Genomic DNA, 922,746 nt, shown 5'->3' on the forward strand with positions numbered 1-922,746 from the left:
GCTCGTCACAGATCAGGATCACCCGGCCGGTGAAGCCCTCCGACCGAAGGGTTTCCGCGGCTTTCGCCCCGGCCAGCCCCCCTCCGACGATGACGAACGTCTGGTGTGCGTCGACCACTTGTTTCCTCCTCGCTGCCGGGCGGTGCCTCTGCGTTTGCTTTTACCCCGGTCGCGTCGACCAGTCGCATCAGCCGGAGCTTTGGCCATGGGGAGCCTCGTGGGAGCCTCCCGCACCAAGCGTGACGGCGGAAGGGGGCCGCGCGGAGTGGCGGGAACGGGCCGGGTGGGGCGCGATACCGGAGCGGTGGCGGTCGTACGCGATCGTGGGTGGCCACTTCCGGTCAGGTGCGGTCATACGTGGCGCACCGAGCGCGGGGCCGTGAGGCGGGCGTGGAGGGAGCGGGCCGAGGCGTCCGTCAGGGCCGCGATCTGGTCCACGATGGCGCGCAGCCGCCCCGCCTCGTCGCCCGCCGCGTCGGCCGTGTCGAACAGGGCGCGGAACTGCGGGTCGAGCCCGTCGGGGGCGCGGGCGATCAGCGCCTCGCCCAGTTCGGCGATCACGACGCGCTGATCGGCGCGGACCAGCTCCTGGTCGGCGCGCTGGATGACGTAACGGTCGGCGACCGCCTTGAGCACCGCGCACTCCAGCCGGGCCGGGCGCGGCACCACCAGCTCGGCGCGGTAGCGGGTGAACCGGCCCGTGCCGTACGCCGCCCGGGTGGCGGACTCGGCGGCGAGGCAGAACCGGCCGATCAGCTGGCTCGTGGCGTCCTTGAGGCGGGCTTGGGCGACGGACGTGCCGTCGTAGCCGTGCGGCCACCACTCCTGGTCGAGCAGCCGGTCCAGCGCCTCGGCCAGCTCCTCCGCCTCGGCGCCCGGCGCGTAACGGGCGGCGGCGACGGCGAACACCTCGCGCCGCTCGGGCTCGGCGAGCAGGCTGTTCGGGTCGAGATGGCCCGCGTGCAGGCCGTCCTCGACGTCGTGCACCGAATACGCCACGTCGTCGGCCCAGTCCATGACCTGGGCCTCGAACGGGGTCCGCTGGTCCGGCGCGCCGCGCCGGAACCAGGCGAAGACCGGCAGGTCGTCCTCGTACACCCCGAACTTCGGCGAGTCCGGGTCGCGGGGGTGACCGCCGCGCGGCCAGGGGTATTTGGTGGCCGCGTCCAGGGCCGCCCGGGTGAGGTTGAGGCCGACGCTGACCGGTTCGCCGGTCTCCTCGTCGGGGACGAACCGCTTCGGTTCGAGCCGGGCCAGCAGCCGCAGCGACTGGGCGTTCCCCTCGAAGCCGCCGCAGTCGCGGGCCACCTCGTTGAGGGCCTGTTCGCCGTTGTGGCCGAAGGGCGGGTGGCCGAGGTCATGGGCGAGGCAGGCCATCTCCACCAGATCCGGATCGCAGCCGAGGGCGGCCCCCAGCTCCCGGCCCACCTGGGCGCATTCGAGGGAGTGGGTCAGGCGCGTACGGGGCGTGGCGTCCCAGGCCGGAATGCGGGAGGTGCCGCCGAGGTCCGCGTCGGTGGCCGGGGCGGCGGGCACGACCTGCGTCTTTCCGGCCAGCCGGCGCAGCGCGGCCGAGTGCAGCACCCGGGCCCGGTCCCGCTGGAACGCCGTCCGGCCGGGCCGCTTGTCCGGCTCCTGGACCCAGCGCTCCAGGTCCGCCGCGTCATAGCCGGGGGTCGTCGGTGGTGCGGTGGTGTGGTTCGTGGTGTGACGTGTCGTACGACCTGCTCTGCGGCTCATACACCGACGGTAACCGCCCGGTACGACAGCGGAGCACAGGCGAGGGCCTGTTCGTAGCGGTGGAGCACCAGCCGGGCGACGGCCGGGTGGGCGCCGAGCGGGGCCGCCGCGACGCCGGGGGCGGCGTCCGCGCACTGGGTGGCGAAGCGGCCGGGAGCGGTGAAGTACGAGGCCACGACGATGTCACGGTGGTGCGGGGCGAGGGCGCGTACGGCGTCGGCCACGGTGGGGCCGGCGGCGGAGGCGTACGCCGGGACGACCGGCACGCCGCCCAGCCGGGCGCCGAGCAGGGTGGCGGTGGCGGCGGCGTCGACGGCCGCGTCGGGGTCACGGGAACCGGCGGCGGCCAGGACGACGGCCCCGGGGCGGTGCGGGGCTCGCAGCCGCCGGCCGGCCTCGTTCAGGCGCGCGTGCAGGGCCTCGGCGAGGAGCGGGTGGGGGCCGAGCGGTGCGGCGATGCGCGTGGTGAGGTGGGCGGCCCGCGCGGCCGCCGCCGGAAGGTCCTCCTTGACGTGGTAGCCGCGGCCGAGCAGCAGCGGTACGAGGACGGCCTCGCCGCGGAGCGCGGCGAGGGTGTCCTCGAGCAGCGGCCGGTTCAGCTCGATGTGCCCGAGCCGTACGGGCACATCGGGCCGCAGGGCCCGGACCGCGTTCACGAGCGCCGTCACGGTGCGCAGCGCCGCCGGGTCCCGGCTGCCGTGCGCCACGGCGACCAGCGTCGGGGGACGCTCGCCGGTGGGGCGGCCGGAGGGGAAGGGGCGGAGCAACGCTGTCATGACGCGACTGTGGCAGGGGCATATTGCGCCCCCGTTGCGCGCCCGTGACGGGTGATTGCGTCGACTTCACGGTGCGGTGTGGGGCGGGATGAGGTGACGGTCAGTGGTGCCAGGCCTCGCCGCCGGTGTTGTGGATCATGCGCTGGAGGACCTTGAGGGTGGCGACGTAGTCCTCGTCGGGGATGCCGTCGTGGATGCGCGCCCGCATTCCCACCTGGCGTTCCGCCGCCCGGGCGCGCAGCGCGCGGCCCTCGGGGGTCAGGTGGAGGCGCTCGGCGGCGGCAGTGGCGGTGGCGGTGAGCAGGCCGCGGTCCAGGAGGGCGTCGATCTCGGGCTCCAGGGCGGCGCCCACGTCCAGATAGCCCTGGAGGACGGCGCGCACCTCGGCGCGGGTGCGGCCGTCCTCACCGCCGTCGTGGACCTGGTTCAACGTCCACCACTGGGGCTGGCTGAGGCCGAATTCCGACAGCCCTTCGCGGATGTAGGTGACGACCGCCTTGGAGGCGGCCCAGCTCCAGTAGCCGATGGGCTGGCGGATCAGTTCGGTGTCGCTGTGTGAGAACTCCATGGCGACGAACGTAGAAGTTGAACCAAGGTTGAGGTCAAGACGCGTCGAGTTCCTTCAGGTACGCCGCCCGCGTCTCCTCGTCCAGGAAGGACGCCCGGAAGGAGTTGCGGGCCAGGGTGCGCAGCGCCGCCCGGTCGAGCCCGAGGGCGTCCCGTACGGCGGTGAAGTTGTCCTCCGCGTAGCCGCCGAAGTAGGAGGGGTCGTCGGAGTTGACGGTCACCAGCAGGCCGGCGTCCAGCATCGCGGGGAGGGGGTGGTCGGCGAGCCGGTCGACGACGCGGAGGCGGACGTTGGAGAGCGGGCAGACGGTCAGCGGCACCTGGTCGGCGACCAGTCGGGCCACGAGGGCGTCGTCCTCCAGGCAGCGGACGCCGTGGTCGACGCGGTCCACCCCGAGGATGTCCAGCGCCTCCCAGACGTACGCGGGCGGCCCCTCCTCGCCCGCGTGCGCGACGCACTTCAGCCCGGCCTCCCGCGCCAGCGCGTACACCTCGCGGAACTTCGACGGCGGGTGGCCGACCTCGGCCGAGTCGAGGCCGACGGCGGTGATCCGGTCGAGGTAGGGGCGCGCCGATTCGAAGGTGGCCAGGGCCGATTCGGCGGACTCGTCCCGCAGGAAGCACATGATCAGGCGGGTGGTGATGCCGTGGGTCCGGGGAGCGGCGTCGAGGGCGCGGGTGAGGCCGCGGATGACGGTGCCGATGTCGACACCGCGGGCGGTGTGCGCCTGCGGGTCGAAGAAGATCTCGGCGTGCCGGACGCCCTGCTCGCGGGCGCGGGCGAGGTAGGCGTCGGCGAGGTCGGCGAAGTCGTCCTCGGTGCGCAGGACCGCCATCAGCGCGTAGTAGAGGTTCAGGAAGTCCTGGAGGTCGGTGAAGGAGTACGCGGCGCGCAGCTCGTCCTGGGTGGCGTAGGGCAGCTCGACGCCGTTGCGCTCGGCGAGCGCGAAGGCGAGGTCGGGCTCCAGGGTGCCCTCGATGTGGAGGTGGAGTTCGGCTTTGGGGAGCGGCGGCACGGCTGGGATCACCTGCTGGTTTCGCTGGTACGGGATGACCCCCCAAGGCTATGCGGGATGGGGCACATCGCTCGTTCGAGGTAATGCGAACGGATAACGGATACCTGGTGCCGCCCGTCGCTACGGTGAGGCCGAGAGTACGCTCCGTAGCAGATGGAGGATGCGGTGACCGCGATATTGGAGCGGCCGATGACCACGGGATTCGACGCTCTGCTCCGGACCACGGAGGAACTGGACACCCCGGACGGCTTCAAGGCCGAGCTCATCAGGGGGAAGATCCTCGTGTCGCCGTGGTCGAGCCCGTTCTACAAGCTCCAGATGAGGTCATTACGCCTTCAGCTTGCGGCTCATGTCCCCGAGGGGCATGACGCGGACACCATCCCGTTCCTCTTCAGCTTCGCCTCCTCCGAGCGCGCCTACGGACCGGACCTGCACGTCGCGGACCTGGCGGCCTTCCGCGGCAACGCGCGCCATGTCGACGGCGATGCGCTGTCCCTCGTCGCCGAGTTGACGTCGGTCTCCACGCGTGACGTCGACTGGCAGGAGAAGCTCGAGGTCTACGGCCGCCCTGTGCCGGTGTATCTCGTACTCGACATGCAGGCCGAGGAGATCACCGCCTTCTGGGACCCGTCGGACCACGGCTACCGGGCCCGGACGACCGTTCCCTTCGGCAAGCCGCTGCCCATCCCGGCTCCATTCGGCTTCGATCTCGACACCAGCGAATTCATTGTTCCCGAGGAGTCCGAAGAGGACGACGCCGCCGAATAGCCCGGCGCAACCGCCGCGCCCCTTGGTCGCGTCACACAGCGCGATGGTGCTGGTGGGGCCAAGGGGAGGCGGGCATGCTCGGGTGGGCACGGCGGAGGTTGCCGCGGACGCGGCGGGGGTGGCGGCGGGCGTTTCAGGTCGCCGTGCTCGTCAGCGTGCTGGCGCTGTTGCCCGCGACCTGGCTGCGGCTGAGTACGGAGGGGCGGGTGCGGGCGGCGGCCGGGGACGTACCCTCGGCGCCGGTCGGGGTGGTGTTCGGGGCCGGGCTGTGGAACGGGGAGCCGTCGCCGTATCTGGCGCACCGGCTGGACGCCGCCGTCGCGCTGTACCGGGACGGGAAGGTACGGGCGCTGCTGGTCACCGGGGACAACAGCCGGGACGACTACGACGAGCCGAACGCGATGCGTGCCTATCTGGTGAAGCGGGGCGTGCCGGACCGGCGGATCGTCAGCGACTTCGCGGGCTTCGACACCTGGGACTCGTGCAGCCGGGCGCGGCGCGTCTTCGGGGTGCACCGGGCGGTGCTGGTGAGCCAGGGGTTCCATATCCGCCGGGCAGTGGCGCTGTGCGGGGCGGCGGGGATCGACGCGTACGGGGTCGCGGTGGACGAACCGCACGACGCGACGTGGGGCTTCGGCGGGCTGCGGGAGACCGTGGCGGCGAGCAAGGCGGTGCTCGACGCCACGTTCCGGCCCGACCCGCACTTCCTGGGGCCCCGGGAGCGGGGTATCAGCGATGCGTTGGCAACGGACGGATAGTGGATAGCGGGTGTCGGATAGCGGATAGCAGCTGACAGATTTTGATTTCTGTCAGTCGATCGTTGCTTCCGCCACCACCCACGCCAGATAGTCCTCGCTGCCCTGCGTGATCGGCGTCGCGATCACTTCCGGCGTCTCGTAGTCGTGCGCCTCGCGGAGGTGCGCCTCCAGCTCCTCGTACCGCGCGGCGGTCGTCTTGAACAGCACCTGCCACTCGGCGGCGGTCTCGATGGTGTCCTGCCACCGGTAGACGGAGGTCACCGGCTGGCTGATCTGCGCGCAGGCCGCCACCCGGGCCTCCACGGCGCCGCGCGCCAGCGCCTCCGCCTTCTCAGGGGTGTCGGTGGTCGTCAGGACGGTCAGGTAGTCGGCCACGGCTGCCTCTCTCGGGGTGTCGCGGGGGTGCGAACTGGCGCGCATCACGCTAGCCGGTGACGATTGAGGGAACCCGGCGAGGAACAGATCAGGCCGATCGAGGGGCACTCATGGATGACCTCACCGCGCTCGCGCGCCACCATCTGGACCAGGCGAAGGCCGATCCGCACGGGCGCAGCGCTCATCTGTTCCTGCACGACGGGCCGCTGCGGCAGAGCGTGATCGCGATGGTCTCCGGTTGTCAGCTGGACGAGCACAACGCTCCCCCGGCGGCCAGTCTGCACGTGCTGCACGGTCATGTGCGGCTGACCGGGCGCGGGGTGCGCACGGATCTCATCGCCGGGCAGGTGGAGCGCATTCCCCAGGAGCGGCACGGGATGCTCGCGCTGGAGGACTCGGTGGTGCTGCTGACCGCCGTGACCGCCACCGTCGGCTGCCCCACCCCCACCGAGGACGCGGCCACCGCCTGAAGCCGCGCCCGGATGTACGCCGCCCCGGCGTCGTACCGCGCTGACGCCGGGGCGGGGATCACGCCCCGGTGCGGTGCACGTCGCACCGGGGCGCATCACGCGGGAGCGATCAGCCGATGACCGGGGCCAGGTCGATCCGGTCGAGGTTGGGGGCGTACGCGCCCGGGTTGGCGAACGTGACGGTGTTGGCGCCCTTGGCGAGGTCGACGGGGACGGCGAGGGTCCAGTAGTCGTCCCAGCCCCAGGTGTTCTTGAACATCACGCGCCGGGGCTTCCCCTGGCCGACCGTGATGTCCGCGCCGCGCGAGACGATGTCGGTGTTGTACGCGTGGCCGTTGTCGCGCCGCTCGTTGTTGGCGTAGCGGACCGCCATCAGGTAGCGCCCCGCCGCCGGGGCCTGGACGGTGAGGGTGGCGGTGTTGGACGCGCCGTTGCCGAGCCATCCGACGTAGCGGCCGCCCGAGGCGTGCGCGCCGGACTCGGGCTTGGCGGTGCCGGACAGGGCGGCGCTCTCCGCCTCGTAGCCGCGCACCCCCGCCGTGTCGCCGCCCGCGCCCGTGACGTCCAGCGAGCGCAGCCGGACGGGTGCCGCTCCGGCCGGGGCGGCGGTGACGCGGTTGTTGCCCGCGGTCAGGTAGAGCCGCTGGGAGGTCGTCGTGGTCGCCCCGTGCGCGGTGAGCTTCAGTGGGCCGCCGGTCGCGCGCGGCGTCACCGTGTAGTAGCCCTCGCGGGGTGCGTAGACGTCGAAGACCGCGCTGTCCCGGCCGTCCAGGACCAGTGCACCGGTGCCGGTGCCGCTGGCCGAGCCGTAGTCGTAGGACGGGCTGCCGGTGGTGTCGGCGAGCGTGGCCTCGTACGCGGCGGAGGGCTTCGTGGCGGCCGTGAGGTCGAAGCGGTCGAGGGTCACCTCGGCGGTGTCGTGCGCCAGGGCGATCACATGGCGGCCCGCGGAGAGCCGGACGGGGAAGGACTTGAGGCCGCGGTAGGTCCAGTTCTCGGTGGAGGGGTAGGTGACGGTGCGGGCCGCGCCGCCGTCGACCGTGAGCCGCTGGGTGGCCGGGCCGCCGCTCTGGTTGCCGTAGAGGACGGAGAGGTCGTAGTCCCCGGAGCGGGGGACGTCCACGGTGAAGGCGACCTTACTGGTGTCCTGGTTGAGGGAGCCGACGTCCTGGGTGCCGGAGGCGGCGTAGCCGTTGGCGTTGGAGACGGTGCCCTGGGTGTAGACCTTGCCCGCCGTGATCGCCGCGTCCTCCGCCTCGTACGCCGCGTGCCACGGCACCTGCGCGGGCTGCGGGGTGCCGCTGCCCGCCGGGGTGAGCACGATCCGGTACGCGGACATCCGCTCCATCGCCGTGAGCGGCACCGTCACCGACCCGTCGGGCCGGACCGTCAGCTTCATCCGGGCGAGCGTGCGGGGTGCGGCGTGCGCGCCCTCGTAGCCGGACCAGGCGGCCTCCGAGACGGCGGCGGTGACCTGGCGGCCGAACACCTTCGGGTCGACGTGGCCGACCGTCACGTTCGCGTCGCCCGCCGCCCCGCCGAGCAGCACCTGCGCCTGGCGCTTGGCGGTGTCGTAGGAGGCGAGGCCCTGGAGGGTGTCGACGGCGTCGGGGGTGGGCGGGGTGACCTTGACGGTCCGGCCGGTCATGGTGGCGTACCAGCGGAAGAACCACCACGCGCCGTTGGGGATGTTGGACTGGGCGACGCTGCCGGAGAGGTTGCCCGCGGCGTCCCAGTACGCCTGGTCGGCGTAGACCTTGTTGCGCTCGAACATCGAGACCCACTGGACCAGTTGGCCGGGGACGGACAGATCTCGGCGGTTGGCGTACTCGTCGATGTTGATCGGGCGCGGTGTGATCCCCGCGCGCTTCTCCAGGGCGCGGTAGTCGTCGTAGTGGCTCTGGAAGTCGCGCAGGGAGTCCGGCCCCAGCTCATGCCAGGTGGTGACCTGGGGCAGCACGTTCTCCTTCTTCGCCCAGGTCAGGAAGTCGCCCATCAGACGGGAGTGGTACGAGGACTCGTTGGGGCCCGCGATGCGGGCGTCCGGGTCGATGGCGCGGATGCGGTCGTGGACGGTCTTCCAGTCGCGGAAGAAGCGGTCGCGGTTCTTCTCGTACGTGGCCTGGTCGGCGACGCCGAGCTTGTACCAGATCTGGTCGGGCTCGTTGAACGGGACGTAGACGAAGTGCTCGCTGTTGGGGGCGTCGGCTACGTCGCGGACGACCTTGTCGACCTTGGTGAGGTAGTCCTCGATGCCCAGGTCCTCGTACGGCCACTTCGCGTAGATGTCCTGCATCATCACCAGGACGTCGCGGCCGCCGTTGCGGAAGAACGACTTCGAGACGGTGACGGCGTCGCCGTTCGGGTGCTGGGCGCCGCCCTCCGGCTTCTGGGTGACGGTGGTGAGCTTCAGCGGCGCGAGGGCGGCGTCGGTCGGCACGCCGTCGTCGCTGAGGCCGTACAGCGATCCGTTGGCGCCGCGCAGGACGGGGCCCTCGGGGGCGGCGAGGTCGACGGAGAGGGCCTGGGCCGCCTTCGGGGCGGGCGCGGGGGTGTCGGCGTCGGCGGGGGTGTCGGCGTCGGCGGGGACGGCCGCCGCGAGGAGCGCGGCGGCGAGGGCGGTGGCGGTGGCGGCCGTTCGTATCCGGTATCTGCCGGACCGGCCGGACCTGCCGGACCGATCGGATCTGCTGGACCTACTGGGCCTGCTGGACCTGCTCATGCGCGGGGGACCTCCGAGGGTGGGTTCGGCGGTAACGTGGCCGGCGGTGGGCCGGAGCTTTCGCGGACGATCAGCAGCGGTACGGAGACGGGGCGCGGCGCGACCGGTTCGGCCTCCTCCAGCAGGCCGTACAACCGGCCGAAGGCGGCCCGGCCCAGGCCCGTGAAGTCGAGTCGTACGGTCGTCAGGGAGGGCGTGAGGAACGCGGAGTGCGGGGCGTCGTCGAAACCGGCCACGCTCACCTCGCCCGGGATCGACCGGCCCGCCTCGTGCAGCGCCCGGATCACGCCGAGCGCGAGGTCGTCGTTGCCGCACAGGATCGCGGTGACGGACGGGTCGCGGGCCAGCCGCCGCCCCGCCTGGTAACCCCCGGCCGGATCCCAGCTTCCGGCCAGCGGGTGCGGCTCCGGCGCCCCGGCGGCGCGCAGCGCGTCCCGCCAGCCCGCGGTGCGCTGGCCGGTGCGGCGGGTGCTGGAGGGGATGGCGACGTAGTGCACCGTCTCGTGGCCGAGGTCCAGCAGGTGGCGGGTGGCGGTGCGGGCCGCCTCGCGGTCGTCCGTCCACACCCAGGGGCGGTGCCCGGCGGGCGGCCGCGACGGGGTCTCGACGACGCCCACGACCGGGAGTTCGTCGGGTACGGCGGCCAGGGCCCGGACCCCGGCGGTGTCGTACGCCATCACGATCAGCCCGCCGCCGGTGTCGGCGGCCCGCCGCACCTCGGCCCGCACGTCGGCGACGGTGTCGGACTCCAGGACGCCGATGGCGACGGTATAACCGGCGGCGCGGGCGGCCTCCTCGATGCCCTGGAGGGTGGCGGCGTAGCCGTAGTGGGTGGTGTTCGCGGTCAGCACGGTGACCGACCGGGTCCGGCCGCTGGCCAGGGCGAGCGCGGTGGCGCTGCGGCGGAAGCCAAGGGTCTGGATCGCGGCGAGGACGCGTTCGCGGGTGGCCGGTTTGACGCTCGGATGGTCGTTGATCACCCGGGAGACGGTCTGGTACGAGACGCCCGCGGCGGTGGCGACGTCGCGGATGCCGGGCCGCTTGCCGCCTCTTGTGTGACCGGTCACATGCACGCCAGGATTGTGACCGGTCACACAGTGGCCGTCAAGGGACTCGTCAAGCGGTTGCGGGTGGAAGGGGCGTGGCGTGCGGGAGACGTTCACATGGGGCCATTCGGCGCTGGCGGCCGCGTTCGCGACCGGGCCGGACGGGGTGCTCCGGCTGGTACGGCTGGGCCCCCCGGACGACGCCCCGCCACCGGACGACACCCTGTCACCCGACGGCACCGCATCGCCGGACGGCACCGCGTCGCCGGACATCCCGCCACCCCACGACACCGCGTCGCCGACCGACGCCGCCCCGCTCCCCGTGGTCGAGGTGCTGGCGCTCGGCCACGGCAGCGACTGGTCGGGGCAGCGCGGCATCGAGACGGCGCTCGGCGCGCGGCTGCGCTACCGCGGCCACCGGACCGAGACGGACGACGGCGACGGCGGCAACGGCGACGGCAGCGGCGGCGGCAGCGGCGACCACGACAACGGCGGCGGCTGGCACCGGTTGACGCTCGACCTCCACGACCCCGGCTCCGGCCTCACCGCCGAGGTCCGCCTCTCCTCCCCCGACGGCCTGCCGGTGCTGCGCTCCGAGGTGCGGCTGACGAACGAGGGCACGGAGCCGCTCGTCGTCCAGGCCGTCCCCAGCCTCGTCCTCGGCGGCCTCCCCTCCCCCGGCGCGCTCGACGTGCACTGGGCGCACAACGAGTGGCTGGCGGAGTGCCGTTGGGCCGCCGCACCGCTGCGCGACCGGATCGTGGACGTGTCGCGCCACGCCCACGGCCGCGACAGCCGCGCCGCCCTCGTCCTCGGCAGCGTCGGCAGCTGGCCCACCGACGGCCATCTGCCGATGGGCGCCCTGACCGAGCGCGCCACCGGCCGGGCCTGGCTCTGGCAGGTGGAGTCGCCGGTGGGGTGGCGGTGGGAGGCCGGGGAGCGGGCCCACGGGACGTACGTCGCGCTCGGCGGCCCGACCGACGCCGAGCACCAGTGGCGCGAACGTCTGGCGCCCGGCGCGTCGTTCACCACTGTCCCGGTCGCCCTCGCGCTCGCCGACCGGGGCGGTTTCGACGCGGCGACGGCCCATCTCACCGCGTACCGCCGGGCCGTCCGGCGCCCGCACCCCGACCACACCGCGCTGCCCATCGTGTTCAACGACTACATGAACACCCTGATGGGCGACCCCACCACCGAGCGGCTGCTGCCCCTGATCGACGCCGCCGCCCGGGCCGGGGCGGAGTACTTCTGCATCGACGCCGGATGGTACGACGACACCGGCGCCTGGTGGGACGGCGTCGGCGCCTGGCAGCCGTCCACCCGCCGTTTCCCCGGCGGGCTGCGGCTCGTCCTCGACCGCATCCGCTCCCTCGGCATGGTCCCCGGGCTGTGGCTGGAGCCCGAAGTCGTCGGCGTCCGCAGCCCGGTGGCCGCCGCCCTGCCGGACGACGCGTTCTTCCAGCGCGACGGCGTACGCCTCGCCGAGAACGGCCGCCACCACCTCGACCTGCGCCACCCCGCCGCGCTCCGCCACCTCGACGCGACCGTCGACCGCCTCGTCGGCGACTGGGGCGTCGGCTACCTCAAGCTCGACTACAACATCAGCATCGCCCCGGGCACGGACTGGGATCCGGAACACGGCCACGCCGCCCCCGGCGCGGGCCTGCTCGCCCACGCCCGCGCCCATCAGCGCTGGCTGGCCGCCGTGCTCGACCGCCACCCGGCGCTCGTCATCGAGAACTGCGCCTCGGGCGGCCTGCGCATGGACGGCTCCTCGCTCGCCCTCACCCAGCTCCAGTCCACCAGCGACCAGCAGGACCCGCTCCGCTACCCGCCCATCGCCGCCGCCGCACCGACCGCGGTGCCGCCGGAGCAGGGCGCGGTGTGGGCGTACCCGCAGCCCGGCTTCACCGACGACGAGATCCGCTTCGCGCTGGCCGGTGCGCTGCTGGGCCGCGTCCACCTCTCGGGCCACCTCGACCGGATGACACCGGCCCAATTGGACCTCGTACGCGACGCCCTGGCGGCGTACCGGCAGGTGCGCCCCGACCTGCCCTCGGCCGTCCCCTTCTGGCCGCTGGGGCTGCCGGGGTGGACGGACGCATGGCTGGCGCTGGGGCTGCGTGCCGGTGGCGGCCGGACGTACGTGACGGTCTGGCGCCGGGGCGACGAGACACCGACCCGGACCCTGCCCCTCCCCCACGCGGCGGGCCGCCCACTCCGCATCGAACACCTCCACCCGGCCGCCTCCGCCGCGGAGACCGCCTGGGCGCCGGACCGCGCCGAACTCACCGTCACGCTCCCCCACTCCCCCGCGGCGCTGCTGCTCCGCCTGACCGTCGAGGAGGGGGACGCCGGGTCAGGCGGCGGGGCGTCGTAGCGCGTGCAGCACCTGGGCGTCGCTCGCCGGGCGTGCGGTGCGCAGCATGCGTCGCAGCTCGTCCCGGTCGGCCGGGTCCGTCGTGCCCTGGGCGGTCACCGTGAGCCGTACGCCGTCGCGGTGGGCCGTCAGGACGAACTCGACGGCCCCGCCGCCGAGTTCCCGGGTGACCTCGGTGATGCCGTCGCCGTGCGACCCGCTGCCGCGGGTCACCGCGAACGCCACATCGGGCCGCGCGACGCCCGCCGCGCCCGGGACGTACGGGAGGTAGTGGACCCGGAAGCCGTCGGCGGTCAGGTCGCCGTTGCCCTCGTCCACGCGGTACCCGGCGGGCGGGTCGGGCAGCAGCAGCTCCTGACGGGCCAGCGAGGTGCCGGACATCAGGCCCCGCATCTCCTTCTCCTGCTGTGACTTGTGGGTGACGGCCGTGCCGTACGCCACCACCCCGAGCACCGCCACACCGGAGATCAGACGGACCGTCACGCCCGCGATGAACAGCGCCGCCACCAGCGCGTACGGCACTCCGCACAGCGCGGCGCGCTGTGCGGGCCCGCCCACGTGCAGCGCACCGGAGTGCCAGGCACCGACCCCGGCCGCGAGCCCGACCGTGCCACCGAGGAACACCGTCACGGCCCAGCCGAGCCGCCCGCCCGCCGTGCGGCACGGCGCCACCACGTGGCCCACCGGGGCCACGCCGACGGCGAGCACGCTGACCATGGCCGCCGCGCCGATCGCGACCGCCGGCAGCCGGTCGACGTCGAGTCCGAGCCCGTGACCGAAGCCGATGCGGTAGGCGCGCGGCACCACCAGTGCCCCGGCCGCCCACACCAGCCCCAGGTACAGGGCGAGGTGTGTCCATCGTTTCCCCGTGACCTTCACGCCCCGATCATGTCAGGGCGCTTTCGCCGAACACCTGAGCACCCCTGCCTACTTCAGTCGCTGCCGCCACCACCGCCACCGCCACCGCAGGAGTGGCCGCCGCCGTCGTGGCCGCGGTCCGACTCCCAGCCGTCGAGGGCCTCGCCCAGGCGTATCAGTCGGCGGCCGAGGCTGGGCGGCGGCTCCATCACCTCGCCGATGTGGTACCGCAGCGCAATGTCCGGCAGCGCGGCGAGGCCCTCGAAGACGTACGCGGGATACGCCCCGCTCTGCTCGGCCGCCTCCAGGTGCTGCCGGCCCGCGCGGGTGAGGCGGCAGCGCCTGGGGGTGATCAGGCCGGAGGAGACCATGCGGCGGTGGATTTCCTCCACTTCGGGCCCGATCTCGACCGCGCCGAGCAGGGAGATCGTGCTCCGGGAGCGGCGTCGGCACAGGGCGAGGACGGCGCGCTCGACGGGGTGGGCGGGCTGGTCGGCCGGTTCGTCCACGACGCGCACACGCGAGAGGCGGATCCGTATGACGCCGCCCTCGTGCAGCGCGACGAGGGCGACTTCCATCATGCGCTGCGGCGCGCCGGCCAGATAGGCGACGTCGTAGAGATCCAGCGTTTGCGGTGCGGGATCGGTGGTGCGTTGGAAAATACCCCTCATCGGAATGCCCCCTTCCATCCCCACTGCTTCCTTGTCGTCAGTTTTGTCCGAACGATGTGATCACGAACCGTGATCACGCCAGTTCAGAGAGAGATTTGAGGTTGGCGGCCGACACCCGCCCGAAATCCGTTTGCCTAAAGCTATTAGGCATCTCCATAATCACTTATGGCGAAAGGAAGGAAGGGTATGGCACCCCAACAACGGACCGAGATGACCACCACCCCCATCACCGCGGAACTCCTGCGCGGCGCACTCGATCTGGAGCGCACCGAGCACGGCCTCCTGCCGCACCGGTTGCCCACCCGGGCCCGTGCGCAGTGCGCCGACGGGCAGTTGGCGATGGTCGAGGCGCAGCCCTCGGGCGTACGGCTGGCGTTCCGTACCCGGGCCACCGCCGTCGAACTGGACGCGCTCCGCACGAAGATGGCCTACCGGGGCGCCCCGCCCCGCCCCGACGGTGTGTACGACCTGCTGGTCGACGGCCGCCTGGCCGGGCGGACGAGCGTGACCGGTGGCAACGTCCGGACGGTCGACATGCCCATCGGCGCCGCTGAGACCGAGCCCGGTCCGGTCGGCACCGTACGGTTCGCCGGGTTGCCCGACCGCATGAAGGACGTCGAGATCTGGCTGCCGTGGAACGAGATCACCGAGCTGGTCGCCCTGCGCACGGACGCCGCCGTCGAGCCCGCGCCGGACCGGGGCCGCAGGGTGTGGCTGCACCACGGCAGTTCCCTCAGCCACGGCTCCGACGCCGAGAGCCCCAGCACGACGTGGCCCGCGCTGGCCGCCTCGCGCGGCGGCGTGGAGCTGATCAACCTCGGCCTGGGCGGCGGCGCCCTGCTCGACCCGTTCACCGCCCGCGCGATGCGGGACACCCCCGCGGATCTGCTCAGCGTCAAGATCGGCATCAATCTGGTCAACGCCGATCTGATGCGGCTGCGCGCCTTCACCCCGGCGGTGCACGGCTTCCTCGACACCCTTCGCGAGGGGCACCCCACCATTCCGCTGCTGGTCGTCTCCCCCCTGTACTGCCCGATCCACGAGGACACGCCGGGCCCCGCCGTACCGGACTTCTCCCGACTCAGCGAGGGGAGGCTCCAGTTCCGGGCCGGGGGCGACCCCGCGGAGCGCGCCGCGGGGAAGCTGACGCTCACCGTCATACGGGACGAGCTGGCCCGCATCGTGCGGCAGCGGGCGGCCGACGACCCGCAGCTGCACTACCTCGACGGACGCGACCTCTACGGCGAGGCCGACTTCGCCGAACTGCCGCTGCCCGACCAGCTCCACCCGGACGCGGCCACCCACCGCCGCATCGGCGAGCGCTTCGCCGATGCGGCGTTCGGGAGCGGCGGTCCGTTCGGCGCCGGGGCTACGCCGACGGGGTAGTGACGGACGCGGTGGCCGCCGGGCCGGTGCCGGTGGCGGTCACCGCGGCGACCGAGAAGGTGTACGCGGTGGCCGGGCGCAGGCCGCCGACGACCCGCAGCATGCCCTTGGCCCTGATCTGGGCGACCAGGACGTCCCGGCCGGTCACGTCGACGGTGCGGCCGTCGGAGACGGTGATCCGGTAGCCGATGTGGGAACCGTGCCCTGTGGGAAACGTGCGGAACTCCTGGAGTGGGCCCACGGAAAAGTGGGATCTATGGTGGGAACACGTCAATAAGCGGGGCGGAATCCACGTCTTCGGCACCCATTCATGGGATCTCTTGGACTCCGCCCCGACGTGCCGTCAGGAAGCTCGGGACACCGCGTCGCTCAGCACGGCGAACCGGCCACGGGCCTCGCCGCCGTCCGGCAGCCGCCAGCCCGCGCTGACGTGGGCCAGGGCCGCTGCTGCCCACCCGTCCTCGTCCGGCCGGAGGACGCGCGTCACGCCGAGGGCCAGGGGCCCGACCGCGAGGCGCGTTCCGTCGGGCCCGTTGGTGACGTCCGGTTCCGGTGCGCCGGACGACCCGGCCGGAGTCACTTCCGCCTTGTCCACCGTGACGGAGGGGTCGGGGGTGTCGGACTCGCTCTGCATCTGCGGTTCGGCGCGGCCCTGAAGGAGCGCCAGCAGTTGGGCGACGAGGACGGGGTCATGGGCCCCGTCGTAGATCCACCGCTGCCCCAGCACCCCGTGCTCCGACGTGCCGATGAGGCCCTGCTCGGCCCCGTCGAGCGGGGCGCCGCGGTAGCTGAGCGGCAGGTGGTAGTGGACGGGACGGTCCCCGGAATCGTCCCGGACCACCATGAACTCGATCCCCACCTCGCCCCGCGGATCATCGAGCCGGAAGCCCCCGACCCTGGACAGCTCCGGCGTGCGGCCCGCGCCGAGGTACCAGGGCTGGAGGGGGAGCCAGGGTGCCAGAAGCTCCAGCTTGGTGGGCTTCATGGTCGTTTTGTGGATGACAGCCATGCCCCATGAACCCCCTCGGCCGGCGTGGTGTTCCCCGACCGATCAGCCGAGGTCCGGCGTCTCGATGCCCCGTTGCCGACGCACATGACCGCGCCGCCCGGCCAGCACCGCCATCAGGGTCCACGTCACCGTGCCGCCGATCAGACCGCCCAACCGGCCCTCGGCGTCCACCTCGTCGGCTTGCTCCATCGGCAGCTCGCCCTCCGGGTCACGGATGACGTCCAGCCGGTCGCCCACCTTCGGAGCCCAGGTGTCACCGTCGTACCCCAGCTTCTCCTTCAGTTCCTTTCCGTCCGTGCCGCGGAGGGTGTAGCGATGGTTGTTGCCGGACGTCCCGGCCGCGCTGTCCGCCACGATCACCACGCTCTCGCGCACGCCGCGCCGCTCCAGGGCCGCTTCGGGCGCGTACTGGACCGCCCCGACGAGGACGAACAGCCCCGGCGCCGCGGACAGTACGGCCAGCCAGAGGGCGCGGTGGAGCAGGATCAGCAACATGATGAAGGCGAGGCAGAGGAGCACCCCGATCGAGATGGGGACCGCCTCCATGCCCACGGCCAGATAGGCGGCGCAGGTGGTGACCGCCGCGGCGGCCCACGCGTACACCACCAGCGCGACCGTGCGCCGCACCGATGTCCACGGGTTGACGGCCTGCGCGACCCGCCCGTTCCACGATGGGACCCTGTTGGTCCGTGTCCCCGTTGCCATCCCTGCTCCCTGTGCTGCCTTTTGCCGTTGTGGGAGTCCATCTTCCCCGGCCGCACCCATGCCGCGGACGCGCTGCGTCCGAGGACCTCACCGGCCTCCGCGGCGCTGAGCCCGTCCCAAATAGCTCACCTGACGACCGCGTGGCGCGGCTCAGGACAGCCACTGGTCGTAGCCGAGCTTGGCCACCAGCGAGACCACGACCAGGACCAGCACCCCGCGGACGAAGCCGCTCCCCCGCTTCAGGGCCATCCGGGCGCCGACCATGCCGCCCGCCAGGTTGAAACAGGCCAGGAGGGCGGCGAGGCCCCACAGCACCGTGCCCTGGGAGCCGAAGGTCACCAGGGCGCCCAGGTTCGTGCAGACGTTGACGACCTTCGCGGTGGCCGAAGACGTCACCAGGTCCATTCCCAGCGTCGCGGCCAGGGCGATGACCAGGAAGGTGCCGGTGCCCGGGCCGATCAGGCCGTCGTAGAAGCCGATGCCGAGGCCCACGCCCAGCACCGCGGCGAGGACGCGGTGGCGGGAGAGGGGGCCGGTCAGGGCGGGCGCGCTGCCGAAGGTGGGGCGGAGGAGGACGAACGCGAGGACCGCCAGCAGGACGACCATGATGAGGGGGCGCAGCACGGCACTGTCGATGCCGGAGGCGAGGGAGGCACCGGCGAGGGACCCGATGGCGGCCGCGATGCCGATGCGTACGGCGATCCGGACGTCCACCGGGGCCTTGCGGGTGTACGTGACGGCGGCGCCCGTCGTACCGCAGATGGCGATCGCCTTGTTGGTGCCGAGGACGTACGTGGGCGGGAAGCCCGGCAGCCCGACCAGCAGGGCGGGGAGCAGCAGCAGTCCCCCGCCTCCCACCACGGCGTCGATCCAGCCGGCCGCCCCGGCGGCCAGGCAGAGCAGGAGCAACGTCATCAGCGGTATGTCAGGCATGGTCAGGAGCCTATGTCGGGGTCCGGCGGGCGGGCCGCCCGGCGGGTCCGGGTTCGGCTGCGTTTACCGCATGTTTGGGCCGCTGTGAAGGCGTGATCCGTCACGGGTGAGAGTTTGGCAACTACCAGACGCAACTGATCAGTTGATGAGTAGTATCTGCCCGGTTCATGGCCGTGTCCCGGATGGAGGTGTCAAAGGTGCTGTCGGGGACGGTGGCCGTCATCGTGGCCTTGTCCGTCGTTCTGGCGCTGGTGTTGCTCCTGGGGCTGCTGTGGGCCTCCAGACTGCGCACCGCAGTCAGCCGGGCCCGGGCGGCGGTGGAGCGGGAACGGGCCGTCGCCGATCAGGAACGCGCGACCGCCGAGCGGGAACGGACGCGCGCCGCCGAGCGCGCCGAGGAGATCGCCCGGCTGGCGGCCGTACGGGAGGAGCTGGACGAGGCGGCCCGCCGCGAGCGGATGCTGCGCGACTCCGTACAGGCGTCGTTCGAGTCCGTGGCCCGGAACATGCACGCCATGTCGACCGTCCAGCAGCAGGTGCTCGACGGCCTGGAGCAGCATGTGGCCGACGCGCGGCTGATGGCCGAGGTGATGAAGGCCGACCACGCCGCCGCCCAGATGACCCGCAAGGCGCAGACGCTGCTGGTGATGTGCGGGATCTGGCCCGCGCGGCGGGAGACCCGGCCGGTGACGCTCTTCGACTGCGTGCGCGGCGCCCAGTCGCGGATCGTGGAGTTCGGGCGGGTGGAGGTGCACGGCGGGCAGACGCTGTACGCGGTGGCACCGGCCGTCGAAGGGCTGATGCACGCGGTCGCCGAACTGCTGGAGAACGCCACGGTGTTCTCCCCCTCCCGCACCCAGGTGGCCGTCTCCGTCCGGGAGGTGGCGGCGGGCGCGGTCATCGAGATCGACGACGCGGGGCTCGGAATGCCGCCGGACGCCCTCGAACAGGCCACCGGGCAGCTGCGCGAGGGTCTGGATCTGGCCCAACTGGGAGCGGTCCCACGACTGGGGCTCGCCTGTGTGGGGCGCTGGTCGCGCGAGCTGGGCTTCGGCGTCGAGCTGTCCACCGCCTCGGCGTACGGCGGGACCCGGGTCGTGGTCTTCGTACCGCACCGGCTGCTGACCGAGCCGCAGGACGGCGCCCCGGAGGCGGACGCCGAGCCGGTGGTCATCGACCCGGGGCCGGTGACCGCGGAGCCCGCCGACGCGGGCCCGGCCGCCGACGGGGACCCGGCCACGTCCGGGGGCACCCCCGCCCCGGCGGGCGGCGGCCTTCCGCAGCGCCGCAACCGGCGGCGTACGACCCCGCGGACGGACCCCCGTACGGCCGCCCCGGCCACCGACGCCCCGGGCGGCAATGCCCCGGGCGGCTCTCCGGGCGGCCATGCCCCGCGTACGGACGCCACCGGGCCCGGCGGGACCGCACCCGGGGACACCGCACCCGGGGACACCTCCGCGGATGCCTCCCCCTGGACCCCCGAGGCCGCCCGGGCCTCCATCGCCAGCGTGGTGTCCGGCACCCGCCGCGGGCGGGCCGAGGCCACGGAGGCCGCGGCCGGATCCGGGGGCCATGACCGGGGGCGGGTTCCGGAGCACGACCGGGGCCGGGACCGGGAAGACCACGAGGATCGAGAAGAGGACCGAGAAGGAGGCCGGTAGTGGCCGGAACCATATCCAGGCTGCCCGACGTTGGATGGATGCTGCGTCCCTTGACCCAGATTCCGGGGGTGCGGCACGCCGTCGTCGTCTCGGAGGACGGTCTGCGCATGGGACACGGCTCCGCCGAGGGACTGACGGGAGAGGTCCCCGAACTGGGCGTCGCCGAGGCCGAGTCGCTGGCCGCGGCCTGCGCGGCGCTGACGGTGACCAGCCAGTCCACGGTGTCGCTGCTGTTCGGCGAGGAGGCGGGGGTGAGACAGCTGATGATCGAATCGGACGGCGGGTTCGTGCTGTTCACCTCGGCCGGGCAGGGTGCCTCGCTGGGGGTGGCCACCGGCACGGAGGCGGATGTCGGCCTGGTGGCCCAGCAGATGCAAGTGCTGGTGGCGAGAATCGGCGCCCATCTGAGCAGTCGGCCACGGGAGCAGATCAACACGCCATGACCGAGCCCGGCGAGGAACGCACCACGGCCGCGGTGCGCCCATACGTGATCACACGGGGGCGCGCGGGTTCCTCACGGGATGCTCTGCCGCTGGAGACGCTGGTGAAGTCCTCCGGAAGCGCGCTGCCCCCGGCCCTCCAGCCCGAGTACCGGCGGATCGTCCGCTGCTGTCAGGGGCTGCTGTCGGTGGCGGAGGTCGCCGCTCACCTCGGCCAGCCACCCGCCGTGGTGCAGGTGCTGCTCGCCGATCTCATCGACTGGGGGCACATCGTGGCGCGCCCGCCCATCCGGGTGGCCGAGCGCGCCGATATGGACTTGCTGAGGAAGGTGCTCGATGGGCTTGAAAGCAAGCTCTGAGATCTCGATGCCCGACACGGGCCGCACGGACGGCGCGAACGGCGTCGACGGCGCGAAAGGCGTCGACGGCACGGACGGCGTGGACGACGACATGGATGACACCCACGGCATGAACGGCACGGACAGCGCGGACGACATGGACGACACGACGGTCATGTACGTGCAGCCCAGCGTGTCCGGCGCGGCGAAGATCCTGGTCGTCGGGCCGATGGGGGTCGGCAAGACCACGCTGATCGGCACGGTGTCGGAGATCAAGCCGCTGTCCACCGAGGCGACCATGAGCCGGGCGGGCGCCCGGCTGGACACGCCGGTGCGGCCGACGAAGTCCACCACCACCGTGGCGCTGGACTTCGGGCGGATCACGCTGGGCGGCGAGTTGGTCCTGTACCTCTTCGGCACCCCCGGCCAGCAGCGTTTCCTCCCCGCGTGGAAGGACCTGGCGCGCGGCGCCCTGGGCGCGCTCGCGCTGGTCGACACCCGCGACCTGGAGGCGTCGTTCGACGCCATCGGCCACCTGGAGGACCTGGACGTACCGTTCTCGGTGGCCGTCAACTCCTTCCCTGACAGCGTGCTGCACAGTGAGGACGATCTGCGCTCGGCGCTCGATCTGCTCCCCCACACCCCGCTGGTCATCTGTGACGCGCGCGAGCACAAGTCGTCGGTCAAGGCGCTGATCTCGCTGGTGAGCCATCTCATCGAGACCGTCACGGAGACGGCGTGACGGCGGCGCGCGCCACCGGTTCCGCCGGGACGGCGACGGAGCGGGTGCCGCTGCACGGGACGGCACTGGACGGGCCGCTGACCGAGCTGTACGAACGGATGCGCCGCGACCACGGCAATGTGGTGCCGGTCGAGATCGCGCCCGGGATCGAGGCGTGGCTCGTCATCGGCCACCGCGAGCTGCTCCATCTCACCCGCGACGAGCAGTACTTCTCGCACGATCCGCGCCGCTGGACCCCGCTGCGCGACGGCCGGGTACCGGCCGATTCGCCGCTGATGCCGCTGGTGGGCTGGCGGCCCGCGCTGCTGTTCGCGGACGGCGCGCAGCACCGCCGGATGCGCTCGGCGGTGGCCGACGCGCTGGGCCGGGTGAACGGGCACGAGCTGATCCGTACGGTGCGGGCCACCGCGGAGCGGCTGGTCGCCGGGTTCGCCGATCAGCACCGGGCCGATCTGGTGGCGCAGTACGCGCGCGTCCTGCCGCTCCAGGTGGTCACCGAGCTGCTGGGTCTTGACGAGGAGAGCGGGCCGCGGCTGGTCGACGCGATCTCCACCATCGTCGCCCCCACCGTGGCCGCCACCGGCGCCAACAAGCGGATGGGCCGCATCCTGCTGGAGCTGGTCGCCTGGAAGAAGCAGCGGCCCGGCGCGGACCTCACCTCGTGGCTGCTGGAGCACCCGGTCGGGCTGAGCGACGAGGAGGTGCTGCACAACCTGGTGGTGATCATCGTCGCGGGGAACCAGACCACCGTGAACTGGATCGCCTCCACCACGCAGATCCTGCTCACCGATCCCGCGTTCCGCTCCTCCCTGGCCCGTGGCCATCTCACCGTGGACGACGCGCTCGACCTGGTGCTGTGGCGCCAGCCGCCGACGCAGAACTTCCCCGGCCGCTACGCCACCCGCGATCTGCGCCTCGGCGGGCAGGACATCCGCGCCGGGGACATGCTGATCCTGGGGCTGGCCGGGGCGAACGCCGATCCGGAGGTGCTGCCGGAGGACGGCCGCCCGGTGGTCGGCAACCGCTCGCACCTCGCGTTCGGCGCGGGCCCGCACACCTGCCCGGCGCAGGATCCGGCCCGGCTGATCACCCGTACCGCCGTGGACACGCTCCGCCACCGGCTGCCCGATCTGGAGATCGCGGTGCCGGAGGAGCAGCTTCCGTGGATCACCTCGCCCTGGTCCAAGGGGCTGGCCGGGCTGCCCGTGCGGTTCTCCGCGCCGCAGCTCGCCGCCGACGCCCCGGCCCCGCCACCGCTTCACCAGTGGCCCACCGCGTCCCATGCGTCCGACGCGCCCGACACGCCTCCAGGAGACCGCAGATGACCGACGGCCGCTGCCCCGCCCCGCACGACGGCCCCGTACCGCACGACGGCCCCGCGCCGCACCGGCTGGACCCCGACGACCAGCACGCGGTCAACGACCGGTTACGCGCACGCGGGGCCGCGGTCCCGGTCCTGCTGCCCGGTGACGTACCGGCGTACGCCGTCACCCGGCACGAGGAGCTGAAGGGCTTCCTCACCCACCCCGACGTGGCCAAGAACGCCTGCCACTTCGCCGCCCTCCGGAACGGGGAGCTTCCGCCGGGCTGGCCGATGCTCACCTTCGCCACCGTGCGGGGCATGACCACCGCCGACGGCGACGACCACAAGCGGCTGCGGTCGCTGGTGACGCGCGCGTTCACCCCGCGCCGCATGGAGGCGCTGCGTCCGGTCGTGCACGAGCTGACCGGCACGCTGCTGGACCGGCTGGGCGAGGCGGCCGCCGCGGACCCGGACGGGGTGGCGGATCTGCGCCGCCACTTCGCGCTGCCGCTGCCGATGAGCGTGATCTCCCAGCTCCTGGGCGTCGACGAGGCGTACCAGGACCGGCTGCACGAGCTGTCCAACGAGATCGTCTCCACCGGCACCGCCCCCGAGCGGGTCCCGGAGGCCAACCGCGAGATGGTGGCGATCCTCGGCCAGGTGGCCGCGGCCCGGATGAAGGACCCGGGCGACGACCTGACCAGCGCGCTCATCGCGACGCGCGCGGAGGACGGGGACCGGCTCAGCGAGGAGGAGCTGATCGGCACCCTGATGCTGACGATCATCGCGGGCCACGAGACCACGCTCAACCTGATCACCAACGCGGTGCGGGCGCTGTGCAACCACCGCGATCAGCTGGAGCTGGTCCGCTCCGGGGCCGCGACCTGGGACGACGTGGTCGAGGAGACGCTGCGGTACGACAGCCCGGTCAGCTACTTCCCGTTCCGCTACCCCACCAGGGACCTGCCCGTCGGCGACGCGGTGATCCCGGAGGGTGCGCCCGTGCTGGTCTCGTACACCTCCGCCGGGCGCGACGAGCGGGCGTACGGACCGGACGCGGACCGCTTCGTCGTGACCCGGGCGGCGCGCCATCTGTCCTTCGGCCACGGCGCACACTTCTGTCTGGGCGCCCCGCTGGCCCGGATGGAGGCCGTGATCGCGCTGGAGGGGCTCTTCACCCGCTTCCCCGGCCTCGACCTCGCCGTTCCGGACGATCAGCTCGTGCCGCACCGGAGCTTCGTCGGCAACAGCCCGCAGAAGCTGCCGATCACCCTGGGGTAGGGGCTCACAGTCACCGGGGCGGCGCGCTGAGGGCAGCGTTGCGTCCGGGAAACGATGGTGATGCGGTCGGGAAACAGCACTCCCGCACGCTTCCTGGCATGACGTTGAGCGCACCGAAGACCGAGACTGCCCCCACGATCGTGCTCGTCGGGCACGGGATGGTCGGCCAGCGCTTCCTGGAGGCCCTGGCCGACCGGGGCGTGACCACCCGCGCCCGGGTCGTGGTGCTGTGCGAGGAGCCCCGGCCCGCATACGACCGGGTGCAGCTGACCTCGTACTTCTCCGGCCGGACCCCGGACGATCTGTCCATGGTCGAAGACGGCTTCATGGAGCGGCACGGCATCGAGCTGCACCTGGGCGACCCGGCCGAGACCATCGACCGGGAGGCGCGCACGGTCACCGCGCGCTCTGGGCTCACCGTCACGTACGACACGCTCGTGCTGGCCACCGGCTCGTACCCGTTCGTCCCGCCGGTGCCCGGCAAGGACAGCGAGGGCTGCTTCGTCTACCGCACGGTCGAGGACCTGCTGGCGATCGAGGAGTACGCCAAGGACCGGGCGACCGGCACCGTGGTCGGCGGCGGGCTGCTCGGCCTGGAGGCGGCGGGCGCGCTGAAGGGGCTCGGGCTGACCACGCACATCGTGGAGTTCAACGACCGGCTGATGGCGCTCCAGGTGGACCAGGGCGGCGGCGCCGCGCTGCGCCGCACCGTCGAGGACATGGGGCTGATCGTGCACACCGGCGTCGGCGGCAAGGAGATCACCGCCGACTCCAAGGGCGCGGTGACCGCCATGGCGCTCTCGGACGGCTCGTCCATCGACACCGACCTGGTGATCTTCTCGGCCGGGGTGCGCCCCCGCGACCAGCTGGCCCGGGACTGCGGCCTGGACGTCGGCGAGCGCGGCGGCATCACGGTCGACGAGCGGTGCCGCACCAGCGATCCGGCGGTGTACGCGATCGGCGAATGCGCGCTGACCGCCGACGGGCGGGTGTACGGGCTGGTCGCGCCCGGGTACGAGATGGCGCAGACCGTCGCCGACGACCTCGCCGCGGTTGCTTGCGAGGGCTTCACCGGCGCCGACACCTCCACCAAGCTCAAGCTGCTCGGCGTGGACGTGGCGTCCTTCGGCGACGCCCACGGCACCGCCGACGGCTGTCTCGACGTCGTCTACTCCGACTCCCGCGCCGGCGTCTACAAGAAGCTGGTGATCGGCGCGGACGGCGAACTGCTCGGCGGGGTGCTGGTCGGCGACGCCGACTCGTACGGCATGCTGCGGCCGCTGACCGGTTCCGTGCCGCCCGTCGCGCCCGAGCAGCTGGTGCTGCCCGCGGGGCTGGGCGCGCCCACCGCGCTCGGCCCGTCCGCGCTGCCCGACGAGGCGGTCATATGCAGCTGCCACAACGTCACCAAGGGCTCCATCCGCTCGGCGGTCACCGATCACGAGTGCACCACCGTGCCCGAGGTGAAGAAGTGCACCAAGGCGGGCACCGGCTGCGGCAGCTGCGTCAAGACGCTCACCACGCTCGTCAACGACGAGCTGGAGGCCAGCGGGATCAGCGTCGACAAGGGGCTGTGCGGCTGCTTCGCGTACACCCGCGCCGAGCTGTACGAGATCGTCCGCACCCTGCGCATCACCACCTACGCGCAGCTGCTGGACAGCCACGGCCGCGAGGAGGCGCGCAGCGGCGACGGCTGCGAGGTGTGCAAGCCGGCCGTCGGCTCGATCATCGCCTCGCTCGCCCCGACGCTGGGCGCCAGCGGCTACGTCCTGGACGGCGAACAGGCCGCCCTCCAGGACACCAACGACCACTTCCTGGCCAACCTCCAGCGCAACGGGTCGTATTCGATCGTGCCCCGCATCCCCGGCGGCGAGATCACCCCCGAGAAGCTGATCGTGATCGGCGAGATCGCCCGGGACTTCGGCCTCTACACGAAGATCACCGGCGGTCAGCGGATCGACCTGTTCGGCGCCCGGGTGGACCAGCTCCCGGTGATCTGGTCCAAGCTGGTGGACGCCGGGTTCGAGTCCGGCCACGCGTACGGCAAGGCGCTGCGCACCGTGAAGTCCTGCGTGGGCCAGACCTGGTGCCGCTACGGCGTCCAGGACTCGGTGCGCATGGCCATCGACCTGGAGCTGCGCTACCGGGGCCTGCGCTCCCCGCACAAGCTGAAGTCGGCCGTCTCCGGCTGCGCCCGCGAATGCGCCGAGGCGCGCGGCAAGGACTTCGGCATCATCGCCACCTCCAACGGCTGGAACCTGTACGTCGGCGGCAACGGCGGTGCCGAGCCGCGCCACGCCGACCTGCTCGCCCAGGACCTGAACGACGAGGAGCTGATCCGGCTCATCGACCGCTTCCTGATGTTCTACATCCGCACCGCGGACCGGCTGGAGCGCACCTCGGCCTGGCTGGAGCGGATCGAGGGCGGCCTGGACCACGTACGGGACGTGGTGGTCCACGACTCGCTGGGGCTGTGCGCCGAGCTGGAGGCGCTGATGGCCGACCACGTGGCGGGCTACCGCGACGAATGGGCCGAGACCATCAACGACCCCGAGCGGCTGCGGCGCTTCGTCTCCTTCGTCAACGCGCCCGAATCGCCCGACCCGACGGTCGCCTTCGTCCCCGAGCGCGACCAGGTCAAGCCGGACCTGACGCTGCTGTCCGGCCCCACCATCCCCGTCCGTACCGCACGCACTCTCGAAGGGACTTCGAGCCGATGACCATGGCGCCCGAGCGGATCGACCTCCGCGTGGAACTCCTCATCGACCAGCGGTGGTTCGCGATCTGCGACCTCACCGACCTCATCCCGGGCCGCGGCGTGGCCGCCCTGCTGCCGGACGGTACGCAGGTGGCGGTCTTCCTGGACCGGGCGGGCCGCCCGTACGCGATCGACAACCGCGATCCCTTCACCGGCGCGTACGTCCTCTCCCGAGGGCTGCTGGGCTCGGCGGACGGACGGCCGTTCGTGGCCTCGCCGCTGCTCAAGCAGCGCTTCGACCTGGAGACGGGGCGGTGCCTGGACGATGAGACGGTCACCGTCCAGGCGTACGCCACGCGCACGGAGGAGGCTGTGGCCGCCTAGGACGCCTACGACCCGGCGAGCCCGTCACGGAAGGCGTTGTAGGCGGGCTTCGGCTGGTAGTTGGTGTCGTACAGATTGGCCGCCCCCTGGCCCGGGAAGGTGCCCGGCACCCAGGAGTCCCGGTCGCCGAACCCCCACACCGTGATGCCGGTGCAGCGGGCGATCGCCAGACAGGTCCGGGCCACCGCCTTGTAGTCGCTTGCCTGCTGCTGGAGCTTGGTGGCGTCCGCGGGGGTGGCCATCCGGATGTCCAGCTCGCTGATCACGACCTCCACGCCGAGGTCGGCGAAGCGCTGGAGGTTGGACTTCATCGTCGACGGGACCTGGCCCACGATCAGGTGGCTCTGGAAGCCGACGCCGTCGATCGGCACGCCCTGCGACTTCAGCGACTTGACCAGGTTGTACAGGCCGTTGCTCTTCGCGTTCGTGCCCTCGGTGTTGTAGTCGTTGATGAACAGCTTGGCGCTCGGGTCGGCGGCGCGCGCGGCCCGGAAGGCGTCGGCGATGTACGACTGTCCGAGCTGGCTGTAGAACTTGGACGCGCGCAGGGTGCCGTTCTCGTTGAACGCCTCGTTGACCACGTCCCAGCGCTGGACCTTGCCCTTGTAGCGGGCGACCTGGGTGGTGACGTGGCCGGTCATGATGGAGCGCAGCTCGGCGTTGGAGAACGAGCCGTTGGCCAGCCAGTTCGGCATCTGGCTGTGCCAGACCAGGGTGTGCCCGTACACCTTCTGACGGTTGGCCTGGGCGAACGAGACGAGACGGTCGGCGGCGGCCCAGTTGAACTGGCCCCGGTTCGGCTCGACCGAACCCCACTTCATGGCGTTCTCGGCGGTCACGCTGGAGAACTCGCTCTTGGCGATGTTCGCGTAGGTGCCGTCGCCGAGCCGGCCGTCGTTGACGGCGGTGCCGACGAAGCGGCCGGTGCGGTCGGCGACTTCGCGCAGCGTGGGGTTGGCGGCGTCGGCCGCCTGGGTCGGGGCGGCGAGGGTGACGGCGAGTGCCGCCGCCGAGGCCACCAAGGCGGCGGCGCGGGCTCTGCGTAAGCTCAGGAGCTGGAGCTTCATGGGAGTGTCCCTCTCTTCTCTTCACGTCTGATCCGGTTTTCCGGAAGACTTCTGCAAGGTTCCGAGGGTGCGACCGGAAAGTTAGAGGCGGGCGCGATGCCCGTCAACGGAGGAGGCGGAAATGGCTACGGAGAGCGCGGGCGCCGACGGCGGCACCAAGCCGAAGGTGACGATCACCGCCATCGCCCAGGAGGCCGGCGTGTCCGTGCCCACGGTCTCGCGGGTCGTCAACGGACGGTCGGACGTCTCCCCCGAGACCCGGGCCCGGGTCGAGGACCTGCTACGCCTCCACGGCTACCGCCGCCGCCAGGCCGCCCCCGGCGACCGCGCCGCCCTCGTCGACCTGGTCTTCAACGACCTCGACAGCCCCTGGGCCGTGGAGATCATCCGCGGTGTGGAGGAGGTCGCGCACCAGGACGGGATCGGTACGGTCGTCTCCGCCATCCACGGGCGGGCGGGCTCGGCCCGGCAGTGGATGAAGAACCTGCGGGCCCGCGCCTCGGACGGGGTCATCCTGGTGACGTCCGTCCTGGAGCCGGTGGTCCACGCCGAGTTGCGGCGGCTGAACGTCCCCATCGTGGTCGTCGACCCGGCGGGTTCCCCCGCCCTCGACGCCCCCGCGGCGCCCACGGTCGGCGCCACCAACTGGGCCGGGGGCCTGGCCGCCACCGAACACCTGCTGGGCCTGGGGCACCGCCGTATCGGTTTCATCGCGGGCCCGCCCCGGCTGCTGTGCAGCCGGGCGCGGCTGGACGGACACCGGGCCGCCCTGGAGGCGGCGGGTGTTCCGTTCGATCAAGCTCTCGTCGCACAGGGGGACTTCTACCACGAATCCGGCTTCCACGGCTGCGACCAGCTCATGGCCTCCCCCACCCCGCCGACCGCCGTCTTCGCCTCCAGCGACCAGATGGCCCTGGGCGCGATCGAGGCCCTGCGGAGGCGGGGGCTGCGGGTGCCGGAGGATGTGAGCGTGGTCGGCTTCGACGACCTCCCCGAGGTCAGCTGGTCCGCCCCGCCCCTGACGACGGTGCGTCAACCCCTGGCCGACATGGGCAAGGTGGCGGCCCGCACGGTGCTGCGGCAGGCGCGCGGCGAGGAGATCGACTCCCCCCGCGTGGAACTCGCGACCCAGCTGATGGTCCGAGCCAGCACCGCGCCACCAACCGGGGCTTGATCCCCACCCCGCCCCTCCCCGACCCCGGGGCTCCGCCCCGGACCCCGGTCCTCAAGCGCCGGACGGGCTGGATTTTCCATGTCCGAGGTATTGACACCGCATCAGGCCCCCCATACCGTCCACGCAACCGCTTCCGAGAATTATCGGGCTACTTCCGGAAGGCACGTGATGCGCATACCTCGGTCAAGGTCATCCCTCCGTGCGACGGGCCTCGCGGCGGCAGCCGCGCTCGTGGTGGGGGGAACGCTCAGCGGCTGCGGAAGCAGTGGGCCCGGAGGGTCGGGCGAGGGGAACATCAGCGTCTGGGTCTACCAGGACCCCTCGACCAAGGTGCAGCGCCAGGTCGTCGAGCGGTTCAACAAGACCTCGAAGATCAAGGTCAAGCTCACCCAGGTGCCCGGCGACGGCTACTCGGACAAGCTGCGCACCTCCATGGGCACGCCCAACGCCCCAGACGTGTTCTTCAACTGGGGCGGCGGCAGCATCAGCGAGTTCGTGAAGAAGGACATGCTGCTCGACCTCGGGCCCGCGATGAAGAAGGACCCGTCGCTGAAGCAGGGGTTCATCCCCTCGATCCTCGACGCGGGCGGCATCGAGGGGAAGCACTACGGCATCCCGATGCGCGGAATGCAGCCGGTGATCCTCTTCTACAACAAGGACGTGTTCGAGAAGGCGGGCGCCCAGCCCCCGAAGTCCTGGAACGACATCATCAAGCTCATCGGCACGTTCAAGAGCGAGGGCGTCACCCCCTTCGTCGTGGCCGGTACCGACCCGTGGACCGAGCTGATGTGGGTGGAGTACCTGGTGGACCGCTTCGGCGGGGCCGGGGTCTTCAAGAAGATCCAGAGCGAGGGCAAGGACGCCTGGGGCGACCCGGCGGTGCTGAAGACGGCGCGGACCATCAAGGACCTGGTGGACCGCGGCGCGTTCGGCAAGAACTACAAGTCGGTCAACTACACGGCGGACGGCGCGTCCACGTACTTCGCCAAGGGCAAGGCCGCGATGCATCTGATGGGCAGCTGGGAGTACGCGAACCAGAAGGCCAATCAGCCCGCGTTCGCCAAGTCGGGCCTCGGCTGGACGACCTTCCCGGCCGTCCCCGGCGGCACGGGTGACCCCAAGAACGTGGTCGGCAACCCGACCAACTACTGGTCGATCAGCGGAAAGCTGAAGGGCAAGAAGCAGCAGGCGGCGATCGACTTCGTGAAGTTCGCGGCCAAGCAGGACTACGCCAAGGCGCTGATCGCCAACGGCGACGTCCCCACGACCTCGGACGCGTCCTCGCTGCTGAACGGGCACGAGAACCCCACGTACGCGAAGTTCCAGTACGACATGGTGCGGGAGGCCCCGGACTTCACGCTCTCCTGGGACCAGGCGCTGCCCGCCAAGTACACCCCGCCCCTGCACACCAACGTCCAGAAGCTGTTCAACGGCCAGCTGAGCCCGACGGCGTTCGTCGACGCCATGAAGGGCATGTGATGGCGGATACCGCCACGCGGCACAAGAGCGCCACGCGGCACAAGAGCGTCGGGCGGCCGAGCGCCGCCTGGGCCCTGCCCGGCGCCCTGTTCTTCGTCTTCTTCGCCGTCGCCCCCATGATCCTCGTCGTCGCGCTGGCCTTCACCGACTGGGACGGCATCGGCACCCCGCAGTGGACCGGCCTCAGCAACTGGACCCGGCTGTGGGACGACCCCGACACCCATCAGGCCATCCGGCTCAGCCTCGTCCTGACCGTGCTGACCTGGCTGGTGCAGACCCCGCTGGCGCTGCTGCTCGGGGTCTGGGCGGCGGGGCACCAGCGCAACCGGGCCGTGCTGTCGGCGATCTTCTTCCTGCCGCTGCTGGGGTCGTCCGTGGCGCTCGCGCTGGTGTGGAAGTCACTGCTGGACCCGAACTTCGGGCTGATCGCCGACATCGGCCCGGCCCTCGGGTTCGAGGACGGCGATCTGCTGGGCAGCTCCACGGGCGCGTTCGGCGCGGTCCTCTTCGTCACCGCGTGGCAGTTCATCCCGCTGCACACGCTGATCTACCAGGGCGGCGCCCGGGCCGTTCCGCGTTCGCTCTACGACGCGGCGGCGATCGACGGCGCCGGCACCGTACGCCAGTTCTTCTCGATCACCCTGCCGCAGCTGCGGAACACGATCGTCACCTCGTCGGTGATCATGGTGGTGGGCGCGCTGACCTTCTTCGACACGGTCCTGATCCTCACCAAGGGCGGCCCCGGCACCGACACCCAGATCCTGCCGTATCTGATGTACAGCAACGGCTTCAAGGCGTTCGACCTCGGCTACGCGAGCGCCGCCGCGACCATCCTGGTGGTCGTCGCCACCACCGTCTCCCTGCTGCTGGTACGGCTCACCGGCTTCACCGCGATGCGCAGCACCCGGGAGGGGATGTGACCGACCTCCTGCACGGCCGCCCCCGAGACGGCGTCCATACGCCGAAAAGGACCCCGGTGGCGTCACGCCCCCGCCAGCGCCGCCGGGGTCTGTCCCGCCGCAACTATCCCGCCGGGCTCGGCTCCCTCATCTGGCTGGGCATCGTCGGACTGCCGCTGTACGTGCTGGTCGCGGCCACCTTCCAGACCCGCGACGGCTACATCGACGACGGCCCGCTGGCCCTGCCCGACCACCCCACCCTGGCCAACTACCGGCGGGTGCTCACCTCCGGCTTCCTCCACTACCTCCTCAACACCGCGCTGGTCACGGCCGTCTGCGCGGCGCTCGTGATCGTGCTGTCGGTGACCGTCGGCTACAGCGTCGTCCGCACCCGCAGCCGCACCTCCCGACGGATCTTCCAGATCTTCCTGCTCGGGCTCGCGATCCCCTCCCAAGCGGTGATCATCCCGATCTACCTGGTCATCACCAAGCTGCATCTGTACGACACCCTCCTCGCCGTCATCCTGCCGACGGCCGCGTTCTCCCTCCCGGTCAGCGTGCTGATCCTGGTGGGCACGATGCGCGACATCGACGAGGAGATGTACGAGTCGATGGCGCTGGACGGCGCGAGCCCGACCCGGGTGCTGCTCCAGCTGGTCGTACCGCTGTCCCGGTCCGGGATCTCCACGGTCGGGGTGATGTCCGCGCTGCACGCCTGGAACGGGTTCCTCTTCCCGCTGATCCTCACCCAGTCCAAGAGCAACCGGCTGCTGACGCTGGGCCTGTACGACTACGTCGGCGAGTTCCGGGTGGACACCCCGGCGCTGCTCACCGCGGTCGTGCTGTCCATCCTCCCGATCTTCCTCGTGTATCTGTTCGCGCGGCGCCAGCTGATCAACGGTCTGATGGGTGTGGGCGGCAAATAATTCCGCACACCAGCCGCCCCGGTACGCCGCTCACCACAAGGAGCTTCATGCCTCACCCCTGGCAGGACACCTCCCTCCCCGCCGAGGACCGCGCGGACGATCTGCTCTCCCTCATGACGCTGGAGGAGAAGCTCGCCCAGCTGTACAGCGTGTGGCCGGGTTCGGAGAGCGAGGAAGGCGAGGACGTCGCCCCGCTCCAGCACGAGGTGGCGGAGGCCCTGGACCTCGACGGCCTCCTCCCACACGGCCTCGGCCAGCTGACCCGCCCCTTCGGCACCGCCCCCGTCGACCCCGCCGAGGGCGCCGCCGCGCTCGCCCGCACCCAGGCCCGTATCACCGCGGCGAACCGCTTCGGGATCCCGGCGCTCGTCCACGAGGAGTGCCTGACCGGGTTCACCGCCTGGCGCGCCACCGTCTTCCCCACCCCGCTCGCCTGGGGCGCGTCCTTCGACCCGGCGCTGGTGGAGCGGGCCGCCGGGCTGATCGGCGGCTCGATGCGGTCGGTCGGCGTCCACCAGGGGCTCTCGCCCGTGCTGGACGTGGTGCGGGACGCGCGCTGGGGGCGTACGGAGGAGTCGATCGGCGAGGACCCGTATCTGGTCGCGACCGTCGGCACCGCGTACGTCCGCGGCCTCGAATCCGCCGGGATCATCGCCACGCTCAAGCACTTCGCGGGCTACTCGGCCTCGCGCGGCGCCCGCAACCACGCACCGGTCTCGATCGGCCCGCGGGAGCTGGCGGAGATGATCCTGCCGCCGTTCGAGATGGCGCTGCGGGACGGCGGGGCGCGCTCGGTGATGCACTCCTACAACGACCTCGACGGCGTCCCCTCCGCCGCCAACCCGTGGCTGCTGACCGAACTGCTGCGGGAGCAGTGGGGCTTCACCGGTACCGTCGTCGCCGACTACTTCGGCGTCTCCTTCCTGGAGCTGGCCCACCGCGTCGCCGACTCCCCGGCGGGCGCCGCCGCGCTCGCCCTCGCGGCGGGCGTGGACGTCGAACTCCCCGCCGTCCGCTGCTACGGCACCCCGCTGCGGGACGCCGTACGGGCCGGGGAGGTGCCGGAGCGGCTGGTCGACCGGGCGCTGCGCCGGGTGCTCACCCAGAAGTGCGAACTGGGGCTGCTGGACCCGGACTGGTCGCCGGAGGCCCCCGAAAGCGTCGACTTCGACCCGCCCGCGATGCGGGCCGTCGCGCGGCAGCTGGCCGAGGAGTCCGTGGTGCTGCTCGCCGACGACGGGGACGTGCTGCCGCTGGCGCCCACCGCCCGCATCGCCGTCGTCGGACCGCTCGCCGACGACCCCGCCGCCATGCTCGGCTGCTACACCTTCCCCCGCCACGTCGGCATCGAACACCCCGACCTGCCCATGGGCGTCGAGGTGCCGACGCTGCTCGCCGCGCTGCGCGCCGAGCTGCCCGACGCCCGGATCAGCCACGCCGAGGGGTGCGCCCCGCCCGGCCCGGCGCCCACCGCCCCGGCCGGGCCCGGCTCGGCGGGGGCGGCGGCGCTCACCGCCGAAAGCCGACTGGCGCAGGCGGCCCGGATGGCGGCGGACGCCGAGGTGTGCGTGGCCGTGCTCGGCGACCGCTCCGGGCTCTTCGGCCGCGGCACCTCGGGCGAGGGGTGCGACGCCGCCGACCTCGAACTCCCCGGCGATCAGGGCGCGTTGCTGGACACCCTGCTGGCCACCGGTACGCCCGTGGTGCTCGTGCTGCTCACCGGCCGCCCGTACGCCCTCGGCCGCTGGTCGGGGCTGCTGGCGGGCGCCGTGCAGGCGTTCTTCCCCGGCGAGGAGGGCGGCCCGGCGGTGGCCGGGGTGCTGAGCGGGCGCGTCGGCCCGTCCGGGCGGCTGCCGGTGAGCGTGCCGTACGCGCCCGGCGGCCAGCCCTGGACGTATCTCCAGCCTCCGCTCGGCCGCCGGGGCGAGGCCAGCACCGTCGACCCGACCCCGCTGTTCCCCTTCGGCCACGGGCTGACGTACACCTCGTTCGCCTGGGAGCGGCCGGAGGCCGATGCCGCCGAGGTGCCGACCGACGGCGAGACGACCGTACGGCTGACCGTGCGCAACACCGGCGACCGGGCCGGGACCGAGGTGGTGCAGCTGTATCTGCACGACCCGGTGGCCCGCACCGCCCGCCCGGTGGCGCGGCTCGTCGGCTACGCCCGGGTGCCGCTCGGCCCGGGCGAGTCGGCCGAGGTGCACTTCACCTTCCACGCCGACCTCGCCGCGTACCCGGTGGACCGGGACGGCACCCGGACCGTGGAACCGGGCGCGCTGGAGCTGCGGTTGGCGTCCTCCAGCGCCGACGCCGACGTACGCCACACCGTCCCGCTGACGCTGACCGGGCCCGAGCGCCGGGTGGACCACCGGCGGCGGCTGGTGTGCGAGGCGCGCGTGAAGTAGCGGGCGGGCGGGTGCGGTGGCCGGTGTGCGGGGGCCCGTGGGCGGAGCGTAAGGGTCAGCTCGGCCCCTCCCCCGCCTCCACCCGTGCCCAGCCTTCCGCGAACAGCTCGGGCAGCGTGCGGGTGGGCAGCGGAAGCGTGTCCTCCACGCGTCCGAGATAGCCCAGCCGCAGCCCGTGGAGGTCCGCCTTCCACACCTCGATCGGCTGGTAGAACTTCTTGGGCGCGGGCGCCCAGCCGCCGGGCAGGAAGACCTGGCGCCCGGCCCGGGCCCGCTTGTCCGCGACCGCCAGCCCGCGGGCGACGAGCGCGGCGGCGGCCTCCTGGTGACGGGCGGCCGTCCAGCCGTTCCAGGCGCGGACGCCGCGGTCGGTCGGCCGGGGCAGGACCAGCAGCTGGAGATAGAGGACGGCCGGGTCCTGGTCGAGGCCCAACTTCCCCGCCACCGACGCCACCACGCCGGGGGCCGAGACCACCGGATCCGCCTCGTACCGCCCCGCGGGCAGGGCCCCGGAGGCGATCCGGTCGACCATGCGGGCGCAGACCGGGCCGCGCAGCCACTCCACGGCCTCCAGCTCACTGCGGCCGACCCCGGGCGCGGACGCCGCCGCCAGCCGCTTGGAGCGCTCGTCGTCCCCGTAGAGCGCCGGGCGGAAGTACAGACGGGTGTTGTCCCGGTACCCCCAGCGGTTGATCAGGCCCTCGGCGCCCACGGTGAGCCCGTCGTCCACCGTGGCCACGTCCAGCCGCTCCGGACCTGCGTACGGGCGCCCGCCGAACACCTCGCGCAGCTCCGTGATCGGTTCGTCCCCCTCGTGGCGGAAGTAGCCCGCGTCCAGCAGCAGCCCCGGGTGGTTCAGGCGCTCCTTCAGCAACGCGACGAAGCCGGGCACCCCGTCCCGGACCGGGTCACCGGCGGGCAGTTCGGCGTAGGCCCAGGGGAGGTTGGGGACGGCGCCGCTCAGCAGCTCCCCGAACCGCACGATCTGCCACCGCTCGTCGGCCGCGGTGCATCCGTAGTCGGTCCTGCGGAGCCAGGTGTCGAGGTCGGTGCGGAGCGTGGGCTCCCCGGCGGGGTCGGTGAGCGCTGCGCAGAAGCGGCCCGCGGACAGCGGGGAGGACCCCCTCTCGACGACCGCGCTCAGCGTGGGCTCCGGCACCACGGTCCGCCGCCCGTACCGCGCCCGCCACGCCTCGGCGATCCGCTCGGCCACCGGCCGCATCCCGCCCGGCTCCCACAGGTCGGCGGGGTCCTCCGGCAGGACGTCCGCCAGCAGTTCCAGCCGCTCCGCCGCGCCGATCCTCGCCAACTCGCGGTTCGCGGCCTCCGCTTCGGCCGTCTTCAGCCGCAGCGTCGCCCGCTCGTCGGCGTCGAGGGTCGGGCGGTAGCTCAAGCTGACCATCCCGGACAGCGCGAGCGACGCCGCCGCCCGGCCCAGCCCCGTACCGTCCCCGAGCAGGTCCACCGCCTGCCGGTCCCACGGCACGGGCCCCCGCTCCCGCACCAGCGCCACCAGCCGCCGCACCTGCTCCGCGCTGCCCCAGCCGCGCGGCACCTCGGCGACCTCCTCGATCTCCCCGAGGCTCGGCGGCTCCGCGTCCCCGGTGCGCAGATCGATGAACTTGCACCGCCGGTCCCTGCCCCACCCGACCCTGACGGCCGCCCCGCGCCCGTCACGCACCGCCGCCCGCTCGGTGTCCACGATTCCGGTACGCAGCCGGGCCGCCGGATCGGCGAACGGGGTCTCCGCCCACATCTCCAGCAGCGCCAGCTGCCGCTGCCGCCGCTCGTCCCGCGTGGGCGCGACGGCGGCCCGCAGCGCGACGGCCCCGATCCGCCCGATGAACCGTGTCCAGGACCCCTCACCGGCCTTCCCGGGCCCCTCCCCCGGCTCCGCCGGATCCCACGCGCCGCGCAGATAGGCCCCGGTCCGCTCGATGCCGCCGAGCGCCCCGGCGTCCCAGTGGCCCGTGCCGTCGATGAGCCCCGCCAGCGCGTGCACCAGCCACCGGTCGTCCAGAGCGGCCCACGCGCGCGCGTCCGTCATCGATCCTCCCCCGTTCGATCGCGTCATGGGGAGATCCTCCCCCATGGGTCCGACAATGGGTTCTGGCGCGCGGAGACCGGGAAGGCGGGCGGGCATGGGCAAGGGAATCTTCCGGTACGTGTCCTCGTACGAGCCCCTGGGCGAGCCGGAGTCCGCTCCCGGCAATCAGGGGCAGCCGGACGAGGCGGTGTCCGACCTCTTCCAGCAGGTCTCGGACATGGTGCTCACGGGAGGCCCGCTGGGGAGGGAGCTGACCCACCTGGACGCCGTCGGCCGGTCGTTCACCTTCCGCCAGGCACCCGAGCCGGATGCGCGGGCCGTCGTCGACACGGCCGGTGGGGTGCCCGCGGCATCCTCCCCGGCGTGGGCGCATCTGGCGTGGCTCCTGCGGGAGCTTCCCTTCGTCCACGCGTTCAGGGAGTACGGGCAGGAGGGCGGCCCGACGCTGCGCGGGGTGGAGGCGCCGTCGCGTCGGTGGGCGGATGTGCTGACGGAGCATCACGGGGAGCGGTGGCGGGTGCGGGTGGCACTGGAGGGCCGCACGGAGCCGATCGAGTTCCCGGGAATGGCGATCGGCGAACTGTTCGGCGAGGGGCGGCACCGCACGCTGGCGGTGGAGGGGGAGCCGCATCTGGTGTATCCGGGGATCTAGGGGGTGTCGTGCCCGAGCAGGTGGGCCAGGCGGTCGTACGAGCGGTCCCAGTCCCACGTGTCGCGCACCCATGACCGGCCCTTCTCCCCCATGGCGCGGGCGGTCGCCCGGTCCCGGAGCAGGCGGATGAGCCGGTCGGCGACGGCGCGTGGGGCGCGGCCGTTCACGACGTACCCGGTCTCGCCGTCGCGCACGGCGTCCGGCGCGCCACCCGAGTCACCGGCGACGACGGGCAGTCCGGCCGCGGCCGCCTCCAGGAAGACGATGCCGAGGCCCTCCACCTCCAAGCCGCCCTTGCGGGTGCGGCAGGGCATCGCGAAGACATCGGCGGCGGCGTAGCAGGACGGCATCTCGGTGTGCGGCCTGCCTCCCGCGAAGACCACGGCACCGGCCACCTGTTCCGCCGCCGCGAGACGGCGCAGCGCACGTTCGTGCCCGCCGTCGCCGACGAGGAGCAGCGTGGCGTCGGGGACGGCGCGGCGCACCAGTGGCAGGGCCCGTATCAGCGTGTCCTGGCCCTTCCGCGGCACGAGCCGTGCGGCGCACAGGACCACCGGACGGTCCGCCAGGCCGTAGCGCTCGCGCACGGGGCGCGGGTCGAGGCCGGGGCGGAACACGGAGGCGTCGACCCCGGGGGCGAGCCGGGTCATCCGGGCGGCGGCGAGGGGCCCGAGCGCGGCGGCGACGGGTGCGCGCGTGCTCTCGCCGAGGTGCGTGACCGTGTCCGCGTGCGCGCCGACGCGGCGCAGCAAACCGCGGGCTCCGGGCGTACGGGCCCACCACACCTCGTGCCCGTGGGTGGTGGCGACGATCCGCCGCACCCCTGCCTCGCGCCGCAGCCTTCCCGCCAGCAGCCCCAGGGGGGCCGCGGCCCCGAACCACACGCTGTCGCAATGGAAGCGGCGTGCGAGGTCCACCGCATGGGCGCCGACGCGGCTGGTGGGCAGCAGCATGCGGACCGGGTCGCGTACGACGGGGTACGGCAGCATGGCGTCGTACGCGGCCGCCCCGGCCTCGGACGAGGTGTGGACGACGACGGCGCCGGGCGGGAAGCGGCTGGTCATCGCGTGGACGAAGGTTTCGATGCCGCCCTGACGCGGCGGGAAGTCATTGGTGATCACGAGCGTGCGGGTCATCGGGCGGCCCTTCGGGAGGCGAGCGCGGCGAGGAGCACCAGCGGGTGGACGAGGTAGCCGAAGCGGGTGGCGGGCATGAGCGCGATGGCGAGGCCGAGTCCGAGGGCGAGGCGCCGCGCGGCGGAGGCGAGGGTCGGGGGCGGCCGCATCCACAGCGACGCCGCCAGCGAGGCGGCGGCGACGGCCAGGAGCGCCGCCGCGACGAGCGTCCCGCCCGGGACGTACGCGGCCAGCAGGTGGCCGGGGAAGGGGCTGGCGGCGGGTGAGGGTGCGTCGGCGAGGCCGAGGGGGAAGACGACGGTGTCGCGGACGAAGGCCCGGGGGCCGGCGAGGAGTACGGGCACGACGGTGATCAGCAGGGTGGCGAGGGCCGCGACACCGCAGCGCCGCACGGGCGACGCGGGCCACCGTACGGGTCCAGCAGACCACCGCACGGGCGACGCGGGCCTCGCGGCACCTGACGCGGGCTGTTCCGTACCCGGCCGGGCCCACGATGGCGGACTCGGGCGTGGCTGGATGCGGTCGCCGCGGCGGGCCTGTCCGGCCAGCAGCGCGAGAGCTACGGGGAGCGCGGGCCACGCCGTCCACTTCAGCGCCGCGGCTGCGCCGAGGGCCAGGCCCGCGCGGCCCGCGCGCCCCCGGTCGGCCAGCACCAGGCCCAGGCACATCAGCCCGGCGACCGGCAGGTCGACACCGCCGACAGCGAGCGGCAGCGCCACGAGGGGACAGGCGACGAGCCACGGCAGCACACGGCGCCGCGGTACTCCGAGCCGCCCGGCGGCCACGACGGAGACGGCGAACGCGGCCGCCAGCCACCAGCGTGGGTCGGTCAGCGGACCGTCGCCGAAGAGGGCGTGCGGCAGGCCGAACACCGCCATCCCGGGCAGGTACGGGTTGTGGTCGGCGACCGCCGAGGACTGCGGCAGATAGGGGCTGCCGGTGGAGAGCAGCAACGCGCCCGAGCGCTCCACGACGGCGGTCTCCGGCTGGGCCGCGTCGGCCACCACAAGGACCGCGAGCGGCAGCACCGCTGCGCCCAGGGCGGCCGTTGTCGCGGCCGCACGGTGGCGGCCCGCCAGGCACCGAACCGCCGGGCGCCGACCCGCCACCAGGGCCGCCACCGCGTACCCGAAGGCCGCCGTGACCCCCCACACCCGGTGCGGAGCGAGGTCCGACACCGCCGCGAGGGCGAGGGCGACGAGCGCGCAGGCGGCCCAGCCGAGCGCTCCGGTACGGGTGCCTGCCCCGGGCCGCCCGGTACCGACGCCGGATGGCATCTCCAAGTGCGGTGCGCGCGGCACCCGTTGGTCCGTCATGGCGCCCGAGGCTAGGGACGAGCGCCACGGCGCCGCGTCACACCGGGCTCCGGACCTCCGCGTCACACCGTGGCATGACATCGGCCCGGTAGATCAACCTGTACGGCGAGGCGCACGGGCCCCCGCGCCCGGAAGAATGGCGCCATGCCCCTGTCCCCGAGGCCATGGCCACCCGCCTGGTTCACGGCCCCCGCCTATTCCTGGGCCAGCGGCGCCGCGCTGGCCATCGTCGCCGCCGCCGAACTCGCCCTTGTCCCACCGCACTCATGGGTGATCGCCATCGGCGTGATGACGGCCGCCGCGTCGCTGATGTGGCGCGCGTCGCGGCCCGCGGTCGGGCTGCTCACGGCCGTCGCCGTGCTGGTGAGTTTCGCCGCGGGGAGCGACCTGTACGTGGTCGCGGCCATCAGCGGCCTCGTCGCCTGCCACACCCTCGGTCGGCATCGCGTCCTGCCTCCCGTCGTCCTCGTGGCCGCCGGCGCCGCCTTGTCCCTCCTGGCCAACCTGTGGCACATCGCCACCTGGGGGCGGCGTTCCCTCTCGCTCGGCCTCTTCGCGGAGGCCTTCGTCCTCACCGTGGCGATCCTGGCCGCCGTCAGCACCGGTGACGCGGTGCGCGCCCGGGAGGAGACGCGGCGCGAACGGGCCGCGGCCCAGGCACGGGTCATCGCCATGGAGCGGCGGCATGCCGCCGAGGCGGAGCGGGCGGCCATCGCCCGCGAGCTGCACGACGTCGTGTCCCACTCCGTGTCGATGATCGCGGTGCAGGCCGAGAGCGCGACGTACACCATCCCGGACCTGACGCCGCGCGCCCGCGAGGGCTTCCAGGCCATCGCCTCCTCGGCGCGCGCCTCGATGGGGGAGCTGCGGCACCTGCTCGGCGTGCTGCGCACCCGCCCGGAGGATGAACGGGCGCCCACCAGCCCGCAGCCCACCCTCGACGGCCTGGACGAGCTGCTGGAGCAGCACCGCGCGGTGGGCGGGGCCGCGGAGCTGCGGGTCACCGGGGAACGGGTGCCACAGCCCGCGTCGTGGGAACTCTCGGCGTACCGCATCGTCCAGGAGGCGCTGACCAACGCGCGGCGGCACGCGCCCGGGGCCCGTACGGTGGTGCACCTCGCGTACCGGGGCGGCGGCATGACCCTGCGCGTCGCCGACGACGGCCCGGGCCCCGGGCCGGACCGCGGGGCGCACACCGGCCACGGCCTCGAAGGCATGCGCGAGCGGGCCGCGCTGCTCGGCGGCACGCTCGTCGCGGGCGCGGGTCCGGACGGCGGCTTTCTCGTGGAGGCGGAACTGCCATGGTGATCAAAGCGCTGGTGGCGGACGACCAGGCCGTGGTCCGGACCGGCTTCGTGGGGCTGCTCGCCACCCAGGACGACATCGAGGTGGTGGCGGAGGCCGAGGACGGCGTGCAGGCGGTGCGCGCGGCCGCCGAGCACCGCCCCGACGTGGCCCTCCTCGACATCCGCATGCCCCGCATGAACGGCATCGAGGCCGCCCGCGAGATCCTCGCCGCCTCCGGCGGGGCCACCAAGGCGCTGATGCTGACCACGTTCGGCCTGGACGAATACGTTTACGATGCGCTGACCGCGGGCGCGAGCGGTTTCCTCCTCAAGGACGCCACGTTCCCGGAACTGCTCCACGCCGTGCGGACGGTGGCCGAGGGCAGCGCCCTGCTCTCACCCGAGGTGACGAAGCGCCTGATCGCCGAGTTCGTCCGGCAGCGCGGGGCCACGACGCCCCTGCCCGTCCGCGACGTCGACGGGCTCACCGCGCGGGAGACGGAAGTGCTCATGCTGATCGCGCGGGGCCTGTCCAACGACGAGATCGCCGCCCACCTGACCATCACCGATCACACGGTCAAGACGCACATCAACCGGCTCTTCGGCAAACTCGAGCTGCGCGACCGGGCCCAGGCGGTGATCCTCGCCTACGAGCTCGGCCTCGTCGTACCGGGTGCCACCGCCTAGCGCCGGCCTTCTGCGCGTGCCGATTCGCGCACCTCGCACGTTCGCGGCCGCGCGCTTACGCTGTCGCCAGAGGCGCCGGCTACCGGCGCGTAGCCCGGACCGCGAAGGAGTGCGTGATGAAGGGCTGGACCGCGAGCGACATCCCCGACCAGACCGGCCGCACCGCCGTGGTGACCGGGGCCAACAGCGGCCTCGGCTTCGTCACCGCCCGCGAACTGGCCCGGCGCGGCGCCCGGGTGGTGCTGGCGTGCCGGGACGCGGGGCGCGGCAAGGACGCCGAGGAGCGCATCCGGGCCGAGGCGCCGGGCGCGGTGGTGCGGTTCGCGCCGCTGGACCTGGCCGATCTCGCGTCCGTACGGGCCTTCGCGGCCGACCTCCCGGACGAGCGGCTCGATCTGCTGATCAACAACGCGGGCGTGATGGCCCTCCCCTACCGCAGGACCGCCGACGGCTTCGAGATGCAGTTCGGCGTCAACCACCTCGGCCACTTCGCGCTCACGGGACTGCTGCTGCCGAAGCTGCTGGAGGCCGGGCAGGGCGCCCGGGTGGTCACCGTGTCCAGTTTCATGCACCTGCTGGGCACGGTCGATCCGGCCGACCTCTCCATGCAGCGCAGATACCGGCGTTGGGCCGCCTACGCCCGCTCCAAGAGCGCCAATCTCCTCTTCACCCACGAACTGGCCCACCGCCTGCGCACCGCGGGCGCCCCCCTGGTGGCAGCCGCCGCCCACCCGGGCTACGCCTCCACCAACCTCCAGACGGCGGCGGCGAAGATGGAGGGCCGCCGGGGCACCGAGCGGTTCATGGAGATCGGCAACCGCTTCTTCGCCCAGCCCCCGGAGCGCGGCGCGCTCCCCACCCTCTACGCGGCCACCGCCCCCGACGTCCAGCAGGACGACTACGTCGGCCCGCCCCTCCAGGGCCTCCGCCCCGGCTCCCCCACCCGTTCGGCCCGCGCCAAGTGGACGCTCAGCGACAAGGCGGCCCGCCAGCTGTGGGCGGCCTCGGAACACCTCACGGGCGTGCGGTACGCGGCCCTGGCGTGAGCCGTCGCGGGCAGGGGATCTCGGGCCGCATACGGTGCGGACCGCACGCGACCAGGCAGACGGAGAGAAACCGCTGCCCCGTGAGGTACCAGCCCCCGACGACATCCTCCCCGGCCTTCATCGCGCCGACCGCGCGGGCCGCCGTGTCCTTGAGCCGCGTTTCATGACGGTCGTCCTCCGGGACGAAGCCCGCCATGTGCGCGTGCGCGTGCTTCTCGAACCAGTCGGCCGCGTCTGTGGGGTCCGTCCAGGTGCCCTGGATGAACGACGGCGGCTTCAGCAGCCAGTGGGCCACTTCCAGCGGGACGACCTTGCTGGACGTGAACTCGGGGTGGATGGGCCGCCTGGGCCCGTCCTTCAGCAGCTCGTACCCGGAGCCGAGCCTCGAGCCCAGCCGGAACGGGTGCACGTGCACGACGGCGTGAGGAGAGTCCCCGCGCCGACAGCACAGGAGGGAATCATCCCGATGCGGCTGGCAGGTCGGTACGGGGGGTCTGCGCCGCCTATGCCGAGGCGGCCTTCTTCGTCTGCTCCTCCAGCGCGGCCGCATCAGGACATCCGCGAGCCGGTTCGCGCTGTCCAGGGGGATGCGGCCGAGGGCCACCAACGGATAGCCGGACACCGTGAGTTCGCCTCGCACGGTCGGCCAGTACAACTCGCCGCCCTTGACGCCGTGCGGCACGTCAGGGGTGAAGCCGAGGCGCGCCAATGCCTGACGCAGCAATTCGGCCACGGCCTGGGCCTCGGCCCTGGGCGCGGCGTGGCCCTCGGCGCCCACCGCTTCGATGTCCTGCTCGCGGATTCTCATCGGTCACCTCTCCCGCCGTTTCTGCGTGAACGGGACATTAGGGAGAGGGGGCCGGGGAGCGCGATGCGATGTTCTCGAATGTTCTCGCATCTGAGGGGGATGTTCTTGATTGATCTCACGCAGGGTCAGCGAAGGCATACCGAGCGCACCCATGGGTGCGACATGCTCTGGGTGTCCAGATCAACGAGGAAGGACGTAATCATGGCGCGACGACTGCGCTTCAACGGCACGGGTTCTGACGTTGTGGGCTGCCCCGCCGTACACGAGGACTTGGACAGCGGAGAGATCGTCATCCACGGAAACGACGACAACCTGTTCAACGTGGAGCTGATCACGGAGCCGGTGGCGGTCAACCGGTATCTCCAAGTCCGTGACGCGGCATGGCACTACGCCGTGCGGTACGACACGTTCGCAGCGGGACTGACTACGTAGGTTGCAAGTACCGTGTGACCGGTGAGCACTGACTTTCAACAGGCACGGGCGGCCCTAGGAGCGCGACTTCGGGAGCTGCGTGCGTCATGCCCTGGAGGTCGGCTCACCGGCACGCAACTCGCCCAGCGACTGGGGTGGCCGCACTCCAAGATCTACAAGCTGGAGAACGGCCGCCAGACAGCGACAGCCGAGGACCTGCGTGCCTGGGCCATGGCAACCGACCAGCCGGAAGCCGCCGAGGAACTGCTCTCCCGGTTCAACGGACTGGAATCCCACATCCGGTCATGGCGCCGCCAACTGGCCGCCGGGCACAAGCCCATTCAGGACACGATCAATGCCGAGCACCAGCGCTCGACCACACTGCGTACCTGGCAGAACTGCGTCGTTACGGGCATCCTTCAGACGGCTGACTACGCACGAGCCGTCTTCACCCAGAACGCAGACCTGCACAAGTCCCCACGAGACACCGAGGCTGCGGTACGCGGTCGGCTCCGGCGCCAGGAAGGGCTGTACGACTCGCGCAAGCGGTACCACATCATCATGTGGGAGGGGGCGCTCCGCGCTCGCGTCTGCCCGCCGTCGGTGCTCGCAGCCCAGCTCGACCGACTGATGAGCGTCATCGGCCTGGACACGGTAGAGCTGGGTATCGTCCCGTTCGCCGCCCCCTTGAAGATCCAACCATCGAACGGCTTCTGGATCCACGACGAGCGGCTGGTGCTCGTCGAGGACTGGCACGCCGAACTCTGGATCAACGACGCCGACAGCATCGCCCTCTACCTGCGCGCCTGGAACGCCCTCCGCGAATCCGCCGTCTTCGGGACAGACGCCCAGCGGCTGATCCACGAGGCCCGGCGGACGCTGATCGGGTAATGTGGCCGTCACCCGTACGCACCGAGGAGGTGAGACCCATCAACGCCAGTTCAGGCTGGGTGCTCTCGCCTCAGGGATACACGGGATAGCTGACCGCCGGGAGCGCCCTCAGGGATTCCGAAAGGCTTCCAGGCTTCCATGTCGGCTTCATCTTCACTTATCACCTTCTCCACCGTCGCCACCAGACTCCGCGCCGCCGGGTGCGTGTTCGCCGAGGACGAGGCGCGGTTGATCCTCTCCGCGGCCCGCACCGCCGCCGAAACAGACGCCATGGTGGACCGGCGGGCCGCCGGGCTTCCGCTGGAACACGTGCTGGGCTGGGCGGAGTTCCGGGGGCTGCGGATATCCGTGGATGCCGGGGTGTTCGTGCCGCGTCGGCGTACGGAGTTTCTGGTGGAGCAAGCGGCCGGGCTGGCGCGGCCGGGCGCGGTGGTGGTCGATCTGTGCTGCGGTTCGGGCGCGTTGGGGGCCGCGCTGGTGGCGGCGTTGGGGGGCCGGGCCGAGTGGTACGCGGCCGACATCGACCCGGCCGCGGTGCGCTGCGCCCGCCGTAACGTCGAGCGCGCGGGCGGCACGGTGTACGAGGGCGATCTGTACGAGCCGCTGCCCGCCGCGCTGCGCGGCCGGGTCGATGTGCTGCTGGCCAATGTGCCGTACGTCCCCACCGAGGAGGTCGGGCTGCTGCCGCCGGAGGCGCGGGTCCATGAGGCGCGGGTGGCGCTGGACGGGGGCGCGGACGGGCTCGACGTGCTGCGCCGGGTGACCGCCGGGGCGCCGGGGTGGCTGGCGCCGGGCGGCAGCCTGCTGTTCGAGACGAGTGAACGGCAGGCGTCGCGGGCGCTCGACATCGTCGCCGCCGATGGGCTGGTCCCGCGGGTGGCGGTGTGCGGGGAGCGGGAGGCGACGGTCGTGATCGGGACCCGCTGAGCCCGTCAGCCCAGGCGCTGGGTCAGCGCCTGGCGGGCGCCGTCGAGGGCGGAGGCGGTGGCCCGCCGGGCGGACGCGGCATCCGGGTGGCCGAGCGCGTCCGCGATCTCGTCCCACGTACGGCCCGAGGCGAGCAGCGCGTGGACGGCGGCACCGAGCGCGTGGTCGGTGGCTCGGCGGGCCTCGCCGATCCGGCTCAGGGTGGCGAGCAGATCGGGCGCGGTGTGGGCGGCGTCGGTGTGGTGGCCGACGAGGGTGAGCGACTGGTCCGCGGTCACCCACCAGTCGCCGGGGGTGGGGTGTTCTGGGGTCACGGTCACCCGGCCATCGTAACGCCGGTGGACCGATGAGTGGGCCATGTGGTCCGTGTAATGGACCAGCGAGGTCAGGCCTCGATGCGCTCCACCCGGTCGATGAGCAGCGCGTACGCCAGCAGCCCCACGGCGACGACGATGCCGATGTAGCCGAGCGCCCAGGCGAACGAGCCGGTCGCGTCGACGATGAAGCCGATGACGAGCGGGGTGAGCACACCGCCCGCGTTGGCCATGAAGTTGAAGACGCCGCCGCCGGTGCCGGTGAGGCGCCGCGGGACGGAGTCCGCGAACAGCGCCCAGCTGTTCTGCATCAGCCCCTGGGCGAAGAACGCGATCGACATGAAGGTGATGACGAGCGGGGCGGAGTCGGTGAAGTTCGCGCACACGATGATCGAGGCGAGTACGAAGCCGATCATCACCGGAAGCTTGCGGGCGACCGTGCGGGATCGGCCGTTGTTCAGCATCCGGTCCGACCAGGCGCCGCCCGCCAGCGTGCCGACCAGCGCGGCGAGGTAGGGCGCTGAGGCCCAGAACCCGGCCTTGATGACGCCCATCCCCTTCTCCTCCACCAGATAGCTGGGGAACCAGGTGAGGAAGAAGAAGAGGACGGAGGCGCTGGCGAACTGGCCGATGTACATGCCCCACAGCCGCTTGTTGGTGAACAGCACCCGCAGATCGGCGCCCATGGTGGAGAGTTCCGCCTCGGATGCCTTCTCCGCCGCGTCCGCCGACTCCTGCTCGTCGGGCTGCTGGATGTGGGCCAGTTCCTCGACGCTGACCTTCGGGCTCTGCTCGGGACGGTCGTACACCCGGCGGAACCAGACGACGGAGAAGAGCAGCCCGACCGCCCCGGTGACCAGGAACACCGAGTGCCAGCCGAAGTGCACGGTGAGCAGGGACAGGACGGGCGCGGCGACCGCGAGCCCGATGTACTCGCCGGCGGTGTACGTGGCGGTGGCCCGGCCGCGCTCGCTGCCCGGGAACCAGTTGACCACCAGGCGGTTGTTGGACGGGAACGCCGGTGCCTCGAAGGCGCCGAGCGCGACCCGGATCCCGACGAGCGAGCCGAAGCCGCGCGAGAGGACCACGGCGGCGGTCGCGAGCGACCAGCCGACCAGGGCGTACCCGAAGGCCAGCTTGGCGCCGACCTTGTCGATGAGCCGGCCGGTGGGGATCTGGAGCAGCAGATAGGCCCAGCCGAAGGAGGAGAGCAGGATGCCCTGCTGGGTGGCGGTGAGGTGGAGGTCGTCCTTGATGTGCGGGAGGGCGACCGAAAGGTTCGTCCGGTCCAGGTAGTTGATCGCGGTGATGATGAAGAGGGAGGTGAGCAGCCCGTAGCGGGCCCGGCTGACGGCCGGGCGTGCGGAGTCGGGGACGAGGGGCGGGGGTGCGGCGGGGGCGGGCGTGCCGGTGGTGCTCATGGCGAGACTCCTTCGTCTCAGGGAGAGGCGTGGGGAGGGGAGTTCAGTCGGCAGCAGTGAGCGAGATCCAGGTCTTGCCCGCGCGTTCACGGGCCCCGGCGAACGCCTCCTGCGCACGCTCCAGCGGGAAGCACCCGTCGATCGAGGCGCCGGGCCGCACCGCGCCCGAGGCGATGTCGGCCAGGGCGGCGGTGAAGTCGCCGGGGTGGTCGTAGATGAGCGAGCCGCGGAGGGTGAGCTGCGCGCGGACGAGCTGGTTCAGGGTGAGCGGCAGCGGGTCCGCGCCCAGCCCGACCAGGACGAACGTGGCGCCCGGCACCGTACGCTCCAGCGCGGCGCGCAGGGCGGCCTCGACGCCGGACGACTCGAAGACGTACCCGAACCCGCCCTCGCCGTCGGCCGCGGCGCGGGCGCCCAGCTCCACGGCGCGCGCCAGGCGCAGCGGATGGGGTTCGACGACGGCCGGACGGACGCCGATGGCCAGCAGCGCCTGGCAGAGCAGCAGCCCCTGGGCGCCCGCGCCGACGACGAGGGTCTTGTCGTCGGCGGTGACGCCCCCGCGGCGCACGGCGGTACGGGCCACCGTGTACGGCTCGGCGCAGGCCAGGTCGACGGCGCGGGCGGATTCGGGGACCGGGTGGGCGAAGGGGGCGGGGACGGCGACGCGCTCGGCGAGGAGACCGGGGGCGTTCATGCCGACGATGGTGCGCTTGGCGCAGGCGGAGGTGAGACCGCGGGCGCAGTCGGGGCACTGGAGGCAGGCGTAGTTGGGCTCGATGACGACGCGGGTCCCGGGGGCGGGCGCCGCGGTGGCCTGGGCGCCGACGGCGACGATCCGGCCGAAGCCTTCGTGGCCGACCACCCAGGGGAGGGCGGGGGCCTGTCGCGCGCCGTCGAAGACGGCCAGGTCGGAACCGCAGATCCCCATGCCGTCGAGCTGGACGAGGACATCGTGGGGGCCGCATACGGGCTCCGGCCAGTCATCGGCGATCTGAACGCGGCGGGGTGCGGTGAGAACGGCTGCTTTCACCGTGACTCCTGACATTGGTCCGCTGAATGGACCCTGAGGTCCGAGTGACGGTGACGATAGGACGTATGCTGAGCATCGACAAGAGGTTGCGGACGAGTATCCGCGGCGTAACGCGGGCCGCTACCCCCGGTACCGCCCTGACGTGCCCGAACACCGGTGCCGCAGCCGAAGCCACTGGTCCGCGCAGCGGACCTGGGCCCATACTGGGGCCGCCGGTGGACCAGCCGGCGGACCGGTGCGAGGAGTGGCGGCATGGGCAAGGGCGCGGAGCCGGAGGAAGCGGGGTCCGGCGGCAGCGGCGGGGGCGACGGAGGCGGCGCCAACGGCGGCATGAGGACGGTCCAGCGGGCCATCGACATCCTCGGCCTCTTCAGCGACCACCGCCCCGCCCTGTCCATCCGCGAGATCGTCGAGGCCAGCGGGCTGCCGAAGACGACCGTCCTGCGCATCCTCCAGACCCTGCGCCTCAACGGACTGCTCTGGCTCGACGAACACGGCCGCTACACCGCCGGGCCCACCTTCCTGCGCTGGGTCCGCATGGCGGACCAGGGCTGGCGCCTGCCCGCCCCCGCCCGGCGGGCGCTGCGCGACCTGGCCGCCGAGCACCGGGAGACGGTGCATCTGTACGTCCGGCGCGATGTGCACCGCGTCTGCGTAGCCCAGGAGGAGGGGCCGCAGGCGCTGCGCCACATCGTGCAGGTCGGGGACGAGCTGCCGCTGTGGGCGGGCGGGCCCTCCAAGGTCCTGCTCCTCGGCGCCGACGACTCCCTCCTGGACCGGATCGCCCGCCGCTCCCCCCACGGCCCGGCGCACGCCGCGACGCTGCGCCGCTGGGCGGCGGAGACGGCCCGTCAGGGGTACGCGGTGAGCCACGGCGAACACGAGGAGGGCCTGTCCTCGGTGGCCGTCCCCGTCCGCGGCCGGGGCGGCGACGTGGTCGCGGCCCTCTCCTTCGGCGGCCCGTCGGTCCGCTTCACGCCGGAGCGGCTGCCGAGGTTCGTGGCCTCGCTCGCGGGCGCGGCCCGTACGGTGGCGGGCGGTCTGGGCGCGCTCCCGACGGAGGGCTGACCCGGGGTTTCACCCCTGCACACGCGTCGGCGCTACGACCGCAGCTCCTCCGCCGCGTCCGCCACCCGCCCGATCAGCCGCAGCAGCAGCTCCCGCTCGTCCTCGTCCAGCGGCGCCAGGAACACGCGGTTCATCCGCGCCGTCCGCGTCACCAGCTTCCGGTGCAGTCGCTCGCCCTCGTCCGTCAGCTTGAGGACGTTGCGGCGCCCGTCGCGCGGATCGCGGACCCGCTCCAGGAGCCCGCGGCGGCCGAGCCGGGCGACCACGTCGGCGATGGTGGAGCGGTCCAGGTGGACGTGTTCGCTCAGGGTGCGCTGGTCGATGTCCGGCTTCTCGATCAGCGCGTTGAGCACCGCGAACTGCGGCGAGGTCGTCTCCTCGGAGACCATCGCGCCCCACAGGAGCGAGTGCGCCTGCTGGAGGCGGCGGGCCAGATGCCCGGGGTGAGTGTTGAGATCGACCGCACCCATGCCCTGATCTCCCCTGTCGGAGCGTTTGATTCGTGTACTGAATGATTCTGCCCTGTGGAAGCACCCGTGTCGAGCAGGGGACATTCGCCTTAGACTCCCTTGACGAGCGCACCGAGCGATGGGAGCGTTCGGAAACGGCAAGAAAATAGTCAGCACACTGAGCATTCCGAAACCGTGTGCGATCACCGCGGAGTGACGATGGCCGAGATTCGAAGCCTGCACGACGCCGTGGCGGACCTCGTCCACGACGGGGACACCGTCGCGATGGAGGGTTTCACCCACCTGATCCCGTACGCCGCCGCGCACGAGGTCATCCGCCAGGGCATCACCGACCTCACGCTCGTCCGCATGACTCCCGACGTCGTCTACGACCAGCTCATCGGCGCCGGACTGGTCCGCAAGCTGGTCTTCTCCTGGGGCGGAAACCCCGGCGTCGGCTCGCTGCACCGCTTCCGCGACGCCGTCGAGAACGGCTGGCCCCGGCCGCTGGAGCTGGACGAGCACAGCCACGCGGGCATGGCCAACCGCTATGTGGCGGGGGCGTCCAAGCTGCCGTTCGCCGTGCTGCGCGGCTACCGCGGCAGCGACATCCCGACGCGTACGGACACCATCTCCACCGTCACCTGCCCCTTCACCGGCGAGGAGCTGGCCGCCGTCGCCGCACTCAACCCGGACGTCACCGTGATCCACGCCCAGCAGGCCGACCGCGCGGGCAACGTGCAGTTGTGGGGCCTGACCGGGGTGCAGAAGGAGGCCGCGCTCGCCGCCGAGCGGGTGCTGGTGACGGTCGAGGAGATCGTCGAGGAGCTGGAGCCACGGCCGGGCGGGATCGTCCTGCCCACCTGGGTGATCGACGCGGTGTCGGTCGTCCCCGACGGGGCGCACCCCTCGTACGCCACCGGGTACTCGGTGCGCGACAACGCCTTCTACCAGGCATGGGACCCGATCGCCCGGGACCGCGAGGCGTTCACCCAGTGGATCGAGGAGAACGTGCGTACCAGCGAAGGGGCGCTCACCCGATGACCGAGACCCCCGGCTTCACCCGCGACGAGCTGATGGAGGTCAACGCCGCCCGCGCGCTCGCCGGGGCGAAGACCTGCTTCGTCGGCATCGGTCTCCCCAGCACCGCCGCCAACCTCGCCCGCGCCACCGTCAACCCCGGCCTGGTCCTCATCTACGAGTCCGGCACCATCGGCTCCAAGCCGACCCGCCTCCCGCTGTCCATCGGCGACGGCGAACTCGCGGAGACCGCCGACTCCGTGGTCCCGGTGCCCGAGATGTTCAACTACTGGCTCCAGGGCGGCCGGATCGACGTCGGCTTCCTCGGCGCCGCCCAGGTCGACGCTTACGCCAACATCAACACCACCATCGTGGACCGCGGCCCGGACAAGCCCGAGGGCCGCCTCCCCGGCGCGGGCGGCGCCCCCGAGATCGCCTCCAACTGCGGCCAGGTGCTGATGGTGCTGCGCCACTCCACCCGCAGCTTCGTCCGGAAGCTCGACTTCGTGACCACCATGGGCCACGGCAGCGGACCCGGCGACCGTACGAAGCTCGGCATGCCCGGCGCGGGCCCCGTCGCCGTCATCACCGATCTCGGCATCCTGCGCCCCGACCCGGCCACCGCCGAACTGGTGCTGACCGAGCTGCACCCGGGCGTCACCGTCGAGCAGGTCCGGGCCGCCACCGGCTGGGAGCTGACCGTCGCCGACACCGTGGGCACGACCGAGCCGCCGACCCCCGACGAACTGGCGGCGCTGCGCGCGCTCAAGGCCGCCGGGAAGGAGCCCCGATGAACGCCCTGCGCGACGTCTACATCGTCGACGCCGTCCGCACCCCCATCGGCCGTTACGGCGGCGCGCTCGCGGGCGTGCGCCCCGACGACCTCGCCGCCCATGTCGTCCGCGGCCTCCTCGCCCGTACGCCCGGCCTCGACCCGGCCCGTATCGACGACGTCTACCTCGGCAACGCCAACGGCGCGGGCGAGGACAACCGCAACGTCGCCCGCATGGCCGCCCTGCTCGCCGGGCTCCCCGTCACCGTGCCCGGCGCGACCGTCAACCGGCTGTGCGCCTCCGGCCTGGAGGCCGTGCTCCAGGCGGCCCGCGCCATCGCCGTCGGCGACGCGCATATCGCGCTCGCGGGCGGCGTGGAATCCATGTCGCGCGCCCCCTGGGTGCTACAGAAGCCCGAACGCGCCTTCCCCGCCGGGCACCAGCAGATGTACTCCACCACCCTCGGCTGGCGCATGACCAACCCCGACATGCCGCCCGAGTGGACCGTCGCCCTCGGCGAGGGCGCCGAACTGATCGCCGACAAGCACGGCATCACCCGCGAAGCACAGGACGCCTTCGCGCTCGCCAGCCACGAGAAGGCGGCGCGGGCGTGGAAGGACGGCGCGTACGACGCCGAAGTCCTGCCCTACCCCGACACCGATCTCCTCCGCGACGAAACCATCCGCGACACCACCTCGATGGAGTCGCTGGCCAAGCTGAAGCCCGCCTTCCGGCCCCAGGACACCGGCACGGTCACCGCGGGCAACTCCTCCCCGCTCAACGACGGCGCCGCCGCCCTCCTCCTCGTCGACGACGAGGGCCTCGAGGCCACCGGGCGCGAGCCCCTAGCCCGCATCGGCGCCTCCGCCGTCACCGGCATCGAACCGCAGTACTTCGGCCTCGGCCCCGTCGAGGCCGTACGCCGCGCCCTCACCAAGGCGGGCCGCGGATTCGCCGACCTGACCACCCTGGAGCTGAACGAGGCGTTCGCCGCCCAGTCGCTCGGCTGCCTCGCCGAATGGTCCGCCCAGGACGACGGCCTCGACCCCGCCCTGGTCAACCCGCGCGGCGGCGCCATCGCCATCGGCCACCCGCTCGGCGCCTCCGGCGCCCGCCTCGCCGGAGCCGTCGCCCACCAGCTCGCCGCGGCGGGCTCGGGCACCGGCGTGGCATCCCTGTGCATCGGCGTCGGACAGGGCATCGCCCTCGTACTCGAGCGGTAAGCCCTTCGTACTCGAGCGGTAACGCGAACTCGAAAGGTAAGGCGCACCCACCCATGGCACTCACGCAAGCCGACATCGACCGCGAACTCGCCGACAGCCGCGCCGCGTACGACAAGGCGCGCGCCGACGGCGCCCCCGCCGCCGACCACCCGGCGCGCGACTTCGCCCCGTACCGCAGCAGCCTGCTGCGCCACCCCAAGCAGCCGCTGGTCGCGGTGCAGGGCGACCCCGAGACCGTCGAACTGCACACGCCCGTCTTCGGCCACACCGACATCACCGACGTCGACAACGACCTCACCATCCAGCACCAGGGCGAACCGCTCGGCGAGCGGATCACCGTCTCCGGACGGCTGCTGGACAGCGGCGGACGGCCGGTGCGCGGCCAGCTCATCGAGCTGTGGCAGGCCAACGCGGCCGGGCGCTACGCCCATCTGCGCGACCAGCACCCGGCGCCCCTCGACCCCAACTTCACCGGCGTCGGACGGACCCTGACCGGCGACGACGGCTCGTACAGCTTCACCACCATCAAGCCCGGCGCCTATCCCTGGCGCAACCACGAGAACGCGTGGCGCCCCGCGCACCTCCACTTCTCCCTCTTCGGTACGGCGTTCACCCAGCGCCTCATCACCCAGATGTACTTCCCCGGCGACCCCCTCTTCGTCTACGACCCGATCCTCCAGTCCGTGACGGACGAATCGGCGCGGCAGCGGCTCGTGGCCACCTACGACCACGCGCTGTCCCAGCCGGAATGGTCGCTGGGCTACCGCTGGGACATCGTGCTGGACGGGCCGTCGGCCACCTGGATCGAGGAAGGCCGCTGATGACCCAGCTCTCCCCCACCCCCTCGCACACCGTCGGCCCCTTCTACGGGTACGCGCTCCCCTTCCCCGGCGGCGGCGACCTCGCCCCCGCGGGCCACCCCGACGCCATCACCGTGCACGGCCGGGTCCTCGACGGCGCGGGCGCGCCCGTCCCGGACGCCCTGGTCGAGCTGTGGCAGGCGGGCCCGGACGGCTCGCTGTCCGGCGCGCCAGGATCGATGCGCCGCGACCCGGTGACCGGCGGCTTCGCCGGGCGCAACGGCGTCGACTTCACCGGCTTCGGCCGCATCGCCACCGACGCCGACGGCCACTGGACGGCCCGTACGCTCCGGCCCGGCGCCCCCGCCACCCCGTACATCAGCGTGTGCGTCCACGCCCGCGGGCTGCTGCACCACCTCTACACGCGCCTGTACTTCCCCGAGGACGTCCAGCGGGGCGCCGCCGACCCGCTCCTCGCCGCGCTGGATCCGGCGCGCCGGGAGACCCTGGTGGCGACGGCGGAGCCCCAGCCGGGGACGTACCGCTTCGACATCCGCCTCCAGGGAGAGGGAGAGACGGTTTTCCTTGAATTCAGCTAGCCCCCTCGGCCGGGACGACATCGGACTGCTGACCCCCGTACGAACCGGGTCGGCGGTCGAGGACGCCACCGGCGATACGGCGTTCCTCCAGGCCATGCTCGACGCCGAGGCCGCGCTCGCCCGGGCGCTGGCCCCGGCCGACGCGGCGGCCGTGGTGACGGACGCGGCCCGCGCCGGGCTGTACGACGTGCGCGACCTCGCCCGGCGGGCCCGCTCCGGCGGCAACCCCGTCATCCCGCTGGTCGCCGACCTCACCGCGGCGGTGGCCCGTACGGACGGCGACGCCGCGGCGTACGTCCACCGGGGCGCGACCAGCCAGGACATCCTGGACACCGCCACCATGCTGGTCGCGGCCCGCGCCCTGCCGCTGATCGTCGCCGACCTCGACCGTACGGCGGCGGAGCTGGCGCGGCTCGCCGCCGCCCACCGCGCCACCCCCATGCCGGGCCGCACCCTCACCCAGCACGCCGTCCCCACCACCTTCGGCCTCAAGGCGGCGGGCTGGCGTTCGCTGGTGCTGGACGCCCGGGCCCGGCTCGCCGCCGTACGCCCGGTGGCCCAACTGGGCGGTGCCGCGGGCACGCTGGCCGCCTTCGACGACGGAATCCCGCTGCTGGCCCGCTTCGCCGCGGAAACCGGGCTCACCGAACCCGACCTCCCGTGGCACACCCTGCGCACCCCCATCGCCGACCTCGGCTCCGCGCTCGCCTTCGCCGTCGGCGCGCTCGGCAAGACGGCGGCCGATGTGCTGGTCCTCTCCCGTACGGAGATCGGCGAAGTGGCGGAGGGCGCGGGCGGCGGCTCCTCCGCGATGCCGCACAAGTCCAACCCCGTGCGCGCCACCCTCATCGCCTCCGCCGCCCGCCAGGCCCCCGGCCTCGCCGCCACCCTGCTCGGCTCCCTCGCCGCCGAGGACGAACGCCCCGGCGGGGCGTGGCACGCGGAGTGGCAGCCGCTGCGGGACCTGCTGCGGCTCGCGGGCGGCGCCGCCCGGGACGCCGCGGAACTCGCCTCCGGCCTGCGGGTCTTCCCCGACCGCATGGCCGCGAACCTGGAGCTGACGGACGGCCTGATCGTCAGCGAGCGCCTCATCGCCGCGCTCGCCCCGGTGGTCGGCCGCGCCCGCGCGAAGGAACTGCTGGCGGAGGCGGCGCGGGCGGGCAAGCCGCTGGTGGACGCGCTGGCGGATGTCCTCCCCGCCGACCACCTACGCGAACTGATGGACCCCACCACCTACGTGGGCGCGGCCCCGACCCTGACGGACCGCGCCCTGACCCGCCATGCGTAGCCCCCACCCCGCCCCTCCCCAAAACCGGGGGCAAGCCCCCGGCCCCCCGGGATGGGGCCTCCGCCCCCAAACCCCCGCCGGGGCTCCGCCCCTGGACCCCGCTCCTCAAACGCCGGAGGGGCTGGGGGTTACGCCCGGAGGGACTGGAACCCAGGTTGTGGGCAATCGTTCCGCAGGGCGGAACGGGTGGGCACAACCCACCCACCGGCCCGCACCCGGCGACGAAACCCCACGCACCCGCACCTAAGCCGCCCCCATCCCCGGAGAGCAACCCCGTGCGCCACACCCAGGAACTCAACGCCACTCTGGACGGCCCAGCCACCGCACCGCCCCTCATCCTCGGCCCCTCCATCGGCACGTCCCTCGCCGTCTGGGAGCCGCAACTCCCCGCCCTCGCCCGCGCCCACCGCACCCTCCGCTGGGACCTGCCGGGCCACGGCGGCTCACCGGCGACGCTGCTCCCCAACGACGGCAGCGCCACCATCGCCGACCTCGCCGCCCTCGTCCTGCGCCTCGCGGACACCCATGGCTGGGACCGCTTCGCCTACGCGGGCATCTCGATCGGCGGGGCCGTCGGGCTGTATCTCGCCGCGCACCACCCCGACCGCGTCTCATCCCTCGCCGTCGTGTGCTCCTCGGCGCACTTCGCCGAGCCCTCCGTCTGGCGGGAGCGGGCGAAGCTCGTACGCGAACAAGGCACAGAAGCGATGGTGGCGAGCCGCCCGGGCCTCTGGTTCTCGCACGAGTTCGCCGACACCCCCCGCGGCCGCGCACTGCTCCAGGATCTCCGCGACACCGACCGCGCGGGGTACGCGGCCTGCTGCGACGTCCTCGCCGACTACGACGTACGCGACGTGCTGCCGTCCATCACGTCCCCCACCCTGGTCGTGGCGGGCCGCGACGACCCGGCCACCCCTCCCCCGCACGCCCGCGAGATCGCGGACGCGATCCCGGGCGCGAGCCTGGTGGAGGTCGCCCACGCGGCACACCTCGCAGGGGCGGAGCGCCCAGACGCAGTCACCTCGGCCCTCATCACCCACCTCGCGAACACCATCACGAACACGGCCACAGAAGCGGCACCGCACGACGGCACCACCCGGCACGCCGCCGGAATGGCCGTCCGCCGCGCCGTACTCGGCGACGCACACGTGGACCGCGCGGTGGCCCGTACGACCCCGTTCACCGCCCGCTTCCAGGACTTCATCACCCGCTACGCGTGGGGCGAGATCTGGACCGGGGACGGCCTGGACCGCCGGATGCGCAGCGCCATCACCCTCACCGCGCTCATCGCACACGGCCACGACGCCGAGCTGGCGATGCACATCCGCTCCGCGCTCACCAACGGCCTGACGCGCGACGAGATCGGCGAGGTGCTGTTGCAGAGCGCGATCTACTGCGGCGTCCCGGCGGCCAACTCCGCGTTCGCCACCGCCCAGCGCGTCTTCGACGAGATCGACGGCGAGAGCAGCACCGGCAGTTGACATACGGCCGCAACCCATCTGTCGCAAACCAGCCCCATCGTTGATCGTTGTTCATACGGCGACGCAGAGACGAGGCACCGAGGGGGCGCGGTCACATGTCCATCAGCCGTAGGAGACTGCTCGGCACCGGCGGCGGGCTCGCCCTGGCCGGGGCGACGGGCGCAGGGTGCGGATCCAACACCGGACGGGGCGGGGACGACAGGAACGGCAAGCCGACGCTGTCGCAGTGGTACCACCAGTACGGCGAGCCCGGCACCGAGCAGGCGGTGAAGCGGTACGCGGACGACTTCGACGACGCCCGCGTCGAGGTCCAGTGGCGGCCGGGCAACTACGACCAGCAGACGGCCGCCGCGCTGCTGACGAAGTCCGGGCCGGACGTCTTCGAGGTCAACGGGCCGACGCTGGACCAGATCCAGGGCGGGCAGGTGGTCGACCTGACGGACCTCCTCAAGGAGGCGAAGGACGACATCAACCCGGCCGTGCTCGCCCCCAAGACGTACGAGGGCAAGGTCTGGGCCATCCCGCAAGTCGTGGACATGCAGCTGCTCTACTACCGCACCAGCATGCTGAAGGACGCCGGGGTGGAGCCGCCCCGGACCCTGGACGCGCTGGTCGACGCGGCGAAGGAGCTGACCACGAAGAACGTCAAGGGGCTGTTCCTTGGCAACGACGGCGGCCCCGGCGTCCTCGGCGGCACGCCGCTCAACGCCGCCGGACTGGAGCTGATCACCGAGGACGGAAAGGTCGGTTTCGACGACCCGGCGGCCGCCCGCGCGCTCGGCAAGCTGCGCCAGCTGTACGCGGAGAAGTCGCTGCTGCTGGGCGCGCCGTCGGACTGGTCGGATCCGGCCGCGTTCACCCAGGGGCTGACGGCCATGCAGTGGTCGGGGCTGTGGGCGCTGCCGCAGGTGCAGAAGGCGCTGGGGGATGACTTCGGGGTGCTGCCGTTCCCCCAGGAGGGCGCGCAGGGGCGGCCCGCGGTGCCGGTGGGGGCGTACGGCGCGGCGGTGAGCGCACGCAGCGAGCACAAGGAGCTGGCGAAGGCGTACGTCAAGTGGCTGTGGGTGGAGAAGACGGAGTATCAGGAGGACTTCGCGCTCACCTACGGCTTCCACATCCCGGCCCGGATGTCGCTCGCGCAGAAGGCCCCCAAACTGCGGCAGGGCGCGGCGGGCGAAGCGGTGCGGTACGCCACCGAGCACGGCCACGCCGAGCCGCTGCTGTGGACGCCGGCGAGCAAGGTCGCGTACCAGGACGCGCTGAGCCGCATCATCAAGGGCGGCGCGAACCCGGAGAGCGAGCTGCGGTCGGTGGTCCGTAAGACCGCGGCGGAACTGCGCCGCGTGCAGAAGAAGAGCTGATGCCCGCCAAGTTGCTGGGGCGTCAGAACCGTACGCTCTGGTTCTGGGTGTTCGTCGGCCCCTTCGTCCTCGGTCTGACCCTCTTCACGTACGTCCCCCTCGCCTGGAGCGCCTACCTCAGCTTCTTCGACGCGCACAACACGGTCACGCCGACCCGCTTCGTCGGGCTGGACAACTACGCGGCGATGCTGCGCGACGACGCGTTCACCGGCAGCCTGGTGACGTTCCTGGTGTTCACGGCCTTCATCGTCCCGGCGACCTATGTGCTCTCGCTCTCCCTCGCGCTGATGGTGAACCGACTGCCCCGGGCGCAGGCGTTCTTCCGGTCGGTGTTCTTCCTGCCGGTGGCGTGCAGTTACGTCGTGGCGGCGCTGATCTGGAAGATGTCGATCTTCAACGGGGTGCGGTTCGGGCTGGCCAACACCGTCCTGGGCTGGTTCGGCGCCGATCAGATCGCCTGGCTGTCGACCACCGATCCGCCCTGGTACTGGCTGGTGATCGTCACCGTGCGGCTCTGGCTCCAGGCGGGCTTCTACATGGTGCTGTTCCTGGCCGGGCTCCAGCGCATCTCGCCGCGGCTGTACGAGGCGGCCGCCGTGGACGGGGCCCGGCCGGGGTGGCAGGTATTCCGGCACATCACCTTTCCGCAGCTGCGGGCGACGTCGGTCGCGGTGGTGCTGCTGCTGGTGATCAACGCGTTTCAGGCGTTCGACGAGTTCTACAACCTGCTGGCCGACTCGCGCGGCTACCCGCCGTACGCCCGCCCGCCGCTGGTCTACCTCTACTACACGGCGCTCGGGCAGGGGCAGAACCTGGGCCTCGGCAGCGCGGGCGCGGTGATCCTGGCGCTGATCATCGCGGTGGTGACGGTGGTGCAGGCGCGCTGGTTCGGCCTGGGCCGGAAGGAGGACTGATGCGCCCTCGTCAAAACCCGCACGACGTACGGGACGCCCTGGTCAGGGCAGGACGCGCGGTGCGACTCATCCTGCTGATCGCCCTCGCGCTGCTGTTCCTGATCCCGTTCTATCTCCTCGTACGCAACGGCCTGTCCAGCGAGGCGGACATCACCTCGCCCGGCTGGACGATCTTCCCGGGCGAGCTGCACTGGTCGAACGTCACCGAGCTGTTCGACGACCCGAACGTGCCGATGGCGCACGCGCTGCTCAACTCCTCCCTGATCGCCGTCCTCACCACCCTCGGCACCGTGCTGCTCGCGTCGCTGGCCGGGTACGGGCTGGCCCGCATCCCGTACCGCTACGCCGACGCCGTCTTCTACTGGATCCTGGGCACCCTCATGGTCCCGGCCGCGGTCACCTTCGTCCCGAGCTTCGTGCTGGTCAGCTCGCTCGGCTGGATCTCCACGCTGCGCGGTCTCGTCGTGCCGACGCTGTTCAGCGCGGTCGCGGCGTTCATCTTCCGCCAGTACTTCCTGGGCTTCCCGAGGGAGCTGGAGGACGCGGCGCGGGTGGACGGGCTCGGCTACTGGCGTACGTACTGGCAGGTCGTGGTGCCGAACGCGCGGCCGGTCTTCGCGGCGGTCGGCACGATCGTCTTCATCGGCGCCTGGAACTCCTTCCTGTGGCCGCTGGTCATCGGCCAGGACCGGGAGGCGTGGACGGTCCAGGTCGCGCTGTCGACGTTCACCACCGCCCAGAGCGTCAACCTCCACGAGCTGTTCGTGGCGGCCGCCGTGTCGATCGTGCCGCTGCTGGTCGTCTTCCTCGTCCTCCAGCGCTACATCGTCGCGGGCGTCGAACGCACCGGCATCGACGACTGACGCCCCGCACCCCGCGGCGGGGCCGCCGGGCCGCCGCCGCGCAGCAGGGCGGCGCCCAGCGGGGTGAGGGTGTGCAGGACGGCGCCGCCCTGGCGCAGCGTGTGGACGAGCCCCGCCTCGCGCAGCACGCTCGCGTGCTGGCTGGCGGAGGCGAGCGATACGCCGACCCGGCGGGCGAGTTCACTCGTCGTACAGCCGCCGCCGACCTCCAGCAGCACCGCCGAGCGGGTGTGGCCGACGAGCTTGCCGAGGACACGCGTCTGCCCGCCCGGCGCGGCGGGCGCGGCGACCGCGGGCGCGACACCGGCCCGCGGGTGGGGCGGGGTGCCGCTCCGGGCGTGTTCGACGGGGTAGACGAGAACCGGGGTCAGCTCGGGATTGAGATACGTCACCGGGGTTCTGCGGCAGAAGAACGACGGCAGGAGCAACAGCCCCCGGCCGCGCAGCTCCAGGTCCCGGTCGACGGGGTAGTCCACCTCCAGCACGGGCGCGCGCCAGCGCATGGTCGGCGGCAGCGAGGACAGCAGCCCGTCGGCGCCCCCGTCCAGCATCGCCCGGCCGCGGGCCGCCCGGTCGGCCTCGATGCGGGCCTGGATGTGCGGCCAGTACGGGGCGACGGCGGCCTCGTGGTACGAGCGCAGCACCGTCACCAGCCGGTCCAGCGGCCGCCGTTCGCCCTGCGCCAGCCCACGTATCCAGCCCGGCAGGGCCCGGGCCGAGGGCAGCCGCTCGATCTCGGCGTGCAGCCGCTCGGCGGGCGTCGCATGCAACGCGTCCATGGCGGCGTCGCACCCGATTACGCCTTCGGCGGGCGTCAGGAAGTCGGGGAAATAGCCCCGCGAGGGAATGAGCGGAGCCAGCAGCCGCCCTTCGCCGTTGAGTCGGTTACGCGCCTCCGAGCGCCATTCCCCGTATACGGTCTCCGCACGGTTCTCGCGCAACCGGTGGAAACTTAAAACGGTCTCCCAGAGCGCGTCCGGGCGGATTGCCATCCGCAGCCGGGCCAGATCGAGTTCACTGAAATGAACACGTAGCACCAGACCCTCACAAGTGACATGGTGACCGCCCCCCGACCACCGTTGAGTATGCACGCTGGCACGGTCAGTGACCACGCCCTTTTGGCCAGATGTGAAAGGGGGAGCGCTACGCCCCGTCCAAGAGGAAAGCTGTTCTTCGGGAAAACCGGGCGCGCCGGGAAACACCACCGACGTCCGTCCGTAATTCAACAGGCGGTGCTCTGGGCCGTATTGCTCGTTCCCGTGGGGGGTGACGAGTGCGCAACGGCGACAGGGCACTTGTTGCCGCCCGATCCGATGCCGGGCGGCAACGGCTCCCGTGGGGGGAGTGAGAGGGGGCGGCACCTCCGCACAAGGTGCCGCCCCCTTTGAGAGCCGGGGTCGCTGCCGGGTGAGGGTGGGTGTCCCGGCTGTGGTGCCCCGGTGGCCTTATCGGCTCGGGCTCGCCGCCGTCATCGGCGCGGGCTCGCCGTCAGCGGCCGTTGGCCGCCGCGCGGCCCGACTCCAGGCGGGCGACGGGGATGCGGAACGGGGAGCAGGAGACGTAGTCCAGGCCCACCTCGTGGAAGAAGTGGACGGACTCCGGGTCGCCGCCGTGCTCACCGCAGACGCCGAGCTTGAGGTCCGGGCGGGTGGCCCGTCCGGCCTGGGCGGCGGCGCGGACCAGGGAGCCGACGCCGTCCTTGTCGATCGTCTCGAACGGGCTGACGCCGAAGATGCCCTTCTCCAGGTACGCGGTGAAAAAGCTGGCCTCGACGTCGTCGCGGGAGAAGCCCCACACGGTCTGGGTGAGGTCGTTGGTGCCGAAGGAGAAGAAGTCGGCGGACTCGGCGATCTGAGCGGCGGTCAGCGCGGCCCGGGGCAGCTCGATCATGGTGCCGAGGGCGAGCTTGAGGTCCACGCCGTGGGCGCGCTCGACCTCGGCGATGATCTGCTCGGCCTCCTCGCGGACGATCTCCAGCTCCTGGACGGTGCCGACGAGCGGAATCATGATCTCGGCGCGCGGGTCGCCCTTGGCGTTCCGGCGGGCGGCGGCGGCCTCGGCGATGGCCCGGACCTGCATGGCGAACAGGCCGGGGATGACGAGGCCCAGGCGTACGCCGCGCAGGCCGAGCATCGGGTTCTGCTCGTGCAGCCGGTGGACGGCCTGGAGCAGCCGCAGGTCGTTCTCGTTGTGGTCCTTGCGGGACTCGGCGAGCGCGACGCGCACCGACAGCTCGGTGATGTCGGGCAGGAACTCGTGCAGCGGCGGGTCGAGCAGCCGGACGGTGACGGGGAGCCCGTCCATCGCCTCGAACAGCTCCACGAAGTCCTTCTTCTGGAGCGGCAGCAGCTCGCCGAGCGCGGCGTCGCGCTCCTCGTCGCCGTGGGCGAGGATCAGCCGCTCGACCATCTCGCGGCGCTCACCGAGGAACATGTGCTCGGTGCGGCACAGCCCGATGCCCTGGGCGCCGAAGCGGCGGGCGCGGGCGGCGTCCTCGGCGTTGTCCGCGTTGGCCCGTACCCGCAGGCGGCGGACCCGGTCCGCGTACGCCATGATCCGGTGCACGGCGCCGATCAGTTCGTCGGCGTCGTCGGCGCCCGCGTGCATCCGGCCCTCGAAGTACTCGACCACCGGGGACGGGACGACCGGGACCTCGCCCAGGTAGACCTTGCCGGAGGAGCCGTCGATCGAGACGACGTCGCCCTCCTCGATGACCAGGTCGTCCTTGCCGTCCGCGCTCGGTACGGTCATGCGGCGGCGCTTGGTGTCGACCTCCAGGTCCTCGGCGCCGCACACACAGGTCTTGCCCATGCCGCGGGCGACGACGGCGGCGTGCGAGGTCTTGCCGCCGCGGGAGGTGAGGATGCCCTCGGCGGCGATCATGCCGTCCAGGTCGTCGGGGTTGGTCTCGCGGCGGATGAGGATGACCTTCTCACCGGAGCGGGACCACTTGACGGCGGTGTACGAGTCGAAGACGGCCTTGCCGACGGCGGCGCCCGGGGAGGCGGCGATGCCGCGCCCGATCTTCCGTACGGCGTCGCTCGCCGCGGCCTCCTCGTCGAAGCGCGGGAACATCAGCTGCGCGAGCTGCGCGCCGTTGACCCGGCGCAGCGCCTCGGCCTCGTCGATCAAGCCCTGGTCGACCAGCTGGGTGGCGATCCGGAAGGCGGCACCGGCGGTGCGCTTGCCGACCCGGGTCTGGAGCATCCACAGCTTGCCGCGCTCGATGGTGAACTCGATGTCGCACAGGTCCTTGTAGTGCGTCTCGAGCGTTTCCATGATCTGCATCAGCTCGTCGTACGAGCGCTTGTCGATCTGCTCCAGGTCCGCGAGCGGAACGGTGTTGCGGATGCCCGCGACGACGTCCTCGCCCTGGGCGTTCTGGAGGTAGTCGCCGTAGACGCCCTGGTGGCCGCTGGCCGGGTCGCGGGTGAAGGCGACGCCGGTGCCCGAGTCGGGGCCGAGGTTGCCGAAGACCATGGAACAGATGTTGACCGCGGTGCCCAGGTCGTGAGGGATGCGCTCCTGGCGGCGGTAGAGCTTGGCTCGGTCGCCGTTCCAGGAGTCGAACACGGCCCGGACGGCGAGGTCCATCTGCTCGCGCGGCTCCTGCGGGAAGCTGCGGCCGGTCTCCTGGGAGACGATCGTCTTGAACTCGGCGACCAGTTTCTTGAGGTCGGCGGCGTCCAGGTCGATGTCGACGGTGACGCCCTTGGCCTGCTTGGCCGCGTCGATGGCCTCCTCGAAGAGGTCGCCGTTCACGCCCAGCACGGTCTTGCCGAACATCTGGATCAGGCGGCGGTAGGAGTCCCAGGCGAACCGGTCGTCGCCCGCCTGCGCGGCGAGCCCTGCGACGGACTCGTCGGAGAGGCCGATGTTGAGGACGGTGTCCATCATCCCGGGCATCGAGAACTTCGCGCCGGAGCGTACGGATACCAGGAGCGGGTCGTCGGCCTGGCCGAGCTCCTTCCCCATCTTCCCTTCGAGGGCTTCGAGGTGCGCACTCACCTCGTCGCGGAGGGCCGTGGGCTCGGAACCACTGTCGAGGTAGACCTTGCACGCCTCGGTGGTGATGGTGAATCCCGGTGGCACGGGGAGACCGAGATTGGTCATCTCGGCGAGGTTCGCACCCTTCCCGCCGAGCAGGTCCTTGAGATCCTTGTTGCCCTCGGTGAAGTCGTAAACGAACTTCTGCTGATCTTGTGTTTCCGGCACGGGACTCGATCTCCTCGGCTCGGCTGCCCTGACGGCGGGGAGCGTACCCAGATCGAAGGCTCCTGAGTATGTCCACTCCACCGTCATTCGGCTGTAACCACCCGCCTGCCACGTGTTCGAAAGGGCAGCGGCAAAAGGAGTGGCGTGGGCCACTCCTTCAAGAGTCGAACACATGCACACGCCACGCATAGGGCCGACAGGTGGTTGATCACTGTGTGTTATCACTGGCTCGAGGGCTCGAACATCGGAAGCATGGCACTGAGTGCCAAGCATTGAGGAGGTGAGCGCAGCGGACGACCGCCGAGCCACCCCTCCGCTTCCGCTCATCTGAGCGAAGGCTTGATCAGAGTGGCGAGAATCACCCCCCTCCAGAGTGCCTCGTCTCACTCTATGGACACCAACGAGAGGGTGCTTGCTCAGATGAGCGATTCGCAGGTGAGTGGCGGTCGCAGGGCCGGTATCGTGCCCCCACACGCCATGATGAGGAGGCCCCGTGACCAGCGCCCGGCGCGCGCTCGCGCAGGTGGTGCCCGGCGCGCGGCGCGTCCTCGACGAGAACTGGACCGGCTCCTCCACGGTCCCCTCCCGCGGCCTCTATCCGCACCAGTGGAGCTGGGATTCGGCGTTCATCGCGATCGGATCGCGTCATCTTTCGGTACGCCGCGCCCAGCGGGAACTGGAAACCCTGCTCACGGCCCAGTGGGACGACGGACGGATCCCCCACATCGTCTACAACCAGGCGGTGCCGCCGGGCGCCTACTTCCCGGGCCCCGACTTCTGGCGGCCGTCCACGGGGAACACCGGCGCCCCGCCCGGCGTCGCGACCTCCGGGATCATCCAGCCGCCGGTGCACGCGCTCGCCTGTCTGCTGGTGCACCGCGCCGACCCGCGCGCCTCGGTGCGGTCCGGCTTCCTGGCCCGTACGTACCCCCGGCTCGCCGCCTGGCACCGCTATCTGACCGACCGGCGCGACCTGGGCGGCGGCGGTCTGGTGGCGGTGGTCCACCCCTGGGAGCCGGGCATGGACAACAGCCCCTGCTGGGACGCCCCGCTGGCCCGCGTCGAACCCGTACCGCCGGAGACGTTCCACCGCGCCGACCTCGACCACGGCGCGGCCACCGACCGCCCGACGGACCTGGACTACGGGCGGTACGTGCGCCTCGCGGCGGGCTACCGGGACGGGGGCTACGAGGACCGCCCCGGCGCGCCCGCCTTCGTGGTCGAGGACCCGGGCGTCAACGCGCTGCTGATCGCCTCCGAACACGCCCTGGCCGAGATCGCGCGGAGCGTCGGCGCGGACCCCCGCCCGCACCACGCCCGGGCGGCCCGTCTGACGGCCGCCCTGCTGGACCGGCTGTGGGACCCGGCCGCCGGGCTGTTCCTGTGCCGCGATGTGGTGGGCGGTGGCCTGATCCCCGAGCTGAGCGCGGCGGGCCTGCTGCCGCTGCTCGTCCCGGAGCTGCCCCGGGCCACGGTCGACGCGCTGCTCCGCACCGCCGCGGGCGAGCACTTCGGGCTGGGCACCTCGGTGCGCCTGGTGCCCAGCTACGACCTGCGCGGCCCCGCCTTCGACCCGTCCCGCTACTGGCGCGGCCCGGCCTGGTTCAACGTCAACTGGCTGCTGGAGCGCGGCCTGCGGCTGCACGGCGCCGTCCCCGAGGCGGACGCGCTGCGGGCCGCGGCCCTGGAGGTGGCCGCCGCCTCCGGGTTCGCCGAGTACGTCGACCCGTACACGGAGGAGGCGCGCGGCACCCGGGACTTCAGCTGGACGGCGGCGCTGACGCTGGACCTGGCGGTCGGCTCGTCCCTTTGACGGCTCGTCCCCCTGACGGCTCGTCCCCCTGACGGCTCGTCCCCCTGACGGCTCGTCCTGCTGACCGCTCGTCCTCCTGACCGCTCAGCCGCCCGAGGTGTCCAGCTCCGCGTCCGCGGTCACGCCCGCGCAGTCGTACGGGTCCGCCAGCCAGCCGTCCGGGAGCACCACCCGGTTGCGGCCCGAGGTGCGGCCGCGGGGGCCGTCGGCGCCGGGCGGCCACTCCTGGTCCAGGTCCAGCTCGGCCAGCAGGTCGTCCAGTTCGGCCAAGGACGAGGTGATCGCGAGCCGCTTGCGCATCTCGGAGCCGACCGAGAAGCCCTTGGTGTACCAGGCGACGTGCTTACGGAAGTCGATCACGCCGCGCTCCTCGTCCTCCAGCCACTCGGCGAGCAACTCGGCGTGGCGGCGCATCACGGCGGCGACCTCCTTCAGCGTGGGCCGGGCGGAACCGGCCCCGCCGCCCGGTTCGAACGCCTCCACCAGGTCGCCGAAGAGCCACGGCCGCCCCAGGCAGCCGCGCCCGACGACCACGCCGTCGCACCCGGTCCGGTCCATCATCCGCACCGCGTCCTCGGCGGACCAGATGTCGCCGTTGCCCAGCACCGGGATCTCCGGGACGGTCTCCTTCAGCCGCGCGATGCTGTCCCAGTCCGCCGTGCCGCCGTAGTGCTGGGCCGCCGTGCGGCCGTGCAGCGCGATCGCGGTCACGCCCTCCTCGACCGCGATCCGGCCCGCGTCGAGGTAGGTGATGTGGTCGTCGTCGATGCCCTTGCGCATCTTCATGGTCACCGGCAGCGGGCCTGCGCCCGTCACGGCCTCGCGCAGGATCGCGCGCAGCAGGTTCCGCTTGTACGGGAGCGCCGAGCCGCCGCCCTTGCGGGTCACCTTGGGCACCGGGCAGCCGAAGTTGAGGTCGATGTGGTCGGCCAGGTCCTCGTCCACGATCATCCGCACGGCCTTGCCGACGGTCACCGGGTCGACCCCGTACAGCTGGATGGAGCGCGGCTTCTCGGTGCCGTCGAAGTGGATCAGCCGCATGGTCTTGGCGTCCCGCTCGACCAGCGCCCGGGTCGTGATCATCTCGCTGACGAACAGCCCCTTGCCGCCGCTGAACTCCCGGCACAGGGTGCGGAACGGCGCGTTGGTGATCCCGGCCATCGGTGCGAGCACGACCGGTGGCTGGACCGTATGCGGGCCGACCTTCAGCTGCGTCTGGGTCATGGGGTGAGGCTTCCTTCGGGGGCGGGTACGAGGGTTCGTAGGGACCGGAGCTCTCATTGTCCCGCACCCGCGCAGGGGATCGGCCGGGCGGTTCGTACCCTCCGTAATCCACGACATCGTTGTAGCGTTCAACCATGCCTGAGCTCAGTCCTCGGCGGCGCATGCTCGTGCTGGCGATCTGCTGCATGAGCCTGCTGATCGTCAGCCTCGACAACACCGTGCTGAACGTCGCCCTGCCCTCGATGCGGAGCGATCTGAACGCCTCGGTCTCCGGAATGCAGTGGACGATCGACGCGTACACGCTCGTCCTCGCCGCGCTGCTGATGCTCGCCGGGTCGACGGCCGACCGGATGGGGCGCAAGCGCGTCTTCCAGGCCGGGCTGGTGATCTTCACCCTCGGCTCGGCGCTGTGCAGCGTCGCGCCCAGCCTGGGGGCGCTGGTCGGCTTCCGCATGGTGCAGGCCGTCGGCGGTTCGATGCTCAACCCCGTGGCCATGTCGATCATCACCAACACCTTCACCGAGCCCCGGGAGCGGGCGCGGGCGATCGGCGTATGGGGCGGGGTCGTCGGCATCAGCATGGCCGCCGGGCCGATCGTCGGCGGGGCGCTGGTGGAGTCGATCGGCTGGCGCTCGATCTTCTGGATAAACCTTCCGGTCGGGCTCGCGGCGGTGGTACTCACCGCCCGCTTCGTGCCGGAGTCGCGCGCTCCGAAGCCCCGCAGGCCCGACCCCATCGGCCAGCTGCTGGTCATCGCCGTCCTCGGCTCCCTGACGTACGCCATCATCGAGGCGCCGGGGCACGGCTGGGACTCGCCGCTGATCTCCGTCTGCACGGCGGTCGCCGTCGTCGGGCTCGTCGCGCTGATCCGCTACGAGCGGCGGCGTCCCGAACCGCTGATCGACGTGCGCTTCTTCCACAGCGCCCCCTTCAGCGGGGCGACGGTCATCGCGATGAGCGCGTTCGCGGCGCTCGGCGGCTTCCTCTTCATGAACACGCTCTATCTCCAGGACGTCCGCGGGCTCGACGCCCTGCACGCCGGGCTGTGGATGCTGCCGATGGCGTTCATGTGCTTCATCTGCGCACCGCTGTCCGGGCGGCTGGTGGGCCACGGCGGCCCCCGGCTGCCGCTGCTGCTGGCCGGGGTGACGATAGGAGCCAGCGGGGTGCTGTTCGCCGTGTTCGACGCCGAGTCCAGCAATGTGCTGCTGCTGACCGGCTATGTGCTGTTCGGTATCGGATTCGGACTGGTCAACGCGCCCATCACCAATACGGCGGTCTCCGGGATGCCCCGTTCACAGGCCGGGGTCGCCTCCGCCGTCGCCTCCACCAGCCGCCAGGTGGGCCAGTCGCTCGGGGTCGCGGTGATCGGCGCGGTGCTGGCCGCGGGCGCGGCGGCCGGGGCGGCGGGTGCGGCGCCGGGCCACAAGGCGTCGGCGGCGGCCGCCGCCGCGTTCGTGGACGCCGCCCGGCCCGCCTGGTGGATCATCGCCGGATGCGGTGCCGTCATCCTGCTGCTGGGTGCCGTGACCACCGGCCGCTGGGCGCTGGCCACCACCCGGCACGCCGCCGCGCTGTTCGGTGACGGCGGGCCGACGGGTCAAACCTCGGCCAATTCGAGCGCGAGGGCGTGAAGCTGCTCCAGGCGCTCACGGGTCTCGGTGTCCACCGGGGTGTAGGTGAGCAGCTTGGGCCCCTGGTTGGGGCCGGTCCACAGACTGGTCGAGGTCAGCCGCAGCACGCCCACCGTCGACTGCCGGAAGACCTTGATCTTGTCGCTGGGCCGCAGCACCTCATGGCGCGCCCAGATCTCCCGGAACTCCGGTGAGGCCTCCTCCAGCCGCCTCAGCAGCGCCTTCCAGGCGGGCTCGGCGACGTGTTCGGCCATCGCGGCGCGGAACTTGGCGGCCATCAGCCGGATCGTCTCGTCCCGGTCGACCAGGCTCGCGCGCCAGTCGTCGTTGGTGAAGGCCAGCCACATGCAGTTGCGGTCCTCCGGCGGCAGCGCGTCCAGGTCGCACATCAGCAGCCGGTAGGTTCGGTTGTACGCGAGGAGGTCGAACCGGGCGTTCTGCACGCACGCCGGGAACGGCTCCAGCTGCTCCAGCATCACCTGGAGCGACTGCGGCACCCCGGAGCACTCGCTCCCGGGGGTCGGATCGATCTCCCCGGCGAGTACGAAGAGGTGCGCGCGCTCGCTGCGGTCCAGCAGCAGCGCGCGGGCGATGGCGTCGAGGACCTGCACCGACACATGAATGTCCCGGGCCTGCTCCAGCCAGGTGTACCAGGTGACGCCCACCGTGGAGAGCTGGGCGACCTCCTCGCGGCGCAGCCCGGGGGTCCGCCGGCGGCGGCCGCGGGGCAGCCCCACCTGTTCGGGGGTGATCCGCTCCCGGCGGCTGCGCAGAAAGGCCGCCAGCTCGGTCCGTCTGATCGCGGCCCCGCCGATGGCCGTGGCACCCTGCACCGTGATGGTCATGGCTCCAGAGTGCCCCAGGGCTCAGCCGGTTGCCAGGTACTTCTTGTACCAGGATAAAGACACTCTGGTACCCGGCTGAGCGCGGCGCGATCGTCTGAAGCGTGACCGAAACAGAAATTCGTGCCAGAACCGCCGCCCCGGCCGCCTCAGCCGCCCGCGGCACCACCACGACACCGTCCGCCGCTACACCGCACGGCGGGACGCTGAGCGGCCCGGGGCTGTTCACCCTGCTGCTCGGGGCGGCGCTTCCTCTGATCGACTTCTTCATCGTCAACGTGGCCCTGCCCACCATGGACCGCGACCTGGACGCGGGCCCGGCCATCCTGGAACTGATCGTCGCGGGGTACGGGGTGGCGTACGCGGTGCTGCTCGTCCTCGGCGGACGGCTGGGCGACTCCTTCGGGCGGCAACGGCTCTTCCTCGCCGGAATGGCGGCCTTCGGGGTGACCTCGCTGGCCTGTGGGCTCGCGCCGGACGCGTGGAGCCTGGTCGCGGCGCGCGTCGCGCAGGGCGCCGCGGCGGCGCTGATGCTGCCTCAGGTGCTCGCCACCATCCACGCCTCCACCACCGGCTCGCGCCGCGCCCGCGCGCTCAGCATGTACGGCGCGACGGCCGGTCTCGCCATGGTGGCGGGGCAGATCCTGGGCGGGGTGCTGGTGGCAGCGGACATCGCGGGCACCGGATGGCGCGCGGTCTTCCTGGTCAACGTCCCGGTCGCGCTGATCGGCCTGGTGCTGGCCCTGCGTACGGTGCCCGAGACCCGCTCGGACCGGCCCGCGCCGGTGGACGTGCCGGGCACGGTACTGCTGGCCGTCTCGCTGATCACGCTGATGGTGCCGCTGACCGAGGGGCGGGCGGCGGGCTGGCCGCTGTGGACCTGGCTGCTGCTGGGTGTGTTCCCCTTCGCGGCGACGGCGTTCTACGTGATCGAGCGCCGCGCCGACCGGGCCGGTACCACTCCCCTACTGCCGCCGAGCCTGTTCGCGCTGCGCGGGCTGCGGCGCGGACTTCCGATGCTGATGCCGTTCTCGATCGGCTTCGGCGGCTTCATGTTCGTCATCGCGGTCGCCCTGCAACAGGGCCTGCGCTACGGGCCGGTCGCGGCCGGTCTGGCGCTGGCGCCGATGGCCGCCGCCTTCTTCGTGGCCTCGCTCATGGGGCCGCGTCTGGTCGGCCGGTACGGCAGCCGCGTGGTGACCGCCGGCGGGCTGCTCCAGGCCGTGGGCCTCGGGCTGCTGATGCTGGCCGTGGCGCGTGACTGGCCGGACCTGTCCCTGGCGGGGCTGCTGCCGGGCGTCGCGCTGGCCGGATTCGGGCAGGGGCTCCAGCTGCCGGTGCTGGTCCGGATCGTGCTGTCCGAGGTGCCGAACGAGCGGGCCGGGGTGGGCAGCGGCGTGATGGTCACGACCCAGCAGTCCTCGCTGGCGCTGGGCGTCGCCACGCTCGGCACGCTGTTCCTCGCGCTGGCGCCGTCGGTGGGGATGGGCGACGCGCTGGTAATCACGCTCGCGGCCCAGCTCGCGGCGGTCGCGCTGACGGTGCTGCTGAGCCTGCGGCTGCCGCGCGTGGTGGCGTGAACGGGGTGGGGAGAGCGGACGGACGATAACAGCCGAGCGATATCAGGCGGGCGGTATCAGGCGGGCGACATCAGGCTGGCGATGACAGCCAGAGGATGACAGACAGGCGATGACAGCCAGGGGATGACAGACAGGCGATGACGGGTAGGCGATGACAGATATTGAAATCTGTCATCGCATCTGCCACGCTTGCCAACGCACCCGTATGGAACCCCCGAGTCCCCGCAAGGAGCACCCCCATGCAGATGCGCCAACTCGGCACCACCGGCCCCCAGGTCTCCGCGATCGGCCTCGGCTGCATGGGCATGTCCGCCCTGTACGGCCCCACCGACCGCGCCGAGTCCCTCGCCACCATCCACGCGGCGCTCGACGCCGGGGTCACCCTGCTGGACACCGGCGACTTCTACGCCATGGGCCACAACGAACTGCTCATCAACGAGGCCCTCCGCACAGCCCCCGCCGCCCACCGCGAAAACGCCCTGCTCAGCGTGAAGTTCGGCGCCCTCCGCGGCCCCGACGGCGGCTGGTCCGGCTATGACGGCCGCCCGGCCGCCGTCAAGAACTTCGCCGCCTACTCGCTCCAGCGCCTCGGCACCGACCACATCGACGTCTACCGCATCGCCCGCGTCGACCCCGACGTCCCGATCGAGGAGACCGTGGGCGCCATCGCCGAGCTGGTCGAGGCCGGGTACGTACGGAACATCGGGCTGTCCGAGGCGGGCGCGGAGACCATACGCCGGGCCGCCGCCGTCGCCCCCATCTCCGACCTCCAGATCGAGTACTCGCTGATCTCCCGCGGCATCGAGGACGAGATCCTGCCGGTCTGCCGTGAGCTGGGCGTCGGCATCACCGCGTACGGCGTGCTCTCCCGCGGGCTGATCAGCGGCCACTGGAGCCGGGACCGCAAGCTCGCCGAGGGCGACTTCCGCAGCTTCAGCCCGCGCTTCGGCGACGAGAACGTCGACCACAACCTCGGCCTGGTGGAGGCCCTGCGCAAGGTCGCCGACGACAAGGGCATCAGTGTCGCGCAGACCGCCATCGCCTGGGTGCTCGCCCAGGGCCCCAAGCACGCCACGGCCATCGTGCCGTTGATCGGCTCCCGCACACGTGCACAGCTGACGGAGGCGCTCGGCTCCCTGGGCGCTACGCTCGACGCCGACGACCTGGCCGCGATCGAGGAAGTCGTACCAGAAGGCGCTGCCGCGGGCGACCGCTACCCGGAGGCGCAAATGACCTTCCTCGACAGCGAGAAGAAGTAAGGGACCCGATGCCGCCGCCCGAGACACCCCTGACCCCCGACCGCGTCCTCGAAGCCACCGAGGACGTGCTGCGCCGCTTCGGCCCGGCCAAGGCCACGGTCGTGGACGTCGCTCGCGCGCTCGGGGTCAGCCACGGCAGTGTCTACCGCCACTTCCGTACCAAGGCGGCCCTGCGCGAGGCGGTCACCCAGCGGTGGCTCGACCAGGCACACGACGAACTGTCCGCCATCGCCCGCGCCAAGGGCCCGGCGGCCGAGCGGCTGCGCGAGTGGCTGGCCACCCTCTTCGCCGCCAAGCGGCGCAAGGCGGGCGACGATCCGGAGCTGTTCGCCACCTATCTGTCCCTGGCCGACGAGAACAGCGGCACCGTCGCCCGGCACATCGAAACGATGGTCGGCGACCTCACGAAGATCGTCGAAAGCGGCCTCGCGAGCGGCGAGTTCAAGACGCCCAACGCCCGCAAGACGGCCCAGGCCCTGTGGTCCGCGACGGCCCACTTCCACGACCCGGTCTATGCCGAAGAGTGGTCGGACCCCGGCGCGGAACTGGCCTTCGCCGACCTCTTCACCCTGCTGCTGAACGGCCTGCGGGCGTAGACACCGTCCGGGCGCCCCGCCCCGGGGCGACCTGCGGGTCAGCCCTGGGACGCCGCCCACCACAGCATCACCGCGGCCACCGCGAAGCACGCGAACATGATGAGCAGGGCTTGGCGGCGGGCGGCCGCGTCGGCGGTCATGCGAGGGGAGCCGAGGGCGCCGTGGGCCTGGGCGAGGTGGTCGAGGCCCTTGTGGCGGGCGCCGCCGTAGGTGATCTGTTCCTGCCAGTCACAGTGCAGGCAGCCGAGGAGCCGCCGCTGCCCCCGGCCGTAGCCGTAGCTGACCTCGAAGACGGTGCCGTCCTCGCTGATGGCGGTGATGTGGTGCGTCACGCCTCGCATGGTTGGTGAACCCCCGTTCCTGCCGAACCCCTGCCGAACCGAACCTGCCAAGCCGACGACGGGCTCCGGCGCCGCGGCATTCTATCCGCGGCGCCGAAGCCCGTCCTCGTGCTGTGCGCCCTGTCGTACGCGCTGGTCAGCAGCCGATCAGTCGGCCGCCCAGGTACGACTGGATCTGGTCGAGGGAGACCCGCTCCTGCTTCATCGTGTCGCGTTCGCGCACGGTCACCGCGTTGTCGTCGAGCGTGTCGAAGTCGACGGTGACGCAGAAGGGCGTGCCGATCTCGTCCTGGCGGCGGTAGCGGCGGCCGATGGCGCCCGCGTCGTCGAACTCGATGTTCCAGTGCTTGCGCAGGTCCGCCGCGAGCCCCTTGGCCTTCGGGGACAGCTGCGGGTTGCGGGACAGCGGCAGCACCGCGACCTTGACCGGGGCGAGCCGCGGGTCGAGCCGCATCACGGTGCGCTTCTCCAGCTTGCCCTTGGCGTTGGGCGCCTCGTCCTCGATGTACGCGTCGAGCATGAAGGCCAGCATGGCGCGGCCGACGCCCGCCGCCGGCTCGATGACGTACGGGGTCCAGCGCTCCCCGGCCTCCTGGTCGAAGTACGACAGGTCCTGGCCGGACGCCGCGGAGTGCGCCTTGAGGTCGTAGTCGGTGCGGTTGGCCACGCCCTCCAGCTCACCCCACTCGGAGCCGCCGAAGTTGAAGCGGTACTCGATGTCGGCGGTGCGCTTCGAGTAGTGGGAGAGCTTCTCCTTCGGGTGCTCGAACCAACGGATGTTGGCTTCCTGGAGGCCGAGGTCCCGGTACCAGTTGTAGCGCTGCTCCATCCAGTACTCGTGCCAGGTCTCGTCCTCACCCGGCTTGACGAAGAACTCCATCTCCATCTGCTCGAACTCACGGGTGCGGAAGATGAAGTTGCCCGGCGTGATCTCGTTCCGGAAGGACTTGCCGACCTGCGCGATGCCGAACGGCGGCTTGCGGCGCGAGGTCTGCTGCACGGCGAGGAAGTTGGTGAAGATGCCCTGGGCGGTCTCGGGGCGCAGGTACGCGACCGAGCCGGAGTCCTGGGTCGGGCCGAGGTGGGTGGAGAGCAGCCCGGAGAACTGCTTGGGCTCGGTGAAGCTGCCCTTGTTGCCGCAGTGCGGACAGTTGAGGTCGGCCATGCCGTTCTCGGGCAGCTTGCCGTGCTTGGCCTCGTAGGCCTCCTCCAGGTGGTCCGCGCGGAACCGCTTGTGGCAGGAGGTGCACTCGGTCAGCGGGTCCGTGAAGGTGGCGACGTGGCCGGACGCCTCCCAGACCTCACGGGCGAGGATCACGGACGAGTCGAGTCCGACGACGTCGTCGCGCGAAGTGACCATGGAACGCCACCACTGGCGCTTGATGTTCTCCTTCAGCTCCACGCCGAGCGGTCCGTAGTCCCAGGCGGCGCGCTGGCCGCCGTAGATCTCGCTGCACGGATAGACGAAGCCACGGCGCTTGCTCAGGCTGACGATGGTGTCGATCTTGTCGGCGGCCACGGTGCTCTCTTCATTGATGACGACATTGGAGGACGCGAAGCGAATGCTTCAGGTTACCGGCGGCGGCACCCCCCGGATCAAATCGATACCGGAAGTGATCAAGAACAAGACCCTTGTTGACAACCGTTTCCAATTTTGTTGAAAATGAGAGTCATGAACATACGCCGCTTTTCCCCCGCAGCAGCCCTTGTCGGGGCCGCCGCGATGGGCTTGACCACCCTCACAGCCTGCTCCTCCGACACCGGGGACGGAAGGACGGACGGCAAGCTCGACGTGGTCGCGTCGTTCTATCCGATGCAGTTCCTCGCCCAGCGCATCGGGGGGAACCATGTTCATGTCTCCACCCTGACCAAGCCCGGCGTCGAACCGCACGACCTGGAGATAAGCCCCCGGCAGACGGCCCAGCTCAGCGAGGCCGGCCTGGTGGTCTACCTCAAGGGGCTCCAGCCGTCCGTCGACCGGGCCATCGGCCAGGCCAAGCCGCAGCACGTCGCCGACGCCGCCTCGTACACCACCCTGGAGGACCACGGGACGGAGGTGGAGGGCGAGGAAGGCCACGGGCACGGCCACGAGGCGCACAAGGCCCATGAGGGCGACGCCGCCACCGATCCGCACATCTGGCTGGACCCGGTGCGCTACGCCCAGGCCGCCGAGGGCGTCGGCAAGGCGCTTCAGAAGGCGGACCCGGACCACGCCGCCGCGTACAAGAAGAACACCGCCGCCCTGGTGAAGCAGCTCGGCGCCCTCGATGACGACTTCAAGAGCGGATTGAAGGGCCGCAGCACGGATACCTTCATCACCACCCACGCCGCGTTCGGCTACCTCTCCGAGCGTTACGGGCTGCGCCAGGAGGCCATCTCCGGGCTCGACCCGGAATCCGAGCCGAGCCCGGCGCGGATGCGGGGGCTGCACACGACCGCCAAGAAGGACAAGGTCAACACCGTCTTCTTCGAGACGCTGGTGAGCGACAAGACGGCGAAGACCCTGGCGGGCGATCTCCATCTGAAGACGGACGTCCTCGACCCCATCGAGGGGATCGGGGACAAGTCCAAGGGCCGCGACTACTTCGAGGTCATGCGGTCGAACCTGACGGCCCTGCGCAAGGCGCTCGGCGCGGGATGACGCGCGATACGCCCGATACGCGCGAAACGACGGAGGAATCCATGGCCAAGGAACCCGACGGCAGCGCACGGCCCGGCGAACCGGCGTCGGAACGCGAGACGGCGTCGGCCCAGCCCGGGGCGGCGGGCAAGCGCGGGGCGGCGACCGAGCAGGCCGCGACCGCGGGCGACGCCGACCCGGTCATATCCCTGCGCGGCGCCACCGCCTCGCTCGGCGGGCGCCCGGTCCTGCGCGGCGTCGACCTGGCCGTGGGCCGCGGCGAGGTCGTCGCGCTGCTCGGCGCGAACGGCTCGGGCAAGTCGACCGCCGTACGCGCCGTCGTCGGCCAGGTGCCGCTGACCGGTGGCGAGCTGGCGCTGTTCGGCACCCCCGGCCGCCGTTTCCGCGACTGGGGCCGCGTCGGCTACGTACCGCAGCGTACGACCGCGGCCAGCGGCGTTCCCGCGACCGTCCGCGAGGTCGTCTCGGCCGGGCGGCTGGCCCGCCGCCGGTTCGGGCCGCCGCGCAAGGCGGACCGGGCGGCCGTGCGCCGCGCCCTGGAGCTGGTCGGCATGGCCGACCGCGCCCGCGACCCGGTCGGCGCGCTCTCCGGCGGCCAGCACCAGCGGGTGCTGATCGCCCGTGCGCTGGCCGGTGAACCCGAACTGCTGATCATGGACGAGCCGATGGCCGGGGTCGACCTGGCCAGCCAGGAGATCCTCGCCGGGACGCTGCGCGAACAGGTCGCCGCGGGGACCACCGTCCTCCTCGTCCTCCATGAGCTGGGCCCGCTGGAACCGCTGATCGACCGCGCGGTGGTGCTCCGCGACGGCTGTGTCGTCCACGACGGCCCGCCGCCCAAGGCCGTCGGCCAGCATGCGCTGCCCGGCCATGATCACGTCCATCCCCATGCGGCGCCCGACGCCGAACCGATCCGGACAGGGTTGCTGACCTGACATGCTGGAAGTCCTCGACTACGCCTTTATGCAGCGGGCCCTGCTCGCCGCCGTCCTCGTCGGCATCACCGCCCCCGCCGTCGGCATCTACCTCGTCCAGCGCCGCCAGGCGATCATGGGCGACGGCATCGGCCACGTCGCGCTCACCGGGGTCGCGCTCGGCTTCCTGACCGGCACCAACCCGGTCTGGACCGCCATCCTCGTCTCCGCCCTCGGCGCCGTCCTGATGGAGCTGATCCGCTGGTACGGCAAGACCCGCGGCGACCTCGCGCTCGCGATGCTCTTCTACGGCGGCATGGCGGGCGGCGTCCTGCTGATCAACCTCTCGCCGACCGGCTCCAACGCCAACCTCACCACGTACCTCTTCGGCTCGATCACCACCGTGTCGCAGCAGGACGTGGTCGTGATCAGCCTGCTCGCCGCCTTCGTCGTACTGATCACGCTCGGGCTGCGGCGGCAGCTGTTCGCGGTCTGCCAGGACGAGGAGTTCGCCCGGGTGACCGGGCTGCCGGTCCGTACGCTCAACCTGCTGCTGGCCGTCACCGCGGCGGTCACCGTCACCGTCGCCATGCGCGTCGTCGGCCTGCTGCTGGTCAGCGCCCTCATGGTGGTCCCGGTCGCCGCCGCCCAGCAGGCCACCCGCGGCTTCGCGATGACGCTGGCGCTGGCGGTCGGCATCGGCGTCGTGGTCACCCTGTCCGGCACGGTCTTCTCCTTCTACAAGAACGTGCCGCCCGGCGCGAGCATCGTCGTCCTCGCCATCGGCGTCTTCGCCGTCATCACCGCGCTCGCCGCGCCCCTGGCCAGACGCCGCGCCACACAACGCGCCGGGCGGTCCGCCGCGGCGGCCGAGGGGCGGTGCACCATGAAGGACGATGTGCTCGTGTAGCACGGAGTCATCCACAGCTAGTCCGTAGCGGATCCGTTAGCTGGCACAATGGCCAAGCAGACAGAGCGGCAGACAGAGCGCTACGGGCAAGCGAGGTTGAGGAGGCAACTGTGGCGACCGCGGGTCCCCCAGTACGCGGCCGGTCCACCAGGCAGCGCGCGGCGGTGGCGGCGGCACTGGACGAGGTGGACGAGTTCCGCAGTGCGCAGGAGCTTCACGACATGCTCAAGCACCGGGGCGACTCGGTCGGCCTGACCACCGTCTACCGCACCCTCCAGTCCCTCGCCGACGCCGGCGAAGTCGACGTCCTGCGCACCACCGAGGGCGAGGCCGTCTACCGCCGCTGCAACAGCGAGGAGCACCACCACCACCTCGTCTGCCGCTCCTGCGGCAAGGCGGTCGAGGTCGAGGGCCCGGCGGTCGAGAAGTGGGCCGACGCGATCGCCGCCGAGCACGGCTTCGTGGACGTCGCCCACACGATCGAGATCTTCGGCACCTGCGGCGACTGCGCGGCCCCGGCGACCGGCTGACGGCTGTCCGCTGTCCGCTGTCCGCTAGCGCTTCGGCTGGTTGAACCGCAGCAGGTTCCCCGCCGGATCGCGGAAAGCGCAGTCCCGCACGCCGTACGGCTGGTCGATCGGCTCCTGCAACACCTCGCCGCCCGCCGCCCGGATGTGCTCGAACGTGGCGTCGACGTCGTCGGTGGCGAAGAGGACCCCGCGCAGCATGCCCTTGGCGAGCAGTTCCGCCATGGCCTGCTTGTCGGCGGGCGAGGCGTTGGGATTCGCGGCGGGCGGTTCGAGGACGATGTTGACGTCCGGCTGCGACGGCGAGCCTACGGTCACCCAGCGCATTCCCTCGAAGCCGACGTCCTGGCGCACCTCCAGGCCCAGGATGTCGCGGTAGAAGGCGAGCGCCTTGTCATGGTCGTCGACGGCGATGAAGCAGGTCGAAAGCGTGATGTTGTTGTTCATGTCTGTCACGCTAAGGCCGGGAAGCGGGCTTCGCTTCTCCATTCCTGACCGGTCTGGTAAAGACCTTGGCGACACACGCCGGAATCTCCGCACCGTGCTCATGATCGCGCGCCCGGTACGCGCTCGGACTCTCCCCCACCAGCTCCGTGAACCGCGAGCTGAACGATCCGAGCGACGTACACCCGACCGCGAAGCAGACCTCCGTCACCGACAGATCCCCCCGCCGCAGCAACGCCTTGGCCCGCTCGATCCTGCGCGTCATCAGATAGCTGTACGGCGTCTCCCCGAAGGCCTCCCGGAAGCTCCGCGCGAAGTGCCCCGTCGACATCAGCGCCCCGCGCGCCAGCGCCGGCACGTCCAGCGGCTGCGCGTAGTCCCGGTCCATCCGGTCCCGCGCCCGCCGCAACCGGACCAGGTCATCCAGATTCACCCGGCCAGGATCACACGCCGCCCCAGACGGCGGCCAGATCCCGGCAGTGGACGACGATCACCGCATCGGTCAGGACGATCTCATGGCTGCATCCGGCGTCATGCGGAAGGATCTCGTCGAGCAGGACCGTGTCCGTCTCCATCCAGTCGATGGCGTGCTCGTACGTGATCGAAAAGTGCCGTACGCCGGTGTAACGGATGCGCAGACCCGCGTCGTGCTTCCACCTGCTCGGCACGAAGGTGAGCGTCAGCCCGCTGTCCTTGCCCCCGGGGATGTCGACCCCGGCCAGCCCCAGGTCCTTCACACACCTGGTGCCGCTCCCGAGGCGGTAGTGCCCCTCGTCGGAGGCGAACGCCCACGCCCCGGGCGGCAGAGCCGCCCGCAGCCGCGGCAGCTCCGCCAGATAGGCGGTCGGATCGACCCGGAACCCATGCAGCTCCGGGTCCCATGCAGCCCTCGCGAATTCCATGATCACCAGGCTAGCGACGGGGGCGGGCCCCGCCCTGCTCAGTGATGCATCCGCGCACCCTTGAGCACCTTGTCCACCGCGTTGCGCGGCCCGTAGACGGCCAGCCCCACCAAGTCGAGCTGGTCGGTGCCCACCGCCCGTACGGCCGCCCGGTTGTCCCGGTCGTTGCCCGTGCTGAACAGATCCGAGGTGAACACGGCCCTCGGCAGCGCGCGGGACAGCGCACGACCGTGCGCCGTGGTCAGCGTCTCCTTCGTCCCCTCGAAGACCAGCACGGGCTGACGGAACATCGGCAGATACGCGGTGCCGTCGGCGTCCGCGTACGGCTCGCCGATCACCTCGGGCGCCGTGGTGCCAAGCCCGCTGACGAGGAACGCGGTCACATTCAGCCGCTGCCAGGTCTCCACATCGTCACGCAGCAGTACGGCGATCTTCGTGTCGAACCGAACGGGAGCGCTCTCCGCCCCGTTCTCCTCACTCGTTCTCATGCTTCGAGACTGACGGCTGCGGACCTTCGTCGTCTTGTACGTTCTTTGCATGGCGTCCCGACAGGAAATCTCTGCCTGGCGCCCGTCGGTCCCGGGCGTCAGCGAGGTCTTCCACGCCCACTTCACCGAGCACGCGTACCCCATGCACGTCCACGACGCCTGGACCCTGCTGATCGTCGACGACGGCGCGGTCCGCTACGACCTGGACCGCCATGAGCGGGGCACCCCGAACGACACCGTCAGCCTGCTGCCGCCGCAGGTCCCGCACAACGGCTCCCCCGCCACCGCCCACGGCTTCCGCAAGCGGGTGATCTACCTCGACATGACCCAGCTGGACGCGAGCTACATCGGTCCGGCAGTCGACGGCCCGGACCTCACCGACCCCCTCCTGCGCCGACGCATCGCACAGCTGCACGCCGCCCTGGCCACCCCCGGAGACGAACTCGAGGCGGAAAGCCGCCTGGCCCTCATCAGCCAGCGCCTGCGCGAACACCTACGCCCCGGACCGGCCGTCGCCGCCGCCGCGATGCCCGACCGCGGCATCGCCCAGAACCTGCGGGACCTCCTCGACGAACGCTACGTCGAAGCCCCCACCCTGGAAGAGGCCGCCCGCCTCCTCCACGCCCACCCCACCCACCTCGTACGCGCCTTCAGCACCGCGTTCGGCATCGCCCCGCACCAGTACGTGACCTCCCGCCGCATCGACCTCGCCCGCCGCCTCCTCCTCGACGGCCAACCCCCGGGCGACGTGGCAACCGCGGTCGGGCTCTACGACCAGTCGCACCTGACGCGCCACTTCAAGCGGGTCGTGGGGATAGCCCCGGGCCGGTACGCCCGCACGGGGGCCCTTCAGCGACGGGAATACCGCTCACATCAACTCTCGTAGTAGCTTGCCGACCTTGCTGTTGGTCTTGTCAGGCTCCATCGGAGGACTCAGTACGGGCATCCCATACACCGGTAGCGGCGGTCTTGCGGGCATACTCCGCGAAGTCGTGGGGTGGTCGGCCGAGAATGCGCTCGACGGTGTCGGTCACGTCGGCTCTGCGGCCATCGAAGACCTCAACCATCAGGCTGGCCAGTTGCGTCGCGTACTCGGTCGACACACCTCGTCCGGTCAGCGATGAGACGAATTGCCCGGGCGTGACCGGCAGATAACGAACCTCCCTGCGGGCCACCCTCGCTATCTCGCCGACGGCATCGGCGAAGGTGAGCAGTCGTGGTCCGGTCACTTCGTGAATCTGGCCGGCATGACCGTTCTCGGTCAGCGCCGCGACGGCGACATCCGCGATGTCCTCTGCGTCGGTGAACGGTTCCGCTACATCGCTGACCGGAAGTGCGACCACACCGGCCCGGACCAGTTCTGCGAGGAACGCCTCGCTGAAGTTCTGCGTGATGAACCCCGCCCGCACGACAGTCCACTCCGCACCCGACTCCCGCACCGCCTGTTCGCACCGCTCGGCCTCAGCAGCACCGCGGTCAGCAAGCAAGACAAGGTGTCGGATGCCGCAAGCCACCGCGAGGTCTGCGAAGGAACCCACGATCCTGGCCGCGCCAGGGAACGCCGCATCAGGATAGAAGGCCACATAAGCCGCGTCCACGCCTCGCAGCGCAGGTTCCCAGGTGGTGTCGTCGTGCCAGTCGAACGGCGGCTCAGCACGCCGTGAGCCCACCCGTACCGGCACGTCACGCGCTACGAGCCCGGACACGACCCGGCGTCCGGTCTTGCCTGTTCCCGCGAGGACCAATGTTGTTGGCGCAGTCGATGTCATGTTCCACAGTCCATCGGCATGACGGGCTAAGGGCCATGATCGAGGCGCGCAGGTCCATCATCGTGCGTCTTACACTGCGCCGGTGGACCCTTTGTCGATCTTGTTGGACGGAGTCAGGGCCAGGGGCGCATTCGTCCTGCGGACCGTCCAGAACCCACCCTGGTCGGTGCAGGTGCGGGACAGGGCACCGCTCAGCGTAGTGGCCATCCTGCGAGGGACACCCTGGGCTGTGCCCAGCACGGGCAATGCGGTGCGACTGGACGCAGGCGATATCGCGATCACGCGTGGCCCGGACGCGTTTACCTTCGCCGATGACCCCCGCACTCCGATCCAGGTGGTCATTCAGCCCGGCCCCCGACGGACCACCTCAGCCGGCACGGAGCTGCCCGAGGCCGCGGACATGGGTGTGCGCACCTGGGTCAACGGCATGCCAACGTGCGACGACGGCGCGGACGGTTCGTCGGTGCTGCTGATCGGCAAGTACCGGGGGCGGGGCGAGATCGCTACGCACCTGCTCAGCGCGTTGCCGCCGCTTCTGGTCATCCCCAGGGCCGCCCACGTCGAATCGGCGCTGGTGTCGCTCCTCGCTGAGGAGACCGTGCGAAACGAGCCGGGCCAGGATCTCGTGCTCGATCGATTTCTGGATCTCTTGCTGGTCGCAAGCCTCCGCGCATGGTTCTCCCGGCCCGATGCCGAAGCGCCGGCCTGGTACCGAGCCAACGGGGATCCCGTTGTCGGCACCGTCCTGCGGCTCATACACGGCCACCCGGGCCATCCCTGGACGGTGGCCGCGCTCGCCGGGCGGACCGGGGTGTCCCGAGCGACGTTGACCCGCCGCTTCAACGACCTCATTGGTATGCCACCAATGGCATACCTCGCCGGGTGGCGAATCGACCTGGCCGCCGATCTTCTCAGGGCGTCGGACGCCACGATTGACTCCGTAGCCCGTCAGGTCGGTTATGGCAGCGCCTTCGCGCTCAGCACCGCTTTCAAGCGCGCACGCGGGATCAGCCCACAACGCTTCCGCGACCGGACATTACCGCCCCGACCTCGGAGCGCGGGCATCGAGTCCAGACGCTTGGGCAGCGATTACTCCCAGCCCCTAGGTTGACGCGGTGGCAGATCGCGCAGCCGCCTCGGACTCGATTCGTCACGGACCGCGTGGATGAGGTCGGCCAGTGCACCGCGCTAGTGGAGAGGTTCCCACGCGGTGAGATCCCCGGCGCGCGCTCCTCCGTCGTACAGATCACCCACGATTCGCAGCGTCACGCTCTTCGCGCCTTGTCGACATCAAGGCCCCACGAGCCAGCGCCAACGCGCCAAACGCTCCAGGGTCACCGATCACCTTCTCGATGGAATTCGACCACGAATGGCTCTCCGGAGCGAATCAAGATATGTCCTGCACCTTCGAAGCCCAGGTCAACCCCGATGAGTTCTCCGTGCTCATTACGGCGGCTTACAATCTCGGAGAGCTTGCCGAAAGGCCCGCCAGGGATCGCATCAATCTCGCGATAGGTCCACGACTCAGATGGATAGCACCACGTCGGCACTTCTGGCCACGTACCCTTCTCGACGCGAAGAGTCCAGTCGGTTGCCGAAGTGAAAACCAAGGAATCAGATTCCCTAAAGATCAGTTCAATCGCCTCTGGCATCGCATCCGGAATACCCTCTTCCGAGATAAAGAAGATCCCATAAATCTCGACAACTGTACGCCCCTTCAGCGTGTCAGGCCGCACCCTCAATCCTCTCCATGGATTCGACTTGCCCCCTCAAACCACCCATTCGGTTTATCCTGCGGGAACATTGTAACGAATTCGCCATCAGCCTTGGTCACAAGCAGGTCTTCGCCCTTTCGGTAGAAAAGGTAGTCATCCCCGCCACCACGCTGCGGATTCCACGGCCCCTGGCGAACCTCGTCAGGTTCAGCATGGATTGTGTTCATCCGGTCGCGGAACTGCGTCCTCGAGCTTGCATCGGCAGGGTCGAGACTATAATCCTGTGCGTGCTTCCCCCATTTTTTGCCGAACTGCTTCTCGTTAACACTTAGATTGGGACGATTCTTGCAGGAAAGACCCAACGAGTCAGTCCACGCCGTGGGATTTCGCACATAGGAGTGATGATTGGGGGCCGGACTCAGCCCAAGGGGATCAGGACTTATGTACCGGGCTGTCTCGGGATCGTAGTGGCGGAAGTAGTTGTAGTACAGGCCGGTTTCGGGGTCGGCGTATTGGCCGGGGAAGCGGAGCGGGCAGTCCAGGGCGGCGGGTGGGGCGGGGAGGGGGGTGCCCCAGAGGGTGGTGCGTTGCTGCCAGGCCAGGGTGCCGTCCGGGGTGACCAGTTCGGTGGGGGTGCCGACCAGGTCGGTGATGATGGCGTGGAAGCGGGGCTGGGTGTCGTCCGCGAATTGGGTGATGAGGGACTCGCCCGGGCGGTGGGTGTGGTGGTTGGTCTGGGTGAGGGGGCGGTGGGTGCCTGGGGCGTAGTCCCAGGTGGTGTGGGTGCCGTCCAGGGTGGACTGTTCCGCCAGGCGGGTGTCTTCCCAGGTGAAGTGGAGGGTTTCGGCCGCGGTGCCGTCGGTGGTGAGGCGGTGTTTGGATATGCGGCGGCCTAGGGGGTCGTACGTGTAGTGCCAGTGCTCGCCGTCGGGGGTGGTCGCGTCGGTGAGGCGGTCTTCGGCGTTCCAGGTGTACGTCCAGGTGCGCGTCTGGCCGTTGAGGAGCTTGCGGGTGCGGCGGGTCAGGCGGCCCTGGGCGTCGTGTTCGTAGGTGGTGCGGCCGGCGCGGTGGAGGATCGTGCCGGTGAAGTCGCGGTCGCCGGGGGTGCCGTGGGCGGGCGCGGTGGCGTGGGTGAGGTTGCCCGCCGTGTCGTACGCGTACGTCTCGGTCCAGCCGTGGGCGTGGACGGCGGTGACCCGGCCGAGGGGGTCGAGGTCGAAGCGGCGGGTGCCGGAGGTGAGTTCGCGGATCTCGGTGAGATAGCCGTCCGCGCGGTAGGCGTACGAACGGTGTTGGAGGAGGCGGTCCGCGGCGTCGGAGCGGCCGGTGAGGGTCTGTGTGGTGAGGCGGTCCGCCTTGTCCCAGGTCTGGGTCAGGGATACGCCGTCGCCCAGGTGGCGTTCGATTTCACGGCCAGCCGCGTCGTACATGAAGGACAGGGCGCCCGCGCCGTTGTCGAGGCCGGTTGCACGGCTTGTGGCGTCGTACGTCCAAGTGGAGCGCAGGCCGGAGGGGGTCGTACGCTCGGTGCGGCGGCCCAGGACGTCATACGCGTACGTGGTGGTGCGGTCATTGACCGTTTCGGACAGGACACGTCCCAGGACATCACGCTCGATGCTGACCTCCGCGTCGGCATTGGCCGCGTGGATCAGACCACCCAGGGCGTCATAGGAATATGTGAGGGTCTCACCTGCCTCGTTCCGCTGTTCGACCGTGCGGCCCAGCGCGTCGCGGGTGAAGTGGAGGGTTTCGCCTGCGCCGTTGGTGCGGGTCCGCAGACCGCCCGCCGCGTCGTGGGTGTAGGTGAGGGTGCGGCCGTTGAAGTCGGTTTCGGCGGTGAGGCGGCCCGCCGGGTCGTACGTGTACGTCCAGGTCAGGCCCTGGGGGTTGGTGACCTGGGTCAGCCGCACCTCGGTGTCGTACGCGAAGGCGTACGTGGCGCCGTCCGGGTCGGTACGGGTCGCGGGGACGTCGAAGTGGGTGGCGGTGTGGTGGGTGGTGTTGCCCGCGGGGTCGGTGTGGCTGCGGAGGTTGCCTTCGCCGTCCCAGGTCCAGGTCTCCCGCGCGCCGTCGGGTCCCTCACGCCAGGCGGGCTTGCCCTCGGTGGTCCAGCGCATGCGGGTGGTGTGGCCGAGGGGATCGGCCACCTCCACCACACGCCCGAAGCGGTCGCGGCGGGCCGTTGTGGTGTGGCCCAGGGGGTCCATCACCGAAATTGGCAGGCCTGTCTTGTCGCAGGTGACGTGGGTGGTGTGGTCCAGGGCGTCGGTCACCGCCGTGAGGTGGCCGTGGTCGTTGTACGCGTAGTGGGTGTCCGCACCGGCCGGGTCGGTGGTGGTGAGGAGGTTGCCCGCCTCGTCGTAGGCGTGGCGCCACGTGGCGCCGCCCGGTTCGGTGACCTCCACGGGCAGGCAGAGGTCGTTGTACGTCGCCCGGGCCTCGCTGCCGTCGGGGAGGGTGATGGCGGTGAGGTTGCCGTCCTCGTCGTAGGCGTAGCCGGTGGTGTGGCCGAGGGGGTCGGTGACCGAGAGGCGGCGGTCGCCTCGGGGGTTCCACGTGGTGAGGGTGGTGTGGCCGAGCGGGTCGGTCTCCTCGGTCACCTGGCCGTCGGTGTTGTAGCGGTAGGTGGTGCGGTGGCCGAGGGAGTCGGTGTAGCTGGTGGTGCGCGCGGCGTCGTCGTATTCGAGGGTGCCGTTGTAGACGCCGTCGCTGCCCTCGGTGCGTATCACCCGGCCGTCCGCGCCGTAGACGTACGTGAACGAGGTGCCGTTGCGGTCGGTCCAGGTGGTGACGCGGCCCTCGGCGTCGTAGGTGAAGCGCAGGGGCTCGTTGCTGGAGTTGATGACCTCGGCGAGGTTTCCGGCCCCGTCGTACGCGTAGCGCATGACGACCGTGCCGGAGCCGTCGCGGCCGTGGGGTTCGTAGATCGAGGGCGCCTCGTCGAGCAGGCGCAGGGCGGTGACGCGCCGGTGCTCGTCGGTGTCGATGGCCACGTAGTAGCCGCCGGAGGGGCGGATCGCCAGGGGGTTGCCGGACAGGGCGCGTTCGATGTCGATGCGGGTGCCGTTGCGGTCCTGGAGGCCGTCCAGCCACAGGTGGACGGCGCCGGACTCCTCCGTCGGGGCCGGGCGGGTGAAGGTGCGGACGACGCCGGTCTGCGGGTCGGTGACGGTCATGACGCCGTCCGGTTTCCCGTCCCACTCCAGCGGCCAGCGGGCGCCCTTCTCCGGCAGGGTGGGAACGTCGGGCTCCGGCACCGGGTACACCAGCCGCATGCCGTCGGACGCGGCGAAGACGACGCCCTCGGAGTCGAGTTGGATGCGCTCGTCCAGCAGACAGGTCCAGGTCGGGCCGAAGCTGGTGCCGCCCCGGTAGGAGGAGAGGTGGGTGCGTTCGAAGACCAGCGGCAGCGAGCCGGGGAGGGTGAGGTCGGTCTGCTCCATGAGCATCGCGCCGGTCGCGATGTCGATGGGTTCGCCGACCTTCGGAGTCGCCTTGGCGGGGCGGCCGGCGGGGCCCTTCTCGATGAGGTTGGGGCGGATGCCGGGCGGCTTCAGCAGGCCGGGGACGCCACCGGTCTTGGGGAGGACGCCGGGCTTGAGCACGCCCGCTCCGGCGCCGAAGAGGCCGCCGTAGATCATGCCGTCCTTGGCGGCGGCGTTCACCTCGTCCAGGCTGAAGCCGTTCTGCTGGCCCAGGGCGATCCGCACGGGCTGCGCGACGGCGACATCCACGGTCACCGAGAGAATGCTGGTGAAGGCCGCACCGACCAGCATCTCCGCGGCGATGGCCGCCACCGCCCCCTCGACCGCGACGCCGAGGCCCGCCGCCATCGCGACGATCTCCGCGGCGACCGCGTCGGACGTGCCCCCGCTCACCAGGGTCAGCAGCCCGCCACCGACGATCGCCACGGCATCGATGCTGATCTGCGTCCACAGCGCCTCGATCGCCTCATCGACCTTGTCGGCGAAGGTGTCCAACGCCTTGGCCATGCTGCGGGCGGACTTGGCGAGGTTGCTCAGCCAACCCTCGTCCTTGCCCTTGGCGTAGCGCGCCCAGAAGGTCTCGAAGGCGTCGATCGCCTCGCCCTTGTTGTTGTGGATGAGGGTCGTGGCCGCCTTGTTGGACGCGGCGCGCACGTCGTCCACGCTGTCGGCGAAGGTGCGCCAGGCGTCGGCCGCGTGGCGCAGGGTGCCGGAGTTGGCGTCCGGCCACCACATGCCGAGCTTCAGCAGAAGCGCCTTGGCCTTCTCCTCGACCTCGCTTCCGAAGCTCACTTGTGGCCGTCCTTGCCAGGCGTGTTCTTCGCCTTGGTGAACATGCCCTCGATCAGCTTGTCGTTGTCCACGTGGCCGTCGGCCATGTCCTGCATCGCCTCGTGGATGCTGGTCAGGCCGAGGACGAGGACGCCGGTCGCCGACTCGATGTGCTTCTGGTTCGGCGTGTAGTGCTTCGCGAAGTCCTTGCCCGGCTTGTCGTCCCCCCACGGTTCGCCGTAGCCGTCGAGCGTATTGATCAGCGTGGTCAGCGCCTCGCTCAGCTTGACCGCCTGGTGGTGGAACGTCGGTGAGACGGACTTGATGTCCGCCACCTTGATGTCCAGGACCTTGCCCTTGCCGTGGCCATCACCCATGCCACGCCTCCCCCTCCGGCCTTCATGGTGCAAAGTCTCCAGCCTAGAGGGGGCGTGATCATGGCCTGTTCAATGTGAGCTCTACGGCAAGTAAAGCCTGCGCCGCCCGCCTACCCCCGGCGCAGGCTCGCCAGGAACCGCCAGAGCGCGGAGCGGGGGCGTGCCGGCTGGGCGGGCGCGGCCACGGGCTCGGGAGCCGGTGCGGTCAGCCCAGGGACCGGAGCGGGCGCGGGCACGGGGAGCCCGGGGGACGGTGCCACCGGGGCCTGCCGCGCGCGCATCCGGAACCGGACTGGGAAGGACTTCAGGCCGCGTACGTACGTCGACGAGCGCCACGGCAACTGGTCGGCGGGCAGCCCCAGTTCGAAGTCGCACCGCTCGAACAGCCTGCCCACCGCCGTGGTCACGATCATGTCCGCGAGTTCCCGCCCGGGGCACTGGTGCGGCCCCGTGCCCCAGGCCAGATGGGCGCGCGAGCTGACCGACCTCTCATAGCTGTTGGTCGTCGTGAACATCGGGTCGCCGTGCGCGGCGGCGATCGAGGGTATGACCATGTCGCCCGCGGCGAGCCGGAAGTCTCCCAGGTCGGTGTCGGCCACTGGGTAGCGGGCGGTGAGGTTGACCCACGGGGGCGAGGCGATGTGCACGCGATTGACCAGCTCTTCGGTGGGGCCCGCCATGAGGTCCGCCTGCGTCCCGGCATCTCCGTCCAGCACTTCCAGCACACTGTTGGTGATGGCGTGGCTGACCAGCTCGGACGCGATGACGAGGATCGCGTACAGCTCGAGGCCGATCTGTTCCACCGTCAGTGGAGGGTCGGTGGCGAGCAGCCGTGTCGTCAGGTCGTCGCCCGGGTTCTCCCGCTTGTATGCGGCCAGCTCGGTCGTCGCCGCCACCAGCCGCCCGACGGCCACAGCGGCGTCCGGGCCACCGTCCACCATCCGCCACGAGTCCATGAAGACGTCGTCACCCTGGTCGACCGGGAAGCCGAACAGCCGGTTGACGACCATCAGCGGCAGCGGACGCGCGAACTGTGCGCCCAGGTCCACCCATCCGCTGTCGCTGCCGTCCGCGAAGAACGTGATCAGCTCGTCGGCGTGCCGGGAGATGGCCTTTTGCAGATCCCAGGACTGGGGCGCCCGAGCGTCCTGGAAGGGACCGAGCGCGTCGTCCACGGCGGCGCGCGTCGTCTTGCGCTCCTGATCGTCGCTCAGCAGCAGATGGCTGACCTGATAGGCGGGCAGAAGCGGCCAGTCGGACGGCACCAGGCCCTCACGCAGCAACCGCCAGTGCTGGACGTTCTTCTTCCACTTGCTCTCGTCCCGCAGGACCTCCCACGCCTCGCGGTAGCCAAGAACCAGCCACACCGGGACGCCGTGCAGGTCCACGGGCGCCACCGGCCCGTACCGCCCCCGCAACCGTGCGTAGACCGACCCGGGCCGGGTCTCGAAATCACGGGTCATCAGCGGCTCAACGGCCAGGGATGCCAACTCGGACGGGGGGAATTGCATGTTCGATGTCCTTGGTGCGACAGCAGTGCTCATTCCGGCCAGGCCTTGTGGTCCGTGGTGGGGGAAGAGCCACAGGGCATCCTGTCGCGCGACACGGAGCGAAATCGACCCGCTACTGGGCAGCCACACTAGCGGCCGGACCAGGGGCTGAACAGAGCGGCCCCGGCCCGGCCCTACCGGAGGACCCTCATGCCGGCTGCGGCCCGTCCTTCTTCAGCTGCTCCTCGTTCGGGATCGCCCCGCCGAAGCGGCGGTCGCGGGAGGCGTACTCCAGGCAGGCGCGCCACAGGTCGCGGCGGTCGAAGTCCGGCCACAGGACGTCCTGGTAGACCATCTCGGCGTAGGCGCTCTGCCAGATCAGGTAGTTCGACGTGCGCTGCTCGCCGGAGGGGCGCAGGAAGAGGTCCACGTCCGGCATGTCGGGGTAGTAGAGGTACTTGGCGAGCGTCTTCTCGTTCACCTTCGACGGGTCCAGCTTGCCCGCCTGGACGTCGCGCGCCAGCGCCTGCGCCGCGTCGGCGATCTCGGCGCGGCCGCCGTAGTTCATGCAGAAGTACATCGTCATGGCGTCGTTGTCCTTGGTCTGCTCCTGCGCGACCTGGAGCTCCTGGGCCACCGACTTCCACAGCTTCGGCATCCGGCCCGCCCAGCGGATGCGGATGCCCAGCTCGTCCATCTCGTCGCGGCGGCGGCGGATGACGTCACGGTTGAAGTTCATGAGGAAGCGGACCTCGTCGGGCGAGCGCTTCCAGTTCTCGGTGGAGAAGGCGTAGAGGGAGAGGTTCTTGACGCCGATCTCCAGGCAGCCCTTGAGGACGTCCAGGACGACGCCCTCGCCGACCTTGTGGCCCTCCGTACGCGGCAGCCCGCGCTCCTTGGCCCAGCGGCCGTTCCCGTCCATCACGCAGGCCACGTGGTTCGGCACCAGCTCGCCGGGGATCTTCGGCGGGCGGACGCCGGACGGGTGCGGGTCCGGGGCCCGGTACTCGCGCCGCTGTCGGCCCAGAATCCCGCGTCGTGCCATGGCTTCGCGTCTCCTCGCATACTTCGTGCCGTGTGTTCTTGGTGCTACTTCTCTACGTACCGGAGCGATCTCAGGCCCCGCTCCAGGTGCCAGTGCAAGTACGCCGCGACGAGCCCGCTGCCCTCCCGGGCATGGCGCAGCTCACATGCGTCCGCCGTCTCCCAGTCCCCGGTCAGCAGCGCACCCAGCAGCGTCAGCGACTCCGCAGAGGGTACGACGCTTCCGGGCACCCGGCACTCTCCGCAGATGACCCCGCCCGCGCCGACCGAGAAGAACCGGTTCGGACCGGGCATCCCGCACTTCGCGCAGTCGTCGAAGCTGGGCGCGTAGCCGTTCACGGCGAGTGAGCGGAGCAGAAACGCGTCCAGGATGAGATGCGGCTCGTGCTCCCCGGAGGCCAGGGTACGCAGCCCGCCGACGAGGAGCAGATACTGCTGCACGGCGGGCTCGCCCTCGTGGTCGGTGAACCGCTCCGCCGTCTCCAGCATCGCCGTACCGGCGGTGTAGCGGGCGTAGTCGGTGACGATTCCGCCACCGTACGGAGCGATCGTCTCGCTCTGCGTGCACAGCGGCAGCCCGCGGCCGATCAGCTCGCCGCCGCGGGCGAAGAACTGCACGTCCACATGGGAGAACGGTTCGAGGCGCGCGCCGAACTTCGACTTCGTACGGCGCACCCCGCGGGCCACGGCGCGGACGCGGCCGTGGTTGCGGGTGAGCAGGGTGATGATCCGGTCCGCTTCGCCCAACTTCTGGGTGCGCAGCACGATGCCGTCGTCGCGGAACAGACTCATGCGCCTCATTGTCCCTCAACGGGACAGGTGGTCGAACCGGCCCACGGCGCGGCAGGGCCGCGGCGACTACGGCATGTCGCGGCGGCCCTGCCGCCGCCGCACGTCGGTCATGGATGGACGGCCCGCCCCTCAGCTGCGGTTCAGCACCCGCGTGACGCCCGCGACGACCGCCGTCGTCAGCAGCCAGCCCGCCGCGATCAGCGCGTAGGCGAGCCACTGGACGGGGTCGGACGGCCAGTACCAGGCGTTGCGCTGGCCCAGGCCGCCGATGGGGATCAGCAGGTCGAGGGTGTAGACGAGCGGGCTGAACGGGGCGCCCTCCCCCGGCTTGACCGGTTTCGGGTGCGCGGCGCGGAAGACCGCCGTGCCGAGCAGGGTGAGGGCGGTGAGCCAGAGTCCGGCGAGCCAGGGGCGGTAGCCGTAGCCGACCGTCGCGTCGAGGAGATGCCCCCAGACCCGGCCGAGGGGGCGCTGTGTGGCGCGGTGGTGGCGTTGCCTGGCCAGCAGGACGGCGCGCGCGTCGTCGTCGTGGCCGATGGTCTGGTAGGTGGCGGCGAGCTGCTGGTACGGCTGCGGGCGGTATCCGTCGGGGTCGCGCGTGACGAGGGCCAGGCAGCGGTCGACGGGCAGGTGCGGCTCCAGCGCCCGGTAGGTGAGCCCGTCGAGGTGGACGGGGGCGGGAGACGTGCCGGTCGGGAGGTGCCATACGTCGAGGCGGCCGTGGCGCAGATCGACGGTGCCCTCCGCCCGCGCGGTCCGCAGGTCCAGTTCCCCGGTCTGGAGGTGCCGGGCGTCCACCGCGTGCCCGGTGGGGTGCAGGACCGTGGCGCCCCGGAAGCTGACGGCCCGGCCCGCGGTGGCGCTCGTCAGCACGACCGCGCCCTCGGCGCGGAAGCCCTCGCCGCAGTCGATACGGGAGCCGACCTGGATGCTCTCGGCGCACAGGGCGTCGCCGCCGGGGTGGTGGAGGTGCGCTCCCTCCAGGCGCAGCGCCTCCCCCACCCGCGCCTCGTGCAGCCGTATCCCGCCCTCGGCACGGAACCCCTCCCGGCCGACGACGCCGCTGCCGACGTCCATCCGCGAGCCGTCGAGGGCCACCCCGCCGGGGTTGGACAGCCGCGCGCCCTGGAGGAGCAGACTGCCGTCGATACGGGCGCCCGCCAGGTTGACCATGCCCCGGATGCGGGTCTTCATCAGGTCCAGGTTGCCCGCGACGGTCGCGGTGTTGATCCCGAGTCCGGGCAGATACGAGCCGCCGAAGCCGGTGACGTGCAGCGTGGCCCCGTACAGCTGGGGCGGCTCCTCGAACCAGCACTTCTCCAGCCGCAGCACACAGCACGCCTCCGAGAAGACCAGCTTCAGCCGCCCCGTCACCCGGGCTCCGACGAGGTGGACGACCGGGGTCTCGCCCGGCCGGGTGTCGGCGCCGCCGAGCAGCAGGGAACGGATGACCTCCGCCCGGACGGTGCGCCGGGGGCCCCAGCCGGAACCGTCCTCCTCCGGCTCGTCCGCCGTCGCGGCGTCTCGTACGTCGACCTTGGCCCCGGTCGCGAACGCTTCCCGGAGTCGCCGCTCCGGTTCGGTGAGCGTCATGAGGCAAGTACGCCTTGACAGTTGGGAATTGTCAAGGCGTACTTGCCTCATGACGCTCCCAGATCTCGACGATCTCATCGCGGAAGTGGACCGGACCTGCGACACCGCGCACCGCCCCGGTGGCCAGGAACAGCCCGACTGGCTCGCCCTGCTGACGGTGGCGGCCGGAGTCTCCGGGCAACTCCAGGCACTGGCGGACGACTTGGTCGAGGACTACGTCGAACACTGCCGGATGCACGGCTGCTCCTGGACCGACATCGGTACGGCGCTCGGCGTGACCCGGCAGGCGGTGCAGCAGCGCTTTCACGCACCCCACAAGCGCTATGCGCCGGAGAACATGACCGACGGCCTCCGTGCGGCGATGACGCAGGTGAAGCGGGCCGCGGTGCAGCACCGCAACAACTACATCGGGACCGAGCACCTGCTGTGGGGGCTGACCGCGGAGGAGAACAGCGCCACCCGGCTGCTCTCGGCGGCGGGGGTGTCCGCCGCCGAGGTGCACCGGGCCGTCGGCGCCCGGCTGAGCATGGGCGCGTCGCAGGCGGCCGAACGGATCGCCTGGACCCCGTACTCCCGCAAGGCCATGGCCCTGGCCGAGGAGCGGGCGGAGGAGGCGGGTTCGGCGCGCATCGACTGCGACCACCTGCTGCTGGGCCTCGCCCGGATCGGCCGCGGGGTGGCCGCGGCGGTGCTCGGCGAGACGGGCGCGGACCCGGCGGCGCTGGGTACGGACCCGGCGGCGCCGGATCCGGGCGAGGGCCGGCCGGAGGCGTAACGGCGTCCGGCGCGGGCGATCACCCGGCGACCGCGACTCCGGCGGACGTCGGGCTCGCCCCCGGGCCCCTCTCCGCGGGGCGCTGGAGCTGCCAGACGTGGGCCGGGGGCAGGTTGGCCCACACCGCGCTGCGGCCGGTGGCGTAGTGGCGCTGGTAGTCGGCCAGCACCTCTTCGGAGGCCCGCTGCCGCCGCGCCTGGGCGCGGGAGGCCAGGGACAGCAGGGTGCGGGCCTGCCGGGTGCCGCGGTAGGCGAAGTAGGTCAGCAGGCCGCCGGGGCGCAGCAGCTCCAGATACCGGCCCATGATCGCTTCCACCTGGTGGGGGTCGAAGTTGGCGAACGGCAGACCCGAGATGATCGCGTCGTAACGGTGGCCTATGTCCAGCTCCTCCACGTAGGCGTGGTGCACCCGGGCCTGGCCGGACTGTCCGGTCAGGACCGGGTGGGTGCGGACGAGGTGGCGCAGCCGGTCAGTGAAGCGGGGATTGGCCTCGACGATGTCCAGGCGGCTGCCCGCCGGGAGCTGGGGGATGAGGGAGCGGGTGACCGAGCCGGTACCGGCACCGGCCTCCAGGACGTTCAGCCGCCGCCCCGCCTGTGCGCGCACCGGTTCGGTCAGCGCATGGGCCAGCGCCCTGCCGCTGGGGGCGAGGGCCCCGGTGGTGCGCATGTCCCGGGCTGCCTCCAGAAGGAACATCCAGTTCCCGGCACCGCTCTGCGCGAGGACACGATTGTGCGAGGTGGTGATCGAGTCGTCCATGGCACGACGCTACAAACCCGCCACGCGGGCGCCGATCCCCCATCACCGTGACGGTGCCCACCCACGGGGGCGGGAAGGGGCGGCGCGGACGCCCGTAAGAGGGTATCCGGGCGGCCGACCGCCGCGCGTTCCGGGGCGAGTTGAAACGAAAGCCCCACGGGACGGGTGCGGGGGCGATGATCTGGTGGCGCTGGTCACATTCGCCTCGCCCAGGGCGCCGCATCGACCGCGGGTGACCGCTACCCCACGGTACGCGCGGGCCTGGTCCGGTTACCCCCGTTGAGCGGCCGAGGTCCGCTCCGCGAGCCAGCCCGCCATCGTCCGTACGCCGAGGCCGATGGCGCGCTCGTCCGGGGCGAAGTCGGGAAAGTGCGGATAGGCGGTGGTGACGGGTGCGCCGGGGGCACGGACGCCGAGGAAGGTGTACGTACCGGGGACGCGGTCCAGGTAGAGGGCGAAGTCCTCGCCACTGAAGGGCGGGAAGGCGGCGTGCAGCTCGACCACCGCGTCCCGGCCGACCGTGCGGCGCAGGTGGCGGGCGAGCCTGCGGCCGTCGGGCTCGGGGCAGACCATGGCGGGGAACGGGTCGGCGGGGAAGCTCACCGTGGCGCCCGGGTACGAGGCGGCCAGTCGTCGGATGTCCGCGCGGACCTCCGCGTACCGCTCCTCCGGCCAGCAGCGGTAGGACACGCTCACCGTGTCCCCCTGCGCGGTGGCCCTGACGGCCAGGAAGCGGGCCAGCGGCCCGCCCGGCACCTGGGCGTCGGCGATCAGCCGTTCCAGGTCGGCCGGGGTCTGCGGCTGGGCCACCGTGGCGAGCGCGGCGATCTTGGCGGCCAGGCGCCCGGCGTCCCCGGGCGCGTCCGGCCCCGAGAGCGTCACCTCCGCCTTGTCCTGGCCCGGCAGCCCGTAGCCCGGCGTCACGGCGAACCGGCCGACGGGAAACGGCCCGCAGTGCAGGGCGTGGATCTCCTCGACGCCGGTGCGCTCCAGCACCCCCGCGTCGATCAGCGCGCGGGCCCCGGACAGGGTTTCCTCGGCGGGCTGGAAGACGAACACCACCGTGCCGCTCAGCCGCGTGCGCAGGGGCGCCAGGACCCGCGCGACGCCCAGGGACACCGTGGTGTGGACGTCGTGCCCGCAGAGGTGGGCCGCCGCCGGGCCGCCGCCGATGATGTCCTTGGGCGGCACCGCGTCCATGTCCGCCCGGTACGCCACGGTCCGCCCCGGACGTACGCCCCGCAGGACACCGACCACGCCGTGGCCGCCCACCCCCGTGGCAACGGTCAGCCCGGCCGCCCGCAGCTCCCGCGCCACCACACCGGCGGTGCGCCGCTCCTGCCCCGGCGTCTCGGGGTGCCGGTGGAGGTCCCGCCGCAGCGCGATCAGCTCGCGCTCCAGGCGCGCCACCTCGGCGTCCACCGCCCCCTGCGCCACTCCCCGCTCCCCCCGCTTCCCTCCGTGCGCGGCGGCCCGCCCCGCGGTCCCCCACGCCACTCCCGTGCCGGTTGCCGCCGTGGCGGCCAGCAGCGTACGGCGGGCGAGCGTGCGCTCCATGAGTGGTTTCACCGTGTTCTCTTCGTGGTCGGTCATGACGCCACGATCGCCCCACGCACACCCCGCGGCCCATCCGGCGAGCCACCGCCCAGGGGTGGGGGTAGCCCCTTGTCCACCGCCACCAACGGGCCTGTCGGTGGGCGCGGTTAGGGTCCGCCCATGACTGACCACCGCATGATGACCCGCTTCCACGGCCACACCCACGCCCGGCACGACACCACGCCCGTCATGGAGTTGGACGGCGTTCCCGTCACGGTCAGCGTCGACGAGGACGCGGCGCTGTGGGTCTGCGGCCTGCTCGACGGGGAGTGTGTCCAGCGCCCCTTGGACCTCGACGCCGCCGGTCCCGAGGACGAGTGGTACTACGAGGTCGGCGAGTGGGACGAGGACGACGAGGGTTTCGAGGACGGCGAGTTCGACGAGGACGAGTTGAGGCCCCGGTGTGACGTGGACTCGTTCGAGATCGCCTCCGAGCTGACGGTGGCGCACCTCGGCGGTCGGCCCGTGGTCATCACCGGCGGTGGCCGGTTCGACCTCTCCGGCCCGGATCTGGAGACGATGGGCGGAGCGGTGCGCGTCTGGGACCTCCGTACCGGCCGGAAGATCGGCAAGACGCTGACCGGCCACGGCCTCGGCGTCACGGCGCTCACCACGGTGGCGACCGGCCCGGGACTGCTCGCCGTCAGCAGCTCCGAGGACGGCGAGCTGAGGGCCTGGGACCTGACGCGCGGCGAACGCGTCGCGGCGCTCAGCGCGAGCTACAACGGGGGCATGGGAGCCGGGCTCCTCGCCGGTCGCCCCATCGCCGTCACCGGCGGCCACGACGATTTCGTACAGGTCTGGGATCTGATCGGCGGCGAGCAGCTGGGACCGTCCCTGACCGGTATCAAGCCTGCCGTCAGGGCGCTCGCGGCCGTGGAGGCCGACGGCCGCACGGTGGTGGCGGCCGGGGGCGACGGCAACGCCCTCCACCGGTGGGACCTCGACAGCGGAGAGCCGGTCGGAGCGCCGCTGACCGGCCACACCGACTGCATTTCCACCATGGGAACCGCACGGATCGCGGGCCGCGCCATCGCGGTGACCGGCAGCAACGACGGCACCAGCCGGGTGTGGGACCTGGGGCGCGGCGAACAGCTCGGCGACCCGATCCCCGGCCATCTGGAGACGGTCACCGAACTGGCGGGCGCCCCGGTCGCCATCACCCGCGCGGGCGATGAGGAGATCCGGGTGTGGGATCTCGCCCGTGCCGTCGGCTAGCACGGATCAGATCGTGCGCATCAGATAGTGGGGATCAGATCGTGCGGATCAGACGCGGTCGAACGGCTCGGCGTAGGCGAAGGGGCCCTTGAGGGTGGGTTGATACGCGGTCAGGGGGCGGGCCTGGAAGTAGTCGCCCCAGGCCGGGTCGGGGGCCGTGATGCCGTACGCGGCCGCGGGGCGGAAGCCGAAGCGGCCGTAGTACGCGGGGCTGCCGAGGAGCGCGACCAGGGACTCGCCGAACGCGTCCGCCGCGCCCAGGATCGCGTGCATCAGCGCCAGGCCCACGCCCCGGCGCTGGTGGGCGGGGTGGACGCTGAGGGGCCCGAGCCCGAGGGCGAGGTCGGGGCCGACGTGGCCCCGGGTGCACACCACATGGCCGATCACATCGCCGCGGTCATCGGCCGCGACGAACGACAGGGCCGGTAACCAGGCGTCGCAGGTGCGGAGTTCATCGAGGAGGGTGACCTCGACCGGGACCGCGGCCTCCGACTTGCCGAACGCTGCCGCCGTGACGTCGCGTACGCCGGCGAGGTCGGAGGGGGTTTCTCGTCGGATCAGCATCGGCACAGGATGCGCGGCGGATCGAGCCCGGGGCAACCCATTTGTGCGGTACGGAGCCCCTAACGGCGTCGCTACGCGGAGCGCGCGCGGGTGGCGAGGGCCCGTTCCGCCTGGACGTACGTCACGTCGTGATCGGCGAGGACGTTCGCGGCGACCCCGGGGCGGGCGAGGAGGGCGAGCAGGAGGTGTTCGTCGCCGATGTGCTTGTCGCCGCGGCCGAGCGCGATCCGCAGCGACCGTTCGAGGACCGACTTGGCCTCGGGGTCGAAACGGCCGCGGGAGCGGCGACGGCGGCGCGGGGTGGCCAGGGCGCCGACGCCGTGCTCGTCCTCCACGCGGGAGACGACCGCGTCCACGTCGATGCCGAGCCCCGCCAGCGCCTCCGCGTCCGCGGGAGAGATGCCGCCACGGCGGCGGACGTCGGCCAGCGCGCGTTCGATCGAGGAGCGCCGTGCGGTGGCGCCCAGGGTGGTCAGGACGTGGGCGGCGGGGGTGTTCGTACGGTCCAGGAGCGCGAGCAGCAGCTCGGGCTCGCCGACCGTGGCGCCGCCCGTCTCGTCCGCCTGCCGGACGGCTCCGCGGACGACCTCGCGGGCACTGGTGGTGAACCTCTCGAACATCAACGCCTCCCGTGCTTCTTGTGAACGGCCTGACGGCTGACGCCCAGTTCGGCCGCGATCTCCTGCCACGACCAGCCCTTGGCGCGGGCGCTGCGCACCTGTACGGCCTCCAGCTGCTCCAGCAGCCGGCGCAGCGCGGCGACGGCGCGCAGTCCGACCCGGGGGTCCCGGTCGCCGGCGCGCGCGGCGAGATCCGTTGCTTCGGTCATGCCGTCAATGTACGTTGACACGTGCCGGGCGTCAACCTTGATTGACATCCGCGGCGGTAATTGGCTCGACGCGGCCTCCGCGGCTCCGGCAACCTCTCGCCATGGACCCCCATCACTGGCCCCTCTACGGGCTCCGCCTCCACACCCCACGCCTTGAGCTGCGCCTTCCCGACATCGCCCTGACCGACGAGCTGGCCGCCGTCGCCGCGGGCGGGGTGCACGACCCGGCGGAGATGCCGTTCAGCGTGGCGTGGTCCGACGCGGCCCCGGAGGAACGCAGCCGTGCGACGTTCCAGCACGTCCTGCGCACGATCGCCGAGTGGCGGCCGGAGGACTGGACGCTGAGCCTCGCCGTACTGCACGAGGGCACGGTGATCGGACGGCAGGACGTCACCGCGACCGCCTTCGCGGTGACGCGGGAGGCGCAGACCGGCTCCTGGCTGGGCACCGCCCACCAGGGGCAGGGCTTCGGCACGGAGATGCGCGCGGCCGTGGCGCATCTGGCGTTCGCCGGACTGGGGGCGCTCAGCCTGACGTCGGCCGCGTTCATGGAGAACGGGCGCTCGCTCGGCGTCTCGCGTCGCCTCGGCTACCGCCCCGACGGCCTGGAGACGGTCGCCGTACGGGGCGAGAAGCGGACGCTCCAGCGACTGCGGCTGGACCGCGCGGCCTGGGAGGAGCGGCGCACCGTCCCCGTCGAGGTGCGGGGGCTGGAGCCGTGCCGGGAGATGTTCGGCGCGCCCGCGCCCGAGCGCCTCTGATGCGAGGACGTATGGCCGGATTTACGGTGGTTCGAGGGGGCCGGGACGACCCGTGGAGGTGGCATCACATGGCGGGCAAGTTCGAGATCTACGAGGACAAGCGCGGCAAGCACCGCTTCCGCCTGAAAGCGGGCAACGGCGAGATCATCGCGGTCGGCGAGTCCTATGACTCCAGGTCCGCGGCCCAGAAAGGCGTCGAGTCGGTCAAGAAGAACGCGCCCACGGCCGAGGTCAAGGAGATCCCGACCGACAAGTCGTAGACCCGGCGGGGCAGGTTCGGTGCGGTAGCCGCGCCGTACGGCCGACGGCGTCCGTACGGCGCTCGCTACTCTCCCGTACGTGACCAAACCCCCGATATCCCAGGCCCTGGCCGCCACTCGCACCCGGCTCCGCCGGGTCCGCTCCGCCGTCGTCCGCTGCTGGTCGCATCCCCGGCTGAGGTGGCCCAAGCGCGTGGTGGCGACCCTGGTGGGGTGCCTGGTGCTGTCCCTGCTCGCCGCCGGGATCACGCTGCGGCTGAACTACGCGGGCGATCCGGAGCCCGGCACCCGCACCCGGGACCGGGACGCGGTGTGGCTCGGCCACGCCTGGGTGGACGGCCGCAACGGCGACGCCGAACTCGCCACCCTGGCCCGGCGGATACGCGACACCGGCGTCCGCGACCTGTACGTCCACGCGGGCCCGCTGGACCACGACGGCACCCTGTCCGCGAAGCGCTACCCGCGCGCCGGGTGGCTGCTGAAGGCCGTCCACCGCGAGCTGCCCGGCGTACGGGTACAGGCGTGGCTCGGCGACGTCCTGGCCGCCGAGGGCCCTACCGGGCTGCGGCTCACCGACCCGCGCAGCCGGGCCCATGTGGTGCGCTCCGCCCGTCAGGTGCTCGACGCGGGCTTCGACGGCGTCCACTTCGACCTGGAGCCGCTGCACTCCGGCGACCGCGACTACCTGACCCTCCTCGACGACCTGCGCGCCCTCACCCGCGCCCGCCGCGCCCCGCTCTCGGTCGCCGCCCACCAGATCGACCCACTGCCCGCGCTGCACTCGGTGGCGGGCTTCTTCTTCAACCACCCCAAGTGGTGGTCGCAGGCGTTCTTCGGACAGGTGGCGCGGCGGGTCGACCAGATCGCGGTCATGTCGTACGACACGTCGATGCCGCTGGAGAGCCTGTACGGCGGCTATGTGGCCCAGCAGACGGAACTCGCCCTGGAGGCCACCCCGCCGGGAACGGACCTCCTGATGGGCCTGCCCGGCTACCACACCAACAACTGGGGCCACCACGCCTGGGCCGAGACCGTCACCGCCGCCGTCCGCGGCACCCGCCTCGGCCTCGGCCGCGAGGACCGCCTGCGGAAGCGGTTCGGGGTGGCGCTGTACGTGGACTTCGCCGCCACGGACGCGGACTGGGCGGCATACCGCAAGGGTTGGGGCACCCGGGACGAGGGCTGACGCCCCTCAGCCGCCGAACCAGCCCGGCACGTCGAGCCGGACCCCGGCGAGGGGAGCCACGGCGCGCAGATCCGCCTCAAGGGCCCGCAACCGGCCCGGACCGAGGGCGGTGGCCCACTGGGCGCGCAGCTCCTCGAAAATGGCCGCCGAACGGGCCAGGGCGTCGACGCCGTGCGGTGTAAGCCGGATGACCTTACGACGGGCGTCGGCGGGGTCGTCGGCCCGCACGGCGTACCCCAGGGCCACCAGGCGGTCGACGGTCTTGCCCGCGGCCTGCTTGGAGACGCCGAGGAGGCGGCCGAGCTCGCTGGCGGTGGCACCGCCGCGCCCGATGGCCTGAAGGGCGAAGCCATACGCCGGACGCACGTCCGGGTGGCCCTGGCGGGCCAGCTCGGCGTGGAGCTGGTCGATGAGGGTGCGGAAGCCCGCGAAGAGCAGCAGGGGGAGTTCGAAGCCGGGGGTCTCGTCAGCCATGGCGGCGACACCTCTTGTCCAGCTCGACAACCTGGTTTACTTTTTCGACAACCACGTTGTCGATAATAGACCTGGGGGGATTCACCATGCCCGTCGACCTGTTCACCGACCACACCCCGGACTCCGCGCCGCCCGGGGCGCGGAGATCCATGGAGGCGGTCACCCGGCGGCTCGGCTACCTTCCGGCGCCGGTCGGGCGGCTGGCCGAGGCGCCGGAGGTGCTGGACGGATTCCTGAGGCTCAGCGGGCTGTTCGAGGCGGCCACACTGGATCCGCCGGCCCGCGAGGTGGTCATCATGACCATCGCCACGCGCAACGCCTGCCATGTGTGCGTCGCCATGCACACCGGAAAGCTCACCGCACTGGACGCCGACGGCGAACTCATCGCCGCGCTCAGGGAGCAGCGCGCCCTTGAGGACGAACGACTGGAATGCCTGCGGGGGTTCACGCTCGCCGTGATGGACGACGCCGGGGCCGTGCGGGACGAGGTGTTCGACGCCTTTCTCGAGCGGGGGTTCACCCGGCGCAACGCACTGGAAGTCGTGCTGGGCGTGGGCGCGTACACCCTGTCCACGTTCGCCAACCGCATGACCCGGGCGCCCCTGGACGAGCGGCTCGCGCCGTTCGCCTGGAGCGGCTAGGGGGTGTCTTGGCGTCGGGAGCCCGGCATGATCGGCACGACACCCCCTAGAACGCCGCCCGGGTGGCGGCCAGGAGGCGGGCCGTGTCGTCGGGGCAGATCATGAGGGCGCGGCCTACGGTTTCGAGGACCGCGCGCTCGGCGGGGCGATAGGGGCCGTCGGCTACGGCGATGCGGGCGCCCTGGAGGAGGATCGCTTCGCGGCCGGTGGGGGCGAGGTGGGGGGCCAGGGGTTCCAGGGCCTCGTGCAGTTCGATGGCGAGCGCCGTACCGCAGGGGTCGAGGCCGTCGCGCTCGCCGGTGGCGGCGCCGGGGAGGCGGCCGGTGTCGGCGGCGAGGGCTTCGATGAGGGCGAGGAGCTGGTCCTCGTCGCAGTCGGCGAATCCGGCGGCGCGCACCGCGCCGACCGCCACCTGCCGCACCGCCGTGGCCTCGGTGCCGCCCGCGGCGAGGACCGCGAGGGCGACGGTGTGCACGGCGTCGCGCAGCATCGCGGAGAAGCGGGTGGTGGTGGGGTGGTCCAGGGCCTCGGTGCCGAACCGGGCCGCGCAGGCGGCGCATTCGACGACGGGCGCGACCGGTCCGCGGGGCAGCAGTGGCAGGCCGAGCACCACGATGCGGCGGCGGCCGGTGCGGCGGCGGTAGTTGCGGTCACCTCCGCAGTCGGGGCAGAAGAACTCACCATCGCCGACCGTCCGCCATAGAGTGCGGACGCCTACCACACACAGGTCCCGGTCACGGCGGGCTCGCGCGTGCACCACGTCACACCTCCATAACGCTTCGGCCACGTTGCCGCGTTGACGTGATGCTAGCCACATCCATGATGCGCCGTCAGTACCCCGAACGGAGACAACAGGCCAAACCCGAGGCCCCGCCCACCTCGTGCGGCGAACGGGGCCCCTTGTGGGTGACAGGATCAGCGGGTGTTCACCGCCGTGCGCGGTTGACCGCCGAGACGACGGCCTTGAGGGAGGCGCGCACGATGTTGGCGTCGACGCCGACGCCCCACAGCACCTTCCCGTCGATCGCGCATTCGATGTACGCGGCGGCCTGGGCGGCCGCGCCCTCGCTCAGGGTGTGCTCGGAGTAGTCCAGCAGCCGTACGTCGATGCCGATGGCGCCCAGGGCGTCGAAGAAGGCGGCCAGCGGGCCGTTGCCGGTGCCGGTCAGGACGGTCTCGGTGCCGTCCACGACGGCCTCGACGGTGAGCGCGTCGGTGCCCTCGCTGGTGGTGGAGGTCTGGGCGGTGCGCAGCGCGATCCGGCCCCACTGGTTGTCGTCCGTCGGCAGGTACTCGTCCTGGAAGGTCGCCCAGATCTGGGCCGGGGTGACCTCACCGCCGTCGGCGTCGGTCTTGGCCTGAATCGTCTTGGAGAACTCGATCTGCATGCGGCGCGGCAGATCCAGGTTGTGGTCGTTCCGCAGGACATAGGCGATACCGCCCTTGCCGGACTGCGAGTTGACCCGGATGACGGCCTCGTAGGAGCGGCCGACGTCCTTGGGGTCGATGGGCAGGTACGGCACGGCCCACTCGATGTCGTCGACCGTCTTGCCCTGCTCGGCCGCGCCGACCTCCATCGCCTCGAACCCCTTCTTGATGGCGTCCTGGTGGGAGCCGGAGAAGGCGGTGTAGACCAGGTCGCCCGCGTAGGGGTGGCGCGGGTGGATCTGCATCTGGTTGCAGTACTCGGCGGTGCGGCGGATCTCGTCGATCTGCGAGAAGTCGATCTGCGGGTCGACGCCCTGGGAGAACAGGTTCATGCCCAGGGTCACCAGGTCGACGTTGCCGGTGCGCTCGCCCTGCCCGAACAGGCAGCCCTCGATGCGGTCCGCCCCGGCCATGATCGCCAGCTCGGCGGCGGCGACGGCCGTACCGCGGTCGTTGTGCGGGTGGACGGACAGGCAGATGTGCTCGCGGCGGGACAGGTTCCGCGACATCCACTCGAACCGGTCCGCGTGGGTGGAGGGCGTGGAGCGCTCGACGGTCGCGGGCAGGTTGAGGATGATCTCGCGGCCGGCCTCGGGCTGCCAGACGTCCATGACGCCCTCGCAGACCTCCAGCGCGAAGTCCAGCTCGGTGTCGGTGAAGATCTCGGGGCTGTACTGGTAGCCGAAGACCGTGTCGTCACCCAGGATCTTGTCGGCGTACTCGACCACCAGCCGGGTGCCGTCCACCGCGATCTGCTTGACCTGCTCACGGGTGCCGCGGAAGACGACCCGGCGGAAGGTGGGCGCGGTGGCGTTGTACAGGTGCACGGTGGCCCTGTGCGCGCCGCGCAGCGACTCGACGGTGCGCTCGATCAGCTCTTCGCGGGCCTGGGTGAGGACGGAGATCGTCACGTCCTCGGGGATCGCGCCCTCTTCGATGATCGACCGTACGAAGTCGAAGTCGGTCTGGCCGGAGGAGGGGAAGCCGACCTCGATCTCCTTGTATCCCATGCGGACCAGCAGGTCGAACATCTCGCGCTTGCGCACCGGGGACATCGGGTCGATCAGCGCCTGGTTGCCGTCCCGCAGGTCGGTGGACAGCCAGCGCGGCGCGGCGGTGATCCGGTTGTCGGGCCAGGTGCGGTCGGGGATGTCGACGGCCTCGTACGGGCCGTACTTGTGGATCGGCATGCCCGAGGGCTTCTGGGTGACGGTCGCGGCGGTGATGGGGGTGGGGCGGCCTACGGCGCGCTGACCGGGATTGTCGGACGTGCTCATGATGCGTGGGCTCCTCTGGGATCCGCTCGTGGTGTCCGCTGGGACGTAAGTCCATGGGGCGGCCGACGGGGCGTAATCACCGCAACACCGAACTCCGCGGGGAGGGGGTCGGCCTACGACTACAGGCCCTCGCCGCGGCAGCTAAGAAGAAGCAGCCCGAAACGCATGATGCTCAGCAGCGTAACCGAGACGCGCGCGGCGCGTGGCCCCGTATCACTATGCGGACCACGGCATCCCGCAAGGAGGAATGGCCATCAACCACTCGATTTCATCAATCATGACCGCAAGGCGTGACAAGCGGTAGACGCGGTGCGACATTGCCTGGATGGATGTCAACGCGAACTCCCGCAGCCGCCGCGTCTTCTGCACGATCGTGCCGCCGCACGTCCTCGACAAGGTCTCCCAGCACGAGGACTCCGCCCTCGCCGATCCCGCCCGCCGCACCCTGGAGCGGGACGCCCTGGAGCGCACGCGCCGCCGGATCACCACCGTCCGCGGGATCGCCGCCCCCACCCTGGAGGGCGCGCCCTCCGACCGGCCCAAGCGGACGATCTACGACTCCCAGCACCAGGAAGCGCTGCCGGGGAAGAAGGTGCGCGGCGAGGGCGACACGGCGACCTCGGACGAGTCGGTGACCCGGGCCTACAACGGGCTGGGCGCGACCTTCGAGCTGTTCCTCAAGGTGTACGGCCGCCACTCGATCGACGACGCGGGCCTGCCGCTGGACGCGAGCGTCCACTACAGCCAGGACTACAACAACGCCTTCTGGAACGGCGAGCAGATGGTCTTCGGCGACGGGGACGGCGAGATCTTCCTCGACTTCACCATCCCCATCGACGTCATGGCCCACGAACTGACCCACGGCGTCACCCAGTACACCGCCAACCTGGAGTACTTCGGCCAGTCCGGGGCGCTCAACGAGTCGATGTCCGACGTCTTCGGCTCGCTCGTCAAGCAGCACGCGCTGGGCCAGAGCGCCGACGAGGCCGACTGGCTGATCGGGGCCGGGCTGCTGGCGGAGCGGGTCACCGGGGTGGCCCTGCGCTCGCTGAAGGCCCCCGGCACGGCGTACGACGACGACGTCCTCGGCAAGGACCCGCAGCCGGGCACGATGGACGACTACGTGCGCACCTCGCGCGACAACGGCGGCGTCCACATCAACTCCGGCATCCCCAACCACGCGTTCTACCTGGCCGCCACGGCACTCGGCGGCAAGGCGTGGGAGAAGGCGGGGCGGGTCTGGTACGACGTGCTGACGGGCGGCGAGCTGTCCCCGGACGCGCAGTTCGACGACTTCGCCCGGCTCACGGTGGCCGCCGCCCGGGCCCGTTTCGGCGAGGGCGAGGAGCGGGACGCGGTGCGGGAGGCCTGGGAAGGCGTCGGGATCACGGACCTGGACGCGCGCTGAGCCTCACCCTCGGGTACTGATGGACCTATGCGTATCTCCGTGACCCGCTCCGGCGGATTCGCCGGAATCGAGCGCCGGGCCGATCTGGACACCGCCGGTCGGCCCGACGCCACCCATCTGGCCGCCCTGGCCCACCAGGCCGTCGAGTCCGGCGCCCCGGCGGCCACGCGCGGCGTCCCGGACGGCTTCCACTACGAGATCACGGTGGACGGCCGCACGGTCCACGCCGCGGACCCGCACCTCAGCGACGCCCAGCGCGAGCTGGTGCGGACGGTCCTGAAGGAGGGCACGTAGCGCCCTGGCGGCCTCGCGGGGACGGCCTCAGAACCCCAGCCGACGCAGCTGCTTCGGGTCGCGCTGCCAGTCCTTGGCGACCTTGACGTGAAGGTCGAGGAAGACCGGGGTCCCCAGCAGCGCTTCGATGTGCTTGCGGGACTTGGAGCCGACGTCCTTCAGGCGGCGGCCCTTCGGGCCGATGATGATGCCCTTCTGGCTGGGGCGCTCGATGAACAGGTTGGCGTGGATGTCCAGCAGCGGCTTGTCCGCCGGGCGGTCCTCGCGCGGCAGCATCTCCTCCACGACCACCGCGATGGAGTGCGGCAGCTCGTCCCGTACGCCCTCCAGCGCCGCCTCGCGGATCAGCTCGGCGACCATCACCTGCTCCGGCTCGTCGGTCAGGTCGCCCTCGGGGTAGAGGGTCGGGCCCTCGGGGAGCAGCGGGACGAGCAGATCGGCCAGCAGGCCGACCTGGCCGGCCCCTCTCCCACCACCACCCTCAGACGAGGGACTGCGTCCAGCCCCCATTTTTTCCGCACCCACGGCCGAGACCGGGACGATCTCGGCCCACTCGATGCCCAGCTCCTTGCCGAGCCGGTCGATGGCCAGGAGCTGCTGGGCCAGTTGCTCGGACTCGACCAGGTCGGTCTTGGTGACGATCGCGACCTTGGGCGTCTTCTTGATCCCGGCCAGCTCGGCGGCGATGAAGCGGTCGCCGGGACCGAGCTTCTGGTCGGCGGGCAGGCAGAAGCCGATGACGTCGACCTCGGCCCAGGTGGTCCGTACGACGTCGTTCAGCCGCTCGCCGAGCAGGGTGCGCGGCTTGTGCAGCCCGGGGGTGTCCACGAGCACCAGCTGTGCGTCGGGGCGGTGCACGATGCCGCGCACGGTGTGCCGGGTGGTCTGCGGGCGGTTGGAGGTGATCGCGACCTTCGTCCCCACCAGCGCGTTGGTCAGGGTCGACTTGCCCGCGTTGGGGCGGCCGACGAAGCAGGCGAAACCCGAGCGGTGCGGGGTCTCCCGCTGCTCGGTCGGGGACGGGTAGGTACCGGCAGTCATGGCCACCATTCTCCCCGATGCCCCGGACCGCTCCGACCAGCCGTCCACAGCTTCGTTCCGGGCCGGTGGTTCAGACGGGCAGCGAGGCGCGCAGGGTGCCGTCGGTGCCCGCCAGCAGGATCGGGGTCCCGGCTCCGCCCAGGTCCCGTACGGCCGCGCGGTCCTCGTCGGTGGCGGTCTCCGCCTCGGTCACCACGGCCGCGGCCTCCAGCGACGTCGCCCCGCTGGCGACCGCCATCGCGACGGCGGTGCGCACCGCGCTGAGCCGGAGCGAGTCGAGGGCGACGGTGCCCGCGACGTACGTACGGCCCGTCTCGTCGCGTACGGCGGCGCCCTCCGCGACGCCGTTGCGGGCGCGCGCGGAGCGGGCCAGCGTGATGATCTTGCGGTCTTCGGGGTCCAGCTGCGCTGCTTCGCTCATACGGATGAGCATAGGACGGGGCGCTGGCCGGGCGTTGACCGGGCGTGACACCGGTTGTACGCGTGAGCCCGCGCCGGGCCGCAGTGGCGACGGCCCGGCGCGGGCGGACGGGAACCGCTACGGGAGGATCGGCAGCGGCTGGAACGTCAGCGAGGCCGACGCCGTGGCCGGGCTGAGGCCCGGGCCACCTGCGAAGGTGGCGGTGTAGGTGTTGGCGGTCAGCACCACGGGCGGGACGGTGACATTGGTCAGCGTCGCCGTGCCGGACGCGTTGGTGACCGCGCTGCCCAGGGCGATCGGTCCCAGCACGGTGTTGGCCGTGAAGACGATCGTCTGGCCGGGGACGGGGTTGTTGGCCTGGTCCTTGAGGGTGGCGCTGAGGGTGGGGATGAGGAGCTGGCCGTTGAGCCGCAGCCGGATGACGGCCGGGGTGGCGGTCAGGGTGGTGGTCGTCGAGCCCGCCACGGTCTGGGTGAGCGACGCGGTCGACGAGTTGTAGCAGCTGTCGCCGCTGTAGGTGGCGGTGACCGTGTGGGAGCCGGCGGTGAGCGCGTTGGTGCTCACGGTCGTCTGCCCGGCCGCGTTGAGCGTTCCGACGAGGGTCGGACCGCCGCTGATCACGAACGTGACGGTGCCGGTCGGGGTGCCGGTCGCGGGCGCCACCGGGGCCACGGTGGCGGTGAAGGTCACCGTCTGGCCGGGGGCGGAGGGGTTGGGGGTGGAGGTGATCGTGGTGGTGGTACTGGCCGTGTTCACCGTGGCGGTGCCGGTGGCCGTCGAGCCCGCGACGCCCGTGCTGCCCCCGTAGGTGGCCGTGACCGTGTGCGCTCCCACGCCCAGCGCGCTGGTGGTGACGCAGGCCTGACCGCTGGCGTTGAGCGTTCCGGTCAGGGTCGGGCCGCCGCTGATCACGAACGTGACGGTGCCGGTCGGGGTGCAGGTGCCCGGCGCGACGGTCGTGACCTGGGCGCAGAGCGTCACCGGCTGGCTGCACACGGACGGGTTGGGCGAGATCGTCAGCGCCGTCGTGGAGGCGGCCTGGTTGACGGTGACCGAGCCGCTGCCCGTCGAGGGCGCGACGCCGCCGCCTCCTCCGTAGGTCGCCGTCACCGTGTGGGTGCCGACCGGGATGGCGGTGGTGGAGACACAGGCCTGACCGCTGGCGTTGACCGTGGCCGTGAGGGTCGGGCCGCCCGAGACCACGAAGGTCACCGTGCCGGTCGGGGTGCAGGTGCCGGGCGCCACGGTGGTCACCTGGGCGCACAGCAGGACGGACTCGCCGCAGACCGACGGGGAGGGCGTGACCGAGACCGTGGTGGTGGACGACGCCGGGTTCACCGTCACCGAGGCCGTGCCCGTCGAGCCCCCGACGCCGGAGTCGCCCGCGTAGGTGGCGGTCACGGTCTGCGTGCCCACGGGGATGGCGGTGGTGGTCACGCACGCCTGGCCGGTGGCGTCGAGGGTCGCCGTCAGCGTCGGACCGCCGCTGATCACGAACGTCACGTCGCCGGTCGGGACGCAGGTGCTGGGCGGATCCACCGTCACCTGGGCGCAGATGGTCACCGCCTCGCCGCAGACGGACGGGTTCGGCGTCGCCGAGACGGTCAGCGTGGACGTGCCCGGGTTGACGGTGATCGTCCCGACGCCCGAGGAGGCCGCGACGCCGGTGTCGCCGGAGTAGGTGGCGGTCACGGTGTGGGTGCCGACCGGGACGGCGCTGGTGGTGACGCACGCCTGACCGGTGCCGTCCACCACCCCCGTCAGCGTCGGACCGCCCGAGATCACGAACGTCACCGTGCCGGTCGGGGCGCAGGTGCCGGGCGGCACGGTCGTCACCTGGGCGCAGATGGTCACCGATTCGCCGCAGGCGGAGGGGTCGGGGGCGGTGACGGTGGTGGTCGAGGCCGCCTGATTCACCGTCACGCTCGTGGTGCCCGTGGAGCCAGCGACCCCGGCGTTGCCCGCGTAGGTGGCGGTCACGGTCTGCGTGCCCACGGGGATGGCGGTGGTGGTCACGCACGCCTGGCCGGTGGCGTCGAGGGTCGCCGTGAGCGTCGGACCGCCGGTGATCACGAACGTCACGTCACCGGTCGGGACGCAGGTGCTGGGCGAAGCCACCGTCACCTGGGCGCACAGGGTGACGGCCTCGCCGCAGACGGACGGGTTCGGCGTCGCCGAGACCGTCACCGTCGACGTGGCCTGGTCGACGGTGACCGAGCCGGTGGTCGAGGAGCCCGCGACTCCGGTGTCGCCGGAGTAGGTGACGGTCACCGAGTTGGTGCCACCGGGCAGTTCGTCGCTCGTCACACAGGCCTGGCCGGTCGCGTCGAGCGGCGCGGTGAGCGTCGGGCCGCCGGAAACGGCGAAGGTCACCGTCCCGGTGGGCGTACAGGTCCCCGGCTCGTCCACGGTCACCGTCGCGCACAGCGTCACCGTCTGGCCGCACACCGACGGGTCGGGAGTGGCGGTGAAGGCGGTGGTCGAGGTCGCCTGGTTCACCGTCACCGGGACCAGGGCCGAGTTGGACGCGGCGAACTCGGTGTCCCCGCCGTAGAACGCGACCGCCAGGTGGAGGCCCACATCCAGATCGGCGACCGTGACGGACGCCTGGCCGGTGGCGTCGAGGGGCGCGGTGAGGGCCGGTCCGTCGGCGCTGATGATGAACGTCACCGTGCCGGTCGGGACCCCCGAGGCGGGCGGGACCGCCGCCACGGTCGCCGTCAGGGTCACCGCTTCGCCGCAGACCGCGGGGTTGGGCGAGACCGTCAGGGAGGTGGTCGTCGCCCCTTGGTTGACCTGCTGGATGCTGGTGCCCGTCGACGGGTCCAGGTTGGCGTCGCCGCTGTAGGTGGCCGTCACCGTGTGGGAGCCCACGGCGAGGGAGCTGTCGGTGAAGACGGCCTGTCCACTGGCGTCGACCGGGACGACCACCGGCGCCCCGGCGTCCAGGGTGAAGGTGACCGTGCCGGTCGGGGTGAACGCGCCCGGTGGAACGGAGTCGACCGTCGCGGTGTAGGTGACGGTCTGGCCGGGGACGGAGGGGTTCGGGGTGGAGGTGACCGTGGTGGTCGAGGAAGCCATGGGAGCGGCCCCTTCCCGGGGTGCGGTATGGGGAGGGGTGGACCGCCCTGGTCTCCGCGATCAAGCCCGCGGAGACCGTGTTCTCCCTGCGTGGGGGTGCCCATACGGCCGACCTGCCTACGTCGGGACGACAAGTCGACTGTCCCCCGACAGGGGTATGGGCGGCCCACCGGTCGGTATCTGCAAGTAAGCCGCTGCCTACGCCAGATGGGCCAGACCACAGAGGGTGAATGCATCCGTATGGCGCAGCGCGACCCCGCGCGTCCGTGCGCCTCCCCGCGCGGGCGTGATACGGGGCGCCCCCCCGTACGCCCTACGCCTACGACTCGGCCGCCGCCGTCTCCCGCACCGGCTCCACCAGCACCGTCACGATGCGGTTGCGGCGGCCCGCCGGGGATTCGGCGGTCAGCCGCAGCGCCTTCAGGGCCGGGTCGGTGCCGCCTTCGGGGATGTCGACCTGGGCCGTGGCGCCCGCGATCGGCACCCGGCCCAGCGACTTGGCGAGCAGCCCGCCCACCGTCTCGACGTCCTCGTCCTCCAGGGCCGTGCCGTACAGCTCGCCGAGGTCGCCGAGGCCGAGCCGGGCGGTGACCCGGTGGGTGCCGTCGCCGAGGTCCTCCACGGGCGGCAGTTCGCGGTCGTACTCGTCGGTGATCTCGCCGACGATCTCCTCGAGGATGTCCTCGATGGTGACGATGCCCGCGGTGCCGCCGTACTCGTCGATCACCACGGCCACGTGGTTGCGCGCCTGCTGCATCTCGCGCAGCAGGTCGCCCGCGTTCTTGGTGTCGGGGACGAAGGCGGCGGGCCGCATGGCGGTGGAGACCAGCTCGGACTCGGACTCCCGGTTGATGTGCGTCTTACGGACCAGGTCCTTGAGGTAGACGATCCCGACGATGTCGTCCTCGTTCTCCCCGGTGACCGGAATCCTGGAGAAGCCGGAGCGCAGCGCGAGGGTGAGCGCCTGCCGGATGGTCTTGAAGCGCTCGATGGCGACCAGATCGGTGCGCGGCACCATCACCTCGCGCACCAGGGTGTCGCCCAGCTCGAAGACGGAGTGCACCATGCGCCGCTCGTCGTCCTCGATGAGCGACTCCTGCTCGGCGAGGTCGACCAGCGCGCGCAGCTCGGCCTCGGAGGCGAACGGGCCCTTCCGGAAGCCCTTTCCGGGGGTGAGCGCGTTACCGAGGAGGATCAGCAGCGGCGGGATGGGGCCCATGATCCGGGCCAGCGGGAGCAGCACATAGGCGGCGACGGTCGCGGTGTTGAGCGGATGCTGCGCGCCGATGGTGCGCGGCGAGACGCCGACCGCCACGTACGACACCAGGACCATCACGCCGATCGCGACGGTCAGCGCCTTCCACGTCTCCGGGAACGCGTGCAGACAGCCGTACGTGACGACGGCACCCGCCGCCACCTCGCACGCGACGCGCACCAGCAGCGCCACGTTGAGGTAGCGGGTGGGGTCCTCGGCGACCAGCATCAGCTTGGCGCTGCCCCGCCGCCCGTTCCGCACCGCTTCCTCCGCGCGGAACCGGGTGGTGCGCGCGAGGCCCGCCTCGGCGCAGGCCGCCAGCCAGGCGACCACCACCAGCAGGACGGTCGCCGTGAGGAGCTGCCCGTTCATCGCGTGGTGGGGGCCGGGGAGGGCCCGGTCAGGCCGTACTCGGCCCGCCAGCCGTCGATGATCGCCGCCTGGAGGCCGAACATCTCGGCGCGCTCGTCCGGCTCCTCGTGGTCGTAGCCGAGGAGATGGAGGACGCCGTGGACGGTGAGCAGCTGGAGCTCCTCGTCCATGGAGTGCCCGGTCGGCGCCTCCTCCCCCTGCTTCTTGGCCACGTCGGGGCAGAGCACGATGTCACCGAGGAGGCCCTGCGGGGGCTCGTCGTCCTCCTTGGCGGGCGGCCGCAGCTCGTCCATCGGGAAGGACATGACATCGGTCGGCCCCGGCAGGTCCATCCACTGGATGTGGAGCTGCTCCATGGCGTCGGCGTCGACGACGATCAGCGACAGCTCGGAGAGCGGGTGGATACGCATCCGGGCCAGTGCGTAGCGGGCGACGTCCAGGATCGCGCGCTCGTCGATGTCCGTGCCGGATTCGTTGTTGACGTCGATCGCCATGGGGTGGTTCGTCTTTTCTCGGGTGGTCTCGGGTTTCGGGGTGGTCACAGCCCGTTGCGGCTGTCGTACTGCTCGTACGCGTCGACGATACGGCCGACCAGCTTGTGCCGGACCACGTCCTTACTGGTGAGCAGGGAGAAGTGGACGTCTTCGACGCCCTCCAGGATCTCCCGCACCTGGCGCAGACCGCTCTTGGTCCCGCCCGGGAGGTCGACCTGGGTGACGTCACCCGTGATCACGATCTTCGAGTCGAAGCCGAGCCGGGTGAGGAACATCTTCATCTGCTCGGGGTTCGTGTTCTGCGCCTCGTCGAGGATGATGAACGCGTCGTTGAGCGTCCGGCCGCGCATGTACGCCAGCGGGGCGACCTCGATCGTGCCCGCGGCCATCAGGCGCGGGATGGAGTCGGGGTCGAGCATGTCGTGCAGCGCGTCGTACAGGGGCCGCAGATACGGGTCGATCTTCTCGTAGAGCGTGCCGGGCAGGAAGCCCAGCCGCTCCCCCGCCTCGACCGCCGGCCGGGTCAGGATGATCCGGTTGACCTGCTTGGACTGGAGGGCCTGGACCGCCTTGGCCATGGCCAGGTAGGTCTTGCCGGTACCGGCCGGGCCGATGCCGAAGACGACGGTGTGCTTGTCTATCGCGTCGACATAGCGCTTCTGGTTGAGCGTCTTGGGGCGGATGGTGCGGCCGCGGTTGGAGAGAATGTTCTGAGTGAGCACCTCGGCGGGCGTCTCGGCCGCCTCGCCCTCACCGTTCTCGGCTGCGCGCAGCATGGAGATGGAGCGCTCCACCGCGTCCTCCGTCATCGGTTGACCGGTGCGGAGCACCAGCATCATCTCATCGAACAGACGCTGGACCAGGGCGACTTCCTCAGGGTCCCCGGTCGCGCTGACTTCATTGCCCCGGACATGGATATCGGTCGACGGGAACGCCTTTTCGATCACACGCAGCAGCGAATCCCCGGACCCCAGGACCATGACCATCGGATGCTTGGTCGGGACCGTGAACTGCGCATGCGCCTGCGGTGCTGTGGTTGGTTGCGTCATGGGCTCGGCTCTGTGGCCTGCTCCTACCTCCTGTGACAAGGGTTCTCGCTGCTCGACAACCTTGAGATACCAGGGTACGACGGGCCACCGACAAGACCCGAGCGCTTTTACTCCGTACCCTTCGTCACACCGGGCCGCAGACGCTTCGTGCCTGGTACCGGGCACGGGTGTTCACGCCCGGCGGAAGCCGATCGTGGGGACGGCCCGGCGCAGCAGGCTCGGGCGGGCGGCGGGGGGCAGCAGGCGGTCCAGGAAGGCGTAGCGGCGCAGCGCGCTCGGGGACTGGTCGTCGTAGGAGCGGGCGTGCTGCCACCAGGCACCGATCTCGCACCAGCCGGGCGCGGAGAGCGAACCGCCGAACTCCTGGACGGACAGCGCGGCGGTCAGCCCGGCGAACGCCAGCCGGTCGGCGAGCGGCCAGTCGGCGAGGGTGCCGGTGACGAAGCCCGCGACGAACACGTCCCCGGCGCCCGTCGGATCCAGGGCCTCCACGGCGATCGCGGGCACCTCGGCGGTCTCGCCGGTGCGGCCGTCCACCGCGTACGCCCCCTCCGCACCCAGGGTGACCACGGCGAGCGGCACCCGCTCGGCGAGCGCGCGGGCGGCGACCCGCGGGCAGTCGGTGCGGGTGTAGGACATCGCCTCGGCCGCGTTGGGCAGGAACGCCTCGCAGTGCTCCAGGTCGGCGAGGTCCGCCGGGTCCCAGCGGCCGGTGTCGTCCCAGCCGACGTCCGCGAAGATCCGGCTGCCGCGCCGGGCGGCCTCGGCGACCCACTCCTCCCGGCGGCCGGGGACGAGGGAGGCGATGGCGGCCCGGGCCGGGGGCGGGCAGCTGGGCGCGGGTTCCTCGGGCGGCGGCGCCTCGTGGCCGTGCGAGACCATCGTGCGCTCCCCCTCGTACGCCATGGAGACGGTCACCGGGGAGTGCCAGCCGGGGATGGTGCGGGACAGCGACAGATCGATGCCCTCGCCGCGCTCCAGCGCGTCCCGGCAGTAGTCGCCGTAGTGGTCGTCGCCGAAGGCGGCGGCGAGCGAGGTGCGCAGCCCCAGCCGGGCCAGCGCGGTGGCCATGTTGGCGACGCCGCCGGGGCTGGAACCCATGCCGCGCGCCCAGGACTCGGTGCCGCGGACGGGCGCGGAGTCCAGGCCGGTGAAGATGATGTCGAGGAAGACGGTGCCGGTGAGATAGACGTCACAGCCGGGGTCGCCGGGGCCGCGGACGGCCGCCAGCGGATCGAGCAGGGGGCGGCTCGCCGAGGGCTGGTCACCGTCGTGTGTCGTCACCGTGTGCTCCCAGGTCGGACCGTTCTGTTCTGTTGCTACCGGTTTCGTTGTGTTGTTGGTGCTGCTGGTGCTTCGTTCCGTTTCCGGTGTTTCGTTCCGTTCCGCTGCCGCCGGGGCGGATGCGGCCAGTGTGCCTGATGGCACCCGTCCCGCGGCGGGACGGCGGTCTAGCGCCGCTTCGGCACGGCCACGCTCATCAGGTCCTGGGCGACGGTCAGCTCCCCGTCGAAGCCCGCCGCGCGCGCCTGGCGCTCGAACTCGGCCGGGTCGCCGTACCGCTGCGAGAAGTGCGTCAGCACCAGGTGGCGTACGCCCGCCCCGGCCGCGATCCGGGCCGCCTGCCCGGCCGTCAGATGGCCGTGCTCGGTCGCCAGCGGCTCGTCCTCGTCCAGGAACGTCGACTCGATCACCAGCAGATCGCAGCCCTCCGCCAGCGCGTGCGCGCCCTCGCACAGCCGGGTGTCCATGATGAACGCGAACCGCTGGCCGCGCCGGGCCTCGCTGACCTCCTCCAGCGTGACCGTGCGCCCGTCCCGCTCGATCGCGCCCTCCCGCTGGAGCCGCCCGATCTCGGGCCCGCGCACCCCGTGCGCCGCGAGCCGCTCCGGCAGCATCCGGCGGCCGTCGGGCTCGACGAGGCGGTAGCCGTAGGACTCGACCGGGTGCGAGAGCCGGACCGCCTCCAGGGTGTACGCGGGAGTACGGGCGATCACCTCGCCGTCACCGCTGACCGGCCGCTGGGTCAGCCGGACCGTCTCACGGTAGGCCGTGGCGTACCGCAGCCGGTCGAAGAAGCGCTGCCCACTCGCCGGGTAGTGGGCGGTCACCGGATGGGGAACGCGGTCGAGGTTGATCCGCTGGATGACCCCGGCCAGTCCCAGCGAGTGGTCCCCGTGGAAGTGGGTGACGCAGATCCGGTTGATGTCATGGGCGGCCACCCCAGCGCGCAGCATCTGCCGCTGCGTGCCCTCGCCGGGGTCGAACAGCATGCCCTCGCCGTCCCAGCGCAGCAGATAGCCGTTGTGGTTGCGGTGCCGGGTGGGCACCTGGCTCGCGGTGCCGAGGACGACCAGTTCCCGTGCGGACAACGGAACTACCCGGGGGGCCAGTTGAGGCCGCGGCCGCCGAGGACGTGGGCATGCGTGTGGAAGACGGTCTGCCCGGCGCCCGAGCCCGTGTTGAACACGACCCGGTAGCCCGTGCCGTCGATCTTCTCGTGGGCGGCGACCGCACCCGTCTCGACCAGCACGTCGGCGGCGATCCGCGGCTCGGCGGCCGCCAGGGACACGGCGTCCGGATAGTGCACCTTGGGGATCACCAGGACATGCGTCGGGGCCTGGGGGTTGATGTCGCGGAACGCGACGGTGGTGTCCGTCTCGCGGACGACGGTCGCCGGCACCTCCCCCGAGACAATCTTGCAGAACAGGCAGTCGGCCTGCGGTTCTCCCGCCACCGGTGGCTCCTTACGGATCGTCGGCTGGATCATCGGCACTTCTGGATCATCAACGCCTTCGCACGGGATGCTACCGGGCCTCCCTCAGCGCGGCCCGCTCGAACCAGATGGTGATCAAGGGGGGCACCCAGCCCGCGTGCGTGAGCACTTGGAGGAGCACCCGGTCCGTCCACGGGACGATCACGATCAGCACCGCGCACAGGGTGCACCACACCGCCTCGTACAGCGAGAGCTTCACCCAGAACTCCCGCCGCACCAGCGACCAGACGCCCAGCTTGGCGCCCTGCGGCAGCTTGCGGTACGCGCGCCAGGCGCCCAGGGCCCAGACGACGCCCATCAGGGCGAGCGCGTAGAGCCTCGTGCCGAGGGGCGCGGGCAGCGCGGTCGGATCGTCCCCGGTGGGGAAGACCCTGGCGGTCAGCACGGCGATCAGCAGGCACAGCAGGGCGAGCCAGCGGGTGCCGCGCACCATCCGGAACAGCGTCCCCTCCAGGCCCTTGCGCAGCCCCTCGTTGCCCGGGGCGGCGGCCAGCGCCTGGGCGTAGCCCTGGGCGACCTCCGGAAGCTTGGCGTCCTTCGCGGCCGCCTTACGGGTGGCGAGCTGCTGGAGCGCCCAGGCGTTGGACGGGTCGATGCGCAGCACCTCGCGCACCGCCTGGTCGCACACGTCCTGCCGTCCGGTGACCAGGGCCGCCCGCCACAGGGCGTGGTGGGTCTCGATCTCCTCCGGGCCGAGCCGCACCGCGGTCACCGCCGCCTCGTACATCTGCGACCACTCACGCTGCGCGATCAGCGCCTCGGAGAGCGTCACGTACCCCGCCCAGTGGTCCGGCAGGATGCGGATGGCTTCACGGGCGGCGGCGACCGACTCGTCCGAGCGTCCGAGCCGGCGCAGGGTGTACGAGCGTATCCGGTGCGTGCTGAAGTCCTCCGGGGCGCGGCGCAGCGCCTCCTGGGTCGCGTGCAGCGCGTCCTCGAAGTCTTCGGCGTGGTTGTGGCAGACGGCCAGCCGCGCCCAGGCCCGGACGTCGTCCGGATCACCGGCCAGGCGGCGGGCCAGCAGCTCCTTCGCCTGGTCGAACCGTTCGAGTTCGATCAGCGCGGCCGCCTGGGCGGTCAGCGGATGCTCGGTTCCTGTCTCGCTCATGTACGGTCCCCGTTCGCGGCGTTCACAGCATGCGCTTGCTCTTGAGGTAGGCCAGCAGATCGTCGTACGTGCCGCCCTCGTTGGCGAACTGGGCCACATTGCGCGCGGTGTCGAACCACGGACGGGTCGAGGGCCGCACCTGGCCCAGTGCGGCCAGCAGATCGTCCTGGCCGATCATCCGGGCCTGTCCGGTCCGTACGGAGTCCATCAGGGCGCGCTCGGCCGCCGTCTCGCACAGGTACTTGAGGTCCGCGCCGGAGAAGCCGTCGGTCCGCTTGGCCAGCTTGCGCACGTCGACGCCCGCGATCGGGCGGTCCGCCAGATGGTGGCGGAGGATCGCCTCGCGCGCGGGCTGGTCGGGCGGCAGCACCAGCAGGGTGCGGTCGAGGCGGCCGGGGCGGCGCAGCGCGCCGTCCACGTCCCAGGGGTGGTTGGTGGCGGCGAGCACGAACAGCCCCTCGTTGGCCTCCGCGTCGACCCCGTCCAGCTCGGCGAGCAGCTGGTTGACGGTGGTGCGCAGCCCGCTGTGGCGGAGCTGGCTGCGCTTGGCGCCGAGGGCGTCCAGCTCGTCCAGGAAGAGCACGCAGGGCGCGCTGCGGCGGGCGGTCTGGAACAGCTCGCGCATGTTCCGTTCGGAATTGCCGATCCACATGTCGAGAACGTCGCTGATGCTGACCGACATGAAGTGGGCGCCCAGCTCCCCGGCCACGGCGCGCGCGATGTACGTCTTGCCGCAGCCGGGCGGCCCGTACATCAGCAGCCCGCCGCGCAGGCTCTTGCCGTAGAGCTTGCGCAGCTCGGGGTTGCGCATGGGGGCGAGGAAGGCGGCGTCGAGGCGTTCCTTGACCTCGTCCATGCCGCCGATGTCGGCCAGGCGCACACCGGTGCGCTCCACCTCCCACGCGGAGGTCTCACCGGGGTTGTCGGAGCCGTCGGCGGCCAGCGGCCTGTGCGGCCGCGGACCCTCGTCGGGGTGCTCGGGGTGCTCGGAGTCCCCGGGGTCGTCCGGGGTCTCCACGAAGCGCGGTGGGACGACGTCCGCCAACTCGCCCTCGGCGCGCCGCCAATCGTACGAACCGTCTCCGGACGCGGGCCCGGGAGCGGCAGGGGCCGGAGCGGCGGCAGGGGCCGAGGCGGCAGGCGGGGCCGGGGGCGCCACGGCGCGCGCCATCAGGGCCTGCGCCTCGGCGTTCCCGGGGTCGCGCTGAAGTGCCGCCGCGACCTCGGATATCGCGTCCTGCCCGCGCCCGCCGTCCAGCAACAACCCCGCCAGGTGCAGCCGCAGGGGTACATCGGCCGGGGCGGCGGCGACGGCCGTGCGCAGGCTCTGGATCAGCGGTGACTCGTCCGACATGGCCCACAGCTTATGCGGACGCTATTTCCCGGGTTCGGTGGTCCTCTCGTCCCACGGGTGACGGGTGGTGGCCTCGTCCCAGGGGTGGGTGCGCTCCGCCGTGGGGCTGGTGCGCTCCGCCGTGGGGCTCCCGGTGTCGTCGCCGCCGTCGCATTCGCCGATCACATCGGCCCGGAAGACCTTGTGGCCCTCGACCGTGCCGGTCAGATCGCCGCGCACGCAGTGGTTCTCCCGCACATAGGTGACCTTGCCGCGGATCCCGATGGCCTTGTCGTCCTCGGTCCTGCCCCGGCAGTCCACGGAGGCGTCCGTCGTGCCCGAGTCACCGGCGCGGGAGGCCGAGGCCCCGGCGGTGGGGCCGGTCTTCAGATCCGCGTTGCAGGTCAGCCAGCGCACCCCGATACCGCCCCGCTCCAGGGCGGAGGTGGAGACCTTGTCCGTGGTGATCGAGACGGCGATCGCGGTGACCCCGCCGTCCCTCGGTTCACACCCCGTCACCGCGACGGCCGCGGCGACCGCGGCCACGGCCGCCAGCAGCGGCCTTCCATGCCGTACATGATGGCTTAATACCCCCATAGGGGTCAGATTCCCATGACGCACGGCGAACCGGAAGACCATCGTCGGCCACCTCGCGGCTCCCCGAAGAGGGTCAGCCCCAGCGGCCGGTGCGTCCCAACAGCAGCGCGGCGGCGGCCGTTCCCGCCGTGGAGGTGCGCAGGACGCTCGGGCCCAGCCGGTACGGCCGTGCGCCCGCCGCGGCGAAGGCCGCCAACTCCTCCGGCGAGACGCCCCCTTCGGGCCCCACGACGAGCACGATATGTCCCTCATGGGGCAGTTGAGCCGTCGCCAGGGGGTCGCTGCCCTCCTCGTGGAGCACGGCCGCGAGGTCGGCATCGGCGAGAAGTCGAGCAACCTCCTTGGTCGTCAACGCGTCCCCGACCTCGGGGAAGGTCAGCCGACGGGACTGTTTGCCCGCCTCGCGCGCGGTCGACCGCCACTTGCCGAGCGCCTTCTGCCCGCGCTCGCCCTTCCACTGGGTGATGCAGCGGGCGGCCGTCCACGGGACGATCGCGTCGACGCCCGTCTCGGTCATGGTCTCCACGGCCACCTCGCCGCGGTCGCCCTTGGGCAGCGCCTGGACGACGGTGATCCGCGGGCTCGGCGCCGCCTCGTGGCGTACGCCGTCGACCTCGACCAGCAGCCGGTCCTTCCCCTCGACGGCCGCCACGGTGCCCGATACGCCCGTACCGGCGCCGTCCGTGAGGATCACCGCCTCGCCGACCCGCAGCCGCTTCACCGCCACCGCGTGCCGCCCCTCGGGGCCCTCCAGCGCGATACGGGCCCCGGTGGCCGCTCCCGCGAGGGAGTCGGCCACGAACACCGGGGCGGTCACGACACCACGCCTCGCGAGTCGTGGAACCCGTACGCGGACCCTGTCGCGTTCAGCTCGACGGCCAAGGTCTCCACCAGCCGCGCGGCGGGCAGTTCACGCGCCAGCCGGTGCCCCTGCCCGGCCCACAGCGCCATGGCCTGCGGGTCGCCCTCCTTGGCCGCCGCCTTGCGCAGCCCGGAGGTGAGGTGGTGCAGCTGGGGGTAGGCGGCCGGGGCGTACGGGCCGTGGTCGCGGATGAACCGGTTGACCAGACCGCGGGCCGGGCGGCCGGAGAAGGCCCGGGTCAGCTCGGTCCGGCCGAACAGCGGATCGGTCATGGCCGCCTTGTGCAGGGCGTTCGCCCCCGACTCGGGGCACACCAGGAACGCGGTGCCCAGCTGCCCCGCGGCCGCGCCCGCAGCCAGCACCGCGGCGATCTGCGAGCCGCGCATCAGCCCGCCCGCCGCGATGATCGGGATCTGCACGGTCTCGCGCACCAGCGCGACCAGCGACAGCAGCCCGAGCACGGCGCCGGGGGCGTCGTCGGCCGGGTCGTTGCGGAAGCCGCCCTGGTGGCCACCGGCCTCCACGCCCTGGACGCAGACGGCGTCGGCGCCCGCCCACTGGGCGGTCTCCGCCTCCACCGGCGAGGTCACGGTGACGACGGTCCGGGTGCCCACCCGGGCGAACGCGTCCAGCACGGCGCGGGTGGGACAGCCGAAGGTGAACGAGACCACCGGGACCGGGTCGTTCAGCAGGATCGCCAGCTTGGCGTCGTACGCGTCGTCGGAGCCGGACTCCGGGTCGCCGAGCGCGGTCTGGTAGCGGGATGCCTCGCCCGCGATGCGGTCGGCGTAGACCGCGACGGCGGCCGGGTCGCTGGGCGCCTGCGGCATGAACAGGTTGACGCCGAAGGGGCGGCCGGTCAGCCCGCGCAGCTGCTTGATCTCCTCGTACATCGCCTCCGGCGTCTTGTAACCGGCGGCGAGGAAGCCGAGGCCCCCGGCCTCGATGACAGCGGCGGCGAGCTGCGGGCAGGAGGCCCCGCCCGCCATCGGAGCCTGCACGATCGGGTACCGAGCGAGATCGGTCAGCGCGGAGGACATGGGCACATGGTGCCATGCCCTCCGCGGCGATCCGTCACCGGATCAGCGTCCGCCGAAGGCGCTCACCGGCGGCGCCTACCGTCCGTTGAACGCGTCCTTCAGGCGCGAGAACAGCCCCTGCTGCCCCGGCTTGAACTCCCCGGTCGGGCGCTCCTCGCCGCGCAGCTTGGACAGCCGCCGCAGCAGCTCCTCCTGCTCCGGGTCGAGCTTGGTCGGGGTCGTCACCTCGACGTGGACGATCAGGTCGCCCCGGCCGCCGCCGCGCAGATGGGTGACGCCGCGCTGGTGCAGCGGGACCGACTGGCCGGACTGGGTGCCGGGCCGGATGTCGATCTCCTCCAGGCCGTCCAGCGTCTCCAGCGGCACCTTGGTGCCGAGGGCCGCCGCGGTCATCGGGATCGTCACCGTGCAGTGCATGTCGTCGCCGCGCCGCTGGAAGACGGGGTGCGGGACCTCGTGGATCTCCACGTACAGGTCGCCCGCCGGGCCGCCGCCCGGGCCGACCTCGCCCTCGCCCGCGAGCTGGATGCGGGTGCCGTTGTCCACACCGGCCGGGATCTTCACGGTCAGCGTGCGCCGCGAGCGGATCCGCCCGTCCCCCGCGCACTCCGGGCACGGGGTCGGCACCACGGTGCCGAAGCCCTGGCACTGCGGGCACGGCCGCGAGGTCATGACCTGGCCCAGGAAGGACCGCGTCACCTGCGAGACCTCACCGCGTCCGCGGCACATGTCGCACGTCTGCGCCGAGGTGCCCGGCGCCGCGCCCTCACCGCTACAGGTGGTGCACACCACCGCGGTGTCGACCTGGATGTCCTTGGTGGTGCCGAACGCGGCCTCGTTCAGCTCCACGTCGAGGCGGATCATGGCGTCCTGGCCGCGCCGGGTACGGGACCGCGGTCCGCGCTGCGAGGCGGTGCCGAAGAAGGCGTCCATGATGTCGGAGAAGTTGCCGAAGCCCGCGCCGAAGCCACCGGCGCCGCCGCCCGCGGCCGAACCCGACGGGTCCCCGCCCAGGTCGTAGACCTGCTTCTTCTGCGGATCCGACAACACCTCGTAAGCGGCGTTGATCTCCTTGAACCGCTCCTGGGTCTTCGGATCCGGGTTCACGTCCGGGTGCAGCTCACGTGCGAGCCGGCGGAATGCCTTCTTGATCTCGTCCTGCGAGGCATCGCGCTGCACGCCCAGGACTGCGTAGTAGTCCGTCGCCACTTACGACTCCGCCAGGATCTGTCCGACGTAACGTGCCACTGCGCGTACCGCTCCCATCGTTCCGGGGTAGTCCATGCGGGTCGGTCCGACCACGCCGAGTTTGGCGACGGCTTCGTCGCCCGAACCGTAGCCGACCGCGACGACCGAGGTGGAATTCAGCCCCTCGTGAGCATTCTCATGCCCGATGCGCACGGTCATACCCGAGTCTTTGGCCTCGCCGAGCAGCTTGAGGAGGACGACCTGCTCCTCAAGTGCCTCCAGCACGGGCCGGATCGTCAGGGGGAAATCATGCACGAAACGCGTGAGGTTCGCGGTGCCGCCGATCATCAGCCGCTCTTCGGTCTCCTCGACAAGCGTTTCGAGCAACGTCGCCAGCACGGTCGAGACCGTCCCCCGGTCCTCCTGCTCGAAGGACTCCGGAAGATCCTGCACCAATTGCGGCACATCCGCGAACCGCCGCCCCACGACCCGGCTGTTGAGCCGGGCCCGCAGATCCGCCAGCGAGTCGTCGCTGATCGGAGTCGGGCAGTCCACCATGCGCTGCTCGACCCGCCCGGTGTCGGTGATCAGCACCAGCATCACCCGGGCCACGGCCAGCGGCAGCAGCTCCACGTGCCGCACCGTCGAACGGGTCAGCGACGGGTACTGCACCACCGCGACCTGCCGGGTCAGCTGCGCCAGCAGCCGGACGGTGCGCCCCACCACGTCGTCGAGGTCGACGGCGCTGTCGAGGAAGTTCTGGATGGCGCGCCGCTCCGGAGCGGACAGCGGCTTCACTCCGGCCAGCCTGTCCACGAAGAGCCGGTAGCCCTTGTCCGTGGGGATGCGCCCGGCGCTGGTGTGCGGCTGGGCGATGAAGCCCTCGTCCTCCAGCGCCGCCATGTCGTTGCGCACCGTGGCCGGGGAGACCCCCAGCCGGTGCCGCTCGGTGAGCGCCTTGGAGCCGACCGGCTCCTCGGTGCCCACGTAGTCCTGGACAATGGCACGCAGCACTTCGAGTCTGCGTTCGCTGAGCACCCCGCGCACCTCCAGTCCAGCCGTGTCATCAGGTCGTCCTTCTGGCACTCAATGGTCACGAGTGCCAGAACCCCTCAGCCAGTGTACGGCGGGGTGCGGTGGCCACGGCAAGAGCCGCCCCCCGCCGGCGCCCCGGCCACACGTCACGCTATCGCTGTTGGAGCTAGCGTCTCGGTATGAAGACGTGTTGGGAAGAGGCAGGGTGGGAACAGCTCGCGCCCGATGTCGCCCGCCGACGGCTGCCGGACTGGGACTGCACGGTCGGCGTGGTCGTCGGCGATACGGACGTCCTCGTGGTGGACACCGGCTCGTCGCTGCGCGAGGGCGCGGCGCTGCGGGCCGAGATCACCCGGCTGACCGGCCGCCGGCCGACCCGGATCGCGCTCACCCATCCGCACTTCGACCATGTCCTGGGCACGGCCGCCTTCGCGGGCTGCGAGGTGTACGGGGCCACGGGTCTGGACGCCCTGCTGCGCCGCGACCGGGACGCGCTGCGCGAGGACGCGGTACGGCACGGGGTGGCCCCCGGCGCCGCCGCCGAGGCCGCCGATCACCTCGTACCGCCGCATCACGCGGTCTCCGGGGAGGTCACCCTCGACCTGGGCGGCCGGTCCGTGCTGCTGGCGAACGTGGGCCCCGGGCACACCGCCCATGACCTGGCCGTTCTGGTCCCGGGACGGCCGGAGGTGGTCTTCTGCGGCGATCTGGTCGAGGAGTCGGGCCCGCCCCAGGCCGGACCCGACGCGATCCCCGCCCACTGGCCCGCCGCCCTCGACCGGCTGATCGCCCTCGGCGGCGAGGACGCGCGGTACGTGCCGGGGCACGGGTCGGTCGTGGACGCGGCCTTCGTACGTGACCAACGCGACGAACTGGCCGCCCGCTTCGGCGTGTCCCGTTAACCCGCCGCGCTATCGTCATCCGGATGCGCAGCAGCCGACAGTACGACTCGGATCTGACCCCGCCCTGGAAGCGGCAGCAGCCCGCCCCCGAGGTGCCCGCGGACCCGGACCTCGTGGTCGAGGAGGTCACCACGGGGTTCTGTGGTGCCGTGATCCGCTGCGAGAAGACCGCGCAAGGGCCGACGGTCACCCTGGAGGACCGCTTCGGCAAGCACCGCGTCTTCCCCATGGAGCCGCGCGGCTTCCTCCTGGAGGGCCGCGTCGTCACCCTCGTGCGCCCGCGCGCGACGGCCCCCGGCGCGCCGCAGCGCACGGCCTCCGGGTCGCTCGCCGTCCCCGGCGCCCGGGCACGGGTCGCCCGCGCCGGGCGCATCTACGTGGAGGGCCGCCACGACGCGGAGCTGGTGGAGCGGGTCTGGGGCGACGACCTGCGCATCGAGGGCGTCGTCGTGGAGTACCTGGCGGGCGTCGACGACCTGCCCGCCATCGTGCGCGACTTCTCACCCGGCCCGGACGCCCGGCTCGGCGTGCTGGTGGACCACCTGGTGGCCGGGTCCAAGGAGTCCCGTATCGCCGAGCAGATCACCGACGAGAGCGTCCTGGTCGTCGGGCACCCCTTCATCGACGTGTGGGAGGCCGTGAAGCCGTCCTCGCTCGGCATTCCGGCCTGGCCGACGGTGCCGCGCGGCCAGGACTGGAAGACGGGCGTCTGCCGCGCGCTGGGCTGGCCGGAGAACACGGGCGCGGCGTGGCAGCGGATCCTGACCGCGGTCCACTCCTACAAGGATCTGCGGCCGGAGCTGCTGGGGCGGGTCGAGGAATTGATCGACTTCGTCACGGCGCCCCCGTCCGACCAGTCGACCTAGTCGACCACGTCCCGCACCACCGCGTCGGCCAGCAGGCGGCCCCTGAGGGTGAGCACGGCCCGGCCCTGCCCGTAGGGCTCCGGCTCCAGCAGGCCGTCCTCCAGCGCCCGCGCCGCGGCCGCCGCTCCGGCCGGGCGCAGCAGCTCCAGCGGGCACCCCTCGGACAGCCGCAGCTCCAGCAGGATCCGCTCGACCCGGCGCTCCTCGTCGGACAGCAGCTCCCGCCCGGCGCCCGGTGAGCGGCCCTCGCCGAGCGCCTGGGCGTACGCCCCGGGGTGCTTGACGTTCCACCAGCGCACCCCGCCGACGTGGCTGTGCGCGCCGGGTCCGGCGCCCCACCAGTCGGCGCCGCGCCAGTACAGCTCGTTGTGGCGGCACCGGCCCTGGGGCGAGGTCGCCCAGTTGGAGACCTCGTACCAGGCGAACCCCGCCGCCGACAGCATCTCCTCGGCGATCAGATACCGGTCCGCGTGGGCGTCGTCGTCGGTCATCGGCACCTCGCCGCGCCGGATCCGGCGGGCCAGCTGGGTGCCCTCCTCGACGATCAGCGCGTACGCCGACACATGGTCCGGGCCCGCGCCGAGCGCCGCCTCCAGGGAGGCCCGCCAGTCGTCGTCGCTCTCGCCGGGGGTCCCGTAGATCAGGTCCAGATTCACATGATCGAACCCGGCGGCCCGTGCCTCCGCGACGCAGGCCTCGGGGCGGCCGGGGGTGTGGGTGCGGTCCAGCACCTTCAGGACGTGCTGCCGGGCGCTCTGCATCCCGAACGACACCCGGTTGAACCCGGCCTCCCGCAGCGCCTCCAGATAGCGCGGATCGACCGACTCCGGATTGGCCTCGGTCGTGATCTCGGCCCCGTCCGCCAGCCCGAACTCGTCACGGATGGCCCCGAGCATCCGCCCGAGGTCCGCGGCCGCCAGCAGGGTCGGCGTGCCGCCGCCGACGAACACGGTCTCGACCGGCCGCGGATCGTCCCCCAGTACCTTCCGCGCGAGCCGCACCTCCTCCGCGACCTGCTCGGCGTAATTGTCCCGGGAGGCGAGCGCCCCGCCGGAACCGCGCAGCTCGGCGGCGGTGTACGTGTTGAAGTCGCAGTACCCGCAGCGGGTGGCGCAGTAGGGCACGTGCAGATAGAACCCCAGCGGCCGTCCCGCCGCCCCGGCCAGCGCGCCGGGGGGCAGCGCGCCGTCCTGGGGCATGGGGTCGCCGTCGGGCAGTACGGAAGGCATACGCCCCATTGTCCGCCATCCCGCGGCGCGCCCCGCCCCGCCCGCGGGGCGGGCTTCTACAGCGCCTTGAGCACCAGCATCGCCAGGTCGTCGTCCGGCGGCTCCACGGCGAACTCGTCCACCGCCCGCCGCACCCGCTCCGCGACCTCCCGGGCGCTGAGCCCCGCGCAGCCCGCGAGCACCGACGCGAGGCCGTCCTCGTCGTCGAACTGGCGGCTGCCGGAACGGTGCTCCGTCACCCCGTCCGTCACGCACAGCAGGGTCTCGCCGGGCGCGAGATCGAACGTTTCACTCTCGTACGCGGCCTCCTCCACCACGCCGAGGAGTATCTGCGGCACGGCGACCGTCCGAACCGTTCCATCGGGCTGGAGGACCAGCGGCAGCGGATGGCCCGCGCTGGCCAGCGTGCACCGCACCCCGCCCTCGCTGCCCTGCCCGAGCGGCACCAGCTCCCCGTACAGCAGCGAGAGGAACCGCGCCGGGCCGCCGCCCGGCGGCAGGCCCGCGCCGCCCGGGTCGGCGCCGCCCGCCGCCTCGACCGCCTCGACGGCCTCCCCCACGGTCTCCTCGCCCAGCAGCTGGTTGAGGCGGTCGAGGACCTCCCCCACGTCGTAGCCCTCGCGGGCCAGCAGCCGCAGCCAGGGCCGCACCAGGCCGGTCACCACGGCCGCCTCGGGGCCGTTTCCGCAGACGTCGCCGAGGACGAAGCACCAGCGCCCGTCACCGGCCGGGAAGACGTCGTAGAAGTCGCCCCCGGCCGAGATGTCGCCGGTCGGCTCGTACACGACGGCCGATTCCACGCCGGGGATCCGGGCGATCCCGGACGGCAGCAGCCCCCGCTGGAGCACCCGGCTGATGGTGGCCTGGCGCGTGTAGCGCCGGGCGGAGGCGAGGGCGAGCGCGACGCGGCGCGCGAAGTCCTCGATCAGGCCGACGACTTCGTCCGGCATGCGCACCAGCCCGGCCCGCCCCAGCAGCAGCGTGCCCAGCGCGCGCCCGCCCGCGATCAGGCGGCAGGCGAGCGCCGCGCCCCCGGGCCCGTACGCCGCGGGGTCGGCCGGCCACGGCCAGTCCAGCGCGCCGCCGCGCGCGGTCGCGGGCAGCTGGGGCGGCTCCTTCTCCAGCACCTGTTTGAGCCCCTCCATGCGGCTCTCGCTGGCGTGCCAGACCCGGGCCAGCCGCGGCGGCCCGCCGCCGGTGTCGAGCCAGATCGCGCACCAGTCGGCGAGCCGGGGCACCAGCAGCTGTCCGGCGAGCGAGGTGACCATCTCCTCGTCGAACTGCCCGGCGAGCAGGTCGGACGCCTCGGCGAGGAAGGACAGCGCGCCGTGCCGGGTCCACTCCGGATCGGCGCGGCGGGCGGGCACCCGGCGCGGCGCGGGGGCGACGATCTCCGTACCGCGCGAGGCCCACGGGGGCGCGAGGTCCCCGGCCAGGGGCTCCTCGGGCACCACCGGGTCGGCGGCGGCCCTGACCGACACCTGGAACCACACCGTCTTGCTGAACCGCCGGTACGTCGTCCCCCACGCCTCGGCGATCTCGGCGACGAGCCGCAGCCCGTGGCCTCCGGCGCACTCCGCGCCGTCCGCGTCGACCGGCGGATCGCCGCGCAGCACCCGGCTGGGGTGGTGGTCGGTCACCTCCACGACGAGGGAGGGCGGTTCGCCCTCGTGGCTGGACACATCGAGCGCGCAGCACACTTCGACCGCGGTGCCCGCGTGCACCACGGCGTTGGTGACCAACTCGCTCACCAGCAGGACGGCCTCGTCCGCGACCCGGTCGGTGATCCGGTCGGCGGACGGTACGTCGAGCGCGACCCACTCGGCGAGCGCGGCGCGCACGAACCGGCGTGCCGCGGAGGCCGCGAGCGGGCTGCCGGGCAGGCTCGCGCGGGCCGAGGCGCTGGTACGGACGGGACCGATTCCCCCGACCGGCAGAGCCACCCCGCCTGCGGATGCAGACGGGGTGGAAGATGACGTCCCCACTGTGCGGCTCCTGAGAAGCTCCGTCATATGCGCCGTATCCGGCACGGACAGAGTGACAGACGGACCGCCGTTATATGCACCGAGTCACGCAAGTTAACTGTGTTGAGGGGAAAAATCGTGCGTACGCCGGGCCTGTTCCGGTAAAGAACCCCCGGCCGCATCGGGGGTTCGGCGCGGAGTCGAGCGGTGGGTGACGTCGTGCCGGAAGCGGGGGCCGGCGCCGGGCGGGGACCGGCGCCGACCCCGCCGTCAGGCCTCGCGCGTACCGGCGTACATGTCCTCGATCAGGGCCTTGTACTCGCGTTCCACCACGGGACGCTTCATCTTCAGACTCGGCGTCAGCTCGCCGTGCTCCACGTCCAGATCACGCGGCAGCAGCCGGAACTTCTTGATCGTCTGCCACCGTTGCAGCCCCTCGTTGAGCCGCTGCACATAGCCGTCGATCAACTCCCGCACCGCTGCGGTGTCCACGACTTCGGCGTAGGACTTCCCCGCCAGGCCGTGCTCCTGCGCCCAGCCCATGATGGTCGGTTCATCGAGGGCGATCAGCGCGGTGCAGTAGTTGCGGTCGGAGCCGTGCACCAGGATGTTGGAGACGAACGGGCACACCGCCTTGAACTGGCCCTCGACCTCCGCCGGGGCGACGTACTTCCCGCCCGAGGTCTTGATCAGGTCCTTCTTGCGGTCGGTGATCCGCAGATAGCCGTCGGGCGACAGCTCCCCGATGTCGCCGGTGTGGAACCAGCCGTCGGACTCCAGCACCTGCGCGGTCAGCTCGGGCAGCCCGTGGTAGCCCTGCATGATGCCGGGGCCGCGCAGCAGCACCTCGCCGTCGTCGGCGAACCGCACCTCCAGGCCCGGGAATGCCTTGCCGACCGTACCGGTGCGGTAGTCCGGCGGGTTGAGGAAGCTCGCGGCGCTGGACTCGGTGAGCCCGTACCCCTCCAGGATGTTGATCCCGGCGCCCGCGAAGAAGTAGCCGATCTCGGGGGCCAGCGCGGCCGAACCGGACACGGCGGCGCGCAGCCGCCCGCCGAACGCCTCGCGCAGCTTGGCGTAGACGAGCTTGTCGGCGGCGGCGTGCTGGGCCTTGAGGCCGAACGGCACGGACGCGGTGCCGGTGCGGCGGAAGTTGTCCTGGGAGATCTTGGCGTAGTCGCGGGCGACCCCGGCCGCCCACTGGAAGATCTTGTACTTGGCGCCGCCGCCCTCGCGGGCCTTCTGCGCCACCCCGTTGTAGACCTTCTCGAAGATCCGCGGCACGCCGCACATATAGGTCGGCCGGACCACCGGCAGATTCTCGATGATCTTGTCGACCCGGCCGTCCACCGCGGTCGTATGTCCGACGTAGATCTGCCCCGCCGTCAGCACCTTGCCGAAGACATGCGCGAGAGGCAGCCACAGGTACTGCATGTCGTCCGGGTAGAGCAGCCCCTCCTGGGTACCGATGGCGATCGCCATGTAGGACCAGGAGTCATGCGCCAGCCGTACGCCCTTGGGGCGGCCGGTGGTGCCGGAGGTGTAGATGAGCGTCGCCAGCTGATCGGCGCGCAGCGCGTCCGTACGCTCCCGTACCGCGTCGGGGTGCTCGTCCAGGTGCGCCGCACCGCGCTTCTCCAGCTCGGCGAGGGAGAGCACCCAGCCCTCCGGGTCGTCCCCGGCGGGCGTCGCGTCCTCGGCCTCGATCACCACCACATGGGCGAGGTCGGGCAGCTCGTCGCGCTTCTCGCGGACCTTGGCCAGCTGGGCGCCGTCCTCGGCGATCAGGACCCGGCTGCCGGAGTCGGCGAGGATGAAGGCGGTCTCCTCGGCGTTGGTGCTCGGGTAGACCGTGGTGGTCGCCGCGCCCGCGCACAGCACGCCGAGGTCGCCGAGGATCCATTCGACGCGGGTCGAGGAGGCGAGCGCCACCCGCTCCTCGGGGCGGACGCCGAGGGTGATCAGCCCGGCGGCGATGGCGAAGACGCGATCCGCGCTTTCGCGCCAGGTCAGCGGCCGCCACTCGTCGGGACCCCGGCCGGAGGCGGGCGGCACGGGATAGCGGTACGCCTCCTTGTCCGGCGTCGCCTCGACGCGCTGGAGGAAGTGCGTCGCCAGGGACGGCGGCCGGTTCTCGAGCAGATTCTGGGTGTCGGTCACGGCATCCTCCGGGTCCCGCCTCAGTGCTTGGTGACTCGCGAGTAACCTTCGCGTGGCGATCAGAGTAAGGGCCGAAACCGTACTGCGTAAGGGGTTCCGGGCCATGTAGTTCAAATAGGGAGGTGCGTTCAAATAGGGAGGTGCGTTCAAACGATGAGGAACCGCGGGGGTTCCCTCATGCATCGAGCGTCACACGACAACGGGCCCGGCGCTCACTGCGCACCGGGCCCGTTCGCCTACGACTACTTCTTCCCCTTGGCGTCGCCGCCGCCTCCGTCATCGGAGGACAGCACCGCGATGAAGGCCTCCTGCGGCACCTCCACGCTGCCGACCATCTTCATCCGCTTCTTGCCTTCCTTCTGCTTCTCCAGCAGCTTCCGCTTACGGGAGATGTCACCGCCGTAGCACTTGGCGAGGACATCCTTGCGGATGGCCCGGACGGTCTCCCGGGCGATGACCCGGGAGCCGATGGCGGCCTGGATCGGCACCTCGAAGCTCTGCCGCGGGATCAGCTCGCGCAGCTTGGCGACCAGCCGCACGCCGTACGCGTACGCCTTGTCCTTGTGGGTGATCGCGGAGAACGCGTCGACCTTGTCGCCGTGCAGCAGGATGTCGACCTTGACCAGGTCGGAGGCCTGCTCGCCGGTGGGCTCGTAGTCCAGCGAGGCATAACCGCGGGTCTTGGACTTCAGCTGGTCGAAGAAGTCGAAGACGACCTCGGCGAGCGGAAGCGTGTAGCGGATCTCGACCCGGTCCTCGGAGAGGTAGTCCATGCCGAGCAGCACGCCGCGGCGGTTCTGGCACAGCTCCATGATCGCGCCGATGAACTCGCTGGGGGCGAGGATCGTGGCCCGGACGACCGGCTCGTGCACCTTGTCGACCTTGCCCGCGGGGAACTCGCTGGGGTTGGTCACCGTGTGCACGGCGCCGTCCTCCATGTCCACCCGGTAGATCACGTTGGGCGCGGTGGCGATCAGGTCGAGGTTGAACTCGCGCTCCAGGCGCTCACGGATGACCTCCAGGTGCAGCAGCCCGAGGAAGCCGACCCGGAAGCCGAAGCCGAGGGCGGCGGAGGTCTCCGGCTCGTAGACCAGCGCGGCGTCGTTGAGCTGGAGCTTGTCCAGGGCCTCGCGCAGCACCGGATAGTCCGAGCCGTCCAGCGGATACAGCCCCGAGAACACCATCGGCTTGGGGTCCTTGTAGCCGCCCAGCGGCTCCTCGGCGCCCTTGGTGAACTGGGTGATCGTGTCGCCGACCTTGGACTGGCGGACGTCCTTCACACCGGTGATCAGATAGCCCACCTCGCCGACGGACAGCCCGTCGGAGGCGGTCATCTCGGGTGAGTTCGTGCCGATCTCCAGCAGCTCGTGGGCGGCGCCGGTGGACATCATCCTGATGCGCTCACGCTTGTTGAGCGTGCCGTCGACGACCTTCACGTACGTCACGACACCGCGGTACGCGTCATAGACGGAGTCGAAGATCATCGCGCGGGCGGGCGAGTCCTTGACCCCCACCGGCGGCGGGACCAGCCGCACCACGGTGTCCAGCAGCTCGTCCACGCCCTCGCCGGTCTTGGCGGAGACCTTGAGCACGTCGGAGACGTCGCAGCCGATCAGATGCGCCAGCTCGGCGGCGTACTTCTCGGGCTGGGCGGCCGGGAGGTCGATCTTGTTGAGGACCGGGATGATCGTGAGGTCGTGTTCCATCGCCAGATAGAGGTTGGCGAGGGTCTGGGCCTCGATGCCCTGGGCCGCGTCGACCAGCAGGATGCAGCCCTCACAGGCCGCCAGCGAACGCGAGACCTCATAGGTGAAGTCCACGTGGCCAGGGGTGTCGATCATGTTGAGGACATGAGTGACCGGCTTCGGGCTCGCCTGGTCCTCGGTGAGCGCCCAGGGCAGCCGGACCGCCTGGGACTTGATCGTGATGCCGCGCTCGCGCTCGATGTCCATGCGGTCGAGGTACTGCGCGCGCATCTGTCGCTGCTCGACCACGCCGGTCAGCTGAAGCATGCGGTCGGCAAGCGTCGACTTGCCGTGGTCGATGTGCGCGATGATGCAGAAGTTACGGATCAGAGCCGGGTCGGTACGGCTCGGCTCCGGCACATTGGTAGGGGTCGCGGGCACGCAGCGTCCTGTGTCTAGGCGGGACTCGGTGTTCTCAGTTCCCCCATGGTCCCATGAACGGCAACCGCTTCCGGGTTTGGGAGGCCACCAGCGCTGCTGGTAATCTGGCCGACTGTGTCTTACGCGCCCCTCTCGCGCGGGACACACGCGCACGACAGACAGCAAAAACCAACGAACCTGCGAAGGCTCTTTACGTGGCGAACATCAAGTCCCAGATCAAGCGGAACAAGACGAACGAGAAGGCGCGTCAGCGCAACAAGGCCGTCAAGTCCGAGCTGAAGACCGCCATCCGCCGGACCCGCGAGGCCGTGGCCGCCGGTGACGCCGAGAAGGCCACCGCCGCCGCCCGCGCCGCCGCGCGCAAGCTCGACAAGGCCGTCAGCAAGGGCGTGCTCCACAAGAACAACGCCGCCAACAAGAAGTCGGCGCTCGCGCAGCAGATCGCCGGCCTCAAGGGCTGACCCTTCCGGGCCACCCGCACGGGTGACCCACCGGGGCGACACCTCGCCCCCACCCCGCCGTGGGGAACGTCCGAGCCCTCTACCTCGGACCACGGACAGCCTTCGTAGTACGCCACGCTACGTTCAATGCCCCCGGGCCCACTCCGGGGGCATTGCTGTGTCCGGACCCCGTGCATCCGGACCCCGGTGCATCCGGCCCCCTCTCGCCTCCGGCTCCTCCCTGCCTTGCCTCCGGATCCTCCCTGCGCAGCGCGGGGTTTTTGGCGTTTCTTCGGGTATGTTCACGTCATGTCGATACCGGGGGAGACACCCAATCCGTACGGGCCGCCGCAGCCACCTCAGCCGCCGCTCCCGCCACAGCAGCACGCTCAGTCCCAGCCGCCGTCTCAGCAGAGCGCGCCGCCGCCCGGCTCCTACGGACAGCCGCCGCAACCGCCACAGCCTCCGCCGCACGCCGCCCCGTCGCCGCACGCCCCGGCGTATGCGCAGCCGACCATGCCGGGGGTGCCTACGGTCCCCGGGCCCGCGGGGCCCGGAGGGCCCGGAGGGCAGATGGGCGGCGGGTACGGGCCGTACGCCGCGCCCGCCCCGCCCCCGCCCGGCGGCGGGGCCGGAGGCGGAAAGGGCTGGCTGTGGGCGCTCGGCGGGGCCGTCGTCGCCTCGGCGGTCTGGGCGGGCGTGGTCTTCGCGACCGGAGGGTTCGGCGGCGCGCCGGAGGCCGACCTCGCGGGCTACACCTACACGCGCAATCTGTGCGCCTCGACCGACCTCAAGGCCATCGAGGACGCCGGATACGAGCAGAAGGACGCCAGCGGATCGTCGTCGAATCCGCGGCACAGCGCCTCCCGGGACCCGGCCCTGGACTCGATGACCTGCCAGATCGACTTCGAGCCGACCGGCGCGTCCAGCAGCGACTACTCCTCGGAGTGGCTCTCCACGACGGCCGGTCTGCACCGGAAGACCAACCCGGAGCCGGAGTTCGAGGCCCAGTACCGGCAGTACGAGGACCAGCGGACCTCCAGCTACACCTACAAGGTGAACGAGGTGGACGGCCTCGGCGACGAGGCGTACGTCGTCACCCAGCAGAGCACCAGCAGCAGCGACACCGGGGCGTATGTGATCCTCGGCGTGCGGGAGGGCTGGATGACCTACCAGTCGACGTGGTCGGAGTACGTATCCAGCTCATCGAGCGACGACCCCATGACGGCGGACGAGGCCACCGAGATGCTCGAAAAGAGCGCCCGGGCGACCCTGGCGAAGATGAGGGAGTAGGGCCGGATCTGAGCTGGCAGGGCAGGTCTAGGAACGGCCCGCGCGGGCGGCACGGGCGATGGTGACGACGGCCTTCTCCAGGGCGTATTCCGGATCGTCGCCACCGCCCTTGACGCCCGCGTCGGCCTCGGCGACCGCGCGCAGCGCGATCGACACCCCGTCCGCCGACCAGCCGCGCATCTGCTGCCGGACCCGGTCGATCTTCCAGGGCGGCATGCCCAGCTCACGGGCCAGATCACCGGGGCGGGCACCGCGCGGGGCGGAGGCCAGCTTGCCGATGGCGCGGACCCCCTGGGCCAGGGCGCTGGTGATCAGCACCGGAGCCACGCCCGTGGCCATCGCCCAGCGCAGCGCCTCCAGCGCCTCGGCCGCCCGCCCCTCGACGGCACGGTCGGCGACGGTGAAGCTGGACGCCTCGGCCCGGCCCGTGTAGTAGCGGCCGACGACGGCCTCGTCGATCGTGCCCTCGACATCCGCGGCGAGCTGGGACACCGCGCTGGCCAGCTCGCGCAGATCGCTTCCGATGGCGTCCACCAGCGCCTGACAGGCCTCCGGTGTCGCGGACCGGCCGCTGGTGCGGAACTCCGACCGGACGAACGCCAGCCGGTCGGCGGGCTTGGTCATCTTCGGGCACGCCACCTCGCGCGCCCCGGCCTTGCGTGCGGCGTCGAGCAGCCCCTTGCCCTTGGCTCCCCCGGCGTGCAGCAGTACCAGGGTGATCTCCTCGGCGGGGGCGCCGAGATAGCCCTTCACGTCCTTGATCGTGTCGGCCGAAAGATCCTGTGCGCTGCGCACCACCACGACCTTGCGCTCCGCGAAGAGCGACGGGCTGGTCAGCTCGGCGAGGGTGCCGGGCTGGAGCGCGTCGGGCGTGAGGTCGCGCACATCGGTGTCGGGGTCGGCGGCACGGGCCGCCGCCACGACCTGCTGCACGGCGCGGTCGAGCAGCAGGTCCTCCTGGCCCACGGCGAGCGTCACCGGGGCGAGGGGGTCGTCGGTCGTCGTCTTCCTGGCCATCGCGGTCCAGCATCCCACGGACCGCTGACAGCCCGGTCTTCGCTATGGCCGACAATGTTCCGGTGATCGATGGAGGACTGAACGGCGTACGGCATGTGCTGGTGCTCCCCGACCGCGACGCGGCGGAGGAGGTGGCCGAGGCGCTGCCCGAGCGCTTCGGCGTCGCGGAGGAGCCCCAGCTGGTGCGCGATGCCCTGGCAGGTGAGGACGACGCCGAGGACGCCCAGTGGCTGGTGGTCGTCGAGGACCCGGCCACCCGGCTGGACCCGGCCGCGCTGGACGCCCTCGCCGAGGAGTACGAGGGCTGGCTGGAGACCGACTGACCGCCCGGACACGTCCTGGCCCGCCCCCTCCGTCCACTACCGGTCAGCCGTCCCCCTCCTCGGCCAACCGGGGCAGCGACTCCAGCGCCTTGCCGGTGCGGATCTCGACAACCTTGCCCAGCCCGCCCGCTCCACTTTTCCCGCGCCACCTCCGCGCACCGGGGGTGGGCCTCCGGGGAGACCAGCCGCCCGCCTCGGGCAGCGCTCTGGCCAGCCAGATCGTGCTGTACCCGCCCAGGGTGCGGCTCGGACGGCGAATTGGGGGTCGCCACCGCCCCATGGCCTTCGGCCGCCGCGCCGCCCCCGGTGCCCCCGTCGCCCCCTGCTCCCGGCGACCACCGCCCGCAGCCGCGGGCCGGTCACCGCGATCGGCCCGTCCCGATCGGTCCGCAGCACGGCGGCGCCCCGGGCCCTCAGGGCCGCCACGGTGCGGGGCGACGGATGTCCGTACGGGTTGTCCGCGCCGCAGGAGATCAGGGCGATCCGCGGGTGCAGCCGGTGGATCAGCCGCGGGTCCTGGTAGGCCGAGCCATGGTGGGCGACCTTGAGCACATCAACCGGGGGCAGGGCCGGATGCGCCATCAGCAGCGCCTGCTGGGCGGGCGGTTCCAGGTCACCGAGGAGCAGCAGGGTGAGGCCCGCCGTACGGACCAGAAGGGTCACACTCGCGTCGTTCGGCCCCTCCTGCACCGGGGCATCGGCCGGGGTGTCGTGGGCGGGCCACAGGACCTCCCAGGACAGCGGACCCGACCGGCGCCGCTCCCCCGGCCCGGCTGTCACCACCGGCACCCGCGCCGCCGCGGCCCCGCGCCACACGGCCGCGGCCTGGCCGGGCGGCTCCGCCAGGCCGGTCGTCTCGATCGCCCCCACCGAGCGGCCGCGCAGCACACCGGACAGCCCGGCCACATGGTCGGCGTGATCATGTTCTCCACGATCCGTATGTCTCATGAGACAACGGCTGTCCGGCGCACTCAGGCGTGATGTGGAGCTCGTCGGAACAAGGCCGTCGTCGGGTCGATGCAGCGGTGAGACATCAGAGATCCTCAGGAGAGCGTGATGCAGATCACACGCTAAGGGTTTGTTTGGTGCTACCGCGGATGGGTGTGTACTCCGAGATTTGTTCTCGCAGATCAGCGATGTCGATGCCCAGGCGTTCGGCTGTCTCGGGAAGCCGGATGCCGGGTACTACGGCGGCGAGTCGGATTGCGTCCTCGTGCAGTGCGCACTGCAGCGGGGTGGCGTCCCGTAGGTGTGCTCGTGCCTGTGATGCAGCGTCGCTAATGAGTGCGTGGATCTGCTCTCGCTCAGGTGCGGGTGCGGGAGGAGCCGTCGAGGCCGGGAGGCTGGGTACCGGTTCGTCGGTCAGTTCGGGTGTGTAGGTGGGCAGCAGAGGTGGTTCGGCGCATTCGCGGTACCAGGCCCATGCGTGGTGGGCGGGAATGTGGATCTTTCCGCGGGGCGTCGTGCGGGTGGTGGTGACCGGCTGGTCCGCGCTGGCGGCGGGGGGCTGCGCGGGGTGTTCGGGGAGCCCGCGCAGGGTGGCGAAGTCGGTGGGGCGGCTGGTCAGGCGTGCGGTGACGGCGTGGGTGAGGGCGGCGATGTGGCGGCACGGTGGGGTTCCGCAGTCGCAGCTGAAGGTGATCTCTTCGGGCGCGGGCTGGGCGGGAACACCGCCGGTGTGGCCTGGGTTTGTCAGGCAGTCGGGGAGCTTGCCAGTGCGTACTGCTTGGAGGTGGCCGCAGGTGGGTGAGGCTGCTTGCCAGGCGGTGATCTGGTCGTCGGTGAAGACCGGCAAGGTGATCGTCGGGTGTGCTGGTGTTGCACGGTGACGGTCGGTGGCCGTGGCTCTGGCGCGGCCGGGGGCGACGGTGAGGTGGGTGAGGCCGCCTGCGGTCAGGTCGTTGTGGCCGGCGAGCCAGAGGGCCTCGTCACCGATGGCGGCGCGCAGGAGGGTCTCCCAGGTGCGGGCCCATGTGTTGAGGGTCATCGCTGTGCTCCCAGGGCGATCAGGTCGACGATCTGGTCGTCGGTGAGTTCAGTGAGAGCGGAGTAGCCGTCGGCGAGGACGGCGTCGGCAAGGGCCCGTTTGTGCTTGAGGAGCTCGTCGACGCGGTCCTCGAGGGTGTTCTCCGTGATGAGCGGGTGCACCGTGACGGTGCGCTGCTGGCCCAGGCGATGGGCGCGGTCGATGGCCTGGCTCTCCTTGGCCGGGTTCCAGGGGCGGTCGAAGAGCACGACGTGGTTGGCCTGGGTGAGGGTGAGGCCGGTGCCGCCGGCTTTGACAGTCATGACCATGAGCTGGCCAGAGCGGGCCTGGAAGGTGTCGATGATGCGCTGGCGCTCGCGGACGGAGGGGATGTCGCCGCTGTAATAGAGAGGGTCGTGGCCGTGGCTGCGCAGGTGCCGCAGGAGGAGCTTGGCCATGGACCGGTACCGGGTGAAGATCAGCGTGGATTCCTCGGGCGCGGTCAAGGTGGGGAGCAGGTCCTCGAGTGCGCCGATCTTGCCGGACCGGGCTGCCGCCTGCTCGGGGTCGTACTCGTCCTCCAAGGGGTCTTTGTGGTACTGGGCGGGCGAGTTGCAGATCTGCTGCAGCTTGTTGAACAGCTCCAGCAGCAGGCCCTTGCGGTGAACTCCGTGGGCTTCGCGGATCTCCTGGAACGTGTCGTCGGCGGTCTGCTGGTAGAGGTTGATCTGTTCCTGGGTGAGGCTGACGACGCGCGGCCGGATGTCCTTGGGCGGCAGCTCGGTGAGGATGCCCGGGTCGCTCTTGCGCCGGCGCAGCATGAACGCGCTCATGAGGCCGGACAGCCGTGCGGTGCGCTCACTGTCGGCGATGTTGTCCTCGATGGGGCGGGCGAACTGGTCGCGGAAGACGCGCTCGGTGCCGAACAGCCCGGGGTTGAGCCAGTCCATGAGGGCCCACGCCTCGGTGAGGTTGTTCTCGACCGGGGTGCCGGTCAGGGCGACCCGGACGTTGGTCTTGATGCGGCGCAGGGCGCGGGCGGTGGCGGTGCGGTGGTTCTTGACCATCTGGGCTTCGTCGGCGACGACGAGGTCGAAGGACATGAGGGCCAGCAGGTCGATGTCGCGGCGGAGCGTTTCGTAGCTGGTGATGATGATTGTGCGGTCGGTGGCGTCTTCGAGGGTGCGGTCGGCTCCCAGGTAGCGCAAGGTCGGCACGGTCGGGGCGAACCGGTGGGCTTCGCGTTCCCAGGTGATGACGACAGAGGCCGGGCAGATGATCAGGGTGGGTCCGGTGGCGGCGGTGGTGGTTTCCCGGCGGTGCAGGTGCAGTGCGAGAGCGGTCAGCGTTTTACCCAGGCCCATGTCGTCGGCAAGCATCGCGCCGAAGCCGGCGTCGGTGGTGTTCGCCAACCAGGCCAGGCCGAGTTGTTGGTAGTCGCGCAGGGTTGCCTGCAACGTTTCCGGCTCGGGGACGGGTGTAGTGTGCGAGCCGGTGCGCAGAAAGTCCACGAGACCGGCAAGAAAGGCAGTCGGCTCGCACGGCACAGCCTGACCGTCGACGTCGATGGACCCGGTCAGGGACGCGCGCAGGGCCTGGCCCGAGGGGATCGGGCCGATGTTTCGGTTGGCGGCACGGCGTGCGGTGTCTTCGTCGACCATCACCCACTGGTCACGCACCTTGGCCAGTGGCCGTGCCGCCTTGCCGATGTCGTCCATCTCCTGATCGGAGAGGTCGGCGTCGCCCAGTGACACCTGCCACCGGCCGTCCAGCACGTCGTCGAGGGAGAACCGCGGCCTCGGCACGGCCGAGGACGGATCGGCTGTTGCCCCGACCACGACGCGAGTGCGCAGCAGGCTGGTCCACTGCTGCTCCCAGTACACGCTCAGGCCGGCCCGCTCCAGTTGGTCCCGTGTGGCGCCCAGCAGTAGGACGGCCTCGCCGGCGAGCAGCGTGAACCGGTCAGGTACCGGGCACTCCAGTAGCCGTCCGGCCGGCTCCCATACCTCGGCGATGCGCCGCAGCCGCCGGCGGATGTGCCCCACCAGGGCCTCGTCTCCGGCGACCTTGGCGGCCGGGTGGGACAGCTGCTGGCGGTTGTCCACAGTGGGCTGGGCGATCAGCAGCTCAGCCCACAGCAGTTCCGTGTCGTCGGGGCTGGAGCTCTTCGGGGCGTGTACGGACAGCTTCAAATCCACCGGCGGCACCTCGGCGCGATCGTCCTCGGCGCGGTCGGCCCACTGGTGCAGAGCGGAACTGCGCTGCTGGCGCGGAATGGGGGCGGCGAAGGGCGTGCTGCCCAGGACAGCCGAGGCGCCGGGACCACGCAGCATCCCTTCGGCGACCGCGTCGAGCCCGGCGCGGACCGCGACGCGCGGAGCCCACAACTGGTAGGGCCGGGTGTCGGTGGCCGCCCCGCAGTGCGCGGAAGGCACCATGGCTTGACGCAACTGCCGCGCGTGGTTGCGTTCGCGCTCGTTGAGCGGGCCCAGGCTCCACACATCGACGCCATGGCTGTCCAGCGTCGGATACACCCGGCCGTCGGCCACCACAGCCAGCCCCAGCCTGATCGCCTGACGCCACAGCCGCGCGGACGGAGCGAGATGGTCACCGTCGACTGTCCGGGCCATGGCGTTGGCCAGCAGCCGTACGGGTACCTGCCAGCATTCGACCGGCCGGGGGCCGACCGCGAGGCCCTGGCCGGGCAGGACGAGATCGGCAGTGCAGCATCTGATCGGCTTGTGGCAGGAGGCGTCCAGCGGGGCCCCGTTGACGCAGTAGAGCAGGAAACGGCCCGCGCCGTCCTGCAGGTCGAGCGTGATCTCCAGGCCCTGCTGCAGCAGTTCGACCAGCGTGTCCTCGGCGGCTGCCGCCTCATCGCGGCGAGCGAGGGGACCGGCCGGACTCCGGTGTGCACCGATACCCGCACCAGCGGCCGCCGCGGCCGCCAGCTCCCGGGCAGCGGGAACACTGCCCTCACGGCTGGGGCCCTCCACAGGGGTGGCCAGCAATTCGATCATCGCCTCAGCGGCCTGGCGTTGCGCATCGCGCTTGTTGGGCCCGTGACCGACAGTCTCCAGCCACTCCGCGTGAACCTTGCAGGTGACCCGTGCGGCGAACCCGGCGGGGTCCTTGGCGGGATCCTCGATGCTCAACTTGCTGATCTTGCCCGTCTGCTTGAGCTCGTTCAGCAACATCAACGGGTTCTTCCCGCCGAGTTCGGGCACCGGAATGCGGCCCAGGCGCAGACCGCGGCCCGCCTTCACCGCGCGCTGAACACTCTCCAGCAGATGACGCGCGGCCGCCAGCCGTGTGCTAGCGCGGCCGAGCCCCCGCCCGGTGACGCTAAGCAGCTCACCACGGTGCACGCACGCGGCCACGCACACGAACAACGGCTCCAGCCCCGTGATGCCGGGCGCACTCGTGAAGACGAGGTCACCGATCTCACCGGACTCCGCCAGGACCTTCAGCTGTGCCTGCGGATCCCTCTCCGGCCCAGGCCCGTTGCCCGCCTTCGGGCGCGGCCCCGCAGCCTGAACCGGCAGCGGCGCCTGTACCGGAAGGCCAGCCAGCTGAGCCAACAGCCGAAGTGCGGCAGTCCCACGCGCCAGCCGCTTGTTGTTACGCCAAGGACCGAGCTCACTGACCTCCTCCCCGTCGACAACGCACATCGCGCGCATCCTGAACAGCGGCGGATCGCTCTTGCGGACCTCTTCCGCATAGGACGGCGTCGGCCCATAGCGCAGTGACTGGTGCAGGGTCAGCACCGCCACGGCGACGGCGGGATCGTGCGCCGCCGCCAGAGCCGCCTCGCGAGCGGGCTGCCATGCTGCTGCCCTGGCGGTGAACAGGACGGCGTGCAGGTCGCGCGGGATCAGCTCTCCTGCGTTGATCCGCAGTACGATCTCGGCCACCTCCGCGGGCGCGATCTGGGGGCGGTCCAGCGCCTCCTTCAGACGAGTCGGGAAGGACACGTCCCGGGCCTGAGTCGATGGCGAGGAGGATGAGAAGCGGCCGGCCGGCACCCACCCGGACAGGGTGCCGTCCTGCTCGACCGGCTCGGCTCCGCAGAGGTGTCCGAGCAGGCTCACGGCCGCGCTCTGATGGGCGGCCTTGCGGCTGGGGCGCGTCACCACAGCACCGTGGGCGTTCGCACCGGGCTGCCGCCACCCGGCTTGAGCGCTGAACAGCTGCGGGTTCGAACCGGACACCTCGCGCATCACGAACGCCGACGGAATTCCGATGTCCTGGCAGTGGGCGTGGAGCACGGATGCGGCCAGTTCGGGGCGCGCCGAGACGATCGCCCACGCACCGGAGACGGCCGCCTGGGCGGACGGGAGCGACGATGCCCGCATCAGCAGCAGGCGCAGATCCTTGATGCCGAGGCGTCCGGAACCGCCACGTGCCGCGGCCTCGGCGGCGAGTCCGGCAGGCACATGGCGGTTCTCCCACGCTGCCTCCAGCAGCCGGGAGAACACATGCGGATCCACCGACTCGAGATCAACACGGGAACCAGACGCGGGATGCAGCACACGAACGGCGGGACTCGACGGACTGGGGGGTACGGAGGCCATCTCAACCCTCACGGAGAAACACGAAGAAATGGGACGAACGACAGCAAAGCACCTTCAACGTGGCGGCTTCTCCAGCAGGCAAGATCCGCCGCAGCATGGAGCAGGATGCCGTTGACCAGCACGTTCTCGCGCACGGCGGCCAGCAGAGAGAACCAGAACACACCTGCGGCGACCGTCTCTTTCGAGGGACGGAACGTCGGGACCGTGCGGTTCACCTGTCAGGAGGATGGCGCACAGCGCCACTTCACGCAGGCCCCCGCTCCGGCAGCCGTCCATACGGCAGGAACGCTGCTGAACCGCTCACAGGCGAAGCCACTCGATCGTGTCGGTCAGTTCCTGACACTCCGGCGAGCCCTGGAGGGCGTTGACGCGCTTCTTGTGGAACGCGACCGCCAGGCCGTTCTTGTTCGTGCAGCTCTCACCGGAGGCTGCATTGCAGTAGCCGCATGCCGTAGTCAACGGTAGCTCTTCGAGTTCGTCCTTGAGGTCCGCGAGACTCAGCCACCGGTGGGTGTCGCATGCGAAGACTCCCTCGGGGGTCGTACACGTGGCACCGTCGCCCACCGGTCGGCCGCACAGTTCGCTCTCGCGCGGATCGTGATGTGCACACCGTTCGCTTCCCGCACGCCGCTTGAACGGGCAGCGCAGCCCGCCGGAGTACTTCACCCACCTGGAGTCTTCAAGTTCCTCGTCCAACGTCACGGTGCACCGCTGCGGGAAGGGATCCGATACGCCATCGGCCAGCGGCCACTGGTGCTCGACGCAACGCTGGTTCGGCTCATTCACGAAGACTGCGCACGGACCCCATGCCGGGTAGTTGGAATGGCGTCCCGTGCGCGGCGACGCCCAGAAGCACACGGGCCGCAGAAGGGCCTCGAACTTCTCTCGCAGTTGACGGGCCTCAGGGCTGGGCAGACGCTGCAGAAGCCGGAAGGCTGCCTCGACCTCCTGAGCGGAGATCTCGACTCGCCGCGGGGCGCCGTTGCGCCTGCGTGCGATCACGCGTGCCGGCTTGGGCGCAGTGGGAGTGGTCCTCGACATGGACGTGATTTGTACCGCAGCGTGGCGATGTCGACACGGATGCACACGCCGACACCGCCCACGCTGCAAAAAATCAGCGCCTGAACGCTGCATACGCAGCTTAGCCGCAATCGGGCTGAAAGCGGTGAAAGCAGGTGTGTCGGTCAACGGATTGTCTGGTGTCGGCATGACGCCTACTCACCGCCTGAAGACACCCGTCTAGTTGTACTGACCGGGCACGTTGATTGAGAACAGGGGACCTGATCGGCAATCACGATGCGGGGGTTGAGTGTCTGTTAGCCAGGTCCCTGGCGAGCTGACTGATGCGTGCGCGGGCCGTCTCAGGGTTGAGCACCTCGATGTGGTCGCCGAACTGAAGAAGCTGACGCACCGACTCGATGTCGGGGTAGCGCACGACGACGACGCACGAGCCTTTTCCCGCGTCGGAGACATGGTGGATGCGGGTGCCGAGGATGCGCCGCGCCAGGTCGAGACCCTTTTCCGGCAGGCGGATGGTCACGCTCACGCGATCTTGCCCCTCGGTGCGTTTCTTCAACACGGCCCATCTGGTGCGGAGGCTTTCGCCTGGTTGGAGCACAGCTGGTGCGTCTAACTGTTCGAAGGCCGATAGTCGTTCCAGAGCGAGCAGCCGGCTGTCACCCTGGTCATCGGCGACGAGATACCAGCGACCTGATTTCGCCACGATCCCGTACGGGTCGACCACCCGTGTCGAGGCCTGGCTCTCGGCGCTGCGCCGGTACAGGATTCGAAGGCGTCGCCGGTGTCGCAGGGTCGAGGCCAGAGCCGATACTTCGACCGCTGCCTCGGGGGCAGCAAACCACGCGGTGCTGTCGACAAGCACCAGGTCAGCCAGCCGCAGCGGGCTCGGCGACTCAGGTGTAGCAGCCTGGCGGGCGGCGATCTTGCGCTCGGCCGACTCCCACACCGCAGTTAGACCCATTCGCTCACGTAGTGCGCTGTCCAAGCCGGCTACGGATAGGGCCTCCAGTTCTGGTGGTTCCAGATGGGATGCGTTGAGCCGTGCACTGGGGAGCAGGACGATCCCGCCGTTCCGCCCACGTTCGGCATAGACGGGCACGCCCGCTGTCGATAGCGCCTCGACGTCCCGCAGCACAGTCCGCCGGGACACCTCAAGACGCGCGGCGAGCTCCGTGGTAGTGAGCCGCTGACGGGTCTGCAGGAGCAGCAGGAGATGCAGGAGCCTTGAAGCCTTCATGCTTACCCATGTTCTCAGAAAAGGTGACAGGTCCCGTCGCGATTGGGTGATCCGCTGGGTGCTGGACCGAGTAATCAACGAGTTGAGGAGCACTCCATGCCCGCACCGAACCTGTTCCTGATCGGCGTCCGCGACGCCGAGGCCGCCACCGCCTTCTACAGCGACCTGTTCGAGATCGAACCGACCTTCACCAGTCCCCACTACGTAGCCTTCGAAGCTGCCCCCGGTGTCCTGTTCGCACTGTGGACGGGCTACAGCGAGCACGCGGTCCCGAGCCTCCCTCGTACGACAGAGATCGGACTCATGGTGCCGGGGCCATCGGAGGCGATTGACGAGATCTTCAAGAGGTGGGCCTCGAAGGGGGTCCACGTTGTGCAGGAGCCGCATGATGCTGTCTTCGGCCGCACGTTCGTGATTACGGACCCTGACGGCAACCTCATCCGAGTCTCCCCGGTCGACTGACCTGCACTATCCCTCCCCGCATATCTCCAAGCTGAAGGGCCGGCCACACACCATGGCCGGCCTTTCAGCCTGTCTAGGAGCTCAGAAATGTCGCATTCGAACGCGGCCCTCACCCCGCGCCACCGGCTGAAAGTCGCTCGACTCGTCGCTGACGACGGCTGGCCAGTCAGCGAAGTCGCGGCCCGCTTCCAGGTGTCCTGGCCGACCGTGAAGCGCTGGGTCGATCGCTACCTCGCAGGCGAGTCCATGCAGGACCGATCCTCACGACCGCGGAGCTCTCCGGCCAAGACACCCAAGACCGTGACGAAGAGGTGCGTCAGCCTGCGACTACGTCTGCGGGAAGGGCCGGTCCAGCTCGCTGCGAGACTCAATATCGCCCCGTCGACAGTGCATCAAATCCTGCGATCGGCCCGCCTGAACCGACTCGCCTACGTCGACAGTGAGACCAGTGAGCCCGTCCGCCGGTATGAGCACGACCAACCGGGATCACTGGTGCACGTGGACGTGAAGAAACTCGGGAACATCCCCGACGGTGGCGGCTGGCGCCACGTCGGCCGCCACCAAGGCGAGAAGCACCGCGCCGCGACGCAGAGCAAGTCACGCAACGCCTACGGCGGCCCGAAGGTCGGATACGCATTCGTGCACACTGTCATCGACGACCACTCCCGCGTCGCCTACACCGAGGTCCACGACGACGAAACAGCCGTCACCGCCGTCGGCTTCCTGCACCGGGCTGTCGACTGGTTCGCTGACCGTGGCGTCACCATTGAGAGGGTCCTGTCGGACAACGGCGGCGCGTACCGCTCGTACCTGTGGCGCGACAACTGCGAAGCGCTTTCGATCACCTCGAAGTTCACGCGCCCTTACCGCCCGCAGACGAACGGGAAGGTCGAGCGCTTCCACCGCACCATGGCCGATGGCTGGGCCTACGCCCGCTGCTACACCAGCGAGCAAGAACGACGCGACGCACTGGCCGGTTGGCTCCACCAGTACAACCACCACCGGCCCCACACCGCGTGCGACAACCAGCCGCCATTCTCACGATTGATCAACGTGCCCGGTCAGTACATCTAGTCGTCGTTCGGCAGGTACCACCCGTGCTCGCGATGCCTGGGCTCTGGTGGGTTCGGGTTCTCGCGGGCACAGGCCTCGTTTGCACGGCGCGTCATCTCTTCGTCGTAGTGGTGCAGTTCGTCGTAGAGTTTCGACGCCTCGTCGACATCCCCGCTAGATACGTAACGCTGTCGCAGCGCCTCGCGCTCGTCTTCGAGTTCCGCGTCAGACAGCGGGCGGAGGCTACCGAGGCCACGCGCGATGGAGTCGAAGATGCCCATGCGTTGATGTTGGCACACTGGGGCTACCGCCGCGCCGTTGTCCGCCAATACCGCCTCGAAGGTGCGCGAAAACGCCCGGCTCGCGGCCGCCGAGATCACCGCGCCGGAAGGCCCCATCCAAAACTCTTGACTATGGCTCGACGGCCGCAGCCAGCAGGGACTTGCCGAAGTGTTCGAGGACCAGGACACGACAGCAGGTCGGCGGTCAGGGCGCCTGACTGTCGGAGGCCGGTTGCCGTAACTCGCCGGGGGTGATGCCGGTGACCTTTTGGGCGACGAGCCGGCCGCCGTCGGCCGCGCGGGCGGTGCTGGCGAGCGGGCAGCCTGGGAGCGCAGCTCAGCGGCCCGCAGCTGTCCCAGCTCGGCCTGGGCGGCGGCGATGGCTCCTAGACGATTGCGCAGGGCGTCGTTGGGGGCGGGCACCGAAGTGTCTGGCGACTTCGTTCAACAGCCGCCGCTCGGTGTCGAGGTGAGTGGGGGTGACGTGGCCGGTGAGGGCATCGACGCGGCGGAGGTTGGGACCGATCGATAATTCAGGCAGCAGGTGGAAGCCGGCCTGGGCTCCGTCGGCAACGTGGGGAGTCGCCACGGCATAGCCGAACCACCTGTGCGTGCGGCGAATTTCCCTAACTGGAGGAGGCGTTGAGCCTATCCTTTAACGTCCGCCCTTGCGGCGTTAAAGGATAGGAATGGCACCACAACAGCCCTCACCCTTACACCGGAGCAAGCAGGTGAGGACCACGAGCTGGCAACATCGCGACTTGGACATTGTGGAGGACTTCATCCAGATCTCGCCGATCCTCACTAGTGGCGTAGATGACCTGACACCCGTTGGCTGCAGCCGCATCCAGTCGCCTAACGAAGGCGGCAAGACTTCTGCGATCGGTCTCCTGTTGGCGGGGTTCGTCGAGCATCAGCAGTTTTGCGTGTCGATTTCCTGACGAGAACGTAGCCGCCTCGAAAAGAGACAGGTAATACGCCCACTTCGTTCGAATCATGTCCGAGGCGCTAATTCCCATCGTCAGGTCGAACGTGAGCTCCACCCCATCATTCACTGGAATGAGAGCTGATTCGTCAATCGACAAGTCGGAAGGAGGGACACTGCGCAGCCCATAGTCCCGAACCTGCGCCTGGAAGCTCGAATTCATTCTTGAAACGATCTGCTGATCCGTCCGGCTAAGTGTTCCATCTCGCAGATCCGCCAGCCTGTCACGGACGTCTTGCCATCGACCGGCCAGTTCGTCAAAGTACTCGTTAGCTTCGTCGGCCAGATCGAGCAGGCGTTGCGCTCTCTCGATTGAGGAGGTGAGGAGAATTTGCTGCTGGACTTGCGCTCGGCTCGGGACTGCTGAAGGACCAGCTAGTTCATCTCGTAGTGCTCTAGCTTGCCGCATAGCCCCGTGCAGTGCGGCTTGAAGAGAACTTCGGTTTCGTTCGAGCCCTGCCCGTCGTCGTTCAGAGCTTTGGGTCGCCGCTCGAACCGTTTCCCTCTCCGCTTCGATCTCCGCGATGGTTTGGTCGAGGTCAGCCGCGATTCCTGTTGCGGTTTCCCGCCCATCAAGTAGTTGACCGCAGGTCGGGCAAACATCATTCGACACCGACGTGATACCCAGTGTGCTACCCAGACCGCGGAGTTTGCGAAGATCCGCAAGGCGGTTCCGTTCCGCATCGAGACTAGCCAAGCGGGTGGCGAGAGCGTCAGAATCGGTTCGCGAGAGGTTCAGTTGTTCGTCGATGAGCCGAACCCTCCCGCCGACTTCACGAATGGAGGCTTCTGCAGCGGACAGCTCTTCTCGGGCTTGATTCGTGTGTTGTCCAGCCGACTCGACGCCGACACGTTCCAACTCACGCAGGCGCTGACGCCAGACGTCAATCTGTCGCTCCAGTGGAACCCACGACTCTCCCTCCATCACTTCGACAACGCAGCGTTGGCGACGCGCAGGAGTAACTGGACTGTCTTGGTGCAGGAAGATCCGGCAGTTCAGGCTCTTTGCCGCGTCACCGAGACGGTCACTCGCCGACTGCCATCGCTTCTTGACATCATCCTCCTCACTTTTCACCGCGGCCAGCGCAGTGAGTCGCTCCAAGGCAGACAACCCAAGGACGTATTCGACGGAGCGTTTCAATACATCACGGATTCCCAGGTACGTGGGCATCCGGGGGGCCACTCCGGACCACCCGGATTTCTGCTCTACATAGAACAACGGGAAAAGAGCTTCGAGATAGAGCGAAACTTCAGACGAGTTGAATCCCGGGACGGTAGGGAGATCCCATCCCAAGAATTCGGCCAGCACTCTATGGAAGCCAAGTTCCCGGAAGGCGGCCCCGGGCTGCCGAACGAACATATCGACGCGGGTTGCCCTGTCGAGATCGGACTGACTGTTTCCTCGCCACGTCATGATCAGCGATGTGTCAATACCATCACCGCGCACGAAACGCTTGCATCGCATGTAAGCGCCCTGCTCATTTGCGATGGTCAGCGATACCCACGATTCGCGTACCGACGAACGCGTTCCATCCGGCCAATCTGCGACCGTCAAGAGCGCCGGACCGAACGGGGGCTTCCTGCTCGAGGAAAACATCCCCTCAAGCCCTAGAGCATAAATTACGCCCTGCAACAGTGTGGACTTGCCGAAGCTATTCGGGGCCGCGATCACGTTCAAACCCGGCGAGAGGTTCGTCTCGTAGCGCAACATGCCGCGCTCGGTCCTTGAAGAAATTTCTACGCTGACGAGTCTAATTTTCACACTCAAGCCCCCGATTCCCCGCGACTAGCCGCCTTGACGACCCCCAACCTATCCCACATTCCCGAGGTTGTAATCGGCCTTAGTTGAGCCAGAAATCTCTTTTCTTCTTCTAGTAGTTCCTCATCGGAGTTAAGTAGCGACAGGTACCTCTTCCCGAGCGATGTTAGCCCGTATCGCACTTTCCCCTTTTGCTCGACAAGCCCATCAGAGTGGGCGATTTTGAGGGCATCTTCAAGGGGAGGGAAGAACTTTCGGAGAGGAGTCTTCTGCGGATCGCTACTTCGCCATGTTGATAGAAACAGCTCACTGCTGGCTCGATCGCTGATTGCCCACAGAAGGCAGTTCAACTGCTCTACAGTGGCCGAGTTGCCCCTGCAACTCCCGAGGATGAGCACGATAGCGGTTACCCGCCACCCTGCCCGACTCGTCGTGGGGACCGGAAGAGGGACACGATGCAACTCAACGGGCGTGAGAGGGTTGCGATGCGGAAATTGCCTAAGCGTGACTAGATCCGTCGACTGTTCTTCCTGGTTAATGGACTCTAGAGGGATGCTGTCAGGAAGCGTCGACCACATCAAGCGGCCCTCCTGAAGCGCAGCGGGCAGCGAATGAGCCAGCTAGAGACTGCATGCCAAGCGATCTCTTCACAGAGGACATTGGACAGACCGGGTGCGTCTTTCTTAAGACTCTCTGTCAATCTGCGCACCAGAGTTTCAATTACCTCGGTGCCAGGGCTTTCCATGGCGGAAACAGTCATTGTCAAGGTGTTCAGAACAGACTTAAGCCTTCGCTCTACCGCCGCGTAAAGCGGCGGGTACTCCACCTTGAGTCGCTCCATCTGGGCTTGCCCCCGAAAGTAGACCCGAAGCATCCCGTCACGGTAGTCGGTAAGCCAATCGGAGTCAGAGGCGAGAGAAGGCACCACCGAAAGCTTGGTAGCGACCCGGTCTGCTATCTCATTTCCCTCGCCAAAACTCCACAGCGCCTCATCCGGATCAGGGACATCGAGATGAAGTTCCGTCTCCACTTGCCCGACGAGGCGAGCACGCTCGGAAGCGAATTCTTCATCAGTAATGACCAAAACCTTGAATTCGTCAGCCAACCACTTGGGGCGCGGCACGATGGCTGACACGTCCTTCTTCTTTTTCTGCGCATGCTCGACGAGCGATCGGCTGTCGAACTCAGGGGTCATAAGGACCCAAGTGTGCAAACGCACATCACCGAGGAGGCGACAGGTGCCCTCAACATCGTCACAAAGACGCTTAAGATCTTTTGTGATCTTGCGCTTCTGGGAGGTCGTCTGAGACTCCAGAGTGAAGGCGTCTTCCGGGACATAGCACTGGTAGCCGACTCCGTCGTAACGAAATGCTTCCAGGCCGCCGTCACCGCCATCACGGGCGGGAATGAACTGAATGTTCGAGTCGTAGCGCATCGACAGGAGGCGTCGGCAGTAGGCCTCCCATTCGCCCCCGCTCCACTGCTCTCTGATCACTTGGGCACTCTAACGGCGCATCGGTGGACGAATCCACGGGTTGACCACAGTCGATGCCGACTCGTGAGCTCTGAGTCATCACATTAATCGAACACAAGAGCCATTCGAGAGGCTGTGTTAACTCTGCCCTGTGCGGATGACCTGCCAGTGGCTCGCCTCAACGTCGCGGCCATGTCCGGTACGTTTACTCGCAGGTCACCCGTGTTCGTGGCGATGCTCGACCGGAGAACTCCAGGAGCACGGCCAGCCGCTGGGCCAGGCCGTCGAGGGTGGAGACGTAGCCGTCGACGGTCGTGTACAGCACGTCGTGCACGTCCGATCCAGTTCGTCGCGCACGCAGTCAGCCGCACGTCGTCGACCGGGCGCTGCTGGAACGTGGCAGGCACGGCGCAGGCGCCGGGCCAACGTGGCCGTTCACGCGGACGGTTGCGACCAACTCGCCGCTGTCGTCAGGGTCAGGAGATGCCGAGTCAGGGTGCGGTGCTGGCGTGTCCATGGAGGGACGGTAGTATCCGCCGGCCCCGGCGCCGCCAGCGGGTAGTTGCGGGTCAGTGGCAGTCAGTGGGAATCGTCATCGGCGGGGTCTCGTGGGCGGTGCAGGGGGATCACTCTGCCGCCTGAGGCGGCGACCTCCTGCCGTAGCAGCGTGTTGTCGTGGTGGAGTGCGGCAATTGCGGTGGCGGCGGCATCCAGGCGGCGCTGGAGCGTGGTGCACTGCCGGGTCTTCTCGGCGAGCTTGCGCTTGAGCTCGCAGATCTCCTCGTCGCGGCGGGCTTCTCCGGGGGTGGCACTGCCATGCTGGGCGAGGTGAGCGTCCCACTCGGCGAGGACGGTGTGGGCCCGGTTCATGGTGGCCCGGCTCACCCCTGCCTCCCGCCACAGATTTTGCTTGGTCAGCCGGCCGTCGGTTCGCTGGGGTTTGCCCGCGAACAGGCGTTGCATCGCGGCGCGCAGTGCTTTGGCGGTCTCTTCGGTGACGCCGTCAGCTGTCAGGGTCCGATCGGCGGGGCCAGTCACGTGTTCTCCTCCATGACCTGGGCGAGGACAGCGTCAGCGCGCTCGACCTCGCGGTGGATGACGGCCTTGCGGGCCGCAGGCAGGCGGCGGGTTTCGAGCAACTTGAGCTGTGTGCGCTTGTGCGAGTCGTAGATGGGGACGTGCTCGACGCCGATCATGCTGTTGTGGCAGCGGTCGGGACGGCACCGCCAGTCCAGCGGGCCGGTGTGCCCCTCGGGGATGACAGTGTTCTCACGGCAGACGGCCCCCTGCGGGTTCGCCTCATCGAAGAGACAGTTGTTGAGCATGCCGAACCGGATGGTGATCCGGGCCTTGCGCAGCAGGTCGTCCTCGACTCGGGCGTCGCCGCCGTTGGCCTTGACGGTGGCGATGATGTCGTCGAACACCTCCTTGACCCGTTCCGCGCCGGCACCATAGCCAATCGGTTTTCCGTCCTTGTACTGGCCGTAGAGGTCCTTGAAGCGGCGGAACCGGGTGGCTTCCAGGGCGGTTTCCAGCAGCTCGGCCCACTGAGTGTCGGCGGCCGCATACGACTGGGTGGTGCGGTTGGCCAAGGCCCGTGCGGCGACGTGCTTGAGCTGGATCCCCAGGGCGATCTCGGAGCCGGGGAACTGGTCGGTGAGCATGGCCATGGTGTGGCGGAACATGTGCGGGCGGACCCGGCCTTCGGGGATCTCGTCCAGTCCCGACCAGGCCCGGCCGGAGTTCACCTCGTTGATGAACGCGTCGATCATCTGGTCGCCGTGAACGACCTCAGTGCTCTCGGGCCTCTTCATCGGGGAGAAGACGCGTTCGTCGTGGACCGAGACGATCTCGGCCAGAGTGATCGCCTCGGCAGCGGGTTCGATGATCCACCAGTGCTTGCCCGGCCGGCCCGCTCGTCCCTTGTCCAGGTGCGACTTGATCGCCGGAGCGTTGTAGTGCTGGACGACGGAACCGCGCCTGATCTCGTGGATCTCACTGTCGCGCATCATGGACAGTGCCGCGACCAGGCAGAATGCGGCGTCCCTGAGCCGGACCAGCATGCGCGTCAATGCCCTGGGATCAAGGCCGGGATGCCAGGGGCCGACACTACCGTCCGCCCGGGTCACCTCGACCAGATCGTGGATCAGGCCGGACGTCGTGGGGTGCCCGGCGTCGAGGGCCGCCCGAACCTTCTCACGCCGGCGCATCCCGGACGGCAGCGCTGCGGTGAACAGGCCGGATCCCTTGGAGGAGCTGAACCCCATGAACAGGGCCAGCAGGTTCCAGTTGACGCCCTCGTGCTTCTTGCCGAGGGAGGACCCGGAGTGGGCCGGATCGTGCAGCGGGATCCGGTTGCCGGGGTCCGCGAGCCAGGCGTCGAGCACCTCGTCCGCCTCGCCGCTCCGATCGGTGCTGGTCCTCGCGATCGCGCGAAGCTGCTGGTAGCGGGTCATAGCACGCAGGACGTCGGGGGCGAAGGTGTGCACATAGATCCAGGCCGCCCTGACCAGCGGAAACCATACCTTTGGTGCGATGGTGGGGGTGGACAGGTCGTGTGTCACCTCGTACTTGGCAGCCTTGCGTGCACTCATGCCGTGCCAGGGGTCCACAGCTGGGCCGCCCAGGGCCAGGGCGGGGCCGATCTCGTGGAGGAACTTCGCGACGACGATGTAGTTCATCAACGTGCCGGGCTTGCGGCCCTTCTGCCGCAGCCACTTGATGAACCGGCGCAAATCCGTATCGCGCCATGTCCCCATCCGGGCCGGCAGTCCCTGCTTCTCCGCCCAGCCGGCCAGGGTGCGCAGCGCGGATACCCGGCGGATGGCGGTCTGCACGTCGAAAGGCTCGGGGGCGAGATGGACACCCGCGTCGATCAACGCCTCGTGCCGCGGATTCGCCATGATCATGAAGGTTTCCCGGGCCGTGAGATTCCACTCGGGATCGTTCAACCCGTTGCTGAACGTGGCCCGCCAGCCGCACTCGGGGACGTTGGCGTTGCGGCGGACCACGCCGTTGAAGTCCCAGATGCCCACCTGCCCGAACAGCGGCGAGTCGGCGTCGCCAAGCAGGGAGTGGCTCTGGATGACCGGCTCGCCGTCCTTGAAGATCGAGACGGGCAGCGGTCGGGCTGCGGGTGTACTCATGCGTCGAACTCCACGTGTGCGGCCAGCGGAAGGGACAAGGCGATGCCGCCCTCGGCGATGTGCTTGCGGGCCAGCGCGATCTCCTGCTCGGTGCGGTCCTGCAGTACCGCCTGCAGATTGACGTAGGACTGTCCCCACAGTGCGGTGAAGTGATGCGGGGCCAGCCGCTGTCGGAGGCGCTCCACGTGGTCGCTGAACAGCAAAAGTTGAGGAAGCTGACTGGGCAGCACCCAGGCGTTGCGGCATTCCAGGCAGCGCAGCGGGGCGACCGCGCACAGCTCTCCGGCGGGGCTGAACGGCGAGTCATAGGGGTTCTTGCAGTGGGTGACGCCCATGTCCAGCTCGCCCTGGACCAGGTCGTCGGCCTCCTTCTCGCTCAGGCCGAGGGCCTGAAGCTGCGTGCTCTCCTCGGCGACCTGTGCGGCCTCCTGAGACAGCACGGTCGGCCCCTCGAGCGCCTTACTGAACCAGTGCTCCTGGGCGGAGTTGATCACCTCGGCGGAGATCACTCGCAGGGTCGTCCCCTGCGCGTAGTGGCCTTTGAACGTCTCCTCGTAGTGGTCGTCGGCGGCCTCGTGGATGTGGCCGCGGGAGGCGACGACCTTCTCCACCTTGCCGGACTTGCGCAGGCGCCTGACGTCGGTCTTGCCCTCGACGGTGACCCCGTGGACCTCCAGCCACCTGCTGAAACGGGCCAGTGGGGCCTCGGGGTTCCACTCGCAGAACTTCAGCTCACGGTCCACGTCCACCGCCGCCCGAACGAACAGATTCCCCTCCGGGTCGGCGGCCCGCTGCCGTGCGCGTTCGGTCACGGCCATCAGGCGCTTGACGATCGCGCCGGGCTCGCGGCGGGGCCGGTCGGTAAATTCCTTGGTCTCGATCACGTCCGCCATCTCGATCGAGGTGTCCTTGAAGGCGCGGTAGTAGCGGCGCTTCGCGCGCTTGCGTACCAGCGTCAGCCGCACTCCTCGGGGCGTGAACTCGACGCCGTCCTCGGTGAGTTTGCTGACCTCCTCGGGCGGGTGCGCGGTGGCGTCGATCAGCAGCACCCGGAAGGCGTGCAGGTCGAGGGTGCTCGGCCACAGCTGGGCGACCAGATGCCGGGTCAGCTCGATGCGGGCCGTGGTCACCGGCATGCTGCCGTCCGGCCGGCGGATGCACGCACGCAGTTCCTCGGTCCACCCCCGTGCCGGACCCACGGCGTCGCTGATCTGCGCGGGTGTGACCGCCTCGTGAGCAAGGCCCCACAGCAGATCCGGGATGGACATCCACGATCCGTCGCCCGGGTGGCGGCCCTGTGCGGCCAGACGCCAGCCCGTCTCCAGGCGTTTCTCCATCGCGATCACAGCTGCCCAGGCGGCACGGACCATGGCCTGCTTCTCCGCGCGGGAGAACTCATCGAGTTCTTCGTTCTCGCCGATCGGGACGCCGCTGCCAGCCTTGGCCAGCGCGGCCATGCGCTCAGTGACCGGCCGCTCCGGGTGTTCCACCCGTCTGCGGATCAGAACCCGTACGGCGCCGGACAGGATGGCGGGCCGGTTGGAGTTGGGGGCGAACCCTGACGGCAGTTTCCTCTCCCAGGTAGCCATGGCCCGTGCCAGGTCGGGTTGATCTCTGCCCAGGGAGGCCCGGGCCGCGTCCTCGCCCAGCTGAGCATCCACCGACGTGCACAGGTTGTCGATCGCCTGCTGATAGGACTGCACCGTCCCGGCCGCCAGCCCGGCGGCCTCCACATACTCGACCCACTCGTCGGCCAGCTCCGCTGCCAGCTGCGAGCAGGTGTACACACTCGGCAGGACGCGGTTGGTCAGGTTGCGCCTCGTCGCACTCGACGTACGGATCACGCGCTCGCCGACCTTGCCCGCCACCGGATCCGGCACCTCGGGGACGTCCGGGAAGTCCCTGGTGAACTCACCCCTGCGCGGCATCGGCCACCCCCCGCTTCTCCAGACGGAAGGCGTGCGAGGCGATCTCGGCGTACGTCGCCTCGCTGCCCAGCTCGCCGACCCAGCCGCGGAAGGCCTCGTCGAACTCGTTGAGCAGGTCGTCGGTGTACTCAAGGTACTCGTACGTGGTGGCCGGGTTGGAATGCCCGAGTCTCCGGCTGACGATCAATAGTGGATTCAGCCGCATGTGGCTCGACAGGTAGGAGCGGTGCCGGCGGCGGCGTGCAGCCGCGTCCGGCTCCTCGCCGTCCATCTGCCGCTCCAGGTAGTTGAGCATCTGCAGGGCGTAGGTGTGGCGAAGGTCGTGCCAACGCCACCTCTTGCGCGGCAACACAGTCCGCTCGCCGGCGAGCGCACTCATGCGGCGCCAGGCGGCGTGCCGGTAGCGCTTCCACGAGTCAGCCCCGGGCATCAGGCCACCCTGGCAGATGAACACCGCCAGCGCCTCCAGGCCCACGTCCGTCTCGTGCACCGCGATCCGCCGCAGCTCCGGGTCCATCGCGGACATCGCGAGCACCTGCTCGCCCCCGTCCAACACCCCGTAGACGAGACCCGATTCATGGTCGATGCGGGAGACGACGAACAGATCGCGGTACCGCTTCTCCAGGCGCTTCACCGATGTGGCAGCCTGCTCGGGCCGCTCCAGCAGCAGGTAGGGCTCCAGCCCCTTCATCGAGTCGTCCGGAACGTAGATGGAGCGGGCCTTTCCGTACTTCGCGCAGGCCTGAACGGTGAACTCCACGTCCCTGACCGGGTGCCCCACCCCAATGCCCAGCTCGGGCAGCAGGACCGTCGCCCACTCCTGCCACCGCATCCCCGTGCCCAGCGCCAGGTCTGCCGCCGCTCGGTTGCGGTGCGGCGACCAGCCCCGAAACGACGAATCCACACGTGAGTCCGGAAGCTGGCCGCCCAGACCCACGTCGCGGAAGTACCGGTACTGCTCCAGGGTGAGGTGACGGATGTCCATCCGCTGCCTCAGCTTGGGCGCCAGCGGATTCCGTCCCCGCGATCCAACCCGCACCGGCCGATGCTTCACCAGCCCCACGTCGTCCTTCAGGTAGCTGTAGAACCGGTCGAGGAGCTGAGACTCCTTGCCCCATGCCGCGTCCTGGAGCGGCCGTCTCTGCAGCACCGTACGAACCCGCTTGTAGGCCCTGACGTCGGACTCGGTGGCCGAGAGGACATCTCGCCCTCGATGTTCCTGATGATCGGAGTACCGGAAGAGGATCCGCCCGTACTCCTTCTTCGTGCTCTTCGCCAACTCGTCGTTCGACAGGCTCCGACCCCACGAGCAGTGCGGCTCGATGGGCATCATCGTCTCGTCATCGAGGTAGATCGGCATCCCGTCCGCAAGCGCCCGATCATCCAGCAGCGCTGCAACTTCCTCACCGGAGATCACTTCGCTCTCCAAGTAGCGCAGCGCCAACTTTGAGTATAAAAAGAACAGTTGCACCCTATGCCCTCCTTGAGACAACTCTCACCAGAGAGATAGCAGAGCGTTCTCTAGGCACACCACTCCGACGCCAACAGGGGGGGTACTTCATGAGACAGATCTGAACTGCCCTAAGAAGAAGTGGGTGAGGACGAGCAGCGGGATGCGGACCACACCCAGCGTCCGCAGACAGCGGTCGACGGCCCGTGGCTCGGGACCGGCGTCCACGACGACGGCCGTGCCGGGACCCGCGGCCAGGACCAGGGCGTCGCCCTGGCCCACATCGCAGGCGACGACCCGCCAGCCGGGCGGCGGCCAACCGGTGATGACCCGGGTCAGCGGCGCCGGGCGCACCACCGCGAGCAGCAGGAGCAGCGCACAGACCGCCCACAGCCACCGGTGCCGCAGCAGGCGGCGCCCCAGGAGGACAGCGACCAGGGTGACCGCCGCCAGCAGCAGCCCACCGGGCCAGCCGCCCGGCCAGCCCGCCTCCGCACCGGGAAGCCCCGCGCCGGTGCGGGCCACCCCGGCGATCCACTCGGCGGGCCAGCCCGCGGGCCAGGCGACCCACCGGGCGACCGGAAGCGCGAGCGGGGCCACCGCGAGCGCGGCGGAGCCGAGGATCATGGCGGGCCCCACCGCCAGCTCGGCGAACAGATTGCAGGGGATCGCCACCAGGCTCACCCGCGCGGCCATCATCACCACCACCGGCGCGCACACCGCCTGCGCCGCCGCGGCGGCCGCCAGCATCTCGGCCGGTCGCGGCGGCACCCCACGGCGCCGCAGGGCGGCGCTCCACCCGGGTGCGAAGGTGAGCAGCGCGCCGGTGGCCAGGACGGAGAGCAGGAACCCATAGCTCCGGGCCAGCCACGGGTCGTACAGCAGCAGCGCGAGGACCGCGGCGGCCAGGGCCGGGAGCAGGGAGCGGCGGCGCCCGGTGCCGATGGCCAGCAGCGTGATCAGCCCGCATGCCGCCGCCCGCAGCACGCTGGGATCGGGTCGGCAGACGATCACGAAGCCGAGCGTGAGCGCGCCACCGAGCAGGGCCGTCGTCCGGAGCCGCATGCCGAGCGCCGCGGCCAGCCCGCGCCGCTCGGCCCGCGCGGCGAGGTGGGGAGGGCCCGTCAGCAGCGCCAGCAGAAGCGTGAGATTGCTGCCGGAGACGGCCAGCAGATGCGTCATGTCCGTGGCCCGGAACGCCTCGTCGAGGTCCGGCGGGACCCGTGAGGTGTCCCCCACGACCAGCCCTGGCAGCAGCGCCCGCGCGTCCGGGGACAGCCCGTCCGTCGCGGTACGCAGCCCGGCACGCAACCGACCCGCCAACCGCTGGACCGAGCTGGGCGCCCCGATGACGCGCGGCGGACCGCCACCGCCGCGCACCACCGCCGCGAGCCGGTCCCCGTCGCGCAGCGGCGGCACCAGGCGGCCGTGCACCCGCAGCCGCGTGGACGGCAGCAGCCGCAGCCACGCCGCTCGCTGCCGGGCCTCCGGGTGAACCGTCACCAGCACCGGGGCCCGGGTCTTCGTCGACGTGCCGTCAGGCCCGGTGATCCTGGTGGCCTCCGCCTCGACCACCACCGACACGGGCGCGAGCGCGGCCCCGCGCACCCGGGGGCGGCTGAGCCTCGGATCCCCCGTGACCGTCACCTCGGCGGTCGCCTCGGCGAACTCCCCGGCCAGCGCCGGGACCGGTCCGCGCCGCACGTCTGCCGCGTGCAGGGCGGCCACCGCCCCCGCCGTGGCCCCGCACAGCAGGACCGCCGCCACCGCCCCCGCCGTGCGCCGCTGGGTCCGCCCCATCGCGGCCCGGCGCCGACGGGTCACGTACAGCAGGACGGCTGCCGCCAGGCAGGCACCCGCGCAGACCACGGCCACGGTGCGGCCGGGGGTGCTCAAGGCGATCGCCGCCGCGGCCCAGGCCGCCAGCGCGGGCGGCACCAGACGAAGGTCCGCCGGGCCCTCCTGGCGGGGGTCGGACGCCCCGCGCGGTGAGGCGGCGGCCGCGTGCACCGGGGCGCGGGGGCGTGCCGTCCGCACGGATGTCATGGCTGAACCAGCGGGCGGAGATCGGCGAACCGGCGGTCGCCGATGCCGTTGACCTCACGGAGTTCATCGAGGGAGCGGAATCCGCCGTGCTGGGTGCGGTAGTCGAGGATGTGCCGGGCCAGCACCGGGCCGACGCCCGGCAGGGTGTCGAGCTGTTCCGCCGTCGCCGAGTTGAGGCTGATCGTCCCGCCGGACGGTGCGCCTGGTGCGGGGCCGGAACCGGGTGCGGGGGCCGGGCCGGTGGGGGCGGCGCCTGCGGGTGCCTGCTTCGCGGGGGCGCCGACCACGATCTGCTCACCGTCCACCAGGGGCCGGGCCCGGTTCAGTCCGCTCGTGTCCGCGCCCGGGCGCGCCCCGCCCGCCGCCTTGATCGCGTCGGCGACCCTCGCCCCGGACGGCAGTTGCCGCAGCCCCGGGCGGCGGACCTTGCCCGTCACATCGACCACGACCGACCGGCCGCCCGCGCCGACGGTCGCGCGCTCCCCGGCCGTCGGCCCGGCTGCCGCACGCGCGGGTTCGGGTTCGGGCGCCCGTACGGTCTGCGGGCGGCCGCTCCAGAAGTGGTAGACCGCGAAGGCCACCGCGACGACGAGGGCGACCGCCAGCGCGGCGACGGTCCGTAACTCCATGCCGCAGCGCAACTGAAGCCACAGCGGAAGGCGTTCGCGCAACGCCAGCCGCATCCGGTCGCGGCGGCGCAGCGTCTGGCTGCCGCCGGGGTCGGCCGTCTCGTCCGCGGCCTCGTCCACCGCTTCGTCCGCGGCTTCCGGCACGGCCCAACGCGGCACGCGACGCCCCGCGGCCCCGCCCGCCCCCTGCTCCGAGGGCGCGCCCCCGTCTTCGACCGAGCCGACGGCCGCCGCCCCTGCGCCGGTTCCCCGGCCGGGAGCAGACCTCCGATCCGGAACGGGCACCGCGTCCAGCGCGGAGACCGGAACCGGAGCGCGGGGCGGCTCCGAAACGGACTCCCTCCCCGGAGCAGCTACCGCGCCCAGAGCGGGCATCCCATCCGGAACCGACGCCGCTCCTGAGCCGGGCGCCTGGCCCAAGACGGCCACCGACCCCGACGCCCGAGCCGCACCCGACGCCCGAGCCGACCCCGACGCCCGAGCCGAACCCGGGGCGGGAGCCGAGCCCGAAGCGGGAACCGGACCAGCAGCGGGCACCCGGACCGCAGCAGGCACCGCACCCCGGGCAGACGACGCCCGCCTCGACGCGAACGCCGCCCCCAGGTCAGACACCCCACCCGAAACCGCCGCCCCCGAGCCCGGCGCCCGGCCCGGAGGTGGCACCCGACCCGAGGCAGGCACCGCAAGCCCAGCGGAGGGCGGAACCGGAGCGTGGGGCGGCATCGAAGCGGACTCCCTCCCCGGGGCAGCTGCCGCGCCCAGAGCAGGCATCCCCTCCGAGGCCGACGCCGGCCCTGAACCGGGCGCCTGGCCCGAGACGGGCAGCGGGCCCGGAGCGGGCGTGGGGGACACCCATGGAATTCGGGCGGGTGGCCGATTCGGGCTTCGGATCGGTGGGGTGTGGGTGGGCCCTTCCCCGCGGGTGGGGAAGAGGGCCGCCGCGCGGGCGCTGCGGGGTGGTGGGGCGGCGCGGGGCGCCGCCAGGCGGTGGCGGCCGCGGGGCGGTCGCGTCGTCACGGTGCGTGATCGTGTCCTCATGCCGACCGACCGTAGGCGCCTTCGCCCGATTCCGCTGAGCAGCACCGATTCCCGGGGATAACCCACGGTTTGTGGAAAACCCCGTCACCCGAACGAGTCCGCTACCGCGGCGAAATCACCGCGCCCAGCAGCCCCGGTCCGGTGTGCGCCCCGATCACCGCACCCACCTCGCTCACGTACAGCTCCGCGAGCCCCGGGACCCGCTCCCGCAGCCGCTCCGCGAGGGCCGTCGCGCGCTCTCCCGCCGCGAGGTGCTGGACGGCGATGTCCACCGGGCTCTGGCCCGCCCGCTCCACCACGATCTCCTCCAGCCGGGCGATGGCCTTGGAGGCGGTGCGGACCTTCTCCCGCAGTTCGATCCGGCCCTCGTCGAGCTGGAGCAGCGGTTTGACCGCGAGTGCGGAGCCGAGGAGGGCCTGCGCCGCGCCGATGCGGCCGCCGCGGCGCAGATAGTCGAGGGTGTCGACGTAGAAGTAGGCGGCGGTGCGGTCGGCCCGCTTCTGGGCCGCCGCGACGGCCTCGTCCAGCGTGCCGCCGCCCTCCGCGGCCTCCGCCGCCGCCAGTGCGCAGAAGCCGAGCGCCATCGCGACCATGCCGCTGTCCACCACCCGGACCGGTACGGGCGCGTCCTGTGCGGCGAGCACCGCCGCGTCGTAGGTGCCGGAGATCTCGGCGGACAGGTGCAGCGAGACGATGCCGGTCGCGCCCTCGGCCGCGGCCGCGCGGTAGGCGTCCGCGAAGGTCTCCGGGCTGGGCCGGGACGTGGTCACGGGCTTGCGCTTCTGTAGGGCCTCCGCGAGCGACAGGGCCGAGATCTCGGTCCCTTCCTCCAGCGCGCGGTCTCCGAGCACCACCGTCAGCGGCACGGCGGTGATGCGATGCCGCTCCATCGCCTCCTGCGGCAGGTAAGCCGTTGAATCGGTCACGATCGCGACATGGCGGGACATGACTGGGAGATTATCCGGGGAAGCCCCGGGCCGACAGCGCGACCCCACTGGATGATCACCGACCCTACCGGTAAGCCCGTGTTCAGGCGGTGTTCTCGGGGCGGGAGGACTCCTGCCATGGCTTCTGCCAGGACTTCTGCCAGGAATGCGGCTGCGGTCGGGGGGCGGTCTCCAGGGAGGGCGGTGAGGGCTGTTCCCGCTGTTGGGGTGCGGGCTCGCCCGCCGCAGCCCCCGGCGCAGACCCCGGCTCCGACGCCGCCGCCCGCGAGCCCGACGCGGGCTCCGACGCTGCCCGCGAGCCCGCCGCGGGGTTCGGCGCCGCCTGCGGGCCCGACGCGGAGCGCGGCTCCTCCACCGTCCAGTGCCGCAGCGCCCCCGCCTCCATCTCGATCTCGCGCCCCAGCGCGTCCAGCTCGTCGTGGGCGAACCGCTGTGCCCGCTCCCGCACCGCCCAGCGCAGGGAGTCCGCGGAGTGCGTGATCCGCTCCGTGCGCTCCCGCAGCTCGGGGAGCAGGGCCGCGAGGCGGGTCTTGTCGGGCTCCCGCTCCAGCCGCTTCAGGTCGTCGTCCAGCTCGCGGCCGTGCGCGCTGAGCCGCTGGAACAGGTTCAACGACTCCGCCACGGAGCGGTCTTGGCCCGCCACCGCGTGCAGGGCCTGCTCGGTGGAGGACATCGACGTGCGCAGCGACAGCCGCAGCTCGGCCAGCTCACCGGCCGCGCCCGGCCGGGAGAACTGGCGGGCCCGGAGCCGGGTGTCCTCGACCGTGCGGCGGGCCTGGTCCACGGTGCGGTCGAGGCTGCGCTTGGCCGTCCGGACCACCCGCACCGTGACATAGGCGCCGGTCACGATGAACAGGACGAAAAGCAGCAACAGGATCCAGATGGCTTCCATGTGCGCTCCTTCGGGCGGCGGTCACCGCGGTGGCAGCTGTCCTCCCAGCGTAAACGGACCGGGCGGGCCCGGGGTTCCTGACGAACCCCCAGCCCGCCCTTACGGGTAACCCCGAGCCGTCAGGCCGGGACGATGTTCACCAGCTTCGGCGCCCGCACGATGACCTTGCGGATGCCCGCGCCGTTCAGCGCCGCGACCACCGCCGGGTCGCCCAGGGCCTGCGCCTCCAGCTCCTCGTCGGAGACCGACGGGGCGACCTCCAGCCGGGCCTTGACCTTGCCCTTGACCTGGACCACGCAGGTCACCGTCTCGTCCACGACGTAGGCCGGGTCGGCGACCGGGAACGGCTCGTGGACGACCGACGCGTCGTGGCCCAGCTTGCGCCACAGCTCCTCGGCGATGTGCGGGGCCAGCGGCGCGATCAGCAGCACCAGCCGCTCGGCGATCGAGCGCGGCACCTCGCGCACCTTGGTGACGTGGTTGTTCAGCTCGGTGATCTTGGCGATGGCGGTGTTGAAGCGCAGGCCCACCATGTCCTGGCGGACCCCGTCGATCGCCTTGTGCAGGGCGCGCAGCGTGTCCTCGTCGGGCTCCGCGTCGACGACGGCGACCTCGCCGGTGGCCTCGTCCACGACGTTCCGCCACAACCGCTGGAGCAGCCGGTACTGGCCGACGACCGCGCGGGTGTCCCAGGGGCGCGAGACGTCCAGCGGGCCCATGGCCATCTCGTACAGGCGCAGCGTGTCGGCCCCGTACTCGGCGCAGATCTCGTCCGGGGTGACGGCGTTCTTCAGGGACTTTCCCATCTTGCCCAGCAGACGGGTGACCTTCTCGCCCTGGTACCAGTACGCCCCGTCGCGCTCCTCGACCTCGGCGGCCGGGACGGCGATGCCGCGGCTGTCCCGGTAGACGTACGCCTGGATCATGCCCTGGTTGTACAGCTTGTGGAACGGCTCGGCCGACGAGACGTGCCCCAGGTCGAACAGCACCTTGGACCAGAAGCGGGCGTACAGCAGGTGCAGCACGGCGTGCTCGGCTCCGCCGACGTACAGGTCGACGCCGCCGTGCGGCTGGCCGTCGCGCGGGCCCATCCAGTAGCGCTCGGTGCCGGGGTCGACCAGCTGCTCGCTGTTGTGCGGGTCCAGGTAGCGCAGCTCGTACCAGCAGGAGCCGGCCCAGTTGGGCATGGTGTTGGTCTCGCGGCGGAACGGCCGCGGGCCGCGCCCGTCGCCCAGGTCCAGCACCACGTTGACCCACTCCTCGTTCCGGGACAGCGGGGTCTCCGGGGAGGTGTCGGCGTCGTCGGGGTCGAAGGTGCGCGGCGAGTAGTCCTCGACCTCGGGCAGCTCCAGCGGCAGCATCGACTCGGGCAGCGCGTGGGCCACGCCGTCCTCGTCGTAGACGATCGGGAAGGGCTCGCCCCAGTAGCGCTGACGGCTGAACAGCCAGTCGCGTAGCCGGAAGTTGACGGTGCCCTCGCCGATGGAGCGGGCCTCCAGCCACTCGGTGATCCGGGCCTTGGCCTCGGTCACGCCCAGGCCGTCCAGGGAGACGCCCTCACCCGCCGAGTTGACGATCTTGGCGTCGTACGAGGCGAACGCGTCGTCCCAGGTCGACGGGTCGGTGCCACGGTCGTCCGAGGGCTCGACGACGCAGCGCATGGGCAGCTCGAAGGCGCGGGCGAAGGCGAAGTCACGGCTGTCGTGCGCCGGAACGGCCATGATCGCGCCGGTGCCGTAGCCCATCAGCACGTAGTCGGCGATGAAGACCGGCACCCGGTCGCCGCTGACCGGGTTGACCGCGTACGCACCGGTGAAGACGCCGGTCTTGTCCTTGGCCTCGGCCTGCCGCTCCACGTCCGACTTGGCCGCGGCCTGCTTGCGGTACGCGTCGACGGCGGCGGCCGGGGTGGCGTGCCCGCCGGTCCACACGTCGTGGGTGCCTTCGGGCCAGGCGGCCGGGACGATGGAGTCGACCAGGTCGTGCTCGGGCGCCAGCACCATGTAGGTCGCGCCGAACAGGGTGTCCTGGCGGGTGGTGAAGACCGTGATCTTCGCGTCGGGCTGGTCCTGCACCGGGAAGTCGACCCGGGCGCCCTCGCTGCGGCCGATCCAGTTGCGCTGCTGGAGCTTGATGGCCTCGGGCCAGTCCAGCGCGTCCAGGTCGTCCAGCAGCCGGTCCGCGTAGGCGGTGATCCGCATGTTCCACTGGCGCAGCTTGGCCTTGAAGACCGGGAAGTTGCCGCGCTCGGAGCGGCCGTCGGCGGTGACCTCTTCGTTGGCCAGCACGGTGCCCAGGCCGGGGCACCAGTTGACGGGCGCGTCCGAGGCGTACGCCAGGCGGTATTCGCCCAGGACGTCGGCGCGCTCGGCCTCGGTCAGCCCGTCCCAGGGGCGCCCGTCGGGGGTGGCGCGCTCACCCGAGGCGAACTGCGCGGCCAGGGTGTCGATCGGGCGCGCCTTCTTCGCCTCCGGGTCGTACCAGGAATTGAAGATCCGCAGGAAGATCCACTGGGTCCACTTGTAGTAGTCCGGGTCGATCGTGGCGAAGGAGCGGCGCGGGTCGTGGCCCAGGCCGAGGCGGCGCAGCTGGCGCCGCATGTTGTCGATGTTGGCCTCGGTGCTGACCCGGGGGTGGGTGCCGGTCTGCACCGCGTACTGCTCGGCGGGCAGGCCGAAGGCGTCGAAGCCCAGGGTGTGCAGGACGTTGTGGCCCGTCATGCGGTGGTAGCGGGCGTACACATCGGTGGCGATGTAGCCCAGCGGATGGCCCACGTGCAGCCCCGCCCCGGAGGGGTACGGGAACATGTCCATGACGAACTTCTTCGGCCGGGCGACGACATCGGCGTCACCGGTCAGGTCGCCGCCCGGGTTGGGCGCGTCATACGTGCCGTTCGCGTCCCAGAAGTCCTGCCAGCGGGCCTCGATGTCAGCGGCCAGCGCGGCCGTGTAGCGGTGCGGCGCGGCCACCTCGGCTGCGGCATTGGTCTCGCTCATGATCCTCAAAGCTCCATTGGTCGTCTCTGCCCGCGGTACAGGCCGATTCCCTCTTGTCCGGTGAAACAAAAAGGCCCCTCGCACAGGAGGGGACGCCGCGCCGATGCCGACCGGAGATGATCGCGGTCGGTACTGATCAGCGCGGCCCGCTAAGCAGAAGGCGTACGGCACGCATGGGGTCAGGTTACCGCAGGGCACCGAGGACCCGCATCGAGGTAGTACGCGGGTGGGGAAAGGAGAAGCGGGCCGTCCGCATCGGACGACCCGCTCCTGGGATTGTGGAGCTAAGGAGAATTGAACTCCTGACCTCCTGCATGCCATGCAGGCGCTCTACCAACTGAGCTATAGCCCCAGGTCTTGCTGTTCCGCCCGGTTCCCCTCGGCGGCATCGCCTACATTACACGGACGCCCCGGGCTTTAGCCAAATCGATTGCCGCGGGGGCCCTGACCAGTGCCCCTCACGCCGTCGCGAACGAGTAGAAACGCTTCAGCGTGCAGTGCTCTTCGAGGAGCCGACCGTAGATCGGCTCGCCCTCCAGCTCCCGGTACGTCTCGATCGGGTCGCCCTTGATGATCAGCGCCTGGGCGCACTCCGCGCACCAGTACTGATAGTCGGAGTTGAGCGGCTCCATGTCGCGGACGATGGGCGTGCCACCGCCGCACCAGTCACATTTCCGGCTGTGTGCTCCCATGTCACTCAGCTCCAGCTGTGGCCGCAGGCCGTACACACGTAGGAAACACCGCCGTTGTCACCGAGTACCTGAGCCACGTTGCCGGAGCCGCAGGACGGGCATTCGATGCCCTCCCGAGCTGTCTCGGAAAGGTCCTCGAACGCGTCGAGGATGCTGGTCGGCATCCCACCCGTCCCTCCCCATCGGACTATCGGCCCTGCGCCCCCGCCGGCGGTCCGATTCTGCCACGGGGCGACGCCCAGGTCAGCGGAGATGCAACAGACGCCTCACCAGACTCACAAGCGCCCCGCACACCGCCACTTCCGCCGAGCTCACGCACTCGCGCGGTGTCGTCCAACCTACCCAGGAAGATCGCACCGAACCCAGCCGCCCCGGCGACAGGCTGAGTTGAGCCGACGTCAACAGGGGGCGGCCGGACGCGAGATCGGCCGCCGTCCATTCGTCGCACGCAAACGCGCACAAAGACACACAAAAGCGGCGATCCCGCCTCCCTCACCGGGAGACGGGATCGCCGCCATCTGTGGAGCTAAGGAGAATTGAACTCCTGACCTCCTGCATGCCATGCAGGCGCTCTACCAACTGAGCTATAGCCCCGCTGCTCTCCGCGCCGCTGCGCTTCGAACAAGAAGGAGCTTAGCCGGTGACCAGCCGGAAAAGGAAATCGAGCCGGGAGGGTCCGCTAGTCGTCGTCGCCGAGGACGGGCTCGGGGAGGGAACCGGCGTTGTGCTCCAGCAGCCGCCAGCCGCGCGCGCCCTCGCCCAGCACCGACCAGCAGCAGTTCGAGAGGCCGCCGAGCGCCTCCCAGGTGTGCGCCTCCAGGCCGAGCAGCCGCCCGATCGTGGTGCGGATCGTGCCGCCGTGGCTGACCACCACGAGCGTGCCGCCGTCGGGCAGCTTCTCGGCGGCGTCCAGCACGACCGGCGCCGCCCGGTCGGCGACCTCGGACTCCAGCTCGCCGCCACCGCGCCGCACCGGCTCGCCGCGCTTCCACGCCGCGTACTGATCGCCGAACCGCTCGATGATCTCCTCGTGCGTGAGCCCCTGCCACTCACCGGCGTAGGTCTCCCGCAGCCCCGCGTAGTGGTCGACCGTGAGCCCGGTCACGGTCGCCAGCTCGGCGGCGGTCGCCATGACCCGCTTGAGGTCGGAGGCGATGATCGCGTCCGGCCGCAGTCCGGCCAGCAGCCGGGCCGCGCGGTGTGCCTGCGCGACGCCGGTGTCGGTCAGCTCGATGTCCAGGGAGCCCTGGAAACGGCGCTCGATGTTCCAGGCCGTCTGGCCGTGCCGCCACAGGACTATGCGGCGGCCGCGGCCGCTCATGGTGCCGTTCAGCTCAGCTCACCGCCCGCACCGCCGTCCGGGCCCTGGGCCTGCGCGTACTCCTCCGCCTTGCCGCGGGTGGCCTTGGCGTCGGCGGGCAGCTCCAGCTGCGGGCAGTCCTTCCACAGCCGCTCCAGGGCGTAGAAGACCCGCTCCTCGCTGTGCTGCACGTGCACCACGACGTCCACGTAGTCCAGCAGCACCCAGCGGGCCTCGCGGTCGCCCTCGCGGCGGACCGGCTTGGCGCCGAGCTCCTTGTTCAGCCGCTCCTCGATCTCGTCGACGATCGACTTCACCTGGCGGTCGTTGGGCGCCGAGGCCAGCAGGAAGGCGTCGGTGATCGAGAGCACGTCGCTGACGTCGTACGCGATGATGTCGTGCGCGAGCTTGTCGGCGGCCGCCTGGGCGGCGGCGTTGATGAGCTCGATGGAGCGGTCCGTGGCGGTCACAGGCGAGGCTTTCCGGTCGGTGGGGACCCTCAGGGTCTGGCACCCCAAGGGTCTCACGCCCCACCGTCACGACTCTCGGCCATTCCCCCGTGACCGCCGTGACTCTCCTGACTCTTCCGGCTCCCCCGCCGCCCGTGACGCAAGGACGCCCGTGACACAAGGCCGCCCGTGGCGCAAGGCCGCCCGTGGGCGCGGTCTAGCCCTGGGGGTCGTAGTCCGCGCCGAGGACCACCGTCACGTCCGCGTTGGCGGCGCCCTTGCCCTTGGTGACCGAGGTCGCGGGCAGCCCGAGGGTCTTGGCGACCTCCTTGGCCTGTCCGGCCTGCCCGGCGTCCGTGTACGTGACCCGCGAGGTCTGCTGCGGAGAGCCGCCCTCGGTGGCGGCGACGACCGTGAAACCGCCGTTGACCAGCGCGACCCGGGCGGCACCTGAGGCGTCCTGGCCCCCGCCTGCGCTGGTCACGCTCACGCGTGCCGCGGAGCCCGGGTCGGTGTTCTTCACCGTGCCGCCGAGGACGCCCTTGACCACCCGGTCCGTCGCCCGGGCGCTGAGCGTGCCGTCGCCCTGGACCGGCAGCATCATCGTGTCGTAGTCGCCGCCCTTGGCCTGCCCGGCGAGCCGCGCCAGCGAGGCGCCGAGCTGCTGCTCGGACAGCGACGGATCGGGGATCTGCGCCAGCTGCTCGACGGTCTTGGTGGCGCCGCCCGTATCGCTGGAGACCTTCTTCAGGGCGGCGTCCATGACCTGGCCGAACCGCGCGAGCTGCTTGGTCTGCGCCTCGCCCGGGGCCCGGTAGGTGGCGTACGCCACAGCCGCCTGACCGCTCAGCACCTGCTCCTTGCCCCGCTTGACCAGCGGGCTCTCGCCCTTCCGGGCGGACGGGACGGTGGTGTCGGTGTCCAGGGTGATGCCGCCGACCAGCTCGACGAGGTTCTCCAGATAGGGCGTGTCCAGCCGCCAGGTGCCCTGGATCTTCGAGCCCAGCAGGGTGGACAGGGAGTCCCGGGTGGCGTCGGAGCCCTCGTCGGTCACCGACTTGCCGAGCGTGGTGGAGCCGCCGTCCTCGGTGGCGACGGACAGCGCGTTCGGCAGCAGGACGGTGGTGCCCTTCTTGGTGGTCTCGTTGTCCACCAGCAGCGCGGTGGAGGTACGGCCGCCCTTCAGCTCGCGCAGGTGGACGACGATCACGTCCCGCTTCTGCTGGCCACCGGCCGCCGCCTGGGCGTCGCCGTCGGCGGAGAGACCGGGCAGCTTGCCCGCGTACCAGAGGTAGCCGACCCCGCCCACCGCGGCCAGGACCAGCACCACGACGAGCGCGACGAACCGGTTGCGGCCCTTGCGGCGGCGCTCGTCACGCCGCTCCGAGCGGGTCTCGGCGAACTTCAGCCAGTCGATGACGTCTTCGGAGTCCTCGTCGGGCTCCTCGACGAAGGAGAACTGCTCGGTGCGGTACTCCTCGCCCTCCCCGTCCGGGCCGGACTTCCCCGCGCCGCCGGGCTTCCGGGGCCCTCCCCCGTCGGGAGCCGGGGCCGCGGCCGGGGCGCCGGAGGACGGCTCCTGCCGGTCCAGCTCGGCCAGCTCCTCGTACGGGTTCGGCTCGTCCTCCTCGGGCGCGGCGGGCTGGGCGGGCACGGCGTAGTCGTAGCCCTGCTGGACGTACTGCCCCTGCTGCCCCTGCTGCTGGACGTACTGCCCCGGCTGCTGGACCTGCTGCTCCTGCTGCGGATAGGGCTGCTGCTGTCCGTAGTACGGGTCGTACGGCTGCGTCTGCGGATGCTGCGCCGGGGCCTGCTGGGCCTGCTGTGCCTGGCCGTACGGGTCGTACCCATAGCCGTAGCCGTCCTGCTGCCCCTGCTGCTGCCCGTAGTACGACGACGGGTCGTAACCCTGCTGCGTCCCCTGCGGCTGGTACACCGGCTGCCCATAGGCGTCGTAGCCGTAGATCTGCGGCTCCTGGGCATACGGATCCCGCGCGTACGGGTCGTACGGGTCCTGTCCGTCGTTCACCGGTACCCCTTCAGCAGTCGTGCCGGTACAGCTCTCGCTTGTCGATGTACCGCACCACACCGTCCGGCACCAGGTACCAGACGGGTTCGCCGTGTGCGACACGCGCCCGGCAGTCCGACGACGAGATCGCCAGCGCCGGCACCTCGACCAGCGACACCCCGCCCTCCGGCAACCCCGGGTCGGCCAGTATGTGCCCGGGCCGCGTCACGCCGATGAAGTGGGCGAGCGAGAACAGCACTTCGGCATCGCGCCAGGTGAGGATCTGGGCGAGCGCGTCCGCTCCGGTGATGAAGAACAGGTCCGCGTCACCGTTCAGCGCGCGCAGATCCCGGAGCGTGTCGGTGGTGTACGTCGCGCCGCCGCGGTCGATGTCGATACGGCTGACCGAGAACTGCGGATTCGACGCGGTCGCGATGACCGTCATCAGATAGCGGTCCTCGGCCGGGGAAACCTTTTTGTGGCTCTTCTGCCACGGCTGCCCGGTCGGCACGAACACGACCTCGTCCAGGTGGAACTGCGACGCCACCTCGCTCGCCGCGACCAGGTGACCGTGATGGATCGGGTCGAACGTCCCGCCCATCACACCGAGCCGCCGCTTGGCCGGCCCCTTCTGCTCTTCCATGCGTGCAGACCCTACTGGGCCCGGCTCGAAACCGGGTCCCGAAGAGGCAACGGCCTTAGCTCAGCGGTCCCGGTTGAAGCGCGTGGTGATCCACAGCAACAGGAACAGGATGACGAGAGCCGCACCGCCGGTCATGTAGGGGCTGATGCTCGGGTGAGTATCGGTGTGGTGCTCACCGCCCTCGGCCGCGAGGGTGGTCAGGGCGGCATGTGCGGTGCTGAAAGCGCTCATCGCAGGCGATACCTATCCGGGTCTCGGCGTCACGTCACGTCCGCCACATCGTATGCGAGCCGGATTCCGGACGTGCTCTCAGTCCGCCCTTGAGCCCGCTCTCAGTCCTGTTTGTACCCGCGCAGCAGGAACCACGCGACCAGGACGGAGCCCACGACGCCGACGACGATGACGGTGCGCAGCAGCGCTCCCGGTCCCTGGTCCTTGGGAGTGGCGGCAAGCACGGCGGTGAGGCCAGTCATATCGGGCATGTCTCCACGCTAGCCCCCCGCCGTGCAGGGCCTAAGGTGGGGTCCGCCAGGGGGACGGGCACGACCGAGGCAGTCCGGCGAAACAGTCCGCACGAGGGGGACCAATGAGCGACAGCCACACACACGGGACCGGCGGCGACGGGAGCGGCACCGGAGAGGGACGCGAGCATGTGCCCAGCCGCGAGAGGCGGCGCTTTCCGGGCATTTCCTCGCGCGCTTACGAGCATCCGGCCGACCGCTCGGCGCTGGTCGCGCTGCGCAAGCTGACCGGCTTCGACACCGTCTTCAAGGCGCTGAGCGGGCTGCTGCCCGAGCGCAGTCTGCGGCTGCTGTACCTGTCCGATTCGGTGCGGGTGAGCGACCGGCAGTTCGCCCACCTCCACGACATGCTGCGGGACGCCTGCTACATCCTCGACCTGGAACAGGTCCCGGCGATGTACGTCACCCAGGACCCGAAGCCGAACGCGATGTGCATCGGCATGGACGCGCCGATCATCGTGCTGACCACCGGGCTGGTCGAGCTGCTCGACGAGCAGGAGATGCGGACGGTCATCGGCCACGAGGTGGGCCACGCGCTGTCCGGGCACGCCGTCTACCGGACGATACTGCTGTTCCTCACCAACCTCGCGCTGAAGGTCGCCTGGATCCCGCTCGGCAATGTGGCGGTGCTGGCCCTGGTGACGGCGCTGCGCGAGTGGTTCCGCAAGTCGGAGCTGTCGGCGGACCGGGCGGGGCTGCTGGTCGGGCAGGACCTGCGGGCCTCGATGCGCGGGCTGATGAAGCTCGCGGGCGGCCACCATCTGCACGAGATGAACGTGGACGCCTTCCTGGAGCAGGCCGAGGAGTACGAGAACAGCGGCGATCTGCGGGACTCCGTACTCAAGATCCTGAACATGCTGCCGCGCAGCCACCCGTTCACCACCGTGCGCGCCGCCGAGCTGAAGAAGTGGGCCGAGAGCCGGGACTTCCAGCGGCTCATGGACGGCCACTACCCGCGCCGCGAGGAGGACAAGGACACCTCGGTCGGCGACTCCTTCCGGGAGTCGGCGAGCCACTACGCGGAGTCGGTCCGCTCCAGCAAGGACCCGCTGATCGCGTTCGTACGGGACGTGGCGGGCGGCGCCGGGGACCTGGGCAGCAAGCTGCGCGACCGGTTCGCCACCGGCGGCAAGCCGGGCGGGGACACCACCGAGGGCACGCCCCCGCGGGACGGTCAGGAGGGCCGGGAAGGCCGGGACGGCGGGGAGGGTTCCGACGGGGACGAACCGCCCCGCTCCTGAGGTCTACGGGCCGGGCTGCGTGCCCGGGGAGAGCACGCCGCAGAGCGAGACCGGGGTGCGGCCCGGGGCGTACGGGTCGGTGCCCATCGGGGAGTCGTTCCGGACGCTCTGCCCGGCCACCAGCGGCCGCAGATAGCCAGAGGCGTTCGCGGCGCACGCCTGCGGGCCCGCCAGCACGGAGCTGTGCACCAGCTCCACCCGGTGGTCGCGCAGATCGCCGCGGTCGAAGCGGAACCGGGTCTCCCGGCGCACCGTGTACAGCGAGGCGTGGTCCGGGGCCCGCTCGTGGGCCCGCTGGATCGCGTAGACGAAGACGTGGTCGGCGCTGACCTCCAGGGTCGAGGGGGTGCGCTCGACGACCGTCAGCGTGCCGCGCACCCGCACCGGGGCGTTGGCCAGCGTCACCTCGGCCGGGTTGAAGCGGGTCAGCCAGCCGGTGGCCGCATGGCGGCCGTCGTCGACCGGGTGTTCGAGGCTCTGGTCGAACTGGATCTGCTGGGCGGGGTCGAGCAGCAGCCGCACCGACTGCACCGGGCCGCCGGTGAGCACGCCCGGGTCGAGGGTCGACTTCACCACGTAGTCCTTGACCGTGGTGAGCGCCGTCATCACCTGGCTCTCCGAGAACCCCTGGGTGCGCCGCACGGCGGGCAGGGTGACCCCCTCGGCGCCGGTGCGGAACTGGGCGGCCGGGCTCTCCCGGAACAGCTCCGCGGGCCGCCCGCCGGGCACCTCACCGCGCGGCGAGAGCGGCACCACGCTGCTGCGCAGCGGCTCGACGGCCTGCGGCTCGGGGGCCTGGTAGGGGTGGCGTACGCCCATGTAGACGGCCGCGGCGAAGGCGAAGGCGATCAGCAGGACGAGGACGACGGCCTGCCGCGACGCCCCGGCACGGGCCCAGGCGTGGCGGCTGCGCACCGCGCGGGAGTGATCGTCCATGCGCTCCTGGGCGGAGAACTCCTGGAGCCGGGCAGCACGAACGAAGGACTCGTCGAACACGACGGAGCGATACTCGTCCTCACCACCTCCCGGGACGCCTTCGGGTGTCCCCTCGGGAGGGTCTCCACGCCCGGTCATACCTCAAGAGTAGGTCGCCGGGGGCAGCGGTAAACGCCGTGGTACTCCACAACTTCACGCACAGTACGGAGGAAACGCCGCATAGGGCGCGACGTGCTACGGGGAGATGTGACGGACACGCCGTCACGGAGTGCGCGGCACGACGGAGGCGGGCGGCGCCTCGCGCTCGGCAGCCCTGGACGGCATGGACGGCACGCTGCCCGGCCGTCCGGCGGGCGTGCCGTCGACCCCGCTGGTGGCGGGTGGTGGGGCCGGATCCTGCCGGTTGCCCGAGGTGCCGCGGTAGACCGCCGTGAAGGCCAGCGCGACCACCCCGATGCCCATCAGGACGGCCAGCAGCCAGGCCACCGGGCGGTGCCAGCGGGCATGGCCGCGGTAGGGCCGCCCGGCGCTCCCGTAGCGCCCGTACGGGCCGTAGGCGCCGTCCAGCTCCCGGCCGGGGCCGAAGCGGCCGTCCGGGTCGGCATAGTCGTCGTACGGGCCGTCCCCGAACTCACCCTCCGGACCGTACGCGTCGTCGAACAGCTCGTCCTCGGGGGACACCCCGGCCCTGCTGCGCCGGGACGCCTCGGCCTCGGCACGGGCCTGCGCGGCGGCCAGCATCCGCTCGACGGCGGTGGGTTCATGGATGGCGGCGGACCGTACGAAGTCCTCGTCGAATACCACGGTGGCGAATTCGTCGTTCGCCTCTCCGTGGCTGCGCTCGTCGGGCTCGTCGCCGTCCGGGAACGGCTTGCCCCCCACGTCGTCCGGCACCCATTCAGAGTAGACCGGACGGGTCAATTTGGGCAGGGCAAAATGGCATTCGAGGGAAGATCCACCCGTTGACCTCGGGGTTCGCCCATCCCCCGAAAGGGTGGCTCAGCGGGTGTGTCCGTCGCCGGTGACGATGTACTTGGTCGACGTCAGCTCGGGCAGTCCCATCGGGCCCCGGGCGTGGAGCTTCTGGGTGGAGATGCCGATCTCGGCGCCGAAGCCGAACTGGCTGCCGTCCGTGAAACGCGTGGACGCGTTCACGGCGACCGTGGTGGAGTCCACCAATTGGGTGAAGCGGCGGGCGGCCGCCTGCGACGTCGTGACGATGGCCTCGGTGTGACCGGAGGACCACAGGCCGATGTGGGCCACCGCGGCCTCCAGGGAGTCCACGACCGCCGCGGCGATGTCGTACGACAGGTACTCGGTCTCCCAGTCCTCCATCGCCGCCGGGACGACCGTGGCCTTCGTCCCCTCGGCCTCGGCCAGCGCCTGCACCCGCTCGTCGGCGTGCACCGTGACACCGGCCGCCGCCAGCGCCTCCAGGGCGCGCGGCAGGAACTCCGCGGCGATGTCCTGGTGCACCAGCAGCGTCTCCGCCGCGTTGCACACGCTGGGGCGCTGGGCCTTGGAGTTCACCAGGATGTCCACGGCCATGTCGAGGTCGGCCTGCGCGTCCACGTACACATGGCAGTTGCCGGTGCCGGTCTCGATGACCGGAACCGTCGACTCCTCGACCACCGTACGGATGAGCGAGGCACCGCCGCGCGGAATCAGCACGTCCACCAGGCCGCGGGCACGCATCAGCTCGCGCACCGACTCCCGGCTCTCCCCCGGCACCAACTGAATGGCGTCCGCGGGCAGTCCGGCGCCCCCGACGGCGTCGCGCAACACCTTCACCAGCGCGCTGTTCGAGTGGTAGGCCGACGAAGAGCCGCGCAGCAGGACGGCGTTGCCCGACTTCAGGCACAGCGCGGCGGCGTCCACGGTGACGTTCGGGCGGGCCTCGTAGATGATGCCGACGACGCCCAGCGGGACGCGCACCTGGCGCAGGTCGATGCCGTTGGGCAGCGTCGAACCGCGCACCACCTCGCCGACCGGGTCCGGCAGCGCGACCACGTCGCGGACATCGGAGGCGATGGCCCGCACCCGCTCCGGGGTGAGGGTCAGCCGGTCGACGATCGCCTCGCTCGTGCCCGCCTCCCGGGCCCGCTCCACATCGGTGGCGTTGGCCTCGACGATCTCCTTCGTCCGCACCTCCAGCGCGTCGGCCATCGCCAGCAGCGCGTCGTCCTTGAGGGCACGCGGCAGCGGGGCGAGGTCGACGGCCGCGGCGCGGGCCCGGTAGGCGGTCTGGAGCACCGGGGACTTCGGCCAGGGGTCGGTGAGCGGCGACGTGGGTGCGCTGGTCATGCACGCAGCCTACTGAGCCGAGCGCGGCGACCCGATGGGTATTCCGCTCTTCGAGATGGTCTTCTCACATCTCGAAGCGGTCCCGAAGCGGCACGCGCCCCTTCGTGCAGGTCCCCTCAGAAGGGATGCACACCCACCGGGGAAGCCGGTGGCGGCCCGTATCCCTCCGCGATGCGCTGGTGATACGTATCACGGTCGATGACCTCGAGCCCCACGATCTCCCATGGCGGCAGCTTGGCCGTGGAACGGTGCTCACCCCACAGCCGCAGCGCCACCGCCGCCGCGTCGTGCAGATCACGCGCCTCTTCCCAGTAACGGATCTCGGCGTGATCGTTGGCGTAGCGGCTGGTCAGCAGGAAGGGATGGTCATGGGCCAGCTGCTCCAGAGCGCGCCGGACCTCCCGCAGCGGCGCCTCGGCACCCGAGACGCTCAGCGTGATGTGCCACAGCCGGGACACCTCGACGCGTCGCTTGCCCTGCGCCGTCGCGTCCTCCGTCCCGGCATCGCCCGTCCCGGCGCCGTTCGCGCCGACACCGTTCAACCCGACACTGGTCAGGGTGCGCTCCGCCGCCCCTCGGGGCGGCGCCCCCGGGCGCCCTCGTCTCACCGGCGGCCTCCTGTAGCTCGCTGCTCCGCTCACGCGCGGGCGGAGCACTGTGGTGCGGTGGTGCCGTGGTCGGCGTGCCGATCCGGACCCGCCGCGTTCCCACCGCGGGCCCGCTGCCCGCGCGACCCCGTTGAACAAAGTTGACCAGTCCTCGCGCGGCCGCGGGGCGTTTTTGCGGAAGGTAAGCCCTCCTTTTTTGGGGCTCGGTGCGCCTCCGGGGCGCCTCAGCCCCTGTCGGGACCCGGCGGAACGTCATCCATGACGGTGCAGGACCACCAGGTCGTCCCGGTGCACGACCTCGCGCTCGTACGCGGGGCCCAGCTCGCGGGCGAGGTCGCGGGTCGACCGGCCGAGCAGCCGTGGGATCTCCTTGGCGTCGAAGTTCACCAGCCCGCGGGCCACCGCGCGGCCCTCGGTGTCGCGCAGCTCGACCGGGTCCCCGGCGGTGAACTCGCCCTCCACCGCTTCGATCCCCGCCGGCAGCAGCGAGGTGCGGCGCTCCACGACGGCCCGCACCGCCCCGTCGTCCAGGGTGAGCGCGCCGCGGGGTTCCGAGGCGTGGGCGAGCCACAGCAGCCGGTCGGCCGAGCGGCGGCCGGTGCGGTGGAAGTACGTACCGGTGGGGCGGCCCAGCAGGGCGTCCCCGGCCCGGCTGGTGGAGGTGAGCACCACGGGGACCCCGGCCGCGGCGGCGATCCGGGCAGCCTCGACCTTGGTGACCATGCCGCCGGTGCCGACCCCGGAGCGGCCCGCGCTGCCGATCGTGACCCCGGCGAGGTCCTTGGGACCCTTGACCTCGTCGATGCGTGAGGTGCCGGGGGTCTTGGGGTCGCCGTCGTAGAGCCCGTCCACATCGGAGAGCAGCACCAGCAGATCGGCCCGTACGAGATGGGCGACGAGGGCCGCGAGCCGGTCGTTGTCCCCGAACCGGATCTCGTCGGTGGCCACGGTGTCGTTCTCGTTGACGATCGGCAGGGCGCCCATGGCCAGCAGCTGGTCCAGGGTCCGGGTGGCGTTGCGGTAGTGGGCGCGACGGCTGGTGTCGTCCGTGGTGAGCAGCACCTGGCCGACCCGGCGCCCGTAGCGCGCGAAGGAGGCGGTGTAGCGGGCCACCAGCAGGCCCTGTCCGACGCTCGCGGCGGCCTGCTGGCGGGCGAGGTCGCGGGGGCGCCGCTCCAGGCCCAGGGGGGCGAGTCCGGCGGCGATGGCCCCGGAGGAGACCAGGACTATTTCCTTGCCGTCCCCGGCCCCGCTCACGTCCCGGTCGAGCACCTTCGCGAGCACGTCCACCAGCGCGTCAACCCGGTCCGCGTCCAGCCCTCCGGCCGCGGTGGTGAGGGAAGACGAACCGACCTTGACCACGATCCTGCGGGCCGCGGCCACCTCGTCCCGTACCGCCGACCCGTCCTGCTTCGCCACGCCTCTCCCCTGCTCATCCCGGGCTCGTCCCCGGCTCTCACGCGCACCTGCGCCCCTTGCGGAAAGCGGAAGCGCGTGTCCTGCACACTCACATCATGACAAGGGGGCAATCTACGTGAGCCGGGCCCATGGCCGCCCGGCCATTTCGCCGCCGCGACCGCCGCGACGCCGCGACCGCCGCGGCCGACACCCGGGGTCTCAGGTCTCAGGAAGATCGCGGAGAGATCACCGTGAGATGGCGACGCGGCCCCGTGGAATCGTTTGAACCCGTTTCGGGGCGGTTGGCACCTGCGCGGATTGTCACCGAGCCAGACGGCGGCATACGGTCAGGGGTCCCCCCACTCGTCCACCGCCCTCCCGCCAGGAGCCCATCCCGTGCCCTCTGCCGGATTCGCCCCACGCCGGGTCGTACAGCTCACGGCGCTGCTCGCCATGGTGGTGTTCTTCACCACACAGCTCGTCGGCGCCGTGCTCCCGAACGTACCGCTGTTCATTGCCGCCTCGGCGTGCGGCCTCGCCCTCGATCTCTTCCTTCAGCAGAAGCAGCCCGGCCTGCTGTCGCTGTTGGGCAAGGTCCGCTTCGACATCACGGTGCGCCAGCTGTTCCGCGACATGCTCATCATGGTCGGGCTGCTGCGGATCGAGGGAATCAATCCGCTGCACGAGCAGGCACCGCTGACCGTGGGACTGTTGCTGTTCTACGTGGTGCACTTCGCCTGCCAGGCGGCCGCCATAATGGTGCGCCGCACCCGGCAGTTGCCGTTCGTCACGCGCAACATCGACGCGTCCGCGCTGCGGCTGAGCGAGGCCCCGCCGCGGTTCTTCTCCCGCCAGCACGGCCGCCGGATCCTGCGGCTCGCCGCCCCGGCCACCACCGGACTGCTGCTCACGGCCGGCACCAAGAACGCTGTCTGGGGAGCCGTCGGCCTCTCCATCGCCCTGCTGATCGGCATCGCCGGAACCGTCCACCTGGCCACCTGGCTGCTGCCGCGCAAGCGGGTGGTGAACGAGGCGAAGGCCCTGGAGTGGCTCGACACGTGGCTGGCCGAGTACCAGCCGACCGTGGGCATGTACTTCTCCGGCGGCACCAGCTCCGCGTACCAGGCGAACATGTGGCTCTCCACGCTCGCCTCACTCGAGGGCAACCCCATCATCGTGCTGCGCGAGCGGTTCATGGTGCAGAAGATCGACGCGACGGACATCCCGATCGTCTGCCTCCCCAAGGTCGCCCACCTGATGCGCATCGAGCACTCGACGCTCAAGGTGCTGCTGCACCCGGCCAACTCGGGCAAGACCTCGCAGGTGCTGCGCATCCCCTCGATCAAGCACGCGTTCATCAACCACGGCGAGAGCGACAAGCTCTCCAGCTGCAACCCGTACGCCAAGGCGTACGACGAGGTGTGGGTCGCGGGCCCGGCCGCGCGCGACCGCTACCAGCTCGCCGACATCGGCGTCGAGGACAAGGACGTCGTGGAGGTCGGCCGTCCGCAGCTGGCGCCGATCCGCCCCTACGCGGGCGCCCCGACCGGTGAGTACACCACCGTGCTGTACGCCCCGACCTGGGAGGGCTGGGACGGCAACCCCGGCAACACCTCGGTCATCCTGGCCGGTGAGAACATCGTCCGCGAGCTCCTCGCCGACCCCAAGGTGCGCCTGCTGTACAAGCCGCACCCGATGACCGGCTCCGTCGACCGGCGGGCCGGGCGCGCCAACGACCGCATCAAGGCGATGATCGCCGAGGCGAACGCCAAGCGCGGCGGGGCCCGTCCGCCCGCCGAGGCCGCGACCGAGCTGACCCGGCGCGCCGAGGAGCTGAACCAGCTCACCAGCACGTCCTTCCGCCGCAGCGCGGACGAGATCGAGCGCATGAAGCTCCAGGGCACCCCGGACGACAACCGCGCCGCGGGTGTGGCGGCGGCCACCGCCGCCTGGGAGAGCGCCTACTGGGCGTCGCTGCCGGACTGGGAGCACCAGGTCGTCACCGGGCCGCGCCCGGCCATCTTCACCTGCTTCAACCAGGCCGACGTGCTGATCAGCGATGTGTCGAGCGTCGTCTCGGACTACCTGACGAGCGAGAAGCCGTACGCGGTGGCGAACACCAGCGGGCTGACCGAGGAGGAGTTCCGGGCGAACTTCCCGACGGTGCGCGCCGCCACGATCCTCACGCCCGAGGCGTCGGAGGTTCCGGAGCTGCTGGAGGCCGTCCGGGAGCCCGAGAAGGACACCCTCGCCCCGGCCCGCGCCGAGCTGAAGGTGCACCTGCTCGGCCCGTCCGACCCGCCGTCCCTGGTGCGCTTCGACCGGGCCGCGCAGACGCTGTGCCGCGAGGCCGACGAGCGGCGGGCGCGGATGGCCACGCGGCTGGCCGACGAGATCCCGTCGCAGCGGGAGGCCCGGGACGCGGCCGAGGAGACGGAGATGGAGGCCGGACCGTCGGAGCCGGAGGAGACGGCGACGGTCTGAGGCGGACCGAGACCGTCCGAGGCGCCGCAAGCCACGCGTAAGGGCCCGGGAGCATCGCTCCCGGGCCCTTTGCCGTGCGGCAGGTCCGTCGCGGCCGAGAGGGGCCGCCAGGGCTCGTGACGGGGGCTTGCCCGGCCCGTCACGAGCCCAGAAGACCTAGAACGGCTTGAACGACTCGTACTCCTCGTCCGCGCCGTCCCGCTCCGCGTCCCGGTCGCGGCGCCGCTGCGCCGCCGGGCGGGGGGCCTCGAAGCGGTGGTCCTCACCGCGGCGGCCCAGCATCTCGGCGCCCGCCGCCAGCGTCGGCTCCCAGTCGAAGACGACCGCGTTGTCCTCGGGGCCGATGACGACCTCGTCGCCCGCGCGGGCGCCCGCCTTCACCAGCTCCTCCTCGACGCCGAGGCGGTTCAGCCGGTCGGCGAGATAGCCGACGGCCTCGTCGTTGTTGAAGTCGGTCTGGTGGACCCAGCGTTCGGGCTTCTCGCCCACGACGCGGTAGAAACCGTCCTCGGCGACGACCTTGAAGCCCGCGTCGTCCACGGCCTTCGGGCGGATGACGATCCTGGTCGCCTCCTCCTTCGGCTTGGCCGCGCGCGCCTTCCCGACGATGTCCGCGAGGGCGAACGACAGCTCCTTGAGGCCGAGATGGGCGATGGCCGACGCCTCGAAGACCTGGTAGCCGCGGGCCTCCAGGTCCGGGCGGATGATGTCGGCGAGGTCCTTGCCGTCGGGGATGTCGACCTTGTTGAGGACGACGAGCCGGGGCCGGTCCTCCAGACCGCCGTACTCGGCGAGTTCGGCCTCGATGACGTCGAGATCGGTCAGCGGGTCGCGCTCGGACTCCAGGGCCGCGGTGTCCAGGACGTGCACCAGCACCGAGCAGCGCTCGACGTGGCGCAGGAACTCCAGGCCGAGGCCCTTGCCCTGGCTGGCGCCCGGGATCAGGCCGGGCACGTCCGCGATGGTGTAGACGGTCGAACCGGCCGTCACCACGCCGAGGTTGGGCACCAGGGTGGTGAAGGGGTAGTCGGCGATCTTCGGCTTGGCGGCCGAGAGCACCGAGATCAGCGACGACTTGCCGGCGCTGGGGTAGCCGACGAGGGCCACGTCCGCGACGGTCTTCAGCTCCAGGACGACGTCCCCGGCGTGGCCGGGCTCGCCCAGCAGCGCGAAGCCGGGCGCCTTGCGGCGGGCCGAGGCGAGGGCCGCGTTGCCGAGGCCGCCGCGGCCGCCCTGGGCGGCGATGTAGGTGGTGCCCTCGCCGATCAGGTCGGCGAGCACGTTGCCCCGCTTGTCGAGGACGACGGTGCCGTCCGGGACCGGCAGGACCAGGTCGCTGCCGTCCTTGCCGGAGCGGTGGCCGCCCTCGCCGGGCTTGCCGTTGGTGGCCTTGCGGTGCGGGCTGTGGTGGTACTCGAGCAGCGTGGTGACCGACTGGTCGACGACCAGGATCACATCGCCACCCCGGCCACCGTTACCGCCGTCCGGGCCGCCGAGCGGCTTGAACTTCTCGCGGTGCACGGAGGCGCAGCCGTGGCCTCCGTTACCCGCGGCGACGTGCAGCTCGACGCGGTCCACGAAGGTGGTCATGACGGGTGCCTCCAGATACGTACGGGGTCGGTGTGTCGTCGTTACGTGCGTAACCTGCGTAACGCGCCGAGGGCGGACCCGCTTCCCCGTCACGGGAAAGAGCGGTCCGCCCTCGGAAAGGTGTGTGGCGTCGTGCCGGGGCCGAGATTACTCGGCGACCGGAACGATGTTCACGACCTTGCGGCCACGGTGGGTGCCGAACTGCACGGCACCGGCGGCCAGCGCGAACAGCGTGTCGTCGCCGCCGCGGCCGACGCCCGCGCCCGGGTGGAAGTGCGTGCCGCGCTGGCGGACCAGGATCTCACCCGCGTTGACGGCCTGGCCGCCGAAGCGCTTGACCCCGAGCCGCTGGGCGTTGGAGTCGCGACCGTTCCGAGTGGACGATGCGCCCTTCTTGTGTGCCATGTCTCCTCAGTCCCTTACTTCGCAGCCGAGTCGATGCCGGTGATCTTCAGCGCGGTGTGCAGCTGGCGGTGGCCGATCCGCTTACGGTAACCGGTCTTGTTCTTGTACTTCAGGATGTCGATCTTGGCACCCTTGTGGTGGTCGACGACCTCGGCGTGAACCTTCACACCGGCCAGGACCCACGGGTCGCTGGTGACGGCATCGCCGTCGACAACGAGCAGAGTCGAGAGCTCGACGGTGTCGCCGACCTTGCTGGTTCCAATGCGGTCGACCTCGATGACATCGCCCACGGCTACCTTCTGCTGGCGGCCGCCGGTGCGCACAATTGCGTACACGCGGTTCTCACTCTCTCGCTAGTAAACGGGACCTCTGATGCCAGCCGCTCCACATGACCCCACGAAGGTCATGACAACCGAGTGATTCGATGCGATGCACCATGCGATTCAGCATCGGCCGAGCGGCCTCTCCCGCGGACGGGAGGGATGTGCTCAGGGGCTTGGCGTAAGACGCCGAGGGTCAAGGTTACCAGAGCCCGGAGGGCACCTACGCACGTGCGTAGGTGCCCTCCGTCGCCGCTGCGTCCCGCTCAGTCGTCGGCGGCGGCCGAGACCGACTGCGGCGTCTGCTGCTCCGCCGCCGCGGTCTTCTTCGACGCCGTCTTCTTGGCGGTCGTCTTCTTCGCCGTCGTCTTCTTCGCGGTCGTCTTCTTGGCCGCGGTCGTCTGCGACGCGGTCGTCTTGGACGCGGTCTTCTTCGCGGCGGTCTTCTTGGCGGCCGTCTTCTTCGCGGGCGCCTTCTTGGCGGCCGTCTTACGGGCCGTCTTCTTCGCCGGTGCCTTGGCCTCGCCGTCGGCCGCGGCCTCCCCGTCGGCCTTGTCCTCCGCCGCGACCTCACCGTCGGCGGACGCCGCCGACTCGGCCGTCTCCGGCTTCGGCTCCCCGGCGGAAGCGCCGACGACCACCACGGCGGCGTCCTCGGAGCCCGTGGGCGAGCCCGCCGGGGCGGACACCTTACGGGTCGCCCGGCGGCGCGCACGCGGCGCGGGAGCGGCCTCCGGCTCGGCCGCCGCCTCCGGCTCGGGGGCGGGAGCGGCTTCGGCGGGAGCGGCGGCCTCGGGCGCCTCGGCGGGCGCCTCCGGCTTCGGCTCGTCCGCCACGACCACCACGGCCTCCGGCTGCTCGGCGCTCTTCGGGGCGCCCGCCGGGGCGGACACCTTGCGGGTCGCCCGGCGCCGGGTACGCCCACGGCCCGCGGCGGCCTCGGCCTCGGCGGCGCTACTGTACAGCTCCTCGTCGGCCGCGAAGACCGGCTCAGGCAGCGCCTTCGGCTCCGCGACCTCCGCCGCGATCTCCTCGGCGGCCTCGACGACCGTCTCGGCCTCGACCACGGTGGTCTCCTCCGGCGCGGGCGCCTGCTGGCCGCCGGACTTCTTCTTCTTGCGCTTGCCGCCGCCACCGCCGCCGGCCACCGTCGGCTGGTCCATGTGGACGATCACGCCGCGGCCGTTGCAGTGGACGCAGGACTCGGAGAACGACTCCAGCAGGCCCTGGCCGACCCGCTTACGGGTCATCTGCACCAGGCCGAGCGAGGTGACCTCTGCCACCTGGTGCTTCGTACGGTCCCGGCCCAGGCACTCCAGCAGCCGCCGCAGCACCAGGTCCCGGTTGGACTCCAGCACCATGTCGATGAAGTCGATCACGATGATGCCGCCGAGGTCGCGCAGCCGCAGCTGGCGCACGATCTCCTCGGCCGCCTCCAGGTTGTTCCTGGTGACCGTCTCCTCCAGGTTGCCGCCCTGGCCGGTGAACTTGCCGGTGTTGACGTCGACCACGACCATCGCCTCGGTCCGGTCGATCACCAGGGAGCCGCCGCTGGGCAGCCAGACCTTGCGGTCCAGCGCCTTCATCAGCTGCTCGTCGATCCGGTACGTGGCGAAGACGTCGACGTCCGAGTTCCACTTCTGGAGCCGGTCGACGAGGTCGGGCGCGACGTGCGAGACATAGCCGTGGATGGTCTGCCAGGCGTCCTCGCCGCTCACGATGACCTTGGAGAAGTCCTCGTTGAAGATGTCGCGGACGACCCGGACGGTCATGTCCGGCTCACCGTAGAGCAGCGTCGGCGCGTTGCCGCTCTTCGCCTTCTTCTTGATCTCTTCCCACTGCGCCTGGAGCCGCTGGACGTCGCGGGCCAGCTCGTCCTCGCTCGCGCCCTCCGCGGCGGTGCGGACGATCACGCCCGCGTCCTCGGGGACGATCTTCTTGAGGATCTGCTTCAGCCGGGCGCGCTCGGTGTCGGGCAGCTTGCGGCTGATGCCCGTCATGGAGCCCTCGGGCACGTACACCAGGTAGCGGCCGGGCAGGGAGACCTGGCTGGTCAGCCGGGCGCCCTTGTGGCCGATCGGGTCCTTGGTGACCTGGACGAGCACGGACTGCCCGGACTTCAGGGCGGTCTCGATGCGGCGCGGCCCGTTGGACAGCCCCAGCGCCTCGAAGTTGACCTCGCCCGCGTACAGCACGGCGTTGCGGCCCTTGCCGATGTCGACGAAGGCGGCCTCCATCGACGGCAGCACGTTCTGGACCTTGCCCAGGTAGACGTTGCCGACGTAGCTGGTGGCCTGCTCCTTGTTGACGAAGTGCTCGACGAGGACGTTGTCCTCCAGCACGCCGATCTGGGTGCGCTCGCCGTTCTGCCGGACGACCATCACCCGCTCGACCGCCTCGCGGCGGGCCAGGAACTCGGCCTCGGTGATGATCGGCACCCGGCGGCGGCCCTGCTCGCGGCCCTCGCGGCGACGCTGCTTCTTCGCCTCCAGTCGCGTCGAGCCCTTGATCGACTGCACCTCGTCGGAGCTGGACTCGGAGTCCTTCGCACGCCGCTCCCGCGGCTCCCGGACCTTGACGACCGTGCGCTCCGGGTCGTCACCGCCCGACTCCGCCTCGGCGGAGTCCCCGCTGCGACGGCGGCGACGGCGACGGCGACGGCTGCTGCTGGAGCTGCCACCGCCGGGCTCACCGGCCTCGGCGGTCTCCTCCTCGGCGCCCGGCTCCTCGCCGGTCTCGCCCTCGGACTGCGCCTCGTCCTCGTAGGCCGCGCCGTCCTCGCCCTCGGAACGGCCCTCGGCGCCCTCGGCGTCGGCGGCCTCGCCCCGGCGGCGGCGACGGCCGCCACGGCGACGGCGGCGGGCCGGGCGGTCGCCCGACTCCTCGTCGCCCTGCTCGCGGTCGGCCTGGCGGCCGTCCTGCTCGGCGTCCTCGGCGGCAGCGGCCGGCTCCTCGGCCTCCACCGGGCGCTGCTCCTCGGCGGGCTCGCCGCGGCGGCGCCGACGGCGGCGGCTGCCCGCGGCGGGGGCCGCCACCGGCTTCTCCTGCTCCTCGGCCTCTTCGGTCTCGTCGGCCTCTTCCAGGGCGGCGGCGGCCTCGGCGGCGGCGCTCTCCGGGGTCTGGAAGACCGGCTCGGTGAAGACCGGCGCCTGGAAGACCGCCGTCGGCGGGCGCACGGCCCGGCGGCGACCGCCACGCGGCGCGGGCTCCTGCTCGGCCTCGGGCTCGGCGGCCTCCGCGGTCTCGGCGGCGGCCTGCGGCTCGGGCTGCTCCTCGGCGGCGGCCGTCTTGCGCGTGGCGCGGCGGCGGGTACGGGCGCGCGGCGCCTCCTCGGCGCCCTCCTCCGCGGCGGGGGCTTCGGGGGTCGCGTCCTCTGCGGCGGCCTCGGCCGCGGCGGCGGTCGCCTTACGGGTCGCGCGGCGGCGGGCACGCGGCGCCGGAGCGGCCTCGGCGGGGGCCTCCGCGGAGGCCTCGGCCTCGACGGCCGCGGGCTCGGCGGGAGCGGTCTCCTCGGCGCTCGGCTCGTCGGCGACGGCGTCCGGCGCACCGGCCGGGGCGGTCGCCTTACGGGCGGCCCGGCGGCGCGTACGGGCACGGGGCGCCTCGTCGGCCGGGGCGTCGGCTGCGACTGCGGCTGGGGCGGTGTCCTCGTCGCCACTGCCACCAGCGGCCGCCGTAGACGACGCGTCCACATCGGCGGGCTCCGTCTGCGGGGCGCCCTCCGGAGCGGCGGTCTTGCGCGTGGCCCGGCGGCGCGCACGGGCCGGCGGGGCGGGCTCGGCGGCGGCCTCGGTCTCGGCGGCCGCGGCCTCGGTCGGTTCCGCGGCGGCGGGCTCCTCCACCACCGTCTCGGCGGCCTGCGGCGCCCCGGCCGGGGCGGTCGCCTTCCGGGTGGCCCGGCGGCGCGTACGGGCGGGCGGAGCGGGCTCGGCGGCGGGCTCCGGCGCGGCGGCCGGAGCCTCGGCGGGCTCGTCCGGCTCGGCGGCGGTGCGCTGGGCGGCCTCCGCCGGAACCACGGTCTCCGCGACCTCCGGCGCACCCGCCGGGGCGGCGGTCCTGCGCGTCGCCCGGCGGCGCGCACGGGCGGGCGGAGCGGCGGAAACGGTGTCACCGTCGGAGGCGGTGGAGGCGGCGGACGCCTCCGCGGCGGCCACGGCGGCACCGGCGGCGATCGACTCGGCCGGTATGGCCGGGACGGCGGGCGTGGTCACCTCGGCGTCACTCGCGGCACCCACCGGCGGACCGGCGGGGCGGGAGGCCGCACGGCGGCGGCGCGGCGGCAGGGTGTCGCTGGGCGAGGTGGAATCCCCGGCGCCGACGGCGCGCGGCGCGGCTTGTGCCTGGGGCTGGATAGGTTCGGTCGGCTCAATGGGCTCGAGCATGCGGGCGGTTCTCCCGTCACGCTCCCGGGCGCCGCGCCTGCTTCCGGCCGGGCCCCGCGCGCTGCGCGGGTTCCGCCGTCCGGGGCGCGGGCGCCGCACGGGAGCTGTCGTATCGCTCGCCGGGCCGGTTTTCGGGGCCGGGACCGGCGAAAGTCTCCTGGTCAGTGCGCCTGCCGGACCCGGGTGGCTCCCAAGTGCCTGGGCGGCGCATCGACGGCGGTCCTTACGCGGAACCTTCCGGCGCCGCCATCGCGGCGGTCAGCTCGGCGGCCGTGGGTGGGGCGGCCTGAACTGCCTCGCGATCGGGCGCGAGCGGGTCGGTCACCGTGCCGGACTCCTCATCGAGCAGCCCCTGCGCCAGCCTGGTCACCGCTGCGGGGACCGGCGGCGCCAGGTCGGCCGTAGCGCGGAGACCGGACAGGACGTCGTCGGGTCGCACGGCAGGTGTCAGATGCCGTACTACCAGCCGCAGTATCGCACAGCCACCGTCGCCTGGCCTATCGCCCCGACCTGCGGACGCTTCCAGGCGGGCCACCGCGGCGCGGGCGTCGAAGGTGCGCATGCCGTTTTTCGTCCGGCGCTCGACCTCGACGGTCTCGGCCTCCAGGAAGGCCGCAACGGCCCGTTCGGCCTCCGCCGGGGCGACCCGGTCGAGCCGGATCTCCCACACGGACGCCTGGAGCCGGTCGGCGAGTCCGGAGGTGCGGGCCTCGACGGCGTCGGTGATGTCGAGCCCGGCGGGCAGCGACTCGTTGAGCAGCGTCCGCAGCGTCTCGGGGTCCCGCGCCTCGGTGAGCTGGATCTCCAGGTACTCGGCCTCACTGCCGGTGCCGGTGGGTGCGGCATTGGCGTACGACACCTTCGGGTGCGGGGTGAAGCCCGCCGAGTACGCCATGGGCACCTCGGCGCGGCGCAGCGCCCGCTCGAAGGCGCGCTGGAAGTCGCGGTGGCTGGTGAACCGGAGGCGGCCGCGCTTGGTGTAACGCAAACGGATGCGCTGCACCGCGGGTGCGGGCGGCGGGCCTTCGGGCTGTCGCTTGCCCAGGGGTCTGTCTCCTTGTGCTTCTTCGCTTGTCGGCGCACGGGCCTGTGGGGCCCGTGCGCCTTCCAGCGTACTTTGTGACCGGCCGGTTGCCCGAGGGCCAGGGGGTGGGGTGCCTCCCGGATCAGGCATGATCCGGGAGGCACTCCCTCACTTCACGACCGACAGCGGCAGCAGTTTGCGGCCGGTGGGACCGATCTGGATGGACGTGTCCATCTGCGGGCAGACGCCGCAGTCGAAGCACGGGGTCCAGCGGCAGTCCTCGACCTCGGTCTCGTCGAGCGAGTCCTGCCAGTCCTCCCACAGCCAGTCCTTGTCGAGACCGGAGTCGAGGTGGTCCCAGGGCAGGACCTCCTCGTAGGTGCGCTCGCGGGTGGTGTACCAGTCGACGTCCAGCCCGAAGTCGGGCAGGGTGCGCTCGGCGCACTCCATCCACCGGTCGTAGGAGAAGTGCTCGCGCCAGCCGTCGAAGCGGCCGCCGTCCTCGTAGACGGCGCGGATGACCGCGCCCACCCGGCGGTCGCCGCGCGACAGCAGGCCCTCGACGATGCCGGGCTTGCCATCGTGGTAGCGGAAGCCGATCGAGCGGCCGTACTTCTTGTCGCCGCGAATCCGCTCGCGCAGCTTCTCCAGCCGGGCGTCGGTGTCCTCGGCGCTGAGCTGCGGCGCCCACTGGAACGGGGTGTGCGGCTTGGGGACGAACCCGCCGATCGAGACGGTGCAGCGGATGTCGTTCTTGCCGGACACCTCACGGCCCTTGGCGATCACCTTGGTCGCCATCTCGGCGATCTGGAGCACGTCCTCGTCGGTCTCGGTCGGCAGACCGCACATGAAGTAGAGCTTCACCTGCCGCCAGCCGTTGCCGTACGCGGTGGACACCGTACGGATGAGGTCCTCTTCCGAGACCATCTTGTTGATGACCTTACGGATGCGCTCGGAGCCGCCCTCGGGGGCGAAGGTGAGGCCCGAGCGGCGGCCGTTGCGGGTCAGCTCGTTGGCCAGGTCGATGTTGAAGGCGTCCACCCGGGTCGACGGGAGGGACAGGCCGATCTTGTCTTCCTCGTACCGGTCGGCGAGGCCCTTGGCGATGTCGCCGATCTCGGTGTGGTCGGCGGAGGAGAGCGACAGCAGGCCGACCTCCTCGAAACCGGTGTTCTTGAGGCCCTTGTCGACCATCTCGCCGATGCCCGTGATGGAGCGCTCGCGCACCGGGCGGGTGATCATGCCCGCCTGGCAGAAGCGGCAGCCGCGGGTACAGCCGCGGAAGATCTCCACCGACATCCGCTCGTGCACGGTCTCGGCGAGCGGCACGAGCGGCTGCTTCGGGTACGGCCACTCGTCGAGGTCCATGACGGTGTGCTTGGAGACGCGCCACGGCACGCCCGAGCGGTTCGGCACGACGCGGGAGATCCGGCCGTCGGCCAGGTACTCCACGTCGTAGAACTTCGGCACGTAGATGCTGCCGGTGCGGGCGAGGCGGAAGAGCAGCTCGTCGCGGCCGCCCGGACGGCCCTCGGCCTTCCAGGCGCGGATGATCTCGGTCATCTCCAGGACGGCCTGCTCGCCGTCGCCGATCACCGCGCAGTCGATGAAGTCCGCGATCGGCTCCGGGTTGAACGCGGCGTGGCCGCCCGCGACCACGACCGGGTGGTCCACGGTGCGGTCGGCGGCGTCCAGCGGGATACCGGCGAGGTCGAGCGCGGTGAGCAGGTTGGTGTAGCCCAGCTCGGTCGAGAAGGAGACGCCGAAGACGTCGAAGGCGGACACCGGGCGGTGCGCGTCCACGGTGAACTGCGGCACCTCGTGCTCGCGCATCAGCTCCTCGAGGTCCGGCCAGACGCTGTACGTACGCTCGGCGAGCACGCCCTCGCGCTCGTTGAGCACCTCGTAGAGGATCATGACGCCCTGGTTGGGCAGCCCCACCTCGTAGGCGTCCGGGTACATGAGCGCCCAGCGGACATCGCAGGAGTCCCACGGCTTGACCGTGGAGTTGAGCTCGCCGCCCACGTACTGGATCGGCTTCTGCACATGGGGGAGCAGGGCCTCAAGCTGTGGGAAGACCGACTCGACAGACATCAGTAACCTTCGTGCGCGGACAGGGGTGACCCTCAAGCGTACCGGTCCCGTCCGGGCCGGATCGCCACGCGGTCAGCTCTCCAGCGCCGAGCGGTGCTCCCGGCGGGAGACCTCGGCCCACAGACCCGGCAGTTCGCGCTCGCGGGCGGCCGCGAGGGCCTCCTCGCGGCCGTAGAGCAGGCCGACGGTGAAGGTGGACTCCCCCGCCGCGTGCGCCTGGACGGCCAGCTCGCGCAGCGCCTCCCGCGCGACCACGCTGTCCTGGTGGTCGCCGAGCAGCTCCTGCACCTCGGTCATGAGCCCCGAGAACGCCTTCGCGGGCGCGCCGAGCGCCGGGCGGGCGACCTCGGCGGCGTAGCGGGCGCGCTTGGCGTCCTTGCGGGCCTCGTGCAGGACGACGTCGCGCTCGGGTCCCGAGGGGGCGTCCAGGACCGGCTCCAGGCGGTCCGCGAGGCGTTCGTAGTCGCGCAGCACGGCCTTGCGGATCACCTCGGCGGCCGGGCGGGCGGCGGCCTGGCGCAGCGGCGGGTCGGCCAGGAGGGCGTCGAGGGTGTCGAGCAGCGCGAGATAGCGCTCGCCGTCGAGGACGCCGATCAGCCGGTCGCGGGAACCGGTGCGGCGGGCGTGCGACCAGATCTCCAGCCGGGCGGCGACGGGGCCGAGCCGCAGTTCGACGGGCACCTCGGCGAGCCGTTCGCCGATGCGCGCGGTGAGCACTTCGCGGTCCCGGTCGATGCCCAGCTCCGCGGCCAGCCACTTCAGCTCGGCGCCGATGGGGTCGGTGACGGCGCGGTCCAGGACCTTGCGGTACGAGCGGAAGGCGCTGCGCAGCCGACGGGTGGCGACCCGCATGCGGTGCACGGAGTCGTGGGTGTCCAGGCGCACGGCGGGGTCGAGGGTGACGATCGCGGTGATCTGGCGGCGTACGTAATCCAGGACGATGTCACCGGCGGTGGCCTCGGCCTTCTTCTTCCCTGCGGCTTTCTTTCCGGCCTTCTTCTTGCCGGGCTTCCGACCGCCCTTCTTCGGTCCGCCCTCGCGCGGGCCGGTTTCGGCCAGGGCGCGGGCGAGCTTGGAGGGGAGGTCGGCACGGCGCAGCCCGGCGTCCGTCAGATGCGGCTCCAGGGTGTCGAGCAGCGCGGGGTCGCCGCCCTCGGCCAGCTCCACCTCGACCTCGGTCCAGCTCACCGGGTCACTGGGGGCCGGGGCCAGTCGGCGCGCGGTGACCGTGTCGGCGGACAGCTCGGCGAGCAGCGTGCCGTCGCCGTCCACGAGGTGCCGGACGTTCCGCTCCGACAGCAGGTGGACGAGGGGCACGAGGCCGGTGCCGCGGGTGCGGGAGCGTACGAGGCCCGCGAGGTGCGCGGGCAGCGCGTCCGAGAGCGGGGCGCGGATCTCGTCCCGTACGTCCGGGCCGACCGGCAGCTTGAGGTGCCAGCCGGCGTCGTCGCCCCCGGTGCGGCGGCGGAGGGTGATGCCGTCGGCGGCGAGCCGCTGCCCGGGGGTGTCGTAGTACGTGGCGTCGAGGGTGACGGCGCCCCGGTCCCTCACCTGCGCGATTCCGGCGACCCCGGCCAGCTCGGGCAGGCCGCCGGTCGCGGCGTCACCATCGGTGGTCTCGTACTTGCGTTCGATCTCCCGCATCATGTCCACCATGGCCTGAATGTAGTCGCCCGGCGCCTTCGACGGGAGGCCCCTAGAGCGGGTCAGGCCGATACGGGTCGTTGCACCTTGATGGACTGGAGCAGCCCGATCCCGATCCATACGGCGAACATCGACGAACCGCCGTACGAGACGAACGGCAGCGGCAGACCGGCCACCGGCATGATGCCCAGCGTCATCCCGATGTTCTCGAACGACTGGAACGCGAACCAGGCGATGATCCCGGCCGCGACGACCGTCCCGTACAGCTCGGTGGTGCCCCGGGCGATCCGGCAGGCGCGCCACAGGACGACGCCCAGCAGCACGATGATCAGGCCCGCGCCGAGGAAGCCCAGCTCCTCCCCCGCGACCGTGAAGACGAAGTCCGTCTGCTGCTCGGGCACGAACTGGCCGGTGGTCTGGGTGCCGTGGAAGAGCCCCTTGCCGGTGAGCCCGCCCGAGCCGATGGCGATGCGCGCCTGGTTGGTGTTGTAGCCGACGCCCGCCGGATCGAGGGCGGGGTTGGCGAAGGCGGCGAAGCGGTCGATCTGGTACTGGTCGAGGACGTGCAGCTGCCAGATCAGCAGCGCGCCGATCACCGCGGTGGTGATCAGCCCGGCGATCCAGCGGTTGGACGCGCCGGAGGACAGGAGCACCGCGAGCACGATCACCGCCATGACCATCACCGAGCCGAGGTCCGGCATCAGCATCACGATGGCGATGGGCAGCGCGGCCAGGCCGAGCGCCTGGACGACGGTGCGGTGGTCGGGACTGAGACGGTCGCCCGCGTCGACGCGCGCGGCCAGCAGCATCGCCATGCCCAGGATGATCGTGATCTTGGCGAACTCGCCGGGCTGGAGGGAGAACCCGGCACCGATCACGATCCACGCGTGCGCGCCGTTGATGGTCGAGCCCAGAGGGGTGAGGACGGCGAGGACGAGGATGACGGACAGCCCGTACAGCACCGGCACCGCGCCGCGCAGGGTGCGGTGGCCGAGCCAGACGGTGCCGATCGCGAGCAGCAGCCCGATGCCGGTGTTCAGGGCGTGCCGGACCAGGAAGTAGTACGGATCGCCCTGGTTCAGCTCGGTGCGGTTACGGGTCGCCGAGTACACCAGCACCGTGCCGATCGCGGACAGCGCGAGGCAGGTGAGCAGCAGCACCCAGTCCAGGCGGCGCAGCAGCGAGTCGCGCGCCATGAGCTTGCGCCAGGTGCCGCGCTCGGGGGTGAAGCGGGGGACGGAGTAGCCGTGGGTGGACGCGCTCACTGCTGCGCACCTCCACGCCGCCTGGTGTCACCGAGCAGGGCGAACGGCTTGCCCACCGGCTGGGCCTCGATCGAGCCGTCGGAGGAGATCTTGGGGAGGTCGGCCTGCGGCTTGGGCAGCAGCGCCTTCTTCTCGTTGATCTTGCCCTTGCCGTCGACCCCGTACAGCGCGTTGTAGATCTTGCGTACGGCCGGACCCGAGGCGCCGGAGCCGGTGCCGCCCTGCGAGATCGTCATGACGACCGAGTAGTCCTTGGTGTACGTCGCGAACCACGAGGTGGTCTGCTTGCCGTAGACCTCCGCGGTACCGGTCTTGGCGTGCATCGGGATCTTGTCCTGCGGCCAGCCCTGGAACCGCCAGGCGGCGGTGCCCCGGGTGGCGACGCCCGCGAGCGCCTGGTCGATCCGTTTGTGGGTGTCGCCCTTCATCGGCAGCTTGCCGTGGGACTTGGGCTTGATCTCCTGGATGTGCTTGCCGTCCGGGCTGACGATCGCCTTGCCGACGGTCGGGTCGTAGAGCGTGCCGCCGTTGCTGATCGCCGCGTAGATGGTGGCCATCTGGATCGGGGTGACGAGCGTGTCGCCCTGGCCGATCGAGTAGTTGACGGAGTCACCGGCGCGCATCTTCATGCCTTCGAGGCAGTTCTCGTAGGAGAGCCGCTGGGTGTAGTTCCCGTCCTTCTTGCCGTTCTTGCACCAGGCGTCCTTGTTGGCCTTCCAGAAGTCCTTCTTCCACTGGCGGTCCGGGACCCGGCCGCTGACCTCGTTGGGGAGGTCGACGCCGGTCTCCTTGCCGAGGCCGAACTGATGGGCGGTCTTGTAGAACCAGTCCCCCGGGTGCTTCTTGGGCTTGTTGCCGCCGTCCTTCTTCCACTGCTCGTAGGCGAGGCGGTAGAAGACGGTGTCGCAGGAGACCTCCAGCGCGCGGCCGAGGCTGATCCCGCCGTGGTTCTCGGACTCGAAGTTCTTGAAGACCTGGCCGCCGATGTTGAACGAGCTGGTGCAGGCGTAGGGCCCGTCGAAGCCGTACCCGGCGTTGACCGCCGCGGTCGTCGGGATCACCTTGAAGATCGAGCCGGGGGCCGCCTGGCCCTGGATCGCCCGGTTCAGCAGCGGGTAGTTGCTGTCCTTGCCGGTGAGCTTCTTGTAGTCCTTGCCGGAGATGCCGCCGACCCAGGCGTTGGGGTCGTAGGCCGGGTTGGACGCCATCGCCACCACGCGGCCGGTCTTGGCCTCCATGACGACGACCGAGCCGGAGTCCGCCTTGTACTTCCGGCCGGTGTTCCGGTCGTACTGCTTGCGGGCGTCCTTCATCGCCTGGTCCAGCTCTTTCTCCGCGACCGCCTGGACGCGCGCGTCGAGACTGGTGACGACGTTGTCACCGGGCCGGGCCTGCTGGCTCTCCCGCTGGCCGATGACGCGGCCGAGGTTGTCGACCTCGTAGCGGGTCACCCCGGCCTTGCCGCGCAGCTTGCTGTCGTACTCGCTCTCCAGCCCGTTGGAGCCGACCTGGTCGGAGCGGAGCAGCGGCGACTTGGTGTGCTCGGCCTTCTTGATCTGCTCATCGGTGACCGGCGAGAGGTAGCCGAGCACCTGGGCGGCGTTGGAACCGGCGGGGGCGGCGTAGCGGCGCACGGCGGTGGGCTCGGCGCTGATCCCGGGGAAGTCCTCTTCGCGCTCGCGGATCTGGAGCGCCTGCTTGGCGCTGGCCTCGTCGGTGATCGGGATGGGCTGGTACGGGGAGCCGTTCCAGCAGGGCTGCGGGGTCTCGGCGTCGCACAGCCGGACCTTGTCCTTGACGTCCTTGGGCTTCATGCGGAGGACGCCCGCGAGCCGGGTGAGGACGGCCTCGCCGTCGTCGGGCTCCTTCATCAGCGCGGTGCGGCTGGCGGAGACCACGAGCCGGGTCTCGTTGTCGGCGAGGGGCACCCCGCGGGCGTCCAGTATCGAGCCGCGCACGGCCGGGTGGACGACCTGCTGGACGTGGTTGTTGGCGGCCTTTTCGGTGTATTCGTCGCCGTTGCGGATCTGTAGGTACCAGAGACGTCCGCCGAGGGTGAGCAGGAGCGAGAAGACGAGGATCTGGATGGCGACGAGGCGGACGGTGACCCGGGGAGTCCGTCCGGTCTCCGGGATATTGCTCATGGCGCTCCGTTGAGGGTGGAGGCGGGAGACGGGAGGGCTGCGGGCGACCGGAGGGCGGCGGGGGACGGCGGAAGAGCGGCGGGGGTCGGCGGGAGGGCGGTGCTCACAGGCGCTTGACCCCCTTGAGCTTGATGCGGCCGTCCTTGATGCGGCCGGTCCGCTTCGTCGCCTTCGTCAGCAGGCCGCCTCCCTGGCCGCCGAGCCGGGCGGCCCGGCCGGGGCGACGGAACCGGCTCATCCGGCCGGCCCGGACGCTGCCCGCCGAGGTGATCCAGCGGGTGCCGCCCTCGGTGCCGGTGCCGCCGGTGCTGTCGGCCATCCGGTCGTTCTCCCCGCGTCTGGCCAGCCCCATGATCAGCGGCACCGTGAAGGGCGCCAGCAGCAGGTCGTAGAGGGCGGCCGTGAACAGCAGCTGGCCCAGGCCCACATGGCGGGCCGCGTCGTCGCCGACGAGGATGCCGACCCCCGCGTACAGCAGCGTGGCGCCGATGGCCGCCGCGACGACCACCGCCATCGGCCCGGCGGCGGACCGGAGCTGGCCGCTCTCGGGCTTGGCGAGCCCCGCCAGATAGCCGACCACGCACAGCACCAGGGCGTAGCGCCCGGCGGCGTGGTCGGCGGGCGGGGCGAGGTCGGCGAGCAGCCCGGCGCCGAAGCCGACCAGGGCGCCGCTGGTGTGGCCGTAGACCAGCGCGAGGCCGAGGACGACGAGCAGCAGCAGGTCGGGGACGGCGCCGGGGAGTTGCAGCCGGGCGAGGACGCAGATCTGGACGACGAGGGCGACGACGACGAGGACGGTGGACAGGAGGACACGGTTGAGGCGCAGCATCGGTCAGCTCCTGTCGGCCGGGTTCGTGGCGGTGGCGGAGGGGGTGGCCGTGACGGTGACCGTGGGCGCCGGCTTGGGTTTGGCGGGCTTGGGCGGCAGCACGGTGTCGCGCGGGTTGGAGCGCGGCGGCTGGACGACCACGCCGACGATGTCCAGCCTGCTGAAGCGGACGTAGGGGCGCACCTGGAGGGTGCGGGTGAGGTCGCCGCCGGTGGGGTCGACGCGGACCACCTTGCCGACCGGGACGCCGGGCACGAACGGCTTGTCGGCCTGGGAGCCGAAGGTGACGAGCCGGTCGCCCTTCTTGATCTTGGCCTTGCCGTTGAGGAGCTGGACGTGCAGGGAGCGGTCGCCGCGTCCGGTGGCGAAGCCCAGCTCGCTGGACTTCTCCATCCGGGTGCCGACGGTGAAGTCGGGGTCGATGGCGAGCAGCACGGTGGAGGTGGAGGGGCCGACCGTGGTGACCCGGCCGACGAGTCCGTCGCCGTTGATGACGGTCTGGTCGCGCTGGATGCCGTCGTCGCTGCCGACGTCGAGGGTGACGGTCCAGGAGAAGCCCTGGGAGGCGCCGATGCCGATGACTTCGGCGCCCTTGATGCCGTACTGGCCGGTGCCCGCGACCCGGCGCAGCTTGTCGAGTTCGACGGAACGGGCGCGGTTGCGGTCGTCGCTGCCGAGCCGCTGCCTGAGTCTGGTGTTCTCCTGCTCCAGTTGACTGATCCGGTTGTGCCGCGCGTCGGAGTCCCGGACGGCGGCGACGGCGTTGCCGACCGGATCGACGGCGCTCGCGACGCCGTCCTCCACCGGGCCGAAGGCGGAAGCGGCGGCCTGACGGGCGCCGTCGAGGGGCGAGTCCTCGCCGCCGCGGATGTCCACCGTGATCAGTGCGAACGCGATGGCGATCAGCAGCACCAGGAGCAGCCGGCTCTCTCGTGTGTCCCTCACGTGCGGCGACGTGCCTTCCTCGTCGAAGTCGGACCGGTCCCGATCTCGTTGTGGCCGTCCGGTCCTTAAGGAGCCTTATGCCTGTATATCAGCGGATCCGCCGATGCGCCGTACGGGCGACACACCGCCCGCACGGCCGATCCGCCTGGTTGTCATCTGCGCGGCTGGGCGTCCAGCACCTGCTGGAGCGCCTCGAATTCCTCCACGCACTTGCCGGAGCCGAGCGCGACCGAATCCAGCGGATCCTCGGCGATGTGGATGGGCATGCCCGTCTCGCGGCGCAGCCGCTCGTCGAGGCCGCGGAGCAGTGCGCCGCCGCCGGTGAGCACGATGCCGCGGTCCATGACGTCGCCGGACAGCTCCGGCGGGCACTTGTCGAGCGTGGTCTTGACCGCGTCGACGATGGAGTTGACCGGCTCCTCCATGGCCTTGCGGACCTCGGCGGCGGAGATCACGACGGTCTTGGGGAGCCCGCTGACCAGGTCACGGCCGCGGATCTCGGTGTGCTCCTCTTCCTCGCTCTCGAACGCGGAGCCGATCGTGATCTTGATGTTCTCGGCGGTGCGCTCGCCAAGGAGGAGGCTGTACTCCTTCTTGATGTGCTGGATGATCGCGTTGTCCAGCTCGTCGCCGGCCACCCGGATGGACTGGGCGGTGACGATGCCGCCGAGCGAGATGACGGCGACCTCCGTGGTGCCGCCGCCGATGTCCACCACCATGTTGCCGGTGGCCTCGTGGACCGGGAGACCGGAACCGATGGCCGCGGCCATCGGTTCTTCGATGATGTGCACCTGGCGGGCGCCCGCCTGAGTGGACGCCTCGATGACGGCGCGGCGCTCGACTCCGGTGATTCCGGACGGAACGCACACGACCACCCGGGGCCGGGCCAGATAGCGGCGCTTATGGATCTTCAGAATGAAGTACCGAAGCATCCGCTCGGTGATCTCGAAGTCGGCGATAACGCCGTCCTTGAGCGGACGCACGGCGACGATGTTGCCAGGGGTGCGGCCGATCATCTTCTTTGCCTCGGCGCCCACGGCGAGAATTCCGCCGGTGTTGGTGTTGATGGCGACGACGGATGGCTCGTTGAGGACGATCCCGCGGCCCCTGACGTACACCAGCGTGTTGGCGGTCCCGAGGTCGACAGCCATGTCACGGCCGATGAACGACATGTTGTTCCCCATGAGGATACGTCAGGCCTTCCCTGCTGGAGCGATTGCTTGCTTGAGGTCGGCAGGATGTGGTGCGCTGCGAGCGCGGAAGCTTCATCGTAGTCACGCCCGCGCGAACACGCTGCGGGGGTCCTCCGCCATTGTCAGCAGAACACGAGCCCGCCCCCTCTAATGGTGACGTCGTGTCGCGGAGATGCGTTCCCCCGATCGGCTCGCATATGCCAAGGGGCGGTCGGGAAATTCGACCGCCCCCAGGTCAGCAGGGGTGTGACCAGCTGATGATCGATCAGAGTGAGATCAAGCCGAGATCAGGTGGGATCAGGCGAGACCGGGAAAGAAAATCTTGATTTCCCGCTCGGCCGACTCTTCGGAGTCCGAGGCATGGATCAGATTTTCCCGAACGATGGTGCCGAAATCGCCACGGATGGAACCGGGCGCCGCGGCGATCGGGTCGGTCGGGCCGGCCAGCGCCCGGACGCCCTCGATCACGCGCTCGCCCTCGACGACCAGCGCCACGGCCGGTCCGGAGGACATGAACTCGACCAGGGGCTCGTAGAACGGCTTGCCGACGTGCTCGGCGTAGTGCTGCTCCAGCAGCTCACGACCCAGCCGGCGCAGCTCCAGGGCGGAGATCGTCCAGCCCGCCTTCTGCTCGATCCGGCCGAGGATCTCGCCCACCAGTCCGCGTCGTACGGCGTCGGGCTTGAGAAGGACGAGCGTGCGCTGGCTCACGGTGCGGGCTCCTTTGGCAGTGACATGGAAGAACTGGCATGCGGGTGAAGCTGTGCGGCTGAGGCTACATGGGTGATCGTCGGCCACGTCACGCAGCGTCAGGCGAGGCGGCGGAGGCCGCGGCGAACCGCTCCTTCGCCTGGTCGACCTTGCGGCCGAAGTGGACCGAGGCCCACCACAGCGCGGCGAAGACCACGCCGAGGAAGAACATGGTGGTCACGACGAAGCCGCTCAGCACCAGCCCGATCTGGAGGGCCCAGCCGATCTGCACCGCGCCGGGACGGCTCAGCATTCCGCACAGCAGTACACACAGTGCCATGGCGATGCCGCAGACCGTCCACACGGTGCCCATCGACAGGCCGGACACCTTCATCGCGACCAGCCCGGCGAAGCCGATCACGAAGAACTCACCGATCAGAGTGGAGGCGCACAGCGTCCGCATTTCAGCCCTTTCCCAGAAGCAGCCGGGCCTCGCCGACCGTGATGACCGACCCGGTGACCAGCACCCCCGCACCAGCGTATTCGCCTTCCTCCTCCGCAAGGGTGATCGCGGCCTCCAGGGCGTCGTCCAGCCGGGGCTCGACCTGCACGCGCTCGGAACCGAACACCTCGACCGCGAGCCCGGCCAACTCATCCGCGTCCATCGCACGATGGCTGGAATTACGGGTCACCACGATTTCGGCGAAAATCGGCTCAAATGCTTCCAAGAACCCACGAACGTCCTTGCCATCGCTGGCCCCGACCACACCGATGAGCCGACTGAAGTCGAACGCCTCGGTGACCGCCTCGGCCGCCGCCCGGGCGCCCCCGGGGTTGTGCGCGGCGTCCAGCACCACGGTCGGGCTGCGGCGCACGACCTCCATACGACCAGGCGAGCTGACCGAGGCGAAGGCGGAACGGATGGTGTCCAGGTCGAGCGGCCGGGCGTGCTGGGAGCCGACGCCGAAGAACGCCTCGACGGCGGCCAGCGCCACCGCCGCGTTGTGCGCCTGGTGGGCGCCGTGCAGCGGGAGGAAGATCTCGGGGTACTCGCCGCCGAGGCCGCGCAGCGTCAGCAGCTGGCCGCCGACCGCCACCTCACGGGAGACCACCCCGAACTCCATGCCCTCGCGGGCCACCGTGGCATCCACCTCGACGGCGCGCTTGAGCACCACGGACGCGGCCTCCACGGGCTGCTGCGCGAGCACCACCGTGGCGTCCTGCTTCACTATCCCGGACTTCTCGGCCGCGATCTCCTCCGGAGTGGTGCCGAGCCGGTCGGTGTGGTCCAGGGAGATCGGCATGATCACCGCGACGTCCGAGTCGATCACATTGGTGGCGTCCCAGGAGCCCCCCATGCCGACCTCGACGACCGCGATGTCCACCGGCGCGTCCGCGAAGGCCGCGTACGCCATGCCGGTGAGCACCTCGAAGAACGACAGCCGGTACTCCTGCTGGGCGTCGACCATCTCGATGTACGGCGCGATGTCCTGGTAGGTCTCGATGAACCGCTCGGCGGAGATCGGCGCCCCGTCCAGGCTGATCCGCTCGGTGATGGACTGCACGTGCGGGCTGGTATAGCGGCCGGTGCGCAGCTCGAAGGAGCCCAGCAGCGCCTCGATCATGCGGGCGGTGCTGGTCTTGCCGTTCGTCCCGGTGATGTGGATCGAGGGATAGGCCCGGTGCGGCGAGCCGAGGATGTCCAGCAGCCCTTCGATGCGCACCAGCGAGGGGTCGAGCTTGGTCTCCTCCCATCGCGTGGCCAGTTCCGCCTCCACCTCGCGCAGCGCGCGGTCCACCTCGGGGTCGGCGGGACGGGCCGGAATGCCGTCGCCCTCCGGCGGGCCGGACTGTGCGCGCAGCGTGCGGCTGCCGGCCTCGATCACCGCCAGATCGGGGTCGCGGTCGGTCTCGGCTCCGACGATCTCGTCGAATTCATCCGGTTCGTTCTGTTCGTCCGGTTCGTTCTGGGGGCGCTCGCTCACATGGACCAGTCTACGAGTGACCCCTGACAGGCCGAGGAAGCGCCCACGCGGTCCCGGACCGGCCGCTCAAGGACGGCCCGGACGGCCCCTCAGGACGGCCCTCAGGAGGCCGCCCCGCCGCCCACGGCGGCGGACATCATCGACTTGGCGATCGGCCCGGCCAGGCCGCCACCGGAGATGTCCGCGCGCGGTGCGTCACTGTCCTCGACCACCACCGCGACCGCGACCTTGTGGCCGCTGCCGTCATCCGCGTAACTCACGAACCACGCGAACGGATTACCGCTGTTGTTCTCGCCGTGCTGCGCCGTGCCGGTCTTGCCGCCGACCGCGACCCCGGGGATCTTCGCGTTGGTGCCCGTGCCCTTCTGCACGACCGTCTGCATCGCCGACCGCAGCTCCTTCGACGTGGACTCCGACATCGCCCGGGTGAAGGTCTCCGGGTCGGTGCGGTCCAGCGCGCTGGCGTTCCCGTCCGTCGTACGGTCCACCTCGTACGGCTTCATCAGCTTGCCGTCGTTCGCGATCGCCGAGGAGACCATCGCCATCTGGAGCGGGGTCGCGGTCACGTCGAACTGGCCCATGCCGGTCAGCGCCGTCTGCGAGTCGTCCATCCCGCTCGGGTACACGCTCTTCGCGGCGCGCACCGGGATGTCCAGCTCCGAGGCGTCGAAGCCCAGCTTCTTGGCCTCGGCGCCCAGCTTGGACTCGCCCAGGTCCACGGCCATCTTCGCGAAGACCGTATTGCACGAGTACTGGAGGGCCGTGCGTATCGTCGCGTTCTTGCAGGGCGCCGACGCGTTCTCGTTCTTCATGTCGGTGACCGTGCCCGGCAGCCGGTACGGGTCCGGGCTCTTGGTCGGCTCGTCCACCGACGAGTACAGCCCGTCCTCCAGGGCGGCCGCCGCGACCACCAGCTTGAACGCCGACCCCGGCGGATACGTCTGGCGCAGCGCCCGGTTCAGCATCGGCTGATCCTTGTCCTTCGTCAGCTTCAGCCATGCCTTCTGGTCCGAGGTGCCGGACCCGGAGAAGGCACTCGGGTCGTACGAGGGCGTGCTGGCCAGGGCGAGCACCTTGCCGGTCTCCGGGTCGAGCGCCACGGCCGCGCCGGTGTTGTTCCCCAGCCCCTTGTACGCGGCCTTCTGCACGGCCGGGTCGATCGTGGTCATCACGTCGCCCGGCTTGGACGGCTCCCGGGTGAGCGCCTCGAGGGGGTTCTTCAGCCGGGTGTCGGAACCGTCGAGGACGGACCGGTCGAGGGCCTCCAGCTGGTTGCTGCCGTACGACTGCGAGGCATAGCCGGTGACCGGTGCGTAGACCTTCCCGTCCTTATAGGTCCGCTTGAACTTCAGATCGCCGGTGGTGGCAGCGGAGCCGGTGATGGGCTTGCCCCCGGCCATGATGTTGCCCAGCGGGTTCGCGTACTGACTGATGGCCGTGCGTTCGTTGTGGGAGTTGTCCCGGAAGCCGCCGCCCTCCACCACCTGGACATAGGTGACCCAGGCGAGCAGGACCAGCACGAGCAGCAGGGAGAAGACCGAAGCGCGCCGCAGCGGTTTGTTCATGGGAGGGGGGAGCTCCTTCCGGGACGTACGGGTGGATAACTCCCGGAAGGCGGCTACGGGTTCCCGACCGAGCCCATGGATGGGCTTCCCCCGGGGCCACTGTGGGACATCGCACACCGAGCCGCGAAGTACGGAGCGCCCCCGCCGTGGAGGACGGGGGCGCTCGGGCACCGGTCGGGGTCAGCCCTGGGGCAGGGACGCCAACTGCGCGGTGATCCTGGCGATGTCGGCCTCGGCGGTCGTCTGCCGGACGCGGATCTTCTCCACCACGTGGTCGGGCGCCTTGGCCAGGAACCCTTCGTTGGACAGCTTGGCCGTCGTCTGCGCCTTCTCCTTCTCCGCCGCGGCGAGATCCTTGGCCAGCCGCTTGCGCTCGGCCTCCACGTCGATCACGCCGGACAGGTCCAGGGCCACGGTCGCGCCCGCCACCGGCAGCGAGGCGGTGGCGGTGAAGCCCTCCCCGGCCGGCTGGAGGCGCAGCAGGGAGCGCATCGCGTCCTCGTGCGCGGCGAGCGAGGTGCCGGACAGCTCGAGCCGGGCCGGGACCTTCTGGCCGGGCTGGAGGCCCTGGTCGGCGCGGAACCGGCGGACCTCGGTGACCACCTGCTGAAGGTTCTCGATCTCCCGCTCGGCGGCCTCGTCGCGGAAGCCGCTGTCCGTCGGCCAGTCGGCGATGACGACCGACTCCTGACCGGTGAGCGCGGTCCACAGCTTCTCGGTGACGAACGGGACCACCGGGTGCAGCAGCCGCAGCGTGACGTCGAGGACCTCGCCGAGGACGCGCCGCGAGGCGTCGGCCTCCGCGCCGCCCTTCTGGAAGGTGGTCTTGGACAGCTCGACGTACCAGTCGAAGACCTCGTCCCAGGCGAAGTGGAAGAGCGTGTCCGAGAGCTTCGCGAACTGGTAGTCGTCGTAGAACGCGTCGACGTCCGCGACGACCTCGTTCAGCCGCGACAGGATCCAGCGGTCGGTGGCCGACAGCCGCTCGGGGGCGGGCAGTTCGCCCTCGACCGTCGCGCCGTTCATCAGCGCGAAGCGGGTCGCGTTCCAGATCTTGTTGGCGAAGTTACGGGACGCCTGGACCCAGTCCTCGCCGATCGGCACGTCCACGCCGGGGTTGGCGCCGCGGGCGAGGGTGAAGCGGACGGCGTCGGAGCCGTAGGCGTCCATCCAGTCCAGCGGATTGACCGCGTTCCCGAAGGACTTGGACATCTTCTTGCCGAACTGGTCACGGACCATCCCGTGCAGGGCGATGGTGTGGAACGGCGGGGTGCCGTCCATCGCGTACAGGCCGAACATCATCATCCGGGCGACCCAGAAGAAGAGGATGTCGTAGCCGGTGACCAGGACCGAGTTCGGATAGAACTTGGCCAGGCTGTCGGTCTGCTCGGGCCAGCCGAGCGTGGAGAACGGCCACAGGCCGGAGGAGAACCATGTGTCCAGGACGTCACTGTCCTGCGTCCAGCCCTCGCCGCTCGGCGGCTCCTCGTCCGGTCCGACGCAGACGACCTCGCCGTTCGGCCCGTACCAGACCGGGATCCGGTGGCCCCACCACAACTGGCGCGAGATGCACCAGTCGTGCAGGTTGTCGACCCAGTCGAAGTAGCGCTTCGACATGTCCTCCGGGTGGATCTTCACCCGGCCGTCGCGGACGGCGTCGCCCGCCTCCTTGGCCAGCGGGCCGACCTTGACCCACCACTGCATGGACAGCCGCGGCTCGATCGTGGTCTTGCAGCGCGAGCAGTGGCCCACGGAGTGGGTGTACGGGCGCTTCTCGGCCACGATCCGGCCCTCGGCGCGCAGGGCGCCGACGATGGCGCTGCGCGCCTCCAGCCGGTCCAGGCCCTGGAAGGGGCCGTGCGCGGTGATCACCGCGTGCTCGTCCATGACGCTGAGGTTCGGCAGGCCGTGGCGCTGCCCGATCTCGAAGTCGTTCGGGTCGTGGGCCGGGGTGACCTTGACCGCACCGGTGCCGAACTCCGGGTCGACGTGCTCGTCGGCGACGACCGGGATGCGGCGGCCGGTGAGCGGCAGCTCGATCTCGGTGCCGACCATGTGCCGGTAGCGGTCGTCGTCGGGGTGGACGGCGACCGCGGTGTCGCCGAGCATCGTCTCGGCGCGGGTCGTGGCGACCACGATCGCGGTGTCGCCCTCGCCGTACCGGATCGAGACCAGCTCACCGTCGTCGTCCTGGTACTCCACCTCGATGTCGGAGATGGCCGTGAGGCAGCGGGGGCACCAGTTGATGATGCGCTCGGCGCGGTAGATCAGCTCATCGTCGTAGAGCTTCTTGAAGATGGTCTGGACGGCCCTGGACAGCCCGTCGTCCATGGTGAACCGCTCGCGGTTCCAGGCGACGCCGTCGCCCAGCCGCCGCATCTGGCCCGAAATCTGCCCGCCGGACTCGTTCTTCCACTGCCACACGCGCTCGACGAACGCCTCGCGGCCCAGGTCGTGGCGGGAGTGGCCCTCCTTGGTCCATGCTGCCACAGCGTCTCGTGGCCCTGCATCCGCTTCCGGCGGGTGAGGGCGTCGATGAGCGTGTGCTCGAAGGCATGGCCCAGGTGGAGCGATCCGGTCACGTTGGGCGGCGGAATGACGACCGTGTACGGATCCTTGCCGCTCTTGGCGTCCGCCTCGAAGTAACCGCGCTCTACCCAGCGCTCGTACAGCTGCCCCTCTACGTCGGCCGGCGCGTACTGGGTCGGCAGTTCAGGGTGGCTGTTCGGCCCGCTGTCGGGGCGCTGCTGAGAGTTCTCGGTCACCCCCGCAGTCTAAAGGGCCGCCGGACTCCGTTACGAACCCGTTGCGGCCCCGCCGCAACGCCGCCGGAGCGCGTCGGGAAGGATGTTCAGGACCTGTCATGCCGCATCTAGGAGAGGCACGATGAGCTATCAGCAGCCGCCGCCGCAGCCCGGTCCCTACGGGGCACAGCCGGGCCCTCACGGCGCCGGCCAGCCGCCAGTGCCGAATCCGTATGCCCAGCCCAGCGGCTACGGTCACCCGCAGCCGGCGCAGCCCGGACAGCCCGGGGGCTACGCGGCGCCCCCTCCGTACAACGGCGGCGGCCCGTACGGCTCCCCGGCGACCCCCTACGCCCAGCAGCCCCCGCAGGCCCCGCAGCCGGGGCAGCCGGGTCAGCCGGGGCAGGGCTTCTACGGCGGTCAGCCGACGCCGCCCGCCGCGCCCGGTGGCCGCGGCAAGGGCCGCACCATCGGCATGGCGGTGGGCGCGCTGGCGGTCGTGGGCGCGCTGACGGCGGGCGGGTTCCTGCTGTTCGGCGGCGACAGCGGCCCGTACAAGCTCACGACCCCGAAGACGGTCGCGGAGGAGTACCAGCGCCAGGGCAGCGGCACGGACGACGGCGATCTGTCGGCCGCGGGCAAGAAGGACCTCCAGCAGGTCCCGGTGGTCAAGGATCCGCACCTGGTGGCGGCCGACTACCAGACCGACGGCAAGGAGATGCTGAAGTTCACCGGTGTCTGGGGCGAGGTGACCGACCCCAAGCGGGGCGCGGACCTCGCCCTGGCGGTCATCGTCAAGGCGCTCCAGGACAACGGCACCGCGCAGGCGAAGGGAACCCCCCAGGAGTTCTCGCCGGACGGCTTCGACGGGGACGTCATGAAGTGCCAGTCCCTGAAGTTCACGTCGGATCAGGGATCCATGGAGGCACCCGCGTGCGTCTGGGGCGACAAGAGCACCCTGGGCGTCGCGGTGATGGCGGACCCGGCGGGGGCCGTCCTCGGCGGCAGCATGTCGCTGGAGGACGCCGCGGGGCTGACCGCCAAGGTGCGTGAGGACGCACGCGTCGAAATCGACAACTAGCTACAAGAGCACAACCTAACGAGGGAAAAACATGAGCTACAACCAGCCGGGCCCCTACGGCCAGCAGCCCCAGCAGCCGGGTCCTTACGGACAAGGCGGTGCCGCCGGCCAGCCCGGCTACGGCTACCCGCAGCAGCCTCCCCAGCAGCCCGGTCCGTACGGACAGCCGCCGCAGTCCGGCTACGGTCATCCGCAGCAGCCCGGCCAGCCCGGTCAGCCCCCGAACCCGTACGGCCAGCCGCAGCAGCCGCCGTACGGTCAGCAGCCCTACGGACAGCAGCCGTACGGCCAGCCGGGCATGCCGGGGCCGTACCAGCCGGGCCCCGGTCAGGGCGGCGCCAAGAAGAAGGGCCTGGCGATAGCCATCGGCGCGGTGGTCGCGGTGGCCGCGGTGATCGGCGGCGTCATGGTGTTCAGCAGCAGTGACAGCGGCAGCAACGAGGTCGCCGACGACGGCAAGCGGTACAAGCTCACCACGCCGCAGACGGTCGCCACCGAGTACAGCAAGCAGGCGGGCAGCGACGACTCGATGACCTCCAGCGACACCAGTGACTTCGAGAAGTTCGGTGTGCAGAACCCGAAGGGCGCGGGCGCGAACTACAAGGCCGGCTCCGGGATGTCCGTGAAGCAGTTGCAGTTCAAGGGCGTCTGGGGCGAGGTGGAGGACCCCGGGACGGTCGTCGACGGCGCCTTCGCGAAGATGGCGAAGGAGGCCACCAAGGACCCGTCGACCGACAGCAGCGGCGGGAAGGCCGAACTGGTCGGCAGCCCCGAAAAGGTGACCCCCGCCGGGACGGACGACGCCGTCATCAAGTGCCAGAACGCCAAGTTCACCCCGGGGTCCGGCTCCAGCGCGAGCGGGGTGGGCAGCAAGGGCTTCACCGTTCCGATCTGCATGTGGGGCGACCACAGCACGGTCGGCTTCGTGATCGTGTCCGACGCCGCCGCCGTGATCTCCGGTGGGGGCATGTCGATCGACACGGCCGGGGACATCACCGCGAAGGTCCGCAAGGACGTCCGCGTCGAGATCCCCAAGTAGCGGCTCCGCACCGCCCCCCGTCCATACGCCGCCCACCGTCCGGAGGGATACCCCTACACCCATGAGCCACAACCAGCCACCGCCGCCGCCCGGTCCCTACGGCGGCGGCGGGCCCGGCCCGTACGGGGGCGCCCAGCCCAATCCGTACGGCGGGGGGCAGCAGCCGTCCGCGGAGCCCAACCCGTACGCCCAGAACCCGGGTTACGGCTATCCGCAGGCACCCCAGCCGGGGTACGGCTATCCGCAGCAGGCGGGTCCCTATGGACAGGCTGCGTGGCCGGGCTACCCGGTGCCGCCCGGGCCCGCGCCGGGCCGCAATCGCACGAAGATCATCGCGATGTCGGCGGCGGGGCTCGTGGTGGTGGGGGCGATCGTCACGGGGGCCATGGTGCTGTCCGGCGGCGACAGCGGCCCCGAGCCGATGCGCCTCGTCACCCCCAAGACGCTCGACGACGGCACGTACACCCTGTCCAAGGGCACCGACGAGCTGAAGGACGAGGGCACCAGCGTGCAGGGCAGCATGCCCGAGGGCGCGACTTCCGTCCTCGGCCAGTACAAGCGCGCCGACGACGAGAACTCGGGGCTCGCGTTCTCCGGCATGTACGGGGAGATCAACAACCCCGACACGGTCCGGGACCAGATGTTCAAGGGGTTCGAGGACGGCGAGGGCTCCCCGACCGTCGAGGAGGAGCGCAAGACATTCCGGCCGGACGGCGCGGACGGGCCCGCCATCGACTGCGAAGTCGTGAAGATGTACGACCGGATCTACGCCCCGGCGTGCGCGTGGGCGGAGGAGACGGACGCGGCGATGGTGCTGGACGTCAACGCGGAGAACACCGCCGCGTCCGACGTCGACATGGAAGCCTTCGCGAAGGTGACCGCGGGCATCTACGAGGACACCCGCAAACCCGCTTGAACCGCCCGCAGGACGCCCTGCGGGCGCCCCAGTGCACACGAAGAGCCCCCGGACTCCCGGGGGCTCTTCTATGCGCTCTACGCGGCGCTCAGGCGCTCTTCTCGTGCCGCTCGCCCGGCTCGGTGCCGCGCGAGCGGGGCACCAGCGTCGGGTTGACGTTCGAGTGGACGACGTCCTCGGTGATGACGACGCGGGCCACGTCCTTGCGGGACGGCACCTCGTACATCGCCGACATCAGGACCTCTTCGATGATGGCGCGCAAGCCCCTCGCGCCGGTGCCGCGCAGGATCGCCTGGTCGGCGATGGCCTCCAGAGCCGGGCGGTCGAAGTCCAGCTCCACGCCGTCGAGTTCGAACAGCCGCTGGTACTGCTTGACGAGCGCGTTCCGCGGCTCGACCAGGATCTGGAGCAGCGCCTCGCGATCGAGGTTGTGGACGGAGGTGATGACGGGGAGACGGCCGATGAACTCCGGGATCATCCCGAACTTCACCAGGTCCTCCGGCATGACCTCCTGGAACTGGTCGCTGGCCTCGATCTCGCGCTTGGAGCGGATCGTGGCGCCGAAGCCGATGCCCTTGGCACCGGCCCGCGACTCGATGATCTTCTCCAGACCGGCGAAGGCACCGCCAACGATGAACAGCACGTTCGTCGTGTCGATCTGGATGAATTCCTGGTGCGGGTGTTTCCGGCCGCCCTGCGGCGGAACGGAGGCCGTGGTGCCCTCGAGGATCTTCAGCAGCGCCTGCTGCACGCCCTCGCCGGAGACGTCACGGGTGATCGACGGGTTCTCGCTCTTGCGGGCCACCTTGTCGATCTCATCGATGTAGATGATGCCCGTCTCGGCCTTCTTGACGTCGTAGTCGGCGGCCTGGATCAGCTTGAGGAGGATGTTCTCCACGTCCTCGCCGACGTAGCCCGCCTCGGTGAGCGCGGTGGCGTCGGCGATGGCGAAGGGAACGTTGAGCATCCGGGCGAGGGTCTGCGCGAGCAGGGTCTTCCCGGAGCCGGTCGGACCGAGCAGCAGGATGTTGGACTTCGCCAACTCGATGCCGTCGTCCTTGCTGTGGCTGCCGTTCTCGCCGGCCTGGACCCGCTTGTAGTGGTTGTAGACCGCGACGGACAGGGCCTTCTTGGCGGCCTCCTGGCCGACCACGTAGCCCTCGAGGAACTCGTAGATCTCCCGCGGCTTGGGGAGTTCCTCCCACCGCACCTCGGAGGTCTCGGCCAGCTCTTCCTCGATGATCTCGTTGCAGAGATCGATGCACTCATCGCAGATGTACACACCAGGGCCCGCGATGAGCTTCTTCACCTGCTTCTGGCTCTTCCCGCAGAACGAGCACTTGAGCAGGTCGCCGCCGTCACCGATGCGTGCCACGAGGTGCTTCCCCTTCGCCTTGGATCCGCTTTGCTCCGCGGAACCGGGTGCTTGCGCTGCGAGCTTTCCGCTTGATGTTTCCGGGGGCCGGCCCCCAGCCCTCTATGACGGTACCTTGCCGGGCCCCCGGTTCGGGCCCCCCTTGGACCGACTCGGTCCAAGGGGCGCCGGGTCGCCCGGGCTTCAGCCCAGGCCGACCGAGGTCTTACGGGTCGAGACGATCTGGTCGACCAGACCGTATTCCAGCGACTCCTCGGCGGTCAGGATCTTGTCCCGCTCGATGTCGTCACGGATCTTCTCGATCGGCGTGGTGGAGTGCTTGGCCAGCATCTCCTCCAGCTGCGACCTCATCCGCAGGATCTCGTTGGCCGCGATCTCCAGGTCGGAGACCTGACCACGCCCCGTCTCACTGTAGGGCTGGTGGATCAGGATACGTGCGTTGGGCAGCGCCATCCGCTTGCCGGGGGTACCGGCGGCGAGCAGCACGGCCGCGGCGGACGCCGCCTGGCCCATGCAAACCGTCTGAATATCGGGCTTGACGAACTGCATCGTGTCGTAAATGGCGGTCAGCGCGGTGAACGAGCCGCCGGGCGAGTTGATGTAGACCGAGATGTCGCGGTCCGGGTCCATCGACTCCAGGCACAGGAGCTGCGCCATGACGTCGTTGGCCGAGGCGTCGTCGATCTGGACGCCCAGGAAGATCACGCGCTCCTCGAAGAGCTTCGCATACGGGTCGTACTCCCGGACACCCTGGGAGGTGCGCTCGACGAAGCGCGGAACGACATAGCGCGATTCGGCCATCGGGCCGTCGTAGAGGCCGCTGCCGGGAAAGTTGTTCATCTGGGTGTTCACCATCCTGTGGCGATCAAAGGGCTGGAGGTCGGCTACGGGACGGCGGGGCTCAGGCCCCGGTGCCGCCCCCGCCCGGAACGCCCGAGGCCGAGGCCATGACGTCGTCGACCAGGCCGTACTCCTTGGCCTCCTGGGCGGAGAACCAGCGGTCGCGGTCGGAGTCGCGGGTGATCTGCTCAACGGTCTGACCGGTGTGGAACGCGGTCAGCTCGGCCATCCGCCGCTTGGTGTGCAGCAGCCGCTCGGCGTGGATCTTGATGTCCGAGGCCGAACCGGCCAGGCCCGCGGACGGCTGGTGGATCAGGATCTCGGCGTTCGGCAGCGCGAACCGCTTGCCGGGGGTGCCCGCACTCAGCAGGAACTGTCCCATCGAGGCGGCGAGGCCCATGGCGATGGTGACGACGTCGTTCGGGATGAACTGCATGGTGTCGTAGATCGCCATGCCCGCCGAGATCGAGCCGCCCGGAGAGTTGATGTAGAGGTTGATGTCCTTGTCCGGGTCCGCGGCGAGCAGGAGCAGCTGCGCGGTGATCTTGTTGGCGATTTCGTCGTCGACCGGCTGGCCGAGGAAGATGATCCGCTCACCGAGCAGCCGGTTGTAGACCTGGTCGCCGAGGCCACCGCCGGTCGGCTCGCCGGCGGCGGAAGGCATCGTATTCGTCACGTATCCACCTGCTCGTCTCTGACGGCGACTGGCCGTCTCAGCGTCTTCTTCTGGGCTCGGGACGGGCCGGCCGGTGCGATCCGGCGGGCCTGCGAGACTCCCTGCCCTCGTATCTACGGACCCTAACGCGCTGGTCGGCGGGCGCCATCCCGCATCAGGAACTGTTCGCTCTGAGCGCAGGTTCCGCGGGTCCGGGGCCCACCGGGCCCGGGGGACCTCACGGAACACGAACGGGCCCGGACGCGTGCAGACGTTCGGGCCCGTTCGTACGGGCTGTGGAGCGGCCAGGATCAGCCCTCGGCCTTGTCCTGCGCCTTCTCCTGCTCGGGAGCGGCCTCGGCGGCGGCCTCGGGGGCCTCGGGGGCCTCAGCGTCCGCCTCGGCGGCCTCATCGCCCTCGGCGGCGGCCTCGACCGTCTCGGCGGTCTCGTCCTCGTCGTCCAGGTCGACGGTCTCGCCCTTGTCGTCCACGACCTTGGCGGCCTCGACCACGACCGCGAGCGCCTTGCCGCGGGCGACCTCGCCCACGAGCATCGGCACCTGGCCGCCCTCGACGACCTGCTGGGCGAACTGGTCGGGGCTCATGCCGGAGGACTGCGCACGGCGCATCAGGTGCTCGGTGAGCTCCTCCTGGCCGACGGACAGCTTCTCCTTGTTGACCAGCTCGTCGAGGACGAACTGGGTCCGGATGCCCTTCTCGGCCTGCTCCTTGAGCTCGGCGTCGAACTCCTCGGCGGACTTGCTCTGAAGCTCCAGGTAGGACTCCAGGTTCAGGCCCATCTGGCCGAGCTGGTGGTGCTCCAGGTTGTGCTTCCGGGTCTGGATCTCGTCCTCGAGCAGCTTCTCGGGGATCGGCACCTCGACCAGCTCCAGGAGGGCGTCCAGCACCTTCTCCTGCGCCTGGGTGGCCTGGTCGTACTTCTTCGACTGCTCCAGCCGCTTGCGGCTGTCCTCGCGCAGCTCCTCGAGGGTGTCGAACTCGCTGGCCAGCTGGGCGAAGTCGTCGTCCAGCTCGGGCAGCTCCCGGGCCTTGACCTCGTTCACCTTGACGGAGACCTCGGCCTCCTTGCCCTGCGCGGAGCCGCCCTTCAGCTCGGAGGTGAAGGTGGCGGTGCCACCGGCCTCCAGGCCGGTCACGGCCTCGTCGATGCCGTCGAGCAGCTCACCGGAGCCGATGGTGTAGGTGACGCCCTCGGCGACGCCGTCCTCCAGCACCTCGCCGTCGACCTTGGCCTCCAGGTCGATCACGACGATGTCGCCCTCGGCGGCGGCGCGCTCGACGGGGCTGGTGGTGGCGAAGCGGTCGCGCAGCTGCTCGACCGACTTGTCGATGTCCTCGTCCGAGACCTCGACGGAGTCGACGGTGACCTCGATGCCGGAGTAGTCCGGGATCTCGATCGACGGACGGATGTCCACCTCGGCGGTGAACGTCAGCAGCTCGTTGTCCTTGAGCTCCGTGATGTCGACCTCGGGCTGCCCGAGCGGGTTCAGCTCACCTTCGTTGACCGCGTCGGTGTAGAACTTCGGGAGGGCGTCGTTGACGGCCTCCTCCAGCACCGCGCCGCGGCCGAAACGCTGGTCGATGATGCGGGCCGGAATCTTGCCCTTACGGAAGCCAGGCACCGTGACCTGCTGGTTGATCTTCTTGTACGCCGCGTCGAGGCTGGGCTTGAGCTCCTCGAAGGGCACCTCGACAGTGAGCCGAACCCGGGTCGGGTTCAGGTTCTCCACGGCGCTCTTCACGGTTCGGTCTCCTTGGGGCTGACGTGTGGTGTTCTGCTGCCTCGCACTGATGCTTCGCAGCGGATCGCGCCCGGTAAAGAAAGACACAGACGCGCAGCTTGCATAGTAACCGCAAGCATGACGCGGCCCACAACGCGATCTTGACGCCTGTGGATGGTCGGGGTGGCCGGATTCGAACCGACGACCTTCCGCTCCCAAAGCGGACGCGCTACCAAGCTGCGCCACACCCCGTCGGTGCGACACGTAGGGTACATGGCCGCGGACGCCCCGGCTGCCGTTATTCCACCGGTGGGCAAGGGTGTGCAGGAAAGGGCCCGGACCCGCTACGATGCTTCCCGTGCCGCGGCCCAGGTGATCAGACCTGGGCGACGCGCGGCGCGTGCGGGCGTAGCTCAATGGTAGAGCCCCAGTCTTCCAAACTGGCTACGCGGGTTCGATTCCCGTCGCCCGCTCCACGACGCACGACGGCCCGGCCCCGAGGGATCCCTCGGGGCCGGGCCGTCGGCGTATTCAGAGATTGATGTCGCTGATGGAGCTGGCGACCGAGTCGAGGAAGTCCTGGATGTTGGGTGCCAGGTCGGAAGAGGCCAGCAAAAAGCCGAAGAGCGCGGCGACGAGCGCCGGCCCCGCCTTCATCTTCCCGGCGCGGATCATCAGTACGAGGATGATCCCTACCAGCACCACCAATGACAGGGAAATGACCACAGCTGATCACGCTTCCTCGGTCGCTCATGTCTTCACCCGGCCCCGGAAGCACGCGACCTCGCACACCCCCGCTGCAACCATCGTGCCATCAACTACGGCTCCACAGCAGCAGGGTGAGGTGATCACCTGCGTCGGCGCACACCACACCCACCCTGGTGGTACCCCGTCAAGAATCCCTCACACGGGCGGACACGGGTGACGCTCCCCACAATTCCGCGGGGTATCCGAGAGGTCACGTGAGAGACCGCACACGGATCAATTTTCGACCTGATCACATATCCCGGATGGGAATTCCGATTTCCATGAAGCAGACATTCCGCCGGAGATACTCGGGGGGCATATGCACCATTTAAGGGGGATGAAACCCGACAGAACGGACAGTCTCGTTCCTCATATCGAACAACCGGATCGCTATGTCGACTTGATAACGGTCAGCTATCGGCCGGAGTGTGAACCGTATTACTGGGGAAGACCTGGACGAGGTTTTACGCATTAGAGGTTTCGGCGCTATCGTGCCTCAGATGTTCCACGCTGCCATCTCTCCCCCACGCGCAGTGCGGTCCCGGGTGCTTTCCCCCAGCTCCTGGTGGGAGGGCCTGTGACCAACTCCCTGCGCCCGCACGGTTCCCAGCGGTCCCCGCTCCCCCCGGCCCGGGAGGCCGAGGCCGGGGCGCCCCCCACACCGCAGCGCGAAGAAGCAGGGCGTCAGGCGACTCCGCCCGCCGCCAGCGCCCCTGCCGGGCCGAAGCCGAAGCAGCGGGACGCGTTCTTCGACAACGCGAAGTACCTCGCGATCGTGCTGGTCGCGATGGCCCACTCGTGGGAGCCGCTCACCGACACCAGCCGCTCCGCGGAAGCGCTGTACATGACCGTGTACACCTTCCACATGCCGGCTTTCATCATCATCTCCGGCTTCTTCTCCCGCAGCTTCGACATGCGGCCGGACCGGCTCAAGCGGCTCATCACCGGGGTCGCGGTGCCGTACGTGCTGTTCGAGGTCGCGTACAGCTTGTTCAAGCGCTGGGCCGACGACGACCCGGGCCACCCGATCAGCCTGCTCGACCCCTGGTACCTGACCTGGTTCCTGGTCGCGCTGTTCGTGTGGCGGCTGACCACGCCGATCTGGAAGCTGGTGCGCTGGCCGGTCCCGCTCTCGCTGGCGATCGCCACTCTGGCGTCCGTCTCGCCCGACATCGGCGACGACCTCGACCTCCAGCGGGTCCTCCAGTTCCTGCCGTTCTTCGTCATCGGCCTGTGCATGAAGCCCGAGCACTTCCAGCGGATGCGGGGCCCGAAGATGCGGATGGCGTCGGTACCGATCGTCGCGTGCGCCCTGCTCTTCGCCTACTGGGCGGCGCCCCGGATGAACTCGGCCTGGTTCTACCACCGCGACAGCGTCCAGGAGCTGGCCGCCCCGGCGTGGACCGGCCCCGTGATGACCCTGGCCATGTTCGGCTGCTCGATGGTCCTCACCGCGTGCTTCTTCGCCTGGGTGCCGCGGCGCCACATGTGGTTCACGGTGCTCGGCGCCGGGACGCTGTACGGCTACCTGCTGCACGGCTTCCTCGCCAAGGGCTCCCGCTTCTGGGGCTGGTTCGACATCGACTGGCTGCACAAGCCGCTGGGTGAGATCACCGTCACCGTCGTCGCCGCCACCGTCATCACCGTGCTGTGCACCCCGCCGGTACAGCGCGCCTTCCGCTTCGCGATGGAGCCGAAGATGAAGTGGGCCTTCCGCAAGGACCCCGCCGAGCAGGCCCGTCACCGTACGGCCGCCTGACGGCTCGAAGATCGCCCGAAGGGGCCGGGACCGCATGGTCCCGGCCCCTTCGCCGTGTCCCGTACCAGTACGGGCATCCGGTCGGCGATCTCGTGCGCGGGGGCGCGGGTGAGCCGGTCGGCGATCGCGCCGTCCGTGAGTAACAGCACCCGATCGGCGTAGCTCGCGGCCACCGGGTCGTGCGTGACCATCACCACGGTCGCGCCGAGCGCGTCCACCGCGTGCCGCAGCAGCCCGAGCACCTCGGCGGCGGTGACGGTCGGTGGCGGTCGGGGCGGGCGCCGGCGAGCCGCATCGGGAGCAGCACGTTCTGCGAACTTGTTCTCGCTCAGTCCGGTGATGTCGGTGCCGCCGGGCGTGACGGACCCGGCGGTCGGCCGGTCGAGCCCGGCGGCGCAGATGGCGTGGGTGGCAGGGGCGGGGTGCGGTGCCGGGGGCGCCGCTGTCGTACGCCGCCGCCGTACCGGGGTGGGGTTGACCCCCGGTAAGGCGGCCCTACTGGCGGCAGATCAGCAGGAGTGCCCGGTCGTCGTTGACGTCCTTCGCGACCGTCTCGATCAGGTGCCAGGCCGCGCCGTGGAAGCCGGAGGCGACGTAGCGGTCGGCCTCGCCCGTCAGGTGGTCGATGCCCTCGCTGATGTCGCGGTCGGCGGTCTCGACGAGGCCGTCGGTGAACAGCATCAGGACGTCACCGGGGCGCAGGGTGCCCTTGGTGGGGTCGAACTGGGCGCCGTCGTAGACGCCGAGCAGCGGGCCGTCGGCGGACTTCTCCTCCCACTTGCCGGTGCCCGCGCTGAGCTGGAGCGCGGGCAGATGACCGGCCGAGAACAGCTCGAAGTCGCCGCTGTCGAGGTCGAGTACGAGGTGGACGGAGGTCGCGAAGCCCTCTTCCCAGTCCTGGCGCAGCAGATAGCCGTTGGCGGCCGGGAGGAAGCCGTGCGGGGGCAGCGAGCCGAGGAGGCCGCCGAAGGCGCCGGAGAGCAGGAGGGCGCGGGAGGCGGCGTCCATGCCCTTGCCGGAGACGTCGGTGAGGACGACTTCGAGGGTGCGGCCGCCGTTGCCGGTGCGGGCGGCGACCACGAAGTCGCCGGAGAAGGACTGGCCGCCGGCCGGGCGGAGGGCCATCTCGCGGTGCCAGCCACGCGGCAGGGCGGGCAGTTTGCTCTGGACGCGGATGCGCTCGCGCAGGTCGAAGAGCATGGTGCCGCCGCGCCGCCAGGGCACGCCGACCCGGCTGCGGAACTGGGCGATGAGCAGCCCGGAGAAGCCGACGGCGGCGACCACGAGGATGGTGCCGGGGGTGACCCGGGCGGAGGTGTCCTCCTCGGTGTACGGGCCGAGGACGGCGGACTCCACGATGAGGGCGGTGGCGGCGGCCGCGTACAGGGTGAGCAGGCTGGCGGGGCGCAGCAGCAGTCCGCCCGCGACGATCGGCAGGACGAGGGCGGAGGGGGCGCACCAGTCGGGGGTGGCGATGGTGCCGCAGGCGATGGCGGGGACGGCGAGGAGCAGCAGGGTGAGGGCGAGCCGGTCGGAGCCCTCGCCGCGGAAGTAGTCGACTCCGGCTTTGCGCACGCCTGTGCGAGCCCGGTGCAGAGCTTTGCGCATCCGGGCCATCGGAGTGTCCGCGCCGCCAGTCATTGCATCGGGACCCTACCCACCCGTTCGGACGCGCGTCGATTCGTGGCGCGTTGAACCACCCAGCCAGGGGGGCAATCGTAAGCGATATTCGTGCGCGTGTACGGGAAACCGCTGCTGGGGATGGGGATATGAGCGCGGAGCCGGGGACGCTCGATCGGCTGTTTGGGATGATTGGTACGGAAAGCAGGCACTCCCCTTCGGAGTCGTACCCCGTCCGCCGGAGAAATCCGCGGTACGGCGGGAGTTGACCGAATGCGAGCGCTCCATCGGGACCCCGGACGACGGGCGGGCAGGTGGTCCCATCTGACGGAGCGTCGGCGGCCGCGCCCTACGACTGCTGGCAAGCGGGGCACCAGAACAGGTTCCGGGCCGCGAGCCCGGCGGTGCGGATCTCACCGCCGCAGACGTGACAGGGCTGCCCGGCCCGGCGGTAGACGTAGACCTCGCCGCCGTGGTCGTCGACGCGCGGGGGGCGGCCCATGGCCTCGGGGGTGTGCTCGGGGCGGACCGTGTCGATCCGGTTGTTCCGTACGCCCTCGCGCATCAGCTCCGCGAGGTCGGACCAGATCGCGTCCCATTCGTCGCGGGCCAGCCCGCGGCCCGGGCGGTACGGGTCGATGCCGTGCCGGAACAGCACCTCGGCGCGGTAGACGTTGCCCACGCCCGAGACCACCTTCTGGTCCATGAGCAGCGCGGCCACGCTGACCCGGCTGCGGGAGATCCGGGTCCAGGCGTCGCCGCCGTCGTCGTCGGGGCGCAGCGGATCGGGCCCGAGGCGGTCGTGGATCGCCTGTTTCTCGGGCTCGGTGATCAGCGCGCAGGCGGTCGGCCCGCGCAGGTCCGCGTACCCCCCGGGGCCCGCCAGCCGCAGCCGTACGGTCTCGGTGGACGGCGGGGCGGGGGCCGGGCCGAAGGTGTACTTGCCGAACAGCCCGAGGTGGACGTGGACCCAGCCGGTGGCGGCGAAGTCCAGGAAGAGGTGCTTGCCGTGCGCCTCGGCGTGCTGGAGCACCTGCCCGTCCACGAGGGCCGCCCCGTCGGCGAACTTGCCCTGGGGGCTGGTGGCACGAACGGGCCGGCCGCCGAACCGGTCGAGGTGGTCGGCGGCCAGTCGGTGGATGGTGTGCCCTTCGGGCATCAGTCGCCGGCGGGGTGGTGGGCCGGGACGGGCGGCAGGTCGCCGGTGGTCTCGTAGTCGGCGAGCATGGCGATGCGGCGGGTGTGCCGCTCCTCGCCCGAGTACGGGGTGCCCAGGAAGATCTCGACGAACTTGGTCGCCTCGTCCTGGGTGTGCATGCGCCCGCCGATGCTGATCACGTTGGCGTCGTTGTGCTCGCGCGCGAGGGCGGCGGTCTGCTCGCTCCAGGCCAGTGCGGCGCGTACGCCCTTGACCTTGTTCGCCGCGATCTGCTCGCCGTTGCCGGAACCGCCGATCACGATGCCGAGGCTGTCGGCGTCGGCGGCGGTCCGCTCGGCCGCGCGCAGGCAGAACGGCGGGTAGTCGTCCTGGGCGTCGTAGATGTGCGGGCCGCAGTCGACGGGGTCATGACCGCCCGCCCGGAGCCACTCCACGAGGTGGTTCTTCAGTTCGTATCCGGCATGATCGGAGCCGAGGTACACGCGCATGCCCTGAGTGTGGCATGGCCGTGTCTTTCCCGCCGAGCCGGGTAGGCGCTCTGTGATTACCACGCAACACCAAGGAACCTCATGGAAACCTCAAGTAACAATTTGAAATCGAAGGTTCACCTGTCGGTTCTCCTGAGATTCACTGGCGTCGCTCCTATTCCGGAAGCAAAGGATCGAGCCATATGAGCGCACAACCAGCGACCTCCCCCGACGGCCTGAAGGCCGGGCTCAAGAATCGCCACCTGTCCATGATCGCGATTGGCGGGGTGATCGGCGCCGGGCTGTTCGTCGGCTCCAGCGCCGGCATCGCCAAGGCCGGACCGGGCATCCTCGTCTCCTACGCACTCGTCGGCCTCATGGTCGTCCTCGTGATGCGCATGCTGGGCGAGATGGCCGCCGCGAACCCGACCTCGGGCTCCTTCTCCGCCTATGCCGACCGGGCGCTCGGCCGCTGGGCGGGCTTCTCGATCGGCTGGCTCTACTGGTTCTTCTGGGTCGTGGTGCTGGCGGTCGAGGCGACCGCCGGTGCCAAGATCCTGGAGGAGTGGTGGCCCGCCGTACCCCAGTGGGGCTGGGCGCTGATCGTGATGGTCGTGCTCACCGCCGCCAACCTGGTCTCGGTCTCCTCCTACGGTGAGTTCGAGTTCTGGTTCGCCGGGATCAAGGTCGTCGCGATCGCCGCCTTCATCGTCATCGGCGGGCTCGCGGTCTTCGGCCTCCTGCCCGGCTCCGAGAACGAGGGCGCGGGACTGGCCCACCTCACCGACCACAGCGGCTTCCTGCCCAACGGTCCGGGCGCGATCCTCACCGGTGTGCTGCTGGTCGTCTTCTCCTTCATGGGCAGCGAGATCGTCACCCTGGCCGCCGGTGAGTCCGAGGACCCGGAGCGGGCCGTCTCCAAGGCCACCAACAGCGTGATCTGGCGTATCGCGGTCTTCTACCTGGGCTCGATCTTCGTCGTGGTCACCCTGCTGCCCTGGGACTCCAAGTCGATCGCCAAGGACGGGTCGTACGTCGCCGCGCTCGAGTCGATCGGCATTCCGCACGCCGGTCAGGTCATGAACGTCATCGTGCTGACCGCCGTGCTCTCCTGTCTCAACTCCGGCCTCTACACCGCCTCCCGGATGGCCTTCTCGCTCGGGCAGCGCGGTGACGCGCCGGCCTCGTTCGCGAAGACCACCGCGCGCGGTGTGCCGCAGGCCGCGATCCTCGGCTCGGTCGTCTTCGGCTTCGTCGCGGTCTGGTTCAACTACCAGTGGCCGGACACGGTCTTCGAGTTCCTGCTGAACTCCTCCGGCGCGGTCGCGCTCTTCGTCTGGCTGGTGATCTGCTTCACCCAGCTGCGGATGCGCGGCATCATCCTGCGCGAGAGCCCGGACAAGCTCGTCGTCCGGATGTGGGGCTTCCCGTATCTGACCTGGGCGACCATCGGGATGATCTCGTTCGTGCTGGTCTACATGCTCACCGACGACGCCGGACGCGAGCAGGTGCTGCTGTCCACCCTGGCGGCGGTGCTCGTGGTGGGCTTCGCGCTGGTACGGGACCGGGTCGCCGGGCCCAAGCCGGTCGCCGCGGCCGAGACCTCCTCCAAGGAGTCCGAGTCCGTGGCCCCGTAGCCCTCGGTACCGGATATGCGTCGGGCGGGCTGGAGGACCAGCCCGCCCGACGCGTTCCCAAAGGGGTGACGCTCAGCCGCGGCGGCCCACCAGCTTCCAGGCGGCCGGCAGCGCGCCCATCGCCAGCGCGGCCTTCAGCGCGTCCCCGACCAGGAACGGGGTCAGACCGGCGGCCACCGCCTGACCGAGGGAGATGTCCGTGGCCAGCGCGAGGTACGGAACGCCGATCGCGTAGATGATCGCGGAGCCGACCGCCATGGTGCCCACGGTGCGCAGCGCGCCCCGGTCACCGCCGCGCCGCGCCAGGGCGCCCACCACGGTCGCGGCGAGCAGCATGCCCAGCACATACCCGAAGGACGGCATGGCGGCGCCGGAGTCGCCCTCGGCGAACCAGGGCATGCCCGCCATCCCGGCCAGCGCGTACAGCGCGAGCGACAGGAAGCCCCGGCGGGCCCCGAGCGAGGTGCCCACCAGCAGCGCGGCGAACGTCTGGCCGGTCACCGGCACCGGCGAGCCGGGCACGGGCACCGAGATCTGCGCGGCGAGGCCGGTGAGCACGGCGCCGCCCACGACGAGCGCGGTGTCACGGGCGAGAACGCGCCGCGCGGGGAAGACCGCGTCGGCGAGGACCGTACCGGTCGAGGCGGTGGCAGAAACAGTGCTCATCAGCGGAACTCCGAGGTCAGGAGGCGGTGGACTACGCGACGGTAACCCGGCGCGGAGCGGCCGCACACCATCGGATGGCCACAAAGGCCGGGCCCCGGGCTTGGCGGCTTCGGCAGATTGGTGCACAGATTGGCGCGATACGGAGCGTGACCATCATGTCCGATATCCAGAAAAGTTTGACATCAATGTTGTCCTGATCGGACGCACACCTCACACTGGGGGCGTTTTGCATCCGCCCGCCCCTCACACAAGGGACAGAGACCAGCCATGAACCCGACACCTGCGTCCTCCGCGCCGCAGAGCGGCACGAAGGCGACCGACGCGGGCGCGGACGCCTCGCGACCGCTCTCGCACGGCCTCAAGCAGCGCCATCTGTCGATGATCGCCCTGGGCGGGGTCATCGGCGCCGGACTGTTCGTCGGCTCCGGTGCCGGAATCGCCGCCGCCGGGCCCTCGATCATCCTCGCCTACGCGCTCTCCGGGCTGCTCGTGATGCTCGTGATGCGGATGCTCGGCGAGATGTCGGCGGCCAACCCGGCCTCCGGTTCGTTCTCCGTGCACGCCGAGCGCTCGATCGGGCCGTGGGCCGGATTCACCGTCGGCTGGATGTTCTGGACGCTGCTGTGCGTGGGCATCGCCGCCGAGGCGATCGGCGCGGCCGGGATCATGGTCCACTGGTTCCCTGGCACCGACTCCTGGATGTGGGTCGCCGTCTTCATGGCGATCTTCTGCGGCACCAACCTCGCGGCCGTCAGCAACTTCGGCGAGTTCGAGTTCTGGTTCGCCGCGCTGAAGATCGCCGCGATCACCGTCTTCCTCATCCTGGGCGTCCTCGCCATCATGGGCGCCCTCCCCGGCACCGACGCCCCCGGCGGCAGCAACCTCACCGGCGAGGGCGGCTTCATGCCCAACGGCGCGAACGGCCTCGTCGTCGGCCTGCTGGCCTCCGTCTTCGCCTACGGCGGCCTGGAGACGGTGACGATCGCGGCGGCCGAGTCCGAGAACCCGGTCAAGAGCGTCGCCGGCGCCGTGCGCACCGCGATGTGGCGCATCGCCCTCTTCTACGTCGGCTCGATGATCGTCGTGGTCACGGTCATCCCGTGGAACGACGCGGCCGTCGTCAAGGACGGCCCGTACGTGGCGGTCCTCGACCACCTCGACATCCCCGCGGCCGGCAACATCATGAACGTCATCGTGCTGATCGCCCTGCTCTCCGCGATGAACGCCAACATCTACGGCGCCTCCCGCATGTCCTACTCCCTCGTCGTCCGCGGCGAGGGCCCCGCCGTCCTCGGCCGGGTCTACGGCGGCGTCCCCCGCCTCACCGTGCTCGCCTCGTCCTTCTTCGGCTTCGTCGCGGTGCTGCTCAGCTACTGGTGGCCGGACACCATCTTCAAGTGGCTCCTCAACATGGTCGGCGCCGCGGTGCTGGTCGTCTGGGCCTTCATCGCCGTCTCCCAGCTCGTGATGCGCCGCCGCCTCCAGCGCGAGGCCCCCGAGAAGCTGGTGGTCAAGATGTGGCTCTTCCCGTACCTGACCTACGTCGCCCTGGCCGCCACCATCGCCGTCCTGCTCCTGATGCTCCGCGAGGACGACACCAGCACCCAGCTGTACTTCACGGTCGGCCTGACCGCGGTGCTCGCCCTCATCGGCTACGCGCGGCAGCGGGCGGTGGCCGGGCGGCACTGACCCTCAATCTCCTCCGCTTCCGAGGCGGGGCGGGTCCTCAGTCCGAGGACCCGCCCCGCCTCGGTCTTTTGGCGCAACCCTCGGGCCTCCACTGGCGGGAAAGACTCTTGCTGGTAGCGTGCAGTTGCAAGCTAATTGCAATAAGCGGGCTCCGGAGGGCTTGGCATGGCCATCTACACACTTCCTGAACTTCCGTACGACTACTCGGCGCTGGCCCCGGTCATCAGCCCCGAGATCATCGAGCTGCATCACGACAAGCACCACGCCACGTACGTGAAGGGCGCGAACGACACGCTGGAGCAGCTCGCGGAGGCGCGGGACAAGGACCAGTGGGGGTCGATCAACGGGCTGGAGAAGAACCTGGCCTTCCACTTGTCGGGCCACATCCTGCACAGCATCTACTGGACCAACATGACCGGTGACGGTGGTGGTGAGCCGCTGGAGAAGGACGGGGTGGGCGAGCTGGCCGATGCCATCGCCGAGCACTTCGGGTCCTTCGACCGGTTCAAGGCGCAGCTGTCCAAGGCGGCCGCGACCACCCAGGGGTCGGGGTGGGGTGTGCTGGCGTACGAGCCGGTGAGCGGGCGGCTGGTGGTGGAGCAGGTGTACGACCACCAGGGGAACGTGGGGCAGGGCTCGGTGCCGATCCTGGTCTTCGACGCCTGGGAGCACGCCTTCTACCTCCAGTACAAGAACCAGAAGGTGGACTTCATCGAGGCCATGTGGAAGGTCGTCAACTGGCAGGATGTCGCCCGCCGGTACACGGCGGCGAAGGAGCGCGCCCACAATCTGCTGCTGGCGCCGTGACAAGCCCCCTGCTCACGTGATCGCCTTCTCAACCTTCACGGGCAGGCGGAAAACAGGGCCCCCGCGCGGTCGAGTCGCGCGGGGGCCCTGCCGTATCGGGGTGCGGCGGTCCGGGTCAGTCGAAGATCGGGCCCACCGTGCGGGTGCGCTTGATCTCGTAGAAGCCGGGGATCGAGGCGACCATCAGGGTGCCGTCCCAGAGCCGGGCGGCGGCGTCGCCCTTGGGGGCCGGGGTGACGACCGGGCCGAAGAAGGCGATCTGCTCGCCGTCCGAGCCGGGGACGGCGATGACCGGGGTGCCGACCTCCTGGCCGACCAGGTCGATGCCCGCCTTGTGGGAGGCGCGCAGCTCGGTGTCGTAGGCGTCGGAGTCGGCCGCGTCCGCGAGGTCGGCGGGCAGCCCGGCCTCCTCCAGGGCGGCGACGATCGTCGCGCGGTCCTTCTCCAGGCCCTGGTTGTGGAAGCGGGTGCCGAGGGCGGTGTAGAGCGGGCCGAGGACGTCGCTGCCGTGCTTCTGCTCGGCGGCTATGCAGACCCGGACCGGGCCCCAGGCGGTCTTCATCAGCTCCTGGTACCGCTCGGGGAGCTCGTCCAGCTTGGGCTCGTTGAGCACGGCGAGGCTCATCACGTGCCAGCGCACCTCGACCGGGCGGACCTTTTCCACCTCGAGCATCCAGCGCGAGGTCATCCAGGCCCACGGACACAGCGGATCGAACCAGAAGTCGGCGGGAGTCTTGGCAGTCTCGGTCACGGTCTCTCCTCGGACGGGCAGGCGCGGATAAAGAGGTATCGAGAGTTGTCTCCTACGGACAACGTGGCCGGACCCGGGGACCATTCCCCGATGCCGAGCGTCAGTGCCGCGTGACATGATTCCCGCTGTCCGAATGGCGAGAGGGACACGAGGGGAGCCGCTACGTGCCCGGTGAGAACCTGACCCGTGATGAGGCCCGCGAGCGGGCGAGGCTGCTGTCGGTGGACGCGTACGACGTGGCCCTCGATCTGCGGTCCGCGGTCGGGGCGGATACCGGTCCGGGGCCGCGCACCTTCCGCTCGACGACGACCGTGCGCTTCAGCTGCGCCGAGCCGGGGGCCGCGTCCTTCGCGGACCTGGTGGCACCGGAGGTCGTCGCGGTGAAGCTCAACGGGCGGGAGCTGGACCCGGCGGCCGTCTTCGACGGGACCCGGATCGCCCTGGAGGGGCTCGCTGGGGAAAACGAGCTGGTGGTGGACGCGCGGTGCGCGTACAGCCGCACGGGAGAGGGGCTGCACCGCTTCGTGGACCCCGAGGACGGCGAGGTGTACCTCTACACCCAGTACGAGCCGGCCGACGCCTGCCGCGTCTTCGCCAACTTCGAACAGCCCGATCTGAAGGCGCCGTTCACCTTCTCGGTGACCGCCCCCGCGGGCTGGACGGTGCTGAGCAACGGGACGGTCGCCGGCGTCGAGCCGTCCGGGGACGGTGACGGGGCCGCGACCACCCGCTTCACCCCGACCCTGCCCATCTCGACGTACATCACGGCCGTCGTCGCGGGCCCGTACCACTACGTGAGCGACCGGTACCGCCGCACCCAGCCGGACGGCTCGGTGCTGGAGATCCCGCTCGGCGCGCTGTGCCGCAAGGGGCTCGCCAAGCACTTCGACGCGGACGACATCTTCACCGTCACCAAGCAGGGCCTGGACTTCTTCCACGACCACTTCGACTATCCGTACCCCTTCGGGAAGTACGACCAGGCGTTCGTGCCGGAGTACAACATCGGCGCGATGGAGAACCCGGGGTGCGTGACCTTCCGCGAGGAGTTCGTCTTCCGCGGCAAGGTCACCCAGGCGTCGTACGAGCAACGGGCGACGATCATCCTGCACGAGATGGCGCACATGTGGTTCGGCGATCTCGTCACCATGGAGTGGTGGGACGACCTGTGGCTCAAGGAGTCGTTCGCCGACTTCATGGGGGCCTTCGCGCTGGTCGGGGCGACCCGTTTCACCGACGGCTGGATCACCTTCGCCAACCGCCGCAAGTCCTGGGCGTACCGGGCCGACCAGCTGCCGTCCACCCATCCGGTCACGGCCGACATCCGGGACCTGGAGGACGCCAAGCTCAACTTCGACGGGATCACGTACGCCAAGGGCGCGTCCGTGCTCAAGCAGCTGGTGGCCTACGCCGGGCAGGACGCCTTCCTGGAGGGCTCCCGCCGGTACTTCAAGCGGCATGCGTACGGCAACACCCGGCTGGCCGATCTGCTGGCGGTGCTCACCGAGACCTCCGGCCGGGACATGGCGGCCTGGTCGCGGGCCTGGCTGGAGACCGCGGGGGTCAATGTGCTGACCCCGCAGGCCGTCTATGACGCCGAGGGGCACATCACCGAGCTGGCCGTCCTCCAGGAGGCCGGGTCCGACACTCATCCCTCACTGCGCCCGCACCGGGTCGCGGTCGGGCTGTACCGGAAGGACGCGGCCGCCGGGGAGCGCGCCGGGGCGCTGGTGCGGTACGCCCGCGCCGAGGTGGACGTCGACGGCCCCCGCACGGTCGTCACCGAGCTGACCGGGGCGGAGCGGCCCGATCTGATCCTGGTCAACGACGAGGACCTCACCTACTGCAAGATCCGCTTCGACGAGGTCTCGCTGGACACCCTGCGCGAGCGCCTGGGCGAGCTGAGCGACCCGCTCGCCCGCGCGCTGTGCTGGTCCGCGCTGTGGAACCTCACCCGGGACGGGCTGATGCCCGCCCGCGACTACCTCGCGCTGGTGGAGCGGTTCGCCGGGGCGGAGACCGACATCGGCGTGCTCCAGATGGTCCAGGCGTGGGCGCAGTCGGCCCTCCATCACTACAGCGCACCCGGGCACCGGGCGGAGGCCGGGGCCCGGATCGCCGAGGGCGCGCTGCGCGAGCTGCGGCTCGCCGCGCCGGGCAGCGGACACCAGCTCGCCTGGGCGCGGTTCTTCGCCCAGGTCGCCTCCGCCGACACCGAGCTGCGGATGCTGCGCGGGCTGCTGGACGGCTCGGCGCGGATCGACGGGCTCGATGTGGACCAGGAACTGCGCTGGACGTTCCTGGCGTCGCTCGCCGCGCAGGGAGAGGCCGACGAGAAGGCGATCGCGGCGGAGCTGTCCCGTGACGACACCGCGTCCGGCAAGCGCCATCAGGTGCGTTCGCTGGCCGCCCGGCCCTCGGCCGCGGTCAAGGCCGAGGCGTGGGCGGCGGTGGTGGACACCGACCGGCTCTCGAACGCGCTGGTGGAGGCCACCATCGCGGGCTTCGACCAGCCGAACCAGCGCGAGCTGCTGACCCCGTACGCGCCGCGCTACTTCGAGGCGATCGAGCGCATCTGGCAGGAGCGGTCGATCGAGATCGCCATGGCGATCGTGCGCGGGCTGTTCCCGTCCACGCAGGGCGACGCCACCACCCTGGCGGCGACAGACGCCTGGCTGACCGGCCACCCGGAGGCGCCGTCCGCGCTGCGCCGGCTGGTGCTGGAGTCCCGCGACGACCTCGCGCGGACCCTGCGCGGGCAGGAGTGCGACGCGCGGGCCGCCGGATGACCGACCGCGGCGGGGGCCCTTTCGGCATTCGAACTGCCGTACTTTAGTGCGGTGTTGTCCGGTTTTGTCGACGGTTCTGTCACAGCGGTGAGCGGGGTGAAGCGGGCGGGAATGGCGGGGTCATGAACCACAACACACCGCTGTCCCCCCGTCCCCTCCACCACCTCTCGGACGCCCGCCGCCGGGTCCTGACGACGCATCAGCTGCGTGACCACGGCGTGACGGCGGCCCAGACCGCCGAGCGCTGCCGGGCCGGGGGCCCCTGGCAGCGGATGCTGCCGGGCGTGCACCTGCTGCACCCGGGCCCCCCGACCGGCGAGGAGCGGCTGTACGCGGCGCTGCTGTACACCGCGAGCCGCGGCCACGCGGGCGGTGACGGATCAGCGGGGGACGGCCCGTACGGCGGGGCGATGATCACCGGGCTCGCGGCCCTCGCCCTGCACCACTTCTCCTCCGCTCCCCCGCTGGCCTCCCTCGACCGCATCGACGTCCTCGTGCCGCGCGCCCGGCGCTCCACCGGCTTCGTGCGCTTCGTCCGCGCCCATCCCCTCCCGTCGCCGCAGGAACGCGCCGGGATGCCCATCGCCCCGGTCGCCCGGGCGCTGGCCGACGCGGTCGCCCGGCTCTCCGACGCGGTGACGGTGCGCGCGCTGCTCACCGAGTCCGTGCGCCGGGGGCACTGCGACGCCGCGGCCGTGGTCACGGAGCTGAGCGGGGCCCGGCTGCTGTCCCGGCCGCATGTCGTCGACGCCGTGGACGCGCTGCTCGCCGAGGGGAGGGCCATCGCCGAGGGACGGCTGTACGACATGGTGCGCGGCTACGACCTGCCCGAGCCGCTGTGGAACGTCGAGCTGCGGCTGCCGGGCGGGCCCGCGCTCGGCGGGGTGGACGCGTACTGGCGGGACCAGGGCGTCGCGCTGGAGATCGACGCCCGGGCACCGCGCCACGGCGGGCCGGTCCCGGGCACCGCCCAGGCCCGGCGGCGCGAGCATCTGGAGGGGATGGGCATCACGGTCGTGCGCGTCACGCCCAAGCGGCTCCGGGAGGGCCTGAAGGAGCAGGCCGCGGTGGTCCGTACGGCGCTGATCGCGTCGGCCGACCGCGGTCCGGCCCCCCATGTGATGCTCCTGCCGCGCTGATCCTCAACCCCCCGTCGGGGCTTCAGGGCTTGCGCAGCAGCAGCTCGGTGTTGCGGTCGTCCGGGTCACCGGCGAGGGTCTGGCTGGCGCCGGGCGCGTTGAAGGCCAGTTCGCGGTAGAGCGCGGCGAGTCCGGTCTGCGACAGGTCCTCGAAGTCGGTGCGGCGCGGGGCGGCCGCCTCGATGAGCGTGGTGAACAGGGACAGCGTGCCGTCGTGGTTGTCCACGACCTCGATGACCCGGGCCAGTTGGGGGAAGTCGACGTGGGAGGCGGTGGTGATCTCCCAGAAGGTGTCGTGCGGCGTGATCTCGTTCTGGTGGCTGTGGCCGTTGATCCAGGCCAGCACGTGGGGGTTGCTCTGGAAGAGGGAGACCACCTCGTCGCCGCCGTGCCGGGCCTCGCCGGGGCGGGAGGGGTCGGCGTTCATGTTGTTCATGCTGTCGCTGTAGTGGTGGCTGTAGACGATGACGTAGTCGTCCTTGTGCTCCTTCAGCGTCCTCTCCAGCCACTTCAGCTGGGCGGTGCCGATCGAGCCGGTGTAGTGGCCGCCCGGGTCGGTGGTGTCCAGGCTGATGCCGACGACGTTCTCGGAGATCCGGAACGAGTAGTAGAGGGTGCCCTCTTCGAGGTTGTCCTTGGTGTAGCCGTGACCGACCGGGCCCGGCCCGGCGGCCAGCGGGTCGAGGTGCGCGGCGAGGTACTCCCGCTGGGTGAACGGCGCGCGGCGCTCGTCCGGGGTGACCGTGCGCATCTCCTTGGCGTGCGCCTCCACCACTGCCTTCATGTCGACGCCCTTGGGGTCGACGCCCTTGCGCTGGCCCTTGTAGATCGCCGCGGCCTCGTCGCCCGGGATGAGCTGGAGCTTCCGCTTGCCGGTCGCGATGTCCGCGAGGTAGTCGGCGCCGAACGAGTAGACGCCGCCCGCCAGATCGTCGTGGTTGCCGACGGTCGAGTACCACGGCAGCCGCAGCCCGGGGCTGTTGACGGTGCGCAGGGCGGCGTCGAGGAAGCCCTCGATGCGCGGGAAGCCGAGCTGCTTGTCGGAGTCGCGCAGCTCCTGCTCGGGGTGCCAGAACTCCTTGAGCCCGCTGTTCTGCACGCCCTCGTAGTGACGCGGATCGCCGGTGTTGGGGGTGATCCGGCCGCCGTTCATGGCGGTGAGGAACCAGTCCAGCTCGATCTTCGCGTTGTTGTCGGTGTTGTCGCCGGTGGTCATCACGAAGGAGAGCGGGGCGCCGGTGGCCGGGCCGCCGCGCAGCCCGTTGACCCGCTCGATGAGGGAGGCGAGGCCCACGACGGTGAGCGCCTCGTGGGGGCGCCAGGCGCCGGTGCGCCCGGAGCGCAGGAACTCGTAGCGCAGCGGGTGCTGAACGTCCGAAAGGTGCATGTCCGTCAACTGCACGAACGAGGCGAGGGCGGTGCGCCGGTCCTCCCGGCCCGCCTTGGCGCCGGTGATGTCGGTGCGTATCCGGCGGTCCCAGGCCGGGCCGTCGCCGAGGCGCCGGTAGCCCTCGGTGCCGGTGATCGGCGCGGAGAAAGTCTCCAGCGTGGTACCGGCGTTCGAGGGGGCGGCGGGCGCCTGGGCCACCCTGCGTCCCACGGTGCGTGCCGTGGCGGGCTGCGAGGCCCGTGCCGATCCGCTGCCGGGCCCGAAGGCGATGCCGAGGCCTGCCGTGGCGCCGGTGGCTGCCGCGGCGGTGAGAAAGGTGCGACGGTCGAGCGCGGCGACCGCGGAGGCGGCGGACCGTATGCGGGACATGCGCGATCTCTCCCCGAGTGATTCGCGAAGCGGGTGGACAGCGGCGGCTGTCCTCACCTCGGATCGTTGGCATCGGGGATGGCCTGGGAGTGAACGACGTGGCAACGCCGGTCGCCGATCTCCTCACGACGATCTTCGTGAAGAAAACGGCCATCACGCCCTCGTGAACAGGAATTCTTCCGCTCACTTCGTGTTCACTCGCGCGGGAAGCCCGGGGAATCCCGACCAGTGCGACATTGGTCACGGAAGGGTTACGGCGATGCCTGAGACACTGGCCGGAAGGGTAGGGGCCGCTGAGAGACACGACCAAGGAAAAGGGTTCATATGAGGATCGGAATTGTCGGAGCGACCGGCCAGGTCGGCGGAGTGATGCGGAGGATACTCGCCGAGCGCGACTTCCCCGCCGACCAGCTGAGGCTGTTCGCATCCGCCCGTTCCGCAGGGCGCACGCTCCCCTGGGGCGGCACCGAGGTCACCGTCGAGGACGCGGCCACGGCCGACTACTCCGGCCTGGACATCGTGCTGTTCTCGGCGGGCGGCGCCACCTCCCGCGCGCTGGCCGAGAAGGTCGCCTCGCAGGGCCCGGTCGTGATCGACAACTCGTCCGCCTGGCGCATGGACCCCGACGTTCCGCTGGTCGTCTCCGAGGTCAACCCGCATGCGGCGGTGCAGCGCCCCAAGGGCATCATCGCCAACCCGAACTGCACCACCATGGCCGCCATGCCGGTGCTGCGCCCGCTGCACCGGGAGGCGGGGCTGACCGCCCTGGTCGCCACCACCTACCAGGCCGTCTCCGGCTCCGGGCTCTCCGGCGTCGCCGAGCTGGACAACCAGCTCCGCAAGGGCGCCGAGCGCGCGGCCGAGCTGACCCACGACGGTACGGCGGTCGACCTCCCCGAGCCGGAGGTCTACGCCCGCCCGATCGCCTACAACGTGCTCCCGCTGGCCGGGAAGATCGTCGAGGACGGCCGGCTGGAGACCGACGAGGAGCAGAAGCTCCGCAACGAGAGCCGCAAGATCCTGGAGATCCCGGACCTGAAGGTCTCCGGCACCTGCGTCCGGGTCCCGGTCTTCACCGGCCACTCGCTCCAGGTGAACGCCCGCTTCGAGCGTCCGATCAGCGTGGAGCGCGCCGTGGAGCTGCTGGCCGGCGCCCCGGGCGTGGCCCTCAGCGACATCCCGACCCCGCTCCAGGCCGCGGGCCAGGACCCGAGCTTCGTGGGCCGGATCCGGGTGGACGAGACGGTCGAGAACGGTCTCGCGCTGTTCCTGTCCAACGACAACCTGCGCAAGGGTGCGGCGCTGAACGCGGTGCAGATCGCCGAGCTGGTGGCGGCCGACCTGAGCTGACGCCCACGCCTGCCCGGAGGGGGAGCGGCCGCGGCCGCTCCCCCCTCGGCGTTTCCCGGGTCAGTCCCCCTTTCCGCAGGCCGTGCCGTCACGGTTGCGGTCGAGCCGGTGGCGGTCACGGCCGTGGGTCTTCAGGGCGCCGTATCCCCGCGTGAGCAGCCACTCGCACCGGTCGGCCCCGGCCACGCCCCGGGGGAACGTCCACGGCACACACTGGGCGCCCGTGCCGTAGGTGTGATCGCATCCGTCGTACCCCTCGGCCAGGGTCGTCCCCTTGGCGCGCCGCTGCTTCTTCGCGTGGGGCGCGGCGGACAGATCGTCGGCGAACGGCTGGGTGTGCGCCTCGGCCGCCGTCTCCCCGCCGATGTGCACCCAGCGGGAGGCCGACGGAACGCCGTCGGCGCCCACCACGGAGAGCATGTACCAGCCGGGCGGTGCGAGGTTGGGGTTGCTGGTGAGGTTGAGGTCGACGGTGTTGTCGCTGCCCACAGTCATCGGCAGGTCGACGTAGCGCTGGTTGGGGTCGGAGGAGTGGGTGACGGCCGCGGGCCTGATCAGCGACGCCTTGGTCACCGGCCGGTCCACGGTGATGCGCTGGGCCGAGCCGTACGCCCACTCCCCGGAGGCGACCGAGGTGATGCGCGGCCGGGCCCCGCGGAAGAGGTACGGCGGCTCGTAGAGCGAGATCCGGCGGTCGAAGGAGCCGTCGCCGGGGTTGTCGCCGACGCTCAGCACCCGCCCGTCGGGCAGCAGCAGCGACGAGGAGTGGTAGGTGCGCGGGACCGGATCGGTGGCCAGACCGGGTTCGAAGGCGCCCGAGGCGGGGTTGAACAGCGAGGCCTCGAAGACCGGCTTCTCCCGGTAGGTGTGCAGGGCGCCGCCGGTCTCCAGGACCTTGCCGTCCGGCAGGATCACGGTGGAGACGTAGACCTTGCCCTCCTCGCCCTTCTGCGCGGTGCCGTCCTCGTAGTGCCCCTGCGGGAGGTCGGGGCCCGGAACATACCCCGGGTCACCGTCCTTGAGGTCGGTGAGGCGATGGGCGTTCTCGGTGATGGTGTGGTTGCCGCCGCCGACGGTGAGCACCCGCTGATCCTGCGCCGGGGGCAGCAGTACGCTCATCGACTCGTCGCGCTCATCCTTGCGCCGCAGACCCGGTACGTCGGTGATGGTGCCCTGGTCGTAGTCGTAGAGGGAGGCGCCGGTGCCGGGCAGTCCGTTGCCGAAGACATGGCTGCCGGTGTAGAAGAGGCGGCCGTCCTGGAGCAGGATCATCGCCGGGTACAGCCCCCAGAAGCTCCAGGTCTGCTTCGCGCAGCAGCCCTTCCAGGCGCCGGTGGTGTGGTCGAACCGCTCGTTGACGACCGTGCCGTTGGCGGTTTCGTCGAGGCCGCCGAAGGAGGTGACGTCGCCGTTGCCCATGGCGGTGGCCGAGGGGTACCAGTGTCCGGCGATCATGTCGTTGGTGCGGGTGTAGCGGTTGGTCGCGGGGTCGAAGACGTAACTGGTCTTGAGGCCCTTGTAGCTGATGCTGCCGTCGAGCGCCGCGTAGTCCTTGTTGCCGCCCATCACCAGGACGCGGCCGTCGGGCAGTTGGACGTGCCCGGCGCAGAAGAAGTCGTCCGGGGTGGGCACGTCGGCGCCCGCGCCGACGGCGGCCTCGGCGGCGCAGTCGTCGAGGGCATCGCCCGCACCGCCGCGCCCTGGGTCGTCGTCATGGACGCCGACCTCCAGCACCCGCCGGAGCTGCTGCCCGAGCTCCTCGCCGCGGGCCGCCGCTCAGGGGCCGAACTGGTCGTCGCCAGCCGGTACGCGGCCGGGGGCAGCCGCTGGGGACTGGCCGGGCGCTATCGGCAGGCGGTCTCCCGCGCCTCCACCACGGCCGCCAAGGCGCTGTTCCCGCGCGCCCTGCGCGGTGTCTCCGACCCCATGAGCGGCTTCTTCGCGATCCGCCGGGACGCCGTCGCCCGGGGCGCGGAGGACGGCGGGCTGCGGCCACTGGGCTACAAGATCCTGCTGGAGCTGGCCGTGCGCTGTCGGCCCCGCGGGGTCGCCGAGGTCCCCTTCGACTTCGGCGAGCGCCACGCGGGCGAGTCCAAGTCCACCGTCCGCGAGCGGATGCGCTTCCTGCGCCACCTCGCCCAGCTGCGCGCCGGCGGCGACGCCCGGCTCAGGCTGCTCGCCTTCGCCCTCATCGGCGCCTCCGGCTTCCTGCCCAACCTGGCCGTGCTGTGGCTGCTCACCGGTCCGGCCGGGATGACTTACGTACCGGCCGAGATCCTCGCCAACCAGGCCGGGCTGCTGTGGAACTTCGCCCTCGTCGACACCCTGCTCCACCACCGCCACCGGGCGGAGCGGACGCGCGCCGCCCGGCTCACCGGTTTCGCGCTGCTCGGCAACGCCGACCTCGTGGCCCTCATCCCGCTGACGATGTTGCTCGTCTCCACGTTCGGCCTGTCCCCGCTGCCCGCGACGGCCGTGAGCCTGGTCGCGGTGTTCATCCTGCGCTTCCTGCTGGTGGACAAGCTGGTGTACCGGCGCTGACCGGCTCCGACGTGCGAGGATGGCAATCCGCCTGACGCATGGCGTACCGCACATACCGCACATGACGAACGGGAGAGAGCCGACGTGCCTGGTACCAACCTCACCCGGGAGGAAGCGCAAGAGCGAGCGCGCCTCCTGACCGTGGACGCGTACGAGATCGAGCTGGACCTGAGCGGCGCGCAGGAGGGCGGCACCTACCGCTCGGTGACCTCGGTGCGCTTCGACGCCGCCGAGGCGGGTGCGTCCTCGTTCATCGACCTGGTGGCGCCCGCCGTGCACGAGGTGCTCCTCAACGGGGACACCCTGGACCCCGCCGAGGTCTTCCAGGACTCGCGGATCGCGCTGCCGTCGCTGCTGGCCGGGCGCAACGAGCTGCGGGTCGTGGCCGACTGCGCGTACACCAACACCGGTGAGGGGCTGCACCGCTTCGTCGACCCGGTCGACCAGCAGGCGTACCTCTACACGCAGTTCGAGGTGCCGGACGCCCGCCGGGTGTACGCGAGCTTCGAGCAGCCGGACCTGAAGGCCACCTTCCAGTTCACCGTGACCGCGCCGGAGGGCTGGACGGTGATCTCCAACTCGCCGACGCCCGAGCCCAAGGACAACGTCTGGCGCTTCGAGCCGACGCCGCGCATCTCGACGTACGTCACCGCGCTCATCGTCGGCCCGTACCACAGCGTGCACAGCAGCTGGGACGGCGGCGACGGCCGGTCGGTGCCGCTCGGCATCTACTGCCGCCCCTCGCTCGCCGAGTTCCTCGACTCGGACGCCATCTTCGCGGTGACGCGGCAGGGCTTCGACTGGTTCGAGGAGAAGTTCGACTACGCGTACCCGTTCGCCAAGTACGACCAGCTCTTCGTGCCGGAGTTCAACGCGGGCGCGATGGAGAACGCGGGCGCGGTCACCATCCGCGACCAGTACGTCTTCCGCTCCAAGGTGACGGACGCGGCGTACGAGGTGCGCGCCGAGACCATCCTCCACGAGCTGGCCCACATGTGGTTCGGCGACCTGGTCACCATGGAGTGGTGGAACGACCTGTGGCTGAACGAGTCGTTCGCCACCTACACCTCCATCGCCTGCCAGGCGTACGCGCCGGGCAGCAAGTGGCCGCACTCGTGGACCACCTTCGCCAACTCCATGAAGACCTGGGCCTACCGGCAGGACCAGCTGCCGTCCACCCACCCGATCATGGCCGAGATCAACGACCTGGACGACGTCCTGGTCAACTTCGACGGCATCACGTACGCCAAGGGCGCGAGCGTGCTCAAGCAGCTCGTCGCGTACGTCGGCATCGACGAGTTCTTCCGCGGCGTGCAGGCGTACTTCAAGCGCCACGCCTACAAGAACACCCGGCTCACCGATCTGCTCGGCGCGCTGGAGGAGACCAGCGGACGGGACCTCAAGACCTGGTCGAAGGCGTGGCTGGAGACCGCGGGCATCAACGTGCTGCGCCCGGAGATCGCGACGGACGCCTCCGGCACCATCACCTCCTTCGCGATCCGGCAGGAGGCCCCCGCGCTGCCGACCGGCGCCAAGGGTGAGCCGACGCTGCGGCCGCACCGCATCGCGATCGGGATGTACGACCTCGACGCGACCGGCAAGCTGGTCCGTTCCGAGCGGATCGAGCTGGACGTGGACGGCGAGCTGACCGAGGTGCCCGGCCTGGTCGGCACGAAGCGGTCCGCCGTCATCCTGCTCAACGACGACGACCTCTCGTACGCCAAGGTCCGGCTCGACGCCGACTCCCTGGCCGTCGTCACCGACCACCTGGGCGACTTCGAGGCGTCCCTGCCGCGGGCCCTGTCCTGGGCCTCCGCCTGGGACATGACCCGGGACGGCGAACTGGCCACCCGCGACTACCTGGCGCTCGTGCTGTCCGGCGTGGCCAAGGAGTCGGACATCGGCGTGGTGCAGTCGCTGCACCGCCAGGTGAAGCTCGCGCTCGAGCTGTACGCCGCGCCCGACTGGCGTGAGACCGGACTCGCCCAGTGGACCGACGCCACGCTGGAGCACCTGCGCGCCGCCGCCCCCGGCAGCGACCACCAGCTCGCCTGGGCCCGCGCCTTCGCCGCGACGGCCCGCACCGACGCCCAGCTCGACCTGCTCGCCGGGCTGCTCGACGGCAGCGAGACGATCGAGGGCCTGGCCGTCGACACCGAGCTGCGCTGGGCGCTGGTGGAGCGGCTCGCCGCCACCGGGCGCGCCGACGAGGCCGAGATCGCCGCCGAGCTGGAGCGCGACAAGACGTCGGCCGGTGAGCGGCACGCCGCCACCGCGCGGGCCGCGCGGCCGACCGAGGCCGCCAAGGCGGAGGCGTGGGCGTCGGTCGTCGAGGGCGACAAGCTGCCGAACGCGGTGCAGGAGGCCGTGATCGGAGGGTTCGTCCAGACCGATCAGCGGGAGCTGCTGGCCCCCTACGCCGAGAAGTACTTCGCGGCGGTCAAGGACGTCTGGAACAGCCGCAGCCATGAGATGGCGCAGCAGATCGCGGTGGGGCTGTACCCGGCGCTCCAGGTGTCCCAGGAGACGCTGGACGCCACCGATGCGTGGCTGGCCTCCGCCGAGCCCAGTGCGGCGCTGCGGCGGCTGGTGACCGAGTCGCGGGCGGGTGTCGAGCGCGCCCTCAAGGCCCGCGCGGCGGACGCGGCGGCTGGCTGACCCTGTTGTGGGCAGTCGTTCCGCGGGGCGGAACGGGTGGGCACAGCCCACCCACCGCCCCGCGGACGGCAACGAAAGCTCAGCCCGCGTACGGCCGCCAGGGCTTCGTAACCGGTTAGTTGCGGCCCAGCTCCGTGAGGACTTCCGCCAGTTCTCGGCGAGGGTCGGGGAGGGCCTGGCGGGACATGGGGCCGTAGTCGCGCAGGACCTGGGGGTGGCGTTCGACGGCCGTACGCAGCCACCGCTCGGCCTCCTCCGGACGGCCGAGCCCCCGCACGGCCTTGGCCAGCCAGTACGCGGCCTCCGCGTGGCCGCCGTCGTGGGCGGTGTGCAGCAGCGGTACGGCGTCGGCGTGGGCGCCGCGGCGGACCATGCTGCGGCCCGCGAGGAAGGCGGGCGGTACGAGGCCGGTGCGGGCGGCGCGGACGTACCAGCGCTCGGCCTGCTGCGGATCGCCGCCGCGCTCCTCTGAGGTCCAGCCGAGCCACCACGCGGCGCCCCCGTGGCCGAGCCCGGCCGCGCGGTGGAACCAGATCTCGGCGGTGCGCCGGTCCCCGGCCTCGTCGTGGATGCGGCCGATGTCGTACGCGGCGGAGGCGTCGCCCTCGCCCGCGGCGGGTTCGTAGTACGGCACCATGAGCGTGCCCTTGGCGCCGCCCGACCGGTACAGCATCCGGCCGAGGGCGAGGAGGGCGCGCGGGGTGCCCGCCTTGCGGTACCACTCGGCGGCCTCGGGGAGCCGGTGGATGTGGTCGAGGGCCTCGGCGTAGGCGTACCAGGCGTCGGGCCCGCCGTCCCGGGCGCGGGCGCGCAGCCCGGGGAGGCGGTCGCGCCACTGGGCGGAGCCCTGCCGCGCGGGGTCGGCGCGGATGGCGGCGACGTCCTCCAGGGCTCTGATGACCCGTTCCTCGCTCTCCGAGAACGGGTCCCAGTTCTCCGGGTCGATGCCGGTGGACAGCAGCCACTCCTCGGCCTCGTCCAGCCGCCGCTGGCGGGTGCACAGCACGCCCAGGTTGTAGCAGGCCCAGAAGTGGCCGCCGTCGGCGTCGTCGGCCGTGCGGTACCAGGTCTCCGCGGCCCGCAGCTCGCCGCGTTCCTCGGCCCAGACGCCGAGCACGAACGCGGCGCCGTCGTAGCCGAGTTCATGGGCGCGCTCGACCAGGGCGCGGGCCTCGTCCCGGCGGGCGGCGTCGCGGGAGACGAAGATGGCCTGGTCGACCAGGGCCTTGACGCTGCCGACCGCGGCGGCGCGGGCGTACAGCGCCTCGGCTTCGGCGACCAGGTGCGGATAGGTGTCGTACATCCCCTGCCGGTCGGGGTCGAGGAGCGCCCGCAGCGCCTCGTACGCGGCCTCGGGGTCGCCCGCGGCCTCCGCCGCGGCGAGGGCGTCGTGCCAGCCCGCCAGCTCGTCGAGGAGGTCCTCGATCACCTTGCGGGTGCGGGTGGCGACGTCGTCGCCCTCGGCGGACGCCTCGGCCAGCCGCTCCAGGGCGGTGTTCCACTCGCCCCGGGCGGCCAGCATCATGGCGCCGTTGGTCGTACAGGAGACGCTGCCGAGCGCGGCGCCGCGCCCGTACCACTCCTCGGCGCCGACCGGGTCGCCCGCCTCCTGGAGGAGCCGGGCGAGCCCGAAGGCGCAGCCGCCGTCGCGGTCGGCGGCGGTGCGGTACCACCGTTCGGCCTCGGCGAAGTCGCCGCGGTCCTTGTGGCATATCGCGAGGGTGCGCGAGGCGTCCGCGTCACCGGCGTCGGCCGCCCTGGCCCACCAGGGCAGGGCCTCGTCCAACTGCCCGCGCTCGGTGAGGAGTTCGGCGTACGAGCGGTAGGCGCCCGACTCCCCGGCCGCCGCCGCGGCCCGCAACTCGGCTGCCACGTCACGGTGGTCACCGGGGGTGTCCTCGGGTGCCGCGCCGGACGTCCCGTGCGAAGGATGATCGACCATCACCCGATGGTGCCAGAGTGATCAATCCCGTTCGGCACGGGCCCTGCGCCGGGCCAGCAGCGCCTCGCGGCGCTCGTCGAACTTGGTGGCCTGGTCGTCGAGTCCGCCCATGTACAGGCCCAGTTCCTCCTGCGCCTTGAGGCCCTCCGGGCCGAGCCCGCCGATCTGGAGCACCTTGAGGAAGCGCAGCACCGGCTGGAGGACGTCGTCGTGGTGGATGCGCAGGTTGTAGATGCCGCCGATCGCTATCTGCGCGGCGGCGCGCTCGAAGCCGGGCATGCCGTGGCCGGGCATGCGGAAGTTGACGACGACGTCGCGGACGGCGCACATGGTCTGGTCCGGCGCCAGCTCGAACGCCTTCGACAGCAGGTTCCGGTAGAAGATCATGTGCAGGTTCTCATCGGTGGCGATGCGCGCCAGCATCCGGTCGCAGACCGGGTCGCCGGAGTGGTGGCCGGTGTTGCGGTGCGAGATGCGGGTGGCCAGCTCCTGGAAGGCGACGTAGGCCACCGTGTGCAGCATGCTGTGGTTGTTGTCGGACTCGAAGCCCTCACCCATGTGCGTCATGCGGAACCGCTCCAGCTGCACCGGGTCGACGGCGCGGCTGGTGAGCAGGTAGTCGCGCATGACGATGCCGTGCCGACCCTCCTCCGCGGTCCAGCGGTGCACCCAGGTGCCCCAGGCGCCGTCGCGGCCGAAGAGGGTCGCGATCTCGTGGTGGTAGCTGGGGAGGTTGTCCTCGGTGAGGAGGTTCACCACGAGCGCGATGCGGCCGACATCGCTGACCTTGGACTGGTCGGGGGCCCAGGCTTCGCCGCCCATCACCCCGTCGAAGTTGCGGCCGTCGCTCCACGGCACGTACTCGTGGGGCATCCATTCCTTGGCGACCTTCAGGTGCCGGTTCAGCTCGGTCTCGACGACCTCTTCGAGTGCGTACAGGAGCTGGGTATCGCTCCACACGGCCTGACCGTTGCGGCTGGAGGGGGCGAGGGTCACTGCGAAGCTCCTGGGGACGGGTACAAGGGGCATTACCTACGGCTCCGTAGGTTACGACACCGTAGGTTAAAGCGAAAATAAACCGCTCCGGTCCCGCGCGTTTCGGCCGCGGATACAGGAGCGGATACGGGAGAGGTTGCCCACATACGACGAGGGCGCCCCCGGCCTGTTCGGCCAGGGGCGCCCTCGCAGCGCCGTTCAGCGCTTTCGTCTCTCGTTCGCCCGTCGTCAGTCGGTGGTCTGCTGACCGGACTTCTTGTCTCCCAGCATGACGAGGCCCGCGATCACCAGGAACAGGAGGATCGGGGCGACGACGAAGAGGCCCAGCGTCTCGGCGACGCTCAGGCCCGGACCCGGGTCGTCACCGTCGTCGCGGGTGAGCGCGAACGCGGGGGACGACATCAGCTGCATCGCCGTCGTCGCGGCGATGACGGCACCGGCGCGCACGGCGTTCTTTTTGACCTTGTTGCTCACACGCTCAAGCTATCGGACGCCCGTGGGTGGCGCGTGCGCGGGGTGGCCTTTAAGGCCCTTCCTGGAGTTTCTGCGCCCGGTGGACGGTCACCGACAGCAGCCGCGGCGTCGCACGCGACTCCTGGACCCGCACCCGCACCGCGTCGGCGGTCACGGCCTGGGGCAGCGCCAGGATGCGGCGCGCGCCGATGGTGGTGCCGGAGGCGATGTCCCGCCAGGTTCCCGCGGTACGCGCCTGCACGGTGAACGCCTCGACCCGCTGCCCGTACCGGATGTCCTCGCCGACCCGCACCCGGTCGAACGTCACCGGCCCGTCGCCGATCGGCAGGCCGGAGCCGTACGTGTTCGCCACGGCCGTGCCGAAGGCGGTGAGCGAGGCGACGTCGGCGCCGTCGATCCGGCCGTTCTTCGCGGGCGGCACGTTGAGCAGCAGCGAGGCGTTGCGGCCCACGCTGCGCTCGTACAGCGACATCAGCTGCGCGGCCGTCTTGGGGCGCTCGGCGGGGTGGTGGAACCAGCCGGGGCGCAGCGAGACGTCCGCCTCGGCCGGATACCACTGGAGGTACTTCACACCGGGGGCGGTCAGCTTCGCGCGCGAGCCGATGTCGGCGTCGGTCGAGTCGTTGGGCAGCCCTCCGCCGATCACGGTCCAGGGGTCGACGGCGGACGGGGTCACCGACCACTCCGTCTCGCGGGCGACACCGCTCTCGTTGCCCACCCAGCGCACGCCCTGGGCGCCCTGGAAGACGACGCTGTCCGGGGAGAGGGCGCGGATCAGCCGGAACCAGTTGGTGACGTTGTACTTCTGCGTGATCCCGGCGCCCGACCAGGGGTTCGCACCGTCCAGCCAGAACTCGTCGACGGGGCCGTACTGGGTGAGGACCTCGTAGATCTGGTTGAGGTAGTACGCGTCGTAGTCGTCGGCCGTGAAGCGGAAGCTGGGCAGCTTGCCGGAGGCCACGTCGGCGGCGCGGTCGTCGCCGGGCACGAGGGCGGGGACGGTGCGCTCGGTGGGCGTGCTGCCGTTGCCGTACCGCCCCTCGCCCGCGGGCGCGCGGCCCGCGTCCTCCAGCGCCATGCGCTCCGGCAGCGACAACTGCTCGCCGTTCGCCTGCTTCTCCTTGACCTGCTCCACCCACTGGGCGTGCCAGGCGTGCGGCAGCTCGGCCCCGTCGGCGGGCGACAGGTACACCCCGACCTTCAGCCCCGCCGCCCGTGCCGCCTTCACATACGCCCCGAGCACGTCCCCGTCCGGGTTCTTGCCGCCGGGGCCGCGGGTCCACCAGGGGCTGGCGGCCACGTCGTGGTCCGTGTAGCGGCTGGGGTAGAGCGTGAAGCCGTCGTGGTGCTTGGCGGTCAGCATGACCTGCCGGGCCCCGGCCGCCTTGTACGTGCGCATCCACTGGTCGAAGTCGAGCGCGGCGGGGTCGAACAGCTTCTCGTCCTCGGTGCCGGAGCCCCATTCGCGGTTGGTGAAGGTGTTCATGCCGAAGTGGGTGAAGGCGGTGACCTCCCGCTGCTGCCAGGCGAGCTGGCCGGGGGTGGGGACCGTGTGGACGGCCTTGTCGAGGATGCGGGCGGGGGTGTCGCAGACCTCGATGACGTGCTGTGATGCGTCGGCGATGGGGGCCTCGCAGGTGTCCTGGGCGGCGGCGCCGCCCGTGGGTATCAGTGTCGCTGCGGCGGCCATGGTGGCGAGGGCGAGGGTGCGGAGTCTTCGGGCGGGTCGTCGTCCGGACATGGGTCCCCTCCGGTATGCGGTTGTGTCCATGACAGCAATCCCCCACCCCGCCCCTCCCCGAAACCGTGGGCCGGCCGCCGGGCGGGGTCCGGGGGCTTGCCCCGCTCGAGGGCCCGGTTCGGGGCTACTAGGGGGCCTTGGGCAGGGTTGCCATCAGGGCGTGGAGGCGGGGCGAGGCCGCCAGGGCCTCCAGGGTCATCGGCCTGCCCGCCGCGTCGGCGATCGGCAACCGCCAGTTCGGGTACTGGTCCCACGTACCCGGCAGGTTCTGCGGCCGCCGGTCCCCCACCGCGTCCGGGAGCCACACGCCCACCATCCGCGCGGGCGTCCGCAGCAGGAAGCGGTGGACGGCCCTGATCGCGGCCTCCTCGTCGCCCGGGCCCTCCGGCAGCAGGCCCAGCCGTCCCAGCAGCTCCGTCCACTCGGCGACGTCGGCCGCCTCCGCGGCCCGCTCGGCGGCGAGCGGGCGGGTGAGCAGGCCCAGGCGGTGGCGCAGGGCGACGTGGTCGCCCGTGAGCCGGGCCGCGGTGCTGGGGAGGTCGTGCGTGGTGGCGGTGGCCAGGCAGTCGGCGCGCCATTCCTCGGGAGTGAGGGGACGGGCCACGCCGCCGCCGTTCCAGTCGCGCTCGAACCACAGCACCGACGTCCCGAGCACTCCCCGACCGGCCAGGGTCTCCCGTACGCCGGGTTCGACGGTCCCCAGGTCCTCCCCTATGACGGCGGCCCCGGCCCGGTGGGCCTCCAGGGCGAGCACGCCGAGCATCGCGTCCGCGTCGTACCGCACGTACGTGCCCTCGGTCGGCGGGCGGCCCTCCGGGACCCACCACAGCCGGAACAGGCCCATCACATGGTCGATGCGCAGCGCGCCCGCGTGCCGCAGCAGGCCGCGCAGCAGCTCGCGGTAGGGGGCGTAGCCGGTGGCGGCGAGGGTGTCGGGGCGCCAGGGCGGGAGGCCCCAGTCCTGGCCGCGGGAGTTGAAGGCGTCCGGGGGCGCGCCGATGGACATGCCGGAGGCGAAGACGTCCTGGAGGGCCCAGGCGTCGGCGCCGGAGGGGTGCACCCCGACGGCGAGGTCGTGCACCAGCCCGATGCCCATGCCCGCGTCGAGCGCCGCGCGCTGGGCGGCGGCGAGCTGGTCGTCGGTGAGCCAGGCGAGCCAGGAGTGGAAGTCGGCGCGGTCCAGGTGCTCGCCGCGGGCGCGGGCGGTGCGGGTGGAGTGCGGGTCGGCCAGGCCGTCGGGCCAGCTGCGCCAGTCGGTGCCGTACGTCTCGGCGAGGGCGCACCACAGCGCGTGGTCCTCCAGGGCCTGGCCGCGTTCGGCGAGGAAGTCGCAGTAGGCGGCGCGGCGGCCGAGGCTGAGGGGGACGGCCCGCACCAGTTCCAGCGCTTCGCGCTTGAGGGCCCAGACCGCGTCCCGGTCGATGAGGGCGCCGTCGCGCAGGACGGACGTACGGAGCGCGGCCGCGGCCTCCAGCAGCCGGTCGGCCCGCTCGCGGGCGGCGCCGCCGAGGTGGGCGTATTCGGGCACGTTCTCGACCCGCAGGTGGACGGGGTCGGGGAAGCGGCGCGAGGAGGGGCGGTAGGGGGAGGGGTCGGTGGGGGCGGCGGGGGTGCCGGGTACCGCCGAGTGCAGCGGGTTGAGCTGGATGAATCCCGTACCGAAGGCGCGCCCGGACCAGGCGGCGAGGTCGGCCAGGTCGCCGAGGTCGCCCATGCCCCAGGAGCGGGCGGACAGCAGCGAGTAGAGCTGGACGAGGAAGCCGTGGCTGCGGGCCGGGGGCGACGGCATCCGGTCGGGGGCCACGATGAGGGCGGCGGTGGCGGTGCGGCCGTCGGGGGCGCGCGCGGTGAGGGTGTGCGTACCCAGGGGTAAGGGCGTGTCCGTGAGCGAACCCGTGCCCAGGGGTGCGTCCGTGCCCAGGGGCGCCCCCGTACCCGGAGGTAATAACGGGCGCGCGGCGGCCGCAGGCCCCCACCCGCGTGGCGCGCCGTCCTCGGTGCGCACGCGCAGCTCCGTGCCGTCGGGCAGGGCCTCGGCCAGGCCGTCGGGCAGGGCCTGGCGCGGCGTTCCGCCGGGGCGCAGGACCACGCAGGGGGGCAGCAGCCGGTCGCGCTGTCGGCGTTCGTGCCGGTCCAGCGCGTCTTTCACTGATCGGGGGGTGGAGGCGTCCACGCCCAGCGCGGCGAGTACGGCTACGACGGTGTCCTCGGGCACCTGGACGGTGCGGCCCGGGGCGGGCTCGTAAGAGGTGGCGACACCGTGCAGCTCGGCGAGCCGCGCTCTGCCCATCAGTACTCCATCGGCTCCATGGCTGCGTCCGCGCCGGTGCCGGCGGCGGTCGGCTCACTGGTCAGGGGGCGTTCGGTGGCGAGCGGGGGCTCGCTGGTCAGGGGGATGTTGTCGGCGAGTGGGGGTTCGCTGGTGAGGGGTGCCTCGGTGGCGACACCGGACCCGAAGCCGTCCAGTCCGCACAGTCCGCAGTCGGGGTCGGAGACACCGGCGAACGGATCAGGCTCGCGCACGGCTTCGGGCACGGGTTTGGACAGGGCAGTAGGGAGAAGAGCTGACGCGGCCACACGGACCTCCGTGGGGTGTCGGCAGTGTGTCAATGACGAGCCCTACCCACTCAATCCGGCCGCAGACGTAAACGACACCCGGACGTGCCGTACGTCACACCCGCGGGACAGGCGATTTCGCGGCCGGGAGGGGTCGGGAACACAGAGCTTACGGACAGGGCCCGCCTTCATCCGTCAGACTTGCGGGGGCGACACGACGGCGCGCAGGGGGGCGACCCACGGGGAGGGCACATCCGTCGGCACCACCGCGGTTGCGGCAATGCCGACAGTTCGGTCATGCGCGTTGACACCTCACCGGCGTGCTGGTGGGCTCGTCGCCGATTGGCGCCTTTTGCGGCCGATACGACGGGGCCAGCTATCTGAATCGAGGAGACGCCCGTGCACTTCCGGGGGAAGAGGCCGAGGGCAGTGGGGGCGACGGCCATGGCGGCCGCGGTCATCGGCGGGTTGCTCGGCGGCGCCCAGGGGGCGAGCGCCGCGCCCGTGGATCCCGGCACGCCCGGGGCCTCCACACCGGACCGGAACAGCACCGGAGACGTGCCGCCCGTCTGGCCGCGGCCCCAGTCGCTGCGCACACAGGGGACGGATGTGGCGATATCCGGCGAAGCCACGCTCATCGCGGACGGCGACGCCGATCCGTACGCGCTGGACGCGCTGCGCGCCCTGCTGCACGACGCGGGGGTGCGTACGGTCAGCGAGGCCACCCCGGAGGGCAAGCCCCCGGCGCGCGGGCTCGTGGTGCACGCCGGAGGCAAGGGCGCACAGAGCGCGTTGCGGGCGCTGCGGGCGCCGGAGCGCGGGGATCTTCCGTCCGGCGGCTACCGGCTGGCCAGCGGCCGGGTGGACGGGCGCGCCACGGTCGCGCTGGACGGGGTCGGGCCGGACGGCCTCTTCCACGCCGTCCAGACGCTGCGCCAGCTGCTCGTCCAGCGGACCGGGCAGGACACCAAGTCCTTCGCCGGGGTCACCGTCCGCGACTGGCCCGGTACGGCGGTCCGCGGCACCACCGAGGGCTTCTACGGCTCCCCCTGGTCGCAGCGGGACCGGCTGGCCCAGCTCGACTTCATGGGCCGCACCAAGCAGAACCGCTACCTCTACGCGCCCGGCGACGACCCGTACCGCCAGGCCCGCTGGCGCGATCCGTACCCCGCGGAGCGGCGCGAGGAGTTCCGCGAGCTGGCCACCCGCGCCCGCGCCAACCATGTGACCCTCGGCTGGGCGGTCTCCCCCGGCCAGGAGATGTGCTTCTCCTCCGACAGCGACCTGAAGGCGCTGCTGAAGAAGGTCGACGCCATGTGGGCGCTGGGGGTGCGCTCCTTCCAGCTCCAGTTCCAGGACGTCAGCTACAGCGAGTGGCACTGCGGCAAGGACGCCGACGCCTTCGGCTCCGGTCCCGAGGCGGCAGCGAAGGCGCAGGCCAAGATGGCCAACGCGGTCGCCCGCCACCTCGCCGGGCGGCACCCGGACGCGGCCCCGCTGTCGCTGATGCCGACCGAGTACTTCCAGGACGGCGACACCGAGTTCCGGCGCGCGCTGGCCGCCGAACTCGACACCGCCGTCGAGGTGGCCTGGACCGGCGTCGGGGTGGTGCCCAGGACGATCACCGGCGGTGAGCTGGCCGACGCCCGGGCCGCCTTCGGCCACCGGCTGGTCACCATGGACAACTACCCGGTCAACGACTACGCCCAGGACCGGATCTTCCTCGGCCCTTACACCGGCCGGGACCCGGCCGTGGCCACCCAGTCCGCCGCCCTGCTGGCCAACGCCATGGAGCAGCCGACCGCGTCCCGCATCCCGCTGTTCACGGCGGCCGACTTCGCCTGGAACCCGCGCGGCTACCGCCCCCAGGAGTCCTGGCAGGCGGCCATCGATGACCTCGCCGGGCCGGACGACAAGACCCGCGCGGCGCTGCACGCGCTCGCCGGGAACGACGCGTCCTCGGTGCTCGGAGGCGACGAGTCCGCGTATCTGCGGCCCCTGACCGAGGCCTTCTGGTCGGCGGCCGGCCGTACGGACGTGGGGCGGCTGGACCGGGCCGCGGACCGGCTGCGCGCGGCGTTCGCCACGATGCGCGACGCCCCCGCGCGGCTGTCCGGGACGCTGGGCGACGACGTACGGCCCTGGCTGGACCAGCTCGGGCGCTACGGCGACGCGGGCGTACAGGCCGTGGACATGCTCACCGCCCAGGCGCACGGCGACGGCGACCGGGCCTGGACCGCCCGGCTGGCGGTCGAGGGACTGCGCGAGAAGATCGCGGACAGCCGGGTCACGGTGGGCAAGGACGTGCTGGACCCCTTCCTGAAGAAGGCGCTGGCCCAGGCGGACGACTGGTCCGGCGTGAAGCGGTCGGGCAAGGAGAAGCTCCGCACCCGCGAGGCCGACCACGCGGCCGCCGACGGCAAGGCGACCACCACGGTGGCCTCCCCCGGCAAGCCGGTCACCGTGCGCTTCGGCCGCACCCGCCCGCTGGCCTCGGTCTCCGCGCTCACCGGGCGGTCCGCGGACGGCTCGGGCACCGTCGAGGCCCATGTGCCGGGCGAGGGCTGGCGCAGGCTCGGCGCGCTGGCCGCCGACGGCTTCACCCAGGTCGGCGGCAAGGGCATACGCGCCGACGCGGTGCGGCTGAGCTGGGCGGCGGGCACCACCCCGTCCACCGTGCACGAGATCACCCCCTGGTTCGCCGACACCCCGGCCGCCGAGCTACGGCTGTCACGTCAATCGGTGGACGCCGAGGTCGGCGGCCGGTCCGCGACCGTCCGGGCCGAGCTGACCTCCCTGCGCCCCGGCGATGTGAACGACGACCTCACGTTGCGCGCCCCGCACGGCATCACGGCCCGGGCCCCCGAGGGGGTGACGGCCCCGCGCGGGGCGACGGCGACGGCCCGGATCGAGATCTCGGTCGACGAGGACACCAAGCCGGGCACGTACGCCGTCCCGGTCCGCTTCGGGTCGGAGCAGCGCATGCTGACCGTCCGGGCCCTGCCGCGCACCGGCGGCCCCGACCTGGCCCGCGCGAAGGGCACGAAGGCGACCTCGTCCGGCGACGAGACCCCCGATTTCCCGGCGTCCGCGGCCATCGACGGCGACTCGGGGACCCGCTGGTCCTCCCCCGCCGAGGACGGCGCCTGGCTCCAGCTCGAACTGGCCCGCCCGGCCCACGTCGGGCGGCTCGATCTGCGCTGGCAGGACGCGTACGCCTCGCGCTACCGGGTCCAGGTCTCGGCCGACGGACGCACCTGGCGTACGGCGGCGACCGTCAACGACGGCCAGGGCGGCCGGGAGATGGTGGGGCTGGACGCCCCGGACACCCGGTTCGTCCGGATCCAGGGCATCGAGCGCGGCACCCGCTTCGGCTACTCGCTCTGGTCGGTCGCGGCGTACGCGGTGGAGGAGACCAAGGGCAAGAAGCCGGGCAACGGCTAGCCCGCACCGAGGTGCCCCTTCGGCTCATCTGGCGAAGGGGCACCTCGGAGGCGAAGCGAGCCTCAAAAATGCTTCAGCCCGGGTCTCAGGCAGTTTTGCTGCCGTCGATCCGGGCCATCGCGTCGTCCGCGCCGAATGCCTCCAGGTATGGCAGCCAGCGCGGGTCCCTATGGCCGGTGCCGATGATGCGCCAGGCGAGGCCGGACGGCGGCGCGGGTTGATGACGCAGCCGCCAGCCGATCTCGGCGACGTGCCGGTCGGCTTTGACGTGGTTGCACCTGCGGCAGGCGGCGACCACGTTTTCCCAGGTGTGCTGCCCGCCACGGCTGCGCGGGATGACGTGATCGACGCTGGTTGCGACGCCACCGCAATAGGCGCATCTACCGCCGTCGCGGGCAAACAGGGCGCGGCGGGTGAGCGGGACGGGCCCGCGAAAGGGCACCCTCACGAAGCGCTTCAGCCTGACGACGCTGGGAGCGGGGATCGCGCGGGTTGCGCTGTGCATCAGGGCGCCTGAGTCCTCGAGGCTGATGGCCTTGTCGTTGAGGACGAGAATGAGCGCGCGACGGAGCGGTACGACGCCGAGCGGCTCGTACGACGCGTTGAGGACCAGGACGTGCGGCACGGATGCCTCCTTGTACGCCGGCGGCGCGTGGCTCGCGCCGGGACGATCTCACCCAGTTTCCCCTGAACCCTGGCCGGAACGCCACTATCACCGGGTTAACGGTTGAGAGGCATTTCCGCGTACCGGGCGTATACGGCCCGCACACACTGCACACGGGGCCTTCAGAACTTCGTGGAGTGGCAAGAATCACGGCTCCGGCGGGCCCGGATCCGATCTTGCGGCCGTCCGGAAGAAGGCGCGGCGGCGGAAACCGCGAGCTGAGGCCGTTGGGCCTGCTTTCGTGCGCCCCCTGGGCGCGCTCGCGCGCTGTCGAACACAGGAACGGCGGTTTCCCGCGCCCGGCTACTGTGTGAAGGAATTGCGCGTGCGCCCATCCGCGCGGGCATGCCGTACACCGAAGGGTTTCCGCTGTGTTCTGGTCCGCTGCTCTGGCCGCTGACTCGACGCCTCGTCCCACGACCCCGACGACCTTGGACGATGCGCACAGGAGCGCCACCAACGCCGCGGGCTGGGTGGAGGAGAACTGGTCCACCTGGCTCAGCGTCGGGCTGCGCATAGCCCTGATCCTGCTGATCGCGTTCGTGCTCCGGTCCGTCGTACGGCGGGGGATCACCAAGCTGATAGAGCGCATGAACCGCACGGCCCAGGCCGTGAACGGCACCGCGCTCGGCGGGCTGCTGGTCAACGTCGAACGGCGGCGGCAGCGGTCCGCGGCCATCGGCTCGGTGCTGCGCTCGGTCGCCTCGTTCGCGATCATGGGAACCGCGGGGCTGATGATCCTCTCCGCCCTCCAGATCAACCTGGCGCCGCTGCTCGCGAGCGCCGGTGTGGCGGGTGTGGCGATCGGTTTCGGCGCCCGCAACCTGGTCACCGACTTCCTTTCCGGCGTCTTCATGATCCTTGAGGACCAGTACGGGGTGGGCGACTCGATCGACGCGGGGGTGGCCTCCGGCGAGGTGATCGAGGTCGGCCTGCGGGTCACCAAGCTGCGCGGGGACAACGGGGAGATCTGGTACGTCCGCAATGGCGAGGTCAAGCGGATCGGCAACCTCAGCCAGGGCTGGGCCACGGCCGGGGTGGACGTCCAGGTCCGCGCCGACGAGGACCTGGACCGGGTCCGCGAGGTGATCAACCAGGTCGGCGTGGACATGGGCAAGGACGAGCCGTGGAACGAGCGGCTGTGGGAGCCGATCGAGGTGCTGGGGCTCAGCGCGGTCTACCTCGACTCCATGGTCGTCCAGGTGTCGGCGCGGACCATGCCGGGCAAGGCGCTCGGCGTCGAGCGCGAGCTGCGCTGGCGGATCAAGAAGGCGCTGAACGAGGCGGGCATCCAGCTGGTCGGCCACCCGCCCGAGGCGAACCTGGCGACCGAGGCGGCCGACGGGTCGGCGGGCATGAACGCGCCGTCCGCGCTGGCCAACCCGGACTCGCCGCAGTCCGTGGCGGCCAGCCCCCTCGCACCGCCGCCAGCCGCGTCCCCTCCCGCCCCCACGAAGTGACGGGAGCGGGCGGCAGCTGAAGGGAGCGAGACCCCGGCGCCCCGCGGATGGTCGGTCACGTCGTGGTACGGGGCGGTGCCGTACCGGCCGTACAGCGACGGGTTGGCGAACCCGATGGGCCGTCCGCCGCCCGCCGCGATGACTTGTCCATGCCAGGACTATGGCTATGGCTATGGCTATGGCTATGGCTATGGCTTCGCCGAGAAGACACCACATCCGGACGCTCACCCCCCATTGACGTCGCCCCGGAAGCGCCTTACTTTCCTCTTCATCAATAGGAAAGTTTCTTAACAGAGTGAGGCGGGGCACCACCATGGCCGCACCACCCCCCGGCAACACCCCCAACGGCACCCCCGGGACCCCCCGGGTCCTGCGCGCCATGAACGACCGGGCCGCGCTGGACCTGCTGGCCGCGCACGGCCCGCTCACCCGGACCCGGCTCGGGGAGCTGACCGGGCTGTCCAAGCCGACCGCCTCGCAACTGCTGACCCGCCTGGAGTCCGCCGGGCTGGTCCGGCCGACCGGCAACGTGACCGGGCGGCCGGGGCCCAACGCCCAGCTGTACGAGATCAACCCGGCCGCCGCCCATGTCGCGGCGCTCGCCGTCGACCAGGAGGGCATCAGCGCCGCCGTCGCCGACATCACCGGCCAGGTGGTCGGCGAGCACCGGGTGACCGCCCCCACCACCGACGAGTCCCTGACCGGCCGCACCGCGGAGCTGGTGGCCGAGGCCGTCGACGGCGCCCTGGCCGCGGCCGGGCTCGACCGGGCCGACCTGCACGGGACCGTCATCGGCACCCCCGGCGCCCTCGACCCGCGCACCGGAACCCTGCGCTACGCACCGCATCTGCCCGGCTGGCAGTCGCGCGCGCTGCGGGACGAGCTGGCCGAGGTGCTGCACACCCCGATCGTCATCGAGAACGACGTCAATCTGGCGGCCGTCGCCGAACAGCACCACGGCACCGCCCAGGACTTCGACGACTTCGCCCTCGTCTGGGCCGACGAGGGGGTCGGCGCGGCCATCGTGCTCGGCGGCACGCTCCTGCGCGGGGCCACCGGCGGAGCCGGGGAGATCGGCTACATGCCGCTGCCGGGGGCACCGCTCGCCCGCGGCGGGCCGGACGCCGCGGCCGCGCCGGACGGGGGCGGCGGGTTCCAGAAGCTGGTCGGCAGCCCCGCCGTCGTAGAACTGGCCGGGGAGCACGGCATCGAGGCGCCCACGGCCGCCAAGGCGCTCACCGCCGCGCTGCGCACCCCCGGGGCGGGCGACGCGGTGCTGACCGAGCTGGCCCGGCGGCTGGCCACCGGGCTCGCCTCCGTCGTCGCGGTGGTCGACCCGGAGCTGGTGGTGCTGTCGGGGGAGGTCGCGCAGGCCGGTGGGGAGCGGCTGCGCGAGCTGGTCGAGACCGAGCTGACGGGGCTGGCCCTGCCCCGGCCGGAATTGCGGATCAGCGATATCGAGGGGGATCCGATACTCATCGGCGCGTTGCGTCAGGCGGTCGCCGATGCCCGTAACACCGTTTTCGATACCGCCTGAATTCCCCGCAAGGAAGTACCGCCATGCCACCAAGACTGGCTGTTCTCGCCTCGGTGCTCGGCGCCGGTGCCCTGCTGCTGGCCGGTTGCGCCAATCCAAGCACCGGCAGCGCGACCGACGATCCGACCAAACCCGTCACGCTGAAGTTCTGGCACGGCTGGTCGGAGAAGAACGAGGTCAAGGCGATCGATGCCGGCATCGCCCGGTTCGAGAAACTCCACCCCAACATCAAGGTGAAGACCACCGGCAACGTCACCGACGCCACCTTGAACCAGGCGCTGCGGGCCGGCGGGGACGACGCTCCGGACGTGGCCTCGTCGTTCACCACCAACAACGTCGGACAGTACTGCTCATCCGGGATGTGGGCGGATCTCGACCCGTTCATGAAGAAGACCGGACTGGACAAGAACAAGGTCTTCCCCAAGACGCTGCTGGACTACACCAGCTATGACGGCGACCAGTGCGCGCTGCCGCTGCTGGCCGACGCGTACGGCATGTACTACAACAAGGACGCGTTCCGGGAAGCCGGGATCTCCCGCCCGCCGCGCACCATGTCGGAGCTGAAGCGGGACGCCGTCAAGCTGACCAAGCGCACCAAGAACGGCGGTTATGAGCGGGTCGGCTTCATGCCGAACTTCCGGCTCTACCAGAACAGCCCGGACCGCCTCTTCGCCCAGTGGGGTCCCACCTACTTCGACAAGGACGGAAAGGCGCGGCTGGCGAAGGGCAGCGCCGCCAAGGACTTCTTCGCCACCACCCGGGACCTGGTGAAAAGTCAGGGCGGCTACGGCCCGCTGGAGAAGTTCCGTACCTCCTTCGGCGACGAGATGTCCTCGCAGAACGCCTTTCTCACCGGCAAGCTGGCCATGCACATGGACGGCGAATGGCGCGGCCTCTTCATGAAGGGCGCCACATTCAAGTGGGGCACCGCTCCCCTGCCGGTACCCGACGACCAGCCCGAGACGTACGGCCGGGGCTATCTCACCGGAACGGTGATCGGCATCGGGCACAGCAGCAAACACCAGAACGCGGCGTGGGAACTGGTGAGGTTCCTGACCGCCGACACCAACCAGGTCGTCTCCTTCGCCAACGCCATCCACAACGTGCCGTCCACCAAGGCCGCCCTCACCTCCCCCAAGCTCGATCCCGACCCCACCTTCCGCGCCTTCCTGGACATCGCGCAGAACCGATACAGCACCGCCCTGCCCGCCTCGATCAACGGCGGACAGTACGTGGTCTCCCTCCAGGACTTCTCCTATGGCGTCGAAGAAGGCAAGGAACCCGATCTGGACAAGGGACTGAAGGAACTCGACAAGGAAATCGACGCCGACAATCTCCAGGCTCAGAACTGACGGAGCGCGACATGGCCACAGTGATGAACTCCCCCGCCCTGCGCCGCAAGGCCGTGCGCGAGCGGTTGCGCACCCTCGGTTTCCTCTCCCCCTGGCTGGTCGGTTTCACCGTCTTCTTCGGCTATCCGCTGGTCGCCACCGTCTATTTCTCCTTCATGCACTACAACCAGATCGAGACCCCGACCTTCGTGGGGCTGCGGAACTGGCGGTACGTGTTCGAGCAGATGCCGCTGTTCGGCCCGGCGCTGTGGAACACGCTCTGGCTGGTCGTGGTGATGGTCGCGCTGCGGGTCGTCTTCGGCCTCGGCATCGGCCTTCTGGTCACCAAGGTCAAGTCCGGGGTCGGTTTCTTCCGCACCGCGTTCTACCTGCCGTATCTGGCTCCCCCGGTGGCGGCCACCGTCGCCTTCGTCTTCCTGCTCAATCCCGGCACCGGCCCGGTGAACGACATCCTCGGGCAGATCGGGATCTCCGCCCCCAACTGGTTCAACGACCCGACGTGGGCCAAGCCCTCGCTCGTCCTGCTGTCCCTGTGGGGCATCGGCGACCTCATGGTCATCTTCATGGCGGCGCTGCTGGACGTGCCGAAGGACCAGTACGAGGCGGCCGACCTGGACGGCGCCGGGGCGCTCCACAAGTTCCGCTATGTGACCTGGCCGTCGATCACCCCGATCGTGATGTTCGCGGTCGTGACGGGCGTCGTCCAGACCATGCAGTACTACACCCAGGCGCTGGTGGCCGGAAAGCTCGCCTCCGGTGTCAGCATCGGGCCCGGTTCGGTCATCCAGCCCGGCTATCCCGACCACTCCACCCTCACCGTGCCGCAGCTCGTCTACTCGCTCGGCTTCCAGAACTTCAACACCGGGGCCGCCTGCGTGCTCTCGCTCGTGCTCTTCGCGATCGCGATGGCAGTGACGACGCTGCTGATGCGCCGGCGCGCCGGCCTGCTGTCGGCCGAGGACTGAGAGGACCCGTCCGCCATGACCGCAACCACCACCCTCACCGCGCCCTCCGCACCCGTCCGTCCCCGCGCCCGGCGCTCCCCCGCCCCGGCCGCCCGCCGCCGCGCCGCGCTCCACTGGATCGCCGTCCACACCGTCGCCGTCGCCACGGCGCTCTTCTTCCTGCTGCCGTTCGTCTTCGTCTTCCTGACCGCCGTGATGAGCGACAGCCAGGCGATGAGCGGCGCCCTGTGGCCCACCGAATGGCACTGGTCGAATTACGCCGAGGTCTTCCGGACCCCTGGTTTCCTCGACTGGTGGCGCAATTCGCTGATGTACGCGGTGCTCGGCACCCTGTTCACGCTCTGCTCGTCCATTCCGGTCGCGTACGCGCTCGCCAAGTTCCGCTTCCGCGGCCGCCGTACCGCCATGATCCTGGTCATTTCGACGATGATGCTGCCGCCGCAGGTCATCGTGGTGCCCATGTATCTGGTCTGGGCCCAGCAATTCCATCTGTCGGGCTCGCTGTGGCCCCTGATCATTCCGATGGCGTTCGGTGACGCGTACTCCATCTTCCTGCTGCGCCAGTTCCTGCTGACGATTCCGCGGGAATACCTGGAGTCGGCGCGGGTCGACGGCTGCGGGGAGTTCCGCACCCTGCTGCGCATCATCGTTCCGATGGCCAAGCCGGGCATCGCGGCCGTCGCGCTCTTCCAGTTCTTCTACTGCTGGAACGACTACTTCGGCCCGCAGATCTACGCCGCGCAGAACCCGGGCGCCTGGACGCTCAGCTACGGGCTGGAGAGCTTCAAGAGCGCGCACAGCGTCAACTGGAACCTGACGATGGCCGCGACACTGCTGGTCATGGCCCCCGTCATCATCGTCTTCTTCTTCGCCCAGAAAGCCTTCGTGGAAGGCGTCACACTGACAGGAGTCAAGGGTTGAAACTCGCAGTCGTGGGGGGCGGGTCCACCTACACCCCCGAACTCATCGACGGGTTCGCCCGGTTGCGGGACGTGCTCCCGATGGAGGAGCTGGTGCTGGTCGACCCGGCCACGGACCGACTGGAGCTGGTCGGCGGGCTCGCCCGCCGGATCTTCGCCAAGCAGGGCCATCCGGGGAAGATCTCCTGGACCGACGACCTGGACGCGGGCGTGGACGGCGCCGACGCGGTGCTGCTCCAGCTGCGCGTCGGCGGCCAGGCCGCGCGCAACCAGGACGAGACCTGGCCGCTGGAGTGCGGTTGCGTCGGCCAGGAGACCACCGGCGCGGGCGGGCTCGCCAAGGCGCTGCGGACCGTCCCGGTCGTGCTGGACATCGCGGAGCGGGTGCGCCGCCGCAACCCGGACGCGTGGATCGTGGACTTCACCAACCCGGTCGGCATCGTGACCCGGGCGCTGCTGACGGCCGGGCACCGGGCCGTGGGCCTGTGCAACGTCGCCATCGGCTTCCAGCGGAAGTTCGCGAAGCTGCTGGGCGTGGCGCCCGGGGAGGTGACGCTGGAGCACGTCGGCCTCAACCACCTCACCTGGGAGCGGGCGGTGCGCATCGGCGGCCCGGACGGCGAGGACGTGCTGCCCAAGCTGCTCGCCGAGCACGGCGACGCGATCGCCGACGACCTGCGGATGCCGCGCGACCTGGTGGACCGGCTGGGCGTCGTCCCGTCGTACTACCTGCGCTACTACTACCAGCACGACGCCGTCGTACGGGAGCTGCGCACCAAGCCGTCGCGGGCGGCGGAGGTCGCGGCGATCGAGCGCGAGCTGCTGGAGATGTACGGCGACCCGGCGCTGGACGAGAAGCCGGAGCTGCTGAGCCGCCGCGGCGGCGCGTTCTACTCGGAGGCGGCGGTCGATCTGACCTCGTCGCTGCTGCGCGACAGCGGGGAGGTGCGCATCGTCAACGCGTTCAATGACGGCACCCTGCCCTTCCTGCCCGACGACGCGGTGATCGAGGTCCCGGCGGCCGTGGATGCACAGGGCGCGAAGCCACTCCCGGTACGCCCCCTGGAGCCGCTGTACGCCGGGTTGGTCGCCCATGTCACGGCGTACGAACAGCTGGCGCTGGAGGCAGCGTTGAAGGGCGGGCGGGAGCGCGTCTTCCAGGCGCTGCTCTCCCACCCCCTCATCGGCCAGATCGACTGCGCCGAGAAGCTGACCGACGACCTGATCGCGCACAACCGGGAGCACCTGGCGTGGGCCTGACGCAGTCCGAACCGGCCGGTTCCGCACCGGCCTCCCCCTCCTCCGCCGCACCGGGGCCGCCCGTGCTGGCGATCGACGCGGGCAACAGCAAGACCGACGTCGCGCTGGTCGGCCCGGACGGAACCGTGCTCGGCACGGCCCGCGGCGGCGGCTTCCGGCCGCCCGTCGTGGGCACCGAGCGGGCCGTCGGCGGGCTCGCGCGGCTGGTGGAGGAGGCGGCGCGGCGGGCCGGGGGCTCCGGTCCGCCGCGGGTCGGGCACGTCTCCGCGTGCCTGGCCAACGCCGATCTGCCGAGCGAGGAGGAGGCGCTGACGGAGGCGCTGACCGGCCACGGCTGGGGCGGCACCGTCACGGTCGCCAACGACATCTTCGCGCTGCTGCGGGCCGGGGTCGCCGACGACGGCGAGCCGACCGGCGTCGCCGTCGTCTGCGGCGCGGGCATCAACTGCGCCGGGCTGGGCCACGGCGGGCGCACCGCCCGCTTCCCCGCCATCGGGCGGCTCTCCGGCGACTGGGGCGGCGGGGGCTTCCTGTCGGAGGAGGCGCTGTGGTGGGCGGCGCGCGCGGAGGACGGCCGGGGCGAGCCGACCGAGCTGGCCCGCGCCCTCCCCGCGCACTTCGGCCTGACCACGATGTACGAGCTGATCGAGGCCGTCCACCTGGGGCGGCTGGAGCCGTCCCACCGCTACGCGCTGACGCCGGTACTCTTCGCGGTGGCCGCGGGCGGCGACGAGGTCGCGCGCGCGATCGTCGACCGCCAGGCGGAGGAGGTGGTCACGATGGCCACGGTCGCGCTGACCCGGCTGGACCTGCTGGCCGAGGAGACGCCGGTGATCCTGGGCGGCGGGGTGCTCGCGGCCCGGCACCCGCAGCTGGACGACCGGGTCCGCGAACTCCTCGCCGAGCGCGCCCCGAAGGCCGCGCCCCGGGTCGTCACGGTCCCGCCCGTGCTCGGGGCGGCGCTGCTCGGCCTGGACCGCACCGGCGCGCCACCGGCGGCGTACGCCCGGCTGCGCGCGCACTTCGACGGGGGCGAGGGGGCGCCCACGCAGCGTGTGCGAACGGGCGTCACGGAAACTCACGGTGACGAAATGGGAACCGGGAGTCCCTCCCGAGCGTAAACACAGTGGGGAGGGAAGATCGCGGTCCGAGCAAGATCCAGGCAAGACCGGTGACCTTGCCGGGGGGCGCGGTCCATACTTCTGCGGACAGTGACCGTGGGGTCCGGACCAAGGGGGAGGTCTTGTGTCATCTCTGTCGACCACCGGCAGACCAGCGCCGCCGCCCGCGCCTGCGGCCCCGCCGCCGCGGACCGCGTGGCGGGAGGGCCTGGACCGGTTGCGGACCGCGGCCACGACCGAGCCCGGGCGGCTGCGGATCATCGGAGCCGTGCTGGCCGCGCTGGTGGTGGCGTTCGGGGCGGTGACGGCCTGGCAGGTCTCCGACCGGGAGACCGCGGCCGACGCGGTGGCCGAGCACAGCCAGCCGCTGAGCGCGGACGCCGCGCGGATCTACCGCTCGCTGGCCGACGCGGACACCACGGCGGCGAGCGGCTTCCTGGCGGGCGGCCAGGAGCCCGCCGCGGTGCGCAAGCGCTATGAGCGGGACATCGACACGGCGTCCGAGCTGCTGGTGCGGGCCGCGGCCAACACCGAGGGGTCGGCCTCGGCACGCGCCGAGATACGGAAGATCAGCCAACTGCTGCCGGTCTACACGGGGCTGGTCGAGTCCGCGCGCGCCAACAACCGCCAGGGCCTGCCGCTGGGTGGCGCGTATCTGCGGTATGCGAACGACACGATGCGCACCCGGCTGCTGCCCGCCGCCGACCGGCTGTACGAGGCGGAGACCGCCCGCCTCGGCGACGACTACGGGGACGCGAAGTCCTGGCCATGGGTGGCGATAGGGGTGGGCGTGGTCGCGCTGGCCGCCCTGGGCTGGGCCCAGCGCCGCAACTACCTGCGGACCAACCGGGTGTTCAACCACGGGCTGCTGGGCGCGTCCGCCGCCGCCACGGTGGTGCTGGTGTGGCTGGTGGTCGGCCATGCCATCGCCCGCGCCGACCTGAGCGAGTCCGACGACCACGGGGCGAAGTCCCTGCGGGTGCTCAACGAGGCGCGGATCGCCTCGCTGCGGGCCCGCGCCGACGAGAACCTGACGCTGGTCGCGCGGGGCGCGGTCGTCGTCGACAAGGACGGCGCCAACAAGGGCAAGGACGCCTACGAGGTCAGCTACGCCTCCCGGATGGCCGGGCTCGTCGGCGGCGGGTCCGGCGACCGCCCCGCCGAGGGCAGCCTGCTGGACCGGGCGGACGATCTCGCGGACGACGGCGGGGGCCGGGAGCCGGTGGAGGCGGCCGCCACGGCGGTCCGCGCCTGGCAGGACCGTCACAAGGCGGCCCGTAGCGCCGATGACGCGGGCGACTACAAGGACGCGCTGGAGAAGGTCATCGGCACCAAGGACAGCACCGGCGAGTCCTTCGACCGGGTGGACGACGAGCTGGCGAAGGCGCTGGGCCATGAGCAGCGGCAGTTCCAGCAGGCCGCCGACAGCGGGCGCGGGGCGTTCACCGGGATGGCGGTCGGGGCCGGGGTGCTGGCGGTGCTGGGCGCGGCGGGCGCGGTCCTGGGCATAGGCCGCAGGCTGTCGGAGTACCGGTGACGGCGATGGGGGGCGGAGACATGCGATCGACGCGGACACGACCGGCACGGCCGCGATCGACACGACTGCGATCGGCGCGGATGCGGTCGGGCCTCGCCGGGGTGGTGTGCGCCCTCGGGGTGACCACGGCCATCGTGGGGCCCGCACTGGTGGACGGCGGGGGCGACGCCCGGCAGTCCCAGGCGTCTCAGCGGTCCCGCCCGGGCCCGCACCCCCTGGGCGCCGGTTCCGAGGCGGCGGCAGAGGACTGCGAGAAGCCGGAGGCGAGCCTGCGGCCGTCGAGCGCGAGCGGACCGGCCATCAAGCGGATCAAGGAACGGAAGATCCATGGGCACAAGGTCGGCAAGCTGATCGCGGGCGTCGACCAGAACAGCTACCGCTGGGGCTATCGCGACCCGGCCACCGGTGAGCTGACCGGGTTCGACATCGACCTCGTGCGCGCGATCGCCAAGGACATCTTCGGCGATCCGAACGCGGTCATCTACCGCACCATTCCGACCAGTCAGCGCATCAAGGCCCTCCAGCAGGGCAAGGTGGACATCGTGGTGCGCACGATGACCATCAACTGCGACCGGATCAAGGACGTGGCCTTCTCCACCGCCTACTTCCAGGCCGGACAGCAGGTGCTGGTCCCCGACGACTCGTCCATCACCGGCTACAACACGACCCTGCGCGGCAAGAGGGTCTGCACGGCCCAGGGTTCGACCGCCGAGGCCGTGCTGGACGAACCGGACAAAGGCGCCGAGGCGCTGGGCGCGATCAAGGTCACGCCCGTTCCCAACCAGCTGGACTGCCTGGTCAGGCTACAGATGGGTCAGGTGGACGCGGTGATCACGGACAACGCGCTGGCGGCGGGCCAGGCCGCCCAGGACCCCTCCGTCAAGCTGGTCGGCCCACGATTCACCGATGAGCTGTACGGCGTGGCGATGAACAAGAACGACGACGACCTGGTACGCCGGGTCAACCAGGTCCTGGAGGACTACCGCAAAGGCGGCGCCGACAGCCCCTGGCAGCGCGCCTACCGCACCTGGCTCGCGGAGGATTTCGGCAGGACACAGCGGAACCCGGCACCTCCGGATCCCCTGTACCAGAACTAGAGGGGCCAAGAACTAAAGGGGCCAAGAACCAGAGGGGCCAAGAACCAGAGGCGCCGAGGACCGGAGGAACCGAGGGCAGATGGACTGAGGGCAGGAGGAGTTGAGGACCGGCGAGGAGCCGAGGATCACGGACCGGCAAGGATTAGCGCCCGGTTCCTACGCGTAGGGATGTCGCAGCAGACGGATCACGCCTGACGGATACGGACTCGGAGAGGTGATCGATGGGGGTCCCGGGACCCTTCCCCGGCTCCGCGGGGACACCCGAGGGGCCGGCCATGGGCCGCGAAGAGGTGGACCGTGCGCTGGCGAGGCTCGGCGCCGAGCACGAGGCGATCGAGACGTCACTGCTCGCCCTCCAGGACCACGCGGGCAGAAGGCTGCTCGAAGGCGCCGAGCTGACGGGCGTCACCAAGGAGCGGTGGGCCACCACCGAACAGGCCATCTCGCTGCTGTGGAGCTATTTCGACGCGTACACGGACGCCCTCCGGCGCGCCCGCGAGGTGCGCTCCCGGCACCGCTGGTCCACCCCGGGCGAGCTGGCCGAGCTGACCGAGCTGCTGCGCGGCCCCGGGATCACCCTGCCCAGCACCGCCACGCTCACCGGAACGCCGCTGCTCAGCGAGCAGTTGAGCCTGGACCTGCTGGTCGACCGGATGAACCGCTGGTATGCCGAGGCGCTGGACGTCATCGTCACGGCCGACGCCGTGTGGTCCGCGTTGCCCGCCCGGATCGACATGCTCTCCGCCGAGCTGCACCGCACCCGTTCGCTCGCCCACTCGGTCGGGGTGCGGCCCGGGGAGCACCCCTCGGGCGACGATCTGGAGCAGATCACCGCCGAGCTGACCGCGCTGCGCGCCGAGGTGGTCTCCGATCCGCTCGCCTTCTGGAAACCGGCCGCCGGGAGTTCTGCGCCCGGCGGCGGCAGTCCCGACACCGTCCGCTACGACCGCGCCGCCCGCGCCCTGGACGACGTACGGCGCGAGATCGAGGCCGTCCTGGACGTCCGGCAGGATGCGGAGCGGCGACTGATGCGGCTGCGCGATGTGCTGTCCCGCGCCGATCGCACCCTCGCCGAGGCCCGGCAGGCGCGCGGTGAGGTGCTGGCGAAGATCGCGGCGTCCGAGGTGCCCGCGGTCAGCGGCCCGCCGACCGCCCTGCACGAGCAGCTGGTCATGGCCGCCGACTACCGCCGGCGTTCCCAGTGGCACCGGCTCTCCCCGCTGTTGGAGAGCCTGGAGCAGCGGGCCGACGACGAACTGCTGCGCGCCCGCGAGTCGTTGACGGCGGTGACCGCACCGCTCGCGGTCCGCGCCGAGCTGCGCGGACGGCTGGACGCGTACAAGGCGAAGGTCGCCCGGCACGGTATGGCGGAGGACCCGTTTCTGGTGGAGCGGTACGACGTGGCGCGCCGGATGCTGTGGAGCGCCCCGTGCGATCTGCGCGCCGCCGAGCAGGCGGTCCTGCGCTATCAGCGGGCGGTTGCCGAGGCATTGGCGCCCCGGCAGCAGGATCCCGCCGGTCACGGTGCCGCCGATCGCGGCAGCGAGGGGGAGCGCTATGAGTGACGTCGTCACCTGCCAGCGGCGCGAGTGCGGCGGGACGTACGAGGACGTGGGCGGCGGCGAGCTGTACTGCGGCACCTGTGGGATGGCCCCGGTGGTCTCCCCGCAGGGCATGGTGAGTTCGCCGCCCACCGGCGTCGCGGGCGGCGGGGGCCATGGCTCGTCGTCCCGCTCGACGCGCTCGTCCCGGCCGTCCCGTTCGTCGTCGTCCCGGCGTTCGGTGTCCGGGCAGCTCTCCCGCTCCTCCTCCGGGCGCTCCTCGCGTTCGGTGTCGGTGCGCGGCTCCGGCTCGTCCTCGACCGCCTCGGGGCGGAACGCGCTGGGTGCGGGCCTGGTCAGCGTCCCGGAGGTGCCGCGCCCCGATCCGCGTACGGCGGTGCTGGCCAACCCCGAGGTGCCGGAGCGGAAGCGGTTCTGTAGCAAGGGCGACTGCGGGGCGCCGGTGGGCCGCGCCCGCGGCGACCGGCCGGGCCGCACCGAGGGCTTCTGCACCAAGTGCGGTCACCCCTATTCGTTCGTGCCGAAGCTCGGCCCCGGCGACATCGTGCACGGGCAGTACGAGGTGGCGGGCTGTCTGGCGCACGGCGGGCTCGGCTGGGTCTATCTGGCCATCGACCGTGCGGTGTCGGACCGCTGGGTGGTGCTCAAGGGCCTGCTGGACACCGGTGACGAGGAGGCGCTGGCGGCCGCCGTGTCCGAGCGCCGTTTCCTCGCCGAGATCGAGCACTCCAACATCGTCCGGATCTACAACTTCGTCGAGCACCTCGACCAGAACACGGGCAGTCTCGACGGCTACATCGTCATGGAGTACGTCGGCGGCAAGTCCCTCAAGGACATCGCCAACGCGCGGCGCACCCCGGACGGCAGGCGCGATCCGCTGCCGGTCGAGCAGGCGTGCGCGTACGGGATCGAGGCGCTGGAGGCCCTCGGCCATCTGCACAGCCGCAACCTGCTCTACTGCGACTTCAAGGTAGACAACGCCATACAGCAGCAGGCCCAGCTCAAGCTCATCGACATGGGCGCGGTCCGGCGGGTGGACGACGAGGACAGCGCGATCTACGGCACGGTGGGCTACCAGGCCCCGGAGGTCGCGGAGCAGGGGCCCTCGGTCGCCTCCGACCTCTACACGGTGGCGCGCACGCTCGCGGTGCTCACCTTCGACTTCCAGGGCTATACGAACGTCTTCGTGGACAGCCTCCCGGACCCCGAGCACATCGAGGTCTTCCGGCGGTACGAGTCGTTCTACCGGCTGCTGGTGCGGGCCACCGACCCCGACCCGGGGCGCCGGTTCTCCTCCGCGCAGGAAATGTCCGACCAGCTGACCGGGGTGCTGCGGGAGGCCGTGGCGCTCCAGACCGGGCGGCCCCGGCCCGCGCTGTCGACCCTCTTCGGGCCGGAGACCCGGGTGGTGGACACGGTCTTGTTCGCCGAGGAGGGCCAGGATCCGTCCCTGCTGGGCGGTCGGACCACGGACCGGGGCGCGCCGACGGGCGGTCCCGTACCGTCGCAGGGCCCGCCCGCGCCGCCGCAGGGCCCGCCCGTACCGCCGCAGGGTCCGCTGTCCCTGCCGCTGCCCGCCATCGCACCGCTGGACACCCGGGCCACCGCCCTCGCCCTGCCCGTGCCGCTGGTGGACCCCTCCGATCCCAACGCGGGTTTCCTGGCCGGGCTGCTGTCCGCCCCGCCCGCCGAGGTCGGCGCGGCGCTGCAATCCGCGCCCGTCGACTCGCCCGAGCTGCGGCTGCGCCGGGTGCGCGCCCTGCTGGAGCTGGGGCAGACGCAGGAGGCGGGGGTCGCGCTGACCGGTCTGGAGGCCGCGTACCGCGACGACTGGCGGATCGTCTGGTACCGGGGGGTGCACGCGCTGGCCTCCGGCGACCACGAGACGGCCGCGCTGTCGTTCGACGCCGTCTACGACGCGTTCCCCGGGGAGCCCGCGCCGAAGCTGGCGCTCGGCGTCTGCGCCGAGGTGCTGGGCCAGTTGGACAACGCGGCGGAGTACTACCGGCTCGTATGGGCGACCGATCCGAGCTTCGTGAGCGCCGCCTTCGGGCTGGCCCGGGTCCGGCTGTGCTCCGGGGACCGGGCGGACGCGGTGCGGGTGCTGGAGTCGATTGCTGAGTCGTCGATCCACTACACGGCGGCCCGGGTCGCCGCGGTGCGGGCCCGGCTGCGCCAGCGTGCCGCGCGGGAAGCGCTGTTGGCCGATCTGACGGCGGCCGCCCTCCAGGTGGAGCGGCTGGGGGAGTTGGGCCTCGACGCGGTGCGGCGCGAGCGGCTGTGCACAGAAGTCCTGGGCAGTGCGCTGGATTGGGTACTGTCCGGCAGCAGCGGCGCGCCGCCGGGCCGAACCCGGCCGCCGCTGCTCGGCAGCAGCCTGGACGAGCGCGGGCTGCGGTTCGGACTGGAGCGCTCGTACCGGGTACTCGCCAGGCTCGCACAGCGCGGCGAGGAAAGGATCGAACTGGTGGAGCGGGCCAACCGCTACCGCCCCAAAACGTGGGTGTGATCGATGTCGCAGATGCCACAGCTGCCCCAGCTGTCAGCCTGCCCAACCTGTGCAGAGCCGCTGGAGGCGGGAGACAATTACTGTGGCGGGTGCGGGGCCGACTTGTCGGCGGTCGTGCCGTCCGCACGGCAGGAGCCGGAGGACTACCGGCTGGCAGCCCCGGCACCGCCCCCGGTGACCGACCCGCGGACCGCGGCGGCACTCGACGCCCCGTCCCCGCCGGGCCCGGCAGCGCCCGGCACCCCACCGACCACCCCCGCCGGTACACCCACCGGCACGGACACGCACACTCGGACGCACACCAGTACAGGCACGGCATCGAGCGCGGGCACCGGCACCGGGGCGGACCCCCGGCTGCCCGGCGGCGGCAGCCGCCCCCGGTGCGCCGCGTGCCAGGAGGGCACCATCGACAGGGACGGATACTGCGAGCACTGCGGGCACGCCCAGGCACGTGAGCGCGACCATATGGAGCGGGAGTTGGCGGGCGTCGCCGCGGCGAGTGACCGCGGGCTGCGCCACCACCGCAACGAGGACGCGTTCTCCGTGGCCACCGCCGCCCTCCCGGACGGCTCACCGGCCGTCGTGGCGGTGGTCTGCGACGGGGTCTCCTCGGCCACCCGGCCCGACGACGCGTCGGCCGCGGCCGCCCACGCGGCGGAGGTGTCGCTGCTGACCGCGCTCCCCCGCGGCGCCCACCCCCAGCAGGCCATGAACGAGGCGATCGTGGCCGCGGCCGACGCGGTCACCGCGCTCGCCCTGGAGACCGGCGCCCCGGGCCCGCACGAGGAGCCCCAGCAGCGCCATCAGAACGCTCCGGCCTGCACCATCGTCAGCGCCGTGATCACCGGCGACCTGCTCACCGTCGGCTGGATCGGCGACAGCCGCGTCTACTGGGTGCCCGACGACCGGACGACCCGGCCCGCCCGGCTCACCGAGGACGACTCGTGGGCGGCCCAGATGGTGGCGGCGGGTCTGATGTCGGAGGCCGAGGCGTACGCGGACGAGCGGGCGCACGCCATCACCGGCTGGCTCGGCGCGGACGCCTACGAACTGGAGCCGCACACGGCCTCGTTCAAGCCGGACCGGCCGGGTGTCGTGGTGGTGTGCACCGACGGGCTGTGGAACTACGCCGAGTCGGCGGAGGAGATGGCCCGCGCGGTACCGCCGGACGCCCGGGGCAGGCCGCTCCAGAGTGCGCGGGTCCTGGTGGGCCACGCCCTCAACGGCGGGGGCCACGACAACGTAACAGTGGCCGTGGTGCCGTTCCCCGCCGCGCCGGGAGGGGCAGGATCCGCCTGACGGCCCGAGGGGGACGGGCTCCGGCCCGGAGGGGCGGCGCCGGACGCCATCACTCCGCCCACGCTCTCGCGGCACGACGCGATGCCCATACGTCCCTGTGGAGCGCCAAGGAGCGGATCAGATGGCCATTTTCTCCAAGTCCCAAGCGCCGCGGTTCTCGGTCGACGTCTATCAGAACGAGTACCTCCCGGAGAGAGGCCGTGAGGTCAACGCGATCGTCACGGTCACCTCGACCGGCGGCGGGACGACCGGAGGGATGCCGATCCCCGCTCCCGTCGCCGCCCCCGGCCGGTACGCCACGGGCGGCGGCGCGGCCGACGCCGCCGTGGTGATCATGGTGGACTGCTCCGGCTCCATGGACTATCCGCCGACGAAGATGCGCAACGCCCGGGACGCGACCGCCGCCGCGATCGACACGGTGCGCGACGGAGTCGCCTTCGCGGTGATCGCGGGCACCCACAAGGCGGCCGAGGTCTTCCCGGGCAACGGGCGGCTGGCGACCGCGGATCCGGTCACCCGCGCCGAGGCCAAGGACGCGCTGCGGCGGCTCGGCGCGGCCGGTGGCACGGCGATCGGCACCTGGCTGAGGCTCGCCGACCGGCTGCTGGGCACCGCGGATGTCTCGATCCGGCACGGCATCCTGCTCACCGACGGCCGCAACGAGCACGAGACGCCGGAGGACCTGCGGGCCGCGCTCGACGCCTGCGCGGGCCGCTTCACCTGCGATGCCCGCGGGGTCGGCACCGACTGGGAGGTCAAGGAGGTCACCGGGATCGCCTCCGCCCTGCTCGGAACGGCCGATATCGTGGCGAATCCGGCCGAACTGTCCGCGGACTTCACGCAGATGATGGCGACGGCCATGCGGAAGGAGGTCGCCGACGTCCATCTGCGGCTGTGGACCCCGGTGGGCGCCGAGGTGATGTTTGTGAAACAGGTCGCACCCACGGTCGAGGATCTGACCGGCCGGCGCGCCGAGGCCGGACCGCGCTCCGGCGACTACCCGACGGGGTCATGGGGGGACGAATCACGCGATTATCACGTGTGTCTGCGGGTACCGGCGGCGGAAATCGGCCAGGAAATGCTCGCGGCCCGGGTCTCCCTCGTCCTGCCGCAGCCGGACGGCCAAGGCCCTCCGACCCCGCTGTCCCAGGGGCTCGTCCGGGCCGTGTGGACGACCGACATGACCGCCTCCACCTCGATGAATCCGCAGGTCGCGCACTACACGGGCCAGGCCGAAATGGCACAGGTCATCCAACAGGGCATGGATGCGCGTAAGTCCGGCGATGTCGAAGGAGCGACCGCCAAGCTGGGAAGGGCCGTACAGCTGGCGAACGCTTCGGGGAACAAGGACACGGCGAAACTGCTTGCGAAGGTGGTGGACGTCGTCGACGCGGCGGCAGGTACTGTGCGACTGAAAGCGAAGGTTGCGGAGGCGGACGAGATGACACTCGAAACACGCTCCACCAAGACAGTTCGCGTCAAGAAGTAGCACGAAGAGATCACGTTACGGCAGAAATGCCAAGAACGGCACAAGAGGGGGATCACCGACATGCCGACCTGCCCTAACGGCCACCAATCGGCGGCCGACGACTGGTGCGAGGTGTGTGGCCACCGGATGTCGGGGACACCCATGCCCTCCGGCCACATGCCGCCGCCCCCTCCGCCCCCTCCGATGCCGGGCGGCCCGGGTGCGCCCGGCCCCGGCGGCTACGGCGGCCAGGTCCCGGGCGGCCCGCCGCCCCCGCCCGGCGCGCCCTCCTCCGGTTACGGCTACCCGGCCCCGCCGCAGCCGGACGGCGGCTACCAGCCGGAGGTGTGCCCGCAGTGCCGTACGCCGCGTGAGGCGCAGGCGCCGTTCTGTGAGGAGTGCCGCTACAACTTCCTGACGCAGCAGCCCACCTCGTACGCTCCGCCGCCGCCCGGACAGGGCGGCTTCCCGCCGCCGCCCGGCCCGCCGCAGCCGCACGGGCAGCCGCCGCTGGGCCACCAGGGCCCGCCGTCGCAGGGGCAGCCGCTGCCGCCGCACGGCCAGCAGCCGCCGCACCAGACGCACGGCGGCGAGTACCAGGCCTCGCGCCCGTCCCAGATCAACCGCCCGGCCGAGCCGCTGTCCCCGTCGGAGCCGCACCAGCCCTCCGGCCCCGCCTTCGGCGGCGGGGAGGACGACTGGCCGCTGGCGCCGCCGCAGGCGTCCGCGGGCGCCGCCCCGCCGCCACCGCCTGCTCCGGCCCCGCCGCAGCAGCAGGGTTACGGGTACGGCTACCCCCAGGCGCCGCAGCCGCCCGCGCCCCCGGCCCCGTCGTACGGCAACGAGGCGTACCCGGGCCCCGGCGCGCCCCCGCCGCCCGGCCCGTACGGACAGGGCGGCGGGCACACGCCGCCGCCCCCGGCCGGGCCCGGGAACTGGACGGCGGTCGTCGCGCCGGACCGTGACTACTTCACGGCGATGATGCACCGCAGCGGCCCGGAGGCCGCCGGGCTGAACCTCCCGGCGTACTCCCCCGAGCAGCAACTGCCGCTCAGCGGCCAGCAGATCACCATCGGCCGCCGCCGTCACAGCACGGGCGAAGCGCCGGACATCGACCTCGGGCGCGCGCCCGAGGACCCGGGCGTCTCGCACCAACACGCGGTCCTCGTCCAACAGCCGGACGGCGGCTGGGCGGTCGTCGACCAGGACTCGACGAACGGCACGACGATCAACGGCGGCGAGGAGCCGATCCAGCCGTATGTGCCGATACCGCTCCAGGACGGCGACCGGGTGCACGTCGGCGCCTGGACGACGATCACCGTCCGCCGCAGCTAGGACTTCGGCTCATGGGCCGGGGCGCGTTCCGCCCCGGCCCCGGCCCGGCCGCGGCTCCGGGCCTCATCAGGTGGGTTCCGCGCCCAGCGGCCAGGCGTACGCGCCCTCCGCGTCGTCCAGCCAGGCCCACTGGCGCTCGCCCCGCACCGTGACCCCGTAACGCTCGCGCCCCGGGCGCCCCTCGTGCTCCCACAGCGCCAGCGCCTCGACCGGCTCCAGCCGTCCCGCGGCCAGGTTCAGCAGAAAGCGGAACGAGTCGTCCAGCAGCGGCCACGACGGCAGCCCGTGCGTGGGGACGGGGCGCGGCGGCCCGCTGCCGCGCAGCGGGACGAAGTACGCGGGGGTGGTCAGAAAGCGGCCCTCCGCATGCCGGGCGTCGCGGACCCGCAGCACGATCAGCCCGGTGGCCAGCGGCATCAGCACCAGCGCCCCGGGTCGGCACTGCCCGAGCCACGCGGACGGCACGGACGGCAGGGCACACGTCGCGATGATCCGGTCGTAGGGGGCACGCGCGGGACAGCCGCGCGCCCCGTCACCGGTGATGACGGCCGGGCGGAATCCGGCCGCGGCGAGATGTCTGCGGGCGGCCTCGGTGATCTCCGGGTCGAGGTCGACGGTCGTCACCCGGGCGTCGCCGAGCCGATGGGCGAGCAGCGCCGCGTTGTAGCCAGTGCCCGCGCCGATCTCCAGCACCCGGTCCCCGTCCCGCACCCGCAGCGCGTCGAGCATCCGCGCCATCAGGGACGGCTGGCTGCTGGAGGAGATCAGCTCGCCGTCGCGCACCCGCGTCGCCAGGGGCGCGTCGGCGTACGCCCCGGCCAGCCAGCGGGCCCGGCGCAGCGGGTTCCGGTCGTCCCGCCACAGCCGGGTGGTGAGCGCCGCCCCGCCCTCGTCGCCCGCCACGCCCGCCTCGTAGTAATACGGCACGAACAGATGGCGCGGGACCTCCTCGAACGCCGCCCGCCACCGCGGATCGGTGAGCCCGCCGCCCGCCGTCATCTCCCGGACGAGCCCGGCCCGCGCCACGGCGGCCGCCTCGGCGTGACGATCGGGCCGGTCGCCCGTCCGTCCGCGCCCGCCGCCCGTCTCCGTCACGCCCGCGCCGCCCATGCCTCCACTGTCCTGCGCGCGCCTCCGCCCCGCTACCTCCGTCCGCCGGGCGGGCCCCTTGTCCGGACAGCACACCTAGGGGGTGTCTTGTCGGTCAGGCCGGATCAGCGAGCGGCGTCTGGTGCAGGGGGCACCTCCCAGCGGTAGCTGGGGGAGCATCGCAACCCGCGTGAGGAGAGCGCAGCGGCGCTGCGCGCGACGAGCGCGGGGCCGCGAGGTGCCGTGCCAGGCGTCGGGAGCCCGGCCTGCCCGGCAAGGCACCCCCTACGCCCCCTTACCTAGGCCGGGTGGTCTGAGAGCATGGAGGCGTGAAAGACATTCCGCGCGGCACACTTCAGGAGCAGACCTTCTACGAGCTGGTCGGCGGCGAGCAGACCTTCCGGCGCCTGGTCCGACGCTTCTACCAGGGGGTCGCGGAGGACCCGCTGCTCCGGCCGATGTACCCCGAGGACGACCTGGGCCCGGCGGAAGAGCGGCTGGTGCTCTTCCTCATGCAGTACTGGGGCGGGCCCCGCACCTACAGCGACAACCGCGGCCATCCGCGGCTGCGCATGCGCCACGCGCCGTTCACCGTGAACCGGGCGGCCCATGACGCCTGGCTGAAGCACATGCGGGACGCAGTCGACGAGCTGGAGCTGGCGCCCGACCTGGAGCGCCAGCTGTGGAACTACCTCACCTACGCGGCCGCCTCCATGGTCAACACGGAGGGCTGAGGCCGCCCAGGGCCGAGACCGTCCTAGGCGGGCGTCACGGACAGCCCGGACAGCCCCGACGTACGCACCGCGATCGAGCCGTACGGGGTGCGCAGCCGCAGCCAGCCGCCCGCGGCGAGCAGCCCGAGCGGCTCGTCCTGCGGGGCGAGGGCGGTGGCACCGCGGAAGCCGGTGGCGGCGGGCGCGCCCGCCCGCGCCGGGCGCAGGAAGCCCAGCGACTGGGCGGCGTGCACGGCGCGCAGCGGCAGCCCGGTGTCCCCGAGGGTGCGGGACCAGATCTCGTGGCCGATGCGGTCGCGCTCGGCGCGCGTACGGTGCTCCTCGGGGAGCGCCTCGTCGCGGGCCCGGAACTCGGCGACCGCGGCCGCGACCGCCGCGCGCACCTCGTCCGCGCCGGGCAGCCCCGGCACCCGGCGCCAGCCGCCGCGCGGCGGCAGCACCCCGGCCCAGGGCGGGCCGGTGACGGCCTCCGGAACGGCGACGGTGAGCCCGTCGGACGCCGTCGTCGTGCCGGAACCCGCCGCGTCCAGCGCGTCGGCGAACTGACCGGCCGAGACGGTGGTGTCCAGCGCCCCCGGCCCGCCGGGCGCCCCGGCGTCCGTGGCGCCCGCGGTGACGACGGCTTCCAGCCGTGCCGTACGGATGGCCAGGACCTCGAAGGACGGCGGGCGGCCGAAGACGGCCAGCACCCCGCCGCCCGCCTGGAGGCGGACGGCGGCGGCACGGTCGTAGTGGATCAGCCGGGCCAGGAAGGCGGCGAGGTCGGCCGCCTCCCCGGCGTCGGCGAAGTGCAGCTCGTGCTGGAAGGCCGTCATACGGTGACGGCCCCCTCGGCGGACTTCCCGGCTCCCTTCCCGGCCGCCTCCCCGGTGCCCGGCTCGGGCTCCAGGTAGTCGGTCAGGAAGCTCTCCTCCTCGGACGTGACGCGGCGCGGCCGGCCCGCTTCGAGGTCGAAGGGGACGATGCGGGTGGCGGCCCGCACGTACACGGTCTCCTCGTCCTTGACCTCGTAGCACAGGTCGATGGAGGCGGCGCGGATCTCCTTCACCCAGGTCTCGATGGTCACCGGCGTGTGCCGGTGGACGAGGGGCTTCAGATAGTCGATCTCGTGCCGCGCCACGACCACCCCGCCGGTGAACGCGTCACTCCCGTTCCCCGGCGCCAGCCGCCACATGAAGTCGACGCGCGCCTCCTCCAGATAGCGGAGGAAGACCACGTTGTTGACATGGCCGAACGCGTCCATGTCGAACCAGCGCAGGGGGCAGGAGTAGATGTGCCGGGCCATCCCCTCAGCCCCGGGTGAGCTTCTTGTAGGTGGCGCGGTGCGGACGGGCGGCGTCCGGGCCGAGCCGCTCGATCTTGTTCTTCTCGTACGACTCGAAGTTGCCCTCGAACCAGAACCACTTGGAGTCGCCCTCGTACGCCAGGATGTGGGTGGCGACGCGGTCGAGGAACCAGCGGTCGTGGGAGACGACCACGGCGCAGCCCGGGAAGTCGAGCAGCGCGTTCTCCAGGGAGGACAGGGTCTCGACGTCGAGGTCGTTGGTCGGCTCGTCGAGGAGCAGCAGGTTGCCGCCCTGCTTGAGGGTGAGCGCGAGGTTGAGGCGGTTGCGCTCACCGCCGGAGAGCACCCCGGCGGGCTTCTGCTGGTCCGGGCCCTTGAAGCCGAAGGCGGAGACGTAGGCGCGGGACGGCATTTCGACCTGGCCGACGTTGATGTAGTCCAGCTCGTCGGAGACGACCGCCCACAGCGTCTTCTTGGGGTCGATGTTGGCGCGGCTCTGGTCGACGTAGGAGATCTTGACGGTGTCGCCGACCTTGATCTTGCCCGCGTCGGCGGTCTCCAGGCCCTGGATCATCTTGAAGAGCGTGGTCTTGCCGGCGCCGTTGGGGCCGATGACGCCGACGATGCCGTTGCGCGGCAGGGTGAACGAGAGGTCGTCGATGAGGACCTTCTCGCCGAACGCCTTGGAGAGGTTCTCCACCTCGACCACGACGTTGCCCAGGCGCGGGCCCGGCGGGATCTGGATCTCCTCGAAGTCCAGCTTCCGGGTCTTCTCGGCCTCGGCGGCCATCTCCTCGTAACGGGTCAGCCGGGACTTGGACTTCGCCTGGCGCCCCTTGGCGTTGGAGCGGACCCACTCCAGCTCTTCCTTGAGGCGCTTCTGGCGCTTGGCGTCCTTCTGCCCCTCGACCTTGAGGCGGGCCTGCTTCTTCTCCAGGTACGTGGAGTAGTTGCCCTCGTAGCCGATGGCGCGGCCGCGGTCCAGCTCCAGGATCCACTCGGCGACGTTGTCCAGGAAGTACCGGTCGTGGGTGATGGCCACGACGGTGCCCGCGTACTTGGCGAGGTGCTGCTCCAGCCACTGGACCGACTCGGCGTCCAGGTGGTTGGTGGGCTCGTCGAGGAGCAGCAGGTCGGGGGCCTCCAGCAGCAGCTTGCAGAGCGCGACGCGGCGCTTCTCACCACCGGAGAGGTTGGTGACCGGCGCGTCACCGGGCGGGCAGCCCAGGGCGTCCATGGCCTGCTCCAGCTGGGCGTCCATGTCCCATGCGTTGGCGTGGTCCAGCTCCTCCTGGAGCTTGCCCATCTCCTCGAGCAGCTCGTCGCTGTAGTCGGTCGCCATCTGCTCGGCGATCTCGTTGAAGCGGTCGAGCTTGCCCTTGGTCTCCGCCACGCCGTCCTGGACGTTCTCCAGCACGGTCTTGGACTCGTCCAGCGGAGGCTCCTGGAGCAGGATGCCGACGCTGTAGCCCGGCGAGAGGAAGGCGTCACCGTTGGACGGCTGCTCCAGCCCGGCCATGATCTTCAGCACCGTCGACTTACCGGCGCCATTGGGGCCCACGACACCGATCTTCGCGCCGGGATAAAAGCTCAGCGTGACGTCGTCGAGGATCACCTTGTCGCCGTGCGCCTTACGCGCCTTGCGCATGGTGTAGATGAACTCAGCCAAGAGAAACCGTCCGGCAATCTGGTAGGTATCGATGTGCGGGCGCGCCGCATGGGTGCATGCGGGCTCCGCCGCGTCCAGGGCAGAGACACCCCACCCCATCTTGCCGTACGGCAGGCCCGAGGCGGAAACCAGTTGTTCCGCCGTCCGGGGCGGCCGCCCCGGCAGGAAGGGCCGGAACCCCGCATTCTGCCGAGGCCCCGGCCCTTCCTCACCGTCCGTCGTCGGCGGTCACCCCGCCGGGCGGTCACTCGCCCGAGGGGGCCTTCTTGGTGCGGACGAAGAAGATCGCGCCGCCGCCGACCACGACGAGCGCGATGGCGATGCCCGCGATCAGCGGGGTGGAGCTGCTGCTGCCGGTCTCGGCGAGGTCACCGCCGTCGGTGTCGTCGACGGCCGTGGTGTCACCGCTGGCGACCTCGCCGCCGCCGGTGCCGCCGGCCGACGCCGGGCCCGCCTGGGAGGAGGGGGTGTCGCTGCCGCCGCTGCCGCTGCCCGCGGTCTTGCAGTCGAGGACGCCGGAGAAGGTCTTCTGGAATCCGTTCGGGCCCCGGACGCTGAACTTGTAGCTCTGGTCCTCGTTCACCGGAACGGTGACGGTCTTCGACTGACCGGCCTCGACCGTGTACTTCTGGTTCAGCAGCGTGAAGGTGAACGCCTCGTCGCCCTTGTTGGTCGCCGTGACGTCCACACCGCCCTCGGCGCAGTCCTTCTCGGCGGTGACGGCCGGGACCGCGCCCTTCTCCACCCAGTGGGCGGTGGCCGAGGCGGAGACGGTGCTCTCGCTGGAACCGGCGAGTATCTGCGTCTGGCTCTTGGTGTCGCTGGAGAACGCGCGGCCGACCGGAACCTTGGTGGCGGCCTGGGCGGTCAGCGTGGTGGAGCCGTCGGCCGCGTCGGACGGCACGTCGACGTAGACCTCGCCGCCGTTGGCGGCGCTGGTGATCGTCTTGCCGCTCTTGTCGACGAGCTTGACGCCGGATCCGGCGGCCTCGGTGCCCGGGGTGAGGGTGACGCTCTCGGCGTTGGTGCGGACCGTGACCGGACCGAGCCGCTCACCGGCCTTGCCGGAGACGGCCGGCGGGTCGAGGCTCAGCGAGGCCTTGGGCTCGGCCAGGTTCCGCGCGTTCTCCTCCAGGTAGTCGGCGAGCTTCTCGGCCGCCGGGTCGACCGCGTCGACCTTCGCCTTGTCGGAGAAGCGCCAGATGGCGACCTGGGTACCGGCGGCCGCGGTCTTCTCGGTGAGGGCACCGGAGCCCGCCTTCGAGGCGAGTTCGGCGAGGTCGTTCACCTGGGGATAGGAATTCTGGAGAATCCAGTTGATCTTGCCCGCTTCGCGGTTGTTCGCCAGCGAGGTCTGGCTCCAGGGCTTCTCTTCGTACTTCGCCTTGCTCTGCGTCGGATTGTGCAGGTCGATGCAGTACGTCTGGATGCTGCCGCCGTTGTCGACCGCCATCTCGAAGAGACCGGCGCCGACCTCCTGGTCACCCTTGTCGTGGATGACCGCCTTGTCGAAGGTCTTGAGGCCGCTCAGCGTGGCCGTGGCTCCACCGTTTCCCGGAGGCACATCGTCCGCGGCGGCGGCACCGGCGCCGGCCAGCGCGCCCACCGCTACCAGCCCTGATGCCAGAACGGCGGCCGCAAGTCGAGCGGCACCCCGCCTCTTCACAGAAATCATGGTTTCCCCTCCGGGCGAGCGCCAGTCAGTTGATGCGCCTCGCCAGCGAACTCAAAACTCAGTAACCCCCGTTGGGCACTCAGGGATCCTAGGGAGCGAAAAGCCGCACGATCCCCGATTGGACCTGACGCCAACCGATCCGAATCGGAATTGTTATCTGCCCCACAGACCCCATATGACCTGGGATTATCGATAAATCACCCCTGGTCAGCGGGGTGTTGCCCCGGTCGGTACGTTTAAAAGCGGTTTGGCCTGTGAGACCCGCCGGAAGGCGGAGGTGCCGCGCGTGAGATCGTGCCCGACCGCCGCCGCGTCGATCTCCGCGGTGATCCACCGCTTGGGCCCGCCCTCCCCCTCCCCCGCGCCCTCCCGCTCCTTCTCCCGCTCACGCACCCGCAAGGTGCCATGGACCAGCAGCGGTTCGCCGAGCGACACCGAAGCGGCCACGTTCGCCGCGAGGGTCCGCCAGGTCCAGACCGTGTAGAAGCTCGTATACGCGTCCACCCACCCCTCGCTCTTCCGGTCCCAGCGGCGCACCGTCGCCGCCAGCCGGAACCGGGCCACCGCGACCCCGGCCGCCGTCTCCCAGAAATCCGGCCGCGTCGCGGCGTTCCCCACCACCGTCGTCCAGGTCTCGTTCATGCCCGCGCTCCCCCGCTCTCCCGCGATCCCGCTCTCCCCCGGCGGCCCACCGGACCGCCGACCCCCATGCTGCCCGCGATGCGATCCCCGCGCCGGAGCCTGTGCACAACCCCCAGCCTGTGGACAACCCGCTCGCTCGTTCCGGTGAACCGCCGCCCGGTCCCGTTCTCACCCCTCCCCCGCCGCGATCACGTACTGCGCCCGCACCTCCCGGTACCGCGCCAGCTCCGCCCCCACCGGCGCCAGCACCCGCGCCCGTCCGCAGCCCACCGCCGCGTCCCGCAGCCGTGCCTCAGCCGCCCGTCCGTACCGCCGCGCGGGCCCCCGCGCCGCCAACCCGCACGCCCACGCCAGCCCCGTCCCGGCCAGCGCGCCGCCCGCCACCAGCGCCGCGGGCAGCCACCCCGGCCCGCCGAACAGCCCCGCCACGGCCCCCACCAGCCAGACCGCCCCCACCACCTGGAGCACCAGCAGCACCACCTGGGCCGCCGCCACCGCCGACCACCACGCGGGCCGCGTCAGGCGTTGTCCGCGCCGGGCGGCCGCCACCGCCTCGTCCACCGCCTCCGGCAGTCCCCGGCCGCCCCACACCGCCGCCTCCCGCACCGCCTGGGCCCAGGGCCCGGGGAGCCCGGCCGTGGCCTCGTCGGCGAGCGTGCGCACGGCCTCCTCCACCGCGGGCCGCGCCGTGACCGCCTCCATCGCCGCCGCCTTCGCCCGCGCCCCCGGGACCGGCCGCTCGTCCTCAGCCCTCCGGCCGCCCCGCGCCAGCCGCCCCCACGGCGTCCCGCACGCCTTCCGCGCGTCCCGCAGCCAGGCCCGCTCCGCGGCCTGCCCGGTCGCCGCCGCGCCCGCCGCCTCCGCCAGCCGGTCCTCGAACTCCGCCCGCGCCCGGCCGGTGAACCCGGCGGGTGCCCCGTCCGCCACGTACTGCGGCCGCAGCCGCGCCGTCGTGCCGTCCACGTCCGCCGCGAGCCGTCGCTCCGCCGCGCCGCATTCGGCCGCGAGCCCGCCCAGCATCTCCCGCAGCTCCCCGACCCCCTCCCCGGTGAGCGCGGACAGGGCGAGCACCGCCGCGCCCGGCTCCCCGTGTTCGCCGAGCGCCAGCCCGTCCTCGTCCAGCAGCCGCCGCAGATCGTCCAGCACCTGGTCGGCGGCGTCGCCCGGCAGCCGGTCCACCTGGTTGAGGACGACGAACGTCACCTCCGCATAACCGGCGAGCGGCCGCAGATAGCGCTCGTGCAGCACCGCGTCCGCGTACTTCTCGGGGTCCACCACCCACACCACCGCGTCGACCAGCCCCAGCAGCCGGTCCACCCGGTCCCGGTGGCCCGGGGCGGCCGAGTCGTGGTCGGGCAGGTCGAGCAGGACGAGGCCGCGCAGCGCGGGATCGTACGGATACGCCGGACGGCGCCGGTCCGCATGCGGGATGCCGAGCCGGTCCAGCAGCCCGTCGGCGTGATCGGTCCAGGCGCAGGAGAGCGGCGCGGCGGTGGTCGGCCGCCGGATCCCGCACTCGGAGAGCGGCGCCCCGGCGAGGGCGTTGAAGAGTGTCGACTTACCGCTTCCGGTGGCTCCGGCGAGGGCGACGACGGTGTGCCCGAGCGGATGGCGTCCGCGCGCGGCGGCCTCGTCCAGGACCCGCCCGGCCCCGGCGAGGGTGCGTCCGTCCAGCCGGGTGCGGGACAGCCCCACGAGCTGGCGCAGGGCGTCCAGGCGCGGCCGCAGACTGCCCGCGGCGAAGCTGCGGGCGCCGGGCCCGAAGGGCCGCTCGTACGAGGCGTATGCCTCGTAGGCCTCGTACGCCTTGTAGGGGTCGCGGGAGCCGTAGGACTCGTACGACGGCTCGCCGGGCTCAGACGCATCGCGGGACCCGTACGAGGCGTACGCCCCGGCCGCCCCGTACGCCCCTTGCGACCCGGCCGACCCGCCCGCCTCCCGCGGCTCGCTCCCGGCGGCGGTCCACGCCGCCGGGGCCTCCGTGCCGAACGTCTCCCGGGGGGCGCGGCGGGCGGCCCGTCTCCCGGCGCGGCGGGCGATCAGCCCGTCGTCCCAGGTCTGCCGCGTCCGCACCGCCTCCGCGGAAGCCGCCTCGCCCCCGCCCCCATCCCCGCCGTCCAGACCGGCAGCAGTGGCCGTCACCTTCGGTCACCTCTCCTTCTGTAGTAGGGACAGCGCGGCGATCAGCTGGACCTGGTGGTCCGGGGTCACGTCGAGGCCGTCGAGGGGCGCCAGCCGCCGGTCGCGCTCCGTCTCCAGGACGCGCGCGACGCAGCCGTCGAGCAGCCGCCCGCCGCGGTCGCCCAGCCGCAGCGCGCGGTGCGCGCCCAGCGTCTCGGCGAGCCGTTCGCCCGCCTTACGGGCCCGCCGCCCTCCCAGCAGGGAGGCGACCAGCAGGGCGGCGACCTCGTCGGAGGCGTCGGCTCCGCCGTCGGGGATCCGGGCGCGGGTCTCCTCCTCGGCCAGTTCCTCGACGCAGCGCTGCCAGCGCCGTACGGCCACGCCGATCCGTTCCCCGGCCTCGCGCGCGTCGGCCGGGGCGAGCCCGGTCCGTGCGGCCGGGTCCCGCTTCCCCGCCTCGGCGATCCGGTCGGCGGCGGCTGCCGCCGCGCTGCGCAGCAGGGTGGCGAGGGATTCGGTGAGCGCCGCGAGAAGCTCCTGGGGGGTGCTGTCGCGCGGCTGGCCGTGCCAGTGGGTGAGCGCGCCGCCCGCGAGCGCCGCGCCCGCGGCGATCTCCCGCCGCACCCGCTCGGCGGCCTCCGCGTACGCCCCCTCGACCCGCTGGATCAGCCGCACCGCCGCGGCGTGCTGGGCGGCCGCCGCACCGGCCAGTGCGGGCATCCGGGCCTGGAGCGAGGCGAGGACACCGGCCGCGGTGCGGGCGGCGGCGACGTTACGGGCCTGCGGGTCCTGGGCGTGCTGGGTGAGCCAGCCGCGCAGCGCGGCGACGGCGGTGGCCGGGAGCAGCCCGCTGCCGCCGCCCGCCGACTCGGGCAGCTCGGGGATGGTGAAGCGGGGCACGTCGCCGAGCCCGGCCTCGTCAAGGAGCGCGGCGTACTGCCGGGAGACCTCGGCGGCGACCTGGTGCGGCACCCGGTCGAGCACCGTGACAAGTGTCACGTCGTATTCCTTGGCGGTCCGCAGCAGATGCCAGGGGACGGCGTCGGCGTACCGGGTGGCCGTGGTGACCAGCACCCAGATGTCGGCGGCGCAGATCAGCTCGGCGGCGAGATCGCGGTTGCGGGCGACGAGCGAGTCGATGTCGGGCGCGTCGAGCAGCGCGAGGCCCCGGGCGAGCCCCGGATCGGTCTCGATCCGCAGCGCGGCGGGCCCCTCGCCCTCGCGGGCCCGTTCCTCCTCGTCGTACGGCCCCTCCGCCCGGTCTCCCTGGGCCGGGACCCACACCCTGGTGAGCTGCGGCAGCACCCGCTTCCCGGCGAACCAGGAGTGATCGTCGGGGTGGCAGACCAGCACCGGCGTACGGGTCGTCGGCCGCAGCACCCCGGCCTCCGTCACCCGCCGCCCGACCAGGGAATTGACCAGCGTGGACTTCCCGGCTCCGGTCGATCCGCCGATCACCGCCAGGAGAGGCGCTTCGGGGGCGCGCAACCGGGGCACGAGGTAGTCGTCCAGTTGAGCAAGCAACTCGGCACGGCTGCGGCGAGCGCGGTCGGCGCCGGGAAGGGGGAGCGGAAACCGTGCGGCGTCAACGCGGTCGCGCAGTGCGGTCAGCGCGTCGAGCAGCCGGGGCCGTACGTCCAAGATCGCCACATGCGAAGAATGCCCGGTTTTGATGTCTTTTTGAAGCGTATGCTCATTCGTGCGCGTCAAAGAGACCCACCCGGATCACCTCAGATCGGACACGAGGCCGGTCCGATCGGACACGAGGCAGGCGTGACGGGCGGGGCTCAGGCATAACGAGTAGACAACACCCGCCGCTTGAGGCGTGAAAAACGATGCGAGTTTCGTACCTGCCTGCGATTATCGGACCGCTTCACCGAACCTCCACAACGTGCCACGGAGGTGAAGCAACCGGGGCGAGGTGCAGGGAGCCCTATCCTTGTCCCCGGCAAGGTCACGGATCCGCCGCGCCCGGCCACCGGCACCACGGCCGCACCGCGGGCCCGTCGGCACCCGGGGGCTCAGCAGTTCCAAGGCCCACCACCGGCCCCCGTAGCTCAGTGGATAGAGCAGGCGCCTTCTAAGCGCTTGGCCGCAGGTTCGAGTCCTGCCGGGGGCGCCACACAGAAGGGTGGCGAGGAGGGACAGCACGTCCTGTCTTCATCTCGCACTCCTTCTCGTTCCGGGAAGCGGAAGCGTAGTCCTCCGGGGCCGCAGCCGCCTCCTGAGCGGTACGAGCCACAGCCTTGACCGTCTCACCGGTTAGGGTGACGGCATACGAGACGACGTTCGCGCCCCTGTCGTAGAAGATCTCCAGACGGAGTGCTTCGAAGAGACGCCTGGAGATCGCGTCGGGGAGTCCGGCCAGATCGATGGGTGAGATCGGCAGGCAGGCCAGCAGGTCAGGGTTCGGTGCCTGATGGGCTTCACCCTCAAGCTCATCGAGCTGTTGCTGGAGATCGTCACGGTGAGCCCCTAGCTCGGCGCGCCGCTCGTTGATGTCCTGGATGAGGTCTTGACTCGGCTCGTCAATGTTCTCCAGGCTGCGGATCAAGCGCTTCCGTTTTGTGTCGGTCTCGGTGATGGCCTTGCGCAAGCTATCGATGCGCTGCGCACGTTCTTGCTGCTGGGCGGCATCGAGGGTGGTCAGGTGCGTTGTGAGCAGTTCATGTCGGTACGGGCCGAAGACGTGTGTAGACAAGAAGTCAGTCAGCCCGTTGAGGATGGTGTCTTCCTTGACCCAGATGCTGGGTGGGTGGTCGTCAGGGCGATTGGCCTTCTTCGGGGCACACACGTAGTAGCTGACGCCCTTGGAGGTCTTGCCGTAGAAGCGGCGGCCGCACAGCGGACAGAAGAGATAGCTTCGAAGCCGATAGGTGCGCTGGGCCCGGGGATGCTTGTTAGTCCCTGGAGTGCTGCGTGAGCGTTCACGATGCTCGGCGACTTGCTGAGCCTGAACGAACGCCTCCAGGCTCACCAGAGCCTCGTGGACAGGCTCCGGAGACCACACCCACTCTTCCACCGGGTTCGGCCGGTTTCTCCCGCCGCCCTTACGCGCTCGACGGTTCCACACCATGTGTCCGGTGTACTTGGGGTTGGTCAGGATGTCTCGGACGTTGGAGTGGGTCCATCGCCCCACCGCAGTATCAACCAGGATGGGAGTGGGCGGTGGGTTAGTGATCAAATCCTCGTTGAGGCGGTCAGCGATGGTCTGGTACCCGAGCTGCTCTACGACCCTCCATAGGAAGATCTTGGCTACGACTGGGCCCTCAAAGGGATGCGGCTCCAGCAGCGTTTTCTTGACGCCCTTGGCCCGCTTGGCAGGTACGGGGTGAGGCACGTGCCTGGCGCAGTAGCCGTAGCAGGGCTTGCCGACGTTATAGCCGTGCTCGGTGTGGATCTCGAAGCCCGCCCAGGACTTCTCCAACATCTCGGTGACGTACCACTCGGCCACACCTTGCTTGACCCGGCGCGTGAGAACCTGTGTCGCGGTCTTGCCCTTGCGGGCGCCGCCGTCAGCCCGGATCGGCTCGTCGGAGGCCAGCAGGGGCACTCCGGCTTGTTCGAGCTCGTACTCGATCTTGGTGCCGAAGTAGGTGGTACGGGCGATTCGCTCCACCGATTCGCAGATCACTGCATCGAACCGGCGATCCGAGCGTTCTGCTTCTTCCAGCAAGTCTTGGATGCTGCCGTCCCGGGGGATCGGGATCTGGAATTGCTCGTGAGCATGACCTCGACCACGCTGTGCGAGGCTCATACGCCCGGATTCCACGTCGTAAAAGTGAACGACGATCAGTGCATCTTCTGGCAGGACCTGCTGGCAGTTGCGCAGCTGACGAGGCAGGGACAGCGTGGGGTCCTGCAGGTCGCGGTTTGAAGTACGCCCCATCCATGCCACGCGCATGAGCTGTGGTTTGACGTCAGAGGCACCTGCCGCCTCTCCGGAGTGCGCTATGCGGCGTTTCTGTGCCCAGACTCGGATCGCTTCTGGGCTACCCATTCCATCACCTCCCTTATCGCTTGGGCCTGTTCCAATCGCAGCTGTTCTCCTTCTGAACCCTCCACGTGGCGGATTTCGAACACCATTCGAGGAGAGTCAGCGGGCGCGGGAAGGGCAGGGCGCTCGGCGCGCGGGTCGGTGCACTCAGCCACGGCTGGCCCTTCCCCGTCCCACCAATATGTGATCTTGAATTTGGTATACGGACTGCCTTGACCGCCACCGTCCGCAGCACGAAAGCAGCTGCTCAAGCCCATTTTCGGGCCTAAGAGCGTACCGTCGGCCGGGCAAGAAAGGAGGCCCCGGGTGGTTACACAGCAGTCGGCGAACATGCAGGGAATAATCGATTGCTTTCACACCGCCTCCGGTTGCTAATCGACGGGATCTCCTGTGTCGGCAAGTTGTCGCGCATGCGCTGTAGTTGCGCTGTGGCGAGGGCGTGGAAGGCCGAGTTGAGCTCGATTCCGAGGTAGGAGCGGCCCAACTGGCGTGCGGACAGCCCGGTCCTCCGCGCAGTCATCCGGGAGGTCACGCAGCACCTCGACCGCGTCCCGTATAGGGGGTGAGTGAATCGTCGGTGTAGTACGGGAGATTCACGCAGCGGCACTCCCTCGTGAGAGGGCCACCCCCTCATGGCGGTGAAGCAGGCTGGGCCCGGACAGCGGCTGAGACAGCGCTGCGGCAGCGGCCTGGCGGGGAGTCTGGAAGATCAGCACATCCTGGTGGGCGGGCAGCATGATCGGCTGCCCGAGGGCTCGCTCGTGGCGAGCGGCGCTGCGGTGCTGGGCCGCTGAAGCGCGCGCTACGAGCCGGGAGCCTCGCAGCTCGCCCAACAGCGCGACGCACCGCTCCACCGGTATCAGTCCGCCCGCCTGCCCAGCGCGCACCACATACCCCGGCAGATCGAGCAGGGCATCGCGGCTGCGGCGTCGCGGGACCACAATGATCACGTGGCCGCCGGGCCGCAGCATCGCATGACACTGGACTAGCAGCACATGGAGGCGATCCGTGGCCGTGCCCTCCTCAGCGGCCATCTCGGTGCCCCAATCGAGCTCATCTGCCCCGTGCGCGCGGGAGCGCAGAGGGGGACGCCATGCGGTGAGGAGCAGGTCGCTGTGGCTGGCCAGCCCCGCATGGCGCACGGCGGTGGCGTCGGGAGGGCCGTCGAGCACCGTTCCATCCGGCACGGCGCCGTCGCGTTTGGCGGCCGTGACGTTGGCACGGGCGATGGACCGCCACTTATGGTGGCCGGTGATCCCGATGGCGTGTCGTCCGGCGCGCAGGGCTTCAATGAGGACGGTGCCTGCGCCGCAGTCGGGATCGAGCACAGTGTCACCGGGGCGGGTATAGGTGGCGATGGCGTAGGCGGCGATGGTCGGCGGGATGCGGGCCGTGTCCTGGGTTGTGGCCGAACCGTAGGGGCCTCGTGCGAGCTGGATGCGTCCGTCGTCCTGTCCGGTGGCCCACACCGAGAACGGCGGACCTATCCAGCACAGCGGCGGGAACCGGTGTGTCATCAGCGCGTCTCCTCAGCTTCGGTGCCTGGCTCGGTCCGGGGGCGCGTGAACAAGTACAGGTCGGAGTGAACGCGGACATGGCGTGTCCCCACGCCATCGCTTGAGGCCGGCGAAGGCCAGGTTTTCGGATCGCGGGCTCGACGGGTGGTCAGGGTGCCGCGGCGGACCGGGATCTCCAGCAGCACGATGTGATCGAAGGCGATGAGCCCCGCGCGGTGCGCGGTGTGCGTCAGCAGGCTGCTGGGGTCGATCAGACGCCCCAGTTGATGGTCACTGTGGGTGATGAATGCCAGGGTCCCGCTTGGCATCAGAAGCTCATGCCACGGGGTGTCGGCGGCCCAGTCAGGGTCACGTGGGTCGACGAATGTGATCACAACGTCGTAGCGATCCGGACCGACCACGGTCGAGTCCGGGTCCGCAGGCGGGTCGGTGGGAGTCGGTGTCGGGTCGGGCAGTTGTGGGAGGAGTCCGAACCCCGACTGGTGGGTGAGTCCGGATCCGGACTGTGGGCTCCCAGAGGACGGAGTGGTGCGCACGTGGACGGTACGGTCGAGTCGGGCCGCGGTCTGGGCTGCGTCGGCCAGTCCGGTCAGCAGACCGGATCCTGACTCGGGCGGGCCCGGAGAGAGTTCCGGTTCGGCCGTGGACTCACCATGGCGGGTGGGCGAGACCAGAAGCAGTACCCGCTGCCCCGGTTCACTGTAGAGAGCGACGATCTTGACGATGGCTCCGAGAAGCCACGCAGGGAGAGCGTCTGCTTCTAAGTGGCCCTGCTCCAGTGCAACGGGCCAGACCGACCCGGGGCGCGCCCAGCGCCCCCACAGCGCGCTCCGGGACGAACCGGCCTGGGCGCCCCCGATGTCCCGCCGACCAGAGGGGCCCTGCTGGGGATGCCCCTCTGCGTCTTGGCGTGGCCTGATACCTCGACGGTTGCGTGTCATACCCACTCTCCTGGGTTCCGTAGCGCTGCATGGACACCAGAAAAGACCGGGATCCGGGCCGATTTTGGACACCGCTGGACTGAACTCACTCCCCCCCCCCGCGCAAGGTTGCACCCTCGGCCGAACGCTCTCTTGGGTTTCTTCATCAGCATGTCAACGGTCAGAAAATCCAGTGCCTCACGAGGCCACGGGCGGCACCTCGGCGGCGCTCCATATTTTCTTCGGTGGATTTTCCACCCCGAGCCCCTGCGCTCCGAGAGCGCGCCCCGGAGCGCTGGGCATCACGTGCTTGCGGCACTACTAGGGGACACCTGCTGAGCGCATAAAACAGCAGGTCAAAGCGGCCTGAAAGGCGACTAAAGGCGGGCATACGAAACCCGCATCCCACCACCTCTGGTGATCATCTTCGGATCCCGTCCAGGCCTCTTTAGCAATTTCGACGGTGCACAGGAGTGAGCACCTTGTTGCTCTCTTGGCTGTTTCTTGTCGGCGGCCTGAATTCATTGATGCGTCGTTTCCGTCCCTTGCGTGAAGGAAGGCGCTCATGGTTGGCATGTGTCAGGCCCATCGCTCGAATCGCCGTCAAGCCCAGCAGTCGCCGCTGGACACCGCTCGGCAGTGCTTTAGCTGGCTGGTGACCGGGCCGGATCCCCTGTCGGTGGACGGCCGGGAATTCCCCGGTCTGCCCAACCGTCTCGTGCCGTTGAACGAGTTGCGGGGCCGTATGCTGCGGTGCCGCTGCCCCCGCCGCACCCGCGACGCCGTGTGGGCTCACCTGGTGCAGCGCTCCCGGGACGAAGGCGCCACCTGGACTCTGGCGTGCACCGGGATGGCGCTGCCCGCGCTGGCAAGCACCTCGCGGTGGCTGGCGGCCCGGTATCCCGGCGACGCGTTCGACGTTCACGCGGAGGTCCTCTCCGGCTTTCTGTCCGCCTTGGCGGACATCGATCTGGACCGGCCGCGGGTGCTCGTGCGGCTGCGGTGGGCGGCCTATCGCGCGGGGCACGCCGCCCTGACCGAAGCCCTGGACGCCCCCACGCCGGTGTCTTCCGGCTTCCATTCCTCTCCGCCCAGGCCCCCGTGGGGGCACCCGGATCTCGTACTCGCCCAGGCGGTCAGTCAGTCGGTCCTGACCCGGACCGAGGCCGACCTGATCGGAGCGACCCGACTGGACGAGTCCTCCATCACCAGCTGGGCGGTCGCGAATCGGACCACGACCGACGCGGCCTACAAGGCCCGCCAACGCGCCGAGCGTCGGCTGGTCAACTTCCTACGCGATCAAGCCCAGGACACCGACCCGAACGACCCGGTTGCCGCCACAGCGCTGTCCGGCCCCAACGGGCCTACCCGACAGCTCCGCGCAAGTTCGTCACGCTCCGTCAGCGACTCGCCGGGGGATGCCGCGCCGGGCACCGCTCAGAAAGCTCGGGATCCGCTGTCCAATCCGCGGCCTGAGACCGGTCTTCTCAGTTGCGGGGGGAGTTCGCCCGCCGCATCCCCCGCACAGTGTTCGGAGGTGCCCCGATGCGCCTGACATCACCGCTGTCGCGCCGCTGCCTACGCGACCGCGCAGCCCGTGCCGACCACGGTGATCGGCAACACTCCACACGACGCCTGACCACGTGGGCAGGGCGGTTCCTGCTGATCGTCAGCCTCGTCATCGCGGTGTCGATCCTGCTGACCTCAGCGGCGCAGGCCGAGCCGGTACAGGTCCAGGCCCTGGCCAAGTCGATCAACACGGTCCTGGACAACCTTCGTAACTGGGTCATGGGCATCTTGGCTGGTCTAGCTACCCTGTTCCTCACCGTCGGCGGCGTGCGCTACATCGTGGCCGCTGGCGATCCGGGCGAGGTCGAGAAGGCCAAGTCCTCGTTCAAGAGCGCTGGCTATGGGTACGGGCTCGCCACCTTGGCGCCGCTGGTGGTGGAGATCTTCAAAGGAATCGTGGGTGCCTGATGCCCACCGCCCCACTACCTCCTGCATCCGTGGCCCGCCGACACGGAGGGCTCCATACAGCCTCCGGAGCGCGCCCCCACCGGCCTCTGATCCGGATACGGGCCCTGGTTTCGTGCTTCGTGGTGGTGGTCATCGCGGTGCTGTTCGGCTGGCTGCTGACCTCGGGTGCGCAGGCCGTGCCCGACGCACCCTCCGCTGGCCCCTCCGACACCGCCTCAGCCACGCCCAGCAGGCCGACGCCGAGTTCGTCGTCCTGGGGATCATCCCCAGGAGTTCCTCACCTTCCCACCGCAGCGCCTTCGACGACGGAGAAGGGCCCGTGCGCTTCTGCGTCGGGCGGGTCGTCGCCGTCGGACTGCATTCCGCAGCCCAGCAGCAGCGGCGCCAGCTCCGGTTCGCTGCCGACCGAAGAACCGGACGGCGACGACGGCGATGGGGGCGATCCGGGCGGTGTCGCCGGCTGGATCGTCGACGGCATCAACGCGGCCATCACCATCTTCTTCAAGGGACTGGTCACCAAGGCGCTCAACCCGTTGCTGGACCTTCTCGGCAAAACCCTGCTGTCCACCCCGACCCTGGACCAACTGCCGCGTATCGGTGAGCTGTGGTCGGATTCCTGGCACATCATGCTCGCCTGCTACGGCATTCTCATCATGATCGCCGGGATTGTGGTGATGGCATACCAGTCCGTCCAGACCCACTACTCCATCAAGGAGATCGCCCCGCGCATCGTCCTGGGCTTCCTGGCCGCGGCCCTGTCGCTGTTCGTCGCCAATAAGGCCATCGCCATCGCCAACGCCATGTCCCGAGCCGTGCTCGATGAGGGAGTGGACGAGAACAGCGCCGCGAAAACGCTGCGCAACCTGATCCTCAGCTCTATCAACGGCGGCATCTTCATCATCTTCATGCAGGTGTTCATCGCCGGGATGCTGGTGGCCCTCCTCGTCACCTACGCCGTACGCATCGCCCTGACCATGATCATGGTCGCCGGAGCACCCCTGGCCTTGATGTGCCACGCCCTGCCGCAGACCGACGGCATCGCCCGCTGGTGGTGGCGCTGCTTCTCCGGCCTACTCCTCATCCAACTCGCCCAGTCCCTGACCCTGGTCACCGCCTTGCGAGTGTTCCTGGATCCCGACGGCTTCACCCTGCTCGGCCCCAACAAGTCAGGCCTGGTCGACCTCATCATCTCCCTGGCCCTGATGTACATCCTGTTCAAGATCCCGTTCTGGATTCTCGGATCTCTCCGCGGCAGCCACCGGCGTTCCTTCACCGGGAGCCTGGTGCGCACCTACATCGCCGCCCGAACCTTCGGAGCACTGCGCGGCATGAACTCAACCAGCACCACTGGTGCGGCATCACGGTCCCGCATCAGCAGGAACAGCACGCCCCACACTCGCCCCAGCACGCGGGCTGCCCGCTCGCCCGTGATCCGCCGCCGCCCACCCGGACCGGCGCTGTTCCGCGAACCCGTACCCGGAGCAACCCCGCAGTTCGCTCCGCAGATCGGCCCACCGGGCATGCCCACCTTCCGCTCCCCCGCCAGCCCATCCGACGAGGCAGCCGGCACGCGCTCCACGTCCGTGCCCCGGCCTACGACACCACCCGGCGTCCCGTCCTTCCGCGCACCCGGCTCCGGCACACCCCCACCCGCCCGAACCGGCCACCCCACCACACCCCCGGGCCGACCGCGGTTCCAGCCACCCGCCCATTCGTCTCCCACACCGCCCCGACGGACCCGTGCTCAACCCGCACCGGTGACCTTCCGCCCGCCAGTGCCCGACCCCGCCACCCCTCCCCCGCGGAAACGCACCAGTGCGCCCCCTCCGCCACGCTTCAGCTCCCCCACCCCCAACCGCACTTCGCCACCCGACCGAGGACCGCGCAGGAACTGAAGGAGGTGACCGGCGATGCCCCAGCCGGTCCGCATCCCCGCCGACGTCGACCGTGAGGACACCGTCCTGGCGAACCTGACCGCCCGCCAACTGCTCATCCTGGCGGTGACCGGCATCGTGCTCTACGGCACCTGGACGGCCGTCCGCGACGTGCTGCCACTGGCCGTATTCGCGGTCCCGGCCGTCCCCGTCGCAGTGGCCACCGTCCTGCTGGTCCTGGGACGGCGGGACGGCATCTCACTGGACCGGCTGGCACTGGCCGCCGTCCGCCAGCGCATGAGCCCCCACTACCAGGTCTCCGCCCCCGAAGGCATCCACCCGGCCCCCGCCTGGCTGGCCGACCGCGCCACTCTCAACCCACAGGACCTCAACGCCAAGGGAGACACGGCTCCGGCCGCGCTGGCGCTTCCCGCCAAAGGCGTCACCGAGACCGGCGTGGTCGACCTCGGCACGGACGGCGTCGCGGCACTGGCAGTGTGCTCCACCGTCAACTTCTCCTTGCGCACCCCGACCGAGCAAGAGTCCCTGGTGGCCGCATTCGGCCGCTACCTGCACTCCCTCACCGCCCCGGTCCAGGTACTGGTGCGCACCGAACGCCTGGACCTGACAGGGCAGATCAGCGAGCTCCGCGAGCAGGCCCCCTCGCTGCCACACCCGGCGCTAGAGGAAGCCGCCCGTGAACACGCCGACTATCTGGCCCAGCTGGACGCCCAGAGTGATCTGCTGCGCCGCCAAGTACTGCTCGTTCTGCGCGAACCACTGGGAGCACAGCGTGCGGTCGACGGGCTCGGCGGCCCCTCACCACTGGCGGCGTTCACTCACCGCAGGCGGCTCCGAGATGCCGCGCAGTCCTCGGTGGAGGCGGCGCGTCGAGCAGCGGAAGCCCGCCTGGTGCAGCGGCTCGATGAGGCCGTCGACCTGCTGAGCCCGTCCGGGATCGTCGTCACCCCGCTGGATGCCGGGCAGGCCACCGCGGTGCTGGCCGCCGCCTGCAATCCAGACAGCCTCGTACCGGTCTCCTCGCACCTCGCCGGAGCGGACGACGTGATCACCACCGCCCCCGCACCCGACGACGGGGCCCCGCGCGTCTTCGAACGCTCGGGTACGTCCGGCCGGGAGACCCACCACCACACAGAAGACGAGAGGCCAGGAGGAAGGGAACCACGATGATCCGCAAGCGTGCCGGCTCTTCGCGTGCCTCGCGCCGGGAGGCGTCCACTGCGCCGAGGGATGCCGGGGCGTTCACCCCCGATGCGCTGGCCGTCGGTCCCCGGCACCTGGAGGTCGGTGGGGATCAGGTGGCTTCCTTCGCCGTCACCGGATTCCCCCGCGAGGTCTACCCCGGATGGCTGCAGCCCCTGCTGACCTACCCGGGCCGGGTGGACGTCAGCGTGCACATCGAGCCGATCGACCCGGTCACCGCCGCGAGCCGCCTCAAGCGGCAGCTCGCCAAGCTCGAGTCCGGCCGCCGCTACAGCGAGGAAAAAGGCCGACTGCTCGACCCGCACGTGGAAGCCGCCACCGAGGACGCCTACGAGCTGTCCTCCCGGGTCGCCCGTGGCGAAGGCAAGCTCTACCGCCTTGGGCTCTATCTGACCGTGCACGCAACAGGCCCCGAGGAATTGGCCGACGAGGTCGCCGCAGTCCGCTCTCTCGCAGCGAGCCTGCTGCTCGACGCCAAACCGACCAGCTACCGCAGCCTGCAAGGCTGGGCAACCTGCCTGCCCATGGGCATGGACCTGATACGCATGCGACGTACCTTCGACACCGCAGCGCTGTCGGCGGCCTTCCCCTTCACCAGCCCCGATCTCCCCCCAGCCGACCCCACCTCCGTCGCCGCCCCCACCGGGGTGCTGTACGGGTACAACATCGGCTCCCAGGGATTGGTGCACTGGGACCGCTTCGCCCTGGACAACCACAACTCCGTCATCCTCGGCCGCTCCGGCGCCGGCAAGTCCTACCTCGTCAAACTGGAACTGCTGCGCTCGCTCTACCGCGGCATCGAGATCCACGTCATCGACCCGGAAGACGAGTACGCCCGCCTCACCCAGGCCGTCGGCGGCACCTACCTCCACCTCGGCGCCGACAACGTGCGGCTCAACCCCTTCGACCTTCCCCTGCACACCCGCCCGGACGGGCGGCGCACCGCTCCCAAGGACGCCCTCCTCCGCCGGGCCCTGTTCCTGCACACCGTCATCGGCGTCCTACTGAGCAACACGCTCACGCCGGCGGAGCGGGCTGTGCTGGACCGGGCGATCACCGCGACCTACCAGCGGGCGGGGATCACCACCGACCCGCGGACCTGGACCCGCCCCGCCCCTCTGCTCGCCGATCTGGCAGCCGTCCTGGAGCACTCGAAGAACCGCACCACGCAGGATCTGGCCGCCCGGCTGGACCCGTACGTGCGCGGCGCCTTCTCCGGTCTGTTCGACGGCCCGACCACCAGCAGGCCCGAAGGCCACCTCGTCGCCTTCTCCCTGCGCGACCTGGCCGACGAGCTCAAACCGATCGGCACGCTACTGACCCTGGACTCGGTCTGGCAGCGGGTGTCCAACCCGGCCCTGCGCCGCCCCCGGCTGGCGGTCGTCGATGAAGCCTGGTTGCTGATGCAGGAGCCCGCCGGAGCGGAATTCCTGTTCCGCATGGCCAAGTCCTTCCGCAAACGCTGGGCAGGGCTCACGGTCGCCACCCAGGACAGCGCCGATGTCCTCGGCTCCGATCTCGGCAAGGCCGTCGTGGCCAACGCCGCCACCCAGATCCTGCTGCGCCAGGCGCCACAGGCCATCAACGAGATCGCGGCCACTTTCGACCTGTCCGAAGGTGAGCGGCAGTTCCTGCTGTCAGCCGACCGGGGCCAGGGCCTGCTCTCCACGGGAACACAACGAGTCGCCTTCGAGGCGATCGCCTCACCCACCGAGCACCGCCTGGTGACGACCGACCCGGCCGAACTCGCCACATACGCCGAAACTGACACTCTCGCTGAGACCGAGGACACGTACCTGACCCTCGAGTCCGACGACGCCGTCGACGACTGCCAGTCCGCGGACGGCCTGATGCCGAGACCTTGATCAATCGGGGTTCCATAGTCATGACTGTCGCCGCCTGACAGGCGTTCGCCCAAGACCTGGCCACGGCCCTGTGGGGCGCGACGTTCACCGAGGTGGGTGACTCGGTTTCGACCGGCCTCCCTGGCCTCGGCGATGACGCAGTGGAAGTGCCGGTCGACCGCGCGTGGAGAGGTCTCCACACCAGACGCCGCTCAGACGATCGCACTGCTGAAGAGGGCAGGTTTCGATCCCCGACCGAGTTAAGCATGGCGACAGTGAGGCGGCCAGGGCAGCAGCCCGGTGCAGGTGCATCCCCATCACGCGTGGTTGACGTGATCGGGATGTGGCTACGAATCTGCCACGACGTTACCCATGTCCATACGACCGTGCACGCCCTCCCGCCCCTGACTGCCGTCCGGGATCCGAAGGCATCTGCCAAACTGAAGGCCGCCCCGACACTCCGGCTGACTGATGCGATCGACTGCCGGAACTTCTTCACCTCGGTGTTCAGGGGCACGGCCGAAGCCGCCGCCGGGTATGTGGGCCAGCCAACGCCGAAAGTGGGAAGAAGTGCCGCGTCTGCTGCTGGGCCTTCATCCTTCGCTGGCCAGGAAGCCGCCGAAGCCTTGAGCGGCAGCTCAGGCGGCGATTCCGGGTATGGCGCGGGCGCGGTGGATGAACTCGCAGACCCGCGTCAAGCCCGGCGGGCCCTGCGGACGGGCTTGGCAGGCACTACCCGAGGATGCCCACGGATCGGTGGCCGAGCTCCCGAGCAAGTCAAGAAATTCCCGATTTACACCGTAATGTTCGGAACGCCCTTGGCATCGAGCATCGAGGCAACTCGGGCGGTGTGCTTCTGGTGAACTGCGCACACGAGGAGCCGCTGGGCACGTGAGCCAGCGACATAGAGGACACGTCGAGCCTCGGTGTTGTGGTCGCCTTCCCAGTCGTCCAGGACCGTCCGCTCGGTTACGCGGTTCACCCGCAGCCTGTCCGGCAACACGAGCACGACTCCAGGGAACTCCATGCCCTTGACGCCGTGGACCGTGGAGTAGCGGATCGAGGGGCTGTTGCCGAAACTGGCGACGCCGGCCCAGGCCCCCTCGGACGGCGCTTTGAACAGGTTGCCCAGGTCGCTGGAGGTCGGGGCCGACATGTTGCCCCAGTCGGCCGTCTTCAAGGTGTCGCGCACCGAGGCAGCAAAGTCACCCCGGGTCTTTCCTTCAGCGTCGAGGCCCAGGGCCAGTCGTACCGCGAAGTCCTCCAGCCACCGCGGATCGACACCGACCTCTTCGCAAACCGAGGCAAAGCTGTGGTACTGCATTTGCCGTCCCACGGTCAGCGCCGCCAGGATGGACCGCTGGACTTGGTCGACGACTTTCTTGCGAGTCTTGGGGTCGGTCTCCCGTGACCGGAGTTTGGAACCGGCGATTGCGATGGCCAGCACCCGGTTGTTCCCGCCACCATCCAGGCTGACCGCTCCAGCCGCCTTCATCCCGTGGGCCTCGGCATGCGACAGGACAACGAGGTCATCCGCGACCAGCTTGTACTGCTCGGCGATGTCCAGCGCTGTCGGCACGATCTGGTCGAGCGCTGAGAACTCGATCAGGTGGACCGGGGTCTGCACTATGGAGTGCTCTCCGCGAGCTGTCTCGACGAGTTGGCCAGACCTCAGCCCGCTGTTGAAGGCGACGATGGCCGGTGAGCTGCGCCAGTTGTCTTCGAGCTTGAGCTGGACGGGCAAGCTGGCAGCGAACTCCTGGACGGCGGCAGGTGTCGCGTTCCGGAACTCGTAGATCGACTGGTCGACGTCGCCGACCATGACCACACGGACGCCGCAGTCACGAAGGAACTCCAGGATACGAAGCTCTTCCCGGCCGCAATCTTGAGCCTCGTCCACGATGACCTCGGCGAAGCGAGCCGGAAGCAGCCCTTTAAGCAAGGCCCGCTCTTCGGCGCTGTGGAGCCAAAATGCGGCCAAAACGCGGGCCGCCTCACAGGTGATCGTTCCGGCTCTGAGGAGCCGACCAAAGATGTGCGAAGCGTTGGCTTCCGCTTCCTGCTTGCGCTGCGCCAACATTCGGTGCGCCCCAGCATCCCCGAAGTCCTGCGGCACTCGGTTCAAGTTGAGGTGAGCCCGACCATCTGGATCAAAGTCGAACCACTTCAGCTCCAGATTCTTCGTCCGCCCCATATCCCGCAGGCGAAAACTCGTACTGGCCACGTCTTGCCAGGACTGCACGTAGTTCGGTTTCCGGTTGTAGGCCTTCACGTACAGCGGGGTGACGATGAATCGGTGGATAAAGGTGTCGAACGTGCCCACGAAGTGGGGCGCCCGCAAGGCCTCCGCCTGACTGCCGCAGCGACGTCGGACCTCGTCCACCGCGGCGTTGGTGAAGGAGATCAGGGCGATTCCGCGTCGGGGTTCCTCGGCGGTCCGTTTGAGGAAGCGGGCGACCATGGCACGGGTCTTGCCAGCCCCAGGACAGGCTGCTGTGAAAAGGCTGGCTTCGGCATCGACGAGCGCCTGCTGGCCGTCGGTGAGCTTCAACTCGTTCAACGTGCCTCACCTGAAACGTCCCCCAGTACGCCTCGGATGGCGTCGTCCAGGTACTGAGGGGCCTCGAAGTTCCCTCCGTTGGCGATTGCCAGGGCCACGTCGTGCGCGAACTCGCCCTTACCGATGAACTTCTTGTGCTTGCGGAGCTTGAGGTAAAAGCCCCAGGGACCGCCCCGATCGTTGTCGAGGATCTCCTTCCACTTCTTCTTGGAGTTCGGCTTCTGCTTCAGGAAGGCTGCCCTGAGCAGTGGCTCATTGACCTCCGGCCCGAGGAGATCGGCCTCAAGTGTGTGCGGAGCTTCAGCGACGATGAGGTGCTCGGCGGCCCCAATCGACTCAGCGTGGGAAGTCAGCCGGTCCTTACGGTTGTTCACCGCGGTGTCGTCATCGTCGTCTTCCGGCTCGTCCTCGCCAGCTTCAGCGTCCGCTTCAGGCTCATTCCCCGTTGGGGTAGCGGCCGTCGGCTCCTGGGACTCGCCTTGGCCGTCCTCGGACTTCCCTTCCTCGGTCTTCTTCTCCTTGGGGATGTCCGGGTCGCCGTCGGTGATGACGGTCAGCTTGTCCAGCAGCCGGCACCCGTTGACTTCCGACAGCAGCAGCGTGATGTACGGGGCGAAGTCGACACTGCCGACGTTGATGATCGTGACGCTGTGGAAGTCCCGGCGCTGTTTGGTGTTGTCCTCACCACCGAAGACGCAGTGGCGGGCAATCACTGGCAGCAAGACCGCCTCAGCGATGCCTTCGACGAGGATGACCCGGCGGGCGAAGAGCAGGCCGGCCCGAGTGGCATCGAGATACTGGTTGATTTTCCGTCGCTCGTTGTCAGTCAGGGCGAGCTTGGCCAGCGGGAGCGCCTGGGTCTTCCGGCGCAGGATCTCCTTCTCCTCGCCCTCCTCGTCCTGGACGGTCTCCTTGTCCACCCGCGTGCGCAGTGCCACGACGTTCTCGATGCCGACGCTACTGGCCAGGTTCGGTGAGTGGGTGCTGGCGATGACCTGGATGCGTCCGGCCGGCCCTTGGGCGTCGTCCTTGAGGGAAGCTTCGGCCTGTTCCCGAAGGTAGTCCAGCAGGACGGCCTGGAGCTGCGGGTGGAGGTGAGCCTCGGGCTCCTCAACGAGGAAGAGCGTCAGCTCCATGTGCTGGGCGTTGCGTAGTTCCAGGATGACCGTCGCGATGAACAGCAGGTTGGCGTAGCCCAGCCCCGACTCGGTGAGGTCGGCTGGCCGGATGCCGGCCTCAGCCATCTTCACCCGCAGGCTGCGTGCCAGGCGATGCAGCTCATACTCGGCGAATGTGACCTCAACTGTCTGCCCGCGGACAGAGTCGGTCAGCTCCCCCAAGTGGCCCTGGATCTCCTTGGTCGTGGCGGTCAGGACGGGATGTTTCTTGAGCTCCGTGAACGAGTCGTTTGCCTGCGCTCGGAACTCTTCCTGCTCGTCTTCTTCGGTGAGGTAGCGGATGATCCGTAGGAGCCGGTTGCCGTCCGAAGAGTCCAGCTCGCGCTGCGCGTCTCTAAGCGGCGCCAGGTAGACGTGCGCGATCTGCTCGCGCTTTTCGGGCTCGGCGTCTGGCCCATCCACCGGACCCGCGGTCACGGTCGGACGCATCTGCTGCCGGACCATGTCCCGCTTGTACATCGTCGTGTACGCGGCCTGGTTCGATTCCACGTCGAGTGCGGTGATGTAGTGAGCACGCTGAGCCGTCGACAGCTCGTCGTACGTTGCGCGGAACTGAGCCTCGTGGCCTTCGCGGCCGTGGGAGAGGTCGACCTCATCGAACCAGCGCGTGGCCCGGCGGTTCAATGGTGTAGTGGCCAGCCGGAGCGCTTCGATGACGTTGGACTTACCGGAGTTGTTCTCACCCACGAGCAACGTGATGCCGGGTTGGAAGTCGACCTCGATCTCATAGCACGACCGGAAATTCTTGATACCGAGTTGCCGCAGGTACATTCCGGCTTTCGGCTCATCCTGGCTCACTAACGCGCCCCCGCTAATCCATGAAGCCACACAATCGGTCACCCGCACCATGGGTCACCTAGAGCAGCTCCTGTGCACTCTGTCACATGACCCGCACTGCGTTCAGATGAACCAGCAAGTAACACCAAGTGGCTTTAGTCACGTTGCGTTGCTACGGTCTTGCAGGTCATCAACCTAGCCTTATGGCCTTGCTGTTGGGGCTGTTGTGCAGGGCGATGACTCGGGCTTGGAGGGTTGCGAGGGCGGCAGGTGGGGCGATGTCCAGTGGGATGCTGTTGCCGTGCGCCTCGAGCAGTCTCCTGATCTTTAGCAGGGTGCGGTGCATGGCGGCCCGGCTGCTGCCGAAGAGCACGGCAAGGGGTTCGCGGCCAGGTTGATGCGCAGATACAGCACGGCGGCCAGAACCTGGTCGGGGAAAGCGAGCCGGCGCGGGCGGCCGCATCTGGTATCGCCGTCCGTGGCCAGGGTCTGGGTCAGCTCGTCCAACTGGCGTGGGGACAGTCCGGTCAGTGCGGGTCGAACAGCAGCGTTCCGCTCGTGGCAGGCCGAGGTCGACGCCGAACGCCAGGCCCATCACCAATCGAGGGCACGCCCCAGTCTGCGGCTGATCACTGGCAACCGGCCGGAGAGCCGGACAACGCAGAGGAACTGCGTGCATCCCAGCACCGAGACCGCGCCGCCTGACAGCAACTCTCCCCTGACTCCCTCCTCGTGAAAGGTCGCATGCCATGCATCGCCCCGCTGATCTCGTCCTTCCCTCCCCGTTGTTCCTCGCCGCCTCTTCCGACTCAGAGGTGCCGGATTCCCCGATCGGGGACTACCTGCGCGACCCTTCCGGCGCGATGCACGCCGTACTGGCCCACATCCACAGGTGGGTGCTCGCCTGGGCATGGATTGCCGGTCCTGCCGCGGTGGCCACTGCTGTGACGCTGGTCTGGGGGCGCTGGTGGTGGCTCCGTCGCTGCCGTCGGCGTCTCGCCGCTGACGCGCGTGTCGTTCAGATCCTGCCCCCGCCGATGGTGGACGCCGCAGGGGCAGCCGCGCTGTGGGCGAACCTGGTGGGTCTGTTGCGTCCGGCCTGGCGCCGGTGGCTGACCGGCCAGCCACACCTGGCTTTCGAGTACCTCTTCGACCGGGAAACCGTGCGCCTGCAGGTATGGGTGCCCGGCCAGGTCCCGCCGGGCATGCTCGAGCGGGCCATCGAGTCCGCCTGGCCCGGCGCCCACACCCGAACCACCCCTGCCGCCGCACCCCTGCCCATCGCACCGCCGCCGGGGCAACGACTCCTCACCGCCGCCGGCGAACTGCGACTGGCCCGCAGCGAGGCCCTGCCGATCCGTACCGATTTCCCCGTCGACCCGGTGCGCGCTCTGCTCGGTGCACCGACCGGCTTAGGGCCGCAGGAGCGGGCGGTGGTGCAGGTGCTCGCCCGGCCGGTGACCGGCCACCGGGTGAAGAAGGCCCGCCGGGCAGCCCGGCACGCGCGCGCTGGACAGTCGGCCCGGCCGATCAGCAGCCTGCTGGACCTGCTCACCCCCGGCCTTCGACCCCGCCCACGTGCCCGGCAGGGCGCCACGACCCTCGACCCGCAGACTGCTCTGGAGATGGCCGCCGAGGACCGCGTGATCGTGGCCAAGCAACGCGGCGCCCCTTACGAAACCCGCATCCGCTACGCGGTCACCAGCACGGCTCTGGACCATGCATCGGCCGACGACCAGGCGAAGGTACGAGACCGAGCCCGCGGCCGGAGCCACGCCATCGCCTCCGCATTCGCCGCCTTCACCGAGCACAACTACTACCGCCGCACCCGGCTGCACGCCCGCCGCGCGCTACCCCACCTGGCCGAACGACGTTTGAATAAGGGCGACTTACTGTCGATCCCGGAGCTCGCCGCGCTGGCGCACCTCCCCTGGGACGAGACGGTCGCCGGCCTGCAGCGGGCCGGGGCACAGGCCGTGCCGCCCCCGCCCGGCGTCGCGACGGCGGGAGCGGCGGTGCGGCCGATCGGGCTGACCGACAGCGGCCATCGGCGCCCAGTCGGGTTGCGTGTCCCCGATGCCCGGCACCACCTGCACATCCTGGGCGCCACCGGCTCGGGCAAGAGCGAGCTGATGGCACGGATGGTCCTCGCCGACGCCGAAGCCAGTCGCGGCGTGGTCGTCATCGACCCGAAGGGCGATCTGGTCAGCGACCTGCTCCAGCGGCTACCAGTCGAGCTCGGGGAGAAAGTGGTGCTCTTCGACGCCGACAGCAAGACCCGCCCGCCTGTACTCAACCCCCTGGAAGGAGCAGACGGACCAAGCACCGTCGACAACCTGGTATCCATCTTCTCCCGCGTCTACGCCGCCTCTTGGGGACCGCGCACCGACGACATCCTGCGCGCCTCACTCCTGACCCTGCGTGCCCAGCCCGGGACCCCGACCCTGACCGACCTGCCCAAACTGCTGTCGAACACCGCATTCCGGCGGCGGGCCACCAGCCAGCTCGACGACGAGATCCTCAAAGGCTTCTGGACCTGGTACCAGGACCTGTCCGCCCCCTCCCGCGCCCAGGTCACCGCCCCACTGATGAACAAACTGCGCGGCTTTCTTCTGCGCCCGTTCGTCCGCCAGGCCCTCGCCGGCGGTTCCTCCACTGTCGACATGAACGACACGCTCAACGGCGGGATCTGCCTCGTCCGCATCGCCCAGGACGCCCTCGGCGCGGAGACCGCGCACCTGGTCGGTTCCATCATGGTCGCCCGCACTTGGCAGGCTGCCACGGCTCGCGCCCGGATCCCCCAGACCCAGCGACACGACGCCTCTCTCTACGTCGATGAGGCGCACAACTTCCTCCACCTGCCCTACTCGCTGGGCGACATGCTGGCCGAGGCCCGCGCCTACCGGCTGTCGATGACGCTCGCCCACCAGTACCTGCGCCAGCTCCCCAAAGAGCTGGAGGAGGGCATCAGCACCAATGCCCGCACAAAGATCATCTTCAACGCCAGTCCAGAGGACGCCCGGCATCTGGCCCGCCACACAGAGCCGCGGCTGACCGCACACGACCTGTCCAACCTCGATGTCTTCCACGCCGCGGTCCGCCCCGTGCTCCACGGAGCCGAAGCCCCCGCCTTCACGGCAGTCACGGAAAAGCTCCCGCCCCCCGTACGGGGACGGGCCAAGCAGATCCGAACCGCCGCTTCCCGCAACGCCCGGCCGAAGTCACGCGCCATGGCACTCCATAAGGGTCTAGATGCTTCTCCCCAGGTCGACCCTCGCCGCACGACCTGACATCCAGCCCACTTGGGGCCCACGCCCATTCGACCGGCCACCCACAGCCTGGCCCAAGTCACTCCCGAGGGCCTCTGCGCATTACAGATCTGGCGGTGACCATTTCGTGATCAACAGAACCGCTCCTCAGCGCGCCCTGCACAGCCACACGACAGGGCACCGCTCCAAGCACCCCACAACCACCTTCGACAGCGTGACCACCCCCGACCGTCACACCGATCTCTCCCCGGCGCCTTGGCTCCCCTCAGATGCCGAGCCGACAGCTCCGGCTTCATCATTCATCGCGGCCCAGAGGTGAGCCATGGCCAAAATCGGCACTGCAATCCTGGGAGCGATACTCCTGGTCATCACTCTGGCCGCGGCGGGAGCAAGCAGCGCACTGTCGGTCCTCGGCGGTAGCGGCGGCAGCCAGCCCAACCGCACCGCCCTTGCCGACATACCGCCCAGCTATCTCGCGCTCTATCAACAAGCGGCGACAACCTGTCCCGGGCTGAACTGGTCGGTGCCGGCCGCCATCGGCAAGGTCGAGACCGACCACGGCCGATCCACCCTGCCGGGGGTACACAGTGGCTCCAACAACAAGGGAGCCGAGGGCCCGATGCAGTTCCTTCGACCGACCTTCGACGCGACCACCGCCAAGCACCCGATACCGCAGCGGGGAACACGAGCTCCCTCGCCGTACAACCCACGCGACGCGATCTACACGGCAGTCGCCTACCTGTGCGACTCCGGCGCCCGAGACGGACGCAACCTTCACCAGGCGATCCTCACCTACAACCCCGCCGAATGGTACGTCTCGAAAGTCCTCGCTCAGGCGCAGGACTACCAAAGCACCTCAAGCCTCGGCGGCACAGCGAAGGCAAATCCCTCCGCCCGCGAAGCGATCAACTACGCGCAAGGCCAGCTTGGACTCCCATACGTATGGGGAGGCAACGGCCCGGCAGAGGGGGATACGGGATTCGACTGCTCGGGACTGACCAAGGCTGCCTACGCCGCCGCAGGCATTTCCCTGTCGCGCACAGCCGAAGAGCAGTTCCGGACCGGCCCCCAGGTCGGCAAAGGTCAGCCGCTGATGTCTGGCGACCTCGTCTTCTACGGCAACCCTCATGGGGGCATTCACCACGTCGGTCTCTACATCGGCGACGGCAAGATGATCAACGCACCGAACTTCGGCGAAAAAATCAAGATCGCACCCTATCGCTACGAAGGCGACGACTATGCCGGTGCGACCCGACCTGCAAGCTCCGCCTCCAGCAGCTCTGCCTAAGAAGCCGTTGTCTTTCCGAGCGTGACGGGTGCGTTTCTGCTGGTCAGGTGTAGGTGGGGTGTTTCGGCGGCAGGGACGAGGTGTCGTGTCGTCCTCTTCGGTGGAGGTGCCGGGATGCCGTCGGTGATGGGGTTGCTGGAGGAGCGGGAACGCGCCGCTCGGGAGCGGGTGGAGGTTCTCCAGGCCGAACTGCAGGAGGCCGAGGCTGTGTGGCAGCGGTTCGTGATCGCCCGTGAGACGGTGGGCGAGGTTCTGGCGGAGCCTCGCGGCGGCGCGGATGCGCCGTCGGCCGCGGTGGCCGGCGGAGAGTCGGTGCAGGTCACGGCGGCTGTGCCCGGTTCGGTGGTGCCGCACTGGCGGGAAGGGCTCGCCCCGACGGTTCTCGCGCCGGACTACCAGCGGATCATGGATGTCCTGGCAGATGGGGGCGGAACCGGCAGGGGAGCGATGGACTGCCGTCAACTCGCGGTGTCCCTCGGGCTGGAGCCCGTCCCCGCGAAGGTCGAAGGGGTGCGGTCGAAGGCGAAGCGCCTGACCGCGCGGGGGTGGCTGGCGGAGGAAGATCCGGGACTGTTCAGCGTGCCCGTCGCACGAGCCGGCGGCTCATGACCATGCTCATCGACCACCGGATCACCGCTTCCGAGGTGTCGGTGCGCGTCTCGTAGTCGCGGGCCAGGCGGCGTGAATGCATCAGCCAGGCGAACGTGCGCTCCACCAGCCACCTCTTGGGCAGCACGGTGAAACCGCTGGAGTCGTCGCTGCGTCTGACCACGGTCAACGCGACGCGCAGGACCTCGCGGGCGAAGTCGACGAGCCGCCCGGTGTAGCCGCCGTCGGCCCACACCCGCGTAACACGCCAGTGCCGCTCGTGCAGGCGGGCCAGCAGAGTCTGGCCCGCGTCCCGGTCGGTGACCGAGGCCGCGGTCACCATCACGGCCAGCAGCAGTCCGAGAGTGTCCACCAGGATGTGCCGCTTACGGCCGTTGACCTTCTTCCCGCCATCGAATCCCCTGGTCGCGGCAGGCACCGATGCGGCTCCCCTCACGGACTGCGCGTCGATGATGCCGACCGTCGGCTCCGGGTCCCGGCCCGCATCCTTGCGGACCCGGTCGCGCAGCCGGTCGTGGAACTCGGCAGTCAGGCCCTTGTCGCGCCAGCGCCGGAAGAAGGCATAGACGCGGTCCCACGCGGGGAAGTCCGCGGGCATCGCCCGCCAGGTGATGCCGCCCGCGACCAGGTAACGCACCGCGTCGACCATCTGCCGGCGAAGTACGAGCGGAGTTCGTTGTCGTCCAGCCCTCCGAGCAGGGATGGCCCACCCATGCGGAAGCCGTTCACATGCACAATAGGGAGTACGGCAGATCGGCCCGGTGTTCTGTGCGCGAGCCAGGAGGCCGAAGTCGTGGGAGTCTCGCACTCTCCATCGCCGATCACCGGAACGACAACCCTGCCGGGGGCGTCCAGCGCGGCCCCCTGGGCGAACGGGAGACAGCCGCCAAGACGTCCGCCGAGAAAGGAACCCGCTGGAAGCGCCGGGGTGACTTCGGCGCCCAGGCCCTCGACATCAGGGAAGGACTGGGACAGGCATCGCAGCCCATCAGCGTCCGGCGTGAAGTTGGGGCGCAGTTTGCCGAGCTCACCCGTCACCCAGGCCGCAGAGAGCTGGACGACGCCGGCGTGACCAGCTCCGAGCAGCGGCACCAGATCCACGTCCCGTTCGAGATACCCAGCAGCAAGGGCGACGTGGGACAACGCCCATGCGGCGCCGGGAACGGTTCCCCAGTGGCCCGACGGCTGTTCCTTCACGTGTTCTGCGGCCAGCGGCTGCCGGAGCGTGACGTTGTCCCGCAGATGGAGTTGGCACACCGAGGCGTAGCAGATGGCCCTCCACAGGGCGTCGGCCAGAGGAGCGTTGCCCGCCATCACGCGCCGACCAGGGTCTCGCCAGCGAAGGTGAAGTACCACAGCGGGCGATAGCACTCCCAGGCCGCCGGGCGTAGCCCCATCGGTTTCAAGATCTTCTCGATCTCCGTGCGGGCTTGCAGGTAGTACTCCAGTTCCTGGGCACCTGAGGCGCGAAGGCCGGCCATGATGCGGTTGTGGGCCTGGTAGACCTGGAAGTTGGGAAACTCGGTCACGTAGGGCGCGAGGGCCTCGACACCGCTGCGCAGGGCGTCGAAGTCATCCAGTCCCACGATGTACGTGAACGAACTCCCGTGGCCGGCGGCCACCGCTCGCCTCAGTACCTCGGGCATCCAGGTGGATGTCAGCTCCGCCTTGCTGGCTTTCAGCAGCAGGTCGCGGCGGGTGAAGCACTCCGCGGTGAGCCGGAGCACGAAGGGCCCTATGTCGGCAAGCTCCTCGAATGCCTGCTGAGTGTGCAGCACCGAGGTGAGGAAGCCGAGACGGGCTTCGACGCCGTACTCGACGAGCACCGAGCGCAAGGCCCGCAGGTGTTCGATGGCCGCGGGTTCCCGCTCGAAGCATCCCGTTGAGACGGTGACCTCACGGACCTCCGTAAGGTCCCGCCTCGGGTGTTGCTGCCCCAACGCGGCGAGGAGTTCCCGTAGGTCCTGTTCCTCCGACAGCCGCGGGTCTGCTGCCGCCTCCAACGTGTTGGGGCAGAAGGCACACCCGACGCAACGGCTGCGTGCGTTCGGGTTGAGCGTCAGAGCGGTGCCGTTGTCGCGGAAGTAGCCACCGACTGCCTCGTCGGCATCGACACGCTCCACGATGCCGACCGGGACACCCCCCAGCAACAACTGCCCGTCCTCCACCAATCGGAACGGTGACTCCTCGGCGTTCAGCGGGACGATGAGCTGCCAGGGCACCGAGCGCGCGCTGTCCAGTCGAACCTGCAAGCGCGCGCGGTGACGCGGGGCCTCCCCGTTGATTCCGTGGAGGTTGACCGCGATGAGCAGGGCGTCTTCCACAGGCACCCGGTAACGCTGCGCGAGTCGCTCTATGCCCGCGAATGTGGACGTCGCGCTCGCTGGTCCGCCGAGTAGTGCTGTCACGGGCGTGCTCCATCCAAAGGTCGGAGTGGGATGGCTCGTCGGCGGAGCGCGGGGGCAACTCCGCCGACGGCACGCAAGAGATTGCCGTTGCACGGCAGGACGGCGAACTACGCGCCGGGATTTTTGGCGGACGTCCCGGGACGTTTTCAGGCGGCGCCGTGTTCCAGCGCCCGTAGGTGACGCACCAGTGCTGCGCCGTCGGTGAGGTCGGCGAGAACCGTGTCGGCTCCGGCTTGGCCCAGTTCATCCGCGCTGTGTACGCCGGAGGCCACCGCGATGATGTGCGCGCCGGAGTTCAAAGCAGCGCCGACGTCACGCGGGGTGTCCCCGATGAGGACGGTGGGTGTGTCGAGCGGAATGCCATGAGCCGCATGGACCCGCTTCCGAGCGACGTCGACCAAGTCAGCCCGATCAGCTGCGTCTGCGCCATAGGCTCCGCACCCCATGTCGAGCAGCCCATCCAGTCCGAAGGCCCTGAGCTTGACCCGGGCATTCGCCTGGATGTTGCCAGTCAGGACTGAGGAGATCATTTTGGGCTCCGCCGCCACCGCCGTCAGGGCCTCGCGGGCACCAGGAAGATCGCGGCCGCGACGGGCAAGTTCCGCTTCCCGTGCAGCGCCGGCGGTCTCCAGCGCCGTAAGGATCCGCTCCCATGTTGGCAGTTCCAGCCCGTGATCCCGAAACATCCCGCCTAGGATCAGCCGGTCGGTCCGGCCTTCGGTACGAGCCGGATACACCGCGGCACGGTTGGCAGCGCTCTCGAAGGCGGCGGCATAGATCTCCTTGCTGACGCCGGAGTTCTCAATGAGGGTGTGGTCGATATCCCACAGCACGATCAGCGGCACCGGGTCAGCGTAGGCACACGAACAGTTCCAGCCACAACCACGTGCGCCACGTCCAACGCACTTGCGATTCGCCGCCGCACTCGGGTTGGCTTTGCGGAGTGAATGAGCGACTGCGTTCCGCGCTCGTCCAACGGCGCCTGACCGTTGAGGAAATGGCCAGTGCCTGCGCCGTGGACCCCAAGACTGCGAGTCGGTGGGTTGGTGGCCGAGTGCCCCACCGACGGCACCGCTGGACGGTGGCAAACCTGCTGGGCGTCGACGAGGCATACCTCTGGCCCGAGAACGGGCAGGGGACCCAGCGGCTGGGTTCAGACCGCACGGAGCTCGTCGACACCCACCCCAACCGAGCCAGCGTCCCGCGCGACCTGTGGCTGTCCCTCCTCCTGGGAGCGATGAAGCAAATCGACGTGCTCGTCTTCTCGGGTACCTTCTTCGCACAGACGAACCCGCACATCGCGCGGATGCTCCAGGAACGAGCGCAGGCAGGCGTTCGCGTGCGGCTGTGCTTCGGCGACCCGAACGGGGAAGCGGTCCGCATCCGGGGACGTGAGGAGGGCATCGGAGACACGCTCGCGGCCAAGATCAGGGCATCCCTCACGTACTACCGTGACCTCGTCGGTTACCCGGGCTGCGAGGTGCGCCTTCACGACACCACGCTGTACAACTCGATCTTCCGATACGACGACCACCTCATGGTCAACCCCCACATCTGGGGCCAGCCGGCCAGCGCCAACCCGATTCTCCAGCTCCGCCAGACAGATGGTGGGGAGTGGTTCCAACGGTACGGCGACAGCTTCGAGGCCGTCTGGACGACCGCGCGCCTTTGGACGCCCGACCAGTAGGAGTAGCAACCACCGTGGGCAGGACCGAGTACTACCACGACCCCAAGGCCCCCAAGGCCAACACCCTCATCCCCGCCAGCAACATGCTCGTGGTCGACGACGAAGGCGCCGTTCTCCTCCAGCGACGCCGCGACACCGGCCAGTGGGCCCTGCCCGGCGGTGCCCAGGACATCGGCGAGAGCCCGGCCCAGTGTGCGGTCCGCGAGTGCCAGGAAGAGACCGGAATCGTCGCGGAGATCACCGGCTTTCTGGGCGTCTACTCGAACCCGGCGCACATCGTCGCGTACACCGACGGCGAGATCCGGCAACAGTTCGAGGTCGTGTACATCGGCCGCCCGGTCAGCGGCGAGCCCACGGTCAACGATGAAGCGGACGGCGTGCGGTGGGTTCACCCGGACGACCTGCACACGCTCGACATCCACCCGAGCATGCATGAACAGATCGGCCACTACCTGGCCGGGACGTACCCCTATCTCGGGTGACCGCTCACCTTCACAGCTCGATACCGGGCTCGGCCGCAGCCGGTCAGCCGGACGATGGGCCTTGGGTGGGCTGGTGCGGCATCTGACGGACGTACCGCAGTGGTCGGCCGTCAGCTGGTCTTGTCGCGGGAGGGGTGGGTCGAACGAGGGCGTTGGAGGGACTCGCACAGCGATGCTGTCTCCGGGCTGGGGTGTTCACCGAGTTCGGCGAGGGTCGTGGTGAGCAGAGCGAGGGTGCGTGTGACGGCCTCACGATGACCAAGGCGCGCCTGGAGGCGTGCGATTTCTTGGTAGATGACCTCGTTGTATCGGTCGAGCGTACGGGCGCGCTCCAGCAGGTCGAGGGCCTGCTCCGGGTCGGTCTCGTCGATCGTGTGGGCCAGTGCGCTGTAGGCATCCAGCACGTCGCGGCGTAGGGACTCTCGGGGGGCTTCAATCCACTCACCGTTCACTCCTTCCGCGAGGTCGCCGAGGTAGAGCTCGTCGAGACGTTGCACGGCGACGAGTCGGTGCTCGGTGCTGTGGTGCGGTCGAGTGGCGTCAAGGATGTCGTTTGCCTCCCATAGGTCGACGCTGACCTGGTCGCGATCGAGGGCGTAAGCGCCGTCGTCGCGGCGAGCGATCACATCAGTGAGGGTCCCGTGGGTTGCGGTGCGCAGAGCCCGGCGAAGTTGGCTCAGCGTCGCATGGAGGGCGTTGTGCGGACGGTCAGCGGGGGCTTCCGGCCACAGGAGGGAGGTCAGGGTTTCCCGTCGCGCGCCCTCGGGATGTAGTGCAAGGAAGGCTAGGACTTCGCGCTGCCGGGGTGCGAAGGCGCTGGTGATGTCTTCATGGTGGTCGCCACGGCGATACGTCGTTCGGAGGTGGCCGATGACGTTGATCATCAACGGAACGTATGGTCGCGTAGTGCTGGCTGGCGAGGGGTTCTGCTGTTCGCCCCCGTCGGAGGGTTTCGGTGGGTTGTGAGGCGGCGCGTCTGCCCATCGCTGATCGCGTGTGCCGGTGTCGCGTGGCGGCTCGGGGAACGGTGAGTTCGTCTCCCGAGAAGTATGCGGATCGGGAGGCGAGGATGTATGGCTGCCCGGTTCGGACCTCGGCGCGGGCCGTGGGCCAGTGTCGCTGGGCTGGGCGTCGCCGGTGCGGCGGGGGTTCGTCGACAAGGAAGCAGGAGAGTCTGTTGGCCCGCAGGGTGAAGGGGCGGACTCCATCCGGGAGGCGCCATCTGCTTCTGGTGGGGGACGCACTTCTGTTTCGGTCGGGGCCAAACGTTGTGCGCGTGGGGCAGGGGCGTCAGCTTCGCTGAGCAGACCGAGCAGGGCCTGGCTGTCGGGAGATGGCAAGGTGAACAGCCGTGCCTCCGCTAGAGAGTTGGCCGGAGGCCCGCTGGTTGCAGCAACGGTGCCGTCTGAGCGTATGCGGGCCGTTTCTCCGGGGCGCCACTGTCCGAGGAGTACTCCGGCCAGGCCAAGGCTTGAGCCGTTGTCCAGGATGGCTTGCAGGCGTCGCTGGAGATGTGCGACGGGTGTGGCCGCCAGCACGAGTTCTTCCGAGCGGGGGATGTCGCTCGTAGTAGCGGTGTCTTGGCGGGCGCGGGTGAGGAGTTCGGCTTCCATCCTGTCCAGCGCCGCATCCAGGTTGTCGACGATGTGCAGTCGGCTGAGTTGCGGTTGCAGTGGGGCGTTCTCGCCGACCAGCAGGTGGACGTCCTGGGCGGGGATGAGGATGACCGTGGCTGGCCGTGGGCTGTGTCGCTCGGCGAGCAATGTGATGATCAGGGCACGGAAGGCATCGAAGGCTCCGGGGCCGACCAGCCCGAGGCCGCGGGTGCGTGCCAGATCGAGGGCGCGGGCTTGGCCGTCTTTGGTGGCGATAACCCGTTCTGTCCTCGGCGGAGCAGTCAAGACGGGGTGTTCGCCTGAGGCGGCTTCGTGTGTGGGGCCAGCAGACGGGGTGTGTGTGAAGTCTGGGGTGTCGGTGAAGAGGCGTGCTTGGTCGTTGGCGGCGCGGAGGGCGCGAACGGTGGGAGTGAAGACGAGGTCGTCACGCCGGCCGCTGCCAGGGTCGTAGTGCATGCGGCGACGCCATCGCACCGAGAGACAGGCGGCGGTGATCAAGGCAGCCAGGCCGAGGCTGACGAACGCCCCCGTGGGCAAGGAAATCCCAGGCTCGGGATTGGTTTGGTGGGCGGGGTCGTTGGCGGTGCGTGAGGGGGGTCGCGGCGTGGACGGAGCAGGTTGAGTGCTTGGTGCCGCCGGCGTGGTGGGGCGGGGAGAAGGGTCCGGGCTCGCGGGCGAGTGGTCGTCGTGGCCGGGTCGGGGGTGTCGAGGCGTGTCGGGGAGGCGAAGAATCCAACCAGGACGAATGAGTCCTGGCGTGGTCAAGGCTCGTCCGTCCGGCTGGGGATGGCTCTTGTTGAGAATGTAGATCTTCGGCCACAGGTGTCCATCGCCTAGTTCTCGCTCCGCGATGCGCCACAGGCTGTCGTAGATGCCGTCGTGTGGCGGACGTACCACGATCGTGGCCGGCGCGACCTGCGGGGTCTGGGCCTTGGGGCTTGATACCAGTGGGGCCGGTGCTGGCGAGCTGAGAGTGGCCGCGGAGTGGTCGGCCACGGTAGTGGCCTGGGTGGGGGTGCCCGGGAGGGTGGATCGGCTGGTGGCGAGTGTCAGGACAATGGTTCCCACGAGTGCGGTGGCCAGGGCGTGCATTGGATCCGTCGGACGTATCTGCGGCCACGCGATCGTGTGCGCGATGTCGAGGGTGGCGCGGGCAACGTCGAGGACGAAGACGGCCCACGTGGGCCACAGCAAGCACGCCAGGCTGTTGAGGAGGAAGGAGGTGCTCAGCGGCGTGAGCAGCAGGTCTTGGACCTCGCTCCAAGTGGCCAGATGATCCGGCAGCGGCCAGCCGATGAAGCGCACCAGCCCCCAAGGGGTGCCAACCACCAAGGTCAGGAGAAGGAGTGCGGCCAGCAGAGCACGGACTGCTCGGCCGAGCTGACGCAGCCTCTGGTGGCAATCAGGTTGGGCCATATCCGCGTCTCTCACTGTCCGGGTGTGTCGACGCCGTGGCGAGGGCGGGCGGTGCCGGCCCCGGTCACGGTCAGCGTGTCGAGGCCGGCCACTTGGAGCAGTTGCGTGGGCTGTTGCACGGTGATGGCAACTGTCACCGTCTGATCGGTGACCGTCACGGTGCCTGCGTCACCGTTGGTGGCAAGGTAGCGGTGGGCCAGAACACGAGCCTGATCAGGTTGGAGGCGCACCGTGCCGTCGGCCCGGTAGGCGTCCACGTCGATTGCCTGGGCACCGGCGCGGGCGGCTTCCTGTGCATTGCCCAAGGCACGGATCTTCGCAGCGAGGGCCAAACCGCCGTCGAGGGCTAAGAAGCCGTTGCCCTATCGATCACGGTGATCACTGGTTCGAGTGCAGTGACTCGGTTGGGTGATCTCCAGCCGAAGCAGGCATGAAAGCAGGGCCTCCTGCCCAGCTCGGGATTGCTGAAGTCCTTCGAGCGTCAGGAGGCCCTGTGCCGCAGTCTTGCGTTCCGTTGTCCTCGTCGTCCAACTCGGTTGCTCGGTCGTGTGATTGCCTCGCGCACGTGTACGGCAATGCGGGGGATCGTTCGGACAGACGGCCTCGGTATCCGTCGGACATGACGGACGCCGAGTGGGCCGAGGTGCGGGGCTTGCTGCCGGTGCCGGGATGGCTGGAGGGCAGGGGCGGGCAGCCGGAGGGCTACTGTCACCGGCAGATGATCGACGCCATCCGCTACCTCGTGGCCGGCGGCATCACGTGGCGGGCGATGCCTGGCGATTTCCCCGCCTGGGACCGCGTCTACGCCTTCTGGCGGCGCTGGCGGGACAACGGCCTGATCAGCGAGTTCCACGACCGGCTGCGTGACCGGGTCCGCGAGGCCGGGGGACGGGACGCGGAGCCGACGGCCGCGGTCATCGACGCGCAGTCGGTGAAAGCCGCCGCGTCGGTGCCGGCCGCCAGCCGGGGCTTCGATGGCGGCAAGAAGGTCAACGGGCGCAAGCGGCACATCGTGGTCGACACTCGGGCTGCTGCTGGCCGTGATGGTCACGGCAGCGTCGGTCACCGACCGGGACGCGGGCCGGGTCCTGCTGGCCCGGCTGCGGCACAGGCATTGGCGCGTGGCCAGGGTGTGGGCCGACGGCGGTTACACCGGGCCGCTGGTCGACGTCGCCCGCAGCCTCTGGCAGATCGCGCTGACGGTGGTCAAACGCAGTGACGGTGCCTCCGGGTTCACCGTGCTGCCCAAGAGATGGCTGGTCGAGCGCACGTTCGCGTGGCTGATGCGCTCCCGCCGCCTGGCCCGCGACTACGAGAGCCGCACCGACAGCGCGGAGGCGATGATCTGGTGGTCGATGAGCATGGTCATGAGCCGCCGCCTGGCCCGGCAGCCTCACTGAACCTGCCCGGCACCGTCTCGGCCAGCCAGCCCCGCGCGGCCAGGCGCTTGACCTTCGACCGCACCCCCTCGACTTTCGCCGGGACTACCGCCAGACCGAGTGCCGCAGCGAGCTGCCGACAGTCCACCGCCTCCCCGCCCTGGTCGGCCACGATGGCCATGATCCGCCGATAGTCCGGCGCCAGTACGCCGACGTCGAGTCCTTCCCTCCACACCGGCACCACCGAGCCGGGCACCGCACCCACGACCGGCCGCTCTCGCCCATCAGACACGGTCACCGGTGCATCCCCGCGGCCGCTCGGCTCCGCCAGGACCTGCCCGACCGTCTCACGAGCGATCACGAACCGCTCCAACGCGGCCTCCGCTTCCCGCAACTCGGCCTGAAGAACCTCCACCCGCTGCTGGGCAGCACGCTCGCGTTCCTCCAGCAACCCCATCACCGACGGCACACGGCACCTCCACCGAGGAGACAACACGACACGCCATCACTGCCGCACGAGAAACGGACTATGCCTGGCCAGCACAAACGCAGCAGTCACGCTCGGAAAGACAACGGCTTCTAAGCCGGCGAACAGCACGACGAGCGCTGTGATGACGACAACGAATACGACGATCTGTCCGTGATCATCGGCCAGGCCAGGTACCCGGGCAACAGGACTGGCTTCTTGGCTCACGGGGCCTCCTGCGCGGAGTCGGTGGAGGTCGCTGTGGCGCCGCCGGGAGCGTTGCCGCGGTAGACATCGACCGGTACGGCGAAGCGGGCCTGGAGCGTGGTTGTACCGGGAAGCTGGAGCAGGGCGAGGTCGTGCAGGCCGACCGTGCAGGTGAGGGTCACGGCCACCGTCGAGCCGGAATGCAGATTGCCGTGGGTGTCCACAGTGAGGGACTGGCAGGCGATGCCTGCCTGGTCCAGTGCTGCGGCGGCTGTCGAGCGGGCCCGAAGGGCAGCGGTGGAGTGGCTGCGAGCCTGGCTTGCAGCGCGGGTGGCTTGATGAGCTGCGTCCTCAAGGCGCAGTTGTGCGTCGGGCAGCCGCGAGCAGTAGACGAGGAACCACACCGCCAGGATCAGGACCGGGATGATCAAGATGAGTTCGGCCGTCGCCAACCCCTGGTCACTACGGAGGGCCATCACCAGCCCGCGCTGGTGGTTCGACGAGGAGGTAGGTACAGGAGGACGGTTCATGGCGCGGCCTGGTCGGCGGGCTGGAACTTCTCCAGCGGGCCGACCGCTTCTGCGTGGACCGGCAGATGCAGGAACGGCACGACGCTGGCGGCGGTCCCTTCCACACGCACCGAAGCGCTGTTCGTGTCGCGTGTCACGCCGATGCGCACGTCCTGCAGCGGTCCGTTGCCGAGTTGGACCAGGAGGTGTTGGGCGTCGGTCCTGCCGGATCGGGCGGTGCCGTTTTCCACGCGGGTGGTGGACAGGGCGTACGAGGCGGCGGCCTGTGTCATGTGGGCGGCGTGCGCCCAGACGGTGACTTGCGCGATCACCAGGACCAGGGTGAACAACAGCGGAAAAACGAGCACGATCTCGGTGGTAACGGCCCCGCGATCGTCCCGGCCCCGCTCGAACAGTCGACGTCTACCCAGGAAGCGGCCTTGTGAGAGGCCAACGGGGCGAGGTAGGCGCAAGGCCGTGATTGCTGTCATCCGGGTGGCCTACTTGAACCGTATGTTACGGGCCGCGTCCACTATCTCCGGACCGATCAGCGCGCCGACGGACAAGGCGAGCGCGGAGAGGACGGCGATCCAGATCACGGTCTCCGAGGTGTATCCGCGATCATCGTGGGCCAGCTCGCGCAGCCGGGTGGCGGCGCGCGTCAGCATCGAGTTCAGCAGCGAGGGCATAGCAGGGCTCCTTCTCGGCCTCGCGTTCACAGCGAGGTGGTGACGTGGGTGAGGGCGGGGTAGAAAACGAAGACGATGAAGCCGACCGCCATGAGCGCCGCTGGCAACGTCATCCGTTCGGTGGCCGCGTTCGCCTCGGCCTCGGCCTCGCTGCCTCCTTGGTGACGCAGCGCGGCGGCCTTGGCGGCGAGAGAGGTGCGGACTTTGGCGCCTTCGGTGCCGGCCAAGGAGAGCGCGGCGGCGAGTTCGGACAGTTCATTGATGTCCAGCTCATCGCCGAGCTGTCCCAGAGTCGCCCAGGGGGAGGTACGGGTGAGCCGGGCGAGGTCCAGCGCCCGGCCCAGGTGCTGGAAAGCCCAGCCGTGCCCGACCCTGGCCGCGTCCGCGAGCGCCCCGTCAACCCCTGCGCCTCCTGCGAGCAGGAGGTGGACCAGGTTCAGAAAGGCACTGAGCGCGTGGCGGAAGGCGGCCCTGCGTTTGGCCGCTTCGGAGCGCACCATGGCATCCGGTAGGAGGAAGCCGCCCACCGCGAACGCAAGCGCCCCAGCCAGAGGCATGGTCCACGGAAGGGGGCGACCGCCAAGGGTCAGTAGTAACTCGACCACAGCAGGCAGCAGAAGGCCGGTCAGCGCCATGGCCGCCTTCTCGCCTAGGTGGACCTCGACCGAACGCTCCGTGATCGCCAGATCTCTGATGAGCGGCCTATTGGGCAATCCCAGACTCCGCAGGCCCCCGACGAATGGCCGCCCGAGCCACTGTGCCCACCCACCACGGCCGGTACGAGCGACCGGAGGCGGGGCGGGTTCGGTGCGCAGGCGGGTGAGGAGCTCGTCCAGGGGCGGCCGGGGCGGTATGAGCCACACCCCCAGCGCCCACAGCCCCGCGCCCACACCGGCGGACAGCAAGATGAGGCCTGTCACCGGCTCGCCCCTTCGTACTCGATGGCGTCACCCAGTGGTGCTGATTCAGTGAGGAATCGTTCAGGCTTCTCGATCCGGGCCATCCGACGCAGCCAGACGAACCCAACCGTGAAGATCGCACCGACCAGCAGGAGCACCAGCTGCCCGGTGGCAGAGTCGTACGGGCTCAGGAACTCCGGGTTGAGCAGGACCAGTCCCCCGGCGAAGAACAGGGTGGTCGCCACCACTACGCGAACCGTGGTGTGCATCCGGGCACGGCTGGCCTCTACCCGCTGGCGCATCTGGACCTGCGCTCGCGCAGTGGCCGCAAGCTCGCCCAGCAAGGGGGCCAGCTGACGTGCCTGGTGCTGTGAGGCGAGCGTCAGCGCGGCGATCACCAAATCGGCAGTCGGATCGTCCAGGTCGGCCTGCAACCGCCGCAGCCCTTCTGCCAGGCGTTCTCCGCCGGCGAGTCGGGCCGACAGCCCCAGCACGTGGGGGCGGATGGCTTTGGGCGCGGTGTGTGCGGTGGCCATGATGGTCTGCTCCAGGCCGGCTGCGGCAGCAAGGGTGTCGCGGAGCATCTCGGTCCACCCGGCTATGCCCTCGATCTGGGCTGTTTGCTGCTGATCGGCCTTCGTCGCTTCCAGGATGTAAGGCACGCTCCAAGTGGCCATCGCGGCCAGCAGCGCCCCGGCCGCCCAGCCGGTAACGGCCCCGACCAGTACTGCCGCCGCGCCGGCCGCGACCAGCCACCACCGCGTTCGCGATGGATGACGCACCAAGCGGCGGCTACGCCAGCTCCACATTCGGGCACCGGGCGTACGCTTGCCGCGCCAGGCGCTCACCAGCACGATCAGGCCTATGCCCACCCCGAGTCCGCACAGGCCCAGCAGGGCCACATAGCCGTTCATGACCGCCATACCCATTCCGGGCGCTTGAGCAGACCTGCGTCGAACCCGGCGACGGCAAGGTCTCCCCCCACCTCGGCGCGCAGGGGCGCCCCGGGCACCGCTCGACCATCCGGGCCGGGCCGGAAGACTTCGTTGGACACAACCTGTTTGTCGTCCGCGTCGACCACTTCCCGGACCGAGGCAACCACACGGCCTCCGTCTCGCCCCCTATCCAGGTGGACCACAAAATGCAGGGCAGAGGCGAGCAGGAGATTCGTCGCCTCCAGCGGGAGCTTCTCCGGGCCCTGGACCGCGTAGGCGGCCAGTTTGGTGAAGGCCCCGCGGCTGGTGGAAGCGTGAAGAGTGCCCATGGAGCCGTCGTTGCCCTGACTCATGGCGTTGCACATCGGGATCACCTCAGGTCCGCGAACCTCGCCGACGATGACCCGATCCGGCGACATCCGCAGCGCCCACCGCACCAGTTCCGCCTGGGTGACGGCTCCTTGACCCTCTACGTTGGCCTCGCGCGCCTGCATCGCGACCACATCCGGATGCCTCTCGCGGTCGGCGTCCAGGCCGAGCTCAAAGGTGTCCTCGATCGTGATCAACCTCTCCCACGCAGGAATTTCGTTGGCCAAGGCCCGCAGCATGGTGGTCTTCCCCATCACCGTCCCCCCGGTGATCAACACGTTCTTCCGGGCACGGACCACAGCGCGGAGGAAAGATGTCAATGCCTGGTCGACCGTCCCCAGCTCACGCAGCCCATCGAGCGTGACCTCCTGAAAGCGGTGCCGTCGGATCGACAAGGACGGGCGGGTGGTAACCGCCATCACGGCGAAGGCACGCTCTCCACCAGGCAAATGGAAACTGACTCCCGGCGTCCCTCGGTCGAAACGGCGCTCCTCCACTCCCGAGCGCGCGGCCAGATCGCGAATGAGCTCGATGAGCTCGGTGTCCGACCCCGTCACGGCAGGCAGTTGCTCACGGCGGCCGTCGGCGTAGCGCACAAAGACCCGGTCACCGGTGATGTTGATGTTCTCAATCTCCGGGTTGCGCAGCAGCGGCTCCAGCCCTGCCATGCCGAACACTTCATCCAGTACTTGCGCCATGATCTGCGCTTCGGTGTCCGGCGGTACGACACTGCCACCGCGGCCCAACTGGACCCGGGTGTGATCCTCAGCGGCATCGGCCAGGATCGCCTCCGCCTGTCTGCGACGCTCGCTCACCGGAACCTCTCGACGGCCCGCTTCCTCATCAGAAGCCGTTGTCTTTCCGAGCGTGACTGCTGCGTTTGTGCTGGCCAGGCATAGTCCGTTTCTCGTGCGGCAGTGATGGCGTGTCGTGTTGTCTCCTCGGTGGAGGTGCCGTGTGCCGTCGGTGATGGGGTTGCTGGAGGAACGCGAGCGTGCTGCCCAGCAGCGGGTGGAGGTTCTTCAGGCCGAGTTGCGGGAAGCGGAGGCCGCGTTGGAGCGGTTCGTGATCGCTCGTGAGACGGTCGGGCAGGTCCTGGCGGAGCCGAGCGGCCGCGGGGATGCACCGGTGACCGTGTCTGATGGGCGAGAGCGGCCGGTCGTGGGTGCGGTGCCCGGCTCGGTGGTGCCGGTGTGGAGGGAAGGACTCGACGTCGGCGTACTGGCGCCGGACTATCGGCGGATCATGGCCATCGTGGCCGACCAGGGCGGGGAGGCGGTGGACTGTCGGCAGCTCGCTGCGGCACTCGGTCTGGCGGTAGTCCCGGCGAAAGTCGAGGGGGTGCGGTCGAAGGTCAAGCGCCTGGCCGCGCGGGGCTGGCTGGCCGAGACGGTGCCGGGCAGGTTCAGTGAGGCTGCCGGGCCAGGCGGCGGCTCGCGACCATGCTCATCGACCACCAGATCATCGCCTCCGCGCTGTCGGTGCGGCTCTCGTAGTCGCGGGCCAGGCGGCGGGAGCGCATCAGCCACGCGAACGTGCGCTCGACCAGCCATCTCTTGGGCAGCACGGTGAACCCGGAGGCACCGTCACTGCGTTTGACCACCGTCAGCGCGATCTGCCAGAGGCTGCGGGCGACGTCGACCAGCGGCCCGGTGTAACCGCCGTCGGCCCACACCCTGGCCACGCGCCAATGCCTGTGCCGCAGCCGGGCCAGCAGGACCCGGCCCGCGTCCCGGTCGGTGACCGACGCTGCCGTGACCATCACGGCCAGCAGCAGCCCGAGTGTCGACCACGATGTGCCGCTTGCGCCCGTTGACCTTCTTGCCGCCATCGAAGCCCCGGCTGGCGGTTACACCGACGCGGCGGCTTTCACCGACTGCGCGTCGATGACCGCGGCCGTCGGCTCCGCGTCCCGTCCCCCGGCCTCGCGGACCCGGTCACGCAGCCGGTCGTGGAACTCGCTGATCAGGCCGTTGTCCCGCCAGCGCCGCCAGAAGGCGTAGACGCGGTCCCAGGCGGGGAAATCGCCAGGCATCGCCCGCCACGTGATGCCGCCGGCCACGAGGTAGCGGATGGCGTCGATCATCTGCCGGTGACAGTAGCCCTCCGGCTGCCCGCCCCTGCCCTCCAGCCATCCCGGCACCGGCAGCAAGCCCCGCACCTCGGCCCACTCGGCGTCCGTCATGTCCGACGGATACCGAGGCCGTCTGTCCGAACGATCCCCCGCATTGCCGTACACGTGCGCGAGGCAATCACACGACCGAGCAACCGAGTTGGACGACGAGGACAACGGAACGCAAGACTGCGGCACAGGGCCTCCTGACGCTCGAAGGACTTCAGCAATCCCGAGCTGGGCAGGAGGCCCTGCTTTCATGCCTGCTTCGGCTGGAGATCACCCAACCGAGTCACTGCACTCGAACCAGTGATCACCGTGATCGATAGGGCAACGGCTTCTCAGCTCGGATCTGCTCGGACAGTCGCGCAGACAGCTCCCGACGCAGCTTGCGTCGCAGTTGTTCCACAGGAGAATCCACAGGCACTCCGGCGCCGACGAGATCTGCCGGTCCTGGAAGTCTCACTCCCGGTTTCCGTTGTTCCTCCCCCGGCGGGTCGCCTGACCCGGCCGGAGTAGACCAGGAAGCCTGCTCATCGCCGGGCTGCATCATCAGGAGGTACCCCTTTCGGTGAAGGCATCGGTGCCCTCACCCGCCGCGTCGGCGGGCTGAACCGCGCTACTGCTCCAAACCAGGGCAGACGATGGCCGCCCCAGGCAGTGGGCTCGGAACGGGCGTGGGCGGACACCAAGGCGGCGATGTCCACGATGGCCTGCCCCAGAGCGGAACGAGTCGGTGTCGCACGCCGGCAAGGCAGCCCCGCGCAGGCCCCAGCGCCTTTCGGGTCCTCCGGGATATGCGCCAGGACATCGATCCCCAGCGCCCTTGAGACCTCCCCCGTCGAACAGCCGTCACCGACTAGCACGAAACACGGGCGCCGCGACCAGTGCGCTGCCTCCTCGAGTCTCACCGCGACGTGCGACAGAGCGTCATCACGCGCTCGAGCCAGGAGCAGCATCACGTCTGCCGCCCGCACGACGGCCATGGCCGGGGAGTCGGGATCAAGTCGTCCGCAGTCGGCGATCACCGCGGTATCCGGCGTGTCGGCCGACCGACGCAACACCAACGCCTGGGCGTCGCTGATCTCGCCGAGCGCTGCTCGTGTCTGTGCAGCGCCTAGAGGCCCGGCCACAACCGGGAGCCCGCCGGGGAGCCGTTGGGTGTGCTGCCACACCAGGCCCGGATGTGCAGAGCGGCGGGCTGCAGCGGCCAGGCTCACCAAGCCCGGCGACAGCGCCAGGCGGAATCGGGCCAGCAGATCGCCTCCGGCAGGATCACACTCCACCACCACCGGTCGCTCCCCGGTCGGCCATCGGGCCCCCATCGCCACGCACGTGGTCGTCACCCCTGGTGAACCCTTCAGGCTGCAGACGGCCACGAGCGTCACAGCGCTTCCTCACGTACCAGCAGCACACTGACGCTGTCCGAGGGAAGAGCCGCTACCTCGCGCGCCTCGTCCTCACCGAGTTGCAAGGAGACGACCGCCGTCTGCCCGCGCTCCTTGCCCCACACCGCGACCACCGTCGCGTACCACACTGGGGACGAGGGCTTCGGTAGCGGAGGCTTCGTGGAGTCTCCCCCGGGTTCCGTCACCTGCACCACGGCAACCCGGCTCCCCCGCTCCAGGGCCGAAGGAAACCTCCCCTCCTTCAACCCCACGGCGACCACAGCCTTCCCTCGCGGTGGGATCTGCCGCTCACCGAGCACCGACTCCGTCAGCAACGTCCCCCTGGGCATGCTGTAAGCCACCGGGCGCCCGACGACCTGGTCGGTCGATCCAGCGGAGATCGCTACGAGCCCACTGCCTCGGGCGAGGTTCACCTCCCGCAGGTCTTGTTCCATCAGCGTCTGTCCCACCGTGACCGGGTGTGCTAACGCCAGCGCTGCCTGCCGGTGCCCCAGGTTCAGGGCCATCACTACACCGCCCGCCGAACAGCCGAGTACCAAGAGCGCGCCCAGCGGGAGGTACGACACGCGGCGTCGCCACCGACCGCCGACTAGCCGGGACGGTTCCGCCTTCGCCTCTGGGCGTCGCGGTCCAGAATTTCTGCCCTCTGGGAGCGGGGCTTGCGGAGGGAGATACGTTCGCGTGCTCATCAACAACCGCCTCCTGGCACAGGCCACCGAGCCGGGCAGCCCGGTGATCACAAAACTGTTGTGGGTGATATCGCCCTCCCCCGATCGCCAGGAGAGAGGCAGACTCATTGGTCGTCAGTGTTGACTGCCTGGCTTTCCGTGACGCGGAACAAGGCATTCGAGGTCGCCGTCAAACCTGGGAAGGCGCCGGATTCACCAGCTCCGGACCAGGTCACCGACCAATGCATGGTCGCCGACACCCGATAGGCGTTATCCGGCTGCTCAGCCGAGGAGGAGTGGTAGGTGTATCCACAATCCGGTGACGGCTTCCTAGGATTCGCATCCTGCCGGGACGCCTCGCTCGAACGGTAGGGCGTACCAGGCCCATGACATACTTCCGAACCGCCGTCGCCCATCGACCACTCCACGGAGGTCGGCCGCGCCACCGCGGTCACCGACACCCCCGGCACCGACGCCGTCGCCGTCACCTTCCGCCAAGCGTCGCGCTCCAGCCACAGCCACGTGGGCAAGGTCACCAACTGCTCGTCCGCCGGGCTCGCCTTGATCTTCGGTGAAGGCAATCGGAGCTGGCTGCGGGCCTGCTCTGCCAACGCGGCCGGAGCTGCCGGGGGGCCGCCATCAGCCTGCGGCCCATCGGGAATCCACACCGGGGGCCGGTAGAGCGCGTCACGTGTACCGCCCGCATCGCACTTGTACACATACCAGGCCCCGTCTTCACCGGGCTTCGGCTCCGCAATCGGCCCGACCATCGGGCGCCGAGCATGGGCATGGAACGCCGCTGGCTGAGCCACCGGGATGCCGCCGACCGTGGGGCCGTGGTGGGAGACCGTTTGAGCGTCCGCGGGCGGCTTGTAGTCGCTGCGTCGATAGGAGCAATCAGACCGATTGAAGTCAGGATTGGAACTCTCCGGTTCCTCCCGGCGACGGCTGCCGTCACCTTTTCCGCCGCCTCCCCGTTGCGGCGATTCGCCAGCTCCTTCGCGGCCCGGGCTGTTCTTCTGCGGGCCCCTTCCCGCACCCAAGTCGCACCCCGGGTGCGGGTTCTGCGTGCAGTCGACAGAACCCCACGAATCATCCGACAGAGCCGGCCCCGCACCTGCCATCACTACCGCCAGCGCCAGGCCCACTGCGACCGGTGGTCGCCTCAACACGAGCCGACCTCCTCAACAGCGAAGCGTGTAACCTTCCACTCGCCGTCGGACTGTCGCTTGACCTCGGCCGTAATCGACCGGCGCCCGCCGGGCTTATGGTCAACGAGTTTGCCGCTATCGGCCCGATACTTCAGCCAGTGGGTAGAGTCCCCGCAGTCGGAGATCAGCACCGTATTCGGATCCGCAGGAGGATCCATCGAAGTCACCTTCGGGTAATTCTTCGGCCTTCCCTTGTAAACGAATCCATTGAGGTGGTCCGCATACATGCCTCGCGAGATCGTCAACAGCGCATCACCAGTGGCGTACCTCGACAGCCTCGGAGACCGCCAGTCCGACGTCGTTCCCGCCTCTGCCATGCCCCGCCACATGCCGATGTACGCTGCGGCTGCTTGCTCACGCGCCGCGGACAGAGATGACGGCGAAGCTGTCGCCCTTGGACTCGGCGTGTGGCCCGCATCCGTAGCGGAGCCGCTGCCGCGGCCAGTTGGCCCATTTGAATTGCACGCCACCATGATCAACGTCGCGGAAACCCCGAGGGTCGCCCAAATGGCTCGACGGCCGCGCGACCTCCGTGGTCCTTCTATTCGCATAGCCACACCACCTCAGGAACAGATTTCGCCACGACCGACGAACAGATCTACGTCTATCGCGCCTTCTCGTTCCAACTGCAAGGTGCAGCCGAACCATCTCAGGGACTAACTTCAAAGTCCGAGCGAGGATGCATGTGATTTATCCGATTTGGCAGGCCTGTCGACAGAAGGGGAGACACCGCCACACCAACGCTCCTGGAGCCAGCCGACCCGGTCGCACGCCTTACTCCCCTTTGGAGCAATTGATGGCCAGTGGTGGCAGTGGTCGATCGTTTCCAAACCGTGCGGACAACCGTGCACGGCCGAGTACTACGACGTCCCAGGGGCCCAAGGCCAACACCCTCATCCCCGCCACAACCTGCTCGTGGTCAACGATGAAGGCACCATCCTCCTGCAGCGATGTCGCGATACCGGCCAGTGGGCCCTGCTCGGCGGAGCCCCGAGACATCGGCGAGAGCTCGGCACACTGCGCGGTGCGTGAAAGCGAGGAGGAGACCGGCGTCCTCGCGGAGGTCACGGGCTTCGTCGGCGTCTACTCCAGCCCGATACACGTCGTCGAGAACATCCACGGCCCTGCACACACTCGACATCCACCCGCATATGCACGAACAGATCGGCCACTGCCTGGACGGCACGCACCCCTACCTCGGATAACCGCTCCTTCTCACAGGCTGACGCCGGCCTCGGCCGCAGCCGCCCGCACCCGATCCACGCTCGCGTGGATGCACGGCGTCGCCCTGCGGATGAAACGCCCCACGACACTGTCCTCCCCGTAGCGCCCCAAAATCTCGTCCAGCCGCTCCTGCAGCGTGGTCGGCACGCCGTCCGGCGTCGTGGTCATATCGCAGTAGACGAGTGCGTCTACGAGCAGCGGGTCGTCGAGAAGCGGGAACTCGGCGGCCAACTCCTCTTGGAGCCTGCGTTCTTCGGCCTCCAGCAACGCGTACGTGTGGTTCGCCACCAGCCGGACGACGCGCTCGTCCAGCACGTGCGCGTCCCGGAGGTATCGCGCAGCATCAAGCGGATGAAACCCGGTATCGACAAGCGCCGGCGCGTACCCGATGTCGTGCAGCACGGCCGCGGACTCCAAAACCTCGGCGCTGCTACCGGCCAGCGGCGACAGCATCTGAGCACGAGCCGCAACTCCCTGCGTATGCGCCCATCTACGCGGCAGGCTCTCCTCCAGCAGCTCGCCCGCCAGCCTATAAGCCCATTCACGATCGACCGTTGCCACACAGGGAGGATACGGCAGCGGCGGAAATAACGTCCGGACCGGGTTGTCCAAGGTGGTACGCAACGGCGGGCCGGGGAATCCAGCGAGGAGAGGTTTGCGGGCCATCCCGCGGGCGCGGGGAGCAGGTCCCGATCGAGCGCCCGAGTCCGGATGCGATGGGACCACCCCCGCGGGTGAGGGGAGCAGGGTGACGCGTCCGCCGCGACCGGCGCCCGGGGACCACCCCCGCGGGCGCGGGGTGCAGTTGCCCCGGCCCGCCGCATCACGATCAGCGGCCACAACCACCAGCCTGCCCGGACGTCGCACCCGGCCCCGACAGCAACAAGAAGACCAGCCCAAAGCGTGAACCACCGTGAGTGAGGCTGGCGATGCGTATCTCGTCCACTCTTGGCGGGCAGAGCAAAGCCGTATTGGCGTCGCCGCTCTCCCCACGGAGGGTTGCTGCTCAGAAGGGGCGGAATGTCCGAGGTCTGGCGTAAGGTTCCTAGCCGGTGTCTATGACCGAGCAGGGGAGGGCATGTGCACGACGGCGGGGATGCGCAACTTGTGGACGGGCGGGGCCAGACAGTTGGTCAGCTCTTCAAGAACATCAGGTACGGACTGGAGTACTACCAGAGGGAGTACACCTGGACACGCCGTAATATGCAGGAACTCCTCGACGACCTAACTGACCGGTTCCTCGATCAGTGGAAGTCAGGTCACGAACGTGCAGACGTGCAGACCTACCGTCCCTACTTCCTCGGGTCGATCGTCACGTACCAAAGCGATCGCACGTATCTGGTTGACGGCCAGCAGCGATTGACGTCCCTGCTCTTGCTCCTCACACATCTGCGAGGGTTGCTCAGCGTGAACGAGGAGCTGGAGGAGGACGCGCGGGACCTCGAACCCCTCATCCGATCCCGGCAGTTCGGCACGCGTGCTTTCACGCTAGACGTTCCGGAACGGGACGAGTGTATGGAAGCGCTCCTGAAGGGACGGACTGACTTCACGGTGCCAGCGGACGCGTCGCTGTCCGTGAAGAACCTGTGGTCACGGGGGTGTGATCTTGCCGAAGATTTCCCTGCAACGCTCCGCGGGGAGCCACTGCCGTTCTTCGTCGACTGGCTGCTGCACAGGGTCTGCCTCGTGGACATCCGGGCGCACGACCGGGATAACGGCTGGGAGATCTTCGAAACGATGAACGACAGGGGCGCACGGCTGACGCCGCTTGACCTCCTCAAGGGCTTTCTGCTGTCCCATGCGGGCCAAAACCACGCTGAGCTCAACGAAGCCTGGCGGAAGATGCTATCCGGCTTGACGAACGCAGGGGCCCATCCGAGCGACTTCATCAAGACGCTCTTGCAGGCACGCTACGTCGGTCCGGACACGCCCGATCGCGAGAAGATCGACGGATCTTTCCACGAATGGGTTCGCGAACACGCCGAACTCCTCGGGCTGACGCGGCCGGATCAGTTCCGCTGGTTCATCACCGACATCCTCGTCCCGTTCGCCAAACGGTATTCACTCATTCAGCGGGCGACGACGGAGCGGATACCGGCCCTAGAAGCGATCCGCTACAACGCCGATAACGGCCTCACCGCACAGCTAACCTTGTTAACGGCAGCCATGAGGCCGGACGACGATGACGGCATCTTCATCTCGAAGGCTCAGTTGGTCGCTCGGTTCCTTGATCTGGTTCTTGCTCGTCGTATGGCTAACAGCGCTCCGATCCAGAACGTCGAGCTGCTTCCGGAGATCATACGGCTCGTCCCATCCGTGCGCGAGGCAGGGACGTTTGAAGAGCTGGCGAAGCTGCTGGGGGAGGAGGCGGCTCAACTTGGCTATGACTTCTCGGGTATCAACACCTTCAAGCTCCGCGGCGACAACCGCAAGCAGGTGCGTTACCTGCTAGCTCGAATGACTGCTTTCGTTGAAAGCGCGAATGGCAATCCGGACCGCGCTGCAGAGTATCTCGGTCTCGAAGAAGGACGGCGTCCCTACGAGATTGAGCACATCTGGGAGAACCACTACGAGCGACACAAGGAGGCCGGAAGCGAAGAGCAGTTTCACACCCAGCGTAACCAGCTTGGCGCTCTCCTGCTCCTCTCAAAGTCGGACAACGCGAGCTACCAGGACGCCGTCTATGAGAAGAAAATCGAGTACTACCAGCGGCAGAATCTACTGGCGGCACTCCTCCACCCGACGTCGCACCAGAGGAATCCACGCCTTCGGCGTTTCATTGAAACTCATGGCCTGGCGAAGCTTGCGACACCCTACGGTGACTCTTTCCCCCCTGCGGCAATCAAGGAGCGCCAGCGTCTGTACCGACGTCTGTGCGAACTGCTTTGGAACCCCGCGGAACTGGGATTCCCCCTGCCCGCAGGGCGGACCGCTAAGCGGACCGCCGCAACGCGCGCCCACTACGGCATCACTCCTGCGCAACTGATAGCTATCGGCCTCCTCAAGCCCGGAACCAAGATCAGCACCACCGGTCGTCGGCCCAAGCAGTACGCCATTCTGCTCGAGGACGGGCGTGTGCAGCTAGAGGACGGGGCCATCTACGACGCTCTGTCGACTGCCGGTCAGATGGCGCTGAACATCCCGTCGTGCAACGGATGGACCATCTGGCAGGCGGAGACTGAGAACGGGACGGAGCGCTTGATGAAGATTCGGCAGCGGGCGCTGGAGCGAGGGCTGATCAGCTGAGATGACGGCCCAGCCACTGGGCCCTGCGCAGAAAGCTGACGACTCCGCGGGCCCCAGTGGCAAGCAGCCAACACACCCACCCTGCATCATTGGTGATTTCTCGGAAGCCCAGTTCCGTGCTCCCGAGAAATCACCAAGTTTAGTCAGACCGAACCATCGCTGATCATCTTCTCCAGGTGTCGCTTGAGTTGCGCTTCTTCCTTGCGGACCTTTTCTCGAGCGTCTCGCACTTGGGCCTGTACGCCAGCCCACAGGTCCGCGATTTTCTCCTGGTCGGGAAGTGACGGCAGCGGGATGGCGAGCTCTCGCACATCGGTGCTGTTGATAGTGGCCAGGTTGGTGGTTTTCTTCGCGCGTCGTCGGAAGTGACTCCTGGCTGGAACGGTCTGCATATAGGCGAGTAGGTACTCGGGGAGTAGCTGGTCCCGGTCCGTACGGACGCGAAGAACGTGGTTCTGGTGTACGCAGCCTGGGATTTGGCCGTCCCAAAGCGCGGGACGTCCGACCAGCTCGGCGCTGTTGCCCTCACACAAAAGGACGTCGCCAGGCTGGAGGAGGTACATCTCGACCGAGTCCGGCGCGACGTCGATCTGCTTGATCTCGGTCAGGTCGAAGTAGCCATTCTGGACGTTGGCCACCCGCAGGTAGGGGCGCGCATTGGGGCCTGGACGGTTGGCGGGGCTCTTCTGCAGACCGTAGCTGACAGTGGCGAGATCCCCGAGAGGAAGAATGGGGTAGTCGCTGGTCAGGGTGGTGGGCACCCCGCGGGCGGTGTGAACCGCTCCGGGCACCGACCATGACCCCATCCGGCCGCTGTCCACCACGAAGGGGAAGCGGATCGGGGCTGCATCAGTGGCAGACAGTCCGAGCAGCTGGGTGACTTCCCGGATGCCTTCCTCTGGAACGGACTGCAAGGCGGACTGCAACTCCGCGATGCGCTTGAGCGCCTCTTGCTCAGTGCGGACGATCCGCTCCTGCTCTGCGAGGTCCGGGACAGGGATAGTGAGGGTTTCAAACAGTTCCGGAGCCACACGCTTGCGCCCGCTATGCCCGACGACGAGGGCTTCCACCTGGCTGCGGAACACCTCGGTACGGCACAGCAGACGCATGTACTCCGGCAGTAGCTGCCCCGGTGACCGCACGTCGTAGATCGGGTATTCCGCGCTGAATGCCAGGCTACCGTGCGCATCGGGCACCACTCCGATGGCCCCGTTACGGACGTCGATCTTGCTGAAGACCACGTCCCCTGGGTGTGCGACGAACGAGCGGCCCTTCAAGCTTGCGCCTGCTGGCCGTAGGGACATGGTGCCGTCGAAGTGGATGCTTCCGAGACGGAGACCGCTGGGACTTGATTCGCTGCGGCGCACGGCGACTTCGCCAATAGGACGCAGCTGCTGCTGTGGACGATGCCAGGTCCGAGCGAGGATGTGTTTGACGTCCCACCGCTCCAGGACATGGGACGACGTGACGCGAACCACCGCCTTCACAGGGCTGGCTCCTGGGTCTTTTCGAGCGCGAGCTTCGTTTCGACATGCTCTCGGTAGGCGTCCGGGCCGGACTTGAATTTCCGGAACTCCTCCAGGATCCACGGCAGATCGCTTGCAACGCCATCGCCGGTCTCCCCGGTGCCCGTGATGCCGGCAGTCTGCGCTTCCGCCATAAAGACGGGGTAACTGAAACGCTGCTTGGCGAGTTTTCTGACCATCGCTTCCTTCTTGCGTTCCAGTTCCGCTTCCAGGCGCGCATGCTGACGGGTCAGCTCCCTGCCGCGGAGCTTGTCGTCATCGGTCAGCGCAGCGCGCAGTTGGCGCTTCTTCTCAGCTAGCGCCTGACGTTGCAACGGGACGATGGCTTCAAGGTCGCTGATCTCGTCAATCAGGGTTACAAGGTCCTCACGGTCATAGGTGGACGCGCGTCGCAGCAGAACCGCCAGCGACTCTCGCTCCGGCGTCAGCTTCTCCTCGACCTCCTTGGCCGCCTGCTCCTTGAGCGCAGCGAGCTCGTCTGCTTCCTCACTTGTGAAGCGGCGCAAGAACAGGAGCGAAGTCTTCACCGTCGCCTTGGAGCTTGCAAATACCTCCTGCGGGACGGATACCACCGCCATGATTTTCGCGTGGTCCTCCACATACTCGCGAAGCCACGACATCGACGGATTATTGAGGATCCCGTCCGGCAGGACGATGCCCATTCGTCCGCCCGGTTCAAGCAACCTGATGCAGCGCTCCACGAACAGTGTTTCGGTGCTGCGCGAGGAGCGAACCTTGGCCGAATCCAATGGTCCGGAAATCGGTTCCCGACCGATGTCGAAGAGCTCTATGATCGGCCGCTTGTGCTTCTCTGCCTCCTCCATCCGACGCTGCGAGGTCAGCCAGAGGTCCCCAAGCTTCTTGGTGTACGTCCTGATCGCAGCGGGATCGCTGAGCGCGCTGGTCTGGGCCGTGGAGCCGACCAGCTGATCCCTGGTCACCGTGGCACCGAATGGCGGATTGCTGAGTACCACCTGGAAGGAGCCCTCGTAGACGTCCCTTGTATCGAGCAGCCCGTCATGGTGGTAGATACCGCTGTGCCCATCACCATGCATGATCATGTTCATCTTGCTGGTACGAGCTGCTCGTGTCTCCGCGTCGACCCCGCGGATGCAGTCACGTGCTGCCCGGTGTAGGCGGCCGTGTTCGTTCTGGATGTCCAATTGCTGGTTCAACTCGACGTAGGACGCGTCGATCTTCTCGAGCAGAGTTTCCTCGCTCCACTTTTCATCCTTGGCCAGCTGCTCGAGCTCAGCCCGCCGAACCTGCTTGCTCGCCTGGATGCTGTCCTCAATGGCGTCGCGCACGCGACCCAGAGCCGTGATAAGAAAGCCGCCCGTGCCGGCCGCAGGATCAATGATCCGTTCACCCTCCTGTGGCTCCAGCATGTCAACCATGAAGTTGACGATCGGCCTCGGTGTGAAGAACTGACCGAGGTCACCACGGAACGTGTCCCCTAGAAAGCGTTCGAAGGCCAGGCCTTTGACGTCTTCCCCGGTGTCGGACAGGTTGAACTTCTCTAGTTTCTTGACGATGGTCTGGAACGTCGCGAGCGACACGTTTAGCTGGTCCCGGTCGCCGAACAGGTGCTCTGTTCGGTAATGATCCTTCGTGATTTCGAAGAGCTTCTCGAGGAGCTTGTCGGTGTTCTCGCGAAGGAGGTTGGCTTTCGCCACGGAGCGCAGGGTGTCAGTAGTGAAGAGCTCACTTCGATCCATGCGCTCAAAGGCCATCTTGATGAACAAAATTTTGGAGATCTCATCAAAGGCTGCGCCTGGGTCCATCTTATGGTTATCACGCAGGATGCAGTGGCAGTCGAACAGGAGCTTCTGGAACTCGTCCCGCGTAAAAGCCTTTGTGGACCTCCTGATCTCTTCCAGCCGCTTGCGGTTTCCGACTTCGGAAGCCTTTGGGACACTGGCGATCTCTGTGCTGGCGCCCGGGAAGCTGGGAGTAAGTCGAAAGTAGGAAGTCGTCTTGCTGTTGTGCAGCACGAGAAACTCAACACCGGCGGCCCGCGCGTAGCTCTCACCCTGCTCGTAGTCCGCCTGGCGAATCGGGACGTTCTCTGCTTTAGTCTCAACAACCATGACATAGTCGCGCCCCTCTGCGAGCGCTTGGGAGGACTCAGCGACCACGATGTCTGCGCGCACAGACTTTCGGCCGGAGGTGGTTCGGACCTCCTGCCTCATCTGCTCGAGCGCGTAGCCCCACTGAGTGTGCATGCGGTGGATGAACTCTTGCCGGACGAGTTCCTCCGGCTTGGCAAGCAGCCAGTCCTTGGCCAGGGGCGCCCACACATAGTTGCCCTCTCGGTGCAGCGGTGTGTCGCCGTCCCGGTAAGGGGTCGCAGGCGCCTTCTTCGGCTTACTTCCCGACGCCGTGATCGACCTCGACATGCCCGCTCCTCGCTGTCCGTACTTCTCCTGGAACGGCGCCGACCGCGCCGAACATAGGTGTGATCCGCTGGCCAAGACGAGCGAGCCGCTCGCTCGCCTCGCCTTACTACGCTGAGGTACGCGCTCGCGCACCTCTGGCTATGAGGTCACCTACAGACCCAAACTGCCCCGGCACAGAATATCAATCGACGGCGCGTCGACCGACCAGATGTCAACAGTACCCAGCCAGCTGCTTTCACACCCAGGCCTACCAGCGCAGAGACCTCAAGGGCTCGCGGCTCTATGGTGCCCATCCGATGCATCCGATGGCCTCGCGTTGCCGTTCGCCAACGGATTCCGGGGACCCCAATCGGCAAGAAGCCCGTAGCGGGGCGCGCTTCAAGCTCCACCTCCCCGCCCGAGGGGATCGGAAACTGAGGGCCATGCAGACACTTGATCACGGCTTGTTTGTTGGAAAATACCCGCGGGCACAGACTCCCTGCAGATTTAATAATTGGCAATCTTAGGAGAATGGACTTTACAGAACTTCGCCTTATTTCAGCGCCGGACTACAATAAGAGAATGAAGTCGACCCGGGCGCCCTCGTAGGCCTTTACGACCATCGTAAGTTTCGCATCCCACGGCTCGACGAATTCTAGGAACCGTACTGCAGCGACTTCCTCAGTTCGTGCGAGGCAGATCAAATGAGACGGGACACTTCAGCACCGGCGACCTTACGGTTCCGCTAGCCTCGCTCTCCAACTTGCTGATGGTGCGGGGCGCTCAAGCGGACGGATCAGCTGACCCAGATACCCCCGGGCGAGATCCGGCGCGCGAGGCGTCGGCCAGCGGAGCTGATCGGCGTCGACCAGGACACATCGGCGACCTTGCACCCGAAGTCGTCGGCGAGTACCTCCACGAGCGTGGCACCAGTGCCCTGGCGGCGGTAGGTATCCGCCACCCAGATCAGATTGATGCGCGGGCGCAGCGCGCCGTCCTCGTCGCCGTACTGCGACCCGTCGATCAGATCCCAGCGGTAGTGCTCACTGGTGTCGTGGGCCGCTAGGTAACCGATGATGTACCCGTTCGCCTTCAATAGATACGCCCGCACGTTGTCCGGGGTCTCCTCGGGCTCATCAAGGTGAGACCACGAGTTGAAGTCGTAGTGGTTCTCCTTCTGCGGCATCCGTGCCACCTGATAGGCCAGCCTCCGCCACGAGATAGGCGACTGTGACCTGACGACAGCCAAGTCGCCCAACCACATCAGGCTTTTGGGGGCTCGGATGCCTAATGCCCACGCCGCGTGATGAGTGGTGTGCCCCTTACCCCCGTCCTGGGACTCCCGCAGGCTCATGCCGCAGGCGCACTCCCCGCTATTCGGCGTCTCCACAGCGCGGAACTGAACGGGTGTCGCGCCGTGGCTGAGGTCCTGGTCTCTGCCGCCCACCCAGGGCCGGATAGGCGCTTCCTCCGACTCGGCATAACCGGTCCAACGGTCCACCCACCCGGGGTACTGCTCTGGGAACTCCTCCCGCAGCTGCTTCTCGAAGGGCGACAACGTAGGGCGAACCCAGACACTACCGGCGGTCGCCCGGCCATTGAGGCGCACTCCGCACTTTTTGGCCTTGCCCCGCAGGAACCTCAGGAACGCGCCAGGCGGCGCGTTGAAGTGGACGCCACGGATCAGCTCCCGCTCGCCGGGAGCGAGCCACTCATCGATGGGGAGCGTCAGTCGGTCGGCGAGCGTGTGGAACCTGCTGTAGTCGTGGTCGAGCTCGGCTACGCGCAGTGCCTCGACTGTGGCCTCGACATGTGGGAACTGCACGAACAGGGTGACCCAGCGTGGGCCGCTCCCCCAAGAGAAGTCGCCCGGATAACCGTCGTACCAGATGCGGTCGATTGACGCGTCGCGCACCCTGTCCACGGCGTCTTTGTATGCCGTGGACAGCTCAGGGTCGCGCCCCAGCGAAGTCGCGGCGTCGACGTACCCATCGCGGTCGAGGTCGACCGTGGCGTACCAGCGGTGGAACCGGACTCGGATCTTCCGGGTGCGCCAGTCGCGTGGATCAGGGTCAAGGTAGGCAGTTCGCTCCGTCATGCGCTCAGCTCCGTAGCTCAACAAAGATCGGTTGTTGGAGGTCATACAGATTGCGACACGGCCCTACAAGGGCACTATCAGGCGAAGGTGGTGTACTTCGTTGTTGTAACGCGGCACTGCCGACCGCGCGGCCCTCATACAACACAGCGCCAACGCGAGTGAAATCTCGTGAGTCGCTCCTCTGCCAGGGTGCCGAACGACGCGAAGTCCACCTGCGCTCAACGACTTCGAAGGCGGTCGCGTCACCACGTGGGGCATCAAGAAGATCTCCTCGCATGCCGCCATGTGGAAGGCTCACTCATCTGTCAGGCCTTCCTCGCCTGCACCGTCGACCTGGCGGCCGGAGTGAGCGATCGAGCGGCCGACCTCGACGGACGATGCCTCGACCGCCAGATGATCGGTCCTTGTCGAACGCACGGCGGCTACCAGCATCCGGGACCGGGCCGCACCGACACGCAGTCGTTTCCGCAGTGTTTCAGCCGAGATCGGCCGCTGATACGCCTCCCAATGCCACGCGTCTTCCACCAGCGCACGATCGAGCAGATCGTCCCCACCAGGCCTGGGCTGACCTCGCTGATCACCTTCGTCCGGGGCGTGCGACTGGCCAACGTTATCCCCGGCCGGCTCAGTCATCTCCGCAGCGTGCCCTACGGGGTACTCCTGGACCTCCGCCCCTGGTGACGACTCACTCCCGCCACCACTGATGGCTTGCAGCAGCCCCGGTCCCACCTCTGCCCAGCCGATCAGCAGCAACGGCCCGACCGCATCGAAGGCGGCTTTACCCTTCTGACCGGCCAGCAGCGGGTCCGTCACGTTCAGCGCCAAGGTCATCAGGCTGGAGAAGACCAGCAGCCGACGCGCCGGTCGAAGCTGCTCCCGGCCCGCCCCCTGGAGGGCGAGATACCGGGTTCCCAGCAACAGCCCCAGCACGGAGAGGTCCACTGCCGGAGCCACCAGCGGCGCAACCCATGGCGGCACCCCCAACCGCAACGCAAGGGTCCACACATTTCCAAAACCGAACAAAAAGGTCAACCCTACGACCGCAGCCATGATTATCGTCACTGCCCGGAGGGTGATCCTCCGTTCGACGGAAACCCTCCCACTGCTGGTATGTGTCGCCCTCGCGCCGGCCATCAGCGAGCCCCAGACTGCACCGAGGGCTCAAAACTTCCCTTGATCACCAACCTGCCGACGAAATTCCGCAGGTGAGGACCGCCATCCTTCTGTGTGGCGCCCTGCCGGGGGCGCCACTGGCTCACCGCCGGCTGGGCCGCGCGGCCCAGCCGCGTCGGCCCCGGCCGCCGCGCACACCGATGGCCCCGGGCTTGTGTGAACTCCTGACGAAGGTTGACGCACCGCCGGGCATCCCGGAGTTCACACGGCGCCCGCCGCCTAGGGAGCAGGAGGCGTGTCGCCCAGGGAGAGCAGCAGCTTGCGCATCAGGTCGGACAGCTGCTCCTGTTCGGCCCGGTCCAGGGCGCTGAACAGGCGTTCTCCGTTGAGGACATGGCCCTCCACCGCGTTGTCCACGAGATCGAAGCCCTCCTGGGTGAGTGAAATCACCATGCGGCGGCGATTGGTGGCGTCGAGTTCGCGGTCGACCAGGCCGCGACTCACCAGCCGGTCGACCCGGTGGGTCAGCGCCGGTGGCTTGATCATCATGGTCGCGGCCAGGGCTTTCGGGGACAGGGCGTACGGCGGGCCGCTGCGGCGCAATGTTGCGAGCACATCAAATTCCCAGCGCTCCATGCCCTCGGCCGCGAGGTACGCCACCACGCCCTGCTCGACCAGCCGGGCCGCCCGGAAGAGCCGCCCCATCATCGCCATGGACCAAACGTCCAGGTCAGGGCGGGTTTCCGCCCACTGCTGAAGGATGCGGTCGAGCGCGTCCTCCCCCTGCCCCTGCGGCTCGTTCACCTCTTCGGCCCCGCCACTTCGAGGTGAGTTCAACATCGAACTATTTGACATGAACCAAGCCTACTTTCTACGGTCAGTGGCTGTCAGACAGCTCTGGGTACGCAACGGGGGTCACCTCCGGCCACACCCATGAGCACACCAACCCTCGTCCATGCCCATTGCCGGCGCCAGGCCCGGGGCGCCTACCGGCCGAAGGCTCCGGCAGGGCCATGTCTGGGGTGACCACCGAAGACCTGAACAGACCAGTCTCGTCATAACTGCTTGATCACATCCGACGGCGTTCGAGCCCACGAAGCCATCGCCGGAAGCCATCAACAGAGACACGGGAAGGTTCTTCATGCCTGTCGGAAGCCACACCACCCTGCCTGCGCTCCTTCGCGCACAGGCCACGACACGACCCGACGACATCGCCGTCGTCGCCGACGACGCCCACCTCACCTACGGCGGCCTCCTCGACCGAAGCGCCCGGTTAGCTCGTCGGCTCCAGGAGTCCGGCGTGCGCCGCGACCACCGCGTGGGGCTCTTCGCCGATCCGTCCCTCGACCTCATCGTCGGCGCATGGGGCATCCTCGGCGCCGGTGGGGCGTATGTGCCGCTCTCCCCGGAGTACCCCGAGGAGCGGCTGCGCTTCATCATCGACAACGCCCGCGCGCAGGTCATCGTCTGCCAGACGCATCTGGCCGACCAGCTGCGCCAACTCGCCCCGGCCGACACCGTCGTCCTCACGGTGGACGAGGCCCTGGCCGACCAGCCGACCGGGCCACCGCCGCCACTGCCCGACGCCCCGGAGGAGCCGCAGCCCGACGGGCTCGCCTATGTGATCTACACCTCCGGGAGCACCGGCAAGCCCAAGGGGGTGATGGTCGAACACCGCAGCATCGTCGCCCAGCTCGGCTGGCTCCAGGAGTACGGGCACCTGGGCGGCGGCACCGTCATCCTCCAGAAGACCCCGATGAGTTTCGACGCCGCCCAGTGGGAGATCCTCGGCTCGGCGTGCGGCGCCCGCGTGGTGATGGGCGCCCCGGGTGTCTACCGCGACCCGGAGGGGCTGATCGACACGATCGACCGCCACCGGGTGACCACCCTCCAGTGCGTCCCGACGCTGCTCCAGGCCCTGGTGGACACCGAGCGGCTGGGCGACTGCACCAGCCTGGTCCGGGTGTTCAGCGGTGGTGAGGCGCTCACCAGAGCACTGGCCGCCGAGTTCTTCGCGACGCTGCCGACGGCGCGGCTGGTGAACCTGTACGGACCCACCGAGTGCACCATCAACTCCTCGGCGTACGAGGTCGCCCCGGCCACCGTGGACGACGAGCCCACCGTCATCCCCATCGGCACCCCGGTCAGCCACACCCGCTACCACGTGCTGGACGAGAACCACCGGCCCGTGCCGCAGGGCGAGACCGGTGAGCTGTACGTCTCGGGAGTCCAGCTCGCCCGCGGCTATCTGCACCGGCCCGAGCTGACCGAGGAGCGTTTCCCGCACCTCGCGCCGGAGCCCGGGCAGGACCCGGTGCGGCTGTACCGGACCGGCGACCTGGTGTCCCGGTCCCCCGACGGCACCGTCCACTTCCTCGGCCGCACCGACAGCCAGGTCAAGCTGCGCGGCTACCGCGTCGAGCTGGACGAGGTCGCCCGCACCATCGAGAACCACGCCTGGGTCAAGCGGGCCGCCGTCCTCGTCAAGGACGACGCGCGCACCGGCTCCCAGAACCTCGTCGCCGCCGTGGAGCTGAACCCCAAGGAAGCCGCCCTGATGGACCAGGGCAACCACGGCTCCCACCACCAGTCCAAGTCCAACAAGCTCCAGGTCAAGGCCCAGCTGTCCAACCCCGGGCTGCGTTCTTCCGAGCAGCTCGCCGGGCGGACCCAGGTGGACCTGCCGGGCCGCGACGCCGGCCCGGAGCTGCGCCGGGAGGCGTTCGCCCGCAAGACGTACCGCTTCTACGAGGGCGGGGACACCAGCCGCGCACGCATCCTCAAGCTGCTCGACCACGGTGTCGATCCGCTCTCGTCCCGGCCGCTGGGCGAGCTGACCCTGGAGGGGCTGGGCCGGATCCTGCGTTCCTTCAGTCAGTTCCACAGCGAGGAGCGGCTGCTGCCGAAGTACGCGTACGCCTCGCCCGGCGCGCTGTACGCGACCCAGATGTATCTGGAGATCGCGGGCATCGGCGATCTGCCCTCCGGTATCCACTACTACAACCCGCTGGACCATCGGCTCACCCTGATCCGCCGCGTGGAGGGCGGCGGATCACCGCGGCTGAAGGTGCACTTCGTCGGCAAGCGCCAGGCCATCGAGCCCGTCTACAAGAACAACATCCTCGAAGTCCTGGAGTTCGAGACGGGCCACATGGTCGGCCTGTTCGAGCAGGTGCTGCCCGCCCACGGCCTGGCCATCCATCCGGACGGGTTCCGGCCGGAACTGCTGCCGCTGTTCGACGTGGCCGAGGACGACCACTACCTGGGCACCTTCGACATCCGGCAGAGCGACGGCCGGCAGCCGGAGGACCCCACCGAGATCTACCTCCAGGTCCACCCCGGGAAGGTCACCGACCTGCCGGGTGGTCAGTACCGCTACCAGGACGGCGACCTGGAGAAGATCTCCGACGAGCTGGTGCAGAAGAAGCACGTGATCGCCATCAACCAGGCGGTGTACGAGCGCTCCAGCTTCGGGATCAGCGCCGTCAGCCGGGCCGCCGAACCGTGGCTGGAGTACATCGCGCTCGGCAAGAAGCTCCACCACCTCCAGGCCAACCAGCTGGGGCTGGGGCTGATGTCCTCCGGCTACAGCTCCAAGAGCGGCAATCCCCTGCCCGCCTCGCGGCGTCTGGACAGCATCCTGACCGAGTGCTCGATCCCGACCGGCGCCTCCTACTTCTTCGTCGGCGGCCGGATCTCGGCCGAGCAGGAGGCGAGCGAGGGCATGGGCGAGGACGTCGTCCACATGAAGGGCCCGACCGAGGTGATCAGGGACGACCTGGCCTCGTATCTGCCGGACTACATGCTGCCCAACAAGGTCGTCGTCCTGGACGCGCTGCCGCAGACGGCCAACGGCAAGATCGACGTCAAGGCGCTGGCCACCTTCGACGAGCTGTCCCAGGGGCTGGAGAGCCGCGCTTTCGTGGCGCCGGAGACCGACACCGAACAGGCCCTCGCCGAGCTGTGGGCGGCGGCGCTGAAATACGAACCGGTCTCCACCGAGGACAACTTCTTCGAGGCCGGGGGCAATTCGCTCATCGCCGTGACGCTCGTCAACCGCGTCAACAAACGGTTCGGGACCCGGCTTCCGGTGCAGGTGCTCTTCGAGGCGCCCACGGTCGGCCGGCTCGCCCGTCATATCGACGGCACCGCCGGAGGGGAGATATCGCGGTTCCTGCGGCTGCATTCCGAGGGCGCCAAGTCCCCGGTCTTCTGCTGGCCGGGCCTCGGCGGCTATCCCATGAATCTCCAGCAGCTCGCCTCGGGCGCCGATGTGGACCGGCCGTTCTACGGAATCCAGGCGCACGGCATCAATGACGGCGAGACGCCGTACGCGACGATCCGGGACATGGCCGCGGCGGATGTGGCCGAGATCCGGAAAATCCAGCCGGAAGGCCCGTACACCCTGTGGGGCTATTCCTTCGGCGCCCGGGTCGCCTTCGAAACCGCATGGCAGCTGGAGGACGCGGGGGAACGGGTGGAGAACCTGTTCCTGATCTGCCCCGGAAATCCCAAGGTCCGGGAGACGGACGGGGAGCAGTACGGGCGTGAGGCGACGTACCGCAATCCGGCCTACCTCACGATCCTCTACTCCGTCTTCACCGGCGGCATCAGCGGGCCCGACCGCGATCGCTGCCTGGAGACGGTCCGGAACGAGGACGAGTTCGTGGCGTTCATCCACGACCTGCTCCCGCAATTGGACGAAGCGCTCATCCGCCGCATCACCCGGATCGTGGAGGCGACGTACGAATTCGAGTACAGCTTCCGCGAACTGGCCGAGCGCGAGCTGAACGCACCGGTGACCATCTTCAAGGCGACGGGTGACGACTACTCGTTCATCGAGGGCAGCTCGGGCTATTCCGCGACGCCTCCGACCACGGTCGAACTGGTCGGGGACCACTACAGCGTGCTGAAGGAAAAGGGGGTCGGCGAACTCATTTCGGCCATCCACACCCGCCTCGACAACTGAGCCCCACGGAGGAAGACGTGCCTCATCTCGCCATCAAGCACTTCCCCCGGGACGTCGGCGAACAGCAGCGGAAGCAGCTGGCCGAGGAGCTGACCGCGCTCGTGGTGCGGCACTTCGAGGTCCCCGAGGGCGCCGTCTCCATCGCGCTGGAGCAGGTGGACCAATCGTCATGGAACGACGCCGTCATCGTTCCGGAAATCATAGAGCGGAAGCACCTCCTCATCAAGGCCCCGAATAATTAAGTAAGGAGCGCGATATGACCGACTGCCTCGGACCCCGTCTCAAAGTCGGCGTGGTCCTTCCCGCGACCAACACCTCCGTCCAGCCGGAAATGGAAGCCATGCGCCCCGAAGGGGTGACCAACCACACCGGGCGCATGCAGACCGAGGACACTTCGCTGACCGGTGGCATCGAGGATCTGGTCAGCAGTTACCGGGAGGCGACCCATCGGGCGATCGGCAGTCTGCTGCCGTGCAAACCCGACTGCTTCGTGGTCGCTTTCTCCCCCGAGATCTACTGGGACGGGCCCGGCTCCCAGGACGAGGTGGTGGCTTCGATGAAGTCCGCCAGTGGGGGACTTCCGGTCACGATGAGCCCGGACGCCTTCACCACGGCGCTGTCCCATTACGGCGCCCGGCGGCTCGGCGTCATCACCCCGTACGTTCCGGCCGGTGACGACTCGGTGAGCCGGTTCTTCACCGAATCCGGATATGACGTGGTGTCGATGACGGGGCTGGGTTGCAGCAGCCCCGAGCGGATCGCACATGTGCCCGAGCCCGAATTGCGCGAAGCCGTGAAGGCCGTCGACACCCCGGATGTGGAGGCGATCGTGCAGGTGGGCACCAATATGGCCATGATGCGCGTTGCGGCCGGGGCCGAGGAATGGCTCGGCAAGCCGGTCATCTCCAACAACACGGTGCTCTATTGGCGGGCGCTGCGGCAGAACGGCATCCCCGACCGCATCAGGGGATTCGGCTCCCTGGCCGCCGAGTACTGAGCCCCCGTACGAAGAATCCTCGTACGGAAAACCGGCCGGGCGGGGGCGGGTTCGCCCCCGCCCGGCCCTCCATAAAAGACAGGGAGAACTACGTGAGCACTACCGGCAGTGAGAAGACTGCCATGGACCCGCAGCGGGTCATCGAGGACGACCGGCTTCCCATAGGAAAGCTGCTGGCGCTGACCACGGCCGGATTCCTGGCCATCATGACCGAGACGACGCCCGCGGGCCTCCTCCCGCAGATCGGCGACGGCCTCGGCGTCTCCGAAGGGCTGGCGGGACAGCTCGTCACGCTCTACGCGATCGGTTCCGTGGTGGCCGCCATCCCCGTCATCGCCGCCACCCGCAGCATGCGCCGACGGCCGCTGCTGCTCCTCGCGGTCGGCGGGCTGCTGGTGTTCAACACCATCACGGCGCTGTCCACCAGCTACGAACTCACCCTCGCCGCCCGCTTCATCGCCGGTATGGCGGCCGGAGTCGTCTGGGGGCTGCTCGCCGGATACGGCCGGCGGCTGGTCCCCGAACACCTCCAGGGCCGGGCGCTGGCCATCGTCGGGGTGGGCCAGCCGGTCGCGCTGACGCTCGGGGTCCCGCTGGGCACCTGGCTCGGGTCGCTGTTCGACTGGCGCGGAGTGTTCTGGATCATGTCCGGCGTCGCACTGCTGCTGATGCTCTGGATCCGCGCGCTGGTCCCGGACTTCCCCGGGCAGAGCGCCACCGAGCGGCAGCCGATCCGGAAGATCTTCCTCATGCCGGGCATCGGCGCGGTGCTGGCCGTGGTGCTCCTGTGGATCCTGGCCCACAACATCCTCTACACCTACATCGCCCCGTTCCTGGAGCGGGCCGGTCTCGGTGCGCGCGTCGACCTCGCGCTGCTGGTGTTCGGAGCCTCGGCGATCGTGGGGATCTGGCTCACCGGAATCCTGGTCGACCGCAAGCTGCGCCCGGTCACCCTGCTCAGCCTCGCCGGGTTCGCGCTCGCGTCCCTGGTGCTGGGGGTCGCGGGTACGTCCGTACCGCTGGTGTTCCTCGGCATCGTCGTCTGGGGGGTGACGTTCGGCGGCGCGCCCACGCTGCTCCAGACCGCCAACGCCGACGCGGCCGGGGACGCGGCCGACGTCGCGCAGTCGATGTTCGTCACCGTCTTCAACCTCGCGGTCGCGGGCGGCGGGGTGTTCGGCGGTCTCCTCCTGGAGTCGGCCGGTGCCGGGTCCATTCCCTGGGTGCTGCTCGGGCTGACCCTCCTGGCCACCGCCGTGGTCGCCCTGGCCCATCGGCACGGCTTCAAGCCCGGCCCCCGGGTGACCGACGGCTGAGCCAGTCGTGAGGGGGCAGGGCCCGCACCGGCCGGTCAGGGAGCGTCCGACGCCGCCTCCCCCACCAGTTCCTCCAGGACGTCCGTCATGGTCACGAAACCGAGGACGGTGCCGTCGTCGCCCGTCACCGCCGCCAGGTGGGTGCCCGCGCCGCGCATCACCGTCAGCGTGTCGTCCAGCGGGGTGTCGGCCGGCACGCGGGTGACGGTGTGCAGGGCGGCGTGGGGGAAGGGCCGGTCGCGGTCGGTGACGCCGAGGGTGTCCTTGATGTGGAGGTACCCCAGAACGGTGCCGCCGGTGCTGCCGCGGCCGTCCGGGCCGGTGACCGGCAGCCGGGAGAAGCCGGAGGCGGCCGCGGTGCGCTCCAGCACGGCGGGGGTGACCCGGTGGTCGACGGTGACCATCTCGCCGAGCGGGACCAGGATGTCGCCCGCCCGCCGGGTTCCCAGCTCCAGGGCGTCGCGCAGCCGCTCGCTGCCGGAGGCGTCGAGGAGGCCCGCGTCGCTGGAGTCCCGTACCAGCCGGATGAGTTCGGCGTCGGTGTAGACCGATTCGACCTCGTCCTTGGGCTCGACCTTCAGCAGTCGCAGCAGCCCGTTGGCGAAGGCGTTGATGCCGAAGACGACGGGGCGCAGCGCGCGGGTGACGGCCACCAGGGGCGGGCCGAGGAGCAGCGCGGTGCGCTCCGGGGCAGCGAGGGCGATGTTCTTGGGGACCATCTCGCCGATGAGCATGTGCAGATAGGTGGCCGCGGTCAGGGCGAGGACGAAGGCGATCGGGTGCACCAGGGCCTCGGGAACGTGGACGGCGGCGAACACCGGCTCCAGCAGGTGGGCGATGGCCGGTTCGGCGACCGCGCCGAGGACGAGCGAGGAGATGGTGATGCCCAGTTGGGCGGTGGCCAGCAGGGCGGACAGGTGCTCCAGCGCCCACAGCACGGTGCGGGCGCGCTTGCCCCCGTCCCTCGCGTGCGGTTCGATCTGGCTGCGGCGCACGGAGATCAGGGCGAACTCGGCGCCGACGAAGAAGGCGTTGGTGAGCAGGGTGAGGGCGCCGATGGCCAGCTGGAGAAGGGTCATCGGGCGTCCTCCTCCACCGCGGCGGAGGCCGGGGCGGTGATGCGTATGCGGTCGGCGCGGTGGTGGTCGACCTTGAGCACGGTGAGCTGCCAGCCGTCGGTCTCGATGCCGTCGCCCGCCTCGGGGATGCGCTTCAGGGCGGTGGCCATCAGGCCCGCGACGGTCTCGTACGGGCCCTCGGGCACGGTCAGGTCGATGGCGGACAGCTCGTCGAGCCGTACGGCGCCGTCGGCCTCCCAGGTGCCTGGCCCGGCGGGCACCAGGGCGGGGGTCTCGTCGGGGTCGTGTTCGTCGCGTACGTCGCCGACGACCTCCTCGACGATGTCCTCCAGGGTGGCGACACCGGCGGTGCCGCCGTACTCGTCGATGACGACGGCCATGGTGTGCGCGCCGCGCAGCCGGTCCAGCAGCCGGTCCACCGGGAGGCTGTCGGGGACGAGCAGCGGAGGGGTGGCCAGTTCGGTGACCGGGGTGGTGGCCCGGCGGGCGGCGTCCAGCGCGAGGACGTCGCGGATGTGCACGGTGCCGACCACCTCGTCCAGGCTGGCGCGGTAGACGGGGAACCGGGACAGGCCGGTGGCCAGCGTGAGGTTGGCGGCGTCGGCGGCACTCGCGTGCGCCTCCAGCGCCTGCACGTCCACCCGCGGGGTCATCACGTTCTCGGCGGTCAGCTCGCCCAGGTGCAGCGTACGGACGAACAGCTCGGCCGAATCGGGCTCCAGCGCGCCCTCCGCGGCCGAGTGACGGGCCAGCGCGACCAGTTCGTCCGGGGTACGGGCCGACGCCAGTTCCTCGGCGGGCTCCAGTCCGGCGCGGCGCACCAGGCGGTTCGCGGTGTTGTTGAGGTGGTGGATCAGCGGGGCGAAGGCGGCGGTGAAGCCGCGCTGGGGGCCCGCGACCACCTTGGCCACGGCCAGCGGCCGGGAGATCGCCCAGTTCTTGGGCACCAGCTCGCCGATCACCATCAGCACGACGGTCGACACCGCCACGCCCAGCACCGAGGCCACGGTCGAGGCGGCCGAGCCCAGCCCGGCGGCGCGCAGCGGGCCGTGCAGCAGGGCGGCCAGCGAGGGCTCGGCGAGCATGCCGATCACCAGCGAGGTCACGGTGATGCCCAACTGGGCGCCGGACAGCTGGAACGTCAGCTTCCGGGCGGCCTTGAGCGCGCTTCCGGCGCCCCGCTCCCCCTCCGCGGCGGCGCGCTCCAGCTCGCCGCGCTCGACCGTGGTCAGCGAGAACTCCGCGGCGACGAACAGCGCACAGGCCAGGGTCAGCGCCAAGGCCAGCAGGACCAGCAGCACTTCGGTCAGCACGCCGGTCCCCTTCCCATGCGCTCGGCAAACCGCTCAGAGGCGGATACGGGGGCGCATACGGGCGCGTACGCATCGGAAACGGGGCGAGGGGTACTGGGAGGCTCGTCCATCGCGGGGACCGCGACTCCTTCGTGACTCAAGGGACTGTTGGTAAAAGAACGGTAAAGCACGACCCGCGGTTCCCGCCCGGCAGCCCGACACCCCGCTCTGGCAAGGGCCCCGGGGAAGTGCGGGCGACACCCGGCCAGGTGGCCGAATTGATCCACCCGTGACATGGGCGTGGGAGTTGCTTTACCCGGCCGGAGCGTTCGGTCCGGCAAGAACAGTGAACGGCGCACAGAGAAGGAGTGAACGCCACGATGGTGTTCAAACGACTACCTGGCCCATTCGGTGTCGACGGGCCCACGGCGGACCCGGCACCGGCCGCCGGTCCGGTGCGCACCGGCGGGCCGCTGCGGGGCGAGGCGCACGAGACCCAGCTCACACCGGCGCTGAGCTGCACCCCCGCGGCCAAGGCGATCGAAGTGGCGTTATCGGCCAACCCAGGCGACCTGAATGCCGTCTTGGATGCCGACAGACAGGGCGGGTTGTTCGCGGAGGGGCACGGCCCCCGCCGTAAACGCGGAGGTGAAGGCATGGATCCGGCAGGTGACCTGCCGTCACGCGGGGACCGTCGCAGCGCGGGCCGAGACCCGGAACCGGGTCAGCGGTAATGGAATTGCGCGGGTGGTGTGACGTACTTCATGCTGTCACAGATCTGACATAACAGCGCGTAGCGAGACTCCTACCAATTTAGTACGTACTGTTGTGTGATGGTGAAGCTCATCTCGAAACAAGCGAATCCCGTGGAGCATTAGAGGTCAGTCATGCAGCCCTTCGCCCTGAACCATGCGGTCCCAGCCGACCAATCCCCGGCTGTCATTCCGTACTCGTACAACGCCGCCCTACAGTTGAATGTGCTCCCCGATGGGCGCCCCGCCATCTCGGACCGGGGGGTGCTTCTGGAATGCGGCACGACGACCTCCACGGCGGGCTCCAAGACGCACTTCGACGACTGACCACCCCACCGACCTCAGACGTCGATGACGGTACTCATCCTGACCTGCCAGGAGGATGTGACAGCGGACCTGGTGGTGGCCGAATTACGCGAGCGGAATGTCCCTCTGCTCCGCTTCGATCCCGCTGACCTTCCCGGGCAGGCAGGGATCTCGACCGAATTCGAGCGCGGTGACTTCACCGGCTATCTGTCGACCGACGGCCGCCTGGTCAGCGTGAACAGCCTGCGATCCATATGGGTGCGCCGCCCGGGGCAACCGGCGGCGCACGCCCCCGAGCCCTCCGAGTGGCTGACCGCCGAGTGCGGTCAGGCCCTGTACGGAATGTTGTATTCCACCGAGGCGCGCTGGATGAACCACCCCAGTGCCGCCCTGTTGGCACGTTCCAAACCGTGGCAGTTGCGCACCGCCCACCGCAGCGGATTCGCCGTTCCACCGACGCTCATCACCACCTATCCACGCGCGGCCAAGGAGTTCGCAGGTCAGTTCAAGGACATCGTGGTGAAGACCGTCTCGGGCCCTCCCCCGGTCAATCCCCCAATAGCGCTGCCCACCACCCGTATCGACCCCGAGACGGATTTCTCGGGCGTCGCGGCAGGTGCCACACTTCTTCAGCGCTATATTCCCAAAACGGCCGATATCCGCCTGACCTGCGTCGGCGGCCGTTTGTTCGCCGCCCGGAAGGCCGCAGCTTCCGGGCAGGTTGATGGGAGGTATGGTTTCTATGGCCATCTATGGGGCGCGGTGGACGTTCCCCACCGGATCGCCCAGGCCGTCCGGGAATATATGACCCTCGGCGGCCTCGCCTACGGCGCATTCGACTTCGCCGAGGACGAGGACGGCACCTGGTGGTTTCTGGAGTGCAATCAGGGCGGCCAGTTCGGGTTCATCGAGCTGGAGACCGGCCAGCCGATCGCCGCCGCCATCGCCACCTGGCTCGCCGCGCCCCGTCCCGCCTAAGACGGCGAGTACCGCGACGCCGTTCACCCGGTCGTTCGCGAGGTCGTCCAGCGCGGTGTCCGCGTGGGCGAAGGGGTAGCGGGTGACCGTGGCGCGGATGTGGTGGGCGGCGGCCGCGATGAGGAACTCGCGGCCGTCCTCACGGGTGTTGGCGGTGACGCTGCGCAGGGTGCGTTCGTGGAACAGGTGGCGCTCGTATCGCAGGGTCGGGATGTCGGAGAGGTGGATCCCGGCGACGCTCAGCGTGCCGCCCGCGTCCAGGGCCTCCAGCGCCACCGGCACCAGCTCGCCCGCCGGGGCGAAGAGGATCGCGGCGTCCAGCGGTTCGGGCGGCCGTTCGTGGGCGTCACGGGCGGAGGCGGCGCCGAGTTCGAGGGCGAGGGCCCGGGCGGCGGCCGATCGGGTCAGCACATGGACGACGGCGCCGCGCGCAATGGCGACCTGGGCGGTGAGGTGGGCGGAGCCGCCGAAGCCGTAGATGCCGAGCCGTCCGCCCGCCGGTAGCTCGGCGCGGCGCAGCGCGCGGTAGCCGATGATGCCTGCGCACAGCAGCGGAGCCAGTTCCTCGTCGGCGTATCCGGAGGGCAGCTCGTAGGCGTACCCGGCCGGTACGGTGACGTACGGGGCGTAGCCGCCGTCCGCGTCCCAGCCGGTGTAGACGGACGAGGGGCACAGGTTTTCCTGGCCGCGCACGCAGAAGCGGCAGCGGCCGCAGGTGCGGCGCAGCCAGGGGACGCCCACCCGGGCGCCGAGCCCGGGCCCGGCGGCCCGCTCCCCCGCCGCGATCACCTCGCCGACGGCCTCGTGCCCGGGGACGACGGGGGTGCGGTGCGGCGGCAGATCGCCGTCGCGGACGTGGAGATCGGTACGGCAGACCCCGCAGGCCCGGACCCGGACCAGCAGTTCGTCGGCCGCCGGGCGCGGAATCGGCAGCTCCGCTTGGTCGATCCGGCCCGGCGTACGAACCACCCAGGCGCACATGGTGCCCGGGATGTCAGCATTCGCACCCGTCACACGCCCAACGTAACGCCGTGGCGGGGAGGAGTGCGGCGCCGACGGTCAGGCCGTGGTGGGGTTGTCCATCGCGGTCGCGAGGCTCTTCGGACGCATGTCGGTCCAGTGCTCCTCGACGTAGTCCAGGCACGCCTGGCGGTCGTCCTCGCCGTGCGCGACGGTCCAGCCCTCGGGCACCTCGGCGAAGGAGGGCCACAGGGAGTGCTGGCCCTCGTCGTTGACCAGCACGACGTAACGGCCGTCGGGGTTGTCGAACGGGTTACTCATGGGCTGTCTCCTCGCTGTCTCAGCTGCTGTCCGGCACGCCTCACGATCTTCCGGCCCTGACGGTACCGGCCGAGGACACGCGGCGTGAAGCGGTGCCCGCACGTCGTAGCCTGAGCCGTATGGCGGAGGGCACTCGACGGTCGCGGCACGGCGCGTGGCACGGGCAGGGGCCGGTGGTGTGCGTGGTCGCCGTCGGCGGCGCCATCGGCGCGACCGCCCGGTACGGGGCGTCCCTTCTGTGGCCGACCCCGGCGGGCGCCTTTCCCTGGACGACGCTGCTGGTGAACGTGGTGGGCTGCGCGCTCATCGGCGTCCTCCTGGCGCTGATCGGCGAGGTGTGGGCGGCCCACCGGCTGGTGCGGCCCTTCGTCGGCACCGGGGTGCTCGGCGGGTTCACCACCTTCTCGACGTACGCCGTGGACTTCCGGCAGCTCGTCGTGGACGGCCACGCCGCGACCGGGGCGGCCTATCTGGTGGCGACGCTGCTGGCGGCGATGGCCGCGGTATGGGGCGCGGTGGTGGGCACCCGTCGGGTCGTCGGGGCCGTGAGGGCGTACGACGGGAGCACGGGATGAACGCGAACGGACTGAGGCTGACCGTCTTCGTCGGCGAGAACGACACCTGGCACCACAAACCGGTCTTCGCCGAAATCGTGCATCGCGCGCACCGGGCTGGGCTGGCGGGGGCGAGCGTGTTCCGCGGGGTGGAGGGGTTCGGCTCCTCGTCGCTGGTCCACAGCTCGCGGCTGCTGTCGCTCAGCGAGGAACTGCCCGTCTGCGTGGTGATCATCGATACGGAGGAGCGGGTGCGGTCCTTCCTGCCCGAGCTGGAGGAGATCGCCGGCGACGGTCCGGTGATCCTGGACCCCGTCGAGATCGTGCGGTTCCCGGAGCGTGACCGGTGAACTGGCTCCTGGTGGTGGCCGGCGGGATGGTCGGCGCCCCGCTGCGGTATCTGACCGACCGGATGGTGCAGTCCCGGCATGACTCGGTGTTTCCCTGGGGGACGTTCGTGGTGAACGTGGTGGGCTGCGCGGTGCTGGGGATGCTGACCGGCGCGGTGGCGGCGGGGGCCGCGTCGTCGCAGGTGCAGCTGCTGCTGGGGACGGGGCTGTGCGGCGCACTGACCACGTACTCGACGTTCTCGTACGAGACGCTGAAGCTGGCCGAGGGCGGGGCGCGCGGTTTCGCGGTCGCGAACGCGGTGGGCAGTGTGGTGGCGGGGGTGGCGGCCGCCTTCGCGGGCGGAGCGGCGGCCACGGCGCTCTGGGGCTGACCCCGCGCAGGCCCGGTTGCGCGGGTGCACCCATCAGGTACGCCGCGCAGGTCAGGGCAGCAGGCGAGTGCCGGGCGGCAGGCCCGGGAGGGCGTCCGCGTCGGCCGAGCGCAGATACGCCAGCAGCACCCGGCGCAGCTCGCGCGCGGCCCTCGGCGGGGCGACGTCCTTGCGGTGGGCGACGGCGATGGTGCGCCGCATCGCATGGCCCGCGAAGGGCGTGACCCGCAGTCCCGAGCGCGCCGCCACCATCTCGGGGAGGACGGCGATGCCGAGGCCCGCCCGTACGAACCCGAGCACCGCGTCCATCTCGCCGCCCTCGACCGTGAAGGACGGTTCGAAGCCTGCCGCCCGGCACGCGGCCGTGGTGAATTCCCGCAGGTCGTAGCCGCGGCGGAACATCACCATCGGCCGGTCGCGAAGGTCCTCGACCCGGATCCGGCGGGCTTTCGTGGGTGGCGGGGCCGCGGGCGAGGAGGCGACCACCAGCTCCTCGCGCAGCAGCTCGGTGGCGGCGAGGGCGGGAGCCTGGCCGGGCAGCGGGGTGATGATCAGGGCGAGGTCCAGCTCACCGGCGGCGAGGGTGCGCACCAGGTCCTGGGAACCGCCCTCGTCGATGATCAGCTCGATGCCCGGGAACGCGTCGTGGAAGCGGCGCAGCACATCCGGTACGAGGCTGGCGCACAGGCTGGGCGGGGCGCCGAGCCGCACCCGGCCGCGCCGCAGCTGGGCGACCTCCTGCACCTCGCGGCGCGCGGTCTCGGTGTCGGCGAGGATCTGGCGGGCCAGCGGAAGCAGCGCCTCCCCCGCGTCGGTGAGGGCGATGTGGCCGCGCGCGCGGTGGAAGAGGTCGGCGCCCAGCTCCCGTTCCAGCGCCTTGATCTGCTGGGACAGCGACGGCTGGGCGACATGGAGCCGTTCGGCGGCGCGGGTGAAGTGGCGGGTGTCCGCGACGGCCGCGAAATAGCGGAGCTGCTGAAGCTGCACGCAGCGATAATAGGCATCGACTATGGAATCCAGCCATAGCATGTCTTGGACTGATCACACGGCCGCTGCCTAGCGTCACAGACATGGCACTGGCGACACGGACGGACACGGGCCACGACCGGCGGCCCGGCCAGAAGCGGAAGCCGCCGCGGAAGCCGTCCCTCATCGGCTCCGTGTGGCGGTCCACCATCGGTAAGAAGGCCGTGATGGCCGTCACCGGGCTGATCATGCTGGCCTATCTCGTGGCCCACATGTTCGCCAACCTGAAGATCTTCTTCGGGCCGGACGACCTCAACGGCTACGCACACTGGCTGCGCACGCTGGGCGAGCCCTTCCTCCCGCACGAGGGGTTCCTGTGGCTGGCCCGCGTCGGGCTGCTGGCCTCCGTCGTCCTGCACGGCGTGGCCGCGTACCAGCTCAGCCGCCGGGACCTGGCGGCCCGGCCGCGCGGCTACGCCCATCAGCGGCGGCGGGCGAGCTACGCCACCCGCACGATGCGCTGGGGCGGGGTGATCCTCGGGCTGTTCATCGTCTGGCACATCCTGGATCTGACGACGCTCACGGTGAACGAGCGCGCCGAGCCGGGCCATCCGTACGAGAACGTCGTGGCGACCTTCTCGACCTGGTACGGCAACACCATCTACATCGTGGCGATGCTCGCCCTCGGCCTGCACATCCGGCACGGCTTCTGGAGCGCCGCCCAGACCCTCGGGGCGGGCCGGCCACGCCGCGACCGGGCCCTCAAACTGGCCGCAAACGGCCTGGCCGCCATCCTGACCTGCGGCTTCATCGCGGTGCCCATCGGGGTGATGAGTGGAGTGGTGAGCTGAGATGAACACGTACACGGACTATGCGACCGGTGCGCCGATCGCCGACACCAAGGCCCCCGAGGGCCCGATCGAGGGGCGCTGGGACCGCCGCCGCTTCGAGGCGAAGCTGGTCAACCCGGCCAACCGCCGCAAGTACACGGTCATCGTGGTCGGTACGGGTCTCGCGGGCGGGGCGGCCGGGGCGACGCTGGCCGAACAGGGCTACCACGTCGTGCAGTTCTGCTACCAGGACTCGCCGCGCCGGGCGCATTCCATCGCCGCCCAGGGCGGGATCAACGCCGCCAAGAACTACCGCAACGACGGCGACTCCATCCGCCGCCTGTTCTACGACACCGTCAAGGGCGGCGACTTCCGCGCCCGCGAGGCGAACGTCCACCGGCTCGCCCAGGTGTCGGTGGAGATCATCGACCAGTGCGTGGCGCAGGGCGTGCCGTTCGCCCGCGAGTACGGCGGTCTGCTGGACACCCGCTCGTTCGGCGGCGTCCAGGTCTCCCGCACCTTCTACGCCCGCGGCCAGACCGGTCAGCAGCTGCTGCTCGGCGCGTACCAGGCGCTCAGCCGCCAGATCGCCGCCGGGAACGTGGAGATGCACGCGCGCACCGAGATGCTCGACCTGATCGTCGTCGGCGGGCGGGCGCGCGGCATCGTGGCCCGCGATCTGATCACCGGGCAGGTGTCCACCCACTTCGCGGACGCCGTGGTGCTGGCCTCCGGCGGCTACGGCAACGTCTTCTACCTGTCCACGAACGCCAAGAACTCCAACGCCACCGCGATCTGGCGGGCCCACCGGCGCGGCGCCTACTTCGCCAACCCCTGCTTCACCCAGATCCACCCCACCTGCATCCCGCGCTCCGGCGACCACCAGTCGAAGCTGACGCTGATGAGCGAGTCGCTGCGCAACGACGGCCGCATCTGGGTGCCGAAGGCGAAGGGTGACACGCGTCCGCCCGCCGAGATCCCGGAGGACGAGCGCGACTACTACCTGGAGCGCATCTACCCGGCGTTCGGCAACCTCGTGCCGCGCGACATCGCCTCCCGCGCCGCGAAGAACGTGTGCGACGAGGGGCGCGGGGTGGGCCCCGGCGGACAGGGCGTCTACCTGGACTTCGCGGATGCCATCGGGCGGATGGGCCGGGCGGCGGTCGAGGAGAAGTACGGCAACCTCTTCGAGATGTACCAGCTGATCACGGCGGAGAACCCGTACGAGGTGCCGATGCGCATCTACCCCGCCATCCACTACACGATGGGCGGGCTGTGGGTCGACTACGACCTCCAGACCACGGTGCCCGGGCTGTTCGCGATCGGCGAGGCCAACTTCTCCGACCACGGCGCCAACCGGCTCGGCGCCTCCGCCCTGATGCAGGGCCTGGCCGACGGCTACTTCGTCCTCCCGGCCACCATCAACGACTACCTCGCCCGCCATCCGCACGACGAGGTCGACCCGGCCCACCCGGCGGTGACCGAGGCCCTGGTGTCGGTGACCGACCGGCTGCGGCGGCTGCTGGAGAACGACGGCGACCGCACCCCCGACTCCTTCCACCGGGAGCTGGGCGAGCTGCTGTGGGACGAGTGCGGCATGGCCCGCACCGAGACCGGGCTGCGCAAGGCGCTGGACCGCATCCCGGCGCTGCGCGAGGAGTTCTGGCGGCGGATCAAGGTGCCGGGCCGTGGTGACGAGCTGAACCAGTCGCTGGAGAAGGCCAACCGGGTCGTCGACTATCTGGAGCTGGCCGAGCTGATGTGCCTGGACGCGCTGCACCGCGCCGAGTCCTGCGGCGGCCACTTCCGCGAGGAGAGCCAGACCGCGGACGGCGAGGCGGCCCGCGACGACGAGGCGTTCTCGTACGTGGCGGCCTGGGAGTACCGGGGGTCCGGGGGTCGCCCCCCGGGAGAGCACAGCGGCGGCACGGGCCGCGCGCCCGTGCTGCACCGCGAAGACCTGGTCTTCGAGTACGTCCACCCCACCCAGCGGAGTTACGCATGAGGCTCACCCTGCGGATCTGGCGCCAGCGCGGCCCCGAGGAGCCGGGCGCCCTGACCGTGTACGAAATCGAGGACATCTCGCCGGAGATGTCCTTCCTGGAGATGCTCGACACCCTCAACGAGCAGCTGATCCTGCGTGGGGAGGAGCCCGTCGCGTTCGACCACGACTGCCGCGAGGGCATCTGCGGGGCGTGCGGCATGGTGATCAACGGGCAGGCGCACGGCCCGGAGCGCACCACCACCTGTCAGCTGCACATGCGGCACTTCCGGGACGGCGACACCATCGACGTGGAGCCGTGGCGCGCCGCCGCCTTCCCCGTCGTCAAGGATCTGGTGGTGGACCGGTCGGCGTTCGACCGGATCATCGGCTCGGGCGGTTTCATCTCCGCCCCGACCGGGAGCGCCCCGGAGGCGCATGCCACGCCGGTGCCGAAGCCGGTCGCGGACACCGCGTTCGAACACGCGGAGTGCATCGGGTGCGGGGCGTGCGTGGCGGCTTGCCCCAATGGTTCGGCGATGCTGTTCACCTCGGCGAAGGTGACGCATCTGAACGTGCTGCCGCAGGGGCAGCCGGAGCGCGAGTCCCGGGTGCTGGACATGGTCGGCACGATGGACGAGGAGGGCTTCGGCGGCTGTACGAACACCGGTGAGTGCGCGGTGGCCTGTCCGAAGGGCATCCCGCTCCAGTCCATCTCGACCATGAACCGGGAGTTCCTGCGGGCGAGCCTCAAGAACGGTGGCCGCGGGGCCCGTTGAGCAGGCTGACGGGGCCTGCTGAAAGGACCTGCCGAAAGGGGGACGCCCGGCAGCGGTCTCCGGCGGGGCCGGTGCCGGGCGAAACGTGTGGCTACGGGTGGGTGGCCAGGGCGCGCGTCCCGGGGGCGCAGGCGTCGAGCAGCGCGGCCCGCTCCTCCTCGGACAGCTTCAGCGCGTTGCCGCGGCGGCCGCTGTCGAGGAGTGCGGTCGCCGCGTCCAGCCAGGCCGGGAGCGGTTCCACACCGAGGAATTCGGCGAGCCGGACCAGTTCCTTCTCCGGCTCGTCCAGCAGGGTCTCGAAGGACATCGCGGTCCGCAGGGAGTCCGGGACCTCTTCCAGCTTCGCCAGGCCGTCGATGATCGTTTCGGACCACAGGGTGCCGAACTCCGCCAGCGGGATGTGGCGTTCGGTCACCAGGGCGGGGTCGTACCGGTCGGCCAGCAGCGGAGCGAGGTCGGGCGGGAGCTGGGCCGCGTGCGCGGGGGTCAGCTGGTACGGGGAGTCCAGGCCGCAGTGGTCCGCCATCTCCCGCAGCAGCGGAATCATGCGGAAGCTGTAGTGGCGGCTCATGGAGACGGCGCAGTCGGGGCCCTCGCGGTAGAGGTGGACGAAGCGCGCCTCGGGGAAGCAGCGGCGCATCTCCGGAACCCGGCCGATGGACAGGCCGGTCCGCTCCACGACGGTACCGGGGTCGCCGAACCGGGCGGCGAGGGCGGCGAACAGGGCCCGCCAGTGGTCCGCCGGGGCCCGGGTGGGCCAGGCGGTGACCACGGACTCCAGCTCGTCCAGGAGGGCGTCGGGGTCATCGGTCAGATGCGGGAGGACCATGACGCTGATGGCGGGTATGCCCGTGGTCTCGGCGTCGTACCGCCGCTTGGGCAGCCGGGGGTAGAGGAACTCCGGCGTCGTCGCCCCATTTTTGATCATGCTGTTGGTGACCGGGTTGGGACGACAGAGATACCCCCAGAACTCCGGTCCGCTCAGGGGAGTCTCGCTCAGCACTTCCGGGTCGGGAATACTGGCGAACAATTCACTGATGCTTAGCACGTCCGGGTGAAGATTGACGACCTGAGACATAGCCGTCGAGCCACAACGGCCCGTCCCGACGATGAACGTCAAGTTCTGGTTGACCACGCGCGCTTTCCTCCCGATCGGTCGAACTCCATTGGACACCATGGGCTGCCCCGGGGATCCCGTGGTGTCCAACTGGTGAAACACACCTAACAGGACACTGTGGGGCGCCAGCCGGTCCCCGCCCCCTCCACACCTTTGCCCAACCTTCACATGCATGACGTCCGTTACCCCAGGTCACCCCAGCCTCACCTGCGGGGAAGCCCAAACCTAGATGTACGAGACAGCTTCACAACTCCACGGCACAGGAACGGACACCGGAACTACCGTAATCGAACGTATTCACGCGTGACGCCTCCGTCATCTTTTCGTACCAACAGCACTGCTAGAGTTCCCATCCGTCAGCCCCTCGGCGGACGTTGGGGATTGCCATCCCCAGGGACGTCCGGGAGGCGCGGCAACAGCACATCGGGGGACAAGGCATTGGCACGCCGTGCGTCGCACGGTGCGTGTGCTTTCACCACCCCTGCGCAAAAGTTGAATTCGGGGAAGGTGTTTCTTAAGTGTTGGTGGAGCGCGACCAGGAGACAGACCGGCTCACGCGCCTCCTGTTCGGCGGCGCCCGCGAGGGAAGCCGGCTCGCTGTCATCAGCGGTGCCGTGGCCTCCGGAAAGACCGCACTTCTGCACCAGGTGACGGACACGGCGGGGGCGCGTGGCGTCCGGGTGCTGAACGCGGTGGCCTCCGCCTTCGAGCAGGAATTCCCGTACGCCGTCGTCGAGCAGCTCTACCAGGGCATGCCCGCCCACCTTCAGCACGCCCGCCCCCGGCCGGGCCTCGACACACCGCACAGCCCGCACGGCCCCCACCAGGCCGACCTGCCGCTGCTCCAGGCCTTCCACCGCGCCCTGGACGAACTCACCGCCGACGCACCGCTGCTGATCGCCATCGACGACGTCCAGTACGCCGATCTGCCGTCCCTGCGCGCCCTCGCCTACGGCATCCGCCGCTGCCGCTCCGAGGCGCTGTCCGTCGTGATGACCCGCGGCGCGCTGACCGGGCCCGCCGGCCCGGCCCTGGACGAACTGCTGCACCGGCCGAACGCGTGCCACGTACGGCTCGCCCCGCTCACCGTCGCGGGCGTCACCACCCTGCTGACCGAGGAACTCGGCCCCGCCGAGGCCGAGCGGCACGCCGCCGCGTTCCACGACCTGACCGGCGGCAACCTGCTGCTGCTGCGCGGGCTGCTGGACGACCGGTTCTCCCGGCTCACCTGCGGCCCCCTCGACACCGCGCCCGGCACCGGCACCCCGGCGCCCGGCGAGCTGTTCCGCCAGGCGGCGCTGTCCTGCGTCTACCGCGGCGGCCCGGCCCACCACCGGATCGCCCAGGGCATCGCCCTGCTGGGCGACGGCTCGTCCGCACGCCGCTTGAGCAAGCTCGTCGCGGTCGAGGAGCGCCAGGTGCGGCAGGCTGTCGCGGCGCTCACCGAGGTGGGCATCCTGCACGAAGCGCAGTTCAGGAGCGCCGACGTGCGCACCGTCCTGCTGGACGACCTGCCCGCGGACGAACTCGCCCGGCTGCACCACCGGGCCGCGCGGCTGCTGCACGAGGAGGGCGCCGACCCCATCGACGTGGCGGGCCATCTGCTCCACCACGAACTGGCCGAGCCGGTCGAGGAGTGGATCCCCGAGACCCTGCGCGACGCCGCCCGGCACGCCGTGGCCGCCGACCGCATGGAACTGGCCGTCAACTGCCTCCAGATGGCCCACCGATGTACGACCGACGAGCGGGAGACGCTCATCCTCCAGGTCACGATGGTGGAAGCCATGTGGCCGTTCAATCCGCTCTCCCAGCTGCGGCGGCTCCAGTCCCTGGCCGGTCCCGCGAGCAACGGGCAGCTGCCCGCGGAGTACGCCATCCCGGTCCTCCTCCGGCTGCTGACGCTCGGCCAGACGGCCGAGGCCGCCGCCGCCCTCGGCCGGATCGGCCGGGACGCGAGCCCCGGCTCGGAACTCGACACCACGCTGCGGACCATCGACCTGGCCCTCGCCTCCACCTTCCCCGGCTCCCCCGAGCTGCGGACCTTCGTGGAGCGGGCCGAGCCGGACGGCCCCCGCGCGGGCGGCCCCTTGACGGCCGAGCAGACCCCCGAGTCGCCGCAGCTCACCGCGGGCAAGGCGCTGCGGACCGTGCTGCGCCACGGCGCCGACGACCGCGCCGTACAGGCCGCGGAGCGGGTGCTGGAGACCACCCGGCTCACCGACCCGACCATGCCGACCGTGCACGCCGCGCTCCAGGTCCTCATCTACGCGGACCGGCTCGCCACCGCCACCACCTGGTGCGACCAGCTGATCGAGCAGTGCGAGCGACGCGGCGCCAAGGGAGTGCTGGCCGCCTTCCGCGCCCTGCGGGCCCAGATCGCGCTGCGGGCCGGACGGCTGCCGGACGCGGTGCGCTACGCGGAGCGGGCGCTGGAGGAGCTTCCGGCCCGCGGCTGGGGCGTCGCCGTCGGCGTGCCGCTCGCGGTGCTGATCAACGCGCACACCGCGATGGGCCACCACGACACCGCCGCCGAGATCCTGGCGCGGCCGGTGCCGGAGGAGATGTTCCGGAGCCGCTACGGGCTCCACTACCTGTACGCGCGGGCCTGCCACCAGCTGGCCACCGGGCGCCAGCACGCCGCCCTCACCGGCTTCCGGGCCTGCGGCGAGAAGATGACCGCCTGGGGCCTGGACTCGCCCGCCATGCTGCCCTGGCGGCTCGGCGCCGCCGAGACCTGGCTGACCCTCGGCAGCCAGGACCGGGCCGCGCGGCTGGCGCAGGAGCAGCTGGAGCTGACCGGCGAGGCGCCCTCGCGCACCCGCGGCGCCGCGCTGCGCGTGCTGGCCGCCACCCGGCCGGCGAGCGAGCGGCCCGCCCTGCTCCAGCAGGCCGTCGCGGTGCTCCAGGAGACCGGCGGCTGGTACGAGATGGCGCGGGCGCTGGCCGACCTCGCGGAGGCGCACAAGCAGCTCGGCGACCTGGACACCAGCCGGCTGATGACCCGGCGCGCCCTGCGGCTCGCCGACGGGTGCGGCGCCGAGGAGCTGTCCCGTTCGCTCCAGCGCACCCCGGGCCGCTCGGCCCTGTCGGAGGCGGCCCGCACCGGCGAGGAGACCACCACGTTCTCCGAACTCTCCGACGCCGAGAGCCGGGTGGCCGCCCTCGCGGCCTCGGGCTACACCAACCGGGAGATCGCCGCCAAGCTCTACATCACGATCTCCACGGTCGAGCAGCACCTCACCCGGGTCTACCGGAAGATCAACATCAGCCAGCGCCGCGATCTGCCCGCGAGCCTCGATTTCGACGTCGCCCACACCGCCTGATATCCCAGCGATTCCGCACGGCCCCAAGAGGTTGCTTCCATGACGTCTGCGCCCGCGTCTCCCCTGACGATGCTGGTACCGGACTTTCCTTTCTCCTACGACAGCTGGCTGACCCATCCGGCCGGTCTGGGCGCGGTGCCGAGCGAACGGCACGGCACCGAAGTCGCGGTCATCGGCGGCGGAATGTCCGGGATGACGGCGGCGTATGAACTCCTGCGCCTGGGATTGCGCCCGGTCGTCTACGAAGCGGAGCAATTGGGCGGCCGGATGCGTTCCACGCCCTTTCCCGGGAATCCGGAATATGTGGCGGAAATGGGCGCCATGCGCTTCCCCGTCTCCGCGACCGCGCTGTTCCACTACATCGGCACCCTCGGACTGGCCACCCGCCCCTTTCCGAACCCCCTCGCACCGTCCACCCCGAGCACCCTGATCGACCTGAACGGCGGGCGCCGCCAGGCCCGCACCCCGGACGAGCTCCCGACCGTCTACCAGGAGGTCGCCGACGCCTGGGAGAAGGCGCTCCAGGAGCGGGCCGAGCTGTCCACCGTGCGGGACGCCATCCAGCGGCGGGACACCGCCACGCTGAAGGCCGTCTGGGACCGGCTGGTCAGGGAGTTCGACGACCAGTCCTTCTACGGCTTCCTGGCCACCTCCCCCACCTTCCAGTCGTTCCGCCACCGGGAGATCTTCGGCCAGGTCGGCTTCGGCACCGGCGGCTGGGACACCGACTTCCCCAACTCGGTGCTGGAGATCCTGCGCGTCGTCGTCACCGACGCCGACGACCACCAGGTCGGCATCGTCGGCGGCTCCCAGCAGCTGCCGCGCGGCCTGTGGGAGCACCCTCCGGCCGCGCCCCCGCACTGGCCGGAGGGCACCTCGCTGGCGTCGCTGCACGGCGGCCGGCCGCGGCCCGCGGTCACCCGGCTGCGCCGGGCCGGGGACGGCATCCGGGTACGGGACGAGAGCGGCGAGGAGCGCGAGTTCCCCGCGGTGGTCTTCAGCCCGCACGTCTGGACGCTGCTGAACCGGATCGACTGCGACCCGGAGCTGCTGCCCACCCCGCTGTGGACGGCGGTCGAGCGCACCCACTACATGGGCGCCTCCAAGCTGTTCGTCCTGGTCGACCGGCCGTTCTGGCGGGACCCCGACCCGGCGACCGGCCGGGACGTGATGAGCATGACGCTCACCGACCGGATGCCGCGCGGGGTCTATCTGTTCGACGACGGGCCCGACCGGCGCGGGGTGATGTGCCTGTCGTACACCTGGAACGACGACTCGCTGAAGGTCGCCACCCTCACGCCCGAGGACCGGCTGGAGCGGCTGCTGAGCCAGCTGGGCGCGATCTACCCGGACGTCGACATCCGCTCGCACATCGTCGCCGGGCCGCTGACCGTCACCTGGGAGACCGAGCCGCGCTTCATGGGCGCGTTCAAGTCCAACCTGCCCGGTCACTACCGCTACCAGCGGCGGCTGTTCACCCAGTTCATGCAGGACGACATGCCCGCCGAGCAGCGCGGCTTCTTCCTGTGCGGGGACGACGTGTCCTGGACCGCCGGGTTCGCGGAGGGCGCGGTGACCACGGCGCTCAACGCGGTGTGGGGGGTGCTCAACCACCTGGGCGGCGCCACCCACCCGGACAACCCGGGCCCGGGCGACCGCTTCCACGACTTCGCCCCCGTGGAGCTGCCGTACGACTAGGGGTTTCCCTAGACGATTCCCTGAAAGAAGTGGGGGCCGGTGCACCGCACCGGCCCCCACTTCTTCTTCACATGTGTCTAGCCGCGCGCGATCTCCTCAAGCCGCTTCTTGTCCGGCTTGCCGTTGCGGTTGAGCGGGAAGGCGTCCAGCACCTCGACCCGGTTGGGCTGCTCGTAGACCGGCAGCACGTCGCACAGCCGCTCGCGCCAGTACTTGGCGTCCCGCTGCTCGTCGTCCTCCACGAAGAAGACCAGCTGCACATCGCCGCGGCGGCGCTCGTCGGGGAGCGGCACGATCCGGGTGGAGATGTGGGCGACGGCGGCCTTGCGCTCGACCAGCTCGGGGTAGAGCAGATAGCCGTAGCGGTGCACCGCGAACTTCCGGCCCAGGACGAAGAGGTTGTCGTCCTCGTCCAGGTAGCCGAGGTCGCCGGTGGGGAACCAGCCGGTCGGCATGGCGTCGATGCCGCCGTCCTCGGCGAGGTGGCCCTCCAGCGCGTCCGGGGTGTCGACCTCGATCTCACCGGCCTGGCCGGGGGCGGCGGGGACGCCGGACTCGTCGATGATGCGCAGCTTGATGCCGTCCATGGCCCGGCCGCAGGAGACCGGGTTCTCCAGGGTGGCGAAGGCGATGTTGCCCAGCTCGGTGCTGCCGTAGCTGTCCAGCAGCGGCAGCCCGAACTCGGCGACGTAGCCGTCGGAGAGCGCGCCGTCGAGCGGTGCCGCGCCGGAGCAGAACATGCGGACCTGCTCCAGCTGCGCCCGCAGCGAGGGCTTCCGGCCGACCAGGTTGAGCATGGTGCGGTAGCTGGACGGGGTGGCGTCGAGCACGGTCGCGCCGGTCCGCCCCGCCATCTGCACGGCCCGGTCGAGGCGCTTGTAGGGGGCGATCACCAGGGAGCAGCGGGTGAGCCAGGCGATGAGCACCATGGACAGCCCGTACTGGTGGGCGAAGGGCAGCAGCGGGAGCAGGACGTCGTCCTCCCGGTGCCCCACCTGGGCGGCGTTGCGCTCCAGGTTGGTCAGGAACTTGCGGCCGGACTTGACCGCGCCCTTGGGCTCGCCGGTGGAGCCGGACGTCCACATGATGAGGCCGTCCTGCCGGTCGGCCCAGGCGTCGAAGGACAGCTCGCGGGTGCTGAGCGGCCGTCCGGCGGCCGGGGCGATCACCTCGTAGAGGTTGACCACGCGGCCGTCATCGTGGATCGGGGAGTCGTCGTCGACGAAGGCGATGGCGGCGCCGGTGCGCCCGGCTATCCGCCGGGTCTCGTCCGGGTGCTCCTGCTGGTCGATCAGGACGATGGACGCGCCGACGTGCATGAGCGCGAACAGCACACTGACGTAGGCGGCGGAGTTGCCCGCCTTGAGGATGACGCGGTCGCCCGGGGCGACCCCGTGCTGCTCGCGGATCACATCGGCGACGCGGATCGCGTCCAGCTCGAAGTCGGCCAGCGTCTGCACCGAGTCGAGCGCGTAGATCTTCGCGGTCATCGAACGTACTCTTTCCTTTTCCCTGGGGAGTGCCTGAGGAGTACGGGCAGCCGCGGCCGTGTGTGCCTAGGCTCCCTTGTCTTCGGCGCCGGTCTCCCACTCGGCGTCGACGGGGACTTGCGAGAGCAGTTGGTCGTGCACCAGGTTCACGACCTCTCTCCGGCTCGAATCGAGGTAGCTGCGGGACCCGGGAAACACCTCGAGGTCGAAACGTCCGCTCGTACGCCGCCGCCAGGCCCGTACGCCGCGCAGCGGGGTCTTGGGGTCGCCCTCGCCGGCGAGGGCGACGATCCGGCAGCCGAGGGCCGGCGGGCCCAGCGCCATGCCCCAGTGGGCGGTCCGGCCGGATACGAACAGGGTCAGCAGGGGCGTCCCGGTCTCCCGCTCCAGGCGCTCGGCCACGCGGTAGGCGAGGTCGGCCCCGACCCGGTGCCCGAAGAAGGCGATCGGGCGGTCCATCCACTCGCCCAGCGCGCCGAAGATCCGGTCGACCAGCTCCGGGGAGTCGGTCAGCCGCTCACCGTCCTCATCGTCCGCGCCGTCCGCGAAGCCGGTGTGGAGGGGGTACTGGATCGCTAGAACCTCCACGGTGGGCAGCAGGAGTTCGGACAGGGAGAGGTAGTACGCGGTGGAGTGGGCGGACTCCGGGAAGCAGATCAGCCGGAAACTGCTGGGAGTTTCCGTTTGCAATATCCGAATAAGGCCCACATCATCGGGCTTGACCTGGCTCAAGGAGTACATCCCCGCGATTGCACTGAGGGGGCCGGGCACGAGTGCACGGATGGGGCGTGTCGACCATGTTCGATCGAGGCGCTGACTCCGTGAGGTTATGGCCCCGCTGTGGCGGTCACAACCCCTAGTAACCGCTGTCCGGTGTACGCGTTATATGCGGGGTACCACGGCATCCATAGGTGGCGTGGGGCACAACTGGGGACCCCCTAATGTCCCCTGACTTCTCCCCCTACCCCCTAACGTACGGGTGGCCTCTGACCTGGAGTCAAGCAGCCGTGTTAGACATGGCGAAAGCATGTTCTCCATAAGCCAATTAAATCGGTGCGACGACAGCGATGAACACAACACGTCCTATTGATTTCGCCGTCGTTGTCGACGGCTTGGTCAAGCAGTACCCAGGCCGTCCCGCCCCGGCGGTGGACGATCTCAGCTTCACCGTCAACCATGGCGAGGTCTTCGGGTTCCTCGGCCCCAATGGGGCGGGCAAGACCACCACGATCGGGATCCTGACCACCCGGGTCGCTCCCAGCGGCGGACGTGCGTTCGTACAGGGCGTCGACGTGGTGGCGAAGCCCGCGGTGGCACGGCAGTCCTTCGCCGTCGTCCCGCAGCGCAACAACCTCGACCGGTCCCTGACCATTCGTCAGAACCTCACCTTCCACGCCGGTTACCACGGGCTGTCCCGCGCCGAGCGGAACCGGCTCGCGGACGAGAGCCTGGAGTGGGTGGGCCTGGGCGACCACGCCAAGGCCCGGGCGGACCAGGTGTCCGGCGGCCAGGCGCAGCGCGTGATGATCGCGCGGGCCCTGATGCACCGCCCCCGTGTGCTGTTCCTCGACGAACCGGCCACCGGCCTCGACCCGCAGTCGCAGCTGTTCGTGCGCGACCGGGTCGCCGAACTCAAGCTGCGCGGCGTCACCGTGGTCATCACCACGCACGACATGGACGAGGCCGCCAAGCTCTGCGACCGGATCGGGATCGTGGACCACGGCAAGCTGCTCGCGCTCGACACCCCGGAGGCGCTGACGAGCAGGCTCAGCAACACCGCGCTGTCGGTCACGGTGCAGCCGCCGCACAACGGGCTCGACGGGGTGCTCGGCATGGTCCGCGGCCTGGATGTGGTCGAGCGGGTCGAGGTGATCCAGCAGGACGACAAGGACTTGGTCGAGTCCATCCTCGGCGGCGGGACCGCGGAAGGCAGCGACGGCAGCACCCGGATGAAGATCTACAGCGATGCCCCGTCCTCGGTGCTCCTCCCCACCTGCCTCAAGGTCCTGACCGACGCCGGCTGTGAGATCAAGGACCTGAGCGTCAGCCAGGCGAGCCTGGAAGACGTCTTCGTCGAGCTGACAGGGAAAGAGCTGCGATGACCACCTCCACACGACCCACGCCCGACGGAGAGGCGAACTCCGGCGGCAAGGCCGCGGGAGAAACGTCCACCGGCCGCCAGGACGGCGAGCACCAGCGGGCCGCCGACCGCCGACCCGGTTCGGGCACGGTGATCGGCGGCACGGTGGTCTCCGAGAAGAGCGGGGACGGGAAGAGCGACATCGGCGACACCCTGACCCTGGCCGTCACGCCGCCCAAGCCGGGCACCCAGTCCTCCGGCAAGCGGGCCGGGCGGCCCACCGGTCCCGCGGGTGCCACCGGCCCCGCGGCCGCTTCGAACGCACCGGTACCCGCCCAGGCCGCGGCCCCCGCTCCGGCCGGGGCCGTCGCCGTACGGGAGCCCGCTGCCGCCCCGGCTCCCGCGGGCGCCGCCGCGACGGCCGTCGCCGTCCCCGAACCGGCCGCCGGGCCGTCCACGGAGATCGTTCCCGCGCGCTCCGCGAAGGGGTCCGGCGGGCGTCACCGGCGCCGCGCCAACCGGTGGCGGACGTTCTTCTTCATCCTGTGGCGGGACATCTTCGTCACCGGCCGCGAGATGGGTCCGTTCCTGGGCCAGGTCATCGTGGAGCCGTTCTTCATGCTGTTCGTCTTCGGCAAGGTGCTCGGCGAGATCGGCTTCACCCAGCCCGGGTTCCAGCAGGTGCTGCTGCCCGGTGTGGTGGCGCTCAACAGCTTCCTGGTCGCCCTCCAGAACACCGCGCTGCCGCTGGCCATCGACTTCTCCTGGACCAAGGAGATCGAGGACCGGCTGCTCGCGCCCATCCCGGTCTCCCTGGTCGCGGTGGAGAAGGCGGTCTTCGGCGCGATGCGCGGTCTGATCGGCTCCCTGGTCATGATCCCGATCGGTCTGGCGCTGCTCGACGACGTCTCCTGGCCGATGTCCAAGATGCCGGAGACGCTGGGCATCCTCAGCCTCGGCGGGCTGGTCGGCGGCTGCGTCGGCCTCACCCTGGGCACGCTGGCGCCCGCGCGTCACATCTCCATCGTCTTCGCCATGACGCTCACCCCGATCATGTTCACCGGGGCCACGCAGTTCCCGTGGCGGAGCCTGGACGGCGTCCGCTGGTTCCAGATCCTGTGCACCTTCAACCCGCTGACCTACATCACCGAGGCGATGCGCGGGCTGCTGCTGGCCCCCGGGCCGAAGACACCGGAGTCGATCCCGCTGTGGATCTGCTTCTCCGCCATCGGGGCGGCCATCCTGATCTACGGGTTCATCGGCATCCGCGGCTTCAACCGCCGGGCGCAGGACTGAGAGTCGACCGTACCGAGAACGAAGGCACCACACCATGACGGCATCCGAGCCATCCGAGCAGGCCAAGAAGGCCATCGTCTTCCCGGGCATGGGACCCTCCAGCTTCGCCGAGGTGGGCAGGTTCCTCACCCTCGACCCGTTCGCCCGGAAGCGGCTGGCCGAGGCCGACGAGGCCCTCGGCTACTCGGTCTTCGACCGGCTCCGCGACTCGGAGGACGACTACTCCGAGGCGACCCAGATAGCCTTCCTGGTCAACTCGATGGCATCGGCGGACCGGGCCGAGGAGGAGCACGGGCTCGTCCCGGACCTGTGCGTGGGCCCCAGCTTCGGGCAGAAGGCGGCTGCGGCGTACGTCGGTTCGCTGCCGTTCCCCGAGGTGGTGCGGCTCACCGCGGAGCTGGCGCGCTGTGAGCACGCGTACTTCGAGGAGGAGTACCAGGACGCGGTCACCCACACCTTCGTCCGCACCCCGCAGGAGAAGCTGACCGGGATCCTCGACGAACTCGGCGAGCGCGGCGAGTGGTACGACTACTCCGGCTACCTCGACGACGGCTTCTTCATGGTGTCGCTGCGCGAGAAGGAGCTGGACGGCTTCAAGCAGAGCATCAGCCAGGCCGGCGGCTACTCCATGTACACCATGGTCCCGGCGGTGCACGCGCCCGCGTTCGCGGAGCTGCGGCGCCGGGCCGCGGAGGAGATCCTGCCCCGGTACGAGATCCTCGACCCGAAGCTGCCCGTGGTCACCGACCAGGACGGCTCGCTCGTGACGACGGCCGACGAGCTGCGCACGATGCTGCTGGACACCTTCGACCTGCCGATCCACTGGCCCAAGGTCGTGGACGCGCTGAAGGGCGCCGGAGTGTCCACGATGTACATCACCGGCCCGGACAACCTCTTCCACCGGCTGGACCGCACCAAGTCCACCTTCGAGGTCGTGACGGTGGGCCCGGGCAAGCGGCAGCGCCCGCCCCGCAAGCGCTGACAACACAAGAGCGTTAACGGGCCGGGCCCCGCACCCCCTCCAGGGTGCGGGGCCCGGCCCCTTGTCGTACGCGCCCGTCAGCCCGACAGCCAGTCCCGGACGGCCCGCGCCGTCGTACCGGCGTGCTCCTCCATCATCGTGAAGTGGTTGCCCGGCACGTCGATCGCGGTGTGCGGCAGCTCCCAGTACGACCGCCAGTCGCCGCCGCGGGACCAGTCGAAGAGCCGCTCCCCGGCCCGGACCAGCAGCGTCGGCGTCTTGACCTCGGTCGGCCGCCACTCGCCGAACAGCCGGAAGTACGCGCCCATGGCCAGCAGCCGGGTGTCGTCCACCGGCACATGGCTCGCGCTCCGCTCGTCCACCCCGGCGCTCAGCCCCGGCTGGAGGCCGACGGCGGCGTCCCGGTCGTGCGAGTAGATGTCCAGCAGGACGACCGCCTCCGGGAAGACCCCGGTGCTCTCCAGCCGCGCGGCCACCTCGTGCGCCAGCACACCGCCCGAGGAGTGCCCCAGCAGCACGAACGGCGCCCCGTCGGTCTGCCGCAGCACCGCGGCGGCCTGCGCCTCGATCACCGCCTCCGGGTGCGCCGGAAGCTGCTCCCCGGCGACGAAACCGGGGTTGCCCAGCGCCCAGACGTCCTGCTCGCCGCGGAAACCGGCGGCGAACCGCGCGTACTGGTGCGGGCCGCCGATCGACAGGATCGAGGAGAAGCACACCACGGCGGGCCGCGTCTCACCGCGCGACAGCCGCACCAGCGCGGGCGCCTTGCGCAGCTCCGCGGCGCTGCCGAACGAGGGCCGGAACCGGGAGACGTCCATCAGCAGCCGCGTGAACTCCTCCTGCCTGCCCAGCTGTCCGGCCTCCCGCATCATCGCGCCGAACACGTCCGACGGCTCCCCGCCCGCCGCGTTCTCGCGCGCGGTGCCGGGCTCCGCACCGCCCTCGGCGGCCACCTCGGGCGCCAGGGCCTCCAGCAGCTGCCCGGTGACCTGCGCGGGCGTCGGGTGGTCGAACAGCAGCGTCGGCGGCAGCCGCAGCCCGGTGACGGCATTGATGCGGTTGCGCAGCTCGACCGCGGTGAGCGAGTCGAAGCCCAGCTCCAGGAAGCCGCGGGTGGCGCCCACGGCGTCCGCGTCCGCGAAGCCGAGGACGGCGGCGGCCTGCGTACGGACCACGTCCAGCAGGACGTTCTCCCGCTCCGCCGCGTCCAGCCCGGCCAGCCGCCGCGCCAGCGACGGGCCACCGGCGTCGGCCGGTGCGCCGGAGGCCGTACGCCGCCGGGCCGGGGCCCGGACCAGTCCGCGGAACACGGCGGGCAGCGCCCCCTCGACGGCCTGCTCGCGCAGCGGCGCGAGGTCCAGGTGGAGCGGCACGAGCACCGTCTCACCGCCGACCGCGCACGCCGTGTCGAACAGCTCCAGACCGTCCCGCGAGGACAGCGGCGCCATCCCGGAGCGGGCCATGCGCTGCACATCCGCCTCCGCCATGTCACCGGTCATCGCGCTGCGCTGCTCCCACAGGCCCCAGGCGAGCGAGAGCGCGGGCAGCCCGGTGGCGCGGCGGTGCGCGGCGAGGGCGTCCAGGAAGGCGTTGGCGGCGGCGTAGTTGGCCTGCCCCGGCGCGCCGAAGGTGCCGGCGGCGGAGGAGAACAGCACGAACGCCCCGAGGTCGAGATCGCGGGTCAGCTCGTGCAGATGGAGCGCCGCGTCCATCTTCGGCCGGGACACCGTGTCGATCCGGTCCGGGGTGAGCGCGGACAGCAGCCCGTCGTCCAGCACACCGGCGGTGTGCACGACGGCGGTCAGCGGATGCGCCGGATCCACCTCGGCCAGCAGCTGCGACAGCGCCTCGCGGTCGGCCACATCGCACGCCGCGACGCTCACCCGCGCGCCCAGCGCGGTCAGTTCGTCGACCAGCTCCGGCATGCCCGCCGCCCGCTGCCCGCGACGGCTGCCCAGCAACAGATGCCGTACGCCGCGCTCGGCCACCAGATGGCGGGCGAGCTGCCCGCCGAGGACACCGGTGGCGCCGGTGATCAGGACCGTGCCGTCCGGGTCGAACCCCGCCTCCGGCGCCGGGTCCTCGTTCCGCTGGGTGGCGACCCTGGCCAGGCGGGGCGCGTGGAGCGCGCCCTCGCGGACGGCGAGCTGCGGCTCGCCCCCGGCCACGGCCGCCATGAGCGCGTCGGCCGTGGTCCCCTCATGGTCCAGGTCGAGCAGCAGGAACCGGTCCGGGTTCTCGGTCTGGGCGGTGCGGATCAGCCCCCATACGGGCGCGTGCAGCAGGTCGGACACCTCGGCGTCCGGGGACGTGGCGACCGCCCGCCGGGTGACGAACGCCAGCCGCGCCCCGGCGAAGACCTCCTCCGCGAGCCACGACTGCGCGCTCTCCAGCGCGGCGTGCGTGGCCAGCCGGGCACCCTCCGCCAGATGGCCGCCACCGCCCCCGGCGGGACCGGTCAGCGGGAGGAGGACGACATCCGGCCGGGGACTGCCGGAAGCCACCACGGCCGCCAGCTCGGCCAGGTCGGGGAAGACGGCGCATTCGGCACCGGTGGCCTCCAGCGCGTGGACGAGCCCGAAGGCGTCCGTGCCGTTGTCCACGGCGCCCTGGCCGACCAGGGCCCAGCGGACGGCCGCGGGGGCCGCCGAGGGGGCCGACACCGGCGCCCACTCCAGCCGGAACAGCGAGTCGTGGTACGTCACCTGGGCCGCCCGCAGCTGCTCCGGCGCGATGTGCCGCAGCACCAGGGAGTCCACCGACGCGACCGCGCCGCCGTTCTCGTCCGCGACGGTCAGGGCCACCGCGTCCGACCCGGCCGGTGCGATCCGTACGCGCAGCGCCGTGGCGCCCGCCGCGTGGAGGGTGACACCGCTCCAGGAGAACGGCAGCCGTACGCCCGCGGCCTCGGCGCCCAGGAAGTCGCCGAGCGCCACGCCGTGCAGCGCGGAGTCCAGCAGCGCCGGGTGGAGCCCGAACAGCGCGGCGTCGGCGTGCTGCTTGCCCGGCAGGCGGAGTTCGGCGAAGACCTCCTCGCCGCGCCGCCAGGCAGCCGTCAGCCCCTGGAACGCCGGGCCATAGCCGAAGCCGCCCGCCGCGAACCGCTCGTACAGGTCGTCCACGTCGAGCGCCACGGCATCGGCGGGCGGCCAGACGGACAGGCCCTCTCCGCTGTCCGCGGCGTCACCGGAGGCCAGCACACCGCCCGCGTTGCGGGTCCAGGCGTGCTCCGAGGCGTCGCCTTGGTCGGCGCCGGGCTCCGGGCGGGAGTAGACCTCCAGCATCCGGCGCCCTTCCGCGTCGGGAGCGCCGACGGTCAGCCGCAGCTGGACCCCGCCGCGCTCGGGCAGGATCAGCGGCGCCTCAAGGGTCAGCTCCTCCAGCACACCACAGCCGACCTGGTCACCGGCCCGGATCGCCAGCTCCACGAAGGCCGTCCCCGGCAGCAGCACCGTGCCGGACACGGCATGGTCGGCGAGCCAGGGGTGGGTCTGGAGGGAGAGCCGCCCGGTGAGCAGGAAGCCGTCGGAGTCCGGGAGTTCGACGGCCGCGCCCAGCAGCGGATGCCCGGCGGCGCCGAGCCCGGCGGAGGCGACGTCGCCCACCGAGAGGGGCACCTCGATCCAGTAGCGCTCGTGCTGGAAGGCGTACGTGGGCAGCTCGACGCGCGAGGCACCGGTGCCCTCGAACACCGCCTCCCAGTCGACGTGGACGCCGCGGGTCCATGCCTCGCCGAGGGATGCCCAGAAGCGGTCGAGACCGCCCTCGTCGCGGCGCAGCGAACCGATCGCGGCCGCGGCGCGTCCCGCGTCCTCGGCCGTCTCCTGGACGCCCATCGCCAGCACCGGGTGGGCGCTGGACTCGATGAAGGCCCCGAAGCCTTCGTCGAGGAGGCGGCGGATGGCGTCTTCGAGTTCGACGGTGCGACGGAGGTTGGTGAACCAGTACTCCGCGTCCAGCTCCGGGCCCTCGACCCACTCCCCCGTCACGGTGGAGAGGAACGGCACCTGGGCAGGCTGTGGTTGCACCGGGGCGAGGAGCGTGAGGAGTTCGTCGCGCAGCAGCTCCACCTGGGCGGAGTGGGAGGCGTAGTCCACCGGGACGCGGCGCGCCCGGACCGCGTCCGCCTCGCACGAGGCCAGCAGCTCGTCCAGCGCGGTCGGCTCACCGGAGACCACCACGGCCGACGGGCCGTTGACGGCCGCCACCGAGATGCGCTCCTCACCCCACGCCGCGATCCGCTCCCGCACCTGGGATACGGGCAGCGCCAGCGACACCATGCCGCCCTTGCCCGCCAGCACCCGGCCGATCGCCTGACTGCGCAGTGCCACCACGCGTGCGGCGTCCTGGAGGGTCAGAATCCCGGCCACGCACGCGGCGGCGATCTCGCCCTGCGAGTGGCCGACCACGGCGGAGGGCCGCACACCCAGCGAACGCCACAGCTCGGCGAGGGAGACCATCACCGAGAACAGCACCGGCTGGACCACGTCGACGCGCTCCAGTGACGGCGCGTTCTCCTTGCCCCGCAGCACATCCACCAGCGACCAGTCGGTGAACTCGGCGAGCGCGGCGGCGCATTCGTGGATGCGGGCGGCGAACACCGGCGAGGCGTCCATCAGCCCCACCGCCATGCCCGCCCACTGCGAGCCCTGCCCCGGGAACACGAACGCCGTCTTGTCGGCCGTTCCGGTGCCCTGGATCAGGTGCGGCGCCGCCTCGCCCCGGGCCAGTGCCGTCAGGGTGGCGGTGAAGTCGTCACGGTCCGTGCCCACCAGCACGGCGCGCTGGTCCAGGGGTGCGCGGGTGGTGGCCAGCGAGTAGCCGATGTCGGCGGGGCGCGGCCCGTCGTCGGTGGTGAGGAGGGTCAGCAGCCGCTCGGCCTGGGCGCGCAGCGCCCCCTCGCTCTTCGCCGACACCACCCACGGCACCGGGCCCGGCTGCCGCGTCCGATCGGGCTTCGCCGGTTCCTCGACGGGCGCCTGCTCGATGATGGTGTGCGCGTTGGTGCCGCTGATGCCGAACGAGGAGATGGCGGCGCGGCGCGGCCGGCCGGTGTCCGGCCATGCCTGCTGATCGGTCAGCAGCGACACCGCGCCCGCCGTCCAGTCCACGTGCGCGGACGGCTCGTCCACGTGCAGGGTCTTCGGCAGGACGCCGTGCTCGATGGCCTTGACCATCTTGATGATGCCCGCCACGCCTGCGGCGGCCTGGGTGTGGCCGAAGTTGGACTTCACCGAGCCCAGCCACAGCGGCTCGTCCTCGGTGTGCTCCTGGCCGTAGGTGGCGAGCAGCGCCTGCGCCTCGATGGGGTCGCCCAGCGTCGTACCGGTGCCGTGCGCCTCGACCACGTCGACCTCGGCGGCGGACAGCCGGGCCCCGGCCAGCGCCTGCCGGATGACGCGCTGCTGCGACGGGCCGTTGGGCGCGGTGAGGCCGTTGGACGCGCCGTCCTGGTTGATGGCGGAGCCGCGGACGACCGCGAGGACCGGGTGGCCGTTCTTACGGGCGTCCGACAGCCGCTCCACGAGCAGCATGCCCACGCCCTCGCCCCAGGCCGTGCCGTCCGCGGCGGCCGCGAACGGCTTGCAGCGGCCGTCGGTCGCGAGGCCGCGCTGCTTGCTGAAGGCCACGAAGGTGCCGGGGGTCGCCATGACGGTCACACCGCCCGCGAGCGCCAGCGAGCATTCGCCGTTGCGCAGCGCCTGCACCGCCATGTGCAGGGTGACCAGCGACGACGAGCAGGCCGTGTCGACAGTGACGGCCGGACCCTCCAGGCCGAAGGTGTACGACACCCGGCCCGAGGCGACGCTGCCGGAGCTGGCGGTGCCCATATAGCCTTCGAGGCCGTCGGGCGCGCGGTGCAGCAGCGTGCCGTAGTCGTTGTACATCACGCCGGTGTAGACACCGGTCCGGCTGCCGCGCACGGTCGCCGGGTCGATGCCCGCGCGCTCGAACGCCTCCCAGGTGGTCTCCAGCAGCAGCCGCTGCTGCGGGTCCATCGCGAGGGCCTCGCGCGGCGAGATCCCGAAGAACACCGGGTCGAAGTGGTGGGCGTCGTGGAGGAAGCCGCCGTTGCGGGCGTAGCTGGTGCCCTGCTGGTCGGGGTCGTCGTCGTACAGCGCCTCGATGTCCCAGCCGCGGTCGGTGGGCATGTCGGTGATGGCGTCCGTGCCCTCGGTGACCAGCTTCCACAGGTCGTCGGGCGAGGCCACCCCGCCGGGGAACCGGCAGCTCATCGCGACAATGGCGATCGGGTCGTCGTTGCGTGAGGTGGTGGTGGCTACGGAGGTGGTGTCGTCGGCCCCGGTGCTGCCTTGCGCCTCGGACCGCAGATAGGTGGCGAGGGCGGCGGGGGTCGGGTAGTCGAAGATCAGCGTGGCCGGGAGCCGGACGCCGGTCACCGCGGTGAGGCGGTTGCGCAGCTCGACGGCGGTGAGCGAGTCGAAGCCGACCTCGCTGAACGCGCGCTGCGGTTCCACCGCTTCGGGCCCGGCGTAGCCGAGTACGGCCGCCACCTGCGTACGGACCAGCGCGAGGACGATCGCCTCGGCCTCCGCGTCCGCCACCCCGGCCAGCTGCTGGGCGAGCGCGCCGGACTGCGCGGCCGCGGCGGCCTGAGCGGCGCGGCGCGGTGGCACACGGACCAGGCCGCGGAAGAGCGGCGGCAGCATGCCGACACCTGCCTGGGTGCGGAGGGCCGCCATGTCGAGCGGCATCGGGACCAGGAGTGCGTCGCTGGTGGTGTTCGTCGCGGCGTCGAAGAGTTCGCGGCCCTGCGCTGCGGTGATGGCGGCGATGCCGCCGCGCTGGAGGCGGGCGAGTTCCGCCTCGTCCAGGTCTCCGGCCATGCCGCCGGACTCGGCCCACAGGCCCCAGGCGAGGGAGGTGGCGGGCAGGCCGCGGGCTGCGCGGTGCTGGGCGAGGGCGTCGAGGAAGGCGTTCGCCGCCGCGTAGTTGCCCTGTCCGGCACCGCCGAAGACTCCGGCGGCGGAGGAGAAGACGATGAATGCCTTCAGGTTCTGGTGCTGGGTCAGGTGGTGCAGGTTCCAGGCCGCGTCCGCCTTCGGGCGCAGGACCTTGGCCAGCCGGTCGGGGGTGAGGGAGGCGATCACGCCGTCGTCCAGCACGCCTGCGGTGTGGATGACGGCCGTCAGGGGGTTGGCGGCGGGGATCGTTGTCAGGGTTTCCGCCAGGGCGGTGCGGTCTGCCACGTCGCAGGCCGACCAGTGGACGGTGGCGCCCAGCTCGGTCAGTTCGGCGGTCAGCTCGGCCGCGCCGGGGGCCTGGTCGCCGCGGCGGCTCACCAGGAGGAGGTGGCGTACGCCGCGCTCCGCCACGAGGTGGCGGGCGAACAGGGCGCCCAGCGTGCCGGACGCGCCGGTCAGCAGGACCGTGCCGTCCGGGTTCCACTCGGGGGCCTCATCCTGCGGTGCCGTTGCGGCGCGGGCCAGGCGCGGGGCCTTGAGCGTGCCCTGCCGGACTGCGACTTCCTGCTCGCCGGATGCCAGTGCGGTGGGGAGCGCGGCGAGGGAGTCCGCGTGGGTGTCGATGTCCACGAGCACGATGCGGTCCGGGTTCTCCGACTGGGCGGAGCGGACCAGGCCGTGGACGGCGGCGTGTGCGAGGTCGGTGACGGGGTCGTGGGGGGCGGTGCTTGCGGCGCCCGACGTCACCAGGACGAGGCGGGAGTCCGCGAAGCGGTCGTCGGCCAACCACTGCTGTAGCAGCCCCAGCACCTGGGTGGTGGCCTGATGCGCCGTGGTGGCGGGCGAGCTTTCCCCTAGCCCGCCCCTTCCCGAAACGATGGGCTCCGCCCCTCGACCCCGGTCCTCAATCGCCGGACGGGCTTGATTGGCCGCACCCGGGCCTTCGGGTGCCGCGCCGTCCGATACCAGGGACGCCACTACGTGCTCCGGCAGCGCCGTTCCGGAGGCTACCGCTCCGGCCAGTGCCGCCAGGTCTGGGTAGGTGGGGAGGCCCAGAGGGGTGGGGCCCACGGACACCCAAGCGTCCTTGGACACCGGCTCGGCAAGGGGCGGGACCTGGGTCCAGTCCACTCGGAACAAGGCGTCCGCCGCACCGCCGGGGCGGGCGCTCAGCTGGTCCGGAGATACCGTGCGCAGCGCCAGACGGTCCACCGAGGCCACCGGGGCGCCCGTCACGTCTGCCAGCGCCAGCGACACCGTGCCGTTTCCGGCCGACGACAGGCGGACCCGTACGGTGTCCGCGCCCACCGAGTGGACGCGGACGCCGGTCCAGGAGAAGGGCAGGCCGCCCTGGCCCGGGTTCTCGGTCAGGTCGCTGAGGCCGATGGTGTGGAGCACGGCGTCCAGCAGCGCCGGGTGTACGCCGAAGAGCGCGGCACCCGGTTCCGTGCCCTCGGGGAGCGCGACCTCGGCGTAGACCTCGCCGTCGGCGCGCCAGGCGGCCCGCAGGCCCTGGAACACCGGGCCGTAGGCGAAGCCCGCCTCGGCCAGGCCCTCGTACAGGCCGTCCGTCTCGATGCGTTCCGCACCCGCGGGCGGCCAGGCGCTCAGGTCGAACGGCGCCGTCGGGGCGCTCGGCGCGAGCAGGCCCGTGGCGTGGCGTACCCACGGCTCGTCGTCGGTGGCCGCGTCGGGGCGGGAGTGGAGCGCGAGGGTGCGGCGGCCGGTGTCGTCCTGGGCGCCCACGGCGATCTGGAGCCGGACCCCGCCCTGCTCGGGCAGGATCAGCGGGGCTTCCAGGGTGAGTTCTTCCACCAGGTCGCATCCGGCCTGCTCACCGGCGCGTACGGCCAGCTCGACGAACGCGGTGCCGGGCAGCAGCACCGTGCCCATCACGGCGTGGTCGGCCAGCCACGGGTGGGTGTCCAGCGCGAGCCGCCCGGTGAACAGGAAGCCCTCCGCGTCGGCCAGCGAGACGGCCGCGCCGAGCAGCGGATGGTCGGCGGTGCCGAGGCCGACCGAGGAGACGTCGCCGTAGGCGGTGCCCGCGTCCAGCCAGTAGTGCTCGCGCTGGAAGGCGTACGTGGGCAGTTCGACGCGCTCGGCGCCCGTGCCCGCGTAGTACGCCTCCCAGTCGGGGGCGGTGCCCCGGGTGTGCAGGGTGGCCAGGGCGGTGGTCAGGGTCTCGGCCTCGGGGCGGCCGGAGCGCAGCGCGGGGACGAACGCCACGTGGTCGGTCTCGTCGCCCGCCAGGCAGTCCTGGCCGAGTGCGGACAGCACACCGTCCGGGCCGAGTTCGAGGTACGTGGTGACGCCCTGGGCCTCCAGGGTGCGGATGCCGTCGAGGAAGCGGACCGCCTCGCGGACGTGGCGCACCCAGAAGTCGGCGGTGGCGATCTCCGAGGCGGGGGCGATGCCACCGGTGAGGTGGGAGACCACCGGGATCTTCGGGGTGTCGTACGTCAGGCTCTCGGCGACCTTGCGGAACGCCTCCAGCATCGGGTCCATCAGCGGCGAGTGGAAGGCGTGGCTGACGGTGAGCCGCTTGGTCTTGCGTCCCTGTGTCTCGAACGACGCGGCTATGGCGACTGCCGCGTCCTCGTCGCCCGCGATGACGACCGACGTCGGGCCGTTGAGGGCGGCTATGCTCACCCGCTCGGTGAGCAGCGGCGCCACCTCGTCCTCGGACGCCTGCACGGCGATCATCGCGCCGCCGCCCGGAAGCCGCTGCATCAGGCGGCCGCGCGCGGCCACCAGCAGGGCGGCGTCGGCGAGCGACAGCACGCCCGCGACGTGTGCGGCGGCGATCTCGCCGATGGAGTGGCCGGAGACGAAGTCCGGCTTCAGGCCCCACGATTCGACCAGGCGGAACAGGGCCACCTCGATGGCGAACAGCGCGGGCTGGGTGAAGCCGGTGCGGTCCAGCGCGGCGGCGTCGTCCCCGAAGAGGACGTCCTTCAGGGGGCGTTCGAGGCGCGGGTCGAGCGCGGCGCACACGGCGTCGAACGCCTCGGCGAAGGCCGGGTACGTCGCGTACAGCTCGCGGCCCATGCCGAGCCGCTGGCTGCCCTGACCGGTGAAGAGGAACGCCAGCTTGCCCCGGGTCTCCGCGCCCTGGACCAGCCCGGTGGCGGGGTCGCCCGCCGCGAGCGCGGCGAGCCGGTCGAGGAGGGTGTCGCGGTCCCCGGCGACCACGGCCGCGCGGTCCTGGAGGGCGGCGCGGGTGGTGGCGAGGGCGTAGCCGACGGACACCGGGTCCAGGTCGGGGCGTTCGGTGACGTACGTGTGCAGCCGGGCGGCCTGGGCGCGCAGCGCGTCCTCGCCCTTGCCGGACAGCACCCACGGCAGGAGGGGGAGGGTGCGGGGCGGTGCCTCGGCAACCGCCACCCCCCCGGTGTCCTCGGTGTCCTCGGTGGCCGGGGCTTCCGGCGCCGGGGGCTGCTCGATGATCAGGTGGGCGTTGGTGCCGCTGATGCCGAACGACGACACGGCGGCGCGGCGCGGGCGGCCGGTCTCCGGCCACGGGCGGCCCTCGGTGAGCAGCGAGACGGCCCCGGCCGACCAGTCGATGTGCGGCGACGGCTCGTCCACGTGCAGGGTCTTGGGCACATAGCCGTGCTCGATGGCCTTGACCATCTTGATGATGCCCGCCACGCCTGCGGCGGCCTGGGTGTGGCCGACGTTGGACTTGATGGAGCCCAGCAGCAGCGGCCGTTCGGCGGGCTTCTCCTTGCCGTAGGTGGCGAGCAGCGCCTGCGCCTCGATGGGGTCGCCCAGCGTCGTACCGGTGCCGTGCGCCTCGACCACGTCGATCTGGTCGGCCGTCAGCCGGGCGCTGGCCAGCGCCTGGCGGATGACGCGCTGCTGGGACGGGCCGTTCGGCGCGGTGAGGCCGTTGCTCGCGCCGTCCTGGTTGGTGGCGGAGCCGCGGACGACGGCCAGCACCCGGTGGCCGTTCTTCCGCGCGTCCGACAGCTTCTCCACGAGCAGCATGCCCGCGCCCTCGGACCATCCGGTGCCGTCGGCGGCCGCCGCGAACGACTTGCAGCGGCCGTCGAAGGACAGTCCGCGCTGGCGGCTGAACTCGGTGAAGGTGCCGGGCGTCGACATCACGGTGACGCCACCGGCCAGGGCCAGCGAGCATTCGCCGTTGCGCAGCGCCTGCATGGCCAGATGCAGGGTCACCAGCGACGACGAGCACGCCGTGTCGACGGTGAGCGCCGGGCCCTCCAGGCCGAAGGTGTACGCCACCCGGCCCGAGGCGATGCTGCTGGAGCCGCCGGTGCCGAGATAGCCCTCGACACCGGGCGGTACGGCGCGCAGCCGCGAGGCGTAGTCGTGGTACATGACGCCCGCGAAGACACCGGTCTTGCTGCCGCGTACGGAGGTGGCGTCGATGCCCGCCCGCTCGAACGCCTCCCAGGTGGTCTCCAGCAGCAGCCGCTGCTGCGGGTCCATCGCGAGGGCCTCGCGCGGGCTGATGCCGAAGAACGCCGGGTCGAAGTAGTTGGCGTCGTGGAGGAAACCGCCCTCCCGGACATAGCTCGTGCCCGCGCCGTCCGGGTCGTCGTCGAAGAGCCGCCCCATGTCCCAGCCGCGGTCCGTGGGGAACTCGGAAATGCCGTCCCCGCCCCCGGACACCAGCCGCCACAGATCCTCGGGCGACTCGACGCCGCCCGGGTAGCGGCAGCTCATGCCGACGATCGCGATGGGCTCCTGGTCCTCCGACTCCACCTCCTGGAGGCGGCGTCGGGTCTCATGCAGGTCGGCGGTGACCCGCTTGAGAAAGTAACGGAGCTTTTCCTCATTCATACGTGCGTTCCCTCTCGAGGAATCCGGAAGGTCGGGTCACTTCGCGTCGGCCACGGTCACTTCAGGAGATCCCGAATTCCTTGCCGATGAAGTCGAAGAGGTCGTCGTCCGTGGCGGACTCGATCTCGTCGGCGACACCGGCGCCGTCTTCCGGTCCTCGGTCGTCATTCCATTGCGCGAGCAGTGCCTGAAGCCGCGCGGTGATCCTGCCCCGGTCCTCGTCGTCCGGGGCGGCCTCGGCGGCCCCGGCCAGGGACTTCTCGAGCCCGTCGAGTTCGGCGAGCAGCGAGGTGACCCCCGTCGCGTCGTCCGGCAGGATCTCGCCCCGCAGGTACTGGACCAGTGCGTTCGGTGTGGGGTAGTCGAAGACCAGCGTCGCCGGGAGCCGGACTCCGGTGGTCGCGTTCAGACGGTTGCGCAGCTCGACCGCGGTGAGCGAGTCGAAGCCGACCTCGCTGAACGAGCGGGCCGGGTCGACCGTCTCCGGGCCCGGGTAGCCGAGTACGGCCGCCACCTGCGTGCACACCAGCTCCAGCACCACCTCGTCCCGCTCGGGCTCGGACAGCCCGGCGAGCCTTGCCCGCAGCTCATCGGCCCCACCGGCTCCTGCGGTGGCCGCCGACTCCGCCGCCCGGCGGGCGGGGGCCGCCCGCACCAGGCCGCGGAACAGCGGCGGCAGCATGCCGACGCCCGCCTGGGCGCGGAGGGCCGCCATGTCGAGCGGCATCGGGACCAGGAGTGCGTCGCCCCCGTTTGTGGTGTTCGCGGCGTCGAACAGCTCCAGGCCGCTGTCGGCCGTGAGCACGCCGATCCCGCCGCGGCGGATGCGGGCGATCTCCGTCTCGTCCAGCTCACCGCCCATGCCTCCGGCCACCGACCACAGGCCCCAGGCGAGGGAGGTGGCGGGGAGGCCGCGGGCTGCGCGGTGCTGGGCGAGGGCGTCCAGGAAGGCGTTCGCCGCCGCGTAGTTGCCCTGTCCGGCACCGCCGAAGACTCCGGCGGCGGAGGAGAAGACGATGAACGCCTTCAGGTCCGCGTCCTGGGTCAGGTCGTGGAGGTTCCAGGCCGCGTCCGCCTTCGGGCGCAGGACCTTTGCCAGCCGCTCGGGGGTGAGGGAGGCGATCACGCCGTCGTCCAGCACGCCTGCGGTGTGGATGACGGCCGTCAGGGGGTGCTCGGTGGGGACTGACGCCAGGGTTTCCGCCAGGGCGGTGCGGTCTGCCACGTCGCAGGCCGACCAGTGGACGGTGGCGCCCAGCTCGGTCAGTTCGGCGGTCAGCTCGGCCGCGCCGGGGGCCTGGTCGCCGCGGCGGCTGACCAGGAGGAGGTGGCGTACGCCGCGCTCGGCCACGAGGTGGCGGGCGAAGAGGGCGCCCAGGGTGCCGGACGCGCCGGTCAGCAGGACCGTGCCGTCCGGGTTCCACTCGGGGGCTTCGTCCTGCGCCGCTGTTGTGGCGCGGGCCAGGCGCGGGGCCAGGGTTTCGCCGTTGCGTACGGCCACCTGGGGTTCGCCTGTGGCCATGGCGGCGGCCACATTCTTCCGCAGCTCGCCACGGCCGTCGGTGTCCACCAGGACGATGCGGTCCGGGTTTTCCGCCTGGGCGGAGCGGACCAGGCCGTGGACGGCGGCGTGTGCCAGGTCGGTGACCGGGTCGGTTGTGGTGGTGCTTACGGCGCCCGACGTCAGCAGGACGAGGCGGGAGTCCGCGAAGCGGTCGTCGGCCAGCCAGGTTTGGAGGAGGTGGAGGGCTTGGGTCGTGGCGTCGTGTGCGGCTTGGGTGGGGTTTTCCCCTACCCCGCCCCTTCCCGCAACTTGGGGCTCCGCCCCAAGGCCCCGGTCCTCAAACGCCGGACGGGCTGGAGATGCCGCACCCGGGCGTTCAAGTGCCGCACCGTCCACGGACAGCCCCGGTGCCGCACCGTCCACGGACAGCCCCGGTGCCGCGCCGTCCGCGTGCAGCCCCTGAGCGGCCTGATTCGCCAGGTGCACCACTACGTACTCCGGCAGCGGCGTTCCCGAATCGACGGCATCGCCCAGCGCCGCCAGGTCGGGGTACGCGGGCAGGCCCAGCGTGTCCGTGCCAAGGGCCGCCCAGCGGTCAAGGGACACCTCCTCGGACGGGGCCGGGAGCGGGGTCCAGGTCAGGTGGAACAGGGCGTCGGACGTGGCGCTCGGGCGGGCGGCGTTCAGTTGGTCCGGGGACACCGTGCGCAGGGCCAGGCCCTCCACGGAGGCCACCGGGGCGCCCGTCGCGTCCGCGAGCTGGAGCGACACCGTGCCCGTTGTCGTGCCCGCGAGCCGCACCCGCAGCGCCGAGGCGCCGACGGCGTGCAGGGACACGCCCGTCCACGAGAACGGCAGTCGGCCCTGGCCACCGCCCTCTTCGGCGGCGGCCAGACCGAGGGCGTGCAGCGCCGCGTCCAGCAGCGCCGGGTGCAGGCCGAAGGTCTTGGCGTCGGCCTCGGCGCCCTCCGGGAGCCGGACCTCGGCGAACACCTCGTCGTCGCGCCGCCAGGCCGCCTCAAGGCCCTGGAAGACCGGGCCGTACGCGAAGCCCGAATCGGCCAGGCCCTCGTACAGGCCGTCGGTCTCGATGCGCTCGGCGTCGGCGGGGGGCCATGCGGCCAGGTCGAACGTACCCTCCGCAGCATCGGCCGCCAGGGCGCCCGTCGCGTGGCGCAGCCACGGCTCGTCGGCCGGGGCGTCCTCGGCGCGGGAGTGCATCGTCAGGGCGCGGCAGCCGGTGTCGTCGGGGGCCGCCAGCGACAGCCGGAGCTGGATCGCACCCCGCTCGGGCACGATCAGCGGTGCTTCCAGGGTGAGTTCGTCCAGCCGGTCGCAGCCCGCGTGTTCCCCGGCGCGCAGCGCCAGCTCCACGAAGGCGGTGCCGGGCAGCAGCACCGTGCCCATCACGGCGTGGTCGGCCAGCCACGGCTGGGCCTGGAGGGACAGCCGTCCGGTGAAGGCGAGACCGTCCGTGTCGGGCAGCTCCACGGCGGCGCCGAGCAGCGGATGGCCCGCCGCGTGCAGGCCGATCGCGGTGGCGTCGCCGCCGGAGGGCCCGGCGTCCAGCCAGAACCGGCGACGCTGGAACGCGTAGGTCGGCAGTTCCACCCGGTGCGCGCCGTACGGGGCGTACAGCGCCTCGAAGTCCACGGCGGAGCCCCGGACATGGGCCCGGCCGAGGGCGGTGAGCAGCGTCTCGGGCTCCGGGCGGCCGCCGCGCAGAGCGGCGGCGAAGGCGTGGCGGTCGTCCGTGACGCAGTCCTGCGCCATGGCGGTGAGCACCCCTTCCGGGCCCAGCTCCACGTACGTGGTGACGCCCTGGGCCTCCAGGGTGCGTACGCCGTCGAGGAAGCGGACCGCCTCGCGGACGTGGCGTACCCAGAAGTCGGGGGTCGTGATGTCGTCGGCGGAGACGACATCGCCGGTCAGGTTGGAGACGATCGGGATGCGCGGGGCCTCGTACGTCAGCTCCTCCGCGACCTGGCGGAACGCGTCCAGCATCCCGTCCATGTGCGGCGAGTGGAACGCGTGGCTCACGGTGAGCCGCTTGGTCTTGCGGCCCTGCGCCTCGAAGCCCGCCGCGATCTCGACGGCGGCGTCCTCGTCACCGGCGACCACGACCGCGGTCGGGCCGTTGACGGCCGCGAGGCTCACCCGCTTGCTCAAGTGCGGCGTCACCTCGTCCTCGGACGCCTGGACGGCGATCATCGCGCCACCGGCGGGAAGTTGCTGCATCAGACGGCCACGTGCGGCCACCAAACGGCTCGCGTCCGCGAGGGAGAGCACACCGGCCACGTGCGCGGCGGCCAGTTCGCCGATGGAGTGGCCGGAGAGGACATCGGGCTTCACGCCCCACGCCTCGACCAGGCGGAACAGCGCCACCTCGACCGCGAACAGCGCGGGCTGGGTGTAGCCCGTCTGGTCCAGCACCGCGGCGTCGTCGCCGAACAGGACCGTCTTCAACGGCTGTTCGAGGTGCGGGTCCAGCGCATCGCACACCTCGTCCAGCGCCTCCGCGAACACCGGGTACGCGTCGTACAGCTCACGGCCCATCCCGAGCCGCTGGCTGCCCTGGCCCGTGAACAGGAACGCCACCTTGCCCTCGGCCACCGCGTCCGCCACGAGCCCGGACGCGGTGCGCCCCTCGGCGAGGGCGTCCAGTCCGGCCAGGAGCGCATCCCGGTCGCGGGCGACGAGCGCCGCCCGGTGGTCGAAGGTGGCGCGGCCGGTGGCCAGGGAGTAGCCGAGGTCGGCGAGGGCGACGTCGGGGTGGTCCGCCACGTGGCTACGGAGCCGGGCGCCCTGGGCGCGCAGCGCCTCCGGGGACTTGGCGGAGAGCACCCACGGCAGCGCCGCCGTGCCGTCCTCGGACCGGGGTTCCGGACGCGGGTCCGGCTCGGGGGCCTGCTCGATGATGGCGTGGGCGTTGGTGCCGCTCATGCCGAAGGAGGAGATGCCCGCGCGCCGCGGATGGTCCGTCTCCGGCCACGACCTCGCCTCCGCGAGCAGCGAGACCGCGCCCGCCTCCCAGTCGACGTGCGGCGACGGCTCGTCGATGTGCAGCGACTGCGGAAGCACACCGTGCCGCATCGCCAGCACCATCTTGATGATGCCCGCGACACCCGCGGCCGCCTGCGTGTGGCCGAAGTTGGACTTGATGGAGCCCAGCCACAGCGGCTGCCCCTCCGGCCGCTCCCGGCCATAGGTGGCCAGCAGCGCCTGCGCCTCGATCGGGTCGCCCAGCGTCGTCCCCGTACCGTGCGCCTCCACCGCGTCCACCTCGGACGCCGACAGACCGGCGTTCGCCAGCGCCTGGCGGATGACGCGCTGCTGGGACGGGCCGTTCGGCGCCGTCAGACCATTCGACGCACCGTCCTGGTTGACCGCGGTGCCGCGCACCACGGCCAGCACCTGGTGGCCGTTCTTACGGGCATCCGACAGCCGCTCCACGAGCACCATGCCGACGCCTTCGCCCCAGGCCGTGCCGTCGGCCGCCGCCGCGAACGGCTTGCAGCGGCCGTCGGTGGCCAGGCCGCGCTGGCGGCTGAACTCGGTGAACACCGCGGGCGTGGTGATGATGGTGACACCGCCCGCCAGCGCCAGCGTGCATTCGCCGTTGCGCAGCGCCTGCGCCGCGAGGTGCAGCGCCACCAGCGACGACGAGCACGCCGTGTCGACCGTGACGGCCGGGCCCTCGAAGCCGAAGGTGTACGACACCCGGCCGGAGGCGATGCTGCTGGAGCCACCGGTGCCGAGATAGCCCTCGACGCCCTCGGGGACGGTGCTCAGCCGCGACACATAGTCGTTGTGCATCTGGCCGACGAAGACGCCGACCTCCTTGCCGCGCAGCGTGCCCGGGTCGATGCCCGCCCGCTCGAACGACTCCCACGACGTCTCCAGCAGCAGCCGCTGCTGCGGGTCCATCGCCATGGCTTCGCGCGGGTTGATGCCGAAGAACTCCGGGTCGAAGTCGGCGGCGTCGTACGTGAACCCGCCCTCGCGGGCGTACGAGGTGCCGGGCCGGTCCGGGTCCGGGTCGTAGAACGCCTCGATGTCCCAGCCCCGGTCGTCCGGCAGCCGGGAGATGCCGTCGCGGCCCTCGGCCAGCAGCTCCCACAGGTCCTCGGGGGTGCGGACGTCGCCGGGGAAGCGGCAGCTCATGGCGACGATGGCGATCGGGTCGTCCTCGTCGGCGTCCTTCGTCGTAGCCCGCGCCTGGGCCTGCGCCGGGACGGCCGCTGCCGCCTCGGAGCCGAGCAGTTCGTCCCGCAGGTACGCGGCGAGCGCGGTCGGCGTCGGGTAGTCGAAGACGAGCGTGGCGGGCAGCCGCAGCCCGGCGGCGGCGCCGAGGCGGTTGCGGAACTCGACCCCGGTCAGCGAGTCGAAGCCGAGGTCCCGGAAGGCCCGGGACGCCTCGACCGCGTCCGGCGAGTCATGGCCGAGCACCACGGCCACCTGGCCGCGCACCAGGTCGAGCAGCATCTGATCGCGCTCGGCCGCGTCCAGCCGGACCAGCCGCTCCACCAGCGACGCGCCGTCGCCCGCGGCGCCCGACTCGGCGGTGCGGCGGGTCGTACCGCCGCGCACCAGGCCGCGCAGCAGCGGCGGCACCATCGAGACGGGCGCGCCCGTGAGCGGCGCCAGGTCGAGTTGCATGGGCACCAGGAACGCGTCGCCGACCTCCTGGGCGGCGTCGAACAGCGCCAGGCCCTCGTCCGAGGACAGGCCCAGCACGCCCGAGCGGCTCATGCGGGACTTGTCGGTGGCCTCCAGCTCGCCGGTCATGCCGCTGGCCTCGGCCCACAGGCCCCACGCCAGCGAGGCGGCGGGCAGGCCCTGGGCCTGGCGGTGGCGGGCGAGGGCGTCCAGGAAGGAGTTGGCCGCCGCGTAGTTGGCCTGGCCGGGGCCGCCGAACGTACCGGCCGCCGAGGAGAACAGCACGAACGCGGCCAGGTCCAGGTCCCGGGTCAGCTGGTGCAGGTTCACCGCCGCGTCCACCTTGGGACGCAGCACCTTCTCCAGCCGCTCGGGCGTCAGTGAGCCGATCACCCCGTCGTCCAGCACACCGGCCGTGTGCACCACGGCGGTCAGCGGGTGTTCGGCGGGGATGGCGGCCAGGACGGCGGCGAGCTGGTCCCGGTCGGCCGCGTCGCAGGCGGCGATGGTGACCTCGGCGCCCAACGCGCGCAGCTCGGCGGCGAGTTCGGCAGCGCCCGCGGCCTGCTCGCCACGCCGGCTGGTCAGCAGCAGGTGCCGGGCGCCGCGCTCGGTCACCGCGTGCCGGGCGACCAGGCCGCCCAGGGTGCCGGTGCCGCCGGTGATCAGCACCGTGCCGTCCGGGTTCCAGGCGGCGGGCACGGTGAGGACGACCTTGCCGATGTGGCGGGCCTGGCTGAGGTAGCGGAACGCGTCCGGGGCCTGCCGCAGATCCCATGCGGTGATCGGCAGCGCCCGCAGGGAGCCCTGCTCGAACAGCTCCAGCAATTCGCCCAGCATCTCCTGGATGCGGTCAAGGCCCGCCTCGGTCAGGTCGAACGCCTGGTAGGAGACACCGGGATAAGCGGCCGCGACCTCCTCGGGCGCCCGGACGTCCGTCTTGCCCATCTCCACGAACCGGCCGCCGCGCGGCAGCAGCCGCAGCGACGCGTCCACGAACTCCCGGGCCAGCGAGTCCAGTACGACATCCACGCCACGCCCGCCGCTGACCTCGCGGAACGTGGACTCGAAGGCCAGGTCGCGGGAGGACGCGATGTGGTCGTCGGCGAGCCCGAGGCCGCGCAGCGTGTCCCACTTGCCCGGGCTGGCGGTGGCGTAGACGTCCACGCCCCAGTGGCGGGCCAGTTGCACGGCCGCCATGCCGACACCACCGGCGGCGGCGTGGACGAGCAGCGCTTCCCCGCCGCGCAGGTCCGCCAGGTCGCGCAGCGCGTAGTACGCCGTCATGAAGACGATCGGCACGGACGCGGCCTGCGCGTACGACCAGCCCTGGGGCATCGGCACGACCATGCGGCGGTCCACGACCACCAGCGGCCCGAACCCGCCGGGCAGCATGCCCATCACCCGGTCGCCGGGGGCCAGATCGGTGACGCCGGGGCCGGTTTCGAGGACGACACCGGCGCCCTCACTGCCCATCAGGCCCGCGTCGCCGGGGTACATGCCCAGCGCGTTCAGCACATCGCGGAAGTTCACACCGGCGGCCCGGACCGCGACCCGCACCTGCCCGGCCTCCAGCGGCGCGGCGGCCTCCGGGGTCGGCAGCAGGGTCAGGTTCTCCAGCGTGCCCTTGTCCTGGATGTCCAGCCGCCACGCCTGCTCACCGGCGGGCGGCACCATGGGCCCGTCGGCGGCGATGCGCGCCAGCCGGGGCGCGTGGACGGCGCCGCGGCGCAGCACGAACTGCGGCTCGCCGGAGGCCAGCGCGGCGCCCAGCGCCTCGTACGACGCGTCGGTGCCGTCGAGGTCGACCAGCACCAGCCGGTCGGGGTTCTCCGACTGTGCGGAGCGCACCAGACCCCACACCGGGGTGTGCGCCAGGTCGTGCGTCCCCGCGTCACCGGCGGTGGCCACCGCGCCGCGGGTCACCAGGACCAGCTGCGAGGCCGCGAACCGCTCGTCGGCCAGCCACTCCCGTACGAGGGCCAGCGTCTCCTGGGTGGCGGTGTGCACCGCGCCCGTCACATCGCCGTCGGCGCCACGCGGGTCGAGGTACGCGAGAACGTACTCGGGCGCCGTCCCGGCCTCGCCCAGCGCGGCCAGATCGGCGTGGACCGCCGCACCGGACGTCAGCGCGGCGGGCGCGCCGCCGCCGAGGACCGCCCACTGCGCGGTGCCTTCCGTGGCCAGGGGCACGGTGGCCCAGTCCAGCCGGTACAGCGACTCGTGGTACGCGGCGGGGCGGGCGCCCGCGAGCTGCCCGGCCGCGACCGGGCGCAGCGCCAGCTGCTCCACCGAAGCCACCGGGGCACCGGTTCCGTCGGCCAGTTCCAGCGCCACGGCGTCCGCCCCGGCCGGGGTCAGCCGCACCCGGAGCGCACCGGCGCCCACCGCGTGCAGCGACACTCCGCCCCAGGAGAACGGCAGCCTGCCCTGCTCATCGCCGTCGGGACGGGCGAACGTGCTGTGCAGCGCGGCGTCCAGCAGCGCCGGGTGCAGCCCGAACCCCTTGGCGTCGGCCTCGGCACCCTCGGGCAGCCGGACCTCGGCGAACACCTCGTCACCGCGCAGCCAGGCCGCCTCAAGGCCCTGGAACACCGGGCCGTACGCGAACCCGCCCTGCGCCAAGTGGTCGTAGAGGCCGTCGACATCGGCGGGCTCGGCGCCCGGCGGCGGCCACGCCGTCAGATCGAACGACGGCTGCGGGGCGCCCGCCACCAGCACACCGCTGGCGTGCCGGATCCACGGCACCCCGTCGGGCGCGTCCTGGGCCCGCGAGTACAGCTCCAGCGTGCGGTGCCCGGCCGCCTGCGGGGCGCCGACCATGATCTGGAGCTGCACCGCGCCGCGCTCGGGAAGGACCAGCGGCGCCTCGATGGTCAGCTCGTCCAGCCCGTCGCAGCCCACCTGGTCACCGGCGCGGATCGCCAGCTCCACGAAGGCGGTGCCGGGCAGCAGGACCGTGCCCATCACGGCGTGGTCGGCGAGCCACGGGTGGCTTTCGAGGGAGAGCCTGCCCGTGAGCAGGAAGCCATCGGAGTCGGCCAGCGGCACCGCCGCACCCAGCAGCGGATGGTCGGCCCGGCCCAGGCCCGCCGACTCCACGTCGCCCACGAAGCCCGCCGGGGACGTCAGCCAGAAGCGGCGGTGCTGGAAGGCGTACGTGGGCAGGTCGACGCGGGACGCACCGGTCCCCGCGAAGTACGCCGCCCAGTCCGGCGTCACGCCACGGACGTGCAGCCGGGCGAGGGCGGCGGTGACGGTGTCGGCCTCGGAGCGGTCCTTGCGGCAGGTGGCGGCGAAGGCGGCATCGCTCTCGGTCAGGCAGTCCTGCCCCATGGCGGACAGCACACCGTCGGGGCCCAGTTCGAGGTACGTCGTGACGCCCTGGGCTTCGAGGGTGCGGATGCCGTCGAGGAAGCGGACGGCTTCGCGGACGTGGCGCACCCAGAAGTCAGGGCTGGTGATCTCCTCGGCGGAGACCAGCTGACCGGTGAGGTTGGAGACGATCGGGATGCACGGAGCCTCGTACGTCAGCCCCTGCGCCACCTCGCGGAACGCCTCCAGCATCCCGTCCATACGCGGCGAGTGGAAGGCGTGGCTCACGGTGAGGCGCTTGGTCTTACGCCCCTGCGCCTCGAAGGACGCGGCGATCTGTACGGCGGCGTCCTCGTCACCCGCGATCACCACCGACATCGGGCCGTTGAGGGCGGCGATGCTGACGCGCTCGGTGAGCAGCGGCGCCACCTCGTCCTCGGACGCCTGAATGGCGATCATCGCGCCACCGGCGGGCAGCTCCTGCATGAGACGCCCACGCGCGGCCACGAGCTTCGCCGCATCCGCGAGCGACAGCACGCCCGCCACATGCGCGGCGGCCAGCTCGCCGATCGAGTGGCCGGACAGGAAGTCCGCACGCAGACCCCACGCCTCGACCAGCCGGAACAGCGCCACCTCGACCGCGAACAGCGCGGGCTGGGTGTAGCCGGTCTGGTCCAGCACCGAGGTGTCGTCCCCGAACAGGACCGTCTTCAGCGGCGGTTCGAGGTGTGCGTCCAACGCGTCGCACACCTCATCCAGCGCCTCCGCGAACACCGGGTACGCGTCATACAGCTCACGGCCCATCCCGAGCCGCTGACTGCCCTGCCCGGTGAACAGGAACGCCACCTTGCCGTCCGCCACCGAGCCCTCGACCAGCCCCGCGGCGGAATCGCCGCGCGACAGCGCCTCCAGGCCCGCGACCAGCGCGGCGCGGTCCTCGCCGACCACCACCGCACGGTGGTCCAGCGCGGCGCGCGTGGTGGCGAGCGAGTAGCCGAGGTCGGTCAGCGGCAGCTCGGGCCGCTCCTCCAGGTGGGCGAGCAGCCGTACGGCCTGGTCGCGCAGCGCGTCGGCGGACTTGCCGGACAGCGCCCAGGGCAGCACCCCGGCCGCGCGGGGCGCGGCATCCGAAGCGGGCTGGGGCTCCGGCTCGGGGGCCTGCTCGATGATGGCGTGCGCGTTGGTGCCGCTGACGCCGAAGGAGGAGATGCCCGCGCGCCGCGGACGGTCCGTCTCCGGCCACTCCCGCGATTCGGCGAGCAGCGAGACCGCGCCCGCCTCCCAGTCCACGTGCGGCGACGGCTCGTCGATGTGCAGCGACTGCGGAAGCACACCGTGCCGCATCGCCAGCACCATCTTGATGATGCCCGCGACACCCGCGGCCGCCTGCGTGTGGCCGATGTTCGACTTGATGGAGCCGAGGTACAGCGGCTGTTCGGCGGTCTTCTCCTTGCCGTACGTGGCCAGCAGCGCCTGCGCCTCGATCGGGTCGCCCAGAGTGGTCCCCGTACCGTGCGCCTCCACCGCGTCCACCTCGGACGCGGAGAGGCCCGCACCGGCCAGGGCCGCGCGGATGACGCGCTGCTGCGACGGGCCGTTCGGCGCCGTCAGACCATTCGACGCACCGTCCTGGTTGACCGCCGTGCCGCGCACCACGGCCAGCACCTGGTGGCCGTTCTTACGGGCATCCGACAGCCGCTCCACCAGCAGCATGCCGACGCCCTCGGCCCAGCCCGTGCCGTCCGCGCCGGAGGCGAAGGACTTGCAGCGGCCGCTGGCGGACAGGCCGCCCTGGCGGCTGAAGTCGATGAAGGTGTCCGGGGTGGACATGACGGTGACACCGCCCGCGAGCGCCATGGTGCACTCGCCGCTGCGCAGCGCCTGCGCGGCCAGGTGCAGCGCCACCAGCGACGACGAGCACGCCGTGTCGATGGTGACCGCCGGGCCCTCCAGACCGAAGGTGTACGCGACGCGGCCCGAGGCGACACTGCCCGCCGTACCGGTGCCGAGGTAGCCCTCGAGGCCCTCGGGGAGCGCGGTCAGCCGGGAGAGGTAGTCGTGGTACATGACGCCGGTGAAGACACCGGTCTTGCTGCCGCGCACGGCAGCCGGGTCGATGCCCGCGCGCTCGAACGCCTCCCAGGAGGACTCCAGCAGCAGCCGCTGGTGGGGGTCCATGGCGAGGGCTTCGCGCGGGTTGATGCCGAAGAAGTCCGGGTCGAACTCGCCCGCGTCGTAGAGGAATCCGCCCTCGATGGTGGCGCTGGTGCCCGCCTGCCCCTGGTCGTCGCCCAGGATTCCGTCCAGCTGCCAGCCGCGGTCGGTGGGGAAGCCGGAGATGGCGTCGGTGGCGCCCATGACGAGCTGCCACAGCTCCTCGGGGCTGCTGACGCCGCCCGGGTAGCGGCAGCTCATGCCGACGATGGCGATCGGCTCGTCGTCGGCGACGGCGGTGGCCGCCGCGGGGACCGCGGCGCCCTCGTCGGCCTGGTCGCCGAGGATTTCGGTGCGCAGGAACCCGGCGAGCGCGGTGGGCGTGGGGTAGTCGAAGACGAGGGTGGCGGGGAGCCGTACGCCCGTGACGGCGCCGAGGCGGTTGCGCAGCTCGACGGCGGTGAGCGAGTCGAAGCCCAGCTCCTTGAAGGCGCGGCCCGAGCCGACCGCCTCCGGGCCCGCGTAGCCGAGGACGGCGGCGACCTGGCCGCAGACGACCTCCAGCAGCAGCCGGTCGCGTTCGGGCACGGACAGCCCGAGGAGCCGTTCGGCGAGCCCGCCGGGGGCGGCGGCGCCCGACTCGGCGGTGCGGCGGGCCGTTCCGCCGCGCACCAGGCCGCGCAGCAGGGCCGGGACCAGGCGTGCGTCTGCGTGGCGCAGCGGCGCCAGGTCCAGGTGCATGGGGACGAGCGCGGGGTCGCCGACGGCGAGCGCGGTGTCCAGCAGGGCGAGGCCCTCATCGGAGGAGAGGGCGGCGACTCCGGCGCGGGTGATGCGCTGGATGTCGGTGTCGTCCAGGTCGCCCGTCATGCCGCTGCGTTCGGCCCACAGGCCCCAGGCGAGGGCGGTCGCGGGGAGCCCCTGGGCGCGGCGGCGCTGGGCGAGGGCGTCCAGGAAGGCGTTGGCGGCCGCGTAGTTGGCCTGTCCGGGGCCGCCGAGCGTTCCGGCGGCAGCGGAGAACAGGACGAACGCGGACAGGTCCAGGTCGCGGGTCAGCTCGTGCAGGTTCACCGCCGCGTCCACCTTGGGCGGGAGGACGCGGTCGACGCGCTCGGCGGTGAGCGAGCCGATGACGCCGTCGTCCAGCACACCGGCCGTGTGCACCACGGCGGTCAGCGGGTGGGCGGCCGGGACGGCGGCCAGCACCTCGGCCAGCGCGGTGCGGTCGGCCACGTCGCAGGCGGCGAGGGTGACGTCGGCGCCGGACGCGCGCAGTTCGGCGACGAGGTCGGCGGCGCCGTGCGCGTCGGCGCCGCGCCTGCTGAGCAGCAGCAGGTGGCGTACGCCGTGCTCGGTGACCAGGTGGCGGGCGACCAGGCCGCCCAGGGTGCCGGTGGCGCCGGTGACCAGGGCGGTGCCCTCGGGGTCGAGGGCCGGCACGGTGTGCGCGGCGTCGGAGGCGACCTTCGCCAGGCGCGGTACGACGACGGACCCGGCGCGGACCGCGAGCTGCGCTTCGCCGGTGGCGAGGGCGGGGGCGAGCGCGCGGTACGAGGCGTCGCTGCCGTCGATGTCGACGAGGGTGAAGCGGTCCGGGTTCTCGGACTGCGCGGAGCGCAGCAGGCCCCACAGCGGGGCGTGCGCCAAGTCCTCGGTGTCGGCGTCCGCGGCGGTGGCGACGGCGCCGCGGGTGGCGATGACCAGCCGGGAGCCCTCGAAGCGGTCGTCGGCGAGCCAGCGTTGGACCAGGTCCAGCGCGCGGTGCAGGGCGTCGCGTACCCCGTCCTGGACGGAAAGCCCCGGGTCGGCCGGGAAGAACGGCGCGACGACGGCCTGCGGCACCGGGGCGCCGCCGGTCACGGCCTCGCCGAGCGCGGCCAGGTCGGCGTATCCGGCGGCGGTGGGCAGGGCGGCGGCCAGTTCAGGGGTGTCGTCGCCCAGCAGCGCCCACTGACCGGCCACGACGGTGGTGGCGGAGGGCACCGGGGCGGGGGTCCACTCGACGCGGAACAGCGCGTCGTAGAAGGCGCCGCGCGCGGAGTGCACCTGCTCGGGCGAGACCGGGCGCAGCAGCAGGGCGTCGACCGAGGCGACGGGCGCGCCGCTCTCGTCGGTCACCAGGACGGCCACGGTGTCCTGGCCCGCGGGCGAGAGCCGGACGCGCAGCGCGGAGGCGCCGACGGCGTGCAGCCGGACGCCGCTCCAGGAGAACGGGAGGCGGCCGTGTTCGGTGTCCTCCAGCAGGGAGCCGATGCCGACGGCGTGCAGCGCCGCGTCCAGCAGCGCCGGGTGCAGCCCGAACAGGTCGGCCTCGGCGCGGGCGCCGTCGGGCAGGCGTACCTCGGCGTACACGTGGTCGCCGTGCTGCCAGGCGGCCTTGAGGCCCTGGAACACCGGGCCGTACGCGAAGCCGCTCTCGGTGAGCCACTCGTACAGGCCGTCGACGGGGACCTCGGTGGCATCGGCCGGCGGCCACGTGGTGAGGGTGTCGTCGGGGGTGGTGGCGCCGGTGGCGAGCACACCGGTGGCGTGGCGGGTCCACTCGCCCTCGCCCCAGGTGCCGTCGGCGGCCTCTTCGAGCCGCGAGTGCAGGGTCAGCGAGCGGCGGCCGGTGTCGTCCGGCGCGCCCACGGACACCTGCACCTGCACCCCGCCCTGCGGGGGCAGGACGAGCGGCGCTTCGAGGGTCAGTTCCTCCAGGACGTCGGCGCCGACGTGGTCACCGGCGCGGATGGCCAGCTCCACGAAGGCGGTGCCGGGCAGCAGCACGGTGTCCATGACGGCGTGGTCGGCGAGCCACGGGTGGGTCTGGAGGGAGAGCCTGCCGGTGAACAGGAATCCGGCGGCGTCGGCGAGCGAGACGGCGGCACCGAGCAGCGGGTGGTCGGCGGAGCCGAGCCCGGCGGCGGTGACGTCGCCGGTCCAGGGACCGGCGGGCTCGGGCCAGTACAGCTCGCGCTGGAAGGCGTAGGTGGGCAGTTCGACGCGGCGGGCGCCGGAGCCCGCGAACACGGCGGCCCAGTCGACGGCCACGCCGTGCACATGGACGCGGGCGAGCGCGTCGGTCAGGGCGGTGGCCTCGGGGCGGTCGCCGCGCAGGATGGGGACGAACGCGGCGCCGTCGGCGGTGACGCAGTCCTGCGCCATGGCGGTGAGCACACCGTCGGGGCCCAGCTCCACGAAGGTGCCGACGCCGTACTCTTCGAGCCTGCGGATGCCGTCGGTGAAGCGGACGGCCTCGCGGACGTGGCGGACCCAGTAGTCGGGCGAGCAGATCTCGTCGGCGGAGACGGACGCGCCGGTGAGGTTGGAGATGACGGGGATGACCGGCGGCGCGTACGTGACGCCCTGCGCGACCTCGCGGAACGCCTCCAGCATCCCGTCCATGTGCGGCGAGTGGAAGGCGTGGCTGACGGTGAGCCGCTTGGTCTTGCGGCCCTGTGCCTCGAAGGCCGCGGCGATCTCCCGAGCGGCGTCCTCGTCACCCGCGATGACCACGGACGTCGGTCCGTTCAAAGCGGCGATGCTCACGCGCTCGGTGAGCAGCGGCGCCACCTCGTCCTCGGACGCCTGGACGGCGATCATCGCCCCGCCGCCCGGGAGTTCCTGCATCAGTCGGCCGCGCGCGGCGACCAGTCGGCAGGCGTCGGCGAGCGACAGCACGCCCGCCACGTGGGCGGCGGCCAGCTCGCCGATGGAGTGGCCGACGAGGAAGTCGGGCTTCACGCCCCACGTTTCCAGCAGCCGGAACAGCGCCACTTCGAGGGCGAACAGGGCGGGCTGGGTGTAGCCGGTGCGGTTGAGCACGTCACCGTCGTCGCCGAACATGACGTCACGCAGCGGCAGTTCGAGGTGGCCGTCGAGTTCGGCGCACACCTCGTCCAGCGCCTGCGCGAAGGCGGGGACGGCCGCGTACAGCTCACGGCCCATGCCGGTGCGCTGGCTGCCCTGCCCGGTGAACAGGAACGCGACCTTGCCTTCGCTGACCTCGCCCCGGACAACCCCGCCCGCGGGGCCGTCCTCGGCGAGCGCGGCCAGCCCGCGCAGCAGATCGTCGCGACCGCCGTCGCCCGTGAGGACCACGGCCCGGTGGTCCAGCGCGGCGCGGGTGGTGGCCAGGGAGTGGGCGAGGTCGGCCAGGCCGAGGCCCGGGTCGTCCTGCACATGGGCGGCGAGCCGCGCGGCCTGGGCGCGCAGCGCCTGCGCGCTCTGCCCGGACACCAGCATCGGCAGCTGCCCGCCGAGCCCGGACCACTCCCCCTGGGCCGCCTGCGGCTGGCGGTCCTCGGCGGGCGCCTGCTCGATGACGGTGTGGGCGTTCGTACCGCTGACGCCGAACGAGGAGATGCCCGCGCGGCGCGGCTGTCCGGTCTCCGGCCACGGCGTGTTCTCGGTGAGCAGGGACACCGCGCCGGCCGACCAGTCGACGTCCCCGGAGGGCGCGTCGACGTGCAGCGTCTTGGGCAGCACGCCGTGCTCGATGGCCTTGACCATCTTGATGATTCCGGCGACACCGGCCGCGGCCTGGGTGTGCCCGAAGTTGGACTTGACGGAGCCGAGCCACAGCGGGCGGCCCTCGGCCCGGTGCTGCCCGTACGTGGCGAGCAGCGCCTGCGCCTCGATCGGGTCGCCCAGCGACGTACCGGTGCCGTGCGCCTCGACGGCGTCGACCTGGGCCGGGGTGAGGCGGCCGTCGGTGAGCGCCTGCCGGATGACGCGCTGCTGGGACGGGCCGTTCGGCGCCGTCAGACCGTTGCTCGCACCGTCCTGGTTGATGGCGGAGCCGCGGACGATGGCGAGCACCTGGTGGCCGTTCTTGCGGGCGTCCGACAGCCGCTCGACGAGCAGCATGCCGACGCCCTCGCCCCAGCCGGTGCCGTCCGCGCCGTCCGCGAACGCCTTGCAGCGGCCGTCGGGGGCGAGGCCCCGCTGACGGCTGAAGTTGATGAACGCACGCGGGCTGTTCATGACCGTGACACCACCGGTCAGCGCCAGCGAGCATTCGCCGTTGCGCAGCGCCTGCACGGCCAGGTGCAGCGCCACCAGCGACGCCGAGCAGGCCGTGTCGACGGTGAGCGCCGGGCCCTCCAGACCGAAGGTGTAGGAGATGCGGCCGGAGATGACGCTCGCCGCGTTGCCGGTCAGCAGATACTGCTCGACGCCCTGCGGCAGCCGGTGCATCAGCTCCGGGTAGTCCTGGCCGTTGGTGCCGATGAAGACACCGGCCTTGCTGCCGCGCAGCGTGGCCGGGTCGATCCCGGCCCGCTCGAACGCCTCCCAGGACGTTTCCAGCAGCAGCCGCTGCTGCGGGTCCATGCCGAGGGTTTCCCGCGGGCTGATCCCGAAGAACCCGGCGTCGAACTCGCCCGCGCCCTCCAGGAATCCGCCCTTGTCGGTGTAGCTGGTGCCCTGCTGGTCGGGGTCGGCGTCGAAGAGCGCCGACACGTCCCAGCCGCGGTCCGTGGGGAAGTCCGTGATGGCGTCGCCACCACCGGCCACGAGCTGCCACAGCTCCTCCGGAGACGTGACGCCTCCGGGGAACCGGCAGCTCATGCCGACGATCGCGATCGGCTCAGGCTCCTGCGACTCGACCTCGCGAAGACGCTGCCGCGTCTGGTGCAGATCGGCAGTTACCCGCTTGAGGTAGTCGAGGATCTTGTCCTGATCCGCCATTGGAGTCTCACCCATGCTTCTCGTCACAAACCTTGCGCCCGCGGACCTTCAGATCCTTAGATTCCGAGTTCTTTCTCGATGAAGTCGAAGACCTCATCCTGCGTCGCCTGTTGCAGCTTCTCCGTCACGGTGTCGGCACCGCCGTCGGCCGTCTCGGCACCGGCCGTACGGGGCTCCGCCCACTTCGCCGCGAGGTCCCGCAGCCGGGCCGCGATGTCGTCCCGCGCCTCGCTCCGAGGGTCGAGGACGGACAGCGCGGACTCCAGGGCGTCCAGCTCAGCGAGTCCGGGCGCGGCCGCCGTACCGCCGTCACCGACGAGTTCGCCGCACAGGAACTCGGCCAGCGCCGACGGGGTCGGATAGTCGAAGACCAGCGTGGCGGGCAGCTTCTGCCCGGTGGCGACGCCCAGCCGGTTGCGCAGCTCCAGCGCGATCAGCGAGTCGAAGCCCAGCTCCTTGAACGCCCGCCCCGCGCCGACCTCGTCGGTCGTCGGGTGGCCGAGCGCCGCGGCCGCGTTGGTGCGGACGACCTCCAGGACCACCAGGGACTGTTCGGCCCGGGAGATCCCGGCCAGCCGCTGCCGCAGCGCGTCCGCCGGGGATCCGTCCGCGGCCGCGGACGGGTCGCCGCCCGGGACGCCGGTCTCCCGCAGCCGCCGCACCTCCGGCAGATCGCCGATGAGCGGGCTGGGGCGGACCGCCGTGTAGCCCTGGGCGAAGCGTTCCCACTGGATGTCGGCGACGGCCAGCACCGTGTCGGCGTGGTCCAGCGCCTGCTGGAGCGCCATGATCGCCGCGTGCGGGTCCATGGCCGGGACACCGCCGCGGTCCAGTCGCTCACCGATGGCACCGCCCGCGGCAAGACCCGTCTCGCCCCAGCGGCCCCAGGCCACGGAGGTGGCGGGCAGGCCGTCGGCGCGGCGCTGCTCGGCGAGCGCGTCGAGGTACGCGTTGGCCGCCGCGTAGTTGCCCTGCCCGGCGTCGCCGAGGGTGCCCGCGATGCCGGAGAACAGCACGAACGCGGACAGCTCCAGGTCCCGGGTCAGCTCGTGCAGATGGCGCGCCGCGTCGGCCTTCGGGCCGAGGACGGTCGCGAACCGCTGCGGGGTGAGCGCGTCCAGCACACCGTCGTCGAGGACGCCCGCGGCGTGCATGACGGCGGTGAGCGGCTGGTCGGCCGGGACCGCGGCGAGCAGCGCCTCGACGGCCTTGCGGTCGGCCACGTCGCACGCGGCGACGGTGACCTGAGTGCCGAGCGTGGTCAGTTCGTCGCGCAGCTCGGTGGCGCCGGGCGCCTCCAGGCCGCGGCGGCTGGTGAGCACCAGGTGCTCGGCCCCGTTACGGGCCAGCCAGCGCGCCACATGGGCGCCCAGCGCCCCCGTACCGCCGGTGACCAGCGTGGTGCCGGACGGGCTCCAGGACCGCACGGCGGGCGCCCCGGCCAGCGGGGACCGGGCGAGCCTGCGGGCGAACACGCCCGCCGCGCGCACCGCGAGCTGGTCTTCGCCGTCGGCCCCGGCGAGCACCCCGGCGAGCCGGGACAGCGCCCGCTCGTCGGCGGCGGACGGGAGGTCGACCAGACCGCCCCAGCGCTCCGGGTACTCCAGCGCGGCGGTCCGGCCGAGCCCCCAGACGAGAGCCTGCTCGGGCGAGTCCGGCCGGTCCGTGGCGCTCACGGACACCGCGCCGCGGGTGGCGCACCACAGCGGCGCCTCCACCCCGGCGTCGCCCAGCGCCTGGATCAGCGCGACGGTGCCGGTCAGCCCGGCGCCGACGCCGTCCGTGCCGGGCGCGGTGCGCTCGTCGAAGGCGAGCAGCGACAGCACACCGGAGACGGGCCCGGCGTCGGCCAGTTCCTCGCGCACCAGGCGGGTCAGCGACGCGCGGTCGGCCTCCACCGCGGCCGGGGTGATCTGCCGTACGGAGGCTCCGCGTTCGGCGAGCGTACGGACCACGCCGAGCGTCCAGTCGTCGGTGACGGCGGACTCGGGCACGGCCAGCAGCCAGGTCCCGGACAGCCGCGGCGCCTGCGCCTCGGTCCGGGAGGTCCACGTCACGCGGTAGCGCCAGCCGTCCACGGTGGACTGCTCGCGGGCCTGCTTGCGCCACGACGCGAGGGCGGGCAGGACGGCGCCGAGCGAGGACCGCTCGGTGTCGTCGTCACACGCGAGCGTGTCGGCCAGCGACTCCAGGTCCTCGCGCTCGACGGCCTCCCAGAAGCGGGCGTCGACGGCGTCGGACTGCGACGCCGGGGCGTCCACGGCGGCGGCCTGCGGCCAGAGGTGCTGGTGCTGGAAGGCGTACGTCGGCAGCTCGACGCGGGACGCGCCCGTGCCGTCGAACACCGCGTCCCAGTCGACGTCGACGCCGCGGGTCCACGCCTCGCCGAGGGACGCCCAGAAGCGGTCCAGACCGCCCTCGTCGCGGCGCAGCGAACCGATCGCGGCCGCCTCGCGGCCCGCGTCCTCGGCCGTCTCCTGCACACCCATCGCCAGCACCGGGTGGGCGCTGGACTCGATGAACACGCTCATGCCCTCGTCGAGCAGGCGGCGGATGGCGCTCTCCAGCTCGACGGTGCGACGCAGGTTGGTGAACCAGTATTCGGCGTCCAGCTCGGAACCGTCGACCCACTCCCCCGTCACGGTGGAGAGGAACGGCACCTGAGTGGTCTGCGGCTGGACGGGGGCCAGCAGCGTGAGGAGTTCGTCGCGCAGCAGCTCCACCTGGGCGGAGTGGGAGGCGTAGTCCACCGGGACGCGGCGCGCCCGGACCTCATCCGCCTCGCACGACGCCAGCAGCTCATCCAGCGCGGTCGGCTCACCGGACACGACCACGGCCGACGGGCCGTTGACGGCCGCCACCGAGATGCGCTCCTCACCCCACGCCGCGATCCGCTCCCGCACCTGGGATACGGGCAGCGCCAGCGACACCATGCCGCCCTTGCCCGCCAGCACCCGGCCAATGGCCTGGCTCCGCAACGCCACCACGCGCGCGGCATCCTGGAGGGTCAGAATCCCCGCCACGCACGCGGCCGCGATCTCGCCCTGCGAGTGGCCGACCACGGCGGAGGGCCGCACACCCAGCGAACGCCACAGCTCCGCCAGGGACACCATCACCGAGAACAGCACCGGCTGAACGACGTCCACCCGCTCCAGTGGCGGCGCGTCCTCCGCTCCGCGCAGCACATCCACCAACGACCAGTCGGTGAATTCAGCGAGCGCGGCGGCACACTCATCAATACGGGCAGAGAACACCGGTGAAGCATCCAACAGCCCCACGGCCATGCCTACCCATTGTGACCCCTGTCCGGGGAACACGAATGCGGCCTTGCCCCCGATTGCGGCCCCCTGCACCAGGTTGGGCAGGACCTGCCCCCTAGCGAGGGCGTCCAAACCGCGAGCAAAGTCATCCCGATCCGAGCCCACGAGCACCGCTCGCCGGTCGAAGGCGGCGCGGGTGGTGGCCAGCGAGTGGCCGACATCGGCCGGGCGCAGCGCGGCGGCAGTGCCGAGGTCGGTGTCGCGGTGGGCGTCGAGGTGGGCCAGCAGCTTGGCGGCCTGGGCGCGCAGCGCGGCCTCGCTCTTGCCCGACAGCACCCACGGCAGCACACCACCGGTCTCCGGGGCGTCCTGCCGGGCGTCCAGCTCGTCGGCGGGGGCCTGTTCCAGGATGGCGTGGGCGTTGGTGCCGCTGAAGCCGAACGACGACACGGCGGCGCGGCGCGGGTGGCCGGTCTCCGGCCACGGCCGGGCCTCGGTCAGCAGCTCGATGTCGCCCGCCGACCAGTCCACGTGCGGGGTCGGTTCGGCGATGTGCAGCGACTCGGGCACGACGCCGTGCCGCATGGCGAGCACCGTCTTCATCACGCCCGCCACACCGGCCGCCGCCTGGGCGTGGCCGATGTTGGACTTGATGGAGCCCAGCAGCAGCGGCTGGTTCTCGGGCCGGTCCTGGCCGTAGGTGGCGAGCAGCGCCTGGGCCTCGATGGGGTCGCCCAGCGTCGTGCCCGTGCCGTGCGCCTCGACCACGTCGACCTCGCCGGTGGTCAGGCGGGCGTTGGCGAGGGCCTGCCGGATGACGCGCTGCTGCGACGGGCCGTTGGGCGCCGTCAGACCGTTGCTCGCACCGTCCTGGTTGATGGCGGAGCCGCGGACGACCGCGAGGACCGGGTGGCCCTTCTCACGGGCGTCCGACAGCCGCTCCACCAGCAGCATGCCCACGCCCTCGGCCGGGCTGAAGCCGTCGGCGTCCGACGAGAACACCTTGCTGCGGCCGTCGGAGGACAGTCCGCGCTGGCGGCTGAACTCGATGAACGTACCGGGCGTCGCCATGACGGTCACACCGCCCGCGAGCGCCAGCGAGCATTCGCCGTTGCGCAGCGCCTGCACGGCCAGGTGCAGCGCCACCAGCGACGCCGAGCACGCGGTGTCGACGGTGACCGCCGGTCCCTCCAGGCCGAAGGTGTACGAGAGCCGGCCGGAGACGACGCTCGCGGCGCTGCCGGTGGCGAGATGGCCCTCGTAGCCCTCGGTGGTGTTGCGCATGAGGATCGAGTAGTCGGAGCCGTTGGTGCCGACGAAGACGCCGGACTGGCTGCCGTGCAGCGTGGCCGGGTCGATGCCCGCGCGCTCGAACGCCTCCCAGGAGGTTTCCAGCAGCAGCCGCTGCTGCGGGTCCATCGCCATGGCCTCACGCGGCGAGATCCCGAAGAACGCGGGGTCGAACTCGGCGGCCCCGGTGAGGAATCCGCCCTCGCGGGTGTAGCTGGTGCCCTGCGCGTCCGGGTCCGGGTTGTAGAGGGAGTCGATGTCCCAGCCGCGGTCGCCGGGGAACTCCGACAGCGCGTCGCCACCGGAGTCCAGCAGCTGCCACAGCTCCTCCGGAGTGCGGACGCCACCCGGGAAGCGGCAGCTCATGGCGACGATGGCGATCGGCTCGTCATCGGCGGACGCCGCCGCGACCGGCCGCGTGGCCACGGCCGCCTGCTGCCCGCCGGACAGCTCGGTGCGCAGCTGGCGCGCGAGCACCGTCGGGGTCGGGTAGTCGAAGATGAGCGTCGGCGGCAGCTTCAGCCCGCTGGCGGCGCCGAGGCGGTTGCGGAGTTCGACGGCGGTCAGCGAGTCGAAGCCCAGATCCTTGAACGCCCGGCCCGGCTCGACGTCGTCGGCGCCCGCGTAGCCCAGCACGGCCGCCACGGCGGTCCGTACCAGCTCCAGCACCAGCCGCTCCTGCTCGGCCTCCGACGCCCCGGCGAGCTGCTGCGCCAGCGCGGCGCCCTCGGCACCCTCCGCCTCGGCGCCGCCGCTCATGTCCGCGATGACGTCCCGCGCCTCGGGCAGGTCGTGCAGCAGCGGACGGGAGCGGCCGGAGGTGAAGGCGAGGACGAAGCGCTTCCACTCCATGTCGACGACGGTCAGCACCGACTCGTCGCGGTCCAGGGCGTGCTGGAGCGCGGTGACGGCCGCGCCGGGCGCCATCTCGATGACGCCGTGGCGGCGCATCCGGTCGCCCACGCCGCCCTCGGCCATGCCGCCCTCGCCCCACGGCCCCCAGGCCAGCGAGGTGGCGGTCAGGCCCTGGGCGCTGCGCCACTCTGCGAACGCGTCGAGGAACGCGTTGCCCGGCGCGTAGTTGCCCTGGCCGGGCGCACCGAAGGTGGCAGCGAAGGACGAGAACAGCACGAACGCGGACAGGTCCAGGTCCCGGGTCAGCTCGTGCAGATGCCGGGTGGCATCGACCTTCACCTTCAGCACCCGGTCGATCTGGTCCGGGGTCAGCCCCTCGATCACCCCGTCGTCCAGCACGGCGGCCGTGTGCACGACGGCGGTCAGCGGATGCGCGGCGGGGACGGCGGCGAGCAGCGCCTCGACCTGGGCGCGGTCGGCCACGTCGCACGCGGCCACGGTGACCTGGGCGCCGAGCGCGGTCAGTTCGTCGCGCAGCTCGGTGGCGCCGGGCGCCTCCAGGCCGCGGCGGCTGGTGAGCACCAGGTGCTCGGCCCCGTTACGGGCCAGCCAGCGCGCCACATGGGCGCCCAGCGCCCCCGTACCGCCGGTGACCAGCGTGGTGCCGGACGGGCTCCAGGACCGTACGGCGGGCGTGCCGCTCAGCGGGGCGCGCACCAGGCGGCGTACGAGGAGCCCGGTGGCGCGGATCGCAAGCTGATCCTCGTCCTCCGCCCCCGCGAGCGCGGTGACCAGCCGGGACAGCGCCCGCTCGTCGGCCACCTCGGGCAGGTCGACCAGACCGCCCCAGCGCTCGCCGTGCTCCAGCGCGGCCACCCGGCCCAGGCCCCAGATCAGCGCCTGCTCGGGCGCATCCAGCGCATCGGCGCGGCCGACGGACACCGCACCCCGCGTGGCGGACCACAGCGGCGCGCCGATCTCCGCGTCGCCCAGCGCCTGCACCAGCGCGAACTGCGCCGCCACCCCGGCCGGGACGGAGCCGTGCAGCGGATGCGGACGACCCTCCAACGCCAGCAGCGAGAGCACACCGGCGAACGGGATGCCGTCGGTGTCGGTGAGCGCGGTGCGCAGCCGCTCGGTCAGCTGCTCACGGCCGTCGGTGGCGGGGTTCACCACGATCTGCCGTACGTCCGCGCCGCGTTCGGCGAGCGTACGGGCCGCACCGGTCGCCCACTCGCCCTCGGCGGCGGACTCCGGCACCACCAGCAGCCACGCCCCGGACAGCCGCGCGGACTGTCCATCGGCGAGGGGCTTCCACGTCACGCGGTAGCGCCAGCCGTCCACGGTGGACTGCTCGCGGGCCTGCTTGCGCCAGGACGCGAGGGCGGGCAGCAGCGCGCTGACCTGCTCATCGCCGTCGACGGCCAGTTCGGCGGCCAGCGCCTGCCAGTCCTCACGGTCGACGGCGTCCCAGAAGCGGGCCTCGACGGGGTCGGCGGCGGTGGCGGCGGCAGCGGCGGGCGATGTGCCCGCCTCGAGCCAGTAGTGCTGGTGCTGGAAGGCGTACGTGGGCAGCGCGACGCGGGACGCGCCCGTACCGTCGAACACCGCGTCCCAGTCGACCTGGACGCCACGGGTCCACGCCTCGCCGACGGACGCCCAGAAGCGGTCGAGACCGCCCTCGTCGCGGCGCAGCGAGCCGATCGCGGCCGCGTCCATGCCCGCGTCCTCGGCGGTGTCCTGCACGCCCATCGTCAGCACCGGGTGGGCGCTGGACTCGATGAACGCCCCGAAGCCCTCGTCCAGCAGACGGCGGACGGCGCCCTCCAGCTCAACCGTGCGACGCAGGTTGGTGAACCAGTACTCCGCGTCCAGCTCCGGGCCCTCGACCCACTCCCCCGTCACCGTTGACAGGAACGGCACCTGCGCGGGCTGTGGTTGCACGGGAGCGAGGAGCGTGAGGAGCTCGTCGCGCAGCAGCTCCACCTGCGCGGAGTGGGAGGCGTAGTCCACCGGGACGCGGCGCGCCCGCACCTCATCCGCCTCGCACGAGGCCAGCAGTTCGTCCAGCGCGGTCGGCTCACCGGAGACCACCACGGCCGACGGCCCGTTGACGGCCGCCACCGAGATGCGCTCCTCGCCCCACGCCGCGATCCGCTCCCGCACCTCCGACACCGGCAGCGCCACGGACACCATGCCGCCCTTGCCCGCCAGCACCCGGCCAATCGCCTGACTGCGCAACGCCACCACACGCGCGGCGTCCTGAAGCGACAGAATCCCCGCCACGCACGCGGCGGCGATCTCACCCTGCGAGTGGCCCACCACGGCAGCCGGTGCGACACCGAACGAGCGCCACAGTTCGGCCAGCGACACCATCACCGAGAACAGCACCGGCTGGACCACATCGACGCGCTCCAGCGACGGCGCGCCCTCGGTGCCCCGCAGCACGTCCACCAGCGACCAGTCGGTGAACTCCGCGAGCGCGGCGGCGCACTCCTCGATGCGGGCGGCGAACACCGGCGAGGCGTCCATCAGCCCCACCGCCATGCCCGCCCACTGCGAGCCCTGCCCCGGGAACACGAACGCCGTCCGGCCGCCGACGGCGGGCCCCTGCGCCACGTTCGACGCCATGCCGCCACCGGCCAGCGCGCCGAGCCCGGCGAGCAGTTCGTCGCGGTCACGGCCCCGCACCACGGCACGGTGGTCCAGCTGTGCTCGCGTCGTGGCGAGCGACAGGCCCACGTCGACCGGGCGCAGCGCGGGGTCGGCCTCCAGCTGGGTCAGCAGGCGCTCCGCCTGCGCGCGCAGCGCCGCGGCGCTCTTGCCGGACACCGCCCACGGCACCACGTCCAGTTGCCGCGACGGGGGTTCCTCGGCGGACGTCTCCGCATCCTCCTCGGCGGGGGCCTGCTCGATGATGGTGTGCGCGTTGGTGCCACTGAAGCCGAACGAGGACACCGCGGCGCGGCGCGGCCGGTCGGTCTGCGGCCACGGTGTGGTCTCGGTGAGCAGCGACACGGCGCCCGCCGACCAGTCGACGTGCGGGGTGGGCTCGTCCACGTGCAGCGTCTTGGGCAGGACGCCGTGGCGGATGGCCATGACCATCTTGATGATTCCGGCGACACCGGCCGCGGCCTGGGTGTGGCCGATGTTGGACTTGATGGAGCCGAGCAGCAGCGGCTGTCCCTCGGGCCGGTCCTGGCCGTAGGTGGCGAGCAGCGCCTGCGCCTCGATGGGGTCGCCCAGCGTCGTACCGGTGCCGTGCGCTTCGACGGCGTCGACGTCGGCCGCGCCAAGGCGGCCGTTGGTGAGCGCCTGGTGGATGACGCGCTGCTGGGACGGGCCGTTGGGCGCGGTGAGGCCGTTGGACGCGCCATCCTGGTTGATGGCCGAGCCGCGCACGATGGCGAGCACCGGGTGGCCGTTGCGCCGCGCGTCGGACAGCCGCTCCACGAGCAGCATGCCGACGCCCTCGCCCCAGCCGGTCCCGTCGGCGGCGGCGGCGAACGGCTTGCAGCGGCCGTCGGCGGCGAGCCCGCGCTGACGGCTGAACTCGGTGAACGTCGACGGCGTGGCCATCACGGTCACGCCGCCCGCGAGCGCGAGCGAGCATTCGCCGTTGCGCAGCGCCTGCACCGCCATGTGCAGGGTGACCAGGGACGACGAGCAGGCCGTGTCGACGGTGACGGCCGGGCCCTCCAGGCCGAAGGTGTACGACACCCGGCCGGACGCGATGCTGCCGGAGCTCCCGGTGCCGAGGAAGCCTTCGACGCCCTCGGGCACGGAGTCGAGCCGCGAGGTGTAGTCGTGGTACATGACGCCCGCGAACACACCGGTGCGGCTGCCGTGCAGCCCGGTCGGGTCGAGGCCCGCGCGCTCGAACGCCTCCCACGACGACTCCAGCAGCAGCCGCTGCTGCGGGTCCATCGCCATGGCCTCACGCGGCGAGATCCCGAAGAGCGTGGGGTCGAAGCCGCCCGCGTCGTAGAGGAATCCGCCCTCGCTCACATAGCTGGCGCCCGCCTGGTCGGGGTCGGCGTCGTACAGCGACTCGATGTCCCAGCCGCGGTCGGTGGGGAAGCCGGAGATGGCGTCCTCGCCGCCCGCGACGAGCCGCCACAGCTCCTCGGGGGTGCGGACGCCGCCCGGGTAGCGGCAGCTCATCGCGACGATCGCGATGGGCTCCTGGTGCCGCTCTTCGACCTCGCGCAGCTGACGGCGGGCCTGACGCAGGTCGGCGGTGGCCCGCTTGAGGTAGTCGCGAAGCTTGTCCTCGTTATTCACCATTGCGTCGGCTCCTTGCGAAGGGGGAGGTGGTGCTCATGAGTTCCAGACGCTCCCTTTCAGGAGGAGCCGAGTTCGTCGTCGAGCAGGTCGAAAAGCTCATCGTCGGTTGCGGATTCGAGGTCGTTGTCGTCGGTGTCGCCGTCGGCGGCCGTGTCCTGCGCGTCGTTCCACTTCGCCAGCAGGGCCTGGAGGCGCATGGTGATCCTGGAGCGGGTGACGCTGTCGTCCGCGGCCCCCGCCAGGGCGGCTTCCAGCCGGTCGAGTTCGCCGAACACCGACGGGCCGCCGCCGTCCCCGTGCGGAAGTTCCGCGCGCAGGTGGTCGGCGAGGGCGTCGGGCGTCGGGTAGTCGAAGATCAGCGTGGCCGGGAGCCGGAGGCCGGTGGCCGCGCCGAGCCGGTTGCGGAGTTCGACGGCGGTGAGCGAGTCGAAGCCCAGGTCCTTGAAGGCCGCGGCCGGTTCGATGGCCGCCGCACTGCCGTACCCGAGCACGGTCGCCACCTGGGCGCACACCAGGTTGAGCAGGAAGCGGTCCCGTTCGGCCGCGGACATGCCCGCGAGCCGGTCGGCGAGGCTCGTCGCGTCGTCCGCCCCGCCGCCACCGGCCGCGGCGGCGCGCCGCACCGGGGTACGGATCAGCCCGCGCAGCAGGGGCGCCACCCCGGCCGTGGACTGGGCGCGCAGTGCGGCGATGTCCAGGGCGGCGGGGATCAGCACCCCGTGTCCGGCGAGCCCGGCCACGTCGAACAGGGCCAGGCCCTCGGCGTTGCCGAGCGCGTTCATGCTGCCGCGGTTCATGCGCTGCCGGTCAGCGGTGGCCAGGGTGGACGCCATGCCGTCCTCGTCGTCCCACAGGCCCCAGGCGAGGGAGACGGCGGGCAGGCCCTGGCTGCGCCGGTGCTGGGCGAGGGCGTCCAGGAAGGTGTTGGCCGCCGCGTAGTTGCCCTGTCCCGGGTTGCCGAAGACACCGGCCGCCGAGGAGAACAGCACGAACTCGGCGAGGTCCAGGCCGCGGGTCAGCTCGTGCAGGTTCCACGCCGCGTCGACCTTCGGCCGCAGCACCCGCTCGACGCGCTCGGGGGTGAGGGACTCGATCGTCCCGTCGTCGAGCACACCCGCCGCGTGGATCACGGCGGTGAGCGGGTGTGCGGCGGGGACGTCGGCCAGGACGGCGGCGAGCGCGTCCCGGTCGGCCGCGTCGCACGCCGCCCAGGTGACCTGGGCCCCGTGCTCGGCGAGTTCGGCCGCCAGCTCGGCGGCGCCCGCCGCCTCGGCGCCTCGGCGGCTCGTCAGCAGCAGCCGCCTGGCCCCGCGCTCGGTCACCAGGTGGCGGGCCAGCAGCCCGCCCAGGGTTCCGGACGCGCCGGTGACCAGCACCGTGCCCGCCGGGTCGAGGCCGGGCACGGCCGCCTCGTCCAGGGCCGCCACGCGCGCCAGCCGCGGTGCGTACGCGGCCCCGGAGCGCACGGCGAACTGCGGCTCGTCCGTCCGCAGCGCCGCCAGCAGCGCGGAGAGGGAAGCGTCAGCGACGGCGCCGCCGTCCACGTCGGCCAGCACGAACCGGCCCGGGTGCTCGGCCTGCGCCGACCGCACCAGGCCCCAGAGGGCGGCATGGGTGAGGTCGTCCACGCCCTCGGCCGTGGCCTCACCGTCCGTCGTCACGGCCACCGCGCCACGGGTGAGCAGGACCAGCCGCGAGTCGGCGAACCGCTCGTCGGCGAGCCACTCCCGTACCAGGGCCAGCGCCCGCAGGGTCACGGTGTGTGCCGCGGCGGCGGTGTCCCCGGGGGTGGTGAGGTCGGGCAGGCACGGTACGAGGACCACGTCCGGCGCGATCCCCTCGGCCTCGACCGCCTCGCCGAGCGCGGACAGGCCCGCGTAGGTCTCGGCCTCGATCCCGGCGTCGGCCAGCGCCCCGGTGATCTTCAGGTCGCCGCCGCCGGTGTTCTCCAGGACGGCCCACAGGGCGGTGTCCTCTTGCTGGTCGGATGTGGGCAGCGCGGCCCAGTCGACGCGGAACAGCGACTCGTGGTGACGGGCGTTGTTGGCGTTGAACTGCCCGGGGGCGAGCGGCCGGAGCGCGAGCGAACCGACCGACACCACCGGGGCACCGGCCTCATCGGTGATCTCCAGCGCCACCGCGCCCTGCCCGGCGCCCTGACCGGCCGGGGAAACCCGCACCCGCAGGGCCGTCGCGCCGACCGCGTGCAGCCGTACGCCGTCCCACGAGAACGGCAGCCGCGCCTGCCCGGCCTCCTCCGCCGCCCAGAACCCGCCGAGGCCCACCGCGTGCAGCGCGGCGTCCAGCAGCGCCGGATGGCAGGCGTACGCACGGGCCTCACCCTGCTGCTCCTCGCCCAGCGCCACCTCGGCGAACACCTCGTCGCCGCGCCGCCAGGCGGACTTCAACCCCTGGAACACCGGGCCGTACGCGAGACCGAGCGCCGCGAAACCGTCGTACAGGCCGTCGACGTCGATCGGCTCGACGGCCGTCCCGTCGACCTCCGCCGGGGGCCACTGCGCCATGGTGCTCGGGGCGGTGGCGGCCGGGCCGGTGGCGCCGAGCACACCGGCCGCGTGCCGGGTCCACGGCTCGTCGGCCGCGTCCTCCGGGCGCGAGTAGATGTGCAGCGCGCGCCGCCCCTCGGGGCCGTCGGGCTCGTCCACGGAGACGCGGAGCTGCACCGCGCCGCGCTCGGGAAGGACCAGCGGCGCTTCCAGCGTCAGCTCCTCGACCTGGTCGCACCCCACCTGGTCACCGGCCCGGACGGCCAGTTCGACCAGGGCCGTCCCCGGCAGCAGCACGGTGTCCATGACGGCGTGATCGGCCAGCCACGGGTGCGTACGGAGCGACAGCCGACCCGTGAAGAGGAAGCCGTCGGAGTCGGGCAGGTCCACCGCCGCACCCAGCAACGGGTGATCGGCGGAGCCGAGACCGGCCGACGCCACATCGCCCACGGCCCCGGCGGGGGCCTCCAGCCAGTAGCGCTCGCGCTGGAAGGCGTACGTGGGCAGCTCGGCGCGCCGCGCCCCGGTCCCGGCGAAGAACGCCTCCCAGTCGACGGCCACGCCACGGACGTACGCACGGGCGATGGCGGTCGTCAGCGCCTCGGCCTCGGGGCGGCCCTTGCGGAGGGCGGAGGCGAAGGCGGTGTCGTGGTCGGCGGTGACGCACTCCTGGGCCATGGCGGTGAGCACACCGTCGGGGCCCAGTTCGAGGTAGGTGGTGACGCCCTGCGCTTCGAGAGTGCGGATGCCGTCCAGGAAGCGGACCGCTTCGCGGACGTGGCGCACCCAGAAGTCGGGCGTCGTGATCTCCTCGACGGAGACGACATCACCGGTCAGGTTGGAGACGATCGGGATGCGGGGAGCCTCGTACGACAGCCCCTGCGCCACCTCACGGAACGCGTCCAACATCCCGTCCATACGGGGCGAGTGGAAGGCGTGGCTGACCGTGAGCCGCTTGGTCTTACGACCCTGCGCCTCGAAGGACGCCGCGATCTGCACGGCGTCATCCTCGTCACCCGCGATCACGATCGATGTCGGCCCGTTGAGGGCGGCGATGCTGACGCGCTCGGTGAGGAGCGGCAGCACCTCGTCCTCGGACGCCTGGACGGCAACCATCGCGCCACCAGCGGGCAACTCCTGCATCAACCGCCCACGCGCGGCCACCAGCTTCGCCGCGTCGGCGAGTGACAGCACACCCGCCACATGGGCAGCGGCCAGCTCGCCAATGGAGTGACCGGACAGAAGGTCCGGCTTCACGCCCCACGCCTCGACCAGCCGGAACAGCGCCACCTCGATGGCGAACAGCGCGGGCTGGGTGAACGCCGTCTGGTCCAGCACCGAGGCATCGTCCCCGAACAGGACCGTCTTCAGCGGCGTTTCGAGATGCGCGTCCAGCGCCTCGCACACCGCGTCCAGCGCCTCCGCGAACACCGGGTACGCCTCGTACAGCTCACGGCCCATCCCGATCCGCTGGCTGCCCTGCCCTGTGAACAGGAACGCCACCTTGCCGTCGCTCACCGAACCCTCGACCAGCCCGGGGGCCGACTCGCCCCGCGCCAGGGCGTCGAGTGCGGCGCGGTCCTCGCCGACCACCACCGCGCGGTGGTCCAGCGCGGCGCGGGTGGTCGCGAGCGAGTAGCCGAGGTCGCCCGGAGTGATGTCCGGGTGCTCGTCCAGGTGCGAACGGAGGCGCACGGCCTGGGCACGCAGCGCGTCGGCGGTCTTCGCCGACAGCGCCCACGGCATGACGCCCGGCGTCACAGCCACGTCACGCGGCGCCTCTTCCTCAACGGCAACGGGCGCCTGCTCAATGATCGTGTGGGCGTTCGTCCCGCTGAATCCGAACGACGACACCGCCGCACGCCGCGGACGACCCGACTCGGGCCACTCCTGCGCCTCGGCGAGCAGCGACACCGCGCCCGCCGACCAGTCGATGTGCGGCGACGGCTCATCCACGTGCAGCGTCCGCGGCAACACCCCGTGCCGCATCCCCATCACGATCTTGATGATGCCCGCGACACCGGCCGCGGCCTGCGTGTGACCCATGTTCGACTTGATCGAACCGAGCAACAGCGGCCGGTCCTCAGGGCGGTCCTGGCCGTACGTGGCCAGCAGCGCCTGTGCCTCGATCGGGTCGCCCAGCGACGTACCCGTGCCATGCGCCTCGACCGCGTCCACCTCGGCGGCGGACAGCCCGGCGTTGGCGAGGGCCTGCCGGATGACACGCTGCTGCGACGGACCGTTCGGCGCCGTCAGACCATTCGACGCACCGTCCTGGTTGATCGCGCTGCCGCGCACCACCGCCAACACCGGGTGGCCATTGCGACGCGCGTCCGACAGCCGCTCCACCAGCAGCATGCCCGCACCCTCGGACCACCCCGTGCCATCGGCATCCGCCGAGAACGCCTTGCACCGGCCATCCGCCGCAAGCCCACGCTGACGGGAGAACTCCACAAACGGCGCCGGAGTCGCCATCACCGTCACACCGCCCGCGAGCGCCAGCGAGCACTCGCCGTTCCGCAGCGCCTGCACCGCCAGATGCAGCGCCACCAACGACGACGAACACGCCGTATCCACCGTGATCGTCGGACCCTCAAGCCCGAACGTGTACGCCAACCGACCCGAAATCACACTGGCCGCATTGCCGGTGCCGACGAATCCCTCGACGCCTTCCGGAAGCGTCGGCAGCGAGGACGCGTAGTCGTGGTACATGACTCCCGCGAAGACGCCAGTACGGCTGCCCCGCAGCACACCCGGGTCGATACCCGCCCGCTCGAACGCCTCCCACGACGTCTCCAACAGCAACCGCTGCTGCGGATCCATGGCGAGCGCCTCACGCGGCGAAATCCCGAAGAACGTCGGGTCGAAGTGGCCCGCCCGGTCGACGAAACCGCCCTCGCGGGAGTACGAGGTGCCGGGGTGGTCCGGGTCCGGGTGGTACAGCCCGTCCAGGTCCCAGCCACGGTCGGTCGGGAACTCGGAGATCGCGTCCCGACCCTCCATGACCAGCCGCCACAGATCCTCCGGCGTCTCCACCCCACCCGGATAACGGCAGCCCAGGCCCACGATGGCGATCGGCTCATCGTCCACAGCCGACACCACCACCGGACCGGCCACCGCGGCCGCGGTCCCACCAAGCTCCGTACGCAGGAACTCCGCGAGCACCACCGGCGTCGGGTAGTCGAAGACCAACGTCGCAGGCAACCGCAGCTCACTCGCCGCACCCAACGCGTTCCGCAGCTCCACCGCCGTCAGCGAGTCGAAGCCCAGATCGCGGAAGGACTGGTGCGGCTCCACGGTGTCCGTCGAGTCGTGGCCGAGCACGGCGGCGACCTGGTGACGGACCAGCCCGAGGAGGACGTCGAGCTGTTCGGCCTCCCCGAGCCCGGCCAGCCGCTGCGCCAGCGCACCCGACGCGGCCGAACCCTCCGCCGTACGCCGCGCCGGCACCCGCACCAGCCCACGCATCAACGGCGCCACCACACCGGACGACGCGGCCTCGGCGCGCACCGCCGCAAGATCCAGCCGCATCGGCACAAGCAGCGCCTCGTCCGCGCCAGACGCCGCGTCGAACAGCTCCAGCCCCTCGGCGGCCGACAGCGCGGCAACGCCGCCCCGGCTCATCCGGGACACATCCGCATCATCCAGGGCACCGGTCATCGCGCTGGAGTCCGCCCACAGGCCCCAGGCGAGGGACGTACCGGCGAGACCACGCGCCCTGCGGTGCTGCACCAACGCATCCACATACGCGTTGGCCGCCGCGTAGTTGCCCTGCCCCGGGTTGCCGAAGACACCGGCAGCGGAGGAGAACACCACGAATGCCGACAGGTCCGCAGTCGCGGTCAGCTCATGCAGGTTCCAGGCCGCGTCCACCTTCGGACGCAGCACCTTGGCCAGCCGTTCCGGCGTCAGCGAACCGATCACGCCGTCATCCAGCACACCCGCCGTGTGCACCACACCCGTCAGCGGATGCTCAGCGGGGACGGTCGCGAGGGCCGCAGCGAGCGCGTCCCGGTCGGCCACATCGCACGCGGCCCACCGCACCTCGGCACCCAGCCCGGCCAGTTCGGCGCCGAGTTCCGAAGCACCAGGAGCCTGGTCGCCACGACGGCTCACCAGCAGCAACTGCCGTACGCCACGTTCGGCCACCAGATGCCGCGCCACCAGCCCGCCCAGCGTGCCACTCGCACCGGTCACCAACACCGTGCCCTCGGCACCGAAATCAGGCACCTGCTCGGCATCCACCACGGCCCGCGCCAGACGCGGCACCCGCAGCACACCGTCCCGCACCGCCACCTGCGGCTCACCCGACGCCAGCGCACCCGACACCGCCGCACTCGCGTCAGCCGCACCATCGACGTCGACCAGCACAAACCGGCCCGGGTTCTCCGACTGCGCCGAGCGCAGCAGACCCCACACCGCGGCGCCTGCCAGGTCCGCCACCGGCTCATCGGCCTGGGCGGCGACAGCGCCCGAGGTCAGCACCACAAGGCGGGCATCGGCGAAACGCTCATCGTTCAGGTACGTCTGGATCAGGTTCAGCGCCTTGGCGGTGGCCTGGCGGACAGCGGCCGGACCGCCATCCCCGTCGGGCGACGTGAAGTCGACGATCACGTCATCGACCGACTCGATCGCCGCGCCCAGTGCGGCCAGATCTGCGTAAGCAGCCACTCCCGCGCCGGACAGGCCCTGCGCCAGCGAACCGGCTCCGAGCACCGCCCAACCGTCGCCGACCTGCCCATCTGTGGTGGCCGGAGCGGCGAACTCCGCCCACTCCAGGCGGAACAGCGACTCCTGGCGCCCGCCTCGCGCACCGCTGATCTGCTCAGCAGCAACCGGCCGCAACACCAGCGAATCCACCGACAGCACGGCACGACCCGCACCATCAGCCACCGCCAGCGACACCGCGTCCGTACCGGCCGCGGCCAGACGCACCCGCAGCACCGACGCACCGACAGCGTGCAGCGACACACCGGACCACGAGAACGGCAACCGAGCCCCGTCCCCGCCCTCGATCAGGCCACCCAGACCCACCGCATGCAACGCCGAGTCCAGCAACGCCGGATGCAGACCAAACGCACCCGCCTCGGACCGCGCGTCCTCGGCAAGCTCCAGCTCGGCGAAGACCTCATCGCCCAGCCGCCAGGCAGACGTCAGCCCCTGGAACACCGGGCCATATGCCAGCCCCAGACCCGCCATGCCCTCATACAGACCATTCAGCTCGACCGGCGTCGCCCCCGCCGGAGGCCACACACCCAGATCGGATGGCGCAGTCGGGGCGGCCTCCGCCAGCGCACCCGAGGCGTGCCGCACCCACGGCTCATCCGCAGCCGCGTCCTCAAGCCGCGAGTACACCTCGACCGAACGACGCCCGGCACCGTCAACGGCGCCGCCCACCGACACCTGAAGCTGAACGCCACCCACCTCAGGAAGCACCAACGGCGCCTCCAACGTCAGCTCCTCCACCAGGCCACAACCGACCTGGTCACCAGCGTGAACCGCCAGCTCGACAAACGCCGTACCCGGCAGCAGCACCGAACCCATCACAGCGTGATCGAGCAGCCACGGATGCGTCTGCACCGACAAGCGCCCCGTCAGCAGCAGCCCATCACCGCCCGCGAGCGGCACAGCAGCCCCCACCAGCGGATGGTCCACGGCGGCCAGTCCGAGCCCGGCCGTGCCCGCGACGCCGTATGCCGACGCCTGGGGCCAGTACCGGCGGCGCTGGAAGGCGTACGTGGGCAGCTCGACCCGCGCAGCGCCCGTTCCGGCGAAAACGGCATCCCAGTCGACCGCCACGCCACGGACGTGCGCCCGCGCGACAGCCGACACCAGCGCCTCGACCTCGGCACGATCCTTGCGGCAGACGGACGCGAACGCGGCGTCGTCCCCGGTCACGCACTCCTGCGCCATGGCAGTGAGGACACCGTCGGGGCCCAGCTCGACGTACGTCGTCACGCCCTGCGCTTCAAGGGTGCGCACACCGTCGAGGAAGCGCACGGCCTCACGGACGTGCCGCACCCAGAAGTCGGCGGTCGCGATCTCCTCGGCGGAGACCACGGCACCGGTCAGGTTGGACACGATCGGAATGCGCGGAGCCTCGTACGAAAGCCCCTCCGCGACCTCGCGGAACGCCTCCAGCATCCCGTCCATACGCGGCGAATGGAACGCGTGGCTGACCGTGAGCCGCTTGGTCTTACGACCCTGCACCTCAAACGACGCCGCGACCTCGACAACAGCATCCTCGTCACCCGCGATGACCACAGACGTCGGCCCGTTGAGGGCGGCAATGCTCACCCTGTCGGTCAGCAGCGGCGCCACCTCGTCCTCCGACGCCTGCACCGCGATCATCGCGCCACCGGCCGGAAGCTCCTGCATCAGACGACCACGCGCCGCCACCAACTTCGCCGCATCCGCAAGCGACAGCACACCCGCCACATGCGCGGCAGCCAGCTCACCGATGGAGTGGCCGGAGAGGAAGTCGGGCCGCAGACCCCACGCCTCGACCAGCCGGAACAACGCCACCTCAACCGCGAACAACGCAGGCTGAGTGAACGCCGTCTGGTCCAGAACCGCCGCATCGTCCCCGAACAGCACCGTCTTCAGCGGCTGCTCAAGATGCGCGTCCAGCGCATCGCACACCGCATCCAACGCCTCCGCGAACACCGGGTACGCCTCGTACAGCTCACGCCCCATCCCGAGCCGCTGGCTGCCCTGACCCGTGAACAGGAACGCCACGCGCCCACCGGCCACCGAACCCTCAACGAGCCCCGCAGCACTGCGGCCCTCCGCCAGCGCCTCCAGACCCGCGACCAGCGCGGTCCGCTCCTCGCCGACCACCACCGCACGGTGGTCCAGCGCGGCCCGCGTGACCGCGAGCGAGTAGCCGAGGTCGGTCAGCGGCAGCTCGGGCCGCTCGTCCAGGTGGGCGAGCAACCGCACGGCCTGCGCACGCAGCGCGTCGGCCGACTTGCCGGACAGGGCAAACGGCGTGACCCCAGGCGTCACGGCCACCTCACGCGGCGCTTCATCCTCAACAACAACGGGCGCCTGCTCAATGATCGTGTGGGCGTTCGTCCCGCTGAATCCGAACGACGACACCGCCGCACGCCGCGGACGGCCCGACTCCGGCCACTCCCGCGCCTCACCGAGCAGCGACACCGCGCCCGCGGACCAGTCGATGTGCGGCGACGGCTCATCCACGTGCAGCGTCCGCGGCAACACCCCGTGCCGCATCGCCATGACCATCTTGATGATGCCCGCGACACCCGCCGCGGCCTGCGTGTGGCCCATGTTCGACTTGATGGACCCCAGCCACAGCGGCCCGTCGGCCTCCCGCTCCTGGCCGTAGGTGGCCAGCAGCGCCTGTGCCTCGATCGGGTCGCCCAGCGACGTACCCGTGCCATGCGCCTCGACCGCGTCCACCTCGGACGCCGACACACCAGCATTCGCCAGCGCCTGCCGGATGACACGCTGCTGCGAGGGACCATTCGGCGCCGTCAGACCGTTCGACGCACCGTCCTGGTTGATGGCAGAACCCCGCACCACCGCCAACACCGGGTGGCCATTGCGACGCGCGTCCGACAGCCGCTCCACCAGCAGCATGCCCGCACCCTCGGACCACCCCGTGCCATCCGCGTCCGCCGAGAACGCCTTGCACCGGCCATCCGCCGCAAGCCCACGCTGACGGGAGAACTCCACAAACGGCGCCGGAGTCGCCATCACCGTCACACCACCGGCCAACGCCAGCGAGCACTCGCCGTTCCGCAGCGCCTGCACCGCCAGGTGCAGCGCCACCAACGACGACGAACACGCCGTATCCACCGTGATCGTCGGACCCTCAAGCCCAAACGTGTACGCCAACCGACCCGAAATCACGCTCGCCGCGTTCCCCGTACCGAGGAAGCCTTCGACGCCTTCCGGCACGCGCTCCAGCAGCGAGGCATAGTCGTGGTACATGACGCCCGCGAAGACGCCGGTACGGCTGCCCCGCAGCACACCCGGGTCGATACCCGCCCGCTCGAACGCCTCCCACGACGTCTCCAACAGCAACCGCTGCTGCGGGTCCATGGCGAGGGCCTCACGCGGCGAAATCCCGAAGAAGGCCGGGTCGAAGTGGCCCGCTTCCTCCACGAAGCCGCCCTCGCGGGCGTAGCTCGTACCGCTGTGGCCGGGGTCCTCGTGGAAGAGGCCGCCCAGGTCCCAGCCACGGTCGGTCGGGAACTCGGAGATCGCGTCCCGACCCTCCATGACCAGCCGCCACAGATCCTCCGGCGTCTCCACCCCACCCGGATAACGGCAACCGAGCCCCACGATGGCGATCGGCTCGTCATCCGCAGCCGACACCACCACCGGACCGGCCACCGCGGCCGCGGTCCCACCAAGCTCCGTACGCAGGAACTCCGCGAGCACCACCGGCGTCGGGTAGTCGAAGACCAACGTCGCAGGCAACCGCAGCTCACTCGCCGCACCCAACGCGTTCCGCAGCTCCACCGCCGTCAGCGAGTCAAAGCCCAGTTCACGGAAGGAACGACCGGGCTCGACCGTCTCCGGACCGGCGTATCCGAGGACCGCCGCGACGTTCGAGCGGATCAGGTCGAGCAGCAGGTCGAGCTGTTCGGTCTCGCCGAGCCCGGCCAGCCGCTGCGCCAGCGCACCCAATGCGACCGAACCCTCCGCCGTACGCCGCGCCGGCACCCGCACCAGCCCGCGGAACAGCGACGGCAGTGCGCCGCTGCCCGCCTGCGCCCGGAGCGCGGCCATGTCCAGCGACATCGGTACGAGCAGCGGTTCGCCGAAGCGGCCCGCGGCGTCGAACAGCTCCAGCCCCTCAGCGGCCGACAGCGCGAGCACACCGCCCCGGCTCATCCGGGACACATCGGCATCGTCCAAGGCGCCGGTCATCGCGCTGGAGTCCGCCCACAGCCCCCACGCCAGGGACGTACCGGCCAGACCACGCGCCCTGCGCTGCTGCGCCAACGCATCCAAGAAGGCATTGGCGGCGGCGTAGTTGCCCTGACCGGCGTTGCCGAAGACACCGGCGGCCGACGAGAACACCACGAACGCCGAAAGGTCCAGGTCAGCGGTCAGCTCATGCAGGTTCCAGGCCGCATCGACCTTCGGACGCAGTACGGCGGCCAGCCGCTCAGCGGTCAGCGAGCCGATCACGCCGTCGTCCAGCACACCCGCCGTGTGCACCACGCCCGTCAGCGGATGGTCGGCCGGAACCGCCGCCAGCACCTCAGCCAGCGCATCCCGGTCCGCCACATCACACGCGGCCCACCACACCTCGGCACCCAACGCGCCCAGCTCAGCACCCAGCTCGGCCGCACCAGGAGCCTCCGCCCCACGGCGGCTCACCAGCAGCAGCTGCCGTACGCCACGCTCCGCCACCAGATGACGGGCCACCAGCCCGCCCAGCGTGCCACTCGCACCGGTCACCAACACCGTGCCCTCGGCACCAAAGTCAGACGCCTGCTCGGCATCCACCACGGCCCGCGCCAGACGCGGCACCCGCACCGTCCCGCCACGCAGCGCAAGCTGCGCCTCGCCCGAGGCGAGCGCGGCGGACAGCGCACGGAACGACGTGTCCTGGCCGTCGACGTCGACGAGCACAAACCGATCCGGGTTCTCCGCCTGCGCCGAGCGCAGCAGACCCCACACGGCGGCCTGCGCCAGGTCGGTCACCGTCTCGTCCGCCCCGGCGGCTACGGCACCCGAGGTGAGGACGGCCAGCCGCGCATCCGCGAACCGCTCATCACCCAGCCACGCCTGGACCAGCGCCAGAACGTCGGCCGTGGCCCGGTGGGTCGCCTCGGCCGCGTCCTCGCCGCCGTCCACGGCGGGCGACACGAAGACGAGCTCCGGCGCCCCGGTGGCGCCCGAAGCGACCGCCTCGGTCAGCGCGGCCAGATCCGCGTACGTGGCGATGTCGGCACCGACGGCCCCGAGCCCGAGGTCTCCCGAGCCGAGCACAGCCCAACGGGCGGACGGTACGGGGGCGGAGGACACCGAAGCGGGCAGGCCGACCCAGTCCAGTCGGAACAGCGAGTCCTGGCGTCCGCCCCGCGCACCGCTGATCTGCTCGGCCGACACGGGCCGCAGCACCAGCGAATCCACCGACAGCACGGCGCGACCCGCACCATCAGCCACCGCCAGCGACACCGCGTCCGTACCAGCAGCGGCCAAACGCACCCGCAGCACCGACGCACCCACCGCGTGCAACGACACACCCGACCACGAGAACGGCAACCGCGCCCCGTCCCCGCCCTCGATCAGGCCACCCAGACCCACCGCATGCAACGCCGAGTCCAACAGCGCCGGATGCAGACCAAACGCACCCGCCTCGGACCGCGCATCCTCCGCAAGCTCCAGCTCCGCGAAGACCTCACCGCCCAGCCGCCAGGCAGACGTCAGCCCCTGGAACACCGGGCCATACGCCAACCCCAGACCCGCCATGCCCTCATACAGGCCATCCAGCCCCACCGGCGTCGCCCCCTCCGGAGGCCACACCTCCAGGTCACGCGATCCGGACGACGCGCCCTCCGTCAGCGCACCCGAGGCGTGCCGCACCCACGGCTCATCCGCCGCCGCATCCTCAAGCCGCGAGTACACCTCGAACGCACGGAGCCCAGAGCGGTCCGGCGCACCGACCGACACCTGAAGCTGAACGCCACCCACCTCAGGAAGCACCAACGGCGCCTCCAACGTCAGCTCCTCCACCAGATCGCACCCGACCTGGTCACCAGCGTGAACCGCCAGCTCGACAAACGCCGTCCCCGGCAGCAGCACCGAACCCATCACGACGTGATCGAGCAGCCACGGATGCGTCCGCACCGACAAGCGCCCCGTCAGCAGCAGCCCATCACCACCCGCGAGCGGCACAGCAGCCCCCACCAGCGGATGGTCCACGGCCGCCAGCCCCAGCCCGGCCGTACCCAGCGCAGCGGCCGAGACCTCCGGCCAGTAGCGCTCGTACTGGAAGGCGTACGTCGGCAGGTCGACGCGAACGGCGCCCGTACCGGCGTAGAAGGCCGCCCAGTCCACCGCCACGCCTCGCACATGCGCCCGCGCGACAGCCGACACCAACGACTCGACCTCGGCACGGTCCTTGCGGCAGACGGACGCAAACGCGGCGTCGTCGCCGGTCACGCACTCCTGCGCCATGGCGGTGAGCACCCCTTCGGGGCCCAGCTCCACAAAGGTGCTGACGCCCTGAGCCTCCAGAGCGCGCACACCATCGAGGAAGCGGACCGCCTCGCGGACATGCCGCACCCAGAAGTCGGCGGTCGCGATCTCCTCGGCGGACACCACGGCACCGGTCAGGTTCGACACGATCGGAATACGCGGAGCCTCGTACGACAGCCCCTCCGCGACCTCGCGGAACGCCTCCAGCATCCCGTCCATACGCGGCGAATGGAACGCATGGCTGACCGTGAGCCGCTTGGTCTTCCGACCCTGCACCTCAAACGACGCCGCGACCTCAACAACAGCATCCTCGTCACCCGCGATGACGACCGACATGGGCCCGTTCACCGCGGCGATGCTCACGCGCTCGCCGAGCAGCGGCAGCACCTCGTCTTCCGACGCCTGGACGGCGATCATCGCGCCACCGGCCGGAAGCTCCTGCATCAGACGACCCCGCGCCGCCACCAACCGGCACGCATCCGCAAGCGACAGCACCCCTGCCACATGCGCGGCAGCCAGCTCACCGATCGAGTGGCCCGACAGGAAGTCCGCACGCAGACCCCACGCCTCCACCAGCCGGAACAGCGCCACCTCAATCGCGAACAACGCAGGCTGAGTGAACGCCGTCTGGTCCAGAACCGCCGCATCGTCCCCGAACAGCACTGCCTTCAGCGGCTGTTCAAGGTGCGCGTCCAGCGCATCGCACACCGCATCCAACGCCTCCGCGAACACCGGATAGGCGTCGTACAGCTCACGCCCCATCCCGAGCCGCTGGCTGCCCTGCCCCGTGAACAGGAACGCCACGCGCCCACCGGCCACCGAACCCTCAACGAGCCCCGCAGCACTGCGGCCCTCCGCCAGCGCCTCCAGACCGGCCAGCAGCCCGGCGCGGTCCTCCGCGACGACGGCCGCGCGGTGGTCGAATGCGGAACGGGTGGTCGCGAGCGAGTAGCCGAGGTCGACGGGGCGCAGTTCGGGGTGGGCGTCCACGTGGGCCCGGAGGCGTTCGGCCTGGGCGCGCAGTGCGGCCGCGCTGCGGCCGGAGATCACCGAGGGCACCACCGGCGCGGCGGCATCGACAACGGACTCCGCTTCCGCCTCGACCACCGGGGCCTGCTCGATGATCGTGTGAACATTGGTGCCGCTGATGCCGAACGACGACACGCCCGCGCGGCGCGGACGGCCGGTCTCCGGCCACTGCGTCTGCTCGGTCAGCAGCGACACCGCGCCCGCCGACCAGTCGACATGCGGGGACGCCTCGCCCGCGTGCAGGGTCTGCGGCAGCACCCCGTGGCGCATGGCGAGGACCATCTTCATCACGCCCGCGACACCGGCCGCGGCCTGCGTGTGGCCCATGTTGGACTTGATGGAACCCAGCAGCAGGGGCTGGTCCTCGGACCGGTCACGGCCGTACGTGGCGAGCAGCGCCTGCGCCTCGATCGGGTCGCCCAGCGTGGTCCCCGTACCGTGCGCCTCGACCGCATCCACATCGGCGGCCGACAGACCCGCACCAGCCAAGGCCGCGCGGATGACGCGCTGCTGCGACGGGCCGTTCGGCGCCGTCAGGCCATTGCTCGCACCGTCCTGGTTGACGGAGCTGCCGCGTACGACCGCGAGCACGGGGTGACCGTTGCGCCGCGCGTCCGACAGCCGCTCCACGAGCAGCATGCCCGCGCCTTCGGCCCAGCCCGTGCCGTCCGCGTCCGCCGAGAACGCCTTGCAGCGGCCGTCGGCGGACAGGCCGCCCTGGCGGCTGAAGCCGATGAAGGTCGCCGGGGTGGCCATCACCGTGACGCCACCGGCCAGCGCCAGCGAGCACTCCCCCGCCCGCAGCGCCTGCATCGCCCAGTGCAGGGCGACGAGCGACGACGAGCAGGCCGTGTCCACCGTCACCGCCGGGCCCTCCAGGCCGAGGGCGTACGCGACCCGGCCGGAGGCGATGGAGCCGGTGCTGCCGGAGCCGATCGCGCCCTCGCCGCCGCCGTCGGGGGCCTGCTCCACGAGCGTGGCGTAGTCGTGGTACATGACACCCGCGAAGACACCGGTCTGGCTGCCGCGCAGCGTCGTCGGGTCGATGCCCGCCCGCTCGAACGCCTCCCACGACGTCTCCAGCAGCAACCGCTGCTGCGGGTCAGTGGCGAGGGCCTCGCGCGGCGAGATCCCGAAGAAGGTGGGGTCGAAGTCGGCGGCGTCGTGGAGGAAGCCGCCCTCGCGGGTGTACGACGTGCCCGGGTGCTCGGGGTCCGGGTGGTAGATCGTGTCCAGGTCCCAGCCGCGGTCGACGGGGAAGCCGGAGATCGCGTCCTGGCCGGAGGCCAGCAGCTGCCACAGCTCCTCGGGGGTGCGCACTCCGCCCGGGAAGCGGCAGCTCATGGCGACGATGGCGATCGGCTCGTCGTCGACCGCACCCACGGTCGATGCCGGTACGGCCACCTGGCCCTGCGTACCCGCCAGTTCGGCCCGAAGGTGTTCGGCGAGGACGAGGGAGGTCGGGTAGTCGAAGACCAGGGTGGCGGGGAGCCGCATGCCGGTGGCCGCGTTCATCCGGTTGCGCAGCTCGACGGCGGTCAGCGAGTCGAAGCCCAGGTCACGGAAGGCGCGCTCGGGGTCCACGGAGTCGGCGGAGCCGTAGCCCAGGACGGCGGCGACCTGCGTACGGACGAGCCCCAGCAGCAGGTCGAGCTGTTCGGCCTCGCCGAGCCCGGCCAGCCGCTGCGCCAGCGCGCCCGTCCCGGCGGAGCCCTCCGCCGTACGCCGCGCCGGCATCCGCACCAGCCCACGCATCAACGGCGCCACCACACCCGACGACGCGGCCTCGGCGCGCACCGCCGCCAAGTCCAGCCGCACCGGCACGAGCAGCGCCTCGCCCGCACCAGACGCCGCGTCGAACAGCTCCAGCCCCTCGGCGGCCGACAGCGCGCCGACGCCGCCCCGGCTCATCCGGGACACGTCCGCGTCGTCCAGCTCGCCGGTCATCCCGCTGGCATCGGCCCACAGACCCCACGCCAGCGACGTACCGGCCAGACCACGCGCCCTGCGGTGCTGCGCCAACGCATCCACATACGCATTGGCCGCCGCGTAGTTGCCCTGACCCGCGCCGCCGAAGACACCGGAGGCCGACGAGAACAGAACGAACGCCGACAGGTCCAGGTCCGCGGTCAGCTCATGCAGGTTCCAGGCCGCGTCCACCTTGGGCCGCAGCACCTTGGCCAGCCGCTCCGGCGTCAGCGAACCGATCACGCCGTCATCCAGCACACCCGCCGTGTGCACCACACCCGTCAGCGGATGCTCGGCCGGAACCGCCGCCAGCACCTCAGCCAGCGCGCCCCGGTCGGCCACATCGCACGCGGCCCACCGCACCTCGGCACCCAGCCCGGCCAGTTCGGCACCGAGTTCCGAAGCACCAGGAGCCTGGTCGCCACGACGGCTCACCAGCAGCAACTGCCGTACGCCACGCTCGGCCACCAAGTGCCGCGCCACCAGCCCGCCCAGCGTGCCACTCGCACCGGTCACCAACACCGTGCCCTCGGCACCAAAGTCAGGCACCTGCTCGGCATCCACCACGGCCCGCGCCAGACGCGGCACCCGCAGCACACCGTCCCGCACCGCCACCTGCGGCTCACCCGATGCCAGCGCACCCGACACCGCCGTACGCGCGCCAGCCGCACCATCGACGTCGACCAGCACAAACCGGCCCGGGTTCTCCGACTCGGCGGAGCGCACCAGGCCCCACACGGCGGCGTGGGCGAGGTCGGCCACCGGCTCGTCCGTACCGGCTGCCACGGCGCCCGAGGTCAGCAGGACCAGCCGGGCGTCCGCGAACCGCTCGTCGTTCAGCCACGCCTGGACCAGCTCCAGCGCCTCGGCCGTTGCCCGGCGTACGGCAACGGGGTCGCCATCTCCACCGGGAGCGAAGGAAACCAGCACGTCATCCGGCATGGCGGTGGCGCCGGACGCGACCGCCGTGGCGAGCGCGTCCAGGTCCGCGAACGTGTCGAACCGCTGCCCGGTCGCCGACGCCAGGCCAAGAACATCGGACCCAACCAGCGCCCACTGCCCCACCGCGCCCGCGCCGGACACCTCGGCCCAGTCGAGCCGGTACAGCGACTCCTGGCGACCGCCCCGCGCGCCGCGGATCTGCTCGACGGCCACGGGCCGCAACACCAGCGAGTCCACCGACAGCACGGCACGACCCGCACCATCGGCCACCGCCAGCGCCACCGCGTCCGCGCCCACGGCCGACAGGCGCACCCGCAGCACCGACGCACCGACCGCGTGCAGCGACACACCGGACCACGAGAACGGCAGCCGAGCCCCGTCCTCGCCCTCGATCAGGCCGCCCAGACCCACCGCATGCAGCGCCGAGTCCAGCAGCGCCGGATGCAGACCGAACGACCCCGCCTCGGACCGCGCATCCTCCGCAAGCTCCAGCTCGGCGTAGACGTCATCGCCCAGCCGCCACGCGGACTTCAGCCCGCGGAACACCGGACCGTAGGCGAGCCCGGCGTCGGCCAGTCCCTCGTACAGGCCCTCGACCGCGACCGGCGTCGCGCCCTCCGGGGGCCATACGCCCAGGTCGAAGGAGGCGGAAGACGACGCCCCCGAGCTCAGCACACCCGAGGCGTGCCGCTCCCAGACCTCGTCCACGGCCGCGTCCTCGGGCCGCGAGTACACCGTCAGCGCACGCCGCCCCGACGCGTCGGGCGCGCCCACCGACAGCTGAAGCTGCACGCCGCCCACCTCGGGAAGCACCAACGGCGCCTCCAGGGTCAGCTCCTCCAGCAGATCGCATCCCACCTGGTCACCGGCGCGCACCGCCAGCTCCACGAACGCGGTCCCGGGCAGCAGCACCGAACCGGCCACCGTGTGGTCGGCCAGCCACGGGTGGGTGTCCAGGGCGAGGCGGCCGGTGTAGAGGAAGCCGTCGGTGTCGGCGAGCGCCACCGCGGCGCCCAGCAGGGGGTGGTCGGCGGCGCCGAGCCCGGCGGACGTCACGTCGCCCATCGGGTATCCGGCGTCCAGCCAGTACTTTTCGCGCTGGAAGGCGTACAGAGGAAGGTCGGCGCGGGTGGTGTCCGTCCCGGCGAACACCGCGTTCCAGTCGGGTGAGACGCCGCGTACGTGTGCCTGCGCGAGGGCCGTGGCCAGGCTCTGGACCTCGGGGCGGCCGGTGCGCAGCGCGGAGACAAGGGTGGCGTCGTCACGGGTCAGGCAGTCCTGCGCCATGGCGCTGAGGACGCCGTCCGGGCCCAGTTCCACGAACGTAGTGACGTTACGGTCCTCAAGAGCGCGCACACCGTCGAGGAAGCGGACGGCGTCGCGGACGTGGCGCACCCAGAAGTCGGCGGTCGTGATCTCGTCGGCGGAGACCACGGCACCGGTCAGGTTCGACACGATGGGGATCTTCGGGGCCTCGTACGTCAGCCCCTCCGCGACCTCGCGGAACGCGTCCAGCATCCCGTCCATGCGCGGCGAGTGGAAGGCGTGGCTGACCGTGAGCCGCTTGGTCTTCCGGCCCTGCGCCTCGAAGCCAGCCGCGATCGCCAGAGCCGCGTCCTCGTCGCCCGCGATGACCACCGACGTCGGGCCGTTCACAGCGGCGATGCTGACGCGCTCGGTGAGCAGCGGCGCCACCTCGTCCTCCGACGCCTGAATGGCGATCATCGCGCCACCGGCCGGAAGTTCCTGCATCAGACGCCCGCGCGCCGCCACCAACCGGCACGCGTCCGCGAGGGAGAGCACACCCGCCACATGCGCGGCGGCCAGCTCACCAATCGAGTGGCCCGACAGGAAGTCGGGCCGCAGCCCCCACGCCTCGACCAGCCGGAACAGCGCCACCTCGACCGCGAACAGCGCGGGCTGGGTGAAGCCGGTCCGGTCCAGCAGCGAGGCGTCCTCGCCGAACAGGACGCCCTTCAGGGGCCGTTCCAGGTGCGGGTCCAGCTCGGCGCACACCTCGTCCAAGGCACCGGCGAACACCGGGTACGCGTCGTACAGCTCGCGCCCCATCCCGAGGCGCTGGCTGCCCTGCCCCGTGAACAGGAACGCCACCTTGCCGCCCGCCACCTTGCCGTCGAACAACCCGGGCGCGGGCTCCTCGCGGGTCAGCGCGTCGAGGGCCCGTACCAGGCCGTCGCGGTCGTCGGCGACGATCGCCGCGCGGTGCTCGAAGGCCGCCCGGCCGGTGGCCAGGGAGAACGCGGCGTCGGCGAGCGGGAGTCCGGGGTTGGCGTCGAGGTGGGCGCGGAGGTTCGCGGCTTGGGCGCGCAGCGCGGGCCGGGTCTTGGCCGCGACGGTCCACAGCGGCAGCGCGGTGGCGGGGGCCGCGGCCTCGCCACCGTCTTCGGTGGTGGTCTGCGGCTCTTCGGCGGCGGTGGCCGGGTCGGGCGCCTGCTCCAGGATGGTGTGCGCGTTGGTGCCGCTGATGCCGAACGAGGACACCGCGGCGCGCCGCGGCTGTCCGGTGTCGGGCCAGGCGCGGGTCTCGGTGAGCAGCGAGACGGCGCCGGCGGACCAGTCGACGTTGGAGGTGGGCTGGTCGACGTGCAGGGTCCGCGGGAGGACCCCGTGGCGCATCGCCATGACCATCTTGATGATGCCCGCGACACCGGCGGCTGCCTGGGTGTGGCCGATGTTGGACTTGATGGAGCCCAGCCACAGCGGCTGCTCGTCGGAGTGGTTGCGCCCGTAGGTGGCGAGCAGCGCCTGCGCCTCGATGGGGTCGCCCAGCGTGGTCCCCGTACCGTGCGCCTCGACCACGTCGATCTGTCCGGCGGAGAGCCGGGCCCCGGCCAGGGCCTGGCGTATGACGCGCTGCTGGGAGGGGCCGTTGGGGGCGGTGAGGCCGCTGCTGGCGCCGTCCTGGTTGATGGCGGAGCCGCGGACGAGGCCGAGCACCTGGTGGCCGTTGGCGCGGGCGTCGGACAGCCGCTCCAGCAGCAGCATGCCCGCGCCCTCGCCCCAGCCGGTGCCGTCGGCGGCCTCCGCGAACGACTTGCAGCGACCGTCGACGGCCAGCCCGCGCTGGCGGCTGAACTCGGTGAACGTACCGGGGGTGGCCATGACGGTGACGCCACCGGCCAGCGCCAGCGAGCACTCCCCGCGGCGCAGCGCCTGCGCGGCGAAGTGCAGGGCGACCAGGGAGGAGGAGCAGGCCGTGTCGATGGTGACGGCCGGGCCTTCCAGGCCGAAGGTGTACGCGACGCGGCCGGAGGCGATGGAGCCGGAGCTGCCGTTGCCGAGGAAGCCTTCGACGTCCTCGGGCGCGGAGAACAGCCGGGACGCGTAGTCGTGGTACATGACGCCCGCGAACACGCCGGTCCGGCTGCCCTGGAGCGTCGTCGGGTCGATGCCCGCGCGCTCGAACGCCTCCCACGACGTCTCCAGCAGCAGCCGCTGCTGCGGATCCATCGCCAGGGCCTCGCGCGGCGAGATGCCGAAGAACGCCGGGTCGAACTCGGCCGCGTCGTGCAGGAAACCGCCCTCGCGGACGTACGGCTCCTGGCCGCTGTCCGGCTCGGGATCGAAGAGGACGTCCGTACCCCAGCCGCGGTCGGTGGGGTACGGCGAGGCCGCGTCACCGCCGCGGGCGACCAGCTCCCACAGCTCCTCGGGCGTCCGCACGCCACCCGGGTAGCGGCAGCTCATCGCGACGATGGCGATGGGCTCCTGCTCGCGCTCCTCGACCTCGCGCAGCCGCCGCCGCGCCTCGCGCAGGTCGGTGGTGGCCCGCTTGAGGTAGTCGAGGTACTTCTCTTCGTTCGCCGTCGCCATTACGCCGTCTCCGCGGTGCTGAGATGAGTCGATGCGCTCTTGTGGAGCAGGTCAGGAGAGCCCGAGCTCGTCGTCGAGGAGATCGAAGATCTCGTCTGCTGTCGCGGACTGGATTTCACGGTCTTGTGCGGTGCTGTCCGTAGCACTGTGCGTTTCATTCCACTTCGACAGGAGGTCGCGCAGGCGGGTGGTGATGCCGGGGCTCTCGGCGTCGTCGGGGGCGATCGTGGCGAGGATCGCTTCCAGCTTGTCGAGTTCCGCGTGCACGGGCTGGTGTGCGGCCGTGGTGTCCAGGCCGAGTTCCTCGCGCAGGTACCCGGCGAGGGCGGTGGGCGTCGGGTAGTCGAAGATCAGCGTGACCGGCAGCCGCAGTCCGGCGGCGGCGCCCAGTCGGTTGCGCAGATCCACGGCGGTGAGCGAGTCGAAGCCCAGGTCGAGGAAGCCGCGCCCGGCGTCGACGTCGTCGGGTGTGGCGTGTCCGAGGACGGCCGCCACATGGGCCCGTACGAGCTCCAACAGCTCCCGGTCGCGTTCGGTGTCCGAAAGCCCCGCGAGCCGCTCGGTGAGCGAGCCGGAGTCGGTCCCGGCTCCGGCCGCTCCGGGCACACCGGTGGCTCCGGTGTCGGCGGAGCGCCGTACGGGGGTACGGACCAGGCCGCGCAGCAGTGGCGGCAGCAGCCCGGCGGCGGCCTGGCCGCGCAGGGCGCCGGTGTCGATGCGGATGGGTACGAACACCGCGGCATCGGTGCCGGTGAGGGTGTCGGTCAGGTCGAACAGGGCCAGGCCCTCGTCCTGCGGCAGGGCCTCGTAGCCACCGCGCGAGATGCGGCTCACGTCGGTGGACTCCAGGCTGCCCGCCATGCCGTCGGCCGCCGCCCACAGGCCCCAGGCCAGCGACGACGCGGGCAGGCCGTGCGCCGCGCGGTGCTGGGCGAGCGCGTCCAGGAAGGTGTTCGCCGCGGCGTAGTTGCCCTGCCCCGAGCTGCCGAAGGCTCCGGCGGCCGAGGAGAAGAGCACGAACGCGGACAGGTCCAGCTCGCGGGTCAGCTCGTGCAGATTCCACGCGGCGTCCACCTTGGGGCGCAGCACCGCGTCGATCCGCTCGCCGGTCAGCGAGCTGATCACACCGTCGTCCAGGACGCCCGCGGTGTGCACCACGGCGGTGAGCGGGTGCTCGGCCGGGATCGCGGAGAGGACGGCGGCCAGGGCATCCCGGTCGGCGGTGTCGCAGGCCGCCCAGGTCACCGTGGCGCCCAACGCGCCCAGTTCGGCGGCGAGTTCGGCCGCACCGGGGGCGTCGCCGCCGCGCCTGCTGAGCAGCAGCAGCTGCCGTACGCCGCGCTCGGCCACCAGGTGGCGGGCGAACAGACCGCCCAGGGCGCCGCTCGCGCCACTGAGCAGCACGGTGCCCTGCGGGTCGCCGAAGCCCTCCGGGCTCGGGGTGTCCGGCTGGGCCGGGACCCGGGCGAGCCGGTAGGCGTGTGCGGTGCCGGAGCGCAGCGCGAGCTGCGGTTCGTCGGTGGCGAGCACCGTCGGCAGGGCGCGCTGGGAGGCGTCGGTGCCGTCGACGTCGACCAGGACGAACCGGCCCGGGTTCTCCGACTGGGCGGACTTGACCAGGCCCCAGACGGGGGTGTGGGTCAGGTCGGCGATGTCCTCACCGGGGCGTGCCGCGACCGCGCCGCGGGTCACGAACACCAGGCGGGTGTCGGCGAACCGCTGGTCGCCCAGCCACTTCTGCACGAGGTCCAGGGCGTCCCGGGCGGCGGCCTTGGCCGCCTCGGGCAGCGACGCCCCGCCACCGGTGAGGGGGACGAGCACCACGTCGGGGGCGGTGCCGTCGAGGTCATCGGTGAGGGCGGTCAGGTGCGGGTAGTCGTCCAGCCGCTCGCCCGCGGCCGTGAAGGCGGGGTCGGCGCCGAGGGTCACCCAGCGTTCGCCGACCGGGATGCCGGTGGCGGACGCGGGGGCCGGCAGGTCCGTCCACTCCGGGCGGAACAGCGACTCGTGGTACGCGGCGCGCGAGGCGTTCAGCTGGTCGGCCGACAGCGGGCGCAGCACCAGACCGTCGATGGTGGCGACGGCGGCGCCGGTGCCGTCCGCGAGGTGGAGCGACACGCCTTCGGCGGCCGGGCGCAGCCGTACGCGCAGCGATGCGGCGCCCCCGGCGTGCAGCCGTACGCCCGTCCACGCGAACGGCAGCCGTGCCCCCTCGCTCTCCGCGCCGTCCGGCGTGTCGAGGCCGAGGGTGTGCAGGGCGGCGTCCAGCAGGGCGGGATGCACCCCGTACGTGGCGGCCTCGGGCTCATGGGCCCGCGGCAGCCGGATGTCGGCGAACAGCTCGTCGCCGCGCCGCCAGGCGCCGTGCAGGCCCTGGAAGACCGGGCCGTAGCCGAGTCCGGCGGCGGCCGCGTGCTCGTAGAACGCGTCGGTTTCGAGGGCAGTCGCGTCGGCGGGCGGCCACACGGTGAGGTCGGCCGGGTCGGTCTGCTCGGCGGCCCCGGACGACGGGGTGAGGAAGCCGGTGGCGTGCCGGATCCACGGCTCGTCGGCGGGGACGTCCTCCCGGCGGGAGTGCAGGGTCAGCTGGCGCCGCCCCGTCTCGTCGGCCGCGGCCAGCTCCAGCCGCAGCTGGACGGCGCCCTGTTCGGGCACGACCAGCGGCGCCTGGAGGGTCAGCTCCTCGACCGCGTCGCAGCCCGCCTCCTCACCGGCCCGCAGGGCGAGCTCGACGAAGGCCGTGCCGGGCAGCAGGACGGTGTCCATGACGGCGTGGTCGGCCAGCCAGGGGTGCGTCAGCAGCGACAGCCGTCCGGTGAACACGAAGCCGCCGGTGTCGGGCAGTTCCACCGCCGCGCCCAGCAGCGGGTGACCCGCGGTGCCGAGGCCCGCGGAGGCCACGTCCTCGGCGGAAATGCCCACGTCGAGCCAGTAGCGCTGACGCTGGAAGGGGTACGTCGGCAGCTCGACGCGGCGGGCGCCGCGCCCGGCGTAGACGGCCGCCCAGTCCAGGGCCACGCCGCGCACATGGAGCTGTGCGAGGGCGGTGGCCAGCGCCTGGGCCTCGGGGCGGCCGTTGCGCAGGGCGGGGACGAACGCCGCCTGGTCGCCGTCGTTCTCTGCTTCGGTTTCGGTTTCGGTTTCGGCGAGGCAGTTTTCGCCCATCGCGGAGAGCACCCCGTCGGGGCCGAGTTCCACGAAGGTGGTCACGCCGTTGTCGCGCAGGGTGCGCACACCGTCGACGAAGCGGACGGACTCGCGGACATGGCGGACCCAGAAGTCCGGCATGCGGATCTCGTCGGCCGTGGTCACGGTGCCGGTGAGGCAGGAGACCAGCGGGATCGTCGGGGCGTTGAACGTCAGGCCCTCCGCGACCTTGCGGAAGTCCGCGAGCATGGCGTCCATGCGCGGCGAGTGGAAGGCGTGGCTGACGGTGAGCCGCTTGGTCTTCCGACCCTGCGCCTCGAAGCCAGCCGCGATCTCCAGCGCCGCGTCCTCGTCACCCGCGATGACCACGGAGGTCGGGCCATTCACAGCGGCGATGCTGACGCGCTCGGTGAGCAGCGGCGCCACCTCGTCCTCCGACGCCTGCACCGCGATCATCGCGCCACCGGCGGGGAGTTCCTGCATCAGACGGCCACGCGCCGCGACCAGCTTCGCCGCGTCCGCGAGCGACAGCACACCCGCCACGTGGGCGGCGGCCAGCTCACCGATGGAGTGGCCGGAGAGGAAGTCGGGCCGCAGACCCCACGCCTCGACCAGCCGGAACAGCGCCACCTCGACCGCGAACAGCGCGGGCTGGGTGAAGCCGGTCCGGTCCAGCACCGAGGCATCGTCCCCGAACACCACCGTCTTCAGTGGCCGTTCGAGGTGCGGGTCCAGCGCGTCGCACACCTCGTCCAGGGCCTGCGCGAACGCCGGGAACGTCGCGTACAGCTCGCGGCCCATGCCGAGCCGCTGGCTGCCCTGCCCCGTGAACAGGAACGCCACCTTGCCGCCGTCGGCGGCGACCCCGCGCAGCTCTGCCGCCGGGTGCTCGCCGCGCGCCAGCGCGTCCAGCGCGCCCAGCACCTCGTCCTGGCCGTCGGCGACCAGGGCGACGCGGTGTTCGAGCGCGGCGCGGGTCGTCGCGAGGGAGAACCCGATGTCGGTGAGGTCGGCCCCGGCGGCGATCCGCGAGCGCAGGCGCCGCGCCTGGGCGCGCAGGGCGTCCTCGTCGCGCGCCGAGAGCAGCACGGGGACGTACGGCAGGGCCGTGGTGTCCGCCGGGGCCTCGTTCGCCTCGGGGGCGGGCGGCTGCTCGATGATGGCGTGCGCGTTGGTGCCGCTGATGCCGAACGACGACACCGCGGCGCGGCGCGGGCGGCCGGTCTCCGGCCACGTCTGCTGTTCGGTGAGCAGCGAGACCGCGCCCGCCTCCCAGTCGACGTGCGGCGACGGCTCGTCCACGTGCAGGGTGCGCGGCAGCACACCGTGGCGCATCGACAGCACCATCTTGATGACACCGGCGACACCGGAGGCGGCCTGGGTGTGGCCCAGGTTGGACTTGACGGAGCCGAGCCACAGCGGCTGCTCCGCGTCCCGCTCCCGGCCGTAGGTGGCGAGCAGCGCCTGCGCCTCGATCGGGTCGCCCAGCGTCGTACCGGTGCCGTGCGCCTCGACCACGTCCACCTCGCCGGTGGCCAGGCGGGCGTTGGCGAGGGCCTGCCGGATGACGCGCTGCTGCGACGGGCCGTTGGGCGCCGTCAGGCCGTTCGACGCACCGTCCTGGTTGACGGCGCTGCCGCGCACGACGGCCAGCACCTCATGGCCGTTGCGGCGGGCGTCGGACAGCCGCTCCAGCAGCAGCATGCCCGCGCCCTCGCCCCAGCCTGTGCCGTCGGCGGCCGACGCGAACGACTTGCAGCGGCCGTCGCGGGCCAGCCCGCGCTGGCGGCTGAAGTCGATGAACGTACCCGGGGTGAACATCACCGTGACACCACCGGCCAGCGCCAGCGAGCATTCGCCGTTGCGCAGCGCCTGCGCGGCCAGGTGCAGCGCCACCAGCGACGACGAGCAGGCCGTGTCGACCGTGACGGCCGGGCCCTCCAGGCCGAAGGTGTACGCGACGCGGCCGGACACCACGCTGCTGGAGCTGCCGGTGCCGAGATAGCCCTCGACCCCGTCCGGTACGGCGTGCAGCCGGGACCCGTAGTCGTGGTACATGACGCCCGCGAACACACCGGTCTTGCTGCCGCGTACGGACGACGGATCGATGCCCGCGCGCTCGAACGCCTCCCAGGTGGTCTCCAGCAGCAGCCGCTGCTGCGGGTCCATCGCGAGGGCCTCGCGCGGGGAGATCCCGAAGAACGCCGGGTCGAACTCGGCCGCGTCGTGCAGGAAACCACCGTCGCGGGCGTACGAGGTGCCCGGGGTCTCCGGGTCCGGGTCGTACAGGGCGTCGAGGTCCCAGCCGCGGTTGTCCGGGAAGCGCGTGATGCCGTCCTCGCCCGCGGCGAGCATCTGCCACAGCTCCTCGGGGGTGGTGACCCCGCCGGGGTAGCGGCAGCTCATCGCCACGATGACGATCGGGTCGTCGTCGGTGGCGGCCGACACCGGCACCGGCGTGTGCACCGCCGTCTGCTGCTCCTCGCCCACCAGCTCGGTCCGCAGATGGCGGGCCAGCACCTGCGGGTCCGGGTAGTCGAAGATGAGAGTGGCGGGCAGCCGCAGCCCGGTGACGGAGTTGAGCTGGTTACGCAGCTCCACGGCCGTCAGCGAGTCGAAGCCCAGGTCCTTGAACGCCCGCCCGGAACCAATGGTGTCCGCGCCCGCGTAGCCCAGCACGGTCGCGACCTGCGCCCGCACCAGGTCCAGCAGCAGCCGCTCCTGCTCCGCCACGCTCAGCCCGGCCAGCCGACCCGCCAGCCCGGCGTCACCGCCCGACGCGACCGCGTCCACCGCGCGCCGCGCGGGGATGCGCACCAGGCCACGGAAAAGGGGCGAGATCGCGGGCTGGTTGCGCAGCGCCCCGAGGTCCACCCGCATCGGCACCAGCGACGCCGCGTTCACGGTCAGCGCGGTGTCGAGCAGCGCGAGGCCGTCCGCCACCGGCAGCGGCGGAAGTCCGGCCCGCCGCATGCGGTTGATGTCGGCCTCGTCCAGGGTGTCGCCCATACCGGCACCGGCCCACAGGCCCCACGCCAGCGCCGTGGCGGGCAGGCCCTGGGCGGCGCGGTGCTGCGCGAGTGCGTCGAGGAAGGCGTTGGAGGCGGCGTAGTTGCCCTGTCCCGGACCGCCGAAGACACCGGAGGAGGACGAGAACAGGACGAACGCCGCGAGGTCCTCCAGGCCCCGGGTCAGCTCGTGCAGATTCCACGCCGCGTCCACCTTCGGGCGCATGACGTGGTCGATGCGCTCGGGCGTCAGCGAACCGATCACACCGTCGTCCAGCACACCGGCCGTGTGCACCACGGCGGTCAGCGGATGCTCGGCGGGGACCGTGGCGAGGGTCGCGGCGAGCGCGTCCCGGTCCGCCACATCACACGCCGCCCAACGCACATGGGCGCCCAACTCGGCCAGCTCTGCGGCCAGTTCGGCGGCACCCGGCGCCTGGTCGCCGCGGCGGCTCACCAGCAGCAGCTGGCGTACGCCACGCTCCGCCACCAAGTGGCGCGCCACCAGCCCGCCCAGCGAACCGGACGCACCGGTCACCAGCACCGTGCCCTCGGGGTCCAGGCCACGGGCGTCGTCCGCCCCCGGCTCGCCCGGCTCCACGGGCACCCGCGACAGCCGTGGCGTCGACACCACACCCGCGCGGATCGCGAGCTGCGGCTCGCCCGATGCCACGGCGGCGGGCAGCGCCTGCGCCGACTCGTCACGGCCGTCCACATCCACCAGGACGAAACGGCCCGGGTTCTCCGACTGCGCCGAGCGCAGCAGACCCCAGACGGCCGCACCGGCCGGGTCCGCCACCGGCTCACCGGCGTCGGCGGCCACCGCGCCACGGGTCACGACCACCAGCGGGGCGTCCCCGAACCGCTCCTCGCCCAGCCACTGCTGGACGGTGGCAAGCGCCTCTGCGGCGGCCCGGTGCGCGCCCGCGGCCACGTCACCGCCGTGGTGTTCCGTGGACGGCGCCACGACGACGTACTCGGGCGACGGAGCCGTGCCCGAGGCGACGGCCTCGGCCAGCGCCGCGAGGTCCGCGTACGCCGTGCCGCCCAGCCCCGGCGCGTCCGTGCCCAGGACGGCCCACCGGCCCTCGACCGGGGTGTCCGTCAAGGCCACGGGCCCGGCCGCCGTCCACTCCAGGCGGAACAGCGAGTCGTGGTACGCCGTACGCGCGCTCTGGAGCTGTTCGGCCGAAACCGGCCGCAGCCCCAGCGTCTCGACGGCCCCGACGGGCGCGCCGGTGGTGTCGGCGATCTCCAGCCGCACCCCGTCGTTGCCCGCGGGCACCAGGTGGACGCGCAGCGCCGACGCGCCGCTCGCGTACAGCGACACCCCGGTCCAGGCGAACGGCAGCCGCCCCTCGCCGCCCGTGTTGCCCAGGCCGTCGAGCCCGATGGCGTGCAGGGCGGAGTCCAGCAGCGCCGGATGCAGGCCGAACGCGGCGGCGTCCTCGGCCACGTCCTCGGGCAGCGCCACCTCGGCGAACACCTCGCCGTTGCGCTGCCACGCCCTGCGCAGGCCCCGGAACGCCGGGCCGTACGCGAAGCCGATGTCCAGCAGGCCCTCGTAGCGGCCGTCGAGGTCGATCTCGGCGGCGTCCGCGGGCGGCCAGGCGCCCAGCTCGAACATCGCCTCCGGGCGACCACCCGACGCCAGGACACCGGTCGCGTGCCGGGTCCACGGCTCCTCGGCGGGCAGGCTCTCCCGGCGCGAGTGCAGCGTCAGCGGGCGGCGACCCAACTCGTCGGCCGCGCCCACCGAGAGCCGCAGCTGCACACCGCCCTGCTCGGGCAGGACCAGCGGCGCTTCGAGGGTCAGTTCTTCGAGGTAGTCGCAGCCGACCTGGTCACCGGCGCGGATCGCCAGCTCCACGAACGCGGTGCCCGGCAGCAGCACGCTGTCCAGGATCGTGTGACCCGCGAGCCAGGGGTGGGTGGACAGCGCCAGGCGGCCGGTGAACAGCGTCCCGTCCGAGTCCGGCAGTTCGGCGCTCGCACCGAGCAGCGGGTGTTCGGCCTCGCCCAGGCCCACCGCGGCCACATCGCCGAGGAAGAGCGACGACACCTTCGGCCAGTAGCGCTGCCGCTGGAAGGCGTACGTAGGCAACTCGACCTGCGCGGCGCCCGTCCCGGCGTAGAACGCCGCCCAGTCCACCGCCACGCCACGGACGTGCGCCCGCGCAACGGCCGAAAGCAGCGCCTCGGCCTCGGGGCGGTCCTTGCGGCAGACGGATGCGAAGGCGGCGGTGTCGTCGTCGCTGGTCACGCACTCCTGCGCCATGGCGGTGAGCACACCGTCCGGACCCAGCTCGATGTACGTCGTGACGCCCTGCGCTTCGAGGGTGCGTACACCATCGAGGAAGCGGACCGCCTCACGGACGTGGCGCACCCAGAAGTCGGCGGTCGCGATCTCCTCGGCGGACACCACGGCACCGGTCAGGTTGGAGACGATCGGGATGCGGGGAGCCTCGTACGACAGCCCTTCCGCGACCTCGCGGAACGCCTCCAGCATCCCGTCCATACGCGGCGAGTGGAAGGCGTGGCTGACGGTGAGCCGCTTGGTCTTACGACCCTGCGCCTCGAAGAACGCCGCGATCTGCACGGCGTCATCCTCGTCACCCGCGATCACGACCGACGTCGGGCCGTTGAGGGCGGCGATGCTGACGCGCTCGGTGAGCAGCGGCAGCACCTCGTCCTCGGACGCCTGGACGGCAACCATCGCGCCACCAGCGGGCAACTCCTGCATCAACCGCCCACGCGCGGCCACCAGCTTCGCCGCATCCGCGAGCGACAGCACACCCGCCACATGAGCGGCGGCCAGTTCGCCGATGGAGTGGCCGGACAGGAAGTCCGCCTTCAGGCCCCAGGCTTCGACCAGCCGGAACAGCGCCACCTCGATGGCGAACAGCGCAGGCTGGGTGAACGCCGTCTGGTCCAGCGCCGCGGTGTCGTCCCCGAACAGGACGTCCCGCAACGGCCGTTCCAGATGCGCGTCCAAGTGAGCGCACACCTCGTCCAGCGCGTCCGCGAACACCGGGTACGCCTCGTACAGCTCACGGCCCATCCCGAGCCGCTGGCTGCCCTGACCGGTGAACAGGAACGCCACCTTGCCACCGGCCACCGAGCCCTCGACCAGGCCCGGGGCGGACTCGCCCGCTGCCAGGGCGTCCAGAGCGGTCAGCAGCCCGGTGCGGTCGTCGGCGACCAGGGCGGCCCGCTCCTCGAACGCCGTACGGCGCGTGGCGAGCGTGAACGCCACGTCGTGACCGTCCAGCTCGGGGCGGGAGTCCAGGTGTGCGCGCAGCTGCGCGGCCTGGTCGCGCAGCGCTTCGGGGGTCTTGGCCGACAGCACCCAGGCGGCGGGGCCGCCGGTCCGAGCGACTGTCGCGGCTTCCTCATCGAGGGCCGGGGCCTGCTCGATGATGGTGTGCGCGTTGGTGCCGCTGATGCCGAACGAGGACACGGCGGCCCGGCGCGGACGGCCGGTCTCCGGCCACTCCCGCGCCTCCGTCAGCAGCGCGACCGCGCCCGCCGACCAGTCGACCTCGGGCGTCGGCTCGTCGACGTTGAGGGTCTGCGGCAGCATGCCGTGCTGCAACGCCAGCACCATCTTCATCACGCCCGCCACACCGGCGGCGGCCTGCGTGTGGCCGAAGTTGGACTTGATGGAGCCCAGCCACAGCGGCTGGTCCGCGTCGCGGTCCTGGCCGTAGGTGGCGAGCAGCGCCTGCGCCTCGATGGGGTCGCCCAGCCGGGTGCCCGTCCCGTGCGCCTCGACCGCGTCCACCTCGGCGGCGGACAGGCCCGCACCGGCGAGCGCCTGCCGGATGACACGCTGCTGCGACGGGCCGTTCGGCGCCGTCAGACCATTGGACGCGCCGTCCTGGTTGATGGCCGAGCCACGGACGACGGCGAGCACCGGGTGACCGTTGCGCCGGGCCTCGGACAGCCGCTCCACGAGCAGCATGCCCACGCCCTCGCCCCAACCGGTGCCATCCGCACCGGCCGCGAACGCCTTGATACGACCGTCCGCCGCCAGCCCACGCTGACGGCTGAAGTCCACGAACGAACCCGGCGTCGACATCACCGTCACACCACCGGCCAGCGCCAACGAGCACTCACCCGCCCGCAACGCCTGAATCGCCCAGTGCAGCGCCACCAGCGACGACGAGCAGGCCGTGTCCACCGTCACGGCCGGACCCTCAAGGCCCAGCGCGTACGACACCCGGCCGGACATCACACTGGCCGCGTTGCCCGTGCCCATGAAGCCTTCCGACCCATCGGGGGCGGCGAGGATCACGGGCAGGTAGTCCTGGCCGTTCGTACCGGCGAACACGCCGACCTGCTGGCCGCGCAGCGTCGTCGGGTCGATGCCCGCCCGCTCGAACGCCTCCCAGGAGGTCTCCAGCAGCAGCCGCTGCTGCGGGTCCATCGCGAGGGCCTCGCGCGGCGAGATCCCGAAGAAGACGGGGTCGAACTCGGCGGCGTCCGCGAGGAATCCGCCTTCGCGCACATAGCTGGTGTGCTCGGCTGCGGACTCCGGGTCGTACAGCGACTCGACGTCCCAGCCGCGGTCGGCCGGGAAGTCCGTCACCGCGTCCTGCCCGGACGCCAGCAGCCGCCACAGCTCCTCGGGGGTGCGGACCCCGCCCGGGAAGCGGCAGCTCATGCCGACGATCGCGATCGGGTCGTCGTCGACGGCCACGCCCACGGACGACGCACCGGTGACGGCCGGGCGCGAGCCGATGAGTTCGGCCTGGAGGTGGTCGGCCAGGGCGATCGGCGTCGGGTAGTCGAAGATGATGGTGGCGGGCAGCCGCAACCCGGTGAGCGTGCCGAGCAGGTTGCGGATCTCGACGGCGGTGAGCGAGTCGAAGCCGAGGTCGCGGAAGGCGCGGCTGGGTTCCACGGAGTCCGGCCCGGGGTAGCCCAGGACGACGGCCACCTGGGTGCGGACGAAGTCCAGGGCGAGCTGGTCGCGTTCCTCGTCGGTCGCGGCGTCGGCCAGCTGCCGCGCCAGCGACGACGCGTCGCCGGGCGTGGCGCCGGGGGTGGCCGCACTGGCGGCGCGGGCCGCGTCGAGGGCGCGCCGGGCGTCGGGGAGGTCGGCGATCAGCGGGTTCGGGCGGTTGGTGGTGAGGCCGGGCGCGAAGCGGTCCCAGTCGATGTCCACGACGAGGGAGAACGTCTCGTCCAGGTCGAGCGCGGCGCCCAGGGCGGTGGTGGCGGCTTCCGGGTCGAGGGCGGGCAGCCCGGACTGCCGGAGCCGTTCGGCGACGAGTTCGTCGGTGGCCATGCCGCCCTCGGCCCAGGCGCCCCAGGCAAGGGACGTGGCGGGCAGGCCCTCGGCGCGGCGCTGTTCGGCGAGCGCGTCGAGGTAGGCGTTGGCGGCCACGTAGTTGGCCTGGCCGGCGGCGCCGAAGGTGGCGGCCATGGAGGAGAACAGCACGAAGGCGGACAGGTCGTGTCCGCGGGTCAGCTCGTCCAGGTGGCGTGCCGCGTCGGCCTTGGCGCGCAACACGTCGGCCATCCGCTGCGGGGTCTGCGCGTCGAGCACGCCGTCGTCCAGTACACCGGCGGCGTGGACGACGGTGGTCAGCGGGTGTTCCGCCGGTACGGTCGCGAGGAGCGCGGCGAGGGCGTCGCGGTCGGCGACGTCGCAGGCGGCGATGGTGACCTCGGCGCCCCGGGCGGTGAGCTCGTTGGCCAGGTCGTTCGCGCCGGGGGCGTCGGGGCCGCGGCGCCCGGCGAGCAGCACGTGCCGGGTGCCGTGGGCGACCAGCCAGCGGGCGACGTGTGCGCCGAGGGCGCCGGTGCCGCCGGTGATCAGTGCGGTGCCGTGGGTGGACCAGCCGTCGCCGGTGGTCTCGTGGTGCGGTGCGCGGGCCAGCCTGCGGGCGTGGACGCCCTGGGGGCGGATCGCGAGGTGGTCCTCGTCGCGGAGTGCGTCGGGTCCGGCGAGGATGTCGGCGAGCCGGGCGAGGGCGCGGTCGTCGGCGGTCTCGGGAAGGTCGATCGACCCGGCCCAGCGGTCGGGCTGTTCGAGGGCGACGGTGCGGCCCAGGCCCCAGATCTGTGCCTGGACGGCGCTGGTGAGCCGGTCGGAGCGGCTGACGGAGACGGCGCCGCGGGTGGCGGACCAGACGGGGGCGTCCGTACCGGCGTCGCCGAGGGCCTGGACGAGGGCGAGGGTGCCCGCGAGTCCGGCGGTGAGCGCGGGGTGCGCGGCGTGGGGGCGCTCGTCGAGGCCGAGGAGGGACAGCACGCCGTCGACGCGCGTCTCCTGCTCCTCGTCGTGGCGCAGGGCGGTGCGGAGGTGTTCGGCGACCGCGGCGCGGTCGTCGGTGGTGCCGTCGACGGTGATCTGGTGGACGCGTATGCCGCGTTCGGCCAGGGCCCGCAGGGGCCCGGCGACCCAGGGGTGGTCGGCGTGTCCGGCGGGGGTGGCGACGAGCCAGGTGCCGGTGAGCGGCGTGGCCTGGAACGGCGGCAGCGGCTTCCAGGTGGTGCGGTAGCGCGAGCCGTTGACGGTGGTGTCGACGTGGTTGCGGTGGCGCCACGCGGACAGCGCGGGCAGCACCTCGCTGAGCGGCTGGTCGCCGTCGAGCCCGAGGGTGTCGACCAGGGCGGCCAGGTCCTCGCTGTGGACGACCTCCCAGAACCGGGCGTCGGCGACGGCCGGTGCGCTCGTCTCGGCGGCGGACTCCTCCCCGTACGAGAAGGGGTTGGCGGGCCAGTAGCGCTGCCGCTGGAAGGCGTAGGTGGGCAGGTCGACGCGGCGGGCGCCGGTGCCCGCGTAGTACGTGTTCCAGTCGACCGGGACGCCACGGACGTGGGCGTGGGCGAGCGCCTGGTGGACGGTGCGGGACTCGGGGCGGCCGGGGCGCAGGGCGGGCATGAACGCGAACGTCCTGGTCTTCGCCTCGGTCACGCACTCCTGCGCCATCGCCGAGAGGACCCCGTCGGGGCCCAGTTCGACGAAGGTGGTCACGCCGAGGTCCTCGAGGCGGCGCACGCCGTCGAGGAAGCGGACGGCCTCACGGACGTGGCGGACCCAGAACTCGGGCGTGGTGATCTCGTCGGCGCTCACCAGGTCGCCGGTGAGGTTGGAGACGATGGGGATCTGCGGGGCCTCGTAGGTGAGGCGCTGGGCGACCTGGCGGAAGTTGTCCAGCATCGCGTCCATGTGCGGGGAGTGGAACGCGTGGCTGACCGTGAGCCGCTTGGTCTTGCGGCCCCGCTCCTCGAACGACGCGGCGATCTCCAGAGCCGCGTCCTCGTCGCCCGCGATGACGACCGACGTGGGGCCGTTGAGGGCGGCGATCGAGACACGCTCGCTCAGCAGCGGCGCCACCTCGTCCTCGGACGCCTGCACGGCGATCATCGCGCCGCCGCCGGGGAGTTGCTGCATCAGCTGGCTGCGCGCGGCCACCAGGGCGGACGCGTGGGTGAGGGACAGCACCCCGGCCACGTGGGCGGCGGCGATCTCGCCGATGGAGTGGCCGCAGAGGAAGTCGGGCAGCAGGCCCCACGACTCGACCAGGCGGAACAGCGCCACCTCGACGGCGAACAGGGCGGGCTGGGTGTAGCCGGTCCGGTCGAGCGCGGCGGCGTCGTCGCCGAACAGCACGTCCTTCAGCGGCCGGTCGAGGAAGCGGTCGAGCTGGGCGCAGACCGCGTCCAGGGCCTCGGCGAACACCGGGTGGTTCTCGTACAGTTCGCGGCCCATGCCGAGCCGCTGGCTGCCCTGGCCGGTGAAGAGGAACGCGATGTTGCCCTCGACGGCCAGGCCCTCGGTGACCTCGGGGTGGTGGCGGCCTTCGGCGAGCGCCGCGAGGCCCGCGAGCAGTTCGTCCCGGTCGGCCGCGGCGACCACGGCGCGGCGGTCGAGCGCGGCGCGGGTGACGGCCTGCGAGTAGCCGACGTCGGCGGGGCGGTGGCCGGGGTGGGCGGTGAGGTGTGCGTGCAGCTGGGCGGCCTGGGCGCGCAGCGCGTCCTGGCTCTTGCCGGACAGCGCGACCGGCGTCAGGACCGGCGTGGCCTGCGGCGTTTCCGGCTTCACGACATCGGCCCGGGCGGGAGCCGCGGAGGTGGCCGGGGCGGGGGCCTCCTCCAGGATGGTGTGCACATTGGTGCCGCTCATGCCGAACGACGACACACCCGCGCGGCGCGGCTCGGCGCCCTCCGGGTCGTGCGCCCACTCGCGGGTGGCGGTGAGCAGTTCGACGTCCCCGGCGGTCCAGTCGACGTGCGGGGTGGGCTCGGTGAGGTGGAGGGTCTTGGGCAGCGCTCCGTGGCGCATGGCCATGACCATCTTGATGACGCCGCCGACACCGGCGCCCGCCTGCGCGTGGCCGATGTTGGACTTGATGGAGCCGATCAGCAGCGGCTTGCCCGCGGGCCGGTCCTGGCCGTACGTGGCGAGCAGCGCCTGCGCCTCGATCGGGTCGCCCAGGGCGGTGCCGGTGCCGTGCGCCTCGACGGCATCGACCTGGTCGGGGGAGAGCCGGGCGTTGGCGAGCGCCTGGAGGATGACGCGCTGCTGCGAGGGGCCGTTGGGAGAGGTGAGGCCGTTGCTTGCGCCGTCCTGGTTGACGGCGGAGCCGCGGACCACGGCGAGCACCGGGTGGCCCTTGCGCTGGGCGTCCGACAGCCGCTCGACCAGCAGGATGCCGACACCCTCGCCGAGGCAGAAGCCATCGGCCTCCGGGGCGAAGGGCTTGGAGCGGCCGTCGAGGGCCAGCCCGCGCATCTTGCTGTAGTCGACGAAGACGCCGGGCGCGCACATCAGGGTCGCGCCGCCGGCCAGGGCGAGCGAGCATTCGCCCTGGCGCAGCGCCTGGACGGCGAGGTGGAGCGCCACCAGCGACGACGAGCAGGCGGTGTCGACGGTGACCGCCGGGCCCTCGAAGCCGAAGGTGTACGAGAGGCGGCCGGAGGCGACGCTCGCGGCGTTGCCGGTGCCGAAGTAGCCCTCGAAGTTTTCGTTGGAGCTGAGGATCGCCCCGAGATAGTCGTGATTGCTGGTGCCGACGAAAACACCCACCTGCTTGCCGCGCGCCGAAAGCGGGTCGATTCCGGCCCGTTCGAAGGCTTCCCAGGAGGTCTCCAGCAGCAGCCGCTGCTGGGGGTCCATGCCGAGCGCTTCACGGGGGCTGATGCCGAACAGCGACGGGTCGAAGTCGGCGATACCGTCGACGAATCCACCCTCGTGCACATAACTGGTGCCGGGGTGGTCCGGGTCCGGGTGGTACATCCTGTCGACATTCCACCCGCGGTCGACCGGGAAGTCGCTCACCGCGTCGACGCCTTCGCTGACGATGCGCCACAGGTCCTCGGGCGACCGGACGCCTCCGGGATAACGGCAGCCGATCCCCACGATGGCGATGGGGTCGTGGTTCTTCGCCTCGGCCTCTTGCAGGCGGAGGCGAGTCTGATGCAGATCCGCCGTTACCAGCTTGAGGTAGTCCCGCAGCGTCTCTTCATTCGCCATTTACGCAATCCATTTACGGCAGACGGCATCGGAAATGCTCCACAGATCCTCAACAGGGGAGCCGGTAACCAACAACCAATTAGTCGACTTCTCCACGAGAGGCTATGCGCCGGTTAACCCTGCCGACAACCCCTAGCTGCCCCCTATGACCCCCTGGTGACCCAGGGACTCGATAGGGGGCAGCCGGTATTGGAGAACTCTATTCAAGGGTGAGGAAAATCCTGTCCGACATCGAGAACGACGTCAATAGCAGAATTCTCGTCATGCCCTTCCCAGACCCTTGTTGATGAATGCGAACAGCTCTTCGTCGCTGGCCGACTGGAGCTGATCGGCCTCGGCCGCGCCCTGGGCGAGGGCCTCGGATGGGGCCGCCGCGGGCTCGGCCGGGGCCGCCGTGTCGTCCGACTCGTTCCACTTCGCCAGCAGCGACTGGAGGCGCATGGTGATGCGCGCCCGGGTGATGTTGTCGGGTGCGCTGTCGGCGAGCACCGTCTCCAGCTTGTCGAGTTCTTCGAGCACCGGGGCGCCGGTGGCCGCCGCGTCGGGCGCGATCTCGGCCCGCATATGGGCCGCCACGGCGGCCGGGGTCGGGTGGTCGAAGATCAGGGTCGGCGGCAGCTTGAGCCCGCTGGCCGCGCCCAGCCGGTTGCGGAGTTCGACCGCGGTGAGCGAGTCGAAGCCCAGGTCCTTGAACGCCCGGCCCGCCTCGATCGCCTCGGCCCCGGAGTGCCCCAGCACGGCGGCGACCGCGCCGCGGACCAGTTCCAGCAGCACCCGCTCGCGCTCGGTCTCGGGCAGCGTCGCGAGCTGACCGGCCAGCGCCTCCCCGGCGGCGGCCTCGTCGGCCGCGTCGGCCCGCATCTCCGCCACGACCTCGCGCGCCTCGGACAGTTCGTCCAGCAGCGGCCGGGGCCGGTCGGCGGTGAAGGCGAGGGTGAAGCGGCGCCAGTCCATGGCGATGACGGTGAGCGCCGTCTCGTCCCGGTCCAGGGCGTGCTGGAGCGCGGCGGTGGCGGGCAGCGGCGCCATCTCGTTGATGCCGTGGCGGCGCATCCGGTCGCCGGTGGCGCCGTCGACCGTGCCGCCGTCGCCCCACGGGCCCCAGGAGAGGGTGGTGGCGGGCAGCCCGTCCGCGCGGCGCTGCTCGGCGAAGGCGTGCAGGAACGCGTTGCCGGGCGCCTGGTTGCCCTGGCCCGGTGCGCCGAACGTCGCGGAGAAGTGCGAGAACAGCACGAACGCGGTCAGGTCCAGCTCCCGCGTCAGCTCGTGCAGATGGCGCGTGGCGTCCACCTTGAGCCGCAGCACGCGCTCGGCCTGATCCGGGGTCAGCCCCTCGATCACCCCGTCCTCGATGACCGCGGCGGTGTGCATGACGGCCGTCAGCGGCTGGTCGGCCGGGATGGCGGCGAGGGTGTCGGCGAGCGCGGCGCGGTCGGTCACATCGCAGGCGGCGAGGGTGACCTTGGCGCCGAGCCCGGTCAGTTCGGCCTCCAGCTCCACCGCGCCGGGCGCGTCCGCGCCGCGGCGGCTCGCCAGCACCAGGTGTTCGGCGCCGTTGCGGGCCAGCCAGCGGGCGACCTCCGCGCCGAGGCGTCCCGTACCGCCGGTGACCAGCGTGGTGCCGGACGGCTTCCAGGCCCGTACGGGGGGCGTGTCGGCGAGCGGGGCGCGCACCAGCCGCGGCCCGAAGACGCCCGCCTCGCGGATCGCCACCTGGTCCTCGTCGTGCTCGGCGGCGAGGACCCCCATGAGGCGGGACAGCGCCTGCTCATCGGGCGCCTGGGGCAGGTCGACCAGACCGCCCCAGCGCTCCAGGTGCTCCAGCGCGGCCACCCGGCCCAGGCCCCAGACGAGGGCCTGTTCGGGGCGTTCCGGCCGGTCGGCGCCGCCGGTGGAGACCGCGCCCTGCGTCAGGCACCACAGCGGTGCGCCGATTCCGGCGTCGCCGAGCGCCTGGATCAGGGCGAGCTGGGCGGCGGCTCCGGCGGGCAGGGCAGTGTCCCCCGCGTCCCCGGCCGGGGCGAGGAGCGACAGCACGCCCGTGAAGCCGTCCCCGCCCGCCTCCGCGAGCGCGGTACGCAGCCACTCGGCGAGCTGTTCGCGGCCATCGGAGCCGGGGTTCACCACGATCTGCTGGACGGAGGCACCGCGCCCGGTGAGCGCACCGGTCACGGCGGCCGTCCACGCGTCGTCGGTGCTGGCCGCGACGACGAGCCAGCTGCCGCCCGGGTGCGCGGACCGCGCCTCGGCGAGCGGCCGCCACGTCACGCGGTAGCGCCAGCCGTCCACGGTGGACTGCTCGCGGGCCTGCTTGCGCCACGAGGCGAGGGCGGGCAGGACGGCGCTCATCGGCTGGTCGCCGTCGACGGTCAGCTCGGCGGCCAGGGCCTGCCAGTCCTCGGCCTCCACCGCCGCCCAGAACTTGGCCTCCACGGCGTCGTGCCGGGTCTCCCCCGCCGCGCGCCCCGGCCCGGCCTCGGGCCAGTAGCGCTGCTGCTGGAAGGCGTACGTGGGCAGGTCGATACGGCGGGCTCCGGTGCCGTCGAACACCGCGTGCCAGTCCACGGCGACGCCGCGCGACCACGCCTCGCCGACGGACGCCCAGAAACGGTCGAGACCGCCCTCGTCGCGGCGCAGCGAGCCGATCGCGGCCGCGTCCACACCGGCGTCCTCGGCGGTGTCCTGCACGCCCATCGTCAGCACCGGATGGGCGCTGGACTCGATGAACACGCCGAAGCCCTCGTCCAGCAGGCGGCGGACGGCACTCTCCAGCTCGACAGTGCGGCGCAGGTTGGTGAACCAGTACTCCGCGTCCAGCTCCGGGCCCTCGACCCACTCCCCCGTCACCGTCGAGAGGAACGGCACCTGCGCGGTCTTGGGCTGTACGGGGGCCAGCAGCGTGAGGAGCTCGTCGCGCAACAACTCCACCTGCGCGGAGTGCGAGGCGTAATCCACCGGCACCCGGCGCGCCCGCACCTCATCCGCCTCACACGACGCCAGCAGCTCGTCCAGCGCCGCCGGTTCGCCCGACACGACCACGGCCGACGGGCCGTTGACGGCCGCCACCGAGATCCGCTCCTCACCCCACGCCGCGATCCGCTCCCGTACCTCCGACACGGGCAGCGCCAGCGACACCATGCCGCCCTTGCCCGCCAGCACCCGGCCGATCGCCTGGCTCCGCAACGCCACCACACGCGCCGCGTCCTTCAGCGACAGAACGCCCGCCACGCACGCGGCGGCGATCTCACCCTGCGAGTGGCCCACCACGGCGGCCGGTTCGACGCCGAGCGAACGCCACAGCTCGGCCAGGGACACCATCACCGCGAACAGCACCGGCTGGACCACGTCCACCCGGTCCAGCGACGGCGCCCCGTCCACCCCGCGCAGCACATCGACCAGCGACCAGTCGGTGAACTCCGCGAGCGCGGCGGCGCACTCCTCGATGCGGGCGGCGAACACCGGCGAGGCATCCATCAGCCCCACGCCCATCCGCACCCACTGGGCCCCCTGCCCCGGGAAGACGAACGCCGTCTGACCTGCGACGACGGAGCCCCGCTCGACGCCCGCGGCCATGCCGCCTTCGGCGAGGGCGGTCAGCCCGGCCACCAGTTCGTCGCGGTCCCGGCCCTGGACGACACCGCGTACGTCCAGCGCGGCGCGGGTCGTCGCCAGCGACAGCCCCATGTCCACCGGGCGCAGCGCCGGTTCGTCGTGGAGGCGGTCCAGCAGCCGCCGGGCCTGGGCGCGCAGCGCCGCCTCGCTCTTGCCGGACACCACCCACGGCACCACGCCGGGCTGCTTCGCCACCAGCTCGACCGGCTCCCGCTCCTCGGCGGGCGCCTGCTCGATGATGGTGTGCGCGTTGGTGCCGCTGAAGCCGAACGAGGAAATGCCCGCGCGGCGCGGACGGCCCGTCTCGGGCCACGCCGTGGCCGACCTGACCAGCGAGACCGCGCCCGAGGACCAGTCGATGTGCGGGGACGGTTCGGCGATGTGCAGCGACTCGGGCACCACACCGTGCCGCATGGCCAGCACCATCTTCATCACGCCCGCGATGCCCGCGGCGCCCTGGGTGTGGCCGATGTTGGACTTCACCGACCCCAGCAGCAGCGGCAGTTCCTCGGGGCGGTCGGCGCCGTAGGTGGCGAGGAGCGCCTGCGCCTCGATCGGGTCGCCCAGCGACGTACCCGTGCCGTGCGCCTCGACCACGTCCACGTCGGCGCCGGACAACCGCGCGTTGGCCAGCGCCTGCTGGATGACGCGCCGCTGGGACGGGCCGTTGGGCGCGGTGAGGCCGTTGGACGCACCGTCCTGGTTGACGGCGGAACCGCGGACGACCGCGAGCACCTGGTGGCCGTTCTTCCGCGCGTCCGACAGCCGCTCCAGCAGCAGGACGCCCACGCCCTCGGCCGGGCCGAAGCCGTCGGCGTCGGCCGAGAACGCCTTGCAGCGGCCGTCCTTGGACAGCCCGCGCTGACGGCTGAACTCGATGAACAACCCCGGCGTGGACATCACATGGACACCGCTCGCCAGCGCCAGCGAGCACTCGTCCAGACGCAGCGACTGCACCGCCAGGTGCAGCGCCACCAGGGACGCGGAGCAGGCCGTGTCCACGGTGACGGCCGGGCCCTCCAGGCCGAAGGCGTAACTGAGGCGGCCGGAGACGACGCTGCTGGCGTTGCCCGTGCCCAGGTGTCCGCCGAAGTCGTCGTCCGCGTCGAGCGCCACCGTCAGATAGTCGGAGGCGTTCATGCCCGCGAACACACCGGTACGGCTGCCGCGCAGCGCGGCCGGGTCGATGCCCGCCCGCTCGAACGCCTCCCACGACGTCTCCAGCAGCAACCGCTGCTGCGGGTCCATCGCCATCGCCTCACGCGGCGAGATGCCGAAGAACGCCGCGTCGAACCGGGTGGCGTCGCCGAGGAATCCGCCCTCGCGGGTGTACGTGGTGTCCGGGGTGTCCGGGTCCGGGTCGAACAGGTTCTGGAGGTCCCAGCCCCGGTCGGCGGGGAACGCCGTCTGCGCCTCGCCACCGGAGGCCATGAGCTGCCACAGCTCCTCGGGGGTGTCGACACCGCCGGGGAAGCGGCAGCTCATGCCCACGATCGCGATCGGCTCATGGGCCTGTTCGTCGACCTCCTGGAGACGCCGATGGGCGGCGGTGAGGTCAGTGGTGACCTTCTTCAGATATTCGCGGAGCTTGGCTTCGTTCGCAGTCGCCATGGACCTTCACCTATTCGCAAGTGCTCTGGATCGTCGGGGGGTGCGGGAGTGGGTGCCGTTCGCGTTCAGCCGTTGCCGAACCTCTTGTCGATGAAGTCGAAGAGTTCGTCATCGCTGACCTCTTCGAACGCGTCCGCCTCGGCGTCCGCCCCGTCGTCGTCCGCGGTGCGACGCACGTCGTGCCACTTCGCCAGCAGCGTCTGTAGGCGCACCGTGATGTTCGCATGCGCGGCCTCGTCCGCCGCGACCGCCGCCAGGTCCTCCGGCGCCAGCGAGGACAGGCTGTTCTCCAACCGCTCCAGCTCCTCCATGAGGGACGTTCCGGTGTCCGCGGCCTCCGGCGCCACCTCGTGGCGCAGCTGCCGCGCGAGCGCCACCGGCGTCGGGTGGTCGTACACCAGCGTCGCCGTCAGCTTCAGCCCGGTGGCCGTGTTCAGCCGGTTCCGCAGTTCCACGGCCGTCAGCGAGTCGAAGCCCAGCTCCTTGAACGCCTGCTCGGCGCCCACCTGCTCCTTCGACGCGTAGCCCAGGACGGCGGCCACCTGGCGGCGCACCAGGTCGAGAACGGTCCGCTCCTGCTGGGCCTCCGACTGCCGCGCCAGCTGCTGCGCCAGGGTCTCCGCCCCGGCCGCGTCCGCCTTTTCGGTTACGGCCGCGCCGCCGCTGTCGGCGGCCCGCCGCACCGGGGTGCGTACCAGGCCGCGGTAGAGCGGCAGCAGTTCCCCGGCTGAGGCGGCGCCGCGCAGCGCCGCCAGGTCCAGCCGTACGGGCACCAGCACCGCTTCGTCGGACACCGCCCGGGCCGCGTCGAACAGGGCGAGGCCCTCTTCGGCGGACAGCGGCAGCACACCGCCGCGCGCCGCCCGCTTGAGGTCGGCCGCGCCGATCCTGCCGCCCATGCCGCGCTCCTCGGCCCACATGCCCCACACGAGGGACTGTGCGGGCAGGCCGGTGGCGCGGCGGTGTCCGGCGAGCGCGTCGAGGAACACGTTCGCCGCCGCGTAACCGCCCTGGCCCGCGCCGCCGATCGTGCCGGCCGCGGCCGAGAACAGCACGAACGCGGACAGGCCCAGATCGCGGGTCAGCTCGTGCAGGTTGACCGCCGCGTCGACCTTCGGCCGCAGGACGCGGTCGATCCGCTCCGGCGTCAGCATGTCGATGACACCGTCGTCGAGGACGCCCGCGGTGTGCACCACGGCCGTCAGCGGACGGTCGGCCGGAATCCCGGCCAGCAGCCCGGCCAGCGCCTCCCGGTCGGCCGCGTCGCACGCGACGACGGTGGCCTCGGCGCCCAACGCTGCCAGTTCGGCGGTCAGTTCGGCCATGCCCTCGGCGGCGGGGCCGCTGCGGCTGGTCAGCAGCAGATGGCGGGCGCCGTGCGCGGTGGCCAGATGGCGGGCCACCAGCCTGCCCAGACCGCCGGTGGCGCCGGTGACCAGGACGGTGCCCTCGGGGTCGAGGGTGTCGCCCACCCGCTCGTCGGCCGGGGCCTCGACCCGGGCCAGGCGTGGTGCGTACGCCGCCCCCGCGCGCAGCGCGATCTCGGGCTCGCCCGAGTCCATCGCCGCCGCGATCGCCGGGTACGACACCTCGCCGTCGACGTCGAGCAGCACGAACTGCCCCGGGTTCTCCGTCTGCGCGGACCGCAGCAGCCCCCACACGGGCGCGTTCACCAAGTCCGCGACCTCGGCGTCCCCGGCCGCGGCGACCGCGCCGCGCGTGACCAGCACCAGCCGGGCACTGCCGGGCCGACCGCCGTTCAGCCACTCCTGGACCAGGCCCAGGGCCCGGTGGGTGGCCGCGTGCGCGTCCGCGACGAGGTCGTCGCCGCCGTCGGGCAGGAAGGGGATCAGCACCGTGTCCGGCGCCGTCCCGTCCATCGCGACTGCCATGCCCAGCGCCGTCAGGTCGTCGTGGACGGTGGCGGTGTGCCCGGCCGCGTCGAGGGCCACGCTCAGCTTGAGGTCGTCGCCGCCGACCACGGCGAAGCCCGCCGACGCGACGTCCGAAGGCGCCGCCACCGGGGCCCAGTCGACCCGGAACAGCGTGTCCCGGCGCCCGGACGTCGCCGCCGCTCCGGCGATCCGGTCCACCTCCAGCGGCTCGGCCGCCAGCGCGTCCACCGAAGCGACGAGCGCACCCGTCTCATCGGCCGCCACCAGCGACACCGCGCCGTCCGCCGCGCCGTCCGCGTACGCCGGGGCCAGCCGCACGCGCAGCGCCTCGGCACCCACCGCGTACAGGCTCAGCCCCCGCCACGAGGCCGCCACCGCGGCACCGTTCACGCCCAGCCCCAGCGGCTGGAGCGCACCGTCCAGCAGCGCCGGATGCAGCGCGAAGCGGGCGGCGTCCGCCTGCTGCGCCTCACCGACGCGCACCTCCGCGTACAGCTCCTCGCCGCGCCGCCACACGTGGCGCAGGCTCTGGAACGCCGGGCCGTGCAGCAGCCCGGCGCGCGCCATGCCCGCGTACAGCGCATCGGTGTCCACCGGCTCCGCGCCGGCGGGCGGCCATACGGCGAACTCGGCGACGGGAGCCGGGGCCTCGGCCGACGCGAGAACGCCACCGGCGTGCCGCGTCCACGGCTGGTCGGACTCCGCACCCTCCGGGCGCGAGTACACCGCCAGCGGACGACGGCCCTCGCCGTCGGGCTCGCCGACCGACACGCGCAGCTGAACGCCGCCGCGCTCCGGCAGGATCAGCGGCTCCTCAAGGGCCAGCTCCTCCAGCAGCCCACAGCCCACATGGTCCCCGGCGCGCACCGCCAGCTCCACGAACGCGGAGCCCGGCAGCACGGCCGTATCGGCGACCGCGTGGTCCGCCAGCCAGGAGTGCGACGCGAGCGAGAGCCGCCCGGAGAAGAGGTACGCGTCCGCGTCGGGCAGCTCCACCGCCGCACCCAGCAGCGGGTGACCCGCCGAACCGAGCCCGGCCGAGGCCACCTCGTCCAGGTTGAGCAGCGCGTCCACCCAGTAGCGGCTGCGCTGGAACGCGTACGTCGGCAGCCCGACCTTCCGCGCGCCCGTACCGGCGAAGAACGCCTCCCAGTCCGGGGCCAGGCCACGGACGTAGAGCCGCGCGAGCGCGTTCGTCAGCGCCTCGGCCTCGGGCCGGTCCTTGCGGAGGGCGGAGACGAACGCGGTGTCGTCGTCGCCGGTCACGCACTCCTGCGCCATGGCGGTGAGCACACCGTCCGGGCCCAGCTCGACGTACGTGGTGACGCCCCGCGCTTCGAGGGTGCGTACGCCGTCGAGGAAACGGACCGCCTCACGGACGTGGCGCACCCAGAAGTCGGCGGTGGCGATCTCCTCGGCGGAGACGACATCACCGGTGAGGTTGGAGACGATCGGGATGCTCGGGGTCTCATACGACAGCCCCTCGGCCACCTCGCGGAACGCCTCCAGCATCCCGTCCATGCGCGGGGAGTGGAACGCGTGGCTGACCGTGAGCCGCTTCGTCTTACGACCCTGCGCCTCGAAGAACGCCGCGATCTGCACGGCGTCATCCTCGTCACCCGCGATCACGACCGACGTCGGGCCGTTGAGGGCGGCGATGCTGACGCGCTCGGTGAGCAGCGGCAGCACCTCGTCCTCGGACGCCTGGACGGCAACCATCGCGCCACCAGCGGGCAACTCCTGCATCAACCGCCCACGCGCGGCCACCAGCTTCGCCGCATCCGCGAGCGACAGCACACCGGCCACATGAGCGGCGGCCAGCTCGCCGATGGAGTGACCGGACAGGAAGTCCGCCTTCACACCCCAGGCTTCGACCAGCCGGAACAGCGCCACCTCGATGGCGAACAGCGCAGGCTGGGTGAACGCCGTCTGGTCCAGCGCCGCGGCGTCGTCCCCGAACAGGACATCCCGCAGCGGCCGTTCCAGATGCGCGTCCAGATGAGCGCACACCTCGTCCAGCGCGTCCGCGAACACCGGGTACGCCTCGTACAGCTCACGGCCCATCCCGAGCCGCTGGCTGCCCTGACCGGTGAACAGGAACGCCACCTTGCCACCGGCCACCGAGCCCTCGACCAGGCCCGGCACCTCGGACTCGCCGCGCGCCAGCGCCGCGAGACCGGCCAGCAGCCCGTCCCCGCCGTCCGCGGTGAGCACGGCCCGGTGGTCCATGGCGGTGCGGGTCGTGGCCAGCGAGTACGCGACGTCGATGGCTGCGGCGTCGCCGCCGAGGTGGGCCAGCAGCCGTTCGGCCTGACCGCGTACGGCGGCCCGGGACTTGCCCGACAGCACCCACGGCACCGTCGGCAGCTCCGCCACCGGACCGGTGGCGGGGGCCTCATCCGGGGCCGGGGCCTGCTCCAGCACGGTGTGCGCGTTCGTACCGCTGATGCCGAACGCCGACACCGCGGCCCGGCGCGGGCGGCCGGTCTCCGGCCACTCCCGCGCCTCCGTCAGCAGCTCCAGCTCACCGGCGGACCAGTCGACGTGCGGCGTCGGCTCGTCGACGTGCAGGGTCTGCGGCAGTACGCCGTGCTGCAAGGCCAGCACCATCTTCATCACGCCCGCCACACCGGCCGCGGCCTGCGTGTGGCCGATGTTGGACTTGATGGAGCCGAGCAGCAGGGGCAGGTTCTCCGGCCGGTCCTGGCCGTAGGTGGCCAGCAGCGCCTGCGCCTCGATCGGGTCGCCCAGCGTCGTACCGGTGCCATGCGCCTCGACCGCGTCCACCTCGGACGCCGAGAGACCGGCACCGGCGAGCGCCTGCCGGATGACACGCTGCTGCGACGGGCCGTTCGGCGCCGTCAGGCCATTCGACGCACCGTCCTGGTTGATCGCGCTGCCGCGCACGGTCGCCAGCACGGTGTGCCCGTTGCGGCGGGCGTCCGACAGCCGCTCCACGAGCAGCATGCCCACGCCCTCGCCCCAACCGGTGCCATCGGCCCCGGCCGCGAACGCCTTGATACGACCGTCCGCCGCCAGCCCGCGCTGACGGCTGAAGTCCACGAACGAACCCGGCGTCGACATCACCGTCACACCACCGGCCAGCGCCAACGAGCACTCACCCGCCCGCAGCGCCTGAATCGCCCAGTGCAGCGCCACCAGCGACGACGAGCAGGCCGTGTCGACGGTGACCGCCGGACCCTCAAGGCCCAGCGCGTACGACACCCGGCCGGACATCACACTGGCCGCGTTGCCCGTGCCCATGAAGCCGTCGCCGCCGTCCTGCGAGTGGAGGACGAGGGACATGTAGTCCTGGCCGTTCGTACCGGCGAACACGCCGACCTGCTGACCGCGCAGCGTCGTCGGGTCGATGCCCGCGCGCTCGAACGCCTCCCAGGAGGTCTCCAGCAACAACCGCTGCTGCGGGTCCATCGCCATGGCCTCGCGCGGCGAGATCCCGAAGAACGCCGCGTCGAAGTCCCCGGCGTCCGCCAGGAAGCCGCCTTCCCGGACGTACGTGGTGTTCTCGGCGCCCGGCTCCGGGTCGTACAGCGACTCGATGTCCCAGCCACGATCGGCCGGGAAGTCCGTCACCGCGTCCTGCCCGGAGGACAGCAGTCGCCACAGCTCCTCTGGCGAGTCCACCCCGCCCGGGAAGCGGCAGCTCATGCCCACGATCGCGATGGGATCGTCATCGACCACGACGCCCACGGACGTGGTGGCGGTGTCGGCCGCGCTCTCGTCGCCCAGGAACTCCGTACGGAGGTGGTCGGCGAGCGCCGTCGACGTCGGGTAGTCGTAGACCAGGGTGGGCGGCAGCCGCAGCCCGGTCACGGTGTTCAGCCGGTTGCGCAGCTCGACGGCGGTCAGCGAGTCGAAGCCCAGCTCGCTGAACGCCCGGCTCGCCTCCACCGCCTCGGCGTCGGCGTGGCCGAGTACGTCCGCCACGGCGGAACGCACCAGGTCCAGCAGCACGCGTGCGCGCTCCGCCACCGGAACGGCCGCGAGCCGCTGCGCGAGCGAGGTCTCGTCCGCGCCGCCACCGGCCGTACGGGCCGTCTGCCCGGCCTCCGCCTCCAGCGCCGTGCGCGCCTCGGGCAGATCCCGCAGCAGCGGGCTCGGCCGGGACGCGGCGAAGCCGGGGGCCAGCCGTTCCCAGTCGATGTCCGCGACCATCACGGTCGTCTCGTCCAGGTCCAGGGCGCGCTGGAGCGCGGCGATGGCCAGGTCCGCCGCCATCGGCGGCACACCGGCGCGGCGCATGCGCTGCTCCAGCGCGTCGTCCGCGGCCATGCCGCCCTCGGCCCACGGGCCCCAGGCGATGGACGTGGCGGGCAGGCCCTCGGCCCGGCGGCGCTCGGCGAGCGCGTCCAGGAAGGCGTTCGCGGCGGCGTAGTTGGCCTGGCCCGCGGCGCCCATGGAACCGGCGAACGAGGAGAAGAGGACGAACGCCGTGAGGTCCAGCTCCCGCGTCACCTCGTGCAGGTTGGCCGCGGCGTCGGCCTTCGCGCGCAGCACGGTGGCGAAACGCTCGGGCGTCAGCGACTCCAGTACGCCGTCGTCCAGCACACCGGCCGCGTGGATGACGGCCGTCAGCGGCAGCTCGGCCGGGAGCCCGGCCACCAGCGCGGCCAGCGCGTCCCGGTCGGCGGCGTCGCAGGCCGCGACCGTGATCCTGCCCCCGGAGGCGGTGAGTTCGTCCCGCAGCTCGGCCGCGCCGGGCGCGTCGAGACCGCGGCGGCTCGTGAGCACCACGTGTGCGGCGCCCTGGGCCACCAGCCAGCGGGCCACCTGCGCGCCCAGCGCGCCCGTACCGCCGGTCACCAGAACGGATCCCGCGCCCGGCTGCCAGATGCGGCCGCGCGAGGAGACGGTGGCGCGGGTCAGGCGACGGCCGAAGACACCGGAGGCGCGCACCGCCACCTGGTCCTCGCCATCAGCGCCCTCGACACCACCGGCCAGCACGCCCGCCAGCCGGGACAGCGCCCGGTCGTCCACCGTCTCCGGCAGATCGACGAGCCCGCCCCACTGCTCGGGAAGCTCCAGGGCGGCAACCCGCCCCAGGCCCCACACCCGTGCCTGCCACGCGTCCACCAACCCGTCGGACCGGCCGGTGGAGACCGCGCCGCGCGTGGCGACCCACAGCGGCGCGTCCACGCCCAGGTCGACCAGCGCCTGTGTCAGGGCGGCCGTACGGAGCAGGCCATCGGCGCCCGCGGCGACGGACGGCAGCGCGAACACGCCCGCCACCGGGCCCTCCGCGACCGCCTCGCGCAGCCCCTCGGCCATGCCCGCACGGTCCTCGGCGGCCAGCTCGATCCGCTGCGCCTCGGCACCGCGTGCGGACAGCGTCCGTACGACCCCCTCGGCCCAGACGTCGCCCTCCCCATCGGCGGGCGCGACGACCAGCCACCGGCCGCTCAGCATCCCCGCACCACGGGCGGTCACCGGCTTCCAGGTCACCTGGTAGCGCCACGCGTCGACGGTGGACCGCTCGCTCTGCCGACGCCGCCACGAGGACAGCATCGGCAGGACGGCGCTCAGCGAGGACAGCTCGTCCGCGTCCTCGGACTGGAGCGCCCCGGCGAGCGCGGTCAGATCCTCGCGCTCCACGGCCTCCCAGAACCGGGCGTCCACGGAATCCATGGCCGCCGCCGCCTCGCGGACCTCCTCCGGGTTCTCCACCCAGAAGCGCTGCCGCTGGAAGGCGTACGTCGGCAGGTCGACCTGCGCGGCGCCCGTACCGGCGAAGTAGGCCCGCCAGTCGAGGGCGACGCCCCGTGCGTGCAGCGCGGCCAGAGCACCGGTCAGCGACTCCGGCTCGGCACGGCCCTTGCGGAGCGCGGTCACAAACGCCGCATCGGCACCGGTGGCGCACTCCTGCGCCATGGCGGTGAGCACACCGTCCGGGCCCAGCTCGACGTACGTCGTCACACCCTGCGCTTCGAGGGTGCGTACGCCGTCCAGGAAGCGGACCGCCTCGCGGACGTGGCGCACCCAGAAGTCGGGGCTGGTGATCTCCTCGGCGGAGACCAACTCGCCCGTCAGATTGGACACGATCGGGATGCGCGGAGCCTCGTACGACAGCCCCTGCGCCACCTCGCGGAACGCCTCCAGCATCCCGTCCATGCGCGGCGAGTGGAACGCATGGCTGACGGTGAGCCGCTTGGTCTTACGACCCTGCGCCTCGAAGGACGCGGCGATCTGTACGGCGTCATCCTCGTCACCCGCGATCACCACCGACGTGGGCCCGTTGAGCGCGGCAATGCTGACGCGCTCGGTGAGCAGCGGCAGCACCTCGTCCTCCGACGCCTGCACCGCAACCATCGCGCCACCGGCCGGAAGCTCCTGCATCAGGCGGCCACGAGCGGCTACGAGGGTGCAGGCGTCCGCGAGCGACAACACGCCCGCCACATGCGCGGCGGCCAGTTCGCCGATGGAGTGACCGGACAGGAAATCCGCACGCAGACCCCACGCCTCGACCAGCCGGAACAGCGCCACCTCGACCGCGAACAGCGCAGGCTGCGTGAACGCCGTCTGGTCCAGCACCGTGGCGTCGTCCCCGAACAGCACCGTCTTCAGCGGCGTTTCAAGGTGCTGGTCCAGCGCATCGCACACCGCATCCAGCGCCTCCGCGAACACCGGGTACGCGCCATACAGCTCACGGCCCATCCCGAGCCGCTGACTGCCCTGACCCGTGAACAGGAACGCCACCTTGCCGTCCGCCACCGAGCCCTCAACGAGCCCCGCAGCCGACTCACCCCGCGCCAGCGCCTCCAGACCCGCGACCAGCCCGGCGCGGTCCTCGCCGACCACCACCGCGCGGTGGTCCAGGGCCGCCCTGCCGGTGGCCAGCGCGTAGCCGACGTCCGTGGCGTCCAGGTCGGTGTGGGTGCCGACGTGGGCCAGGAGCCGTTCGGCCTGGCCGCGCAGGGCGGCCTCGGTCTTGCCCGAGAGCACCCACGGCACCGTCGGCAGTTCCGCCACCGGACCGGTCGCGGGGGTCTCCTCGGGGGCCGGGGGCTGCTCCAGGATGGTGTGCGCGTTCGTACCGCTCACGCCGAACGACGACACGGCCGCCCGGCGCGGTCGGCCGAGTTCCGGCCACGGCCGGGCGTCGGTCAGCAACTCGAGGTCGCCCGATGCCCAGTCCACGTGCGGGGTGGGCTCGTCCACGTGCAGCGTCTGCGGCAGCACACCGTGGCGCATCGCCATGATCATCTTGATGATGCCCGCGACACCGGCCGCGGCCTGCGTGTGGCCGATGTTCGACTTGAGGGAGCCCAGCCACAGCGGCTGCCCCTCCGGCCGCTCCCGGCCGTAGGTGGCGAGCAGCGCCTGCGCCTCGATCGGGTCGCCCAGTGTCGTCCCCGTACCGTGCGCCTCCACCACATCCACATCGGCGGTGGTGAGCCGTGCGCTGGTGAGCGCTTCGCGGATGACGCGCTGCTGGGACGGGCCGTTGGGCGCCGTCAGGCCGTTGGACGCACCGTCCTGGTTGACGGCGCTGCCACGCACGACCGCCAGCACCTGGTGACCGTTCTTCCGGGCATCCGACAGCCGCTCCACGAGGAGCATGCCCGCGCCCTCGGCCCAGCCCGTGCCGTCCGCCGACGCGGCGAACGACTTGCAGCGGCCGTCGGTGGACAGGCCCTGCTGGCGGCTGAAGTCCACGAACGTGTCCGGGGTGGCCATGACGGTGACACCACCGGCCAGCGCGAGCGAGCATTCGCCGTTGCGCAGCGCCTGCGCGGCCAGGTGCAGCGCCACCAGCGACGACGAGCACGCCGTGTCGATGGTGACCGCCGGACCCTCCAGACCGAAGGTGTACGCCACCCGGCCCGACGCGATGCTGCCCGCGCCACCCGTGCCGAGATAGCCCTCAAGCCCCTCGGGGACGGCGGTCAGCCGCGTCAGATAGTCGTGGTACATGACGCCCGCGAACACACCGGTCCGGCTGCCGCGTACGGACGACGGGTCGATGCCCGCCCGCTCGAACGCCTCCCACGACGTCTCCAGCAGCAGCCGCTGCTGCGGGTCCATCGCCATGGCCTCGCGCGGGTTGATGCCGAAGAAGTCCGGGTCGAACTCGGCCGCGTCGTGCAGGAAACCACCCTCGCGGGTGTAGCTGGTGCCCACCTGGTCGGGGTCGTCGCTGTAGAGCGCGTCGAGGTCCCAGCCGCGGTCGGCGGGGAACGGGGAGATGGCGTCAGTGGCACCCGTGACGAGCTGCCACAGCTCCTCGGGGGTCGTGACCCCGCCCGGGTAGCGGCAGCTCATGCCGACGATGACGATCGGGTCGTCGTCGGTGGCGGCCGACACCGGCACCGGCGTGTGCACCTCCGCCGGTTCGTCGCCCACCAGCTCGGTCCGCAGATGGCGGGCCAGCACCTGCGGGTCCGGGTAGTCGAAGATGAGGGTCGCGGGCAGCCGCAGCCCGGTCACGGCATTGAGCTGATTACGCAGCTCCACCGCCGTCAGCGAGTCGAAGCCCAGGTCCTTGAACGCCCGCCCGGCGCCGATGGTGTCCGCGCCGCCGTAGCCCAGTACGGTCGCGACCTGCGCCCGCACCAGGTCCAGCAGCAACCGCTCCTGCTCCGCCACGCTCAGCCCGGCCAGCCGATCCGCCAGCCCCGCGTCGCCACCGGCCGCGACCGCATCCACCGCGCGCCGCGCCGGGACCCGCACCAGGCCGCGCAGCAGCGGCGAGATCGCGGGCTGGTTGCGCAGCGCCGCGAGGTCCAGGCGCATCGGCACCAGCGATGCCTCGTCGACGGTCAGCGCGGCGTCGAAGAGCCGCAGTCCCTCCGCCACCGGCAGCGGGGGCACTCCGGCCCGTCGCATCCGGGTGATCTCGGCCTCGTCCAGGGTGTCGCCCATGCCGCCACCGGCCCACAGGCCCCACGCCAGCGAGGTTGCGGGCAGAAGGTGGGCGGCGCGGTGCTGGGCGAGCGCGTCCAGGAAGGCGTTGGCGGCGGCGTAGTTGCCCTGCCCCGGACCACCGAAGACACCGGCGGCCGAGGAGAAGAGCAGGAACGCGGACAGGTCGAGGTCTTGGGTCAGCTCGTGCAGGTTCCAGGCCGCGTCCGCCTTCGGGCGCAGCACCTTGGTCAGTCGTTCCGGTGTCAGCGAGCCGATCACGCCGTCGTCCAGCACACCGGCCGTGTGCACGACGGCGGTGAGCGGATGCTCGGCGGGGATGGTGGCGAGGGTCGCGGCGAGCGCGTCCCGGTCCGCCAGGTCACACGCCGCCCAGCGCACGTGGGCACCCAGCTCGGCCAGCTCTTGGGTGAGTTCGGCCGCACCCGGTGCCTGGTCGCCGCGGCGGCTGACCAGGAGGAGGTGGCGCACGCCGCGTTCCGCCACCAGGTGGCGGGCGAACAGGCCGCCCAGCGAACCGGACGCGCCGGTAACCAGCACCGTCCCGTTGGGGTTCCACTCCGGGGCCGCGTTGTCGGTCGCCGCGGATGCGGTGCGGGCCAGCCGTGGCGTCTTGACGACGCCCTGCCGCACCGCGACCTCGGCCTCGCCGCTCGCGAGGGCGGCGGGCAGCGCGGCCCGCGAGTCCTCGTCGCCGTCGAGGTCGATCAGGAGGAGCCTGTCCGGGTTCTCGGACTGTGCGGAGCGCAGTAGGCCGCGTACGGCGGCGCCTGCCAGGTCTGGCACCGGCTCACCGGGCTCGGTGGCCACGGATCCTGAGGTCAGCACGGCCAGGCGTACATCGGCGAAGCGGTCGTCGGCCAGCCACTGCTGTAGCAGCCCCAGCGCCTGGGTGGTGGCCTGATGCGCCGTGGTGGCGGGGGAGCTTTCCCCCACCCCGCCCCTTCCCGAAACTTGGGGCTCCGCCCCAAGACCCCGGTCCTCAAGCGCCGGACGGGCTTGATTTGCCGGACGTAGGCCTTCAAGTGCTGCATCCTGCTCGGCCAGGGACACCACTACGTACTCCGGCAAGGGCATTCCCGAATCGACGGCCTCGCCCAGCGCCACCAGGTCCGGGTACGCCGTGGCGCCCAGCCCGAACGTGTCCGTGCCCAGCGTCGCCCAGTGGCCGTCGGCCACGTCCGCAGTTGCGGCCGACGTCCACTCCACGCGGTACAGCGACTCGTGGTACGCCGTACGCGCGCTCTGGAGCTGCTCGGCCGACACCGGACGCAGCACCAGCGACTCCACGGCCGCGACCGGCGCACCGTTCGTGTCCGCGATCTCCAGCCGTACGCCGTCGCCGCCCACCGCGGCCATCCGCACCCGCAGGGTGGACGCGCCGCTCGCGTACAGCGACATCCCGGTCCACGCGAACGGCAGCCGCCCCTCGGTCTCGGTGCCCCCGAGACCGGCGAGGCCGAGCGCGTGCAGGGCGGAGTCCAGCAGCGCCGGGTGCAGGGCAAACGCGGCGGCGTCCTCGGCCGCCCCCTCGTTCAGCGCCACTTCGGCGAACACCTCGCCGTCGCGCCGCCACGCCCTGCGCAGCCCCTGGAACGAGGGCCCGTAAGCGAAACCGACGTCCCGCAGATCCGCGTAACGGTCGCCGACCTCCACCTCGGCCGCATCCGCCGGAGGCCATGCGCTCAGCTCGAACGACGCCTCCGCCATGCCACCGGACGCCAACACACCGGACGCGTGCCGGGTCCACGGCTCCTCGGCCGACAAGCTCTCGGCGCGGGAGTGCAGTTCCAGCGGGCGGCGGGCCGTGTCATCGGCGGCGCCGACCCACAGCCGCAGCTGGACGCCGCCCTCCTCGGGCAGGACCAGCGGCGCTTCGAGGGTCAGCTCCTCCAGCACGTCACAGCCGACCTGGTCACCGGCGCGGATCGCCAGCTCCACGAACGCGGTGCCCGGCAGCAGCACGGTGTCCATGATCGTGTGGTCGGCGAGCCACGGGTGCGTCGACAGCGCCAGGCGGCCGGTGAACAACGTCCCGTCCGCGCTCGGGAGTTCGGCGCTCGCGCCGAGCAGCGGATGCCCGGCCTCGCCCAGGCCCAGGGCCGCGACGTCGCCGAGGAACAGCGACGACACCTTCGGCCAGTAGCGCTGGCGCTGGAAGGGGTACGTCGGCAGCTCGGCCGGGTCGATGCGGGTGGCTGCGGTGGTGTTGGCGTAGAAGGCCGTCCAGTCCACCGCCACGCCCCGCACATGCGCCCGCGCGACGGCGGTCGTCAGCGCCTCGGCCTCGGGACGGTCCTTGCGCAGCGCCGAGACGAACACGGCGTCGTCGCCGGTCACGCACTCCTGCGCCATGGCGGTGAGCACACCATCCGGGCCCAGCTCGACGTACGTCGTGACGCCCTGCGCCTCCAGGGTGCGGACGCCGTCGAGGAAGCGAACCGCTTCGCGAACGTGGCGCACCCAGAAGTCGGCGGTCGCGATCTCCTCGGCGGACACCACGGCACCGGTCAGGTTGGAGACGATCGGGATGCGGGGAGCCTCGTACGACAGCCCTTCCGCGACCTCGCGGAACGCCTCCAGCATCCCGTCCATACGCGGCGAGTGGAAGGCATGGCTGACCGTGAGCCGCTTGGTCTTACGACCCTGCGCCTCGAAGCCCGCCGCGATCTCCAGAGCCGCGTCCTCGTCACCCGCGATCACGACCGACGTCGGGCCGTTGAGGGCGGCGATGCTGACACGCTCGGTCAGCAGCGGCGCCACCTCGTCCTCCGACGCCTGCACCGCAATCATCGCGCCACCGGCCGGAAGCTCCTGCATCAGACGCCCACGCGCCGCGACCAGCTTCGCCGCATCCGCGAGCGACACCACACCCGCCACATGGGCAGCAGCCAGCTCACCGATGGAGTGCCCGGACAGGAAGTCCGCACGCAGACCCCACGCCTCCACCAGCCGGAACAACGCCACCTCAACCGCGAACAGGGCGGGCTGGGTGTAACCGGTCCGGTCCAGCACCGAGGCATCGTCCCCGAACAGCACCGTCTTCAGAGGCTGCTCAAGATGCGCGTCCAGCGCATCGCACACCTCGTCCAGGGCCTCCGCGAAGGCCGGATGCGCGAAGTACAGCTCACGCCCCATCCCCAGCCGCTGGCTGCCCTGTCCCGTGAACAGGAACGCCACCCGGCCACCGGCCACCGAACCCTCGATGAGTCCGGCCGCCGTACGGCCCTCGGCGAGCGCTTCCAGGCCGGACAGCAGCCCGGTCCGGTCGTCGGCGACCAGCGCCGCCCGCTCCTCGAAGGACGAGCGGCCGACGGCCAGCGCGTAGCCGAGGTCGGCGGTCCGTACGTCGGGCCGCGCGGTCAGGTAGGTGTGCAGTTGCACGGCCTGGGCGCGCAGCCCCTCGGGGGTCCGGGCGGAGAGGAGCACCGGCAGGGCCGACACGCTGTCAGCGGCCTCGAAGTCACCCTCCTCGACGGCGGGAACAACGGCCGGGGCTTCTTCCAGAACCGCGTGGGCGTTGGTTCCGCTGAAGCCGAAGGACGACACGCCCGCGCGACGCGGGTGCTCGGTCTGCGGCCATGCCCGCGCCTCCGTCAGCAGCTCCAGCTCGCCCGCCGACCAGTCGACGTGCGGCGTCGGCTCGTCCACGTGCAGGGTGCGCGGCAGCACTCCGTGGCGCATGGCGAGGACCATCTTCATCACACCGGCGACACCGGCCGCGGCCTGGGTGTGGCCGAGGTTGGACTTGATGGAGCCGAGCAGCAGGGGCCGGTCCTCGGGCCGGTCCTGGCCGTACGTGGCGAGCAGCGCCTGCGCCTCGATCGGGTCGCCCAGCCGGGTTCCCGTACCGTGCGCCTCGACCGCGTCCACATCGGCGGCCGACAGACCCGCACCAGCCAGGGCCGCGCGGATGACACGCTGCTGCGACGGGCCGTTCGGCGCCGTCAGACCATTCGACGCACCATCCTGGTTGACCGCCGTGCCGCGTACGAGCGCGAGCACCGGGTGGCCGTTGCGCCGGGCGTCCGACAGCCGCTCCACGAGCAGCATGCCCACGCCCTCGCCCCAACCGGTGCCGTCCGCACCGGCCGCGAACGCCTTGATACGGCCGTCCTCGGCGAGCCCGCGCTGACGGCTGAAGTCCACGAACACACCGGGGGTGGACATGACGGTCACACCACCGGCCAGCGCGAGCGAGCATTCCCCGCCGCGCAGCGCCTGGATCGCCGAGTGGAGGGCGACCAGCGACGACGAGCACGCGGTGTCGATGGTGACCGCCGGGCCTTCGAGGCCGAAGGTGTAGGCGAGCCGGCCGGAGATGACGCTCGCCGCGTTGCCCGTGCCCATGTGGCCTTCGAGGCCCTGCGAGTCGCCGAGCAGCAGCGACAGATAGTCCTGGCCGTTGGTGCCGACGAAGACACCGGCGGTGGAGCCGCGCAGCGTGGCCGGGTCGATGCCCGCGCGCTCGAACGCCTCCCACGACGTCTCCAGCAGCAACCGCTGCTGCGGGTCCATCGCCAGCGCCTCACGAGGCGAAATGCCGAAGAACGCCGGATCGAAGTCGGCGGCGTCGTGGAGGAAGCCGCCCTCGCGGGCGTACGAGGTGCCCTCGACGTCCGGGTCCGGGTTGTAGAGCGAGGCCAGGTCCCAGCCGCGGTCGGTGGGCATGCCCGAGATCACGTCCGTACCGGCTTCGAGCAGCTGCCACAGCGCCTCGGGGGTGTGGACACCGCCCGGGAAGCGGCAGCTCATCGCGACGATCGCGATCGGGTCGTCGTCGGCCGCCGCGCCCGCCACCAGCGCGCCGCCGGTGCCGGTGGCCGTGGCCGGTTCGCCGAGCAGCTCGGCGAACAGGTGGTCGGCGAGGGCGATCGGCGTCGGGTAGTCGTAGACGAGCGTGGCGGGGAGCCGCAGATCGGTGGCGGCGTTCAGGCCGTTGCGCAGTTCGACGGCGGTGAGCGAGTCGAAACCGATGTCGCGGAAGGCCCGTTCGGCGCTGATGTCGGACACATCGGCGTGGCCGAGCACGTCCGCCACATGGGTCCGTACGAGGTCCAGCAGCGCCCGGTGGCGCTCCGCCTCGGGCAGGCCGAGGAGCCGCTGCGCCAGCGCGGACGCCGACTCGACGGCCACCGTCTCGCCAGGGGCCGTGGCGGTGTGCCGGACCTCCGGCAGGTCGGCCAGCAGCGGGCTGGGACGCCCGGCGGTGAAGCCCGGGGCGAACCGGTCCCAGTCGACGTCCGCGACCGTCACGGCCCCGTCGCCCAGGTCGAGGGCGCGCTGGAGCGCGCCGAGCGCGAGGTCGGCATCCATCGGCGGCATACCGGCGCGGCGCATGCGCTGCTCCAGCGCCTCGTCCGCGGCCATGCCGCCCGCGGCCCACGGGCCCCAGGCGATGGACGTGGCGGGCAGACCCTCGGCGCGCCGACGCTCGGCGAGCGCGTCCAGGAAGGCGTTCGCGGCGGCGTAGTTGGCCTGCCCGGCGGCGCCCACGGTGCCGCTGGTCGAGGAGAACAGCACGAACGCGGACAGGTCCAGGTCGCGCGTCAGCTCGTCGAGCGCGAGCGCGGCGTCGGCCTTCGCCCGCAGCACACCGCTGATGCGCTCGGGGGTCAGCGACTCCAGTACGCCGTCGTCCAGCACACCGGCCGCGTGCACCACGGCCGTCAGCGGCATCTCGGCGGGCAGCCCGGCCAGCAGCCCGGCCAGGGCCTCCCGGTCGGCCACGTCGCACGCGGCCACGGTCACGCGGGCGCCCGATGCGGCGAGTTCGTCGCGCAGTTCGGCCGCGCCCGGCGCGTCCAGGCCACGGCGGCTGGTGAGCACCACGTGCTCGGCGCCGTTGTCGATCAGCCAGCGGGCCACCTGGGCGCCCAGGGCGCCCGTGCCGCCCGTCACCAGCACCGTGCCGCGAGCGCTCCAGCTCTCGGACTCCGGCACCGGCCGTGCGGTGGCGTGCGCCAGCCGGCGGCCGAAGACCCCGGAGGGGCGGACGGCGATCTGGTCCTCGCCCCCGGACCCGGCCAGTACCGCCGCCAGCCGCGACAGCACCCGGTCGGTCGGGGTCTCGGGGAGGTCGACCAGACCGCCCCAGCGGTCGGGCAGCTCCAGGGCCGCGACCCGGCCCAGGCCCCAGACCCGCGCCCGGGCCGGGTCCACGACCTCGCCCTGACGCCCCGTCGACACCGCGCCCCGCGTCGCGCACCACAGCGGCGCGTCGATCGCGGCGTCGCCCAGAGCCTGCACGAGCGCGGCCGTGGGCAGCAGGGCATCCGCGTCCCCGGCGCCCAGCAGCGAGAGCACACCGGCGACGGCGCCGCCGTCGGCCACCGTACGCAGCTGCTCGGCGATGCCCGCGCGGTCCTCGGCCACCAGCGCGAGCTGCCGCACCTCGGCGCCGCGTTCGGTGAGCGTACGGACGACACCGGCCGTCCACGCGTCGGTCTCCGCATGAGTGACGACGAGCCAGGTGCCGGACATGCGCGACGCGGAACCCAGCGGGAGCGGCTTCCACGACACCTGGTACCGCCAGCCGTCGACACCGGCGGCGGCGAGACCCGACACCGGCGCCTCGGGCCAGTAGCGACGGTGCTGGAAGGCGTACGTGGGCAGGTCCACGCGGGACGCACCGGTCCCCGCGAAGTACGCCGCCCAGTCCGGCGCGACACCACGGACGTGGAGTCGACCGACGGCGGTGGTCAGGGCCTCCGCCTCGGAGCGGCCCGCACGCAGCGCGGCCACGAACGCCGCACCGGTGCCGGTGGCGCTCTCCTGGGCCATGGCGGTGAGGACACCGTCCGGGCCCAGCTCGACGAAGGTGGTGACGCCCTGCGCTTCGAGGGTGCGTACGCCGTCGAGGAAGCGGACGGCCTCACGGACATGCCGCACCCAGAAGTCCGGGGTGGTGATCTCCTCGGCGGAGACGACGTCCCCGGTCAGGGTGGAGACGATCGGGATGCGCGGAGCCTCGTACGACAGCCCCTCCGCGACCTCGCGGAACGCGTCCAGCATCCCGTCCATACGCGGCGAGTGGAAGGCGTGGCTGACCGTGAGCCGCTTCGTCTTGCGGCCCTGCGCCTCGAAGCCAGCCGCGATCTCCAGAGCCGCGTCCTCGTCACCCGCGATGACCACGGACTTCGGGCCATTCACCGCGGCGATGCTCACGCGCTCGCTGAGCAGCGGCGCCACCTCGTCCTCCGACGCCTGCACCGCAATCATCGCGCCACCGGCCGGAAGCTCCTGCATCAACCGCCCACGCGCCGCCACCAACTTCGCCGCATCCGCAAGCGACAGCACACCCGCCACATGCGCGGCAGCCAGCTCACCGATGGAGTGACCGGAGAGGAAGTCCGCACGCAGACCCCACGCCTCGACCAGCCGGAACAGCGACACCTCGACCGCGAACAGCGCGGGCTGGGTGTAACCGGTCTGGTCCAGCACCGAGGCGTCGTCCCCGAACAGCACCGTCTTCAGCGGCCGTTCGAGGTGTGCGTCCAGCGCGTCGCACACCGCATCCAGCGCCTCCGCGAACACCGGATAGGCGTTGTACAGCTCACGGCCCATGCCCAGCCGCTGGCTGCCCTGCCCCGTGAACAGGAACGCCACATCGCCCTCGGCGGCCGTGCCGTCGATGAGCCCCGGCGCGGACTCGCCCCGGGCCAGCGCGTCGAGCCCGCGGAGCAGTTCGTCCCGGCCGTCGGCGACCAGCACCGCGCGCTGGTCCAGCACGGCGCGGCCGGTGGCCAGGGTGTGGGCGACATCGGCCGGTTCGAGGGCGGGATGCGCCGTGAGGTGGGCGTACAGCCGCTCGGCCTGGGCCCGCAGGGCGTCGGTGCCCTGCGCGGACAGCGCGTACGGCAGCACACCGGTCTGCCGGTTCTCCGGCTGCGTCTCGTCAGCGACGAGTACGGGCGCCTGCTCGATGATGGTGTGCGCGTTGGTGCCGCTGATGCCGAACGAGGACACACCCGCCCGGCGCGGACGGCCCGTCTCCGGCCACTCCTGCGCCTCCGTCAGCAGCGACACCGCTCCGTCCGCCCAGTCGACGTGCGGCGACGGTGCGTCCACGTGCAGCGTCCGCGGCAGCAGGCCGTGGCGGATGGCCATGACCATCTTGATGATTCCGGCGACACCGGCCGCCGCCTGGGCGTGGCCGATGTTGGACTTGACGGAGCCGAGCCACAGGGGCAGGTCGGCATCGCGGTCCTGGCCGTACGTGGCGAGCAGCGCCTGTGCCTCGATGGGGTCGCCCAGCGTCGTACCGGTGCCGTGCGCCTCAACAGCGTCAACCTCGGCGGCCGACAGGCCCGCACCGGCCAGCGCCTGCCGGATGACGCGCTGCTGCGACGGGCCGTTGGGCGCCGTCAGACCATTCGACGCACCGTCCTGGTTGACGGCCGAACCGCGCACGACCGCCAGCACCTGGTGGCCGTTGCGTACCGCGTCCGACAGCCGCTCCACGAGCAGCATGCCGACGCCCTCGCCCCAGCCCGTGCCGTCCGCACCGGAGGCGAACGCCTTGCAGCGGCCGTCCGCGGCGAGGCCGCCCTGGCGGCCGAACTCGGTGAAGTGGCCGGGCGTCGTCATCACGGTGACACCGCCCGCGAGGGCCATGGTGCATTCGCCCTGCCGCAGCGCCTGGATGGCCCAGTGCAGCGCGACCAGCGACGACGAGCACGCGGTGTCGACGGTGACCGCGGGGCCTTCGAGGCCGAGGGCATAGGCGATGCGGCCGGACATGACGCTGCCCGCGTTGCCCGTCATCACATGGCCCGCGACCTCCGCACCGGCCTGTTCGAGGCCCGCGTCGTAGCCGCTGTAGGCGGCGCCGACGAACACGCCGACCGAGCTGCCGCGCAGCGCGTCCGGGTCGATACCGGCGCGCTCGAAGACCTCCCAGGAGGTTTCCAGCAGCAGCCGCTGCTGCGGATCCATCGCGAGCGCCTCACGCGGCGAGATGCCGAAGAACGAGGCGTCGAAGAGGTCCGCGTCATGCAGGAAGCCACCGCTGCGGGCGTAGTCGGACGGCGCCGCGTCGGCGTCCTCGTCCGTCCACTGGGTCTCCCAGTTGCGGTTGACGGGGAATCCGGTGATGGCGTCCGCGTCCGTGGCCACGAGCTGCCACAGGTCCTCGGGCGAGCGCACGTCGCCGGGGTAGCGGCAGCCCATGGCGACGATGGCGATCGGGTCGTCGGCGAGGGAGGCGGCGGTTGCCGCCGGGGACGTGTCCGCCCGGTCATCCTCGTCGCCCACGTCGGCATCCGGGCCGAGGAGTTCGGCGCGCAGATGGTCCGCGAGGACGGCGGGGTTCGGATAGTCGAAGACGATCGTGGTGGGCAGCTTGAGCCCGGTGGCGCCGGAGAGCCGGTTGCGCAGCTCGACGGCGGTGAGCGAGTCGAAGCCCAGCTCCTTGAAGGCCCGGCGCGCCTCGATGGCATCGGCGGAGGCGTGGCCGAGCGCCGCGGCCACATGGGTGCGGACGAGGTCCAGCAGCGTACGGCGGCGCTCGCTCGCGGAGAGCGCGCGCAGCCGCTGGGCCAGGGACGAGCCGGAGGCGGCGAGCGAGCCCGCCGCGGTCCGCCGACCGGTCGTACGGATCAGCCCGCGCAGCAGGGCCGGAACCGGGCCCGTACCGGCTGCGGAACGCAGCGCCGCGAGGTCGAGCCGGGCCGGGATCAGCGTGGTCCGGCCGGTGGAGCAGGCGGTGTCGAACAGCGCCATGCCCTCGTCGTCGGACAGCGCGCCCATGCCGCTGCGGGCCAGCCGCAGCAGATCGGTCTCGGTCAGGTCGCCGGTGATGCCACCGGACTCGGCCCACAGGCCCCACACCAGCGAGGTGGCGGGGAGACCGGTGGCGCGGCGGTGTGCGGCGAGCGCGTCGAGGAAGACGTTGGCAGCGGCGTAGTTGGCCTGGCCCGCGCCGCCGAGGGTGCCCGCGATGGCGGAGAACAGGACGAACGCGGAGAGGGCGCGGCCACGCGTCAGCTCGTGCAGGTTCCAGGCCGCGTCGACCTTGGGCCGCAGGACGCGGTCCAGCTGCTCGGGCGTCAGGGCGGCCGCCGTGCCGTCGTCCAGCACACCGGCGGTGTGCACGACGGCCGTCAGCGGGTGCTCGGCCGGGATGGCGGCCAGGGTCGCGGCGAGCGCGTCGCGGTCCGCGGCGTCGCAGGCGGCGAGGGTGATCTCGGCGCCCTGCGCGCGGAGTTCGGCGGCCAGCTCGGCGGCGCCGTCGGCGTCCGCGCCGCGCCTGCTGGTGAGCAGCAGGTGGCGTACGCCGTGCTCGGCGACCAGGTGGCGGGCGAGCAGACGGCCCAGGGCGCCGGTGCCGCCGGTGATGAGGACGGTGCCGTCGGCGTCGAACGCCTGGGCGGCGCCGTTGGTACGGTCCTCCGCCGTGGCACGGGCCAGGCGGGGCGCGAGGGCGCGGCCCGCACGGACGGCCAACTCCGGCTCCCCGGTGGCCAGGGCGTCGGACAGCGCGGCGACGGAGGAGTCTTCGTCGAGGTCCACGAGGACGAAACGGCCCGGGTTCTCGGTCTCGGCGGAGCGCACCAGACCCCACAGCGGGGCGTGCGCCAGGTCGGTGAGCTGCTCCTCGTCCCCGGCGGCCAGCGCGCCCCGGGTGACCACCACGAGCCGCGCGTCCCCGAACCGCTCGTCGGCCAGCCACCCCTGGACGAGGGCCAGCGCGCGCTGCGCCTCCCGGTGCGCCGCTTCGGCCACGTCCTCGTCCGGGCCCTGCGGTACGGGCGCGAAGGAGGCAAAAACCAGCTCCGGCGCGGCGGTGTCGCCCGCCTCGACGGACGCGCCCAGCGCCGCCAGATCCGGTACGGAGGCGGCGGCCACGCCGCCCGCGACCATGGCGTACGGGTCCTCGTCACCGAGGACGACGCGGCGGGCGGCGGCGTCCGGCCCGGCCTCGACGGCCTGCGGGGCGGCCACCCACTCCAGCCGGTACAGGTGCTGCCACTGTGCGTCCGCGTCTCCCCCGAGGTCTTCGGGGAGCGGGCGGCAGCGCAGTGCGTCGATGGTGGCGACCGGCTCACCCGCGGCGTCGGCGAGCGCCACGGTCACGGTGTCGGCTCCGGCCGACCCGATCCGTACGCGCAGCGCGGACGCGCCCTCCGCGTACAGGGAGACGCCCTGCCAGTCCGCGGCCAGCTGGGGGGCATCCCCGTTGGCGCACAGGGTGTGCAGGGCGGCGTCCAGCAGCGCCGGGTGTACGGCAAACCGCTCGGCGCCGGGGTTGGCGTCCTCCGGCAGCCGGACCTCGGCGAACAGCTCGTCACCGCGCCGCCAGGCCGCCGTCAGCCCCTGGAACAGCGGGCCGTGCTGCACGCCCGCCTCGGCCAGTCGACCGTAGAGCGCGTCGGTCTCGATCGCCTCGGCGGCGGTCGGCGGCCACTCGGTCAGGTCGTACGACGGGCTCGGGGCGCCAGAGGCCAGCACACCGCTCGCGTTGCGGACCCATGCCGCGTCGGGCGCTGCGTCCTCCGCGCGGGAGGAGACGGTGAGGGATCGCCGTCCGCCCTCGTCCGGGGCGCCGACGGTGACCTGGAGCCGGACGCCACCGCGCTCGGGCAGCACCAGCGGGGCATGCAGGGTCAGCTCATCGAGATGGTCGCAACCGGCCTGGTCACCAGCCCGAACCGCAAGCTCCACGAACGCCGTACCCGGCACCACGACCGAGCCCCGCACCACATGATCAGCCAGCCACGGATGCGCATCCACACCCAACCGACCCGTGAACAACAACCCGTCGGACTCCGCCAACGACACCGCCGCACCCAAGAGCGGATGCCCCGCCGGCTCCAACCCCACCGACGCCACATCACCCACGGACCCGGCGCCCGGCTCCAACCAGAACCGCTCATGCTGAAACGCATACGTCGGCAGGTCGACCCGCCCCGCACCGGTCCCCGCGAAGAAGCCGGCCCAGTCCACGCCCACGCCACGCACGAACACCCGCGCGACAGCGGTCGTCAGCGACTCCACCTCGGAGCGGTCCTTGCGGCAGACGGCGACGAACGCCGCCTCCTCACCGGACACACACTCCTGCCCCATCGCAGAGAGCACACCATCCGGGCCCAGCTCGATGAACGTCGTGACGCCCTTGGCTTCGAGGGTCCGGACACCCTCGAGGAAGCGGACCGCCTCACGGACATGGCGCACCCAGAAGTCGGCAGTCGTGATCTCCTCGGCGGACACCAGCTCGCCGGTCAGATTCGACACGATCGGGATGCTCGGGGCCTCGTACGACAGCCCCTGCGCCACCTCGCGGAACGCGTCCAGCATCCCGTCCATGCGCGGCGAGTGGAAGGCGTGGCTGACGGTGAGCCGCTTGGTCTTACGACCCTGCGCCTCGAAGGACGCCGCGATCTCCAGAGCCGCGTCCTCATCGCCCGCGATGACCACGGACGTGGGGCCGTTGAGGGCGGCAATGCTCACCCGCTCCGTCAGCAGCGGCGCCACCTCGTCCTCCGACGCCTGCACCGCGACCATCGCGCCACCGGCCGGAAGCTCCTGCATCAACCGCCCACGCGCCGCCACCAACTTCGCCGCATCCGCAAGCGACAGCACACCCGCCACATGCGCGGCAGCCAGCTCACCGATCGAATGACCGGACAGGAAGTCCGGCTTCACGCCCCACGCCTCGACCAGCCGGAACAACGCCACCTCAACCGCGAACAGCGCAGGCTGGGTGAAACCGGTCTGGTCCAACGCCTCCGCATCCGCCCCGAACAGGACGTCGCGCAGCGGCCGTTCCAGGTGCTGGTCCAGCTCCGCGCACACCGCGTTCAGCGCCTCCGCGAACACCGGATACGTCTCGTACAGCTCACGACCCATCCCGAGCCGCTGGCTGCCCTGCCCCGTGAACAGGAACGCCACCTTGCCCGGCACCGGCGAGCCCTGCACCAGCCCGGGGGTGTCCCCGTCGGTCGCCAGGGTGCCGAGCCCGGTCAGGAAGCCGTCGCGGTCGCCCGCGACGACCACCGCACGGTGGTCGAAGGCGGACCGGGTGGTCGCGAGCGCGTGGCCGAGGTCGAGCGGGCGCAGGTCTGGGTGGGCCTGGACGTGCGCGGCCAGGCGCTCGGCCTGGGCGCGCAGGGCGGCGGCGCCGCGTCCGGACAGGACCCACGGGAGCACGGCGGGGGCCACAGTCGGAGGCGGGGCGGCCTCCGCCGGTTCGGGCTCGGGCGCCTGCTCGATGATGGTGTGGACGTTGGTGCCGCTGACGCCGAACGACGACACGCCCGCCCGGCGCGGACGGCCCTCGGTCTCCGGCCACTCCCGCGCCTCGGTGAGCAGCGACACGTCACCCGCCGACCAGTCGACGTGCGGCGTCGGCTCGTCCACGTGCAGGGTCTGCGGCAGCATCCCGTGCCGCATCGCCATGACCATCTTGATGACGCCGCCGATTCCGGCGACGTTCTGGGTGTGGCCGATGTTCGACTTGAGCGAGCCGAGCCACAACGGCTGCCCCTCCGGCCGGTCCTGGCCGTAGGTGGCGATCAGGGCCTGCGCCTCGATCGGGTCGCCCAGCGTCGTGCCCGTGCCGTGTGCTTCGACCGCGTCCACGTCGGCGGGCGTGAGGCGGGCGTTCTCCAGGGCCTGGCGGATGACGCGCCGCTGCGACGGCCCGTTCGGCGCCGTCAGACCGTTGGACGCACCGTCCTGGTTGACCGCCGAACCGCGCACGACCGCGAGCACCTGGTGGCCGTTGCGTACCGCGTCCGACAGCCGCTCGACCAGCAGCACGGCCACGCCCTCGGACCAGCCGGTGCCGTCCGCCGACGCCGCGAAGGACTTGCAGCGGCCGTCGGCGGACAGTCCGCGCTGGCGGCTGAACTCCACGAACACATCGGGCGAGGCGAGCACGGTCGCGCCCGCCGCCAGCGCGAGCGAGCATTCGCTCTGCCGCAGCGCCTGGACCGCCAGGTGCAGCGCGACCGAGGAGGACGAACACGCGGTGTCGATGGTGGCGGCCGGGCCTTCGAGGCCGAAGGCGTAACTGAGCCGCCCGGACGCGACGCTGGAGGCGGTGCCGGTGAGCAGATGGCCCTCGACGCCCTCCGGCAGGTCGTATTCGCCCGCCCCGTACGCCTGCGTGGACGCGCCGACGAACACGCCGGTGCGGGAGCCGCGCAGCACGGCCGGGTCGATGCCCGCCCGCTCGAACGCCTCCCACGACGTCTCCAGCAGCAGCCGCTGCTGCGGATCCATGGCGAGCGCCTCACGCGGCGAGATCCCGAAGAACCCGGGGTCGAACTGGTCGGCCTCGTAGAGGAAACCGCCCCCGCGGGCGTAGAAGGTGCCCTCGTGCTCCGGGTCCGGGTCGTACAGCGACTCGATGTCCCAGCCGCGGTCGGTCGGGAACCCCGAGATGGCGTCGTGGCCGCCCGCGACGAGCTGCCACAGCTCCTCGGGGCTGCCGACGCCACCGGGGAACCGGCAGCTCATGCCGACGATCGCGATCGGTTCCCGGGACGCGTCGGTGAGCTGCTGGTTCTGCCGACGCAGCCGCTCGGTTTCCTTCAGCGAGGCCCGCAGCGCGTCAACGAGCTTTTCGTTGGGGGTAGTCATCGTGTCGTGTACTCCGTGCTTGGGCCGCGTCAGGATTCGGTGCCGTCGAGGCCGTCGAGGTCGAGCGCCATGTCGATGAGGTGCTGGACGTCCATGTCGTCGATGGACTCGGCGTCATCTTCGGCGCGGCTCGTGCCAGGGGTCGCTGCTTGCGGATCGGCGAGCTGGAGCAGCGTGTCCAGCAGACCGGCCTCCCGGATCCGGCTCATCGGGATGGTGGCCAGGGTGCGGCGCAGTTCGGCGTCCTGCGGATCGAGGTCCACATCGGCCGGAACGTGGCCGGGAGCGGCAGGTGCCAGCTCGCCGAGCAGATGCGCGGCGAGCGCGGCCGGGTTCGGGTAGTCGAAGACGAGGCTCGTCGGCAGCCGGAGGCCGGTGGCCGTGCCCAGCCGGGTGCGCAGTTCGACCGCGGTGAGCGAGTCGAAGCCCAGCTCGTTGAAGGCGCGTCCGGCCTCGACCTCGTCGGCCGAGGCGTGGCCGAGGGCGTGGGCCACATGGGTACGGACCACCTCCAGCACCGCGTCCTCGCGGTCGCCCGCGGGCAGCGCCGCCAGCCGCTCCCGCAGCGCGGACGCGCCGTCCGCGTCCGTCCCCCGGTCCGCCGACTCGCCCTCGGCGCCGCCCCGCAGCAGGGTGCGGACGCCCGGCAGGTCGTCGATCAGCGGGCGGGGGCGGGCGGCGGTGAAGGCCGGGGCGAAACGCTCCCAGTCGACATCGGCCACGGTCACGGCGGTCTCCCGGCGGGACAGCACCCGCTGGAAGGCGGCCATGTTCAGGTCCGGCGCCATCGGCGGCAGGCCGCGGCGGCGCAGCTGCTCCTCGGCGTCGCCCTCGGTGGCCATGCCGCCCTCGGCCCACGGGCCCCAGGCCACGGACGTGGCGGTGAGGCCACGGGCGCGGCGCTGTTCGGCGAGCGCGTCGAGGAAGGCGTTGCCCGCCGCGTACGCACCCTGGCCGCCGCTGCCCCACACCCCGGCGATGGAGGAGAAGAGCACGAACGCGTCGAGCGGTTCGGCGCCCTCCCCGAAGAGGGCGTCGAGGTGGAGCGCTCCGGTGGTCTTGGCCGCCACGATCCGGGCGAACTCGGGGAGTTCGGTGCCCGTACCGGGCTCCTGTGAGATGCCCGCCGAGTGCACCACGGCCCGCACGGGGGTGCCGTTGGCCGCGAGCTTCTCCACGAGCGCCGCGAGCGCCTCGCGGTCGGCCACGTCGCATGCCTCGACGGTCACGGCGGTGTCGGTACCGGACAGTTCGGCCACGATCTCGGCCGCGCCCGGCGCGTCCGGGCCCCGGCGGCTGAGCAGCACCAGCCGCTCGGCGCCGTGGTCGGCCAGCCAGTGCGCGACGTGCCGCCCCAGCGCGCCCGTGCCACCCGTCACCAGCACGGTGCCGCGCGGCGTCCAGGGCTCGGCGGTCGCGGTGGCCGGGTCGCGCGGCGCGGACACGAGGCGGCGTACGAAGACCCCGGCGGACCGGATGGCCACCTGGTCCTCGTCGTCGGCCCCGGCGAGCACGCCCGCGAGCCGGTCCAGCGCCCGTTCGTCCAGCGTGTCCGGCAGGTCGACCAGACCGCCCCAGCGCTCGGGCTGCTCCAGCGCCACGACCCGGCCGTAACCCCAGACCTGGGCCTGGGTGACGCTGTCCAGCGCGTCGCCGGCGCCGGTCGAGACCGCGCCCCGGGTGACGCACCACAGGCGCGCCGGAGCGTCGTCGCCCCGCAGCGCCAGCGCCTCGGCCAGCGCACCGGTCAGCGCGAGGCCGACCGGCACCGCCGGATGCTCCGGGTGCGGCCGCTCGTCCAGCGCCAGCAGCGACAGGACACCGGCCACCGGGCCGTCGGCCGACGCGAGATGGACGGCGAGGGCGTGCGGATCGGTGTCCGCCACGTCCAGTTCGACGCGTACGACGCGCACTCCGCGCCGCGCCAGGTCGTCGGCCACCGCGGCGACCCGGGGGTCCCCGGCGAGGCTCGCGGGGACGACGGTCAGCCAGGTGCCGGACGGGGCACCGGACGGGGCCTGCGGGCGGGGCTTCCACGTCACGTTGTAGAGGCGGCCGTCGGCCGCGGACTCCTCGCGCCGGGTGCGGCGCCACGACGACAGCGCGGGCAGCACCGCGCTGAGCGGCTGGTCGCCCTCGACGCGCAGCTCGGTGGCCAGCGACTGCCAGTCCTCGCGCTCCACGGCGTCCCAGAACCGCGCGTCCACCGCGTCCACGGTGGTTTCGACGGCCCCTTGCGGGGTGGTGTCGGGCCAGTAGCGGCGGCGCTGGAAGGCGTACGTGGGCAGCTCGACGCGGGACGCACCGGTCCCGGCGAAGAACGCCGCCCAGTCCACCCCGGCGCCCCGGACGTACGCCTGGGCGAGCGCCGTGGTGACGGCCTCGGCCTCGGGACGGTCCTTGCGGAGGGCGGACACGAAGGCGGCGTCGTCGGCGGCGGTGACGCAGTCCTGCGCCATGGCGGTGAGGACACCGTCCGGGCCCAGCTCGACGTACGTCGTCACGCCCTGTGCTTCGAGGGTACGGACACCGTCGAGGAAGCGGACCGCCTCACGGACGTGGCGCACCCAGAACTCGGGGCTGGTGATCTCCTCGGCGGAGACCAGTTCGCCCGTCAGGTTGGACACGATCGGAATACGCGGAGCCTCGTACGTCAGTCCCTCGGCCACCTCGCGGAACGCGTCCACCATGCCGTCCATGCGGGGCGAGTGGAAGGCGTGGCTGACGGTGAGGCGCTTGGTCTTACGACCCTGCGCCTCGAAGCCCGCCGCGATCTCCAGTGCCGCGTCCTCGTCACCCGCGATGACCACGGAGGTCGGGCCATTCACAGCGGCGATGCTGACGCGCTCGGTCAGGAGCGGCGCCACCTCGTCCTCCGACGCCTGCACCGCGACCATCGCGCCACCCGCAGGCAGCTCCTGCATCAACCGCCCACGAGCGGCCACCAACCGGCAGGCATCCGCGAGCGAGAACACCCCCGCCACATGCGCGGCAGCCAGCTCACCGATCGAGTGGCCCGACAGGAAGTCCGCACGCAGACCCCACGCCTCGACCAACCGGAACAGCGCCACCTCGATGGCGAACAGCGCGGGCTGGGTGAAGCCGGTCCGGTCCAGCGCGGCGGCGTCCTCACCGAACAGGACATCCCGCAGCGGCCGTTCCAGGTGCTGGTCCAGCTCCGCGCACACCGCATTCAGCGCCTCCGCGAACACCGGGTACGCCTCGTACAGCCCACGGCCCATCCCCAGCCGCTGGCTGCCCTGCCCCGTGAACAGGAACGCCATCCGGCCACCGGTCACCGAGCCCTCGACGAGCCCGGGGCCACCGCGCCCCTCGGCCAGGGCCGTCAGCCCCTCGCCGAGGTGTTCCGCATCCCGGCCGAGCAGCACGGCCCGGTGTTCGAGGGCGGAGCGGGAGGTGGCGAGGGAGTACGCCAGGTCGAGCGGGCGCAGCTCGGGGTGGCCGTCCGCGTAGGCGTGCAGGCGCGTGGCCTGGGCCCGCAGCGCGTCGCCGTCGCGGCCCGAGACGGGCCAGGCGAGGACGGGCAGGGACCGTTCCGGAGCGGCCGCGGAGACGGTGTCGTCAGCCGGGGCCTGCTCGATGATCGCGTGCGAGTTGGTGCCGCTGAAGCCGAAGGAGGACACGCCCGCGCGGCGCGGTCGGCCGTCGGTCTCCGGCCAGGGCCGGGCCTCGGTCAGCAGCTCGATGTCGCCCGCCGACCAGTCGACGTGCGGCGTCGGCTCGGCGACGTGCAGCGTCTGCGGCAGCGCGCCGTGCTGCATGGCCAGGACCATCTTCATGATTCCGGCGGCGCCCGCCACGGCCTGGGTGTGGCCGATGTTGGACTTCACCGAGCCGAGCCACAGGGGCCGCCCCTCGGGCCGGTTCCGGCCGTAGGTGGCGAGCAGCGCCTGCGCCTCGATGGGGTCGCCCAGGAAGGTACCGGTGCCGTGGGCCTCCACCGCGTCGATGTCGGAGGCCGACAGCCCGGCGGTGGCCAGGGCCTGCCGGATGACGCGCTGTTGGGAGGGGCCGTTGGGCGCCGTCAGACCGTTGCTCGCACCGTCCTGGTTGATGGCGGTGGAGCGCAGGAGGGCGAGCACCGGGTGGCCGTTCCTGCGGGCGTCGGAGAGCCGTTCCACCAGGAACAGGCCCACGCCCTCGGCCCAGTTGGTGCCGTCCGCGTCACCGGAGAACGCCTTGATCCGGCCGTCTGCGGCCAGTCCGCGCTGACGGCTGAACTCCAGGAAGGCGCCGGGGGTCGACATGACCGTGACGGCTCCGGCCAGCGCGAGCGAGCATTCGCGGTTGCGCAGCGCCTGCGCGGCCAGGTGCAGGGCCACCACCGAGGACGAGCAGGCGGTGTCGACGGTGAGGGCGGGCCCTTCGAGCCCGAAGGCGTAGGAGAGGCGACCGGACGCCACGCTGGAGGAGTTACCGGTGCCGAGGTGGCCTTCGAGGCCCTGCGGCTCGTTGAGCCACAGGGTCAGATAGTCCTGGTCGTTGGAGCCGACGTACACGCCGGTCCGGCTGCCGCGCAGCGACGCGGGGTCGATCCCGGCCCGCTCGAACGCCTCCCAGGACGTCTCCAGCAGCAGCCGCTGCTGCGGGTCCATCGCGAGGGCCTCACGCGGCGAGATCCCGAAGAACGGGGCGTCGAAGTCGGCGACGTCGTGCAGGAAGCCGCCCTCGCGGGTGTAGCTGGTGCCTTCGAGGTCCGGGTCGTCGCTGTAGAGGGTGGCGAGGTCCCAGCCGCGGTCGGCGGGGAACGGGGTGATGGCGTCGTCCCCGGCGAGCAGCAGCTGCCACAGCTCCTCGGGCGACCGTACGCCACCGGGGAAGCGGCAGCTCATCGCGACGATCGCGATCGGGTCGTCCTGGTCGGCCGCGGTGGTCACCTGGTCGGGCACGATCGCCTCGGCCCGGTCCCCGATGATCTCGTCGCGCAGGTGGCCCACCAGGGCGGCCGAGGTCGGGTAGTCGAAGACGAGGGTCGGCGGCAGCCGCAGCCCGGTCGCCTCGCGGAGGAGGTTGCGCAGTTCGACGGCGGTGAGCGAGTCGAAGCCCAGGTCCTTGAACGCCCGGCCCTCATCGACGGCCTGCGGGCCCGCGTAGCCGAGGACGGCGGCCACCTGCGTACGGACCAGGTCCAGCAGCGCCCGGTCCTGCTCGGCCGCGCTCAGCCCGGCCAGCCGCTCCGCCAGCCCGGCAGCGCCGCCCGCGGCGGTGTCCACCGCGCGCCGCACCGGCACCCGGACCAGTCCGCGCAGCACCGGCGCGAGCGTGCCCGCCGCGGCCTGGGCGCGCAGCGCCACGGCGTCCACGCGCATCGGCGCGGGCGTGGCCTCGCCGGTGGCGAGGGCCGCGTCCAGCAGCGCCAGGCCCTCCGCCGGGGTCAGCGGCGGCAGTCCGGCGCGCCGCATCCGGGCGATGTCGGCCTCGTCCAGGCCACCGGCCATACCGGCGCCCGCCCAGGGCCCCCAGGCGAGCGCGACGGCCGGAAGGCCCTCGGCGCGGCGGCGGGTGGCCAGGGCGTCGAGGAAGGCGTTGGCCGCCGCGTAGTTGCCCTGTCCGGGGGTGCCGAACACGCCCGAGGCGGACGAGAACAGCACGAACGCCGTCAGGTCCAGATCCGCGGTCAGCTCGTGCAGGTTCCAGGCCGCGTCCACCTTGGGGCGCAGGACGTGTGCGACGCGCTCGGGCGTCAGCGAGCCGATCACACCGTCGTCCAGGACGCCCGCCGTGTGCACGACGGCCGTCAGCGGATGCTCGGCGGGGACGGTGGCGAGGGTCGCGGCGAGCGCGTCCCGGTCGGCCACATCGCATGCGGCCCAGCGCGCTTCGGCGCCCAACTCGGCCAGCTCTGCGGTGAGTTCGGCGCTACCCGGCGCCTGGTCCCCGCGGCGGCTCACCAGCAGCAGCCGCCGTACGCCGTGCTCGGCGGCCAGATGGCGGGCCACCAGGCCGCCCAGCGTGCCGGACGCGCCGGTGACCAGCACCGTACCGTCCGTGCCGAAGCCTGTGTCATGGGTTTCCGTGGCCGGTACCCGGGCCAGCCTCGGGACGCGGGCCACGCCCGCACGCACCGCAAGCTGCTCCTCGCCCGCCGCCAGCGCCGCCGGAAGCGCCGCGAGCGACGAGCTGTGACCGTCGGTGTCCACGAGGATGAAGCGGTCCGGGTTCTCGGCCTGCGCGGTACGCAGCAGACCCCAGGCCGCGGCCTGCGCCGGATCTCCGTCCCCCAAGGTCAGGAACACCAGCCGCGAAGCGGCGAACCGCTCCTCGGCCAGCCACGCCTGGGCCAGGCCCAGCGCCTCGACCGTGGCCTGACGCACGCTGTCCGGCGCCCCGTAGTCGCCCTCGGTGGACGGCGTCGCGAACACGTAGTCCGGTACGGCCGCACCACCGGCGACCGCCTCGGTCAGCGCCGCGAGATCCGCGTACGCCACGACCTCGACACCGGCGGGGTGGCTCGCGACACGGTCCGTGCCGAGCACCGCCCACAGGGCGCCGCGCGGCGCGTCGGCGCCCGCTCCCGTCGCCAGCTCGGTCCACTCCACGCGGAACAGCGACTCGTGGTACGCCGCCCGCGCGGCCCGCACCTGCTCGTCCGACACGGCGCGCAGGACCAGCGAGTCCACGGCGGCGACCGGCGCGCCGGACGTGTCCGCGATCTCCAGCCGGACACCGTCCGCGCCCTGCAACACCAGCCGCACGCGCAGCTCCGACGCGCCGCTCGCGTACAGCGACACCCCGCTCCACGCGAACGGCAGCCGCCCCTGGCTCTCGCCGTCGCCATCACCGTCGCCGTCACCCAGGCCGTCCAGCCCGAGCGCGTGCAGCGCGGAGTCCAGCAGCGCCGGGTGCAGCCCGTACGCCTGCGCGTCGGACGCGACGGCCTCCGGCAGCCGGACCTCGGCGAACAGCTCGTCACCGCGCCGCCAGGCCGCCGTCAGCCCCTGGAACACCGGGCCGTAGCGCAGCCCGCCGTCCGCCAGCGCCTCGTACAGCTCCTCGGTACGAGCCGCCACGGCGTCCTGCGGCGGCCACTGGGTCAGCGCGAACGACGGCCGGGGCGCGCCCGCGACGAGCGCACCACTGGCGTGGCGCGTCCACGGCTCCTCGGCCGGGGCGTCCTCGGCGCGGGAGAGTACGGCGACGGAACGCCGCCCGTCGCCCTCGGGGGCGCCGACGGTGACCTGGAGGCGGACACCGCCACGCTCGGGCAGCACCAGCGGGGCATGCAGGGTCAGCTCATCGAGATGGTCGCAACCGGCCTGGTCACCAGCCCGAACCGCAAGCTCCACGAACGCCGTACCCGGCACCACGACCGAGCCCCGCACCACATGATCAGCCAGCCACGGATGCGCATCCACACCCAACCGACCCGTGAACAGCAACCCATCCGACTCCGCCAACGACACCGCCGCACCCAAGAGCGGATGCCCCGCCGGCTCCAACCCCACCGACGCCACATCACCCACGGTCCCAGCGCCCGGCTCCAACCAGAACCGCTCATGCTGAAACGCATACGTCGGCAGGTCCACGCGAACGGCGCCCGTACCGGCGTAGAAGGCAGCCCAGTCCACCGCCACGCCACGCACATGCGCCCGGGCGACGGCGCTCGTCAGCGACTCGGTCTCCGGCCGGTCCTTGCGCAGCGCCGAGACGAACGCGGCGTCGTCGCCGGTCACGCACTCCTGCGCCATGGCGGTGAGCACACCATCCGGGCCCAGCTCGATGAACGTGGAGACCCCCTTGGCCTCCAAAGCCCGCACACCGTCGAGGAACCGCACGGCCTCACGGACATGCCGCACCCAGAACTCCGGGGTGGCGATGTCCTGGGCGGAGACGACATCACCGGTGAGGTTGGAAACGATGGGGATGCGCGGAGCCTCGTACGTCAGCCCCTGCACCACCTGCCGGAACGCGTCCAGCATCCCGTCCATACGCGGCGAGTGGAACGCATGGCTGACGGCAAGGCGCTTGGTCTTACGACCCTGCGCCTCAAAGCCCGCCGCGATCTCCAGCGCCGCTTCCTCGTCACCCGCGATGACCACGGACGTGGGTCCGTTGAGAGCGGCAATGCTCACCCGCTCCGTCAGCAGCGGCAGCACCTCGTCCTCCGACGCCTGCACCGCGATCATCGCGCCACCGGCCGGAAGCTCCTGCATCAACCGCCCACGCGCCGCCACCAACTTCGCCGCATCCGCAAGCGACAGCACACCCGCCACATGCGCGGCAGCCAGCTCACCGATCGAATGACCGGACAGGAAGTCCGGCTTCACGCCCCACGCTTCGACCAGCCGGAACAGCGCCACCTCAACCGCGAACAACGCGGGCTGAGTGAACCCCGTCTGGTCCAGCACCGCAGCGTCGTCCCCGAACAGCACATCCCGCAGCGGCCGCTCAAGATGCCGGTTCAGCTCCGCACACACCGCATCCAGCGCCTCCGCGAACACCGGATAGGCGTCGTACAGCTCACGGCCCATCCCCAGCCGCTGGCTGCCCTGCCCCGTGAACAGGAACGCCACCTGACCGGCAGCCACAGGGCCCTCGACGAGCCCCGGTGCGGACTCGCCCCGCGCCAGGGCGTCCAGGGCGTGCCGGAGCGCGTCGCGGTCGGTGCCCACGATGGCCGCGCGGTGGTCCAGGGCGGCCCTGCCGGTGGCCAGGGAGTGGCCGATGTCGGCGGTGCCGAGGGCGGGGGCGCGGTCCAGGTGGGCGGCGAGACGGCGGGCGTTGTCGCGAAGCGCCGTCGCGGTCTTGGCGGAGAGGATCCAGGGCAGTACCGCATGGGTGACAGCGCCCGGAGCGTCGTCGCCCGCGGGCTGCGGCTCTTCCGGCTCCGGGGCCTGCTCCAGGATGGTGTGGGCGTTGGTGCCGCTCACGCCGAACGCCGAAACACCGGCCCGGCGCGGCCGTCCGGTGTCGTCCCAGGGGCGGGCCTCGGTCAGCAGCTCCACCGCGCCCGCCGACCAGTCGACGGTCGGGGAGGGCTGGTCGATGTGGAGGGTCCGGGGCATGACGCCGTGGCGTATCGCCATGACCATCTTGATGACGCCCGCGACACCGGCCGCCGCCTGGGTGTGGCCCAGGTTGGACTTGAGCGAGCCCAGCCACATGGGCTGGCCCTCGGGCCGTCCCTGGCCGTAGGTGGCGAGCAGCGCTTGCGCCTCGATCGGGTCGCCCAGGGTCGTACCGGTGCCGTGGGCTTCGACGACGTCGATCTCGGCGGCGGACAGCCGGGCGTTCTCCAGGGCCTGGCGGATGACGCGCCGCTGTGACGGGCCGTTCGGCGCCGTCAGACCGTTGGACGCACCGTCCTGGTTGACCGCCGAGCCGCGGACGACGGCCAGCACCTGGTGGCCGTTCTTGCGGGCGTCCGACAGCCGCTCGACCAGCAGGACGCCGACGCCTTCGGACCAGCCGGTGCCGTCGGCCGACGCCGCGAAGGACTTGCAGCGGCCGTCGGGGGCGAGGCCGCGCTGGCGGCTGAACTCCACGAACACATCGGGGTTGGGCATCACGGTGACGCCGCCGACCAGGGCGAGCGAGCATTCGCGCTGACGCAGCGCCTGGGCCGCCCAGTGCAGGGCGACGAGGGACGACGAGCAGGCCGTGTCGATGGTGGCGGCCGGGCCTTCGAGCCCGAAGGTGTAGGCGATGCGGCCGGAGAGCACGCTGGTGGCGCCGCCGGTGAGCATCAGCCCCTCAAGCTCTTCCGACGTGTCGGAGCCGTAGCCCATGGCCGCGGCGCCCACGTACACGCCGGTGCGGCTGCCGTGGACGGACGTCGGGTCGATTCCGGCGCGTTCGAAGGCTTCCCAGGAGGTTTCCAGCAGGAGCCGTTGCTGCGGGTCCATGGCAAGGGCCTCGCGCGGCGAAATGCCGAAGAATCCGGGGTCGAAGTCGGCGACGCCGTCGAGGAATCCGCCGCCGCTGTTGTAGAAGGTGCCCTTGCGGTCGGGGTCCGGGTCGGCGAGCCCTTCGATGTCCCAGCCGCGGTCGCCGGGGAATCCGGAAATGGCGTCGCCGCCCTCGTCGACGAGCCGCCACAGGTCCTCGGGGGAGCCGATGCCGCCGGGGAAGCGGCAGCTCATCGCGACGATCGCGAGGGGTTCCTGCGCGTCCGCCTCCACCTCGGTCAGGCGGCGACGGGCCCGGCGCAGCTCAGTGGTCATCCACTTCAGATTGTCGAGAAGCTTCTCTTCGTTCGCGCTAGCCACGAAAACGTCACCTCCTGAGGTCAGTGGAAATGTGAGCGGTCATCACGTCAGGACCTTCCGAATTCATTGTTGATGAGGTCGAAGATGTCTTCGGCCGAGGCGGATTCGATATCGAGGTCATCGTCGTCGGTACCGTCCGCGCCCGTCTCGTTCTCCGACTCGTGCCATGTCCGCAGCAGCGCTTCGAGGCGCGCCGTGACCCGCTCGCGTTCCGCCTTGTCGTCGGGAACGTGGGAGAGGGTGAATTCCAGCTTGTCGATTTCCGCGAGGGCCGGGAGTTCCGGTGTGGTGTCCTCGCCCAGGATTTCCGCGCGCAGTTCGCCCGCGAGCACGCCGGGCGTGGGGTGGTCGAAGACCAGGGTGGCGGTGAGCTGGAGCCCGGTCGCGGCGTTCAGCCGGTTGCGGAGTTCGACGGCGGTGAGGGAGTCGAAGCCCAGCTCCTTGAAGGCCCGGCCCGCCTCGATGGCCGTGGTGTCGTCGTGTCCGAGGACGGCGGCGACCTCGGTGCGTACGAGGTCGAGCAGCACGCGGTCGGCCTCGGGGCCGGTGAGCCCCGCCAGTTGCTCCCGCAGCGCCTCCGCCGGGTCGTCGCCTCCGCCGTCCTCGGTCGTTTCCGCCGCCGTGACGGCGTTGCGGACCTCGGGCAGATCGGCGATGAGCGGACGGGGGCGGGCCGCGGTGAAGGCAGGCGCGAAGCGGTCCCAGTCGACGTCGGCGACGGTGATCGTGGTCTCGCTGCCGTCCAGCGCCTGCTGGAGGGCGGCGATGGCGGAGTGCGGGGCCATGACCGGCAGTCCGCGGCGGCGCAGCTGTTCGGCCGCCTCGTCGTCGGCGACGAGCCCGCCGTCCGCCCACGGGCCCCAGGCCACGGAGGTGGCGGCGGCGCCACGGGCGCGGCGCTGTTCGGCGAGCGCGTCCAAGTGCGCGTTGGCGGCGGCGTACGCACCCTGGCCACCGCTGCCCCACACCCCGGCGATGGAGGAGAAGAGCACGAAGGCGTCGAGGTCGGTGTCGCCGAGCAGCGCGTCCAGGTGGGTGGCGCCCGCCACCTTCGCGGCGACCACGTCGGCGACGTCGGCCGGTGTGGTGTCCGCGAGCGGCGCGAACTGCCCGGCGCCCGCCGTGTGCACGACGGCGGTGAGCGGGTGGTCCGGGTGTTCGTCCCAGATCCGGGCCAGCAGCCCGGCCACCGCCTCCCGGTCGGTGACGTCGCAGGCGGCGACGGTCACCTGGGCGCCCAGCGCGGTCAGTTCGCCGGTGAGCTGGTCGACGCCGGGGGCGTCGGGGCCGCGGCGGCTGGTGAGCACCAGATGCTCGGCGCCGCCCGCCGCCAGCCAGCGGGCCACATGGGCGCCCAGCGCCCCGGTGCCGCCGGTGACCAGGACCGTTCCGCGGGGCCGCCACGGCTCGCCCGCGGCCGTGGCGCGCTCGGCGTGGGCGAGGCGGCGGGCCAGCACTCCGGCCGTACGGATCGCGAACTGGTCCTCGTGCGCGTCCCCGTGTCCGCCGAGCACGCCCGCCAGCCGGTCGGCGGCGCGTTCGTCGAGGGTCGCGGGCAGGTCGGCCAGGGTTGCGGGCAGGTCGACCAGGCCGCCCCAGCGCTCGGGGTGCTCCAGGGCGACCACCCGGCCCAGGCCCCACACCTGCGCCTGTGCGGCGCTGCGCGGGGGCTCCGAGGCGGCGGTGGACACCGCGCCGGTCGTGGCGCACCACAGCGGGGCGTCCACGCCCGCGTCCCCGAGCGCCTGCACCAGCACACCGGTGCGCAGCAGCCCGGTGGGCGCGGCGCCGTGTGCGGGGTGCGGGTGTTCGTCCAGGGCGAGCAGGGACAGCACCCCGTGGACGGGGTCACCGGCCGCGGCCTGGCGGATGCGGTCGGCGAGGGCGCCCCGGTCGAGGTCCCGGCCATGGTCCCGGCCCTGGCTCAGGGTGATGCGCCGGAGGTCGGCACCGCGCTCGGCCAGCGCGTCGAGGAGGGTCCGTACGGTGTCGGCGTGGCCGTCGGGTTCGGCGACCAGCCACACCCCCGGGGCCGCGGCGAGGCGCGGCTCCTCCAGCGGCTTCCAGCTGATGCGGTAGCGCCAGCCCTCGATGGCGGACTGCTCGCGCTCGCGGCGCCGCCACGCGGACAGGGCCGGGAGCAGCGCGCTCAGCGGCTGGTCCACGTCGATTCCCGCCGTTTCCGCCAGCGCGCCGAGGTCGTCGCTCTCGACGGCCGCCCAGAACCGCTCACCGGCCGCGTCGGCAGCCGGGACGGGCTGGCCGGGCGTGTGCCGCGGGGTGCCGTCGAGCCAGTAGTGGCGCCGCTGGAACGCGTACGTCGGCAGGTCGACGCGCTGTGCGCCGGTCCCGGCGAACAGCGCCTCCCAGTCCAGCGCCACGCCCCGGACGTGCAGGGTGGCGAGGGCGCCGGCCAGGGTCTCCGGCTCGGGACGCCCGGCGCGCAGCACCGGAACGAAGGCCACGTCGTCCGGGCCGTCGTCGGTGACGCAGTCCTGCGCCATGGCGGACAGCACACCGTCGGGGCCGAGTTCGACGTACGTGGTGACGCCCTGGGCCTCCAGGGCGCGGATGCCGTCGAGGAAGCGCACGGACTGGCGTACGTGGCGCACCCAGTAGTCGGAGCCCATGCCCAGCTCGTCGGTCACCGGCTGCCCGGTAACCGTCGAGAGGACCGGGATGCGCGGAGCGCCGTACGTGAGGCCCTCGGCGACCTTGCGGAAACCGGCGAGCATGTCGTCCATGTGCGGGGAGTGGAAGGCGTGGCTGACGGTGAGCCGCTTGGTCTTACGGCCCTGCGCCTCGAACGACGCCGCGATCTCCACGGCCGCGTCCTCGTCGCCCGCGATGACGACCGACGTGGGCCCGTTGACCGCGGCGATGCTCACGCACTCGGTGAGCAGCGGCGCCACCTCGTCCTCCGACGCCTGCACCGCGACCATCGCGCCACCGGCCGGAAGCTCCTGCATCAACCGCCCACGAGCGGCCACCAGCTTCGCCGCATCCGGGAGCGAGAGCACGCCCGCCACATGGGCGGCGGCCAGTTCGCCGATGGAGTGCCCGGCGAGGACGTCGGGCCGCAGCCCGGCGGCCTCGGCCAGCCGGAACAGCGCCACCTCGACCGCGAACAGGGCGGGCTGGGTGAACGCCGTCCGGTCCAGCGACTCCTTGTCGGCGCCGAACAGCACGTCGTACAGCGGCCGTTCGAGGTGCCGGTCCAGCTCGGCGCAGACCGCGTCCAACGCCTCCGCGAACACCGGGCTGGCCTCGTACAGCTCGCGGCCCATGTCGAGCCGCTGGCTGCCCTGCCCGGTGAAGAGCACGGCCGTACGGCCTTCGGCGGGCGAGCCCTGGACGAGCTGCGCGGCCGACTCGCCGCGCGCGAGGGCCGCCAGGCCCGCGAGCAGCCGGTCCCGGTCGGGCCCGAGGACCACCGCGCGGTGGTCGAGTGCGGACCTGGTGGTGGCCAGGGAGTACGCCACGTCCACGGCGTCGAGCGCCGGGTCGGCGGCGACGTGGGCGCGCAGCCGTTCGGCCTGCTCGCGCAGCGCGTCGCCGCTCTTGGCCGACAGCGGCCAGGCGAGCACGTCCGGCCGTACGACGGGACGCCGCGGCTCGCCGTCGACCGCCTCGTCGTGCTCCGGGGCCTGCTCCAGCACCGTGTGGGCGTTGGTGCCGCTGAAGCCGAACGAGGACACGCCCGCGCGGCGCGGACGGCCGGTCTCCGGCCATGCCTGCTCTCGGGTGAGCAGCGACACCGCGCCCGCCGACCAGTCGACGTGCGGCGACGGCTCGTCCACGTGGAGCGTCTGCGGCAGCACCCCGTGGCGCATGGCGAGCACCATCTTGATGATGCCCGCGACACCGGCCGCGGCCTGGGTGTGGCCGATGTTGGACTTGATGGCGCCCAGCCACAGCGGCCGCTCCGGGTCCCGCTCCTGACCGTAGGTGGCGAGCAGCGCCTGCGCCTCGATCGGGTCGCCGAGCCGGGTGCCGGTGCCGTGCGCCTCGACCGCGTCCACCTCGGCGGCGGCCAGTCCGGCACCGGCCAGCGCCTGCCGGATGACGCGCTGCTGGGCGGGGCCGTTGGGCGCCGTCAGACCGTTGCTCGCACCGTCCTGGTTGATGGCCGAGCCGCGGACGACGGCGAGCACCGGGTGGCCGTTGCGCCGCGCGTCCGACAGCCGCTCGACCAGCAGCATGCCGACGCCCTCGCCCCAGCCGGTGCCGTCCGCACCGGCCGCGAACGCCTTGCAGCGGCCATCGGCGGCGAGGCCACGCTGACGGCTGAACTCGATGTACGCGCCGGGGCTCGACATGACCGTCACACCGCCCGCGAGCGCGAGCGAACACTCGCCCTGCCGCAGCGCCTGGATCGCCCAGTGCAGCGCCACCAGCGAGGAGGAGCAGGCCGTGTCGACGGTGACCGCCGGGCCCTCCAGACCGAAGGTGTACGCGAGCCGGCCGGACACCACGCTCGCCGCGTTGCCCGTGCCGAGGTAGCCCTCGACGCCCTCCGGGACCGTGTGCAGGGAGGCGTCGTAGTCCTGCCCGTTGGATCCGACGAAGACACCGGCCGAGGTGCCGCGCAGCGTGGCCGGGTCGATGCCCGCCCGCTCGAACGCCTCCCAGGAGGTTTCCAGCAGCAGCCGCTGCTGCGGGTCCATGGCGAGCGCCTCACGCGGCGAGATCCCGAAGAACGCGGCGTCGAACCGGCCCGCGTCGTACAGGAAGCCACCCTCGCGGGCGTAGAAGGTGCCGCGCTTGTCGGGGTCCGGATCGTACAGCGCGTCCAGGTCCCAGCCGCGGTCGGCCGGGAACCCGGCGATCGCGTCCCCGCCCGCCGTCAGCAGCTGCCACAGCTCCTCGGGGGTGGTGACACCTCCGGGGAAACGGCAGCTCATCGCGACGATCGCGATCGGGTCGTCGTCGGTGGCCACGCGTGCGGTGGTGTCGACCGCTGCCGATGCGGTGGTGGCGGGCTCGGAGTCCACGAGTTCGGCCCGCAGATAGCCCGCCAGCGCGGTGGCCGTCGGGTAGTCGAAGACCAGCGTCGCGGGCAGCTTGACGCCGCTCGCGGCACCGAGGCGGTTGCGCAGCTCGACGGCGGTGAGCGAGTCGAAGCCCAGCTCTCCGAAGGCCCGTTCGGCGCCGACCGACTCGGTGCCGTCGTGGCCGAGGACCGCGGCCACGTGCGTACGGACCAGGTCCAGCAGCAGCCGGTCCCGCTCGGCCTCGCCCAGCCCGGCCAGCCGCGCGGCGAGCCCGCCATCGGGAGACGCGCCGCCGGTGTCCTGCCGCGGCTCCGCCACGTCCGCGAAGTCCGCGATGAGGCGGCTCGGCCGTACGGCGGTGAAGTCCGGCGCGAACCGGGCCCAGTCGATGTCCGCGACGGCCACCGCCGCATCGTCCAGGTCCAGCGCCCGCTGAAGGGCGGCCATCGCCCGCTCGGCGTCCATCGGCGGCATACCGCCACGGCGCAGCCGCTGCTCCAGCGCATCGTCCGCCGCCATGCCGCCCTCGGCCCACGGGCCCCAGGCGATCGAGGTGGCGGGCAGGCCCTCGGCGCGCCGACGCTCGGCGAGCGCGTCCAGGTAGGCGTTGGCGGCGGCGTAGTTGCCCTGGCCCGCGGCGCCGAACGTGCCGCTGATCGAGGAGAACAGGACGAACGCGGACAGGTCCAGCTCGCGCGTCAGCTCGTCCAGATGCGCCGCGGCGGCCACCTTGGCGCGCAGCACGGTCGTGAACCGCTCGGGAGTGAGCGCGTCGAGCACGCCGTCGTCCAGCACGCCCGCCGTGTGCACGACGCCGGTCAGCGGCAGCTCGTCCGGAAGCCCGGCCAGCAGCTGCGCGAGCGCGTCCCGGTCGGCCGCGTCGCAGGCGGCCACGGTCACCCGGGCGCCGGAGGCGGCGAGTTCGTCGCGCAGCTCGGCGGCGCCGGGGGCGTCCAGGCCACGGCGGCTGGTGAGCACCACGTGCTCGGCGCCGTTCGCCACCAGCCAGCGGGCCACCCGTGCGCCCAGCGCGCCCGTACCGCCCGTGACCAGTACGGACCCCGCGCCCGGCGTCCAGGAGCCACCGGGCGACGTGGGCGCCGAGGCCCGCACGAGGCGGCGCCCGAACACGCCCGACGCACGCACCGCGACCTGATCCTCGCCACCGGTCCCGGACCCGGCCAGTACCTCTGCCAGCCGCCCCGCCGCGCGCTCATCGGCCGCGGCGGGAAGGTCGACCAGACCGCCCCAGCGCTCGGGCAGCTCCAGCGCCGCGACCAGGCCCAGCCCCCACAGCTGCGCCTGATCCGGGCTGACCGCCCCGTCCGAACGGCCCACCGCGACCGCGCCCCGCGTGGCCACCCACAGCGGCGCGCCAATGCCCGCGTCACCCAGGGCCTGCGTCAGTGCGGCGGTACGCAGCAGCGCGTCACCCTCGGCGAGGGCCAGCAGGGACACCACACCGGTCACGGTGTCGTCGCCGATGGCCGCGGTCAGGTGTGCGGCCACCGCGGCGCGGTCGGCGTCGGCGGTCAGCTCGACCCGCGTCGTGCCGACGCCGCGGTCGTTCAGCATCCGTACGACACCGTCGGCCCACGCGGTTCCGGCTTCCCCGGTTGCCTCGGCTGGCACGACCACCAGCCAACGGCCGCTCAGCGGCGCGGCGGTGGAACGGTCGGACACCGGCTTCCACGCCACCCGGTAGCGCCAGCCGTCGACCGTCGAACGCTCCGCCTGCTGCCGCCGCCACGACGACAGCGCGGGCAGTAGGGTCTCCAACGCCCCGTTGTCCTCGCCGCCCAGGTCGAGCGTGGTGGCGAGCGCATCGAGGTCTTCCCGCTCCACGGCCTCCCAGAAGCGGGCGTCCACCGCGTCCTGGGCCGTGGCGGCGGGCGTTGTGGCCACGTCCAGCCAGTAGCGGCGGCGCTGGAAGGCGTACGTCGGAAGCTCCACGCGCCGCGCGCCGGTCCCGGCGTAGAACGCCGCCCAGTCGGGCGCGCTCTGGCGCACCCGCACCCCGGCGAGGGCACCGGTCAGCGTCTCGGCCTCGGGGCGGTCCTTGCGGAGGGCGGAGAGGAAGGCGACGGCGCCGTCTTCGGTGAGGCAGTCCTGCCCCATGCCGGACAGCACACCGTCGGGGCCCAGTTCGAGATACGTGGTGACCCCCTGGGCCTCCAGGGTGCGGATGCCGTCGAGGAAGCGGACGGCCTCGCGGACGTGGCGCACCCAGAAGTCGGGCGTCGTGATCTCCTCGGCGGAGACGACGTCCCCGGTCAGGTTGGAGACGATCGGGACGCGCGGAGCCCCGTACGAAAGCCCCTCGGCCACCTCGCGGAACGCGTCCAGCATCCCGTCCATCCGGGGCGAGTGGAACGCGTGGCTCACCGCGAGCCGCTTCGTCTTACGCCCCTGCGCCTCGAAGGACGCGGCGATCTGTACGGCGTCATCCTCGTCACCCGCGATGACCACGGACGTGGGTCCGTTGAGGGCGGCAATGCTCACCCTGTCGGTCAGCAGCGGCGCCACCTCGTCCTCCGACGCCTGCAACGCGATCATCGCGCCACCGGCCGGAAGCTCCTGCATCAGCCGCCCACGCGCGGCCACCAGCTTCGCCGCATCCGCGAGCGACAGCACACCCGCCACATGCGCGGCAGCCAGCTCACCGATCGAGTGGCCCGACAGGAAGTCCGCACGCAGACCCCACGCCTCGACCAGCCGGAACAGCGCCACCTCGACCGCGAACAGCGCGGGCTGGGTAAACGCCGTCTGGTCCAAGACCTCCGCATCGTCCCCGAACAGCACCGTCTTCAGCGGCTGTTCAAGGTGCGCGTCCAGCGCGTCGCACACCGCATCCAGCGCCTCCGCGAACACCGGATAGGCGTCATACAGCTCACGGCCCATCCCCAGCCGCTGGCTGCCCTGCCCCGTGAACAGGAAGGCGAGCTTCCCGGCGACCGGCGAGCCCTGGACCACACCCGGGGCCGGTTCACCGGCGGCCAGGGCCGCCAGACCGCGCAGGAAGCCCTCGCGGTCCCGCGCCACGAGCACCGCACGGTCCTCGAAGGCGGTGCGGCCGGTGGCCAGGGTGTAGCCGATGTCGGCGAGGTCGGTCTCGCCGGCGACGCTCAGCCGGTCGCGCAGGCGGCGGGCCTGGTCGCGCAGTGCCTCCTGGCCCATGGCCGACAGCGGCCACGGCAGCACACGGCCCGGGACGTCCGGCTCAGATGCCTCGGCCGGGGCCTCGATCGCCGGGGCCTGCTCGATGATGGTGTGCGCGTTGGTGCCACTGATGCCGAACGACGACACACCCGCCCGGCGCGGACGGCCATCCGTCTCCGGCCACTCCCGCGCCTCCGTCAGCAGCGAGACCGCGCCCTCGGCCCAATCGACGTTCGGGGACGGCGCGTCGACATGGAGGGTCTGCGGCAGCACACCGTGCCGCATGGCCATCACCATCTTGATGATGCCCGCGACACCCGCCGCCGCCTGGGTGTGGCCGATGTTGGACTTGATGGAGCCCAGCCACAGCGGCTGGTCCTCGGACCGCTCGCGGCCGTACGTGGCGAGCAGTGCCTGCGCCTCGATCGGGTCGCCCAGCGTCGTACCGGTGCCGTGTGCCTCCACGGCGTCCACCTCTGCGGCGGACAGACCCGCACCGGCCAGCGCCTGGCGGATGACACGCTGCTGCGAGGGACCGTTGGGCGCCGTCAGGCCGTTCGACGCACCGTCCTGGTTGATCGCGCTGCCGCGCACGGTGGCAAGAACCGGATGGCCATTGCGACGCGCGTCCGACAGCCGCTCCACGAGCAGCATGCCCGCGCCCTCGGCCCAGCCCGTACCGTCCGCGCCCGCCGCGAACGACTTGCAGCGGCCATCGGTGGCGAGGCCGCGCTGACGGCTGAAGTCCACGAACGTCTCGGGCGTGGCCATGATCGCCACACCGCCGGCGAGCGCCATGGTGCACTCCCCCGCGCGCAGCGCCTGGATCGCCCAGTGCAGCGCGACCAGCGACGACGAGCACGCGGTGTCGACGGTGACGGCCGGGCCCTCCAGGCCGAAGGTGTAGGCGACCCGGCCGGACGCGATGCTGCCCGCGTTGCCGGTCCCGACGTAGCCCTCGACGCCCTCCGGAATGCCGTCCAGGCCGGTGACGTAGTCGTGGTACATGACGCCCGCGAACACACCGGTCCGGCTGCCGCGCACGGTTGACGGGTCGATGCCCGCCCGCTCGAACGCCTCCCACGACGTCTCCAGCAGCAACCGCTGCTGCGGATCCATGGCAAGGGCCTCGCGCGGCGAGATCCCGAAGAACGCCGGGTCGAAGTCCGCGGCGTCGTGCAGGAAGCCGCCCTCGCGGGTGTACGAGGTGCCCGCGTGGTCGGGGTCCGGGTGGTACAGCCCGTCCAGGTCCCAGCCGCGGTCGACGGGGAAGCCGGAGATGCCGTCGCCGCCCGCGGCGACGAGGTCCCACAGCTCCTCGGGCGTGCTCACACCGCCCGGGTAGCGGCAGCTCATGCCGACGATGACGATCGGGTCGTCGTCCACCGCCGACGCCACGCCCGCGCCCCCGGTGGCGACGGGCGCCACGGCGCTCTGCTCGGCCTCTTCGGCTCCGAGCAGTTCGTCCCGCAGATAACCGGCGAGGGCGGTCGGGGTCGGGTAGTCGAAGACGAGCGTGGCCGGGAGGCGCAGTCCGGTCACGGTCTTGAGGTCGTTGCGGAGTTCGACGGCGGTGAGCGAGTCGAAGCCCAGCTCCTTGAACGCCCGCCCGGGCTCGATCGCGTCGGCCCCGCCGTGCCCGAGCACCGCGGCGACTCGCCCGCACACCAACTCCAGCAGCTCACGGTCCTGTTCGGGCCGCGCGAGCCCGGCCAGCCGCCGTACGAGCGTGGCACCGTCGGCGGTGGCGGTGGCCGCGGTGGCGGCCCGCCGCACCGGGGTCCGCACCAGACCGCGGAACAGGGCCGGTACGGTGCCGGTCGCCGTGGCCTCGGCGCGCAGCCCGGCGTAGTCGAGCCGCATCGGGAACAGCACGGCGGCCGAGCCGTCGGCGTGTGCCGCGTCGAAGAGCGCCAGGCCCTCGTCGGCGGGTATCGGGGCGACGCCGCCGCGCGCGATGCGGCGCAGGTCGACGTCGTCGAGGCCGCTGCCCATGCCCGCGCCGGACCACAGCCCCCAGCCCAGCGCCGTGGCCGGAAGCCCCTGGGCAGCGCGGTGCTGGGCGAGCGCCTCCAGGAAGGAGTTGGCGGCGGCGTAACTCGCCTGCCCCGGCGCGCCGAACACGGCCGCGGCGCCGGAGAACAGCACGAACGCCGACAGGTCGTGTCCGCGGGTCAGCTCGTGCAGGTTCAGCGCCGCGTCCACCTTGGGGCGCAGGACGCCCGCCACGCGCTCGGGCGTCAGCGAGCCGATGATCCCGTCGTCCAGGACACCCGCGGTGTGCACGACGGCGCTCAGCGGATGCTCGGCCGGGATCCCGGCCAGCGTCGCGGCGAGCGCTTCGCGGTCGGCCACGTCGCAGGCCGCCCAGGTCACGGTGGCACCGGCCGCCGTGAGGTCGGCGGTCAGCGCGTCGGCGCCATCGGCGTCGGCGCCACGGCGGCTGACCAGCAGCAGGTGCCGTACGCCATGGGCCGAGACGAGGTGGCGGGCGAAGAGGCCACCGAGGGTGCCGGAGGCGCCGGTGAGCAGCACGGTGCCGTGCGCGTCGAAGGACGGGTCATTTGCCGAAGTGGCGACCGGCATCCGGGACAGCCGCGGCGCGAGCGCCACTCCCCCGCGCAGCGCCACCTCGGGCTCGTCCAGGGCGAGCGCGGCGGAGACCGTACGGTACGAGTATTGCTGGCCGTCCACGTCGAGCAGCACCAGGCGGGACGGGTTCTCCGACTGCGCGGAGCGGAAGAGCCCGCGCACGGCGGCCTGCGGCAGCTGTGCAACGCCCGTCCCCGGCTCGGTCTCCACCGCGCCCCGGGTCAGCAGCACGAGCCGCGACTCGGTGAACCGCTCGTCGGCCAGCCACGACTGGAGCTGGGCCAGCATGTCCTGGGTGGCGGTGTGCACGGCGGCCGCGTCGTCGCCGTCGCCATCGCCATGACCGCCGATGAACACCGTGTCGGGCGCGGGCGCCCCCGCGTCGACGGCCTGACGCAGCGCCGCCAGATCGCGGTACGCGGTGAGCCGCACTCCGGGCCCGAACGCGTCCTGCGGGAGGGTCCCGGCGCCGAGCACCGCCCAGCTGCTCCCCGTGTCCCTGCCCGTCGTGGGCGCCGGAACCGCCGTCCAGTCCAGCCGGAACAGCGCTTCGTGCAGCCCGCCCGACGCCGCGCGCACCTGGTCGGCGGAGGCGGCCCGCAGCGCCACGGACTCGACCGTGGCGACCGGCCGTCCCGTGCCGTCGGCCACCAGCAGCGAGACGGTGTCCCGCGACTGCTCGGTCACCCGCACCCGGAGCACATCGGCCCCGGCCGCGAGCAGCTGGACGCCGTTCCACGCGAACGGCAGCAGCGCGCCCTCGGCCAGCGCCGCCTCCCGGTCGGGGCTGTCGAGGCCGATGACGTGCAGCGCGGCGTCGAGCAGCGCGGGGTGCAACCCGAACCGGCCCGCTTCGGCACCCGCCGTCAGAGCGGTGTCCTCGGGGAGCGCGACGTCGGCGTACAGGTCGTCGCCGAGCCGCCAGGCGCCCTTCAGCCCCTGGAACACCGGCCCGTACCCGAGGCCCGCCCCGGCCAGGTCCTCGTACAGCCCGTCGACCGCGACGGGCGTGGCACCCTGCGGCGGCCACACGGCCAGCTCGTCGGGGGCCGCGGTCCGGCCGCCGACCATCAGCACACCGGTGGCGTGACGCGTCCACGGCTCGGTGCCGAGCGCGTCCTGCCTGCGCGAGTGGAGGCTGAAGGCGCGGGCGCCGGACCCGTCCGGCCCGTCCACGACGAGCTGCACCCGCACCCCGGTGTGCTCCGGCAGCACGAGCGGGGCTTCGAGGGTCAGTTCGTCCAGCCGCTCGCAGCCGACCTGGGCACCGGCGGCGCTCGCCAGCTCCACGAAGGCCGTACCGGGCAGCAGCACGGTGCCCATGACGGCGTGGTCGGCCAGCCACGGATGGGTGCGCGTGGACAGCACACCCGTGAGCAGCAGGCCATCCGCGTCCGCGAGCGCCACGGCGGCACCCAGCAGCGGATGGTCGATGTCCCCGAGCCCGATCGACTCGGGGTCGCCCGCCGCCACGGCCGCGGCGCTGGGCCAGTAGCGCTGGCGCTGGAAGGGGTACGTCGGCAACTCGGCCGGGTCGATGCGGGTGGCGGCTGCGCCGAAGACGGCGTCCCAGTCCAGCGGTACGCCACGGACGTACGCACGGGCGACGGCGCTCGTCAGCGCGTCGGCCTCGGGGCGGTCCTTTCGGCAGACGGAGACGAACGCCGCCTCCTCACCGGACACGCACTCCTGCGCCATGGCGGTGAGGACACCGTCCGGGCCCAGCTCGACGTACGTCGTGACGCCCTGCGCTTCGAGGGTGCGGATGCCGTCAAGGAAGCGGACCGCCTCGCGGACGTGGCGCACCCAGAAGTCGGGGCTGGTGATCTCCTCGGCCGACACCACGGCACCGGTCAGGTTCGACACGATCGGGATGCGCGGAGCCTCGTACGACAGCCCCTGCGCCACCTCGCGGAACGCGTCCAGCATCCCGTCCATGCGCGGCGAGTGGAAGGCGTGGCTGACCGTGAGCCGCTTGGTCTTACGACCCTGCGCCTCGAAGGACGCCGCGATCTCCAGAGCCGCGTCCTCATCACCCGCGATGACCACGGACGTGGGGCCATTGAGGGCGGCAATGCTCACCCGCTCGGTCAGCAGCGGCGCCACCTCGTCCTCCGACGCCTGCACCGCGACCATCGCGCCACCGGCCGGAAGCTCCTGCATCAGACGGCCACGCGCCGCCACCAACTTCGCCGCATCCGCGAGCGACAGCACACCTGCCACATGCGCAGCGGCCAGCTCACCGATCGAGTGCCCGGACAGGAAGTCCGGCGTCACGCCCCACGCCTCGACCAGCCGGAACAACGCCACCTCAACCGCGAACAACGCAGGCTGAGTGAACGCCGTCTGGTCCAGCACCGAGGCATCATCCCCGAACAGCACATCCCGCAGCGGCCGCTCAAGGTGCAGATCCAGATGCGCACACACCTCATCCAGCGCATCCGCGAACACCGGATAGGCGTCATACAGCTCACGCCCCATCCCCAGCCGCTGGCTGCCCTGCCCGGTGAACAGGAACGCCACCTTGCCGTCCGCCACCGAGCCCTCGACCAGGCCCGGTGCGGACTCGCCCCGCGCCAGCGCGTCGAGCGTCCGCAGCAGCTCACCGCGGTCGCTGACGGTCAGCACCGCGCGCCGCTCCAGGGCGGCGCGGCCGACGGCCAGGGCGTGGGCGACGGCGAGCGGCGCCGCATCGGGCCGCGTCTCGACGTAGGCGCGCAACCGCGCGGCCTGCTCCCGCAGCGCCTCGGGGCTCTTGGCCGACAGCGCGAACGGCAGCGTCTCCAGAGCACGGGGCTCGGATACCTCGGGCGACGGGGCCTCGATCGCGGGTGCCTGCTCGATGATGGTGTGCGCGTTGGTGCCACTGATGCCGAACGAGGACACCGCGGCCCGGCGCGGACGGCCGTCTGTCTCCGGCCACTCCCGCGTCTCGCTCAGCAGCGCGACCGCGCCCGCCGACCAGTCCACGTGCGGCGACGGCGCGTCCACGTGGAGCGTCTGCGGCAGCACGCCATGGCGCATGGCGAGGACCATCTTCATCACGCCCGCGACACCCGCGGCCGCCTGCGTGTGCCCGATGTTGGACTTGATGGAGCCCAGCCACAGCGGCTGGTCCTCGGACCGGTCGCGGCCGTACGTGGCGAGCAGCGCCTGCGCCTCGATCGGGTCGCCCAGCGTGGTCCCCGTACCGTGCGCCTCGACCGCGTCCACGTCGCCAGCCGACAGTCCGGCGCTGGTCAGCGCCTGCCGGATCACCCGCTGCTGCGACGGACCGTTGGGCGCCGTCAGACCGTTCGACGCGCCGTCCTGGTTGACGGCCGAGCCGCGCACGGTGGCGAGGACCGGATGGCCGTTGCGGCGCGCGTCCGACAGCCGCTCCACGAGCAGCATGCCGACACCCTCGCCCCAGCCGGTGCCATCCGCACCGGCCGCGAACGCCTTGATACGACCGTCCGCCGCCAGCCCGCGCTGACGGCTGAAGTCGATGAAGTTCTCGGGGGTGGACATCACCGTGACGCCGCCCGCGAGCGCCATCGAGCATTCGCCCTGACGCAGCGCCTGCACCGCCAGATGCAGCGCCACCAGCGAGGACGAGCACGCCGTGTCGACCGTGACCGCCGGGCCTTCGAGCCCGAAGGTGTACGAGATCCGCCCGGACACCACGCTCGCCGCGTTGCCCGTACCCAGGTGGCCTTCGAGCCCCTCGGGCGCCGCCATCAGCAGCGACAGATAGTCCTGGCCGTTGGTACCGGCGAACACGCCGACCTGCTGACCGCGCAGCGCCGTCGGGTCGATGCCCGCGCGCTCGAACGCCTCCCACGACGTCTCCAGCAGCAACCGCTGCTGCGGATCCATCGCCAGCGCCTCACGCGGCGAAATACCGAAGAACGACGCGTCGAAGTCGGCGACGTCGTACAGGAAGCCGCCCTCGCGCGTGTACGAGGTGCCCTGACGGTCCGGATCCGGGTCGTACAGCCCCGCCAGGTCCCAGCCACGGTCGGCCGGGAACTCCGCGATCGCGTCCCCGCCCGCCGTCAGCAGCTGCCACAGCTCCTCCGGCGTCCGCACCCCACCCGGGAAACGGCAGCTCATCGCCACGATCGCGATCGGATCGTCGGCCACCGCGAGCTGCGGTGTGGCGGTGCCGCCGGTCGTCGTCGCGTCGGCGCCCAGCAGTTCGGTCCGCAGGTGGTCGGCCAGCGCGGTGGCGTTGGGGTAGTCGTAGATGAGAGTGGCGGGCAGCCGCAGGCCGGTGGCCGCGTTCAGCCGGTTGCGGAGTTCGACGGCGGTGAGCGAGTCGAAACCCAGCTCCTTGAAGGCGCGTCCCGCCACGACGGCCTCGGCCCCGCCGTGCCCCAGCACCGCCGCGACCTGCGTACGGACCAGCTCCAGCACCGTCTGAGCGCGCTCGGTCTCGGTCAGGCCGGACAGCCGCTCCGCCAGCGTGCCGGTCCCGGCCCCGGTGGCGGTCGGGCGTTCGGCGGCGGCCGGTGCGGGCCGCGCCACGGGCAGCTCGCCGAACAGCGCGCTGGGCCGTACGGCGGTGAACTCCGCGAGGAAACGGTCCCAGTCGATGTCCGCGACGGTCACGGCCGTGTCGTCCTGGTCGAGCGCCTGCTGAAGGGCGGTCAGCGCCAACTCCGGCGCCATCGGCGGCACTCCGTCGCGACGCATACGCCGCTCCAGCGCATCGTCCGCCGCCATGCCACCGTCGGCCCACGGGCCCCACGCGATCGACGTCGCGGGCAGCCCCTCGGCACGCCGCCGCTCGGCCAGCGCATCCAGATAGGCGTTGGCCGCCGCGTAGTTGCCCTGACCGGGCGCGCCGACCGTCGCGGCGAGGGAGGAGAAGAGGACGAACGCGGAAAGATCCAGGTCGCGGGTCAGCTCGTGGAGGTTCTGCGCGGACGCGGCCTTGGCACGCAGCACCCGCTCCATGCGCTCGGCGTCCAGCCCGTCCACAACGCCGTCGTCCAGCACACCGGCGGTGTGGATGACAGCGGTCAGCGGCAACTCGTCCGGCAGCGACGCCAGCAACCCCGCCAGCGCATCCCGATCGGCCACATCACACGCCGCCACCGTCACCCGGGCACCCGACGCCGACAGCTCATCCCGCAGCTCGACCGCACCCGGAGCGTCCGGACCACGACGGCTGCTCAACACCACATGCTCGGCGCCACTCGCCACCAGCCAGCGCGCCACCCGTGCGCCCAGCGCACCCGTACCACCCGTGACCAGCACCGACCCACCACCGGGCCGCCACGAACCACCCGACGACACGGACCCCGAGGCCCGAACCAGCCGACGCCCGAAGACCCCCGACGCCCGCACCGCGACCTGATCCTCACCACCGGCACCGGCGCTGGCCAGCACCCCCGCCAGCCGCGCAAGCGCACGCTCATCCACCGACTCCGGCAGATCAACCAGCCCGCCCCACCGCTCCGGCAACTCCAACGCCGCCACCCGACCCAGACCCCACACCAACGCCTGGTCCGGGCACACCGCGCCATCCGAACGCCCCACCGACACCGCACCACGCGTCGCCACCCACAACGGCGCACCCACACCCGCATCGCCCAACGCCTGCGTCAGCACGGCCGTACGCAGGAGACCGGCGTCACCCTCGACCGCCAGCAGCGAGACCACACCCGCGACCGAAGCGCCCACGACGGCCGCACGCAGCTGCTCGGCCACCGCGCCCCGCTCATCCCCGGCACCCAGCTCGACCTGGCGCACATCGACGCCACGCTCGGCCAGCATCCGCACCACACCCGCGGACCACACACCCCCGGCCTCACCAGCCGGAACCACCACCACCCAACAACCACCCGGCACCCCGGCCGACCGATCCCTCACCGGCCGCCACGACACCCCATAACGCCAACCATCCGCGGTCGCCCGGGCAGACTCCTGCCGCCGCCACGACGACAACGCGGGCAGCACCTCACCCAACGACAGCCCCGGATCCACCTCCAACTCCGCAGCCAGCGCAGCCACATCCCCACGCTCCACCACATCCCAGAACCGCCCGTCAACGGCAGTCCGCGGCGCGGCATCCGGGGCGGTCGGCGCCTCCTCCAGCCAGAACCGCTCGCGCTGGAAGGCGTACGTGGGCAGCTCGACCCGGCGGACACCGGTGCCCGCGAAGTACGCCGTCCAGTCCGGAGCCAGGCCACCGACGTGCAGTCGGGCGAGGGCGGTGGTCACCGACTCGCTCTCGGCGCGCCCCTTGCGCAGAGAAGGAATGCAGCCGGCGGCGTCGGTGTCGAGAAGACAGTCCTGCGCCATGGCGGTGAGCACACCGTCGGGGCCCAGCTCGACGTACGTCGTAACGCCCTGAGCCTCCAGGACACGCACACCGTCGAGGAAGCGCACGGCCTCACGGACATGCCGCACCCAGAAGTCGGCGCTGGCGATCTCCTCGGCGGAGACGACATCGCCGGTCAGGTTGGAGACGATCGGGATACGCGGAGCCTCGTACGACAGCCCCTCCGCGACCTCACGGAACGCCTCCAGCATCCCGTCCATACGCGGCGAGTGGAAGGCGTGGCTGACCGTGAGCCGCTTGGTCTTCCGACCCTGCGCCTCAAACGATGCCGCGACCTCAACAACAGCGTCCTCGTCACCCGCGATGACCACGGAGGCGGGCCCGTTCACCGCGGCGATGCTCACGCGCCCGCCGAGCAGCGGCGCCACCTCGTCCTCCGACGCCTGCACCGCGACCATCGCGCCACCGGCCGGAAGCTCCTGCATCAACCGCCCACGCGCCGCCACCAGCGCGGCGGCGTCCTCCAGCGACAACACCCCCGCCACATGCGCAGCAGCCAGCTCACCGATCGAATGCCCCGACAGGAAGTCCGGCGTCACACCCCACGCCTCGACCAGCCGGAACAACGCCACCTCAACCGCGAACAACGCAGGCTGAGTGAACGCCGTCTGGTCCAGCACCGAGGCATCATCCCCGAACAGCACATCCCGCAGCGGCCGCTCAAGGTGCAGATCCAGATGCGCACACACCTCATCCAGCGCCTCCGCGAACACCGGGTAGGCGTCGTACAGCTCACGGCCCATCCCGAGCCGCTGGCTGCCCTGCCCCGTGAGCAGGAACGCCACCTTGCCGTCGCCCGCCGCGCCCTCGACCAGGCCGGGCACGGTCTCGCCGAGAGCGAGAGCGTCCAGGCCCGCGAGGAACTCCTCACGGTCGGCGGTGACGAGCGCCGCGCGCTGCTCCAGCGCGGTGCGGCTGGTGGCGAGCGAGAAGGCGAGATCGGCCGGGCCGAGGTCGGGGCGGGCCCGGAGGTGGGCGGCCAGCTGTGCGGCCTGGGCGCGCAGCGCCTGCGCGTCCTTCGCCGACAGCAGCCACGGCAGCGTCTCGAGGGCACGCGGCCCGGACACCTCGGACGACGGGGCCTCGACCGCCGGGGCCTGCTCGATGATGGTGTGCGCGTTGGTGCCGCTGAGCCCGAACGACGACACCGCGGCCCGGCGCGGACGGCCCGTCTCCGGCCACTCCCGCGTCTCGCTCAGCAGCGCGACCGCGCCCGACGCCCAGTCCACGTGCGGCGACGGCTCATCCACATGCAGCGTCTGCGGCAGCACGCCATGGCGCATGGCGAGGACCATCTTCATCACGCCCGCGACACCGGCCGCCGCCTGCGTGTGCCCGATGTTGGACTTGATGGAACCCAGCCACAGCGGCTGGTCCCCGGACCGGTCACGGCCGTACGTGGCGAGCAGCGCCTGCGCCTCGATCGGGTCGCCCAGCGTCGTCCCCGTACCGTGCGCCTCCACGGCGTCCACATCGCCGGCCGACAGACCCGCACCGGCCAGCGCCTGCCGGATCACCCGCTGCTGCGACGGGCCGTTGGGCGCCGTCAGGCCATTGCTCGCACCGTCCTGGTTGATCGCGCTGCCCCGTACCACCGCCAACACCGGGTGGCCGTTGCGGCGCGCGTCCGACAGCCGCTCCACGAGCAGCATGCCGACGCCCTCGCCCCAACCGGTGCCATCCGCACCGGCCGCGAACGCCTTGATACGACCGTCCGCCGCCAGCCCGCGCTGACGGCTGAAGTCCACGAACGCCTCCGGCGTGGACATCACCGTCACACCACCGGCGAGCGCCATCGAGCACTCACCACTCCGCAGCGCCTGCACGGCCATGTGCAGGGCGACCAGCGACGACGAGCATGCCGTGTCGACCGTGACCGCCGGGCCTTCCAGCCCGAAGGTGTACGAGATCCGCCCGGACACCACGCTCGCCGCGTTGCCCGTGCCCAAGTGGCCTTCGAGCCCCTCGGGCGGGGTGGAGACGAGCCCGGCGTAGTCCTGCCCGTTGGTTCCCGCGAAGACGCCGGTGCGGCTGCCGCGCAGCGCCACCGGGTCGATGCCCGCCCGCTCGAACGCCTCCCACGACGTCTCCAGCAGCAACCGCTGCTGCGGATCCATCGCCAGCGCCTCACGCGGCGAAATACCGAAGAACGACGCGTCGAAGTCCGCGACGTCGTACAGGAAGCCGCCCTCGCGCGTGTACGAGGTGCCCTGACGGTCCGGATCCGGGTCGTACAGCCCCGCCAAATCCCAGCCACGATCGGCCGGGAACTCCGCAATCGCGTCCCCGCCCGCCGTCAGCAGCTGCCACAGCTCCTCCGGCGTCCGCACCCCACCCGGGAAACGGCAGCTCATCGCCACGATCGCGATCGGATCGTCATCGACGGCCACGGCAACATCGCCGCCTTGGACGGTGGCGGCCCGGGTGCCGATCAGCTCCGCGTGCAGATGCTGGGCCAACGCGGTCGCCGACGGGTAGTCGTAGATGAGCGTGGCGGGCAGCCGCAGATCGGTCGCGGCGCCGAGCCGGTTACGGAGTTCGACGGCGGCGAGCGAGTCGAAGCCCAGCTCCTTGAACGCACGCCCCGCCTCGACGGCCTCGGCCCCGTCATGTCCCAGCACCGCCGCGACGTGCGTACGCACCAGGTCCAGCAGCGCGCGGTCCTGCTCGGCCCGCGGGAGACCGCTGAGCCGCTCCGCCAGGGGAGAGGCGGCGTCGGCGTCGGTGATCACGCGCCCGGTGTCCGGGCCGTTCGCGGACTGCGGTGCGGCGGTCTCCGGCAGGTCGGCGATCAGCGGGCTCGGCCGTACGGCGGTGAGGGTGGCGACGAAGCGGTCCCAGTCGACGTCCGCGACCGTCACGGCCGTGTCGTCGTGGTCGAGCGCCTGCTGAAGGGCGGCCAGCGCCAACTCCGGCGCCATCGGCGGCAGGCCCTCGCGACGCATACGCCGCTCCAGCGCATCGTCCGCCGCCATGCCACCGTCGGCCCATGGCCCCCACGCGATCGACGTCGCGGGCAGCCCCTCGGCACGTCGTCGCTCGGCCAGCGCGTCCAGGTAGGCGTTGGCCGCCGCGTAGTTGCCCTGCCCGGCCGCGCCCACCGATCCGGTGATCGAGGAGAAGAGCACGAACGCCGAAAGGTCCAGGTCACGCGTCAGCTCGTCCAGGTGGTGCGCGGCGTCGACCTTCGCGCGGAGCACCGAGGCGAACCGCTCGGGGGTGAGCGAGTCCAGTACGCCGTCGTCCAGCACACCGGCGGTGTGGATGACGGCAGTGAGCGGCAGCTCGTCCGGCAGCGACGCCAGCAGCTCCGCCAGCGCATCCCGATCGGCCACATCACACGCCGCCACCGTCACCCGGGCACCCGACGCCGACAGCTCATCCCGCAGCTCGGCCGCACCCGGAGCGTCCGGACCACGACGGCTGCTCAACACCACATGCTCGGCGCCACTCGCCACCAGCCAACGGGCCACCCGTGCGCCCAGCGCACCCGTACCACCCGTGACCAGCACCGACCCACCACCGGGCCGCCACGAACCACCCGACGACACGGACCCCGAGGCCCGAACCAGCCGACGCCCGAAGACCCCCGACGCCCGCACCGCGACCTGATCCTCACCACCGGCACCGGCGCTGGCCAGCACCCCGGCCAGCCGCGCAAGCGCACGCTCATCCACCGACTCCGGCAGATCAACCAGCCCGCCCCACCGCTCCGGCAACTCCAACGCCGCCACCCGACCCAGACCCCACACCAACGCCTGGTCCGGGCACACCGCGCCATCCGAACGCCCCACCGACACCGCACCACGCGTCGCCACCCACAACGGCGCACCCACACCCGCATCACCCAACGCCTGCGTCAACGCAGCCGTCCCCAGCACCCCATCAACGTCCCCGAGGGCCAGCAGCGACACCACACCCGTCACCGCCACGTCGCCGACCGCCGCGCGCAGCCGCTCGGCCACCGCGCCCCGCTCATCCCCGGCACCCAGCTCGACCTGACGCACATCGACGCCGCGCTCGGCCAGCATCCGCACCACACCCGCGGACCACACACCCCCGACCTCACCAGCCGGAACCACCACCACCCAACAACCACCCGGCACCCCGGCCGACCGATCCCTCACCGGCCGCCACGACACCCCATAACGCCAACCATCCACCGCCGAACGCACGGCCTCCTGCCGCCGCCACGACGACAACGCAGGCAACACCTCACCCAACGACAGCCCCGGATCCACCTCCAACTCCGCAGCCAGCGCCGCCACATCCCCACGCTCCACCACATCCCAGAACCGCCCATCATCCGCACCGCCCGGCGTGGCGGGGGCCGTGGCGACGGGGGCGTTGAGCCAGTAGCTCTGCCGCTGGAAGGCGTAGGTGGGCAGGTCGACGGTCGTCGCGCCGGTACGGGCGTACGGGGCGGCCCAGTCGACCTTCTTGCCCCGTACGTACGCCAGGGCCAGGGCCGCGGTGAAGGTCTCGGCCTCCGGGCGGGAGGCGCGCAGCGCAGACCCGTACCGCGCACTGTCGGCGTCGGGCAGGCAGTCCTGCGCCATGGCGGTGAGCACGGCGTCGGGGCCGAGTTCCAGGAAGGTGGTGGCGCCCTTGGCGGCCAGGGTGTGGACGCCGTCGAGGAAGCGCACCGCGTCGCGGACGTGGCGTACCCAGTACTCGGGCGAGCAGAGCTCCTCGGCGGTGGCGAGCCGCCCGGTGACGGTGGAGACGACGGGGATGCGCGGCGGCGCGTACTCCAGCACCTGGGCGACGCGCCGGAATTCGGCGAGCATGCCGTCCATGAGCGGGGAGTGGAAGGCGTGGCTGACCGTGAGCCGCTTCGTCTTACGACCCTGCGCCTCAAACGACGCCGCGATCTCGACAGCGGCGTCCTCATCACCCGAGATGACGACCGACGCCGGTCCGTTCACCGCGGCGATGCTCACGCGCTCGCTGAGCAGCGGCGTCGCCTCGTCCTCCGACGCCTGCACCGCGACCATCGCGCCACCGGCCGGAAGCTCCTGCATCAACCGCCCACGCGCCGCCACCAGCGCGGCGGCGTCCTCCAGCGACAGCACCCCCGCCACATGCGCGGCGGCCAGCTCGCCGATCGAGTGGCCGGCGAGCAGGTCGGGGCGCAGCCCCCAGGATTCGACGAGGCGGTAGAGCGCGACCTCGATGGCGAACAGGGCGGGCTGGGTGTAGTCGGTGCGGTCGAGGAGGGCCGCCTCGGGCGAGCCCTCCTCGGCGAAGAGCACGTCGAGGAGCGGGTGTTCCAGCTGCTCTTCGAGGTACCAGCAGGCGTCGTCGAGGGCTTCGGCGAAGACGGGGTACGTGGCGTACAGCTCGCGGCCCATGCCGAGGCGCTGGCTGCCCTGCCCGGTGAACAGCAGGGCGAGCTTCCCGGCGGCGGGGGCGCCCTGGAGGACGGACGGTGTGTCGCCGCCCGCGGCCAGGGTGCGCAGCGCGGCGAGGGCGCCGTCGCGGCCGTCGGCGAGGACCACGGCGCGCTGTTCGAAGGTGGCGCGGGTGGTGGCCAGGGAGTGGCCGATGTCGGTGAGGGCGAGGCCGGGGTGGGCCTCCAGGTGGTGCCGCAGTCGTTCGGCCTGGGCGCGGAGGGCGTCGGTGGTCTTGGCCGACAGGATCCAGGGCAGTACGGCGGGGGCGGGGGCGGGGTCCTCGGTGGCCTGCTCGGCGTCCTCATCGGCGGCGGGCGGCTGCTCGATGATGGCGTGGGCGTTGGTGCCGCTCATGCCGAACGAGGACACACCCGCCCGGCGCGGGCGGCCGGTCTCCGGCCACTCCCGTGCCTGCGTCAGCAGTTCGATGTCGCCCGCGGTCCAGTCGACGTGCGGGGTGGGCTGGTCGATGTGCAGGCTGCGCGGCAGTTCGCCGTGGCGCATCGCCATGACCATCTTGATGATGCCGCCGACACCGGCCGCGGACTGGGTGTGGCCGATGTTCGACTTGAGCGACCCGAGCAGCAAAGGCCGGTCCGGGTCCCGCTCCTGGCCGTAGGTGGCGAGCAGCGCCTGCGCCTCGATCGGGTCGCCCAGCGTGGTCCCCGTACCGTGCGCCTCCACGGCGTCCACGTCGGCGGCCGACAGACCCGCACCGGCGAGCGCCTGGCGGATGACGCGCTGCTGGGCGGGGCCGCTGGGAGCGGTGAGGCCGTTGCTGGCGCCGTCCTGGTTGATGGCGGTGGAGCGCACCACGGCCAGCACCCGGTGGCCGTTGCGCCGCGCGTCGGACAGCCGCTCGACGAGCAGCATGCCGACGCCCTCGCCCCAGGCGGTGCCGTCGGCGGCGGCGGCGAACGGCTTGCAGCGGCCGTCGGGCGCGAGGCCGCGCTGGCGGCTGAAGGCGATGAAGGAGCCGGGGTTGGCCATGACGGCGACGCCGCCCGCGAGGGCGAGCGGGCATTCCCCGTTGCGGAGGGCCTGGACGGCGAGGTGGAGCGCCACCAGCGAGGAGGAGCACGCGGTGTCGACGGTGACGGTGGGGCCCTCGAAGCCGAAGGTGTAGGCGATACGGCCGGAGGCGACGCTCGCGGCGTTGCCGGTGACCAGGTAGCCCTCGAAGCCCTGTTCGGCCTCGTGCAGCCGGGGGCCGTAGTCCTGCGTCTCGGCGCCGACGAACACTCCGGCCCGGCCGCCGCGGAGCGCCGCGGGGTCGATACCGGCGCGTTCGAACGCCTCCCAGGAGGTCTCCAGCAGCAGCCGCTGCTGCGGATCCATGGCGAGGGCCTCGCGCGGCGAAATACCGAAGAACGCCGGATCGAACTCATCGGCGTCATGCAGGAATCCGCCCTCGCGGGCATAGCTGCTGCCCGCCTTGTCCGGGTCGGGGTCGTAAAGCCCGGCGAGATCCCAGCCCCGGGTCACCGGGAATTCGGAGATGACGTCTTTTCCGTCGGCGACGATATCCCACAGCTCTTCGGGCGAGCCGATCGAGCCGGGAAATCGGCAGCTCATTCCGATGATGGCGATGGGCTCGTCATCGGCGATGGGGCCATGCGGCGTCACATCTGACGGCAGGTCCTCACCCGTGTCCGCGCCGAGGAGTTCGGTCCGCAGATGGCGGGCGAGGTCGGCGGGGGTGGGGTGGTCGAAGGCGAGGGTGACGGGCAGGCGCAGTCCGGTGGCGGCGGTCAGCCGGGCGTGCAGGTCGACGGTGGCGAGGGAGTCGAAGCCCAGGTCGAGGAAGGGCCGCTGGGGGTCGAGGACATCGGGCGCCTTGTCCTTGAGGGCCTGGGAGACGACCTCGCCGACCCATGCGGTGAGGGCCTCGGCGCGCTCGGCCTCGGGCAGTTCGGAGAGCTGTGTCCGCCACGGGGAGGCTCCGCGGGAAGCTCCGTCGGGGCCGCTCCCCCGCTTTTCGGTGTGCTCGTGCGTGAAATCCACGGACTCACTCACCATCGCGCGCCCCATTACCCTCGCAGACATAAACCAAACCGTAGGTCAGCCTTACACAGGGCGGTGCGGCAAGAAACCCCTTCAAACCCCCTATGGCCCCCTACCGTGCCCGGGGAGCCCCTTATCCACTGCGCGCCACACAATGGCCGCGTTTAATTAACCAGAGTGCACGAGAATTCCGGTGGCGACAAGGAACTCGCAAAAATAAAGACCTTCAGTCACGTTCAGAGGTGGAGGGGCGGCCTCTCGGTCCGCCCCTCCACCTCTCGGGGGATCGCCAGTTGGTCTAGTGGGGTCGGTGTCCGTCGGGCACCCGCTCGACGAACGGCGCCAGCAGCCGCGGTACCGCGGTCTCGGCGAGGGCGATTCCCTGGCTTTCGGTCACGTCGTGGACCTTGTACACGCCGTCGCCCGCGGCGGTGGTGGCGCCGAGGGTGAGCAGCCCCTTCCGGCGCTGGAACGCGGACCGGGTGATGGTCCAGCCGATGATTCCGTCGCACTGGAGGGCGGCGGTGCGGCGGGCGAACGTACCGCTGGAGGCGATCAGATAGCGGCCGCGGATGCCATGGCCCAGGGCTCGGTACGCGTCGAGCGCGAACCCGATGAGGAGCGGCAGCAGCACGGCACCGGAGAAGATGCCCATGACGATCAGCCACGAGCCGAGCCACACGCCGAGGCCGATCTGGACGGCGATGATCAGGGCCGTCCAGAGGAGGGCGCGGTTGACCCGGCGCCACATGGCGGCCTGCGGGTGGCGGGTGAGCCCCTGGCGTTCGATGAGGCCGGGGCCCACCGGCAGCGTCTCGGCGGCGACCCGCAGGGCCTCGCCGCGCGGGACGGGCGGGGTGAGGCCGCGGCGCCTGCGGTTGTCCTCCAGGTTGCCCAGGCCGCTGGCGACGGCGTTGAGCTTGGCGCCCTTGGCCCAGCGCAGCGGGATCGGCTCGACCAGTTCGAGGCCGCGCAGGCGCTGTTCCTCGATGCTGACGGAGCGGGTGGCGAACAGTCCGCGGCGGACCCGGAGGATTCCGCCGTCCTCGCGCCGCAGTTCGTAGCCGTACCAGTTCTCGATGAAGGTGGCGGTGGAGCCCGCCATGCCGAGGGCGACGAGGACGACGACGCACACCAGGATTCCGTACCAGAGGGGGACGGAGCCGAAGCGGTTCTGGAGGTCCTTGACGATGCCCCATTCGAGCGGGTCGACCTGCATCTCGTGCAGGGTGCGGTACACGCTGCTGGCGGCGATGAGGACACCGCCGACGCCCCAGACGGTCAGCGGGCCGTAGCGCAGCCAGGACCAGTCGAGTTCGCAGAGGCGGCCGTCGCTGTCGGCCACCGGGCGGGCCTGGCCCGCGTCGCGCAGCGCGATGATGCGGCGGCGCAGCTCGCGGGCGTCGGCCCGGGTGATGCCGTCGAGCGAGAACCGGCGGCCCGCGTTGTCGCTCTGCTCCCCCGTGTCGAGCCGCAGCGTGGTGAGGCCGAAGAGCCGGTGGACCGGGTTGGCGGTCATGTCGACGCCGCGGATGCGGGCGACGGGGATCGAGCGCCGGCTGCGGAAGACCAGGCCCGAGTGGAGTTCGAAGCGCTCCTCGGTGAGCCGGAAGCGGGTGGTGAACAGCCGCATCAGCCCGATGCCGCTGATGACCAGGAAGGTCACGAACAGCGAGCCGAGGGTGATGATGATCTGGAGGTTGGTCTTGCCGCCGGTGATCGCGAGGCTGGCGAAGAACATGGCCAGCGGCGCGGCCAGGATGGACAGGTTGACCAGGAGCAGCCGGCCGTTCAGCCGCTCCCAGTCACGGCCCGCCGCGTGGGCGGGCCGCCGCACGTCGGTGTTGGCCATCATGTGGCGTCTCCCGGTACGGCCTGGGTGGTCCTGGTCAGGTACTCGACCAGATCCCCGGCGATCTTGTGGTCGATGCCCTTGATCTTCACCGCCGCCGCCGAGGAGGCGGTGGTGACGGTGATGCCGGAGAGGCCGAACATCTGCTGGAGCGGGCCGCGCAGGGTGTCCACCGTCTGGACGCGGGACAGCGGGACGACCCGCCACTGCTGCCACAGCCACCCGGAGGCCGCGTACACGGCCTCGTCGGTGGCCTCCCAGCGGTGCACCCGGTAGCGCCAGGCGGGCATGACCGCCACGTAGAGGATCCCGGGGACCAGCGAGATCAGCGTGGCCCACATGAAGAACGTTCGCGTGGGGGGAATCGAGGCCCACAGGATGCCGAAGGTGAGCGGCAGGGGCAGGGCGAAGAGTGACGACTGGAGTGTCCACCAGCCGAGAGCACGGCGGTCGACCCGGTGGCGAGGAGGCCGGAGCCTCACATTGTCGTTGTGTTCCACTGCTTCACCCTGTTCCTGCGTCAGACGTCGTCGCGCCTGCCCCGTCCGGGACTGGTGGACCATGAAACCAGGCTCGGTTCAGACCGAGGCGCCGCTGGTGGCCGGCTCGGCCGACTGACCGCCGCCGGTGGTGTTCCCGGCGTTCAGCTTGCGCATCTTGGCGAGCAGGACGGCGGTACGGGTCAGCACCATGGCCAGCGACATGAAGACGAACGCGTTGGCGTAGGTGTCCTGGCCGCTGATCTTGTAGTCGATGGAGAACTTGACCAGGTCCATGGTGAACCAGTGCTCGGCGCCGTAGGCGAAGATGATGCGCCCGCTGGAGAGGACGATCCACACCAGGGCGTAGCCGATGCCACCGATGGTGTACAGCTCGCCGGAGGAGGAGTCCTTGAAGGCGGGCAGCAGCACACCGGCGATCAGCCCGCAGATGACGCCGGTGCCGACGCCGAGGAGCTGGAGGGACAGGTCGTTGCCCTTGGTCGGGAACGACTCGACGAAGATCGCGATGACCACGGCGACCGCGATGACGGAGCGCACCATGCGCATCGTGGTGATGCGGCGGCGTCCGATGTCGGTCGCGAGGATGATGATCAGAATCGTGCCGCTCGCGATCAGCGCGGACATGAACTGACTCATCTGTGGCATAGGTGACCTTCTTTCAAGCCAGGGGGACGACGTGCTTCGTGGCTTGACACGTGCTGTCTAACCGATACCAACGCTAGAAGCGGAGCGCGCGCCACGGGACGACCGAACGGTGGGTTCCCCCTGTCAACCGTCCGGTGGACACGGTGGACACGCGTGGTAGTACTGAGGCCGTGCGCACTCACTCTCCGGGGGAGGAATCGGCGACCGGCGCGTATTACGGTCCCGAGTCCGGAACCCGCTGGTTCGGCCTCTGGGACGGCTTCTTCGCCGTCTCCTACCTCGTCACCGCGACCCTGCTGCTGCTCTCCGGCGGCTCCCAGCCGCTCGCCGCCGTGGCGATCGGCTCGTTGACGCTGACGGTGCCCTGGTACGCGGCGCTCGGCCGCGCCCTGATGATCGAGGACACCTACGGGCCGCGCAACCAGGTCTTCGCCATCGGGCTGGTGGCGCTGTTCTCCGTCACCACGGCGTTCAACCTGGTGGGCGCCTTCGCGCTGTTCGCGGTCATCCCGATGCTGATCATGAGCCTGCCGATGGGCTGGGCGGTCGCGATGGCCACGACCGCCAATCTGTGCCCCGTCCTGGTGGTGGCCGTCAGCGGTGAGGCGCTGGGCCTGAGCGTCTGGGGCGTGCTGCCCGTCTCGCTGCTGAGCATCGCGCTGTCGGTGCTGCTGGGCCTGTGGATCAAGCGGGTGGTGCGGCAGAGCAAGGAGCGCGGGCTGCTCATCGAGGAACTGCGGCGCAGCCGGGAGCGGGTGGCCCGGCTGTCCCACGAGGCCGGTATCTCCGCCGAACGCGAGCGGCTGGCCCGGGAGATCCACGACACCCTCGCGCAGGGCCTGACCAGCATCATCAGCCTGGTCCAGGCGGCGGAGTCGGAGGTGCACGGCGCACCGGACCAGGCGGTGAACCATCTGTCGCTGGCCGGGCGGGTGGCCAAGGAGTCCCTTGCGGAGGCCCGTGACTTCGTGGCGGCCCTCACCCCGCCCGCGCTGCGCGGCGGCTCGCTGGTGCAGGCGGTGCGCCGTCAGGCGGACGGGCTGATCGCCGAGACCGGCCTGGAGGTGCGGTGCTCGGTCAGGGGCGAGGAGCAGCCCATGCCGATGGCCGTCAGCGTCGTGCTGCTGCGCTCGGTGCAGGAGGCGATCGCGAACGTCCGCAAGCACGCCAAGCAGGCCCGTACGGTGGATGTGATCGTGGTCTTCGACGAGTCCGGCGTCCGGCTGCTGATCCGCGACGACGGCGAGGGCTTCACCCCGGACGGCACGCAGGAAGGGTACGGGCTGCGCGGGATGCAGGCCCGGATGGAGGAGATCGACGGAATGGCGTCCATCACCAGCAGCCCCGGACGGGGCACCACCGTCGAGGTGAACGTGCCGGCGACGGCGCTGGCCGGGGAGGCAGTGAATGGCTGAGGCAGAGCCGAGCGAGCCGATCAGGGTCCTGCTGGCGGATGACCATCCCGTGGTGCGGGAGGGCCTGAGCGCCATGCTGGAGTCCGCCGACGGCATCACCGTCGTCGGACAGGCCGGTTCCGGTGAGGAGGCGGTCGTCCAGGCGATGGCGCTGCGGCCGGACATCATCCTGCTGGACCTGCGCATGGGCGGGATGGACGGGGTCGAGGCCACCACGCAGATCCTGCGAAAGGTGCCCGGCTGCAAGGTCGTCATCGTGACCACGTACGAGGACGACTCCGACATCCTGCGCGCGGTCGAGGCGGGCGCCGCGGGCTATCTGCTGAAGGGCAGTTCACGCCAGGAGCTGATCGGCGCCGTACAGACCGCGGCGCGCGGCGAGACGGTGCTCACCCCGTCCCTCGCGGGCAAGCTGCTGCGCACCCGGGTGGCCGAGCCGTCCCCGCTGTCCGGCCGTGAGCGCGAGGTGCTGCGGCTGGTCGGCCAGGGGCTGACCAACGCGGAGATCGGCGCCAGGCTGTTCGTGGCCGAGGCCACGGTGAAGACGCATCTGCTGCGTTCGTTCAAGAAGCTCGGCGTCTCCGACCGCACGGCGGCGGTGATGACGGCGATGGAGCGCGGGCTGCTGTCCTGAACCCCTGAACCGCCCGCTGTCCTGACCGTGCCTATACGGTGCCCGTCAGGCTGCTGTCGGAGAGCTTGGCGGGCAGATCGCGGCGGCGCTTGACGTTCAGCTTGCGGTAGATGCGGGTCAGGTGCTGCTCCACCGTGCTGACGGTGACGAACAGCTTGGAGGCGATCTCCCGGTTGGTGTTGCCGTGCGCGGCCAGTAGCGCCACCCGCACCTCCGCCTCCGTCAACGCCTCCACATCGCGCTGCGGTTCGGCGTCGCCGCCCGGCTGGGCGGGGGCCGGGGCGAGTTCGCCGGAGTCCGCCTGCCGGGGCATCAGCTCCCGGCACAGCGGCTCGGCGCCGCAGGTCTTGGCCACGTGCCAGGCCTTGCGGACGAAGACCCGGCCCCGGTTGAAGTCGCCCAGCGCACGGTAGGCGCGGCCGAGTTCACCGAGGGCGACGGCGAGCTGGATGCGGTCGTCGCCGCCCTCCAGCACCTCGACGGCCTCCTTGAGCCGGGGCAGCCGCCGCCTCAGCTGGTCGGTGCGGGCCAGGACGACCAGCAGCGCGCCGCGCAGCCGGGTGTCACCGGCGCCCCGGCGCAGCTGTTCCTCGGCGAGGGACCGGGCCTGGGCGGGGTTGCCGAGGGCGAGCCACGCCTCGGCGGCGTCCAGCCGCCACGGCGTCAGCAGGGGCGTGTCCATGCGCCAGGACTCGGCCAGCTCCCCGCACGCCTGGAAGTCGCCGAGGGCGGCGTGGTAGCGGCCGGTGGCCAGGTGGCAGCGGCCGCGGGCGCGCAGGTAGTACATCCCGGGAACGGTGCGGAAGAGCCCGTCGGGGATCGGCTGTTCGAGCAGCGCCATGGCCTCGTCGTGGTGGCCCATCCCGGTCTCGGCCTGGATCAGCGCGGACAGCAGCAGGCCGATGCCCACACCCCAGCCCGGGGCGGGGATCTGCGCCAGGGCGCTGCGCGCCTGGTGCGCGGCGACCTGGAGGTCGCCCTGGCGCAGGGCGATTTCGGCCCGTACGGCGGACAGTATCGCCTGCCAGGCGGGGACGCTGCGGGAGGAGCATTCGCCGAGCAGCCGTTCGCACCAGGACAGGGCGAGGTCCAGGCGGTCGACGACGACGAGCGCGTACAGGGCGATGACCAGCGGCTGGAGGGTGTTGTCGCCGAGGTGGTAGCGCTGGAGGACGCGTTCGGCCTCGATGACCGCCTGGTCGGCCCGGCCCTCGGTGAAGGCGGCGGACAGGGTGGCGGCGGCGTGCGCGTGGGCGAGGTCGGCCACGTCGTGGGGGGAGCCGGTGGCCTTCGCGGCGCCCGCGCCGAGGGTGGGGAGGCGGTCGCGCAGCGGCGGGCTGAGCATCGTCAGCCACTGGACGGAGGCCGAGAGGGCGGCACTCATCGCGGGGTCGCCCCCGTCGGTGGCGCCGGGGCCCGCCATGCGGCTCAGCGCGGTGATGGCGTCGGCGGCCGCGTCCAGCCGTCCCGACCAGGCGAGGTACGAGGTGATGGGGGCGATGTCGCGCGGGGCGAGCCAGCCCTTCTCGGCCTCCTCGGTGAGCGACGGCAGATACCCCTCGGCGACGGCCGGGCCGACCCGCCAGGCGACGCTGACGAGCCGCGCCTTGAGGGCGGTGCGGGTGGGGCCCGGCTCGCACGCGTGGTGGGCGTGTTCGAGGCAGCGGAGCGCGACGTCGATCTCCTTCTGCACCAGCGCGTATTCGGCGGCCTCGCGCAGGACGGGCACGGTCCAGGGCTCGCCGTCCTGGCGGGCGCGGACCAGATGGCGGGCGACGTCGAGCGCGGAGGCGCCGTCGGCGTGCAGCAGCCGGGCGGCCCGGGCGTGCAGGTCGTGGCGGAGGGCGGCGGGGGCCGCGTCGAGTACGGCGGTACGGGCCACCTCGTCGCGGAACCGGCCGTGTTCCAGGATCCCGCACTCGTGCAGGTCCTGGACGCCCTGTTCGACCGTGCCGACGTTCAGGTCGAGGAGGCCGCTCAAGGAGCGCGGGGAGCGGGCGTCGCCGAGGACGGCCACGCCGCGGGCGATCGCCGCCACATCGGGCTCGCCGCGGTACAGGCAGCCGAGGACGGCCTGGGCGAACGCCTCGCCGGGCGCGGGGCGTTGGAGGGCCTCGCCGTGTTCGCCACCGGCCCGCCAGTCGTCCAGCAGGGCGCGCAGCAGCAGCGGGTTGCCGCCGGAGAGGCGGTGGCATTCGGGGGCGAGCCGGGAGGCGACGGTGGCGGACAGCGTGTTCGACAGCGCCTCGGCGACGCCCGCCTCGGTGAGCATGGGCAGCCGCATCCGCACGCAGTTGGGCTGGCGGAGCAGTTCGGCGTGGAAGGTCAGCTGCTGCTGGCGCAGCCGGGGGGATTCGGTGAGGACGATGAGAACCCTCGCCTGGCGGACCCGGCGGGCGAGGTGGAGCAGGAATTGCAGGGAATGGTCGTCACCGCAGTGCACATCGTCGACGGCGATCACGAGGGTGCGTTCATCGACCAGCCGCAGCAGCACCGAGGAAATCTGGGACATCACGTGCATGCGCGCCGCGGCGGTACTCTCCGGACCGATGCCGGAAAGCAGAGTGACGGCCTCGGAGCGGACGTCCGGGGGCATCGCGGCGTTATCGAAGATCTTCCGGAGAATACCGAAGGGTAGTTCACGTTCGGCTCGCGAACCGGTCACTTCGAGGAGCAACGCACCGCTCTCGATTGCCTGTTCGGCAAAGCTGTCCAGCAGCCGGGTCTTTCCACTGGCCACCGCGCCGCTGACAAGCGCCAGCCGACCCCTGCCCTGTGTGGCGCCGTGCAGCATTTCACGCAGGACGGAGAGGCGGCTCTCCCACTCGAAAAGGTTTGCGGGCACAGGATTCATCCCCCGATGAAGCATCACTTCATGCCCCCGGCGGTGACGCCGAGGGCAGGAAACGTGACGCAGGGCGTCTTTTGTGTTTCGCTCGTGCTCGATCGTGCTGACGAATCGTCGCCGGGGTGAGGCCGGGTCAGGGCCTCGACGCCGAAAGCGCCTCGGATACCAGGTTCGTAATCTCCGCTTGATGGTTGGCCAAGAAGAAGTGACCGCCGGAGAACACCCTGATGTCGAACGCGCCGGTGGTGTGCGACCGCCACGCCTCCGCCTCGTCCCGGCTGGTCCTGGGGTCGCTGTCGCCGGTCAGCACGGTGATCGGTGCGCGGACGGCGGCGTCGGGCTCGGAGCGATAGGTCTCGATCGCCTTGTAGTCGCTGCGGATCGCGGGCATCACCATGCGCAGGATCTCCTCATTTCCGAGGACCCGCGCATCGGTTCCGCTCAGCACCTTCATTTCGCGCACGATGCCGTCGTCATCGCGCCGGTGCACATTCTCGTCCCGGTAACGGGACGGCGCCCGGCGGCCCGAGGCGAAGAGAGCGACCGGGGAGAACTCCGGATCGGCCGCCTCCAGCCGGCGCGTCACCTCGAACGCGAGGACGGCGCCCATGCTGTGGCCGAAGAAGGCGATCGGCAGATCGAGCCAGGGCTTCAACTCCGCGGCGATGGCGTCCGCGTACTCGCCGATGTTTTCGATCCGCGGGTCGAGACGCCGGTCCTGACGCCCCGGATACTGGAGGGAGAGGACGTCGACGGACGGCGAAAGCGCCTGGGACACCGGGAAGAAGAACGACGCCGAACCCCCGGCGTGCGGCAGACAGACCAGCCGCACACGGCTGTCGGGTGCCGGATGGAACCGTCGTATCCAGACGCTGTCTTCTTGCTGAGCACCCATGTACGTGAAAAGTCTTTCCCTCATCAGGTTCGCCGTCGCGACAGCCGCTCAACACACCGTCACGCACCGGAAGATGCGCCGGAACAGGCTGCCCCAAATGTTCTAACACGACAATTGATGTAGGGGGCACCCCTAATGCGAGGGGTCACCCCCACGAGTGGGGTCCTGGAGTGCGCGCTGCTGCCGCGCGCCCCCCGCGAGCGCCTCCGCCAGGTCGTCCAGCGCCTCCACCAGCAGCTCGGCACTGCGCACCGCGACCCCCTGCCGCTCCCCGGCGCGCTCCTGCCAGTGCTCCAGCGACTCCTGTACGGCGGTCCAGTCCAGTGGCCGCCGCTCCCGTACCGCCTCCGCGGCCTTCGGGACCGCCGTCCGCAGCGCCGCCGCGAACTCCTCGGCCTCCGGCGACGGGGCCGCGTCGCGGTCCGGAAGATGCGCCTCCAGCAGCATGGTGACCCGGCCCGTGGTGGACAGCGCGGTCTGCGCCGCCTGCGCCGCCCGGCGACCGAGCCCGCGGTGGCGCACCGGTTCCCGGCGGGCCCGGCCCTCCAGTTGCTCGTACTCGCTGCGGGCCGCCCGCGCGTCCAGCAGGGCCTCCCGCACCTGGCGGGGGCGGCGCTCGGCGGGGCGGGCGTGGGCGTCGAAGACGGCGATGGCGTACTGGCCGCCCGTGGCCAGCCAGTCGGCCAGCCGGTCGCGCAGCAGCGGGGTCTCCCAGGCGGGGAAGACCACGTACGACGCCATCGCCATCAGCCCGCCCAGCAGCGTCAGCGCCACCCGCGCCTGAACGGTCTGGCCGACCTCCGCGCCCGCGATGCCGAGCAGGAAGACGACGTACGCGCTCACGCACAGCGAGGCCACGATGAAGCCGGTGCGCAGCAGCATGAACATGAAGGCCGCGCACACCACGGCCAGCGTGGCGCTCACATACGGGTCCGGGTGGGCCAGCGTCACCACCAGCCCGCCGATCAGGACCCCGGCCAGGGTGCCGCAGAAGCGGGCGACCCCGCGCGAGAAGGTCTGGCCGAAGTCCGGGCGCAGCACCATCACCGAGGTCAGCGGCGCCCAGTAGCCGTGGCCGAACGGCAGCACGGCGCCCAGCAGATAGCCGCAGACCGCCACCACCGTGAGGCGCACCGCGTGCCGCAGGATGCGCGAGTCCCAACGGGCCTCGCGGCGCAGGGCGCGCAGCGCCACCGGCACCAGGCCGGGGACGGTGGGGCGGGGCAGATGGCGGCGGTCCTTGGTGCCCTCGGAGGTCACCGCCTCCACCCGCTCGTCCGAGGACTCCACGACGTCGTTCACCAAGGCCATCAGCTTCAGCGCGGCGCGGCGGGCCGCCCCGTTGAGCATCGGGCCGCTCTCCGGCACCTCCAGCACCGCCATCGCCTCGGGCGGCAGCCGGACCGGCTTGCTCCGGCGGACGGCGTGGGCCACCGCGTCGAGCACGGTGGCGGTCGCGGCCAGCAGCTCACGCACCCGGTCGCGCTCCGGCCCGAGCATCGGGGCGCCGACCACCGGGTCGGCCATCGAGGCGAGCACCGGCCGGATCCGCTCGGCCAGCAGCCGGTAGCCGCGCAGCTGCCTCGGGCGCCGCTTCGCCGCGCGCGGGGTGACGGCGGCGGCGCTGCGGGCGTCCATCAGCGGCTGCGGGTCGAACGGCGCCTGCGGGTCGTGGCGCAGCCGCCGGGCGTAGTCGGCCACGCCGGCGAGCGCGTCCGCGAGGGCGTCGCGCTGCACACCCCAGGGCCGCACCGGGAAGAGCACGATCAGCGCGGCCTGGACGACGCCGCCGACCCCGATCAGCGCGGCGTGCTCCAGGGCGCCGAGCACCGAGGTGGGGAGGGTGACGGTGACCAGCATCACCGCGACCATCTGGGTCGACACCAGCCCGGAGACCGGGCCGACCGCCCACGACATGCCGGTCAGCAGCGTCCACACGGCGAGCATCACGACGAAGGTGGCGACGTGGGCGGCGGCCAGATAGCCGAGGAAGGTGGAGACCGCGAGCAGGGACGCCGCGGCCAGCGCCAGCTCCGGGCGGGGGCGCCAGCTCTTCTGGAAGATGGCGATCCCGGCGGAGAACGCGCCGAACGCAGACGACACCGCGAGGGTCGGCGAGCCGAACCAGAGGGTCAGCCCGATGACGATCGCCACACCGCAGGCGCCACGGACCGCGACCAGCGGCTCCAGCCGGATGCGCTCGATCGTCAAACCCGCTTGGGCCGTCTGCTTCAGCGCGTGTGACCAGCTCATACGGCGAGACTACGACCTTGATCTGCAAGCGAGGAACCGGCCGTCTCTGGCCGATTCCTCGCTTTCCCGCACTTTCGGCCCGCGTCAGCCCTCGGGTGTTGCGCAGTCCACGTCGAGCAGTTCGATGGGCCGGGTCGCGTCGAGGTCGACGTACGCGGTGAAGGAGCTCGGCGAGCCCTGGCCCCAGTACGTGGTGATCGTCGCCCAGCCAACCCGTGCGGACTGGGCCGTGGTCACCTCGCCGACCTCGATGTCCCGCGGCTCGTTCTGCGCGCACAGCAGCAGGTCGTAGTCGGGGGTCTGGGCGATCCGCTCCTTCAGCTGGTCGGAGACCAGGTTCTCGCGCTCCCAGGGGCGCGGCCCGTGGTTGCCGTAGAAGCCCTCAAGGAAGTGGTGGATCTCCTCGGCGGTGAAGCGGCCGTTCGGATCCGTCTTCTGTGCGGCGGTGGCGGGTGCGGCGGTGGCGGGTGCGCCCGCGGCCAGCACGAGCCCGAGGCCGAGCGCGGCCGCGGAGCAGCGAAGGGTACGAAGCATAGGAGATCCCCCTGAATGTGGTCGTGTGCCCATTGTTCGGGCGAACACTCAAGAAGACCTACAACAGGGGTGGATGGTTGCCCTGCGACACGAGCGAATCCGGCATGGCGAATCCCCCGCCGGTCGGGGACCGGCGGGGGACGCGACCGTCAGGCGATCAGTGGTTCTTGGGGAAGCCCAGGTTGATGCCGACCTCTTCCGACGGCTCCGGCCAGCGGGTGGTGACGACCTTGCCGCGGGTGTAGAAGTGCACCCCGTCGTTGCCGTAGATGTGCTGGTCGCCGAAGAGCGAGTCCTTCCAGCCGCCGAAGGAGTGGTAGCCCACCGGCACCGGGATCGGCACGTTGACGCCGACCATGCCCGCCTCGACCTCCAGCTGGAAGCGGCGGGCGGCGCCGCCGTCGCGGGTGAAGATCGCGGTGCCGTTGCCCCACTTCGAGGAGTTGATCAGCTCGATGGCGTCGTCGTACGTCTCGGCGCGAACCACGCACAGCACCGGGCCGAAGATCTCGTCACGGTAGGCGTCGGCCGTGGCGGGGACCTTGTCCAGCAGCGAGACCCCGATGAAGAACCCGTTCTCGTGGCCCTCGACCGTGTAGCCGGTGCCGTCCACGACGACCTCGGCGCCCTGGGCGGGGGCCCCGTGGACGTAACCGGCGACCTTGTCCCGGTGCTCCTTGGTGATCAGCGGGCCCATCTCGGAGGACGGGTCGTTGCCGGGGCCGATGCGGAGCTTGGCGGCCCGGTCGGCGATCTTCTTCACCAGCTCGTCGCCGATGTCGCCGACGGCGACGACGACGGAGACCGCCATGCAGCGCTCACCGGCCGAGCCGTAGGCCGCGTTGATCGCGTTGTCCGCGGCGAAGTCCAGGTCGGCGTCGGGCAGCACCAGCATGTGGTTCTTGGCGCCGCCGAGCGCCTGCACCCGCTTGCCGTGCTCGACGGCCTTGGACTGGATGTACTTGGCGATCGGGGTGGAGCCGACGAAGCTGACCGCGGCGACGTCCGGGTGCTCCAGCAGCCGGTCCACGGCCACCTTGTCGCCGTTGACGACGTTGAGCACACCCTCCGGCAGCCCCGCCTCGGCCGCCAGCTCGGCCAGCCGGAAGGACGCCGACGGGTCCTTCTCGCTGGGCTTGAGGACGAAGGTGTTGCCGCAGGCGATGGCCACCGGGAACATCCACATCGGCACCATGGCCGGGAAGTTGAACGGCGTGATGCCCGCGACGACACCCAGCGGCTGGCGGATCGAGGAGACGTCGACCCCGGTGGAGACCTGGGTGGACAGCTCGCCCTTGAGCTTCTCGGCGATGCCACAGGCCAGTTCGACGATCTCCAGGCCGCGGGCCACCTCGCCGAGCGCGTCCGAGTGCACCTTGCCGTGCTCGGCGGTGATCAGCCCGGCGATCTCGTCGCGGTGGGCGTCCAGCAGCTCGCGGTACTTGTAGAGGATCGCGGTGCGCTTGGACAGCGAGATGGTGCCCCAGGACCGGTACGCCTCCTTCGCGTCGGCGACGGCCGCGTCGACGTCCTCGACCGAGGCGAGGGCGACCCGGGTGTCCTGGGCGCCGGTGGCGGGGTTGTACACCGGGCCGTGGTTGCCGGACGTGCCCTCGACGGACTTTCCGCCGATCCAGTGGTTGACGGTCTTCATGGGTGCGGAGCCTTTCTCTCGAAAAACGTCAGAGGTGGCGGCGGCGGCCTGCGGCGTGCCGGTCGTACTCCTCGCGGGCCTTCACGGCAGCCGGGCGGGTCGCGGTCTCGGCTACGGGCACATCCCACCACGCCTGTGCGTCGGGTGCGCCCGACACTGTGTCGCCCGTTTCGGTCTCCACATAGACACATGTGGGACGGTCCGAGGCGCGGGCCTTCGCGAGCGCCTCCCGCAGCTCGGCCACGGTCGCGGCGCGCAGCACGTCCATGCCGAGCGAGGCGGCGTTCGCGGCCAGGTCCACGGGGAGCGGATCGCCGGTGTACATGCCGTCGGCGGACCGGAAGCGGTAGGCGGTGCCGAACCGCTCGGCGCCGGTCTCCTCCGACAGACCGCCGATCGAGGCGTAGCCGTGGTTCTGGAGGAGGACGATGTTGATGTTGATGCCCTCCTGGACCGCGGTGACGATCTCGGTCGGCATCATCAGGTACGTACCGTCCCCGACCAGCGCCCACACCGGGCGGTCGGGGGCCGCGAGCCGTACGCCGATGGCGCCCGGGATCTCGTAGCCCATGCAGGAGTAGCCGTACTCCAGGTGGTACTGGCGGGGCGAGCGGGCCCGCCACAGCTTGTGCAGGTCGCCGGGGAGCGAGCCCGCCGCGTTGATCACCACGTCGTCGTCGCCGACCGCCGCGTCCAGCGCGCCCAGCACCTGGGTCTGGGAGGGGCGCGCGGAGGGGTCCTCGGCGGCGTACGCGGCGTCCACCAGGCGCTCCCACCGGGCCTTGCCGGTGCGGTACTCGGCCTCGTACGTCTCGTCGACGCGGTGACCGGCCAGCTCGGCGGTCAGCGCCTCCAGCCCGGCGCGGGCGTCGGCGACCAGCGTGGTGGCGCTCAGCTTGTGGGCGTCGAAGCCGGTGATGTTGAGGTTGAGGAACCGGACGCCGGGGTGGGCGAAGAGGGTCGCGGAGGCGGTGGTGAAGTCGCTGTAGCGGGTGCCGACCCCGATGATCAGGTCCGCGGTGCGGGCCAGGTCGTCGGCGACCGCGGTGCCGGTGTGCCCGATGCCGCCGATGTCGGCCGGGTGGTCGTGGCGCAGCGACCCCTTGCCCGCCTGGGTGGAGGCGACCGGGATGCCGGTGGCGTCGGCGAACGCCAGCAGCGCGCCCTCGGCCTCGCTGTGGTGGACGCCGCCGCCCGCGACGACCAGCGGGCGCCGGGCGGCGCGGATCACCTGCGCGGCGGCGGTGGTCTCGGCGTGCTCCGGGGCGGGGCGGCGCACCCGCCACACCCGGTCGGCGAAGAACTCCTCCGGCCAGTCGAACGCCTCGGCCTGCACGTCCTGCGGCATGGCCAGGGTGACCGCGCCGGTCTCTGCCGGGTCGCTAAGCACCCGCATCGCGGCGAGCGCGGCCGGGATCAGCGCCTCGGGGCGTACGACGCGGTCGAAGTAGCGGGAGACCGGGCGCAGCGCGTCGTTGACGGACACGTCGCCCGCGTACGGCACCTCCAGCTGCTGGAGGACGGGGTCGGCGGGCCGGGTCGTGAAGATGTCGCCGGGCAGGAGCAGCACCGGCAGCCGGTTGACGGTGGCCAGCGCGGCGCCGGTGACCAGGTTGGTGGCGCCGGGCCCGATGGAGGTGGTGACGGCCTGGGCGGCGAGCCGGTTGGACTGGCGGGCGTAGCCGACCGCGGCGTGCACCATCGCCTGCTCGTTGCGGCCCTGGAGGTACGGCATGGTGTCCTGCCCGGCCTCCAGCAGCGCCTGGCCGAGCCCGGCCACGTTGCCGTGGCCGAAGATGCCCCAGGTGGCGTTGATCAGACGGTGCCGCTGCCCGTCCCTCTCGGTGTACTGGTGCGCCAGGAACTCGACCAGGGCCTGGGCGACGGTGAGGCGGCGGGTGGTCATCGGGCGTCTCCTGCGGGAGCTTCAGGGGCGGGAGCTTCAGGGGCTTCGTACAGCGGAAGGCGGGAATCGACGGGCTGGTCGGGCCAGGTGGAGCGGATCCAGCCGTGGTCGGGGTGGTCGCAGATCAGCCAGGCGCGCTCCTCGCCGGGGCCCGCCATGACGTTGAGGTAGTACATGGCGTGGCCGGGCGCGGCGATGGACGGGCCGTGCCAGCCGTCCGGGATGAGGACCGCGTCACCGGAGCGGACCTCGGCCAGCACATCGGTGTTGCGGCCGTGGCCGGAGGGCGAGACCCGCTGGTAGCCGACGCCCTCGTTGCCGTGGGCCTCGGCGATCTCGAAGTAGTAGATCTCCTCCAGCTCGCTCTCCTCGCCGGGGCGGCACTCGTCGTGCTTGTGCGGCGGGTACGAGGACCAGTTGCCGCCGGGGGTGAGCACCTCGACGGCGATGAGCTTGTCGCACTCGAAGACACCCGCGGCGCCGAAGTTGTTGACCTGGCGCGAGCAGTTGCCGGTGCCGCGCAGCTCGACGGGGACGGCGGAGGCGGGCCCGTAGCGGGCGGGCAGCCGCCGCTCGCAGCGGGCGCCGGTGAGCGCGAAGCGGCCCCCGGCGCCGCTGGCGATCGTGGCGTGCGCGTCGCGCGGGACGTACGCGAAGTCGGTCACCCCGCTGAACACGCTTGTCCGGCCGTGCAGTTCGAAGGTCTCGCCCTCGGTGATCACCGTGCAGCCGCCGCTGAGCGGCAGCACGATCCACTCGCTGTCGCCGGCGGCCAGCTGGTGCGAGCCGCCGGGCGGCAGGTCGAGCACGCGCAGGCTGGAGTAGCCCCAGCCGGCCCGCCCGGGATCGATGTCCAGCGCATACGGGCCGTCGGCCGCCTTACCGGCCTGCACATGGAAGCCAAGGGAAGGTTCGTTGGTGGTCATGGCGTCAGTGTTTCCTCCGGTTCCGGGGCCGATTCACAGCGGGCCGATTCCACAGCGGGCCGATTCACAGCAGGCCGACGGCGGTGTCCACGGCGGTCTCCACGCTGCCCTCCGCCGGGTAGAGCAGCGAGCGGCCGACGACCAGGCCCTGGACGGTGGGCAGACGCAGCGCCTTGCGCCACTTCTCGTACGCCCCCTCCTGGTCCTTCCCCACCTCGCCGCCGAGCAGCACCGCGGGCAGCGTGCTCGTCTCCATGACGGCGGCCATCTCGTCCGGGTCCTCGGTGACCGGCACCTTCAGCCAGGTGTACGCGGAGGTCCCGGCGAGCCCGGAGGCGATCGCGATGGACTTGGTGACGGCCTCGGCGCTCAGATCGTTGGAGACCCTGCCGTCTATCCGGCGGGAGATGAACGGCTCGACGAACACCGGCAGTTGCCGCTCCGCCATCTCGTCGATGGCGCGGGCCGTGGTGAGCATGGTGTTGAGCGACCCGGCGTCGTCGTAGTCGACCCGCAGCAGCAGCTTTCCGGCGTCGAAGCCGAGCCGGGCGATGTCCTGGGGGCGGTGGCCGGTGAAGCGGTCGTCCAGCTCGAACGAGGCACCGGCCAGCCCGCCGCGGTTCATCGAGCCCATGACGACCTTGCCGTCGAGGGCGCCGAGCAGCAGCAGGTCCTCCAGGATGTCGGCGGTGGCCAGCACGCCGTCGACGCCCGGGCGGGACAGCGCCACGCACAGCCGCTCCAGCAGATCGGCCCGGTTGGCCATGGCCAGCTTGTGCCCGCCGACGGCGAGGGCGCCGCGCGCCGGGTGGTCGGCGGCCACGATCATCAGTCGGCCGCTGTCGCCGATCAGCGGGCGGCGGACCCGGCGGGCGGCCGCCTCGGCGATGGCCTCCGGGTGGCGGCTCCGCACCGTCACGAGGTCGGAGATGCTGATGCTCAAAGCAGGGTCCTCTCTATTTTGAGGGCTCGGTTCGCCGGAAGAGCGGGGGTGCCCGAGCGCCGGAGGCACCCCGCGGGCGCGCCGCGTCGCTACTGGCTGAGCAGGGCGTCGACCTCGGCTTCCGTCGGCATCGCGGAGGAGCAGGCGAGGCGGGACGCGACGATCGCGCCCGCCGCGTTGGCGTAGCGCATGATCCGCTCCGGGTCCCAGCCCGCCAGCAGCCCGTGGCACAGGGCGCCGCCGAAGGCGTCGCCCGCGCCGAGGCCGTTGACGACGTCGACCGGGACGGGCGGGACCTCGGTGGCGGTGCCGTCACGGTGCACGGCGAGGACCCCCTTGGGGCCCTGTTTGACGACGGCCAGCTCGACCCCCGCGTCCAGCAGGGCCTGGGCGCATGCCTTCGGCTCCCGTACACCGGTGGCGATCTCGCACTCGTCCACGTTGCCGACGGCGACGGTGGCGTGGCGCAGGGCCTCGGCGTAGAAGGGGCGCGCCGTCTCGGGGTCCTTCCAGAACATGGGGCGCCAGTCGAGGTCGAAGACGGTGATGCCGCTCTTGGCGCGGTGGGCGAGGGCGGTGAGGGTGCTGCCGCGGCTGGGCTCCTCGCTGAGGCCGGTGCCGGTCATCCAGAAGATCCGGGCGGCGCGGATCGCGTCGAGGTCCAGCTCGCCGGGGTGGATCTCCAGGTCGGGGGCCTTGGGGCGGCGGTAGAAGTAGAGCGGGAAGTCGTCGGGCGGGAAGATCTCGCAGAAGGTGATCGGGGTCGGGTAGTCCTCGACCGGCGTGACGAAGCGGTCGTCCACGCCGAATCCCTGGAGTTCCTGGTGGATGTACTCGCCGAAGGGGTCCGCCCCGGTGCGGCTGATCACCGCGGAGCGGTGGCCGAACCGGGCCGCGGCCACCGCGACGTTGGTCGCCGAGCCCCCCAGGAACTTTCCGAATGACTCGACCTGCGGCAGCGGCACTCCGGTTTGCAGCGGGTAGAGATCCACTCCGATGCGGCCCATCGTGATCAGGTCGTACGGCTCACTCATGCGTGCCCCTTCGGGAAAGACGCAGCTCAGGGTTGTCGTGGCGAACACCGGGTCCCGCCCGGCCCCTTCAGGTCTAGACGCGTTCACAGCCCCCTGTCAAGCATTTGTCATTACATTCGGACGTAACCACGAGACCCGCTCTGGGGCGCGTTATGGTCTCGTTACGTCCAGATGAAATGTTGTCATGACAAACCCTTGACAGGTAGTGGCCGCGAGGAGTTGGCTCCCCCTCATGCAACGGCTGTGTTAACACCGGACCTGGCTTGAGAGGTGCTGGAACAGATGGACCTCAGATTCGACCGACGCCGCAGAGCGGGACTCACCACCATCGCCGCCGTAACGGTTCTCCTCGCAACGGGGTGCAGCAGTCAAGGGGGCAAGAAGGCCCAGGACGAAGCGGACGACATCTCCGCGGGCAAGGCCAACACCCCCCGGCTGAAGATCGCGATGATCACCCATGCCGCTCCGGGTGACACCTTCTGGGACACGGTCCGCAAGGGCGCCAAGGCGGCCGCGGCCAAGGACAACGTCGATCTGGTCTACTCCAGCAATCCCAACGGCGGCGACCAGGCCAACCTCATCCGGAACGCGATCAACCAGAAGGTCGACGGCATCGCCGTCACGCTGGCCAAGCCCGCCGCGATGAAGGGCGCGATCGCCAAGGCCGAGAAGGCCGGGATCCCCGTCGTCGGCTTCAACTCCGGCCTCGAGGACTGGAAGTCCCAGGGGCTGCTCGAATACTTCGGCCAGGACGAGAACCTCGCCGGACAGGCCTTCGGCAAGCGCCTCAACCAGGTGGGCGCCAAGCACAACATCTGTGTCATCCAGGAGCAGGGCCATGTCGCCCTGGAGGCCCGCTGCGCGGGCGTGAAGAAGACCTTCAAGGGCAAGACGGACACCCTCTACGTCAACGGGACCGACATGCCGTCGGTCAAGTCCACGATCTCCGCCAAGCTCAAGCAGGACTCGAGCATCGACTACGTCGTCACGCTCGGCGCACCGTTCGCACTGACCGCCGCGCAGTCCGCCGAGCAGTCGGGCGGCAAGGCCAAGGTCGCCACCTTCGACCTCAACAAGGACCTCATCGCCGCCGTCCAGAGCGGGGACGTGCAGTTCGCGGTGGACCAGCAGCCGTACCTCCAGGGCTATCTGGCCGTCGACTCCCTGTGGCTCTACAAGAACAACGGCAACTTCAGCGGCGGCGGCGAGAAGCCCGTGCTGACCGGACCCGCGTTCGTCACCAAGGACAACGTGGAGAAGATCGCCAAGTTCGCCCAGAAGGGCACGCGGTGATCCGGCCATGACCCAAGCTGCCCCACCCGCCGCCGCCATGCCACCGGCATCCCCGGCGGCGCGCCCCAAGAGCCGCACCGCCGAACGCTCGCTGGCCCGCCGGGCCCTCGCCCGGCCGGAGATCGGCGCGCTGGTCGCCGCCGTCGGCGTCTACATCTTCTTCTTCACGGTCGCCCCGACCTTCCGCCAGGCGGACTCGTTCGCCACCGTGCTCTACCAGGGCTCGACCCTGGGCATCATGGCGCTCGCCGTCTCCCTGCTGATGATCGGCGGCGAGTTCGACCTGTCGGCCGGTGTCGCCGTCACCTCCTCGGCGCTGGCCGCGAGCATGCTCAGCTTCCAGCTCACCGCCAACGTCTGGGTCGGCGTCGGGGTCGCCCTGGTCATTTCGCTCGCGGTGGGCCTGATCAACGGCCTGCTGCTGATCAAGACCGGGCTGCCCAGCTTCCTGGTCTCGCTCGCCAGCTTCCTGATGCTCCAGGGCCTCAACCTGGCCATCACCAAGCTGCTGACCGGCAACGTCGCCACCAACACCATCAACGACATGGACGGCTTCGAATCGGCCAAGGCGGTCTTCGCCTCCGAGATCCCGGTCTTCGGCGTCGATCTGAACATCACCGTGGTGTACTGGCTGGCCTTCGCGGCCCTCGCCACCTGGGTCCTGCTGCGCACCAAGTTCGGCAACTGGATCTTCGCGGCCGGCGGCTCCAAGGAGAGCGCCCGGGCGGTCGGCGTCCCCGTGAACCTCACCAAGATCGCGCTGTTCATGACCGTGGGCTTCGCGGCCTGGTTCGTCGGCATGCACCTGCTCTTCGAGTACAACACCGTGCAGGCCGGTGAGGGCGTCGGCAACGAGTTCTACTACATCATCGCGGCCGTGATCGGCGGCTGTCTGCTCACCGGCGGCTACGGCTCCGCGATCGGCGCGCTCCTCGGCGCGTTCATCTTCGGCATGGTCAACCAGGGCATCGTCTACGCCAACTGGAACCCGGACTGGTTCAAGTTCTTCGTCGGCGTGATGCTGCTGCTCGCCACGCTCGTGAATCTGTGGGTGCGCCGTCAGGCCGCCAGGAGGTGATGGGAATGACCGCCAACGACCTCACGAAGCCCACCTCCGCCGCCGAGGGCGCGACGGAGCCGGTCGTCCAGCTCAAGGGCGTCGGCAAGCTCTACGGCAACATCCGGGCCCTGGAGGGCATCGACCTCGACGTCCGGCCGGGCCAGGTGACCTGCGTCCTCGGCGACAACGGCGCCGGAAAGTCCACCCTCATCAAGATCATCTCCGGGTTGCACCAGCACGACGAGGGCGAGTACGTCGTCGACGGCAAGCCGGTGCGGCTGCACAACCCGCGCGAGGCCCTCGACCTCGGCATCGCCACCGTCTACCAGGACCTGGCCACGGTGCCCCTGATGCCGGTGTGGCGGAACTTCTTCCTCGGCTCCGAGCTGACCCGCGGCCCCTGGCCCATCCGGCGGCTCGACATCGAGCGGATGAAGGAGACCACCCATGCGGAGCTGTCCGCCATGGGCATCCACCTGGACAACCTGGAACAGCCCATCGGCACCCTCTCCGGGGGCCAGCGGCAGTCCGTGGCCATCGCGCGGGCGGTGCACTTCGGCGCCAGAGTGCTGATCCTGGACGAGCCCACCGCAGCGCTGGGCGTCAAGCAGTCGGGCGTCGTCCTGAAGTACATCGCGGCGGCCCGCGAGCGGGGCCTGGGCGTCATCTTCATCACCCACAACCCGCACCACGCATACATGGTCGGCGACCACTTCTCGGTGCTGAGACTCGGCGCCCTGGAGCTGAACGCCGCCCGGGACGACGTCAGCCTGGAGGAACTCACCAACCACATGGCCGGCGGTACCGAGCTGGCCGCTCTCAAGCACGAACTCGCGCAGGTGCGCGGGGTCGATGTGGAGGAGCTTCCCGAGGTCGTCAACAGCCCCTCGTCCTGACATCCGAGCTCTCTCGGCCTGACCTTACGTCCGAATGTCCTGACGAAGTCTTGACGGCCCCCTGTCCGGCCCGTAAAGCTGCCCAAAACAGCATGAAACGCGGGCCCCGACCACCACCACGAGCAAGCGACCCGCACTGCCCCCTTCCCCGGTCTCCACGACCGGCGAGAGGAGACCCTCTTCCATGACTGCCGCCGCCTCCCCCGTACCCGCCCTGGACCGCATCCGGGTCGGCTCGGCCCCCGACTCGTGGGGGGTGTGGTTCCCCGAAGACTCGCAACAGGTCCCCTGGCAGCGCTTCCTCGACGAGGTCGCGGAGGCCGGCTACGAGTGGATCGAGCTGGGCCCGTACGGCTATCTGCCGACCGACCCCGCCCGGCTCACCGAGGAGATCACCCGCCGGAACCTCACGGTCTCGGCGGGCACGATCTTCACCTCCCTGCACCGCGGCCCCGAGGTCTGGGACGCCACCTGGGAGCACGTCTCCCAGGTGGCGGAGCTGACCCGGGCCATGAACGCCAAGCACCTCGTGGTCATCCCCTCCTTCTGGCGCGACGACAAGACCGCCGAGATCATCGAGCCGCCCGAGCTGACCGCCGAGCAGTGGCGCCACCTGTCCACCGGCATGGAGCGCCTCGGCCGTGAGGTGCGCGAGCGCTTCGGGCTCGACATCGTCGTCCACCCGCACGCCGACACCCACATCGACGGCGAGGAGAACGTGGCCCGCTTCCTGGACGCCACCGACTCCGACCTGGTCAACCTCTGCCTGGACACCGGCCACTACGCCTACTGCGGCGGGGACAGCGTCAAGCTGATCGAGACCTACGGCGAGCGCATCGGCTACCTCCACCTCAAGCAGGTCGACCCGGAGATCCTGGCCGACGTGGTCAAGAACGGCGTGCCGTTCGGCCCGGCCGTGAAGCGCGGCGTGATGTGCGAGCCGCCCAAGGGCGTTCCGGAGCTGGAACCGGTCCTGGCGGCCGCCCAGAAGCTGGACGTGGACCTGTTCGCCATCGTCGAGCAGGACATGTACCCCTGCCCGCCCGACCAGCCGTTCCCGATCGCCGAGCGCACCCGCCGCTTCCTGCGCTCCTGCGGCGCCTGACCTTCCGCCTCCCCCGCTCCCTTCGATCCTCCGAACGCGCAGAAAGAGAAGAGAGACACCTATGACCCAGCAGGGCACGCTCGGGATCGCCGTCATCGGGACCGGCAAGATGGGCGCCGACCACGTCCGCCGCATCAGCGACGTGATCAGCGGCGCCCGGGTGGCGGCCGTGGTGGACATCGACGAGGCCCGCGCCAAGGCCGTCGCCGATCTGTCCGAGGGCTGCCAGGCGTTCACCGACCCGGCCGCCGCCATGGCCGCGCCGGGCGTGGACGCCGTACTGATCGCCTCGCCCGGCCCCGCGCACGAGGCCGCGCTGCTCAGCGCGTTCGAGCACGATCTGCCGGTGCTGTGCGAGAAGCCGCTGACCCCGGACTCGGAGTCCGCGCTGCGGGTGCTGGAGGCCGAGCAGCGGCTCGGTCACCGCCGTATCCAGGTCGGCTTCATGCGCCGCTACGACACCGAGTTCATGAAACTCAAGGCGCTGCTCGCCTCCGGCGAGCTGGGCCGCCCGCTGCTGATGCACTGCCGCCACCGCAATGCGTCGGTGCACTCGTACTTCACCACCGAGATGCTGATCAACGACTCGGTGGTGCACGAGATGGACCAGTCGCGCTGGCTGCTGGAGCAGGAGATCGCCAACGTCACCGTGCTCAAGCCGACCCCCAGCTCCAACGCCCCCGAGGGCCTGGCCGACCCGCAGCTGGTGATCTTCGAGACCACCGGCGGCGCGATCGTCAACGTCGAGATCTTCGCGACCTGCGGCTTCGGCTACCAGGTCCAGGCCGAGGCGGTCTGCGAGCGCGGCACCGCGCGCGTCGGCGACGCCCACGGCATGCTCGTCAACCGCCCCGGCACCTGGGGCGGCGAGATCGCCCCCGACTTCGTGGCCCGCTTCGAGGAGGCGTACGACCGCGAGGTGCAGGCCTGGGTCAACGCCACCAAGCGCGGCGAGGTCGAGGGCCCGAGCGCCTGGGACGGCTACGCCGCGGCCGCCGTATGCGAGGCGGGGGTGCGGGCGCAGGTCACGGGTGAGCGCACGCCCGTCGACATGATCGTGCGCCCGGCCTTCTACGCCTGACGCTCATGGGCGGGCCGGTCGCCGCCACGACCGGCCCGCCCCTCTTTGTGCCGCACCCTTCACGTTCTCCCTGTTGGAAAGGTTTCTCCTTCTCATGAAGATCGCCCTCGACCCGCATATGCTGCGCAAGGGGCCCCTGCTCGAACTCCCGGCCCTCGTCGCCGAGCTGGGCTTCGAGTACATCGAGCTGTCTCCCCGCGATGACTTCATCCCGTTCTTCAAGCACCCGCGGGTGGACGACGGCACGGTGCGGCAGTTCCGCAAGGCGCTGGACGCCGCCGGGGTGAAGATCTCCTCCGTACTGCCGCTGTTCCGCTGGTCCGGTCCGGACGAGGACGAGCGCCAGGCCGCCGTCCGCTACTGGAAGCGGGCCATCCAGATCACCGCCGATCTGGGCGTGGACAGCATGATCTCGGAGTTCAACGGCCGCCCCGAGGACCCCAGCCGCAGCGAGGGCCAGTTCTGGCGGTCGATCGAGGAGCTGCTGCCGGTCTTCGAGCGCGAGTCCATCCGGCTGACGCTGGAACCGCACCCCGACGACTTCATCGAGGAGGGGTACGAGGCGATCAACATGATCCGGGGCATCAACCACCCCCTGGTCTCCTACCTCTACTGCGCCCCGCACACCTTCCACCACGGCAATGACGCCCCCGGTCTGATCAAGCACGCGGGCGATCTGCTCACCCATGTGCATCTGGCCGACACCTTCGATCACACCGCGTCCTCGGGTCTGCGCTACATCATCAACCCGCCCGGTTCTGCGGCCCGTATCCACCAGCACCTGGACATCGGGCAGGGCGAGGTCGACTTCGACGCGCTGTTCGGCGCGCTGCGCGACAACAACTTCGACGGCACGCTGACCTCCTGCGTCTTCGCCTGGGAGGACCGGGCCCGCGAGTCGTCCGTGTTCATGCGCCGGAAGATCGACGAGTACCTCTCCTCCTGGAAGTAGCTGTCCTCCTGGAGGGAGGGGGACCGCACGTCACCCGCGGGTCACAGGCGTCACATCTCCGCACGTCTTACGTCACAGGTGTTCAACAGCCCCTAGCCGCCCGTCACCCGACGTCGTTCACCGGACACAGGCCGAGTGAAAGGGCGCGAGGGATGACCGATCGAAGGCTGTGGTCCTACAAGGAGATCGCCGCACACATCGGTGTGCAGACCGACACCGTACGGTCCTATCGCAAGCACGGTCACATGCCGCCCCCCGACTTGGTGGAGGGCGGCAAACCATATTGGTACGCGGATACGATCCGGGCCTGGGTGGCCCGCAGACCCGGCAACCGCCGCGCCCGGCGCGAGACCAAGGACTAGGGGGTGTCCGCAAAGTCCCGCCGGGCCCGCGACCTTGCGGACACCCCCGAGGGCGTGTCTCGCGCCCGGGCCGCGGGGGTCAGCGGATGCTCACCCGGTCCCGGTGGCGGCCCTTCCCCGGATCCGCGTCCGTATCCCCGCCCGCCTCCCCGGCAGCGTCGCCGGAGGAGCCGCCCGGAGCGTCACCGGAGGGGGCGTCGGACGAGGGTGCGGATTCCCCTTCGCTCAGCCCGAACCGGGTGTGCAGCCGCCGCAGCGGGCCCGGGGCCCACCAGGTGGCCCGGCCGGTCAGCTTCATCACCGCCGGCACCAGCAGACTGCGCACCACCATCGCGTCCATCAGCACGGCCAGGGCGATACCGAGGCCGAGCATCTTGGTGTTGGTGACCCGCGAGGTGCCGATGGCCACCATGACCACGGCCAGGATCAGCGCCGCCGCCGTGATCAGCCCGCCGGTGCGCCGCAGTCCGAACTCCACCGCCGCCTCATGGTCCCCCGTGCGCTCGTACTCCTCCTTGATGCGGGAGAGCAGGAAGACGCCGTAGTCCATGGAGAGCCCGAAGGCGACGCAGAACATCAGCACCGGCAGGGTGGTCTCTATGTCGCCGGAGCTGGTGAAGGCCAGCAGCCCGGACAGATGCCCCTCCTGGAAGACCCACACCATGGCGCCGAACATCGCGGTGAGGCTGAGCGCGTTGAGCAGCACGGCCTGGAGCGGGATCAGCAGGCTCCCGGTGAGCAGGAAGACCAGCAGCAGGGTGACCGCGATGATGATCGCGCCTGCCCAGGGGGTGCGGTCGCCCAGGGACTCCTTGGTGTCCACCAGGACGGCCGCGGTGCCGGTCACCGAGGTCTGGAACGGGGGACTCTGGGCGCGGATGTCCCGCACCAGGTCCTGGGTGGCGGGCTCCACGGCCTCGCCCTTGGGCTGCACGCTGAGATACGCCGCGCCACCGGCGGTGCGTGCCGCCTCGGCCGGGCCGGGCTTGCCCACCTGGTGGCCGTCCGCGAAGCGACCGGCCGGGCTGTCCACCCGCAGCACCCCGGGAAGGGCGGAGACCTCGGCACTGTAGTCGGCGAGCGCCGCGGCGCCGGGCTTGCCCTCGGCGAGGATCTCCACCCCGCCGCCGGGTCCGCCCGCGAAGCCGTCCCGGATGTGCTGCTGGACCACGTGCGATTCGGCACTGGAGGGCAGCTGGCGGTCGTCCGCGGTGCCGAACTCCACCCGCAGGAAGGGCAGCCCCAGCGCCACCAGCCCGGCGACGGTAGCCAGCGCGAAGACCGGGGCGCGCCGCATCACCAGCCGGGCGAACCGCCCCCAGCCCGCGCCCGGTTCGACCCCCTCCGCGGCCGCTTCGGCGCGGCGGCCGCGGCGCAGCAGCCGGGTGAGGTCCCACTTGTTGACCCGGTCGCCGAGCAGCATGAGCGCCGCGGGCAGCACCACCAGGGCGGCGGCCGCGGCGATGAGCACCACGGCGATGCCCGCGTAGGCGAAGGATCGCAGGAAGTACTGCGGGAAGACCATCATCGCGGCGAGTGAGACGGCGACGGTCAGCGCCGAGAAGAGCACGGTCCGCCCGGCGGTGCGCAGGGTGGCGGCGACGGCCGGGAGGGTCTCCCCGCCCGCCGACAGCTCCTCGCGGAAGCGCCGCACGATGAACAGGGCGTAGTCGATGGCGAGTCCGAGGCCGAGCGCGGTGGTCAGGTTCTGCGCGAAGACCGAGACATCGGTGAACTCGGTGAGCACGCGCAGCACGGCGTCGGTGCCCAGGATCGCGATGACGCCGATGCCGAGCGGCAGCAGCGCGGCCACCGCGCTGCCGAAGACCATGACGAGCAGCACCAGGGTGACGGGCAGGGCCATCATCTCGGCCCGCAGCAGGTCTTCCTGAATGGTGGTCTGCATCTCCTGCTTGACCGCGACCGGTCCGCCGAGGGAGACCTCGACCGGTCCGTGCTGCCCGCGGTAGTCGGGGGCGATGCGCTCCAGCGCCTTGCCCGCGGCCGTCTCGTCACCGGTGATGCGCGCGGCGATGATCGCCTCGCCGCGGTCCTTGCTGCGCAGGGCGGACGCGCCGGTGTCCCAGTAGGAGGTGACGCCGGTGACCGACTTCTCGCCCGAGAGCTTCTTGGCGAGGGCCCGGGCCTCGGTGGCGACCGCCGGGTCGTCCACCTTCTTGCCGCCGCCGTCGACGAGCAGCAGGAGGTTGGGCTGGGAGGCGGGGAAGCGCTTCTCCAGCGCCTTGGTGGCGTACGAGGACTGGGACGCAGGGTCCTCCCAGCCGCCGCCGGAGAGCCGGTCGGCGACTCCGCTCCCGGCCACGACGGCGAGCGCCGTGAAGAGCAAGGCGACCAGCAAGGACAGCCGCGGCCTGGCGGTGACCAGGCGGGTCCATCCTCCGATCCGCTCGCCGGGCGGCCGATTGGCATCGGTCATGACGCGGTGTCCCCTTCACCTGTGCCCATGCGTCCGCCCCCGCTCGGGCAAGCGGGCAGGCAGGCAGCACGGGTCGCTGATTGCCACGGACTGGCAAACACGAGCGACCGCTCGCATTTCTCAAGAATGCGAGCGGCCACTCGTGTTTGTCAATCGCTCATGGGAAGCTGGGGATTGTGACCGAGAGCCAGGCAGCCCGACCCGCGAACCCCCGCCGCAGACAGGCGCGCGGCGAGCGCCGGATCCAGCAGCTGCTGGACGCCGCCGCCAGCGTCTTCTGCCGCACCGGCTACACCTCCGCGAGCACCAACGCGATCGCCCGCGAGGCCGGGGTCTCCCCCGGCACGCTGTACCAGTTCTTCCCGAACAAGGAGGCCATCGCCGTCGAGCTGGGCGACCGCCTCACCCAGCAGATGCGGGACACCCACGGCGTGGTCTTCACCGACGAGAACGCCGCGCTGCCGCTCGGCGAGATGCTGGACGTGGTCCTCGACCCGCTGATCGAGTTCAACTGCGCCAACCCCGTCTTCCTCACCCTGATCTGCTCCTCCGACACCCCGGGCACGGTCGCCGAGGAGCACGCGGCGCTGCACGCCGCACTTCAGACCCGGGTCGAGGAGCTGATCGGCACCTACGTCCCCGAGCTGGCCCCGGAGCGCCGCACGCGCATCGCGACCATGGCGTTCGCCCTGTTCAAGGCCGGGCTGGAGCTGATCCTCTCCCACGAGGGCGAGGACCGGGAGGCGTACATCACCGAGGTGAAGAACTGCCTCTACGGGTACCTGGCCCCCGTCATCGGCACCGAGGCGACATCCGCCCGGCACTGACCGCCACTGCGCACAGAACCGGCGCACTCCCGACTTCCGGGAATACCCCCTAGGGGTATAGAGTTGAGAGAGTCAGGAGGCGCTGCGCCAACCGGCGCCCCTCGCGTACCGTCAGCCACTCCCCCACAGAGGAGAAACCATGAGCTCCGAGGCGAACACCGTCACCGCCGTCTACCAGGTGACCGGCATGACCTGTGGCCACTGCGAGGGCGCCGTCGCCGAGGAAATCGGCGCCCTCGACGGTGTCAGCTCCGTCAAGGCCGTGGCCTCCACCGGCCAGGTCACCGTCGTCTCGGCCGCCCCGCTGGACGACGAGGCCGTCCGCGCCGCCGTCGACGAAGCAGGTTACGAACTCGCATGACCATCACGGCTCCCGCCGTCGGGCAGGAGGCGCGGGTCGAGCTGGCCATCGGCGGCATGACCTGCGCTTCCTGCGCGGCGCGCATCGAGAAGAAGCTCAACCGGCTGGACGGCGTCACCGCCACGGTGAACTACGCCACCGAGAAGGCCCAGGTGTCCTACGGCGACGGGATCGAGGTCGCGGACCTCATCGCCACGGTCATCAAGACCGGCTACACCGCCGAGGAGCCGCCCCCCGCCGAGCCCGAGCCCGCCGCCGCGGACAGCCCCGAGGCCGCGCCCGAGGCACCGGCCGGGCACGACCCGCTGCGCCACCGCACGCTCGTCTCGCTCGCCCTCTCCCTGCCCGTCGTGGTGCTGGCGATGGTGCCCTCGCTCCAGTTCGACAACTGGCAGTGGCTCTCCCTCACCCTCGCCGCGCCCGTCGTCGTCTGGGGCGGAGCGCCCTTCCACAAGGCCGCCTGGACCAACGCCCGGCACGGCGCGGCCACCATGGACACCCTGGTCTCCCTGGGCACCCTCGCGGCGCTCGGCTGGTCCCTGTGGGCCCTGTTCTTCGGCGACGCGGGCATGCCCGGCATGCAGCACGGCTTCGACGTCACCGTCACCCGCGCGAACGGCTCGTCCTCGATCTACCTGGAGGCGGCGGCCGGGGTGACCACCTTCATCCTCATCGGCCGCTATCTGGAGGCGAAGTCCAAGCGGCGGGCGGGGGCGGCGCTGCGCGCCCTGATGGAGCTGGGCGCCAAGGACGTCGCCGTCCTGCGCGGAGGACGAGAGGTACGGATCCCGGTGCGCGAACTGGCCGTCGGGGACCGCTTCGTCGTACGCCCCGGCGAGAAGATCGCCACCGATGGCACGGTGGTCGAGGGCAGCTCGGCCGTGGACGCCTCGATGCTGACCGGCGAGTCCGTCCCCGTGGACGTCGCGGCGGGCGACACGGTCGCGGGCGCGACCGTCAACACGGCGGGCCGCATCGTCGTGGAGGCCACCCGGGTGGGCGCCGACACCCAGCTGTCCCGGATGGCCCGCCTGGTGGAGGACGCGCAGAACGGCAAGGCCGAGGTGCAGCGGCTCGCCGACCGGGTCTCCGGTGTCTTCGTGCCGATCGTGCTGCTGATCGCCGTGGGCACTCTGCTGGTCTGGTGGCTGACGACGAACGACGCGACCGCCGCGTTCACCGCCGCCGTCGCCGTACTGATCATCGCCTGCCCGTGCGCCCTGGGCCTGGCCACCCCGACCGCGCTCATGGTCGGCACCGGCCGCGGCGCCCAGCTCGGCATCCTCATCAAGGGCCCCGAAGTGCTGGAGTCGACCCGCCGGGTGGACACCGTCGTCCTCGACAAGACCGGCACCGTGACCACCGGCAGGATGCGGCTGCACCAGATCATCCCGGCACCGCGCACCGGCGAGGACGAGCTGCTGCGGCTCGCGGGCGCGGTGGAGCACGCCAGCGAGCACCCCATCGCCCGCGCCATCGCGGACGGCGCGGCCGAGCGCACCGGAGCGCTCCCGGCGCCCGAGAGCTTCGAATCCGTGCCCGGGCTCGGCGTCCAGGGCGTCGTGGACGGGCACCCGGTGCTCGTCGGCCGCGACGCACTGCTCCGCCAGTGGGCCATCGACCTGCCGGAGGAGCTGGCCTCCGCCAAGGCCGCGGCCGAGGCGGAGGGCCATACGGCGGTCGCCGTGGCCTGGGACGGGCACGCCCGCGGCGTCCTCACCGTCGCCGACGCCGTCAAGGAGACCAGCGCCGAAGCCGTCGCCCAGCTGCGCGCCCTCGGCCTCACCCCGGTGCTGCTGACCGGCGACAACCGGCGCGTCGCCGAGACGGTCGCCCGCGAGGTCGGCATCGACGAGGTCATCGCCGACGTCCTGCCGGAGGACAAGGTCGACGTCGTGAAGCGGCTCCAGAACGAGGGCCGCACGGTCGCCATGGTCGGCGACGGAGTCAACGACGCCGCCGCCCTGGCCACCGCCGACCTCGGGCTCGCCATGGGCACCGGAACGGACGCGGCGATCGAGGCGGGCGACCTCACTCTCGTCCGGGGCGACCTGCGCGTGGCCGCCGACGCGATCCGGCTGGCCCGCCGGACCCTCGCCACGATCAAGGGCAATCTGTTCTGGGCGTTCGGCTACAACGTCGCCGCGCTGCCGCTCGCCGCGGCCGGTCTGCTCAACCCGATGATCGCGGGCGCCGCGATGGCGTTCTCCTCCGTGTTCGTCGTGAGCAACAGTCTGCGACTGCGTTCCTTCACGACATCCACGGTCTCCACCAAGTCCCCATAAGCCGCACAACACCCATACACAAGAGTCTCGATCTTTGAATCGAGGCTCTTGCCCTTTTACGCCCCCATATGGTTGGAGACGCAGATCACAGACAACCGAACGTAACCATTGAGGGGGGTCGCGAGTCTAATGGGGCGGTGAGGATACGTCTTGGGGGACGCATCCTGCTACGCGTGGCCGGGGCGACGTACTCGGGGAGCTTTGAGCGGCCCTCCCGTACGTACGCGTCCCGGCAGATCGCGTCCGTACGAGCCCGTACGGCCCTCTGAACGCCCGGGCCGGATCCCGTGGGGGGAATCCGAACCGGGACAAGGGAAGCGCCCCGCTCCGACCCGTGGGGGGATCGGCAGCGGGGCGCTTCTGGCTTTCTTCGGCGCCGCCCTGGCAGTGCTGGCTCAGCGCTGCTCGACCGGGATGAAGTCGCGCTCGACGACGCCCGTGTAGATCTGGCGCGGGCGGCCGATGCGGGAGCCCGGCTCCTTGATCATCTCGTGCCACTGGGCGATCCAGCCCGGCAGCCGGCCGAGCGCGAACAGCACGGTGAACATCTCGGTCGGGAAGCCCATCGCCCGGTAGATCAGACCGGTATAGAAGTCCACGTTCGGGTAGAGCTTGCGCTCCACGAAGTAGTCGTCGGCGAGCGCGTGCTCCTCGAGCTTGAGCGCGATGTCGAGCAGCTCGTCGGACTTGCCGAGCGCGGAGAGGACGTCGTGCGCCGCCGACTTGATGATCTTCGCCCGGGGGTCGAAGTTCTTGTAGACGCGGTGCCCGAAGCCCATGAGCTTCACGCCGTCTTCCTTGTTCTTCACCTTGCGGATGAAGGTGTCGACGTCGCTGCCGGACGCCTGGATGCCCTCCAGCATCTCCAGCACCGACTGGTTGGCGCCGCCGTGCAGCGGGCCCCACAGGGCGTTGATGCCCGCCGAGATGGAGGCGAACATGTTGGCCTGCGAGGAACCGACGAGCCGGACCGTGGAGGTCGAACAGTTCTGCTCGTGGTCGGCGTGCAGGATCAGCAGCTTGTCGAGCGCGCTGACCACGACCGGGTCGAGGTCGTACTCCTGCGCCGGGACGGAGAAGGTCATGCGGAGGAAGTTCTCCACGTAACCGAGGTCGTTGCGCGGGTAGACGAACGGGTGACCGACCGACTTCTTGTACGCGTACGCCGCGATGGTCGGCAGCTTGGCCAGCAGCCGGGTCGTCGACAGGTTGCGCTGCTTCTCGTCGAACGGGTTGTGGCTGTCCTGATAGAACGTCGACAGCGCGCTGACCACGGAGGACAGCATCGCCATCGGGTGGGCGTCACGCGGGAAGCCGTCGTAGAACCGTTTGACGTCCTCGTGGAGCAGCGTGTGGCGGGTGATGTCCTCACGGAACGCCGCCAGTTCGTCGACCGTCGGCAGCTCACCGTTGATCAGGAGGAAGGCCGTCTCCAGGAAGGAGGCGCGCTCCGCCAGCTGCTCGATGGGGTACCCGCGGTACCGCAGAATGCCCTGCTCACCGTCCAGATAGGTGATGCCGGACTTGTACGCGGCGGTGTTGCCGTAACCGGAGTCCAGGGTCACCAGACCGGTCTGGGCGCGCAGCTTGCCGATGTCAAAGCCCTTGTCGCCGACGGTGCTGTCGACCACCGGGTAGGTGTATTCGTCGTCTCCGTACCGCAGTACTACAGAGTTGTCGCTCACGTCATCCCTCACCGACGTCTGGTTCTCTTCCTCGAGGTGCCCTGACTCCCCCCACCTTCCCCTACTCGGGTGATGAGTGTGCACTCGGGGTCGACTGAAGGGCCTTTTGGCGGCACTCAGTGCCGCCTACACGGCCATCCTGCCCCGTTCGTCACCGTTCGGAAACCCTCTTGACACGCTCGACTCCTATGTCCCGCCGAGCCGGTGATCCAGCGCCGTACAGCGTCTGCCCGCCGAGACGGTACGCACCGCCTGCCCGAGCGCGCGGCGCGAGCCGACCAGCACCACAAGGCGCTTGGCCCGGGTCACCGCCGTGTACAGCAGGTTCCGCTGCAACATCATCCAGGCCCCGGTGGTCACCGGGATCACGACGGCCGGGTACTCACTGCCCTGGGAGCGGTGGATGGTCACCGCATAGGCGTGAGCCAATTCGTCCAGCTCGTCGAAGTCGTACGGCACCTCCTCGTCCTCGTCCGTCAGCACGGTCAGCCGCTGCTCGTCGCTGTCGAGGGAGGTGACGACTCCAACCGTGCCGTTGAAGACCCCGTTGGCCCCTTTCTCATAATTGTTGCGGATCTGCGTCACCTTGTCGCCGACACGGAAGACCCGGCCGCCGAAACGCCGCTCCGGGAGGTCCGGCCGGGCCGGGGTGATGGCCTGCTGCAACAGTCCGTTGAGCGTGCCCGCGCCCGCCGGGCCGCGATGCATCGGGGCGAGGACCTGCACGTCACGGCGGGGATCGAGGCCGAACTTGGCGGGCACGCGGCGGGCCGCGACGTCCACCGTGAGCCGCCCGGCCTCCTCCGTGTCGTCCTCCACGAAGAGGAAGAAGTCCGACAGCCCCTGGGTGATCGGCGGGGCCCCGGAATTGATCCGGTGGGCGTTGGTGACCACCCCGGACTGCTGCGCCTGGCGGAAGATCCGGGTCAGCCGGACGGCGGGCACCGGGCTGCCGTCGGCCAGCAGATCGCGCAGCACCTCCCCGGCGCCGACGCTCGGCAGCTGGTCCACATCCCCCACGAACAGCAGATGGGCGCCCGGCGGAACCGCCTTGACCAGCTTGTTGGCCAGCAGCAGATCGAGCATCGAGGCCTCGTCGACGACCACCAGGTCGGCGTCGAGCGGGCGGTCCTTGTCGTACGCCGCGTCCCCGCCGGGCTTCAGCTCCAGCAGCCGGTGCACCGTGGACGCCTCGGCCCCGGTCAGCTCGGCGAGCCGCTTGGCGGCCCGGCCGGTGGGGGCCGCGAGCACCACCTTGGCCTTCTTGGCGCGGGCCAGCTCCACCACGGACCGCACGGTGAACGACTTGCCGCAGCCGGGGCCGCCGGTGAGCACCGCGACCTTCTCGGTGAGCGCGAGCCGCACCGCCTGACTCTGCTCGGGAGCCAGGTCGGCGCCGGTGCGCTTCGCGAGCCAGCCCAGCGCCGCGCCCCAGTCCACGCCCTGGAAGGCGGGCAGCCGGTCCTCCTCGGTGCGCAGCAGCCGCCGCACCTGCCCGGCCAGCGAGATCTCGGCGCGGTGGAAGGGCACCAGATAGACCGCCGAGACCGGCTCGCCGCCCTCCGGGCCCGGCACCGGCTCGCGCACCACGCCCTCGTCCTCGGCCGCCAACTCGCCCAGGCAGTCGATGACCAGGCCCGTGTCGACCTGGAGCAACTTCACCGCATCGCCGATCAGTTGCTCCTCGGGGAGATAGCAGTGGCCCTGGTCGGCGGACTGGGACAGCGCGTACTGCAAACCGGCCTTGACCCGGTCGGGGCTGTCGTGCGGGATGCCGACCGATTGGGCGATCTTGTCGGCGGTGAGGAAGCCGATGCCCCAGACGTCGGCGGCCAGCCGATACGGCTCGTTCTTCACTATCGCGATCGACGCGTCACCGTACTTCTTGTAGATCCGCACCGCGATGGAGGTGGAGACGCCGACGCCCTGGAGAAAGACCATCACCTCCTTGATGGCCTTCTGCTCCTCCCAGGCCGCGGCGATCATCTTGGTCCGCTTGGGGCCGAGACCGGGGACCTCGATCAGCCGCTTCGGCTGCTCCTCGATGACATCGAGGGTGTCGATGCCGAAGTGCTCGGTGATCCGGTCGGCGATCCGCGGGCCGATGCCCTTGATGAGGCCCGAGCCGAGATAGCGCCGGATGCCCTGGACGGTGGCGGGCAGGACGGTCTGGTAATTCTCGACGGTGAACTGTTTGCCATATTGCGGATGGGAACCCCAGCGGCCCTCCATCCGCAGCGACTCCCCCGGCTGCGCGCCCAGCAGCGAGCCGACGACGGTCAGCAGATCGCCCGAGCCGCGGCCGGTGTCGACCCGGGCGACCGTGTACCCGTTCTCCTCATTGGCGTAGGTGATCCGTTCCAGAACCCCTTCGACCACCGCGAGTTTGAGCATGCACCGACCGTACCGCCGGGGGCGGACACCGGGCCGGGGCGACGAGCGGGCCTGTGGATAACCCGGCGCGGGCGGGAGGGCGGCGAGGCGGCACATCAGACAGAGCGGAACATCACGATCCGGTTGCGGCCCGTTCCGGCATCTTGCCCCGCCCTCGTGTAATCGATTCCAATCTCCCTCGGCGTCATCGATGTAATCGATTCCACGAGGAGGTGGGGCGATGCCGGCCATCAAGGACGTGGCGCAGCGCGCCGGGGTCTCCGTCGCGACGGTCTCCCGGGTGCTCAACGACCACCCGGCCGTCCGTACGGACACCCGGGACAAGGTGCTCGCCGCCGTCGCCGACCTCGGCTACCGGCCCAACGCCGTCGCCCGCTCGCTGCGCACCCATCAGACCCGCGCCCTCGGGCTGGTCATCAGCGACGTGCTGAACCCGTTCTTCACCGAACTGGCCCGCTCCGTCGAGGACGCGGCCCGGGACCGGGGCTACAGCGTGGTCATCGGCAACGCCGACGAGCGGCCCGACCTCCAGGACCACCACGTGCGCACCCTGGTGGACCGCCGCATCGACGGCCTGCTGGTCAGCCCCACCGACGGCGGCTCCCCGCTGATGCTGGACGCCGCCCGCACCGGGACGCCCATGGTCTTCGTCGACCGCTGGATCGAGGGCGAGGGACTGGACGAGGTGCCCGTCGTCCGCACCGACGGCGGCGGTGCGGTCCGCGATCTGGTGGCCCATCTGCACGCCCTCGGCCACCGCCGGCTCGCCATCATCGCGGGCCCGGCCGCCACCACCACCGGGCGCGAACGGGTGGACGCCTTCCGCTCCGCCCTGCGCGAGTTCGGCCTCGCCCTGCCCGCCGATTACATCGGCCAGGGCGACTTCCAGGCCGACAGCGGGCGACGGGTGACCGCCCGCTTCCTCGATCTGCCCCGGCCCCCGGAAGCGATCTTCGCCGCCGACAATCTGATGGCGCTCGGCGCGATGGACGAGATCCGCTCGCGCGGGCTGCGGGTGCCCGACGACGTGGCGCTCGCCGCGTTCGACGACATCCCGTGGTTCGTCCACACCGATCCGCCGATCACCGCCATCGCCCAGCCCACCGGCGACCTCGGCCACGCCGCCGTCGGCGCGCTGATCGACCGCATCGAGGGGCGGCCCGCCGCATCGGTGACCCTGTCCGCCCGCCTGGTCCCCCGCCGCTCCTGCGGCGAGCCCGAAGGGAGCACGCCATGACCACGACGCCCAGCCCCGAGCCGGAACCGGCGCCGCCTGCATCCGCGGACCAGCCCGCGCACGCGGGCGACGGGGCGGAGATCCTGCGGATGGAGGGGGTCCGGAAGACGTTTCCGGGTGTGGTCGCGCTGGACGGCGTCGACTTCGACCTCCGCCGGGGCGAGGTGCACGTCCTCCTCGGCGAGAACGGCGCGGGCAAGAGCACGCTGATCAAGATGCTGTCCGGGGCGCACCGCCCCGACGGGGGACGCGTCCTGGTCGACGGCAGCCCGGTCCGTATCCAGGGGGCGCAGGACGCCGAGCGGTTGGGCATCGCCACCATCTACCAGGAGTTCAACCTCGTCCCCGACCTCAGCGTCGCCGAGAACATCTTCCTGGGCCGCCAGCCGCGCCGCTTCGGCGTCGTCAACCGCACGAAGATGGACGAGCGGGCAGCCGAACTCCTCGCCCGCGTCGGCGTGGACGTCTCCCCCCGGACCCGCATCCGTGACCTCGGGATCGCCCGGCTCCAGATGGTCGAGATCGCCAAGGCGCTCAGCCTGAACGCCCGCGTTCTGATCATGGACGAGCCGACCGCCGTGCTCACCACGGAGGAGGTCGACAAGCTCTTCCGGATCGTCCGCACGCTGCGCGCGGACGGGGTGGGCGTCGTCTTCATCACCCACCACTTGGAGGAGATCGCCGCCCTGGGCGACCGCGTGACCGTCCTGCGCGACGGCCGCAGCGTCACCCAGGTCCCGGCCGCCACCGATCAGGACGAGCTGGTGCGGCTGATGGTCGGGCGGTCCATCGAGCAGCAGTACCCGAGGGAGCGCCCCGCGTCCGAAGACACCGGCGAGAGCGACGGCGCGCCGTTGCTGAAGGTCCGGGGGCTCGGCCGCGGCGGCAGCTTCCAGGACGTCGACTTCGACGTGCGTGCCGGGGAGGTGGTCGGCCTCGCCGGGCTCGTCGGGGCGGGCCGCACCGAGGTCGTACGGGCCCTCTTCGGCGCCGATCCGTACGACACCGGCACCGTCGAGGTCGCGGGCGTGCCGCTGCCCCGCCACGACGTGGTCGCCGCGATGGACGCCGGGATCGGCCTCGTACCGGAGGACCGCAAGGGCCAGGGGCTGGTCCTGGACGCGTCCGTACAGGAGAACCTGGGCCTGGTCACGCTGCGCGGCGCCACCCGCGCCGGGCTGGTCGACCGGGCCGGGCAGCGCCGGGCGGCGGAGCGCATCGCCGAACAGCTGGCGGTCCGGATGGCCGGGCTCGACCAGCAGGTGCGCACGCTCTCCGGCGGCAACCAGCAGAAGATCGTCATCGGCAAGTGGCTGCTCGCCGACAGCAAGGTGCTCATCCTCGACGAGCCGACCCGCGGCATCGACGTGGGCGCCAAGGTCGAGATCTACCAGCTCATCAACGAACTCACCGCGTCCGGCCACGCCGTCCTGATGATCTCCAGCGACCTCCCCGAGGTGCTGGGCATGAGCGACCGCGTCCTGGTCATGGCCCAGGGCCGGATCGCCGGGGAGCTGACCGCTCGGGAAGCGACCCAGGACGCCGTCATGGCCCTGGCGGTGAAGGACGTCAAGGGCGTCGAAGGAAGCACAGACGGCGCCGTCGAAGGAGTCGGCGTCAACGAAAAGGAGGGCTCCCGTGGCCACTGACACGCTCGCGTCCACGAAGGACCCCGGGGGCCCGGCCGTACTGCGCCGCGTGCTGCTCGACAATGGCGCGCTGAGCGCCCTGGTGCTGCTGGTGGCGGCCATGTCGCTGCTGTCCGGCGACTTCCTCACCACCGACAATCTCCTCAACGTCGGCGTGCAGGCCGCGGTCACCGCGATCCTCGCCTTCGGCGTCACCTTCGTCATCGTCTCCGCGGGCATCGATCTGTCGGTCGGCTCGGTCGCCGCGCTGTCCGCCACCGTGCTCGCCTGGTCGGCGACCTCACAGGGGCTGCCGGTGTGGCTCGCGGCGCTGCTCGCCGTCGCCACGGGCGTCGCGTGCGGCCTGGTCAGCGGGGCGCTGGTGTCCTTCGGGAAGCTGCCGCCGTTCATCGCCACGCTCGCGATGCTGTCGGTCGGGCGGGGCCTCGCCCTGGTCATCTCGCAGGGCAGCCCCATCTCCGTCCCCGACTCGGTGTCCGGCCTCGGCGACACGCTCGGCGGCTGGCTGCCGGTCCCGGTGCTCGTGATGGTCGCGATGGGCCTGATCACCTCCGGCGTGCTGGGCCGTACGTACGCGGGCCGCGCGATGTACGCGATCGGCGGCAACGAGGAGGCGGCCCGGCTCTCCGGCATCCGGGTGGGCCGTCAGAAGCTGGTCATCTACGCCCTGTCCGGCGGCTTCGCCGCGATCGCGGGCATCGTGCTCGCCTCCCGGCTCTCCTCCGCGCAGCCGCAGGCGGCGGTCGGCTACGAACTGGACGCGATCGCCGCGGTCGTCATCGGCGGCGCGAGCCTGTCCGGCGGAGTCGGCAAGGCGTCCGGCACGCTCATCGGCGCGCTGATCCTGGCCGTGCTGCGCAACGGGCTCAACCTGCTGGAGGTCTCCGCCTTCTGGCAGCAGGTCGTCATCGGTGTCGTCATCGCGCTCGCGGTGCTGCTCGACACGGTGCGCCGGCGCGCCGGGGCCCGGCCCGCGGCACCGGGCGCTTCGGCGGGCGGACCCTCCGGTGGCGGCCGTAAGACGGCCATGAACGCCGGGAAGTTCGCGGTGGCCGCCGTGGTCGTCGCGGCGTTCGCCTTCGGCTCGTCGATGTGGCACTCCGGTTCGGACGGCGGCTCGAAGCCCAAGGTGGGGCTGTCGGTCTCGACCCTCAACAACCCCTTCTTCGTCCAGCTCAAGGCGGGTGCGCAGGCCGAGGCCAAGCGCGCGGGGATCAGCCTCACCGTCACCGACGCCCAGAACGACGCCTCCCAGCAGGCCAATCAGATACAGAACTTCACCAGCCAGAACATGAAGTCGATCATCATCAACCCGGTCGACTCCGACGCGGCGAGCCCGTCCGTGAAGACCGCCAACAAGGCCGGTATCCCGGTGCTCGCCGCCGACCGCACGGTCAACAAGGCGGACGTCGAGTCCCTGGTGGCCTCCGACAACATCGCGGGCGGAAAGCTCGCCGCCAAGACGCTGGCCGAGCGGCTGGGCGGCAAGGGCAAGATCCTGGTACTCCAGGGCGTCGCCGGTACGTCGGCCTCGCGCGAGCGCGGCCAGGGCTTCGCGGAGGGGCTGAAGGCGTACCCGGGCATCAAGGTCGTCGGCAAGCAGCCCGCGGACTTCGACCGCACCAAGGCCCTGGACGTGACCACCAACCTGCTCCAGGCCCACTCCGGTGTCGACGGCGTCTTCGCCGAGAACGACGAGATGGCGCTCGGCGCGATCAAGGCGCTGGGCTCCAAGGCGGGCAAGTCCGTCAAGGTCGTCGGCTTCGACGGCGAACCGGACGGCCTCAAGGCGGTGAAGAACGGCACGCTCACCGCGACCGTCGCCCAGCAGCCCGAGGAGTTGGGGCGGCTGGTCGTACGGAACGCGATCAAGGCCGCGAAGGGTCAGAAGATCGCCGGGGCGGTCAAGGTCCCGGTGAAGGTCGTCGAGGCGAAGTGACCGTCCGCCGACACGGGACGGCTGACAGGTGTCGGCTGACACGTGATAGCTGACAGGTATTGGCTGACACGTGACGGCTGACACCTGACACCTGACAGCTGACATGTGACACCTGACAACTGACATGTGACGGCTGACACCTATCAGCTGACGGCTGACAAAATCGCCCGTCTGAAAGGACATACCGCATGCACGACTACGACCTGCTGGTCGTGGGGTCGGCCAACGCCGATCTGGTGGTCGGCGTCGACCGCCGTCCCGGGGCCGGGGAGACCGTCCTCGGCTCCGACCTGGCCGTCCACCCGGGCGGCAAGGGCGCCAACCAGGCCGTCGCCGCCGGTCGCCTGGGAGCCCGTACGGCCCTGCTGGCCCGGGTCGGCGACGACGACCACGGCCGACTGCTGCTGGACTCGCAGCGGGCCGCCGGGGTCGACACCGTCGGCGTCCTGGTCGGCGGCGCGCCCACCGGGGTCGCGCTGATCACGGTGGACCCCTCGGGCGACAACAGCATCGTGGTCTCCCCCGGCGCCAACTCCCGGCTCACCCCCTCGGACGTGCGCGACGCCGGCAGCCTGCTGGCCGCCGCCCGCGTCGTCTCGCTCCAGCTGGAGATCCCGCTGGAGACGGTCGCCGAGGTGGTGCGCGCGGCGAGCGCGGGCTTCGGCGACCGGCCCGGGCCGCGCGTGGTGCTCAACCCCTCGCCGCCCGCGCCCCTGCCCGCCGATGTGCTGGCCGCGTGCGATCCCCTCGTCGTCAACGAGCACGAGGCGCGGTATCTGCTGGGCGACCATCCGGACGGGGACGCCACCGACCCCGAGGCGTGGGCGGCGGCGCTGCTGGCGCGCGGCCCGCGCTCGGTGGTGGTCACCCTGGGCGGCGCGGGCGCGCTCGTCGCCGACCGCGACCGTATGGTGCGGATCCCCAGCCTGCCGGTCGAGGCCGTGGACACCACCGGCGCCGGTGACGCCTTCACCGGTGCGCTCGCCTGGCGCCTGGGCGTCGGCGACGAGCTGGAGACCGCGGTCCGGTACGCCGTGCGCGTCGGCGCGGCCGCGGTGACCCGGGCCGGGGCGCAGGTGTCGTTCCCGACCGCCGACGAGGTGGCCGCCCTGTGAAGCGTGCGGGGATCCTCAACCGCCACCTGAGCGCGGGACTGGCGCTGCTGGGCCACACCGACACGGTGATGGTGTGCGACGCGGGCCTGCCGATACCGTCCTCCGGTCCCCTCGTCGTCGACCTCGCCTTCAGGGCGGGGGTGCCGTCCTTCGAGCAGGTGCTGACCGGGCTGCTGGACGAGCTGGTGACCGAGGGGGCCGTCGCGGCGCAGGAGGTGAGCGAGTACAACCCGGCGGCGATGGCCCTGCTCGACTCCTACTTCCCGTACCCCGCGCTGGACCTCGTGTCGCACGAGGAGCTGAAGGCCCGTACGGCCACGGCGAAGCTGGTCGTGCGGACCGGCGAGGCGCGGCCGTACGCGAACGTGCTGCTGCGCTGCGGCGTGCCGTTCTGAATTCAACCGGTGCGGCAACCGGTGCGGCGTCGGCGAAATACATTCAACGGCAACGTGAATTAGCACAATCCGGCTCGCGGTTGACGAGGCTGGCGATTCGATCACCGAATACGGCGGCCTGTCAACCGCCCTCGGCGGCACCGCCGCCCTTTCGCCATAAGTGAGTTCTTTGTCACGCGGACCAACTGGCCGGTAAGAAATCGGGGGGTCGCGCCGAAATGACTGATCGCTACACTCCCTCCACATGTGTAAGGCCAGCCGGAACCGCAAGCGACAGAAAATCCGTCTCATAGCCACATCTCGCCGCGCCCTGGTGGTGGCCACCGCGCCCGGCCCCGCGCCGGGCCGAAGACGGGTCGTCCGGGTCCTCCGCCGGGTGGCCCCGGGCGTCGGCGGATGAGCCGCAAGCCCAGACGTCGGCATGCCGCGGCCCGTGATCCGCGCGGGCACTGGCTGTTCCTGATCATCGTCCTCCCCGTGATGTTCGCCATGCTGATGTTCCAGGGGTGGACCGACAACGAGATCGACGCCGCGAAGACGCGGCGCCCCTGCACCACCCCCGTGCCCCGGGCCGTGGACAAGGGCGGCCCGGTCCTGCGCATCAAGGACGGCAAGGTGTCGTCCTCCTCGATGCCCGCACGCACCGTGGCGCTCACGTTCGACGGCGGCCCCGACCCCGTATGGACGCCGCGCCTGCTCGACCTGCTGCGCAAGCACCACGCGCACGCCACCTTCTTCCTCTACGGCGCCAAGGCGGCCGAGCACCCGGACCTGGTGCGGAAGATCCGCGCCGCGGGCCATGAGATCGGGTCGAACACCTACACCGGCGCCGACCTGGGCACCTCGTCATCCGCCCGCACCGGTCTCGAGCTGTCGCTCACGCAGTCGGCGCTGGCGGGCTCCTCGGGCGTCCGCACCGGGCTGCTCCGGATGCCCCAGACGACCGCGATGGACACCCTGTGCGGCGCCGAGTGGAAGGCGGCGCAGCGCGTCGCCGCGGACGGATACACCCTGGTCACCGCCGATCAGTGGTACCGCAAGCCGTCGCAGGGCGCGGTCCGGCAGTTCAGCCAGAACGAGACGGCGTACCAGGAGGCGAAGAAGCTGCTCGGCGACCGGCGGGTCGACCGGTTCACCACCGTGACCGCCGGGGTCGGGGCGCCCTCGGGCGACACCCCGGCGTCCCTGTGGGAGCGCGCGGAGGGCAAGGCGCTGCTCTGGGCCGGTGCCATCGGGCGAGCGTTCACCAGCGCCATGGCCTGGGTGCTCGCGATCGCCGGTGCGCTGGGCCTGCTCCGGCTGGTCACGCTCGTCTTCTTCGCCCGCGCCCACGTCCGGCGGCTGACCCGCTTCCGCCCCGGCTCCCCCTGGCTGCGCGAGGTCAACGACCCGGTGACGGTGATCGTCCCCGCGTACAACGAGGAGGCGGGCATCGAGGCCACCGTCCGTTCACTGCTGGCCTCCACCCATCCGTATCTCCAGGTCGTCGTGGTCGACGACGGGTCCACGGACCGGACGGCGGACCTCGCCACCTGGATCGACGACCCCCGGGTGTCGGTGATCCGGCAGGTCAACTCCGGCAAGGCGGCCGCCCTCAACACCGGTCTCGCACACGCGGCGCACGACATCGTGGTCATGGTCGACGCCGACACCGTCTTCGAGGCCGATGCCATCCACCAGCTCATCCAGCCGCTCGCCCACCCGGCCATCGGCGCGGTGAGCGGGAACACCAAGGTCGGCAACCGGCGCAGCCTGCTGGGCCGGTGGCAGCACCTGGAGTACGTCTTCGGGTTCAACCTCGACCGCCGCATGTTCGAGGTGCTGGAGTGCATGCCGACCGTCCCCGGCGCCATCGGCGCCTTCCGGCGGGACGCGCTGATGGGCGTCGGCGGGGTCAGCGAAGACACCCTCGCCGAGGACACCGACCTCACCATGGCCCTGTGGCGGGCCGGCTGGCGGGTGGTGTACGAGGAGACCGCCGTCGCCTGGACCGAGGTGCCCACCTCGCTGCGCCAGTTGTGGCGGCAGCGCTACCGCTGGTGCTTCGGCACGCTCCAGTCCATGTGGAAGCACCGGAGGGCCGCCGTCGAACTGGGCCCGGCCGGGCGCTTCGGGCGCCGGGGGCTGTCGTACCTGGTCCTCTTCCAGGTGCTGCTGCCGTTGATCGCACCGGTCGTCGATCTGTTCGCCCTGTACGGTGCGCTCTTCCTCAGCCCCGTGCAGTCGGCCGGGATCTGGTTCGCGTTCCTCGCCGTCCAGCTCGTGTGCGCCGGATACGCGCTGCGGCTGGACGGGGAGCGGATGCGGTCGCTGTGGTCGATGCCGTTCCAGCTCTTCGTCTACCGGCAGCTGATGTACCTGGTGGTCATCCAGTCCGTGGTCGCCGCGCTGCTCGGCGCCCGGCTGACGTGGCACCGCATGCAGCGCTCGGGCACCGCCGCCCAGCAACTCCGGTCGAAAGATCATGAAGAACTGTCGTCTATTTGATGTAGGACTCGTGAACATGCAGACTGGCGCGCCATGAACGAGTGGGCGGACGGGCGGACCGACAGGAACCAGTACGGCGGCGGATACGGCGGCGGACCGGAGACGCCGCACGTCCTCACGGGCGAGGTGTGGGGCTACGGCGAGTACGTGCACCAGGCGCACCAGGCGCACCTGATGCCGCCGTCGAGCCCGTACGTGCCCCCGGCGGACCCGCCCGCCGCCACACCCCCGGCGGACCCGCTGACCTCCGCGGCACCGGCGAGCCCGCCGGCCTTCTCGTCCTCGGCGGCCACCGTGATCTCCATCTCCTCCCCGGCCGCCTTGGGGCGGCCGGGGATCCCGTCCCAGCGCGGGGGCGGGGCGGCGGGCTCCTCGGGCGGTGCGGGCTCCGGCGGAGGCCCGGCCCTCAGACGGAGACCGCCCAGGCAACCGGCCAGCCGGCGCCGCCGGATCGCGCGGGCGGTGGCCCTCCTGATCTCCGTACCGCTCGTGGCGTCCGCCGGCACCTACGTCTGGGCCGACAGCACGCTCGACCGCCAGGTCGACCTCGGCAAGGCCGCCGCGGACCACCCGCCGCGCGGCAAGGGCACCAACTACCTGATCGTGGGCTCCGACAGCCGCACGGGGCTGTCCGGCGCGGCCAAGAAGCAGCTGCACACCGGCTCCGCCGACGGCGGCCGCACCGACTCGATGATGGTGCTCCACACCGGTGCCCACGGCAGCACGTTGATGAGCCTTCCGCGTGACTCATGGGTGACGATTCCCTCGTTCATCCGCCCCGAGACCGGCAAGCACTACCGAGCGGCCCGGAACAAGCTGAACGCGGCGTACTCCCTCGGCGGCCCCGATTTGCTCATCCGCACCATCGAGCACAACACGGGTCTGCGCATCAACCACTATGCGGAAATAGGTTTCGCGGGATTCGTGGGCCTGGTGAACGCGGTTGGCGGCGTGGACATGTGCGTGGACAGGAATGTACGGGACGAGAAATCGGGCCTGAATCTGAAGAAGGGCTGTCACAACCTCGACGGCGCCAAGGCACTCGCATTCGTCCGGCAGCGCCACCAAGAGGCCGAGGGCGACCTCGGACGGTCCAAGAATCAACAGAAATTCCTCGCCGCGCTCGCCCGCAAGGCCGCCACACCGGGCGTCGCCCTCGACCCGTTCACGATGTATCCGACGATGCGCGCGGGGCTGGACACGCTCATCGTCGACAAGGGCATGGAGATGCCCGATCTCCTGTCGCTGTTCCAGGCGATGAAGGGCGTGACGGCCGGTGACGGGCAGCGGGTCAACGTCCCCGTCTCCAGCCGGGACTTCCGGACCTCGAAGGGCAGCGCCGTACGGTGGAACACCGCCCGGGCGAAGAAGCTCTTCGGCGAGCTGAGGCACGACCGGCCGGTGAGCCCCGACCTGCGCTAGGGGGACGTACGGACGTATTTCGAGGGGCCCGGTCCGTCGACCGAGCCCCTCGTTTCCCCCTCCACAGGGCTCCCTCTGAATCCCCCCGGATCCCCTCCCAGGAAGCCCGATGCCAGGTACGACCTGCCAGGGTCCGGAAGGGTTGCACGGTTTTCCGAAGTTATCGATCTGTGACCGCTCGGCCGCAGAACTCCGCCTCGATCACGTCGAAGTAGCGGGACGAGTCCGGGAGCCGGTCCCCGTTGGCGTTGAAGGTCAGCTGATGGGTGCCGTCCTCCGTGCCCACTACCGCCGACAGCGAGCCATTGGTACGGCCGGTCTTGCCCACCACCTTCACACCGCAGGACAGCGTGGCCGTCTCGACCCCGAGCCCGTACCCGATCCCTCCGTCCGAGGGCACCTCGTTCAGCATCTCGTCCAGCTGGGCGCGGGGCAGCAGTCGGCCGCGCATCAGGGCGCGGTCGAAGCGGTTGAGGTCATCGGCGGTGGAGATCAGTTCGCCCGCCGCGCCCAGCCAGCTCATGTTCTGCTCGGTGGCGTCGTGGACGGGGGCGCCGGGGGAGTCGTCGTGGAGCCAGGAGTACGCGACGGGGTGCGGATTCGGCATCTTCGGCCCGGTGCCGGGGAACGACGTCCCGCGGAGCTTCAGCGGCTTGATGATCCGCCGGGTGGCCTCCTGGGCGTAGGAGCGTCCCGTCGCCTTCTCGATGACCATCCCCGCGAGGACGTAATTGGTGTTCGAGTACGACGGCTTCCCGCCCGGTGCGGAGTGCGGCGGGTGCTTCATCGCGACGGCCACCAGGTCCTCGGGCGTGTAGGTGTCGTAGCGGTGCTCGGGGAAGCCGCTGCCGGAGGCGTTGACCTGGAAGTCCGGGTCCCCGGTGTAGCTGTAGAGGCCGCTGGTGTGGTTGAGCAGGCCGCGCAGGGTGATCTCGCTGCCGTCGTTCCCGTTGCCCCGCACCACCCCGGGCAGCCATGTCTCGACCGAGTCGTCCAGGCTCAGCCGTCCCTCCGCCTCCAGTTGGAGGAGGACGGTCGCGATGAACATCTTGGTGATGCTCGCCGCCCGGAAGTGGTCATCGGGCGACCGCTTCCGACCGGTGTCGGTGTCCGCGTACCCCGCAGACCCGAACCATGTCTCCCCGCCCTCCCGCACCATGGCCGCCACCCCGGGCATCCCGCCCTCCTCCACCCACCGCCGCAGCGCCTCCCGCGTCGCCTCGTGGCCATCCGCCGTGGCGGTGTGCGTGGCGGCGTGCGCGGGCGTGAGGGTGGCGGCGCCCACGGCCAGGCTCACCACCAGGGCGCATAAGCCGCTGCGTGCCGCTCTCTGTCTCATCCGTAGACCTCCCCGAGTCACCGGTGGGCCCATGTGGGCCCCCCGTGTTGGGAGTGACGCGAGCGGTGCCCCGGGGGTTGATCCAAGCGTGTCACTCAGCTTGCGGCCGAGGGCGGGCGGCCGGTACGGGATCGCGGTCAGCGCGCCTGGTAGCGGGCCGTGTGCTGGTCGGGTGGTGTGCCGTGGCGCTGGAAGCCGGATTTCTCCAGCACCCTGATGGAGGGCGGGTTCGACAGCTCCACGGTGGCGTGCACCGTGTGGACGCCCGGCGCGCCGAGCGCGAAGGCGGTGAGGGCGCGGGTGGCCTCGGGGGCGTAGCCGTGGCCTCGGCGGGAGGGCACGATGCCGTAGCCGATTTCGAGGGCGCCGTCGCTCGGCGGCCAGAACAGGCCGATCGAGCCGATTACCAGACCGGTGGCCCGCTCGATGATCTGACGGTGGCCGTACGGGCCCAGCCAGGCGGGGTGTTCGGCGAAGAGACCGGCGATGACCTGGTCGCCCTCGGCGGGGAAGTCACCGGCCCAGTGCGGCGGCCGGACGCCGTCCAGGACGGCGGTGACCTCGGCGGGGGTCCATGACCGCAGCACGAGGCGGTCGGTGGTCAGGTCGGGATACGTCGGTTGGGCAAAAGAGGACACGCGGTGCTCCTGATCGGTCGGACGAGGGCATGCTGATGAGGGCTGGTGGCAGCCATATTCATCAAGCTCCCTCGTCACCGATGAGCACGCGTCTCTCGCGCTGCGAAGACCCTAGCCACACTCCACCGTCCGCACAACGGAGTTCAGTCGCGGGATCAGTCGCAGCCCATGCATGTCGGGCGGCCGGGTCGCAGGCGGCGCTGGCCTCCGGGCCCCAGCCGGGGCGGTGCGGTGTCGGCGACCTTGAACGGGACCCTCAGCGGGCCGCTGTACGGGGTGGCCGGAGGAAGGTTGCGCGGGCAGCTGCTAGCTTCCGGAGACGTGAACGAGAGCATGAACGGCAACGTGAACGACAACGTCTACGTGGGCAACGCGGGCAAGGACGCGGCACTGGACCGGGGGTGGCTCCTCGGGCACTTCAAGGACGCCGACGACCCCCGCCACAGTGAAGACGTGGAGATCAAGTGGGGTGTCCACCCGCCCGGGGACGAGCGGGCGCGGTGGGTGAGGGGCGAGGCGCGGACGGCTCTGCTGGTGCTCATCAGCGGCCGCTTCCGCGTGGAGCTGCCCGGCCGCAGCGTTCTCCTGGAGCAGCAGGGGGATTACGTCGTGTGGGGGCGCGGAGTCGACCACTCCTGGTTCGCGGAGGAGGAGTCGGTGGTGCTGACGGTGCGGTGGCCGTCGGTGCCCGGATACGCGGTGCCGCCGGAGGACGAGGCGACGGCGGGCGACGGGCGTCAGGCGCCGTAGAGCCAGCTCCCGTACGCCGCCTCGTCGACCAGGCCGTACAGCCAGAACGCGGCGGGCGCCAGGACCAGGGCCATGACGCCGCAGCGGACCATGGCCGGGGCCATGATCGTGACGCCCTCCCACTGGCTGGTGATCGAGCGAAAGTCGCGCCACCGACGGATGTCGCCGCCGCAGCACGCCCAGAAGAACGCGCCGAACACGACGAACACCCCGCCGAAGACGAGCGCGAAGCCGCCGACGACCGCGATGAATTCCTCCCGGTCGCTGTGGTCGCCGACGCACCACATGGCGATCAGCAGGACGACGATCGACGCCAGTCCGTACAGCGCCCCGCGCAGCAGGACGTCACGCACCCGCAGCCGTGGCTGGATGATGTTGCGATCCCCCGAACTCATGGCCGCACCCTACCCGGCGCGACTACAGCACCAGCGCCCGGTAGCGGTCGGCCACCTCCGCCAGGACCTCGGCACCGTCGCGGGCCCAGAGGTCCGGGTTGAAGATCTCGACCTCGATGGGGCCGTCGAAGCCGGTCGCGTCGACCTGTTCGCGGAACCAGCGGAAGTCGACCGCGCCGTCGCCGAGTTGGCCGCGGCCCAGCAGCACGCCCTCCGGCAGCGGTGTGATCCAGTCGGCGAGCTGGAAGGAGGCGATGCGGTCTCCCGAGCCCGCGCGGGCGATCTGGGCGGCCACGGTGTCGTCCCACCACAGGTGGTAGGTGTCCACGACGACGCCGACCTGGTCGGCCGGGAAGCGTTCCGCCAGGTCGAGGGCCTGGGCGAGGGTGGAGACGACGCAGCGGTCGGAGGCGTACATCGGGTGCAGGGGTTCGATGGCCAGGCGGACGCCGCGCTCGGCGGCGTACGGGCCCAGCTCGCCCAGCGCGTCGGCGATGCGCTCGCGGGCGGCGAACAGGTCGCGGCTGCCGGACGGGAGGCCGCCGGAGACCAGGACCAGGGTGTCGGTGCCGAGGGTGGCGGCCTCGTCGATGGCGGTGCGGTTGTCGGCGAGGGCGGCGGCGCGTTCGTCGGGGTCGATCGCGGTGAAGAAGCCGCCGCGGCACAGCGACGTGACGGTCAGGCCCGCGTCGCGGATGAGCCGGGCGGCGGCCTCCACGCCGTACTTCTGGACCGGCTCGCGCCACAGGCCGACGCCCGTGACGCCCGCCTTGACGCAGCCCTCCGCCAGCTCCGGCAGCGACCACTGCTTGATCGTTTCCTGGTTGAGGCTCAACCGGGGCACGGCGTTCATTGGGCGACTCCATGGACGGACAGCAGGTGCTTCATACGGGACTCCGCCAGCGCCGGGTCCGGGAACAGGCCCAGTCCGTCGGCCAGTTCGTATGCCCGCGCCAGGTGCGGCAGCGAACGGGCCGACTGGAGGCCGCCCACCATCGTGAAGTGCGACTGGTGGCCCGCCAGCCAGGCCAGGAAGACCACGCCCGTCTTGTAGTAGCGGGTCGGGGCCTGGAAGAGGTGGCGGGAGAGTTCCACGGTGGGGTCGAGCAGGGCGCGGAAGCCCTCGGTGTCGCCGGTGTCCAGGCGGCGTACGGCCTCGGCGGCGAGCGGGCCCAGCGGGTCGAAGATGCCCAGCAGGGCGTGGCTGAAGCCGCGGTCGTCGCCCGCGATCAGCTCGGGGTAGTTGAAGTCGTCGCCGGTGTAGCAGCGCACGCCGTCCGGGAGGCGGCGGCGCAGGTCGATCTCGCGCTGGGCGTCGAGGAGGGAGACCTTGATGCCGTCGACCTTGTCGGGGTGGGCGGCGATCACGTCGAGGAAGGTGCGGGTGGCGGCGTCCAGGTCGCTGCTGCCCCAGTAGCCCTCCAGGGCCGGGTCGAACATGGGGCCCAGCCAGTGCAGGATGACCGGTTCGGCGGCTTGGCGCAGCAGGTGGCCGTAGACGTCGAGGTAGTCGTCCGGGCTCTTGGCGGCGGCGCACAGGGCGCGGGAGGCCATGAGGATCGCCTGGGCGCCGGACTCCTCGCAGACGGCGAGCTGTTCCTCGTACGCGGTCCGCACCTCGGCCGTCGTGCGGTCGCCGGGGGCCAGTTGGTCGGTGCCGACGCCGCAGGCGATGCGGCCGCCGACCGCCGTGGCCTCGGCCGCCGAGCGGCGGATCAGCTCGGCGGCGCCCGCCCAGTCGAGGCCCATGCCGCGCTGGGCGGTGTCCATGGCCTCGGCGACGCCGAGCCCGTGGGACCACAGGTGGCGGCGGAAGGCGAGGGTGGCGTCCCAGTCGACGGCGGCGGGGCTGTCGGGGCTGACGTCGGCGTACGGGTCGGCGACCACATGGGCGGCCGAGAACACGACGCGGGACGTCAAAGGGGCCCCCGTCGTCAGGGAGAGCGGCTCGGTGCGGGGCTCGTAGGGGCGGGTCGCGCCGCCCGGCCCGGGGAGGTGGAGGGTCACAGGCTCAGCTCCGGGACGTCGAGCCGGCGGCCCTCCGCCGAGGAGGCGAGGCCCAGCTCGGCGAGCTGGACGCCGCGGGCGCCGGCCAGCAGGTCCCAGCGCCAGGGCTCGTCGAGGGCGACGTGGCGCAGGAACAGCTCCCACTGGGCCTTGAAGCCGTTGTCGAACTCGTCGTTGTCCGGGATCTCCTGCCACTGGTCGCGGAAGGACTCGGTGGCCGGGAGGTCGGGGTTCCAGACCGGCTTGGGGGTGGCCGAGCGGTGCTGGACGCGGCAGTTGCGCAGGCCCGCGACGGCGGAGCCCTCGGTGCCGTCGACCTGGAACTCGACCAGCTCGTCGCGGTTGACGCGGACCGCCCAGGAGGAGTTGATCTGGGCGATGGCGCCGCCTTCGAGCTGGAAGATGCCGTAGGCCGCGTCGTCGGCGGTGGCGTCGTACGGCTTGCCCTGCTCGTCCCAGCGGTTCGGGATGTGGGTGGTGGCCTGGGCCTGGACGGTGCGGACGGGGCCGAACAGCTCGTGCAGGACGTACTCCCAGTGCGGGAACATGTCGACGACGATGCCGCCGCCGTCCTCGGCGCGGTAGTTCCACGAGGGGCGCTGGGCGCTCTGCCAGTCGCCCTCGAAGACCCAGTAGCCGAACTCGCCGCGGATGGAGAGGATCTTCCCGAAGAAGCCGCTGTCGATGAGCCGCTTCAGCTTCAGCAGCCCCGGCAGGAAGATCTTGTCCTGGACGACGCCGTGCTTGATGCCCGCGGCCTGGGCGAGCCGGGCCAGTTCGAGGGCGCCGTCGAGGCCGGTGGCGGTCGGCTTCTCCGTGTAGATGTGCTTGCCCGCCGCGATGGCCTTCTTGATGGCGTCCTCGCGGGCGGCGGTGACCTGGGCGTCGAAGTAGATGTCGACGGCCTCGTCGGCGAGCACGGCGTCCAGGTCGGTGGAGACGTCGGCGACCGGGTCGAGGCCGTGGCGCTCGGCCATGTCCTTCAGGACGTGCTCGCGGCGGCCGACGAGCAGCGGTTCGGGCCACAGCACGCTGCCGTCGCCGAGGTCGATGCCGCCTTGTTCGCGGATGGCGAGGAGCGACCGGACGAGGTGTTGGCGGTATCCCATCCGGCCGGTCACACCGTTCATGGCGATCCGCACGGTCTTGCGTGTCACGTGGCTTCGTCTCCTCACCAGAGTCACCAGAGGTCTCGTAGTCACCAAAGGTTCGTAGTAAGCGCTTCACAGTAAGCGCTTACTAATAGCTACGCTAACGGCCCCGGCCACCCCTGTACAGAGCGGGCACAGGGGCGGCACAGGGACGGTCAGCGCTTCATCGCAGGGTCAAGCGATAGGCGAGGGGCGAACGCCCGGTGATCAGCACGCGCAGCCCGGACACCGGGAGATCGCCGCCCATCCAGGTGTACCGCTCCCCCGGGTCCACCACGGCGGGCTGGCGCGGGCCGCTGCCGTTGCCCGGGCCGAAGGTGATCACATCATCGCCCGACGTGTAGGTCCCGTACCCCTTGACCAGCTGGTACGTGTCCTTCTGGCCGGGCACGGGCTCGACCCCGGTGAGGGTGCCGCCGCTGCGGAAACACAGTTCGAGGGCGAGCGGGACCGCGGACTCGCCGACCTCGACGTCCAGGTTCCAGCCGCCGTCCGCCTCGGCCGCCCGCACCTCGGTGTGCAGGGTGCGCCACTCCTTGGGGCGGTGCGGGAAGTCCATCGCGGACCAGAAGCGGCCGTCGTCGGTGAGCGGGTAGCGCCCGTCGGGGCGCCGGTGCTGCGGTGGCAGCGGCAGGTGGTATCCGGCGCGGATGTCCGCCCACAGCCGCCAGCCGTCCGCCGTGCGCTCGACGTTCTCGGCGCGGAAGTGGCCCAGCGAGAAGAACTGCGGGGACAGCCGCAGCGAGTCCAGGATCGCGGCGCCCTTGCGCCACTTGAAGAAGGTCGGGTTGGTGGACAGGCCCGAGGAGATGGCGTGGACGTCGGGGAAGTCCGTGCCGCCGAAAAGGGACGTACGGGTGGCGCCCCGGCCGATCCGCACCAGCCCGCTGTCCTTGTCGTGCCAGGTGAACTCGGAGGGCGCGGCCGTGGCCTTGGGCAGCGGCGCGGCCAGCTCCGGTTCGTCCAGCACCTCGGCGAGGAAGTCCCCGAGCGGGGTCTCGTCGAAGGTCTGGTCCGCCCCGCGCCGCTGGACGGTTTCCGCCATGGCCGCGAAGCGCCCGTCCTTGTCGCGCAGCGCCAGCGCCCGGTACTGGAGCCAGTACTCGGACAGATGCTTGACGGTCTTCTGGTCCTGGCGGCGCGAATGCACCGTCTCCACATCGCCGTTGGGCTCCACGAGGTGGAGCGTGGCCTCCAGGTTGCGGCGCACGTTGTCGTACAGCTTCGGCCGGTCGGTGAGCCGGGCGAGGGTCAGCAGCGCGGGGTTGGTGACGATGGGCGCGTAGGTGGCGCTGCGCTCGCTGTACTGCCCGCGGTCGTACTGGTCGATGCCCTCGGCCAGCCAGGCGTCGATGCGGCGGGTGTAGCGGGCGTCGGGCCAGAAGGAGTTGATGCGGGCGAGCGCGGCGCACACCTTCCAGCGGTGGTTGGGGGTGTGCAGCCCGCCGGTGGCGAGCCCCGCCCCGGCCTTGCGGAGGATCTTCTTCAGGGCGGCGCGGATCTTCGCGGTGGACGGGTGGTCGTCGTCGTCCAGCAGGCCGTAGAGGAGGCCCAGGTCGACGATCGAGAAGGCGGTGTCCGGCGGGGAGTGCACCGCGCCCTGGTCGAAGAGGCCGTCGTCGAACTGGGCGGCGGCCAGCGCGTCGGCGAGCCGTGTCATCGGCGCGATGAGCTCCGCGTCGTGGTGGTGCTCGGCGTCGGCCCACACGTGCACGGAGGTGAGCAGCCGCAGGCTGCGGGCGGCGGGGCGGGCCTGGCCGAGGTTGTTCAGCTGGGCGAGGGTGGCGTCGAGCCCGTCCACCACCTCGGCCACCCGCTTGTCGGCGGCCTTGGTGAGCAGGTCCAGGAACGGCTTGTCGGTGCGGCCGGCGGCGGACGCCCCCGGGGCACCCACGGCCAGCAGTCCGCCGACGGCGGCGGTTCCGGCGAGGAAATGACGGCGAAGCAGGCTCATACGTGGTGCTCCGTGGCTCTGGCGGCGATCGCGAGGGGGCCGGGGACGAGGAAGACGAGGAGCGGGTAGGCCCAGGCGCAGACGGCGGCGGTGGCCACGGCCAGCAGCAGGACGAGGCTCGCGCGGGGCGTGCGCACGCTGGCGTACGCGGCCGAGCGCAGTGCGTTGCGCCAGCTCGTCGCCGATTCGGGGCGGGCGCAGGCGCGCAGCAGGACGACCGTGAGGAGGCCGCCCACGACGAGCAGCGCGGGCCGGAAGGCGGCCGCGCCGGGCAGGCCCGCCCCGGCCGCGAGCGCGTTGAACAGCAGCAGCGCGCCGCCGGCCAGCATCCCGGCCCCGGCGAGCAGATCGCCGGGGCGCAGCCGGGCCCGGAGGGCGCGGAGGTAGCCGCCCGCGGTGGCGGGGGCGTCCTCCCGTACCCGCCGGTCGAGGACGGCGCAGGCGGTGGACATGGCGGTGGGGGCGGTGATCAGCGGCAGCGAGACGGCGGCGGTGGCCAGCCCCACCGCCAGGACGTCGGCGAAGAGGGCGAAGCGCGGGCCGGTCAGCTCGCCCGGTTCACGGGTGGTCGCGGAGGACGGCATGGCGTCTCACCCCTTCAGCCCGGAGTTGGCCATGCCCTCGACCAGGAACCGCTGGAAGGCGAGGAAGAAGAGCACGATGGGCAGCAGCGCGAAGACCGACATCGCGAACATCGGGCCGAACGCCGACTGGCTGGAGGCGTCCACGAAGGAGCGCAGGGCCAGGGTCAGGGTGAACTTCTCCGGCTCGAAGAGGTAGATGAGCTGGGTGAAGAAGTCGTTCCAGGTCCAGATGAAGGTGAAGATCGCGGTGGTGATCAGCGCGGGCCTGGTCAGCGGCAGGATGACGCTGAAGAAGGAGCGGAAGGGTCCGCAGCCGTCGATCCGGGCCGCCTCCTCCAGCTCGCGCGGCAGCGAGCGCATGAACTGGACGATGAGGAAGACGAAGAAGGCGTCGGTGGCCAGGAACTTCGGCAGGATCATCGGCCAGTAGGTGTTCACCATGCCGAGCTGGTTGAAGATGATGTACTGCGGGATGAGGATCGCGTGGTGCGGCAGCATGATCGTCGCGATCATGAAGGCGAACAGCGGTCCGCGCATCCGGAACCGCAGCCGGGCGAAGGCGTACGCGGCGAGCGAGCAGCTGATGACGTTGCCGAGGACGGCGCCGCACGCGATGAGCAGCGAGTTCCACAGCAGCTGTCCGACGCTGACCTCGTTCACGCCCTCCAGGGCGGTGGTGTAGTTGCTGAATTCCAGGTGGCTGGGGAGCAGTTTGAGGCTGGCGATGACCTCGTCGGCCGGTTTGAACGAGGTGGCCACCAGCCAGGCCAGCGGATACAGCATCACCAGCAGGACGGCGATCAGGCCGACGTGCAGCACGATCCGGGCCGTCGCGGGGCGCTTGCGCGCCGTGGTCGCGGTGGTGATCGGGGCGGTGGTCATCGGGCCCCCTCGTTGTTGTCGTTGGCGTAGAAGACCCAGGCCCGGGAGGTCCGGAAGAGCACCGCGGTGACGATGCCGATGGCCAGCAGCAGCGCCCACGCCATGGCGGAGGCGTAGCCCATGTGGGAGGCGGTGAAGCCACGGTCGTAGAGGTAGAGGGTGTAGACGAGGGTGGAGTCGGCGGGCCCGCCCTTGCCCGCGCTGACCGCGAAGGCGGGGGTGAAGACCTGGAACGCCTGGATCATCTGGAGCACCAGGTTGAAGAAGAGCACCGGGGACAGCATCGGGATGGTGATCGAGCGGAACTGCCGCCACCAGGACGCCCCGTCGACCGCCGCCGCCTCGTACAGCTCGGCGGGGATCTGCTGGAGCCCGGCGAGGAAGATCACCATGGGGGCGCCGAACTGCCAGATGGTCAGCAGCGCGACCGACAGGATCGCCCAGCCCGGCTTGTTGATCCAGCCGCCGATGTCGATGCCGACGCCGGAGAGGAGGTTGTCGACGGTGCCGCCGTCGTTGAAGATCGCCCGCCAGACGAGGGCGATGGACATCGACGCGCCGAGCAGCGAGGGGGCGTAGAACGCGGAGCGGTAGAAGCCCTTGCCGCGCTTGACGGACTTCAGCGCGATCGCCACGGCGAGGGCCAGCACCAGCTGCACCGGCACCGCGATCACGACGTACGTCAGCGTCGTGATGACCGACCGCCAGTAGCGGGGGTCCTCCGTGAACATCTGCGTGTAGTTGCGGAGGCCCACCCACTGCGGGGCGTCGAACATGTCGTAGTCGGTGAACGACAGATACAGCGAGACGGCCATCGGCAGCAGCGTCAGCACGGTCGCGCCGATCACCCATGGCGACAGGAACACCCAGGCGGCGCCCTGCCTCTCGCGCTTCGGTGCCCGCTTGGCGCGCGCGGCGGGGGGCGCGGCGTCCTGGGGGCGGGTCGCGGTCGCGGTCATTGCCTCAGCTCCGCCTTCGCCTCGGTGATGTAGTTCTCCGCCGCTTCGCGCGGCGACAAGCGCTCGTACGACACCTGGTCGTAGTCGCGCGTGAAGGTGGACTGGAGCGAGGCGTCGCCCTTGGGCGGCGCGGCGGGCGGATCCTTGAGCTTGCCCTCGAACTGCTTCTGGTACGCGGAGACGACCTGGTCGAAGCCCTCCAGCTTGGGCAGCACCTTGTCCCGGATCGTGTCGTTGGCCGGGATGCCGCGGGTGGCGCCGAGGATGGCCCCGGCCGCCGGGTCGTTGAGCAGGAAGTCGATGAACTGGGCGGCCTGCTTGGGGTGCTGGGACTTGGCGGACGCCCCGAAGAACATCGACGGCTTGTAGTACAGGGCGGGCTTGCCGTCGTCACCGGCGGGCAGCGGGGCCAGCTTCAGCCCCTTGCCGACGATGGCCTCGTAGCCGCTGGACGGTGCGTCCCAGTTGAAGTCGGAGACGGACTTCAGCCGCCCGAGCGGGGTGTTCTCCACCGCGCCGTCCATCTGGGTGGTCTGCTCGGCGGGGGCCACCAGGCCCTCCTTGCGGAGCTTGGTGCACCACTCCCAGTAGCGGGTCAGATCGTCGGCCGTGAAGCCCAGCCCGCCGTTCTCGGTGTAGAGGGCCTTGCCCCGGCCGCGCAGCCAGATCTCGAAGATGTCCTCGCTCTGGCCCGGGTCGGTGGAGCCGACCCGGCCGCCGATGGCCTTCTTCGACGCCTTCAGCTTGCGCATCGCGTCGGTCCAGTCGGCCCACGTCCAGTCGACGGTCGGCTCGGGGGCGCCCGCCTTGCGCCACAGCGCCGCGTCGTACGCGATGGTCTCGGCGCCGCGCGCGACCGGCAGCGCGTACTGCTTGCCGTCCACGACCCCGGTGGCCAGCAGCCCCTTGTCGATGTCCGCGGTGCGCAGCTCACGGTGGGTGCCGAGGTCGAGCAGGATGCCGGAGGTGGCGTACTGGTTGATCTGCCGGTAGTCCAGCTGCATCACATCGGGTGCGTCGCCGCCCGCGGCCTGGGTGGCGAGCTTCGCCTTGTACGTGTCGAAGCCCGCGAAGGACGTGCTGATGTCGATGTTCGGGTGGCGCTTCTCGAACAGCTTGACGGCCTGCTCCGTACGGGCCGCCCGGTCGGGGTTGCCCCACCAGGTGAACCGCAGGGTGACCTTGCCGCCCGAGCCGCCGCCCTCACCGCCGCCGCAGCCCGTGAGGGTCCCGCCGAGTGTGAGGACGAGAGCCAGGGCGCAGGACGCCTTTGTCCTTTTCTTGCGCATGGCCGGACCGACCTCCCTCCTGTGATGTGCCGATGTGCCTGTTCATGCCTGCTCGTGTGGGGGATGCCGGTGCTTATTCGCCGTAGTACGGGAGCGTCGCGCCGGGCAGTTCGTACTCGTCCCGGCGGCCGCACATGCCGTAGCCGCCGCGGCGGCTGGGCCCGGTCGCGGTGACCCGCGCCTGCGCGAGATGGGCCGGGTCGCCCGCGGCGAGCGCGGTCAGCTGCTCACCGGTGCGGTGGGCCGCGGCGAGCGCGCCGTCCCGCCAGCGCGGCTCCCAGTCCTTGACCTTGGGGGCGACGATCCGCACCGCCGCCTCGTGGAAGGCGCGCAGCGGTCCGTCGTCGCCCTTCTCGGCGGCGGCCCGCAGGGTCAGATAGCCCTCGACCGCCAGATCGCGACGGCGCCGGGCGGCCGCGTCCGCCTCCGGGCCCTCCTTGGCGGGCAGTGCGGCGGCCGCCGCGTAACGCTCGGGGTCGGCCAGCACCTCGGGCGGGAACGTGAACACCGCGTCCCCGGCCTCGGGCAGCCCGCTGTTCTGCATCAGCACCGTCACCTTGAGGCCGCCGCCCTGCACCATGCGGTGCACCGTGCCGGGGGTGAACCAGACCACCACGCCCGGCTCCAGCGGCGTCTCGGTGAAGCCGTCGGCCACGGTCAGGGTCTGGACGGCGCCGCGCCCGGCGGTGACCACGTACGCCTCGGTGCAGGCGAGGTGGAGGTGGGGGCTGCCGCCGCACACGCCGTCGGCCGCCTCCCATTCGTACGCGCTGATGTGGGACATCCCCACGCCGCCCGGCAGAGGGGCGGACATCGCAGAAGACGCAGCCATGTGGCTCACCACCCGTGGTTCTTGAGGTAGCTCTCGGCGCGCGTCCGGTCCCACGCGCCGTCGGCGACCACCACGCGGTAGCGGTAGCCGAAGGACTCCCCCGGCGGCAGCTCGAACTCCTCGAAGAACGCCCACGAGGGGGCGACCGAGGGGATCGGCTCGGAGCGCACGAACCAGTGGGAGGCGTGGATCGACTCCGCGTTCTCGGGGGCGTGCGCGAACAGCAGCGTCGAGTGCGCGTCGATGTCGTCGTGTTCGGCGGTGAAGGCGATCCAGGGGGCGTCGGCGGCCGGGGTGCCCATCAGGTCCGAGGCGCCCTTCTCGCCGTCGCCGCCGCGTCCGTCCGGGCCGATGACGTCGCCGCCGGTGAAGTCGCGGGGGCCGCGCCAGTTGAGCCCGGTGTACCCGGCCATCTCGCGGCCCGCGGTGGTCGGGGAGCCGAAGTGCAGCGCCTCGCCGCGGATGTTGGTGAGGTCGATGGACCAGTCCAGGGCCCAGGTGCCCTCGTCCGGCTCGACGGAGTGCAGCTCGATGGTGCGCAGCTCGCGCGCCCACTCCTGGCCGCCGTTCTCAACCCACGTGAGCTTCTCGGTGAAGCGCAGCCGGTCGTCGGTGACCGTGAACTCCTCGAAGCCGTCGTGCCGCATGGAGCCGACCCGCTCCTCGACCCGCTGGTAGCCCTGGTCGGGGCCGAGGTAGGAGTTGCCGCCCCAGAAGTTCTGGCCGGACAGATGGCTGGACGTCATCTGGAGGCCCTTGTGCCAGCGGTGGTCGTTGGGCCGGTAACCGGAGACCGGGCTTCCGGCGAGGGTGCGCAGCGGGTGGGCGTACGGCTTGCGGGCCTCGAAGGCGTCCGGGTCGGGCGCGTAGACGTAGGCCATCAGCTCGACGCCGCCGGAGGCTACCGAGATCCGCTCGCCGTGGGTGTGGGTGACGGTGATCTGCTGGGTCATGACGGCCTCAGCTCTCCTTCTTCGTGGCCTTCGGTGCCTTCGGTGCCCACTCGGGGTGGTGTCCGTGCATGGCGTCGTAGTACGGGTCACCGGGCGCGATCTCCCCCGCGTGCACGGGCTGCCCGGTGAAGGCCGCCTTGTAGAGCGCGGCGATGAATTCGAGGGTGCGGCGGGCGTCCGGGCCGCTGCCCGGGGGCCGTACGCCGTCCCGCATGGCGTCCAGCAGCCCGGTCAGCTGGGCCGCGTGCGAGCTGGGCAGATCGGCGGCGGGGGTGCGCCAGCGCTCCTGCCGGGCGGGCTCGTCGCGGACGTGCGGGGCGGGCGTGTAGATCCAGTCGTCGTTGCGGTGGCCGTAGAGGTGGGTCAGCTCGACGGTGGCGTCCGCGCAGTCGATGCGGATGCGGCTGACCTCGTCGGGCGAGAGCACGCTGTTGACGACGGTGGCCATGGCGCCGTTCGAAAAGCGGACCAGCGCGGTGGAGACGTCCTCGCTCTCCACGTCGTGCACCAGCCGACCGGCCATGGCGCGGATCTCGGTCCAGTCGCCGAGGAGGTGCAGCAGCAGATCCATCTGGTGGATGCCGTGGCCCATGGAGGGGCCGCCGCCCTCGCTGTCCCAGCGGCCGCGCCACGGGACGGCGTAGTACGCGGTGTCGCGGTGCCAGGTGGTCTGGCAGTGGGCCACCAGCGGGCGGCCCAGCGCGCCGGTGGTCAGCAGGTCCTGGGCGTGGACGGCGCCCGAGCCGTAGCGGTGCTGGAAGACCACGGACGCGTACGGCCCGCCCGCCTCCGTTTCCGCCGCGGCGATCTCGTCGTACTCGGCGAGCGTCAGGCACAGCGGCTTCTCGCACAGCACCCAGGCACCCGCTTTGAGCGCGGCCACCGTCTGCTCGCGGTGGAGGGACGGCGGGGTGCCGATGAGGACCAGGTCGGGGCGCTCGGCCTTCAGCATCGCGGCCACGTCGGGATAGCCGGCGACGGTGAATCCGGCGCTCTCGGCGGCCGTCGCGCGGAAGGTGTCGAGCCGGTCCTCGTCCACGTCGACCGCGGCGACCAACTCGACCCGGTCGGCGTGATCGCGCAGGGCGGGCAGATGGCTGCCCGTGACAATGGCTCCGGTGCCGATGACTGCGGCGCGGATACGGGCGGTGGCTGCTGAGGCCATGGAGTGGGGCTCCTCGCCAACGGGACGGAAAGCGCTTGCTGGGGGTCGACCCTAGGCACGGTGCGGATGTCAGGACAAGACCCCGGCGAGCAGATTCCCGCGCCCGTTCCCGGTTCGATACGCGATGGCCGCGACGGCGCTGACCAGTGAGACCATGGACCCGGCCCCACCAGCGCACGCGGTGTCCCACCGGGCGCCCCAGGTGACCATCCAACGGAGGAAACATGGCAGTGACCCTGGCCGATGTGGCCGCACGGGCTCGGGTCTCGGCGGCGACCGTGTCGCGCGTCCTGAGCGGCAACTATCCGGTTGCCGAATCGACCCGGGCCCGGGTGCTGCGCGCCGTCGAGGACCTGGAGTACGTGGTCAACGGCCCGGCAAGCGCTCTCGCCGCCGCCACGTCCGACCTGGTCGGGGTGCTGGTCAACGACATCGCGGACCCCTTCTTCGGCATCATCGCGGGCGCCGTGCAGTCAGAGATGGGCGCCCCGGGCGGGCCCGGCGGCTCGGGTGCGTCCAATGGTTCCGGCGGTTCCGGTGGTTCCGGCGGGGAGGCCGGGCGCGGTGGCGAGAAGCTGGCCGTCATCTGCAATACCGGCGGCTCGCCCGAGCGCGAGCTGAACTACCTCACCCTGCTCCAGCGGCAGCGCGCCGCCGCCGTCGTCCTCACCGGCGGCGCGGTCGAGCACCCCGACCACGCCGCCGCGGTCGCCGCCAAGGCGTCCCGGCTCGCCGCCTCCGGCACCCGGGTGGTGCTGTGCGGACGGCCCCCGATCGAGGACGCGATCACCCTCACGTTCGACAACCGCGGCGGCGCCCGCCGCCTGACGGAGCATCTGCTGAGCCTCGGCCACCGCCGCATCGGCTACGTCGCGGGCCCCGCCGAGCGCACCACCACCCGCCACCGGCTGGAGGGCCACCGCGAGGCCCTGGTCGCGGCCGACCTGGCGGGGGACGCGGAGCAGCTGACCGTCCACGGCCTCTACGACCGCGCCTCCGGCTACGACGCCACCCTCGAACTCCTGCGCCGCGACGCCGGTCTGACCGCCATCGTGGCCGCCAACGACACCATCGCCCTCGGCGTCTGCGCGGCCCTGCGCGACCAGGGCCTGCGCATCCCCGAGGACGTCTCGGTGGCGGGCTTCGACGACCTCCCCTTCAGCGCCGACGCCGTCCCCGCCCTGACCACGGTCCGGCTGCCGCTGCACGACGCCGGGGTACGCGCCGGACGCCTCGCCCTCGGCCGCGAACCGCAGCCGCCGGGCGGGGTGGCCATGGTGCGCGCCGAGCTGATGGCCCGGGCCTCGACGGCGCCCCCGCGGCACTGAGGGCGGGGGCTGACGGAATGACGGATGTCCTCCTGCGCGCCCCCGGCCCCGGCGACCTGGGGTGGATCGTCCACCGGCACGGCGTCGAGTACGTCCGGGAGTACGGCTGGACCACCGCGTTCGAGGCCCTGGTCGCCCGTATCGTCGGGGACTTCGGCACCCGGCACGACCCGGCGTACGAGCGCGTATGGATCGCCGAGCGCGACGGCCACCCCATCGGGTCGGTGATGTGCGTACGGGACGAGGCGCCCGCGACGGCCCGGCTGCGGCTGCTGTTCGTCGAACCCGACGCACGGGGCCTGCGGCTCGGCGAGCGGCTGGTGGCGGCGTGCGTGGACTTCGCCCGCGCGGCGGGCTACCGCGAGCTGGTGCTGTGGACCACCGACGTCCAGGCCGCCGCCCGCCGGATCTACCAGCGGGCGGGGTTCGAGCTGACCGCCGAGGAGCCGCACCCGGGGTACGGCGCGGGGCCCGTGATGGCGCAGGACTGGCGACTCGTTCTCTAGCTTTCCCTGGGCTCACCCGCCAGGGAAAATCACATCGCTGCACGAGTAGAAGGTCTGGTCGAAGTGGCTGGCCTGCCAGATCATGAAGACCACATGGCGTCCGGTGCGCCCGGGGGCGTTCACGGGGATGGAGACCGTGACCCCGTTGAGGCTCGGCTCGGTGGAGGGCTCCCCCGCCCCCGGCGCGATCTTGCCGGTCTGGGCGACGAGTTCGAGGTTGCTCCAGCGCAGCGGCTGGGTCGTGGGGTCGTAGCCCTGCTTGGTGACGTAGATGCGGTAGTAGTCCGCACCGTGCCTGGCCTGGTCGTGGTTCTTGAAGGTGAAGCTGTTGCCGACCGACGTGGCCTCCCACTTCCCGGGCACGTCCATCGCGTTGTAGCGGCCGGACGAGGTGCGCCCGGCGCTGCACAGTTGCCCGTCGGGCAGCGCGGCCTGGTGGTTGCCCGCGACCCCTTCGCGGTAGAGGCCGTTCCAGTTCCACATGGCGTTGGTGTCGGCCTGCCACGCCTGCCAGCACATGGGGTCCTTGGTCTTCATCTCCGGATTCTGGAAGTCGCCGCCCCACCGCTTCCAGCAGCCGTAGTTCCGCGACGCCGGCCCGATGGCCGATCCGTGCGCGTCGGCGGTGTCCACGAGCGCCACCGTGGCCAGCAGCGTCGCGGCCGAGGCGACGGCGGAGGCGCGAAGCCCCCATCTCCGAACATGCCCATGACAATTCATTGCGCCTCCAGATCCGCTGCGAGGGTGCGCGGGAGCGCTCCCATCGTAGGACGGGGATCATGAGGCGACCAGACATCTGACGCCCGGTCCGCACCCTGCCGTCTCATTCTGCGGTCGCAGCACCCGCAGCACCCGTCGCCTGTGCGGCGGAGCCGAGTTCGACCCGAGGAGCGATCCGCGGCGGACCTCCTTTGCATGCCCGTACCCCGCCCCGTTCCGCCCGGCAGGTGCCGCAGCACTTCTTCGCTTCGCCGCCGGTAGTGTTTGCGGCCATGTACTCACCGATACCCGAGCTGAACCTTCTCAAGGAATTCGACGACAGCGTCAAGGACTGGTACGCCCCCGGCTTCGAGCTGCGCGAATTCGGCAAAGACAGCGGATACCCCAAAGCGGCTGACCGCCTCCGAACCTTCGCGCTCGCCACTCGCTCCGGCTCGGACTACGCGATCTGGCTGCTCGACGACCGTACCGATCTCGCCACACTGCCCATCGTGTTCCTCGGTGATGAGGGCGGCATCAACCTCGTGGCCCGCAACATGCGCGAGTTCTTCCGCGTCCTTGCCTCCGGCTGGACTCCCTGTGGCGACTGGGAGAGCGTCGCGTACGACAACGACCGTGAGGAGGACGAGGAGGAGGACTACGACCCCTGCCCCGACAACGCGAAGTTCCGCGAGTGGCTGCGCCACCACTTCAGTCTTGAGGCTGTCGAGGATCCCAACGACATCGTCGAGGCAACTGAGAGCCAGCTGTGGGACCGTTTCGCCGAATGGATCGGCCCTCTCTACCCCGACGTGGTGAGCTCTCGGACGACGGCGTAAGCACGCATTATCGATTCCACTCAGTGAGCTGCACCGGAGCTTACGCGGCTCCGCCCTGCGACAGAGGGGCCCAACGCAATCCGCCGCGCATGAGATCGTCACTCGATGGGCTTCGATCTGAACTGTGTGTTCACGCTCGACAACAATGTGTTCCCCCTCTTCGACAGGGTGATTCCCGGCGGCTCGGGCCACGCCCTTCGCACGGGCGGTTCTGATCTGCCGGACGGCTGGGTGCTGCCCAATCCGTGGGAGCTCTGCTTGTCAGCGATAGCGCCTTCGGCGGTGTTCTCCACCACGAACACGCCGCCCTGTTCATGAGCGGCAAACTCACCGCTGCCTGCGGCATTGACTACCTAGAGAAGACGGCCTTTCGGCTGGACGACGGGGTTTACGACACCGCATCGCCGGACGTGATCGCTCCCGTCATGCAGTGCGCCGCAGCGCTTGACATCCGTTTCACCGGAAGATGCCTCTTCGACGGATACTTCCCGCGCGAGGCGCACAGGGAAGGCGCTCCGTGCCGGAAGACGTGGTCAGGTGCCGCACCGCGCATCGCAGACACCTGGCGTCGTCACTTCCCCTCGCTGACACCTTGAGGGTTTCCCATCTCAGCACGAGGTGGCGAGGTGGAGGGCGAGGACCGCATTGACCAGGGCGGTGACGCGGGTGGTGCTGCACCGGGATAGTACGGCGCGTCAAAGCGCCCCGGCACCCGCGCAGGAACGGATGCATCGCTGCTGAAATCCCCGAGATCCCGGACACGTTGGGGTTACGCTGCGAGGGTGATTTGATCTTGGTGGCGCAGTGCGCAGTGGCGCCGACAAGGTGATCGATGAGGGCCACGGAGTGAACCCGGCTGCTGTCGAGCGTCTCCGGGCTCTCGCCTCCGATCCAGCGACCCGTTACAGGAAACTCCCCATGCACGGCCCAAGGAGCAATTGATGAGCAAGGTTGAGCAGACCGTCGAGATCCCCCACCTGGGCGGGTCGACCGTCGGGTACACCTTCGCCAAGCCGTACGACCCCGCGCTCCCGACACTGGTCCTGATCAACTCGTACACCACCTCGGCCGACCTGTACCGGCCGCAGTTCGACGACCCGGCGCTCGGATCCGCGGCCAACCTGCTCGCCCTGGAGCCCTACGGGCACGGCCGCACGAGGGCCTCGTACCAGCACTTCACCTACTGGGACAGCGCGATCGCCAACCTCCAGGTCCTCGACGCCCTCGGGATCCGCGAGGCCTTCGTGCTGGGGACCTCCCAGGGCGGATGGGTGGCGGCCCGCATGGCGCTGCTCGCCCCGGACGTCGTGAAGGGCCTCATAGCGCTCGGCACGTCGATGGACTTCGAGAGCCCCCGCAGCCGCGACCTGGGGTGCTGGGACGGGGTCGAGTTCAACACGCCGCTCGTCGACGCCCTCGCCGACCCGGTCGGCGAGGACTGGGTCGTGCCGGACCAGTTCGTGGACGAGGTGCTCGACGCGGCCCTGGGCGGCGTCTCCGGCGAGGAACGCGACTTCTGGCTCGCCACCTACCGTACGAACTACGCCGGTGACGCCGGCCGCCACCGCCTGCGGCTCAGCACGGTGAACCTGCGCGACCGCGACGGGCTCCACGGCAGGCTCGACGAGGTCCGCTGCCCCATCCTGTGGTTGCAGGGCACCGCGGACCAGGTGTACTCCGTGGCGAACGCCCAAGAGGAGATACGGATGTTCACCCGCTCCCCCGAGGCGCGACTCGAAGTCATCGAGGGCGGGCAGCACTTCCTGAGCGCCTCGCACCCCGCGGAGGTCGACTCCGCGGCGATCGATTTCCTGAAGCGCTGGGCCTGAGCGACGCATCCGGGGGGGGCGGTGCTCGGGCGACGCGATCACGTCCGTGGTGGACCTGACCCGCCAGTGCCCGAGCACCGCCGTGGGCATCGCGCGTTGCACGGGGGGGGCTCAACCGCGGCCGCATCGACACCGGCCGACCGCGGTCCCTACTGGTCGCCGCCAGGGCCCCGCCGTCACGTCACCCCTCGCCGAGCTGTCCATCGGCCATGGAGGCCCGCTCGTCGTCAGGAATTGCCAGGACCGCCCAGACCGCTTTGCCCACCACCGTCCATGGGGTCACGCCCCACTGATCGGCGAGCGCATCCACCAGGAAAAGTCCCCGACCATGCACGGCTTCGGGGGGCGGAGTCATCAGCCTGGGCTGCGGGTCAGCCGCGTCGTGAACCTCGATCCGTACGCTGTCGCCCTGATGCAGGTAACGCGTCTCGATCTGACGTCCGGGCACGCGTACATGACGCACGGCGTTCGTTATCAATTCGGACAGCACCAGGAGCGCGGCTTCTTCCACGGTGGGCAGGCCCCAACTCGCCAACGTCATACGCAAGTCGGCCCGTGCCCGGGCGACACAACGAGGGTGGCGAGCCCAGCGCCTCACCACCGTACGCTCATCCGGACTAGGGCCTGTTGTGAAAGTGCTGGTCACAGCCACTCGTTGATGGCTGCGACCAGCACTGTCGCTTCGTAGCGGACGGCGAGTTTGTCGTACCGAGTGGCAACGGCCCGGTGCCGCTTGAGCCGGTTGATCCCGCACTCGACCGCGTGCCGTTGCTTGTAGTCGTCCTTGTCGAACTTCGGCGGCCGCCCGCCACGCGATCCACGCTTGAGGCGGTTGCGGACTCGGTCCGCCGGAACCGCAATGGTGGCTTTGATCCCGCGTCTGCGCAGGTAGGAGCGATTGCCGCGGGAATCGTACGCCTTGTCGGCCCGCACCCGGTCCGGGCGCTTGCGCGGCCTGCCGAGCCCCAGCCTCGGAACCCGGATGGCTTCCAGGACCGCTTCGAACTGCGGGGAGTCGCCCCGCTGCCCGGCCGTGATCACGAGGACAAGGGCTTCTGCCCTGCTCGACTGCAAGGTGGATTTTGCTGGTCAGTCCGCCGCGGGAGCGTCCGAGGCCGTGGTCGGCCGGCTCGACGAAGATCCCGCCGGGCGGTTCCTTCTGGAGGTCCCCTTTTTCGCCGCTCCCGCGGCGTGCTGATGAGCCCGGCAGACGGTGGAGTCGACGTTGACCTCCCAGGTGATCAGGCCCTTCGCGTCCGCCTCGGCCTGGAGCTGGGTGAGGATCCTTGCCCAGGTGCCGTCCCGCTGCCAGCGCCGGAACAGGTCATAGACCCGGTCCCACGGCCCATAACGTTCGGGCACGTCCCGCCAGGGAGCACCGGTCCGGGTCCGCCACCGTATGCCGTCTATCAGCTGCCTCCGCGTCCACACCTGCGGCCGCCCCGGCTTGATGCCCGTCGGCAGCAGAGGCTCAAGCCGGGCCCACTGGCCGTTCGTCAGATCCCCACGTCCCACAGGAAGTGATCATCAACGAACAAGATCCACTTTCGCAACAGACCCTAGTCAGCTCTGACTTCATGGCGACAAGCGTGCAGGTCAGAAAGACAGGCCGGGACAGCAAACGGGGTACCCCACACGGGAAACGGGGTACCCCAGCACTCGGCGAGTTCTACCCTGGCCCAGGCACGTCGCTCCACCTCGTGAGCGGCCCATGAGTGAACGTGAAGCCCGTCGCAGCGACTATCCCCTCACTATCCCGGATCGCTTGCTGCTGAGTGAGGACATGAAACGGGCCTGCGGGCGTCGGGACTTCGGTGAGGTCTTCCGGCTCGTCAACAGGCGAGGGCCGGTGAGCTACGCCGAAATCGCGGCTGCCGTCGGCAAGATGACCAGCGCCCGGGTAGGTGACGTAATCCGAGGTGTTCGCGGTATTCGCGGCCTCGCCGTCATGGAACGCATCGCCGATGGACTGGGCATTCCTGGCCACATGCTCGGCCTTCCCGAACGGCCGTGGGAGGGTACCCCGTCATCGGGCGGCGCGGCCCAGGACCGTGGCTACGCTCGTAACAGCCGGAGTGGTTCTGACGACCTCTCGTCCGAACCCTCAACGGGGACTCCATCTGGTGTGCCGACTGCCCACGTGGGCCCCATGGCTTCGGCGGAAGCGGATGCGTTACCCGAAATCCTTTTGGTATCGGTGCATGTCGACGGGAAAGAGCAGATCGTGCCGACAAGCCGCCGAGCCCTTCTCGGAAACGCGATGGGTGTCGCCCTGCAAGGACGCAGTCCCTTCAATGCCGCGAACGCTTCCGCGGAAGTCGCACGCCCCAGGACCATCAGACCACGCCGCCTTTCGGCCGACCACAGCGAAGCAGCGATCCAGCATCTTCGCGATATGTGGCACACCCTGGTCAGGGCCGACAACCTCTTCGGCCCACGTCACGCACTCACAGCAGTGCATCAGCAGCTCGACGTGCTGAATGGTCTTCTGGAGGACAGCCGGGGCGAGCACCGGCAGGAGCTGCTGAAGCTATCGGCTCAGTACGCCGAGTCGGCCGCATGGCTCCACGAGGACTCCATGGACGTGACCAGGGCGGAGACCTGGACAGGCCAGGCCATGGAATGGGCCATGGAGTCCGGCGACGAGGCCATGCTGTCGTGGACTCTGTTCCGCCGCAGCCAACTCGCTACGGGGAAGAAGAACGCAGGCCAGACGATCGGCCTCGCCCAGGCTGTGCAGCGTCACGAACGAGCACTCACGCACCCGATGAAGGCAGCAGCCATCCAGCAGGAAGCACAGGGACTCGCGCTCTACGGAAACGAGACCGCCTGTCACCGGAAACTGGACGAGGCCCACGAGTACGCCGCCATCGCTGAATCCTCCGGTGACGCACGTTCCGGACACGGGGATTTCTGCACTCCCAGCTACATCGAAATCCAGCGCGCGAACTGCTGGCTCACCCTGTCCCGGCCAGAGCGGGCGGTCACCACCTTCCAGACCGCGCTGGAGAAACTTCCGGACGTCTATCAACGCGACCGGGGGTTCGCACAAGCACGCCTGGCCATGGCGTACGCAGGCATCCAGGAGTACGAGCAAGCCGCCGCCGAGACCGCATCCGCACTCGACGTGGCCCGCGACTCCGGTTCCGGCCGCACCCTGCAAGAGGCCGTCACGGCAATCAACGCCCTTGCAGCGGCGAGTAATGTCCCTGCCGTGCGGGACCTGCTCGACGCAGTCAAGGAGAATGCGGGGTTCTGATGGCGACGCCGAACGAACTGACGGCCATGCGGCGAGCGATCGCCATCTCCGCCCAGGGGCTCGGAACGACGAGCCCCAACCCGCCCGTGGGGTGCGTGATCCTCGACCGCGACGGCGTACCGGTCGGAGAGGGTTACCACCACCGCAAGGGAGACCATCACGCCGAGGTCAACGCGCTCACCGCAGCGGGCGAGCGTGCCGAGGGGGGCACCGCGGTGGTGACGCTGGAGCCCTGCAACCACCACGGCCGTACGCCGCCGTGCCGACAGGCCCTGATCGATGCCAAGGTGTCCCGCGTCCTGATGGCGGTCATGGACCCCACCTCACGCGGAGAGGGTGGCGCCGCGGTACTGGAACACGCGGGTATCGAGGTGGAGCGCGGCGTCCTGGAGCGGGAAGCGCTGCTCGTCCTCGGCCCGTGGCTGCACTCGCTGCGTACGGGACGGCCGTACATCACCTGGACGTACACCGTCGGTGCCGACGAGCCCCATGGCGACCGAGGTGTGAATGAGCTGCGCCGCACACACGACCTGGTGATTCGGCGAAACGGAGCGATTGAGGAGGGAGTGCCGGGCAGCCACGGCGAAGATGCCTTCCGAGTCCCGCGCCCCTCGCTCGACAGCGATCCCGAGAAAGCCCTATCCGTCTTGGCCGAGGCCGGGGCACGTACGGTGCTCATCGAAGGTCGCACCAACCCGGCCGCCCGGTTGTTCGCCAACATCGTGGATTGCGTGATGATCGACGCACCCGGTACCCCGCCCTCGTCCGGGCAGGTAGGTGAGTCCATTCCTGACGGATACCGGCTGACCGGGGTCGAGCAGTTGGGCACGGGCGTTCGCATGACCGGGGAAAGGGCTCTTCAAGCCTGACGTCGGGAGAGGAACAGCCTGCGCCGCTCCCGGTCGACGTCGGTGACGGTGACCGTCACCTCGTCGCCGGTCGCGACGACCTCCTGCGGAGTTGCCACGGGTGCCGAAGTGAGTTCTTGATGAGGAACCAGGCCCTCAACTCCCTCGGCGACCTGGACGAAGACACCGAAGGGGACCAGTTTGGTGACCTGCCCCTGAAGCCTCCGGCCCACCTCGATGCCGTCGGCATGTCTCCGGTCTCCGGCAGGGTCGGTGTCAGAGCCGTGTCAGCCCTATGTCAGAGCCATCGGTGATGGTGGCGGCAACGACCGCCGCGAAAGGAATCCGATGAGTCAAACGGCTCCCATCCCGTACGGCCTCCCCAAGAAGCGCGATGCGGGCCCCTTCGACCCGCCTCGCGACATCACCCGGCTGCGCGAGGCTCGTCCCGTCAGCCCCATGACCTTCCCCGACGGTCACGAGGGCTGGATCGTCACCGGCTACGACGCGGTCCGCCAGCTCATGGCCGACACCCGGTTCAGCTCCCGCCAGGACATCGGCGTTCTCCATGTGCCGTACGAGATTCCCGGCCTGCCCGCCGTCACCGAACCGTCCCCGCAGGAGCCGGGGCTGTTCATCGCCATGGACCCGCCGGACCACACCCGGCTGCGCACCAAGCTCACCGGCGCCTTCACCGTCAAACGCATGAAAATGCTCGAAGAGCACATCATCGACATCGCCGAACGGCAATTGGACGAAATGGCGCGTCTGACCCCGCCGGTCGACCTGGTCAAGGAGTTCGCGCTGCCGCTGCCGTCCCTGGTGATCTGTGAACTGCTCGGTGTCCCCTACGCGGACCGGGAGCAATTCCAGGTCAACTCCGCCAAGTTCTTGAACAAGGAGTTGCCCTTCGACGAGCAGATTGCCGCGTACACCGACCTGAACGCGTACCTCTCCGAACTGGTCACGCGCAAACGCGCCGCCCCCGGCGAAGACATCCTGTCCGACCTCGCCCGCCATGACGACGTCGCCATCGAGGAACTGACCGGAATTGCCTTCCTGCTGCTGCTCGCGGGCCACGAGACCACCGCCAATATGCTGGGGCTGGGCACCTTCGCGCTGTTGGAGCACCCCGAGCAGCTTGCCGAACTGCGCGCCGACCCGGATCTGATGCCCGGCGCCGTAGAGGAACTCATGCGCTACCTGTCCGTTGTCGATATCCTCTATCGCTACGCCACGGAGGACCTCGAACTCGGCGGCGAAACAATCGGCAAGGGATCGAGCGTCGTCGTCTCCATGCTGGCCGCCAACCGCGACCCCCGGCGCTTCGACAACCCCGACACGCTGGACCTCCGCCGCAAGGCCCGCGGTCACCTGTCCTTCGGCCACGGCGTCCACCAATGCCTGGGCCAGCAACTGGCCCGCGTCGAGATGCGCGCCGGTTTCGAGGGGCTGCTGCGCCGCTTCCCGACGCTCCAGCTCGCCGTCCCCGCCGACGAGGTGAAGCTCAGGACCAACATGCAGATCTACGGCGTCCACGAGTTGCCTGTCACCTGGACGGAAACGGCCCGCTAACACCGCAGGGCAAGTCCAGTTCGCCGACCGTCTGGTCCCCGCTCGTCTCGCCCGTCGGCTGGAATCCGAGCTTGAGGTAGAAACTCTCCGGTCCGTCGGCGCCTGGATGCCAGGTGGTGGTCATGCGGGCGCCACCGCGACGGCGGATTTCGGCAGCTACGGACTCGACCGCGAATCGTCCGTAGCCGCGCCCCTGCTCGCCGGCCGCGATGTTGAGGCGCCAGAGCCCGGATCGCACGTCGGTGCCTGTGCCGTCGCCCCTCCAGTCGATAGCGAAGAAGGCCATGAGGAAGCCGACGGTCCGGTCGTCGTCGAGGATGAGGCGGGGCCAGGCTATGCCGGGATGGACGTATGCCTCGGCCAGGGATTTCACGACCGGCGCGACCAGGTGTTCCTGATCCGGACGGACCCGTAGCCCGATCGCGACGTCGACGTTGTCCGGGGTGATCTTCTCCAGACGGAGAGCGCTCGTCATGCACGAACCATAGGCCGGTCGACACGCCCGCGTGGCGTCAATTCCTGCGGCGACGCCCTTGTCCATAAGGCCCGTGCCGGTCGTGTGCCCGCCATTCCTCCTCATGAATGTCGCGGTCTTCGCCGTCCGCCCTGCCGCCGGGAGTCGAAATAATCTCCCCGCGCTTGACCTTGGCCATCATCGAGGCAAGTTGGCGGTCGGTGTGTTCATCGCTGAAACGACCACGGTCGCGCTCGGGCGGCGGTCCCGGCGGGAGGGGCGGGACCGGCTTGAGTGCGAGCTGCTTAACCTTGTGGCGCTGCGTCTCAGGCGTGGCGTTCTCCGTCTTCGCGCCGTTCTGATGCGACCGTGACGACGTACCGCTCATTTATGGCCCCCCGTGTCACTGAAAATCCCCTGACTACGTGCAAAAATCATTCCCCGAAAAGGGTGCGAGGAAACGGGATTTGGCCCTCGGACGGCCCACTGCCAGCGGCACGACCGGCACCACGTTCTCCAAAACCGCTCGCGTCAGGCGGTCCGTACCGCAAGGATCACCCCATACGCACCGAAGGTGCGCACGGCACGAGAGCAAAGGGTGTACCCCCTGAGTACGCAGCACCTCATCGAGTGGACCGAAGACGGCGGGCCCCGGACCGCCCAGTGGCGTTCCGAGAGCGGCGCGCCGCCGCCGCGGCGGGTTGTGGTCGCGGACGACCGGATGACGGCCGACGCCGCGTACCGTCTCGTCTGCGAGGGCACCGCGCTGCTGTGGCGCGGGGACTACCAGGGCGCCCGGCAGCTGCTCGCCGCGCTGGCGCGGCGGGTCGACCGGGGGCCGCGGCGGCCCCGGGGGCGGCGCGGACCGGCGGAGAGCGCGGCCGAGGCGTTCCACCGGCACCGGCAGGAGCAGGGGCGGCGGGCCCGGCTGCTGGGCATGCTGCTCGTGCCGCTGGACGCCGACCTCGCCGTACCGCTGCGCCGGGCGCCCGACGTGCGGGAGGCGTGCGCGCAGGTGTACGGCGCGGCGCACGGCCCGTCGGTGATCTCGCTGCGGGAGTTACTCGGCCTGATCGGCGCGCACGAGTGGCGCGAGAAGGGCGTGGAGGTACCGGCGCTCGGCGGCGACCGTATCCATCCGTATTACGGGGTCTTCTCGCCGGTGCGCGGCGAATACGTCGACCTGGTGGCCGAAGCCCCGCTGCCCGCCTCCCGCACGGCCGCCTTCGACATCGGCACCGGGTCGGGCGTGCTGGCCGCCGTGCTCGCGCGGCGCGGCATCGAGCGCGTGGTGGCCACCGACCAGGACGCGCGGGCGCTGGCCTGCGCGCGGGAGAACGTGGCGCGGCTGGGGCTCGCCGAACGGGTGGAGGTGGTCCGCGCGGACCTCTTCCCGCCGGGCCGCGCCCCGCTGGTGGTCTGCAACCCGCCCTGGGTCCCGGCCCGCCCCAGCTCGCCGGTGGAGCACGCGGTGTACGACCCCGGAAGCCGCATGCTGCACGGCTTCCTGAACGGGCTCGCGGACGCCCTCACTCCCGACGGCGAGGGCTGGCTCATCCTCTCCGACCTCGCCGAGCACCTGGGGTTGCGGACCCGTGAGGAGTTGCTGGGTGCGTTCGAGTCCGCGGGGCTGCGGGTCGTCGACCGGCTGGACACCCGCCCCGCGCACCCCCGCGCCGCCGACCCCACCGATCCGCTGCACGCGGCCCGGGCGGCGGAGGTGACGTCACTGTGGCGGCTGGCAGCGGGGTGAGGAAGGGTTTGGGGTCGCCGGTCCTGGGTTACCGGTTTTCGGCACGGCAGGATTGACCTCGCCCCCTGCCGAGCCCCCACGACCCCATGGAGCCCGCCATGAAGCTCGCCTTCTCGACCCTCGGCGTCCCCGGTATGCCCATGACCGACGTCGCCCGACTCGCCGCCGGGAACGGGTACCACGGTGTCGAGCTGCGCGCGCACCCCGAGGAGGCGGTGCACCCCGGGATCGGGGCGGACGAACGCGCGCGGGTGGTCCGGGAGTTCCGGGACGCGGGGGTGGAGATCCTGACCGTCGCCGGGTACGTACGAGTCGCGGCGGAGGGCCCCGACGAGCCGGTGCTGAGCGGGCTGCGGGAACTCCTCGCGCTCGCCCACGACCTGGGCGCGGCCAACGTCCGCGTGTTCCCGGGCGGCGGCGACCGGGACCCCGCCGAGGCCGACGCCTCGGCCGCAGCCCGCCTGGGCGACGCGGCGCCGTACGCCACGGAGCTGGGCGTACGGCTGCTGCTGGAGACCCACGACTCGCACCGCACCGGCGCCGACGCGGCCCGCATCCTCGGGCCGGTCGGGCACGGCAGCGTCGGCGCGATCTGGGACGTGATGCACCCCTGGCTGGGCGGCGAGGACCCCGCCACCAGCTACGCGGCGCTCTCGCCGCACCTGGGCTACGTCCAGGTCAAGGACATCGCCTCCGCGGAGGACACCACTCCGCTGGCGCTGGGCGCGGGCGTGCTGCCGCTGACGGAGTGCGTGGAGCTGCTCAGCCGTGAGGGGTGGGACGGCTGGCTGTGCTGGGAGTACGAGAAGCGGTGGTACCCGCAGGCCCAGGAGCTCCCGCCGCTGCTGGCCCCGGGCCGGGACCACCTGCTGCGGCTGCTCGCCGACGCGGCCTGAGCCGGAGGAGGCGTACGGACGGGAGCGACGTCAGCGCCACGCCGCCCACCAGCAGGGCCGCCGCCAGCCAGCGCAGCGGACTGATCCCCTCCCCCAGCACCAGCGCCGCCGAGGACATGCCGAAGACCGGCACCAGCAGGGAGAAGGGCGCGACCGCGGAGGCGTCGTACGTGCGCAGCAGGAAGCCCCACAGCCCGAAGCCGAGCACGGTGGCGATCCAGGCGACGTAGACGATGGCGCCCACTCCGGCCCAGTCGAGCGTGGCCAGCGCGTGCAGGCCGGGGGCCGCGCCCTCGAACACCAGCGACAGGCCGAGCAGCGGCAGTACGGGCACCAGGCTCACCCACACCATGAAGCTCAGCGGGTCGGGCGGGGCGGCCTTGCGGGTGAGGACGTTCGAGACGCCCCAGAAGGCCGCGGCCGCGATGACGAGGACGAAGCCGATCAGCGGGCCCGAGGTGCCCTCGTCGACCGCGGCCACGGCGATACCGCCGAGCGCCACCGCCATGCCGAACAGCCGTCGGCGGCTGGGGCGTTCGGCGAGTACGACGGCCGCGAACAGCGCGGTGAACACCGCCTGGACCTGGAGCACCAGCGAGGACAGCCCGGCCGGCATCCCCTCGTGCATCCCGATGAACAGCAGCCCGAACTTCGCCACGCCCAGCGCCAGCCCGACCCCCAGGATCCACCGCCAGGGGACCCGCGGCGGGCCGACGAGGAAGATCGCGGGCACCGCTGCCACCAGGAAGCGGAGGGAGCAGAAGAGGAGGGGCGGCATGTGGTCGAGGCCCACCTCGATGACCACGAAGTTGACGCCCCACAGGGCCGTGACGAGCACGGCGAGGCCGATGTGTGCAGGTCGCATAGGTCGAGGATCGGGGGCGGGACCTTTTAGCACCAGTCCGGATGACTTCATGGTTGGATGCAGAAAACGTGAAACGTGGGAGGTGGGGGGCGATGCTCGATCTGTCCCGGCTGCGGGCGCTCCACGCGGTGGCCGTGCACGGTTCGGTCAGCGCGGCCGCCACCGCGCTCGGCTACACCCCGTCCGCCGTATCGCAGCAGATCGCCAAGTTGGAGCGGGAGACGCGGACCACGCTCCTGGAGCGGCAGGGCCGCGGCGTCGTCCTCACGGACGCGGCCCAGCATCTGGCCGCCACCGCCCAGCAGCTCCTCGCGATCGTGGAACGGGCGGAAACCAGCCTGGAGGAGCGGCGGGGCCGGCCGACCGGACGGCTGGTGATCGGCGCGTTCCCGTCCGCCGCACGGGGGTTGATGCCCGCCGTACTGGCCCGGCTCGCCGCCGAGCACCCCTCGCTGGACGCCCGGCTCGTCGAGGTCGACCCGCATCTGTCGGTGGACCTGGCGGCACAGGGCGTCATCGACCTGGCGGTCACCCACGACTGGGACATCGCCCCGCTGCCCGCCCCGGACGGGCTGCGGCGGGCGGCGATCGGGGACGACCTGTGCGATGTCCTCGTGCCGGTCGGGCATCCGCTGGCGGGGCGGGGGACGTTGCGGCGGGAGGATCTGCCGGGCCAGCGGTGGATCTGCCAGCCGCCTGGGACTGTGTGCCACGACTGGCTCGTACGGACGCTGCGGGCCTCGGGGCACGAACCGGACCTGGCCTACCAGGCGGCGGAGAACCACACCCAGATCGCCCTGGTGGCGGCGGGCCTGGGCATCGCCCTGATGCCGCGCCTGGGCAGGGGCCCACTGCCGGAGGGGGTGCGGGCGGTGCCCCTGGAGCCGGTGCCGGTACGTCACCTCTACGCCCTCTGGCGCGAGGGCGCCGCGCGCCGCCCCGCGATCACGGAGACGGTCGCTGTGCTCGGCGCGGAGTGGCCCCGCCGAGCGGCCGCCGCGTGACGGCCCCCGGCCGACGACCATCGGTGCGGCGAAGGCCGCCGCCTCTAGCCCGGCCGCCTGCCTCCGTGACGACGACGGGCATCGGCGCCACGCCCTCGGCCCGTTCCGTGACCCGGGCACGGTGGCCCGACTTCAGGTCGGGCGCCGGGTGCTCCCAGTGGGGCGTGCCGTGGCCGCCACCGCAGGGTTGGCGCAAGCGGCTTGAGGCGAAGTGGCGAGGCGAAGACGTGCCGCCGCTGGAGCATCCGGAGACGCCTGACCAGGACACGTTGTTCTGAGTCCCGCGCTCGGCGGGGGTGGAGGACGTCGCTGTCGCCCTCCAGGCGGGCGACGGTGTCACTATGGGTGCATGCGTCCCCATGCGTGCCGATTCGCCAAGCCCGGTCCGGGCGCGGAACCGGACCGCCCGGCGGGGCGTCCAATCGCCGTGCTGTTGGGGAGTCTCCGCACGGCGGTATCGGCCTCGCTGCTGGCTGCGTCGCTGGCCACCCTCCTCGCCGCCTGCGGCCATCAGCACCCCGCCGCCGGCGCGCACCCCTCCCAGAGCGTCGGCGGCACGGGCCGCATCGATACCGGGCTCGCCTATGTCGCCTCCACGACCGGCGCCGTGCCCGAGACGCGTGCCGTGCTGCGTACCAAGGGTCAGCTCACCGCCTTCGCGCGGCACTTCGGCAAGCAGGCGGAGGCGATTCTCGCGAAGGCCGGGAAGAACGACTTCGGCCGCAACGCCCTCGTCGGCTGGTCCGCGACCACCGGATGCGCCGCGTGGCCGTCCGCCACGCTCCACCGGCCCGGGCGCGGGGATCGGCTCACGCTCGTCGCGGCCGCGCATCCCACGCCGCCGCCGGAGTGCTTCGCGCCGTTCCATATCATCGCGATCTTTACGGTGCCGAAAGACCGGTTGCCCGCCAGGCCACGCTTCGCCGCCTCTTGACGAACGAAGTCGGCTGCTCCTGAACGAAGTTGAACCGAATCACCGGTTCCCATTGACCGGGCCCCACCCGGCACACCAGCGTGTCATATGAACGCCAGCCACCCCCTCCCGAGCCCGATGGAAGGAGTGCGGGTGCACAAGCCGACCTCGCGCCGCACCCTGCTCGCCGCGGCGACCGCCGCCGTCGCCAGCGCATGCAGCCCGCGGACGTTCAGCTCACCCGCGACGTCCGCGTCAACGCCCACGTCCACGTCCGCGTCCGCGTCCGCGGCGACATCCGCCTCGCCCTCGGCGTCCGCGGCGACGCGCCGGCCCGCCCCCACCCGGAGCAGTGACCGGGACCGCGCCTCGGCCCTGCTCGGCCGTATGACGCTGGACCAGAAGATCGGCCAGCTCTTCGTCCTGTCGGTGTACGGGCACTCCGCCACCGCGCCCGATCCCGGCGACGCCGCGGCCAACCGCAAGAAGTACGGCGTCGGCAGCGCTGCCGAGCTGGTGGCCAAGTACCACCTCGGCGGAATCATGTACACCGAGTGGGCGCACAACATCCGCGATCCGCGGCAGATCGCCGCCCTCTCCAACGGCATCCAGAAGGCCGCCCTCGACGGCCCCGCGGGCGTGCCGCTGCTCCTCTCCACCGACCAGGAGCACGGCATGGTGGCCCGGATCGGGGCGCCCGCCACGCTGCTCCCGGGGGCGATGGCGCTCGGTGCGGGCGGCAGCGCGCCGGACGTACGGGCGGCGGCCCGGGTCGCCGGGGCGGAGCTGGCCGCGCTCGGCATCCGGCAGGACTACGCGCCGGACGCGGACGTCAACGTCGACCCGGCCAACCCGGTGATCGGCATCCGCTCCTTCGGTGCCTCCCCCAAGGCGGTCGCCCGGCTGGTCGCGGCCCAGGTCGAGGGGTACCAGGGCGCCGGGGTCGCGGCCACCGCCAAGCACTTCCCCGGGCACGGCGACACCTCCGTGGACAGCCATGTCGGGCTGCCGACCATCACCCACTCCCGCAAGGAGTGGGAACGGCTGGACGCGCCGCCGTTCCGCGCCGCGATCGCCGCCGGGATCGACTCGGTCATGACGGCACACCTGCTGTTCCCCGCGCTCGACCCGGCCGACGACCCGGCCACGCTCTCCCGCCCCATCATCACCGGCGTCCTGCGCGAGGACCTCGGCTACGACGGCGTCGTGATCACCGACTCGCTCGGCATGCAGGGCGTGCGCAAGAAGTACGGCGACGACCGGGTGCCGGTGCTCGCACTGAAGGCGGGCGTGGACCAGTTGCTGACCCCGCCCGACCTGCCCGCCGCCTGGAACAGCGTGCGCACGGCGGTACGGAAGGGTGAGATCAGCGAGGACCGGCTCGACGCGTCGGTGCTGCGCGTCCTGGAACTCAAGGCGCGCCGGGGGCTGCTGGACGAGCCGTACACCAGCGACCGCGCGGTGGACCGTACGGTGGGCACCCGCGACCACGCCGCCACCGCCGCGCGCATCGCGGACCGCACCACCACGCTGATCACCAACCGCGGCGGGCTGCTGCCGCTGTCCCGCCGCCACCACCGCGAGCTGCTCGTGGTCGGCGTGGACCCCGCCGCCCCGACCGGCACCGGCGGCCCTCCGACGGCCGTCCTCGCCCGCGCCCTCGACGCGCTCGGCTTCACCGCGAAGGCCCTGTCCACCGGCACCGGCAGCGCGCCCGATCCGTCCCCGGGGCGGATCGACGAGGCGGTCGCGGCGGCTCGCGAACGGGACGCGGTGATCGTCCTGACCCGCGACGTCGACGCCGGGTCCGGCCAGCGGCGGCTGGTCTCGGAACTGTCCGCCACCGGGATGCCGGTGGTCCACGTCGCGATCAAGGACCCGTACGACATCGCCCAGTTGGGCAACGACCCCGGCGCGTCGCTGGCCACCTACGGCTGGACGGACGTCGAGGTGCGGGCCGCCGCCCGGGTCATCGCCGGGAAGCGGAACCCGCGCGGACGGCTACCGGTCGCCGTGCGGCGCGCGGACGCCCCGTCCCGGGTGCTGTACCCGATCGGGCACGGGCTCTCGTACTGAGGCGGTGGGCGGGGGTGTTGAGCCCCCACCCCGCCCCTTCCCGAAACCGGGGGAATCCCCCGGACCCCCGGACACGGCACCCAGGCTGCGGTGCGCGCTGGGTGCCGTGCCCGGTGTCCGCCAAGGGCCGGATCCGGCCCGGGGCCCCGCACAAGTCCGGGCCAGGGCCCGGGGCCCGAAGCCCGAGGCCCGAAGGCTCCGGGCTTCGGGCGGGCCGGGTGCGGCACGGGCCCGGGCCGGAGCCAGGGGCCAGGCCAGCCGCCCGGGGCCCGGAGCCAGGGCCCGAGGCCCCGGCCCAGGCCGTAGCCAGGGCCGGGGCCAGGGGCTTACGGTCGCAGCACCGGATCGCGTTCCATCTCTCGGCGGTCCAGCTTGGCGTCACGGGGGGCCAGGGGCTTGGACGAGGCCGGGACGCCTGCCCACTTCTGGACCGCCGCCGTCGCCTTCGCCTTTTCGGCCGCCGTCAGCTGGGCGATGTTGGAGCCGTGGTTGCCGCCGGGGGCCGTGTAGACGTACGAGTCGCGCGCGCCCTTGCCCAGGCGGAACGGCTCGGCGCCCCACGGGTCGTTCTCCCCGTAGACGAACAGCATCCGGTTCGCGTCATGGCGGACCCAGCGGTCCACGTCCCGCATCGCGCCCGGCTTGAAGCGCATCGGGATGTCGCGCGGGACGTAGTTGCGCGGGTTGTAGATGCCCGGGTAGCGCAGCAGGCCGTCCAGGTGCGGGGTCTTGAAGGTGGGGGCGCCCAGTTCGGTGCCCGCCTGGTAGTAGTACGGGGTGTAGGTCTCCAGGCCCTGGTCGGTGTAGGCGGAGAAGCCGGAGATGTCGTCGATGAACTTGTACAGCTCATCGGTGGAGGCCGTGGTGGCGGGGACGTCCGCGCAGTCCTTCAGCAGGTGGTACTGCCAGAAGGCCCACACCAGGTCGAGGACGACGTTTTCGTACGCCTTGTCGGCGCTGCCGACGACCGTGAAGGTCTGCTTCTCCTCGTCGGCCCACTTCTGGTACCGCGCCACGATCTCGTCGCGCCGCACGAGCGCTTCGCGCTGGACCGCGTTCAGCTTGGTGCGGCATTCGGCGGTGCCGACGCCCGCGAAGAAGCGGTCGTAGGCCGAATCCTCGGCGTTGACCACGTCGTTGGGGGCGACGTAGGCGATGGTGCCCGCCATGTCGCGCGGGTAGAAGCGGCGGTAGTAGGTGGCGGTCATGCCGCCCTTGCTGCCGCCGGTGGCGAGCCACTTCTTGCCGTAGACGCGGTGCAGCGCCCGGTACAGCCGGTGCTGGTCGCTGGCGGCCTGCCAGATGTCGAGCTTCGACCAGTCGGCGGGCTGGGGCCGCGACGGGGTGAAGAACCGATACTCCATGGACACCTGGTTGCCGTCCACGATCTGCGTGGGCTCACTGCGGCGCGGCGTGGTGTTGACGTTGTAGCCGGAGGTGAAGAACACCGTCGGCCGGTCGGCGGCCTTGTGCAGCAGGGTGAACCGCTGCTTGAAGGTGCCCTTGGACGGATGCCGGTGGTCGACCGGCTGCTGATAGGTGAAGACGAGGAAGCGGTAGCCGTCGTACGGCCGCTCCTCGACGAAGCTCATCCCGGGTATCGCCAGGACGCGTTCCTTGATGTCCGGCTCGCTCGCGGGGGTGGCCGCTGCCACCGGTGCACTGCCTGCACCGGCGCCGACCGCCCCCACGATTATCACGAGCGACAACAGCCATCTGAGCGCCTTGCCCATTCGCCCTCCCCTTGGGTGCACATCCCCTGGATGCACATCAATCGCACAGGTCGCCGAGAACCTATCGGGGCACAGACGGAGTGGCTAGAGGCTTCCGATCACGCCAACCAGCCGCCGAATACGGAGAGTTGTTACCGTCACCCCCTTTCGTAGCGGGCTGTGATGGCGCATCCTGGCGACATGGACCGAGACGAACGGCACGACCGGAGCGAACGGGCCGAGCGGCTGACGCAGTATCTGACCGAATTGCAGGAACGAATCGATCCGCGCTCGCTTGAGCTGCTCATGCGGCTGCTGCGCGAGCTGAGCACCTCACCGGCCGTCCGCGGGGGGACGTACGAACTCGGCATGGGGCCCGAGGAGAAAGAGCTGTTCACCCCCGCCCTCCAGGCCGAGTTGCTGGTGTTGTTCGGCCTGCTCACCTCCCAGGACGAGCGGGTGGTCGTCGACCTCGGCGACAGCCCGCACGCCAAGGGCATGAAGGTGCTGGTGCCCCAGGACCGGGCCCAGGACCCCGACTTCCTGCACCGCCACAAGCAGCGCGTGGCGGCCGAGGCTGAGCAGCGGGAGGCGGACCGGCGCGAGGTGGAGGGCATCGCGAGGGCGAGCGGCATGGAACCGTGACGTCACCGTGTGTGATGAGCGGTGAACGCCGAGAGTTACCGGCCGTATAGTCACGGCCGGGCGGCGCACTCATGAGGCGGCCGCACCCGCCCCGACGGCGGGGTGTTACGCCCCCACCGGGGCCGTCTCTCCCGTGAAGGTGCGCCACAGCTCGGCATACCGGCCGTCCGGCCGTGCCACCAGCTCCTCGTGCGTACCGTCCTCGACGACCCGTCCGTGGTCCAGGACCACCACCCGGTCCGCGCGGGCCGCGGTGGTCAGCCGGTGCGCGACGACCAGTGTGGTGCGTCGGCCCGCCAGCCGGTCCGTGGCCTGGTTGACCAGGCCCTCGGTGGCCAGGTCGAGCGCGGCCGTGGCCTCGTCGAGCAGCAGGATGTCCGGGTCGACCAGCTCGGCGCGCGCGAGCGCGATCAGCTGGCGCTGCCCGGCCGACAGATTGCGCCCGCGCTCGGAGACCGCGTGCAGATAGCCGCCGTCGAGCGAGGCCACCATGGCGTGGGCGCCGACCGCCCGCGCGGCCGCTTCCACGTCGGCGTCGCTCGCGTCGGGCCGTCCGTAGGCGATGGCGTCGCGCACGGTCCCGGGGAAGAGATACGGCTCCTGCGGGACGACGCCCAGCCGGTTGCGGTACGCGGTGAGGTCCAGCTCGCGCAGATCCGTGCCGTCGACCCGTACGGCGCCGCCGGTGGGGTCGTAGAAGCGGGCGACCAGCTTGACGAGCGTGGACTTGCCCGCGCCCGTCTCCCCCACGAACGCCACCGTCTGCCCGGCCGGGATCGTGAGGTCGATGCCCGACAGGGCCTCCTCGGCGGCCGCACCATCGGCACCGCCATACCGGAAGCGCACGTCCTCGAAGGCCACTTCGCCGCGCACCGTCCGCACCGCGCGCGGGTTCTTCGGCGCCGGGGTGGTGGTCGGCTCCCGCAGCAGCTCCTGGATGCGGCCCAGCGACACCGTGGCCTGCTGATAGCCGTCGAACACCTGGGAGAGCTGCTGGACGGGCGCGAAGAACAGGTCGATGTAGAGCAGATAGGCGACCAGCGCCCCCGCCGTCAGCGTCCCGTCGCTCACCCGCCCGGAGCCGACGATCAGCACCAGCGCGGCGGCGGTGGACGACAGCAGCTGGACGAACGGGAAGTACACCGAGATCAGCCACTGGCCGCGCACCCGCGCCTGCCGGTACGCGTCGCTGCGCCCCGCGAACCGCTCCCGGCCGACGCCCTCGCGCCGGAACGCCTGCACGATGCGCAGCCCCGCCACGCTCTCCTGGAGATCGGCGTTGACGGTGCCCACGCGCTCACGGGCGAGTTCGTACGCCTTGACGCTCTTGCGGCGGAAGACGAACGTGCCGATGATCAGCGGCGGCAGGGTGGCGAACACCACCAGCGCCAGCTGGACGTCGATCACCAGCAGCGCGACCAGGATGCCGAAGAAGGTCAGCAGGCTGACGACGGCGGTGACCAGACCGGTCTGGAGGAACGTCGACAGCGCGTCCACGTCGGTGGTCATCCGCGTCATGATCTTGCCGGTCAGCTCGCGCTCGTAGTAGTCGAGTCCGAGCCGCTGCAACTGCGCGAAGATCTTGACCCGCAGGGCGTACAGCACGCGTTCGCCCGTGCGCCCGGTCAGCCGCATCGCCCCGAACTGGGCGGCCCACTGCGCGAGGACGACGACCAGCGCCAGCCCGGACGCCGCCCACACCGCGCCCAGCGCCATGCGCTGGACGCCCTGGTCGATGCCGTGCCGGATGAGCACGGGCAGCAGCAGCCCGGACACCGCGTCGACCGTCACCAGCAGCAGGCAGAACAGCAGGGAGGTCCCGAACCCGCGCAGCAACTGCCGCAGTCCGTAGGCCTCTTCGGGCCGCGCGGCCCGCTCCTCGTCCACCTCGGGCGTGTCCGTGGCGGGCGGCAGGGCCTCGACCTTGGCCAGCAGCTCGGGCGTGGCGGGCATCCCGGCCAGCGCCCCGGCCATCCCGGGGGCGGGTGGTGCGGTGGCGGTACGCGCCTCCGGGCCCGCCGTGTCGCCGTCCCCGTCGCGCCGCACCCATAGCTCCGGGGTCACCCCGCCCGCGGTGCGCGGTGCGGCATGCGCGGGGTCGTCGCCGCCGCGCACCTGTGCCGTCGGCCGGTCGCCGCTGCCGCTGCCGCTGCCGTTCGCGGACGCCTCACCGTCGAGACACGGCTCGGCCAGCCCCGTTGCGGCCGCTTCGCCGCCGAACGCCCCGGCGTACCCCGCCGTCGGCTGCGGGGCGGCGTGCTCGGGGTCGTCGCCCCCGCGCGGCTGCACGGCGAGGCGCCCGGCCGGGTCGCGGGTGATGCCGCTCAGCTCGTCCGGGTCCGTCAGCAGACGGCGGTACAGCTCGCAGCGCTTGCGCAGTTCCTCGTCCGTGCCGAGGTCGACCAGGCGGCCGCCGTCCAGGACGGCGATGCGGTCGGCGAGGGCGAGGGTGGACAGGCGGTGGGCGATGAGGAGGGTCGTACGGCCCGCCATGACGCCCCGCAGCGCCTCGTGGATCTCGTGCTCGACGCGCGCGTCCACCGCCGAGGTGGCGTCGTCGAGAACGAGCAGCCGCGGGTCGGTGAGGATCGCGCGGGCCAGGGCCATGCGCTGGCGCTGGCCGCCGGAGAGGGTGAGGCCCTGCTCGCCGACCTCGGTGTCGTAGCCGTCCGGGAGGGCGGAGATGAAGCCATCGGCCTGGGCGGCGCGGGCGGCGGCCCGGATCTGCTCGTCGTCGGCGTCCGGCAGCCCGTAGGCGAGGTTGGCGCGCACGGTGTCGGAGAAGAGGAAGCTGTCCTCGGGGACGAGCCCGATGGCGGCGCGCAGCGACTCGTACGTCAGCTCGCGCACATCGTGGCCGCCGATCCGCACCGCGCCGTCCGTCACGTCGTAGAAGCGGGGCAGCAGCATGGACAGGGTGGATTTGCCGCTGCCCGAGGCGCCGACCACGGCGACCGTCTCGCCCGGTTCGATGCGCAGCGACACATCGGAGAGCACCGGCCGGTCGGGGTCGTAGCCGAAGGTGACGTGCTCGAATTCGACCGTCGCGGGCGCGTCCGCGGGCAGTTCGCGCGCGTCCGGGCGCTCCTGGATGACCGGTTCGGTGTCGATGAGTTCGTAGACCCGCTCGACACCGGCCCGGGCCTGCTGGCCGACGGTCAGCATCATGGTGAGCATCCGCACCGGGCCGACGAGCTGCGCGAGATAAGTCGAGAAGGCGACGAACGTGCCGAGGGTGATCTGCCCGCGGGTGGCCATCCAGCCGCCGAGGGCCAGCATCGCGACCTGGCCGAGCGCGGGGACGGCCTGGAGGGCGGGGGTGTAGCGGGCGTTGAGGCGGACCGTGCGCAGCCGGGCGGCGAAGAGACCGCGGCCGACCTCGCGGAGCTTGCCCGTCTCCTGCCCCTCCTGGCCGAAGCCCTTGACGACGCGGACGCCGGTGACGGCCCCGTCCACGACCCCGGCGACGGCTGCCGCCTGGCCCTGGGCGTACCAGGTGGCGGGGAAGAGCCGGATGCGGCTGCGCGAGGCGAGGACCCACAGGGCGGGCGCGACGGCGAGGGCGACGACGGTGAGCAGCGGGGAGAGCACCGCCATCACGACGAGGGAGACCAGGAAGAGCAGCACGTTGCCGATCATCATCGGCACCATGAAGAGCAGGCCCTGGATCAGCTGGAGGTCGCTGGTGGCGCGGCCGACGATCTGGCCGGTGGACAGCTCGTCCTGGCGCCTGCCGTCGAGGCGGACCAGGGACGCGTACATCTGGGTCCGCAGATCGTGCTGGACGTCGAGCGCGAGCCGTCCGCCGTAGAAGCGGCGGACGTAGGTGAGGGCGTAGACGACGAGGGCCGCGACGATCAGCAGGACGGCCCAGGGCGCGAGCGCCCGGTCGTGCCGGACGATCACCTCGTCGATGATCAGCTTGGTGACGAGCGGGACCAGCGCCATGACGCCCATCCCGGCGAGCGAGGCCCCGAGCGCGAGCAGCACATTGCGGCGGTACCGCATGCAGTGGCGGGTCAGCCGCCGCCCCCAGCCCTGTCGTGCGTCCGCATTGTCACCGTTGTCGGCGTTGCCACCTTTATCGGTGTTGCCGCCTTTGCCGCCCGCCACTCATGACCTCCCGGTTTCCACTGCTGCCGGAAGACCCAACACACACGTGTGCGGATTTCATCCTTCCGCAACAAACGAGCCGGGGGCGGGGCCGTTACGCCGCCTCGTCGCGCGGCACCTCCTCCGGGACGGCGGCCGCGGCACAGCGCGCGGCGATGTCGTCCAGCCGCAAGCCCAGGGTGGTGGCCAGGGCGGCGATGGTGAAGAAGGCGGGAGTGGGGGCCCGGCCGGTCTCGATCTTGCGGAGGGTCTCCGCCGAGATCCCGGCCCCGGCGGCGACGTCCGCCATGCTGCGCTCGCCCCGGGCCTGCCGCAGCAGGACACCGAGGAAGCGGCCGCGTTCGCGTTCCGACGGAGTGAGAGGAGTGCGCACCATGACCGTGATACTAATACCGGTATAAGAATTGGGTAGCCTCGGGAGGGCAGCACTGTGGTGGAAATCAAGACGGACGCGTCGCTGGACGCCATGCGGGAGGCGGGCCGGGTCGCCGCGGGCATCCTCACGGCGGCGCGCGAGGCCGCCGCCGTCGGCGTGAGCCTGCGCGAACTGGACGAGGTGGCCCGGGAGGTGCTGCGCCGGGCCGGGGCCACGTCCCCGTTCCTCGGCTACCGGCCGGGCTTCGCCCCGACCCCCTTCCCCGCGGCCATCTGCGCCTCGGTCAACGACGCGATCGTGCACGGCATCCCGAACGGGTACCGGCTGCGCGACGGCGATGTGGTGTCCATCGACTGCGGCGCGGTCCTCGACGGCTGGGCCAGCGACTGTGCGACCAGCTTCATCGTCGGCACCGCCCGCCCCGAGGACGTGCGGCTGGTCGAGACCGGCCGGAAGGCACTGGAAGCGGCCATCGCGGCGGCCGTCGTCGGCGGCCGGATCGGCGACATCGCGCACGCCATCGGAACGGTGGGCCGGGCGGCCGGGTACGGCATCCCCGCGGACTTCGGCGGCCATGGCGTGGGACGGCGGATGCACGAGGACCCGCCGGTGCCCAACGAGGGGCGGCCGGGGCGCGGTTACCCGCTGCGGCACGGGCTGGTGCTGGCCATCGAGCCGATGTTCATGGCGGGCGGCCGGGACGCGTATCTGACGGACGACGACGGCTGGACGCTCCGTACGGTGGACGGCAGCCGGGCGACGCACAGCGAGCAAACCGTGGCGATCACGGACGACGGACCGCGGGTGCTCACCGCGCCCTGACGCCGTCACGCGGACTGTTCAACACCGGACCGCCATCACCGGACCGTTCATCAAACACTTATGGGCACCGATTAGGGTCACACCAGGCGATCACCGCACAACAACCGCACATCAGAAGGGTGATGATCGAGATGGTGGTCCAGATCGACGACATCCCGCCCTCGGAACGGTTCGCGGCCTGGCGTGCCCTGTGCGACCGGACGACGATCCCCATGGAGCTGCGCAGCACCCACGAGGGCGACTTCCGGGCGACGATGTGGGGCGTCCACCTGGGGCAGGTCATGGTGTCCGGCACCTCCGTCCCCTCCCTGTGGAACCACCGGACACCGGTCCACATCCGCCGGTCGGATCCGGAGCTGTACCACCTCCAGCTGCATCTGCGCGGGGAGACGGACGTCCGGCACGCGGGCGCGACCACGACGCTCGGCGCCCGGCAGTTCATGCTCTCCTGCACGTCCCGGCCCTACGAGGCCGTCGTCGGGCGCGGCAGAACGGACACGTTGACGGTCGCCGTCCCGCCGCCCCTGCTGCCGTTCCCGGCGGCCGACCTCGACCGGCTGCTCGGGCGGCGGCTGTCGGGGCGGACCGGCATCGGCGCCCTCCTCGCCGACGTCCTCATCCGGCTGAGCGCCGAGCACACCGCGTACCGCCCGGCCGACGCCCCGCGCCTGGGCACCGTGGTGGTCGATCTGCTCACCGCGCTGCTCGCGCACGAACTGGACGGCGACGCGGAGGCCGGAGCGGGGGCCGGGTCCGGGGCCGGGGCCGGGGCCGGAGCAGGGGCCGGGTCCGGGGACGCCGCCGGTCGGATGGCCCCCGAGAGCCACCGGCGCGCACTCGTCCTGCGGATCCAGGACTTCGTGCAACGGAACCTGCACACCCCCGATCTGACCCCGGGCTCGATCGCCGCGGCCCATCACATCTCGGTGCGCTACCTCCACCGGCTCTTCGAGCGGCAGGGGCACACCGTCGCCGCCTGGATCCGCGCCCAGCGCCTGGAGCGCTGCTGCCGCGACCTGGCCGATCCCGCGCAGAGCGGCCTCCCCATCCACACCATCGCCGCGCGCTGGGGCTTCGGCCACGCGGCCGACTTCAGCCGGGCGTTCCGCGGCGCCTATGGCCTACCGCCCCGGGACTTCCGCCGGACGGCGCTGTCGCAGCAGGTGCAGCAATCGCGGCTGTCGGACCGCACGGGTGAAGGCGAGCAGGACTCCCCCCGTCGAAGCCCTGCTCACCTTCGCTGATCAGCATGGACCGGCAGCCGCCGGATGTCATTGGCGTGCGGTGCACAGTTCTTGATGCTCCGTGCACCGCACGCCCGGTGACCGTGTCACCTGGTCACTTGGTCACCTTCAGCTCCTCGATGCCCGCGCGCTTCTTGTCGTCCGCCGAGCGCAGCGTGACGCGGACATAGCGGGCCGGGCCCGTCGTCCCGTCGCGCCAGTGCCGTCCGTCGAGCGAGACCTGAGTGCGGTGCGAGGCGGGGCGGGTGGTGGTCCACTGCGGGGTGACCTCGCCGATCCGTACGGTCCGGCCGAGGTCGGCGGTGAGCGCGCCCCGGGCCGCGTTCGGGACCCAGGCGGTGGCCGCGTTGCCGTCGAGGGCGGCGCCCGGCTCCATGCCCGGCTCCTGCGAACTCGCCGTCGCCTCCTGGCAGCGGGCGAGGTTGGTGGTCGGCGTGAGGTCCGGGCGGCGGGTCTTGAGGACGGCGGGGGCGCCCTCGCTCACGACCTGCTTCCCGCCCTGCGGGGTCTCGATGTCGAACGGCGCCCCGGAGGTCAGCCGCACCGTCGTCTCGTGCGGGCCGATCGCCACGTCGTACGTACGGCCCTGCCAGCGCAGCCCCCGCAGGGTGACGCCGTCGCGGAGCTGCGGCGGCAGCATGGGGTCGAGCCGTACGGCGTCCTCGCGCAGCCGCATCCCGGTCAGGCCGTGGGTGAAGACCTGGAGGAAGCCGCCCTTGCCGGTGAGGAAGTCCTGTGCGGGGGACCCGGCCAGCGGGTCGTTGGCGCCCGCCTTCTCGCCGCGCGCCTCCGAGAACTGGTCGAACGGGCCGCGCACGAACGGCTTGATGGAACGCATCAGGTACGTGTACGAGGAGCAGCCGGGCTCCCCGATGGACGCGGCGTCGATCGCGTGCACCGAGTCGGTCATGGCCGGGCCGTCGGGGTCGGTGCGCGCCGCGTAGTAGTCGAGCGTCTTGGCGGCGGACTGCCCGGACATCGGCCACTCCAGCGGGTACATGAGCAGCACGGTGTCCGCCTGCTTGATCAGCGAGCCCTTGTAGCCGTCGTACTGCTGGAAGACCTGCTTCTTCTTGTCGTACGGGATGCGCAGCTTGTCCGCGATCCGGGTCCAGGCGGCCGGGGGCTCCTCGCCGAGGACGCGGGCGGCGCGGGCGGCGTGGCGCAGGGCGGTGGCGGCTCCGGCGTTGGTGAACACCGCGTCGTCCACGCCGTTGCTGTACTCGTCTGGGCCCGCGACGTTCTTGATGGAGTAGCTGCCGTCGTCGTTGTGGGTGACGCGCCCGGCCCAGAACTCGGCGATGCCCTTGAGCACCGGCCAGCCGCGCTCGCGCAGCCAGGCGGCGTCCCCGGTGGCCTGGAAGTACTGCCAGGCCGCGAGGGCGATGTCGCTCTGGAGGTGGTTCTGGGTGCGGCAGTGCGGCGGGTCCCAGCTGTGGCATTCGGTCCACAGCCCGCCCTTGCTCGCGCTGGTCCAGGGGTAGAAGAGGCCGGGGTAGCCGAGCTTGCGCGCGTTCGTACGGGCACCGGCGCGGGTCTTGTAGCGGTACTCGACCACGGACTTGGCCAGTTCGGGATGGGTCGCCAGCAGCCCCGGGTACATCCAGGTCTCGGCGTCCCAGAAGATCAGGCCACCGTAGTTGTCGCTGGTCAGCCCGGTCGGGGAGATGCTGTTGCGGGAGCCGGCGCGGGTGGCGGACAGCAGCCCGTACTGCGCGGACCGCACCCAGTTCTGGAGGTCGCGCTGCCTGCGGCCGCCGATCTCGATGTCGGAGCGCCAGAGCTTGCGCCACGCGGCGGTGTGCTCGGTGAACAGCGCGGGCCAGCCGCGATCGGCGGCCCGGCGGGAGGCGGCGACGGCGTCGGCGCGCGGGGCGTGGGAGGTCAGCGCGGTGTCGACGCCGACGTACTTGGTGAACTCATAGGCGCGGCCCTGCCGCACCGGGAAGCGGACGCCCTGCCGGGCGCTCAACTCACCGCCCTGATCGGCCCGTTCCGCCTTCGCGTTCTGTACGTTACGGCCGGGCCGCAGGGTGGACGCGACAGCGCCGTCGGTCTTGGTGCCGTCCGTACGGAACGCCACATCGACCGTACGGTCGCCATGGGCTCCGCCGCCGGTCTGCGTCATGCGCCGGGCACCGCGCCCGTCGATGCGGTCGGTGACGGTGGCGTCGCCGCTCCAGTGCGGAGTCATGCGCAGCCGTACGGCGCCCACGTGCGCGTCGTTGCGGTCGGCGAGCACGTCGTAGGTGAGGTCGGTGGCGCGGCCGTCGGACGCCGTCCAGGTGAGGGACGTACGGACGAAGCCGCAGCGCATGAAGACGGTCTGCCGGTAGTGCGAGATGTGCCCGGCGGACGTACCCGAGCCGAAGGTCTCCGCGCCCTTGCCCCCGGTGGCCACGTTCAGCGTGGACCAGTTGGGGATGGCGGCGGCGACCTGCCGGTTCTCGGTGGTCTTCTTGTTGTGCCCGTACAGGCCGGAGACGAACGCTCCGTCGTAGCGGGGCGTGAACAGCGGCCATCCGGTCTTGTCGCCGCCGCCCGTGTAACCGGTGCCGTTCGGCGGCACGCGCTGCCCGAGATAGCCGTTGCCCACGTACGCGTGGTAGCTGTCCTTGGGATCGATGCGGTCGGAGGTCAGCGCCCAGCCGTCGGACGGCCCACGCGCACAGCCCCCGGCGCCGGCACGGGCCGCCGCTGAGGAGTCGGATTCGGGAGCGGCGGACGCCGGGGGCACGGCGGCGATCAGCCCGCAGACGAGAAGCGGGGCGATCAGCCGGGCGGCGCGCGGCAGCCGGGAGGTGGAGTACGTCATTGTTCTCCGTCGTGGTTCGCCGGTGACGGTCGCAGTGACGATAAAGAGGTGAACACAGGAGGTCAATGGATAAGGCCATGTCTTCAATGCCTGAACATCAATTCATATACATGAACTACATCAGAGTGCCGTAGGGCGCACCAGACCCGACTCGAACGCGAAGACCGCGGCCTGTGTACGGTCGCGCAGGCCCAGCTTGAGCAGGATCCGGCCGACATGGGTCTTCACGGTCTGCTCCGCCACCACCAGCCGGGTGGCGATCTCCGCGTTCGACAGGCCCTGGGCGATCAGGGCCAGCACCTCGGTCTCGCGCCCCGTCAGATCGCCGATGCGGTCCTTGAGAGGAGCGCGCGGGGCAGCGGCGGTCACCCGGGAGAACTCCGCGATCAGACGCTTGGTGATGTTCGGCGCGAGCAACGCCTCCCCGGCCGCCACCACCCGTACCGCATGGGCCAGTTCCTCGGCCGACGCGTCCTTCAGCAGAAACCCGGACGCGCCCGCGCGCAGCGCCTCGTACACATACTCGTCGAGGTCGAAGGTGGTGAGGACGAGCACCTTGACGGTGGCACCGTCGGGTTCGGTGAGCCGACGGGTGGCCTCGATACCGCCGAGGCCGGGCATGCGGATGTCCATCAGGACGACATCGGGGGCGAGTTCGGCGACCTGGGCGATGGCATCCTCACCGTCCACGGCCTGGCCGACGACCTCGATGCCGGGTTCGGCGTTCAGCAGCACCGTGAAGCCCTGCCGGACCATGCTCTGGTCGTCGGCGATCAGGACGCGGATGCTCGTCGTCATGCGGTGTCCTCGGCGGTCTCGGTCGGCCTCGTAGCGGGGAGACTCGTAGTGGGGGGACTCGTAGTGGGGGGACTCGTGGCGGGGGAAAGGTCGGGCTCGCGCAGGGGCAGTACGGCGGCCACCTCGTAACCGCCGTCCGGCGTCGGACCAGTGGCCAGCTCGCCCCCGAGCATCGCGGTGCGCTCGCGCATCCCGAGCAGCCCGTGACCGGCGCCCGGCGAGGGCAGGGCGGGGCGGTCCGGGGCGGTGTTGGCGACCCAGACGGTGAGCCCGTCCGGGTGGTACCCGATCTCCACCCGCACCTCGGCCCCCGGCGCGTGCCGCATCACATTGCTCAGCGCCTCCTGCACGATGCGGAACGCCGACAGCTCGATGCCCGGCGGCAGCGGCCGACGCTCACCGGCTATCTCGACGGCCACCGCGATCCCGGTGCTGCGCACCGTGTCCACCAACTCGTCCAGCCGGTCGAGGGTGGGCTGCGGGGCGTGCCGTACGCCATCGGCGAGAGCGTCCTCGGAGCGCAGCACGCCCAGCACCCGGCGCAGCTCGGTCAGCGCCTCGACCGCGCTGCGGCGGATGCCCGCCAGGTTCTCCTTCAGCTCGTCGGACGGGTTGTCAGCCAGATGCGGGGCGACCTGCGCCTGGATGGAGATCACCGACATATGGTGCGCGACCACGTCGTGCAGCTCCCGGGCGATGCGGTTGCGCTCCTCCAGCAGGGTGCGCCGGGCCCGCTCCTCGGCGGTCAGCTCCTGCTGCTCGACCAGCCGCGCCCGGGCCACCCGCCGTCCGCGCAGGGCGGTGCCGACCACCACGGCTGTCACCAGGACCGAGACGAAGAACCCCGCGTCGCTCTCAGGGGGCGGTACCGGCTCGATGGAGACACGGGAGACCAGGCCCACCAGCAGGCTGATCGCCAGCACCTCGACCGCTATCCGGGGGCGGGTGCGCAGCGCCAGCAGGAACAGCACCAGCGCCTGCACCGTCAGCCCCTCGCCGGACCAAGGGAATGTCGTCTCGGAAATGGACCCGGGCCGCGCGGTCAGCACGATCACCATCGTCACGGCCGTTATCGCCCACCACGCCGGGACCGGCCGGAACAGCGCCGCTGCGAGCGCCACGGACTGGACCGCGGCGAGCAGTATGCCGAGGCCCTGGCCGAACCCGTACAGCTCCGCGTACTTGTCGGCACACGCGATGAACAGCGTCACCGCGCCCAGCACCACCGGGAGCGCCAACGCGGGCAGCCAGACCAGCCAGCTCGGCCCGCTCCGGCGCGGCAGCGGATCGGCCGCCGTCGTCCACAGGTCCTCGCGCAGGACGCCCGGAACCGCCCGCAGCCCCCGCGTCACCTTCACCACCCACCCCCCCTCATGGACGTGACCCTATCCACGCCGCATCGCTCCCGCTCCCTTCCACGTCTCCCCCGTCACCCCGCCCGGGCGGCCCTCGCGCACCACCCGGCCGTCCGTGCGCGGCTTGCCGTGCTCGTACGCGCCGAACGCCGCCCGGCACACCAGCAGCGCCACCGCGAACACCGGCAGCCAGGCCAGCCGGGCGGCCAGCCAGCCCGGCCCGTCGGGCACGGTGTGCAGACCGGGCAGCGGGCCGCTCAGCCACAGCACGGTCGAGGTGACCGCCATCATCGCGGTCTGGTGCCACAGGAAGACCGTCATCGCGGAGAGGTTCAGCAGCGCCACCACCGCCCAGACCGCGGGCCGCGCCAGCGCCCGCCGCAGCGGACCGAGCAGCAGCAGCGCCGCCCCGCACTGGGCCAGGCCGAAGGTGACGGCGGCCAGGGTCGGCGGGTTGAGGTTGGATATCGCGGCGCCGGGCACCCCGACCATGGCCGCCGGATAGCCACCGAACAGGACGAGGCCGGCCGTGACCACCCCTCCCCCGAGCAGCAGCACCCAGCCGACCGTGCGCCCCCGCAGCCCGCCGCGCGCCCACGCCGCGCCCAGGCAGTACGGGACCAGCCAGCCCGCCGCCAGGTTGATCCAGCCGACCCAGGCGGGCCCGCCGAAGCCGAACCGGAACAGGTCGACGTGGAGGACGACGGCGAGCGGCCACAGCGGATGCAGCCGGGCCACCAGCGGGGTCACCGCCGTGAGCGCCGCGAAGACCAGCAGGAACCACAGCGGTGACAGCACCAGTTTGAGCAGGGTGTGCAGGGTCGTCAGGCCCACCCCGGAGGCCAGCATCGCCCCCGCCGCCAGGGTCCACACCACCAGCACCGCGGCGACCGGCCGGAACAGCCGGGCCATCCGGGCGCCCAGCCACTGCCGGTACGGCACGCCGCGGGCGCAGGCGGTGGCATGACTGCGCGCGCTCATCAGCCCTCCCACCAGGAAGAAGACCGCGAGGGTCTGCAACGCCCAGGTGAGCGGGGTGAGATGGGGCTGGTACAGCAGCGGACTGGCGGCCCGCACCGTACCGCTGTCGGCGACGAGGGCGGTCACCAGCCAGTGGCCGAGCACCACGCCGAGGATGGCGAACGCGCGCAGCGCGTCCACGGCACGGTCGCGCTCGGGCGGTGTGGCGGCGTCGATGCGCCGGATCAGCTCATGCATGCCCGTCCCCCCACGATCCGGGCCAGGCTCCGCAGGCTTACGGAACCGGGCTTGAGGTAGTCGCTGTGGCCGCCGTCGCCCGCGTCGAAGGTGCGGGCGCCGAACCCCTTCGAGACGGGATCGGTCCCCAGCCCGACGGTGGTGACCAGCAGTGGAATCCGCACATGCGGAACGTCGGCTATCCAGTCGTGCGCGCCCCGGCCCGCCCAGACGGCGGCCCGGGTGTGCAACTGGCCGACGCTGTCCGCGCCGACGCCCGGGCTCCCGTACAGGACGATGTCCGCGACCGCCAGCCCGGACGCGGCCCGGGCGCAGACCAGCGAGCCGTAGGAGTGGCAGAGCAGCGATATCCGGGCGCGAGGCGCGGCAGTGGTCAACTCCCGGGCGAAGGAGGCGAGCCGGGGCGCCGCCCGGTCGGCCCGCCCCGCCGTCAGCACCTCGGGGCTCACCGTGCCCGGCGTCTCGTACCCGAGCCAGGCGACGACGGCGCCCTGCCGCCCCAGCTGGTGCTTCAGCGCGACGGCCCCGGCGCGCAGGCGCCCGTACCGCTCCAGGCTGGTGTCCGATCCCGGCACCAGGACGGCGACCCGCGTGGCGCGCGACAGATCCCCGAAGACCTCGACGGAACGGCCCCCGTCCCGCCCGTCGAAGGAGAGGAACTGCCGGGACGGTGCAGCCATGTCCCGCAGCGCGGCAGCCCGCCGCCGGTCCCCGTGCCCGGCGGCCATCCGCTCGGCGGCCCGTATGTCCGCGCGACGGGCCGCGTACCGCATATCGAGGTCGGCGGGCGTCGCGGCGGTCAGCGCAGGGAGCGCCGACGGCGCGGGTGCCGGCACCGCCGCGGGCCGCGCGGCTCCCGCCACCGGCACGGCCACCGAGGCGGCGACGAGCATGCCGAGCAGAGTGCGGCGCAGACGGCCGCGCACACGAGATGCCATCCCTGTCCCCTTTCCGTGCCGGATGTCGTACATAGGGGAAGGTAGGGAGCAGGGCGGGTAGTTGGCGTCACTCCAGGGGGTGCACTCGCCACGTAGCCCTCAGGTATGACGGGTACGACGCAGGGGCCTGCGACGATCAGCCCATGGCTGAAATCACCTTGATGTCCGACCCGAGGGTCGCGGCCGTGCCAGTCAGCGAGTGCGGGGAGCCGCTGACGGACGTACGCCACACTCCGCGGCTGCTGGTCGACGGCCGGGCGGCGGATCCCGCCGGGGCCTACGCCTACCTGCGGCAGGGCCTGCTGGAGCGGCTGCTGGCGGCGCAGTCGGCGCTGCCGCCGGGGCTGCGGCTGCTGTTCATCGAGGGATACCGGCCGCCGGAGCTCCAGCGGCACTACTTCGAGCGCTACTCCGCCCGGCTGCGCGCCGCGCACCCCGCCTGGTCCGCAGGAGAGATCCGGGCCGCGGCGAGCCGCTACGTGTCACCGCCCGAACTCGCCCCGCACAGCGCCGGCGCCGCCGTCGACCTCACGCTCGCCGACGCGGACGGGCGCGAGCTGGACATGGGCACGCCCTGGGACGCGACCCCGGAGGAGAGCGCACGCGCCTGCTACACGGAGGCCGCGAACATCCCCGCCGAGGCCCGCGCCCGCCGGGACGCCCTGGGCGCGGCGCTGACCTCGGCCGGGCTGGTGAACTACCCGACCGAGTGGTGGCACTGGTCGTACGGGGACCGCTACTGGGCCCTCCACACCGGCGCCCCGGCGGCGCTGTACGGCCCGCGGGACCTCACCGGGCCGCTCACGGAGACGCCCTGACGCACGGGCGACCGGACACAACGACACCGCCCCGGCCGCCGGCAGGGGAGGAGGCGGCGGCCGGGGCGGCACGGTGAGCGCGAGGGCAGCGAGGGGTCAGCTGGGGTCGGTGACACCTCCGGAGTCCAGTTCGGCGGCGTCGGCGGTGTACGTACGCCGGTAGAGGTGGTTGTCGCGGCCGCGGATGAACAGCTCGATGTTGCCCTTGTTGCGGCTGACCGCGGCGGGGTTGTCGTCGGTGCCTGAGATGCCCAGGTCGACCCAGGCACTCCAGGTCAGGCCGTTCCAGAAGCGGTGCAGGATCTGGTGGTCCTGCCCCTTGGCGAAGACGTCCAACCGGTCGGGGCCCCAGGTGCAGACGGCAGGGCCGGAGAGGAAGCCGGTGCCGATGTCCCGCCAGGTGGACCAGGTGCTGCCGTTGAGCACCCGGTGCCACAGGGTGTTGCTGGCGGCGCCCCGCGCGACGAGGTCGACCCGGCCGGTGCCCCAGGACGCGGCACCGACCGTGCCCTGGATGGTGCCGCCGATGTTGTTGAACGGCCCCCAGCCGGCGTCCGGCGGGGCGGTAGCGTGCAGGACCTGGTTGGTCGCGTTGAGCCCGAACAGATCGATCCGGCCTTCCCGCGCCGACGCCGCGGCGAGCCCGCTCCAGATCTTGGTGGCCTCGTTGGTGGCCGACCAGCCGCCCTCCCAGCCGGAGCCGTCGATGTAGGTCCTGCGGTACGCCGACTGCCCGTTACCCACCCCGTAGACGGTGTAGCGGTCGGGCCGGTAGGCGATGATCGCCGGGTCGTAGGCGAACGGGCCGCCCAGGTCGCTCCAATCGTCCCAGCCGCCGGACTCGGTCCACGACCGGTAGGCGATCTTGTTGGTGGTGTTGCGGGCGACCACGGTGATGCGTTCGGTCGCCCGGGACGCCGCGCTCGGCGCCGAAAGGATCGCCCCGCCGACGTCCTCCCAGTCCGTCCAACTCCCCATGAAGAGCCTCCGTTCCGCCCGATCCCGCTGATCGGGGAGGCCATTGGAGCGGCAGCCGCTCGAGGGCGCCTGGAAGACGGCACCAGTACGCCCACTATGCGCTCAGGCGGACGCGCTCGGACGTACAAGCTCGGGCGTACGCGCTCAGGCGTACGCGCTCAGGCGTACGCGCTCAGGCCGTGCGCGAGGCGGCGACCTGGCGGGCCATGATCGTCGTCAGTTCGTACGCCGTGTGGGAGGCCGCCACCGCGGTGATCTCCGCGTGGTCGTACGCCGGGGCGACCTCGACCACGTCGGCGGAGACCAGGTGGCAGCCGGCCAGCCCGCGCAGGATCTCCAGCAGCTCGCGGGAGGTGAGGCCGCCCGCCTCGGGGGTGCCGGTGCCGGGGGCGTGGGCCGGGTCCAGGACGTCGATGTCGATGGAGATGTAGAGCGGGCGGTCGCCGATGCGCTGCCGCAGCTGGTCGGTGATCTCGTCCACGCCGCGCCGCATGACATCGGCGGAGGTGACGATGCCGAAGCCCATCTTCTGGTCGTCGTCCAGGTCCTGCTTGCCGTACAGCGGGCCCCGGGTGCCGACGTGCGAGAGGGCGGCGGTGTCGAGGATGCCCTCCTCGACGGCGCGCCGGAAGGGCGTGCCGTGGGTGTACTCGGCGCCGAAGTAGGTGTCCCAGGTGTCCAGGTGCGCGTCGAAGTGCAGCAGGGCGACCGGGCCGTGCTTGCGGGCGACGGACCGCAGCAGCGGGAGGGCGATGGTGTGGTCGCCGCCGAGGGTCATGAGCCGGGAGCCGCTGTCGAGGAGGTCGTCGGCGGCGGCCTGGACCGTCTCCACCGCCTCGTTGATGTTGAACGGGTTCGCGGCGATGTCCCCGGCGTCGGCGACCTGGGCGAGGGCGAAGGGGGCGGCGTCCTGCGCCGGGTTGTACGGGCGCAGCAGGCGGGACGCCTCGCGGATGGCGTTGCCGCCGAAGCGGGCGCCGGGGCGGTAGGAGACGCCTGTGTCGAAGGGCACACCGACCACGGCGACGTCCGCGGTGCCACCGACCTCGTCGACGCGCGGCAGCCGCGCGAAGGTGGCGGGACCGGCGTAACGCGGGACGCGGGACGAGTCGACGGGGCCGACGGGGGGTGCGGTGGGCTCACGGTCGCTTGCGGTCATGACTGCGAGCGTAGGCAGAGCGGCCGTTCCACCACATGTACGTTCCCCAGTACCAACCCCGGGCGATTTGGACACCACGTCCATTGCCGGGTGACCAGCGTCTCTCCCCGTCCGGGCCCTCACGTGTTAAGGTTGTGATAGTTGCAGTTTTGGTACCCATGAACGTTATGTGCGCCTGACGGGATGTAGCCTCAGGCGCATTTTTGTTTTAACCGGTCATTTCCGGATGGGGTCAATGCGGCGACGCGGATTCCGCGAAGTGCGGAATCCGGTTCGGCCCCCATTGAAGGAGAATGACATGGCCACCGGCACCGTGAAGTGGTTCAACGCGGAAAAGGGCTACGGCTTCATCGAGCAGGACGGCGGCGGCGCCGACGTCTTCGCCCACTACTCGAACATCGCCACCCAGGGGTTCCGTGAGCTCCAGGAAGGCCAGAAGGTGACGTTCGACGTCACGCAGGGCCAGAAGGGCCCGCAGGCCGAGAACATCGTTCCCGCCTGACGCAGCGCATACCGCGAGCCGGGGCCCGCACCTGAAGAGGTGCGGGCCCCGGCTCGTGCCCGCTTTCCGCGGGCCCGTCCCCGCCCGTTCCAGGAAGGCCGCATGAGCCGTTACGCCCGCTCGTCCCGTAAGCCCCGGTCACAATCCCGCTCCCCCGTTCGTACCAGCCGTCCCTCCGACGGCGGCAACGAATTCGCCCTGCTGCGCGGCACCACCCCCGTGCTGCCCGCCGTCGCCGCGTTCGCCGAACTGGACCTTCCGGACGGCCTCGCCGCGGAGCTGGCGCTCCAGGGCATCACCGTGCCGTTCCCGATCCAGGCGGCCACCCTCCCCAGCGCCCTCACGGGCCGCGACGTCCTCGGGCGCGCGCAGACCGGCTCCGGCAAGACCCTGGCCTTCGGCCTCGCGCTGCTGGCCCGCCTCGCCGGGCAGCGCGCCGAACCCCGCAGTCCGCTCGCCCTGGTCCTGGTGCCGACGCGGGAGCTGGCCCAGCAGGTCTCCGACGCGCTCGCGCCCTACGCCCGTCGGCTGCGGCTGCGCCCGGCCACCGTGGTGGGCGGCATGTCGATCAACCGCCAGGCCAGCGCCCTGCGCGACGGCGCCGAGGTGGTCATCGCGACACCGGGCCGCCTCCACGACCTGATCGAACGCGGCGACTGCCGACTGGACCAGGTGCGCATCACCGTTCTCGACGAGGCCGACCAGATGGCCGACATGGGGTTCCTCCCCCAGGTGACGCGGCTGCTGCGGCAGGTGCCCGCCGACGGCCAGCGCCTGCTGTTCTCCGCGACCCTCGACAACCAGATCAGCCGGCTGGTGCGCGAGTTCCTCACCGACCCGGCTCTGCACTCGGTCGATGACTCGGCGGGCGCGGTCACCACGATGGAGCACCATGTGCTGCACATCGCGGACACCGACAAGCGCTCCGTCGCCACCCGGGTCGCCGCGCGGGACGGCCGCCTGATCATGTTCCTGGACACCAAGCACGCCGTCGACCGGCTGACCCGCCATCTGCTGGCCAACGGCGTGCGGGCGGCGGCGCTGCACGGCGGCAAATCCCAGCCGCAGCGCACCAAGACCCTGGAGCGCTTCAAGACCGGGGACGTCACCGCGCTCGTGGCCACGAACGTCGCGGCCCGCGGCATCCACGTCGACGACCTCGACCTGGTCGTCAACGTGGATCCGCCCTCGGACCACAAGGACTACCTGCACCGTGGCGGGCGCACCGCCCGCGCGGGCGGCTCCGGCAGCGTCGTCACGCTCGTCCTGCCCGACCAGCGCCGGGACATGACCCGGCTGATGACCGCCGCGGGCATCACCCCGAACACGGCGCAGGTGCACTCGACCGACTCCGAGCTGGCCCGTATCACCGGCGCCCAGGAGCCGTCGGGCGTCCCGGTGACGATCAGCGCCCCGGCCCAGCGGCAGGCCCCCGGCCCCCGGCAGGGGCGCCGCGGTGGCGGTGGCGGCGGTGGCGGTGGACGTTCGGGCCGGGCGTCCGGCGGCGGGGCTGGACGCGGCTCCGGCGGCGGAACCGGGCGCGGCTCCGGCGGCGCGACGGGGCGAGGCTCCGGCGGCGGCTCCGGACGGGGTTCCGGCGGCGGGACCGGCCGTAGTCGCCGTCCCGGCCGGTAGGGGCGGTCCGGACCGCCCTGGCCGGGGGCTCCCCGGGCGCCCCGGCTCGGCATGGCCGCGTCACGTCCGCAGACGAGTAATGCACCCCATTTCCCTGACGCAGGGGCGACAATGGGCCACATGCCGATACCCAGTACCGTGCCCAGCCGCGCCGAACTGATCGACCATCTCGTCCGTACGCGCATCGCGGGTGACGTCGCCACCCCACGCGAGAACAACCTCTCCCACTACCGCAAGCTCGCGAACGGCGACCGCCACTACTGGCTGGGTCTCGAACTGGGCGACCGCTGGGTGGACGAGCAGGACGTGCTGGCCGTCATGGCGGAGCGGTGCGGGGTGATCGACGACCCGGAGCACCGCACCGGGCAGGACACGATCGACCCGGAGCTGACGGTCGGCGCGCTGGACCGGATGGCGTCGGTGCTGCGGAAGGCGGCCGAGGCGCAGCAGCGGGTGCTGTTCGCCACGGGTCACCCGGGCGGGCTGCTGGAGGTGCACAGCGCCACGGCGTCGGCGCTGTACTCGGCGGGGTGCGAGATCGTCGAGATCCCGGGCGGGCTGCACGCGGACGAGGGGTACGTCTTCCAGTTCTGCGACGTGGCCATGCTGGAGCGCGGCGCCACGCTGTGGCACACCCACTCCCCCGCCCCCATGGCGGCCATCCTGGACGGGCTGGCCCGGGAGGGGCGCCCGCTGCCGGACCTGGTGGTCGCCGACCACGGCTGGGCGGGGTGCGCGGGGCAGCGCGGCATCGACGCGGTGGGGTACGCGGACTGCAACGACCCGGCGCTGTTCCTCGGCGAGGCCGAAGGGACGCTTCAGGCGGTGGTCCCGCTGGACGACCACGTCACCAATCCGCGGTTCTACGCGCCGCTGACGGCCTATCTGCTGGACGCGGCGGGGCTGACGGCCCAGTTCTGACGCGCGGCCCGGGACAGGCCGGGACGCGCGTCACCGCCTCACCCCTCCCGGGGGCTCCCCGGCGGGGGGGTCACTTCTTCGGGCGCGGGACCCGCATGACGCCTTCCTGGATCACCGAGACGGCCAGCCGCCCGTCGGCGGTGAAGATGCGGCCCTTGGCGAGGCCACGGCCACCGGACGAGGACGGGCTCTCCTGGTCGTACAGAAGCCAGTCGTCCACCCGGAACGGCCGGTGGAACCACATGGCGTGGTCGAGGCTGGCGCCGACGATGTCCCCGACTGCCCAGCCGCCGCGGCCGTGGGCGAGGAGCACCGAGTCCAGCAGCGTCATGTCGGACACATAGGTGGCCAGGCAGACGTGCAGCAGCGGATCGTCGGCGGTGCCGTCCAGTTTGCCGTCGGTCCGGAACCAAACCTGCGACTTCGGCTCGCGGGGCTGTCCGACGCTGCCGTACGGCGGAGCGTCCACGTACCGCAGGTCGACGGCGGCCCGCGCCTGGAGCATCCGGTCGACCACCCCCGGCCCGGCGAGCAGGTGCTCGTACCGGGGCAGCAGCTCCTCGGCGGTGGGCAGCGAGAGCGGATCCGGTACGTCCGGCATCGGCTCCTGGTGCTCCAGCCCCTCCTCGTGCAGCTGGAAGGAGGCGGACAGGTGGAAGATCGGCTGCCCGTGCTGGACGGCGACGACGCGGCGCGTCGTGAAGGAGAAGCCGTCGCGGATCCGGTCGACCGTGTAGACGATCGGCGCCCCGGGGTCGCCGGGCCGCAGGAAGTAGGCGTGCAGCGAGTGCGGCGGACGGTCCTCCGGGACCGTACGGCCCGCGGCGACCAGGGCCTGGGCGGCCACCTGGCCGCCGAAGACCCGCGGCACGAGGGGTGCGGCATCGCTGGTGCCGCGGAACATGTCCTCTTCGATCCGCTCCAGGTCGAGCAGGTCGAGCAGGCTCTGTAGTGCGTCATTCATGGTTCAAGCAGTCTTGCAGACCCGTGTTGCGGCACCGTTGCCGGCGAGCGTGCTCATGACGACCGTCACAGCCCCATCGACTTGGCGACGATGGACCGCATGACCTCGCTGGTCCCGCCGTAGATGCGGGTGACGCGGGTGTCCGCGTACAGCCGGGCGATGGGGTACTCCATCATGTAGCCGTAACCGCCGTGCAGCTGGAGGCACTTGTCGATGACGACGGCCGCGCGCTCGGTGGTGAACAGCTTCGCCGAAGCGGCGTCGGCGGCGGTCAGTTCACCGGCGTCGTGCGCGTCCAGGGCCCGGTCGACGACCGCCTGCATCGCGTCCACCTCGGCCTTGCAGTCGGCCAGCGTGAACTTGGTGTTCTGAAAGGACGCCACGCTCTTGCCGAAGACCTCACGGTCCTGGACGTACGCCTTGGCGAACTCGACCGCCGCGGCGGACTGCGCGTACGCGCTCACGGCGATGCCCAGGCGCTCCTGCGGCAGGTTGTGCGCGAGGTAGCCGAAGGCCTTGCCCTCCTCGCCCAGCAGGTCCTCCACCGGCACCTTGACGTCGGTGAACGACAGCTCGGCGGTGTCGGACGTCTTCAGCCCCAGCTTCTCCAGCTTGCGGCCGACCGCGTAGCCCTCGCTCTTGGTGTCCACGACGAGGATGGATATGCCCCCGCGGCGGTCCTCGGGGGTGGCGGGGGCGGTGCGGGCGCAGACCAGGACGCGGTCGGCGAGCACGCCGCCGGTGATGAAGGTCTTGGCTCCGTTGAGCACGTAGTGCGTGCCGTCCTCGGACAGCTTGGCGGTGGTCTTCATGCCCGCCAGGTCCGAGCCGGTGCCCGGCTCGGTCATGGCGATGGCGGTCATCAGGTCGCCCGAGACGAAGGAGGGCAGCCAGCGCCGCTTCTGCTCCTCGTTGCCGTACTTGAGGATGTACGGGAGGCAGAGCGCGGTGTGGACGCTGCTGCCGCCGAAGCTCACCCCGGCGCGGGCGCACTCCTCGGTGATGACCGCGTTGAACTTGAAGCTGGTCTCGCCCGCGCCGCCGTACTCCTCGGGGACCTCGATGCCGAAGATGCCCAGTTCGCCGAGCTTCTTGTAGAAGTCGCGCGGCGCCTGACCGGCCTCCCGCCACTCCTCGTAGTACGGGACGACCTCGGCGGCGATGAAGTCGCGGATGGTCTCCCGGAATGCCTCGTGGTCCTCGTTGAACACCGTGCGACGCATCTCTGCGGCCTCCCTCTGGCTAAGCGCTTGCTCAGCCGAAGCTACCGGCCAGTTACGTCACCTGTCCACCTTTCGAGGGCTCACTCGCGAACGCCGTCCGAGGCGTGGGCCGCGCCGAAGGCACCCAGGGCCAGGCGGTGCAGCAGGGCGGCGGTGGCCTCGCGGCCGGGGAGCGCGCCGGGGCGGCCCAGGTGCGGGGTGGAGTTGAGCAGCCCGAACACGGCGTGGACGCAGGCCCGCGCCTCAGTCTCGGCGAGCCCCGGATAGACCTGCCGCACGACCTCGACCCACAGCTCCACGTACTGCCGCTGGAGCGAGCGCACCAGCTTGCGGTCGGTGTCCCGGAGCCGGTCCAGCTCGCGGTCGTGGAGGATGATCAGCGGGCGGTCGTCCAGGGCGAAGTCGATGTGGCCCTCGATGAGCGAGTCCAGCAGCGCCGCCGGGGCGGCCCCGGACTCCGCCGCCTCCGCGGTGCGCCGCTTGCCGCCCGTCAGCAGCCGGCCGCTGATGCCGACCAGCAGCTCGGCCAGCATCGCCTCCTTCCCGGCGAAGTGCCGGTAGAGGCCGGGGCCGCTGATGCCGACCGCCGCGCCTATCTCGTCGACGCCGACGCCGTGGAAGCCGCGCTCGGCGAAGAGCCGGGCCGCCTCCTTGAGGATCTGTTCGCGGCGGGTCGGTGCAGGGGCTTGCGTGCTCATGGAAGCAATTCTAGACAGCGCGGTTAGTGGTCGTTAACCTGGTGGGTGTCGAGTTAACGACCACTAACCACGACGGCGAGACGAGGGGGCCCGTAGCGATGGAGCAGGCACCGGTGCTGCGAAGCGGCGCCGACCCGGGGTCCGACGCCTGGCAGGCCAACGAGGCCGCGCACCGCGAGCTGGCCGCGCGGCTGCGCGAGAAGCTCGCCGCGGCCCGGCTGGGCGGCGGCGAGAAGGCCCGGGCCCGGCACACCGCGCGCGGCAAGCTGCTGCCGCGCGACCGGGTGGACACCTTGCTGGACCCGGGCTCGCCGTTCCTGGAGCTGGCGCCGCTCGCCGCCGACGGGCTGTACGAGGGCCAGGCCCCGGCGGCGGGGGTGATCGCCGGGATCGGGCGGGTCGCGGGGCGTGAGGTGGTCGTCATCGCCAATGACGCCACGGTCAAGGGCGGCACGTATTACCCGATGACGGTGAAGAAGCATCTGCGCGCCCAGGAGGTCGCGCTGGAGAACCGGCTGCCGTGCGTCTATCTGGTCGACTCCGGCGGCGCCTTCCTCCCCATGCAGGACGAGGTCTTCCCGGACCGCGACCACTTCGGGCGGATCTTCTACAACCAGGCGCGGATGTCCGGCGCCGGGATCCCGCAGGTCGCGGCGGTGCTCGGATCCTGCACGGCGGGCGGGGCCTATGTCCCGGCGATGAGCGACGAGGCCGTCATCGTGCGCGGCCAGGGCACGATCTTCCTGGGCGGGCCGCCGCTGGTGAAGGCGGCCACCGGCGAGGTCGTCACCGCGGAGGAGCTGGGCGGCGGCGAGGTCCACTCCCGGGTCTCGGGCGTCACCGACCACCTCGCGGAGGACGACGCCCACGCGCTGCGCATCGTCCGTACGATCGTCTCCACCCTGCCGCCCTCCCCCGCCCAGCAGGGCGCGCCGCCCTGGCCGCTCACGCCCTCCGAGGAGCCCGCGGTCGACCCCGCGGGGATGTACGGGGCGGTCCCGGTCGACTCCCGCACGCCGTACGACGTGCGCGAGGTGATCGCACGGGTGGTGGACGGCTCGCGGTTCGCCGAGTTCAAGGCCGAGTTCGGGACGACGCTGGTCACCGGCTTCGCCCGGATCATGGGCCATCCGGTGGGCATCGTCGCCAACAACGGCATCCTGTTCTCCGAATCGGCCCAGAAGGGCGCCCACTTCATCGAGCTGTGCGACCAGCGCGGCATCCCGCTGGTCTTCCTCCAGAACATCTCGGGCTTCATGGTCGGCCGCAGCTATGAGGCGGGCGGCATCGCCAAGCACGGCGCCAAGATGGTCACCGCCGTCGCCTGCACCCGCGTCCCCAAGCTGACGGTCGTCATCGGCGGCTCCTACGGCGCGGGCAACTACTCGATGTGCGGCCGGGCGTATTCGCCGCGCTTCCTGTGGATGTGGCCCAACGCCAAGATCTCGGTGATGGGCGGTGAGCAGGCCGCCTCCGTCCTCGCGACCGTCAAGCGCGACCAGTTGGAGGCGCGCGGCGAGAAGTGGAGCGCGGAGGACGAGGAGGCGTTCCGGGCGCCGGTCCGCGAGCAGTACGAGACCCAGGGCAGCGCGTACTACGCCACGGCGCGGCTGTGGGACGACGGGGTGATCGACCCGCTGGAGACCCGTACGGTGCTCGGCCTCGCCCTCACCGCGTGCGCGAGCGCCCCGCTGCCCGACCGCACGGCCAAGGAACCCGCGGCGCCCGGCTACGGCGTCTTCCGGATGTGAGGGGGTGCACCCGATGAGTGCGGCGCATGCGATGTTCGACACGGTCCTGGTCGCCAACCGCGGGGAGATCGCGGTCCGCGTCATCCGCACCCTGCGGCGGCTCGGCGTCCGCGCGGTCGCCGTGTACAGCGATGCGGACGCGGACGCCCGGCACGTCCGGGAGGCGGACACGGCCGTGCGGATCGGCCCGGCGGCCGCCGCGGAGAGCTATCTGTCGATCGGGCGGCTGCTGGACGCGGCGGCCCGCACCGGCGCCCAGGCCGTCCACCCCGGCTACGGATTCCTCGCGGAGAACGCGGCGTTCGCCCGCGCCTGCGCCGACGCCGGGCTCGTCTTCATCGGCCCTCCGGCCGGTGCCATCGAGCTGATGGGCGACAAGATCCGCGCCAAGGAGACCGTGCGCGCGGCCGGGGTGCCCGTGGTGCCGGGCTCCTCCGGCAGCGGGCTGACGGATGCCCAGCTCATCGACGCCGCCCGGGAGATCGGCACCCCCGTGCTGCTCAAGCCGTCCGCGGGCGGCGGCGGCAAGGGCATGCGGCTGGTGCGGGACGCGGCGCTCCTCGCCGACGAGATCGCGGCCGCCCGGCGCGAGGCGCGCGGCGCGTTCGGCGATGACACGCTGCTCGTCGAGCGCTGGATCGACCGGCCGCGCCACATCGAGATCCAGGTGCTGGCGGACGGCCACGGCCAGGTGATCCACCTCGGCGAGCGCGAATGTTCGCTCCAGCGCCGCCATCAGAAGATCATCGAGGAGGCGCCCAGCCCGCTGCTGGACGACACCACCCGGGCGCTGATGGGCGAGGCCGCGGTGCAGGCGGCGCGGTCGTGCGGCTATGTGGGCGCGGGCACGGTGGAGTTCATCGTGCCGGGTGCCGACCCGTCCGCGTACTGCTTCATGGAGATGAACACCCGCCTCCAGGTCGAGCACCCCGTCACCGAGCTGATCACGGGGCTCGATCTGGTGGAGTGGCAGCTGCGGGTCGCCGCGGGCGAACCGCTGCCCTGCGGACAGGACGGCATCACCTTCGGCGGCCATGCGGTGGAGGCCCGTATCTGCGCCGAGACCGCCCGCGTGGCGGGCGACGGCCGGGTGGACTTCCTCCCGTCGGCCGGACCGGTGCTCGCCCTGGACGAGCCCGCGGGCGAGGGGGTGCGCGTCGACTCCGGGCTGAGCACCGGCACGGAGGTCGGCACGGTGTACGACCCGATGCTCGCCAAGGTCATCGCCCACGGCCCGGACCGCCCCACGGCGCTCCGCCGGCTGCGCGCAGCCCTGGGCTCCCTGACCGTCCTCGGCGTGGACACCAACACGGGCTTCCTGCGCCGTCTGGCCGCCCATCCGGAGGTCGCCTCGGGCGACCTGGACACGGGTCTGGTCGACCGCGCGGCGGCCTCGCTCCTCCCGTCCACGATCCCCGACGAGGTCTACGCGGCGGCGGCGCTGCTGCGCCAGGCGGCACTGGAGCCGGCCGCTGTGGATGTGTGGCTCGACCCGTTCTCGGTCCCGACCGGCTGGCGGATGGGCGGCGAGCCCGCCTGGACGGTCCACCGGCTCCGGATTCCCGGCCATGACCCGGTGACGGTCCGGGTGCGCGGCCGGGCCCAGGGCGCGCGGGTAGGGATCGAGCGCGCGGGCGGCTCCGGCAGTGACGACTCGGCCTCGGGCATCGCGGCACGGCTCGTGGGGCTGGACGACGGCTCGGTGCTGCTGGACCTCGACGGCGTCACCCACCGCTTCCGGCATGTCGCCGACGGCGCGAGCCACTGGCTGGGGCGGAGCGGGGATGCCTGGCGGGTGGTGGGGCATGACCCCATTGAGGAGACGCTGCGCGGCGGGGCCGCCGCCGCGCACGCCGGGGAGCTGACGGCCCCCATGCCCGGCACCGTCACCGTCGTGAAGGCGGCCGTCGGGGACGAGGTCACCGCGGGCCAGGGTCTGCTGGTGGTCGAGGCGATGAAGATGGAGCACCTCATCTCCGCCCCGCACGACGGGACCGTCACCGAGCTGGAGGTGATCCCCGGCAGCACGGTCGCCATGGACCAGCTGCTGGCGGTCGTCGCCCCGCGCGAGACCGAGGAGCGTGCGTGATGACCCTTCCCATGACCGTCCCGGCCCCGGGGCTGCCCACCCGGGTGCGCATCCACGAGGTGGGGCCGCGGGACGGGCTACAGAACGAGAAGACGCTGGTGCCGGTCGCCGTGAAGGCCGAGTTCATCCGGCGGCTGGCCGACGCGGGGCTGACCACCGTCGAGGCCACCAGCTTCGTCCGCCCTGAGTGGGTGCCGCAGCTGGCCGACGCCGAGCAGCTGATGCCGCTGATCGACGATGTGCGCGCCCGGCTCCCCGTGCTGGTGCCCAATCAGCGCGGTCTGGATCGCGCGCTCGCGCTGGGCGCGCGCGAGATCGCCGTCTTCGGCAGCGCGACCGAGGCGTTCGCCAAGGCCAACCTCAACCGGACGGTGGACGAGGCGCTCACCATGTTCGAGCCGGTCGTCACCGCGGCGCGCGAGGCGGGCGTGACCGTGCGCGGCTATCTGTCGATGTGCTTCGGCGACCCCTGGGAGGGCCCGGTCCCGATCTCGCAGACCGTCTCGGTCAGCCGCCGCCTGATCGACATGGGGTGCGACGAGGTGAGCCTCGGCGACACCATCGGCGTGGCCACCCCCGGCCATGTGCAGGAGCTGCTGGCCACGCTGGGCGAGGCGGGCATCCCCGCCGACCGGCTGGCCGTCCACTTCCACGACACCTACGGCCAGGCCCTCGCCAACACCCTCGCCGCCCTCCAGTACGGCGTGACCACCGTCGACGCCTCCGCGGGCGGTCTGGGCGGCTGTCCGTACGCGAAGAGCGCCACCGGCAACCTCGCCACCGAAGACCTGGTCTGGATGCTCGACGGCCTCGGCATCGAGACCGGGGTCGACATCCGCCGTCTCACCGCCACCAGCGTGTGGATGGCCCGGCACCTGGGCCGACCCAGCCCGTCCCGCACCGTCCGCGCCCTCTCCCAGAAGGAGATGTGAGTCATGGCCATCGACCATCGTCTCTCCCCCGAGCACGAGGAACTGCGCCGCACCGTCGAGGCGTTCGCACACGATGTGGTCGCCCCGAAGATCGGGGAGTACTGGGAGCACCATGAGTTCCCGTACGAGATCATCCGCGAGATGGGCCGGATGGGGCTGTTCGGTCTGCCCTTCTCGGAGGAGTACGGCGGGATGGGCGGCGACTACTTCGCGCTGTGCCTGGCCCTGGAGGAGCTGGCCCGGGTGGACTCCTCCGTCGCGATCACCCTGGAGGCCGGGGTCTCGCTCGGCGCGATGCCGATCTTCCTCTACGGGACGGAGGAGCAGAAGCGCCAGTGGCTGCCCGGGCTGTGCTCCGGGGAGGCCCTGGGCGCGTTCGGCCTGACCGAGCCGGGCGGCGGCTCCGACGCGGGCGCCACCCGCACCACGGCCCGGCTGGACGAGGCCACCAACGAGTGGGTGATCAACGGCACCAAGTGCTTCATCACCAACTCGGGCACGGACATCACCGCCCTGATCACCGTCACCGCGGTCACCGACCGCACCGAGGACGGCCGCCCCAAGATCTCCTCGATCATCGTGCCGTCCGGCACCCCCGGCCTCAGCGTCGCCGCCCCCTACTCCAAGGTCGGCTGGAACGCCTCGGACACCCGCGAGCTGTCCTTCGCCGACTGCCGCGTCCCGGCCGCCAACCTCCTGGGCGACCTGGGCCGCGGCTACGCCCAGTTCCTCCGCATCCTCGACGAGGGCCGCATCGCCATCTCCGCCCTGGCCACCGGGCTCGCCCAGGGCTGTGTGGACGAGTCGGTGTCCTACGCCAGGACCCGCGAGGCCTTCGGCCGCCCGATCGGCGCCAACCAGGCCATCCAGTTCAAGATCGCCGACATGGAAACCCGCGCCCACATGGCCCGCGTCGCCTGGCGCGACGCTGCCTCCCGCCTGGTGCTGGGCGAGCCGTTCAAGAAGGAGGCGTCGATCGCGAAGCTGTACTCCTCGGAGGTCGCGGTCACCAACGCCCGCGAGGCGACCCAGATCCACGGCGGATACGGCTTCATGAACGAGTACCCGGTGGCCCGGATGTGGCGGGACTCCAAGATCCTGGAAATCGGGGAGGGGACGAGTGAGGTGCAGCGGATGCTGATCGCACGGGAGCTGGGGTTCGCGAGCTGAGCCCCGAAAGGGCGCAAAAGCCCATTGTCACCCCGCACCGCATCCGTCACCATGTCGCAGCATGGGGAGCCAGGGGGAATGGGGGCCGCGCTCCGCGCGGAATGCCGCTGAATTCGTCGCGCTGCTGCGGGAGCTCAGAGAAAGATCGGGGCTGACCTATCGGCAGTTGGAGGAGCGTGCCGCCGAGAACGGCGATGTACTGGCGCGCAGCACCTTGTCCGACGCCTTACGCCAGGACGCATTACCGCGCACCGAAACGCTGTTGGCACTTCTCCGCGCCTGCGGAGAGGAAGATCGCGCCGGTGAATGGCTGGAGGTTTATGACGACATTGCCGCGGGCCGTACAAGCGTTCGCGCGGAGAATGTCGTCGATCCGGAGCCCGAACCGCCGGAAAGCCGCCGGGGCGTGCCGCGTGGGCGGCTGATCGGAGCGGCGCTCGCCGTGCTGATCGTGGGCGCGGCGGTCTCGCTCGCCGTGGCGATGACGGCCGACGACGGCGAGCCGGACACGCGGGGCACCGCCGCGCCGTCCACTCCGTCCACCCCCTCGCCGGGCACGTACCGCATCCGCTCCGTCGTCTCCTCGCTGTGCCTGTCCGAGGTGGAGGGCGAGAGCGGGGGCCATGTCTTCCAGGCGGACTGCCGCCGCAGCATCCCGACCTACGCCCTGGAGGAGTCGGCCGACGACACCGTCCAGGTCCGGTCGCTCCATCCCGTCTTCGGCTACGGATGTCTCGGCGTGGGCCAGGGCAGCAGCAAGGGCGGCACGCAGATGATGGACGACCACTGCGGGCACCGGGGCACGGCCGAGTGGTTCCGTATCCAGCGGGTCACCGAGCCGGTGCGCGGCTACCGGATCAAGGCGGTGCACTCGGGCCAGTGCGTTTCGGTGCCCGGTGGGTCGACCCGGAAGGGGGATCCGGTGCTCCAGCTGCCCTGCGCCGCCGACGACACGGGCCAGATCTTCCGGTTCGATCCGGTCCGGGCGCCGACGGCGATTCCCACCATCACCGGTAACTGATCACTCAGCGGCGGGCCAGGGGATCTGCGGGGAGCGGTGGTAGTCGATGCCCAGGGCGTCCCAGCGGGGCGCCTGGGCGGCGAGGCGCACCCGGTAGTCGTCCCAGTCGTGCGTGGACCGGGGCGACCAGCCCAGTTCGGCGATGCCGGGGAGGCGGGGGAAGGCCATGTACTCGATGTGGGCGCTGGTGGAGAGGGTCTCCGACCACAGCGGGGCCTCCACGCCGAGGACCGAGGACGGCGGGGCGCCGGCGATGTAGCTGCCCGGGTCCCAGTCGTAGGACTGCTTCGCCTCGACGTATCCGGCCCAGCTGAGCCCCAGCGGGGTGCTCGGGTCGTACTTCATGTCCAGGTAGGCGCGGTTGGCGGGCGAGAGGACGAGGCGGGTGCCGTTCTTGGCGGCGTCGGCGACCTCCTTCTCGCTGCCGTTGGTCCCCCAGTACTGGGCGATCGCCCCCTTCGCGGGGCGCGCGCCGGTCAGCTGGTGCCAGCCGACCACGGTCTTGCCGTACTTGGCGACGACCGGCTGGACCCGGTCCATGAAGGCCACGTAGTCGTCGTGGCTGGTGGAGTGCGCCTCGTCGCCGCCGATGTGGAGGTAGCGGCCGGGGGTGAGGGCGGCGATTTCGCGGATCACGTCGTCCACGAAGTCGTACGTCACCTCCTTGGGCACGCACAGCGAGCTGAAGCCGACCTCGGTGCCGGTGTAGAGGGGCGGGGCGACGCCGTCGCAGTTGAGGTCGGCGTAGGAGGCGAGGGCGGCGTTGGTGTGGCCGGGCATGTCGATCTCGGGGACGACGGTGAGGTGGCGTTGCGCCGCGTACCGCACGATCTCCCGGTAGTCGGCCTTGGTGTAGTAGCCGCCGGGCCCGCCGCCGACCTGGGTGGAGCCGCCGTACGTCGCCAGCCGGGGCCAGGAGTCGATGGCGATCCGCCAGCCCTGGTCGTCGGAGAGGTGCAGATGCAGTTTGTTGATCTTGTAGAGGGCGAGCTGGTCGACGTACGCCTTGACCTGGTCGACGGTGAAGAAGTGCCGGGAGACGTCGAGCATCGCGCCCCTCCAGGCGTAGCGCGGCACATCAGTGATGGTGCCGCCGGAGATCCGCCAGGGGCCGGGCTGCCGGGTGGCGCGTTCGACGGACGCGGGCAGCAGCTGCCGCAGCGTCTGGATGCCGTGGAAGAGCCCGGCGGACGTGCGGGCGCTGATGGTGACGGCGCGTCGGGTCACCACCAGCCGGTAGCCCTCCGCGCCGAGCCCCTTCGCACCGGCCCCCTTCGCGCCCGGCCGTTTGACGTCCCGCACGATCCGCAGCCGGATGCCGTCCCCGCCCCCGCGCGCGGTGACCGGCAGCCGGTAGCCGGTGGCGGGACGCAGCACGCCCGCCAGATAGTCGCCCGCGGTGCGCGCGGCCCGGGAGCCGGGCTCCACCCGGATCGGGGTCGTCGGGCGGATCGTGTACGGGCTCTTGCCGGGCCGTACGGAGGCGGGCGCGGGCACGACCCGGTCCAGCGGCACCGGCGCGGCCGCGGCGGCGCCGGACCCGGAGGCGGCGGCGGAGGGCGGCGAGGCCGTGGCGGCGGTCCCCGCCCCCGCAGCCACGGTCAGCAGGAGGGAGCACAGCAGTCGAGCACGGCGTCGTCTCACAGGGGTTCCCTTCAACGAAGCGTCGCATCGCGGTTACCGCGACATCTTGCGTACCGCGGCGCCCAGTTGGGGTCAAGGTGTAGACCAATGTGTCGCTGTGTGCCGGTCAGAATCCACCCCATGGCGGAAAGCATCCAGCGCGATGATGCCTGGACCTTTGCGGCGGTGACGCGGATCACGACGCCCTGCTGCGACGCCCGCGCGAACTCGGCGATCTTCACCGGAGCAGGGGCCTCACCGAGGAGGAGTTCACCACCGCCAAACAGGCCGCCCTCCGTCGGTTTTCTCGCCATTGAGACCGGAGTCTGCCCGATATCGGGCAGGATTCTTGCGAATCGCCCCGAGGAACCGCAGTATCAACGGATGCTCGATCGCCGTTTGTCCCACGATGACCTCATCGACCACCTGGTCCGCAGCACGCCGCTCAGCCGCGGCGAGGCGGCCCGGGTGGTGCTGGACGTACTGGCGTACTTCGACGAGACGACCGAGGAGTTCGTCCGGCGACGCCACCGCGAACTACAGTCCGGCGGACTGACCAACGCGGACATCTTCGAGCGGATCACGGCCGAGCTGCCGTACCGCGCGGTGGCACCGCCCGAACTCTCGCTGCGCCAGCTGCGCCGCATCGTCTACGGCTGACACGGCCGACGCCCCGCGGCGCAGGACCGCCGCGCGCGAGCATTCATGATCGATTCAATCGGGAGGGCCTGAACACCATGTGCGGAATCGTCGGATACATCGGGAAACGCGACGTGGCACCGCTGCTGCTGGAGGGGCTCCAGCGGCTGGAGTACCGCGGCTACGACTCCGCGGGCATCGCCGTCCAGGCCAAGCCGGGCAAGGGCGCACAGAACGGGCAGTCCGCCGCCGGACTGAAGACCGCCAAGGCCAAGGGCCGGGTCCGCGACCTGGAGGCCAAGCTGCCCAAGCGCTTCGCGGGCACCGCGGGCATCGCCCACACCCGCTGGGCCACCCACGGCGCGCCCAATGACATCAACGCCCATCCGCACCAGGACGCGGACGGCAAGGTCGCGATCGTCCACAACGGCATCATCGACAACGCCTCCGACCTGCGCGCCAAGCTCACCGCCGACGGCGTGGAGCTGATCTCCGACACCGACTCCGAGGTGCTCGCCCACCTCATCGGCCGCTCGCAGGCGGCCACCCTGGAGGAGAAGGTCCGCCACGCGCTCGCCCTGGTCGAGGGCACGTACGGCATCGCCGTGCTGCACGCGGACTTCCCGGACCGCATCGTCGTCGCCCGCAACGGCTCCCCGGTGGTGCTGGGCATCGGCGAGAAGGAGATGTTCGTCGCCTCGGACGTCGCCGCGCTGGTCAGCCACACCCGCCAGGTGATCACCCTGGACGACGGCGAGATGGCCACCATCAAGGCCGACGACTACCGCACCTACACCACCGAGGGCAGCCGCACCGCCCCCGCGCCGACGACGGTGGAGTGGGAGGCCGAGTCGTACGACATGGGCGGCCACGACACGTACATGCACAAGGAGATCCACGAGCAGGTCGACGCCGTGGACCGGGTGCTGCGCGGCCGGATCGACGACCGTTTCTCCACCGTCCGGCTGGGCGGGCTGAACCTGGACGCGCGCGAGGCGCGCAGCGTCCGCCGGGTCAAGATCCTCGGCTGCGGTTCGGCGTACCACACGGGCCTGATCGGCGCGCAGCTCATCGAGGAGCTGGCCCGGATCCCCGCGGACGCCGAGCCCGCGAGCGAGTTCCGCTACCGCAACCCGGTCGTGGACCCGGACACCCTCTACATCGCGGTCAGCCAGTCCGGCGAGACGTACGACACGCTGGCCGCCGTCCAGGAGCTGAAGCGCAAGGGCGCGCGGGTGCTGGGCGTCGTCAACGTCGTGGGCAGCGCGATCGCCCGCGAGACGGACGGCGGCGTGTACGTCCACGCGGGGCCCGAGGTGTGCGTCGTCTCCACCAAGTGCTTCACCAACACCGCCGTCGCCTTCGCGCTGCTCGCCCTCCACCTCGGCCGGATCCGCGACCTGTCGGTCGCCGACGGCAAGCGGATCATCGCCGGGCTGCGGAAGCTGCCCGAGCAGATCTCCGAGGTGCTGCGCGGCGAGGAGGAGATCAAGAAGCTCGCCGCCGAATACGCGAATGCAAAGAGCATGATGTTCGTCGGGCGGGTGCGCGGCTACCCGGTGGCGCGCGAGGCGTCCCTGAAGCTGAAGGAGGTCTCCTACGTCCACGCCGAGGCGTACCCGGCCTCCGAGCTGAAGCACGGCCCGCTCGCGCTCATCGAGCCCGAGGTGCCGACCGTCGCGGTCCTCCCGGACGACGATCTGCTGGAGAAGAACCGCGCGACGCTGGAGGAGATCAAGGCCCGCAGCGGCCGGATCCTCGCCGTCGCGCACCAGGAGCAGGAGAAGGCGGACCACACGATCGTGGTACCGCGCAACGAGGTCGAGCTGGACCCGATCCTGATGGGCATCCCGCTGCAACTGCTGGCGTACCACACGGCGCTGGCGCTCGGCCGGGACATCGACAAGCCGCGCAACCTGGCGAAGTCGGTGACCGTGGAGTGACCTCCGGCGCCTCAGGCTGATCGGGCGCCTCCGGCAGATCCGGTACCTCCGGCTGATCCGGTACCTCCGGCTGAGCCGCGGCCGGAAGGCCCCGGGCCGGCCCCCAGGCTCGGCGGTCCCCCGCGTGTGCCACCACGCACGCGGGGGCCGCCCCTGGGCCGGCGTCGCCCTCTACGCCGGCGCTGGCCACCGCGCGGGAACCGTCACTTCCCGCCCGGCGCCACGCCGAACGGTTTATGCCCGGTACACGTGCCCAATCCACCTCTACGCGCGGGTAGTTTCTGCGGGTGTCAAGACGGTCTTGGGGCCATCTCGGCTGTGGGGAAACGGAGTTGAGGCTGTCCAGTTCTGGACGGCCGACCGACGCGGGGCCCGCCCGGAGGTTTCGGCGCGCGGCCGCTGGAGAAAAGATCACGGCCGACGGCCGGGCAGGGCCGGGACCGGCCCAAGACCCGGGCCGGGCTCAGGCGATGACGCTCAGAGGGACGACGCTCAAGAGGGCGCCGCTCAGGGGCTCATGGGATGACGACGACCGGCCGCTGCGCACGGCGCGCGAGCCGCCCCGCGACCGAGCCGAAGATCCGCCCCACCAGCCCATGCGTGGAGCCCACCACGATCGCGTCGGCCGCGTACTCCCGGCCGACCTCCTCCAGCTCGTGGCAGATGTCGCCGCCCCGCTCGACGAGGATCCACGGCACCTCGGTGAGGTGATCGGCACAGGCCAGCTCGAGGCCCAGCACCTCGGTGCGGTGATCGGGAACGTCGACGAAGACGGGCGGCTCGCAGCCCGCCCATACGGTCGTCGGCAGCCGGTTGGCCACATGGACGATGATCAGACCTGAGCCGGAGCGCCGGGCCATGCCGATGGCGTACGCGAGGGCGCGCTCGCTCGAGGTGGAACCGTCGAATCCGACCACGACGCCGTGCTGGAAGGCTGGATCGCAGGAATGACGTGTTTCTTCCGCCGCTTGGGGGTGCGCCAGGTGATCGGCGACCCGCTTGCGGTCCGCGGGTTCGGGGATTTCGTGACCGGCCATCGGTGTCTCGGCGAAGGGTGTCCTCGTGCGGAGGGATACGGCGGGGGCTCAGGTTGAAGTTGGCGGGGGACTAGAGCTCCGCTAGAGCTCGAGACGAGTATCGAACGAAGAAAATCCGTCCGGGATTCATCTTTCCAAGCCCTTACCCCCCAGGGTACGGCGCCATTCCTCACCTGCCCAGGGGATGCCCCGGCAGCGGAGCGGCCGAAGCGTTCCCCGGAGCATGCCGGAGGGCGGCCCGTAACGCAATGCCCCAAGTGGTCCCGACTCGGACCTCGCCGACCCCTCGCGTACGCCGTGCGGTCGCCCCGGAGTGACCTGTGGGCAGGCCGGACGTTGTAGTACCCGCGGAGCGACCACCTCCGTACGGAACGGGCCCGGACCGCCCGTACCGGCCGCCGCTACGACCTCCCCACGGACCGCCCCGGACGCCGGTGCCGACCCGCACCGGAGCCCCGTTCCACCGTCCTTCCACCGTCCGCCGACCCGCTCTCCCCTCATCTGTCCACCATCTGTCCAGCCTTGTAGTCCACTGCGCGAGAGGAGCCGCCACCGTGCCAGGCATTCGTGAGTACGACGCCCCCGGCGGCACCCCCGGAGCCCCGCGCGGCAGTGCCCCCGGCGGCCCTCTCGGGGGCACCCGGGGCGACACCCGAGGCGGCACCCGCTCCAGTGGCCCCGGCAGCGTCCCCGGCGGCGACCCGGTGAACGAGGTCATCCGCTGGTCCGCCTTCGGCTGCGCCGTGGCCCCCGCCGTCCTCCTCCTCTGTGGAGCACCCCTGAGCGGCGCGGTGGGCGCCGCCGTGGGCCTCGCCGCCGTGACCGCCGCCAGCCACTGCTTCCTGCGCTACTACGAACGCGCGGCCGCCCGGCTGGGCTCCGGCGCGGTGAGCCCGCACCGCGGGCGGCACAGTCGCACCGGGATCGGGACGCACCGGGGCGGCCGGCGGACCTGACACCGGGCCCCGGGCCGACGGCGCCCCCGGGCCGTTCCCGGGACGGCTCCGGGGCGACTCCGGGACGGCTCCGAAAGCGCGCCACGTCGTACTCCGTACACACGACCGCGACGCGGCATGAGCCGGTCGTACACCGGTCGAAGGACCCGTCCGCACGTCTGCGCCCGCTGGTTTTCGGCCAACTTCGCATCGCAGTTCTTCCCTTGGCAAACGCCATGCTCAACCCCCTTCCGGCCAGCGTGGAAAGGGGTACGAGCCACCCGTACCCCCTACGGGAAGTGGGCGTCAGCAGGAGGCCCACTTCACAGCGAGGGCTACGAGTGCAACGCTTCGTGATCGAATGCTTCGCGCCAAGTTGTCATGTCGACATAGTGGCGGGTGGTGAACTGGTCACGGCGACCACACGCGACACAGTAGATTCGATCTTGGCCATGACCGGCGGGGGAACCGTTCAGGACCGAGGGGAAACGTGCAGGACCGAGAGGACGCGACCACCGAGGGGGGCTTAGAGCCATGAGCCAGGACTCCACGACCGTACCGGAGACCTCGCGCAAGCTCTCCGGACGCCGGCGACGAGAAATCGTCGCGGTGCTGCTGTTCAGCGGCGGACCGATCTTCGAAAGCTCCATCCCGCTCTCCGTCTTCGGTATCGACCGGCAGGACGCCGGAGTCCCTCGGTACCGATTGCTGGTGTGCGCGGGCGAAGATGTGCCACTGCGAACGACTGGCGGACTGGAACTGACCGCACCATACGGCCTGGAGGCGCTGTCCCGGGCCGGCACCGTCGTCGTACCGGCCTGGCGGTCGATCACCCAGCCGCCACCGGCCGCCGCGCTCGACGCGCTGCGGCGCGCGCACGAGGAGGGCGCGCGCATCGTGGGCCTGTGCACCGGGGCCTTCGTACTGGCCGCCGCGGGGCTGCTCGACGGCCGCCCGGCGACCACGCACTGGATGTACGCGCCGACGCTCGCCAAGCGCTACCCATCCGTCCACGTGGATCCGCGCGAGCTGTTCGTGGACGACGGCGACGTACTGACCTCGGCGGGCACCGCCGCCGGGATCGACCTGTGCCTGCACATCGTGCGCACCGACCACGGCGCGGACGCCGCGGGGGCCCTGGCCCGCCGGCTCGTCGTGCCGCCGCGCCGCAGTGGAGGGCAGGAGCGCTACCTGGACAGGTCGTTACCAGAGGAGATCGGCGCGGATCCGCTCGCCGAGGTCGTGGCGTGGGCGCTCGAGCATCTGCACGAGCAGTTCGACGTCGAGGCCCTGGCCGCCCGCGCCTATATGAGCCGCCGCACCTTCGACCGCCGGTTCCGGTCGCTCACTGGGAGCGCTCCACTCCAGTGGCTGATCACCCAGCGGGTGCTCCAGGCCCAGCGGCTCCTGGAGACCTCCGACTACTCGGTCGACGAGGTCGCCGGGCGCTGCGGCTTCCGGTCCCCGGTGGCGCTGCGCGGGCACTTCCGGCGGCAGCTGGGGTCCTCCCCGGCCGCCTACCGGGCCGCGTACCGCGCCCGCAGGCCCCAGGGCGGCGCCCCGGACCGCGGCCCGGACCGGCTGGAGCGGGCCGAACGGCTCGGCGGCGACCGTGCCGAGGTGCTCGAGCAGCGCCCCGGTGAGCACGCCATGCCGCTGCGCCGACCCGGCGGACCGGTCACCCATACGGGCCACCACCATCACCCTCCGCACTCGCCGCATCCACCGGGCGGTACGGAACCGGGCAAGCCGGAATCCGATGCGTACGCCCCCCGCCTGCCCGAGCAGGCCACGGGCCGCGCACCGGGCCGTCCGACCCTGCCCGGCCAGCGGGAACGCCCCGTAGGGTGAGACGTATGAACGATCGCATGGTGTGGATCGACTGCGAGATGACCGGGCTCTCGCTGTCGGACGACGCGCTCATCGAGGTGGCCGCGCTGGTCACGGACTCCGAGCTGAACATTCTGGGCGACGGAGTGGACATCGTTGTCCGGCCACCCGCCGAGGCGCTGACCACCATGCCCGAGGTGGTGCGGGAGATGCACACGGCCTCCGGACTGCTCGCGGAGCTGGACGGCGGGACCACCTTGGCGGATGCCGAGGCCCAGGTCCTGGCGTACATCCGCGAGCACGTCCCGGACGTCGGCAAGGCCCCGCTGTGCGGAAACTCGGTCTCCACCGACCGGGGCTTCCTCCTGCGGGACATGCCGACGCTCGAGGCGTACCTCCACTACCGGATCGTCGACGTCTCCTCGATCAAGGAGCTGGCCCGCCGCTGGTATCCGCGGGCCTACTTCAACAGTCCGAAGAAGAACGGCAACCACCGCGCACTCGCCGACATCCACGAGTCGATCGCCGAGCTGCGCTACTACCGGGAGGCCGTCTTCGTCCCCCAGCCCGGCCCGGACTCGGACACGGCGAAGACCATCGCGGCCCGCCACGTCCTGCCCGCCCGGCAGCCGTGACGATCTCGCTCCCGGCACGCGCAATAGCCGGGAGCGAGCACCCCCGCCGACCCTGTATAGTTTTTCTCGGCCGATGCGGAGAGCACCGGTCATGGTGGGTATAGCTCAGCTGGTAGAGCACCTGGTTGTGGTCCAGGATGTCGCGGGTTCAAGTCCCGTTACTCACCCTGAACGATGAAGGGCCGACCTGCGGAAGCAGGTCGGCCCTTCATCGTGCCCCGTGCCGTGGGAACACACAGGGAACACGCAGGGGTCCGGCCGGCCTACGCGGTGCCTGCCATCTGCCGCTGCCGTTCCCCGTTGGCGTGCGCCTTCTCCATCAGCGAGCCTTCTTCCTGCTCGTAGTGGGACAAGGCGATACCGAGGCCGAAGAAGGTGGGCGCCCACTCGCCGACGAAGATCCCCCACCGGTCCGCCCGGTCGAGGCCGCGGCCGGGCTCGGCGCGGAGCGAGGCGGCCCAGGTCACTATGGACAGTCCGATGGAGGCGACAGCGGCGGTGTAGGCGTGTTCGCTGCGCAGGCCCATGTCGTGCAGCTTCTTGATCACGGCGGTGCTCCTCCGGGAGGCCCCCCTTGGGTCCACCCCCGTGTGCCCAGGCTCGGGCGAGTGACACAGGACGAAGCGAGTCAGTCGTCGTGCCCCGAGGTCATCGCGACGACGACCTTGCCGACCTTCGCGCGGCCCTTCTCGACATACTCCATGGCTTCCCGGGTCTCCTCGAACGGGAAGACTCAGTCGACGACGGGACGGATCTTCCCGGCGTCGACGAGCGGCGTGAGTTCGCGCAGCTGGTCGCCGCTGGCCCTCATGAACAGGAACGAGTACGTCACGTTCCGGCGCTTGGCGCGGCGCCGGGTCGGGTAGCTCAGCGCGCTCATCGCCAGCCGGAGGATCGCGTTCGCGCCCAGCTCGCGGGCGAAGGCCGCGTCGGGCGGGCCTGCGATGCCGATGACCATTCCGCCGGGCTTGAGCACCCGCAGGGACTTCTTGAGCGTCTGGCCGCCGAGGGCGTCCAGGACGACGTCGTAGCCGTCGAGGACCGTCTCGAAAGCCTGCTGCTTGTAGTCGACGACGACGTCCGCGCCGAGCCCCTTCACCAGGTCGGCCTTGGCCGTGCTCGCGGTGGCGGCCACGTGCGCGCCCAGGTGCTTCGCCAGCTGGACGGCGATGGTGCCGACGCCACCGGAGCCCGCATGAATCAGGACCTTCTGTCCTGGCTTCACGTGTGCCCGCTCGACCAGCGCCTGCCACGCGGTCAGGGCGACCAGGGGAAGGGACGCGGCCTCCTCCATGGTGAGCGTGGTCGGTTTGATCGCCACGTCGTCCTGGTGGACGGCGATGAGTTCGGCGAACGTGCCGATGCGGTCCTTGCCGGGCCGCGCGTAGACCTCGTCGCCCACCGCGAACCGTGTGACGGCCGATCCCGTCCGGACCACCACTCCGGCGAAGTCGTTGCCCAGGATGAGCGGGAGACGGTAGGGCAGGATCGCTTTGAACTCCCCGTCGCGGAGCTTGAGGTCCAGCGGGTTGACGCTCGCCGCGTGGATCCGGACCAGGACGTCGTCGGCGCCCACCCGCGGATCGGGCATCTCGCCGGCGCGCACCCCGGCCTGGTCGCCGTATCGCTCGACCATGAAGGCCTTCATCGTCGTCTCCGTTTCTCGTCTTGGGGCGTCAGGCCACCGGCGCGGCTGAGGGAATGACGCGGCCGGAGGCGCCGCCCTGGACACCGCCCAGGGACCCGGCGATCGCCTCGTGGGGACTCCGGACGGCACCTCGCTCACTTCGCGTCGAGCCCGCGCAGGATCTCTTCCACGGGCGTGAGCTCGTCGGGAAAGTGCGCCCAGAGCAGGTCGACGTAGCCGGTACCCAGGCGCTTCAGGCTGGCCTCCACCGAGGCGACCAGGTTTCACTCAAAGGTCGACAGGGGGTGCGCTCACGCCGCGTTCGGCGAGGCGGCCAGGCTCTGCCGGACGTGCCGGGTGACCTCGTCGGCGAGGATCTCGGGCAGGCCCGTCTCGATGCCGTACAGGGCCTGTCCGGCGACGTCGGCAGGGTCGGCCTTCTGGTCGGCGGGAACGCCCGCGGCCATGTCAGTGTCCATGTAGCCGACGTGCAGCGCCGAGACGGCGATACCGCGCGGTGCCAGTTCCTCCCGGGCCGCGTCGGTCAGCGCCCATGCCGCGGCCTTGGTCGCGGCGTAGGACCCGAGGTTGGCGGGGTGCAGCCAGGACAGGACGGACAGGACGTTGAGCACGGCGCCGCCGCCGTTGCCCTCGATGACGGGGGTGAAAGCCCGCGTCACGGCGAGCGGACCGTAGAAGTTCGTCTCCATCTCCAGGCGCACCGTGTCCGGGTCGCCCGCGATCAGCGGCGTAGCGGTGGAGATGCCCGCGTTGTTCACCAGCAGCGTCGCATCGGATGCGGTGCGGGCCGCGGCCCGGATCGACGCCTCGTCCGTCACGTCCAGCCGTAGCGGGGTGACGCCCGGCAGGTCCACCGTCTCGGGGCGGCGGGCCGCCGCGTACACCTTCGCCCCGCGCTCCACGAGCTGGGCGGCCAGATGCCGCCCGAGCCCCCGGTTGGCGCCGGTGACCACCGCGACCGCGTCCTTCAGTTCCATGGCTGCTCCCAGCGTTAAATTAGATTACGTTCACAATCTAAAGCACGGCCTAGAATGGATGTCAATCGACATCCAATCGGGAGGTGGCTGATGGGCCGCGTATCGCAGGCGCAGGCGGAGGAGAACCGCAGGCGGGTCGTGGACACCGCCTCCCGGCTGTTCCGGGAGCAGGGCACCCACATCAGCGTCGCCGACCTCATGAAGGCGGCCGGCCTGACCCACGGCGGCTTCTACAAGCAGTTCGCCTCCAAGGACGCGCTGATCGACGAAGCCACCGCCCACGCCTTCGAGGGGCTCACCCGGCTACGCAACGAGGGCCTGGAGCAGTACGCCGGGCAGCGCGACGCCGCCCAGCAGGCCCTGATCGACACCTACCTCTCCATCGAGCACCGCGACAGCGCGGCGGACGGCTGCCCCGCCGCCGCACTCGCCAACGACATGGCGCGCGAACCCGAAGACCGCGAGGCCCGCCGCGTCTACACCGAGGGCGTGGGCGACTTCGCCGAGTGGCTCGCCACCGAGGACCAGGATGGCGTCACCCGGCTGTGCACCATGCTCGGCGCCCTCGTCCTGGCCCGCGCCACCAAGGGCTCCCCGCTCTCCGAGCAGATCCTCACCGCCGCCCGCGCGGCCTTGACGGTGGATCAGCCGGATGGTCGTCAGCAGGTGCCGCCGCCGCAGCCCGGGAACGGGGCGCACCGGAAGTGACCGGCCACGAGGGGCTGCGCGCCGCGCTGGTCTCCGGACACTGCCGCGGTCACCGAGATCAGCGGGGGCGTGCCGTCGTCCAGTCTGTCCGCGCAGGGCGTCGTGGTGGACATGCTCGACTGCCTGCTCCTGGAGCCCGGTCAGCGGTGCTGGAGCTGGGTACCGGTACGGGCTGGTCGGCGGGCGCGCCCTACGATCGCGTGATCGCCACCTACGCGGTCGACCACGTCCCGTGGGCGTGGGTCGAGCAGACCCGGCCGGGCGGCCGGATCGTCGCCCCCTGGGGCCGGTTGGGCACGTCGCGCTCACGGTCGCCGACGACGGCCGGTCGGCGAGCGGATGGGTGCAGGGCCTGGCCACGTTCATGCTCGCCCGGGGAACGGACCTGGACCGACCCTTCGAGCAGGTACGCGCGGCCGCTCCTCACGCGGACGAGCGGCCGTTCACGCGGGACCTGACGCCGCTTCGCGATGACTGACGCCTGCGGTTCGCCCTGCGCGTCTCCGTGCCGGACGTACAGATCACGACCGCCGAGGACGAGGACGGGCTGAACGCCTGGCTCCACGACGGCTCGGCCGAGGGGCGTCCTGCGCTGTACGACTTCGGCCTGACGGTGAGGCCCGATCAGCAGTACGCCTGGTACCGGGACGCCGGGACGGGCCCGCGTCGGCCGGGCGCGTAGCCGCGCCCCGACGCCTGTATCTCATGTCGCGGTCGGCCTTCGGCAAAACCTCGAAGAAAAACCCTTAAGTGTCCAGGAGGACATCAAGTCCGCTTATCCATTGATACGTTCCCCTCCCGACGCCGACCGCATCAAGCGACACATATGGGGGACACCGTGCACACCGCACCACAGCAGTCCATTCCGCAGGCCGTCCCACCGCAGCCTCGGCGGAGCTGGTTCGCCCGGCACAAGGTGCTCACCGCCATCGGGGCGCTCATCGCGGTGTGCGTCATCGGCGGCATCGCGTCCGGCGGCGGGGAGGACGGCGAGGACTCCGGCGGGTCCGGCGGGTCCGGCACCGCGGCGTCCGCACCCCGGGAGAAGACGGAACCCGAGCAGGCCGACGCCAAGTCGGCGGACAGGAGCCAGGCGCGGGAGTTCGCGGACTTCGTCGCCAAGAACGGCACGCCCACCGAGAAGGCGGCCGCCGAGCACGTGACCAAGGTCCAGGGCGCCGACGAGCAGAACGACGTCCTGGATTCGGCCGAGGTGTGGACCGACTACACCGGCGGCATGATGGGCCCGCACGCGTCCGACGGCAAGCTGATCGCGTCGGCCTTCGCCGACTGGAAGAACTCCGAGAACGGACTCGTCACGGTCTATGACGCCGAGGGCGAGATCCTGTCCAACGGCAATTTCTGACCGCCCGGACACATCCGGGCTGTGTCGCGTGTCACATCGGCCTCATGTCACGAACGAGCCGCCCGCTTCCATCTGGTGGTCATCGGACAGCGAGCGGAGGAGGACGGACGATGCGCGCACAGCAGGACAGCGGCAGGGCGGCCACGCACCGGGTGGTGGTTCTGGGGGCGGGGTATGCGGGCATGGCCGCGGCCGTGCAGCTCGCGGGCCGGGCCGAGCGGCGCGGGGGCGTCCAGGTGACCGTGGTGAACGCGCAGGAGCGGTTCACCGAGCGGATGCGGCTGCACATGACGGCGACCGGCCAGGCGCTCGCCGAGTTGAGCATCCCGGAGATGCTGGAGGGCACGGGGGCTCGGTTCGTGCGCGGCTGGGTGACGGCGGTGGACGCGGACGCCAAGTCCGTGCGGATCGATGACGACGGGGTGCTGCGGTACGACACGCTGGTGTACGCGTTGGGCGGGGTCGCTGACACGTCGGCGGTGCCGGGTGCCGAGGACCACGCGTACACCCTGAGCGGTGCCCAGGAAGCCGAGCTGCTGGCCGACCGGCTGGCGCGGCTCGGCGGCGGCACGGTGGTGGTCGCCGGTAGCGGGCTGACCGGCGTCGAGTCGGCCGCGGAGATCGCCGAGCGGCACCCGGAGCTGGACGTCGTGCTGCTGGGCCGAGCCGAGCCCGGTGCGGCGATGAACCCCAGGGCCAGGGCGTATGTGCAGGCGGCGCTCGACCGGCTGGGCGTCCGGGTGCGCGCCGGGGCCGAGGTGGTGAAGGTGCTGCCCGACGCGGTCGAGCTGGCGGGCGGGGAGAGCATCGCCGCCGACGCGGTCCTGTGGACGAGCGGCACGCGCGTGTCGCCGCTGGCGGCCGCGGCCGGGCTGGCCGTCGACGAGCGCGGACGCATCGTCACCGACGCCGCGCTGCGGTCGGTGTCCCACCCCGACGTGTACGCGGTCGGCGACGCGGCCGCGATCCGCCAGGGCTACGGCGCCATGCACGGCACCTGCCAGGGCGGCATGCCGACGGGGGTGCACGCCGCGCTGTCGATCGACCGTGTGCTCAGGGGCAAGCAGCCCAGGGCGTTCCGCTTCGGCTACTACCACACGCCGGTGAGCCTGGGGCGGGGCGACGCGGTGGTGCAGTTCACCCGGCCCGATGACAGCCCGCGCCGGATCTGCCTGACCGGACGCCTGGCCGTCCGGTACAAGGAGACGGTGACCGCCTCGCCCTGGCCGACGTACGGCCGTATGACGAAGATGCCCGCCTCGGGCGCGTTCTGGCCCCGCGGGGGTCGCTTCACCCGCGTCCGGGAGGCCCGGTGACCGACCAGGTCTTCCACGAGCACCGCAAGCTGCTGTTCTCCGTGGCGTACCGCCTCCTCGGCACCGCGGCCGACGCCGAGGACGCGGTCCAGGACGCCTGGATCAAGTGGTCCGCCGCGGACCGCTCGCAGGTGGCCGACCCCAAGGCGTATCTGACGCGGATCGTCTCGAACCTGGCACTGGAACGGCTGCGCTCCGCCCGGCACAAGCGGGAGGTCTACGTGGGGCCGTGGCTGCCGGAGCCCATACTCACCGTCAGGGATGCCTCCGAGGCCGTCACGGACGCCGAGTCGGTGTCGACGGCCATGCTGGTGGTGCTGGAAACGCTCAGCCCGCTCGAACGCGCGGTGTTCGTACTGAAGGAGGTGTTCGGCTTCAGTCACGCCGAGATCGCGGAGGCGGTGGAGCGTTCCGAGGCCGCCGTGCGGCAGGCCGCGCACCGGGCCCGCGAGCACGTGCGGGCCCGGCGGCCGCGCTTCGCCGCGGACCGGGCACGACAGCGCGAGGTCACCGAGCGGTTCTTCGCCGCCGCGACCGGCGGTGACGTCAACGCCCTGATGGAACTGCTGTCCCCGGACGTCACCTTGTGGACCGACGGCGGCGGCAAGGTCCGGCAGGCCCTGCGCCCGGTCATGGGCGCGGTCACGGTGGCCAACTGGTTCGCGGCCATCGGCACCGTGACCTACCAGGACATCGAGCCCACCGACATGAAGGCCGAACTCGTCGAGATCAACGGCGGGCCGGGCCTGGTGTTCAGCGGTCCGGGCCGCGTGATCGCCACCGTCACCTTCGACTTCGACGCCGACGGCCGCATCACCGCCCTCCACAACGTGGCCAACCCGGACAAGCTCCGGGCCGTCGCCGACGGCACCGCGTACGACATCGGGACGCGGTGACCGCAGGGCCAGGCCGGTCAGACGAGCGGTTCGGCGCCCCAGTGGGTGACGGTCCAGCCGCGCCGCGGGTCGCCGTCCAGGGTCACGGTCTGGGTGTTCTCCAGGGGGTGCCGGGCGGCGAACGCGGCGTCGATGTTGTGGGCGCGGGCACCGGCCCAGGTGCGGATGGCCGCGCCGTGGCTGATGACCATGACGTGATCCGCTCCCGAAGCGGCGATCTCCTCGATCACCTGGTCGTAGTGGGACAGAGCCTCCTCGCCGGTCTGCCCTCCCGGCATCGGCAGGTCGGTCTGACCGGCGGCCCAGGCCATCACCGTCTTGAGGTAGAGCTGCACGGACTCGCTGTCGTCGCGCATCTCCAGATCACCGGCGCGCAGCTCGCGCACGCCCTCGCGGACGACGACCTCCAGGCCGCGCTCGCGGGCGAGGGGCGCCGCCGTCTGCCGGGCGCGGCGGAGCGGGGAGGCGTACAGGGCGTCGATGGGCTCGTCCGCGAGGCGCCCCACCAGCGCCTCCGCCTGCTGCTGCCCGAGCGGGGTGAGCTCCGCGCCCGGCATCTCGGTGTCCAGGGCGTGGACGAGGTTGGAGGGGGTCTGGCCATGGCGGACGAGCAGGAGACGCATCAGCGGACGGCGTCCTTCCGGGGAGCGGGCGCGGAATGCGGCGCCCGGCCGCGGGGCCGGGCCGCCGTTCTCATCGTCGCTCAGCCGGTCGGGGGGAGGGAACATGCGGCGGGGTCGCGCAGCTCACACTCCCCGGGTCAAGGGTGTGCGCTCAGCCGTCGGCCGGAGCCGGATGTCGTACGGCCTTCTTCACGGCGGACTCCAGCTCGGACCGGCTGAGTCCGGCTTCCCGGGCGTGTTCGGTGACGGCGGCCTGCACGGCGACCGCGGCCTCGTACCAGCGCTTCCACTGGGTTTCGCGTTCGGCGTCGGCGAGTCCGGCCAGTTTGGCGTGCTCGGCGTCGGCGGCCTGCTGGAGGGCGATGATTCTGTCGGGGATGTCCACGCGTTGGATCATAAGTCCGACGCTTCGGGCGTATGTGCGTACCTCTCGCCCGACGCCGCCCGCGTGACTCGTTCGGCGGGCGGCGCGCGGGGGGCGTGGGGTGTGGGTGCGGGCTACGCGTCCTTCTCGGGGAAGGTCACCTGGATCTGCTCCAGCATCCGGGCGAGGGACGCCTCGACACCGGCCTTGGCGATGCCGAGGTCCGCGAGCAGGCCCGAGCCGTCCTCGTGCTCGAGGAGGGCGAGCAGGATGTGCTCGGTGCCGATGTAGTTGTGACCCAGGCGCAGGGCCTCGCGGAAGGTGAGTTCGAGGACCTTGCGCGCGTCGGCGTCGAAGGGGACCAGAGCGGGCATGGAGTCGGCGGCGGGCGGGAGGGCGGCGGTGGCGGCCTGACGGACGGTGTCCAGGAGGACGTCCTGGGCGACGATCGCCTTGGCGGCCAGACCCTCGGGCTCGGCCAGGAGGCCGAGGACGAGGTGTTCGGTGCGGATCTCGGCGTTGGTGGCGGCGCGGGCCTCGTTCTGGGAGGAGACCACGACGTTCCGGGCGCGCGGCGTGTAGCGGCCGAAGCCCTGACTGGGGTCGAGGTCCTGGGTGGCGGAGCCCTTGGGAACGAAGCGCTTCTGGGCCGCCTGCCGCGTCACGCCCATGCTCTTGCCGATGTCGGTCCAGGACGCGCCGGAGCGGCGGGCCTGGTCGACGAAGTGGCCGATGAGGTGGTCGGCCACGTCCCCGAGGTGATCGGCGGCGATGACCGCGTCGGTGAGCTGTTCGAGGGCGTCGGTGTGGGTCTTCTTGATGGCCTCGATCAAGTCGTCGAGGCGTACGGAGTTCGTCATGCCGACGGGCTGCGGGTTCGCGTCCGGGTTCGTCATGCGTCAACTATGGGTTGACACCCCGTCCGTGTCAACCCTTGGTTGACAGTAGACAGTGTCTACGGGGCTGGTAGACACTGTCTATGAGCGAAGAGGACACGGGGCTGCGGGCCCGACTGGTCGACGTGGGCGTCGAATTGGTGGACCGGGAGGGCGTAGCGGCCTTGTCGCTGCGCGAGATCGCACGGCAGGCCGGGGTCTCGCACGGCGCCCCCAGGCGCTACTTCCCGACGCATCTGTCGCTGCTGTCGGCCATCGCGCGGCGCGGCTTCGAAGCGCTGGCCCGGGAGGCCGGGGCGGCGGTCCGGGACGGGCGCCTGGGGCCCCGGGAGCAGCTGATGGCGCTGGGGCGGGTCTATCTGGGGTTCGCGCGGACCAACCGCGGCATGTTCGAGCTGATGTTCCGCCACGACCTGCTGGAGAGCGGCCGGCTGGGGCTGCGGGAGACCAGTCTGCCGTTGTTCGAGGTGCTGGTGGGGCTGGTCCACCGGGCGCGCCCCGAGGCGGACGCGGCGGACGCGGGTCTCGTCGCGGGGGCGCTGTGGGCCAATCTGCACGGCATCGCGCAGCTGCGGCAATGGGGCAGCCTCCAGCTCGCGACCGGGTCCGAGGACGTCGAGCCGCTGCTGCGGGTGGCGATGGACGCGCACCTGGGGACGGCGTGAAGACGCGGCACCGGCAGCGGCTCACCCTCGTCGGCAGCATCACCGGCGCCGTGATCGTCGCCCTCGACGGCACGGTGCTGACCGTCGTCCAGCCCGCCCTCCAGCGCGATCTGCACGCCTCGTTCGTGCAGGTGCAGTGGACCAGTACGGGCTATCTCATCGCCGTCGCCAGTCTGCTGGTGTTCGCCGGGCGGCTCGGCGACCGGTACGGACACCAACGGGTGTTCGCGGTCGGCACGCTCGGCTTCGCCGCCACGTCGGCGGGGATCGGGGTGGCGCCCGGCATCGGCTGGGTGATCGGACTGCGGGTCGCGCAGGGCGTGTTCGGCGCGCTGCTGCAACCCGCCACCCTCGGCATGCTGCGCGCCGCGTACCCGCGCGACCGGCTCGGGATGCCGATCGCGCTGCGCACCAGCGCCATCGGGGTGGCGGCCGCCGCCGGGCCGATCGTGGGCGGGGCGCTCGCCGCGCAGTTCGGCTGGCGGTCGGTCTTCTTCCTGGGCGTGGCCCCCGCGGTCGCGGTCGGCGTGCTGGCGCTCGTCGTACGCATCCCCGCGGACGGGCCGCGCACCGGCGTGGCGCTCGACCTGCCGGGCGCCTGTCTGCTGGCGCTGGCCCTGGTGTGCCTGGTCCACACGCTCGCCGGAATACCGGAGACCGGCTGGACGGCGGCCACCGCCCTCGGGTTCCTCGCCGTGGCGGCCGCCGGGGGCGCGTTCGTGACGCACGGGCGCAGCACGCCGAGCCCGCTGGTGCCGCCCGGCGTGCTGCGCTCGGCGACGGTCGCCTCGGCGCTCGGGGTGCTGGTGACGGCGTCGGCGGCGCTGTTCGGGGCGCTGTTCGTCGGCACGTACTTCCTCCAGGACGTCCTGGCGCTGGACCCGCTGGAGAGCGGACTGCGGGTGCTGCCGCTGGCCGCGACGATGGTGCTGGGCGCGCCGGTCTCGGCCGTCCTGGCGCGCCGGTACGGGCCACGGCGTACGGCGGGCGCGGGGATGGTCCTCGTCGCGCTCGGCATCCTGCTCTTCTCCCGGCTCGACCGGGCGGCCACCGCCCCGGAGATCGGCGGCTGTTTCTTCGCGATCGGGGCCGGTTTCGGCACCGTGATGGTCACCGCGACGGCCGTCATCGTGCACCACGCGTCCCTGGAGCACGCGGGCGTGGCGGGCGGCCTCCAGCAGACCGCCATGAACATCGGGCCGACGCTGGGGGTGGCCGCCGCGACGATGCTGCTGCGGCTGCCGGGCGCCGGGGCCTTCGCCGCGGCGATGGGGCCCGCCCTGTCCGTCCTCGCGGCGGTCGCGGCGCTCGGTGCGCTGCTCGCGGTGGCCCTGCCCGGCCGGCACCCCTCGACGCAGCGGACTAGGGGGTGCGCGGCTCGTGCTGGGGTGGGTGGCGGGGCCACCACGGCGTCCAGGTGAACTTGTCGCCGCCGACCCAGCGGACCACGTCCGGGTCGTCCAGGTCGATGTCGTCGAGGCCGAGCTGGCGGGCGATCTCGATGATGTCCAGGACCGAGTGCGCCTTGCCGACCAGCTCCCCCGCGACCTCCACCAGACGGTAGGGGGGAGTGCCATGCTGGACGCCGAGCACCACCATCGTCGGCCGGGTGACGCGCGGGCTCTCGCTCTCGGTCATGGCTTCCACGCTGCGGCCGGGGGGCCGTCGTCGCACCCCGGATGCCCCAGATGGGCGAATCCGCGGCGCCTCGAAACGGCAGCGGAGAGGCGGGGCCCCCGACCCTGAGGGCCCCGCCGGTCCGGTGCGGGGGCAAGCCCCCGCGCGGTCCGCTATTCGAAGAGTTCCGCGTACGAGCCCATCGCCAGGGCGATGTCCGCCTGGGCCCAGAAGCGGTGGTACGTGAAGCTCGGCACCGCGCCGCCCTTCAGGTACGCCTCGACCTTGGACCAGGCCGGGTCGTTCTTGTAGAAGGAGCGGATCGACAGGAAGGTCGAGCTGGAGTCGATCTTGTCGCCGTTGGGCATGGTGCCGGTCCAGCCGCTGGGGACGTAGACCGGGTCGTCGAAGCGGTTGTAGTCGGCGCGGGACTCGGGGACCGCGATGCCCAGCGCGTCCTGGTGGTGGTTCCACATGCCGTCGAGGAGCGCCTTGGCGGTGTTCTTGGCGGCGGTGTGGCCCGCCTTGGCGGCGTAGTAGGACAGCGTCTTGGCGTACGCGGCGGCCACGCCCACGTCATTGGTGTAGTCGGTGACGGTGACGTGCAGGCCCGTGTTGGCGCCGGGGCTGGACGCGTTCCAGGTGTCGGGCTGGCCGGACCACTGGAGGTTGGACGGGAACTGGTAGGTGCCGTCGGGGTTGATGGTGGTCTTGGACAGCGCCCAGGTGACCCACTTGTCGAGGACGGCCTTGGCCGAAGCATCACCGGTGCGGTTGTAGTACTCGGCGACGCGCTCCATGGACCACGCCTGGAAGCCGAACCACTGGTTGGACGGCGGGTCGTGGTAGACCGGCTTCTCGTCGTAGTACATGCCGTAGAACGTGGATTTCCCGGCGGGCGGGGTGGCGTAGCGGCCCTGCCAGCTGTTGGTGGCGCCGCCCGCGATGGCGCCCTCGCTGGACTGGAGCCACCGGTAGAACTCGATCTGCCGCTTGAGACTGGTGGACCAGTCGCTCGCGCCGGTGGCGGACTTGGGCTTGAGGTCGGCGTACGCGCTGAGCGCCCAGGCCGCCATGGGGTTCTGGTAGCCGCCGTGGGCGTGGGAGGAGCCGATGCGCCAGGCCCAGCCCGCGGAGGTGTCGGTGGCGCCGCCCCAGGCGTAGTACCAGGAGAGCAGATAGCTGGAGCTGTTCTTGCCGCTGCCCGCCGGGCAGGTGGTCTCGCCGACGCAGTTGCCGACCTTCTTGAAGTACTTGTCGTACATCGCGTAGCGCAGGTAGTCGCCCATCTTGGCGGCCTTGGCGATGTTCGCGGAGATCTGGCTGCCCTTGCCCTGCGCCTTGGCCCACTCCGAGGCCCAGTAGGCGGCCTGGACGACGCGGGCGTCGGCGTCGGGGGCGTTGGTGAACTTCCACTGCTTGGAGTAGGACGCGTCGCCGGTGAACAGGTCCAGATAGCCGTTCTTGCCGCCGTACTTGAAGCCGTCACAGGTCGGCTGGGTCACGGTCTCCCAGACGGACTCCTGCGGGCCGCGCTGGAAGGTGTTGACGTAGGACGGGCCGGTGTCGGACGGCCCCGCCTCGCACTTGCCGGGCGAGTTGCCGTAGCCGTACGCGTTGTCGACGTCCTGGATCCAGTGCATCCCGTAGACGTCGTCGGTGCCGTACGCGCTCTTCAGCTCGGCCGCGATGGGGTCCTGGCCCACCGGCACGTTGCCGTCGAGCTTCGACGGGTACTGCGAGGGCTGGTCCCACTCGGGCGCGTAGGTGGCGGGCTTGGAGGCGTTGTAGAAGCTGTTCGTGGGCTGGTCGGCGCGGGTGGGGATCATGTACTTCTCCATGATGTCCCACGCGGAGTTGAACTTGGTCCAGTCGCCGGTGACCTTGCCGTACATCGCCTGGAGCCAGATCAGATAGCTGTACGCCTCGGACGTCGTCTCATGGCCGTGGTCGGGGGCCTCGACGATCAGGGTCTCCACGGAGTGGTACGGGATGCCCTCGGGCGAGAAGTAGCCCGCCGAGGGGGCGGTGATCTTGTTGTACAGCTCCAGGAAGCGGGCGTCGTACGTCTTGGCGGCGGCCAGCTGGGTGACGGCGACCTCGGCCTTGGTGTGACCGGCGGCGGTCGCGGTGAAGGTCGCGGTGCCGGTGCCGGAGTTGGCCGCGGCAACCGTCACCTGCTGTGCGGTGTTCCAGTTGGTGGGGGTGAAGGTGAGGCTGCCGCCCGAGGAGACGGTCAGGCCCGTGGTGCCGGAGGTGCGGGCCACCGTGACCGTGACGTTGGCGGACGGCTTGGTGGACAGGCGGAGGCCGAAGGTGCCGGTCTTGCCCTGCTCGACCCCGAGCTGGGCGGGGCTCGCGACCAGCGCCGGACCGGCCGCGACATGGATGCCGACGGGGGTGGACTCGGCGGCGGCGCCCTGGCTGTCGTAGGCCTTGGCGTACAGCGAGAAGTCGCCCGCCGGGACATCGGTGTAGTCGAAGCTGTAGGGGGAGGTGGTGTCGGTGCCCAGGAGCTTGGTGTCGCTGTAGAACTCCACCTTGGTGACGGTCGCGCCGTCCGCGGCCGCGGCGGTGGCCGCCATCGGGACGGTGCCGCCCGCGCTGTAGACGGCCCCCGGCGAGGGACTGGTCAGGACGGTGATCGGCGGCTGGTGGGCGCCGCGGCAGGTGACGCCGTTGACGGCGAAGGCGGTGGGCGCGGCGTTGGTGCCGCTGTAGGTGAACTGGGCGCCGGTGGTGACGTTGCCACCGGCCGCGATGTTCGCGTTGTGGGCGGCGTTCTTGACCGTGACGGTCTTGCCGGACTGCGACCAGGTGCCGTTCCAGCCGTTGCCGAGCTTCTGGTTGCCCGCGTAGTCGTAGGTCAGGGTCCAGCCGTTGATGGCCTCGGTGCCGGGGTTGGAGATCGTGAGATCGGCGGTGAAGCCGGAGCCCCAGTCGTTGGTCTTGTAGTCGACGTTGCACTGCACGGCGCGGGCGTCGGCATGGGCGGGGGCGGCACCACCGGCGGCGGTCATGGCCACGGGCAGCGAGAGGGCTGCGGCCAGCGCGGTCACCAGCCGTCTCATCCGCCGACGCGCTCCTGACAAGGGTGAGCCTCGCTGTACGCGCATGGGGTCCTCCACGCGGGTTCGGAAATGAGGGGGGAGTGCGAACCAGTGGGAGCGCTCCCAAGCGTCCGTTCCATCTGAAGAAGTGTCAAGTCTTTGAACAGGATGGGCCGGTCGAACGTCTTCGACCGATAAATCTGTGAACGCCTCTGTTGACATGTACGCCACTGGCGCTACGGTCAGCTCAACCAGTGGGAGCGGTTCCAACAGTCAGCGCCGCACGGGACGGCGCGTGGACCCGAGGAGTCGCTCCATGCGCGCACCACCGCGCCTTTACGCCTTGGCGGCCGCCGCGTCGCTCACCTTGGCGGGCACCGCGGGCTCTGCCGCCGCGGCCGGCACCTCCGTCGCGCCCCGGGCGGCCGCGTCCTGCACCGTGGCGTACACCGCCGCCAGCCAGTGGGACAACGGCTTCCAGGGCAACGTCACGATCACCAACAACGGAGCCGCGCTCGACCGCTGGACCCTCACCTTCGACTTCTCCGCCGGACAGAAGGTGACCCAGGGCTGGAACGCCACCTGGTCGCAGTCCGGGACGACGGTGACCGCGGTCAACGCCTCCTGGAACGGGAAGATCGCGACGGGCGGCAGTGTCAGCGCCGGGTTCACCGCCTCCTGGTCCGGGTCCAACCCCGTCCCCTCCGCGTATCGGCTCAACGGGGTGGCGTGCGATGGCGGCTCCGGCCCGACGGACCCCACCGACCCCCCGCCGGGTCAGGGCGGCACCCCGCCGAAGCTGCGCGTCTCGGGCAACGCGTTCGTGGACGAGATCGGGGCCACCCGGCGGCTGCTGGGCGTCAACCGCTCGGGCGGCGAGTTCATGTGCGTCCAGGGGCGGGGCATCTTCGACGGACCGGTGGACGACGCCTCCGTCAAGGCCATCGCCGGATGGAAGGCGAACGCGGTCCGCGTGCCCCTCAACGAGGAGTGCTGGCTCGGTCTTTCGCACATCAACTCCGCCTACCGCGGCGCCAACTACATCAACGCGGTCAAGGAGTTCGTGGCCCGGCTGGAGGCCAACGGCCTCACACCGATCCTCGAACTCCACTGGAGCCACGGAAAATACACCGGCGGCGACAATCACTGCCCGGACACCGAGTACGCCACCTGCCAGAAGCCGATGCCGAACGCCCAGTACACCCCGGCGTTCTGGTCCTCGGTCGCGCAGACCTTCAAGGGCGACCAGGCCGTGGTCTTCGACCTGTTCAACGAGCCGTTCCCGGACCGCGCCACCTCGGACCTGGCGGCGGCGTGGAAGTGCTGGCGGGACGGCGGCAGCTGCCCCGGCATCGACTACCAGGTCGCCGGGATGCAGAGCCTGGTCACCGCGATACGGGCCACCGGCGCCCAGAACGTGATCCTGCTCGGCGGCCTCGCCTACTCCAACGACATGCGCCAGTGGCTGACGTACAAGCCGAGCGATCCGGCGGGCAACCTCGCCGCGGCCTGGCACACGTACAACTTCAACACCTGCTCCAGCGAGAGCTGCTTCAACGAACAGCTGGCCCCGGTGATCGCCCAAGTGCCGTTCGTGGCGGGCGAAATCGGCGAGAACACCTGCTCGCACGGCTATATCGACCGCGTCATGGCCTGGCTGGACGCCAAGCGCGCCTCGTACCTCGGCTGGACCTGGAACACCTGGGACTGCTCCTCCGGCCCCTCCCTCATCAGCGATTTCAACGGCACACCGACCGCCTTCGGCATCGGACTCCGCGATCACCTGAAAGGACTGTCATGAGCCGCATCACCTCACCTCCCCCACCCTCCCGCAAGCCAGGCACCCGTACCCGCGCGGCCGCGCTGGCGGGCGGCGCGCTGCTGGCCGCCACCGCCCTGACCGTCGGCTCCCTCGCGGGCACCGCCTCGGCGCAGGCCGACGGGGCCGCCAAGGCCGCCGCGAAGGTCGACAACCCGTACGCGGGCGCCAAGGCGTACGTGAACCCCGAGTGGTCCGCCAATGCCGCCGCCGAACCCGGCGGCTCCAAGGTCTCCAACCAGCCCACCGGCATCTGGCTGGACCGGATCGCCGCGATCAACGGAGCGGGCGGCAAGATGGGGCTGCGCGCCCACCTGGACCGTGCCCTGTCGCAGTCGGGCGGCTCGCCGACCGTGGTCCAGCTCGTCATCTACGACCTGCCCGGCCGCGACTGCTCCGCGCTCGCATCCAACGGCGAGCTCGGCCCGACCGAGATCGACAAGTACAAGACGCAGTTCATCGACCCGATCGCGTCGATCCTGGGTGAGTCGAAGTACGCCAACTCCAACCTGCGGATCGTCACCACGGTCGAGATCGACTCCCTGCCCAACCTGGTCACCAACACCGGTGGCAGCGCGACGGCCACGCCGCAGTGCGACACCATGAAGGCCAACGGCAACTATGTGAAGGGCGTCGGCTACGCGCTCAACAAGCTGGGCGCCATCGGCAACGTCTACAACTACGTGGACGCCGGCCACCACGGCTGGATCGGCTGGGACAGCAACTTCAACCCCACCGCCCAGATCATCAAGCAGGCCGCGACCGCCGAGGGCAGCACGGTCGACAAGGTGAGCGGCATCATCGTCAACACCGCCAACTACAGCGCCCTGAAGGAAAACAACTTCACCATCAATGACAACGTCAACGGGACGACGGTCCGCCAGTCCAAGTGGGTGGACTGGAACCGCTACGTCGACGAGCTGTCCTTCGCCCAGGGCTTCCGCCAGGAGCTGGTGAACGTCGGCTTCCCGTCGAACATCGGCGCGCTCATCGACACCTCCCGCAACGGCTGGGGCGGCGCCGCCCGCCCGTCCGGCCCGGGCGCCACGACCAGCGTCGACACGTACGTCAACGGCGGCCGCTACGACCGCCGCATCCACATCGGCAACTGGTGCAACCAGTCCGGAGCCGGGCTCGGTGAGCGGCCCAAGGCATCGCCCGCCGCCGGGATCGACGCGTACGTGTGGATGAAGCCGCCGGGCGAGTCCGACGGCGCCAGCTCCCAGATCCCCAACGACGAGGGCAAGGGCTTCGACCGGATGTGCGACCCGACGTACACGGGCAACGCGCGCAACGGCTACAACATGTCGGGCTCGCTCCCGAACGCCCCGCTGTCGGGCCACTGGTTCTCGGCCCAGTTCCAGCAGCTGCTGAGGAACGCCTACCCGGCGCTGTAACAGTCCGTCCCCCGGCGGGGCCGGTGGACCGCACCCGGCGGTCCACCGGCCCTTTCGTGTTCGGGACGACTCGCGTTCACGCTCAGGACGACTCGCGCCGTACCAGCTGGGTCGGCAGCACCACCTGCGGACGCTTGGAGGGGCGTTCCGAGGGCCCTTCGATCTCCTCCAGCAGCACCCGCACCATCGCCCGGCCCATCTCCTCGGTCGCCTGCCGGACGCTGGTGAGCGGCGGGTCCATGTGGCGTGCGACGGCGGAGTCCTCGAAGCCGACCATCGCGACATCCTCCGGGACCCGCCGCCCGGACTCGCGCAGCACCTGGCGGGCGCCCGCGGCCATCACGTCCGAGGCCGCGAAGACCGCGTCGAGGTGGGGCCGTTGCTCCAGCAGCTGCCGCATCGCGCGGCGGCCGCCCTCCTCGGTGAAGTCGGCGGACGCCACCAGCTCCGGTTCCGGCTCCCGGCCCGCCGCCCGGACCGCGGCGCGGTAGCCGTCCAGGCGGCACTGGGCGACGTACATGTCCAGCGGTCCGGTGATGGTGGCGACGGTGGTGCGGCCGCGCCCGATGAGGTGCTCCACGGCGGACTGCGCACCGCCGGTGTTGTCCGAGTCGACGTACGGCACCGACTCGTGCGCCGAGCGGCGCCCGCTGAGCACCGCGGGCATCTCCAGGCGCTCCAGCAGGTCCGGAAGCGGGTCGTCCGCGTGGACGGACACCAGCAGCACGCCGTCGACCCGGTGTGCGGACAGGTACTCGGCGAAGCGCTGCCGCTCCTTGGGCGTGCGGATGAGGGTCAGCAGCAGCTGGAGATCGGTGTCGGCCAGCTCGGCGCCGACGCCGCGGATGATGTCCGAGAAGTACGGCTCGGCGAAGAGCCGGGTTTCGGGCTCGGGTATGACGAGCGCGACCGCGTCGGCCCGGTTGGCGGCCAGCGCGCGGGCCACCCGGTTCGGCACGTAGCCGAGTTCGGCGACGGCCTGCTCGACGGCCGTACGGGTGTGGTCGCTGACCCTCGGCGAGCCGTTGATCACCCGGGAGACGGTGCCGCGGCCGACGCCGGCGCGGGCCGCGACCTCCTCGAGGGTGGGCCTGCCGCGCCCCGCACCATGCCGCCGGGTTCCTGCCATCTCGCGCCTCCAGCCTCCGTACCCAGCAGATCCACCCCATCTGGGCGGCTGCGGTGGACATTCAACAGCAGTGTGGTTTCCGGAAGTTGTTCCGCTCTGTCCCTTGACACCCCAGCGGGGAGCCGCAACCCTTCAACACATCAACCTGGGAGCGCTCCCACAGTACCTGAGTCATACACAACCCGCACACTGCCCGCCCGTGCCGATGCATCTCAAAGTCCCATGGATTCCCCCTTTTTGGCCGGGAGCGGTACGTCAGGGCGCTAGGAGGACGGAATGCGCAGGACCACTGGTACGTACCGCAGCAGAGCGGTGGCCCTCGCGGCCATCGCCGCGTTAGGGGCCGGACTGCTCAGCGGCTGCGCCGACGACGGCGACAGCGACACCAACAAGTCCGGCAGCGGCGGCGGGGGCGGCAGCAGCAAGACGAAGATCATCATGGGCCTCTTCGGCACCATGGGCTTCAAGGAGGCCGGGCTCTACGACGAGTACATGAAGCTCCACCCGGAGATCAAGATCGAGCAGACGGTCATCGAGCGCAACGAGAACTACTACCCGCAGCTGCTCAACCACCTGAGCACGGGCAGCGGTCTCGCCGATGTCCAGGGCATCGAAGTCGCCAACATCGCCGAGGTCGTCCAGACCCAGGCGGACAAGTTCGTTGATCTTTCGAAGACAGAAGGCGTCAAGAAAGAGAACTGGCTTGACTGGAAATGGCAGCAGGGCATCACGAAGGACGGCAAGGCGGTCGGTCTCGCCACCGACATCGGCCCGATGGCGATCTGCTACCGCAAGGACCTGTTCCAGAAGGCCGGGCTGCCCACCGACCGTGAGAAGGTAGCCCAGCTCTGGGCCGGGGACTGGAACAAGTACCTGGACGCGGGCAAGGAGTACATGAAGAAGGCCCCCAAGGGCACGGCCTTCGTCGACTCGGCGGGCGGCGTCTTCAACGCGGTGGTCGCGGGCAACGCGGAGCGCTACTACAACAAGAGCGGCAAGATCATCTACAAGGACAGCCCGGCCGTGAAGGACGCCTGGAAGATCGCGACCAGCGCGGCCACCGGGAAGATGACCGCCAAGCTCCAGCAGTTCCAGAAGAGCTGGGACCAGGGCTACGCCAACGGGCAGTTCGCCACCGTCTCCTGCCCGCCGTGGATGCTCGGCTACATCCAGTCGAAGGCCGGGGACAAGGCGAAGGACCAGTGGGACGTCGCCGCGGCGCCCAAGCCCGGCAACTGGGGCGGCACCTTCCTCGGCGTACCGCAGGCGGGCAAGAACAAGGAAGAGGCGACCAAGCTCGTCGCCTGGCTGACCGCACCCGAACAGCAGGCCAAGCTGTTCAAGGAGCGCGGAAGCTGGCCGAGCGCCCAGGCGTCGTACTCCCTGCCCGACGTGAAGGACGCCAAGCACCCCTACTTCGCGGACGCGCCCATCGGCTCCATCTTCACCGCGGCCGCCAAGGGCATCCCGGTCCAGGTGCTGGGCGCGAAGGACCAGATCATCAACCAGAACCTCGTGGACATCGGCCTCCTCCAGGTCGACCAGCAGGGCAAGTCCCCTGACGCGGGCTGGAAGGCCGCGACCAAGACGATCGACAACGCGCTGGACCAGTGACCGGGATGTCCACCTCCTCCGGTACTGCCGCGCCCCCCGCAGGGCAGGGGGGCGCGGCCCCGCGCCGCGCCACCCCGGTGGCGCCCCTCGACCCCAGGGAGCAGCGGCGGCGCACCTGGCGCTCCCGCCGCCACCACTGGGACGTGAAGTGGAGCCCGTACGCCTTCGTCGCCCCGTTCTTCGTCTTCTTCGCCGCCTTCGGGCTCTTCCCGCTGGTGTACACGGGCTGGTCCGCGCTGCACCGCGTGGAGCTGACCGACCCCACCCACATGGAGTGGGTCGGGATGCGGAACTTCTCCCGGCTGTGGGAGGACGAGTTCTTCTGGAACGCGCTCCAGAACACGTTCACCATCGGCCTGATCTCCACCGTGCCGCAGCTGCTGATGGCCCTCGGGCTGGCGCATCTGCTCAACTACAAGCTGCGCGGCTCGATGTTCTTCCGGGTGGCCATCCTCACCCCGTACGCCACCTCGGTGGCCGCCGCGACGCTGGTGTTCGTGCTGCTCTTCGGGCGCGACTACGGAATGATCAACTGGGCGCTCGACTCGATCGGCATGGACAAGATCGACTGGCAGAACGGCACCTGGACCTCGCAGTTCGCCGTCTCCACGATCGTCATCTGGCGCTGGACCGGCTACAACGCGCTGATCTACCTGGCCGCCATGCAGGCCGTGCCGCACGATCTGTACGAGTCGGCGTCGCTCGACGGGGCCTCCCGCTGGCAGCAGTTCATCCATGTCACGATCCCCTCGCTGCGCCCCACCATCCTGTTCACCGTCGTGGTGTCCACGATCGGGGCGACCCAGCTCTTCGGCGAGCCCCTGCTGTTCAACGGCAGCGCGGGTGCGACCGGCGGGGGCGACCACCAGTTCCAGACGCTGGGCCTGTACCTGTACGAGCAGGGCTGGGTGAACCAGCACCTCGGCCGGGCCTCGGCCATCGCCTGGGCCATGTTCCTGATCCTGCTGCTGATCGCCGCGGCCAACTGGCTGTTCCAGCGACGGCTGCGGAAGAGCCAGTGAGGGAGACGAGGGACCACCATGACCGCCACCGTGTCTTCCCGGCCGGCGTCCGCACCGCCCGCACCGCCCCCGGCAGGGCGGAAGGGCCGTAACCGCGCGGGCAGGCAGCTGCACGGCGGGAAGATCACCTACGCCGTGCTGATCCTGTTCACCATCGGCTCGCTCTTCCCGCTGGTGTGGACCGCCATCGCCGCCTCCCGCACCAACACCCGGCTCGCCGAGACCCCGCCGCCGTTCTGGTTCGGCGGGAACCTGTTCCACAACCTCGATGTGGCGTGGAACGACGCCAACATGGGCGAGGCGCTGCTGAACACGGCCGTGGTGGCCGGGACCATCTCGGCCGGAACCGTGCTGTTCTCGACCATCGCCGGGTTCGCCTTCGCCAAGCTGCGCTTCCGCTTCAAGAACCTGCTGCTGATGCTCACCATCGGGACGATGATGGTGCCGCCCCAGCTCAGCGTGGTGCCGCTGTACATGGTGGTCGCCGAGCTGGAGTGGACCGACCAGCTCCAGGCCGTCATCCTGCCGACGCTGGTGACCGCCTTCGGGGTGTTCTTCATGCGGCAGTACCTCAGCCAGGCGCTGCCGACGGAGCTGATCGAGGCGGCCCGGGTGGACGGCGCCAGCAGTCTGCGCATCATCTGGCACGTGGTCTTCCCGGCGGCCCGCCCGGCCATGGCCGTGCTGGGGATGCTCACCTTCGTCCAGGCGTGGAACGACTTCTTCTGGCCGATCATCGCGCTCACCCAGACCGGCAACCCCACCGTCCAGGTCGCGCTGAACGGACTGGGCCGCGGCTATGTCCCCGACCAGTCGGTGATCATGGCGGGGGCGCTGCTCGGCACCCTGCCGCTGCTGATCGCGTTCGTGCTCTTCGGCAAGCAGATCGTGGGAGGCATCATGCAGGGCGCGGTCAAGGGCTGAGACCCCCGCCCGCGCCGCCCGCGCCGCCCGCACGGCCCCCACCGCCCTCGCCTCCCTCTCCCCCGTCCCTCCCCACACCATGACCTCGAATGGGAGCGCTTCCATGACCCTTTCCTTCCCGCCCGGATTCCTGTGGGGCGCGGCTGCCGCGGCCTATCAGATCGAGGGCGCCGCGCAGGAGGACGGCCGCACCCCGTCCATCTGGGACACCTTCAGCCACACCCCCGGCAAGGTGCTCGGCGGCGACACCGGCGATGTCGCGGTCGACCACTACCACCGCTTCCGCGAGGACATCCGGCTCATGGCCGACCTCAACCTGGCGGCATACCGCTTCTCCGTCTCCTGGTCACGCGTCCAGCCCACCGGCCGCGGGCCCGCCGTACAGCGCGGGCTGGACTTCTACCGCGGCCTGGTGGACGAGCTGCTGTCCGCCGGGATCCAGCCGGTGCTGACCCTCTACCACTGGGACCTCCCCCAGGAGCTGGAGAACACCGGCGGCTGGCCGGAACGCGAGACGGCCGAGCGGTTCGCCGAGTACGCCGGGATCGTCGCGGAGGCGCTGGGTGACCGCGTCGAGTACTGGACCACCCTCAACGAGCCGTGGTGCAGCGCCTTCCTCGGCTACGGCTCCGGGGTGCACGCCCCGGGGCGCACCGAGCGGCTCGCCCCGCTGCGCGCCGCCCACCACCTCAACCTGGCCCATGGCCTCGGCGCGCAGGCACTGCGGGCCGCCCTCCCGGCCCGCGCCCAGATCGCCATCAGCCTCAACCCGGCCGTGATCCGCCCGCTCACCCAGGACCCGGCCGACCTGGACGCTCAGCGCCGTATCGACGCGCTGGCCAACCGGGTGTTCAGCGGGCCGCTGCTGCGCGGCGCGTATCCGAGCGACCTCATCGAGGACACGGCGGCTATCACCGACTGGTCCTTCGTCCGCGATGGCGACCTGGCCGTCATCAAACACCCCCTCGACGCGCTCGGCATCAACTACTACACGCCCTCATTGGTATCAGCCGCCACCGACGACGGGGCCCGGCCCGCCCGGCACGACGGCCACGGCGCCAGCGCCCACTCTCCCTGGCCGGGCTCCGAGCGGGTCGCGTTCCACCAGACGCCGGGCGACCGCACCGAGATGGGCTGGACCGTCGACCCGACCGGACTGCACGAGCTGCTGATGCGCTACACCCGTGAGGCGCCGGGCGTGCCGCTCTACATCACCGAGAACGGCGCCGCGTACGACGACAAGCCGGACGCGGACGGCCAGGTCCACGACCCGGAGCGGATCGAGTACCTGCACGCCCACCTGGCCACCGCCCACCGGGCCATCGCGGACGGCGCCGATCTGCGCGGCTACTTCCTGTGGTCGCTGATGGACAACTTCGAATGGGCGTACGGGTACAGCAAGCGCTTCGGCGCGGTCTACGTGGACTACCCCACCCAGGCCCGCGTCCCCAAGTCCAGCGCGCGCTGGTACGCGGAGGTCGCCCGCACCGGAGAGCTGCCGGACGCCCAGCCGCTTCGGTCGCGATAAAGGGTCGCGATAAAGACCGCGGCTCCGCCCAGCCTGGGGGGTGGGCGGAGCCGCTCCCTCCCCCGAATGGATTACGGCGTGGGCCACACGCCCGGCCGACAGGGCGGACGGCGGACGGTGCTGGTAAATGCATGAGATATGAGCAAACCAAAGGGCGAGGCACTTGCCGGGTGGTTCGACGGGCGGGTCGGCCTCTTCAAGATGGGCAAGGCCAATCTGCGGAAGGTCTTCCCCGACCACTGGTCCTTCCTGATCGGCGAGATCGCCCTGTACACGTTCGTCATCATCATTCTGACGGGCGTCTATCTCACCTTGTTCTTCGAGCCCGCGATGAGCGAGGTGGTCTACCACGGCAGCTACGAGCCGCTCAACGGCATCCGCATGTCCCAGGCGTTCGAGACCACGATGGACATCAGCTTCGACGTGCGCGGCGGCCTGCTCATGCGGCAGATCCACCACTGGGCGGCCGTGCTCTTCATCGCGAGCATGATCGCCCATATGATGCGCACGTTCTTCAACGGCGTCTTCCGCAAACCGCGCGAAATCAACTGGCTCTCCGGCGCCGGACTGCTGATTCTCGGCATGTTCGACGGTTTCATGGGCTATTCGCTCCCCGATGACCTGCTTTCCGGCACCGGGCTGCGCTTCATGGAGGGCGCGATCCTGTCCGTTCCGATCGTCGGCACGTATCTGTCATTCTTCTTCTTCGGCGGAGAGTTCCCCGGGACGATCGTCATCTCCCGGCTCTTCACCCTCCACGTCCTGCTCATCCCCGGTATCATGCTCGGCCTGCTGGCCCTCCATATGATTCTGCTCGTCTATCACAAGCACACCCATGAGCCCGGGCCCGGCAAGAAGAACATGAATATCGTGGGTCCCCCGCTGTGGCCGGTCTATGTCGCCAAATCCGGCGGGTTCTTCTTCCTGGTCTTCGGCATCACCACCCTGATGGCGGGCATCGCCCAGATCAATCCGATCTGGATGTACGGCCCCTACCGGCCCGACCAGGTCTCCACCGACGCCCAGCCCGACTGGTACATGGGCTACTCCGAGGGGCTGATCCGGCTGATGCCGGGCTGGGAGATCAACCTCTGGGGCCACACCCTGGTCCTCGGCGTGTTCATCCCCCTGGTGGTCTTCCCGATGGTGCTGCTCGCCATCTGGCTCTATCCGTTCCTCGAAGCGTGGATCACCGGCGACAAGCGCGAACACCATCTCAACCAGCGCCCGCGCAACGCCCCCACCCGCACCGCCTTCGGCGCCGCCTGGATCTCCCTGTACACGGTCCTGCTGATCGGCGGCGGCAACGACCTCTTCGCGACCCACTTCCATCTGTCGATCAACGCGATCACCTGGGCCGGCCGGATCGGCTTCTTCCTGGTGCCGCTCGTGGTGTTCGCCATCACCAGACGGGTCTGTCTCGGGTTGCAGCGGCGCGACCGGGACAAGGTGCTGCACGGCCGCGAGACCGGCATCATCCAGCGGCTGCCGCACGGCGAGTACATCGAGGTGCACGAGCCGCTGCCGCCGGGCGAGCGGTACACGCTGACGGCCTACGAGCAGTACGAGCCCCTGGAGCTGCCACCGGCCGTGGACGGGGCCGGGGTCGAACGGAAGCCGACCCGCAAGGAGCGGCTGCGGGCGCGGCTGTCCCAGTTCTACTTCGGCGACGGCGGCCAGATCGCCAAGCCGACGGCCGAGGAGTACCGGGAGCACCAGGAGACCCCCCATCACTAGGGGGCCCTTCCGGTGGGTCAGCCCCGGTAGCCGCCCAGCGCCTTGGTGAACGCGAGCGCGCCCTGCTCGACCGAGCTACAGATGGCCGACGCCGTGGCCTGGGTGCCGCCCGCGCACTGCTTGTCGCGGGTCGCGGACCACATCGACAGCTTGCCCAGCCCCTTGGTCCGGGCGAACCGCACCAGCTCCGTGGCGTCGTCGACGGTGAATATCTCGTTCTTGACGTCGTTGACGCCGATCATCGGGGTGACGGCGACGGTCTTCCACGCCGCCGCGTCGCCCAGCCCGAGGGCGCGCTTGAGCTGCTTCTGGGTCGCGGTGGCCGCGTCGATCGCGTACCGGCCCATGTCGCCGTCGAAGGAGCTGCCGTAGTCCATGGCCATGATGTTGACGGCGGAGACCTTCACCCCGTTCTTCCTGGCGTCGGCGACCAGTTCGGCACCGTCGCGGGTGAGGCCGGTGGGCATCACGGGCAGGGTGAACGAGACGTCCAGGCCGGGGTTCTGCTTCTGGAGCGCGGCGATGGCCTGCGCCCGGCGGGTGCTGGCCGCGGCGTTCTCCAGCGCCTTGCCCTCGATGTCGAAGTCGACCTTGGTGAGCTTGAACCGGTCCACGACCTGGCTGTACGCCGCGGTCAGCTTGTCCACCGAGGAGCAGGCCAGCGCCAGTTCGGACCCGGCCTGGCCGCCGAAGGACACCCGTATGTCGCCGCCCTCCGCGCGCAGCGCCTGCGTCTGCCGCGCCACCTTGTCGGCGCCGAGCCCGGTCCTGCCGCCCCACTTGGGGGTGCAGCCGCCGCCGGGGGAGACGAAGCCGAGGGTGAACTCCTTGACGCCGGTCTTCTTCGCGGTGCCCACCATGTCGTAGGGGGCGTGGAGCGAGGTGTCGATGTACGGGGCGAAGCGCGCGTTCGCGGCCTCCCCCGCCCCGTTCCCCGGTTTCTTCCCCGGCGTCTTCTCCGGTTCCGTCCCCGGCGTCGTGCCCGGTGTCGTCCCCGGCGCGGTGCCCGGGCCGGTCCCCGGTCCCGTGCCCGTGCCCGCACCCAAGTCCGGTGCCGTTCCCGCCGTGCCCCCGCCGTCGTCCGTCGCGCTGCTCAGCGCGAACGCCGCCCCGCCCGCCACGAGGACGGCGGCGGTGGCTCCCATCGCCAGCGTGCTCCGGCTCATGGTGCGGCGGCGGTACCTGCGGCTCGTCACGTGTGCCTGCCCTGCATACGGAAGTGGGGGTCGTCGTACGCGCGCCACCGTAACGGCCGGAATCGGCACTCACGAAAAGATCTTCACAAGATGCACAGTTTTCCTGTCCCGCTTGAACAACCGGGAGTCACAACTGAGGCCAGGTCAGTCGAAGACGGCCGCCGGGGGCGCCGGGGACCGTGTGGCGGTCGCGTCGGTGGCCGGGGCCGCGCCACCGGTGAAGTCCGCGAGCGCGCGGCCGTGTTCGACCCGGGCGGGGTGCGGGTCCCCGGCGGCGCGGCGGGTCAGCTCGGCCACCGGCAGCTCGTGGTCGGCGGCCAGCAGGACGGCGTTGCCGAAGCGGCGGCCGCGCAGCACGGCGGGGTCGGCGGTCAGGCACACCTCGGCGAACGCGGCGCGGGCGGTGGCGATCTGAGCGCGCAGATGGGCCAGCGGCGGGCCGTCGGCGACGTTCGCCGCGTACAGCCCGCCGGGGCGCAACACCCGGCGGACCTCGGCCAGGAACTCCAGGCTGGTCAGGTGCGCGGGAGTGCGGGCCCCGCTGAAGACGTCCGCGATGATCAGATCGGCCCAGCCCTCGGGCACCTTGGCGAGCCCGGCCCGGGCGTCGGCGCCCCGCACCCGTATCCGGTCGCCGGGGTCGAGCGGCAGCTCGCGCCGTACGAACTGGACGAGCGCGGCGTCGATCTCGACGATCTGCTGGGTGGAGCGGGGCCGGGTCGCCGCGATGTAGCGGGCCAGGGTGAAGGCGCCGCCGCCCAGATGGACGGCGTGCAGCGGGCGCCCCGGCGGGGCGGCGAGATCGGCGGCGTGGCCGAGCCGCCGCTGATACTCGAAGTCGAGGTGGGCGGGGTCGTCCAGATCCACGTGTGACTGCGGTTTGCCGTCCAGCAGCAGCGTCCAGCCGCGCGGGCGGTCGCGGTCCGGCACCAGCTCGGCGAGGCCCCCGTCGACGGGTGCGGTGATCGGCTCGGGGGTGCGCCCCCGGCCCGCCGCGCGCCCGCGCGCCGCCGCTCGCTTCTTCGTGCCTTTCGCCATGTGCCCCAGTATGGGCCGGGCCACCGACAGCCGGGCCGCAGGTCCGCCGACCAGGGGCTACTCCGGCCCGGGGCTGCTCCGGCCAGGGTCTACTGGCAGCGGTCGACGGCCTCGATCGTGCGGGCCGCCTCACCGAGCGCGGCGCGCAGCTCCGCGGGGTCGGTGGCGCCGCTGTACGCGGCGTCCGGCGGCACCAGCCAGTGGGTGGCAGCCTGTCCCGAAGCGCCGCCGTCGCTTATGCGCATGCCGCGCCCTGCCGTCTGGGTGCAGGCGCTGCCCGGCATGTCCCAGCCGTCCGCGGTGCCGGGCGGCACCAGGAAGCCGAGGGTGTCGCAGGCGTTGTCGTGCATCACGGGGCCGAGGCCGTCGCAGCCGCGGCGCAGGATGTCCACCGCCTCCAGCCCCTGGCGGGCGGGCACGGTGACCAGATCACAGTCCTGGCGCGGGTGATGTTGGGCAGTCGTCCGCGAGCGGCTGATATCCACTCCGGCCTCCCTCTTCATCGGGTTGCACAGGGTTCAACGCTCAGCAGTGTCAACGGCTACGGCCGAATGCCGCCGTAAAGGATGGCAGTTCATGGCAGATCGCGGGCGTTTCGTCTTTATTGCCGGGAATATCCGAATGTCGGGAACGTCGTAACCGGTACGGTTCTCCCCCGCCGACACGGCAGCACCGTAGGGAGGGTCATATGAGGCCGCTTCCGGAGTCCCCGTCATCCTCGTCACCGCGGCCGAACACCGCGTTCCGGCTGTTACGCGGGCAGCTCTCACCGGCCGAGTTCGCGGCGTCCGTACGGCGCGCGGCCCGCGAGATCGGCGAACAGGTCTCCTGCGACGCGCGCTACATCGGCCGTGTCGAGTCCGGGGCGATCCGCTGCCCCAACTACGCCTACGAGCGCGTCTTCCGCCACATGTTCCCCGGCCGCGCCCTCACCGACCTGGGGTTCACCCCCCGCGAGGCGGTCCGGGGCCGCCCGGTCGGACCCGCCGCCGTCCCGGCACCCCGCCCGGAGCCGCTGGCCCGCCCGGAGCCGGAGCCGCGCGCCCCGGCCGACATCGACGTCTTCGAGGAGAGCGAACTGCTACGGCGCGCGTTCATGGCCGGCGGGGCGGCGGCCGCCGCCGATGGCGTGCGGCCCTCCCGGCGAGCCGGGCAGGCCGAGGCGGCCGCCGTGGAGGAGGCCGTGCGCCGGATCCGGCTGCTGGACGACCGGCACGGCGCGGACAGCCTCTACGTCCACACCGCGCGCCCGCTGAGCGCCGCGTACACACTGCTCGACGCGGGCGGCTACGGCCGGTCCGTCGTGGAGCGGCTGTACGCGGGCGCGGGCGAGCTGGCCATCTCGGTGGGCTGGCTCGCCCATGACTCAGGACGGCTCACCGACGCCCGCTCGCACTACGCGGAGGCGCTGGCCACCGCACGCGTCACGGGCGATCCCGCCCTGGAGGCCCACGCGTTCTGCAACACCGCCTTCCTCGCGCGCGACGCCGGGCGCCCCCGCGAGGCCGTACGCGCCGCCCAGGCCGCGCAGCGGGCCGCGCGGCGGCTGGCCTCGCCCCGGCTGCTGTCGCTCATCGCGCTGCGCGAGGCGGGAGGCCGGGCCTGGCTGGCGGACCGCAGCGGCTGCGAACGGGCCCTGCTGCGCGCCCAGGCGCTCTTCGGCCGCGGCCCCTGCGACGACGACCCGGAGTGGATGACCTTCTTCGGCGAGGCCGAACTGGAGGGGCTGGAGGCGCAGTGCTGGTCGGCACTGGGCGACTGGGGGCGCGCGGCGGAGCACGCGCGCCGCGCGGTCTCCCTCCAGAAGCCCCACTTCACCCGCAACATCGCCCTGTTCACCACGGAGTTGGCGAACGACCTGGTGGCGGACGGCCAGCCGGAGGCGGCCGCCGCGGCGGCGGACCGCGCCCTGGGCCTGCTGAACCAGGTCACGTCCTCCCGGATCCGCCGCATGCTGGAGGACACCGCCCGGCTGCTGCGCCCGCACGGCCGCAACGCATCGGTCGCGGACTTCCTCGCCCGCTACCAGCAGGCCGGTCGCGAGAGCCCGGTCTGACGGTGGGCCGGCCCGAGGGTGGGTCCGGCGACGTCCTCCCGTCGTCCGTGACCGGAGGTCAGGCCAGGTGCCCGGTGTCGTTCCAGCGCTCGATGGCCGGTTCGCCGTACGCCCATCCCAGGATCGACAGGGACGTGGGGTCGAGGCGTATGCGGGCCGCGAAGGAGGCGTCGTAGCCGAGCCAGCGGGCCCCCAGGGTGCGCAGGATGTGGCCGTGCGCGAAGACCAGCACATCGCGGTCGGCGGAGCGCGCCCACTCCACCACCGCGTCCGCGCGGGCCGTGATCGCGGCGAGGGACTCGCCCTCCGGGACGCCGTCGCGCCAGATGAGCCAGCCGGGGCGGGTCGTCTTGATCTCGTCCGGGGTCATCCCCTCGTAGGCGCCGTAGTCCCACTCCAGCAGGGCGTCCCACTCGCTCGCCCGGTCGCCGTAGCCCGCCAGTTCGCAGGTCTCCCTGGCGCGTACGAGCGGACTGGTGCGCACCTCGACGTCCGGCAGGCCCGCCCACGGGGCCTGGTGCAGCCGCTCGCCGAGCAGTTTGGCGCCGCGCCGCCCCTCGTCCAGCAGCGGAATGTCCGTACGGCCGGTGTGCTTGCCCAAGAGCGACCACTGCGTCTGTCCGTGCCGGGCCAGGAGGATGCGTGGTGCCATGGGGGGTCGCCTTTCACCGGATACGTGCCTGCCGCGCGCCCCGTGCGCCGTGACACGCGACCGCCCGCGGATACCTGCGCTCTACGCGCCCAGGGGAACAGATCTCTGTCCGTCCGTTGTCCATCCATCATCGCGCACGTGATCGAGAGGCAACCTCGGGGGGACTCCCGGCGTCTTCCTCCTCGCGCGGTCGTCAGCCGTGGGTCCCCGGGGGCGGTGCGGGGGCCGCCTCGACTACACCGTACGGTTGATCGCGCGCCATGTTGTGGCCGCCTGATTTTTGACTGGGAGAGCGTCCGGATGCCCCATACCGCGCCCCGCGCCGGAGTGACACTGGGCAGTCGGCCCCGTTGGTGGACCGAGCTGCCGCTGATCGCGGTGGTGTACCTCGCGTACGCGGGCGGTCGGCTTCTGGGCCAAGGCGATGTGTCCACGGCCGTCAACCACGGCCTGGGAATCCTCCGCTTCGAGCGGCGGTTCAACATCGATTTCGAGTCACCGCTCAACGACCTGTTCACCCACCACGCCTGGATAGGCATACCGGCCGATTTCTTGTACGCGTCGCTGCACTACGCGGCCACCCCGGCGGTCCTGGTGTGGCTGTGGAAGCGCGGCCGGAACGCGGACTACCGCTTCGCCCGCACCTGGCTGCTGATCACGACGATGATCGGCCTGATCGGCTTCGTCGTGGTGCCGACCTGCCCGCCGCGGCTGCTGGAGGCGGGCCAGGGCTTCGTCGACACGATGGCCCAGTACAGCTCGTACGGCTGGTGGGGCGGTGACGCGAGCGCGCCGCGCGGCATGGGCGGACTCACCAACCAGTACGCGGCGATGCCGAGCCTCCATGTGGGCTGGGCGCTGTGGTGCGGGATAGCGCTGTGGTGGCAGGGGCGCTCGGTGTGGTCGAAGACCATCGCCGTCGTCTATCCGCTGGTCATCACCCTCGTGGTGATGGGCACCGCGAACCACTACTTCCTCGACGCGGCCGCCGGTGCCGCCGCCGTCGGGGCCGGAGCGGTGCTGACGAGGCCCGCGCTGCGGCTCGCGGGCGTCGTCCGCGAGCGCTTCCGCCCGGTCCGCGCCGCCACCGCGACCCGTACCGCCGACGCCTCCGCCGAGGCGGGCGCCGCCGGAATCACCGCCGGAGACCCCGTCGAACATGCGGGTGCGGCCGCGAATGTCAGTGACAAGTGCGAGACTTCGGCCCGTGAACGGGAACGGATCCCCCGACAGCAGGGCAGGGGCGCGGACAGGCAACGTACGGATGGCGGCGACGGCGGCGGACGGGAAGCCGGTGCCGGTGCCGGCCGCGGCCGGGGGACCGGCGCGGGCGGAAGCTCCGCGGCAGCCGACGACGGCGCTCCGGCAACAGCTCGCTGAACTGCGCGGCCCATCCGCCGTTCCGCATCCGATGGACGCCCGCGCGCTGGCCGCGCTGGCCTCCAACCCCGGCTGCCGCCGCCGCGCGCTGCTCGACGGCGCCGGGGTCGACAAGGGCGCGCTCGCGCGGGCGCTCGGAGCGCCCGCGCCCTTCGGCCAGTCCCAGTTCGCCCACCAGCGCGGCAACACCTTCGAGGCCCGGGTCAAGGCCGACCGCGGCGCGCTGCTCACGCGGCTGCTGCACGAGCGGCTGGCCGACGGTTCGGACCCGCCCGACCCGGACACCACCGCGACCCCCGACCTGACCGCGCCCGGTCCCCAGGGGCGCACGGCCCGTACGGCGCTGGCGCTGCGGGAGGCCACGGCGGCGGGGCGGTGGGCGCTGCTCGACCATCCGATGGTGAGCCTGGACGTCGCGGGCTCCCCCGCCTTCCTGGAGCCGGACGCGGTCGTGGTGCACCCCGACGGCTCCTGGACCGTCATCGAGATCAAGTCCTTCCCCATGGTGGACGGCGCCGCCGACCCGGCCAAGGTCGGCGCGGCGGCCCGGCAGTCGGCCGTCTACGCCCTGGCCCTCGAGCGGATCGCGGCCCACCTCGGGGAGGTCACGGAGGGTCCGGAGGGCAAGGAGGACGGCGTCGCGGCCCGGGTGCGGCATCAGGTGCTGCTCGTCTGCCCCAAGGACTTCTCCAACCTGCCGACCGCCGAGCTCGTCGACGTGCGCAAGCAGCTCGCCGTGACCCGGCGGCAGCTGGGCCGCCTCACCCGGATCGAGGAGATCGCCGCCGCCCTCCCCGAGGGCACCACCTTCGACCTGCGGCTCACCGAGGACGGCCGGACCCCGACCCGGCCCGTCGAGGAGCTGACCGCCGCGGTCGAGACGGTGGACGCGGCGTACGCACCGGAGTGCCTGTCCACGTGTGAACTGGCCCTGCACTGCCGGGCACGGGCCCGGGAGGCGGGCGCCGTCGAGTCGTTGGGGCGCGGCGTCCGGGGCGAGCTGGGCGGGCTGACCACGGTCGAGGCCGTGCTCGGGGCCGCCCTGGAATCCGGCGGTTCGGAGCCCACCGGCGACCCGGCCGTGGACACCCTGCGGCGCGCGGCGGCCCTGCGCGCCGAGGCCCTCGCCACCGCCGCGCGGCCTGCGGAGGCGGTATGTCGCTGATCACCACGCTGGCCCGGATGGAGGCCGTCCGGGAGGGCCGGGCGCGGCCGGTCGCCACGGTGCGGCACCGTCATCTCTCGCAGCGGCCGCTGGCGTTCGTGCCGCTGACCACCGCGGGCGAGACGGGCGCGCCGCTCGGAGCGCTGGTGGGCACCGACCGGGACGCGCCGCGGCTGCTGGTCGTGGCGCAGCCGCGCAACCGTGATCTGCGGTTCGCGTTCCTCGCCGAGCTGGCGGAGGAGATGCTTCCGTACCTGGAGGGGTACGGGGACGACGTCGAGCTGGAGGAGCGCAAGGAGACCGACCCGGAGACCGGGAAGAAGGTGCCGGTCCAGGTCGAGCTGTGCGCGGACGCGCCGCAGCTGCTGGTGCCCAGCGGTGCGGGCGTGGCGTTCGTGCGGCTGCTGGGGCGGTCGATGCGGTTCCGGCGCACCGCCGAGCAGGACCCGGAGACGCCGTTCCCGGCACCCGCGCGCGTACCGCTCCTCGGCCGGTGGCTGACGCACTACGGGGAGCGCTCCCGGGTGCCCGGCTCCTCGCTGCTGCTGTCGCTGACCGAGCTGCTGGGGCGGCACTGGGCGACCGGGCAGAGCAACCTGGAGGACCAGCACCTGGGGTCGCTGCTGGCCTGGATCGACCCGCCGGAGGGCGTCCCGGGCGCGGAGGCGGCGCTGCACACCGAGTCGGCGCGGGACGGGGACGGGCAGCTGCTCCACCCGCCCGCGGGACCCGCCACCGACCCGGCGTTCGACAACAAGCTGCTGGCCCCGGCGATGTCCCGGTACGACGCGGCGCGCTCCGAGGTGACCGGCGGCGTGGCGGGCGGGGAGGCGCGGCTGCGGGCGGCCGAGGCGGAGCTGCGCGAGCTGATCGCGTCCCAGCTGCGGCCCACCTGGGACGCGCTGTGGCGGGGCGTGGACCTGCTGCGGGACCTGCCGGAGGGGGCGCGGGTGGCGGACCGCTGGAAGCGGGACCGCTGGTCGTACACGGCCCACCGGGACCGGATCCGGGCCGGTGAGCCGCCCCAGCCGAAGCGGGACGACGCGGTGACGGCGGCGCAGAAGCTCGCGGCGCGGGAGACGGCGCAGGCCCAGCTGGACGCCCAGGAGGCGCTGGACGATCCGCTGGTCATGGCGGGGCGGCGGCTGTCCGGGGAGGCGTTCGCGGGCGAGGTCACCGAGGTGGAGATGGCCTGGTCGGAGGCGAAGGTGCCGCGGCCGAGGCCGCTGGTCACGGTGCGCACCGAGGACCGTCCGCATCTGGCCGAGCGGATCAAGCTGTACCGGGTGATGGACGACGGCCGGACGCAGACCGCGGAGTTCGCCGGGGAGGCCGAGGAGCCCGAGCAGTCCGGGGAGCCTGTGGAGGCCGAGGCGCCCGGAGGGGCTTGCGCCGCGTTCGTGGTCCGGCTGACCGGTGGGATGGGCCGGGGCAAGGAGCCGGAGCCGGGTTCGGTGCCCGAGCCGGGCGACCGGGTGTGCTGGACGCTGTTCGAGCACGCCCCGCGCGGCGGCCCGGATCTGCCCGACCCCGAGAACACGCCCTGGACCCACGGCGGCCCGCCGGACGCCGCCGCTCCCGAGCAGGCTCCCGACCCCGTGACCGAGGAGGACTATCTGTGATCGCCACGGACCGGGCGGCCCGTACGGGGAGGGACGAGCCGTTCGACCCGTCGGCCGCCGCCGCGCGCGCGACCGACGCGATCCTGCACGACACGCTGCACGGCACGCACCGCGGTGTCGTCGTGGACTCCCCGCCCGGCGCGGGCAAGTCGACGCTGGTCGTCCGGGCGGCCCGGGAGCTGGCCGCCGCCGGGCGGCCGCTGATGGTGGTCGCGCAGACCAATGCGCAGGTGGACGACCTGGTGGACCGGCTCGCCACGGCGGACCCGGACCTTCCGGTCGGCCGGTTGCACAGCAGCGATCCGCATCCGTACGACCCGGTGCTCGACGGTCATCCGGCGGTGCGCTGCTCGGCGAAGGTCGCCGATCTGGCCGGGCTCGGCATCGTGGTGTCCACCGCTGCGAAATGGGCGCACGTCAAGAACGTCGAGCCGTGGAGCCACGCGATCGTGGACGAGGCGTACCAGATGCGCTCGGACGCGCTGCTGGCCGTCGCGGGGCTCTTCGAGCGGGCGCTGTTCGTCGGCGACCCCGGGCAGCTCGACCCGTTCAGCGTGGTGGGCGCCGATCAGTGGGCGGGGCTTTCGTACGACCCGTCGGCGAGCGCGGTGACCACGCTCCTGGGCCACAATCCGCGGCTTCCGCAGCACCGGCTGCCGGTGTCCTGGCGGCTGCCCGCGTCGGCCGCGCCGCTGGTCTCGGACGCGTTCTATCCGTACACGCCCTTCCGCAGCGGCACCGATCACGGTGACCGGCGGCTGAGCTTCGGGGTGCCCTCGGACGGTTCCGGACCGGACCGGGTGCTGGACGAGGCCGCCGTCTCGGGGTGGGGGCTGCTGGAGCTTCCGGCCCGCCGTACGCCGCGCACCGACCCGGAGGCGGTGGCGGCCGTGGCCCAGGTGGTCCGGCGGACGCTGGACCGGGGCGGCGCGGCGGTCAGCGAGCGCGCCGACGAGCCGGTGCCGCTGACCGCCGACCGGATCGCCGTCGGCACCGCCCACCGCGACCAGGCGGCGGCCGTGCGGGCGGCGCTGGCGGGGCTGGGGGTGTCGGGCGTCACCGTCGATACGGCGAACCGCCTCCAGGGACGTGAGTTCGATCTGACGGTGGTGCTGCACCCGCTGTCCGGCCGCCCGGACGCGACGGCCTTCCACCTGGAGACGGGCCGGTTGTGCGTGCTGGCGTCGCGGCACCGGCACGCGTGTGTGGTGGTGTGCCGGGCGGGGGTGGCGGAGCTGCTGGACGAGCATCCGTCGACGGAGCCGGTGCAGCTGGGGGTGACGGTGAAGTTCCCGGACGGGTGGGAGGCGAATCACGCCGTCCTGTCGCACCTGGCCGAACACCGCGTCTCCTGGCGGCCCTAGGGAGCTCCCGGCCTCCGCCCGTCCGCGGACCGGGGGCCGGGGCCGGGCGCTGGGTTCGGAGGAAGGGTCGATGGGGAGACACCCCTGGTGGGGGCGGCGGTCTTGCCTCCCGCGCGACAATGGGAGAAGGACGCACCGCGAACCGATCGTGTCTCACGACCCAGGAGGAGAGATCACATGCCCGAGCCGGATGCGGCTCAAGGCCCGCACGGCGCCGCGCCACGGCGAATGAAACCGGCCGCGCTGCTCTTCGAACCGGCCGCCGCCGTCAAGGACGAGGCGCACTTCTTCGACCTGGAATCGATCGAGGATCCACGCGAACTGCTCACCCGCTCGACCGAGCTGGTGCTCGCGTTCCGCGCGGCGACGGACCGGGCCATGGAGTTCCAGGCGATGGCGGCCGCGCAGCTCGCCGACCCGAGACGGTTCGACCGGCTGACCCCCGCCGTGATCGCCGAGCGGGCGGAGTGGACCGAGGACTACGCCAAAAAGATGATCGAGTTCGGTCGCGAACTGATACAAAGCGGCGAGCTACCGGACTGATGGGCGTACTCCGCAGGAGAAACCCGCACGAACGCGTGGCGTCCTGCCGTGATCACGCGCCGGGGGCATATGCGGGCGGAAGGTACCCCATCGCCCCGCGTCATGTCCCGGTTTTGCCGCATCCCCCGACACCTCCTCCACCGACGGTAATTGTAGAAACATGAGCAGAACGCCTCGGGACTCACTTCACACCGCCGCCTACGTCACCCCGGCCGGCGCGGACTGGCTCGCCTCCGCCAGCCGGTCCCCCCGCGGCGTCCAGGCGCTCTGGGCACAGCATCCGGCGACCTCGGTCCCGCTGCCGTGCGGCACCGCATTCGACGTCGTCAGCATGGACGCGCTCTTCGGGCGCCGGGTGGTCAGCCGGTTATGGACCGATGGCCCCGGTACGGGTCCGGTGGCCGCCCAGGGCGGCCGGGTCATGCTGTTCGCCACCCCGGGCGCGGCCCAGCGGCTGCCCGCGCTGCTCGGCTGGGAGGAGTGGGGCGGCGCGGCCCCACCGCTGCTCTGCTACGGCTGGGGGGACACGGTGACCGTACCGCCCCTGTACCCCCTGGACCCCGGCCCGGCGGATCCCGAGCCCCCGGCGGATATCGCCTCGTACGACGCGCCCTCGCCCCGCTGGCTCGTCGCCCCCGACGTCCGCAGCCCCTGGCTGCCCGGGCCCGAGGTGCTGCTGTGGGCCTGCGTGCGGGCGGCCCGCACGCTCCGTGTCGGCACCGGTACGGACGCGGACGGTACGGACACCGATGACACGGACGCCGACGACAGGGCTGTGACCAGCGCACCCGCCCTGTTTCCGGGCTGAGGACGGCCTGAAACATATCGATTTTCACTTGGCCTGACCCGGGTGCTAAGGTCTCCTACGTCAGCAGGCGCCGCTAGCTCAGTTGGTTAGAGCAGCTGACTCTTAATCAGCGGGTCCGGGGTTCGAGTCCCTGGCGGCGCACCGACACGCGAAGGCCTCTCACCATGTGTGGGGGGCCTTTCGTGTGTCCTCGGGGCGGGCCGTCAGCCGCACGACCGCCGCCTCCGGGCCGGGCATCGACCGGGCCTCCTCCCGCAGCGCACGGGCCGCGACCACGTACGAGGGCTGCTCCAGCAGGGCGAAGAGGTCCCGGGCCAGCTGGACACCGGCCGCCCGGGCGGTGCGCGGCGAACCGTCGAGGAGGCCGGCGGGGGTGTGCGCCCCGGCGCCCGTGAGGGCCACCCGCGCGCCGTTGAGCTGCTGCTCGGGGCGGGGCGCGACGATCAGCTGCGGCACCCCGGCCACGGCCGCGGCCAGGACGGCGGCCCCGCCGCCCTGGTGGAGCACCGCGCGGCAGCCCGGCAGCACCCGGTGCAGCGGTCCGGCGGGCGGCCGACCCTCCGCGGCGGTGCCCAGCCGGACGACCTCCACTCCGCGCGCCTCGGCCGCCCGCAGCGCCGCCCGCACTGCTGCGGGCGGGCCCGCGGGGTCCTCCCACGCGGCACAGATCCGGGTGGGCGCGGGGCCCGGCCCCTGGCGCACCGAGTCGTACGACGGCTCGCCCGCCGCCTCGTACGCCCCGTGCGGCGACTCGTACGGCATCCCATACGGGGGCTCGTACGGCGACTCGTACGGGACGAACCGCACCGGAAGCCGCCGCTCCGGCGACGGCAGCGCCAGGCTCGGCGGGCAAGGGTCGAGCCACAGCTCCGGTTCGCGCGCCGGATCCGCGCCGTATCGCCGCATCAGGCGCGCATAGCCGGGCAGCGGCGGGCCGTCCAGCCGCTGCCGGTCGAGGCGCAGCAGCGCCGTGCTCCCCCACAGCTGGCCGACCGCGGGCACGCCCAGCGCCGCCGCGGCCACCGTGCCCGCGTACGTACTCGCGTCGTGCACCACCAGCTCCGGCTGCCAGCAGCGGGCGTAGGCCACCAGCCCCTGGGCCATGGCCTCGGCGATGGCCACCCGCCGGTCGCCGAGGGCGCGCAGCACCCCGTGCTGCTCCGGGCCGAGCACCCCGGGCCGCACCGGCCAGTCCGCGGGCCAGATGCCGCGCGAGCGGCGCGCCACGGCCGGTGGCAGGCCGAGCGCGCGGGGCAGCACCCCGGCGGGCACCGGCATCAGCCCGGCCCGGGCGACCGCCGCCGCGCAGCCGCCCGGGACCGCGACCCGCACCTGGTGGCCCGCCGCGAGGAAGGCCCGGGCGAGCGGCACCAGCGCGACCAGATGCCCGCCCGGGGCCCAGGTCGTGAACAGGACGCGCACGATCCCTCCCCGGTCAGCCGCCTGTGAGCGTGAGGGTGTGGCCGGTGAGATGGGTGTTGGCCGCCGAGCACAGGAACAGCAGCGTCTGGGCGGCGGCCCCGGCCCCGGAGGGCGCACCCTCCGGGCACACCGCGTTGACCAGCACGCCGTCCGCCGCCACCTGCCCGCTGAGGCCGCGGGCCAGGCCGTGCAGCCCGGCCTCGGCCGCGCCGTGGAACTCGTCGGGCACCCGGCGCGAGGACACCAGCGCGATCCGGCCCCAGCCGCGCTCCCGCATCCCGACGACGGCGCGCTGCACCGTACGGATCACCGGGGCGAGGCTGTCCGCGACGACCGGCAGCCAGTCCCCCTCGGGGATGTCCTCGAAACGGGCGCGCGGATCGCATCGCGCACCCCGCCGCCATGCGTTCGCCACCAGGACGTCGAGCGCGCCCCAGCGCTCCTCGACGGCGGCCACGACCCAGCGCGGCGACGCGGAGTCCTCCAGGGCATACGGCACGGCGAAGGCCTGGTTGCCGTCCGGGCCCGCCAGCTCGGCGGCCAGCTCCTCGGCGGCCTCGCGGCGGTTCCGGAAGGCCAGCGCCACCCGCGCGCCCTGCGCCGCGAAGGCGCGGGCGGCGGCCCGGCCGACGACGCCGGTGGCGCCGGTGACCAGGACCGTACGCCCGTCCAGGCCGAGGTCCATCATGGGCGCGCCACCATCGCGCGGTCCGGCGCCCCCGCCTCGGCCAGCTGGTCGCGCAGCGACCGGACCGTGCCGAACCGCGGCCGCCAGCCGAGCAGCAGCCGGGCCCGGGAGATGTCCACCCGCTGCCAGGCGGGGCCCGCGGGGTGACCGCAGGCGCCCGGCTCCTCCACCAGCGGCACGCCGAGCCCGCTGAGCACGATCATGCGCTCCACCAGTCGGCGCACGCTCAGCGCCTGGCCACAGCCGATGTTGACGACCTGTCCGCTCGCCCGGGGCGCCGTCGCCGCCGCGAGGGCCGCGGCGGCGACATCCCTCATGTCCACGAAGTCCCAGCGCCCCTCCAGCGGTTCCAGCCGCAGCGGACCGGGGCGGTAGGAGGCCAGATGGCGGGCGGCGGTGCCCAGGGGGTCGGCGCGGGGCGCGCCGGGGCCGAAGACATGGGCGATCCGCAGCACCGTGCCGTCCACCGCACCGGTCCGGGTGGCGCGCAGCAGGGCCTGCGCGCCGAGTAGCTTGGTGCGGCCGTACGCGCTGATTGGCGCGGGCGGCAGATCCTCGGTGATGCCGACGCCGCGGCACACCGGGCCGTACTCGTGGACGGTGCCCAGCTGCACCAGCCGGGGCCGGTACGGCAGCGCAGCGGCCGCCTCCACCAGGGTGCGCACCAGCCCGGCGTTGGCCGCGGCCAACTGCTCCTCGGTGCCGCCGTGGGTGAGCCCGGCCGCGTTCACCACGACGTCGGCGGCGGCCCCGGCGAGGAGGGCGGCGAGCTGCCCGGACGGGGTGCGGGTCAGATCCAGCCGGGCCCAGGAGACGGCCTCACCGGGCTCCGGCTCACGGCGGGAGACCACCAGCACCCGGGCGCCCACGGCCTCGAACGCGCGCTGGACCGCACCACCCAGGGCACCGGTGCCGCCCAGCACCACGACGGACAGCCCCGCTGCGTCTGACACCCTCGGCACCATCGGCCCCCTCCTCGCGGTCGTACCCGGATGGTGTTCTTGTGAGAACGCCATGGTCGCCGCCGCGACTTGAGCCCGCCTCGACCCGGTGCCGGGGCCGCCCCGGACCGGGCCGCCGCGCGCCGCCCGCTCAGGGACGCCCGCACGCCCTGGCATCCATGACACGGATCGCCGGGCCCCCGTACGCGATGCGTTGGAGCATCCTGCGGTGCAGTGGGGTGTGGCGCAGCGCCCGGGCGAGATAGGGGCGCACGCGAGTGGCGAACGCGCTGCCCGAGAGCAGGGCCCGGCTCTGCCGGGTCTGCATTCGTACGACGGCCGCGACATCGGGCCCCCGGCGCCCCTCGAAGGCGGCCAGGCGATCCGCGCCGACGTCGCCCGCGGCCAGCGCACCGACCAGCACGGGGTGCAGCACCACCGCGTCCTGGATGGCGAGGGTGATGCCCTGGGCGGCGATCGGGCCATGGGTGTGGGCTGCGTCGCCGATCAGCACCAGGCCGTCGTCCACCCAGCGCCGGGCGCGGGCCGAGAAGACGTCCAGCAGCCCGAGGTCGCCCAGGGCGCGGATCTGTTCGCGGATGGCCTTGGTGTACGGCGGCACGGCGCGTGCGAGCCGCTCCCTGACCCGGTCCGGGCCGAGCGCGGTGAGGGCGCGGAGGCCGTGCTGCGGCAGCGTCCAGCCGAGGTGTATGCGGTCCGGCCAGGAGCCGTAGACCACCACCGGGCCGTCCCCGGTGCGGAACACCCGCACGTCGCGGAGCGGCGGGGCGTCCGCGCCGCCCGCCCTGAGGGTGCACCACAGCAGCACATGGTGAAGCGCCTCGGTGCGGCCCGCGCCGATTCCGGCCAGCCGCCGGATGCGGGAGTAGCGGCCGTCCGCACCGACCACGGCCCGGGCCCGCACGGTGCAGCGGCCGTCCGGCCCGTCTGCGGTGGCCCCGGCGATCCGCCCGTCCCGCCACACCAGGCCGCCGACCCTCCGGCCGGGCAGATAGCGGAAGCCGGGCGAGCGGCGGCAGTGGGCGAGGAGTTCGTCCAGCAGATGCGTCCGGGGGAGGGACAGCAGATGGTCGTACGGGGCGGGGAGGAGGCGGTAGTCGGCCTCCAGCAGCATCCGGTCGCCCTCGAACAGCCGGAACCGGTCGTGCTCCTGGGCGCCGCGCGCCCGCGCCCCGGCGAGCACCCCCAGCTCGTCCAGCAGCGCCTGCGCGCCGGGCTGGAGGATCTCGCCGCGGGTCTCCCGCTCGTGCGCGCGGGAGCGCTCCAGCACCGTCACCCGCGCCCCCGAGCGCAGCATCAGCAGCGCCAGCACGAGACCGGCCGGGCCGCCGCCGACCACACAGACCTCGGTGTCGACCTCCTGGTGTGCCGTCGCCACCGGACTCACACCTCGTCGAGCAGGGCCACCGCCCGGGTCCAGCCCGCGCCCGCAGCCGCGGTCCTCACGGGGAAGCAGGCGACCCGGAACCCGGTGGGCGGCAGGGTGTCCAGCCGCGCCAGCCGCTCGATCTGGCAGTACTCCCGGCGGCGGCCCGCGAAGTGCGCGGGCCACAGCGCCGACCGGTCGCCGGTGGCGTGGTAGCGGCGGATCATGTCGTGGAAGGGCGCGTCGAGGCTGAACGCGTCGGTGCCGATCACCCGGACCCCCAGGTCGAGAAGGTAGTCGGTGGCGGGGCCGTCGAGGCCGGTGAAGTCGGTGAAGTAGCGGGGCGTACCGGCCCAGCAGGCGGCGCCGGTGTGCAGCAGGACGACGTCCAGCGGGCGCGGGCGGCAGCCGGTCCGGGCGAGCGCCTTCTCGATGTCCTCGACCCCGGCGGTGCGGGTGTCCGGGTCGGCGCTGGTGATGTCCAGGACGTGCGCCGGGCGCAGGAACCACTCCACCGGCATCCGGTCGATGACGCGCGACATCCCGTGCGCACCGGGGGCGCCGCAGGGTGCGGGGGCGTCCACCGGTGTGGACAGGTCGATGATGCGCAAGGCGCCCCCTCGGCTGGTGTCGGACGAGCGGTCGGCGTGAGGTCGGCGTGAGGTCGGTGGGAGTTCGGGTCGGCGGGCGTTCGGGTCGGCGTGAGTTCGGGTCGGCGGACGTTCGGGTCGGGAGTCGGTGGGCGTTCGGCGGGAAATGCACTACGGCTCCGCTTGCCCGCGCGGGGGGATCGGGCAGCGGAGCCGTAGCAGACCCGGCTGAAGGGCGGCGCCGGGCGTTCGGGGGGGAGGGTCACCGGGTGGGCCCTGGGGAGGTGACGGGGCCTGTGCGGCGGGTCGAGCGGTCAAGCGGGGCGGGGCGCGGGGCGGACCGTACGGAACGGCGGGTCAGGCGGCGAACAGATCGAGCACCGGACGGCGCCAGTGCCCTTCGAGGTCGAGGTCGAGCGCGGGGTCGGAGGCGAGCACCGCCTGCTGGAGCTTCTGGAGCCGCGGAGAGGGCTCAAGACCCAGGTCCTCCACGAGCCGGGCGCGCAGCCCCTGGTAGACCTCCAGCGCCTGCCACGGGCGGCCCGCCCGGTACAGCGCGGCCATGCACTGGGCGTGCAGCCCCTCGTGCAGCGGATGACGGGCGGTCAGCTCGGTCAGCTCGGTCAGCAGCTCGGCATGGCGGCCGAGCCGCAGATCGGCCTCGATGCGGCGCTCCAGGACGCCGAGACGGCTCTCCTCCAGCCGGGCCAGCTCGATCTCCAGGACCGGACCGACCCGCACATCCACCAGCGCCGGACCGCGCCAGACCGCGAGCGCCTCGCGCAGCAGCAGGGATGCCTCGACATCGTCCCCGGCGTCGAGCGCGTCGCGCCCCGCGGCCACCAGCCGGTCGTACTCATGGATGTCGACCGCGCCCGGCTGCGCCTCCAGGACATAGCCGCCGTACCGGGTGGCCAGCACGTCCTTCGACGCATGCGGCGCCTGGGGACCGTAAGCGGCGGCCAGCCTGCGGCGGAGCTGAAGGATGTACGTCTGCAAGGTGGTGGGCGCACTGCGTGGCATCTGCGTGCCCCAGATTTCCTCCATAAGAGTGGGCACCGGCAGCATCTGGTTGGCGTAGACGGAAAGCAGTGCAAGGATCTGCCGCGGCTTGCCCGCGCTGGGCACGATCGACTGACCGCACGCCTCGACGCTCAGCGGCCCCAACACCTTGATGTCCATGGTCCTGTACCTCCGTCAACGGTCCGTCAGGTGCCTCCTGGCCGCGCGGCCGTGCCATCGAGGCACAGAAAAGACTCGCGGGTGAGCGGTGCCTCCGACCAGTGCCGGAATACCAAACTCGGTATGAGTCCTGGGAGATCGACCCATGACAAATTCACACCCTGGCGATGACGGCGGCACTGAACCGCGGCGGCGGCCCCGCCGCGGCCCCCGGTCCACGACCGCCTCCCACCCCGAGGAGAGCCTGTGATGACGGAAGCCCCCATCCCCCCGCAACCCGCGGCCGACGGCGGTGCCCCGGCCACGCCGGACCCCGGCCCGGACGGCCCGAACGGCCTCGACGGCCTGCACGACCTGGCTGACCTGCACGACCTGGACGACCTGGTCATCGAGGACCTGACCGACACCTCCTGGCCGGCCGTCGCACCGCGCATCTGCATCTGCACGTTCGGCGGGGAATGAGGGAGCGCGGACGCATGGTGGGCGAACTGGGCTTCACCCCGCATCTGCGGGTCGAACCGGTGCCGGGCGAGGCCGTCTACCTGGTCTCCGAGCACGGCGTCACCGCGCTGCACGGCCGGGCGATCGCGGCGCTCGCGCCGCTGCTGGACGGGTCGCGGGACCTCGCGCACATCCTCACCGAGGCCGCCCGCGCGGCCGGGCGGCCGGGCGCGCTGCCCGCCGGGCAGGCGGAGCGGGTCATCGCGCGGCTGCGGGCGGCGGGGCTGGTGTCCGAGCGGGAGCCCACGCACGCCCCCGGGCCCGAGGAGGCGTACTGGGAGCTGGCCGGGCTGGGCGGCGGGGACGGCCGCTCCATACGCCCGGCCGCGGCCTCCGTGGCGTCGGTGATCCTCGGTTCGGCCGACCCCGCCGAAGTCGTCCGGGCGCTGCGGGCGGCGGGGCTGCGGTCGGTGGCCCCGGCGGACGAGGAGGGGGACGACCGGGCGGCGGCCCCGGCCGCGCAGGGCCGGGAGTGCCGATGGGCCGTACGTCAAGTGGGCCCCCGTCAACATGGCGCCGCAGAACTCACGCTTGTGGTGTGCGACGACTATCTCGATCCGCGGCTCGCCGCGGTCGACGCCGCCCATCGCGCCGCGGGCCTCCGCTGGCTGCCCGTCAAACCGGTGGGCACCCGGGCGTGGCTCGGCCCGTTCCTCGGCGCCCCCGACGACCCGTGCTGGGCCTGTCTGGCCGACCGGCTGTGGCGGGGGCGGCAGGCCGAGGCGTACCTCCAGCGCAGGCTGGGCCGCCCGGGGCCGGTGCCGCGGCCGCCCGCCTCACTGCCCGCGAGCCGCGCGGCCGCGCTCCAGCTGGCCGCGCTGGAGGCCGCCAAGTGGCTGGCCGGGCACCGGCATCCGGGCCAGCAGGCGCTGTGCACCCTGGACAGCCTCACCGCCACCGTGGACCGCCATCCGCTCGCCCGCCGCCCGCAGTGCCCCGGGTGCGGAAATCCGGCGCTGGTCGCGGAGCGGATACGGGCGCCGCTGGCCCTGCCGTCGCCGCGCGAGCCGCAAGACGGTCCCGTAGACGACTACGCCGCCACTACCGATGACGCCTCACCGCGCCGCGTCATGGAGCGTTACGGCCATCTGGTGGACCCCGTCACCGGGCTGGTCACCGAGATCCGCCGCGATCCGCGCGGCCCGGACTTCCTCAACTGCTACCACGCCCGGCACCCTTCGTACGCCGCGTACGCCACCTCCCCGAGCGGGCTTGACGCCGTACGCGCCGGGCTGGGGGCCGCCGCGCACGGCAAGGGGCGGACCGCCGAGCAGGCCCGGGCGAGCGCCCTGTGCGAGGCCCTCGAGCACTACAGCGGCCACTTCCAGGGCGACGAGCCGCGTCAGCGCGCCCGCTACCGCGCGCTGGATCCGGCGGACGCGGTGCATCCGGACACCGTCCAGCTCGTGGATCCACGGCAGTTCGCACGGCCGTTGACGGACCAGAGGGCGCCGCGCCACCGGCTCCCCGGCCCGTTCGACGAGGACGCCGAGCTGGACTGGACGCCGGTGTGGTCGCTCACCGCCGAGCGGCACCGGCTGCTGCCCACCGCGCTGTTGTACTACGGCGCACCGCAGCCCCGGGGGCGGCGCTGCTGCCGGGCGGACTCCAACGGCGCGGCGGCCGGTTCCACCCTGGCCGACGCCGTCGTACGGGGCTTCCTGGAGCTGGTGGAGCGGGACGCGGTCGCCCTGTGGTGGTACAACCGCACCCGTCAGCCCGCGCTCGCCCTGGACGCCTTCGACGACCCGTGGCTGGCCGAACTGCGCCGCGCCCACGGCGGACTGCGGCGCGAGGTGTGGGCGCTGGACCTCACCACCGACTTCGGCATCCCGGTGGTCGCCGCGCTCTCCCGCCGGACCGACAAGCCCGCCGAGGACATCACGCTGGGCTTCGGCGCCCACTTCGACCGGCACACCGCGCTGTGCCACGCCTTCGCCGAGCTGAACCAGATGCTGCCCGCGGTGGTCGAGGCCCGCGCCGACGGCGGCGGATACGGCGCGGCCGACCCGGAGGCGCTGCGCTGGTTCCGCACCGCGACCACCGCCAACCAGCCCTATCTGACGGCCGATCCGGATGCGGAGCCGCCGACCGGGATGACCGCTCCCCCGGACGGCGACGCCCTGGGCGCCGTCCGGGAGGCGGTCCGTGCGCGCGGGATGGAGCTGCTGGTGCTGGATCAGACCCGGCCGGACGTGGGGCTGCCCGTGGCCAAGGTGCTGGTGCCCGGACTGCGCCCGCACTGGCCGCGGTTCGCCCCCGGACGGCTGTACGACGTCCCGGTGGCCCTGGGGCGGCTTCGGCGGCCGACCGCGTACCGCGACCTGAATCCCGTTCCCCTTTTCCTGTGATTCTTCCTGTGATCCCTGGTGACAACCCGTAACTCTGTGTACGCCATGAGTCTTCTCCGCACCCCCTCCTCCCCCGCAAAAGATCGGATACTCTCGGGCAAGCCGCCCAATCCGGCCCGATCATCCGGAGGACGAGTGCAGGGGAGCCTCTTGCCCGACGATGCCGGGAAAAAGCCGCCGCGCGACCACGACGACCTGGCGCCGCGCCTGGCCGTGGTGATCACGGTGGTGGTGCTGCTGGGCTACTTCACCGTCGCCGTGACGTATGTGGTCGAAGGGCTCCCCCCGCGGAGCGCGGTGGACGCGGTGGTGCGGATGCTGGAGATCCTGCCGGTGCTGGCCGCGCTGCTGGGCATCCAACTGCTGCACTCCTTCCCCGGGCTGGCGCCCCGGCTGGCCGCCGCCCGGCACTGGACGCTGCTGCTCCAGGCGACGCTGACCTTCCTGCCCTTCGCCATCTTCAAGCAGGCGTGGCTGGGCATGCCCGGCTTCCTGGCGGGTTCCGGGCTGCTGGTGCTGGCTCCGGCGGTGGCCTGGCCGACGTTCGCCGCGATCCTGGTGATCACCGATGTGCTGCTGTTCCAGGTCGGGTTCGGCTGGGACAAGGTCGCGTACACCACCGTGTCCACCACGATCACCGGGCTGGTGGTCTTCGGCCTCTCCCGGCTCTCCGGGCTGGTCGCCGAGGTCTCCCGGTCGCGTGCGGAACTGGCCCGGCTGGCGGTCGCGCAGGAGCGGCTGCGGTTCTCCCGGGACGTGCACGACCTGCTCGGCCTCAGCCTCTCCACCATCACCCTCAAATGCGAGCTGGTGCACCGGCTGGTGCCCCGGCAGAACGACCGGGCACAGCAGGAGCTGGCCGAGATCCTCCAGACCTCCCGTCAGGCGCTGGCCGACGTACGGGCGGTGGCCAGCGGCTACCGCAAGATGTCGCTGTCCGCGGAGGCGGAGACGGCCCGGTCCATGCTGGCCGCGGCGGGCATCCGGGCCACCGCGGACATCGACTGCGGGCCGCTGCCCGAGCGGGTGGACACGGTGCTGGCGAGCGTGCTGCGCGAGGGGCTGACCAATGTGCTGCGGCACAGCAAGGCCGAGCACTGCGCGATCACGGCCCGGCGGTCGGGGCCCACGGTGCGGCTGACGCTGGTGAACGACGGGGTGGGCAAGGCGTCCACCATCCTGCGCGCCGACAGCGTCGCCGGTACCGCGGCCACCGACGGCGGCAGCGGGATCGGCAACCTCCGGGTGCGGCTGTCGGGCCTGGGCGGGCGGCTGTACGCGGACGTACGGTCCGACGGCCGGTTCGAGCTGCGGGCCGAGCTGGAGGTGTCCACGGAGGCGCCGCGCGGCGGGCGGGGGCGTGGTACGGAGGAGGAGCTGGGCCCGGCGGTGACGGCGTGACGCCGGGCTGCGGCGTCACGTTCGGCCTCCGCGTGAGGCCCGCCGCGGAAGCACTCGCTACCGAAGTGCCCGCTACCGAAGCACCCGCTACAGCCAGCCCGCCTCGCGGGCGATCCGGATGGCGTCGACCCGGTTGCGCGCGTTGAGCTTGGTGACGGCGGAGGTCAGGTAGTTGCGCACCGTCCCCACCGAGAGAAAGAGCCGGGCCGCGATGCGGGCGGCCTCCTCGCCCTCGGAGGCCATTCGCAGCACCTCCAGCTCGCGCGGGGTCAGCGGCTGCGGGCCATCGTCCAGGGCGGCCAGGGCGAGTTGCGGATCGATGACCCGCTCGCCCCGCGCGACCGCGCGAATGGCGTCGCACAGGGTGGCCGGGCTGCTGTCCTTCAGCAGAAAACCGGCGACATGGGCCGCGAGGGCGCGCCGCAGATTTCCGGGCCTGCCGAGGCTGGTGAGCATCATGGTCCGGCATTCGGGAACGGCGGTGTGCAGCTCGGCGGCGGCGGTCAGCCCGTCCATCCCGGGCAGGTCGATGTCGAGAATCGCGACGTCCGGGCGGAGCTGACGGGCCTGCGGCAGAATATCGGCGCCGCTGGAGAATTCGGCCACGACCTCGATATCGGGTTCGAATTCCAGCAGGGCGACCAGTGCCTTGCGCAGCATATGCATGTCTTCGGCAATGAGCACTCTGACCATTTCGCCCCGCCCTTCCCCCCACCGGCCCCCGCATGACGATTATTCCCCCGTATTTCCGGGCCTCGCAGCTCTTTCCGCCCGATTCCCCTTGTCGAACAGATGTATTACCCGGCGGCTTATCCCGCGGCCGCTGTTCAGGCCGCGCCGCCCCGGCACGGTTCGGTGGGTGCGGGCGCGTAGTCCGCGTGCAGGGCGCGCAGTTCACCGCGCAGATACCACTCGCGCAGCACGGCGCGGCGTACCTTCACCGCTCCGTCCCGGCGCACCGTACCGGGGCGGACGAGCAGCACCGCGCCGGTGGTGACGCCGAACTCCTCCGCCACCCGGGCCCGGATCCGGGCGGCGAGCCGGGGCAGTCCGGTCCGGGCGGCGCCCGCCGTACGGACCTCCTGGACGACGACCAGCGGCCCGGCGCCGGGCCCCGCGCAGAACACCCGGGCCGATCCCAGGGCCCGCCCGCAGCCGAGGAGTTCGCGCTCGACGTCCTGGGGGTGCAGGGTGATGCCGTCCACCAGGAGGCCGTCGTGGACCCGGCCGGTCATGCGGATGCCGCCGTCCGCGGCGAGGCCGAGGTCGCCGGTGCGCAGGAATCCGCCCGGGCCGTCGGCGGCCCGGGCGGCGAAGAGCGGCACGGTGTCCGGCGGCCGCCCCCAGTGGCCGGTGGCGACGGCGGCGCCGCTCGCCCAGATCTCCCCGGCCGCCCCCTCGGGCAGCCGACGGCAGGTCAGCGGGTCGACGACGTCGAACTCCGCACCGGGCACCGGGGCGCGGCCCTCGGCGAGCAGCAGGGGCGCACCTTCGGCGGGGGCGTATCCGGCGACCAGGGTTCCGGTGCGCAGCCCGGCGGCGGTGTAGCGGCGGGTGAAGGCGGCCATGGTGGCGGGCGAGACCGGCTCCCCGGCGTTGAGCGCGGTCCGCCAGCGGGAGAGGTCGAGCCCGGCGGGCTGCTCGTCGGCGGTCAGCGCGGCGCAGCGGGCGTAGTGGGTGTCGGGGGCGACGGCCTCGGTGATGCCGTGGCGGCTGATGGCCCGCATCCAGGCGGCCGGGTCGGTACGGAACGGGCGCGCGGGCAGCGGGACGGCGGTGGCGCCCAGCCACAGCGGGTGCAGCACCTGCCCGATCAGGCCGGGGGTGTGGCGGCGGGGCAGCCAGCCGCCGATCCGGGAGCGGGGGCCGGTGCCCAGGGTGGCCCGCAGGGCGTGCATGGCGGCGAGGAGGTTGCCGTGGGTGAGCCGGGCGCCGCGCGGGGCGGTGGCGGGCCCGGAGTCGTACGCCAGCAGGGCGAGGCTGTCGGGGTCGGTGCGCGCGGGCGCGGTGTCGGGGGTGTGGCCGGTGCCGTGGTCCGGCCGCAGCCGGTCGACGGGCAGGCAGGTGAGGTCGGCGCGGCCGACGAGGGAGAGGCGGCGGGAGGTCTCGGTGGCGTGCGCGGTTTCGGTGAGGACGAGGTCCACGGCGGCGTCCTTGGCGATCGCCGCGGTGCGCTCGGCGGCGGTGCGGGAGGCGGTGGGCGCGGGGACGGGGACGGGGACGGCGACGGCGCCCGCGTAGAGGCAGCCGAGCAGGGCGGCCGCGATGTGCGGGCCGGGGTCCAGGACGACGAGCACCCGGCGCCCGGCGGCGTCGCGTCCGCGCAGCCAGGCGGCGACGGCGCCGGCGCGGGCGTCGAGTTCGGCGTAGGAGATCCGCCGCTCGCCGCCGGTTCCGTCCGGGTACGCCAGCGCCACGGTGTGGTCCCCGCCGTCCCGGGCCCGCTCTCTCAGTGCCTCGGCCAGATTCACGTGTCGTGGCATGGTCAGCTCCCGGGCGCCGGAGATCAAAACGGGGCCACAGTCTCGGAGCGCCACCTCGAACGCTGCTTGATCACCGTTCGGGTGCCGGGGCCTGCGCTACGGTGTCGACCGGTTCAGGAGACGCCCCCTAGCTGCGCTCGCCGCGGGTGACCTGGACGGCCCAGGAGCCTCCGGTGGCGCGGCCGGTGACGGTCACGCGGACCGCTTCCTCCCTGGCCAGGAGGGAGTCGCCGACGCCGAGCGGGGCATCGGCCAGCTCGGGGTAGACGGACTCGTTCCAGCAGGCCGAGGTGGCGGGGTGGCCGTCGAGCACCCGGACCGGGCCCTCGCCGGAGGCGGCGTCGTTGCGCACCCGGTAGACCAGGACGCCTTCGGTGCAGGTGCCCGCGTCGTTGCCGTACGCGCCGCGCGCCTCGATGGCCAGGGCGGTGGTGGGGCCGGTGCGGACCACCACCAGCCGGGTGCGGGTGTCGGCGCCGGGGCGGCCCTCCATGGGGGCGCTGAGGGGCTGGAGGGTGTACATCTTCGGGCCGAGGGACCGGGCGCAGACCACCTGTCGGCCGGTGAGCCAGCCGAGTTTCCACTTGTGCCAGCCGAAGGGGTCCGGGGACAGTCCGAACTGGCTGCCCATCAGGTCCCAGTCGCCGACGTAGGTGTCCCAGTCGCCGCTGTTGTCGGCGGTGCTGGGCCGGTGGTAGAGGTCGGGCAGGTCGAAGACGTGCCCGGTCTCATGGGCGAGGACATGGCGATCGGGCGGATGGTGCTCGAAGACGGTCACCAGGCGGCGCAGATCCTTACCGTCGGCGCGCAGGGGCCGTTCGAAGTTGACCACTTTGGTCGCGTCGGCGTCGACACCCGGGGCATCGGGGTCGGCGACCAGATAGACGATGTCGTAGCGGCCGAAGTCCAGGTGCGGATCGGTGGCGCGGATGGCGTCGCGCAGATACGCGGCACGGCGCGCGGAGTTCCAGTCGCGCTGTATGGCGTACGCGGTGGACGCCTTCGGCATGGTGATCCAGCGCCGCAGCGGATGGACGCGCAGCGAGAAGCGCCCGTAGGAGGCGCGCTGGAAGAAGTCGCCGGTCGTGGGGGTGTGGTCGGCGGCCAGCCGGGCGGGGGTGACCTTGGGGGCGGCGTCCGGGAAGGACAGGAAGACCATGGCCGCGCGGAGGGAGCGGACCGGGCGGGGGTAGTTGCGGTTCCAGCTGTCCAGCCCCTCGGAGTGGTGGGCTTCGGTGCGCTCCAGGGTGCACGGCCCGCCCGCGCCCGCGGCCGTGGCGGGGCCCGCCACGACGGTGGTGGCGATCACGGCGCTCAGGGAGGTCAGTACGGCCTGGGCACGGCGCAACCGGGTCGTCCGCGGCGCCCCCGCGGACTGCTGAGGACGCGCCATGCCGACCTCCCGGGCGTAGACGGAACACCCACTCCACCCTGGGTCGGATTGGCGCGGTACGCCCTGTTCGGCTGGACCGGTCGAGTGAACCGGCCGGGATGCGGGTACGTAACAGACGGTCACATCCGGTCAAGCGGGCAGTGCGCCCGCGCAGAGTCGAACAGATACGACCAAACACCTTGTCAAGGCGGCGGTGATCGCGATGGCGTCGATGGAACGCGCGGAGTACGAGCCTCTATGATCGGCACATTTCCAGCGGGGATTACCTATTCAGGCGGGCTCTTGGCGCCTGCCCGGCACCCGGTGTGAGAGATGCACGAGATATGTACGACACAGATGACATACCTGGACCAGACGAACGCCACGCGGGAGCGAGCGGTGAGCGGAACCCCCGACGGGCAGGGCCGCGCGCCCGGCGCGACGCTGCCGACGATCACTGAGCGTCATACGCACCCCAGCGCTCCCCCCATCGAGGCGGGCGCCGGCGCACCCCCCGCCCCGGCGGCCCCCGCGGGCGCGCAACCATGCCCGCAGGGCGCTCCCCCGGGCCCACCACACGGCGCTCCCCCGGGCGCCGCGCCCGGCGACTACCGCGCCGCCTTCAACGCCGCGCGGCTCGCCATGGCGGTCATCGACCGCGAGGGCAACGTCCTCGACGCCAACCCCGCGCTGGGCACGCTGCTGGGCGCCGACCCCGCCCAGCTGGCGACCCGCGGCGCCGCCGAGCTGGCGGAGCTGCGCGAGGACGCGCGCACCTGGAACGACTACCGCGAGGTGCTGCTCGGCCACCGCGAGCGGATGACGTGCACCCGTCGGCTCCATCACTCCGACGGCCACGCCCTGTGGGCGGAGATCACCGTCGAACCGGCCGCGGACAGCTGTAGCTTGCTGCTGTCGATGGCCGACATCAGCGACCGCCGGGACCTCCAGGGCAGGCTGCGCCATCTCCAGATGCACGACCCGGTGACCCGGCTGCCCAACCGGAACCTCTTCTTCGAGCGGCTGGCCGCCGCGCTGGAGGCGGGGGCGTACGACCGCGCGGGCACCGGCCGGATCGGGCTGTGCTACCTCGACCTGGACGGCTTCAAGGCGATCAACGACACCCTCGGCCACCGGGTCGGCGACCGGCTGCTGCGCGCGGTCGCCCAGCGGCTCACCGAGTGCGCGGCGCCCGGCGACCACCTGGTGGCGCGGCTCGGCGGTGACGAGTTCGCCCTGCTGGTGCGGGAGTCCAGCGGCACCGAGCAGGTGTGCGAGCTGGCCCGCTCGGTGCTGGCCGCGCTCCAGCGGCCGTTCGACGTGGGCGGGCAGCGGCTGTCGGTGTCGGCGAGCATCGGCGTCGTGGAGCGGCCCGCGGCGGGCACCCACACGACCTGGCTGATGCAGGCCGCGGACACCACGCTCTACTGGGCGAAGGAGGACGGCAAGGCGCGCTGGACCCTCTTCGACCCCGAGCGCAACGCCCACCGCATGACCCGTCAGGCGCTGTCCAGCACGCTGCGACCGGCGGTCGAGCGGGAGGAGTTCGTGCTGGACTACCAGCCGCTGGTCGGCCTGGTCGACGGGGTCGTGCGGGGCGTGGAGGCGCTGGTGCGCTGGGACCATCCGCAGTTCGGCAGGCTCTCGCCGAATCGCTTCGTCTCGCTGGCGGAGGAGAACGGCGCGATCGTGCCGCTCGGGCGCTGGGTGCTGCGTACCGCCTGCCGTCAGGCCCGCGCCTGGCAGCAGGCCCATCCGCGGCATCCGCTGGTGGTCAGCGTCAATGTGGCCGTGCGTCAGGTGTGGGACTCCGACCTGGTCGCCGACGTGGGCACGATCCTCGCCGAGACGGGGCTGCCGCCGCGGCTGCTCCAGCTGGAGCTGACCGAGTCGGCGGTCATGGGCTCGGCGGGCCGTCCGCTCCAGGCGCTCCAGCAGCTGAGCGACATGGGGGTGGCCATCGCGATCGACGACTTCGGCACCGGCTACTCCAACCTCGCCTATCTGAGCCGGCTGCCGGTCTCCACGCTCAAGCTGGACGGCTCCTTCGTCCAGGGCTTCCGGGCCGAGGAGCACCCCAATCCGGCGGACGAGACGATCGTCCGGGCGCTGGTGGAGCTGGCGCACCGGCTGGGGCTCACGGTGGTGGCGGAGTGCGTGGAGAGCGCGGAGCAGGCGGAGCGGCTGGGACGGATCGGCTGCGACACGGGCCAGGGCTGGTTCTACTCCCGCCCGGTGCCGCCGGACCGCATCCCTCCCATGCTCCCCGCCTGCCCCGTCTCTCCTTAGGCGCTGTTCGCGGACGCGTCCGGCAGGCCGTACGCGTCCGCGATCAGGTCGTACGAACGGAGCTTGGCCTCCGGTCCGTGCGCCGTCGTCGTGATCTTGAGTTCATCCGCGCCGGTGCGCTTGACCAGGTCGTCCAGCCCCTCGTGCACCTCGTCCGGCGTCCCGTACACCACGTTGGCCAGCCAGCTGTTCACGAAGTCGCGCTCGATCTCGCTGAACGCGTGCGCCTCGGCCTCCTCCGGCGACGGCACCAGGCCCGGGCGCCCGGTGCGCAGCCGGATCATGGAGAGGGCGCCGGTGAGCACCTGCCGGTGGGCCTCCTTCTCCTCCTCGGCCGCGAACGCCGAGACGCCGATCGACGCGTACGGCCGGTCCAGCACCGCCGACGGCCGGAACGACTCGCGGTAGAGGTCGAGCGCGGGGATCGTGTTGGCCGCGGAGAAGTGGTGCGCGAAGGAGAACGGCAGGCCCAGCTGTCCCGCGAGCCGGGCGCTGAACCCGCTGGACCCCAGCAGCCACACCGAGGGCCGGTCGGCGGACTGCACCCCGCCGGGGACCGTCCCCTGGACGGGTCCGGGCACCGCGTGGATACGGGCGTACCGGTGGCCGTCGGGGAAGTCGTCGTCCAGGAACCGGGTCAGCTCGGCGAGCTGCTGCGGGAACTCGTCGGCGCCCTCGCGCAGCCGGTCGGTGCGGCGCAGCGCCGCCGCGGTGGCCCCGTCCGTGCCGGGGGCGCGGCCGAGGCCGAGGTCCACCCGGCCGGGGGCGAGCGCCTCCAGCGTGCCGAACTGCTCGGCGATGACGAGCGGGGCGTGGTTGGGCAGCATCACCCCGCCCGAGCCGAGCCGGATCCGCTCGGTGTGCGCGGCCAGATGGGCGAGGATGACGGCCGGGGAGGAGCTGGCGACGCCCGGCATGGAGTGGTGCTCGGCCACCCAGAAGCGGTGGAAGCCGCGGCGCTCGGCGAGCCCGGCCAGCTCGGTGGTGGTGCGCAGCGCCTGGGTGGCGGTCAGCCCGCTGCCGACGGTCGCCAGGTCCAGCACCGACAGCGGTACGGGCGCGCTGCCCCGGGCCCTGGCCCGGATGGTGTCGCGCTCCGCGTCTCGCTCTTCGCCTCGCCGGTCCTGCTCATCGGCCACGGTGGCCCGCCTCCCTGATCGCGCTGCGGTGCACATTCGTCCACCGCGCACGGTCAACCGGATGAAGGCTCCGCTTTATTCCCGGCCCCGGGACCAGGGGAGATCCAGGGGTTCCATAGGCCCCCGGGTCCCGGGGCCGGGCAGCGTCAGGCGGTACGGCGGCGGCGGAGCACCAGGACGGTGGCCGCGGTGCCGAACACCAGCGCACCGGCGGCGATGGATAGCGGCCCGGTTCACCGGTCCGTCACCGCCCGCTCCCTCCGTCCGCCGCCGTCACCGCCCGCTCTCCTCATCCGCCGCCCGGTCGCCGCTCAGTCGCCCGCGGCGAACAGCGTGCCCAGCCGGTCATGGACCGGCCTGCGGCCCAGCAGCCGCAGCCCCTCCCAGACCGTGACCTGGTTCGCGGTGAGCACGGGCTTGCCCAGGTCCGCCTCCAGGTCGGCCAGCCAGGCGGCGGTGTGCAGGGCGGTGTCCGGCAGCAGCACCGCCTCGGCGTCGGGATGGTCACCATGGCGGGCCATCCTCAGCACCTCGTCCTTCCCCCAGGTGCCGACCTCGGCGGCGGTGATGATGCCGCTGCCCTGGGTGGAGACGACCTCCGCGCCCGCCGCCTTCAGGAACGTCCTGAAGTACTCCGCGACGTCCTCCGGATAGGTCGCGGCGATGGCCAGCTTCTCCACGCCCAGCGCCTGCACCGCATGGGCGAAGGCGAAGGAGGTGCTGGAGGCGGGCAGCCCGGCCGTCTCCTCCAGCTCGCTGACCTGCTCCCGGGCGCCCTCCCAGCCGAAGACGAAGCTCGCGCTGGTACACGCCCAGATCACCGCCTGGGCGCCGCGCTCCTTCAGCTCGGCGACCCCGGCCGCGAGACGGGCGCCGGACCCCATTTCCAGCAGGGCGTCGACCCGGTGCGCGTCCTCACCGATGTCGGTGTGGACGAGCGGGAGCCGCACGCTGTCGCCGAGCATCCCTTCCAGGCGCGGATAGTCGTCCTCGGCGGAATAGCCCGGGTAGAGAAAGCCCACCGTGTCCGGCGTCTGGTGCGCCGTCTGCTGCGTCGCGTCCGTCATGACTGCCTCCTTACCTGCGGCCCCCGCGGGCGCCGCCCCTGCACTGTCACTTCTGATACACCGCAGCCGTCCGGCAGGTTCCCTCACATCGCAGACGGGCCTCCCGAGTCATCGAGGAACGGGCCCTCGCCGATCCCCGGCCCGAACCCCGGGTCGAGCCCGTCCGCCGGATCGACGTCCGGCCCCGGCGACGCGGCCCCGGCCAGCGCCGCCTCCGGCTCCGGCTCCGGCTCGGCATGCGCCGCCGGGTCCGCCATCGGGGGCATCGAGGCCATCGGGTCGGCCACCATCGACGACGCCATCCCCGCCGGGCCCCGCCGCGCGGCCGGGTCCAGCAGCGCCTGGTACGGCCCGACCGCCTGGGCACCGATCTCCCGCAGCGCCGCCCAGACCGTCACCTGGTTGGCCGACAGCACGGGCATCCGCAACTCCGCCTCCAGCTGCGGAATCACGTCGTACGTCGGCAAGTTGGTGCAGCTGATGAAGAGCGCGTCGGGCGACCCGACCACCGCCTCCCGCGCCATGTCGACCACGTCGCGGTAGGGGACCTTCCAGATGTGCCGGGTCAGTCCGAGGTAGGCCCGGCCCGTCACGGTGATACCGGCCTCGCCCAGGTAGTCCTCCAGCGAGTCGGTCACCGACCGGGTGTACGGGGTCACCACCGCGACCCGCCGCGCGCCGATTTCCCGCAGCGCCTCCAGCAAGGCGCCCGAGGTGGTGAGTGACGGCAGCTCACCGGCCTGTGTCATCGCCGCGCACATCGCGCGCTCGCCGGCCACGCCGCCGACGAAGCTGCCCGAGGTGCAGGCGTAAGCCGCCACTTCCGGTGCGACCGCGCTCAGCGCCCGCACCGCGTCCTGAAGGGTTTCGTGCTCGCTCACGAGCCGCGCCAGGTCGAGACTGACCTCGACCGGGACGAAGGGGGTCCGGGTGAGGTGCAAGGAGACCTCGTCCGGCACCCAGCGCCACAGTTCGCGATCGAGCGCGAAGTCGAACGGTGCGACGACGCCCACGCCACGCTGCGGCTGCGGGCCACCCAGAAAGGAGACGTCCATATATCGAGCCCCAATACAGAAAGGGAGGGCTGGACCATTGGCCAGAGATATAAGAGAGAGCACCGGCCTGATGCCGGGACGTCGGGACAGATCCGTTGTTGACGACGGTAGTTTCCGCTGCCTAGCGTGGTCAATCCCCGCAAACTTTGGCGCCTGCCCCAACTCTCAACAGCCAAACCCACCCACGTTTCGAAACGGTTTCCCGCCTATGTCCGAAAGCACTGTTGTCGTCTTCGGCGAGCAGCCCCCGGTCCGGCTGGACCGGCTGGCCGGCCGGGCCCAGGTCGTGGTGTGCGACGAGAAGACCCTGCCCGACGCCCTGCCCTCCGCGGATGTCCTCCTGGTCTGGGATTTCACCTCCGACGCGGTACGCGAGGCCTGGCCCGGCGACGGCCCCCGGCCGCGTTGGGTCCACACCGCCAGCGCCGGGGTGGACCGGCTGCTGAGCCCCGAACTGACCGCCTCCGACACGGTGTTGACCAACGCGCGCGGCGTCTTCGAGCAGCCGATCGCCGAGTACGTCGCCGGCCTGGTCATCGCCATGGGCAAGGACTTCTTCGGAAGTTGGGAGCTCCAGCGGCAGCGGCGCTGGCAGCACCGCGAGACGATGCGCCTGGCCGGGTCGCGCGCCGCCGTCATCGGCGCCGGGCCCATCGGCCGGGCCATCGGCACCACCCTCTCCGCCCTCGGGATCAAGGTCGACCTGGTGGGACGCACCGCCCGCCCGGGCGTACGCGGCAACGACGAGCTGCCCGAGCTGCTCGCGCAGGCCGACTGGGTGATCTCCGTGGCCCCGCTCACCGAGGACACGCGCGGCATGTTCGACCGGACCGCCTTCGCCCGCATGAAGTCCACCGCCCGCTTCATCAACGTCGGACGCGGCCCCCTCGTCATCGAGGCCGACCTCAAGGCCGCCCTCCTCGGACGGCACATCGCGGGCGCCGCGCTGGACGTCTTCGAGAACGAGCCACTGTCCCCCGACGACCCCCTGTGGGACGTGCCCGGGCTCTTCGTGTCGCCCCACATGAGCGGCGACACGGTCGGCTGGCGCGACCACCTCGCCGAACAGTTCCAGGACAACTACGACCGCTGGAGCGCCGGCGAACCCCTGCTCAACATCGTCGACAAGCGTCTCGGCTACGTACCGGTGGACTGATCGCACGGCCTCAATGATCTGCACGATCTGAACGGAGAGCTGGATGACCGACCTGCACGACCTGACAGCGGTTCAACTCCTCGAGCGGTACGGCTCCGGCGACCTCTCCCCCGTCGAGGCCACCCGAGCCGCACTCGACCGGATCGAGCAGATCCAGCCGAGGGTCAACGCCTACAGCCGGGTGGACGGCGAGGAAGCCCTGCGCCAGGCGGAGGAGTCCGCCGAACGGTGGCGGCGCGGCGAGCCCGCCGGGCTCCTGGACGGCGTTCCGGTGTCCGTGAAGGACATCCTGCTGATGCGCGGCGGCCCCACGCTGCGCGGGTCGCGCACGGTACGGACCGACGGGCCGTGGGACGAGGACGCGCCCGCGGTGGCCCGGATGCGGGACCACGGGGCCGTGTTTCTCGGCAAGACGACCACTCCGGAATTCGGCTGGAAAGGTGTCACGGACAACCCCGTGGACGGGGTGACGGGCAACCCGTACGACCCCGGGCGCACCGCGGGCGGCTCCAGCGGCGGCAGCGCGGCCGCCGTCGCGATGGGCGCCGGTCCGCTCAGCCTGGGCACGGACGGCGGCGGGTCCGTGCGCATCCCCGCCTCCTTCTGCGGCATCTTCGCGCTCAAACCCACCTACGGGCGGGTGCCGATCTACCCGGCCAGCGCCTTCGGAACCCTCGCCCATGTGGGGCCCATGACCCGGGACGCGGCCGACGCCGCCCTGCTCATGGACGTCATCACCGGGCCGGACTGGCGCGACTGGTCGCAGCTCGGCCCCCTCGGGGGGAGTTTCCGGGAGGCCATCGGCGCGGGCGGCGGCTCGATCGACGGGCTGCGGGTCGCCTACAGCCCGACGCTGGGCGGCTCTGCCGCGGTCGACCCCGAGGTGGCCGCGGCGGTGCGGCGGGCCGTGGATCTGCTGGCCGGGCTGGGCGCCGTCGTGGAGGAGATCGACCCCGGCATCGAGGACCCCGTGGAGGCCTTCCACACGCTGTGGTTCAGCGGCGCGGCGCGGGTGGTGCAGCCGCTCGGGGAGGAGCAGCGGGAACTGCTCGACCCGGGGCTGCGGGAGGTCTGTGCCCAGGGGGCCGCGTACAGCGCGCTCGACTATCTGGCGGCCGTGGACGTACGGATGGCGCTCGGGCATGCGATGGGGCGCTTCCACTCCGCGTACGACCTGCTGGTCACGCCGACCCTGCCGATCACCGCCTTCGAGGCGGGGGTGGAGGTGCCCGAGGGGTCGGGGCACACCCGGTGGACCGGGTGGACGCCGTTTACGTACCCCTTCAACATGACGCAGCAGCCGGCGGCGTCCGTGCCGTGCGGGATGTCGGGGGCGGGGTTGCCGATCGGGGTGCAGCTGGTGGGGGCTCGGCATGCGGATGCGGTGGTTTTGCGGGTGGCGCATGCGTTGTATGGGGCCGGGGTGGCGGAGGCGGTGCCGGCGCCGGTGGGGTGACGTGTCCCGGGGCTCCGCCCCGGGACCCCGCTCCTCAAACGCCGGAGGGGCTGGGTTTGCCGGACCGGGCTGGATTTGCCGGGCCCGGGGGGCACGGAGCCCCGGGCCCGGCGAAGGCTCAGGCTCGGCGGAAGCTGAGGGTTTCGCCCAGGGCTCCTGCGCGCCAGAGGTCTTGGCAGGCGTCGGCCATGCGGTCGAGGCCGTCCACCACCGAGCCCCAGACGATGCCCGGGACCCAGCCCGCGTCACCGTTGATCAGCAGGTTGTTGCGCTCGTAGAACAGCGCGAGGTCGACCACCTGGCGCTTGCCCTGGTGCTTGGCCTGGGCCTCGTAGCCGTAGGACTTCGTGCCGAGCTGGGTGTCGGAGAAGGTGAAGTAGCACAGGTCCCCGGGGATGGGGGTGATCGTGGGGTTCTCCAGCGGGGGCTCCTCGGGGGCGAAGGGTGACAGCAGCGCGTAGATCTCGTTCCGCGCGTACTTGGCGTGGTACACGTCGCCCCCCAGCGGCAGCGCGTTCCAGACCGCCTCGCAGGTGATCGGCGCGCGGTCATCGAGGAGTTTCGCGGTACAGGTCACTCCGCGCTTGTCGAGCGAGACCTCGATGAACCGGTCGGCTCGGTCAACCATCGACATTCCTCCAGGTCGCTTGGGAACCAGTCCTTCACCAGTCCTTCCCCAGGGGGCATACCCAGCATCGTCTGTATCAAGGGCTGGAAACGACCTGCATATATTTCGTGGGTTCGGGTAGTCGCGCGCCCATGGCTCCACCACGTGGGAAAGACATCGATAGCAGAGCAAAAGGGGCATCCCGTCGATCGCTTCTGGTCGGCGGCGCGGCCTTTGGCCTGCTGGGCGCGGTCGGCTGTAGCCGGGTGTCCAGCACGGACGCCAGAGATGGGGGCAATCTGCTGGAGCGTCTGAGGGCGCAAGGTACGGTCCGACTGGGAATTGCGGGGGAGATCCCATTCGGCTATATCGACAAGAATGGCGACTTCACCGGTGAGGCGCCGGAGATCGCGAAGGTCATCTTCAAGCGGCTGGGGGTGGACAAGGTCCAGCCGGTCCCGACCGAGTTCGGCTCCCTGATTCCGGGGCTCCGTTCGCAGCAGTTCGACGTGGTGTCCGCGGGGATGTACATCAATCCCGAACGCTGCGCCCAGGTGATCTTTTCCGACCCCGACTACCGCATGCGGGACGCTTTCATCGTCCGCAAGGGCAATCCGAAGAACCTGCACAATTACGACGACATCGTCAAGCACAAGGCCAAGATGGCGACCGGTACGGCTTATGCCCAGATCGATTACGCCGCGAACGCCGGGGTCAAGGAGAAGGACATGCTGATCCTCCCGGACCAACTGGCCGGACTGCTGGCGGTGGAGCAGGGCCGGGCCGATGTGTTCGCGGGCACGACCGTGACCGTGCACAACGTGGTCAAGCAGCGGAACAGCCGGCGGGCCGAGGCGACCGAGCCGTTCCAGGCGATGCTCGACGGCAAGCCCGACATCGGGGCCGGCGGCTTCGCCTTCCGCCCGGAGGAGACCAAGCTCCGCGATGCCTTCAACGTCGAACTGCGCAAGATGAAGAAGAGCGGCGAGCTGCTCCGCATCGTGCGCCCCTTCGGCTTCGGCAAGGGCGAGATGACCGACCTGACCGCCGAGGAGCTGTGCAAATGACGGCCGGGCTGTGGGAACACTGGCTTCTTCCGGGTGTCTGGATCACCGTCCAGCTGACCCTGTACTGCGCGGCCTTCGCCCTCGCCGTCGCCTTCGGCATCGGCATGGCGCGCACCTCGCGGCTGCGGTTCGTCCGCTTCCTCACCGCCTGCTACGTGGAGATCTTCCGCGGTACGTCGGCCCTGGTGCTGATGTTCTGGCTGGCGTTCGTGATGCCGTTGGCCTTCGGCTGGCAGCTCTTCCCGCTATGGGCGGCGGTGCTGGCCATCGGGCTGAACTACGGGGCGTACGGCTCCGAGATCGTCCGCGGCGCGATCGCCTCCGTGGCGCCCGCGCAGCGCGAGGCGGCCATCGCGCTCAGCTTCACCCCGGCGCAGCGGATGCGGCGGGTGATCCTGCCGCAGGCGATCCCCGAGATGATCCCGCCGTTCAACAATCTGCTGATCGAGATCCTGAAGGCGACGGCGCTGGTCTCGGCCGTGAACGTCGCCGACATCACCTTCGCCGCCCAGCTGTCCCGGCTGGCGACGGGTGAGAGTGCGCAGATCTACACGATCATCCTGGTCCTCTACTTCGTGCTGGCGTTCATCCTGACCCGGCTGATGCGGCTGCTGGAGCGGCGCGCCAAGGCCAACATCGGCCAGGCTCCGCCCAAGGCCTCGCTGGTCACGCGCAAGCTGATCGGCAAGCAGGAGACCGAGCAGTCGCGCAACATCGTCGTCGGAGGAGGTGCCCAGTGAAGTGGGACTGGGACGTGGCCAGGGACTTCCTCCCGCAGCTGGGCCACGGGCTGCTGATCACGCTGGAGGCCACCGCCCTCGGCTCGATCCTGGCGTTCGCGCTGGGGCTGGTGTGGGCGATGGCGTTCCGCTCGCCGAGCCGCTTCGTGCGCTGGCCGGTGTCGGCGGTGACGGAGTTCATCCGCAACACCCCGCTGCTGGTGCAGCTGTTCTTCTTCTTCTATGTGCTGCCCACCTGGGACATCAAGTTCTCGGCGCTGACCACCGGTGTGATCGCGCTCGGGCTGCACTACTCGACGTACACCGCCGAGGTCTACCGGGCCGGTATCGACGGTGTGCCGGTGGGCCAGTGGGAGGCGGCCACCGCGCTCAGCCTCTCCCGCGGCCGCACCTGGCGGGCCGTGATCCTGCCGCAGGCGATCCGCCGCGTGGTGCCCGCCCTCGGCAACTACGTCATCGCGATGCTGAAGGACTCCCCGATGCTCGCGCTGATCGGCGTCGTCGACATGTTGCAGAAGGCGCGGGGCGAGGCCTCGTCGTCCTTCCACTACATCGAGCCGTTCACGATGGTCGGCATCGCCTTCATCCTCATCGCCTATCCGGCATCTCTTCTCATGCGAGTCCTGGAGCGTCGTCTTGGCCACTGAAACCGACCACACGAATCCTGCCGTGGACGGCAGTGAACTGATCCGCTTCGACAAGGTGACGAAGCGCTTCGGCAGCAATACGGTCCTGGACGACCTCGACTTCTCGGTGTCCTCCGGCAAGCACGTCACCCTCATCGGCCCGTCCGGCTCCGGCAAGACCACGATCCTGCGGCTGCTGATGACGCTGCTCAAGCCCGACGAGGGCACGATCAAGGTCGACGGGGACTACCTCACCCACGAGGACAAGGGCGGCAAGCTCGTCCCGGCGGGCGAGAAGCACACCCGTGAGGTGCGCAAGAAGATCGGCATGGTCTTCCAGCAGTTCAACCTCTTCCCCAACATGCGGGTGCTGCGGAACATCACCGAGGCCCCGGTGCACGTCCTGGGCCTGGACAAGGACGAGGCCGAGACGCGGGCGCGGGAGCTGCTCGACCTCGTCGGTCTCGGCGACAAGTGCGACATGTACCCGACGCAGCTGTCCGGCGGGCAGCAGCAGCGGGTGGCGATCGCCCGGGCGCTGGCGATGCGGCCGCAGGTGATGCTGCTGGACGAGGTGACGTCGGCGCTCGACCCGGAGCTGGTCGCCGGGGTGCTGGACGTCCTGCGGGACATCGCCCACACGACGGACATCACCATGCTGTGCGTGACGCATGAGATGAACTTCGCGCGGGACATCTCCGACGACGTGCTGATGTTCGACGCGGGCCGGGTCATCGAGTCCGGTCCGCCGGAGAAGATCTTCTCGGAGCCGGAGCACGAGCGGACCCGGGAGTTCCTGAGCGCCGTGCTGTAGACCCCGTACCGCAGCACCCATGAGGGGGCGATGTGGGCGGCTTGACGATGGCACATGCCATCGCTCAACTTCCGCTCCATATCGCCCCCTTGGCGGCTATCGTGGTACGAAGCCGCCTCCTGCGGGCGCCCTGTGGGCTACCCCGCACCCGTGACCCGCAGCGACGGCGTTGACGCAAGCGGTCACCACCTGCGAGAGGGGACGCCGTGGTGCTGGGGCCCGAACCGATCGCACCGCTCCGCTCGGTGCGGCACGCCCTGCGCATCCTGGAGGTCGTCGCCCGGCATTCCGGCGGGGTGAGCCACGCGGGGATAGCCCGCGAGACCCGGCTGCCGAGCGACCGGCTCGTCGAGCTGCTGCGGATGCTGCGCCGCGAGGGGTACGTGGAGCAGATCGCCGACGGGGCGTACATCGGCGGTGCGTCCCTCACCCTGCTGGACACCGGGGTCCCGGGGCGCGGGCGGGCCGTCGAGGACAAGCTACAGAAGTCGCTCGGCGCGCTCCGTGACTCGGTGGGCGCGGCGGTCTACTTCAGCCGCTATGTGGACGGAGAAGTCAAGATCACGCAGTATGCGGACAGCCCGCATACGCCCAAGGTCAACGAGTGGGTGGACTTCCGCGCCGCGGCCCATGCGATGGCCGTCGGAAAGTGCCTGCTCACCCAGCTCGACCACGACGGCCGCCGGGATCACCTCTCCCGCCACAAGACGGTGCGGCTCACCTCGCGGACGACGACCAGCGAGAAGGTGCTCTTCCGCAAGCTGGACAGCCAGCCGCCCACCGTGCCCGTGCTCGACCTCCAGGAATACGCCGTGGGCACGGTCTGCGCGGCCGTCCCCGTCACGGCGGGGCACACGGTCGGATGCCTGGCGCTGTCCCTCCCGCTGGAGCACGCGCACCGGCTGCGACAGGCCGCCTACCTGCTCAATCGCGAGGCGGCGCCGATGCTGCTCTCGCTGACCATCTGACGTTGATCGCCGACTGACGTTGATCGCCGACGTAGGTCGCTGACGTTGGTCAAAAGCACCCTCCCGGACCAGGTAGTATTTACGTCGTCAGCAGGCGCCGCTAGCTCAGTTGGTTAGAGCAGCTGACTCTTAATCAGCGGGTCCGGGGTTCGAGTCCCTGGCGGCGCACCACTGATCGACTGCATGGCCCGGTCGTTCTCGGCTTCGAGAGCGCCGGGCCATTCAGCTTGTGCGGCCCCTTACCTCCAGCGTGCCCAGCAGCTCCCCGGTGGCGGCGGCGATGGTCTCGACCGCCTTGTCGAAGGCCGCGGCGTTGTGCGGAGCGGGCTGGCGGAAGCCGCTGATCTTGCGTACGTACTGGAGCGCGGCGGCGCGCATGTCCTCCTCGGTGACCGATTCGGCATACGGCGGGCGGAGCGTCTTGATGGATCTGCACATACCCACGACGGTACGCCGCGGGTCCGACAGCGCGATTCAGAGGCGGCAGCTGATCTCCATGCCGTCCTCGATGGGGAACGTCACGCATCGGTAGCCGTTCGCGGGGTCGCGTACGTAGTCGAGATACGGCTTCAGCAGCCCCTCGCCCTGGTCGACGTCGTCGGCCACGACGAGGGCGCCGCGCCGCAGGCGCGGTTCGAGCTGCCGCAGCAGCGGCAGGCACAGGTCCTTCCAGCCGTCGAGCAGGACCAGCTCCAGCGGGCCTTCGAGATCGGCGAGGGTCTCCCGGGCGTCCCCTTCGAGCACGGTGATCAGGTCGTCGAGCCCGGTCTCGGCGAAGGTGCGGTGGGCCGCGGCGATCTTCTCCTTGCTCATCTCGGTGGTGACCACGCGCCCGGTGCCGTTGTCCCGCACGGCGGCGGCCAGATGCAGCGTGGAGATCCCGAAGGACATGCCGAACTCGACCACCGTGGCCGGACGGATGGCGCGGACCAGGTTGTAGAGCAGCTTCCCGCCCTCGGCGGATATCGGCATGTAGATCCCGGCCGCGGCATCGGCCAGCTCCTGCGGGGGCAGCGACTCGGCCGCCCCGGGCGGCAGCGCGGTCCGGGCCGTGGCCCCGTCCTGCTCGGCGAGCGCGAACATCCGGCTGAGGGCGGCCTCGACCCGGGGGTCGGCAAGGGTGTCGGTGTGTGTCATGACGGCTAGAGTAGACGCGACGTTGAGTCTTGTCTAGGACGGAGAGCGGCCCGCGGCGTGGATATGCTGTTCCGAGGAGGCGAGATGGCACGCGCGACACACACCGACCGGACGAGCGGCACCGGCCCGACGACGGCACCGCGCCACCACGGCAACCGGCACGGGCGCAGCGAACAGGCCCGACTGGCGGTGCTGAACGCGGCCGACGACCTGCTCGTGGAGAAGGGCTTCGCGGGCGTCACGATGGAGGGCATCGCCACCCGGGCGGGGGTCGCCAAGCAGACCATCTACCGCTGGTGGAGCACCAAGACCGCCGTCCTCATGGACGCCTTCCTCCAGGACGCGGCCAAGGACCTCACCCAGCAGGACTCCGGTGACCTCGCCGTCGATCTGCGCGGCTATCTGCGCCAACTGGCCTGGTTCCTCAGCGCGTCCGACTCCGGCGCCGTCTTCCGGGCCCTGATCGCCCAGGCCCAGCACGATCCGGAGTTCGCCCGGGACTTCCGCTCCCGCTACCTGGACGAACAGCGCCGCCGCGACCGCCTCCCGCTGGAACGGGCCGTGGAGCGGGGGCAGTTGCCGTCCGGGCTGGATCTGGCGGCCGAGATCGACCAGCTCATGGGCCCGGTCTACTACCGGGTGCTGGTGACCGACGAGCCCGTCGGCGAGGAGTTCACCGACCGGCTCGTGGATGCCTTCCTACGGCGCCACAGCTAGACCGCCGCGCCGCCGTCCAGCATGAAGGTGCGCATCAGTGAGGCCAGCCGGTGCGGCTGGTCCACCGGGATCAGGGTGTAGCTGTCGGGGATCTCCACATGGCGGCCCTGCGGCAGCAGGGCCGCCAGCCGGAGGCCGTGTTCCGGGGGCATCACGCGGTCCTCGGACGCCCATGCCACCAGCGCGGGCCGGTCGAAGCCGCGCAGCCGTTCGGCCCAGCGCAGCAGTTCCGCGGCGGGCGGCACGCCGAGCACGTACTTCCGCAGGTCGCGGCGGATTTCCGGGGAGGTCCACAGCGGCCGGAACCAGGCGTCCATCAGCTCCGGCGGCACCGGGCGTTTGGTCATCCAGCCCCACGTCATCGGCAGCCGTCGCAGGGGGCGCAGCTTGAGCAGGGTGAACGCGGTGCGCAGACCGCCCGGGAGGCGGGCGGAGGTGTGCAGGTTCTTGCCCGGCAGGCCGGGCGGGAAGTTCTCGAACGCCTCGCACGAGGTGATGACCAGCCGCCCGATCCGCTCGTCGCGGCCGTCGGCGACGAGGGCCTGGGCGCCGCCCCAGTCGTTCATCACGAGGGTGACGTCCGTGAGGTCCAGCCGCTCCAGGAACTCGGCGACCAGCCGGGCCACGCCGAGGACGGACAGATCGGCGTCGGGGTGCATGGGGCGGCGGTGGCCGCCCAGCGGCAGGGTGGGGACGATGCAGCGGACGCCGGGGCGGAGTCCGGCGACGACCTCGCGCCACAGCGAGCCGTCCATGGCGACTCCGTGCAGCAGGACGGCGACGGGCCCCTCACCCCCGGTGTCCTCGTACTCGATGGTGCCTGCGGAGAGTTCCACCTCGTCACGATGCGCCATATGCCCGAAGGTACCCGACCCGTCACTCCAGCCGAAGACCGGCGAAGGTCACGACCGGGGCGGCAGCGGTGCGGGCGGCGTCGGCGCGGACGGCGACGGCGGCGTGGTAGCCGGGCGGGGCGGGCAGGTCGGCGAGGGCCCAGCCGGGCGGGGTGGACACGTCGTCGGGAACCGGGGCGCCGAGCTCCTCCGCGAGGCCGACGTAGTGGGTGCGGAGCCCGCCCGGCAGCCCGGTTCCGATGCCCTTCAGATACGCCTCCTTGCGCACCCAGCAGCTCATGAACGCCCGCTCCCGCAGCTCCTCGTCCGGCAGCGCGGCGATCGCCGCGCGCTCGCCCGGGTGCAGCTGGCCGATCAGACCGTCGAGGCGGGCGCCGGTGCGCCGGGGGCTGCGCTCCTCGATGTCGGCGCCGACGGGCGCGCCGCCCGACACCGCGCACAGCGCGGCGTCCCCGGCATGGGAGAGCGAGAACGCCAGGGTGCCGTCACCGGCGACGGCGGGGCGGCCGTGCGGCTTGTCGCAGTCCGGCATGCCGCAGGTCTCGCGGGTGAACTCGATGTCCGCCGGATCCGTCCCCAGATAGCCGCCGAGCACCGTCCGCAGCCCCACGTGCGAGGTGATGTAGCGCTCGCGCGCCGTCTCGTGCCGCATCCCCGCGGCGCGCTCGCGCTCACCCGAGTCCAGCGTCCGGTCCGCGACCGCGGCGGCAGCGGCGGCGTACGGCGGGATGTGCAGCAGCCATACGGCGACCTCGCCGGGGCCGGGGCGGTCCTCCGGGCGGGGCGGTGCGGCGAGCGGGCCCCAGGGGTCGGCGGTGGGGGCGGAGTCGTCGACCGGGCGTATGAGCGGCACTGTTCCGTTACCTCCGTTGGAGTTCATCCGTGTCCGCCGTCCGGCGTCCGTCCATCGACGACGGTACCCGCCCACCGCACCGGCAACGCCCGTGCCACGACGCGACGTTGCCGGTGCGGAAACGCCCGGTGACTTCGGACACGTTCGGTTCCCGGCCGACCCGGCCCCCGGGTGACACCACTACGATCGCGCACGACCGGGCACGATCTGTGATGGGGGTTTGCGACATGGCGACGGGATTCCTGACGAAGGCGGCCTCCGCGGCGACGCTCCCGGTGGCTCCGCTCTACGGCGCCTTCCTCTCGTACTTCATCTATCACCCGCCCCGGCGGCCGCATCACAAAAAGCCCGACGACCTGGGCCTGACCAGCACCGATGTCCAGGTTCCGCTGAACGGGAAGCCGCGCGGGCTGCATGTGTGGCTCTGCCCGGGCGATACGGAACGGGTGGTGGTGCTCGGCCACGGGCTGGGCCTGAGCAAGTCGGCGAGCCTGGCGCAGGCGGCGATGCTGAACCGGGCGGGCTACACGGTCGCCCTGTTCGACCACCGCAACCACGGCAAGAGCGTCTCGGACCCGGCGTGCTGGGGCATGAGCGACCGTCACACCGACGATGTGGTGGCGGTCATCAAGCACCTGCGCGCGACGGACGAGTACGCGGCGGCGCGCTTCGCCGTCTTCGGCTTCTCCATCTCCGCCTTCCCCTCCTTCTACATGCTGGGGCGCGCGGCGGACTGTCCGGTCGACGCGGTGATCTGCGACAGCGGCCCGGCGCTCGAACTCTCCCCGCTGTTCCGCAACTTCGTCGCGGCCGACGGGCTGCCCATCCCCGGTCTGCTGCGCACCGGGCTCTCCCGGAAGGCCCTGGAGACGGTCGCCGCGTCGACGGCCCTGGCGATGCTGCGGGTGCAGTGGCCGCCGGCGGCGGAGGGGGCGTACGAGCGCACGCCGATGCTCTTCCTGGCCGGTGAGCGCGACACGATGATCCCGGCCGCGGGGGTGCAGGCCCTGGGCGAGCGCTATCCGCTGGCCGAGGTGCACACGCTGCCGGACACCGACCACCTCCAGGGCATCAAGACCCAGCCGGATGTGTACGCGGACACGGTGCTGGGCTTCCTGGAGCGGACGCTCAAGGATTGACGGCGTGAACATCGGCAGGCCCCTCCCCGCTGACGGGGTGGGGCCTGCCGATGGTGAAGAGACGTGCGGTGCTCAGTCCTTGATCTCGCAGATGACGGCGCCGGAGCTGACGGACGCGCCGACGTCCGCGTTCAGGTTCTTGACGATCCCGGCGCGGTGGGCGTTGAGGGGCTGTTCCATCTTCATGGCTTCGAGGACGACGACGAGGTCGCCTTCGGCCACGGTGTCGCCCTCGGCGACGGCGACCTTGACGATGGTGCCCTGCATCGGGGAGGCCAGGGCGTCGCCGGAGGCGGCGGAGCCGCCCTTCTTGACCGCCTTGCGCTTGGGCTTCTTCGACCCACCGGCCGCCGGGGCGGAGGCCACGCCGAGGGAGGCGGGCAGGGAGACCTCCAGCCGCTTGCCGCCGACCTCGACCACCACGGTCTCCCGGGCGCCGGTCTCGTCCTCGTCGGTGGCGGCCGGGGCTGCGGCGTAGGGGGCGATGGTGTTGGTGAACTCGGTCTCGATCCAGCGGGTGTGGACCGCGAACGGGTCGCTGGTGAAGGCCGGATCGGCGACCACGGCCCGGTGGAAGGGGATCGCGGTGGCCATGCCCTCGACCTGGAACTCCGCCAGCGCCCGCGCGGCGCGCTGGAGGGCCTGGGTGCGGGTGGCGCCGGTGACGATCAGCTTCGCCAGCAGCGAGTCCCACGCCGGGCCGATCACCGACCCCGACTCCACGCCCGCGTCCAGCCGCACCCCCGGACCGGACGGCGGGGCGAACACGGTCACCGTCCCCGGAGCCGGGAGGAAGTTGCGGCCCGGGTCCTCGCCGTTGATGCGGAACTCGAACGAGTGGCCCCGCAGCGGCGGATCGTCGTACCCGATGGCCTCACCATCCGCGATACGGAACATCTCCCGCACCAGGTCGATGCCCGAGACCTCCTCCGTCACCGGGTGCTCGACCTGGAGACGGGTGTTGACCTCCAAGAACGAGATCGTCCCGTCCGTCCCCACCAGGAACTCCACCGTCCCCGCGCCGACGTATCCGGCTTCCTTGAGGATGGCCTTCGAGGCGCGGTAGAGGTCGGCGTTCTGCTCTTCGGTCAGGAACGGCGCCGGGGCTTCCTCGACGAGTTTTTGGTGGCGTCGCTGGAGGGAGCAGTCACGGGTGGAGACCACGACCACGTTGCCGTGGGTGTCGGCCAGGCACTGGGTCTCCACGTGGCGGGGCTTGTCCAGGTAGCGCTCGACGAAGCACTCGCCGCGGCCGAAGGCGGCGACGGCCTCGCGGACGGCCGAGTCGTACAGCTCCGGCACTTCCTCCATCGTGCGCGCGACCTTCAGACCACGCCCGCCGCCACCGAAGGCGGCCTTGATCGCGATCGGCAGCCCGTGCTGCTCGGCGAACGCCACGACCTCATCCGCCCCGGAGACCGGGTCGGGGGTGCCCGCGACCAGGGGGGCTCCGGCGCGCTGGGCGATGTGGCGGGCCGCGACCTTGTCGCCGAGGTCGCGGATGGCCTGCGGGGGCGGGCCGATCCAGGTCAGCCCGGCGTCCAGGACGGCCTGGGCGAAGTCGGCGTTCTCCGAGAGGAAGCCGTAGCCGGGGTGGACGGCGTCGGCGCCGGACTCGGCGGCCGCGGCCAGCACCTTGGCCTGGTCCAGATAGCTGGCGGCCGGGGTGTCACCGCCCAGCGCATAGGCCTCGTCCGCCGCGCGCACATGAACGGCGTCCCGGTCCGGATCGGCGTAGACGGCAACGCTCGCGATCCCGGCATCCCGGCAGGCACGGGCAACACGGACAGCGATCTCGCCACGATTGGCGATGAGCACCTTCTGCATGCTCTCTCTTCCCTCTTCAGAAGTTGCCGTCCGGCAGGACGGTCACGTTGCTATCCCAGGGCCCGCTTGAGGAAATCCAGTACCACGCTCGCGTAGCCTTCAGGATCACTTTGCAGCCCGAGCAGGTGCTCGGCTCCCGGGAGGACGTGCGTCTCGGCCTGGGCATAGCGCTCGGCCAGCGCGTCCACCGAGGAGGGCGGCACGATCGCATCGTGCTCGCCCGACATGAACAGGAGTGGGATCTTGGCGAACTTGCCGGTCGTGGGCGGTGGCCATTGGGCGCGCAGCATGGCGGGCCCCAGGGCGCACAACGTGCGGGTCACCACGGAACGGGACGGTTCGCCGCTCAGCACGGGCGGCATCGGCAGCGCCTCCGCCTCCAGGTACTTGCGCAGCAGCGGCGGGACGTCGTGCCCCGGGCCGCTGTCGCACACCAGCGCGTCGAACTCGAAACCCTCGTGGGTCAGCGCCCACATGGCCGAGAAGCAGGAGAAGGAGAAGCCGTAGACGGCGATGCGCGCCGTGCCGTACCCCTGCTTGTCGCGCAGCCAGGACACCACCTTGGTGACATCGCCCGCGAACCGGTCGCCGAGCCCGAACAGCGCCCGGTCGTCGCTGCTGGCCCCGTGGTTGCGGTGGTCGAACAGGCAGACCGTGTACCCGGCGTCGTGCAGGAACTTGGCGTGGCCGAGGCTGTGGTCCTTGCCCGCGCCCATGCTGTGGCCGAGCACCACGACCTTCTCCGTGGAGCCGGGGCAGAGCCAGGCGTGCACCCGTTTGCGGCGGGCGAACGGGATCTCCAGGTCGGTGCAGGGCAGCCCGTGGTCCCGGGGGTGTTCCCGCTGGGTCCGGTTGCGCGGATGGAAGGCGAGATACGCCAGCGAGGCCCCGTACAGCGGGGCTATCGGCAGCGCCGCGACCGCGAGGGCGCGGGACCCCCGCGAGGGTGGCCGCACCGGCGTCCGGGGTGGCTCGGGCATCGGCGTCCTCCGGGAGGGGGTGGAGTGTCCGTCGGCGGTCAGGGCGGTCTCGTCTCGGTCGGTGCCGTGCGGGTGGGCAGAGGGGCGGGTACGTAAGGATGACGGCTACGCGGGGGTAGGGGCGGTCACCCGCACCCCCCGGCGTGGCCCTGGTCGCCGGACCGGGCGGCCACGAAGTCCGCGTCGGCCGGTGGTCCGGGCGTGGTGGGGGGAGCGGGGGGCGGCGCGGCGCGGGAGCGGACCGCCCCGGCGAACGCCGGGAGCCGGTCCACGCCCCAGTACTTGTCGTAGCCGAGGGTGAAGAACGGCACGCCGAACGCCCCGTCCCGGCTGAGGTCCAGCAGCGCCCCGAGCCCGCGCCCGGCACGCAGTTCCGGGTCGTCGGCGGCGTGGGCCATCCGCTCCGCCGCCTCGTCCGGAAAACCCAGGCCGGTGGCGATGTCCGCGATGACCTCGCGGTCGCAGACGTCCCGGCCCTCCTGCCAGCGGGCCCGGTAGACCCGCTCGATGTACGCGGGGGCGCACCCCGCGTCCAGCGCGTGAAAATACGCCAGATGCGGTACCTCCCAGACCGGGTCCCGATCCACCGGCCAGGTGACGGCGAGGCCGCGGTCGATCGTCAGACGGCGCACGTCCTGAAGGATATAGAGGTGCTTGTCGCGTGACATCGCCGTGTACGGAAAGGACCGCCGGTGCTCGGCCATGCGGCGCTCGCCGTCCGCGTCCGGCTCCCACCAGGGGTGCCATTCCACCACCTGTGCGACATCCGGAAAGCGGTCCATCAGATCACGGTAGGCGATCCAGCTGTACGGGCTGCGGAAATTGAAATAGAAGCGCGGCACCCTACTGCGCCTGGCCGTCATGTCCGTCCCCCTTCACCGGGGCCGTTCGGATCGCTCCGACCGCCACCCGCTCGCTCACTCGCTCAAATCACGATGCCACCGTCGACCTGGAACACCGCTCCGGTCACGTACTCCGCCCCGACCAGGTACGCGACCATGTCGGCGACCTCCTCCGGGCGGCCGAAGCGGCGCAGCGGGATGCTCTGCTCCGCCTCCTTGCGCACACTCTCGGACAGCGCCGCGGTCATATCCGTCTCCACGAAGCCCGGCGCGACCACATTGGCCCGGATGCCGTACCGTCCGACCTCCTTGGCGAGCGATTTGGTGAAGCCGATGATCCCGGCCTTGGAGGCCGCGTAATTCGACTGTGCCGCATGGCCGTGCACGCCCGCCACCGAGGAGATGTTGATGATGCATCCGGACTTGCGTTTCATCATGCCGAATACCACCGAACGGCATATGTGGTACGTGCCGTCCAGGTTGACTTCCATGACGCCCCGCCACTCCTCGTCCTTCATCAACAGCAGCGGATTGTCCCGCGCGATGCCCGCGGACACCACCGCGACGTCGATGGGGCCGAGCCGGTTCTCGGTGAACGCCACGAGGTCGCGCACCGCGTCCGCGTCCCGTACGTCCGTCTGCCGGCCGACCACCCGGCCGCCGCCGAGCCCGGCCGCCTCCGCCTCCAGGGCGCGGGCCGCGTCGGGGCTGGACTGGTGGCAGAACGCCACGTCGAAGCCGTCCCGGGCCAGCCGCAGCACGGTCGCGCGGCCGATGCCGCGGGAGCCGCCGGAAACGAGGGCCACCTTGGTGTGCACGTCGGACATGGTGTTACGTCACCTCTCCTGCCGGGGCCTTCAGTTCGGCCGCCGGACGCATCGTCATCACCAGCCGCCCGACGGAGAGCACGGTCGCGTCCCCGACCAGGCTCTCCCCCTCGAACATGTACGTCTCCCCGACCTGCCGGGCCAGCCGGACGTGGTGTTCCACCACGTCGCCGGGGAGGACCGGGCGGTGGTATTCGGCGTCGGTGACCCCGCCGAGCAGCATCGCCATCCCCTCCAGCACATCCGGATTGGGTTCCTCCCAGGCCACCAGCACCCCCGCCACATGGCACCAGGATTCGAGGAGCACCGTCCAGGGGTAGTGGTACGCCTCCTCGGGCGCGTCGTCGGGTACGGCCTCGTACCAGGGTTCGTTGCAGGTGACGGCCTTGAGCCCGGAGGCGCGCTCGCCCGGGACCAGCTCGGTGACCCGGTCGACCAGCAGCATGGGGTAGCGGTGCGGCAGCACCCGCTTGATCTGGTCCACGGTGATCATCCGGTGGCCTCCCGTTCGGCAGGGGCCGTGAAGCGCAGCCGGACGCGGGCGGCGAGCCCGCGCTCCGTGGTGGCCTCGGCCCGGCAGCGCCAGGCGCCCGTGGCGTCGTCCCGTAACCAGCTGAACGCACAGCTCAGGGTGGAGCCGGGGAAGACCGGGCCGAGGAAGCGGGCGGACTCGACCGCCGCCAGGGCACTCCCCGGCTCGGGCAGCGTGGCGAGGGCGCCGTGCTGGACGTACTCGACGACGCACACCCCGGGGAAGATCGGGAAGCCGGGGAAGTGACCGGCGAACACCTTCTCCGTGCCGCCGACCACGACCACGCACCGGGCGGGCCGCTCCCCCGGCACCCCGGGGTCGACCACCTCCACGGTGCCGTCGACCGGTCCGCACGCGGTCGCCGTCACCTCACTTCTCCAGCTTCGACGCGAGCAGGTCGTGCACCTTCCGGAGGGTGGTGATGCTCTTCATCTCCTTCTCCTCCAGCTTCACCGCGTACTTCTTCTCCAGCTCGACCATGACCTCCAGGGCCATGAGCGAGTCGACGCCGAGATCCTTGACGAAGTCGGCCTCGTCGGTCACCTCCTCCTCTTCCACATCGAGGACTTCCGCGACGAAGGTGCGCAGTTCGTCGAGGTCCAGCGCGGCGGTGGCGTCGGCCATGGGGGTTCCTTCCGGTCTCGGGGCTCAGGGGGCTTGCGGGGTGATCAGCGCGGGGGGCGATTCGACCGGGACGGTCGCCGCGTCCGCCGCGATCCGGCGGATCATTCCGGTCAGCTGGCGTCCCGGGCCCAGCTCCACGAACCGGGTGCAGCCCAGCTCGCCCGCGAGGGTCCGGACGGTCTCCTCCCAGCGCACCGGGCTGGTGAGCTGGGCGAGTTCGCGGTCCCGCCACCGCTCGCCGCCGCGGTGGGGCGTCGCGTCCACATTGGCGACGACGGGGGTGTGCGCGGGCGCGAACTCCACGGCGGCCAGGGCCGTGCGCAGCTCGTCCGCGGCGGCGGCCATCAGCGGGCTGTGGAACGCGCCGCCGACGGCGAGCCGGATCACCTTGCCCCCGCTGTCCGCGGCCAGTGCGGCGAGCCGGTCGACGCCCTCGGCGGTGCCGGAGACGACGAGGTTGCCCGGCGCGTTGATATTGGCGACCCAGACCTCCGGTCCCTCCGCCCGCACCCGGCCGGTCAGTTCGTCCACGGTTCCGGCGTCGAGCCGGACGACGGCGGCCATCCTGCCGGGCGTGCGCTCGGCGCTGCGGCGCATGGCGCGGCCGCGGGCGGCGACCACCCGCGCCGCGTCGGCGAGCGGCAGCGCCCCGGCCGCGTACAGGGCGGTGTACTCGCCGAGGCTGTGCCCGGCGCACGCGGCCACCTCGCCCGTCAGCCCGGCGGCGGCCGCCTCGCGGTGGACGATCACCTGGTACGCGAAGACGGCGAGCTGGGCCAGGTCGGTGCGGCGCAGCGTGTCGTCGTCGGCCGTCAGCAGCAGCTCCCCGACGTCGACCCCGGTGTGCTCGGAGATCTCGGCCGCCAGCGGCCAGGACGCGGTGTCCCGCCACGCCCGGCCCATGCCCGCCTTCTGGGCGCCCTGTCCGGGGAAGATCAGCGCCGTGCGCACCCCGGCCGCGCCACCGCCGCTCCTTGTGCTCATCGGCCGCTCACCTGGTCCGCAGCAGGGCCGCGCCGACCACGCCGTCCCGGTCGACCGTGGTGACCAGGGCGGGGCCGCCGGGGGCGATCTCGCCGCGCTCGGCGAGCGCGAGGACGGCCGCGATCTGGAAGGCCGCGGAGGCGGCGCAGGTGTCGCCGATCGCGTCGGCCGTCGCCACCCGCAGCGGCTGGTGGCCGCCGAGGACGTCGGCGAGGGCGGCGCGCTCGGCCTCGCCCCCGGCGCCGGGCGCCTGGGAGTCGGCGAGGGCCCGTACCTCGCCGGGGGCGGTGCCGGTGCGGTCCAGCAGCCGCGTCACGGCGTCGGCGAGCGCCGTACGGGCCGCCGCCGGGTCCGCGGCGAAGCCGAACTCCACGCCCGCGACCTCGGCGAGCCCGCCGCGGCCGTGTTCGCGCGCCTCGTCGGCGGTCTCCAGCAGCCACACCGCGGCGCCCTCGCCGAGCACCGCCGTCGCGTCGTCGTCGGCGCGGGTGTGCCACTCCAGCCAGGCGCGGGCGGAGGTGAACTCCTCGACCGCCCCGCACAGCACGGTGCGGGCGCGCCCCGCGCGCTGGAGCCGCAGCGCGTACCGCAGGGTGAGCAGCCCGGCGGCCCTGCCGCCCGCGATGGTGGCGTTGGGGCCCTTGAGGCCGTGCCAGATGGCGGACTGCCCGGCGGCGCAGTTCATCACCGTGTTGGGGAACCGGGCCGGGTCCACGAAGAAGGGCTTGGCGCTGACGAGCGAGTCACGGGTGAAGTCCATGATGGACTGGGCGCTTCCGGTGCTGGTGCCGAGCGCGAGACCGGTGTGCTCGCCGACGCCGGGGAGCCGCCCGGCCCCGTCACCGGTCTTCTCCTCCCGCTCGCCGGAGAGCAGATGGCGGATCGCGGTGACGGCGAGGCCGGTGACCCGGTCCATGGAGCGGGTGTTCTTCCGGCCGAGGATCTCCCGGATGTGGAAGTCCGGCACGAGGCACGCCTCGCGGAACGGCACCGACCACTCCTCGGGGTCCAGCGGCTTCCCGGTGCCGCGGCCGGACCCCAGTCCGCTGCTGAAGTCCGCGGCCCGCAGCCCCAGGGGCGATACGGCGGTCCAGGCGGAGATGACCGGGCCGACCGTGGCGGGAGCGTTGACCATCGGTACTCCTTCGGTAGTGGCCCGGGGGCCGGACGGGGTGCTCACAGGAACCACACCTGTTCGTAGGAGGGCCATCGCGCGGCGAGCCCGTGCGCCTCGATCACCTGGACTCCGGGCAGCAGCCGGTCGGCGGCGGTGCGCCCCAGCGCGGTCAGGTCGGGCTCCTCGACCAGCACGGTCACCCCGGCGTCGAGCACCTTCGTCACGGACGCGCGCGGATCGGGCAGGGTGTCGAGGGTGCGCTTGCCGAGGCGCAGCGGCGGCTGGGGCGCACCGGTGCGCACGGCGTAGCCGACGGCGGGTCCGCGCAGCGCCAGATCGCAGCCCCCGCCGCTCTGCCGGTGCAGATCGGGGACGACGTAGAGGGCGTCCGCGAACTGGGTCTCGACCGATCCGCGGTACGCCTTCTCCATGATCAGCAGCCAGCGCGCACGTTCTTGTACGACCTCGCCCGGCATGGTTCAGCACACCCCCATGACCAGGGCCTTGTCCGCCGCCTTGACGTGTTCGGCGAACAGGAACGGGGACCGCTTGCTGACCTGGGGGATCTGGTCGGCCGCGCCCCGGTCGTCGGCGCAGAAGCGGCAGACGTACCAGTAGAGCCGGTCGGGGTGGTCGGCGAGCAGATCGCGGACGATCAGCGCGGTGGACGGATGGCGGCGCTCCAGGTCGGTGAGGTCGCGCGGCTTGGTGTCGCCGAGGGCCGCGCTGGTCAGGCCGGTGGCGTCGCCGCAGGTCCAGATCTGCACCCGGGCGCCGCGGTCGAGCAGCGCGGTGGCCAGCCGGAGCGCCGAGGTGACCAGGTCGCTCTGGTGGGGCGCGCCGAAGAGGTTGAGCAGCACGTCGGTGGCGGGTATGGGCCGGGCCATCAGTGCCACACCGCCCGTACCTGGGGTTCCAGCAGCTTGGCGGCCACGTCGTCCATCTCCACCATGCGGACGTCGGCGGCGAGATCGTCGGCGGGCAGGGCGCGCTGGGCGGCCGAGAAGGTGTCCACCCACACCTCGCCGCCGTCGCGCAGGAACATCTCGATGCCGGGCGCGGCGCCGGGGAGGGCGGCGGTGACGCCGTTCTCGACGAGGAACAGCACCACCCGGTGGCCGTCCCCGGCCAGCCGTACCGCGTCGCCGACGAAGCGCTCGCAGGCGGGCCCGGTCTGCGGGCCGCCGCTCTCGATCAGCAGATGGTCCGTCATGTGAGCAGTTCACCGCCGTCCACGCCGATCACATTGCCGGTGATCCAGGAGGAGTCGGTGCGGGAGAGCAGCGAGACGGCCTCGGCGACGTCCTCCGGGCGGGTGAGCCGCCGGTGCGGGTTGAGGTCCTTGGCGTATTCGGCGAGCCGTTCGCTGTCGGGGATGCGCTCCATGGACGGGGTCGGGGTGACCCCGGCGCGCAGCGCGTTGACGGCGATGCCCGACGGGGCGAGTTCCAGGGCGAGTTGGCGTACGTGGGACTCCAGCGCGGCCTTGGCGGACGAGACGGCGCCGTAGTGGGGCATCACGCGGGCGCCCCCGGCGGAGGTCATCGCGTACACCTTGGAGCCCTTGCGCAGCAGGCCCGCGGTGAACAGGTCCTGGGTCCAGTAGACGAGCGAGTGCGCCATCACGTCGAGCGTCATGTTCATCTGACGGGACGTGAGGCTCCCTTCGCCGTCGGGGGTGACGTACGGCAGCAAGGTGCCGAACGCGAGGGAGTGCACCAGGACGCGCACGCCCTTGCCGCCGGTCAGCTCCTCGAACCTCGGCAGCAGCTCCTCGCGGGTGCGGGCGGAGGCGGCGTTGGCGTTGAAGAAGTGCGCCTCGACGCCGTGCGCGCGCATCTCCTCCTGGGCGACCGCCGCCTTCTGCTGTCCTTCGGTGGTGTCGAAGTGGACGCCGAGGACGCTGACGCCCGCGCGGGCCATCTCGTGCGCGATGGCCAGGCCCATGCCGCTGGAGGCGCCCAGCACCAGGCACCAGGATCCTTCGAGTGAGGTGATCATCGGCCGCTCGCCCTCCGTCGTTCGCGTCGTCCGCTCATCGGCTGCTCGCTTCCGTGCCGCCGGATCCGCCCGGGGTGACCAAGCAGACGGCGGTGTTTCCCTCGGCCGCCGCGGTGACGACGGCGTGTGCGTGGTCCGGCCGGGTCCGCAGGGCGGCGGCGACGCGGGCCATCGGCGCCAGGCAGCCCGCGCCCGCCGGGACGCGTTCGGCCCCCTCGCCCACAGCGTGCGCGACCGCCTCGCCGACCGTCTCGCCGACCGGGGAGCCGTCCAGGACGGCGGTGACGGTCAGCGGGGTGCCCGGCCGGTGGCCGAGGGCGGCGAGCGCGTCCCGCAGCGCCTCCCCCGCCTCCCCGGCGCCGCCGTCCGAGGCGGCGAGGGCGGGCGGCAGGAAGAACGTACGGACACCGACGCGCCCGTACGCCCGTCCGCCGCGCTCCGCGACGGCCGCCGCGGGCTCCAGCAGCAGCGCGACGGCACCGGCCTCCGAGGTGTCCGCCCCCGGCTCGCCCTCCGGCAGCGCCTCCTCGGTCGCCCCGGCGAGCAGCCGGGAGGCGCGGCCCGCGGCGAGGGCGCGGGCGCCGCTCTGGAGCGCCTCCAGGCCCGCGATACGGGGGCTGGTGAGGGTGAGGTTGAAGCCCTTGAGGTCGTGTTCGGTGGCCAGTCGGCTGCCGAAGAGGTTGATGGAGAAGTAGGGCGCGGTGGCCGGGCTCAGCTCCCCGGCGCCCGCTCCGGTGACCGTGCGGTCCATGGCGTGGTGCAGGGCGGTGGCCGCGCTGTTGGTGCCCACCGCGGCGCCGCGGCGCTCGGGTTCGGCCGCCGTCAGGGCGTCCTCGCCCGCGTCGGCGAGGGCGCGCTTGGCGGCGGCCAGCACGTACTGGGAGGCGCTGGGCAGGTACTTGTAGCCGCGGCGGCCCAGCTCGTCACGGAAGTCGAAGCCGTCCGCGGCCACGTCGCCCACCCCGGTGACCAAGAGATCCATCAGCGGGCCTCCGCGAGGACGAGGGAGATGTTGTTGCCGCCGAACGCGTAGGCGTTGACCAGCCCGTATCCGCCGCTCAGCGGGGTGCTCCCGGACGGCAGCGGCACCGCGCACTCCGGATCGGCCGCCCCGACGGGCACGTTCGGCGGCAGGGTGCGGTGGTGCAGCATCAGGGCGGCGGACAGCGCGGCGAACGCGCCCGCCGCGCCGCCGGTGTGGCCGATGAGCGCCTTCAGGCTGTACAGCGGGGCGCGGGGGGCCACCGCGGCCAGCACCCGGCTCTCCACCACGTCGTTGAGGTCGGTGCCGGTGCCGTGCGGCACCACGAAGCCGACCGCATCCCCGCCCGTCTCGCCCGGGCCCGCATCGCCCGCGTCCGTCTCGCCCGCGTCCGTCTCGTCCGCGCCCGCATCGCCCGCGTCCGCGTCGCGCAGCGCCTGGCGCATCGCGCGCTCGATCTGCTCGCCGCCGGGCTCGGGCGCGGTCGCGTGGTGCGCGTCGCAGCTCCAGCCGGTGCCCACGAGGCGCGCGTAGCCGGGCCCGGCGCCCCGTGCGCGGGCGTGCGCGGCGGACTCCAGGACCAGGACGGCGGCGCCCTCGCCGAAGACCGTGCCGCGCCGGTCGGCGGCGAACGGGCGGCAGCGCTCGGGGTCGATGGCGCCCAGCCGGTTGAAGCAGGCGAGCGCGACCCGCGAGTACGCCTCGGCGCCGCCCGCGAACACCACGTCCGCCTCGCCCGAGCGGATCAGGTCGGCGGCGACGGACAGCGCGTAGCCGCTGGCCGAACAGGCGTTGCTGACACACGTGTTGGGGCCGCGCGCGCCGAGCAGGCCGCCGACCACCGAGGCCACCGGGAAGACGGGCGCCCAGCGGCCGGAGTCCGGGGCCTTGCCCGACCACCACGCCTCGTGCAGCTCCGTGTCGCCCATGCCGCTGCTGATCACGACGGCCACCCGGCGCGGATCGACGCTCCCCGGCTCCGCGAACCCCCCGTCGAGCCCCGCGTCCCGGGCCGCCTGCCGGGCCGCCTCGATCGCGAACCGCGAGCCGCGCCCCAGCGGCAGCCCCTCCCACTCCGCGGGCCCGTCCGGCACGTCGGCCTCGGGCACCAGATACATCCGCGGATGGTCCATGCGGGCGAGCGGATCGGGCACCCGGGACGGGGCGGTGCGCGCGGTGTGCATGCCGCGCCAGAAGGCGTCGATGCCCGTGCCCAGCGGGGACAGCGCCCCCACTCCGGTGACCGTGATGTCGTCCATCAGGTGCCGCTCGACTTTCCGGACAGCGCGTCCAGCACCCGCTGGTCGAAGGGGACCAGGTGCCAGTCGCGGCGGTTCTCGATCAGTGCGTAGCCGTGCACGATGCCGCCGGTGGCGGTGAGGGTGAGCGCGCCGTCGCGGACCGCGTAACAGTCCATGCGGGCGGTGTAGGTGAGGTCCTTGAAGATCTCCTCCACCGTGTAGACGGTGTACAGGTCCTCTTCCATCAGCGCCTCGTCGGTGACGCGTATCCAGGAGCGCGGCACGACCGGTATCCACCGGCGGTCGTCCAGCAGCGTCTTGATGGAGATGCCGCGGGACTTCACGAAGCGGTCCTTGGCCTCCTCCATCAGCCGCAGATAGCCGGACATCTGGAGCCGCTCGGTGAAGTGGCAGTAGGGGTAGGCGATGTTCCACTTCCAGGCGTGGGCGTTACGGCCCTCCGTGAGCGCCGCCAGTACGGCGTCCTCGTCGCCGCCCGGCACCGCCGGGGCCGGCTCGGCGGGCGCCCCTTCGCCCAGCCGGTCCACCGTGAACCGGCCGAACTCGCCGGGCGGTTCGGCGGGCCCCGCCAGATACGAGTCGGCGCGCAGCGAGACCCTGACCTTGGCGGTGACGGCCTTGAGGACGGAGCCGTCGCGCACGACCCGGAGGGTCACCCGGAAGGCGAGCGCCGTATCGCCGTCGGAGGTGTGCGGCACCACCTCGGCCTCGGCGTCGTCGTCCATGTGGAAGGCGTGCAGGATGCGGCTGTCCAGCGCCACGATGTCCAGCCCGAGGCCGTGTTCCTCGTACAGCCGGCGGGCGGGCGCCCCGCAGCGGGCGAAGTGGACCAGCACCGCCTCCTCGATGAGGTAGTTGACGTGCTTGAAGCCGATCCACGTGCAGATGTTGGAGCCCTCGTACCGCGGACGCAGCCGCACCGTGGTGGTGTCGGCCAGCAGGGCCTTCGTCGACATCGGCGGGGCGGCGGCTCTCATCAGGTGCACTCCATCGCTGAATTCGCTGAATTCGCAGAAACCACGGAAATCGCTGAAAACTCGGAGACCTCTGAGGTCTCGGAAGGGGGCGCGCCCGGCCCGCGCAGCAGCAGCCCGGCCACGGCGTCCGCCGTGTCGTCGCCGCTGGTGATCAGCGCCTCGCCCGCCCCGGCTCCGGCCCCGGCCGCATCCGTGCCGAGCCAGCCGACCGCGGCGGCGCACTGGAGGACGCCGAGCGCGCCGGAGGCGCGGCCGACGGCGGTGGTGACGTCGTGGCGCGGCACGGCCGGGGGCACGGGTACGCCGACGTCGGCACCCGGCTCCTCGTAGCGCTCCGGGGTGAACCAGACGCCCGGCCCCTCGCCGCCCTCCGGCAGCAGCGCCCGGACGCAGCCCGCGAGCCCCGCCCGGCGCTCGTACGGCCCCAGGACGGCGACGGCGCGCGCCCCGCGCTCCTCCGCCCAGTGCGCGCCCTCCACGACGAGGGCGGCCGCGCCGTCCAGCAGGTCGTCGGCGGGGCGGGCGAGCAGGTCCTCCACGACGGCGTTGTGGGTCTCGACGCCGACGACGAGGGCGCGGCGGACGCGGCCCGCGGCCACGAGCGTCGCGGCCCAGTGGACGGCGTCGAGACCGGACGTCGGCCCGTTGCACAGCATCAGGTTGGGGCCGCGCAGCCCGTGCCGGATCGCGACCCAGGAGGCGATCACGTTGCTGGAGGCGTTGGGCAGGCTCATGGGGCTCAGGGAGCGGGCCGAATCCTCGGCGATGGCGGCTGCGGTGAGGCACGCGGTGTCGAGGTTGCCCAGGTTGGAGCTGGCCACGACGCCGACGGTGTCGCCCGGCACGGTCAGCTCCCCGCCATCGGCGCTGTCGGCGGGGACGAGGGCGGCGTCGCGTAACGCGTCGAGCGCGGCGCACAGGGCGAGTTGGGTCGCCCGGTCCTTGTAGCGGTGCCCGCGGCGGCCGATGCGGGCACCGGTGTCGAACGGCCCAGGCGCGCACCCGGGGGCGTGCGCGCCGCGCAGCAGCGCGTCAGGGGTGTCCGCGCCGGGCAGGGCCAGCCCGACCCCGGAGACGACGACGGTGCCGGGCGCGCGCAGCGCATGGAGTGCGTGGAGCGCGTTCATCGGGATGCCCTCTCCACTATGGCGACGGCGTTGACCCCGCCGAACCCGAACGCGTCGATCTGGGCGAACCGCAGCCCCTCCACATCGGCCGGGTAGGGCTCCCGGACGAACCGGAAGTCCGCCGCCTCGGGCAGCGGGTCGGTGAGGCCGAGGGTCGGCGGAACCCGGCCCGACGTCAGCGACTTCAGCGCGACGATCAGGCTGACCAGGCCCGAACTGCCCGAGGTGTGGCCGGTCATGGACTTGATCGCGGTCATCAGCGGCGTCGTCACATCGGGGCCGAAGACCTCGGCGATGGCGGTCGCCTCCGCGCTGTCGTTGAGGTGCGTACCGGTGCCGTGCAGCAGCACCAGGTCGATCTCGCCGGGGGTGACGCCCGCCCGCTGCTGGGCCTCGTGCACCGCCCGCACGATGCCCTGCGCGTCGGGCGCGGTGACATGGCGGGCGTCGCAGTTCATGCTGACGGCGCGCAGTCTGCCGAGCGCGCCGGAGCGCGCGCCGTACTCCTCCCGGCGCAGCACCACCGCGGCGGCGCCGTCGCCCATCAGCACCCCGCGGCGCTCCCGGTCGAACGGCCGCACCCGGTCGGGCGGTTCGGCGTTCACCCGGTCCAGCAGCCCGTACATGGACTCGGTGAGGGTGTCGACACCGGCCACGATCACGGTGTCCTCGGCGCCGGTGGTCAGCAGGTCGCTGCCGAGCGCCAGCGCGTACAGCGAGGCCGAGCACGCCCCCGCGAAGGTGTGGGTGCGCTCCGCGCCGAAACGTTCGCGCAGCGCGGTGCCGAAGTGCAGCCGCCCGCCGGTGTCGAACGCGGTGCCGTCGCGCCAGGCCAGCTCCGCCGAGCGCAGCTCGCGCAGCCCGGTGCCGACGAGGACGGGCACCCCGCTCAGGTCCTCGCCGAGCCCGGCCTGCCGCGCCGCCTCCCCGACGGCGCGCAGCAGCCAGGCGGTGGCCCGGCCGGGCACGTCGGCGCCGGGGCCCGGCCGGTCGTCGATCTCGTACGCGTGCCGCCCCCGGTAGCGGTCCGGGTCGAAGCCGCGCAGTTCACCGAGTCCGCTGGTGCCCGCGCACAGGGCCGAGAAGACCTCGTCGACGCCCTCGCCCACACTCACCACGGCGCCCGCGCCGGTCACCAGCTGACTCATGGCCTTAATTCCAGTCCGTGCCGCGCTTGCCGAAGATCACGACGGCGTTGTTGCCGCCGAAGGCGAGCCCGTTGTTCTGTACGACCCGCAGCTCGGCGTCCACGGCCTCGTTCGGTACGACGTCGAGACCGCACTCCGGGTCGGTCTCCACGTGGTTGATGGTCGGCGGGATGAACCCCTCGGTGAGGGCCAGCGCGCAGGCGATGGAGGCGAGCGCCCCCGCGGCGCCCATGGAGTGGCCGATCATCGACTTGATGGACACGGTGCGCGGCGGGGCGGCGTCGCCGAAGACCTGGCGGATGGCTCGGGCCTCGGTGATGTCGTTGGCCCGGGTGCCGGTGCCGTGCGCGGAGATGAAGTCGACCTCCTCCGGCTTGATCCGGGCGTCGTCCAGGGCGAGCCGCATGCAGCGGGCCACGCTGTCCTGGTTGGGGGCGACGGGGTGGTCCGCGTCGCAGTTGAGGCCGTAGCCGAGGACTTCGGCGTAGATGCGGGCGCCGCGGGCCAGCGCCGATTCCAGGCTCTCCAGGACGAGGACGCCCGCGCCCTCGCCGGTGAGGATGCCCTTGCGGTCCTTGTCGAAGGGCTGGCAGCGCTCGGGCGCTATCGTGCCCAGCCGGTAGAAGCCGGTGAAGGTCTTGCGGCACAGCGCGTCGGCGCCGCCGCACAGGGCGACCTCCACGTCCCCGCCGCGGATCGCGTCGTAGCCGTAGCCGATGGCGTAGTTGCCTGCCGCGCACGCCGTGGGGAGGGTCACCGCCTCCGTCCGGCTCAAGCCGAACTCCTCGGCGATGACGGCCGAAAGCCGCCCGGCGGGCACCCGGCGGGCGACGATGGGGTCCATCCGCTCGGGCCCCAGGTCGACTTCCGTCTCGACCAGTTGGTCCAGGTCGCCCGACTCCCCGTCGGTGGTGCCGATGGAGATCAGGGACGGGGCGGCGCGCAGCGCGTCCTCCGCGATACCGGCGTCGGCCACCGCCATGCGGGCCGCCGCCACCGAGAACTGGCTCGCCCGGCCCAGGTTCCCTATGTCCAGATTGCGGATCCACCGCCCGGGTTCGAAGTCCGGGACCTCGCACGCCATCGCGTGCTCGAAACCCTCGGTGTCGAACGCGGTGACGGGCCGTGCCGCGCTCTTCCCCGCGCGCAGTCCGGCGAGGAATTCCGCGGCGCCGATGCCGATGCCGGACACCGCCCCGAGGCCGGTGACGACGACCCTGCGACCCGACTCACCACGCATATCGCCCTGCCTTCCGAGGAGTCCGCCGAGGGTTCCGTCACCAGCCGGCCGCGTCGGAAACAACCTCGTAGACGCCCTTGAGGTTCACCATCCGGCCCAGCTCGGACTGGTCGATGACCACGTTGAACGTTTTTTCGAGCGCCGCAAGTATTTCAATGGCACGCAGCGAATCCGCGTCATGCTCTTCTTTGAAGAGACTGGTCTCCGTGACCTCGTCCGGGTCGATCTCAAGGATATCCGTGACGATTTCCTTGATGGTTTCCCGACGCTCTTCGACGATGGCGGCCATTACCGCGCACCTCCATTTTCGGCATGGGCAAAGCGACGACTGCCGATGACGCTATGCGGCGGTTCGGGGGGCGACAAGCCCAGAGTCCACTACCTGTCACACCGCCCGTGAACCCAACCGCACGACAACCACGGCTGTCATAAAGCTGCACTACGCAGCCGGTTACCGGAACGTCAGGATGCCCAATCTGCAGCAAGCTGCCACGGTGATGCCCGCAGACCGCGCAAATCGGCCTGAACCCGACTACCCGACTACCCGTCACAGCAGTCGACTAGTCGCGCTCCGCCTCCATGAGCCCCGCGCGCACGGCCCGCACCCCGGCCTGGAAGCGCGACTCCACGTTCAGGTCCCGCATGATGTCCGCCACGTAGCGCCGGTACGTACGCACCGAGAGCCCCAGCTTCCGGGCGGCCGCGTCGTCCTTGTAGCCCTCGGCCATCAGCGTCAGCACCTCGCGCAGCACCCGGCCGCGCGCCCCGCCCTCGAAGGACAGCGGCCGCATCGGGCGCTGCGCGGTGTCCCACATCCCGCACAGCAGCCGGTGCAGCATCGCGGCCACCGTCGAGTTCTGGATCATCGAGGCGCGGGAGCCGCCGGGGTCGCCCGGGGAGCGCTCGGGCGCGATCACCGCCGCCCCGTCGACCACCACCAGCTCCTGCCGCGCGGAGCCGCACACCCGCACCTCCAGCCGCGGCACCGTGCCGACCGTGCGCTGCCACATCACCCCGCGGATCACCCGCGGCGGGCACAGCATCCGGATCCGCACGCCCTTGCCGGACAGCTGCGCGAGCGTCTGCGCGACCAGCCGCGCATGGTCCTCGCAGGTGACCTCCGGCAGGCTCCAGATCACGTCACGCTGGGCGCGCAGCACCAGCCGTGCCACCCATCCCGCCACGACCTCGCCGTCCACCGGCAGTTCCGCGGTCGCCGAGGCGAGCACTCCGCGGCGGTGGTGGGTCACGGCGGACTCGATCAGCCGTAACGCCTGGCCAAGGGCCTCCTCCAGGTTGTCCGACCTGGCTTCCGGCTCCATGCGAACCGCTCTCCTTGTGCCCGTCGCGCCGTCAATACCGTCGATACCCTCAATAGGCGTACGGTCATTTGGTTGAATTCCAAAATGGCTCAAAGGACACCCCCCGTTCCCCGATCGAGGCACAGTAACGAGCCATCTGCCGAAACGGCAAGGAACATCATGGCTCAACGGGCCGTCAACGGGGTAAATACCATCACCCTTCAGCGGAGGAAGACCCTCCAACGGGGTCAAGGGGCTGCGCCCCGGCTCGGCAGATTGGTAACTTCCTCTTTGAGCCAGCAAGCCTTGAGCCAGCAAGCCGTCCCTTGCCGTACGAACGCGGACCCCCCACCCTTCAGTGGTCCCCGAAAGGCGCCGCCCCCATGGCTGCACAGAACACCGCGATCACCGACACGGCACCGGCCGGCGCCCCGCAGTCGCCCACCGGCCGCCAATGGCTCGCTCTCGCGGTGCTGGTCTTCTCCCAACTCGCGGTTTGGCTCGACAACACCGTTCTCAACGTCGCACTCAAGACACTGGCCGACCCGGACGAGGGGCTCGGCGCCAGCCCCAACCAGCTCCAGTGGAGCATCAGCTCCTACACGCTGGTCTTCGCGGTGCTCCTCTTCACCGGCGGGGTGCTCGCCGACCGCTACGGCCACCGCAATCTGCTGCTCACCGGCATGCTCGTCTTCGGCGGCGCCTCCGCCTGGGCCGGGTACGCGGGCTCGGCCACCGAACTCATCGTCGCCCGCGGGGCGATGGGCGTCGGCAGCGCCCTGATCATGCCAGCCACGCTCGCGCTGATCGCCCAGGTCTTCGACGAACGGCACCGCGCGACCGCCATCGCCATCTGGTCCGGCTCCAGCGGCATCGCGATCGCCACCGGGCCGATGCTCAGCGGAGCGCTGCTCGACCACTTCTGGTGGGGGTCGGTCTTCCTCGTCAACGTGCCGATCGTCGTGCTGTGCGTGGCCGGTTCGCTGGTGTTCCTGCCCGGCGCGGCCGCCAAGGTGCGGCAGAAGTTCGACCCGCTGGGCGTGGTGCTCTCCACCGTCGGCCTCTTCGCCATCGTCTGGGCCGTCATCGAGGGCGGCCACCGCAACGACTGGAACGATCCGGCCATTCTCGGCGCGTTCGCCGTCGGTGCGGTCCTCGTCCTGGTGTTCGTCCTGGTCGAACTGCGGGTCGACAACCCCAGCTTCGACGTCCGGCTCTTCCGCAACAGCCGGTTCACCGGCGCGAGCGTGGCCGTGATGCTGACCTTCTTCGGCCTCAACGGCTCGATGTACTACACGAGCTTCTATCTCCAGGGCGTCCACGGGCAGACCCCGCTGGAGTGCGGGCTGTCCATCGCCCCCGTCGCGATCGGCGTGCTGCTGGGCGCGCCGCTGTCGGCGAAGCTGGTGCGGGCGTACGGGGTGCGCCGCGTCGTCACCGTCGCCATGCTCATCGCCACGACCGGCTTCTTCGCGTACGTCTTCCTCGACGAGCACAGCGGACTGGGCCTGTTCTGGGTCTTCCTCATCCTCCAGGGGCTCGGCATGGGCGCCGCCGTCGCCCCCACCACCGAGGCCATCATGTCCGTCCTGCCCTCCGACCGCACCGGCGCCGGGTCCGCCGTCAACAACGCGATGCGGCAGATCGGCGGCGTCCTCGGGGTCGCCGTCCTCGGCTCCATCCTGGCCGGTGTCTACCGCGGCGAGATCAGCCCCAAGCTGGACGATCTGCCGCCGGGCGCCGCCGGAGCGGCCGAGGAGTCCCCCGAGGCCACCCGGCTGATCGCCGGTCGGCTGCGGATGCCGCGGCTGTCCGACTTCGCCGACCAGGGGTTCGTGCACGCCATGCACGTCGCCGCCGTGATCGGGGCGATCGCCGCGGCGGTCGGCGCGGTCATCATCTGGTGGACGTTCCGGCGGGCGACGTACGCCGAGGGCGCCCGCTGACGCCCCGTGATCCTTTCCTTGCCTCCCCGGGGGTACGGGCATAGCCTCCCGGCACAACGTCCGTATTCCGGAAGGCTGTTCCCATGCGTACAGCGGTCATCACCGCGGCAGGCGAGGTCGAGTTAAGACGGATACCCGTGCCCGACGTCGGGGACTCGGAAGTGCTGGTGCGCATCGCGGCGTGCGGCATCTGCACCATGGAGGCCAACCTGTACGCCGGGCGCATGGCCGTCTACCCGGCCGCCGCCGGACACGAGATCTCCGGCTGGGTCGAACGCGTCGGCGCCACCGCCGCCGGCCTGGAGGACATGCCCGCCGTCGGCTCCCTCGTCACCCTCGACGGCCTCCCCCGCTGCGGCGCCTGCCGCGCCTGCCGCCGCGGCCAGTCCGCCATCTGCGTCGCCCTCCAGGGCCGGGTGCGCGAGGCGGACGGCGCGATCGCCATGGGCGCCGGACTCGCCGACCACATCGTGCTCCCCGCCTCCCGCGTCTGGTCGGTCGGCGACACCGACCCGGCGGTCGCCGCCATGGGCGAACCGCTCGCCTGCGTCGTCCACTCCCTGCGCCGCGGCGGCTTCCGCGCCGGGGACCGGGTGACCGTCATCGGGGCCGGGTACATGGGCCATCTGCACCTGGCCGTGGCCCGCGAGCTGGGGGCGCGCGGGGTCGCGGTCGTGGAGCGCGACGAGGAGCGCCGCACGGCGGTCGCGGCGGCCGGTGCGGACGCTGCCGTACGCCCCGAGGACGTCGCCCAACTACCCGCCGCAGACGTCGTGTTCGTCACCATCGCCAGCGCCGAGTGCATCGCCGCCGCGCTCGCTGCCGTGGCCGACGGCGGAACGATCGTCCTCTTCGGCGGCGCCCCCGACGGCCCGCCCGCCGAGCTCCCGGGATACGAGGTGCACCGCCGCCAGCTCACGGTGACGGGCTCCTTCAGCCACGAACCGGCCGACTGGCGCACGGCCGCCGAACTCCTCCGCGGCGGCTCCCTGGCGCCCCGCCTGGAGGGACTGGTGACGGCGCGGTACGGACTGGACGAGGTGGAGAAGGCCCTCAAGCAGGCATCGGAGACCCCGGTGTACCGCGTGGTCGTCACCCCATAGCCCCTGGCTGCCCCGCGGCCCACGCCCCGTTCCCGCGACACCGGACATACGGCCCACCCACCCGGCACCGGACCCGTCGCCCGTACCCACCCGCCGGAGCGGGCGCGCCTCCGGCGAACGGGGGGGGCACGCCCCGCCACCCTGCACCGGAAACGCGCCCCGCCACCTGTCACGCAACCCCGCCACCCGACACCAAGCACGCACCCCCGCCACGCAGCACAGAGCACGCGGCACCGGGCACGCGGCAGCGCCCCCGAGGGCCGGGGCGGCGCCCGTGCCACACGCGGCAGGGGCGGGGTCCAGGGGCGCAGCCCCTGGTTCGGGAAGGGGCGGGGTGGGGAACGACAACCGAAAGGACCACCTTGCGCATCGGCGTCCAGCTCCACCCCCAGCACACCGGCATCCAGGAACTCCGCGCCGCCTGGCGGCAGGCCGACGCCCTCGGCGTCGACTCGCTGTGGACCTGGGACCACTTCCTCCCGCACACCGGCGACCCGGACGGCACCCACTACGAGTGCTGGTCGCTGCTGTCCGCGATGGCGGTCGAGACCCGGCACGCCACCATCGGCCCCCTCGTCACCTGCACCGCCTTCCGCAATCCGCACCTGCTCGCCGACATGGCCCGCACCGTGGACCAGCTCAGCGGCGGGCGGCTGGTGCTGGGGCTGGGCGCGGGGTGGTTCGAGGCCGAGCACACCGAGTACGGCATACCGTTCCCCGGTCCGGCCGGGCGCATGGACGCGTTCGCCGCCTCGGTGGCGGCCGTCAAGGAGCGGCTGGCCAAGCTCAACCCCGGCCCGGCGGGACCGCTTCCGCTGCTGATCGGGGGCGCGGGGCGGCGGCGCACCCTGGAGCTGGTGGCCCGCGAGGCGGACTGGTGGAACTGGTACGGCTGGGCCGCCACCGACCCCGTGGCTGAGTTCCGGGAGCTGAACCGGGCCCTGGACGAGTGGTGCGAGCGGGTCGGCCGCGACCCCGGCCAGGTGGCCCGTACGGTCATGGTCAACCCGGACCAACTGCCGCTGGCCGAGGGGTTCGCGGAGGCGGGGGCGGTGCACCTCGTACTGTCGCTGCCCGCCCCGTACGACCTGGGGGCGGTCGAGAAGCTGCTCGCGATGCGCGCCGCGATCACCCCATGAGCCGCGAGCCCCTGGGGCACCGCTTCACCCTGCTCATGGGCGCCCTGCTGGTCTCCACCCTCGGCAACGGCCTGTGCTTCCCGTTCACCGCGATCTACATCAGCGGGCTGCTGGACCTCGGCGCCCGGGCCGCGGGCGGGTACTTCATCGCGATGGCCGTGGCCAGCTTCGCCGCGGCCCTCGTCGGCGGCCCGCTGGCCGACCGGCGCGGGCCGCACCGGGTGGGGGTGCTGGGTGCGGCGGCGCTCGCCGCCGGGTACGGGATGCTGGCCCCGGCCGACACCACCTCCCTGGTGCTCGCCTCGGGGGCGTGCGTGGGCGTGGGCTTCGGGCTGTTCTACGCGTCGATCGTGGGCGTCGTGGACGCGGCCGTTCCGGAGAGCGGCCGCCGCACCGCGTTCTCCATTCGGCACATCGTCAACAACGTCGGCATCGGGGTGGGTTCGGTGGCCGCGGGGCTCGCGCTCCAGGGCGCGCACACCCCGACCGGCACCCTCCGCGGGCTGTACCTGGCCAATGCGCTGGCCGCGCTCCCCCTGATCGCGGCGATCTGGTACGTACGTCCTCGCAATACGGAGCAGGCCGCGCCGGTGGAGGCCGCGGCCGCCGACGGGACCACGTACCGCGCCCTCCTCCGCGCCCGCCCCATGGCGCTGCTGATCGTCGCCCAGGCCCTCTTCGCGATCGTCGGGTTCACCCAGATCGAGGCCACGGTGCCGCTGCTCCTGCACGACGACATGGCCGTCACCCTGGGCTGGGTGAGCACCGTCGTGGCGGCCAACTCCTTCGCCCTGGTCGCCCTCCAGCCACTCCTGAGCCGCTGGCTGGAGCGGCTGCCGGAGACCGTGAGCCTGGCCGCCGGGCCGGTGCTGTGGGTGGCGGCGTTCGCCTGCGGGCTCGGCGCGGCGCTGGCCGGGGACGGGGCCGCGCCGGTCCTCCGCTACGGGCTGCTGCTGGCCTTCGCGGTGATCTTCGCGGCGGGCGAGCTGACGTACTCCTCGGCCTTCTATCCGCTGCTGCTGCGCTGGTCCGGCGAGGCGGCCGTGGGGCGGGCGAGCGCGCTGGCCTCCCTCGCCTGGAACCTGGGCACGGCGACCGGGCCGCCGATCGGGCTGTTCGTGGTGGCCCACCTCTCGGCGACGGGCAGCTGGACCGCGCTCGCGGCCGGTGCCGGGGGCGCGTTCGCGGTGACCGCCGCACTGCACCGGCGCGCGGCGGCCGTCCCTCCCGCGGTCGACCAGGGTGGCTAGGACTTCGGCAGATAGCCGTTGTCGTACGCGTCTTCAGGGGTGACCGTCTTCTCCAACAGCCCCTGGTCGTACATGAAATCGGCCATTCGGGTCCAGGTCTGCGCGTCGTTGACGCCGACCTCGCCCTGGTCCGTCTTCATCATCGGCATCGTGGCCTTGAGGACCGCCATCGCGTTCTTCTTCTGCTTTTCGCCGCGCAGCCCCGGTACGTATTTCTCGCTGAGCTTGATGGTGTCGTCCGGGTTGGCCATCGCGTAGCGCAGCCCGCGCAGCGACGCCGCGACGAACTTCTTCATGTCGTCGCCGCGCTTCTCCAGCACGTCTTTCTTGGCGCCCAGACCGACCCCGACCAGCGGATCGCCCTTGTCGCCGGAGTCGAGCGTAATCGCCCGGACCTCCTTGCCGGCCTCCTCGAAGGAAATGGCGTCGTTGTTCAGATAGCCCATCACGCCCTCGACCTTGTTCCCGGTCAGGGCCGCCTGCTGGGTGAATCCGATGTTCTGGATCTTGGCCTGCTTCGGGGAAAGTCCACCCTCCTTGAGGAGGGCGAGCAGACCGAAATACGTCTCGCCGAAGGGGCCAGGCGTTCCGATTTTGCGGCCCTTGAGGTCGGCCGGTTTCCTGATGTCGGAGTCCTTGGGCACGATCAGGCCCACGGGGTATTTCTGGTAGAAGGTCGCGATGTCCACGACGGGCAGATTCTTGGCGGCGCGCGCCTGGAGCATCTCGTCACCGCCCGCGTAGACGACGTCCTCCTTGCCCGACGTCAGCGCCCCGAAGAGGTCTTCGGACGCGCCGTGGTGACGTAACGTCACCTTCAGTCCGGCGTCCTTGTAGTAGCCCTTCTCGGCGGCCACGTAGAAGGGCGAGAACTGGATGTTCGGGGTGTAGGTCAGCCCTACGGTGATGTTCTTGCCGCCCTTGCCCTCCGCGTCCTTCGGCTCCTCGGCGCATGAGGTCAGGGTGGCTGCGGCCACCACCGACACGAGAGCCGCCCCCAGAACCCGCTGTCTGAGGGCGCCCCTCATGGTCGTCTGCACAGAACGCACGTACTTCTCCTCGAGAATCGACTCGTGAATCGGATGCGACCGGTCGCTCACCGGTCAGTCACGCTGTGCGAGCCGCTCGACCAGCCGGACCACGCCGTACAGACCGGCGGCGAGCAGGGCGAGCATGACGAGTGTGGAGAACAGGCCGATGGTGTCGGCCGCCTGGCGCTGCACCGACAGCAGCTGACCCAGGCCGTCGCCGCCCATGACGAACTCCCCGACCACCGCGCCGGTGATGGAGAGCGTGAGCCCGTTGCGCACCCCGGCGAGGATGCTGGGCAGGGCGAGCGGAAGCTCGATGTACCAGAGCATCCCCCACCGCCCCACGCCGTCCACGCGGGCGGCGCCCAGCACCTCGGGGTCCAGGGCGCGCAGCCCCAGCACGGTGTTGACGAGGATGGGGAAGAAGACGAGGAGCGCGCACAGCACCGCGATCGGCAGCAGTCCGTAGCCGAGCCACAGCGCGAGCAGCGGGGCCAGCGCCACCGCGGGCACGGCCTGCGATGCGGCGATGTACGGCTGGAGCGCGGCGGCCGCCAGGTCGCTGCGGGCGATGAGATAGCCGAGCGGCAGCGCCACTCCGATTCCCATACCGCTTCCGGCCAGCGCTTCTCGCACGGTTTCCCAGGTGTAGTCGACAAGGGAATCGTGCAATACCTGGTCGATGAAATACCGGGCCAAGTCCACCGGTCCCGGAAGGTAGAACTCCGCCACCGCTCCGGTACGGGTGACGATGTCCCAGACGAGAAGCAGTACCAGCCCGAATACGAGCGGCGGAAGCACTCCCCGGAACATCACCCCCGTGCGACGCCCGCCACCGCTCTCGCGGGTCTTTCGCACCCGCGGCGGCCGGGGGGAATGCGGCTCGCGCCGCGGCGTCACCGCTTCCGGCTCACCGCGCGCTACCGCCGTGGCCGCCGTACCGCTCCCGTACCCCTCACCCATCCCCAAATCCCCTTGTATTACCGGCGGTTGCCAGATCGCGGCACGCCCGCGTGCAACCTATCCCCAGCGCACACCGGTTCACAATGTCGATGGGAAAACGAAACAATTCCGAGGCCGGACTTCCCGCCATGTCCTCAGCGGTCCCCGAGAATGCCCAGCTCGGAGGCGCGCGCCCCGGCCTGGAAGCGTGAGTTGGCGTCCAGCAGCTCCAGGATCCCGGTGACATAGCGGCGGTACGTACGCACGGAAATCGCCAGATCGCGGGCGGCCGCCTCGTCGGTGACCCCGTCCCGCAGCCGCGCCAGCACCCGGCGCACCATCTCCGTACGGGCACGGTTGCCGAAGTCGAGCGGGCGCGGGGCGGGGGTGGCGCCCGACCAGATGGAGCGGAACATGCCGTACAGCGAGCCGACCACCACCTGGTCCTCGATGACCGAGGTGTGCCGCCCGTCCGCCGATTCCGTGCACACCAGTGCGGTCCGGCCGTCGGCGATCACGGCCGTGGGCAGGGGCACCGGGGCGATCCGGACCTGCGCGGGGCGGGGTGCGGACGCGGGCTCGTCCGCCGCCTCGGGCCCGGGTGCGGCCGCGGGCTCGGGCGCGGCTCCGGGATCGGGCGCGGGGACCGGCGCGGGCGGGGGCGCGGGGCCCGGAATGGGCGCCGGTACGGGCGCGGGTCCCGCCGGAGCACCGCCACTCGAACCGCCACCCGAACCGCCGCCCGAGCCGCCGCCCGGTCCGCCGGCGGGACCGGCCCGGCCGCGCAGCACCCGCACCCGCACTGCCTCGTCGTCCAGGTTCAGCAGCAGGGCGGTGAGCGCCGCGTGCGCCGCCGCCATCCGGCCGGGCGCTTCCGGGAACACGGCGTCCACCCGCCCCCGGGCCTTGGTGATCACCTGTTCGGCGGCAGCAAGGAACGCCCCGTCCGCCATCCCCACCTGCGTGAACTGCCCCGTTCTCGTTCTTCGGGCCCGATGTTCGACGACGGTGGCCTCGATGAGGGCCCGCACCTCCCGTAACGTCCGCTCCAGGACGTCCCCCGGATCACCGGGATCCTTCATGTCGTCATTCCCGCCTCGCGACGTGGTCAAGGTCTCGAGTGCCATGCGCTATCGGTTTTGGGGTTATGGGTTGTGGGTCATGGGCTGTGGATTCCGGCCATGGGTGCCGTGGGCGTCATGGGCGCCATGGGTGAAGGCGGGGTCAGCGGTCCGGCAGCAGCCCCAGCTCCACCGCCCGCACCCCCGCCTGGAAGCGGGATCCGGCCCCCAGCTCCCGCATGATCTCCGCGACATACCGGCGGTAGGTCCGCAGGGACACCTGCATGTCGCGCGCCGCCACCTCATCGGTGTGGCCGGTGCGCAGGCATTCCAGGATGCGCCGCGTGGACGTGGGGCACAGCCGCCCGCCCAGCCGCGGATAGTCCTCCAGCGCCACGGCGTTCCCCCAGGTCCCCGCGAACATCAGCTCCAGCGCTTGCACCGCGGCGGGATCCTCGACCAGCGACGCCTGCCGTCCGCCGCCCCGCGCCGGGTCCGGCGGTTCGTTCCGTACGTAGACGATCTGGCCGTCGATGAACAGCGCTTCCGGTAACTCCCCGTCACAGACGCGGACTTCGCAGCGCGGGTCGGTGCGCGCCAGCGCCCGCACCCGGGCCGCGTCCAGCGCCCGCGGCAGACACAGCAGCCGCACCGCCCTGCGTCCGCGGCCACCCCGGGCGGGCCGGGCGAGTGCCGAGCAGACGACCTCCGACTGCTCCTCGCCGCCCGACAGGACGACGCTCACGGTCCGCTCGGCCCCGTCCACGAGCGTGTCGACGACCTCGGCGAGCGGCACCTGCCCGAGGGCCTTCCCCGCCCAGGAGTCCTGGGCCAACTCCCGCCGGTGCCGGGTGACCGTGGACTCGATCAGATCGCGGGCGGCCAGCAGGGCACGCTCGACATAGTCGCCGGTCATGGCGGGGACCGAGGAGTCCGTCTCATGCTCAGGAGAAGGCTCGGACATCGTCACAAGACCAACCATGACTTCCCCTGGAGGGCGACAGTTACCTAGTTCTGCAAATACCGGCCTGGTTCTTGGAATTTCCATGCCTCAACGTGCTCAAAACGCGGAGGCAGCATGGTGCGAAATCACTGATGACAGTAATTCGCGCACAGCGACGACGTCAACGCGGGGCGTGAAGTAAAGAATAGCCCAAGTCCGGCGCGTCAGAGCGCGATACGGCGCTCGACCGCCCGTCAAGCGGCGTGCTTTGTCAGTAAGTTACGAACCGTCAGCCAGCGAGACCGTTATCCGGACACGATCAGTCGCAATGCGACGACGCTCCGCCACGAAGCGGAACCGACCATGTCCGGTTGCTGCCACCGCCCCGAACGGGTCACGGGTCACTGCGGGCCGAAGGTGACCGAACCGCTGAAGTCGCGCCCCTGGATGACCGGACCCGAGGCAGTCCCGGAGAAAGTGTTGTGCACCGAGCCCGCCTTCCGCTCCGCGGGCTCGCCGAACTCCCGCAGCCAGGCGGCCAGATCGCGCCCGAACTCCGGGTCCTGCCGCGACCGCTCGACCAGCAGATCGGCCAGCCGACGCAGCCGCTCCTCGTCGTCGTACGGAATGGTCACCGGCTCGGGCTCGCCGCCCGCCGGTTCGGCGTCGCCGCGCCGCCACACCCGGCGGGCCAGCGCGCCGAGCGATTCCAGGGCCCGCCGCCCCGCCTCGCCCCCGGCGCCCGATACCGCCGCGTTGACCGCCGCGACCAGCGCACCCGTCGTGACCGGATCCATGGGCCCTCCCCTGCCGTTCCGTCAACTCCCCGTGACACAACGCTATCGGTGGGGCGGTCAGGGATCCACCGCTTCGGCGCGCAGCGTGAACCAGACCGTCTTGCCGTGGTCGTGGAGGTCCGTACCCCACTCATGGGCCGTCTTGCTGAGCAGGAACATCCCGCGCCCGCACTCCGAGAGGAAGTCCGGCTCCTTGACCACCGGCAGTGAGGTCTCGGAGTCGAAGACGGCGGCGCATATCCCGTACGGGCGGTTTTCGAGCGTCAGCACGCACTCGGGCGACGCCGCGTGCTTGTGGACGTTGGACAGCAGTTCGGTGACGCACATCGCCGCGGGCGTGACCAGTTCCTCGCGCCCCCACAGGCGCAGCCGGGCGCTGACGGCGCGGCGCACCTCGGCGAGTTTCTGCGGGTGGACGCGGAGGCGGAATTCGTACCGCTGCGGGATGTTGTCTGCCATATGGTCCGGGGCCCCTCCAAAGCGCAGCGCACTGCCGCCATGTCGCAAGAGCGATCCTGGCTCATCGGGAGTGCCACTCGCAATGTTTCGACCCATTGGCTCAAGACTGGCATATGCCGCCTGGTCGCCCCTGTCGGCGATAGTCCAGACTGACGCCATGTCCTACCAGCCAGTGCCCACCGTACGGCGCAGGCGTCTGGGTTCAACTCTGCGGAGGCTGCGCACCGAAGCGGGGATGACACTGGACGCGGCGGCAGAAGCGCTCAACGCGACCGCGAACGGTTCCCCTGGCGCCCGCCACTGGACCGCGCCCAAGCTGTCGCGCATCGAGAACGCCAACGCGACCATCCGCACCACCGAGGTCGAGGTCCTGCTGCGGGCGTACGAGGTCACCGACTGCGAGATCCGGATCGCGCTGGAGGGGCTCGCCAAGGACGCGGGCAAGCGCGGCTGGTGGCAGACGTACCGCGGAGTCGTCGCGCCCGCCTACGCCGACTACATATCGCTGGAGTCGGACGCCGACTCCGTCCGCGACTACGCCCCGCTGGTCATCCCCGGGCTGCTCCAGACGTCCGAGTACGCGCGCGAGACGATCGCCGCGAACGCCAGGGCCCGCAGCGCCGCCGAGGTGTCCGCCCTCGCCGAGGTGCGGCTCGCCCGCCAGGCCGTGCTCACCCGCGCGGACGCCCCGCTGAAGCTGTGGGCCGTCATCCACGAGACGGCGCTGCGCCGCCGGTTCGCCGACCGCCCGGCCATCATGGCCGAGCAGCTGCGCCGACTGCTGGACGTCGCGGAGTGGCCGACGGTGACCCTCCAGGTGATGCCGATCGACGCGGCGCCCAACCCGGGGGACGCGGGCGCGTTCACACTTGTGGGCTTCCCGGGTCCGATGCCGGATGTGGTCTCCCAGGAGAACCTGCGCGGGCCCACGTACGTCGAAGGTGTCGACGACGTCAACGTTTTCGTCGACGCCTTCGGCCGCATCGCCGACAGCGCGCTGTCTCCGGATGCGACGAAGGGCCTCATCGCAGATCTCGTATGAGAAAGAGGGCCCCACACATGAACACCTCATGTACCTCTGCACCACTCGCCGGGAACCAGCACCGTCCGCGCTGGCGCAAGTCCTCGTACTCCGTGGGCGAGGGCCAGTGCGTGGAGATCGCCGCCAGCGGCGGACGGCTGCTGATCCGGGAGAGCGACGACCCGGGCGTGGTCCTCACCACGGCCCCGGCGACGCTCGCCGCCTTCCTGCGGGGCGCGAAGGCGGGCACGTTCGACGCGTGACGTCAGCGGATGGGTGGCCGCCCGGCCCGGAGGCCGGGCGGCCTTTCGCTGCCGGAGCCGAACCTGTCAGAACTGGACATCCGAGCACGCGTAGAACGCGTTCCCGGTGTCCGCGATGGTCCAGACGGCGAGGATCACATGCCGTCCGGTCATCCCGCTCGGGATCGTCCCCGAGTGGGAGAGCGTGGACGGCGGCCGCTGGTTGTTGTACGGCACGGTCAGGAAGGGCTGGGTCTGGAGGTTCGAGCGGGTCACCTTGCTGCTCGGATTCCAGCCGTTCTTGGTGATGTAGTACTTGAAGTCCGTGGTCGCGTGCGAGGCCGTGAACCGCCAGTTGAAGGTGTAGCTCCGCCCGGCGGTCAGCTTGGTCGCGGGCCACGATCCGCCGCGCGGATCGTCGAGCTGGGCGAACCGGCTGTTGCCGCCCGCACAGATCGTCCCGTCCGCGGGCCCGCCCGACGGGAACCCCTTGGGCCCTTCCACGCTCTGCGGCTCGTACTGGATCTCGCCACAGTTGGCGACGGTCCCGCTGGCGCACAGCTTCTGCCTGCTGATCGGTGAGTCGGTGTAGCCGTGACTGGTGGCCTCGCCACCCGTCGCGAGAACGGTGACCGCCGCGAGCCCGATGCCGACCACGGCGGCGCGGATCTTCTTGCGCATGCTTCGCTCCTGAAGACGTGGGGGTGCTTCTGCGAGCCGTGCGATGCGGTCTAGACCAAGTCGAGCGTAGCCAGGCCATTTGGTCATGTCCATACCAATGACGGGGAGGATGGAGCCTGGTCCGGACCACCCCACGAGGTCCGGTAAGATTCCTTTGTCAGCAGGCGCCGCTAGCTCAGTTGGTTAGAGCAGCTGACTCTTAATCAGCGGGTCCGGGGTTCGAGTCCCTGGCGGCGCACCGATGGCCTTATGGCCACTGACCTGGGGTTTCCTGGCTCGTCCGGGAAACCCCAGTTGCGTTTTACGACCACTGCTCAGCCCCCGATGACCTATGCTCCGTGCGGAGCCGGACGCCTGGAGGCCAGAGCTGATGCTGATGACGGTGGGCATCGTCGCCGTTCTTCTCTGGATCGTGCTGTTCGCCTGGGTCACCTGGCACCGGCGCAGGTTCGGCGGTGGCGGCGCCGCGAACACCGAGGCATTGTCCGAGGTGTTCCACCCCTCGCGGCGGCACGTCCAGGAGCAGAGGGAACGCCGGCTCACCCTGCGCGACGACACGGACTCCGGTGCCCCACCGGGCAGCACCGTGGACTTGGACTCGGGCACGGCGGTAGTGCGTCCGCGGCCGAAAAGGCCCTGACTGAGACGTGTCCCGTAAGGGCGTCGTGTCAGCCGTTGCCCCGGCTACGGACTCAGCCCTCCGTGTCGGAAAACCTCTGCGCGAGATCGCGGTGCTTGTCCGCGGCCAGCTTCCCCTGGACGGGGCTGATGGTCGATCCAGCCATGCGGCTCAAGCGTTCGACCTCCTCCGAGAAGCGCAGGTGCTCGCGCCGCGCGTGCTCACGGCAGGCAAGGCAGGTGACACGATCCGGGCGAGGCGAGGTCATCGCATATGGCACCCGCAGCCCGCATCCAGTACCGACGAGGTTCGGCAGGTCACCGGCCAGACCAAACGTGGATGCCAAAACGTTGCGGGTAGCGGCATCGCCGTGGACCACCTTCGACTGAACGTGGATGTGCGGATCGTTCCCGTCCATGGATCCTCCCTGCCCCGGCGACTGGACTGACGGAGAGTGCTTTCGCCCGGCTGCATCCCGCAGGAAGAGTCTGCCATGTGCCCACGAACCACTGCCCCGCAAGCAATCGGCCGACGGCGGCTACCGCGGCACCGGCCCGGAGGGCTACGCCTCGACCGGACCGTAGATCAGTTACGGGACACGTCTCAGGACGACTGCCGGGCCGCGCGCCACTCGGGGGCGAGGACCGACCAGATCTCCATGTCGCACCGCTTCCCCCGGTACAGGAAGCTCTCCCGCAGTACGCCGTCCTTCGTCATCCCGAGCCGCCGGGCCACCGCGATACTGGGCGCGTTCGCCGCCGAGACGTGCCACTCCACGCGGTGGATGCCCCGCTCCTCGAGGGCCCAGTCGATGATCACGCGCGAGGCTCTGGTCACCAGGCCCCGGCCCACCGCCGACGGCTCCAGCCAGCAGCCCGCCTCGGCGGTGGCCTGCGCGATGTCCATCGTCCGGAAGAGGACTCCGCCGACCAGCTTGCCGTCCGTCCAGATGCCGTAGATGCGACCGGTGTCGGTCGCGGCCTTCTGCGCGTACGACTCCAGGAACCTACGGCTCGACTCCAGGTCCGTGACGGCGTCCGCGAGCCCGACGTGCTGCCCGATGAGTTCCCGCCCCCGCTCCATGTGGGCGAGGAATTCCTCGGCCTGCCACGGTTCGAGCGGGCGCAGCTCCGCGCCGTCGTCCCCCAGGGATATCGCGTACATCATCGCCCTCCACCGCCGAACCCACCCCACGACGCGACGGATCTTCTCACGGGCGTCCGCGCCGCTACCCGGCATTTTTCCCGCGCCCCGAAACAGCCCGAACGCCCCGGCGCGCGGAGGGCACCGGGGCGTTCGTTACGGGCGTTACGTGGTCAGGCAGCGATCAGTCGCAGGAGGGGCACGGCTCGCAGTGGCGGACCGTCACGTCGTCGATGACCGGCCCCCAGGCGCCGGACATGGTGCTGGCGAACGCCAGGGTCGTGGTGGCGCCGGTGGCCACGAAGCTCACCTCGCGGGTCACATAGCCCATGTTCGCCGTCGTCTTGCCGGTGGTGTCGAAGCTGAAGTTCTGGAAGAGCTGGCCGTCCACCAGGACCTTTCCGGTCTTCAGGGCCGGACCGCCGACCCCGGGGTTACCGGCGAGGGAGTACGTCACCGTGTACCGCTTCCCCGGCACCGTCGTGAAGGTCTGCGCCACCGTGCCCGCGTTCTGGCCGTTGAGGTCGACCGACTGGTCACCCTCGGCGGCCTGCCAGAACCCGTCCCCGATCAGGTCGACGTTCCCCTCGGTGACCTTCCACGGCCCGATGGACCCTCCCGTCCCGATGTTCACGAACGTATTGGCCGCCACCCTGGGCGTCTCGAAGCTCCCGCCATCGAAGTGACTGGCCGCCGGCGCGGCCAACGCGGCACCCGTACCGGCTCCCGCGAGAACACCGGCGACGATGACCGCGGCAGAAAAGGTGCGAATGAGCGACATGTTCCCCTCCTGGATGAAAGGTGCGCGAGCGTCTGAATTGACCGCCCGGATGAATCTCCCTCAACCCTTGGCGGAGGCCAAGACCCAGTCACGGGCGCACGGTGGTGCACACCGGCCCGAACTCCCCGGGCGCGCCGGTCAGTTGGCCCGCCCGCCCCTCAGGGAAGCCCAGGGGTCCCGTCACCGCCCCGGCGGTGCACGAGCCACCCGCAGCGCCTTGTTCCGGGTTCCGGGGCGAATACACTGGGTGACGACCGCGCCCGTGGCCACGTCGAGCGGAGGCAGACATGACCCGCGCCTGGGCACCCGACCCGTCCGCGTCATTCGAGCGGCGGCTCGGAAAGTCCGCAGCAGAGCTGGGCAATTCCGACGGCCGTGACGACTGCGGCTGGTCGTCATTCCCGGGAACATGCTCAGCGCGGCGAAGGCAGACATCCCCGATGCGTGATCTCCAGGCCCCCGCTCTCCCGCCCGACCAGGGCGAACGGCTCACCCGGGACGCCTACAAGCGCGACTTCCGGGAATGTGAAGCGACGATCCGTGACGCCGCCTCCTGGAAGCTGGAGCGCCGCCAGCACTTCGAGGAGCAGGGCAGCCCCAGCCGGGACGCGCTGCGCCGGGGCCAGTGGGAAGAGGCGCTGCGCCTCCTGGAAGACCGGCGGGACGCCCTACGCGCCGCCGAAGAAGAGGACACACAGCGGGGACACACCTTCCACCGTGTGCGGGTGGTCGAGACGCCGCTGACCCCGTACATGCAGTGGGAACTCCACTCGCACCGGCAGCGCGCCGAGTACGGAGAGCGCATCCGGGTCACGGACGCCGTGCAGACGGCCTCCGCCGAAACCGCGGGCCCACTCCCCGAAATCGTGGTGCTCGGCGGCAGCGTCCTCTTCCAGGTTCTCTACGACGACGCCGGATGCTGCATCGGCGCGAGCCGCCACACCGACCATGGCACGGTCAGCAACTGGGCAAGCTACCTGGAGAAGCTCTTCACGGCAGGCGAGGACATCGCGTCGTACTTCACCCGCGAAGTGGCACCTCTCCCCCCTCCCCGGCTGAGAAGGGACTAGGGAGTGTCGGAGTCCGGCGCGGATGACGGACGGCGCGGCGACAGCACGCGCTCCGATCTCTCAGGGTCCTCCCGCGATGTCGTACAGGCCAGAAACATCAGCGGGGGTATCCACTTCCACGGGCAGTCGGGGCAGGGCCAGCGGGGTGGAGAGGACGCAACGAGCCCCACCCCGCGGCAGCTACCGGCCGATGCGCCCGGTTTCGTCAATCGCACCGACGAACTCGGCCAGTTGAACGCTGTCCTGGTCAGCGAAGACGGCGATCCGCTGGTCGTCTCGGTCTACGTGATAGCCGGAACCGCCGGGGCGGGAAAGACGTCGCTCGCGCTGCGCTGGGCGCACCAGATGCGGCACCGATTTCCGGACGGGCAGCTCTACGTCAACCTGCGCGGCTACGACCCCGGAGAGCCGGTCGCCGCGTACACCGCCCTGCACCGATTCCTCACCGCCCTCGGCGTCCGCGCCTCTTCCGTGCCGCGGGATCCCGAGGCCGCCGCCGCGCTGTACCGCTCGCTGCTGGCCGACCGCCGCGTTTTGATCGTCCTGGACAACGCGGCCACGGTGGGCCAGGTGCGGCCGTTGCTGCCCGGCAGCGCCGGGAGCCTGGCGGTCGTTACGAGCCGCAGCCGCCTGGCAGGCCTCGCCGTCCGCGACGGGGCGCGTCGGCTGACGCTGGGCGTGCTGCCCGAGCCGGAGGCGGTCGCCCTGCTCCGCGCCGTCACCTCCGGATACCGGCCGGACGACGACGCGGACAAGCTCAGCGAGCTGGCCCGGTTGTGCGCCCGGTTGCCGCTGGCCCTGCGCATCGCCGCCGAACGCGCCGCCGGCCACCCGCACATGCGGTTGGACGACCTGATCGCCGACCTGCGGGACGAAAGCGCCCTCTGGGATGCCCTCAGCACAGGGGACGACGAGGAAGCGGAAGCCGTACGCACCGTGTTCGCGTGGTCCTACCGCGCGCTGTCCGACCAGGCCGCCCGGTTGTTCCGCCTGCTGGGTCTCCACCCCGGTCCCGAATTCAGCCTGCACGCGGCCGCCGCGCTCACCCGATTGGCCACCAGCCGGGCCCGTCAGCTGCTCGACACGCTGATCAGCGCCCATCTGCTGGAGCAAATAGGCCCGGATCGCTACCAGTTCCACGACCTGCTGCGCGCCTACGCCGTCGACCAGGCACAGCACGAGGAGCCGCCGACGGAGCGGGACGCCGCGCTGCGCCGCGTGCTGGAGTGGTATCTGCACACCGCGGACGCCGCACAGAGCTGGCTCCAGCCCGCCGAGGACCACCTGGCCTGGTGTCGCCGTCGGACGGCGTGCGTCCCCTGGCATTCGCCGACTACGACACCGCCGTGGACTGGTCCGAGCGCGAGCACACCAACCTTCTCCAGACCGTCCGCACCGCGGTCGCCGCCGGGCATGACCGGCTCGCCGGGCAGTTGTCCGCCGTGCTGTGGTGGGCGAAATTCCCCTCCGCCCCCGGAGCCGACTGGCCGAGCGTGGGGCAGCTGGGCCTGGAGGCGGCGGCCCGGTGCGGCGACCGGGTCGCGGAAGCCCTGCTGTCCACGTACCTCGGCATGGCGTACGCCCAGCTCAACCGCTCCGCGGAGAGTCTCGAACGGCACCGGAGCGCGCTGGCCATCTGGCGCGAGGTCAATGACCGCGTCAACGAAGCGCATTCGCTCAACCTGATCGGGCTGAACCACCTCCGCCATAGGCGGTTCGAGGACGCAGCCGATCACTTCGAGCAAGCCATCGCCACCTTCCAAGAGGAAGGCTCCGCCCACTGGGCCGCCACCGCGCTGTCCAACCTCGCGACCGCCCATCACCGCGCCGGACGTCTACGGGAGGCCGCGTCCACCGGCGAGCAGGCCCTGGCCGCACACCGCGCCCTGGACAGCCGACGCGGCAAGGGCAACATCCTGCGCCTGCTGAGCGACCTCCGGCGTGAACAGGGCGACATCGAGGAGGCCTTGGTCCTGGCGCACACCGCGCTCGACATCGCCGCCGACCTCCGCAACATCCGTTTGGAGGGCTACTGGCTGCTCGCCCTGGGCGACGCGCAGCAGGCCGCAGGTCAATCCCCCGATGCCCTCACCAACTACCACCGGTCCGCCACGCTCCACCAGCGCCTCGGCGACCGCAGCAGGCAGGCGATGGCCTGGCACGGTGCGGGCGAGGCGTATCGCCGACTGGGCCGTCACGCCGAGGCGGCCGACTTCCACCGTCAGGCGGCCGTCACTCACCGCGCCTTGGGGGACGCGTGGCACGAGGCGATCGCGCTCGACGGGCTGGCCACGGCCTTGCTCGACGATGACCCCGAGGCGGCTCGTCGGCACTGGTCCGAGGCGCTGAGGCTGCTCGCCGACTACAACGACCCACGGGCCGTGGCAGTGCGCAGCGCCGTCGAACGTCGGTTGGAGGGAGTGGACCAGGCGAGCTGATCGAATCATCTCTACCATGGGGTATGCACTGGGGAGTTGGGGCGGGCAAGGGGGAGGCCATGCCGGTGGAGATCCATCTGACGTGTGACGACGGGACGCAGGACGGCGGCGGCACGATGTCGCTGTACCGCTGGCTGATCGCCGATCCGGAGCTGCGGGGGCTCGCGCGGGTGTCCACCGCGCCCGTCCCGTCCGGCGAAGGGCACATGGGCGGGGCGACGGAGATCGTCAATGTGGTCCTCGGCAACACCATCGCCCTGACGAACCTCCTGGTGGCCGTGGCAGCCTGGCGGGATTCCCGGCCCCGCACGCCGCAGGTGCGGCTGGAGCGCGACGGGGAGTCCATCACCGTGTCCGAGGCCTCGCCCGAGACGGTCGAGCGGATCCTCAGAACCTGGGAAAGAGGCCGCGGCGGCGAGCCGGATGCGGGGGACGCGGGGGACGCTGAGCGCGAGGAGTCGGAGTAACCGGTGGCCACACTTCCTGACCCGGCCCGTTCGGAAGCGGTACTGGTGGGCGCGCACACGTACGGCACGCTGCCCGACCTGCCCGCCGTGGCCCGCAATCTGGATGGCCTGCGCGGGGTGTTGACCGATCCGGCGGTGTGGGGCCTGCGCGGGGAGCGGTGCACCGTGCTCGCCCAGCCGGGCAGCGCCCAGCAGGTGCTGGACACCGTGAAGGAGGCCGCCGCGCGGGCCACGGACACGCTGTTCGTCTACTACGGCGGCCACGGTCTGATCGACCCGCACACGGACGAGCTGTATCTCGCCCTGCCCGATTCGGTCCACGACCGCGAGTACACCGCGTTGCGCTACGAGTATCTGCGCCGCGCGGTACTCGACCCGGCGGCCGGTGTGCGGCGCACCGTGGTGGTCCTGGACTGCTGCTACAGCGGACGGGCGCTGATCGGCCGGATGAGCGCGAGCGACGAGATCGCGGACCGGGCGGCGGTGGAGGGGACCTGCCTGCTCACCGCCTCCGCCGAGACCCGTGCGGCGCTCTCCCCGCCGGGGGAGACGTACACCGCGTTCACGGGCGAGTTGATCACCGCGCTGGGCGAGGGCATTCCGGGGGCGTCCGACCTGATCGACATGAACACCCTCTACCGGCATCTGCACCGCACCCTGGCCGCCAAGTCGCGGCCCCTGCCGCAGCAGCGGAACCGCAACACGGGAGGGCTGATCGCCCTCGCCCGCAACCGTGCCGCCGCGGCGGCGGTACCGGTGCCGATGCCTCCGCCTCCACCCTCGCCGCCTCCGATTCCCACCCACCGGCCGGAGGCCGCCGCGCCGCCTCCCCGACGTGGCCGGAAGCCGTCCCGCGGGCAGGTGGTCGGGGCCGCGGCGGCCGCGCTGGTGGTCATCGGCGGGACGTTCTTCGCCGTCACCCAGCTCGGCGGGGACGAGGACAAGGGCGGCGCCAAGGACAAGGACGGCAACGCGACCGGCCCCAGCGTCGCGCCCAGCGACAAGTCCCTGGGCGACATCGTCGTAGCCGGGAAACCCGTCACCGGCTCGACGAAGTCGCAGCGTACGTACGCCGACGGCAAGCTGTACGCCCCGGTCACCGGGTACAGGTCCCTGGCCTTCAGCGCCGCCGGACTCGAAGCGCTCCATCGCAAAACCCTGGACGACGGGGGCAGCAAGGTCATCACCACGATCGACCCGGCGGTGCAGAAGGCGGCCTACGAAGCCCTGGGGGACGCCAAGGGCGCGGCGATCGCGATCGACCCGTCGAACGGCAACATCCTGGCGCTGGTCAGCACCCCCTCGTACGACCCCGCCACCTTCAGCGGAAGCACCACAGACGACCAGAAGGCGTGGCTGAAGCTGACCGGGGACAAGAAGAACGACCCCATGCTCAACCGCGCGACCCGGGAGGCATATACCCCCGGGTCGACGTTCGAGCTGGTGGTGGCAGCGGCGGCGCTCGAAGAGGGGCTGTACGCATCGGTCGACGAGGCGACCGCCAGCCCCAACCCCTACACCCTCCCCGGCACCGCCACCTCGGTGAGCAACAAGAGCGCCCCAGGCTCCTGCAAGAACGCCAGCCTGCGCGTCGCCCTCCGCTACTCCTGCGACAACGTCTTCGCGAAGGCAGCCGTCGACCTCGGCTGGGCGAAGGTGAAGAAGATGGCGGACAAGTTCGGCTTCAACGACGACAAGAGGAAGATGCCCATCACCGTGGGCACAAGCGTCTTCCCGAGCGACCCCACCAAGGCGGAGACCGCGCTGTCCGGCGTCGGGGGCTTCGAGGTGACAGCGACCCCGTTCCAGATGGCGATGGTGTCCGCCGTGCTGGCGAACGACGGAAAGCTCGTCTCACCCCACATGGTGTCCAAGGTGACGGACGCCGACGGCGAGGCTCAGAACCGGGACAAGCCCGACACGACACAGGTCGTCAGCCAGCGCACGGCTGCCGAGCTGCGCAAGGCGATGACCGCCGCGGTGACGGGCGGCACGAGCACCGCCGCCCGCATCGACGGCGCGGACGTCGGCGCTACGACGGCCCTCGCGCAAAGCGGCAGCGACCGGATCGACTGGTGCACCGCCTACGCCCAGCCCGGCTCGGGCGGTCGGCAGGTGGCCATCGCCGTGGTCGTGGAAGGAGAGGCGGGTTCCGGCGGGAGCGATGACGGGGCGGCGACGCCGATCGCCAGGAAGGCGATGGAGGCCGCCATCGCCCGCCGATGATCAACCCTCGGGGGTCTACTGGAGCTTGGCCAGGGTCAGGACGTCGCCGCCGATGCCCCAGCCGCCGTCGGCGACCTCCTCGACCAGGACCAGGGTGTTGGCGCGGGCCGGTTCGCCGTAGATCTCGGCGTACAGCTCGGTCGTGCGCGTGATGATCTTCTCCTTCTGCTGCTCGTCGAGGGTCCCGGCGGGGACCTTGAAGTTGGCGAAAGGCATGGCGGTTCTCTTTCCGACGTGGGACGGCGGGACGGTTCCAGCCTGGGCAGATCTCCCCGTGCCAGCCAGGGCTGTGCCCACCCAGGGGTTGCCGTCCCCTGGCTCCGCGCCCCGGTGCGCGCGACGATGAGCGGCGTGAACCACGCGCAGCTCGCCGCATTCCTGAAGTCCCGGCGTGACCGGATCCGCCCGGCCGACGTCGGGCTGACCGCCGGTCCGCGGCGCCGGGTGCCCGGTCTGCGGCGCGAGGAGGTCGCCCAACTGGCCGGGCTCTCCGCGGACTACTACACGGAGCTGGAACGCGGGCGCGGTGCCCAGCCCTCGACCCAGGTGCTGGCCGCCCTCGCCCGGGCGCTGCGGTTGAACGGAGACGCGCGCGACCACTTGTTCCACCTCGCCGACCGCCGCGTTCCCCCCGCGGCCCACGGACCGGCCGCGCACGTCCAGCCTGCCCTGCTCGGCCTGCTGGACCGGCTCACCACCACCCCCGCGCAGGTCATCACCGACCTCCACGAAACCCTCGTCCAGAACCCGCTGGCCGCCGCGCTCCTCGGTCCGCCCCCGGCCGTACGCGGCCCCGCGGCGAGCTTCGTCCACCGCTGGTTCACCGACCCCGGCGCCCGCGCCCTCTACCCGGCCGAGGACCACCCCCACCACTCCCGGGCCTTCGTCGCCGACCTCCAGGCCGTCGCCGCCCGGCGCGGCGGTGACTCCACGGTGCAGCGGATGGTGGCCGAACTACGCCACCGCAGCGAGGAGTTCGCCGAACTCTGGGCCACCCACGATGTCGCCCTCCGGCGGACCGACCACAAGCGCATCGTTCACCCCGCCCTGGGGATCATCGAACTGGACTGCCACACCCTGTTCAGCGAGGATGGCTGCCAACGCCTGCTGTGGTTCACCGCCCCACCCGGCACCGAAGGCGCCTCCCAACTGGAACTCCTCTCCGTCATCGGCACCCAGGACATGAAACGCGAGCGAGCGCACTGAAATATGGAGATCGCCGAACTCGTCTTGAAGTACATAGAGGCGCTGGTCTGGCCCGCCGTGACGGTGGGGCTGGCCTGGGGCCTGCGCAACCACATTCGTGAGGCGTTCGCGCGGATGACCCGCCTGGAAACTCCGGCGGGCGCGATCGAGTTCGAGACGCAGGCACGGGAAGTGCTGAGCCAGGCGGAGGAAGCGGCCATCGCCGACTCACCGGGGCCCTACGCCCCGGGGGTGCCCGCGCAGCGTCCTCAGCCCTGGGCGCCGTACCCCGCCCCGGGTGGGGCGCCGACCCCGGAGCGCGTGGAGGAGGGGCTCGGCCCTTCCGCCCCCGAGGAAGCCCCGCCACCGGCACAGCCACCCTCGCAGCCACAGCCCTCACAGGCACCGCCCTCGCCGACACCGCAGACACCGCAGGGGTCAACTCCCCCACCCGCAGGCCCGTGGGCCCCTCCCCCGTACGCGCAGTCGGACGTGGTCGAGGCACCACCGCTCTGGCGCGAACAGCTCCGGGAAGCCCGAACCCTGGTCGACACATCGCCCGTCGGCGCCATCGTCACGGCGTGGAGCGCGTTGCAGAGCGTGCCGACGGCCGACCTGCCGCCCCACACGGCCAGGCTCCTCGATCAGCTGCGCCTGCTGCGCAACAAGGCCATGCACCAACCCGAAACCGTCACACCCGCCGCCGCCCGGACCTACATCGAAAGCTGCCTCCACATCGCCCAGCTGGTCGAAAAGTCGAGGTGACCCTGACAGCCCGGAACCGAGAAGTGGTCTTTACGTCGCCAGGAGTCTGCGCAGCCACACCAGGCGCGCCGCCCGCGCGTCGCGGGAGATGGCGGCGTGCGGGGCCATGCCGCTGAAACCGTGGAACGCGCCGGGCCAGACGTGCAGCTCGGCCCGTCCCCCGGCGCGCCACAGGCGGCTGGCGTAGTCGACGTCCTCGTCGCGGAAGGTCTCCGCGGAGCCCACGTCGATGAACGCGGGCGGGAGCCCGGACAGGTCGGTCGCGCGGGCGGGTGCGGCGTACGGCGAGACGTCGTCCGTGCCGCGGGCGGCGCCGAGCAGCGCGGTCCACCCGGCCTCGTTGGACGCCCTGTCCCACACCCCGATCCCGGTCATCTGGTGGGCGGACGGGGTGTCGTTACGGTCGTCCAGCATCGGGCACATCAGCAGCTGCCCGAACAGGGCCGGGCCACCTCGGTCGCGCGCCATCAGGGCGACGGCCGCCGCGAGCCCGCCGCCCGCGCTGCCACCGGCGACGACGATGCGCTCCCGGTCGATGCCCAGCTCCTCGGCGTGCTCGGCGGTCCAGCACAGACCGGTGTAGCAGTCCTCGAGCGGCCCCGGATGCGGGGTCCCGGGCGCCAAGCGGTACTCGACGGACACCACGGCCAGCCCCAACTCCTCGGCGAGGTCGAGCATGTCGGGCATGCCGGTCCGGTTGTCGCCGACCATCATGCCGCCGCCGTGGATGTGGTAGAGCGCCGGTGTCGGGGCGGCCGCTTGGGCGGGGCGGCGGGCCGGGCGGCAGATCAGCAGCGAGACCTCCGGCGCGCCGGCCAGGCCCGGAACGGACCGCTCCGTGACCCGGAAGGCCCCGCCACGCTCCAGGTCCGCGTCCGTCACCGGTGCCATCCCGGGCACGTCCTCGGGCGGCGTCTCACCCGGGTCGGCCCCGGAGCCGCCCGGCGGCAGGATCTGCGTGATGACCGCGAGTGCCGCGGCGAGTTCCGGGTCGAACGGCGGCGGTGGCCCGATGGGTGCCGTGTCCGCCGGGTCGGGGGATGTGTTCCGCATGGAGGGCTCCCGGGGTCGCAGAAGGAGGATCCCCCGTCGTCGGCCGCCCACTGCCCGAAGATCAGCCGCCGCGCAGTGGAGTCTACCGGCTGCGTCCGCTGTCCGGGCTTGCCCCGGACAGAGGCCCTGACCAGGCCGGACAGGTTCACGTTGTCCCGGACGGCCGGAGGACCTTGCTGGCCGGGGACGTGCCTGGGAAGAGTTGATGCCGTTGACGACGGCGCCGCCCAGCGAGATGGCCGCAACCGTCTCTGCGTCAACGCACCCGAAGGCTCAAACCGAAGAGAGGTATGCCCATGCACCGCAGCAAGCGCTTGAAGTCCGCCGCGGCGGCGGTCGCCGTGGCCGCGGGAATCGCGGTGTTCCCCGCCGCATCCGCCTCGGCGGCCCCGTCGACCGTTGACCTCGGCGGCATGAAGGTGTCGGCGTCGGCGTCCGCGGCGTACGAGTGCCCGCGCGTTCACACCACGGACAATTACGCCTACACCTGGTGCCGCGTCTACAGCGGCAAGGTGCGGCTGATCGCCGACTGTGCCTCCCCGTTCCCGGACAAGGCGTCCGGCTGGATCACGCCGAAGTCGGGCAACCCGACCCAGCGGCTTCAGGCCGGACCATGCATCAACGGGATGGGGCCCAACAGCGGACCGCAGGGAACCAACTGATGGCGCGGCAGCCCAGGCGGCTCACCGCACTGGCCGCGCTCACCACGTCGGTGCTCATCGGCCTGCTCGCGCCGAACGTCTCAGCGGCCGCCGAGCCGGAGCCCTTCGCCAGAAAGTGGCGGGTCGTCGTGAAGTGCCAGCTTGTGCGGATCAATCCGTACGACGTCGTGAAATACATCGACGGGACCGGAACGGGCACGACCAGGAGCAGCGCCGAGCTGAACGCCAAGAAGCACGCGGACACCAAGGTCCCGGTGGGTCACTACAAGCGCCACTGCGACATCGTGCAGGAGGGGCGTGTGTGATGGCGCCCGCCCCGCCCCTTCGGCCCCTGGCGGGCCGAACCCGCTGCCCCGGCACGCTCGTGGCCGGAGCAGCGGGGTACCTCCCAGCGGTAGCTGGGGGAGGATCGCAAGGCGTCCTCGACTGTGCCGCATCGACGGGCGTCGTCCCGAACCGTGCCGCTCGTGAGGGCGCCGCTGATGATCGCACGGCGGATGTCCCCCGCGGGTCAGATCTGCATCTCGCCGCCATCGACGTACAGGTCGGCTCCGAGAATGAAGCTGCTCTGTTCGGAAGCGAGGAACGCCACCACGTTGGCGACCTCGTCCGGACGCCCGATCCGGCCGAGTGGGACACCCGCGGCGAATCGTGACTTGATGGCGGCCGCGTCGTCCCCCGTACCGGCCACGCCGTCGAGTCCAGGAGTGTCGATGGTGCCCGGGGAGATCGCGTTGACCCGGATGTTCCGGCCCTTGAGTTCGTTGGCCCAGGTCCGGGCGAAGGACCGGATCGCCGCCTTGGAGGCCGCGTACGCACCGAACGCCGCGACACCGTCACCGGCGCGCACCGAGGAGTTCAGGATCACCGATGCGCCGTCGTTGAGCAGCGGCAGCGCCTTCTGCACCGTGAACACGGTGCCCCGGACGTTGACGCCGAAGGTCTCGTCCAAGTGCTCCTCGGTGACCTGCTCCAGCGTGGCGAACGACGCGGCGGCGGCGTTGGCGAACAGCACGTCCAGGCCGCGGCCACGGGCGCGGACCGCGTCGTAGAGCCGGTCCAGGTCGGCCAGGTCGGAGATGTCACCCGCCACCGCGGTGGCCCTCGCCGAGCCGATGGTCTCCACGGCCGCGTCCAGCACGGTCTTGCGCCGACCGGTGATGAACACGTGCGCGCCCTCGGCTGCCAGCCGGATGGCGGTGGCCAGGCCGATCCCGGTGCCGCCCCCGGTGATGACGGCGGTCTTGCCTTCGAGCTGTCCCACGCGAATGACCTCCACGAATTTCCGTACCGATCGATACTGAACGGGACCGTAGCAGAGATCTGCACCGACCGGTACGGAAGAGGTAGGATCGATCGCATGGAGACGCAGGGGAGGGCACCGATCGGCCGACCGAGAGGTTTCGACGCCGACGAGGCCCTCGAACAGGCCATGCGGGTCTTCTGGGAACAGGGCTACGAAGGCGCCAGCCTCACCGACCTGACCAACGCCATGGGCATCACCCGCACCAGCATGTACGCGGCTTTCGGCAACAAGGAAGACCTGTTCCGCAAGGCCCTGGACCGCTACACCGAAGGCCCCGCCTCGTACGGCGCCCGAGCCGTGCAGGAGCCCACCGCCCGGCAGGTGGCCACCGCGTTCCTCAACGGCTCCGTCCGGACCACGACCCGCCCCGGCTGTCCCACCGGGTGCCTCGGCGTCCAGGGCTCCCTTGCCGCCGGCACCCCTGGACGCACCGCCCGCGACGCCCTCATCGCCTGGCGCAACGAGGCCGTCTCCCTCCTCCGCGGCCGGTTCCAGCAAGCCGTCGACGAAGGCGACCTGTCCCCCGGCATCGATCCCGAACTGCTCGCCCGCTACCTCATGACCGTCGCCAACGGCATCGCCGTCCAAGCCGCCAGCGGCACTCCCCGTGACGACCTCCAGCAGGTGGCCGACATGGCTCTGCGGAACTGGCCGCCCGCCTGACCTGCGCACGGGGTTCACTCCACAGGGTTCCGTGAGCTGATGTGCGCCCAGACGGTTTTGCCCGGGCCGCGGCGTTCCTTGACGCCCCAGCGGTCGGCCAGCGCCTCGACCAGGAGCAGGCCACGGCCCTGTTCATCGACGGAGGTGGGAGCCTTCGGGGTGGGCTGACGGTCGTGGGTGTCCGACACCTCGATCTCCAGACGGCCGGTCTCGTGGTCGTACCGCAGGAGGAGGGCGAAGTCCCGGCCGGGGACGCGGCCGTGGAAAACGGCGTTGGCGGCCAGTTCGGCGACGACGAGCACGGCGGCGTCGCTGGGGCCGAGGCCCCAGGAGGCGAACTGGTTCGCGGCCAGCAGCCGGGCGAGCCGGGCCCCACGTCGGGTGGCGGAGAATCGCTGTGCGAACGTACGTACGGTGACGGGAACTTGGCCCTGTGGTGCGGTCATGGGCGGAAGCGTTGCGGTGAGGTCGGGGCTCCGGCCAGGTATGACACCCACCCAGTTTCTGGTGTACCAGTTGACTCGCTGGACTGGGGTCGTCACCGCGCGTGACCATAGACGTATGGGAGCAGACAGCAGCGAACCCGAAGTCTCGGACAGCCTCAAGACGTTTGGCGCCGTTTTGAAGGCGCTGCGGGATGAAGGGGGCCTGACGCAGGAGCAGTTCGCGCCGCGCGTGCGGTATTCGGTGACGTACGTCGCCAAGATGGAGCAGGGTCGGCGCTTCCCGCCGAAGGAACTCATCCCGCGGGTGGAGGAAGTCTTGGGCGCCCCCGCTGCTCGCGTCTTGGGCGCGGCCTATCGCACCCTGATGCGGAAGGCAGGGCTCGCGTCGTGGTTCCGCCCGTGGGCTGGGATCGAGGAAGAGGCCGTCTCGCTGTACACGTATGAGTGCCGGGCAATCCCGGGCCTGCTCCAGCCCGAGCCGTACATCAGGACCGTCTTTGAGCAGAGGCTGCCGCCGCTCTCCGAGGAGCAGATCGAAACGCAGGTAGCGGCACGACTGGAACGGCAGCGCCTCCTGACCGAGAGGCCGAACACTGCGTTCAGCTTCGTCGTCGAACAGGCACTCCTGGAGCGCCACATGGGAGGCGCGGGCGTGACCGGGCAGCTTTTGGACCACCTGCTGGAGCAGATGGATCGCCGCAACGTGGAGCTCCAGGTCATGCCCCTACGTCGGGAGACCCATGCGGGCATCGACGGTCTGATGTATCTCGCGGAGACGCCCCAGCACGAGTGGGTGGGATACTCCGAGGGTCAGCAATCCAGCGTGCTCATCACCAACCCGAAAGACGTGAGCGCGATGCTCCAACGCTATGGCAAGCTGCGCTCGCAGGCGCTCGGTCACGAATCCACGGTGAGCCTGCTAAAGCAGATGCGAGGAGCCCTATGACGACCACCCCTGAACTCGACTGGTTCAAGAGCAGCTACAGCGGAAGCTCCGGCGACAACTGCGTCGAGGTGGCCGTACAGCCCAATGTGGTCCACGTTCGCGACTCCAAAGACACCCAACTCGGCCAGCTGGCCATCTCGCGGCAGGCGTGGTCAGCCTTCACCACCGAACTCGGCTGGCACAAGAGCAGCTACAGCGGAAGCGAAGGAGACAACTGCGTCGAGGTCGCCATGAGCCCCGACGCCGTTCACATCCGCGACTCCAAGGACACCGACACCGGCCAGCTGGCCATCCCCCACACGGCCTGGGCCGCCTTCGTCGCGCAGCTCTGAGGAACACTCCGCGCCGCTGCCGCTAAGCTGACCGAAATCGGAGGTGGCGGTGGCGGCGCAGGCGCGTGGTGGGATGGCGGGCGACATCCAGGAGCGCATCAAACGGCTCATCATCGACCGACGACTCCCCTCCGGGGCACCGTTGCCCACCGAGACGGAGCTGATGGAGCTGCTCGGGGTCAGCCGTAACTCCGTGCGCGAGGCGCTGAAGGCGCTCCAGGCGATGGGGATCGTGGAGATCCGGCACGGCTTCGGCACCTACGTGGGGCCCATGTCGATGGCGCCCATGATCGAGGGGCTGGTCTTCCGGACCGTCGCCGGTCACTACCGCGGCGAGGAGAGTCTGCTCCAGCTGCTGGAGCTGCGGGAGGCCGTGGAGACGGGGCTGATCGCCCGGCTCGCCGGGCGGATACCGGCGAAGGACCTCCGGACGCTGGACGCGATCACGCGGCAGATGGAGGCGGAGGCGGCCGAAGGGGCCGTGCGTGCGGAGACGGATCGCGCCTTTCACGCCGCGCTGTACGGGAGCCTGGACAACACGCTGCTCAGCGAGGTGCTGGAGGCGTTCTGGGACGCGTTCCACCGGGTGCGCACGGACCTGGTGGACGTGCCGACCGACCCCCACGTCACCCTCGCCCAACACCGGCGGATTCTGGAATCCGTACGCTCCGGCGACGCCCTACGCGCCGAAGAGGCGATTCGCGACCACTTCTGCAACATTCGCAACAGACTGCGTTCTCCACATCACGAATAAGCCGTTTTCGCGACCGGCCGCGACGGGCGCTCATTGCGCACCTTTGTCCGAATAAGGGCGCGTTTCGCCTTGCGATCATGTGAGCCCGTTCGAGACCCTGAGCTGGGTGCATCACACACCAACATGCCCTGTAACAGGGGGTGTTGGGGTGCCCCGGGGGGATGTCGGACGGGAGGGGTCCGGCACACTTTGCGCACAAGCAGAAGGCGGCCATTCCATATTCGATTCCATTCGATGGGTCCGGCCGCTCCACTATCGTGCCCGTACGGCCGTGGGGGGTCGTGCCGGCAAGGAGAACGTGACGACACGCAGCCAGCCCGCGTGCGGGGGGAATGACTCATGACGTCGACGCCGACAGGCGCCCGGCAGCATTCGTATGAGCAGGGTTCGTACGACTCGTCCACCACGACGCGCTTACGCATCCCGCGGCAACAGCGAACCCACCGGCGGCGGCCGCTGCCGAAGTACGACTACGAGCACTACAGCAGGCTCGCGGGGCCACTGACCCGGCCCGACGACCCGGACAAGCCGTACCGCGTGCGCTATCGCAGCCTGCTGGCCGACGAGCCGCACCGCATCCGCGCCGCGCTGCTGCTGGGGGCGGCGCCGCTGGTGTCGCTGGGGCTGCTGGTGTGGCTGATCCAGCCCGCGCACTGGACCGACCGCGAGGGCACGAGCCCGACGATGGCGGTGCTGGACGTCATCATGCTGGTCTCGATCGGGCTGATCGAGCTGTTCCGCACGATGAACGTCGCGTCCAACGCGCACGCGACGCTCGTGGCCCGCGATCCGGTCCCGGTCGTGCCCGAGACGGGGACGAAGGTCGCCTTCATCACCACGTTCGTGCCCGGCAAGGAGCCGATCGAGATGGTGACGAAGACGCTTCAGGCGGCGGTCAGGGTACGGCACCGGGGGGAGCTGGACGTCTGGCTGCTGGACGAGGGCGACGACCTTGAGGTGAAGGAGATCTGCGCGCGCCTGGGCGTGCGCCACTTCACCCGCAAGGGCGTCGAGAAGTGGAACCAGGCCAAGGGCCCGTACCGGGCGAAGACCAAGCACGGCAACTACAACGCCTGGCTGGACGCCCACGGCGACGCGTACGACTTCTTCGCGTCGGTCGACACCGATCACGTTCCGCTGCCGAACTATCTGGAGCGGATGCTCGGTTACTTCCGCGATCCGGACATCGCCTTCGTCGTCGGCCCGCAGGTGTACGGGAATTACGACGCCGCGGTCACCAAGGCCGCCGAGAGCCAGCAGTTCCTGTTCCACGCGCTGATTCAGCGCGCCGGAAACGCGTACCGCGCGCCGATGTTCGTCGGCACCAACAACGCGGTGCGGATCAGCGCCATCAAGAGCATCGGCGGACTGTACGACTCGATCACCGAGGACATGGCCACCGGCTTCGAGCTGCACCGGCACCGCAACCCCGCCACCGGGCGGAAGTGGGGCTCGGTCTACACGCCGGACGTGCTGGCGGTGGGCGAGGGGCCGAACGCCTGGACGGACTTCTTCACCCAGCAGCTGCGCTGGTCGCGCGGCACGTACGAGACGATCCTCAAGCAGTTCTGGAAGGCGCCCTTCTCGCTGCCCGCGGGCAAGCTCTTCAACTACACCCTGATGGTGATCTTCTATCCGATGTCGGCGCTGAACTGGATTCTCGCCGGGATCAGCTGCGCGCTGTTCCTCGGATTCGGGGCGTCCGGCATCCAGATCGACCCCGCCATCTGGATGATGCTGTACGGCAATGCCTCCGCGCTCCAGATCGGCCTCTACGTCTGGAACCGGCGGCACAACGTTTCCCCGCATGAACCGGAAGGGTCGGGGGGCGTGGCCGGAATGGTGATGTCCGCGATGTCCGCCCCGATTTACGCGCGTTCCCTGATGGATGCCGTACTGCGCCGGAAGAGCCGCTTCGTCGTCACCCCCAAGGGCGACTCATCGAGCCCCGACACCCTCTTCGGGACGTTCCGGATCCATCTTTTCTTCCTGGTGGTCTTCGGCGGGTCGCTCGCCTCTTCCTTCTACTTCGGCCACAGTCATCCAGCGATGACCGTTTGGGCATCACTCGCCCTGGCTATCACAGCCGCTCCGATCATCGCCTGGCGGTGGACCGTCCGCCAGGAGAAACGGACAACGCAGCCCGCTCTTGGGGGACGATAAGACGTGAAGTACCGACCGAGTCGCCGCACCCGCCGCTTCGGAATCGGTGCGGCGGCCGTGACCGTGCTGGCCGGGATGAACGGCCCGGCGCTCTACCAATTCAGCTCCGAGCAGTATCACGATTACAAGATCAACCAACCGGAGTACAAGGCCGAGAACGGCCACTGGGACGTCGTCAACGTTCCGAAGGAATATCGGATCAATACGATCCACGCCGCCCTGCTGCACACCGGAAAGGTACTGCTGGTCGCCGGTTCCGGGAACAACGCCAAGAACTTCGACGCCAAGTCCTTCCGCACCGTCCTGTGGGACCCGGAGAAGAACACGTACCGGAACATCCCCACGCCCCAGGACCTCTTCTGCTCCGGGCACAGCCAGCTTCCGGACGGAAAGCTGCTGGTGGCGGGCGGCACGCAGCGGTACGAGAAGCTCAAGGGCGACGTCGAGAAGGCGGGCGGGCTGATGTTCGTCCACAACGAGGACCCGGACAAGCCGAAGACCCTCCCGGCCGGGACGCGCTTCACGGGCAAGGAGAACGGCAAGACCTTCGAGTCCAAGGACCCGGTCCTCGTCCCGCGCGCGAAGAAGAAGACGAACGCCAAGACCGGAAAGGTCACCGTCACCGCCAGCACGGCGCGCGTCTATGTCGAGGCGCGCCGGAAGGGCAAGAAGTACCAGACCGGGACCGAGGACAATTACCGGATCTCCGGGCTGAAGGGCAAGGACCGGCAGAACTTCTACGGCATCGCACAGAAGCTGTCGTTCGACAAGAAGGACTTCCAGGGCATCAAGCAGGCTTACGAATTCGACCCGGAGTCGGAGCGGTACATCACCGTCGACCCGATGAACGAGGCCCGCTGGTATCCGACCCTGACGACCTTGCAGGACGGCAGTGTGCTGTCCGTGTCCGGGCTCGATGAAATCGGCCAGGTCGTGCCGGGCAAGAACGAGATCTACAACCCGAAGACGAAGAAGTGGAAGTATCTGCCGAAGCAGCGCTTCTTCCCCACCTACCCCGCGCTCTTCCTCACCGAGAAGGGCCGCATCTTCTACACCGGATCGAATGCCGGATACGGACCGGACGACAAGGGCCGCATCCCGGGGATCTGGGATCTGAAGAGCAACAAGTTCCAGGTGGTGCCGGGCATCAGCGACCCGAAGCTGCTGGAGACGTCGATGTCGGTCATGCTGCCGCCGGCGCAGGACCAGCGGTTCATGGTGCTGGGCGGCGGCGGGGTCGGCGAGTCCACCCGGTCCACCGCCGGGACCCGGATCGTCGATCTGAAGGACGATCAGCCGCGCTTCAAGGACGGACCGGATCTGTACGAGAAGGTGCGCTATCCGAGCAGCGTCATCCTGCCGGACGACACGGTCCTGACCACCAACGGCTCCGGCGACTACCGGGGGCGCAGCGACACCAACGTACTGAAGGCCGAGCTGTACGACCCGAAGACCAACCGCACGCGCGGGGTCGCCGATCCGCTGGTCGGGCGCAACTACCACTCGGGCGCGCTGCTGCTGCCGGACGGGCGGGTCATGAGCTTCGGCTCCGACTCGCTGTTCCAGGACAAGGCCAACACCAAGCCGGGCGAGTTCCAGCAGCAGATCGACCTCTACACGCCGCCCTACCTGTACCGGGACTCGCGGCCGAAGCTCGCCGCGGAGGGCGGCCCGAAGACGGTCAAGCTGGGCGCGACGGCCACGTACCAGACCGCGCACGCCTCGGCGATCAAGAAGATGCGGCTGATCCGGCCCAGCTCCTTCACCCATGTGACCAACGTCGAGCAGCGGTCGATCGCACTCGACTTCAAGCAGACGAAGGACGGCATCACGGTGCGCCTGCCGAAGGACTCCTCACTGGTGCCGCCGGGCTACTACATGCTCAACGCGGTCGACGACCAGGGAACGCCGTCGAAGGCGGTGTGGGTGAAGGTGCCCGCCGCGTCCACGGGCGGGGCGGGCACCTCCGGCTGAGCGGTGCCTATTCGGCGTTCCGGGCGAGATCGAGTGCGTAGCGCGGCCACCACTGGCCCGCCTTGGGGCCGCCCTTGCAGGGGCCGTCCGACTCGCCCGGGCGCTTGATCCAGAGGTAGGCGTCGACCTTCTGGTCGCCGGTGTCGACCGTCGGCGGTTCGCCCAGCGCCCGGCCCTTGGGGTTGCACCAGGCTTCCGGGTCGTCCTTGCCGGGGGCCGGGCCGTTGCCGTTGCGGCTGGTGTCGATCACGAAGGGCTTGCCGCCGACCATCGCGGACAGCTTCTTGCCGTAGGTCTTGTTCTCCGCGGTGGTCTGGTAGTTGGAGATGTTCAGCGCGAAGCCGTCCGCCTTGGCGATCCCGGCGCGCTTGAGCGGCCCGGCCATCACCCGCGGGTCCTTGATCCAGTGCGGGTTGCCGGCGTCCAGGTAGACCTTGGTGCGGGGCAGGCCCTTGAGCTTGTCGACGGCGCCGGTGAGCAGGTCGTACCGCTCCTCGTGGAACTTCTTCGGCGTGCAGCCGTCCGCCACGTGCGGCAGTGCGTCGGGCTCCAGGATCACCGTGGCGGGGCGGCCGCCGATGCCCCGGACGGCCTTGTCGAGCCACGCCCGGTAGGCGGCGCCGTCCGCCGCGCCGCCCTTGGAGTACTGGCCGCAGTCGCGGTGCGGGATGTTGTAGAAGACCAATAACGCGTCGCGGTCCGCGTGCGCGGCGGCCTCGGTGAAGCCGCGCGCCTGTCCCTCCGGGTTGTCCACCCCCAGCCACTCCGCGACCGGCTGCTCGGCGATCTTCTGTATCAGCTGGGCGTCGTCGTCCGCGCCCTTCTTGCGGTACGCGGCAACCTGCTTGGCGGCGCTGCCGTCGGGGTTGACCCAGTACGGGACGGTGGCCTTGGGGCGCTGCTTCTGACGGGCGGGCGGGGCAGCATGGTTGTTTTCCTTGGGGCCCTCGGAGGCGCCGAAGCAGCCGGTGAGCGTCGCGAGCGACAGCAGCGCTCCGGCGGCCGCCACGCCGTTGCGCCTGAGATTCCGCTTACGGTTGTGGTGACGGGCAACGGTGTGCCGACGGCCGGTGTAACTGCCGTACATCCACTCCCCCTTGGGTGCACGCTCCGGGGGAGGACAGTGAGCCCCCGGGTGGGACAAGCCGGTCGAATCCATCCTTGCACAGGGCCGCTGCCGCCCGGGCCCGCATCCTCAACCGGAGGCGGGTTTTCGCCCGTCCGGCGCGATTCGCACGGCGTCCTACCGACGGAGGCGACGTCGCAGGCCCCGACGGAGGCGGCCCCGGCGGGGAGCGCGGGCTGCCGGGCGGGGCGAGCCGAGGTCGCGGCTCGCGGGACGCCAGGGGCGGTCGGGGGACTCGATCGGTGCTTTACGTTCCGCTTGTGCCCTGACCTCCAGGTGGGACTGATAGCCCGACACCTGCCACGCCTGGTCATGGGCCGCCACGGCCGCGCGGATCGCCGACCCCGCGACGCCCCGGCGACGGGCCAGGACGGCCAGCCAGACGAAGAAGCCCATGACGGCGGCCAGCGCGCCGACGAAGATCAGATACGGCAGGAACCCACCCATACGGCCACCACGCCTCCCCGGACCCTACGGATCCCGCTTGTCGCGTCCATCGCGTCCATCACGTCCAGTACGCCGGAAACGCACCACCCCCGCGTCCAGATCGACCTGGACAGGAGGCGGCCCTTCCGCCGGTCTCACGTTCTTGCGCACCCGCTCCTGTTCCATGCCGCGCCGCAGGGCCCGCGCCGCCGGGTCACCCTCCTGGAGGAAGTCGACGCCGATCGACGACAGGGTCTTGCGCTTGCGCCAGTAGATCCAGCCCCGGCGCTCCATCCATAACAGGACGCGGTCCGCGAGGAACACGGCGGCCCCGAGCGCTGCGGCGCCTCCCGCTACCAGCAGCACGGTGGTCACCATGACCGGAGAACGGGCGGGCGTCAGCCCGCGTTCCCGGGGGTGGTCCGGGGCGTCGGGTGCTTCGGGGGCTTCGTGTCCGTCAGATACGCGGACACCACCACGTTCGCCGAATACGTCCGCGTCTTCCGGTCGAACCGTCCGCCGCACGTGATCAGCCGCAGCTCCGCCCGGCCGCCGGTCCGCGCCCCGTACACCCGGCGGGCGTCGAAGTGCTTGGCGGTCACCATCGCCACGTCCTCCACCGTGAACTCCGCCGTCGAACCGTCCGACCGGGCGACCCGGAGCGTCTCGCCGCGCCGGAGGTCGCTCAGCCGGTAGAAGACCGCGGGCTTGGACCGGGTGTCGACGTGGCCGACCAGCACCGCCGCCCCCGCCGTGCCCGGCTCGGGCCCGCCCCGGTACCAGGCGACGGAGTCCGCTCGGCGGAAGGGCGGCGGCTTCACGGCCCCCTCGCGGTCCAGGCCGGAGGCGATGACCGGGGCATGGACCCCGGCCGCCGCGATGTCGATGCGTTCCGGCCGCGCGGCCGGAAGCGGGGCGTGCGCCTCGGGCAGCGGATGGGCCGGGGGACGGCCGACCGCGGCCGCGTCCCCCGTCATCGGCGCCGGGGCGCCCGTACCGTCGGTGATGTCCCGGCCCCACATCCACAGCCCGAGCAGCAGCGCCACCCAGACCAGGCCCATGGCCAGCCGTCCGGCTCCGGGGAAGCGCGACTCAGACATCGCCGCCCACCCGCTGCCGCTGCCGACGCCGCCGTACCGCGAGCCCCGCGACGGCCACCGCCGTACCGCCGGACAGCACCAGGCCGTACGCCTCCGCGCCGCCGACGCCGCCCCGTGGCCACCGGCCCTCGGTCTCGGCGGGCCGCGGCGCGCCGCCTCCGCCCGCGTGCACGGGCGCGACGGGCGAGGGCGGGCGCTCCACGGCGACGGACACCTTCCCGGTGCCCCCCGGCTCCACGCCGCCGCCGCAGTCCACGGAGACCCGATGCGCGCCCTTGGTCGCCGTCGAGCGGATGGTCGCCTCGCTGAACAGCCCGTCGCCGTCGGGGGTCAGCTCCGCGTCGCTGACGAACACCGGCGACGTGGCCGTCGCCGCCGTGCCCTGGCAGCCGAAGGCCCGTACCTCCACCTCGGTGCCGGGCGCGATGGCGAGCGGGCTGACCCGGATCGTGGCGGTTCCGTCGTGGCGCTGATCGGCGAGAGCGGGCCCCGAGGCGATGAGGCAGAGGGCTGCCGTACAGAGCGTGAGGGTGGCGATGCGCATCGTGAACCTCCCACCACGAGGCTCACGCGCCCTGCCCGGGCCCGCATCCGCTGCGGACCCGGCCCTGCTCCATATGGGTGCTCAGACGACGCGTTCCACCAGGTCCGCGATCGAGTCGACGACGGTGGACGGCCGGTACGGGAAGCGGTCGACCTGGTCGGACTGGGTCACCCCGGTGAGCACGAGGAACGTCTCCATGCCCGCCTCCAGACCGGCCCGCACGTCCGTGTCCATCCGGTCGCCGATCATCGCGCTGCTCTCGGAGTGCGCACCGATCGCGTTCAGCCCGGCGCGCATCATCAGCGGATTCGGCTTGCCGACGAAGTACGGCTCCTGGCCCGTCGCCTTGGTGATCAGCGCCGCGACCGAGCCCGTGGCGGGCAGCGCACCCTCGGCCGAGGGGCCGGTCTCGTCCGGGTTGGTCGCGATGAACCGGGCCCCGTCGTTGATCAGGCGGATGGCCTTGGTGAGCGCCTCGAAGCTGTACGTACGGGTCTCACCGAGCACGACGTAATCCGGCTCGACGTCGGTCAGGACGTACCCGATGTCGTGCAGGGCGGTCGTCAGCCCCGCCTCCCCGATCACATACGCGGTGCCGCCGGGGCGCTGCTCGTCCAGGAACTGGCCGGTGGCCAGCGCCGACGTCCAGATGTTCTCGACCGGCACGTCGAGGCCGATGCGGGACAGCCGGGCGTGCAGGTCGCGCGGGGTGTAGATGGAATTGTTCGTGAGCACGAGGAACGGCCTGCCGGACTCGCGCAGCCGCTTGATGAAGGCGTCGGCCCCGGGCACCGGTATGCCCTCGTGCATCAGCACCCCGTCCATGTCGGTGAGCCATGACTCGATCGGCTTGCGCTCTGCCACTGGTTGCTCTCCGCTCGGCTTGACCGTCTGGGCGACGTCCACAGCCTAACCGGGGCCTCCGGAGCCTCAGCGCGACAGACCCGCACAGCTGTCCGATCCTGAGGGGAGGGGGAACGCGAGCCGACCGGTAACCGTAAGGAGACCGCCATGGGCATCATGGACAAGCTGAAGGACGCGATCGGCAAGAACCCGGACAAGAGCCGCCAAGCCGCACGCAAGGGGGCGGACGCCGCCGACAAGAAGACAGGCGGCAAGCACTCGGAGCAGGTCCAGCGCGGCTCGGACAAGGTCGACGACGAGCTCCGCCGCCGGGGCGAGGGGCCCCGGGGCGGTTAGCGGCAGCGTCCTCAGCGCCTCGCGCGCCGGGACTTCACGACGAGGGCGGCCCCGCCTGCCACGAGTCCGACACTGATCACGCCGAGCCCGGCGAGCCGGACGTTCTGTCCGGTGGCGGCCAGCTCGGGCTTCCAGTGCTCGGGGCGGCGGGCGCCGCCCTCGTCACTTTTGTCGCTTTCCTCACTTTCCTCGCTTTCCTCGTCCTGCTCGTGCCCGTCCTCGTGCCCACCGGTGCCGCTTTCGTCGGTGCCGCCGGTTTCGGTTCCGGTGCCGGGGTCCGAGCCGGGCGGGGTCTCGGTGCCGGTTTCGTAGCCGGGGTCGGTGCCGGTGTCGGTTCCGGGATCGGTTTCGGTGTTGGTGCCTGTTTCGGTTCCGGTCTCGGTGCCTGTTTCGGTTCCGGGGTCGGTTTCGGTGTCGCTACCGGTCTCGGTTCCGGTGTCGGTCCCGGTATCCACGTCGGTGTCGGTGCCCGTCTCCGCGCTCGTGTCGGTGCCGGGGTCCGCCTCCGTATCCGTCGCGTCCGTGCCCGCCTCGTCCGTGCCGGTGCCCAGATCCGTCTCGACGCCCAGGTCTTCGTCGGTGCCGGAATCCGCCAGGCCCTCGGTGCCCTGGTCCGCCTCGCTCTCGGGGCTCGGCGGCACCGCGACGGGGCTCCGCTCCAGGCGGCGGGTCGGGCTCGGCGCGGCAGTCGGCTCCGGGGGCGGGTCGACGCTCAACTCCGGCTCACGCTCCGGCTCCGGCTCCGGCTCGGCGCTGGGCACGGGCTCGGCGCTCGGCACGAGCTCGGCACTGGGCTCCGGCTCGGCACTGGGCACGGGCTTGGCGCTGGGCTCCGGCTCGGCGCTGGGCTCGGGCTCGGCGCTGGGCTCGGGCGCGTGATCCGCCCCCGCCGTGGCGTCCGCGCCGGGGTCCGCCGCCGCGCCGATCCGGAACGCGTAGTCGTTCGACTGCCCGACCCAGTCCCCGTCGTCCGCGCGCCGCTGGACGGCGATGGCGTTGGCCGTGACCGGGCCCAGGGGTGCGTCGGTGGTGAAGCGGGAGCGTATGCGTACGTCGACCGTCTTCCCGGCCGCCACGGTGAACCCCTTGAAGTCCTTCTCGAACACCCCGATGTTCTCGTCCTCGTCGGTCGTCTGGAAGGAAACGGGCCGCCAGGTGCCGCCGTCCGCGTACGGGTCCAGGAACTCGAACTGGATCTGGCGGGGCCGCAGCGCATGGCCCTGGTCGACGAGGACCGCGACGGGGTGGACGGCCCGGCAGCCGGTGTCCGTGGTGTTGCGCAGTTCCAGGTGCCACTGCTGCCACCCGGCCCCCCGCGCGTAGTGGTCCGGCCCGCCGCGCAGCCGGGTCTCTATGGGGAAGTCGGCGGCGGTCTCGTCCCCGCAGGTCGGGGCGGGTTCGGCCGCGGCGACGGGCGCCCCGATCCCGTACAGGGCCGGGGCGAGGGCGAGCGCGGCGGCGGGCAGGGCGGTACGGAGGGACAGGGCCGTACGGAGGGACAGGGCGGCGCGGAGGGACAGGGCGGTGGGCAGGCGCATGGGTGACCTCTGCTGGCAGCGGCGTATCCCCGAGCACTCCGCCACATTCCGCGTCCGCACGCCGACACACCGCGGGAGCGGCCGATTGACCCCGACTGGCCGTCAACAAACGCTCGATCAGCCCAATGCGAAGAGCGGGGCGAGCACGAGCTGCGCCGCTCCCTCGACCACCGCCCGGGCCCCGCCGCGTACGGCGTCGACCGGGACCGTGGGGCGGCTGGTGCGGGCGGCGTCCTCGGCGAGCACGGCGGCCACGCCGCGTACGTACGGGGCGGGGTCGGCCAGCACGATCCGGCCGCCGAGCAGCACCCGGTCGATGTCGAGGAGCCGTACGAGGTTGGCGGCGCCGACGCCGAGCAGCCGGGCCGCGTGCGCCTGTTCGCCGCGGGCGACGGCGGCCAGGCACAGGGCTTCGAGGCAGCCGCGGTTGCCGCAGCCGCAGGGCGGGCCGTCGAGCTGGACCACCTGGTGCCCGAACTCCCCCGCGTCCGTCCGCGCGCCCCGGTACACGCCGCCGCCGAGCACGAGCCCGGCGCCGAGGCCGGTGCCGAGGTGCAGATACGCGAACGAGTCGGCGGCCGGGGCCGCGAGGCCCAGGGCGGCGGCGTTGGTGTCCTTGTCGAGGACGACAGGCAGGCCGAGCCGCCGGGCGAGCGCGTCGCGCAGCGGGAGCCCGTCCCACTGCGGGAAGCCGGTGACCCGGTGCAGTACGCCGGAGCCGTGGTCGAGCGGGCCGGGCGCGGCGACCCCCACCCCGAGCAGCCCTTCCGCGGCGGTATCGGCGATCAGCGCCTCGACCTCCGACGCCGCCGCCGTCAGCGCCCGCTCCGCCGGGGCGCCGAAGTCGAAGCGCGCCGTACGGAGGGCCACCGGGGTGCCCGCGAGGTCGACCAGGACCGCCGTCAGCTCGTCGCGGTCCAGGTGCAGGCCGATCGCGTGGCGGGCGTCCGGGACCAGGCGGAGCACGGTGCGCGGCTTGCCGCCGGTCGAGGCGCGGCGGCCCGCCTCGGCCGCCAGCCCCTCGGCCCGCAGCCGGGCCGTGATCTTGCTGACGGCCTGCGGGGTGAGGCCCGTGCGGTCGGCCAGCTCCAGCCTGCTGACGCCGTCCTGGCCCGCGTCGCGCAGCAGGCGCAGGACGAGGGCGGCGTTGTGGCTGCGCAGGGCGGACAGATTGGCTCCGGGCCCGGCCGCCCCCGACATCGTGCTGTTCACATCCCCATTGTGGTCATCGCTTGCGCTTTAGCAACACTGTTGTCAAAGTGGCCGCATGGATGCCAATAGCAGGGATGACAGCAACAGGGACAAGAGCACGCTCCGGGCAGGGCTGATCGGCTACGGCCTCGCGGGCTCCGTCTTCCACGCCCCCCTGATCGCCGCCGCCGACGGCCTCGCCCTCGACACCGTCGTCACCGCCAGCCCCGAGCGGCAGCAGCAGGCCCGCGACGAGCACCCCGGCGTGCGCATCGCCGCATCCGCCGACGAGCTGTGGGCGCGGGCCGGTGAGCTGGACCTGATCGTCATCGCCTCCCCCAACCGCACCCACGTCCCGCTCGCGCGCGCCGCGCTCGAGGGCGGGCTGCCGGTCGTCGTGGACAAGCCGCTGGCCGCGACCGCCGCCGAGGCCGAGGAGCTGGCCGCGCTCGCCGAGGCCCGCGGGCTGCTGCTGAGCGCCTTCCAGAACCGCCGCTGGGACAACGACTTCCTGACCCTGCGCAAGCTGCTCGCCGACGGCGCGCTCGGCGAGGTGCTGCGCTTCGAGTCGCGCTTCGAGCGGTGGCGGCCGCAGCTCAAGGGCGGCTGGCGGGAGTCCGGCGACCCGGCCGAGATCGGCGGGCTGCTGTACGACCTGGGCAGCCACCTGGTCGACCAGGCGCTCACCCTCTTCGGCCCGGCCGTCTCCGTCTACGCCGAGGTCGACGTACGCCGCGCCGGGGCGGAGGCCGACGACGACACGTTCATCGCCATCCACCACGCCAACGGCGTCCGCTCGCAGCTGTGGATGAGCGCGATCACCGCCCAGCTCGGCCCGCGCTTCCGGGTGCTGGGCAGCGAGGCGGGCTACGTCAAGTACGGCCTCGACCCGCAGGAAGCGGCGCTCCGCGAGGGCCTGCGCCCCACGGAATCCGGGGCGTGGGGCGCCGAGCCCGAGTCCGCGTGGGGTCGGCTGGGCGCGGGCGAGTCGCCGCTGACCGGCGGCGGGCGGCCCGTCCCCACCGTCCGGGGCGACTACCCCGCGTACTACGCCGCGATCGCCACCGCGCTGCGCGACGGCACCCCGCCCCCGGTCACCGCGGCCGAGGCGGCGTCGGCGCTGCGGGTGCTGGAGGCGGCCCGGGTGTCGGCGACGGAGGGCCGTACGGTCCGTATCGACAACCCGCTCGGAGGCGCCGCATGAGCACCCAGGATCACGCGGACCTCATCGCCCGCCTGGAGGAGCAGGAGCGCCGGCTGCGCCTCCCGTCCCTCAGCAACGACGACGCGTGGCGCCTCGGCTGCCTGATCGCCGAGCTGGCCGAGGAGCGCGGCGCGGCCGTCACCATCGGCGTACGCCGCAGCGGCCAGCGCCTCTTCCACCGCGCCCTGCCCGGCACCACGGCCGACAACGACGCCTGGCTGGAGCGCAAGTGCCGGGTCGTCGACCGCTACGCCGCCTCCTCCTATCTCGTCGGCACCCGCTTCCGGGCGAAGGGCACCACCTTCGAGGAGTCCTCCCGGCTCGACCCCGACCGCTACGCCGCGCACGGCGGCGCCTTCCCGCTCCATGTGACCGGTACGGGCGTCATCGGCACGGTCGCCGTCTCGGGCCTGCCGCAGGCGGAGGACCACGCGCTGGTGGTGGCGGCCCTGGAACGGTTCCTCGACCAGTCCTGACCTGCGACATCGCTTCGCCGGGCGCCGAAGCTTTCCGCGCCTACGGTGAAGCGCATGGCGACGAAAACCGGTACCCCGGACATACCGACCACCCGCGGGCCCGCGCGCGTCCTGTCGTTCGCGCTGGTCGCGGTGTGTACGGGCTACTTCATGGTCATCCTGGACAGCACGATCGTGAACGTCGCCCTGCCCGCCCTGCGGACCGACCTGCGGGCGGGCGTCAACGGCCTCCAGTGGGTCGTTGACGGCTATCTGCTGGTGCTGGCCGCCGGGCTGCTGTCCGGCGGGGCGCTCGCGGACCGCTTCGGCGCCCGGCGGGTGTTCCAGGCCGGGCTCGGGGTGTTCGTGGTGGCGTCGCTCGGCTGCGGGCTGGCCCCCGACGTACCGGTGCTGGTGCTCGCGCGGGTGGCACAGGGGGCCGGGGCGGCGCTGTCGGTACCGGCCTCGCTGGCGCTGCTGCGGGCCGCGTACGACGACCGGACGACGCGCGCCCGCGCGATCGGGGTGTGGGGCGGCATCGCCGGGGTGGCCGCGGCGGGCGGCCCGCTCCTCGGCGGCGTCCTGGTCGCCGCGGTCGGCTGGCGGTGGGTGTTCTTCGTCAACGTGCCCATCGGGCTGGCCGCGATGGCGCTGACCGCGCGGTACGTTCCGGCGCCGCGCGCGCAGACCGGCAAGGGGCTGGACCCGGCCGGCCAGATCACCGGCGTAGTGGCGCTGACCGCGCTGGCGCTCGCCATGATCGAGGGCGGCCGCACCGGGGTGAACGCGCTGGTGGCGGGCAGTGCGCTGGTGTTCGTCCTGGCGGGCGCCGGGTTCCTGGCCGTCGAACGGACGGTGCGCACGCCGATGCTGCCGCTCGGGCTGTTCCGCAACGCCACCTTCTCCGGCGGCACGGCGGTCGGCCTGCTGATCAACCTGGGCTTCTACGGCGAACTGTTCGTCATCAACCTCTACTTCCAGCAGACCCTGCACTACTCCGCGCTGTTCGCCGGGCTCGCCCTGCTGCCGCAGATGGGCGTGGTGGCGGCCGGTTCATGGCTCTCCGGGCGCTTCACGGCGCGGGTCGGCAGCCCGCGGCCCACGCTGCTCGTCGGCCTGGCCACGGGCGGGGCGGGGCTGCTCGCGCTCACCGGGCTCACCGCGGCGGTCGCGCACGTTCCGTATCCGCTGCTGGTGCTCCCGCTGATGGCCACCGGTTTCGGGATGTCGTTCACCATGCCCGCCGTGACGACGGCCGTCACCGACGGCGTGCCCGGCGAGCAGGCCGGGCTCGCCTCCGGCGTGATCAACGCGTCACGCCAGACCGGCGGCGTCATCGGCGTCGCCCTCCTCGGCGCGCTGGCCGGTCAGGGTGGGCTCGCCGGGCTGCGGACGGCGCTGGCCGTCGCGGGGCTGGCCTTCCTCGCCGGGGCCCTGATAACCCTGCGCACCGTCGACCGCGCCGTGCCATGATCCAGCGGTGCCCGCAGCGACGATACGTCCCCGAACCGGCCAGGACCTGGCCGCCTGCGTCAGCGCGCTCGCGACCGTGCAGCGCGCCGACCGCTACCCGGTCAACTGGCCCGACGACCCCGAGGGCTGGCTGACGCCGGACGGGATGCGCGGCGCCTGGGTCGCGGCCGAAGGCCCCGATGTACTCGGCCATGTGATGCTCACCCGGACCGATCCCGCCCTCGCGGACGCCATCGGCGCACCGGCCGAGGGGCTCGCCGCGGTGGCCCGACTGTTCGTCACCACCGCGGCACGCCGCCGCGGTCTGGCCGCCGAACTGCTCGGGCACGCGGCGCGGGCGGCGGTGGCGGACGGGCTGCGGCCCGTCCTGGAGGTCGACTCGGGCGCCACCGCGGCCATCGGGCTGTATGAGCGCGCCGGGTGGCGCTTCGTCAGGGCCATGACCGCCGACTGGCACACTGCGGACGGACGGCTCGCCGTGGTCCACGCGTACAGCGGACCCGCTGGTCATTGAACACTTCCGGCCGCCGGGCCGTACGGATAACGGCGGCCCTCGACGCCCGAGTCTGGTCCGCCGTGTCACCACCGGGCCACGCACGGAAGGACCTTCGGGATGCGCCAGCAGCCGGACAAGGACGACGCCGACAAGGCTGCCCCGGAGGAGGGCGAAACCCCGGAAGACCGGCCGCCGGAGCGGAAGCCGGACGCCGTCGCCGAGAGCCAGGGCAGAGACCCCGAGGGCGCTGCGCCCGAGGGCAGTGACCCCGAGGGCGAGCCCAAAGAGGTCGGCCCCAAAGGCGAGGACGACACCGAGGACGACGGCGACGGCGACGGCGAGGACAACGCCGACGACGAAGCCGACGAAGTCGAGGCCACAGCCCCCGACGACAAAGCCGCCGAGGACAAGGCCACCGAAGAGGGCGACGACGCACCGGCCGAGCTGCTGGGCGCCGCCACCGCCGGTGACGGCACCGACGACGACGGCCCCGGCCCGGACCAGGCCGTCACCGGCCGCGGCGGCTGGCGGGGCCGGTATCCCGTCGCGGCACGCGCCCTGTCGTGGACGGTCACCGGCCTGTCCCTCGCGCTGGTCTTCGTCGCCCTGCTGCTGCCGACGAAGCTCGAACTCCTCACCACCGAGCACTTCGCCCGCATCCCGGTGGAGCTGATATTCGGCGCCGGTCTGCTGCTGCTCCTGCCGACCCTCGCCCGGAGGGTGGTGGCGGTGCTGGCGGGGCTGTTCCTCGGCGCGCTGGCCATCCTCAACATGCTCGACATGGGCTTCAACGAGTTCCTGGGCCGCGGCTTCAACGTGGTGCTCGACTGGATCCTGCTCGACGACGCCCAGTCGTACCTGGAGGACTCGGTCGGCCAGACGGCCGCGGCGGCCGCCGTGGTCGGGGTCGCGCTGCTGGCCCTCGCCGTGCTCGCCCTCACGGCGCTGGCGGTCCTCCGGATCGGCAACGTCATGGCCCGCAACAGCGTCGTGGCGACCCGCGCCACGCTGGTGGCCGGGACCGTCTGGGTCGCGTGCGCGTCGGTCGGCGCGCAGGTCGCGGGGCTGCCGGTGGCGTCCCGGAGCACCTCCGCGCTGGTCCAGGACCGGGCGGAGCGGGTGCAGAAGACCATCGAGGACGAGCGGGAGTTCCAGAAGGTCGCCGCGTACGACACATACGGGGACACCCCGGGCGATCAGCTGCTGACCGGGCTGCGCGGCAAGGACATGATCTTCACCTTCATCGAGAGCTACGGCCGCAGCGCGATCGAGGATCCGGCGATCGCGCCCGGCGTCAACGCGACGCTGAAGAAGGCGACCAAACGGCTGGACAAGGCCGGGTACGCCGCCAAGAGCGGGTGGCTCACATCGGCGACGTACGGCGGCAGCAGCTGGCTGGGCCACTCCACCTTCCTGACCGGCCTCTGGATCGACAACCAGAACCGCTACCGCACCGTCACCGCGGGCGACCACCTGTCCATCACGCGGGCCTTCAAGCGCACCGGCGCCTGGCGGACGGTCGGCATCATGCCGGGCGTGCAGAAGAGCTGGCCGGAGGGCACGTTCTACGGCCTCGACCACGTCTACGACTCGCGCGAGCTGGGCTACAAGGGCCCGAAGTTCAGCTGGTCGACCATGCCCGACCAGTATGCGCTGAAGGCGTTCGAGCAGCTGGAGCACGGCAAGAAGCACGACAAGCCGCTGATGTCACTGAACATCCTGACCTCCAGCCACCAGCCCTGGGCGCCCATCCCGAAGACCATCCCGTGGAGCAAGGTGGGGAACGGCTCGGTCTACAAGGACATCGAGAAGGCGGGCAAGCGGCCCGAGGACGTGTTCACCGACTCCACCAAGGTGAAGCAGGAGTACGGCAAGTCCGTCCAGTACTCGGTGAACAGCCTCATCGACTACGTGATCAAGTACGGCGACAAGGACACCGTGCTCGTCTTCCTCGGCGACCACCAGCCGCTGGCCCGGGTCAGCGGCAACAACGCGAGCCGGGACGTGCCGATCTCGATCGTCGCCCATGACCCGAAGGTGCTGAAGCGGATCGCCGACTGGAACTGGGCGGACGGGCTGATGCCCCGCGCGGACACCCCGGTGTGGAAGATGAACAGCTTCCGCGACCGCTTCTTCAAGGCGTACGGCTCGACGCCGAGCGCCAAGACCAAGGTGCCCACGTCATCTTCATCCAAGTAGCGGGCGGCGGCCCCCGGCGTCAGGCGTCCTTGAACTCCTGGCGCTGGCGGCCCAGCCCGTCGATCTCCAGCTCCACCACGTCACCGGCCCGCAGATAGGGCTTGGGATCGGGGCGGCCCATGGCGACGCCCGCCGGGGTGCCGGTGTTGATGACGTCACCCGGGTAGAGGGTCATGAACTGGCTGAGGTAGCGCACCACATGGGCGACGCCGAAGATCTGCTCGGCCGTCGTGCCGTTCTGCTTGATCTCGCCGTTGACCCACAGCCGCAGGCCGAGGGCCTGCGGGTCGGGGATCTCGTCGGCGGTGACCAGCCAGGGGCCCAGCGGGTTGAACGTCTCGCAGTTCTTGCCCTTGTCCCACTGGCCGCCGCGCTCGATCTGGAAGGCCCGCTCGGAAACGTCGTGCGCGATCGCGTAGCCCGCGACGGCGGCGAGGGCGGCCTCGTCGGAGTCGAGGTAGCGGGCGGTGCGGCCGATGACGATGGCCAGCTCCACCTCCCAGTCCGTCTTCAGGCTGCCGCGCGGGACCAGCACCGTGTCATCGGGGCCGATGACCGTGTCGGGCGCCTTCATGAAGAGGATCGGCTCCTCCGGGATCGGAGCGCCGGTCTCGGCCGCGTGGTCGTGGTAGTTCAGCCCGATGCACACGATCTTGCCGATACGTCCCAGCGGCGGGCCGACCCGTACGCCGCCGTCCTGGATCACCGGCAGCGCGTCGGCGCCCTCGGCCGCGGCCGCCGCGCGGATGCGGGCGAGCGCCGCCTCGTCGGCGAGCAAGGTCCCGTCAATGTCCGGGACCAGGCCGGACAGGTCGCGGAGGGTGCCGTTCTGGTCGAGGAGGGCCGGGCGTTCCGCCCCGACCGGTCCGACGCGCAGCAGCTTCATCCTCACAACTCCCTGGTCTCAGGACGGGGGCCAGGGGCGACTCCATGCCCTCTGGCCGCTCGATCCTCCATGAGCCCCTTCCAGCCCGCAAGACCCCGTTCACGGACTGGACCGGGGTCACGCTCAAGCGCTTTCCCCCAGCTCACCGTCCGCGGAGCAGCAGGGCCCGCTCCACCGCGGTCCAAGTGGTGCTCGTCGCGAGGTAGAGCGCGGCGGCCAGCGGCACCACGGCGGCGGTGATGAGCGTGCCGAACGACAGCAGCGGCAGCACCCGCGCCACCCCCGCCGCACCGGGCGCCGCGGGCGCACCCTTCGCACCCTTCGCGCCCTTCGCACCGGTCGCGCCGGTCGCGCCGGGGGCCGCCACCGCGTTGCGGGCCGCCTTGCGGGTGCGCACATACGTCCAGGTCGCGACGGCCGCGATCAGCGCGAACAGACCGAGGTAGACCATCCCCTGCTGCCCCGCGAACGCCCCGCCCCAGCGGCCGTCGAGCGGCGCCCCGGCCAGGGTGTGGTCGAGCAGGTCTCCGGCGCCGCTGCCGGTGGAGAACACGTGGTACATGACGAAGAAGACCGGCAGCTGGACGAGGGTCGGCAGGCAGCCCGCCAGCGGGGACGCCCCCTCCTTGGCCTGGAGGTCGGTCATGGCGCGGCGCAGCCGCTCGGGGTCGTTCTTGTGCTTGCGGCTCAGCTCGGCGATCCTCGGCGCCAGCGCGGCGCGCGCCTTCTCGCCGCGCGCCGCCGCCCGGGCGAGCGGATGGAGCGCGGCCCGGACACACAGGGTGAACAGGACGATCGCGGCGGCCGTCGCCGACGCCCCGAACAGCGGATCGAGCCGGTCGGCCAGGGTGGTCAGCAAGGTGCCGAGGGATGCGAAAACAGACATGGGGAGCCCTCCACGGGTCTCGTCATGGGCCGGATGACCGAAGAGAAAACGGATCGGCGTGACGAGCCGCGTGGGCGCCGCGGCAGGGGGTGATGCGGGATGCTGCGGGTGCGTGCGCCTCTACGCGGCCGTCGGGAGACGACGGCCCGGCGCCCGGGGCCTGGGGCGGCCCGCGGCATCGGGGTCCCGCTGCGGCAGGAACGCGGTGCGGCGCTCCCGGTCCCGTATCGCGGTGCGTATGCGCCCCGGGGGCGCGGGCACCCGGGCCCGGGCGGCGAGGACCGCGCAGGTCAGCAGCGCGGCCGCGACGGCGGCGGTGGCGGCGAGGGCGACGGCGCTGATCAGCCCGGTCTGGGTGAGCAGAGTGCCGGTCAGCAGGAAGAGGAGCACGCCCAGGTGCATGCGCAGCGTCTCGAAGCGATGAGTCATCCGGCTCCCCCTCTCCACTCGGCCACGCCCAAGTCTAGGGGGCACCTCCGACAACGCGCGGCCCGGCCGCCGTCAGCTTGGCCCACACCACCAGCCGGTAGCGGGAGGTGTATTCGGGGGTGCAGGTGGTCAGCGTGAGGTAGGAGCCGGGCTCGGTGTAGCGGTAGCGCGGATGGACCGAGCTGTAGGGCACCTTCGCGATCACCGTGCCGTCGGAGGGCGAGGTGCGCGGCAGGGTGCGCTCGACGACGTACGTGAAGCGGGCGTGGAAGGTCTCGATGCTCACCCTGTCCCCGGGCCGCAGCTCATCGAGGTGGCGGAACGGCTCGCCGTGCGTATTGCGGTGGCCCGCGAGCGCCACGTTGCCCGGCTGCCCGGGCTGGGCGGTCCCCGGATAGTGGCCCACGTACCCCTTGTTGAGGACGTGCGGCTTGCTGATGCCCTCGGCGACCGGGGCCGTGAGCCCGATGCGCGGGATGCGGATCACCGCGTACGTCTGGTTCCGGCTCGGGGTACCGGCGCGGAGGGCGGGGAGGGTGCCGTTCTGACGGCGCGTATCGCCCGCGCTCGCACCCCCGGAGCCCGTACCGCGCCCGCCCGTACCGCCGGATTCCGTGGCGTCCGCTCCGCCGGACGGGGGCGTGACCGCGGGGTCGTCGGCGTCCCACTGCCGCTCCAGCGACTCCACTTGGCGCTTCGCGCCCGCCCGCGCCTCCCGGTTGGTCCACCACATCTGATGGGCGACCAGCAGGAGCACGACGAGCCCGATCGTGACGGCGACCTCGCCGCCCGTCCACAGCACCCGGGCCAGTAACCGCCGCCGTCGCACACCGACCTCCCCACCCAGGCCACCGGGAGGGGCACCATAGGCCCTCCGGCACGCACCCGCCAGAGACGCGCGCCCAGCAGGTGCGGCGCCACCGGCGCTACCCGCCGCCCAGCCCCCGCGAGACGGTGTAGATGACGAGCCCCGCCAGGGCGCCCACCACCGTGCCGTTGATCCGGATGAACTGGAGGTCGCGGCCGATATGGGCCTCGATCTTCCGGGAGGTGTGCTCCGCGTCCCAGCTCGCGACCGTCTCGGTGATCAGCGAGGTGATCTCGTTCCGATAGGTCGTCACCACATAGACCGCCGCGTCCTCCAGCCAGCCGTCGATCTTGCCGCGCATCCGAGGGTCCGTCACCAGCCGCGTGCCCAGCGACAGGATCGCCGCCCGGGCCCGCAGCCGCAGCTCGCTGCGCTCGTCCTCGGCCGCAGCGACGATCATCGCGCGCACCGAGGCCCAGGTGGAGGCGATCAGGTCCTGCACCTCGCCGCGGCCCAGCACCTCGCCCTTGAGCCGCTCGACCCGGTTCCGGGTGTCGCTGTCCGACTGGAGGTCCCCGGCGAAGTCGGACAGGAAGCGGTCCACGGCGCCGCGCGCCGGATGGTCCGGCATGTCGCGCATCTCACGGACAAATCGCAGCAGTTCGCGGTAGACCCGCTCGCCGACCCTGCGGTCCACGAACCGCGGCGTCCAGCCGGGCGCGCCGCCGGTCACCGCGTCCATCACCGACTCGTTGTGCTCGACCAGCCAGTCGTGGGCGCGTACGCACACCAGGTCCACGGCCCGGCGGTGGCCGCCGTCCGCGACGATCCGCTCCAGCAGCTTGCCGAGCCCCGGCGCGATCTCCTGGGCGTCCGCGCGCCGCGTGATCGCCTCGCCGACCACGGCCTGTACGTCGGAGTCGCGCAGCACGGTGAGCGCGCCGCGCAGCGCGGTCGCCAACTCGTCCGTCACCCGGTCGGCGTGCGCGGGTTCGGCCAGCCAGGTGCCGAGGCGGCTGCCGATACCGACGGCGCGCAGCCGCATCCGTACGACGTCGCCGGACAGGAAGTTCTCGCCGACGAAGTCGCCCAGGGTCGCGCCGAGCTGGTCCTTCTTCGTGGGGATGATCGCGGTGTGCGGGATGGGCAGCCCCATCGGCCGCCGGAACAGGGCGGTGACCGCGAACCAGTCGGCCAGCGCGCCGACCATGCCCGCCTCGGCGGCCGCGGCCACGAACCCGGCCCAGCCCCCGGCGCCGGAGTTCTGCGCCCACTTGGCGAGCGCGTACACCAGCGCGACGGCGAGCAGCATGCCCGTGGCGATCGTCTTCATCCGGCGCACACCGCGCCGCCGCTCCTCGTCGAGGGGGGTGTCCGCGAACGCGAGGACGCCACCGGCGGCCGCCCTCGCGCCGGGCGGCGGCGGCCCTTCGGGCCCCTTTTCATCCGTCGTTGTCCGGTTCATACGCTCCACCCGGTCGAGCCGTTCCCTCTATTGTCTCGTTCCTGTCTCACTCGCCCCTGAGTGGAACGAACGGCGAGTTCCCGTCGTCTGTCTGGGGGAGCGACCCCGTCCAACCGGGGGCAGGCCGACAGGCGGACCTCTGTCCGGACATGGGATCATGGAGGACCGACCGGACCGCATCGGCGAAGCACCGTCGCTCGCCGTTCCCGTTCACTTTCGGAGCCTGAAGGCTCCGGCTGCCCGAGGAGACCTCCGCCCATGAGCGTGCCCCCCATGCCCAGACGCACGGCCTATGCCGTGTTCGCTGCGCTGGCGGCTGTGGTGGTCCTCGTGTCAACCGCGATATTCGTCGGGGTCGGCGGCCGGGACCGGAACGTGAACGAGGCCGCGCAGGGTACCCGCAACTCCGCGGCCCCGGCTTCGTCGGGGTCCTGGGTGGGCACCTGGTCGGCGTCCGCCGCCGCGGCCGAGCCGAACACGCTCCGCGGCCTCTCCGGCATGTCGATACGGAACGTCGTCCACACCAGCATCGGCGGCACCGGCGCCCGCATCCAGCTCTCCAATCTGTACAGCGCACGCCCGCTGACGATCACGCATGCCTCGCTGGCGCTGGCGGCCGCCCCCAGCAACCCGACGGCCGCCGCCGGCACCATGCGCAGGCTCACCTTCGACAACCGCTCCTGGGTGACCATTCCGCCCGGCCAGGCCGCCACCAGCGACCCGGTGCGCATGAACATCCCGACCGCCGCCGACCTGCTCATCACCACCTACGCCCCGCAGGCGTCCGGCTCGGTGACGTACCATCCGCACGCCCGCCAGACCTCGTACCTGGCGCGCGGCGACCGCACGGAGGACACGGCGGGCGCCGCGTACACCGAACAGAGCCCGTTCTGGCGCTATCTGAGCGCCGTGGACGTGTGGTCCAAGGAGGCGCAGGGCTCGGTCGCGGTGCTCGGCGACTCGATCACCGACGGCATCACCTCCACCGCGGGTGCCAACCACCGGTGGACCGACTTCCTCGCCGAGCGGCTCCGCACCGAGCCGGGAGCGCCCCGCCTGGGCGTGCTCAACCAGGGCATCAGCGGGAACCGGGTGCTGAGCGACGGCACCCAGTTCCCGCCGAACAACCCCAGCGGGCTGTCCCGCTTCGGACGTGACGTGCTGGACCGTACGAACGTCAAGGCCGTGATCATCGAGCTGGGCGTCAACGACATCCTGCGCATCCCCCATCAGACGGATCCGAACAAGATTGTGGACGGGCTGCGGCGGCTGACCGAACAGGCGCACGCCCGGGGCCTGCGGGTCATAGGGGCCACCCTGTCGCCGTTCTACGGCCACCGCGGCTACACCCCGCTGCTGGACTCCGTGCGCGAGCGGGTCAACGCCGAGATCCGGGCCGGGAAGGTCTTCGACGAGGTCGTGGACTTCGACAAGGCGCTGCGCGACCCGGCGCAGCCGCTGCGGCTGCGCCCGTCGTACGACTCGGGCGACCATCTGCACCCGAGCGACGAGGGCTACCGGGCGATGGCGCGGGCGCTCCCCCTCGAGTACCTCCGGGGGAGCGCGGCCGCCGAGCTGTGACCCCGGCGCCCAGAGGCCCCAAGGGGCTGGCTAGTGGCCGAGGTCGTGCCTGCGGGCCCGGCGCTCGGCCTGCCGCTCCTCCAGCTCCGCACGGCGCGCTCGGCGCTCGGCGCGCAGTTCCTCCCTGCGCGCCTCCTTCTCCCGGCGGCGCTCCGCCTTGAGCCGCTTCTGCTCCTCCTTGCGGAGCTTGCGCTCGACGCTGACCCCGCCGAACATCGCCAGGCCCGTGACGGTCACCCGCGGTCCTGTGGGGTCGCCGTCGGCCGACCCGCTGTGGTCGAAGCCGCCCATGATGCCGATGCCGCTGACGTGCGTCTCCAGGTCCGGCGGCACGATGACCTGCACCCCGCCCATGAACGCGAAACAGCGGATCACGATCTCGCGGCCCTCGAAGCGGGCCTCCCGCAGATCGATCTCGCCGCCGCCCATGAGGGCGAAGGCGGTGAAGGAGCGCGGCGCGGTCCAGGTGCCCTTGCGCTGGAAGCCGCCCATGACCGCGACGGCCATCTTCGACGTCGGGGCGCCGCCGATCCGCGCGCCCCAGCCGTCCCGGGCGGCGAGGCCGGTGGCGTCCGCGGACCGCGGTTCGACAGCGGCCGCGGCGCCGGGCACCGGGAGGTCCCGGACCAGCGGCTCCAGCTGGGCATGGGTGCGCGCCTTGTAGGCCGCGTCCAGCCGCTCCTCGAACTCCTCCATGTCCAGGCGGCCTTCGGCGACCGCGTCCCGCAGCACCTCGGCGATGCGCTCGCGCTCGGCGTCGGAGGCGCGCATCTCGGAGGCACGCGTCGGGGACCCGCCCGGACGGTCGGGGGCCGCTCCCTGGGGAGATCCCTCAATTGTCATACGGACAGACTAATGCGGACCGACCGACCTGACCGCCCCATGCGACACGCCCTCTTCCGGCTCGCTCCCGGGGAACAGCATGCGGGCGATCACATCCTCGATCTCCGGTTCCCGCACCGACAGGTCCACCAGCGGATATCCGTCGGCGACCGCCGCGACGAGGGGTGCCGCGCTGGCGGCGGCCGGAAACGCCAGCCACTGCCGCGGGCCCTCGACCCGCACGGTCCGCGCACCGGGCACCTCGATCGGCGGCAGCTCCCGCTCCAGGTCCACCACCAGGGTGCGTTCGCTCCCGCCCACCGCGTGCAGCCCGTCCAGCCCGCCGTCGTACACCAGACGGCCGTGGTCGATGACCATCACCCGCTTGCACAGCTGTTCGATATCGGTCAGGTCGTGGGTGGTCAGCAGCACGGTGGTGCCCTGCTCCGCGTTCACCTCGCGCAGGAAGCCCCGTACCTTCGCCTTGCTGACCACGTCCAGCCCGATCGTCGGCTCGTCCAGGTACAGCACCTCGGGGTCGTGCAGCAGGGCGGCCGCGATGTCGCCGCGCATCCGCTGGCCGAGCGAGAGCTGACGGACCGGCACGTCCAGCAGGTCGCCCAGGTCCAGCAGTTCGACACAGCGGTCCAGGTTCCGCCGGTAACGGCCGTCCGGGATCCGGTACATCCGCCGCACCAGCGCGTACGAGTCGCGCAGCGGCAGATCCCACCACAGGGTGGTCCGCTGCCCGAAGACCACCCCGATCCGTCGCGCGAGCCGCGTCCGCTCCCGCGACGGATCGATCCCGGCGACCCGCAACCGGCCGCCGCTGGGCACCAGGATCCCGGTCAGCATCTTGATCGTGGTGGACTTCCCGGCGCCGTTCGGACCGATGTAGCCCACCATCTCACCGCGCGGCACCCGGAAGCTGATGCCGTCCACCGCGCGCACCTCGCGCCGCTCCCGGCGCAGCAGCCCGGCCCGGCGCCGTACCTCGAACACCTTCTCGATGCCGTCGAGTTCGATGAAGTCGTCGGTGAAATCGTCGGTGAAATCTTCCGTCCCGCTCATGCCGCTCCCCTCTCAGCTCCCCGTGCTCTGATACGCGCGCAGCCCCGCCCGCCAGGCCAGCCCCGCGAGCGCCGCGCAGCCGAGCGCGACCAGCGGCGCGGCGAAGCCGATCCAGCCCGGCAGGCCCAGCGGGTTCGGGCGGCCCAGGACGTACAGCGCGGGCAGCCAGTTGACGAAGGCCAGCGGGATCAGATAGGTGACGCCGCGCAGCAGCTCATCGGCGAAGACCGTCGGCGGGTACTGGAGCATCGTCGTCCCGCCGTACGTGAACGAGTTCTGCACTTCGGAGGCGTCCTTGGCCCAGACCTGGAAGGCCCCGCCCAGCACGAACACCGACCCGAAGATCACCGCCCCGCTCAGCAGCATCAGCGGCACCAGCAGCACCCGGTCGGCCGTCCAGCCGATGTCCAGCCGGGTCAGCGACCAGCCCAGCAGCAGCGCCCCCTGGGTGATCCGGCCCAGCCTGCGCAGCGCGAAGCGGTCGGCGGCGACCTGGGCGAGGATCGGCACCGGCCGCACCAGCAGGGTGTCCAGCGTGCCGTCACGGATGCGCCGCCCGACCCGCTCCATGCTGCCGAGCGCCAGATCGGCCAGGCCGAAGGCGGTGCTGGACGTCCCGTACAGGAAGGCGACCTCGGCGAGGGTGAAGCCGCCGAGCGTGTCGATGTGCGAGAACATCAGCGCGATGGCGACGAAGTCCAGCACGTTCACGGCGAAGTTCCCGAACGCCATGATCAGGAACGAGGTGCGGTACGCCATCGTGGAGCGCACCCACATGGCGACGATCAGCGCATAGGCGCGCAGCCCGTCGTACGCCCGGGAGCGGGCCAGGGGCTCAGCCACCCTGGACCACCACCTTCCGGGTCGCGACCGACTGGAGCGCCCGCCCGGCCGCGAACAGCACCACCGCCCACCCGGTCTGGAACGCCAGCGCCCCCGCCACCGCTGCCCCGTGGCGGTGCCCCAGGAAGACGTCCGCGGGCACCTGGAGCATCGCCGCCCACGGCAGTGCCTCGGCGATGTCGCCGAGCCGCCCGGGGAACACGTTCAGCGGCAGCACCATCCCGGAGAAGAACATGCACAGCAGACCGCTCATCAGGCTCAGCCCCGTCCCGTCCAGCAGCCAGAAGGCGGCGAGCGCGACCAAGTAGCGCACCGCGAACCCCACGCACACCGCGAGCACCACCGACAGCAGGAACCACAGCCAGGTCAACGGGGAGCCGGGCAGGGTGAGTTCGAACGCCAGCGCCCCGCACACCATCGGCACGATGCCGCGCCCCACCAGCTGGAAGGCGGCCCGGCCGAGGTCCGAGGCCAGCCACCACAGCTGGAGGTCGACCGGGCGGTAGAGGTCGACGGCGATGTCGCCGGACCGGATCCGCTCCTGGAGCTCGTCCTGGAAGCCGCCGCCGAACAGCGCCACGGTCGCCAGCAGCGCTTGGCCGAGCCAGACGAAGGTCAGGGCCTGGGAGAGGTCGTAGCCGCCGAGATGCGGCCGTTCGTCCCACAGCGCGGCGTACGTGTACGCAACGATGAAGCCGAAAACGGTGTTGGTGAACACCCCGGCCACGGTGGCCACCCGGTACGTCGCGTAGCGTTTGAAACCGCTCAGCGCGACGGCCGCGTAGAGCCGCATCAGCCTGTCTCCCCCTCCCCCGTCCGCACGGCACCCAAAGGCACCAAAGCTTGGGAGCTTAGTTCGCGGGCAGGTGACACAGCCAGACATTTTTCACTGGATGGTGTGAGGGGAATCACCCATTCGGCCGGTCACAGACCAGTCACGGGTGCGTGCCACGTCCCTGGCCCGGAACGGATGATGCGACAGTGTTTTATGGGGCGTACGACGCGAATCGCCCGACCGTGCACGATTCCGCCGCGGCGCAACCCTCGACGGCGGCCGAGGAGTCTCAGGAGACATGAGCGACGAGCCCCAACTGATCGACGGCGGCACGGCCGGCGTGGGCGACCCGAGCAGCCGCAACGGCTCCGGCAACGGCGGCACCGCGGGCAGAAAGGGCCGCCCCCGGCGCACCGGCTGGCGACGGCTGCTCCCCACCTGGCGGATGGTGCTCGGTAGCTCGCTGCTGTTCCTCCTGCTCGTCGCGGGCGCCCTGGTCACCGGCTATCTGCTCGTGGACATCCCGCCGGCCAACAAGGCGGCCATCGCCCAGAGCAATGTCTTCCTGTACTCCGACGGCTCCCCGCTCGCCCGCGAGGGCAAGGTCAACCGGGAGAACGTGCAGCTCAGCCAGGTGCCCAAGCGGACCCAGCACGCGGTGCTCGCCGCCGAGGACCGCGACTTCTACACCGAGTCCGCGATCAACCCCGAGGCGATGGTCCGGGCCGCCTGGAACACCGCCACCGGCAAGGGCAAGCAGTCCGGCTCCACGATCACCCAGCAGTATGTGAAGAACTACTACCTGGACCAGGAACAGACGGTCACCCGCAAGGGCAAGGAGTTCTTCATCGCGATCAAGCTGGATCGCGAGGTGAGCAAGGACAAGATCCTCGAGGGCTACCTCAACACCAGCTACTTCGGCCGCAACGCCTACGGCATCCAGGCCGCCGCCCAGGCGTACTACGGCAAGAACATCGACGAGCTGGACACCGCCCAGAGCGCCTACCTGGCCACCCTGCTCAACGCCCCCAGCGCGTACGACATCATCGCCCACCCGCAGAACAAGCCGCGGGCCGTCGCGCGCTGGAACTACGTCCTCGACGGCATGGTCAAGAAGCACTGGCTCAGCCGTGCCGAGCGCGACAAGATGACCTTCCCGGACCCCACCGAGGCCAAGGCCCCCTCCGGAATGTCCGGACAGCGCGGCTACCTGGTCGAAGCGGTCGAGGACTACCTCACCAGCAACGGCATCATCGACGAACAGACCCTGGCCCGGGGCGGCTACCGGATCACCACCACGATCGACAAGAGCAAGCAGGACGCGTTCGCGAAGGCCGTCCGCGACCGGCTGATGAGCAAGCTCAGCGACGACCGCAAGGTCGACCGCTACGTCCGGGCGGGCGGCGCCTCGATCGACCCCAAGACCGGGAAGGTCGTCGCCCTCTACGGCGGCATCGACTACACCAAGCAGTTCGTCAACAACGCGACCCGCCGTGACTACCAAGTGGGATCCACTTTCAAGCCATTCGTCTTCACCTCGGCGGTGGCCAACGAAGCCACCACCCAGGACGGCCAGACCATCACCCCGGACACCCTCTACAACGGCGACAACAAGCGCGAAGTGATCGGGCCGGACGGCCCCACCGGCTACGCGCCCGCCAACGAGGACGACGTCGACTACGGCGACATCGACGTCACCACGGCCACCGACAAGTCGGTGAACTCGGTGTACGCGCAGATGGCCGAGGACGTCGGCCCCGCCAAGGTCAAGCAGACCGCCCTCGACCTCGGCATCCCCAAGAGCACCCCCGACCTGCACGCCTCCCCCTCCATCGCGCTCGGCCCCGCCACCGCCAGCGTCCTCGACATGACCGAGGCCTACGCGACCCTCGCCAACCACGGCCGGCACGGGCAGTACAGCCTGGTCGCGGAGGTCACCAAGGACGGGGCGCAGGTCACGCTGCCCGACCGGGAGGAGCGGCAGGCCATCCCCCGGACCGCCGCGGACACCACCACCTCGATACTCCAGAGCGTCGTCGACGGCGGCACCGGCACCGCCGCACAGGGCGCCGAGCGCCCGGCCGCCGGCAAGACCGGCACCGCCGAGGAGGACAAGGCGGCCTGGTTCGCGGGCTACACCCCGGACCTGGCGACCGTCGTGGCCGTCATGGGCCAGGACTCGAACACCGGCGTCCAGAAGCCGCTGTACGGGGCCACCGGGCTGGACCGGATCAACGGCGGCGGCTACCCCGCCGAGATCTGGGCGGACTACGTCACCGGGGCGCTGGACGGGAAGCCCCCGGCCGACTTCGACCTGAAGCTGGAGGACGGCATCGACACCCCCGATCTGCCGCCGGCCCCCACCGAGGCCCCGACCTCCGCCCCGCAGATCCCCACCACACCGCCCAGCACGGAGCCCACGGCCCCGACCCAGCCCCCCACGTTCCCGACGTACAACCCGCCGACCGAGCCCACCATCGAGCCCCCGGAGACCCCGCCCACGGACTTCCCGACCGGCCCGCCGACCGACGGCGGACCGGGCGGGCCCGGTGACCCGGGCGGGGACATCGGAGGCCCGGAGGGCGGCTGACATGACAGAGGGTGGTGACGGAAGCCCGTCACCACCCTCTGCCGTTCACAGCCTTCTACAGATACAACCCCGTCGAGTCCTCCGCGCCTTCCAGCCGCTCGGCGGCGACGGCGTGCAGATCGCGCTCGCGCATCAGGACGTAGGCGACCCCGCGGACCTCCACCTCGGCCCGGTCCTCCGGGTCGTAGAGCACCCGGTCGCCCGGCTCCACGGTCCGCACGTTCTGCCCGACCGCGACCACCTCGGCCCAGCCCAGCCGCTTGCCGACCGCCGCGGTCGCGGGAATGACGATACCGCCGGTGGACCGGCGCTCACCCTCCGGAATGTCGGTACGGACCAGCACGCGGTCGTGCAGCATCCGGATGGGCAGCTTGTCATGGGACGTGTTCGCACTCACGGTCATGACCGTACCCGCCCGAACGGCCTATCGGCGCCACAGGGCGGCAGGAATGCCCTAGAACCCTTACCGACGCCGCTTGCAGCGCTTGCCCTTGCTACCGCCGCCGCGGGACGACGACACCGTCAGCAGCCCGACCAGCCCCACCACGACGAGCGCAACCGGCACGATCCGCTCCAGCCGCGGCGTCCCGTCCTCGGTGACCAGCTGGCCGCGCACATTGGTGACCACCCGGTTCGCGGACACATACGCCCGCCCCGCCGTCCGGTCCACGGCCGACGCCGCCTTCGCCTTGGCATCACCCATGATCGTCTTCGGATGCACCCGCACCCCGATCTCGTCGAGCGTCACGGCAAGCTCCTGCCGCCGCCGGGCGATGTCCGCCTCGATCTGCGCAGGGGTCCTGGCATCCGACACCGCGCTGCCTCCGTCGTCGTCTCGATCAGTCCCGATGATTCGTGATGGACAGTCTGTCAGCTTCCCCCCCTCCCCCGCCCCACGGCACCCCCGGCGAAGACGCTGGCTAATGTCGTCACGTAACGCCTGCCGTTACGGAACACCCGAAGCCACGAGGAGCACCCGACCATGAGCGAGCGACTTCAGCCCGGCGACACCGCCCCCGCCTTCACCCTCCCCGACGCGGACGGCAAGCAGGTCTCGCTCGCCGACCACGCGGGCCGCAGGGTCATCGTCTACTTCTACCCCGCCGCCCTCACCCCCGGCTGCACCAAGCAGGCCTGCGACTTCACCGACCAGCTCGATTTCCTCACCGGCCACGGCTACGACGTCATCGGCATCTCCCCCGACAAGCCGGAGAAGCTCGCCAAGTTCCGCGACCAGGAATCCCTCAAGGTCACCCTGCTCGCCGACCCCGCCAAGGAGACCCTGGAGGCCTACGGCGCCTTCGGCGAGAAGAAGCTCTACGGCAAGACGGTCACCGGAGTCATCCGCTCCACCGTCATCGTCGACGAACAGGGCAAGGTCGAGCGCGCCCTCTACAACGTCAAGGCCACCGGCCACGTAGCCAAGATCATCAAGGACCTGGGCCTCTGACGGTCAGGCGGCCCAACCGCCACTTGGCGTCAGGGATTCGACACGCAGTAGAGTTGCGCCCGCGGGCCCGTACCCCAGCTGGCTAGAGGGCGCCGGTTTAGGTCCGGTGTGTCGTGGGTTCGAATCCCACCGGGCCCATCGCGGAAGGCGCGGCACCACTCCGGTGCCGCGCCTTCGTGTCGCTCACCCCAGCAGTTCGCGCACCACCGGGGCCATCGCGCGGAAGGCCTGGCCGCGGTGGCTGATGGCGTTCTTTTCGTCGGGGGTGAGTTCGGCGCAGGTGCGGGTGTCGCCGTGGGGCTGGAGGATCGGGTCGTAGCCGAAACCGCCGCCGCCGGTGGGTTCGTGGCGGAGGGTGCCGGTGAGGCGGCCGGATACGACGCGTTCGGTGCCGTCGGGGAGGGCGAGGGCCGCGGCGCATTCGAAGTGGGCGGTGCGGTGCTCGTCGGGGACGTCGCGGAGCTGGCCGAGCAGCAGGTCGAGGTTGGCGCGGTCGTCGCCGTGGCGGCCGGACCAGCGGGCGGAGAAGATGCCGGGGGCGCCGCCGAGGACGTCGACGCAGAGGCCCGAGTCGTCGGCGATGGCCGGGTGGCCGGTGGCCTGCGCCAGGGCGTGGGCCTTGAGGAGGGCGTTCTCGGCGAAGGAGACGCCGGTCTCCTTGACGTCCGGGACATCCGGATAGGCGTCGGCGCCGACGAGTTCGACGTCGAGCCCGGCCTCGCCCAGGATCGAGCGCAGCTCGGTGATCTTGTACGTGTTGCGGGTGGCCAGGATCAGGCGGCGGGGGTGTGCGCTGTCCGGCCCTGCGGTGTGCTGTGGCTGCATAGCTGTCGATTAGATCAGGGCGTACGGATCAAGGTGTGCAGACCTTGGTCAGTTCACCGGTGGCGTCCTTGACCGGGGTCAGGTCGGGGTGCTTGCCGCTGTCGACGGAGGTCCGGACGTTGTCCACGGCCTTCCGGAGGTCGTCCAGGGCCTTGCTGACGTCCGTGTTGTCGGTGCGGTCGCCGACCTTGTCGATGTCCTTGTCGAGGGCGTCGAGGACCTTGTCGGCGTCGGCGGGGTTGACGGCGGCGCCGGTGACGGCGTCCTGGAGGGTGTCCACGTCGTTGGATATCTCGACCGCGAGGCGGCCGCAGTCGAGGGCCTTGTCCACGGCGTCGCAGCCGACGGTCAGCGGCGCCAGGAAGGCGACGGCGGCGAGCGTGGTGACGGCGGCGAATCGGTGGCGGTCGCGATGGGCCTGGTGCGGCGTCATGGACGGTCCCTCCCCTGGGATCGGACGCGGGCGCGCGCGGGAATCGCACGCGCCCGTCATCTGACTAAACGCCAAGCGCCGCCCGCTGGTTGCCCGCCAGCTCGACACAGCCTCCGACGGCGAGGTCGAGCAGGCTGTTCAGCTCCTCGCGGGCGAAGGGCTCGCCCTCCGCGGTGCCCTGGACCTCGACGAAGCGGCCGTCGCCGGTGCAGACGACGTTCATGTCGGTTTCGGCGCGTACGTCTTCCTCGTAGCACAGGTCGAGCAGCGGGACGCCGCCGACGATGCCGACGCTGACGGCCGAGACGGTCCCGGTGAGCGGCTGCCGCCCGGCCTTGATCAGCTTCTTGCCCTGGGCCCAGGTGATGGCGTCGGCGAGGGCCACGTAGGCGCCGGTGATGGCGGCGGTGCGGGTGCCGCCGTCGGCCTGGAGGACGTCGCAGTCGAGGACGACGGTGTTCTCGCCGAGCGCCTTGTAGTCGATGACGGCGCGCAGCGAGCGGCCGATGAGGCGGGAGATCTCGTGGGTGCGGCCGCCGATCTTGCCGCGGACGGACTCGCGGTCGCCGCGGGTGTTGGTGGCGCGCGGCAGCATCGCGTACTCGGCGGTGACCCAGCCCTCGCCACTGCCCTTGCGCCAGCGGGGAACGCCCTCGGTGACGCTCGCGGTGCACAGGACGCGGGTGTCGCCGAAGGAGACGAGGACGGAGCCCTCGGCGTGCTTGCTCCATCCGCGTTCGATGGTCACGGGGCGGAGCTGGTCGGGCGTACGGCCGTCGATACGAGACATGGGATGAGCCTATCGGCAACACCGGGGGCCCCGGTCCGGTGAGGAGCGGGGCCGGGCGGCTTCAGGCCGGGGTCGTCAGCCGGTTCGCCTGAAGCGTGATCACATGAGGTCTTCGATCTCGGCGGCGATCGGGTCCGCGTCGGTGCCGATGACGACCTGGATCGCGCTGCCCATCTTCACCACGCCATGGGCGCCGGTGGCCTTCAGGGCGGCCTCGTCGACCAGGGAGGGGTCCTTGACCTCGGTGCGGAGCCGGGTGATGCAGCCCTCGACCTCGACGATGTTGTCGATGCCGCCGAGCCCCGCGACGATCTTCTCAGCCTTGCTGGCCATGTCCACTCCCTGTTGTCCTGAGCTGTCCTGTGTTGTCCTGTTGTCTCGGCCCTTCGGGATACCGGTTGAACGGCCTTCCTACGGTAACCACGCGGGCCCGGCAGCGCAGGATCGTCAGTGGTTCAGACCACATCGGAATGAAAGATTCCTTTATCCGATCCTCACGTGCTACAACAGGTCTACACCACATGTGGTGTAGACCATATCGCGGGCCGTCCCCAGTTTCCCGAGCGCCCGCCTCACCAGGAGGAATCCGATGAGTACGGCCACCGCCTCGGCGGCGCCCGCCCAGAAGCGGGGCGCCGGTCTGATCAAGGGTATGCAGAAGATCGGACGCAGTCTCCAGCTGCCCGTCGCCGCCCTGCCCGCCGCGGGCATCCTGAGCCGGCTGGGCCAGGACGACGTCTTCGGCAAGGCGGGGCTCGGCTGGAACAAACTCGCGGAGATCTTCGCCCACGCGGGCGGTGCGCTCTTCGACAACCTGGCCCTGCTGTTCTGCCTCGGCGTCGCCATCGGCTTCGCGAAGAAGTCGGACGGCACGACGGCGTTCGCGGCCCTGGTCGGCTTCCTCGTCTACAAGAACGTGCTGACCGGCTTCGTCAGCGACGTCACCGGCAAGCCGCAGGACCCGGGCGTGCTCGGCGGCATCGTGGTCGGCATAACCGCCGCCGTGCTGTGGGAGAAGTACCACCGCACCCGGCTGCCGGACTGGCTGGGCTTCTTCAGCGGGCGCCGCTTCATCCCGATCCTGATGTCCTTCGCGGGCGTGCTGTACGGCGTCGTCTTCGGCTTTCTGTGGGGGCCGATCGGTGACGGACTCAACAGCTTCTCCGAGTGGCTTTCGGCCAATGGTGCGATCGGTTCCGGCATCTTCGGTGTCGTGAACCGGCTGCTGATCCCCGTCGGCATGCACATGCTGCTGAACTCGTTCGCCTGGTTCCAGTTCGGCGACTTCTCCTCCGGCGGTCAGACCTGGCACGGCGACATCGCGCGCTACTTCCACGACGACCCGTCGGCCGGAATGTTCATGACCGGCTTCTTCCCGATCATGATGTTCGCCCTCCCCGCGGCCGGTCTCGCCATCGCGCACTGCGCCCGCCCGGAGCGCCGCAAGGCCGTGATGGGCATGATGATCTCGGTCTCGCTGACCGCCTTCGTGACCGGTGTGACGGAGCCGATCGAGTTCTCGTTCATGTTCATCGCGCCGGTGCTGTACGGGATCCACGCCGTGCTGACGGGTGTGTCCATGGCGCTGACCTGGGCGCTCGGGATACGCAGCGGCTTCACGTTCTCCGGTGGCCTCTTCGACTACCTGCTGGGGTGGTCGCACAGCGAGCAGGCCTGGATGATCATCCCGATCGGGCTGGCCTTCGCCGTCCTCTACTACGTGGTGTTCCGCTTCGTGATCACGAAGTTCAACATCCCGACACCGGGCCGCGAGCCGGAGGACTCCCTCGACGACGCGGCCGCGACGAGCGCCGCGAAGAAGTAGGGCACACGACGCGAGAACGGGCCGGATCTGCTGGGGCAGATCCGGCCCGTTTTCGCGTGCGGGCGCTCAGACCTCGTAGACGGCACCCGACCGCGCCAGGGTCACCGGGCCGTCGTAGACGGCCTCGGCGTCGCGCTGGTTGAGGTACGGGTCGGTCCACGGCGGGATGTGGGTGAGGACCAGGGCGGCGGCACCCGCGGCTTGCGCGTGCTCACCGGCCTGGCGGCCGTTGAGGTGCAGCTCCGGGATGTCTTCCTTGCCGTGGGTGAAGGCCGCCTCGCAGAGGAAGAGGTCGGCGCCCCGGGCCAGGTCGGTCAGGGCCTCGCAGGGGCCGGTGTCACCGGAGTAGACCAGGGCGCGGTCCCCGTGCTCGATGCGGAAGCCGAACGCCTCCACCGGGTGGCAGACCCGCGCGGTGCGGATGGTGAAGGGGCCCAGTTCGAAGGTGCCCGGGGTGAGGGTGCGAAAGTCGAAGACTTCCTGCATCGACTTCTCGTCGGGCACGTCGTCGTACGCCCGGACCAGACGGCGTTCGGTGTCCTCGGGCCCGTAGACCGGGATCGCCTCGGCGCGGCCCCCGTCGTGGCGGTAGTACCGCGCGACGAAGTAGGCGCACATGTCGATGCAGTGGTCGGGGTGGAGGTGGGAGAGGATCACGGCGTCGAGGTCGTAGAGACCGCAGTGGCGCTGCAACTCGCCGAGGGCTCCATTGCCCATGTCGAGGAGCAGCCGGAAGCCGTCGGCCTCTACGAGGTAGCTCGAGCAGGCCGATTCCGCGGACGGGAACGACCCCGAGCATCCGACGACGGTGAGCTTCATGGAGCAGGAACCTCCTTGAGGGGTCCCCATGCCGAGGGCCATGGGCGAGGCGGCGGGTGCGGGGTCATACGGGGTGCCCACGAGCGTAAGGCGCTAAAGCCCTGGTAGCTCCTCCGCAGACCCACGTTGTGGGCGGAATCACCAGGACGGAGCCCCGGGCAACCGCGTATGCCCCACATCGGTTACCACCGGGTACCCCCGGTGCGCCGGATTCCCCCTACGCCCAGAGCTGGCCGTGCAGGGTCTCGACCGCCTCCTCGGTGGTGGCCGCGGTGTAGACGCCGGTGGACAGGTACTTCCAGCCACCGTCGGCGACGACGAAGACGATGTCGGCGCTCTCGCCCGCCTTGACCGCCTTGCGGGCGACGCCGAGGGCGGCGTGCAGCGCGGCACCGGTGGAGACGCCCGCGAAGATGCCCTCCTGGGCGAGGAGTTCACGGGTGCGGGCCACCGCGTCCTCGGAGCCGACGGAGAAGCGGGTGGTGAGGATGGACTCGTCGTACAGCTCGGGGACGAAGCCCTCATCCAGGTTGCGCAGCCCGTATACGACGTCGTCGTAGCGCGGCTCCGCGGCGACGATCCGCACGCCGGGCTTGTTCTCGCGCAGGAAGCGCCCGACGCCCATCAGGGTGCCGGTGGTGCCCAGGCCCGCCACGAAGTGGGTGACGGAGGGCAGGTCGGCCAGGATCTCCGGGCCGGTGGTGGCGTAGTGGGCGCCCGCGTTGTCGGGGTTCCCGTACTGGTAGAGCATCACCCAGTCGGGGTGCTCGGCGCTCAGTTCCTTGGCCACCCGGACGGCGGTGTTGGAGCCGCCGGCGGCGGGCGAGGAGATGATCTCCGCGCCCCACATGGCGAGCAGCTGGCGCCGCTCCTCGCTGGTGTTCTCCGGCATGACGCACACGATGCGGTAGCCCTTGAGCTTGGCCGCCATGGCGAGCGAGATGCCGGTGTTGCCGGAGGTCGGCTCCAGGATGGTGCAGCCGGGGGTCAACCGGCCGTCCTTCTCGGCCTGTTCGATCATGTGGAGCGCGGGGCGGTCCTTGATCGAACCGGTCGGGTTGCGGTCCTCCAGCTTCGCCCAGACCCGGACGTCCGGGGAGGGCGAGAGCCGTGGCAGCCGGACGAGCGGCGTATTGCCGACCGCTGCCAGGGGGCTGTCGTACCGCATCAGTACATTCCGCCCGCGACGGCCGGGAGGATCGTCACGTTGTCGCCGTCCGAGAGCTTGGTGGAGATGCCGTCGAGGAAGCGGACGTCCTCGTCGTTCAGGTAGACGTTGACGAAGCGGCGCAGCTCACCACCGTCGACCAGGCGCTCCTGGATGCCGGTGTGCCGGGACTCCAGGTCGGCGAACAGCTCGGCGAGCGTGGTCCCGCTGCCCTCGACCGCCTTCTGGCCGTCGGTGTAGGTGCGGAGGATGGTCGGGATGCGGACCTCGATGGCCATTCTTAAGCTCCTGTGGGAGGGCGGGGTGGGCTTCCGGACCGGATCGGGCCGGGGCGTCGTCGGAAGGCTTCGGGTGCGTGCTTCGGGCGGGCGTCGGGCGTCGGGAGGACGCGCTCAGGCGGCCTCGGCGCGGCGCGGACACATCGCGCTGGCGAGTCGGCACAGGTCGACGTGGAGCCGCGCCACGAGCAGCATGCCCGGCGTCTTCTCGCTCACGTCATCGGAAACCATGAACTCATCGTATCGATTCCCGATCCGCCCCTCGGAAGGGCGTCCCGTGATACGGACGGGTAACACCCGCGATACGAGACGACGTATCGGGTCAGCCCGGGATGATCTTGACTTCTTCCTCGGTGACCTCACCGTCGACGATCCGGAAGGAACGGAACTGGAAGGGCCCCTCCTCGTTGCCGCAGTCGGCGGTGGACACGAGGACGTAGTGCGCACCGGGCTCATTGGCGTAGGAGATATCCGTACGAGAGGGGTATGCCTCGGTCGCGGTGTGCGAGTGATAGATCACGACCGGCTCTTCATCGCGGTCGTCCATCTCGCGGTAGAGCTTGAGCAGATCGGTCGAGTCGAACTCGTAGAACGTGGGAGAACGGGCCGCGTTCAGCATCGGGATGAACCGCTCGGGGCGGCCGCTTCCGGCCGGGCCCGCGATGACGCCGCACGCCTCGTCGGGGTGGTCGGCCCGCGCGTGCGCGACGATCCGGTCGTGAAGCTCCTGGGTGATGGTCAGCATGGTGCAAAGAATAGGAAAGAAAAAAGGGGCGGCGCGCAGCGCCCCGATTGAGGGTGGTGGTGGGAGACGGGCGGGCTCCGGACCGAGGTCCGGAGCCCGCCTGCTGAGACGGTGCGCCCAAGGGGCGGAAGCGTCAGTCCCGGGCGAACTCGGGCTTGCGCTCCGGGTCGGCGACCTGGGGCGTACGGCTCTTGAGCACGAACCAGCCGATCACCATGACGACCGCCCAGACGGCCCCGACGTACAGCGAGATCCGGGTCTCCGCGTCGTACGCGATCAGACCGGTGACGCCGATGAGGAAGACCAGCGCCACCCAGCTGAAGACCGAACCGCCGGGCGCCGGGAAGGACGAGGCGGGCAGCCGGCCGGCCACGACGGCGCGGCGGTAGCGGATGTGGCTGATCAGGATCATCGCCCAGGCCCAGATCCCGGCCGCGGTGGCCACCGAGGTGACGTAGGTGAAGACCTTGTCCGGGACGGTGTAGTTCAGTATCACGCCGATGCCCATGAGGAAGGCGGAGAGGGCGATACCGGCGAACGGGGTCTTACGGGCGTTGAGCTTGCCGAAGACGCCCGGCGCCTCGCTGTTGGCGGCCAGGTCGCGCAGCATGCGGCCGGTGGAGTACATGCCGGAGTTACAGGAGGACAGGGCCGCGGTGAGGACGACGAAGTTGACGATGCCCGCCGCGAAGGGGATGCCGATCACGGAGAAGGCGTGCACGAAGGGGCTCTCGCCCGCGGAGAACTCGGTCCACTTCACGACGGAGAGGATGACGAGCAGGGCGCCGACGTAGAAGACGATGATGCGGAACGGCAGGGTGTTGATCGCCTTGGGCAGGGTCTTCTCGGGGTCCTGGGACTCGCCCGCGGTGATGCCGACCAGCTCGACGGCGAGGTAGGCGAACATGACGCCCTGGAGCGTCATCAGGCTGTCCCCTATGCCGTTCGGGAAGAAGCCGCCGTGCGACCAGAGGTTGGAGGCGGCCGCGGTGTCACCGGCCTCCGAGAAGCCGAGGGTCAGCACGCCGAGACCGATGACGATCATGCCGATGATCGCGGTGACCTTGACCATCGAGAACCAGAACTCGACCTCGCCGAAGATCTTCACCGAGATCAGGTTGACGCCGAAGAGCATCACCAGGAAGACCAGGGCGCTGACCCATTGCGGGATCGACGGGAACCAGAAGTGGATGTAGATGGCCGCGGCGGTCAGCTCGGCCATGCCGGTGACGACCCACATGAGCCAGTAGGTCCAGCCGGTGACGTAACCGAAGAACGGGCCGAGGAACTCGCGGGCGTACTCCGCGAAGGATCCCGAGACGGGGCGGTACAGGAGCAGCTCACCGAGTGCTCGCATGATGAAGAAGATGACGACGCCCGCGAGGGCGTACATCAGGATGATGCTGGGGCCCGCCTTGGCGATGTTGGCCCCGGCCCCCATGAACAGACCGACACCGATGGCACCGCCGATGGCGATCATCTGTACCTGGCGACTACCCAGGCCGCGCTCGTAGCCCTCTTCGGGCGCCGCTGAGGTCATGTGTGTGCCTTTCTCCCTGTGCGGCTGGCGATCGTGAAGATTTATCACGAGAGCAGCACTGATCCACTCAGCGGAATGTGGGGCACGCCACAGGGAGAAGCGGACAAAGGCCGTCGCGCACAACAAAGCGAGTGATCGCGGTGATGCGATCGTTATCCGGAGTTGAGCACCCTCTAAACGAACACTCAGTGATCACAAGCGGAAGAGATCATGCCATAGGGGTCAGGCCATCAGCGTTTCGATGAGCGTCTCCTGGAGCCCGCCCAGCCAGAAGTACGCCATCACCATCGGCTTCCGCGGATCGGAGTCGGGGAGTCCGAGCAGCTCGCCGCCGTCGTCATCGTCGGTGACCTCCAGCCGGGTCCCGATCGCCAGCCGCAGGTCGTTGAGGGCGCCGAGCCACTGCCGGGACTTCTGCGGGGCCAGCTCCAGCACCGCCTGGTCCTTGGCGGTCGGCCCGGTGGACAGCGAGTCCAGGTCGCGCACCATCGCCAGGGCGTCGTCGCGCTTGCGGGCCCGCAGGTCGTTCTCGGTGTACCGGCGGAACTCCGCCGAGGCGGCGCGCGCCTCCTTCTCCGCGTCGCCGGCCAGCTCCTGGTCCGGCGCCACATAGGCGTCCGGGAACAGCCGGGCCAGCGCCGGGTCGCTCGGCGCCTCGCTGGGCCCCTCGGCGAACAGCGCGTCCAGCGGGTCCTCGGCCCCGGCCGGCTGGTCGCCGGGGCCGATCAGCTCCGCGAGCTGCACGGCGAGGCTGCGCAGGATGGAGATCTCCACCTCGTCCAGTGCGACGGCGGCACCGCCGCCGGGCAGCGGCTCGAATCGTCCCGACATCAGCGCTCCTGCGTGAGCGTCGCCCACAGCCCGTACCCGTGCATCGCCTGCACGTCGCGCTCCATCTCCTCGCGGCTGCCGCTGGACACGATCGCGCGCCCCTTGTGGTGAACATCGAGCATCAGCTTGTGCGCCTTGTCCTTGGAGTAGCCGAAGTAGCTCTGGAACACGTACGTGACATAGCTCATGAGATTGACGGGGTCGTTGTGGACCACCGTCACCCAGGGAACGTCCGGCTCGGGCACCTCCATCGGCGCCTCGCTGGCTTCAGGACGTTCGATCTCCACCGGACTGACACTCACACCCCCAATGCTGCCACCCGGTAGGGCCGGTCGCCTAAACCGGCACCCAGATCTCGTCACTCTGACGAGTATGCGAGGTAACATCATCAACATGGACACTGCGGACTTGGGACTGCCGGTGGACGTGCCGTCGACTGCGCTGTTCACCGATCGGTACGAACTCACCATGTTGCAGGCCGCGCTGCGGGCCGGCACCGCCGACCGCCGCTCGGTCTTCGAGGTCTTCACCCGACGCCTGCCCGGGGGGCGCCGCTACGGCGTCGTCGGGGGCACCGGGCGGGTCCTCGACGCCGTCGAGAACTTCCGCTTCGACGGCGGCGTCCTGGACTTCCTCTCCCAGCACCGGATCGTGGACGAGCCGACGCTCGCCTGGCTCGCCGACTTCCGGTTCCGCGGCGACATCTGGGGATACCCGGAGGGTGAGGTCTACTTCCCGGGCTCGCCGATCATGCGGGTGGAGGGCACCTTCGCCGAGGCGGTGCTGCTGGAGACCGTGATCCTGTCCATCCTCAACCACGACTCCGCGGTCGCCGCCGCCGCGTCCCGGATGTCGGTGGCGGCGGGCGGGCGGCCGCTGATCGAGATGGGCGCGCGCCGCACCCACGAGCTGGCCGCCGTGGCCGCCGCCCGGGCCGCGTACGTCGGCGGCTTCGCCACCACCTCGGACCTCGCGGCCGGATTCCGCTACAACATCCCCACCGTCGGCACCAGCGCCCACGCCTTCACCCTGCTGCACGACAGCGAGCGCGACGCCTTCGTCGCCCAGGTCGACTCGCTCGGCAGCGACACCACCCTGCTGGTGGACACCTTCGACGTCGCCGAGGCCGTGCGCACCGCGGTGGAGATCGCCGGTACGGAGCTGGGCGCGGTCCGGATCGACTCCGGCGACCTGCTGCTGCTCGCCCACCGGGTGCGCCAGCAGCTGGACGACCTGGGCGCCAAGGGCACGAAGATCGTGGTCACCAGCGATCTCGACGAGTACGCGATCGCCTCGCTCGCCGCGGCCCCCGTGGACGCGTACGGGGTCGGCACCCGGCTGGTGACCGGCAGCGGCCATCCGACCTGCTCGATGGTCTACAAGCTGGTCGCCCGCGCCGAGTCCGACGCATCGGACGCGCCGCTGGTGCCGGTGGCGAAGAAGTCCATGGGCGCGAAGACCTCCATCGGCGGCCGCAAGTGGGCGGCCCGGCGGCTGGACGCGGACGGGGTGGCCGAGGCCGAGGTGGTCGGCAGCGGGCCCGTCCCGGAGGCCCTGGCGGACCGCACGCTGCTGGTCGAGCTGGTGCGCGGCGGCGAGATCGTGGCCCGGGAGCCGCTGGACGCGGCGCGCGACCGCCATGCGGCGGCGCGGGCGGGGCTGCCCCTGTCGGCGACGCAGCTGTCACAGGGCGAGCCGGTGCTGCCGACTGAGTACTTGCAGGCGTGAGGGGTACGTCCATGACGACCATGGCGTCGACAGCGATCACCCCGATCGCACCTGCCGCTGTTGCTACTGCTGTGACCATGTCGGGAGCCCGGCATGATCGGCAAGACACCCCCCAAGGCCGAGCCGGAAGGCGTGCGTGATGCACCGGGCACTGATCGTCGTCGACATCCAGAACGATTTCTGTGAAGGCGGAAGCCTCGCGGTGACGGGCGGCGCGGACATCGCCGCCGCGATCACCGACTACATCGGGGAGGCGTCGCCCGGTTACCGCCACATCGTGGCCAGCCGCGATCGTCACATCGACCCGGGCGATCACTTCTCCGAACACCCGGACTACGAGCGCACCTGGCCGCCGCACTGTGTCGCGGGCACCGAGGGGGTCGGCTTCCACCCCAATTTCGCGCCCGCGGTGGCCTCGGGCGCGATCGACGCCGTCTTCGACAAGGGCGCGTACGCCGCGGCGTACAGCGGCTTCGAGGGCGTCGACGAGCACGGCACGTCGCTGGCGGCGTGGCTGCGGGAGCGGAGCGTGACGGAGGTGGACGTGGTCGGGATCGCCACGGACCACTGTGTGCGGGCCACGGCGCTGGACGCGCGGCGTGAGGGGTTCGAGACGCACGTGCTGCTGGGGCTGACCGTGGGGGTGGCCCCGGCCACCACCGAGCGCGCCGTGGAGGAGCTGCGGGACGCGGGCGTCCGGCTGAGCGGCCGGCCGGTGGGCTGAGGGGCGCCCCGGGCCCGTCGGGGGCCCGGGGGTCCCGGCGTCCGTCAGAGGCCCGTCAGGCCGTCGCCGCGGGGCGCAGGAGGGCGGCGATCGGGTGCCACAGCTCGCCGCCGATGTCGGGGGACGTGCGCCAGATGAGGCCGTCGGGGTGGTGGAGCACCGCCGTCACCTCGTCGGGCGTCGGTGGCGCGCTGTTGCCGCGCAGATACACGGCGCGCAGCCCCAGGTTGCGCAGCCTGGTCAGGGCGCGCGCCCGGTTCGCGGCGTGGACCAGGACGCGGACGCCGCCTTCGCCCAGTGGGCGGGGCAGGGTCAGTGCCACCACCACACTGCCGCCCGGCAGCTTGATGAATCCTCCGTCAGCCATACGGTTCATGTCCCCCGTGAGACGTCGTGTCAATAAGAAGGTCTAGGGGCATCTAAACGCGAACGGCCGCCGCCCGCTAGTGGGTGACGGCCGTCGCGGCGTTGACCTGCGGTTATGACGACGGACCCACCTGAATGGTCATCGTCTGGCCATCCGGGCGCTCCCAGAGGATCGCGATCCGGGTGTTGGTGTCAGCAACCTGCACCCCAGCGGTGGGGTTGGATTTGTCCCAGTACGTACCCTTACGGTCGTCGAAGACCGGGGTGCCCCACTTGCCCTTGATCTTCGCGGCCTTCCCGTCCTTGTGGAGGGTGAAGCCTCCGGTCCGGTACCAGCTGAAGGTCGAGTCGTACGCCTGGATCCGGTTGCGCATGAGCGTGCCGTCCGCCCACTTCTCCGGGGTGGCGTGCGCGTCGACCGGGAGGATCAGGCCGGTGCCGGGGTGGACACCCGTGTTGTTGTCCGGCTGCGAGGTGTCCCACTGCCAGATCAGCAGACCGTTCTGGTACGGGAAGTGCTCGACCCAGGACGGGCGGGTGGAGGCCCAGCCGAAGTTGTACGGGCCGGTCTTGAGGGTCCTGTCGTAACTGACGTACTGGCGGTTCTCGGCGATGTAGTACTGCGGGTAGTCCTTGGTGAAGGACGCGCCGACGCGCGAGAAGCCGTCCGTCGTCCAGCCGTTGTCGTCGCCCTCGGCGCCGTCGGTGACGACCGGCTTGCCGTCCGCGGTGAGGGTGAGGGCGTCGGCGGTGAAGCCCTTCTGCGCGACCCCGCTGTCCGTCTGGTAGCGGAAGCGGAGGTCGATCTTCTTGCCCGCGTAGGCGTCCAGCGGGAAGGAGAGCTTCCGGTACGCCCCGGAGGTGCCCGTCAGCGCGGGCTTGTCGCCGGCGTCGCGCGGGATGGCCTTGCCGTCCGCGGTGCCGTCGACCGGCGTCCAGTTGGCTCCGCCGTCCGTGGAGACCTCGGTGTAGAGGTAGTCGAAGTTCTCCTCGATGTCCCACCAGCCCTTGAGGTCCAGGCTCGCCTTGGCGGCGCCCGTGAGGTCGACGGACCGGGTGAGGGTGTTCTTCAGGTCGTCGCCCATTCCGCTCCACCACTGCTTGGCGCCCTCGGCGGGCGCGGTGATCTCGGTGGTGACGGGCTTGTCGGGGAGGCTGACGACCAGCGCCTGCTTGTTCTTGGTGTTGTACTCGGCGACCCCGAGGGTGTGCCGGGACTTCGTACCGGCCTTCGCGGTGCCGTAGTTGAGCCAGCCGAGCTGGAGCTTGTCCCAGGCGGACATGTCGCCAGGGAGGTCGCCGATGGAGTCCTCGCCGGTGCCGAGCCAGGAGCCCGCGGACATCAACGACCAGTAGGCGACGGAGGATTCGCCCTTGCCCGTGGTGTCGTACTCGTCGGGCAGGCCGAGGTCGTGGCCGTACTCATGGGCGAAGACGCCGAGGCCGCCGTTCTCCGGCTGCACCGTGTAGTCGCCGACCCAGATGCCGGTGTCGCCGATCTGGGTGCCGCCCGCCTTGTTGGCGCCGGGGCCGGTGCTGCCCGCGTCGGTGCCGTACGCGTACCAGCGGTGCGCCCAGATCGCGCTCTCGCCCTGGGCGCCGCCGCCCGCGGACTCGTCCTCACCGGCGTGGACGATCTGGAAGTGGTCGATGTAGCCGTCGGACTCGTTGAAGTTGCCGTCGCCGTCGAAGTCGTAGCGGTCCCACTGGTCGTACTGGGCCAGGTCCGCCTTGATCTGCGCGTCGGTGCGCCCGGCCGCCTTCTGGTCCTTGGCCCACTGGTTGACGCCGTCGCGGATCAGGTCCCAGGCGTTGGCGCAGTTGGTGTCGCCGCAGTAGTTGGAGCCGTAACGGGCCTCGTTCCAGTCGACCTTGACCCAGTCGGAGACCTCGCCGTCGACCGAGTAGCGGCCCGAGGACTGCTTCTCGTAGTACTTCTTCAGGGACTCCTTGCCCTTGGCCTCCGAGAAGTAGAGGTCCTGGAAGTGCTTCCGGTTGTAGTCCTTCTGCCAGGCCGTGCTGTTGTCCTCGGCGCGGTCCGGCTCGGCGATCGTGTTGTGCGCCGGGCCCGGGTCGCCGCCGTACTTCTTCACCGGCGGCTGGGGGCCGTCGGCGCCGTCCGGGTCGTACATCGTGGTGTCGTCGACCTTGTCGCCGAACTCGACCAGCACGGTGAAGATCTTGTCGGTCTTCTCCCGGGCCAGCTCGACGTACTTCCCCTTGCCGAGCTTCACCACCTGCGACGCGCCGCGCCGCGTGGCCTCCTTGTCCCCGGATATGACCTGGCGCAGCGCGTCCTGGCGCTGCGCCTCCTGCTGCTTGCTGAACGGGCCCGCCAGATCGTGCTCGACGTCCGTCTTCGCGGGTGCCGGGTCATGGCGTTCGACACGCGTAGACGGCGCGTCCGCCTGGGCGACGCCCGTTGACAGCGCGGCCGCGCCGAGCGCGGCCACCACCGTGGCGACGGCGGCCGATCTGGCCGCCCTCCGTTGGCTGTTCACTTGTTCCTCCCCTTCCACACACCGGTGCCGCACATTTGACCGGAGTGGCAGGAGAAAAGACAGTCCTTGACTTGGTTGTGAGGGATCGTTACGTTTCCCGGTCCGTCAGGTACCGGTTACCGGACGACCGCGGACCGCGCCGCCCGGGCGGGACCGGGCCGGGCTCGGGCCCGTTGGAAGGCCGTTGCACACGCCGGTGATTCCGTGCGCCCCCCGTGCACCGCTCCCGTGGGTGAGGTCACGCTTAGTTCCGCTCCCCATCGGGCATCCAGCACCGTAGAGTCTTTTGGCGGCGCACGTCAGCCGACTCATGCCCCCGCATATCGATGCCCCCTGAGGACGGATCCCGCCATGCCGCGTCCGACTTCTGCCCAGCTCGCCTACGGTTCGGCCACCGTCGTCCTGTCGACGCTGGCCATGCTGCTGCTATCCGAAACCCGCTCGGGCCTCGGGGTGGGCCTGGTGACCATGGCCGGTCTCGCGCTCGGGCTGCTGGTGGCCCTCACCGTGCCGGTGTCCCGCCCGTCCCGCGCGGGTCGTACGGTGCGCACCCACCGCCCGCTGGCCGGTTCCGCGGTGGCCGCCGAGCCCCCGCGGGAGCACTCACTGCACGGCTGACACGACGACCGTCCGCGCCGCCTTGTCGTGCAGGCAGCGCTGGAACGGCTTGTCCCACAGCTGCGACACCACGTTGAGCACCCAGAACAGGGTGCCGACGAGCACCGGGATCAGCAGGCCCGGGAGCGTGTAGACCGCTGCGCGCACCCAGCCCTGGCGGCCCGGAATGTCCCCGTTCGAGAGCACCGCCACGCGGATCCGCATCGCCTTCTTGCCGAGGGTCTGACCGCTGCGGGCCAGCATCGTGCCCTCGTAAGCGAAGTAGACCCCCATGGTGATGATCAACGCGGCCATCACCTTGCCCAGGTCCTGCTGGCCCGGGTGCTCCATGCCGTACCGGAGCGCACCCGTCATGCCGAGCGCCACCGTCCAGATGACGCCGAGCACGAGGCCGTCGATCAGCCGGGCCACGAAGCGCTGACCGGGGGTGGCCAGCGGGGGCATCCCGGCGAGGTCGGGGTACGGGGGCGACGACAGCTGGTCGGGGCTCATGCCCCCGATTACATCAGCAGCCGCCCGGGCGCCCCTCGGCGGGCCAATACCTCAGGGCATGGTCGAGACGACGACCGTCTTGGCCACCTTGTCGTGGAGACACTGCCTATACGGCCGGTCCCAGGTGCACCACAAGACGTTGACCAGCCAGAAGACAAAGCCGCAGCAGGGCACGATCTCGGGGAGCGCATACGTGGCGGCGCGCGCCCAGCCGGGCCCGCCCGCCGGGAGCTCGCCGGTCTCCAGCATGGCCACCCGAATCTGCATCGCCTTCTTGCCGAGGGTCTGGCCGTAGCGGGTCAGCATCAGCCCCTCGTAGACGAAGTACGCCAGGACGTAGACGAGCGTGAACACGGACGAGCGGGCGTCGCTGCCATCGCCCATCGGGTAGTAGGTGCCCCAGATCAGGGCCATGATCAGGCCGACGGGAATGCCGATGATCAGCCCGTCGATGATCCGGGCGACGAGGCGGCGGCCGAGATGGGCGAGCGGGGGCATGCCCGCGAGCGGATCGGTGCCGTCGTCGTGATCACCGTAGGGGGAGCCGTTCGCCCGGGGCGGCGGCTGCTGCTTGGCGAACGGATCCCGGTCGCGGGGCTCGTCCCCGGGTGACGGCGGCTGGTCGGTGCTCATGGCCCGAGTCGACCGCCGATCGAGGGCGATCGCATCCGGATCGCCCCGTTCGGGCGATCCGGATGCTCCATCCGAGGATCAGCCGGCCGTCGCCACGAACGTGCGGGCGGCCTTGTCGTGCCAGCACTGCCGCCAGGGGCGGTCCACCAGGCACCACAGCACGTTCACCACGCCGACCAGCAGCACGCCCAGCACCCCGTAGACCAGCCAGCGGCGCAGGGCGGCGCCGAACGACGGGGTGTCGTGCTCCTCGATGTCCAGGACCCGCACCCCGCACAGCTTCTTGCCGAGCGTACGGCCCCATACGGCCGTCGGCAGCGCCTCCAGGAGGATCCCGCCGAGCAGCAGCACGCCCAGCACGATGGCCAGGTAGCCGCTGGTGGTGCCGTCGAGGAAGTAGACGGTGACGGTCTCGCCGGACTGCTTGGCCGTCTCCACCTTCTCGTCGATGTGGTCGGCGGCCTTCCCCCACAGCGGGAACGCGGCCGCGCCGGTGATGGCCAGCAGCACGACCATGTCGATCAGCCGGGCGGAGAAGCGGCGGCCGAGCCCGGCGGGCCGCCCCTGGGCCTGGGCGGCCTGGAGGAACGGATTGTCGACCGGCGGCTTCCAGGGGATGACGCTCTCGGGCGCGCCCTGCTGGGGAGCCGGGGGCTGCGGCTGCTGGGGCTGCTGCGGCTGCTGGGGCTGCTGGGCGAGCTGGTGCACCTGCTGCTGCCAGCCGCCGCCGGGACCGCCGGAGCCGCCGTGGGACGGCTGGGCCGGGATGCCGCCGTAGGGCTGCTGCGGGGGCTGCTGCGGCTGCGCCTGCTGCTGTTGCGGCTGGGGCGGCTGCTGCTGTGGGGACTGCTGGGGGCCTTGCGGCGGCGCGTCGCGGTCGAGCGTACGGAACGTCATCGTGCCCTCGTCGCGGCCGGTCGGCCGCAGCGCGCGGATCGCCATCGTGCCGTCCGCCGCACCGGACTCGGCCGAGGCTGAGGCCGAGGGCGAGGGCGAGGGCGAGGGCGACGACAGCTCCGGGGTGTTGCGTACGGCGGGGAGGGCGTGGGTGGCGCGATCCTTGCGGTCGCCCGCACCGCCCGCACCGCCCGTACCGGCACCGGCCTCCGCACCGCCGCCGCGCATCGTCAGCGTGCCCGGGTCGCGACCGCCTTCACCACGGCCGCTGCCCTCACCACCGATGTCGCCGTCCGCCGCGCCGCGCGGGTCGGGCACCCCCGCTCGCGGGTCCTCCGACTCCGAACCCCAGGAGATCCGGCGGTCCTGCTCACCGCCGAACCCGGCCTGGTGGGACGCATCGGCCTGCCAGGCGGCCCCGGCCCCGGGGCGGGTGCCGTGCAGCCGCTGCGGATCGTCCCAGTCCACCGGGGCGGCCGTCCCGGTGGGCGGCACCGGCTCGGTGCCCATGACGCTGCCCGTGCCGGACTCCCGTACGTCCATCTCGGCGCGCCGCCGCACCTCGGGCAGGGCGCCGCCGGTCTCCACCGCGGGACCCGGCTCCGGGTCCTCGTCCAGGAACATCGGACCGGTCTCGTCCGGCACCGGGCTGGTGACCTGGGTGTGGGTGACTCCGGGGGGCGCGGCGGGCATGGCCTCGCCCTCGGCCGGGGCGGGGCGGCTGGTGCCGGGCACCCAGGCAGCGCCGTTCCAGTACCGGATGTAGTTGGGAATGGACGGATCCGGATAAAAACCAGGAATGGAGCTGCCGTCAGCGGATCCTGAGGAAGGGGCGCTCATGATCTCCGATGTCCCGTATCTGTGCTCGCCGTGCTGCTGTGCTGCTGTGCTGCGCTGCCGCAGTGCAACCCGGAGCGCGCTGTCAAGGTCTATCAGACGGGCCCGCGGCCCGTACCTACTGTGGCACCGCCTCGCAACTTTTTGGCGGTCAATACGGGAAGCCACCTACCTGGGACTAGAACAGCTTGCCCGGGTTGAGCAGGCCCAGCGGATCGAAGACCTGCTTGATGCCCTGCTGCAACTCCACCCCCACCGGTCCCAATTCGCGCGCGAGCCACTCCCGCTTCAGCACGCCCACCCCGTGCTCCCCGGTGATCGTGCCGCCCAGCTCAAGACCCAGCGCCATGATCTCGTCGAACGACTCGCGCGCCCGCCGCGACTCGTCCGGGTCCGCGGGGTCGAAGCAGACCGTCGGATGGGTGTTGCCGTCACCGGCGTGGGCCACGACGCCGATCGTGAGCCCGTACTTCTCGGCGATGGCCGCCGTCCCGTCGATCATCTCGGCGAGGCGGGAGCGCGGCACGCACACGTCGTCGATCATCGTGACGCCCTTGACCGCCTCCAGCGCGGTCAGCGTCATGCGGCGGGCCTGGAGCAGCAGGTCGGACTCGGCCGCGTCGTCCGCCGGGACCACCTCGGTCGCCCCGGCGGCCGTGCACAGCTCACCCACGGCGGCCAGGTCGGACGCGGGGTCCGGGGTGTCGAACGCGGCCATCAGCAGGGCCTCGGTGGACTCGGGGAGTCCCATGTCGCCCAGGGCGTTGACGGCACGCACGCTCGTACGGTCCATCAGCTCCAGCAGCGAGGGCACATGGCCGCGCTCCATGATGCGGCAGATCGCGTCGCACGCGGCCGCGGTGGAGGGGAACTCGGCGGCCAGGACGAGCTGTTCGGGCGGGGCGGGCTTGAGCGCGAGGACGGCCCGTACGACGATGCCGAGGCTCCCCTCGGAGCCCACGAAGAGGCGGGTCAGGTCGTAGCCCGCGACCCCCTTGGCGGTGCGGCGGCCGGTGGACAGCAGCCGTCCGTCGGCGAGGACGACGTCCAGGCCGAGGACGTACTCGGCGGTCACGCCGTACTTCACGCAGCACAGCCCGCCCGACGCCGTGCCGATGTTGCCGCCGATGGTGCACTGCTCCCAGCTGCTGGGGTCCGGCGGGTAGTACAGCCCCTTCTCCAGCACCGCGCGCGACAGCGCCGCGTTCACCACGCCCGGTTCGACGACCGCGATCCGGTCGACCGGGTTGATCTCCAGGATCCGGTCCATCTTGATCAGGGACAGCACGATGCAGCCGTCGGACGCGTTGGCCGCGCCCGACAGGCCGGTGCGCGCGCCCTGCGGAACGACGGGGACGCGCAGCGCCGTGGCCGTACGGCATACGTGCTGCACCTGCTCGACGGTGCGCGGGAGGACGACCACGGCGGGCGCGCCCGCATCGCAGAAGCTCGCCATGTCGTTGGCGTACGCCGCCGTGACATCGGGGTCGGTGAGCACTGCCTCCTCGGGGAGGCCCTCCCGCAGCGACTCGATGAGGTCGGTCATACGTCCAGGCTCGCACTCGGGCGGGCGCCAGGGAAGATCGGCGCGGCGACCGGGTTAGTTCACTGCGGCTTGTAGTAGACGCTCAGTTCGCGGGCGCCGGACGCGCCGGAGGCGAAGCCCATGCACAGCCGGCGCGGGCTGGTGAGCTGGACGGCCATGCCCTCGGGCTCGCGGTAGTCGAGCGAGTACCCGGCCTCGGTGCGGGCGCGCTGGACCAGCTCGCCGGTGCGCAGATCGACGCAGGAGACGTGCGCGTTGCCGTGGCCGGAGGGCGGGTTGGGGCCGTTCTCGTCGGAGTACGCGGTGCCGGTGAGCTGGTACACGTAGTCGCCGAGCACCGTGAAGCCCTGGAAGACCTCGCCCTCCTCGACGCCCGCCTGGGGTATGTCGTCGTACACGGCGGAGTAGTCGCCCGCCGTGACCCCGGCCAGGCTCATCAGCCGGTAGCGGACCTCGCCGCCCTGGCGGTAGCGCAGCAGCAGCCGCTTGTTGAGCATGTCGACGGCGGGCTGGTTGCTGGTCGAACCGGCCACCGGGCGGTGGGTGGCCAGGGCGGACGAGCCGCTGTCGAGCACGGCGCCGTCCTGATACGCGAAGCGGCTGATGGCGCGCCCGTAGCCGGAGTCGGGGTTGGCGTCCGACTCGGTCCACAGCTGGGCGGTGGTGCCGACGGGCTCGCAGCCGATCGAGACGCCGTGGCCGAAGCCTCTGACGTACATGTGGCCGAGCTTGCTGCCGGTGAGGGACAGCTTCGTGATGCACATGTCGCCGCGCGCGGCCCGGTCGGCGCCGGAGACGGGGGCGGATTCGCCGCTGAGCCGGATGCCGCCCTGCATCAGCTGGATCGTGTAGAGGTGACCGTTGGCGTCGTCGAACGCGAAGGACTGGAGCACGGTGTTGTTGTGCGGTGCCTTCTCACGGATGAGCTGCGTGGAGGGCACCGAGAGGTCGAACCGGCCGCCGGCGGCGGCCTCGGCGGTCCCGGCGGCGGCGTGGGCGGCGTCGGCGGCGGTGACGTGGGCGGCGTGGGCCTCGGTGGGCCGTACCGCGAACGCCCCGAGCGCACCCGCGGCGGCAGCGCCCCCGGCCAGGGCGAACCTACGCCTCGTCAACCGACCCGCTGCGTACTTGTCCGTCTGCATGCGAATTCAACAACTCCCAAGAGAAAACACCGTGTTGGAGTGGACATAGGAACGCCGTGAGTGTAGACGGTGCGATTCTCCGACCGAGCTGGTGTTCCATTTTTCTGGCACGAGCGGCGCATTGTGTGCTGTATCACTCTCTTTCTGACTGCTTCGGGTAGACCGGATGCCGGACGGCGGGCGTATACCCGGCGAAGACACGGAACCGGGAGTGACAGTGACCGTCGAGGAGTTCGAAGAGTTCTACGCCCAGGCGGTCACGCGTCTCACGGGGCAGCTGTACGTGATGCTCGGCGACCTGCACGAGGCGCAGGACGTCGTCCAGGAGGCGTTCGTCAAGGGGTGGAGCCGAAGACGGCAGCTCGACCGCGGCGGCCAGCCCGAGGCCTGGATCCGCACGGTCGCCTGGCGGCTGGCGGTGAGCCGATGGCGGTTCCGGCGGCGTACGGCGGACGCCTGGCATCGCGGCGGCGTCTCACCACCCCATGTCGCGGGCCCGGAACCGGACCAGGTGGTGCTGGTCGACGCGCTGCGCGAACTGCCGCCCCAGCAGCGGCGCACGCTCACCCTGCACTACCTGTGCGACCTCACGGTCGAGCAGATCGCCGCCGAGACCGGCCTGTCCACCAGCACCGTCAAGACGCATCTGGTCCGCGGACGCGCCGCGCTCGCCCACCGCCTGCGGGACCCGCGCATCGAGGAGAGCACCGATGTCTGAGATCCAGGATCCGCACCGGGACGCGCTGCGGACGCTGTTCCGGCAGGCCGGTGACGCCGGGCAGGCGCGCGCCGGTGCGGCGCCCGTCGCGCGCATCGCCGAGCGCGGCAGACGGGCGCACCGGCGCCGCCTCGCCGCGCTGGCGGCGGGCGCCTGCCTGGTCATCGCGGGCGGCGGCGCGGCCGCGGCCGCCCTCCTGCCGGGTACGCCGCCGCCCGCCGCCCCGGCCACCATCCCCTCGACGGGCCATGCGAAGACCGGCCAACCGTCGACCGGCGAACCGTCATCCGGCCAACCGTCGTCCGGTCCTTCGTCGTCCGGGGCCGCCAGCCCGCCCCCGTCGACGGGTGACCCCACACGCGAGGGGTCCGGCGACGTGACGTACCCGCCCACGACGACGTCTCCCCCAGGGGGCAGCGCCTCCTCGACCGGCCCCTGACCCTCACCCCCGCATGACCCGTCGGCTGTCGCCGGGCGGCTCCGCACCCTCACCTCTACGCGAAAGATTCCCGCATGTCCGTCGCACCACCCGAGCCGCGCCACACCGCGCCCAGCTCCGCGCCCCACCACCCCGCGTGGTCCTCCGCGCCGCGGAAGCGGCCCTCACCCCGCCGATGGATCATGCGCTTCGCCCGGCTGCCCTCCCGGCTGAGCCCGGGCGACCGCGAGGTGCTGTGGCTGTATCTGCTGACCCGAATATCCATATGGATCACCGCCTACGGCGTCCGGTGGCTGTTCCCCGCGAACGGCGACGCGCACCAGCCCTCCGCCGTCCTCGAACCCTTCGAGCGGTGGGACTGGGGTCACTACCTCCACATAGCGCGCGACGGCTACTTCCCCGGGGAGAGCGGCCCGTGGGACAAGAAGTGGGACAGCCGGGAGGCGTTCTTCCCAGGGTTCCCGATGCTGCTGCGCGCCCTGCACACCGTCATCCCGAGCTGGACCGCGGCCGGGCTGCTGATCTCCTTCGTCGGCGGGGCCGTCGGCGTCCTGGCGCTGGCCCGGATCGCCCGGCTGTATCTGCCCGGCCCGGACGGCGACCGGCGCACCGTGCTGTTCTTCCTGCTCTCACCGTGCGCGATCTTCCTGGCCGTCGGCTACACCGAGGCGCTGTTCCTCGCGTTCGCCCTGCCCGGCTGGCTCGCCGCCCAGCGGCAGCGCTGGGCGGCCGCCGCCGTTCTGACCGCCCTGTCCACCACCGTGCGGATCAGCGGCCTCTTCGTCGCCGCCGCCATCGCCGTCCACTTCGTCCTCACCGCCGCCCGCGCCCGCGGGCACTGGCGCTCGCTGCCCTGGCTGGCCCTGCCCGCGCTGCCCGCCGCCTTATTCACCTGGTACCTGCACGCGCACACCGACGACTGGATGGCCTGGAAGCACGCCCAGGAACGCGGCTGGTTCCGCACCTTCCACACCCCCTGGGAGGGCTGGTCCCACACCTGGAACGCGGCCTTCGACGAGACCCAGACCACCGGATACGCCGCGATGTTCCAGGCGGAACTGGCGGCCATGGTCCTCGGGCTCGTCGTCCTCGGCGTACTGCTGTGGCGGCGCCGCTGGGCCGAGGCGGGCTACATCGGCATCACCCTGTGGGCGCTGGGCACCTCGTACTGGTTCATGTCCATCCCCCGCTCCACCCTGCTGTGGTGGCCCCTGTGGATCGGGCTGGCCGGATGGAGCCTGCGCAGGCCCCGGGTGAAGACCGTCTACTTCTGCCTCGTCGCGCCCGTGAGCACCGTCTTCACCCTCGCCTTCCTGTCGGGGCGGTGGGCCGGCTGACCACGGGGCGGCGGGGCGGGCGGTCCGTGTCGGGTCAGAGGTTGCCGCGCTTTTCCTGCTCGCGCTCGATCGCCTCGAACAGCGCCTTGAAGTTCCCCTTGCCGAAGCCCATCGACCCGTGGCGCTCGATCATCTCGAAGAAGACCGTCGGCCGGTCCTGCACGGGCTTGGTGAAGATCTGCAACAGGTACCCGTCCTCGTCCCGGTCCGCGAGGATCTTCAGCTCCCGCAGGGTCTCGATCGGCACCCGCGTGTCCCCGACCCAGTCCCCCAGCGTGTCGTAGTACGAGTCGGGCGTCTCCAGGAACTGGACGCCCGCCGCGCGCATCGCGCGCACCGTCGCGACGATGTCGTTCGTGGCGAGGGCGATGTGCTGGACGCCCGGGCCGCCGTAGAACTCCAGGTACTCGTCGATCTGCGACTTCTTCTTCCCCAGGGCCGGTTCGTTCAGGGGGAACTTGACCTTCCGGGTGCCGTCCGCGACGACCTTCGACATCAGGGCGGAGTACTCGGTGGCGATGTCGTCGCCGACGAACTCCTTCATGTTGGTGAAGCCCATGACCCGGTTGTAGAAGGCCACCCACTCGTCCATGTGGCCCAGCTCGACGTTGCCGACGCAGTGGTCGATGGCCTGGAACAGCCGCTTCTCCGGCGCCTGGACGATCGGCTTGGCGGCGACGTACCCGGGCAGGTACGGGCCGTCGTAGCCGGAGCGCTCCACGAACGTGTGGCGGGTGTCGCCGTAGGTGCGGATCGAGGCGAGCACCACCGTCCCGTGCTCGTCCTTGACGTCGTGCGGCTCCTCGATCCCGGTGGCGCCGTGCTCCACCGCGTACGCGTACGCGGCCCGCGCGTCCGGGACCTCGACGGCGAGGTCGATCACGCCGTCGCCGTGCTCGGCCACGTGGTCGGCGAGGAAGCGCCCCCAGGGGCCGGACGGCTTGATCACGGAGGTGAACACGAAGCGGGCGCTGCCCGAGACGAGGACGTAACTGGCGGTCTCCCGGCTGCCGTTCTCCGGTCCGGAGTAGGCGACGAGCTTCATGCCGAAGGCGGTGGCGTAGAAGTGGGCGGCCTGCTTGGCGTTGCCGACGGCGAAGACGACCGCATCCATGCCCTTCACCGGGAAGGGGTCTGCCTGCCGCGCGGTGGTCGGGGTGGGGTTCAGGATCTCAGTCATACAGGCAGCGTCTCCCCGCGGCTCAGGGTGCGCAACAGTTCGCGGATTCGCTGAGCAGACTGCATAGCGTGGCACTGGAACTGGGCAGCATTCTGTACAGAGTGACCACCATCACAGCCCCCTCAGGAGGCCCCATGGGAATCGACGCGCTCGACGCCCGCCTGATCGAACTCCTCGCCCGCGAGCCACGCATCGGCGTCCTGGAGGTCTCCCGCCGCCTCGGCGTCGCCCGCGGCACCGCCCAGGCGCGGCTGGACAGGTTGCGCGCCCAGGGCGTGATCCGCGGCTTCGGCCCGGACGTGGACCCGGCGGCCCTGGGCTACCCGGTCACCGCCTTCGCCACGCTGGAGATCAAACAGGGCCAGGGCCCGGACGTACGCACCCACCTGGCCGGCGTCCCCGAAGTGCTGGAGCTGCACACCACGACCGGCGAGGGCGACATGCTCTGCCGCCTGGTCGCCCGCTCGAACGCCGACCTCCAGCGGGTGATCGACCGCGTCGTGGGCATCGAGGGCATCGTCCGGGCCTCGACGGCGATCGTGATGGAGAACCCGGTCCCCCTCCGGATCATCCCCCTGGTGCAGCAGGCCGCCGAGGACTGACCCGACCGACCCCGGTAAGCGTGATCAACGACTACCGCGAGAAGGAGGTCGACCCGGACACCGAGCACTCCGCCCGGTACCGCGTCCATCTGCTAGCAGTGCGGGACCGCGCCGCCCGTTCGGAGGTTGTTCAGGGCCTGCACGGCGCCGTCGAGGGTGGTGACGGGGATCAGCCGCAGGCCCTTGGGCTGCTCGGCCTTGGCGTCCTTGCACTCGTCCTTGGGGACCAGGAAGACCGTCGCACCGTCCCGCTTGGCGGCCTGGGTCTTGAGCGGGACGCCGCCCACCGCGCCGACCTTGCCGCGGGCGTCGATCGTGCCGGTGCCCGCGATCGTGCGGCCGCCGGTGAGGTCGCCGCCGCGGCCGTCGCCGTCCAGCTTGTTGACGATGCCGAGGGAGAACAGCAGTCCGGCGCTGGGGCCGCCCACGTCCGCGAGGCGCAGCTTCACCTTGACGTCGCCGGGCGACTTGTGGAGGTAGCCGAGGGCGGCGCTGGTGGCCGTGTTCTGGGACTTCCGCATCTCGTCGGCGTTGTGCTGCTGGATCTCCTCGGTCGTGTCGCCCACGTACACCGCCTCGCGCGGCAGCACGGCGCGGTCGGTGCGGAACCAGCCGCTGAGCACGTCCCCCAGGCGGACGGTGGCGTCCGGTCCGGTCGCCGCGATCGTCGTCATCCGCAGCTGGCCCTTGGTCTTACGGGTATCGCTCCCCGAGATGGTGATCACCTGCTTGCCGCCGTCCGTACCGAGGACGTTCACGGTGGTGCCCGGCTGGGCCACGGTGAACGGCAGGGGGGCGAGCGCGGCGACCGCCAGCAGGATGGCCACGAGCGCGGCGCAGACGGCGAGGATCCGGGCGCGGGGCGAGAGAGCGCGGAGGGAGACGGCAGGCATGGGAGTGAATTTAGTTGACCAGCGGGGCGGATGACGCGGCCCCCCGGTCGAGCAGGGTCGCCGTCACCGCACCGGCACCATCACCGCAGGGCGTCCGCGACCTCCCGCGCCGCGTCCACCACCCGCGGGCCGACCCGCTCCGGCACCGCGTCGCACAGCATCACCACGCCCACGCTGCCCTCGAGCCCGGTCACCCCGACCAGCGGGGCGGCCGCGCCGCTCGCGCCCGCCTCCAGCTCACCGTGGGTGAGCGCGTACCCGGGGTCGTCGGGGCGGCCCGCGCGGGCGGCGAGGATCGCGCGGCCCGCGGCGCCCCGGTCCAGCGGATGCCGGAAACCGGGCCGGTAGGCGACGTGGTAGTCGGTCCAGGTCGGCTCGACGACCGCGACGGCGAGCGCCTCGGTGCCGTCGACCAGGGTGAGGTGGGCGGTGGCGCCGATGTCCTCGGCGAGGGACCGCAGCGCGGGCAGCGCCGCCTCCCGCACCAGCGGATGCACCTGGCGGCCGAGCTGGAGCACCCCGAGCCCGACCCGCGCCCGCCCGCCGATGTCCCGGCGCACCAGGGAGTGCTGTTCGAGGGTGGCCAGCAGCCGGTAGACGACGGTGCGGTTGACGCCGAGCTTGGTGGACAGCTCGGTCACGGTCAGCCCGTGGTCGGTGTCGGCGAGCAGTTTCAGGACACGCAGTCCCCGGTCGAGCGTCTGTGAGGTCTCCGCGGTCACGACGCCCCCTCCTCGGTGATGAGTGGCGGCTCCCCGCGAAGGTGCTCCGCCGGTCGCGGCGATACGCACCGGCTGCACTCCGCGGCGACGCTGCCACGGGGCGTGTGCGTGCACGAACCGTAGCGAGCGGGTCCGCTCAGCGGAAGTGGTTGTCCAGAATCCGAGCAGATCCCTCGCTCACCGCACACATCACGGAGGTCACCGCATCCGGGTGGCCCACTCCTGCACCTTCTTGATGCGCTCGCGGATCTGCCCCGCCGTCGCCTCCGCGCTCGGCGGCCCGCCGCAGACCCGGCGCAGCTCGGTGTGGATCACGCCGTGCGGTTTGCCGCTCTGGTGGACGTACGCCCCCACCAGCGTGTTGAGCTGTTTCCGCAGCTCCAGCAGCTCCTTGTGGGTGACCACGGGCCGCCGCTCCGCGGGCATCTCCAGCAGGTCCGCCTCCGCGTCCGGCTTCTTGCGGCTGTGCGCGATCTGCTTGGCCTGCCGCTTCTGGAGCAGCATCTGCACCTGATCGGGTTCGAGGAGCCCGGGGATGCCGAGGTAGTCCTGCTCCTCGTCGCTGCCCGGGTGCGCCTGCATGCCGAACTCGGCGCCGTCGTACAGCACCCGGTCGAAGACCGCGTCCGACTCCAGCGCCTCGAAGGGCAGCGCGTCCTGCTCGCCGGTGTCCTCGTCCTGCTGCTTCTCGGCCTCTTCGAGGAGCTTCTCCTCCTCCGCGTACGGGTTCTCCTCCTCGCCGTCCTTCTTCGGCTTGTCGAGGACGTGGTCGCGCTCGACCTCCATCTCGTTGGCGAAGCCGAGCAGCATCGGGATGGTGGGCAGGAAGACGGACGCGGTCTCGCCGCGCCGCCGCGACCGTACGAAACGGCCGACGGCCTGGGCGAAGAACAGCGGGGTGGAGATGGTGGTCGCGTACACCCCGACCGCGAGGCGCGGCACGTCCACGCCCTCGGACACCATGCGGACCGCGACCATCCAGCGGTCGTCGGAGTGCGTGAAGTCCTCGATGCGCTGCGAGGCTGCGTCCTCGTCGGACAGCACCAGGGTGGCCTTGGAGCCGGTGATCTCGCGGATGAGCTTGGCGTACGCGCGCGCCGAGTCCTGGTCGGAGGCGATGACGAGGGCGCCCGCGTCCGGGATGGCCTTGCGGACCTCGGACAGCCGGTGGTCGGCGGCGCGCAGCACGTTCGGCATCCACTCGCCGCGCGGGTCGAGCGCGGTGCGCCACGCCTGGGAGACCGCGTCCTTGGTCATCGGCTCGCCGAGCCGGGCCGCGATCTCGTCGCCCGCCTTGGTGCGCCAGCGCATGTTGCCGCTGTAGGAGAGGAAGATGACGGGCCGCACGACGCCGTCGTTCAGGGCGTTGCCGTAGCCGTACGTGTAGTCGGCGGAGGAGCGGCGGATGCCGTCGTTGCCCTCTTCGTAGGTGACGAAGGGGATGGGGTTGGTGTCCGACCGGAAGGGCGTGCCGGTGAGCGCGAGCCGGCGGGTCGCGGGCTCGAACGCCTCCAGGCACGCTTCGCCCCAGGAGCGGGAGTCACCGGCGTGGTGGATCTCGTCGAGGATGACGAGCGTCTTGCGCTGCTCGATCCGGTTGCGGTGCAGCATGGGCCGCACGCCGACGCCCGCGTACGTCACGGCGATGCCGTGGTACTCCCGGCCCAGCGGACCCGCGCTGTACTCCGGGTCCAGCTTGATGCCGATGCGGGCCGCGGCCTCGGCCCACTGCTTCTTCAGGTGCTCGGTCGGCGCGACGACCGTCACCTGCTGCACGACGTGGTGGTGCATCAGCCAGGAGGCGAGCGTCAGCGCGAACGTCGTCTTACCGGCGCCGGGGGTCGCGACCGCGAGGAAGTCCCGCGGCTGCTCCTCGATGTACTTGTCCAACGCGCCCTGCTGCCAGGCGCGCAGCTTGCTCGCGGTACCCCAGGGCGCCCGTCCGGGAAAGGCGGGCGAGAGGTGATGGCTGGTGGAGGCGGCAGTAGTACTCACGGTCTCCGTCAGGCTGGCTCGGCGGGGTCGATCGGGAACCGCGTCAGCCTACCGGTGCCGCCCTTCACGCTTCGGGGGTACGCCCCGATCCCACCCGAGGGTGGGATCAGGGTCACACCTGGACCGCGAACCCGGGCAGCCCCTCCGCGATCTTGGGCACGTCCAGCTCGCCCTGGCAGACGCCGAGCACGAACCGCTCCGCCTCGTCGACGTCGAAGTCCGCGCTGAGCGGGTGTCCGTTGACGTGGAGGAAGACCCAGGTCGCATACCACGAGAGGCGCTTGTTGCCGTCCACCAGGGCGTGGTTGCGGGCCAGCGACTCCATCAGCGCCGCCGCCTTCTGCCACACGTCCGGGTAGGCATCCTGCCCGAAGACGCTGGCCTGCGGACGAGCCAGCGCGGACTCCAGCAGCCCGTAGTCGCGCACCTCATCGGCCCCGAGCCGCTCGGCGAGGTTCAGCAGCTCGGGCAACGTGAGGTAGTGCATCAGGCGAGCCTCCGGTTCAGCTCTTCGCTGACCTTCAGCACATGGGCCGCGGCCTCGTTGAACAGCCGGGAGTGCTCGTTGATCGCCGCGATCACCGCATCGTGCGCGAACGACTGCATGCTCCGGCCTTCCGCCTCGGCGCGCTTGCGCAAGGCGTCCAGCTCGTCATCGGTAAAGCGTAGATTCAGGGCAGCCATGAAACCGATGGTACCGCTTGGTACCACACGGTGCTATCGCGATACGGGACGCGGCCGCAGGCGGGTGGTGACCCAGGCACCGGCCAGGGCCACGGTCGCCATCGCCGTGTACACGGCGATGAAGGCGGCCGGGTGGGAGGAGGCGGCGGCCGGGGTGGTGGTCGCATGGGTGGTGGGGGCGATCGCGGCGCCGCCGAAGGCGACGAAGAGGACACCGCTCAGGCCGACCAGGGTGATGTTGCCGAGCGCGTCGGAGACCTGGAGCGAGGAGGAGTTGCTGCCCGCGTCCTCGGGCCCGGACAGCTTCAGCATCAGCACGCTCGCGCTGGAGATGGTCATCCCCATCCCGTAGCCGCCGACCGCCCAGGCGACGGCGACGGTCCACACCGGGACGGAGTCGGCGAGCGCGAGCGGCACCAGGGCGATGGCCACGGCGATCAGCAGCATGCCCAGCCCCATCAGCCGCTCCCGGTACGGCTCCAGCCGGGCCCTGCTCTGGGTGTACGAGCCGAGCGCCCAGGTCAGCCCGCCGCCCGCGAGGGCGAGCCCGGAGGCGGTCGCGGACAGGCCGCGCTGGGTGACCAGCATCAGCGGGACGAAGCTCTCCGCGCCCAGGAAGGCGCCCGCCGCGACCCCGCGCAGCAGCACCACCGACGGCAGCCCGCGGGCGGCGCGGAAGGTGCCCGCGGGGAGCAGCCGCAGCACGCACGGCACGAGCAGCGCGAGCCCGGCGGCGGCCGGGAGGAGGGAGTACCAGGCCAGGTCCTGGGCGGCGTACTGGAGCAGCCCGGCACCGCCCGCGACGGCCAGCGCGAGGAGGATGCGGCGGCGGTCCATGGCCGGGGAGCGGCCGCCGGGCGGCAGGGTGCGCAGGGCCGGGAGCATCACCGCGAGCGGCGGCAGCACCAGCACCGGGATGGACAGGAACACCCAGCGCCACCCGGCCTGTTCGGTGACCGTCCCGGCGACGACCGGCCCGACGATGACCGGCAGCACCCACGCGGCGGAGAAGGAGGCCAGCACGGCGGGCTGGAGCCGCCGCGGATAGGCGCGGCCGACGACGACGTACAGCGCGACGATCACCAGCCCGCCGCCGATGCCCTGGACGGCGCGCCCGCCCACGAACATCCACATCCGCTGCGCCGTCCCCGCGACCACCAGCCCCGCGCCGAACGCCACGATGCCGCTGAACAGCGGCGCGAGCGGCCCCTTGCGGTCGCACCACTCCCCCGACAGCGCCATCGCGAACAGGCTCGCGGTGAAGTAGGCGGAGAAGGCGTACGCGTACAGCTCGACACCGTCCAGGGCGCGGGCCGCGATCGGCATGGCGGTGTTGACCGCGCTCGCCTCGAAGGCGATGAGGGAGACGACGGTGACGATGCCGAGGGTCAGCGCGCGGTGGCGGCGGCCGAGGATGGTGTCATCCCTGATGTCCGGGTCCGGGTCCGGCCCGGCCGTGCGCGAGGGGGTGCTCCGTTCGGCGTCAGGCGGGTCGAGAGCGGTCATGCCGGTCAGCGTAAGAGCCGTGGGACGGGGTGGCACCTGTCGGAGGTCGGTGATTCGCCTCGGGCATGGGACGTACGCCGTCGGGCCCCTGGTTGCGTCAGGTGGTGAGCAGCACGCCCGCGTACGAGACGCCCGCGATCACTCCCCAGGCGCACAGGCCCAGCGCCGCGACCCGGACGCCGGTGCGGGTGAGGGAGGGGAGGTGGACCGCGCTGCCGAGGCCGAAGAGGGCGGCGGCGAGCAGGAGTTCCTGGCCGGTGGCGGCGACGTCGAGCGCGGCGGCGGACGGCAGGCCGGTGCTGCGCAGCGCGACCATGCAGAGGAACCCGGCCACGAAGAGCGGCACCAGCGGGGGCCGCCGGGCCGTCGCGGTGCGCCGGGCTCCGGCCCGGGCCCGTACGGACACGGCGAGCGCGGCGACGAGCGGGGCGAGCAGCGCCACCCGCATCAGCTTGACCAGCACCGCTTCCTTCAGCGCCGCGGGCCCGGCGGTCTGTGCGGCCGCCACGACCTGGCCGACGTCGTGCACGCTCGCGCCCACCCAGCGGCCGAACTGTGCATCGCCGAGGCCCAGGGGCTGCTGGAGCAGGGGCAGTACGGCGATGGCGAGCGTGCCGCACAGCGTCACCAGGGCGACGGAGGTGGCCACGTCCCGTTCGTCGCTGTCGGACACCTCGCTGACCGCGCCGATCGCGGACGCGCCGCAGATCGAGTAGCCGGTGGCGATCAGCAGCGGCTGGTCGCCGCGCAGCCCCATCCGGCGGCCGAGCCACCAGGTGCCGCCGAAGGTGGCGGCGACCACGCAGAACACCATCGCGACGGTGGCCCAGCCGAGGCCGAGGACGTCGTCCAGGCTGAGCTTCAGGCCGAGCAGCACGATGCCGAGCCGCATCAGCCGCTTCCCGGCGAGGGAGAGCCCGGCCCGGCCGCGGCCCCGTACGAGCCCCCGGGTGCCGGGCAGATGCGCGGCGCCGATGCCGAGCACGACGGCGGCGGTGAGCAGCGGTACGGCGGGCACGGCCCGGTGCACCGCCCACGCGGCCGCGACCCCGCAGGCGGCCAGCCCGAGCCCGTACGCGGCGGCGGGCATCCGGCGCCGGGGGGCCACCACGGCGGTCGGGCTGGGCGCCCCGGTCACCGCCCGCGCCCCGGTCACCGCCATGCCGTCACCGCCGTCGCGCGTATGACGTACGGCCCGGTCACAGGTCGTCCACCGCGGGGGCCTCGTACACCCGCCGGACGCTGCTGCCCAGCCGCACGATGTCCGCGCCGTAGACGTGGATCGAGATCGCCTTCGTGCCGCAGGCGTTCCACACCCTGTGGATATCGCCGGGCGGGGCGAAGCCGCAGACCGCGCCCTGCGGATTGATCACGTCCTCCACGGCGACCAGCCGGGAGGCCGGGCCGTCGGGGACGAGGCGGTAGCGGCGTTCGTGCTCCTCGCCCTCGTGGACGCCGGTGACGCACCACGACACATGGTCGTGGACGGCGGTGCGCTGGCCGGGCAGCCACACCAGGGCGACGACGGAGAAGCTGCCGTCGGGCTCGGCGTGCAGCACGTGCTGGCGGTAGCGCTCGGGGTCGCCCTCGCGCTGGGCGGGGGTGAGCAGGTCGGGCGTACCGAGGTAGGGGGCGAGGCGTTCGCCCACCAGGTAGGCGGTCACATCGGGCGGCAGGCCGCGTCCGACGGCCTCGCGGACGCCGTCGACGAAGGCGCCGATGGGGGCCGTGACACGAGAGGACGGATACGCGGTGGTCATATCGGCAGCGTGCGGACGGACCGTCCGTCCCGTCCAACGACGATTTGTTGGGCGGGGGTCAACCTCCGCTTATATATGGGCTCTTGTCCGCAGGCGTCAGCAGCCGACCCGGTTCCCGGCCACGGTCTTCAGCTCCTCCAGCACCCGCGCCGTCGCCGGGATCTCCAGGTGCTCCCGCAGGACGTACGCGGAGACATGGCGCCGCGACGCCGGTTCCAGCGCGCGCCCGGTGACCTTTTGGTGGCAGAGGAAGGACAGCACCAGCCCCGGCATCATCGCGACGCCGAGCCCGGCCGCGACCATGCTCTGCACCACCAGGTTGTCGTCGGTGGTGAAGGCGATGTCGGGCGCGAAGCCCTGCTCGGCGCATTCGTGCAGGAAGTTGGCGCGGCAGCGCAGGCATCCGGCGATCCACCGCTCCCCGCTCAGCTCGGCGAGCTTGACGGCGCGCCGCCGGGCCAGCGGATGCCCGCTCGGCAGCAGGACGGTCAGCTGGTCCTCCATCAGCGGGATCTCGACGAGTTCGGGGGGCGCCTCCTCGCGCAGGCCCGGATAGGTGAAGGCGAGGGTGATGTCGCATTCGCCGCGGACGACGCGGTCGAGCGAGTCCGGCGGCTCCCCCTCCATCAGGTCGACCCGCACCCCGGGGTGGGCGGCGGCGAGGCGGGCCATGGCCTCGGGGATGAGGGTGGCGTTGGCGCTGGGGAAGGCGCACACCCGCACCCGTCCGGCGCGCAGCCGGGTGATGGCGTTCATCTGGGCCTGGGCGGCGGAGATGGAGGAGAGGATGGTGTCGGCGTGCCGGGCGAGCGTCTCGCCCGCCTCGGTGAGCCGCATGCCGCGGCCGACGCGGATGAACAGCGGGCTGCCGACGGTCCGTTCGAGCGCCTTCATCTGCTGCGTTATGGCCGGCTGGGTATAGCCCAGCACCCGGGCGGCGGCCGAGTAGGAACCGGCGCGCACCACCTCGTGGAACGTCCTGATGTGCCGGGAATCGAACACACGGGCATCATAGTGGGAAAACATAAGCGCGTTTTGGGGTAACGGAACATCACCCCTCCCGGCGCTTTTGAGTCATCCTGCCCCTCCCGGCCCTCCCCGCCTCATCCGATCTCCGCAGTCGCAGCGCCGATGCCCCTTTCGATCAGGCAGGCTGGCCCTATGCCGCACTACACGTCGTACGACCAAACGGAGCTGGCCTACCGCGTCCTGGAGGCCCGCGACGGGTCCGCGCGGCCGCCGCTGATCTGCCTGGCCGGCGGGCCGGGGCGGAACGCCGCGTACCTGGGCGACCTCGGCGGTCTCGACGCGCACCGCACCCTGGTCATCCCCGACAGCCGCGGCACCGGGGACTCACCGCCCGCGGCCGATCCGAGCCAGTACGCGTTCCCGGGGCTGGCCGAGGACCTGGAGGCGCTCCGCCGCCACCTCGGACTCACCCGCTTCGCGCTGCTCGCCCACGACGCGGCGGCGGCCACGGCACAGGCGTACGCGGCGGCCCACCCGGACCACCTCACCCATCTGGTCCTGGTCTGCCCGGGCGCGCGGATGCAGGGCGAACTGCCCGAGGACGCCCGGGAGATCTTCGAGTCGCGCGCCGACGAGCCGTGGTGGCAGGAGGCGTACGTGGCGATCCAGATGCTGCCGGACACCACCGACCTCGCCGAGGTGCGCGAGCTGCTACTGAAGGCCGCCCCGATGGCGTACGGCCGCTGGGAGGAGCCGCAGCAGGCGCACGCGGCGAGCGAGGGCGAGCAGCTGGGCCCGGTGCCGCGCGCGGGCTTCTGGCAGGGCGTGGACGAGGCGGGCCGCCGCGCGGTGCTGGCGCGGCTGCGCGAGGTGCCCTGCCCGGTGCTGGTGATCACCGGGGACCGGGACGCGGTGACCGGGGTGCGGGCCGGGGAGCTGGTCGCGGAGTCGTTCCCGGCCGGGCGCGCCCGGCCGCTGCACGGCGTGGGGCACTACCCATGGGTGGACGAACCGGAGCTGTTCCGCCCCGTGGTGGAGGACTTCCTGGAGCACCCGCACGCGCCCGGCGGCCCGTAGGCGGCCGCGCCCGCGGCACCTGTGAACGGCCGTTGTGAACGGCGTATGTCAGTCATATGGCAGCGGCCGCCGAACCATTGATGCCCCCTGAACCGCTCCGTATGGTCGTCAGCACGAGCACGACATTGGCCGTGTGCCCGAGTGGTTCAGGGGCTCGCCTGCAAAGCGAGTTACGTGGGTTCGAATCCCGCCACGGCCTCCACAGCGCCCCCGCGCTCCCCCGCCCCTCCCGGGCGGCCGCTCATCCGCGCCCGCCCGGTCCCTCTCGGCCTCTCTCGGTGAACTACCGGAAACCCTCTGGACACATAGGCCTTACGAGGCGCATGCTCAGTTTCGCGAACGGCGTTCACGCAACTGGTCCCCTGACCTTTTTCACATTCTCCCCACTGAATGGTCTCCGACCCCCCGCAGTGAGTGCGTTTTCGACGCATAGGGTCACAGTGGTGCCTGCAGTCCGGAGCGGAGAACCCGCGGTGACTGAACAGGCACCCTTTGTTTCGACCTGCGATCCTGTGTTCCGTCTGGGGGAAATGTGCAGCCCGCCGTACCGGCCACCCGTCTGCCACTGTCGACCGGCCAGAGCGAGATCTGGTTCATTCAGCAGCTGGAGCCGCCGGAGAGCACGACGTTCAAGGTCGGCGAATACCTTGAGATCCAAGGCCCCATAGACACCGCGATATTCGAGAGGGCACTGCGTCAGGCGGTCTCGGAAGCCGAGCCGTACAACGTCCGCGTCGGCGAGGACGACGGAGTGCCCTGGCAGGTCCTCGACCCGGTGACCGACTGGGACTTCCCGTTCCTCGACCTCAGCGGCGAGCCCGACCCGCACGCCGCCGCCGTCCGCTGGATGAAGCACGACCTGGCCACCGGGCTGGAGCTGGACGCCCACCCGCTGTTCTCGTTCGCCCTGCTGAAGCTGAGCGACGACTGCTTCCTGTGGTACCAGGGCACCCACCACATCGTGTCGGACGCGGGCAGCGCCGCCCTGCTGGGCCGGCGCACCGCCGAGATCTACACCGCGCTCACCGAAGGCGCCGACCCGGCCGCGGGAGAAACGGTTTTCGGCTCCCTGCGGACCATGCTCGACCGGGACGAGGAATACCGGTCGTCGGAGGATTTCGCCAAGGACCGCGCGTACTGGATGGAACACTTCGCGGATTCCCCGGAACCCGCCCGGCTTTCCGGCCGCCCCGGTGACGACCTCTCCAGCGTGCTGCGGGAGACGGCTTACCTGACCGAGGAGGAAGCGGTCGAGCTGCGCGCCGCGGCGCGTAAATACGCGACGCACTGGTCGGCGATGATTATCGCGGCGACGGCCACCTATCTGCATCGATTGACCGGTAAATCGGACATCATTCTGACGCTGCCGGTCACCGCCCGGACCGATGCCACGCTGCGCGGGATTCCGGGGATGTTCGCCAATGTGGTGCCGCTGCGCATCCAGGTGCGCCCGGATATGCGGATACGGGATCTGGTGCGGCAGGTCTCGCGGGAAGTCCGGCAGGCGCTGCGCCATCAGCGCTACCGCCATATCGACCTGGCCCGGGATCTCCACCTCCCGGACGGCGGAAACGGCTTCCTCGGCCCGCACGTCAATATCATGACGTACGACTACGATTTCGACTTCGCGGGACATCGCGTCATCGGGCACAACCTGTCCAACGGAACCGTCGAAGACCTCTCGATCATGGGATACGACCGCTCCGACGGCAGCGGTATCCGCATCGACCTCAACGCGAACTCCAACCTCTACACCGCCGACGGTCTCATCGCCCACCGCGAGCGGTATCTGGAACTCCTGCGCACCCTCTCCGACACCTCCGACAAGGAGCGCACCGTCGGCGCCATCGAGCTGCTGTCCGCCGAGGAGCGGCGGCGCGCGGCCGAGGAGTGGAACGACACCGCGCACGCCACCTCGGGCACCACCCTGCCCGGGCTGTTCGCGGCGCAGGCCGCCCGCACGCCCGACGCCGAGGCCGTCGCCTTCGGCGACACCCGGCTGAGCTACGCCGAGCTGGACCGCGCCGCCGACCGGCTGGCCCGCCGCCTGACCGCGCGCGGCGCGGGGCCGGAGCGCACCGTCGCCGTCGCCCTCCCCCGTTCCCCCGAGCTGGTCGTCGCCCTGCTGGCGGTGCTCAAAGCGGGCGCCGCGTATCTGCCGCTGGAGCTGGACTACCCGGCCGACCGGCTGGCGTTCATGCTCGACGACGCCGCGCCCGCGCTCCTCGTCACCCGCGCCGAGCACGCCGAGGAGCTGCCCGCGGTGGAGGGGGTGGAGCGGCTGCTGCTCGACACCGCCTCGCCCGAGGAGGCTGCGACGGACGCGCCGCGGGTCGCGCTCGACCCCGAGCACCCCGCGTACGTCATCTACACCTCCGGCTCCACCGGCCGCCCCAAGGGCGTCCTGGTCCCCCACCGCGCCATCGTCAACTGCCTGGAGTGGATGCAGGGCAGCCACCCCCTCACCCCCGAGGACCGGCTGCTCCAGAAGACCCCGGCCGGATTCGACGCCTCGGTCGCGGAGTTCTTCTGGCCGCTGGTCAGCGGCGCCACCCTGGTGCTCGCCCAGCCCGGCGGCCACAAGGACCCCGCGTACCTCGTGCGCACCGTCCGCGAAGAGCGCATCACCACCCTCCAGTTCGTGCCGTCCATGCTCCGCGCCTTCCTCGCCGAGCCGGATGTCGCCGAGCAGTGCGCCGCCAGCCTGCGCCAGGTGTTCTGCGGCGGCGAGGCGCTGCCGCGCGAGACGGCCGACCGCTTCCACGCCCTGCTGCCCGGCATACCGCTGCACAACGTGTACGGGCCCACCGAAGCCACCGTCGACATCAGCGCCCACACCTGCGAGCCCGGCGCCACCGGCCCGGTCCCGATCGGCGCCCCCGTGTGGAACAGCCGCCTGTACGTCCTCGACTCCGCCCTGCGGCACGCCCCCGCCGGGGCCGTCGGCGAGGTCTACCTGGCCGGGCCGCAGCTCGCCCGCGGCTACCACGACCGGTCGTCGCTGACCGCCGAGCGCTTCGTCCCCGACCCGTACGGCCACCTCTTCGGCGCGCCCGGCGCCCGCATGTACCGCACCGGCGACCTGGCCCGGCGGCTGCCCGACGGCGGCGTCGCCTACCTGGGCCGCTCCGACGACCAGGTCAAACTGCGCGGCTTCCGCATCGAGACCGGTGAGGTCGAGGCCGCTCTGCGCGCCCTGCCGGACGTCGCGGAGGCCGCGGCGATCGTCCGCGAGGACCAGCCCGGCGACCAGCGGCTGGTGGCCTATCTGACGGCCGAGGGCGACACCGCGCCGTGCGTCGCTACCGCCCGCGAAATGCTGCACCGCGATCTGCCCGAGCACATGGTGCCCACCGCGTTCATGGTGCTCGACACGCTGCCGCTGAGCCCCAACGGCAAGCTGGACCGGGCCGCGCTGCCCGTGCCCTCCCACGAGACCGCCCGCGACGGCCGCGCGCCCCGCACCCCCCGCGAGGAGACGCTGTGCGCGCTCTTCGGCGAGGTGCTGGGCGTCCCCGACGTCACCATCGACGACGACTTCTTCCTGCTCGGCGGCCACTCCCTGCTCGCCTCCAAGCTGGCCAGCCAGGCGCGGACCGCCCTGGACACCGAGCTGTCGATGCGGGACCTGTTCGAGGCCCCGACCGTCGCCCGCCTGGTGGCCCGCCTCGACGAGGCCACCCCCGCCGACGCGTCCCAGCTGCACCCGCTCGACACCCTGCTGCCGCTGCGCGGCGAGGGCGGGCGCCCGCCGCTGTTCTGCGTCCACCCCGGCGGCGGCCTCGGCTGGTCGTACACCGGCCTGATGCGCCACCTCGCGCCCGACCAGCCCGTGTACGCCCTCCAGGCGCGCGGCCTGACCGAGCCCGACGTGCTGCCCGCCAACGTCCAGGAGATGGCCGCCGACTACCTGGACCAGATCCGCACCGTCCAGCCCACCGGCCCGTACCACCTGCTCGGCTGGTCCTTCGGCGGGCTCATCGCACACGCCATGGCCACCCGGCTCCAGCGCGAGGGCGAAGAGGTCGCCACCCTCACCGTCATCGACGCCTACCCCGACAACGACCAGGCCCTGCCGGACCTCCCGGACCTGGGCAAGCGCCAGTGGCTCGGCGTCCTGCTGGACAACATCGGCGGCGGCGACATCTTCGCCCCCGGCTGGCTGGAGGCCCACCCCGACGGCCTCGACGACGGCGACCAGCTGATCGCCGACCTCAGCCGCGAAACCGGCCTGCCGAAGCGGCTCCTGGAGGGCGAGCACAGCTTCCCGCTGCTCGACATCTTCCTCAACGACCAAGAGCTGATGCGCAAGTTCGCCCCCGAGCGCTTCGAGGGCGACCTGCTCCTCTTCACGGCCGACGAGGACATCCCGGGCTACCAGCGCGACGCGCTGCACGTCCCGGAATCCTGGCAGCCGTACGTGTCCGGCGAGGTCAAGGTCCACGGCGTCCCGGCCCACCACTACCACCTGCTGCGCGAGCAGGCCCTGACCGTGGTCGGCCCGACGCTGGCCCAGGCCCTGGACGCCACCCGCCGCCCCTGACGATTCGGGCGGGGCGCCTTCGGCGGGCGCCCCGCCCGGACTTCGGCGGACAGCGAAGCGATCACCGTCTACCGTCGGGCCCATGAGACTTCCCTCAGGCAGCGAACAGGAGGTGGCGGCGTGACGCCGTGGGAGATGGTGGCCGTCTTCGCGGCGGGGGTGGGCGCGGGTGGGATCAACTCCGTGGTCGGGTCCGGGACGCTGATCACGTTCCCCGTGCTCCTCGCCACCGGGCTGCCGCCCGTCACCGCCACGGTGTCCAACGCGCTCGGCCTCATACCCGGCTCCATCAGCGGAGCCATCGGCTACCGCAAGGAGCTGGTGGGGCAGGGGCGGCGGGTGCTGAAGCTGAGCGCCGGGGCCCTGGTCGGGGGGCTCGGGGGCGCCACGCTGCTGCTGACGCTGCCCAGCACGGCGTTCGAGCGGATCGTGCCGACGCTGGTGGGCCTGGCGCTGGTGCTGGTCGTGCTCCAGCCGCTGATCTCCAAGAAGGTGCGCGCCCGCCGCGAGGCGAGGCCGCAGGGCTCCGCCCGGCGGGACGGCGGTCCGCTGCTGCTGCTCGCGCTGACGCTCGCCAGCGTCTACGGCGGCTACTTCGCCGCCGCCCAGGGCATCATCTACATGTCCCTGATGGGCATGCTCCTCGACGAGCCGCTGCAACGCCTCAACGGCATCAAGAACGTGCTCGCCGCCGTCGTGAACTCCGTCGCCGCGCTGTTCTTCCTCTTCGCCGCCCACTTCGACTGGACGGCCGTCGTCCTCATCGCGGTCGGCTCCGCCCTCGGCGGCATGACCGGGGCCGCGGTGGGCCGCCGCTTCAGCCCGGCCGCGCTGCGGGCGCTGATCGTGACGGTGGGGACGGCGGCGATCGTGCAGTTGGTGCTGCGGTAAGTGCGGCACCTCACCGCAGGGTGATCGTGTTGCCGGTGACGAGCGCTGCCGCATCGGACGTGAGGAACACGATGGTCTCCGCGACCTCCGCCGGTTCGGCGACGTGGAAGTGGGTGCTGCTCGACGCGACGAACTCCCGCACCTCGTCCGTCACCCACCCGGTGTCGGTCACCGGCGGATGCACCACGTTGGCGGTGATGCCGAGACCGGCGAGCTCCACGGCGGCGGACAGGGTGTAGTTGACCTGGGCGGCCTTCGCGGCGCCGTACGAGACCTCACCGGGAAAGCCGAGGTCGCCGCCCGACGTCAGCCCGACGATCCGCCCCCACCCGGCGCCCCGCGCCCGGTGACGCCGGGCCAGCTCGCCGATCAGCAGGGCCGGGGCCATCGCGTCCACGGCGAACTGCCGCGACCACGTCTCCGCGGTGACGGGCTGCAACGGCCGTCCGAACCGATCGACCGGATCCGGGGTGAAGGTGTCCTGCACCCATCCCGAGGCGTTGTTGATCAGGATGTCGACCGGGCCGAGGCGCTCCTCGGCGACGTCGAAGAGGGTGCCGGGCACGGCGGGGTCGCTGAGATCCGCCTCGAAGGCCGCGGCCCGCCCGCCCGCGCGACGGATCTCCTCCGCCACCTCCTCGCCGCCCGGCCCGAGGTGGGCGCACAGCACGGCGACCCCGCGGGCGGCGAGCGCTCTGGCGGTCGCCGCCCCGATCCCGTGGTTCGCTCCGGTCACGATGGCGACATGGTCCGTCCGCACTGTCTCCCGCATACCGCAAGGACTAGCAAACGACGGCCACCGGGCGACACCGATTAATTCCGTGCGGCGCCACCGGCCACCGATGTACACAGGCCGGATGACCCGGCTGCACCCCGCCGAGCGGGCCCGCCCTCTCCTGGAGAAGGGCTACGAACAGGCCCGCACCACGACCGTCGGCTGGCCCGACCGCCGGGCGCCCCACTGGCGGTACGCCTCGCCGACCACCCCCACCGACGCGGCGCGGCGACCACGCTCCGGTTCGCCGAGCCGCTCGACGGGCCGGGGCCGGATGGGTCATGATCCGCACTCGTGACGACTCCGCAACAACTCCCCCTCATCCGGGCCGCCGCCCGCAACAACGCCGAGTGGTGCGCGGCGATGAGCCGATCGCACGGCTTGGCGGGCGAGTTCGGGGCTCAGGCATGGGCCGCTCCGTCGCGTACGCCGCTCTACTACCCTGACGCGGTGACGCTGGTGCCGGGCGCGGACCCGGCTGCGCTGGCGGCTCGGATCGACACCGCCTCGCCCGGCGCCTCGGTGAAGGACAGCTTCTCCGACCTCGACCTGACGAACGCCGGCTTCCACGTGCTCTTCGAAGCGCGGTGGATCCACCGCCCGACGAGCGCGCCCGCACTCGCGTCGGTCCCCGCCTGGGACGTGGTGGGCGATTCGGACACGCTGCGTGCCTGGGCGCTCGCCTGGGACGAGGGGGACGGCAATGCGGACCTCTTCCGGCCCGAACTGCTCGATGACCCCACCACCTTCGTGCTCGCCGGATGGTCCGCCGAGGGCCGTGTGGTTGCCGGAGCGGTGGCGAGCCGCAGCGACCAGGTGGTCGGAATCTCCAACGTCTTCGCGCTGGACGGCGGCCCCGACGCGGCCTGGCCGTCGGCACTGGACGCGGTGAGCCGGCTCTTCCCCACCCTGCCGGTGGTCGGCTACGAGCAAGGCGACGACCTGGCGGTCGCCATCCGGCACGGCTTCGAGCCGCTTGGTCCACTCCGGATCTGGCTGCACGGCTCGTAAGGAGACCGGCGGGGCGGACGGGCGGCTACGGGAGGTGCGGCACCAGCGCCGTCATCCACATCACGCCCAGCAGCAGGAACGCCAGGTAGGACCGGGTCGCCCGCCAGGTGTACGTCAGCATCCGCACCTCCTCCGGACGGTCGGCGGGGTAGGCGACGGGGACGCGGGTGCCGACGGGCGGGGCGGCCCGCGTGGTCAGCATGCGGGTCTCGAACTCGCGGGCGCGGCCGTCGTGGTCGGTGAACGACAGCGTCAGCTCGGTGTGGTGGTCCTCGCCCCGGTCGACCACCCGCCGCCCGGTCACCCGCGCCTCCGCCTGCCGGCCGGTCCGCTTCAGCCAGTACGCCCGGGCGGGGGCCCAGAGCGCGGTGGCCAGGAGGAGGACCGTGCTGATCAACATGAGCAGGAGAGGCACGAGCGGACACCTTCCGAAACCGCGACCGAGGGGATCACCGTGAAGGACGCGCCCCCTCGGCGCATCAGTTGCTCCGGCGGTAGCGGACGTACTCGACGAGGCTGAAGACACACCGGTAACCGGCGTCCGGCAGCAGCTCGGTGGCGTCCCGCTCGGTGGCCATGGCGCTCGCGCCACGGACGGCCGTCATGTGGCTACGTCCGGTTGACCACCGCTGCCTGGGGGCGGATGGGGAGGCGGTTGACCGGGCGGCCGGTGGCGGCGCGGACGGCTGCCGCCACCGCTGCCGGGGAGGTCACGACCGGGACCGCGCTGGCCGCCTTCGCGCCGAAGGGGGCCACCACGTCGCGCTCCTCGACCAGTTTGACGATGCGGATGTCGGGGACGTCCACGGCGGTCGGCAGGGCGTAGCCGGTGAGGTCGGGGTGGCGGATGACGCCGCGGGAGGTGCGCAGGTTCTCGGTGAGGGCGGCGCCGATACCCTGGGCGATGCCGGACTCGATGCGGGTGCGGAGCTGGCGCGGGTTGAGGACCCGGCCCACGTCCTGGGCGACGGTCATCTCCACGACCCGGACCGCGCCGATCTCGATGTCGACGTCCACCACGGCCCGTACGGCGCAGAAGGCGAGGCCGACGAAGGCGTCGCCCTGGCCGGTCTCGTCGAGCGGTTCGGTGGGGTGCGGGCGGCACTGGGCGGTGGCCCACAGCTCCTTGCCCTCGAGGGCTTCCTCGACGGTGGTGCTGAGGACGCCGTCGTACGAGGTGATCTTGCCGTCGGCGATGGTCAGCAGCTCGGTGGACATGCCGAACTTGTGCGCCAGCGGCTGGAGCAGCTGGGTGCGGACCATCTTGGCGGCGCGCTCGACCGCACCGCCCGAGACCCAGGTGTGGCGGCCGCGCGAGGCGGGTCCGGCCGGGGGCTGGTCGGTGTCGACGGGGGCGACGTGGACCTCCTCGATGCCGAGGACGTCCTGCACGATCTGGCGGGCCAGGGTGGTGAAGCCCTGGCCGGTCTCGACGGCCGCGCAGATGACGGTGGCGACCGGGCCGGTGACCTTGACGGTGGCGGTGGACACCTCGTCGGCGCCCTCGGCGCCCAGCATGTGCACCATGCCGAGCGCGTAGCCGACGCCGCGCCGCACCGCGGCCGGGTCGCCCGCGCCCTCGGGGCCGCCGGGCAGCAGCCAGTCGTCCTCGGGGTCGTCGGCGGGGAGGTCGGGCAGGGGTGCGTCCCGGACGGCCTGGAGCACTTCGGCGACCGGCGCCGGGCAGGTGACGGTCTGTCCGGTGGGCAGCAGGTCACCGGTGGCCATGGCGTTGCGCATCCGGATCTCGGCCGGGTCGAGGCCGAGCTTGGCCGCGAGCTTGTCCATCTGGCCCTCGTACGCGGCGCACACCTGCATCGCGCCCTCGCCGCGGACATGGCCGGAGGGCGGGTTGTTGGTGCGGACCGCCCAGCCCTCGATGAAGGCGTGCGGGACGACGTACGGGCCGCAGGCGAAGGACACCGCGGCGGCCAGGGTGTCCGCCGAGGAGTCCGCGTAGGCGCCCGCGTCCAGCAGGATCTGCGCCTCGATCTTCACCAGCTTGCCCTGCCCGTCCGCGTGGTGGCGGTAGCGCAGCAGGGTGGGGTGGCGGTGGGCGTGCCCGAGGAAGGACTCCTCGCGGGTGGCGGCGAGCTTGACCGGGTGGCCGGTGCGCAGCGCGAGCAGCCCGAGCGGCAGCTGCATGCCGGGGTCCTCGCGCTCGCCCATGGCGCCGGGGACGCCGGTGACGACGACCTTGACGCGCTCCGGCTCCAGGCCGAAGCAGGCGGCGGCCAGATCGCGGTCGGCGTGCGGGTCGGTGGAGGCCGTGTAGATCTCCACCCCGCCGTCCGGGCGCGGTACGGCGAGGCCCGCCTCGGCGCCGATGGGCGCCGGGTCCTGGCGGCCGATCCGGTACAGGCCCTCGACGATGACCTCGCCGACGACCTCCGGGTCGCCGAAGGACAGCGGGATGTGGCGGACCAGGTTGCCGTCGGGGTGCAGCGGTTCGGCGGCGAACGCCTGCTCGGGGTCGGTGACCGGCTCCAGCACCTCGTACTCGACGGCGATGGCGGCCGCGGCCAGCCGGGCGGTGTCGGGGTGGTCGGCGGCGACGGCGGCGATGGGCTCGCCGTGGTGGCGCACCAGGTCCTTGGCGAACACCGGCCGGTCGGCGACCCGGCGGCCGTGCGAGGCGTCACCGGGGACGTCGGCGTGGGTCACCACGGCGTGCACCCCGGGCATCCCGACGGCCGGGGAGGTGTCGATGGAGACGATGCGGGCATGCGGATGCGGTGAGCGCAGCACGGCGGCCCACAGCAGCCCCTCGGCCCACAGGTCGGCCGCGTACGGGAAGGTGCCGGACGCCTTGGCCGTCACGTCGGCGGGCTGGAGCGACACGCCGAGCCCCATGTGCGGCGGCGGGGGGACGGGCGTTCCGGCGGAGGGGGTTGCGGTGACGGCTCCCGCGCCGTCCGCGATTCCGGTCATGATGCCCTTCCCATACCGCTGCCGTTGCCGCCGTCGCCCCGGTTCCCGGTGCCGGGCGGACCCGCCTGCCGCGGGATGCGGGCCGGGTCGTGCGCCGCCGCCTCGTCCTCGGCGGCGTCCGCGGCCTCCGCCGCCTCGTCGGCCGCCTCACGGGCCGCCACGACCTCGCGCACGGCGTCGACGACTCCGCGGTAGCCGGAGCAGCGGCACAGGTTGCCGCAGATCGCCTGGCGGGTCTCCTGGTCGGTGGGGGCGTGGTTGCCCTCCAGCAGGTCGTGCACGGTCATCGCGAGCCCGGGCACGCAGAAGCCGCACTGGACCGCGCCGCACTCGGCCAGCGCGCGCTGGACGTCGGAGGGCTGGCCGTCCTGGCCCAGGCCCTCGACCGTACGGACCTCCGAGCCCGCGGCGGTCGCGGCGGGCACCAGGCAGGAGGCGACGAGCCGCCCGTCGACCTGGACCGAGCAGGCGCCGCACTCGCCCTGCGAGCAGCCGTCCTTGGCGCCCGCGAGGCCGAGCCGCTCGCGCAGCACGTACAGCAGCGACTCGCCGATCCAGGAGTCGGTGACGGGCCGGTCGGCGCCGTTGACGTGCAGCACGTACGACGCCTGGGGGTGCTCGCTGTGGGCCGGGTCCAGCGGGTCCGCCGGGGCCGCCCGGTCCTCGTCCTCGGCGGGGGCGGGAAGGGGCTCGGCGGGGGCGTCAGCGGCCTCGGGGGCGTCCGCCGGGGCCTCGGTCGGGGCGGACTGCTCCGGGGCGTCCGTGAACCCCTCCTCGGCCGCGGGCCGTTCGGCCTCGGCCGGGGTTTCGGCCGCGGCCTCGTCCACGGCCACGGACTCGCCGGGGGCGTCGGCCTCGGGCCCGTCGGGGACCGGGCTGCCGTGCGCCGGGGTGCCGTGCGCCGGGGTGTGCGCGCCGGGGGGCGGGGCGTCCATCGCGAACTCGCCCGAGTTCCCGGCGGCGGGGCCGTGGGCACCGGTGCCGTCGCTGAACTCGCCGTGCCAGGCGGCCTCTTCGGGCAGGGCGCCGGGCGCCGCGGGGCCCGCGTGCCGGTCGTCCTCCCGCTCCGGCTCCCGTTCCCGTACGAACGCGCCGGGGGCGTCGGCCGCCGACGCACCGTGCCAGCCGTGGCCGTCCGTGCCGTGCGGCGGGGTGCCGTGCGCGGGCGTGCCCTGGGGCGGCGTGCCCTGGGGCGGGGTGCCGTGCGGCGGGGTGCCGTGCGGCGGGGTCGCCGGGGCGGAGTGCTCGCGCGGCGAGTCGTCGTCGGGGATGCGCAGCGGGCGGCGCGCCGGAGCGCCCGTCCGGGCGGCCGGACCGGGATGGCCCTCGACCGCGTACTCCCCGGAGTCGTCCACGCCCTCGTCGGCCGCCGGGACCGACCACTGACCGCTGTGTCCCGCCTGGTCGGTATGGACCTGGTCGGCGTGCGGCTGCTGCGGCTGCTGCGGCTGCTGCGACTGGTACGGGGCGGCCTGCTGCTGCCGCGCGTTGCGGCCGAACGGCAGCCGCAGCTGCGCGGTCTCCTGCGGATCGCCCTGGTCGGCGGGGTCGCCGGGGGCGACCGGACCGGGACCGGCCGGAGCGCCGTGGCCCGGCTGGGCACCGTACGGCGGGGCCGCCGGGCCGGGGTGGTCGTCGACCCGGTACTCACCCGTCTCGTCCACGCCGTCGTCGCCCGCGACCGGGATCGTCCACTGGCTGGTCTGCACCGGGATGCCGTTGCCGTGGGACTGCCCCTCGGGCAGCGGCCAGTCGTCGACCGGCTCCTCGGGGCGCACCGGCCAGTGACCGGTGTGCGGCACATGTCCGGCGTGGCCCGAGGGGTCCTCGGCGGGCGCCGGCCACTGGGGGGTGCCGTGCGGGTCCTGGTGGCCGCCGTAGTGGTAGCCGGAGCCGCCGGTGTCCGTGTGGGGCATGGTCCAGTGCCCGGTCCCGGAGTGACCGGAGTGACCGGGCTGGCCGGAGGACCCGGCGTGACTGGCGTGGTCGTGCCCGGACGTGCCGTACGGGCCGCCGTGCTCCGCGGGCTGCCACTGGCCGCCCTGCGACGGCGCGCCGGGCATCGGCGGCGGGGTGTAGCCGGTGCCGGGCGCGGCGAGCGGGTCCCAGCCGGTGGCCGCGGGGTCGCCCGGCTCCGGGAACTGGAAGTCGGGCGGAAGCTGGACGAAAGCCGTCGACTCCGCGTCGTACTCCGGGCCGTGCGGCATCGGCTGCCACCCGCTCCCCGGGTCCGGCCGGTGCGGCTGCTGTTCGTCACTCACGCGAGTGCCCTCCCCAATGCTCGGCGGGCCAGGGCTGCCACCGTACGCCTCAGATGGATCGCCGCGGGCGGCAGGGGGACCGGGTCCGAGCCGTCCTCCGGCGGCGGCGGGTCGGGGATGCAGGCGGCGGCCACGTACTCCCCGAATGCCGTGCTGACCTGCGGATCGAGATGGCCGCGGTCGCCGTCCCAGTCGATGAGCGAGGCGACCCAGCGCTCGGCCTCCAGCGGGCGCAGCGGCATCGGCGCGACCGCCCCCACCGCGCAGCGCACCCCGCGGCGCGCCGGGTCGAGGACGATGGCGACGGACGCGGCGGCCCGGCCGGGGCCGGTGCGCCCGGTGGCCTTGAGGAAGGCCTGCGGGGCGTGCAGCAGCGGAACCCGGACGAATCCGACGAGTTCACCGGGCCTCAGCATCTCGACCCCGGCGAGGAGATGGCTGACCGGGATCTCGCGGCGCGCGCCCTCGGGCCCGGCGATGACGAGGGTGGCCTCCAGGGCGGCGAGCACGGGCAGCGCGTCGCCGGTGGGGGCGTTGCTGACGATGTTGCCGCCGAGCGTTCCGGCGTTGCGGATCTGCGGGGGTCCCGCGGCGCGCGCGGCCGCGGCCAGGGCCGGGATGAGCGCCGCGAAGTCGGGGCGGCCCATCCGGGCGTGGGTGAGTCCGGCGCCGAGCAGGGCGTGTCCGTCCAGGTAGCGCCAGCCGCGGATTTCACTGATCCGGCCGAGCCCGACGAGCGCGGCGGGCCGCAGCAGGCCGGAGTTGACCGCGGCCATCAGATCGGTACCGCCGGCGACGGGCACGGCGGCGGGCATGGCGGCCAGCGCCGCCACGGCCTCATCGAGCGAGCCCGGCAACGTCACCGTGTGCGCCGCCTGCGGTGCGTGCGTGGTCAACCCAGCTGCCCCTTCCCCGGTGTCCCGGCTGTTGCGCCGTACGGTACGTGCTCACAGCCCGGACGTGGCAACTCTGGCACATCTCGCACGCCTGCCGTCGCGAGGGTCCAGGAAGCGCGGTTCCGTCCCTGACCTGGGGGATGGTACGGGTTTCGGGTGACGTCTCCGTCGGGTGTGGATTGCCACGTTTCAGGGACCCTTGTACGAACTTGCTCACGAGCCGGATGACCACCGTCCCAGGGGCGGGGCGCGGGGGCGAGCACCTTGCCGTGGGCTCACACGATCGGGGGCGATCCCTCGATCGGGCGTCCGAGCAGACCGGGGCGGCGCTGCCAGGGGTGCGGTCCGGAGGGCGGGCGGTAGCTCACGCCCAGCGCATCCAGACGGGCGTAGTGTGCTTCCATGCGCCCCTCGAATTCCGCGAAGTCCCGCTCGGGCGGCGGCGGAAGGGCGGACCATACGGCTTCGGCGAAGGCGGCGAGACGGGGGAAGGTCTGGTAGTCGACCCGCCGCCGGTCCTCCATGACCTCGGTCCAGACGTTGGCCTGCGCGCCCAGCACGTGTTCGGCCTCGGCCGCGGTGAGCTGCGGCGGAACCGGCTCGAAGCGATAGACGTCCTCCAGGGTGCGGACGTAGCCGATGGGGACCGGCTCGTCCGCGCCCGGGTCCTGCCGGTGGTCGAAGTAGACCTGCTGTTCGGGGCACATGACGACGTCGTGGCCGGCCCGGGCCGCGGTGATGCCGCCCGCGTAGCCGCGCCAGGAGGAGACGGCGGCGCCGTCGGGCAGCGGGGCGTCCGGTGCGCCGCCCTCCAGGATCTCGTCCCAGCCGATCAGGCGTCGGCCGCGGGCGGCGAGCCAGTGGCCGAAGTGGCGGAGGAACCAGCTCTGGAGCTCGTCCTCGCCCGCCAACCCCAGCTCGCGGATGCGTTCCTGGGCGGCCGGGGATGCCTTCCACTGATCCTTGGGGCATTCGTCGCCGCCGAGGTGGACGAACGTGCCGGGGAAGAGGTCCAGCACTTCTTCCAGCACGTTCTCGAAGAAGCGGAGCGTGGTGTCGGTGGGGGAGAGTACGTTCGGGTTGATGCCCCAGGTGGTCCAGACTCCGAGGGAGGCGGTGTCGATGACGTCCGTATTGCCCAGCTCCGGGTAGGCGGCGATGGCGGCCTGGCTGTGCCCGGGGATGTCGATCTCGGGGACGACGGTGATGTGCCGTTCTGCCGCGTAGGCGACGATCTCGCGGATGTCGTCCTGGGTGTAGTAGCCGCCGTGCGGGCGTTCGTCCCACAGCGGGGAGGCGCGGTGGCCGAGCTTGGTGCGCGTCCGCCAGGCGCCGGTGGCGGTCAGTTCCGGGTAGCGGCGGATCTCCAGCCGCCAGCCCTGGTCGTCGGTCAGATGGAGATGGAGCACATTGAGCTTGTGGGCGGCGAGCAGGTCGATATAGGCGAGCACGCCGTCCTTGGGCAGGAAGTGGCGGGCCACGTCCAGCATCAGCCCGCGCCAGGCGAAGCGGGGCGCGTCCTCCACGCTGAGCGCGGGCAGGGTCCATGCGCGCCGCTCCGGGTCGATCGGCGCGCGCCGGAAGGCGTCCGGGCCGAGCAGCTGGCGCAGCGTCTGGGCGCCCCAGAACAGGCCCGGTTCGCCGCCGCCCTGGATGACCACCGCGAGGCCGTCGATGACGATGCGGTACCCCTCGGGGCCGAGCCGCTCGCCGACGCCCGGGTCGAGTTCCAGCACGACGCGGTTCCAGGCGTCGGTGTGCGGGGCCAACGGCAAGCCGGTGGCGGCCCCGACGGTGGCGCGCAGCCAGCGGGCCACGCGCTCGGTGCCGGGCCGGGCGTCGATCTGGCTGTCCTCGTCCAGGACGTAGCCCTCGCCGCCACCGAGGGTGGGGACGGCCCGCAGCGGGGCGGGCAGGAGGCCGGTGGCGGGCTGCCGGTTCATGGGCCCGTTCATGGGCGTCAGTCCTTTACCGCTCCGCCGAGGCCGGAGACCAGGCGGCGCTGTACGAGTACGAAGAAGATCAGCACCGGGATGGTCATGACGGTGGACGCCGCCATGATGCCGCCCCAGTCGTTGCCCTCGTCCCGGAAGAAGACGAGGAGCGCCATCGGGAGGGTGGAGTTCTCGGTCGCGCTGATGATGAACGACTTGGCGAACAGGAAGTCGTTCCAGGCGGAGATGAAGGAGAAGACGCTGGTGGCCACGAGCCCGGGGAGGACCAGCGGGAACAGGATCTGCCACAGGAAGCGGGAGCGGCTCGCGCCATCCAGATAGGCCGCCTCCTCCAGGGACTCGGGGACGGCCTTCACGAAGCCGCGCAGCATCCAGATGGCGAACGGCAGCGAGAAGGCGATGTGCGGCAGGATCAGCGAGCCCAGGGTGTTGAGCCCGACCCCGGGCACGGCGTCGCCCAGATCCCGCATCAGGAAGAACATCGGGATGGTCAGCGCCTCGATCGGCACCATCTGGGCGACCAGGAACATCACCAGCAGCGTGGTGCGGAACCTGAAGCGGAAGCGGGTGACGGCGGTCGCGGCGAGGAAGGCGATCAGGCCCGAGGCGATCACCACCGCCCCGGCGACCAGCAGGCTGTTGAGGAAGTAGCGGCCGAAGTCGTGCTGTTCGAAGACGCGCCGGAAGGAGTCCAGGGAGGGCGCGGAGGTCCACGGCCGGGGGTGGGTGGACCGGATCTCCCCGGCCGGTTTGAAGGCCGAGAGCACCATCCAGTAGAGCGGGAAGGCGACGACGGCGGCGACGGCCAGTGCGGTGGCCTCGGCCGCGAGCCGCCAGGGGCGGCGGACGCGCGGTCCGCGGCGCGGCGCGACGGCGCTGGAGTGGGTCACAGTTCTTCTCCCTGCCGTCGCAGCAGCCGCAGATAGACCAGGGTGACGGCGAGCAGGATCAGCAGCATCACCACGCCGATCGCCGAGCCGAGCCCGTACTCCGAGGACGCGAACGCCTCCTGGTAGGCGTAGACGTTGAGCACCATGTTCTGGCCCGCGGTGCCGCCGCCGCCCGTCATGACGTAGATCTGGGTGAAGACCTTGAAGTCCCAGATGATGGACTGGATCGTCACCACGACGAGGATCGGCCGCAGCATCGGGGCCATGATCCGGCGCCAGATCCGCCAGGCGGAGGCGCCGTCGAGGGCGGCGGCCTCCAGCACCTCCGCCGGGATGGCCTTGATGCCCGCGTACACGGTGACCATGACGAACGGGAACGAACACCACACGATCTCGAACAGCACCAGGGCGAAGGCGCTGTAGCGCCCGTACGTCCAGGAGTAGTCATGGAAGCCGGAGAGCCCGACCCACGCCAGGACCCGGTCGACGGGCCCGTAGTCGGGGTCGAACAGGAACAGCCAGACCGTGGAGCCCGTCACCGCCGGGGTGGCCCAGGCTCCCAGCGCGGCCAGCATCAGCGCCAGCCGCGGGATCGCCCGGACCCGGGTGAGCAGCACCGCGAGCGCGCAGCCCACCGCGAGGGTGGAGACGACGCACACGGCGGCGAAGACGACGGTGGTGAGGGTGACGCTCCAGAACTCGGCGTCGCGGAACAGCTCCGCGTAGTTGGCGAACCCCTGGAAGCTGGTCGGCTGTCCGCCGCTCACCTGGGCCTGGGTGTACTCCAGGAACGAGATGAGCCCGAGCTGATAGATGGGATAGATCAGCAGCCCGCCGAGGACGACGAGGGCCGGGGCGAGGTAGAGCCAGGGCGTCCAGCTCCCCCGCCCGGCCCGCCGCCGGGCCCCGCGCGCGGTGGGCCGGGGCGGGTGCTTCCGGGACGGTTCCGGCCCGGCCTGCTGGGTGATGGTCCCCGAGGTCACGTGCCGAATGCCTCGTCCATCTTCTTCGCCGCCTCGGCGGCCGCGTCGTCGACGCTCTTACGGCCGCTGATGATCTGCTGGAACATCGTCGGCAGCACCATCTGGGAGTCGATGGCCGACCAGCCGGGCGAGGCGGGCACGAACGTGGAGCTGGTGTCCAGCGTCTTCACGAAGGGCTTGACGAACGGGTCCTTCCGCGCGATGTCCCCGCGCACATCGGTGAATGTGGGCAGGAAGCCCATGGCGTCGTAGAGCTTGGCCTGGGTCTTCTTCCCGGCCAGCTGCTCCATCAGGTCGACGGAGAGCGAGCGGTGGCTGCTGCTCCTGAGGACGCCCAGGTTGTTCCCGCCTGCGAACGCCGGGGCGATGCTGCCCTCCTTGACGCCCGGCAGCGGCACGACCGCGTACTTGCCCTTGACCGACCCCGCCTCGATCGCCGCGTGGTTGAAGTCGCCGCCGATCGTCATGCCCGACTTGCCCGCGGCGAAGGCGGCGACGCTGTCGTTGCCGCCCCACTGGGCGCACTTGGCCGGCGGGCAGTTGTCGTCGGTGATGAGCGAGGTGTAGCTCTTGATGCCCTTCTTGGCGTCGGCGCCGTCGATGGCCGACTCGTACTCGTTGGAGCCGAACGGGCCCTTCTCGGTGGCCAGCTCGCCGCCGTTGGCCCAGATGAAGGGCATCGCGCCGTAGGTGTAGGCGCCGCCGACCGAGATGCCGTAGAGGTCGGGCTTCCGCTCGTGGATCTCCTTCGCGGTTGCGATGAGTTCCTTCTGGCTGGTGGGCGGTTCGAGGCCGAGGTCCTTGAAGACGTCGGTGCGGTAGTACAGCGCCCGTACGCCGACGAACAGCGGCACGCCGTACACCTTGCCGCCCACGGTCACCGAGTTCTTGGCGGTGGAGTCGGTGTTCGCCGACTCGTCCCAGGCGCCGAACTCCTTGCTGATGTCGGCGAGTCCGCCGTCCTCCACGTATCCGGCCGTGTCGGTGTTCCCGTACTCGATGATGTCGGGGGCGCTCTTGGGGTCGTTGAAGGCCGCCTTGATCTTCTGCGCGCGGGTGTCGATCGGGATGTAGGTGACGTCCACCGTCACGCCGTCGTGCTTCTTCTCGAAGGCGGACACGACGTCATTGACGACCCGTTGCTTCGGCTTGTTGTCGACCTCCTGGAAGAGCCAGACGCGCAATCTGCCGCTCTTGTCGTCCTCCGTGGCGCTGTTGTCGGAGGTGGAGGGGGCGCAGGCGGTGGCGGTGAGCCCGGCGAGCACGAGCGCCGCGGCGGGAACGGCGAGGCGACGGGAAAGAGGGAGGGGTCTGGAGAGCTTCATGGAAACGCACCCTTAGGGAGGGCGTTGCATACCATGCAACGCATGTTTCGCACAGCACAATATGCGGCAGGCTAGGGAACGTTTCGGGCCCGGACAAGAGGTCTCGACCAATCTTTGACCGAGGAAACCCGGGCCCGGGGAAGCACCAGGGGTCCGGGCAGGCGCACGCGCCCGGGGAAGCCGTCGTTACGAGTGCGTCAGCTTCTCGCCCGGGTAGGCGGGCTCGGGATACGGCACGGCCTCCACCCGCGCCCCCGCCGCCGCCAGCCGCTCCACCACCTGACCCCAGTCCGGCCAGGTCTTCTCGATCCGCCCCAGAATGCGGGCACTCGGCGCGAGGACGATCTCGCAGCCGGGGTCGTCGGCCCACTCCAGCAGCCGCGGCAGACCCGGTTGCGCGGCCGACATCACACAACTGCCCGCGGGCCGGTAGCCGCGCTCCCCGGCCAGCCGCCCGCACTGCTCCAGCTGGGCGTCCCAGTCCTTCTCGAACTGGCAGTAGAGTCCGGCGCCTTCCGCGTCCGGCTCGTCGACCTCGCGCGCGCCGAACACCAGATACGCCGCCCGCGGCGCCCCGTCGTTCCCCGCCGCGTCCCGTGCCCCGTTCTCCGTACGCCCGCTCATGGGGCCGACCCTACTGGGATCACCCGCCGCGCGACACGGGGCCGGACAGCACGGCACGTCCGACCCGCGGCCCCATCTCGGGCCACGGGTCGGACGTGCCGTCTACGCGAAGCTCCGGCGCAGGCGGGCGGGGAGGCTACTTCTTGCCGTCGCCGCCCTTGCCGTCCTTGCCCTTGTCACCGCCGGCGCCCATGCCCTCGAAGATCTCCTTGCACATCGGACACACCGGGTACTTCTTCGGATCGCGGCCCGGAACCCAGACCTTGCCGCACAGTGCGACGACGGGAGATCCGGAGAGCGCGCTCTCCATGATCTTTTCCTTCTGTACATAGTGGGCATAGCGCTCGTGGTCGCCGTCACCGTGCGACACCTGAGGTGTCGGCTCAACGAGGGTCCCCGTGCCTGCCCCGCGCTCGGGCTCAAGAGTGCTCATACAGCCCTAGGGTACTCATGCCCGCGACGTGGAGCGGGTGCGCGCCCCGCGGGCCGACCGGCCCCGGACCGCCGTCATATGCCTGGCCAGACCGAGGGCCGCGACCCCGGCCGCCGCCCAGGGCAGCACGCCCCCGGACAGCCCCGCCGAGAGCGCCGCGCCGCCCAGCGCCGAGCCGACCGCGCTGCCCAGGTACAGCGCCGAGTTGTTGAGGGCCAGGGCGACGGTGCCGCGCTCCTCCTTCAGCGCCAGCAGCCGGTGCTGCTGCGGCACCTGGAGCGCCCAGCCCGCGGCGCCCCAGATCACCAGCGCCGCCCCGGCGAGCAGCGGTACGGGGGCGAGCACGGGCAGCAGCGCCTCGGCGCCCGTGATCACGGCCATGATCACGCCGACCAGCGCCGCCACCCGGCCCGCACCGGCCACGCGGTCGACCAGCCGCCCGATGAGGAGGCTGCCCGCCACCCCGCCCAGGCCCCACGCCCACAGATACGGCGCCACCTCGTGCTCTCCGCCCGCCGACGCCAGCACCGGGGCGAGATAGGTGTACAGGCCCAGGCTCGCGACCGCCGCGAGGAACGACACCTGGACGACGGGAGCCACGGCCCGGTCGGTGACGGCCGCCAGCCGCGCCCGTACCGACACCGCCGGTGGCGTCGGGACGGTCGGCAGCAGCGCCGCGAGCCCGGTCAGCGATACCGCACCCAACCCGGTGACCAGCCACATCGTGGCCCGCCAGCCGGTGTGCTCGGCCAGCAGGACGCCCAGCGGCACCCCGAGCACGGTGCCGGAACTCATGCCGCCCATCACCACCGCCAGGGCCCGGCCGCGCCGTTCGCCGGAGACCAGCGCGGACGCTGCGGCGGTGGACATCGCCGAGTACACCCCGGCCCCGGCGCCCGCGACCACCCGCGCGCCCAGCAGCGCCCCCAGCGACGGCGCGAGGGCGGTCAGCGCGTTGCCCGCGGTGAAGACGGCGAGCGACACCAGCAGCACCAGCCGCGGCCGGGCGCCGTGCAGCAGCCCCGCCACCAGGGGCGCGGAGATCGCGTAGGCGAGCGTGAACACGGTCACCATCTGCCCGGCCAGGGACACCGTCGTCCCGATATCGTCCGCGACGACGGGCAGCAGCCCCGCCATCACATAGGCGTCGAGGCCCAGGGTGAACGACCCCAGGGCCAGCAGCCAGACCTTACGCACAGCTCAACTCCCCTGCTCAACCACAGTGACGCCGGAAACGTAGGCACCATCCGGTTGAGCGGGGAAATGCCACCCGGGACCGATCTATGCTCGATCGGCATGAGTGAACGGCACAGTGAGCGGGACAGTGAACGGGACGGCGAACGCGACGTCGCGCGGGATATCGACGCCATCCGGCTGCGTCAGCTGCGCGCCTTCCTCGCGGTCGCCGAGGAGCGCAACTTCACCCACGCCGCCGACCGGCTCGGCATCGGCCAGCCCGCGCTGACCCGCACCGTCCGGGCGCTGGAGGAGGCCGTGGGCGCGCGGCTGCTGGAGCGCACCACCCGCCGCGTCGCCCTCACCGAGGACGGCCGGGCGCTGTACGCGGACCTCGGCCCCCTGCTCGCCCGGCTGGACGACGCGCTGCGCGCGGTGGGCGGCCGGGCCCTGCTGCGGCTCGGCTTCACCTCGCTGCTGCCCGACCGCTGCGCCGCCCTCACCAGCGCCTTCGAGGCCGCCACCGGCGCCGGAGTGCGCCTGGTGCGCCGCGACGCGCCGCTGGCCGGTCTTGAGGCCGGGGCGTGCGACGTCGCGGTCGTACGGGGCGAGGCGCCGCTCGGCGACGACGTACGCGCCCGGGTGCTGCTGCGCGAGGCGCGGGTGGCCGCGGTGGCGCGTACGGCGGCGGGCCCGGTGGCCCGCAGGCGCGTCCTGGACTGGGCCGAACTGGCCCGGTTCCCGCTGGTGGTGAACACGGTCAGCGGCACCACCCGCCCCGAGCTGTGGCCCGAGGACCACCGGCCGCAACTGGCGTGCACCGCGGACAACTTCGACGAGTGGCTGGAAGCCGTCGCGGCAGGCCACGGCATCGGCGTGGTGTCCGAGGCCGCGGCACAGCGCCACAGCCACCCCGGGATCCGGTTCCTGCGGCTCAAGAACGCACCGCCGGTCACCGTGCGGCTGGCCATCCCGGCCCGCAGCCCGCACCCCCTGGCGGAACGCTTCTTCGCACTGGCGGCGACGCAGCCCCCGGAAGACACTCCCTAGTTGAGCGAGGGGTCGTCCGGGTACGTCGCGACCATCGCCAGCTCACTGCGCTGGCGGCGCAGGACCGCCCGCCACAGCCGCTCCGGGGACGGCGACGACACGTCCCCCGGCTCCGACTCCACCACGTACCACGCGCCGTCCGACAGCTCGTCCTCCAGCTGCCCCGGGCCCCAGCCCGCGTACCCCGCGAAGATCCGCAGCGACCCCACCGCGGCCGCCAGCAGCTCCGGCGGCGCCTCCAGGTCCACCAGGCCGATCGCCCCGTGCACCCTGCGCCAGCCGAGTGGCCCGCCCTCCTCGCCGCGCGCCGGGGACCGGCCCGCCTCCCCCGGCACCACGGCCACGCCCAGCGCCGAGTCCAGCGACACCGGACCGCCCTGGAAGACCACCCCCGGTTCACCGGCCAGCTCGGCCCACGACTCCAGGATGTCCCCGACGCCGACCGGGGTCGGCCGGTTCAGGACCACGCCGAGTGAGCCCTCCTCGTCGTGGTCGAGGAGCAGCACCACCGCGCGGTCGAAGTTCGGGTCAGCAAGCGCCGGTGTCGCGACAAGCAGCCGTCCTGTGAGGGAGGACACCTCGGTCATGGCCACATGATCCCGCATATCCGGTCCGGACGGGGAGTGGAAGGTGAGACCCGTATGAGAGCAGGTCGGGGCGTACGACAGCAGGAGCGGCGCACGTGACGGTCGGTTCCCGAAGCGGAACGGAGTGTGGTGCGACACATTCCGATCCATTTCGAGGGTGCAACAGCCTTACGGAGGGGGACACGGAGCCCATTAGTCTTGCCTTTTGGCCCATCGACCGTCCCAGGAACGCGAGACCAGATGACCCGCTCGAACGATGTCCTGCTCGTCCATGGCGGCACCCCGCTCGAGGGCGAGATCAATGTCCGCGGCGCGAAGAACCTCGTGCCGAAGGCCATGGTCGCCGCCCTGCTCGGCAGTGCGCCGAGCCGACTGCGCAACGTCCCCGACATCCGCGATGTGCGGGTGGTGCGCGGGCTGCTCCAGTTGCACGGTGTCACGGTGCGCCCCGGCGACGAGTCCGGTGAGCTGGTGCTCGACCCCACCCACGTGGAGAGCGCCAATGTCGCCGACATCGACGCGCACGCCGGCTCCTCGCGCATCCCGATCCTCTTCTGCGGTCCACTGCTGCACCGCCTCGGCCACGCCTTCATCCCGGGCCTCGGCGGCTGCGACATCGGCGGCCGGCCGATCGACTTCCACTTCGACGTGCTGCGCCAGTTCGGCGCGACGATCGAGAAGCGCGCGGACGGCCAGTACCTGGAGGCTCCGCACCGGCTGCGCGGTACGAAGATCCGGCTGCCGTACCCGTCGGTGGGCTCCACCGAGCAGGTGCTGCTCACGGCCGTACTCGCCGAGGGTGTGACGGAACTCTCCAACGCCGCGGTCGAACCGGAGATCGAAGACCTCATCTGCGTGCTCCAGAAGATGGGCGCCATCATCTCCATGGACACCGACCGCACGATCCGGATCACCGGCGTCGACAAACTCGGCGGCTACAACCACCGCGCCCTCCCGGACCGCCTGGAGGCCGCCTCCTGGGCGAGCGCGGCGCTGGCCACCGAGGGCAGCGTCTACGTACGCGGCGCCCGCCAGCGCGAGATGATGACCTTCCTCAACACCTTCCGCAAGGTCGGTGGCGCCTTCGACATCGGCGACGAGGGCATACGGTTCTGGCACCCGGGCGGCAAGCTCAACGCGATCGCCCTGGAGACCGACGTCCACCCCGGCTTCCAGACCGACTGGCAGCAGCCGCTGGTGGTGGCCCTGACCCAGGCCTCGGGGCTGTCCATCGTCCACGAGACGGTCTACGAGTCCCGGCTGGGCTTCACCTCCGCGCTGAACCAGATGGGCGCGCACATCCAGCTCTACCGCGAGTGCCTCGGCGGCTCGGCGTGCCGCTTCGGCCAGCGGAACTTCCTGCACTCCGCGGTCGTCTCCGGCCCCACCCGGCTCCAGGGCTCCGACCTGGTCATCCCCGACCTGCGCGGCGGCTTCTCGTACCTGATCGCGGCCCTCGCCGCCCAGGGCACGTCCCGGGTGCACGGCATCGACCTGATCAACCGGGGCTACGAGAACTTCATGCACAAGCTGGTGGAGCTGGGCGCCAAGGTAGAACTCCCAGGCGGCGGCGAAGCCGTCTAACGGCTCCCCACCCGGGGGCGACCGCCCCCGGCCCTCCGGCCGCAGCGGCTACGGCGGCCGGGGCGCCCCCGCCGTTCCCCGGGCGGCGGGGCTTCTCCCCCACCCCGCCCCTTCCCGAACCGTGGGCACAGCCCCCGGGCCCCCGGCGTGAGCAGGTGGGATACGCGCGGGGAGCCCGCACCCGGGCTGCCAGGCCGAACCCGCGCCCCCTCCGGCGGGCGGGGAAACAGGCCGCAGGGCCACGGGCGGGGACGACGCCGTGTGAAGCATCGCCCCAGGCCCGGCGCCTCTGCCACGCGGCCGACTCACGCGACGGCTCCCCAGCCGCCTGCAACCCCGGGGCTGCCACACCGCGCGGCGGGCCCGGCCCCTCGGCCGCCGCAGGCACGCCGGGCGAGTACAGCCGGGTTTCTCCCCTACCCCGCCCCTTCCCGAACCAGGGGCACCGCCCCCAGGCCCCGGCCTCCCGGCCGTGAACAGGTGGGATACGGGCGGGGAGCCCGCACCCCCGGGCTGCCAGGCCGAACCCGCGCCCCCTCCGGCGGGCGAGAAAGCAGGCCGCAGGGCCACGGGCGGGGACGGCGCCGTGTGGGGCATCGCCCCCGGGCCCCGCGCCTCCACGGCGCGGCCGAGTCACGCGATGGCTCGTACGCCGCAGCCGCCTCCAGTCCCGCTACGGCGGGCAGGACAAGCCCGCGGGTCCCGAGCCGCGACACCGAACGGCCGACCCGCAAGCACGCGGACGCGGTGTGGCGGGGGCACCCCCATCCCGTCCCTCCCGAACCGGGGCACCGTGGCCGGGTGCGACGGCATGTGGGGCATCGCCCCTGGTCCCCGCGCCTCCGCCGCGTGGCCGTCCGGAGCCGCGGGCTGCCGCACGGGGGCGTCGTGGCGCCGTGGTGGGGCTGAGGGCGGGCCGCGGGGCGGCGGGGGCTGTGAGCAGCCGCTACGGGCCGTGGGGCGGCTGCGCGCCGCCCCACGGCCCGTAGGGACGGCGAAGGGCGGCCACCCGCACCGGGTGGCCGCCCCATGTTGTTCGCCAGGCGCTTGCGCGCCTTCGGCTTACTTGCCCTTGGCGGCTTCCTTCAGCTTGGAGCCCGCGGAGACCTTCACGCTGTAGCCGGCCGGGATCTCGATCGGCTCACCGGTCTGCGGGTTGCGCGCGGTGCGAGCGGCACGGTGGGTGCGCTCGAAGGTCAGGAAGCCGGGGATGGTGACCTTCTCGTCGCCCTTGGCGACGACCTCACCGGTCACCTCGGCCAGGGCCGCCAGAACGGCGTCGGCGTCCTTGCGGGTCACCTCGGCGCGCTCGGACAGAGCGGCCACCAGCTCACTGCGGTTCATGTTGTACTCCCGTGTTCATCTTGCCATTAGGCGTGAGATCGAAGCCGATGCTGCCAGGGCCCTCGGACAGTCCCCGGACCCGGGTCTGCTGTTCAGACCCTCGCGCCCGGAACGCATCCTGCCCCCACCTGTGGCGGGAAAGCCAATCCGGAACCCCGGAGAGTCACACGAAAAGCGCCGTGGCGGTCGTTTTTCTGCCCGCCAGCCTATGGCGGCCCCAGGTAGCCCAAGGGCCGCGACGCGCCGTGCCCGGCTCAGACCGCAGTGGTACCGGTCACAGGCTTTGCCGCTTCACGCACGGCTCCGGCGACCGCCCCCGCGACCTTGTCGTTGAAGACGCTCGGAATGATGTAGTTGGCATTCAGTTCGTCGTCGTGGACGACATCCGCGAGCGCACCCGCCGCGGCCAGCATCATGTCGGTGTTCACCGTACGGGACTGGGCGTCCAGGAGGCCACGGAAGACACCAGGGAAGACCAGGACGTTGTTGATCTGGTTCGGGAAGTCCGAGCGGCCGGTGGCGACCACCGCGGCGGTCTGACGGGCGATCGCCGGGTCCACCTCGGGGTCCGGGTTGGCCAGCGCGAACACGATCGCGTCGTCCGCCATCGCCGCCACGTCCTCGCCCGACAGCACGTTCGGGGCCGACACGCCGATGAAGACATCCGCGCCCCGCACCGCCTCCCGCAGCGTGCCCGTGACACCCTCCGGGTTGGTGTTGTCCGCGATCCACCGCAGCGGCGAGTCCGGATCGGCGGAGACCAGGTCCTCACGGCCGGAGTGCACCACACCGTGGATGTCGGCGACCACCGCGTGCCGCACACCCGCGGCGTTCAGCAGCTTCAGGATCGCCGTGCCCGCCGCACCCGCGCCGGACATCACCACCCGCACGTCCTCGATCTTCTTGTTCACCACCCGCAGCGCATTGGTCAGCGCCGCCAGCACCACGATCGCCGTGCCGTGCTGGTCGTCGTGGAAGACCGGGATGTCCACCGCCTCCCGCAGCCGCGCCTCGATCTCGAAGCACCGCGGGGCGGAGATGTCCTCCAGGTTGATGCCCGCAAACCCCGGGGCGATGGCCTTGACGATCTCCACGATCGCGTCGGTGTCCTGGGTGTCCAGACAGATCGGCCACGCGTCGATCCCGGCGAAGCGCTTGAACAGCGCCGCCTTGCCCTCCATCACCGGCAGCGCGGCCTTCGGCCCGATGTTCCCCAGCCCCAGCACCGCGGAACCGTCCGTGACGACCGCGACGCTGTTGCGCTTGATGGTCAGCCGCCGGGCATCCTCCGGATTGTCCGCGATCGCCTGGCACACCCGCGCCACACCGGGGGTGTAGACCATGGACAGATCGTCACGGTTGCGGATCGGGTGCTTCGACGACATCTCGATCTTGCCGCCGAGGTGCATCAGGAACGTACGGTCGGAGACCTTGCCCAGCGACACACCCTCGATACCGCGCAGCTTCTCCACGATCTCATCGGCGTGCGCGGTCGACGTCGCCGCGATCGTGACGTCGATACGGAGCTTTTCGTGGCCGGAAGCGGTCACATCGAGGCCGGTGACGGAGCCACCGGAGGACTCCACGGCCGTGGTCAGCTGGCTGACCGCCGTACCGCTCGCGGGGACCTCCAGCCGGACCGTCATCGAGTACGAGACGCTGGGCGCCGTTGCCATGACCGTCTTCCTCTGCTTTCCCTTGTGCCAGGTGTGCCGGGCCCCGGATAGCAGGGCCACGTCCTCAGATGGTTGCACCTACCTTCTGGTACGAGGTAACCCGGCCCGACTTTCGAACATATTGTTCTGACATGCCAAGTGGGGTCAGCCGAGTGGAAAGCCCCACTCCTTCGCGGGAACGCCGGGCGAGGCGGACCGTTCCCGCAGCCCACGCCCCTAGGCTCTGGCGCGCACAGCGCCGAACGACGTCCACCGGCGTCGAGAAACACGAGGAGCAGCGGGCATGGCTCAGGGCACCGTCAAATGGTTCAACGCCGAGAAGGGCTACGGCTTCATCGCCCAGGAGGGCGGCGGGCCGGACGTCTTCGTCCACTACAGCTCGATCAACGGCAACGGCTACCGCAGTCTCGCGGACGACCAGCGGGTCGAATTCCAGATCGTGCAGGGCCGCAAGGGCCCGCAAGCCGAAGAGGTCCGCGTCCTCGGCTGAGGACGCGGACCTCCGCGCTATGACGTTGTAGGTGGCACCGACCCGCCATGCTCGCCTCGCGGCAAGTGGTCGCTCGTAGCGACGATGGTTGGGCCCGGGGGCTTGGATCGAGCCGGTGCCACAGCAAGGCTAACAAACCATCCCTGGAAGCGATTCCCCACCGGACGGCCCGATTTCGCTCCGTCCCCCGGACGGTCCCTCAGCGGATCCGTTCAGTCCCTCAGCAGGTCCGGGACGCCGTCCAGGTCCGGGTCGTCGCGCTCCCCCGGGACCACGGTCAGCCGCTGGGTCGCCCGGGTGAGCGCCACGTACAGCACCCGCAGCCCGGCCGGTGACTCGTCGGCGATCTCGGCGGGCGAGACCACCACCGTCGCGTCGTACTCCAGCCCCTTGGCCTCCAGGCTGCCCAGCGCCACCACCCGCTCGCCGAGCCCGGCCAGCCAGCGGCGGGCCTGCTCGCGACGGCCCATGGCGACGACGACGCCGACCGTGCCGTCCACCTCGTCCAGCAGCCGGTTCGCCTCCGTGCGGACGTGATGCGCCAGGTCGCCGTCGCCGTCCGGGAGCGGCGCGAACCGCGGTACGGCGCCGGTCGAGCGGACCGCGCGGGGCGAGGGGGTGCCGGGCATCGCGAGCGCCAGCACCTTGGCGGCCAGCTCGGCGATCTCCGCCGGGTTGCGGTAGTTGACGGTGAGGGTGAAGCGGCGGCGCGGACGGGTGCCCAGCGCCTCGTCACGGGCCTCGGCCGCCTCGTCCGGGTCGGACCAGGAGGACTGGGCCGGGTCGCCGACCACCGTCCAGGTGGCGTGGCGGCCGCGGCGTCCCACCATCCGCCACTGCATGGGCGTCAGGTCCTGGGCCTCGTCCACGATGATGTGCGCGTAGTCGGTGCGCTCCTGCTCCGCCCGGTCCGCGCGGCTGCGCCGGGGCGCGCTGCGGTCGGCGAAGGTGGTCAGCTCCTCAAGACCGGTGAGCTGGTCCAGCGGATCGACCTCGCGGGGCTTCGCCGGGCGGGCCGGGGCGCCCAGGATGGTGTGCAGCTCGTCCAGCAGCGCCACGTCGTGCACCGACAGCGGGCCCTGCCCGTCCGGGCCCAGCCGGGCCAGGGAGCGGGCCACCAGGCGGGTCTCCCGCGGGTTCAGCACCCGCCGTGACCAGCGGCCCAGCCGCTTCTCGTCGGCCATCGCGGCGAGCACGGAGCGCGGCGTCAGCTCGGGCCACCAGGCGTCCAGGAAGTCGGCGAACGCGTCCTCGCCGGAGATGTCCTCGTCGAAGCCCTCGCGCGCCTCGGCGGCCAGTTCGGGGTCCGTGTAGCGCCGCGGGCCGCCCGAGCGGGCCCACAGCGCGTCCAGCAGCAGGCGGCGGGCGCGCGGGCGCAGCAGGTTGACGGGCGCGGTGCCGCCCAGCGCGTTCTGCCGGATGCCGCGCAGCTCCTCGGCGTCCAGCTCGATACGGCTCCCGAAGGCGACGACCCGCAGGCGCTCGGGCGGCCCGCCGGGTCTCTCGCCCCTGCCGGGGGCGTCGACCGCGGCGGCCGCGTCGTCCAGGGTCAGCTGACCGCCGTCGTCGGCGGGCGCCGGGCCCGCGGGCGGCAGCTCCAGGGCGCCGCGGGCCGCCTTGCGCAACAGCTTCGTCATGCGGGAGGAGCCCTTGACCCGGGCCACGGCCGGTTCGTCGTACGTGGTGGCCTCGGCGCCCTCGACCAGGGAGCCGACCGCGCGGATCGCCACCTGGCCCTCCTCGCCCAGCGAGGGCAGCACGCCCTCGGTGTACGCGACGAGCAACGGGGTGGGACTGACGACCAGGATGCCGCCCGCGTACCGCCTGCGGTCCTGGTAGAGCAGATACGCCGCGCGGTGCAGCGCGACCGCGGTCTTGCCGGTGCCGGGGCCGCCCTCGACCTCGGTGACGGAGGCGGCGGGCGCGCGGATCACCATGTCCTGCTCGGCCTGGATGGAGGCGACGATGTCGCGCATGGTGTGGCCGCGGGCCTGGCCGAGCGCCGCCATCAGCGCGCCGTCGCCGACCACCGGCAGCACCTCGCCGCCGAGGGTCGCGCTCAGCTCGGGGCGCATCAGGTCGTCCTCGACGCCGAGCACCCGGCGGCCCTTGCTGCGGATCACGCGGCGGCGCACGACCCGGCCGGGGGCGACGGGGGTGGAGCGGTAGAAGGGGGCGGCGGCGGGGGCCCGCCAGTCGATCACCAGCGGGGAGTAGTCGGCGTCCAGCACCCCGATGCGGCCGATGTGCAGGGTCTCCGCGATCTCCGCGCGGTCCCCGTCCTCCCCCGGCCGGATGGCGTCGTCGGCGGGTTCCACGGAGGTGTACGCACCGTCCGGGCCGCGTTCGCCGTCCTTGCCGAGGAGCAGGTCAATGCGGCCGAAGAGGAAGTCCTCGAACTCGCTGTTCAGGCGGTTGAGGTGGACTCCGGCCCGGAACACCTGGGCGTCGCGCTCGGCGAGCGCACCGGGGGTGCCGACCTGGCCGCGCTTGGCGGCGTCGTCCATGAGGAACTCCGCCTCGTGGATCTTCTCCTCGAGGCGGCGGTACACGCGGTCCAGATGGGTCTGTTCGATCCGGATCTCACGGTCCCGGATCCCGTCCCCGGCGTCACGCGGCGGGGCCGTCCGGCTTTCGTGCGTGACGTTCCGCGTAACGTTCTGCGTGGCGTTCTGCGCGGCCACCCAAGCCCCCTTCTGTGTACATAGGGCAGCCGTCAACCGTACACCCACCCGTGCGCGCCACTCAGATATCGACCGGCTCGGATCCGGCTCAGATATTGACCTCGGCCAGCCGCTGGCCGTCGAGGGTGCGGACCTCGAAGCGGGCGATGTCGCTCTCGTTCATCGCCGCACCGCCCTGCGCGTACAGCGGCTCCTTGTTCCAGCGGGAGCCGTCGCCGTCCTTGATCCCGTAGCCCGCGCTGGGCACGGCCCACGTCGTGACGGTCTCCTCGTGACCGTCCTTGCCGATGGCGATCAGATCGCAGCTCTTGGGCCCCTTGAGGTTGCCCAGCTTGAGCGCGATGGCGGTGCCCCAGCCCTTCTGGGCCAGCGAGACCGAGGCGTCCACCTTGGTCTCGGGGTCCACCGAGCTGTACTTCTTGCCCTGGTCGTAGGCCACCTGCGCCGGATTGGCCGCGGCGATCGGGGGGTTGGCGCCGCCCCCGCCGTCGTCGGAGCCCGAGGTGACCGCCGCGCCCGCGAGCGGGCCGCCGACGATCATGAGGCCCGCCGCGGCGACGAGGAAGAGCCGCCGGCGGTTCTTCCCGCGGCGGCTGACCGTCACCTCGTCGAGCAGCCGGTCCAGCATCTCGGGCCCGGGGCGGGCGGTGAGGGTGACGGGGTCGGGGACGGCCGTGCCGTCCGCGTTGGTCGCGTAGTCCGCCAGCAGTGGTGGGATGCCCATCAGCCCGTCCAGCTCTGCCGCGCACCGCTCGCACCCGATCAGGTGCTCCTCGAAACGCGCCGCGTCGGCCGCGTCGAGGACGCCGAGCGCATAGGCGCCGACGGCGGTGTGCTGCTGGTCGTCCGCTGTCGGCATCATGCCGAGACCCCCCGTTCCTCAAGTGAGAGCTTGAGCGAACGCAGCGCGTAGTAAACCCGGGATCGTACGGTCCCGGGCGGCACGCGCAGCACTCCCGCAGCCTCACTCACCGTCCGTCCCTTGAAGTATGTCTCGACGAGCGCCTCTCTGTGCGCATCGGACAGGTCATTCAGGGCATCGGAAATGGTCATCTGACGGAGCGCCCGATCTATGTCATCCGCTGCGGGCATGACATGCAGGGGGGCCGCGTCGACCTCTTGGGGGCGGGCACGGCGGCTTCGGTGGCCGTCGATGACGATGCGGCGAGCCACGGTTACCAGCCACGGGCGTACGGAACCGCCACTGCGCTGTAGCTGGTCGGCGTTGCGCCAAGCCCGTAAAAGCGTCTCCTGAACCACGTCCTCGGCGCGGTGCCGGTCGCCTGCGACCAGGCGCAGGACGAAGGCGAGAAGCGGGCCCGCATGCTCCGCATAGAGCGCGCGCATCAGCGCGTCGTCCGGTGTCGTCCTCTCGGTCACGAGGGCATCTTTGCGTACGCAAGGCTCTGGGTCGAGGGGCGTACGGGCTGGAATGATCCGCCGTTCATTCACAACCCTGTGACATTCCTCCCACTTCTGCACTGAACATTTCCCGGGCCACGCCACGTACTTGAGGCCGAGAACCCGGCGCCGGGCGGGCGTCGGCCACCATAAAGGGCTCCCTCCCCAAACACCGCCCCGCAGGCCCCGGTCCCCCCATCCGGGGCCTGCGTCATGTCTGAAACTCGTTCATGTTTTGCTCGTGCTGGGGGTTTAAACGGCGTCGATGGCGCGCCACGCGCTCCCGGTTGCCGCACAACTCGCTGGAGCACCAGCGGCGGCGACGGCCCCGCGAGGTGTCCAGGTACACCAGCGAGCAGCTCTCCCCCTCGCAGCGCCGCAGCTGCCCGCGCGCGACGGGGTCGGTGAGCAGCGCGACGGCGTCGCGGGCGATCTGGGCGAGCAGCGCCCCGCAGTCGGGGGCGGCGGCGAGCCGGGCGACGAGGGTGCCGTCGGTGGCGCGTACGGCCCGCACGGCGGGCGGGGCAGTGGCGGCGAGCGCGTTCACCCGCTCCAGGTCCGGCCCCGCGGCCCGTCCCTCCACCTCCGTGTGCACGATGCGGTGGAGGAGGTCGCGGGCGGCGCGGAAGCGGGTGAGCCAGGCGGTGTCGACGGCGTCGAGCACGGTGCCGCCGGGGATCAGGCCGGTGCCGAGCAGCCAGGCTCTGAGGGGTTCGACGCCGTCGAGGCGTTCGACGGGGGTTTCGCTGAGGCGGCCGTCGACGGTGGCCACCAGGTCCAGGCAGATCCGCCCGGAGTCGAACCGCAGGTCGAAGGCGTCCGCCGCCATGTTCCTGTCACCTCCAGGGGACGAGGGCTCCCTTCCAGGGTGCCCGCCCCGGCCCCGCCCCGGTAGGCCGCGACCTGTTCGTTCCCCACCCCGCCCCTTCCCGAACCGGGGCTCCGCCCCGGTTTCAGCGGGGCTCCGCCCCTGCACCCTCGACTCCGCCCCTGGACCCCGCTCCTCAAACGCCGGAGGGGCTGGGTGGTGGGACATCTCCGCCCCGGACCCCGCGGGGGCTCCGCCCCCTGGACCCCGCTCCTCAAACGCCGGAGGGGCTGGGTTGTACGCCCGGCGGGGCTGAGTGGCGGGCCATCCCGCCCCGGCCCCACTCCCCTGGAGGGCTGAAGTAAGGCGCTGCATGCGCCCCTGGTTGTGGGCAATCGTTCCGCAGGGCGGAACGGGTGGGCACAACCCGGCCACCGGGCCGCACCCGGCAACGAAAGCGCAAGGGGCACCCACGCGCCCCGGGACCCGCTACGCGTCCGCGTACTTCGTGTCGGCCGCCGGGTCCAGCGCCAGCCGATAGCCCCGCTTCACCACCGTCTGGATCAGCTTGGGCGAGCCCAGGGCGGTGCGGAGGCGGGCCATCGCCGTTTCCACGGCGTGCTCGTCGCGCCCCGCGCCCGGGAGGACCTTCAGCAGGTCGGCGCGGGCCACGACCCAGCCCGGGTGGCGGGCCAGGGCCCGCAGCAGGGCCATTCCGGCGGGCGGGACGGTGCGCAGCTCGCCGTCCACGACCACCGCGTGGCCGCGGATCTCCAGCCGTCGTCCGGCGACCGGCAACGGGCGGACCCGGCCGGGGAGTTCGCTGGTCAGCAGCTGGACGAGGGGGCCTAGACGGAAGCGTTCGGGCTGGCTGGTGGGGACGTCCTGGGCCTCCAGCGGCAGCGCGGTGACCGGGCCGACGCACGCGGGCAGCACATCGTGGCGCAGCGCGTCGAGCAGTTCCTCGCGCATGCCGCGCCGCTCGGCGCGGTCCAGCAGGCTCGCGGCGGCGGGGGCGCTGGTGAAGGTGATGGCGTCCACGGCGCGGGCGACCGTCGCGTCCAGCAGCCGGTCGACCGGGCCGAGATCATCCGGCGGCATCCACCGGTAGACGGGCACGCCGACCACCTCCGCGCCCCCGGCGCGCAGCGACTCGACGAAGCCGGGCAGCGGCTCGCCGTGCAGCTGGACGGCGATGCGGCGGCCCTCGACGCCCTCCTCCAGCAGCCGGTCGAGCACCTCGGCCATCGATTCGGAGGCCGGGGACCACCTCTCGGTGAGCCCGGCGGCCCGTACGGCGCCTTTCACCTTGGGCCCGCGGGCCAGCAGTTCGACGTCGCGCAGCCGGTGCAGCAGGGCGTCGCCCAGCCCCCAGCCGTCGGCGGCCTCGACCCAGCCGCGGAAGCCGATGGCGGTGGTGGCGATCACCACATCGGGGGCGTGGTCGATCAACTGCTTGGTGGAAGTGAGTAGTTCGGAGTCGTCGGAGAGCGGCACGATCCGCAGTGCGGGCGCGTGCAGGACGGCCGCGCCGCGCCGCAGCAGCAGGGCGCCGAGTTCGTCGGCGCGGCGCGCGGCGGTGACGCCGACCGTGAACCCCGCGAGGGGTCCGACGGTCGGCGTCGCCTGGTGGTGGTCTCGCTGCATGTGGCTCTGACTCTCGGCTCTCGTCCCGGTTCACTGTCGTATGCGCGCCTTGGGGTGAGTCGTCATCCTGGCGCCGTTCCGTGACGGACGCGGTTCACGGAGGTTTCCCGGGTGTAACGGGGCGTACGGTCACGGGCACGCCTTACGACCGTACGCCCCTGGAAGGTCGGCTCACACGTCCGCGTAGGCGGGCTGCGGCGCCGTCTGCGACCCCGGCGCACCGGCTCCCGCGGACCGGGCCTTCGCCGGGCTGCGGCGGAGGTATACGGCCCAGGTCACCGCCGAGCACAGGGCGTAGAAGGCGAGGAAGGAGACGAAGGCCGGGGTGCCGGAGTGGGCGCTGCCGAAGGACTGCCGGAAGGCCAGGTTGATGCCGATCCCGCCGAGCGCGCCGACCGCCCCGATCAGCCCCATGGCCGCGCCGGACAGCCGCCGCCCGTAGCTCGCGGCCTCCTCGCCGGTGAGCCCGCGGGCGGCGGCCTTGGCCTGGAAGATGCCGGGGATCATCTTGTACGTGGAGCCGTTGCCGAGCCCGCTGAGGACGAAGAGGGCGATGAAGCCGGTGAGGAAGACGGGCAGGGACTTCTGCGCGGAGGCGTAGACGACCACGAGCGTGGCGGCGGCCATCCCGGCGAAGTTCCACAGCGTGATCCGCGCCCCGCCGTACATGTCGGCCAGCCGCCCGCCGACGGGGCGGATGAGGGAGCCGAGCAGCGGGCCGATGAAGGTGAGCGAGGCGGCCTGGAGCGGGGTGCGGTCGAACTGGTTCTGGAGCACCAGCCCGAAGGCGAAGCTGTAGCCGATGAACGAGCCGAAGGTGCCGATGTAGAGCAGCGACATGATCCAGGTGTGGGCGTCCCGGGCCGCCTCCTTGGCCGCCCCGCCGTCGTTCTTCACCGGCGCCAGGTTGTCCATGAAGAGCGCCGAGAGGGCCGCCGCGATCACGATCAGCGGGATGTAGACGGCGAGCACGATCCGTGGGTGGGAGGCCCCGGCCGTGCCGATGACGAGCAGGCCGATCAGCTGGATGACCGGCACGCCGATGTTGCCGCCGCCCGCGTTGAGCCCGAGGGCCCAGCCCTTCTTGCGCAGCGGGTAGAAGGAGTTGATGTTGGTCATGGAGGACGCGAAGTTCCCGCCGCCGACCCCGGTGAGCGCCGCGACCACCATGAACGTGGTGTACGAGGTGCCGGGCTCCATCACCGCGGCGGCCGCCCCCGCCGGCACCAGCAGCATCGCGGCGCTGATGATCGTCCAGTTGCGGCCGCCGAAGCGGGCCACGGCGAAGGTGTACGGGACGCGGAGGATCCCGCCGACCAGGGTGGGCATCGCGACGAGGAAGAACTTCCCGGCCGGGTCGACCCCGTACTCCGGTCCCATGAACAGGACCATCACCGACCACAGGCTCCAGATGGAGAAGCCTATGTGCTCGGAGAGGATGGAGAAGATCAGGTTCCGGGTCGCGACGCGCTCCCCCTTCTCCCGCCAGAACGTCTCGTCCTCCGGATCCCACTCCTCGATCCAGCGGCCCCCCTTGCGGGCGGGGGTGGTGGTCGGGGCAGTCATCAGGGCCTCCACAGTGCTCGGTGTCGCTGCCGACAGTAGGGACGGCGCATTACCGGCCTGTGGCGAGAGGTGACCGGCACGAAACCTTGCTCTCACCCACGGCGGCAGAGTGCGGTGAGGGGCGGGGCGCCCCTCTTCGGGGGCAGCGGTGGCGATCGCGTACACGGCGCCGCGTATCGCCCGGTACCGTACGCGGTGCACCACCCGCCCGCCCGCGCCGGAGGACCGCATGAGCACCCAGCCGGACCACTCGTACGACCCGGTGACGCCGCAACCGGCCGCCACGCCCGAGGCGCTGCGCGCGGCGGTGGCGCAGGTCGCCCCCGGGTCTCTGGCCGCCTTCGACGCCGAGCGCGCGGAAGCCGTCCAGCAGGCCCGTACCGAGGTGAGCGCGGCCCCGCTGCGCAGCTTCACCCGGCAGTGGTCGGTCAACGTGGCGATCGCTCGCCACCCCGCGCGTGCTGACCGTCTCCGCGAGCTGGAAGCGCTGGTCGCGAGCTCGGACGACATCGTCCAGGCACGCGAGGCCGTCGCGGAGATCGGCCGCATCCTGGACGCCGCGTTCGCCGAGGCCGGGGTGAAGCGAGGGGACGCGTGAGCGACACCTGGCGCTGGGAGTACGACCCCGACGAGGCACACGTCGTCGCCGGGTTGCCCAGCCACCTGATCGGCGAGGTCGAGCGGATCGCGAGCGAGTTGGTCGACCTCGCCACCATGGGCGTCGATGTCACGGACCTCGGCAAGGGTCCTCATCCGGGGGTTCCGGGCGGGCTGCGCCGCCTCGGCATCGGCGGCGACGGCTGGCTGTATTTCCTGGCCATGCCGCGCCTGCGGCTGATCGTCATCACCCGCGTGATCCCGCCGTACGAAGACCTCTAGAAGACGCCAGGGCCCGCCTCCGACCGGGGGCGGGCCCGACGTATGCCCCCGTGCGCCTGCTCCACGGGCTTCCCCAGCATTTTGTCAACGCCATTGACATACCTCTCCGCGCCCGCCTATACCTCTGCCCATCGAAGCGCTTCGACGAACGTTGCACGTGCACATTCCTCCCAACCCTCCCGGAGGCAGTGGATGTTGACGGCACGGAAACGGACGAGACGAACGGGGGCCGTCATCGCGGTCGCGGTCGCGGGGTCCCTGGTCCTGGCGGGGTGCGGGGGCGGTGGGGACGAGGCCGGGGACGGCAAGACGCTCACGCTGTGGCATTACGAGGCGCCCAACGGCGCCATGGGCGCGGCCTGGAGCCAGGCGATCGAGGAGTTCAAGAAGAGCCATCCGGGCGTGACGGTGACGTTCGAGGAGAAGGGCTTCGAACAGATTCGAAAGACCGCCTCGATGGTGCTGGGCTCGGACAGCGCGCCCGATCTCATGGAGTACAACAAGGGCAACGCCACCACCGGGCTGCTCTCCAAGCAGGGGCTGCTCACCGACCTCTCCCCGGAGGTCACCAAGCGCGGCTGGGACAAGCCGCTCAGCGCGGGGGTGCGCACCACCAGCCGGTACGACGCCCGGGGCGTGATGGGCTCCGGCAAGTGGTTCGGGGTGCCGAACTACGCCGAATACACGATGGTCTTCTACAACAAGACCCTCTTCGAGAAGCACAAGGTGAAGGTCCCGACCACCTTCGGTGAGTTCACCGCCGCGCTGGAGGACTTCAAGCGCAAGGGCGTCACCCCGCTCGCCAACGCGGGCGCCGAATACCCCGCCCAGCAGTACGTCTACCAGCTGGCCCTCTCCAAGGCCGACCGCTCCTGGGTGGACGCGTACGAGCAGTACAAGGGCGAGCCCGACTTCCACGACGCCGCCTGGACCTACGGCGCCACGACCTTCGCCGACTGGGTGAAGAAGGGCTACATCGCGAAGAGTTCGAGCGGCACCAAGGCCGAGGACGCGGGCGCGGCGTTCATCGCGGGGAAGTACCCGATGTTCTTCTCCGGCAGCTGGTGGTTCGGCCGCTTCAAGTCGGAGATCAAGGACGAGTGGGGCACGTTCCCCTTCCCCGGCTCCCGGCTGACGCTCGGCTCCGGCGGCAACTTATGGGTCGTCCCCAAGGGCGCGAAGAACAAGCAGCTCGCGTACGACTTCATCGACATCACGATGAAGAAGGGCATCCAGAACACCCTGGGCAACAAGGGCGGCGTGCCCGTGGCCGCCGATCCGGCCGCGATCACCGACCCCAAGGCCAAGAGCCTGATCCAGGACTTCACCGCCTACTCCGACGGCGGCGGCCTCGCCTTCTACCCGGACTGGCCGGTGCCCGGCTTCTACGACACCCTCGTCTCGGAGACCCAGAAGCTGATGACGGGCGACGCGAAGCCGGACGCCTATCTGGACGCGCTGGAGAAGGCGTACGAGGCGGGCGCGCCGAAGGGATGAGCAGGCAGCGCGAGTACCCGTACACGCTCTTCCTGATCCCCGGCGCGCTGGCGTTCCTCGCCGTCATCGTCGTCCCGTTCCTGATGAACACCGGGATCAGCTTCACCCACTGGCAGGGCGTCGGCACCCCGGAGTGGGCCGGTCTGGACAACTACCGGACGCTGCTGGACGACGACGCCTTCTGGGAGTCCTTCCGGCACAGCCTCGCCATGGTGGTGGCGATGGCGGCGATCCCGACCGCGCTCGGTCTGGTGCTGGCCGCCGCGCTGTTCGACTTCGTCGGCAAGCGCTTCGGCTCCCGCACCGCGAGCGTGCTGCGCGCCTGCTTCTACCTCCCGCAGGTGCTGCCGATCGCGGTGGCGGGCATCGTCTGGAGCTGGATCCTGGCCCCCGAGGACGGCGCCCTCAACGATCTGCTGAAGGCGGTGGGCCTCGGCTCGCTGCGCCACGACTGGCTGGGCGATCCGGACCTCGCCCTGTACAGCGTGATGGGGGTGATGGTGTGGGTCCAGCTGGGCTTTCCGCTGGTGGTGTTCATGGCGGGGCTCCAGCGCGTCGACCCGGCGCTGTACGAGGCGGCCGAGCTGGACGGCGCCTCGTGGTGGCGGCGGTTCTGGCACGTCACGCTGCCGCAGATCCGCCCGGAGATCTTCGTCGTGCTGCTGTGGTGCACGATCGCCGCGCTCAAGGTGTTCGGCGCGGTGTACGTGCTCACCAAGGGCGGCCCGGGCGGGGCGACCAATGTCCCCTCGTACTTCTCCTTCCAGTCGTTCTTCGAGACGACGCAGGTCGGCTACGGCTCCGCGGTCTCGACCGTGCTCACCGTGATCATCCTGGCGCTGGCCCTGGTCGCCCTGCGCCTCCAGACGAGGGCGGAGGACCGGGAGCGGTGAGGGCCCTGAAGCGATATCCGGTGCTGGCCGCGCTGATCGTGGCGGCCGTCCTCATGGTGCTGCCGTTCCTGGTGGTCGCCCTCAACGCGGTCAAGTCGCCCGCCGAGTACTCCGCGAACGGGCCCCTGAGCCTGCCCGAGGGGCTCTATCTGGACGGGATCGCGGACTTCTGGGAACGGGTCGACTTCGGGCAGAAGCTGATCAACTCCGTACTGATCTCGGGATCGGTCGCGATCGGCGCCGCCGTGCTGTCCGTCCTCAACGCGTACGCCATCGGCATCGGCCGGGTGAAGGGCCGCCCCTGGGTGCTGGCCTTCTTCGTACTGGCCAACATGCTGCCGCAGGAGGCGCTGGTCTACCCCGTCTACTACCTGTCCAAGCAGGTGGGGCTGTACGACACCCGGCTGAGCGTGATCCTCGTCTTCATCGTGATCCAGGCCGCGTTCGGCACCTATCTGCTCTCCTCCGTCCTCGGCGCCTTCCCCCGGGAGATCGTCGAGGCGGCCCGGATCGACGGCGCGAACAAGTGGCAGGTGCTGTGGCGGGTGGTGGTGCCGGTCAGCCGCCCGACCATCGGGGTGCTGCTGGTGTTCTTCTTCATCTGGACCTGGAACGAGTTCCTGCTGCCGCTGGTGATGCTGATCTCCAACGACAACCAGACGGTGTCGGTCGCCCTCGGTGTCCTCCAGGGCCAGCGGCTGATGGACGCCACCATGACCAACGCGGCCGCCCTGCTCGGCGTGGTCCCCGCGGTCATCTTCTTCCTGATCTTCCAGCGGACCCTGACCCGCGGCATCGCCGCGGGCGCGGTCAAATAACGAGGAGGGCCCCGCATGAAGTTCAGCGACGGCTACTGGCTGCTGCGCGAGGGCGTCAGCGCCGCCCACCCCACCGGGGTCCTCGACGTGGAGACGGGCCCCGGCCGGCTCACCGTGCACGCCCCCACCCAGCCGGTCCGCCACCGCGGCGACCTCCTCAAGGGCCCGGTCCTCACCCTGACCTGCACCGCGCCGCTGCCCGGCGTGATCGGGGTCCGGCTCACCCACTTCGCGGGCGGAGCGGACCGGGGCCCGTCGTTCGAGCTGGCCGGTGCCGAGGGATCGTACGGGGAGGTGAGCTGCGATGAGGAGGAGGCCCGGCTCACCTCCGGCGCCCTCACCGTGCGCATCGCCCGCACCGGCCCCTGGCGCGTCGCCTTCGAGGCGGACGGACGCACGCTCACCAGCAGCGGGCCCAAGGACGCGGGCATCATGGAGACCGCCGACGGCCACCACTATCTGCGCGAGCGGCTGGCCCTACGCGTCGGCACCTCCGCGTACGGCCTCGGCGAGCGCTTCGGCCCGCTGGTGAAGAACGGCCAGACCGTCGACATCTGGAACGCCGACGGCGGCACCGCCACCGAACAGGCCTACAAGAACGTCCCCTTCTACCTCACCGACGCGGGCTACGGCGTCTTCGTCGACCACCCCGGCGCGGTCTCCTTCGAGGTCGGCTCGGAGGCGGTCTCCCGCGTCCAGTTCAGCGCCGAGTGCCAGGAGCTGACGTACTACGTCATCCACGGGCCCACCCCGAAGGACATCCTGCGCACCTACACCGCCCTCACCGGCCGCCCCGCGCTGCCGCCCGCCTGGTCCTTCGGGCTGTGGCTGTCGACCTCCTTCACCACCTCCTACGACGAGGAGACGGTCACCGGCTTCGTGGACGGCATGGCCGAGCGCGAACTGCCGCTGTCCGTCTTCCACTTCGACTGCTTCTGGATGCGTGAGCACCACTGGTGCGACTTCACCTGGGATCCGCGCGTCTTCCCCGACCCGGCGGGCATGCTGCGGCGGCTGCGCGAACGGGGCCTGCGCGTCTGCGTGTGGATCAACCCGTACATCGCGCAGCGCTCCCCGCTCTTCGCCGAGGGCAAGGCGGCCGGTCATCTGCTGAAACGGCCGGACGGCTCGGTGTGGCAGTGGGACCTGTGGCAGCCCGGCATGGCCCTGGTCGACTTCACCAGCCCCGCCGCGCGCGCCTGGTACGCGGAGAAGCTGACCGCGCTGCTCGACATGGGCGTGGACTGCTTCAAGACCGACTTCGGCGAGCGGGTGCCGCTGGACGTGGTGTACGCGGACGGCTCCGACCCGGAGCGGATGCACAACTACTACACCCACCTGTACAACCGCACCGTCTTCGAGGCACTGCGCGAGCGGCGGGGGGAGCGCGAGGCCGTCGTCTTCGCACGCTCCGCGACCGCGGGCGGCCAGCAGTACCCGGTGCACTGGGGCGGCGACTGCGAGTCCACGTACGAGGCGATGGCCGAATCGCTGCGCGGCGGGCTCTCCCTCGGGCTGTCCGGCTTCGGCTTCTGGAGCCATGACATCGGCGGCTTCGAGGGCACCCCCGACCCCGCCCTCTTCAAGCGCTGGATCGCCTTCGGGCTGCTGTCCTCGCACAGCAGGCTGCACGGCTCGTCCTCCTACCGCGTGCCGTGGCACTTCGACGAGGAGTCCGTCGCGGTGCTGCGCTTCTTCACCCGGCTGAAGCTGCGGCTGATGCCGTACCTGTACGAGGCGGCGCGGCAGGCGCACGGCGAGGGCGTGCCGGTGATGCGCGCCATGGTCCTCGAATTCCCCGGCGACCCGGGGTGCGCGGGGCTGGAGCGGCAGTACATGCTCGGCGGGGATCTGCTGGTCGCGCCGGTCTTCGACGACGAGGGCGAGGTCGCGTACTACGTCCCGGAGGGGGTGTGGACGCACGTGCTCAGCGGCCGCACCGTGCGCGGCCCGCGCTGGGTGCGCGAGCGGCACGGCTTCCTGAGCGTGCCGCTGCTGGCCCGGCCGGGCGCGGTGATCCCGTTCGGCGCGGCGTACGACCGGCCGGATGCCGACTGGGCGGACGGCATCACGCTGCGGGTGTACGAACCCTCCGCCCTGCCCGGCACCGGCGTCACCGTGCGGGTCCCGGCCCCGGACGGCTCGACGGCCGTCGCGTTCACCGTCGTACGGGACGGGGAGACCCTGCACGCCGAGGCGGACTGGGTCTGCCGCGGGCCCTCGGCGCCCTGGCGGGTGGAGGTGGTGGGCGGGCCGTCCGCCGACGCGGAGGCGAGGACGGCCACGCTCACGCTGGCGCTCAGCAGCGACGAGGCTTGACCCAGGAGCACTCCAGGTCCGTTTGTTGTGCGCCCCGTACGGCCCGGGGCCGCACCCCCTCGGTGCGGCCCTCGCCGGACTTCGCGAGCGTCACCACGATCGCGTCCTCCAGGCTCTTCACCGACGGGGCGAGGTAGTTGTTGAGGACGATGCTGTAGACCAGCTCCCGGCCGTCCGCGTCCGTGACGTACCCGGAGAGCCCGGAGGCGCCGGTCAGGGAGCCGGTCTTGCCGCGCGCGTTGCCCGCGGCCGGGGTGCCGCACATGCGCGAGCGCAGCGTGCCGCCGACGAAGCGGTCCGGGGCGCAGGCCACCGGCAGCGACGCGTACCACTCCGCGTACCAGGGCTGCTGACGGGCCGCCAGCAGCAGCTCGGTGAACTGCCCGGCCGCGATGTTGTCCATCCGGGACAGCCCGGAGCCGTCGACCTGGCGCACCGCCCCGGTGTCCACGCCCTGCTTCTTGAGGTAGTCGGAGATCGCGGCCAGCCCCGCGGCCCAAGTGCCCCGGCCCGCCGTCTCGTAGCCGATGGCCTTGGTGAGGACTTCGGCGTGGATGTTGTTCGACAGCTTCATGAACGGGATCAGCAGCTTCTTGAGCGGCATCGATCGGTGCGACGCGAGCGGCCGCGCGTCCTGTGGCGTGGCCTCGCCGAGCCGAGTAGCCCCGGCGACGCGCACCCCATGCCTCTTCAGCGCATCGGCGAACACGGCGGTGGCGTACCCGGTGGGCTCCCAGACGCTGACCCACTCCTTGGCGGTCTGCGCCCCGGCCGCGATGGCGCCGCTGACGGTGATGGTGTTGGTGCCGTGCCCGCGTTCGACGGTGAGACCGCCGCTCCCGGTGGTCGCCCGGTTGTCGATACGGACGTACGCGGTCGGCGGCGTGACCGTGACCTTGGGCCGCTCCCCCTTGGCGGCCCCGGGCGCGACCTCGACGATGACGCTGCCCGCGTCGTAGTCGGTGTCGGGTGCGACGGTGAGCGGCGAGATCTGCGCCGCGTAGTACGACGACTCGTCGTCCGCGGCCCAGGAGCGGCCCGCGCGCTGCGCGTCGAACCGGGTGTCGTCGGCGATCAGCCGCCCGGTGACCCGGGTGATCCCCGCGTCGGCGACGTCCTTCGCCAGGCGGTCGTAGTCCTTCGCGAGCAGGGTGGGGTCACCGGTCCCGCGCAGATACAGATCCCCGCGCAGCGTCCGGCCGTGGCGGGTGCCGTCGGCCGAGACATCGGTCCGGAAGGTGTGGTCGGGCCCCAACAGCCCCATGGCGGCGGCCGAGGTGAACAGCTTGGTGTTGGAGGCGGGCATCAGCCGGTCGTCGGCCCGGTGCCGGTACAGCACGGCGCCGGAGTCGGCATCGGCCACCACCACCCCGGCCGCCCCGCCCTTCAGCAGCGGATCGCCGAGAATGCGGTCGACGGCCTCGCCGAACCCGGCACGGGAGGCGTCCGCCCCGGCCGGTGAACTCCACGTGAGGGTACAGACCAGCCCGATGACGAGGGGCCAGCTCCAGGCGCGCGCACGACGGTTCAGGGGTCTCTTCATGCCACGGCAGGATCCCGCACCTCGTCGCTTCGCGACAGAGCGCCCGGGAGGCGGCAACCGAAGTTCCGGATCACCGCGTCCCCTATGTCGGACGGGGGAGATCAAACACGACGAGAGGCGAACCACCGATGGGTGAGCCCCTGGCCGAACTGCTGTGCGTGGCGGTCGGCCTACTCCTCTACGCAAGCGCCCTGCGCGACGCCCGGCTGGTGCGACGGCTGCGTCGCGAGGGGGTCCGTACGGAGGGGCTGGTGGTCGCCAACGTCGTCAACCGCCAGGACCGGAACCGGAATGCGCTCCAGACGCCAATCATCCGGTTCCACGACCATCAGGGCTACGAGGTGGAGTTCGCGACCGCGATCCAGGGCGTCGGCCTGGGGCTGGCGACCGGCCGGAGGGTGGACGTGATGTACCTCCCGGGCGAGTCGCAGAAGGCCCGGGTATGGATGCGGCGCCACATAGTCGGCCCGATGGCGGGCCTGGCCCTGGGCGGCACGCTCTTCCTCGGCTTCGGTCTGGTGATCGCCTTCAGCTGACGCCCGCCGTCAGACCGCGCCGGGGAGCTGTTCGCGTACCCATTCAGGGTCGGGGTTGGTGTGCGGTCGGCCCGCCACGACGACGGTCGGCACGGTCTCGTTGCCGTCGTTGGCCGCCCTCACCACCGCCGCTCCGGCCGGGTCGCGCCAGATGTCGACCCAATGCGCCCGGCGGGCGCTACGGGCCAGCCGGGTGCGCAGCCGGAGGCAGTACGCGCAGCCCGGCCGCCAGTAGACGACGGGCCGACCGTCGGCCGCGCTGCGGCGCTGCGCCTCCAGCGCGCCGATCGACCGCGGAAAGACGAGAGCCGAGTTGACGCCCGCGAGCAGCACGAACACCAGCAGGAGTGCGGCGGCCGCACCGGGGCTTCCGCTGGAGATCAGCCCGATCGCGATCGCGGAGCCGCAGAGCACCAGCAGCACCGGCAGGGTCCACGCGCGCACCGGTCAGCCCTCGACGGACATCGTGAGGCTGCCCGGCAGGGCGGCGACGGCCTCGCGGAGGCGGGCGGCCAGGTCCCGCGCGGCCGGGGGCGCGGCACTGTCTGCCTGGGCCACCCAGCCCGCGACGGCGCAGTGGTGCGCCGCGATCAGCATGTCCACGGCCAGCCGGGGCCGTACGTCGTCCCCGCCCCCGACCCCGAACCTGCGGTGCAGGATCTCCAGCGCCCCCTGGGTCGTGGCCTCGCAGAACTGAAGTCCGTGCGCCGCCATCGAGGGCGTCCGCTCGGCCAGTCGGCGGCTGAGCAGGACCCGGCGGGCCCACCCCTCGTCGTCCATGCGGTCCAGCGCGGCCAGCAGCGCATCCCGCCCCAGCTCCACCAGCGTCCGTGGGCCCGGGCCAACGGTCTCCAGCTCCTCCGGGAAGGCCCGCCAGAGGTCCTGTTCGGGGGCCATCGCGACGTCTTCCTTGCTGGTGAAGGTGCGGAAGAAGGTGCGCTTGGAGACCTCCACCGCCTCGCACAGCTCATCCAGCGTGACGCCGTCGAAGCCGCGCTCGGTGAACAGCTCCAGCGCGGTGTCGATCAGCGCCTGACGGGTGCGCAGCTTCTTGCGTTCGCGCAGCGGCAGCGACGGGGTGGAGGCGGTAGTCACGACGCCGAGTGTAACGCGAACGCGAATGCCACTTGCACGCTTATGCCACTCAGTGGCATAACTAAGTCCTCACCCCCGCCGGAAAGGTCAACACCCCATGCGCGCCCTGCTCGTCGACAGCTCCGCCCCCTCCGGTCTCCGCCTCGGCGAGACCGCCGACCCCGAGCCCGCCCCGCACGAGGCCCTCGTCCGGGTGACCGCCACCTCCCTCAACTACGGCGAGACCGCCCACCGGACCGAGGCCCCCGACGGCACGGTGCTCGGCTGGGACGCCGCCGGGGTGATCGAACGCGCCGCCGCCGACGGCTCCGGTCCCGCCGCCGGAACCCCCGTGGTCACCTTCGGCGAGGCGGGCGGATGGGCCGAACTGCGCGCCGTGCACACCGGCCTGATCGGCATCCCGCCCGCCGACGCCGACCCGGGCGCGCTCAGCACCCTCCCGGTCGCGGGCGGCAGCGCGCTGCGCGCCCTGCGCCGGATCGGCGCCACCCTCGGCCGCCGCACCCTGATCACGGGCGCCACCGGCGGCGTCGGCCGGTACGCCGTCCAACTCGCCCGCCTCGGCGGCGCCCACGTCATCGCCTCCACCAGCGCCCCGGACACCCACGGCGACGCCCTACGCGCCCTGGGCGCCCATGAGGTGATCGCGGGACCGGACGAGGTCGAGGAACCGGTGCACGGCGTGGTGGACCTCGTAGGCGGCCCCCAACTCGTGGCGGCGTACGACAAGCTCGCCGCCCACGGCACCCTCGTCTCCGTCGGTCATGTCACGGGCCAGCCCGAGACGTTCCCCTTCGGCGCCCTCTACGGGGACGCGGGCCGCCACGACCGCTCGATCGTCACGTTCTTCCTCCTCGAACACCCCGACCTCGGCCCGGACCTCACCTGGCTCGCCACCCGCCTCACCGCGGGCGACCTGGACCCGCAGATCTCCTGGCGCGGCGGCTGGGACCACGCCGAGGAGGCCGTGGCCGCCCTCCTGGAACGCCGCCTCCACGGCAAGGCCGTCCTCGACATCGACTCGGCCACTCCCTCCGCTAGTCAACTTTGACTAGACTGTCCCGCATGGGCGAGAAGACCATTCCGATGCTGCCGTGCCGGACCCTCCAGCCGGTCCTCGACTTCTACACCGTCCTCGGATTCGAAGCCACCTTCCAGCAGAAGAGCCCCAATCCCTACGCAGTCGTGGAGCGCGGCGGCATCCAGCTCCACTTCTTCGGGATGAAGAGTTACGAACCGGCCGAGTCATACAGCACGTGCTACATCCACACCGATGACGTCGATGGGCTGCACGAGGCCTTCCGGACCAGGCTCAAGGCGGCGTACGGAAAGATCCCGACCCGCGGGCTGCCGCGCATCGGGCCACTGAAGGACACCTCGCACGGCGTACGGCAGTTCCTGATGACCGACCCGGGCGGCAACTGCCTGCGCATCGGCCAGCAGACCAGCCAGAACCCCCACCACCGGCCCGCCCCCAAGGAGACCTTCGCCCGGGCCCTGCATCACGCGTCCCTCCTCGCGGACTCGCGAGACGACCCGGCGGGCGCCGCGAAGATCCTCGACCGGGTGCTGCGCACGGAGGACGAACGGCCCACACCCGTGCAGTCGCTTCGCCTCCTGGTGCTGCGCGCGGATGTCGCCAGGCGCCTCGGCGACGAGGAGACCGCGACATCCGCACTCACCAAGGCCGCCGCGGTCGACCTCACCGCACAGGAGCGCGAATCGGCACACGACGACCTCGAACGCCTCAAGGAGCTACGGGGCTAGGGGGTGGTGGCGCCGAAGGAGAGACCGTCAGTCGGGCAGGGCCCCGGTGCGGGCCGCGAATTCCCGCACGCCCGGCACGCGGGCGGGCAGGTATAACAGGTCCGCCGTCAGGGCCCGCAACGCCGGCCGCCGCACTTCCTGCGGCGCCTCCTGCTCCACCCTGCGGAGCGCCGCGAAGGTCTGCTGCTGGTCGCCGAGGGCGTGCCACATGCGGGCCGTATCCGTCCAGGCGCGGGCGCGGCGCTCCGCAGTCGGCATGCGGTCGATGTTCAGCCTTGCGGCGACCTTCACGCCCTCGTCAGGCGTGCCGAGTGCGTTGAGCACGCTGATCCGGTACACGTCCACCTGCGTCCGGCTGACGTCCACGGTGAACAGCCCCGGGACCGCCTGGCGCCGCTCCGTCTCCTCCTGAGCCTCGTCCAGCAGGCCCAGCGCCGTGGCGCGGTCCCTGCCGGTGGCCGCTGTGTACGCGGCCGTCAACATCAGCGTTGTGCGCACAGCCCCGGTCGGGGCCTGGCCTGCGTCCAAATCGGCCGCCTCCTGGGTGAGCAGCCGCACCGCAGCCGGGCACCGCCCCGACCGCCGCATGGTGATCGCGAGCACCCGAGACGACTCACCGATCGGCACCGGGTGGCCACTGGCACGGGCCGCGGTCAGCGCACGGTCGGCAGCCACCCAGGCCGAGTCGTTGTGCTGTTTGAGCGCCAACTCGGCAGCCAGCACATAGGCCCGAGCGAGCACCACGCTCGCCTGCTCCCGCTCCCGCCCGCTCGACGCGTCCCGCGTCGCTGAGGCCGCGGCGAGCAGGCCCGGGAGCGCGCGGCCGAGAGAGGTGTAGCGAGCGGCACAAAAGTCCGAGCGCGCGGCCGCCGTCTGCTGGACGAGGCGACCCAGGGGAACCGGGGCGACGGAGGGGAGCCGGAAGAGAGCATCCTCAAGGCCGACCGCCGGGTCGAAAGGAGCGGACACGGCACCCGCTGGGGCCGCGCCGACGACGGCCGTTGCTCCAGCCGCCAACGCACCGGTGAGCAGATTTCTACGACGCACCGCATCCTCCTCGCCCGATGGACGCTCCACCGTATCGACCGTGGTTCGTCCGGCACTGGAGTCACGGTCAGCCGGTCGAGTGGACCGGACACGACGAAGGCCCCGCTGGGTGGCGGGGCCTTCGTCGTACATGGGATGAGTGGAGATGGCGGGAATCGAACCCGCGTCCAACGGTGCGGAATCAGGGCTTCTCCGAGCGCAGTCCGCTGTGCTTTTCTCGGCCCCGGAGATCACGCGGACAAGTCTCCGACGGGCTCAGTCACTGTTTGATTTCCCACTACACCCCGTGACCGGGTCTAGTGGTTTAGTTCCCTAGTCGATGCCAGGATCCGGGTCGGGAACAGCCCCGGGCTGACACTTCGCAAAGTCGCTACTTAGGCAGCGAGGGCGAAGGAATCGCGCTTGGTGTTGGCGATTATTGGTTGCGACATATGGTTTACGAGATCATTGCCGCTTCCTCGGCTCGCTTCCCCTGCTTCGACAGCCGCTGTCGAAACCGATCATCCCCATGTTGATTTTTCAAAGGTGGTGCCACGCCCTGCGTGGGGCGCATCGCCATCATAGGTGAACAACGCGCTACGGGGCCACATCATTCCCGCCGGGCGAGGTCCGAGGTCAGACTCGGCCGCGCTCGCGGCGGCGGGCCGCCGAGATCGCCCGTTCGGCCTCGCGGCGGTCCTGCTTCTCGCGGAGGGTCTGGCGCTTGTCGTAGTCCTTCTTGCCCTTGGCGAGCGCGACCTCGACCTTGGCGCGGCCGTCCTTGAAGTACAGGGACAGCGGCACGATCGTGTGGCCGGTCTCCTGGGTCTTGTGGAGCAGCTTGTCGATCTCGGCCCGGTGCAGCAGCAGCTTGCGGCGGCGGCGCGCCGAGTGATTGGTCCACGTCCCCTGGCTGTACTCGGGGATGTGGACGTTGTGCAGCCACGCCTCGCCGTTGTCGAGCTGCGCGAAGCCGTCGGCGAGCGAGGCGCGCCCCTGGCGCAGCGACTTCACCTCGGTCCCGGTCAGCACCAGACCGCACTCGTAGGTGTCGAGGATGTGGTAGTCGTGCCGCGCCTTCTTGTTCTGCGCGATCAGTTTGCGACCCGTCTCTTTAGCCATAGCGAAGTCATTCTCGCACTAGGACCCGCCCCCGAGGCCACTCAATACTGTCCGGGCGCGTGCCTCGGCGCTCGGTCCGTCGTCGCCGTGGACCGTGAGGTCGGGGGTGATGCCCTGCCCGTCGACGGTGCGGCCGGCGGGGGTGCGGTAGTGGCCGACGGTCAGCTCGGCGACCGAGCCGTCGGAGAGCGTGCTGGGCATCTGCACCGAGCCCTTGCCGAAGGTGCGGGTGCCGACGACGATGGCGCGGCCGCGGTCCTGGAGGGCGCCGGTGAGCAGTTCGGCGGCGCTCATGGTGCCGCCGTCGACGAGGACGACCAGCGGGGTGCGGGTGTCGCCGCCGGGGCGGGCGTCGAGGACGCGCTGTTCGCCCCGTACGTCGTACGTGGCGACCAGGCCGCCGTCGAGGAAGGAGGAGGCGGCGGTGACGGCCTCGGTGACCAGGCCGCCGGAGTTGCCGCGCAGATCGAGGAGGATGCCGTCGCCGCGGGGGACGTCCCGCACCGCGCGGCGCACCTCCTCGCCGGAGCCCTTGGTGAAGGAGTCGACCTTGATGCGGACGGCGCCGGGTCTCCGGTCGCCGACGCGGTCGACGGTGACCGGCTCGGTGGCCAGCCGCGCCCGGTGCAGGGACTGCCGCCACCGGTTGCCGTCGCGCTCCACGCCGAGCACCACCGGGGTGCCCGCCGAGCGGCCGGTGTGCCCGCGCAGCCGGGCGACGACCTCGGTGACGGGACGGCCGGTGGCCTTCGTACCGTCGACGCTCAGCAGCCGGTCGCCGGCCCGGAGTCCGGCGCGGTCGGCGGGGCTGCCGGGCTGGACGTGGTCCACTTCGATCCGGCCGCCGGTTCCGACCCGCGCGGAGACCCCGATGCCGACGTAGGCGCCGTCGAGGTGCTGGCGGAATCCTTCGTACTCACGGGCGCTGTAGACCGCGCCCCATCGGTCGCCGCTGCGGCTCACCACGTCACGGGCGGCCTGCGAACCGGACTTCCCGTCCTCCTCGGCCGCGGCCGCGGCCGCCTCGACCTGGTCGCTCTCGACGGAGCCGGCGGCGACCGGGCGGATCGGTATCCGCGCGGCCGACGAGCCCCGGTCGGCGGCCCGGGCGGGGCCTTCGGCCCCCCACGAACCGGTGGCGGCGCCGGTGGCGAGCACGCTCACGAAGACCAATGTCAGGGCGGCCCCGTGGCGAATGCGGCGGGGATGGACGAACAAACACGGGCCCGACATGCCGGTGAGTGTAGGGCAAGCCCGGGCGCCGTACGGCTGGTTGTGAGGTACGGCGCCCTAGGCGAATGTCACACCTTGAGGTACTTGCGGAGCGCGAAGAAGGCCGCGAGGGCGGGCATGAGCAGCCCGATCGCCAGCACGAGCGGCAACTTGGCCAGCACCGCGTCCCATCCGATGAAGTTGATCACGTCGATCTTGCCCGCGAGCCAGTTGTTGACCAGGAAGTACTGGCCGCTGACGAGGAGTACGCAGGCGAAGCCCGCGCCCATCAGCCCCGCGATGGCGGCCTCCATGATGAACGGCATCTGGATATAGAAGCTTGACGCACCGACGAGCCGCATGATCCCGGTCTCCCGGCGTCGGCTGAACGCCGACACCCGCACCGTGTTGACGATCAGCATCAACGCGACCACCAGCATCAGCGTCATCACGCCGAGCGCCGCGTAGTTCATGCCGTTGAGCAGATTGAAGAGATCGTCGACCAGGGCCTTTTGGTCCTGGACCTCCTGTACCCCGGGCCGGGCGGCGAAGGCGGTGGAGATGACGTCGTACCGGGTCGGGTCCTTCAGCTTGATGCGGAAGGACTCCTGCATCTGGTCCGGGGTCAGCGAATCGGCGAGCGGTGAATCGCCGAACTGCTCCTTGTAGTGCTTGTACGCCTGCTCGCTGGTCTCGAACTGAACCGAGTCGACGATGTTCATCTGGTTCAGTTCGGAGCGGATCTCCTTTTTCTGGACCTCGGTGGCGGCGCCCTTCGCGCAGTTGGCCGAGGACTCCTTGTCGTTCTTGTTGCAGAGGAAGATCGAGACGTTGACCTTGTCGTACCAATAGCCCTTCATCGTGCTCACCTGCTGGCTCATCAGCAGGGACCCGCCGAACAGGGCGAGGGAGAGGGCTACGGAGACGATCACCGCGAAGGTCATCGTGAGATTACGGCGGAGACCGACGCCGATCTCCGACAGGACGAACTGGGCGCGCATGGCGTCCTTTCAGTGCTGGTAGCCGTAGACGCCGCGGGACTGGTCGCGGACAAGACGGCCCTTCTCAAGTTCGATCACGCGCTTGCGCATCTGGTCCACGATCTGCTGGTCGTGCGTGGCCATGACGACCGTGGTGCCGGTCCGGTTGATCCGGTCCAGCAGCTTCATGATCCCAACGGAGGTCTGCGGGTCCAGGTTGCCCGTCGGCTCGTCGGCGATCAGCAGCATCGGACGGTTCACGAACGCGCGCGCGATGGCCACGCGCTGCTGCTCACCACCGGACAGCTCGCCGGGCATCCGGTCGTCCTTGCCGCCCAGGCCCACCAGGTCGAGCACCTCGGGCACGGTCTTGCGGATCGCGCCGCGCGGCTTGCCGATCACCTCCAGCGCGAAGGCGACGTTCTCCCCGACCGTCTTGTTGGGGAGCAGCCGGAAGTCCTGGAACACCGTGCCCAGCTGGCGGCGCATCTGCGGCACCTTCCAGTTGGACAGCCGCGCGAGATCCTTGCCCAGCACATGGACCGCGCCGTGGCTCGCCCGCTCCTCGCGGAGCAGCAGCCGGAGAAAAGTGGACTTGCCCGATCCCGAGGAGCCCACCAGGAAGACGAACTCGCCCTTCTCGATCTCGAGCGAGACATCCCGGAGTGCGGGACGGGTCTGCTTGGGGTAAGTCTTGGATACGTTGTCGAATCGGATCACTGATGCACCACGGTCGACCTGGGTAGCGGTACGGGTCGCAGCCGGAGCGGCTCCCGTCGGTGAGCGTGACCATACGCGAAGCGCGCGCGGGCGCGCAGCGCCCATCCGGCTTGGTGCGTTTATTCACGGCACTATTGGGGGCAAACGGTTGACAAAGCGGCCGTCGAGCCCGACCGAAACGGCCACAGAACCGGCACGGATGCGGCACGGAATCGTGCGGGGCGCGCCGAACCGGGCGGAAGCTGGCACAGTGGAAGGGGAACCAACCCATTTCCCTGAGCGTTGACCCCATATCTACTGCGGCACCGCCGCGCGGGAGGAGAAAGCGCATGACGTACGACAGGCTCGTCTGCGCCAACTGCGCGAGCCCGGTCAGCGAGGGCCGCTGCCCGGTCTGCCGGGCCAGCAGGGAGCGCCTCCAGCAGCAGGACGGCCTCTTCGGCGGGCTGACCCCGGCCGCACTGATAGCGCTCCTGGTGGCGCTGATCGCGGTGGCCGTGCTCGCTCACGAGATGGCGGCCGTGGCGTAACGCAACGTAACCACACGATCGGTACAGACGCCCGAGGGGCCCGGAGCTCTGCAGCGCTCCGGGCCCCTCGACGTGCGACGCGGCGTATGAATCAGGCCACGTTGTTGTTGCGGTTCGCGAGACGCGGCACGACGCGGAAGCCGATGCCACCCGCGATCATGGTCGCGGCACCGATCAGCAGGAAGGTGGTCTCGGAGGAGGCACCGGTCTCGGCCAGCTCCTCCTTGGCCTTGCCCTGCTCGACCGGCTTGGAGCCGACGCTGTCGGTGTCCGTGTTGTCGTCGCAGTTCGTGGAGTCGAGGTCCACGGTGCAGGTGGAGTCGTCGCCGCCACCAGCGCCGCCGCCCTGGCTGGGCGAGGAGCTGGGCTGGCCGGAGGGCTCGTCGGTCGGCTCGTCCGTGGGCTGGCCGGTCGGCTCGTCCGTCGGCTCGTCCGTCGGCTGGTCCGTCGGCTCGCCCGTGGGCTCGTCGGTCGGCTCGTCCGTCGGGAGCGTCGGCAGCCCGGTGGGCAGGCCGGTCGGCTCGTCGGTGGGCTCGTCCGTCGGCTCGTCGGTGGGCTCGTCGGTCGGCTCACCGGTGGGAATCTCGGTCGGCTCGTCGCTCGGGTCGTCGGGGTTGTGGACGCCGACGCCGACGTCGAGGCCCTTCTCGTCCGCGTTGACCGAGGCGTCGACGCCACCGATCCCCACGTCGATCCCCACGGCCGATGCGGCACCGGCGGCGGTCAGCGACGCACCGGCGGCTATCACCGCGGCGGCCGCTACGCGCGCGACACGCAGCCGCGTCTTCTTCGTCATCTGCCTGCTACCCCCAGTAGCTGTACTCGTAATGGAGCAGCTATGCACGGGGCCACGGCCGTCAGGGAGAGAAGTTCCGCGGGCTCTGACTGCTCAGGCGATCCGCCGGTCCCCGTTCACACGCGCCCCAGTCATACGCATGCCGCGCGTCAGCCTTCCCAGTTTTCATGGCACCGTCAAGCGTCTTAGGGGGCGAGATGTCCGCTATGAAGGCGCTTGTGTGACGCATGGGTACAGGACTGTGACCAAAAAACGTCCTTGAGGGACCACTTGGCGATCGCTGGACCGGGGGCAAAGGGCCCGGCCCGGTGCTCAGCTCTCCTGTTCGCGCTGCTTGCGCCAGCGGATTCCGGCCTCGAGGAAGCCGTCCAGCTCGCCGTCCAGCACCGCCTGCGGGTTGCCGACCTCGAACTCGGTGCGCAGGTCCTTGACCATCTGGTACGGGTGCAGGACGTACGAACGCATCTGGTTGCCCCAGGAATTGCCGCCGTCGCCCTTGAGCGCGTCCATCTTGGCCTGCTCCTCCTGGCGGCGGCGCTCGAGGAGCTTCGCCTGGAGGACGTTCATCGCGGTCGCCCTGTTCTGGATCTGCGAGCGCTCGTTCTGGCAGGAGACCACGATGCCGGTCGGGATGTGGGTCAACCGCACCGCGGAGTCGGTGGTGTTGACGCCCTGCCCGCCGGGGCCCGACGAACGGTAGACGTCGACCCGCAGCTCGGACTCGTCGATCTCGATGTGGTCGGTCTGCTCGACCACCGGCAGCACCTCGACCCCCGCGAAGGAGGTCTGACGGCGGCCCTGGTTGTCGAACGGCGAGATGCGCACCAGGCGGTGGGTGCCCTGCTCGACGGAGAGCGTGCCGTACGCGTACGGCGTCTGCACGGCGAAGGTGGTCGACTTGATGCCGGCCTCCTCCGCGTACGAGGTCTCGTAGATCTCCGTCTTGTAGCCGTGCCGCTCGGCCCAGCGCAGATACATCCGCTGGAGCTGCTCGGCGAAGTCGGCGGCGTCGACGCCGCCCGCCTCGGCGCGGATGTTGACGACCGCCTCACGGGCGTCGTACTCGCCGGACAGGAGGGTACGCACCTCCATCTCGTCGACGGCCTTGCGCACGGCGTCCAGCTCGGCCTCGGCCTCGGCGCGCGCGTCCTCGTCGCCCTCGTCGGCGGCCAGCTCGAACAGCACCTCGAGGTCGTCGATCCGGCCGCGCAGCTCCTCGGCCCGGCGCAGGTGCCCCTGGAGATAGGAAAGCTTGCTGGTGACCTTCTGCGCGTTCTCCGGGTCGTCCCACAGGGACGGGGCCGCCGCCTGCTCCTCGAGCACGGCGATGTCGGCCCGCATCTTGTCGAGGTCCAGGACGGCCTCGATCGACCCCATGGTCGAGGAGAGGGACTTCAGCTCTTCGGATACATCGACGACTGCCACGTGCACCAGCCTAACCGCTATAGAAGGATCTCCGGCCCGTCGGTCCCCGGCCGGGACAGCGGGCCCTCAGGGCGTAACGGGGGTCCTGCCCGGAGTCACTGTCCTGAGTCCTCTCCCGAGTCCTGTGAGGACGAATGATCGCCGCCCTTGGGCGCATCGCCGCCGTCGTCGCCGCCCGCGACCAGCCATCCGCCGACGCCCACGACGACCAGCGCCGCCACCGTCGCAGCGGCGACCTTGAGCCGACGGCGGCGCAGCGCCCCCGAGACCGCCGGATGGCGCGCCGAGCCCGCCCGGCGCTGACCGTGGACGCGGGGGGCGCGGGCGGTGCCGTGTGCGCCGCCCGCCAGCTCGTCCGCGCTGGGCACGCGCATGCTGGTGTGCGTCTCACGGCTGCCGTCCGGCACCGCGCCGGGGACCAGCGGAACCGCGCCGCGCCGCCGCTGCTGTTGCTGCGGCCCGCCGTGCCCGTATCCCTGGCCGTACGCCTGCCCCTGGCCCCCGCCCTGTCCGGTGGGGGCGGGACGGTGCCCGCCCTCGGGGTCCTCGCCGTCCCGCTCCTCGGGCTCGTCCGGCTCGTCGATGTCCAGCGGCGGATATCCGGCCAGGCTGGGCAGGATCTCGCGCAGCCGCGCGGCCAGCTCGGAGGCGCGCAGCCGGGAGGCGGGGGCCTTGGCGAGGCACTGGAGCAGGAGCTGCCACAGCTCGTCGGGGATGCCGGGCAGCGGGGCGACGGTCTCCGTCACATGGCGGCGCAGGATCGCGCCGGGGTGGCCGCCGCCGAACGGGGTGAAGCCCGCCAGCAGCTCGTACAACACCGTGGCCAGCGCGTACACATCCACGCTGGCGCGCGGCGGCAACCCCTCGATGATCTCCGGCGCGAGGTAGTCGGGGGTGCCGATGACGCTGCGCGGGTTGGGCGAGCGGCCCTGGGAGGGCGCCTGTCCGCGGGACGGGCGGCCGCCGCGGGCCCGGCCCGGCTCGTCGACCAGGCGCGCGATGCCGAAGTCGGTCAGCAGGGCGGGGTGGGAGCCGCCGGGGCCGAGCGGTCCCTGCATGTCCAGCAGGACGTTCTCCGGCTTGACGTCCCGGTGCACGATCCCGGCGGCGTGCGCCGCGGCCAGCCCGTCGGCGACGTCCGCGGCGATCGCGACCGCGGCCTCCGGGGACAGCCGCCGCTCGCGGTCGAGCCGGGTGCGCAGATCCGTACCGCGGATCAGGTCCATGACGAGCGCCAGGTCGTTGCCGTCGACCACGAGATCGCGCACGCCGACCACCCGGGGGTGGTCGAGGCTGAGCAGCGCGGTGCGCTCCTGTACGAAACGGCCCACGAGCTCCTGGTCGGAGGCGAGATCCTCGCGCAGGAGCTTGATGGCGACCGGGCCCTCGGGACCCTCGCCCAGCCACACCGTGCCGGCGCTGCCGCGGCCCAGGACCTGGTGCGCGGTGTACCGGCTGCCGATCTTCCGTGACAAGACTGCTCCGAATCCTCCGACAGGGGGCACGTTGGCGACAAAGCTACGCGGCTACTGGCGCGTTGGGGGCACCAGACAGCGCCAACTGTCACTTCTGAGCGGAAAACACCCCTTGGATGTCGACAAATCACCTGACTCGGCGCATCGGTCGGGGTGTTGAGGGGTGCCGAAGGGCTCGGCGGATTCAGCCGTGCGTCAGCTCGGGCCGCCGAGGGCGGAGATCCAGTCCTTGACCTCGGTGACCCAGGTCGAGACCGCGTCCCAGTAGCTCTTGCCCTGGGCGACCCAGTCCTTGAGCGGGGTCAGCTCCCAGACCAGCCAGGAACCCACGATCAGGATCAGGATCACGAACAGGCAGCCCTTGAGGCAGCCGAGCCCGGGGATCTTCATCCGGTTGGGGTTGGACCCGCGCTGCCGGGGCTCGCGCCGCGGCTCCGGCTGCTGCGGCGGCGGCGCGTAGCGCTGCGGCTGCTGCTGTTGCTCACGGCGCTGCTGACGGCGCGACGGCGGCGGCTGCGGGGGCTGCTGCGGCTGCTGGTACGGCTGCTGTTGCTGCTGCTGGTACTGCTGTTGCTGATACTGCTGCTGTTGCTGCTGGTACTGCCCCGGCGGCGGTGCGGGGCGGTGGGGGCGGCGGCGCAGCGGGTCCTCACTCGGGTCGAGGTACTGGACCTGCGTCTGCTCGTTGCGGTCGCGGGCCGCGCGCATCTGGTTCTGCCAGGGGTGCTGATCGTCCTGGCCGGGCGCGCCGCCGGGCGGCACCGGGGGCATGGCCCGGGTGGGGTCCGCCCCGGGGGCGCCCGGGCCGTTCGTGGGCATCGCCTGGGTGGGGTCGGCGTTGGGGCCCGTGGTGGGGAGCACGTTGGTGGCAGCGGCCGGGTCGTACTGATTCCCCGGTGCGTTCGGCGCGTTCGTCGGCAGCACCTGGGTCGCGTCGCCCGGGTCCGCCGGAGCGGTGTCCGGGACCGGGGCCGGTGCCGGGTCCGGCGCGAGCAGCGCGGCGACGCCGAGCGCGGCCTCCGCCTGCGCGGCCGAGGCGTGCACGCCGATACCGGCGGCGACCACGCGCAGGCCCCGGGCCAGGCTCTCGGCGCTCGGACGTTCGTCCGGGTTCTTGCGCAGACAGCGCTCTATGACCGTCCACAGCGGCTCGGGCACAGTCGTGGGGCGGCGCGGCTCCTCGCTGAGGTGCCGGTGCAGCACCTCCAGGGCGGTGTTGCCCGCGAACGGCGGACGGCCGGTGACCAGCTCGTACAGCATGATGCCCGCGCCGTAGATGTCCACCGCGGACGTCTGCGGACGACCCTCGGCGGACTCCGGCGCCACGTAGGCGGGGGTGCCGACGAACTCCTGGGTCCGCGTCAGCCCGGGCGAGTCGGCGAGCCGCGCGATGCCGAAGTCGGTCAGCATCGGGTGCATCTCCTCGCCCTCGCCGGTGCCCGCGAGGAGCACGTTGGCGGGCTTAAGGTCGCGGTGCACGATGCCGTCGGCGTGGCTGGCGGCGAGCGCGTCGGCGATCTGCGCGGTGAGGAGGGACGCGGCGACGGGGGTGAACGGGCCGTTGGCGCGCAGGTAGTTGTGGAGATCCGGGCCGTCGATCAGGTCCATGACGAGGGCGAGCAGATCGCCCTCGACGACGAGATCGCGGGTGCGGACGATGTTGGGGTGGGTGAGGCGGAGCAGTACGGAACGCTCGCGGAGAAAGCGCATGACGATGTCCGCGTCGTTCGCCAGCTCCTCCTTGAGGACCTTGATCGCGACCGTCTCGCCGGGCTGCCCGGCCACGGCCGCCTCGGCGCCCGCCGTCTCCCGCTGGCTGGCCCGCCAGACGGTGCCCGTGGCTCCGCGTCCGAGCGGCTCCTCGAGCAGGTACTTGCTGCCTACCGGCCGCACGTCATGCGCTCCCTGGTCGTGGTCATATCACTTGCATCGCTTGCTGCATCGCTTGTACTGCCTGCCGTACTCGTCCGCCCACTGTAATGGGGACGGACAAGGCGCCGTACCGATCACCGCTGATCACCGCCCGCACGGGGCGCGGCGGCCCGGGCGGGGGCCCGCGGCGGGTCTGCCACAGGGCTGCGGCGGGGTCCGCCACGGAACCCGGGGGAAAGACGCGTGATCCGGGGAGTCGGTTGCCCACTCCCGCCCTCTTAACACAGGGGACCGGCCCTCACTCACGCAGCGGATCCGGTCGCAATCAGCCAGTTTCGGCCGACTAGCCGACCAATCAAGATCATGTCGCGCCGGGCGGCGGGCGAAGTGTCAGTGGCAGGTGCGAGGATGCACGCAGCACGGAAGCGCCGAGCGGCGGGGGGCTCACGCTCCGTGACCCGTACGACCCCGTACGGACCTGTACGTGCCGAAGCGCCTGGGGGCGAGACGGTGGGGTTGGCACCCCCGCCCGGCCCCCCGGACAGAAGGGACCGTTGACGGCGATGCAGATTCGGCTGACCGTCCTCGGGCCGCGCAGCGCCCACCCGGGCCGTTCCGGCCATCCTGCGCCCGCGCCGCCGCCGCACGCCCTCGCGGGCGCGGTGGACGTGCTCGTGACCGCTCCCGTCGGCACCGCCCTCGCCTCCGTGACGAGCGGCCTCGCCGCCGCCGTCGCCGCGGCCGGGCACGACGCCGGGGGCGGCACCAGTACGGTCGTGGTGTACGCGGGCTCGGAGCGGCTCGACCCACAGCGCTGCGCACTCGGCGAACCACCGCTGGTCGACGGCGCGGTGCTCTCCCTCCACGCCCCGGCCGACCCCGACCACTACCCCGGCTACCCGGGGTACCCGGGCCTGCCCGAGGCGGCGGTGTCCGACGCCACGGTCCACCTGGACGTGATCGCCGGGCCCGACGCTGGCGGCGTCCACCTGCTGCACGGCGGCCAGGTCCGCATCGGCCGCTCCGCCGACGCCGACGTCCCCCTGGACGACCCCGACGTCTCCCGGCTGCACTGCGCCGTGACGGTCACCGAGGACGGCCGGGTGACCATCGCCGACCTCGGCTCGACGAACGGCACCGCCGCCGACGGCGCCCCGGTCGGCCCCGACCCCGTCCCCCTCGCGCCGGGCGCGCTGCTCCGGATCGGCGAATCCGCGCTGCGGCTGCGCGCCCCCGGTGCGGCCCCGTCCTCCCCCGCCCGCCTCCCCGCCCACCCGGACGGCGAGGGCCACCTGAGGGTCACCCCCCGCGCGGACGGCGTGGCCCACGCCACGGGCCCCTGGACCGGCGCCCCGCCCACCCGCCACCCCGGCCGCGGCTGGGCCCCGGTCGGCCAGTGGGACGCCGCCACGGCCCACCCCGGAGCCCCCACCACCCACGGCACGGGCACCCAGCCCGCCGCGGCGCCGGGCGGAGGCGGCGCGACGTACGGTGCCCCGCCCGCGGACCCCGGTTCGCACCCCTGGGCCGAAGCCCCCCGACCGGGCGACGGCCGCGAGGGCCGGGCCCCCTGGGCCGAAGGCCCGGCGGGCGGCAACGCGCCGTACGGCGGCCCTGCCGACAGCGGGCGGGACCCCGGCCCCTCGGCAGCCTCCACGCACGGCGCGCAGACCCCCTGGCCGGGCGACGGCCGCACAGGCGGGGGCAACCCCGCAGCCCCCGGCACCGCCGGACAGACGGGCGGCGACCCCAAGGGTCGGGGGCCCTGGGTCGGCGGCCCGGCGGGCGGCAGCACGCCCCACGGCGACCCGACCGGCAGCGGCCGAGCCCCTGGCGGACAGTCGGCGGCCCCGGCGCACGGCACGCAAGAGCCGTGGCCCGGCGACGGCGGGCACCCCACAGACCGCGGTGCGGCCGGGCAACCGGGCGCGGCCGGGGGCGCCGGGCGCGGCGGCCCGGCGGGCAGCAGCGCGCCGTACGGCGGACCACACGGCGCAACCGGCCGACGCCCGGCCGACGACCGCGGGCTCCCGGGGCAGTCGGGCACCCCGGCGCCCGGCGGCACGCCCGGAGACACCGCCACGGACGGCACCGGGAGCAGCCGAGGCGGACGGGCAGGGGCCCCCACCCGCGGCGCGCAAGAGCCGTGGCCGGGCGACGGCAGGCACCCCGCAGACCGCGGCACCGCCGGGCAACCGGGCGCGGCGGCTGGCCCCGAGCGCGGAGGCCCGGCGGGCGGTAGCCGCTCGCCGCACGCCGACCCGACGGACGCCGGGACGCGCGGCGCCACCGACCGGCGCCCGGGCGACGACCGCACGATCCCCGGACAGCCGGGCGGGGGCGGGCGCCCCGCAGACCGCCGGGGCACGTCCGGCAACCCGGGCCACCCCGGCGGAACCGACCACGCCCCCGCCGGACAGCGGGGCGGCCCGGCGGGCGGCAACGGGCCCTACGGCGCCCAGACCGGCACCGGGCCACGCGGCACAGCCGACCGGCATCCGGGCGCACACGACCGTGGCCCCACCGGACAGCCGTCCGCGGCCGGAGGCCCGGCCGCGGACGGCGGCGCGTCGTACGGCGGTCCGCGCGGCGGAACCGACGGACGCCCGGGCGGCCAGCCCGGAGCTTCCGCGGGCGGTAGCGCGCCGTATGACGGTTCCCGGCCCGGGCCCGACGGATGGTCCGCAGCCCCCACGCACGGCGGGCAGGAGCGGTGGCCGGGCGCGGGCACGACCCCCGCAGACCGTCGAGGCGCGCCCGGAGGCGCTGGTCGCCCCAGCGGATCCGACCACGGCCCCACCGGGCAGTCGGGCGCCGCAGCCGACGCCGGGTCGCCGTACGACCGGCGCCACGGCGGCCCGCCAGGAACCCCCGCACGTCCCGGCGCGCCGTACACCGACGCAGCAGGGCCCGGCCAACGCGACGGAGACGGCTGGGGCCCCGCCGGGCAGCAGAGCCCCGCAGCGCGCGACGCCGGGTCGCCGTACAGCGACCGGCATCCCGGCGGCCAGCCAGGAACCCCCGCACATCCCGGCGCGCCGTACGCCGACACGGCACGGCCCGGCCAGCGCGGCGGAGACGGCTGGGGCCCCGCCGGGCAGCAGGGCCCCGCGGCAGGCGGCGGGACGCCGTACGGCGACCCGGCCGACACCGGACCGCACGGCGCAGCCGACCAGTACCCCGGAGCGCAGCCCGGAGCCCCCACGCGCCCCGGCGCACCGGCCGTGGGCCGAGGGGGCCGGGGGACGCCGTTGCGGGGGACCACCGTGCCGCGGGGGCTCGGCGAGGCGGGGACGTATGCGTACGACGCTCCCGGAGCGCAGGTCCGGCGGCGGGGGATAGGGGCCTGGGTGCGGCAGTTGACCGGGGGCCGGGGTGCGGACGCGCGGGGCGCGGACGAGGCCGCGGGCGCCGAGGAGGCGGCGGCGCGGGCGGCCGAGGAGGCCGCCGCGCTGCACCGGCGGTGGCCGGACCCCGCAGCCGTGCTGATGACGGCGCTGGGGCCGGGGCCGCGGCTGTGGGAGCGCGGGCCGGGCCACCCGGACGCGCTCACCGTGCGGCTCGGCTCCGCCGACCGGCTTTCGGGCGCGGGCGGGTTGCTGCCCGCCGCGCCGGTGACGGTGGATCTGCGGCAGGCGGGTTCGCTGGGGCTCGCGGGGCCGCGCGGGCGGCTGGCCGGGCTCGCCCGGTCCGTCGTGGCGCAGCTCGCGGCGCTGCACTCCCCGGGCACGCTGGAGATCGTGCTGCTCAGCACCGAGGACCGGCCCGCCGAGTGGTCCTGGCTGGGCTGGCTGCCGCAGCTTCAGCCGTTGCGCGGGCAGGACTGCCGGCTGCTGCTGGCGTACGACGCCGAGCAGGTGACGGCCCGTACGGCGGAGCTGACGCGGCGGCTGGACGACACCGCCGCGGGCGCCGCGGCGGGCCCGGCCGGGCCGTACACCGTGGTGATCGTGGACGGCGATCCGGGCCCGCCCGCGCTGCGCGAGACGCTCGCGCGGCTGGCGGCCGGCGGTCCGGGGGCGGGGATCCATCTGCTGTGTCTGGCCGAGGCCCCGGCGGCGTCGCCCGCCTCACCGCTGTCGGTGAGTTACGAGACGGCGTGCGCGGGCTCCGCGGCGTTCGCGTCGTGCGAGGTGGCGGCGTTGCTGAGCGGCGATGTGGCCACCGGGTTGCAGATCGTGCGCCGGGATGCCGCCACCGGCGGCGCGGGCGTCCCCATGTGGGTGGCCGGGGCCACCACGGCGGCCACCGTTGACGCGGTGTCGGGGGCGTGGGCCGAGCGGTTCGCGCGGGCGCTCGCGCCCCTGCGTCCCGCCGCTTCCACCCACGGCGACGAGGGCGGCCCCGGGCGCCAGGTGTCGGCGCCGCTGCCCGACTCGGCCCGTCTCCTGGACGAGTTGGGGCTCGCCCGGGCCACCCCCGCCTCGCTGATGGCGCGTTGGGCGGCCGCCGCGGACGAGGTTCCGGCGGGCGGCCGGGCGCTCGCGGTGCTGGGTGCCGGGCCGCGCGGACCGGTCGCCGTCGATCTGGCCGCCGACGGCCCGCATCTGCTGATCGACGGCGGGCCGGGCACCGGCAAGACGGAGCTGCTGCGGTCGCTGGCCGCCTCGCTCGCCGCCGCCGAACGACCCGACCGGCTGGAGCTGGTGCTCCTCGACGGCGCGGGGGCGAGCGGCGGCGCAGAGCGCGGCGAGGGTCTGCGGGTGTGCACGGATCTGCCGCACGTGTCGACGTATCTGGCGGCCTCCGACCCGGTGCGGATGCGGGAGTTCGCGCAGGCGCTGAGCTCGGAGCTGAAGCGCCGGGCCGAGCTGCTGGGCCGACTGGACTTCGTCACCTGGCACACCCGGCTCCGGGAGGGTACGGGCGCGCCCGGCGGCGCTCCCCCGCGGGTGATCTCGCCCCGTTCCCCCGGCGACATCGACCCGCCGCCCAGTACGACGCTGAAGCTGCGCCCCCAGCGCGGCCGCCAGCACGACGACAGCGATCAACCGGCCGCACCGCGCCCCTTCCCCCGCCTCGTCGTCCTCGTCGACGACTTCGACGCGCTGGTGGCCCCGGCCCTCGGCAGCCCCGGCCGCCCGGCGGCCGGTTCGGTGGTGCGCGCGCTGGAGGCGATCGCCCGGGACGGCGCCCATCTCGGCGTCCATCTGGTGGCGGCGTCCGGCCGCCCGGACCGTACGGCGGATACGGCGGCGGTCGAGCGGGCCGGGCTGCGGATCGTCCTGGAGCCCCGTCCGCTGGGCCCGGCCTCGTCCGAGCGGCCGGAGGCGGAGCCCCACACCTCGGATGCGTCCGCCGAGTCCGGCGGTGAGCACGCTCCCGGCCGTGGCCGTCTGCTGCGGCCCGACGACGCCGCGGCGACCCCGTTCCAGGCGGGCCGGGTTACCGGGCGGATACCGCGCACCGCGACCCAGCGGCCGACGGTCGTACCGCTGGAGTGGGAGCGGATGGGCGATCCCCCGGCCCGCCGCCCGCTGCGCGAGCTGGGCAACGGGCCGACGGATCTGGCGCTGCTCGCCAGCGCGCTCCAGCGCGCCGCGCAGTCGGCGGACGCGCCGACCGCGCCCGCGCTGATCTGACCGTCGTACGGACGACCGGGGCGGGCGGGCCGCACCACGGCCCGCCCGCACCATGGCCGTCCACCCGCCCCGCCGTTTCATTGACGCTTTAACCGATTACGGATCTGTCCGTTCCGCTCCCCCTTGGCGTTTCGGTGTTCATCACGGCCCGGTCACGACCGTGAGTGAACGCCGAAAACAGTATTGCCACGTTGGGTGACCGGGCGTAGGACTGTCGCACGGGACACGGCCGCGCGCGAGGCGGTCGGCATCGGAGGGAAACGGGGATGCAGAAATCGCTTCGCAGGAACAGGAAGCGGAAGAAGCGAACCGCACGAGCCGCGCTGGCCGCGGCATCGGCGGGAGCGCTCATGGTCGGCGCCGCGGGCTGCGGCAGCGGCGACGGGGACACGGTCAGCGGCGGCCCGCCGCCGGTCACCGTGAAGCTGCCCAGCCTCAAGGGCCAGAAGCTCCAGGTCACCGCCGTCTGGACGGGCACCGAGCAGGAGAACTTCACCAAGGTGCTGAAGGAGTTCGAAAAGCGCACCGGCGCCAAGGTCTCCTTCGTGCCCAGCGGTGACGACATGGCGGGCTTCGTCGGTTCGAAGATCGCGGGCGGCTCGCCGCCGGACGTGGCGATGGTCGGCCAGGTCGGGGTCATGCGCGAATTCGCGCAGAAGGGCTGGGCGAAACCGCTCGACGCCGCCGCCAAGGCGGAGGTGAACAAGAACTTCGCCAAGGGCTGGCAGGATCTCGGCTCGTACGACGGCAAGCAGTACGGGGTGTATTTCAAGGCCAGCAACAAGTCCCTGATCTGGTACAACACCTCGGCCTTCGACTATGCGGGTGCGAAGGAGCCGGAGACCTGGAAGGAATTCCTGGCCCAGGCCCAGCTGATCTCGGATTCCGGCACCGACGCGGTCGCGGTCGGCGGCCAGGACGGCTGGACGCTGACCGACTGGTTCGAGAACGTCTACCTCTCCCAGGCGGGGCCGAAGAAGTACGACCAGCTCGCCCAGCACAAAATCAAATGGACCGACCCGTCCGTCAAGAAGGCGCTGGAAACGCTCGCCCAGCTGTGGGGCGCCAAGGGCCTGGTCGCGGGCGGCCGGAGCGGCGCGCTCCAGACCGCGTTCCCGGATTCGGTCACCAAGGCGTTCGGCAATGCCGCCGAGCCCGACGCGGGCATGGTCTTCGAGGCCGACTTCGTCGCCGCCAACGTCGCGGACGCGGGCGCGGAACTCGGCGGGGACGCGAAGGTGTTCCCGTTCCCGGCGGTGGGCGCCAAGCCACCGGTGGTGACCGGCGGCGACGTGGGCGTGGCGCTGAAGAACAGCAAGGCCGCGCAGGCGCTGCTGACGTTCCTGGCCTCGCCCGACGCCGCGACCATCTGGGCCCAGTCCGGCGGGTTCATCTCGGCCAACAAGAACGTCAAATTCAGCGCGTATCCCAACGACCCGATGCGCGACATCGCCAAGGCGCTCATCGCGGCGGGCAATGACTTCCGGTTCGACATGTCCGACCAGGCCCCGGCCTCCTTCGGCGGAAAGCCCGCCCAGGGCGAATGGAAAGCGCTCCAGGACTTCCTCAAGAACCCGAGGAACGTGGAAGGAATCCAGCGCCAGTTGGAAGCCGATGCCGCCAAGGCGTACAAGAACTGACGACTCGACCGGGAGATCCACATCATGTCGACCGCGACTGCGGGCGGCGCGGCCACACCTGGCCGGGCGTCGTCCGCCCCACCCGCCACACCGCGCATCTCCAAGAAGAGGAAGAGCGTCCTGGGCACCCGGCCCTGGCTGGCGGCGGTGTTCCTGCTGCCCGCGCTGGCGCTGCTCGGCGCGCTCGTCGTCTATCCGATCGGCTACTCCGTCTACCGCAGCTTCTTCGACGCCAGCGGCAACGGCTTCGTCGGCCTGGACAACTACACGGAGATGTTCTCCGACGACGCCACCACAACGGCGATCAAGAACAACATCATCTGGCTGATCCTCGCGCCGACCATCTCCACCGCGCTCGGCCTGATCTTCGCCGTGCTCACCGAGCGGGTGCGCTGGGCCACCGCGTTCAAGCTGATCGTCTTCATGCCGATGGCGATCTCGATGCTGGCCGCGGGCATCATCTTCCGGCTGGTGTACGAACAGGACCCGGACAAGGGCGTGGCCAACGCCATGTGGGTGGGCGTGCATGACTCGTTCAGCGCCTCGCCGCCCTTCCCCGGCGCCCATCCGCGCCCGACCGCCGGGCTGACGGAGTCCTCCAACGGCTCCTTCACCACCCAGGACACCGTCCGCGCCGGATCCCCCGCCTCGATCCCGCTGGTCGCCGCCAAGCGCGACGACATCAGCGGCGCGCAGGACGCCCGGGCCGCACGGCCCGAGCCCGGGAAGGTCACCGGCACCGTCTGGTTCGACTTCACCAAGGGCGGGCTGGGCAAGGAAGGCGCCCTCGACAAGGGCGAGAAGGCGATGGCCGACCTCAAGATCGAGGCGGTCAAGGACGGCAAGGTCGTCGCGAAGACGACGTCGGCCGCGGACGGTACGTACACCCTCCCCGCCAAGGCCGAGGGCGCCCAGCTGCGGCTGCCCGCCTGGAACTTCTCCGCGCCGTACAACGGCATCGACTGGCTCGGCCCGTCCCTCGTCACCCCCGCCATCATCGGTTCGTACGTCTGGATCTGGGCGGGCTTCGCCATGGTGCTCATCGCGGCGGGGCTCGCGGGCGTACCGCGTGAGCTGATGGAGGCCGCGCGGATGGACGGCGCCAACGAGTGGCAGGTCTTCCGGCGGGTCACCGTGCCGCTGCTGGCGCCGGTGCTCTCGGTCGTCGTCGTCACGCTGATGATCAACGTGATGAAGATCTTCGACCTGATCTACATCATCGCGCCGGGTCCCTCGCAGGACGACGCCAACGTCCTCGCGCTCCAGCTCTTCCAGTCGTCCTTCGGGACCGACGTCAACCAGGGCCTCGGCAGCGCGATCGCCGTGCTGCTGCTGTTGCTGGTCCTGCCCGTCATGTTCATCAACATCCGCCGGATTCGAAGGGAGAGCCGCCGATGACCAGCGCGGACACGGTCGTACAGGCGAAGCGGTCCCTGGTCGGGCGGATCGCGGAACGGGCCGGGGGCGGGGTGGTGCAGGTCGTCCTCGTCCTCATCGGGCTCTTCTGGCTGATGCCGACGGCGGGGCTGCTGCTGTCCTCCCTGCGCGACCCGTCGCAGGTGGACATCTCGGGGTGGTGGAAGGTCTTCAGCGACCCGTCGCAGCTGACCTTCGACGCGTACGACAAGCTCCTGAGCAACCAGCAGATCACCGACTCGCTGTGGACCACCCTCGCCATCACCATCCCGGCGACCGTGTTGGTGGTCATCTTCGGCGCGCTGGCCGGGTACGCCTTCGCCTGGATGGACTTCCCCGGCCGCGACTGGTGGTTCCTGATCGTCGTCAGCCTGCTGGTCGTCCCGGTCCAGGTCGCCCTGATCCCGGTCGCCAAGCTCTTCGGCGAGATCGGCATCTTCCAGACCACGACCGGCGTCGTGCTCTTCCACACCGCCTTCGGCATGCCCTTCGCCGTCTTCCTGCTGCGGAACTTCTTCGCCGAGATCCCCCGGGAGCTGCTGGAGGCGGCCCGCCTGGACGGCGCGGGCGAGCTGCGGCTGTTCTTCCGCGTCGTCATGCCGCTGGGCGCCCCGGCGATCGCCTCGCTCGGCATCTTCCAGTTCCTCTGGGTCTGGAACGACATGCTGGTCGCCCTGATCTTCGCGGACAGCGGCAACCCGCCGATCACGGTGGCGCTCCAGCAGCAGGTCCGGCAGTTCGGCAACAACATCGACATCCTGGGCCCCGGCGCGTTCGTCTCGATGATCATCCCGCTGGCCGTCTTCTTCGCCTTCCAGCGGCAGTTCGTGGCAGGCGTGATGGCAGGCGCGGTGAAGTAGCCCCTCCCCCCGGGTGCCGACCGGGGCCGCGGCCCGGGCTGGGTGCCCCGGGGGGATTCCCCCATCCCGCCCCTTCCCGAAACCGGGGCTCCGCCCCGGACCCCGGGGCGGGCCCGGGGCCCCGAGTTGCCCGCGGGCCCGGCCGTTGCCGGGACGGGCGCGGGCTTACGTGCCGGGCGCCCGGCCGGGGCCGGGCTCCGGGCCGGGGTCGGGCGCCCGGCCCGGACCTCACGGGCCGTAGCCGTCCCCGCGGGGAACAGCCACCTCCGCAACCCCGCAACAGTCCGGCCCCGCGCGACCGGGGCCCGGGGCCAGCGCGGTGTCTTGCCGATCATGCCGGGCTCCCGACAACTGGCACGGCACCTCGCGGCCCCGCGCTCGTCGCACTCCGCGCCTCCCCCAGCTACCGCTGGGAGGTGCCCCCTGCACCAGACACCGCTCGCTCCTCCGGCCTGATCGACAAGACACCCCCCGGGAGCCGGGCCACCCGGGCCCGGGGCACGGGCCCGGGGCACGGGCCCGGGGCACGGGCCCGGGGCACGGGCCCGGGGCACGGGCCCGCAGGCCCGCACCGGAGGTCGGCAGGCCCCATGCCGGTCCGCCCCCGGCCCGCGCCGCGGCCGCAGGCCGCCCGGGGCCGGGGTCCGGGGCGGAGCCCCGGGGTCGGGGAGGGGCGGGGTGGGGAAACTCAGGCCGCCGGGACCCGCTGGGCCGAACGGGGGCACTTTGGGGGGTGGCCCGCCATGCCGCCGCGTCATCCGGGAGGCGTTCAGATGATGGTGTGAGGAACCACCCATCCCGCGCCGCCCGCCCCAGGACGCACGATGCCCCTCACCGCACCGCCCGCCGCCCCCCGCCCCCCGTGGCTCGCCGATCCGCCCCTGGTGCGCGGCTACCGGCGTACGGTCCCGCTGCGGATCCGGCGCGCGGTCATCGCCATGACCGGCGTCGAGCTGCGCCGCGCGGCCCTGCACGGGCTGGGTCGGCTGTCCCTCACCTCCGGTGCGCTACGGCTGCGCTGGGCGCGGCGGCGGCTGGGGCGGCTGGTGCGTACGGGGCTGCTGTCCGCACCGGACCGCATGGTGATCGCCGACGACCGCGGCACCCGGATCGCGACCGTCGTCAGCACGCCCACCCCGCTGTTCGCGCGCGCCGAGAACCTGCGGCTGGTGTGCGAGGCGCTGGACCGGGCGCGGCTCGACCACTTCGTCGTCCGCTGCTACAGCAACGTCGCCTCCGCCGTGGGCGTACGGGCGGACCAACGGGCCGCGGTGGTGACCGCGCTCGGCGCGCTGTGCGAACGCGAGGCGGGCTACGTCTCGCTGCCCCCGCACCGGAAGGGCGGGGCGGGCCCGATGCGCCTCGGCGCCACGCCCCGCGCCTGGCGCGCCCTGGCCGCCGCGCCCGTCGTCCGCTTCACCCGCTTCCACACCACCCCGCGCGGGGACCTGGTCCTGGGCTCGTCGCACGGCTGCGACATCGAGTTCTGGGACCGCGCCCCGGCGGACGGCACAGCGGACGGCCCGACGGCCCCCGACCGCGCGCCCCTCCTCCACGCCCCCCGCCCCAACCGCACGACCGCCTCCGTACCGCTCGCGGGCGACGCCGTCCGCGCGCCGGACCACGTGTTCACCCGGCTCGCCCCGGCCGAGGGCTGGTCCCCGGGCCCCCTCGTCCGTACGCGCCCCGAGTTCACCACCCGGCTGCCGGACGAGGTCCGTTTCCCCATCGACGTCGTCTACACCTGGGTCGACGGCTCGGACCCGCAGTGGCAGCGGCGGCGCGCCGCCGTGACCAACACGGAGGAGGCGGCGGGCTACCACGAGCAGGCCGCCAACGCCGCCCGCTACGCCAACCGCGACGAGCTGCGCTACTCCCTGCGCTCGCTCCACCTCTACGCCCCCTGGGTGCGCCACATCTACATCGTGACGGACCGCCAGGTGCCCGACTGGCTCGCGCTCGACCACCCCGGCATCACCGTCGTCGACCACCAGGAGATCTTCGACGACCCGACGGTGCTGCCCACCTTCAACTCGCACGCCATCGAGACCCGGCTGCACCACATCAAGGGCCTCGCCGAACACTTCCTCTACTTCAACGACGACGTCTTCCTCGGCTCGCCCGTCACCCCGCAGGACTTCTTCCTCGCCAACGGCGTCACCAAGTTCTTCCCCTCCCGCGCGCTGATCCCGCTGGCCCCCGCCGACCAGCTGGACGTCCCCGTATCGGCGGCGGGCAAGAACAACCGGCGGCTGCTGGAGGGCCGGTTCGGGGCGACCGTCACCCAGAAGATGAAGCACACCCCGCACGCCGTGCGCACCAGCGTCCTCGCCGAGATCGAGCGGGAGTTCCCGGAACCGATCCGCGCCACCATGGCCAACCGGGTGCGTTCCACCTCGGACGTCTCCCTACCGTCCTCGCTGCACCACTACTACGCGTTCCTCACCGGCCGCGCGGTCCCGGCCCAGCTGCGCTACGACTACTTCGACCTCGCCCGGCCCACCATCCCGGGCCGGCTCGCGAGACTGCTGCGGTCGCGCCACTGCCAGGCGTTCTGCCTCAACGACACGGTCTCCTCCGAGCACGACCTGGCCGGTCAACTGGCCCTGCTCGGCCCCTTCCTCGACGCCTACTTCCCCGTCCCCAGCCCGCTGGAGCGGGCCGTCACCCGACAGGAGCCGCGGCAGCCATGCCCCTCGCCATCACCCTCCCGCTGAACCCGGACGTCCTGGCCTCCAGCGGCCCGTACCCCCGCGCGCTCAATGTGCTCAGCCGCAAACAGACCGCGGTCCAGCGGCAGTTGCGCCGCTCCGGCCTGGCGGGCTACGAACCCACCACCCAGGCCACCCTGCTGGCCCTCGCCGGACAGGCCCCGGCGGGCGGCGCGGTGTACGACATCGGGGCGCACATCGGGCTGTACTCGGCCCTGGTCGACGCGGTCTACGGGCGGCGGCCCGGCGGCCCGCACACCATCGCCTTCGAACCCACCCCGCAGACCGCCGCCCTCTGCCGCCGCATCCGCCACTGCAACGCCCTCGACTACGAGGTGCAGCAGACCGCGCTCTCCTCCGAACCCGGCACCGCGGAGCTGTACTTCTCCCACAAGTCGGAGTCCTCGAACTCCCTCAACCCGGCCCACCGCAAGCACACCGAATCGGTGACCGTGCCGGTCACCACGGTGGACGCCTTCACCGAGGACCGCGGCCTCGTCCCCCACCTCATCAAGGTCGACGTCGAGACCTACGAGGCGGACGTCCTGACCGGCGCCCTCGCCACCATCCGCCGCCACCGCCCCTGGATCGTCTGCGAACTCCTCCCCAGCGCCGACCACGGCACCCTCCGCACCGCCCTGGCCCCCCTCACCGCCATGGACTACGGACTGCACCCGATCACCCCGGAGTCCCCCTGGCAGCGCTACCACGAGACCACCTACGAGCAGGCGGTCAGCGCCCAGTCCCGCGACTGGCTCCTCGCCCCCCGCCCCCTCACCCCCGCCTTCCACCGCGCCGTACGCCGCTGGCTGATCGCGATCCTGGCCTGCGACGAGACGACGAACCTCCTCACCCCCGACAAGGCGTCCTTCCCCCACGCCTGGAACGCCCCCTACCGCCCGCGCACCCTCCGCCCCGCCCTCACCCGCCTGACCACCGCCGCGGCCCTCGCCCGCCGCGCCTTCCCCACGGCCGCCCCGCCCCTCACGCCGACGCGCTGACCGGCGCGGGTTCGACCGCCCGCGACACCTCGGCGAGAAGGCTCTCCACTTGGGCACCCCAGCGGGAGCTGATGACCAGGTCCCGGGCCGGGTCGACCCACAGCAGGTGGCCGCCCCCGTTGCCGCGGGCGCAACGCCCGGTCGCCGGGGCGGTCGGCCATACCGTGCGGTGGTCGTTGAGCCACCAGGACAGCCCGTAGTTCGGCTTGACCCGGCACGGCGTCCACATCTGCTCGATCCAGCGGGCGGAGACGACCTGGGTGTGCCCCCAGCGCCCGCCGCGCAGGCACAGCTGCCCGAGGCGGGCCAGGTCGAGCGCGTTGATCCACAGCCCGCCGCCCCAGTGGGCGCCGCCGGAGACCACCGGCACCCGGCTGCCGTCGAGGTCCACGAACGCGTCGGCGTAGCCGTGCCAGGACCAGGACGCCGACGCCCCGATCGGCGCCATGACGCGCTCCCGCAGCACTTCCGGCAACGCCCGGCGGAACAGGACCGTGAGCGCGAGGGCGGTCAGATTCACCCGGACGTCGTTGTACGCCCACCCCTCACCGGGCGGCCCACCCGCCGACTCGGTGCCCTCCCGCGTGCTCTGCGCGTCGACCGACGTCGGCTTGCCCCACAGCTCGCCCTCCCACTGGCTCGTCTGGTCCAGCAGATGACGCCAGGTGACGGCCCGCCCATGGACCCCGTCGAACTGCGGCAGCCCGACCCGCGCACGAACCGGCTCGTCCAGCTCCAGCAACCCGTCGTCATGAGCAACGCCCGCCACCAGCGCCAGCACGCTCTTCGTGGCGCTGTACGCCATCTCCACCCGCGCCGGATCCCCCCACGACGCGATCACCACACCCCGCCGCACGACGACCCCACTCGCGCCCCCGCCGTCCAGCAACGGCCCGATGACCTCCCGATGGGAGGCGTCGGCCACCTGCGCGTCGAGATACGCCGCCATGTCCCCCACCCCGGGCACCGACCGCTCCCCCTGCCGCCGAGCAGCCTCCGCCACACCCCCGGCGTCCACGCCCTCCCACGGATCCCCGAACCCGCCCGCCTCGTCCATATCCCCGCTCCCGTATCGCCGATTACTGGAAGTTGATCTGGTGAGGGTGTGTGGGGTCAACAGGGCAAGTGAAGATGCGCATCTGACCGCGCCCGACGTATACGCCGGTGGGGTCGTTCGCCCCCATCGCGTCCACGACTTCCCGGTCCTCAAGAGGCACCCACGTCAGCGAACCCCAGTCCCATTCCTGGTCACTGACGGTCAGCAGAGGACGCATGGGTGCCCCGCAGGAGCAGTCGATCCGGGCCGGGCCGGTGAGCCCCCACCGGGCGAAGCCGCCGACCTTCCAGCCCGGCGCGATGGACAGGTCGTGCGTATAGGTGAGTTCGTACGCGTCCTCTTCCGCGGCCGCGTCGATGAGGTCCTCCTCCCAGGCGTCGATCCTCTCCTGCACGCCCTCGCTCAACAGTTCGGGCCACTCGTGCTCAACGACCTGTTCCGGATGGAGCACGCAGGGATTCGGCACACATTCCGCCCGTCCCACGACGGCTGGCTCCGGGTTGTCCGTGAGGATGTCCCCCACCTCCTGCGACCGCCGCCATTTCAGCACCACATCCATGGTCCGATCTGTGCCGTGGACCTCGAACGGGCACCAGAAGACCTGGAGCAGATCGCATCCTTCGGGGCCGGTCAGGTCCGGGACGTCCCGGGTGAACAGCTGGGCCGCGGCAAGCAGGGGGATCGGGTCGTCGTCCCGCAGGTCCGGGAGGTGGAGGCCCTCCACAAGACCGGCGAGCGTTGCGCGTTCCGCCTCCGACGGCCCACGCGGCGAGTCCCTCCGCCACGCCTCGTCGAGGATCCGGCGCTCCAGCCGTACGTCGGACAGCAGCTCCCCGCGGCCCTTCTCATGGACGGCCTCGCACATGGGCCACGGCTCGTCGGCGGGCCAGAGGAGCGGCCCCGCCACCGAACTCTTATGCGGCTCCGGGGAGCCCGGCCGAGGGTGCAGACGAGTCGTCGTCCTGCGGTATTCGGCGAGTTCCGGAAACATCGCTTCGATATCGACCGGCCGCTCGGGCGTCGTGCGCGTCATGCGAACAGAGCCTCCCATGGGGTCGGCATCAGCAAGGGCCGGGGGCGTGCGTACTCCTTCGGTGGCGACAAAAGGGCGCATATCCGGCGAGTCGCCTAGGGTTCAGTCAGTACGACGTATCCGCCGCGAAGGGCACGCGCCATGAATCGCCTCGGTGTCCGGAGTTCCCGCGGTCTCGCGGCGTTCGCCGTGATGGCCGGGGGGATGGGGGTGATGGCGGGGACCGCCGTCACGGGGGTGGGTGGGGTGTTCGTGGGGGCGGGGGTGGTGGGGGTCGGGGGTGATCTGGTGATGCAGCGCACTGCGCCGGGGTTGATGGGGCGTCTGGGGCGGCTGCATGTCGGGGAGACACTGCGTTTCGAGTTGCGGTGTGTGCTGCTGCTTCTGCTGCTCGGGCGGATGCATGTGACCGGTCCGGTCGGGCTGGCGTCGGCGATGGCGCTGGTGCTGTGTCTGCTGGGCGGCCAGGCGCTGCATGCCGCGATATGCACGCTGATCCGGCGTCGGCGGCGGCTCGCGGTCGCGGCGCGCCATATCGATCTGCGCCGGCTGGGCATCAGCGACCGGCCGCCGCGGCGGCTGACCGAGTGGCCGGGGCTGCGGATGCTGGCGTACGAGGTGGCGGCGCTGGGCGGGCTGGGGGCGACGCTGGTCACCGGGGACGCCCGCTGGGTGGTGGCGGGGTTGACCGCGGCGGCCGGGGGGTGTGCGGTGACGGTGCTGGCGCTGCTGCCGTACCTCGTCGGGGCGCTCCGGCTGCCGGGCCCGGCGCGGGTGCTGGGCGAGGTGAACGCCTGGCTGGTCCGGCACCGGCCGGAGACGGTGCTCTACTTCTCGGGCCCGCGGGCGTCCGCGTACCAGGTCACCATGTGGCTCGAGACGGTGGCCGCGCTGCGCGCCCCGGCGCTGGTGATCGTGCGGGAGCGGCATCTGCTGGAGGTGCTGGCGCCGACCGCGCTGCCGGTGCTGTGCGTGCCGGACGGGACGCATCTGCGGAGGCTGGATCTCGGCAGTGTGCGGGTCGCGCTCTATCCGGCGAACGTCGGCGAGAACATCCATCTGCTGCGCGTCCCCACCATGCAGCACGTGTTCCTGGACCATGGCGACGGTCATGGCGACGACGACTCGGCCGCCGGAGTCGATCCGTACAGCAAGGTCTACGACCAGGTGTGGGTCGCGGGCCGGGCCGGGCGGCAGCGGTATGCGGAGGCGGCGGTCGGGGTCGAGGACGGGGACATCGTGGAGGTGGGGCGGCCGCAGCTGGACGGCCTCCGGGTCCAGGAGGACGACGACGTGCCCCTCCCCACCGTGCTGTACGCGCCGGGCCCCGCCTCGCCCGCGGGCCAAGGCGAGACGCTCGTACGGCGGCTGCTGGAGAGCGAGCCGCCGGTCCGGGTCCTCTACCGGCCGCACCCCGCAACCGACCGCCGGTCGGCCGCGCACCGGCGCATCGTCGCCCTGGTCGGCGCGGCGAACGAGCGGCGGGCAGGGCAGGCGGCGGACGAGCCCGAGGAGGCCGGGGCGCTGCGCGCCGAGGCCGCCCGCTGCCGGGCCGAGCTGACGCGACGTATCGCCGCGCTTCACGCACGGCTGCGCCCGGCCTACGCCGACGAGGCCATGCTCACCCGCGACAGCGCCGCGCCCGATCCGGCGGCGGTGGCCGAGGCCGGGGAGCTGGGCGAGCAGTGGCACCGGGCGCACTGGGCGGCCTCGCCGCCCTGGCTGCACCAGGTGGTGGAGGCGGACACCCCGGCGCTCCACTCCTGTTTCGACCAGGCGGATCTGCTGATCGGTGACCTCTCCGGCGTGGTCGCGGACTTCATCGCCACCCTCAAGCCGTACGCCCTCACCGATGCGGCGGGGCTCGACGCGCAGGAGTTCCGGCGGCAGCACACCGTGGCCCGCGCCGCCTACCTGCTCGGCCCGGAGGCCACCGAGGTGGAGGACCTCGTGCGGCTGCTGTTCGAGCCCGACCGGGACACGTTGCGCGCCGCCCGCCACGAGCTGAGGGCGTATCTGCTCGGCCCCACGGCCCCGCCGTCCCTCCAGCGCTTCAACGAGGCGGTCGACGCGCTCGCCGCGAAGGGCGAGGCGCTCATCCGGCTGCGCGAACTCCAGACGATCCGCGAGGGAGCCGAGGGAGCCGAGGGAGCATCCGATGCGCATCCGGCGACCGCACCGTGCCCGTGCGCTCCTTCCGCGCCGCCGCCCGCGAAGTGAACGGGTCGGCCGTGCCGTACGTCGAACCGGGGCACCCCGGACGCTGGTCCGTCACCCGCCGGCCGTACGACCCACACCCGTCCCTCACCCCCGGCCCCGACCATGAGCAGCCACCCAGCAGTCAGGAGCGATCATGGGAACGCAGCACGTCATAGCCGTCAGCCTCACCCAGGCGCCCACCGACGGCAGATGGGCCGCAGACGCACGGGCTGCCGACCGCACCCGCGGCAGCCACGGCGGCCCCCACCGCACCCGCCCGTCCGCGCCCCCCGGCGACGCCGCCTGAGCCCCATCTCACCCACGGAGTCCGCATGTTGCCGCGCACCCCTCGCCCCGGCCCGCGCCCCCGCGTCAGCGTGATCGTCCCCGCCCACAACGCCATGCCCGCCCTGACCCGTGCCCTCACCTCCGCGATGGAGCAGACCATAGGCATCGCCCGGCTGGAGATCATCGCGATCGACGCCGGATCGACGGACGGCACCGCCGCGGAGCTGGACCGGCTGGCCGCCGACTGCCCCGCGCTCAAGGTCGTCCACCAGGAGCCCGGCGGCGGTCCGGGCAGGCCCCGCAACACCGGACTCGACCTCGCCCGCGGCGAGTACGTGTTCTTCCTCGACGCCGACGGCCATCTGGGCCCCGACGCGCTGCGCCGCATGGTCGCCATGGCCGACCAGAACGGGACCGACGTCGTCCTCGGCAAGATGGCCTCCCCCACCGGCCGCGGCGTCCCCCGGGCGGTGTTCCGCCACAACCAGCTGCGCACCGATGTCGTCGGCTCGCACGCCTACTCCACGCTCGGCCCCTGGAAGCTGTTCCGCCGCTCCCTCATCGAACGGTTCCACCTGCGGTTCCCGGAGGACTGCCGCACCGACGAGGACCAGCCCTTCACCGCGGCCGCCTACCTCAACGCCTCCGCCATCTCCGTCGTCGCCGACTACGACTGCTACCACCTCACCCGCCGCGAGACGGCCGCGCGGAACCCCGCCCGCACCGGCCTCACCGACCGCATCGACGCCATCCGGCTGCTGTTCCAGACCGCCGCCCGCTACACCCAGCCCGGCCCGCGCCGCGACCATGTGATGCGGCGCCACATCCGCCGGGAGCTGTGCGGCGCGCTGCGCGCCCTGCCCCGCGAGGACGAGACGGAGGCGCGGACGCGGTTCCTCCCCGAGCTGCGCCGCTGGGCGACCGACCACTGCTCGGACGCGCTCTTCCGCACCCTCACCGCGCCCGAACGGCTGATGGTCCACCTGCTGCGCACCGGCCGCTTCGACGATCTGCTGACGGTCATCCGCGCCGCCAAGGAGGACGCGGGCCGCGGCCATCTGGTCGAGAAGGGGCGCGTGTACTGGCTGCACCCCTTCTTCCGCGACCCGGCGGCCGACGTCCCCGACGACTGCTTCGACGTCACCGACCGGCTGCCGGTCCGCCACCACCTCACCGGCGCGGCCTGGCACGGCGGCTCCACCCTGCGGGTCCGCGGCCGGGCCGAGGTCAAGGGCCTGGACGCCGGTCCCGAGGACCGCACGGAACTGGTGCTGCGCCACCGCGACGCCAAGGACGAACTGTGTGTGCCGGTCACGGCGGTGGACGAGGAGTCGGCAGACGAAAACGCGGCGGTCGGCGGGACGGTGAACCGGGAGTTCGCGGCGGACATCGACATCGCCACCGCCGACGACGGCGCCCCGCTGCGCCCCGGCGTCTGGGACGTGTTCCTCGACGTACGCGCCCAGGGCGTCAGCCGCACCATACGGTTCGGCAACCGCCACGACGAGGGGCTCGACATCGGCACCGCGCGCCGGGTGGTGGCCGCAGGCCCCGGTCAACGCGCCCGCGTCACGCCGTACTTCACCACCCCGTACGGCAATCTCTCCCTCGACATCGGCCCGGCCCCGCGCGGCGCGCCCTGCGAGGTGACCGAGGCGCTGTGGCATCCGTCCGACAAGGGCACGCTGGTCGTCGCCGGGCGGCTGCTGCCGCCGGGCACGCCGCCCCGCAACCGGGTGCTGCGGCTGCGGGCCGAGCACACCGACGGCCGCGTCCTGGACCACCCCGTGCGGTACGCGGCGGGACACCCGGCGGGCGCGTTCACCGCCCGGCTGCCGGTGCGCGACCTGGGCCGGGGCCGCTGGACGGTGACGCTCGCCCTCGTCGGCCGCGGCGACGGCCCGCCGCGCGCCGCGCCCGTACCGCCGCCCGCGCGGCTGCCCGGCACCCGCTGGCTGCGCCGGGGCCGTCCGTACTACGCCAAGCCGCTCACCGGTCGCGGGGAGACGACCCTGGAGCTGCGCATCGCCCCCGTGCGGCTCCTCGCCGCCGTCCGCAACCGCCTCGGCGGCCGCATCTGACCGACCGCATCTGACCGACCGCATCGGCGGCCGCAACTGACCGCCCCTCACCCGCCGATACGGGCCCGGGCCCGCCGCAACCGGCGCCGCACCCCGGCGGCGACCTTGATGGGCGCCACCTCCAGGGCGAGGGCCGGGGCCGCTCGCCAGGTGAGCGGTTTGGCGTAGTACGGACGGCCGAAGCGGAACCAGCGGATCCCGGCCAGCCGCCCCAGAGAGGGCACGACGATGGTGCGGCCCTCCAGGACCAGCGTCAGGGTCCAGCGGCCCGCCGCCAGCCGTCCGACGGGCAGCCGGGCGGTGAAGGCGCCGGAGGCGCCGCCCGGTTCGAACCGCGCCGCGACCTCGCGCACCGCGCCCGTCCCGCTCTCGGCGCGCAGCCGCAGCGCCCCGCCGTAGCGGGAGCGGGCGGCGGCCTCGCCGGTCAGCCGCCCGCCGACGATCAGGACGCCCTTCCTGGCGCCGTGCCAGGCGGTCCGGGTCACCCGGCAGGGGGCCTCCCGGGAGGGGGCGTGGGCGACCTCGCCGACGTCGAGCGAGAGATTGCCGTACGGGGTGATGTACGGGACCACCACCACGGGTTCGCCCCGCGGCGTCATGACGGCGCGCCGGGGCGGCCGGACGGCACCGTCCTGCGCTCCCTCTGTGCGGTGGCTGCCGAACCGCACGATGCGGCTGACGCCCTGGGCGCGGACGTCGAGGTAGATGTTCCACAGGCCGCGTGCCAGCGGTGCGCCGCCGTCCGCGGTGGCCGGGTCGATGTCGGCGGTGAAACCGGACGGGTGCGGTGTGGTGGGCACCCGGACCTCGGGCCGGTCGGACTCGTACGCGCGCAGGATGACGTCGGTGCCCGGATCGATCGCGTCGATGCCTTCGATGGCGGCGTGGCCGGTCAGCCGCAGCACTCCGCCGTGCCAGCGCGCCGTATCGAGGCGATGGCGGACCGGCAGCCGGTCCGTGATGTCGAAACAGGCGTCGGGGACGTCGGCGGTGTGGTCGCGGAAGAAGGGGTGGAGCCAGTAGACGCGGCCCTTGTCGACCAGATGGCCGCGGCCCGCGTCCTCCTTGGCGTTGCGCGCGACCGTCAGGACGTCCTCGAAGCGGTCGGTGCGCAGCAGATGGACCAGGAGCCGGTCCGGGGCGTCGATCCGCTGGAAGATGGTGTCGGTCACCCAGGTCCGCGCCCACTCCCGGAACTCGGGGAAGAAGCGCTCGCGCGCGTCCCGTTCGCTCTCGCGGGGCAGCAGCCCCCGCAGCGGGCCGCACAGCTCCCACTCGACGTGGCGGCGCATGATCTGGTCCCGTCGGGGGCCCGGTTCGAGGTAGCGGGCCACGGTCTCGAAGCACAGCCGGATGCCGTCCATGCGGTGGGCGAGGTCGGACGCGGTGAGGGTGAGGTTGCTGCGGTTCTCGCGGTAGCGGACGTAGTAGCAGTCGTAGTCGGCGACGACGGATATGCCGGAGGCGTTGAGGTAGGCGGCCGCGGTGAACGGCTTGTCCTCACAGTTGCGGTAGGGCGGGAAGCGCAGCCGCAGCCGCTCGATGAGGGAGCGCCGGAAGAGCTTCCAGGGGCCCAGGGTCAGATAGGCGTGGGAGGAGAAGATGTCGGTGCGCGGCTGGTTGTGCGAGAAGACGGCCCGGGGCACGGCGCGTCCGCCCACCGAGGCGATCCTGCCGAGCACCACGTCGGTGCCGTTGTCGTCGGCCATGGCCACCATGCGGCGCAGCGCGTCCGGCCCCAGGTAGTCGTCGGAGTCGAGGAAGAACACGAAGTCGCCCCGCGCGCGGTCCAGTCCGGTGTTGCGGGGGCTGCCCGCGCAGCCGGAGTTCGCCTGGTGGACGACGTGCAGTGCGGGGCACGCGCGGGCGAGCCGCTCCAGCTCCTCGCCGGTGCCGTCGGTCGAGCCGTCGTCCACCGCGATGATCTCGATCCGGTCCAGGCCGAGGGTCTGGTCCATCGCGGAGGTGACGGATCGGGTCAGCTCCGGCATGGCGTTGTAGGCGGGAATGATCACGCTGACGCGCGGCGGGCACACTGCGGACGCAGACATGGCGGTTCTCCGGGATCGACGGCCGACGGGATCAGTCGCGGTCGGGGGCGCGGTCGGGGGTCCGGTCGGGAAAGGCGCGGGTGGGCTCCACGGCGTGCGGGGGCAGTCCGCCGCCGTGCCCGGAGGCGAGGTGCCGCGACGGCACCGTACGGCTCTCCGGCCGCCGCTGCGCGACGGGCGGCAGGGGCTGCGCGGTGACGTCCTCGCCCAGCATGAGGGTCCGTACGACGCGCTCCGCCGCGTGCCCGTCGTCGTACGGGCAGAAGCGGGCCCGGAACGCGGCGCGCAGCGCGGCCGACTCGGCGTCGCACCACCGCCCCTCGCGGAACACGGCGACCAGTTCGTCCAGGGTGCGGGCCACCGGGCCCGGGGTCTCGCCGGGGCGGCCCGACAGCAGGTCGAAGTAGACACCGCGCGCGGCCCGGTAGGTGTCCCAGTCGTCCGCGTAGATCACGATGGGCCGGTCGAGCAGGGCGTAGTCGAACATGATCGACGAATAGTCGGTGATCAGCGCGTCGGCGGCCAGGCACAGCTCCTCGATCCGCGGATGGCGCGACACGTCCCGCACCAGCCCCGCCTCGTCCAGTTCGCGCAGCGCCGCCGACGGCCGGTACGAGTAGTGCGCCCGCACCAGGAGCGTGGTGCCCGGGCCCAGGGCGCGGCTGACCCGCTCCAGATCCAGCCGGGGGATGAACCCCTTCTGGTAGTCGCGGATCGTGGGGGTGTAGAGAACGGCGGTGTGGCCCTCCGGGACGCCGAGCCCGGCGCGGGCACGCCGCACGTCGTCCGCGGAGGCCGAGACCAGCACGTCGTTGCGCGGATATCCGTATTCCAGCAGCCGGTAGGAGGCGGGGTAGACCCGTTCCCACACCTCGCTGGAATGCGGATTGGAGGAGAGGGCGACGTCCCAGCGGTCGATGCGCTTGAGGAGGTTCCCGAAGCTCATTCCTCCCGCCGCGGCGGGATAGTGCTGCTGGTCCAGGCCCATGCATTTGAGCGGTGTGCCGTGGAAGGTCTGGAGGTGCACCGTGCCGGGCCGCTTGACGACGTCGTTGGGGAAATTGACGTTGTTGATGAGATAGGCGGCGCGGGCCACGGTCCGGTAGAAGTCCCGGGTTCCGGTGACGACGTAGTCGACGTCCTCCGGAAGCGAGTCGATCTCCGACTTCTTGACCACCCACACCCCGCGGATGTGCGGCGCCAGTTCCCGGGCCTTGTAGTAGATCGCCGCCGGGTTGCAGAGCACTCCGCGGCCCCAGTACGCGCTGTAGACGGCCAGGTTGGGGTCGACCGGGCGCTGCCGGTGGGCCCGGTACAGGGCCCGTTTGCCCCGTACGGCCAGCGCCGCGCGGGCCATCCGCTTGGCCTTGCGGGCCCCCGACACGGCCCGCGTCGCCATCTCGTGCTCCCGGTAGCGGGCGAACGAGCCACGGGCCAGCGCCGCGAAGCGCCACTCGGCCCCGGCGGGCGGCGTGAAGCCGTCCGGGAGGTGGGTGCGGTACCAGGAGGCGGCCCGGCGGAAGAAGCGGGGCCGGTCGGCCGTCGCCACCCGGGAACGGCGGTCCAGGCAGAACAGGAAATGGGAGACGGCCCGTTCGAAGAGCAGGCACCGCACCGGACTCAGGTGCGGATGTTCGTCGAGGAAGGCGAAGAGCCGGGCGTACTGGTCGAATATGACGAAGTGTTTCTCGCCGGGGCTTCCCGTACTGGCCCCGACCCGGCGCTGGCGGTATTCCAGCCCGACCAGATCCACGCAGGCGATGCGCCGCGCGGTCAGCATCGTCAGATACGACAGCAGCGCATCCTCGTAGATTCCCTCGCTGAACGCGAAACCGTGGCCGGTGTAGAAGGCGCGGCGGTAGACCCGGTTGGACGACATCGCGAAGATCCGCAGGAATTCGGGGCGCTCCAGGACGGAGAACACATCGGTGCCCGCCGAGTTCAGCAGCTCCCCGAAGACGCTGGGTGCGCTGCGCCCGGACCAGTAGGTGCGCACATGGTTGAAGTAGAGGATGTCCGGGTCCTCGTTGAGGGCGAGCCGTTCGGCGAGCCCCTCCAGGGTGCCGGGCGCGAGGGTGTCGTCCCCGTCGAGGAACAGCAGATAGTCGCCGGTGGCGTGGTCGACCCCGGCGTTACGGGCCTGGCCGGGGCCGGAGTTGACGGGCTGGTGCACGGGCACCACCCGGCTGTCGCGGGCCGCGCAGGCGTCGATGATGGCGCCGCAGTGGTCCGGCGAGCAGTCGTCGACGGCCACCACCTCCAGGTCGCGGAACGACTGCGTCAGCACGGAGTCCAGGCAGCTCTGGAGATAGCCCTGCACTCGGTAGGCGGCGATGACGATGCTGAAGCGGGGCATGCGGCTCCTCGGGACGCGACGGCGGATCGAGGCGCGAAGCGCTCACTGACTCACCACCGTAGGGTCGTACGTCCTGATATGCCCGATAAGCCCATGGACGGGCGGCCAAGCGGGTGAAGCCGGGGAATCGCTGCGAAGTCATGAACACGGCATCTGTACGATCTTCGAGTCACGTGATCTTCGGGGGAAACAATGACGAATGCCGACCACGCCGTGCTGAGCCCACTGAGGGCGGACGATCCACGGGAGGTCTCCGGCTACCAGCTGCTCGCCAGAGTCGGCGAGGGCGGAATGGGCTCGGTGTATCTGTCCCGTACACGGGGCAACCAACCGGTCGCGCTCAAGGTCATCCGGCGTGAGTTCGCGCAGAACGATGACTTCCGCCGCCGCTTCGAACAGGAAGTCACCGCCGCCCGCCGGGTGCAGGGCTACCACATCGTGCCGGTGGTCGATCATGACACCAGCGGTGAACTGCCCTGGCTCGCCTCCGCTTACGTCCCCGGGCTCGCGCTCGACGACGCGCTCGGCCGTTACGGCCCACTGTCGATGCCCGCGGCGTTCCAGCTCATCGGCTGCACGGCGCAGGCGCTGCACGCGGTGCACGCCGCGTCCGTCATCCACCGCGATCTCAAGCCCAGCAACATCCTGCTGAGTTCGAACGGCCCGTTCGTGATCGACTTCGGCATCGCCCGGGCGGCCGACGCCACCCAGCTCACCCGCAGCGGCGGATTCATCGGCACACCGCAGTACATGTCGCCGGAGCACGCCTTCGGCAAGCCGGTCACCGCGGCCACCGACATCTTCGCGCTCGGCCTGATCGCCGCGGTGGTGGCCACCGGCCGCCACCCGTACGGGGACGGCGCGGGGATCTCCATCGCCGCGCAGATCGCCAACACCGCTCAGCAGCCGCCGGACCTGAGCGGCTATCCGGACGAGCTGCGGCCGCTGCTGGAGCGGTGCCTCGCGGCGGACCCGGAGCAGCGGCCCACGCCCGCCGAGCTGACCGAGCTGTGCCGCCAGGGCGCGGGCCGTGAGCTGCGCGACTTCTCCGGCTGGCTGCCCGCGCCGATCACGGAAGAGATCGCGCGGCGGGAGCGTGCGGCTCAGCAGCCGCCGCGGCCCGCGCAGCCGCCGATGCCCGCCCACACCCCGACTCAGACGCCGACGCAGACGCCCACGTACGCACCCGCTTATGCCCCCACGCAGGCGCCCGCGCCGCCCGCGCACCACCCCATCGCGTCCGCCCCGACACAGGCCGCCGCCCAGCCGTCGCTGGGCGGCTACCCGGCCCCGCCGACGCGGAGCGACAGCGGCCGCGGCAAGGGCCGGATGCTGGCGGTCGGCGGGGGCGCGCTGGCGCTGATCATGGTCGCAGTGGCGGCGTATGTGTTCACCCAGGGGGACGACAACAAGGGCGCGGAGCAGAACAAGGCCGACGGCAAGCACACGGCCCAGCCGCAGCACCCCGACAAGGCCGAAAAGACCCCGAGCCCGAAGGCGTCGGCCCCCTCGTCCGATGCCCCCGCGCCCCGGACCGCCTACACCCCGATCTACCAGAACAAGACCCTGCAACTGCGGGCGCCCGACCACTTCGGCCCGACCACCGACTTCGACCTCGATCAGCCCAAGGTGGACGTCGCCGGGGGCCTCGCCTCCGACGTGCAGGACATCTCCATGTTCGTCAACGAGTTCAGGGCCGGGGAGGCGATGGCCAAGAGCCCCGGCACCACCCCGAAGGAGTGCGAGGAGGCGGTGACGACGGACCCGCTGGAAGACACTCTGGACCCGAGTGATCTGATCGATGAACAGCTCATCGCCAAGGGCGACCGACTGTGCATGGTCACGTCCAGCGGCAATCTCGCGATGCTGAAGATCACCGCCGTCATCCCACCCGAGGACGACTCCGACATCCCCAGCTACAGCACCTCGGTGACGCTCTGGAAGCGCGCCTCATAGCCAACGCACCGTACGCCGAAGGGGCGGTCAGTGGCCGATGGCCACCGACCGCCCTTTCCCGGTGTCTCAGCTATGCGTACGCAGCAGGGTGCGCATCGTCCGCATCGCCACCGACAGGTTCGCCAGGTCGAACGTCTCCGACGACTGGATCTCGTCCAGTGTGGTCCGCGCCCGCTGGAGGATCGCGGCGTTCTTCTGCTCCCAGGCCTTGAACCGCTGCTCCGGCGTCGAACCGCCGTTGCCGACCGACAGGACGTCGGAGGTGAGGGCGGCCTGGGCCGCGTACAGGTCCTCACGGATGGAGACGCGGGCCATGGACTGCCAGCGGTCGGCCCGCGGCAGCTCGATGATGCGGTCCATCAGCTGGCTGATCGACAGCCGGTCGGCCAGGTCGTAGTAGACCTCGGCGACCGCGAGCGGATCCTTGCCGGTGCGGTCCGCGATGGCGACGATGTCCAGCGTCGGGAAGGCGGACGAGAAGCCCGCCACCCGGGTGGCCAGATCGTCGGGGACACCGGCGGCGGTCAGCTCGTCGTGGATGCGCTGGTACCACTCGATGTCGCCGCCGCGCAGCAGCTTGGGCAGCTGCGCCCGCACCGCGGCGACCCGCTCCGCGAAGAAGTCGATCGTCCCGGCCAGCTCCAGCGGCTGCGGCCGGTTGTTGAGCAGCCAGCGGGTGCCGCGCTCGACGAGCCGCCGCGAGTGCAGCCGCATCCGGGTCTGGAACTCGGCGGCGACGACCGTGTCCAGCGACTCGACCTCGTCCCAGATCTCCCCCAGCTCGAAGATCGCCCGGGCCGCGGTCTGGGCGCGCACGACCTCCTCGGTGGAGGCCCCGGTCTCCTCCCGCATGCGGTGCAGGAAGGTCGTACCGGCGGTGTTGACGGTGTCGTTGACCAGCACCGTGGTGATGATCTCGCGGCGCAGCGCATGCCCGTCGACGTGCTCGGGGAAGGTCTGGCGCAGCGCCTGCGGGAAGTAGGCGTGCAGCAGCCGCTGGAGGTACGGGTCGTCGGGCAGGTCCGTGCCGATCAGCTCGTCCGCCACGGTGATCTTGACGTAGGCGAGCAGCACGGCCAGCTCGGGCTGGGTCAGTCCGCGTCCGGCGGTCAGCCGCTCGCGGATGACCCGGTCGGCGGGCAGGAACTCCAGCCCGCGGTCCAGCCGTCCCTCGCGCGACAGCCGGCGCATCAGCCGCTGGTGGGCGTGGAGCAGGCTGGGGGCCTGGGCGCCGGAGATGGCGAGGGCCACGTTCTGCGCGTAGTTGTTGCGCAGCACCAGCGCGCCGACCTCGTCGGTCATCTCGGCCAGCAGCTTGTTGCGCTGCTTGACCGTCATGTCCCCCTCGGTGACCAGCGCGTTGAGCAGGATCTTGATGTTCACCTCGTGGTCGGAGGTGTCCACCCCGGCGCTGTTGTCGATCGCGTCGGTGTTGATCCGGCCGCCGTTGGTGGCGAACTCGATGCGGCCGAGCTGGGTCAGGCCCAGGTTGCCGCCCTCGCCGACGACCTTGGCCCGCAGGTCCTGGCCGTCCACCCGGATCGCGTCGTTGGCCTTGTCGCCGACGTCGGCGTGCGATTCGGTGGACGCCTTCACGTACGTACCGATGCCGCCGTTCCACAGCAGGTCGACCGGGGCCTTGAGGATGGCCTTCATCAGGTCGGCCGGGGTCATCTTGGCGACCTTGGTCTCGATGCCGAGCGCGGCCCGCACCTGCGGGGTGATCTGGATGGCCTTGGCCGTACGGGGGTGGATGCCGCCGCCCGCCGAGATCAGCTCGGTGTCGTAGTCCTCCCAGGACGAGCGCGGCAGCTCGAACAGCCGGCGGCGCTCGGCGTACGAGGTGGCCGCGTCCGGGTTGGGGTCGATGAAGATGTGCCGGTGGTCGAAGGCGGCGACCAGCCGGATGTGCTCGCTCAGCAGCATGCCGTTGCCGAACACGTCACCGGACATGTCGCCGACGCCGACGACCGTGAAGTCCTCGCTCTGGGTGTCGTGGTCCAGCTCGCGGAAGTGCCGCTTGACGGACTCCCAGGCGCCGCGCGCGGTGATGCCCATGCCCTTGTGGTCGTAACCCGCGGAACCGCCGGAGGCGAACGCGTCGCCGAGCCAGAAGCCGTACGACTGGGCGACCTCGTTGGCGATGTCGGAGAAGGTCGCGGTGCCCTTGTCGGCGGCGACGACCAGGTAGGTGTCCTCCCCGTCGTGCCGGACGACGTCCTTCGGCGGCTCGACCTGGCCGCCGACCATGTTGTCGGTGATGTCGAGCAGACCGGAGATGAAGGTCTTGTAGCAGCCGATGCCCTCGGCCAGCCAGGCGTCCCGGTCCACCGACGGATCCGGCAGCCGCTTGCCGACGAATCCGCCCTTGGCGCCGACCGGCACGATGACCGTGTTCTTCACCATCTGCGCCTTGACCAGGCCCAGGATCTCGGTGCGGAAGTCCTCACGCCGGTCGGACCAGCGCAGGCCACCGCGCGCGACCTTGCCGAAGCGCAGGTGCACACCCTCGACGCGCGGCGAGTACACCCAGATCTCGTACGCCGGGCGGGGCGCGGGCAGATCGGGCACGGCCTGCGGGTCGAGCTTGACCGACAGGTAGTCGTGCGGCTCGCCGTTCCCGTTCTTCTGGAAGTGGTTGGTGCGCAGGGTGGCCTTGATGAGGGTGAGGAACGAGCGCAGGATGCGGTCCTCGTCGAGCGAGGCCACCTGGTCCAGCGCCGCGTCCAGCTCCTCCATCAGGGCGTCGGTCAGCTCCAGCCCCGCCCGCTGCCGCTCGGGCGACATCCGGGCCTCGAAGAGGGAGACCAGCAGCCGGGTGGTGTGGACGTTGTTACGGAGGGTGTCCTCCATGTACGACTGGCTGAAGGTGGAACCGGCCTGCCGCAGGTACTTGGCGTACGCGCGCAGCACCATGGCCTGCCGCCAGTCCAGCCCCGCGCCCAGCACCAGCTGGTTGAAGTTGTCGCTCTCGGCCTGGCCGGTCCACACCGCGGCGAACGCGTTCTGGAAGCGCTCACGGGCGTCGTCGGCGAGGGCCTCACCCTCGCGCAGCGGCAGCCGCAGCCCGAAGTCGTAGATCCAGGCGGTGGTCTTGTCCGCGCAGCGCAGCTCGTACGGGCGCTCGTCGACCACCTCGACGCCGAGCGTGTTGAGCACCGGCAGCACGGCCGACAGCGACACCTGGCCGCCCGCCCGGTAGATCTTGAATCGGCGCTCGGCGTGGGCCGCGCCGACCGGCTCGTACAGGCTGAGCGCGAAGTCCTGCTTGCTGCCCTCGGCGGTCAGCCGCTCCACGTGCTGGAGGTCGGCGACGGCGCCGCGCGGCGTGTGGTCGGCCTTGTACCCCTCGGGGAAGGCGTGCTGGTAGCGGCGCAGCAGCTCGGCGGCGCGCTCCTCGCCCACCTCCGACACCAGGGCCTCGGAGAAGCCGTCGGCCCACGAGCGGGCGGCGTCGACCAGCCGGTTCTCGATGCGCTCGACATCGGCGTCGGTCAGGTCGGGCAGCTCCGTACCGGGCTGGACGCGGACCACGAAGTGCAGCCGCGACAGCACCGACTCGGTGTGCAGGGCGGTGAAGTCCACCGGCGGGCGGCCGCTCAGCTCCTCCAGCAGGATGTCGGTCAGCCGCAGCCGCACATCGGTGGTGAAGCGGTCGCGGGGCAGGTAGACCAGCGCCGAGTAGTAGCGCCCGTACTCGTCCTGCCGCAGGAACATCCGCAGCCGGCGCCGCTCCTGGAGGTAGAGCACGCTGGTGACGATCGAGCGGAGCTGGTCGACCGGGGTCTGGAACAGCTCGTCGCGCGGGTAGGTCTCCAGGATCTGGAGCAGGTCCCGGCCGTCGTGGCTGTTGGGCCCGAACCCGGCGCCCGCCAGCACCTCGTCCACCTTGCGCCGGATGACCGGGACCCGGCGCACCGACTCGGTGTACGCGGCGGACGAGAACAGCCCCAGGAAGCGGCGCTCGCCGATCACATTGCCCTCGGCGTCGAACTTCTTCACGCCGATGTAGTCGAGGTACGACGGCCGGTGGACGGTGGCGCGGCTGTTGGCCTTGGTGAGGACCAGCAGCTTGTGCTCGCGGGCCTTGGCGCGGGCGTCGGCCGGCAGCCGATTGAACGACGGCGACACCGGGGCGGCCCCGGTGTGGGCGCTCTCGTCGGTGTCCTGGTGGGCCGGGTCGGACCGCAGGATGCCGAGGCCCGTGCCGGGCACCGCGCTCAGCACGTCCTCCTCGCCACCGGCCTCGGTGGGCGCTTGGGTCAGCTCGTACTCGCGGTAGCCGATGAAGGTGAAGTGGTCGTCGGAGAGCCAGCGCAGCAGCTCACGGGCCTCCTCGACCTCCTGGTCGCGCACCTCGGCGGCCTTGGGCTCCGCGGGCAGCTCCTCGGCCAGCCGCAGCGCCGACTGGCGCATCTTGTCCCAGTCCTCGACGGCCTCGCGGACATCGGACAGGACGCGCAGCAGGTCGGCGGTGATCTGCTTGAGGTCGCCGCGGTCGGTCTCCCGGTCGATCTCGACGTGGATCCAGGACTCGACGACGGCGTCGTGCGGCAGGTCCTCGCGGGCCTTGCGGTCGTACGAGGCGTCCAGCAGCTCGATCAGCTTGCCGGTGATGTCACGGCGCACGACCACCTGCGGGTGGATCACCACATGGATGCCGCGCCCCTGGCGGGTCAGCTCATTGGTCACCGAGTCGACCAGGAACGGCATGTCGTCGGTGACCACCTCGACCACCGAATGGCTGCACGTCCAGCCGTGCTCCTCGACGGTCGGCGTGTGCACCCGAACGTTCGCCGTGCCCTGGGGGCGCGCCTCGGCAAGCCGGTAGTGCGAGAGTGCCGCACCGAAGACGTCGACCGGGTCACGGTCCGCGAGGTCCTCGGGTGGCGTGTGCAGGTAGTAGTGCTGGAGGTATGCGGTCAGGGTCTCCGGGCCCGGGCCCTGTACCGGTGGATGCCCCCCGGCAGGGCTGTTCTCAGCGACCCGGGCGGCCCGTGCGAGCAGCTCGGCCTTGGCTTCGTCCAGCTTGGTCTGCATGTCCTCTGGCTCCTGTCGCGCGCCGTTGCGTGACATAGGTGGCGGTGGCATGACGCCGCGACTCGGGATGTCCGGTCACGTACGACGGTATGCCGGATCGGGAGAAGGCCGCGGCGTACTCGGCCGTAAGTGACCAAGACCCCACGCGGCGTCGACCAGCGACAGCGGCTCCGGCCCGGAGGCGCCCCGGGCTGGGAGCGAGGGCCTCCTTGCCCCCGTGGACTATCGCGCTGATCACGCAGTAAGGCTATCGCTCCTCCCCAGGGGCTCGTCATGAGCCGTTCGTGTACAAAACCCGGCGCCGATGTTTGACGACACCGGACAGCCGGGGAGCGTGCGCCGCCACCCGATGCGCTCTTGGCAAACCTCTGGTGCGGATGCAGGGTGACATCGTCGGTGGTAAGCGTGGAAACGTGGAGGTGGGCGGCATGAGCAGCACGGCTGCGACTGCGAAGATCCTGCTGGTGACCGGGGACGCGGCCGAGTCCCTGGAGGTGCTCTACCCGTACCAGCGCCTGCGCGAGGAAGGCTACGACGTACACATCGCGGCCCCCTCCCGCAAAACGCTGCGCTTCGTGGTGCACGACTTCGAGGAGGGCTACGACACCTACACCGAGAAGCCCGGCTACAGCTTCCCCGCCGACCTCGCCTTCTCAGAAGTCGACCCGGGACAGTACGCCGCCCTGGTGATCCCGGGCGGCCGGGCCCCGGAATACCTGCGCAACGACCCGGAGCTGCGCAAGATCTGCAAGGCGTTCTTCGACGCCGACAAGCCGGTGGCACAGATCTGCCACGGCCCGCTGCTGACGGCGGCGGTCGGCGCGCTGACCGGGCGGCGGGTGACCTCGTATCCGGCGCTGGAGCTGGACATGCAGGCGGCGGGGGCGACGTTCCAGGACACGGAGGTCGTGGTGGACGGCACGCTGGTGTCGTCGCGGGCGTGGCCGGACCATCCGGTGTGGATGCGGGAGTTCCTGGCGGTGCTGCGGACGAAGGCGCCGGTGGTGTGAGCGCTTGGTGCGGCTGACAGTTTCTGATATCTGTCAGCCGCTACCTGCCAGCTGATACCTGCTAGCTGATACCCGCTGACTGTCAGCCGTCAGCTGCTGGCTGCCAGCTGATAGCCGCTAGCTGTCAGCCAGCGCCTCGGCCTCTCGTACGGCCTCCTCCAGGGTGTCGACCACCGGCACCCCGGCGGACAGCAGACTGGCCCGGCTGTGCGAGCCGCCCGTGTAGAGCACCGCCCGAGCCCCCACGTGCTGGGCCGCCACCGCGTCGTCCACCGCATCGCCGATCACCACGACCCGCTGCGGCGGCACCCTCTCCAGCGCGGCGAGGTGCCGCACCATCTGCTCGGCCTTGCCGGTGGTGCTCTCCCCGATGCGGCCGTCCACGCGGACGAAGTGGCGCTCGATGCCGTGCGTACGCACCAGGGGCATCAGGTTCTCGTGCGGCGCCAGCGAGCACAGCGACTGGGTGAGCCCCGCCGACTGCCACTCCACGAGCAGCTCCCGGGCGCCGAGCGCCAGCCCCGCGCTCTCGGCCAGCGCCCAGTAGTGCCGGTGGAAGGCCTCGTCCATGACCTCCCACTCCTCGTCGGTGGGCAGCCGCCCCATCAGCCGCTCGTAGAAGAGCGGGACCGGTACGCAGTACAGCTCCCGGTAGCGCTCCAGCGTGATCGGCGGCAGGCCGATCTCCCCGAACGAGGCGTTCGTCGCCTGGATCACGACGTCGATGTCGTGGAAGAGCGTGCCGTTCCAGTCCCACACGATGTGCGTCACGTGGTTCGTCCCCATCCCTCGACGGTAAGGCCTACTCGATGAGATTGGGGATCTCCTGGGTGGCGTACCACATCAGCTCGTGGTCCTCCGCGCCGTCCACCGTGAACTGCGCGTCGTCGTCCCCGAGGTCCGCCGCGCCCAGCGCGTCGGCCGCCGCGGCGACGTCCCGCTCGGCGTCGTCGGCGTCCAGGTGCACCGCCGCGGCCTCGGCCAGCCGTACGGCGGCGGCGATCCGCACCTCCCCCAGCGCGGACTGGTCCAGCCCCCGGTCCGGATCGGCGACCGCCTGCCCGTCGGGCACGTCCAGGGCCACCACCACGCGCCGCCGCGGCACCTGCCGGTCCACGGCGAGCAGCCGCAGGGACGCCTGCGCGGCCCGGCTGAGCGCGGCGTACTCCAGCTCCTCGATGTCGTCCGACACGTACCACTCGCGCAGCGCGGGCGTCACGGCATACGCGGTCAGCGGTCCCGGCCCCAGTTCTCCCGTCTTGTGCGCCTCGGCGAGACCGGAGAGAGTCAGGGGGACGTAGACGCGCATGGGCCGCCGCTTTCACGAGACATCAGGTCCCGCCAGCATACGTTCGGCGCTGCCGCTTTGAGGGCTTCGATTCACGTCCGGCCGCCTCAGCGGCGTGGTTGCCCGAGGGCACCGGGCTTTCGCACGACGGCTCGCGGAGGCCCAGCCGAGCGCGCAGGCCCCGACGCCCGGACCGCGGCAGCTCGGTCAGCCGGGGCTGCCGGTCCCCGTTCGGGGTATTTCCGGGGGCCTGCGGGCCGGGGCTCGTCCGCCGTCCCGTATGCCGCCACCAGTCCTTCCACCGGATCGATTCCCCCGGATAGGTGAAGGCCCCGGCCGGGTCCGGGCGCCCGGTGACGGGCGTTGCGGGTGGTGGAAACGCGTCGGTAGAAGTCTCCCCGACAGGAAGCTACTGCCCGGTATTTCCCGGGCCCGGCAGAGACGGCGAGACGCATGCACGAGATCACCCGGACGACGACGCGGACCGACCGGGGCGCGGCGGGCACCGCCGCACGGCGCCGGAGCGGTGGGGCCGGGGGCCGTGGCGGGCCGCCGGGGCGCCGCGATTCCCGGCGGCCGGGCGGCGCCACCGTACGGCGGCCGGACAGCGCGCCCGGCGGCGCGACCGGCGGCGCGACCGCCTTACGGCCCGGCGCCCACACCTCACCCGGCCCCCACACCGCGACGCGGCCAACCGGCGGCGGCCCGGCCCGGCGCGCGGCGACCGTCTCGCGTACGGCCGCCCTCGCCGCCGTACAGCGCGAGCGGGACCGGCTGCCCCACTACTGGTTCGCGCACCGGCTGCTGCTCACCCTCAGCGGCCAGCGCCCCGTCCACACCCTGCTCGGGCACGCCCTCCCGGACGCCTACGACCAACTGATCGCGCTCGCGCCCCGAGCACCACTGCGTCCCGCCGCCGGGTGCGCCGCACCCGTCGTACGGCGCTGCGGGGAGTACCGGCCGCGGCACGGGGTGATCGAGGCGTTCGCCCGGGTCGCCTCGGCCGACCGACTCAGCGCGCTCGCGTTCCGGCTGGAGCTGGGCGCCGACGCCCGCTGGCGCTGCGCCGCCGTCGACCTCGGCCCGCTGGTCACATGAGAAGGCCGGGGCACCGTGCGGTCGCACGGTGCCCCGGCCTTCTCGCGTAACTCCGCTGCGCGCTACTTCTTACGGCGGCGGCCGCCCTTGTTGGCCTTGCGCCGCTCCGCGCGGGTCAGCCCGTCGGCCTCGGAGCGCGGCGCGGGCGGGGTCTCACCGTTGGTGAAGTCGCCTTCCACGATGCCGCCCTCGCCATCGACCGTCGGGGCCGAGAAGTGCAGCCGGTCCGGCCGCTGGGGGGCCTCCAGGCCCTTGGCGTGGATCTCGGGACGCCCCGAGGACGCGCCCGCCGGGACCGCGTCCTGCACGTCCTTGTCCAGCGTGGCCTTGGCCTCCGCGTCCTCGACCGGAACCTCCTCGACCTGCTGCTCGACCTGGACCTCCAGGTTGAACAGGTAGCCGACCGACTCCTCCTTGATCCCCTCCATCATGGCCTGGAACATGTCGAAGCCCTCGCGCTGGTACTCGACCAGCGGGTCCTTCTGGGCCATCGCGCGCAGCCCGATGCCCTCCTGGAGGTAGTCCATCTCGTAGAGGTGCTCGCGCCACTTGCGGTCCAGCACGGACAGCACGACGCGCCGCTCCAGCTCGCGCATGATCTCGGAGCCGAGCTGCTCCTCACGGGCCTCGTACTGCTGGTGGATGTCGTCCTTGATGGCCTCGGCGATGAACTCGGCGGTGATCCCGGCGCGGTCGCCGGTCTCCTCCTCCAGCTCGTCGACGGTCACCTCGACCGGGTAGAGCTGCTTGAACGCGCCCCACAGCCGGTCCAGGTCCCACTCCTCGGCGAAGCCCTCGACGGTCTCCGCCTGGATGTACGCGTCGATCGTGTCGTCCATGAAGTGGCCGACCTGCTCCTGGAGGTCCTCGCCCTCCAGGACGCGGCGGCGCTCACCGTAGATGACCTCGCGCTGCCGGTTGAGGACCTCGTCGTACTTCAGGACGTTCTTACGGGTCTCGAAGTTCTGCTGCTCGACCTGCGACTGGGCGGAGGCGATGGCGCGGGTGACCATCTTGTTCTCGATCGGCACATCGTCGGGAACGTTGGCCATGGCCATCACGCGCTCGACCATCTGCGCCTTGAACAGCCGCATCAGGTCGTCGCCGAGCGAGAGGTAGAAGCGGGATTCGCCGGGGTCGCCCTGACGGCCGGAACGGCCGCGCAGCTGGTTGTCGATGCGGCGCGACTCATGGCGCTCGGTGCCCAGCACATACAGCCCGCCGAGGTCCTTGACCTCCTCGAACTCGGCCTTGACCGCGGCCTCGGCCTTCTCCAGGGCGGCGGGCAGCGCGGCCGCCCACTCCTCGGAGTGCTCCACCGGGTCGAGACCGCGCTGGCGCAGCTCGGCCTCGGCGAGGTCGTCGGGGTTGCCGCCGAGCTTGATGTCCGTACCACGGCCGGCCATGTTCGTCGCGACCGTGACGGCGCCCTTGCGGCCCGCCTGGGCGACGATCGTCGCCTCCCGGTCGTGCTGCTTCGCGTTGAGCACCTCGTGCGGCACTCCGCGCTTGGCGAGCTGCTGCGACAGGTACTCGGACTTCTCCACGGAGGTGGTGCCGACCAGGACCGGCTGGCCCTTCTCGTGCTTCTCGACGATGTCCTCGACGACCGCGTCGAACTTGGCGACCTCGGTGCGGTAGATCAGGTCGGACTGGTCGACACGGGCGAGGGGGCGGTGGGTCGGGATCGGGACGACGCCCAGCTTGTAGATCTGGTGGAACTCGGCGGCCTCGGTCATCGCCGTACCGGTCATGCCGGAGAGCTTGTCGTAGAGGCGGAAGAAGTTCTGGAGGGTGATCGTGGCGAGGGTCTGGTTCTCGTCCTTGATCTCCACCTGCTCCTTCGCCTCGATCGCCTGGTGCATGCCCTCGTTGTAGCGGCGACCGGCGAGGATACGGCCGGTGTGCTCGTCGACGATCATGACTTCGCCGTCGATGACGACGTAGTCCTTGTCCTTCTTGAACAGCTCCTTGGCCTTGATGGCGTTGTTCAGGTAGCCGACCAGCGGAGTGTTGACGGACTCGTACAGGTTGTCGATGCCCAGCCAGTCCTCGACCTTGGTGACGCCGGACTCGTGGATGCCGACGGTGCGCTTCTTCTCGTCGACCTCGTAGTCCCCGGTCTCCTCCTGCCCCTTCTGGAGGTTCGCCGCCTCGCCCCGGGTCAGCCGGAGGACGAGCTTGGCGAAGTCGCCGTACCACTTGGTGGCCTGGTCGGCCGGGCCGGAGATGATCAGCGGCGTACGGGCCTCGTCCACGAGGATCGAGTCGACCTCGTCGACGATCGCGAAGTTGTGGCCGCGCTGCACCAGCTCGTCCTGCGACCACGCCATGTTGTCGCGCAGATAGTCGAAGCCGAACTCGTTGTTGGTGCCGTAGGTGATGTCGCACGCGTACTGCTCGCGGCGCTGCGCCGGGGTCATGTTGGCGAGGATGCAGCCGACCTCGAGGCCGAGGAACTTGTGCACCCGGCCCATCCACTCGGAGTCACGCTCGGCCAGATAGTCGTTGACCGTGATCAGGTGGACGCCCTTGCCGGACAGCGCGTTCAGATACGCCGGCAGGGTGCCCACCAGGGTCTTGCCCTCACCGGTCTTCATCTCGGCGACATACCCGAGGTGCAGCGCGGCACCGCCCATCAGCTGGACGTCGTAGTGACGCTGGCCGAGCACCCGCTTGGCCGCCTCGCGCACGGTCGCGAACGCCTCCGGCATCAGGTCGTCGAGGCTTTCGCCGTCGGCGTACCGCTCCTTGTACTCGTCGGTGAGGGCACGCAGCTCGGCGTCGGAGAGCGACAGGAAGTCCTCTTCGATGGAATTGACCTGGTCCGCAATGCGGTGCAGCTTGCGCAGGATCTTTCCTTCGCCTGCACGCATGAGCTTGTTGAAGACGGACACGTAGGCTGGCTCCTTGCCGGTCGGGCCTGGCACGGTTGTGGGGTGCGCTGGCGCGGCATTGTCAAGGGGCACAAGCCCCGCCGCAACGGCCATCGTAAGACAGACCCCGCCTGGCCGGGAGGTCCGTCACCACGCGGGCCGAGTGTCACCACACCGTGTCAACGCGTGAGAGGTCGCCGGGGTGCCCCCGAATTCACCAAAACCAGTCGCGGCCCCGCGCGGCGGCGGCCCAGACTCTCGTCATGGAGCCCGTCACCCTCACCACCGAGCGACTCGTCCTGCGCCCCTTCCGGCCGTCCGACGCCCCGGCGGTCCACGCCGCCTGTCAGGACCCGGACATCCTGCGCTGGACCACCGTGCCCGCTCCGTACGAACGCGCACACGCCGAGGACTTCGTCCGGCGGACCTGCCCGGAGGGCTGGCGGAACGACAGCACCTATAACTTCGCGCTGGTCACCAAGGGGGAGGACGCGCTCATCGGGGCCATGGGCCTGGTACGGCTGGCCCGGCTGCACAGCCCCGAGCGCCAGGCCGAACTGGGCTACTGGACGGTACGGGAACACCGGCGGCGCGGCTACACGGGCGAGGCGGCGCGGGCGGTGGCCGAATGGGCGTTCACCGGGCTGGGCGTGGAGCGGCTGGAGTGGTGCACGGAGGCCGGGAACGAGGCGTCCCGGGCGGTCGCGCTCGCCGTGGGCTTCCGGATGGAGGGGACGGACCGGGCGCGGATCGTCCGCGAGGGCACCCGGCGGGACGCCTGGCGGGGCGCACTGCTGCCCTCCGACTTCGGCCTGCCCTCGACCACGCCGTACCTCCCGGCCCCCGCCGCGAACCGGGTCTGACCGCGTGGCCCCACGGGTCGGGGGCGTTGTCAGTGGTCGCCACTACGGTGGCGCGCATGACGAATCCCGCCACCGGGTCCATCGCGGACCAGAAGCCCGAGGTCAGCCTGTCCGCCGACGAGGCGCGCCGGATCGCGCTGCGCGCCCAGGGGCTCCTGGGGGCGCCCGACCGGCGCGGCGGGGTGCGCGGCGTCCTGCGCCATCTGGGCGCGGTGCAGCTGGACACGATCTCGGTGCTTGCGCGCTCGCACGAGCTGATTCCGTACGCACGGCTGGGCGCGGTCGGCCGCACGGCGGTCGAATCGGCGTACTGGAGCGACACCCACGCCTTCGAGTACTGGTCGCACGCGGCGTGCGTGCTGCCGATCGAGGAGTGGCCGCACTTCGCGTTCCGCCGCCGCGCCTACCGCGCCCGCCCGCACTGGCACCACGAGCTGCCGCCGGGCGCGTACGAGAAGGTGGTGGCGCAGCTGCGCGCCGAGGGCCCGCTGACCGCGACCGAGCTGGGCGGCGCCAAGAACGGCGGCCCGTGGTGGGACTGGTCGGCGGCGAAGGTCGCGGTCGAGCGCGCGCTGACGTACGGCGAGGTGGTGTGCGTGGAGCGGCGCGGCTGGAAGCGGGTGTACGACCTGGCGGAGCGCGCCGTGCCGGACGCACTGCTGCACGACGACCTGGACGACACCGAGTGCCTGCGGCGGCTGGTGCGGCTCGCGGGGCAGTCCCTCGGCGTGGGCACCCGGGCGGACCTCGCGGACTACCACCGGCTCAAGGGGGAGCAGGTGGACGCGGTGATCGCGGACTCGGGGCTGGTGCCGGTGACGGTCGCGGGCTGGGACAAGCCGGCCTGGGCGGATCCCGAGGCGCTGGCCACCACCCCGCGCGGACGGCACCGCACGACCCTGCTGTCGCCCTTCGACTCCTTGATATGGGACCGGGCGCGCACCGAGCGGATCTTCGGCTTCAGCCATCGGCTGGAGGCGTACGTGCCCCGGCCCAAGCGGGTGTACGGCTACTTCGCCATGCCGCTGCTTTCGGGCGGGCGGCTGCTCGGCCGGGTCGATCCGGCCCGTGAGGGGACCACGCTGGTGGCCCGGCAGGTGTCTCTGGACACCCCGAAGGCCGTGGCGCCGATGGCCGAGGCGCTGCGCGAGGCGGCCGGGTGGGTGGGCTGCGACGCGGTGCGGATCGAGCGGGTCAACCGCCCGGAGCTGGCCGCACCGCTGGCTGCCGCGGTCCGCTGACCGCGGCCCGGCTCACCTGCCGCTCATCCGCTGCCGTTCACCTGCCCGCTCACCTGATTTCGAGGATCTTCTCCCGCATCGCGTAGACCACGGCCTCCATCCGGGAGTGCAGCTGAAGCTTCTCCAGGATGTTCCGGACGTGGTTCTTCACGGTGTTCTCGCTGATGAACAGCTCCTTGGCGATGTCGCGGTTGTTCATGCCGGTGGCCACCAGCTTCAGCACCTCCAGCTCACGGTCGGTGAGCCGGGGCGCCGGCACCAGCCGCCGCTCGTCGGTGCGCTGGATCATCGACTTGAACTCGGTGAGGAGCTTGGCCGCCATCGACGGGCTGATCTGCGACTGGCCGTCGGCCACCGCGCGAATCGCGGTCGACACCTCGTCGGTCGAGATCTCCTTGAGCAGATAGCCGGTGGCGCCCGCCTTGATCGCGTCGTAGAGGTCGGCCTCCTCGTCGCTGATCGTCAACATGATGATCTTGGCGCTGGGGGCCACTTCCTTGATCGACGTGCATGCCTCGATCCCCCCGCGCTTGGGCATGCGCACATCCATCAGGACGATGTCCGGCAGCAGATCCGCCGCCTTGTCCACGGCCTCGGCGCCGTCCCCGGCCTCACCGACGACCTGAATGTCCTCCTCCTGGGCCAGGACGATCTCCAACCCACGCCGGAAGAGGGCGTGGTCGTCCACTACGAGGACCCGAATCGGCTCCTTGCGCGGCTCGCCGCGCGGCTCGCCCCTGTCCGGCCCCAGGCGTTGGTCATCGCCTTCGTCGGACACGGGCCCGAAGCTGTCCGCCATCGTTCCTCCCCCTGAAGGCCATGGCCCTTGCGGTCTGCACTCTGCGGTGCACGGTGCTGTACGGCGTCAACCAGTCGTTTCCCCATGCCGGTTGGCCGTCGAGCCATGATTTCATGCCCGGACCGGCCACGGGACCGCGCGGCGCATACGCCGCGCGATCCCGCTCACTCTCTGTGCGCCCGCCCAGAAGCGGTCGAGCCTCAGGTGGTCTCAGGCGCCGAGTGCGCCGCCGGCGCCACCGGGCTCCTCCCCGGCGAACGCCTCCGGCTGAAGATGAATGACCCCGTAGTCATAGCCGTGCCGCCGGTAGACGACGCTGGGCTGGCTGGTGTCGGAGTCGACGAACAGATAGAAATCGTGCCCGACCAGCTCCATCTCGTAGAGAGCCTGGTCGAGCGTCATCGGGACCGCGGCGTGGGTCTTCTCACGGACCACGAGGGGGCCTTCACCCTGAACTTCCAGGGGTCCCATCCGGGTCGTCGGAACAGTGTCCGACGGGGTGCGCTGGGCGGCGATCTCACCGTGCCCGTTGATCCGTGCCGCATTGGGCACCGTGATGGCCACGTCGCTGGCCGGAATGCGACCGTTGCCACGGCGGGTGTGGCGCTTGTCGTGCTGCTTGCGCATCCGCGCTTCCAGCTTGCCGGCCGCCAGGTCCAGCGCTGCGTACGGATCGGCCGCCGCGGCCTCCGCCCGAATGACCGGGCCGCGGGAGCGAAGGGTGATCTCCACACGGTCGGACCGGTCGGCCTGCCGCGGATTGTGCTCCTTGGACACCTCGACGTCGAGGCTGATCACCTTGCCGTCGAGCTTCTGGATCTTATCCAGCTTCAGCTTCTCGGCCACGTGCTTCCGGAACCGCTCGGGCACCTCTGTTTTACGGCCCTTGACGACGATGTCCACGCAGAACTCCGTTCCCGGGTCGCTCCGGATGATCCACCGGAGCTCATCCCTTGTGCACTAGGCTCCGGCGTCTTCCGGAGCCACCGGCTTGGCGGCTTTCACCTCTCCTTCCCACGGGGAACAACTCCACCCCGTTTCGGTCTACGGCTCACGAGAAAGCACGCAAAACACGCCAAGCGGATTTGTGAGTCATAGCACCTGCCACTCCTCACAACCGAACATAGCTCGCCCGGACGGATGTCGGCACCCCCTACCGATCCGTACCTCCGATCAGGTGCTTTGGCATCCTTACTGGCTGCAACGACACGGCTTCGTATTCAGTTCCGCTTACCGCTCGCGAAGGGTCTGAGACGCCCCGGAGGCGCCGATGTCCCCGAGGGCACGGAGGTGGGAGCCGGGGTCGGCGGCGCGGCCACCACCGCCCCGCCCACGACCCGTCCGCCCGCCTCCGCCACCGCCCGCGCCGCCTCCGCGAGCGAGGCCCCCGTCGTCATCAGATCGTCCACCAGCACCACCGGGCCCGCCACCAGGAGCCGCCCGCCACCCGGCGCGGCCTCCAGCGCCCCCGTCACGTTCGCCCGGCGCTGCCGGGCACCCAGCCCCGACTGATCGGTCACCCGCCGCCGCTGCCGCAGCACCGACGGCGCCCGCACAGGGCACCCCTCGCGGCGCAGCACCCCCGCGGCCGCGCACGCGATACGCCGGGCCGGATCATGGCCCCGCGCCCCCACCGCACGCCGCGCCGAGGGCACCGGCACCAGCAGCAGGGGCCGGTCCCCCAGGGCCCGGGGCAGGACCCCGCGGGCCACCGTCCGCACCGCACCGGCCAGCGCCTCGCCCAGCGGCCCCGCCAGCCGCAGCGCTCCCCGCTCCTTGTGCGCGAGCAGCACCGCCCGGGCCTCGTCCACGTAATCCACCGCCGCATGGACCACCGGCAGCCCCGGCGGCACCGGGCTCGGCAGCACCCGACGCGCCCCGGGCCCGCGCAGCGCCCCATGACACCGGTCGCACAGCGGGACACCCGGCCGACCGCATCCCGCGCAGTCGGCCGGCAGCACCAGATCGGCGATCTCCTGCCACCAGCCCCGCATGGCCCCCACTGTCCCGTCACACCGGCCGGGCCGCCACCCCCTGTGGAAAACCGCGCGCATGTGGACAACCGGCCGCCCCCATGGCGGGGCAGGCGCCTACAAGGCCGCCACGGCCTCCCCCGCCCTCGGCTATCCGGGGTACACCGGCCCGGAACCGTCCTCGTCCACGGTCTTCCAGTCCGTGTTCGGCAGCAGCCGGACGATCCCGTTCTCCCTGGTCTCGGCGATCAGCGGCCGGGTCTGGTCCTCCGAGGCGGCGACCGTCTCCACCCCGTTCGGCCCCGGCACCTCCGGCAGATCCGCCGGTGAGCCGTCCGTCTCCACGTACTGGAGCTGCTGCACGCCGTCCGACTCGCGGCCCGCGACCACCAGACGGCTGTCCCCCGCCCAGGACGCGGTGTCGACGTCCTGGAGCTTCGGCGCGATCGCGTGCAGCGCCCGCACCGACAGCTTCGGATGGTCCGCCGTGCCCCGCCGCTCGATCCGGCCCAGCCGCAGCGTCGTATGCCCGTCCTGCTTGACCAGCATCGCGATCCTCGTGCCGTCCGCGGACATCCGCAGCGCCGTGATCCGGCCACCGTCCAGCGTCGGCAGCTCGACCTCGTCCGCCTGGCCGGTGCCGCCCCGCAGCCGCAGCAGCCGCGGCCGCTGCGGGTCCCGGTCGGCCACCCACAGCCCGCCCAGCCCGTCCCAGCTGGGCGCCGTCAGCCCGTGCTCCGGGCTGCCGCCCTGGCTGTGCACCCGCACCCGGCCCCGCTCGGCACCGGACGACAGCTCCGTGACGTACAGCGACCGACCGTCCTCGCTGACCGCCGCCGCGTCCCGCTCGTCGCGCGAGACCGCCACCGTGCCAAGACCCGCGCCGTCGGCGCCGAACGGCCCCGGCACCGGCCGTGGCTTGTCCTCGTCGTCGGAGAGCCGGACCATCCGGTGCTGCGCGTCCACGAAGTACTGGTGCTGGGGCCGCCCGATGACATGGTCGGGGGCATACGCGCGCGCCGCGTCGCCCGACAGGGCGCACAGCTCGGAGCCGCTCTGCCGCTCCAGCCGCACCCCGCTCACCTCGTCCGATCCCTCCCAGAGGTCCTGCACCGTGAACAGCGTCTGCGCCGCCATCCGGGCACATCGCCCCGGGCTGATCTGCGCCGCCTGATCGCTCAGCCGGACCTTCAGCGCGTTCGAATCGTCCAGCGAGAGCTTGCCGGTATCCCGGCCGAGCGCCGTACCGGCCGGGAAGGACGTGCTGACCACCGGATCCAGCCAGTCCGTCGGGCCGTCCAGCAGCGCCTTGACGGTCGCCGTGACCGGATTGATGCGCCGCCGCAGATAGACCGGGTCGGCGACCAGGACCTGGTCCCCCACCCGTGAGTCCGCGGCGTCCGGCCCCAGCTTCGCGAAGTAGTACTTGTTGACCGAACGGTAGATGCGCTGAAAGTCGGACTCGCCGAGCACCAGCCCCGGCGGCGGCCCGTCGATCCGCCACTCCGACCCGCGCAGGGTGAGATGGATGCGCTCCTCGTACCTCTCCTCATCGGGCCGGTAGGCATGCGTGGCGTCCACCGTGGCGATCCGCTTGCCCGACAGCACGACCGTCTTGCTGTTGCCGTCCCGGTCGCCGGGGTCGGTCTCCACCCGCACGTCCGGGGCCTGCTCCAGCACCGTGGTCTGCGCGAACGGATCCCAGTCCTTGGACGCGCCCCGGGTCAGATACTCCTTCGCGGTGGCGAAGTTCTCCTCGTCGCTCGTCGTGGCCTCCAGGAAGCCGGAGACCAGCTCCGCGGGCTGCTCGCCCTTGCCCGGACTCACCCCGTACACCCGGACCTGCGAATCCACATCGGAGCGCGGCGAGGAGTCGACCCGGCGCACATCCCCGCTGTCGGGCATCGAGGCACAACCGGACAGCAGCAGCACACCACACGCGAGCAACGTGCCCGTGCCCCGCGCACGGCGGCGCGCGCCGGAGCGGGAACGGTGGCGGTCGGCACGGTCAGCGCCCACGGGGGCGGCCCTCCCCTTCATTCGGTGTCGTTCGCTCCCGGTGCACCGGCTCCGCGGCGCCGCGCACCACCCGTGCCCCGTTCCCCGGCAGCGCCGTCGGATCGGCCGAGGGCGCCGGGGCGTCGGCGGGCGGCAGCGCGGAGCGGGGCTGCGCGGGCACCGAGGCCAGCCGCTCCGCCGCGGGCTGCGCCTGCCCGCCGTCGGCCGGCTGCCGGTTGCGCCGGGAGTCGTCGGGCTCCAGCGGGATCGGCGAACCGCGCAGCACATCGCCCGCGGCGCGCGGCAGCGTCAGCCGGAACTGCGAACCGCCACCGGGCTCGCCCCACGCCTGGAGCCAGCCGCCGTGCAGCCGCGCGTCCTCCACCGCGATCGACAGCCCGAGACCGGTGCCGCCCGTCGTCCGGGCGCGCGCCGGATCGGCCCGCCAGAAGCGGTTGAACACCCGCGTCGCCTCGCCGGGCTTCAGACCCACCCCGTAGTCCCGCACGGCCACGGCGACCGCGCCGCCCGCCGCCGCGAGCCGCACCACCACGTCCCGGCCCTCGCCGTGCTCCACGGCGTTGACCACCAGATTGCGCAGCACCCGCTCCACCCGGCGGGCGTCCGCCTCCGCGATCACCGGCGCCTCGGCGCCCCGCACCAGGATCCGGGTGCCCTTGGCGTCGGCCAGCGGCTCGGCCCCGTCGACCACTCGGTTCACCACATCGCGCAGATCGATCTGGTCGGCCTCCAGGGCCGCCGCCCCCGCGTCGAACCGGCTGATCTCCAGCAGATCGGAGAGCAGCGACTCGAAGCGGTCGACCTGGCCCCACAGGAGCTCGGCCGAGCGCGCCGTGATCGGATCGAAGTCCTCGCGCCCCTCGTAGATGACGTCCGCCGCCATCCGCACGGTCGTCAGCGGCGTGCGCAGCTCATGGGAAACGTCCGAGACGAACCGCCGCTGCATCCGCGACAGCTCCTCCAGCTGCTGGATCTTGAGCTGGAGGTTCTGGGCCATCTTGTTGAACGCCTCGCCGAGGCGGGCGATGTCGTCCTCCCCGGTGACCTTCATCCGCTCCTGGAGCAGACCGGCCGCCAGCCGCTCGGAGATCCCGGCCGCCATCCGCACCGGCGTGACGACCTGCCGCACCACCACCCAGGCGATGGCTCCGAGCAGCACCACCACGAACACCCCGGCCGTGGCCAGCGTGCCCTTCACCAGGCTCAGCGACTTCTCCTCCTGGGTGAAGGGGAAGAGGTAGTACAGCTGATAGGCGTCGCCGTGGTTGTCGTCCAGCCGCTTGCCGATGATCAGCGCGGCCTCGCTGTCGCCGGAGCCGAGGTGCTCGATCCGCCCGTACTGCTCGTACGGGGCCGTCCGGCCCTCGTCCACCCGCTGCCGCAGGTCGGCGGGCACGCTGTCCGCCTTGACGTCGCCGGAAGCCCGGGGGCCGCGGCTGGCCACATAGGGCGTCTCCCCGGAGTCGGAGCTGAGCGCGACCACCGAGTAGGCGCCCTTGCCACCGCTGGCCAGCTGCTCCACCAGGGCGTTCAGCCACGCCCCCGCATCCTGGGCGCCGCGGCTGCCGGGGCCCGCACCGTCCTGGCCACCGGTGTCGCTCTTACGGTCGGCCATCTGCTCGGCCACCTCGAACCCGCCGACGGCCTGGCCCTGCGCGGCATGCCGCTTGGCATCCAGCAGACCGTTGCGCACCTGGCCGATGACGACCAGGCCGAGCAGGATCACCACGCCGAGCGACATCAGCAGCGTGGTGGCCACCACCCGCAGCTGGATGTTCCGCCGCCACAGCCGGGCAGCGGGCAGCAGCGGACGGCGCACCCACCGCCCGAACAGCCGGATCAAGGGATGGGCCGGTCCGCCGGAGGCGCCGTCGGGCAGCAGATGCCCACCGCTCCACAGCCTCCGGAGCAGCGGAATGTCACCCGCCGGATCGGGCCGCCCCACCCGGCCACCCTCCGGCGCCCCGCCTCCCGAACCCTGGGGCCGCGGGGCCGTGCCGCCACCCGTCATCTCAGCTGGGCCCGGCCTTGTAGCCGACGCCGCGCACGGTCACCACGATCTCCGGCCGCTCCGGGTCCTTCTCGACCTTGGAGCGCAGCCGCTGCACATGGACATTGACCAGCCGGGTATCGGCCGCGTGCCGATAGCCCCAGACCTGCTCCAGCAGCACCTCGCGGGTGAACACCTGCCACGGCTTACGGGCCAGGGCCACCAGCAGATCGAACTCCAGCGGGGTCAGCGCTATCGACTGCCCGTCCCGCTTCACCGAGTGCCCGGCGACGTCGATCACCAGATCGCCGATCGCCAGCTGCTCCGGCGTCGGGTCCTCGGACCGCCGCAGCCGCGCCCGGATGCGGGCCACCAGCTCCTTCGGCTTGAACGGCTTGACGATGTAGTCATCGGCGCCGGACTCCAGCCCGACCACCACGTCGACCGTGTCGCTCTTGGCGGTGAGCATGACGATCGGCACCCCGGACTCGGCCCGGATCAGCCGGCACACCTCGATCCCGTCCCGTCCGGGCAGCATGAGATCAAGCAGCACCAGATCCGGCTTGGCCTCGCGGAAGGCGGCAAGAGCCTTGTCGCCGTCCGAGACGAACGACGGTTCAAAGCCTTCGCCGCGCAGCACGATGCCGAGCATCTCTGCCAGTGCGGTGTCGTCGTCGACGACAAGGACGCGTCCCTTCATGAGGCCATCATCCCATTACCTGATCGTGACCTGGCGCACAGCTCCGCGATACCCCCTTCGGTGACCGGAGCGACCACACCACGCTCGGTGACGATCGCGGTGACCAGCTCCGGCGGTGTGACGTCAAAGGCCGGGTTGAACGCCTGGGTGCCCAGTGGTGCCACCGGCACTCCCAGCGCCGTCTCGGCACCGGGGGCGGCCGGGGCATGCGGCACTATGACGTCCGTCACCTCGTGTCCGGGCCGCTGTTCGACCTCGATCGCCGCCCCGTCGGAGGTGTCCGGGTCCACCGTGGTGGTCGGGGCCACCACGATGAACGGCACATGGTGGTAGCGGGCCAGCACCGCGAGCGGATAGCTGCCGACCTTGTTGGCCACCGAGCCGTCCGCGGCTATCCGGTCCGCACCTATCAGGACCGCGTCCACCTCCCCGGCCGCGAACAGCGAGCCCGCCGCGTTGTCGGTGAGCAGCGTGTAGGCCATTCCCGCCCGGGCCGCCTCGTACGCCGTCAAGCGAGACCCCTGGAACAGCGGACGGGTCTCGTCCACCCAGAGCCGCCGCAGCTGCCCGGCCCGGTGCACCGCCTTGACCACGGCCAGGGCGGTGCCCTCACCGCCGGAGACCAGCGCGCCGGAGTTGCAGTGGGTGAGGATGCGGTAGCCCCCCGCGGGCAGCAGCTCATCGAGGAGCGCCCGGCCATGCCCGGCCATCCGCTCGCTGGCCTCGGCGTCCTCACCGTGCAGGGTGCGGGCCTCGGCGAGCGCGGCCGCGGCGGCCCGCTCAGGGCCGGCCCCGTCCCGGATCGCCGCGTGGTACGCGGCGGCGGCCCGGCGCACGCCATAGCCGAGGTTGACGGCGGTGGGACGGGCATGGGCGAGCGACTCGGCGGCCTCGTCCACATCGAAGCCGCGCACCGCGGCGAGGGCGACCCCATAGGCCCCGGCGATGCCGAGCAGCGGCGCTCCTCGTACGGCGAGCGAGCGGATCGCCTCCACCAGCATCGGCACATCGGTGCACACCAGCTCGACCTCCTCGGCGGGAAGCCGAGTCTGGTCGAGGAGCACCACCACGGGCCCCTCCGGTGGTTCCTCCCAGCGCAGTGCGAAAGCAGTGGGCGCTGCGGCGCCTTCCGGGGACACCCGGTGCTCATCAGCCATCCGCCCAGTCTGCCCCCTGCGGCACCGACTAATGAAGTGGTCAGCCCGCCCCAGCGACCGGTACGAACCACAACACACCGTGGCACGATGGCTACGAAGCGGCCGTCACCGCCTCGGCGACCGGCCAACGAACGACCTACGGAGCGACGATGAACGACTCTCCGGGCTGGGCTCCGCCCGGATCGTCCCCTTCCGACGAGCCCGACCACGGCAGTCAGCAGCCGAACGAGCCCGTCGACCACCCCGCGCCGGAGCGGCCTGCGCGGGGCGCCACCTGGGCCAAGCAGCAACCGCCCGCCGGACGCTGGACGGCCCCCCACGGCGGCATCACCACGCCGCCCCCGCACCCGGCCGGACCGGCGAACGGCGGCGGCTGGGGCGCCGGTTGGCGACAGCCACCGCCCGCGCCCCGCCCCGGCGTCATCCCATTGCGGCCGCTCGCCGTGAGCGAGATCCTCGACGGCGCGGTCGCCACCATGCGCGCCCACTGGCGCACGGTCCTCGGCATCTCGCTCGCGGTCTCGGTGGTGACCCAGGGACTGATCACCGTCGTCACCGGCTTGTGGTTCCGCACCACCTCGGGAACCGCCGCGGTCGACAAGCCGGACCCCACGCTCGGGGAGGCCCTGGAGGCCGTTCGCAACGCCCTGGGCAGTAGCTCGGTCACCATGCTCGTCGGCGTGCTGGGCACCATCGTCACCACCGCCCTGCTGACCATGGTCACCGCCCGGGCGGTCCTCGGCCGCCCCGTGTCCACCGGCGAGGCCTGGGGCGGTGCCCGGCCGCGCCTGCTTCAGCTGTGCGGTCTGCTTCTGCTCATCCCCGCCATCGCCGCGGCCGTCATCGCCCTGGGCATGGCGCCGGGGATGCTCCTCGCAGCGGTCGGCGTGGGCAGCGAAGGCGCGGCACTGGCCTCGCTCGGGGCGCTCGCGGGAACGGGCGTCGCCATCTGGCTCTGGGTCCGCTTCAGCCTCGCCGCTCCCGCGCTGATGCTGGAGAAGCAGGGGATCATCTCTGCCCTGCGTCGCTCGGCCAAGCTCGTACGCGGCGCGTGGTGGCGCGTCTTCGGCATCCAATTCCTGTCCATCGTGCTGGTCTTCCTCGTGGCCGCGATCGTCGAGGTGCCGACCAGCGCCGTCGCGATGGCGTTCGGCGGGGACAGCGCCATCGACTACCTGTCCGGCGAGTCCGTCTCCGTCGGCTGGGCCTTTCTGATCGTCGTCGGCATCGGCGGGGTGATCAGCTCGGCCATCACCTTTCCGATCAGCGCCGGTGTGACCGCTCTCCTCTACATGGACCAGCGCATCCGCCGCGAGGCACTCGACCTCGAACTCGCCCGTGCCGCCGGCTCCGGCAACTGACGTGGTAACGGCGGGGGATGATGGCGTCAGAGTCGGCCCCATAACGGGCCCTGACGCCACCTCCACCGCCCTCCCGGCCTGCACCCCTCGCAGCAGCCCCATGGCAATCCCCCGCTTCTCCTCACCCCTCCTGCTGGCGATTCTGAGCGGTCCCGCACTCGCCACGCCAGGGCCGCAGCCCCGTTTCACTCGATCCGGTGATACATCAGTTCGATGGGGAACCAGGTGCTGAACGCAAAAATGCCTCAGTCCCGAGCATGAAATGCTCGGGACCGAGGCTAAAGATTGTTCGGCGGCGTCCTACTCTCCCACAGGGTCCCCCCTGCAGTACCATCGGCGCTGAAAGGCTTAGCTTCCGGGTTCGGAATGTAACCGGGCGTTTCCCTAACGCTGTGACCACCGAAACACTATGAAACAAACAAACCGGATATCGACACAGTTCGTTATTTCAGAACCAACACAGTGGACGCGAGCAACTGAGGACAAGCCCTCGGCCTATTAGTACCAGTCAACTCCACCGGTCACCCGGCTTCCATATCTGGCCTATCAACCCAGTCGTCTACTGGGAGCCTTACCCCATCAAGTGGGTGGGAGCCCTCATCTCGAAGCAGGCTTCCCGCTTAGATGCTTTCAGCGGTTATCCCTCCCGAACGTAGCCAACCAGCCATGCCCTTGGCAGGACAACTGGCACACCAGAGGTTCGTCCGTCCCGGTCCTCTCGTACTAGGGACAGCCCTTCTCAAGACTCCTACGCGCACAGCGGATAGGGACCGAACTGTCTCACGACGTTCTAAACCCAGCTCGCGTACCGCTTTAATGGGCGAACAGCCCAACCCTTGGGACCGACTCCAGCCCCAGGATGCGACGAGCCGACATCGAGGTGCCAAACCATCCCGTCGATATGGACTCTTGGGAAGATCAGCCTGTTATCCCCGGGTACCTTTTATCCGTTGAGCGACGGCGCTTCCACAAGCCACCGCCGGATCACTAGTCCCGACTTTCGTCCCTGCTCGACCCGTCGGTCTCACAGTCAAGCTCCCTTGTGCACTTACACTCAACACCTGATTGCCAACCAGGCTGAGGGAACCTTTGGGCGCCTCCGTTACCCTTTAGGAGGCAACCGCCCCAGTTAAACTACCCACCAGACACTGTCCTGATCCGGATCACGGACCCAGGTTAGACATCCAGCACGACCAGAGTGGTATTTCAACAATGACTCCACCATGACTGGCGTCATGATTTCACAGTCTCCCACCTATCCTACACAAGCCGAACCGAACACCAATATCAAGCTGTAGTAAAGGTCCCGGGGTCTTTCCGTCCTGCTGCGCGAAACGAGCATCTTTACTCGTAATGCAATTTCACCGGGCCTATGGTTGAGACAGTCGAGAAGTCGTTACGCCATTCGTGCAGGTCGGAACTTACCCGACAAGGAATTTCGCTACCTTAGGATGGTTATAGTTACCACCGCCGTTTACTGGCGCTTAAGTTCTCAGCTTCGCCCCACCGAAATGGAGCTAACCGGTCCCCTTAACGTTCCAGCACCGGGCAGGCGTCAGTCCGTATACATCGCCTTACGGCTTCGCACGGACCTGTGTTTTTAGTAAACAGTCGCTTCTCGCTGGTCTCTGCGGCCACCACCAGCTCACACTGCAAGAGTGATCACCAGCAATGGCCCCCCTTCTCCCGAAGTTACGGGGGCATTTTGCCGAGTTCCTTAACCATAGTTCACCCGAACGCCTCGGTATTCTCTACCTGACCACCTGAGTCGGTTTAGGGTACGGGCCGCCATGAAACTCGCTAGAGGCTTTTCTCGACAGCATAGGATCATCCACTTCACCACAATCGGCTCGGCATCAGGTCTCACCCTTAACGAGGAACGGATTTACCTACTCCTCGGGCTACACCCTTACCCCGGGACAACCACCGCCCGGGCTGGACTACCTTCCTGCGTCACCCCATCACTTACCTACTACCACCTTGGATCAGCGGCTCCACCACTCCCCTCAACTCCGAAGAGATCAGGGCGGCTTCACGGCCTTAGCATCAGAGGATTCGATATTGGGCGCTTCAAAGCGGGTACCGGAATATCAACCGGTTGTCCATCGACTACGCCTGTCGGCCTCGCCTTAGGTCCCGACTTACCCTGGGCAGATCAGCTTGACCCAGGAACCCTTAGTCAATCGGCGCACACGTTTCCCACGTGTGTATCGCTACTCATGCCTGCATTCTCACTCGTGAACCGTCCACAACTACCTTCCGGCGCTGCTTCACCCGGCACACGACGCTCCCCTACCCACCACAGCCCTCGTTGGAGGTATTGCTGCAGTGACACGACTTCGGCGGTACGCTTGAGCCCGCTACATTGTCGGCGCGGAATCACTTGACCAGTGAGCTATTACGCACTCTTTCAAGGATGGCTGCTTCTAAGCCAACCTCCTGGTTGTCTCTGCGACTCCACATCCTTTCCCACTTAGCATACGCTTAGGGGCCTTAGTCGATGCTCTGGGCTGTTTCCCTCGACCATGGAGCTTATCCCCACAGTCTCACTGCCGCGCTCACTTACCGGCATTCGGAGTTTGGCTAAGGTCAGTAACCCGGTAGGGCCCATCGCCTATCCAGTGCTCTACCTCCAGTAAGAAACACACGACGCTGCACCTAAATGCATTTCGGGGAGAACCAGCTATCACGGAGTTTGATTGGCCTTTCACCCTAACCACAGGTCATCCCCAGGTTTTCAACCCTGGTGGGTTCAGTCCTCCACGAAGTCTTACCTCCGCTTCAACCTGCCCATGGCTAGATCACTCCGCTTCGGGTCTTGAGCGCGCTACTAAACCCCCTATTCGGACTCGCTTTCGCTACGGCTTCCCCACGGGTTAACCTCGCAACACACCGCAAACTCGCAGGCTCATTCTTCAAAAGGCACGCAGTCGACGCAGAGACAAGTCTCTGCGCGACGCTCCACGGCTTGTAGGCACACGGTTTCAGGTACTATTTCACTCCGCTCCGCGGTACTTTTCACCATTCCCTCACGGTACTATCCGCTATCGGTCACCAGGGAATATTTAGGAAGCAGCGGGTGGTCCCGCCAGATTCACACAGGATTTCTCGGGCCCCGTGCTACTTGGGAAATACGCAAGAGAGCCGTACAGATTTCAGCTACGGGGGTCTTACCCTCTACGCCGGGCCTTTCGCATGCCCTTCGCCTATCCATACGGTTTCTGACTCTCCGACCGGTCGGCAGACCGATCCAGCACACTCCCACAACCCCGCATGCGCAACCCCTGCCGGGTATCACACACATACGGTTTAGCCTCATCCAGTTTCGCTCGCCACTACTCCCGGAATCACGGTTGTTTTCTCTTCCTGCGGGTACTGAGATGTTTCACTTCCCCGCGTTCCCTCCACACTGCCTATGTGTTCAGCAGCGGGTGACAGCCCATGACGACTGCCGGGTTTCCCCATTCGGACACCCCCGGATCAAAGCTCGGTTGACAGCTCCCCGGGGCCTATCGCGGCCTCCCACGTCCTTCATCGGTTCCTGGTGCCAAGGCATCCACCGTGCGCCCTTAAAAACTTGGCCACAGATGCTCGCGTCCACTGTGCAGTTCTCAAACAACGACCAGTCGCCCACAGACTTCGTGGACTCCGGCCTCCGAGGGGTCATTCCCTCAGACACCCAACAGCGTGCCCGACAACTCTCACCACTTCCACCCTGTGTTCCACGCCCAAGGCAGTACTAGCAGGAAGAACCACGGAGGTGCCGAGTAGTCAACGTTCCACCCGAGCAACCGTGCAAGTCATTCGCTCGCAGTCGGCTATGTGCTCCTTAGGAGGTGATCCAGCCGCACCTTCCGGTACGGCTACCTTGTTACGACTTCGTCCCAATCGCCAGTCCCACCTTCGACGATTCCCTCCCACAAGGGTTGGGCCACCGGCTTCGGGTGTTACCGACTTTCGTGACGTGACGGGCGGTGTGTACAAGGCCGGAACGTATTCACCGCAGCAATGCTGATCTGCGATTACTAGCGACTCCGACTTCATGGGGTCGAGTTGCAGACCCCAATCCGAACTGAGACCGGCTTTTTGAGATTCGCTCCACCTCACGGCTTCGCAGCTCATTGTACCGGCCATTGTAGCACGTGTGCAGCCCAAGACATAAGGGGCATGATGACTTGACGTCGTCCCCACCTTCCTCCGAGTTGACCCCGGCAGTCTCCTGTGAGTCCCCATCACCCCGAAAGGCATGCTGGCAACACAGAACAAGGGTTGCGCTCGTTGCGGGACTTAACCCAACATCTCACGACACGAGCTGACGACAGCCATGCACCACCTGTACACCGACCACAAGGGGGCGCCTGTCTCCAGACGTTTCCGGTGTATGTCAAGCCTTGGTAAGGTTCTTCGCGTTGCGTCGAATTAAGCCACATGCTCCGCCGCTTGTGCGGGCCCCCGTCAATTCCTTTGAGTTTTAGCCTTGCGGCCGTACTGGGCGGGAACTTAATGCGTTAGCTGCGGCACGGACAACGTGGAATGTCGCCCACACCTAGTTCCCAACGTTTACGGCGTGGACTACCAGGGTATCTAATCCTGTTCGCTCCCCACTTTCGCTCCTCAGCGTCAGTATCGGCCCAGAGATCCGCCTTCGCCACCGGTGTTCCTCCTGATATCTGCGCATTTCACCGCTACACCAGGAATTCCGATCTCCCGAACTCTAGCCTGCCCGTATCGAATGCAGACCCGGGGTTAAGCCCCGGGCTTTCACATCCGACGCGACAAGCCGCCTACGAGCTCTTTACGCCCAATAATTCCGGACAACGCTTGCGCCCTACGTATTACCGCGGCTGCTGGCACGTAGTTAGCCGGCGCTTCTTCTGCAGGTACCGTCACTTTCGCTTCTTCCCTGCTGAAAGAGGTTTACAACCCGAAGGCCGTCATCCCTCACGCGGCGTCGCTGCATCAGGCTTGCGCCCATTGTGCAATATTCCCCACTGCCTCCGTAGGAGTCTGGGCCGTGTCTCAGTCCCAGTGTGGCCGGTCGCCCTCTCAGGCTGGCTACCCGTCGTCGCCTTGGTAGGCCATCACCCCACCAACAAGCTGATAGGCCGCGGGCTCATCCTGCACCGCCGGAGCTTTCCACACACAGACCATGCGGTCGTGTGTCGTATCCGGTATTAGACCCCGTTTCCAGGGCTTGTCCCAGAGTGCAGGGCAGATTGCCCACGTGTTACTCACCCGTTCGCCACTAATCCCCCACCGAAGCGGGTTCATCGTTCGACTTGCATGTGTTAAGCACGCCGCCAGCGTTCGTCCTGAGCCAGGATCAAACTCTCCGTGAATGCTTCCAGGTAATCCTGGTGAACACCACGAGAGCGGAACCACCGGAGGAATAATCCGATGGTTCACAGCGTCCTCGCTGTGTTTTTTCTTCAAAGGAACCTCGACCACATCGATGATGCGGACGGGGTATCAACATATCTGGCGTTGACTTTTGGCACGCTGTTGAGTTCTCAAGGAACGGACGCTTCCTTTGAAACCGTATCACCGGTTTCTCCGGGCTCTTCCCTCCGGCCTTTCGGCCTTTCGTGTTTCCAACCTTACCAGATCCGTTTTCCGTTCCGTTTCCGGTCCGAATTCCGTTTCCGGTGGCCTGTTGGGGGCCTTTGCCTTTCGGCTGTCTTGACTTTAGCAGAGTCGCATCGGCCGACCTAATCGGCTTCGCGATTACCTGCGGGGGTCAAAGTGCTCCACTGGAATTCCCTTCCAGTGCGGAGCGTTCAGATGCCAACGGCTGCCGATGAACGTACCACGCCGCTCACCGCAACCGTTAAAATCTACCTCCCCACATGGCCCGTGTCAACGGGTTTCGGGGAGATGAACACCGTACCAGGTCAGCGGGGCGCTCCGCACATCACCCGAAGGACGACGGCGGGGTCTCCAGCTCCTCCAGTTCGATGCCCGGGGCCGCGAGCACCACGTCGCCGGCGATGTGGACCGTGTGCTGCTCCCCCGTGTCCAACTCGCTGACCTGGTACTCGTCCACGGTGAGCGGGCCGCTGTCGGTCTCGTGCACCGTACTGCCGAGCAGGGCCCAGGACTGGTCGAGGGTGCGGGGGGCGAGGACCGGGTCGGTGAAGGCGACGAGGCGGACGCGTACCGGCCCCGTGCCGGGTTCGAGCCGGAGCATGCGGGAGAGGGCGACGAGGAACGCCGGGGAGGTACCGGTGAACGCGTGGGCTTGGGTGTTGCCCTCGGTCGCGTGCTCTCCGGACGGGTCCGTACGGACCCAGGTCACGCCCTCCATCGCGCCGCCGCGGATCCGCCAGCTCGCGGCGTGCAGCTCCAGGCGGAGGGGGCGGCCGAGTTCGTCGAGCGTGAGGTCCACGGAACCGGCGTGCTCGCCGGAGGGCGAGGTGCGCTGTGCGACGTAACGCCATCCGCTGGGGCCCGGCGCGCAGTGGAAGTGCTCTTCGCCGAGGGGCGCGTGGTCGTGGGTGTCGTGGAGGGAGTAGCGGCCGCGGGGCATGGTGAGGTCCTTGAGAATGGCTGGGGCCCGCCCGGCCGGGACGGCGCGGACGGGCCCTGTGGCCCCGCCGGTGCGGCGGGGCCGGTGACCGACGCTCGGCGCGTCGGCCGGGGCGATCAGTAGCGGTAGTGGTCGGGCTTGTACGGGCCCTCGACCGGGACGCCGATGTAGTCGGCCTGCTCCGGGCGGAGCGTGGTCAGCTTGGCGCCGAGCGCTTCCAGGTGGAGCCGGGCGACCTTCTCGTCCAGGTGCTTGGGCAGCACGTACACGTCGGTCGGGTAGGACTCGGGCTTGGTGAACAGCTCGATCTGGGCGATGGTCTGGTCCGCGAAGGAGTTGGACATCACGAACGACGGGTGACCGGTGGCGTTGCCCAGGTTCAGCAGACGGCCCTCGGAGAGCACGATGAGCTTCTTGCCCTCGGGGAACGTCCAGGTGTGGACCTGCGGCTTGACCTCGTCCTTGACGATGCCGGGGATCGCCGCGAGACCGGCCATGTCGATCTCGTTGTCGAAGTGGCCGATGTTCCCGACGATCGCCTGGTGCTTCATCTTGGCCATGTCGCTGGCCATGATGATGTCCTTGTTGCCCGTCGTGGTGATGAAGATGTCCGCGGTCTCCACCACGTCGTCCAGGGTGGCGACCTGGTAACCGTCCATCGCCGCCTGGAGCGCGCAGATCGGGTCGATCTCGGTGATGATGACGCGGGCGCCCTGGCCGCGCAGCGACTCCGCGCAGCCCTTGCCGACGTCGCCGTAGCCGCAGATGACCGCGACCTTGCCGCCGATCAGGACATCGGTGGCGCGGTTGATGCCGTCGACCAGGGAGTGGCGGCAGCCGTACTTGTTGTCGAACTTCGACTTCGTCACCGCGTCGTTGACGTTGATGGCCGGGAAGAGCAGGGTGCCCTCCCGGTGCATCTCGTACAGACGGTGGACACCGGTGGTGGTCTCCTCCGTAACACCGCGGATCTCGGAGGCGAGCTGCGTCCACTTCTGCGGGCTCTCCGCGAGGGTGCGGTTCAGCAGCTCGAGGATGACGCGGTGCTCGTCGTTCTCAGCGGTGGAGACGTCAGGCGCGGCGCCCGCCTTCTCGTACTCGACGCCCTTGTGGACGAGGAGGGTGGCGTCGCCACCGTCGTCCAGGATCATGTTGGGGCCGCCGGTGGCGGTACCCGGCCAGGTCAGCGCCTGCTCGGTGCACCACCAGTACTCCTCCAGGGTCTCGCCCTTCCAGGCGAAGACCGGGATGCCCTGCGGGTTCTCCGGGGTGCCGTTCGGGCCGACCGCGATCGCGGCGGCCGCGTGGTCCTGGGTGGAGAAGATGTTGCAGGACGCCCAGCGGACCTGCGCGCCGAGCGCGGCCAGGGTCTCGATCAGGACCGCGGTCTGCACCGTCATGTGCAGCGAGCCGGTGATCCGGGCACCGGCCAGCGGCTGGGATGCGGCGTACTCCTTGCGAAGCGCCATCAGGCCGGGCATCTCGTGCTCGGCGAGGGTGATCTCCTTACGACCGAAATCAGCCAGGGAGAGGTCGGCGACCTTGAAGTCCTGACCGGTGTCGGCTGTCGTCATGAGTGCTGCTCCTCATCGATCGGTTGGCGAGCGAGAGTGTTTCGGCTGGCCTGCGGGCAGCGGGCACGGTGTGTCCGGGAAGGTGTGTCTTAAATCGGACACACGTGTCCCCTTTGCTCGCAGCGCGCAGTCCGTCGGAGGCCCTCTCTCCCTCGGCCGACCCGCGGAACGGGCCGCCCGACCGCCATCAGCAGCGACGTCTGGCTCGCTCACGAATCTACACGCTGGGCGGGGTGAGCCCCAGCCCGCGGGGGTGTTCTTCGGCCCACGCCGCGGGACGGGGCCCCGCGCCGTGCGGCGCACCGCTTTGATCCCGTCCGCGGGTATTGCAGGATGCCGCTGGCACGGGGACGCTTGCACATTCCCGCGCTGCTCGGCGCGTTGACGGCGTTGTCCACGCTGCTGAGGAAGCTGATCCTGACAAGGAGAACCACGTGACCAGTCCAGCCGATCCCCCCAACGGTGCGGGGGCCAGCGACAGTGCGGAGACCGGCGGGCCGGGGCTCAGACTGCTCGCCGTGACGGCCTGTCCGACGGGCATCGCCCACACCTATATGGCCGCCGAGAAGCTGGCGCAGGCCGCGGAAGCGCTCGGTCATCGCATGAAGGTGGAGACACAGGGCTCGATCGGGGCCGAGAACGTTCTGTCTGACAACGATGTCAGCGAGGCCGACGGCATCATCATCGCCGCCGACAAGGACGTCGACCGCAGCCGGTTCGTCGGGAAGAAGGTGCTCGTCGTCGGGGTGGCCGAGGGGATTCACCATCCCGAGCGGCTGATCGAGCAGGTGAGTGACGCGCCGGTGTATGAGGGGCGCGGGGGCGGTACGGCCGCGTCGGGTGCCGGAGCCGGAGCTGGTGCGGGTTCCGGTTCCGGTTCCGGTGGGGTGGGTGGCCGTGGCGGTCGTAAGGGGCGCGGCGTCACCTATAAGGCGCTCATGAACGGCGTCTCGTACATGATCCCGTTCGTGGTGGTCGGCGGTCTGCTGATCGCCGTCTCGCTCGCGCTGGGCGGCGATACGACGTCCGAGGGGATCGTCATCCCCGACGACTCCTTCTGGAAGACCGTCAACGACATCGGCACCATCGGCTTCCAGCTGATGATCCCCGCCCTGTCCGGCTACATCGCGTACGCCATCGCCGACCGGCCCGGGCTGGTGCCCGGCATGGTCGGCGGCTGGATCGCGGCCCATGGCGAGCTGTACGACAGCGAGGCGGGCGCCGGGTTCATCGGGGCGATCGTCACCGGCTTCCTGGCCGGGTATCTGGTGCAGGGGATCAAGAAGGTCCGGGTACCGAAGTTCGTCCAGCCGATCATGCCGATCATCGTGATCCCGATCGTGGCGACCTCGGCGCTCGGCCTCTTCTTCATCTACGTCCTCGGCAGGCCCATCGCCTGGGTCTTCGAGAACCTCACCGACTGGCTCGGCGGGCTGACCGGGACGAGCGCGGCGCTGCTCGGCATCATCCTCGGGCTGATGATCGCGTTCGACATGGGCGGACCGGTCAACAAGACGGCGTTCCTCTTCGGGGCCGGGCTGGTGTCCAAGAACCCCGAGGTCATGGGCGCGTGCGCCGCGGCCATTCCGGTGCCGCCGCTGGGGCAGGGGCTGGCCACGCTGATCCGTCGCCGGATGTTCGACGACCAGGAGCGGGAAACCGGGCTCGCCGCCCTCTTCATGGGCTTCTTCGGCATCACCGAGGGTGCGATTCCGTTCGCCGCGGCGCGGCCCGCGCTGGTGATCCCGGCGAACATGCTCGGCGGTGCGGTGGCCGGGGCCATAGCCGGGCTGGCGGCGGTCGAGGACAGCGTGCCGCACGGAGGGCCCATCGTGGCGGTGCTCGGTGCGGTGAGCGGCGTACCGATGTTCTTCGTGGCTGTGGTCGTCGGTACGGCCGTCACGGCGGTGGCTACGGTCGGGCTGATGTCGATGGGGGCGTTGCGGGTGTCGGGGCGGGGTGGGGTGGTGTCGGCGTCGGCGCCTGCCCCGGCCGGTGGAGTGGCTTCTGTTGCGGCCGAGCCGGTGCTGGTGGGAAGTGGTGCGGGCGGTGCCTCGGGGGCTTCGTCCGGGGCTGTTTCTGCCGCTCCTCCTGCCGCTGCTCCTGCCGCTGGCGCGGGGCCTGTTGGGGGTGAGGTGCTGTCCGGGTATCTGACCGAGCAGACCGTCAAGGAGCAGCTGACCGCCCACCGCAAGGACGACGCCATCCGCGAGATGGCCGAACTGCTGGCCGCGAGCGGCAAGGTCGCGGACGCCGCGGAGCTGGTGCGGGTCGCGTTCGCCCGCGAGGACCAGGGCACCACCGGTCTCGGCGAGGAGATCGCGATCCCGCACGCCAAGACGGACGCGGTGACCGCCCCGGTCGTCGGCTTCGCCCGATCCGCCGAAGGCATCGAATGGGGCGCGCCGGACGGTACGAAGGCTCGGCTGGTCTTCATGATCGCGGTGCCGGAGGC

At 71.4% G+C, this 922,746-nt stretch carries 678 protein-coding genes, 11 tRNA genes, 3 rRNA genes, 1 other RNA gene and 20 pseudogenes (2 of these 713 running past the window's edge); 293 read left to right on the forward strand and 420 right to left on the reverse strand.

The features are described 5' to 3' along the window. The 5 genes from HYQ63_RS14055 to HYQ63_RS14075 form a co-directional block, all read right to left on the reverse strand. On the reverse strand, positions 1-118 hold the 5' portion of the coding sequence (locus HYQ63_RS14055; protein WP_179934133.1) for an NAD(P)/FAD-dependent oxidoreductase. It extends 1,178 nt beyond the left edge of the window; the window shows 118 of its 1,296 coding nt (coding positions 1-118); the start codon lies at positions 116-118; its stop codon lies off the left edge, out of view. A 233-nt stretch (positions 119-351) separates the two neighbouring features. Next, positions 352-1,740, reverse strand: a complete 1,389-nt coding sequence (locus HYQ63_RS14060; RefSeq protein ID WP_179934134.1) for a deoxyguanosinetriphosphate triphosphohydrolase — start codon at positions 1,738-1,740, stop codon at positions 352-354. After that, positions 1,737-2,516, reverse strand: coding sequence for a sirohydrochlorin chelatase (locus HYQ63_RS14065; protein ID WP_179934135.1), 780 nt, complete (start codon positions 2,514-2,516; stop codon positions 1,737-1,739). The genes HYQ63_RS14060 and HYQ63_RS14065 overlap by 4 nt, the downstream gene beginning before the upstream one ends. A gap of 100 nt (positions 2,517-2,616) precedes the next feature. After that, on the reverse strand, positions 2,617-3,084 hold the full coding sequence (locus tag HYQ63_RS14070) for a MarR family winged helix-turn-helix transcriptional regulator (RefSeq protein ID WP_179934136.1): 468 nt from the start codon (positions 3,082-3,084) through the stop codon (positions 2,617-2,619). 34 nt (positions 3,085-3,118) lie between these two features. After that, positions 3,119-4,099 (reverse strand): adenosine deaminase, encoded by a 981-nt coding sequence (locus HYQ63_RS14075; protein WP_179934137.1) that lies wholly within the window; start codon positions 4,097-4,099, stop codon positions 3,119-3,121. A gap of 165 nt (positions 4,100-4,264) precedes the next feature. Here HYQ63_RS14075 and HYQ63_RS14080 point away from each other — a divergent pair, with 165 nt between their 5' ends. Together HYQ63_RS14080 and HYQ63_RS14085 are read left to right on the forward strand one after the other, a co-directional pair. Next, complete coding sequence (locus HYQ63_RS14080) at positions 4,265-4,867, forward strand: Uma2 family endonuclease (protein ID WP_257231837.1); 603 nt, start codon at positions 4,265-4,267, stop codon at positions 4,865-4,867. Positions 4,868-4,941: 74 nt separating this feature from the next. Continuing rightward, positions 4,942-5,625 (forward strand): vancomycin high temperature exclusion protein, encoded by a 684-nt coding sequence (locus HYQ63_RS14085; protein WP_179934139.1) that lies wholly within the window; start codon positions 4,942-4,944, stop codon positions 5,623-5,625. Between the two features lie 51 nt (positions 5,626-5,676). On the opposite strand, the gene cutA is transcribed toward HYQ63_RS14085, so the two are convergent. Next, the gene (gene cutA, locus HYQ63_RS14090) at positions 5,677-6,000 is read right to left on the reverse strand and encodes a divalent-cation tolerance protein CutA (protein WP_257231838.1); all 324 of its coding nucleotides are present in this window, start codon (positions 5,998-6,000) and stop codon (positions 5,677-5,679) included. A 110-nt stretch (positions 6,001-6,110) separates the two neighbouring features. Between cutA and HYQ63_RS14095 the strand changes: the two genes are divergently transcribed. Next, positions 6,111-6,470, forward strand: a complete 360-nt coding sequence (locus tag HYQ63_RS14095) for a cupin (protein WP_179934141.1) — start codon at positions 6,111-6,113, stop codon at positions 6,468-6,470. A gap of 109 nt (positions 6,471-6,579) precedes the next feature. Here HYQ63_RS14095 and HYQ63_RS14100 read toward each other — a convergent pair whose 3' ends face one another. Both HYQ63_RS14100 and HYQ63_RS14105 read right to left on the reverse strand, forming a co-directional pair. Then, positions 6,580-9,192, reverse strand: coding sequence for a CBM35 domain-containing protein (locus HYQ63_RS14100; protein ID WP_179934142.1), 2,613 nt, complete (start codon positions 9,190-9,192; stop codon positions 6,580-6,582). Beyond that, positions 9,189-10,265 (reverse strand): LacI family DNA-binding transcriptional regulator, encoded by a 1,077-nt coding sequence (locus tag HYQ63_RS14105; protein WP_257231839.1) that lies wholly within the window; start codon positions 10,263-10,265, stop codon positions 9,189-9,191. The genes HYQ63_RS14100 and HYQ63_RS14105 overlap by 4 nt, the downstream gene beginning before the upstream one ends. Positions 10,266-10,338: 73 nt before the next feature. Here HYQ63_RS14105 and HYQ63_RS14110 point away from each other — a divergent pair, with 73 nt between their 5' ends. Beyond that, positions 10,339-12,618, forward strand: coding sequence for an alpha-galactosidase (locus tag HYQ63_RS14110; RefSeq protein ID WP_179934144.1), 2,280 nt, complete (start codon positions 10,339-10,341; stop codon positions 12,616-12,618). Here the strand turns inward: HYQ63_RS14110 and HYQ63_RS14115 are convergent. Next, entirely contained in the window at positions 12,598-13,497 is a 900-nt protein-coding gene (locus tag HYQ63_RS14115) for a hypothetical protein (RefSeq protein WP_179934145.1), read from the reverse strand. The genes HYQ63_RS14110 and HYQ63_RS14115 overlap by 21 nt on opposite strands. Positions 13,498-13,550: 53 nt before the next feature. Continuing rightward, positions 13,551-14,147 (reverse strand): TIGR04222 domain-containing membrane protein, encoded by a 597-nt coding sequence (locus tag HYQ63_RS14120; protein ID WP_179934146.1) that lies wholly within the window; start codon positions 14,145-14,147, stop codon positions 13,551-13,553. Between the two features lie 186 nt (positions 14,148-14,333). Between HYQ63_RS14120 and HYQ63_RS14125 the strand changes: the two genes are divergently transcribed. Further along, on the forward strand, positions 14,334-15,533 hold the full coding sequence (locus HYQ63_RS14125; protein ID WP_257231840.1) for a GDSL-type esterase/lipase family protein: 1,200 nt from the start codon (positions 14,334-14,336) through the stop codon (positions 15,531-15,533). Here HYQ63_RS14125 and HYQ63_RS14130 read toward each other — a convergent pair. The 4 genes from HYQ63_RS14130 to HYQ63_RS14145 all read right to left on the reverse strand — a co-directional run bounded on the left by HYQ63_RS14130 (position 15,517) and on the right by HYQ63_RS14145 (position 18,180). Continuing rightward, entirely contained in the window at positions 15,517-15,774 is a 258-nt protein-coding gene (locus HYQ63_RS14130) for a fibronectin type III domain-containing protein (RefSeq protein WP_257231841.1), read from the reverse strand. The two genes, HYQ63_RS14125 and HYQ63_RS14130, sit on opposite strands and share 17 nt — an antisense overlap. Before the next feature lie 102 nt (positions 15,775-15,876). After that, positions 15,877-16,542, reverse strand: coding sequence for a 1,4-alpha-glucan branching protein (locus tag HYQ63_RS14135; RefSeq protein WP_179934147.1), 666 nt, complete (start codon positions 16,540-16,542; stop codon positions 15,877-15,879). A 42-nt stretch (positions 16,543-16,584) separates the two neighbouring features. After that, entirely contained in the window at positions 16,585-17,247 is a 663-nt protein-coding gene (locus tag HYQ63_RS14140; protein WP_179934148.1) for a hypothetical protein, read from the reverse strand. 150 nt (positions 17,248-17,397) lie between these two features. Further along, complete coding sequence (locus HYQ63_RS14145) at positions 17,398-18,180, reverse strand: TSUP family transporter (protein ID WP_179934149.1); 783 nt, start codon at positions 18,178-18,180, stop codon at positions 17,398-17,400. Positions 18,181-18,377: 197 nt separating this feature from the next. On the opposite strand from HYQ63_RS14145, the gene HYQ63_RS14150 reads away from it, so the two are divergent. From HYQ63_RS14150 to nirD, 8 genes are all read left to right on the forward strand, one after another. After that, a complete protein-coding gene (locus HYQ63_RS14150) occupies positions 18,378-19,841 on the forward strand; it encodes an ATP-binding protein (RefSeq protein ID WP_373689081.1) in 1,464 nt (487 codons plus the stop codon). Next, positions 19,841-20,284: a roadblock/LC7 domain-containing protein gene (locus tag HYQ63_RS14155; RefSeq protein WP_179934151.1), complete on the forward strand. Its 444-nt coding sequence runs from the start codon at positions 19,841-19,843 to the stop codon at positions 20,282-20,284. Before HYQ63_RS14150 ends, HYQ63_RS14155 begins: the two co-directional genes overlap by 1 nt. Continuing rightward, positions 20,281-20,640, forward strand: a complete 360-nt coding sequence (locus HYQ63_RS14160; RefSeq protein ID WP_123099754.1) for a DUF742 domain-containing protein — start codon at positions 20,281-20,283, stop codon at positions 20,638-20,640. Before HYQ63_RS14155 ends, HYQ63_RS14160 begins: the two co-directional genes overlap by 4 nt. Next, positions 20,624-21,361, forward strand: a complete 738-nt coding sequence (locus HYQ63_RS14165) for an ATP/GTP-binding protein (RefSeq protein ID WP_257231842.1) — start codon at positions 20,624-20,626, stop codon at positions 21,359-21,361. The genes HYQ63_RS14160 and HYQ63_RS14165 overlap by 17 nt, the downstream gene beginning before the upstream one ends. Then, positions 21,358-22,686 (forward strand): cytochrome P450, encoded by a 1,329-nt coding sequence (locus HYQ63_RS14170; RefSeq protein ID WP_179934152.1) that lies wholly within the window; start codon positions 21,358-21,360, stop codon positions 22,684-22,686. Before HYQ63_RS14165 ends, HYQ63_RS14170 begins: the two co-directional genes overlap by 4 nt. Further along, positions 22,683-23,945: a cytochrome P450 gene (locus tag HYQ63_RS14175; protein ID WP_179934153.1), complete on the forward strand. Its 1,263-nt coding sequence runs from the start codon at positions 22,683-22,685 to the stop codon at positions 23,943-23,945. Before HYQ63_RS14170 ends, HYQ63_RS14175 begins: the two co-directional genes overlap by 4 nt. A gap of 98 nt (positions 23,946-24,043) precedes the next feature. Further along, positions 24,044-26,665, forward strand: coding sequence for a nitrite reductase large subunit NirB (nirB, locus tag HYQ63_RS14180; RefSeq protein WP_179934154.1), 2,622 nt, complete (start codon positions 24,044-24,046; stop codon positions 26,663-26,665). Beyond that, a complete protein-coding gene (nirD, locus tag HYQ63_RS14185) occupies positions 26,662-27,027 on the forward strand; it encodes a nitrite reductase small subunit NirD (RefSeq protein ID WP_123099758.1) in 366 nt (121 codons plus the stop codon). Before nirB ends, nirD begins: the two co-directional genes overlap by 4 nt. Before the next feature lie 5 nt (positions 27,028-27,032). Here nirD and HYQ63_RS14190 read toward each other — a convergent pair whose 3' ends face one another. Next, positions 27,033-28,094, reverse strand: a complete 1,062-nt coding sequence (locus HYQ63_RS14190; RefSeq protein ID WP_179934155.1) for an endo-1,4-beta-xylanase — start codon at positions 28,092-28,094, stop codon at positions 27,033-27,035. 121 nt (positions 28,095-28,215) lie between these two features. Between HYQ63_RS14190 and HYQ63_RS14195 the strand changes: the two genes are divergently transcribed. From HYQ63_RS14195 to HYQ63_RS14215, 5 genes are all read left to right on the forward strand, one after another. After that, complete coding sequence (locus HYQ63_RS14195; protein WP_179934156.1) at positions 28,216-29,268, forward strand: LacI family DNA-binding transcriptional regulator; 1,053 nt, start codon at positions 28,216-28,218, stop codon at positions 29,266-29,268. Between the two features lie 168 nt (positions 29,269-29,436). Continuing rightward, complete coding sequence (locus HYQ63_RS14200; RefSeq protein ID WP_179934157.1) at positions 29,437-30,747, forward strand: ABC transporter substrate-binding protein; 1,311 nt, start codon at positions 29,437-29,439, stop codon at positions 30,745-30,747. Then, positions 30,747-31,667 (forward strand): carbohydrate ABC transporter permease, encoded by a 921-nt coding sequence (locus HYQ63_RS14205; RefSeq protein ID WP_179934158.1) that lies wholly within the window; start codon positions 30,747-30,749, stop codon positions 31,665-31,667. The genes HYQ63_RS14200 and HYQ63_RS14205 overlap by 1 nt, the downstream gene beginning before the upstream one ends. A 56-nt stretch (positions 31,668-31,723) precedes the next feature. Continuing rightward, positions 31,724-32,572 carry a carbohydrate ABC transporter permease gene (locus HYQ63_RS14210; protein WP_179934159.1) on the forward strand — a complete coding sequence of 283 codons (849 nt, stop codon included), beginning with the start codon at positions 31,724-31,726 and terminating at the stop codon, positions 32,570-32,572. Between the two features lie 47 nt (positions 32,573-32,619). Then, positions 32,620-34,977 carry a beta-glucosidase gene (locus tag HYQ63_RS14215; protein WP_179934160.1) on the forward strand — a complete coding sequence of 786 codons (2,358 nt, stop codon included), beginning with the start codon at positions 32,620-32,622 and terminating at the stop codon, positions 34,975-34,977. Positions 34,978-35,032: 55 nt separating this feature from the next. On the opposite strand, the gene HYQ63_RS14220 is transcribed toward HYQ63_RS14215, so the two are convergent. Beyond that, on the reverse strand, positions 35,033-37,024 hold the full coding sequence (locus tag HYQ63_RS14220) for a hypothetical protein (protein WP_179934161.1): 1,992 nt from the start codon (positions 37,022-37,024) through the stop codon (positions 35,033-35,035). Between the two features lie 94 nt (positions 37,025-37,118). Here HYQ63_RS14220 and HYQ63_RS45610 point away from each other — a divergent pair, with 94 nt between their 5' ends. Further along, positions 37,119-37,676 (forward strand): hypothetical protein, encoded by a 558-nt coding sequence (locus HYQ63_RS45610; RefSeq protein WP_179934162.1) that lies wholly within the window; start codon positions 37,119-37,121, stop codon positions 37,674-37,676. Here the strand turns inward: HYQ63_RS45610 and HYQ63_RS14230 are convergent. Both HYQ63_RS14230 and HYQ63_RS14235 read right to left on the reverse strand, forming a co-directional pair. Continuing rightward, positions 37,673-38,812, reverse strand: a complete 1,140-nt coding sequence (locus tag HYQ63_RS14230; RefSeq protein ID WP_179934163.1) for a glycosyltransferase family 4 protein — start codon at positions 38,810-38,812, stop codon at positions 37,673-37,675. The genes HYQ63_RS45610 and HYQ63_RS14230 overlap by 4 nt on opposite strands. Next, positions 38,809-40,128 carry a glycosyltransferase 87 family protein gene (locus HYQ63_RS14235; protein ID WP_179934164.1) on the reverse strand — a complete coding sequence of 440 codons (1,320 nt, stop codon included), beginning with the start codon at positions 40,126-40,128 and terminating at the stop codon, positions 38,809-38,811. Before HYQ63_RS14235 ends, HYQ63_RS14230 begins: the two co-directional genes overlap by 4 nt. Before the next feature lie 144 nt (positions 40,129-40,272). On the opposite strand from HYQ63_RS14235, the gene HYQ63_RS14240 reads away from it, so the two are divergent. The 3 genes from HYQ63_RS14240 (at position 40,273) to HYQ63_RS14250 (ending at position 43,147) form a co-directional block, all read left to right on the forward strand. After that, positions 40,273-41,436, forward strand: a complete 1,164-nt coding sequence (locus tag HYQ63_RS14240) for a sensor histidine kinase (protein WP_179934165.1) — start codon at positions 40,273-40,275, stop codon at positions 41,434-41,436. Then, a complete protein-coding gene (locus tag HYQ63_RS14245; protein WP_179934166.1) occupies positions 41,430-42,101 on the forward strand; it encodes a response regulator transcription factor in 672 nt (223 codons plus the stop codon). Before HYQ63_RS14240 ends, HYQ63_RS14245 begins: the two co-directional genes overlap by 7 nt. Before the next feature lie 116 nt (positions 42,102-42,217). After that, a complete protein-coding gene (locus tag HYQ63_RS14250) occupies positions 42,218-43,147 on the forward strand; it encodes an oxidoreductase (RefSeq protein ID WP_179934167.1) in 930 nt (309 codons plus the stop codon). Here HYQ63_RS14250 and HYQ63_RS44650 read toward each other — a convergent pair. Continuing rightward, positions 43,116-43,955, reverse strand: a complete 840-nt coding sequence (locus HYQ63_RS44650) for a hypothetical protein (RefSeq protein WP_257231843.1) — start codon at positions 43,953-43,955, stop codon at positions 43,116-43,118. The two genes, HYQ63_RS14250 and HYQ63_RS44650, sit on opposite strands and share 32 nt — an antisense overlap. A gap of 201 nt (positions 43,956-44,156) precedes the next feature. Here HYQ63_RS44650 and HYQ63_RS14260 point away from each other — a divergent pair, with 201 nt between their 5' ends. The 3 genes from HYQ63_RS14260 to HYQ63_RS14270 all read left to right on the forward strand — a co-directional run bounded on the left by HYQ63_RS14260 (position 44,157) and on the right by HYQ63_RS14270 (position 46,184). Continuing rightward, positions 44,157-44,387 (forward strand): DUF6879 family protein, encoded by a 231-nt coding sequence (locus tag HYQ63_RS14260; protein WP_179931898.1) that lies wholly within the window; start codon positions 44,157-44,159, stop codon positions 44,385-44,387. A 21-nt stretch (positions 44,388-44,408) separates the two neighbouring features. Then, positions 44,409-45,257, forward strand: coding sequence for a helix-turn-helix transcriptional regulator (locus HYQ63_RS14265; RefSeq protein WP_179934168.1), 849 nt, complete (start codon positions 44,409-44,411; stop codon positions 45,255-45,257). Between the two features lie 138 nt (positions 45,258-45,395). Continuing rightward, positions 45,396-46,184 (forward strand): putative protein N(5)-glutamine methyltransferase, encoded by a 789-nt coding sequence (locus HYQ63_RS14270; protein ID WP_179934169.1) that lies wholly within the window; start codon positions 45,396-45,398, stop codon positions 46,182-46,184. Positions 46,185-46,189: 5 nt separating this feature from the next. Here the strand turns inward: HYQ63_RS14270 and HYQ63_RS14275 are convergent, their stop codons facing one another. The 3 genes from HYQ63_RS14275 to HYQ63_RS14285 form a co-directional block, all read right to left on the reverse strand. Next, positions 46,190-46,504: a hypothetical protein gene (locus tag HYQ63_RS14275; protein WP_179934170.1), complete on the reverse strand. Its 315-nt coding sequence runs from the start codon at positions 46,502-46,504 to the stop codon at positions 46,190-46,192. A 65-nt stretch (positions 46,505-46,569) separates the two neighbouring features. After that, entirely contained in the window at positions 46,570-47,919 is a 1,350-nt protein-coding gene (locus tag HYQ63_RS14280) for an MFS transporter (RefSeq protein ID WP_179934171.1), read from the reverse strand. A gap of 43 nt (positions 47,920-47,962) precedes the next feature. Beyond that, entirely contained in the window at positions 47,963-48,949 is a 987-nt protein-coding gene (locus tag HYQ63_RS14285; RefSeq protein ID WP_257231844.1) for a zinc-binding dehydrogenase, read from the reverse strand. Positions 48,950-49,201: 252 nt separating this feature from the next. On the opposite strand from HYQ63_RS14285, the gene HYQ63_RS14290 reads away from it, so the two are divergent. Further along, on the forward strand, positions 49,202-50,017 hold the full coding sequence (locus HYQ63_RS14290; RefSeq protein WP_179934173.1) for an IclR family transcriptional regulator: 816 nt from the start codon (positions 49,202-49,204) through the stop codon (positions 50,015-50,017). Positions 50,018-50,049: 32 nt separating this feature from the next. On the opposite strand, the gene HYQ63_RS14295 is transcribed toward HYQ63_RS14290, so the two are convergent. Continuing rightward, positions 50,050-50,487 carry a MarR family winged helix-turn-helix transcriptional regulator gene (locus HYQ63_RS14295; RefSeq protein ID WP_179934174.1) on the reverse strand — a complete coding sequence of 146 codons (438 nt, stop codon included), beginning with the start codon at positions 50,485-50,487 and terminating at the stop codon, positions 50,050-50,052. Positions 50,488-50,685: 198 nt separating this feature from the next. Between HYQ63_RS14295 and HYQ63_RS14300 the strand changes: the two genes are divergently transcribed. The 10 genes from HYQ63_RS14300 (at position 50,686) to HYQ63_RS14345 (ending at position 60,788) form a co-directional block, all read left to right on the forward strand. Further along, entirely contained in the window at positions 50,686-51,510 is an 825-nt protein-coding gene (locus HYQ63_RS14300) for a CoA transferase subunit A (RefSeq protein WP_179934175.1), read from the forward strand. Then, positions 51,507-52,280 carry a CoA-transferase subunit beta gene (locus tag HYQ63_RS14305; RefSeq protein WP_179934176.1) on the forward strand — a complete coding sequence of 258 codons (774 nt, stop codon included), beginning with the start codon at positions 51,507-51,509 and terminating at the stop codon, positions 52,278-52,280. Before HYQ63_RS14300 ends, HYQ63_RS14305 begins: the two co-directional genes overlap by 4 nt. Then, a complete protein-coding gene (locus tag HYQ63_RS14310) occupies positions 52,277-53,482 on the forward strand; it encodes a thiolase family protein (protein WP_179934177.1) in 1,206 nt (401 codons plus the stop codon). Before HYQ63_RS14305 ends, HYQ63_RS14310 begins: the two co-directional genes overlap by 4 nt. Positions 53,483-53,535: 53 nt before the next feature. Beyond that, positions 53,536-54,303, forward strand: coding sequence for a protocatechuate 3,4-dioxygenase subunit beta (gene pcaH / locus HYQ63_RS14315; RefSeq protein ID WP_179934178.1), 768 nt, complete (start codon positions 53,536-53,538; stop codon positions 54,301-54,303). Then, entirely contained in the window at positions 54,303-54,881 is a 579-nt protein-coding gene (gene pcaG / locus HYQ63_RS14320) for a protocatechuate 3,4-dioxygenase subunit alpha (RefSeq protein ID WP_179934179.1), read from the forward strand. The genes pcaH and pcaG overlap by 1 nt, the downstream gene beginning before the upstream one ends. After that, positions 54,868-56,169, forward strand: coding sequence for a 3-carboxy-cis,cis-muconate cycloisomerase (pcaB, locus tag HYQ63_RS14325; RefSeq protein ID WP_257231845.1), 1,302 nt, complete (start codon positions 54,868-54,870; stop codon positions 56,167-56,169). Before pcaG ends, pcaB begins: the two co-directional genes overlap by 14 nt. A gap of 275 nt (positions 56,170-56,444) precedes the next feature. Continuing rightward, on the forward strand, positions 56,445-57,650 hold the full coding sequence (gene pcaC / locus HYQ63_RS14330; protein WP_179934180.1) for a 4-carboxymuconolactone decarboxylase: 1,206 nt from the start codon (positions 56,445-56,447) through the stop codon (positions 57,648-57,650). A 95-nt stretch (positions 57,651-57,745) separates the two neighbouring features. Then, the gene (locus tag HYQ63_RS14335; protein WP_179934181.1) at positions 57,746-59,011 is read left to right on the forward strand and encodes an ABC transporter substrate-binding protein; all 1,266 of its coding nucleotides are present in this window, start codon (positions 57,746-57,748) and stop codon (positions 59,009-59,011) included. Continuing rightward, positions 59,011-59,925 carry a carbohydrate ABC transporter permease gene (locus HYQ63_RS14340; protein ID WP_179934182.1) on the forward strand — a complete coding sequence of 305 codons (915 nt, stop codon included), beginning with the start codon at positions 59,011-59,013 and terminating at the stop codon, positions 59,923-59,925. Before HYQ63_RS14335 ends, HYQ63_RS14340 begins: the two co-directional genes overlap by 1 nt. Next, on the forward strand, positions 59,925-60,788 hold the full coding sequence (locus HYQ63_RS14345) for a carbohydrate ABC transporter permease (RefSeq protein WP_179934183.1): 864 nt from the start codon (positions 59,925-59,927) through the stop codon (positions 60,786-60,788). The genes HYQ63_RS14340 and HYQ63_RS14345 overlap by 1 nt, the downstream gene beginning before the upstream one ends. Here the strand turns inward: HYQ63_RS14345 and HYQ63_RS14350 are convergent. Next, positions 60,746-61,825, reverse strand: coding sequence for a helix-turn-helix transcriptional regulator (locus tag HYQ63_RS14350; protein ID WP_179934184.1), 1,080 nt, complete (start codon positions 61,823-61,825; stop codon positions 60,746-60,748). The genes HYQ63_RS14345 and HYQ63_RS14350 overlap by 43 nt on opposite strands. 451 nt (positions 61,826-62,276) lie before the next feature. Further along, the gene (gene ppdK / locus HYQ63_RS14355) at positions 62,277-65,003 is read right to left on the reverse strand and encodes a pyruvate, phosphate dikinase (protein ID WP_179934185.1); all 2,727 of its coding nucleotides are present in this window, start codon (positions 65,001-65,003) and stop codon (positions 62,277-62,279) included. A gap of 493 nt (positions 65,004-65,496) precedes the next feature. Between ppdK and HYQ63_RS14360 the strand changes: the two genes are divergently transcribed. Next, positions 65,497-66,816: a hypothetical protein gene (locus tag HYQ63_RS14360; RefSeq protein ID WP_179934186.1), complete on the forward strand. Its 1,320-nt coding sequence runs from the start codon at positions 65,497-65,499 to the stop codon at positions 66,814-66,816. 84 nt (positions 66,817-66,900) lie between these two features. On the opposite strand, the gene dusB is transcribed toward HYQ63_RS14360, so the two are convergent. Further along, positions 66,901-68,040: a tRNA dihydrouridine synthase DusB gene (gene dusB / locus HYQ63_RS14365; RefSeq protein WP_179934187.1), complete on the reverse strand. Its 1,140-nt coding sequence runs from the start codon at positions 68,038-68,040 to the stop codon at positions 66,901-66,903. Between the two features lie 134 nt (positions 68,041-68,174). Between dusB and HYQ63_RS14370 the strand changes: the two genes are divergently transcribed. Further along, entirely contained in the window at positions 68,175-69,674 is a 1,500-nt protein-coding gene (locus HYQ63_RS14370) for an MFS transporter (protein ID WP_179934188.1), read from the forward strand. Here HYQ63_RS14370 and HYQ63_RS14375 read toward each other — a convergent pair. Then, complete coding sequence (locus HYQ63_RS14375) at positions 69,641-70,519, reverse strand: helix-turn-helix transcriptional regulator (RefSeq protein WP_179934189.1); 879 nt, start codon at positions 70,517-70,519, stop codon at positions 69,641-69,643. The two genes, HYQ63_RS14370 and HYQ63_RS14375, sit on opposite strands and share 34 nt — an antisense overlap. A 101-nt stretch (positions 70,520-70,620) precedes the next feature. On the opposite strand from HYQ63_RS14375, the gene HYQ63_RS14380 reads away from it, so the two are divergent. From HYQ63_RS14380 to HYQ63_RS14390, 3 genes are all read left to right on the forward strand, one after another. After that, entirely contained in the window at positions 70,621-72,096 is a 1,476-nt protein-coding gene (locus HYQ63_RS14380; RefSeq protein WP_179934190.1) for an MFS transporter, read from the forward strand. 239 nt (positions 72,097-72,335) lie between these two features. Continuing rightward, positions 72,336-73,355, forward strand: a complete 1,020-nt coding sequence (locus HYQ63_RS14385) for an aldo/keto reductase (RefSeq protein ID WP_179934191.1) — start codon at positions 72,336-72,338, stop codon at positions 73,353-73,355. An 8-nt stretch (positions 73,356-73,363) separates the two neighbouring features. Beyond that, positions 73,364-73,951 (forward strand): TetR family transcriptional regulator, encoded by a 588-nt coding sequence (locus HYQ63_RS14390; RefSeq protein ID WP_179934192.1) that lies wholly within the window; start codon positions 73,364-73,366, stop codon positions 73,949-73,951. A 38-nt stretch (positions 73,952-73,989) separates the two neighbouring features. On the opposite strand, the gene HYQ63_RS14395 is transcribed toward HYQ63_RS14390, so the two are convergent. Continuing rightward, complete coding sequence (locus HYQ63_RS14395) at positions 73,990-74,292, reverse strand: hypothetical protein (protein ID WP_179934193.1); 303 nt, start codon at positions 74,290-74,292, stop codon at positions 73,990-73,992. Positions 74,293-74,428: 136 nt separating this feature from the next. Next, on the reverse strand, positions 74,429-75,811 hold the full coding sequence (locus HYQ63_RS14400; RefSeq protein ID WP_123104010.1) for a glycine--tRNA ligase: 1,383 nt from the start codon (positions 75,809-75,811) through the stop codon (positions 74,429-74,431). 153 nt (positions 75,812-75,964) lie between these two features. Here HYQ63_RS14400 and HYQ63_RS14405 point away from each other — a divergent pair, with 153 nt between their 5' ends. From HYQ63_RS14405 to HYQ63_RS14420, 4 genes are all read left to right on the forward strand, one after another. Beyond that, positions 75,965-76,933 (forward strand): metal ABC transporter substrate-binding protein, encoded by a 969-nt coding sequence (locus HYQ63_RS14405; RefSeq protein ID WP_179934194.1) that lies wholly within the window; start codon positions 75,965-75,967, stop codon positions 76,931-76,933. Between the two features lie 41 nt (positions 76,934-76,974). Beyond that, the gene (locus HYQ63_RS14410) at positions 76,975-77,868 is read left to right on the forward strand and encodes a metal ABC transporter ATP-binding protein (protein ID WP_257231846.1); all 894 of its coding nucleotides are present in this window, start codon (positions 76,975-76,977) and stop codon (positions 77,866-77,868) included. A 1-nt stretch (position 77,869) separates the two neighbouring features. Continuing rightward, positions 77,870-78,757: a metal ABC transporter permease gene (locus tag HYQ63_RS14415; protein ID WP_179934195.1), complete on the forward strand. Its 888-nt coding sequence runs from the start codon at positions 77,870-77,872 to the stop codon at positions 78,755-78,757. Between the two features lie 110 nt (positions 78,758-78,867). Beyond that, complete coding sequence (locus HYQ63_RS14420; RefSeq protein WP_009718029.1) at positions 78,868-79,287, forward strand: Fur family transcriptional regulator; 420 nt, start codon at positions 78,868-78,870, stop codon at positions 79,285-79,287. Positions 79,288-79,311: 24 nt separating this feature from the next. On the opposite strand, the gene HYQ63_RS14425 is transcribed toward HYQ63_RS14420, so the two are convergent. The 4 genes from HYQ63_RS14425 to HYQ63_RS14440 are packed head-to-tail and all read right to left on the reverse strand — an operon-like array spanning position 79,312 to position 81,118. Next, positions 79,312-79,731: a VOC family protein gene (locus HYQ63_RS14425; RefSeq protein ID WP_179934196.1), complete on the reverse strand. Its 420-nt coding sequence runs from the start codon at positions 79,729-79,731 to the stop codon at positions 79,312-79,314. Between the two features lie 10 nt (positions 79,732-79,741). Next, positions 79,742-80,161, reverse strand: coding sequence for a helix-turn-helix transcriptional regulator (locus tag HYQ63_RS14430; protein WP_123104014.1), 420 nt, complete (start codon positions 80,159-80,161; stop codon positions 79,742-79,744). 10 nt (positions 80,162-80,171) lie between these two features. Then, entirely contained in the window at positions 80,172-80,630 is a 459-nt protein-coding gene (locus HYQ63_RS14435; RefSeq protein WP_179934197.1) for a hypothetical protein, read from the reverse strand. Positions 80,631-80,668: 38 nt separating this feature from the next. Next, positions 80,669-81,118, reverse strand: a complete 450-nt coding sequence (locus HYQ63_RS14440; RefSeq protein WP_179934198.1) for a DUF2000 domain-containing protein — start codon at positions 81,116-81,118, stop codon at positions 80,669-80,671. A gap of 49 nt (positions 81,119-81,167) precedes the next feature. Between HYQ63_RS14440 and HYQ63_RS14445 the strand changes: the two genes are divergently transcribed. After that, the gene (locus tag HYQ63_RS14445) at positions 81,168-82,004 is read left to right on the forward strand and encodes an AraC family transcriptional regulator (RefSeq protein WP_179934199.1); all 837 of its coding nucleotides are present in this window, start codon (positions 81,168-81,170) and stop codon (positions 82,002-82,004) included. Between the two features lie 28 nt (positions 82,005-82,032). Here the strand turns inward: HYQ63_RS14445 and HYQ63_RS14450 are convergent, their stop codons facing one another. Beyond that, on the reverse strand, positions 82,033-82,887 hold the full coding sequence (locus HYQ63_RS14450; RefSeq protein ID WP_179934200.1) for an NAD(P)H-binding protein: 855 nt from the start codon (positions 82,885-82,887) through the stop codon (positions 82,033-82,035). Positions 82,888-82,969: 82 nt separating this feature from the next. Between HYQ63_RS14450 and HYQ63_RS14455 the strand changes: the two genes are divergently transcribed. Further along, complete coding sequence (locus tag HYQ63_RS14455) at positions 82,970-83,998, forward strand: AraC family transcriptional regulator (protein ID WP_257231847.1); 1,029 nt, start codon at positions 82,970-82,972, stop codon at positions 83,996-83,998. Positions 83,999-84,221: 223 nt separating this feature from the next. On the opposite strand, the gene HYQ63_RS14460 is transcribed toward HYQ63_RS14455, so the two are convergent. The 7 genes from HYQ63_RS14460 to HYQ63_RS14490 form a co-directional block, all read right to left on the reverse strand. Next, complete coding sequence (locus tag HYQ63_RS14460; protein WP_179934201.1) at positions 84,222-84,623, reverse strand: hypothetical protein; 402 nt, start codon at positions 84,621-84,623, stop codon at positions 84,222-84,224. 2 nt (positions 84,624-84,625) lie between these two features. Beyond that, complete coding sequence (locus HYQ63_RS14465; protein ID WP_179940086.1) at positions 84,626-88,822, reverse strand: DUF6531 domain-containing protein; 4,197 nt, start codon at positions 88,820-88,822, stop codon at positions 84,626-84,628. 53 nt (positions 88,823-88,875) lie between these two features. Further along, positions 88,876-89,235, reverse strand: coding sequence for a hypothetical protein (locus HYQ63_RS14470; RefSeq protein ID WP_179934202.1), 360 nt, complete (start codon positions 89,233-89,235; stop codon positions 88,876-88,878). Positions 89,236-89,345: 110 nt separating this feature from the next. Next, positions 89,346-90,746, reverse strand: a complete 1,401-nt coding sequence (locus HYQ63_RS14475; protein WP_257231848.1) for a cytochrome P450 — start codon at positions 90,744-90,746, stop codon at positions 89,346-89,348. 187 nt (positions 90,747-90,933) lie between these two features. Next, entirely contained in the window at positions 90,934-91,770 is an 837-nt protein-coding gene (locus tag HYQ63_RS14480; RefSeq protein WP_179934204.1) for an isoprenyl transferase, read from the reverse strand. A gap of 44 nt (positions 91,771-91,814) precedes the next feature. Continuing rightward, positions 91,815-92,561, reverse strand: coding sequence for a DNA repair protein RecO (gene recO / locus HYQ63_RS14485; RefSeq protein ID WP_063734250.1), 747 nt, complete (start codon positions 92,559-92,561; stop codon positions 91,815-91,817). A 129-nt stretch (positions 92,562-92,690) separates the two neighbouring features. Beyond that, a complete protein-coding gene (locus HYQ63_RS14490; protein ID WP_179934205.1) occupies positions 92,691-94,154 on the reverse strand; it encodes an oxidoreductase in 1,464 nt (487 codons plus the stop codon). 49 nt (positions 94,155-94,203) lie between these two features. Here HYQ63_RS14490 and HYQ63_RS14495 point away from each other — a divergent pair, with 49 nt between their 5' ends. Then, on the forward strand, positions 94,204-94,929 hold the full coding sequence (locus tag HYQ63_RS14495; protein WP_257231849.1) for a Clp protease N-terminal domain-containing protein: 726 nt from the start codon (positions 94,204-94,206) through the stop codon (positions 94,927-94,929). Positions 94,930-94,948: 19 nt separating this feature from the next. Here HYQ63_RS14495 and HYQ63_RS14500 read toward each other — a convergent pair whose 3' ends face one another. Both HYQ63_RS14500 and HYQ63_RS14505 read right to left on the reverse strand, forming a co-directional pair. Next, complete coding sequence (locus HYQ63_RS14500; protein WP_179934206.1) at positions 94,949-95,689, reverse strand: class I SAM-dependent methyltransferase; 741 nt, start codon at positions 95,687-95,689, stop codon at positions 94,949-94,951. Positions 95,690-95,959: 270 nt separating this feature from the next. Next, positions 95,960-97,282 (reverse strand): M20 family metallopeptidase, encoded by a 1,323-nt coding sequence (locus HYQ63_RS14505; RefSeq protein ID WP_257231850.1) that lies wholly within the window; start codon positions 97,280-97,282, stop codon positions 95,960-95,962. A gap of 123 nt (positions 97,283-97,405) precedes the next feature. Between HYQ63_RS14505 and HYQ63_RS14510 the strand changes: the two genes are divergently transcribed. Then, positions 97,406-98,503, forward strand: a complete 1,098-nt coding sequence (locus tag HYQ63_RS14510) for a WD40 repeat domain-containing protein (RefSeq protein WP_179934207.1) — start codon at positions 97,406-97,408, stop codon at positions 98,501-98,503. A gap of 48 nt (positions 98,504-98,551) precedes the next feature. Here HYQ63_RS14510 and HYQ63_RS14515 read toward each other — a convergent pair whose 3' ends face one another. The 3 genes from HYQ63_RS14515 to HYQ63_RS14525 all read right to left on the reverse strand — a co-directional run bounded on the left by HYQ63_RS14515 (position 98,552) and on the right by HYQ63_RS14525 (position 99,896). Continuing rightward, on the reverse strand, positions 98,552-99,067 hold the full coding sequence (locus HYQ63_RS14515; protein ID WP_179934208.1) for a GNAT family N-acetyltransferase: 516 nt from the start codon (positions 99,065-99,067) through the stop codon (positions 98,552-98,554). 71 nt (positions 99,068-99,138) lie between these two features. After that, positions 99,139-99,687, reverse strand: coding sequence for a Clp protease N-terminal domain-containing protein (locus HYQ63_RS14520; RefSeq protein WP_179934209.1), 549 nt, complete (start codon positions 99,685-99,687; stop codon positions 99,139-99,141). Then, entirely contained in the window at positions 99,687-99,896 is a 210-nt protein-coding gene (locus HYQ63_RS14525; RefSeq protein WP_055553048.1) for a helix-turn-helix domain-containing protein, read from the reverse strand. Before HYQ63_RS14525 ends, HYQ63_RS14520 begins: the two co-directional genes overlap by 1 nt. 101 nt (positions 99,897-99,997) lie before the next feature. Here HYQ63_RS14525 and HYQ63_RS14530 point away from each other — a divergent pair, with 101 nt between their 5' ends. The 3 genes from HYQ63_RS14530 to HYQ63_RS14540 all read left to right on the forward strand — a co-directional run bounded on the left by HYQ63_RS14530 (position 99,998) and on the right by HYQ63_RS14540 (position 102,103). After that, the gene (locus tag HYQ63_RS14530) at positions 99,998-100,657 is read left to right on the forward strand and encodes a GNAT family N-acetyltransferase (RefSeq protein ID WP_179934210.1); all 660 of its coding nucleotides are present in this window, start codon (positions 99,998-100,000) and stop codon (positions 100,655-100,657) included. Between the two features lie 68 nt (positions 100,658-100,725). After that, positions 100,726-100,917, forward strand: coding sequence for a YegP family protein (locus tag HYQ63_RS14535; RefSeq protein ID WP_179934211.1), 192 nt, complete (start codon positions 100,726-100,728; stop codon positions 100,915-100,917). A 79-nt stretch (positions 100,918-100,996) separates the two neighbouring features. Then, positions 100,997-102,103: a hypothetical protein gene (locus HYQ63_RS14540; protein WP_179934212.1), complete on the forward strand. Its 1,107-nt coding sequence runs from the start codon at positions 100,997-100,999 to the stop codon at positions 102,101-102,103. A gap of 6 nt (positions 102,104-102,109) precedes the next feature. On the opposite strand, the gene HYQ63_RS14545 is transcribed toward HYQ63_RS14540, so the two are convergent. Next, on the reverse strand, positions 102,110-102,577 hold the full coding sequence (locus tag HYQ63_RS14545) for a MarR family winged helix-turn-helix transcriptional regulator (protein WP_179934213.1): 468 nt from the start codon (positions 102,575-102,577) through the stop codon (positions 102,110-102,112). A gap of 86 nt (positions 102,578-102,663) precedes the next feature. Here HYQ63_RS14545 and HYQ63_RS14550 point away from each other — a divergent pair, with 86 nt between their 5' ends. Further along, on the forward strand, positions 102,664-103,218 hold the full coding sequence (locus HYQ63_RS14550; RefSeq protein WP_179934214.1) for a carboxymuconolactone decarboxylase family protein: 555 nt from the start codon (positions 102,664-102,666) through the stop codon (positions 103,216-103,218). A 46-nt stretch (positions 103,219-103,264) separates the two neighbouring features. On the opposite strand, the gene HYQ63_RS14555 is transcribed toward HYQ63_RS14550, so the two are convergent. Continuing rightward, positions 103,265-103,978: a TerB family tellurite resistance protein gene (locus HYQ63_RS14555; RefSeq protein WP_179934215.1), complete on the reverse strand. Its 714-nt coding sequence runs from the start codon at positions 103,976-103,978 to the stop codon at positions 103,265-103,267. Between the two features lie 166 nt (positions 103,979-104,144). Continuing rightward, positions 104,145-105,923, reverse strand: coding sequence for a 2-isopropylmalate synthase (gene leuA / locus HYQ63_RS14560; RefSeq protein ID WP_179934216.1), 1,779 nt, complete (start codon positions 105,921-105,923; stop codon positions 104,145-104,147). 325 nt (positions 105,924-106,248) lie between these two features. Here leuA and HYQ63_RS14565 point away from each other — a divergent pair, with 325 nt between their 5' ends. Together HYQ63_RS14565 and HYQ63_RS14570 are read left to right on the forward strand one after the other, a co-directional pair. Continuing rightward, complete coding sequence (locus HYQ63_RS14565) at positions 106,249-107,331, forward strand: M4 family metallopeptidase (RefSeq protein ID WP_179934217.1); 1,083 nt, start codon at positions 106,249-106,251, stop codon at positions 107,329-107,331. A 27-nt stretch (positions 107,332-107,358) separates the two neighbouring features. Next, positions 107,359-107,625: a protealysin inhibitor emfourin gene (locus HYQ63_RS14570; RefSeq protein ID WP_123104072.1), complete on the forward strand. Its 267-nt coding sequence runs from the start codon at positions 107,359-107,361 to the stop codon at positions 107,623-107,625. Positions 107,626-107,652: 27 nt separating this feature from the next. On the opposite strand, the gene HYQ63_RS14575 is transcribed toward HYQ63_RS14570, so the two are convergent. From HYQ63_RS14575 to hrcA, 16 genes are all read right to left on the reverse strand, one after another. Then, positions 107,653-108,666 (reverse strand): GTPase Era, encoded by a 1,014-nt coding sequence (locus HYQ63_RS14575; RefSeq protein ID WP_179934218.1) that lies wholly within the window; start codon positions 108,664-108,666, stop codon positions 107,653-107,655. Between the two features lie 70 nt (positions 108,667-108,736). Continuing rightward, positions 108,737-109,087, reverse strand: coding sequence for a cytidine deaminase (locus HYQ63_RS14580; protein ID WP_179934219.1), 351 nt, complete (start codon positions 109,085-109,087; stop codon positions 108,737-108,739). A gap of 117 nt (positions 109,088-109,204) precedes the next feature. Continuing rightward, the gene (locus tag HYQ63_RS14585; protein ID WP_179934220.1) at positions 109,205-112,168 is read right to left on the reverse strand and encodes an Ig-like domain-containing protein; all 2,964 of its coding nucleotides are present in this window, start codon (positions 112,166-112,168) and stop codon (positions 109,205-109,207) included. A 319-nt stretch (positions 112,169-112,487) separates the two neighbouring features. Further along, positions 112,488-113,795, reverse strand: coding sequence for a hemolysin family protein (locus HYQ63_RS14590; RefSeq protein ID WP_179934221.1), 1,308 nt, complete (start codon positions 113,793-113,795; stop codon positions 112,488-112,490). Then, entirely contained in the window at positions 113,792-114,289 is a 498-nt protein-coding gene (ybeY, locus tag HYQ63_RS14595; RefSeq protein WP_179934222.1) for an rRNA maturation RNase YbeY, read from the reverse strand. Before ybeY ends, HYQ63_RS14590 begins: the two co-directional genes overlap by 4 nt. Before the next feature lie 44 nt (positions 114,290-114,333). Next, the gene (locus HYQ63_RS14600; RefSeq protein WP_179934223.1) at positions 114,334-115,338 is read right to left on the reverse strand and encodes a PhoH family protein; all 1,005 of its coding nucleotides are present in this window, start codon (positions 115,336-115,338) and stop codon (positions 114,334-114,336) included. A 171-nt stretch (positions 115,339-115,509) separates the two neighbouring features. Next, complete coding sequence (locus tag HYQ63_RS14605) at positions 115,510-116,622, reverse strand: carbohydrate kinase family protein (protein WP_179934224.1); 1,113 nt, start codon at positions 116,620-116,622, stop codon at positions 115,510-115,512. Between the two features lie 167 nt (positions 116,623-116,789). Next, positions 116,790-117,710, reverse strand: coding sequence for a ribonuclease Z (locus HYQ63_RS14610; protein WP_179934225.1), 921 nt, complete (start codon positions 117,708-117,710; stop codon positions 116,790-116,792). Positions 117,711-117,715: 5 nt separating this feature from the next. Further along, positions 117,716-118,075, reverse strand: coding sequence for a histidine triad nucleotide-binding protein (locus tag HYQ63_RS14615; protein ID WP_009717987.1), 360 nt, complete (start codon positions 118,073-118,075; stop codon positions 117,716-117,718). 70 nt (positions 118,076-118,145) lie between these two features. Further along, positions 118,146-119,222: a tetratricopeptide repeat protein gene (locus tag HYQ63_RS14620; protein ID WP_257231851.1), complete on the reverse strand. Its 1,077-nt coding sequence runs from the start codon at positions 119,220-119,222 to the stop codon at positions 118,146-118,148. Positions 119,223-119,244: 22 nt separating this feature from the next. Further along, entirely contained in the window at positions 119,245-120,576 is a 1,332-nt protein-coding gene (locus HYQ63_RS14625) for a 26S protease regulatory subunit (RefSeq protein WP_179934227.1), read from the reverse strand. A 21-nt stretch (positions 120,577-120,597) separates the two neighbouring features. Then, on the reverse strand, positions 120,598-121,101 hold the full coding sequence (locus HYQ63_RS14630) for a hypothetical protein (RefSeq protein ID WP_257231852.1): 504 nt from the start codon (positions 121,099-121,101) through the stop codon (positions 120,598-120,600). Between the two features lie 124 nt (positions 121,102-121,225). Then, entirely contained in the window at positions 121,226-121,969 is a 744-nt protein-coding gene (locus HYQ63_RS14635; protein WP_179934229.1) for a 16S rRNA (uracil(1498)-N(3))-methyltransferase, read from the reverse strand. Then, on the reverse strand, positions 121,966-123,054 hold the full coding sequence (locus tag HYQ63_RS14640; protein WP_179934230.1) for a nitronate monooxygenase: 1,089 nt from the start codon (positions 123,052-123,054) through the stop codon (positions 121,966-121,968). Before HYQ63_RS14640 ends, HYQ63_RS14635 begins: the two co-directional genes overlap by 4 nt. A gap of 75 nt (positions 123,055-123,129) precedes the next feature. Then, complete coding sequence (dnaJ, locus tag HYQ63_RS14645; RefSeq protein ID WP_123106629.1) at positions 123,130-124,263, reverse strand: molecular chaperone DnaJ; 1,134 nt, start codon at positions 124,261-124,263, stop codon at positions 123,130-123,132. After that, positions 124,264-125,280, reverse strand: a complete 1,017-nt coding sequence (hrcA, locus tag HYQ63_RS14650) for a heat-inducible transcriptional repressor HrcA (protein ID WP_179934231.1) — start codon at positions 125,278-125,280, stop codon at positions 124,264-124,266. Between the two features lie 176 nt (positions 125,281-125,456). Between hrcA and HYQ63_RS14655 the strand changes: the two genes are divergently transcribed. Beyond that, positions 125,457-126,179, forward strand: a complete 723-nt coding sequence (locus HYQ63_RS14655; RefSeq protein ID WP_179934232.1) for an MBL fold metallo-hydrolase — start codon at positions 125,457-125,459, stop codon at positions 126,177-126,179. Positions 126,180-126,202: 23 nt separating this feature from the next. Then, positions 126,203-127,045 (forward strand): DUF3097 domain-containing protein, encoded by an 843-nt coding sequence (locus HYQ63_RS14660; RefSeq protein WP_179934233.1) that lies wholly within the window; start codon positions 126,203-126,205, stop codon positions 127,043-127,045. Here HYQ63_RS14660 and hemW read toward each other — a convergent pair. The 4 genes from hemW to lepA all read right to left on the reverse strand — a co-directional run bounded on the left by hemW (position 127,042) and on the right by lepA (position 134,524). Continuing rightward, complete coding sequence (hemW, locus tag HYQ63_RS14665; protein WP_179934234.1) at positions 127,042-128,274, reverse strand: radical SAM family heme chaperone HemW; 1,233 nt, start codon at positions 128,272-128,274, stop codon at positions 127,042-127,044. The genes HYQ63_RS14660 and hemW overlap by 4 nt on opposite strands. Before the next feature lie 56 nt (positions 128,275-128,330). Then, entirely contained in the window at positions 128,331-130,286 is a 1,956-nt protein-coding gene (locus HYQ63_RS14670) for a SpoIIE family protein phosphatase (protein ID WP_257231853.1), read from the reverse strand. A 222-nt stretch (positions 130,287-130,508) separates the two neighbouring features. Beyond that, positions 130,509-132,398 carry a long-chain fatty acid--CoA ligase gene (locus tag HYQ63_RS14675; protein ID WP_179934236.1) on the reverse strand — a complete coding sequence of 630 codons (1,890 nt, stop codon included), beginning with the start codon at positions 132,396-132,398 and terminating at the stop codon, positions 130,509-130,511. A gap of 242 nt (positions 132,399-132,640) precedes the next feature. Beyond that, positions 132,641-134,524, reverse strand: coding sequence for a translation elongation factor 4 (gene lepA, locus HYQ63_RS14680; RefSeq protein ID WP_179934237.1), 1,884 nt, complete (start codon positions 134,522-134,524; stop codon positions 132,641-132,643). A 194-nt stretch (positions 134,525-134,718) separates the two neighbouring features. Between lepA and rpsT the strand changes: the two genes are divergently transcribed. Continuing rightward, positions 134,719-134,985: a 30S ribosomal protein S20 gene (rpsT, locus tag HYQ63_RS14685; RefSeq protein ID WP_123106792.1), complete on the forward strand. Its 267-nt coding sequence runs from the start codon at positions 134,719-134,721 to the stop codon at positions 134,983-134,985. Positions 134,986-135,537: 552 nt separating this feature from the next. After that, the gene (locus HYQ63_RS14690; protein WP_179934238.1) at positions 135,538-136,257 is read left to right on the forward strand and encodes a hypothetical protein; all 720 of its coding nucleotides are present in this window, start codon (positions 135,538-135,540) and stop codon (positions 136,255-136,257) included. A 27-nt stretch (positions 136,258-136,284) separates the two neighbouring features. Here HYQ63_RS14690 and holA read toward each other — a convergent pair whose 3' ends face one another. Beyond that, positions 136,285-137,274, reverse strand: coding sequence for a DNA polymerase III subunit delta (gene holA, locus HYQ63_RS14695; RefSeq protein WP_123106790.1), 990 nt, complete (start codon positions 137,272-137,274; stop codon positions 136,285-136,287). A gap of 77 nt (positions 137,275-137,351) precedes the next feature. Here holA and HYQ63_RS14700 point away from each other — a divergent pair, with 77 nt between their 5' ends. Beyond that, a complete protein-coding gene (locus HYQ63_RS14700) occupies positions 137,352-137,597 on the forward strand; it encodes a hypothetical protein (protein WP_009717969.1) in 246 nt (81 codons plus the stop codon). A 55-nt stretch (positions 137,598-137,652) separates the two neighbouring features. Here the strand turns inward: HYQ63_RS14700 and HYQ63_RS46015 are convergent. The 7 genes and pseudogenes from HYQ63_RS46015 to HYQ63_RS14730 all read right to left on the reverse strand — a co-directional run. Next, positions 137,653-137,838: pseudogene (locus HYQ63_RS46015) on the reverse strand (O-methyltransferase); the annotation flags it as partial. A gap of 92 nt (positions 137,839-137,930) precedes the next feature. After that, a pseudogene (locus HYQ63_RS14705) lies at positions 137,931-138,521 on the reverse strand (ComEC/Rec2 family competence protein); the annotation flags it as partial. A gap of 139 nt (positions 138,522-138,660) precedes the next feature. Next, entirely contained in the window at positions 138,661-139,584 is a 924-nt protein-coding gene (locus HYQ63_RS14710; RefSeq protein WP_179934239.1) for a hypothetical protein, read from the reverse strand. Next, on the reverse strand, positions 139,581-143,783 hold the full coding sequence (locus HYQ63_RS14715; RefSeq protein WP_257232604.1) for an SNF2-related protein: 4,203 nt from the start codon (positions 143,781-143,783) through the stop codon (positions 139,581-139,583). The genes HYQ63_RS14710 and HYQ63_RS14715 overlap by 4 nt, the downstream gene beginning before the upstream one ends. 362 nt (positions 143,784-144,145) lie before the next feature. Beyond that, positions 144,146-144,352 carry a hypothetical protein gene (locus HYQ63_RS14720; RefSeq protein WP_179934240.1) on the reverse strand — a complete coding sequence of 69 codons (207 nt, stop codon included), beginning with the start codon at positions 144,350-144,352 and terminating at the stop codon, positions 144,146-144,148. Between the two features lie 85 nt (positions 144,353-144,437). Beyond that, on the reverse strand, positions 144,438-145,139 hold the full coding sequence (locus HYQ63_RS14725) for a hypothetical protein (RefSeq protein WP_179934241.1): 702 nt from the start codon (positions 145,137-145,139) through the stop codon (positions 144,438-144,440). Positions 145,140-145,428: 289 nt separating this feature from the next. Continuing rightward, positions 145,429-146,394, reverse strand: coding sequence for a YafY family protein (locus tag HYQ63_RS14730; protein WP_179934242.1), 966 nt, complete (start codon positions 146,392-146,394; stop codon positions 145,429-145,431). Positions 146,395-146,490: 96 nt separating this feature from the next. On the opposite strand from HYQ63_RS14730, the gene HYQ63_RS14735 reads away from it, so the two are divergent. Next, the gene (locus tag HYQ63_RS14735; protein WP_179934243.1) at positions 146,491-146,856 is read left to right on the forward strand and encodes a VOC family protein; all 366 of its coding nucleotides are present in this window, start codon (positions 146,491-146,493) and stop codon (positions 146,854-146,856) included. Positions 146,857-146,943: 87 nt separating this feature from the next. Further along, positions 146,944-147,930: an IS481 family transposase gene (locus tag HYQ63_RS14740; protein ID WP_179934244.1), complete on the forward strand. Its 987-nt coding sequence runs from the start codon at positions 146,944-146,946 to the stop codon at positions 147,928-147,930. Here the strand turns inward: HYQ63_RS14740 and HYQ63_RS14745 are convergent. The 23 genes and pseudogenes from HYQ63_RS14745 to HYQ63_RS14850 all read right to left on the reverse strand — a co-directional run bounded on the left by HYQ63_RS14745 (position 147,927) and on the right by HYQ63_RS14850 (position 173,054). Next, positions 147,927-148,307, reverse strand: coding sequence for a hypothetical protein (locus HYQ63_RS14745; RefSeq protein WP_257231854.1), 381 nt, complete (start codon positions 148,305-148,307; stop codon positions 147,927-147,929). The two genes, HYQ63_RS14740 and HYQ63_RS14745, sit on opposite strands and share 4 nt — an antisense overlap. A gap of 596 nt (positions 148,308-148,903) precedes the next feature. After that, positions 148,904-150,886, reverse strand: coding sequence for an ATP-binding protein (locus HYQ63_RS14750; protein ID WP_179934245.1), 1,983 nt, complete (start codon positions 150,884-150,886; stop codon positions 148,904-148,906). Positions 150,887-151,511: 625 nt separating this feature from the next. Further along, positions 151,512-152,429: a hypothetical protein gene (locus HYQ63_RS14755; RefSeq protein WP_179934246.1), complete on the reverse strand. Its 918-nt coding sequence runs from the start codon at positions 152,427-152,429 to the stop codon at positions 151,512-151,514. 184 nt (positions 152,430-152,613) lie between these two features. Then, positions 152,614-152,742: a hypothetical protein gene (locus HYQ63_RS44655; protein ID WP_257231855.1), complete on the reverse strand. Its 129-nt coding sequence runs from the start codon at positions 152,740-152,742 to the stop codon at positions 152,614-152,616. 245 nt (positions 152,743-152,987) lie between these two features. Further along, a complete protein-coding gene (locus tag HYQ63_RS14760; RefSeq protein WP_257231856.1) occupies positions 152,988-153,446 on the reverse strand; it encodes a hypothetical protein in 459 nt (152 codons plus the stop codon). After that, positions 153,443-155,554: an integrase gene (locus HYQ63_RS14765; RefSeq protein WP_218929563.1), complete on the reverse strand. Its 2,112-nt coding sequence runs from the start codon at positions 155,552-155,554 to the stop codon at positions 153,443-153,445. The genes HYQ63_RS14760 and HYQ63_RS14765 overlap by 4 nt, the downstream gene beginning before the upstream one ends. Beyond that, positions 155,551-157,482, reverse strand: a complete 1,932-nt coding sequence (locus HYQ63_RS14770; RefSeq protein WP_179934247.1) for a hypothetical protein — start codon at positions 157,480-157,482, stop codon at positions 155,551-155,553. Before HYQ63_RS14770 ends, HYQ63_RS14765 begins: the two co-directional genes overlap by 4 nt. Continuing rightward, positions 157,466-158,953, reverse strand: coding sequence for a hypothetical protein (locus tag HYQ63_RS14775; protein ID WP_179934248.1), 1,488 nt, complete (start codon positions 158,951-158,953; stop codon positions 157,466-157,468). Before HYQ63_RS14775 ends, HYQ63_RS14770 begins: the two co-directional genes overlap by 17 nt. A 117-nt stretch (positions 158,954-159,070) precedes the next feature. Then, positions 159,071-160,978: pseudogene (locus HYQ63_RS14780) on the reverse strand (ComEC/Rec2 family competence protein); the annotation flags it as partial. Further along, the gene (locus tag HYQ63_RS14785) at positions 160,975-161,751 is read right to left on the reverse strand and encodes a helix-hairpin-helix domain-containing protein (RefSeq protein WP_373689084.1); all 777 of its coding nucleotides are present in this window, start codon (positions 161,749-161,751) and stop codon (positions 160,975-160,977) included. The gene HYQ63_RS14785 and the pseudogene HYQ63_RS14780, both read right to left, overlap by 4 nt. A 995-nt stretch (positions 161,752-162,746) precedes the next feature. Next, complete coding sequence (locus tag HYQ63_RS14790; protein WP_179934250.1) at positions 162,747-163,592, reverse strand: DegV family protein; 846 nt, start codon at positions 163,590-163,592, stop codon at positions 162,747-162,749. An 82-nt stretch (positions 163,593-163,674) separates the two neighbouring features. After that, positions 163,675-164,484, reverse strand: a complete 810-nt coding sequence (locus HYQ63_RS14795) for a hypothetical protein (RefSeq protein ID WP_179934251.1) — start codon at positions 164,482-164,484, stop codon at positions 163,675-163,677. Positions 164,485-164,603: 119 nt separating this feature from the next. Continuing rightward, the gene (leuS, locus tag HYQ63_RS14800; RefSeq protein WP_179934252.1) at positions 164,604-167,480 is read right to left on the reverse strand and encodes a leucine--tRNA ligase; all 2,877 of its coding nucleotides are present in this window, start codon (positions 167,478-167,480) and stop codon (positions 164,604-164,606) included. Between the two features lie 279 nt (positions 167,481-167,759). Then, a tRNA-Ala gene (locus HYQ63_RS14805) sits at positions 167,760-167,832 on the reverse strand. Between the two features lie 106 nt (positions 167,833-167,938). Then, a complete protein-coding gene (locus HYQ63_RS14810; RefSeq protein WP_009717962.1) occupies positions 167,939-168,172 on the reverse strand; it encodes a hypothetical protein in 234 nt (77 codons plus the stop codon). A 5-nt stretch (positions 168,173-168,177) separates the two neighbouring features. Next, positions 168,178-168,336, reverse strand: a complete 159-nt coding sequence (locus HYQ63_RS14815; RefSeq protein ID WP_179934253.1) for a hypothetical protein — start codon at positions 168,334-168,336, stop codon at positions 168,178-168,180. A gap of 357 nt (positions 168,337-168,693) precedes the next feature. Next, positions 168,694-168,766 (reverse strand) — tRNA-Ala (locus HYQ63_RS14820). Between the two features lie 85 nt (positions 168,767-168,851). Then, positions 168,852-169,493, reverse strand: coding sequence for a histidine phosphatase family protein (locus HYQ63_RS14825; RefSeq protein ID WP_373689085.1), 642 nt, complete (start codon positions 169,491-169,493; stop codon positions 168,852-168,854). 8 nt (positions 169,494-169,501) lie between these two features. Continuing rightward, positions 169,502-169,942: a ribosome silencing factor gene (rsfS, locus tag HYQ63_RS14830; RefSeq protein ID WP_179934254.1), complete on the reverse strand. Its 441-nt coding sequence runs from the start codon at positions 169,940-169,942 to the stop codon at positions 169,502-169,504. A 196-nt stretch (positions 169,943-170,138) separates the two neighbouring features. Beyond that, positions 170,139-171,950: an LCP family protein gene (locus HYQ63_RS14835; protein WP_179934255.1), complete on the reverse strand. Its 1,812-nt coding sequence runs from the start codon at positions 171,948-171,950 to the stop codon at positions 170,139-170,141. A gap of 10 nt (positions 171,951-171,960) precedes the next feature. Further along, complete coding sequence (gene nadD / locus HYQ63_RS14840; RefSeq protein WP_179934256.1) at positions 171,961-172,572, reverse strand: nicotinate-nucleotide adenylyltransferase; 612 nt, start codon at positions 172,570-172,572, stop codon at positions 171,961-171,963. A gap of 60 nt (positions 172,573-172,632) precedes the next feature. After that, positions 172,633-172,803 carry a hypothetical protein gene (locus HYQ63_RS14845; RefSeq protein ID WP_179934257.1) on the reverse strand — a complete coding sequence of 57 codons (171 nt, stop codon included), beginning with the start codon at positions 172,801-172,803 and terminating at the stop codon, positions 172,633-172,635. A gap of 101 nt (positions 172,804-172,904) precedes the next feature. Beyond that, positions 172,905-173,054: a hypothetical protein gene (locus HYQ63_RS14850; RefSeq protein ID WP_179931899.1), complete on the reverse strand. Its 150-nt coding sequence runs from the start codon at positions 173,052-173,054 to the stop codon at positions 172,905-172,907. A 104-nt stretch (positions 173,055-173,158) separates the two neighbouring features. Here HYQ63_RS14850 and HYQ63_RS14855 point away from each other — a divergent pair, with 104 nt between their 5' ends. Beyond that, positions 173,159-174,334: a M48 family metallopeptidase gene (locus tag HYQ63_RS14855; protein WP_179934258.1), complete on the forward strand. Its 1,176-nt coding sequence runs from the start codon at positions 173,159-173,161 to the stop codon at positions 174,332-174,334. 3 nt (positions 174,335-174,337) lie between these two features. Here HYQ63_RS14855 and HYQ63_RS14860 read toward each other — a convergent pair whose 3' ends face one another. The 5 genes from HYQ63_RS14860 to proB all read right to left on the reverse strand — a co-directional run bounded on the left by HYQ63_RS14860 (position 174,338) and on the right by proB (position 179,601). Further along, positions 174,338-175,408: a hypothetical protein gene (locus HYQ63_RS14860; RefSeq protein WP_179934259.1), complete on the reverse strand. Its 1,071-nt coding sequence runs from the start codon at positions 175,406-175,408 to the stop codon at positions 174,338-174,340. Between the two features lie 123 nt (positions 175,409-175,531). Beyond that, positions 175,532-176,164 carry a hypothetical protein gene (locus HYQ63_RS14865; protein WP_179934260.1) on the reverse strand — a complete coding sequence of 211 codons (633 nt, stop codon included), beginning with the start codon at positions 176,162-176,164 and terminating at the stop codon, positions 175,532-175,534. 105 nt (positions 176,165-176,269) lie between these two features. After that, positions 176,270-177,574: a glutamate-5-semialdehyde dehydrogenase gene (locus HYQ63_RS14870; RefSeq protein ID WP_179934261.1), complete on the reverse strand. Its 1,305-nt coding sequence runs from the start codon at positions 177,572-177,574 to the stop codon at positions 176,270-176,272. Positions 177,575-177,690: 116 nt separating this feature from the next. Continuing rightward, positions 177,691-178,182, reverse strand: coding sequence for a hypothetical protein (locus tag HYQ63_RS14875; protein WP_179934262.1), 492 nt, complete (start codon positions 178,180-178,182; stop codon positions 177,691-177,693). A gap of 252 nt (positions 178,183-178,434) precedes the next feature. Next, entirely contained in the window at positions 178,435-179,601 is a 1,167-nt protein-coding gene (proB, locus tag HYQ63_RS14880; protein ID WP_257231858.1) for a glutamate 5-kinase, read from the reverse strand. A gap of 375 nt (positions 179,602-179,976) precedes the next feature. On the opposite strand from proB, the gene HYQ63_RS14885 reads away from it, so the two are divergent. Then, the gene (locus HYQ63_RS14885) at positions 179,977-182,064 is read left to right on the forward strand and encodes a hypothetical protein (protein WP_179934263.1); all 2,088 of its coding nucleotides are present in this window, start codon (positions 179,977-179,979) and stop codon (positions 182,062-182,064) included. A gap of 156 nt (positions 182,065-182,220) precedes the next feature. On the opposite strand, the gene obgE is transcribed toward HYQ63_RS14885, so the two are convergent. From obgE to HYQ63_RS14970, 17 genes and pseudogenes are all read right to left on the reverse strand, one after another. Beyond that, on the reverse strand, positions 182,221-183,654 hold the full coding sequence (obgE, locus tag HYQ63_RS14890) for a GTPase ObgE (protein WP_179934264.1): 1,434 nt from the start codon (positions 183,652-183,654) through the stop codon (positions 182,221-182,223). 147 nt (positions 183,655-183,801) lie between these two features. Further along, positions 183,802-184,059, reverse strand: a complete 258-nt coding sequence (gene rpmA, locus HYQ63_RS14895; protein WP_123101452.1) for a 50S ribosomal protein L27 — start codon at positions 184,057-184,059, stop codon at positions 183,802-183,804. 14 nt (positions 184,060-184,073) lie between these two features. Beyond that, a complete protein-coding gene (gene rplU / locus HYQ63_RS14900) occupies positions 184,074-184,394 on the reverse strand; it encodes a 50S ribosomal protein L21 (RefSeq protein WP_009717947.1) in 321 nt (106 codons plus the stop codon). Positions 184,395-184,645: 251 nt separating this feature from the next. Then, positions 184,646-188,761, reverse strand: coding sequence for an Rne/Rng family ribonuclease (locus tag HYQ63_RS14905; RefSeq protein WP_257231859.1), 4,116 nt, complete (start codon positions 188,759-188,761; stop codon positions 184,646-184,648). Between the two features lie 223 nt (positions 188,762-188,984). Continuing rightward, on the reverse strand, positions 188,985-189,764 hold the full coding sequence (locus HYQ63_RS14910) for a TIGR03936 family radical SAM-associated protein (RefSeq protein ID WP_179934265.1): 780 nt from the start codon (positions 189,762-189,764) through the stop codon (positions 188,985-188,987). Between the two features lie 189 nt (positions 189,765-189,953). After that, the gene (locus tag HYQ63_RS14915) at positions 189,954-191,879 is read right to left on the reverse strand and encodes a TIGR03960 family B12-binding radical SAM protein (protein WP_179934266.1); all 1,926 of its coding nucleotides are present in this window, start codon (positions 191,877-191,879) and stop codon (positions 189,954-189,956) included. 72 nt (positions 191,880-191,951) lie between these two features. Next, positions 191,952-193,535, reverse strand: a complete 1,584-nt coding sequence (locus HYQ63_RS14920) for a CYTH and CHAD domain-containing protein (RefSeq protein WP_179934267.1) — start codon at positions 193,533-193,535, stop codon at positions 191,952-191,954. Between the two features lie 50 nt (positions 193,536-193,585). Beyond that, positions 193,586-194,719, reverse strand: a complete 1,134-nt coding sequence (gene rodA / locus HYQ63_RS14925) for a rod shape-determining protein RodA (protein ID WP_257232605.1) — start codon at positions 194,717-194,719, stop codon at positions 193,586-193,588. A gap of 65 nt (positions 194,720-194,784) precedes the next feature. After that, on the reverse strand, positions 194,785-196,932 hold the full coding sequence (gene mrdA, locus HYQ63_RS14930) for a penicillin-binding protein 2 (RefSeq protein WP_179934269.1): 2,148 nt from the start codon (positions 196,930-196,932) through the stop codon (positions 194,785-194,787). A 103-nt stretch (positions 196,933-197,035) separates the two neighbouring features. Beyond that, a complete protein-coding gene (gene mreD / locus HYQ63_RS14935; RefSeq protein ID WP_179940105.1) occupies positions 197,036-197,758 on the reverse strand; it encodes a rod shape-determining protein MreD in 723 nt (240 codons plus the stop codon). Between the two features lie 6 nt (positions 197,759-197,764). Then, complete coding sequence (gene mreC / locus HYQ63_RS14940; protein ID WP_123104825.1) at positions 197,765-198,706, reverse strand: rod shape-determining protein MreC; 942 nt, start codon at positions 198,704-198,706, stop codon at positions 197,765-197,767. Between the two features lie 152 nt (positions 198,707-198,858). After that, entirely contained in the window at positions 198,859-199,878 is a 1,020-nt protein-coding gene (locus HYQ63_RS14945; RefSeq protein ID WP_039941926.1) for a rod shape-determining protein, read from the reverse strand. Positions 199,879-200,196: 318 nt separating this feature from the next. Continuing rightward, positions 200,197-200,610: a nucleoside-diphosphate kinase gene (gene ndk, locus HYQ63_RS14950; protein WP_179934270.1), complete on the reverse strand. Its 414-nt coding sequence runs from the start codon at positions 200,608-200,610 to the stop codon at positions 200,197-200,199. Between the two features lie 88 nt (positions 200,611-200,698). After that, positions 200,699-201,052: a DUF4233 domain-containing protein gene (locus HYQ63_RS14955; protein WP_009717936.1), complete on the reverse strand. Its 354-nt coding sequence runs from the start codon at positions 201,050-201,052 to the stop codon at positions 200,699-200,701. A 1-nt stretch (position 201,053) separates the two neighbouring features. Further along, positions 201,054-202,574, reverse strand: coding sequence for a folylpolyglutamate synthase/dihydrofolate synthase family protein (locus HYQ63_RS14960; protein WP_179934271.1), 1,521 nt, complete (start codon positions 202,572-202,574; stop codon positions 201,054-201,056). 101 nt (positions 202,575-202,675) lie between these two features. Continuing rightward, on the reverse strand, positions 202,676-204,139 hold the full coding sequence (locus HYQ63_RS14965) for a penicillin-binding protein 2 (protein ID WP_179934272.1): 1,464 nt from the start codon (positions 204,137-204,139) through the stop codon (positions 202,676-202,678). A 180-nt stretch (positions 204,140-204,319) separates the two neighbouring features. Beyond that, positions 204,320-206,904: pseudogene (locus HYQ63_RS14970) on the reverse strand (valine--tRNA ligase). Between the two features lie 121 nt (positions 206,905-207,025). Between HYQ63_RS14970 and HYQ63_RS14975 the strand changes: the two are divergent. From HYQ63_RS14975 to HYQ63_RS14985, 3 genes are all read left to right on the forward strand, one after another. Beyond that, positions 207,026-207,964, forward strand: coding sequence for a hypothetical protein (locus tag HYQ63_RS14975; protein ID WP_179934273.1), 939 nt, complete (start codon positions 207,026-207,028; stop codon positions 207,962-207,964). A gap of 31 nt (positions 207,965-207,995) precedes the next feature. Next, entirely contained in the window at positions 207,996-209,003 is a 1,008-nt protein-coding gene (locus tag HYQ63_RS14980; protein WP_179934274.1) for a hypothetical protein, read from the forward strand. 61 nt (positions 209,004-209,064) lie between these two features. Beyond that, on the forward strand, positions 209,065-209,919 hold the full coding sequence (locus HYQ63_RS14985; protein WP_179934275.1) for a hypothetical protein: 855 nt from the start codon (positions 209,065-209,067) through the stop codon (positions 209,917-209,919). A gap of 88 nt (positions 209,920-210,007) precedes the next feature. On the opposite strand, the gene clpX is transcribed toward HYQ63_RS14985, so the two are convergent. The 5 genes from clpX to HYQ63_RS15010 form a co-directional block, all read right to left on the reverse strand. Beyond that, a complete protein-coding gene (gene clpX, locus HYQ63_RS14990) occupies positions 210,008-211,294 on the reverse strand; it encodes an ATP-dependent Clp protease ATP-binding subunit ClpX (protein WP_123104843.1) in 1,287 nt (428 codons plus the stop codon). Positions 211,295-211,477: 183 nt separating this feature from the next. Next, a complete protein-coding gene (locus tag HYQ63_RS14995) occupies positions 211,478-212,134 on the reverse strand; it encodes an ATP-dependent Clp protease proteolytic subunit (protein ID WP_039941924.1) in 657 nt (218 codons plus the stop codon). 61 nt (positions 212,135-212,195) lie between these two features. Next, positions 212,196-212,810: an ATP-dependent Clp protease proteolytic subunit gene (locus HYQ63_RS15000; protein WP_281291531.1), complete on the reverse strand. Its 615-nt coding sequence runs from the start codon at positions 212,808-212,810 to the stop codon at positions 212,196-212,198. Between the two features lie 290 nt (positions 212,811-213,100). Then, a complete protein-coding gene (gene tig / locus HYQ63_RS15005) occupies positions 213,101-214,552 on the reverse strand; it encodes a trigger factor (RefSeq protein WP_179934276.1) in 1,452 nt (483 codons plus the stop codon). A 154-nt stretch (positions 214,553-214,706) separates the two neighbouring features. Beyond that, positions 214,707-214,783, reverse strand: a tRNA-Pro gene (locus HYQ63_RS15010). 150 nt (positions 214,784-214,933) lie between these two features. Here HYQ63_RS15010 and HYQ63_RS15015 point away from each other — a divergent pair. After that, positions 214,934-215,007: transfer RNA gene (locus tag HYQ63_RS15015), tRNA-Gly, on the forward strand. Positions 215,008-215,062: 55 nt separating this feature from the next. On the opposite strand, the gene HYQ63_RS15020 is transcribed toward HYQ63_RS15015, so the two are convergent. Beyond that, the gene (locus HYQ63_RS15020; RefSeq protein ID WP_063734160.1) at positions 215,063-215,257 is read right to left on the reverse strand and encodes a hypothetical protein; all 195 of its coding nucleotides are present in this window, start codon (positions 215,255-215,257) and stop codon (positions 215,063-215,065) included. Positions 215,258-215,855: 598 nt separating this feature from the next. Here HYQ63_RS15020 and HYQ63_RS15025 point away from each other — a divergent pair. Next, positions 215,856-217,037: an acyltransferase family protein gene (locus HYQ63_RS15025; protein ID WP_179934277.1), complete on the forward strand. Its 1,182-nt coding sequence runs from the start codon at positions 215,856-215,858 to the stop codon at positions 217,035-217,037. Here HYQ63_RS15025 and HYQ63_RS46020 read toward each other — a convergent pair. The 4 genes from HYQ63_RS46020 to HYQ63_RS15045 all read right to left on the reverse strand — a co-directional run bounded on the left by HYQ63_RS46020 (position 217,019) and on the right by HYQ63_RS15045 (position 220,304). Beyond that, positions 217,019-217,279, reverse strand: coding sequence for a hypothetical protein (locus HYQ63_RS46020; RefSeq protein ID WP_373689086.1), 261 nt, complete (start codon positions 217,277-217,279; stop codon positions 217,019-217,021). The genes HYQ63_RS15025 and HYQ63_RS46020 overlap by 19 nt on opposite strands. A 253-nt stretch (positions 217,280-217,532) precedes the next feature. Further along, on the reverse strand, positions 217,533-218,678 hold the full coding sequence (locus tag HYQ63_RS15035) for a PP2C family protein-serine/threonine phosphatase (protein ID WP_179934278.1): 1,146 nt from the start codon (positions 218,676-218,678) through the stop codon (positions 217,533-217,535). A gap of 328 nt (positions 218,679-219,006) precedes the next feature. Continuing rightward, the gene (locus HYQ63_RS15040) at positions 219,007-219,816 is read right to left on the reverse strand and encodes an Fpg/Nei family DNA glycosylase (RefSeq protein WP_179934279.1); all 810 of its coding nucleotides are present in this window, start codon (positions 219,814-219,816) and stop codon (positions 219,007-219,009) included. Then, positions 219,816-220,304 carry a ribose-5-phosphate isomerase gene (locus HYQ63_RS15045; RefSeq protein WP_179934280.1) on the reverse strand — a complete coding sequence of 163 codons (489 nt, stop codon included), beginning with the start codon at positions 220,302-220,304 and terminating at the stop codon, positions 219,816-219,818. Before HYQ63_RS15045 ends, HYQ63_RS15040 begins: the two co-directional genes overlap by 1 nt. 182 nt (positions 220,305-220,486) lie before the next feature. Here HYQ63_RS15045 and HYQ63_RS15050 point away from each other — a divergent pair, with 182 nt between their 5' ends. Further along, positions 220,487-221,920 carry an amino acid permease gene (locus HYQ63_RS15050; RefSeq protein ID WP_179934281.1) on the forward strand — a complete coding sequence of 478 codons (1,434 nt, stop codon included), beginning with the start codon at positions 220,487-220,489 and terminating at the stop codon, positions 221,918-221,920. Positions 221,921-221,992: 72 nt separating this feature from the next. On the opposite strand, the gene HYQ63_RS15055 is transcribed toward HYQ63_RS15050, so the two are convergent. Beyond that, the gene (locus HYQ63_RS15055; protein WP_179934282.1) at positions 221,993-222,586 is read right to left on the reverse strand and encodes a biotin transporter BioY; all 594 of its coding nucleotides are present in this window, start codon (positions 222,584-222,586) and stop codon (positions 221,993-221,995) included. A 267-nt stretch (positions 222,587-222,853) separates the two neighbouring features. Here HYQ63_RS15055 and HYQ63_RS15060 point away from each other — a divergent pair, with 267 nt between their 5' ends. Further along, entirely contained in the window at positions 222,854-224,275 is a 1,422-nt protein-coding gene (locus HYQ63_RS15060; RefSeq protein WP_179934283.1) for an amino acid permease, read from the forward strand. A gap of 165 nt (positions 224,276-224,440) precedes the next feature. Then, complete coding sequence (locus HYQ63_RS15065; RefSeq protein ID WP_179934284.1) at positions 224,441-225,082, forward strand: superoxide dismutase; 642 nt, start codon at positions 224,441-224,443, stop codon at positions 225,080-225,082. A gap of 115 nt (positions 225,083-225,197) precedes the next feature. Here HYQ63_RS15065 and HYQ63_RS15070 read toward each other — a convergent pair whose 3' ends face one another. After that, positions 225,198-225,833: a DsbA family protein gene (locus HYQ63_RS15070; protein ID WP_179934285.1), complete on the reverse strand. Its 636-nt coding sequence runs from the start codon at positions 225,831-225,833 to the stop codon at positions 225,198-225,200. A gap of 164 nt (positions 225,834-225,997) precedes the next feature. Between HYQ63_RS15070 and pepN (HYQ63_RS15075) the strand changes: the two genes are divergently transcribed. Both pepN (HYQ63_RS15075) and HYQ63_RS15080 read left to right on the forward strand, forming a co-directional pair. Beyond that, a complete protein-coding gene (gene pepN, locus HYQ63_RS15075) occupies positions 225,998-228,619 on the forward strand; it encodes an aminopeptidase N (protein WP_179934286.1) in 2,622 nt (873 codons plus the stop codon). Between the two features lie 122 nt (positions 228,620-228,741). Further along, positions 228,742-229,758, forward strand: coding sequence for a hypothetical protein (locus tag HYQ63_RS15080; RefSeq protein WP_179934287.1), 1,017 nt, complete (start codon positions 228,742-228,744; stop codon positions 229,756-229,758). A gap of 22 nt (positions 229,759-229,780) precedes the next feature. On the opposite strand, the gene HYQ63_RS15085 is transcribed toward HYQ63_RS15080, so the two are convergent. Further along, positions 229,781-231,517, reverse strand: a complete 1,737-nt coding sequence (locus HYQ63_RS15085; RefSeq protein WP_179934288.1) for a TIGR03767 family metallophosphoesterase — start codon at positions 231,515-231,517, stop codon at positions 229,781-229,783. Positions 231,518-231,841: 324 nt separating this feature from the next. Here HYQ63_RS15085 and HYQ63_RS15090 point away from each other — a divergent pair, with 324 nt between their 5' ends. Continuing rightward, complete coding sequence (locus HYQ63_RS15090) at positions 231,842-232,867, forward strand: aspartate-semialdehyde dehydrogenase (protein WP_179934289.1); 1,026 nt, start codon at positions 231,842-231,844, stop codon at positions 232,865-232,867. A gap of 60 nt (positions 232,868-232,927) precedes the next feature. Here the strand turns inward: HYQ63_RS15090 and HYQ63_RS15095 are convergent, their stop codons facing one another. Continuing rightward, on the reverse strand, positions 232,928-234,433 hold the full coding sequence (locus HYQ63_RS15095) for a galactose oxidase early set domain-containing protein (protein WP_179940107.1): 1,506 nt from the start codon (positions 234,431-234,433) through the stop codon (positions 232,928-232,930). A gap of 84 nt (positions 234,434-234,517) precedes the next feature. Here HYQ63_RS15095 and HYQ63_RS15100 point away from each other — a divergent pair. Together HYQ63_RS15100 and pepN (HYQ63_RS15105) are read left to right on the forward strand one after the other, a co-directional pair. Next, positions 234,518-235,408 (forward strand): annotated as a pseudogene (locus HYQ63_RS15100) (GtrA family protein); the annotation flags it as partial. 84 nt (positions 235,409-235,492) lie between these two features. Further along, the gene (pepN, locus tag HYQ63_RS15105) at positions 235,493-238,066 is read left to right on the forward strand and encodes an aminopeptidase N (protein ID WP_179934290.1); all 2,574 of its coding nucleotides are present in this window, start codon (positions 235,493-235,495) and stop codon (positions 238,064-238,066) included. A 115-nt stretch (positions 238,067-238,181) separates the two neighbouring features. On the opposite strand, the gene HYQ63_RS15110 is transcribed toward pepN (HYQ63_RS15105), so the two are convergent. The 6 genes from HYQ63_RS15110 to HYQ63_RS15135 all read right to left on the reverse strand — a co-directional run bounded on the left by HYQ63_RS15110 (position 238,182) and on the right by HYQ63_RS15135 (position 245,796). After that, complete coding sequence (locus HYQ63_RS15110; protein ID WP_257231860.1) at positions 238,182-240,008, reverse strand: tetratricopeptide repeat protein; 1,827 nt, start codon at positions 240,006-240,008, stop codon at positions 238,182-238,184. 21 nt (positions 240,009-240,029) lie between these two features. Continuing rightward, positions 240,030-241,004, reverse strand: a complete 975-nt coding sequence (locus tag HYQ63_RS15115; RefSeq protein WP_123104883.1) for an acyl-ACP desaturase — start codon at positions 241,002-241,004, stop codon at positions 240,030-240,032. A gap of 228 nt (positions 241,005-241,232) precedes the next feature. Further along, the gene (locus HYQ63_RS15120) at positions 241,233-241,478 is read right to left on the reverse strand and encodes a hypothetical protein (protein WP_009717902.1); all 246 of its coding nucleotides are present in this window, start codon (positions 241,476-241,478) and stop codon (positions 241,233-241,235) included. Positions 241,479-241,527: 49 nt separating this feature from the next. After that, positions 241,528-243,219, reverse strand: coding sequence for an alpha-L-fucosidase (locus HYQ63_RS15125; protein ID WP_257231861.1), 1,692 nt, complete (start codon positions 243,217-243,219; stop codon positions 241,528-241,530). Positions 243,220-243,346: 127 nt separating this feature from the next. After that, positions 243,347-245,509: a 4-alpha-glucanotransferase gene (gene malQ / locus HYQ63_RS15130; RefSeq protein WP_179934293.1), complete on the reverse strand. Its 2,163-nt coding sequence runs from the start codon at positions 245,507-245,509 to the stop codon at positions 243,347-243,349. After that, entirely contained in the window at positions 245,509-245,796 is a 288-nt protein-coding gene (locus HYQ63_RS15135; protein ID WP_179934294.1) for a hypothetical protein, read from the reverse strand. The genes malQ and HYQ63_RS15135 overlap by 1 nt, the downstream gene beginning before the upstream one ends. Positions 245,797-246,219: 423 nt before the next feature. On the opposite strand from HYQ63_RS15135, the gene HYQ63_RS15140 reads away from it, so the two are divergent. Then, complete coding sequence (locus HYQ63_RS15140; RefSeq protein WP_179934295.1) at positions 246,220-249,219, forward strand: beta-N-acetylglucosaminidase domain-containing protein; 3,000 nt, start codon at positions 246,220-246,222, stop codon at positions 249,217-249,219. An 85-nt stretch (positions 249,220-249,304) separates the two neighbouring features. Here the strand turns inward: HYQ63_RS15140 and HYQ63_RS15145 are convergent, their stop codons facing one another. Then, positions 249,305-249,844: an HNH endonuclease gene (locus HYQ63_RS15145; protein ID WP_009717897.1), complete on the reverse strand. Its 540-nt coding sequence runs from the start codon at positions 249,842-249,844 to the stop codon at positions 249,305-249,307. A gap of 410 nt (positions 249,845-250,254) precedes the next feature. On the opposite strand from HYQ63_RS15145, the gene HYQ63_RS15150 reads away from it, so the two are divergent. The 14 genes from HYQ63_RS15150 to HYQ63_RS15215 all read left to right on the forward strand — a co-directional run bounded on the left by HYQ63_RS15150 (position 250,255) and on the right by HYQ63_RS15215 (position 269,305). Then, positions 250,255-251,343, forward strand: coding sequence for a mechanosensitive ion channel family protein (locus tag HYQ63_RS15150; RefSeq protein ID WP_179934296.1), 1,089 nt, complete (start codon positions 250,255-250,257; stop codon positions 251,341-251,343). A 313-nt stretch (positions 251,344-251,656) separates the two neighbouring features. Next, entirely contained in the window at positions 251,657-252,880 is a 1,224-nt protein-coding gene (locus HYQ63_RS15155) for an ROK family transcriptional regulator (protein WP_179934297.1), read from the forward strand. A 23-nt stretch (positions 252,881-252,903) separates the two neighbouring features. Next, complete coding sequence (locus tag HYQ63_RS15160) at positions 252,904-254,232, forward strand: ABC transporter substrate-binding protein (protein ID WP_179934298.1); 1,329 nt, start codon at positions 252,904-252,906, stop codon at positions 254,230-254,232. An 11-nt stretch (positions 254,233-254,243) separates the two neighbouring features. After that, on the forward strand, positions 254,244-255,197 hold the full coding sequence (locus HYQ63_RS15165) for a carbohydrate ABC transporter permease (protein WP_179934299.1): 954 nt from the start codon (positions 254,244-254,246) through the stop codon (positions 255,195-255,197). A gap of 15 nt (positions 255,198-255,212) precedes the next feature. After that, entirely contained in the window at positions 255,213-256,118 is a 906-nt protein-coding gene (locus HYQ63_RS15170) for a carbohydrate ABC transporter permease (protein ID WP_179934300.1), read from the forward strand. After that, positions 256,115-257,377: a 6-phospho-beta-glucosidase gene (locus tag HYQ63_RS15175; protein WP_179934301.1), complete on the forward strand. Its 1,263-nt coding sequence runs from the start codon at positions 256,115-256,117 to the stop codon at positions 257,375-257,377. The genes HYQ63_RS15170 and HYQ63_RS15175 overlap by 4 nt, the downstream gene beginning before the upstream one ends. After that, on the forward strand, positions 257,368-258,498 hold the full coding sequence (locus HYQ63_RS15180) for an N-acetylglucosamine kinase (protein WP_179934302.1): 1,131 nt from the start codon (positions 257,368-257,370) through the stop codon (positions 258,496-258,498). The genes HYQ63_RS15175 and HYQ63_RS15180 overlap by 10 nt, the downstream gene beginning before the upstream one ends. A 124-nt stretch (positions 258,499-258,622) precedes the next feature. Beyond that, entirely contained in the window at positions 258,623-260,035 is a 1,413-nt protein-coding gene (locus HYQ63_RS15185; RefSeq protein WP_373689087.1) for a hypothetical protein, read from the forward strand. 80 nt (positions 260,036-260,115) lie between these two features. After that, positions 260,116-261,132 carry a glutamate ABC transporter substrate-binding protein gene (locus tag HYQ63_RS15190; RefSeq protein WP_179934303.1) on the forward strand — a complete coding sequence of 339 codons (1,017 nt, stop codon included), beginning with the start codon at positions 260,116-260,118 and terminating at the stop codon, positions 261,130-261,132. Positions 261,133-261,353: 221 nt separating this feature from the next. Further along, entirely contained in the window at positions 261,354-262,697 is a 1,344-nt protein-coding gene (locus HYQ63_RS15195) for a hypothetical protein (protein ID WP_179934304.1), read from the forward strand. After that, on the forward strand, positions 262,690-265,203 hold the full coding sequence (locus HYQ63_RS15200; RefSeq protein ID WP_179934305.1) for a serine/threonine-protein kinase: 2,514 nt from the start codon (positions 262,690-262,692) through the stop codon (positions 265,201-265,203). Before HYQ63_RS15195 ends, HYQ63_RS15200 begins: the two co-directional genes overlap by 8 nt. Before the next feature lie 3 nt (positions 265,204-265,206). Beyond that, a complete protein-coding gene (locus HYQ63_RS15205) occupies positions 265,207-266,502 on the forward strand; it encodes a PP2C family serine/threonine-protein phosphatase (RefSeq protein ID WP_179934306.1) in 1,296 nt (431 codons plus the stop codon). Between the two features lie 121 nt (positions 266,503-266,623). Beyond that, positions 266,624-267,991: a VWA domain-containing protein gene (locus HYQ63_RS15210; protein WP_179934307.1), complete on the forward strand. Its 1,368-nt coding sequence runs from the start codon at positions 266,624-266,626 to the stop codon at positions 267,989-267,991. A 60-nt stretch (positions 267,992-268,051) separates the two neighbouring features. Further along, the gene (locus HYQ63_RS15215; RefSeq protein ID WP_179934308.1) at positions 268,052-269,305 is read left to right on the forward strand and encodes an FHA domain-containing protein; all 1,254 of its coding nucleotides are present in this window, start codon (positions 268,052-268,054) and stop codon (positions 269,303-269,305) included. A gap of 66 nt (positions 269,306-269,371) precedes the next feature. Here the strand turns inward: HYQ63_RS15215 and HYQ63_RS15220 are convergent, their stop codons facing one another. Then, on the reverse strand, positions 269,372-270,415 hold the full coding sequence (locus tag HYQ63_RS15220; protein WP_179934309.1) for a methyltransferase domain-containing protein: 1,044 nt from the start codon (positions 270,413-270,415) through the stop codon (positions 269,372-269,374). A 308-nt stretch (positions 270,416-270,723) separates the two neighbouring features. On the opposite strand from HYQ63_RS15220, the gene HYQ63_RS15225 reads away from it, so the two are divergent. After that, positions 270,724-271,128 (forward strand): globin, encoded by a 405-nt coding sequence (locus HYQ63_RS15225; protein WP_009717881.1) that lies wholly within the window; start codon positions 270,724-270,726, stop codon positions 271,126-271,128. A 23-nt stretch (positions 271,129-271,151) separates the two neighbouring features. Here the strand turns inward: HYQ63_RS15225 and HYQ63_RS15230 are convergent, their stop codons facing one another. From HYQ63_RS15230 to HYQ63_RS15260, 7 genes are all read right to left on the reverse strand, one after another. Further along, the gene (locus tag HYQ63_RS15230; protein ID WP_179934310.1) at positions 271,152-271,943 is read right to left on the reverse strand and encodes a hypothetical protein; all 792 of its coding nucleotides are present in this window, start codon (positions 271,941-271,943) and stop codon (positions 271,152-271,154) included. Further along, positions 271,940-272,413, reverse strand: a complete 474-nt coding sequence (locus tag HYQ63_RS15235; protein ID WP_179934311.1) for a thioesterase family protein — start codon at positions 272,411-272,413, stop codon at positions 271,940-271,942. The genes HYQ63_RS15230 and HYQ63_RS15235 overlap by 4 nt, the downstream gene beginning before the upstream one ends. 4 nt (positions 272,414-272,417) lie before the next feature. After that, entirely contained in the window at positions 272,418-274,082 is a 1,665-nt protein-coding gene (gene ettA, locus HYQ63_RS15240; RefSeq protein WP_179934312.1) for an energy-dependent translational throttle protein EttA, read from the reverse strand. A gap of 244 nt (positions 274,083-274,326) precedes the next feature. Then, a complete protein-coding gene (locus HYQ63_RS15245) occupies positions 274,327-275,757 on the reverse strand; it encodes a Cys-Gln thioester bond-forming surface protein (RefSeq protein ID WP_179934313.1) in 1,431 nt (476 codons plus the stop codon). A 207-nt stretch (positions 275,758-275,964) separates the two neighbouring features. Continuing rightward, the gene (locus tag HYQ63_RS15250) at positions 275,965-276,399 is read right to left on the reverse strand and encodes a single-stranded DNA-binding protein (RefSeq protein WP_179934314.1); all 435 of its coding nucleotides are present in this window, start codon (positions 276,397-276,399) and stop codon (positions 275,965-275,967) included. Positions 276,400-276,567: 168 nt separating this feature from the next. Continuing rightward, entirely contained in the window at positions 276,568-278,541 is a 1,974-nt protein-coding gene (locus HYQ63_RS15255) for a GTPase (protein ID WP_179934315.1), read from the reverse strand. 6 nt (positions 278,542-278,547) lie between these two features. Further along, complete coding sequence (locus HYQ63_RS15260; RefSeq protein ID WP_179940111.1) at positions 278,548-280,161, reverse strand: dynamin family protein; 1,614 nt, start codon at positions 280,159-280,161, stop codon at positions 278,548-278,550. A gap of 405 nt (positions 280,162-280,566) precedes the next feature. On the opposite strand from HYQ63_RS15260, the gene HYQ63_RS15265 reads away from it, so the two are divergent. Continuing rightward, positions 280,567-280,642, forward strand: a tRNA-Arg gene (locus HYQ63_RS15265). Here HYQ63_RS15265 and HYQ63_RS15270 read toward each other — a convergent pair. Next, entirely contained in the window at positions 280,601-281,950 is a 1,350-nt protein-coding gene (locus HYQ63_RS15270) for a recombinase family protein (RefSeq protein WP_257232609.1), read from the reverse strand. The genes HYQ63_RS15265 and HYQ63_RS15270 overlap by 42 nt on opposite strands. Between HYQ63_RS15270 and HYQ63_RS44665 the strand changes: the two genes are divergently transcribed. Beyond that, positions 281,906-282,397: a hypothetical protein gene (locus HYQ63_RS44665; protein WP_257231862.1), complete on the forward strand. Its 492-nt coding sequence runs from the start codon at positions 281,906-281,908 to the stop codon at positions 282,395-282,397. The genes HYQ63_RS15270 and HYQ63_RS44665 overlap by 45 nt on opposite strands. Positions 282,398-283,110: 713 nt before the next feature. Here the strand turns inward: HYQ63_RS44665 and HYQ63_RS15275 are convergent. Next, the gene (locus HYQ63_RS15275) at positions 283,111-284,034 is read right to left on the reverse strand and encodes a DNA methyltransferase (RefSeq protein ID WP_179934316.1); all 924 of its coding nucleotides are present in this window, start codon (positions 284,032-284,034) and stop codon (positions 283,111-283,113) included. Then, a complete protein-coding gene (locus HYQ63_RS15280; protein ID WP_179934317.1) occupies positions 284,034-284,435 on the reverse strand; it encodes a hypothetical protein in 402 nt (133 codons plus the stop codon). Before HYQ63_RS15280 ends, HYQ63_RS15275 begins: the two co-directional genes overlap by 1 nt. A 1,369-nt stretch (positions 284,436-285,804) precedes the next feature. Between HYQ63_RS15280 and HYQ63_RS15285 the strand changes: the two genes are divergently transcribed. The 5 genes from HYQ63_RS15285 to HYQ63_RS15305 all read left to right on the forward strand — a co-directional run bounded on the left by HYQ63_RS15285 (position 285,805) and on the right by HYQ63_RS15305 (position 291,894). After that, positions 285,805-286,509 carry a hypothetical protein gene (locus HYQ63_RS15285; protein ID WP_257231863.1) on the forward strand — a complete coding sequence of 235 codons (705 nt, stop codon included), beginning with the start codon at positions 285,805-285,807 and terminating at the stop codon, positions 286,507-286,509. Then, complete coding sequence (locus HYQ63_RS15290; protein ID WP_306664825.1) at positions 286,500-286,931, forward strand: pilin; 432 nt, start codon at positions 286,500-286,502, stop codon at positions 286,929-286,931. The genes HYQ63_RS15285 and HYQ63_RS15290 overlap by 10 nt, the downstream gene beginning before the upstream one ends. 119 nt (positions 286,932-287,050) lie before the next feature. Beyond that, positions 287,051-288,826, forward strand: coding sequence for a hypothetical protein (locus HYQ63_RS15295; protein WP_179934318.1), 1,776 nt, complete (start codon positions 287,051-287,053; stop codon positions 288,824-288,826). A 15-nt stretch (positions 288,827-288,841) separates the two neighbouring features. Then, complete coding sequence (locus HYQ63_RS15300) at positions 288,842-289,996, forward strand: PrgI family protein (RefSeq protein ID WP_179934319.1); 1,155 nt, start codon at positions 288,842-288,844, stop codon at positions 289,994-289,996. Next, positions 289,993-291,894, forward strand: coding sequence for a VirB4 family type IV secretion system protein (locus HYQ63_RS15305; RefSeq protein WP_179934320.1), 1,902 nt, complete (start codon positions 289,993-289,995; stop codon positions 291,892-291,894). The genes HYQ63_RS15300 and HYQ63_RS15305 overlap by 4 nt, the downstream gene beginning before the upstream one ends. Before the next feature lie 772 nt (positions 291,895-292,666). On the opposite strand, the gene HYQ63_RS15310 is transcribed toward HYQ63_RS15305, so the two are convergent. From HYQ63_RS15310 to HYQ63_RS15320, 3 genes and pseudogenes are all read right to left on the reverse strand, one after another. Continuing rightward, on the reverse strand, positions 292,667-294,433 hold the full coding sequence (locus HYQ63_RS15310; protein WP_179934321.1) for an ATP-dependent helicase: 1,767 nt from the start codon (positions 294,431-294,433) through the stop codon (positions 292,667-292,669). Continuing rightward, positions 294,430-296,409, reverse strand: coding sequence for an ATP-dependent endonuclease (locus tag HYQ63_RS15315; protein ID WP_179934322.1), 1,980 nt, complete (start codon positions 296,407-296,409; stop codon positions 294,430-294,432). Before HYQ63_RS15315 ends, HYQ63_RS15310 begins: the two co-directional genes overlap by 4 nt. A gap of 169 nt (positions 296,410-296,578) precedes the next feature. Continuing rightward, positions 296,579-296,925: pseudogene (locus HYQ63_RS15320) on the reverse strand (transposase family protein); the annotation flags it as partial. A 212-nt stretch (positions 296,926-297,137) separates the two neighbouring features. On the opposite strand from HYQ63_RS15320, the gene HYQ63_RS15325 reads away from it, so the two are divergent. From HYQ63_RS15325 to HYQ63_RS15335, 3 genes are all read left to right on the forward strand, one after another. Next, the gene (locus tag HYQ63_RS15325; protein ID WP_179934323.1) at positions 297,138-299,678 is read left to right on the forward strand and encodes a helicase HerA domain-containing protein; all 2,541 of its coding nucleotides are present in this window, start codon (positions 297,138-297,140) and stop codon (positions 299,676-299,678) included. Positions 299,679-299,979: 301 nt separating this feature from the next. After that, a complete protein-coding gene (locus HYQ63_RS15330) occupies positions 299,980-300,945 on the forward strand; it encodes a bifunctional lysozyme/C40 family peptidase (RefSeq protein ID WP_179934324.1) in 966 nt (321 codons plus the stop codon). 114 nt (positions 300,946-301,059) lie between these two features. Next, a complete protein-coding gene (locus tag HYQ63_RS15335; RefSeq protein WP_179932104.1) occupies positions 301,060-301,554 on the forward strand; it encodes a hypothetical protein in 495 nt (164 codons plus the stop codon). Here the strand turns inward: HYQ63_RS15335 and HYQ63_RS15340 are convergent. From HYQ63_RS15340 to HYQ63_RS15350, 4 genes are all read right to left on the reverse strand, one after another. After that, complete coding sequence (locus HYQ63_RS15340; RefSeq protein WP_373689088.1) at positions 301,520-302,191, reverse strand: IS5 family transposase; 672 nt, start codon at positions 302,189-302,191, stop codon at positions 301,520-301,522. The two genes, HYQ63_RS15335 and HYQ63_RS15340, sit on opposite strands and share 35 nt — an antisense overlap. After that, positions 302,083-302,868: a hypothetical protein gene (locus tag HYQ63_RS44670; RefSeq protein WP_373689089.1), complete on the reverse strand. Its 786-nt coding sequence runs from the start codon at positions 302,866-302,868 to the stop codon at positions 302,083-302,085. Before HYQ63_RS44670 ends, HYQ63_RS15340 begins: the two co-directional genes overlap by 109 nt. Further along, positions 302,868-303,962 (reverse strand): hypothetical protein, encoded by a 1,095-nt coding sequence (locus HYQ63_RS15345; protein WP_257231865.1) that lies wholly within the window; start codon positions 303,960-303,962, stop codon positions 302,868-302,870. Before HYQ63_RS15345 ends, HYQ63_RS44670 begins: the two co-directional genes overlap by 1 nt. A gap of 146 nt (positions 303,963-304,108) precedes the next feature. Further along, positions 304,109-304,807: a haloacid dehalogenase-like hydrolase gene (locus tag HYQ63_RS15350; protein WP_179934326.1), complete on the reverse strand. Its 699-nt coding sequence runs from the start codon at positions 304,805-304,807 to the stop codon at positions 304,109-304,111. 236 nt (positions 304,808-305,043) lie between these two features. On the opposite strand from HYQ63_RS15350, the gene HYQ63_RS15355 reads away from it, so the two are divergent. Next, positions 305,044-305,649, forward strand: a complete 606-nt coding sequence (locus tag HYQ63_RS15355; RefSeq protein ID WP_257231866.1) for an XRE family transcriptional regulator — start codon at positions 305,044-305,046, stop codon at positions 305,647-305,649. 14 nt (positions 305,650-305,663) lie between these two features. Beyond that, positions 305,664-306,131 carry an NUDIX hydrolase gene (locus tag HYQ63_RS15360; protein ID WP_179934328.1) on the forward strand — a complete coding sequence of 156 codons (468 nt, stop codon included), beginning with the start codon at positions 305,664-305,666 and terminating at the stop codon, positions 306,129-306,131. A gap of 110 nt (positions 306,132-306,241) precedes the next feature. On the opposite strand, the gene HYQ63_RS15365 is transcribed toward HYQ63_RS15360, so the two are convergent. After that, complete coding sequence (locus HYQ63_RS15365; RefSeq protein WP_179934329.1) at positions 306,242-307,015, reverse strand: hypothetical protein; 774 nt, start codon at positions 307,013-307,015, stop codon at positions 306,242-306,244. A gap of 609 nt (positions 307,016-307,624) precedes the next feature. Here HYQ63_RS15365 and HYQ63_RS15370 point away from each other — a divergent pair. Next, positions 307,625-308,050 (forward strand): hypothetical protein, encoded by a 426-nt coding sequence (locus HYQ63_RS15370; RefSeq protein ID WP_179934330.1) that lies wholly within the window; start codon positions 307,625-307,627, stop codon positions 308,048-308,050. Positions 308,051-309,174: 1,124 nt separating this feature from the next. On the opposite strand, the gene HYQ63_RS15375 is transcribed toward HYQ63_RS15370, so the two are convergent. Next, a complete protein-coding gene (locus tag HYQ63_RS15375; protein WP_218929564.1) occupies positions 309,175-309,468 on the reverse strand; it encodes a hypothetical protein in 294 nt (97 codons plus the stop codon). 314 nt (positions 309,469-309,782) lie between these two features. On the opposite strand from HYQ63_RS15375, the gene HYQ63_RS15380 reads away from it, so the two are divergent. Beyond that, positions 309,783-310,563 (forward strand): IS5 family transposase gene (locus tag HYQ63_RS15380; RefSeq protein WP_257231867.1). Its coding sequence is split into 2 segments (ribosomal slippage): positions 309,783-310,189 and positions 310,188-310,563, totalling 783 coding nucleotides; the frame shifts between segments, so codons are not numbered across the junction. Here HYQ63_RS15380 and HYQ63_RS15385 read toward each other — a convergent pair. From HYQ63_RS15385 to HYQ63_RS15440, 13 genes and pseudogenes are all read right to left on the reverse strand, one after another. Continuing rightward, positions 310,529-311,011, reverse strand: coding sequence for a hypothetical protein (locus HYQ63_RS15385; protein WP_179933186.1), 483 nt, complete (start codon positions 311,009-311,011; stop codon positions 310,529-310,531). The two genes, HYQ63_RS15380 and HYQ63_RS15385, sit on opposite strands and share 35 nt — an antisense overlap. A 36-nt stretch (positions 311,012-311,047) precedes the next feature. Next, positions 311,048-311,236 carry a hypothetical protein gene (locus HYQ63_RS15390; RefSeq protein WP_179934332.1) on the reverse strand — a complete coding sequence of 63 codons (189 nt, stop codon included), beginning with the start codon at positions 311,234-311,236 and terminating at the stop codon, positions 311,048-311,050. After that, a complete protein-coding gene (locus tag HYQ63_RS15395; RefSeq protein ID WP_218929565.1) occupies positions 311,233-311,745 on the reverse strand; it encodes a TadE/TadG family type IV pilus assembly protein in 513 nt (170 codons plus the stop codon). Before HYQ63_RS15395 ends, HYQ63_RS15390 begins: the two co-directional genes overlap by 4 nt. After that, on the reverse strand, positions 311,742-312,215 hold the full coding sequence (locus HYQ63_RS15400) for a TadE/TadG family type IV pilus assembly protein (RefSeq protein WP_179934333.1): 474 nt from the start codon (positions 312,213-312,215) through the stop codon (positions 311,742-311,744). The genes HYQ63_RS15395 and HYQ63_RS15400 overlap by 4 nt, the downstream gene beginning before the upstream one ends. A 9-nt stretch (positions 312,216-312,224) precedes the next feature. Further along, a complete protein-coding gene (locus HYQ63_RS15405; RefSeq protein ID WP_179934334.1) occupies positions 312,225-312,413 on the reverse strand; it encodes a hypothetical protein in 189 nt (62 codons plus the stop codon). 26 nt (positions 312,414-312,439) lie between these two features. Beyond that, positions 312,440-313,048, reverse strand: coding sequence for a type II secretion system F family protein (locus HYQ63_RS15410; RefSeq protein ID WP_257231868.1), 609 nt, complete (start codon positions 313,046-313,048; stop codon positions 312,440-312,442). A gap of 281 nt (positions 313,049-313,329) precedes the next feature. Next, entirely contained in the window at positions 313,330-314,235 is a 906-nt protein-coding gene (locus HYQ63_RS15415; protein WP_218929566.1) for a type II secretion system F family protein, read from the reverse strand. Next, positions 314,223-315,431 (reverse strand): CpaF family protein, encoded by a 1,209-nt coding sequence (locus HYQ63_RS15420; protein WP_257231869.1) that lies wholly within the window; start codon positions 315,429-315,431, stop codon positions 314,223-314,225. The genes HYQ63_RS15415 and HYQ63_RS15420 overlap by 13 nt, the downstream gene beginning before the upstream one ends. A 590-nt stretch (positions 315,432-316,021) precedes the next feature. Then, positions 316,022-316,801 (reverse strand): annotated as a pseudogene (locus HYQ63_RS46025) (IS5 family transposase). A gap of 1,312 nt (positions 316,802-318,113) precedes the next feature. Next, on the reverse strand, positions 318,114-318,704 hold the full coding sequence (locus tag HYQ63_RS15430) for a flagellar biosynthesis protein FlgA (RefSeq protein ID WP_179934336.1): 591 nt from the start codon (positions 318,702-318,704) through the stop codon (positions 318,114-318,116). Between the two features lie 227 nt (positions 318,705-318,931). Then, positions 318,932-319,576, reverse strand: coding sequence for a hypothetical protein (locus tag HYQ63_RS44030; RefSeq protein ID WP_257231871.1), 645 nt, complete (start codon positions 319,574-319,576; stop codon positions 318,932-318,934). 395 nt (positions 319,577-319,971) lie between these two features. Next, complete coding sequence (locus tag HYQ63_RS44035; RefSeq protein ID WP_218929567.1) at positions 319,972-320,334, reverse strand: hypothetical protein; 363 nt, start codon at positions 320,332-320,334, stop codon at positions 319,972-319,974. An 898-nt stretch (positions 320,335-321,232) separates the two neighbouring features. Next, positions 321,233-321,802 (reverse strand): HD domain-containing protein, encoded by a 570-nt coding sequence (locus HYQ63_RS15440; RefSeq protein WP_257231872.1) that lies wholly within the window; start codon positions 321,800-321,802, stop codon positions 321,233-321,235. A 519-nt stretch (positions 321,803-322,321) separates the two neighbouring features. Here HYQ63_RS15440 and HYQ63_RS15445 point away from each other — a divergent pair. After that, the gene (locus tag HYQ63_RS15445; protein WP_179934338.1) at positions 322,322-324,487 is read left to right on the forward strand and encodes a DUF262 domain-containing protein; all 2,166 of its coding nucleotides are present in this window, start codon (positions 322,322-322,324) and stop codon (positions 324,485-324,487) included. A gap of 143 nt (positions 324,488-324,630) precedes the next feature. Here HYQ63_RS15445 and HYQ63_RS15450 read toward each other — a convergent pair whose 3' ends face one another. The 5 genes from HYQ63_RS15450 to HYQ63_RS15470 all read right to left on the reverse strand — a co-directional run bounded on the left by HYQ63_RS15450 (position 324,631) and on the right by HYQ63_RS15470 (position 332,442). After that, the gene (locus HYQ63_RS15450) at positions 324,631-325,974 is read right to left on the reverse strand and encodes a restriction endonuclease subunit S (protein ID WP_179934339.1); all 1,344 of its coding nucleotides are present in this window, start codon (positions 325,972-325,974) and stop codon (positions 324,631-324,633) included. Then, entirely contained in the window at positions 325,971-328,412 is a 2,442-nt protein-coding gene (locus HYQ63_RS15455; protein ID WP_179934340.1) for an N-6 DNA methylase, read from the reverse strand. The genes HYQ63_RS15450 and HYQ63_RS15455 overlap by 4 nt, the downstream gene beginning before the upstream one ends. Before the next feature lie 775 nt (positions 328,413-329,187). Further along, positions 329,188-330,489 carry a GNAT family N-acetyltransferase gene (locus HYQ63_RS15460; protein ID WP_179934341.1) on the reverse strand — a complete coding sequence of 434 codons (1,302 nt, stop codon included), beginning with the start codon at positions 330,487-330,489 and terminating at the stop codon, positions 329,188-329,190. A gap of 294 nt (positions 330,490-330,783) precedes the next feature. After that, the gene (locus tag HYQ63_RS15465) at positions 330,784-331,551 is read right to left on the reverse strand and encodes a SpdA protein (RefSeq protein ID WP_218929568.1); all 768 of its coding nucleotides are present in this window, start codon (positions 331,549-331,551) and stop codon (positions 330,784-330,786) included. A gap of 330 nt (positions 331,552-331,881) precedes the next feature. Next, positions 331,882-332,442: a MarR family winged helix-turn-helix transcriptional regulator gene (locus HYQ63_RS15470; RefSeq protein WP_257231873.1), complete on the reverse strand. Its 561-nt coding sequence runs from the start codon at positions 332,440-332,442 to the stop codon at positions 331,882-331,884. A gap of 301 nt (positions 332,443-332,743) precedes the next feature. On the opposite strand from HYQ63_RS15470, the gene HYQ63_RS15475 reads away from it, so the two are divergent. From HYQ63_RS15475 to HYQ63_RS15490, 4 genes are all read left to right on the forward strand, one after another. Continuing rightward, positions 332,744-336,571 carry an amino acid adenylation domain-containing protein gene (locus HYQ63_RS15475; RefSeq protein WP_179934342.1) on the forward strand — a complete coding sequence of 1,276 codons (3,828 nt, stop codon included), beginning with the start codon at positions 332,744-332,746 and terminating at the stop codon, positions 336,569-336,571. 17 nt (positions 336,572-336,588) lie between these two features. Next, entirely contained in the window at positions 336,589-336,813 is a 225-nt protein-coding gene (locus tag HYQ63_RS15480) for a tautomerase family protein (RefSeq protein WP_179934343.1), read from the forward strand. A gap of 14 nt (positions 336,814-336,827) precedes the next feature. Further along, on the forward strand, positions 336,828-337,568 hold the full coding sequence (locus tag HYQ63_RS15485) for an arylmalonate decarboxylase (RefSeq protein ID WP_179934344.1): 741 nt from the start codon (positions 336,828-336,830) through the stop codon (positions 337,566-337,568). A gap of 92 nt (positions 337,569-337,660) precedes the next feature. Then, the gene (locus tag HYQ63_RS15490) at positions 337,661-338,884 is read left to right on the forward strand and encodes an MFS transporter (RefSeq protein WP_218929569.1); all 1,224 of its coding nucleotides are present in this window, start codon (positions 337,661-337,663) and stop codon (positions 338,882-338,884) included. Between the two features lie 35 nt (positions 338,885-338,919). On the opposite strand, the gene HYQ63_RS15495 is transcribed toward HYQ63_RS15490, so the two are convergent. Continuing rightward, a complete protein-coding gene (locus HYQ63_RS15495) occupies positions 338,920-339,963 on the reverse strand; it encodes a hemolysin family protein (protein WP_179934345.1) in 1,044 nt (347 codons plus the stop codon). Then, positions 339,960-341,273 (reverse strand): hemolysin family protein, encoded by a 1,314-nt coding sequence (locus tag HYQ63_RS15500; protein ID WP_179940135.1) that lies wholly within the window; start codon positions 341,271-341,273, stop codon positions 339,960-339,962. The genes HYQ63_RS15495 and HYQ63_RS15500 overlap by 4 nt, the downstream gene beginning before the upstream one ends. 869 nt (positions 341,274-342,142) lie before the next feature. On the opposite strand from HYQ63_RS15500, the gene tgmA reads away from it, so the two are divergent. Both tgmA and tgmB read left to right on the forward strand, forming a co-directional pair. Continuing rightward, positions 342,143-342,334, forward strand: a complete 192-nt coding sequence (tgmA, locus tag HYQ63_RS15505) for a putative ATP-grasp-modified RiPP (RefSeq protein ID WP_055552772.1) — start codon at positions 342,143-342,145, stop codon at positions 342,332-342,334. 24 nt (positions 342,335-342,358) lie between these two features. Further along, complete coding sequence (tgmB, locus tag HYQ63_RS15510; protein ID WP_179934346.1) at positions 342,359-343,291, forward strand: ATP-grasp ribosomal peptide maturase; 933 nt, start codon at positions 342,359-342,361, stop codon at positions 343,289-343,291. A gap of 18 nt (positions 343,292-343,309) precedes the next feature. Here the strand turns inward: tgmB and HYQ63_RS15515 are convergent. Together HYQ63_RS15515 and HYQ63_RS15520 are read right to left on the reverse strand one after the other, a co-directional pair. Continuing rightward, positions 343,310-344,272 (reverse strand): annotated as a pseudogene (locus tag HYQ63_RS15515) (zinc-binding alcohol dehydrogenase family protein); the annotation flags it as partial. Between the two features lie 78 nt (positions 344,273-344,350). Beyond that, complete coding sequence (locus HYQ63_RS15520) at positions 344,351-344,572, reverse strand: MbtH family protein (RefSeq protein ID WP_179934347.1); 222 nt, start codon at positions 344,570-344,572, stop codon at positions 344,351-344,353. Between the two features lie 119 nt (positions 344,573-344,691). Between HYQ63_RS15520 and HYQ63_RS15525 the strand changes: the two genes are divergently transcribed. The 3 genes from HYQ63_RS15525 to crcB are packed head-to-tail and all read left to right on the forward strand — an operon-like array spanning position 344,692 to position 345,847. Then, entirely contained in the window at positions 344,692-345,147 is a 456-nt protein-coding gene (locus tag HYQ63_RS15525) for a CrcB family protein (RefSeq protein WP_179934348.1), read from the forward strand. Next, positions 345,144-345,476 (forward strand): DUF190 domain-containing protein, encoded by a 333-nt coding sequence (locus HYQ63_RS15530; protein ID WP_179934349.1) that lies wholly within the window; start codon positions 345,144-345,146, stop codon positions 345,474-345,476. The genes HYQ63_RS15525 and HYQ63_RS15530 overlap by 4 nt, the downstream gene beginning before the upstream one ends. Continuing rightward, complete coding sequence (gene crcB, locus HYQ63_RS15535; RefSeq protein ID WP_179934350.1) at positions 345,473-345,847, forward strand: fluoride efflux transporter CrcB; 375 nt, start codon at positions 345,473-345,475, stop codon at positions 345,845-345,847. Before HYQ63_RS15530 ends, crcB begins: the two co-directional genes overlap by 4 nt. A 51-nt stretch (positions 345,848-345,898) precedes the next feature. Here the strand turns inward: crcB and HYQ63_RS15540 are convergent, their stop codons facing one another. After that, positions 345,899-346,834 (reverse strand): LysR family transcriptional regulator, encoded by a 936-nt coding sequence (locus tag HYQ63_RS15540; protein WP_179934351.1) that lies wholly within the window; start codon positions 346,832-346,834, stop codon positions 345,899-345,901. Between the two features lie 83 nt (positions 346,835-346,917). Here HYQ63_RS15540 and HYQ63_RS15545 point away from each other — a divergent pair, with 83 nt between their 5' ends. The 3 genes from HYQ63_RS15545 to HYQ63_RS15555 are packed head-to-tail and all read left to right on the forward strand — an operon-like array spanning position 346,918 to position 350,403. After that, entirely contained in the window at positions 346,918-347,664 is a 747-nt protein-coding gene (locus HYQ63_RS15545; RefSeq protein WP_179934352.1) for a succinate dehydrogenase cytochrome b subunit, read from the forward strand. Between the two features lies 1 nt (position 347,665). Then, the gene (locus tag HYQ63_RS15550; protein WP_179934353.1) at positions 347,666-349,648 is read left to right on the forward strand and encodes a fumarate reductase/succinate dehydrogenase flavoprotein subunit; all 1,983 of its coding nucleotides are present in this window, start codon (positions 347,666-347,668) and stop codon (positions 349,646-349,648) included. Then, positions 349,645-350,403, forward strand: coding sequence for a succinate dehydrogenase/fumarate reductase iron-sulfur subunit (locus HYQ63_RS15555; RefSeq protein WP_179934354.1), 759 nt, complete (start codon positions 349,645-349,647; stop codon positions 350,401-350,403). The genes HYQ63_RS15550 and HYQ63_RS15555 overlap by 4 nt, the downstream gene beginning before the upstream one ends. 91 nt (positions 350,404-350,494) lie before the next feature. Here HYQ63_RS15555 and HYQ63_RS15560 read toward each other — a convergent pair whose 3' ends face one another. Beyond that, positions 350,495-351,433, reverse strand: a complete 939-nt coding sequence (locus tag HYQ63_RS15560; protein ID WP_373689090.1) for a sulfotransferase — start codon at positions 351,431-351,433, stop codon at positions 350,495-350,497. A gap of 605 nt (positions 351,434-352,038) precedes the next feature. On the opposite strand from HYQ63_RS15560, the gene HYQ63_RS15565 reads away from it, so the two are divergent. Both HYQ63_RS15565 and HYQ63_RS15570 read left to right on the forward strand, forming a co-directional pair. Then, entirely contained in the window at positions 352,039-354,843 is a 2,805-nt protein-coding gene (locus tag HYQ63_RS15565) for a LuxR family transcriptional regulator (RefSeq protein ID WP_179934355.1), read from the forward strand. A 39-nt stretch (positions 354,844-354,882) separates the two neighbouring features. Further along, positions 354,883-356,541, forward strand: coding sequence for an NAD(P)/FAD-dependent oxidoreductase (locus tag HYQ63_RS15570; RefSeq protein WP_179934356.1), 1,659 nt, complete (start codon positions 354,883-354,885; stop codon positions 356,539-356,541). 77 nt (positions 356,542-356,618) lie between these two features. Here HYQ63_RS15570 and HYQ63_RS15575 read toward each other — a convergent pair whose 3' ends face one another. Both HYQ63_RS15575 and HYQ63_RS15580 read right to left on the reverse strand, forming a co-directional pair. Then, positions 356,619-358,031: a class I adenylate-forming enzyme family protein gene (locus HYQ63_RS15575; protein WP_179934357.1), complete on the reverse strand. Its 1,413-nt coding sequence runs from the start codon at positions 358,029-358,031 to the stop codon at positions 356,619-356,621. Positions 358,032-358,097: 66 nt separating this feature from the next. After that, a complete protein-coding gene (locus HYQ63_RS15580; protein ID WP_257231875.1) occupies positions 358,098-358,721 on the reverse strand; it encodes a thioesterase II family protein in 624 nt (207 codons plus the stop codon). 377 nt (positions 358,722-359,098) lie between these two features. On the opposite strand from HYQ63_RS15580, the gene HYQ63_RS15585 reads away from it, so the two are divergent. From HYQ63_RS15585 to HYQ63_RS15595, 3 genes are read left to right on the forward strand one after another with little or no spacing between them, the layout of a single operon-like run. Further along, complete coding sequence (locus tag HYQ63_RS15585) at positions 359,099-360,133, forward strand: ABC transporter ATP-binding protein (RefSeq protein ID WP_179934359.1); 1,035 nt, start codon at positions 359,099-359,101, stop codon at positions 360,131-360,133. Beyond that, positions 360,130-361,407 (forward strand): ABC transporter permease, encoded by a 1,278-nt coding sequence (locus HYQ63_RS15590; RefSeq protein ID WP_257231876.1) that lies wholly within the window; start codon positions 360,130-360,132, stop codon positions 361,405-361,407. The genes HYQ63_RS15585 and HYQ63_RS15590 overlap by 4 nt, the downstream gene beginning before the upstream one ends. Before the next feature lie 34 nt (positions 361,408-361,441). After that, positions 361,442-362,389: an ACP S-malonyltransferase gene (locus HYQ63_RS15595; RefSeq protein WP_179934360.1), complete on the forward strand. Its 948-nt coding sequence runs from the start codon at positions 361,442-361,444 to the stop codon at positions 362,387-362,389. A 77-nt stretch (positions 362,390-362,466) separates the two neighbouring features. Here the strand turns inward: HYQ63_RS15595 and HYQ63_RS15600 are convergent, their stop codons facing one another. The 12 genes and pseudogenes from HYQ63_RS15600 to HYQ63_RS15655 all read right to left on the reverse strand — a co-directional run bounded on the left by HYQ63_RS15600 (position 362,467) and on the right by HYQ63_RS15655 (position 506,525). Further along, positions 362,467-374,127 carry a type I polyketide synthase gene (locus HYQ63_RS15600; RefSeq protein WP_179934361.1) on the reverse strand — a complete coding sequence of 3,887 codons (11,661 nt, stop codon included), beginning with the start codon at positions 374,125-374,127 and terminating at the stop codon, positions 362,467-362,469. A gap of 61 nt (positions 374,128-374,188) precedes the next feature. Further along, the gene (locus HYQ63_RS15605) at positions 374,189-391,432 is read right to left on the reverse strand and encodes a type I polyketide synthase (RefSeq protein WP_179940146.1); all 17,244 of its coding nucleotides are present in this window, start codon (positions 391,430-391,432) and stop codon (positions 374,189-374,191) included. A gap of 56 nt (positions 391,433-391,488) precedes the next feature. Continuing rightward, positions 391,489-401,124: a type I polyketide synthase gene (locus tag HYQ63_RS15610; RefSeq protein WP_179934362.1), complete on the reverse strand. Its 9,636-nt coding sequence runs from the start codon at positions 401,122-401,124 to the stop codon at positions 391,489-391,491. Positions 401,125-401,180: 56 nt separating this feature from the next. Then, entirely contained in the window at positions 401,181-422,591 is a 21,411-nt protein-coding gene (locus HYQ63_RS15615) for a type I polyketide synthase (RefSeq protein WP_179934363.1), read from the reverse strand. Between the two features lie 51 nt (positions 422,592-422,642). Beyond that, positions 422,643-438,236 (reverse strand): type I polyketide synthase, encoded by a 15,594-nt coding sequence (locus tag HYQ63_RS15620; protein ID WP_179934364.1) that lies wholly within the window; start codon positions 438,234-438,236, stop codon positions 422,643-422,645. A 261-nt stretch (positions 438,237-438,497) separates the two neighbouring features. Beyond that, positions 438,498-443,456: pseudogene (locus HYQ63_RS15625) on the reverse strand (type I polyketide synthase); the annotation flags it as partial. A 68-nt stretch (positions 443,457-443,524) separates the two neighbouring features. Beyond that, the gene (locus tag HYQ63_RS15630) at positions 443,525-468,820 is read right to left on the reverse strand and encodes a type I polyketide synthase (RefSeq protein ID WP_179934366.1); all 25,296 of its coding nucleotides are present in this window, start codon (positions 468,818-468,820) and stop codon (positions 443,525-443,527) included. A gap of 29 nt (positions 468,821-468,849) precedes the next feature. Beyond that, complete coding sequence (locus HYQ63_RS15635) at positions 468,850-479,049, reverse strand: type I polyketide synthase (RefSeq protein WP_179934367.1); 10,200 nt, start codon at positions 479,047-479,049, stop codon at positions 468,850-468,852. 47 nt (positions 479,050-479,096) lie between these two features. Then, positions 479,097-503,525 carry a type I polyketide synthase gene (locus tag HYQ63_RS15640; RefSeq protein ID WP_257231878.1) on the reverse strand — a complete coding sequence of 8,143 codons (24,429 nt, stop codon included), beginning with the start codon at positions 503,523-503,525 and terminating at the stop codon, positions 479,097-479,099. 298 nt (positions 503,526-503,823) lie between these two features. Beyond that, positions 503,824-505,380: a PH domain-containing protein gene (locus HYQ63_RS15645; protein WP_257231879.1), complete on the reverse strand. Its 1,557-nt coding sequence runs from the start codon at positions 505,378-505,380 to the stop codon at positions 503,824-503,826. Beyond that, positions 505,377-505,877, reverse strand: coding sequence for a PH domain-containing protein (locus HYQ63_RS15650; protein WP_009717819.1), 501 nt, complete (start codon positions 505,875-505,877; stop codon positions 505,377-505,379). Before HYQ63_RS15650 ends, HYQ63_RS15645 begins: the two co-directional genes overlap by 4 nt. A 78-nt stretch (positions 505,878-505,955) precedes the next feature. Next, positions 505,956-506,525 carry a hypothetical protein gene (locus HYQ63_RS15655; protein WP_257231880.1) on the reverse strand — a complete coding sequence of 190 codons (570 nt, stop codon included), beginning with the start codon at positions 506,523-506,525 and terminating at the stop codon, positions 505,956-505,958. A 170-nt stretch (positions 506,526-506,695) separates the two neighbouring features. On the opposite strand from HYQ63_RS15655, the gene HYQ63_RS15660 reads away from it, so the two are divergent. Continuing rightward, complete coding sequence (locus HYQ63_RS15660; RefSeq protein ID WP_257231881.1) at positions 506,696-507,940, forward strand: sensor histidine kinase; 1,245 nt, start codon at positions 506,696-506,698, stop codon at positions 507,938-507,940. Further along, positions 507,933-508,574 carry a response regulator transcription factor gene (locus HYQ63_RS15665; protein WP_179934370.1) on the forward strand — a complete coding sequence of 214 codons (642 nt, stop codon included), beginning with the start codon at positions 507,933-507,935 and terminating at the stop codon, positions 508,572-508,574. Before HYQ63_RS15660 ends, HYQ63_RS15665 begins: the two co-directional genes overlap by 8 nt. A gap of 31 nt (positions 508,575-508,605) precedes the next feature. On the opposite strand, the gene HYQ63_RS45625 is transcribed toward HYQ63_RS15665, so the two are convergent. From HYQ63_RS45625 to iolC, 9 genes are all read right to left on the reverse strand, one after another. Beyond that, positions 508,606-511,428, reverse strand: a complete 2,823-nt coding sequence (locus HYQ63_RS45625; protein WP_179934371.1) for a helix-turn-helix transcriptional regulator — start codon at positions 511,426-511,428, stop codon at positions 508,606-508,608. Positions 511,429-511,555: 127 nt separating this feature from the next. Beyond that, positions 511,556-512,317, reverse strand: a complete 762-nt coding sequence (locus HYQ63_RS15675; protein WP_179934372.1) for a thioesterase II family protein — start codon at positions 512,315-512,317, stop codon at positions 511,556-511,558. 132 nt (positions 512,318-512,449) lie between these two features. After that, complete coding sequence (locus HYQ63_RS15680; protein WP_179934373.1) at positions 512,450-514,570, reverse strand: FUSC family protein; 2,121 nt, start codon at positions 514,568-514,570, stop codon at positions 512,450-512,452. Positions 514,571-514,654: 84 nt separating this feature from the next. Next, positions 514,655-515,104: a hypothetical protein gene (locus tag HYQ63_RS15685; protein ID WP_179934374.1), complete on the reverse strand. Its 450-nt coding sequence runs from the start codon at positions 515,102-515,104 to the stop codon at positions 514,655-514,657. A gap of 157 nt (positions 515,105-515,261) precedes the next feature. After that, entirely contained in the window at positions 515,262-516,758 is a 1,497-nt protein-coding gene (locus HYQ63_RS15690) for a CoA-acylating methylmalonate-semialdehyde dehydrogenase (protein ID WP_179934375.1), read from the reverse strand. A 28-nt stretch (positions 516,759-516,786) separates the two neighbouring features. Then, complete coding sequence (iolD, locus tag HYQ63_RS15695) at positions 516,787-518,664, reverse strand: 3D-(3,5/4)-trihydroxycyclohexane-1,2-dione acylhydrolase (decyclizing) (protein ID WP_179934376.1); 1,878 nt, start codon at positions 518,662-518,664, stop codon at positions 516,787-516,789. Next, complete coding sequence (gene iolB, locus HYQ63_RS15700) at positions 518,661-519,590, reverse strand: 5-deoxy-glucuronate isomerase (RefSeq protein WP_179934377.1); 930 nt, start codon at positions 519,588-519,590, stop codon at positions 518,661-518,663. Before iolB ends, iolD begins: the two co-directional genes overlap by 4 nt. 64 nt (positions 519,591-519,654) lie before the next feature. After that, on the reverse strand, positions 519,655-520,533 hold the full coding sequence (locus tag HYQ63_RS15705; RefSeq protein WP_179934378.1) for a deoxyribose-phosphate aldolase: 879 nt from the start codon (positions 520,531-520,533) through the stop codon (positions 519,655-519,657). Positions 520,534-520,622: 89 nt separating this feature from the next. Further along, complete coding sequence (iolC, locus tag HYQ63_RS15710; protein WP_179934379.1) at positions 520,623-521,567, reverse strand: 5-dehydro-2-deoxygluconokinase; 945 nt, start codon at positions 521,565-521,567, stop codon at positions 520,623-520,625. Between the two features lie 282 nt (positions 521,568-521,849). Between iolC and HYQ63_RS15715 the strand changes: the two genes are divergently transcribed. The 7 genes from HYQ63_RS15715 to HYQ63_RS15745 all read left to right on the forward strand — a co-directional run bounded on the left by HYQ63_RS15715 (position 521,850) and on the right by HYQ63_RS15745 (position 528,316). After that, the gene (locus HYQ63_RS15715) at positions 521,850-522,860 is read left to right on the forward strand and encodes a sugar ABC transporter substrate-binding protein (RefSeq protein ID WP_179934380.1); all 1,011 of its coding nucleotides are present in this window, start codon (positions 521,850-521,852) and stop codon (positions 522,858-522,860) included. Between the two features lie 7 nt (positions 522,861-522,867). Next, positions 522,868-523,938 (forward strand): ABC transporter permease, encoded by a 1,071-nt coding sequence (locus HYQ63_RS15720; RefSeq protein WP_179934381.1) that lies wholly within the window; start codon positions 522,868-522,870, stop codon positions 523,936-523,938. A gap of 5 nt (positions 523,939-523,943) precedes the next feature. Continuing rightward, the gene (locus HYQ63_RS15725) at positions 523,944-524,816 is read left to right on the forward strand and encodes an ATP-binding cassette domain-containing protein (protein ID WP_257231882.1); all 873 of its coding nucleotides are present in this window, start codon (positions 523,944-523,946) and stop codon (positions 524,814-524,816) included. A 184-nt stretch (positions 524,817-525,000) separates the two neighbouring features. Beyond that, the gene (locus HYQ63_RS15730; RefSeq protein WP_179934383.1) at positions 525,001-525,921 is read left to right on the forward strand and encodes a sugar phosphate isomerase/epimerase; all 921 of its coding nucleotides are present in this window, start codon (positions 525,001-525,003) and stop codon (positions 525,919-525,921) included. 61 nt (positions 525,922-525,982) lie between these two features. After that, a complete protein-coding gene (locus HYQ63_RS15735; protein WP_179934384.1) occupies positions 525,983-527,002 on the forward strand; it encodes a Gfo/Idh/MocA family protein in 1,020 nt (339 codons plus the stop codon). 94 nt (positions 527,003-527,096) lie between these two features. Next, complete coding sequence (locus HYQ63_RS15740) at positions 527,097-527,954, forward strand: sugar phosphate isomerase/epimerase (protein ID WP_179934385.1); 858 nt, start codon at positions 527,097-527,099, stop codon at positions 527,952-527,954. A 152-nt stretch (positions 527,955-528,106) separates the two neighbouring features. Next, positions 528,107-528,316 (forward strand): AlpA family transcriptional regulator, encoded by a 210-nt coding sequence (locus HYQ63_RS15745; protein WP_123099673.1) that lies wholly within the window; start codon positions 528,107-528,109, stop codon positions 528,314-528,316. Between the two features lie 79 nt (positions 528,317-528,395). Here HYQ63_RS15745 and HYQ63_RS15750 read toward each other — a convergent pair whose 3' ends face one another. Beyond that, positions 528,396-530,753 (reverse strand): MMPL family transporter, encoded by a 2,358-nt coding sequence (locus HYQ63_RS15750; RefSeq protein WP_179934386.1) that lies wholly within the window; start codon positions 530,751-530,753, stop codon positions 528,396-528,398. Between the two features lie 176 nt (positions 530,754-530,929). Here HYQ63_RS15750 and HYQ63_RS15755 point away from each other — a divergent pair, with 176 nt between their 5' ends. The 3 genes from HYQ63_RS15755 to HYQ63_RS15765 all read left to right on the forward strand — a co-directional run bounded on the left by HYQ63_RS15755 (position 530,930) and on the right by HYQ63_RS15765 (position 534,226). Next, positions 530,930-531,580, forward strand: coding sequence for a TetR/AcrR family transcriptional regulator (locus HYQ63_RS15755; protein WP_179934387.1), 651 nt, complete (start codon positions 530,930-530,932; stop codon positions 531,578-531,580). A 139-nt stretch (positions 531,581-531,719) separates the two neighbouring features. Beyond that, entirely contained in the window at positions 531,720-531,941 is a 222-nt protein-coding gene (locus HYQ63_RS15760) for a heavy-metal-associated domain-containing protein (protein ID WP_179934388.1), read from the forward strand. Then, entirely contained in the window at positions 531,938-534,226 is a 2,289-nt protein-coding gene (locus HYQ63_RS15765; RefSeq protein WP_179934389.1) for a cation-translocating P-type ATPase, read from the forward strand. The genes HYQ63_RS15760 and HYQ63_RS15765 overlap by 4 nt, the downstream gene beginning before the upstream one ends. 395 nt (positions 534,227-534,621) lie before the next feature. Here HYQ63_RS15765 and HYQ63_RS15770 read toward each other — a convergent pair whose 3' ends face one another. Next, positions 534,622-535,911: a citrate synthase gene (locus tag HYQ63_RS15770; protein WP_179934390.1), complete on the reverse strand. Its 1,290-nt coding sequence runs from the start codon at positions 535,909-535,911 to the stop codon at positions 534,622-534,624. Positions 535,912-536,097: 186 nt separating this feature from the next. After that, the gene (locus HYQ63_RS15775; protein ID WP_179934391.1) at positions 536,098-538,305 is read right to left on the reverse strand and encodes an ATP-dependent RecD-like DNA helicase; all 2,208 of its coding nucleotides are present in this window, start codon (positions 538,303-538,305) and stop codon (positions 536,098-536,100) included. Positions 538,306-538,525: 220 nt separating this feature from the next. On the opposite strand from HYQ63_RS15775, the gene HYQ63_RS15780 reads away from it, so the two are divergent. From HYQ63_RS15780 to HYQ63_RS15810, 7 genes are all read left to right on the forward strand, one after another. After that, complete coding sequence (locus tag HYQ63_RS15780) at positions 538,526-539,542, forward strand: LacI family DNA-binding transcriptional regulator (protein WP_179934392.1); 1,017 nt, start codon at positions 538,526-538,528, stop codon at positions 539,540-539,542. 89 nt (positions 539,543-539,631) lie between these two features. Next, positions 539,632-541,191 (forward strand): sugar ABC transporter ATP-binding protein, encoded by a 1,560-nt coding sequence (locus HYQ63_RS15785; protein ID WP_179940156.1) that lies wholly within the window; start codon positions 539,632-539,634, stop codon positions 541,189-541,191. After that, positions 541,181-543,130, forward strand: a complete 1,950-nt coding sequence (locus HYQ63_RS15790; protein WP_179934393.1) for a substrate-binding domain-containing protein — start codon at positions 541,181-541,183, stop codon at positions 543,128-543,130. The genes HYQ63_RS15785 and HYQ63_RS15790 overlap by 11 nt, the downstream gene beginning before the upstream one ends. Positions 543,131-543,318: 188 nt before the next feature. Continuing rightward, the gene (locus HYQ63_RS15795; RefSeq protein ID WP_179934394.1) at positions 543,319-544,245 is read left to right on the forward strand and encodes a ribokinase; all 927 of its coding nucleotides are present in this window, start codon (positions 543,319-543,321) and stop codon (positions 544,243-544,245) included. Beyond that, positions 544,242-544,640 carry a D-ribose pyranase gene (gene rbsD / locus HYQ63_RS15800; RefSeq protein WP_179934395.1) on the forward strand — a complete coding sequence of 133 codons (399 nt, stop codon included), beginning with the start codon at positions 544,242-544,244 and terminating at the stop codon, positions 544,638-544,640. The genes HYQ63_RS15795 and rbsD overlap by 4 nt, the downstream gene beginning before the upstream one ends. A 396-nt stretch (positions 544,641-545,036) precedes the next feature. Next, positions 545,037-547,127, forward strand: coding sequence for a bifunctional polysaccharide deacetylase/glycosyltransferase family 2 protein (locus HYQ63_RS15805; RefSeq protein WP_179934396.1), 2,091 nt, complete (start codon positions 545,037-545,039; stop codon positions 547,125-547,127). A gap of 33 nt (positions 547,128-547,160) precedes the next feature. Further along, positions 547,161-548,549, forward strand: coding sequence for an LCP family protein (locus HYQ63_RS15810; RefSeq protein WP_179934397.1), 1,389 nt, complete (start codon positions 547,161-547,163; stop codon positions 548,547-548,549). A 160-nt stretch (positions 548,550-548,709) separates the two neighbouring features. Here HYQ63_RS15810 and HYQ63_RS15815 read toward each other — a convergent pair whose 3' ends face one another. Continuing rightward, complete coding sequence (locus HYQ63_RS15815; RefSeq protein ID WP_179934398.1) at positions 548,710-549,888, reverse strand: serine hydrolase; 1,179 nt, start codon at positions 549,886-549,888, stop codon at positions 548,710-548,712. Positions 549,889-550,025: 137 nt separating this feature from the next. Beyond that, complete coding sequence (locus HYQ63_RS15820; protein ID WP_179934399.1) at positions 550,026-550,526, reverse strand: GNAT family N-acetyltransferase; 501 nt, start codon at positions 550,524-550,526, stop codon at positions 550,026-550,028. Between the two features lie 345 nt (positions 550,527-550,871). Between HYQ63_RS15820 and HYQ63_RS15825 the strand changes: the two genes are divergently transcribed. Beyond that, on the forward strand, positions 550,872-551,276 hold the full coding sequence (locus HYQ63_RS15825; RefSeq protein ID WP_179940158.1) for a signal peptidase I: 405 nt from the start codon (positions 550,872-550,874) through the stop codon (positions 551,274-551,276). Here the strand turns inward: HYQ63_RS15825 and HYQ63_RS15830 are convergent. The 12 genes from HYQ63_RS15830 to HYQ63_RS15885 all read right to left on the reverse strand — a co-directional run bounded on the left by HYQ63_RS15830 (position 551,264) and on the right by HYQ63_RS15885 (position 563,447). Continuing rightward, the gene (locus HYQ63_RS15830) at positions 551,264-551,671 is read right to left on the reverse strand and encodes a DUF6336 family protein (protein WP_123102421.1); all 408 of its coding nucleotides are present in this window, start codon (positions 551,669-551,671) and stop codon (positions 551,264-551,266) included. The genes HYQ63_RS15825 and HYQ63_RS15830 overlap by 13 nt on opposite strands. Positions 551,672-551,693: 22 nt before the next feature. Beyond that, positions 551,694-552,524, reverse strand: a complete 831-nt coding sequence (locus tag HYQ63_RS15835; RefSeq protein ID WP_179934400.1) for a sugar phosphate isomerase/epimerase — start codon at positions 552,522-552,524, stop codon at positions 551,694-551,696. Beyond that, positions 552,521-553,678, reverse strand: coding sequence for a dihydrodipicolinate synthase family protein (locus HYQ63_RS15840; RefSeq protein ID WP_179934401.1), 1,158 nt, complete (start codon positions 553,676-553,678; stop codon positions 552,521-552,523). Before HYQ63_RS15840 ends, HYQ63_RS15835 begins: the two co-directional genes overlap by 4 nt. Then, positions 553,675-554,835 (reverse strand): Gfo/Idh/MocA family protein, encoded by a 1,161-nt coding sequence (locus HYQ63_RS15845; protein ID WP_179934402.1) that lies wholly within the window; start codon positions 554,833-554,835, stop codon positions 553,675-553,677. The genes HYQ63_RS15840 and HYQ63_RS15845 overlap by 4 nt, the downstream gene beginning before the upstream one ends. A gap of 157 nt (positions 554,836-554,992) precedes the next feature. Next, entirely contained in the window at positions 554,993-556,783 is a 1,791-nt protein-coding gene (locus HYQ63_RS15850) for a hypothetical protein (protein WP_179934403.1), read from the reverse strand. Continuing rightward, positions 556,780-557,367 (reverse strand): hypothetical protein, encoded by a 588-nt coding sequence (locus HYQ63_RS15855; RefSeq protein WP_179934404.1) that lies wholly within the window; start codon positions 557,365-557,367, stop codon positions 556,780-556,782. The genes HYQ63_RS15850 and HYQ63_RS15855 overlap by 4 nt, the downstream gene beginning before the upstream one ends. 6 nt (positions 557,368-557,373) lie before the next feature. Further along, entirely contained in the window at positions 557,374-558,249 is an 876-nt protein-coding gene (locus tag HYQ63_RS15860) for a carbohydrate ABC transporter permease (protein ID WP_179934405.1), read from the reverse strand. Then, positions 558,246-559,208, reverse strand: coding sequence for a carbohydrate ABC transporter permease (locus HYQ63_RS15865; RefSeq protein ID WP_179934406.1), 963 nt, complete (start codon positions 559,206-559,208; stop codon positions 558,246-558,248). The genes HYQ63_RS15860 and HYQ63_RS15865 overlap by 4 nt, the downstream gene beginning before the upstream one ends. Continuing rightward, positions 559,205-560,497 carry an ABC transporter substrate-binding protein gene (locus HYQ63_RS15870; protein WP_179934407.1) on the reverse strand — a complete coding sequence of 431 codons (1,293 nt, stop codon included), beginning with the start codon at positions 560,495-560,497 and terminating at the stop codon, positions 559,205-559,207. The genes HYQ63_RS15865 and HYQ63_RS15870 overlap by 4 nt, the downstream gene beginning before the upstream one ends. 73 nt (positions 560,498-560,570) lie before the next feature. Beyond that, positions 560,571-561,329 carry a cupin gene (locus HYQ63_RS15875; protein WP_179934408.1) on the reverse strand — a complete coding sequence of 253 codons (759 nt, stop codon included), beginning with the start codon at positions 561,327-561,329 and terminating at the stop codon, positions 560,571-560,573. 5 nt (positions 561,330-561,334) lie between these two features. After that, positions 561,335-562,282, reverse strand: a complete 948-nt coding sequence (locus HYQ63_RS15880; protein ID WP_179934409.1) for a PmoA family protein — start codon at positions 562,280-562,282, stop codon at positions 561,335-561,337. 7 nt (positions 562,283-562,289) lie between these two features. Continuing rightward, positions 562,290-563,447: a Gfo/Idh/MocA family protein gene (locus HYQ63_RS15885; protein ID WP_179934410.1), complete on the reverse strand. Its 1,158-nt coding sequence runs from the start codon at positions 563,445-563,447 to the stop codon at positions 562,290-562,292. A gap of 224 nt (positions 563,448-563,671) precedes the next feature. Here HYQ63_RS15885 and HYQ63_RS15890 point away from each other — a divergent pair, with 224 nt between their 5' ends. Together HYQ63_RS15890 and HYQ63_RS15895 are read left to right on the forward strand one after the other, a co-directional pair. Further along, positions 563,672-564,775 carry a LacI family DNA-binding transcriptional regulator gene (locus HYQ63_RS15890; protein ID WP_179934411.1) on the forward strand — a complete coding sequence of 368 codons (1,104 nt, stop codon included), beginning with the start codon at positions 563,672-563,674 and terminating at the stop codon, positions 564,773-564,775. Positions 564,776-564,792: 17 nt separating this feature from the next. Continuing rightward, positions 564,793-565,281 (forward strand): GNAT family N-acetyltransferase, encoded by a 489-nt coding sequence (locus tag HYQ63_RS15895; protein WP_179934412.1) that lies wholly within the window; start codon positions 564,793-564,795, stop codon positions 565,279-565,281. 12 nt (positions 565,282-565,293) lie between these two features. Here HYQ63_RS15895 and HYQ63_RS15900 read toward each other — a convergent pair whose 3' ends face one another. Then, positions 565,294-566,001 carry a lytic polysaccharide monooxygenase gene (locus HYQ63_RS15900; RefSeq protein WP_218929570.1) on the reverse strand — a complete coding sequence of 236 codons (708 nt, stop codon included), beginning with the start codon at positions 565,999-566,001 and terminating at the stop codon, positions 565,294-565,296. A 272-nt stretch (positions 566,002-566,273) separates the two neighbouring features. Here HYQ63_RS15900 and HYQ63_RS15905 point away from each other — a divergent pair, with 272 nt between their 5' ends. From HYQ63_RS15905 to HYQ63_RS15920, 4 genes are all read left to right on the forward strand, one after another. After that, a complete protein-coding gene (locus HYQ63_RS15905) occupies positions 566,274-566,819 on the forward strand; it encodes a hypothetical protein (RefSeq protein ID WP_179934413.1) in 546 nt (181 codons plus the stop codon). Positions 566,820-566,924: 105 nt separating this feature from the next. Continuing rightward, a complete protein-coding gene (locus HYQ63_RS15910; protein ID WP_179934414.1) occupies positions 566,925-567,137 on the forward strand; it encodes a hypothetical protein in 213 nt (70 codons plus the stop codon). Then, positions 567,134-567,415, forward strand: a complete 282-nt coding sequence (locus tag HYQ63_RS15915; RefSeq protein ID WP_179934415.1) for a hypothetical protein — start codon at positions 567,134-567,136, stop codon at positions 567,413-567,415. Before HYQ63_RS15910 ends, HYQ63_RS15915 begins: the two co-directional genes overlap by 4 nt. Positions 567,416-567,760: 345 nt before the next feature. Next, a complete protein-coding gene (locus tag HYQ63_RS15920) occupies positions 567,761-568,648 on the forward strand; it encodes an alpha/beta fold hydrolase (RefSeq protein WP_179934416.1) in 888 nt (295 codons plus the stop codon). A gap of 181 nt (positions 568,649-568,829) precedes the next feature. Here HYQ63_RS15920 and HYQ63_RS15925 read toward each other — a convergent pair whose 3' ends face one another. Both HYQ63_RS15925 and HYQ63_RS15930 read right to left on the reverse strand, forming a co-directional pair. Continuing rightward, the gene (locus HYQ63_RS15925) at positions 568,830-569,300 is read right to left on the reverse strand and encodes an ATP-binding protein (RefSeq protein ID WP_306664826.1); all 471 of its coding nucleotides are present in this window, start codon (positions 569,298-569,300) and stop codon (positions 568,830-568,832) included. After that, a pseudogene (locus tag HYQ63_RS15930) lies at positions 569,291-570,163 on the reverse strand (IS5 family transposase). Before HYQ63_RS15930 ends, HYQ63_RS15925 begins: the two are co-directional and overlap by 10 nt. A gap of 196 nt (positions 570,164-570,359) precedes the next feature. Between HYQ63_RS15930 and HYQ63_RS44700 the strand changes: the two are divergent. Both HYQ63_RS44700 and ribD read left to right on the forward strand, forming a co-directional pair. Next, positions 570,360-571,907 (forward strand): tetratricopeptide repeat protein, encoded by a 1,548-nt coding sequence (locus HYQ63_RS44700; protein WP_257231885.1) that lies wholly within the window; start codon positions 570,360-570,362, stop codon positions 571,905-571,907. Next, positions 571,907-572,776 (forward strand): bifunctional diaminohydroxyphosphoribosylaminopyrimidine deaminase/5-amino-6-(5-phosphoribosylamino)uracil reductase RibD, encoded by an 870-nt coding sequence (ribD, locus tag HYQ63_RS15940; RefSeq protein WP_179934417.1) that lies wholly within the window; start codon positions 571,907-571,909, stop codon positions 572,774-572,776. Before HYQ63_RS44700 ends, ribD begins: the two co-directional genes overlap by 1 nt. On the opposite strand, the gene HYQ63_RS15945 is transcribed toward ribD, so the two are convergent. Further along, the gene (locus tag HYQ63_RS15945; RefSeq protein ID WP_257231886.1) at positions 572,767-572,988 is read right to left on the reverse strand and encodes a S1 RNA-binding domain-containing protein; all 222 of its coding nucleotides are present in this window, start codon (positions 572,986-572,988) and stop codon (positions 572,767-572,769) included. The genes ribD and HYQ63_RS15945 overlap by 10 nt on opposite strands. Before the next feature lie 115 nt (positions 572,989-573,103). Here HYQ63_RS15945 and HYQ63_RS15950 point away from each other — a divergent pair, with 115 nt between their 5' ends. Beyond that, on the forward strand, positions 573,104-574,330 hold the full coding sequence (locus HYQ63_RS15950) for a cytochrome P450 (protein ID WP_179934418.1): 1,227 nt from the start codon (positions 573,104-573,106) through the stop codon (positions 574,328-574,330). Here the strand turns inward: HYQ63_RS15950 and HYQ63_RS15955 are convergent. Beyond that, positions 574,305-574,805 (reverse strand): GNAT family N-acetyltransferase, encoded by a 501-nt coding sequence (locus HYQ63_RS15955; protein ID WP_179934419.1) that lies wholly within the window; start codon positions 574,803-574,805, stop codon positions 574,305-574,307. The two genes, HYQ63_RS15950 and HYQ63_RS15955, sit on opposite strands and share 26 nt — an antisense overlap. A gap of 37 nt (positions 574,806-574,842) precedes the next feature. Beyond that, complete coding sequence (locus tag HYQ63_RS15960; RefSeq protein ID WP_179934420.1) at positions 574,843-575,172, reverse strand: hypothetical protein; 330 nt, start codon at positions 575,170-575,172, stop codon at positions 574,843-574,845. 219 nt (positions 575,173-575,391) lie between these two features. Here HYQ63_RS15960 and HYQ63_RS15965 point away from each other — a divergent pair, with 219 nt between their 5' ends. After that, positions 575,392-576,537, forward strand: a complete 1,146-nt coding sequence (locus HYQ63_RS15965; RefSeq protein WP_179940163.1) for a class I SAM-dependent methyltransferase — start codon at positions 575,392-575,394, stop codon at positions 576,535-576,537. A 98-nt stretch (positions 576,538-576,635) separates the two neighbouring features. Continuing rightward, complete coding sequence (locus HYQ63_RS15970) at positions 576,636-577,433, forward strand: sugar phosphate isomerase/epimerase (protein WP_179934421.1); 798 nt, start codon at positions 576,636-576,638, stop codon at positions 577,431-577,433. 85 nt (positions 577,434-577,518) lie between these two features. Here HYQ63_RS15970 and HYQ63_RS15975 read toward each other — a convergent pair. Further along, positions 577,519-578,349 (reverse strand): annotated as a pseudogene (locus HYQ63_RS15975) (EamA family transporter); the annotation flags it as partial. 41 nt (positions 578,350-578,390) lie between these two features. On the opposite strand from HYQ63_RS15975, the gene HYQ63_RS15980 reads away from it, so the two are divergent. Beyond that, on the forward strand, positions 578,391-579,302 hold the full coding sequence (locus HYQ63_RS15980; protein ID WP_179934422.1) for a LysR family transcriptional regulator: 912 nt from the start codon (positions 578,391-578,393) through the stop codon (positions 579,300-579,302). A 349-nt stretch (positions 579,303-579,651) separates the two neighbouring features. After that, a complete protein-coding gene (locus HYQ63_RS15985) occupies positions 579,652-580,236 on the forward strand; it encodes a hypothetical protein (protein WP_179934423.1) in 585 nt (194 codons plus the stop codon). An 83-nt stretch (positions 580,237-580,319) separates the two neighbouring features. Here the strand turns inward: HYQ63_RS15985 and HYQ63_RS44705 are convergent, their stop codons facing one another. Further along, a complete protein-coding gene (locus tag HYQ63_RS44705) occupies positions 580,320-580,559 on the reverse strand; it encodes a hypothetical protein (protein WP_257231887.1) in 240 nt (79 codons plus the stop codon). 43 nt (positions 580,560-580,602) lie between these two features. On the opposite strand from HYQ63_RS44705, the gene HYQ63_RS15990 reads away from it, so the two are divergent. Continuing rightward, positions 580,603-582,291: a glycoside hydrolase family 3 protein gene (locus tag HYQ63_RS15990; RefSeq protein ID WP_257231888.1), complete on the forward strand. Its 1,689-nt coding sequence runs from the start codon at positions 580,603-580,605 to the stop codon at positions 582,289-582,291. A 326-nt stretch (positions 582,292-582,617) separates the two neighbouring features. Here the strand turns inward: HYQ63_RS15990 and HYQ63_RS15995 are convergent, their stop codons facing one another. Then, entirely contained in the window at positions 582,618-584,024 is a 1,407-nt protein-coding gene (locus tag HYQ63_RS15995; RefSeq protein ID WP_179934424.1) for a S28 family serine protease, read from the reverse strand. Between the two features lie 180 nt (positions 584,025-584,204). Here HYQ63_RS15995 and HYQ63_RS16000 point away from each other — a divergent pair, with 180 nt between their 5' ends. Next, entirely contained in the window at positions 584,205-584,648 is a 444-nt protein-coding gene (locus HYQ63_RS16000) for a hypothetical protein (protein WP_039941875.1), read from the forward strand. A gap of 105 nt (positions 584,649-584,753) precedes the next feature. On the opposite strand, the gene HYQ63_RS16005 is transcribed toward HYQ63_RS16000, so the two are convergent. Both HYQ63_RS16005 and HYQ63_RS16010 read right to left on the reverse strand, forming a co-directional pair. Next, complete coding sequence (locus HYQ63_RS16005; protein WP_179940167.1) at positions 584,754-588,656, reverse strand: ABC transporter ATP-binding protein; 3,903 nt, start codon at positions 588,654-588,656, stop codon at positions 584,754-584,756. Positions 588,657-588,855: 199 nt separating this feature from the next. Then, complete coding sequence (locus HYQ63_RS16010) at positions 588,856-589,137, reverse strand: helix-turn-helix domain-containing protein (protein ID WP_179934425.1); 282 nt, start codon at positions 589,135-589,137, stop codon at positions 588,856-588,858. Between the two features lie 54 nt (positions 589,138-589,191). Between HYQ63_RS16010 and map the strand changes: the two genes are divergently transcribed. Further along, the gene (map, locus tag HYQ63_RS16015; RefSeq protein WP_179934426.1) at positions 589,192-589,959 is read left to right on the forward strand and encodes a type I methionyl aminopeptidase; all 768 of its coding nucleotides are present in this window, start codon (positions 589,192-589,194) and stop codon (positions 589,957-589,959) included. A gap of 122 nt (positions 589,960-590,081) precedes the next feature. Further along, entirely contained in the window at positions 590,082-591,203 is a 1,122-nt protein-coding gene (locus tag HYQ63_RS16020) for a helix-turn-helix domain-containing protein (RefSeq protein ID WP_179934427.1), read from the forward strand. Between the two features lie 94 nt (positions 591,204-591,297). Here HYQ63_RS16020 and HYQ63_RS16025 read toward each other — a convergent pair whose 3' ends face one another. The 5 genes from HYQ63_RS16025 to HYQ63_RS16045 all read right to left on the reverse strand — a co-directional run bounded on the left by HYQ63_RS16025 (position 591,298) and on the right by HYQ63_RS16045 (position 598,327). Continuing rightward, positions 591,298-594,018 carry a glycosyl hydrolase family 65 protein gene (locus HYQ63_RS16025; RefSeq protein ID WP_179934428.1) on the reverse strand — a complete coding sequence of 907 codons (2,721 nt, stop codon included), beginning with the start codon at positions 594,016-594,018 and terminating at the stop codon, positions 591,298-591,300. A gap of 120 nt (positions 594,019-594,138) precedes the next feature. Then, complete coding sequence (locus HYQ63_RS16030) at positions 594,139-594,816, reverse strand: response regulator transcription factor (protein WP_179934430.1); 678 nt, start codon at positions 594,814-594,816, stop codon at positions 594,139-594,141. Continuing rightward, on the reverse strand, positions 594,813-596,174 hold the full coding sequence (locus HYQ63_RS16035; RefSeq protein ID WP_179940169.1) for a sensor histidine kinase: 1,362 nt from the start codon (positions 596,172-596,174) through the stop codon (positions 594,813-594,815). Before HYQ63_RS16035 ends, HYQ63_RS16030 begins: the two co-directional genes overlap by 4 nt. 27 nt (positions 596,175-596,201) lie before the next feature. Next, entirely contained in the window at positions 596,202-597,389 is a 1,188-nt protein-coding gene (locus HYQ63_RS16040; protein ID WP_179934432.1) for an acyltransferase, read from the reverse strand. Beyond that, positions 597,377-598,327 (reverse strand): alpha/beta hydrolase, encoded by a 951-nt coding sequence (locus HYQ63_RS16045; protein WP_179934434.1) that lies wholly within the window; start codon positions 598,325-598,327, stop codon positions 597,377-597,379. Before HYQ63_RS16045 ends, HYQ63_RS16040 begins: the two co-directional genes overlap by 13 nt. Positions 598,328-598,470: 143 nt before the next feature. Here HYQ63_RS16045 and HYQ63_RS16050 point away from each other — a divergent pair, with 143 nt between their 5' ends. Then, the gene (locus HYQ63_RS16050; protein WP_179934436.1) at positions 598,471-599,145 is read left to right on the forward strand and encodes a M15 family metallopeptidase; all 675 of its coding nucleotides are present in this window, start codon (positions 598,471-598,473) and stop codon (positions 599,143-599,145) included. A gap of 96 nt (positions 599,146-599,241) precedes the next feature. On the opposite strand, the gene HYQ63_RS16055 is transcribed toward HYQ63_RS16050, so the two are convergent. Together HYQ63_RS16055 and speB are read right to left on the reverse strand one after the other, a co-directional pair. Next, positions 599,242-600,123 (reverse strand): hypothetical protein, encoded by an 882-nt coding sequence (locus HYQ63_RS16055; RefSeq protein ID WP_179934438.1) that lies wholly within the window; start codon positions 600,121-600,123, stop codon positions 599,242-599,244. 172 nt (positions 600,124-600,295) lie between these two features. Continuing rightward, on the reverse strand, positions 600,296-601,282 hold the full coding sequence (gene speB, locus HYQ63_RS16060; RefSeq protein WP_179934440.1) for an agmatinase: 987 nt from the start codon (positions 601,280-601,282) through the stop codon (positions 600,296-600,298). 298 nt (positions 601,283-601,580) lie between these two features. Here speB and HYQ63_RS16065 point away from each other — a divergent pair, with 298 nt between their 5' ends. From HYQ63_RS16065 to HYQ63_RS16075, 3 genes are all read left to right on the forward strand, one after another. Continuing rightward, positions 601,581-601,784, forward strand: coding sequence for a cold-shock protein (locus tag HYQ63_RS16065; protein ID WP_009717734.1), 204 nt, complete (start codon positions 601,581-601,583; stop codon positions 601,782-601,784). 102 nt (positions 601,785-601,886) lie between these two features. Then, positions 601,887-603,419: a DEAD/DEAH box helicase gene (locus HYQ63_RS16070; RefSeq protein ID WP_179934442.1), complete on the forward strand. Its 1,533-nt coding sequence runs from the start codon at positions 601,887-601,889 to the stop codon at positions 603,417-603,419. Between the two features lie 111 nt (positions 603,420-603,530). Next, complete coding sequence (locus HYQ63_RS16075) at positions 603,531-604,340, forward strand: phosphatase (RefSeq protein WP_373689091.1); 810 nt, start codon at positions 603,531-603,533, stop codon at positions 604,338-604,340. A gap of 70 nt (positions 604,341-604,410) precedes the next feature. Here the strand turns inward: HYQ63_RS16075 and HYQ63_RS16080 are convergent, their stop codons facing one another. The 3 genes from HYQ63_RS16080 to HYQ63_RS16090 form a co-directional block, all read right to left on the reverse strand. Continuing rightward, positions 604,411-605,304 (reverse strand): acyl-CoA thioesterase II, encoded by an 894-nt coding sequence (locus HYQ63_RS16080; protein ID WP_179934446.1) that lies wholly within the window; start codon positions 605,302-605,304, stop codon positions 604,411-604,413. Between the two features lie 65 nt (positions 605,305-605,369). Then, on the reverse strand, positions 605,370-606,527 hold the full coding sequence (locus tag HYQ63_RS16085) for an acyl-CoA dehydrogenase family protein (protein WP_179934448.1): 1,158 nt from the start codon (positions 606,525-606,527) through the stop codon (positions 605,370-605,372). 80 nt (positions 606,528-606,607) lie between these two features. Further along, positions 606,608-607,225, reverse strand: a complete 618-nt coding sequence (locus tag HYQ63_RS16090; RefSeq protein ID WP_179934450.1) for a TetR/AcrR family transcriptional regulator — start codon at positions 607,223-607,225, stop codon at positions 606,608-606,610. Positions 607,226-607,323: 98 nt separating this feature from the next. On the opposite strand from HYQ63_RS16090, the gene HYQ63_RS16095 reads away from it, so the two are divergent. The 5 genes from HYQ63_RS16095 (at position 607,324) to HYQ63_RS16115 (ending at position 614,188) form a co-directional block, all read left to right on the forward strand. Continuing rightward, positions 607,324-608,976 (forward strand): carboxyl transferase domain-containing protein, encoded by a 1,653-nt coding sequence (locus HYQ63_RS16095; RefSeq protein WP_179934452.1) that lies wholly within the window; start codon positions 607,324-607,326, stop codon positions 608,974-608,976. A gap of 31 nt (positions 608,977-609,007) precedes the next feature. Beyond that, entirely contained in the window at positions 609,008-611,065 is a 2,058-nt protein-coding gene (locus HYQ63_RS16100) for a biotin carboxylase N-terminal domain-containing protein (RefSeq protein ID WP_179940171.1), read from the forward strand. Next, the gene (locus HYQ63_RS16105; protein WP_179934454.1) at positions 611,065-611,997 is read left to right on the forward strand and encodes a hydroxymethylglutaryl-CoA lyase; all 933 of its coding nucleotides are present in this window, start codon (positions 611,065-611,067) and stop codon (positions 611,995-611,997) included. The genes HYQ63_RS16100 and HYQ63_RS16105 overlap by 1 nt, the downstream gene beginning before the upstream one ends. 3 nt (positions 611,998-612,000) lie before the next feature. Next, the gene (locus HYQ63_RS16110) at positions 612,001-613,167 is read left to right on the forward strand and encodes an acyl-CoA dehydrogenase family protein (protein WP_179934456.1); all 1,167 of its coding nucleotides are present in this window, start codon (positions 612,001-612,003) and stop codon (positions 613,165-613,167) included. Positions 613,168-613,228: 61 nt separating this feature from the next. Continuing rightward, positions 613,229-614,188: an RICIN domain-containing protein gene (locus HYQ63_RS16115; protein WP_179934458.1), complete on the forward strand. Its 960-nt coding sequence runs from the start codon at positions 613,229-613,231 to the stop codon at positions 614,186-614,188. On the opposite strand, the gene HYQ63_RS16120 is transcribed toward HYQ63_RS16115, so the two are convergent. Together HYQ63_RS16120 and HYQ63_RS16125 are read right to left on the reverse strand one after the other, a co-directional pair. After that, a complete protein-coding gene (locus tag HYQ63_RS16120; protein ID WP_179934460.1) occupies positions 614,189-615,832 on the reverse strand; it encodes a beta-N-acetylhexosaminidase in 1,644 nt (547 codons plus the stop codon). A gap of 11 nt (positions 615,833-615,843) precedes the next feature. Further along, the gene (locus HYQ63_RS16125; protein ID WP_179934462.1) at positions 615,844-616,053 is read right to left on the reverse strand and encodes a hypothetical protein; all 210 of its coding nucleotides are present in this window, start codon (positions 616,051-616,053) and stop codon (positions 615,844-615,846) included. On the opposite strand from HYQ63_RS16125, the pseudogene HYQ63_RS44710 reads away from it, so the two are divergent. The 3 genes and pseudogenes from HYQ63_RS44710 to glmS all read left to right on the forward strand — a co-directional run. Then, a pseudogene (locus HYQ63_RS44710) lies at positions 616,006-616,128 on the forward strand (Tat pathway signal sequence domain protein); the annotation flags it as partial. The gene HYQ63_RS16125 and the pseudogene HYQ63_RS44710 sit on opposite strands and share 48 nt — an antisense overlap. 67 nt (positions 616,129-616,195) lie before the next feature. Then, positions 616,196-616,471: a hypothetical protein gene (locus HYQ63_RS16130; RefSeq protein WP_009717720.1), complete on the forward strand. Its 276-nt coding sequence runs from the start codon at positions 616,196-616,198 to the stop codon at positions 616,469-616,471. A 77-nt stretch (positions 616,472-616,548) separates the two neighbouring features. Then, complete coding sequence (gene glmS, locus HYQ63_RS16135) at positions 616,549-618,393, forward strand: glutamine--fructose-6-phosphate transaminase (isomerizing) (RefSeq protein WP_179934464.1); 1,845 nt, start codon at positions 616,549-616,551, stop codon at positions 618,391-618,393. Positions 618,394-618,908: 515 nt separating this feature from the next. Here the strand turns inward: glmS and HYQ63_RS16140 are convergent. Beyond that, positions 618,909-619,430: a universal stress protein gene (locus HYQ63_RS16140; RefSeq protein ID WP_009717718.1), complete on the reverse strand. Its 522-nt coding sequence runs from the start codon at positions 619,428-619,430 to the stop codon at positions 618,909-618,911. A 554-nt stretch (positions 619,431-619,984) separates the two neighbouring features. On the opposite strand from HYQ63_RS16140, the gene HYQ63_RS44715 reads away from it, so the two are divergent. From HYQ63_RS44715 to HYQ63_RS16160, 4 genes are all read left to right on the forward strand, one after another. Continuing rightward, positions 619,985-620,386: a hypothetical protein gene (locus HYQ63_RS44715; protein WP_257231889.1), complete on the forward strand. Its 402-nt coding sequence runs from the start codon at positions 619,985-619,987 to the stop codon at positions 620,384-620,386. Between the two features lie 513 nt (positions 620,387-620,899). Next, positions 620,900-622,216, forward strand: a complete 1,317-nt coding sequence (locus HYQ63_RS16150; protein ID WP_179934466.1) for a helix-turn-helix domain-containing protein — start codon at positions 620,900-620,902, stop codon at positions 622,214-622,216. 5 nt (positions 622,217-622,221) lie between these two features. Beyond that, positions 622,222-622,830 carry an oligoribonuclease gene (gene orn / locus HYQ63_RS16155; protein WP_179934468.1) on the forward strand — a complete coding sequence of 203 codons (609 nt, stop codon included), beginning with the start codon at positions 622,222-622,224 and terminating at the stop codon, positions 622,828-622,830. Positions 622,831-622,924: 94 nt separating this feature from the next. Then, positions 622,925-622,997, forward strand: a tRNA-His gene (locus HYQ63_RS16160). 96 nt (positions 622,998-623,093) lie between these two features. Here the strand turns inward: HYQ63_RS16160 and HYQ63_RS16165 are convergent. The 4 genes and pseudogenes from HYQ63_RS16165 to HYQ63_RS16180 form a co-directional block, all read right to left on the reverse strand. Then, a complete protein-coding gene (locus tag HYQ63_RS16165; protein WP_009717714.1) occupies positions 623,094-623,378 on the reverse strand; it encodes a hypothetical protein in 285 nt (94 codons plus the stop codon). An 80-nt stretch (positions 623,379-623,458) separates the two neighbouring features. Continuing rightward, a pseudogene (locus HYQ63_RS16170) lies at positions 623,459-624,478 on the reverse strand (NADP-dependent oxidoreductase). 143 nt (positions 624,479-624,621) lie between these two features. Then, positions 624,622-624,741, reverse strand: a pseudogene (locus tag HYQ63_RS16175) (aldo/keto reductase); the annotation flags it as partial. A 27-nt stretch (positions 624,742-624,768) separates the two neighbouring features. Beyond that, the gene (locus tag HYQ63_RS16180) at positions 624,769-625,455 is read right to left on the reverse strand and encodes an SDR family oxidoreductase (RefSeq protein ID WP_179934470.1); all 687 of its coding nucleotides are present in this window, start codon (positions 625,453-625,455) and stop codon (positions 624,769-624,771) included. A gap of 90 nt (positions 625,456-625,545) precedes the next feature. Here HYQ63_RS16180 and HYQ63_RS16185 point away from each other — a divergent pair, with 90 nt between their 5' ends. From HYQ63_RS16185 to HYQ63_RS16205, 6 genes are all read left to right on the forward strand, one after another. Further along, positions 625,546-626,163 (forward strand): TetR/AcrR family transcriptional regulator, encoded by a 618-nt coding sequence (locus tag HYQ63_RS16185; RefSeq protein ID WP_179934472.1) that lies wholly within the window; start codon positions 625,546-625,548, stop codon positions 626,161-626,163. 200 nt (positions 626,164-626,363) lie between these two features. Continuing rightward, on the forward strand, positions 626,364-626,621 hold the full coding sequence (locus HYQ63_RS44720; protein WP_257232614.1) for a hypothetical protein: 258 nt from the start codon (positions 626,364-626,366) through the stop codon (positions 626,619-626,621). 47 nt (positions 626,622-626,668) lie between these two features. Further along, positions 626,669-626,845, forward strand: coding sequence for a hypothetical protein (locus HYQ63_RS44725; protein ID WP_257231891.1), 177 nt, complete (start codon positions 626,669-626,671; stop codon positions 626,843-626,845). Between the two features lie 156 nt (positions 626,846-627,001). Further along, entirely contained in the window at positions 627,002-627,529 is a 528-nt protein-coding gene (locus HYQ63_RS16195; protein WP_306664827.1) for a hypothetical protein, read from the forward strand. 110 nt (positions 627,530-627,639) lie between these two features. Further along, complete coding sequence (locus tag HYQ63_RS16200; RefSeq protein ID WP_179934476.1) at positions 627,640-628,845, forward strand: NAD(P)/FAD-dependent oxidoreductase; 1,206 nt, start codon at positions 627,640-627,642, stop codon at positions 628,843-628,845. After that, positions 628,842-629,741 (forward strand): RNA polymerase sigma-70 factor, encoded by a 900-nt coding sequence (locus HYQ63_RS16205; RefSeq protein ID WP_179934478.1) that lies wholly within the window; start codon positions 628,842-628,844, stop codon positions 629,739-629,741. The genes HYQ63_RS16200 and HYQ63_RS16205 overlap by 4 nt, the downstream gene beginning before the upstream one ends. A 17-nt stretch (positions 629,742-629,758) precedes the next feature. Here the strand turns inward: HYQ63_RS16205 and HYQ63_RS16210 are convergent, their stop codons facing one another. The 3 genes from HYQ63_RS16210 to HYQ63_RS16220 form a co-directional block, all read right to left on the reverse strand. Next, the gene (locus HYQ63_RS16210; RefSeq protein WP_179934480.1) at positions 629,759-630,364 is read right to left on the reverse strand and encodes a histidine phosphatase family protein; all 606 of its coding nucleotides are present in this window, start codon (positions 630,362-630,364) and stop codon (positions 629,759-629,761) included. Between the two features lie 151 nt (positions 630,365-630,515). Further along, positions 630,516-630,749 (reverse strand): hypothetical protein, encoded by a 234-nt coding sequence (locus tag HYQ63_RS16215; RefSeq protein ID WP_257231893.1) that lies wholly within the window; start codon positions 630,747-630,749, stop codon positions 630,516-630,518. Positions 630,750-630,862: 113 nt separating this feature from the next. Continuing rightward, positions 630,863-631,624, reverse strand: a complete 762-nt coding sequence (locus HYQ63_RS16220; RefSeq protein ID WP_179934483.1) for a Clp protease N-terminal domain-containing protein — start codon at positions 631,622-631,624, stop codon at positions 630,863-630,865. 83 nt (positions 631,625-631,707) lie between these two features. On the opposite strand from HYQ63_RS16220, the gene HYQ63_RS16225 reads away from it, so the two are divergent. Beyond that, entirely contained in the window at positions 631,708-632,289 is a 582-nt protein-coding gene (locus tag HYQ63_RS16225; protein WP_179934485.1) for a TetR/AcrR family transcriptional regulator, read from the forward strand. Further along, a complete protein-coding gene (locus tag HYQ63_RS16230; RefSeq protein WP_179934486.1) occupies positions 632,286-633,710 on the forward strand; it encodes an MFS transporter in 1,425 nt (474 codons plus the stop codon). The genes HYQ63_RS16225 and HYQ63_RS16230 overlap by 4 nt, the downstream gene beginning before the upstream one ends. Here HYQ63_RS16230 and HYQ63_RS16235 read toward each other — a convergent pair. Then, on the reverse strand, positions 633,652-633,927 hold the full coding sequence (locus HYQ63_RS16235; RefSeq protein ID WP_179934487.1) for a hypothetical protein: 276 nt from the start codon (positions 633,925-633,927) through the stop codon (positions 633,652-633,654). The genes HYQ63_RS16230 and HYQ63_RS16235 overlap by 59 nt on opposite strands. Before the next feature lie 152 nt (positions 633,928-634,079). Continuing rightward, positions 634,080-636,977 carry a glycoside hydrolase family 48 protein gene (locus HYQ63_RS16240; protein WP_179934488.1) on the reverse strand — a complete coding sequence of 966 codons (2,898 nt, stop codon included), beginning with the start codon at positions 636,975-636,977 and terminating at the stop codon, positions 634,080-634,082. Between the two features lie 295 nt (positions 636,978-637,272). Between HYQ63_RS16240 and HYQ63_RS16245 the strand changes: the two genes are divergently transcribed. Together HYQ63_RS16245 and HYQ63_RS16250 are read left to right on the forward strand one after the other, a co-directional pair. Next, positions 637,273-638,757, forward strand: a complete 1,485-nt coding sequence (locus tag HYQ63_RS16245) for a cellulose binding domain-containing protein (protein WP_179934489.1) — start codon at positions 637,273-637,275, stop codon at positions 638,755-638,757. Then, complete coding sequence (locus HYQ63_RS16250; RefSeq protein WP_179934491.1) at positions 638,754-640,172, forward strand: glycoside hydrolase family 6 protein; 1,419 nt, start codon at positions 638,754-638,756, stop codon at positions 640,170-640,172. Before HYQ63_RS16245 ends, HYQ63_RS16250 begins: the two co-directional genes overlap by 4 nt. Positions 640,173-640,254: 82 nt before the next feature. Here HYQ63_RS16250 and HYQ63_RS16255 read toward each other — a convergent pair whose 3' ends face one another. Further along, positions 640,255-641,301, reverse strand: coding sequence for a LacI family DNA-binding transcriptional regulator (locus HYQ63_RS16255; RefSeq protein WP_179934493.1), 1,047 nt, complete (start codon positions 641,299-641,301; stop codon positions 640,255-640,257). Positions 641,302-641,577: 276 nt separating this feature from the next. On the opposite strand from HYQ63_RS16255, the gene HYQ63_RS16260 reads away from it, so the two are divergent. The 5 genes from HYQ63_RS16260 (at position 641,578) to HYQ63_RS16280 (ending at position 648,126) form a co-directional block, all read left to right on the forward strand. Beyond that, entirely contained in the window at positions 641,578-642,915 is a 1,338-nt protein-coding gene (locus HYQ63_RS16260) for an ABC transporter substrate-binding protein (RefSeq protein ID WP_179934495.1), read from the forward strand. A gap of 5 nt (positions 642,916-642,920) precedes the next feature. Then, complete coding sequence (locus HYQ63_RS16265) at positions 642,921-643,937, forward strand: carbohydrate ABC transporter permease (RefSeq protein ID WP_179934497.1); 1,017 nt, start codon at positions 642,921-642,923, stop codon at positions 643,935-643,937. An 18-nt stretch (positions 643,938-643,955) separates the two neighbouring features. After that, complete coding sequence (locus HYQ63_RS16270) at positions 643,956-644,861, forward strand: carbohydrate ABC transporter permease (protein WP_179934499.1); 906 nt, start codon at positions 643,956-643,958, stop codon at positions 644,859-644,861. A 103-nt stretch (positions 644,862-644,964) separates the two neighbouring features. Then, the gene (locus HYQ63_RS16275; protein WP_179934501.1) at positions 644,965-646,389 is read left to right on the forward strand and encodes a GH1 family beta-glucosidase; all 1,425 of its coding nucleotides are present in this window, start codon (positions 644,965-644,967) and stop codon (positions 646,387-646,389) included. A 138-nt stretch (positions 646,390-646,527) separates the two neighbouring features. Then, entirely contained in the window at positions 646,528-648,126 is a 1,599-nt protein-coding gene (locus HYQ63_RS16280) for a ubiquinol-cytochrome c reductase cytochrome b subunit (RefSeq protein WP_179934502.1), read from the forward strand. Positions 648,127-648,143: 17 nt separating this feature from the next. On the opposite strand, the gene HYQ63_RS16285 is transcribed toward HYQ63_RS16280, so the two are convergent. The 3 genes from HYQ63_RS16285 to HYQ63_RS16295 form a co-directional block, all read right to left on the reverse strand. Continuing rightward, the gene (locus tag HYQ63_RS16285; protein ID WP_179934504.1) at positions 648,144-649,322 is read right to left on the reverse strand and encodes a chitinase; all 1,179 of its coding nucleotides are present in this window, start codon (positions 649,320-649,322) and stop codon (positions 648,144-648,146) included. Between the two features lie 144 nt (positions 649,323-649,466). Beyond that, the gene (locus HYQ63_RS16290; RefSeq protein WP_179934506.1) at positions 649,467-650,360 is read right to left on the reverse strand and encodes a spermidine synthase; all 894 of its coding nucleotides are present in this window, start codon (positions 650,358-650,360) and stop codon (positions 649,467-649,469) included. 89 nt (positions 650,361-650,449) lie between these two features. Further along, entirely contained in the window at positions 650,450-650,863 is a 414-nt protein-coding gene (locus HYQ63_RS16295) for a hypothetical protein (RefSeq protein WP_373689092.1), read from the reverse strand. Between the two features lie 185 nt (positions 650,864-651,048). On the opposite strand from HYQ63_RS16295, the gene HYQ63_RS16300 reads away from it, so the two are divergent. Beyond that, complete coding sequence (locus HYQ63_RS16300) at positions 651,049-652,416, forward strand: tetratricopeptide repeat protein (protein WP_179934508.1); 1,368 nt, start codon at positions 651,049-651,051, stop codon at positions 652,414-652,416. Positions 652,417-652,474: 58 nt separating this feature from the next. Here the strand turns inward: HYQ63_RS16300 and HYQ63_RS16305 are convergent, their stop codons facing one another. Further along, positions 652,475-653,068: a histidine phosphatase family protein gene (locus HYQ63_RS16305; RefSeq protein WP_179934510.1), complete on the reverse strand. Its 594-nt coding sequence runs from the start codon at positions 653,066-653,068 to the stop codon at positions 652,475-652,477. A gap of 300 nt (positions 653,069-653,368) precedes the next feature. On the opposite strand from HYQ63_RS16305, the gene HYQ63_RS16310 reads away from it, so the two are divergent. From HYQ63_RS16310 to HYQ63_RS16340, 7 genes are all read left to right on the forward strand, one after another. After that, positions 653,369-654,448, forward strand: coding sequence for a phosphatase PAP2 family protein (locus HYQ63_RS16310; RefSeq protein WP_179934512.1), 1,080 nt, complete (start codon positions 653,369-653,371; stop codon positions 654,446-654,448). Further along, positions 654,333-655,613: a hypothetical protein gene (locus HYQ63_RS16315; RefSeq protein WP_179934514.1), complete on the forward strand. Its 1,281-nt coding sequence runs from the start codon at positions 654,333-654,335 to the stop codon at positions 655,611-655,613. The genes HYQ63_RS16310 and HYQ63_RS16315 overlap by 116 nt, the downstream gene beginning before the upstream one ends. Continuing rightward, positions 655,604-657,235, forward strand: coding sequence for a hypothetical protein (locus HYQ63_RS16320; protein ID WP_179934516.1), 1,632 nt, complete (start codon positions 655,604-655,606; stop codon positions 657,233-657,235). Before HYQ63_RS16315 ends, HYQ63_RS16320 begins: the two co-directional genes overlap by 10 nt. Continuing rightward, on the forward strand, positions 657,232-658,599 hold the full coding sequence (locus tag HYQ63_RS16325) for an AAA family ATPase (RefSeq protein WP_179934518.1): 1,368 nt from the start codon (positions 657,232-657,234) through the stop codon (positions 658,597-658,599). The genes HYQ63_RS16320 and HYQ63_RS16325 overlap by 4 nt, the downstream gene beginning before the upstream one ends. A 177-nt stretch (positions 658,600-658,776) precedes the next feature. Next, positions 658,777-659,142: a hypothetical protein gene (locus HYQ63_RS16330; protein WP_123100473.1), complete on the forward strand. Its 366-nt coding sequence runs from the start codon at positions 658,777-658,779 to the stop codon at positions 659,140-659,142. A gap of 160 nt (positions 659,143-659,302) precedes the next feature. After that, the gene (locus HYQ63_RS16335; protein WP_179934520.1) at positions 659,303-659,950 is read left to right on the forward strand and encodes a bifunctional DNA primase/polymerase; all 648 of its coding nucleotides are present in this window, start codon (positions 659,303-659,305) and stop codon (positions 659,948-659,950) included. 67 nt (positions 659,951-660,017) lie between these two features. Further along, a tRNA-Lys gene (locus HYQ63_RS16340) sits at positions 660,018-660,091 on the forward strand. 18 nt (positions 660,092-660,109) lie between these two features. Here the strand turns inward: HYQ63_RS16340 and HYQ63_RS16345 are convergent. From HYQ63_RS16345 to HYQ63_RS16370, 6 genes and pseudogenes are all read right to left on the reverse strand, one after another. Further along, positions 660,110-661,372, reverse strand: coding sequence for a nucleotide disphospho-sugar-binding domain-containing protein (locus tag HYQ63_RS16345; protein WP_179934522.1), 1,263 nt, complete (start codon positions 661,370-661,372; stop codon positions 660,110-660,112). Positions 661,373-661,385: 13 nt separating this feature from the next. Continuing rightward, positions 661,386-662,060, reverse strand: a complete 675-nt coding sequence (locus HYQ63_RS16350; RefSeq protein ID WP_257231895.1) for an SDR family NAD(P)-dependent oxidoreductase — start codon at positions 662,058-662,060, stop codon at positions 661,386-661,388. Beyond that, positions 662,057-663,013 carry an NAD(P)-dependent oxidoreductase gene (locus HYQ63_RS16355; RefSeq protein WP_218929572.1) on the reverse strand — a complete coding sequence of 319 codons (957 nt, stop codon included), beginning with the start codon at positions 663,011-663,013 and terminating at the stop codon, positions 662,057-662,059. The genes HYQ63_RS16350 and HYQ63_RS16355 overlap by 4 nt, the downstream gene beginning before the upstream one ends. 139 nt (positions 663,014-663,152) lie before the next feature. Then, entirely contained in the window at positions 663,153-664,400 is a 1,248-nt protein-coding gene (locus HYQ63_RS16360; RefSeq protein ID WP_179934526.1) for an FAD-dependent monooxygenase, read from the reverse strand. 5 nt (positions 664,401-664,405) lie between these two features. Then, a pseudogene (locus HYQ63_RS16365) lies at positions 664,406-664,978 on the reverse strand (cyclase family protein); the annotation flags it as partial. A gap of 357 nt (positions 664,979-665,335) precedes the next feature. Further along, complete coding sequence (locus HYQ63_RS16370) at positions 665,336-666,160, reverse strand: AfsR/SARP family transcriptional regulator (RefSeq protein ID WP_179934528.1); 825 nt, start codon at positions 666,158-666,160, stop codon at positions 665,336-665,338. Between the two features lie 249 nt (positions 666,161-666,409). Between HYQ63_RS16370 and HYQ63_RS16375 the strand changes: the two genes are divergently transcribed. From HYQ63_RS16375 to HYQ63_RS16385, 3 genes are all read left to right on the forward strand, one after another. Further along, complete coding sequence (locus tag HYQ63_RS16375; protein WP_179934530.1) at positions 666,410-666,622, forward strand: hypothetical protein; 213 nt, start codon at positions 666,410-666,412, stop codon at positions 666,620-666,622. 14 nt (positions 666,623-666,636) lie between these two features. Continuing rightward, on the forward strand, positions 666,637-669,012 hold the full coding sequence (locus tag HYQ63_RS16380; RefSeq protein WP_179934532.1) for a TOMM precursor leader peptide-binding protein: 2,376 nt from the start codon (positions 666,637-666,639) through the stop codon (positions 669,010-669,012). Between the two features lie 150 nt (positions 669,013-669,162). Continuing rightward, positions 669,163-670,413 carry a sensor histidine kinase gene (locus HYQ63_RS16385; RefSeq protein ID WP_257231896.1) on the forward strand — a complete coding sequence of 417 codons (1,251 nt, stop codon included), beginning with the start codon at positions 669,163-669,165 and terminating at the stop codon, positions 670,411-670,413. 87 nt (positions 670,414-670,500) lie between these two features. Here the strand turns inward: HYQ63_RS16385 and HYQ63_RS16390 are convergent, their stop codons facing one another. The 3 genes from HYQ63_RS16390 to HYQ63_RS16400 all read right to left on the reverse strand — a co-directional run bounded on the left by HYQ63_RS16390 (position 670,501) and on the right by HYQ63_RS16400 (position 674,289). Beyond that, entirely contained in the window at positions 670,501-671,106 is a 606-nt protein-coding gene (locus tag HYQ63_RS16390; RefSeq protein ID WP_179934536.1) for a DNA-binding response regulator, read from the reverse strand. 134 nt (positions 671,107-671,240) lie between these two features. Further along, positions 671,241-672,896 (reverse strand): AMP-binding protein, encoded by a 1,656-nt coding sequence (locus HYQ63_RS16395; protein WP_179934538.1) that lies wholly within the window; start codon positions 672,894-672,896, stop codon positions 671,241-671,243. Positions 672,897-673,023: 127 nt separating this feature from the next. Continuing rightward, positions 673,024-674,289: a M6 family metalloprotease domain-containing protein gene (locus HYQ63_RS16400; protein WP_179934540.1), complete on the reverse strand. Its 1,266-nt coding sequence runs from the start codon at positions 674,287-674,289 to the stop codon at positions 673,024-673,026. A gap of 378 nt (positions 674,290-674,667) precedes the next feature. On the opposite strand from HYQ63_RS16400, the gene HYQ63_RS16405 reads away from it, so the two are divergent. Then, positions 674,668-676,557 (forward strand): putative bifunctional diguanylate cyclase/phosphodiesterase, encoded by a 1,890-nt coding sequence (locus HYQ63_RS16405; RefSeq protein WP_373689095.1) that lies wholly within the window; start codon positions 674,668-674,670, stop codon positions 676,555-676,557. Here the strand turns inward: HYQ63_RS16405 and HYQ63_RS16410 are convergent. The 3 genes from HYQ63_RS16410 to HYQ63_RS16420 form a co-directional block, all read right to left on the reverse strand. Then, entirely contained in the window at positions 676,554-677,696 is a 1,143-nt protein-coding gene (locus tag HYQ63_RS16410) for an LLM class flavin-dependent oxidoreductase (protein WP_179934543.1), read from the reverse strand. The genes HYQ63_RS16405 and HYQ63_RS16410 overlap by 4 nt on opposite strands. Positions 677,697-678,007: 311 nt before the next feature. Next, positions 678,008-678,763 (reverse strand): aspartate/glutamate racemase family protein, encoded by a 756-nt coding sequence (locus tag HYQ63_RS16415; protein WP_179934544.1) that lies wholly within the window; start codon positions 678,761-678,763, stop codon positions 678,008-678,010. Between the two features lie 83 nt (positions 678,764-678,846). Further along, on the reverse strand, positions 678,847-679,818 hold the full coding sequence (locus HYQ63_RS16420; RefSeq protein ID WP_179934546.1) for a decarboxylase: 972 nt from the start codon (positions 679,816-679,818) through the stop codon (positions 678,847-678,849). A 208-nt stretch (positions 679,819-680,026) separates the two neighbouring features. Here HYQ63_RS16420 and HYQ63_RS16425 point away from each other — a divergent pair, with 208 nt between their 5' ends. Beyond that, on the forward strand, positions 680,027-680,974 hold the full coding sequence (locus tag HYQ63_RS16425) for a D-2-hydroxyacid dehydrogenase (protein ID WP_179934548.1): 948 nt from the start codon (positions 680,027-680,029) through the stop codon (positions 680,972-680,974). A 43-nt stretch (positions 680,975-681,017) separates the two neighbouring features. Continuing rightward, positions 681,018-682,430, forward strand: a complete 1,413-nt coding sequence (locus tag HYQ63_RS16430; RefSeq protein WP_179934550.1) for an amidase — start codon at positions 681,018-681,020, stop codon at positions 682,428-682,430. Positions 682,431-682,548: 118 nt separating this feature from the next. Here HYQ63_RS16430 and HYQ63_RS16435 read toward each other — a convergent pair whose 3' ends face one another. Then, positions 682,549-683,058 carry a DUF3830 family protein gene (locus HYQ63_RS16435; RefSeq protein ID WP_179934552.1) on the reverse strand — a complete coding sequence of 170 codons (510 nt, stop codon included), beginning with the start codon at positions 683,056-683,058 and terminating at the stop codon, positions 682,549-682,551. A 131-nt stretch (positions 683,059-683,189) separates the two neighbouring features. Between HYQ63_RS16435 and ehuB the strand changes: the two genes are divergently transcribed. The 6 genes from ehuB to HYQ63_RS16465 all read left to right on the forward strand — a co-directional run bounded on the left by ehuB (position 683,190) and on the right by HYQ63_RS16465 (position 687,423). Beyond that, positions 683,190-684,104 carry an ectoine/hydroxyectoine ABC transporter substrate-binding protein EhuB gene (ehuB, locus tag HYQ63_RS16440; RefSeq protein WP_179934554.1) on the forward strand — a complete coding sequence of 305 codons (915 nt, stop codon included), beginning with the start codon at positions 683,190-683,192 and terminating at the stop codon, positions 684,102-684,104. Beyond that, positions 684,101-684,844, forward strand: a complete 744-nt coding sequence (ehuC, locus tag HYQ63_RS16445) for an ectoine/hydroxyectoine ABC transporter permease subunit EhuC (RefSeq protein WP_179934556.1) — start codon at positions 684,101-684,103, stop codon at positions 684,842-684,844. Before ehuB ends, ehuC begins: the two co-directional genes overlap by 4 nt. Next, on the forward strand, positions 684,841-685,491 hold the full coding sequence (ehuD, locus tag HYQ63_RS16450; protein ID WP_179934558.1) for an ectoine/hydroxyectoine ABC transporter permease subunit EhuD: 651 nt from the start codon (positions 684,841-684,843) through the stop codon (positions 685,489-685,491). Before ehuC ends, ehuD begins: the two co-directional genes overlap by 4 nt. Before the next feature lie 22 nt (positions 685,492-685,513). Continuing rightward, positions 685,514-686,284: an ectoine/hydroxyectoine ABC transporter ATP-binding protein EhuA gene (gene ehuA / locus HYQ63_RS16455; protein ID WP_179934560.1), complete on the forward strand. Its 771-nt coding sequence runs from the start codon at positions 685,514-685,516 to the stop codon at positions 686,282-686,284. Between the two features lie 206 nt (positions 686,285-686,490). Further along, a complete protein-coding gene (locus HYQ63_RS16460) occupies positions 686,491-687,252 on the forward strand; it encodes an IclR family transcriptional regulator C-terminal domain-containing protein (RefSeq protein WP_179934562.1) in 762 nt (253 codons plus the stop codon). 94 nt (positions 687,253-687,346) lie between these two features. Beyond that, positions 687,347-687,423 (forward strand) — tRNA-Lys (locus tag HYQ63_RS16465). A gap of 51 nt (positions 687,424-687,474) precedes the next feature. Here HYQ63_RS16465 and HYQ63_RS16470 read toward each other — a convergent pair. Together HYQ63_RS16470 and HYQ63_RS16475 are read right to left on the reverse strand one after the other, a co-directional pair. Continuing rightward, positions 687,475-687,690: a DUF2277 domain-containing protein gene (locus HYQ63_RS16470; protein ID WP_179934564.1), complete on the reverse strand. Its 216-nt coding sequence runs from the start codon at positions 687,688-687,690 to the stop codon at positions 687,475-687,477. A 36-nt stretch (positions 687,691-687,726) separates the two neighbouring features. Next, positions 687,727-688,389 (reverse strand): O-methyltransferase, encoded by a 663-nt coding sequence (locus HYQ63_RS16475; protein ID WP_179934565.1) that lies wholly within the window; start codon positions 688,387-688,389, stop codon positions 687,727-687,729. 84 nt (positions 688,390-688,473) lie between these two features. Here HYQ63_RS16475 and HYQ63_RS16480 point away from each other — a divergent pair, with 84 nt between their 5' ends. Beyond that, on the forward strand, positions 688,474-689,106 hold the full coding sequence (locus tag HYQ63_RS16480; protein ID WP_179934567.1) for a TetR/AcrR family transcriptional regulator: 633 nt from the start codon (positions 688,474-688,476) through the stop codon (positions 689,104-689,106). Here the strand turns inward: HYQ63_RS16480 and HYQ63_RS16485 are convergent. Then, positions 689,103-689,960, reverse strand: a complete 858-nt coding sequence (locus tag HYQ63_RS16485; RefSeq protein ID WP_179934568.1) for an alpha/beta fold hydrolase — start codon at positions 689,958-689,960, stop codon at positions 689,103-689,105. The two genes, HYQ63_RS16480 and HYQ63_RS16485, sit on opposite strands and share 4 nt — an antisense overlap. Positions 689,961-689,982: 22 nt before the next feature. Beyond that, positions 689,983-690,813, reverse strand: coding sequence for a 4'-phosphopantetheinyl transferase superfamily protein (locus HYQ63_RS16490; protein ID WP_257231897.1), 831 nt, complete (start codon positions 690,811-690,813; stop codon positions 689,983-689,985). 227 nt (positions 690,814-691,040) lie between these two features. On the opposite strand from HYQ63_RS16490, the gene HYQ63_RS16495 reads away from it, so the two are divergent. Continuing rightward, complete coding sequence (locus tag HYQ63_RS16495) at positions 691,041-691,952, forward strand: alpha/beta hydrolase (protein WP_179934570.1); 912 nt, start codon at positions 691,041-691,043, stop codon at positions 691,950-691,952. A gap of 72 nt (positions 691,953-692,024) precedes the next feature. On the opposite strand, the gene HYQ63_RS16500 is transcribed toward HYQ63_RS16495, so the two are convergent. The 21 genes from HYQ63_RS16500 to HYQ63_RS16600 all read right to left on the reverse strand — a co-directional run bounded on the left by HYQ63_RS16500 (position 692,025) and on the right by HYQ63_RS16600 (position 709,744). Then, a complete protein-coding gene (locus HYQ63_RS16500; RefSeq protein ID WP_179934572.1) occupies positions 692,025-693,779 on the reverse strand; it encodes a biotin carboxylase N-terminal domain-containing protein in 1,755 nt (584 codons plus the stop codon). 50 nt (positions 693,780-693,829) lie between these two features. Then, positions 693,830-694,759 (reverse strand): alpha/beta hydrolase, encoded by a 930-nt coding sequence (locus tag HYQ63_RS16505; RefSeq protein ID WP_179934573.1) that lies wholly within the window; start codon positions 694,757-694,759, stop codon positions 693,830-693,832. 125 nt (positions 694,760-694,884) lie between these two features. Further along, positions 694,885-695,622, reverse strand: a complete 738-nt coding sequence (locus HYQ63_RS16510; protein WP_179934575.1) for a 2-hydroxychromene-2-carboxylate isomerase — start codon at positions 695,620-695,622, stop codon at positions 694,885-694,887. Positions 695,623-695,684: 62 nt separating this feature from the next. Further along, on the reverse strand, positions 695,685-696,428 hold the full coding sequence (fabG, locus tag HYQ63_RS16515; RefSeq protein ID WP_123105998.1) for a 3-oxoacyl-ACP reductase FabG: 744 nt from the start codon (positions 696,426-696,428) through the stop codon (positions 695,685-695,687). A gap of 4 nt (positions 696,429-696,432) precedes the next feature. Then, positions 696,433-696,921, reverse strand: a complete 489-nt coding sequence (locus HYQ63_RS16520) for a 3-hydroxyacyl-ACP dehydratase FabZ family protein (protein WP_179934577.1) — start codon at positions 696,919-696,921, stop codon at positions 696,433-696,435. Further along, positions 696,918-697,328 (reverse strand): 3-hydroxyacyl-ACP dehydratase FabZ family protein, encoded by a 411-nt coding sequence (locus HYQ63_RS16525; protein WP_179934579.1) that lies wholly within the window; start codon positions 697,326-697,328, stop codon positions 696,918-696,920. The genes HYQ63_RS16520 and HYQ63_RS16525 overlap by 4 nt, the downstream gene beginning before the upstream one ends. Before the next feature lies 1 nt (position 697,329). Then, positions 697,330-697,584, reverse strand: coding sequence for an acyl carrier protein (locus HYQ63_RS16530; protein ID WP_063735262.1), 255 nt, complete (start codon positions 697,582-697,584; stop codon positions 697,330-697,332). A gap of 24 nt (positions 697,585-697,608) precedes the next feature. Further along, entirely contained in the window at positions 697,609-698,568 is a 960-nt protein-coding gene (locus HYQ63_RS16535; RefSeq protein ID WP_179934581.1) for an ACP S-malonyltransferase, read from the reverse strand. Positions 698,569-698,575: 7 nt separating this feature from the next. Further along, on the reverse strand, positions 698,576-699,703 hold the full coding sequence (locus HYQ63_RS16540; RefSeq protein ID WP_179934583.1) for a beta-ketoacyl synthase N-terminal-like domain-containing protein: 1,128 nt from the start codon (positions 699,701-699,703) through the stop codon (positions 698,576-698,578). 41 nt (positions 699,704-699,744) lie between these two features. Then, positions 699,745-700,161 (reverse strand): hypothetical protein, encoded by a 417-nt coding sequence (locus HYQ63_RS16545; RefSeq protein ID WP_179934585.1) that lies wholly within the window; start codon positions 700,159-700,161, stop codon positions 699,745-699,747. A 3-nt stretch (positions 700,162-700,164) separates the two neighbouring features. Continuing rightward, the gene (locus HYQ63_RS16550; RefSeq protein ID WP_063735258.1) at positions 700,165-700,572 is read right to left on the reverse strand and encodes a hypothetical protein; all 408 of its coding nucleotides are present in this window, start codon (positions 700,570-700,572) and stop codon (positions 700,165-700,167) included. Further along, entirely contained in the window at positions 700,572-700,898 is a 327-nt protein-coding gene (locus HYQ63_RS16555; RefSeq protein ID WP_179934587.1) for a DsrE family protein, read from the reverse strand. The genes HYQ63_RS16550 and HYQ63_RS16555 overlap by 1 nt, the downstream gene beginning before the upstream one ends. After that, positions 700,895-701,686 (reverse strand): SDR family oxidoreductase, encoded by a 792-nt coding sequence (locus tag HYQ63_RS16560; RefSeq protein ID WP_179934589.1) that lies wholly within the window; start codon positions 701,684-701,686, stop codon positions 700,895-700,897. The genes HYQ63_RS16555 and HYQ63_RS16560 overlap by 4 nt, the downstream gene beginning before the upstream one ends. Before the next feature lie 34 nt (positions 701,687-701,720). After that, positions 701,721-702,668, reverse strand: a complete 948-nt coding sequence (locus HYQ63_RS16565; RefSeq protein ID WP_179934591.1) for a beta-ketoacyl synthase N-terminal-like domain-containing protein — start codon at positions 702,666-702,668, stop codon at positions 701,721-701,723. Beyond that, positions 702,668-703,927 carry a beta-ketoacyl synthase N-terminal-like domain-containing protein gene (locus HYQ63_RS16570; RefSeq protein WP_179934593.1) on the reverse strand — a complete coding sequence of 420 codons (1,260 nt, stop codon included), beginning with the start codon at positions 703,925-703,927 and terminating at the stop codon, positions 702,668-702,670. The genes HYQ63_RS16565 and HYQ63_RS16570 overlap by 1 nt, the downstream gene beginning before the upstream one ends. Then, positions 703,927-704,907 (reverse strand): hypothetical protein, encoded by a 981-nt coding sequence (locus HYQ63_RS16575; protein ID WP_179934595.1) that lies wholly within the window; start codon positions 704,905-704,907, stop codon positions 703,927-703,929. Before HYQ63_RS16575 ends, HYQ63_RS16570 begins: the two co-directional genes overlap by 1 nt. Then, on the reverse strand, positions 704,907-706,034 hold the full coding sequence (locus tag HYQ63_RS16580) for a beta-ketoacyl synthase N-terminal-like domain-containing protein (protein WP_179934597.1): 1,128 nt from the start codon (positions 706,032-706,034) through the stop codon (positions 704,907-704,909). The genes HYQ63_RS16575 and HYQ63_RS16580 overlap by 1 nt, the downstream gene beginning before the upstream one ends. Next, complete coding sequence (locus HYQ63_RS16585; protein WP_179934599.1) at positions 706,031-707,182, reverse strand: beta-ketoacyl synthase; 1,152 nt, start codon at positions 707,180-707,182, stop codon at positions 706,031-706,033. The genes HYQ63_RS16580 and HYQ63_RS16585 overlap by 4 nt, the downstream gene beginning before the upstream one ends. 4 nt (positions 707,183-707,186) lie before the next feature. Further along, complete coding sequence (locus tag HYQ63_RS16590) at positions 707,187-708,422, reverse strand: beta-ketoacyl synthase (protein WP_179934601.1); 1,236 nt, start codon at positions 708,420-708,422, stop codon at positions 707,187-707,189. Between the two features lie 37 nt (positions 708,423-708,459). Then, entirely contained in the window at positions 708,460-708,711 is a 252-nt protein-coding gene (locus HYQ63_RS16595; RefSeq protein WP_009717613.1) for an acyl carrier protein, read from the reverse strand. 271 nt (positions 708,712-708,982) lie between these two features. Further along, a complete protein-coding gene (locus HYQ63_RS16600; RefSeq protein ID WP_123107052.1) occupies positions 708,983-709,744 on the reverse strand; it encodes a LuxR C-terminal-related transcriptional regulator in 762 nt (253 codons plus the stop codon). A 362-nt stretch (positions 709,745-710,106) separates the two neighbouring features. Here HYQ63_RS16600 and HYQ63_RS16605 point away from each other — a divergent pair, with 362 nt between their 5' ends. From HYQ63_RS16605 to HYQ63_RS16620, 4 genes are all read left to right on the forward strand, one after another. Further along, entirely contained in the window at positions 710,107-711,669 is a 1,563-nt protein-coding gene (locus HYQ63_RS16605; protein ID WP_179934603.1) for an MFS transporter, read from the forward strand. A gap of 83 nt (positions 711,670-711,752) precedes the next feature. Further along, positions 711,753-712,772 carry a zinc-binding dehydrogenase gene (locus tag HYQ63_RS16610; RefSeq protein WP_179934605.1) on the forward strand — a complete coding sequence of 340 codons (1,020 nt, stop codon included), beginning with the start codon at positions 711,753-711,755 and terminating at the stop codon, positions 712,770-712,772. A gap of 362 nt (positions 712,773-713,134) precedes the next feature. Beyond that, positions 713,135-713,911: an LLM class F420-dependent oxidoreductase gene (locus tag HYQ63_RS16615; protein ID WP_179934607.1), complete on the forward strand. Its 777-nt coding sequence runs from the start codon at positions 713,135-713,137 to the stop codon at positions 713,909-713,911. Continuing rightward, a complete protein-coding gene (locus HYQ63_RS16620) occupies positions 713,908-715,161 on the forward strand; it encodes an MFS transporter (protein ID WP_257231898.1) in 1,254 nt (417 codons plus the stop codon). The genes HYQ63_RS16615 and HYQ63_RS16620 overlap by 4 nt, the downstream gene beginning before the upstream one ends. Here HYQ63_RS16620 and HYQ63_RS16625 read toward each other — a convergent pair. The 6 genes from HYQ63_RS16625 to HYQ63_RS16650 all read right to left on the reverse strand — a co-directional run bounded on the left by HYQ63_RS16625 (position 715,158) and on the right by HYQ63_RS16650 (position 720,394). Continuing rightward, the gene (locus tag HYQ63_RS16625; protein ID WP_257231899.1) at positions 715,158-716,138 is read right to left on the reverse strand and encodes an ABC transporter substrate-binding protein; all 981 of its coding nucleotides are present in this window, start codon (positions 716,136-716,138) and stop codon (positions 715,158-715,160) included. The genes HYQ63_RS16620 and HYQ63_RS16625 overlap by 4 nt on opposite strands. Before the next feature lie 126 nt (positions 716,139-716,264). Further along, the gene (locus tag HYQ63_RS44730; RefSeq protein ID WP_257232616.1) at positions 716,265-716,828 is read right to left on the reverse strand and encodes an ABC transporter permease; all 564 of its coding nucleotides are present in this window, start codon (positions 716,826-716,828) and stop codon (positions 716,265-716,267) included. Positions 716,829-717,289: 461 nt separating this feature from the next. Beyond that, positions 717,290-718,216 (reverse strand): DNA-binding response regulator, encoded by a 927-nt coding sequence (locus tag HYQ63_RS16635; RefSeq protein WP_179934613.1) that lies wholly within the window; start codon positions 718,214-718,216, stop codon positions 717,290-717,292. Between the two features lie 142 nt (positions 718,217-718,358). Then, positions 718,359-719,111: a hypothetical protein gene (locus HYQ63_RS16640; RefSeq protein ID WP_257231900.1), complete on the reverse strand. Its 753-nt coding sequence runs from the start codon at positions 719,109-719,111 to the stop codon at positions 718,359-718,361. A 428-nt stretch (positions 719,112-719,539) separates the two neighbouring features. Continuing rightward, complete coding sequence (locus tag HYQ63_RS16645; RefSeq protein WP_179934617.1) at positions 719,540-719,935, reverse strand: hypothetical protein; 396 nt, start codon at positions 719,933-719,935, stop codon at positions 719,540-719,542. A gap of 57 nt (positions 719,936-719,992) precedes the next feature. Further along, positions 719,993-720,394 carry an ATP-binding protein gene (locus HYQ63_RS16650; protein ID WP_179934619.1) on the reverse strand — a complete coding sequence of 134 codons (402 nt, stop codon included), beginning with the start codon at positions 720,392-720,394 and terminating at the stop codon, positions 719,993-719,995. A gap of 157 nt (positions 720,395-720,551) precedes the next feature. On the opposite strand from HYQ63_RS16650, the gene HYQ63_RS16655 reads away from it, so the two are divergent. After that, positions 720,552-721,436 (forward strand): helix-turn-helix transcriptional regulator, encoded by an 885-nt coding sequence (locus HYQ63_RS16655; protein ID WP_179934620.1) that lies wholly within the window; start codon positions 720,552-720,554, stop codon positions 721,434-721,436. A gap of 17 nt (positions 721,437-721,453) precedes the next feature. Continuing rightward, positions 721,454-721,678 carry a DUF397 domain-containing protein gene (locus HYQ63_RS16660; protein WP_179934622.1) on the forward strand — a complete coding sequence of 75 codons (225 nt, stop codon included), beginning with the start codon at positions 721,454-721,456 and terminating at the stop codon, positions 721,676-721,678. A gap of 66 nt (positions 721,679-721,744) precedes the next feature. Here the strand turns inward: HYQ63_RS16660 and HYQ63_RS16665 are convergent, their stop codons facing one another. After that, positions 721,745-722,338 carry a lytic polysaccharide monooxygenase gene (locus HYQ63_RS16665; RefSeq protein ID WP_179934624.1) on the reverse strand — a complete coding sequence of 198 codons (594 nt, stop codon included), beginning with the start codon at positions 722,336-722,338 and terminating at the stop codon, positions 721,745-721,747. Between the two features lie 164 nt (positions 722,339-722,502). Between HYQ63_RS16665 and HYQ63_RS16670 the strand changes: the two genes are divergently transcribed. Both HYQ63_RS16670 and HYQ63_RS16675 read left to right on the forward strand, forming a co-directional pair. Beyond that, positions 722,503-722,576: transfer RNA gene (locus HYQ63_RS16670), tRNA-Lys, on the forward strand. Between the two features lie 132 nt (positions 722,577-722,708). Beyond that, positions 722,709-722,978 carry a DUF6191 domain-containing protein gene (locus HYQ63_RS16675; protein WP_257231902.1) on the forward strand — a complete coding sequence of 90 codons (270 nt, stop codon included), beginning with the start codon at positions 722,709-722,711 and terminating at the stop codon, positions 722,976-722,978. 52 nt (positions 722,979-723,030) lie between these two features. Here HYQ63_RS16675 and HYQ63_RS16680 read toward each other — a convergent pair whose 3' ends face one another. The 3 genes from HYQ63_RS16680 to HYQ63_RS16690 all read right to left on the reverse strand — a co-directional run bounded on the left by HYQ63_RS16680 (position 723,031) and on the right by HYQ63_RS16690 (position 724,881). Continuing rightward, on the reverse strand, positions 723,031-723,375 hold the full coding sequence (locus HYQ63_RS16680) for a hypothetical protein (protein ID WP_179934626.1): 345 nt from the start codon (positions 723,373-723,375) through the stop codon (positions 723,031-723,033). 185 nt (positions 723,376-723,560) lie between these two features. Then, positions 723,561-724,121, reverse strand: coding sequence for a GNAT family N-acetyltransferase (locus HYQ63_RS16685; protein ID WP_179940187.1), 561 nt, complete (start codon positions 724,119-724,121; stop codon positions 723,561-723,563). Between the two features lie 163 nt (positions 724,122-724,284). After that, a complete protein-coding gene (locus HYQ63_RS16690; RefSeq protein ID WP_179934628.1) occupies positions 724,285-724,881 on the reverse strand; it encodes a choice-of-anchor C family protein in 597 nt (198 codons plus the stop codon). A 440-nt stretch (positions 724,882-725,321) separates the two neighbouring features. Here HYQ63_RS16690 and HYQ63_RS16695 point away from each other — a divergent pair, with 440 nt between their 5' ends. The 6 genes and pseudogenes from HYQ63_RS16695 to HYQ63_RS16710 all read left to right on the forward strand — a co-directional run bounded on the left by HYQ63_RS16695 (position 725,322) and on the right by HYQ63_RS16710 (position 731,082). Continuing rightward, a complete protein-coding gene (locus HYQ63_RS16695; protein WP_179934630.1) occupies positions 725,322-725,951 on the forward strand; it encodes a DUF6879 family protein in 630 nt (209 codons plus the stop codon). A 3-nt stretch (positions 725,952-725,954) separates the two neighbouring features. Further along, positions 725,955-726,845 (forward strand): annotated as a pseudogene (locus HYQ63_RS45630) (NB-ARC domain-containing protein); the annotation flags it as partial. Between the two features lie 398 nt (positions 726,846-727,243). Continuing rightward, positions 727,244-728,389 carry a tetratricopeptide repeat protein gene (locus HYQ63_RS45635; protein ID WP_306664828.1) on the forward strand — a complete coding sequence of 382 codons (1,146 nt, stop codon included), beginning with the start codon at positions 727,244-727,246 and terminating at the stop codon, positions 728,387-728,389. Between the two features lie 59 nt (positions 728,390-728,448). Continuing rightward, positions 728,449-728,856 (forward strand): hypothetical protein, encoded by a 408-nt coding sequence (locus HYQ63_RS16705; protein ID WP_179934632.1) that lies wholly within the window; start codon positions 728,449-728,451, stop codon positions 728,854-728,856. Positions 728,857-728,901: 45 nt separating this feature from the next. After that, a pseudogene (locus HYQ63_RS46030) lies at positions 728,902-729,513 on the forward strand (caspase domain-containing protein); the annotation flags it as partial. A gap of 105 nt (positions 729,514-729,618) precedes the next feature. Further along, positions 729,619-731,082, forward strand: coding sequence for a penicillin-binding transpeptidase domain-containing protein (locus HYQ63_RS16710; RefSeq protein ID WP_373689211.1), 1,464 nt, complete (start codon positions 729,619-729,621; stop codon positions 731,080-731,082). A gap of 15 nt (positions 731,083-731,097) precedes the next feature. On the opposite strand, the gene HYQ63_RS16715 is transcribed toward HYQ63_RS16710, so the two are convergent. Next, entirely contained in the window at positions 731,098-731,298 is a 201-nt protein-coding gene (locus tag HYQ63_RS16715) for a 4-oxalocrotonate tautomerase family protein (protein ID WP_179934636.1), read from the reverse strand. Positions 731,299-731,424: 126 nt separating this feature from the next. On the opposite strand from HYQ63_RS16715, the gene HYQ63_RS16720 reads away from it, so the two are divergent. Both HYQ63_RS16720 and HYQ63_RS45640 read left to right on the forward strand, forming a co-directional pair. Then, positions 731,425-732,288 (forward strand): helix-turn-helix domain-containing protein, encoded by an 864-nt coding sequence (locus tag HYQ63_RS16720; RefSeq protein WP_373689096.1) that lies wholly within the window; start codon positions 731,425-731,427, stop codon positions 732,286-732,288. Positions 732,289-732,291: 3 nt separating this feature from the next. Further along, entirely contained in the window at positions 732,292-733,032 is a 741-nt protein-coding gene (locus HYQ63_RS45640; RefSeq protein ID WP_179934640.1) for a hypothetical protein, read from the forward strand. 30 nt (positions 733,033-733,062) lie between these two features. Here HYQ63_RS45640 and HYQ63_RS16730 read toward each other — a convergent pair whose 3' ends face one another. Further along, positions 733,063-734,085, reverse strand: a complete 1,023-nt coding sequence (locus tag HYQ63_RS16730) for an alpha/beta hydrolase (protein ID WP_179934642.1) — start codon at positions 734,083-734,085, stop codon at positions 733,063-733,065. A gap of 296 nt (positions 734,086-734,381) precedes the next feature. Between HYQ63_RS16730 and HYQ63_RS16735 the strand changes: the two genes are divergently transcribed. Further along, positions 734,382-734,747: a hypothetical protein gene (locus HYQ63_RS16735; protein WP_179934644.1), complete on the forward strand. Its 366-nt coding sequence runs from the start codon at positions 734,382-734,384 to the stop codon at positions 734,745-734,747. Next, positions 734,747-735,052, forward strand: coding sequence for a hypothetical protein (locus tag HYQ63_RS16740; RefSeq protein ID WP_179934646.1), 306 nt, complete (start codon positions 734,747-734,749; stop codon positions 735,050-735,052). Before HYQ63_RS16735 ends, HYQ63_RS16740 begins: the two co-directional genes overlap by 1 nt. A 206-nt stretch (positions 735,053-735,258) precedes the next feature. On the opposite strand, the gene HYQ63_RS16745 is transcribed toward HYQ63_RS16740, so the two are convergent. Then, positions 735,259-736,011 carry an SDR family NAD(P)-dependent oxidoreductase gene (locus tag HYQ63_RS16745; protein ID WP_179934647.1) on the reverse strand — a complete coding sequence of 251 codons (753 nt, stop codon included), beginning with the start codon at positions 736,009-736,011 and terminating at the stop codon, positions 735,259-735,261. A 96-nt stretch (positions 736,012-736,107) separates the two neighbouring features. Between HYQ63_RS16745 and HYQ63_RS16750 the strand changes: the two genes are divergently transcribed. After that, entirely contained in the window at positions 736,108-736,716 is a 609-nt protein-coding gene (locus HYQ63_RS16750) for a TetR/AcrR family transcriptional regulator (RefSeq protein WP_179934649.1), read from the forward strand. 14 nt (positions 736,717-736,730) lie between these two features. Here HYQ63_RS16750 and HYQ63_RS16755 read toward each other — a convergent pair whose 3' ends face one another. Continuing rightward, positions 736,731-737,162: an ATP-binding protein gene (locus tag HYQ63_RS16755; protein WP_179934651.1), complete on the reverse strand. Its 432-nt coding sequence runs from the start codon at positions 737,160-737,162 to the stop codon at positions 736,731-736,733. A gap of 115 nt (positions 737,163-737,277) precedes the next feature. Here HYQ63_RS16755 and HYQ63_RS16760 point away from each other — a divergent pair, with 115 nt between their 5' ends. From HYQ63_RS16760 to HYQ63_RS16780, 5 genes are all read left to right on the forward strand, one after another. Beyond that, positions 737,278-738,108: a helix-turn-helix transcriptional regulator gene (locus tag HYQ63_RS16760; RefSeq protein ID WP_179934653.1), complete on the forward strand. Its 831-nt coding sequence runs from the start codon at positions 737,278-737,280 to the stop codon at positions 738,106-738,108. Next, positions 738,105-738,440 carry a DUF397 domain-containing protein gene (locus HYQ63_RS16765; RefSeq protein WP_179934655.1) on the forward strand — a complete coding sequence of 112 codons (336 nt, stop codon included), beginning with the start codon at positions 738,105-738,107 and terminating at the stop codon, positions 738,438-738,440. Before HYQ63_RS16760 ends, HYQ63_RS16765 begins: the two co-directional genes overlap by 4 nt. 73 nt (positions 738,441-738,513) lie before the next feature. Further along, on the forward strand, positions 738,514-739,194 hold the full coding sequence (locus tag HYQ63_RS16770; protein ID WP_179940188.1) for a FadR/GntR family transcriptional regulator: 681 nt from the start codon (positions 738,514-738,516) through the stop codon (positions 739,192-739,194). A 339-nt stretch (positions 739,195-739,533) separates the two neighbouring features. Further along, positions 739,534-741,357: a glycosyltransferase family 2 protein gene (locus HYQ63_RS16775; protein ID WP_179934657.1), complete on the forward strand. Its 1,824-nt coding sequence runs from the start codon at positions 739,534-739,536 to the stop codon at positions 741,355-741,357. Positions 741,358-741,360: 3 nt separating this feature from the next. After that, positions 741,361-743,331, forward strand: coding sequence for a kelch motif-containing protein (locus tag HYQ63_RS16780; protein WP_179934659.1), 1,971 nt, complete (start codon positions 741,361-741,363; stop codon positions 743,329-743,331). 7 nt (positions 743,332-743,338) lie between these two features. Here the strand turns inward: HYQ63_RS16780 and HYQ63_RS16785 are convergent, their stop codons facing one another. The 6 genes from HYQ63_RS16785 to HYQ63_RS16810 all read right to left on the reverse strand — a co-directional run bounded on the left by HYQ63_RS16785 (position 743,339) and on the right by HYQ63_RS16810 (position 747,391). Beyond that, a complete protein-coding gene (locus HYQ63_RS16785; protein ID WP_179934661.1) occupies positions 743,339-744,418 on the reverse strand; it encodes a glycoside hydrolase family 6 protein in 1,080 nt (359 codons plus the stop codon). A 156-nt stretch (positions 744,419-744,574) separates the two neighbouring features. Then, a complete protein-coding gene (locus tag HYQ63_RS16790; protein ID WP_179934663.1) occupies positions 744,575-744,904 on the reverse strand; it encodes a hypothetical protein in 330 nt (109 codons plus the stop codon). A gap of 24 nt (positions 744,905-744,928) precedes the next feature. Then, positions 744,929-745,261: a hypothetical protein gene (locus HYQ63_RS16795; protein ID WP_257231903.1), complete on the reverse strand. Its 333-nt coding sequence runs from the start codon at positions 745,259-745,261 to the stop codon at positions 744,929-744,931. A gap of 20 nt (positions 745,262-745,281) precedes the next feature. Further along, on the reverse strand, positions 745,282-745,983 hold the full coding sequence (locus HYQ63_RS16800) for a class F sortase (RefSeq protein ID WP_179934665.1): 702 nt from the start codon (positions 745,981-745,983) through the stop codon (positions 745,282-745,284). After that, positions 745,976-746,527: a hypothetical protein gene (locus tag HYQ63_RS16805; protein ID WP_179934667.1), complete on the reverse strand. Its 552-nt coding sequence runs from the start codon at positions 746,525-746,527 to the stop codon at positions 745,976-745,978. Before HYQ63_RS16805 ends, HYQ63_RS16800 begins: the two co-directional genes overlap by 8 nt. Before the next feature lie 81 nt (positions 746,528-746,608). Beyond that, complete coding sequence (locus tag HYQ63_RS16810) at positions 746,609-747,391, reverse strand: HAD-IIA family hydrolase (RefSeq protein WP_123104965.1); 783 nt, start codon at positions 747,389-747,391, stop codon at positions 746,609-746,611. Positions 747,392-747,538: 147 nt separating this feature from the next. Here HYQ63_RS16810 and HYQ63_RS16815 point away from each other — a divergent pair, with 147 nt between their 5' ends. Further along, entirely contained in the window at positions 747,539-747,727 is a 189-nt protein-coding gene (locus HYQ63_RS16815) for an antitoxin (protein ID WP_179934668.1), read from the forward strand. An 11-nt stretch (positions 747,728-747,738) separates the two neighbouring features. Here the strand turns inward: HYQ63_RS16815 and HYQ63_RS16820 are convergent, their stop codons facing one another. Beyond that, positions 747,739-749,265, reverse strand: a complete 1,527-nt coding sequence (locus HYQ63_RS16820) for a hypothetical protein (RefSeq protein ID WP_179934670.1) — start codon at positions 749,263-749,265, stop codon at positions 747,739-747,741. A 117-nt stretch (positions 749,266-749,382) separates the two neighbouring features. Continuing rightward, positions 749,383-750,465 carry an ROK family transcriptional regulator gene (locus tag HYQ63_RS16825; protein ID WP_179940192.1) on the reverse strand — a complete coding sequence of 361 codons (1,083 nt, stop codon included), beginning with the start codon at positions 750,463-750,465 and terminating at the stop codon, positions 749,383-749,385. Positions 750,466-750,532: 67 nt separating this feature from the next. On the opposite strand from HYQ63_RS16825, the gene HYQ63_RS16830 reads away from it, so the two are divergent. From HYQ63_RS16830 to HYQ63_RS16850, 5 genes are all read left to right on the forward strand, one after another. Beyond that, positions 750,533-751,660, forward strand: a complete 1,128-nt coding sequence (locus HYQ63_RS16830; protein ID WP_179934672.1) for a Gfo/Idh/MocA family oxidoreductase — start codon at positions 750,533-750,535, stop codon at positions 751,658-751,660. Beyond that, positions 751,657-752,136, forward strand: a complete 480-nt coding sequence (locus tag HYQ63_RS16835) for a heme-degrading domain-containing protein (RefSeq protein WP_179934674.1) — start codon at positions 751,657-751,659, stop codon at positions 752,134-752,136. Before HYQ63_RS16830 ends, HYQ63_RS16835 begins: the two co-directional genes overlap by 4 nt. 54 nt (positions 752,137-752,190) lie before the next feature. Continuing rightward, the gene (locus HYQ63_RS16840) at positions 752,191-753,588 is read left to right on the forward strand and encodes a DHA2 family efflux MFS transporter permease subunit (RefSeq protein ID WP_257231904.1); all 1,398 of its coding nucleotides are present in this window, start codon (positions 752,191-752,193) and stop codon (positions 753,586-753,588) included. 7 nt (positions 753,589-753,595) lie between these two features. Further along, on the forward strand, positions 753,596-754,102 hold the full coding sequence (locus HYQ63_RS16845; RefSeq protein WP_179934678.1) for a GNAT family N-acetyltransferase: 507 nt from the start codon (positions 753,596-753,598) through the stop codon (positions 754,100-754,102). A 99-nt stretch (positions 754,103-754,201) separates the two neighbouring features. Next, the gene (locus HYQ63_RS16850; protein ID WP_257231905.1) at positions 754,202-756,283 is read left to right on the forward strand and encodes a sulfatase-like hydrolase/transferase; all 2,082 of its coding nucleotides are present in this window, start codon (positions 754,202-754,204) and stop codon (positions 756,281-756,283) included. 19 nt (positions 756,284-756,302) lie between these two features. Here the strand turns inward: HYQ63_RS16850 and HYQ63_RS16855 are convergent, their stop codons facing one another. The 5 genes from HYQ63_RS16855 to HYQ63_RS16875 all read right to left on the reverse strand — a co-directional run bounded on the left by HYQ63_RS16855 (position 756,303) and on the right by HYQ63_RS16875 (position 760,757). Continuing rightward, positions 756,303-757,169: a fumarylacetoacetate hydrolase family protein gene (locus HYQ63_RS16855; RefSeq protein WP_179934680.1), complete on the reverse strand. Its 867-nt coding sequence runs from the start codon at positions 757,167-757,169 to the stop codon at positions 756,303-756,305. A 142-nt stretch (positions 757,170-757,311) separates the two neighbouring features. Continuing rightward, complete coding sequence (locus HYQ63_RS16860; protein ID WP_179934682.1) at positions 757,312-758,055, reverse strand: membrane protein insertase YidC; 744 nt, start codon at positions 758,053-758,055, stop codon at positions 757,312-757,314. Positions 758,056-758,175: 120 nt separating this feature from the next. Further along, positions 758,176-758,484: a DUF6412 domain-containing protein gene (locus HYQ63_RS16865; RefSeq protein ID WP_179934684.1), complete on the reverse strand. Its 309-nt coding sequence runs from the start codon at positions 758,482-758,484 to the stop codon at positions 758,176-758,178. Between the two features lie 34 nt (positions 758,485-758,518). Then, on the reverse strand, positions 758,519-759,313 hold the full coding sequence (locus HYQ63_RS16870) for a class E sortase (RefSeq protein WP_257231906.1): 795 nt from the start codon (positions 759,311-759,313) through the stop codon (positions 758,519-758,521). 97 nt (positions 759,314-759,410) lie between these two features. After that, entirely contained in the window at positions 759,411-760,757 is a 1,347-nt protein-coding gene (locus tag HYQ63_RS16875) for a DUF445 domain-containing protein (RefSeq protein ID WP_179934686.1), read from the reverse strand. Between the two features lie 273 nt (positions 760,758-761,030). Between HYQ63_RS16875 and HYQ63_RS16880 the strand changes: the two genes are divergently transcribed. Next, on the forward strand, positions 761,031-762,338 hold the full coding sequence (locus tag HYQ63_RS16880) for an SGNH/GDSL hydrolase family protein (RefSeq protein WP_257231907.1): 1,308 nt from the start codon (positions 761,031-761,033) through the stop codon (positions 762,336-762,338). A gap of 30 nt (positions 762,339-762,368) precedes the next feature. On the opposite strand, the gene HYQ63_RS16885 is transcribed toward HYQ63_RS16880, so the two are convergent. From HYQ63_RS16885 to HYQ63_RS16900, 4 genes are read right to left on the reverse strand one after another with little or no spacing between them, the layout of a single operon-like run. Beyond that, positions 762,369-763,181, reverse strand: a complete 813-nt coding sequence (locus tag HYQ63_RS16885) for a DUF1707 domain-containing protein (RefSeq protein ID WP_373689097.1) — start codon at positions 763,179-763,181, stop codon at positions 762,369-762,371. Positions 763,182-763,190: 9 nt separating this feature from the next. Further along, a complete protein-coding gene (locus HYQ63_RS16890) occupies positions 763,191-764,231 on the reverse strand; it encodes an ATP-binding cassette domain-containing protein (RefSeq protein WP_179934690.1) in 1,041 nt (346 codons plus the stop codon). A gap of 12 nt (positions 764,232-764,243) precedes the next feature. Continuing rightward, positions 764,244-765,074, reverse strand: coding sequence for an ABC transporter permease (locus tag HYQ63_RS16895; protein ID WP_373689098.1), 831 nt, complete (start codon positions 765,072-765,074; stop codon positions 764,244-764,246). Further along, positions 765,067-765,867: an ABC-2 family transporter protein gene (locus tag HYQ63_RS16900; RefSeq protein WP_179934692.1), complete on the reverse strand. Its 801-nt coding sequence runs from the start codon at positions 765,865-765,867 to the stop codon at positions 765,067-765,069. Before HYQ63_RS16900 ends, HYQ63_RS16895 begins: the two co-directional genes overlap by 8 nt. A gap of 280 nt (positions 765,868-766,147) precedes the next feature. Here HYQ63_RS16900 and HYQ63_RS16905 point away from each other — a divergent pair, with 280 nt between their 5' ends. After that, positions 766,148-768,439 (forward strand): transglycosylase domain-containing protein, encoded by a 2,292-nt coding sequence (locus tag HYQ63_RS16905; protein ID WP_179934694.1) that lies wholly within the window; start codon positions 766,148-766,150, stop codon positions 768,437-768,439. Between the two features lie 55 nt (positions 768,440-768,494). Here HYQ63_RS16905 and HYQ63_RS16910 read toward each other — a convergent pair whose 3' ends face one another. Continuing rightward, on the reverse strand, positions 768,495-768,842 hold the full coding sequence (locus HYQ63_RS16910) for a co-chaperone GroES (RefSeq protein ID WP_055555322.1): 348 nt from the start codon (positions 768,840-768,842) through the stop codon (positions 768,495-768,497). Between the two features lie 60 nt (positions 768,843-768,902). Continuing rightward, positions 768,903-769,253, reverse strand: a complete 351-nt coding sequence (locus HYQ63_RS16915; RefSeq protein ID WP_179934696.1) for a DUF3618 domain-containing protein — start codon at positions 769,251-769,253, stop codon at positions 768,903-768,905. A 168-nt stretch (positions 769,254-769,421) separates the two neighbouring features. Between HYQ63_RS16915 and bcp the strand changes: the two genes are divergently transcribed. Both bcp and HYQ63_RS16925 read left to right on the forward strand, forming a co-directional pair. Next, positions 769,422-769,889: a thioredoxin-dependent thiol peroxidase gene (bcp, locus tag HYQ63_RS16920; protein WP_179934698.1), complete on the forward strand. Its 468-nt coding sequence runs from the start codon at positions 769,422-769,424 to the stop codon at positions 769,887-769,889. Between the two features lie 63 nt (positions 769,890-769,952). Beyond that, positions 769,953-770,027, forward strand: a tRNA-Leu gene (locus HYQ63_RS16925). Between the two features lie 45 nt (positions 770,028-770,072). On the opposite strand, the gene rdgB is transcribed toward HYQ63_RS16925, so the two are convergent. The 4 genes from rdgB to HYQ63_RS16945 form a co-directional block, all read right to left on the reverse strand. Then, positions 770,073-770,714 carry an RdgB/HAM1 family non-canonical purine NTP pyrophosphatase gene (gene rdgB / locus HYQ63_RS16930; protein WP_179934700.1) on the reverse strand — a complete coding sequence of 214 codons (642 nt, stop codon included), beginning with the start codon at positions 770,712-770,714 and terminating at the stop codon, positions 770,073-770,075. 28 nt (positions 770,715-770,742) lie between these two features. Further along, complete coding sequence (locus tag HYQ63_RS16935; RefSeq protein WP_179934702.1) at positions 770,743-771,147, reverse strand: hypothetical protein; 405 nt, start codon at positions 771,145-771,147, stop codon at positions 770,743-770,745. 64 nt (positions 771,148-771,211) lie between these two features. Further along, positions 771,212-771,937, reverse strand: a complete 726-nt coding sequence (rph, locus tag HYQ63_RS16940) for a ribonuclease PH (protein ID WP_063735200.1) — start codon at positions 771,935-771,937, stop codon at positions 771,212-771,214. Between the two features lie 99 nt (positions 771,938-772,036). Then, entirely contained in the window at positions 772,037-772,330 is a 294-nt protein-coding gene (locus tag HYQ63_RS16945) for a glucose PTS transporter subunit EIIB (RefSeq protein WP_078510412.1), read from the reverse strand. 196 nt (positions 772,331-772,526) lie between these two features. Here HYQ63_RS16945 and HYQ63_RS16950 point away from each other — a divergent pair, with 196 nt between their 5' ends. Further along, positions 772,527-773,762 carry a PTS transporter subunit EIIC gene (locus HYQ63_RS16950; protein WP_123104921.1) on the forward strand — a complete coding sequence of 412 codons (1,236 nt, stop codon included), beginning with the start codon at positions 772,527-772,529 and terminating at the stop codon, positions 773,760-773,762. 66 nt (positions 773,763-773,828) lie between these two features. Here the strand turns inward: HYQ63_RS16950 and HYQ63_RS16955 are convergent, their stop codons facing one another. The 8 genes from HYQ63_RS16955 to clpS form a co-directional block, all read right to left on the reverse strand. Next, a complete protein-coding gene (locus HYQ63_RS16955) occupies positions 773,829-774,581 on the reverse strand; it encodes an MBL fold metallo-hydrolase (RefSeq protein ID WP_179934704.1) in 753 nt (250 codons plus the stop codon). Positions 774,582-774,798: 217 nt separating this feature from the next. After that, positions 774,799-775,749, reverse strand: coding sequence for a PLP-dependent cysteine synthase family protein (locus HYQ63_RS16960; protein WP_179934706.1), 951 nt, complete (start codon positions 775,747-775,749; stop codon positions 774,799-774,801). Then, a complete protein-coding gene (locus HYQ63_RS16965; RefSeq protein WP_179934708.1) occupies positions 775,749-776,027 on the reverse strand; it encodes a MoaD/ThiS family protein in 279 nt (92 codons plus the stop codon). The genes HYQ63_RS16960 and HYQ63_RS16965 overlap by 1 nt, the downstream gene beginning before the upstream one ends. Positions 776,028-776,141: 114 nt before the next feature. Then, positions 776,142-776,258, reverse strand: a complete 117-nt coding sequence (locus HYQ63_RS46035) for a putative leader peptide (RefSeq protein ID WP_342778345.1) — start codon at positions 776,256-776,258, stop codon at positions 776,142-776,144. A 91-nt stretch (positions 776,259-776,349) separates the two neighbouring features. After that, complete coding sequence (locus HYQ63_RS16970) at positions 776,350-776,772, reverse strand: Mov34/MPN/PAD-1 family protein (protein WP_179934709.1); 423 nt, start codon at positions 776,770-776,772, stop codon at positions 776,350-776,352. Positions 776,773-776,905: 133 nt separating this feature from the next. Further along, positions 776,906-778,312 carry an amino acid permease gene (locus tag HYQ63_RS16975; RefSeq protein WP_179934710.1) on the reverse strand — a complete coding sequence of 469 codons (1,407 nt, stop codon included), beginning with the start codon at positions 778,310-778,312 and terminating at the stop codon, positions 776,906-776,908. Between the two features lie 222 nt (positions 778,313-778,534). Further along, positions 778,535-779,143 (reverse strand): DUF2017 domain-containing protein, encoded by a 609-nt coding sequence (locus HYQ63_RS16980; RefSeq protein ID WP_179934711.1) that lies wholly within the window; start codon positions 779,141-779,143, stop codon positions 778,535-778,537. Then, the gene (clpS, locus tag HYQ63_RS16985) at positions 779,143-779,454 is read right to left on the reverse strand and encodes an ATP-dependent Clp protease adapter ClpS (RefSeq protein ID WP_063735273.1); all 312 of its coding nucleotides are present in this window, start codon (positions 779,452-779,454) and stop codon (positions 779,143-779,145) included. Before clpS ends, HYQ63_RS16980 begins: the two co-directional genes overlap by 1 nt. An 82-nt stretch (positions 779,455-779,536) precedes the next feature. Between clpS and HYQ63_RS16990 the strand changes: the two genes are divergently transcribed. Both HYQ63_RS16990 and HYQ63_RS16995 read left to right on the forward strand, forming a co-directional pair. Continuing rightward, positions 779,537-780,871, forward strand: a complete 1,335-nt coding sequence (locus tag HYQ63_RS16990) for a nicotinate phosphoribosyltransferase (protein WP_179934712.1) — start codon at positions 779,537-779,539, stop codon at positions 780,869-780,871. Positions 780,872-781,010: 139 nt separating this feature from the next. Beyond that, positions 781,011-781,595 (forward strand): nicotinamidase, encoded by a 585-nt coding sequence (locus HYQ63_RS16995; RefSeq protein WP_179934714.1) that lies wholly within the window; start codon positions 781,011-781,013, stop codon positions 781,593-781,595. Positions 781,596-781,650: 55 nt separating this feature from the next. On the opposite strand, the gene HYQ63_RS17000 is transcribed toward HYQ63_RS16995, so the two are convergent. Continuing rightward, the gene (locus tag HYQ63_RS17000) at positions 781,651-781,962 is read right to left on the reverse strand and encodes a hypothetical protein (RefSeq protein WP_179934716.1); all 312 of its coding nucleotides are present in this window, start codon (positions 781,960-781,962) and stop codon (positions 781,651-781,653) included. Positions 781,963-782,074: 112 nt separating this feature from the next. Beyond that, positions 782,075-784,462: an immune inhibitor A domain-containing protein gene (locus tag HYQ63_RS17005; protein ID WP_179934719.1), complete on the reverse strand. Its 2,388-nt coding sequence runs from the start codon at positions 784,460-784,462 to the stop codon at positions 782,075-782,077. A 351-nt stretch (positions 784,463-784,813) separates the two neighbouring features. Here HYQ63_RS17005 and HYQ63_RS17010 point away from each other — a divergent pair, with 351 nt between their 5' ends. Continuing rightward, entirely contained in the window at positions 784,814-785,080 is a 267-nt protein-coding gene (locus tag HYQ63_RS17010; RefSeq protein WP_179934721.1) for a hypothetical protein, read from the forward strand. Here the strand turns inward: HYQ63_RS17010 and HYQ63_RS17015 are convergent. The 5 genes from HYQ63_RS17015 to HYQ63_RS17035 form a co-directional block, all read right to left on the reverse strand. Further along, on the reverse strand, positions 785,066-785,572 hold the full coding sequence (locus HYQ63_RS17015; protein ID WP_179934723.1) for an RDD family protein: 507 nt from the start codon (positions 785,570-785,572) through the stop codon (positions 785,066-785,068). The two genes, HYQ63_RS17010 and HYQ63_RS17015, sit on opposite strands and share 15 nt — an antisense overlap. A 51-nt stretch (positions 785,573-785,623) precedes the next feature. Next, positions 785,624-786,205 carry an RDD family protein gene (locus HYQ63_RS17020; protein WP_179934724.1) on the reverse strand — a complete coding sequence of 194 codons (582 nt, stop codon included), beginning with the start codon at positions 786,203-786,205 and terminating at the stop codon, positions 785,624-785,626. A 78-nt stretch (positions 786,206-786,283) separates the two neighbouring features. Then, positions 786,284-787,942 (reverse strand): RDD family protein, encoded by a 1,659-nt coding sequence (locus tag HYQ63_RS17025; protein WP_179934725.1) that lies wholly within the window; start codon positions 787,940-787,942, stop codon positions 786,284-786,286. 175 nt (positions 787,943-788,117) lie between these two features. Next, the gene (locus tag HYQ63_RS17030; protein ID WP_123104897.1) at positions 788,118-789,485 is read right to left on the reverse strand and encodes an FAD-binding oxidoreductase; all 1,368 of its coding nucleotides are present in this window, start codon (positions 789,483-789,485) and stop codon (positions 788,118-788,120) included. A gap of 59 nt (positions 789,486-789,544) precedes the next feature. After that, positions 789,545-790,597 (reverse strand): teichoic acid biosynthesis protein C, encoded by a 1,053-nt coding sequence (locus HYQ63_RS17035; RefSeq protein WP_257231909.1) that lies wholly within the window; start codon positions 790,595-790,597, stop codon positions 789,545-789,547. A 247-nt stretch (positions 790,598-790,844) separates the two neighbouring features. Between HYQ63_RS17035 and HYQ63_RS17040 the strand changes: the two genes are divergently transcribed. The 3 genes from HYQ63_RS17040 (at position 790,845) to HYQ63_RS17050 (ending at position 793,121) form a co-directional block, all read left to right on the forward strand. Beyond that, positions 790,845-791,345 carry a SigE family RNA polymerase sigma factor gene (locus HYQ63_RS17040; protein ID WP_179940202.1) on the forward strand — a complete coding sequence of 167 codons (501 nt, stop codon included), beginning with the start codon at positions 790,845-790,847 and terminating at the stop codon, positions 791,343-791,345. Then, positions 791,338-791,784: a hypothetical protein gene (locus HYQ63_RS17045; protein WP_179934727.1), complete on the forward strand. Its 447-nt coding sequence runs from the start codon at positions 791,338-791,340 to the stop codon at positions 791,782-791,784. Before HYQ63_RS17040 ends, HYQ63_RS17045 begins: the two co-directional genes overlap by 8 nt. A 74-nt stretch (positions 791,785-791,858) precedes the next feature. Further along, positions 791,859-793,121 (forward strand): mannosyltransferase family protein, encoded by a 1,263-nt coding sequence (locus HYQ63_RS17050; protein WP_373689100.1) that lies wholly within the window; start codon positions 791,859-791,861, stop codon positions 793,119-793,121. Between the two features lie 34 nt (positions 793,122-793,155). Here the strand turns inward: HYQ63_RS17050 and hppD are convergent, their stop codons facing one another. Beyond that, entirely contained in the window at positions 793,156-794,301 is a 1,146-nt protein-coding gene (gene hppD, locus HYQ63_RS17055; RefSeq protein WP_179934728.1) for a 4-hydroxyphenylpyruvate dioxygenase, read from the reverse strand. A 134-nt stretch (positions 794,302-794,435) separates the two neighbouring features. On the opposite strand from hppD, the gene HYQ63_RS17060 reads away from it, so the two are divergent. After that, entirely contained in the window at positions 794,436-794,903 is a 468-nt protein-coding gene (locus HYQ63_RS17060) for an Lrp/AsnC family transcriptional regulator (RefSeq protein ID WP_039938834.1), read from the forward strand. Positions 794,904-794,995: 92 nt separating this feature from the next. On the opposite strand, the gene HYQ63_RS17065 is transcribed toward HYQ63_RS17060, so the two are convergent. The 9 genes from HYQ63_RS17065 to HYQ63_RS17105 all read right to left on the reverse strand — a co-directional run bounded on the left by HYQ63_RS17065 (position 794,996) and on the right by HYQ63_RS17105 (position 803,465). Next, the gene (locus HYQ63_RS17065) at positions 794,996-795,796 is read right to left on the reverse strand and encodes a S16 family serine protease (RefSeq protein WP_179934729.1); all 801 of its coding nucleotides are present in this window, start codon (positions 795,794-795,796) and stop codon (positions 794,996-794,998) included. A gap of 80 nt (positions 795,797-795,876) precedes the next feature. Beyond that, a complete protein-coding gene (locus HYQ63_RS17070; RefSeq protein ID WP_009717506.1) occupies positions 795,877-796,518 on the reverse strand; it encodes an IclR family transcriptional regulator in 642 nt (213 codons plus the stop codon). Between the two features lie 198 nt (positions 796,519-796,716). Further along, entirely contained in the window at positions 796,717-798,513 is a 1,797-nt protein-coding gene (locus tag HYQ63_RS17075) for a DEAD/DEAH box helicase (protein ID WP_123107667.1), read from the reverse strand. A 112-nt stretch (positions 798,514-798,625) separates the two neighbouring features. Beyond that, positions 798,626-799,000: a type II toxin-antitoxin system death-on-curing family toxin gene (locus HYQ63_RS17080; protein WP_179934730.1), complete on the reverse strand. Its 375-nt coding sequence runs from the start codon at positions 798,998-799,000 to the stop codon at positions 798,626-798,628. Continuing rightward, entirely contained in the window at positions 799,000-799,197 is a 198-nt protein-coding gene (locus tag HYQ63_RS17085; protein WP_179934731.1) for an Arc family DNA-binding protein, read from the reverse strand. The genes HYQ63_RS17080 and HYQ63_RS17085 overlap by 1 nt, the downstream gene beginning before the upstream one ends. 33 nt (positions 799,198-799,230) lie before the next feature. Continuing rightward, entirely contained in the window at positions 799,231-800,703 is a 1,473-nt protein-coding gene (locus HYQ63_RS17090) for an MFS transporter (RefSeq protein ID WP_179934732.1), read from the reverse strand. A 97-nt stretch (positions 800,704-800,800) separates the two neighbouring features. Further along, complete coding sequence (locus HYQ63_RS17095) at positions 800,801-801,865, reverse strand: YeiH family protein (protein WP_179934733.1); 1,065 nt, start codon at positions 801,863-801,865, stop codon at positions 800,801-800,803. 37 nt (positions 801,866-801,902) lie between these two features. Then, complete coding sequence (locus tag HYQ63_RS17100; protein WP_179934734.1) at positions 801,903-802,463, reverse strand: cysteine dioxygenase family protein; 561 nt, start codon at positions 802,461-802,463, stop codon at positions 801,903-801,905. 96 nt (positions 802,464-802,559) lie between these two features. Then, positions 802,560-803,465 carry a LysR family transcriptional regulator gene (locus tag HYQ63_RS17105; protein WP_179934735.1) on the reverse strand — a complete coding sequence of 302 codons (906 nt, stop codon included), beginning with the start codon at positions 803,463-803,465 and terminating at the stop codon, positions 802,560-802,562. Between the two features lie 159 nt (positions 803,466-803,624). Between HYQ63_RS17105 and HYQ63_RS17110 the strand changes: the two genes are divergently transcribed. The 4 genes from HYQ63_RS17110 (at position 803,625) to HYQ63_RS17125 (ending at position 809,943) form a co-directional block, all read left to right on the forward strand. Next, entirely contained in the window at positions 803,625-804,509 is an 885-nt protein-coding gene (locus HYQ63_RS17110) for an alpha/beta fold hydrolase (protein WP_179934736.1), read from the forward strand. Between the two features lie 127 nt (positions 804,510-804,636). Continuing rightward, a tRNA-Cys gene (locus HYQ63_RS17115) sits at positions 804,637-804,711 on the forward strand. Positions 804,712-805,041: 330 nt separating this feature from the next. Then, positions 805,042-809,052, forward strand: a complete 4,011-nt coding sequence (locus HYQ63_RS17120) for a non-ribosomal peptide synthetase (protein WP_179934737.1) — start codon at positions 805,042-805,044, stop codon at positions 809,050-809,052. Positions 809,053-809,172: 120 nt separating this feature from the next. Then, positions 809,173-809,943: a sulfite exporter TauE/SafE family protein gene (locus HYQ63_RS17125; RefSeq protein WP_179934738.1), complete on the forward strand. Its 771-nt coding sequence runs from the start codon at positions 809,173-809,175 to the stop codon at positions 809,941-809,943. Between the two features lie 10 nt (positions 809,944-809,953). Here the strand turns inward: HYQ63_RS17125 and HYQ63_RS17130 are convergent, their stop codons facing one another. Next, positions 809,954-810,715 carry an SDR family NAD(P)-dependent oxidoreductase gene (locus HYQ63_RS17130; RefSeq protein ID WP_179934739.1) on the reverse strand — a complete coding sequence of 254 codons (762 nt, stop codon included), beginning with the start codon at positions 810,713-810,715 and terminating at the stop codon, positions 809,954-809,956. A gap of 85 nt (positions 810,716-810,800) precedes the next feature. Between HYQ63_RS17130 and HYQ63_RS17135 the strand changes: the two genes are divergently transcribed. Further along, entirely contained in the window at positions 810,801-811,016 is a 216-nt protein-coding gene (locus tag HYQ63_RS17135; RefSeq protein ID WP_179934740.1) for a hypothetical protein, read from the forward strand. A 65-nt stretch (positions 811,017-811,081) separates the two neighbouring features. Continuing rightward, on the forward strand, positions 811,082-811,729 hold the full coding sequence (locus tag HYQ63_RS17140; protein WP_373689212.1) for a hypothetical protein: 648 nt from the start codon (positions 811,082-811,084) through the stop codon (positions 811,727-811,729). Positions 811,730-811,754: 25 nt separating this feature from the next. On the opposite strand, the gene HYQ63_RS17145 is transcribed toward HYQ63_RS17140, so the two are convergent. The 12 genes and pseudogenes from HYQ63_RS17145 to HYQ63_RS17200 all read right to left on the reverse strand — a co-directional run bounded on the left by HYQ63_RS17145 (position 811,755) and on the right by HYQ63_RS17200 (position 825,224). Beyond that, entirely contained in the window at positions 811,755-812,144 is a 390-nt protein-coding gene (locus tag HYQ63_RS17145) for a DUF3592 domain-containing protein (protein WP_179934742.1), read from the reverse strand. 91 nt (positions 812,145-812,235) lie between these two features. Further along, positions 812,236-812,331, reverse strand: a pseudogene (locus tag HYQ63_RS17150) (GNAT family N-acetyltransferase); the annotation flags it as partial. 7 nt (positions 812,332-812,338) lie between these two features. After that, entirely contained in the window at positions 812,339-814,660 is a 2,322-nt protein-coding gene (locus HYQ63_RS17155; protein ID WP_179934743.1) for a xanthine dehydrogenase family protein molybdopterin-binding subunit, read from the reverse strand. Beyond that, positions 814,657-816,921: a 2Fe-2S iron-sulfur cluster-binding protein gene (locus HYQ63_RS17160; protein ID WP_257231910.1), complete on the reverse strand. Its 2,265-nt coding sequence runs from the start codon at positions 816,919-816,921 to the stop codon at positions 814,657-814,659. Before HYQ63_RS17160 ends, HYQ63_RS17155 begins: the two co-directional genes overlap by 4 nt. Continuing rightward, a complete protein-coding gene (locus HYQ63_RS17165) occupies positions 816,918-817,817 on the reverse strand; it encodes a xanthine dehydrogenase family protein subunit M (RefSeq protein ID WP_179934744.1) in 900 nt (299 codons plus the stop codon). The genes HYQ63_RS17160 and HYQ63_RS17165 overlap by 4 nt, the downstream gene beginning before the upstream one ends. Before the next feature lie 275 nt (positions 817,818-818,092). Further along, complete coding sequence (locus HYQ63_RS17170) at positions 818,093-819,772, reverse strand: beta-N-acetylhexosaminidase (RefSeq protein WP_179934745.1); 1,680 nt, start codon at positions 819,770-819,772, stop codon at positions 818,093-818,095. A 5-nt stretch (positions 819,773-819,777) separates the two neighbouring features. After that, a complete protein-coding gene (locus HYQ63_RS17175) occupies positions 819,778-820,662 on the reverse strand; it encodes a carbohydrate ABC transporter permease (RefSeq protein ID WP_179934746.1) in 885 nt (294 codons plus the stop codon). Continuing rightward, the gene (locus HYQ63_RS17180; protein ID WP_179934747.1) at positions 820,659-821,645 is read right to left on the reverse strand and encodes a carbohydrate ABC transporter permease; all 987 of its coding nucleotides are present in this window, start codon (positions 821,643-821,645) and stop codon (positions 820,659-820,661) included. Before HYQ63_RS17180 ends, HYQ63_RS17175 begins: the two co-directional genes overlap by 4 nt. Continuing rightward, a complete protein-coding gene (locus HYQ63_RS17185) occupies positions 821,642-822,970 on the reverse strand; it encodes an extracellular solute-binding protein (RefSeq protein ID WP_179934748.1) in 1,329 nt (442 codons plus the stop codon). Before HYQ63_RS17185 ends, HYQ63_RS17180 begins: the two co-directional genes overlap by 4 nt. A 186-nt stretch (positions 822,971-823,156) precedes the next feature. Continuing rightward, positions 823,157-823,594, reverse strand: a complete 438-nt coding sequence (locus HYQ63_RS17190; protein ID WP_179934749.1) for a hypothetical protein — start codon at positions 823,592-823,594, stop codon at positions 823,157-823,159. Positions 823,595-823,730: 136 nt separating this feature from the next. Next, complete coding sequence (locus tag HYQ63_RS17195) at positions 823,731-824,027, reverse strand: DUF3039 domain-containing protein (RefSeq protein WP_079038663.1); 297 nt, start codon at positions 824,025-824,027, stop codon at positions 823,731-823,733. A 15-nt stretch (positions 824,028-824,042) separates the two neighbouring features. Beyond that, positions 824,043-825,224 carry an MFS transporter gene (locus tag HYQ63_RS17200; RefSeq protein WP_179934750.1) on the reverse strand — a complete coding sequence of 394 codons (1,182 nt, stop codon included), beginning with the start codon at positions 825,222-825,224 and terminating at the stop codon, positions 824,043-824,045. Between the two features lie 99 nt (positions 825,225-825,323). On the opposite strand from HYQ63_RS17200, the gene HYQ63_RS17205 reads away from it, so the two are divergent. After that, positions 825,324-826,253, forward strand: coding sequence for a LysR family transcriptional regulator (locus HYQ63_RS17205; RefSeq protein WP_179934751.1), 930 nt, complete (start codon positions 825,324-825,326; stop codon positions 826,251-826,253). On the opposite strand, the gene HYQ63_RS17210 is transcribed toward HYQ63_RS17205, so the two are convergent. Then, entirely contained in the window at positions 826,250-826,840 is a 591-nt protein-coding gene (locus HYQ63_RS17210) for a YqgE/AlgH family protein (protein ID WP_179934752.1), read from the reverse strand. The two genes, HYQ63_RS17205 and HYQ63_RS17210, sit on opposite strands and share 4 nt — an antisense overlap. A 240-nt stretch (positions 826,841-827,080) precedes the next feature. On the opposite strand from HYQ63_RS17210, the gene murA reads away from it, so the two are divergent. Next, the gene (gene murA / locus HYQ63_RS17215; protein ID WP_179934753.1) at positions 827,081-828,424 is read left to right on the forward strand and encodes a UDP-N-acetylglucosamine 1-carboxyvinyltransferase; all 1,344 of its coding nucleotides are present in this window, start codon (positions 827,081-827,083) and stop codon (positions 828,422-828,424) included. A gap of 1,062 nt (positions 828,425-829,486) precedes the next feature. Here the strand turns inward: murA and HYQ63_RS17220 are convergent. Both HYQ63_RS17220 and HYQ63_RS17225 read right to left on the reverse strand, forming a co-directional pair. Next, a complete protein-coding gene (locus HYQ63_RS17220) occupies positions 829,487-829,768 on the reverse strand; it encodes an HU family DNA-binding protein (RefSeq protein ID WP_009717479.1) in 282 nt (93 codons plus the stop codon). A 254-nt stretch (positions 829,769-830,022) separates the two neighbouring features. Next, positions 830,023-831,444: an NAD-dependent malic enzyme gene (locus HYQ63_RS17225; RefSeq protein WP_179934754.1), complete on the reverse strand. Its 1,422-nt coding sequence runs from the start codon at positions 831,442-831,444 to the stop codon at positions 830,023-830,025. Between the two features lie 283 nt (positions 831,445-831,727). Here HYQ63_RS17225 and HYQ63_RS17230 point away from each other — a divergent pair, with 283 nt between their 5' ends. Then, the gene (locus tag HYQ63_RS17230) at positions 831,728-831,934 is read left to right on the forward strand and encodes a cold-shock protein (protein ID WP_009717477.1); all 207 of its coding nucleotides are present in this window, start codon (positions 831,728-831,730) and stop codon (positions 831,932-831,934) included. A 212-nt stretch (positions 831,935-832,146) separates the two neighbouring features. On the opposite strand, the gene HYQ63_RS17235 is transcribed toward HYQ63_RS17230, so the two are convergent. From HYQ63_RS17235 to HYQ63_RS17260, 6 genes are all read right to left on the reverse strand, one after another. Next, on the reverse strand, positions 832,147-834,618 hold the full coding sequence (locus HYQ63_RS17235) for a UvrD-helicase domain-containing protein (protein WP_373689103.1): 2,472 nt from the start codon (positions 834,616-834,618) through the stop codon (positions 832,147-832,149). An 88-nt stretch (positions 834,619-834,706) separates the two neighbouring features. Next, complete coding sequence (locus HYQ63_RS17240; protein ID WP_179934755.1) at positions 834,707-835,480, reverse strand: anti-sigma factor; 774 nt, start codon at positions 835,478-835,480, stop codon at positions 834,707-834,709. Then, on the reverse strand, positions 835,477-835,998 hold the full coding sequence (locus HYQ63_RS17245) for a sigma-70 family RNA polymerase sigma factor (protein WP_039938820.1): 522 nt from the start codon (positions 835,996-835,998) through the stop codon (positions 835,477-835,479). The genes HYQ63_RS17240 and HYQ63_RS17245 overlap by 4 nt, the downstream gene beginning before the upstream one ends. A gap of 232 nt (positions 835,999-836,230) precedes the next feature. After that, positions 836,231-836,848, reverse strand: coding sequence for an ABATE domain-containing protein (locus tag HYQ63_RS17250; protein ID WP_179934757.1), 618 nt, complete (start codon positions 836,846-836,848; stop codon positions 836,231-836,233). A 468-nt stretch (positions 836,849-837,316) separates the two neighbouring features. After that, positions 837,317-838,474, reverse strand: a complete 1,158-nt coding sequence (locus HYQ63_RS17255) for a uroporphyrinogen-III synthase (RefSeq protein ID WP_179934758.1) — start codon at positions 838,472-838,474, stop codon at positions 837,317-837,319. 171 nt (positions 838,475-838,645) lie between these two features. Further along, complete coding sequence (locus HYQ63_RS17260; protein ID WP_179934759.1) at positions 838,646-840,040, reverse strand: NarK/NasA family nitrate transporter; 1,395 nt, start codon at positions 840,038-840,040, stop codon at positions 838,646-838,648. 229 nt (positions 840,041-840,269) lie between these two features. On the opposite strand from HYQ63_RS17260, the gene HYQ63_RS17265 reads away from it, so the two are divergent. The 6 genes from HYQ63_RS17265 (at position 840,270) to yicI (ending at position 846,446) form a co-directional block, all read left to right on the forward strand. Then, positions 840,270-840,638, forward strand: a complete 369-nt coding sequence (locus HYQ63_RS17265) for a DUF6247 family protein (protein WP_179934760.1) — start codon at positions 840,270-840,272, stop codon at positions 840,636-840,638. Next, complete coding sequence (locus HYQ63_RS17270) at positions 840,635-840,919, forward strand: hypothetical protein (RefSeq protein WP_179934761.1); 285 nt, start codon at positions 840,635-840,637, stop codon at positions 840,917-840,919. The genes HYQ63_RS17265 and HYQ63_RS17270 overlap by 4 nt, the downstream gene beginning before the upstream one ends. A gap of 192 nt (positions 840,920-841,111) precedes the next feature. Beyond that, the gene (locus HYQ63_RS17275; protein WP_179934762.1) at positions 841,112-842,416 is read left to right on the forward strand and encodes an ABC transporter substrate-binding protein; all 1,305 of its coding nucleotides are present in this window, start codon (positions 841,112-841,114) and stop codon (positions 842,414-842,416) included. After that, entirely contained in the window at positions 842,413-843,309 is an 897-nt protein-coding gene (locus HYQ63_RS17280) for a carbohydrate ABC transporter permease (RefSeq protein ID WP_179934763.1), read from the forward strand. Before HYQ63_RS17275 ends, HYQ63_RS17280 begins: the two co-directional genes overlap by 4 nt. 53 nt (positions 843,310-843,362) lie before the next feature. Then, on the forward strand, positions 843,363-844,127 hold the full coding sequence (locus HYQ63_RS17285) for a carbohydrate ABC transporter permease (RefSeq protein ID WP_179940210.1): 765 nt from the start codon (positions 843,363-843,365) through the stop codon (positions 844,125-844,127). A gap of 15 nt (positions 844,128-844,142) precedes the next feature. Further along, the gene (gene yicI, locus HYQ63_RS17290) at positions 844,143-846,446 is read left to right on the forward strand and encodes an alpha-xylosidase (RefSeq protein WP_179934764.1); all 2,304 of its coding nucleotides are present in this window, start codon (positions 844,143-844,145) and stop codon (positions 846,444-846,446) included. On the opposite strand, the gene dacB is transcribed toward yicI, so the two are convergent. Beyond that, positions 846,427-847,989, reverse strand: coding sequence for a D-alanyl-D-alanine carboxypeptidase/D-alanyl-D-alanine-endopeptidase (gene dacB, locus HYQ63_RS17295; protein ID WP_179934765.1), 1,563 nt, complete (start codon positions 847,987-847,989; stop codon positions 846,427-846,429). The two genes, yicI and dacB, sit on opposite strands and share 20 nt — an antisense overlap. A gap of 128 nt (positions 847,990-848,117) precedes the next feature. Between dacB and HYQ63_RS17300 the strand changes: the two genes are divergently transcribed. Continuing rightward, positions 848,118-848,525: a DUF3592 domain-containing protein gene (locus HYQ63_RS17300; protein WP_179934766.1), complete on the forward strand. Its 408-nt coding sequence runs from the start codon at positions 848,118-848,120 to the stop codon at positions 848,523-848,525. Between the two features lie 9 nt (positions 848,526-848,534). On the opposite strand, the gene HYQ63_RS17305 is transcribed toward HYQ63_RS17300, so the two are convergent. After that, the gene (locus tag HYQ63_RS17305; RefSeq protein WP_179934767.1) at positions 848,535-848,969 is read right to left on the reverse strand and encodes a glutaredoxin domain-containing protein; all 435 of its coding nucleotides are present in this window, start codon (positions 848,967-848,969) and stop codon (positions 848,535-848,537) included. Between the two features lie 3 nt (positions 848,970-848,972). Then, complete coding sequence (locus HYQ63_RS17310; protein ID WP_179934768.1) at positions 848,973-849,620, reverse strand: TetR/AcrR family transcriptional regulator; 648 nt, start codon at positions 849,618-849,620, stop codon at positions 848,973-848,975. Positions 849,621-849,717: 97 nt separating this feature from the next. On the opposite strand from HYQ63_RS17310, the gene HYQ63_RS17315 reads away from it, so the two are divergent. Then, positions 849,718-850,671, forward strand: a complete 954-nt coding sequence (locus tag HYQ63_RS17315) for a zinc-binding dehydrogenase (RefSeq protein ID WP_179934769.1) — start codon at positions 849,718-849,720, stop codon at positions 850,669-850,671. 14 nt (positions 850,672-850,685) lie between these two features. Further along, positions 850,686-851,387, forward strand: coding sequence for a VOC family protein (locus tag HYQ63_RS17320; RefSeq protein ID WP_179934770.1), 702 nt, complete (start codon positions 850,686-850,688; stop codon positions 851,385-851,387). A 27-nt stretch (positions 851,388-851,414) separates the two neighbouring features. Here the strand turns inward: HYQ63_RS17320 and HYQ63_RS17325 are convergent, their stop codons facing one another. From HYQ63_RS17325 to ftsE, 6 genes are all read right to left on the reverse strand, one after another. Beyond that, on the reverse strand, positions 851,415-852,434 hold the full coding sequence (locus HYQ63_RS17325) for an XRE family transcriptional regulator (RefSeq protein ID WP_257231912.1): 1,020 nt from the start codon (positions 852,432-852,434) through the stop codon (positions 851,415-851,417). A 137-nt stretch (positions 852,435-852,571) separates the two neighbouring features. Next, positions 852,572-852,942, reverse strand: a transfer-messenger RNA (tmRNA) gene (ssrA, locus tag HYQ63_RS17330). A 107-nt stretch (positions 852,943-853,049) separates the two neighbouring features. Then, entirely contained in the window at positions 853,050-853,535 is a 486-nt protein-coding gene (gene smpB, locus HYQ63_RS17335) for an SsrA-binding protein SmpB (RefSeq protein ID WP_123108459.1), read from the reverse strand. A gap of 18 nt (positions 853,536-853,553) precedes the next feature. Further along, positions 853,554-854,768, reverse strand: coding sequence for a S41 family peptidase (locus HYQ63_RS17340; RefSeq protein ID WP_179934771.1), 1,215 nt, complete (start codon positions 854,766-854,768; stop codon positions 853,554-853,556). Positions 854,769-854,836: 68 nt separating this feature from the next. Beyond that, positions 854,837-855,748: a permease-like cell division protein FtsX gene (gene ftsX / locus HYQ63_RS17345; protein WP_009717452.1), complete on the reverse strand. Its 912-nt coding sequence runs from the start codon at positions 855,746-855,748 to the stop codon at positions 854,837-854,839. A gap of 9 nt (positions 855,749-855,757) precedes the next feature. Then, complete coding sequence (gene ftsE / locus HYQ63_RS17350) at positions 855,758-856,447, reverse strand: cell division ATP-binding protein FtsE (RefSeq protein ID WP_009717451.1); 690 nt, start codon at positions 856,445-856,447, stop codon at positions 855,758-855,760. Between the two features lie 329 nt (positions 856,448-856,776). Between ftsE and HYQ63_RS17355 the strand changes: the two genes are divergently transcribed. Further along, positions 856,777-856,977: a hypothetical protein gene (locus HYQ63_RS17355; protein ID WP_063735148.1), complete on the forward strand. Its 201-nt coding sequence runs from the start codon at positions 856,777-856,779 to the stop codon at positions 856,975-856,977. Positions 856,978-857,068: 91 nt separating this feature from the next. Here the strand turns inward: HYQ63_RS17355 and HYQ63_RS17360 are convergent, their stop codons facing one another. From HYQ63_RS17360 to HYQ63_RS17375, 4 genes are all read right to left on the reverse strand, one after another. Beyond that, entirely contained in the window at positions 857,069-857,773 is a 705-nt protein-coding gene (locus HYQ63_RS17360) for a PT domain-containing protein (RefSeq protein ID WP_179934772.1), read from the reverse strand. Positions 857,774-858,085: 312 nt separating this feature from the next. Beyond that, a complete protein-coding gene (gene prfB, locus HYQ63_RS17365) occupies positions 858,086-859,198 on the reverse strand; it encodes a peptide chain release factor 2 (RefSeq protein ID WP_179934773.1) in 1,113 nt (370 codons plus the stop codon). A 95-nt stretch (positions 859,199-859,293) separates the two neighbouring features. After that, a complete protein-coding gene (locus tag HYQ63_RS17370) occupies positions 859,294-860,673 on the reverse strand; it encodes a serine/threonine-protein kinase (protein WP_179934774.1) in 1,380 nt (459 codons plus the stop codon). A gap of 195 nt (positions 860,674-860,868) precedes the next feature. Next, entirely contained in the window at positions 860,869-862,566 is a 1,698-nt protein-coding gene (locus HYQ63_RS17375; RefSeq protein ID WP_179934775.1) for a serine/threonine-protein kinase, read from the reverse strand. 542 nt (positions 862,567-863,108) lie between these two features. On the opposite strand from HYQ63_RS17375, the pseudogene HYQ63_RS46040 reads away from it, so the two are divergent. The 7 genes and pseudogenes from HYQ63_RS46040 to HYQ63_RS17405 form a co-directional block, all read left to right on the forward strand. Further along, positions 863,109-863,765, forward strand: a pseudogene (locus tag HYQ63_RS46040) (FHA domain-containing protein); the annotation flags it as partial. A gap of 2,535 nt (positions 863,766-866,300) precedes the next feature. Beyond that, a pseudogene (locus HYQ63_RS46045) lies at positions 866,301-868,127 on the forward strand (FtsK/SpoIIIE domain-containing protein); the annotation flags it as partial. A gap of 266 nt (positions 868,128-868,393) precedes the next feature. Then, positions 868,394-869,767 carry an ABC transporter substrate-binding protein gene (locus tag HYQ63_RS17385; RefSeq protein WP_179934777.1) on the forward strand — a complete coding sequence of 458 codons (1,374 nt, stop codon included), beginning with the start codon at positions 868,394-868,396 and terminating at the stop codon, positions 869,765-869,767. Positions 869,768-869,791: 24 nt separating this feature from the next. Beyond that, positions 869,792-871,165: a carbohydrate ABC transporter permease gene (locus tag HYQ63_RS17390; RefSeq protein WP_179934778.1), complete on the forward strand. Its 1,374-nt coding sequence runs from the start codon at positions 869,792-869,794 to the stop codon at positions 871,163-871,165. Beyond that, positions 871,162-872,043: a carbohydrate ABC transporter permease gene (locus HYQ63_RS17395; protein WP_179934779.1), complete on the forward strand. Its 882-nt coding sequence runs from the start codon at positions 871,162-871,164 to the stop codon at positions 872,041-872,043. The genes HYQ63_RS17390 and HYQ63_RS17395 overlap by 4 nt, the downstream gene beginning before the upstream one ends. 824 nt (positions 872,044-872,867) lie before the next feature. Further along, entirely contained in the window at positions 872,868-874,760 is a 1,893-nt protein-coding gene (locus tag HYQ63_RS17400; protein WP_179934780.1) for a stealth family protein, read from the forward strand. Beyond that, positions 874,733-875,755, forward strand: coding sequence for an FkbM family methyltransferase (locus HYQ63_RS17405; RefSeq protein WP_179934781.1), 1,023 nt, complete (start codon positions 874,733-874,735; stop codon positions 875,753-875,755). Before HYQ63_RS17400 ends, HYQ63_RS17405 begins: the two co-directional genes overlap by 28 nt. Here the strand turns inward: HYQ63_RS17405 and HYQ63_RS17410 are convergent. Both HYQ63_RS17410 and HYQ63_RS17415 read right to left on the reverse strand, forming a co-directional pair. Continuing rightward, entirely contained in the window at positions 875,739-876,812 is a 1,074-nt protein-coding gene (locus HYQ63_RS17410; protein WP_179934782.1) for a serine hydrolase, read from the reverse strand. The two genes, HYQ63_RS17405 and HYQ63_RS17410, sit on opposite strands and share 17 nt — an antisense overlap. Positions 876,813-876,834: 22 nt before the next feature. Continuing rightward, a complete protein-coding gene (locus tag HYQ63_RS17415) occupies positions 876,835-877,845 on the reverse strand; it encodes a hypothetical protein (protein ID WP_179934783.1) in 1,011 nt (336 codons plus the stop codon). Positions 877,846-877,986: 141 nt separating this feature from the next. Here HYQ63_RS17415 and HYQ63_RS17420 point away from each other — a divergent pair, with 141 nt between their 5' ends. The 3 genes from HYQ63_RS17420 to HYQ63_RS17430 all read left to right on the forward strand — a co-directional run bounded on the left by HYQ63_RS17420 (position 877,987) and on the right by HYQ63_RS17430 (position 882,413). After that, positions 877,987-880,065: a hypothetical protein gene (locus tag HYQ63_RS17420; RefSeq protein WP_179934784.1), complete on the forward strand. Its 2,079-nt coding sequence runs from the start codon at positions 877,987-877,989 to the stop codon at positions 880,063-880,065. A gap of 133 nt (positions 880,066-880,198) precedes the next feature. Beyond that, a complete protein-coding gene (locus HYQ63_RS17425; RefSeq protein ID WP_179934785.1) occupies positions 880,199-880,351 on the forward strand; it encodes a hypothetical protein in 153 nt (50 codons plus the stop codon). Positions 880,352-880,376: 25 nt separating this feature from the next. After that, a complete protein-coding gene (locus HYQ63_RS17430) occupies positions 880,377-882,413 on the forward strand; it encodes a glycosyltransferase (RefSeq protein ID WP_179934786.1) in 2,037 nt (678 codons plus the stop codon). 47 nt (positions 882,414-882,460) lie between these two features. Here HYQ63_RS17430 and HYQ63_RS17435 read toward each other — a convergent pair whose 3' ends face one another. Then, positions 882,461-884,464, reverse strand: a complete 2,004-nt coding sequence (locus HYQ63_RS17435) for a glycosyltransferase family 2 protein (RefSeq protein WP_179934787.1) — start codon at positions 884,462-884,464, stop codon at positions 882,461-882,463. A gap of 31 nt (positions 884,465-884,495) precedes the next feature. Beyond that, complete coding sequence (locus HYQ63_RS17440) at positions 884,496-886,820, reverse strand: bifunctional glycosyltransferase/CDP-glycerol:glycerophosphate glycerophosphotransferase (protein WP_179934788.1); 2,325 nt, start codon at positions 886,818-886,820, stop codon at positions 884,496-884,498. A gap of 192 nt (positions 886,821-887,012) precedes the next feature. On the opposite strand from HYQ63_RS17440, the gene HYQ63_RS17445 reads away from it, so the two are divergent. After that, a complete protein-coding gene (locus HYQ63_RS17445; protein ID WP_179934789.1) occupies positions 887,013-888,776 on the forward strand; it encodes a serine/threonine-protein kinase in 1,764 nt (587 codons plus the stop codon). 66 nt (positions 888,777-888,842) lie between these two features. Here the strand turns inward: HYQ63_RS17445 and HYQ63_RS17450 are convergent, their stop codons facing one another. Continuing rightward, positions 888,843-893,816: an NAD-glutamate dehydrogenase gene (locus tag HYQ63_RS17450; RefSeq protein ID WP_179934790.1), complete on the reverse strand. Its 4,974-nt coding sequence runs from the start codon at positions 893,814-893,816 to the stop codon at positions 888,843-888,845. A 428-nt stretch (positions 893,817-894,244) separates the two neighbouring features. On the opposite strand from HYQ63_RS17450, the gene HYQ63_RS17455 reads away from it, so the two are divergent. Then, complete coding sequence (locus HYQ63_RS17455; protein ID WP_179934791.1) at positions 894,245-894,826, forward strand: DJ-1/PfpI family protein; 582 nt, start codon at positions 894,245-894,247, stop codon at positions 894,824-894,826. A 117-nt stretch (positions 894,827-894,943) separates the two neighbouring features. Here the strand turns inward: HYQ63_RS17455 and HYQ63_RS17460 are convergent, their stop codons facing one another. Then, on the reverse strand, positions 894,944-895,612 hold the full coding sequence (locus HYQ63_RS17460) for an HAD family hydrolase (RefSeq protein WP_179934792.1): 669 nt from the start codon (positions 895,610-895,612) through the stop codon (positions 894,944-894,946). A 16-nt stretch (positions 895,613-895,628) separates the two neighbouring features. Further along, positions 895,629-896,135: a hypothetical protein gene (locus tag HYQ63_RS17465; protein ID WP_179934793.1), complete on the reverse strand. Its 507-nt coding sequence runs from the start codon at positions 896,133-896,135 to the stop codon at positions 895,629-895,631. 432 nt (positions 896,136-896,567) lie between these two features. On the opposite strand from HYQ63_RS17465, the gene HYQ63_RS44745 reads away from it, so the two are divergent. Next, positions 896,568-897,212 (forward strand): Rv3235 family protein, encoded by a 645-nt coding sequence (locus HYQ63_RS44745; protein WP_257231913.1) that lies wholly within the window; start codon positions 896,568-896,570, stop codon positions 897,210-897,212. Between the two features lie 62 nt (positions 897,213-897,274). Here the strand turns inward: HYQ63_RS44745 and secA are convergent, their stop codons facing one another. Then, positions 897,275-900,109: a preprotein translocase subunit SecA gene (gene secA / locus HYQ63_RS17475; protein WP_179934794.1), complete on the reverse strand. Its 2,835-nt coding sequence runs from the start codon at positions 900,107-900,109 to the stop codon at positions 897,275-897,277. A 242-nt stretch (positions 900,110-900,351) separates the two neighbouring features. Between secA and HYQ63_RS17480 the strand changes: the two genes are divergently transcribed. Together HYQ63_RS17480 and HYQ63_RS17485 are read left to right on the forward strand one after the other, a co-directional pair. Further along, positions 900,352-900,951, forward strand: a complete 600-nt coding sequence (locus HYQ63_RS17480; RefSeq protein WP_179934795.1) for a GNAT family N-acetyltransferase — start codon at positions 900,352-900,354, stop codon at positions 900,949-900,951. A 56-nt stretch (positions 900,952-901,007) separates the two neighbouring features. After that, positions 901,008-902,192: a winged helix-turn-helix domain-containing protein gene (locus HYQ63_RS17485; protein WP_179934796.1), complete on the forward strand. Its 1,185-nt coding sequence runs from the start codon at positions 901,008-901,010 to the stop codon at positions 902,190-902,192. A gap of 49 nt (positions 902,193-902,241) precedes the next feature. On the opposite strand, the gene HYQ63_RS17490 is transcribed toward HYQ63_RS17485, so the two are convergent. From HYQ63_RS17490 to mtnA, 7 genes are all read right to left on the reverse strand, one after another. Continuing rightward, positions 902,242-902,991, reverse strand: coding sequence for a response regulator transcription factor (locus HYQ63_RS17490; protein ID WP_009717426.1), 750 nt, complete (start codon positions 902,989-902,991; stop codon positions 902,242-902,244). A 210-nt stretch (positions 902,992-903,201) separates the two neighbouring features. Beyond that, complete coding sequence (gene hpf / locus HYQ63_RS17495) at positions 903,202-903,894, reverse strand: ribosome hibernation-promoting factor, HPF/YfiA family (protein ID WP_039941767.1); 693 nt, start codon at positions 903,892-903,894, stop codon at positions 903,202-903,204. 317 nt (positions 903,895-904,211) lie between these two features. Continuing rightward, positions 904,212-904,985: a ComF family protein gene (locus HYQ63_RS17500; protein WP_179934797.1), complete on the reverse strand. Its 774-nt coding sequence runs from the start codon at positions 904,983-904,985 to the stop codon at positions 904,212-904,214. A 129-nt stretch (positions 904,986-905,114) separates the two neighbouring features. Further along, a complete protein-coding gene (locus HYQ63_RS17505; protein WP_257231914.1) occupies positions 905,115-906,983 on the reverse strand; it encodes an LpqB family beta-propeller domain-containing protein in 1,869 nt (622 codons plus the stop codon). Further along, entirely contained in the window at positions 906,973-908,994 is a 2,022-nt protein-coding gene (gene mtrB / locus HYQ63_RS17510; RefSeq protein WP_373689104.1) for an MtrAB system histidine kinase MtrB, read from the reverse strand. The genes HYQ63_RS17505 and mtrB overlap by 11 nt, the downstream gene beginning before the upstream one ends. Position 908,995: 1 nt before the next feature. Then, on the reverse strand, positions 908,996-909,673 hold the full coding sequence (gene mtrA, locus HYQ63_RS17515) for a two-component system response regulator MtrA (RefSeq protein WP_179934800.1): 678 nt from the start codon (positions 909,671-909,673) through the stop codon (positions 908,996-908,998). Further along, entirely contained in the window at positions 909,670-910,830 is a 1,161-nt protein-coding gene (gene mtnA / locus HYQ63_RS17520) for an S-methyl-5-thioribose-1-phosphate isomerase (protein ID WP_179934801.1), read from the reverse strand. Before mtnA ends, mtrA begins: the two co-directional genes overlap by 4 nt. Before the next feature lie 149 nt (positions 910,831-910,979). Here mtnA and HYQ63_RS17525 point away from each other — a divergent pair, with 149 nt between their 5' ends. Next, positions 910,980-912,191: a hypothetical protein gene (locus HYQ63_RS17525; RefSeq protein ID WP_179934802.1), complete on the forward strand. Its 1,212-nt coding sequence runs from the start codon at positions 910,980-910,982 to the stop codon at positions 912,189-912,191. Between the two features lie 287 nt (positions 912,192-912,478). Here the strand turns inward: HYQ63_RS17525 and rrf are convergent. The 5 genes from rrf to ahcY all read right to left on the reverse strand — a co-directional run bounded on the left by rrf (position 912,479) and on the right by ahcY (position 920,291). Further along, positions 912,479-912,595: ribosomal RNA gene (rrf, locus tag HYQ63_RS17530) — 5S ribosomal RNA — on the reverse strand. A 74-nt stretch (positions 912,596-912,669) separates the two neighbouring features. Next, a 23S ribosomal RNA gene (locus HYQ63_RS17535) occupies positions 912,670-915,774 on the reverse strand. A 246-nt stretch (positions 915,775-916,020) separates the two neighbouring features. Beyond that, positions 916,021-917,530, reverse strand: a 16S ribosomal RNA gene (locus HYQ63_RS17540). The 16S, 23S and 5S rRNA genes sit together here, the layout of an rRNA operon. Before the next feature lie 572 nt (positions 917,531-918,102). After that, positions 918,103-918,717 (reverse strand): hypothetical protein, encoded by a 615-nt coding sequence (locus tag HYQ63_RS17545; RefSeq protein ID WP_179934803.1) that lies wholly within the window; start codon positions 918,715-918,717, stop codon positions 918,103-918,105. A 116-nt stretch (positions 918,718-918,833) separates the two neighbouring features. After that, entirely contained in the window at positions 918,834-920,291 is a 1,458-nt protein-coding gene (ahcY, locus tag HYQ63_RS17550) for an adenosylhomocysteinase (RefSeq protein ID WP_179934804.1), read from the reverse strand. A 434-nt stretch (positions 920,292-920,725) separates the two neighbouring features. Here ahcY and HYQ63_RS17555 point away from each other — a divergent pair, with 434 nt between their 5' ends. Then, positions 920,726-922,746: the 5' portion of a fructose-specific PTS transporter subunit EIIC gene (locus HYQ63_RS17555; RefSeq protein WP_179934805.1), read on the forward strand. Its footprint extends 133 nt past the window's final position; the window shows 2,021 of its 2,154 coding nt (coding positions 1-2,021); its start codon is at positions 920,726-920,728; its stop codon lies beyond the right edge, outside the window.

It is taken from the genome of Streptomyces sp. Rer75 (genome assembly GCF_013414305.1).
Classification (GTDB): Bacteria; Actinomycetota; Actinomycetes; order Streptomycetales; family Streptomycetaceae; genus Streptomyces; species Streptomyces himastatinicus.

Coding starts and splice junctions, on each gene's coding strand:
- HYQ63_RS14060 (WP_179934134.1), bottom strand. CDS start 1,740: ATGAGCCGCAGAGCAGGTCGTACGACACGTCACACCACGAACCACACC.
- HYQ63_RS14065 (WP_179934135.1), bottom strand. CDS start 2,516: ATGACAGCGTTGCTCCGCCCCTTCCCCTCCGGCCGCCCCACCGGCGAG.
- HYQ63_RS14070 (WP_179934136.1), bottom strand. CDS start 3,084: ATGGAGTTCTCACACAGCGACACCGAACTGATCCGCCAGCCCATCGGC.
- HYQ63_RS14085 (WP_179934139.1), top strand. CDS start 4,942: ATGCTCGGGTGGGCACGGCGGAGGTTGCCGCGGACGCGGCGGGGGTGG.
- HYQ63_RS14095 (WP_179934141.1), top strand. CDS start 6,111: ATGGATGACCTCACCGCGCTCGCGCGCCACCATCTGGACCAGGCGAAG.
- HYQ63_RS14100 (WP_179934142.1), bottom strand. CDS start 9,192: ATGAGCAGGTCCAGCAGGCCCAGTAGGTCCAGCAGATCCGATCGGTCC.
- HYQ63_RS14120 (WP_179934146.1), bottom strand. CDS start 14,147: ATGAGGGGTATTTTCCAACGCACCACCGATCCCGCACCGCAAACGCTG.
- HYQ63_RS14125 (WP_257231840.1), top strand. CDS start 14,334: ATGGCACCCCAACAACGGACCGAGATGACCACCACCCCCATCACCGCG.
- HYQ63_RS14135 (WP_179934147.1), bottom strand. CDS start 16,542: ATGGCTGTCATCCACAAAACGACCATGAAGCCCACCAAGCTGGAGCTT.
- HYQ63_RS14140 (WP_179934148.1), bottom strand. CDS start 17,247: ATGGCAACGGGGACACGGACCAACAGGGTCCCATCGTGGAACGGGCGG.
- HYQ63_RS14145 (WP_179934149.1), bottom strand. CDS start 18,180: ATGCCTGACATACCGCTGATGACGTTGCTCCTGCTCTGCCTGGCCGCC.
- HYQ63_RS14160 (WP_123099754.1), top strand. CDS start 20,281: ATGACCGAGCCCGGCGAGGAACGCACCACGGCCGCGGTGCGCCCATAC.
- HYQ63_RS14175 (WP_179934153.1), top strand. CDS start 22,683: ATGACCGACGGCCGCTGCCCCGCCCCGCACGACGGCCCCGTACCGCAC.
- nirB (WP_179934154.1), top strand. CDS start 24,044: ATGACGTTGAGCGCACCGAAGACCGAGACTGCCCCCACGATCGTGCTC.
- nirD (WP_123099758.1), top strand. CDS start 26,662: ATGACCATGGCGCCCGAGCGGATCGACCTCCGCGTGGAACTCCTCATC.
- HYQ63_RS14190 (WP_179934155.1), bottom strand. CDS start 28,094: ATGAAGCTCCAGCTCCTGAGCTTACGCAGAGCCCGCGCCGCCGCCTTG.
- HYQ63_RS14195 (WP_179934156.1), top strand. CDS start 28,216: ATGGCTACGGAGAGCGCGGGCGCCGACGGCGGCACCAAGCCGAAGGTG.
- HYQ63_RS14200 (WP_179934157.1), top strand. CDS start 29,437: ATGCGCATACCTCGGTCAAGGTCATCCCTCCGTGCGACGGGCCTCGCG.
- HYQ63_RS14205 (WP_179934158.1), top strand. CDS start 30,747: ATGGCGGATACCGCCACGCGGCACAAGAGCGCCACGCGGCACAAGAGC.
- HYQ63_RS14215 (WP_179934160.1), top strand. CDS start 32,620: ATGCCTCACCCCTGGCAGGACACCTCCCTCCCCGCCGAGGACCGCGCG.
- HYQ63_RS14220 (WP_179934161.1), bottom strand. CDS start 37,024: ATGACGGACGCGCGCGCGTGGGCCGCTCTGGACGACCGGTGGCTGGTG.
- HYQ63_RS45610 (WP_179934162.1), top strand. CDS start 37,119: ATGGGCAAGGGAATCTTCCGGTACGTGTCCTCGTACGAGCCCCTGGGC.
- HYQ63_RS14230 (WP_179934163.1), bottom strand. CDS start 38,812: ATGACCCGCACGCTCGTGATCACCAATGACTTCCCGCCGCGTCAGGGC.
- HYQ63_RS14235 (WP_179934164.1), bottom strand. CDS start 40,128: ATGACGGACCAACGGGTGCCGCGCGCACCGCACTTGGAGATGCCATCC.
- HYQ63_RS14240 (WP_179934165.1), top strand. CDS start 40,273: ATGCCCCTGTCCCCGAGGCCATGGCCACCCGCCTGGTTCACGGCCCCC.
- HYQ63_RS14245 (WP_179934166.1), top strand. CDS start 41,430: ATGGTGATCAAAGCGCTGGTGGCGGACGACCAGGCCGTGGTCCGGACC.
- HYQ63_RS14250 (WP_179934167.1), top strand. CDS start 42,218: ATGAAGGGCTGGACCGCGAGCGACATCCCCGACCAGACCGGCCGCACC.
- HYQ63_RS44650 (WP_257231843.1), bottom strand. CDS start 43,955: ATGAGAATCCGCGAGCAGGACATCGAAGCGGTGGGCGCCGAGGGCCAC.
- HYQ63_RS14260 (WP_179931898.1), top strand. CDS start 44,157: ATGGCGCGACGACTGCGCTTCAACGGCACGGGTTCTGACGTTGTGGGC.
- HYQ63_RS14270 (WP_179934169.1), top strand. CDS start 45,396: ATGTCGGCTTCATCTTCACTTATCACCTTCTCCACCGTCGCCACCAGA.
- HYQ63_RS14280 (WP_179934171.1), bottom strand. CDS start 47,919: ATGAGCACCACCGGCACGCCCGCCCCCGCCGCACCCCCGCCCCTCGTC.
- HYQ63_RS14290 (WP_179934173.1), top strand. CDS start 49,202: ATGGGCAAGGGCGCGGAGCCGGAGGAAGCGGGGTCCGGCGGCAGCGGC.
- HYQ63_RS14295 (WP_179934174.1), bottom strand. CDS start 50,487: ATGGGTGCGGTCGATCTCAACACTCACCCCGGGCATCTGGCCCGCCGC.
- HYQ63_RS14300 (WP_179934175.1), top strand. CDS start 50,686: ATGGCCGAGATTCGAAGCCTGCACGACGCCGTGGCGGACCTCGTCCAC.
- HYQ63_RS14305 (WP_179934176.1), top strand. CDS start 51,507: ATGACCGAGACCCCCGGCTTCACCCGCGACGAGCTGATGGAGGTCAAC.
- HYQ63_RS14310 (WP_179934177.1), top strand. CDS start 52,277: ATGAACGCCCTGCGCGACGTCTACATCGTCGACGCCGTCCGCACCCCC.
- pcaH (WP_179934178.1), top strand. CDS start 53,536: ATGGCACTCACGCAAGCCGACATCGACCGCGAACTCGCCGACAGCCGC.
- pcaG (WP_179934179.1), top strand. CDS start 54,303: ATGACCCAGCTCTCCCCCACCCCCTCGCACACCGTCGGCCCCTTCTAC.
- HYQ63_RS14335 (WP_179934181.1), top strand. CDS start 57,746: ATGTCCATCAGCCGTAGGAGACTGCTCGGCACCGGCGGCGGGCTCGCC.
- HYQ63_RS14340 (WP_179934182.1), top strand. CDS start 59,011: ATGCCCGCCAAGTTGCTGGGGCGTCAGAACCGTACGCTCTGGTTCTGG.
- HYQ63_RS14345 (WP_179934183.1), top strand. CDS start 59,925: ATGCGCCCTCGTCAAAACCCGCACGACGTACGGGACGCCCTGGTCAGG.
- dusB (WP_179934187.1), bottom strand. CDS start 68,040: ATGACCCAGACGCAGCTGAAGGTCGGCCCGCATACGGTCCAGCCACCG.
- HYQ63_RS14370 (WP_179934188.1), top strand. CDS start 68,175: ATGCCTGAGCTCAGTCCTCGGCGGCGCATGCTCGTGCTGGCGATCTGC.
- HYQ63_RS14375 (WP_179934189.1), bottom strand. CDS start 70,519: ATGACCATCACGGTGCAGGGTGCCACGGCCATCGGCGGGGCCGCGATC.
- HYQ63_RS14385 (WP_179934191.1), top strand. CDS start 72,336: ATGCAGATGCGCCAACTCGGCACCACCGGCCCCCAGGTCTCCGCGATC.
- HYQ63_RS14390 (WP_179934192.1), top strand. CDS start 73,364: ATGCCGCCGCCCGAGACACCCCTGACCCCCGACCGCGTCCTCGAAGCC.
- HYQ63_RS14395 (WP_179934193.1), bottom strand. CDS start 74,292: ATGCGAGGCGTGACGCACCACATCACCGCCATCAGCGAGGACGGCACC.
- HYQ63_RS14405 (WP_179934194.1), top strand. CDS start 75,965: ATGAACATACGCCGCTTTTCCCCCGCAGCAGCCCTTGTCGGGGCCGCC.
- HYQ63_RS14410 (WP_257231846.1), top strand. CDS start 76,975: ATGGCCAAGGAACCCGACGGCAGCGCACGGCCCGGCGAACCGGCGTCG.
- HYQ63_RS14415 (WP_179934195.1), top strand. CDS start 77,870: ATGCTGGAAGTCCTCGACTACGCCTTTATGCAGCGGGCCCTGCTCGCC.
- HYQ63_RS14425 (WP_179934196.1), bottom strand. CDS start 79,731: ATGAACAACAACATCACGCTTTCGACCTGCTTCATCGCCGTCGACGAC.
- HYQ63_RS14435 (WP_179934197.1), bottom strand. CDS start 80,630: ATGGAATTCGCGAGGGCTGCATGGGACCCGGAGCTGCATGGGTTCCGG.
- HYQ63_RS14440 (WP_179934198.1), bottom strand. CDS start 81,118: ATGAGAACGAGTGAGGAGAACGGGGCGGAGAGCGCTCCCGTTCGGTTC.
- HYQ63_RS14445 (WP_179934199.1), top strand. CDS start 81,168: ATGGCGTCCCGACAGGAAATCTCTGCCTGGCGCCCGTCGGTCCCGGGC.
- HYQ63_RS14450 (WP_179934200.1), bottom strand. CDS start 82,887: ATGACATCGACTGCGCCAACAACATTGGTCCTCGCGGGAACAGGCAAG.
- HYQ63_RS14465 (WP_179940086.1), bottom strand. CDS start 88,822: ATGTGGTGGCCGGACGCCAACTCCGGCACCCTGCGCCACGCGGCCGAC.
- HYQ63_RS14470 (WP_179934202.1), bottom strand. CDS start 89,235: ATGGGTGATGGCCACGGCAAGGGCAAGGTCCTGGACATCAAGGTGGCG.
- HYQ63_RS14475 (WP_257231848.1), bottom strand. CDS start 90,746: ATGCAATTCCCCCCGTCCGAGTTGGCATCCCTGGCCGTTGAGCCGCTG.
- HYQ63_RS14480 (WP_179934204.1), bottom strand. CDS start 91,770: ATGGCACGACGCGGGATTCTGGGCCGACAGCGGCGCGAGTACCGGGCC.
- recO (WP_063734250.1), bottom strand. CDS start 92,561: ATGAGTCTGTTCCGCGACGACGGCATCGTGCTGCGCACCCAGAAGTTG.
- HYQ63_RS14490 (WP_179934205.1), bottom strand. CDS start 94,154: ATGACGCTCACCGAACCGGAGCGGCGACTCCGGGAAGCGTTCGCGACC.
- HYQ63_RS14495 (WP_257231849.1), top strand. CDS start 94,204: ATGACGCTCCCAGATCTCGACGATCTCATCGCGGAAGTGGACCGGACC.
- HYQ63_RS14500 (WP_179934206.1), bottom strand. CDS start 95,689: ATGGACGACTCGATCACCACCTCGCACAATCGTGTCCTCGCGCAGAGC.
- HYQ63_RS14505 (WP_257231850.1), bottom strand. CDS start 97,282: ATGACCGACCACGAAGAGAACACGGTGAAACCACTCATGGAGCGCACG.
- HYQ63_RS14510 (WP_179934207.1), top strand. CDS start 97,406: ATGACTGACCACCGCATGATGACCCGCTTCCACGGCCACACCCACGCC.
- HYQ63_RS14515 (WP_179934208.1), bottom strand. CDS start 99,067: ATGCTGATCCGACGAGAAACCCCCTCCGACCTCGCCGGCGTACGCGAC.
- HYQ63_RS14520 (WP_179934209.1), bottom strand. CDS start 99,687: ATGTTCGAGAGGTTCACCACCAGTGCCCGCGAGGTCGTCCGCGGAGCC.
- HYQ63_RS14525 (WP_055553048.1), bottom strand. CDS start 99,896: ATGACCGAAGCAACGGATCTCGCCGCGCGCGCCGGCGACCGGGACCCC.
- HYQ63_RS14530 (WP_179934210.1), top strand. CDS start 99,998: ATGGACCCCCATCACTGGCCCCTCTACGGGCTCCGCCTCCACACCCCA.
- HYQ63_RS14535 (WP_179934211.1), top strand. CDS start 100,726: ATGGCGGGCAAGTTCGAGATCTACGAGGACAAGCGCGGCAAGCACCGC.
- HYQ63_RS14545 (WP_179934213.1), bottom strand. CDS start 102,577: ATGGCTGACGAGACCCCCGGCTTCGAACTCCCCCTGCTGCTCTTCGCG.
- HYQ63_RS14550 (WP_179934214.1), top strand. CDS start 102,664: ATGCCCGTCGACCTGTTCACCGACCACACCCCGGACTCCGCGCCGCCC.
- leuA (WP_179934216.1), bottom strand. CDS start 105,923: ATGAGCACGTCCGACAATCCCGGTCAGCGCGCCGTAGGCCGCCCCACC.
- HYQ63_RS14565 (WP_179934217.1), top strand. CDS start 106,249: ATGGATGTCAACGCGAACTCCCGCAGCCGCCGCGTCTTCTGCACGATC.
- HYQ63_RS14570 (WP_123104072.1), top strand. CDS start 107,359: ATGCGTATCTCCGTGACCCGCTCCGGCGGATTCGCCGGAATCGAGCGC.
- HYQ63_RS14575 (WP_179934218.1), bottom strand. CDS start 108,666: ATGACTGCCGGTACCTACCCGTCCCCGACCGAGCAGCGGGAGACCCCG.
- HYQ63_RS14580 (WP_179934219.1), bottom strand. CDS start 109,087: ATGAGCGAAGCAGCGCAGCTGGACCCCGAAGACCGCAAGATCATCACG.
- HYQ63_RS14585 (WP_179934220.1), bottom strand. CDS start 112,168: ATGGCTTCCTCGACCACCACGGTCACCTCCACCCCGAACCCCTCCGTC.
- HYQ63_RS14590 (WP_179934221.1), bottom strand. CDS start 113,795: ATGAACGGGCAGCTCCTCACGGCGACCGTCCTGCTGGTGGTGGTCGCC.
- ybeY (WP_179934222.1), bottom strand. CDS start 114,289: ATGGCGATCGACGTCAACAACGAATCCGGCACGGACATCGACGAGCGC.
- HYQ63_RS14600 (WP_179934223.1), bottom strand. CDS start 115,338: ATGACGCAACCAACCACAGCACCGCAGGCGCATGCGCAGTTCACGGTC.
- HYQ63_RS14620 (WP_257231851.1), bottom strand. CDS start 119,222: ATGAGCGAGACAGGAACCGAGCATCCGCTGACCGCCCAGGCGGCCGCG.
- HYQ63_RS14625 (WP_179934227.1), bottom strand. CDS start 120,576: ATGTCGGACGAGTCACCGCTGATCCAGAGCCTGCGCACGGCCGTCGCC.
- HYQ63_RS14640 (WP_179934230.1), bottom strand. CDS start 123,054: ATGTCCTCCGCGCTGACCGATCTCGCTCGGTACCCGATCGTGCAGGCT.
- HYQ63_RS14655 (WP_179934232.1), top strand. CDS start 125,457: ATGAAGACGTGTTGGGAAGAGGCAGGGTGGGAACAGCTCGCGCCCGAT.
- HYQ63_RS14660 (WP_179934233.1), top strand. CDS start 126,203: ATGCGCAGCAGCCGACAGTACGACTCGGATCTGACCCCGCCCTGGAAG.
- hemW (WP_179934234.1), bottom strand. CDS start 128,274: ATGCCTTCCGTACTGCCCGACGGCGACCCCATGCCCCAGGACGGCGCG.
- HYQ63_RS14670 (WP_257231853.1), bottom strand. CDS start 130,286: ATGACGGAGCTTCTCAGGAGCCGCACAGTGGGGACGTCATCTTCCACC.
- HYQ63_RS14690 (WP_179934238.1), top strand. CDS start 135,538: ATGGGCGGCGGGTACGGGCCGTACGCCGCGCCCGCCCCGCCCCCGCCC.
- holA (WP_123106790.1), bottom strand. CDS start 137,274: ATGGCCAGGAAGACGACGACCGACGACCCCCTCGCCCCGGTGACGCTC.
- HYQ63_RS14710 (WP_179934239.1), bottom strand. CDS start 139,584: ATGACCCTCAACACATGGGCCCGCACCTGGGAGACCCTCCTGCGCGCC.
- HYQ63_RS14715 (WP_257232604.1), bottom strand. CDS start 143,783: ATGCGCGAGGTGTCCGGTTCGAACCCGCAGCTGTTCAGCGCTCAAGCC.
- HYQ63_RS14730 (WP_179934242.1), bottom strand. CDS start 146,394: ATGAAGGCTTCAAGGCTCCTGCATCTCCTGCTGCTCCTGCAGACCCGT.
- HYQ63_RS14735 (WP_179934243.1), top strand. CDS start 146,491: ATGCCCGCACCGAACCTGTTCCTGATCGGCGTCCGCGACGCCGAGGCC.
- HYQ63_RS14740 (WP_179934244.1), top strand. CDS start 146,944: ATGTCGCATTCGAACGCGGCCCTCACCCCGCGCCACCGGCTGAAAGTC.
- HYQ63_RS14745 (WP_257231854.1), bottom strand. CDS start 148,307: ATGGGGCCTTCCGGCGCGGTGATCTCGGCGGCCGCGAGCCGGGCGTTT.
- HYQ63_RS14750 (WP_179934245.1), bottom strand. CDS start 150,886: ATGTTGCGCTACGAGACGAACCTCTCGCCGGGTTTGAACGTGATCGCG.
- HYQ63_RS14765 (WP_218929563.1), bottom strand. CDS start 155,554: ATGAGTACACCCGCAGCCCGACCGCTGCCCGTCTCGATCTTCAAGGAC.
- HYQ63_RS14770 (WP_179934247.1), bottom strand. CDS start 157,482: ATGCCGCGCAGGGGTGAGTTCACCAGGGACTTCCCGGACGTCCCCGAG.
- HYQ63_RS14790 (WP_179934250.1), bottom strand. CDS start 163,592: ATGTCCCGCCATGTCGCGATCGTGACCGATTCAACGGCTTACCTGCCG.
- HYQ63_RS14795 (WP_179934251.1), bottom strand. CDS start 164,484: ATGGAAGCCATCTGGATCCTGTTGCTGCTTTTCGTCCTGTTCATCGTG.
- leuS (WP_179934252.1), bottom strand. CDS start 167,480: ATGAGCGAGACCAATGCCGCAGCCGAGGTGGCCGCGCCGCACCGCTAC.
- HYQ63_RS14810 (WP_009717962.1), bottom strand. CDS start 168,172: ATGGGAGCACACAGCCGGAAATGTGACTGGTGCGGCGGTGGCACGCCC.
- HYQ63_RS14815 (WP_179934253.1), bottom strand. CDS start 168,336: ATGCCGACCAGCATCCTCGACGCGTTCGAGGACCTTTCCGAGACAGCT.
- HYQ63_RS14825 (WP_373689085.1), bottom strand. CDS start 169,493: ATGAGCGGCCGCGGCCGCCGCATAGTCCTGTGGCGGCACGGCCAGACG.
- nadD (WP_179934256.1), bottom strand. CDS start 172,572: ATGGAAGAGCAGAAGGGGCCGGCCAAGCGGCGGCTCGGTGTGATGGGC.
- HYQ63_RS14845 (WP_179934257.1), bottom strand. CDS start 172,803: ATGAGCGCTTTCAGCACCGCACATGCCGCCCTGACCACCCTCGCGGCC.
- HYQ63_RS14850 (WP_179931899.1), bottom strand. CDS start 173,054: ATGCCCGATATGACTGGCCTCACCGCCGTGCTTGCCGCCACTCCCAAG.
- HYQ63_RS14855 (WP_179934258.1), top strand. CDS start 173,159: ATGAGCGACAGCCACACACACGGGACCGGCGGCGACGGGAGCGGCACC.
- HYQ63_RS14860 (WP_179934259.1), bottom strand. CDS start 175,408: ATGACCGGGCGTGGAGACCCTCCCGAGGGGACACCCGAAGGCGTCCCG.
- HYQ63_RS14870 (WP_179934261.1), bottom strand. CDS start 177,574: ATGACCAGCGCACCCACGTCGCCGCTCACCGACCCCTGGCCGAAGTCC.
- obgE (WP_179934264.1), bottom strand. CDS start 183,654: ATGACCACCTTCGTGGACCGCGTCGAGCTGCACGTCGCCGCGGGTAAC.
- rpmA (WP_123101452.1), bottom strand. CDS start 184,059: ATGGCACACAAGAAGGGCGCATCGTCCACTCGGAACGGTCGCGACTCC.
- HYQ63_RS14905 (WP_257231859.1), bottom strand. CDS start 188,761: ATGCTCGAGCCCATTGAGCCGACCGAACCTATCCAGCCCCAGGCACAA.
- HYQ63_RS14915 (WP_179934266.1), bottom strand. CDS start 191,879: ATGTCTGTCGAGTCGGTCTTCCCACAGCTTGAGGCCCTGCTCCCCCAT.
- HYQ63_RS14920 (WP_179934267.1), bottom strand. CDS start 193,535: ATGGTGGACATGATGCGGGAGATCGAACGCAAGTACGAGACCACCGAT.
- rodA (WP_257232605.1), bottom strand. CDS start 194,719: ATGGCGCGCGACTCGCTGCTGCGCCGCCTGGACTGGGTGCTGCTGCTC.
- mrdA (WP_179934269.1), bottom strand. CDS start 196,932: ATGAGCAATATCCCGGAGACCGGACGGACTCCCCGGGTCACCGTCCGC.
- HYQ63_RS14945 (WP_039941926.1), bottom strand. CDS start 199,878: ATGTCGTTCATCGGCCGTGACATGGCTGTCGACCTCGGGACCGCCAAC.
- HYQ63_RS14955 (WP_009717936.1), bottom strand. CDS start 201,052: ATGCGGACGCTGTGCGCCTCCACTCTGATCGGTGAGTTCTTCGTGATC.
- HYQ63_RS14965 (WP_179934272.1), bottom strand. CDS start 204,139: ATGAACAAACCGCTGCGGCGCGCTTCGGTCTTCTCCCTGCTGCTCGTG.
- HYQ63_RS14975 (WP_179934273.1), top strand. CDS start 207,026: ATGAGCTATCAGCAGCCGCCGCCGCAGCCCGGTCCCTACGGGGCACAG.
- HYQ63_RS14980 (WP_179934274.1), top strand. CDS start 207,996: ATGAGCTACAACCAGCCGGGCCCCTACGGCCAGCAGCCCCAGCAGCCG.
- HYQ63_RS14985 (WP_179934275.1), top strand. CDS start 209,065: ATGAGCCACAACCAGCCACCGCCGCCGCCCGGTCCCTACGGCGGCGGC.
- HYQ63_RS14995 (WP_039941924.1), bottom strand. CDS start 212,134: ATGAACAACTTTCCCGGCAGCGGCCTCTACGACGGCCCGATGGCCGAA.
- HYQ63_RS15035 (WP_179934278.1), bottom strand. CDS start 218,678: ATGACTGGCGGCGCGGACACTCCGATGGCCCGGATGCGCAAAGCTCTG.
- HYQ63_RS15040 (WP_179934279.1), bottom strand. CDS start 219,816: ATGCCCGAAGGGCACACCATCCACCGACTGGCCGCCGACCACCTCGAC.
- HYQ63_RS15045 (WP_179934280.1), bottom strand. CDS start 220,304: ATGCGCGTGTACCTCGGCTCCGATCATGCCGGATACGAACTGAAGAAC.
- HYQ63_RS15050 (WP_179934281.1), top strand. CDS start 220,487: ATGAGCGCACAACCAGCGACCTCCCCCGACGGCCTGAAGGCCGGGCTC.
- HYQ63_RS15055 (WP_179934282.1), bottom strand. CDS start 222,586: ATGAGCACTGTTTCTGCCACCGCCTCGACCGGTACGGTCCTCGCCGAC.
- HYQ63_RS15060 (WP_179934283.1), top strand. CDS start 222,854: ATGAACCCGACACCTGCGTCCTCCGCGCCGCAGAGCGGCACGAAGGCG.
- HYQ63_RS15065 (WP_179934284.1), top strand. CDS start 224,441: ATGGCCATCTACACACTTCCTGAACTTCCGTACGACTACTCGGCGCTG.
- HYQ63_RS15080 (WP_179934287.1), top strand. CDS start 228,742: ATGAACCACAACACACCGCTGTCCCCCCGTCCCCTCCACCACCTCTCG.
- HYQ63_RS15085 (WP_179934288.1), bottom strand. CDS start 231,517: ATGTCCCGCATACGGTCCGCCGCCTCCGCGGTCGCCGCGCTCGACCGT.
- HYQ63_RS15090 (WP_179934289.1), top strand. CDS start 231,842: ATGAGGATCGGAATTGTCGGAGCGACCGGCCAGGTCGGCGGAGTGATG.
- HYQ63_RS15095 (WP_179940107.1), bottom strand. CDS start 234,433: ATGGGCGGCAACAAGGACTACGCGGCGCTCGACGGCAGCATCAGCTAC.
- HYQ63_RS15110 (WP_257231860.1), bottom strand. CDS start 240,008: ATGGTCGATCATCCTTCGCACGGGACGTCCGGCGCGGCACCCGAGGAC.
- HYQ63_RS15125 (WP_257231861.1), bottom strand. CDS start 243,219: ATGTCCGGACGACGACCCGCCCGAAGACTCCGCACCCTCGCCCTCGCC.
- malQ (WP_179934293.1), bottom strand. CDS start 245,509: ATGGGCAGAGCGCGGCTCGCCGAGCTGCACGGTGTCGCCACCTCTTAC.
- HYQ63_RS15140 (WP_179934295.1), top strand. CDS start 246,220: ATGGCGGCCGCGGTCATCGGCGGGTTGCTCGGCGGCGCCCAGGGGGCG.
- HYQ63_RS15155 (WP_179934297.1), top strand. CDS start 251,657: ATGGCCGCACCACCCCCCGGCAACACCCCCAACGGCACCCCCGGGACC.
- HYQ63_RS15160 (WP_179934298.1), top strand. CDS start 252,904: ATGCCACCAAGACTGGCTGTTCTCGCCTCGGTGCTCGGCGCCGGTGCC.
- HYQ63_RS15165 (WP_179934299.1), top strand. CDS start 254,244: ATGGCCACAGTGATGAACTCCCCCGCCCTGCGCCGCAAGGCCGTGCGC.
- HYQ63_RS15170 (WP_179934300.1), top strand. CDS start 255,213: ATGACCGCAACCACCACCCTCACCGCGCCCTCCGCACCCGTCCGTCCC.
- HYQ63_RS15190 (WP_179934303.1), top strand. CDS start 260,116: ATGCGGTCGGGCCTCGCCGGGGTGGTGTGCGCCCTCGGGGTGACCACG.
- HYQ63_RS15195 (WP_179934304.1), top strand. CDS start 261,354: ATGGGGGTCCCGGGACCCTTCCCCGGCTCCGCGGGGACACCCGAGGGG.
- HYQ63_RS15200 (WP_179934305.1), top strand. CDS start 262,690: ATGAGTGACGTCGTCACCTGCCAGCGGCGCGAGTGCGGCGGGACGTAC.
- HYQ63_RS15205 (WP_179934306.1), top strand. CDS start 265,207: ATGTCGCAGATGCCACAGCTGCCCCAGCTGTCAGCCTGCCCAACCTGT.
- HYQ63_RS15210 (WP_179934307.1), top strand. CDS start 266,624: ATGGCCATTTTCTCCAAGTCCCAAGCGCCGCGGTTCTCGGTCGACGTC.
- HYQ63_RS15215 (WP_179934308.1), top strand. CDS start 268,052: ATGCCGACCTGCCCTAACGGCCACCAATCGGCGGCCGACGACTGGTGC.
- HYQ63_RS15220 (WP_179934309.1), bottom strand. CDS start 270,415: ATGGGCGGCGCGGGCGTGACGGAGACGGGCGGCGGGCGCGGACGGACG.
- HYQ63_RS15230 (WP_179934310.1), bottom strand. CDS start 271,943: ATGACGGCCTTCCAGCACGAGCTGCACTTCGCCGACGCCGGGGAGGCG.
- HYQ63_RS15235 (WP_179934311.1), bottom strand. CDS start 272,413: ATGGCCCGGCACATCTACTCCTGCCCCCTGCGCTGGTTCGACATGGAC.
- HYQ63_RS15245 (WP_179934313.1), bottom strand. CDS start 275,757: ATGATTTCTGTGAAGAGGCGGGGTGCCGCTCGACTTGCGGCCGCCGTT.
- HYQ63_RS15250 (WP_179934314.1), bottom strand. CDS start 276,399: ATGAACGAGACCTGGACGACGGTGGTGGGGAACGCCGCGACGCGGCCG.
- HYQ63_RS15270 (WP_257232609.1), bottom strand. CDS start 281,950: ATGTTGGAGAAGTCCTGGGCGGGCTTCGAGATCCACACCGAGCACGGC.
- HYQ63_RS15275 (WP_179934316.1), bottom strand. CDS start 284,034: ATGACACACCGGTTCCCGCCGCTGTGCTGGATAGGTCCGCCGTTCTCG.
- HYQ63_RS15285 (WP_257231863.1), top strand. CDS start 285,805: ATGGCGCTGCCCGCGCTGGCAAGCACCTCGCGGTGGCTGGCGGCCCGG.
- HYQ63_RS15290 (WP_306664825.1), top strand. CDS start 286,500: ATGCGCCTGACATCACCGCTGTCGCGCCGCTGCCTACGCGACCGCGCA.
- HYQ63_RS15300 (WP_179934319.1), top strand. CDS start 288,842: ATGCCCCAGCCGGTCCGCATCCCCGCCGACGTCGACCGTGAGGACACC.
- HYQ63_RS15305 (WP_179934320.1), top strand. CDS start 289,993: ATGATCCGCAAGCGTGCCGGCTCTTCGCGTGCCTCGCGCCGGGAGGCG.
- HYQ63_RS15325 (WP_179934323.1), top strand. CDS start 297,138: ATGCATCGCCCCGCTGATCTCGTCCTTCCCTCCCCGTTGTTCCTCGCC.
- HYQ63_RS15330 (WP_179934324.1), top strand. CDS start 299,980: ATGGCCAAAATCGGCACTGCAATCCTGGGAGCGATACTCCTGGTCATC.
- HYQ63_RS15335 (WP_179932104.1), top strand. CDS start 301,060: ATGCCGTCGGTGATGGGGTTGCTGGAGGAGCGGGAACGCGCCGCTCGG.
- HYQ63_RS44670 (WP_373689089.1), bottom strand. CDS start 302,868: ATGGCGGGCAACGCTCCTCTGGCCGACGCCCTGTGGAGGGCCATCTGC.
- HYQ63_RS15365 (WP_179934329.1), bottom strand. CDS start 307,015: ATGATCAACGTCATCGGCCACCTCCGAACGACGTATCGCCGTGGCGAC.
- HYQ63_RS15395 (WP_218929565.1), bottom strand. CDS start 311,745: ATGAACCGTCCTCCTGTACCTACCTCCTCGTCGAACCACCAGCGCGGG.
- HYQ63_RS15400 (WP_179934333.1), bottom strand. CDS start 312,215: ATGACAGCAATCACGGCCTTGCGCCTACCTCGCCCCGTTGGCCTCTCA.
- HYQ63_RS15405 (WP_179934334.1), bottom strand. CDS start 312,413: ATGCCCTCGCTGCTGAACTCGATGCTGACGCGCGCCGCCACCCGGCTG.
- HYQ63_RS15410 (WP_257231868.1), bottom strand. CDS start 313,048: ATGGCGCTGACCGGCCTTCTGCTGCCTGCTGTGGTCGAGTTACTACTG.
- HYQ63_RS15415 (WP_218929566.1), bottom strand. CDS start 314,235: ATGGCGGTCATGAACGGCTATGTGGCCCTGCTGGGCCTGTGCGGACTC.
- HYQ63_RS44030 (WP_257231871.1), bottom strand. CDS start 319,576: ATGGTCGGGCCGATTGCGGAGCCGAAGCCCGGTGAAGACGGGGCCTGG.
- HYQ63_RS44035 (WP_218929567.1), bottom strand. CDS start 320,334: ATGGCAGAGGCGGGAACGACGTCGGACTGGCGGTCTCCGAGGCTGTCG.
- HYQ63_RS15455 (WP_179934340.1), bottom strand. CDS start 328,412: ATGTCGAGGTCGATCACGGCGTCGGGAAGTAAGCCGAAGAAGGCGCCT.
- HYQ63_RS15460 (WP_179934341.1), bottom strand. CDS start 330,489: ATGACGGAGCGAACTGCCTACCTTGACCCTGATCCACGCGACTGGCGC.
- HYQ63_RS15470 (WP_257231873.1), bottom strand. CDS start 332,442: ATGTTGAACTCACCTCGAAGTGGCGGGGCCGAAGAGGTGAACGAGCCG.
- HYQ63_RS15475 (WP_179934342.1), top strand. CDS start 332,744: ATGCCTGTCGGAAGCCACACCACCCTGCCTGCGCTCCTTCGCGCACAG.
- HYQ63_RS15485 (WP_179934344.1), top strand. CDS start 336,828: ATGACCGACTGCCTCGGACCCCGTCTCAAAGTCGGCGTGGTCCTTCCC.
- HYQ63_RS15495 (WP_179934345.1), bottom strand. CDS start 339,963: ATGACCCTTCTCCAGCTGGCCATCGGCGCCCTCACCCTGCTCACCAAC.
- tgmA (WP_055552772.1), top strand. CDS start 342,143: ATGCAGCCCTTCGCCCTGAACCATGCGGTCCCAGCCGACCAATCCCCG.
- tgmB (WP_179934346.1), top strand. CDS start 342,359: ATGACGGTACTCATCCTGACCTGCCAGGAGGATGTGACAGCGGACCTG.
- HYQ63_RS15520 (WP_179934347.1), bottom strand. CDS start 344,572: ATGAGTAACCCGTTCGACAACCCCGACGGCCGTTACGTCGTGCTGGTC.
- HYQ63_RS15525 (WP_179934348.1), top strand. CDS start 344,692: ATGGCGGAGGGCACTCGACGGTCGCGGCACGGCGCGTGGCACGGGCAG.
- HYQ63_RS15530 (WP_179934349.1), top strand. CDS start 345,144: ATGAACGCGAACGGACTGAGGCTGACCGTCTTCGTCGGCGAGAACGAC.
- HYQ63_RS15545 (WP_179934352.1), top strand. CDS start 346,918: ATGGCACTGGCGACACGGACGGACACGGGCCACGACCGGCGGCCCGGC.
- HYQ63_RS15550 (WP_179934353.1), top strand. CDS start 347,666: ATGAACACGTACACGGACTATGCGACCGGTGCGCCGATCGCCGACACC.
- HYQ63_RS15555 (WP_179934354.1), top strand. CDS start 349,645: ATGAGGCTCACCCTGCGGATCTGGCGCCAGCGCGGCCCCGAGGAGCCG.
- HYQ63_RS15570 (WP_179934356.1), top strand. CDS start 354,883: ATGACGTCTGCGCCCGCGTCTCCCCTGACGATGCTGGTACCGGACTTT.
- HYQ63_RS15575 (WP_179934357.1), bottom strand. CDS start 358,031: ATGACCGCGAAGATCTACGCGCTCGACTCGGTGCAGACGCTGGCCGAC.
- HYQ63_RS15585 (WP_179934359.1), top strand. CDS start 359,099: ATGAACACAACACGTCCTATTGATTTCGCCGTCGTTGTCGACGGCTTG.
- HYQ63_RS15590 (WP_257231876.1), top strand. CDS start 360,130: ATGACCACCTCCACACGACCCACGCCCGACGGAGAGGCGAACTCCGGC.
- HYQ63_RS15595 (WP_179934360.1), top strand. CDS start 361,442: ATGACGGCATCCGAGCCATCCGAGCAGGCCAAGAAGGCCATCGTCTTC.
- HYQ63_RS15600 (WP_179934361.1), bottom strand. CDS start 374,127: ATGAATGAGGAAAAGCTCCGTTACTTTCTCAAGCGGGTCACCGCCGAC.
- HYQ63_RS15605 (WP_179940146.1), bottom strand. CDS start 391,432: ATGGCGGATCAGGACAAGATCCTCGACTACCTCAAGCGGGTAACTGCC.
- HYQ63_RS15610 (WP_179934362.1), bottom strand. CDS start 401,124: ATGGTGAATAACGAGGACAAGCTTCGCGACTACCTCAAGCGGGCCACC.
- HYQ63_RS15615 (WP_179934363.1), bottom strand. CDS start 422,591: ATGGCGACGGCGAACGAAGAGAAGTACCTCGACTACCTCAAGCGGGCC.
- HYQ63_RS15620 (WP_179934364.1), bottom strand. CDS start 438,236: ATGGCGAATGAAGAGACGCTGCGGGACTACCTCAAGCTGGTAACGGCG.
- HYQ63_RS15630 (WP_179934366.1), bottom strand. CDS start 468,820: ATGACTACCCCCAACGAAAAGCTCGTTGACGCGCTGCGGGCCTCGCTG.
- HYQ63_RS15645 (WP_257231879.1), bottom strand. CDS start 505,380: ATGATGGCCAACACCGACGTGCGGCGGCCCGCCCACGCGGCGGGCCGT.
- HYQ63_RS15655 (WP_257231880.1), bottom strand. CDS start 506,525: ATGCCACAGATGAGTCAGTTCATGTCCGCGCTGATCGCGAGCGGCACG.
- HYQ63_RS15665 (WP_179934370.1), top strand. CDS start 507,933: ATGGCTGAGGCAGAGCCGAGCGAGCCGATCAGGGTCCTGCTGGCGGAT.
- HYQ63_RS45625 (WP_179934371.1), bottom strand. CDS start 511,428: ATGAATCCTGTGCCCGCAAACCTTTTCGAGTGGGAGAGCCGCCTCTCC.
- HYQ63_RS15675 (WP_179934372.1), bottom strand. CDS start 512,317: ATGGGTGCTCAGCAAGAAGACAGCGTCTGGATACGACGGTTCCATCCG.
- HYQ63_RS15680 (WP_179934373.1), bottom strand. CDS start 514,570: ATGAGCTGGTCACACGCGCTGAAGCAGACGGCCCAAGCGGGTTTGACG.
- HYQ63_RS15685 (WP_179934374.1), bottom strand. CDS start 515,104: ATGCTTCGTACCCTTCGCTGCTCCGCGGCCGCGCTCGGCCTCGGGCTC.
- HYQ63_RS15690 (WP_179934375.1), bottom strand. CDS start 516,758: ATGAAGACCGTCAACCACTGGATCGGCGGAAAGTCCGTCGAGGGCACG.
- iolD (WP_179934376.1), bottom strand. CDS start 518,664: ATGACCACCCGCCGCCTCACCGTCGCCCAGGCCCTGGTCGAGTTCCTG.
- iolB (WP_179934377.1), bottom strand. CDS start 519,590: ATGACCACCAACGAACCTTCCCTTGGCTTCCATGTGCAGGCCGGTAAG.
- iolC (WP_179934379.1), bottom strand. CDS start 521,567: ATGAGTGAGCCGTACGACCTGATCACGATGGGCCGCATCGGAGTGGAT.
- HYQ63_RS15715 (WP_179934380.1), top strand. CDS start 521,850: ATGGACCTCAGATTCGACCGACGCCGCAGAGCGGGACTCACCACCATC.
- HYQ63_RS15720 (WP_179934381.1), top strand. CDS start 522,868: ATGACCCAAGCTGCCCCACCCGCCGCCGCCATGCCACCGGCATCCCCG.
- HYQ63_RS15725 (WP_257231882.1), top strand. CDS start 523,944: ATGACCGCCAACGACCTCACGAAGCCCACCTCCGCCGCCGAGGGCGCG.
- HYQ63_RS15730 (WP_179934383.1), top strand. CDS start 525,001: ATGACTGCCGCCGCCTCCCCCGTACCCGCCCTGGACCGCATCCGGGTC.
- HYQ63_RS15735 (WP_179934384.1), top strand. CDS start 525,983: ATGACCCAGCAGGGCACGCTCGGGATCGCCGTCATCGGGACCGGCAAG.
- HYQ63_RS15740 (WP_179934385.1), top strand. CDS start 527,097: ATGAAGATCGCCCTCGACCCGCATATGCTGCGCAAGGGGCCCCTGCTC.
- HYQ63_RS15745 (WP_123099673.1), top strand. CDS start 528,107: ATGACCGATCGAAGGCTGTGGTCCTACAAGGAGATCGCCGCACACATC.
- HYQ63_RS15750 (WP_179934386.1), bottom strand. CDS start 530,753: ATGACCGATGCCAATCGGCCGCCCGGCGAGCGGATCGGAGGATGGACC.
- HYQ63_RS15760 (WP_179934388.1), top strand. CDS start 531,720: ATGAGCTCCGAGGCGAACACCGTCACCGCCGTCTACCAGGTGACCGGC.
- HYQ63_RS15765 (WP_179934389.1), top strand. CDS start 531,938: ATGACCATCACGGCTCCCGCCGTCGGGCAGGAGGCGCGGGTCGAGCTG.
- HYQ63_RS15775 (WP_179934391.1), bottom strand. CDS start 538,305: ATGCTCAAACTCGCGGTGGTCGAAGGGGTTCTGGAACGGATCACCTAC.
- HYQ63_RS15780 (WP_179934392.1), top strand. CDS start 538,526: ATGCCGGCCATCAAGGACGTGGCGCAGCGCGCCGGGGTCTCCGTCGCG.
- HYQ63_RS15785 (WP_179940156.1), top strand. CDS start 539,632: ATGGAGGGGGTCCGGAAGACGTTTCCGGGTGTGGTCGCGCTGGACGGC.
- HYQ63_RS15795 (WP_179934394.1), top strand. CDS start 543,319: ATGCACGACTACGACCTGCTGGTCGTGGGGTCGGCCAACGCCGATCTG.
- HYQ63_RS15805 (WP_179934396.1), top strand. CDS start 545,037: ATGAGCCGCAAGCCCAGACGTCGGCATGCCGCGGCCCGTGATCCGCGC.
- HYQ63_RS15810 (WP_179934397.1), top strand. CDS start 547,161: ATGAACGAGTGGGCGGACGGGCGGACCGACAGGAACCAGTACGGCGGC.
- HYQ63_RS15815 (WP_179934398.1), bottom strand. CDS start 549,888: ATGAGACAGAGAGCGGCACGCAGCGGCTTATGCGCCCTGGTGGTGAGC.
- HYQ63_RS15830 (WP_123102421.1), bottom strand. CDS start 551,671: ATGAGTTCGGGGGATCGCAACATCATCCAGCCACGGCTGCGGGTGCGT.
- HYQ63_RS15835 (WP_179934400.1), bottom strand. CDS start 552,524: ATGAACGCCGTGCCCCGGTTGAGCCTCAACCAGGAAACGATCAAGCAG.
- HYQ63_RS15850 (WP_179934403.1), bottom strand. CDS start 556,783: ATGAGCCTGCTTCGCCGTCATTTCCTCGCCGGAACCGCCGCCGTCGGC.
- HYQ63_RS15855 (WP_179934404.1), bottom strand. CDS start 557,367: ATGCCGTCCTCCGCGACCACCCGTGAACCGGGCGAGCTGACCGGCCCG.
- HYQ63_RS15860 (WP_179934405.1), bottom strand. CDS start 558,249: ATGACCACCGCCCCGATCACCACCGCGACCACGGCGCGCAAGCGCCCC.
- HYQ63_RS15865 (WP_179934406.1), bottom strand. CDS start 559,208: ATGACCGCGACCGCGACCCGCCCCCAGGACGCCGCGCCCCCCGCCGCG.
- HYQ63_RS15870 (WP_179934407.1), bottom strand. CDS start 560,497: ATGCGCAAGAAAAGGACAAAGGCGTCCTGCGCCCTGGCTCTCGTCCTC.
- HYQ63_RS15875 (WP_179934408.1), bottom strand. CDS start 561,329: ATGGCTGCGTCTTCTGCGATGTCCGCCCCTCTGCCGGGCGGCGTGGGG.
- HYQ63_RS15880 (WP_179934409.1), bottom strand. CDS start 562,282: ATGACCCAGCAGATCACCGTCACCCACACCCACGGCGAGCGGATCTCG.
- HYQ63_RS15885 (WP_179934410.1), bottom strand. CDS start 563,447: ATGGCCTCAGCAGCCACCGCCCGTATCCGCGCCGCAGTCATCGGCACC.
- HYQ63_RS15890 (WP_179934411.1), top strand. CDS start 563,672: ATGGCAGTGACCCTGGCCGATGTGGCCGCACGGGCTCGGGTCTCGGCG.
- HYQ63_RS15895 (WP_179934412.1), top strand. CDS start 564,793: ATGACGGATGTCCTCCTGCGCGCCCCCGGCCCCGGCGACCTGGGGTGG.
- HYQ63_RS15900 (WP_218929570.1), bottom strand. CDS start 566,001: ATGAATTGTCATGGGCATGTTCGGAGATGGGGGCTTCGCGCCTCCGCC.
- HYQ63_RS15905 (WP_179934413.1), top strand. CDS start 566,274: ATGTACTCACCGATACCCGAGCTGAACCTTCTCAAGGAATTCGACGAC.
- HYQ63_RS15910 (WP_179934414.1), top strand. CDS start 566,925: ATGGGCTTCGATCTGAACTGTGTGTTCACGCTCGACAACAATGTGTTC.
- HYQ63_RS15915 (WP_179934415.1), top strand. CDS start 567,134: ATGAGCGGCAAACTCACCGCTGCCTGCGGCATTGACTACCTAGAGAAG.
- HYQ63_RS15920 (WP_179934416.1), top strand. CDS start 567,761: ATGAGCAAGGTTGAGCAGACCGTCGAGATCCCCCACCTGGGCGGGTCG.
- HYQ63_RS44700 (WP_257231885.1), top strand. CDS start 570,360: ATGAGTGAACGTGAAGCCCGTCGCAGCGACTATCCCCTCACTATCCCG.
- ribD (WP_179934417.1), top strand. CDS start 571,907: ATGGCGACGCCGAACGAACTGACGGCCATGCGGCGAGCGATCGCCATC.
- HYQ63_RS15950 (WP_179934418.1), top strand. CDS start 573,104: ATGAGTCAAACGGCTCCCATCCCGTACGGCCTCCCCAAGAAGCGCGAT.
- HYQ63_RS15955 (WP_179934419.1), bottom strand. CDS start 574,805: ATGACGAGCGCTCTCCGTCTGGAGAAGATCACCCCGGACAACGTCGAC.
- HYQ63_RS15960 (WP_179934420.1), bottom strand. CDS start 575,172: ATGAGCGGTACGTCGTCACGGTCGCATCAGAACGGCGCGAAGACGGAG.
- HYQ63_RS15970 (WP_179934421.1), top strand. CDS start 576,636: ATGAAGCTCGCCTTCTCGACCCTCGGCGTCCCCGGTATGCCCATGACC.
- HYQ63_RS15980 (WP_179934422.1), top strand. CDS start 578,391: ATGCTCGATCTGTCCCGGCTGCGGGCGCTCCACGCGGTGGCCGTGCAC.
- HYQ63_RS15985 (WP_179934423.1), top strand. CDS start 579,652: ATGCGTCCCCATGCGTGCCGATTCGCCAAGCCCGGTCCGGGCGCGGAA.
- HYQ63_RS15990 (WP_257231888.1), top strand. CDS start 580,603: ATGACGCTGGACCAGAAGATCGGCCAGCTCTTCGTCCTGTCGGTGTAC.
- HYQ63_RS15995 (WP_179934424.1), bottom strand. CDS start 584,024: ATGGGCAAGGCGCTCAGATGGCTGTTGTCGCTCGTGATAATCGTGGGG.
- HYQ63_RS16000 (WP_039941875.1), top strand. CDS start 584,205: ATGGACCGAGACGAACGGCACGACCGGAGCGAACGGGCCGAGCGGCTG.
- HYQ63_RS16005 (WP_179940167.1), bottom strand. CDS start 588,656: ATGCGGTACCGCCGCAATGTGCTGCTCGCGCTCGGGGCCTCGCTCGCC.
- HYQ63_RS16010 (WP_179934425.1), bottom strand. CDS start 589,137: ATGGTGCGCACTCCTCTCACTCCGTCGGAACGCGAACGCGGCCGCTTC.
- HYQ63_RS16020 (WP_179934427.1), top strand. CDS start 590,082: ATGATCGAGATGGTGGTCCAGATCGACGACATCCCGCCCTCGGAACGG.
- HYQ63_RS16025 (WP_179934428.1), bottom strand. CDS start 594,018: ATGACGTACTCCACCTCCCGGCTGCCGCGCGCCGCCCGGCTGATCGCC.
- HYQ63_RS16030 (WP_179934430.1), bottom strand. CDS start 594,816: ATGACGACGAGCATCCGCGTCCTGATCGCCGACGACCAGAGCATGGTC.
- HYQ63_RS16040 (WP_179934432.1), bottom strand. CDS start 597,389: ATGCATGAGCTGATCCGGCGCATCGACGCCGCCACACCGCCCGAGCGC.
- HYQ63_RS16045 (WP_179934434.1), bottom strand. CDS start 598,327: ATGGCATCTCGTGTGCGCGGCCGTCTGCGCCGCACTCTGCTCGGCATG.
- HYQ63_RS16050 (WP_179934436.1), top strand. CDS start 598,471: ATGGCTGAAATCACCTTGATGTCCGACCCGAGGGTCGCGGCCGTGCCA.
- HYQ63_RS16055 (WP_179934438.1), bottom strand. CDS start 600,123: ATGGGGAGTTGGACGGACTGGGAGGACGTCGGCGGGGCGATCCTTTCG.
- speB (WP_179934440.1), bottom strand. CDS start 601,282: ATGACCGCAAGCGACCGTGAGCCCACCGCACCCCCCGTCGGCCCCGTC.
- HYQ63_RS16065 (WP_009717734.1), top strand. CDS start 601,581: ATGGCCACCGGCACCGTGAAGTGGTTCAACGCGGAAAAGGGCTACGGC.
- HYQ63_RS16070 (WP_179934442.1), top strand. CDS start 601,887: ATGAGCCGTTACGCCCGCTCGTCCCGTAAGCCCCGGTCACAATCCCGC.
- HYQ63_RS16075 (WP_373689091.1), top strand. CDS start 603,531: ATGGGCCACATGCCGATACCCAGTACCGTGCCCAGCCGCGCCGAACTG.
- HYQ63_RS16080 (WP_179934446.1), bottom strand. CDS start 605,304: ATGAATGACGCACTACAGAGCCTGCTCGACCTGCTCGACCTGGAGCGG.
- HYQ63_RS16085 (WP_179934448.1), bottom strand. CDS start 606,527: ATGCGTCGCACGGTGTTCAACGAGGACCACGAGGCATTCCGGGAGACC.
- HYQ63_RS16090 (WP_179934450.1), bottom strand. CDS start 607,225: ATGAGCACGCAAGCCCCTGCACCGACCCGCCGCGAACAGATCCTCAAG.
- HYQ63_RS16095 (WP_179934452.1), top strand. CDS start 607,324: ATGGAGCAGGCACCGGTGCTGCGAAGCGGCGCCGACCCGGGGTCCGAC.
- HYQ63_RS16100 (WP_179940171.1), top strand. CDS start 609,008: ATGTTCGACACGGTCCTGGTCGCCAACCGCGGGGAGATCGCGGTCCGC.
- HYQ63_RS16105 (WP_179934454.1), top strand. CDS start 611,065: ATGACCCTTCCCATGACCGTCCCGGCCCCGGGGCTGCCCACCCGGGTG.
- HYQ63_RS16110 (WP_179934456.1), top strand. CDS start 612,001: ATGGCCATCGACCATCGTCTCTCCCCCGAGCACGAGGAACTGCGCCGC.
- HYQ63_RS16115 (WP_179934458.1), top strand. CDS start 613,229: ATGGGGAGCCAGGGGGAATGGGGGCCGCGCTCCGCGCGGAATGCCGCT.
- HYQ63_RS16130 (WP_009717720.1), top strand. CDS start 616,196: ATGCTCGATCGCCGTTTGTCCCACGATGACCTCATCGACCACCTGGTC.
- glmS (WP_179934464.1), top strand. CDS start 616,549: ATGTGCGGAATCGTCGGATACATCGGGAAACGCGACGTGGCACCGCTG.
- HYQ63_RS16140 (WP_009717718.1), bottom strand. CDS start 619,430: ATGGCCGGTCACGAAATCCCCGAACCCGCGGACCGCAAGCGGGTCGCC.
- HYQ63_RS16150 (WP_179934466.1), top strand. CDS start 620,900: ATGAGCCAGGACTCCACGACCGTACCGGAGACCTCGCGCAAGCTCTCC.
- orn (WP_179934468.1), top strand. CDS start 622,222: ATGAACGATCGCATGGTGTGGATCGACTGCGAGATGACCGGGCTCTCG.
- HYQ63_RS16180 (WP_179934470.1), bottom strand. CDS start 625,455: ATGGAACTGAAGGACGCGGTCGCGGTGGTCACCGGCGCCAACCGGGGG.
- HYQ63_RS16185 (WP_179934472.1), top strand. CDS start 625,546: ATGGGCCGCGTATCGCAGGCGCAGGCGGAGGAGAACCGCAGGCGGGTC.
- HYQ63_RS16200 (WP_179934476.1), top strand. CDS start 627,640: ATGCGCGCACAGCAGGACAGCGGCAGGGCGGCCACGCACCGGGTGGTG.
- HYQ63_RS16210 (WP_179934480.1), bottom strand. CDS start 630,364: ATGCGTCTCCTGCTCGTCCGCCATGGCCAGACCCCCTCCAACCTCGTC.
- HYQ63_RS16220 (WP_179934483.1), bottom strand. CDS start 631,624: ATGACGAACCCGGACGCGAACCCGCAGCCCGTCGGCATGACGAACTCC.
- HYQ63_RS16225 (WP_179934485.1), top strand. CDS start 631,708: ATGAGCGAAGAGGACACGGGGCTGCGGGCCCGACTGGTCGACGTGGGC.
- HYQ63_RS16235 (WP_179934487.1), bottom strand. CDS start 633,927: ATGACCGAGAGCGAGAGCCCGCGCGTCACCCGGCCGACGATGGTGGTG.
- HYQ63_RS16240 (WP_179934488.1), bottom strand. CDS start 636,977: ATGAGACGGCTGGTGACCGCGCTGGCCGCAGCCCTCTCGCTGCCCGTG.
- HYQ63_RS16245 (WP_179934489.1), top strand. CDS start 637,273: ATGCGCGCACCACCGCGCCTTTACGCCTTGGCGGCCGCCGCGTCGCTC.
- HYQ63_RS16250 (WP_179934491.1), top strand. CDS start 638,754: ATGAGCCGCATCACCTCACCTCCCCCACCCTCCCGCAAGCCAGGCACC.
- HYQ63_RS16255 (WP_179934493.1), bottom strand. CDS start 641,301: ATGGCAGGAACCCGGCGGCATGGTGCGGGGCGCGGCAGGCCCACCCTC.
- HYQ63_RS16260 (WP_179934495.1), top strand. CDS start 641,578: ATGCGCAGGACCACTGGTACGTACCGCAGCAGAGCGGTGGCCCTCGCG.
- HYQ63_RS16265 (WP_179934497.1), top strand. CDS start 642,921: ATGTCCACCTCCTCCGGTACTGCCGCGCCCCCCGCAGGGCAGGGGGGC.
- HYQ63_RS16270 (WP_179934499.1), top strand. CDS start 643,956: ATGACCGCCACCGTGTCTTCCCGGCCGGCGTCCGCACCGCCCGCACCG.
- HYQ63_RS16275 (WP_179934501.1), top strand. CDS start 644,965: ATGACCCTTTCCTTCCCGCCCGGATTCCTGTGGGGCGCGGCTGCCGCG.
- HYQ63_RS16280 (WP_179934502.1), top strand. CDS start 646,528: ATGAGCAAACCAAAGGGCGAGGCACTTGCCGGGTGGTTCGACGGGCGG.
- HYQ63_RS16290 (WP_179934506.1), bottom strand. CDS start 650,360: ATGGCGAAAGGCACGAAGAAGCGAGCGGCGGCGCGCGGGCGCGCGGCG.
- HYQ63_RS16295 (WP_373689092.1), bottom strand. CDS start 650,863: ATGAAGAGGGAGGCCGGAGTGGATATCAGCCGCTCGCGGACGACTGCC.
- HYQ63_RS16300 (WP_179934508.1), top strand. CDS start 651,049: ATGAGGCCGCTTCCGGAGTCCCCGTCATCCTCGTCACCGCGGCCGAAC.
- HYQ63_RS16305 (WP_179934510.1), bottom strand. CDS start 653,068: ATGGCACCACGCATCCTCCTGGCCCGGCACGGACAGACGCAGTGGTCG.
- HYQ63_RS16310 (WP_179934512.1), top strand. CDS start 653,369: ATGCCCCATACCGCGCCCCGCGCCGGAGTGACACTGGGCAGTCGGCCC.
- HYQ63_RS16315 (WP_179934514.1), top strand. CDS start 654,333: ATGGCGGCGACGGCGGCGGACGGGAAGCCGGTGCCGGTGCCGGCCGCG.
- HYQ63_RS16320 (WP_179934516.1), top strand. CDS start 655,604: ATGTCGCTGATCACCACGCTGGCCCGGATGGAGGCCGTCCGGGAGGGC.
- HYQ63_RS16330 (WP_123100473.1), top strand. CDS start 658,777: ATGCCCGAGCCGGATGCGGCTCAAGGCCCGCACGGCGCCGCGCCACGG.
- HYQ63_RS16335 (WP_179934520.1), top strand. CDS start 659,303: ATGAGCAGAACGCCTCGGGACTCACTTCACACCGCCGCCTACGTCACC.
- HYQ63_RS16350 (WP_257231895.1), bottom strand. CDS start 662,060: ATGATGGACCTCGGCCTGGACGGGCGTACGGTCCTGGTCACCGGCGCC.
- HYQ63_RS16370 (WP_179934528.1), bottom strand. CDS start 666,160: ATGGACATCAAGGTGTTGGGGCCGCTGAGCGTCGAGGCGTGCGGTCAG.
- HYQ63_RS16375 (WP_179934530.1), top strand. CDS start 666,410: ATGACGGAAGCCCCCATCCCCCCGCAACCCGCGGCCGACGGCGGTGCC.
- HYQ63_RS16380 (WP_179934532.1), top strand. CDS start 666,637: ATGGTGGGCGAACTGGGCTTCACCCCGCATCTGCGGGTCGAACCGGTG.
- HYQ63_RS16390 (WP_179934536.1), bottom strand. CDS start 671,106: ATGGTCAGAGTGCTCATTGCCGAAGACATGCATATGCTGCGCAAGGCA.
- HYQ63_RS16395 (WP_179934538.1), bottom strand. CDS start 672,896: ATGCCACGACACGTGAATCTGGCCGAGGCACTGAGAGAGCGGGCCCGG.
- HYQ63_RS16400 (WP_179934540.1), bottom strand. CDS start 674,289: ATGGCGCGTCCTCAGCAGTCCGCGGGGGCGCCGCGGACGACCCGGTTG.
- HYQ63_RS16415 (WP_179934544.1), bottom strand. CDS start 678,763: ATGACGGACGCGACGCAGCAGACGGCGCACCAGACGCCGGACACGGTG.
- HYQ63_RS16420 (WP_179934546.1), bottom strand. CDS start 679,818: ATGGACGTCTCCTTTCTGGGTGGCCCGCAGCCGCAGCGTGGCGTGGGC.
- HYQ63_RS16425 (WP_179934548.1), top strand. CDS start 680,027: ATGTCCGAAAGCACTGTTGTCGTCTTCGGCGAGCAGCCCCCGGTCCGG.
- HYQ63_RS16430 (WP_179934550.1), top strand. CDS start 681,018: ATGACCGACCTGCACGACCTGACAGCGGTTCAACTCCTCGAGCGGTAC.
- HYQ63_RS16435 (WP_179934552.1), bottom strand. CDS start 683,058: ATGGTTGACCGAGCCGACCGGTTCATCGAGGTCTCGCTCGACAAGCGC.
- ehuB (WP_179934554.1), top strand. CDS start 683,190: ATGGCTCCACCACGTGGGAAAGACATCGATAGCAGAGCAAAAGGGGCA.
- ehuC (WP_179934556.1), top strand. CDS start 684,101: ATGACGGCCGGGCTGTGGGAACACTGGCTTCTTCCGGGTGTCTGGATC.
- HYQ63_RS16470 (WP_179934564.1), bottom strand. CDS start 687,690: ATGTGCAGATCCATCAAGACGCTCCGCCCGCCGTATGCCGAATCGGTC.
- HYQ63_RS16475 (WP_179934565.1), bottom strand. CDS start 688,389: ATGACACACACCGACACCCTTGCCGACCCCCGGGTCGAGGCCGCCCTC.
- HYQ63_RS16480 (WP_179934567.1), top strand. CDS start 688,474: ATGGCACGCGCGACACACACCGACCGGACGAGCGGCACCGGCCCGACG.
- HYQ63_RS16485 (WP_179934568.1), bottom strand. CDS start 689,960: ATGGCGCATCGTGACGAGGTGGAACTCTCCGCAGGCACCATCGAGTAC.
- HYQ63_RS16495 (WP_179934570.1), top strand. CDS start 691,041: ATGGCGACGGGATTCCTGACGAAGGCGGCCTCCGCGGCGACGCTCCCG.
- HYQ63_RS16500 (WP_179934572.1), bottom strand. CDS start 693,779: ATGCAGAAGGTGCTCATCGCCAATCGTGGCGAGATCGCTGTCCGTGTT.
- HYQ63_RS16505 (WP_179934573.1), bottom strand. CDS start 694,759: ATGCCCGAGCCACCCCGGACGCCGGTGCGGCCACCCTCGCGGGGGTCC.
- HYQ63_RS16510 (WP_179934575.1), bottom strand. CDS start 695,622: ATGACGGCCAGGCGCAGTAGGGTGCCGCGCTTCTATTTCAATTTCCGC.
- fabG (WP_123105998.1), bottom strand. CDS start 696,428: ATGTCCGACGTGCACACCAAGGTGGCCCTCGTTTCCGGCGGCTCCCGC.
- HYQ63_RS16520 (WP_179934577.1), bottom strand. CDS start 696,921: ATGATCACCGTGGACCAGATCAAGCGGGTGCTGCCGCACCGCTACCCC.
- HYQ63_RS16530 (WP_063735262.1), bottom strand. CDS start 697,584: ATGGCCGACGCCACCGCCGCGCTGGACCTCGACGAACTGCGCACCTTC.
- HYQ63_RS16535 (WP_179934581.1), bottom strand. CDS start 698,568: ATGAGCACAAGGAGCGGCGGTGGCGCGGCCGGGGTGCGCACGGCGCTG.
- HYQ63_RS16540 (WP_179934583.1), bottom strand. CDS start 699,703: ATGGTCAACGCTCCCGCCACGGTCGGCCCGGTCATCTCCGCCTGGACC.
- HYQ63_RS16545 (WP_179934585.1), bottom strand. CDS start 700,161: ATGCCGGGCGAGGTCGTACAAGAACGTGCGCGCTGGCTGCTGATCATG.
- HYQ63_RS16550 (WP_063735258.1), bottom strand. CDS start 700,572: ATGGCCCGGCCCATACCCGCCACCGACGTGCTGCTCAACCTCTTCGGC.
- HYQ63_RS16555 (WP_179934587.1), bottom strand. CDS start 700,898: ATGACGGACCATCTGCTGATCGAGAGCGGCGGCCCGCAGACCGGGCCC.
- HYQ63_RS16560 (WP_179934589.1), bottom strand. CDS start 701,686: ATGATCACCTCACTCGAAGGATCCTGGTGCCTGGTGCTGGGCGCCTCC.
- HYQ63_RS16565 (WP_179934591.1), bottom strand. CDS start 702,668: ATGGATCTCTTGGTCACCGGGGTGGGCGACGTGGCCGCGGACGGCTTC.
- HYQ63_RS16570 (WP_179934593.1), bottom strand. CDS start 703,927: ATGGACGACATCACGGTCACCGGAGTGGGGGCGCTGTCCCCGCTGGGC.
- HYQ63_RS16575 (WP_179934595.1), bottom strand. CDS start 704,907: ATGAGAGCCGCCGCCCCGCCGATGTCGACGAAGGCCCTGCTGGCCGAC.
- HYQ63_RS16580 (WP_179934597.1), bottom strand. CDS start 706,034: ATGAACGCGCTCCACGCACTCCATGCGCTGCGCGCGCCCGGCACCGTC.
- HYQ63_RS16585 (WP_179934599.1), bottom strand. CDS start 707,182: ATGAGTCAGCTGGTGACCGGCGCGGGCGCCGTGGTGAGTGTGGGCGAG.
- HYQ63_RS16590 (WP_179934601.1), bottom strand. CDS start 708,422: ATGCGTGGTGAGTCGGGTCGCAGGGTCGTCGTCACCGGCCTCGGGGCG.
- HYQ63_RS16595 (WP_009717613.1), bottom strand. CDS start 708,711: ATGGCCGCCATCGTCGAAGAGCGTCGGGAAACCATCAAGGAAATCGTC.
- HYQ63_RS16600 (WP_123107052.1), bottom strand. CDS start 709,744: ATGGAGCCGGAAGCCAGGTCGGACAACCTGGAGGAGGCCCTTGGCCAG.
- HYQ63_RS16605 (WP_179934603.1), top strand. CDS start 710,107: ATGGCTGCACAGAACACCGCGATCACCGACACGGCACCGGCCGGCGCC.
- HYQ63_RS16610 (WP_179934605.1), top strand. CDS start 711,753: ATGCGTACAGCGGTCATCACCGCGGCAGGCGAGGTCGAGTTAAGACGG.
- HYQ63_RS16620 (WP_257231898.1), top strand. CDS start 713,908: ATGAGCCGCGAGCCCCTGGGGCACCGCTTCACCCTGCTCATGGGCGCC.
- HYQ63_RS16635 (WP_179934613.1), bottom strand. CDS start 718,216: ATGAAGGATCCCGGTGATCCGGGGGACGTCCTGGAGCGGACGTTACGG.
- HYQ63_RS16640 (WP_257231900.1), bottom strand. CDS start 719,111: ATGACCGGCGACTATGTCGAGCGTGCCCTGCTGGCCGCCCGCGATCTG.
- HYQ63_RS16645 (WP_179934617.1), bottom strand. CDS start 719,935: ATGGATCCGGTCACGACGGGTGCGCTGGTCGCGGCGGTCAACGCGGCG.
- HYQ63_RS16650 (WP_179934619.1), bottom strand. CDS start 720,394: ATGGCAGACAACATCCCGCAGCGGTACGAATTCCGCCTCCGCGTCCAC.
- HYQ63_RS16655 (WP_179934620.1), top strand. CDS start 720,552: ATGTCCTACCAGCCAGTGCCCACCGTACGGCGCAGGCGTCTGGGTTCA.
- HYQ63_RS16660 (WP_179934622.1), top strand. CDS start 721,454: ATGAACACCTCATGTACCTCTGCACCACTCGCCGGGAACCAGCACCGT.
- HYQ63_RS16665 (WP_179934624.1), bottom strand. CDS start 722,338: ATGCGCAAGAAGATCCGCGCCGCCGTGGTCGGCATCGGGCTCGCGGCG.
- HYQ63_RS16675 (WP_257231902.1), top strand. CDS start 722,709: ATGCTGATGACGGTGGGCATCGTCGCCGTTCTTCTCTGGATCGTGCTG.
- HYQ63_RS16680 (WP_179934626.1), bottom strand. CDS start 723,375: ATGGACGGGAACGATCCGCACATCCACGTTCAGTCGAAGGTGGTCCAC.
- HYQ63_RS16685 (WP_179940187.1), bottom strand. CDS start 724,121: ATGTACGCGATATCCCTGGGGGACGACGGCGCGGAGCTGCGCCCGCTC.
- HYQ63_RS16690 (WP_179934628.1), bottom strand. CDS start 724,881: ATGTCGCTCATTCGCACCTTTTCTGCCGCGGTCATCGTCGCCGGTGTT.
- HYQ63_RS16695 (WP_179934630.1), top strand. CDS start 725,322: ATGCGTGATCTCCAGGCCCCCGCTCTCCCGCCCGACCAGGGCGAACGG.
- HYQ63_RS16705 (WP_179934632.1), top strand. CDS start 728,449: ATGCCGGTGGAGATCCATCTGACGTGTGACGACGGGACGCAGGACGGC.
- HYQ63_RS16710 (WP_373689211.1), top strand. CDS start 729,619: ATGCCTCCGCCTCCACCCTCGCCGCCTCCGATTCCCACCCACCGGCCG.
- HYQ63_RS16715 (WP_179934636.1), bottom strand. CDS start 731,298: ATGCCTTTCGCCAACTTCAAGGTCCCCGCCGGGACCCTCGACGAGCAG.
- HYQ63_RS16720 (WP_373689096.1), top strand. CDS start 731,425: ATGAGCGGCGTGAACCACGCGCAGCTCGCCGCATTCCTGAAGTCCCGG.
- HYQ63_RS45640 (WP_179934640.1), top strand. CDS start 732,292: ATGGAGATCGCCGAACTCGTCTTGAAGTACATAGAGGCGCTGGTCTGG.
- HYQ63_RS16730 (WP_179934642.1), bottom strand. CDS start 734,085: ATGCGGAACACATCCCCCGACCCGGCGGACACGGCACCCATCGGGCCA.
- HYQ63_RS16735 (WP_179934644.1), top strand. CDS start 734,382: ATGCACCGCAGCAAGCGCTTGAAGTCCGCCGCGGCGGCGGTCGCCGTG.
- HYQ63_RS16740 (WP_179934646.1), top strand. CDS start 734,747: ATGGCGCGGCAGCCCAGGCGGCTCACCGCACTGGCCGCGCTCACCACG.
- HYQ63_RS16750 (WP_179934649.1), top strand. CDS start 736,108: ATGGAGACGCAGGGGAGGGCACCGATCGGCCGACCGAGAGGTTTCGAC.
- HYQ63_RS16755 (WP_179934651.1), bottom strand. CDS start 737,162: ATGACCGCACCACAGGGCCAAGTTCCCGTCACCGTACGTACGTTCGCA.
- HYQ63_RS16760 (WP_179934653.1), top strand. CDS start 737,278: ATGGGAGCAGACAGCAGCGAACCCGAAGTCTCGGACAGCCTCAAGACG.
- HYQ63_RS16765 (WP_179934655.1), top strand. CDS start 738,105: ATGACGACCACCCCTGAACTCGACTGGTTCAAGAGCAGCTACAGCGGA.
- HYQ63_RS16770 (WP_179940188.1), top strand. CDS start 738,514: ATGGCGGGCGACATCCAGGAGCGCATCAAACGGCTCATCATCGACCGA.
- HYQ63_RS16775 (WP_179934657.1), top strand. CDS start 739,534: ATGACGTCGACGCCGACAGGCGCCCGGCAGCATTCGTATGAGCAGGGT.
- HYQ63_RS16785 (WP_179934661.1), bottom strand. CDS start 744,418: ATGTACGGCAGTTACACCGGCCGTCGGCACACCGTTGCCCGTCACCAC.
- HYQ63_RS16790 (WP_179934663.1), bottom strand. CDS start 744,904: ATGGGTGGGTTCCTGCCGTATCTGATCTTCGTCGGCGCGCTGGCCGCC.
- HYQ63_RS16795 (WP_257231903.1), bottom strand. CDS start 745,261: ATGGTGACCACCGTGCTGCTGGTAGCGGGAGGCGCCGCAGCGCTCGGG.
- HYQ63_RS16800 (WP_179934665.1), bottom strand. CDS start 745,983: ATGTCTGAGTCGCGCTTCCCCGGAGCCGGACGGCTGGCCATGGGCCTG.
- HYQ63_RS16805 (WP_179934667.1), bottom strand. CDS start 746,527: ATGCGCATCGCCACCCTCACGCTCTGTACGGCAGCCCTCTGCCTCATC.
- HYQ63_RS16815 (WP_179934668.1), top strand. CDS start 747,539: ATGGGCATCATGGACAAGCTGAAGGACGCGATCGGCAAGAACCCGGAC.
- HYQ63_RS16820 (WP_179934670.1), bottom strand. CDS start 749,265: ATGCGCCTGCCCACCGCCCTGTCCCTCCGCGCCGCCCTGTCCCTCCGT.
- HYQ63_RS16825 (WP_179940192.1), bottom strand. CDS start 750,465: ATGTCGGGGGCGGCCGGGCCCGGAGCCAATCTGTCCGCCCTGCGCAGC.
- HYQ63_RS16830 (WP_179934672.1), top strand. CDS start 750,533: ATGGATGCCAATAGCAGGGATGACAGCAACAGGGACAAGAGCACGCTC.
- HYQ63_RS16835 (WP_179934674.1), top strand. CDS start 751,657: ATGAGCACCCAGGATCACGCGGACCTCATCGCCCGCCTGGAGGAGCAG.
- HYQ63_RS16840 (WP_257231904.1), top strand. CDS start 752,191: ATGGCGACGAAAACCGGTACCCCGGACATACCGACCACCCGCGGGCCC.
- HYQ63_RS16850 (WP_257231905.1), top strand. CDS start 754,202: ATGCGCCAGCAGCCGGACAAGGACGACGCCGACAAGGCTGCCCCGGAG.
- HYQ63_RS16855 (WP_179934680.1), bottom strand. CDS start 757,169: ATGAAGCTGCTGCGCGTCGGACCGGTCGGGGCGGAACGCCCGGCCCTC.
- HYQ63_RS16860 (WP_179934682.1), bottom strand. CDS start 758,055: ATGTCTGTTTTCGCATCCCTCGGCACCTTGCTGACCACCCTGGCCGAC.
- HYQ63_RS16865 (WP_179934684.1), bottom strand. CDS start 758,484: ATGACTCATCGCTTCGAGACGCTGCGCATGCACCTGGGCGTGCTCCTC.
- HYQ63_RS16875 (WP_179934686.1), bottom strand. CDS start 760,757: ATGAACCGGACAACGACGGATGAAAAGGGGCCCGAAGGGCCGCCGCCG.
- HYQ63_RS16880 (WP_257231907.1), top strand. CDS start 761,031: ATGCCCAGACGCACGGCCTATGCCGTGTTCGCTGCGCTGGCGGCTGTG.
- HYQ63_RS16885 (WP_373689097.1), bottom strand. CDS start 763,181: ATGACAATTGAGGGATCTCCCCAGGGAGCGGCCCCCGACCGTCCGGGC.
- HYQ63_RS16890 (WP_179934690.1), bottom strand. CDS start 764,231: ATGAGCGGGACGGAAGATTTCACCGACGATTTCACCGACGACTTCATC.
- HYQ63_RS16900 (WP_179934692.1), bottom strand. CDS start 765,867: ATGCGGCTCTACGCGGCCGTCGCGCTGAGCGGTTTCAAACGCTACGCG.
- HYQ63_RS16905 (WP_179934694.1), top strand. CDS start 766,148: ATGAGCGACGAGCCCCAACTGATCGACGGCGGCACGGCCGGCGTGGGC.
- HYQ63_RS16910 (WP_055555322.1), bottom strand. CDS start 768,842: ATGACCGTGAGTGCGAACACGTCCCATGACAAGCTGCCCATCCGGATG.
- bcp (WP_179934698.1), top strand. CDS start 769,422: ATGAGCGAGCGACTTCAGCCCGGCGACACCGCCCCCGCCTTCACCCTC.
- rdgB (WP_179934700.1), bottom strand. CDS start 770,714: ATGCAGCCACAGCACACCGCAGGGCCGGACAGCGCACACCCCCGCCGC.
- HYQ63_RS16935 (WP_179934702.1), bottom strand. CDS start 771,147: ATGACGCCGCACCAGGCCCATCGCGACCGCCACCGATTCGCCGCCGTC.
- rph (WP_063735200.1), bottom strand. CDS start 771,937: ATGTCTCGTATCGACGGCCGTACGCCCGACCAGCTCCGCCCCGTGACC.
- HYQ63_RS16950 (WP_123104921.1), top strand. CDS start 772,527: ATGAGTACGGCCACCGCCTCGGCGGCGCCCGCCCAGAAGCGGGGCGCC.
- HYQ63_RS16955 (WP_179934704.1), bottom strand. CDS start 774,581: ATGAAGCTCACCGTCGTCGGATGCTCGGGGTCGTTCCCGTCCGCGGAA.
- HYQ63_RS16960 (WP_179934706.1), bottom strand. CDS start 775,749: ATGCGGTACGACAGCCCCCTGGCAGCGGTCGGCAATACGCCGCTCGTC.
- HYQ63_RS16965 (WP_179934708.1), bottom strand. CDS start 776,027: ATGGCCATCGAGGTCCGCATCCCGACCATCCTCCGCACCTACACCGAC.
- HYQ63_RS46035 (WP_342778345.1), bottom strand. CDS start 776,258: ATGGTTTCCGATGACGTGAGCGAGAAGACGCCGGGCATGCTGCTCGTG.
- HYQ63_RS16970 (WP_179934709.1), bottom strand. CDS start 776,772: ATGCTGACCATCACCCAGGAGCTTCACGACCGGATCGTCGCGCACGCG.
- HYQ63_RS16975 (WP_179934710.1), bottom strand. CDS start 778,312: ATGACCTCAGCGGCGCCCGAAGAGGGCTACGAGCGCGGCCTGGGTAGT.
- HYQ63_RS16980 (WP_179934711.1), bottom strand. CDS start 779,143: ATGTCGGGACGATTCGAGCCGCTGCCCGGCGGCGGTGCCGCCGTCGCA.
- HYQ63_RS16990 (WP_179934712.1), top strand. CDS start 779,537: ATGGACACTGCGGACTTGGGACTGCCGGTGGACGTGCCGTCGACTGCG.
- HYQ63_RS16995 (WP_179934714.1), top strand. CDS start 781,011: ATGCACCGGGCACTGATCGTCGTCGACATCCAGAACGATTTCTGTGAA.
- HYQ63_RS17000 (WP_179934716.1), bottom strand. CDS start 781,962: ATGGCTGACGGAGGATTCATCAAGCTGCCGGGCGGCAGTGTGGTGGTG.
- HYQ63_RS17010 (WP_179934721.1), top strand. CDS start 784,814: ATGCCGCGTCCGACTTCTGCCCAGCTCGCCTACGGTTCGGCCACCGTC.
- HYQ63_RS17015 (WP_179934723.1), bottom strand. CDS start 785,572: ATGAGCCCCGACCAGCTGTCGTCGCCCCCGTACCCCGACCTCGCCGGG.
- HYQ63_RS17020 (WP_179934724.1), bottom strand. CDS start 786,205: ATGAGCACCGACCAGCCGCCGTCACCCGGGGACGAGCCCCGCGACCGG.
- HYQ63_RS17025 (WP_179934725.1), bottom strand. CDS start 787,942: ATGAGCGCCCCTTCCTCAGGATCCGCTGACGGCAGCTCCATTCCTGGT.
- HYQ63_RS17030 (WP_123104897.1), bottom strand. CDS start 789,485: ATGACCGACCTCATCGAGTCGCTGCGGGAGGGCCTCCCCGAGGAGGCA.
- HYQ63_RS17045 (WP_179934727.1), top strand. CDS start 791,338: ATGTCTGAGATCCAGGATCCGCACCGGGACGCGCTGCGGACGCTGTTC.
- HYQ63_RS17050 (WP_373689100.1), top strand. CDS start 791,859: ATGTCCGTCGCACCACCCGAGCCGCGCCACACCGCGCCCAGCTCCGCG.
- hppD (WP_179934728.1), bottom strand. CDS start 794,301: ATGACTGAGATCCTGAACCCCACCCCGACCACCGCGCGGCAGGCAGAC.
- HYQ63_RS17060 (WP_039938834.1), top strand. CDS start 794,436: ATGGGAATCGACGCGCTCGACGCCCGCCTGATCGAACTCCTCGCCCGC.
- HYQ63_RS17065 (WP_179934729.1), bottom strand. CDS start 795,796: ATGCCTGCCGTCTCCCTCCGCGCTCTCTCGCCCCGCGCCCGGATCCTC.
- HYQ63_RS17080 (WP_179934730.1), bottom strand. CDS start 799,000: ATGCACTACCTCACGTTGCCCGAGCTGCTGAACCTCGCCGAGCGGCTC.
- HYQ63_RS17085 (WP_179934731.1), bottom strand. CDS start 799,197: ATGGCTGCCCTGAATCTACGCTTTACCGATGACGAGCTGGACGCCTTG.
- HYQ63_RS17090 (WP_179934732.1), bottom strand. CDS start 800,703: ATGACCGCTCTCGACCCGCCTGACGCCGAACGGAGCACCCCCTCGCGC.
- HYQ63_RS17095 (WP_179934733.1), bottom strand. CDS start 801,865: ATGGCGGTGACCGGGGCGCGGGCGGTGACCGGGGCGCCCAGCCCGACC.
- HYQ63_RS17100 (WP_179934734.1), bottom strand. CDS start 802,463: ATGACCACCGCGTATCCGTCCTCTCGTGTCACGGCCCCCATCGGCGCC.
- HYQ63_RS17110 (WP_179934736.1), top strand. CDS start 803,625: ATGCCGCACTACACGTCGTACGACCAAACGGAGCTGGCCTACCGCGTC.
- HYQ63_RS17130 (WP_179934739.1), bottom strand. CDS start 810,715: ATGCGGGAGACAGTGCGGACGGACCATGTCGCCATCGTGACCGGAGCG.
- HYQ63_RS17135 (WP_179934740.1), top strand. CDS start 810,801: ATGACCCGGCTGCACCCCGCCGAGCGGGCCCGCCCTCTCCTGGAGAAG.
- HYQ63_RS17140 (WP_373689212.1), top strand. CDS start 811,082: ATGAGCCGATCGCACGGCTTGGCGGGCGAGTTCGGGGCTCAGGCATGG.
- HYQ63_RS17155 (WP_179934743.1), bottom strand. CDS start 814,660: ATGACCGGAATCGCGGACGGCGCGGGAGCCGTCACCGCAACCCCCTCC.
- HYQ63_RS17170 (WP_179934745.1), bottom strand. CDS start 819,772: ATGAACGGGCCCATGAACCGGCAGCCCGCCACCGGCCTCCTGCCCGCC.
- HYQ63_RS17185 (WP_179934748.1), bottom strand. CDS start 822,970: ATGAAGCTCTCCAGACCCCTCCCTCTTTCCCGTCGCCTCGCCGTTCCC.
- HYQ63_RS17190 (WP_179934749.1), bottom strand. CDS start 823,594: ATGAGCGGGCGTACGGAGAACGGGGCACGGGACGCGGCGGGGAACGAC.
- HYQ63_RS17195 (WP_079038663.1), bottom strand. CDS start 824,027: ATGAGCACTCTTGAGCCCGAGCGCGGGGCAGGCACGGGGACCCTCGTT.
- HYQ63_RS17205 (WP_179934751.1), top strand. CDS start 825,324: ATGAGTGAACGGCACAGTGAGCGGGACAGTGAACGGGACGGCGAACGC.
- HYQ63_RS17210 (WP_179934752.1), bottom strand. CDS start 826,840: ATGACCGAGGTGTCCTCCCTCACAGGACGGCTGCTTGTCGCGACACCG.
- murA (WP_179934753.1), top strand. CDS start 827,081: ATGACCCGCTCGAACGATGTCCTGCTCGTCCATGGCGGCACCCCGCTC.
- HYQ63_RS17220 (WP_009717479.1), bottom strand. CDS start 829,768: ATGAACCGCAGTGAGCTGGTGGCCGCTCTGTCCGAGCGCGCCGAGGTG.
- HYQ63_RS17225 (WP_179934754.1), bottom strand. CDS start 831,444: ATGGCAACGGCGCCCAGCGTCTCGTACTCGATGACGGTCCGGCTGGAG.
- HYQ63_RS17230 (WP_009717477.1), top strand. CDS start 831,728: ATGGCTCAGGGCACCGTCAAATGGTTCAACGCCGAGAAGGGCTACGGC.
- HYQ63_RS17240 (WP_179934755.1), bottom strand. CDS start 835,480: ATGATGCCGACAGCGGACGACCAGCAGCACACCGCCGTCGGCGCCTAT.
- HYQ63_RS17250 (WP_179934757.1), bottom strand. CDS start 836,848: ATGGCGGCGGACGCCTTCGACCTGCGGTTCGACTCCGGGCGGATCTGC.
- HYQ63_RS17255 (WP_179934758.1), bottom strand. CDS start 838,474: ATGCAGCGAGACCACCACCAGGCGACGCCGACCGTCGGACCCCTCGCG.
- HYQ63_RS17260 (WP_179934759.1), bottom strand. CDS start 840,040: ATGACTGCCCCGACCACCACCCCCGCCCGCAAGGGGGGCCGCTGGATC.
- HYQ63_RS17265 (WP_179934760.1), top strand. CDS start 840,270: ATGAGCACCCAGCCGGACCACTCGTACGACCCGGTGACGCCGCAACCG.
- HYQ63_RS17275 (WP_179934762.1), top strand. CDS start 841,112: ATGTTGACGGCACGGAAACGGACGAGACGAACGGGGGCCGTCATCGCG.
- HYQ63_RS17280 (WP_179934763.1), top strand. CDS start 842,413: ATGAGCAGGCAGCGCGAGTACCCGTACACGCTCTTCCTGATCCCCGGC.
- HYQ63_RS17285 (WP_179940210.1), top strand. CDS start 843,363: ATGGTGCTGCCGTTCCTGGTGGTCGCCCTCAACGCGGTCAAGTCGCCC.
- yicI (WP_179934764.1), top strand. CDS start 844,143: ATGAAGTTCAGCGACGGCTACTGGCTGCTGCGCGAGGGCGTCAGCGCC.
- dacB (WP_179934765.1), bottom strand. CDS start 847,989: ATGAAGAGACCCCTGAACCGTCGTGCGCGCGCCTGGAGCTGGCCCCTC.
- HYQ63_RS17300 (WP_179934766.1), top strand. CDS start 848,118: ATGGGTGAGCCCCTGGCCGAACTGCTGTGCGTGGCGGTCGGCCTACTC.
- HYQ63_RS17315 (WP_179934769.1), top strand. CDS start 849,718: ATGCGCGCCCTGCTCGTCGACAGCTCCGCCCCCTCCGGTCTCCGCCTC.
- HYQ63_RS17320 (WP_179934770.1), top strand. CDS start 850,686: ATGGGCGAGAAGACCATTCCGATGCTGCCGTGCCGGACCCTCCAGCCG.
- smpB (WP_123108459.1), bottom strand. CDS start 853,535: ATGGCTAAAGAGACGGGTCGCAAACTGATCGCGCAGAACAAGAAGGCG.
- HYQ63_RS17340 (WP_179934771.1), bottom strand. CDS start 854,768: ATGTCGGGCCCGTGTTTGTTCGTCCATCCCCGCCGCATTCGCCACGGG.
- ftsX (WP_009717452.1), bottom strand. CDS start 855,748: ATGCGCGCCCAGTTCGTCCTGTCGGAGATCGGCGTCGGTCTCCGCCGT.
- HYQ63_RS17355 (WP_063735148.1), top strand. CDS start 856,777: ATGACGTACGACAGGCTCGTCTGCGCCAACTGCGCGAGCCCGGTCAGC.
- HYQ63_RS17360 (WP_179934772.1), bottom strand. CDS start 857,773: ATGACGAAGAAGACGCGGCTGCGTGTCGCGCGCGTAGCGGCCGCCGCG.
- HYQ63_RS17385 (WP_179934777.1), top strand. CDS start 868,394: ATGCAGAAATCGCTTCGCAGGAACAGGAAGCGGAAGAAGCGAACCGCA.
- HYQ63_RS17390 (WP_179934778.1), top strand. CDS start 869,792: ATGTCGACCGCGACTGCGGGCGGCGCGGCCACACCTGGCCGGGCGTCG.
- HYQ63_RS17395 (WP_179934779.1), top strand. CDS start 871,162: ATGACCAGCGCGGACACGGTCGTACAGGCGAAGCGGTCCCTGGTCGGG.
- HYQ63_RS17400 (WP_179934780.1), top strand. CDS start 872,868: ATGCCCCTCACCGCACCGCCCGCCGCCCCCCGCCCCCCGTGGCTCGCC.
- HYQ63_RS17405 (WP_179934781.1), top strand. CDS start 874,733: ATGCCCCTCGCCATCACCCTCCCGCTGAACCCGGACGTCCTGGCCTCC.
- HYQ63_RS17410 (WP_179934782.1), bottom strand. CDS start 876,812: ATGGACGAGGCGGGCGGGTTCGGGGATCCGTGGGAGGGCGTGGACGCC.
- HYQ63_RS17415 (WP_179934783.1), bottom strand. CDS start 877,845: ATGACGCGCACGACGCCCGAGCGGCCGGTCGATATCGAAGCGATGTTT.
- HYQ63_RS17420 (WP_179934784.1), top strand. CDS start 877,987: ATGAATCGCCTCGGTGTCCGGAGTTCCCGCGGTCTCGCGGCGTTCGCC.
- HYQ63_RS17425 (WP_179934785.1), top strand. CDS start 880,199: ATGGGAACGCAGCACGTCATAGCCGTCAGCCTCACCCAGGCGCCCACC.
- HYQ63_RS17430 (WP_179934786.1), top strand. CDS start 880,377: ATGTTGCCGCGCACCCCTCGCCCCGGCCCGCGCCCCCGCGTCAGCGTG.
- HYQ63_RS17435 (WP_179934787.1), bottom strand. CDS start 884,464: ATGTCTGCGTCCGCAGTGTGCCCGCCGCGCGTCAGCGTGATCATTCCC.
- HYQ63_RS17440 (WP_179934788.1), bottom strand. CDS start 886,820: ATGCCCCGCTTCAGCATCGTCATCGCCGCCTACCGAGTGCAGGGCTAT.
- HYQ63_RS17445 (WP_179934789.1), top strand. CDS start 887,013: ATGACGAATGCCGACCACGCCGTGCTGAGCCCACTGAGGGCGGACGAT.
- HYQ63_RS17450 (WP_179934790.1), bottom strand. CDS start 893,816: ATGCAGACCAAGCTGGACGAAGCCAAGGCCGAGCTGCTCGCACGGGCC.
- HYQ63_RS17455 (WP_179934791.1), top strand. CDS start 894,245: ATGAGCAGCACGGCTGCGACTGCGAAGATCCTGCTGGTGACCGGGGAC.
- HYQ63_RS17460 (WP_179934792.1), bottom strand. CDS start 895,612: ATGGGGACGAACCACGTGACGCACATCGTGTGGGACTGGAACGGCACG.
- HYQ63_RS17465 (WP_179934793.1), bottom strand. CDS start 896,135: ATGCGCGTCTACGTCCCCCTGACTCTCTCCGGTCTCGCCGAGGCGCAC.
- HYQ63_RS44745 (WP_257231913.1), top strand. CDS start 896,568: ATGCACGAGATCACCCGGACGACGACGCGGACCGACCGGGGCGCGGCG.
- HYQ63_RS17480 (WP_179934795.1), top strand. CDS start 900,352: ATGGAGCCCGTCACCCTCACCACCGAGCGACTCGTCCTGCGCCCCTTC.
- HYQ63_RS17485 (WP_179934796.1), top strand. CDS start 901,008: ATGACGAATCCCGCCACCGGGTCCATCGCGGACCAGAAGCCCGAGGTC.
- HYQ63_RS17490 (WP_009717426.1), bottom strand. CDS start 902,991: ATGGCGGACAGCTTCGGGCCCGTGTCCGACGAAGGCGATGACCAACGC.
- HYQ63_RS17500 (WP_179934797.1), bottom strand. CDS start 904,985: ATGCGGGGCTGGTGGCAGGAGATCGCCGATCTGGTGCTGCCGGCCGAC.
- mtrB (WP_373689104.1), bottom strand. CDS start 908,994: ATGACGGGTGGCGGCACGGCCCCGCGGCCCCAGGGTTCGGGAGGCGGG.
- mtrA (WP_179934800.1), bottom strand. CDS start 909,673: ATGAAGGGACGCGTCCTTGTCGTCGACGACGACACCGCACTGGCAGAG.
- mtnA (WP_179934801.1), bottom strand. CDS start 910,830: ATGGCTGATGAGCACCGGGTGTCCCCGGAAGGCGCCGCAGCGCCCACT.
- HYQ63_RS17525 (WP_179934802.1), top strand. CDS start 910,980: ATGAACGACTCTCCGGGCTGGGCTCCGCCCGGATCGTCCCCTTCCGAC.
- HYQ63_RS17545 (WP_179934803.1), bottom strand. CDS start 918,717: ATGCCCCGCGGCCGCTACTCCCTCCACGACACCCACGACCACGCGCCC.
- ahcY (WP_179934804.1), bottom strand. CDS start 920,291: ATGACGACAGCCGACACCGGTCAGGACTTCAAGGTCGCCGACCTCTCC.